Genomic DNA, 906,284 nt, shown 5'->3' on the forward strand with positions numbered 1-906,284 from the left:
GGCCGTATTCGGCCCGTAGCTGGCGCACGGTGTCGATGGTGTAGCTGGGGCCGGCGCGGTCCACTTCCATGCGGCTCACGCGGACCTTCGCGCCGCCGTCCGCCAGCGCGGCGGCGGCCAGTTCGGTCATGGCCAGGCGATCGGCGGCGGGCGTCACGTCGGCGCCTTTCTGCCAGGACTGGCCGGTGGGAATCCACACCAGTTCGTCCAGGTCCAGGTGCTCGGTGCACAGCCGTGCCAGCGCCAGGTGGCCGACATGGGGCGGATCGAAAGTGCCGCCGAGGATACCGAGGCGGTAGGGACGGGAGGGGTGCGGCGGTTCGCCCGCGTCGGCGGCGGGCTTGCGGTGTTGCGCAGGATTGGCCATAGGTCTGCCGTCAGGCCCAGTCGCGTGCCGGCAGGAAGTCGGTATACAGCGCCGCTTCGGGGCTGCCCGGTTCCGGTTGCCAGTCATAGCGCCAGGTCACCAGCGGCGGCATCGACATCAGGATGGATTCGGCGCGTCCGCCCGACTGCAGGCCAAACAGCGTGCCGCGGTCGAACACGAGGTTGAATTCGACGTAGCGCCCGCGCCGGTAGGCCTGGAAGTCGCGCTCGCGCTCGCCGTAGGGGGTGTCCTTGCGCGCCTGCAGGATCGGCAGGTAGGCGTCCAGGAAGGCATCGCCGACCGACTGCATCATCGCCAGGCTGCGCTCGAAGCCCAGCGCCGAGAAGTCGTCGAAGAAGATCCCTCCCACGCCGCGAGCCTCGTTGCGGTGGCGCAGGAAGAAATATTCGTCGCACCACCGCTTGAAGCGCGGGTACAGCTCGTCGCCGTAGGGCGCGAGCGCCTGCTTGCAGGTGCGGTGGAAATGGGTGCAGTCGTCGGCGTTGCCATAGTACGGCGTCAGGTCCATGCCGCCGCCGAACCACCATACCGGCTCGGCCCCGGGCTTGACCGCCAGGAAGCAGCGCACGTTCATATGGACCGTGGGCACGTACGGGTTGCGCGGATGGAACACCAGCGAGACGCCCATCGCCTCGAAGCTGCGCCCGGCCAGTTCCGGCCGGTTGGCGCTGGCCGAGGGTGGCAGGGTATCGCCGCTGACGTGCGAGAAGCCCACGCCGGCACGCTCCATCACCGTGCCGCCTTCCAGGATGCGGGTGCGGCCGCTGCCGCGCAGGCGTTCGGTGGGCGGTTTCTCCCAGGCGTCGGTCAGGAACGGCTGGCCGTCGATGGCGCCGATGGCATCGGTGATGCGGTCTTGCAGGCCGAGCAGATAGGCACGGACTGCCTGGGAATCGATCATGGTTGGCGAAGGCGGATAAAACCGGCGGATGGACCGGCTGGATGACACGCCGGCAGCCTGTTGGCTGCCGGGTGGGTCACAGCATTGTCACGATTGTACCGGCTGGGGCGGCCGGGCGGTCGCTTGCGTCCGAAGCCGTCCGGCGCGGCGACTCAGCCGGGCCGGGGGGCGGGATCAGCGCTTGATGGCGCGGTAGCCGATATCGGTCCGGTACTGCATGCCGTCGAACTGGATCTGCTCGACCGCGGCATAGGCGGCGCGCTGCGCCGCCTTGACCGTGTCGGCCAGCCCGACCACGCACAGTACGCGCCCGCCCGAGGTCAGCAGCGTGCCGTCCTTGAGCGTGGTGCCGGCGTGGAAGGTCACGCTGTCGTCGGTCTCGGCCGGGATGCCAGTGATGGCGTCGCCCTTTCGCGGCGCGTCGGGGTAGCCGTAAGCGGCCATCACCACGCCCAGGGCGGTGCGGCGGTCCCAGTCCAGTTCGACGGCGTCGAGCTTGCCGTTGACGGCGTGCTCCATCACGTCGACCAGGTCGGTCTTCAGGCGCGCCAGGATCGGCTGCGTCTCGGGGTCGCCCATGCGGCAGTTGAATTCCAGCGTCTTCAGGTTGCCGTCCTTGTCGATCATCAGGCCGGCGTACAGGAAGCCCGTGTACGGGATGCCGTCCTTTTCCATGCCGCGCACGGTCGGCAGGATAATCTCGCGCAGCGCACGCGCATGCAGAGCGGGCGTGACCACCGGCGCGGGCGAGTAGGCGCCCATGCCGCCGGTGTTAGGACCGGCGTCGGCGTCCAGCAGGCGCTTGTGGTCCTGGCTGGTGGCCAGTGCCAGCACGTTCTTGCCGTCGACCAGCACGATAAAGCTGGCTTCCTCGCCTTCGAGGAACTCCTCGATCACCACGCGCGCGCCGGCGTCGCCGAGTCTGTTGTCGGCCAGCATCATGTCGACCGCCTGATGCGCCTCGTCCAGCGTCATTGCCACCACCACGCCCTTGCCCGCGGCCAGGCCGTCGGCCTTGATCACGATCGGCGCGCCCTGCGCGTCGATATAGGTGTGCGCCTGGGTGGCGTCGGAGAAGGTCTGGTAAGCAGCGGTAGGGATGCCGTGGCGCTGCATGAACGCCTTGGCGAAGTCCTTGGACGATTCCAGCTGCGCGGCAGCCTGGGTCGGCCCGAAAATGCGCAGGCCCTTGGCGCGGAAGATATCGACGATGCCCGCCGCCAGCGGCGCCTCGGGGCCGACCACGGTGAAGGCCACGCCTTCGCGCTCGGCAAAGGCGGCGATGACCTCGGGATCGGTCAGCGGAACATTCTGCAGGCGCTTGTCGAGCGCGGTCCCGCCGTTGCCCGGCGCGACGTACACCACTTGCACCCTGGGGGACTGGGCCAATTTCCAGGCCAGCGCGTGTTCACGTCCACCCGAGCCGACAACCAATACTTTCATGATCCACTGCCAGAAAAGAAACGCATGCAAAAAGGCGGCAGCTTGGGTCTTTGGAGCCGGGCTGCCGCCGATGGGGGCTAGATATGACTTAGTCTTCGATCACCGCGTTGGTGAAGACTTCCTGCACGTCGTCCAGGTTTTCCAGGGCGTCGAGCAGCTTCTGCATCTTGGCCGCGTCGTCGCCGGTGAAGCTGATTTCGTTCTGCGGCTTCATCACCACGTCGACCACTTCCGCCTTGAAGCCGGCGGCTTCCAGCGCAGTCTTGACCGCGGAAAAATCGTTGGGCGGGCAGGTCACTTCGATCGAGTCGTCGTCGTTGGTGACGACGTCGTCGGCGCCGGCTTCCAGCGCCGCTTCCATCAGCTTGTCTTCCGGCGTGCCTGGCGCGAACAGGAACTGGCCGCAGTGCGTGAACATGAACGCCACCGAACCTTCGGTGCCCATGTTGCCGCCGTGCTTGGAGAAGGCATGGCGCACTTCGGCCACGGTGCGGGTGCGGTTGTCGGTCAGGCAGTCGACGATGATGGCCGCGCCGGCCAGGCCGTAGCCCTCGTAGCGGATCTCTTCGTAGTTCGCGCCTTCCAGGCCGCCCACGCCGCGCTGGATCGCGCGCTGGATGTTGTCCTTGGGCATGTTCGCGTCCATGGCCTTGTCGATCGACAGGCGCAGGCGCGGGTTGGAGTCGACATCGCCGCCGCCGAGCTTGGCGGCCACGGTGATTTCCTTGATCAGGCGGGTCCAGATCTTGCCGCGCTTGGCGTCAGCGGCAGCTTTCTTGTGTTTGATATTGGCCCATTTCGAGTGACCGGCCATGATTCTCTCCGAGACGGAAAACGCTGTTGTGCGGTGATGGAATGCGGGGTCGCCATGCGCGCCGCGGCTGGGCCGCAAGGCCTCGGGACGGCGCGCGCCAGGTGACGGATATGCCTGGCGGCTGGCTATAATCAGCCCAGGATTTTATCACGCGGGCCTGCCCGCGCCGCTGCCGTGGCGAGCCCCGCGGCATCTTGTTATCAGGAAGATCATGGCCGACCCCATCCTTATCGCCAAGAACGCCGAACTTGAACTGGTGCTGCTGCCGCAGATGGGCAACCGCCATGGGCTGATCACCGGCGCCACCGGCACCGGCAAGACCGTCACGCTGCAGACGCTGGCGCAGGGGTTCTCGCGCCTGGGGGTGCCAGTCTTCATGGCGGACGTCAAAGGTGACCTGACCGGCATTTCGCAGGCCGGTCAGCTCTCGGACAAGCTCAAGCAGCGCCTGGCCGACCTGAACCTGCCGGAGCCGGCGTGGGGCGCGTGCCCGACCACGCTGTGGGACGTGTTCGGCCAGAAGGGCCACCCGGTGCGCGCCACGGTCTCGCACATGGGGCCGCTGCTGCTGTCGCGCATGCTGGAGCTGAACGACACCCAGCAGGGCGTGCTCAACCTGGTGTTCCGCATCGCCGACGCCAACGGCCTGCTGCTGCTCGACGCCAAGGATCTGCGCGCAATGCTGCAGCACGTCGGTGACAACGCTTCGCAGTACACCACCGAGTACGGCAATATCTCGGCCGCTTCGATCGGCGCGATCCAGCGCGGGCTGATCGCGCTGGAGTCCCAGGGTGGCGATGTGTTCTTCGGCGAGCCGATGCTTAACCTCGAAGACTTTATCCAGACCGAGAAGGGCCAGGGCGTGGTCAATATCCTGGCTGCGGACAAGCTGATGAACTCGCCGCGGATGTATGCCACCTTCCTGCTGTGGATGCTGTCGGAACTGTTCGAGAAGCTGCCGGAGGCCGGGGACCTGGACAAGCCCAAGCTGGTGTTCTTCTTCGACGAGGCGCACCTGCTGTTCAACGACGCCCCCAAGGCACTGCTCGACAAGATCGAGCAGGTGGTGCGGCTGATCCGCTCCAAGGGCGTGGGCGTGTACTTCGTCACGCAGAACCCGATCGATATCCCGGACACCGTGCTGGGCCAACTCGGCAACCGCGTGCAGCACGCGCTGCGCGCGTTCACGCCGCGCGACCAGAAGGCGGTCAAGGTGGCGGCCACCACCATGCGTGCCAACCCGAAGCTGGACGTGGAGACCGCGATCGGCGAGCTGGGCGTGGGCGAGGCGCTGGTGTCGTTCCTGGATGCCAAGGGCACGCCTTGCGTGACCGAACGGGCGTGGGTACTGCCGCCGGGAAGCCGCATCGGCCCGGCGACGGACGAGGAACGCAAGCAGTTGATCGCCAACTCGCTGGTGGCGGGTACTTACGAAACGACCGTGGACCGCGAGTCGGCCTATGAAAAGCTGCGCGGCAGCGTGGCGACGGTCGGCAATGGCAACGGCGGCACCGCCAAGGCTCCGGCCGGAAAGCCAGCCGGACAGCCAGCCGGCGAACAGGACAGCGGCTGGCTCGGCACCGCCGGCGAGATCTTCGGCACGCTGACCAAGGGCACTGGCAAGACCGGTCGCGGCGATTCGATCCTGGAATCGATGGCCAAGTCGGCCGCGCGCACGGTGGGCTCGCAGGTGGGCCGCGAACTGATCCGTGGCGTGCTGGGCAGCCTGCTCGGCAAAAAGAAGTAAGCGTCGGAAATAAGCAGGGCGGGCCGCGGTTGCGGCTCGTTACGGTCAGCGGCGTTGCGCCGTCTGCTGTGCCTTCGCGGCTTCCGCATCCTCGCGCATCTTGCGCGCGAACATGCGCGCGAAAAACCAGCCCATGCCGATGATAAAGACGATCACGCCCAGGCTCATCAGGCCGGTGCTGGTGCTGAAGAGGATCTTGAAGGCTTCCATGCTTGGCTCCCTGTGGATTGGCGGTGCGCGCCGGCGGATTGCCGCCAGTGCCTGCCGCCAGTGTAGGGAGCCACGCGGCGCGGACTATTGAGGCCGGTCAAGCCCGCTCAGGTCCGCACCAGGCGTGACGGTCAGTTCTTGGTGCCGAACAGCCGGTCGCCCGCATCGCCCAGGCCCGGCACGATATACGCGTCGCCATCCAGGTGGCTGTCGAGCGAAGCCACGAACAGCTTCACGCCCGGATGCGCCTTCTGGAACACCTCCACGCCCTCGGGCGCCGCTACCAGCGCGACGAAGGTGATGGCCTCGTCCTTGACGCCGCGGCGCTTGAGCACCTCCACCGCGTGCACGGCGGAATAGCCGGTGGCCACCATCGGGTCGCACAGGATGAAGCTGCGATCTTCCAGGTCCGGCAGCCGCACCAGGTACTCGACCGGGCGATGCTGCTCGTCGCGGTAGACGCCGATATGGCCGATGCGCGCCGAAGGGATCAGTTCGACCAGGCCGTCGCTCATGCCGACGCCCGCGCGCAGCACCGGCACGATGGTCAGCTTCTTGCCGGCGATCACCGGCGCATCCAGCTCGACCAACGGCGTCTCGATGCGGCGCGTGGTCAGCGGCAGGTTGCGCGTGATCTCGTAGCCCATCAGCAGCGTGATCTCGCGCAGCAGCTCGCGGAAGGTGCGCGTGGAGGTCTCCTTGTCGCGCATATGCGAAAGCTTGTGCTGGATCAGCGGGTGGTCGAGGATAAACAGATTGGGAAAGCGCGGATCTTGTTTCATGGCTGGCGGGGAGGGCTCGGCGGAAGAGGGTGAAGCGGGCGGCCGGTCCGGTGGACCCGGCCGCCACGCCGTTGCAGCCGGATTGTAATGGAAGCGGGCCGCCCTGCCCGTGGCTTCGTTTCAAGACCCCGCCCAGGCCAGCGCCGTCGGCGGGCGCCCTCGACCGCCGGGACCGCCGACGGGCTCGACGCTACCTTGCCCTAATCCAGCGCGCGGTTCCTCGACTCGATATCCACCATGAAAATGGCGATCGCCGCCAGGGCAAGAAATGACGAAAGGAGCGCAAGGGCAAGTGTGAACTGGGTAGCCATGATCGGGGCAATGATCGAAGGTGCGAAGAGGCCACCGAAGCGCGCCATCGCACCCGCAGTGCCCATTCCGCTGGCCCGCAGATCCGTCGGATACACCTCAGGCGTAAAGGCGTAAAGTGCTCCCCACGTACCGAGGAGCGCAAAGCTCATCAGCAAGGTGGAGCCGACGACGAGCGCAGTGGACTGGCCCAGGCTATAGAGCATGCAACCTGCCGCGCTGAGAAGCAGGAAGCCGATCAGGGTCGGTTTCCGACCCCAACGCTCGACGCCGTGAGCGGCGAGCGCGAAGCCGGGAAGCTGCACGAGCGCGAGCAGGATCAGGAACACTTGACCACGCATGAAGCCAAAGCCCTGGCCAGCCAGCTTCACCGGGAGATAAACGAAGACGCCGTAGTAGGCGATCGAGATGAGCATCCAGGCGGCAAGCAGGCAGATGCTGCGGCGTCGGCATCCGGCCGCGAAGAGCGCAAAAACCGATTTGCGCTCCATCGGCTGCGGCTCCAGGGAGCCAATTTCCACGGAAACGCGATTGGCGGCGGCTACACGCTGAAGCACGGCGCGTGCCTCTGCTGAGCGTCCCGCTTTATTCAGATAGAGCGGAGACTCGGGAACAAAGAACCGGAAGATCACGCCGACCAGGGCGGGGATGCCAGTGACGAGGAAGATCAGCCGCCAGGCGTCATCGCCTTGCGAAACGGCAACCAGGGCAAGAACGGCGAGCAAGATCGTGCCGACGGCCCAGAATGACTCCAGCAGGACCAGCCAGCGACCGCGCCGGTCGGAGGGCAGGAACTCGGCCATCATGGTGTAGTCAACGGGCAAAGTGCCGCCGACGCCGATGCCGGTCAGGAAGCGCAGCAACAGAAGCCACTGGAAGTCCGGTGCGAAGGCGGACGCGACACCACAGATCGCGTCGATGACCACCGCCATCATGAGCACGGGTCGGCGGCCGATCCTGTCCGCAAGCCGACCGAACACGAAAGCGCCAATCAGCATGCCGACAAAGAACATCGTACCGGTCTGCAAAGCCGTCGGTACGGGGATGCCAAATGTCGCAGCAATGGACGGCGCGGTGAAGCCGATCGAGAGCACCTGCATCGCGTCAGCGAGCCAGACCAGGCCGAATATGACAAAGAGCCGATACTGGAATCGACCGACACCGGCCGCGCGGATGCCTTGCTCGATAGTGATGGTTTGAGACGTCCCTACCCTCGCGCTTGGCTGGGGGGGCGAGCTTATCGTTGCTTCTGGGATTGTCGTTGTTGCCATTGATGAGATTGATGACGACATTTTGTCTACCTGTCTTTATAGGCTGGTTCTTGAACTCGGAAGCACACGTTTATCGAAGCAGGGCCAGACTACGGTACTCACTAATGCGTGATGCCATCGCACCGAGTTGCAACGAAACGTGGTGGCTACTTCAATCTGGCGAGGCTGGACTAACCCGGTAGCAATCTCGCAACACCTTCTTGATTCTGATACGACATAGTCACTCCTTGTTGTCTACCCTTGGTTGGTCCAGGCCCGGCCCCCGGTTGGCACGGCGGTGGACTATGCAAGCCCCGGGCCAGCGCTTCCGGTGATGTAGAGGGCCAATCTTTTGGTTGTGTTGTCTCGTCTGCCGCTTGCGGCGCGCCGTCCTTGTGCGGGGAGGCACCGCTGCGTGCTCACGCCGCACTCATGTAGTGCGCACTACATGATCGTTCAGCGTAAGCTACATGAAACTGGCGGGCAAGGCCGAATTGCGATTTCCCTCCTCGGGGTTTTCCCGCGCGTGGCGCGCATGTCGCCGGCGTGGGGGCGCACGCCTCCCTGCCCGGTGGCGAAGCGCCTTGCCCGGCACGGCGTATGTGCGGTCAGCGTGGATGCGGAGGGCGTGGCGAGCCGGCCCCGCGGTTCTCAGTTGGTATTAATGGGCAGGCGTCGCGCGCAGGCGCGCGACGGTGTTCTCCAGGTCCTGCCAGGCGGGTTGGTCGGGGGCAAAGCGAGCGCGCAGGTACTGCGCCAGTTGCGCGATCTGCCGGTCGTCGAGCGTGTCGGCGTAGGCCGGCATCGCGCCCAGCTCACTGTTGGGCGGTGCCGGCATGCCTTGCAGCAGCACCTGGATGACGTTGTCGGGCAGCTTGCTGTGCAGGTTGGTGTTGAGTGCGAGCGATGGCTTGACGCCGAACTGCGCGATGCCCTGGTCTGACTGGTGGCAGACCGCGCACGCGCTCTGGTACAGGCGTTCGCCGGGACCGTTCAGGGTGAGCGCGGCCTGCGCGCTGCGCTGCTCGATTCGCGCTGCCTGCGCGGCCAGCACCGAAGGCGCTGGCGGCGGTGTGCCGAACGAGGCCACGTAGTGCGCGATTGCGCGCACGTCGGATTCTGGCAACTGCGCGAGTTCTTCCACCACCGGCGCCATTGGTCCAGCCGCGGCGCCATGATGCGGCGCATACCCGCCGCGCAGATACGTGAACAGTGCCGCTTCGGTCCACGGCACCGGTGCGTGCGAGAGCGAGGTCAGCGGCGCTGCTTCCCAGCCTTCGGCACTGCCGCCGGTCAGGTACTTGCGCCCGCCCTGTTCCGCGCCGAGCGCGTTGCGCGGCGAATGGCAGGCACTGCAGTGGCCCAGGCCTTCGGCGAGATACGCTCCGCGGTTCCATTGCGCAGAGCGCGAGGGGTCGGGCTTGAATGGTTCGTTGCGATGGAACAGCAGGTTCCAGCCCGCCAGCAGTGGCCGCATGTTGAACGGGAAAGCGAGCTGGGTTTGCGGGACCTCGGACTTCACCGGCTCGGCGGCCATCAGGTAGGCATACAGCGCCTGCATGTCGGCATCGCTGACCTTGGCGAATGCGGTGTAGGGGAAGGCCGGGTAGAGGCGCCGCCCGTCGCGGTGGATGCCTTCGCGCATAGCGCGCTCGAACGCCGCGAACGACCAGTTGCCGATGCCGGTCTGCACATCGGGCGTGATGTTGGTGCTGTACACCGTGCCGAACGGCGTTTCCAGCGGCAGGCCGCCGGCATTCTTCACGCCGCCGGGCGCCGTATGGCACACCGCGCAGTCGCCTGCTGCGGCCACCAGGCGGCCCCGCTCCAGCGTGGCTGCGGAGTAAAAACCGGGTTCGGGCGGTGCGACCGGCGCGATCGGCGCACGCCACGGAAATAGCGTCGCGCACAGGCCGGCTGCGGTGGCGGCAGCGGCTGCAAGCCAGCCGCGTTTCTTGCGCCGGCTGCCGCGCTTGTCTTCACTCTCGGCAAGTGCCAGGCGGATGCGTTCGGCGCTGAAAGGCGGTGCGCGCAGGCGCACGCCGGTGGCATCGAAGATGGCGTTGGCGACTGCCGCTGCGGCGGGCAGCGTATCGGCCGGCCCCGCGGCGAGCTTGTCGTACCCGGTGAGCGTGCCGGCCAGGCGCACTTCCGGCAGTGCGTTGCCGGCCATCGCAGGCAGCGTCTGGGTCGTGGGTGCAGCGGATGGCCAGGTGTCGAAGGCAGGCGTGGCGGCTGTCAGTTGCAGTGCGGTGTCGGCGACTGCCTGTTCAAGCGAGCGCGTGGCGGGTACGGCTTGCGTGGGCGCCAGCGATTCGCTGTCGCGGCCCACGGTCACGCGCGTGACTGCCAGGTCGCCGGTGGTGCCGTCGACTTCCACTTCCGCCACCCACGCCGACCAGCTCTGGCTGGCATCGTGGTCGACGGTATGCGCATAAGCGAAGCCGCGGCCGCGCCGCACGTTGCCGGCCGCTGCGGCGGCACGCGGCGCGGCCGGCGTCCAGCCCGCGCGCTCGCTTACCTGCCATACCAGGGCCACGCCGCGCGCGTCGTCGAGATGCGCGAGCCGCAGCGCGATCGGATCGCTGCCTGATGCGGCGGCGATTTCGTCGAGATGGGATTCGCGCGCAAAGACCTGCGCGCGGGCGGCGGCAAGCGGTGCGGCGTCGAACGCGGCGATGTCGCCGACCGTGCCGACATCGACATTGGGAATGCGGTAGGGCGGAATGCCGGCGTTGCTTGCGTGGGCCGTGTCGGTGCCGTCCGTCACTGGCGACGGCGTATGCGTCAGCCAAAGCGCCAGCGGCACCGACGGCGCGGCGGTGCCGGCGAGCGTGGAAGCGTAGGCATCGATCGCATAGCCGGCGCGTGCGGTGTCGACGCGCACGGCCAGTACTGCGTCGGATAAGCCGATGTCGTCGGCGCACAGCCGGCGCATCACCGGTTTGCCGGCGGCATGGGCAAGCAGTGCGGCGTCGGCAGCGGCGTGGTGCGCCAGCAGCGCCGGGTCGGCGCCATCGTCCGGCGCTTGCCAGCAGGCCAGCGCCACCTGCTGCGGCACGATCCCCAGCAGCGCGGCCAGTTCCTCGCGCAACGCGCCCGGGCGCGTTGCGGGCAGCCACACATACAGCATGCCATCGCGCCAGTCGGCGATGACGGTGCAGCGGGCCTGGGCACGGGTGCCGGCCAGCGGCCACTGGTAGTCCTGCGCATGGCGCGTCGCGGCGTTGGCCAGCACGTCGCCGGCGTCGCCGCGTTGCGTAATCGCGCGACGCGGGACGGGTGCGCCGTCAGCGCGCGGCGGTGCCGACCAGCGCGCCTGCAAGGCATGTGCGGCATTGGCCGCCAGCGCATCGGTCTCCGCGATAACGCCAGCAAACTGGTTGCGGAGCACCACGGCGCGCACGCCCGGCAAGGCCAGTGCCGCGTCGCGGTCAGCACTCAGCAGGCGCGGCGACAGCGGCTTGCCATCGAGCCAGCGCAGGCCGGGCGGCGTCAGCACATGGGCGACGAGGCAGATCGCGGCCGGCGGCGGCGCAAGGTCCGCCACAACGCTGGCAGGCCCGGCCTGCGGTACGAGTCTTTGCGTCACGATGCCGCTCCCTCGGCGGCCTGCCGCTGCAGCACCGCGGCGCGCTGTACTGCGCGCACGATTTCCACATGCGTGCCGCAACGACACAGGTTGAAGCGCAGTGCCTCGCGGATCTGCGCCTCGTCGGGATCGGGGTTCTGCGCGAGCAGCGCCTTCGCGGTCATGATCATGCCGTTCAGGCAGTAGCCGCATTGCGCGGCCTGCTCGTCGATAAAGGCCTGCTGGACCGGGTCGGGCTGTGTCGCCGTGCCCAGTCCTTCCAGCGTGGTGACGGCGTGGCCGACCACCGCCCTGACCGGCAGCACGCACGAGCGCGCGGCCATACCGTCCACCAGCACCGTGCAGGCGCCGCATTGCCCCAGGCCGCAGCCATACTTGGGGCCGTTGCAGGCCAGGTCGTTGCGCAGGATGTAGAGCAGCGGCGTGTCAGGCGCCACGCTCAGCGTGTGCTCGGCGTGGTTGACCTGCAGCGTCAGGGGGCGGGGCGCGTTCATCGTGGGCTGGGGGCGGTTTGCACATCACGCATCGCGGCGCCGCGCCCCTTCGTCGGCGAGGGGCTGCGGCGGCATATTGCCTGCCGGCATGCTGTGCCGGCAGGCCAGGGTCAGGCAGGCATCAGGCCGCCGCGGACAGCGGCGTGCGCCCGGCCGACACCAGCGGCACGTCGAACACATCGTAGCCGAAACACCAGTCTGGGTTCTCGTTGCTGCGCAGCCAGGTGTTGTTGTGCGAGACCAGCTGGACCTTGCCGGCGCGCTCGGCGCGGTTGGCTTCATACAGCGCGAAGGCGCTGGCATAGTCGTCCACGCCGGCCTCGGTGAAGCAGCGCGTCAGCATGGCCGCATCCTCGATCGCCATCGCGGCGCCCTGCGCCATGTGCGGCTTCATCGGATGGCAGGCGTCGCCCAGCAGCACCATGCGGCCGCGGCTCCACAGCGGCAGCGGGTCGCGCTCCAGCAGCGGCCACTTCGTCACTTCAACGGTGCCTTCGATCAGCGATTGCACGCCTTCGTGCCAGCCGTCGAACGCGGCGCGCATTTCCTCGATGCTGCTCGGCACCCAGCTCTTGCTCATGTCCCACTCGGGCTCCGGCACGCCGGTCACGTAGTAGATCTCATCCAGCTTGCTGGTGTCGAAGTAGACCATCATGTGGCGGTCGTCCGTCCACCACTTGGTGCAGCGCTCGTGCGTGAAGCCCTTGACGCGCGCGATGGGGAATACCGCACGGTGCGCCACGTAGCCGGTGTACTTGGGCGGCTCGGCGCCAAGCAGGGTTTCGCGGATGCGCGAGTTGACGCCGTCGGCGCCGATCACGATATCGGCTTCTTCCACCGTGCCGTCGGTGAAGCGCAGTTGCACCACGTCGCCCTGGTCGGTGACGCTTTCCAGCTTCATGTTGAAGAACAGCGTGCCGGGCGCCACGGCATCGGTCAGCAGCTTGTGGAAGTCACCGCGGTGCACGGTCAGGTAGCTGGCACCGTAATGTTGCAGCGCGTAGTCGCCCAGCGGGATCTGCGCGATCACCTCGCCGGTCAGCCCGTCGCGGCTGTACCAGTAGTCGGGGTGGCAGCCCATGGCGTTGAGCGCGTCCTCGATGCCGATGCGCCGCATGATCTTCATCACATTGGGGCCCACATGGATGCCAGCGCCCAGGCGCGAGAACGCCGGTGCCTGTTCATACAGCCTGACTTGGAAGCCGGCTCGCTGCAGCAGGGCGGCCGCGGCCGTCCCTCCGAGTCCGGCGCCGACAACTGCGATTCGCGGTTTGCCTTGCACGTTCTTTCTCCTGGGGCAATGACACATGGGTCGTTTGGGGGGGCGGGGCGGCCATGTGGCCGACCGTTGAAAACGAGTGTACACACTCAAAATATCAACGTAAAGGAAGAAAATATCGAACCTATGGAAAACCCTTATGTAAACATGATTGATCACGCACAACGCCATTTATCGGCGAATTTATGAGCAAAAACAGGGATTGGTTAATTAAGTATGCACTGAACGAGTGAATCGTGCCCCGCGCAGATTCTGTTTGCCTATATAAAGTGTGTACACTACAATCGATCGCAGCATGCAGGGGCCGGCAGGCCAGCGCAGGCGGGTAGACAGACAAACCAATGACGGAGTCGACAGTGCAGAAAGTTTTCCGAATCGGCCAGATCGTGCCGAGCTCCAACACCACGATGGAAACCGAGATCCCGGCGATGCTGGCCGCGCGCCAGTTGGTGCGCCCTGAACGCTTCACCTTCCATTCCAGCCGGATGCGGATGAAGAAGGTGGTCAAGGAGGAACTGGCGGCGATGGACGCCGAATCCGACCGCTGCGCGGTGGAGCTGAGCGACGCCCGCGTCGACGTGCTCGGCTACGCCTGCCTGGTGGCGATCATGGCGATGGGCCACGGCTACCACCGCGTGTCCGAGCAGCGCCTGCAGGCGCATACCGCCGAGAACGGCGGCGACGCGCCGGTGATCACCAGCGCCGGCGCGCTGGTGGATGCGCTCAAGGTGATGGGCGCCAAGCGCATCGCGGTGGTGGCGCCCTACATGAAGCCGCTGACCGAGCTGGTGGTCGACTACATCCGCAATGAAGGCTACGAGGTAGTGGACTACCGCGCGCTGGAGATCCCCGACAACCTCGACGTGGGCCGCCACGACCCGTCGCGGCTGCCGGACATCGTCGCGCAGATGAATACCGCCGACGCCGATGTCATCGTGCTGTCGGCCTGCGTGCAGATGCCGTCGCTGCCGGCGGTGGCCAAGGTTGAGGCGATGACTGGCAAGCCGGTGGTCACCGCCGCTATCGCCACGACTTACGCGCTACTCAAACGCCTCGGCCTGGAGCCGGTAGTGCCGGGCGCGGGCGCGCTGCTGTCGGGCGCTTACTGAAGGAGCCGGCCATGACGACCAGCACCTTCCTCTATGGCGCCAACGTCCACGCCAACGGCATCCGCCAGCACTACCTGCGGTACGGCGGGCAGGATGGCGCGCGCGCGCAGCGCGATGCCATCGTGATCGTGCCGGGCATCACCAGCCCGGCGGTGACGTGGGGCTTTGTCGGCGAGCAGTTCGGGCGGCAGTTCGATACCTATGTGCTCGACGTGCGCGGCCGCGGCCTGTCGCAGGCCGGGCCGGAGCTGGACTACAGCCTGGACGCGCAAGCTGCCGACGTGGTCGCCTTTGCCGAAGCTCTCGGGCTGCAGCGCTATGCCATCGTCGGCCATTCGATGGGCGCTCGCATCGGCATCCGCGCCGCGCGCGGCAAGCCCGCCGGGCTGACGCGGCTGGTGCTGGTCGATCCGCCGGTGTCGGGCCCGGGGCGCCGTCCGTATCCGTCACAACTGCCCTGGTACGTCGATTCGATCCGGCTGGCGCAGCAGGGCATCGACGTCCAAGGCATGCGCCGCTTCTGCCCGACCTGGACCGAAGCACAGCTGCGCCTGCGCGCGCAGTGGCTGCACACCTGCGACGAGCGCGCGATCCTGGCCAGCTTCAACGGCTTCCATGAGGACGATATCCACGCCGACCTGCCACACGTGTCGGTGCCGGCGCTGCTGATGACCGCCGGCCGCGGCGATGTGATCCGCGCGGAAGACGCGCAAGAAATGCGCACGCTGCTGCCCGCACTGCTGGTCGCGCATGTCGCCAATGCCGGCCACATGATCCCGTGGGACGACGAGGCCGGCTTTTACCGCGCGTTCGGCGACTTCCTCGGCGAGGCGCTGAACTGAACAAGGAGCGAACATGCCTGTAAGCGATTACGACCTGACCGCGGCGTGGAAGCAGGTGCTGACGCTGTCGAAGCTGCAAGCAGGGCAGACCGTCACCGTGCTGACCGGCGCCGCCACGCACCCGCAGACGCTGCGCACGGCGATGGTGGCGGCGGCATCGATGGGCGCCATCGTCAACCGGCTCGACCTGCCGCCGGTCAACGGCGAGAAGGCGCTCAGCCGCGACGCGCTGGCTTACCTCGGCACCACGCCACTGACCGGCAACCCGGCCGCCATCGCCGCGCTGAAGGCGAGCGACCTGGTGCTGGATCTGATGACGCTGCTGTTCTCGCCAGAGCAGCACGAGATCCTGTCGCAAGGGACCAAGATCCTGCTGGCGGTGGAGCCGCCCGAAGTGCTGGCGCGGCTGGTGCCGACCGAGGCCGACCGCACCCGCGTCAAGGCCGCCACCGCGCGGCTGGCGAAGGCGCGCGAGATGCATATCGTGTCCGACGCCGGCATGGACCTGCGCTGCCGCCTCGGCGAGTTCCCCGCGATCAGCGAGTACGGCTTTGTCGACGAGCCCGGCCGCTGGGACCACTGGCCGAGCGGCTTCGTGCTGACCTGGCCGGACGAGGGCGGCACCAACGGCACCATCGTGCTGGACCGCGGCGACATCCTGCTGCCGATGAAGTCCTACCTGCAGGCGCCGATCCGCATCACGGTCGAGGCGGGCTATGTGCGCCGCATCGAAGGCGGCGTGGATGCCGAGCTGCTGGCGGACTACATGGCCTCGTTCAACGACCCCGAAGCCTATGCGATGTCGCATATCGGCTGGGGGCTGCAGCCGCGCGCGAGCTGGTCGGCGCTGGCGATGTATGACCGCGAGGCCACCATCGGCATGGACGCGCGCGCCTACGAGGGCAACTTCCTGTGCTCGTTCGGCCCCAACAATGAAGCGGGCGGCAGCCGCACCACCGCCTGCCATATCGATATCCCGGTGCGCCACTGCACCGTCAGCCTCGACGGCGAGCCGGTGGTGGTGCGCGGCAAGGTGATGGACGGCCACCAAGCCCCCGCCGCCTCGCTCTACAAGGAAATGCGCCATGAATGACGCAGTGCAGACTTACCAGCGCCAGGGCTTTGGCGCGTCGATGGAGCTCCGGGCGCCGTACGGCCTCTTGATCATCGACTTCGTCAACGGCTTTGCCGATCCGGCGGTGTTCGGCGGCGGCAATATCCCCGAAGCGATCCGCAATACGCAGCCGCTGCTGCGCACGGCGCGCGAGCAGGGCTGGCCGGTGGCGCACAGCCGCATCGTGTTTGCCGACGACGACAGCGACCACAATATCTTCACGCTGAAGGTACCGGGCATGCTGACGCTGAAGGAGCACGGCCACAACAGCGCGATCGTGCCGGAGCTGGCACCCGCGCCGGGCGAACTGGTGGTGCGCAAGACGGTGCCGTCGGCGTTCTTCGGCACCTCGCTGGCGGCGTGGCTGACGCAGCGCGGCGTGCAGACCCTGCTGGTGGCGGGTTGCGTCACCAGCGGCTGCGTGCGCGCCAGCGTGGTGGATGCGATGTCGCTGGGCTTCCGCCCGCTGGTGGTGTCGGATTGTGTGGGCGACCGGGCGTTGGGCCCGCACGAGGCCAACCTGTTCGACATGGCGCAGAAGTACGCCACCGTGCTCACCCGCGACAACGCGCTGGCGCAGATCGCGGGCGCTGGCGCCCGGGCCGCCGCCTGAGGATGGAGATGCGGCCGGGCCCGGCTTCAGCCTGCCGCCGCCCGTTTGGCGCGAGCCGCCTTGCGCGGCGCCGCCGGCGGCGCCAGGCCTGTGTCAGGCACTGCACCGGGCGCGGTCACCGCGCGCAGCACCGTCTGCTGGATCACATCGCGCCAGTGCGCCAGCGCGGGCGGGCTCATCATGGGCTCGCCCAAAAAGGCGCTGAGCGTATGATGGTTGGAATTGTAGAAGTAGCCGAGCGAAGCGATCACCATATAGACGTCGCGCGCGCCCACGTCCGGCCGGAACAGCCCCGCGGCTTTGCCGCGCGTGAGGATGCCGTCGAGCACCGACAGCGCGTAGCTGGAGATCTCCCTGAGCCGCACGGACTTCTTCGCATGCTTGCCCTGGCTCATGTTCTCGCTGGACAGGATCGCGACGAATTCCGGGTGGTCGAGGTAGTACTGCCAGATGAAGTCGATCAGTTGCGACAGCGCGCGCACCGGGTCGGCGGCGTCGAGTTCGTGTTCAAGCTTCTGCTCGGCTTCGTTGAGCTGCAGGTAGATGGTCTCGAGCACTTCGACGAACAGCTTTTCCTTGCTGCCGAAGTAGTAGTAGATCATCCGGTCGTAGGTCTTGGCCAGCGACGAGATGCGTTCGATGCGGCCGCCGTCGTAGCCGCGTTGCGCGAAAACCTTGATCGCAGCCCTGAGGATGCGGTCGCGGCTGTCCTGCGCCTGCCTGGCCCGCGTGCCGGCTGCCGCCCGCTTTGTCGTAGCTTTGGTCGCGGTCGTGATCGTCATGGTGGATGGTTAAGCTGTGCCCCTGTTGGCTCGCAGTATAACGGCGCCCCCGGGCGAGGCCGCTGAAGGAGTCTGGAAAATAATGACGGCAACGAACCTGCAACCCTCGGCACACGCCGATCCCGCCACGCCGCGCGCGCTGCGGCTGGCGCTGCTGCAGGCCACTGGCGTGCTGCTGGTCACGCGCGCCCCACAGGCAGCAACGCGCCCCGCGCCCGGCCAGCCGGGCGCGGCCTCTGACTATGTGGCGGCGCTGCCGGATATCTTCATCGCCGTGCGCGACAGCGGCGAGGTGCTGGCCTTCAACGGCCACGTCGACCTGGGAACAGGCATCCGCACGGCGCTGGCGCAGATCGTGGCCGAGGAACTCGACGTGCGGATGGAGCGCGTGCACATGGTGCTCGGCCATACCGAAGCCACGCCCAACCAGGGCCCCACCATCGCCAGCGCCTCGATCCAGATCTCGGCCCTGCCGCTGCGCCGCGCAGCCGCGCAGGCGCGTGCGTGGCTGCAGGCGCGCGCGGCGCGGCAGCTCGGCGTTGACGCTGGAAAGTTGGAGGCGGAGGACGGCCTATTCCGGGTCTCGGGCACGCAGGCCAACATCGGCTACGGCGCGCTGGTTTCCGGCGAGCATGTGGAGTTGCCGCTGGCCGATGACGTGCCGACCAAGCCGGTAGAGGCCTACCGCATCGTCGGCCGCCCGGCGGGCCGCGTCGATATCCCCGACAAGGCGCGCGGCGTGCTGAGCTTCGTCCACGACGTGCGCGTGCCCGGCATGTTGCACGGCCGCGTGGTACGCCCACCGTACGCGGGACGCGACTGCGGCGAATTCATCGGCAACAGCTTGCTGGAAGTGGATCGCGCTTCCGTGCGCGATGTGCCGGGCCTGGTCGACGTGGTAGTGCAGGGCGACTTCGTCGGCGTGGTGGCCGAGCGCGAGGAGTACGCCGTGCAGGCCGCGCGCCGGCTGCGCGTGCGCTGGAGGCCGGTACCTCCGCTGCCGGCGCTCGACGACCCCGAGCCCGCCTTGCGCGCCAATCCGGCCACGCGGCGCGAGCTGCTGGCCGACGGCGAAATGCCGGCAACCGGCAAGGTATTGCAGCGCCAGTACGTCTGGCCCTTCCAGATGCACGGTTCGATCGGTCCTTCATGCGCGGTGGCCGACTGGCACGACGATGGCCTGACCGTCTGGTCCGGCACGCAGAATCCGCATGTGCTTCGCATCGACCTGGCAAAGCTGTGCGGGCTCGGCGAAGACCGCATCGAGATCGTGCGCATGGAAGCCGCCGGCTGCTACGGCCGCAACTGCGCCGACGATGTCTGCGCCGATGCCGCGCTGTTGTCGCGCGCGGTCGGGCGGCCGGTGCGCGTGCAGTTGTCGCGCGAACAGGAGCATCTGTGGGAGCCCAAGGGCGCGGCGCAGCTAATGGACGTCAGCGCGACGCTGGGGCAGGACGGTGCGCTGCTCGGCTACGACTTCACCAGCCGCTATCCGTCCAACGATGCGCCGACGCTGGCGCTGGTGCTGACCGGTGCCGTGCCCAATGCGCCGCGCATGCTGGAGATGGGAGATCGCACCGCCGTGCCGCCGTATGCGTATGCCGCGCGGCGCATCGGTTGCGATGACACGCCGGCGATCGTACGCGCATCGTGGCTGCGCGGCGTGTCGGCATTGCCGAACGTGTTTGCGCATGAGTGCGTGATCGATGAACTGGCTGCGGAGGCAGGTGATGATCCGGTGGATTTCAGGCTGCGCCACCTGCCAGATACGCGTGCGGCCGACCTGCTGCTTGCCACCGCCGATGCCGCGGGCTGGCAGCGCGGCGCGCAAGGCTCGCGCGGCATGCCGGGTGCCGATGGTTGCCTGCGCGGCCGCGGTGTGGCCTACGCCCGCTATATCCACAGCCGCTTCCCGGGCTTCGGCGCGGCGTGGGCGGCCTGGGTGGTCGACCTGGCGGTGGATGCCGCCACCGGCCGCATCACGATCGGGAAGGTCGTGGTGGGACAAGACACCGGCATGATGGTCAATCCCGACGGCGTGCGCCACCAGATCCACGGCAACGTGGTGCAGACACTGAGCCGCGTGCTGAAGGAGCAGGTGCGTTTCGACGCTGACGGCGTTGCCAGCCGTGAATGGGGCAGCTATCCGCTGCTGACCTTCCCGGAGATTCCGCCGATCGAGGTGGTGCTGATGCCGCGGCAGTCAGAGCCGCCGATGGGGGCAGGGGAGTCGGCATCGCTGCCGGGTGCGCCGGCGATCGCCAATGCCTTGTTCGATGCGATGGGAGTGCGGCTGCGCCGGCCGCCGTTCGTGCCGGAGACCGTCCTGGCCGCGCTGCAGGCGCGCTGAAGCTGCCTGCTTGTTGAAGGTGGCGCCCGCTCAGGCGCTGCCGTTGCCCTCGTCGATCTCGCTCATCTTCCGCAGCAGGTAAGTCACCGCCACACGCTCAGCCGGATTGAGACTGCCAAACGTCTGCTCCGAAATCTGCTTCGCAAACGGCACGGTCTCGTCGATCAAGGCCAGCCCCGCCGGCGTCACCGTCACCACCACCTTGCGCCGGTCATTGGGGTCGTGCGACACGGCAATCAGCTTGCGCGCCTTCAGCCGCTCGATGATGCCGCGCACCGTAGCCTGGTCGATCGCCGTAGCCCGCACCACCTCGTTCATCGAACACGGCTGCCGGTCCCTGACCGCGCACAGCACCACGAACTGCGCCGCAGTGAGCTGCGAGTCCGGGATGGTCTGCTGGAAGATCGCCACATGGCGCTGGTACGCGCGCCGCAACAGGTGGCCTACCTGCTCGGTGAAGTCGTAGTCGTTGGCGGTCTTGTCGGACGGGTTGGAGGACTGGGGCACGTCGATGGTGATGCGGTGGATGAGCGTGCCCCGAGTATACCGATCCGGGAGAATAGCGAGAGCACCAAACGGGCTTATTCGACCGTGATGCCCGCGGTCTTCGCGACCTTGCCGAAGCGCTCGTATTCCGACTGCGTCAGCGACTGCAATTCGGCCGCGCTGGAGCCCTTCGGATTGAAGCCCGCCTGCGCCAGCTTCTCGCGCACGTCGGGGCGCGCCAGGGCCTCGACGAAGGCGGCGTTGAGCGCCTGCACCACCGGCGCCGGCAGATTGGCCGGACCATAGACGCCGAACCACGGCTCGACCGCATAACCCTGCAGGCCCGCCTCGGCCAGCGTCGGCACGTCCGGCAGCGACGGCGCGCGTTGCCTGCCCGCCACCGCCAGCGCGCGCAGCTTGCCGGCCTGGATATGCGGCAGCGACGCCGGCAGGTTGTCGAACATCACCGTGATATGGCCGCCGAGCATGTCGTTAATGGCCGGGCTGCTGCCCTTGTACGGCGCGTGCGTCAGGCTGGTCTGCGTCATCTGCGCGAACATCGCGCCGGCCAGGTGCATCGAAGTGCCGGTGCCGGCGGTCGCATAGGTCAGGCCTGGATTGGCCTTGGCGTAGGCCACCAGCTCCTTCACGTTCTTCACCGGCAGCGAGGGGCTCACTTCCAGCACGATGGTCGAGGTGCCGAGCAGGCTGATCGCGGTGAAGTCCTTGCGCGGGTCGAAGGGCACCTGCTTGTAGATATGCGGATTCAGCGCATTGGTCGAGATCGCGCCGAAGCCGATGGTGTAGCCGTCCGGCGCGGCCTTGGCCACGGCGTCCATGCCGATATTGCCGCCGGCGCCGGGGCGGTTCTCGATCACCACCGGCTGGCCCAGCTTCTCGCCCACGCGCTGGCCGACGGTGCGTGCCACCAGGTCGGTGGTGCCGCCGGCGGCGTACGGGACGACAAAGCGGATCGGCTTGGAGGGGAAGGCGTCGCCGGGGGCAGCCGTGGCGTTGAAGCTGCCGGCAAGGACAACCGCGCCGACCATTGCGGCGAGCAGGAAGGGGCGGCGGCCGGGGCGTGCGGGACAGGTCGTCATGATGGCGGGGTCTCCTCAGGATATGTTGTTCTGGCGCCCGCCGTGACGCAGGCGTCGCGCGGCCATTGTATGGGATCGCAGCCATTGGCGGCTGCCCGGGAGCGTCCGGTCCGGGTGCCGATGCGGTTGCGCCTTTTCGAATACAATCGTCGGGTCGATTCGCGGGGCCGCCGTGGCGGTCCGCTTTCTCCGGCTTTCCCCGCTTTCCCGCGTATTCCCCGTGCCAGCCTCCCAGAAGCCCCTCGCCGCGCCAGCCGCGCTGCCGTCGCCGCAGCGCTCGGGGCTCGCCATCGCCGCCGTCGGCGCGGTGCTGTTCTCCGCCAAGGCCATCGTCGCCAAGCTGATGTACCGCTACGACGTCGATGCCGTCATGGTGATCACGCTGCGCATGCTGTTCGCGGTGCCGCTGTTCATGGCGATCGGCTGGTGGCAGTCGCGCCGGCTGCCGCCACTGTCGTGGGCCGACCGCGGCCGCGTGGTGTTCCTGGGCTTTATCGGCTACTACCTGTCGAGCTTCCTCGATTTCATCGGCCTGCAATACATCACCGCCGGGCTGGAGCGGCTGATCCTGTTCCTGACGCCGTCGTTCGTGCTGCTGACTACCGCGCTGCTGTTCCGCCGGCCGATCGGCAGGCGCCAGTGGGTCTCGCTGCTGCTGGCGTACGCGGGCATCGTGCTGGTGTTCGCGCATGACCTGGACGTCAGCGGCAGCCAGGTGTGGCTGGGCGGCGCGCTGGTACTGGCCAGTGCCATGACGTATGGTATCTACCTGATCCTGAGCGGCGAACTGGTGCGGCGCATCGGCTCGCTGCGGCTGGTGGCGTATGCGATGTGCGTGTCCACCGCCTGCTGCGTGATCCAGTACCTGGTGCTGGGGCGGCCGGTGGCGGAACTGGCGCAGCCCGCGCCGGTGATGTGGCTGTCACTCATCAATGCAGTGTTCTGCACCGTACTGCCGGTCTCGCTGACCATGGTGGCGGTGTCGCGCATCGGCGCGCCGCTGGCGTCGCAGGCCGGCATGATCGGCCCGGTGTCGACGCTGTTCCTCGGCTTCTGGCTGCTGGGCGAGCCGGTCAGCGGGGCGCAGTTGGCCGGCAGCGCGCTGGTGCTGGGCGGCATGTACCTGCTGTCGGCAAAGAAATCATGATGCGGGGCCGGCGCGGAGCCGGCCTGCCAACGACAACGAAACAAGGAGAAAGACATGGATCTGGGACTGCGCGGCAAGCATGCGCTGGTATGCGGCGCGAGCAAGGGCCTGGGCTTTGCCTGCGCCGATGCGCTGGCGGCTGAAGGCGTCGACGTGGTGATCGTGGCGCGCGGCGCCGAGGCGCTGGAGAAGGCCGCCGCCGGCCTGCGCGCGCGCCATGGCCGCCGCGTGATCGCGGTGGCGACCGACATCACCACGCCGGAAGGCCGCAAGGCCGCGCTCGATGCGGTGGCCAAGCTGGGCGACCTCGACATCCTGGTCAACAACGCCGGCGGCCCGCCGCCGGGCAACTTCCGCGACTGGAACCGCAACGACTGGCTGGCCGCGCTCGACGCCAACATGCTGACCCCGATCGAGCTGATCAAGGCCACCGTGGACGGCATGATCGCGCGCAAGTGGGGCCGCATCATCAATATCACCAGCGGCGCGGTCAAGGCGCCGATCGACGTGCTGGGCCTGTCCAACGGCGCGCGCTCGGGCCTGACCGGCTTTGTCGCGGGCGTCGCGCGCGAGGTGGCGCAGCATGGCGTGACCATCAACAACCTGCTGCCCGGCCCGTTCGAAACCGACCGCCTGCACAAGACCATGGAAGCCGGCGCCAAGAAGGCCGGCCTGACCGTGGATGAAGTGGCGCAGCGCCGCGCCGCGCAGAACCCGTCGCGCCGCTTCGGCGACCCGGCAGAGTTCGGTGCCACCTGCGCCTTCCTGTGCAGCCGCCACGCCGGCTACATCACCGGCCAGAACGTGCTGCTCGACGGCGGCGCCTACCCGGGCACCTTCTGACGCTACCGCATTCCGCAGTTCACCGACCCCGCAACAAGGAAACACTGATGACTCGCCCCCGCATCGCGCTGATCGCTCACGACCACAAGAAGGACGATATCGTCGCCTTCGCCACGCGCCACCGCGCGTTTCTCTCGCAGTGCGAGCTGCTGGCCACCGGGACCACCGGCGGGCGCCTGATCGACGAGGTCGGGCTGGAGGTGACGCGCATGTTGTCGGGGCCGTGGGGCGGCGACCTGCAGATCGGTGCGCAATTGGCTGAAGGCCTGGTGCGCGCCGTGGTGTTCCTGCGCGACCCGATGACGCCGCAGCCGCATGAACCCGATATCAATGCGCTGGTGCGCGCCTGCGACGTGCACAACGTGCCGTGCGCAACCAACGTGGCCACTGCCGAACTGCTGCTCGCGGGCCTGACCCGTGAGATGGCCGACGAAGCGAAGACAGCCTGATTTCGCCAGATCGATGCAACACCATAACGAGGAGCGACGCAGATGAGCAAAGCCATCCGGATCGAACAGACCGGCGGTCCCGAAGTGATGCAGTGGGTCGATGTCGAAGTGGGAGAGCCCGGCCCCGGCCAGGTGCGCGTGCGCCATGAGGCGGTGGGCCTGAACTACATCGACGTCTATTTCCGCACCGGGCTGTACAAGCAGCCGCTGCCGGCGGGGCTGGGAATGGAAGGCGCCGGCGTGGTCGAGGCGGTGGGCGATGGGGTCAAGCACCTGAGCGTCGGCGACCGCGTGGCCTATGCCGGCCGTCCCACCGGCGCGTATGCGCAGGTGCGCGTGATGCCGGCCGATATCGTGGTGCGGCTGTCCGACGCGATCCCGTTCGACACCGCCGCCGCAATGATGCTGCAGGGCCTGACCGCGCAGTACCTGATCCGCGACAGCTACAAGGTGCAGCCGGGCGATACGGTACTGCTGCACGCGGCCGCCGGCGGCGTCGGCCTGATCGCCAGCCAGTGGCTCAAGGCGCTGGGCGTGACGGTGATCGGCACCGTGGGCAGCGACGAAAAGGCGGAACTGGCGCGCGCCAACGGCTGCGCCCACACCATCGTCTATACGCGCGAATCGTTCGTCGACCGCGTCAAGGAGATCACCAACGGCAAGGGCGTGCCGGCGGTGTATGACTCGATCGGCAAGGACACCTTCCAGGGTTCGCTTGACTGCCTGGCGCCGCGCGGCACCATGGTCAGCTTCGGCAACGCCTCGGGCCCGGTGCCGCCGTTCGATCTCTCGGTGCTGGGCAACAAGGGTTCGCTGCGCCTGACGCGCCCCACGCTGATGACCTACGTGGTGCACCGCGAACTGCTGGAGCCGATGGTGGCCGACCTGTTCGATGCCGTGACCACCGGCAAGGTCAAGATCGACATCCGCCAGCGCTACGCGCTGTCCGAGGTGGCGCAGGCGCACCGCGACCTGGAGTCGCGCAAGACCACTGGCTCGACCATCCTGCTGCCCAACTGATCACCGGTCACGCAGGCATGCAAAAGCCCCGGGGTGCAGTTCGCAGCCCCGGGGCTTTTCTTTTGGTGCGACGCCGTCAGCGCGGCCGGACCGTGGTGGCGGCGGCGCGCGACTCCGCCTGGCGCAGAATATGCGGCGGCAGGCGCTTCAGGATCAGGTGTACCGCCAGCGGGATCAGCACCACGTCGTCAACGATGCCGAGCCCCGCAACCACGTCGGGAATGATGTCGATCGGCGAGATCGCATAGAACAGCAATCCGAGCGCGGCGGGCTTCAGCCATGCCGGCGCATCCGGGTGGCGCAGCGCGTACCAGAACAGGCGGCCGTCGCGACGAACCAGCGTCCACAGGGCCGAAAATCGCTTCAACATGAGAGGCCTCCTTCACATGGCGGCGCCTGACACTGGCGCATACGCAGATAGCTTGGGCCATTGTGGACGGCTTCAAGTTCCGGAGGTGCATGGAGATGCCTTGGGTGTTTCCAGGGCTGGCGGGTCCTCTCCCCCTGAGGGGAGAGGGAGAACACCTTGCTGAGGCTAGCTCGGGCTGCTTTGGTGCACCGGCAATCAGCCCGGGATCTTGCCTTCCACGCCCTCGACGTAGAACTTCACGCCATGCAGGAAGCCGTCGTCGGCAACCTGGTCCTTGGCCAGTTGCTCCTTGCCGGTGTTGTCCTTGATCGGACCCTTCCAGATCGGCGCGCTGCCATCGGCGATGCCCTTCTTGCGCTCCTCGACCAGCTTCTTGACGTCCTCAGGCACGATCGTGTTGAACGCCTTCAGGTCGATCATGCCTTCCTTCAGGCCCCACCAGGTGGTGCCATTCTTCCACTGCTTGTTCAGCACGTCTTCGACCACCTTGTTGTAGTAGACGCCCCACGAGATCACAGAGGCGGCCAGGTGGGCCTTCTCGCCGAACTTGGTCATGTCGCTGTCCCAGCCGAAGGCATACACGCCCTTCTCCTGCGCGGTCTGCACCACGGCGGCGGAGTCGGTGTTCTGCATCAGCATGTCCACGCCCTGGCCGATCAGCGTGGTAGCGGCTTCGCGCTCCTTGCCCGGATCGAACCACTTGTTGACCCACACCACCTTGACCGTGGCGTTGGGGTTGACGCTGCGCGCGCCCAGCGTGAACGAGTCGATATTGCGGATCACCTCGGGGATCGGCACCGAGGCCACCACGCCCATCTTGCCGGTCTTGCTCATCTTGCCGGCGACCACGCCCGCCAGGTACGCGCCTTCATAGGTGCGCACGTCGTACTGGGCCAGGTTCTCGGCGGTCTTGAAGCCCGTGGCGTGTTCGAACTTGACGTCCGGGAATTCCTTGGCGACCTTGAGCATCGACTCCATGTAGCCGAAGGTGGTGCCGAAGATCAGCTTGTTGCCCTGGCTGGCCAGGTCGCGGAACACGCGCTCGGCGTCGGCGGCGGATTCGGGCACGTTCTCGACGAAGGTGGTCTTGACCTTGTCGCCGAACTTAGCTTCCACGGCCTTGCGGCCATTGTCATGCGCAAAGGTCCAGCCGGCATCGCCCACCGGCCCGATGTACACGAAGGCGACCTTGAGCGGCTCGGCCTTCTGCTCGGCAGCGGGCGGGGAGGCCGGGCCTGCCGTCTCGGCAGGCTTGTCGGCCTCTTTCTTGCCGCAACCGGCCAGGGCCAGCAGTGCGGTGGCGGCCAGGGCCGCCAGGGTCTTCCTGCGCGTGACGATCATGATTTCTCCTTGTGATGAATTGTTGGTGCGGCTCAGGGATATTTCCGTCAGAAAAATCAGGCGTTGCCGGGGCGGAACGGCTTGCCCAGCGAGGCTGGCATGTTCAGCCGGATCCACGCCGGGTTGCGCGAGATCAGCGCCAGCACCACGATGGTGGCTGCGTACGGCAGCATCGACAGGAACTGCGACGGCACCGACACGCCGATCCCCTGCAGGTAGAACTGCAGGATGGTGACGCCGCCGAACAGCCACGCGCCCACCAGCACGCGGCCAGGGCGCCATGTGGCAAAGGTGGTCAGCGCCAGCGCGATCCAGCCGCGGCCGGCGACCAGGTTCTCGACCCACATCGGGGTATAGACCAGCGACAGGTAGGCGCCCGCCAGCCCGCAGCAGGCGCCGCCGAACAGCAGCGCGCCGAAGCGGATGGTGCGCACCGGATAGCCCAGCGCGTGCGCCGATTCCGGCGATTCACCGATCGCGCGCAGCGTCAGCCCCGCGCGCGTGCGGAACAGGAACCACATGATGGCAATGCACAGCAGCAGGCTGAAGTAGACCATCCAGTGGTGCTGGAAGAACGCCGGCCCGACGAAGGGCAGGTCGGCCAGTCCGGGCACGGCCTTGGCCTGTGCCGGCATGGCGTAGCCGACGAAGCGCTGGCCCATGAAGGCCGACAGCCCGGTACCGAAGATCGACAACGCCAGCCCGGTTGCGACCTGGTTGGTGGCCAGCACCAGCGCCAGCCACGAGAACAGCGTGGCCATCAGCATGCCGGCGAGCGCGCCGGCGGCAAAGCCGAGCATCGGCGACTGGGTCTGGTAGCCGACCATGAAGCCGGCCACCGCCGCGACCAGCATCATGCCTTCGGCGCCCAGGTTGAGCACGCCCGAGCGTTCGTTGACCAGCAGGCCAAGCGCGGCCAGCAGCAGCGGCGTACCCGCGTTGATGGCGGTGGCGATGAGGGGAGCGAGTTGTTCCATGTTCTTTGTATGCTCCGCTCAGGCGGCGGTGGCGCGCCAGCGCAGGCGGTTTTCGATCAGCGTGTCGCAGGCCAGCAGGAAGAACAGCAGCATGCCCTGGAACACCCAGCCAAGGGCCGACGGCAGGCCCAGGCGCGACTGCGCCATCTCGCCGCCGATATAGAACAGCGACATCATGATGCCGCCAAAGACGGTACCGACCGGATGCAGCCGGCCGATAAAGGCGACGATGATCGCGGTAAAGCCGTAGCCCGGCGAGATCGACGGCAGCAGCTGCCCGATCGGGCCGACCACTTCGAACGCGCCTGCCAGGCCCGCGGTCGCGCCCGAGATCAGCAGCGCGCTCCACAGCGCGCCGCGCGCCGAGAAGCCGGCGTAGCGCGCCGCCGCCGGCGCGGTGCCGCCGACCTGCAGCCGGTAGCCGGCAAAGCTGCGGAACACGAACACCGTCATCACCGCCACCAGCACCAGCATCACCACAAAGCCGGCGTGCAGGCGCGAGCCAGACATCAGGTTGGGCAGCAGGTACTCGGACGAGAACACCTTGGACTGCGGGAAGTTCATGCCGTTAGGATCCTTCAGCGGCCCGTTGACCACCCACAGCAGCAGCTGCTGCGCGATATAGGTCAGCATCAGCGAGACCAGGATCTCGTTGGCGTTGAACCTGTCTTTGAGTAGCGCGGTGATCGAGGCCCACAGCATGCCGCCGACGATGCCGGCGAGCGAGGCCAGCACCAGCACCACGGTGCCGTTGATGGTCTGGCCCGGCACATCGAAATACAACACCGTGGCGCCGGCAAAGATACCGCCGGCGATCAGTTGCCCGTCGGCGCCGATGTTCCACACATTGGCCCGGTAGCAGACCGACAGGCCGAGCGCGCACAGCACCAGCGGCACGGTCTTGAGCAGTACTTCACCGATGGCGCGCTTGTCGCGCAGCGGATCGGCCAGGAAGACCTTGAGCGCGGCCACAGGGTCCTTGCCGAGCACCAGGAACAGCAGCGCGCCGAACAAGAGCGTCAGCGCCAGCGCGATCACCGGCGACGCATAGGCCATGCCGCGCGACGGCAGGCCGCGCGGCGCCAGCGTAATGGGGGAGCGGGGCAGCAGGTGTCGCATCTCAGCCATGGCTTGCGACCTCCGCGCTCGTTTGCGCCTGGGCGGGTCCGCCATCCCACAGTCCGCTCATCCACAGGCCAACCTGTTCGCGCGTGGCGGTCTCGGTCGGCACCGACGGCGACAGCCGGCCCTTGGCGATCACGTGCAGCCGGTCGCAGATCGCGAACAGTTCGTCCAGTTCTTCCGACACCACCAGGATGGCGCAGCCGGTGGCCTTCAGCGCCAGGATCTCGTTGTGGATCTGCGCCGCGGCGCCCACGTCCACGCCCCAGGTCGGTTGCGCCACGATCAGTACCTTCGGGCCGCTCTCGATCTCGCGGCCGACGATGAATTTCTGCAGGTTGCCGCCAGAGAGGCTGCGTGCGAGCGCCTCGGGTCCGCTGGCCTTGACGCGGAAGCGGTTGATCACCGTCGCGGCGAGCCCGGTGGCGGCCTTCGGCGAGATCATGCCTTGCCGAACATAGGGGGGCGTCTGGTGCGACAGCAGGATATTGGTCGACAGGCTCATGCCCGGCACCGCGCCGCGGCCCAGGCGCTCTTCCGGCACGAAGGCCAGGCCGGCGCGGCGGCGCTGCCGTGCGTCGAGCCTGCCCACCGGCTTGCCGCCGAGTTGCACGGATACGTTGTCCGCGCGCGTGTCCTCGCCAGACAGCGCCGCCAGCAGTTCCTGTTGGCCGTTGCCGGACACACCGGCGATGCCGACGATCTCGCCCGCATGAACATCCAGCGAGATCCGGTTCAGCTCGGTCGCAAACGCATGCGTGCGCGGCAGCGACAGATCCTGCACGCTCAGCCGCACCGGGCCGCGCTCCGCGGCCACGCGCGCCTCGCGCGGGGGCTCGCCGCCGATCATCAGCCGCGACAGCGAAGCCGCGGTTTCCTGGCGCGGATCGCACACGCCGGTGACCTTGCCCATGCGCATCACGGTGGCGTGATGGCACAGCGCGCGGATCTCGTCGAGCTTGTGGCTGATGTAGAGGATGCTGGTGCCTTCGGCCGCGAGTTGGCGCAGTGTGACAAAGAGCGTTTCGACGGCCTGCGGCGTCAGCACTGACGTGGGCTCGTCCAGGATCAGCAGTTGCGGGTTGGCCAGCAGTGCGCGCACGATCTCCACGCGCTGGCGCTCGCCGACCGACAGCGTATGCACATGGCGGTTGGGTTCCAGCGGCAGGCCGTAGCGCTCGGCAGTTGCGCGGATACGCTCGGCCAGTTCCTTCATGCCGCCTTGTTGCCCGATGGGCAGGCCGAGCGCGATGTTCTCGGCCACCGTCAGCGTGTCGAACAGCGAGAAGTGCTGGAACACCATCGCGATGCCCAGGTTGCGCGCATCGTGCGGGCTGTTGATGCTGACCGGCTCCCCGTTGAAGTGCATTTCGCCGGCGTCGGGCCGGACTGCGCCGAAGATAATCTTCATCAGGGTGGATTTGCCGGCGCCGTTTTCACCCAGCACGGCGTGGATTTCACCGGGGGCGACGCTGAGGCTGACGTCGTCATTGGCGACGACGCCCGGGTAGCGCTTGCTGATATGGGCCAGCGCCAGCCTGGGAGGGAGTTGAGATGTCACTGAGGCGGCTCGGGTTGTTGTAGTGGCAGCAACGTGGGGAATGCGAACAAGGCGAGTCAGAAGCGCGGCAGTGCGTGGCGCAGCATCGCCGCGACGCATTGCAGCATTCATCATGAATTCGTGATGCCAGATATTGGTGGTGAATTATATAAGTGAGCGGGGTCCGGACGGGCCGAATGCGGTGACTTTCCATGCCCTGCAACGGTTGCAGACAGGTTGCAAGTCGCATGCCGGCCACAGCATGAAAAAAGCCGCCGCCCCCTTGCGGAGGCGGCGGCTTGCAGCCTGCTAGCCGCTACGGACGGCGTCAGGCCCCGGTCGCGGCCGGGATGGTGGCGAAGCGCCCGTCGCGGAAATCCGCCAGCGTCTGGTAGATCTGCTCCTGCGTGTTCATCACGAACGGGCCGTACTGCGCGATCGGCTCGTTCAGCGGCTTGCCGGCGATCAGCAGGAAGCGCGCGTCGGACTCGGCCCGGACGATGACGCCGTCGGCCACGCCGGCATTGTCCAGCACCCCCATGCGCTGGGCCTCGAGCACGGCGCGGTCGTCGCCGTCACCGATCGACACCTCGCCCCGGTACACATAGGCAAAGGCGTTGTGCCCGTCCGGCAGCGCCTGCGCGAAGGTCTGCCCGGCTGGCAGGTGGACGTCCAGGTAGACCGGTTCGGTCACAGGCCGCGTGATCGCGCCGGCCACGCCGTGCGTGGCGCCCGCCAGCACGCGCACTGTGCCGCCGTTGTCCAGTGCCACCGTGGGAATCTCTGCGGACGGCAGGTCGCGGTACCACGGCGCGGTCATCTTGTCCGCGGCCGGCAGGTTCAGCCACAGCTGGAAGCCTTCCATGCGGCCGTCTTCCTGCTCGGGCATTTCCGAGTGCACCACGCCTGAGCCCGCCACCATCCACTGCGCGCCGCCGTTTTGCAGAAGGCCCTCGTTGCCAGCGCTGTCGCGATGGCGCATGCGGCCGGCCAGCATATAGGTGATGGTCTCGAAGCCGCGGTGCGGGTGATCGGGGAAGCCGCCGATGTAGTCGTCCTTGCTGTCGGTGCCGAAGGCATCGAGCATCAGGAACGGGTCCAGCCGGCGTTGCAGGTTCTGCGTCAGCACGCGTGTCAGCTTGACGCCGGCGCCGTCCGAGGTGGCGATGCCCCGCACGACGCGGTCCACGGCGCGCGAGCGTTGCACGGTTTCCGCGGCGGTGGCGGGAGCGGTGGCAAGGGTGGTACGGGTGTCCATGTCTTTCTCCTGTGGGCGGGTTGCACCGGCCGGTTGCGCCGTGCTTCCCGTCGTTTCAGCTACCTCGTCAATTTAGTGGTTTGGCTGGGAAAGAGTAGAGGGTCGGCCGGGAACAGATTGTTCTATCCGTGTATCGATTTGCTCGGACTTGCCGGCCAAATTCAGAACGATCCCCGGCGCGCCGGAACGGGCGCCGGTGCGTGCTGGAGAGGGCGCGTAACGCCCCGAAGTTGACGCCAAATTGGCGCCAGAAAGCGGGAAGATGACAAGATCGATGAAGATCGCTATAATAGCGCTCTCTTTGTCATCCGTTGACGCAAGAAGCAAGGTAAGGGAAAACCCCGCCAGCCCTTGCCAGTCAACGGCCAATGGATTCGGCGGCGCGCCCAAAACCTTCAATACTTGCGCTGCCACTGGCCAACCGAGCCTTACGCCAATCGCTTACCGATTGCTTGCCGGTTGCGCCGCTTCAGGGACTGCCCGTGCCTGGCACCGGCATCCCGTCAATCGGGCTCTCCGTCACCGGCGGTGGAGCCCACAGACCGTCCGCCGGCAACCCTGCCGGTCATGGCGGCAATGCAATCTGAACTGGGCCGGTGGCGCCTCCATCTCCGCAACCACCAGCCCAAATTGTTTTCCGCTGTTCGGAAGTGGCGTCTCGCGCGCTTTTCTGACCCGGAAGAGGGGAGAGTATGTCAAAGCAATCGGCACGGGCTTTTGCCTGGGCAGGACTGACGCTTGCCGCACTGGCCGCATTGGTGGCGTGGATCGGCGTCGATGTGATCCGGCAGTATCAGGAGCGCCTGCTCTACGACGTGGCCGACCACCTCCGGCTGGTGGCGATGTCCATGGCGCTGGCGCTGGCCACCGGCATTCCTGCCGGAATCGCGCTGAGCCGGCCGTGCATGCGCCGCTGGGCCGACCGGCTGATGCAGATCTTCAACGTCGGCAATACCGTGCCGTCGCTGGCGGTGCTGGCACTGGCGCTGGCCGCGCTCGGCATCGGCGAGCGGCCTGCGATCCTGGCGCTGTGGCTGGCCTCGCTGCTGCCGATCGTGCGCAACACCTATGAAGGGCTGCGCACGGTTTCGCCCACACTGCTGGAAGCGGCGCGCGGCATCGGCATGACTCCGGTGCAGCGGTTGCTGCGCGTGGAACTGCCCAACGCGCTGCCGGTGATGCTGGCCGGCATCCGCATCAGCCTGGTCATCAACGTGGGCACGGTGCCGCTGTCGTTCCTGATCGGCGCCAACAGCCTGGGCGAACTGATCTTCCCGGGCATCTACCTGAACAACCAGTCGCTGCTGCTGCTGGGCGCGGCCGCCACGGCGCTGCTGGCGCTGGCCCTGGACGCGCTCTTCGCCGCCGCCGGGCAGATGTACCTGCGCCGCCGCGGGCTGGCGCGCTGATCCTGGGGCCGATATGAAAAACCACATGCAATTCATCCGCCGCCGTGCCCGGCGTATCGCCATGGTCGTGGCTGCCGTCACGGCTTTTGCCGCGGGCCTGGCGCTGGCCACTGCGCCTGACGCGCATGCCGAAGCCACGCCGATCCGCGTGGGCGGCAAGAACTTCACCGAGCAGCTGCTGCTGTCGTCGATGACGTCGAAGTACCTGCGCGCCAAGGGCTTCACCACCGAACTGACCGCCGGCCTGGGCAGCACGCTGATGCGCCAGGCCATGGAGAGCAACCAGCTCGACGTGGTCTGGGACTACACCGGCACCGCGCTGATCGTGTTCAACAAGGTCCAGGAAAAGCTGGGGGCCAAGGAAAGCTACGAACGCGTCAAGCAGATGGACGGCGCGCGCGGGCTGGTGTGGCTGGATGCTTCCAACATCAACAACACCTACGCACTGGCGATGCCGAAGGAACGCGCGGCGGCCAGCGGCGTGACCACGCTGTCGGCCTTTGCCGAGCAGATGCGCAAGGCCGGCCCCGACGCCAGCCATCCGTTCGCGGTCGACATGGAATTCGCCGCGCGCCCGGACGGGCTGGAGCCGCTCAAGGCGCTGTACAAGCTGCCGTTCTCGCGCCGCGACGTGATCCAGCTCGACCCGGGCCTGGTCTACACGGCGCTGAAGAACAACCAGGTGGAACTGGGCCTGGTCTATGCGACCGATGGCCGCGTCAAGGGCTTCGACCTGGTGCTGCTGGAAGACGACCTGCATTTCTTCCCGCCGTACAACGCCGTGCCGGTGGTGCGCAAGCCCGTGCTCGACAAGCATCCGGAACTGGCGGGTCTGCTCAATGCGCTGGCGGCCAAGCTCGACAACGAGAGCATGACCGACATGAACTACAAGGTTGACATCGGCCAACAGCCGGTGGACAAGGTCGCGGAGGACTTCCTGCGCCGCCACGGACTGATCTGAGGAGGGCGGCATGGACTTGATCTCGTACCTGCAACACAGCTGGCCCACGCTGCTGAAAATGACCGGCGAGCACCTGGCGCTGGTGGGCTCGGCAGTGGGGCTGGCGATCCTGATCGGGGTGCCGCTGGGCATCGTGATCACGCGCTTCCGCGCGCTCGCCACGCCGCTGCTGGCGCTGGCGACGATCGTGCTGACGCTGCCGTCGATCGCGCTGTTCGGGCTGATGATCCCGATCTTCGCGCGCTTCGGCCACGCGCTCGGCTACGTGCCCGCGGTGACGGCGGTGTTCCTGTACTCGCTGCTGCCGATCATGCGCAATACCTACACCGCCCTGGCCAATGTCGACCCCGGCATCCAGGAAGCGGGCCGCGGCATCGGCATGACCACCTGGCAGCGCATGCGGCTGGTGGACCTGCCGCTGGCGGTGCCGGTGATCCTCGGCGGCGTGCGTACCGCCGTGGTGATGAATATCGGGGTTGCCACCATTGCCGCCATCATCGGCGCGGGTGGCCTTGGGGTGCTGATCCTGCAGGCGATCAGCCAGAGCAACATGAGCAAGCTGGCCGTGGGCGCGGTCCTGGTCAGCCTGCTCGCCATCGTGGCGGACGCCTTCCTGCAGTGGTTGCAGCGGGCGCTGACGCCGAAGGGGATCCGTCTATGATCGAACTCGAACAACTCACCAAGTCCTTCCCGCAAAAGAACGGCACTGAAGTGCGCGCGGTGGATGCCGTGTCGCTGAAGGTGCCGAGCGGCGAGATTTGCGTCTTCCTGGGCCCGTCGGGCTGCGGCAAGACCACCACGCTGAAGATGATCAACCGGCTGATCGAGCCGACCTCGGGCACGGTGCGCATCGAGGGCGAGGACACGCGCGGCATCGACGGCGTGACCCTGCGCCGCAAGATCGGCTATGTGATCCAGCAGATTGGCCTGTTCCCCAACATGACCATCGAAGAGAACATCATGGTGGTGCCGCGCCTGCTCGGCTGGGACAAGAAGCAATGCCGCGAGCGCGCGCGCGAACTGATGGCGATGGTGCAGCTCGATCCCAACCTGATGCTCAGCCGCTATCCGCGCGAGCTGTCGGGCGGGCAGCAGCAGCGCATCGGCGTGATCCGCGCGCTGGCGGCCGATGCGCCGGTGCTGTTGATGGACGAGCCTTTCGGCGCGGTCGACCCGATCAACCGCGAGAGCATCCAGAACGAATTCCTGCAGATGCAGCGCCAGCTCGGCAAGACCGTGATCATGGTTTCGCACGATATCGACGAAGCCATCAAGCTGGCCGACAAGGTCGCGGTGTTCCGCCGCGGCAAGCTGGTGCAGTTCGACCACCCCGACGCGCTGCTGGCGCATCCGGCCGATGAGTTCGTGCAGGCCTTCGTCGGCCATGACAACACGCTCAAGCGCCTGCTGCTGGTGCGCGCCGGCGACGCCGCCACCATGCCGCCGAGCTGCCGCCCCGACATGCCGCTGGCCGAAGCGTTGGGTGTGATGGACGACGCCGACGTGCGCCACCTGCCGGTGGTGGACGACGCGCAGCGCGCGCTCGGCTACGTGACGCGCCGCGATGCGCGTTCGGGCAAGGGCCAGTGCAGCGAGGTGATGCGCCCGTTCGCCGTCACCGCGGCGTTCGACGAGCACCTGCGCATCGTGCTGTCGCGCATGTACCAGCACAACACCAGCTGGCTGCCGGTGATGGGCGCGGACGGCGACTACCTGGGCGAGGTCACGCAGGAATCGATCGCGGGCTACCTCAGCTCCGGCCGTTCGCGCGGGCAGGCCGCGATGATGCCTTCCGCCGCTGCGATGCCTTCCGCCGCTGCACCGGCACCGCTGCGCGCGGCCGCCTGAGGCCAGCGCAGGACAGCGCCGATCGCGCTATGCTTTACGCATGCTCCGCTACTGCCGCTCGCCGTTGTGCCTGGTCGTCGAAACCCGCTGGCTGATCCCGCGCGGGTTTGACGGCTTTACGCCCGGCCCGCTGATCCTGCTGCGCCCCGGCGCCAGCGAGGCGCTGATCGAGCATGAGAAGGTCCATGTGCGCCAGTTCTGGCGCAGCTGGGGGCTGATGGGCGTGTTCTACCTGGCCAGCCGGCGCTGGCGCCTGCGCTATGAAGTGGAAGCCTACCGCGAGCAACTGCGGCACAGCCCGCCGGGTTCGGCACATGGGCTGGCGCGCGTGCTGGCGTGTAAGTACCGGCTTAAGATTTCAGAGGCCGAGGCGTACCGCCTGCTGACGCAAGGGCTGTACGACGATCCCAAGTGAAAACGGCCCGCACCGGTTGACTGGTGCGGGCCGTTTGCTGTCTGGCGGAAGCGGTGAGATTCGAACTCACGGATGGGTCACCCCATCGGCAGTTTTCAAGACTGCTGCCTTAAACCACTCGGCCACGCTTCCGGAAAGTGCGGGCATTGTAGCGCGAAAGGGTGGCCCGTTTCGCGCATCGTTGCCTGCCGACCTGACGGTCAGGTCGCGCATTATACAAGGCCCGCGTGCAACGATGGTGGTCTTGCAGTGCGGCATCGATGCCTGCGTAAACTTCCTGCCACACTTGCGGCCGCGGATGTCGGCGTCCGTCTGACATGGCGGAACCTTCTCATGCCGGCATCGCTCATATTGGCGTGCCGGGTGCAGCGGCGTGTGCCGCATTCCCGGCTTTCGCCTGGCAACAGAGGAGAACTCAAAATGCGAATCCATAGCAAGAAATGGCTGATTGTTCCGGCCGCTACCGCCGTCGCGGTGCTGGCTGGTTGTGCTGCGCCGTATAGCGGCGGCTACAGCAACACCGGCTATAACGCGCCGCCTCCGGGCTACCAGACGCCCAACACCTCGCAGGCACCTGCCGGTGCGGTGTATTACGGCCGCGTGGAATCGATCGAGCCGATCACCAACACGCAGGGCAGCTCAGGCATTCTGGGCACGGTCATCGGCGGTGCCGCCGGCGGCCTGCTGGGCCATCAGGTCGGCGGCGGGCGTGGGCAGACTGCGGCTACCATCGGCGGTGCAGTGGTCGGCGCCGTGGCTGGCAACCAGATCGAGAAGCGCGCGGGCAGCAGTACGCAGACTGCGTATCGGGTGAATGTGCGGCTCGATGATGGTCGCGTGGCGACGGTGACGCAGTCGAACCTGGGTAATTTGCAGGTCGGCATGCGGGCGCGGGTGGCTAACGACATGGCGACGCCGTACTGACGTGTCGGTCTGACGTTTGCCAGAATCTAAAGGGCTGCGGGTGCGTGGCCCTTTTTTTGGCATGTGTCTGGTAGATGCTCGACGGCCCCCTTCAATCCTTCAAAAACATTTCCTGCAAGTCATTCAAAAACCGCCTTCCAAGCTCAGTCGGCCGGATGACAGTCAGATCCGCTTCCAACAACCCCTTCGTCTCCGCCTCAGCCAACTGCTTGCTGATCGTATGCAGCGGCAACCCGGTGTAGTCATGAAAGCTTGACGCAGGCACACCATCAGTCAGCCGCAGCGCATTGAGCATGAACTCAAACGGCAACTCATCCGCCCCGACATCCCGCGCTTCCTGCACGGCATTGCCAGCCAGCGCCTGCGCCATGTAGGTAGCCGGATGCTTGTGCCGCATCTGGCGCAACACACGATGCGGGAACGACAACTTGCCGTGCGCACCCGCGCCGATCCCTAAATAGTCGCCAAAGCGCCAGTAGTTAAGATTGTGGCGCGCCTCGCGATGCGCCCTGGCGTAGGCCGAAGTCTCGTAGTGCCGATAGCCAGCTTCCGCCGTGCGCGCCTCGATCAGGTCCTGCATCTCATACGCGCTGTCGTCATCCGGCAATGCAGGCGGAAACTTGGCGAACAGCGTGTTCGGCTCCAGCGTCAGGTGGTACAGCGACAGGTGCGTAGTGCCATACGAGAGAGCGGTCTCCAGATCCTGCCTGCATTCCTCCAGCGTCTGTCCCGGCAGCGCATACATCAAATCGAGGTTGATGTTGTCAAAGCTCGCCTGCGCGATCTCGATCGCCTTGCGCGCTTCCGCGCCGCCGTGGATGCGGCCGAGCGCCTGCAGGTGGCGGTCTTTGAAACTCTGGATCCCGATCGACAGCCGGTTGATGCCGCTGGCGCGATAGCTGGCGAATTTGTCGGCCTCGAAGGTGCCGGGGTTCGCCTCCATCGTGATCTCGGCATCGGCATCAAGCGGCAGCAGCGCGCGGATATCCGACAGCAACCGGTCCATGCCCGCGGCCGACAGCAAGCTGGGCGTGCCGCCGCCGATAAAGACCGTATGCACCGGCCGGCCCCACACCAGCGGTAGCGACTGCTCCAGGTCCGCGCGCAACGCGTCCAGGTAGATGTCCTCCGGGATCTCGTGGTTGTCGGCACCCGGCGCCGCATGCGAGTTGAAATCGCAATACGGGCACTTGCGCACGCACCACGGGATATGCACGTACAGCGACAGCGGCGGCGAGCCGGGCAGGCTGATCTGCCCGGGCTTGAGCCAGAGCTGCTTGCTGTCGACGGGCGTGGCGGAAGCGGTCGGCGCGCTGCCGGCCGGTATGATCGGGATCATTGGCCTGGGCTCTCCGCGGCCTCGGCCTGCAGCCGTGCAACCAGTGCGCGCAACGCCTGCGCACGGTGACTGACCGCGTTCTTCTCCTCGGGCGACAACTCGGCAGCAGTCTTGCCCGCGCCCGGCAGCAGGAAATGCGAGTCGTAGCCAAAGCCACCCGCGCCGCGCGGTGCGTCGACGACTTCGCCGTGCCAAAGGCCTTCGGCAATGACCGGGCACGGGTCTTCCGCGTGGCGCACGAATACCAGCACGCAGTAGTAGTATGCGTGGCGGTTCAGCTTGCCGGCGAGCTGCGACACCAGGTGCGCGTTGTTGGCCGCATCCGACTTGGCCTTGCCCGCCATCTGCGCGTAGCGCGCCGAATAGACGCCGGGCGCGCCGTCCAGCGCCTGCACGCAAATGCCGGAATCGTCCGCGAGTGCGGGCAGGCCGGCCAGGCGGCTGGCATGGCGCGCCTTGGCGAGTGCGTTCTCGACGAAGGTGGCAAAGGGTTCTTCGGCCTCGGGGATGCCCAGTTCGCCCTGGGGCACCACGTCAAAGCCGAGCGGCGCCAGCAGCGTGCCGAACTCGCGCAGCTTGCCGGGGTTGTTGGAGGCCAGTACCAGGCGTTGCATGTCGATCCTGCCTCAGGCCAGGCCGAGCGCTTCACGCTGGTGCTGCACCAGGCGCGCGATGCCGGCTTCGGCCAGGCGCGTCATCGCGTCCAGGTCGGCGCGGCTGAAGGGCGCACCCTCGGCGGTGCCCTGCACCTCGACAAAGCCGCCGCTGCCGGTCATGACCACGTTCATATCGGTATCGCAGCTGCTGTCCTCGGCATAGTCGAGGTCGAGCACCGGCACGCCGTCGACCATGCCGACGGAGACCGCGGCGACAAAGTCGCGGATCGGGCTGGCGGCGATCAGGCCATCGCGCAGCATGGCGGAAACCGCGTCATGCGCGGCGACAAAGGCGCCGGTGATGGCAGCGGTGCGGGTGCCGCCGTCGGCCTGCAGCACGTCGCAGTCCAGGTGCAGCGTGTATTCGCCCAGCGCCGCCAGGTCGAACACCGAGCGCATGGCGCGGCCGATCAGGCGCTGGATCTCCTGCGTGCGGCCGGTCTGCTTGCCGCGCGCGGCCTCGCGGTCCGAGCGGGTGTGCGTGGCGCGCGGCAGCATGCCGTATTCGGCCGTGACCCAGCCTTCGCCGCTGCCCTTCTTGTGCGGCGGCACCTTGGCCAGCACGCTGGCGGTGCACAGCACCTTGGTATCGCCAAAGGCACACAGGACGGAGCCTTCGGCGTGGCGGGTGTAGTGGCGGGTAAGGCTGATGGAACGCAGCGCATCGGCTGCGCGGCCGCTGGGTCGCATGAGATGGTTTGTCCGAATCGGGGAGAGACCGCGATTCTAACGCCGCCAGCCTTTGAGCGCTGCCTTGGTGCCCCTTTGGTGCTCCTTTGGGCCCGCGTACGGCGTCAGCGCATCAGGTTGCTGGTCTTGTCGATTGCGGCGCGGATCTCGGCGATCGAGCGCTCGATCTCCTCCTCGGACAGGAGGTCGCTGTCCGACCCGGTGCGCTCCAGGATCGACGTGGTGAAGGCATTCAGCGGCAGCGTGTCGGTCATCACCGCATCCTGCCCGGTGGTGGTGCTGTCCAGTTCCCACATCATGGCGATGCCGGTGGTGTTGTCGGCGCCTTCTCCGGCGTTCTGCAGCGCCTGCTCGATCAGCGCCGGCACTGCCTGCACCACGGACAGGCGCGAGAGCTTGTCCACCACCACCGGCTCTTCCAGGCTGCCCCACAGCCCGTCCGAGCAGAGCAGGGCCACGTCGCCCGGCTCCAGCCGCACCGGCCCGCCCAGGTCGATCAGCGGCAGGTTGGGCGAGCCCAGGCAGTTGTAGAGCTTGTTGCGCTCGGGGTGGTTGGCTACCTGCATCGGCAGCACGCGCTCCTGCTGCAGCAGGTTCTCGATCTTGGAGTGGTCGCGCGTGCGCGTCAGCAGCCGGCCTTTGCGCAGCAGGTAGTAGCGCGAGTCGCCCGCGTGCGCCCAGTGGATCTGGCCGTGCTGTACCAGGCAGCAGACCACGGTCGTGCGCGGCACGTCGGCCATGCGGTGGGCTTCCGCGTAGCGGTGGATTTCGCGGTGCGCCAGCATGATGGTGTCCTGCAGGAACTCCGCCGGGTTGCGCACGGTGGGGCGCGCCTGGGCCTGGAACTGGCGGGCCAGCGTCTGCAACGCCTGCTGCGCGGCGACCTCGCCATGGGCGTGGCCGCCCAGGCCGTCGGCCAGTACCATCAGCAGCGCATCGCGCGTGAAGCAGTAGCCCATGCGATCCTGGTTGATGCGGCGGCCGCCTTTCCTGCTTTCCTGGTAGACAGAGAATCGCATGTTGGCTCGGGAAATCTAATAAATTGGCCGCGCCGGGGGCGTGGCAGGTTGTGATTTATTCGACGCTTGCGCCGGGGGCGGGCTCGTCACGCCGGCGCAGCAGCGTCAGGAAGCGCGAGGTCGGGGCGGGGCGCTCGGCCGGCACCGGCGGCTGGGCCGCAGCCTGCTCGCCCAGCGCATTGGTCTGCTCGCGCAGCTCCTTCTGCAGCCGGAACACACTCTGCGGGCGTTCGGACGGGGTCAGGCGCAGGCACCATTCGACCAGGTCCACCAGGCCGTTGGTGTAGCTGCTGCGCAGCCGCAGCACTGCCTCGCCCATGCGGTCGTCCTTCTCGCGCTGGTTGGCTTCCTGCGGCGGCATGCCAGCCATGCAGGCGTAGAGTGTCGCGCCCAGGCTGTAGATGTCGGTCCAGGGGCCCAGCTCGGAATGCTTGCCGTACAGCTCCGGCGCGGCAAAGCCGGGGGTGTACATCGGCTGGAAGCGGGCCGCTTCCATGGTCAGGGTCTGCCGCGCGGCGCCGAAATCCAGCAGGATCGGGGATTCGTCCTCGCGCAGGTAGATGTTGCCGGGCTTGATGTCCAGGTGCAGCAGCTTGTGGATATGCACCTCGCGCAGGCCGCTCATCAGGTCGTGGAAGACCTTGCGCATGAAATGCTCGCGCAGCACCTTGGCGCGGCCCTGCTGCCGGGCCGCCAGCACGTGCTCCTGCAGCGTCTTGCCCAGCTCGTAGTTCATCACCATGTAGACCGTGGCGTTCTCGCGGAAGAAGTTCACCACGCGCACCACGCTGGGATGGGAGATGCGGGCCAGCGAGCGGCCCTCTTCGAAGAAGTACTTCAGGCCCAGCCGGAACGCCGCGGCGTTTTCCTCGGGCACCACGGGGATCAGTTCGCCCGGGTTGCGCCGCGCCAGCGACGACGGCAGGTATTCCTTGATGGCAACAGGTGCGCCGGTCTCGTCGGTGGCCAGGTAGACGAAACTGAACCCCCCGCTGGCCAACTTCTTTACAATACGATAGTTGGACAACAGCGTGCCGACGGGCAGCGGTGCACTCTTCGGTTGTGTCGTGCCCTTGGACTCTGTCATGGGAATAGGGACCTGAATTGCCTCCGGATTGTCCGGGCTAATCGGTCACTTGTAAAGAACACAAATACGGGCATTATTGCCCTCCTTTCAACGTTTTGAGTGCGCTCCCGGATCCGGTCGCGGGAGGCTCGAGGAGGGCGTCTGCGGGCCGCCAGCGCCCCGGGGCCGCCCCCATTCACGAGAATATCCAATGATCCACAGCATGACAGGCTATGGCCTGGCGACGCGCCAGGCGCCATTGACCAACGCGCAGGGCGACCCCAGCGGGCGCACGGCGTCAGTTTCGGTGGAATTCCGCACTGTCAATTCGCGTTTCCTCGACCTGTTGTTCCGGGCCCCGGAAGAGTGCCGCGCCTTCGAGCCGGCTCTGCGCGAAATGCTGATGGCCGAACTGTCGCGCGGCAAGCTGGAATGCCGCATCAACCTGCAGCGCACCGACGCCGGCGGCGCCACGCTGGCGCTCAACGACGGCCTGCTGGCGCAGATCCGCGCGCTGGAAACCACGGTGGCCGCCACCTTCGCCAGCGCCGGCACGCTGCGCATGGGCGAGATCCTGCGCTGGCCGGGCGTGCTGGTCGAGCCCGAGCTGTCGCAGGATTCGCTGCGCGAAGCCGTGCTGGGCGCCGCGCGCGAGGCGCTGGACCAACTGCTGGAAGCGCGCCGCCGCGAGGGCGACGCGCTCAAGGCCACGCTGATGGAGCGGGTCGACGCCATGCTGGCGATCGTCGAGCGCCTGACGCCGACCATCCCGCAACTGATCGCGCACCACCAGGAAAAGCTGACGGAGCGCCTGCAGGAAGCCTTCAACCTGGCCGCGCCCAACGGCATGCCGTCGATGAGCCGCGACGAGATCGCCGAGCGCATCCGCCAGGAAGCCACGGTCTACGGCATCCGCATCGATATCGCCGAAGAGCTGTCGCGGCTGCAGGCGCACCTGAACGAAACGCGCCACATCCTGAAGAAGGGCGGCCAGGTCGGCAAGCGCCTGGACTTCATGATGCAGGAGCTCAACCGCGAGGCCAACACGCTCGGCTCCAAGGCCGCGGCCAAGGAACTGGCCGATGCCTCGATGGAGCTCAAGCTGCTGATCGAGCAGATGCGCGAGCAGGTCCAGAACCTCGAATAAAGACTGTCACCAGAATCATCATGAGCCCAACGTCTAAAACTGCGCCTCACACTGCCATCGATACCGTCTACCCCGGCAACCTCTTCATGGTGGTGGCGCCGTCCGGAGCCGGCAAGTCGACGCTGGTCAACAAGCTGCTGGCGCAGGACCCGGCCATCCGCCTGTCGATCTCGCACACCACCCGCGCCCCGCGCCCTGGCGAGCAGGACGGGCGCGAGTACCACTTTGTCACCGTCGACGCCTTCCGCACCGCGCGCGACCGCGGCGAGTTCCTGGAGTGGGCCGAGGTCCACGGCAACTACTACGCGACCTCGCGCGTGTGGATCGAGCAACAGATGGCGCTGGGCAACGACGTGCTGCTGGAAATCGACTGGCAAGGTGCGCAGCAGGTGCACCAGCGTTTTTCCAACGCGGTCGAGATCTTTATCCTGCCGCCGTCGCTGACCGCGCTGGAAGAGCGCCTGAAGAAGCGCGGCCAGGACGAGCCCAACGTAATCGTGCGCCGGCTGCTGGCGGCGGGCAGCGAGATGTCGCACGCGTCGGAGTCGGACTACGTCATCATCAATGAAGTCTTCGACGATGCGCTGGAGGAGTTGCGCAACGTGGTCAGGGCCACCCGTCTGCGCTTTTCGTCGCAGAAGGCGCGGCACTCGGAGCTGTTTATCGAGCTCGGCATTCACTGAGCCGATGCATGCGCGCGGAGGCGCCGCCGGCGTTTTCCGCCGCGTGCTGTAAAATGGCAACCCAACACAAGGTTTTGTCCCAAGGTGGATTTGATATGGCGCGTATTACCGTCGAAGATTGTCTGAAACACATTCCGAACCGTTTCGAGCTCGCGCTGGCGGCCACGTATCGTGCGCGCCAGCTGGTGCAGGGCCACACGCCCAAGGTCGAAGCGAAGGACAAGCCGACCGTGGTGGCACTGCGCGAGATCGCGTCGGGCCAGGTCGGCATCGAGATGCTGAAAAAGGTCCCGACCTGATCGACCAGGCGGCCCATGGCTCATCCTCGCATCGTGCCAGCACGTATCCAGCCGGATTTCCCGGGCCGCCGCCATGCCTTCGCCCCATCCGCCCTCCAAGCCTCCCACCCAGCCGTCGCCGACAGCCGTGGTGCCTGCGCACCCGCGCGGGGAGGCGCATGGGGATGCGGTTCCGCCCACGGCGCGTAAGCGCACCATTCCGGGCCAGTCTTCCGTGAACGCGCGCACCGGCGCTCCCAATCTGCCCGATCCGCTCGGCGACGATGTCGTCGGCGAACGCGCCGTCGCGCTGGCGCCGGCCAAGGCCAGGGGCGCCGCCGTGCAGGACGAACTGGCCGCGGTGCAGCAGACGACGCAGCCGGCGGCGGACAGTCTGTTTATCGATGCAGTGCTGGCGCAGTCATACCGGCACTTCTTCGGCCCGACCTCGCAGCCGGCGGTACCGCCGCGCCAGCAGGTCATTTCCATCACCCGGCTGATGGAAAAGCTCGCGTACCTGAAGGCGCCCGACCTGGCGCGGGTGCGCGAAGCCTTCCAGTTTTCCGACGAGGCCCACCTCGGCCAGTACCGCCAGAGCGGCGAGCCCTACATCACCCATCCGGTGGCGGTGGCCGAGTTGTGCGCGGACTGGAAGCTGGACGTCCAGTCCATCATGGCGGCGCTGCTGCACGACGTGATGGAAGACCAGGGCATCACCAAGAGCGAGCTGGCCGAGAAATTCGGTCCCAAGGTCGCCGAACTGGTCGATGGCCTGACCAAGCTGGACAAGCTCGAATTCCAGAGCCGCGAGCAGGCGCAGGCGGAGAGCTTCCGCAAGATGCTGCTGGCGATGGCGCGCGACGTGCGCGTGATCCTGGTGAAACTGGCCGACCGTACGCACAACATGCGCACGCTCGACTTCGTGCCGCCGGAGAAGCGCCGCCGCATCGCGGTGGAGACCATGGAGATCTATGCGCCGATCGCGCATCGTCTCGGTCTGAACACGATCTACCGCGAACTGCAGGAACTGTCGTTCAAGGTCGGCTCGCCGTTCCGCTATGCCACGCTGGAAAAAGCCGTCAAGGCCGCACGCGGCAACCGGCGCGAGGTAGTCAGGCGCATCCTGGAGGCCGCGCAGAAGGCGCTGGCCGACGCCGGCATCGTGGCCGAACTGTCTGGCCGCGAGAAGACGCTCTACAGCATCTACCGCAAGATGCACGACAAGCAGCTGTCGTTCTCGCAGGTGCTCGACGTGTACGGTTTCCGCGTGGTGGTGGAAACGCAGATGCACTGCTACATGGCGATGGGCGCGCTGCACGGGCTGTACAAGCCCATGCCTGGCAAGTTCAAGGACTACATCGCCATCCCCAAGATCAACGGCTACCAGTCGCTGCACACCACGCTGGTGGGCCCGTTCGGCACGCCGGTGGAGTTCCAGATCCGCACGCGCGACATGCACCAGATCGCCGAGGCGGGGGTGGCCGCGCACTGGATGTACAAGCACCAGGCCGATCACGCCAACGATATCCAGCAGCAGGCGCACCAGTGGCTGCAGTCGCTGCTCGATATCCAGAGCCAGACCGGCGATTCGCAGGAGTTCCTGGAGCACGTCAAGATCGACCTGTTCCCGGACGCGGTCTACGTGTTCACGCCCAAGGGCCATATCCGCGCGCTGCCGCGCGGCGCCACCGCGCTGGACTTTGCCTACGCGGTGCACAGCGACCTGGGCAACCAGTGCGTCGCGGTCAAGATCAACAATGAGCTGCTGCCGCTGCGCACCGAGCTCAAGAGCGGCGATATCGTCGAGGTGGTGACGGCGCCGTACTCCAAGCCCAATCCGGCCTGGCTGTCGTTCGTGCGCACCGGCAAGGCGCGCGCGGCGATCCGCCACTACCTGAAGACCACCAAGCTCGACGAGGCCATCCAGCTCGGCGAGCGCCTGCTGGAACAGTCCGCGCGCTAGCTCGGCATCGAGCTGAAGGCCGTGCCGCAGTCGGTGTGGGACCGCATGATCCAGTGGACCGGCAACAAGCACCGCGAAGACATCTTCGCCGACCTAGCGCTGGGCCGACGCGTGCCTGCGGTGGTGGCCAAGCGCATGGAGATCCTGCTGCAGGAGCTGTCCGGCGACGTCGACAGCGCGCTGCTGGCGGCGGTGCAGACCTTTGCCGGCGAAGAAGCGCCGGCGGTGCCGATCACCGGCGACGAAGGCATGTCGATGATCTTCTCGGCGTGCTGTCGCCCGATCCCCGGCGACTCCATCGTTGGCTACCTGGGCAAGGGCGAAGGGCTGCAGATCCATGTGCAGGATTGCAGGATCGCCAAGCGCCTGCACAGCAAGGATCCTGAGCACTGGATCGACGTGATGTGGGCCAAGAAGACCACGCGCGCCTTCGATGTGTCGATCAAGGTGATGGTGCGCAACGTCAAGGGCATCGTCGCGCGCGTCGCGGCGGACCTGACCGCCGCCGACGCCAACGTCGCGCACGTGGCGATGGAGCAGCAGGACGGCAGCCACCAGGAAGCCACGTACATGCAGTTCCTCATTCAGGTGCAGAACCGCCTGCACCTTGCCAACGTGATGCGCGGGCTGCGCCGCAACCCCGACGTCATCCGCATCTTCCGCGACCGCAACGACGGCGGCTGAGCGCCGCCGCCGGCGGCGCGCGCTTACTCGGCGCCGCGCGGCGTCGGGTAGCGGACTTCCAGGATATCGATCTGCTCGACCCCGGCAGGCGTGCGCAACGCCACGGTGTCGCCTTCGCGCGCCTTGATCAGTGCCTTGGCGATCGGCGAGATCCAGCTTACGTGGTTGCTGTCCAGGTCGACTTCATCCATGCCGACAATGGTGATGGTGGTTTCTTCGCCGGCGCGATTGACATAGGTGACGGTGGCGCCGAAAAAGATCTGGTCGTTGTCGCCCTGCAGGGACGGGTCGACCACCTCGGCCTTGTCCAGTCGGCGCGTCAGGAAGCGGATGCGGCGGTCGATTTCGCGCAGACGCTTCTTGCCGTACAGGTAGTCGCCGTTCTCGGAGCGGTCGCCATTGGATGCCGCCCACGACACGATCTGCACCACATCGGGCCGGTCGACGTCGATCAGCTGCATCAATTCATTGCGCAGGCGGTTGTAGCCTCCGGCGGTGATGTAGTTCTTGGTGCCGGGAGGTAGCGGCGTTGCGCCTTCGGGGAGGTCGTCGTCCTCGTCGCCAGACGACTCTTTGACAAATGCCTTGTTCATGGTCCGGATCACTTCTTCGGGTACTCATTATAGAAAAACGCTGGCGGGAGGCCCACATCACAAAAAAATGAGAAAAAGTTGCGGAGGGGCTTCACAAAATCCAAAACTCAGATATAATCTCTTTTCTCGAGTGCGGCTGTAGCTCAGTTGGATAGAGTACTTGGCTACGAACCAAGGGGTCGTGGGTTCGAATCCTGCCAGCCGCGCCACCTATGTAGAAAGAAGAGGGCTTCCGGAAACGGAAGCCCTTTTTGTTTCTCCGCTCTCCGTTCGTCCTCCTCGTTTCCCCCCAGTTCCATTCCAGATCGCTCGCTGACAGCGCGATTGCTGCGTCATACCTTGCACACGCACGTGCAGCCTCCTAGGCTCGAAGCAGCACCACCATATCCGACCCTGGAGCAAATTGCATGGAACACGCAGACTGGCGCGTCGAGGAGTATCGCGGCATGGACGTCTATGTCCTGGTGTCGCCGCAAGGCGGGGGCAGTATCGGGCGATGGGGTTATGAAGTGCGGGTGTCGCAGGAGGGGGCAGACCCTGCCGATGCAGGCGATACCGAGCTGCTTGCCAGCGGTCCGCAACAGTTCGCCACGCGCCATGCGGCGGAAGTGGCGGCATTCGGTGCGGGCTATGCGCTGGTGGACCGCCTGCTCGGGCCACCGGTGTGATACCTGCGCGCGGCATGCAGGCCTTGTGGCGCACCTGGATGCGCCATTGCGATTGGCGCAACGGCTTATATCAAACCGTGATCCATCGTCATTGACCTGGATCATTTTTGATTGGGGCCGGCATTCCTACGCTGGAAGCGGACGGGCGAAGTCTCGCTCGCCATTGCAGCACAAGGAGTGCCTCCGCCATGCCGGAATATGAAGGCTACAAGATCGTCTATGAAGTGATTGCGCTGCCCAAGGGCAAGTGGGCCATCCTGGTCGAGATCATCCGTCGCACCGACGGCGAGATCCTCGCAGGACGCCACAATCCCTTTCCCAATCGTTCGTTCGACACCAAGCTCGAAGCGCTGGGCCAGGTCAACCGCTCTATGTCGAGACCGCGCTCATGGCGCATGAACTGGACGGCAAACTGAAGCGCATCGCATGAAGCGCGGCACGCGCAAACATGCAGGCACGAACGATTTCACGCGCAGGCAAAGATAATGCTTGCCATGCGCGTGTGAATCAGACATAATCTTTTTCTTCAGACGCGGGGTGGAGCAGTTGGCAGCTCGTCGGGCTCATAACCCGAAGGTCGCAGGTTCAAGTCCTGCCCCCGCAACCAACGCCTTTCGCGGCATTCGCCGCAATCCTTCAAGGCGTTGCCCTATAGGCCGTCCGGCCAGATTGACTCTCACAGCTTCGATGTAATACTGCGCGACGCGCAACCATTGGCGTCTATGCGCGCACCAGTTCCGCCGCGCGCGTGAACGTATCGCGCACCAGCGGCTGGTCTTCGCGGTCGGCGGCCTGCGCGCGTTCACGCAGCCGCGAGGCCAGCACGGTCAGCGTTCCCTGCGCCTGCGGACCGCCGGCGGCCTGGCATTTCGTTACCGCCTCGCGCATCACCGTATCGAGTTCGCCGCTGACATCGGCACCATCGAAGGCGCTCACCGAAAGGGCCGAAATACGTTCCAGGTAGAGATTGACCAACGCTTCGTCATGTAGCGGTTCGGACATGTCTTCTCCTTGTCGGGGACGGGAACAGCAAAACCATTGTAGTGGAGCCGCCGCCTGCAAAGGCAGGTGTCGCAGACACTCGGCCAGGTGCACGAAGCGGTCATCGGGCTGACCGGCGTCTATCGCAACCTGCTGCGGCGCTTGGCCGACGCGTGAGCGCCACCAGCGCCCGGCGCCGTGCTTCGGCGGGGCGCTGCAGCGATGCGGCAAAGCGTGGCGCGGCTAGTCGTCGCGCCGTCGTCGCATCTGCAACTGTTCGATGGGAGAGGGCTGGATGCGCCGCCGCGCCGGGCGCAGCGCGCGGTTCGGCCACAGCACGTAGTTGGTGTGCGGGTCCAGCGGCTTGCCGAAGTACGAGACCCAGACCTGTACGCCGTGCTCGGTTTCGGCAACGATGGCCGCGACGGCGCGCGCCGCGGCGGAAGGGGACTTGAGCAGTTCCGCCAGGGCTTCGACGCCCTGCACGACATGATGCTTCACCCCTGCAAACCATGCGTACTGACGCATGGCGGACAACAAACGCTTGGTCATGAACGCTACTCTGGTGGTGTGTGGAAATGCGAATGAGCGAGTAAGACTGGCGCTCGTCCGATTTGTTCACGGCATATTTGCGGTCACTAGTATGACTGCGGCGCTATGTCACCGGCATGTCGCGAGCGCGGCATGCATCACCTGGTGCGATTTCCGTGCCGCGTGCATCACGCGGCATGTGGCGGTAACGGTGCCAGCGCAGAGAGTACCATTGCCAGCCGGTCCAGTGCGGGGTCGATAGCGAGCAGATCGATCGCGCCGAAGCCCAGCAACAGGCCTGCGCAGGTGGCGGGCTGCTGTGCATAGAACGGGTCGAGCGTGGCGAGCTCCAGGTCAGCCAGCCGCGCCATCGACACCAGCGTTTCGGTCGCCACCGGCACGCGCAGCCGCGCCGCCAGGTGGAAGCCAGCGATCGCCGGCAGCGGCTCCAGCCACGGCGACAGGTCGCCATGCAGTCGCGCCAGCAAGCGCGCGCGCCGCTGGCGTGTGGCGCACATGCGAGCGCCGGATATGGCGCAGCAGGTGTCCCTCGGCCAGGAAGCGCGCCAGCGCCTGCTGGATCAGCGTCGGCGTGTACCAGTCCATCAGGTGCTTGACCTTGCGCGCCGCCGGCATCAACCACGGCGGTACCACCATGTAGCCGCCGCGCAGATTGGCCACCAGCGTTTTCGAGAAGGTGCCGAGGTAGACCACGCAGCCGTGCCGATCCAGCGTCTGCAGCGCGTCGAGCGCCTGCCCGCCGTAGCGGAATTCGCTGTCGTAGTCGTCTTCCAGGATCACCGCATGACAGCGCGCGGCCCAGTCCAGCAGCGCCTGCCGCCGCGCCAGGCTCATCGGCACGCCCAGCGGCGACTGGTGCGAGGGCGTGACGTAGACCAGCGTGGCGTCGTTCGGCAGCGCCGCCACCACCAGCCCTTCGCCGTCGACCGGCACCGGCACCACGCGTGCGCCCATTCCCTGGAACAGCGCACGCGCCATCGGATAACCCGGATCTTCGATCGCCACCACCGCGCCCGGTCCGAGCACCAGCCTGGCCATCAGGTCGATGCCCTGCTGCGAGCCACCGCTGACCAGGATATCGGTGGGTGCGCTCTGCACTCCGCGGGTGAAGGCGATATGGCGGGCGATGGCCTGCCGCAACGCCATCTCGCCGGCGGGATCGGCCGGGCCGGCCGGACGTTGCCGCTCGGCGGCCAGTGCCGCGCGTACGCAGCGCGACCACGCCTCGTGCGGAAAGCGCGCGGTATCGGACTGGCCGGGCTGGAAGGCATAGCGCGCCGCGCCCGCCGGGCCGAGAAAGGGCGTTTCCACCGCCATCCAGCGCTGCACCGCGGGCGGCAGCACCGGCGCCGCCGCCAAGAGCACGGGCGGCCGGGCCAGCCCTTCGGCCACATAGGTGCCGTCACCGACGCGGGCATGCAGCCAGCCTTCGGCGACCAGGCGCTCATAGGCGGTGGTCACGGTCTTGCGCGCCACGCCCAGTTGGGTGCAGAGCAGGCGCGTGGGCGGCATGCGCGCTCCGGCTTCCAGGCGACCGGCCTGGATCGCGTCGCGGATCTGGTGGACGATCTGCGCGGTCAGGTCGCTGGCCTGGTCCAGGGCGAGGTGCAGTTCCATGGCGGTCCGGGGCGGGGGAAATTGGTCTACCAAGTCTGCCGTAAATTGGCCGTGTACGGCGCCAATCTGGAGGCCTATCTTTCATTCCAACGGGCACCGGCAGAACGCGCCAGGTGCCTGCAAGGATCCAACCCTGACGAACTGGAGAACCACCATGGAAGAACGGATGAACTGGCAGGACGTGGCCCCGGACGCCTACAAGGCGATGATCGGACTGGAGGTCTACCTGGCGCGCTGCTCGCTGGAATCCAGCCTGAAGGAACTGGTGAAGATCCGCGCCTCGCAGATCAACGGCTGCGCCTTCTGCCTGGACATGCACGTGGCCGACGCCCGCAAGCATGGCGAAAGCGAGCGCCGCCTGAACCTGCTGCCCGCCTGGCGCGAGGTGAGCTGGTTCACCCCGCGCGAGCGCGCCGCGCTGGCCTGGACCGAGGCACTGACACTGCTGCCGCAAAGCCAGGCGCCGGACGCGGACTACAACGCGCTGCGCGAGCAGTTCTCGGAAAAGGAAATGGCCGACCTGACGCTGCTGATCTCGGCCATCAACGCCTGGAACCGCTTCGGCGTGGGCTTCCGCCGCCAGCCGCCGGCACTGTAAGCGTCCCGCCTCGCTCTCGCCGCGGCCTGTCGATTGACAAGCCGCGGCGCGCTGCATTAGCTTCGTTGCAGATGCTGCACAAAGGGCAACCGCGGCGGCGCCGGCAGGGGAGGCATTGTGGCGATACGGCAAGCGGAAGGGGCGCCCGCATCCACGGACAAGGTCGAGGCACGCTGTGAGCGTGGCAAGGCCCTGCGCCAGCAGGTGCCGCGTGGCGCGCATGACACCATCGGCAACGTCGACCGCGACCCCGTGGCGCTGCTGGAGACCAGCAGCGAAGGCCCGGGTGCCGCGGCTGGTGCCGCTGCGCTACGGCCGCATGATCGCCAGATCGAGCTGATGGACGCCGAGGTACGCGGCGCTGTGCGGCTGGGTGCTGGCGCGGGCGCACGCCAAGGCCAGTGGCCTCGGCGCCGAGATCAGCGGCTACCTGGGCCGCAGCGACCGCATGGCCGACGCGATGGTAGGCTATGCCAACGGCTATGCCGACCAGGTCGAGCGAGACTACGATTAATTCGTGGCCGCGTGCCGTTCGGGCCGCCTGGAGGCGCGCACCGATGCCGACATGGCTGCGGATTTCCGCGTGTAGTTTGGTAATTTTGCCTTGCCAGGAGTCTGCCCCATGACAGAAGACACCCTGCTGCAACTGATGGTGGAAGTAGAGAAGGAAGACCCGATCGACTACGCCGACCTGCCGTTCGACGACGGCGCGCTGCGCCGTCTGGCATGCCGGCTGATCGCCGAGCGCTCGGTCGAGATGGAAGCGTCCGGCCTGCCAACGGAGGCGCTGCTGGCCACGATGTGGGCCTCCACCGCCAAGCTGGTGCTGGAAAACCTGGTGCTCAATGCGCGCCTGCTGACGTTGCAGGGCCTGCCCGACGACGCGCAGGCGCTGATCGAGCGCATCGCCCGCCAGTCACGCGGCGAGTCCTGAACGCACCTGCTGGGCACCCGGCCGCGGCCGGGGCCATGTGCCGCATCCGGCTCAAGCTGCGGTGCGCCTGCCGTTTCGCTAAAATACCGGTTTTCACCCAGCCTGCCCGCAGCGCTTGTGTTGCGGCGGTGACGGTTGACCAGGAGGATTTCGGTGATCAAGTGGATAATCGTCGCGGGCTACCTCGGTGCCATCCTGTATGTGCACTTCCGCGGCAAGGTGCGCCTGCGCATCTGGCGCCAGCTGCTGGACCATTCGGCGCTGGTCGCGCCGATCAACTGCTTTATGTACGCGTTTTCGGGCGTGCCGCGCACCCCGTATATTCCGGTCGAAAAATTCCCCGACCTGGAAAAGCTGCGCGCCGCCTGGCCTGAAATCCGCGACGAAGGCCTGGCGCTGGCCGCGATGCGCAAGATCAAGGCCGCGGAAAAGAACGACGATGCCGGCTTCAATTCCTTCTTCAAGTACGGCTGGAAGCGCTTCTATCTGAAGTGGTACGAAGCCCAGCACCCGTCGGCCGAAGTGCTGTGCCCCAAGACGGTTGCGCTGCTGCGCGAACTGCCGACCGTGAAGGCCGCGATGTTCGCCGAGCTGCCGCCGGGCGGCAAGCTCAACCCGCACCGCGACCCGTTCGCCGGTTCGCTGCGCTACCACCTGGGCCTGGCCACGCCCAACGACGACCGTTGCTATATCGAGGTCGACGGCGAGCGCCACAGCTGGCGCGACGGCGAAGGCGTGGTGTTCGACGAAACCTACCTGCACTGGGCCGAGAACCGCAGCGACGCCAACCGGCTGATCCTGTTTTGCGATATCGAGCGTCCGATGCGCTATGGCTGGGCGACAAAGTTCAACCACTGGATGGGCCGCAAGGTCATGACCGCGGCCAGCTCGCCTAACGACGAGCATGACCAGACCGGCATGATCAACCGGCTGTTCCGCTTCGTCTGGCTGGGCGGGCAATACCGGCGGCGCTTCAAGGCCTGGAACCGCAAGGCCTACTACGTGGCCAAGTTCGGGCTGATCGTGGTGGGCGTGGCGTTGATCGTCTACCTGTAATACGCAAGAGAGCCGGCGCAAGGACTTATACCCTAAAGGTACATAGTTCGTTGGTGCCACTGCCAAGAACGTAGCAAAGGAAGGGTTCTGCGCCCTAAATGCCTGCGATGTATGTCTACATCGTAATGCACCGAAACTTCAGAGCGCCGGCGATAACGCCGGTGCTTTTTTATTGCCGCTTCGTATTCGCCCCGACCTGGTGATGTTTGCTCTGGGCATGTTACGTTTCGGGCAATGCCTCCCATTCCTCCCCCTCATCAAGGATAGGATGGGTATCACTTACCACAGCCAGCGGCTTGCCACGATGGGCCAGCGCAAATCGCGATATGGCGCCGGCTTGCCCTTCGGGCATAGCTTGGCAGTCCGGACCTAATGCCCCTACCCACACATAGCGCCCGGATTCAAGGCAGGCAAGGTAATAAGCCACACTCATGTTGTCCTCTCCTCCTTTCATTTTTGCTTCGCCTATGCAAGCACTTTTCGAATCGCTCGCGCGAACCCCACCTCAAACACTGTCCGGCCACGCGCGTTGACGATTTCACCGTGGCTGCCTTCGCGGAGGCCCTGGTTTTCGAGATAGTCGGCCGACACCGCATTCCGTAAGGCTTCGCGCTCAGACGGTGTGAGTTGCGCGGACGGGGCGAGCACCGTCACCGGCTGCGTTCCAGGCGCGGCCGCGATGGCTGCGCCCAGTGGACGCCGGTCCACAGTCACCTGAGTGTTGGCCTTCAGGACATTGAGTTGCGCCTTGAGTTTGTCACGCTCGGCGATGATGGCCTGCATGATGGAGCGAATGGCCGGGTCCTCAATGCGCATCAGGTACTCGTGGCTCGCTAGCGTCTTCGGCGGCTTGGGCGCAGGCGGCCCGGCGTAGGCCCCCCAGGCTTCGATGAGTGTTCGATAGTCAGCGGACTGGGCGTTGTAGAGCACGCGGCCCTTCATGATGCCTTCGGCTTCGGCCAGCCGACCAATGGCGGGCAGCGAGAAGTCGCGCGAGCCGGTCTCATGCTGCCGACGGCAAAGCTCTTGCATCTTTGCCAGGCCTGCGCGCCGGTTCGAGCGCCCGCCCTTGGCGAGCAGCGACTCCACGACCGCGTCGGGGTGGATGTCCGTTTTCCCGTTCATGCTTCATCTCCCGTGAGGGCCTGGTGCCCGGCGGGAAACGCCCGGATGCGATTCGTCCTGGGCAGCAGCGAGGCGAGGTCCATATCGAAATGCTGGCTGAGGCTCACGCCTGCATCCATGAGGCGAATCACTTGGCGCTGGCCGAGCGCGGGATTCGCCGGGTTCATCTGCTGCGCCAAGCTGCGCAGGAAGGCGTTGCCGGCGAGCAATTGCTCCTGTTCACTCAGCAGCATGAACACGGGCGGCAGGTCATCACGGTAGAGCACCGCGTCGAGCAACTGGCTGCGGCGGAACACCGCCTTGCCGGGTTCGAGGTCGGGGTAGACCTCGACGTTTTCGCACACCCCGGCGAGCTGGAGCAATTCCGACTCCGTTTCCTCGAAGCCGACATGCACGTCGCCCACCGTGCCGGCGGCCACCAATTGCGTGCCGTCGCCCTGCAGAGCTTCGAGTGCCGCCTTGCAGCGCTCGATGAGACGCCAGCAGGCCACGAGGTCTTCGGCGAGGTCGCTGAAGCGCTTCATGGCGCTCTCCCACACTCGCTCGGCCTGCCGGTAGGCGTCCAGGCAGGCAAACGGCTGGCAGGCGTCTTCCGCGTCGGCCTTCTGCTTCTTCAGCTCCTGAAGCTCGCTTTCCCGAGTGAGACAGGCGTTGCGCGCCTCGTCGAAGTGATACGCGAGCGTGTTGAAGTGGGCGGCCAGCGCCGGCAGGTGGTGCGGCTCGGTCACGAACCAGCGGCAGCGCACGCAGTTGCGACTGCCGCCCGGAACGGGCCCGTACTTCGGGGATGACTGTGAGCCAAGGTTCGGCCCACCGTTGTAGCAGCCGCCCACCGAGCCAATATCCTCGCCCTCGCTGGTGTTGCCCCCGACCAGACACAGTCCGTGGTGCATCGGCATCCAGCCCGCCGGGTTGCGCGCGGCCGGATGCTGCGGGATGGCGGCGGCGAGGCTGGGCACGCTGTTGGAGATGGCCTGCTGCAGGAGTTGGTCGTGCTCGGTATCGAGCAGGAAGTTCTGTATGCTGGCTTCCTTGTTCGCCTCCAGCCGCTCCGCCGCGCCGAGTAGCACGTCGCGGATGTGGGTGGCACCGGGCTTTGTGTAATAGAGAGTCATCAGCAGGCGGCTGTGGCCGACCAGCTTTTGCAGCACAGGGAATGGCACCTGGCCTTCGAGCGCCAGCGCAGTGACAAGGGAAACGCGCAGGCTGTGCAAGGGGAAGAGGGTTGTCGGATAGCCTGACCGCTCTTCGACCGGAGGCAAAAACCTAATTGGTGAGCCATTGCGATGGGTTTCACCTCGGTCGGCGAGTCGCTGTTCCAGTGCTCCCAGCAACGCGAACCAGCCACCATCCAGCCCTCCATCACGGATAGGCAGATGACGCTCGCCCTCGCTGGCCTCCGGCAAGCGGAAGAGGAAGCAGGTGTCGGGATAGCCCGCCAGTTGCACTTTACTCTTTGCCTTGAGGTGGCGGGCGTCCAGTTCCGTCCAGGCCGTGCGCCGCGCTACCGGGTGGTACTTCTCCTGCCAGTCGCGCAGCTTCTCCAGCCAGTAGATGACGTCCTGATGCACCGGTCCGCCGAAGGACCACGGCAGGACGTAGCCCTTCTCGGAACCGGACTTGGCGATGTCGGCGGTCTTGTTGGTGTTGACGTAGAGCACGACCGAGACGGCCTTGCCATCCGCGAGCGCGTCGCTGCGACGGAACACCCCCTGTTGCAGCGGCCGGCGTTCGCTGCCCTGCGCGAGCCGGCTCGAATTCAAAGTCCAGTTCCCCGCCACGTAGCGCCAGGTATCGGTCTCCCCCGAGTCGAGCATGCGCACCTGGAACGTGCGCAGCGGCAGGATGAGTTTCACGAGCAACGCCACCCAGCGGACCGGGCTCCACATCTCCAGCACCTGGCCACCACGATAGTTTCGGCTTACCTTGCGGACCCTCCACACGCAGTCCGGGTCGTTCCGGTCAATCCGGTCTTCGGTCACCTCGAACCAGTCGGGCGCAACGCGCCCGCCTTGACCGAGCGCGACCCCCAGCGCATCCTGCGCCCACTGCCAGTCGCGAAAGTGCGGCCCCGCCGCGAGCATCTGCCTCAGTTCGTTGATATAGCCATAGGGGAGCGGCGAGTGCACGCTCTCGTCGCGCTTGGGCAGACCGCTCTGGGACCTCCGAGGCACGGGGTTGTGGAAGGCCGGTGAGACCACCACTTGGCCGTCGTCGGCGGCTGTACTGAACTCGCGCCGCAGCACGAAGTCCAGGAAGGCGTGGACGGCGTTGTTGTATTCAACGCCGTGTTTGGAGTCAGGGCAGGCCGTCCGGTAGAAGTCGGGCGGGAGGGTGGTCCGCGCGAGGAATACCGCTGGGTCAAGAGGCAAGCCCTGTTGGATTAGATAGCGCTCAAGGAATGCTGTCAGAGCGTGCAGCCGCCCATGGATGTTTCGTGTTTCGCCCTTCAGCCACTCCACCGCCAGGGCGCGCCAGGCGGCGAGCTGCGGATAGTCGCGCTCGACCCAGCCGAGGGTCATGTCCGTCTCGCGCGGTACACCCTTATCCCTTCCGACGGGAGTGGCAGACGCCTCTGGCGCAGTCGTCGTCTTCTTTTTGGCCATGCGAGTTCCTCACTGGTTGAGTTCGATGTCGGGCAGCACCAGACTTGAAGCCGGTTGTGACCCTGCGTACTTGTCACGCAGCCGCTGCGCGGCTGCTTCGAGCTCAGCCACGGTCTCGCGGGTGTTCGCCTGTGTGTAGACCTCCTGGCTCTCGAGCGAGGCGTGATGCATGAAGCGGCGGATGAACGGCTTGCCCACGCCAGCGTTGCTAAGCCGCCGGCCGTAGGCGTGGCGGTGACCGTGCGGCGTCGTGCCCAGCGCCTTGCTCACCCTGAGCCCGATGCGCTCGCACGCGGCGGCGTGCGCCTTGTTGTACTGGGTGAGCGTGTACATGGCGCCGACGGGCTCGCGGTTCAGATTGATGAAGGCAAAGGGGTGGTCGCGCTCGACACGGGCGACCTGTTCGAGGTAGCGATGCCAGAGTTGCAGGAACCACTCGCCATACTCCGGCACGAACCAGTACGCCTGCTTGTAGAAGGCCGCATCGTGCGTGCCGCCCTTCCAGCCGGCGTGCCGGCGGTCCATCAGGTCGGTGCGGGGCACTAGGCCGAAGTGGTGGGCGAGGTATTCCGCTCGCTTGCCTTGACGTGGTCGTCCCCGCTCGTCGCGCCAATCGGCGGGTGCGGCACCGTGGCTCGGGTGGTGGATGAGGACCTGGGCCTGGCGCGGGTTGGCGGCGTCCGGGAACACGTCGGAGATGTAGAGGTGGAACGGCTCCGATTCGCGGAAGCCTGCGCCGTGCTGCAGCAGGGTGATGAGCATGCTGCGATAGTCGTAGCGCCCGGCCGCGCAAAATCCCTTGACCAGCAGTTCCTCGAAGCGCTCCTCCGGGAAGGCCGGCGGGTCGCTCCGTTCGACTTTGGGCAGGCGTCGACCTCGCACAAGGTACCCGGTCTCGGCGGGGGATGCGTTCTCCGCCCAGGTGTGCCCGAGGAAAGCCTGGCTGCGCCGGTACTGGTAGGCCACCTCGTCAGTCTGTCGGTCGAAGGCACCCCCGGCATAGCGGGGATTCACCTTGGCCGCCTCGGGTCGCATCTTGCCGAGCCAATCGAAGAAGTCGGAGAGGTGGGTGATGATGTGTGAGGCATCCTGCGGCGAGCGTGGCGGCCAGCACAAGCCGCTGGGGTCGAGCCTGGTCTCCCGGTCGAAGGTCCCGGTGTATAGCCGCTGGGCGAAGTTCTGGAACAGGCGGTAGGTGTCGCGCTCGGCCGGGTTCGTTTGCAGGTATTCGAGGAACATCCGCACCGAGCGATTCACCTTCGTCATCCACGTCAGGCTCCGGTCGTGGCTGCGATAGAGGCAGTAGTCGAGCAACGGCTCCAGCACGCCGGCTGGCGTCAGGAGAACGGGGAGCTCCATATAGACGCCGGTGGCGTCGGTGTAGACGCGGGCCTTGACGGTCACGAACATGGGACCTAAACACCCAGGCTGCGCAGCAGCGCAGTGGCGTCCTTGAAGTCGAGGTTGTGCAAATGCATGGCCAAATCGACCGCACCACCTCCGCCACGGCCGAGCCGGGTGTCGTAGAACTTGGGCCCTCGAACGAGCAGTTCGAAGTCGCGTCCATCTATGCTGACGTGGCAGCGCTGGGTATCGTGGGCACTGACCGGCTCGTAGGAGCTATCGGCTTTCATGTAGCACCCCAACTTCTCCAACACCCCAAGTGCATCCAGGGCCCGCCAGCGTTCCAGAGTCAAGTTATCCACAGCCCGACGCCTCATCCGTCCCTCCCCCGGACCCCACCGGCTACTCGGCTTTCAAAGAAAGCCGGCTACTCGAAACAATCAGTGCTGCGATGTACAACGCTCGTGCGTACTACATCGTATGGACACTTAGGGCATAGCTTCGCAAAACGGATGATAAAAAAACACCCCTCTTTCAGGGGTGTTGGGGGGGAGGAGCCACCTATCTAGCCCTAACTATGTATGAATAGCTGGGGGGAATAACTTGCGCCGGCTCTTTGCTTTGGGCGGTCCGCCGCCTCTCCTTCACCTCGACACGGAGATCGCGATGTGCGTTCGTACCGCACTGTGGGTGGCCGGCGCCATTTGCGCGACTGGCTGCGCCACCACGCCTGCAGAACGCCCGGCAGACACCGGCGCCGCCATCGGCATGGCGAACCCCGCCTCGGTCAATTGCACGCAACGCGGCGGCAAGCTGCAGATCGTGTCGACGCCCGGCGGCCAGACTGGCATCTGCACTTTTCCGTCCGGCAAGCAGTGCGAGGAGTGGGCGCTGATGCGCGGCGAATGCTCGCCGGGCTGAAACACGCCCGGCCAGTCCCTCAGTCGCGCTGCCGCTCGTTGCCCGGCGTCTCGTAGTAGGCGCGCTTGGCGTCGTACATGCGGCTGTCCGCCAGCTTGACGGCGTCGCTGAGGCGGTCGCCCTGCACGCAGGTGGCGTGGCCGATGGAGAAGCTCAGCCGCGCGCCCGGATAGAACTGGTTGTTCAGTTCCACCACCTTGTCGATCTGTTCGACCACGGTGGCGGCGCCGCGCTCGTCGCGCCCCGGCAGCAGGATCATGAACTCGTCACCACCGATGCGGGCCACGCAGGCCTGCTCGCCCACGGCCTTCTTCAGCACCTCACCGGTGCGGCGCAGCAGTCCGTCGCCGTCGGCGTGGCCGAACTGGTCGTTGACCACCTTCAGCCCGTTCAGGTCCACCGCCACCACGCTGACCGGCCAAGGGCCCTTGCGGCCCAGCCGTGCCAGTTCGTCTTCGTAGTAGGCGCGGTTGTAGAGCTTGGTCAGCACGTCGTGCTTGCCCAGGAACTCAACATAGGCCTCGGCCTTCTTGCGCGCGGTGATGTCGGTCAGCGACACCAGCACCTGGTCCCAGTCCGCTTCGCGCCCCGGAAACACCGACCATTGCATGAAGACATCCACCGCGCGGCCGTCCAGCGCGTAGTTGATGACCTCGCGCTGCTGCCACAGCTTTTCATGCCAGAGGTCGATCAGCTGCTCGGCAAAGTGGATGCGCATGTCGTCGCGGAACACGTCGCCCAGCCGCGACAGCAGGATCTGCTTCGATTCCGCGCCGAACATCAGCAGCGTCTGCTGGTTGACGTCGAGCACGCGGATCTCCTGCATGCAGCGCGAGACAAAATCCGGATGCACGTTGAGGAAGGTGCGGAAGTCGGTGATGCCGGCGGCGCGCACCTCATCCAGCAACATCTTGACCGCGCTGAAGTCCTCCACCCACAACGACACCGGTGAATGCTCGAACACTCCGAGCGCATATTGCTCGCTGTGGCGCAGTTCGCGCTCGGTGCGCACGCGCGCGGTGATGTCCTCGACCGACAGCAGCACGCGTTCCCAGGTGTCTTCATGGCCAGGCATCACCGTGGCCTCCAGCCGGATATCGAGCCGCTCGCCGTCGAGCGTGTAGTTGACGGTCTGGCTGGCAAAGCGCTTGCCGCCATCCCACAGCTGGCCGAGTTCTTCCACGTGCTGGTCGAACATGTCGTCGCGGAACACGGTGTCGAGGTTGGCCACCAGGTCGTCGAGATCGGCCGCGCGGAACAGGTCGAGCGTGCGCTGGTTGACGGCGATCACGCGGATCAGCGCAGAGCACCGCGCCACCTGCTGCGGGTCGGCGCGCAGCCACGCGCGCAGGTCGGTAACGCCTTCGCTGCGCAACCGCTCGAAGTGCCGGCGCACGGCGCTGAAGTCTTCCAGCCACAGCGATACCGGTGCGAGCTGGAACAGGGTCGGGTAGTCGTCTGGGTGATCGCCAAGGTTGCCGGTATTGCCGGCGGGCGACGCCGCGGATGCACTGCTCAAGGCCATTCTCCTTTTTATTTTTTCCCGTGCTGCGCGGCGGTCTTTGCCGATGCCCGGGAACCAGCCGGGCCACCCCTCCTGCGCAACAGCGCACTAGGATAGGCGAGCAAGGCGTAAAAAGGGAGTGATGTTGCAAATAGACGGCGCCGCTAGCCGGCCAGCCGCTGCACCACCGAGGCCAGCGTTCCCAGCGCGCGTTCGATCTGCGTCGAGCGTGGCGTGCCGCAGTTGATGCGCAGGCAGTGGTCGAAGCGTCCGGCATTGGAGAACATCACGCCCGGCATCACGCGGATGCCGGCCGCCAGGGCCTCGTCGAACACCGCTTCGGACGAGACCTGCGCGGGCATCTCCACCCACAGGTGCATGCCGCCGCGCGGCGCGCCCAGCCGCGTGCCGGCCGGAAAGCTCGCCGCCACCGCCTGCGCGAACCATTCGCGCTGCGCCTGCAGCCGCGTGCGCAGCCGGCGCAGGTGGCGGTCATGCGCGCCGGAGGCCAGGAAGTCCGCCGCCGCCATCTGCGACAGCATCTCGTTGGGCCGCGACAGCCCGAACTTCAGCATCTCCACGCGCGCCTGCCACTTGCCCGCGGCAATCCAGCCCAGCCGCATGCCCGGCGCCAGCACCTTGTGCAGCGAGGCGCAGTGGATCACGTTGCCGCTTTCGTCCCATGCCTTGGCCGCGGCCGGCGGGGTGTCGCCGTCGGCGGTGGCCGAGAAGCAGTCGTCCTCGATCAGCGCGATGCCGCGCGCCTCGCACCACTGCACCAGCCGCGCCTTGTTCGCATCCGGCATGATGCAGCCGAGCGGGTTCTGCAGGTTGGGCACCACCGCCACCGCACGGATGTTGTCGTAGTGCTGCGCGGCCAGCTCCAGCGCCTCGAGCGAGATGCCGGTCTGCGGGCTGCAAGGGATTTCCAGCGCGCGCATGCCCAGGCTTTCCAGGATCTGCAGCAGGCCGTAGTAGGTCGGGGACTCCACCGCGATTACGTCACCGGGACCGGCTACCGCGCGCAGCGCCAGGTTGAGCGCCTCGGTGCAGCCGTTTGTGATGACGATCTCTTCCGGCGCCAGCTGCACGCGCGAGCGCAGCGCCTGGCGCGCCAGCGCGGCGCGCAGCGGGTGGTAGCCGTCGGGCTCGACCGCTTCGCCGAACAGCATCGGATGGCGGCGCAGCGCACGGGCCGCGGCGCTGCGCAGCGCTTCGGTCGGATACAGCGACGGCGCGCAATAGGCGCCGCCGAGGTTGGTGTGCACATGCTGGTGCTGGCCGCGCGCCAGCAATCCGGAAATGCGCTGGTGGATGCCGACGTACTGCGCCGGATCGGGCAAGGCCGCCGCCGGCTCGGCCAGCGCCGCCAGCGGCGAACGCTGCGGCGCCGCGACGAAATAGCCCGAGCGCGGCCGCGCTTCCAGCAAGCCGTCGCTCTCAAGTTGCCGGCAGGCCTGCAGCGCGGTGGACAGGCTGACGCTATGCAGCGCCATCAGCGCGCGCACGGACGGCATGCGGTCGCCGGCGGTGAGCGTGCCGGATTCGATGGCGCGGCGATAGTGGCCGGCAACCTGGCGGTAGAGCGGGGCGGAATCCATGGCGGCATCGTGGCGTGGTTGGCCGCATCGGTACAGATACAGAAGCGGGGCGGCTGTATCGTAACAGGGCGGAATTCGCTTTGCTGTTCTGGTCCGTGCGGTTCCGGGGTGTGCCTGCCGCGGGCGGGTGCCGGTCGATAGGCTGGAGTCCTGTGCCTGTTACCGGAGTCACGTCATGCAAAGCGATCCTGAAGACACTTCCTCCGCATCACCCTCCGTGCGGCTCGCGGCCGGTCAGAGCCTGCGCATCCGCGTGGCGGCGGGCGCCGTGCTGCATGCCAGTGCGGGCGAACTGGAAATCGTCGGGCCGCCGCAATGGCTGGCCGATACCTGCCATATGCCGCGCCAGCGGCTGCGCGCCGGCGACACGCTGGTCGTGCCCGCACGCGGCTGGCTGGAGGTTGCGGCGCGGCGCCCGGGCGCGCTGGCGATCGCGCAACCGCCGGGTTTGCTGGCACTCGTGAAGGCCTTGCTCATGCGGCCTGCGCGCCCCGGCGGCTCGGTCCGCAAGCCTGCATCCCGCCGGATTGCCGACCTCGCGCCCGAAAAACTATAAAATTGCGCTCCGGCCGGCCTGGCACGTTTGTGTGCCCAACCCCCCGGCCGCAGTTCTCGGGTTCCCCATGCTACGTCTAAGTGAAGTCAAACTCCCGCTCGACCATACCGAAAGCGACCTGGACGCCGCCGTGCGCGCCAGCGCGGCGCAGATCGGCGTCAAGGGAGACGGCCTGATCGGCTATACCGTGTTCCGCCGTGCCCACGATGCGCGCAAGCGCTCGGATATCAAGCTGACCTACATCATCGATATCGAAGTCAGTGACGAAGCCGCGGCGATCAAGCGCATGGCCGGCAAGCCGAACTGGAGCGTGACGCCCGACATGGAGTACCACTTCGTCGCGCGCGCGCAGGCCAGCAGCTCGCATCCGCGCCCGGTGGTGATCGGCATGGGCCCGTGCGGCCTGCTGGCCGGCCTGATCCTGGCGCAGTCGGGCTTCCGCCCGATCATCCTGGAGCGCGGCAAGGAAGTGCGCGAGCGCACCAAGGACACCTTCGGCCTGTGGCGCAAGAGCGTGCTCAACCCGGAGTCGAACGTGCAGTTCGGCGAAGGCGGCGCGGGCACGTTCTCGGACGGCAAGCTGTACAGCCAGATCAAGGACCCCAGGCACTATGGCCGCAAGGTGCTGAACGAGTTTGTGCGTGCCGGCGCGCCGGAGGACATCCTGTACAAGGCGCGCCCGCACATCGGTACCTTCCGCCTGGTGAGCATGGTCGAGAAGATGCGCGCCGAAATCATCGAACTGGGCGGCGAGATCCGCTTCGAGACGCGCGTCGACGATTTCGAGATCGACGACGGCCAGGTACGCGGCCTGAAGCTGTCCAACGGCGAATACCTGGAAGCCGACCACGTCATCCTGGCGGTCGGCCACAGCGCGCGCGATACCTTCGAGATGCTGCACGAGCGCGGCGTGTTCATGGAGGCCAAGCCGTTCTCGCTGGGTTTCCGCATCGAGCATCCGCAGGGGCTGATCAACCGCAGCCGCTTCGGCAAGTTCGCCGGCAACAAGCTGCTGGGCGCGGCCGACTACAAGGTGGTGCATCACTGCAGCAACGGGCGTTCGGTCTACAGCTTCTGCATGTGTCCGGGCGGCACGGTGGTGGCGGCAGCATCCGAGCCGGGCCGCGTGGTCACCAACGGTATGAGCCAGTACAAGCGCGCCGAGCGCAATGCCAACGCGGGCATCGTGGTGGGCATCACGCCGGAGGACTATCCCGGCGGCCCGCTGGCTGGCATCGAGTTCCAGCGCAAGTGGGAAGAACGCGCGTTCGAACTGGGTGGCAGCAACTACTGCGCGCCTGGCCAACTGGTGGGCGATTTCATTGCCGGCCGGCCGTCGACCTCGCTGGGCTCGGTCGAGCCCTCGTACAAGCCTGGCGTGACGCCGACCGACCTGAGCACTTCGTTGCCGGATTACGTGATCGAAGCGATTCGCGAAGGCATTCCCGAGATCGACAAGAAGCTGCCCGGCTTTGCGCTGCACGATGCGGTGCTGACCGGCGTGGAGACGCGCACTTCGTCGCCGCTGCGCATCCGCCGCAACAACGACGACTACCAGAGCATCAATGTGAAGGGCCTGTACCCGGCGGGCGAAGGTGCGGGCTATGCCGGCGGCATCTACTCGGCCGCGATCGACGGCATCGAAGTGGCCGAGGCGGTGGCGCTGAGCCTCGTCGGCGGCAAGGCCGCCGCCTAAGCCTGCTGCAGGTACGCCGCGGCGCCCAGCGCCGCGGTGCGCCCGCTGGCGAAGCATGCCGTCAGCAGGTAGCCGCCGGTGGGCGCTTCCCAGTCGAGCATCTCGCCCGCGCAGAACACGCCGGGCATTGCGCGCAGCATCAGCCGTTCATCCATCGCTTCGAAACGCACGCCGCCGGCGCTGCTGATCACTTCATCGATTGGCCGCGCGCGCAGCAGCCGCAGCGGCAGCGCCTTGAGCGAGATGGCCAGCGTGCCGGGGTCGTACATCGCGTCCTTCAGCAGGCATTCGCGCAGCAGCGCTGCCTTCACGCCCGTGATACCGAGCCGGCTTTGCAGGTGGCTCGACAGCGAACGCGAGCCGCGTGGGTGGTTGGCCTCGGTGCTGACCTGTTCGGCGTTGTGCGAAGGCAGCAGGTCCAGGTGGATGACCACGTTGCCTTCGGCTTCGAGGCGGTCACGGATCGGTGCCGACAGCGCATAGACCAGGCTGCCTTCGATGCCGTTCGCGCTGATCACGAACTCGCCCTGCCGGTAGTGCGGATGGCCGTCGGGATCCGTGAGGGCGATGGCCACCGGCTTGACCGGCGTGCCCGCGAAGCGCGAGGCAAAGCCTTCGCTCCACGCCACATCGAAACCGCAGTTGGCCGGCCGCAATGGCGCAATCTCGACACCGCGCTCCGCCAGTCGCGGCACCCACGCGCCATCCGATCCCAGCCGCGCCCAGCTTGCGCCGCCCAGCGCCAGCACCACGGCGCGAGCCTGCACGGACACTTCGCCGTGCGGCGTAGCGAAGCGCAGGGTGTGCTGCGCGCCGTCCTCCCAACCCAGCCAGCGATGGCGCATATGGAACTGCACGCCGGATTCACGCAGCCGGTGCAGCCAGGCGCGCAGCATCGGCGCGGCCTTCATGTCGGTCGGGAAGACGCGGCCCGAACTGCCGACAAAGGTGTCGATGCCAAGCCCATGCACCCACTCGCGCAGGGCCTGCGGGCCGAAGCCCGCTAGCATCGGCGCGATCTGTGCCGCGCGGGTGCCATAGCGGCCCAGGAAGGCCGGCTCCGGCTCCGCATGCGTCAGGTTCATACCGCCCTTGCCGGCCATCAGGAACTTGCGCCCGACCGACGGCATCGCGTCATACAAGGCCACGCTGACACCCTGTGCCGCCAGCACTTCGGCGGCCATCAGCCCGGCCGGGCCGCCGCCGATGATGGCAACGTCGGTACTGGTGCTGTGCAGGGAAGGGTTGAGGGAAGAGGGCATGGGGAAGCTCAAGGGACGGCGAGGGTGTTTCCGCCGCGGATTATAGAGCCTGCGGCAGCGCTAGAATGACGGTTTCCCCGAGTATTGCCATCATGTCTTCCGCCGCCACCTCCGCAGACACCGTCATTGCCGCCACCCGCCACTGGCTGGAGCGCGCCGTGATCGGGCTCAATCTGTGCCCGTTCGCCAAAAGCGTGTATGTGAAGGAACAGGTCCGCTACGTGGTCAGCACGGCCACGGAAGCGCCGGATGTGATGGACGACCTGGAACGCGAACTGCGCCTGCTGGAGGCAGCCGACCCTGCGCAGATCGACACGACGCTGCTGATCCTGCCGGATGCGGTGGCGGACTTCCTCGACTTCAACGACCTGCTGTATTTCGCCGAGCGCCTGCTCGGCAGCCTCGGCCTGGAAGGCACGCTGCAGATCGCCAGCTTCCATCCGCACTACCAGTTCGCGGGCACCGAGCCGGACGATATCGAGAACTACACCAACCGCGCCCCGTATCCGATTCTGCACCTGCTGCGCGAAGACAGCATCGCGCGCGCGGTGGCGGCGTTCCCGGATGCGGCGGATATCTACGCGCGCAACCAGGCCACCATGCGCCGCCTCGGCCATGCCGGCTGGCAGCGCTGGATGGCGGGCGAGGACGAGCCGCGGAAAGGCTGATTACGCCGGTGTGGTGAAGAAGCGCTCGCGCATCTCCTCCAGCCCGAGTTGTTCCAGCACGTCCTCGAGCCGCTCGGCCGGGCGCCGGCGCGGCAGGTCCTTGTATTGCGCGATGATCAGCTCGTTCTTCATCGAGTGTTCCCAGCCCACCAGCTCGGTCACGCTGACCTGGTAGCCGTGCGCCTCGAGCTGCAGGCAGCGCAGCACGTTGGTCACCTGGCTGCCGAACTCGCGCGTATGCAGCGGATGGCGCCAGATCTCGGTCAGCGGGTTGCCGGCCAGCAGCTTGCCCTTGTGCTTGCGCAGCACGCTTGCGACTTCCGCCTGGCAGCACGGCACCAGCACGATATGCCGCGCCTGCTTGGCCAGCGCGAAGCGGATCGCGTCGTCGGTCGCGGTATTGCACGCGTGCAGCGCGGTAACCACGTCCACCTTCGGCGGCAGCTCCGGCGAGGTGATCGAATCCGCCACCGACAGGTTCAGGAACGACATCCCCGGAAAACCCAGCCGCGCGGCCAGCGCCTGCGAGGTCTTCACCAGCTCTTCGCGGGTCTCGATGCCGTAGATGTGGGAGTCGTCCTGCAGCGTCTTGAAAAACAGGTCATACAGGATAAAGCCGAGGTAGGACTTGCCGGCGCCATGGTCGGCCAGCGTGACGCGGCCGCGGTCCTGCTTGACCTCCTGCAGCAGCGGTTCGATGAACTGGAACAGGTGGTAGACCTGCTTGAGCTTGCGCCGGCTGTCCTGGTTCATCTTGCCGTCGCGCGTCAGGATATGGAGTTCCTTGAGCAGCTCGATGGACTGGCCGGGGCGGATTTCGTGGGTATTGGACATGGGGGACTGCACAGGCTGGCAGGGCGCGGCGCGCCCTGGAATGCCGACAGTTTACCCAAAAGTCCCGCCGGGCCCCGCCGGCGCAGGTGGCCCAGGTGGCGCAGGTGGCGCAGGTGGCGCAGACCCCACCTCGGCAGGGTATGTTGTGCGCTCAAGTTTGGCGACCCTTCTGCCGTTGGTCATAGATCGATAACAAGCGGAGCGCCGGCGCCATGGCCGGCCGTCCCGCAGTGCGGTACTGCCATGTGGAACAGCCCGTGGCGGGCTGCCTCTCCACAAGAACAGTCGGGGGACTCATGATTCACGAGTCAGGTTTGCGCCTGGAGCTCACGGAGCCAGGCGAGCAGGTGCATGCGCGCTACACGCCGGAGCCCGGCAGGTTACCGCCGGATCACGACAGCCTCAAGCAATGCCTGGCCAGCCTGGGCTGGGCCGGCGCGCGGCTGGAAGCGCGCGCGGTGGCGCAGTTCCTGGCGCAATGCCAGCGCGCCGAGCATGAGATCGACGCCACCATCGGCGCGCTGATCGACGGCGCTTTTGAACTCGATATCACCGGCGACGGCCTGGCCGTGCGGCTGACGCTGATGCCGCCCGAAGGCGGAAGGCCGGTCACCGCGGAGGACATCCGCCGTGCCGTGGCGGACCTTGGCGTGGTGGCGCCGATCCAGAGCCTTGCATTGGATGCCGCACTGGCCGAAGGCACCTGCGAGCTGCGCACCATCGCCGCCGGCGTGGCACCCCGCCAGGGCGAGCCGGCGCGCTTCGTCAACCTGCTTGAGCCGCGCAAGCCGGCGCAGGCCGACGACGAAGCCACCAAGGTCGACCTGCGCGACCTGGGCAACCTGCTGCTGCTCAGCCCCGGCACGCCGCTGATGCGCCGCATCCCGGCCGTGCCCGGCAACGACGGCGTGGACGTGTTCGGCAAGCCCATCGCGGCAGATCCTGTGGAGGATCCACCCTTCGCAGAAGGCCTCACCGGCGCGGCCGCCGATCCCGACGATGCCAACCTGCTGGTCGCGGTGATCGCAGGATCCCCTGTGGTCGGCGTCTATGGCATCTCGGTCAGCCCGGTGGTGCAGGTGGAGTCGGTCGACCTGCATTCCGGCAATGTCGCGTTCGACGGCACGCTGCGCGTGTCGGGCGATATCCGTACCGGCATGTCGGTAAGCGTGAGCGGCGACGTGGTGGTCGAAGGCACCATCGAGGCCGCCAACGTCGAGGCGGGCGGCAACGTCGTGGTCAAGGGCGGCATTATCGGCAAGGCCAAGTCCAGACACACCGAAGGCGGTATCAGCCGCGCCAGCGTGCGCTGCAAGGGCGCGGTGAAGGCGCGCTTTATCGAGAACGCCGTGGTCGAGGCCGGTACCGAGGTCACTGTCGACAGCGGCATCCGCCAGAGCGATGTTGCCGCGGGCGAGCGCATCGTGGTGGGCGGCCCCGGCGTGCAGGGCAGCATCAGCGGCGGCCGCAGCCGCGCCATGCTGGCCGTGCGCGCCGCGGTGCTGGGCGCCCCGGCCGGCACCGCCACCAGCGTGCAGGTCGGCCTGAACCCCTACGCCGACGCGCAGCGCGCCGCGCTGGAAGGCGATCGCCGCCGGCTGCTGGAAGAGCAGAACAAGGTCAGGCAACTGGTGGCGTTCTTCGCCCAGCACCCGGACAAAGCCGTCGGCGACCTGCGCGAGAAGGCGCGCGCGACGCTGTTCAAGCTCTCGCGCGACCTGTTCGAGCTGGAGGGGCGGCTGACCGAACTCGGCCAGCAGATGCAGCCCGCCGCCGACGCCGTGATCGACGCCGCGCACCGCATCCACGGCGGCGTTACGCTGCAGGTAGGCAGCCGTGTGCTCAAAGTGATGGAAGACAAGCCTGGCGGGCAGATCCGGCTCGTCGACGACCGCATCGCGGTGACCTGAGCCGGCGCCGCATAGCAAGCCTTCTGGACGCTTCCCTCCCCGGAGATTTGTACTATGCTGCAGTTATGTCCTGGGGTGCCGCAGGATGGGCGAGAAGAGCTAGCGTCGGGCAGTGAATGCAGAAGCGGAATCAGCAAACTGTGGAAGCGTTACACAGAACCGACACACGTGGCACTTGAATAACCGGAAGGCCAGCCAGCACGGCTGGCCTTCCTGCTTTCTGCGTCCCTGCAACCGCCTGCCAGCCGACCTACACTGAAGGTGCAACCACACTACCGACAGGAGGTTGCTATGGCTGCCACAATGATCACTGCGCTGGTGTTGATCGCCCTGGTTGCCTGTGCGGCGATCGTCATCTGGGTCCTGCGCGAAAAGAACCCGACGCTGCTGCAGCAACAAGAGCAGTCGGTGAAGACCTGGTTCGATCACATGATTCACCGGCATTAGAAAACGGCCTCGCGCGCGGGGCCACACGTTGTCAGCCCGCCTCGCCGGCGGGCTTTTCATTGGCGCAGGCCTCACGCCGCGAACACGCGCAACTCGTGCACGCCACTGCGCTCGCAACTTGTGCCAAGCGCGCGCCCTTCGTCCGCGAGCATCGCCAGCAGCCACGCGATATCCACTTCGCGCGCATATTGCAGCCGGAAATGGCTGCGGCGCAGCGGCACCAGCCGCAGGTCGGCGCGGCCGCCGCGATCGAAGCTGACGAAGGCCATCAGCGCCAGGTCGGGCCGGTACTCGTCGTAGCCGCCGATGCCTTCGTAGTCGTTGATGAAGTCGCCGCAGCCGTAGAGGATCGGCTTGCCCGCATGCAGCTCGATGCCGAGCGGATGGTGCGAGGAATGGCCGTGGACGATATCCGCGCCGGCGCGCCCCACCAGGCCGCGTGCGAAGGCGCGTTGCGCCGGGTCGATGCGGTAGCCCCAGTTCGGTCCCCAGTGGATTGAAATCACTACCACGTCGCCCGCCCGCCTGATGCCGCGCACTTGTGCCGCGATGCGTTCAAGCGAAGCATCGGACCAGTCATCGAGCAGGTTCACGCCCGAATGCCCGGCACTGGCGCGCCACGCCGCCGGCGTGCCGGCGTTCTCCATCGCAAAGCCAAGCACCACCACGCGGCCGCCGCCCGGCAGCGGCAACAGCGCGGCACGTGCGGCGGAGGCCTCGTCGGGGCCGGCGCCGGCATGCGCGATGTGCGCCCCGTCCAGTGCTGCCAGCGTATCGTCCAGCCCTGCGCGTCCCCAGTCGAGCACATGGTTGTTGGCCAGTACCGCGCAGTCGATGCCCGCCGCCTGCAGGCAAGCGATATTGCCCGGATGCATCCGGTAGTGCACCGACTTGCCCGGCCAGGCGTCGTCGCTGGTGGTGATGGCGGTTTCGAGATTGACGATGCGCGGCCGCGCCGCGCGGCTTTCTAGTTCCGCCAGCGCCACGCCCCACGGGTATTCCGGCGCGGCGAGGCGCGCGATCGGTCCGGCTTTGCGCTCGGCAAGGTGCACGTAGTCGAGCGCGGAATGCACATACGATTCGTGCAGCAGCGGCTGGCTGGGATGCGCGAGGATCTGGTCGATGCCGCGGCCGGTCATCACGTCGCCGCAAAGGAATAGGGGAGGTGAGGTCGAAGGGTTCATGGCGCTGTTCGTTAGGCGCTGCGATTGCGCGCCGTCGATTCATGATAGGCCGGCATGGCGGCATGATCGCCGTACCGCACTTGCCGCGCGCACTACCCAGTACACGTTTACATTCATCCGGTGCCCGCCTTAAATGGTGAAGTCATCGGTCCTCGTGGTCATCACTTCCCCATCCGCCGCGCGCCGTCCGATATTCGCAACCAGCATCGGGAGGCACATCATGGCCCAGCTATCCAGCGAACTTGTCGAGGGACTCAAGTCCCGCCTGAGGGGGCAGTTGCTGCAACCGGCCGACCCCGGCTACGACGAGGCCCGCAGCATCTGGAATGCGATGATCGACCGCCACCCGGCGCTGATCGTGCGAGCCGCCGGCACTGCCGACGTGATCGCCGCCGTCAATTTCGCGCGCGACAACGGCGTGCTGCTGGCGATACGCGGCGGCGGCCACAATATCGGCGGACTGGCGATCTGCGAAGCCGGCATGGTGCTCGACCTGTCGCAGATGAAGTCCGTGCGCGTCGATCCCAAGGCGCAGCGTGGCTACGTGGAGCCCGGCGCCACGCTGCGCGACTTCGACCATGAAGCGCAGGCCTTCGGCCTGGCCACGCCGCTGGGCATCAACTCCACCACGGGCGTCGCGGGGCTGACGCTGGGCGGCGGCTTCGGCTGGCTCAGCCGCAAGTTCGGCACCACGGTCGACAACCTGGTATCGGCGCAGGTGGTGACTGCCGACGGCAAGCTGCTGCGCGCCAGCGCCGACGAGAACGCCGACCTGTTCTGGGCGCTGCGCGGTGGCGGCGGCAACTTCGGCGTGGTGACCATGTTCGAGTTCCGCCTGCACCCGGTGGGGCCGGAAGTGTATGGCGGCCTGATCGTCTATCCGCTGGAGCAGGCGGCCGCCGTGATCCCCGCCTACCGCGAGCTGTACGAGTCGATGCCGGACGAGCTGACCGTATGGGTGGTGCTGCGCCAGGCGCCGCCGCTGCCGTTCCTGCCTCCCGAGGCGCACGGCAAGCCGATCGCGGCGCTGGCGATCTGCTATATCGGCCCGCCCGACAAGGGTCCCCAACTGGTCGAGCCGCTGCGCAAGCTTGGCACGCCCTACGGCGAGCACGTCGGCCCGATGCCATTCACCGCCTGGCAGCAGGCCTTCGATCCATTGCTGACGCCGGGCGCGCGCAACTACTGGAAGTCGCATAACTTTGCCGGCCTGGACGACGGCATGATCACGATGCTGATCGAGCAGATCGGCAAGCTGCCGTCCCCGCAGTGCGAGGTCTTTATCGGCGCGATGGGCGGCCAGACCAACCGCGTGGCCCCGGACGCGACCGCTTATGCCAGCCGCGACGCCAAGTTCATCATGAACCTGCACGGGCGCTGGGATTCGCCTGCCGACGACGACCGGTGCATCGCCTGGGCACGCGAAGTGTTCCGCGCGGCGACGCCCTATGCACTGGGCAGCGTCTACGTCAACTTTCTGACCCAGGAAGAGGTCGACCGCGTCGGCGCGGCGTACGGGCTCAACTATGACCGGCTGGTCGAGGTGAAGCGGCGCTACGACCCGGACAACCTGTTCCGTCATAACCACAACATCAACCCCTCGGCGTAGCTGGCGTAACCTGCATGCAGGGCGGGCCTGCCGGGGCAGGCCCGCCCGCCTTCACGCGGCTGCAACACTGGCATGCGAGCATTGCCGCGACCGCGTTGTATCCACAGGGAGAGCAGATGAGACCGGGAGAGGCAGATCTTGTGCGGCGTATCCACAATGAAGTCGCCGACTACTACGACGAAGAGATCGAACTGGAACTGGACGATCGCGAAGCCAGCGAGGCCTTCGGCGATCCGGTGCACCTGTCCGACGAGGCCGAGCAGGACAGCCGCCGGCGCTATTTCCGCGAGCTGTTCCGCCTGCAGGGCGAGCTGGTGCGGCTGCAGAGCTGGGTCGCCGCCACCGGGCACAAGATCGTGATCCTGTTCGAGGGGCGCGACGCCGCCGGCAAGGGCGGCGTGATCAAGCGCATCACGCAGCGGCTCAACCCGCGCGTATGCCGCGTGGCGGCACTGCCAGCGCCCAACGACCGCGAGCGCACGCAGTGGTATTTCCAGCGCTACGCCGCACACCTGCCGGCCGCCGGCGAAATCGTGCTGTTCGACCGCAGCTGGTACAACCGCGCCGGCGTCGAGCGCGTGATGGGCTTCTGCAACGACGACCAGTACGAAGAGTTCTTCCGCTCCGTGCCCGAGTTCGAGAAGATGCTGGTGCGCTCCGGCATCCAGGTGATCAAGTACTGGTTCTCGATCAGCCACGACGAACAGCGCCTGCGCTTTCTCAGCCGCATCCACGACCCGCTCAAGCAGTGGAAGCTCAGCCCGATGGACCTGGAGTCGCAGCGCCGCTGGGAGGACTACACCAAGGCCAAGGAAATCATGCTCGAGCGCACCCATATCGCCGAGGCGCCGTGGTGGGTGGTGCAGGCCGACGACAAGAAGCGCGCGCGGCTGAACTGCATCCAGCACCTGCTCAGCCAGGTGCCCTATGCGGAAGTGGAAGCGCCCACCGTGGTGTTGCCGGGGCGGGAGCGGCACGAGGACTATGTGCGGCAGCCGGTGCCGAAGGAGATGATCGTGCCGGAGGTGTATTAAGGGGGTAGGGTATGCACGGGGTGCGTCATCGGTCCCGTTGTTCGCCGGCTACCTATAATGAAAACGGCCACCTGGATAACAAGGGTGGCCGTGATCGTGGAACTGCTCGTATTCTGGGCGGCCATTCTTGCCGCCTACCTCCTGATGAAGCACGCCGGCTGCTTCAGCCAGCCTGTGCTCTATCCCGACCCCGAGCACCCGTTCCGGTACTGGTGGGCGCGGCGGGTGGGGCGCCCGCCGCCATCGCTGGCCGAGCCCAGGCAACAAGAAACCCGGAGAGCCTGACGCCGTCCGGGTTTGTGGATCGAGTCCTCAGCTCAACGCTTCATCAGTCGTCGCGGTGACGCGGCATCGCCAAATCCTGCCGTCGAGGTAACTGTGCGGTCACCGCAGCAAGCCGAAGTGGCATCAAGTCATCAATGCCGCAAACCCCCGCAGCAGGCGCTCGATGTCGTGCGCCTGGATATGTCCCATCGTGGAGATCCGGAATAGTTCGCTCGACAGCTGCCCCTGCCCTGCATAGATCACAAAGCCGCGCGCTTTCAAGCCGTCGTGCAACTGCGTGTACGACAAGCTTGCCGGCAAACGGTAGGCGCGCAGGACGACGGAGGACTGGTCCGCCGGCAACGCGCTTGCGATGCCACGCAACGCAAGTCCCGCGCGCACTTGCTCGGCCAGGGCCGCATAGTGCGCGTGCCTGGCGGGCTGGCCGCCGCTGTCGTGGAGCTCGCGCAGCGCTTCCACCAGGGCGTAGTAGGCGTGCACGGACGGGGTGAAAGGGGTGTTGCGCTGATCCTGCAGGCGTGCCAGCCGGCCAAGATCCAGGTAGTAGGTCCGGCTTGCGGCCTGGGCCAGCGCGTCACGCCGCGCGATCACGAAGGCGGCCCCCGGCACGCCGTGCAGGCACTTGTTGGCAGTGGCGGCCACGGCGGCAATGCTGCCGCCGAAGTCGATCGCCTCGGCGCCGAAGCTGCTGACGGCGTCGACCAGCAAGCGAACGCCTCGCTGGCGGCAAACGGCGTCGAGCGCGTGCAGATCGTTCAAGCGCCCGGTCGTCGTTTCATGGTGGATCACCGCCACATGGCCGATGGTCCGGTCCGCGTCGAGCATAGCGGCCAGCCGGTCGGGATCGGGCGCCTGCATCCAGTCATGCTTGAGCACCTCATGGTCGATGCGGTATTGACTCGCAATCTGCGTGATGCGCTCGCCGTACACGCCGTTCTCGACAATGAGCAGCTTGCCGCCCGCGGGCACCAGCGCGGCAATCATGCTTTCGACTGCTGCTGTGCCTGACCCAGTCATCAATATCGCAGCCCACTCGGCGGGGTCCAGCCGGTAGATGTCGAGCAGCCGCGCGCGCGCCTCGTCCTGCAAATCGAAGAATTCGCTTTCGCGATGACATAGGTCGGGCTGCAGCAGGCTGCGGCGGACGCGCTCAGACAAGGTAACCGGGCCGGGGTTGAGCAATAGCATCAGTTCTCTCCGTGATCAGCGCCGATGTGGCGCGCGAGGCGTGACTTCACTTCCGCGGGGGTGATGGTGGGCCGGGGCAGGCCATCCGGCGTGCCGGCGCGTATCATCAGCCGCACGAAACGCGAGCCGGGAGCGGGTGCACCCGGCTCGACAGGCACAGCCGCCGCAAGCCAATCGTCAAGCAGCTCGAGGCGGTCGCCTTCGACCGCCGAGGCATAGCCGCAAGCCGCCGCCACGCCGGCGAATGACACATTGGGCGACACCGTGGCCTGTGCGCCGGTCGAGTCGTGTGCGCCGTTGTCGAGCAGCACGTGCGTGAGGTTCGACGGGCCGTATGCACCCAGCGTGGCGAAGTTGCCCATGCGCATCAGGGCGGCGCCATCGCCGTCGATGGCGACCACATGCAGGTCCGGGCGCACCAGTGCGAGGCCGAGCGCAAACGGCGCCACGCAACCCATCGAGCCCACCATATAGAGCTGGTTTGGCCGGTCATCGAGCGCATACAGTTCGCGGCCGCAGAAACCGGTCGATGCCAGTACCACCGTCGAAGCGGCCGGCGTATGTGCAATCACGCGCTGCAAGGCATCGCGACGCGAAGGCAGCGCATCCGGCGCGCCCCCCCGCCATTGCGTGCGCACCGCGCATCGCGCACGCGGCGCGGGTCGATCCTGCGGCTTGAGCGCATAGGGCGCGACACTGCCCTTTTGCATGACCAGCGCGTAAGGGCGTCCGGTCGCGTCCATATGCGCCAGCGCGCGATCGAGCGCCGGGCCGATGGCGGCCGCGTCGGTCGGGAACAGCTCCCAGGGTATCTCCATGGTGTCGAGCATCGCAGGCGTGATCGGGCCCATCAGCGCGTGCTGCGGCTCGTCCGCGGTGCCCGGTTGCCCTCGCCAGGTCACGATCAGCAATTGCGGCAGGCGAAACGTCCAGGTCAGCGAAGTGAGCGGGCTCACCGCATTGCCAAGGCCGGAGTTCTGCATCATCGTGATGCCGCGCCGGCCCCCTCTGGCCCCGAGCGTCACGCCTGCGATCAGCGCTACCGCGTCGCCTTCGTTCGCCGACGAGACGTAGTGCAACGATGGATCCTGCAGCACGTAATTGATGAAGGGGGTGAGGTAGGAGCACGGCACCCCCGCATACCAAGAGAAGCCACGCGCCAGCGCCGCCTCGATAAACTGAGCCGCTTCGATCATCGGCGTTTCTCGCTGCCGGGTGCGCCCTCGGCGAACGGCATCCGGGCATGCGCGAATTCGCCCGCGCGCTGGTAGTCCTCCAGGTCGTTCACGCTGCGCCAGTGGCCGTGCACATACTTCACGTCGATCTCCTCGCCTGCATCGATCAAGGCGTTGAGCAGGTCAGGCATGTCCAGCGTGTCGAAATCCGCCCGCGCACGCAGGCCGGCAAGTGTCTGCTGCAAGGCCTCACGCCCGGCGCCGCGCACGCACAGCAGGCCGATCCAGCGCCCCTGCGGCGCCTGCCCGCCGGTGACGGCCACTTCCCGCGCCTTGTTCGACACATGCCGCAGCAGGACCTTCTGGCCGAACAGGGCGCGATCGTCAGGCGCGGAGCAGTAGGCGAAATCGCGTACGCTCTGATTCGCCGGTTGCGTCTGCGACGAGTCGACCACCACGCTGAAGCGGCAATCGCTCTCGAACAGGTCGCGCAGGAAGTAGCTGCGAAAGAGCAGGTCACCGTAGGCGATCACGGTATCTGTATGCAGGCCGTCGGCCGCGCACGCAAGCGACGCCAGTTCGCCGGTGCTTGCGTGGCGCTCGTTGCGCACCAGCTTGACACCCGTGCTCTGGATCGCATCGGCATGATAGCCACCGACCACGGTGATGTCGTGGATGCCCTGCATCTTGAAGGCGTCCACCAGCCAGCGCAGCAGCGGCTTGCCTGCGACCGGCAGCATGACCTTGGGCCGCTCGGCGGTCAGGGCGTCAAGCCCTTCACCCCGGCTCGCCGCCAGCACAACCGCCGCGCCGGGCGCCTCGGAGCCAGACAGGTACAGCCGTTCGGCGGCGGAATACTCGTCGGCATCCTGCAGGCGGAAGATCTCGCTCACCGGCGCGATACGGTCCTCGACATGAACCAGCGTCTGGGTGTCGTGGATCTCCTTGGCCACCGCCTGCATCGACGATGCCGCCGCACGGATCAGGTGGTTGGCCCAGATCACGACGCTGATGCCGGCCTGGCGGAACACCTCGGTGGGGGTGCTGTAGTACTTGGTCGGCACGATCACCAGCGGAGCGCGGCCGGCCCACTCGCGTGCGAACTCGAGGATCTCATCCGGCCGCGACAGCTTGCTGTGGATCAGGATCGCGTCGGCACCGGCCTGCCGATAGGCTTCGGCCCGGCGCAAGGCCTCGTCCATGCCCCAGCCCGCGATCAGTGCTTCCACGCGTGCGACGATCGAGAAATCGGCATCCGTCTGCGTATCCTTGCCGGCCTTGATCTTGCCGCAGAATTCGTCGATGGTGGCCAGCGGCTGGCGTTCGCCGTCGATAAAGCTGTTGGTCTTGGGGAACTGCTTGTCCTCGATGCACAAACCCACGATGCCGCGCTGTTCGAGCTTCCTCACCAGGCGCCGCACATTGTTGAAGTTGCCGTAGCCGGTATCGCCGTCGACCAGGATCGGCAAGCCGCTGGAATCGGCCATGAATTCGAGCATGTCGACCACTTGTGTCCAGCTTGCCTCGTTGTTGTCGCGCACGCCGAATTGCGCCGAGATCGCCAGGCCGGAGGCCCAGATGGCCTTGAAGCCCGCTTCGCGCACAATCCGGGCCGAGAGTCCGTTGTGGGCCTCCATCATGAATTCAAGTTCGCTGCCCACCAGCAACTGGCGCAGCGCGGCGCTGCGCGACGCCGTGGACCAAGCCGGATCGCGTGCGTTCATGGCGTGACTCCCGAGGAGACTCCAGACCGGCGCCGGAGTTCCGGCAACACTTCATCGCGCGCGCGCACGACGTCGCCCGGGAAGTCGATCTCGAGCCAGGGCGCACCGGTCACGTCCGCGATCTCGAATGCATGGCCGCCCTCCAGCAGCAGATCGCGCACGGCCTCCTCGTGCGGCATCTTCTCCTGGTTGCGCTCGACATACCCCGCGACGATCTGCGCCAGGCGGCGCGCGGTCTGCTCGCTAAAACGGAAGAAGCCGACCGACTCGCCGATCGTGTCATATTCCAGGCCCACCGCGACCTGCTTGCGCAGCTCGACTGGAAGGCCGTCCCGCAGGCAAAGCTTGACTGGCTCGTCGCCGGTTTCGAAGTCGCGGTCGATCAGCAGGCGGTTGACGCTTTCGCCGGCGACCAGCGCGGCGAGAATGCGCTCGTCGTAGAGCACGTCGGCGTCCATCAGCAGCACGTCGCCGCCGCGCGTGAGCGCGTCGGCAACGGTGTGCACGGTCAGGACGCTGCCGAGCTCGTAGCGCGGATTCAGAACGATTTCAGGATGGGGCGAACGTCCGAGCCGGTCGAGTTCGGCCTTGACCTGCTCAGGCTGGAAACCGAGCGCAAGCACGATCTCCGTGACGCCCGCCGCGTCCAGCATGCGTAGATGCCGTTCCAGCAGGGTGATGCCATCGAAGCGCAACAGGCATTTCGGGAATTGTTCTTCGGGCGGTTGCTGCAAACGCAGGCCAAGGCCCGCGGCAAGAATAATCGCTCGCATATTTTTCTCCGCTTCCATGCAAATCGCCATCAATCGGTAGCCGGCACACCCCCCATGCTTCGCCGCCGGTGGTTTCGTTCACTCCAGTACAAATACAGAAGCCCGGGCGCGCCAAGCGCGATTTCCCGGGCGCGCTTGATCAGCGACAGCGCCAGCGCCGCGTCGGCAGGCAGGCCCACCAATGGCGCGAGCAGCAGGTAGCCACCCTCCTGGGCGCCCAGCGAGCCGGGAATCGCAAACGCGGCGCCGCGGATCGCCTGCCCGGCGCTCTCCAGCAGCAAGGCGTCGAGCCAGCTGACGGGATGGCCGAGAAACCGCAGGGCCAGCCACACCTCCCCGGTGCCGACCAGCCAGCCCGCCAGGCTCAGCGCGAAGGTCGCGGCGACCTTGCCGGGCGCGCGATAGATCTGGCGCACGGCTGCGTCCACGGCATCGGCACGCGTCGTCAGCGCAGACCAATCGCGCTTTCCCGACAATTTCGACAGCAAGCGCAGCACGCGCCCAAAGAGGCCGCGCCGCTGCGCCACATAGAACCCGACCATGCACAGCGCCAGCAGCGCGGTGACGGCAATGGCCGGCAGGCGCAAATCCTCGCCCGCGCCGCGCGCCGTGGACGCGCCGAACAGCACGAGTCCGAGCACCGCGAACACCAACTGCGCGATCGCTTGCATCGTCGTGCTGACGGTGATGGCCGCGGCAGCGTCGCGCATGCGCGCACCGCGTTGCGCGAGATGGCGCACCATCACCACCGGTCCACCTAGCTGTCCGGCGGGCAGCAGGCTGTTCACGGACTCGCCCACCCAGCGCGCAAGCAGCGCGTCGCGCATGGTGCGATGCTCGGCGTGGCGATCGAACAGTACGAAGATGGCACCTGCATCCAGCGCCAGCGGCAGCAGGTGAAACGCCACCACCAGCAGGCTCAACCAGCCCGCGGACATCAGCGTCGACGCCACCGAGCCGAATCCGGTGAAGGCAATCAAGGCGACAAAGAGCGCCGCACCGACCGACAGCAAAATCATCGCCGCACGCGTCATGCCCGGGGCTGCTGGCCCTTGGCCAGCCGTTTGAATACTTGCCGGAAGCCGAAATAAGCGAGCGCGTCCTTCATATTGGAGACGAAACGCAGCCAGGGCCGCATGCCCGGGTCGGTGACGTATTCGAAGGTCAGCGACACCCGCATCTGGTTCGCCCCGAGTGGCGTGATGCGGTGGCGCAACTTGTCGCCATCGAAGAAAACGAGGCCACCGGGGGGAATCTGTACCGACCCCGCTTGCGTGGGCACATCGGGCTCGCGCGTGTGCAATTCGTAGTCGAGATGGCACGACGACTCGTCGATCACGCCGAACAGCAAGGTATAGCGCCGGCCGTTGTAGTAAGAGGTGTCGTAATGCCAGCCGATATGATCGCCCTCGCGCGTGTAGTAATAGAGCGCGTAGGCATGCGGATCCTCCTCGGGCGAAGGCAGCAGCTGCTCGCCGCAGATCTGTTCGAGCCAGCCGATCAGCGCCTTGGACCGATAGAGTTGCGCGATAAAAGGTGCGTGCTGGTCGATCGTATGGCGGCTGACGCTGCCGCCCTGCTTGTGGCCCGGGAGATAATTGCGATTGATCTGGTCTTGCAAGGCCCGGGCGCTGGCAACCAGCCCTTCCGTGACGTCGTCCGGCAGGAAGTCGCCCACATGCAAGAACGCACCCTGGCGCTCGAATTCCGCGCGCAGCACGCTGTGCCCGAGTGTGCCAACCCGTGCGGCCACCTCTGTATCGGGATCGGCACGCGCATCGGCAGGGTCGGCGAACGGCTGCTGCCGCTCGCCAGGCAGGGTGAGAAGACCCGGGTCCGCTTCGGCTTGTCCGCTCATCGGCGCCTCATGGTCTGGTAGCCGCTGTAACGGGGCGAGCGCGCCGCACGACGCGCCAGTAGTCGATGATCACCCATGCCGCGAACAAGGGCGCGCCGATCGACGCCGCCGTCAGGAACGGGGCGATGGCACTGCTCAGGGTCACAAGTGGCAGGAGGTAGAGCACATCCTCCGTCTCGAAGCCACCGACCGAGGCCTGTTTCGCGGCGGTCTTGCCAGCGAGCGCTTCGATGCGCATGCGCAAGAAGAAGATCAGCGCCACGGCCACGCCCGCCACGCTGCCGCGCACGACCCCTGACACCGCGGCGTCCGGAAACTGGCCCGAGACGCCGATCCCCATGCTGACGAAGAGCAGGATAGTGACCACTGCGTCGCTGAAAAGATCGTAGAAATGGCCTAACTTGCTGGATTTCCCGCTGATCCTCGCGAGTTCTCCGTCGGTGTGGTCAATAAAATTGGAAAGCACGACCAGCAGCGCACCGCCATTCGCCCAGGCGAAGCCGCCTTGCGTGAGGCACGCCACGCCGGCCATGCCGGTCAAAAGCCGGAGTGTGGTCAGATGATTGGGCGTAACCCAGGAATCCTTGAGCGGTTCGACAAGCCGTCGCGCCAGACGTGCGTCCCATGTGCGCGGAGCTGGCGGCGGCGCAGGCGGATCCATTGGATGGCTGCTCATCTTGCAAATACCCCGCGGCAGGAAATGCGACTTGGCCAGGACCGCAGGGCCAGTTCGCGTGCTTTGCTTGGCAGTGTTTCAATCTGCAGGACCAGGGTCGATCGCGCGCCGGATTCCGCGCTGCAGTCGCGTTCATGCAGTCGCGTCCAAACACTCAAGCCCCGCGCCAGGTGCCGTCCCTTGCGTGCACAAGTCAAGTGCACTCCGGCCTTCATTAGCGTCAATGATAGACGTGATTCCGACAAGCTGTCGAGGCAGCGACCATCTCAGCCTCGAACCCCTGATCACCCACCGCTACTAGCTGGACAAGATCGAGCCAGGCGTCGCTTGCGTGAGATGGTCGATTCATTGGCTCGGATGCGCCCTGATGAATTCCGCATCGGGATCGCATTCCAGTCCCTGCGGAATTGCCGCGGACAACCGGCTACATGGTGGCTACACGGCGCCCAGAAACAACAAAGCCCAACCGGATGGGCTGGGCTAAGTGCTTGATTTTATTGGTGCCGAAGAGAGGAATCGAACCCCCGACCTTCTCATTACGAATGAGCTGCTCTACCGACTGAGCTACTTCGGCAACATGTTCCATGTGAACTGGAACAGCCCGCAATAGTAGCAGCGTTTTATCGGCTTGGGAAGCCCCTGTGCCTCCCGGCCCTCATGCCAATAAAAACGGGGCGCCGGCCGGGCGCCCCGTTTGCTTGCCGGACGGCGAGGCTCAGGCCTTGCCTTCGGCCTCCTGGTGGTAGCGGGTGACGCGCTCCACCTCGTTCTTCGAGCCCAGGATCACTGACACTCGCTGGTGCAGTTTCTCGGGCATCACGTCCATGATGCGTTCGTGGCCATTGGTGGCGGCGCCGCCGGCCTGTTCGACCAGCATCGCCATCGGGTTGGCTTCGTACATCAGGCGCAGCTTGCCGGGCTTTCCCGGCTCGCGCTTGTCCCACGGGTACATGAAGATGCCGCCGCGGGTCAGGATGCGGTGCACGTCGGCGACCATCGAGGCGACCCAGCGCATGTTGAAGTTCTTCCCGCGCGCGCCTTCGTCGCCGGCCAGGCATTCGTCGATGTAGCGGCGCACGGGCGGAGCCCAATGGCGCATGTTCGACATGTTGATGGCGAATTCCTTGGTGTCTTCGGGGATCGTCACGTTGGACTGGGTCAGCACGAAGCTGCCGGCCTCGCGGTCCAGCGTGAACATGTGCACGCCGTTGCCGACAGTCAGCACCAGCGTGGTCTGCGGGCCGTAGACGGCGTAGCCGGCGGCGACCTGGTGGGTGCCGGGCTGCATGAAGTCGGCCTCGGTCACGGTCTGGCCGGGCTTGGGCATGTGCAGCACCGAGAAGATGGTGCCGATCGAGACGTTGACGTCGATATTGGACGAGCCGTCGAGCGGATCGAACAGCAGCAGGTATTCGCCCTTCGGGTAGCGGTTGGGAATCTCGTAGAACGATTCCATCTCTTCCGACGCCATCGCGGCGAGGTGGCCGCCCCATTCGTTGGCGTCGAGGAGCACTTCATTGGCGATCACGTCCAGCTTCTGCTGGGTTTCGCCCTGTACGTTGCCGGTGCCGGCCGAGCCCAGCACGCCGGCGAGCGCGCCCTTGCTGACGGCGTTGGAAATGGCCTTGCAGGCGCGCGCGACCACTTCGATCAGCAGCCGCAGTTCGGGCTGGATCGTGTTGTGCTTGCGCTGCTCCTCGACCAGGTAGCGCGTGAGGCTGATGCGAGTCATGGTTGGTTCTCCTTGGGTGGCCGCAATTCTACATGCCCGGCCCCGGCTGGCCGCGTTGGCGGCATTGCCGGGGGCTGGGCAAAGGGGGCGGTGCGGTGCCTCCTTGTTTGCTTTTTCCGCTCGGTTTCTCCCGTCAGGCGGCGAGCGCCTTGCCGACGATCTCGCGCACGTCGCGCGACAGCGTATTGCTGGCGGCCACGCGCTCCAGCTCGGCACGCATGCGGTCGCGCAGGTTCAGTTCGTACTTCTGCCAGCGGTCCATCACGCGCGCCAGGCGCGCGGCGACCTGCGGGTTGATGGCGTCGAGCGCCAGTACCTGGTCGGCCCAGAAGCGGTAGCCCGAGCCGTCTTCGGCGTGGAACTGCGCCGGGTTGCCGGAGCAGAAGCTGAAGATCAGCGCGCGCGCGCGGTTGGGGTTGCGCAGGTTGAAGGCGGGGTGCTCCATCAGCGCGCGCACGGTGTCGATGGTGCGCTTGCCGGCGTGCGGGCCGACTTCACCTCGCTGCATGCCCTGCAGCGAGAACCATTTGTCGATCACCAGCGCGTCGTCCTCGAAGCGCTCGTAGAAATCCGCCAGCGCATGCTCGCGGCCGGGCGCGAAGCTGTTGACCAGCGCGGACAGCGCGGCGAACCGGTCGGTCATGTTGTCGGCGGTCTGGTACTGCTGGTCGGCGAGGGCCTGCATGTCTGCATCGCGGCTGTCCGCGAGGTAGCCCAGCGCCAGGTTGCGCAGCGCGCGCTTGGCGGCCGAGGCCGCATCGGGCGAGTATGCGCCCGGGGTGGCATTGGCCTCGTAAGCGGCAAGCCAGTCGGCCCGCAGCGCGCGCGCCAGGCCTTCGCGCATGAACTGGCGGGCACGGTGGATGGCGGCGGGATCGGCCACGCCCATGCGCTCGGCCAGGTAGGCCTCGGCGGGCAGCACCAGTGCCTGCTCGTGGAAGGCGGGGTTGAGCGTGTCATCGGTCAGCACGGTGCGCATGGCCTGCACCAGCGCGGGATCGAGCTTGAGCTCGCGCCCGGCCTGCACGTCGGCCACCAGCTGCAGCAGCGCGCGGGTGGCCAGGCGCTGGCCGGCTTCCCAGCGGTTGAAGGCATCGCTGTCGTGCGACAGCAGGAAGGTGAGCTGCGCGTCGGTGTATTCGGCATCGACGATCACCGGCGCGGAGAAGTTGCGCAGCAGCGAGGGCAGCGGGGCGGCCTCGCCTTGTGGCAGGTTGATGAAGCGGAAGCTCTGCTCGGCCTGCGTGAGGTCGAGCACGCGCGTGGTGCCCGCGGGCGCGCTTTCGCCTTCGAGCTGCAGCGGCAGGTCCTGGCCCTCGGCGCCGAGCAGGCCCAGCGCGAACGGGATATGGAAGGGCTGCTTCTCGGGCGTGCCGGCGCGGGTCTCGATGCCGACCTTGGGGCAGCGCTGCGACAGCGTCAGCGTCAGGCTGCCGTCGTCGGCGTTCCACGCGGTGCGCGCGGTCACCACTGGCGTGCCGGCCTGGCTGTACCAGAGGCCGAACTGGGTCAGGTCGCGGCCGTTGGCGTCGGCCATCGCCGCGCGGAAATCGTCGCAGGTCACGGCCTGGCCGTCATGCCGCTCGAAGTAGAGGTCCATGCCCTTGCGAAAGCCCTCGCGGCCGAGCAGGGTCTGGTACATGCGCACGACCTCGGCGCCTTTCTCGTACACCGTGACGGTGTAGAAGTTATTGATCTCTTCGTAGCTGTCGGGACGCACCGGATGCGCCATCGGGCCGGCATCCTCGGGGAACTGCACCTGGCGCAGCACGCGCACGTCCTCGATGCGCTTGACCGCGCGACCGGACTCGGAGCCCATCATGTCGGCCGAGAACTCCTGGTCGCGGAACACCGTCAGGCCTTCCTTGAGTGAGAGCTGGAACCAGTCGCGGCAGGTCACGCGGTTGCCGGTCCAGTTGTGGAAGTACTCGTGGCCGACCACCGCTTCGATATTGGCGAAGTCAGTGTCGGTGGCGGTCTGCGCGTTGGCCAGCACATACTTGGTGTTGAAGATGTTCAGGCCCTTGTTCTCCATCGCGCCCATGTTGAAGTCGCCGACGGCGACGATCATGAAGCGGTCCAGGTCCAGCTCCAGCCCGAAGCGCTTTTCGTCCCAGCGGATCGAGTGGATCAGCGAATCCATGGCATGGCGGGTCTTCTCCATGTCGCGGGCCTCGACCCAGACCTGCAGCAGCTTGTCCTTGCCGGAGGCGGACTGGATGCGTTCCTCGATGCATTCGAGTTTGCCGGCGACCAGCGCGAACAGGTAGGAGGGCTTGCGGAACGGGTCTTCCCACACCGCTTCGTGGCGGCCATCGGGCAGGTCCTGTTTGCTGACGAGATTGCCGTTGGAGAGCAGCACAGGATAGGCGACGCGATCGGCGCGCAGCGTGACGCGGTAGGTCGCCATCACGTCCGGGCGGTCGAGGAAGTAGGTGATGCGGCGGAAGCCCTCGGCCTCGCACTGGGTGAAGAAGTTGCCGTTGGACACGTACAGGCCCGAGAGCGTGGTATTGGCCGCCGGCTCGCAGGCGGTGACGATCTCCAGCGTGCCCTGCGCCGGCAGGCCGGGGATGGTCAGCGTGCCAGCTTCCTGGGTCGCGTTGGCGACCGGCTTGCCGTCCAGGCTGACGCCGATCAGTTCGAGCTCCTCGCCGCACAGCACCAGCGGCGCATCGGGCGCGCCGGCCTGGCGCGCGAAGCGCAGCGTGCTGGTGACGACGGTGCGTTGCGGGTCGAGGTCCAGCACCAGGTCGGCGTGGTCGATGGCGAACGGGGGCGGGGTATAGTCCTTGCGATAGACGGTAACGGGCGTGTCGGTGCGCAGCATGGAGAGATCCTGTCTTCGGAAGACCGTTGGGAAGGGCGGGCCATGGCAGCCGGGGACAAAAGCATGGCGCCGAAGTCCTCATTGTAGCCAAGGGGTCGACGGGGCATGGTTGTCAGCCGCATCGCCGGCCACCGGGTTGCGTGGCGAGGGCCCGCCGGGAATTCCGGCGCCGCGGCGTGGTCTCAGAGACACGTGGGTTTCGAGTGGAAAGTGAGGTAGGACTATGGGGCAGCGCGCAGGCGGTGTCGGCAGTGGCAAGCAAAACGGAATGGGTCCAGGGCTGTACCGGCTCTGTGGGTCGATGGCATTGCTGGCGGCGCTGTTGCTGTCGGGCTGCGCCAGCACGGTGGTGACCGATGTCACGGCATTCCGCCAGGCCGGCTGGCAGAACGAGGCGCCGCGCACCTACAGCTTCGAGCACGCCCCGGGACAGGCGGCACAGCTGGACCGGCAGACTTACGAGGCCTGGCTGGCCACGGCACTGTCCGGCGTCGGCTTCGAGCAGGTGCCGGCGAATCAGGCGCGCTACCGTGTCAGCATGGACTATGACGCCGCGCCCGGCCTCGTGCGCGTGGCTGAGACCGTCTACCCGGATTACGGCCCATGGGGCCCGTACTGGGGTCCGTACGGTTACTACCGCCCCTGGGGCCCGTGGGGTCCGTACGGACCCTGGGGGCCGGGCTACTGGCCGCCGCAGACGGTGGTGCGGGACGTGCCGGTGACGTTCTCCAGCCTGCGTGTCTATTTCATCGAGGCTGCCACCGGCAAGCGGGTCTACCAGGTGACCGCGCAGAACCACGCCGAGAACGGCACCCTGCCGGCGGCCATGCCTTACCTGATCCGCAGCGCCTTTACCGACTTCCCGGCGGAAAGCGGCCGGCCGCGCCGCGTGACCCTTGAGGTCGAGAAGAACGCCAATTAGGGCAGCTTTTTCTGCCAACTTCAGTGTCACGAAGACAGTGCGTGCAAATGCGTGCAGGGGCATGCCCCTGCACGTTCATTGCATACCGATTGGTAAAAGCAGTTTAACTAGAACATTCCGCCCAAAAAACGGCTTCCAGACTGGCTCTGGTGGCACTTTGTGCTGATCCGTGGGCTAGAATAAGTGCTCGATTTTTCCGGCCTTGTTGCCGGAATCGTCAGTTTCGCTGCCAAGATGTTTTCTTCGCTGCCGGCCTTCGATCTGATCGCGGCTGATACGAACCATGGCGGGAGAGGGACGCTTCCGGTGCGGGGCCATTTTCCGGACGAGCCAATGAGCAGCAAGACCAGCGGTGATGCACCGCAACATGCCCCGAACAGTCCTGAAGCGCAATTGCGCCTCGCTGCGCTGGAATACCACCGCAGTCCCACCAAGGGAAAGATCCAGGTAACCGCGACCAAGGCGCTGTCCAACCAGCGCGACCTGTCGCTGGCCTACTCGCCGGGCGTGGCGTATGCCTGCGAGGAGATCGCCAAGGATCCCGCCACCGCCGCGGAGTACACCTCGCGCGCCAACCTGGTGGCGGTGGTGACCAACGGCACCGCCGTGCTGGGCCTGGGCGATATCGGTCCGCTGGCCGGCAAGCCGGTGATGGAGGGCAAGGGCTGCCTGTTCAAGAAGTTCGCCGGCATCGACGTGTTCGATATCGAGCTCGACGCGCGCGACCCGGACAAGATCGTCGAGATCGTGGCCGCGCTGGAGCCCACGCTGGGCGGCGTGAACCTGGAAGACATCAAGGCGCCGGAATGCTTCTACATCGAGCAGAAGCTGCGCGAGCGCATGAACATCCCCGTCTTCCACGATGACCAGCACGGCACCGCGATCATCTCGGCCGCGGCGCTGCTCAACGGCCTGAAGGTGGTCGGCAAGGATATCGCCAAGGTCAAGCTGGCGGTGTCGGGCGCCGGCGCCGCGGCCATCGCCTGCCTGGACACCATGGTGAGCCTCGGCGTGAAGCGCGAGAACGTCTCGGTGGTCGATTCCAAGGGCGTGATCTACGTTGGCCGCGACGCCAACATGGAAGCCAACAAGGCGCGCTACGCCCAGAACACCTCGGCCCGTACGCTGGCCGACATCGTCAAGGGCGCCGACGTCTTCCTGGGCTGCTCGACCGCCGGCGTGCTGACCGCCGAGATGGTCAAGACCATGGCCGACAAGCCCATCATCCTGGCACTGGCCAACCCCGAGCCGGAAATCCGCCCGGAAGTGGCCAAGGCCGCGCGTCCGGACTGCATCATCGCCACCGGCCGTTCGGACTACCCGAACCAGGTCAACAACGTGCTGTGCTTCCCGTACATCTTCCGCGGCGCGCTGGACTGCGGCGCGACCAAGATCACGGAAGCGATGAAGCTGGCCTGCGTCAAGGCGATCGCCGAGCTGGCCGAGGCCGAGCTGAACGACGCCGTCGCCGCCGCCTACGGTGGCCGTGAGCTGAAGTTCGGCCCGGACTACATCATCCCGACGCCGTTCGACCAGCGCCTGATCGAGAAGATCGCGCCGGCGGTGGCCAAGGCCGCGGAAGAGTCCGGCGTGGCCACGCGCCCGATCCAGGATCTCGAAGCGTATCGCCAGCAGCTCACCACCTATGTCTATCACACCGGCCTGATCATGAAGCCGGTGTTCTCCGCCGCCAAGGCCGCGCCCAAGCGCGTGGCCTACGCCGAGGGCGAGGAAGAACGCGTGCTGCGCGCGGTGCAGACCGTAGTGGACGAAGGGCTGGCCCGTCCGACCCTGATCGGTCGTCCGCACGTGATCCAGATGCGCATCGAGAAGGCCGGCCTGCGCCTCAAGGCCGGGGTGGACTTCGATCTGGTCAATCCGGAGGAAGACCCGCGCTACCGCGCTTACCACGAGGCCTACCACGCGCTGCGCGGTCGCGACGGCGTGACGCCGGACATGGCCAAGGTGGCGCTGCGCCGCTCCAACACGCTGATCGGCACGATGCTGATGCACATGGGCGATGCCGATGCGCTGCTATGCGGCACGGTCGGCCGCTTCGAGGCGCACCTCGAGCACGTGCGTGACGTGATCGGCCTGGCGCCGGGCGCCAAGGTCTTCGCCGCGATGAACGCGCTGATGCTGGAGAAGCACACGCTGTTTATCACTGACACCTTCGTCAATGACGATCCCTCCGCCGAGGAACTGGCCGCGATCGCGCAACTAGCCGCCGAGGAAATCGCGCGATTCGGCCTGGTTCCCAAGGCCGCGTTGATGTCGCATTCGATGTTCGGTTCCTCGACCCGTCCGTCGGCGCGCAAGATGCGCGAGGCTGCGGCGATCCTGGCCAAGGTGGCACCGCACCTGGAAGTGGAAGGCGAGATGCAGGGTGACGCCGCACTGGACGAAGACGTGCGCCGCCACTTCCTGCCGTCGACCAAGCTGGCCGGCAGCGCCAACCTGCTGGTGATGCCGACGCTGGACGCCGCCAATATCGCCTTCAACCTGCTCAAGATTACGGGCGGGCAGGGCGTGACCGTGGGTCCGATCCTGCTGGGCGCGGCCAAGCCGGTGCACATCCTGAACCCGCAGGCGACCACGCGCCGTATCGTCAACATGACGGCAGTGGCAGTGGCGGAGAGCGGCGCGGTGCGCTGATGCGCTGAAAGCGCGGCAAGCCAGATGCAAAAAGCCGGGTCGATGACCCGGCTTTTTGCTTGATGGTGCCCCGCCGCATTCGCACGGCGCGGGCGTGTGCCGCCGTTGCTATTGCAGCACGTTGTACTGCTCGCGCATTACTACGATGATCGACTTGGCCGCGGCAAGCTGCGGGCCAAGGTTATCGACGGCTTCCTGCGGGAAATCGACCTCGGCGCTCCAGTTGCATCCGGTATGGTCAGGCTGGTGCATTCGCACCGCGTGCAGCTCGCATTCGCCGCACTCGGGGTTGTTGTCGAGGCACTGGTTCAGGATGGCCATCAGTTCGGATCGGGTCTTTGCGTAGCGCCGCATGAGTCACCTCTCTCGCTGTAGTTTTGAGGGTCCGGATCACCAATCTAGGAAGCGTCCGGAGGCGCTTCCAATTGAATCCCCCTATGAATCTTCAGTTTTCGATCTGGTGTGCGCCGTAGCATGGGATGGCGCGGTGCAGCATCGAAGGGGCGATTTTCGACAAGAAGTGACGTGAGCGCGGCAATGAAAAAGCCCGCCGGAGAGGCGGGCCGAGTACTACCGGTGAGACGATTACGTCATCAGAACTTGTGGCGCACACCCACGCCGAAGGTGTCGCCGTGCTCGATGCCGGTGATCTTGTCGTAGTAGTAGGCGGCGTACACGTCGGTGCGCTTGGACAGGTTGTAATCGTAGGCGATGGCGAAGGTGTTGCGCTTGAAGTCGCCCAGCGAGTTGTCGGTCTTGTCGTAAGCGTACGATGCCAGCAGGCTGCCGGCGCCGATCGGCACCGACGCGCCGAACTGGCCGTTGATGTGCTTGATGTCGCCATCAACGGCCGTGGTGGCGCGCGTCTTGATGTACTGGCCCTGGGCGAACAGCTTGACCACGTTGAAGTCATACGACAGGCCGACCTGGGCGGCGTCCTGGCGCGAGAAGCCGAGGCTGGCCAGGTCGGTCGGCACCTCGCTGAAGCGGACCTGCTGGTAGGCAACGGTTGCCGCGAACGGCCCGTTGAAGTACATCAGGTTGCCGCCCCACTTGTTCTTGCCCGCAGCACCTGCCTGCTCGCCGAACGCGTAGATGAAGTTGGCGGTCAGGCCGCCGAAGTTCGGCGTGGAGTACAGCACCGAGTTGTTCCAGCCCGAATCGCCGATGATGCCCGGATCGGCCACGTTGCCGCTGACCGCGCCGAAGTAGGTGTGGAAGATCGCCGGCGAGAACACATAGGAGTCGATCAGCGGGTTGAACAGGATGGTCGACACGAAGTACGGCGTGGTGTTGCGGCCGAGCTTGATGGTGCCGGCCTTGTCGTTCTGCAGGCCGACAAAGGCATTGCGGCTGAACATCGAGTCGCCGTTGAAGCGGCCGCTGTTGCCGCTGTCGGTGCGGAAGAAGCCGTTCAGGTCGAAGATGGCCTTGGTGCCGCCGCCCAGGTCTTCGGCCCCCTTGATGCCCCAGTAAGACGTCTGCATCCCGCCAGAATTGGCGACCCATGCGCGCTCGCCCGAGCCCGGGCTCTTGACGCCGCCGATGAACATGTCGGCCTGGCCGTAGAGCGTGACGCTCGACTGGGCCATGGCCGCGCCGGAAAGAAGGGTAGCCGCTGCTGCCGCCAGCTTCAATGCCGGCTTGTACTGCTTCTGCATGTTAAGACCTCCGTGGTTTCGATCCTGCTTGGAACGTTGTGTACTGGGTCCCTGTCGGGTTCTTATCGTGTTGTTTTGCTTTTTTATTTGTGCCGCCTGGCTTGGGCTCGGTGTGGGATACCGGCGGCATCGGGGTACAGCGTTTTTGTTATGCAGGCGACGCTTTTTTCTCAGGCGGATACTAAGTCGTCAAGCCGAAACTGAGCAATGCGATGGATCTGGTTGATGCACGTTTGCAACTCGTCTTGCGGCGAGTTTTCGAGGCGGCGCGCGAACTCCGCGATGATCCCGTGACGGTCGTGGCCGCGCACGGCCAGGATGAACGGAAAGCCGAACTTCTGGTTGTAGGCGGCGTTAAGCGACTGCAGGCGGTCGAATTCCTCGGGCGTGCACAGGTTCAGGCCGGCGCCGCTCTGCTCGCGCGTGGACTCGGCGGTCAGCTCGCCGCGCACCGCGGCCTTGCCGGCCAGCTCGGGGTGGGCGCGCACCAGCTTGAGCTGCGCGGCTTCGCCGGCTTCATCGACGGCCTGGCGCAGCGCCTGCGCCAGCGCGGCAGCGTCGGCAAAGGGGCGCTGCGCGGCCGCGGCCTCGGCAAACCAGGGCGAATGTTCGTAAATGCCGCCCAGCACCTGCACGAATTCCGCGACCGGCATGAGGTTCAGTTGGGCGATGGTATGGGTCTGGCTCATGCTTGCTTCCGGGGAGTGTAGGGATGGGTTTCTGTCCAGTGGCGGGCGATATCGACACGGCGGCAGATCCACACCTTGTCGTGTCCCTGCACATAGTCGAGGAAGCGCTGCAGCGCGCGGAATCGGCCCGGGCGGCCGAGCAGGCGGCAGTGCATGCCGATCGACAGCATCTTCGGGCTGTCCAGCCCGTTGGGATCGCCTTCGTCGTACAGCACGTCGAACGCGTCCTTCAGGTACTGGAAGAACTGCTCGCCGGTGTTGAAGCCCTGCGGCGTGGCAAAGCGCATGTCGTTCGAGTCCAGCGTGTACGGCACCACCAGGTGCGGCTTCTTCTCGCCGCCGGTGACTTCCACCTCGGTCCAGAAGGGCAGGTCGTCGCCGTAGTAGTCGGAGTCGTACAGCAGGCCGCCATGCTCGACCACCAGGCGGCGCGTATTGGGGCTGTCGCGGCCGGTGTACCAGCCCAGCGGCATCTCGCCGGTCAGCTCCTTGATGATCTGCATGCCGATGCGCATATGCTCGCGCTCGGTGGCTTCGTCGATGCCTTGGTAGTGAATCCAGCGCCAGCCGTGGCAGGCGATCTCGTGGCCGAGTTCGACGAAGGCGCGCGTCAGCTCGGGATGGCGCTGCAGTGCCATCGACACCCCAAAGATCGTCAGCGGCAGGCAGCGCTTCTCGAACTCGCGCAGGATGCGCCAGACGCCCGCGCGCGAGCCGTATTCGTAGATGCCCTCCATGCTCATGTGGCGGTCGGGGTAGGCCGCGGCGCCTACGATCTCTGAGAGGAACTGTTCAGAGGCCGCGTCGCCGTGCAGCACGCAGTTCTCGCCGCCTTCTTCGTAGTTGAGCACGAACTGCAGCGCGACGCGCGCGCCGCCCGGCCAGCGGGCATGGGGCGGCTGCGCGCCGTAGCCGATGAGATCGCGTGGATAGTTCTCTTTTGTCATGTGTCGTTGCTTGCTTCAGGAGACCGGCCGGCACGCCGCGGCGCCCGCAAGTGCCGCAAAATACGCAATCAACGTGCCAGTCATGTCCGGGCGCGGCCGCGCCCGGCTACTTCAGTTACTCGGTGCCGTGCGAATTGGCGGCGGCGTTGCGCATTGCCTCTTCGCGCGACTGGATGCCGTTGTAGAACAGGTTCAGTGCCACGGCCACGATCGTGCCCAGCACGATGCCGCTGTGGGTGAACGGCCCCGTCCACTTTGGCAGGTACTGGAAGAACGTCGGTGCCAGCGTCGGGATCATGCCGGCGCCGATCGAGATCGCGACGATGAACAGGTTGTGGCGGTTGCGGTTGAAATCGCACGAACCCAGGATGCGGATGCCGGTGGCGGCCACCATGCCGAACATCACGATGCCGGCGCCGCCCAGCACGAACTGCGGCACCGAGGCCACCACGTGGGCCATCTTGGGAAACAGGCCGAAGGCGATCAGGATGATGCCGCCGGCAGCGGCCACGTAGCGCGAGCGCACGCCGGTCACGGTCACCAGGCCCACGTTCTGCGAGAACGAGGTGTAGGGGAAGGTGTTGAAGACACCGCCGATCACCGTGCCCAGGCCGTCGGCGCGCAGGCCGCGGGTCAGGTCTTCGTTGCTCAGCTTCTTGCCGGTGATGTCCGACAGCGCCAGGAACATGCCGGTCGATTCCACCAGCGTGATCAGCATGACGATGCACATCGACAGGATCGCGGTCAGCTCGAAGGTCGGCATGCCGAAGTGCAGCGGCGTGATGACGGCGACAAAGCTGGCTTCATCCAGGCCCTCGAACGAGACCTTGCCCAGCGCCATCGCCACCAGCGTGCCGGCGATGATGCCGAGCAGCACCGCGCAGTTGGCCACCAGGCCGCGGCCGTACTTGGTCAGCAGCAGGATGATCAGCAGCGTCAGCCCGGCGATGCCGAGGTTGGTCAGGTCCCCGTAGGCGAGGTTGGGCACTTCCTTGGCCACGCCGTCGATCACCGCGCGCGTGGTGGGCTGGCCGCCGGCCGCCCAGTTGATGCCCACGCGCATCAGCGACACGCCGATCAGCGTGATCACCGTGCCGGTCACCACCGGCGGGAACAGCCCGAGCATGCGTCCCATCATCGGCGCGATCAGGATGCCGAAGATCCCCGACGCGATCACGGCGCCGTAGATGCCGAGCAGGCCGACATTGGGATCGGTGCCGATGGCGATCATCGGTGCCACCGAGGCAAAGGTCACCCCCATCATTACGGGGAGGCGGATGCCGAATTTCCAGAAACCGAAGGCCTGGATCAACGTGGCGAGGCCGGCCGCGAACAGGTCGGCATTGATCAGGAACGCCAGCTGGTCCTTGGGCAGCTTGAGCGCGCCTCCCACGATCAGGGGCACGGCAACCGTGCCGGCGTACATCACCAGAACGTGCTGCAAACCGAGCGCGAGCAGGCGCCCTGAAGGCAAACGCTCGTTGGTGAGGTCCGTGGGGACCGTGGTGCTTGCTGAATTCATTGGTGCGTCTCCTCTCCTTTGGTTTGATGGGAACGCCACTGTCCTGGCCGTTGGTCCTGGGTGATCACCGGACGCATGTAGGCCTGTCGTCTCAGCACTCTGTGGTAGCCGGTGCTGTTTGCGGTCAGGCGTGGCCTTGCTTTTGGGAGCGGTGGCGGGAACACCGTGCTAGGTGGAGCGGCCTAGTACGCTGCGAAGATCGAAGCTGCCCGGCTCGTCTGGTTGCACGCGGTCCGCACAGGCGCCAAGGTGGTGCGCCATGCGCGACTGGGCCAGCGCGGCATCGCCCTGTTCCAGGGCGTCGAGGATTTCCTCGTGTTCGTCGAACGAGCAGGCGTTGTTGCCCGGGGCTTCCACGCTGGCGATCATCAGCGTGGTGCGCGATACCAGCCGGCGCATCATGTTGACCAGCAGGGCGTTGCCGGACAGTTCCGCCAGCGCCGTGTGGAACTCGGCGGACAGGCGGATCCATTTGGGGCGGTCATGCGTGAGAAAGGCCTGGCGCTCGCTGGCCACCATCTTGCGCAGCGGCGCGATCACGGTCTTGACGTCGGGCATGGCGGCGAGCTTGTCCAGCACCGCACGCTCCAGCATCTGGCGCAGCTCGAACATGTCGTGCGCCTCGTCGGTGGAGGGGCTGGCGATAAAGGCGCCGCGGTTGGGTTCGAGATCGACCATGCCATCGGCCGCGAGATGCGACAGCACCTTGCGCACGGTGTGCCGCGCGGTGGCATAGATTTCGCAAAGCGAATGCTCGGTGAGCTTGGTGCGCGGCGGCAGCCGGTGCTCCATGATCGCGTCGTAGATCTCGTGGTACATGCGCTCTTCGACCGAGCCTTTGCGGGCGGGCTTGCCCGGCTTGGCGGGGTTGATCTCGGTCGGCTCGGTAGCGGCAACATCGGCAACACCGGCAATCAGCTTCAGGCTCTTGGACATCGTGGCACCAGCAGTCAGTCAGGGCACCGTGAATCCCGGGTATCAGGGTACGGTGATCCAAAAATTGTTGACAATTATTTGGTTGGGGCCCCAGAATTGTCAACAAAACCGAGTCAGGTTTTCGACAACTCAGGGTAATCCCTGAATTGCCAACCGGGTGGGTGCAGGCGCATTGTCGCCACGCACCAACCCAGCGCCGGGATGCGTTACCAGACGTACCGAGCGGGCACCATTCCCACGAATGGTGCTAGTGAAGGCAGCGGCGCCCCTCACAACCCAATCGCAAAAGGATAAATACGATGGGACGCTTGACCACCCACGTTCTCGACACCGCTGCCGGGACGCCCGGACAAGGCATGTCGATTACTCTCCATAAAATTGTCGACAATCGCCGCGAAACCCTGAAGACCGTGGTCACCAACCACGATGGCCGCTGCGACCAGCCGTTGCTGGAAGGCGCCGACTTTGCCGTCGGCGTGTATGAGCTGGAATTCGCTGCCGGCGATTACTTCCGCGCGCAAGGCGTAAAGTTGCCCGAGCCCGCCTTCCTGGACGTGGTGCCCCTGCGCTTCGGCATTGCCGACGTCAACGCGCACTACCACGTGCCACTCCTGGTATCGCCCTGGTCGTATTCGACCTACCGCGGCAGCTGAAGCGGTGGCATAGGGAAACAGGAGACAAGACATGGAAGGCTATATCCTCGACTGGGCCAATATGCTGCTGCGGTGGGTGCACGTCATCACCGCCATCGCATGGATCGGCTCTTCGTTCTATTTCGTGTGGCTGGACAACAGCCTGACCAAGCCCACGGCGCCTGACCTGAAGGACAAGGGCGTCGACGGCGAACTGTGGGCCGTGCACGGCGGCGGCTTCTACAACCCGCAGAAGTACCTGACCGCACCCAAGGCGTTGCCGGAGAACCTGCACTGGTTCTACTGGGAGTCGTATTCGACCTGGATGAGCGGCTTCGCGCTGCTGGTGGTGCTGTACCTGTTCAACGCCAGCACGTACCTGATCGACAAGAACGTGTTCGACATGTCGCCCGGCGCGGCGGTCGGCTTTGCGGTGTCGTACCTGCTGATCGGCTGGATCGTCTATGACGGCATCTGCCGTCTGTTCGGCAAGAACGACCGCCTCGTCGGCATCCTGGTGGCGCTCTACATCGCTGCCGCTGCCTATGTGGCCTGTCATATCTTCTCGGGCCGCGCGGCGTTCCTGCTGACCGGCGCGATGGTCGCCACGATCATGAGCGCCAACGTGCTCGCGTGGATCATTCCGGGGCAGCGCAAGGTGGTGGCGGCACTGAAGGCCGGCCAGCCGGTGGACCCGATCCACGGCAAGCGCGGCAAGCAGCGCAGCGTGCACAACACCTACTTCACGCTGCCGGTGCTGTTCGCGATGCTGTCGAACCACTACAGCATGACCTACGCGCACAAGTACAACTGGGTGGTGCTGATCCTGATCATGCTGTCGGGCGTGCTGATCCGCCAGTTCTTCATCCTGAAGCACAAGGGCAAGATCAACGTCCTGTGGCCCGCCGCCGGCGTTGCCGCGCTGGCCGTGGTGGCGGTGATCATCGCGCCGCAGCCCCGCCCGACCGTGGCCAAGGGCGCAGGCGGCGAAGCTGCCGTGGCCGCCGTCAGCTTTGCCAAGGTGCAAGAAGTGATGAACGCCCGCTGCGTGCAGTGCCACGCCGAGCAGCCGAAGATGATGCCGACCGCGGCCAAGGGCATCAAGCTCGAAACTGCAGAGGACATCAAGACCCACGCGCAGCTGATCTACCAGCAGGCGGTGCAGCAGAAGGCGATGCCGCTGGGCAACGTGACGCAGATCACCGACGACGAGCGCGCGCTGCTGGGGCAGTGGTTCGAGGGCGGTGCCAAGACCACCAACTGAGTCTGATCTGAGCGTATTGGGGCCGGCTCGGCGAGCCGGCTCGCGAAATCCGAGCATCGGTGATCGACGGTCCGGAGGGCTGCGCAGTCGGCAGCCGTCAGTACCGGACCGGCGAGGGTTTGAACGGGGCCTTGTGCCCCGTTTTTTTGTTTGGTGTATCGGAGGCTGTCGCTGCGGGGCCGAAGTCAGGCCTGCGGCCAGCCTGTGCCGAGACTCACCCCCCGATATTCAGCAACGCCAACACCCCCAGCACCACAAAGATCGCCGCCGCAATCTTGTGCACCAGCCCGATTGGCATCTTGTTGGCAAACTTGTCGCCCAGCAGCACAGCCGGCGCATTGGCGATCATCATGCCGAGCGTCGTACCCGCCACCACCGGAACCACGGCGTCGCTGAAGCGCGCTGCCAGTGCCACGGTGGCGATCTGCGTCTTGTCGCCCATTTCGGCAAAGAAGAACGCGACGATGGTGGTGCCCAGGATGCCGATGGCGCCTTTCACCGGCTTCGCCTGCTCGGCATCATCCAGCTTGTCGGGAATCAGCATCCACGCGCCCATCGCGATAAAGCCCAGGCCGAGGATCCAGCGCAGCAGGCTTTCGCCGATCACATGCGTGATCCAGCCGCCGAGCGCACCGGCAAAGCCGTGGTTGACCAGCGTGGCGATCAGGATGCCGAGGATGATCGGGACGGGCTTGCGATAGCGCGCGGCCAGCACCAGCGACAGCAATTGCGTCTTGTCGCCCATTTCAGCAAGGGCGACGATGCCTGTGGAGACGAGGAAGGCTTCCATGTTGTTATGTGGGATAACCGGGCCGCAATGCATCGCGAGATGCCAATGACGCACACCTTTCCCGGCCCGGCCAGAAAGGTATGGTCATCGGTCTCGCCAGGCATGGACGCTGCCGGGCCAATCACAACAAGGCCGGCGGGTCCAGAGCTGCGCACGCCATAACCGCAAGCGGTCAAGTCTGTTGACGTACGCCCCTGTCCCCCGATGTCCGCATTGCGCGGCGCGGTGAGAGCAGGGCGGCTACTCCCCAATGGAAGCTGAGATTATAGCGGCGGCGGCGGCGATCGTCCACCGCCGACAGGGCAAAGGTGTGGCCGTTCAGGCCGGTACGGGCGCGTTTCCGCTGGTCTGGCGGCCGCGGAAATCGGTCCAGCACAGCGCCTTGAAGTCATACAGCTTGCAGCGGCGTGCGGTGTCGAAGTACCAGCGCCACGAGAAATTCTCGATGATGATGCGGCCCGGCAGCGCGTGTTCCAGCAGCGCCTGGGCGCGCTTGAGGCGGTACAGCGGCACGCTCATGTCGACGTGGTGGGCGGTGTGTTCCATGATGTGGTGCAACGCGGCGCCGATGCCGTGGCGGAAGCGCAGGTGCACGGTGGTCGAGACAAACGGCTGCGCCTTGGCCCACATCGCCTTGGTGTCGTACCACGCCACGCTGGTGTGGGTGTGGTGCACGTAGAGCACGAAGCCGACGGTGATGTTCCACACCAGGAACGGCAGCACGAAACCGGCGCCGACCAGCATCCACGCCGACTGGCTGGTGGCGAACGCCAGCCCGACCAGCGCGCCGATCCACGCCAGCCCGAAGGCCGCCACCAGCGCGCAGTCGCCCAGGAAGATCGGGCGGCGCGTGGCCATCTGGCGCTTGCTCGGGAAGAACAGCTTGCACCACCAGATCTCGACCAGGTAGTACAGGCCCGGGCCGAAGCCGGTGCGGTAGATGCGCTCCATCACGCGGCGCCAGCGCGGCAGCGCGTTGAATTCTTCCAGCGAGTAGGGCGCCCAGACGAAGTCGAAGCCTTTCAGGTTGGTGTAGCCGTGGTGCACCACGTTATGGCCGACTTCCCACAGGCTGTAGGGCGTCAGCGACGGCAGGAAGGTCAGCCGGCCCAGCCATTTGTTCAGGCCGCGGCGCGGCGTCAGGCTCTGGTGGCAGGCATCGTGGCCGATGATAAACAGGCGTGCGATCACCAGGCCCGCCAGCACGCCCAGCGCGAGCTTGGCGGCCCCGTGCTGGGCCAGCACCACGCCGGCCAGCACGGCGGCGAACAGCAGGTAGTCGAAGGCGAACAGCGCCAGCGCGCGCGGCGTGCTGCGCTGGCCGAGCGGAATCAGCCAGCCGCGGATGATCTTGCGCGAGGGCAGCGGTGCGTCCGGTGCGATCGGCTCCGGGAGGGGCGCGCCGTCGGGTGCGGCGCGTTTGGCATGGGCGGCATGGGGGGCATGCTCGGGATGCGCGGATTGGAATGCGGTCATGCGGAACCTTCTGGTTGCGGTCGGATTGGCGTCGGCGCGCAGCCGATGCGGATCGGGCGCGGCAGACCGCAAAGGTTAGAAGGCTTTGCCGGGAATGATCTTGACGGGCGTCAAGCCGGTGGGACGCAGGAAGCGGTAAACGCACGCCCGCCGCGTGGCGGCGGGCGCTTGCAGGCGAGATGTGACGGATCAGGCGGCCGGCACGTGGGCAGCTTCGCCCATCACATAGACGTTGTCGATCACGCGGTCATCGCCCAGCATCGCGAAGGCGAAAAGTTCTTCTTCCAGCGTTTCGGAGCGGTTGCTGCGGCGGGCGATCAGCGGCGTGGCCTTGGGGTCCAGCACGATGAAGTCGGCCTCGCAGCCTTCGCTGAAGCTGCCGACGCGGTCGGTCCAGCCCAGTGCCTCGGCGGCCGCGCGCGTGGCCAGGTAGAACATGCGCAGCGCGGTCAGGTAGTAGCCGCCCATGCGCGCCACCTTGTGCGCCGCGTTCATGGTGCGGAACATCGAGAATGAGGTGCCGCCGCCCACGTCGGTGGCCAGTGTCACGTTCAGGCGGTTGGCGTCGGACTGGTGGAAGTCGTAGAAGCCGCTGCCGAGGAACAGGTTCGAGGTGGGGCAGTGCGCCACCGCGGCGCCGCTGTCGGCCAGGCGGCGGCGGTCGTCCTGGTCCAGGTAGATGGCGTGACCGTACATCGCACCCGGGCGTAGCAGGCCGTAGTGGTCGTAGACGTCGAGGTAGCTGCGCGCATCCGGGAACAGCTCGGCGACCCATTTGACCTCGTCGCGGTTCTCGGCGACGTGGGTCTGGATAAAGGCGTCGGGGTAGGCGCGTGCCAGCTCGCCGCAGGCGGCGAGTTGCGCTTCGGTCGAGGTCGGCGCGAAGCGCGGCGTGATGGCGTAGCCGAGGCGCCCCTTGTTATGCCAGCGCGACATCAGGTCGGCGGAATCCTGCGCACCGCTCTCGGCGGTGTCGCGCAGGAACTCGGGGCAGTTGCGGTCCATCATCACCTTGCCAGTGACCATGCGCAGGTTGCGCGCCTCGCTCTCGGCAAACAGCGCCTCGGCCGAGGCCTTGTGCACCGTGCTCCAGACCACCGCGCTGGTGGTGCCGTTGCGCAGCAGTTCTTCGGTGAAGAAGCCGGCCACGCCGCGCGCGTAGTCGGGATCGGCAAAGCGGCGCTCTTCGGGGAAGGTGTAGGTCTCGAGCCAGTGCAGCAGGCCCGGCGATGGCGACGCGATCATGTCGGTCTGCGGGTAGTGCACGTGGGTATCGATAAAGCCGGGCACGATCAGCTTGCCGCGGTGGTCGACGATCTCGGCGTCGGCCGGGATGCGCGCGGCCAGCTCGGTGTAGTCGCCGGCGGCGGCGATGCGCCCGGCCGTGACGATCAGCACCCCGTCGTCCCAATACTGATACGCATCCTCATGGAACTGCGGGTCGCGCAGGAAATGCAGCACGCGGCCGCGGATGGCGCGGGTCAGGGAAGGGGTCTTGGGGGTGGTCGTCATGGTTTGTCTCTTCTGGCCGGCCTGCGCGCAATGCGCTGCAGGCCGGACTATTGGCATGCGCCGACGCTCAGGCCGCGGGGGCCGTGGCGGGCGGGGAGTTGGGCGGGCTCGACCAGAAATGGTCGACTTCCGCCAGGTACTCGGCCTTCTGCATGGCAGGCAGGAAGGCCGCTTCAAAGCTGTTGCGCGCGAGCTTGTGGGCATCGGCCGCGTCCAGCGGCAGCGCATCGAAGGTGGCTTCCCAGTTGGCGTTCATATAGCCGCCGAAATAAGCCGGGTCGTCCGAGTGCAGCGTGATCAACACGCCCGCATCGAGCATGCGCTTGAGCGGGTGGTCGCGCAGGTCTGGGTAGACCTTTAGCTTGACGTTCGACAGCGGGCACACAGTCAGCGCCACCCGCTCGCGCGCCAGGCGTTCGACCAGCGCCGGATCGTCGATGGCATGCACGCCGTGGTCGATGCGCTGTACCTTGAGGATATCGAGCGCGTCGGTGACATACTGCGCCGGGCCTTCCTCGCCCGCGTGGGCCACCAGGTTCAGGTCCAGCTCACGCGCTTTTGCGAACACGCGCGCGAATTTCTCGGGCGGGTTGCCCTGCTCTGACGAATCCAGGCCGACGCCGACGAAACGGTCGCGGTAGGGCAGCGCGGCGTCCAGCGTGGCAAAGGCGTCTTCCTCCGACAGATGGCGCAGGAAGCACAGGATCAGGCTGCTGGAGAAGTCATACTCAGTGCGCGCCTGCGCCAGGGCATCGGCGATGCCGTCGATCACCACGCCGATCGGCACGCCGCGCGCGGTATGGGTCTGCGGATCGAAGAAGATCTCGGCGTGACGGACGTTGTCGGCGACGGCGCGCTTGACGTAGTCCATGGTCATGTCGAAGAAATCTTCCTCGGTCAACAGCACGCTGGCGCCGGCGTAGTAGATATCCAGGAACGACTGCAGGTCGGTGAAGGCGTAGGCGGCGCGCAGTGCCTCGACGCTCGGGTAGGGCAGCGCGACCTGGTTGCGCTGGGCCAGCCGGAAGATCAGTTCCGGCTCGAGCGTGCCTTCGATATGCACATGCAGTTCGGCCTTGGGAGTGCGGCGGATCTTGTCCGCGAGCGCGGCATCGATGGTCATGGGGGCCTCGGTTCTGGGCTTTTCTGTACCTTCCGGCGGGCCGGCGGCACGGGTTCAGGGATGCACCGCCTCCGGGCGGCCGGCACGCAGCGCGGCGAGGCGCTGTTCGCGGACCTGGAGCAGCTGGGCGACGATGGCTACCGCAATCATAGCCGGAGCCTTGTCGATGATCCCGGGAACCCCCATGGGGCATGTCATTTCCGCAAACCGGGCCGGGTCGATGCCGTGCTCGGCCATGCGGTGTTCGAAGCGCGCGCGCTTGGTCTTGGAACCAATCAGCCCGAAGTAGGCGAAATCGGTGCGCTTCAGGATTTCTTCGCACAGGGTCTGGTCGAGCGCATGGCTGTGCGTCATGACCAGGAAATAGCTGCCCGCGGGTGCCTGCGCGACCACGGCCTCGGGCGTGTCGCTGGCCTCGGCCTCGACGTTGTCGGGCAGGCCGCCGGGGAACAGCGTGTCGCGCTCGTCGACCCAGTGCACGCGGCATGGCAGCGTGGCCAGCACCTTGACCAGCGCATGGCCGACATGGCCCGCGCCGAACAGCACCACGTGCATGGCGTCGGGCACCAGCGTGTCGATCCAGCTGCCGTCGGCGTGCAGCACGACGCCGGGGATGACGGCTTTGCTGTCCGCCTGCGCCACGGGCCCGCTGGCTGGCACGTGCCGCTGAAGCGACTTGCCAGCGGCGAAATTGCGCTCGATTGCGTCGAGCCAGCCCAGGTCGGCTTCGCCCAGCACCTCGAACGCCAGTTGCACCACGCCGCCGCAACATTGGCCGAGCGCCGGACCGAGGGGAATGCGCTCGATACGGCGCGCTTCACCGCGCACCAGCATCGCGCGCGCGATATCCATGCCGCGCCACTCCAGGTGGCCGCCGCCGATGGTGCCGACCAGGTCGTCGGCGCTGACCAGCATGCGGATGCCGGGCTCGCGCGGCGCGGAGCCCTTGACCTCGACGATGGTGACCATCGCTACCGGCACGCCGGTGCGCACCATGCGGGCGGCGTCGGCGAAGCGGAAGGGTTTGAGCGGTGCGTCCTGCATGTCGGGGGCCTTGTGGAGGTGCTTGGTATTGCTTGTGTCAGAGGTGGCGCGCGCCTGCTTCTTCCGCCGGCCCCTCGCCTGTCGACGCAGACGAGGGGGGAAAGTCCGGGGCGCCCGCAGGCGCGCGCTTCCTTGCCATCGATCAGGCCGTCGCTTCGGTTGCTGATTCGGCTGCTGATTCGGTTGCCTGTGCCGCGGCCTCGCGCACGGCTTCCACCGCGTCAAGGATCGCCTCGCTGGTGGCGGGTGCCTGCAGCGGCGGGTTGATGCGGTAGTCGCCCACCGCGGCAATCGCGTCGCGGATCGCGAAGAACACCGAGAACGGCAGCAGCAGCGGCGGCTCGCCCACCGCCTTGGAGCGGTGGATGCTGTCCTCGACGTTCTGGTTCTGGTACAGGCGCACGTTGAATTCCTCGGGGCAGTCGTTGACCGTGGGAATCTTGTACGTGGACGGTGCGTGCGTCATCAGCTTGCCGTCCTTGTTCCACCACAGTTCCTCGGTGGTCAGCCAGCCCATGCCCTGGATAAACGCGCCCTCCACCTGGCCGATGTCGATCGCCGGGTTCAGCGAGCGGCCGGCGTCGTGCAGCGCGTCGGCGCGCAGCAGCTTCCATTCGCCGGTCAGCGTATCCACCAGCACCTCGGAGCAGGCGGCGCCGTAGGCGTAGTAGTAGAACGGGCGGCCGTGCAGCTTGCTCTGGTCCCAGTGCAGCTTGGGCGTGGTGTAGAAGCCGTCGGACCACAGCTGCACGCGCGACACATAGGCCTCGCGCGCCAGGTCGCCGAACGACAGGCGCAGTTCGCCCGCGCAGACCAGGTCATCGTTGAAGCGCACTTCCGACGGTTCCACGCCGGCCTTGCGCGCCGCAAACGCCGCCAGGCGCTCGCGAATCTGGCGCGCGGCGTCCTGCGCGGCCTTGCCGTTCAGGTCCGCGCCGGTCGATGCGGCGGTGGCCGAGGTGTTGGCCACCTTGCTGGTATCGGTCGCGGTCACGCGCACGCGCTCCATGCGGATGCCGAGTTCGTGTGCCACCACCATCGCCACCTTGGTATTCAGGCCCTGGCCCATCTCGGTGCCGCCGTGGTTCACCAGCACCGAGCCGTCGTTGTAGACGTGTACCAGCGCGCCGGCCTGGTTGAAGTGCGCCACGTTGAACGAGATGCCGAACTTCACCGGGGTGATGGCGATGCCCTTCTTCAGGATCGGGCTCTGCGCGTTGAACGCGCGCGTGGCCTCGCGGCGGGCGCGGTATTCGCTGGTCGCCACCAGTTCGTCGATCAGTTCGTGGATGACGTTGTCTTCCACGGTCTGGCCATAAGGCGTGACGTTGTTCTCCGTCTTGCCGTAGAAGTTGGCGCGGCGCACGTCGAGCGAATCCTTGCCGACGTTGCGGGCCACGTTGTCCAGGATGTACTCGACCGCGAACGCGCCTTGCGGGCCGCCGAAGCCGCGGAAGGCGGTGTTGCTCTGCGTGTTGGTCTTGCCGCAGTAGCCGTCGATCTGCACGTTCGGCAGCCAGTAGGCGTTGTCGAAGTGGCAGATGGCGCGGGTCATCACCGGACCCGACAGGTCGGCGGAAAAACCGGCGCGCGACACCATCTCGACCTTGACGCCCTCGATGCGGCCTTCATCGTCGTGGCCGACTTCATAGTCGAACAAGAAGTCATGGCGCTTGCCGGTGATCATCATGTCGTCGTCGCGGTCCGGGCGCAGCTTGACCGGGCACATCAGCTTCCAGGCAGCCAGCGCGGCGCAGCAGGCGAACAGCGCCGACTGCGACTCCTTGCCGCCGAAGCCGCCGCCCATGCGGCGGCACTCGACCAGCACCTGGTGCGCATGCCAGCCCAGCATGTGCGAGACCGCGTGCTGCATTTCGGTCGGGTGCTGGGTCGAGCACCACACGTGCATGCCGTCGTTCTCGCGCGGCGCGGCGTAGGAGATCTGGCCTTCCAGGTAGAACTGTTCCTGGCCGCCCAGGCGGATCTTGCCGCTGTCCTGGTGGGCGGCGCTTGCGATATGCGCGGCGGCTTCGCCACGCTTCAGGTGCATCGGCGGCAGCACATAGCTGCCGGCCTGGTGCGCGGCCTCCGGCGACAGCACCGGCGGCAGGTCCTCATACTCGATCACGCCCAGTCGCGCCGCGCGGCGGGCCGCATCATGCGAGCTCGCCACCACGATAAAGACCGGCTGGCCGATAAACTGCACCACGCCGCGCGCCAGGATCGGATCATCGTGGATGATCGGGCCGCAGTCGTTGCTGCCGGGGATGTCGTCCACCGTCAGCACGGCGACCACGCCGGGCGCGGCGCGCACCTTGTCGAGGGAGATCGACTGGATGCGGGCGTGCGCGCGGGTGCTCATGCCGAGCGCGGCGTGCAGCGTGCCGGCCAGCTCGGGGATGTCATCCGTGTAGGTGGCGGTGCCGGCCACGTGCAGGTGGGCGGATTCATGCGGACGCGAGATGCCGACCTGCGGAACCGGTTCGGCGGCGACGCTGGCGTCGAGCAGGAAGGGTTCGGTTTGCTTGTTCATGCCGATGCTTTCCTTTTTCTCTGGCTCAGGCCGTGACGATGGCAATGGCGCCGGCGCCAGGAGCGCGGACGTTGACAGCTGCCGCAGGCAGCGCTTCATTGCTGGTTTCCAGCCAGAAGCGGTACAGCAGGTTGGCGGCGCCGCGGCTGCGGTACGACGCGGTCGCGCGCATGTCGGACAGCGGCGTGTAGTCCTGCGCCAGCGCGGCCATGCCGGCGCGGGCAGTGGCTTCGTTCCACGGCTGGCCGGTCAGGGCCGCTTCCGTGGCGGCGGCGCGCTTGGGCGTGGCGGCCATGCCGCCGAAGGCGATGCGCGCCTCGCTGACGATGCCGTCCTGCACGGTGATGCCGAATGCGGCGCACACGGCGGAAATATCCTCGTCAAAACGTTTGGACAGCTTGTAGGTGCGGAAGTGCTGCGGGCCCGCCACCGGCACGCGCAGCGCGGCGACGAATTCGCCCGGCTGCATCGCGGTCTTCTGGTAGGCCAGGTACAGGTCTTCGAGCGGCATTGTGCGGCGGGTTTCGCCGTGTTGCAGCACCACTTCCGTGCCCAGCGCGATCAGCGCCGGCATCGAGTCGCCGATGGGCGAACCGTTGGCGATATTGCCGCCCAGCGTGCCGGCATTGCGGATCGGCAGCGAGGCAAAGCGCTTCCACATTTCTTCCAGCTCGGGGTGGGAGGCGTTCAGCGCGGCATAGGCTTTCTCTAGCGTCACGGCGGCGCCGATCTCGATCATGCCGTCGCGTTCCCCGATCTGGTTAAGGTCTTCCACCTGGCCCACGTAGAGCAGGTTGCCCAGCTCGCGGAACTGCTTGGTCACCCACAGGCCGACGTCGGTGCTGCCGGCCAGGATGCGGATATCGGGCTGCGCCGCCTTGATCGTGCCGAACTCGGCCGCGGTGCGCGGAGCAAAGAACTCTTGCCCTTGCGCGCGGTAGCGGAAGGTCTCGCCGCGCTTCAGGTTGCGCAGCGTCTCGGCGATCTGCTTCGGGTCGAGCTTGTCGGCCGCTGGGGCGGGCAGGGCCATCATGCGCTCGCCGGCGTCGATGATCGGGCGATAGCCGGTGCAGCGGCACAGGTTGCCGGTCAGCGCGTCGCAGATGGTCTGGCGCGAAGGGGATTCGCCGCCGGGCGTGTGCTGCTGGTACAGCGCCCACAGCGACATCACGAAACCCGGGGTGCAGAATCCGCATTGCGATCCGTGGCATTCGACCATGGCTTCCTGCACCGGGTGCAGCGTGCCATCGGCCTGGCGCAGGTCTTCGACCGTGATCAGGGCCTTGCCGTCGAGCGTGGGCAGGAACTGGATGCAGGAGTTGACCGCCTTGAATTCGATGTCGCCGCCGTCCTGCAACTCGCCGATCACGACGGTGCAGGCGCCGCAGTCGCCTTCGGCGCAGCCTTCCTTGGTGCCGGTGCAGCGCGCGTCCTCACGCAGGTACTGCAGCACGGTGCGGGTAATGGGGGCGTCGGATACTTCCTTGACCTGGCCGCGATGGAAAAAGCGGATGGTTTGCGTCTCCATGGTCTTCTCTCTTTTGGTGATGGCGGAAACATAGCACCCCGGCCTTTCATGCAATATTCGGCCCAGGTGATATGCGCCATCAGCAGGCACGCCGGTCGGTGCCCCTCCGCACGGAGCCAGCGCTGCCAGCCGGGTGCAATTTGACCGATTGTGGGGTGCGTGTCATACACTATGCGCCGTTCCCATCCCCCACGCCACCCATCTGGCCCCCGCCGGAGGGCCGCCATCGCCATGCACGGACGCGACCATCTCGATACTTATTTGCTGCGGGTGCTGCACACCCTGCTGACCGAGCAGAGCGTCACCCGTACCGCCGTACGCCTGGGCCAGTCGCAGCCCGCCATCAGCAACACGCTGAAGCGGCTGCGCGAGATCACCGGCGACGCCATTTTGGTGCGGGGCAAAAACGGCATGGTGCCGACTGAGCGCGGCCGCGAACTGCTGGCGCTGGCCGAGCAGAGCCTGGCCGCGATGGACCGCATCGCCCGCCCGCCGCAGCAGTTCGACCCCGCCACCACCACGCGCACCTTCCACCTGGGCGCGCCGGACTACCTGGACGCCTTCTTCTTGCCCAATATCGTCGAGCGTGTGCGCCGGCTGGCGCCTGGGGCGAAGCTGTTCGTGCATCCGATGACCTCGTCGTCGGATTTCCTGGAGGACCTGGAGCAGGGGCAGTTGGATATCGTGGTCGGCAACTGGCTGTCGCCGCCCGAGCACCTGCATATCTCGCCGCTGTTCGACGACGAGGTGGTGTGCATGCTCGGCGCGCAGCACCCGCTGGCGCGCAAGGGGCTGACGCTCAAGCACTACCTGGAGATGCCGCACCTGGCGCCGGCGCCCTATGCATCGATGCAGCGCAGCATGATCGACCAGGCGCTGGCCGAGCAGGGCTACAAGCGCAATATCCAGGTGACGTTGCCGTATTTCGGGCTGGTGCCGTATGTGCTGATGAAGACCGATATGGTTTTCACCACCGGGCGCCAGTTTGCGGCGCACTATGCGCAATACCTGCCGATCCGGATGGTGCCATCGCCGGTGTCGTTCCCGCGCATGCGCTTTTACCAGCTCTGGCACGAGCGCTGCCATGCGGCGCCGGATGTGATGTGGATGCGGCGGATGATCGCGGAGGTGGCGACAGACCTGCCGCAGTTGCCGCGGCTGGAGACCGAGGCGGGCTGAGGCAGTGGAAGACGGAGCCACGGATCGACTAAGGCTCGCCTCGCCTGCTACTGCGCGGGAGGCCGCGGAGCGCATGTTCCGATCCCTGCGGCCCCGGCTTGCCGCGGTCCTGCCACCGGACGCCGCCATCGAGCACGTGGGCGCCACGGCGGTCAGCGGGTGCCTGACGAAAGGCGATCTCGACATATCTGTCCAGGTGGGCCCAGAGGCGTTCGCTGCCGCGGACCTGGCGCTGTCGGGGCTGTTCGAACGCAACACTGGCTCGGTGCGCACGGACAGCTTTTCCGCCTTCAAGTGCGATGAGGTACGGCCACCAGTCGGAATCCAGCTGGTGGTGCGCGGGGCGCCGCTGGATGTGTTCGTCCGGTTCCGGGACAGCCTGCTGGCCGACCCGGCACTAATCGAGCGATACAACGCGCTCAAGCGTTCCCAGGAAGGCGCGGAGATGCGCGCCTACCGGGCTGCAAAATCCGCGTTCATTGCCTCGGTACTGGGGCGATCAGCCGGAGGCTAGCCCCTTGCCCCTCACTTGGCCTTGTAGTCCGGGAAGAACAACTGCTCCCCCTCGACCTTGTAGCTGGCGATGGCCTCTTGCCCTTCCTTCGACGTCATCCACTCCACCAGCTTCATCGCGTCCGTGTAGTTGGTCCCCGGATGCTTGGCCGGGTTGACCGCGATGATCCCGTACGGATTGAACATCTTCGGATCGCCTTCCAACGCGATCGCCAGGCCGGTCTTGGCGCGATAGGCGCCATAGGTGGCCCGGTCTGACAGGGTATAGGCCGGCATCTGCGCCGCCATGGTGAGCACCTCGCCCATGCCCAGGCCGGCGCTGACGTACCAGGGCTGGCCCTTGGGCTCGATGCCCAGTTGCTTCCAGTACTCCTTCTCCATCACGTCGGTGCCGGAGTTGTCGCCGCGCGAGATGAACTTGCTGCCGCTGCCGGCCACCTTGCGCAGGCCCGCGAGCACGTCCTTGCCACCCTTGATCCCGGCCGGGTCATTGGCCGGGCCGACCACGATGAAGTCGTTGTACATGACGTCGCGCCGGTTCACGCCGTAGCCGGCGGTGACGAAGGCGTCTTCCATCTTGCGGGCATGGACCAGCAGCACGTCGACGTCGCCCATCTCGCCCATCTTCATGGCCTTGCCCGAGCCGACCGCGATCACCTTCACATTGACGCCGGACTTCTGCTCGAAGCGCGGCAGCAGGTACTTCAGCAGGCCGGAATTCTCGGTGCTGGTGGTGGTGGCCAGCTTCAGTTCGCCGGCATGGGCCGCGGACAGCAGCGCCAGGCAGGCGATGGCCGTGGCGCGGCGCAGGTGACGAGGCAGGCGTTGGGCGAGGCGTGGCGACATATTCTGGCTCCTTTGTATTATGTTTTTGCCGACATAATTGCTATTCTCTCCGAGGATCGTAGAGAATGAGACAAACTACATAACAGCCGGGATTTTCATTGTCATGCAGTCAAAATCGAAAAGTAAATATGTAAGGCAGAACATATGACGTTCCGCTTTGACCTGTTCCCCGTGATCGCGCCGGACGACAATCCGCGCGCCAACGGCAAGGTGTTCCAGCTCCTGAAGGCCGTGCGCGAAACCGGCTCGCTGCACCGCGCCGCGCGCGAGATCGGCCTGTCCTATCGGCACGCCTGGGGCGTGATGCGTACCTGGGAGGAAATGTTCGGGCGCAGCATGCTGGACATGGAGCGCGGACGCGGTGCCTCGCTGACGCGCTTTGGCGAGCGCCTGCTGCGCGCCGAGCTGCGCCTGCGCGAGTCGATCGAGCCGGCTGTGCAGAAGGCGATGGCGGAATTCATCGCCGAGCTGGATGACGCCCAGCAGCCGCAGACGTGCGTGCATTTCACCGGCAGCCATGACCCGGCGGTGGAGGTGCTGGCCGGCGCGCTTGGCCAGGCCGGCACGCCGCTGCAGCTCGATGCCGTGTTCTGCGGCAGCGTGGAGGGGCTGATCTGCCTGCAGGAGCGGCAGTCGGAGCTGGCCGGCTTCTACGTTTCGCCGGTGCAGACCGCGGGCTCGGTGGCGCACGTGACGCTGCGCAAGTGGCTGCGGCCGACCTCGGTGCGGCTGCTGCGGCTGGCGTGGCGCGAGCAGGGGCTGATCGTCGCCCCCGAGGTGGCGCGCGAGGTCCGCGACCTGCGCGACCTGGCGCGCACCCAGGCACGCTTCGTCAACCGCCAGCGCAGTTCGGGCACGCGCATGCTGTTCGACCAGTTGCTGGCCGCGCAGGGCCTGTACCCGGACCAGATCGCGGGTTATGAAGAGACCGAATTCAGCAACGAGAAGGTGGCCGAGGCGGTGCACAGCGGGCGCGCGCAGGTCGGCTTCGGGCTGCGCATGAATGCCGAGGCGCACGGGCTGGGCTTCGTGCCGCTGACGCGCGAGGCCTATTACCTGGCGCTGCGCAAGAACGACCAGACCGCCGGCTGGATGGCCCCGGTGCTGGGGCTGCTTGCCGATCCCGCCTTTGCCCGGCGCATCGAGGCGCTGCCGGGCTACACCATGGCCGAGCCGCTGGGCATCCTGACGCCGCAGGAGGCGTTGCCGTGGTTCGGGCCCGACGGCAAGGAAGAGGGCTGAAGGCGCGCCGCCGCGCCGTCTGCCCGGTCCGTATTACACTCCTTGCGAGGGCGCTCTACGTTTGCGCCCGCCCTTGCAAGGAACACCATGCTGGAAACCGCCGCGCTGGCCGCGGGCATGTCCTGGGCCAGCGGTTTTCGCCTCTACCTCGCCGTGTTCGCCGCCGGCGTGCTGGCGCGCCTGGGCTTGCTGGAGTTGCCGCCCGGGCTGCAGCCGCTGGAATCGTGGTGGGTCATCGGCGTGGCCGCGGTGCTGGCCTTGGCCGAATTCGTCGCCGACAAGGTGCCGGGTTTCGATTCGGTCTGGGACGGCATCCATACCTTCGTGCGCATTCCCGCCGGCGCCATCCTGGCGGCTGCGGCCTTCGGCCAGCTCGACCCGCAGTGGGTGGTCGCCGCGGGCCTGATCGGGGGCACGCTGGCCGGCACCGCGCATGCGGCCAAGGCCGGCACGCGCGCGCTGATCAACGTGTCGCCGGAACCGTTCTCCAATTGGGCGGCCTCATTCACTGAAGACCTGACCGCGACCGGCAGCCTGCTGCTGGCGTTCTTCCTGCCGGTGGTGTTCCTGGTCCTGTTGGTGGTGTTCCTGGTGGTCGCGATCTGGCTGATTCCCAAGCTGTGGCGCAGCGTGCGCCGGCTGCATGCGAGCCTGCGCGGCAGGACCGAACGACCCGATAGCTTGCCCGGCGGACGCTGAGTGCCGCCGGCTTTCCCTGACTGACCCGAGGCGAACCGCCGCCGGGATCCAAGAACCGAACAATCCGATGCCCTCCGAGTCCGCCATCGCCCCGACCACCCCCGCCAGTCCCGTTGCCGCCGGCGCGAGCACTGCACACGGCAGCCGTTTCTCCGCCTGGCGCCAGGCGCTGCGCATGGCGCGGCGCGACTGGCTGGCGGGGGAGCTTTACCTGCTGCTGTTCGCACTGGTGCTGGCGGTGGCGGCATTGACCAGCGTCGGCTTTATGGCCGATCGCATGCGCCTGGGGCTGGAGCGCGATGCGCGCCAGATGATCGCCTCCGACGTGCTGCTGGTGTCGGACCAGCCTTTCGATGCGGCCTTTGCGCAGCGGGCGCAAGCGGCAGGGCTGGCGGTGGCCCAGACCGTGACCTTCCCGAGCATGGCCACCGCCAACGGCAAGGCGCCGGCCGGCGGCGATGCGCCCAGCCAGCTTGCCGCGCTCAAGGCCGTGACCGACGGTTATCCGCTGCGCGGCAAGCTCAAGGTGGCCAGCGCACCGGGCGCGGCGGAGGGGCCGGCCGAGGGCATTCCGGCGCCCGGCACGGTGTGGGTCGACGAAGCGCTGCTGGGCGCGCTGGGCGTTGCCGTGGGCGATAAGCTGCAGCTCGGCAGCCGCACCTTCCGCATCGACCGCATCATCACGCAGGAACTGGATCGCGGCACCGGCTTCATGAACTTCGCGCCGCGAGTGCTGATGCCGTTGTCGGACCTGGAGGGCACCGGACTGATCGGCTGGGGCAGCCGCGTGACCTACCGCCTGCTGGTGGCCGGCCCCGACGCTGTGGGCGCCAGCTACCAGAAGTGGGCGCGGGGCGAGATCGAGCGCCGCAAGCTGCGCAACACGCGGATCGAGTCGCTGGAATCGGGCCAGCCGCAGATGCGCGCCACGCTGGACCGGGCCGAGCGTTTCCTGTCGCTGGTGGCGGTGCTGTCGTCGATGATCGCGGCGGTGGCGATCGCCATGTCGGCGCGCCGCTATATGCAGCGCCACACCGACGCCTGCGCGGTCTACAAGTGCCTGGGGCTGACGCGCGGACAGATCCTGCGCGCGTTCGGGCTGGAGTTCCTGCTGCTGGGCGCGGCCGGCGCGCTGGCCGGCGTGCTGATCGGCTATGTGGCGCATTACGGGCTGCTGCTGTCGCTGGGCGGCCTGCTCAAGGTGTCCTTGCCGCAGCCGTCGCTGCTGCCGGCGGTGGTGGGCGTGCTGGCGGGGCTGGTGCTGCTGACGGGCTTTGCGCTGCCGCCGCTGCTGGCGCTGACGCGCGTGCCGCCGCTGCGCGTGCTGCGGCGCGATATCGGGCTGCCGCCGGTGTCGGCATGGGTGGCCTATGCGCTGGGCCTGGGCGCCTTTGTTTCGCTGTTGCTGGTGGCCGCGCGCGACCTGCGGCTGGGACTGACCACGGCAGGCGGGTTTGTGGCCGCGGGAGTGGTGTTCGGGGTGCTGGCGCTGGCGTTGCTGACGCTGTTGTCGCGCCTGATGCGCGGGCGCCTGCGCGGCCGCGCGGCGATGGGCTGGCGCTTCGCGCTGGCCGTGCTGGAGCGCCGCCGCGGGGTGACGGTGCTGCAGACCGTGGCGCTGGCGGTGGGGCTGATGGCGCTGCTGCTGCTCGGCATGACCCGCAACGACCTGGTCGACTCGTGGCGCAGCGCCACGCCGGCCGATGCACCCAACCGCTTCATCATCAATATCCAGCCCGACCAGCGCGAACCGCTGCGCAAGCTGCTGGCGGGTGCGGGAATCAACGACCTGCTGTACCCGATGGTGCGCGGGCGCCTGACCCATATCGGCGAGCGCGCGATCCGTGGCGACAGCTTCGAGGACGGGCGCGCGCGCAACCTGGTGGAGCGCGAGTTCAACCTGTCCTATGCCGATGCGCTGCCCGAGGGTAACCGCGTGATTGCGGGGCGATGGTCCAACGGCGCGGATGGCGCGGAAGCGGGTGCGTCGGTGGAGGAGGGCATCGCCAAGACGCTGGGCATCCGGCTCGGCGACACGCTGCGCTTCGACGTCGCGGGCCAGGCCGTGCAGGCGCGCGTGACCTCGCTGCGCAAACTCGACTGGGGCTCGATGCGGGTCAACTTCTTCGTGATCCTGCCGCCGCAGGCGATGCAGGGGCTGCCCGAGACCTATATCACGTCGTTCCACCTGCCTGCGGCCAGTGCCGCGATGGGCAACCGGCTGATCGCGGCCTTCCCCAACATCACCGTGGTCAATACCGACATGATCCTGCGTCAGATCCAGGACATCCTGGACCAGGTGATCGCGGCGGTGGAGTTCCTGTTTATCTTCACGCTGGCCGCGGGCGTGACCGTGCTGTACGCGGCGCTGTCCGGCGCGCGCGACGAGCGCATGCGCGACGCCGGCCTGCTCAAGGCGCTGGGCGCATCGGCCGCACTGGTGCGGCAGACGCAGTACGCCGAGTTCCTGGTGGTGGGCGGGCTGGCCGGATTCCTGGCGAGCCTGGGCGCGATCGCGGTGGGCTGGGGGCTGTCGCAGTTCGTCTTTGACTTCCCGTACCGCTTTAATGCCTGGATTGTGCCGGTCGGCGTGGTTTCTGGCATGCTGTGCGCTTTTGCCGGCGGCTGGCTGGGCCTGCGCGAAGTGCTGCGCCAGCCCGCGCTGGCGACCTTGCGTGATGCCTGAAGCAACTTCACCGAGCAACTTCGGCCGCGCAGATCGAGTATGTGATGAGTACTGAATCCAACGACAAGCCCGATGTGACCGCCTTTGAACTGGTCGGCGGCGAAGCGCGCGTGCGCGAGCTGGTCGACCGCTTCTACGACCTGATGGACCTGGAGCCCGAGTTCGCCGGGCTGCGCGCGCTGCATCCGCCCTCGCTCGAGGGCTCGCGCGACAAGCTTTTCTGGTTCCTGTGCGGCTGGCTGGGCGGCCCCAACCATTTCATCGACCGCTTCGGCCATCCGCGCCTGCGCGCGCGCCATATGCCGTTCGAGATCGGCGTCAGCGAGCGCGACCAGTGGATGCGCTGCATGGCCCTGGCGATGCAGGACGTCGGCCTGCCCGAGGAACTGCAGCTGCGCCTGATGCAGGCGTTCTTCCAGACCGCCGACTGGATGCGCAACGTGGCGCGCTGAGGCGCCCGCCGTTCCATACCGAAAGGACTTCCCGCCCCATGACAGCCCCGTTGCCTGAGGCCGCCCGACGCGTGCTCGATTTCTGGTTCGATACGCCTGGTTCGGCCGGCTGGAACACCGCGCGCCGCCCTTGGTTCACCAAGTCGGACGAATACGATGCTGAGATCCGCCGTCAATTCCTCGCCGACTGGCAGGCCGCCCATGAGGGCGCCACGGACGACTGGTCGGTCACCCCCGAGGGCGCGTGCGCGCGCGTGGTGCTGCTCGACCAGTTCCCGCGCAACATGTTCCGCAACGACCCGCGCAGCTTTGCCACCGACGCGCAGGCGCTGGCGCTGGCCAAGCGCATCGTCGCCACCGGCAGGGACCGCGCGCTGCCGACCGACCACCACCGCATGTTCTGCTACATGCCGTTCGAGCATTCGGAAGCACTGGAAGACCAGGACGAGGCGGTCCGGCTGATGACGCAGCTGCGCGACGCCAGCGGCGGGAAGGTGGATGTGGTGGAGTGGGCCGAGAAGCACCGCGTGATCATCGCGCGCTATGGCCGCTTCCCGCACCGCAACGCGGTGCTGGGCAGGCAGAGTACGCCGCAGGAACTGGCGTTGCTGCGGCAGCCGGGCTCGTCGTTCTGAACGAAGCCCGGCGGCGGGGCGCGTTCAGGTCTTGTCGCGCGCCTGCTGCCACTTGTCCACGCGCACGCGCGGCGCGTCGGCCAGTTTCTGCAGCAGCGCAGCCGGCGTGTCAGCCACGTGCAGCAGATCGGCATGCACCTGCTTCATGAAACCTTCCTGCACGGCATGGGAGAGGAAGCCCAGCAAGCCGTCATAGAATCCGCCGACATTGAGCAGGCCCACCGGCTTGTCGTGGTAGCCCAGTTGCAGCCAGGTAAAGGTCTCAAACAGTTCCTCGAAGGTGCCCACGCCGCCCGGCATGGCGATAAAGGCGTCGGCTCGGTCGGCCATCATCTGCTTGCGCTCGTGCATATTGCGCACCACGTGCAGCTCGGTCAGGCCGCGGTGGCCGACTTCCTTCTGCATCAGCGCGTCGGGAATGATGCCGATGGCGTTGCCGCCGTGCTCGAGCACGGCATCGGCGACGATGCCCATCAGGCCCACCTTGCCGCCGCCATAGACCAGCGCCAGTCCGCTTGCGGCCAGCGTGCGGCCGAGCAGGCGCGCGCCCTCGGCGTATTCGGGGCGGTTGCCGGGGTTGGAGCCGCAATAGACGCAGACGGATTTCACTTCTTCTCCTTTGCCGCTTCGGCGGCTGTCTTGGCTGCCGCGTAGTCGCGCGCAAGCTGGTCGAAGGCTTCCCGGGGCCGGCCGCGCAGGTAGGGTGCAAGGATCGAGAAGATGTGATAGCTCGAGCCGTGCAGGTAACCGCGGATCTGCTCGGGATCGTTGTACTGGCGCGGATGCTGCACGAACTGGAACGACAGCCAGTAGGTGGCGATTACCACCATGTTGGTGCAGATGGCCTCGACCTGCTCGGGCGTGGCTTCCATCTCGCCGTCTTCGATGAACTGGCGGCAGATCTCGTGCGCGAACCGCTTCTTCTGCTCGACGATGCGCTTGAAGTTGGTCTCCAGCATCCGGTTGCGCGCCAGCAGGTCGTTGATGTCGCGATACAGGAAGCGGTAGTTCCACATGAACTCGGACATGTACTGCAGGTAGCCCCAGCTTTCGTCGAGGGTGGCCTTGCGGTCATCCGGCATCTTCAGGCGGCGCTCCATCTCCTGCTCGAAGCGCACGAAGATGGAGTTGATGATGTCGTCCTTGTTGCGGAAGTGGTAGTAGAGATTGCCGGGGCTGATCTCCATCGCTTCCGCGATCGTGGTGGTGGTGACGTTCGGTTCGCCGACTTCATTGAACAGGCGCAGCGAGACGTCGAGGATGCGGTCCCTGGTGCGGCGGGGGCCGGTTTGCGGTTTCGGTTCCATGGGCGTCCGGGCGATCGGTGAATCGTGGCAGGGTAGCGATTATAAGCAATCGGCCCCGGCCACTGCTCCAGGCACACCGGGCGAGCGACGGATCAGCCCGCCAGCGCCCGCACCCAGCGCACCACGTGCGGCCCGGCGATGGCCACCCAGGTGCCGCCGCACAGCACCAGCGCTAGCATCACCGCGGCGCTGCCGAAATCCTTGGCGCGCTTGGACAGGCTGTGCCGCTCCAGCGAAATGCGGTCGATCGCCGCCTCGACGCTGGAGTTGAGCAACTCCACGATCAGCACCACCAGCAGCGTGCCCAGCAGCAGGATGCGCTCGACCACGTCCACCGGCAGCAGGAAGGCCCACGGCGCCAGGATCACCACCAGTGTCAGCTCCTGGCGGAACGCGCTCTCCTCGAGCACCGCAAAGCGCAGCCCCGAAAGCGAATTGATGGCCGCATGCCAGGCGCGCGTCAGGCCGCGGTTGCCCTTATGGGGGTTCTGCTCGATCGAATAGTCAGCGCTCTGGACTGCCTGCGGCGGCCTCTGCAGAGGCGGGTCGGATGGCAGTTCCGGATGGGGTTTCGGCATGGGTGTGGGATGCGGGTTGGGGCGCCGCGCCGCCCGCCTTGCCAGCGGCGACCGGGCGCAGATGGGCCAGGAACTGCTCGGAGGCGGCGCGCCACGAGAACCGCTCGGCATGGGCTCGGGCCGTGGCGCGGTCGATGCGCAGCGCTTCCAGGCAGGCTTCGCGCAGGTCTTCGTGCATCACGCCCGCGGGGCTGTCGCCCAGCACATCGATCGGACCGGTGACCGGGTACGCCGCCACGGGCAGCCCGCTGGCCAGCGCTTCCAGCAGCACCAGCCCGAAGGTGTCGGTGCGGCTCGGGAACACGAACACGTCAGCCGAAGCATACACCCGGGCCAGTTCCGGTTGGCTCAACACGCCGAGGTAGTTGGCGCCCGGATAGCGCGCCCGCAGCGCCGCCAGCGCGGGGCCGTCGCCGACCACCCATTTCGAGCCGGGCAGGTCCAGGGACAGGAAGGCCTCGACGTTCTTCTCGACCGCCACCCGGCCCACGTACAGGAAGATCGGGTGGGCGGTGTTGAGCACGTTGGGGCGCTGCAGCGTGAACACGTCCAGGTCGACGCCGCGCGTCCACAGCACGCCGTGGGTGATGCCGTGGCTTTGCAGGTCGTCCAGCACCACCGGCGTGGGCGCCATCACGGCGCGCGCCGGGCCGTGGAACCAGCGCAGGAAGCGGTAGGTCCAGGTCAGCGGGATGCCGAAGCGGGCCTGCACGTATTCCGGAAAGCGCGTGTGGTAGGCCGTGGTGAACGGCAGCTTGCGGCGGATCGCATGGCGCCGCGCGGCCAGGCCGAGCGGGCCTTCAGTGGCGATGTGCAGGGCGTCGGGGCCGAAGGCTTCGATACGACGCTGCACGCGTGCCGACGGCAGCAGCGACAGGCGGATCTCGGGATACGTCGGGCACGGCACGGTGCGGAATTCCAGCGGCGTGATCATGTCGACCGTGTGGCCCATGGCCTCCAGTTCGCGGCGCGTGGACTTGAGCGTGCGCACTACGCCGTTGACCTGCGGTTCCCAGGCATCGGTGACGATCATTATCTTCATGCAGCCTCCTCGGGGGGCGGTGGAAGGGCAATGCGGATGGGCGTGGCCGGCGCGCAGCGCGCCGGCCGGGATCAGCTGGCCACGGCGGCGCGGCGACCGCGGCGCGTGGCGGGGGCGGGCGGGTCCAGCAGCGTGGTCCAGTAGACGATCTTCAGCTCGCCTTCCATGGTCTCGACCAGCGCCGACAGGCTTTCTACCCAGTCGCCGTCGTTGCAGTAGAGCTGGCCGTTGAGCTCGCGGATCTCGGCCTTGTGGATATGGCCGCAGACCACGCCGTCGCAGCCGCGCCGGCGCGCCTCGTCGACCATCGCGGTCTCGAACGCACTGATGTAGTTGACCGCGTTCTTGACCTGGTGCTTCAGGTACTGCGACAGCGACCAGTACGGAAAGCCAAGCCGCGCACGCAGGCGGTTGAAATGGCGGTTCATCGCCAGGATCATCGTGTACAGCGAATCGCCCAGGTAGGCCAGCCAGCGCGCGTGCTGGACCACGCCGTCGAACAGGTCGCCATGCACCACCCACAGCCGGCGGCCGGTGGCGGTGACGTGGATGGCTTCTTCGCGCACGGTGATGTCGCCGAAGGCCATGCCGTCGAACTGGCGCGCGCCCTCGTCATGGTTGCCGGGCACGTAGACCACCTCGGTGCCCTTGCGCGCCTTGCGCAGCAGCTTCTGCACCACGTCGTTGTGGCTCTGCGGCCAGTACCAGCCGCGGCGCAGCTGCCAGCCGTCGATGATGTCGCCGACCAGGTAGAGCTGCTCGGACTCGTTGTGCTTGAGGAAGTCCAGCAGGTAGTTGGCCTGGCAGCCGGGCGTGCCCAGGTGGATGTCGGACAGCCAGATGGCGCGGTAGCGGTGGATCGGGTGCGGCTCGGGCGGGTAGGCGTCCTGTTGCTCACGCGGCGGGGCCAGTGTTGCGCCATCCATGCCCGGCGGCATGAAGGCGGTCAGTGCGGCGACGCTGTTGGGATCACTCCCCCAGCCGCTTTCTGGGCTGCGGCCCAGCCGTTGCGTCAGTTGCACGGCCCTCGACAGATATCCGCGGGCAGATCGGATTGCTTGCACCATGGCAGTCCCGGTTGCGGCGATGGCTGCATTCAGCCAGCGTGCGATGACGGTGCCGTGACGGAAACATGACTGCCACATGAAGCGTGGCGGAAGTGGAACAGCTTGTGCCGGTGGCGGACCTCAGCGCCCGCGCGCGGAGAGTTCGGCCAGCGCGTCCAGCACCGCACGCACCGCGGCGGGATGGCGCAGCAGCGACACATGCCCGATCCCCGACAGCGGGATATGCCCGGCCCCGTCGAGCCAGCCGGTGCAGGGCGGCCCGGCGATCGAATCGTGCCAGCTGAAGACCGAGATCATGCGCGCGCGCAGGCGCGGGGTTTCCGTGGCGGCCAGCGCGCGCAGCCACGGGCTGCCGCAGCGCATCTGGCGCGCATTGTCACCACCGCCGAAGCGCGCGAGCGCGCTGCCGTGGTGAGGGCTGCCCAGCGTCACCACGCCGGCGCAGGCGTCTTCGTCGCCGGCCAGTTGCAGCGCGGCGCGCGCGGCCAGGCCGCCCATGCTGTGGCATACCAGCAGCGGGGCGCGGCCGGCCTCGGCGGCGAGGCGCCGGATGGCGGCCAGCAGCGCGTGCGCGTAGTCGTCGATATCGCCGAACACCGGTTCCAGGTCGATCGCTGCGCAGCGGTAGCCCGCGGCGGCCAGGCTCGGCTGCATGTCGAGCCAGATGGCGTGTCCGCAGGCATAGCCGTGCACCAGCAGCACCGGCGGCGCGTCGCGGCCGGGCAGGGCGTCGGCCGGCGCGGCAAAGGGCGCGTGCGCGCGGAACGGCTGCAGCCAGTCGAACATGCGCAGCACGGCCACGTACTCGTTCAGGTAGCAGCGCAGCGCGTCAGCGAGGCGCAATGGGCGGCGCGTGGCGGCAAGTTCGGCGGGCGGAGGGGGCGGGTGGTTGCCGCGCCCGACCCACAGGCCGCGGTCGGTCATGGCAAAGGCGAGTGCAATGCCGCTGGCAAGTCCGCCAAAGATGACGGCCACGCCGGCGATCACGGCGCCGGCCCATGGCCAGCCGCCCCATCGCACCAGTGCGGCGGCGATGCCCAGCGCCGCGGCCGTCTGCAAAGCCACCGCGATACGGCGGATGCCGGCCGCCGACAGGCTCATGGCTTTGGCGGCGGGCGCAGGTCAGTGAGCCGCGTGCGGGCCAGGCGGTCGTGCAGGAACTGGTGGCGCGGATCGAGCCAGGCCAGCAGGATCCAGATCAGCAGGCCGGCACACAGCACGCCGACGAACGGGCCTTTCACCAACCCCAGCAGGTGGCCGACCGCGGCCGACGGCGGGAGCCACAGCCACGCCAGCACATAGCGCAGCGCCGCCTGCGGCCAGCGCGGCGGCACGCCGGCGGCGTTCTCCACGCGCATGCGCCAGGTCTGCATCGCCAGGGTCTGGCCGGTGCGCTGCCAGAACCAGGTGAAATACAGTCCCATCACCAGGAAGCTCCACAACTGGATGGTCAACGGACCGTCCGCGCCGATGCGCTGCAACAGCGGACGCACCAGCAGGTAGGCCGCGGTGGACGCGCTCAGCACGCCGAACAGCAGCACGCCCTCGTACAGCATGCAGGCGAAGCGGCGGCGCAGGGGCGGCGCGGCAGGGGCTGCGGCGGGCTTGGGGTCGACGGGTTTGGGACGGAGAGTGGCGGCGGGCATGGAAGGCGACAGAAGCAGGGCGGGCGCGAGGCATGTCGCGCCCGGCAAGACGACCATTATGCCAAAGGGCTTGCCGCAAATGGCTTGCGGGTTACCCGGCGGGGACACCCGCCAGCTACTGGCGTGCGGTGTCTTCCGACGCGGCGGCGGCTTCCGGGGTGCCTTCGGCAGCGGTGGCGGCGGAAGCGGCGGGCGCTACCGGGACAGCGGGCGCCGCGGCCGATGCTGCCGCGACGGACGGGGCCGAAGCCGCCTGGGCTTCGCTGGCCGGCTTGCCCGCGGCATGGTTGCCCGCATGGGCGCCAGCGCTAGCCGATTTAGAGCCGTGGCGGATCTGCTTGCTGGTGTCGCTGGGCAGGCGCTTGCCGCTGGGCAACGCGCTGACAGCGCCAGGGCGGTGCGGCACGCGTTCGGCGGCGGCCAGCTTCTTTTTCTGCTCTTCGGGCAGCTGCTGGTACTTGTCCCAGGCTTCGGCCTTCTTCTCGGCCGGCAGCGAGCGGGTGATCTGGTAGTTCTCGCGCGCCAGGCGGCGCTGCTGCGGCGTCATCTTGACCCACTCGGCCATGCGCGCCTGCAGCCGGGCCTGTTCCGCTGGCGAGAACTTCGGGTAGCGTTCGGCGATGCGCAGCCACTTGTGCCGGTTCAGTTCCGGCAGCGTGTCCCACAGCGGCTGCAGCGGCGCCAGGATGCGCTGGTTCACCGGGCTCAGCTCGGTCCAGGCGGGGCGGGCGCTGGCGGCGGCCTGCGATGCCGGCGTGGCGCCGGAAGCGCCCTGGGCGTGCGCCGCGGGCGGGAGCAGTCCCCAGCAGGCGGCGGTAGTGGCCGCAGCCAGCAGCAGCGCTGCCAGCCGGCGGCGCGGGGCGTCGGAGCGGGACGTTGCGGGTGCCATGCTATTGCCCGCGCTTGAGGAAGACGTGGAAGCCCTCGTCGGCGTAGGCCGTGGGCGGCAGGTCGTCGAGCAGCATGGCGGCATCGACATCGGCCAGCTCTTCGATGCGCTTCTGCTCCTGCCAGTGGTAGATGCCCATCAGGCCGGCGGCCAGCGCCACCAGCGTCCAGATCAGGCCAAGGCGGCGCAGCCAGGCACCGGCACGGTGCAGCGGCGAGGCGTCGTCATCGTCGAACAGGGTGACCTGCGGTCCCGGCATGGCCAGTTGCGGTACCGGCACGGTGACCGCGGCCTTCTTGCGGGCGAGCGCCATCCGGCGCGCGGCGGCGAGCCGTTGAGTAATGTCGGCCGGCAGGTCGTCCGCGGCGGCGTCTAGTGCCGCCCGAACCTCATGGACAAACCGGCGTTCGCGGATTTCTCTCTCGTTTATGCTCATAGTCGGACCCCCCGTGCACGCAGGGCTTGCGCCAGCGTATGCGTGGCACGGGAACAGTGCGTCTTGACGCTGCCTTCGGAGCACCCCATTACGGCGGCGGTCTCGGCGACGTCCATATCTTCCCAGTAACGCATCAGGAACGCCTCGCGTTGACGCGTGGGCAGGCGCTGGATCTCCTGCTCGATGATGTGCATGACCTGCGCGCGCTCGACCTTGTCGGCGCTGCTTTCGGCCGATTCCGAGCCGGCCTGCGCCTCCAGCGTCTCCAGCAGGTCAGTGTCGTCGCCGCCGTCGCGGTCATCGCGCAGGCTGGAGAACAAGGACACCCAGGTGTTGCGCACCTTCTGGCGGCGGAACCAGTCGTGGATGGTGTTCTGCAGGATGCGCTGGAACAGCGGCGGCAGTTCGGCGGCACCCTTGTCGCCGTATTTCTCGGCCAGCTTGATCATGGCGTCCTGGACGATGTCCAGTGCCGCCTCGTCGTCGCGGACCGCGAACACGGCCTGCTTGAAGGCGCGCCGCTCGACGCTGGCAAGAAAATCGGACAGTTCCTGGTCGGTGGCCATTCAGGCGGAGTTGCGGCTTTGTTGCTGCGGGTCAATGGCCCGGTTTTGGTGAATGTGCTGCGTACGGCCCGTGGCACACGCAAGTGCTGCGATGCTAGCAAAAAAACGCCTTCATGTACCACTTTGTATTTCAGTAAAGACATTGAGGGGCGGGAAAAAAGCTGTCGCCTCGGGGAAATCCCTCACCAGCCGGGCCTGACAACCGTGAGCCATGGTGTAGACCGCGCTGGTGCATTGCAGTATCATCGTTGGTTCACACGACATCAGTGGTTGTCTCATCCGGCCGCTTATGAGGCGGTCTTTCATGCAGACGCGCACCGCTTGAACCCGAGCCACAAGCCCGGCAGAGAGCATCCAAACAATTTTTTGCCGAAAATTGCAAAGGACTGAAATGAACATGCCCAGCGCGGAATTCTCCCACGCAGACAGCAATTCATCTGCCGCACCCGAAATGATCGGGGCGGAAATTCTCGTTCATGCACTTGCCGAAGAAGGCGTCGAGTACGTCTGGGGTTATCCCGGCGGCGCAGTGCTGTACATCTACGACGAGCTCCACAAGCAAAAGAAGTTCGAGCACATCCTGGTGCGCCACGAGCAGGCCGCGGTCCATGCCGCAGACGGCTATGCGCGGGCAACCGGCAAGGTGGGCGTAGCGCTGGTGACCTCCGGTCCCGGCGTGACCAATGCCGTTACCGGCATTGCCACTGCGTACCTCGACTCGATCCCGATGGTGGTGATCACCGGCAACGTGCCGACCCACGCCATTGGCCAGGACGCCTTCCAGGAGTGCGACACGGTCGGCATCACCCGCCCGATCGTCAAGCACAACTTCCTGGTGAAGGACGTGCGCGATCTCGCCTCGACCATCAAGAAGGCGTTCTTCATTGCCTCGACCGGCCGTCCCGGCCCGGTGGTGGTGGACATCCCCAAGGATGTCTCGCGCAATGCCTGCAAGTACGAGTACCCCAAGTCGATCGACATGCGCTCGTACAACCCGGTGAACAAGGGGCACTCGGGCCAGATCCGCAAGGCCGTGGCGCTGCTGCAGGGTGCCGAGCGTCCGTATATCTATACCGGCGGCGGCGTGGTGCTGGCCAATGCCAGCGACGAACTGCGCCAGCTCGCGGCGATGACCGGCCACCCGGTGACCAACACGCTGATGGGCCTGGGCGCGTTCCCCGGCACCCATAAGCAGTTCCTCGGCATGCTCGGCATGCACGGGACGTATGAAGCCAACATGGCCATGCAGAACTGCGACGTGCTGATCGCCATCGGTGCCCGCTTCGACGACCGCGTGATCGGCAACCCGTCGCACTTCACCTCGCAGGCGCGCAAGATCATCCATATCGATATCGACCCGTCGTCGATCTCGAAGCGCGTCAAGGTCGACATCCCCATCGTCGGCAACGTCAAGGACGTGCTGCAGGAACTGATCGCCCAGCTCAAGGCCAGCGACATCAAGCCCAAGCGCGAGGCGCTCGCCAAATGGTGGGAGCAGATCGAGCAGTGGCGTTCGGTGGACTGCCTGAAGTACGACCGCACCTCCGAGATCATCAAGCCGCAGTACGTGGTGGAAAAGATCTGGGAACTGACCCACGGCGATGCGTTCATCTGCTCCGACGTTGGCCAGCACCAGATGTGGGCCGCGCAGTTCTACAAGTTCGACGAGCCGCGCCGCTGGATCAACTCCGGCGGCCTGGGCACGATGGGCGTGGGCCTGCCGTACGCGATGGGCATCAAGAAGGCGTTCCCGGAGAAGGAAGTCGTCACCATCACCGGTGAAGGCTCGATCCAGATGTGCATCCAGGAACTGTCGACCTGCCTCCAGTACGACACCCCGGTGAAGATCTGCTCGCTGAACAACGGCTACCTGGGCATGGTGCGCCAGTGGCAGGAGATCGAGTATGACAACCGCTACTCGCACTCCTACATGGACGCGCTGCCCGATTTCGTGAAGCTGGCCGAGGCCTACGGGCACGTCGGCATGCGCGTCGAGAAGACGGCCGACGTCGAGCCGGCGCTGCGCGAGGCGTTCCGCCTGAAGGACCGTACCGTGTTCCTGGACTTCCAGACCGATCCCACCGAAAACGTCTGGCCGATGGTCCAGGCGGGCAAGGGCATTTCTGAAATGCTGCTCGGCGCGGAGGACCTGTAATGCGACACATCATTTCGGTCCTGCTGGAAAACGAACCGGGGGCGCTGTCGCGCGTGGTGGGCCTGTTCTCGGCGCGCGGCTACAACATTGAGACGCTGACCGTGGCGCCGACCGAGGACTCCTCGCTGTCGCGCATGACCATCGTCACCACCGGCTCGGATGACGTGATCGAACAGATCACCAAGCACCTGAACCGCCTGGTGGAAGTGGTCAAGGTGGTCGACCTGACCGAAGGCGCGCACATCGAGCGCGAGCTGATGCTCGTCAAGGTGCGCGCGGTCGGCAAGGAGCGCGAGGAAATGAAGCGCACCGCCGACATCTTCCGCGGCCGCATCATCGATGTTACCGAGAAGACCTACACCATCGAGCTGACCGGCAACGGCGTCAAGCTCGATGCGTTCCTGGACGCGATCGACCGCACCGCCATCCTGGAGACCGTCCGTACCGGCGGCTCGGGCATCGGCCGCGGCGAGCGCATCCTGAAGGTCTGATCGCCAGCCGCCCGCACAGCCAGTCGCACAGGTTCAAGCAGTATCCCCGGGCGGCGCGATCCGGGCGCACACGATGCGCACGAGGATGCCGCCCACCTCATACAAAAGACAGAGATTGAAGGATTTATCATGAAAGTGTTTTACGACAAGGACGCCGACCTCTCCCTGATCAAGGGCAAGAACGTCACCATCATCGGCTATGGCTCGCAGGGCCATGCCCACGCGCTGAACCTGAAGGATTCGGGCGTCAACGTGACGGTCGGCCTGCGCAAGAGCGGCGCGTCGTGGAACAAGGCCGCCACCGCCGGCCTGCAGGTCAAGGAAGTGGCCGATGCCGTCAAGGGTGCCGACGTGGTCATGATCCTGCTGCCGGACGAGCAGATCGCCGACGTGTACAAGAACGAAGTGCACGACAACATCAAGGAAGGCGCCGCGCTGGCCTTCGCCCACGGCTTCAACGTGCACTACGGTGCCGTGATCCCGCGTGCCGACCTGGACGTGATCATGATCGCGCCGAAGGCCCCGGGCCACACCGTGCGCTCGACCTACTCGCAAGGCGGCGGCGTGCCGCACCTGATCGCCGTGCACCAGAACAAGTCCGGCGCCGCCCGTGACATCGCGCTGTCGTACGCCACCGCCAACGGCGGCGGCCGTGCCGGCATCATCGAGACCAACTTCCGCGAAGAAACCGAAACCGACCTGTTCGGCGAGCAGGCCGTGCTGTGCGGCGGTACCGTCGAGCTGATCAAGGCCGGCTTCGAGACGCTGGTGGAAGCCGGCTACGCGCCGGAAATGGCCTACTTCGAGTGCCTGCACGAACTGAAGCTAATCGTCGACCTGATCTACGAAGGCGGCATCGCCAACATGAACTACTCGATCTCCAACAACGCGGAATATGGTGAGTACGTCACCGGCCCGCGCGTGGTGACCGAAGAGACCAAGAAGGCGATGAAGCAGTGCCTGACCGACATCCAGACCGGCGAATATGCCAAGAGCTTCCTGCTGGAGAACAAGGCCGGCGCCCCGACCCTGATCTCGCGCCGTCGCCTGACCGCCGAGCACCAGATCGAAGAAGTGGGTGCCAAGCTGCGTGCGATGATGCCGTGGATTGCCAAGAACAAGCTGGTCGACCAGTCGAAGAACTAAGCTGACCTGACTGCCTGATGGTCCGCGCCGCACGGCGACGGGCCGAAGCCGTTCAGCGTTCCGTGCCATGCCCTTCTATCATCAGAAGGGGAGGGTGCGGGGCCTGGACGGCTTTTTGTTATGCTTGTCAGACTTCGGGCAAGGCGTGCATCATGCTGCTCCGCGACAATGGGGCACCGATCCGGCGGCCGCTATCGCCGCCGCCGCGCCGTCTTGCCATAGCTTTGTATCCACCGAAACTCGTACTGCATGAACTATCCTCATCCGCTGATCGCCCGTGAAGGCTGGCCGTTCCTGGCCGGCGCCTTTGTCATCTCGCTGCTGGTGCACGCCAGCGCGGGCTTCTGGTGGGCGCTGCCGCTGTGGATCATCACGGTGTTCGTGCTGCAATTTTTCCGCGATCCGCCGCGCCCGATCCCTTCGCAGCCCAACGCGGTGCTGGCCCCGGCCGACGGCCGCATCGTCGTGGTCGAAAAGGCGCAGGATCCTTACGGCGGCCGTGAGGCGCTGAAGATCAGCGTCTTCATGAACGTCTTCAACGTGCACTCGAACCGCGTGTCGGTCGACGGCGCGGTGGAGAAGGTCGAATATTTCCCGGGCAAGTTCGTCAACGCGGACCTGGACAAGGCCTCGACCGAGAACGAGCGCAATGCCGTGCTGATCCGGCGCGCGGCCGACGGCCAGCTGGTGACGCTGGTGCAGGTGGCCGGCCTGGTGGCGCGCCGTATCCTGTGCTACACCAAGGTCGGCGACAACCTGTCGCGCGGCCAGCGCTATGGCTTTATCCGTTTTGGTTCGCGTGTGGACGTCTACCTGCCGCTCGATGCGCGTCCGCGCGTGACCATCGGCGAAAAGGTGTCTGCCTCGTCGACCATCCTCGCCGAACTCGACGTCAAGTGAGCGACGGCCATACAGGAGGACTGTGATGGTTGCCTTCCATCGACGTAACAAGCGGGTCAACAATGGCAACGTGACGCATCTGCGGCCGTTCCGCCATAACCAGCTGCGCGGCGCCGAAGACTATGACGACGATGCCGATGCCGCCGATGACCACGACGACGTCGTCTACGAGCGCCAGCGTCCGCGCCGGCGCGGCATCTACCTGCTGCCCAACGCGTTCACCACCGCAGCGCTGTTCGCGGGGTTCTTTGCCATCGTGCAGGCGATGAACATGCGCTTCGACGTGGCGGCCATCGCCATCTTCGCGGCCATGGTGCTCGATGGCATGGACGGGCGCGTGGCGCGCATCACCAATACGCAGAGTGCGTTTGGCGAGCAGTATGACTCGCTGTCGGATATGACCTCGTTCGGCGTGGCGCCGGCGTTGGTGATGTATGAATGGATCCTGCATGATCTGGGCAAGTGGGGCTGGATAGCAGCCTTTGTCTACTGCACCTGCGCAGCGCTGCGACTGGCGCGCTTCAACGCCAATATTGGCGTTGTCGACAAACGTTTCTTCCAGGGGCTGCCGAGTCCTGCGGCTGCAGCGCTTGTCGCCGGCTTCGTCTGGCTGGTAATCGACAACAAGCTGCCGGTCAAGGAGCTGTGGATGCCGTGGGTGGCGTTCGGCATCACGCTGTACGCCGGGCTGTCGATGGTGTCCAACGCGCCGTTCTACAGTGGCAAGGCACTCGACGTACGCTACCGCGTGCCGTTCGGCATGATGGTGCTGGTCCTGGTGCTGTTCGTGGTGGTATCGACCGATCCGCCGGTCGCGTTGTTCGGACTCTTTGTGGCCTACGCGATCTCGGGCTACCTGCTGTGGGGCTGGCGTGCCCTGCACGGACAGCAGGGCGGCGTGAAGAAGATGCGCGACAACGGAAGCGATTCCTGATTGTTGCAGGCAGGGAAGGGCGCTACGGCGCCCTTCGTGCTTTCCGGGTCTTTGGGGGTTTTGGGGGATCACGGGGGATTCACAATTGTTTTCATGCCGCGGCCTGGACGGCGTGGCACTCTGCAGTGTTTTCCACTTACCGTCAGGAGGATGTCATGGGCATGTTCGACTTCATCAAGGAAGCAGGGGAAAAGCTGTTCGGCATCGGCGAGGCCAAGGCTGCGCAGGACGCCGCCAAGGCGGATGCGTCGGCCGAGAAGGTTGATGCCGCCAATCGTGCCGCGGGCGACGCGATCGAGGCGTACATCAAGAAGATGGGGCTCGATGCCACCGGGCTGATGGTGCAGGTCGACGGCTCGCAGGGGCTGGTCACCGTATTTGGCGTGGCGCCGGACCAGGCCACACGCGAGAAGATCATCCTGTGCGCGGGCAACGTCGAGGGCGTGGACAAGGTCGAGGACAAGATGTCGGTCAATGTCGAAGCGGCGGAGTCGCAGTGGCACACCGTGGTCAAGGGCGACACGCTGTGGGCGGTCGCGCAGGCGGCTTATGGCAACGGCGCCGACTACAACAAGATCTTCGAGGCCAACAAGCCGATGCTGAGCCACCCGGACAAGATCTACCCGGGCCAGAAGCTGCGCATCCCGCCCAAGGGCTAACCCCTGCAGACGCTGGCGGGGCGCGTGCGGCAAAACCCTGTGTTGCACGCGCTCGCCAAGTCAGCTATAGTCGCAACCATGATTTCGCGCCAAGTCCTAATCGCCCGCACCACCCTAGGTGGCCTACTAGGCCATCAGGTCGGGACGCGCGCACGCTAAGGACGGACTCACCCCTTAGCGCGAAATCCGCAAGGAATTTTCCAACGCCCCGGCCTGCTTCATGCACGCCGGGGCGTTTTGCATTCCACAGCCGTGGAGCGCGGAACAGGCGGTAAAGCTCCGGTGGCGGCATGCCGGGGACAGCACACTATAAGCAATCAGGAGCTCCACAAATGTCTGACAAACTCATCATTTTCGACACCACGTTGCGTGACGGCGAGCAGTCGCCGGGCGCCTCCATGACCCGCGAGGAAAAGATCCGCATCGCGCGCCAGCTGGAACGCCTGAAGGTCGATGTGATCGAGGCCGGTTTCGCGGCGAGCTCCAACGGCGACTTTGAAGCGATCCGCTCGATCGCCCAGGTCGTCAAGGACTCCACCATCTGCTCGCTGGCGCGCGCCAACGACAAGGACATCGCCCGCGCCGCCGAGGCGCTCAAGCCCGCCAATTCGTTCCGCATCCACACCTTCATCGCCACATCCGCGTTGCACATGGAGAAGAAGCTGCGCATGACGCCGGACCAGGTGTACGAGCAGGCCCGCCTGGCGGTGCGCTTTGCGCGCCAGTTCACCGATGACATCGAGTTCTCGCCGGAAGACGGCAGCCGCTCGGACATGGACTTCCTGTGCCGCGTGCTGGAAGGCGTGATCGCCGAAGGCGCGACCACGATCAACCTGCCGGATACCGTGGGCTATGCCGTGCCCGAGGGCTATGCGGACCTGATCCGCTCGGTGCGGGAGCGCATCCCCAACTCGGACAAGGCGATCTGGTCGGTGCACTGCCATAACGACCTGGGCATGGCCGTCGCCAACTCGCTGGCCGCCGTGAAGCTGGCCGGCGCGCGCCAGATCGAATGCACCATCAACGGCCTGGGCGAACGCGCCGGCAACACCAGCCTGGAAGAGGTGGTGATGGCGGTGAAGACGCGCCGCGACTATTTCGACCTGGACGTCGGCGTGGACACCACGCAGATCGTGCCGGCTTCGAAGCTGGTGTCGCAGATCACGGGTTTCGTGGTGCAGCCGAACAAGGCCGTGGTGGGCGCCAACGCGTTCGCGCATGCCTCGGGCATCCACCAGGATGGCGTGCTCAAGGCGCGCGATACCTACGAGATCATGCGTGCGGAGGATGTGGGCTGGAGCGCCAACAAGATCGTGCTGGGCAAGCTGTCGGGCCGCAACGCCTTCAAGCAGCGCCTGCAGGAACTGGGCGTCGAGCTCGAGAGCGAGAGCGAAGTCAACGCCGCATTCACCCGCTTCAAGGAACTGGCCGACCAGAAGGCCGAGATCTTCGACGAAGACATCATGGCCATTGTCTCGAACGAGGCCCAGCACGATGCCAACGAGCACTTCCGCTTCATCTCGCTGGCTCAGCACTCCGAGACCGGTGAGCGCCCGCATGCGCGCGTGGTGTTCAGCATGGACGGCCAGGAGCAGAGCGGCGAAGGCGAGGGCAATGGCCCGGTCGACGCTACGCTGCATGCGATCGAGTCGCGCGTGGCCAGCGGTGCCGAGATGGTGCTCTATTCGGTGAACGCCATCACCGGCGGCACCGAGGCACAGGGCGAAGTGACCGTGCGCCTGTCCAAGGCCGGCCGCATCGTCAATGGCGTGGGCACCGACCCGGATATCGTCGCCGCCTCGGCCAAGGCTTATCTGGCCGCGCTGAACAAGCTGCACGACAAGGCCGTGCAGAAGATCAACCCGCAGATCTGACCCGACACCTGCGTTAGACGGCGGAAGGCTGACCCGGCCTGAGCGTCCGGACCAAGCCCGTCATTTCCGATCCGGGGATGGCGGGCTTTTTCATGTGCGCCTACCAGCGGCGGAACCTTTCATCCGGTTCGTAGAGCGGGTCGGGCGTGATCTGCGTCCGGCGCAGCACGCCGGCATCGTCGAAATAGAAATGGAACAGCGACGGCCACACGTCTTCATGGCGGAAGCGGTAGGACCAGACCTCGTTGCGCATCCGCGGGTAGTAATCAATCGGCAGGCGCGTCATGCCGAAATGCTCGACCACGTCCCGCTTGGTCCAGGTGTTGACCTGCGCCTTGTATAGCTCGGGGGTCGACAGCATGTTGCGGAAGCTGGTCAGGTTGCCATTACGGTCGAAGTCGGCGCCGTAGGCCTGCTGGCCCATCGGCTGATGTGAATAAATCCAGCGCGACGTGCCGTCGCGCAGCGGGAATGCGTCGGTGGGAGGTCCGAACATCGCCTGGACCGCGGCCTGGGGTTGCCCGATCAGCTTCTGGCCTTCCTGCACCGGCATCAGGGTGGCGCAGGCGGACAGCAGCACGGCGCCCAGCCACAGCGCGAGCCGGCGCGCGCCGCCGGCGATATCAGAACTCATGGCAAACCTCGGTTGATGCAGGGTGTGATACCGGAAGTGTAGTGCCGGGCCCCGGCTTGTGTGCATGAAGCGCTGCTTTCTGGCAGTTCTTCGTGCAATGTCGCGGCTTCGTCGGGGAAATTGTGCCCGCCCGAACGTCCATGGGACATTTGCCTGGAGCATGGCTGCTGCCGTACCATCCAGCGCTTTCCGGGAGAGAACATGAAGGTTGCGGCGTGGTGGCGGGGATGGCTGGGCGGATTGTTGCTGGCGGCGGCGGCGGGCGCGTCGGCGCAGGAGCCGATCCGGCTGGGCATGATCGACGGGCTTTCCGGTCCGTTCGCCAACGCCGGCGAGGCGGTGGCGCGCAACCTGCGCCTGGCCATCGAGCGCATCAATGCGCGCGGCGGCGTCAAGACCGCCGAGGGCGCGCGGCAACTGGAACTCGTTACCTTCGACAGCAAGGGCAATGTGGACGAAAGCCTGATCCAGTTGCGAGCGCTCACTGACAAACGCGTTCCCTTCGTCTTGCAAGGCAACAGCTCGGCGGTGGCCGGCGCGCTCGTGTCGGCGATCAACCGCCACAACGCCCGCCAGCCTGATGCGCGCGTGCTGTTCCTGAACTACTCGGCGGTCGATCCCAGCCTGACCAACGAGAACTGCAGCTTCTGGCACTTCCGCTTCGACGCCAGCGCCGACATGCGCATGCAGGCCCTGACCGAGGTGATCCGGCAGGACCAGTCGGTGCGAAAGGTGTACCTGATCGCCCAGGACTACAGCTTCGGCCACCAGGTGTCGCGCTCGGCGCGCGAGATGCTGGCGGCACGCCGGCCGGATATCCAGGTAGTCGGCGACGAATTCCACCCGATCGGCAAGATCAAGGACTTTGCGCCCTATATCGCCAAGATCAAGGCGAGCGGGGCGGATGCGGTCATCACCGGCAACTGGGGCAATGACCTGACGCTGATGGTAAAAGCTGCGCGCGAGGGCGGGTTGCGGGCCAAGTTCTATACGTTCTATGGCAATGGCCTGGGCGCGCCGGCAGCGATGGGCGATGCCGGCGTCGGCCGCGTGCTGGCGGTGGCGGAGTGGCACCCGAACGTGGGCGGGGCGGCATCCGACGCCTTCTACCAGCAGTTCCGTGCGCGTTATCCGGAGCCCAAGGACGATTACGTCCACCTGCGCATGCAGATGATGGTGGAAATGCTGGCGCGCGCGATCGAGCAAGCCGGCTCCACCGACGCGGTCAAGGTGGCGCGCGCGCTCGAGAACATGCGCTTCGTCAACGACTTCCACGAGGCCACCGTGCGCGCCGACGACCACCAGGTGCTGCAACCGCTGTACGTCTCGGTGATGGAGCGGCAGGGTGGGACCGTGCGCTTCGACAACGAGGGCTCGGGCTACGGCTTCCGCACGGTGCGCAAGCTCAAGGCGGCGCAAACCACGCTGCCAACCACGTGCCGGATGGAGCGTCCCTGAGCGATGTATTTGGAAGGGCCGGCGGCAGGTTCTCCTGCCATGGCTTTTCCGTTATAATGCACGGCTGTCGTCGCCGGGCCATCGGCTGGTTGGCGGCAGAGAATCCAAAAGCAAGTGACACGACGCATGCGGCGCATCCCGCGCTGTAGCGTTCGCAAGTGAAAGGAAATCATTATGGCAGTCGCCGATATCAACAAGTCCGAAGTCATCAAGCAGTTCGCCCGTGGCGCCAACGACACTGGCAGCCCCGAAGTGCAAGTGGCCCTGCTGACCACCCGCATCAACGAACTGACCCCGCACTTCAAGGCCAACATGAAGGATCACCACAGCCGCCGCGGTCTGCTGCGCATGGTGAGCCGCCGCCGCCGTCTGCTGGACTACCTCAAGTCCAACGACGCCGACCGCTACCGTGCCCTGATCGAAAAGCTGGGCCTGCGCAAGTAAGGTTGCGCCAGAGGTTGCGTCCGATGGCAGCGCGATTCCTGGGTTTGCACGGTTTCGCGTGAGGCCTCGATGCCTGCTTCAGCATTGCTGGGGCAGGCATTTTGCATTTCTGGCCGGGCGCTTCTGCACCGGCCGGGCATGCGGCAAGTTGAGGAAGTGATTTTCGCTTCACGCTTCCCGGCGAGAATTCCGATTCCCCGGGGCCCCGTTGCAGCAAGCCGCGCAACGGAGTAAGTTGTTCTTTTTGTGTTTTTCGGTATCCCGGACCGGACAAGGAAACAGGGCTTTGTGTCATTCCAGCACGGCATCGGCAACAGTGCCGCGCTGGAATGGCATAGCACTTCCCTGAGACTGCGACCGGCAACCGGCAGTTTGCCTGCGGCTGGGAACGCAGGCGTCGCATGCCCAGCCCGGGTCTCATGTATGGACCCGCGCGGCGTGCACGCAAGTCAAGGAATGCAAATGTCCATGTTCAACAAGGTCGTCAAGGAATTCCAGTGGGGCCAGCACACGGTCCGCATGGAAACCGGCGAAATCGCCCGCCAGGCCGGCGGTGCCGTGCTGGTCAATGTGGAAGACACCGTGGTGCTGGCGACCGTGGTCGCCGCCAAGAACCCGAAGCCGGGCCAGGACTTCTTCCCGCTGACCGTCGACTACATCGAGAAGACCTACGCGGCCGGCAAGATCCCCGGCGGCTTTTTCAAGCGTGAAGGCCGTCCGTCGGAAAACGAGACGCTGACCTCGCGCCTGATCGACCGTCCGCTGCGCCCGCTGTTCCCGGAGGGCTTCTACAACGAAGTGCAGGTCGTGGTGCACGTGATCTCGCTGAACCCGGAAGTGCCCGCCGACATCCCCGCGCTGATCGGCGCGTCGGCCGCGCTGGCCGTGTCGGGCATCCCGTTCAGCGGCCCGGTGGGCGCCGCGCGCGTGGGCTACAAGGACGGCCAGTACCTGCTGAACCCGACCCGCTCGCAGATCGCTACCTCGGACCTGGACCTGGTGGTCGCCGGTACCGAGCGCGCCGTGCTGATGGTGGAATCGGAAGCCAACCAGCTGTCTGAAGACGTGATGCTGGGCGCCGTGGTCTATGGCCATGAGCAGATGCAGATCGCGATCAACGCGATCCATGAATTGGTGCGCGAAGGTGGCAAGCCCGAGTGGGACTGGACCCCGGCCGCCAAGAACGAGCCGCTGATCGCCAAGGTCACCGAAGTCGCGCTGCCGCTGCTGCAGGAAGCCTACCAGCTGCGCCAGAAGTCGGCCCGCAGCCAGAAGCTGAAGGAAGTGAACGCCAACGTGGCGGCCGCACTGGAAGCCGCCGGCGTGGAAGCCGACAAGGTGGAAGTCGGCAATGTCATGTTCGACCTGGAAGCCAAGATCGTGCGCGGCCAGATCCTGGGCGGCGAGCCGCGTATCGACGGCCGCGACACCCGCACCGTGCGCCCGATCGAGATCCGTTCGTCGGTGCTGCCGCGTGCGCACGGCTCGGCGCTGTTCACCCGCGGCGAGACGCAGGCGCTGGTGGTGGCGACGCTCGGCACCAAGAGCGACGAGCAGATCATCGACGCGCTCGCCGGCGAGTACCGCGACCGCTTCATGCTCCACTACAACATGCCCCCGTTCGCCACCGGTGAAACCGGCCGCGTGGGCAGCCCGAAGCGTCGTGAAATCGGCCACGGCCGCCTGGCCAAGCGCGCACTGATCCCGGTGCTGCCGAAGGACGACGAGTTCGCCTACACCATTCGCCTGGTTTCGGAAATCACCGAATCCAATGGTTCCTCGTCGATGGCTTCGGTCTGCGGCGGCTGCCTGGCACTGATGGACGCCGGCGTTCCGGTCAAGGCGCACGTGGCCGGCGTTGCCATGGGCCTGATCCTGGAAGGCAACAAGTTTGCCGTGCTGACCGACATCCTGGGTGATGAAGATCACCTGGGCGATATGGACTTCAAGGTTGCGGGTACCGACAACGGCATCACCGCGCTGCAGATGGACATCAAGGTCCAGGGCATCACCAAGGAGATCATGCAGGTTGCGCTGGCACAGGCCCGTGAAGGCCGCCTGCACATCCTGCACAAGATGCAGGAAGCGATGGGCCACGCCCGCACCGAGCTGTCGGCACACGCCCCGCGCATGATCACCATGAAGATCCATCCGGACAAGATCCGCGAAGTGATCGGCAAGGGTGGCTCGACCATCCAGGCGCTGACCAAGGAAACCGGCACCACCATCGACATCCAGGAAGACGGCACCATCACGATCGCCTCGACGTCGACCGAAGGCATGGCCGAAGCCAAGCGCCGCATCGAAGGCATCACCGCCGAAGCCGAAGTGGGCAAGATCTACGCCGGCACCGTGCTGAAGCTGCTGGATTTCGGTGCCATCGTCAACATCCTGCCGGGCAAGGATGGCCTGCTGCACATCTCGGAAATCGTCAACGAGCGTGTGAAGGACATCAAGGACTGGCTGAAGGAAGGCCAGCAGGTCCGCGTCAAGCTGATCCAGGCCGACGAGAAGGGCCGCTTGCGCCTGTCGCTGAAGGCCGCACTGGCAGAAGAGGGTGGCAGCATCAGCCCGATCAATGCCGGCGAAAGCGCCGCGCCGGCAGCACCGGCCGGTGGCTCGGAGCAGCAGCAGTAAGCGGGACGGATTGTCCCAATGGCGCCGCCGCAAGGCGGTGCCGCAGAAAAACGGCTGGGCGATGCCCAGCCGTTTTTTTGTTTACACTGCCGGCAACCCAAACGAGCAACGGCTCACACCGATCCTGGCGCGGTGAGCGTTCAGCCCGGCCCGCGCCAGGACAAAGACAAGGAGCAGAGAAGCATGCAAGCCATCGAGATCCGCGAATACGGCGCCCCGGAAGTCCTCCAGCTGACCGAGCGTCCTGACCCGGTGCCCGCCGCGGGCGAGATCCTGATCCGCGTGGCCGCCGCCGGCGTGAACCGTCCGGACGTATTCCAGCGCACCGGCAACTACCCGGTGCCGCCGGGCGCATCGGACCTGCCCGGCCTGGAAGTGGCGGGCGTGGTGGTGGGCGGCGACCTGTCGCATGCGGACAACCGCTTCGGCCTGAAGGTCGGCGACCGCGTCTGCGCGCTGGTGCAGGGTGGCGGCTACGCGCAGCTGTGCACCGCGCCGGTGGCGCAGTGCCTGCCGGTGCCGCAAGGCCTGAGCGATATCGAGGCGGCGGCGCTGCCCGAGACCTTCTTCACCGTGTGGAGCAATGTGTTCGATCGCGGCTACCTGGGGCAGGGCCCGCGCGGCAAAGGTGAGACGCTGCTGATCCAGGGCGGGTCGAGCGGCATCGGCACGACCGCGATCCAGATCGCCAAGGCGCTGGGCTTCAAGGTGTTCGTCACCGCCGGCACCGATGAAAAGTGCAAGGCGTGCGAGGACCTCGGCGCCGACCGCGCGATCAATTACAAGACCCAGGACTTCGTCGCCGAAGTGGCGGCGCTGACCGAAGGCAAGGGCGTCGACGTGATCCTCGACATGGTCGCCGGCCCCTACCTGGCACGCGAACTGAAGTGCATCGCCGACGATGGCCGCATCGTCATCATCGCGCTGCTGGGCGGTGCCAAGGCCGAGATCCCGCTGGGCGACATCCTGCGCCGGCGCATCACCGTGACCGGCTCGACGCTGCGCCCGCGCCCGGCCTCGTTCAAGGGCAAGATCGCCGCGGCGCTGCACGAGCAGGTGTGGCCGCTGCTGGCCGCCGGCAAGATCAAGCCGGTGATCCACGAGGTGTTCCCGGCAGCGCAGGCCGCTGACGCGCACCGGCTGATGGAGTCGAGCGAGCACATTGGCAAGATCGTGCTGAACTGGTGAGGCCCGGCCGGCTTCCGTTGTGATGTGACGAATGCCGCGGCCATCGGGCGGCGGTAGCGCCGCGCCCCTGCGACACGCTACAATACCGGGTTTGATTTCGGAGGGGCACAAGTGAGACAGAAGCTCGTCATCGGCAATTGGAAGATGCATGGCAGCCTGGCTGCGAACGCGGCGCTGCTGGAGGGAATCAAGGCTGGTGCCGGGCGTTCGACCGGCGCAAAGCTGGCGGTGTGCGCACCGTTCCCCTATCTTGCACAATGCCAGGCGCTGCTGAATGGCTCGCAAGTGGCTTGGGGTGCACAGGATGTATCGGCGGAGGCGCGTGGCGCCTTCACCGGCGAAGTGGCTGCGTCGATGATCGGCGAGTTCGGCTGCACTTACGTGCTGGCCGGCCACTCCGAGCGCCGCGCCTATCATGGCGAGACCGACCAGGTGGTGGCGGCCAAGGCGCTGCGCGCACTTGAGTTCGGCATCGTCCCGGTGATCTGCGTCGGTGAAACGCTGGCCGAGCGTGAAGCGGGCGAGACCGAGGCGGTGGTCGGACGCCAGCTGCAGGCGGTGCTGGAAGCGTTGTCGGTGGAGCAACTGAGCCGCGTGGTGCTGGCCTATGAGCCGGTCTGGGCGATCGGCACGGGCAAGACCGCGACCAGCGCGCAGGCGCAGGCGGTGCACGCCTTCCTGCGCGGCCGGGTGGCGGCGCGCGACGCCGGCGTGGCCGAACGCATGGCTATCTTGTATGGCGGCAGCGTCAAGCCGGACAATGCGGCCGAACTGTTTTCGATGGCCGACATCGACGGGGGCCTGATTGGTGGCGCCTCGCTGAAGTCGGAAGATTTTCTCGCGATCGGCAACGCCTGAATGCCGGCCGTACCGATCGTCCGATCAGGCAAGTAACGCTTATTTAAATCAAATGGCAATCTTCAAGACTTTGTTGGTGGTGTTGCAGGTGTTGTCTGCGCTGGGCGTGATTGGCCTGGTGCTGATCCAGCATGGCAAGGGCGCCGATGTCGGTGCGGCGTTCGGCTCGGGCGCCTCGGGCAGCCTATTCGGTGCCACCGGCTCGGCAAACTTCCTGTCGCGCACCACCGCCGTGCTGGCCACGCTGTTCTTCGTCTGCACGCTGGCACTGACGCTGCTGGGCAACTACAAGCCGGCCGCTTCGCTGGGCGTGATGGGCGCGGCGCCGGCTTCGGCGCCCGCCACGGCAGGCGCTTCGGCACCGGCCGCGGCCCCGGCTGCGGCAGCTGCCGCATCGGCGCCCGCAGCCCCCGCTGTACCGAAATAATCCGTTAGCCTTGCGGCGGATTCCTGAGTTTTTTTGCAGTTGTGCGTTGAACAAAGCAAGAAATTTGGGTTAGAATGCAAGGCTTGAAACGATTCCCCAGCGATGGGTCTTAAGCGAAGGCGAAAGCCTCTGCAAAAGGCCTGAAGGGCCTGAAAACCCGGCGCCAGGCAATATTGTTTCTCCCCCAGCCGACGTGGTGAAATTGGTAGACACGCTATCTTGAGGGGGTAGTGGCGAAAGCTGTGCGAGTTCGAGTCTCGCCGTCGGCACCAAACAACTTGATCGGAGTCCCTGGCCGGGCAATGCACCCGAGCGTGGGGCTCCGGCAGTCCGCAAGGCGGCGCGCCATGAGGCTCATGGCTTAGCGCCTGGGGTGGGCAACAGGACGCCGCTTCAGCTGGTGCTGTTGACAACATTCCAGATAAGGCTGGCCGTACCTTGAATCTCGAAGCCTACTTCCCCGTTCTCATCTTCATCATCTTCAGTGTCGTGCTCGGCGTGGCACTGATGTCGATCGGTCGGATCCTCGGTCCGAACAAGCCCGATCCCGCGAAGCTGTCGCCGTACGAGTGCGGCTTCGAAGCGTTCGAGGATGCGCGCATGAAGTTCGACGTGCGCTACTACCTCATCGCCATCCTGTTTATCCTGTTCGATCTCGAAACCGCCTTCCTGTTTCCGTGGGGTGTTGCCCTGAGGGATATCGGCTGGCCGGGATTCATCGCCATGGGCGTGTTTCTGCTGGAATTCATCGTGGGCTTCGTCTACATCTGGAAAAAGGGCGCGCTCGATTGGGAGTGATGTGAAATGGCAATCGAAGGCGTTCTCAACGAAGGCTTCGTCACGACTACCGCTGACAAGCTGATCAATTGGACCCGCACCGGGTCGCTGTGGCCGATGACCTTTGGCCTGGCCTGCTGTGCCGTGGAAATGATGCATGCCGGCGCCGCGCGCTATGACCTGGACCGCTTTGGCGTGGTGTTTCGCCCGTCGCCGCGCCAGTCGGACGTGATGATCGTGGCCGGCACGCTGTGCAACAAGATGGCCCCCGCGCTGCGCAAGGTCTACGACCAGATGGCCGAACCGCGCTGGGTGATCTCGATGGGCTCGTGCGCCAACGGCGGCGGCTACTACCACTATTCGTACTCGGTGGTGCGCGGCTGCGACCGGATCGTGCCGGTGGATATCTACGTGCCGGGCTGCCCGCCGACGGCCGAAGCGCTGATCTACGGCGTGATCCAGCTGCAGAACAAGATCAAGCGTACCAACACCATCGCGCGCAAGGGCTGAAATGGCGAAGCTCGACACCCTGAAGGCCGCGCTCGAGAAGGCTCTCGGCAAGCGCGTGCAGAATCTGATCGAGGCGACCGGCGAACTGACGCTGATCGTCAAGGCCGACGACTACCTGGAAGTCGCCCGCATCCTGCGCGACGATCCGTCGCTGCGTTTCGAGCAGCTGATCGACCTGTGCGGCGTGGACTATTCCGAATACGGCGACGGCGCCTGGGATGGCCAGCGCTTTGCCGCCGTCTCGCACCTGCTGTCGGTGACCCACAACTGGCGCCTGCGCGTGCGCGTGTTCGCCCCGGATGACGGTTTCCCGGTGCTGGCCAGCGTGATCGACGTGTGGAACTCGGCGAACTGGTTCGAGCGCGAAGCCTTCGATTTCTACGGCATCGTGTTTGACGGCCACCCGGACCTGCGCCGCATCCTGACCGACTACGGTTTCGTCGGCCATCCGTTCCGCAAGGATTTCCCGGTCTCCGGCTACGTCGAGATGCGCTACGACCCGGAGCAGAAGCGGGTTATCTACCAGCCGGTCACGATTGAGCCGCGCGAGATTACGCCACGCGTGATCCGCGAGGACAAGTACGGCGGTTTGGAGCACTGAGATCGCGCCATGGCAGACATCAAGAATTACACCCTGAACTTCGGCCCTCAGCACCCGGCCGCGCACGGCGTGCTGCGCCTGGTGCTGGAACTGGACGGCGAAGTCATCCAGCGCGCCGACCCGCATATCGGCCTGCTGCACCGTGCCACCGAAAAGCTGGCTGAGCAGAAGACCTGGATCCAGAGCGTGCCCTACATGGACCGCCTCGACTACGTGTCGATGATGGTCAACGAGCACGCCTACGTGATGGCGATCGAGCGCCTGCTGGACATCGAAGTGCCGATCCGCGCGCAGTACATCCGCGTGATGTTCGACGAGATCACCCGCCTGCTGAACCACCTGATGTGGATCGGCGCACACGCGCTGGACGTGGGCGCGATGGCGGTGTTCCTGTACGCCTTCCGCGAGCGTGAGGACATGTTCGACATGTACGAGGCGGTCTCGGGTGCGCGCATGCACGCGGCCTACTATCGTCCGGGCGGCGTCTACCGCGACCTGCCTGACACGATGCCGCAATATCGTGCCTCCAAAGTCCACAACGAGCGTGCCATCAAGGCCATGAACGAAGCGCGTTCGGGCTCGCTGCTGGACTTCATAGAGGACTTCACCAACCGGTTCCCGAAGCACGTCGACGAATACGAGACGCTGCTGACCGACAACCGGATCTGGAAGCAGCGCCTGGTGGACATCGGCGTGGTCAGTCCGGAACGTGCACTGCAGATGGGCTTTACCGGCCCGATGCTGCGCGGCTCGGGCATCGAGTGGGACCTGCGCAGGAAGCAACCGTACGAGGTGTACGACAAGCTGGACTTCGACATCCCGGTGGGCGTGGGTGGTGACTGCTACGCGCGCTACCTGGTGCGCGTGGAAGAGATGCGCCAGTCCAACCACATCATCAAGCAGTGCGTGGAATGGCTGCGCCGCAACCCGGGCCCGGTGATTACCGATAACCACAAGGTAGCACCGCCCTCGCGCGTGGACATGAAGTCCAACATGGAAGAGCTGATCCACCACTTCAAGCTGTTCACCGAAGGCCTCCACGTGCCCGAAGGCGAAGCGTACGCGGCGGTGGAGCACCCGAAGGGCGAGTTCGGCATCTACGCGATCTCGGATGGCGCGAACAAGCCGTACCGCCTGAAGATCCGTGCACCTGGCTTCCCCCACCTGGCCGCGCTGGACGAAATGGCCAAGGGACACATGATTGCTGACGCGGTAACGATCATCGGCACGCAAGACATCGTCTTCGGCGAGATCGACCGTTAATCACGGACCGCCGGCCCGGACGACGATCCGGGCGCTTTCCGCGGCGCTCCGCTGAGTGGAGCGGCCCGGAAGACCCGCGGCGGACCGGCAAGGCCTAAGGCCCGCCGGCGGAACGGCAGCGACGGCTGCAAACCTGCGGAAGGACGCCCAGTTGCGCTGCCTCCGCCGTTTTACTGCAATGACCATGCTATCAGCAGAAGCTCTCAAGGAAATCGATCGCGCGATCGCGAAGTATCCGGCCGACCAGAAGCAGTCGGCCGTGATGGCGGCGCTTGCCGTGGCGCAGGGCGAGGTGGGCTGGGTTTCCCCCGAAGTCATGCAGTTCGTCGCCAACTACCTCGAGATGCCACCCGTGTGGGTGGAAGAGGTGGCGACCTTCTACAACATGTATGACACCAGGCCGGTGGGCAAATTCAAGCTCGCCGTCTGCACCAACCTGCCGTGCGCCCTGTCGGGCGGCGAGCGGGCCGGCGAGTACCTGAAGCGCAAGCTCGGGATCGACTACAACGAGACCACCGCTGACGGCTGCTTCACCCTGAAAGAGGGCGAGTGCATGGGCGCTTGCGGCGACGCGCCGGTGATGATCGTCAACAACACCCGCATGTGCAGCTTCATGAGCGACGACAAGCTCGACGCGCTCGTGGACGAGCTCAAGGCCGAGGCTGCAGCCAAGGGGGGCAAGTAACATGACCAGTCTGCACGACCGCCATATCCAGCCGCTGATCCTGGCCGGCCTGGACGGCAAGAATTGGCACCTGGAAGACTACGTCAAGCGTGGCGGCTACCAGCAACTGAAGCGCATCCTGACCGAGAAGATCCCGCCGGAACAGGTGATCGCCGACGTCAAGGTCTCCGGCCTGCGCGGCCGTGGCGGTGCGGGCTTCCCGACCGGCCTGAAGTGGAGCTTCATGCCGCGCACGTTCCCGGGTCAGAAATACCTGGTCTGCAACACCGATGAAGGCGAGCCCGGCACATTCAAGGACCGCGACATCATCCGCTACAACCCGCACTCGCTGATCGAAGGCATGGCCATCGGCGCGTATGCGATGGGCATCACCGTGGGCTACAACTACATCCACGGCGAGATCTGGAACGAGTACAAGATCTTCGAGGAGGCCCTCGAAGAGGCGCGTGCTGCCGGCTTCCTGGGTGACAACATCCTGGGCTCGGGCTTTGATTTCCAGCTGCACGCCCACCACGGCTATGGCGCCTACATCTGCGGTGAGGAAACCGCGCTGCTCGAATCGCTGGAAGGCAAGAAAGGCCAGCCGCGCTTCAAGCCGCCGTTCCCGGCCAGCTTTGGCCTGTACGGCAAGCCGACCACCATCAACAACACCGAGACCTTCGCCGCGGTGCCGTTCCTGCTCGCCGTCGGCCCCGAGAACTACCTGAAGATGGGCAAGCCGAACAACGGCGGCACCAAGATCTTCTCGATCTCGGGTGACGTCGAGCGTCCCGGCAACTACGAGATCCCTCTGGGCACGCCGTTCGCCAAGCTGCTGGAACTCGCCGGCGGCATGCGCGGTGGCAAGCGCATCAAGGCGGTGATCCCGGGCGGTTCGTCGGCGCCGGTGGTGCCGGGCGACCTGATGATGGCGTCCGACATGGACTACGACTCGATCGCCAAGGCCGGCTCGATGCTGGGCTCGGGCGCGGTGATCGTGATGGACGAGACGCGCTGCATGGTCCGCTCGCTGCTGCGCCTGTCGTACTTCTATTTTGAGGAATCGTGCGGCCAGTGCACGCCGTGCCGCGAAGGCACCGGCTGGCTCTACCGCATGGTCAATCGCATTGAACACGGAGAGGGGCGCCAGGAAGACCTGGACCTGCTCAACAACGTCGCGGAAAACATCATGGGCCGCACCATCTGCGCGCTCGGCGATGCCGCGGCGATGCCGGTCCGCGGCATGCTCAAGCACTACTGGAAAGAGTTCGAGTATCACGTCGAACACAAGCAGTGCATGGTTCCGGCCTACATCTAAGCGTGGCAGAACATGGTTGAACTAGAGATCGACGGCAAGAAGGTTGAGGTTGCTGAAGGCAGCCTGGTGATGGAAGCCGCCCGCAAGCTGGGCACCTACATCCCGCACTTCTGCTACCACCGCAAACTGTCCATCGCGGCCAACTGCCGCATGTGCCTGGTCGAGGTCGAGAAGGCGCCCAAGGCGCTGCCCGCCTGCGCCACGCCGGTGACCCCTGGCATGAAGGTCTTCACCAATTCGGAGAAGGCAGTCAAGGCGCAGAAGTCCGTGATGGAATTCCTGCTGATCAACCACCCGCTCGACTGCCCGATCTGCGATCAGGGCGGCGAATGCCAGCTGCAGGATCTGGCCGTGGGCTACGGTGCCTCGGAGTCGCGCTACAAGGAAGAGAAGCGCGTGGTGTTCCACAAGAACGTGGGCCCGCTGATCTCCATGGAGGAGATGACGCGTTGCATCCACTGCACCCGCTGCGTGCGTTTCGGCCAGGAAGTGGCCGGCGTGATGGAGCTGGGCATGCTGGGCCGCGGCGAGCATTCGGAAATCACCACCTTCGTCGGCAAGACCGTCGATTCGGAACTGTCGGGCAACATGATCGACCTGTGCCCGGTCGGCGCGTTGACCAGCAAGCCGTTCCGCTACTCGGCCCGTACCTGGGAACTGGCACGCCGCAAGTCGGTGTCGCCGCACGATGGCTTGGGCGCGAACCTGGTGGTGCAGACCAAGAACCAGCGCGTGATGCGCGTGCTGCCGCTGGAAAACGAAGACATTAATGAGTGCTGGATCTCCGACAAGGACCGCTTCTCGTATGAAGGCCTGAACAGTGCCGACCGCCTGACCCGCCCGCTGCTGAAGCAGGGCGGCGAATGGATGGAAACCGACTGGCAGACCGCACTGGAATACGTCGCCAACGGGCTGGCCGGCATCAAGCGCGAGCATGGCGCCGACCAGATCGCCGCGCTGGCCAGCCCGCACAGCACGCTGGAAGAACTGTTCCTGCTGGGCAAGCTGGTGCGCGGCCTGGGCAGCGACAACGTCGACTTCCGCCTGCGCCAGTCCGACTTCTCGGCGGCGCTCAAGGGCGCGCCGTGGCTCGGCATGCCGGTAGCCGACGTGACCGCGCTGCAACGCGTGCTGGTGATTGGCTCGTCGCTGCGCAAGGATCATCCGCTGCTGGCCTCGCGCCTGCGCCAGGCCACCAAGAAGGGTGCCCGTGTCGCGGTGCTGGGCGCGGGTGGTGAAGACCTGCTGATGCCCGTGGCCGCCCGCATCGACGTGGCGCCGTCGGGCTGGACCGCGGCTCTCGCCGGCGTGGCCCGTGCCGTGGCTGCCGCCAAGGGCGTGGCCGCTCCGGCCGGTACCGAAGGTTTCGATGGCGGCGATGCCGCCGGCAAGACCGCAGAAGCCCTGCTGTCGGGCGAGCGCCGCGCCGTGTTCCTTGGCAATGAGGCCGTGCGCCATCCGCAGTTCTCTGCGCTGCACGCGCTGGCACAGTGGATCGCCACGGAAACGGGTGCAAAGCTGGGCTTCCTGACCGAGGCGGCGAACACCGTCGGCGGTTATGTCGCCGGCGCGCTGCCCAAGCAGGGCGGCGCCAATGCGCAGGCGATGCTGGACACGCCGCGCAAGGCCTACATCCTGCTGAACACCGAACCCGAGTTCGATACCGCCGACCCGCGCAAGGCACTGGCCGCGCTGGCCCAGGCCAACACGGTGGTGGTGCTGTCGCCGTTCCGTTCGGAAGCGGCCATGCAGTACGCCGACGTGATCCTGCCGGTGACGCCGTTCACGGAAACCGCCGGTACCTTCGTCAATTGCGAAGGCCTGCCGCAGAGCTTCAACGGCGTGGTCCGCGCACTGGGCGAGTCGCGTCCGGGCTGGAAGGTGCTGCGCGTGCTGGGCAACCTGCTCGACGTGGCCGGCTTCGACTACGACACCGCCGAAGCGGTCCGTGCCGAAGTACTGTCGGCCCCGGTTGCCGAGCAACTGGACAACGGCACCGATGCGGCGATCCGCGTCAGCGCCGCTGCCGCCAACGGCATCGAACGCATCGCCGACGTGCCCATCTACCACGCCGACCCGATCGTGCGCCGCGCCGATTCGCTGCAGCTGACCGCCGCCGCGCGCCGCGCCATGCAGATCGCGTTGCCGGCCGACCTGTTCAACCGCCTGGGCATCCAGTCGGGCGACCCGGTCCGCGTCACGCAAGGGCAGGGCAGCGTGGTGCTGCCGGCCGTGCTCGAAGCCACGCTGCCGGCCAACACCGTGCGCGTGCCGGCGGCAACGCCGGCGGCCATCGGGCTGGGCGGGATGTTCGGCACCGTGACGATCGAGAAGGCCGTCGAACTGCCGGTCGGCCAGCAGGCCGAAGTCACCGCCTAAGCGCAGAAGAATAGCGAGAACGCAACATGATCGACTGGATTACCTCGCAAGGCCACGCCATCTTCGGCGGCGCATGGACGCCGCTGTGGATCCTGATTCGCGCCGTGGTCATTGTGGTGCCGCTGCTGCTGTGCGTGGCTTACCTGATTCTGTGGGAGCGCAAGCTGATCGGCTGGATGCACGTCCGTCTCGGCCCGAACCGCGTGGGCCCGCTCGGCTTGCTGCAGCCGATTGCCGACGTGCTGAAGCTGCTGCTCAAGGAAGTCATGATGCCCACGCAGGTCAGCCGGGGCATGTACCTGATTGCCCCGCTGATGGTGCTGATGCCGGCCGTGGCGATCTGGGCCGTGATTCCGTTCCAGGCCGAAGTGGTGCTGGCCGATGTGAACGCCGGCCTGCTCTACGTGATGGCAATCAGCTCGGTGGGCGTGTACGGCGTGATCCTGGCCGGCTGGGCCTCGAACTCCAAGTACGCCTTCATCGGCGCCATGCGTGCCGCGGCCCAGATGGTGTCGTATGAAATCGCCATGGGCTTCGCGCTGGTGACGGTGCTGATGGTTGCCGGCAGCCTGAACCTGTCGGCGATCGTCAACGGCCAGAACACCGGCTACTTCGCCGACATGGGCATCAACATCCTGTCGTGGAACTGGCTGCCGCTGCTGCCGATGTTCGGCGTCTACTTCATCTCGGGCGTGGCCGAAACCAACCGCCACCCGTTCGACGTGGTGGAAGGCGAATCGGAAATCGTCGCCGGCCACATGATCGAATACTCGGGCATGGGCTTCGCGCTGTTCTTCCTGGCCGAGTACATCAACATGATCGTCATCTCGACGATGACCGCGCTGATGTTCCTGGGCGGCTGGGCGCCGCCGATCAGTAGCGTGCTGACCAACGCGATCCCGGGCTTCTTCTGGCTGGTGATCAAGGTATTCCTGCTGCTGTCCGTCTTCATCTGGATCCGCGCCTCGTTCCCGCGCTACCGCTACGACCAGATCATGCGCCTGGGCTGGAAGGTGTTCATCCCCCTGACGGTGGCGTGGCTGATCATCGTGGCGATCTGGATCAAGTCGCCCTGGAACATCTGGCCCTGAACGGCCAAACGGCGGTGCGCCTTCTGCAACACGGCAGGGCGCGCACCGTGTGGAAATACTAGGAAGCATCATGCTGCTCGCCATCAAGGACTTCTTCAACAGCCTGCTCCTGAAGGAACTCTTCAAGGGTATGGCGCTGACCGGCCGCTATCTCTTCGCGCGCAAGGTCACCGTCCAGTTTCCGGAAGAGAAGACGCCGATCTCGCCGCGTTTCCGCGGCCTGCACGCGCTGCGCCGCTACCCCAACGGGGAAGAGCGCTGCATCGCCTGCAAGCTGTGCGAGGCAGTGTGCCCGGCGCTGGCCATCACGATCGAGTCGGACGTGCGCAACGACGGCACCCGCCGCACGACCCGCTACGACATCGACCTGACCAAGTGCATCTTCTGCGGTTTCTGCGAGGAGGCCTGCCCGGTCGACGCCATCGTGGAAACGCAGATCCTGGAGTACCACGGCGAGAAGCGTGGCGACCTGTACTTCACCAAGGACATGCTGCTGGCAGTGGGCGACCGCTACGAGCCGCAGATCGCCGCGGCCAAGGCTGCCGACGCCAAGTACCGCTGACCGGTTTGCGGCTGCCGCCAGTAGCAGACCTGGCAGCCGCTGCCACCGAATTTGAATTCGGCCCCTTGAGTGTGAGGGGCCAAAGCAAGGATGCCGCAGGAGCGGGCCACCCGAAGGGGTGGCTTGTGCCGGACGGCCCTGAGAGGATCCGATAGGGACCATGGAACTCACGACCACCATCTTCTACGTTTTTGCGCTGGTGCTGGTGCTCTCCGCACTGAAAGTCATCACTGCGAAGAACCCGGTGCACTCCGCACTGTTCCTCGTGCTGTCGTTCTTCACGGCCGCCGCGATCTGGATGCTGCTCAAGGCGGAATTCCTCGCCATCCTGCTGGTGCTGGTCTATGTCGGCGCGGTGATGGTGCTGTTCCTGTTCGTGGTGATGATGATCGATATCGACATCGAGCACCTGCGCCGGGACTTCTGGACCTACGTGCCGATGGCATCGGTGGTCGGCGCGCTGATCATCGCCGAGATGGCGATCGTGCTGGTGCGCAACTTCATCGGCACCACCACGCCGGTGGTCGCCAACGGTTCGCAGGATCCGGGCTACTCCAACTCCGCCGCGCTGGGCAAGGTGATCTACACCGACTACATCTACGCCTTTGAAGTGGCCGGCATCATCCTGCTGGTGGCCATCATCGCCGCCGTCGCGCTGACCCTGCGCCGCCGCAAGGACGTCAAGGCCCAGGACGTGTCGGCGCAGCTGCGTACCCGCCGCGACGACCGCGTGCGCCTGGTGCCGATGCAGTCCGAAAGCCAGACCTCGCAGACGGAAGCCGCGGCTGCCGCCAATAAGAACTAAAGCCCGGAGAAACGCTGTGCTCTCTCTCGCTCACTACCTCGTCCTCGGTGCGATCCTGTTCGCGATCAGCATCGTCGGCATCTTCCTGAACCGCAAGAACGTGATCGTGCTGCTGATGGCGATCGAACTGATGCTGCTTGCGGTGAACATCAACTTCGTCGCCTTCTCGCATTACCTGGGCGACCTGGCTGGTCAGGTTTTCGTTTTCTTCATCCTCACGGTGGCCGCCGCCGAGTCGGCAATCGGTCTGGCAATCCTGGTGGTGCTGTTCCGCAACCTGGATACGATCAACGTGGACGACCTGGACACCCTCAAGGGCTGATCCGTGGCGCACTACGCAGATACCCAAGACTCACCGACCGCACACCACTAAGCGTCCTATGGCAACCACGCTCAACCCCAACCTGCTGCTTGCGATTGCGCTGGCGCCGCTAGTCGGCTCCGCGATCGCCGGCCTGTTCGGTACCAAGTTCTTCGACCTGTTTTCCTCGGAGTCGCGCGGCGGCCGGATCGTGGCGCATACCGCCACGATCCTGGGCGTTGCCATTTCCTTCGTGCTGTCGGTGATGGTGCTGATCGACGTGATGAACGGCGCCAGCTTCAACGCCACCGTGTACGAGTGGATGGCCATCGGCAGCCTGAAGATGGAAGTCGGCTTCCTGGTCGATTCGCTGACGGCAATGATGATGGTGGTCGTCACCTTCGTCTCGCTGATGGTGCATATCTACACCGTCGGCTACATGGAAGGCGATCCCGGCTACAACCGGTTCTTCGGCTACATCTCGCTCTTCACCTTCTCGATGCTGATGCTGGTGATGAGCAACAACTTCCTGCAGCTGTTCTTCGGCTGGGAAGCGGTGGGCCTGGTGTCGTACCTGCTGATCGGCTTCTGGTACACCCGCCCGACGGCGATCTTCGCCAACCTGAAGGCTTTCCTGGTCAACCGCGTCGGTGACTTCGGCTTCATCCTGGGCATTGGCCTGCTGCTGGCCTACAGCGGCAGCATGAACTACACCGAAGTGTTCGCCGCGCGCGACCAGCTGGCGACCGTGATCTTCCCGGGCACCGACTGGCTGATGATCACCGTGGCCTGCATCTGCCTGTTCATCGGCGCGATGGGCAAGTCGGCGCAGTTCCCGCTGCATGTCTGGCTGCCTGACTCGATGGAAGGCCCGACCCCGATCTCCGCACTAATCCACGCGGCCACCATGGTGACCGCCGGCATCTTCATGGTCGCGCGCATGTCGCCGCTGTTTGAACTGTCGGATACCGCGCTGTCGTTCGTGCTGGTGATCGGTGCCATCACGGCGCTGTTCATGGGCTTCCTGGGTATCATCCAGAACGACATCAAGCGCGTGGTGGCTTACTCGACCCTGTCGCAGCTCGGCTACATGACCGTGGCGCTGGGCGCCTCGGCTTACTCGGTGGCCGTGTTCCACCTGATGACGCACGCGTTCTTCAAGGCACTGCTGTTCCTGGGCGCCGGTTCGGTCATCATCGGCATGCACCACGACCAGGACATCCGCAACATGGGCGGCCTGCGCAAGTACATGCCGATCACCTGGATCACTTCGCTGGTGGGTTCGCTGGCGCTGATCGGCACGCCGTTCTTCGCGGGCTTCTACTCCAAGGATTCGATCATCGAGGCCGTCGCCGAATCGCATATCGCCGGTTCGAGCTTTGCCTATTACTCCGTACTGGCCGGCGTGTTCGTGACCGCGTTCTACTCGTTCCGCATGTACTTCCTGGTCTTCCACGGCAAGGAGCGCTGGGGACAGAACCATGTCCACCAGCACCATGAGGGCGACCACGAGGACGAAGAGGTTTCGCTCGACCACCACCATGGCCTGGCCGCCGGCGAGAAGCCGCACGAGTCGCCGTGGGTGGTGACGCTGCCGCTGGTGCTGCTGGCGATCCCGTCGGTGATCGTTGGCGCGATCGCGATCGACCCGATGCTGTTCGGCAACTTCTTCAAGAATGGCGTGGCCTTCAAGGACGTGATCTTCGTCGGCGAGAACCACCACGCCATGGCTGAGCTCAAGGAAGCGTTCCACGGCTGGGTGCCGATGGCGATTCACTCGCTGACCACCCCCGTGCTGTGGCTGGCCATCGCCGGTGTGGTGCTGTCGTGGTTCTTCTACATGAAGCGCCCGGACATCCCTGAAGCCATCGCGAACCGCTTTTCGGGTCTCTACAAGCTGCTCGACAACAAGTACTACATGGATGCCATCAACCAGGTGGTGTTCGCTCGTGGCGCACGCCTGCTCGGTACCGGCCTGTGGAAGGGCGGCGACCAGGGCCTGATCGACGGCCTGCTCGTCAACGGCTCGGCGCGGGTGGTGGCTTCGTTCGCCTCGGCCAGCCGTTACCTGCAGTCGGGCTATATCTACCACTACGCATTCGCGATGATCGTCGGCATGCTGGTGCTGCTGACGCTGACGGTCACGGGCGTGATCGGCACCAAGTGATAGGCACCAAGTAAGGAAAATATAGAAATGGTTCTGTCTTTCTCAATCTGGCTGCCTGTCTTTTTCGGCCTGCTGATCCTCGCCTTCGGCTCGGACCGAAGCCCGGGCTTCGTGCGGTGGATGTCGCTCTTCGGCTCGATCGCGAGCTTCGTCGTCACGCTGCCGCTGGTGTTCCACTTCGACCGCACCACCGCGTCGATGCAGTTCGTCGAGAAGGCGAACTGGATCGAGCGCTTCAATATCAACTACCTGCTGGGGGTTGACGGCATCTCGATGTGGTTCGTCGTGCTGACCGCCTTCATCACGGTGATCGTGGTGATCTCGGCCTGGGAAGTGATCACCGATCGTGTGGCCGAATACATGGCCTCGTTCCTGATCCTGTCGGGCCTGATGGTCGGCGTGTTCTGCACGCTGGACGGCATGCTGTTCTACGTGTTCTTCGAGGCCACGCTGATCCCGATGTACATCATCATCGGCGTGTGGGGCGGCCCGAACCGCGTCTATGCCGCGTTCAAGTTCTTCCTGTACACGCTGGCCGGCTCGCTGCTGACGCTGGTCGCGCTGCTGTACCTGTACAACAAGACCGGCACCTTCGACATCCTGCAATGGCACCAGGCCAAGCTGTCGATGAACGAGCAGATCGCACTGTTCATTGCCTTCTTCGTCGCCTTCGCGGTCAAGGTGCCGATGTGGCCGGTGCACACCTGGCTGCCGGACGCTCACGTGGAAGCGCCGACCGGCGGTTCGGTGGTGCTGGCCGCCATCATGCTGAAGCTGGGCGCCTACGGTTTCCTGCGGTTCTCGCTGCCGATCGCCCCTGACGCGAGCCACTACCTGGCCCCGTTCATCATCACGATCTCGCTGATCGCCGTGATCTACATCGGCCTGGTCGCGCTGGTGCAGGCGGACATGAAGAAGCTGGTGGCGTACTCGTCGATCGCCCACATGGGCTTCGTCACGCTGGGCTTCTTTATCTTCAGCGACATTGGCGTGGAAGGCGGCATCGTGCAGATGATCTCGCACGGCTTTATCTCCGGCGCGATGTTCCTTTGCATCGGCGTGCTGTACGACCGCGTCCACTCGCGCCAGATCGCCGACTACGGCGGCGTGGTCAACACCATGCCCAAGTTCGCCGCGCTGGCAGTGTTCTTCGCGATGGCCAACTGCGGCCTGCCGGCCACCTCGGGCTTTGTCGGCGAATTCATGGTGATCCTGGGCGCGGTCAAGTTCGACTTCTGGATCGGCCTGCTGGCCGCCACCGCCCTGATCTTCGGCGCTGCCTACTCGCTGTGGATGGTCAAGCGCGTGATCTTCGGCGACATCGTGCACCAGCACGTGCGCGAGCTGGCCGACCTGAACAAGCGTGAGTTCGTCATGCTCGGCCTGCTGGCCATCATGACGCTGTACATGGGCCTGCATCCGAAGCCCTTTACCGACGTGATGCACCCGTCCGTGGTGAACCTGCTGCAGCATGCTGCACAGTCCAAGCTGTAATCGGGGAGAGATATCAACATGCAACCGTCCTCGACACTCGGCCCCGTGGCGCCGATCATCTTCCTGGCGATCGCCATCGGCGCGGTCAACTGGATCGACCTTGCCCGCGGCAAGGGCAAGCAGAGCGTGGCCTATCCGCTGTCGCTGCTCACCACGCTGGTCCTGACCGTATGGTTCGGCCTGAACGCCGCCGCCGGCGAGACGCATTACGCGTTCTCCAACCTGGTGGTGATCGACCCGATGGCCAACGTGCTGTCCGCGTTCTGCTCGGCCGGCCTGTTCGTGACGCTGGTCTATACGCGCCGCTACCTGGCTGAGCGCGACATGTTCGCCGGCGAGTTCTACCAGCTCGCGCTGTTTACGCTCGGCGGCCAGATCGTGATGATCACCGGCAACAACTTCCTGACCCTGTACCTGGGCCTGGAACTGCTGTCGCTGTCGTCGTACGCGCTGGTGGCGCTGCGCCGCGATTCGCGCGTGACCTCTGAATCGGCGATGAAGTACTTCGTGCTGGGCGCGCTGGCTTCGGGCTTCCTGCTGTACGGCATCTCGATGATGTACGGCGCCACCGGTTCGCTGAACCTGGGCGAGGTGTTCCGCGTGGTCGAGTCGGGTCGCGTCAACACCACCATGCTGGCCTTCGGCGTGGTCTTTATCGTCGCCGGCCTGTCGTTCAAGCTGGGCGCCGCACCGTTCCACATGTGGATCCCGGACATCTACCAGGGCTCGCCGACCGCAGTGACGTTGCTTATCGCCGGCGGCCCGAAGGTTGCTGCGTTCGCGCTGTTTATCCGCGTGCTGGTGGAAGGCCTGCTGCCGCTGGCCAACGACTGGCAGATGATGCTGGTGGTGCTGTCGATCATCTCGCTGGCCATCGGCAACCTGACTGCCATCGTGCAGAGCAACCTGAAGCGGATGCTGGCGTACTCGACCATCTCGCACATGGGCTTCGTGCTGCTGGGCCTGCTGTCGGGCGTGGTGGCCAACAAGGCCGACGGCGCCGCGGATGCCTACAGCTCGGCGATGTTCTACTCGGTGACCTACCTGCTGACCACGCTGGGCACCTTCGGCATCATTCTGCTGCGCACGAACAAGGGTTTCGAGGCCGAGACGCTGGAAGACCTGAGGGGCATGTCGCGCCGCAACCCGTGGTTCGCGTTCCTGATGCTGGTGATGATGTTCTCGCTGGCCGGCATTCCGCCGACCGTGGGCTTCTATGCCAAGCTGGCCGTGCTGGATGCAGTGGTCAAGGCCGGCATGACCTGGCTGGCCGTGGTGGCCGTGCTGTTCTCGCTGATCGGCGCGTTCTACTACCTGCGTATCGTCAAGCTGATGTACTTCGATGCGCCCGCTGCTGAAGAAGAACTGGAAGCCACCTTTGGCCTGCGCTCGATGCTGAGCGTGAACGGCGCCGCGGTGATCCTGCTGGGCATTTTCCCGGCCGCGCTGATGAACCTGTGCTACCAGGCCATCCGCGCGACGCTGGGTTCCTGATCCGCCACACGCCATGAGCGCATCCGCAAGCGGCTGGTTTGTCATCCTGCTGGCACTGGTCAGTGCGAACCTGCCGTTTGTGAACCAGCGCCTGTTCGCGGTGATCCCGTTGCGGCAGGCGCGCAAGCCCCTGTGGCTGCGCCTGCTGGAACTGATCTTGTGGTACGCGGTGGCCGGCGCCGCCGGCTTTGCGGTGGAAGCCAGCCTCGGCAACGCCTTCCCGCAGGGCTGGCAGTTCTACGCCATCACCGCCTGCATGATGCTGGTGTTTGCCTTCCCGGGCTTCACCTGGCAATACCTCGTCAAACACCGCACGGCCTGAAGCCGGTCTTGTCGGCCCCGGGCCCTGCCTGATCCGGAGCGTCCATGACCGACAAGACTCAAGGCGGTACCTCGCTGCCCGCCGACCAGACTGAAAACGACGACGCACTGAAGGAAGTGTGCGTCGCCTCGGCCACGGTCCATCGCGGCAAGTTCCTCACCCTCAAGCAAGACATCGTCAGGCTGCCCGACGGCAAGCAGACCGGGCGGGAGTACATCGTCCACCCCGGCGCGGTGATGATGATCCCGCTGTTCGACGACGGCACCGTGCTGATGGAGCGCCAGTTCCGCTACCCGATCGGTGAAGTGATGCTGGAATTCCCGGCCGGCAAGCTCGATCCGCAAGAGGGCGCGCAGCGCTGCGGCGAGCGCGAGCTGCTGGAGGAGACCGGCTACAGCGCGGCGCGCTGGGACTACCTGACGCGCATCCATCCGGTGATCTCGTATTCGACCGAATTCATCGACATCTTCCTGGCGCGCGACCTGACGCACGGCGAGGCGCAACTCGACGACGGCGAGTTCATCGAGACCTTCATCACCCCGGTGGAGCAGGTGCTCGACTGGGTCCGCAGCGGGCGCATTACCGACGTGAAGACCATCATCGGCGCATTCTGGCTGGAAAAAGTGATCTCCGGTACGTGGCAGCCAGGCGAGCAGTCCCTGCCAGGCTGAGATACGCATTCGTCACGTCGGCGCGTTGGACTGGCCTGCGCTAAGCTGGTGACAGGGCACGGCGCGCGGCGTGAATTGTGCGGCAGGCAGCTGTTCCGAACGGTCGTTCGAAAAAATTTAGCACGACCGTTCACAAAATTTCGATTCACGGATAATATAGCTTTTGACGGGCTGGATAGATCATGAAGGTGCTCGACCTGCGCTGTGCGCAAGACCATCGTTTCGAGGGCTGGTTTGCCTCGGAGGAAGAAGCGCAGTCGCAAATCTCGCGTGACCTCGTCCAATGCCCGGTCTGTGGCGACCACGCCGTTACGCGGCTGCCCAGCGCGCCGCGCCTGAACCTGTCGGGCGCGACCGCGCCCAAGGGCGCCGCCAAACCGGCGCAGCAGGCGGCGCAGCAAGCCGCGCCACCGGCAACACTGCAAGCGCTCTATTTGAAGGCAGTGAAGCAGGTGCTGGCCCAGACCGAGGACGTTGGCGACCGCTTTGCCGAAGAGGCAAGGCGCATGCACTATGACGAAGCGCCGGAACGCGGCATCCGCGGTTCGGCCTCGCCGGAGGAAGTGCAGGCGCTGGCCGAGGAGGGCATCGAGACTTTTCCGCTCGTAGTGCCGGATGCGCTGAAGCAGACGGCTCACTGAATTGCGTCCTGTGCCCGTTGCTGTCGGCGCATGACGCGCAGGCAGAACAAACCGCCGGCAGCTTCAGAAAATGCCGGCACCACTGGAGACGGGCATGGATCTCAACTACTCGGCGTCCGACAACGCCTTCCGCGAGGAAGTGCGTAGCTGGCTCGAAGCCAACTTGCCGGCGGACATCCGCAGCAAGATTCTCAATCACCGCCGTCCGAACCGCGACGACCTGGTGCGCTGGCACAAGATCCTCGCCGGCAAGGGCTGGTCGGCGCCGCACTGGCCCGTACAGTACGGCGGCACCGGCTGGAACGCTACGCAACGCCATATCTGGGACGAGGAGAATGCCCGCGTCGGCGCGCCCGGCGTGCTGCCTTTCGGCGTGGCGATGGTTGCGCCAGTCATCATGAAGTACGGCAGCGAGGACCAGAAGTCCTACTACCTGCCGCGCATCCTGGACTGCACCGACTGGTGGTGCCAAGGCTATTCGGAGCCGGGCTCGGGTTCGGACCTGGCGTCGGTGAAGACCCGCGCCGAGCTGACCCCGGACGGCAAGCACTACATCGTCAACGGCCAGAAGACGTGGACCACGCTCGGCCAGCACGCCGACATGATCTTCTGCCTGGTGCGCACCGATCCCGAAGCCAAGAAGCAAGAGGGCATCTCGTTCCTGCTGATCGACATGAAGACGCCGGGCATCACCGTGCGCCCGATCATCATGCTCGACGAAGAGCACGAGGTGAACGAAGTCTTCTTCGACAACGTCAAGGTGCCGGTCGAGAACCGCGTCGGCGAAGAGAACCGCGGCTGGACCTACGCCAAGTACCTGCTCGGCCATGAGCGCACCGGCATCGCCCGCGTCGGCAATTCCAAGCGCGAGCTGGGCTTCCTCAAGCGCGTGGCGCGCCAGCAGCAGAAGAACGGCAAGCCGCTGCTGGAGGATCCGGTGTTCGGCGCCAAGGTCGCCGCTTTGGAGATCGAGCTGATGGCGCTGGAGATTACCGTGCTGCGCGTAGTGTCGAGCGAAGCCGCCGGCAAGGGCCCCGGCCCCGAGGCCTCTATGCTCAAGATCAAGGGCACCGAGATCCAGCAGCTGCTGACCGAGCTGATGGTCGAGGCCGTCGGCCCGTACGCCCAGCCGTTCGACACGGCCTACCTGGAGTGCGAGACCGAACACGCCGTCACCGGCTACGACGACGCGGCGCCGCTGGCCGCGTACTACTTCAACTATCGCAAGACCTCCATCTACGGCGGGTCCAACGAAATTCAGAAGAACATCATCAGCCAGATGATTCTGGGGCTGTGAGGAGACACGCATCATGAACTTCAATCTCAGCGACGAACAGAAGCAACTGGCTGACGCCGTCCGCCGTTTTATCGACAAGGACTACGGCTTCGAGTCCCGCAAGAAGAACTACGAAAGCGCCGCCGGCTACGGCGAGGCCGCTTGGGGCTCGCTGGTCGAGCTCGGCCTGACCGCGCTGCCGGTGCCGGAAGAGCAGGGCGGCTTCGCGGGCAAGGCCCTGGACATGATGGTGGTGCAGCAGGAGCTGGGCCGCGGACTGATCGTTGAACCGTACCTGGCCACGGTGGTGGGTGCCTATGCGCTCGGCCTGGCCGGGGGCCAGGACGCGCTGCTGGAGCAGGTCGCCGGCGGCGAACTGAAGCTGGCGGTGGCCTTCAACGAGCCGCAGGCGCGTTATGAGCTGAACAACGTGCGCGTGACCGCGCGCGACGGCAAGCTCAGCGGCCGCAAGGTCGTGGTGGTGCATGGCGGCCAGGCCGACAAGCTGGTCGTGTCGGCCCGCAGCAGCGGCGCCGATGCCGACCAGGACGGCATCTCGCTGTTCCTGGTCGATGCCAAGGGTGCCGGCGTCAGCATCAAGGACTACCGCACCATCGACAACCTGCGCGCGGCCGACATCACCTTCCAGGACGCGCCGGCGCAACTGCTGGGCGAGGCTGGCAAGGCTTTCCCGATCATCGAGCAGGTCGCCGACTACGCCGCCGTGCTGCTGTGCGCCGAGGCCGTGGGCGTGATGGATACGCTCAATGCCGCCACGCTGGATTATGCCAAGACGCGCCAGCAGTTCGGCCAGCCGATCGCGCGCTTCCAGGCGCTGCAGCACCGCATGGTCGAGATGTTTATCCATGCCGAGCAGTCTCGCTCGATCACGCTGCTGGCCGCGGCCCGCTTTGAGGAGGCGTCGCCGGAAGAGCGCCGCCGCTATGTCTCCGCCGCCAAGGCGCGTGTGGGGCAGGCAGCCCGCACGGTCGGCCAGGAAGCGGTGCAGATCCACGGCGGCATGGGCGTGACCAACGAACTGCCGGCCGCGCACATGTTCAAGCGGCTGACGCTGATCAACACCAGCTTCGGCGACGTGGATCACCACCTGGGCAGGTTTGCCGCCCAGCCGGGGTTCCAGGAAGCCGCCTGAGCCAAGCAGGGCCAGACAGAAACCGCGCCGTAGTCCAGGCGCGGTTTTTTTCTTTGCGCGCTGTTAGGGGCGGGTTCCGCAAATACGGACGCTCGCCTGCCCCTGTCATGCGATCATCGTGCAGACAAGTCAACAGCCAGACACCACGGAGAGACAACCGATGCTGTATTTCGAGGATTTTGCAGTCGGCAGCCGCCGCGAACTGGGCTCCTACCTCGTCACGGAGGAAGAGATCCTCAGCTTCGCGCGGCAGTACGATCCCCAGCCGTTCCATGTCGACAAGGAAGCCGCCGCCAAGAGCATCTACGGCGGTCTGATCTCGAGCGGCTGGATGACGTGCTCGATCATGATGCGCCTGCTGGTGCTGAGCACCACCGGCAAGTCGGCCAGCATGGGTTCGCCCGGTGTCGACGAGATCCGCTGGCTCAAGCCCGTCTACGCAGGCGACACGCTCACCGTCGTGCTGAACGTACTGGATACCCGGCCGTCGCAGTCCAAGCCGGACCGCGGCGTGGTCCACACCCAGTGGGAAGCCACCAACCAGCGCGGCGAGCTGGTCTGCACGGTCAAGGGCATGGGCATGTACGGACGTCGGCCGGCCTGAGCGCAAGAACACCAACCCACCCATCGAGGAGACAACCGCCATGCGTACCATCGCATCGTTGGAAGAGCTGGAAGGCCTGCAGGGCCAGGAAGTCGCGGTCAGCGACTGGATCGAGGTGACCCAGCAGCAGGTCAACCAGTTTGCCGAGGCCACCGGCGACCACCAGTGGATCCACGTCGACGTGGAGCGCGCAAAGAAGGAGTCGCCCTATGGTGGCCCGATCGCCCACGGCTTCCTGACGTTGTCGCTGCTGCCCAAGTTCATGCACAACGCACTGCATATGCCGTCCAAGATCGGCGTCAACTACGGCCTGAATCGCGTGCGCTTCACCGCACCCGTGCCGGTCGGCAGCAAGCTGCGGGCACGCATCAAGCTGCTCAAGGTCGAACGGCTCGACCCGCTGCCGAAGTCGCCCGAACTGGTGGGCGCGCAATCCACATGGGAAGTGACGATCGAACGCGAGGGCAGCGAGCGTCCCGTGTGCGTGGCAGAGTCGATCACACGCCGGTACGGTTGACCCTGCGAGGTCGGTTCTGACGCACTGCGACAATATGCCACACGGTGTTGTCGCACCCGGCAAAGCCGCGCAATGCGCGGCTTTCTGCATATTTACATACGGATTTTGTGACGTTGACGCCGATCAAGACTCGCGCTGCGGTCAGCGTTGTCGATTGTCCGTTCAGCCGAACAGTGTGTTCTGTGGCGTTGGGTTTACCCGTAATGTTGCGTTGCGGTACAGTCGCGCCCACGATGTTTTACGTGTTGCACTCCCCGGCCGAAAACCGCGCCTGCCATGAAGGCAGGTCCGTCGGGAAGTGCAAAAACCTCGTATTCCAACGCTACCCGGCCGCTGTACTGAGCCGGGACCGTTCGCGGTTTCGGCCACCAGGTGCCGCAGCGCCGGCAAGGTCCCACAGGGCCTGCAGCGCGCGCAGTCAGTTGTCCTTCCGTGTTCATGGCGTTGCAAGGCCGCATGGTCCTCCGGCGTTAGATCCGCCGCCCGACCGCAACGCCAGCTAAGGACACGTCCTTCCGGTTTTCCCATAGCCCCACGCCTCTTGCGCGAGCATCAGGCGGTTTAGCCACGCTTTTGCCCAAAGCGCGGTGTAACCAAACCAGTCGTGACATGAAGAAACCCATACTGCCGCGTTGGACGCGGTTCCTGCCCTGCCTCGGCCTGCTCCTGCTCGCTGGCTGCAACATGACGCTGCTCGACCCGAAGGGGCAGGTCGGCGTCGACATCAAAGGCATCATCCTGATCGCCACCTGGCTCATGCTGCTGGTGGTGGTCCCGGTGATCGTGCTGACGCTGTGGTTTGCGTGGAAGTACCGCGCCAGCAATACCTCGGCACGCTATGAACCCGACTGGTCGCACTCCACCGCGATCGAAGTGGTGGTATGGCTGATCCCCTGCCTGATCATCATTGCGCTGGGCATCATCACCTGGAAGTCCTCGCACGACCTGGACCCCTATAAGCCGCTCGAATCCAACAAGAAGCCGGTCACCATCGAGGTGGTGGCGCTGAACTGGAAGTGGCTGTTCATCTATCCGGAACTGAAGATCGCCACGGTCAACCAGATCGCCTTCCCGGTCGACACCCCGGTGAACTTCAAGATCACCTCGGATTCGATCATGAATTCGTTCTTCATCCCGCAACTGGGCAGCCAGGTGTACGCCATGGCAGGGATGCAGACCAAGCTGCACCTGATCGCCAACGAAGCCGGCTCGTATGACGGCGTTTCCGCCAACTACAGCGGCGGCGGCTTCTCGGGCATGAAGTTCAAGGCCCTCGCCATGTCGAACTACGAGTTCGACCAGTGGGTCGCCAAGGTTCGCGCCTCGTCCACCGAACTGGGCGTTGAAGGCTACCAGACGCTGGCACAACCCAGCGAGAAGGAGCCGGTCACGTACTACGGCAAGGTGGAAGACCAGCTCTTCCACAGCATCCTGCACAAGTACATGGGCCAAAGCGGCGCCGCGCTGGCCGCCGACGGGTTCAAGGGCGGCCCGATCTGCACGTCGCGCAACACCCTCGGTGAAAAGCAGCTGTCGATGACCACGCCGGTGAAGCCGACGCTGGGCGCGCAATCCTAGGAGCAATGATGTTTGGCAAGTTGAGTTTGTCGGCGATTCCGTTTCATGAGCCGATCATCATGGTCGTTCTGGCTGGCATCGCCCTGGGCGGTGCCGCGCTGCTAGGCGCGATCACCTATTTCAAGAAGTGGGGCTATCTCTGGAACGAGTGGTTCACCTCGGTCGACCACAAGAAGATCGGCGTGATGTACTGCCTGGTCGCCCTGGTCATGCTGCTGCGCGGCTTCGCCGACGCGGTCATGATGCGTACCCAGCTGGCGCTCGCCACGAATGGCGCGACCGGCGTTCTGCCGCCTGAGCACTACGACCAGATCTTCACCGCCCACGGCGTGATCATGATCTTCTTCGTGGCCATGCCGCTGATGACCGGCCTGATGAACCTGGTCGTGCCGCTGCAGATCGGCGCGCGCGACGTGGCCTTCCCGTTCCTGAACACGCTGAGCTTCTGGCTGTTCGTGTCGGGCGCCATGCTGGTCAATGTCTCGCTGGGCGTCGGTGAATTCGCCAAGACCGGCTGGCTGGCCTACCCGCCGCTGTCGGGCCTGGACTACAGCCCTGGGGTAGGGGTGGACTATTACCTCTGGAGCTTGCAGATCTCCGGCCTCGGCACGCTGCTGACCGGCGTGAACTTCCTGGTGACCATCATGCGCATGCGCGCGCCTGGCATGACGCTGATGCGCATGCCGGTGTTCACCTGGACCGCGCTGTGCACCAACGTGCTGATCGTGGCCGCCTTCCCGGTGCTGACCGTGACCCTGGCGCTGCTGGGCCTGGATCGCTACGCCGGTACGCACTTCTTCACGAACGACGGTGGCGGCAACGCCATGATGTACGTGAACCTGATCTGGATCTGGGGCCACCCCGAGGTGTACATCCTGATCCTGCCGGCGTTCGGTATCTTCTCTGAAGTCATCGCCACGTTCTCGGGCAAGAAGCTGTTCGGCTACAAGGGCATGGTGTACGCGACCGCCGCGATCATGGTGCTGTCGTTCATCGTGTGGCTACACCACTTCTTCACGATGGGCTCGGGCGCCAATGTCAACGCGTTCTTCGGCATCACGACCATGATCATCTCCATCCCGACCGGGGTGAAGATCTTCAACTGGCTGTTCACGATGTACCGCGGCCGGGTCCAGATGACCTCGCCGGTGCTGTGGACGCTGGGCTTCATGATCACCTTCGTGATCGGTGGCATGACCGGCGTGCTGATGGCCGTGCCGGCTGCCGACTTCGTGCTGCACAACAGCCTGTTCCTGATCGCCCACTTCCACAACGTGATCATCGGCGGCGTGCTGTTCGGCTACCTGGCCGGCATCACCTACTGGTGGCCGAAGGCGTTCGGCTTCACGCTGAACGAGCGCCTGGGCAAGTGCGCCTTCTGGTGCTGGCTGGTCGGTTTCTACTTCGCCTTCATGCCGCTGTACGTGCTGGGCCTGATGGGCATGACCCGCCGCCTGAACCATACCGACAACCCGGCCTGGACGCCGTGGCTGTACCTGGCCGTGGTCGGCGTGGTGTTCGTGGCACTGGGCATCTTCTTCCAGGTGCTGCAGATCGTCGTGTCGATCCGCGACCGCAAGAAGCTGGCCGACGTGACCGGCGACCCGTGGGGCGGCCGCACCCTGGAGTGGGCCACCTCGTCGCCGCCGCCGTTCTACAACTTCGCGCACACCCCGGTGGTGCGTGACCTGGACGCGTTCGCCGACATGAAGGCCCGTGGCGAGACGCTGCCGACCGAAGGCTACGAGAAGATCCACATGCCCAAGAACACGGGCGCGGGCTTCATCATCGGCGCCTTCAGCCTGGTGTTCGGCTTTGCCCTGACCTGGCATATCTGGTGGATGGCCATCGTTGGCCTGGTGGGCATGATCTGGGCGTTTATCCACCGCAGCAACGACGACCATATCGACTACTACGTGCCGGCCACCGAGGTCGAGCAGATCGAAACGCGCCAACTGCAGCGCATTGCTTCGCAGGCCTAAGAACCATGTCGACTCAAGTCCTAGACCGCATCCCCGCGCAGGCCGGCGCCTCGGCTCACGCCGACGCCCATGGCCATGACCATGCGCACCACGATACCAGTGCCAATACGGTGTATGGCTTCTGGATCTACCTGATGAGCGACTGCATCATCTTCGCCGGACTGTTCGCGGCCTTCGCCGTGCTGCGCGGCGAAGTGGCAGGCGGCCCGTCGGGCAAGGAGCTGTTCGAGCTCAACTACGTGCTGGTGGAGACCTTCATCCTGCTGTTCTCCTCGATCACGTACGGCATGGCGATGATCTCGCTGCAGAACCGCAGCCTGAGCCGCGTGCAGGTGTGGCTCGGCATCACGTTCCTGCTGGGCCTGGCCTTCATGGCGATGGAAATCAACGAGTTCCACCACCTGATCGCCGAAGGCGCCGGCCCGGGCCGCAGCGCGTTCCTGTCGTCGTTCTTCACGCTGGTCGGCACCCACGGCCTGCACGTCGCCAGCGGCATGCTGTGGATGATCGTGCTGATGTGGCAACTGGCCAGGAAGGGCATCACCCCAACGCTGGTCAAGCGCCTGACTTGCCTGTCGCTGTTCTGGCACTTCCTGGACGTGGTCTGGATCGGCGTCTTTACCGTGGTCTACCTGATGGGAGCAGTGTGATGGCACAACACAACGCACCGGCGGCGCATGGCGCCCACGACTCGCACGCGCATGCCTCGCATGACACCCATGCCAGCTTCAAGTCGTACGCGATCGGCTTTATCCTGGCCGTGATCCTGACCGTGATCCCGTTCAAGCTCGTGATGGACGGGACCATGGACAAGGGCACCATCCTCTGGATCATCCTGGGCATGGCCGCGGTCCAGATCCTGGTCCACCTGAAGTACTTCCTGCACCTGGACTCGTCGTCCGAGCAGCGCAGCAACGTGGTCGCGCTGCTGTTCACGGTGCTGGTGCTGGTGATCGTGCTGGCGGGTTCGCTGTGGATCATGCACAACCTGAATACCAACATGATGGTGATGTAAGGACTGAAGTCCTGGCATCGAGAAACGGGGCCCCGCGAGGGGCCCCGTTTTTTTGCTGCGTGGCTTCGCTACAGCCTTAGGGTTTGAACGTATCTACGGGTTTAAGTGTGCGCTTAATATCCGGGCGGGACGCGCACCCCCCGTATGGGTCCGCCCGGTTCTGGCGCACGCCTTCGTCGTGATCGCGCACGCGATGCACTGTGGGTGCACGCATTTGTGCCGGCGCACTGTCTCAGTGCGCACGTGCAATGCACGCCCATGGTGCGCGCAGGGGTCGCCGGCCTCGTCGCGCCACGCCGGCCGCCAGTATCCGGCCTCAAACCGCCAGGACTCCAATGGCACGCTAGTTGCAGAAGCATCACCCGGGGAGCGTAGTCCCTGACTAACACCATAAACGGGAGCTGCAAATGCAACGACGTGACATGCTGAAGCTGTCGGCCATCGCCGCCGCGGCAATGATCGGTATCAGCCCGCTGGCCATGGCGCAGTCCAAGGAACCGATCAAGGTCGGTATCCTGCACTCGCTGTCCGGCACGATGGCCATCTCGGAAACGTCGCTGAAAGACGTGGCCCTGATGACCATCGACGAGATCAACAAGAGCGGCGGCGTGCTCGGCCGCAAGCTCGAGCCGGTGGTGGTGGACCCGGCCTCCAACTGGCCGCTGTTCGCGGAGAAGGCGCGCCAGCTGGTCAGCAAGGACAAGGTTGCGGTGACCTTCGGCTGCTGGACCTCCGTGTCGCGCAAGTCGGTGCTCCCGGTCTATGAGGAACTGAACTCGCTGCTGTTCTACCCGGTGCAGTATGAAGGCGAGGAAATGTCCAAGAACGTCTTCTACACCGGCGCGGCGCCCAACCAGCAGGCGATCCCGGCGGTGGAATACCTGATGAGCAAGGAAGGTGGCGGCGCCAAGCGCTTCTACTTGCTGGGCACTGACTACGTCTACCCGCGCACCACCAACAAGATCCTGCGCGCCTTCCTGAAGAGCAAGGGCGTTGCCGACAAGGACATCGAAGAGGTCTACACGCCGTTTGGCCACAGCGACTACCAGACCATCGTCGCCAATATCAAGAAGTTCTCGCAGGGCGGCAAGACCGCGGTGATCTCGACCATCAACGGCGACTCCAACGTGCCGTTCTACAAGGAACTGGGCAACGCCGGCCTGAAGGCCAAGGACGTGCCGGTGGTGGCGTTCTCGGTGGGTGAGGAGGAACTGCGCGGCATCGACACCAAGCCGCTGGTTGGCCACCTGGCCGCGTGGAACTACTTCATGTCGGTCAAGAACCCCGAGAACGACGCCTTCCGCAAGCAGTGGGCGGCGTGGGTCAAGGCCAACAACCTGCCGGGCGGCGACAAGCGCGTGACCAACGACCCGATGGAAGCCACCTACGTGGGCATCAAGATGTGGGCGCAGGCCGTGAAGAAGGCCGGGTCCACCGACGCCGACAAGGTGCGTGCGGCGATGTACGGCCAGACCTTCAAGGCGCCGGACGGCTTCACGCTGACCATGGGCGAGAACCACCACCTGTACAAGCCAGTGATGATCGGCGAAGTGAAGGGCGATGGCCAGTTCTCGGTGGTGTGGAAGACGCCGAAGGCGGTGCGCGCGCAGCCGTGGAGCCCGTTTATCACGGGTAATGAAGGCAAGCCGGACAAGGTGATGTAAGCGGACGCAAGTCCGTCTCCCTGGCGATAGCTTCCTGCTCCCGCAAGGCGGGGGAGGGAAGCGCGTCGCCCCCTTCTCGCACACCAGAACAACAAGGCGCATAAGCGCCGCCACTCCGCCAGCCCTTATGCGCCAACACCTCCCGATAAACGCGATGCCGTGGCTGCGCGCCATGCTGGCAGCGCTGCTGCTGGCCGCGGCGCCGTGGGCCGCGGCGCTGACGCAGGCTGACCTGAAGCCGCTGGTCGAAGACGATTTCGACGCCAAGACCGCCGCGCTGACCGCGCTGGCGAAGGCACCGCCCGAGCAGGCCGGCCCGATCCTGAAAGCCTTGCAGGACGATGCGCTGCAATACGCACCATCGGTCGGCATGGTGCGGCAGGACGGCGACAAGACCGTCGATGCGATCACCGGCAAACCAGTCTCGGTGAAGACCGACGAACTGGAATCGCTGACCCTGAACAACAGCTTGCGTGCACTGGTCGACAGCGCCGCCAGCAGCCTGCTGCTGCAGTCGCCCGACATCGCGGTGCGCGCGCAGGCGGTCGCCACGCTGCGCGCCCAGCCGGAAAGCGCCTCGCGCCCCGCGGTCGAAGCCGCGCGCAAGAACGAGGCCGATGCCGGCCTGCGCGCCAGCCTCGACGTGATCTGGGCCAACCTGGTGCTGGCCGAGCCGGCCGATCCTGCTGCGCATGACGCGCGGCTCGAGGCGATCCGTATCCTCGGCAACGACAGCAATCCGCAGAGCCGCCAGAAGCTGGCGCCGCTGGTGGAGCGCGACAGCGCCGGCAACTACCGCGAGCCCGACGCCGACGTTCGCCTGGCCGCCCAGCAGGCGCTGGACACGCTGCGCAGCGACCAACGCCGCGCCGAGCTGATTGGCAACCTGTTCGCCGGGCTGAGCCTGGGCAGCGTGCTGCTGCTGGCTGCGCTCGGGCTGGCCATCACCTATGGCCTGATCGGCGTCATCAACATGGCGCACGGCGAGTTCCTGATGATCGGCGCCTATGCCACCTACGTGGTGCAGTCGCTGTTCCGTGCCTACGCTCCGGGTGCGTTCGACTGGTACCTGCCGGCGGCGCTGCCGGCGTCGTTCCTGGCGGCGGCGGTGGTGGGCTTCGTGCTCGAGCGGCTGGTGCTGCGCCACCTGTACGGCCGTCCGCTGGAAACGCTGCTGGCCACCTTCGGCGTGAGCCTGCTGCTGATGCAGGCGGTGCGCACGCTGTTCGGCGCGCAGAACGTCGAAGTGGCCAACCCGGCCTGGATGAGCGGCGGCGTCGAATGGATGCCTGGGCTGGTGATCCCGTACAACCGCATCGTCATCATCCTGTTTGCGCTGGCCGTGGTGGCGGTGGCGTGGGCGGTGCTGAACCGTACGCGGCTCGGGCTGTTCGTGCGCGCCACCACGCAGAACCGCACCATGGCTGCCTGCGTCGGCGTGCGTACGTGGAAGGTGGATAGCTATGCCTTTGCCTTCGGCGCCGGCATCGCCGGGCTGGGTGGCTGCGCGCTGTCGCAGATCGGCAATGTCGGTCCTGACCTAGGCCAGGCTTACATCATCGACTCGTTCATGGTGGTGGTGCTGGGCGGGGTGGGGCAACTGGCGGGGACCATCGTCGGCGCGTTCGGACTGGGCATCATCAACAAGTTCATCGAGCCGTTCTACGGCGCGGTGCTGGCCAAGATCCTTGTCCTGGTGCTGATCGTGCTCTTCATCCAGAAGCGGCCGCAGGGACTTTTCGCGCTCAAGGGGCGCAGCGCGGAGGCATGATGCAGCGATTCCAATCGAATTCTCCCGCCACGCCGTTCCGGCTGGCGGTGCCAGAGCGCCAGTCGCTATTCTCGCGGCGCGGCTGGATGATGCTGGTGGCGGTCACGGTGATCGTCGGCATCGGCGTGCCGGTATGCGCGCTGGTGCTGCCGGAGGGCCATCCGCTGCACCTGTCGGCGTATGCGCTGACGCTGGTCGGCAAGATCATGTGCTTTGCGCTGGCGGCGATCGCGCTGGACCTGGTGTGGGGCTACTGCGGCATCCTGAGCCTGGGCCACGGGCTGTTCTTCGCGCTCGGCGGCTATGCCATGGGCATGTACCTGATGCGTTCGATCGGGCGCGAGGGCGTGTACAAGAGCGACCTGCCGGACTTCATGGTGTTCCTCGACTGGAAGGAGTTGCCGTGGTTCTGGCATGGCACTGAGCATCTGGGCTTCGCGCTGTTGCTGGTGGTGCTGGTGCCGGGCGTGCTGGCGTGGCTGTTCGGCTTCTTTGCCTTCCGCTCGCGCATCAAGGGCGTGTACCTGTCGATCATCACGCAGGCAATGACGTATGCAGCGATGCTGCTGTTCTTCCGCAACGAGACCGGCTTTGGCGGCAACAACGGCTTTACCGACTTCAAACGCATCGCGGGCTTTGCCATCGCCGCGCCGCAAACGCGTACGGTGCTGTTCGTGCTGACCTTCCTGGCGCTGCTGGCCGGGTTTGTCGCCTGCCGCTATATCGTTACCTCGAAGCTCGGCCGCGTTGTCACCGCGGTGCGCGATGCCGAGATGCGCGTGATGTTCTCCGGCTACAATCCGCTCGGCTACAAGCTGTTCGTGTGGACCTTCTCCGCTGTGCTGTGCGGCATCGCAGGTGCGTTGTATGTGCCGCAGGTCGGCATCATCAACCCCGGCGAGATGTCGCCCGGCAACTCGATCGAAATGGCCGTCTGGGTAGCCGTGGGCGGGCGCGGCACGCTGATCGGGCCGGTGATCGGCGCCTTCCTGGTCAATGGCGCCAAGACCGTCTTCACGGCCCACTTTGCCGAGTACTGGCTGTTCCTGTTGGGCGCGATGTTCGTGCTGGTGACGCTGTACTTGCCCGACGGCGTGACCGGCTTGTGGAATCGCCTGCGCGAGCGACGCGCGGCTGCTGCGCCGCCTGCACCAGAACCTGTTTCCGCGCCTGCCGTGGCGGCCCGCACCGGAGGTGAAGCATGAACGCCGCACTCGAACATGGCCAGGCGGAAAGCGGCGACGCCACCGGCCTGGGCCGGATCGTCGAGCCCGGCACCATCGATGTGTCGCACGGCCCGATCCTGTACCTGGAAGACCTGACAGTCCAGTTCGACGGCTTCCGCGCGCTCAACAAGCTGACACTGTCGATCGACCACGGCGAACTGCGCTGCGTGATCGGCCCCAACGGCGCCGGCAAGACCACGATGATGGACGTCATCACCGGCAAGACCGGCCCGCGCAACGCCAATGTCAGCGGCCGCGTGTTCCTCGGCCAGACCATCGACCTGATGCGCATGACCGAGCCGCGCATTGCCCAGGTCGGCATCGGCCGCAAGTTCCAGAAGCCTACCGTGTTCGAGCAGCACGCGGTGTGGGAGAACCTGGAGCTGGCGATGAAGGCCGACAAGCGCTGGTGGTCTTCGCTGCGCGCGCGCCTGACGGGGGAGGGGCACCGCCGCATCGAGGAGACGCTGGCGCTGACCGGGCTGGAGGACGAGGCCTACCGGCCCGCCGGCCTGCTGTCGCACGGGCAGAAGCAGCGGCTGGAGATCGGCATGCTGCTGATGCAGCAGCCACAGCTGCTGTTGCTCGACGAGCCGGTGGCAGGCATGACCGATGAGGAAACGATGCAGCTCGCGGCGCTGCTCAACGGCCTGCGCGGCAGCTGCTCGATGATGGTGGTGGAGCACGACATGGAGTTCGTTGCCGCGCTGGCTGGCGATGCCGGCAAGGTCACGGTGCTGGCAGAGGGCAGCGTGCTGGCCGAAGGCACGCTCGACAGCGTCAAGCGCGACGATCGCGTGATCGAATCCTACCTGGGAAGATAAGCATGCTGCAGGTCAATGCACTGAACCAGTTCTATGGCGGCAGCCATATCCTGCGCAACGTCAGCTTCGACGTGCCCGCCGGCAAGCTGACCACGCTGCTGGGCCGCAACGGCGTGGGCAAGAGCACATTGCTCAAGTGCCTGATGGGCGTGGTGCCGACGCGCAGCGGCAGCATCCAGTGGGAGGGCAAGGCGCTGGAGAAGAAGCCGCCCTACGAGCGCGTCTCGGCCGGGCTGGCCTACGTGCCGCAGGGCCGAGAGATCTTCCCGCGCCTGACCGTGGAAGAAAACCTGCTGATCGGCGCTGCCAGCCGCGCGCGTCCGTCCGGCGTGCCGGACCGGATCTACCAGCTCTTTCCCGTACTGCGCACCATGCGCCTGCGCCGCGGCGGCGACCTGTCGGGCGGCCAGCAGCAGCAACTGGCGATCGGCCGCGCGCTGATGAGCGAGCCGGGTTTGCTGATCCTGGACGAGCCTACAGAAGGCATCCAGCCGTCCATCATCCAGGACATCGGCCGCGCGCTGCGGCTGCTGGTCGACGAGTTCGGCATGACGGTCCTGCTGGTCGAGCAGTACTACGAGTTCGCGCGCCATATCGCCGACCACTATGTGGTGATGAGCCGCGGCGAGGTGGTGGCGCGCGGCGCCGGCGCCAGCATGGAGCAGGACGGCGTGCGGGAGCTGATCGCCGTGTAAGGCGGGCACGGCGCAGCGCGGGGAATTGTCGGCTGCGCGCCGCTTCCGCCCAGGCGGGTGGCGCGCTATGATGCCTGCAACCCCCGCCATCGCGCGCGCTCCGCCGCCGGCTTTTCCTTGCCATGCGTCATCCCGATTTCCCTTCGTCCCTCGCCGTGCCCGCCGCATGGCAGGCAACGCTGCGGCTGCGCTTTGCGCAACGCGGCGAACGCACCGCGCTGATTGAGCGGCGCCACCAGGGGCCGCTGCTGGTGCAGAAGCCGCTGTATCCCGAGGGCGGGATCTGCCACGTCGTCATCCTGCACCCGCCGGCGGGCGTGGCGGGCGGGGACAGCCTGGAAATCGACGTGACGGTGGAGGCGGGCGCGCATGCTGTGCTGGCCACACCGGGTGCGACCAAGTGGTACAAGTCGCTCGGCCGCGAGGCGGCGCAGTATGTGCGCCTCACCGTCGGGCCGGGCGCGCGGCTGGACTGGCTGCCGCAGGAGAACATCGTCTTTGACGATGCCCGCGCGCGCATTTCGACGGTGCTCGAGGTGGCGCCCGGCGGCAGCGCGATCGGCTGGGATGCTGTGGTGCTGGGGCGGCAGGCGTCGGGCGAGCAGTGGGCTCGCGGCGCGCTGTGGCTGGATACCCGGATCGGCGCGGGCGAGCGTGCGCTGTGGATCGAACAATCGCATTTCGAGGCGGCCTCGCCGCTGCGTACAGGGGTGGCCGGGCTCGACGGCCTGAACGTGCTGGGCACGCTGTGGGCAGTGGGCAAGAGCGCCACGCAGGAGCTGGCTGAAATGCTTGCCGACCGACTGCCTTATACGCCGGAGCTGCGCGCCGGTGTGACCTGCCTCGCAGCCAACGGGCAATCGATGCTGCTGTTGCGCGTGCTCGGCCGGCAGATGGAAGCCGTGCGCCACGTCATGGTGGATAGCTGGCAGGCACTGCGCGAGCCGATTCACGGTGTGGTCGCGCGGCCGCTGCGCCTGTGGGCAACATAAGCGAAAACATCCGTAGAACAAGGAACACAAGATGGAACTGACGCCGCGAGAGAAAGACAAGCTGCTGATCTTCACCGCCGCGCTGCTGGCTGAACGGCGCAAGGCACGCGGACTCAAGCTGAACTACCCGGAGGCGGTGGCGCTGATCACCGCCGCCATCATGGAAGGCGCGCGCGACGGCCGCACCGTGGCCGAGCTGATGCACGAGGGCACCACGGTGCTGAGCCGCGACGACGTGATGGACGGCGTGGCCGAGATGATCCCCGAGATCCAGGTCGAAGCGACTTTCCCTGACGGCACCAAGCTGGTGACCGTGCACCATCCCATCGTCTGAGCGCCACGCGCCGACGCCCGATCCCGAACAACAAGATCAACCGAGAGCCGACATGAATCGTACCGCCTGCCTGCGCCTTGCCCTGGGCACTGCCCTGACCGTTGCCGCCAGCGCCGCGCTGGCGCATCCTGGCCATGATGCCGCCACTGTCGGCGCCAGCCTGTGGGCCGGCCTGGCGCATCCCTTCACCGGCGCCGACCACTTGCTGGCGATGGCGGCGGTGGGCGTGTGGAGCGCGCTGATCGCGCGCTCGGCATCCGACACGATGCGCCTGCCGCTGGCTTTCATCGCGCTGATGCTGGTAGGTGCTGCGCTGGGGCTGTCCGGGGTGGCGTTGCCGGCGGTCGAGCCGATGATCGCTGCCTCGTTGCTGGTGATCGGCCTGCTGGTGGCGCTGCGTGCCAAGCTGCCGGCGTGGGCTGGCACGCTGCTGGTCGGCGGTTTCGCCGTGTTTCATGGCTATGCGCACGGCGCCGAGCTGCCAGGCACCGCGGGCGCACTGCCGGCCGTGCTGGCTTATGTTGGCGGCTTCGCTGTGTCGACCATGGCGCTGCACCTGCTCGGTATCGGCGCCGGCACGCTGCTGCGCCGCCGCGCCGGCTGGCTGGCGCGCCTGGCGGGCGCCGGCGTGGCGCTGTACGGCGCCGGCCTGCTGGTTGCCTGAGGAGGACTGCCATGATCCCCGGTGAACTGATGCCCGCCGACGGCGAGATCGAACTCAACGCCGGCCGCGCCACGGTCAGCGTGACGGTGGCCAATACCGGCGACCGTCCGATCCAGGTCGGCTCGCACTTCCACTTCTACGAGACCAACATCGCGCTCGCGTTCGACCGCGAGGCCACCCGCGGCTTCCGGCTGAATATCGCGGCCGGCACTGCGGTGCGCTTCGAGCCCGGCCAGACCCGAACCGTCGAACTGGTGGCGCTGGATGGCGACCGCATCGTCTTCGGCTTCAACGGCAAGATCATGGGAGCGCTGTGATGGCAAAGATTTCCAGGCAGGCCTATGCCGAGATGTTCGGCCCGACCACCGGCGACCGCGTGCGGCTGGCCGACACCGGGCTCATCATCGAGGTCGAGAAGGACTTTACCATCTACGGCGAGGAAGTGAAGTTCGGCGGCGGGAAGGTGATCCGCGATGGCATGGGCCAGAGCCAGCGCATGGCGAAGGACTGCGTCGATACCGTCATCACCAATGCGCTGATCGTCGACCACTGGGGCATCGTCAAGGCGGATATCGGCCTGAAGGACGGGCGCATCGCGTCGATCGGCAAGGCCGGGAATCCCGATATCCAGCCGGGCGTGACCATCGTGGTCGGGCCGGGCACCGAGGTGATCGCGGGCGAGGGCATGATCGTCACCGCCGGCGGCATCGATAGCCATATCCACTTCATCTGCCCGCAGCAGATCGAAGAGGCACTGATGAGCGGCGTCACCACCATGATCGGCGGTGGCACCGGACCGGCCACCGGCACCTTCGCCACCACCGTGACGCCGGGGCCGTGGTATATGGAGCGCATGCTGCAGGCAGCCGACGCCTACCCGATGAATATCGGCCTGCTGGGCAAGGGCAATGCCAGCCAGCAGGCGCCGCTCCTGGAGCAGGTGGAAGCTGGCGCGATCGGCCTGAAGCTGCATGAGGACTGGGGCACCACGCCGGCGGCGATCGATACCTGCCTGTCGGTGGCGGACGCGACCGACACTCAGGTGGCGATCCACACCGACACGCTTAACGAGGCTGGCTTTGTCGAGGTGACCGTCGCGGCGTTCAAGGGCCGCACCATCCATACGTATCACACCGAAGGCGCCGGCGGCGGCCATGCGCCCGACATCATCAAGGTGTGTGGCGAGGCCAACGTGCTGCCGTCGTCGACCAACCCGACGCGCCCGTACACCGTCAATACGCTGGACGAGCATCTCGACATGCTGATGGTGTGCCATCACCTGGATCCGTCGATTGCCGAGGACATCGCCTTCGCCGAAAGCCGCATCCGCCGCGAGACCATCGCTGCCGAGGATATCCTGCACGACCTGGGCGCGTTCTCGATGATCTCCAGCGATTCGCAGGCGATGGGCCGCGTGGGCGAGGTCATCATCCGCACCTGGCAGACCGCGCACAAGATGGCGCTGCAGCGCGGCAAGCTGCCGGGCGATCCGCACGATGCGCGCGGCGGGCACGACAACTTCCGCGTCAAGCGCTACGTTGCCAAGTACACCATCAATCCGGCGCTGACCCATGGCATCGCCCATGAAGTGGGTTCGGTGGAAGTCGGCAAGTGGGCTGACCTGGTGCTGTGGCGCCCGGCGTTCTTCGGCGTCAAGCCGAGCCTGATCCTGAAGGGCGGCATGATCGCCGCGGCGGCGATGGGCGACCCCAATGCGTCGATCCCGACGCCCCAGCCGGTGCACTACCGCCCGATGTTCGCGACGGCCGGCGGGGCGCTGCACCGCTCGTCGCTGACCTTCGTGTCGCAGGCGGCACTGGCGGCCGGCATCGGCGAGCGCTACGGGTTGGCCAAAACACTGTCGGCGGTGCGCGGCACGCGCACGGTCAGCAAGCGCGACATGGTGCACAATGACTGGCAGCCGCACGTCACGGTCGACCCCGAGACCTACCAGGTGGTCGCCGACGGCCAGTTGCTGACGTGCGAGCCAGCCACCGAGCTGCCCATGGCGCAGCGCTATTTCCTGTTCTGAACCACCGGGGCGGAGCCCCGGATCCCGCATGCTGAAGATCGACAAACTCCTGAGCGCCCCGCACGGCATCGCGCCGGTGCTGGTGCGCCGTGCTACCAAGCTGGTGCTGCCTTTCTCCGAACGTAGCAAGAGTCGCCTGCGGGCGGTGCTCGACAATGGTGAGGAAGCCGCGTTGTTCCTGCCGCGCGGTACCGTGCTGCGGGGTGGCGACTTGCTGGTGGCGGAGAACGGCAGCTTTATTGAGGTGCAGGCCGCCGCTGAAACCGTGCTGGAAGTGCGCTCGGATGATCCGCACGCGCTGATGCGCGCGGCGTATCACCTTGGCAATCGGCACACGCCGGTGGAGATCGGGCGCGATTACCTGCGGCTGGAATACGACCAGGTGCTGGCCGACATGCTGAAGCGGCTGGGCGTGCGCGCCGAGCGTGCGGAGTTGCCATTCGAGCCGGAGGCTGGGGCCTATGGCGGCGGGCACAAGCATGGGCATGATGCGACGTTTGCCGAGGACTATGCGGCGGCGCAGGCGGTGTTTCAGGAGCATCATGGGCATGATCACAGCCATGCGCATGACCATGAGCACGGGCACTCGCATGCGCACTCTCACTCGCATGGGCACGGCCATAGCCATGACCATGCCCACGATCATGGCGATCCGCATCATGTCCATGATGACCACTGTGGTCACAAGCGCTGACCCGCGCTGTCTGCATTGAGTCGCCGTATCATGCCCGGCCTTTCCCAACTCATCTCCCTGCTCCACCTCGCATCCCCCGCGCTGCCCATCGGCGGCTTCAGCTATTCGCAAGGCCTGGAGGCCGCCATCGATTGCGGCAACGTGCATGACGCGCCGACCGCCGAACGCTGGATCCGCGACAACCTGTTGCACGTGCAGGCGCAATGCGAAGCGCCGCTGTGGCTGCTGCTGCATCGCCACTGGCTGTCCGGCGACGCCGCGCAAGTGAAGGCATGGAACGACTGGTTCCACGCCACGCGCGAGACCTCCGAACTGCGGCTGGAGACCGAGCAGATGGGCTGGTCGCTGGCAAAGCTGATTGCGCAGATGGAGTGGGGCACCCCGGCGCTGCGTGACGCGCTGGCGGCGCTGTCGCCGGTCTGCCTGCCGACGGCCTTCACCGCGGCATGCGTGGCGCTGCAGGTCGATGCGCGCGACGGGCTTGCCGCCTACTGCTTCAACTGGGCCGAGAACCAGGTAGCCGCCGCAATCAAGGCAGTGCCGCTAGGCCAGGTGGCCGGGCAACACATGCTGCGCCGCCTGCACGCAGCGGTGCTCGATACCGTAGAGGAAGCCGTGCGCCGCGCCGATTCCGCGCCGCCACAACTCTCTACTTTTTCACCGATGCTGGGCCTGCTTTCCGCACGCCACGAAACGCAGTACTCCCGGCTGTTCCGATCCTGAATCCACACTTCACCATGACCCAGGCCCGTACCAAGAAGAACCCTCCGCTGCGCGTCGGCGTCGGCGGCCCGGTCGGCTCCGGCAAGACCACGTTGCTCGAGATGCTGTGCAAGGCGATGCGCGACCGCTATGACCTGGTCGCCATCACCAACGACATCTACACCAAGGAAGACCAGCGCCTGCTGACGATCTCCGGCGCGCTGCCGGCCGAGCGCATCATGGGCGTGGAAACCGGCGGCTGCCCGCACACAGCGATCCGCGAGGACGCGTCGATCAACCTGGAAGCGGTCGACCGCATGCTGGCCAGGTTCCCGGACGCCGACGTGGTGTTCATCGAATCCGGCGGCGACAACCTGGCTGCAACCTTCAGCCCAGAACTTTCTGATTTGACGATCTACGTTATCGACGTCGCCGGCGGTGAGAAAATTCCGAGAAAGGGTGGGCCCGGCATCACCAAGTCCGACCTGCTGGTGATCAACAAGACGGACCTGGCGCCGTACGTGGGCGCCTCGCTGGAAGTAATGGAAAGCGATGCGCGCAAGATGCGCGGCGCCCGGCCGTTCGTGATGGGCAGCATCAAGTCCGGGCAGGGCCTGGACGAGGTCATCCGCTTTATCGAACGGCAGGGCATGCTGGGCGTCTAGCCCCCGGTGTCGTCGGCGGCGCCGGGCTTGGTGGCGTGCCTGACATAGCCCACGGGCGGGCGGAAGCTGCCCTTGCCAGCCAGCGCCCGCGCCACCGCCGCCGCCACGTTCAGCTCGGGCTCGCTCAGTTCGGCCATATGGCGCACGGTGGCCTCGATCGCTGCCTGCTGCCGGTTACCGAAAGGCATGCGCGGCTGTTCCACTTGCAACTGGCTGGCGTTGTGGCGGCTGAAGTCCAGCAGGCTGAAGTCCAGCATTTCGGATGGCGGCACGGCAAGGGTCTCGGCCAGTGTGCAGATATTGATCAGCGCCACATTGCGCTTGCCGCCTTCGATGCCGCTCAGGTACGAGCGCGCCAGACCGCTTTCGAGCGACAGGGTTTCCTGGGACCAGCCCCGCTGCTTGCGTAGCCAGGCAAGATGCAATCCGAATAGTCTGAGATGTCGAGAAGTCATGGGGTCGTGAAGAGTTCGGAGTGGTCTGAGGCTAAGGGTTTGACCCTGAGGCCACGACAACTTATTCTCCTCCTCACTATCGGTGCCTGATCCGCGGAATAAGGGATGCGCCAGCCAACTTGGCGCGGCACGATGGCATGATCCGGACGGCCTGCATGGCCGTGCCAAACGGGCCACTGCGCAATGCCGCACGCAACGCTGACAAGCGTGCGGCATGCGTCGACGGGATACTTGCGTCCTGTCGCCCTGCCAGGGGAATTGCCATGCAGATCTTCACGCTGTTCGAGGCGCGGATGCGCGCCCTCCATTCCGGCCGCCATACCCCGGCGGACCTCACTCTCGGATTCCAGTCGCGCGTGCTGACCGCCTCGGCTGGCCTCGGCGATACCTGCGACTACGTCTTCCTCTGCGCCGGCGAGACACAGGACGCCTTTGTGGCAGACCGCAATGAGTGGTGGGGCTGCCTGCGCGGCGGCCTGCGCATGTCGGCGCCCGGGCACGACTGCCTGCTGATGGGCGGCGGCGAACTGTTCGCGCCCGCGCGGGGCGTGCCGATGCAGGTGCGGGCGATGGTCGACACCATCTTTTGTGCGCGCAGTGCCGCGGCAGCAGGACAATGCGGCGTGCGCGGTGTCGCTGCCGGAGGGCGCGCGCCGCTGCGCGCTGGGCAGCATCGCCGCGGTCGGGACGGAAGAAGCCGGGGGCAGCCCCGGCCAAGGCACTGGCGGGGCGGGGTATGGCGTGCAGCCGGCGTTCATCCAGCTCGACCCGTCCGTGGAGGACTGGGCCCGGCGCCTGCAGGCGCGCGGCCTGCGCTGGGCGCTGTGCTATCGCGGCGCGATCGGCCTGCATTGGCATGAGGCCCATGCACATGCCGGGGTCGACGTGGCCTTCCTGCAGCCTGGCGCGATCTACGCGCCGGATCCGCACGAGTCATGCCGCCTGGACGTGCTGCTGCCGGGGACCGGACTGCTGTGCTGCTTCGGGCCCGGCGATGGCATCGCCGTGGGCGCAGGCGGAGGTGTGAGCGGAAGCGGGCGCGCCATCCGGCACGCGGACGGGCGTGCCGCCGCGTGCCATGCGCTGGTGGCGGCCTGAGCGCGGAGGCATGGCGCCCGGGCCAGACCCCGGCGGCTTCAGTGCCGCTTGTACTGCGTCGCGCCGAACAGGACCTCGCGCGCCTTGTCGTCCTGCAGCGCCTTGCGCGCGCTGGCCAGCACTTCCACGCCGCGCTTGACCGCGGGACGCTCGGCGATCTCGTTGAACCAGCGCTTCAGGTCGGGATAGTCGTCCAGCTCCACGCCCTGGTTCTGCCAGCTGCGCAACCACGGGAAGGTGGCGATGTCGGCGATGGTGTATTCGTCGCCGGCCAGGTACGCGTGCTTCGACAGCTGCGTGTCGATCACGCCGTACAGGCGCCTGGCTTCGTTGGTGTAGCGGTTGACCGCGTACTCGATCTTCTCGGGCGCGTAGATGCGGAAATGGTGCGTCTGGCCCAGCATCGGGCCGACGCCGCCCATCTGGAACATCAGCCACTGCAGCGCCTGGTACTTGCCGCGCACGTCCTCGGGCAGGAACTTGCCGGTCTTGCCGGCGAGGTAAAGCAGGATGGCGCCCGACTCGAACAGCGAGATCGGCTTGCCGTCCGGGCCGTCCGGATCCACGATCGCCGGGATCTTGTTGTTCGGGCTGATCTTCAGGAAGTCCTCGCCGAACTGGTCTCCGGCGCCGATGTTGATCGGATGGACCTTGTACTCCAGGCCGCATTCCTCCAGCATGATGTGGACTTTGTGGCCGTTGGGCGTTGCCCAGGTGTAGACGTCGATCATCGCAAAAGGTCTCCTGGCTGCGATCAAAGTGGCCACATCAACCACTGACGTGGCGAACCGGGCGATTTAAGCACAGAAGAAAAAAACGCGCAGACGGGCTGCGCGTTTTCCATGCTGCCGGCAGGGGCGGGGCCCCTCGGCATGGCCCGACGGTCAGAAACCGCGTGCCACCGGCATCTTGATGCTGTCCGGGTTCACGTTCATGTGCTTGGCCAGCTCCAGCTTGGCGATGGCGTTGCGGTGCACCTCGTCCGGGCCGTCGGCCAGGCGCAGCGTGCGCTGATGCGCCCACCAGTTGGCCAGCGGGAAGTCGCTGGACACGCCGGCCGCGCCGTGGACCTGGATGGCCCAGTCGATCACTTTCAGCGCGACGTTGGGGGCGATCACCTTGATCATGGCGATCTCGGCCTTGGCCACCTTGTTGCCCACGGTGTCCATCATGTATGCGGCCTTGAGCGTCAGCAGGCGCGCCATCTCGATCTCGCAGCGGGCTTCGGCGATGCGCTCTTGCGTCACACCCTGGCTCGAAACCGGCTTGCCGAAGGCCACGCGCGACAGTGCGCGCTTGCACAGCAGCTCCAGCGCGCGCTCGGCCACGCCGATGCTGCGCATGCAGTGGTGGATGCGGCCCGGGCCGAGGCGGCCCTGCGCGATCTCGAAGCCGCGGCCTTCGCCCAGCAGGATGTTCGAGACCGGCACGCGCACGTCCTTCAGCTCGATCTCCATGTGGCCGTGCGGCGCATCGTCGTAGCCGAATACCGGCAGGAAGCGCTTGATGGTGATGCCCGGGGTATCGGCCGGCACCACCACCATCGACTGCTGCTCATGGCGGCCGGCGTCGGGATTGGTCTTGCCCATCACGATGTAGACCTTGCAGCGCGGGTCGCCCGCGCCCGACGACCACCACTTGGTGCCGTTGATCACATAGTGGTCGCCATCGCGCTCGATGCGGCATTCGATATTGGTCGCGTCCGACGAGGCCACGGCGGGCTCGGTCATCAGGAAGGCCGAGCGGATCTCGCCGGCCAGCAGCGGCTCCAGCCACTTGTCCTTCAGTTCTTCGGACGCGTAGCGCTCCAGCGTTTCCATGTTGCCGGTGTCGGGCGCGGCGCAGTTGAACACCTCGGCCGACCAGGGCACCCGGCCCATGATCTCGCACAGCGTGGCGTATTCCAGGTTCGACAGGCCCTGCGGCGCACGCGGCGAGCGCGGCAGGAACAGGTTCCACAGCCCGGCTTCACGCGCCAGCGGCTTCAGTTCCTCGATCACCTTGGTCGGCACCCAGGCGTTGCCCGCGCGGCGGTTGGCGTCGATTTCCTCCGCGAAACGCTTTTCGTTCGGGTAGATGTGCTGGTCGAAGAAGGCCAGCAGCTTGGCCTGCATTTCCTTGACCTTCGGGCTGTATTCGAAATCCATGTGGTCTCCTCGCTACGGATCAGTGGACGCCAGGGTGGGCGGCGGCGCCGTATTGCCTCGGCATCAGTGCGGCATGGGCCGATGGAATGCACTCTATCTGAAAGTCGATAATTAGAAAAATGAATTTTCTGGATTTGCCAGTATCAATTCCCTGCATTCCATGACAGAATCCACGCATGCAGCTCTCCCGCATCGACCTCAATCTCTTCGTGGTGTTCGACGCCATCTACAGCGAAGGCAGCATCACCGCGGCCGCGCGCCAGCTCAACCTGACGCAGCCGGCGGTCAGCCATGCGCTGGGCCGGCTGCGCACGCTGTTCGACGACCCGCTGTTCGAGCGGCGCGGCCAGGGCATGGCGCCCACGCCGCTGGCGCGCTCGCTGGCGGCCGAGGTGCGCACCGCGCTGCAGTCGTTTGCGCGGACGCTGCAGGACACGCCGCACTTCGACCCCACCAATACCGTGCGGCGCTTCACCATCGGCATGCGGGACGCGCTGGAATCCACGCTGTTGCCGCCGCTTATGGCGCGCGTGACCGCGGTGGCGCCGCATGTGGAGATTGCCGCGATCCGTTTTGACCGGCGCGAGATGGAATCCGAGCTGCTGGCCGGCACCATTGATGCCGCCATCGACATCCTGCTGCCGGTGTCGCCCGCCATCCACCATGCGCCGTTCATGGACGACCCGATGGTGGTACTGGCGCGGCGCGACCATCCGCTGGTCAAGAAGGAGCTGACGCTCGAGCGCTACCTGGCGGCCGAGCATGTGCATGTGTCGTCGCGCCGCCGCGGCGCCGGGCTGGAAGATCAGGCGCTGCACCGCATGGGCCTGACACGGCGCGTGCGCCTGCGCTGCCAGCATTACGCCGCCGCCTGCCGGGTGGTCAGCTGCACCGACCTCCTGGCCACGCTGCCGCTGCGCTATGCGCGTATCGCCAACGAGCCTTATGCCAACCGGCTGCTCTCGCTGCCCTTCAAGGTGCCGACGCTCGAACTGCACCTGTACTGGCATGCGGGCGGCGAGAACGACGGCGCCAATCGCTGGCTGCGGGAGCAGCTGATGGCGGTGATGGCGTCACTCGGCGGCACGGCGGATGTGACGAGCGCTGCCTGAGCGCTCCAGCATACGCATGGAGCCGACGCCAGGCGCCGGATGCGGCGCTCCGGTGCGCCGCGCGCGGGTCACACGTAAGCAATTGTTCACAGGCTAGACCCTCGCGTTTGACGCCAATACCATCGACCGGTCTTTCTGCCCCCGGCGCCTCCGGCGCGAGCCTCGTTCCATCCGGCGCTTGCGCAGGTTGTCTTGCTGGCTGTCCGCCTCGGCGGATCCTCCGGGCAGTCTCCTTCCTCCGACTACCACGACGATTCAGACCGATGACCGGGACACGCTTGCTTGCTGATTGCCAAGAGACTCTGCCGCGACGCGCGCGGCGCACCACGCTCGCCCTGACCACCCTTTGCGCCGCTGCCGCGCTGGCGCTGTCCGCCTGTGGCGGCGGCGGTGGCGATGGCGGCGATGCCGGCACCTCGGCCGGCTCTCCGCAGGGCTCCACGCAGACAGCAGGGCAGGGCAGCACGCCGACGGGCGGCCAGACCGGTTCGACTTCCACGGCAGGCGCCTGCTATACCGTCAGCGGTGCCGCACCGGCGCCTGCCGCCGGCAGCGGCATCACGCTGCTGCCGGCACGCGGCAGTGCGGTCAGCAACTACCGCGTGCTGGAAGAGCCGCGCACCGCCGGCCTGTGCTACGCCAACTATCGCCGCGAGCAGGTAGGCCTGCCGCCGCTGGCCGCGCGCGATGGGCTCAACACGGTCGCGCAGAACCACACCGCCTACATGCTGGCCAACAACACGCTGACGCACGACGAAACCAGCGGCCGGCCGGGCTACACCGGCGCTACTCCGAACGCGCGCATCCAGGCCGCCTACCCGACCAACGCCACCGCCGAAGTCGTGGCGGGCGCCAACCGCTGGACCTCGGCGGCCAATGCGCAGCTGTCGATGTCGCCCAAGGACGCGCTGGTCTCCGACCTGGTCAATGCGCCGTTCCACCGCGCCGCGCTGCTGGGCAGCTACGGCTCGGCCGGCAGCGGCTTTGCCGAGAGCGTGGGCCCGAACGGCAGCGGCACCGCAGCCACCTACTACCAGACCATCGACCTTGCCGACGCCTCCAAGGGCGGCAGCGACAACCAGATGGTGGCCTACCCGTTCAACGGCCAGGCCGACGTGCCGGCCAGCTGGGTCAATACGGAAAGCCCCAACCCGGCGCCGGGCTACGAGGGCAAGACCGTGGGCTACCCGGTGTCGCTGCAGGCGATCAACACCTCGCTGCAGTTCGATGCCGACAACTTCACCATCACCGATGCGCAGGGCAGCAACGTCAACTGCGTCAAGGTCGACAGCCGTTCGTCGGGCTTGACCAGCGCCGCGCGCGGCCTGGCCATCTGCACGCCGGTGGCGCCGCTGGCCAGCCAGCAGCGCTATACCGTACACGTCACCGGCCGGCTGGGTTCGCAGCCGGTGGACCTGAGCTGGTCGTTCACCACGCGCTGATCTTCGCGCGCTGACCTTCACACGTCAGCCACCACGCACCGGCGCGCTCATTGCGGCGCGCGGTGCTGCAGTTCGATGCGCACCTGGCCCGGCGCCAGCGTGCGGTCGGCCTGCACGGCAAATGGCACTGGCGGGCGTTGTCCCGCCGGCAGCGACTGCCACAGCCGTTCTGCCCATTCCCTTATTTCCGTATTGTCCGGCTCGGCTGCCCACAGCGTGAGCGGGGTCAGTGTGTCCAGGCGCGCCGCCGTCGCGGCGGGGTCGTCCTGTGTCGACACGGTCATGGCAAGCGCAGCGGACGCGGCGGCCGCTGCGCGCTCGCGTGCGGCCGCCATCGGCGGTGCGGCCTTGCGGGCGAAATTGGCCTGCGGTGCGGCGGCCGGTGGTGGAGGCGGGGCCGGCGCTGCGGCAGCGGGTGCAGCAGGCGGTGCGGCTTCCGCCATGGCCGAGTAAGCGGGCGCTGGCGGCATGGGCAGGGCGGGCGGTGACGCCGTGATCGCCGGCGCGTGGGTAGAGAGGCCTTCGCTGGCTTGCGCCGCGGGCTCGCTGTCCCTGGCGGATTCGCGCGGTGCGCTGCGTTCGGCCGGCGCGCGGCTGCGCTTGTCTTCATTCGTGGCGGGACGCCGTTGCTCGCGCTGCGGGGGGGGGGCGGCTTGCACGGCTGGCGGTGCCGGGCTTGCCGGCGCCGCGGCTGCGGCTTCCGGTGCGGCTTCTGTTGCGGGCGCAGCCGCGATGTCGGCAGCGGGCGCTGGTGCTGGCGCGGATATCTCGCGCGTGGTCGCCGGCAGCAGCGCGCCATCGTCGATCTGCCTCAGCACGATGCTGGTCGTAAGCCCCGCCACCGCGGCGACGCTCGCGGCCAGTCCCAACGAACGCCACCACTGGCGTGCGCGCACGGCGTGCGAGGTGCGCGCCTGCTCGGCCTTCTGCGCGGCCGCGTTGGCCTGCGCTTGCGCAGCAAGCCAGTCGCGCGTGGCGGCGCTGACCGGTGCGCCGAGCACATCGGCTGCCGGCTGGCCCGCCGCAACGCGATCGAGCAATGCGTCGCGCCGTGCTGCCTGTGCCGCCTGCACGCGCGCGGCCTCCTGCAACACCGCCGCGGCAAGCGTTGGCGGTGCGGGGAAGGGCAACGGCGCCGCACTGGTCCGAAGCCGATCGGCTTCCTGCTGCGCTGTCCGCGCGGCAGCGCGCACGGCCGCTTCCAGCGCGTCCGATGGCGCGTAGGCCGGCAGGCGCTTCAGCAACGCCGAGAGCCGGTCCTCGCCATCGATAAATCGATCCACCGCGCTCACGACCGCGTCTCCTGCGATCCCGGCACGCTGCCGGCCAGCTCGCCGCGCAGGTGCGCGAACGCATAGCGGAGCCGGCTCTTCACCGTCTCGAATTTCTCGCCCAGCATCAGCGCGATATCCTCGACGCTCATATCGCTGAAGAAGCGCAGCACCACCACTTCGCGCTGCGCCACCGGCAAATGCAACAATGCGCGATGCACATGGTGCGCGTGCTGGCGCAGCTGCAGTTCGGCTTCGGGCGAGAGGTCGTCGGCGGGTATCTCCAACGGCTGCTCATCCTGCGACTCACGTTGGCGCGCATCGGCGCTGCGCACCTGGTCGAGCCATGTATTGCGCGCGATCTGAAACAGGAAGGTGCGGAACGCCGCAGTGGGCTGGTAGTCGCCGCAGCGGGTCATCAGCTTGACCCAGGTCTTCTGTGCGATGTCTTCCGCTTCGCCGCTATTGCCCTGGCACAGCCACGCCACATAGTTGTAGAGGCCGGCATTGTGGCGGCGGAACAGCTCGGTGACGGGCTGCTCGATGATGCCGCCGGCCACCAGCAGCATCAGGTCGTGGTCGGGCAGCGAGGCCAGCGCGTCGCCGGACGGGTGGCTTGCGGGAGAAGGGGGCTCGGGTGGGGGCTCGGGTGCCTGCATGCGCCGGAGTATAGGAGAGGCGGAGGCGGCGCGACAGGTCGTCGCCCCGCCTCCCGCTGCCTCGCGGGGCGATGTGGTGTCAGCGTGCCGCACGCTCGGGCGATCCTGCTCCGGTCGTGCCGACGGGAGCGGCCGTGGCCAGGCTCTGCGCCAGGTCCACGAGCTTGAGGAACTCGCCGCGGTAGCCGAAGCGGTCGGCGCCGCGCGCGCCCTGCGCCAGCGCGCGGGCATCGGCGTAGCCCCACGTACCGGTAAACTTGCCGCCGCGCAGCGCCTGGCCGAAACCGGCCACGGCCGCGGCGAAGCGGAAGTCGTCATCGCCTTGCGCCAGCGGCCGGATCGCCTGACGGGCGACGGTGACATCCATCAGCTGGCTGGTGCTGGCCGTGGGCAGCTTGTAGCGCAGCTTGACATGCGCCAGCTCGCCGTCGCGCCCGGGCGCCGGTGCGGGCTGCTGGTAGCGCAGCGGATCGACCAGCCCTGGCTGGCCCGCCAGCGTCAGCTCGTACAGCGCGGTCACGGTATGGCCCGCGCCGATGTCGCCGGCATCGACCTTGTCATTGTTGAAGTCTTCGCGCGCCAGCATGCGGTTCTCATAGCCGATCAGCCGGTACTCCTTCACCGTGGCCGGATTGAATTCCACCTGGATCTTCACGTCGCGCGCGATGGTGGCCAGCGTGGAGCTCATTTCGCTGACCAGCACCTTGTTGCCTTCCATCAGGTTGTCGATATACGAGTACGCGCCGTCGCCGGCATCGGCCAGCTGCTCCATCAGTTGCTCGTTGTAGTTGCCGGTGCCGAAGCCGAGCGTGGACAGCGATACGCCCGACTTGCGCTTCTCTTCGACCATGCTCTTCAGCTGCCTGAAGTCCGTCACGCCCACGTTGAAGTCGCCGTCGGTCGCCAGCAGCACGCGGTTGATGCCGCCGGCGATATAGCTTTGCTGCGCGGCCTGGTAGGCCAGCGCGATGCCGCTGGCGCCGGCGGTGCTGCCGCCTGCCACCAGTTGGTCGATGGCGGCGCCGATGGCGGCCTTGTCGCTGCCCGGCGTGGGTGGCAGCGCCACGCGCGTGCCACTGGCGTAGGTGACCAGCGTGATGCGGTCCTGCGGGCGCAGCTTGTTCACCAGCAGCTTGAGCGAGGACTTCAACAGCGGCAGCTTGTCGGGCGAATTCATCGAGCCGGACACGTCCACCAGGAACACCAGATTGGCGGCCGGCAGCGCGCCGCTGGCCATGTCCTTGCCCTTGATGCCGATGCGCAGCAGCACGTTGGCAGGATGCCACGGGGCGGGCGCCAGCGCGGTATGCACGGCGAATGGCCGCCCATCGGCCGGCTGCGCGTAGTCATAGGGGAAGTAGTTCAGCAATTCCTCAACGCGCACCGCGTCGGCGGGTGGCAGGCGCCCGGCATTGAGCAGGCGGCGCATATTGCTGTAGCTTCCGGTATCGACATCGATGCTGAAGGTGGACACCGGTGCCTGCGCCACCAGCTTGACGCCATTCTCGTCGATCGCGCCGTAGCGCTCGCGGTCTGCCGCCGGAGGCGGAGGCACGTAGTACGGCCGCGGCGCCATGGCGGCACGGGTGTGCATTTCGGCGGCCGGCGCGGCCTTGGCGGCGTTGGCCGACGGCACATAGGCCGGTGATGGTGGCGCAGGCACGGCCGGGGCGTGGGCCTCCGTCGGCGGGGCCGGCTGCGACACATCCTGGGAAACCGCCGGCGAACGGCCGCCGCAGGCCGACAGCGCCAGCGCCAGCGCGGCTGCGCAGATGGCGGTGGCGGCCCGGGAACGCCGGGCGCCGACGGTGGAAACGACCGGTGCGCGAAGTTGCATGTTGTTCTCCTTGGGGGCCGCGGCGGAACGCCGGCATGACGGCCTGTCGATGAAACGGGGCAGGCGGGCGTTCGGGGTTAGACGGCTGTTTTTTTTTCACCGGCACGAGGCTGTCGCGCCATGTGGCGGGATTCAGACTTTCCCCCGCCCCCCGGATGCGCCGATCGCCACTACAATCCCTTGATCCTTCCCCCGGAGATATCGCATGGCTCACCTTGACCCCTCTTCGACGGTCTGGCGCGGCGCGCTGGCCCTTGGCCTGACGGCGCTGCTCGGTGCTTGTGGTACGCAAGGCGGAGGGACGGCCGCACCGGCCGCGCCTGCCGCGCCGACCGCTGCCCCGGTAGCAACGACACCTCCGGCCGCCATGCCGCCGGCCCCGGAGGTCTCCTCCGGCTACCGCCCCGGCATGTCGACGGTCTACGCGCAGCGCCACATGGCCGCCGCCGCCAATCCGCTCGCGACCGAGGCGGGGCGCACCATCCTGCGCCAGGGCGGCTCGGCCATCGACGCCGCCATCGCCATGCAGGCCGTTCTGACGCTGGTCGAGCCGCAGGCCACTGGCATCGGCGGCGGCGCCTTCATCATGTACTGGGACGGCAAGCGTGTGCAGGCCATTGACGGCCGCGAGATGGCTCCGGCCGGCGCCACCGAAAACCTGTTCCTGCGCCCCGACGGCAAGCCGATGGAGTTCAGCGAGGCGCAGATCGGCGGCCGCTCGGTCGGCACGCCGGGCGTGATGCGCGCGCTGGAGATGGCACACCGCCAGCACGGCCGCCTGCCGTGGGCCAAATTGTTCGAGCCCGCCATCGCGCTGGCGGAGAAGGGCTTCCCGATCTCGGATCGGCTGTACACGCAGGTGGCCGCCGACAAGTTCCTGGCCAATTCGCCCGAGATGGCCACGTACTTCCTGGATGCGCAGGGCAAGCCCAAGCCGGCCGGAACGGTGCTGAAGAACCCCAGGCTCGCGCAGACGCTGCGCGATGTCGCCCGGCGCGGCGCCGGCGTGCTGTACAGCGGCCCGATCGCGCAGGACATCGTCGCCAAGGTGAACGGCAGCGCCAACGCCGGCTCGCTGTCGCTGGCGGACCTGCGCAACTACAAGGCCAAGGAGCGCGAGCCGGTCTGCACCGACTACAAGCGCTGGAAGATCTGCGGCATGCCGCCGCCGTCGTCAGGCGGCATCGCGATCGCGCAGATCCTGGGCACGCTGCAGGCGCTGGAGACCAAGAATCCCAAGTACGCGCTGGCTGCGCTCAAGCCCCAGGGCGTGAATACGCCCGCGGTGATGGAAGCCAACCCTGACGCCGTCCACGCGATCTCCGAAGCTGACCGCCTGGCCTATGCCGACCGCGGCCTGTACGTCGCCGATGCGGACTTCGTGCCGGTCAACGTGGCCGGCCTGGTCAACTCGTCTTACCTGGCCTCGCGCGCAGAGCTGATCGCCGACAAGAGCATGGGCAAGGCGCAGCCGGGCGTGCCGCCGGGCACTGCGGTGGCCTATGCACCCGACCGTTCGCCGCCGCGCATCTCCACCTCGCAGATCGTTGCCGTCGATGACCGCGGCGGGGCGATTTCAATGACCACCACGATCGAGTCGTACTTCGGTTCGCATCTGATGGTGCGCGGATTCATGCTGAACAACCAGTTGACCGACTTCTCCTTCGCGCCGAGCGAGAACGGCAAGCCGGTGGCCAACCGCGTGCAGCCGGGCAAGCGCCCGCGCTCGTCGATGGCGCCGACGCTGGTGTTCGACCGCCAGACGGGCCAGCTCGTCGCCACGGTCGGCTCGCCCGGTGGCTCGCAGATCATCGAGTACGTATCCAAGACGCTGGTCGGCATGCTCGACTGGAACATGGACGTGCAGGCGGCGATCGGCATGGGCAACTTCGGCAGCCGCAATGGCCCGACCGAGGTGGAGAAGGGGCTGGTATCGCCGGGCCTGGTGCAGGCGCTGCAGCAGCGCGGCCACCAGGTGGCGGAGATCGAGATGACGAGCGGCACGCAGGCGATCATGCGCAAGCAAGGGCCTGACGGGAAGGCGGTGTGGGCTGGTGGCGCGGATCCGCGGCGGGAGGGGGTGGCGCTGGGGGATTGAGCGCCGCACGTGGCTGATGAAATACGGGCGCCGATGGCGCCCGTATTACTTTGCTGCGTTACTTTGCTGCGGCAGTGGCCGTGTCAGCCCTTCGCCTTCTGCGCATACTCCCACCCCATCTCCGCCATCGGCCGCGCACGCTTGCCGGCATCCAGCGCCTGCGCCGACGATGCCGTGCCATCCACAACGCGCTTCATGATCCCCTGCAGGATGCCGGCGATGCGGAACATGCTGAAGGCGAGGTAGAAATTCCAGTCGCCGGTGATCGGGCGGCCGGTGCGCTGCTCGTACAGGCGGCGATAGGCAGCTTCATCGGGAATGCCCAGCGCGGTGAAATCCAGCCCCGCAATGCCGCGGAACTGCCCCGGGGCGATATGCCAGCTCATGCAGTGGTAGCTGAAGTCGGCCATCGGGTGGCCCAGCGTGGACAGTTCCCAGTCCAGCACGGCCAGCACGCGCGGCTCGGTGGGGTGGAACATCAGGTTGTCGAGCCGATAGTCACCGTGCACGATCGAGGTCAGGTCGGCGTCTTCCTGCGGGATATGCTGCGGCAGCCAGTCCATCAGCGCGTCCATGGCCGGGATCGATTCGGTCTCTGACAGCTTGTACTGCTTGGACCAGCGCTCGATCTGGCGCTGGAAGTAGTTGCCCGGCTTGCCGTAATCGCCCAGCCCGATGGCTTTGTAGTCGACCGTGTGCAGCGCAGCGATGACGCGATTCATCTCGTCGTAGATGGCGCCGCGCTCGGCGGGGCTCAGGTCCGGCAGCGACTGGTCCCACAGCACACGGCCGGCGACGAACTCCATGATGTAGAAGGCGCGGCCGATCACGGACTCGTCCTCGCACAGCGCATACATGCGGGCCACCGGCACGTCGCTGCCCGCGAGCGCGGCCATTACGCGGTACTCGCGCTCGATCGCGTGAGCCGACGGCAACAGCTTGCTCTTGGGGCCGGGCTTGGCGCGCATCACGTAGGTCTGGCCCGGCGTGATCAGCTTGAAGGTCGGGTTGGACTGGCCGCCCTTGAACTGCTCCACGGTCAGCGGACCGGCAAAGCCCTCCACGTGCTGGCGCATCCAGGCTTCCAGCGCGTCGGTGTCGAAGCGCTGCTGGTCCGCCACCGGGCGCGTGCCCTCGAAGTGCGATACGTTGCTCGTCATGCTGTCTCCGTTGGTTTTCTGTTCGGCATCGGTTGGAATTCGATCCATCTCGCGGCGCGCTCAGCCCTGCGGCTGGCGTCCGCGCAAATACTGGTGCAGCAGCACTTCCATGGTGGTGTGGCGCGTGCCGCTGTGAACGGGCGTGGGCGGCGAGTAGTTGGTCATGCGTACCACCCAGTCGAGCGGGTCGTCGCCCATGTCGAGCACGTTGATGCAGCCCGCGGTCTGCAGCAGCGAGCCGAAGAACACGCGTCGCCCGCAGGTGATCGCCTGCGACAGGATGGCGCGGTTGGTGCCGCCGTGCAGCACCATCAGCACGGTGTCCCAGTCGGGATCGGCGCGCAGGCGCTCCAGGGAGGGCAGTACGCGGTCGAGGAACTGGCCGATGGTCTCGCCGTTGAGGAAGCGCTTGTCTTCCGGGACTTCGCCCTCGAAGGCGCCGACAAAGGCGTCGCGCAGGTCCTGGTCGGCGATGGCGGACAGGTCGCCGCCGCGGATCTCCTGCAGCGCGGGCCAGACTTCCGGCACCACGTCGTCCATCCCGGGCAGTTCGGCCAGCACGCGCTCGGCCGTCTCGACGGTGCGCGGCAGGCCGCTGACGATGACGCGGTCGAAGCGGATCTGTTCGGCGGCAAAGGCGCGGCCGGCGGCGGTGGCCTGCACGCGGCCGGTCTCGTTGAGCGGCACCATCTCGGGCAGGGCGGGGCGCCCGGCCTCATCGAAGTAAGAGACGGCGCCATGCCGCATCAGGTAGATGCGGCGACGCGAGGGCGGCGGCAATTCCATGCGTTGTCTCCTTGCTTGGTAGCGGCATGCCCGTCTGTCGCGGGCTGGCCGTAATGATGATCGGCGGGGTGATCAGCCGGGGTGATCAGCCGGGGTGATCAGCGATACTGCGGCTTGCGCTTCTCCAGGAAGGCGCTGATACCTTCGCCGCCATCGGGGTGATGCAGCGCGGCCACGAAGCTGTCGCGCTCGGCTACCAGGTGTTCGGCCAGCGAGGCCGTGCCCGCATGGTTGATCAGGCCCTTGATGCGGCCCACCGCATGCGGCGATTGCTTCGCGATGCCCTGCGCCAGGCGCAATGCCTCGGCCAGCGCCTCGCCCGACGGCGTGACGCGATTGACCAGCCCGAACTGCGCCAGCCGCTCGGCGTTGACCGGCTTGCCTTCCATCATCAGTTCGCTTGCGAGCTGGCGCGGCAGTGCGCGCGCCAGCTCGTACGAGCCGCCGCCATCCGGCGTCAGCCCGACCGAGACGTAGGCCATCACGAACTTGGCGTCACTGGCCGCGACTACGAAATCGCACGCCAGCACTACCGAGAAGCCCGCGCCGGCGGCCGCGCCTTCCACTGCCGCGATGATCGGCTTGGGAAAGGCGTGCAGCGACTGGATCCAGCCGTTCAACACCTCGATGCTGGCGGCCTGCACCTCGGGCGGCTGGCTGCGGTTGCCCAGCAGCCGGTTCAGGTTGCCGCCTGCGCAGAACATGCCGTCGGCACCGGTGAAGATCACCGCGCGCACCGAGTCATCCGCGGCGGCCTGTTCCAGCGCCGCTTTCGATGCCGCATAGATGTCCGGGTGCAGCGCATTGCGTGCCTCGGGGTTCGAAATGGTCAGCACCAGCGTCGAATCGACGCGTTCAGATAGCAGCTGTGCGGGCATGGGGGCGGGTCTCGCTGATTGCGGTGCGGGGAGGGATTACTGCTCTTCGGCCAGCAGCGACAGGCCCAGGCCGGCACGGCGCCACAGCCACGGGCTCGGGCGGTAGCGCATGTCGCCGGTGAGCGCTTCCATATTGCGCAGCGTCTCCAGCACCAGCTGCGGGCCGACCGCGTCGCCCAGCGCCAGCGGGCCCTTCGGATAGCCCAGGCCCAGGTTGACGGCCAGGTCGATGTCGGCCGGCGTGGCGATGCGCTGCTGCGCGATATCGCTGGCGATATTGATGATGCAGCAGAGCACGCGCTGCGCGACAAAGCCGGCCGAGTCGCGGATCACCGTGACCGGCACGCCGTCGCTGGCGAACAGGCCGTGCGCGGTGTCACGCGCGGCGGCATTGGTGGCCGGCGTGGTCATCAGCGTGCGGCGCTTGGTGGCCTCGAACGGCAGCAGCGTGTCGATGGCGACGGTACGGGCCGGGTCCAGGCCCTGTTGCAGCGCGCTGGTGGTGGCGTCCAGGCCCAGCGGCGTGACGATGATCAGTGCGTCGGCCGAGGGCTTGTTGCCACCTTCCGGGGTCACGCCCAGCGCGCCCAGCAGCTTGGTCACCATGGCGTGGCCGCGCTCGCTGGCGTGGCTGACCCACACGCTCGACGGGCGCGCGCTCGGAACCACGGCGGCCGCAGGCACCTGCTTCTGGCCGTCGGCGTAGCGGTAGAAACCGGCGCCGGCCTTGCGGCCGACCAGTCCGCCGACCGAGCGGATCGCCGTGATCGGCGACGGGCGGTAGCGCGGCTCCTGGTAGAACTGGTTGTAGATCGATTCCATCACCGGGTGCGACACGTCCAGCCCGGTCAGGTCCATCAGCTCGAACGGGCCCATGCGGAAGCCGGCCTGCTCGCGCATGATGTTGTCGATGTCAACGAACTCGGCCACGCCTTCCTGCGCGGCCTTCAGGCCTTCGATGTTCATGCCGCGGCCGGCATGGTTGACGATAAAGCCCGGCATGTCCTTGCAGCGCACCGGGGTATGGCCCATGCGGCGCGACAGCGCCATCAGCGCATCGCCCACCGCGGGGTTGCCCGACAGGCCGTCGATGACCTCGACCACCTTCATCAGCGGCACCGGGTTGAAGAAGTGGTAGCCGGCGATGCGGCCCGGCTGCTTCGCGCCGACCGCGATCGCGGTGATCGAAAGGGAAGACGTGTTCGAGGCGATGATGGCGTCTTCGCGCAGCACGGCTTCGAGCCTGGCGATCAGGTCGCGCTTGACCTCAAGCTTCTCGACGATGGCTTCCAGCACCATGTCGCAGCCGGCCAGGTCTTCCAGCGCGCCGCAGGGCTTGACGCGGGCCAGCGTGGCCTCGGCGTCGGCGGTGCTGATCTTGCCCTTGTCGGCGAGCTTGGCCAGCGTATCCTGCAGGTACTGGCGCGCGGCGGCGACCGCCTGCGGGTTGGCGTCGTACAGGTTGACGGTGAGGCCTGCCTGCGCGGCAATCTGCGCGATGCCGCGGCCCATGGCGCCGGTGCCGACGATGCCCAGCGTGTCGATGGTGAAAGTGCTCATCGTTCGTCCCAAAAGTTGTGGTTAAATTAGCACGATCGTACGTTTTTTGCACCTTCCCGAACAGATGGGCAGGGCAGGCGGCGTGCGCTGATCGGCCAGGCCGGACACTGCAGGCCCCGGATGGTCCACAATCGCCCACACGCCTGCAGGATCTGCACTGCGGGCGACCATTCCAACAACGGAGAGAGACGACATGCTGAAGCTCTGCGGTTTTGCCGCCAGCAACTACTACAACAAAGTGAAGCTGGCGCTGCTGGAAAAGGAGGTGCCGTTCGAAGAGGTGTTGGCATGGCTCGGTGAAACCGACCCGGCCGCGTCGCCGGCGGGCAAGGTGCCCTACATCATCACCGAATCCGGCTCGCTGTGCGAGTCCGAAGTCATCGTCGAATACCTGGAAGCGGCTTATCCGCAGAAGCCGCTGCTGCCCCAGGATCCCCTGCAGGCCGGCAAGGTGCGCGAGATCGTCACCTTCATGGAGCTGTACCTGGAGCTGACCGCGCGCGAGCTGTACCCCGAGGCCTTCTTCGGCGGCAAGGTCAGCGACAACGTCAAGGAGCGCCAGCACAAGCTGCTGAACCGCTATATCCCCGCGTTCGCCAAGCTGGCGAAGTTCTCGCCCTATATCGCTGGCGACAGCTTCACGCTGGCCGACTGTGCCGCCGCGGTGCACCTGCCGCTGGTGTCGTCGTGCACCAAAATCATCTACGGCACCGACCTGCTGGCAGACCTGCCGGTCAAGGACTACCTGAAGACGCTGTCGCAGCGCGAGACGGTGCAGAAGGTCAATGCCGACCGAAAGGCCAATACCGAGCTGATGCTGAGCCGCAACAAGTAATACTCGGCTGCTTCAACGCAAAACGCCCGCGACTCGTCGCGGGCGTTTTGCGTTTGCCGGCCGATCCGCCAGCGCTTACAGCTTGCCCAGCCGCTCCAGCGCCAGCGCCAGCGTCTCTTCCTTCTTGGCAAAGCAGAAGCGCACCAAGCCCGATTCACGCGGCTGCGTGTAGAACGCCGATACCGGGATCGCGGCCACGCCGAGTTCGCGCGTCAGCCACATCGCAAAATCAGCCTCGCTCAGGTCGGAAATGGCCGAGTAATCGACGCACTGGAAGTAGGTACCGTCCGACGGCAGCAGCTTGAAGCGTGTATTGGCCAGCCCGGCGCGGAAGAAATCGCGCTTGGCCTGGTAGAACGCCGACAGCTGCAGGTAGGGCGCCGGGTCGGCCATATAGTCGGCCAGCCCGTACTGCACCGGCGTGTTGACGGTGAACACGTTGAACTGGTGGACCTTGCGGAATTCGGCCATCAGCGCCACCGGCGCGGCCACGTAGCCGACCTTCCAGCCGGTCACGTGGTAGGTCTTGCCGAAGCTGGAGATCACGAAGCTGCGCCGCGCCAGCTCGGGGTGGCGCGACACCGAGGCGTGCTCCTGGCCGTCGTAGACCATGTGCTCGTAGACCTCGTCCGACAGCAGCAGGATGTCGGTGCCGGCCAGGATCTGCGCCAGCTTGTCCATGTCGCCCGCCCGCCAGATCGTGCCGGTCGGGTTGTGCGGCGTGTTGATCAGGATCATGCGCGTGCGCGGCGTGATCGCGGCGGCCAGCTTGTCGAAGGGCACGCGAAACTCGGGCGCTTCCAGCGTGACCGGCACGGCGGTGGCGCCGGCCAGCTCGATCGCGGGCAGGTAGCTGTCGTAGCAGGGCTCGAGCACGATGACCTCGTCGCCCGGGTGCACGGCGCACAGGATGGTGGTCAGGATGCCCTGGGTGGCGCCGGCGGTGACTGTGATCTCCGTGTCCCAGCTGTACTGGTGGCCGTACAGGTTAGCGATCTTGGCGGCGATGGCCTGGCGCAGGCGCGGCACGCCTGCCATCGGCGGGTACTGGTTATGGCCGGCGCGCATGGCTGCAGTCACGGCGTCGACGATCTTCGGGTCGCAGTCGAAGTCCGGGAAGCCCTGGCCCAGGTTGACGGCGTTCTTCTCGGTAGCGAGCGCCGACATCACGGTAAAGATGGTGGTGCCGACGGCGGGCAGGCGCGACGGCGGCGGGGTCAGGGGAGCGAGCGTGGTGTCTGCGGACATGTTGCGAGCGTGTCGATGCGGTGAGATGGGGAGCGGCCTGCTGCGCGTTCCGGTCAGGCCCGCGCGAGGTGCGGCAATTCTAAAGCGGATCGGCCGCGCTGTCGGCGCCGGCCTGCGTGGCCAGCCACGCGCCGAAACCCGGCGGCGTCAGCACTTCCACACCGCTGGAGCGGCGCAGGCGGGTGCGCAGCTTCAGCACGGCCTTGTCCTTCGACACCAGGCACGCCGCGCCGGCAAAGTGGGCCAGCTCGACGAACTTCTGGTCGTCGGTGTCCTTGCAGCGCGGCAGCCGGATGGCGTCGAAGTCGGCCTGCGGCGGCGCGGCTTCCAGGCTGGCAAGGCGGTCGACCGTGGCCAGCGCGGCGTCGATATCGACGGCAAAGCGGGCAAATTGCGGATAGGCCAGCACCCGGCGCAGCTCTTCGCGGCAATCGGCACGGATCACCGGGGCGATGGTGCCGGCCTCCAGCGCCACGCGGATCGGCTCCACGTGCGGGTCGCGAAAGACCAGCAGGTCGACCCAGATATTGGAGTCGAGCACCACGCGGGGTGCCGCCGGGGGCGTGGATGTGACGCCGGCGATGCTGGCAGGGAGAGTAGTTCCGGTGGTGTCGAGGCGCATTCGCTACAATCTTGGCTTGTTTGTCCTTGGCTACTGCCGCGATTTTGCCATGCTCATCGTTTTGTCTCCCGCCAAGTCGCTTGACTACGAGACACCCCCTCGCATCAAGACCCATACGCTGCCGCGCTTTATCGACCGTTCCGCCACGCTGATCGAGCGCCTGCGCAAGCTGGCGCCGCAGGACGTCGGCGCGCTGATGGACATCTCCGACAAGCTCGCGGTGCTCAATGTGACCCGCTACGCCGACTGGTCGCCCGAGTTCACCGCGGCCAACAGCAAGCAGGCCGTGCTGGCCTTCAACGGCGACGTCTACGACGGCCTCGACGCGAAGACGTTGTCGGCCGACGACCTCGGCTTCGCGCAGAAGCACATCCGCATCCTGTCGGGCCTCTACGGCGTGCTGCGTCCGCTGGACTGGATGCAGCCGTACCGGCTGGAGATGGGCACGCGGCTCGACACGGCCGCCGGCAAGGACCTGTACGCGTACTGGGGCGACGAGGTCACGCAGATGATCAACGGCGACATGGCCGCGCTCAGGCAGGAAGGCGCGCCGGTGCTGGTCAACCTGGCCTCGGAAGAGTATTTCAAGGTGGTTCGGCCCAAGGTGCTGAACGCGCGCATCGTCACGCCCGTGTTCGAGGACTGGAAGGGCGGCCGCTACAAGATCATCTCGTTCCACGCCAAGCGCGCACGCGGCACCATGGCGCGCTACGCGGTCACGCATCGCATTACCGAGCCGGAAAAGCTCAAGCGCTTTGCCGAGGATGGCTACGCCTTCGACGCCGCGGCTTCCGACGCCGCCCGCTGGGTGTTCCGCCGCCGCCTGGAAGACTGAACCGACTGCCCGTACCCACTGCCACGAGACTGCCCGCCATGCCTTCCGCCCTGCATATCTCCTCGCATTTCGATTCCGGCGCCATCGAGGTCGAGGCGCTCGACCGTGCCGACGATATCCGCCTGCGCATCCGTGCCGATTCGCATGCCGACTTCCGCCAGTGGTTCCACTTCCGCCTGCAGGGCGCGGCGGGGCAGGCGTGCCGAATGCATTTCCTCAACGCCGGCGACTGCACCTATCCGGACGGCTGGCGTGACTACCGCGCGGTGGCCTCGTACGACCGCGCGCACTGGTTCCGCGTGCCCACGCGCTTCGACGGCCACGTGATGACGGTGGACTTTACGCCGGAACATGACAGCGTCTGGTTTGCGTATTTCGAGCCATACCCGGACGAGCGCCACCTGTCGCTGCTGGCCACCTGCCAGCGCTCGCCGCTGGCACGCCTGTCGCACCTGGGCAGCACCGTGGACGGGCGCGACATGACCCGTGTCACGCTGGGCCAGCCCGGCCCTGGCAAGAAGACCATCTGGATGATCGCGCGCCAGCACCCGGGCGAGAGCATGGCGGAGTGGTTCGTCGAAGGCGTGCTGCAGCGCCTGACCGGCACCGGGGTGTGGGCCGGCGACCCGGTCGCGCGCAAGCTGCTGGAGCGCGCCGTGTTCCATATCGTGCCGAACATGAACCCGGACGGCTCGGCGCGCGGCAACCTGCGCACCAACGCCGCCGGCGCCAACCTGAATCGCGAGTGGATGGCGCCCAGCCCCGATACCAGCCCCGAGGTCTATCACGTGCGCCGCGCCATCGAGGCCAGCGGCTGCGACATGTTCTTCGATATCCACGGCGACGAGGGGCTGCCGTACAACTTCGTCGCCGGCAGCGAGATGCTGCCCGGCTTCACCGAAGCGCGCCGGCGCGAGCAGCTGCGCTTTATCGGGGCCTTCAAGCGCGCCTCGCCGGATTTCCAGGACGTGCACGGCTATGCGGCCAGCAAGTACAACGCCGATGCGCTCAAGCTGGCGTCCAAGTACATCGGCCATACCTTCGGCTGCCTGGCGCTGACGCTGGAAATGCCGTTCAAGGACAACGCCGACCTGCCCGACCCCGAGGTCGGCTGGAACGGCGCGCGCAGCGCGCTGCTGGGCACGGCGATGCTGCAGGCGATCCTGGACTACCTCGGCTGACCCAACGCCAATGGCCCGCCGCAAGGGCGGGCCCGTCCGGCGTCCACGTGGACGCCGCGCTTATTTCCAGCTTATTGCTTCTTCTTGGTCTTGCTGCTCGTCTGGGCCGAGCCGGACGTCGACCTGGACGACGCGGACTTCGACGACTTCGATGCAGAAGCGCTCGACTTCGACGCCGAGCCCTTGCGGCTCTTGCTGGACGAGGTGCGGGTCACGGCCGGCGCGGCCGGCGGGCCCGAGGCCTCGGTGACAGTGGCGCCGCCGCTGTCCAGCAGTTCGTACGCCAGCATCATCCCATCGTCATAGCCGCAGCGCACCCGCACCGGCTGCCATTCGTTGTCGCCGCGGCGCTTGTGCGCGGTGGCGGCGAACGTGACTACCGAGCTGACCGGCACGGCCTGCTTGCCGGGCGAGAAGCGGCCGCTCCACGGTTCGGTGGTGGCCTGTCCGGCAGCGAGCGCGCCGGTGGGGATCTTCAGCGCGTCGTAGGTGGCCGAGCGCGGCACCACCCAGCTGGCGTGCGCGGCGCAGTCGGCCACGTCACTGGTGGCGTTCTCGGTCTTCATCAGCTGTTCGCGCATGCGCGCGCGGTACTCGGACAGGCTGACGCGGCCGCGGTCAGGCAGGGTGATGGTCTTGGTGGGCGGAGTGGTGGAGGCGGCAGGCGTGGCGGTGGTCGTGGCAGGTGCCGGCACGGTGGCCGGGGCGGCGGCCTCGTCGGCCGGCATGTTGGCGCAGCCTGCCAGCGCGATCGCACCGGCCACTGCGGCAGTCACCATGCGGAGCCCGCTGCCGAGCAGTTCGGAGATTCGTCGGATCACGGTGTTAGCGGTGTGTGCGTGCCAGCCCAGGGGGCTGGGATGCAGAATGGGTCGCAAAGGATTGCCATGATAGAGGAAACCTATCTGACAAAGTTCCTAAATCTTGTTACCCATTCTTCCAACCCATGATGTCGCGCAGGAAGTGACTTGCCTGCTAGCAGGAATCACCCTTGCCGCACAACTGCGGCGAACCCGCAGCCACCGTCGCTGTTGGCCGTGGACGACTGTCCCGGCCAACGGCGCGTTGCCGCTCACGCCACGCGCGAGGGCATCGAGCGCGTGAAGCGCAGCAGCTCGTCGAGCAGCGCGTTCAGGTTATGGCGCAGCTTGGCGAAGCCCGCGGTGTGGGTCAGCCCAACTTCGTCCATATACAGCTTGCGGTTGACCTCCAGCTGCAGGCTGTGGCGCCCGGCCTGCGGCTGGCCCACCACGCGCACGATCTCCACGCCCTTGTATGGGTGGTTGCGCCAGACGTCGTAGCCCATGTCCTTGAGCACGCCTTCGACGCGGTCGGTGAAGCGCTTGTCGCAGGTGGTGCCGTCGCGGTCGCCGACGACAAAGTCCGGATGCTCCAGCCCCGGGAACTCGGTCGCGTATTCGGCGGCGTGGCTCGGCATCGAATGGCAGTTGATGTGCCAGGCGGCGCCGTGGCCGGCGATGGCGCGGTCGGCCAGCTTCTGCAGTTGCGCGTAGTACGGCAGGTAGTAGCAGTTGATGCGCGCCTGCACCTCTTCCACGCTCAGCTTGCGGTCGTAGATCGGCTCGCCGGTATCGAGCACGCGCCAGACCAGGCCCTTGCCGAGCCGTGTCTTGGAGGTCTCCTGCTTTGCGCCGGGCCACGGCACCTCCAGCAGGGTCTCGTCGATCTCGTCCAGCGCGCGGTTGGCATCCAGGTAGCTGCGCGGGAAGCCCGCGCAGAGCAGCGGGATGCCGCGCGCGGGGGCGCCGGCGTAGAGCTCGTCGACAAAGGTATCCTCGGCCTGGCGCAAGAGCGGCAGCGGCAGGGCCGGGTCGGGGCGGAAGTCCGTCGGGTAGGTGGTCGCGCTGTGCGGCGAGTCCAGGAACAGCGCGGAGGGCTCGCCCTCCGGCTGGTACAGGAAGAACGGACTGTCCGCGGTCTTTCGTTCTGTTTCAGTCATGGCGGGGCAAAATCAGTCGAGGGAGATCTTGGCGGTGGCGGCAATGCGCTTGTTCTTGGCCACTTCGCTCCTGACCTGGGCGGCAAAGTGGGCAGGGGTGTCGCCAACCGGGGTGGCGCCGAGCTTCTCCAGCTTGGCCTTCACTTCCGGCATGGCCAGCACCTTGATTGCGGCGGCGTTGAGCTTGCCCTGGATATCGGCCGGCAGGTTGGCCGGCGCGATCAGGCCGAACCAGGCGGCGTCGTTGACTTCGCCCAGGCCCAGCTCGGCAAAGGTCGGCACGTTGGGCAGCGCGGGCACGCGCTTGGGCGCGGCTACGGCCAGTGCGCGCAGCTTGCCGCCTTCGATGAACGGCAGCGACGACGGCAGGTTGTCGAACAGCACCTGCACCTGGTTGGCCAGCGCGTCGTTCAGCGCCGGGCCCACGCCCTTGTACGGCACGTGCAGCAGTTCGGTCTTGCTGCTCATCTTGAACAGTTCCCCCATCATGTGCGAGACGCTGCCGTTGCCGGCCGAGCCATAGGCCAGCTTGTTCGGCTGCGACTGCGCCAGTGCGATGAAGGACTTCATGTCGGTGGCCTTGACCGCCGGGTTGATGCTCATCACGTTGGGCACCGAGGCCAGGTTGGTGATGGTGGTGAAGTCCTTGGTTGCATCGTAGGACAGGCGCGGGTAGACCGCAGGGTTGATACCGTGGGTCGAGGCGGTGGCGATGCCCAGCGTGTAGCCGTCCGGCGCGGCCTTGGACAGGAAGGTGGTGCCGATGCTGCCGCCGGCGCCGCCTCGGTTGTCGACCACCACGGGCTGGCCCAGCTGCTGGCCGAGCTTGTCGGCGACGATGCGCGCGACGATATCGGTCGTGCCGCCGGCCGGGAACGGCACTACCAGCGTGATCGGCTTGTTCGGGTAGCCGGACTGGGCGGCGGCGCTGAAGGAGATGCCGGCGGCGACAGCGGCCGAAGCGGCGGCCAGGACTCGGAGAAGATGGCGACGTTGCATGGAGGCTTTATGAGGAAGAGGGTGAAGGGCGGAAGGAGGAATGGCGGAACAAAGTGGTTTTCACGATTCTGCGCGTCCGGGCAAGCCCATCGCAAACGAAATAAAATCCCTAGCTCATTCCATCTGGTCGTGAAATAGAGGTGATTTATGCGACGCCTATGTCCGTCGCTGACCGAGTTGCAGGCCTTTGAAGCCGCCGCCCGCCACAACAGTTTTACCGTGGCCGCGCGCGAACTGCATGTCACGCAGGGCGCCGTGAGCAAGCAGGTGCGCAGCCTGGAGGCCTACCTGGGGGTGGAGCTGTTCGAGCGCGTGCGCCAGCGCCTGGTGCTGACCACCGCGGGGCAACGCTACCTCGAGCGCATCGGCCCCAGCCTGAACGAGCTGGAGGCGGCCACGGTCGAGCTGATGGCGAGCCAGGGCCGCGGCGGCGTGCTGCATATCGCCAGCATGCCGACGCTGGGCGCCAAGTGGCTGATCCCGCGCCTGCCGCAGTTCTTCGCACGCCATCCGGAAGTCACGCTGGAATTCGTCCCGCATGCGCAGGGCTACGATTTTTCCGAGCCCGACCTGGATGCGGCGATCCGTTTCGGCGACGGCGTCTGGCCGGGCAGCCTGGCCGACTACATGACCGGGCGCGAGGTGCTGCCGGTATGCCGCCCGGGCCTGCTGGCCGACCAGCCCGACGGCGTGGCGCCCACGCCGGCCGCGCTGCTGCGCTATCCGCTGCTGCACCACACCACCGTGCCCGAAGCCTGGCCCGACTGGTTCGCCACGCTGGGCGTGCCGACGCGCCAGGCCTGGAGCGGGGCGCGCTTCGACCAGTTCTCGCTGCTGACCCAGGCGGCGCTGTCGGGACTGGGCATTGCGCTGATCCCGCGCTGCCTGATCGAGGAAGAGTTGGCCACCGGCGCGCTGGTGGTGGCGCACCCGGCGCAGGTGCTGGCCAGGAAGGGCTACTACCTGTGCTATCCGGAGCAGAAGCAGCACCTGCCGGCGCTGCGCACGTTTCGCGAGTGGGTGATGGAGGGCGCCGACCTGGCCGGTGTGCGGCCGGTGTCCGCGCCGGACGCGGGGGGCATCGTCACCTGACGGTGCCCCCCGGAAGGAAGGAGGAAGAAAAGGGTGCTGCCGCTACTTCGACAGCACCTTCATCGCCTGCTCCAGCCCGGCCAGCGTGACCGGGAACATCCGGCCCTTCATCAGCTGGTTGATCACCGTGATCGACTGCCGGTATTGCCACAGCCCTTCCGGCTCGGGGTTGAGCCAGACGAAGTGCGGGAACTGCTCGGTCATGCGGTTCAGCCACACCGCGCCGGCTTCGGCGTTGTTGTACTCGACCGAGCCGCCCGGCTGCAGGATCTCGTACGGGCTCATGGTGGCGTCGCCGACGAAGATGATCTTGTAGTCGGGCGTGTACTTGTGCAGCAGGTCCCACGTGGCCAGCTTTTCGGCGTGGCGGCGGCGGTTGTTCTTCCACACGTAGTCGTACAGGCAGTTGTGGAAGTAGTAGTACTCCAGGTGCTTGAACTCGGTCTTGGTGGCCGAGAACAGTTCCTCCACGCGCTTGATGTGGTCGTCCATCGAGCCGCCCACGTCCATCAGCATCAGCACCTTGACCTTGTTGTGGCGCTCGGGCCGCAGCTTGATGTCGAGCAGGCCCGCGTTGGCCGCGGTGGAGTGGATGGTGTCGTCCAGGTCCAGTTCGGTATCGGCGCCTTCGCGCGCGAAGCGGCGCAGCCGGCGCAGCGCCACCTTGATGTTGCGCGTGCCCAGTTCGACCTGGTCGTCGTAGTCCTTGTAGGCGCGCGTCTCCCACACCTTGATCGCGGTGCGGTTGCCCTTGGAGGGACCGCCGATGCGGATGCCCTCGGGGTTGTAGCCGCCGTGGCCGAACGGCGAGGTGCCACCGGTGCCGATCCACTTGTTGCCGCCTTCGTGCTTTTCCTTCTGCTCTTCGAGCAGTTGCTTGAGGCGCTCCATCAGCTTGTCGAGCCCGCCCATGGCCTCGATCTTGGCCTTTTCCTCGGGCGACAGCTCGCGCTCCAGCGTCTTCTGCAGCCAGTCGAGCGGGATGTCGGACTTCCAGTCGACCAGGCTCTCCACGCCCTTGAAGTAGGCGGCGAAGGTCTGGTCGAACTTGTCGAAGTGCTTCTCGTCCTTGACCAGCGTCATGCGCGACAGGTAGTAGAACTCGTCGATCGACGGCGAGATGACCTGGGCCTTGAGCGCTTCCAGCATGGTCAGGTATTCCTTGACCGAGACCGGCAGCTTGGCGTGGCGCAGCGAGAAGAAGAAATCGATCAGCATGATGCCTCGCTATCGGGGGGGCTCGGCGCGCGGCCGCTCGAGCTGGAATTGCAGATGTTGACGCACCGTCGGCCATTCGCTGGCGATGATCGAAAACACCACGGTGTCGCGCAACGAGCCGTCCGGCATGCGCTGGTGGTTGCGCAGCACGCCGTCCTGCTTGGCGCCCAGGCGCGCGATCGCGGCGCGGCTCTGCTGGTTCATCCAGTGCGTGCGGAACTCCACGGCGATGCATTCGAGGTGGTCGAAGGCATGGCCCAGCAGCATCAGCTTGCATTCGGTGTTCAGCGGCGTGCGCTGGACGCGTCGTGCATACCAGGTCGAGCCGATCTCGACGCGGCGGTTGCCCGAGTCGATATTCATATAGGTGGTCATGCCCGCCAGCTCGCCCGCAGCGTCGCGCACCGCGAAGGGCAGCATCGAGCCTTGCTCCTGCAGGCCCAGGCGCCGCGCGATCTCGGCTTCCATGCGCTCGGGCGCGGGCACGCTGGTGTACCAGAGCTTCCACAGCTCGCCGTCGGCGCAGGCGGCGCGCAGGCCTTCGGCGTGATCGGGGCGCAGCGGCTCCAGCGTGGCGTGGCGGCCGACCAGCGCGACGGGTTTGGCGAACGCGGTCATGACGGGAGTCGCCTCAGCGGTTGGCGCGGTTCATGAACACCAGGCGCTCGAACAGGTGCACGTCCTGCTCGTTCTTCAGCAGCGCGCCATGCAGCGGCGGAATCGCGGCCTTCTTGTCCGGGCTCTTCAGCGCCTCGGGCGGGATGTCCTCGGCCATCAGCAGCTTGAGCCAGTCGATCAGCTCGGAGGTCGAGGGCTTCTTCTTCAGGCCCGGCAGGTTGCGCATCTCATAGAACGATTCCAGCGCGGCGGCGACCAGCTCGCGCTTGATGCCCGGGTAGTGGACGTCGACGATTTGCTGCATGGTGTCAGCGTCCGGGAACTTGATGTAGTGGAAGAAGCAGCGGCGCAGGAAGGCGTCGGGCAGTTCCTTCTCGTTGTTGGAGGTGATGATCACCAGCGGGCGGTGCTTTGCCTTGACCAGTTCGCGCGTCTCGTAGACGTAGAACTCCATGCGGTCGAGTTCGCGCAGCAGGTCGTTGGGGAATTCGATATCGGCCTTGTCGATCTCGTCGATCAGCAGCACGACCTGCTCGTCGGCCTCGAAGGCCTGCCACAGCACGCCCTTGATGATGTAGTTGCGGATGTCGTGGACGCGGTCGTCGCCCAGCTGCGAGTCGCGCAGGCGCGAGACAGCGTCGTACTCGTACAGGCCCTGCTGCGCCTTGGTGGTCGACTTGATATGCCATTGCAGCAGCGGCATGCCCAGCGCGGCGGCCACTTCCTCGGCCAGCATGGTCTTGCCGGTGCCGGGCTCGCCCTTGATCAGCAGCGGACGCTGCAGCGTGCGCGCGGCGTTGACGGCCAGCTTGAGGTCGTCGGTGGCGACATACTGGTCACTGCCCTCGAATTTGACCTGCTGGGCGGAGGGTGCTTGGGCGGAAGCGTTGGCGGAGTTTGACATGAGGCAACCTGAGGTGACGGCCGTGGATCGGCCGGGTTGGCGTGTGGCGCAGTCTCTTCGCGCTGTCACGCGCGCTTCATTATTGGAAATAGGGTCCGGAGCCGGGCGCCCGTGGCGGCGCTTCGGCAGCGGCTGCGAACGGTCGTGCGGATTCCCCGAATGGGCCAGTATAAAAGACCTTTGCGGTTCGTGTTGGCACGGTTGACGGGAGGGCCGCGTCCAGCCCCGGTCGCTGGACTGGCAGGTGCCGCCTGCTGTACAATGCGGCGGTTTGACGCGCCCCCACGTCCAGTTCTCCAGTATCCGGCAGTCCGCGTTCAGAAGTCCCAGCGGCCCTTCCGGGTCGCGGCGATTGCGAGAGGTGGTTCCAGAATGGTGTTCCACATCACGGCAAGCAACCGGATGCGACATGTCTGGCGGGTTGCACCTCGGCATTCCCACCGGCTGCCAGGCTTCCCGCAGAAGCATTCTGAAACCGTCTCCGCCCGGCAGGGCAGGTCACGCACGGTTTAACTTCCAATCCGCTAAGACAATGAAAAAGCTCCTCACGATGGTGGTGCTGGGCGCTGCTGCAACGGCAGCGCAGGCACAGGAAGTCAAGGGCAATGGAGACGCTGCCAAGGACAAGGTTGCAATGTGCATCGGATGCCACGGCATTCCGGGCTACCGTGCGTCGTTCCCGGAGATCTATGAAGTGCCGCTGCTGGGCGGCCAGAGCGCCAAGTACATTGAGAACGCGCTCAAGGCCTACCAGAAGGGCGAGCGCAAGCACCCGACCATGCGCAGCATCGCCGCTTCGCTGACCGAGCAGGACATCGCCAACGTAGCTGCCTACTATTCGCAGCAGAAGGCCGGCACGCAGAACAACTCCCTCAAGTAAGAGACCCCATGAAGACGCTCAAGACGCTTTCGTTCGCGCTCGGCGCACTCGTGCTGGGTGCTGCTGCCATGCCGGCTTCGGCCGCCGACCTTGCCAACGGCAAGGCGCTGGTAGAAAAGGGTGCCTGCGTGGCCTGCCACGGTGCTGGCATGAACAAGCCGATCTCGCCGGACTACCCGAAGCTCGCCGGCCAGCATGCCGATTACCTGTACCACGCGCTGCTGTCCTACCAGGTGTCGGGCAGCCCGCTGGTGGGCCGCTCCAACGCGATCATGGCCGGCCAGGTCAACGCCAACCCGGCCGTGACCGGCAAGGATGGCAAGCCGCGTCCGTTCACCCGCAAGGAACTGAAGGACATGGCCGCCTACATCGAGTCGCTGCCTGGCGACCTGGTGCTGAAGAAGTAAGCCGGTGCGCGGCCCTTGCCGCGCCGATGGCCAGGAAGCCGCTTCCCCGGAAGCGGCTTCTTCTTTTGGCGCGCCGAAGTGGCGGGCGCGGCGCTCCCTTCAGGCTTGCAGGCGCTGCGCCATGCCCGGCGACATCCATGGCCGGCCGTCGCCGGCGACCAGCGCATCGACGCCAGCCACCCCGGCCAGCAGCCGGCCCGCCGCAGCCTGGCCGGCCACCATCAGCGCGGCGCCCAGCCCGTTCACCGCCGCCGCCGTCGTCGCGACCAGCGTTACGCCGTGTGGCCCCGCCGAGGGCAGGCCGGTGGCGGGATCCAGCACATGGTGGTAGCGCCGGCCGCCGGCGATGAAGCAGCGCTCGTAGTCGCCGGATGACGCCACCACGGCGTCAGACACCTGCAGCACGCCCAGCAGCCGCGCCGGCGCCAGCGGGTCGCGCACGCCGACGCGCCAGTCGCGCCCTTGCAGCTGGCCGCTGGCCAGCACGTCGCCGCCGCCGTTGACCATTGCATGGCGCAGCCCGTGGCGCCGCAGGACCTGCATGCCCGCGTCAAGGATCGGCAGCTTGGCAATGCCGCCCAGGTCCAGGCGCATACCGGGGCGGGCCAGCATCGCCTCGCCGCGCCGGGCGTCGAGCATGACCTGCCGGTAGCCCACCAGCGGGCGTTCGCGCGCGAGCTCGGCGGCGTCGGGCACGCGGATGCCATCCTCGCCGAAGCGCCAGCCGGTGAAGGCACCGACCGTGATATCGAAGGCGCCGCCGCTACGCGCCGACACCGCGGCAGCGGCCTGCAGCACCGCCATCACTTCCGGCGCCACGCGCACCGGATGCCGGCCCGCCGCACGCTGCAGCGCGCTGACCTGGCTGTCGGGGCGGTAGCGGCTCATCAACTGCTCCAGCCGCGCCATCTCGCCGAAGGCCGCGGCGATGCCTGCCTGCACCGCGGTGTGGCTGGCGCCCTGCACGACGATGTCCACCCGCGTGCCCAGCAGGCGGCGCGACGCGCGCGTGACCGTGGGGTCGGCCAGCGCGGGTCGCACGAACATGCCGGTGGCGAGCAGCGGCACGCCGGCGGCGCCGCGGATCATGGCGCGGCGCGTGGTGTCGATGACAGCGGTGGAAGACAGTGTCTGCAGTAGGGTCTTGAAGCGCATGACGAGGTTCGCGGCGCTAGCCGCATCGGCCGGTGACGTTGCTGTGTCGCCATTCTCTGCGCAGCGCCCCCAAAAAACATGCATCAATAATGAATATTTAAGAGAACCCTGACGATCATCAACCTCGTTCGCGCCAACTGCTTCGAGTATCTGTAGCCGGCAGCACGAGGCCACAGGAAGACACACAACGAAGAAAGCCGGCGGAGCGGACTCCGCCCTTTGCAATGACGGTTCGAGGATCGAAGATGACCAGGCATTCCCAGGATCAACTGCCATACACCGATGCACCGGCCGCGCCGGGACGGCGGCGCTTTATCAATACTGCGGCGCTCGCCGGCCTTGCCGGCGTGGCAGCCTGCACCGACAAGGGCGGCGCGCCGGCCGCAGCCACCCCTGCAAGTGGCGCCGGTGCCCATGCCGCGCATGCCGGCACCTCCGTGCACCTGAAGCCGGGCGAGCTCGATACCTACTATGGCCTGTGGAGCGGCGGCCATGCCGGCGACGTGCGCGTGCTGGGATTGCCCTCCGGGCGCGAGCTGCACCGCATTCCATGCTTCGTGCCGGATGCGCTGACTGGATGGGGTATTACCAATGAATCCAAGCGCGTGATGGGCACGCGTCCCGACGGCAGCCTGCAATACACCGTCGGCGACACGCATCACGTGCATGCCTCGTACAAGGACGGCAACTACGACGGCCGCTATGCGTGGATCAACGACAAGATCAACGCGCGCCTGGCGCGCATCCGGCTCGACTACTTCATCTGCGACAAGATCACCGAGCTGCCCAATGTGCAGGGCTTCCACGGCATCTTCCCGGACAAGCGCGACCCCGTCGACGCGAAGATCAACTACACCACGCGCGTATTCTGCGGCGCCGAGTTTGGCGTGCCGCTGCCCAATACGCCGACCGAGGACGCCGGCAAGTACCGCTCGCTCTTCACCTGCGTCGACGCCGAATCGATGGCGGTGCGCTGGCAGGTGCTGATCGATGGCAACTGCGACCTGGTGGCGACCTCGTACGACGGCAAGCTGGCCGCCACCAACCAGTACAACGTGGAGATGGGCGCACGCTTCGAGGACATGATGTCGGCCGAGCGCGATGCCTGCCTGTTCTTCAACATCGCGCGCATCGAGGCGGCCATCAAGGAAGGCAAGTTCAAGACCATCGGTGCTTCGAAGGTGCCGGTGGTCGACGGCACGCATGCCGCCAACCAGGACCCGAAGACCGCGCTGACCGCCTATGTGTCGGTGCCCAAGAACCCGCACGGCGTCAATGCCAGCCCGGACCAGAAGTACTTCATCTGCGCGGGCAAGCTGTCGCCCACCGGCACGGTGATCGAGCTCGCCAGGGTGCTGGAATGGTTCGACGGCAAGCTGGCGAAGCTCGACGACGCCATCGTCGCCGAGGTCGAGCTGGGCCTGGGGCCGCTGCATACCGCGTTCGACGGCCGCGGCAATGCCTACACCACGCTGTTCCTGGACAGCCAGATCGTCAAGTGGAACATCGAAGCGGCGATCCGTTTCCACAAGGGCGACAAGAACGCGAAGTACGTGGTGGACCGGCTCGACGTGCAATACCAGCCCGGCCACCTCAATGCCTCGCAATCGGAGACGGTGGCCGCTGACGGCAAGTTCCTGGCGGTGGGCTGCAAGTTCTCCAAGGACCGCTTCCTGCCGGTGGGTCCGCTGCACGCGGAGAACGAGCAACTGATCGATATCTCCGGCGACAAGATGGTGCTGCTGGCGGACCACCCGGTGCACAGCGAACCGCATGACTTCGTCATCTTCCGCCGCGAGCTGCTGCGGCCCAGGCAGGTGTATGCACTGGACGATTTCCCGCTGGCGATCAAGGATGCGCAGCAATCCGGCGTGTTCCGCGACGGCAGGAAGGTGACGGTGAAGATCACCTCGCAGGCGCCGGTGTTCAGCCTGCGCGAGATCAAGCTGAAGAAGGGCGACGAGGTCACGCTGATCCTGACCAACCTGGACAAGATCGAGGACCTGACGCACGGTTTCGCCATCCCGAAGTACAACATCAATTTCATCGTCAATCCGCAGGAGACGGCGTCGGTGACCTTTGTCGCCGACAAGCCGGGCGTGTTTTGGTGCTATTGCACCCACTTCTGTCACGCGCTGCACCTGGAGATGCGCAGTCGCATGATCGTCGAGGCCTGAGCCGGCTTGCCCCGACCACTGCGCGCGCCGCCCTTCCCACACGGGAAGGGCGGCGCAACCCGCCTCGACAGCCTGCCATTTCCATGATTTACGCTATCCGCCAACTGTTCGCGGTCCTGCTGGCCGCATGCCTGCTAGGGGGGCTGTCCGCCACGACCGCGCACGCCGGCGCCTACGAGGCTGCGCTGCCGCCCGAGCTGGCCACGGCCGCAGACCTGTGCGCGCTGGTGTCGTGCGCCGAGGTGCTGCCCGGCGCCACCCGCTTCTCGCCGCGCAAGGGCCAGCCGCCTTATGTGGAGGGCTACGGCACCGGCGCCGACGGCAAGCCGGTGTTGCTCGGCTACGTGATGCTGTCCACCGATATCACCGATACGCCGGCGTATTCCGGCAAGCCGGTGGTGACGCTGATCGGCCTGGACACGCACGGCCGCTATGCCGGCGTGAAGGTGCTGAAGCATTCGGAGCCGATCCTGCTGCTGGGCATTCCGGAATCGGCCCTGCTGAATTTCAACCGGCAGTACGTGGGCAAGTCCGTCGCCGACAAGATCGAAGTGGGGCAGTCGCGCCCCGATGAAGGCGTGGTCGGGGTCGATGCCATTTCCGGCGCCACCGTGACCGTGATCGCGCAGAACCAGGTGCTGACCACGTCGGGTGCGGCAGTCGCGCGGCAGGTCGGCATCCTGGCGCCGACGCAGCGCGCGCCGGCAAGCTTTGCCCAAAGCGGCAAGCGCTACAGCTGGCAGCAACTGGCGGCGAGCGGCGCGGTGCAGCGGCTGCTGGTGCAGCCGGCGCAGGTTGGCCTGCAAGGTGCTGACGGGCCGTTTATCGAGCTGTGGTTCGGCGACCTCAACCATCCCGATATCGGGCGCAGCGTGCTGGGCGACGCCGGCTGGCAGGGGCTGCGGGCGCAGTTGCAGCCGGACGAGCACGCCATCTTCGTGATCCGCACCGCGGGCGCGGAATCGTTCAAGGGCTCGGGCTTCGTGCGCGGCGGCATCTATGACCGAGTGCAGGTGCGCCAGGGCGCGGACGCGTTCACCTTCCGCGACCTCGACTACCTGAACCTCTATGGCGTGGCAGCGGAGGGCGCGCCGACGCCTACCGAGTCGGCGATCTTCGTGATCCGCTCGCCGGGCTTTTCCGCGGCGTATCCGTGGAAGCTGTCGTTCCTCGGCAATCGCGTGGACCGCGCCACCGGCACGCGCAGCTTTGCCAGCTTCGACGCGCCATACTGGCTGCCCGAGACCATGCTGCAGGGTGGCCGGCCGCATATCGACGAGCCCGAGGCACCGTGGCGCAAGGTCTGGCGCAAGCAGGCGAGCGCCATCGCGCTGTTCGTGGCACTGCAGTGCGCCGTCACGCTGGTCTACGCGCTGCGCGACCGCCTGACGCGGCGCGCCACGCACAAGAACAAGTGGCCGGTGAATGCGTTCAAGTACACGGCCTGGGCGCTCAGCATCATGTTCGTCGGCTTTGGCGCGATGGCGCAGCCATCGGTCACGCAGGTGCTGACGTGGTTCCATGCGCTGCTGCTGCGCTGGGACTGGGCGCTGTTCCTGAGTGATCCCTTTATCTTCTGCTTCTGGATCTTCATTATCGTCACGGTGCTGCTGTTCGGGCGCGGGCTGTTCTGCGGCTGGCTGTGCCCGTTCGGCTCGCTGTCCGAGGCGATCTTCAAGCTGGGCCGCTTCCTCGGCCTCAAACGCTGGCAGCGGCAACTGCCGCGCCGGTGGCATGACCGGCTCAAGTGGGTCAAGTACGGCGTGTTCTTCGGGCTGCTGGCGGTGTCGGTGTTCTCGATGGGGCTGGCCGAAATGCTGGCGGAAGTCGAGCCGTTCAAGACCACGTTCCTGGTCGGTATCGGCAACCGGGCCTGGCCGTATGGGCTCTTCGCCTGCACGCTGCTGGGGCTGTCGCTGTTTATCGAACGGCCGTACTGCAAGTACCTGTGCCCGCTCGGCGCCGCGCTGGCGATGCCGAGCACGTTCCGCTGGTTCGGGCTGCGGCGCAAGGCGGATTGCAACCGCTGCAAGGCGTGCGCGGTGGGCTGTGGCTCCCATGCGATCGATGCCAACGGTCGTATCGACCAGCGCGAATGCCTGCATTGCCTGGACTGCATGGTGCTTTACACCGACACGCGCGGCTGCCCGCCGCTGGCGCGCGAGCGCAAGCGGCGCGAGCGCGACGGGCTGGCGCTGACGCCGGTGGGCCGCGACGGCTATTTCATTCCGGTGGTGCCAGTTTCGGTGCCGGGTGCGGCGCCGAAACTGGCGGGCCCGGATCCGCGCCTGCCGACCGATCCGGTGGCGCCGCCGTACGCAGCCAAGGCGGGCGCCGCGCGCTGGCTCAGCGCGCTGTGGGATCACCTCTGGCCGTGGAGCGGGCAGGGCTGGCGCTCGGCGCGCGCGCTGCAGGTGGCGGGGCTCGCGATTGCGCTGGCGGCCACCGTGGCCTGGGCGCTGGCCGCCACCGGGCAGCTGCGCGCCGGCGCCGTGATCGGCTGGTGGCTGGGCTGGAGCGTGTACGAGGTGCTGATCCGGCTGTCGGGACGACGCTATGTCAAGGACGGCCCGTGGTGGCGCGGCCGCTACCGGCGCGCCACCGTGATGGACATGCTGTGCTACGTCGGCTTCAAGAACCTGCTGGTGGGCGCCGTGTTGTTCCTGACGCTGAAGGGCATGGGGATGCTGTCCGCATGAAGCCGTTCCTTGCCCTGGCGATGGCGTGCGCGCTTGTCGCCGCACAGGCGCATGCCGCCACCTGGCGCGTGCGCCCGGGCGATCCCTTGCAGCCTGCGATCGAAGCGGCCCGTGCGGGCGACACCATCGACATCGAACGCGGCACCTACACCGGCAACTTTGTCGTCGGCAAGCCGCTGTTGCTGCGCGGCATCGGCCGGCCCACGCTCAGCGGCGCGCTGCGCGGCGACACGCTGCGCATCACCGCCTCCGACGTGGTGGTGGAAGGCCTGATCGTGCGCGATTCCGGCGACAGCCTGAAGGACCAGAACGCCGGTATCTACATCCAGCCCGGCGCGCACCGCGCCGTCGTGCGCCGCTGCGACCTGACCTACAACCTGTTCGGCCTGTGGATCGAAAAGGCCGACGACGTGCGCGTCGAAGCCAACACCATCACCGGCAAGCGCGACTACAACTCGGCGCAGCGCGGCAACGGCGTGCAGCTCTATAACACGCGCGGCGCGCGCATCCTCGACAACAACATCAGCTTCGTGCGCGATGCGCTCTATGTGGACGTATCGCACCAGGCGGTCTTCCGCGGCAACCGGCTGCACCACAGCCGCTACGGCACCCATTACATGAACTCGTACCACAACCTGTGGGAAGACAACGACAGCTACCGCAATCGCGGCGGGCTGGCGCTGATGGAAGTGCGCGACCAGGTCGTGCGCAACAACCGCACCTGGGGCAACGCCGACCACGGCATCATGCTGCGCACGCTGCAGGATTCGGTGATCGAGGGCAACGTGGTCGCGCACAATCAGCGCGGCTTCTTTATCTACGACGTCGAGTATGCGCAGCTGCGCGGCAACCTGGTGCTGGGCAACGCCATCGGCGTGCACCTGTCGGCGGGCTCGACCCGCAACGTGGTGCAGGGCAACGACTTCATCGGCAACCGCGAGCCGGTGCGCTATGTCGGCGCCCGCGACGAGCCCTGGGGCGGGCGCAATCCGTCCGAGCGCCTGCAGGGCAACTACTGGAGCAACTACCTGGGCTGGGATCGCGACGGCGACAGCGTGGGCGACGTCCCATACCAGGCCAACGACCTGGTCGACCGGCTCAGCTGGCGCTACCCGGGCGTGACGCTGCTGCTGGGCAGCCCCGCACTGCAGGCGCTGCGGCTGGCCGGGCGCCAGTTCCCGGTGATCCGGGTGCCGGGCGTGGTCGATGCCTATCCGCGGATGCGTCCGGCCCGCGCCAACTGGAGGAACTGGCATGAGCAGACCGACGCCGGCAACTGATCCGGCCATGGGCGTCATCGTGCTGTCTGGTGTCAGCAAGCACTTTGGCGCGCTGCGTGCCGTCGACGATGTCAGCCTGACCGTCGGGCAGGGCGAGCTACTCGGGCTGATCGGCCATAACGGCGCAGGCAAGAGCACGTTGTTCCGCATGATGCTGGGCCTGTTGCCGCCCACGCAAGGCACGCTGGTTGTCGCCGGTGCCGCCGTGGGCAGTCACGCCTTCCGGGCCGCGCGGCGCGGCATCGGCTACCTGCCCGAGCACCTGGTGCTGTACGACAACCTGAGCGGGCTGGAGACGCTGCGCTTCTTCGCGCGACTGAAAGGCGTGCCCGCCGATGCATGCGTGCCGATGCTGGCGCAGGTGGGCCTGTCCGGCGCCGCCGCGCGCCCGGTGCGCGAGTACTCGAAAGGCATGCGGCAACGGCTCGGGTTTGCGCAGGCGCTGCTGGGCGCGCCGCGCGTGCTGTTTCTCGACGAGCCGACCAACGGGCTGGACCCGGCCGCGATCCGCGACTTCTACGCCATGCTCAACGCGCTGCGCGAGACCGGGGTGACCATCGTCATCACGTCGCACATACTGGCCGAGCTGCAGCAGCGCATCGACCGCTTTGCCATCCTGTCCGCGGGCCGGCTGCAGGCCACCGGCAGCCTGGAGGCACTACGTGCCCGGGCCGGAATGCCGCTCACGCTGGCACTGCGGGTCGAGCCGGGCGCGCGCGACGAGGCGCTGCGCATGCTGGGCCCGCCGGCGCAGCACGCGCTGGAGATTGTTGAAGGCGCCACGCCCGGCGAGCTGACCGTGCGCTGCCCGGCCGCCGCCAAGATGCCGGTGCTGGCCGCGCTGCAGCCACTCGCAAGCCGGCTGCTGGACCTGCAGATCCGCGAGCCGTCGCTCGAAGACCTGTTCCTTGGCATGAGGGGATAAGCATGTGCGCGTGGATCGATGCAAGGCAGGTTGCCGCGCTCGCGGCCAAGGAATTCCGGGACCGGATGCGCAACCGCTGGGTGCTGGCCGTGGCCGCGGTCTTCACCGCGTTGTCGGTGGCGATCGGCTACTTCGGCGGCGCCGAGCAGGGCGTGCTAGGGCCGCGCTCGCTGGAGTTCGTCATCACCAGCCTGGCCAGCCTGGTGATCTACCTGGTGCCGATGATCGCGCTGCTGCTGGGCTTCGACGCCGTGGTGGGCGAGCGCGAGCGCGGCTCGCTGGACCTGCTGCTGTCCTTGCCGCTGACGCGCGGCGAGCTGCTGCTGGGCAAGTACCTGGGGCTGGCCGCCGCGCTGGTGCTGGCCACCGCCGGCGGCTTTGCGCTGATGGCGGTGCTGCTGGCGCGCCAGTTCGGCTGGCCGGGGCTGTACCACTACCTCGGCTTCGTCGCCAGCGCGGCGCTGCTCGGCCTCGCGTTCCTGAGTCTGGCGCTGTGGCTGTCGGTGTTGAGCCGCGATCGCGCGCAGGCGTCGGGGCTGGCCATCGGCCTGTGGTTCTTCTTCGTGCTGGTGTTCGACCTGTTGCTGCTCGGGGTGCTGGTTGCCGGCGGCGGCGAGGGCAACAGCGTCGCCGCCACCGACTGGATCGCCTGGCTGCTGTTGCTGAACCCGGCTGACCTGTTCCGTATCGTCAATGCCTTTTCATTGGACCAGTTGCGCAGCGCCGGCGGTGTTGCCAGCATCGTGCCGCCCGCGCTGGCCAGCCCCTGGCCGACCGGCGCGGCGCTGGTGGCGTGGATCGCCGTGCCGCTGGTTCTTGCTGCCAGGAGATTCCGCTGATGTGTTCCCCTTTGTCATTACGTCGCCGCAACCTGCTTCTGGCCATGGCCGGCAGCGCCGTCCTGGTCGCCGCCTGCGGTCGCAAGCCGGATGCCGCCGCGCAACCGGAAGAGCTCGAGTCCGCCACCGCCTGCGCGCTGGACGGCATGCTGCTGGCCGACTATCCCGGGCCGAAGGCGCAGGTCTTCTACCTGGGCGAGGCGCACCCGCACTGGTTCTGCGATACGGTGGAGATGTTCCACGCGCTGCTGCGGCCGGAGCGGATCAGGCCGGTGCGCGCGGCGTTCGTGCAGGACATGGCCCGCGCCGACTGGGAGCGTCCGCGCGGCCACTGGTTCGATGCCACCACCGGCCTCTATGTTGCCGGCAGCCGGCGCCATGGCTCGATGGGGCCGACGCTGGCCAGCTTCAGGGCCGAAAGCGATGCCGCCGCCTTTATTGCCCGCCATGGTGGGAAACTGCTGCGCTACGCCGAGGTCACGCCGGACCTGGCCGACCTCAGCGGCGGCGCCATGCATGACAGCCGGATGTAGCCGGCCGCCATGCGTGCGGGCATGAGCGCCCGCAGCTTCAGCATCAGTTGCCGCTGCCCGGCACCAGCCGGCGCTGGCGCACCGACTCGGCCAGGCCCTCGAGCACCTTGACCGAGTCGTCCCAGCCGATGCAGGCATCGGTCACGGACTGGCCGTAGGTCAGGTTCTCCACCGGCGTGCCCTGCACGTGGTCCTGTCGCCCCGCCACCAGGTGCGATTCGACCATCACGCCGATGATGCGCTCATCGCCGCCGGCGATCTGGCGGCCAATGTCTTCGCACACCGGGATCTGGTTCTCATGCTTCTTGCTGCTGTTGGCGTGCGAGGCATCGATCATCAGGCGCGAGGCCAGGCCGGCCTTGGCGATGGCGTCGCACGCTTCCTGCACGCTGGCGGCGTCGTAGTTGGGCGCCTTGCCGCCGCGCAGGATCACGTGGCAGTCCTCGTTGCCGGAGGTCGAAACGATCGCCGAGTGGCCGCCCTTGGTTACCGACAGGAAATGGTGCGGCTGCGAGGCGGCCTTGATTGCGTCCACTGCGATCTTGACGTTGCCGTCGGTGCCGTTCTTGAAGCCCACCGGGCACGACAGTCCCGATGCCAGCTCGCGGTGCACCTGCGACTCGGTGGTGCGCGCACCGATCGCGCCCCAGCTGACCAGGTCGGCGATGTATTGCGGGCTGATCATGTCCAGGTATTCGGTGCCGGTCGGCACGCCCATCTCACTGATGTTCAGCAGCAGCTCGCGCGCGGTGCGCAGGCCGTCGTTGATCTTGAAGCTGCCGTCCATGTGCGGGTCGTTGATCAGGCCCTTCCAGCCCACCGTGGTGCGCGGCTTCTCGAAGTACACGCGCATCACCACTTCCAGCTCGCCGGCGAAGCGCTCGCGCTGGTCCTTGAGCAGCTTGGCGTAATCCAGCGCGGCATGGGTATCGTGGATCGAGCAGGGGCCGATGATGACGATCAGCCGGTCATCCATGCCGTGCAGGATGCGGTGCATGGCCTGGCGCGCGCCGTAGATCACGTCCGAGGCCTTTTCGGAGCAGGCAAACTCGCGGATCAGGTGCGCGGGCGGCAGCAGTTCCTTGAGTTCGCGAATGCGCAGGTCGTCGGTGTTCTTCAGCATGATGGCTCCGGGATTTCTGTGAGGTCGTGGAGTGGGGAATCGGGTTCTTGGGGTACTTCGGCAAACAGGTATAAAAAAACCGCCAGGGTCGCTGGCGGTTTCTTTTGTATTCGGGGCGCTGCTTACAGCCGTCCCTCCCTATCCGCCAGCGGTGTGAGATCGCTAAAAAAGTAAAAGTAAAACTTAGCGGACATGGCGGAAAAAAACGTTGGCTTGGGTCAGGCTGGGTCGATTTGGTCGGTAGGCGCTGAATTTATGCTGCACTGCGTGGCAGAAAGGCAGGAAATTGCGCGCCGGTGGACGATTTTTCGCGGTGCGTCCGTTGCTTGTCGCACAGCGAAGCATCTTTATAGCGCCTTTTGAAAATGTTGGCAAGTGTCGGCGACGCCGCGTTCTTCCGCAACGGCCGTGGGCTGCGGCCATGGCGCGTCGCGCCAATGAAAAACGGGACCGTGTAGGTCCCGTTTTCCGTATCGCGCGGAGGCGTCAGGCGGTGCCACCCACCGTCATGTTCTCGATGCGCAGCGTCGGCTGGCCCACGCCCACCGGCACGCTCTGGCCTTCCTTGCCGCATACGCCGACGCCCGAATCCAGGCGCATGTCGTTGCCGATCATGGTGACGTCCTTCAGCGATTCCGGGCCGTTGCCGATCAGCGTCGCGCCCTTGACCGGGTAGCTGATCTTGCCGTCCTCGATCATGTACGCCTCGCTCGCCGAGAACACGAACTTGCCGTTGGTGATGTCGACCTGGCCGCCGCCGAAGTTGACCGCGTACAGGCCCTTCTTGACGCTAGCGATGATCTCCTGCGGATCCTTGTCGCCATTGAGCATATATGTGTTGGTCATGCGCGGCATCGGCAGCGCGGCATAGCTTTCGCGGCGTGCGTTGCCGGTGACCGGCATCTTCATCAGGCGCGCGTTGAGCGTGTCCTGGATATAGCCGCGCAGGATGCCGTCCTCGATCAGCGTGGTGCACTGGGTCGGGTTACCTTCATCGTCCAGGTTGAGCGAGCCGCGGCGGTTGGCCAGCGTGCCGTCGTCGACCACGGTCACGCCCCTGGCCGCGACGCGTTCGCCCATGCGGCCGGCAAAGGCCGACGAGCCCTTGCGGTTGAAGTCGCCTTCCAGGCCGTGGCCGACCGCTTCGTGCAGCAGCACGCCGGGCCAGCCCGGGCCGAGCACCACGGTCATGGCGCCGGCCGGGGCGGGGCGCGCATCCAGGTTGACCAGCGCCGACGACACCGCCTCGTTCACGTAGGTCTGCAGCAGGTCGTCGGTGAAGTAGCCGTAGGCATAACGGCCGCCGCCACCGGACGAGCCGATCTCGCGGCGCCCGCCCTGTTCGGCGATGACCGTGACCGAAACGCGCACCAGCGGGCGCACGTCGGCGGCGATCACGCCGTCGCTGCGCGCCACCAGCACCACGTCGTATTCGCCAGCGAGGCCCGCCATCACCTGCACCACGCGCGAGTCCTTGGCGCGTGCCATGCGCTCGATGCGTTCGAGCAGGGCCACCTTTTCGGCCGCGCTCATCGAATCGAGCGGGTCGTTGGGGGCGTACAGGTTGCGCCCGGCGTGCGTGGCCATCTCGCCAGCGACCTTGATGCGGCCGCTGCCGGCCCGGCCGATGGTGCGCGTGGCCGCTGCCGCCTGCGACAGCGCCGGCAGGCTGATGTCATCCGAGTAGGCGAAGGCAGTGCGGTCGCCCGAGATGGCGCGCACGCCCACGCCCTGGTCGATGCTGAAACTGCCCGACTTGACAATGCCTTCTTCCAGGCTCCAGGCCTCGTTGCGGGTGTACTGGAAGTACAGGTCGGCGTAGTCGACCTTGTGCGTGAAGATATCGGCCAGCACGCGCTGGAGCTTGGCTTCATCCAGGCCGTACGGCGCCAGCAGCAGTTGCTGCGCGGTGGCCAGGTTGCGGATTCCGAGATCGCCGGCGTTCATGAAATGTCCTTTCTAACTTTGGATCGTGCCGGCTTGCTCTCTGTCTTGCCGGCGCGGGAAAATCCGTGAGCGGGCGCCCGCAGGCCCCGCGATTGCGTACATGCTACAGCACCCTGTGTCGCAGCGCCGGCAGGTTCTGCCGGACCTCGTCCAGGCGTGCCGGGTCGATGACACCGCCGACCACGCCTTCGCCCTCGGGCAGCATGGCCAGCACTTCGCCCCAGGGATCGACCAGCATCGAATGACCCCAGGTGCGCCGCCCGTTCTCATGCTTGCCGCCCTGTGCGGCGGCCAGCACATAGCACTGGTTCTCGATGGCGCGGGCGCGCAGCAGGATTTCCCAGTGCGCCTGCCCGGTGGTGTAGGTGAAGGCGGCGGGCATCAGAATCACGCTGGTGCCTTCGCCTGCGGCCAGACCGCGGTACAGCTCCGGAAAGCGCAGGTCGTAGCACACTGACATCGCCACCCGGCCGCACGGCGCATCGAAGCTGACCGGCGTGCGGCCGGCCAGGATGGTGCGCGACTCGTCATAGTTCTCGGTGCCGCGGGTGAAGCCGAACAGGTGGATCTTGTCGTAGCGTGCCACGCGCTCGCCGCGCGGGTCGAAGGCGAGCGAGGTGTTGTAGACGCGCTCCGGGTCGTCGCACCACATCGGCAGCGTGCCGCCCACCAGCCAGATGCCGTGGCGGCGCGCCGCGTCGGCCAGGAACTGCTGCACCGGGCCGTCGCCGTCGTGCTCGCGCACGGCGATCTTGTCGGATTCGGACCGGCCCATCATGCAGAAGTACTCGGGCAGCAGCACCAGCTGCGCGCCGCTGGCGGCGGCCTCGGCGATCAGCGCGTCGGCGCGTGCGAGGTTGGCATCGAGCGAAGTGCCGGTGACGGTCTGGACCGCGGCAACGCGAAACGGGGCGGGGGCTGTCATGGGCGTTGGTTTCCTCTGTGGACGGCGAAAGGTTCACCGGTAAAGCAGGTTCACCAAGAAAATCAGCGCGGGAAGGCCGGATCCGCGCCGTTCTGGAAGGTCGTGCCTCGCGCCTTATTGTCCTCCACTTTGCCGATCTGCGGGTTGGCCCAGCTGCCGGTGATGCGGTAGTGCTGGGTGAACATCTTGGAGAATTCGTCGGCGAACAGCAACTGGGCGGCCAGCGTGCCGATGCCCAGCACCGGGTTGATAAACGCGGCGGCGACCGAGGTGGAGGTGGCGTTGATGCGCGGCACCACGTCCACGCGCAGGTCCTGCGTCTCGCGCAGCAGGTTGGCGGTGCCGGCCATGCTGGCGATGATCTGCGGGCTGCGGAGCTGGAATTCCTCGATCGTGCCGACGCCGTTCTCGATGGTGCCGGTGCCGGCAATGCGGTCGAACAGCAGTCCGCGCCCGGACAGGGTGCGGAAATCCAGCGTGGCAAAGCGCAGCAGCCCTTGCAGGCTGAGCACGCCCAGCAGCCGCGCCGCGCCCGGCTCGACGCTCAGGATCTGGCCGTTCTCCAGTTCCAGCGACAGCTTGCCGGACAGCGTCGGATAGTCGATCGACAGCGGCGAGCCGCGCCAGGCCACGCGCCCCTCCAGTTTGCCCTTGCCGTCCTGCAGCGTATGCGCCAGGCCCAGGCGGTCGAGCGTGGCGCCGGCGTCGCGGATATCGATGACAAACGACAGCAGCGTGCGGCGCTCGGCGTTGCCATCGGCGCGCAGGCGGCGCGGCACGCGCCAGCTGCCGCTGCCGGTGAGCGTGGCGCCGGGCTGGTCGATCTGCAGCTTGTCCAGCGTCCAGACCGGGTCGGCGCCGCTCATGCCGGTACGCGCCTTGACCTCGAGCTTGCCGAAGTCTTTCCCGCGCAGCATGAACTGGTCGGCCACCAGGTCGATCGCGGGCAGGTCGTCGATGCTGCTGGCGAGCGCGTCCACCACGTTGTGTTCGTCGCTGGCATCGGGCACGTTCAGGCGCGACAGGCGCAGCTGCAGCGAGCCGGACGCCGACGGCCCGGCCGGGCGCCACTGCACCGCGCCGGCGACCTGGCGCGAGTCGACCTTGGCGTTCCAGCCGTCGCCCTCGCGCGTCGCGTCCAGCGTCACATCATCCAGCGTGCGGCCCATGCCGTGCAGCGTGCGTGCGCGCAGCGCGATGCGGCCGGGCAGGAAGGGCGAGGGTGTCCCCGCGGCGTTGCCGTTGGCGGCGGTCGTGGCGAAGGCGGCGCGCCAGGCGTCGATATCGAGCTGCTCGAAGGTGGCGGCGGCACTGACGCCGGCTGCCGGCGGCGGCGCCGCCTGCTGCACGCCGATGCCGCCGGCGAGCACCTCGATGCCGTTGTTGCCGCTGTCGCCATTCTGGTCGCGGCGCAGCAGGTAGCGCGCGTTCAGCGCATTGCCGAGTTGCACCACCAGTTCGTCAGTGCCGGCGCGGCCCGCGCCGCTGGCCGGGCGCAGGTCCACCCGCAGCGGCAGGTCGGGCGCCGCGGCCTTGGCCAGCGGCGCGGGCAGGCTGATCGCCATGCCGTTGAGTTCGGAGCTGAGCTGCACCTGCAGCTGACGCTGCGGGGCAACGCCGACGGTGCCGATCACCACGCTGTAGCCCGTGCTGCCTTCGAGGCGCGCCGCCAGAGGCGCCAGCGCCGAGCCCGCGGCCGCCTCGCGCAGCCCGGCCGCCGAGGCGTTGCCGCTGGCGCTCACGCGCGTGGCGCCGTCGGGCTGGGTGCCTCCGCCCAGCCGCACCTCGCCGCCCAGGAAGCGCGCGCGCAGGTTTTCCAGCCCGAAGCCGTGCTCGTTGAACGTGATGGTGCCGCTGGCGTTGCCCAGCAGCGGCATCTGCGGGCTCAGCACGACATCGTTGCCCGGGAAGTGGAAGCGGCCCGCGACCTTGGCGGCGTTGGCGTGTTCCAGCGGCATGTCTAGCTTGAGCTTGAGTTCGCCGTTGCCATGCGCGCGCGCCGCATCGGCCACGCGCGCGGTCCATTCGCGCACCGGCGAGGTGGTGATATAGCGCAGGAAGCCCTGCACCGGACCGCTGGCGCCGCCGTCGATCACCAGCCGGCCATGCTCGCTGAGATCGTCGATGCGCCCGCTGACGTCCTGCAGCGTGACGCCGGGGATATCCTGCACCGCCGCTCGCTTCGCCAGGAAGGTCATGCCGCCGCGATCGAACACCACCTGTCCGGCGATATCGCTAAAGTCCGGCCACAGCGGCGCGCCGCCGGCGGCGCCGGTGGCGGTCTCGTGCGGGGCGATCTGGTAGCGCACGTGTTCGATCGGCACCTCGACGCGGAACTCGCCCGCCTTCTCGTGCGGAGCGTGGAACGGGAAGTGCGCCAGGTCGCCCTTGAGCACGAAGCGCACGTTGGCCGCCTCGCCGCCCGCCAGCGCGCCGGCTAGGTAGTGCCGGGTGCCGGCCGGGATCGACAGCGGCAGGTAGCGCGGCACGCGCGCCACCTGGGCCCGGGTCATTTCGCCGCTCAGGTCGGCGATGCCGGAGCCGTCGTCGCCGCCTTCGCGCCAGGTGCCGCGCACCGTGCCCGCCGCGTCGGCATTGGCAAAGCGGATGCCGTCCAGCGTCACCGCCAGCTTGCCGCCGGTATGGGTCCAGCGCACGTCGCCGCCGATCTGGTCGAAGGGCAGGCGCGGCTCTTCAAAGAGGCCGGGCAGCGTCAGCGCCGCGCCACTGCCTTCGAAACGGATACTGCCCTGCTGGTCGTCAAAGGCGAAGGTTCCGGACAGGTTCGAGAAGCCGGGCGTGCCCAGCCGCGGCCTGCCGTCGGCGCCCAGCGCCGGCGCCGCCGGCTGGCCGTTGAGCGAGACGTTGCGCAGCGTGCCCTGCAACTTGTAGTGCGCCTTGCCGTCGCGGCGATCCAGCATGCCGGTGCGCTCGCGGCTCCAGCTGACTTCGAGGTTGTCCAGGTGGCCGGCCGGCTGCAGCGCCCGCAGCCGGCGCAGCAGCGCCGTGTCCAGCGGCATCGAGGTGGCTAGCGCGCGCACTGTGTTCAGGTCCAGCGTGGGCGCCTTGAGCGAGAACTTGCGCAGGCTGCCGTCGTTGTTGCTGGCCCAGCCCAGGGTGACCTTGCGCATGCCTTCGCGCCAGGTGCTGTCGCCGGCAGCGGCCTGCCCGTCGCCCTCGGCCGGCTGCCATAGCAGCGTGTCGACGGTCAGCAGGTTACTGCCGTCTCGCTCGGTGCGGTGCAGCAGGAAGGCCTGCGCGTTGGCCAGCCGCAGCGGCGCGGTGGCGCCGGCCAGCTGCAGGTCGACGCCGCTGGCGCGCAGCCGGGTCTGGCTGCGCACGATGCGGCCCTCGCGGAATTCGATGCTGCCGTCGGTGCTGAAGGTGCCGCTGGCGACGCGCTCGAACATCGCCAGGTAGCGCTGCAGCACCGGCAGCTGCAGCTGGCCGAGGTCCCAGGTGGCCTGGCCGGTCCAGTAGCGCCAGTTGCCGGCGCTGTGCAGGTAGTCGTTGCGGAAGGTGGACTGCACCACCAGCGGGCGCGGGCCCAGCGCCGGAGAGCGCGCTTCCAGCGTCACCGCATGGCGCGCGCCAACGCGGCGGGCGTCGAGGCGGATCTCGCCCACGTCGAGCTGCGGCAGCTTTGCCTTTTCGTCGAGCCAGCGCAGCTTGCCGCCCGACAGCGAGACCCGGCCCTGCGACGTCAGCCAGCCCAGGAAGCGGTCGTCGTCCTGCTGGCCGCCGGTCGCGTCCACCAGCATGCCGCCGACCAGCAGCCGGCCTTCGGGCGTGCGGCGTACCAGCACGTCGGTGCCGGTGGCGCTGAGCGTGACGAACTGCAAGTTCATGCTGAACAGCGAGCGCCACGCCAGCTTGCCGTCGAGCGTGGCGGAGGCGAGCAGCACGCGGCGCTGGGCGTCCACGGCGCGCAAGTCCCCCGCGCGGAAGGCGGGATGCCAGCCGTCCCAGTAGGTATCGAGCGTGCCGATGCTGACCTGTGCCGACAGCGCCGCCGAGGCGCGCTCTTCCAGCCACTGGCGCGCGGTCGATGCCTGCGGCCACAGCACGAAGCGGACCAGCAGGCCCACCACCAGCGCCAGCACAGCCAGCACCAGCGCCAGGCGCACCAGCGCGCGGCCCAGCCCGCGCCAGCACGGATGGCGCACGGCGGCGGCCGTCGCGCGCAGGCCGGCCTGCACGCCCGCGCGGGCCAGTCCGCCGGCGCGCGCAAAGGCGGACGCCTTGCGCGGGGCGCCAGGGGCATCGATCTGAGGGGAAGCCGCAGGATGTGAGGAGGACGAGGCCAGCGTAGCGGCGGCCTCGTGCCCACCCGCGCCGCTATTGGGGGGAGAACCGTCAGCGGGTTGTGGGGCACGGCTGGACATGCGCAGATTATCCGACAATACTAGCCGCTCTCCAATCTGGTGCCCGGCCGGCTAAAACAAGAATGCGTAGGTCGCGCGGGCCAAGCCTGCGCACGTGGCGTGCAGCGTTCACTACGATGGCGCGCCTGATGCGCTTGCAGGATGACACCGGCGCTGGCCGCACCTTTTCTCGCATTTCAAATACTGGAATGACTGCCTCTGACCCGACGAGTTCCGCCGCCGGCGGCGCCACCGACCAACATGGCGCGCTCGCCACACCGGCACCTGCGGGGCAGGGCCCCGGCACCATGGCCACCGGCGCCTTTGCCACCACGGCGGCGCAGGGGCCCGAGCCAGCCGACGGCGGCGGCCAGGTCGGCGGCCACGCATTGTACTCGGCTGCGTATTCGCATTACGCGCGCCGCATCTTCCAGGCCCGCGCGGACCTGCCCGCCATCCTCGCCGATGCCGCCACGCGGCCGCTGACGCGCGCCTGGATGCAGGCGCGCCTGCAAGCGCTGCACGAGCCCTCGGCCGATGCCGAAGAGGCCGCCAAGCGGGCGCTGCGCCGCCTGCGCGCCGAGGTCATGTGCGTGGTGATCGAGCGCGATCTGCGCGGCCTGGCCACGCTGGGCGAAGTCACCGGCGCCATGACCGACCTGGCCGAGCTGGTGATCCAGCTTGGCCTGACGATGCTGGGCGACGACCTGGTCGCCACCTTCGGCCGCCCGGTCGGCGCCCACAGCGGCGAGGTGCAGGAACTGGTGGTGGTCGGCATGGGCAAGCTCGGCGGGCGCGAGCTGAACGTATCGTCCGATATCGACCTGATCTTCCTCTATGACGAGGACGGCGAGACCCAGGGCGGTTCGCGCAGCCTGTCCAACCACGAGTACTTCATCAGGCTGGGACGCCGGCTGATCAACCTGCTCGCCGACGTGACCGGCGACGGCTATGTGTTCCGCGTCGACATGCGCCTGCGCCCCAACGGTGACGCCGGCCCGCTGGCGTGCAGCCTGGGCATGCTGGAGGAATACCTGGTGGTGCAGGGCCGCGAGTGGGAACGCTATGCCTGGATCAAGGGCCGCGTAGTGTCGGCACTGGACACGCCGCACGCGCAGCGCACCGCCAGCCTGCTGGCGCGGCTGACCATGCCGTTCGTGTTTCGCCGCTACCTGGACTACGGCGTGATCGCGGCGATCCGCTCGCTGCACGCGCAGATCCGCAGCGAAGCCGCCAAGCGCAGCGGCGGGCTGGCCGGGCACGGCGTCAACCAGCGCTCGTTCAATATCAAGCTGGGCCGCGGAGGCATCCGCGAGATCGAGTTCATGGCGCAGGTGTTCCAGCTGATCCGCGGCGGCCAGGACCCAGCGCTGCGCGTGCGGCCGACGCTGGAAGTGCTCGCGGTCGCGGTCGAGCGCGGCCTGCTGCCCGCCGGCCAGGCCGAGCAGCTCGGCGATGCCTACCGCTTCCTGCGCCAGCTCGAACACCGGCTGCAGTACCGCGACGACGCCCAGACCCACCATCTGCCGACGTCGCCCGACGAGCAGCTGGCGGTGGCGCGGATGATGGGTTGCGCCGACTGGCAGGCACTGCTGGCGCGCCTGGCGGCGCTGCAGGAGCCGGTGGCGCAGCAGTTCGAGGCGACCTTCTCGGATCCCGATGCCGCCCCCTGCGAAGCGCTCTGGCCGGGCATCGTGTTCGACGATAACGCCGCACAAGCGCAGGACAATCCGGAACAGGAACAGGACGACGCAGCCTGCGACGATGTCGCGGCGCCCTGCAATCGCCTGCAGGTCGCCGGCTTCACCGACTGCACCGGACTGCTTGACCGCCTGCGCGCGATCGCGACGTCGCTGCGCTACCGCGCGCTGTCCGAGTCCAGCCGCGCGCGCTTCGACCAGCTGGTGAATCGCGCGCTCGACCTGGCCGCGCGCCAGGAAGACGCCGACAGCACCATCGCCCGCTTTATCGACTTCCTGGAAGCGATCAGCCGCCGCGCCTCGTACCTGTCCCTGCTGTCCGAGTACCCGCAGGCGATGGACCGCGTCGCGCAGACGCTGCATGCCTCGCGCTGGGCCGCGGCCTACCTGACGCGTCATCCGCAGCTGCTCGACGAGCTGCTCGACAGCGACGCGCTCGCCGGCCCGCCGGACTGGGCCGCGTTCCGCAAGCGGCTGCACGAACGGCTGCTCGCCGCCGAGGGCCAGGTCGAGCACCAGATGGATATCCTGCGGCGCGAGCATCATGCCGAGACCTTCCGCGTGCTGCTGCAGGACCTGCAGGGCATGCTGACGGTGGAGCAGGTGGCCGACCGCCTGTCCGACCTGGCCGACGCCATGCTCGAGGCCACGCTGGAGACGGTCTGGCGCCAGCTCGCCACGCGCCACCGCGACACGCCGCGCTTTGCGGTGATCGCCTACGGCCGGCTGGGTGGCAAGGAACTGGGCTACGCCTCGGACCTCGACATCATCTTCCTCTATGACGACGAGCACGAGCGCGCGCCCGATGTCTACGCCACCTACGCGCGCCGGCTGATCACCTGGCTGACCAGCCATACCGCGGCCGGCGCGCTGTTCGACGTCGACACGCGGCTGCGCCCCAACGGCGCCGCGGGCCTGCTGGTGACCAGCTTCGACGCCTTCCGCCGCTACCAGCTGCGCGAGGGCGACAACACCGCATGGGTGTGGGAGCACCAGGCGCTCACGCGCGCGCGCTACTGCGCCGGCGACGCCGTCATCGGCGACCGCTTCGAGGCGCTGCGCGGCGAGGTGCTGTGCCAGCAGCGCGACGCCGCCGCGCTGCGCAACGAGATCGTGCAGATGCGCCGCAAGGTGGCCGAGGGCCATCCCAACCCGACCGGCCTGTTCGACCTGAAGCACGACCGCGGCGGCATGGTCGATATCGAGTTCACGGTGCAGTACCTGGTGCTGCTGCACAGCCGCGCCCATCCGCAGCTGACCCGCAACGCCGGCAATATCGCGCTGCTGCGCGAGGCCGGCGAACTGGGGCTGATCGATGCCACGCTGGCGCTGGCGGTGGGCGATGCCTACCGGCTGTTCCGCGCGCGCCAGCACCAGTTGCGGCTCGACGGTCAGGCGCACGCGCGCGTGGCGCCGGCCTCGGTGGCGCCGCAGACCGCGCAGGTGCGCGCGCTGTGGCGGGCCGTGTTCGGTGAGGACTGAGAGCGCGGCAGGCCGGCCCGCGCCCGCGCCCGCCGGCGCATCGTGGCCGGGTTTGCTGGCCGCGATCGCGCTGGTGTGGGCGCTGTCGGCCTGGTTCACCTTCGTGCCGTGGTGGCATGCGCACGGTCTTTACCTGCGCGACGCGGTGCGGATGGAGGGCCAGTGGTGGCGGCTGGCGAGCGCCATGTGGGTGCACCTGGGCTGGCGCCATTGGCTGGCCGACGCGCTCGCGGCCACCGGCCTGCTGGCGCTCGCGGGTCGCGTCGCGCGGGCGCGCGCGATGCTGCTGGTGCTGATCGCCTGCGGCATCGCGGTGCAAGCCGTGCTGCTGCGCGTGCCGGCGATCGGCTGGTATGGCGGGCTGTCCGGTGCGCTGCACGGGCTGGCCGTGTGGGGCGCGCTGGCGCTGCTGCGCGCGCCGGGCTTCTCACGCGCGCTGGGCGTGCTGCTGTGCCTGGGCGTGCTGGTCAAGGTCTGGCTGGAACAGTCGTGGCTGGCGCCGGTGGTGTTCGAGCCGGCGCTGGGTTTCGGCGTGGTGCGCGCCGCGCATGCGGCGGGCGCCGTGGCCGGGTTGCTGTGCTGGGTGTTGCAGGAGTGGTGGCTGGCGCGGCGGCCGGCGGCAGGCGCGGGCGACGCCTGACCGGCAGCGCCCGCGCGCCACGCTTCAGAATTCAGGCACGCCGCCGCAGCGTAAAGGCCAGCAGGCCGGATAACGTCAGCAGCAACGCACCCCAGACCGGCATCGCGCCGCCGCCGCCGCCGGATGAGGGCGCCGGCGCCACTGCGGCGGCCGGTGCCGCCCCCGCCGCCACCAGGGCCCCGTCGGCATCGAGCAGCCCCGCGCCGCACACACCGGGGTTGGTGGTGCAGAAGGTGCCGGACGGGTGCGGCCGCGCCGAAGCTTTCAGCGCCGTGGTCACCTGCGCCGGGGTCAGCGCCCCGTTCACCGCAAACATCATCGCCACCACGCCCGACACCATCGGCGCCGCAAAGCTGGTGCCCTGCGACGACGACACCGTGTACGCGCCCAGCGAGGTCTGCCCGAGGTTGCTCAGCGTGCGGATCACCGACGGCGTCACCGTGCACTGCCCGTTCTGCACGCGCGAATTGCCGCAGCCGCCGCCGGGCGCACTGATGGCGACCTGCGCGCCGATGTTGGCATAGGTGGCGTTCTCGCCGTCGTTGGCATGCGCGGTAACGGCGATCACGCCGCTGCAATCGGCCGGCGCTTCCACCGCGCCGCGGTTGTTGCCCGCCGCGGCCACCACCACCACGCCGCGCGCGTTCAGGTCGTTGACGGCCTGCTGCTCGATGCTGCTGCAGGTGCCGCCACCCAGGCTGATATTGACCACGCGCGCGGGCGTCGGGTTGGCCGGCACGTCGGGCACCGGCAGGCCACCGGCCCAGCGTAAGGCGTCGACGGTATCGGACAGCAGCGCGCCGCAGCGCCCCGATACGCGCACCGGCAGAATGCGCGCATTCCAGTCGACGCCGGCGATGTCCTGGGCGTTGTTGGTGAGCGCCCCCAGCACGCCCGCCACGCGCGTGCCGTGCCAGCTGTTTGGCGTAGCCTCCTGTTCCGCCGTGGAGCTGCCGGGGCAGGTGAAGCCCACCGGCACGTTGTCGCCCGCATCGGTGGCGTCGCTGTCACGGCCGTTGTCGTCATTGGAGATGGTGGTGCTGCTGATGAAGTCATAGCCCGGCAGCAGCCGTCCCGCCAGGTCGGGGTGGGGCAGCACGCCGGTATCGACCACCGCGATCACCACGCCGCTGCTGCCGCGCGTGCGGTCCCAGGCGCGCGGCAGGTTGACGCCGCCGACCGCAGTGCCGGTGCCCATCAGATAGGGCTGGTTGACGCGGAACTCAGGGTCGTCGGGCAGGGTGTCGTGCAGCCGCAGCCAGCGGTCGGGCACGGCGTCGGCCACGCGTGGGTCCTGGCGCAGCCGCGCCGCGGCCGCTTCGGGGTCGGCGGCGAGTTCGGCCGGGACCTGCAGCAGCTGCAGGTTGCCGCCCATCGGGCGGCGCAGCGTGGCCGCGATGCCGGTGCGCTCGCGCAGTTGCTGCAGGTTGTCCTTGGGCTCGCCCGTCGCTGCCGAGGCCGGGTTCTTGCCGGCGGTGGCAGGGTCGGTGACGGAGGTGGAGCCATCGCGCCAGCGCACGATGATATGGCCGGTGTAGGCCTGGGCGCCCGGCGCGGCAAGCGCCCCGGTCGCCGGCACCGCGCCGCAAATCGCGGCTGCGGTGAGGAGGGTTACCCGCCAGCGGCGGGCCGGCGAGCATCGGCGGAAGACGGGCTGCGCGTTGGATTGCGGCATGTGTTCCTCCTGGGGCGCCGGCCGGCGGGGACGGTGCGGGGCATGCTATGTAGCGAATACGATCCTGGCCGATAGCGCAAGGGCTACCGAGGGCTTAGAACGCGTCTCTTCCGGACAGCGCCGGAGCGCCGTCAGCTTTGCGGCATGTCCCGGCTGGTGGGCATATTCCGGTTGGGCTTGATCAGGCGGTCGGGCTCGGCGGTGTCGATGCGCGGCGTGGCGCGCAGGGTGTCGACGGCCTGGTCGATGGTCGCCTCCGCCGACGGCGAGATTGCCGTCACCAGCCAGACACCGTCCGACATCGGGCGCTTGACCACGAAGCGGATCGGCCCCTTGATCTCGGCCAGCAGCTTGCCGGCATCTTCTGACAGATTCACCGCGGGCGGCTTGAAGCGGACCATGATGTCGCCGAGCGAGCGGTCGTCGCTGATGCTGCCCGGCGGCGGGGCGTAGGCCTTGGACTGGGCCTGGCAGCCGGACAGCGCCAGCAGTGCCGCCGAGGCGGCGGTGGCGATCGCCAGAACGGCGCGCAGGGATGCCCGGGGGCGATGCCGGAAGCCGGCTTGCGGCGCTTGGCGGGTCATGGTGAAGCTCCTGTCAGTATCGGGTGGGCGGCCGCCGCAGTGGGCGGCCATGGGCGGGCAGCGGGGAGATCAGCCTGCGGCGCGGCGGCCGCGCCGGCCTTCCTTGGCGCCCGCGCTGCGCGCCGACTGGCTGGCTGGTGCCTCGGCCATGCCTTGCGCAAGCATTTCCTCGGCATGCTGCAGCGTGGTCGCGGTGACGGTGGCGCCGCCCAGCATGCGGGCAGTCTCGACCACGCGGCCGGCGGGATCGAGCACGCGGATGCGCGAGCGTGTGACCGAGCCGTCGCCTGCCCCGGTGGTTTCCTTGCTGACCAGCAGGTGCGTGCCGGCCTGCGCGGCGACTTGGGGCAAGTGGGTCACACACAGCACCTGGCGCGCGCGGCCCAGCTCCTGCAGGCGCCGGCCGACCACCTCCGCGACCGCGCCGCCGATGCCGGTGTCGACCTCGTCGAAGATCAGCGTGGGCGTGGGCGAGGCTTCGCTGGTGATCACCGAGATCGCCAGGCTGATCCGCGCCAGTTCGCCGCCGGAAGCCACCCGGGCCAGCGGCCGCGCGCTGACGCCGGCATGGCCGGCAACCAGGAACTCGACCTGCTCGAGCCCGTAGCTCTGGCCTTCCTCGAGCGCGTTCAGCGCGGCCACAAAGCTGCCGCCGGCCATCGACAGTCCCTGCATGGCCTCGGTGACCGCGGCCGACAGCGCCTGCGCCGCCTGCCGGCGGGCGTGGCTCAGGTGTTGCGCCAAGGTCAGGTAGGCGGCCTTGGCCGCGGCCTCGCGCGCCATCACCTTGTTCAGGTCCTGGGCGGCCTGCAGGTCGTCGAGCTGCTGGCGGCGTGCGGTCAGTTCGTCGGGCAGTTGTTCCGGCGGCAGGCGGTACTTGCGCGCGGTGGCGTGCAAAGCCTGCATCCGCTCTTCCACCGCCTGCAGCCGCTCGGGGTCGAGTTCGAGCCGGTCGACATAGCGCGTCAGCGAGTGTGCGGCTTCCTCGGCCTGCATCTGGGCGGGTTCGAGCGCGGCCAGCACGTCGCGCAGCGCCGGGTCGAGATCGGCCAGCTGCTGCAGCCTGTGCACGATGGTGTTCAGCGCCGACAGCACCGAGCCGTCGGCCTCGGACAGCGCATCCAGCGCGGCGCGGCTGCCGTCGATCAGGCCGGCGGCGTGCGAGAGTCGGTTGTACTCGGACTGGATCTCTTCCCATTCGCCCGGCTGCGGGTTGAGCTTGTCCAGCTCGCCCACCTGCCATTCCAGCCGCTCGCGCTCGAGCTGCATCTCGCGCGACTGGTGCTCGACCGCCTCGCGCTGGCGCACGCAGGCACGCCACGCGCGCCAGGCCTCGGCCACGGCGCCGGCCTGCTGGGTCAGCCCGGCATGGGCGTCGAACAGCAGGCGCTGGGCGTCGGGGCGCAGCAGCAGCTGGTGCGCGTGCTGGCCGTGGATGTCGACCAGCTGATCGCCGACTTCGCGCAGCTGCGCCAGCGTGGCGGCGGCGCCATTGATAAAGGCTTTGCTGCGGCCGCCGGCATCGACGGTGCGGCGCAGCAGCACGCTATGCACGCCGTCTTCCGCGTCGCCGTTGAGTTCGCGCTCGGCCAGCCAGGCGTCCAGCGCCGGGTGGGTCGAGAAGGTGGCGCTGACGCTGGCGCGCGGGGCGCCTTCGCGCACCACGCCGGCATCGGCGCGCTCGCCCAGCACCAGGGCCAGGGCATCGATCAGGATGGACTTGCCGGCGCCGGTTTCGCCGGTGAAGACGGTGAAGCCGGACGTGAAATCCAGGTCGAGCGTGTCGACGATGACGAAATCGCGGATGGACAGGCTGCGCAGCATCGTGGCGTGAGGGGGTGTCGGTCCGGTGGGTCGGGCTCGGGCTGGGGGGCGGCTCAGAGGCGGTTGTCTTCGGACGGATACTCGTGCCAGTGCAGCTTCTTGCGCAGCGTGGCGTAGTAGTTGTAGCCGACCGGGTGCAGCAGGTTGATGTGCTTCTCCGAGCGCCGCACTACAATGCGGTCGCCCGGCAGCAGCGAGGTCAGCGACTGCATGTCGAAGTTGACGCTCGCGTCGCGCGCGCTGGCCACTTCGATGGTGACCTCGGCGTCGTGCGGCAGCACGATCGGGCGGTTCGAGAGCGCGTGCGGGGCGATCGGCACCAGCACCACGCCGGACAGCGTAGGATGCAGGATCGGGCCGCCGGCGGACAGCGCGTACGCGGTCGAGCCGGTGGCGGTCGACACGATCAGGCCGTCCGAGCGCTGGTTGTACATGAAAAAGCCGTCCACCGACACCGCCAGCTCGACCATGCCGGAGATGCCCGAGCGGTTCACCACCACATCGTTCAGCGCCAGCGCGGAAAAGATATCCATGTCGTCGCGCACCACGCGCGATTCCAGCAGCAGCCGGGTCTCGGCCTCGTAGCGGCCGTCGAGCATGTCGGGCAATACCGTATGCGCGTCTTCCAACGCGATATCGGTCATGAAGCCGAGCCGCCCGTGGTTGACGCCGATCAGCGGCACTTCGTGGCCGGCCAGCTGGCGCGCCAGGCCCAGCAGGGTGCCGTCGCCGCCCAGGACCACGGCGACATCGGCCTGTTCGGCGATCTCCTCGGCGGAGAGGGCCGGGTAGCCGGTCAGCCCGGTGGCCAGCGCGGTCTCGCGCTCGAACACCACATCCTGGCCGTTGCGCAGGATATAAGAGGCGATCTCCTCCAGCGGCCCTTCGATGCCGGCGGTGGAATACCGGCCCACCAGGGCGACGGTCTTGAACGGAGTGCGCAACGCGCTGTCTTTGGGGGGGGCGGACATGCCGGGATTAGACCATACCGCCGTAACCGTTGTCAGCATGCCGGGTGCGGAACCCGGCGCCGGGCGAGGCCGGGCGCCGGAAGGTCCAAAACTTGCGTAAAATCGGGACATCATGGATGAACGTTCCAAAACGCTGCTCAAGACCCTGATCGAGCGCTACATCGCGGAAGGTCAGCCGGTCGGTTCCCGCACCCTGTCCAAGTACTCGGGGCTGGACCTGTCGCCGGCGACGATCCGCAATGTGATGTCCGACCTGGAGGAGATGGGCTTTATCTCCAGCCCGCACACCTCGGCTGGCCGTATCCCGACGCCGCGCGGCTACCGGCTGTTCGTTGATTCCATGCTGACGGCCAAGCCGCTCGAGCGCAACGCCGACCTGGCCGAGCTGACCGGCCAGATCCAGGACCAGCTCGGCGGCCAGCAGCTGGGCCCGCAGCGGATGATCACCATGGCGGCGCGCACGCTGTCCAACCTGTCGCACTTTGCCGGCGTGGTGATGACGCCGCGGCGCGCGCAGGCGTTCCGGCAGATCGAATTCATGCGGCTGTCGGAAAAGCGCATCCTGCTGATCATCGTCAGCCCTGAAGGCGACGTCCAGAACCGCATCATCCAGACCGAACTGGCTTATACGCCGGCGCAACTGATCGAGGCGGCCAACTACTTCAACTCGCATTACGCCGGCATGAGCTTCGACTCGGTTCGCGACCACCTGCGCGTGGAACTGCGCGACCTGCGCCGCGACATGTCGCAGCTGATGCAGGCGGCGGTCGAGGCCGGCAGCACCGTCGAGGACGAGGAGGACGACCACGTCTATATCAGCGGCGAGCGCAAGCTGCTGGAAGTGGAAGACCTGGCCTCCAGCATGGACAAGCTGCGCCGGCTGTTCGACGTGTTCGAGCACAAGACCAGCCTGCTGCAGCTGCTGGACGTGTCCAGCCACGCCCAGGGCGTGCAGATCTTCATCGGCGGCGAGAGCCGGCTGGTGCCACTGGAAGACATGGCGGTCATCACCGCGCCGTACGAAGTCGACGGGCAGATCGTCGGCACGCTGGGCGTGATCGGCCCCACGCGCATGGCCTACGAGCGCGTGATCCCCATCGTCGACATCACCGCGCGGCTGCTGTCCAGCGCGCTGAGCCAGAACCAGTGACACGGCTGGCCGGTCTCAAAAGCTGCCCCATTCCTACCGAGCGCGGCAAATATTGCCGAAGCGTGTTGCGAGCGCTCGTTATCTGCGCTCGCCGCGCCAACCCGGAAGCGACATGACGTTTTCTCCCGAACCGGCCTACCAGCACGGCCAGGCGCCACGCACGGCGATCCTGCTGGTCAACCTGGGCACCCCCGACGCGCCCACGCCCAAGGCGGTGGGGCGCTACCTGAAGGAGTTCCTGTCCGACCCGCGCGTGGTGGAGATCCCGCGCGCGGCCTGGCTGCCGCTGCTGCACGGTGTGATCCTGCCGCTGCGTTCGCGCGCCTCGGCGCTCAAGTACGAATCGATCTGGCTGCGCGAGGCGCATATGACGGGCTCGCCGCTGCTGGTCTACAGCGAGCGGCAGGCGCATGCGCTGCAGCGGCTGCTGAACCAGAACGGCCATGAGGTGACGGTGGCCTGCGCGATGCGCTACGGCAACCCGTCGATCGCGTCGGTGCTGGAGGCGCTGCGCCGCCAGGGCTGCGAGCAGGTGCTGGTGCTGCCGATGTACCCGCAATACTCGGGCACCACCACGGCGACCGCGTTCGACGAGGTGTTCCGCGTGCTCGGCCAGTGGCGCAACCAGCCCGAGTTGCGGCTGGTCAAGCATTTCCATGACCACCCGGCCTATATTTCGGCACTGCACCAGCAGGTCGGCGCCTACTGGGCCCGGCACGGCATGCCGGACTTCGCCCACGGCGACAAGCTGATCCTGTCGTTCCACGGCGTGCCGCGGCGCACGCTGGAGCTGGGCGACCCGTACCACTGCGAGTGCCTGAAGACCGGCCGCTTGCTGGGCGAGGCGCTGGACCTGCAGCCGGGACAATACCAGGTGACGTTCCAGTCTCGTTTCGGTAAGGCGGAATGGCTGCAGCCGTACACGGCCCCGACGCTGGCCGAGCTGGGCAAGGTCGGCGCCGGCCGGGTCGACGTGTTCTGCCCCGGCTTCCCTGCCGATTGCATCGAGACGCTGGAAGAGATCGCCATGGAAGGGCAGACTGAATTCAAGGTCGCGGGCGGCAAGGACTTCCACTTCATCGCGTGCATGAATGATTCGGCACCGTGGGTGGCGGCGATGGCGGAGATCGCGCTGCAGCACCTGCAGGGCTGGCCACTGGCCACGCCGCACCCGCACGAACTGGAAGCGCGGCGCTCGCGCGCGCAGACCCGGGGAGCGGCGGCATGAATGTGGATTTTGAGGCAGATGCGCGCCAGCGCATCGACAAGTGGCTGTGGTGCGCGCGCTTTTTCAAGACGCGTTCGCTGGCGGCCGAAGCGGTGGAGCGTGGCAAGGTGACTGTCAACGGCCAGCCGTGCAAGAATTCGCGCGAGGTGAAGCCGGGCGACAAGGTCGTGCTGGAAGCGCACCAGCAGCGCTGGGAACTAGCGGTCAAGGGCATTGCCCCGGCGCGCGGCCCGGCGCCGGTGGCGCAGACACTGTACGAGGAAAGCACAGAGAGCCAGGCGCGCCGGCAGGCCGATGCCGAACGCCGGCGCCTGCAGCCGGAGCCGTCCGCGCAGATCCAGGGCCGTCCGACCAAGCGCGACCGCCGCCGCATCGACGACTTCAAGGGATGAAATGACAACGCGGCGGCACCGGCATAGCGCCGGTGCCGCCGCGCAGCGGAAGGGTGTCGGACAGGAGGCTGTTGGTCCCGGCCGACTATTCCTGCGTGACTTCCTGACTGACGATAGGAACGATGTAATGCTTGAACACCGCCTTGCCACTGCCATACTCCGTATCGCGCGGCGTGAACGCGCCGGAGAGGCAGATAAAGGTGGTCATGACCGCTAATGCGGCCACGAGGCACAGCGTCACCACAGGCAGCTTATGCATGGCCAAATTTTCCGAAGAGGCACAAATGTGAACCATCTCCTGGGCCCCCGACATTTTTGTCATTTTTCTTAATGAGAATCTTAGTGAGTGCGGTGCAGCAAAGCAATAAGGCGTCTATTGCACAGGCCAACGCTTTGTAACGGTGTGTTTCCGCGTCTCGCTGGCGCCACTCTTGAAAACCGGCGCCTTGCCACCAACTGCACGCAACACACGCCGATTTACCACCCGGGGCCGCGCCATCGGCCGGCCGCGACAATGTATTGATACGGATCGACATGGAAGACCAGAAGCAGACGCCATCCACCCAGACGCCTACGCCCGCGGGCGATGAGGCGGCCAGCGCCGCGACCGCAGGCCAGGAGACCGCCGCGCCGGAAACCGCTGCCGTGGAGGATGTGGCGGCCCAGCTGGCCGCCCTCGAAGCCAAGGCACGCGAGAACTATGACCTGTACATGCGCGCCGTTGCCGACGGCGAGAACATCCGCCGCCGCGGGCAGGAAGATATTTCCAAGGCGCACAAGTTCGCGATCGAGAACTTCGCCGACAACCTGCTGCCGGTGATGGACAGCCTGCAGGCCGCGCTGGCCGACGGCTCGGGCGATATCGCCAAGCTGCGCGAAGGGGTCGAGCTGACCGCGCGCCAACTGGCGGCGGCGTTCGAGCGCGGCAAGATCGTGGAACTGAACCCGGTGGGCGAGAAATTCGACCCGCACCGCCACCAGGCCATCTCGATGGTGCCGGCCGACCAGGAACCGAACACCGTGGTTGCCGTGCTGCAGCGCGGTTACACGATTGCCGACCGCGTGCTGCGGCCGGCGCTGGTGACGGTGGCGGCACCCAAGTAAGCCGGGCAGGGCGGCTGCGCGACTGCGCTGTGTGTCCTGACCCTGTACCCTGATGCAGCGCCCGGTGCCGACTGGCCCGGGCGTTTGTCTTTTCGGAGCCAACCGTGAGTATGGAACAGGAATCGTCCCAGGCCCCCCATCTCGACCACCGCGCCTTCGATGCCTTCGGCATGCGGCAGGTCGATGACAAGACCATCGACGCCGCCATTGCCGGCGCCGGCGATGCGCTGGTGTGCGTGTTCTTCTGGGGCGTGGACTGCTTCAACTGCGAGATGGCCAAGAAGGCCATGCTCGCCAATCCCGAGCCGATCCGAGCGCTCGAACTGCACTGGCTGCACGCCAATGTCTATACGTACCCGGAACTGGGCCGCCGCTTCGGGCTGCACGGGATCCCGGTCTTCATGTTCTTCCAGAATGGCAAAAAACTGGGCCGCGCCACCGGCTGGCACGGCCACGGCCAGTTTGCCGCCGCGGTCGGCAATGCGCGGCTGAAGGCGAGCGGCAAGCCGCTGGCGGGCTGAGTCGGGCTAGCGCCGTCAGCGTGACAGCGCGTAGCCGATGCGGAACTGCCAGGGCAGCTTGTGGTTGTAGTCGAGCAGGCTCTCCCCGTAGCCAACGAAGTAGCCCGCCACCAGGTACCCGGCGGTGCCGGGCAGCAGCCGCGCCATCGGGTAGCTGACCTGCGCGTCGACGCTGCCGTACCACTTGCGCGTGCCCTTGCGCAGGGTCGCCGAGAACTCCCACGAATCCGGCCGCCCGTAGGCGATGCCCAGGTCCATGTAGCCGCGGTAGTAGGCGATATCGGGGTTCTCCGACTTTTCCACGTAGGCGTAGACCTTGGGTGCGACGCGCCAGTGCCAGTCGTTCTGGTCGCCAAAGTAGAAGGTCGGCTTGACGAAGACCGTGTTGATGCTGCGCGATTCGTCGCCGTCGCGGCCGTTGGATTCATGCTCAAAGCCGGTGGCCAGCGACAGCCGGCTGATCACGCTGTTGCGCACGCCGGTATCGGACAGGTAATAGAACAGGCTGGGCTTGTAGTTGGTATCGCGGAACGGCTTGGACTTCTCGGACAGATCCCATATCGAGAACTGGGTGTAGCCCACGTAGAGGTTGTCGAACAGGCTTTTCGACGCGGGGTCCTCGCCTTCGAAGATGCGGTACTTGAAGCTGAGCTGGAACTTGGCGTTGGCGCCGCCATGCCCGCCGACCATCAAGTACATCGGATCGTGGAACGACAGGCGTGCGCTGTCGCGCAGGTCGGCCGGTGCGGGGGCGGCGGCGCTGGCGGTAGTGACCGGGGTCACCGGCACGGGCGCGGCATCGGTTGTATCGGCGGGCGGCGCCGGCGGCTTGGCGGCGACCGGCGGGGTTGCCGTGGTCGACTCGCCGGGCTGCGGCAGGCGGTTCAGCGTTACCGTTACGGGAGCGGCGTCGATGCCGGTTGCGTCCAGCCGCACCTGGCCGCGCAGGGCCGGCGGCAATGCCACCGTGTAGCGGATCGCTCGGTGCTCGCCGCGGCGCAGGTTGACCACGGCCGGGCCCGACACCTCGCGCCATAGCACCAGACGTACCGGCGCCTGCAGGTCGCCGGAAGCGGTCACCTCCAGCGTGTCGGGGATACGGTAGCGGCGCGTGGCGTCGTCGGCGCTGACCACCAGCGTCAGCGTCAGCGGCTTGTTACCGTCGATCACGCGCGGCGGTTGCAGCAGCGCCACGCCGGCGTGGCCGGCCAGCGGCCAGGCCAGCATCAGCGACAGGTAGATCGGGGCAAGGGCGCGGCCGGCGAGCGCCAGCCGGCGCCGGCGGGGAGGAGGGGCAATGCGGGACATGGCTTGCGGGCACCGCGCAACCATGTGACGGCAACGCGGCTAGGGAAAATACTGACCCGCAAAGCCTACCACGCACCCGTCCGAGGGTTGTGACGAAATGTACGCTGCACTTGGCGCGTACCTTAGCGGTTGGCGCGGCGCTTGATGCAGTCGACGTAGTGGTCGCCGTCGGGGGGCTGGCCGGTGCGCTGCGCCTGCCACAGCATTTCTCCGAGGCATTCCATCACCTGGTGCTGCGCTTCGTGCGGCGAGTCCAGGCGGCGCGCCAGCGTCTCGTAGGCCTGGCGGATGCCGCGCGGCTGGTCGACCGAGACCTGCTCGGAAATCGACAGGTGCATGGCCAGATGCAGGAAGGGATTGGCCTGGCCGTGCTCCGGGGTGTAGTCCTGCGCCAGCGCGCCTTCGGTGTCGCGCAGCAGGTCCTGGTACTCGGGATGCTCGCCGATCCAGTCGACGGCGATGGCTTCCAGCGGGGTCAGCACGCCGCCTGCAATCTGCTTCTGCCAGGCATCGCAGAAGAACCGGCGGACTTCTTCTCGTGAGGGATTGAACATGGTGGCGCCATTGTAAACGAGGGCTGCGGCCCTCGCTGGCGTGCCCCGCCGCGCCAAGTAGAATGCAGCATCGCCGACTCCCGCCCCCCCCCCGATGACCGCTTCCACCGCCGCCGACCACGCCCGCAACAAACTCGCTGGCGTGCTGCTGATCGCGTTGTCGGCCAGCGCCTTCGGGGCCATGGCGATCTTTGCGCGCTTTGCCTACGCGGCCGGCGCGGATGTCTACGGCCTGCTGTTCGTGCGCTTCGTGCTGGCGGCCGTGGCGCTGGCGTGGGTGATGCGCGCGCGCGGCATCGGCCTGCCGCCATGGCGCCGCGTGCTGGCGCTCGCGGCGATGGGCGGCATCGGCTATGTGGGGCAGTCGTTCTGCTTCTTCAGCGCGCTCAACCATGCACAGGCCAGCCTGGTGGCACTGCTGCTGTACCTGTATCCGCTGTTCGTGACGATCCTGGCGGCCATCTTCCTGAAGGAGCGGCTGACTACGGCGGCGGTGATCGCGCTGGTGCTGTGCTCGGTCGGTGCCGGCCTGACCGTGGGCGGCGGCGAGGGCTCGCCGCTGGGCATTGCACTGGGCCTGGCGGCGGCGGTGATTTATTCCGTCTACATCATCGTCGGCGCGCGCGTGACCGCCAGCGTCAACCCCATCGCCACCACCACGGTGATCTGCACCGCGGCCGGACTGGTTTACGGCGTGGTCGGCTTGCTGCGCCTGGGCGCGGGCGCGCCGCCGCAGTTCCCGGCCACCGCCGGCGGCTGGCTGGCGATGGTGGGCATCGCGCTGCTGTCGACGGTGTTGGCGATCCTGACCTTCTTTGCCGGCCTGCAGCGGCTGGGTGCGGCGCAGGCGTCGATGCTGTCGACGCTGGAACCGGTGGTGACCGTGCTGCTGGCCGCCGTGCTGCTGGGCGAGCATATCGGCCCGGCGCAGGCCGTCGGCGGCGGGCTGATCCTCGCCGGCGTGCTGTGGCTCACGCGCCGCGCGAATGCGCCCGTGCCAGCCCGGGCCAACGTGCAAGAGAATTGAACGGCTTGCTCAAAGGTGCTGTCGCGGCACGCTGACACCGTTCGGTACAATCGCGTCTTCTCACCAATCCTGACCAGGAAGGAGCACATGTCCCAGATCGACCAAGCCGCGCTGGCGCAGCTGTTTACCGAAGCCCGCACCCACAACGTGTGGCAGGACCGCCACGTGGACGATGCCGTGCTGCACCAGGTCTATGAAGCGATGAAGTTCGGCCCGACCGCCGCCAACAGCTGCCCGGTCCGCATCGTCTTCGTCAAGACCGCCGCCGAAAAGGCGCGCCTGGTCGAGTGCGTGTCGGCCGGCAATACCGAGAAGACCCGCTCGGCGCCGGTGACCGCGATCATTGCCTATGACACCGCGTTCCACGACCAGTTGCCCAAGCTGTTCCCGCACGCCGACGCCCGTTCCTGGTACGCCGGCAACGACGAGAAGATCGCCCGCGATGCACTGGTGAACAGCTCGCTGCAAGGCGGCTACTTCATCCTGGCGGCACGCGCGCTGGGCCTGGACTGCGGTCCGATGGGTGGTTTCGATGCCGACAAGGTCAACGCGGCGTTCTTCCCGGACGGCAAATGGAAGGTCAACTTCCTGTGCAACCTGGGCTACGGTGAAATCGACAAGCTGCATCCGCGCGGCCCGCGCCTGTCGTTCGACGAAGCCTGCCGCATCGTCTGACGCACGGCCAGCGTGAATAAGAAAAACCCGCCTCGGCGGGTTTTTCTTTTGCCGGCTCACACGCGCGGCGCCTCCGTTTTCTCACGGTACTCGCACAGCGGCTCGATCACGCAGTGCCAGCACTCCGGCCTGCGCGCCTTGCACACGTAGCGCCCATGCAGGATCAGCCAGTGGTGGGCATCGTGCAGGAATTCATGCGGCACGCACTTGAGCAGCTTCTGCTCGACCTCCTGCACGTTCTTGCCCGGCGCCAGCCCGGTGCGGTTCGAGACGCGGAAGATATGCGTGTCCACCGCGATGGTGGGCTCGCCGAACGCCGTGTTGAGCACCACGTTGGCGGTCTTGCGCCCCACGCCCGGCAACGCCTCCAGCGCTTCGCGGTCGGGCGGGACCTTGCCGCCGTGGCGCTCGACCAAGATGCGGCAGGTCTCGATCACGTGCTTGGCCTTGGTCTTGTACAGCCCGATGGTCTTGATGTATTCGCTCAGCCCGGCCTCGCCCAGGTCGAGCATCTGCTGCGGGGTATGAGCGACCGGGAACAGCCGGCGCGTGGCCTTGTTGACGCCGACGTCGGTGGCCTGGGCCGACAGCAGCACGGCGATCAGCAGCTCGAACGGCGAGCTGTATTCGAGTTCAGTGGTCGGGGCCGGATTGACCTCACGCAGCGTCTCGAAGATGGCACGGCACTTGGCGGCGTTCATTGTTTTTCTTCTGGAACTTTGTTGGCGTTCTTGTCTGTCGCAGGCGCGGTGAGGCCGGCACGCGCGCGGCGCGCTTCCGCTTCATCGATCTGAGCCTGCACCGCGGGCGAAACGTTCTCCGTATTGCGCGGTTGCACAGCCTGCTGCTTCTGCCGGGCGCGCTCGATCGCGGCCTGGATGATGGCGCGCTTGCGTTCCCGCGCGGCGCGCTCGGCTTCGCTTTCCGGCGTTTCCGCCTGCACCGCGGCGAGCTTGGCCGCGGCCTTGGCGGCCAGGCGCGCGTCGTTCTCTTCGCGCTCGCGCACCAGCCGCGCCTTGCGCGCGAGGTAGCGCGCGTGCGCGGCATCGGCCTGTTCCTGCGACCACGCGGCCCAGCCGGTGCGCTCGCCGGTGACCGGGAGCATGGCGATGCAGTCGACCGGGCAGGGGGCCACGCACAGGTCGCAGCCGGTGCACAGCTCCGGGATTACGGTATGCATCTGCTTGGCCGCGCCGGCGATGGCATCGACGGGGCAGGCCTGGATGCACAGCGTGCAGCCGATGCAGAGGCTCTCGTCGATGCACGCCACCGCGCGCGGCTGCTCGATGCCGCGCTCAGGATCGAGCGGCAGCGGTTCGACCTTCAGCACCGCGGCCAGGCGGCGCACCCCTTCCGCGCCGCCCGGCGGGCAGCGGTTGCAGGCGGCCTCGCCGCTGGCCATGGCCTCGGCGTAGGGGCGGCAGCCATTAAAGCCGCACTTGGTGCACTGGGTCTGCGGCAGCAGCGCCTCGATGCGGTCGGCAAGGGTCTGGGCGGCGGGATTCACGACAGCGGGCAGGAAATCAGGGGACAAAACCGGAAAAGGCACACGGTGGACAGGACATGACAGGACATTGGCGGGGCGCTGTGCGTGCTTGGCGACATAACGTCCGCATCATCGGGCGAACAATAGGGGCGGACAATATGCCGGCTGGCCGCTGCGGCCCCTGCAGGCTTCTCCGAGCCTTCGCGCCGCAAGGATTATCCCCGATTTCGCCGGCGGACAGAAACGGCGATGATGCGCGTCGCACAGCCGGATTGCCGCACTCCGGCCTGTGCCATAATCCGCGCAACAATCGACCAGCCACCCAATGTCAACAGAGACCAAGACCAAACGCGACCCGGAAGGGACGCGCCGACGCATCCTCGCTGCGGCCACCGAGGAATTCGCCAAGGGGGGCCTGGCCGGCGCCCGCGTCGACCAGATTGCCCGACGCGCGGAAACCAACGAGCGCATGCTGTATTACTACTACGGCAGCAAGGAAGGCCTGTTTCTCGCTGTACTTGAGAAGCAATACGCGGAATTCCGCGCCGCCGAAGAGCAACTCCACTTGGTCGACGAAGACCCCGTGGCGGGCGTGCGCACCCTGGCGCGCTTTGTCTGGGACTGGTACTACGAGCACCCCGAGTTCATCCGCCTGGTCAACAGCGAGAACCTGCACGAGGCCCGGCACCTGAAGAAGTCCGCACAGCTGCAGCAGCTGATCAACCCGGTGGTGGACGTGCTGGCCGATGTGATCCGGCGTGGGCAGCAGCAGGGCGTGTTCCGCGACAATATCGACGTGCCGCAGTTCTACCTGACGATCTCCGCGCTGGGCTACTACGTGCTGTCCAACCGCTACACCATCAGCGCCGTGATCGGCCGCGACGTGGCCTCGCAGCACGAGCATGAGCGCTTTGCCGAGCTGCACTCCGAAATGCTGCTCTGTTACCTGAAGCGGCACTGACCGCCCAAGAAGAAACGCCCGCGATTGCGGGCGTTTTCTTTTGTTACTTGGCTGCCGCAGTGGCAGCGGAAGCTGTGGCCGGGTGGTACTGGCGGATGAAATCGCGCAGCAGCGGGTAGATGTCGTCGCGCCAGCGTCGGCCCGAGAAGATCCCGTAGTGGCCGCAGCGTTCGGCGTTCAGGTGCTGCTTGCGCGCTTTCGGGATGCCGCTGCACAGGTCGTGCGCGGCCGCGGTCTGGCCGGCGCCGGAGATATCGTCCAGCTCGCCTTCGATGGTCAGCAGCGCGGTGCTCTTGATGTCCTGCGGACGCACCGGTTTGCCGTCGATGGCCCAGGTGCCGTTGGCCAGGCGAAATTCCTGGAACACTTCGCGGATGGTGTCGAGATAGTACTCGGCGGCCATGTCGAGCACGGCGTTGTACTCGTCGTAGAAGCGTACATGAGCCTCGGCGTCGTCGGCATCGCCTTCGACCAGGCTCAGGTAGTAGTCATAGTGTGAGGAGAGGTGCCGGTCCGGGTTCATCGCCACGAAACCGGCATGCTGCAAAAAGCCCGGGTAGACGCGGCGGCCGTGGCCGGGATAGTTGGCCGGCACGGTGTAGATGACGTTGTTCTCGAACCACTCGTAGGATTTGTTGATCGCCAGCGAGTTGACCGCGGTCGGGCTCTTCCGTGCGTCAATGGGGCCGCCCATCATCGTCATGGTGCGCGGCGTCTTCTCGCCGGCCGAGGCCATCAGCGAGATCGCGGCCAGCACCGGTACGGTCGGCTGGCACACCGAGATCACATGCAGGTTCTCGGCGCCGATATGGCGGATGAATTCCTGGATGTAGTAGATGTAGTCCGAAAGGTGGAACGCCCCCTGGTCGGCCGGCACCATGCGCGCGTCGATCCAGTCGGTGACGTAGACCTTGTGGTCCTGCAGCAGCGTGCGCACGGTGTCGCGCAGCAGCGTGGCGTGGTGCCCGGACAACGGCGCGGCCACCAGCACCACCGGCTCGTCCTTGAGCAGCTTGATGGTTTCCGGATCGTCGGCATAGCGCTTGAAGCGCAGCAGCTTGCAGAACGGTTTTTCCAGCACGGTCTGTTCGACGATGGGGATGTCGCGGCCGTTGGAGCGCACCGACTTGATGTCGAACGCCGGCTTTTCATATTCCTTGCCGAGCCGGTACAGCAGTTCGTAGCCGGCTGCCAGGCGGGGGGCGCCAGGAACCAGCGACATCGGGCTGAGGGGGTTGGTGAAGGTCTTGGCGGTCGCCTGGGCCCACGCGGTCAGCGGGTGCAGGATCGAGCGCTGGAACTCATGCAATTGATAGAGCATGCCGTTTCTGCCTGGTCTTACAACGAAATACGTACCACCAAGTACTAATGTACTGACAATACACCTTGGATCGTGGCGCTGATTATGCCCTTAATCGAACGGCCGTGCTAACGATCTTGCTGTGCAGCATATACCTTAAGGTACATCGATATCCGCAGAAAACAATACGACAAAGGCCTGATTTCTGGATGACACCGTCTTACAAAAAACGCAAACAAATGCAAAAAGCGGCCGAAGCCGCTTTTTTTGTGTTGCTTTGTGATCTTCTCGGCAGTCGCCCGCCGAAGGGTGACCTCGAAAATCATCCCTTTCCGACCGCAGAAATCATCCTTTTCTGACGGCCGGATTGCACATCGCCTTACATTACCGTTGCGATCGCATCGACCACTGCGTCGATATTGCGGCTGTTCAGCGCTGCCACGCAGATACGGCCGGTACCGACCGCGTAGATGCCGTGCTCGTTGCGCAGGCGGTCGACCTGGGGCGAGGTCAGGCCCGAGTACGAGAACATGCCGCGCTGCGCCTTGACGAAGGAGAAGTCGCCCGGCACGCCTTTGGCGGCCAGCTTGTCCACCAGTGCGTGGCGCATCAGCTTGATGCGGTCGCGCATCTCGGCCAGCTCTTCTTCCCACATGGCGCGCAGTTCCGGGCTGTTCAGCACGGTGGCGACCACGGTGCCGCCGTGCGTCGGCGGGTTGGAGTAGTTGGTGCGGATCACGCGCTTGACCTGCGACATCACGCGTTGCGCTTCTTCCTTGCCGGTGGTGACGATCGACAGCGCGCCCACGCGCTCGCCGTACAGCGAGAAGCTCTTGGAGAACGAGCTCGACACGAAGAAGGGCAGGCCGGAGTCGGCGAACAGGCGCACCGCGGCGCCGTCGGCGTCGATGCCGTCGGCAAAGCCCTGGTAGGCCATGTCCAGGAACGGGATCAGGTTGCGTTCCTTGACCAGCTCGACCACCTGCTTCCACTGCTCGGGCGACAGGTCGACACCGGTCGGGTTGTGGCAGCAGGCGTGCAGTACGACGATGGTGTTGGCCGGGTATGACTTCAGCGATTCCACCATGCCGGCGAAGTTCAGGCCGTGGCTGGGGGCGTCGTAGTAGGTGTAGTTGACCACCGGGAAGCCGGCGGCTTCGAACAGCGCGCGGTGGTTTTCCCAGCTCGGGTCGCTGATGGCGACCTTGGCGTCAGGGTAAAGGCGCTTCAGGAAGTCGGCGCCGATCTTCAGCGCGCCGGTGCCGCCGAGTGCCTGGGCCGTCACCACACGGCCTTCCGTGATCAGCGGCGATTCCTTGCCGAACAGCAGCGTCTGCACGGCCTGGTCATAGGCGGCGATGCCTTCGATCGGCAGATAGCCACGCGGCGTGGCGGTGGTCAGACGGGCCTTTTCTGCCTCCTGGACGGCGCGCAGCAGGGGGATTTTCCCTTCGTCGGTGAAGTACACGCCAACGCCCAGGTTGACCTTGGTCGGGCGGGTGTCGGCATTGAAGGCTTCGTTGAGGCCCAGGATCGGGTCGCGCGGGGCCATCTCGACGGCAGAAAACAAACTCATTTGGAATCTCGTGGTCGGCAATGAAAGAAAACGGGAAGGCGTAGAATGCTCCGGACTGCGCTGGGGGCTGGCAGGCCCCCGTTCTCTTCCGGCTTGAAGCGGGGGCTGACAACCCCAAGATTCTAGCGTATCCGCCCCGTATTCCTGAGGTATTTCCCTAATCTCGCCCGTAATTTCGCCCCCTATGTCGAACCTTGCAGAAGCCGCGCCGGCCCTGGACGAAGACAAATTCGTCACATTTCCCGGCTCCCCGTTCCAGCTCTACCAGCCGTTCCCGCCAGCCGGCGACCAGCCGGAGGCCATCCGGCAACTGGTGGAGGGGGTCGAGGACGGCCTGTCGTTCCAGACGCTGCTGGGCGTGACGGGGTCGGGCAAGACCTTCACCATGGCCAACGTGATGGCCCGCATGGGACGGCCGGCAATCGTGTTCGCGCCCAACAAGACGCTGGCCGCCCAGCTCTATTCCGAGTTCCGCGAGTTCTTCCCGCGTAACGCGGTCGAGTACTTCGTCAGCTATTACGACTATTACCAGCCTGAGGCCTACGTCCCGCAGCGCGACCTGTTTATCGAGAAGGACTCATCGATCAACGAGCATATCGAGCAGATGCGGCTGTCGGCGACCAAGAGCCTGCTGGAGCGCCGCGACACGATCATCGTGGCAACCGTCTCTGCGATCTATGGTATCGGCAACCCGACCGAATACCACCAGATGATTCTCACCTTGCGGGCCGGCGACAAGATCAGCCAGCGCGACGTGATCGCGCGCCTGATCGCGATGCAGTACACCCGCAACGAGACCGACTTCCAGCGCGGCACCTTCCGCGTGCGCGGCGACACCATCGATATCTTCCCGGCCGAACATGCGGAGATGGCGGTGCGGCTGGAGATGTTCGACGACGAGGTGGAGTCGCTGCACTTCTTCGATCCGCTCACGGGCCGCGTGCGCCAGAAGATCCCGCGCTTCACGGTCTACCCCTCGAGCCACTACGTGACGCCGCGCGAGACCGTGCTGCGCGCGATCGAGGCCATCAAGTCCGAACTGCGCGATCGGCTGGAGTTCTTCCACAAGGAAAACCGGCTGGTCGAGGCGCAGCGGCTGGAGCAGCGCACCCGCTTCGACCTGGAAATGCTGTCCGAGCTGGGCTTCTGCAAAGGCATCGAGAACTATTCGCGGCATCTGTCCGGCGCGCGCCCGGGTGAGCCGCCGCCGACGCTGGTCGACTACCTCCCGCCCGACGCCCTGATGTTCTTGGACGAGTCGCACGTGCTGATCGGCCAGCTCAACGGCATGTACAACGGCGACCGCGCGCGCAAGACCACGCTGGTGGAGTATGGCTTCCGGCTGCCGTCGGCGCTGGACAACCGGCCGCTGAAGTTCGACGAGTTCGAGCGCAAGATGCGCCAGGTGATGTTTGTCTCGGCCACGCCGGCGCAGTTCGAGCAGGAGCATGCGGGGCAGGTGGTGGAGCAGGTGGTGCGGCCGACCGGCCTGGTCGATCCCATCATCATGGTGCGGCCGGCCACCACGCAGGTGGATGACCTGCTGTCCGAGATCCATCTGCGCGTTGAAGCCGGCGAGCGCGTGCTGGTGACCACGCTGACCAAGCGCATGGCCGAGCAGCTCACGGAGTTCCTGTCCGAGAATGGCGTCAAGGTCCGCTATCTGCACTCGGACATCGATACCGTCGAACGCGTGGAGATCATCCGCGACCTGCGCCTGGGCGCCTTCGACGTGCTGGTGGGCATCAACCTGCTGCGCGAGGGTCTGGATATCCCCGAGGTGTCACTGGTGGCGATCCTGGACGCGGACAAGGAAGGCTTCCTGCGCGCCGAGCGCTCGCTGATCCAGACCATCGGCCGCGCAGCGCGCAACGTCAACGGCACCGCCATCCTGTACGCGGACCGCATGACCGACTCGATGAAGAAGGCCATCGGCGAGACCGAGCGCCGCCGCGCCAAGCAGATCGCCTTCAACGAGGCCAACGGCATCACCCCGCGCGGCGTGGTCAAGCGCATCAAGGACATCATCGACGGCGTCTACAACGTCAGCGACGCCAGGGCCGAGCTGCAGGCCGCGCAGGAGCAGGCGCGCTACGAGGACATGAGCGAGAAGCAGGTCTCCAAGGAGATCAAGCGGCTGGAAAAGCTCATGCTCGACCATGCCCGCAACCTGGAATTCGAGCAGGCCGCGCAGGTGCGCGACCAGCTGGCCAAGCTCAAGGCGCAGGTGTTCGGCGCCAGCGGCGACGGCGCGCTGCCGCCGGCCTGATGTGCGATGGCGGCCGGCCCGGCTCGCCTATAGTGAAATGCGTCACACCTGAACGGAGACGCGTCATGGTCAAGCTTGGACTGTGGGTACCGCTGGAAGCCAGGCCCGGCAAGGAGCAGGAAGTCGAGCAGTTCCTGCGCGACGCGGCGGCGCTGGTAGAGCAGGAGGCCGGCACCACGGCCTGGTTTGCGCTGCGCCTGGGCGCGTCGATGTTCGGCATCTTCGATGCCTTTGCCGACGAGTCCGCGCGCGAGGCGCACCTGGGCGGCAAGGTCGCGGCGGCGCTGATGGCGAGGGCGCCGGAGCTGTTCGTGGGCACTCCGCCGATCCAGAGGCTGGAGGTGCTGGCGGCCAAGCTGCCTTGATGCCCACGGACGAGGAGCTACGATGGAACGCCAGTTCGAATACGGCGGTTACGCGGTCGTGGTCTGCGCGGTGCCGAACGCCGCCGGCGGGTTTGCGGCCCAGCTGCGCATCGCCGACGCCTTCGGCGAGCAAGCCGGCCCCACCTACGAGGCGATCGCGGGCGATGCGCCCACGCCCGAAGCGGCCGTCGCCATGGCGGAAGCCGCCGCCATGCGGGCCATCGACGCGGGCGAGGTCAACTAGCCGCGCCAGCCCCGCGTCCCCATTTCCCGAGGAGAACACGATGCCCGACATCGGCGAATGGAAGAAAAAAGTCTATGAAACCCACGAGGTGCAGGTCCAGGTCAAGCCGCGCTCGCAGAGCGAATGGACCTACACCGTGCGCGTCTGCCGCCCGGGCACCAATATCCGTGCGGCCGGCACGCTGACCGAAAGCTCCCGCATCACCGATCACTACAAGTCGGCCGAGGCCGCGGAGATCGCCGGTTTTGCGCACGGCGATCGGCTGGCCAAGCAGCTGGCCTAGGCGCCTGCCACGCCGGCGGCCTGTGCTTCGGCGCCTGGCCTGACGGCGCTGCGCTCGAGTTCGTAGGCGATGGTGCGGATCACGCCACCGCCCGAGGACACTTCGCACAGCACGCGCGAGGAGCGCACGCGCAGGTTGAACGGCGGCGCGGTCACGATCACGCCGCTCGGCGGCCGGTCCCACAATCGGATCGCAGCACCGGACGTCTTGTCCGTATTGGGCATGAAGCCGCCCAGTGGCACCTGCTCGGTCAGCACCAGCGTGCGGTACTGGCCCAGCTTGGCCAGCACGCTGGCAATGCGGGCGTTGTCCAGGTGCTGCAGCACCATGCGCACGAACACCACGTCGCCGGGTGGCAGCGGGTCGCCGGCAATGTCGAGGCAGCGGAAGTCGACGTCCAGGCCGGCATGGCGCCTGCGATTGGCCGCGATTACGGCTTCCACCACGTCGCAGGCGATGTAGCGCCCGCAGGCGGCGCGCAGCTGGCTGCCAATATGGAAGTCGCCGCAGCCGAGGTCGACTACGTCCGGCGGGGCGCCCTGCGCGGCCAGCCACGCGGTGACGCTGGAGAGGTAGGCATTGGCGATCTCGGGCGAGTGCGTGCCGACGCCGCTGTAGTGCTCCCCATGACCCTTGGGCGCGCCCCAGGCCTGCGAAGCGTAGACATGCGAGAAGATTTCGCCGGGCGTCTTGCCCTGGTACAGGTCGGCGTCGCGGCGCAGTGCGCGGGCGTGGTACTGGTCGAGCAGCCAGCGGGGCACGAGCGGTTTCACCAGGAGCTTCAGGCGCTGCATCAGCCGCGGCTGCGACGACGGGGAAGGGGCGGGCACTATGTTCTCCTTGCAGGATGGCGGCGCTGGCGACCGGTTGCCGGCGGGCCGTCATGCCGGCCACCGGCGCTCAGTGACTGTAGGGGGGCGGCGTGCGGGCTGGCGGTGGGCTCGCGCACATAACCCGGCAGGAACATAGCTCGCGGTGGCGCGGGCTACAGTGGGTAGAATTACGCCTGCCCGCACGTCGCCGCAGCGCGCCGGAATCCCTCGCCATTCCTCCCCTCGAAGTCGTGATCCTATGAAGAAATACGCCATCCTGATGTGCTGCATGGGAAACATCTGTCGTTCCCCGACGGCGGAGGGCGTGCTGCGCGCCAAGCTGGCCGCAGCCGGGTTGGAGCCGATGGTCGAACTGGATTCGGCCGGCACGCACGAATACCACCTCGGCCGTGCGCCCGACCCGCGCACCCAGCGTCATGCGCTTACCCGCGGCTATGACCTGTCCGCGCTGCGCGCGCGCAAGGTGGGCCTGCCCGACTTCGACCGCTTCGACCTGATCCTGGCGATGGATCGCGAGAACCTGGCCGGCCTGACCCGGCTGCGCCCCGACGCCGCCGACAGGGTGCGCCTCCTGATGAGCTTCGCCACCCGCCACGATGCCGACGAAGTGCCGGATCCGTACTACGGCGAGGGTGACGGCTTCGAGCGCGTGCTCGACTACATCGAAGACGCCTGCGACGGCCTGGTCGAGGTGCTGCGCCAGCGCCTGCAAGACGACGCCGGCTGATCCCGGCGCGGTGAGCTTTGCGCTGGCGTTCAATATGGCACTGCGGTCACGCAACCTGCGCCGCGTGGATCGGGCCGAACTGAGCCGGGCCGTGCGGCGGCGCATCCTGAAACAGCCGTTGTCGCTGGTGATGCCGCCGCGCGTGGCCGACCCGCAACCGGCCGCGGGCGGCCGGGAGGCTTGATGCACTGCGGGAGGGGTAGTTGACTGAATTAGTCGGGTACCTTTATACTTGACGGAATCGATCAAGTATTAGCTTTACCCCAAAAGCGTTTTACCCCAAAAGCCCTGCACCATGAGACTGACCACCAAAGGCCGCTTCGCGGTCACCGCGATGATCGACCTGGCCATGCGCCAGGACCAGGGACCGGTCACGCTCGCCGGCATCAGCCAGCGGCAGAAGATCTCGTTGTCCTACCTGGAGCAGCTGTTTGGCAAGCTGCGCCGGCACGAGATCGTCGAAAGCGTGCGCGGCCCGGGCGGCGGCTACAGTCTCGCCCGCAAGGCCGAAGACGTCACGGTGGCGGACATCATCATCGCCGTGGACGAGCCCCTGGACGCCACCCAATGCGGTGGGAAGGGCAATTGTAACGGAGATGACGGCTCCGGGCGCTGCATGACCCATGAACTGTGGGCCACGCTGAACCAGAAGATGGTCGAGTACCTCGACTCCGTTTCCCTCAAGAACCTGGTGGACCAGCAGCGCGAGCGCCAGCCCGCGGTGCTGCACGACATGCGCGAGGAAGCCGCCGCACAGTCGGCTACGGCACGCGGCAAGGCCGACAAGCAGGAAAAGCCGGTCCGGGCCCGGGTGGTGAATTCAGTTTTCAGCCTGGCGCAGTCCTGAGCACTTACGCGGGCGCACGACAGGCAACGGTAGAAATCAGCGATCAGCGGTCCCTAAAAAGGCAGTCATAACGATGAGCACCCCACATTTCCCCATCTACATGGATTACTCGGCCACCACGCCGGTGGACCCGCGCGTGGCGGACAAGATGATTCCGTACCTGCGCGAGCAGTTCGGCAACCCCGCTTCGCGCAGCCACGCGTACGGCTGGGAAGCGGAGCGCGCGGTGGAAGAGGCGCGTGAGCAGGTGGCCGCACTGGTCGGCGCCGACCCGCGCGAGATCGTGTGGACATCGGGTGCGACCGAATCGAACAACCTGGCGATTAAGGGTGCCGCGAACTTCTATTCGGGCAAGGGCAAGCACCTCATCACCGTGAAGACCGAGCACAAGGCCGTGCTCGACACCACGCGCGAACTGGAGCGCCAGGGCTTCGAGGTGACCTACCTGGACGTGAAGGAAAACGGCCTGCTCGACATGGAAGTGTTCAAGCAGGCGCTGCGCCCGGACACGATCCTGGTGTCGGTGATGCTGGTCAATAACGAGATCGGCGTGATCCAGGACGTCGAGCAGATCGGCGAGATCTGCCGCGCGAAGGGCATTATCTTCCACTGCGACGCCGCGCAGGCGACCGGCAAGGTGGCGATCGACCTGAACAAGCTGAAGTGCGACCTGATGTCGTTCTCGGCCCACAAGACCTACGGCCCCAAGGGCGTCGGCGCGCTGTACGTGCGCCGCAAGCCGCGCGTGCGCATCGAGGCGCAGATGCACGGCGGCGGCCATGAGCGCGGTATGCGCTCGGGCACGCTGGCCACGCACCAGATCGTCGGCATGGGCGAAGCCTTCCGCATCGCCCGCGAAGAAATGGCAACGGAAAACGAGCGCATCCGCATGCTGCGCGACCGCCTGTGGAACGGCCTGTCGGACATGGAAGAGGTCTACCTGAACGGCGACCTGGAACATCGCGTGCCGCACAACCTGAACGTCAGCTTCAACTTCGTCGAAGGCGAGTCGCTGATCATGGCAATCAAGGACGTGGCGGTGTCGTCGGGCTCGGCCTGCACCTCGGCCTCGCTGGAGCCGTCCTACGTACTGCGCGCGCTGGGCCGCAACGACGAACTGGCGCACAGCTCGATCCGCTTCACGGTCGGCCGCTTCACCACCGAGCAGGAAATCGACTACACCATCCAGTTGCTCAAGTCGAAGATCGGCAAGCTGCGCGATCTGTCGCCGCTGTGGGAAATGTTCAAGGATGGTGTCGACCTGAATTCGATCCAGTGGGCTGCGCACTGACGCGCCCGCCGGAACAGCACAAATAACAGCAATACCCCCGCAAAAGATACGCAAGAGGTAAGCAAAATGTCATACAGCACAAAGGTTCTCGACCACTATGAAAACCCCCGCAACGTCGGTTCGTTCGACAAGAACGACGATGCGGTCGGCACCGGTATGGTTGGCGCACCGGCTTGCGGCGACGTGATGAAGCTGCAGATCAAGGTCAACGAGGCTGGCGTGATCGAAGACGCCAAGTTCAAGACCTACGGCTGCGGCTCGGCCATCGCTTCGTCCTCGCTCGTGACCGAGTGGGTCAAGGGCAAGACCGTGGACCAGGCGCTGGAGATCAAGAACACCCAGATCGCCGAAGAACTGGCGCTGCCGCCGGTGAAGATCCACTGCTCGATCCTGGCCGAAGACGCGATCAAGGCCGCTGTCGAGGACTACAAGAAGAAGCACGGCGAGGCCGAGCAGAAGGCTGCCTGATTCTGTCGAGCCGACGAAGGAAGACGCAACGATGATCACGATGACCGAGAAGGCGGCCAAGCATGTCGCCCGCTACCTGGAACGCCGCGGCAAGGGCGTGGGCCTGCGCCTGGGCGTGAAGACCACCGGCTGCTCGGGCCTCGCCTACAAGCTGGAATACGTGGACGACCTGCTGCCGGAAGACAAGGTGTTCGAGTCGCACGGCATCAAGGTCATCGTCGACGCCAAGAGCCTGCCGTATATCGACGGCACCGAACTCGACTATGCGCGCGAAGGGTTGAACGAAGGTTTCCGCTTCAACAACCCCAACGTCAAGGACGAGTGCGGCTGCGGCGAGTCCTTCACGGTCTGAGCCGCGTCAGCGTACGCAAGCCGCGGTGGAGCGCAGCATCGTCGGGTTCCGCCGGGACGAGGAAGGCCACTGGGTGGCGGAACTCGACTGCGGGCACGGCCAGCATGTGCGGCATGATCCGCCGTGGCAGTCGCGGCCATGGACTCAGAGCGAGCAGGGCCGCGCCGGCATGATCGGCAGGCGGGTGAACTGCCTGAAGTGCGACCGCAACGAGCCGCCAGCCGAGTGGGCAGGTAAGCCTGCTGAGCGGTAGCGGGGCGGCAAATGGACAAAGGGGCGGCGCGGCCGCTCCTTTTTCTTGGGGAAGCAGTTGAAAGACGATTTTTTTGCGCTGTTCGGCCTGCCCGCGCAGTACGGCGTCGACGAGGCCGCGCTGGATGCGGCGTACCGCACCGTGCAGTCGCAGGCGCATCCGGACCGCTTTGCCAGTGCGGGCGACGCCGAACGCCGTGTGGCCATGCAGTGGGCCGCGCATGCCAATGAAGCCTATCGTACGCTGCGCCAGCCGCTGCGGCGCGCGACCTACCTGCTGAAGCTGCGCGGCGTCGATGTGCAGGCCGAGAACAACACGGCCATGACGCCGGCCTTCCTGATGCAGCAGATGGAATGGCGCGAGGCGCTGCAGGAGGCGGTGGAAGCGCGTGACGTGGACCGGCTCGATGCGCTGCTGCGCAGCCTGCGCCAGGAAAAGCGCGAGCGCCACGCCGCGCTGGGTGCGCTGCTGGACGCCGGCGACAACGAGGCGGCCGGCGGCGCGGTACGGCAACTGATGTTCATCGAGAAGATCGAGCACGATACCAGCGAGGCCATCGACCGGCTGGAAGACTGACCGGCACGATTGCCGGGCCCGTGACACAATGGCGCCCGGCGCGAAATCCGCCCGCATGGCGGTTTCCCCTGCCGCACAAGACAGCGAAGAATTACCATGGCACTGCTCCAGATTTCCGAACCCGGCATGTCGCCGGCGCCCCACCAACGCCGCCTGGCGGTCGGCATCGACCTCGGCACCACCAACTCGCTGGTGGCCGCGGTACGCAGCAGCATCCCCGAAGTGCTGGGGGACGAGCGCGGCCGCGCGCTGCTGCCCTCGGTCGTGCGCTACCTGCCGGACCGCACCACGCATATCGGCTACCGGGCCCAGGATGAGGCGGTGCGCGACCCGAAGAACACCATCGTCTCGGTCAAGCGCTTCATGGGCCGCGGCCTGCGCGACATCGCCAATATCGAGCACAGCCCGTACGACTTCGTCGACGCGCCTGGCATGCTGCAGATCAAGACCGTGGCCGGCGTGAAGAGCCCGGTCGAGATCTCGGCCGAGATCCTCGCCACGCTGCGCCAGCGCGCCGAGGATTCGCTCGGCGACGACCTGGTCGGCGCGGTCATCACCGTGCCTGCGTACTTCGACGAGGCCCAGCGCCAGGCGACCAAGGACGCCGCGCGCCTGGCCGGCCTGGAAGTGCTGCGCCTGCTCAACGAGCCGACCGCGGCGGCCATCGCCTATGGGCTGGACAATGCATCGGAAGGCATTTACGCGGTCTACGACCTGGGTGGCGGCACCTTCGATATTTCCGTGCTGAAGCTCACCCGCGGCGTGTTCGAAGTGATGGCCACGGGCGGCGACTCGGCGCTCGGCGGCGACGATTTCGACCAGCGCGTGCTGTGCTGGATCGTCGAGCAGGCCGGCCTGCAGCCGCTGTCGGCGCAGGACATGCGCCTGCTGATGGTGCGCGCGCGCGCCGCCAAGGAAGCGCTGTCGGAAGCGGACAGTACCGTGATCGATGCCGTGCTGGATTCCGGCGAGATCGTCCACCTGACGCTGACCGACGAAACCTTTGAGCAGATCACTGCCCATCTGGTGCAGAAAACGCTGGCGCCGGTGCGCAAGGTGCTGCGCGACGCCGGTGTGAGCCCCGACGAGGTCAAGGGCGTGGTGCTGGTTGGCGGCGCCACGCGCATGCCGTCGATCCGCAAGGCCGTGGGCGACTACTTCGGTCAGACCCCGCTGACCAACCTCGATCCGGACCGCGTGGTGGCGCTGGGCGCCGCGATGCAGGCCAACCTGCTGGCCGGCAACCATGCCCCGGGCGAAGACTGGCTGCTGCTCGACGTGATCCCGCTGTCGCTGGGCGTGGAGACCATGGGCGGCCTGGTCGAGAAGATCATCCCGCGCAACAGCACCATCCCGGTGGCGCGCGCGCAGGAATTCACCACCTTCAAGGATGGCCAGACCGCGATGGCGATCCATGTGCTGCAGGGCGAGCGCGAGCTGGCCAGCGACTGCCGCTCGCTGGCGCGCTTCGAGCTGCGCGGCATCCCGCCGATGGTGGCGGGCGCGGCACGCATCCGCGTGACCTACCAGGTCGACGCCGACGGGCTGCTGTCGGTGACCGCGCGCGAAACCCATTCGGGCGTGGAAGCGTCGGTCACGGTCAAGCCGTCGTACGGCCTGGCCGACGACGATATCGCGCGCATGCTGCAGGAGAGCTTCCGCGAAGCCGAGCACGACATGAAGAGCCGCGCGCTGGCGGAAGAGCGCGTCGAAGCCGACCGCCTGGCCGAGGCCACGCTGCGCGCGCTGGAAACCGACGGCGACCTGTTGTCGGCGGACGAGCGCGCCGCGGTCGAGGCGCTGGTGGCTTCGGTGCGCGAGATTGCCACCGGCGAAGACCACCACGCCATCCACGCCGCGGTGGAGAAGCTGTCGCACGGCACCGACGAATTCGCCGCACGCCGTATGGACCGCTCGATCAAGAGCGCGCTGGCGGGGCGCAAGGTGCAGGAGCTGGGCTGATCACCACGCCTGCACCGCATTACAGATACCAGGACACGAGATGCCACAGATCATAGTTTTGCCACACGTCGAATACTGCCCGGACGGGACGGTGATCGAAGCCGAGCAGGGCGTCAGCGTCTGCGACGCGCTGCTTTCCCACGGCATCGCGATCGAGCATGCGTGCGAGAAATCGTGCGCCTGCACCACCTGCCACGTGATCGTGCGCGAGGGCTTCAACTCGCTCAACGAGGCCGAGGAGAAGGAAGAGGACCTGCTCGACAAGGCCTGGGGGCTGGAGCCGAATTCGCGGCTCTCGTGCCAGGCCATCGTCGATGAGGACGACCTGACCATCGAGATCCCGAAGTACACCATCAACCACGCCAAGGAAGGCCACTGAGCGGCCGGCACTGACCTCAGCGGAGAAGAACCTCATGAAGTGGACCGATACCTACGCCATCGCGGCAGCCCTGTACGACAAGTATCCTGACGTCGATCCGGTCGGCGTGCGCTTTACCGACCTGCGCCGCTGGGTGCTGGAGCTCGACGGCTTTGCCGACGTGCCGGAACGCTCGGGCGAGAAGATCCTGGAGGCCATCCAGCAGGCCTGGATCCAGGAAGCGGAATAACTTCGCAGTATCGGGAGGAAGCAGAAAGGCCGGCCAGATGCCGGCCTTTCTGCTTTGGTGTTTCGCAAGAGCCTGGTCAGCCCCGCACCAGCGCGCCGTTCTCCATGTGCACGCGCTCGCCTACCTGCACTGCAGGATCCTGCTCGTAGGTGAAGCTGCGTTGACTGCCATCGTCCATGCGCACGCGGACTTCGTAATGCGTGTCCTTGCTGACCGCCTTCTCGATCTGGTTGCCGGCCACGCCGCCGCCCACCGCACCGACCACGGTGCCGACGATGCGGCCGTTGCCCTTGCCGACCTGGTTGCCCAGCAGGCCGCCGACCACGGCACCGCCTAGCGCGCCCAGGCCGCTGGTGTTGGGCTTCTGGGTCTGGATCGGGGTCACGGCGACCACGCGGCCGGCGTAGGGACTGCCCTTGGCGGCCTGGCGCTCGGTGTCGGCGCGCTGGCTGGCGCGCGGCTCGCTCTCGCGCTGCGCGGCCTGGCTTGCCGGGGCGGTGCGTGGTGCGGCTTGCGACGAACGGACGGCGTCCGGATTGGCCGAGCGCGGCTGGCCGTCATCGTAGACCGGTGGGCGCGTGGTGCTGCCCGGCGGGGGCGCAGTCTCCGCGGTGACTGGCAGCGGGCCTTGCGGACCTTGTTGCGTTTGCAGGTCAGGGTTGGCCTTGCTGATCGGCAGCACGCCGGTTACGGCGGCAACGGCGGTCAGGCTGGCGATCACCACGGCCACGGCTGCCGCGCCGATCAGCGGATGCAGCCGGCGTTGCGGCGGCAGCGGGGCAGGGGTGTGGTCTTGCGAGGTGGCTTGGCTCTGCATTGTTGTGGCTCCGGTGCGGCGAAGGCCGCGATGGGATGGAACCAGTGTGGCCGAAGCGGGTGGCGTTTTCCGTTTGTTTTTGTAAATATATGTAGGCGGAAAAGGCCTTTTGTATCAATGGGTTGGGTGTTGCTCGCGCTGCCTGTTGGCGGGATGGCTGTAACAATCGGGGGCCGCGCGACGCGATCTGGATGACCGCTGTGTGCTCCCTCTCCCGCTTGCGGGAGAGGGAGCACACCATCAGTCTTCCCGGCGCAGGTGCGGGAACAGGATGACGTCGCGGATATTGGGGCTGTCCGTCAGCAGCATCACCAGGCGGTCGATGCCGATACCGCAGCCGCCCGTCGGGGGCATGCCGTACTCCAGCGCGCGGATGTAGTCGGCGTCGAAGTACATCGCCTCCTCGTCGCCGGCGTCCTTCTGCTCGACCTGCTTGCGGAAACGATCAGCCTGGTCCTCGGCATCGTTCAGCTCCGAGAAGCCGTTGGCGATCTCGCGGCCGGTGATGAACAGCTCGAAGCGCTCGGTAATGCCCGGCACCGTGTCCGAGGCGCGCGCCAGCGGCGAGACCTCGACCGGGTAGTCGACGATGAAAGTCGGCTCCCACAGCTGGCTTTCAGCGGTTTCCTCGAACAGCACCAGTTGCAGTGTGCCCAGGCCGGCGTTGAGGAACTGCGGCGCGTTGGTGTTGACGCCGAACTTCTTCAGCTCGGTGCGCAGGAATTCCGAATCGGCCAGCTGCGCGTCGGTGTACTGCGGCGCGAACTTCTGGATCGCCTGGCAGATGGTCAGGCGGTGGAACGGCTTCGACAGGTCCAGCTCGCGGTCCTGGTAGGTCAGCACGGCGCTGCCGCGCGCATCGATGGCGGCCTTGCGGATCAGGTCCTCGGTGAAGTCCATCAGCCAGCGGTAGTCCGTGTAGGCCGCGTAGAACTCCATCATGGTGAACTCGGGGTTGTGGCGCGGGCTCACCCCTTCGTTGCGGAAGTTGCGGTTGATCTCGAACACCCGCTCGAAGCCGCCCACGACCAGGCGCTTCAGGTACAGCTCAGGCGCGATGCGCAGGAACATCTGCATGTCCAGCGCATTGTGGTGCGTGATAAAGGGCTTGGCCGCGGCGCCGCCCGGGATCGGGTGCAGCATCGGCGTTTCCACTTCCATGAAGCCTGCATCGGCCATATGGCGGCGCAGCGACGAGATCGCGTTGGTGCGGGCGCGGAAGGTGTTGCGCGTTTCCGGCGACACGATCAGGTCGACATAGCGCTGGCGGTACTTCATTTCCTGGTCGGCCAGGCCGTGGAACTTGTCCGGCAGCGGGCGCAGCGACTTGGACAGCAGGCGCAGCTCGCGCACCTGCACCGACAGCTCGCCCTTGTTGGTGCGGAACAGCTCGCCGCGGGCGCTGATGATGTCGCCCAGGTCCCAGTGCTTGAACGCGGCGTAGACTTCTTCGCCGACCTTGTCGCGCGTGATGTAGAACTGGATCTGGCCGCTGCCGTCCTGCACGGTGGCGAAGCTGGCCTTGCCCATCACGCGCTTGAGCATCATGCGGCCGGCGATGGACACCTCGACGGGGCTGGCTTCGAGCGCGGCCTGGTCGGTTTCGCCGTACTGCGCGTGCAGCGTGGCGGCCTGGTGGGTCGGGCGGAAATCGTTGGGGAAGGCCACGCCTTGCTGGCGCAGCGCGGCCAGTTTCTCGCGCCGCTCCGCGATGATCTTGTTCTCGTCGACGGCGGGCGTTTCTGCGGCGGCGGGCTTGGCCTGGGCGCGGTTCGGTTCAGTCATGATGTCTGGTGGGATCGCGCGCGGCAGGCCGCGCGCGGATTCGTTATGGCTTCAGTAATTGCGGAGATCGTCCAGTTCGGTCGTACCGAAATCCGGACGATGCAGGTAGGCAACGATGCGGCCCGCGGTTTCCTCGGCGGAGGCCAGCTGCTGGTTCGCCTTCAGGTCGCGGAAGCGCTGCACCTGCGCGAAGTCGGCATTGCGGATCACGTCCTGCATGCCGGTGTCGATCACGCCCGGGGCCAGCGCCACCGCGCGCACCGTGCGCGGTGCTGCGGCCTGCGCGTATTCGGCGTTGACCGAGCGCATGAACATGTCGAGTCCCGCCTTGCTGGCGCAGTAGGCGCTCCAGCCCTCGACCGGGCGGCGCGCCGCGCCGGACGAGATCGCCAGCACCTTGCGCGGGCAGTCGAACTTTTCGGTGCGCTCCAGGAACGTCCCGGTCATCGTCATCGGCGCCGCCAGGTTGGTCAGCAGGTGTGGCACCAGCGTGCTTTCCTGCAGCCGCGAGACCGGGCCGATCGGCTCGACCACGCCCGCGTTCAGGATCAGCGTGGCGCTGGTCGGCGGCTGGTCGAGCGTGTCGAGCACGCTGGCCAGCCAGGTGGCGGCGGGGCCGGCCTGCGACAGGTCCTGCAGGTGCCACGCCACCGGCACGCCGCTCAGGGTGGCAATGCGCTCCAGCTCGTTGTTGCGGCTGCGCGCCACGCAGATCAGGCGGTTGCCCGGCACGAGCAGGGCATTGGTCAGTGCCGCGCCCAGCCCGCGCGAGGCGCCGGTGATGATGTACAGGTGATTGGCTTCGCTCATGGTGCCCCGGTCGGAAAGGCCGCCGTGCCGGTGTGGCGCGGGCGGCGGTACAGCGATGATCCAGCGATTGCGGTGATGTTGCTGTGCCGCCGCGGGCGCCACCGCCGCGCCGGAGGGCGCGGGGCGGGCGGCCCGGTTCGGCCTTACAGTCCCTGCTTGAGGCTGGCCTCGATGAACGGGTCCAGGTCGCCGTCCAGCACCTTTTGGGTGTTGGACATTTCCACGTTGGTGCGCAGGTCCTTGATGCGGCTCTGGTCCAGCACGTACGAGCGGATCTGGTGGCCCCAGCCCACGTCGGTCTTGCCGGCTTCGAGCTTGTCGGCCTCGGCCTGGCGCTTGCGCATCTCATGCTCGTACAGGCGCGACTTCAGCATCGACATGGCCTCGGCACGGTTGCGGTGCTGCGAGCGGTCGTTCTGGCACTGCACCACGATGCCGGTCGGGATGTGCGTGATCCGCACGGCCGAATCGGTCTTGTTGATGTGCTGGCCGCCGGCGCCCGAGGCGCGGTAGGTATCCACGCGCAGGTCGGCCGGGTTGACTTCCACTTCGAACGATTCGTCGACCTCGGGGTAGACGAACACCGACGAGAACGAGGTATGGCGCCCGCCCGACGAATCGAACGGCGACTTGCGCACCAGGCGGTGCACGCCCGTTTCCGTACGCAGGTAGCCGAAGGCATATTCGCCCTCGATCTTGATGGTCGCGCTCTTGATGCCGGCCACGTCGCCTTCGGACTCTTCCAGCACCTCGGCCTTGAAGCCCTTGCGCTCGCAGTACTTCAGGTACTGGCGCAGCAGCATCGAGGCCCAGTCGCACGCTTCGGTGCCGCCTGCGCCGGCCTGGATGTCGATAAAGGCGTTGGCCTGGTCCATCTCGCCCGAGAACATGCGGCGGAATTCCATGCCCGCGACGATCTCCTCGAAGCCCGTGACGTCGGCCTCGATCGCTTCGAGCGTGTCGTCGTCGCCTTCTTCCTTGGCGAGCTCGAACAGCTCCTCGGCGCCGCTAAGGTCGTCGGTGAGCTTGCCGAGGACGCTTACCACGCCCTCGAGTGCCTTCTTTTCCTTGCCGAGGTCCTGGGCCCGCTTGGGGTTGTTCCAGACGTCGGGGTCTTCCAGCAAGCCGTTGACTTCGTCCAGCCTTCCTACTTTGACATCGTAGTCAAAGATACCCCCGTAGATCTTCCGTCCGGGAACGGAGATCGGAGATGGCACCGGAGATGGCGTTGAGGCGTTCTGCTTCCATGATGTTCCTGCGCTTCGAAAACCTTGAATTATAGCGGATCAGGGCCCTGATCCGGGCGCGGATTCAGGGATTTGGGCCGGTTCGCGGGCCTTGGACGGCGAACGGAACGCGCCCGAAACGGTCTATCCGGCGGTGCCGGGCAGTGCACGCGGCGATAATACGCGTTAGCAAGCCGCCCCCGGCTAGACAACGAACAGGGACGAATGACGCAAACCAGACATGACATCGAGCCAGGCCGGCGCCGCGCGCTGGGCCTGCTGCTGGCCGCCGCGGCCATGGTCGCAGCGGGCTGCAGCACCTTGGACAGCGGCCCGGCGCCGGACGGTTTCTACCGCGTGGAGCGCGGCGACACGCTCTATTCGATCGCCCGCAAGCACCGCCGCAGCGTGCGCGACCTGACCCGCTGGAACCCCGACCTGGCGCGCCCCGAACAGATCGAGGTCGGCCAGCTGATCCGCGTGCGGCCGCCTGGCGCAAGCGCATCAGCGTCTAACGGCACCGGCCAGACCGTCACCGAGACCCCGCGCGTGGACAGCGGCTCGTCGAAGCCGCCCGCCAGCAGCATTCGCTTGCAATGGCCGGCCGACGGCCGCGTCACGGCCGGCTTCTCGCCTCCGGCCAGCAAGGGCCTGAGCATCGCCGTGCCCGCCAACGGCACGGTGCGTGCCGCTGCCGCCGGACGGGCCATCCATGTCGGCAACCTGCGCGGCTACGGCATGCTGGTGATCGTCAAGCACAACGACGACTGGCTGACCGTCTACGGCAACCTGGACCAGCCGCTGGTCAGCGAAGGCGCGCAGGTCTCCGCCGGCCAGGACGTAGGCCGCATGGGCGCGAGCCCGAGCGAGCTGCATTTCGAGGTGCGCGGCAACGGCAAGCCGGTCGATCCGGCCAACTACCTGCCGGCGCGGGGCTGAGCGCCCCCGGGGCAGGCTATTGCGCGTGCTCGATCACCAGTTGCACCCGCGTGACGCCGTTAAAGGTGTTGTTGTCGAGCCGGTAGGCCACCTGCGCACTGGCGCCGAGCGAGTCGGCGTGGTTGAACCAGATCGCGTCGAAGCGCTGGCTGCCGCGCCCGAGCTGCAGCTTCAGGTGCTTGCCCTTGAGCACGCTCTGGCGCAGCACGTCGAACTCGCCGCAGAAGGTCGGTGCCGGGAAGCCCTGGCCCCACACCTGCTGCTCCAGCAGCGTGACGAATTCCGGGCTGAAGCACTGGTCCTCGATATCGCCGTCGGTCTCTATCACGCGCGCGAGCTGGTCGTCGGTCAGCCATTCCTTGCCGATCGATTCGAACGCTTCCTGGAACTCGGCAAAGCGCTCGGCTCGCACGGTCAGGCCTGCCGCCATCGCGTGGCCGCCGAACTTGACCAGCATGCCGGGATGGCGCTTGGACACCAGGTCGAGGGCATCGCGCAGGTGGAAACCGGGGATCGAACGGCCTGAGCCCTTGATGGTGGCTTCGTCGCCCGGCGCGAAGGTGATGGTGGGGCGGTGGAACTTGTCCTTCAGCCGCGAAGCCACGATGCCGATCACGCCCTGGTGCCAGGTGTCGTTGAACACGCTGACGGTAAATCGCGCCGACGGGTCCGGGCCGGCCAGCGGCTGCTCCAGGATCTGCAGCGCCTCCTGCTGCATGCCGGCCTCGATATCGCGCCGCTCGCGGTTCATGCTGTCGAGCTCCTGGGCGATCTCCCAGGCGCGGTTGGCATCGTCGGTCAGCAGGCATTCGATGCCGAGCGACATGTCCGCCAGCCGCCCGGCCGCGTTCAGGCGCGGACCGAGTCCGAAGCCCAGGTCGAAGGTATTGGCGCGCGAGGCCTCGCGGCCCGCCGCGCGGAACAGCGCCGCCACGCCAGGCTGCATGCGCCCGGCGCGCATGCGACGCAGGCCCTGCGCGACCAGGATGCGGTTGTTGGTGTCGAGCTTGACCACGTCCGCCACGGTGCCCAGCGCCACCAGGTCCAGCAGCGTCTGCAGCGGCGGCTGGGTCGCCTGCGTGTAGACCCCGCGGTTGCGCAGCTCGGCGCGTAGCGCCAGCAGCACATAGAACATCACGCCCACGCCCGCCAGGTTCTTGCTGGGGAATTCGCAGCCGGGCTGGTTGGGGTTGACGATCACTGCGGCTTCCGGCAGCTCCGCGCCCGGCAAGTGGTGGTCGGTCACCACCACGTCGATGCCCAGCGCATTGGCCGCGGCCACGCCGTCGACGCTGGCGATGCCGTTATCCACCGTGACGATCACGTCCGGCTGCTGCTTCGCCGCCAGCGCCACGATTTCCGGCGTCAGGCCGTAGCCGTACTCGAAGCGGTTCGGCACGATGTACTCGACCCGCGCGCCCAGCATGCGCAGCCCGCGTACGCCCACCGCGCAGGCGGTGGCGCCGTCGCAGTCATAGTCGGCGACGATCAGCAGGCGCTTGCCGGCGGCGATGGCGTCGGCCAGGTAGGCGGCGGCGTGGCCGATGCCCTTCATCGCGGCAGGAGGCACCAGTTCAGGCAGATCGGTCGCCAGTTCGGCGGTGCGGGCCACGCCGCGCGCGGCCAGGATGCGGGCCAGCGTGGGATGCAGGCCGGCGGCGGCCAGCGAGCTGGCGTGTTCGGGGGAATATTGGCGGATGGCGATCCGGGTCATGGGCGGGGCAGGTGAGGTTTCGGGAGTCGGCCGGAGCGGGTCAGGCGGCGAAGGCGAGGTCGGACAGCAAGGCGCGCCAGTCGCCGCGCGAGCCCATGCCGCGCCAGAACTTGCGCAGGTCGGCGCGCCGCACGGTGAACTCGGCGAAGTGGTTCTCGCCGCCCAGCACCAGCGTCACCGAGCCGATCTGGCCGGCAGCGAGCGCGTCCAGCGCCGGGCCGAACCAGTCTGCGTCGAGCGCGTGCATGCGGTCCAGCCACAGACCCCAGTCTTCGAAGATATGCGCCTCGGTGGCGTGGTCGAGCATGGCCAGCACCGAGCCTTCCAGATCTGCCGCGCCGGCAAGGTCCGCCGGCACCGGCAGCACGCGGCTGCCGGCTGCCAGCGCCAGGCCGCCGAGGAAAGGATCGCCGCTGAGCACCGTGTCGGCCAGCCGTGGCACCGGCTGCAGCGTGCCGCCGCCATACAGCCAGACCGAGTTGACCGTCGGCTCGCCGGCGGCCTCGCGGGCCTGGTTGACCGGGTGGTCGTACCAGGTCATCTGGATTTCGTTCTGGATGCGGCGCCAGTCGCGAGCGCGCTCGCCGGCCTGCATCCAGATATCGATGTTGCGGCCGGCGGCGCGCAGTGGCGTGGTAGCCTCCAGCGGGCCGAACACCGCCTCGGGCAGGTACCAGCGCGACGGGCAGGGGGCTTCCAGCACGATGCCGGATTCCTGCAGCAGCCCGTCGATGGCGGCGTAAAGGGCGGCGGATTCCTCCGGGCGGATATTGAGCTGCGCCGGCGGCATCAGCACCAGATGGTCGCGCGCGGCGTGGATATGCACCGGCTGCAGACAGGCCCAGGCCTGGCCGTCCGCGGCTGCGGGGCCGGTCGCTCCGCTGTCGGCCAGTCGCATATAGGGCGCCAACGGCACCCGGCTGGTGTCCAGCCCCGCCTTGCCGGCCAGCCAGCGCTCTTGCGGCAGGCTGCGCAGGAAGGGGTCGTCGTGCCGCTCGCGCGGGCCGGGCTCGGCCCGGGTCAGCAACTTTCCGAGCGCGGGCAGCTCCAACTGCCGCAGCAGCGCGCCGGGTACGACATCGTCCCGGCCGTCGTCGCCGGCGCCTGGCGGGACGGAAAAGGGCACAATCAGGGTCAGGTGCGTCATCATGGTGGCGAGATTGTAAACTCCCGGCTGGCCCGCGCCACTCCCGCGAAACGCCGTTGCGTGACCGGGGCGACGCACGCCAGGGCGCGCAAGCGTGCCGCCAACGCCCCACCACCGGGCGCCGGCGATTTCCCGAAACAACAGGAATTCTCTTGAACTTTCCCTACGAATGGCAGATCGGCTGGCGATATACCCGCGCAAGCAAGCGCGCCAGCCGCAACACCTTCATTTCGTTCATCTCGATGATCTCGATGCTGGGGATCGCGCTCGGCGTGGCCGCGCTGATCGTGGTGCTGTCGGTGATGAACGGGTTCCAGAAGGAAGTGCGCGACCGCATGCTGTCGGTGCTGTCGCATATCGAAGTGATCGGCCCGTCGGCGCTGCCGGACTGGCAGCAGACCGCGGCCGAGGCGATGCAGAACAAGGAAGTGGTCGGTGCCGCGCCCTACGTGGCGGCACAGGCCATGCTGACTCGCGACGACGCCGTGCGCGGCGTGCTGCTGCGCGGCGTGGAGCCGTCGCAGGAGCCCAAGGTCTCGGACATCGGCAACCAGTTCAAGGCCGGCAGCATGAACGCGCTGGCGCCGGGCGAGTTCGGCATCGCGCTCGGCAATGAACTGGCCAACGCCATGGGCGTGCAGGTCGGCGACAAAGTCACGCTGGTGGCGCCACAGGGCACCATCACGCCGGCGGGCGTGCTGCCGCGGCTCAAGCAGTTCACCGTGACCGGCATTTTCTCGTCGGGCCACTTTGAGTTCGACAGCGCGCTGGCGCTGGTCAACATGCATGACGCCGAGACCCTGTTCCGCCTGAGTGGTCCCACCGGCGTGCGGCTGAAGCTGGATGACATGCAGCGCGCGCCGCAGGTCGCCCAGCAGCTCGCCGGCACGCTGTCGGGCGAGCTCTACCTGCGCGACTGGTCCAAGCAGAACCGCAACTGGTTCGCCGCGGTGCAGACCGAGAAGCGCATGATGTTCATCATCCTGACGCTGATCATCGCCGTGGCCGCGTTCAACCTGGTGTCGACGCTGGTGATGACCGTCACCGACAAGCAGGCCGATATCGCCATCCTGCGCACCATGGGCGCGCAGCCCCGCTCGATCATGAAGATCTTTATCGTGCAGGGCGTGGCCATCGGCTTTATCGGCACGGTGCTGGGCGTGGCCGGCGGCACGCTGATCGCCACCAATATCGACGTGATCGTGCCCTTTATCGAGCGCGTGCTGCAGGTCCAGTTCCTGCCGCGCGACATCTATTTCATCAGCGAATTGCCCTCGGATCCCCGCGTGAACGACATCGCCACCATCGGCATCATCTCCTTCGTGCTGGCCACGCTGGCCACGCTCTATCCCAGCTGGCGTGCTGCCCGCGTCAACCCGGCGGAGGCGCTGCGCTATGAGTGAGGCCGTGTTGCACGCAGATACCCCCACGCCAGCCACCGGGCAGCCGCGCACCGGCACGCCGGTGCTCGTGGCCGAAGGACTGACCAAGCGCTTCCGCCAGGGCGAACTCGACGTGGACGTGCTGCGCGGCGTGGACGTGCGCGTCGATGCGGGAGAGAAGGTCGCCATCGTGGGCGCGTCGGGCTCGGGCAAGAGCACGCTGTTGCATGTGCTGGGCGGGCTCGACAATCCCGACTCGGGCCGCGTCGCGCTGCTCGGCAAGCCCTTTACCGCGCTGCGCGAGCGCGAACGCAATGTGGTACGCAATCGCTCGCTGGGTTTCGTCTACCAGTTCCACCACCTGCTGCCGGAATTCACGGCGCTCGACAACGTGGCGATGCCGATGCGCATCCGCGGCCTGACCCAGCATGACGCGCGCGGCGTGGCGCAGGCGATGCTGGAGCGCGTGGGACTGGGCGGGCGCGCCAAGCACCGGCCCGGCGAGCTGTCAGGCGGTGAGCGCCAGCGCGTGGCCGTCGCCCGTGCGCTGGTGGGCCAGCCCGCCTGCGTGCTGGCCGACGAGCCCACCGGCAACCTCGACGACCACACTGCCGGCGGCGTCTATGACCTGATGCTGGAGCTGTCGCGCACGCTCGGCACCAGCTTTGTCATCGTCACCCACGACCTGGACCTGGCCGGACGCTGCGACCGCGTGCTGCGGCTGCGCGACGGCCACCTGCATCAGGAACGCTGAGCCGGCCCGCCCATGTGGATCGACACCCATTGCCACCTCGACGCCAGCGAGTTCGACGCCGACCGCCGCCAGGTGGCCGATGCGGCCGAAGCCGCCGGTGTGCGCGGCATCGTGGTGCCGGCGGTGGCGGTGTGGAATTTCGAGGCCGTGCGCGCGCTGTCGCGGCAGGATGCGCGCTGCGTCTATGCGCTCGGCATCCACCCGCTGTGCTCGCCCGGGGCGGGCCAGGCCGATGTGGACACGCTGCGGCGCGAAGTTGCGGCCAGCATGGGCGATCCGCGTTTTGTCGGCATCGGCGAGATCGGGCTCGATTTCTTCGTGGCCGGGCTCGATGCCGAACACCAGACCTGGCTCTATGCCGAGCAACTGAAGATCGCGCGCGAGTTCGACCTGCCGGTGCTGCTGCATGTGCGCAAGTCGCAGGACCAGGTCGGCGCGCAACTGCGCAAGCTGGGCGTCAAGCGCGGCATTGCGCATGCGTTCAACGGCAGCAACGAGCAGGCGCGGCGTTTTGTCGAGCAGGGGATGAAGCTGGGCTTTGGCGGCAACGTCACGTTCAGCCGCGCGCGGCAGATCCGCCGGCTGGCGGCGGAGTTGCCGCTGGAGGCGCTGGTGCTGGAAACCGATGCGCCCGACATTGCCCCGGCATGGCTGTCGGACGACCAGTTCGGCGAGCAGCACAAGTTCCGTAATACGCCGGCGGAGGTTGCGGGCGTGGCGCGCGTGATGGGCGAGCTGCGCGGCATCGATGCGCCCACGCTGGCGCAGGCGACATGGCGCAATGCCGTGGACGCGTTGCCGCGGCTGTCGGCGTTTGCCGAGAGCATGGCGCCGCGATTGGGCTGAAGCGCAGGGAGCCCATCGCAAGCCGGTGGTTTGCTCCCCTCTCCCGCCTGCGGGAGTAGGGCCGGGGGTGAGGGCAGGCGCTGGAAGTAAAGTGCCTCACCACATCCCGATCACTGGCATGCCATACAGATGCCAGTCACACATCTTCACTCCCTCCTGACAGCCTGACAACCATCCAGCCCCGCCGCGGCGGTACAACCCTCACTGTGCGAAACACACAGGAGCATGGTGGTGCGCAGATTCGTGCTGGCCTTCGTCGCAGGATGCTGGACACTGCAGCAGCAGGCAAGCTGCCGGCGCCGCATGCCTTGCGCGCGACCGCACTCGTGCTAGCACTGCTCGCTATCGGCATGATCATGCGTGGCTGGCGGCTGCATCCCGCACTTCGCAGCCTGGCGCTCGCCAGCCTGGCATTCGCCGCCGCGTTCAGTTGGACCGCCTGGCGCGCTGACCTGCGCATGCGCGACTGGCTGCCCGCGACGCTGGAATCGCGCGATCTCGACGTGCGCGGCGTGGTGTCTGGCCTGCCGGCGGGGACCGCTGCCGGGACCCGCTTTGCCTTCACCGTCGAGCATGCCGGAGCAAACGTGCAATTGCCCACCCGCCTGATCGTCAACTGGCGCGGCGCGCCGCCCGACCTGCGCCCGGGGCAACGCTTCACGCTGACCGTACGCCTGCGGCGTCCGCGCGGGCTCGCTAATCCCTTTGGCTTCGACTACGCCTACTGGCTGCTGGCGCTGGGCTATGGCGCCACCGGCTATGTGCGCCGCGCGCAAGGGCCGCCGCAGGATGCGACCGGCGAACGCCTCGCATGGCGCATCGAAGCCCAACGCGCCGCCATGCGCGACCACCTGCGCGCGGCACTGCCACCCGATGCCCGCTTCGGCGCCGTGCTAGTCGCGCTGGTGATCGGCGACCAGCGCGGCATCGAGGCCGACGACTGGCCGCTGTTCCGGCGCACGGGCATCAGCCACCTGGTCGCCATCTCGGGGCTGCATATCACCATGATTGCCGGCATGGTGGCGTCGGCGGCGGCGCTGTTGTGGCGGCACTCGTTCGGTCTCGGCCGCTGGCTGCGCCGGCCGTTGCCGCTGTGGCTGCCGGCCCGTCAGGCGGCGCTGGTGGCTGCGGTGGCCAGTGCGCTGACTTATGGGCTGCTGGCCGGCATGCAGATTCCGGCGCTGCGAACTGTGGCGATGCTGTGCGTGGCGGCGATTGCGGTCTGGGGCGCACGCGCGCCGCCGGCATCGGTGGTGCTGGCCTGGGCGGCGCTGGTGGCGTTGCTGCTGGATCCGTGGGCGGTGATGTCGCCGGGCTTCTGGCTGTCCTTTGGTGCGGTGGCGGTGATCTTCTTCGCCGCGCGGCCCGGGCGCGATGCCGTGCAGGATGGACGTTGGCAACGCTTGCGGGCGACGCTGGCCGCCGCGGCGCACACCCAATGGGCCGTGACCATCGGGCTGGTGCCGCTGACGCTGCTGCTGTTCCGGCAGGTGTCGGTGGTATCCCCGTTCGCCAATGCGGTGGCGATCCCGGTCGTGAGCCTGCTGGTGACGCCACTGTCCCTGCTGGCGGCGGCCTTGCCGCTGGCGCTTGCCGTGCCCGTGCTGGTGGTCGCGCACCAGGCAATGGTGTGGCTGGCTGCGGCGCTGGCGTGGCTGTCCGCCTTGCAGTGGGCGATGTGGGAGGCGGCCAGCGCCGGACCTGTGCTGCTGCTGGCGGCGATGGGCGTGGCACTGCTGGTTGCGCCGGCCGCGACGGCTCGGGTGCGCCTGCACGGCGGCCTGCTGATGTTGCCGATGGTGCTGGCACGCGGCCCGCCGGTGCCGCATGGCGAGTTTCGGGCGGTGGTGCTGGACGTGGGGCAGGGCACCGCCGTGCTGGTGCAGACGCGCTCGCATGCGCTGCTGTACGACGCCGGACCCGGCTATGCATCGGGATCGAGTGCCGGGGCGCAGGTGGTCGTGCCGCTGTTGCGCGGCGCGGGCATTGGGCGGCTCGATCACCTGATGGTCAGCCATGAGGATGCCGACCATGCTGGCGGTGTGGCGGACGTGTCCGCTGCGGTGGCGGTGGTCGCGCGCAGCACCGGGGCGCCGGCAGGGCACGCGCTGCTCGGGCCAGAGCGCGAGGACTGTGGGCCGTGTGCGGCAGGCCAGCAATGGGCGTGGGACGGCGTGCGCTTCGCGGTGCTGCATCCGCTTGCCGGGCATGCTCAGCGTGCCGTGGTCGCCAGCAATGCGCGCAGCTGTGTGCTGCGCGTGGACACGGCGCGGCACAGCCTGCTGCTGACCGGCGATATCGGACTGGCGGAAGAGCGCGCGTTGATCGAGCGCGAGCCTGGCGCCGCGTTGCGAGCCGACGTGCTGGTGGTAGCGCACCATGGCAGCGGCACGTCCTCCGGTGCGGCCTGGCTGGACGCGGTGCGACCGCACGCGGCGGTGTTCCAGCTCGGCTATGCCAACCGCTATCGCCACCCGCAGGCAGACGTGTGGGAGCGCTACGGCCGCGCCGGCATCCTGCGCTATCGCACCGACGAAACCGGGGCGGTGACCATGACGACGTCGCCGGCGGGCTATGTGCTGTCCATATTTCGGCAGGCTGAGCCACGCTACTGGCGGGCGCGGCCGCTGGCGCCGCGCTAGCCGGTCAGCCGGCCTTGCCGCGGCGCGTGCGGGTAGTGGGCTGCGCGGTATCGCGCTTGCGTGGTGGCGCTGCGGCAGCCGGATCTGCCGGGTCTTCCGTGGGCGCAGTCGCCGGCCTTGCGCGGCCTTTGGCGGGCGGTACCGCCCGTGCCGGCTCGGCGCCGGCGATGCGCCGTTCGCGCAGATGCGCCTTGGCGCGCTGCAGGCCGGCCGCGACCGTATCCGCGCGCTCCAGCGCCACGCCGGCGGCCAGCACGTCGCCCAGCACCAGGTGGCTGATGCGCGAGGTCATCGGCGTATAGACCTCGCTGTCTTCCTCGACGTCCGAGAACACGCACACGTCGGCCAGCCGCGCCAGCGGCGAGCCACTGTGGGTGATGGCCAGCACGCTGGCGCCGCTGCTGCGCGCCAGCGTGGCGGCGGTCAGCATGTCCCAGGTGCGGCCGCTGTTCGAGACCAGCACGGCCACGTCGCCAGGGCCGAGCAGCGCTGCCGACATGCTGAACACGTGCGGGTCGGAGTAGGCCACGGTCGGCATGCCCAGGCGGAAGAACTTGTGCTGGATATCCAGCGCGACGATGCCGGAGTTGCCGCAGCCATAGAACTCGATGCGGCGCGCGCTGGCCAGCAGTTGGATGCCATGTTCGATCTGGTCGGCCGACAGCGCATTGCGCACACTCATCAGCGTGGCGATGGTGCGGTCGAAGACTTTGCCGGCGATATCGGCAGGGCGGTCGTGCGCCTCCACGTCCTGGTGCACGAAGGGCGTGCCGCCGCCGACGTTTTGCGCAAACTGCAGCTTGAATTCGCGAAAGCCGTCATACCCCAGCGCCGCGCAGAAGCGCGCGATGGTCGGCTGCGACACGCCGGCGCGCTCGGCCAGCTCGGGCATCGACAGCCGGATCACGGCGGCGCCGTGCCTGGCGACGTAGTCCGCCAGGCGGCGTTCGGAAGGGCGGAGCGTGTCGTAGACGGCAAGGATTCGGTCGCGCATGGCGGCGGGGTGTTAGCAAGCGGGTAGGAGATATGTAGATATTCTACATGGATTGGCGCGAAATCTTGCCCGAAACCCGGCATGGTGCGCAGTCGGGGTTTGCCCGTATTCCGTGCATTCTCCGTGTGAAGATGTGCAATTGTGACGCATGACCCCGTCGACGGCACGCTCTCGATCGGTATAATGTAGAAATTCTACATACGCTGGCACAGCGCATGCTGCGCCGTCGCCAAGCCCACAAGGAACGTCTCCGCCATGCCCATCGCCGTCCATGCCGAGCTTCTGGCCGTCACCGAACAAATCGTCGAACGCAGCCGCGCCAGCCGCGCCGCCTACCTTGCCCGCTGCGAGCGCGCGCAGGCCGAGCTGGGTCCGCTGCGCGGCATGTCATGCGCTAACCTGGCCCATGGCTTTGCCGCGCTGCCGGCCAATGACAAGCTCAAGCTGCGCGTCGATCATGCGCCCAACCTGGGCATCGTCACCGCCTACAACGACATGCTGTCGGCGCACCAGCCCTACGAGCGCTATCCCGGCGTGATCCGCGAAGCGGCGCGCGCGGTCGGTGCGGTGGCGCAGGTGGCAGGCGGCGTGCCGGCGATGTGCGACGGCATCACGCAAGGCAATCCGGGCATGGAGCTGTCGCTGTTCTCGCGCGACGCGATCGCCATGGGCACCGCGGTCGCACTGTCGCACAACACCTTTGACGCGGCGCTGATGCTGGGCGTATGCGACAAGATCGTGCCGGGCCTGCTGATGGGCGCACTCCAGTTCGGCCACCTGCCGATGGTGTTCGTGCCGGCGGGGCCGATGGCCACCGGCCTGTCCAACAAGGAAAAGGCGCGCGTGCGCCAGCTCTATGCCACCGGCCAGGTGGGCCGCGACGCGCTGCTCGAGGCCGAATGCCAGGCCTACCACGGCGCCGGCACCTGCACCTTCTACGGCACCGCCAACAGCAACCAGTTCCTGATGGAAATCATGGGCCTGCACCTGCCGGGCGCGGCCTTCGTGCACCCGGACAGCGGCCTGCGCGACGCGCTGACGGCCGCCGCGGCGCAGCGGGCCATCGAACTGCGTGCGCGTGGCGACCAATACCTGCCGCTGGCGCGCATCGTCGACGAGCACGCGATCGCCAACGCGATGGTCGGCCTGCTGGCCACCGGCGGCTCCACCAACCACACCATCCACCTGGTGGCGATGGCGCGCGCGGCCGGGATCGTGATCGACTGGAACGACTTCGATCGCCTGTCGCGCATCACGCCGCTGCTGGCGCGCGTCTACCCGAACGGCTCGGCTGACGTGAACCACTTCCACGCCGCCGGCGGCGCCGGCCTGGTCATTCGCGAGCTGTTGCAGGCCGGGCTGCTGCACGAGGACGTGCAGACCGTGGCCGGCCCCGGCCTGGCGCGCTACACGCAGGAGCCGGTGATGACCGACGGCGTGCTGCGCTGGCGCGACGGCGCGGCGCAAACCGGCGACGAGCAGGTGGTGGCCAGCGCCGCGGCGCCGTTCTCGCCCGAGGGCGGGCTGCGGCTGATGCAGGGCAACCTGGGCCGCGGCGTGATCAAGGTGTCCGCGGTCGCGCCGGAGCACCGCGTGGTCGAGGCGCCGGTGCGGGTGTTCGATGCGCAGGAAGGGCTGCAGGCTGCCTTCGATGCCGGCGAGCTGACCGGCGACGTGGTCGCGGTGGTCCGCTTCCAGGGCCCCAACGCCAACGGCATGCCCGAGTTGCACCGGCTGACGCCCGTGCTGGGCGCGCTGCAGGACGCCGGCCACAAGGTGGCGCTGGTGACCGACGGCCGCATGTCCGGCGCGTCGGGCAAGGTGCCGGCGGTGATCCACGTCGGTCCGGAAGCGCTCGCCGGTGGTCCGCTGGCGCGCGTGCGCGACGGCGACCGCGTTCGCGTGGACGCCGTTGCCGGCACGCTGCAATGGCTGGGCGACGAGGCGGCGTTCGCGGCGCGGGAGCTGGCCGCGGCGCCGGCCGACGATTTTGCGCAGTTCAGCCTGGGGCGGGGCTTGTTCGGCCTGTTCCGGCGCCATGCCCGCATCGCGGAAGAGGGCGGCAGCGCACTCGACCTGTCCGAGGCGGATGCCGCCGCGGTTGCCAAAGCCGGCGCAAGCGGCAGCAAGCCTGCCGCCGCGGAGCAAACCGTCGCACAATAGCCAGGCCAGAGGCCGATTTTTCCCCCTGAAGTTTCCAGCGGGGCGGCAGCGCCCCCGGACGCCTTTGCGTCGCCGCAAGGACGTCAGGCTGGACAAGGACCGACAAGGATGGCCACACCATCCGATACCAAGACCGACGGAGCAGACATGATCTATATCCTGATGGGCGTTTCCGGCAGCGGCAAGACCACGGTCGGCCAGATGCTGGCGCAGCGCCTTGGCTGCGGCTTCCAAGACGCCGACGCGTTCCACAGTGAAGCCAACAAGGCCAAGATGCACGCAGGCATCCCGCTCACCGACGAGGACCGCTGGCCCTGGCTGGCGGCGATGCGTGCGGCCATCGACGCGGCTCGCGCCGAAGGCCGCACGCACGTGTTCACCTGCTCGGCGCTGCGCCAGGTGTACCGTGACCGGCTGACGCCGCCCGACGGCGGCGTGACCTTCGTCTTCATGAAGGGCGATGCGTCGCTGATCGGCCAGCGCCTGTCCGAGCGTACCGAGCACTTCTTTAACCCGGACCTGCTGCAGAGCCAGCTCGATACCCTCGAGGAACCGCGCGACGCGCTGGTGCTCGATATCCGCCAGTCCCCCGAGGCGCTGGTGGACACGATTCTGCAGGCCAACACAGCGCAGGGCGCCGGCGCGACGCGCTGAGCGCCGCACCGATCCTCCCGGGCTCCAAACGGCCGCCAGCCTCGCTGGCGGCCGTTTTTTACGTGCGCTGGCAGACATCTTGCTAGTTCACTTTCCGTGCCGGCCAGCGTCTGCCAGCTTGCGGCTTTCGCCGGCACAAGTATGCTGAAAGGGCCAGTGACTCGACAGCATCGCCGCGGCACCCCCGAACGGGCAGCGGCGGCGGGCTTGGGGCAGGACAGCCAGGGCAAAACCAGGGCGCCGGTAGCAGCGAGGAAGTGGCGGCACCGGAAGCCCGCGACATGGAGGAACGGCCATCATGGCGGGGCGGTATTTCGACGAGATGCTGGACTGGCGCACCGACGGGGCGCCCAAGGTCATCCAGGCAGGACAGGCATTGCCCGAAAGTGCGGTGCGTCAACACTACCGGCATTTCGCGGACTGGCTGGCGCGGCAGTCTGAAAGCACCATGGACAACAAGCGCGCAGAGGCGGACCTGATCTTCCGGCGCGTGGGGATTACCTTTGCCGTCTACGGCGACAAGGACGAAGCCAACAGCGGCACCGAGCGCACCATCCCGTTCGACGTGATCCCGCGCATCTTCCCGGCCAGCGAGTGGGCGCTGCTGGAAAAAGGCCTGCGCCAGCGCGTGGCGGCGCTGAACCGCTTTATCCACGACATCTACCACGGCCAGGACATCATCCGCGCCGGCGTGATCCCGCCCGACCAGATCTACAACAACGCCCAGTACCGGCCCGAGATGCTCGGCGTCGACGTGCCGCGCGACATCTACGCCCATGTGGCCGGCATCGACGTGGTGCGCGCCGGCGAGGGCGAGTTCTACGTGCTGGAAGACAACCTGCGCGTGCCTTCGGGCGTGTCGTACATGCTGGAAAACCGCAAGATGATGATGCGGTTGTTCCCGGACTTGTTCGCTCGCAACCGTGTGGCGCCGGTGGCGCACTACCCGGACCTGCTGCTCGACATGCTGCGTGGCGTCTCGCCGCAGGCCATCGCCGATCCCACCGTGGTGGTGCTGACCCCCGGCATGTACAACTCGGCCTACTTCGAGCATGCCTTCCTGGCACAGCAGATGGGGGTGGAGCTGGTGGAAGGCAGCGACCTCTTCGTCGAGGACGACCACCTGTTCATGCGCACCACGCAGGGCCCGCAGCGCATCGACGTGATCTACCGCCGCGTCGACGACGACTTCCTCGATCCGCTGGTGTTCCGGCCCGATTCCGCGCTGGGCGCGGCGGGGCTGCTGTCGGTCTACCGTGCCGGCAACGTGACCATCTGCAATGCGATCGGAACCGGCGTGGCCGACGACAAGTCGATCTATCCGTACGTGCCGGACATGATCCGCTTCTACCTGGGCGAGGAGGCCATCCTCAGCAACGTGCCGACCTATATGTGCCGGCGCCCGGACGACCTGCAGTACGTGCTGGACCACATGGACGAACTGGTGGTGAAGGAAACCCACGGTGCCGGCGGCTACGGCATGCTGGTGGGGCCGGCCGCCACGCGCGCGGAGATCGACGCTTTCCGCGAGGTGGTGAAGTCGCGGCCGGAGCAGTACATCGCGCAGCCGACGCTGGCGCTGTCGACCTGCCCGACCTATGTGGAGGCCGGCATCGCGCCGCGCCATATCGACCTGCGGCCGTTCGTGCTGTCGGGCAAGGAAGTGCGCATGGTGCCCGGCGGGCTGACCCGCGTGGCGCTGCGCGAAGGCTCGCTGGTGGTCAATTCCTCGCAAGGGGGCGGCACCAAGGATACCTGGGTGCTGGAACGATGACGACGACAACCAACCACGTGATGAACACTGCCGCCGCCATGCGAGGAGAGTCGATATGCTGAGCCGTACCGCCGACCACCTGTTCTGGATGGCCCGCTATACCGAGCGCGCGGAGAACACCGCCCGCATGCTCGACGTCAACTATCAGACCTCGCTGTTGCCGCAATCGGCCGAGGTGGCCGAGCAGGGCTGGTGGGCCATGCTCGATATCTCCGAGCTGACGCAAGCCTTCGACCACAAGTACGGGCTGCTGTCGCGCGACGACGTGATCGACTTCATGGTGCGCGACATGACCAACGCCTCGTCGATCATGAGTTGCCTGCGCGCGGCGCGCGAGAATGCGCGCGCGGTGCGCGGCTCGCTGACCACCGAGGTATGGGAGACGGTCAACACCACCTGGCTGGAGGTGCAGCGCATGATCGCAGACGGCGTGTTGAAGGAGGACCCGTCGGCGTTCTTCGAGTGGGTCAAGTTCCGCTCGCACCTGGCGCGCGGCGTGCAGTTCGGCACCATGCTCAAGGATGACGCCTTCCACTTCATGCGGCTGGGCACCTTCCTGGAGCGCGCCGACAACACCGCGCGGATCCTCGACGTCAAGTTCCAGGCCTCGGCCAGCGACGACAGCGACGTTCACCGCGACCCCAGCCGCGACCAGAACGACTTCTACCACTGGGCCGCGGTGCTGCGCTCGGTATCGGGCTTCGAGGTCTACCGCAAGGTCTATCGTGCGGTGATCACGCCGCAGCGCGTGGCCGAGCTGCTGATCCTGCGTCCGGACATGCCGCGCTCGCTAGTATCGAGCATGGACGAGGTGGTGGCGATCCTCGGCACGGTGCACAACCAGCAGTCGGCGGAAACCGAGCGCCAGGCTGGTAAACTCCACGCCGACCTGAAGTACGCGCGGATCGACGATATCTTTGCCGTCGGCCTGCATGCGTACCTGACCAGCTTCCTGGAGCGCATCGGCGATCTCGGCAATGGCATCAGCCGGGACTTCCTTGTGCCGCTGCAGGCGGCCTGACGTGGGCCTGCCGGCGGCGCCACCATGTGCTGCCGCCGCCGCGCCGCGCCCTGATACCGTGAAATACAAGATCCACCACCATACTGTCTACCGCTACGCCGAGCCGGTGCGCCGCAGCGTGCACGAGGTGCGGCTCGAGCCGCGCTCGGGCCCGCTGCAGACCGTGCACCGCTGGCAACTGGCCACGCCCGGCAACCCGTCGGCGGCACGCGACGGCTTCGGCAATATCGTGCACAACTTCACCGTCGCCGGGCCCACCAGCACCATCTCCATCGAGGCCAGCGGCGAGGTGGAAGTCCTGCCGCCGCATGGCGACCTCGACCGCGACGGCCATCACGCGTTCTACGATGTGCCGCCCCCCGGCGAGTCGCGGGTGTCGCCGCTGTACTTCCTCGGCAGCACGCCGCTGACCACGGCGCCACCGGAAATGCAGGCGTTCGCCGCGCCGTTCCTGACCGCCGGCCATGACATCCCGGCGCTGCTGGCGCTGGCCCAGGGCATTGCCGAGCGGGTGCGCTACAAGCCCAATACCACCGATGTCGGCACCTCGGCGGCCGAGGCCTTCAGCCTGGGCAGCGGCGTGTGCCAGGACCAGGCGCAGGTGATGGTGGCGGCGTGCCGGGCGCTGGGCATCCCGGCGCGCTATGTGAGCGGATACTTCTACGATCCGGCCGCCACCGAAATGGCGAGCCATGCCTGGGCGGATGTAAGCCTGGATGCCGAACGCGAACTGTGGTGCAGTATTGACGTCACGCACGGATGCGTGACCGATGAGCGCCATGTGCGCCTTGCGGTGGGGCGCGACTACCAGTCCGCCGCACCAGTCCGGGGCATTCTTGAGGGAGGCTCCGGCGAAACGCTGGAGGTAAATGTCAGTATCACGCCACTTCCGGCCGAGGACTGAGCGCAGTTGCGCCAATTAGGTGCTTGATTCCAGACAGGGCCCGATGCCGAGGCACCGGCGCTAGAATCCGGGGTAATGCAGCCCACCGGCCCCCGTCGAACCCTTCAGGGGCCGCCGTGAAGAACAACACAACAAGACCATGACGTATTGTGTAGCCATGCGGCTGGATGCCGGCCTGGTATTCCTGTCCGACTCCCGCACCAATGCCGGAGTAGACGCCATTTCGACGGCGCGCAAGATGACGGTGTTCGAGGAACCCGGCGACCGCGTGATGGTGCTGCTGACCGCCGGCAACCTGGCCATCAGCCAGTCGGTGCGCCAGATCCTGGCCGAGAACCATGACGAGAAGCGTTCGCTGTGGACCGCGCGCGACATGTTCGAGGCCGCCTCCATCGTCGGCGAGGCCGTGCGCCAGGTGCACAAGCGCGATGCGCACGCATTGCGCGACGCCGGCATCGAATTCAATGTCAGCCTGGTCTTCGGCGGCCAGATCCGCGGCGAGCGGGTGCGGCTGTTCAACATCTACGCGGCCGGCAACTTTGTCGAGGCCACGCCCGAGAACTGCTACTTCCAGATCGGCGAGGCCAAGTACGGCAAGCCCATCATCGACCGCGTGGTGCACCCGTCGCTGCCGCTGGGCGAGGCCGCCAAATGCGCGCTGATCTCGATGGACTCGACCCTCAAGTCCAATATCTCGGTCGGGCTGCCGCTGGACCTGCTGGTCTACGAAGCCGATTCGCTGCGCGTCACGCGCTTCGTCAACATCGACGAGCGCAACACCTACTTCCGCATGATCCGCGACACCTGGGGGCACCGCCTGCGCCAGGTCTTCGGCGAGATCCAGAACCCGGAATGGAATCCCACCGAGCCGGCGGAATTCCCACTGGCGCGCGCCGGCGAGCCGGACTGCTGGGGCCAGCCGGTACGCGCCAGGCGCAATCCTGCGCGCACCCAGGAATAGGCGGCGGAGCGGCGATGCGCGAGATCATCCATTTTTCCCATGCCAACGGCTTCCCGGTGACCACCTACCGCAAGCTGTTCGCGGAGCTGGAAGACGACTTCGAGTTCCGCGCGGTGGACCGCTATGGACACAAGCCCCAGTTCCCGGTCACGCGCGGCTGGCCGCACCTGGTGGAGGAGCTGCTGGGCGAGATCGACCGCCAGTACCATGAGCCGGTCTGGCTGGTGGGGCATTCGCTGGGCGGCTTCCTGTCGCTGATGGCGGCGCTGCGCCGCCCCGGGCAGGTGCGCGGCGTGGTGATGCTGGATTCGCCGATCATCGCCGGCTGGCGCGCTTCGTTGCTGAAGACCGCGCAATGGCTGGGCGTGGACGAGAAACCGGGTCCGGCCGCGGTGACCAGGAACCGCCGCACCCACTGGCCCGATGCCGAGGCGGTGTGGGAGCACTTCCGCTCCAAGCCGAACTTCGCGGTGTGGGACGAGGAAGTGCTGCGCGACTACGCCATCCACGGCACCGAGCCCACCGGCAAGGACAAGGAGCGCCGGTTGCGCTTCAATCGCGAAGTCGAGTACTGGATCTACCGCACGCTGCCCACCGGCCTGGGGCGCAAGGTGTCGCGCGGCGCGCCGGTGCCGGTGGGATTCGTCGCCGGCACGCGCTCGCGCGAAGTCCGCCAGGCCGGGTTGGGGGCTACCCGCAAGCTGGTGGGGCCGAACCTGCGCTTTATCGAGGGCGGCCACCTGTACCCGATGGAGCGGCCGCTGGAAACCGCGCAGCTGGTACAGGACCTGATCGGGGCGATGCGCCGCGACGGACGCTGCCCCCCCCAGGCGGCGCATGCGCCGCAGGACGGCTGAACCCCCGTTTGCGGCCGTTTGCAACCCCGCCGCAGCCCCGCTGAAGAGGGGCGATGTCACAATTTCCGGGTCGGCGGGGATCGGGCTCTCATGTATAATCCCGATTTCCCCGGCAAGCTCGGTTTATGACCAAATTCGTCTTCGTCACCGGTGGCGTCGTCTCTTCTCTCGGCAAGGGCATCGCTGCTGCCTCGCTCGCGGCCATTCTTGAGTCGCGCGGCCTCAAAGTCACCCTCCTCAAGCTAGATCCCTACATCAACGTCGATCCCGGCACGATGAGCCCCTTCCAGCATGGTGAGGTGTTTGTCACGGAAGACGGTGCGGAAACCGACCTGGATCTCGGCCACTACGAGCGTTTCGTCTCGGCCAAGATGCGCAAGTCGAACAACTTCACCACCGGCCAGATCTACGAATCGGTGATCCGCAAGGAGCGCCGCGGCGAATACCTGGGCAAGACCGTGCAGGTGATCCCGCATATCACCAACGAGATCCAGGCCTTCATCGAGAAGGGCGCGGCCGCGTCGCACGACGGCAAGGCCGACGTTGCGCTGGTGGAAATCGGCGGGACCGTGGGTGACATCGAGTCTCTGCCGTTCCTGGAAGCCGCGCGCCAGATGAGCCTGCGCATGGGCCGCAACCACTGCGCCTTCGTGCACCTGACGCTGGTGCCGTTCATCGCCAGCGCCGGCGAGCTGAAGACCAAGCCGACCCAGCACTCGGTGCAGAAGCTGCGTGAAATCGGCATCTCGCCGACCGCGCTGCTGTGCCGCGCCGACCGCCCGATCCCGGACGACGAGCGCGCCAAGATCTCGCTGTTCGCCAATATCCCGCAAGACGCCGTGATTTCGGTGTGGGACGCGGACAGCATCTACAAGATCCCGCAGATGCTCAACGAGCAGGGCCTGGACCGCCTGATCTGCGAGGAGCTGCGCCTGGATCCGAGGCCGGCCGACCTGTCGATGTGGCAGAAGCTGGTCAAAGCGCAGGAAAATCCCGAGCACGAAATCACCATCGGCATGGTCGGCAAGTACGTCGACCTGACCGAGTCGTACAAGTCGCTGATCGAGGCGCTGCGCCACGCCGGCATGCACACCGCCACGCGCGTCAACATCGAGTACATCGATTCCGAAGAGCTGGAATCGGGGCACCTCGAAGTGCTGGCCCCGCTGGACGCCATCCTGGTGCCGGGCGGCTTCGGCAAGCGCGGCACGGAAGGCAAGATCCGCGCGATCCAGTACGCCCGCGAGAACAAGATCCCGTACCTGGGCATCTGCCTGGGCATGCAGCTGGCTGTGATCGAGTTTGCCCGCCACCTGGCCGGCATGGGTGACGCCAACTCGACCGAGTTCAACCTCGAAACCGAGCACCCGGTGGTCGCGCTGATCACCGAGTGGGTGGACCGCGAAGGCAAGGTCGAGCAGCGCTCGGCCGATTCCGACCTGGGCGGCACCATGCGCCTGGGCGCCCAGCGCGTGCCGGTCAAAGAAGGCACCAAGGCCGGCACCATCTACGGCGCCGAGGTCAACGAACGCCACCGTCACCGCTACGAGGTCAACAACCACTACGTGCCGACGCTGGAAAAGGCCGGCATGGTGATCTCGGCCCGCACGCCGACCGAGAACCTGCCGGAAATGATGGAGCTGCCCGAGTCGATGCACCCCTGGTTCGTCGGCGTGCAGTTCCACCCGGAATTCACCTCGACCCCGCGCGATGGCCACCCGCTGTTCAAGGCCTACGTCGAAGCCGCGCTGGCCAGCCAGCAGCGCAAGGGCGCCTGAGGCCCGGCGGCAAGCAGGAGACTGTCATGAAACTCTGTGGATTCGAGGCCGGCCTCGACAAGCCGTTCTTCCTGATCGCCGGTCCGTGCGTGATCGAGTCCGAGCAGATGGCGCTGGATACGGCCGGCGAGCTCAAGGCCATCACCGCTGAACTGGGTATCCCGTTCATCTACAAGTCGTCGTTCGACAAGGCCAACCGTTCCTCGGGCAAGTCGTTTCGCGGCCTGGGCATGGAAAAGGGCCTGGAGATCCTGGCGACCGTCAAGCGCGAGATCGGCGTACCGGTGCTGACCGACATCCACGAGATCGACGAGATCAAGCCCGTCGCCGCCGTGGTGGACGTGCTGCAGACGCCGGCCTTCCTGTGCCGCCAGACTGATTTCATCCGTGCCTGCGCCCAGAGCGGCAAGCCGGTGAACATCAAGAAGGGCCAGTTCCTGGCGCCGCACGACATGAAGAACGTGATCGACAAGGCCCGCGATGCCGCGCGCGAAGCCGGCCTGCCCGATGACGTCTTCATGGCCTGCGAACGCGGTGTCTCGTTCGGCTACAACAACCTGGTGTCCGACATGCGCTCGCTGGCGATCATGCGCGAGACCGGTGCTCCGGTGGTGTTCGACGCCACCCACTCGGTGCAGCTGCCGGGCGGCCAGGGCACCAGTTCGGGCGGCCAGCGCGAGTTCGTGCCAGTGCTGTCGCGCGCCGCCGTCGCCACCGGCGTGGCGGGCCTCTTCATGGAAACGCACCCGGACCCGAGCAAGGCCATGTCCGATGGCCCCAACGCGGTGCCGCTGTCGCGCATGAAGGAACTGCTGGCCATGCTCAAGGACCTGGACACGCTGGTCAAGCGCGCCGGCTTCCTGGAAGACAATTTCGGCTGGCCGGCCTGCACCTGAGCAGGCCCGGTTTTGTCACCACCGCAATGCCGGTGGTGACAAACCATATCGAAAGACAATACAAAAAATCGGGAGATACTTCATGGCCGCGGGCTATATCATCGCCTACGTCGACGTGACCGACCCCCAGCAGTACGAGGAGTACAAGGTGCTCTCGAGCAAGGCCATGCAGATCCATGGCGCCGAGGTGCTGGTACGCGGCGGCAAGACCGAGCCGCTGGAGGGCGAGTGGGCGCCGACGCGCGTCGTGGTGCTGAAATTCCCCAGCTATGACGCCGCCAAGTCGTTCCATGACGGCGAAGCCTATCGCGCCGCCCGCAAGGCGCGCGAGCATGCGGCAAAGATGAACATGATCGTGGTGGAAGGCGCGGCCTGAGATCGGTTGAGGCCGGGCCGCAGGCATGGCATGCGCCTGCCACGCGGACAGGTTGAAGTAATCAGCAGCAGCAAGAATCAACAGTCAGAGAGGAATTCATGAGTGCAATCGTAGATATCATCGGTCGCGAGGTTCTCGACTCGCGCGGCAACCCCACCGTCGAATGCGACGTGCTGCTGGAATCCGGCGTGATGGGCCGTGCGGCCGTGCCGTCGGGCGCCTCCACCGGTTCGCGCGAAGCCATCGAACTGCGTGACGGCGACAAGAGCCGCTACCTGGGCAAGGGCGTGCTGAAGGCCGTCGAGCACATCAACACCGAAATCTCCGAAGCCATCATGGGCCTGGACGCCTCCGAGCAGGCCTTCCTGGACCGCACCCTGATCGACCTCGACGGCACCGAGAACAAGGGCCGCTTGGGCGCTAACGCCATGCTGGCCGTGTCGATGGCAGTGGCCAAGGCCGCCGCTGAAGAAGCCGGCCTGCCGCTGTACCGCTACTTCGGCGGCTCGGGCGCGATGCAGCTGCCGGTGCCGATGATGAACATCGTCAACGGTGGTGCACACGCCAACAACAGCCTGGATATCCAGGAATTCATGATCATGCCGGTGTCGCAGACCAGCTTCCGCGAAGCCCTGCGTTGCGGCGCCGAGATCTTCCACGCGCTGAAGAAGATCCTGGCCGACAAGGGCATGTCCACCGCGGTGGGCGACGAAGGCGGCTTCGCCCCGAACTTCTCGTCCAATGAAGAGTGCCTGAACACCGTGGTGCAGGCCATCGAGAAGGCCGGCTACCGCGCTGGTGAAGACGTGCTGCTGGCGCTGGACTGCGCCGCCAGCGAGTTCTACCACGAAGGCGAGGGCGTGTACCAGCTGGAGGGCGAAGGCCTGAAGCTGTCGTCGACGCAGTTCGCCGACTACCTGGCCAACCTGTGCGACAAGTTCCCGATCGTGTCGATCGAGGACGGCATGGCCGAAGGCGACTGGGACGGCTGGAAGACGCTGACCGAGAAGCTGGGCGAGCGCGTGCAGCTGGTGGGCGACGACCTGTTCGTTACCAACACCAAGATCCTGAAGGAAGGCATCGAGAAGGGCATCGGCAACTCGATCCTGATCAAGATCAACCAGATCGGCACGCTGACCGAAACGTTTGCCGCCATCGAGATGGCCAAGCGCGCCGGCTACACCGCCGTGATCTCGCATCGCTCGGGCGAAACCGAAGACAGCACCATTGCCGACATCGCCGTGGGCACCAACGCCGGCCAGATCAAGACCGGTTCGCTGTCGCGCTCGGACCGCATCGCCAAGTACAACCAGCTGCTGCGCATCGAGGAAGACCTGGGTGATATCGCCAGCTACCCGGGCAAGAGCGCGTTCTACAACCTGCGCTAAGGCCTGTGGTCGTCATTCCCGCCCGCGCGGGAATGACGTACTGGTTCGCAAAGGGCGGCGGTACGGATTGATCTCCGGCCGCCGTTTTTGTATCGAAATCTGCCTGGCAATTGCCTTCCGGCCTGAGTTCGCAGATCATTGTGCGGAATTTCTTGTCCGCAACCTTTCATGCGTCTGATCTCGCTGCTGTTGTTCGTGCTGCTGCTTGCGATCCAGTATCCGCTCTGGCTGGGCAAGGGTGGCTGGCTGCGTGTCTGGGACCTGAACCGGCAGCTGACCGAGCAGGGCACCCGCAACCAGACGCTCAAGCTGCGTAACGCCAAGCTGGAAGGGGAAGTCGCCGACCTGCAGGACGGCACCGGCGCCATCGAGGAACGGGCCCGCTATGAGCTGGGCATGGTGAAGGAAGGCGAGGTGTTCGTACAGTTCGTCGCGCCGGCACCCAAGGTCAGCGCCACGCCCCCGCTGCCGCCGCCGCCGAACTCCGCGGCCGGCATGGCGCGCCACTGAGCGGGCGCCTGAGAGCCCGCCGTCTTCACAAGCACACCCAGGCAGTGGCATTGCGCCCGCTGCCGTCACCACCAGTACGGATAGCCCCAGCCGCCCCAGTAGCCGGGCATGCCGACGCTGACGCCACCGCCCCAGCCACCCCATCCGCCGTAGAACAGGCTCCAGTTCGTGTTGGGGTACGCCGCGCGCGCATACGCCTCAGCCTGCTGTTGGCGCGCGATGGCGTCCGCCTGTTCGCGCAGCACTTCCTGGTTGAGCGTATCGAGTTTCTGCCGCTGTTCAGCCGTCAGCCGGGCGGGCGGAATGGTGTTGGGCGCGAGCCGCGCCGTCGGCGGCGAGCCGTTGGCGTCGCGTGGCAATTCCGCGCAGCCGCCGGCCAGCAGCATGGCGCCGGCCAGCGCCAGGGAGCAAGCGCCACGCAGCCTGCCGCGCGAGGCGGTCGCGGTGGTGGCGCCGGAATCCTGCAGGGGGTGGGAGGCACGGGCGGACATGGTGGTTCTCAGGCGCGCTAGGTACTGCAGCTAGGTACTGCAATCGTACAGCCGTTGGACCGGGCGGCGCAGTGGATGTTTCCGTTGCGCCGCCCCGCACCTTCCTGATGTTCCGCCGTCGTGCGCGCCCGCGCTCAGTGGTGCTGGTGCGCGCCGGCACCGGCGCCGGTGGCGATGTGGGTGGCCGAGAACAGCTGGGCGCAGTCGACCGGGTCGAACTCGTAGCGCTGGCCGCAGAAATCGCAATGGATCTCGACATTGCCGCGCTCGGCGATGATGCTGTCGATCTCGTCCTGGCCCAGCGACTGCAGCATGCCCGCCACCTTGGGGCGAGAGCACGAGCAGTGAAAATGCGGCGTCAGCGGCTCAAACACGCGCAGGCCGGCATCCTGCAGGTCTTCCCAGAACAGGCGGCGCAGCAGCGTGTCAGGGGTCTCGGCCAGCAGTTCGTCGGCCTTGAGCGTGGTGCCCAGTTGCACGGCGCGGTCCCAGGTGTCCAGGTCCTGCGCACGCGCGTGGCTGGCCAGCGGCGCGCCGGTTTCGCCGACTTCCGCGGTGCCACCGTAGGCAGGCAGCTTCTGCAACAGCATGCCGGCGGCGACGTGGTCGTCCGCGGCCAGCCACAGGCGCGTGTCGAGCTGCTCGGAGGCATGCATGTAGTGCTCCAGCACCGCGCTGATCGAGGCCAGCGGGCCGTGGGCGTCGGCCAGCGGCACGATGCCCTGGTACGGCTGCTGCCCCGGCAGCTTGTCCTTCGGGTCCAGCGTGATGGCGAAGCGGCCGTGGCCGTGGGCGTGGACCATGTCGGCCAGCGTGGCGTCGTCGGCAATCTCGGCACCTTCCGCCAGCTTGGCGGTGGCGCGCATCGACAGGTCGGACAGGCACTCCACCACCAGCATGCGCACCGGGCCGTCGCCGTGCAGCTGCATCACCAGCGCGCCGTTGAACTTCAGGTTGGCCGACAGCAGCGCGGCGGCGGCCATCATCTCGCCCAGCAGCCGGCGGACCGGGGCGGGGTAGGTGTGGCGGCCCAGCACTTCTTGCCAGGTGGCTTCCATGCGCACCAGCTCGCCGCGCACGGGGGCCGCGTCGAACAGGAACTTCTGCAGGGTGTCGGGGGTGGTGGTATCGGTCACAATGTCGGTCGATGCTTCGGTTAGTGCTGCCGCGGGGCGCTGGACTGGGTTCAGCCGATCCGCTTGAGCTGTTGCTTGTACAAGGCCTGACGCGTGGCGTAGGTCTCGGCGTTGCGGTACAGGTTGGCGACGTCTTCGTCGGTCAGCTGGCGCACCACCTTGGCCGGCGCGCCCAGGATCAGCGAGCGGTCCGGGAAGACCTTGCCCTCGGTGACCACGGCGCCGGCGCCGACCAGGCACTCCTTGCCGATCACGGCGCGGTTCAGCACCACGGCCTGGATGCCGATCAGCGAGCCTTCGCCGACGGTGCAGCCGTGCAGCATGGCCTGGTGGCCGATCGAGACCTTGTCGCCCAGGGTCAGCGGGCAGCCCGGATCGGTGTGTAGCACGGAGCCCTCCTGGATATTGGTGTCCTGGCCTACCACGATCGGTTCGTTGTCGCCGCGGATCACGACACCGGGCCAGGCGCTGGCGCGGGACTTGAGGGTCACGTTGCCGATGACGGTGGCTTCGGGGGCCACGTAGGCATCGCTGTCGATATTGGGCTTGACGTCGCCGAGTTGGTAAAGCGCCATGGGGTCTCCTGCACGAAAGGCTTTTGTTGAAATGGGGGTTGCCGCCGGACTTTAAAGGGTCGAGGCGGGCGCCGGGGGGCGCGGCAGTGGGCTCGATGCCTCGCGCGCGAGGCGCCACGGGACTGCGCGGCGACGGGTGCCGGCGAGGCCCTACAATGGCGGCAGTCCGGATTTTACGCCCATGCCAGAAAAAACACCCGCCGTCGCTTTGCCTGATCCATCACTTTCGCCACGCCGCCAGGCGCTGGCGGTGCTGTGCATGAAGGATGCGCGCGCCAAGGCCGCGGCGGCGCGGGCGCTGTATCGGCAGGCAATGGCGCTGCCAGATGAGGCGCTGCGCCCGGACGAGGCGATCGAGGCCGAAGACGCCGGCCGCATCCCGGGCCGTCCCGAGCGGCCGCCGTTGGTGGCGCCGCAGGGCGTCGAGCGGCGCCGCTCGCTCCATACCGCCGCCGGCCGCGCGGCGATGATCCACGCGCTGTGCCATATCGAATTCAACGCGATCAACCTGGCGCTCGACGCGGCATGGCGCTTTGCCGGCATGCCGTCCGCCTACTACCGCGACTGGTTGCGCGTGGCCGATGAAGAGGCGTACCACTTCACGCTGCTGGCCGACCACCTCGGCACGCTGGGCGCGGCCTATGGCGATTTCCCGGCGCACAACAGCCTGTGGGAGATGACCGACAAGACCGCGGGCGACGTGCTGGCGCGCATGGCGCTCGTGCCGCGCACTTTGGAAGCGCGCGGGCTCGATGCCTCGCCGCCGGTGCGCGCCAGGCTGGCGGGGGCGGGCGACCATGCCGCCGCGGCCATCATCGACATCATCCTGCGCGATGAGGTCGGGCACGTGGCGATCGGCAATCACTGGTATCGCTGGCTGTGCGCGCAGCGCGGGCTGGAGCCGGTCGGGACTTATGCAAAGCTGGCTGAGCAGTACCGTGCGCCGAAGCTGCGCGGGCCGTTCAATCTCGAAGCCCGCCGGGCGGCGGGCTTCGACGAGGCCGAGCTGGCGTGGCTGGAGGCGTCTGCCGGCTAAGCCGACTGCCGCCGCTGCTCGGCGCGCTCCTCTTCCAGCAGCCGCAACACCCGCCGCTGGATCTTGCCCGTCGTCGTCATCGGCAACTGGTCGATAAACTCGATCGCCTTCGGATATTCATACGGCGCGAGCTGCCCACGCACATGCGCCTGTAATTCCGCCACCAGCGCCGCATCGCCATCGAACGAGCGCGCCACCGCAGGCGTCAGCACCACGAAGGCCTTGACCACCGCGCCGCGCTCGGGATCGGGCGAGGGCACCACGGCGCAGTTGGATACCGCCGGATGCTTGAGCAGGCAGTTCTCGATCTCGCTCGGCCCGATGCGGTAGCCCGAGGACTTGAAGACATCGTCCGCACGCCCCTGGTACCAGAGATAGCCATCGGCATCGATGCGCGCCAGGTCGCCGGTGCGGCACCAGCGCAGGCCGTCGCGCTCGACGTACTTGGCTTCGGTCGCGGCCTCGTTCTTCCAGTAGCCGAGAAAGAACACCGGATCCGGATGCCCGGCGATATCGGTCGCGCACACCGCGACCTCGCCATCCTCGCCTGGCGGGCAGGGCCGGCCTTCGTCGTCGATCACCTGCACGCGGTGGCCGGGGTAGGGGCGTCCCATCGAGCCCGGCCGCGCCGGCCAGCCCAGCCGTTCATCGTCGTACTGCGCGGTGCAGTTGCCGACGATGTAGTTGATCTCGGTCTGGCCGAACATCTCGTTGACGATCACGCCCAGCGCGTCGCGGCACCAGCCGAACACGGTCTCGCCCACCGCCTCGCCGGCACTCATCAGCGCGCGCAGCTTGATCGCATAGCACTGCTGCGGCTCGGGGCAGGCCTTCATCATCTGCTTGAGCGCGGTCGGGAACAGGAAGGTGCTGGTGACGGCGTAGCGCTCCAGCAGCTCGAAGGCGCGCTCGGCGGAGAAGCGCCCCTGGTAGCCTACGATCGGCTTGCCGAAGTACAGCGCCGGCATCAATGCATCCCACAGGCCGCCGGTCCAGGCCCAGTCGGCGGGGCTCCAGAACACGTCGTTATCCTGCGGATACCAGTTCTGCGAGCAGACGAAGCCGGTCAGGTTGCCGATCAGCGCGCGGTGCGGGATCAGCGCGCCCTTGGGCGGGCCGGTGGTGCCGCTGGTGTAGATCAGCACCGCGGCCTCGTCGGCCTTGGTCTGCTCGGCGGTGAAGGTGGGCAGTTGCGCGGCCAGCAGCACGTCCCAGTCGTGGTCGCCGCGCCCGTGCGCGTCGCCTGCGGCGATCACGGCGGCCAGCGTCGGGCATTCCGGGCGCGCGGCCAGCACGTTGTCGATCGAGGTCTCGTCGGCGATGGCAACGTTGGCTTCGCTGTGCGCAATGCGGTAGGCCAGCGCCTCGGGCCCGAACAGCATCGACAGCGGCATCGCGATCGCACCGAGCTGGTAGATCGCCATATGCGCGATCACGGTCTCGATCCGCTGCGGCATCACGATCGCGACGCGGTCGCCGCGCGCCACGCCGAGCGCGCGCAGCGCCGCCGAGAGCCGGTTGGCCTCGGCCTGGATGTAGGCGAAGGTATGGGCATTGCGGCGGCCGTCCTCGTGCTCGGTGTAGACGGCGATGCGGTCCATGGTGGCCGGATCGCGCGCCCAGCGTCCGCAGCAGGCCTCGGCGATATTGAACTGCGGGGGGATTTCCCAGCGGAAGGATTCGTACAGGGCGCGGTAATCGTCGCGCCGGCTTGCCGGCAAGGCAGCTGCGGCCATCCAAGGTCTCCTGTAGGTCCGCCCGGCGCTATAATGCCCGCAAGCGAACGATCGTTCTATTTTGTTCGGGCTTCCCCTGCCACCCCCGCGGCGCCGCAGTCAGCGGCAGGAAGACCCCGACGCAAGGGTGGAGACAATGACAATCAAGGAAACCTCGCGGTCTGAATTTATCACGTTGCGCGGGCTGCGCTACCACGTGCGCCACTGGGGCACGCCGGGCGCGCGCAAGCTGTTCATGCTGCATGGCTGGATGGATGTGGCCGCGTCGTTCCAGTTCCTGGTCGACCACCTGCGTGGCGACTGGCACGTGATCGCGCCGGACTGGCGCGGGTTTGGCGAGACCGACTGGCCCACGCGCTATCCGGGCACGCAGTCGTACTGGTTTGCCGACTACATCGCCGACCTGGAGGCGCTGCTCGACCATTACCAGTCCGAAGGGCAAGTCGACCTGGTCGGCCACAGCATGGGCGCCAACGTGATCTGCCTGTACGCCGGCATCCGCCCCGAGCGCGTGCGCCGCGTGGTGGACCTGGAGGGCTTCGGCATGACGGCGACGCGGCCGCAGCACGCGCCCAGGCGCTATGCGCGCTGGCTCGACGAACTGCGCGCCGGTGCCGGACTGAAGACGTATGACAGCGTGGAGGGTGTCGCCGCACGCCTGCAGAAGACCAACCCGCGCCTGCCGGACGACCGCGCCGCCTTCCTCGCCGCGCACTGGTCGCGCCAGAACGCCGACGGCCGCTGGGAGATCCTGGGCGATCCCGCGCACAAGCTGGTCAACCCGATGCTGTACCGGGTCGACGAAGTGATGGCGATCTGGGAGCAGGTCAGCGCGCCGGTGCTGCACGTGGAAGCGCGCGACTCGGACACGCTACGCCATATCGCCCACAAGCAGACCATCGCCGAGTTCAAGGAGCGCTTCCGCGCCTTCCGCGATTTCCGTGAAGAGGTAGTCGACGATGCCGGCCACATGCTGCACCACGACCAGCCCGCCGCGGTGGCGGCGCTGGTCGAGTCGTTCTGCAGCTGACGCTCACGCGTGCGTGAGCTTTTCCTTCAGCGCGGCGTTGTTGCTGGTGTGCACGTGCACCAGTGCCTTTTCCGGGAAGGCATAGTGGTAGGCGCGGCGCAACGCCAGCGCGGCTTCATGGAAGCCTGACAGGATCAGCTTCTGCTTGTTGGTGTAGAAGGCGATATCGCCCGCGGCAAAGATGCCGCGGCGCGAGCTTTCGTAGGTGGTGGTGTCGACCAGGATGCGGCCAGCGCGCATGTCCATATCCCACTGCGCGATCGGGCCCGGTTCGGACACCAGGCCGTACAGCGCCACCAGTTCGTCGGCGGGCACGACCGTGCTGCCGTCGCGCGTGCGCACCTCGACTTCGGTGAGCGCGCCACCTTCCCCAGTGGTACGCAGCGCGCCCAGCATGCCGACCACGAAATCCATCTCGCCGGCCGCCACGGCCTCGCGCATCTCCGCGACGGTGCCATCGGCGGCGCGGAAGCCCTCGCGCCGGTGCAGCAGCGTTACGCGCGCGGCCACCTTGCGCAGCGCCAGCGCCCAGTCCAGCGCCGAGTCGCCGCCGCCGGCCACCACCACGCGCTTGCCGGCAAAGCGCGACACGTCGCGCACGGCGTAGTGCACGTGGCGGCCTTCCAGCGCCGGTGCTTCCGGCAGCGACACGCGCTGCGGCGCAAAGGCGCCGGCACCCGCGCAGATCAGCACCGCGGCGACATCGAAGCGCTTGCCGCCGTCGGTGGTCACCAGCAGGCGCTGGTGGGCGGGATGGCCACCCTGCGGCGGCTCTGCCGGGATTTCGGACAGGCTCTCGGCGCGCTGGCCGAAGTGCATCGGGAAGGCAAACGGCTCGCACTGTTCTAGCAACCGGTCCACCAGCTCTTGCGCCAGGCAGCCCGGCACGGCGGGGATATCGTAGATCGGCTTCTCGGGGTAGAGCTCGGTGCACTGGCCGCCGGCGCGGTCCAGTACATCGATCAGTTCACATTTGAGGCCGAGCACGCCGGCCTGGAACGCGGCGAACAGCCCGACCGGGCCGGCGCCCACGATCAGGACGTCGGTGGTGGTGACGGCGGGGGAGGTGTCGTTGGACATTGAGCATGGCGGGCACACCAGGCGCCCGAAGAAGACGGTGCAAAGCCCGACTATACCCCCCGCAAGGCCCGTTTCCGCCGACGCCAGCGTTGCCGGCAGGGCTTTGCCAGGGCACGCCGGCGTCACGCAAGCAGGGGCGACAAGAGTAGAATGGCGCCATGCAAAACGCCAATGCCCTCAACGCCGACCTGCACTGCCATTCCACCGTGTCCGACGGCACGCTGTCACCCCGCGCGGTGGCGCAACTCGCCCGCGATGCGGGGGTCGCGATGTGGGCGTTGACCGACCATGACGAGCTGGCCGGCCAGGCCGAGGCGCGCGCCGCGGCGGAAGAATTCGGCATGCGCTATGTCCCGGGCGTGGAGATCTCGGTGACCTGGGCGGGGCAGACCGTCCATATCGTCGGTCTGCAGATCGACCCGTTCTGCCCCGAACTGATCGACGGCCTGACCGACACCCGCTCCGGCCGCGCGCGCCGCGCCCGCGATATCGGCGATGCGCTGGCCAAGGTCGGCATCAGCGGCGCCTTCGAAGGCGCGCTCAAGTACGTGGGCAACCCGGACCTGATCTCGCGCACACACTTTGCGCGGTGGCTGGTCGACGAGGGCCGTTGCACCACCATCGGCGATGTCTTCAGCGAATACCTGTCCGAAGGCCGCCCGGGCTATGTCGGCCACCGCTGGGCCAGCCTGGCTGACGCGATCGGCTGGATCCGCGCCGCCGGCGGCATTGCCGTGATGGCGCACCCGGGCCGCTACAACTACACCGTCACCCAGCACGACGCGCTGTTCGACGAATTCACCGCACTGGGTGGCGGCGCGGTCGAGGTCGTGACCGGCAGCCATACGCCGGACCAGTACCGCCGTTATGCCGATGTGGCGCGCCATTACGGGCTGCTGGCCTCGCGCGGCTCGGACTTCCACGGCCCCGGCGAAGGGCGGGTGGAGCTGGGCGCGCTGCCGCCGCTGCCGCCGTCGGTCACGCCGGTCTGGCACGACTGGTAAGCGCACGCCCGGCATGAGCCTCCGTTTCGATCCCCCGATCCGTCAGCATCCGTTACCGACACCTGGTCCATGTCCCAGTACTTCGAGATCCATCCGCTCAACCCGCAGTCGCGCCTGATCAAGCAGGCCGCCCAGATCCTGCAGAAGGGCGGGCTGATCGCGCTGCCGACCGACTCCAGCTACGCGCTCGCCTGCCAGCTCGACGACAAGCACGCGGTCGAGCGCCTGCGCCGGCTGCGCGGCATCGACGACCGCCACCACCTGACGCTGATGTGCCGCGACCTGTCCGAACTCGGCAACTTCGCCCGCGTCGACAACCGGCAGTACCGCTGGATCAAGGGCGCCACCCCGGGCCCCTACGTGTTTATCCTGGAAGCGACCAAGGAAGTGCCGCGGCGGCTCTCGCACCCGGCGCGCAAGACCATCGGCGTGCGCGTGCCCGACCATGCGATCCCGCTGGCGCTGCTGGGCGAGACCGGCGAGCCGCTGATCTCGGCCACGCTGCAGATGCCGGGCGACGAGAAGCCGCTCAACGACCCGTCGGAAATCCGCGCCCGGCTGGAAAAGCAACTCGACCTGGTGGTGTGCGGCGGCCCGGCGCCGGCGCAGCCGACCACGGTGATCGACCTGACCGGCGGCGAGCCTGAACTGGTGCGCGCCGGCCGCGGCGACATGGAGCGATTCGGGCTCTGAGCGCTGCCACGGACGCCGCGACAGGTGCGTCGTCCTGCGCCTGGCAGCCTGCCGGGCCGTTACAATAGGGACCATGGATTCCTCCCTTATCCAGACCTTCGCGGTCTATGCCCTGCCGGTGCTGTTCGCCATCACGCTGCACGAGGCCTCGCACGGCTACGTGGCCAAGCTCTTTGGCGACAACACGGCCTACGCGCTCGGGCGCGTCAGCCTGAACCCCATCCGCCATATCGACCCGATCGGCACGGTCGCGGTGCCGTTGCTGCTCTACATCATGACCAGCGGCCAGTTCGTGTTCGGCTATGCCAAGCCGGTGCCGGTGGTGTTCGAGCGCCTGCGCAATCCGCGCTGGCACGGCATGTGGGTGGCACTGGCCGGGCCCGCCAGCAACGTGGTGCAAGCCTTCGTCTGGGTGCTGCTGGCGATCGGCCTGACCTGGGGTGGCGTGCGCGAACCGTTCTTCGGCGAGATGGCGCTGGCCGGCGTGCGCGTCAACCTGGTGGTGGCCGCCTTCAACCTGTTCCCGGTGCCGCCTTTGGACGGCGGCCGCGTGCTGACCGCGCTGCTGCCGCAGCGCATAGCCCGCGCGGTTTCCCGCATCGAGCCTTATGGCATCTTCGTGGTGCTGGCGCTGGTGGCGGCGGGCGTGATCACCACGATCTGGATGACGCCGGTGGTCAACGTGCTGATGTCGCTGATCGAGCTGATGCTGCGCCCGATCGTGATGCTGCTGCAGTGAGCGGAAGGGGTAATGGGAGGTGTAATGCCATGATGCCGCTGCAACCCGCATCGCATGCCGGACTTTCAGAACCATCTCGCTGGGTCACGCGCTGGGCCCACCTGCTGCGCCCGGGCGCACGCGTGCTCGACCTGGCCTGCGGCAGCGGCCGCCATGCCGCCTGGCTGGTCGCGCGTGGCCATGCGGTGCTGGCGGTCGACCGCGATGCCGACGCCATCGCCGGCCTGCCGGCGGGCGTCAGTGGCCGCGTGGCCGACCTGGAGCAGGGCGGCTGGCCGCTGGCAGGGGAGGCGCCGTTCGACGCCATCGTCGTCACCAACTATCTGCACCGGCCGCTGTGGCCGCACTTGGCCGCCGCGCTGGCGCCGGGCGGCGTGTGGCTGTACGAGACCTTTGCCGTGGGCAACGAAAGCGTCGGCAAGCCGTCGCGGCCGGATTTCCTGCTGCGACCGGGCGAATTGCTCGAGGTGGCGAATGCGCACGGCCTGCGCGTGATCGCCTATGAGGATGGCGTCATCGAAGTGCCGAAAACAGCCTTCGTGCAGCGGCTATGTGCGGTGCGCGCGGCGGATTCCGCCGACGATGCGGCTGCCCCTGCACGCTACCGCCTGGACCCGTGACCCTGGCCTCGGGCGGTCGGCGAGAATGCCGCTGCACACGTTGATACAGTTGGTAGCAACCCCTGTCCGGACAGCGGTCGAAGCGACCTGCGGTTCCGGTACAATCCCGTTATTCGCATCCCGAATCCCTAACCTTATGACACAGATTACCGGCAGCATTGTCGCCATTGTCACCCCGATGCATGAGGACGGCAGCCTGGACTTCCCGGCCCTGCGCGCACTGGTCGACTGGCACGTGGCCGAAGGCACCGACGGCATCGTGATCGTGGGCACCACTGGCGAGTCCCCGACGGTTACCGTCGAGGAGCACTGCGAACTGGTCCGCGTCGCCGTGGAACAGGCCGGCAAGCGCATCCCGATCATCGCAGGTACCGGCGGCAATTCCACCAAGGAAGCCATCGAGCTGACGGCTTTCGCCAAGAAGGTGGGCGCCGATGCGTCGCTGCAGGTCGTGCCATACTACAACAAGCCGACCCAGGAAGGCATGTACCGCCATTTCCGCACCATCGCGGAAGCGGTGGACCTGCCGGTGCTGCTGTACAACGTGCCGGGCCGCACGGTCGCGGACATGAGCAACGAGACCATCCTGCGCCTGGCGCAGGTGCCGGGCATCGTTGGCGTGAAGGAAGCCACGGGCAATATCGACCGCGCCGCGCAACTGATCAAGGACGCGCCGGAAGGCTTTGCCATCTACAGCGGCGACGACCCCACGGCCGTTGCGCTGATCCTGCTGGGCGGCCACGGTAATATCTCGGTCACCGCGAACGTGGCGCCGCGCAAGATGCACGAGATGTGCGTCGCGGCGCTCAAGGGCGATGTCGTCACCGCACGCCGCCTGCATATGGAACTGATCGGACTAAACAAGGCCATGTTCGTCGAAGCCAATCCGATCCCGGTCAAGTGGGCGCTGCAGCAGATGGGCAGGATGGAAGGCGGTATCCGCCTGCCGCTGACCCCGCTGTCCGAGGACAACCACGAAACCGTACGCAAGGCACTGGCCGCCGCCGGCCTGCTGGCCTGATTTTCCGCGGCGTCTTGCTGTCGCTCGCTCAACTAGGATTGCGTGTCAATGAAACTGAAGCTTAACCGCCGCGGCGCGACGCAAGTCCGCCGCGCCGCTCTGGTTGTGCCCGTGCTCGCCGCGGGCGTGATTACCGGCTGCAGCAGCATCAACGAGGCGATGCAGCCCGACAAGATCGACTACAAGTCGTCGGCCTCGAAGCGCACGCCTACGCTGGATATCCCGCCCGATCTGACCAAGCTGGAGGGCGATCGCCGCTATTCGGTGCCCGACCAGAACGGTACCTCGACGCTGTCGAACTACAGCCAGGCCACGAAGGTACGCGAGCAATCCCCGACCGAGAACGTGCTGCCCTCCGCGCAGGGCATCCGCATGGAGCGTGACGGCAACACGCGCTGGCTGGTGATCAGCAACGGCATGCGCGGCGACCAGCTGTGGCAGCAGCTGCGCGGCTTCTGGCAGGAAAGCGGTTTCCTGCTGGTGCAGGACTCGCCCGAGACCGGCATCATGGAAACCGACTGGGCCGAGAACCGCGCCAAGATCCCGCAGGACATCATCCGCAACACCATCGGCAAGGTGTTCGATGGCCTGTACTCGACCTCGGAGCGCGACAAGTTCCGCACCCGGGTCGAGCGCTCGCAGAACGGCACGCTGGAGGTCTTCATCAGCCACCGCGGTGCGCAGGAGCAACTGACCGGCATCGACAAGTCCAGCACCGTGTGGACCCCGCGTCCGGCCGATCCCGAGCTGGAAGCCGAATTCCTGTCGCGCCTGGCGCAGCGCCTGGGCGTGCAGAAGGAGCAGGCCGACCGCATGGCCAAGAACCCGGCTGCTGCCGGCAATGCCGCAGCTCCTGCTGCTACCGGTACCGCTGCTGCTGCCGCGGGCACCGCTGCCCCGGCAGAAGGCGCGGCGACGGGCAAGTCGTACCTGGCCCAGGTCAACGGCGCCCCGGCGCTGCAGATCCCCGAACCGTTCGACCGCGCCTGGCGCTCGGTCGGGCTGTCGCTGGATCGCGTCAACTTCACCGTTGAAGACCGCGACCGCGCCCAGGGGCTGTACTACGTGCGCTATGTCGACCCGCGCACCGTTGCCGACAGCCGCGGCTTCTTCTCCAAGCTGTTCACCAAGCCGGAAGATCCCAAGACCGCCAAGAAGTACCGCGTGTCGCTCAAGGGCACCGGCAGCGGTACCCTGGTGACGGTGCTCAACGACGCCGGCCAGCCCGAGAGCGGCGAAATCGGCAAGCGCATCCTGTCGCTGCTCGACGAGCAACTGCACTGAGCCGGCAGGTGACCGGCATATCAACCGGCCGGCGCGCGACGCGTCGGCAGGGCAGGCCAGGGCGGGCGCATTCATGATGCGCTTTGCCTTCCTTGGCAGCGGCAGCGAGGGCAACTCGCTGCTGATCGAATCCCGCGAAGACACCACCACCACCCGCGTACTGCTGGACTGCGGTTTCGGCATCCGCGAGACCGCCCGGCGCCTGGAGCGCCTGGGCGTCACGCCGGACCAGCTTGACGCGGTGCTGGTGACGCACGAGCACGGCGACCATGTCGGCTCGGCCTACGCATTCGCGGCCCGTCATCGCCTGACCGTCTACACCAGCCACGGCACCTGGCTGGCCACTTCGCATCTGCGCGGCGCCGACGTGGCCGACGTGCGGGTCTGCTGCGCCGACCATGCGTTCGGCATCGGCAGCCTGCAGGTGATGCCGTACACCGTGCCGCATGACGCGCGCGAGCCGCTGCAGTTCGTGCTGTCCGACGGACAGGCGCGGCTGGGCGTGCTGACCGATGCGGGGATGGAAACGCCCTACGTGACGGCGCGCCTGTCAGGCGTCGACGCCCTGGTGCTGGAATGCAACCATGACCGCGAGATGCTGCGCAATTCGGTTTATCCGGCTTCGCTGAAGCGGCGCATCGGCGGCGACTTCGGCCACCTGGCCAATGAAGTGGCGGCGAGCATCCTGGGGCAGGTGGCCCATGCAGGCCTGAACCGCGTGGTCGCGGCCCATCTGAGCAAGCAGAACAACACGCGCGAACTGGCCACCGGCGCGCTGGCGACTGCATTGGGTGCGCTGCCGGCTGATGTGCTGGTGGCGGATCAGGATGAGGGGCTGGGCTGGCAGGCGGTGCGTGCCTGACGCGGCGGGATGTACAAGCGGCGGCCGCAGTAGCGTGGCGGCGCGCCAAATAAAAAAACCGGCCCGAGGGCCGGTTTTTTTATCGGTGAGAAACCGATTACTGCTTGGCAGCCGGAGCCGAAGCGTCAGCGGCCGGAGCCGATGCGTCAGCAGCCGGAGCCGATGCGTCAGCAGCGGCAGCAGCCGGTGCAGCCGGAGCCGAAGCTTCAGCAGCCGGAGCGGCGGCAGCCGGAGCAGCCGTGTCAGCGGCCGGAGCAGCCGGTTCTTCCTTCTTGCCGCAGGCGGCGAGAGCAACAGCGGCCAGCAGCGATGCGATCAGGAGAGACTTCTTCATTGTTCGTCCTTTAACTTGTAATAACGGAAAACAGGCGATGAATAATTACCGGTAATTATCGCTCTTGAACTGCAAAATAGAGGCCCTCCCGGGTGCCGACATATGCAGTGGTCCACAGTACTAGCCAGCCGCCGATTATATCCGCGTTTTCCCGGCTTGTGTAGCGCAGAAATTTGCTGATTCGCATTGTTACGCATTATTACAGGCGCGGGCCCAATAGTAACCATCCTTCAAGCGCCCAGTGATGGAAAGTTTCCAGTAGGTCTGGCAAGTCCGCGCAGGCTGCAACATCTTCGCCACTAAGGTGGCGATAATCGGCCAATTTTTTCAGCCAGGGCATCAGTTCTGACGGGGGCTCGTAAGCTTCGCCATTCAGAAAGAAATTGGCCCGGTCGTAAAGTGCAATCGATGCCGGCGCAAGCACGACGCCGTGCTGGGCCGCCAGTTTCGCATAACGGCGCGGGGGAATGTCGGATATCTCGGCAAACTCGACGCCGGGCTTGGGCTCGGACAAGTGGCTGCCCAGAAATTCAGACACCATCTGGCTGTTCCATTGCAGCGCCTTCAGGCGTTCGGCGACGGCCTTGGCCATGCCCGCGGGCAATTGCGCGGGGCGTGCCGCGGCGCGTTCGCCGGGGTCGGCATAACGGCCGCCAAGGTCTTCGTTGTCCTCGACCGTTTCTGAGAGCCATGCGAGGAAATGCCCGGCCAGTTCGCGATACGCCGGGGCGCGGAAACCGATCGAGCAGGTCATGCATTCGCCCTCGGCAATGCCGTCGTGCGCGTATTGCGGCGGCAGGTACAGCATGTCGCCGGGCTCCAGCACCCATTCCTGTTCGGCGCTGAAGTCGGCAAGGATCTTCAGCGGCATGTCGGGCACCAGCTCCAGGCTGGTCTGCGACGAGATGCGCCAGCGTCGCCGGCCCGAGACTTGCAGCAGGAACACGTCGTAGGAATCGAAGTGCGGGCCTACGCCACCGCCGTCGGTGGCGTAGCTGATCATCAGGTCGTCCAGGCGCGCATCGGGCACGAAACGGAAGCGGCCCATCAGTTCCGCTGCAGCGGCATCGTGCAGGTTCACGCCCTGCACCAGCAAAGTCCACTGTCGGGTCTTGACGGCGGGCAGGTTTTCGCGCGCAAATGGACCATGTTCGAGCTTCCAGCGGTTGCGGAAGTGCGTCACCAGTCGCGATTCGACATCGTCGCGGTCGGCAAGGTCAAAAAGGGCATCGCGCGACACAGGCGGCACGATTTCAGGCACCGCCTGTCGAATGAGCAAAGGCTTTTGGTGCCAGACATCCCGCATGAATGCAGCAGGCGTCATGCCACCGAGCAGGCCGAGCGGAGTGTCTGGATCGACGGGGCCAGGGGGCAGGGCCTGCGCGTATAATGCGGAATCGTTCATGGAGTCAAGAATTGAAAATCGCTAAGAACACGGTAGTGTCCGTGATGTACAAGCTTTCGGACGCGCAGGGCAATCTGATCGAGGAGTCAGATGAAGCCATGGTCTATTTGCACGGCGGGTATGATGGCACGTTCCCCAAGATCGAGGAAGCGCTCGACGGCCATGACACAGGCTTCGAAACCCAGTTGCAGCTGGAGCCGGATGACGCGTTCGGCGACTACGATGCCGATCTGGTAAAGGTCGAGCCGCGCAACCGTTTCCCCGAGCCGCTGGAAGTCGGCATGCAGTTCGAAGGCATGCCGGAAGATGGCGACGAAGAAGATTCCGTCATCTACACCGTGACCGACGTGGCCGAAGACAAGGTGGTGCTGGACGGCAACCATCCGCTGGCTGGCATGTCGCTGCGCTTCTGGCTGAAGGTTGCCGAAGTGCGCGAAGCCACCGCCGAGGAAATCGAGCACGGCCACGCCCATGGCGCTTCCGGCGTCGAGGTGGTGGACGAGGACGAGGACGACGATACCCCGCGCACGCTGCATTGATTTTGCTCCCCAGGGCCCCATGAAAAAGCCGGCTTAGCGCCGGCTTTTTCATTTCCGTGGCGGCAGCGAACATGTTCAGTGAACGGCCGGCGCGTCCTTGAGCACCACCGAGAACGGCGACCCCGCGCCTGGCGTGATCACCAGCTCGACCCACTGCGACACCGTGTCGTTCGGCAGCGACACGCGCGTGAAGTTCTGCAGGGGTTTGCCGGCGGTATCGCGCAATGGCTTGTCGATGCCGAAGCCGTTCTCGCCGGCATGCACCAGCAGCACCTGGCCGCGGAAACGCGCGGCCAGCTCGCGCAGCTGGCGCTTGAACTCGAGATAGCCATCGCGCGTGCGGTGCCGCAGGAAGCCGTCCAGCAGCGACGGGCGGCCTTTCTTCTCCCAGCCGTTGGCAAAGTGCGGGTCACCGTGCGCGACCACCACGATGCCGTCCATGTCCCGCTGCCGCGCCACCGAGAACGCACGCGCCAGCCACTGCCGGTTGGCCTCGCGCCGGTCCTCGAACTCGCTGTTGCGCCCGCCCTCGTTGCGGTAGTGGTTGTTGTCGCCGGGCACGTTCAGGCCGACGATCAGGACCTCGCCCACGCTCAGGCGCATGTTCTCGCGAAAGCTGCGGAACAGCGCCTGGTCCGATTGCCTCAGCACGGCCCGCGGATGGCGGCCCAGCGTGGCGTCCTCGGGGAAGAACAATTCGCGCAGCCGGTTCAGCCGTTCGACCGCGTCAAAGCTGCCGTTGACCGGCAGCTTGCATTCGGCCCAGTCGGTCTCGCCGGGCACGTAGACCAGCGGCAGCGGCGACTGGTTCAGCAGCTGCTGGCGGCTGGTCAGCACCGCATCGCTGCACGATTCCGTATCGCCCTTGATGCCGCCAGCGTGGATCACCAGGTCGAGCTTGCGCTCGGCGAAATAGTCGAGCAGCGCCGCCGCATTGGCTTCGGCGGCAGGCCATTGCGGCAGGTCGGCGGTCAGCGCGATGCGCGTCACCCGCGGCTTGGGCGGTGCAGTCTTGCCACCGCGGCCGGCCGGCGCGGCCCACGCCGTGCCGGCCGCGCACAGCAGCGGCAGCAGCAGGGCAATCAGGGCCCGACGCGAGGCGTTCATGCCGTGTCGACCGCCTCGCCTGCGAGCGCCTTGAGCCGGTATAGCGCCTCCAGCGCGGCGCGCGGCGTCAGGCTGTCCGGGTCCAGGTCAGTCAGGGCATCGATGACGGCGGCCTGTTCGGGCGCAAGGCGTGCTGCAGGCGCCGCGGCCGCTGCGTATGCGTCCTCGTCCTCGTCGCTGTCCGGCATCGGCGGCGCGGCAAACAGGTCCAGTTGCGGCGTGGGCGTGGCATCGGCCGATTGCTGCTCCAGCCACGCCAGGTGCTTGCGCGCGGCGCGGATCACCGGCTGCGGCACGCCCGCCAGCTGCGCCACCTGCAGGCCGTAGCTCTGGCTGGCGGGGCCGTCCTGCACCGCGTGCAGGAACACGATGCCGTCGCCATGCTCGACCGCCGACAGGTGCACGTTGGCCGCCTGCGGGAATTCCTGCGGCAGTTGCGTCAGCTCGAAATAGTGCGTGGCGAACAGCGTATGGCTGCGGTTGTGCGACAGCAGGTGGCGCGCGATCGCCCACGCCAGCGCCAGCCCGTCGAAGGTGGAAGTACCGCGCCCGATCTCGTCCATCAGCACCAGCGACGCCGGCGTGGCATGGTGCAGGATGCCGGCGGCCTCGGTCATCTCCACCATGAAGGTGGAGCGCCCGCCCGCCAGGTCGTCGGCGGCGCCGATGCGGGTGAAGATGCGGTCAATCGGCCCGATCACCGCGCGCCGCGCCGGCACATAGGCGCCCACGCAGGCCAGCAGCACGATCAGCGCGGTCTGGCGCATGAAGGTCGATTTACCGCCCATGTTCGGGCCCGTGATCAGCAGCAGCTTGCGCGCTTCATTGAGCTGGCAGTCGTTGGCGATAAACGCCACCGATTCCGCTGCGAGCTGGCCTTCCACCACCGGGTGACGGCCCTGCACGATATCGATGACGTTCTCGGCCACGCGCTCCGGCGCGGACCAGTCCAGCGTCTGCGCGCGCTCGGCCAGCGCCGCCAGCACGTCCAGCCGCGCCAGTGCGCCCGCCACGCGCTGCAGCTCGCCGATATGCGGCAGCAGCGCCTGCAGCAGGCCGTCGTAGAGCTGCTTCTCGCGCGCCAGCGCGCGGTCCTGCGCCGACAGCGCCTTGTCCTCGAACGCCTTCAGCTCGGGCGTGATGTAGCGCTCGGCGTTCTTCAGCGTCTGGCGGCGGCGGTAATCGTCCGGCACCTTGTCGGCCTGGCCGTTGGTGACCTCGATATAGAAGCCGTGCACGCGGTTGAACTCGACGCGCAGGTTGGCGATGCCGGTGCGGGTGCGTTCGCGCGCTTCCAGGTCGATCAGGAACTGGCCGCAGTTCTCGGAAATGTCGCGCAGCTCGTCCAGGTCCTTGTCGTAGCCGCGCGCGATCACGCCGCCGTCGCGCACCACGGTGGCCGGCTCTTCGGCGACGGCGCGCACCAGCAGGTCCAGGCAGGCCTGCGGCACGGCCAGTTCGTCCAACGTCCGGGCCAGCAGGACGCTGTCGTCGCCGGCGCGGATGCAGGCCTGCACGTCAGGCAGCGCGCGCAGCGTATCGCGCAGCGAGGACAGGTCGCGCGGGCGCGCGCCCAGCAGCGCCAGCCGCGCGGTAATGCGCTCGACATCGGCCAGACGGCGCAGCGCCGCGCGCAGTGCATCGGTGCCCTGGTCGATCAGCTCGCCGATCGCTTGCTGGCGTGCCTGCGGTACCGCGGGGTCGCGCAGCGGGTGGTGCAGCCAGTGGCGCAGCGCGCGGCTGCCCATCGCCGTGCAGCAGGTGTCGAGCAGCGAGAACAGCGTCGGCGACTCGCCGCCGCGCAGCGTCTCGGTCAGCTCCAGGTTGCGGCGCGTGGCCGAGTCGATGCCGACGTACTCCGATTCGCGCTCGACTTTCACGCCCTGCACATGGCGCAGCGACTGGCCCTGCGTGGTGGCGGCGTAGTTCAGCAGCGCTCCGGCGGCACCCAGCGCCGCGCCCAAGCCGGCACAGCCGAACGGGTCCAGGCTGGCCACGCCCAGCTGCTCGCGCAGCCGCCGCGTGCCGGCATCCTGGTCAAAATGCCATTCGGGCAGGCGGGTACGCGCGCACGCCAGCGCGGGCAGCTCGATGCCATCGGCGTACAGCAGCTCGGCCGGGCGGATGCGCTCCAGCTCGCGGCCCAGCTGCGCCACCTCGCATTCCATCAGGCGCAGCTCGCCGCTGGCCAGGTTCAGCCATGCCAGCCCGGTCTTGCTGATCCCGCGGCGCGTGGTCTGCTGGTGCACGGCCATCAGGAAGGTATCGGCCTTGTCCGGCAGCAGCGCGGCATCGGTCAGCGTGCCCGGGGTGACGATCCGCACCACCTTGCGCTCCACCGGCCCCTTGCTGGTGGCCGGGTCGCCGATCTGCTCGCAGATCGCCACCGACTCGCCCAGCTTGACCAGGCGCGCCAGGTACTGGTCCGCCGAATGGAAGGGGATGCCCGCCATGCGGATCGGCACGCCGTTGGAGGCGCCGCGGGCGGTCAGCGTGATATCGAGCAGGCGGGCCGCCTTCTCCGCGTCGTCGTGGAAGAGCTCGTAGAAGTCACCCATGCGGTAGAACAGCAGGGTGTCGGGGTGGTCTGCCTTGATGCGAAGGTATTGCTGCATCATCGGCGTGTGACGGCTGGCGCCCGAATCTACCTGCGCCTGTACCTGTTCGGGGTCTGTTTTCTTCTGCAATCCCATTGCCATTTTGCTTGTCTGGCGGTGGGGCTGCGCTGTGCCGCCCACTCCGCACGGATCGCCACCCTGGCGCGGTCCGGATAGCGGCCGCGCGGGGCCCTTCAGGGCCTGCAGGGCGGTCGTCCGACGGCCTGGGGCCGTGCGCGAAGGGGGCGTTTTCGAGTATGGGCGATATGGTACAGCACGGGGCCCCGGCTGCCGCGCCAAATCGGGCGCGACGCCACGGTGTCTTTGGCGCCGGATATCCCGTCAGCAGTGCGCCATCAGCGGAACACCAGCACCGGCACGTCGCTATGGGTCAGCACCTTCTGCGTCTCGCTGCCCAGCAGCAGCCCGCTGATGCCCCGGCGGCCGTGCGAGGCCATGAAGATCACGTCGCAGTCCAGCTCGCGCGCGGCGTTGATGATGCCGCGGTACGGCGCCATGGCCGCCGACACGTGCCCGCTGCACGGCACGCCGGCCAGCGCCGCCGCGGCCTCGATCCTGGCGAGTTCCTGGCGCGCCTGCGCTTCCACGCGTTGCTGGAACACCTCGCGCTTCTCATGGCTGCTGTCGCTGGTCAGCGAGTAGGGGTACGTCTCCACGCACATATAGGGCGTGAGGCGCGCGGCGGCGGTGCGGGCAAACTGGATGGCGGCTGACACGGCCTTCTGCGAAAGCTCGGAACCATCGACGGGAAGCAGGATGTGCTTGAACATAGGGGCCTTTGAAGTAAGGGACGGAGAAATGGCGGGAATCCCGCAGGCGCCACCGCGGCATGGCGGCGGCGCCGGGTTCAGTTGGCCAGTGCGCGCCCGACGATCAGCGGATCGGGCTGGCCGATGGCGGTGGTATCGCGGTTGGCGTAGGGAAAGCGCGCCAGGATGTAGCGCAGCGCATTGAGCCGCGCGCGCTTCTTGCAGTCCGAGCGGATCACGGTCCACGGCGCATCGGCGGTATCGGTGTGGGCGAACATCGCCTCCTTGGCGCGGGTGTAGTCGTCCCACTTGTCCAGCGAGGCCACGTCGACCGGGCTCAGCTTCCATTGCTTGAGCGGATGGATCTCGCGCTCGCGGAAGCGCCGGCGCTGTTCCTTCTGGCTCACCGAGAACCAGAACTTGAACAGGTGGATGCCGCTGCGCACCAGGTGCCGCTCGAACTCGGGCGCCTGCTGCAGGAATTCCTGGTACTCCTGCTGCGAGCAGAAGCCCATCACGTGCTCGATCCCGGCACGGTTGTACCAGGACCGGTCGAACAGCACGATCTCGCCCGCGGCGGGCAGGTGCTGGACGTAGCGCTGGAAGTACCACTGGCCGCGTTCGGACTCGGTCGGCTTTTCCAGTGCGACCACGCGTGCTCCGCGCGGATTCATGTGTTCCATGAAGCGTTTGATGGTGCCGCCCTTGCCGGCGGCATCGCGGCCTTCGAAGACGATCACTACACGGTGGCCGGTTTCGCGCACCCACGCCTGGAACTTGAGCAACTCCACCTGCAGCCGGTACTTCTGCTTTTCGTAATTGCGCCGCGACATCAGGTTCTGGTACGGGTACGCGCCCTCGCGCCAGCCCGCGGAAAGTTCGTCGTCCGGATGGCGCTTGCGGCCGGCCTGCCAGGCCGCCGGGTCGCCTTCGAGGATCAGGCTGCGCAGCTGCGCGGCTTCATCTGGCGCGAGGCCGTCGAGCAGCGTGCGCATCGCGTCCAGCATGCCGGCGCCTTGCCCGGCGCGGCTGACGAGGATGTCCTGCATGCTGCTGGCCACCAGTTGCACGGCGGCGTCCACGGCGCTGCCGACTTCATTGCGTTCGGCGGAAAGCGCGGAGTTGGTCGGCAGCACGTCGCCTCTGGCGGCGGCACGGGCACGCGGCGGCGCTGCAGTGTGGGAGGGGGGCGGGGTGGTGTCCTGGTCCGTCATTGCCGTCCTCCCTCAGGCAGCGTTGCGCAGGATTTCGTAGAGCTGGTCCTTGATCTGCAGCTTTTCCTTCTTGAGCCGCTCGATCTCGAAGGTGGCGGCGGGCACGATGCCGGCCTCCATGTTGCGGATTTCCTGGTCCAGCGCATTGTGGCGGTGGAACAGGCGGGCGAAGTGGGCGTCCTGGGTCTTCAGGGCCGAGATCTGGTCGCGGTATTCGGGAAACATCCTGGCTCTCCTCTGCTGGCGCCGCACGCACAGTGCGTGGCGCATGGTTTCATTCTGGGGAGAGCAGGGCGGCGCGACCTTGACCAGGATCATGGCCGTCCGGGGTATGGGAAGAGTCTCTGGCGCGCTGGCGAGATGGGGCCACAGGCCCGTGCAGAAGGTAGAAAGCAAAACGCCCGCCGGAGTGCGGCGGGCGTTTGCGCGGCATGGCCGTCAGGCGGCCATATACCGGTATCAGGCGGCAGGCTTGGCGTTGTCGAGCGAGAACGGCGACAGCAGACGCACCATCTGGGCGAATGCCTTGGGGTTGCCGGCCAGCACTTCACCTTGTTCCATCTGGCGCGGCTCGCCGGCGTAGTTGCCGACCAGGCCGCCCGATTCGGTGATCAGCAGCATGCCGGCGGCCATGTCCCACGGCTTCAGGCCGCGCTCGAAGAAGCCGTCCAGGCGGCCGCAGGCCACGTAGGCCAGGTCCAGCGCGGCCGCGCCAGGGCGGCGCAGGCCGGCGCAGCTACGCGTCATCAGCGAGAAGATTTCCAGGTATTCCTCGACGCCTTCCAGGTCGCGGAAGGGGAAGCCCGTGCCGATCAGGCAGTCGGCCAGCTTGTCGCGGCGTGTAACGCGGATGCGGCGGTTGTTCAGGAAGGCGCCGGCACCCTTGGTGGCGGTGAACAGTTCGTCGCGGGTCGGGTCGTAGACCACCGCCTGCACCGGCGTGCCGCGGTGCAGCTGGGCGATCGAGACCGCGTACTGGGGGAAGCCGTGGATGAAGTTGGTGGTGCCGTCCAGCGGGTCGATGACCCAGGTGTACTCGTGCGCGACTTCGCCCTCGGCCCAGGACTGGCCGGACTCTTCCGCTAGAATGGCGTGTTCCGGGTAGGCGGTGCGGATGACCTCGATGATCGCGGCTTCGGCGGCGCGGTCCACCTCGGTAACGAAATCGTTGTGTTGCTTGCGCGAGACGCGCACCAGATCGACGTCGAGCGACGCGCGGTTGATGATGGAACCCGCCTTGCGGGCCGCCTTGATGGCGATATTAAGCATCGGATGCATGAATCTCTCCAGGCCGGCCACGATGAAGCGGCGGGGCGCCATGGCACCGCGCGCCCGCTCATGGGCAGCTGACAACACAACGGATTGTAGAAGAACGTCGGGCGTCGCTGGTCTGATATGTGCCGCGAAAGTCTCGCGAGCAAGCAAATACCTGGCGCCGCGCCAAAGAAGAACCCCGAATTGTATATGAACCCGGCCATCGATACGAGCCAGTCCCCATCCGCCGCGCAGCCAGACGCAGGCGGCGCCCGGCGCGATGCCTTCGGCCGCGTCCGCTTTGTGCTGGTCGAGACCAGCCACCCGGGCAATGTCGGCTCGGTGGCACGCGCGATCAAGACCATGGGCTTCGGCACCCTGGTGCTGGTTTCGCCGCGCGAGCCCGATGTGCTGCGCCATCCCGACGCCATTGCCATGGCCAGCGGCGCCGACGATGTGCTGGCGGGCGCCACCATCGTCGACCAGATCGATGCGGCGCTGGCCGGCGCGGCGCTGACCGTGGCCATGACCGCGCGCCAGCGCGAGTTCGGCCCGCCCCGGCTGCTGCCGCGCGCGGCGGCGGAACGCGCGTGCCAGACACTGGCCGGGAGCGGCGACATCGCCTTCGTATTCGGCAACGAGCGCTACGGCCTGCCCAACGAGGTGGTCGAACGCTGCATGGCCGTCACGCATATCCCGGCCAATCCGGCCTATACCTCGCTGAACCTGGCGCAGGCGGTGCAGCTGGTGGCCTACGAGTTGCGGCTGGCGCTGCTGGACGCGGCCAACGCGCCCGGCGCGCCGTCGGACGCGGGCGCCAATATCGGCTATGCTGGTGAGCCGGCCACGGCCGAACAGGTCGAGGCCATGTTCGGGCATCTGCAGTCGGGCCTAGAGGCGATCGGTTTTCTCGATCCGTCCAACCCGCGCAAGCTGATGACGCGGCTGCGCCGGCTGCTGGCCCGCAGCGGCCTGGAGCGCGAAGAAGTGAATATCCTGCGCGGCATCGCCAAGTACATGCTGCTGGCCGCGAAGGACAAGCCGGCCCCCGATGGGACGACTGACGGGGGCCAGTGACAGGAGCAAGGACAGGTGGCAGCAACCCGGAGCGATTCGATGCAGGACGATGCAGGCGCACGCGGCAAGCGCGTGTGCTGCCAGCCTGCGGCCGCGGGTTTGCGCATGCCCGGGCGATGTTGATCGCCGCATCGCTGCAATGTCCCTGACGGATCAGGGGCCAAAAGCTGGCGCCAAAAGCCGCGTCGGCAAATCACTTACACTCCCTGATCCCCTGATTCCGTCCTCACCGGCCACCGACCTCGCCGGCGACCCTGCCCCTGGCGCAAGCCTCGCGTGGCACGGCGCACGGCGCGGCAACACGACACGACCAAGATGTTCTCTCGCCTGAAGGAAGATATCGACACGATCATGCTGCGCGATCCCGCCGCGCGCAGCCGCCTGGAGGTGCTGACCTGCTACCCCGGCCTGCATGCCGTGGTGTTCCACCGCTTTGCGCACGCCTGCTGGAACGGGGGCTTTCACTGGCTGGGGCGATGGATTTCGCACTGGTCGCGCTTCCTGACCGGCATCGAGATCCATCCGGCGGTCCGGTTGGGGCGGCGCGTGTTTATCGACCACGGCATGGGCGTCGTGATCGGCGAAACCGCCGAGATCGGCGACGACTGCACCATCTACCAGGGCGTGACGCTGGGCGGGACCTCGTTGTACAAGGGCCAGAAGCGCCATCCGACGCTGGGCGCCAACGTGGTGGTGAGCGCGGGTGCCAAGGTGCTGGGTGGTTTCGTGGTGGGCGATGGCGCGCGTGTGGGTTCCAATGCGGTGGTGCTCAAACCGGTGCCGCCGGGAGCGACCGCGGTCGGCGTGCCGGCCCGCATCATCCTGCCCGATGCGCCGGCCGCGCAGCAGGGCGCCAAGCAGGAGTTCTCGGCCTACGGCATCACGCCCAATGCGGACGATCCGGTGTCGCTGGCGCTCAAGAGCCTGATCGACAATGCGGCGCGCCAGCATGAGCGTATCGAGGCCGTGCTGGCCGCGCTGGATCGGCTAGGTGAGCATCTGGAAAACACGCCCAACGACCGCTTCGATGCGAGCGAGCTGCGCAAGCTGATGAAGTGAGCGAAAGCGGATTGGAAAGAAAGCGGCCGGCAATGGCCGCTTTTTTTTGGAGCGGAGTTGCGTCAGTCCGTCTGCGGCAGCAGCCGAAAGCCGTCGCGGTCGAGCTCCAGCACCGCGGCGCGCGGATGGGCGCCATCCAGGTCCCAGTCGGTAAGGACCCAGCGCACGCCCGCGGCCTCTTCATGGCGTGCGGGCCGATGGGTGTGGCCATGTACCAGCAGCGACGCTCCCGCTGCCCCCAGCAGCTCCGCCGCGGCCGCAGGCGCCACATCGCCATAGACCACCGGCGCGGGTGCGCCCGCGTTTAGCTGCCTTGCACGGTTGCCTTCACTATCGGCGCGCAACTTGCGTGCGATCGACAAGCGCGCGCTCAGCGGCAGCGCCAGGAACACGCGCTGCACCCAGCCCTTGCGGGTCCAGCGGCGGAAACGGTTGTAGCGTTCGTCGTCGATGCACAGCATGTCGCCGTGGCTCAGCACGACACGCTCGCCGGCGCAGTGGATCACCGTGGGGTCGGGCAGCAGCGTCGCACCCGCGGCGGCGGCAAAGCGCTGGCCCAGCAGGAAGTCGCGGTTGCCGTGCATCAGGTACACGGCCACCCCGCGCGTGGCCAGCGAGCGCAGGGCGCCCGCCACGCGTTGCGCGAACGGCGAGTCGGTTTCCTCGTCGCCGATCCAGAATTCAAAGAAGTCGCCCAGGATGAAGAGAGCGCGCGCGCCGTGCGCGGCGCGTTCGAGCACGCGCTCGAAGGCCGCCAGCGTGCGTGGCATGCCCGGCGTGAGATGCAGGTCTGAAATGAACCACGCCGGCGCCTGTACCTCGAGGGGACCGGCCACCGGCGTGCGGGAGATTGCGGTCATGCGTGGTGTCGGTAGGAAAATGCCGGCACGCGGGCGCGCACGGAACCGCAATCGGCAGGCATAGGCTTATTCGACGACGACAGCCTTCTCGATCACCACGTCTTCCAGCGGCACATCCTGGTGGAAGCCCGAGGTGCCGGTACGCACGCCCTTGATCTGCTCGACCACTTCGGTGCCTTCGACGACCTTGCCGAACACGGCGTAGCCGAAGCCTTGCGGCGTGGGCGAGGTGAAGTTCAGGAAGTCGTTGTCGACCACGTTGATGAAGAACTGCGCGGTGGCCGAGTGCGGCGCGTTGGTGCGTGCCATTGCCACGGTGTAGCGGTCGTTCTTCAGGCCGTTGCCGGCTTCGTTCTCGATCGGGGCGTCGGTGCCCTTTTGCTTCATGCCGGGCTCGAAGCCGCCGCCCTGGATCATGAAGTTCTTGATCACGCGGTGGAAGATCGTGTTGTCATAGTGGCCCTTGCGGACGTACGACAGGAAGTTCTCGACCGATTTCGGTGCCTTCTCGGCGTCGAGTTCGATAGTGATGACACCCTGGTTGGTGTGGAGCTGTACCTTGGACATGGGTTTCCTCTGTTCGGTGTGTTATTTGACGACAGTGGCCGACTCGATCACGATCGGCGAGGCCGGCACATTGCGCATGGGACCGTAGGCCGTGGTCGGCACGCTCTTGATCTTGTCGATCGTGTCCATGCCTTCCACCACCTTGCCGAAGACTGCGTAGCCGTTGCCGTCCGGCTGCGGGTAGTCGAGATTCGGATTATCCACCACATTGACGAAGAACTGCGCGGTGGCCGAGTCGGGGTTGCTGGTACGTGCCATGGCCACCGTGCCGGCCTTGTTCTTCAGGCCGCCGCGCGCTTCCAGCGGGATCGGCGCGCGCGTGGGCTTTTCCTTCATGTCGCGGTCGAAGCCGCCGCCCTGCACCATGAAGCCGTTGATCACGCGGTGGAAGATGGTGCCGCTGTAGAAGCCGCTCTTCACATACTCGAGGAAGTTGGCAACCGTCTTCGGCGCCGCATCCGGGTACAGCTCAATCGTGAACTTGCCGGCGCTGGTGACGAACTGGACGCGCTCGGGGGCTTTCTGCTGTGCCATGGCGCTGAACGACGACAGGGCCAGTGCGGCTGCCGTCAGCGCGGCCAGGACGATGCGACGGGAACGGATCATAGGGAAACTCCGGTAAGTCTGGATACACACGGCCTGGACGCGCGGCGTCCGGGCCTTCGGGATGGGGGCGTCAGTTGACTGCCGGCGCGCTGGCCGGGGCCTGGCGGCCGGCAGGTGCCGGCTTGCGGCCGCCGGCGGGCGCTGCCGGCGTTGCCGGGCTTGCGGGCGCAGCGGTCTCGCGCAGTTGACGCAGGGCGGCGCTGGCGCGGGTATCACCCGGGTTGCGCCGCAGCGCCTCGGCGTAGCTCTGCTCGGCCAGGCGGAGGTAGACGTCGCCCAGGTTGGTATAGGCGATCGCAAAGGCGGGTTTGACCTCGGTGGCCAGCACCAGTTCGGCCTCGGCGCGCTTCAGGTCGCCACGCTTGGCATAGAGCAGCGCCAGGTTGTTGTGGGGCTCGGGCAGTTCGGGGAAGTCCTGCGCCATCTCGGCAAAGGCCTGGATCGCGGCATCCTCGCGGCCGGACTGCGCCAGTGCCCAGGCGCGCTGGAAGCGGGCCTGCGCGTTGCGCGGATTGGTCGCCAGTACCCGGTCGAAGCCCTTGATGGCTTCGTCATAGCGGCGCGCGTTGGCGGCCTGCTGGGCCTCGCTCATGCCCGGGTCGAGCGAGCGGATGCCGTCGACGGGGGAAGTGGGCGCAGGGATCGACAGCGGGCCGTGCTGCGCATGCGCAGGGCCGGCCAGCGCGGCGGCCAGGGCCAGCATGGCCAGCGCGGTGCGAGGGCCGTGTCTGCGTGCAGGGGCGCTGCAGGCAGCGGGGGGCGGGGAGGGCAGCAGCAGGCTCATTGAAGACGGGTCCGTTATACTCCGCGGCATTCTAGCAAAGCGGCAAGTCCGGCACGAAAGCAGCCCCGTGCGCGGTCCGACCTGCGGGCGGGCTGGCGCACGGACCAGCGACGCCGCGCGACCAACTGGCACACCGCCTTCCGGTAAGATATGGGGCGCGGCGGATTTGCGCCAGCGCCAGCCGACGCGGTCGCGGCTGGTGCCAGCGGCGCGCCCGTGGCGCGGGCGCGGACGGACCCGCGTTGCCTGCTGTGCGAACCCGGCAGTCTCCTCTCATCACTCACATCGTTTCATGCAGCTTCTGAACATCTACAACACGCTCGCCCGTGAGAAACAGCCATTCGTGCCGATCGAACCCGGCAAGGTCCGCATGTATGTGTGCGGCATGACGGTGTACGACTACTGTCACGTCGGCCACGCGCGCGTCATGGTGGTGTTCGACATGGTGCACCGCTGGCTGCGCGCCGCCGGCTACGACGTGACATATGTGCAGAACATCACCGACATCGACGACAAGATCATCCGCCGCGCCGTCGAGAATGGCGAGACCATCGGCCAGTTGACCACGCGCTTCATCCAGTACATGCACGAGGATGCCGCCGCGTTGGGCGTGATCCGTCCCGACCACGAGCCACGCGCCACGGACTTTGTGCCGCAGATGCTCGACATGATCGGCAAGCTGGAAGCGAAGGGCCTGGCCTACCAGGCCAGCGACGGCGACGTGAACTATTCGGTGCGCAAGTTTGACGGCTATGGCAAGCTCTCCGGCAAGTCGCTGGAAGACCTGCGCGCCGGCGAGCGCGTCAGCGCCAACGACGCCAAGCAGGACCCGCTGGACTTCGTGCTGTGGAAATCGGCCAAGGCCAGCGAGCCGCCCGAGAGCAAGTGGGAATCGAAGTGGGGCGCTGGCCGCCCCGGCTGGCACATTGAATGCTCCGCCATGAGTTGCGCGCTGCTGGGCGAGCACTTCGACATCCATGGCGGTGGGGCGGATCTGCAGTTCCCGCACCATGAAAACGAGATCGCACAGTCCGAAGGAGCCAGCGGCAAGCCCTTCGTCAACATGTGGATGCACAACGGGTTCGTGCGCATCAACGACGAGAAAATGTCCAAGTCGCTTGGCAATTTCTTCACGATCCGGGAAGTTTTGAAGTCGTACGACGCCGAGGTCGTACGCTTCTTTATCCTGCGCGCGCACTACCGCAGCCCGCTGAACTACAGCGACGCCCACCTGGACGACGCGCGCCACGCGCTCACGCGCCTGTACACCGCGCTCAAGGATAGCCAGCCCGGCGGCTGCGCGGTGGACTGGGAAGAGCCACACGCGAAGCGCTTTGCCGAGGCCATGGGCGACGACTTCAACACCCCGATCGCGATGGCGGTGCTGTTCGACCTGGCCAGCGAAATCAACCGCACCGGCTCGACCGCGGCCGCGCGCCAGCTCAAGGGCCTGGCCGGTACGCTGGGCCTGCTCGAGCGCGACCCGCACACCTTCCTGCAGGGCGGCAAGTCCGACGACGGCCCGTCGCCCGAACAGATCGAAACGCTGATCGCCGCGCGCAAGACCGCCAAGGTCCAGCGCGACTTCGCCGAAGCGGACCGCATCCGCGCCGAACTGCTGGCCGCGGGCATCGTGCTGGAAGACAAGCCGGGCGGTGCCACCGAGTGGAGGCGTGCTTGAAAGCTGCCGCGCGCAAGCCCGCCACCGCCACGCCGCCGGCCGCAACGGGCCGGGGGAAGGCGGCCGGTCCGCGCCCGGACAAGGCTGGCGCCAAGGAGGCGCCGCTGCCTGATGGCCAGGATACGGCCAAGCCGGCCAAGGTCTCGGCAAAATCCGCGCGCAATGCGAAGGCCGTGCTGCCCGAGGTGGACGCGGTGCCGCTGCCGGTCGAAACCGTCATCGATGCGGTGCGCCCCGCCTACTGGGACGAGGCCTGCGCCGACCTGATGAAGCGCGACCGCATCCTGCGCAAGATGATCCCGACCTACGGCCCGGCGCACCTGGTGTCGCGCGGCGATCCGTTCGTCACGCTGGCTCGCGCGGTGGTGGGCCAGCAAATTTCGGTCAAGGCGGCGCAGTCCGTTTGGGAGCGGCTGCATGCGCTCTGCCCCAAGCTGACCCCGGCACAGTTCCTGCGCGCCGGTCCCGAGAAGCTGGCTGGCTGTGGCCTGTCCAAGCGCAAGGGGGAATACCTGATCGACCTGGCCGACCACTTCAAGGCGGGCACGGTGCATGTCGACGAATGGGCGCAGATGGACGACGAAGCGGTGATCGCGGAGCTGACGCAGATCCGCGGCATCGGCCGCTGGACCGCCGAGATGTTCCTGATGTTCAACCTGATGCGGCCCAACGTGCTGCCGCTGGACGACATCGGCCTGATCAACGCGATCTCCGCCAACTATTTCAGCGGCGAACCCGTCACCCGCAGCGAGGCGCGCGAAGTCGCGGCCAACTGGGAGCCGTGGCGAACCGTGGCTACGTGGTATATGTGGCGCAGTCTCGACCCGCTACCAGTGACGTATTAGGCATTACGGCAAGAAAATTTAGGGGTAGGTGCAGTCCGGGCTATCTGGCAGGCGCTAAGATAGCGACCAAATTCCGGTAGAATGCGCCCCTTCACAGACAGGTACGTGTGATTTTATGAAAACCACCTTCCTGGATTTTGAGCAGCCCATTGCCGAACTCGAGGCAAAGATCGAAGAACTGCGCTTTGTGCAGGACGATTCGGCTGTTGATATTTCCGAAGAGATTTCGCGGCTGGCCGGCAAGAGCCAGCAGCTGACCAAAGATATCTACGCCAACCTGACCCCGTGGCAGGTTGCGCAAATCGCCCGCCACCCCCAGCGTCCCTACACGCTGGACTATGTGCGCGAGATCTTCACCGATTTCCACGAACTGCACGGCGACCGCACCTTTGCCGACGATCTGTCGATCATCGGCGGCCTGGCGCGTTTCAACGGCCAGTCGTGCATGGTGATCGGTCACCAGAAAGGCCGTGACACGAAAGAGCGCGCCCTGCGCAATTTCGGCATGCCCAAGCCCGAGGGCTACCGCAAGGCCAAGCGCCTGATGGAGCTGGCGGACAAGTTCGGCCTGCCGATCTTCACCTTCGTCGACACCCCGGGCGCATTCCCCGGCATCGACGCCGAAGAGCGCGGCCAGTCGGAAGCCATTGGCCACAACCTGTACGTGATGGCCGGCCTGAAGGTGCCCCTGATCGCCACCATCATCGGTGAAGGCGGTTCGGGCGGCGCGCTGGCGATTGCCGTGGGCGACGTGGTGCAGATGCTGCAGTTCGCCACCTATGCGGTGATCTCGCCCGAAGGCTGCGCCTCGATCCTGTGGAAGACCGCCGAGAAGGCCCCGGAAGCCGCCGAGGCGCTGGGCCTGACCGCGCACCGCCTGAAGGCGCTGGGCCTGATCGACAAGATCGTCAGCGAACCGCTGGGCGGCGCGCACCGCGACCACAAGGCCATGGCGGCGCTGCTCAAGCGCACGCTGGCCGAGTCGCTGCGCCAGTTCCAGGGCATGAGCGTGAAGGAGCTGCAGGCTCGCCGCTACGAACGCCTGCTCGCCTATGGCAAGTTCAAGGAAACCGGCGTCCAGGACTGACCCGTCCACCCCGCTGACCGACAAGGTCGCACAGGCCCTCCAGGCTGGTGCGGCCTTTGTTGTTTCTGGCGGCGGCGCGGCGGCGGGCGGGGGCGCGCTGACAATCGCGGTGGCGCTGTCGGGCGGGCGCGATTCGGTCGCGCTGCTGCATGCCGCCTGCGCGGCCGCGGCGGGCTGGGGCGCTGCCGCACGCGTGGTGGCGCTGCATGTCCATCACGGCCTGCAGGCTGCTGCCGATGACTGGGACCGCTTCTGCACCGCGCTGTGCGCGCAGTGGCAGGTCGGCTACTTTGTCCGGCGCGTGTTGGTGCAGCCGGAGGCGGGCGAGGGCGTGGAAGCGGCCGCGCGCCGCGCGCGCTATGCCGCGCTGGCGGCGATGTGTGCCGACAGCGGCGCGCGCCTGCTGCTGTTTGCCCATCACCAGGACGACCAGGTCGAGACCGTGCTGCTGCGGTTGTTCCGCGGCGCGGGTGTCGCGGGCATGGCGGGGATGCCGGCCATGCGGCCGCTCGACGAGCGGAGCGGCGTCATGCTGCTGCGCCCGTGGCTGGACGTGGCGCGCGACGAGATCGATGCCTATTGCGCGGCGAACGCGCTGCAATGGATCGAAGATCCGTCCAATACCGATGTCCGTTACGCGCGCAATGCCTTGCGCATGCACCTGCCCGCGCTGGTGTCGGCCTTTCCGGCGCTGCGCGCCAACGTGGTCCAGGCCGCGGCGCATTTCGCGCAGGCCAGCCAGCTGATCGACCACCTGGCGGGCACGGCGCTGTCGCAACTGGCCCGTCCGGGCCGCGATGCCGACACGCTCTCCGAACTCGACCTGAACGGGCTGCGCGCCCTGTCCGCAGCCCATGCCGATGCCGTGCTGCGCCTGTGGCTGCGCGACTTGGGCGTGCGCGCGCCGTCCACCACGCGCCTGGCGGCAATGCGGGAGCAACTGGTTATGCACGATGGTGGTGAGCCCGCGATTCCGCACGACGGCCTGGTGCTGCGCCGCTTCCGCGACCGGGTACTGGCCTGCACGCCGCCGCCCGCAGCGCCGCCCGCGCCCGTGGCACTGGACTGGCGCGGCGAAGGCCGCATCGTCGTGCCAGCGTGGCGGGGCGAACTGCGCTTTTTCCGTGATGACACCTTCGGCGTGCCCGAAGCCGTGCTGCGCCAGCCCTTGCGCCTGGTCGCCCGCGCTGGCGGCGAGCGCATCGTGCTGCACCCGGGCGGCCCCGCGCGCGCGCTCAAGCAGGCCTGCCAGGAGGCCGGCATCCCGGCCTGGCGCCGGGCCTGGCTGCCGCTGCTGTGGGCTGGTGACACGCTGGTGATGGCCGCGGGGCTCGGCATGCACCGGCGCTGGCCGGCCGAGCCCGCCGCCCCGCGCTGGCGCGTGGAATGGCAGCCGCTGCCGCCGGTCGGGCCCGCAACGCCCCGATAAGGCCGGCGAGCTGGCGCACGGGTCACATCCGATCGGCCCGGTGCCCCGCGCCGCCTTGCCTGAGACGGCATGTTCGTGTATTTTCAAGGGCTTTGCACAATCGCTGGCGTCGACAAGAAGATGGCTCTCATCGTTCACAAATACGGCGGCACTTCGATGGGTTCCACGGAACGCATCAAGAATGTCGCCAAGCGCGTGGCCAAATGGCACCGCGCCGGTCACCGCGTAGTCGTGGTGCCTTCGGCCATGTCGGGCGAGACCAATCGCCTGCTAGGACTCGCCAAGGAAATTTCGCCGCAGCCGAATCCGCGTGAATTGGACATGCTCGCCTCCACCGGCGAACAGGCCAGCGTGGCGCTGCTGGCGATCGCGCTGCACGGCGAGAACATCGACGCGGTCAGCTACACCGGCTGGCAAGTGCCGGTGAAGACCGATTCGTCGTACACCAAGGCCCGCATCGAATCGATCGACGACGAGCGCATCCTGGGCGACCTCGACGCCGGCCGCGTGGTCGTGATCACCGGCTTCCAGGGCATCGACGACGACGGCAACATCACCACGCTCGGCCGTGGCGGCTCGGACACCTCGGCCGTGGCCATCGCCGCTGCGATCGAAGCCGACGAGTGCCTGATCTACACCGACGTCGACGGCGTGTACACCACCGACCCGCGCGTGGTGGAAGACGCCCGCCGCCTGGACCAGATCACCTTCGAAGAAATGCTGGAAATGGCCAGCCTCGGCTCCAAGGTGCTGCAGATCCGCTCCGTGGAGTTCGCCGGCAAGTACCGCGTGAAGACCCGCGTGCTGTCGTCGCTGACCGACCCGCTTATGCCGCTCGAGCAGGAAATGCATTCGGGCACGCTGATTACTTTTGAGGAAGAGTCTGAAATGGAAGCAGCCGTCATCTCCGGCATCGCCTTTGCCCGTGACGAGGCGAAGATCACCGTTCTGGGCGTGCCGGACAAGCCGGGCATCGCCTACCAGATCCTGGGCCCGATCGCCGACGCCAACATCGACGTCGACATGATCATCCAGAACCAGTCCGTCGACGGCAAGACCGACTTCACCTTCACCGTGCCGCGCGCCGACTACCAGCGCGCGCTGGCGATCCTGAACGACGGCGTCAAGTCGCATATCGGCGCCGGCAGCGTCTCGGGCGACCCGAAGGTGTCCAAGGTGTCGGTGGTCGGCGTCGGCATGCGCTCGCACGTGGGCATCGCCAGCAAGATGTTCCGCACGCTGTCGGAAGAGGGCATCAATATCCAGATGATCTCGACCTCGGAAATCAAGATCTCGGTCCTGATCGACGAGAAGTACATGGAGCTGGCCGTGCGCGCCCTGCACAAGGCCTTCGAACTGGAACAGGCGTGATCCGTTCGTGAACACTTCTGGCGGCGCAGCAGATTTTGTGTTGTGTCATCGATTTTTCGTTGACCAACCCGCGCGGCGCCGCTAGAATACGCGCTTCGTTGTGTGGCTCCCTCACACAACGCAAGTTTGGGAGACGTGGCCGAGAGGTCGAAGGCACTCCCCTGCTAAGGGAGCATCTGGGCCAAAACCTGGATCGAGGGTTCGAATCCCTCCGTCTCCGCCAGCAATGGCGGCGAACCCCGGAAGATCGCGGTCTTCCGGGGTTTTGTTTTTTCTGGTTCCGGATTCCTGCCGTGCGACGCATGTGTCCCTTGCACATGCGACTGGAGCCGGCAGTGATTACGCGCGCCCGGTCGGGCACGGCGGGCAAGGCGTCACGCCGATATCCAGCTCACGCCTCCTCGGTGGCACGCACCACCATCAGCTTGCGATGAGCAAGCAGCAGCAGTGGGGTCGTAGCCATCGATAGCGCGACTACCACCGTGACGACGGATAGCTGCTCGGCATCAAGCAAGCGAGCAGCCTGTGCGGCCGCCATCACGACAAAGGCGAACTCCCCTCCCTGTGAAAGCAGAATCGCGAAGTATGCGCGCTGTTCTCGCGGCAGATTGATCCGGTTAGCCAGGAACCTCAGTGCCGCGAGCTTGCCTGCGACAAGCGCGAAAACCAGCACCGCAACCAGCAATGGCTTGTCCGCCACGACGCTAAAATCAATCGACATGCCGACTGCGATAAAAAACAGGCCGAGCAGAATGCCCTTGAAGGGGGCCATGTCAGATTCGATCTCGTGACGGAATTCGGACCCTGCCAAAAGCATCCCGGCCACGAACGCACCGAGTGACATCGACAGGTGGACCAGGTGCATGAGCAAGGCGATACCTATGACCCAGAGCAGCGCGAAAACGGTGAATATCTCGCGCGTCCCGCTCCGCTGAATGATGCGCAGCGCGTGTTTCAAAACAAAGCGCCCGCCGATCACAACGGCCGCGATCATGGCCAGCGCTTTCATCGCCATGATCCAGCCAGCCGGGGCGCTCGCTTCCGCTGGCATCGGGGCGAGCAGCGGCATCAGTGCAATCATCGGAATGGCGGCAATATCCTGAAACAGCAGGATGCCGAAACTGGCCTGGCCGACCGGCGTATCCATCAGGCGATTCTGTTCGAGGATCGCAATCACCATCGCGGTGGATGACAGCGAGAGCGCGAATCCGGCGGCAACGCCAACGCGCCATGGCGCGCCAAAGATCGTGAAAATGGCCGCCAGCAGCACCGCACATAGCGCTACCTGGATCCCGCCGTAGCCAAAAATGGAGCGGCGCATCGCCCACAGTTTCTCGATGTCCATTTCGATGCCGATGATAAACATCATCAGCACAATGCCCAGTTCGGACACGTCCAGGATCGAATCGACATCGGTGACCAGCCTCAGCCCCCACGGACCGATCACCACGCCAGCCAGCAGGTAGCCCAGGACGGAGCCGAAGCCAAGGCGTACCGACAGCGGCACCGCGATCATTGCCGCGGCGAGGAATACAACCGAGTCAATCAGCAGTTGCTCCATCATTCCCCTCCCGATTGCGGGGACGGGCTATGGATTCGTGTCAGTCAACCGTCCACCGTTGACAGTCAAGCACACCGCAGCGAATCTTGAAAGGAATTCCACCAGGCCGGAATCCGCAAGCGCCGACCTCGGTGCGTCGGATCCCGGGCCTCGCGCACCTCACATCCTTCCCTTCCAGGGCACCAGCCACTTCGCCATCTTGCGCATCAGCAGGTCGAACACGTAGGCGATCAGGCCGATCAGCACGATGCCCATGATCACCACGTCGGTACGCAGGAAGTTGGACGCATTGAGCACCATCTGGCCCAGACCGGCGGTAGCCGCCACCATTTCAGCGGCGACCAGGGTGGTCCAGCCGAAGCCGATGGCAATGCGCATCCCAGTAAGGATATCGGGCAGCGCGGCGGGTATCACCACATGGCGGACCACCTGCCATGGCGAGGCACCCATCGAGTAGGCCGCGTTGATCTGCTCGATGGTGACCGAGCGCACGCCCGCCTGGGCCGACATAGCCAGCGGCGCGAAGCAGGCCAGGAAAATCAGCAGCACCTTCGAGGTCTCATCGATGCCGAACCAGATCACGATCAGCGGCAGGTAAGCCAGCGGCGGCAGGGGACGGTAGAACTCGATCGGCGGGTCGAAGATGCCGCGCGCGATCCGCGATACGCCCATCATCACGCCGATCGGTACTGCCGTGACCACCGCCAGCCCGAACGCGCCGAACACGCGCAGCATGCTGGCCGTGAAGTGTTCGGTCAGCGGCTGGCCGCCTTGCAGGTTGCCCTGCCAGGCATCGATGAAGGCGGTGAGGATGGACTCCGGCGTAGGCAGGAACAGCGGCGGCAGCCAGCGCAGATGGCTGGCAATCCACCACAGCGCAAGCAGCAGGACCACGGTGACGGTGGAGATGCGCGAACTGGATCCCTCTCCGGGCAGGCGGTAGCCTGAGACGGTCTTCATGTGCTGGCCCGCGCCGGCTGCGGCAATGGCCGGGGCGCGTGGCGTGGGTTCGATGCGTTGGACGGAAGCGGGCATCTCGTGTTCCTCAGGCGGTGGCATGGATCAGATCGACGATCTCTTCGCGATAGCGGATGAATTCGGGGTCGGACTTGACCGCGCGCGCATCCCCGGACTCGATGTAGCGCCGCGCGAACGGCAGCTCATAGGTATGGGCGATGCGGCCGGGCGAGGGCGTCATCACAATCAGCCGCGTGCCCAGGAACAGCGCTTCTTCCACGCTGTGCGTGATAAAGAAGACGATCTTCTGTTCCTTGGCCCAGAGCTTCAGGATCAGCCCCTGGATCGATTCGCGCGTCAGCGCGTCGAGCGCGCCAAGCGGCTCGTCCATCAGCATCACCGCCGGATCGCTGGCGAGCGCGCGGGCAATCCCGACGCGCTGCTGCATGCCGCCTGAGAGCTGGTAGACCGGCTTGTCGGCTACCGCTTGCAGTCCGACCGCCGCCAGCTTCTCGTGCGCGACCCGTAGCCGCTCGGCACGCGCCACGCCGCGCAGGCGCAATCCCAGCGCAACGTTGTCCGCCACGCTGAGCCACGGCATCAGGGCATGCTTCTGGAACACCACGCCGCGTTCGGCACCGGGTCCGTGTACAGCCTTGCCGCACAGGCGGATTTCGCCTTCCGATGGTTCCATGAAGCCCGCGATGCACGACAGCAAGGTGGTCTTGCCGCAGCCGGAGGCACCCAGCGCGACGACGAAATCGCCGCGCTCCATGGTGAGGTTGACTTGTGACAGCGCCAGCGTCTTGGCGCCGCCTGCGGTGCCGTAGTTGACACTGAGATTGTCGATTTCGAGTTTGTACATGAGGGGCTTCCGCAACAGGACTTTCGGGGCTGCCGTGCCGGGATTGGCCTTGCGCACGGCAGCTATCTTCAGTGACACGGTCGCGGCGTCAGCGCAGCGCGCGCTTCGCCCATTCCGCGTTGACCCCCGGCCCATAGTCCGGCAGAACGGTCTGGATCGTGCCCTGCTCCTTGAGGAACTGCGCCGCGGACTGCAGCGCACGCGCCGCACCGCCGCCCAGCCAGCGTTCCGAGACCTGCTCCTGCAACGTGGGGAACGCGTACAACGCCATGCTCGCGGGCACCGACTCAGCCTTGGCGCCGGACATCTTGGCCACGGCCTTCACCATTGGCGAGTCGGCGGTCCAGGCAGCCTTGTTCTTGCGATAATTTTCGTCGGCGGCGGCGAGCACGCGCACCAGCTTGACCATGAACTCCGGGTTTTCACGCGCGAACTTCTTGTTGGCGATCATGCCGTCGAAGGTGGCCTTGCCGGTATCGGCGGCGATTTGCCCCGAGGTCGTCAGCACGGTGCCTGACTGCTTGAGCTTGGCCAGCACCGGGTCCCAGATAAAGGTGGCGTCGATGTCGCCGCGCTCCCATGCGGCCGCGACCTCGGGTGGGCGCATATTGACGATGCGTACGTCCTTCGGATTAATTTTGGCGCGTTCCAGTGCGACCAGCGTGTGGTAGTGCGTAGTCGACACGAACGGCACACCCACGCGCTTGCCCTTCAAGTCCGCCACGCTGGCGATCTTGCTGCCATTTCGCACGACCATCGCTTCTGCCGCGTTGATGTCGTCCAGGATCCAGAACAGTTCGACGTCCAGTCCTTGCGACAAGGCCGAAGCGATCGGCGAAGTGCCCGCCTCGCCAATGGCGATCTGGCCCGATGCCATGGCGCGGATCACATCGCCGCCGCCGCCGAACTGGCGGAATGAAACCGTGTAGCCGGTCTGCTTTTCCAGTTCCTTCATGTCCTGCGCGTAGCGCCAGGGCACCACCATGTCCTGGTAAGCAATCACTACATTCTTGCTTTGCGCGTGTGCGGCCGGCGCCAGCGCCGCTACCAGGGCGACATAGGTCGCGATTTGCTTGATCCACCGCATGGTTGTGCTCCTCGAGAGGGAAAAGGTGTTGGGTGTTCCGGCTTTATAGGTGAGGGCTGTCCCTGGCCAATAGGTCCAGTTGCCGGGATTCGCTGGGACCAGAAACCGCCGTGCGGGCGCGTACCGCGGTGCGCCGGGCGGAGCGGTGGCGTGCGGGGCCGTCAATCATGGAAATCCTGTAGCGGCCCGGATGGCGGGGGCTGTCCGACCGCGTGCGGGAAGGCAGGCATGGCTGCGGGTCGGCGCGAGCAGCAGGCCCCCCATCCGTGCATCCATTCAGGAAAACGACAAGAGCATTGCCAGCGCCCACTGGCTATAGTCTGCGGGGAGCGCAGGCACGCCATGCCACTTGATGAGCACAACGCATGACCCCATGCCTGCCTGCGATGAATGGCGAGCACTGACAAGGAGGAGACATGGATGTCGACCTGCAGCGGGCCATACTGAACAACATCCCGGACCAGGCCTGGCTGAAGGACGTCAGCTCGCGCTACATCCTCGTCAATGACGCCTTCATGGCCGCATGCGGGCGGAGCGAGGCCGAGATCCTTGGCCGCACGCCGGACCAGGTCTGGTCAGAGGACTGGGGGCAGGTGTACCTGCGCACCGACAAGGCCGTGGTGGCCAGCGGTATCCGCCGGCGCTACGAGGAAAGCCGCCATGCCAGGGACGGGAGTCTGCGCTGGTTCGATACGATCAAGATGCCGGTTCGCGGCCGGGATGGCGAGGTCGTCGGCACGGTGGGCATTTCGCGGGATATCACGGACCGGAAGCGCTCCGAGCAGGCGCTGCTTGCCGAAGTGGAGAAGGGCGAGCAAACCAGGCAGGAGCTACTGGCGTCGCGCGCGCAACTGCGCGAGCTCTCCGCCTACCTGCAGTCCGTGCGCGAGGCCGAGCGCACCCGCATTTCACGCGAACTGCACGATGAACTGGGCCAGTCGCTGACGGCGTTGCGCCTCGGGCTCAGTTACATCGAGGCGCAGCAAGGCCCCGATGCCGACGAAGCGTGCCGCAAGCATGTGCAGATGCTCAAGGAGATCGCGGATTCGACGGTGGATGCGGTGCAGCGCATCGCGGCGGACCTGCGGCCGCCGCTGCTGGATGAGCTGGGCCTGAACGCGGCGATCGAGTGGCTGGCCGAATCGCTCTCCGAGCGCGAGCGTGGCGGCATTACCTGCGAGCTGGCGCTGCAGCCCGTCGGCGAGATCAGCGCCGAGGTCAGCACCGCGGTGTTTCGCATTGCACAGGAAGCGCTGACCAATGCCTGCCGCCACGGCCGCGCGGATCGCGTGCTGGTTGAACTCAACGACACCGGCGGAGTCCTGCGGCTGGTGGTCTCCGACAACGGGCGCGGCATCGATGCGTCGAAGACCGGGCACCGGCGCAGCCTGGGCCTGGTGGGCATGCGCGAGCGCGCGCTGATGCTGGGCGGCAAGCTTGCGGTGACCAGCGAGAAGGGCGGGGGCACACGGGTCGAAGCGCAGATACCCAATACCGGCTGCTCCGGCAAGGGAGGCACCAGATGATCCGCATCACGCTTGCCGACGACCACACCATCATCCGCGATGGGCTGAAGAAGATCATTTCCACCGTGCAGGACATGCAGGTGGTCGGCGAGGCAGCCGACGGCCACGAGGTGCTGTCGCTGCTGCGCCTGGACGTGCCCGATGTGCTGTTGCTGGATATGTCGATGCCGGGAAGGAGCGGCATCCTGCTGATCCAGCAGATCCGGGCCAGCCATCCCGCGCTCCCCATCCTGGTCCTGAGCATGTACCGCGAGTCGCAGTATGCCGTCCAGGCCATCCGCGCGGGCGCGGCCGGCTACCTGACCAAGAATGTCGAGTCGGACCAACTGCTCGGCGCCATCCGCAAAGTGGCGCGAGGCGGCACCGTGGTCTCGCCCACGATCGCCGACCGCCTGGTCATGCAGGCCCGGCAGCCGGAGGCCGTGTTGCCGCATGCACGGCTGACGGCGCGCGAACTGCAGGTGTTCCAGATGCTGGCCGAGGGGCTGGGCATCAATGAGATTGCCGTGGCGCTGTCGCTCAGCGCGAAGACGGTGAGCACCCACAAGGCCAATATCCTGGGCAAGATGGATATCTCCTCGACAGCAGGGTTGGTGCATTACGCCATCCGTCACGGACTGCTCGCCGAAGCGGGTGACGCTGCCTAGTTTGTGCGGTGCGTCTAAGCGAATCCTTAGGTCCAATTCAGCCGATCCTGATGTAGCGCTGCCGCCCCGGCACCTACGCTTCAGATCACGAAGCCCCCGTTTCCGCCGCGCATGACCCCGCGGCAGGCCGCCCCCAAAGCCGCTTCATTTGGAGGGCGGCAGCGATACCGCATGGCTTCGTCCCGAAAAAAGAGACCTGAGGAGACAAGCCATGCAACTGGATCTGCTGATCCGGGACGCCTGCGTCCACGACGACGCACCCCTTACCGATATCGCCATCCGCGACGGCCGCATTGCCGCGATGGAACCCGGCATCGACGCGCCGGCGCATGCAGTGATCGAGGCCGGCGGGCGCGCGGCCATCCCGGGGCTGGTCGAGCCCCACCTCCACCTGGACAAGGCCCTGCTGCACCGCCGGCTGCCGGCGCGCTTCGGCACGCTGGACGAGGCCATCCGCGTCACCGGCATCCTGAAGAGCAAGCAGCAGCGCCAGGACGTGCTGGACCGCTCCCGGCAGGTGCTGGACATGGCGGTCAGGCACGGCACCGTGGCCATCCGCGCCCACCCCGATGTCGACCTGATCCAGGGGCTGATCGGGGTGGAGACGCTGCTGGAACTGAAGGCGGAGTACCAGGACCTGCTCGACCTGCAGATCGTGGCCTTCCCGCAAGAGGGCATCCTGAAGTCCCAGGGCACTCGCGAGCTGATGATGGAGGCCATGGACATGGGCGCCGACGTGGTGGGCGGCTGCCCGTACAACGAGCTGACCTGGGCCGACACTGTGCGGCATATCGACATGGTCTTCGAGCTGGCGCAACGGTATGACGCGCCGGTCGACATGCATGCCGACTTCGCCGACGACACCGGCGACCAGCGCTTTGCCGCGGTGTCGTACATCGCGCAGAAAACGATCGAGGCCGGCTACCAGGGACGCGTCTCGCTGGGCCATGTCACCAGCCTCGGCGCGCTCGACGCGGATCAGCTGCAGCCGCTGATCGGGCAGATACGCGAGGCCGGCATCAGCATCGTCACGCTGCCCGCCACCGATCTCTACCTGGGCGGGCGCAAGGACGTACAGAACCAGCGCCGCGGGCTCGCGCCGGTGAAGGCCCTGCACAGCGGCGGGGTCAACGTGGCGTATTCCTCGAACAACATCCGCAATGCGTTCACGCCGTTCGGCAAGGCAGACATGCTGCAGATCGGCAACATGCTCGCGCACGTGGCCCAGTTCGGCGTGCCGGAGCACCAGCTGGCGGTGCTCGACATGGGCACGCACAACGCGGCGCGCGCCATCGGGCTGCACGAGACCTACGGCCTGGCGGTCGGCCGGCAGGCTGACCTGGTGATCCTCGACACCTTCAAGGTGGCGGATGTGCTGATCGATATCCCCCCGCGCCTGTGGGTGGTGAAGCGCGGAAAGATCACCGTAGTCACCCAGCATCGCTGTGAAATCCACCGGCACGGGTGCTGCGCGCACTGACGCCACGCCAGTCCAACAAGGAGACGATCATGAGAAAGCTGCCTGCCGAAGTCGTGGCTTCACTGCTTGCCATCACCACGGTTCCCATTGCCGCGCACGCCTCGCACCTGCCGCCATGGGCCATTTTCATCAGTTGGGCCGCGACCTTTGCCATGGGCGGGCCGACGCCGGAGAACCTGAAGAAGATATGGCCGACCCTGCCGGTGGGCTCGCTGTTTGCCTTCGTGATCGTGCTCTGCTTCAGGCAGGCGGCCGAGCAGTTCTCGGGGCCCGCCCTCATCGTGGCGGAGATGGTGATCCTGTTCATGCTCAATGCCTCGATGATGTTCCTCGCGCGCGTGTTCGCCACGCTGCGCTTTATCCCCGGCATGTTCTTCGGCTTTGCCTCGTACTTCGCCACGCTGTTCGGTGGCTTTGGTCCCGTACCGGGCGATCCGGTCGTCGCGCTCGGTGCAGTCGTCGCCATGAACGCGCTGGGACCGGCATATGCGTGGATCAAGCAGCGCTATGCCGCCCCGGAAGGCGCTACCCGTCAGCCGTGGCATGTGGAAGAGCGAGGCCTGAGCTGACGTGTCCTGCCGGGGTTTCGCGCAAGCGGCGACACGGCCCCGGCACCACCATTGATTCGACATCACGGCAGCCGGCGCAGGGAGGCAATGCGCTGCCCGGCTGCTGCGTTTCCGGGGGAAGAGGGTATGGAATATCTGAGTGAAGTGGATCGCTGCAGTGCCGGCACATCGCGCCGGACATTCCTGGCCGGCTCTGCAGCGCTGGCGGGCAGCACGGTGTTGCCTGCCGTCGCACACGAGGCGCCGCCAGCCGGGCGCGCGGGCCTGGCACGTTCGTCCGCGGGCATGGTCACGAGCCCGCATGAACTCGCCAGCCAGGCGGGGCTGGAAGTGCTGAAGGCCGGGGGCAACGCCATCGAGGCAGCGATCGCCATCGGCGCGGTGCTGAGCGTGACGTATCCCCACTTTACCGGGCTGGGGGGCGATGCCTTCCTGGTGGTCAGCGATCGCGACGGCAGCGTGCGCACGTTTTCCGGCATCGGTCAGGCCGCGTCGCAGACCCCGGGCTATGCCGGCGCCATTCCGCTGCGGGGGCCCGGCGCGGCCCTCACTGCCGCGGCCACCGTTGCCATCTGGGACCGTGCCTTTGCCTTCAGCCGCAGTCACTGGGGCGGTGCCCAGCCCTGGTCCGGCTTGCTGGCGCGGGCAACGGAGTACGCCGCCAACGGGTTTCCCGTCACGCCTTCACAGTGCTTCTGGCAAGAGTTCCGCACGGCGGACCTGGCAGGCTGGAACGGCTTCGGCCGGGTCTTCATGCCGGACGGACGCATGCCGAAGCCCGGCGCAATGTTCCGGCAGCCCGAACTGGCCCGCACCCTGGACCGGGTCGCGACGCAGGGCGGGCGGGAGTTCTATGAGGGCGACGTGGCGGGGCGGCTCGCCGCCGGGTTGGCGAAGGCCGGCTCCCCGTTGCGCAGCGAAGACCTGGCGCGTTGCCAGGCGCGGGAAGAAGTGCCGCTGCGCGTCGCCTACCGCGGTGGCGAGTTGCTTGGCCTGCGTCCGCCCACGCAAGGCGTGACCACGCTGGAGATCATGGGGATCCTGGACCGTTTCGATCTGGCGGGCATCCCGGAAGGCAGCACGGACTACTATCACCTGCTGGTCGAGGCGGTCAAGCTGGCGTTCCTGGACCGGAACCGCTACGTCGCCGATCCCGATTTTGTCGACGTGCCGCTGGACCGCCTGCTGTCCAGGCAGCATCTCGATGCCCACGCGCGGCGTATCCGCATGGACCGGGCCATGCCGTGGCCGCATTTATTCAAGCCCGGCGACACGGTGTATATCGGTGCCGCCGACAAGGACGGCCGCTGCGTAAGCATGCTCCAGACCGTCTATTTCGACTGGGGGAGCGGCCTCGTCGTCGGCGACACCGGCGTGCTCTGGCACAACCGTGGCGCCTCGTTCAGCCTCGACCCCGCGAGCCCCAACGTGCTGCGGGGCGGCAAGCGGCCATTCCACACGCTCAATCCCGGGATCTACCTGAAGAACGGACGGCCCAGCCTGCTGTACGGCACGCAAGGTGCCGACGGCCAGCCGCAGACGCTGGCCGCGGTGCTCACCCGGATGATCGACTACGGCATGGATCCGCTGACGGCACTGGGCCGGCCGCGCTTCCTGCTGGGCAAGACCTTCTCGGACAGCCGCGACAGCCTGAAGCTGGAACAGGATGCCGGCGTGCCGGTGTTCAGCGAACTGGCATCGCGCGGACATCAGTTAAGTCCGATTCCTGCACAGAGCCAGCTTGCCGGCCACCCGGGCGCGATCCGGCTCGATCCGGACGGACAGCTCACCGGCGCGCACGACCCGCGCAGCGACGGGCGGGCGCTGGGACTGTAGGGCGTTGTCGTCCGCGCCTCGGAGGGCAAGCGCGATGGCTTCAGCGTGACACTCAGTCGATCAGCTTGCCCTCGGCATCGAAGAACGGATGTGCCGGCCCATGGTCTCCAATCGCGGCCGCATGTGTCACCAGTCCATGCTGCGGATGCCACCAGTGCAGCAGGTAGCCAGGCGGCTCCATGCGGAAACGCGACGGCGCTTGCGGATCGAGATCGAGTGCTACCTGATGCGCCGGCGCGGGCGCCGTCATGGCGATGGTGCCGCCGAAGCGCCGCGTGATATGCCGGTGCAGGTGCCCGCAGAGCACACGCTCAACCTGCGCATGCTGCCGCACCACAGCTTCGAGCGTCGCGGCGTTCTCCAGACCTTGCTCGTCCATATGCCCGATGCCCGTATAGAAGGGCGGATGGTGCAGCAGCAACAGCGTTGGCGTGGTCGGAGCCGCGGCGAGTGTCGCCTCCAGCCACGGCAGTGCCGCGGCATCGACGCGTCCGCCCGACCTGCCCGGTACCGTGCAATCGAAGCCCACGATGCGCAGCGGCCCTGCTTCGACCGCGTAGTGCACCGGTGCCTCGCCATCGCCATTAGCGAACAGGTAGTCATGGTCCGCAAAGACCGCGCGCAGCGCGTTGCGGCTGTCGTGGTTGCCGGGCAGCAGCCGGTAGGGCATCGGCAGCCGTTGCAGGATGCTGCGCAGGAAGCGGTATTCGGCTTCGGCGCCGAAGTCGACGAGGTCGCCCGTGATGACGACGAGGTCCGCGCATTGCGGCGCGGCCAGCAGCGTGTCGATCCAGCGGTGCAGCGCGCCAGCGGTATCGACCATGCGATACGACAGCTTGCCGGCGGCCTTGATGTGCAGGTCCGTGACGTGCGCGACGAGATAGGGCGTTGTCATGCTGCCTGGGCCTCCGCCAGCGTGATCATATGGGCGGTATCGATGCGCAGGCCGACGCGGTCGCCCGCGCGCCAGGCGTCGCGCCGGGTGGTATCGACGATCAGCGGCGCGCCGGCGCCAACGTCCACCAGCAGCCGCGTGCAGTTGCCGAGGAACAGCGCGGTCACGACCGCACCGAGCAGGTGCGCGTCATGCGCTTCCGCCAGTGCCACATCCTCTGGCCTGAACATCAGTTCGGCGCAGCCGCTGGCGGGAGCGGCGCCAGCACGCGGCAACGCGCCGCCGGGCAGGCGCCAGACGCCGGTCTCCGCCGTGGCGGGCAGGCGGTTCATCGTGCCGATGAAGTCCGCCACGAACGCGCTGCCCGGCGCCCGGTAGATCTCCTGCGGTGTGCCTGACTGCGCGATACGGCCCCGCTCCATGACGACGATACGGTCGCCGAGCGCCATGGCCTCGGCCTGATCGTGCGTCACGTAGACGGCCGTGATGCGCAGGCTGCGCAGCAGCTGGTTGATGTCGGCGCGCAGGGTGTCGCGCAGCTTGGCATCGAGCGCGGTCAGGGGCTCATCCAGCAGCAGCACGCGCGGCTGCACGGCGATGGCGCGGGCTAGCGCCACGCGCTGGCGCTGGCCGCCAGAGAGCTGGTCGACGCGGCGGTCGGCGAACGGCCCGAGATGCATCATGCCCAGCATGTCGTCGACGCGGCGCCGCCGTGTGGCGGCATCGACGCGGCGCACGCGCAGGCCGTAGCCGATGTTCTCGGCAACGGTCATGTTGGGAAACAGCGCGTAGTTCTGGAACACCATGCCGACGCCGCGTTCTTCGATCGGCAGCGCGGTCACGTTGAGGCCGCCGAACCAGACCTCGCCACCGGCGTCCGGCGACTCCAGTCCCGCGATGATGCGCAGCGTGGTGGTCTTGCCGCAGCCGGAGGGGCCGAGCAGCACCAGGGTATCGGCCGCGCCGATGTCGAGGTCCAGCGGCTGCAATGCCGGCGCGCCGTCGGCGAAGGTCTTGCCGCAGTGGCGCAGGCGGATGGTGGTGGCTTCATGCATGGCGGGTCTCGGTGGAGGTGGCGGCCCGAGCGGTCGGGGTGGGCGCGGCGACAGGCGCCGGCGTGTCGGTGCGGGCATGTCGGCGGGCGCGCGCGCCCATGGAGGTCAGCGCCTGCATCAGCACCAGCAGCGGAATGATCATGACGAAGAAGACGATGGTGTAGGCCGAGCCGATCTCCAGGCGCATCGACGCATAGCTGTCGGCCAGCCCGACCGGCAGCGTCTGCGTGGTCGGTGTGTGCAGCATCCAGGTCAGGTTGAACTCGCCGACCGACAGCGTGACCACCATCAGCGCACCGGCCAGGATGCCCTGGCGGCAGTTGGGCAGGATCACGGTGAAGAAGCGCTGCATGCGGCCGGCGCCGAGGCTCGAGGCGGCTTCCTCGAGTGTGCGGATATCGATGGCTGACAGGATCGCCAGCACGGCGCGCACCATGAAGGGCAGCGTGAACAGTACATGCCCGATCAGGATGAAGACCCAGCTCGTGCGCAGTGCCTGCCACTGGCCGTAGAGCAGGATCAGGCCGAGCGCGGTAGCCAGGCCGGGGATGGCCACGGGCAGCATCAGCAGTTCCTCGATCAGGCGCGTCACGCGGTTGCGGCGCAGCGCCATGTAGTAGGCGGCGGGCACGCCGAGCACCAGCGTGCAGGCGAGGCACGCCAGCGCGATGCCCAGCGAGAGGAAGATGGTGTTGCGGTACAGCGACCAGACTTCCTCGATCCAGCGCGTGGTCAGTCCGCTGGCAAGGCCGACGAAGATATTGTTGGTGAGGCCGGCGAGCACGGACAGCACGACCGGCACGATCATGAACAGGCAGACGGTCAGCGTGAGCGCGAGCTGCAGCCAGTAGCGAAAGCGAGGGCGAACGGGAAACATCGTCGGTCTCCTACGCGGTGGCGGCGACGGCATCGCCGGAGAACCAGCGTGCGACGGCCAGCAGCGCCCACGTCACTGCGCCCAGCAGGATCGAGAGCGCGGCGGCCATGCCGAAATTGGCGTAGTTGGTGAATTCGTTGTAGATCGTCAGCGGCAGCACATCAAGCTGCGTCGCCAGCGTGAAGGCGGTGCCGAAGGCGCCCATGCTGGACGCGAAGCAGATCGCGCCGCTGGACAGCAGCGCCGGCATCAGCGCGGGCAGCATCACGTCGCACACCACGCGCCATGGGCTCGCACCGAGCGAGCGGGCGGCTTCCTCGAGCGAGGCGTCGAGCTTCTCGACCGCGGCCATCACCGTCAGGATCACGCGCGGAATCGAGAAGTACAGGTAGCCCACGAAGAGGCCGGCCAGGCCATAGGCAAAAGTCCAGCGCTCGCCCGCGAGCCAGTCGCCGAGCATCGCCGACAGGCCGTTGCGGCCGCCGAGCATGATGACCATGAAGCCGATCACCACGCCCGGGAACGCGAGCGGGAACGTCAGCACCGCGACCAGCGCGAACTTGCCCGGCACGGCGTTGCGCTGCAGGAAGGTGCCGGCGATCCCGGCGATGACGAGCGTCGCCAGCGTGACGGCGCCGGACAGCAGCACCGTGACCGCCAGGCTGTGCAGGTAGCGCGGACTCGTCAGCACGGTCCAGTACACGCCGGCGCCCTGCGGGCCGTCGACGCTGACAGCGAGGAGTCGCGCCATCGGCAGGCAGAAGAACGTGAGGAAGACGACCAGCGCGGGCAGCGCGAAGCCGAACAGGAGAAGATTTCGCTTTGTCATGGCAGGGACCGTGCGGTGGCGTGCGTCCCCGCAGCGGCGGGGACGCAAGGGGACCGGCGGGCTGGGGCCGGCGGCGGCTTCAGCGGACTTCCTTCAGGTATTGCTCGCTGAAGGCCTTCTGCACCTCGGCCATGCGGGAGAAGTCGACGGGCTTTGCCCGCGCATACTCGGCAGCCGGCAGGAAGCGCGCCTGCACTTCCTTCGAGATGCCGGCGCTTCGTACGGGGCGCAGGTAGGCATTGGCCCACAGCGCCTGGCCTGCGTCGGACAGCACGAAGTCGAGCACCTTGCGGCCCTCGGCCTCGTGCGGCGCCTTGTTGACCAGGCTCATCACGTAGGGGACCACGACCGTGCCTTCCTTCGGGATCACGAACGCCACGTTGGCATGGTCCTTGTAGCGGGCGCGGTACGCGTTGAAGTCGTAGTCGAGCAGGATGGGGATTTCGCCGGACAGCACGCGCGCGTAGGCGGTCTGCTTCGGTACGATCGGCTGGTTCTTCTGCAGGTCCTTGAAGAACTTGAAGGCCGGGCCGAAGTTATCCAGCGAGCCGCCCAGCGCCTGGTTGATGGCGACGGCGCCGACATAGCCGACGAATGCGCTGGCGGGATCCAGGTAGCCGATCAGGCCCTTGTACTCAGGCTTCTGCAGGTCGGCCCAGGACTGCGGCACGGGCTTGCCGCGCAACGCGTCCACATTGACCATGAAGCCGAGCGTGCCGGAGTGGATCGCAAACCAGTTGCCCTGCGGATCCTTCAGGCCGTCCGGGATCTCGTTCCAGTGCGCCGGCTTGTACGGGGCGGTCACGCCGTCCTTCTTTGCCTGGATGCCGAAGGTCACGCCGTAGTAGACCACGTCCGCCACGGGGCTCGCTTTCTCCGCCACGAGTTGCGCGAGCGATTGGCCTGAGTTCTTGTTGTCCAGCGGCACGGTGACGCCGGTCTTGTCCTTGATGGCGCGGATCTGCGTGGCCCAGTCGGCCCACTCGGGCGGGCAGTTGTAGCAGATTGCGGTCTGCGCGAAGGCGCCGTGGCTGAACGCGGCTGCGGCAAGCATCAGGGTGAGCCGGCGCAGCGGACGGCGCCAGGACGAGAACGGTTGCATGAAAGGCTCCTTGGTGGCAACGGTCGGTGGAAAGATGTCAGGTCACGGTGAACGGAACGGCCGGCGGCGCGGCGATGCTTCCGCTCACGCGCAGTGCATGCGGCAGCAGGGTCACGCGCGCGGCGGCTGGCGCTTCGCCGGTTGGCGCATGCAGCCACGCCAGCAAGTGGGCGACGGCGCGCGCGCCGATGTCGGTATTGGGTTGCACCACGGTCGCCAGCGGGGGCTCCATCACGCTGCCGAGCGCGATCCCGTCGTAGCCGAGCACGGAGACATCGGCGGGCACGCGCAGACCCAGCCGCCGCAGATCCGAGATCGCGCCGATGGCCAGCAGGTCGTTGGTGCAGAAGAAGGCGGTGGGGGCATCGTCTTCGTCGATCAGCGCGCGGATCTGTGCAGCGTTGCTGGCGGTATGCGAGGGCAGGGACAGCACGGGCAACGGCGCCAAGCCGTGTGCACGCATCGCGTCCTGGTAGCCAGCATAGCGCTGGCGCGCGCGGTCCGAGGCAACGAACGCGCCGGACACCACGACGATGCGCCGGTGCCCGGCGGCGATCAGCGCCTCCACCCCGTTGCAGGCGCTGCCGCGGTTGTCCACGGAAACCGAATGCCTGCGGCTGCGCGGGCCCGCCTGGTTGTAGGCCAGCACGTAGGGCACGCCCTCGGCGTCGAGCTGGTCCAGCACCGCGCTGTGCGCGGCGTCCGCCACCGTCAGGACCATGCCGTCCACGCGATGGCGCAGCAGGTACTCGATCCGCTCGCGCTCTCGCATCGGGTCGTAGCCGCTGGTGACCAGCATCAGCGAGTAGCCCGCGGCCAGCGCGGCCTCCTCGATGCCACGCCAGCACTCGGCGAACACCGCGTTGTCCATCGTCGGCAGCATCACGCCGATCATCCGCGTCTGCTGGGCGCGCAGCTTGCTGCCGAGCAGGTTCGGGCGGAAGTCCAGCCTGCGCGCGGCGTCATGCACGCGCTGCGCGGTGCTGTCGCGCACCATGGCGGGATGGCTGAAGACGCGGGAGGCCGTCGCCAGCGAAACACGCGCGGCGTCCGCGACGTCTGCCAGCGTCGGACCGCTGCCGGATCTCGCCTTGCCATCGGGACTATGCCTCCCAGTCATTGCCGCTGCGCTCCACTGTGCCCGGTCAAGGCTGGCCAGAATGAAAACGTTTTCATTTCGGATGGAAAAAGGCGGGCGTCCAAAACATTCCACTGGTGCGCGGCGTCAGGCCGTCGCTTGGCTGAGAGGAATATCTGCGCCCTGTATCGCCGCGTATTGTTTCCGGGCGTGATGACAGGCGAATGACAGCGCCACCAGCGCTGTCACCGGTCAACGCCGGGCGGGCGAGTGCCGCCGATTGGGAAGGATGGAATGCGGGTATGACAGTGGGGCTGGCCTAGGGCCCGAACAGCACGGATGCTGCCGATGAAAAAGAAGAAGCCAAGGCAGTGCCTTGGCCTCGATGCTGCGCGATCATGCTTGATCGGCCTGGTATGCCATCAAGCGCCATCGGTAAACGTGTCACGCTTATCGATAGTCCTTGCGCCATCGGTAAAGGTGTCACGCTTATCGATCCTTGCGCCGTCGGAAAAGGCGTCACGCCTGTCCGAGATTCTGGCACCGTCCGTGTAGACATCGAACTTGCTTGTCTTTGCCCCATCACTGTATGGATCTGGCGTCCTCACCATGGCGCCATCTGTGTAAACGTCGCGTGGACCGGTAGTCCCAGCCCATGCCGCCCCGGCGCACAACGCGACCGTCGTCGCCCCCAGTACTAACAGTTTCTTGCTCATTTCCCACCTCCCTTCAGGTGGTAGTCGCCCCCGGCTGAAACAAAATTTGTCGTTCAAATATAGATCGGTGGAAACCCTCATCACTTCTGGCACATCGACAGTTTTGTCATGTGCGGCATCTGCATAATGACTTCGCGGAATATCGGTAGTACGAACGTCCGGCCTGACGAGTAGAAGCGTCGATACAAGGACAAGAGCCGGGTGAAGTGGCGGGACGTGTGTGGTATCGATTACCTGACACTGGACGCGAAAGCTTCCTCTTGCAACCGCTGGCCATCTCACTCGGCGCACGGCGCCGACCGCTTCGGGCTGGCGGTCGGGGAGCGGTCGGTGGTGTTCAAGGTATCGAGCGTGCTGATGGCGGTGGACGTTGGGTCGTCAGATCGAGGGCACGTGCAGTTGGCCATCGGGGCCTAGCACACGGCCGTCCGGCGTGGCGGGCAGATGGGTGACTTGCCACGCCAGAATTTGTTGCGGCGTCCGGTAGATTCCACCATGGATTGCGGACATTGCGGTGGTGTCGAGGGTGCGGCTGGGCAGGTCGCGGATGATCAGGGTGGTCATGGTGGTTCTCCAGGGGTTAGAGAGCGGGGGCGCTCGTACCGAGAATCCGCAACGATCGTGCCTGCCGGGCGCAGGCGCAGCATTCTGCATGGGGAGAAGGCTGGCGTGATGTCAGCGGCGCCGCGGACGGTATGAAGTGTTGGGCTGCGCCGTTCACCCGATCCATAAGGGATGGGGCCGGACCGACACCGGCGCCCGGCTTCGACCCATTCGCCGTTGGCGAAACCTGCTTTCGGAAAACCCGGTTTGCCTGGTCGCGCGATCGCTGGCATTGTTGGCAGCATGCCAGGCCCGTGATGCCTGGCCGCCACTAGCCTAGCCAAATCGGTTTCCGGAGACCAGCGACCATGCACGACAACCTGCCACAGCGCCTGCGCTCCCTTCTTTTCGTTCCCGCGGACAGCGACCGCAAGCTGGCGGCATCGCTGAAGTCGGGGGCGGACGGCCTGGTGTTCGACCTCGAGGACGCCGTGCCGGAGCATGGCAAGGAAGATGCGCGGCGCAAGCTGGTGTCGTTCCTGGAGCAGAACCGCGCGTCGATGGAGCCGGCCTTGCTGGTGCGCGTCAACGGGCTGGCGTCAGGCCATATCCTGCGCGACCTTGCCGCCGTGATCCCGCACCGGCCAAACGCGATCGTGCTGCCGAAGTGCCGGAGCGTCGACGATGTACACCGGCTCTGTGACTTCCTCGCAGCCTTTGAGTGCGCACTGTTGCCCGACAACTGGGAGGTCGCCATCATCGCCATGGCGACGGAATCGTCCGAAGGCGTCTTCGGCCTCTCGTCCTATCGCAATGCGCCGATGCGGCTGCGGGCGCTGATGTGGGGCGTGGACGATCTTGCCGCCGACCTGGGCGCTTTCTCGTCGCATATCGGCAAGGAACTCACCGCGCCATTCTCCGTGGCACGCACGATGTGCCTGATGGCGGCCGCCCAGGCCGGCATCGATGCCATCGACGCGGTCAGCACCAGCCTGACAGATCCCGCGCAGATCGGGCAGGAAGCCGCGCAGGCAAAGCGCGACGGCTTTACCGCAAAGGCCGCCGCCCATCCTTCACATATCGACGCCATCAATCAGGCCTTCATGCCGCAAGAGGAAGAGGTGCGCTGGGCCCGGCATGTCGTCGACGCCTTCTCCAGGGTCGGCGCCTCGGGCGTGGCAAGGCTCGGCAACGCCATGATCGACCGGCCCCATTTGCGCCTGGCACACCGGATCTTGTGCCACGTGGACGGGGAAGACTGATTCAGCGCTCGCGCGGGGCATGCGGACGCAGCTAAGACGTACGATGCGCCCCACGGTATTGCTGGGGCGTACACAGGGTTGCTGCCTTGAACTGCCGCGAGAACGCGCTGTGGTCCGCATAGCCGCATTCGGCGGCAATGTCGGTGATGCTGGCATCCGTCGTCTCCAGCAGGCGGCAGGCGCGGTCCAGCCGCATGCGCATCATGATCTGCTTCGGCGTCAGCCCGAACACCTCGCGGCAAAGCCGCTCCAGGGTATCCAGTGACAACTGTACTTCGCGGGCGATCTCGCTGATGCGCAGGTTCGGTTGCGCCGGCTCTTCCAGGCGCTTGAGGAACTGCAGCAGGCGCTTGTAGCTGGCGTGCTTCTCGTCCGGGCGGGGCAGGATGCGCGAGATGCCCAGCAGGCCGGCGATTTGGCCCTCCGCATCCCTGACCGGAAACTTCGAACTCAGGCACCATTGCCGGTGCCCATCGGCCGAGAAAAACAGGCGCAGCACATCGGTGATCGGCTCGCCGCTGCGGATGACGCTCAGGTCCTGCATCAGCGTGCTCGAACCAGTGACCTCGAACAGCTCGTCTGCCGTCTTGCCGATGACGTCTTCCTTGCTGACCAGGGCGCTGCGCTCGACCAGGGTGGCATTCACCATCAGGTAGCGCGCCTCCTTGTCCTTGACGTAGAAAAGGACGTTGGGAAGCCGGTCGAATACCTGCTCCATCAGCGCCAGATCCAGTACCAGGTCGATCCCGTGCAATAGGTTCTTGGTGTCGAGCATGATTGTCGTAGGGGGCGGCTGCGGCGTGGGTAGCGCGATGTTATCACGCGGTTTCCGCCATTCGTTACCCGCTCGGGCCAGCGGGCAGGGCGCGCGCCCGACCATTCCCGTTGTGCAGTAATCCGCTGCTTTAGGCAGGCCGCCATGCAAGACGCGCGGCGCCACGCACCACAAAATCCCGGGCAACGCATCCGGCGTCGCAGCGTGGCTGCAGCGCGAGATGTGCACGATTCCGATGCGCGGACGGCAACGCCCGCCGGCTCGGGCCTACTGGTTGAACGCGGAGAACCCCAACGTGAACGTCATCCCCTTTCAGAGCGAACCTTTCGATACTTACACCACCGAAGCATCACTCAATGCCATGCGCAGCGCGCTCGACAAGGTCCGTGCGCAAATCGGCAAGACCTACCCACTGATCATCGATGGTAAGAAGATCGAGACGGCGGCGAAGCTCACCTCGACCAATCCTTCGCGGCCCGGCGAAGTTGTCGGGCACACCAGCAAGGCGGGTGTCGACCATGCCGAGCAGGCGATCCAGGCTGCCTGGACTGCCTTCGAGGGGTGGAAGCGCTGGACCCAGGAAGACCGCTCGCGGCTGTGCCTGAAGGCCGCGCAGATCATGCGTGGGCGCAAACAAGAGCTGGAAGCGTGGCTGGTCCAGGAGATCGGCAAGAACTATGTCGAGGCCAGCGCCGAAGTTGCCGAGATGATCGATTTCACCGAGTACTATGCCCGGCAGGCCCTGCGTTTTGTCGACGGTGTGGGCCACCTCAACGCCTATTCCGGGGAAGAAAACAAGAGCTTCTACATCCCGCTGGGCGTCGGCGTCACCATCGCGCCGTGGAACTTCCCCATGGCGCTGATGACCGGGATGCTGATGGGCGCCATCGTGGTCGGTAATACCGTGGTCTGCAAGCCGGCCGAAGACACGATCGTGTCGCTGTCCAAGGTCTTCGAGATCTTCGAGGAAGCCGGCTTCCCGCCGGGCGTCATCAACTACCTGCCCGGCATCGGCAGCGAGATCGGCGCCTACCTGGTCGACCATCCCAAGACCCGCTTCATCAACTTCACCGGCAGCCTGAAGACCGGCATCGCGATCCACGAGTCGGCGGCCAGGCTGCGCGACGGGCAGACGTGGATCAAGCGCGTGTTCCTGGAACTCGGCGGCAAGGATGCCATCCTGGTGGACGAGACCGCGGACCTGGACGCGGCCGCCCTGGGCGTGATCCAGAGCGCGTTCGGCTACTCCGGCCAGAAGTGCTCGGCATGCTCGCGCCTGATCGTGGTCGATTCGGTTTACGACGCGCTGGTGGAGAAGGTCGTTGCCCGTGCCAAGGAGCTGCGTGTGGGCGCTGCCGACACCAACCCGGACCTGGGGCCGGTGTGCAATGCGGCACAAGCCGACAAGGTTGCCGAGTACATCGAGATCGGCAAGGGGGAAGGCAAGTTGCTGACCGGCGGCAAGCGGCTGGAGGGGGACGGTTACTTCTTCGCGCCGACGATCTTCGGCGATGTCGCGCAGGATGCCCGCATCTTCCAGGAGGAAGTCTTCGGGCCGTTCTTGGCGGTGACCCGCGTGGCGAACTTCGAAGAGGGCTTGAAGGCGGTCAATAACACCGTCTACGGCCTGACCGGCGCGCTCTATTCGCGCGACCGGAGCCGGATCGAACAGGCTCGCCGCGAATTCCATGTCGGGAACCTGTACTTCAACCGCAAGTGCACCGGCGCGCTGGCGGGTGTGCAGCCGTTCGGCGGCTTCAATCTGAGCGGTACGGACACGAAGACGGGCGGTCCTGACTACTTGCTGCAGTTTCTGCAGATGAAGGCGGTGGCAGAGCGGTTCTGATACCCCGCGACACGGCAGCGAAAGGTGCGTCCATGGGCGCACCTTTTTTGTTTGTGGCTGCAAGGATCGTCCGGGGTTCGCACCGATACCGCGCCATTCCCGCACAGTGGTTGTGCCGTGCGATCCATGATTGTGCGTATTAGGTGAATACCCCTAAGCGGAAACCCCTTGCCTATGCGGCTCTGCTGCAGATCGTTATGCAAAAAGCCGCAAATCTTGCTCTGCCTGGATGCAAGCGGCGGCGCGCGATAGCCAGCAGAATTTCGCTCAACCAAGGTCGTTGTCGAACTACGGCATTGGCACACCGGAACTGGCGATCTGCCGCGAAGCAGGCGCCTGGGCAGGATCCACGCAATGCGCACACCGTTGCCTGCGATCCGCAAGTGAGCGTACCAAGTGAGGGACGAGATGAGCAAGAAGCTGCTGTCGGTTAGCGTTTGCGCGGCCGGACTGATGTTGGGGGTGAGCCATTCGGCCTGGGCCGATTTGCTGATTGGTGTTGCCGGGCCGATGACTGGCCCGTATGCGTCGGGTGGGGAGCAGATGCGCACCGGCGCCGAGCAGGCAATTGCAGATATCAATGCCAGGGGGGGCGTGCTGGGACAGAAGCTGAAGCTGGTGGTTGGCGACGACGTTTGCGACCCGAAACAGGCGGTGTCCGTTGCCAACACGCTGGTCAACAAGGGCGTGGTGTTCGTGGACGGCCACTATTGTTCGAGCTCGACCATTCCCGCATCGGAGGTCTACCACGATGCCGGCATCCCCATGGCGACCATCTCGACCAGCCCGAAGGTCACCGAGCGCGGCCTGGCCAACATCGTGCGCGTGACCGGCCGGGATGACCAGCAGGGCAATGTTGCCGCGTCCTATCTCGCCAGGAATTTCAACGGCAGGAAGATCGCGGTGGTCGATGACAAGAGTGCCTATGGCAAGGGCCTGGCGGACGAGGTGGCGAAGTCCCTCGCCGACCAGAAGGCCAAGGTATCGCTGCGCGAGTCGATCACCGCAGGCGAGAAGGACTACAACGTGCTGGTGAGCAAGCTGAAGGCTGCCGGCATCGAAGTGCTGGCCTATGGTGGGTACTACACCGAACTTGGCCTGATCCTGCGCCAGGCGGCGCAAGCCGGACTCAAGCTCGCCGTCATGGGCGGCGACACGCTGACCAACACGGAACTGCTGTCTGCCGCGGGCCCCGCAGCGAACGGTGTGATGTTCACCTTCGGCCCGGATCCGCGCAAGAATGCCGAAGCCAAGGACGTGGTGGAGCGCTTCCGCAAGGCGAAGGTCGAGCCCGATGGCTACACGCTGTATTCGTACGCGACGATCCAGGTATTCGCGCAGGCGGCCGAGCGGGCACGCAGCGTGAAGCCAGAGGCCGTCCAGAAGGCGCTGCGCAACGGCACCTACTCGACGGTGGTCGGGCCCATCAGCTTCGACAGCAAGGGTGACCTCACCAGGCCCGGCTACGTGGTCTATCGTTGGAGCGGGAACCAATACGGCTACGCAAACTGACGCAGTGGTGGCAGTGCCTCGCACGGCGCGGCACTGCCACTGAGCATGGGTATTGCAGCGCGGTTGTGCGCTGCACGGGTTGCGATAGCGGTTGTTGGAGCCTTTCATGTATCTCGCATTACAGCAGTTCATCAATGGTGCGACCCTGGGTGCCGTCTATGGTCTCATCGCCATCGGCTATACCATGGTGTACGGCATCATCGGCATGATCAACTTTGCGCACGGCGAAGTGTTCATGATCAGCGCCTTCATCGCCATTTCAGGATTCACCCTGATGACTGCGCTTGGCGTGACTTCGGTACCGCTCACGCTGGTCGGGGTGCTGTTCCTTACCATCCTGTTCACGTCCGCCTATGGCTGGGCGGTAGAGCGGGTGGCGTACCGCCCGCTGCGTGGCGCATCGCGCCTCGCGCCGCTGATCTCGGCGATCGGCGTTTCGATCTTCCTGCAGAACTTCGTCCAGCTAAGCCAGGGCGCACGCGTCAAGGCGCTGGCGCCGGTGATTACCGGCGGCATCGAAGTGGCGGGCAACGGCGAATCCGCGGTCTACCTGTCCTACGTGCAGATCCTGATCGTGGCGACGACGTTCCTGCTGATGGGCGGTTTCACATGGCTGATCACGCGCACCGCCTTTGGCCGGCAACAGCGGGCCTGTGAGCAGGACCGGACCATGACCGGCTTCCTCGGCATCAACGTCGCCCGCACGATCTCGCTGACGTTCATGCTGGGCGCGGGGTTGGCGGCCATCTCAGGGACCATGGTGACGCTGTACTACGGCGTTGTCGATTTCAGCATTGGCTTCCTGGTCGGTGTGAAGGCGTTTACCGCGGCGGTCCTCGGTGGCATCGGATCGCTCCCGGGGGCAATGCTGGGCGGGCTCCTGATCGGCCTGATCGAGTCGTTCTGGGGCAGCTATTTTTCGGCGGAGTACAAGGACGTCGCCACCTTTGCCATCCTGATCCTGGTGCTGGTGGTGCGGCCTTGCGGACTGCTCGGCCGGCCGGAGGTGGAGAAAGTCTGATGAGCACACTTCATGTTTTCGGATTCCGCGGCGTGCGCGCGCGGCTGGGGGATGCGGTACGCGTGGCCCTGATCGGCATCGTGCTGGGTATCCCGCTGATCGGCATCACCACGGTGGACGCGGGTGGCAAGCTGCAACTCCAGACCCGCTGGGACGCGCTGGCCGTTGCCGTGGGTGTGGTGTTCGCCGCGCGCGTGCTGCAAATGCTGGTCATCGACCGCCTGCGCTTGCGCAAGGCCATGAAGACGCCTGCATTGCCGCGCCTTCGCGAACCACCGGCGTTCACCAGGGCGCTTGGCTGGATCTCGCTCGGGATCGCCGTGGCGTTGCCGATCGTCTTCTCGGGCAACCGGTATCTGGTCGACATTGCGACCACGGTACTGATCTATGTGATGCTGGGCTGGGGGCTCAATGTCGTGGTGGGCCTCGCCGGCCTGCTTGATCTTGGCTACGTGGCGTTCTACGCCATTGGCGCCTACAGCTATGCGCTGCTGTCGATCGGCTTCGGGCTCTCGTTCTGGGCGTGCCTGCCGCTGGCCGGCCTGTTCGCCGCGATCTTCGGGATCCTGCTGGGCTACCCCACGCTGCGGCTGCGCGGCGACTACCTGGCGATCGTGACGCTGGGCTTCGGCGAGATCATCCGGCTGGTGATGCTCAACTGGACCGATCTCACCGGCGGCCCCAACGGCATTTCTTCCATTCCGAGGCCGAGCTTCTTCGGCTTGCCGTTCAGCAGGTCGGCGGATACGCCGACCTTCTCCAGCGTGTTCGGCCTTGAGTATTCCAACGATCATCGTGTGATCTTCCTGTACTACCTGATCTTTGCGCTGGCCCTGCTGACCAACGTGCTGGTCCTTCGCCTGCGCCGTCTGCCGGTGGGCCGGGCCTGGGAGGCGATGCGGGAAGACGAAATTGCCTGCAAGGCGCTGGGCATCAACGTCACCAATGTCAAGCTGTCGGCGTTCGCGCTGGGCGCGATGCTGGGCGGGTTCGCCGGCGTCTTCTTCGCCGCGCGCCAGGGCTTCATTTCGCCGGAAAGCTTCACCTTCAGCGAAAGCGCAACCGTGCTCGCCATCGTCGTCCTGGGTGGCATGGGCAGCCAGCTGGGCGTTGTGCTGGCCGCGCTGGTTCTGGTGCTCCTGCCGGAGCTTGGTCGCGACTTTGCCGAATATCGGATGCTGTTGTTCGGGGCGGCCATGGTCCTGATCATGGTCTGGCGGCCCGGCGGCCTGATGTCCGTCAGGGAGCCGACGCTGACGCTCAAGCAATACCTGCGCAAGCGGGCACGCACGGACCGTGCCATTCCGGTAAGCGGTGCACCTGTCGTGGAGAACGGCCGATGAGAAGAACACTAGTCACTGTAGACGGACTGGAGATGCGCTTTGGTGGCATCAAGGCCATCGAAGGCTTGTCGCTGACGGTCGGGGAGGGCCAGATCACCTCGGTGATCGGCCCGAATGGCGCCGGCAAGACGACACTGTTCAATTGCCTGACCGGTTTCTACAAGCCCACTGCCGGCTCAATCCGGATGATGCATCCCCGGCACGGAGACCTGCACCTGGAATGCATGCCGAGCCACGACGTGACGCGCAAGGCGGGCGTGGTGCGCACTTTCCAGAACATCCGCCTGTTTCCGAAGATGACGGTGATGGAGAACCTGGTGGTGGCCCAGCACAACGCACTGCAGAAGGCGTCCCGCTTCAGCCTGGCGGGGCTGTTCAGGCTGCCGGGATACCGTCGCGCGCAGGAAGAAGCGATGGAGAAGGCCTACCGCAGCCTTCAGGCGCTGAAGCTGGAGGACTGCGCGGATACGGCCGCGGGCGGACTGCCCTATGGCCTGCAGCGCAAGGTGGAAATTGCGCGCGCCATGTGCGTGGACCCGGTGCTGCTTTGTCTCGATGAACCAGCGGCGGGCCTGAACCCGCGCGAGTCGGCGGAGCTCAATGCGCTGCTGACGCGCCTGGCGCGCGAGACTGGCCTGAGCATCCTGCTGATCGAGCACGATATGAGCGTGGTCATGAACGTGTCCGACCATATCCACGTGCTGTCCTTTGGCAAGAAGATTGCTGAAGGCTCGCCGGAGCAGGTTCAGAACGATCCCGATGTGGTGGCCGCGTATCTGGGTGAACCGGAAAGCGACGCGGAGATGCTGACCGAGACGGAGGCCGCGGCATGATTCTGCAGATTGAAGATGTACATGCCCACTACGGGCACGTCCACGCGCTGAGGGGCGTATCGCTCTCTGTCCGCGAGGGCGAGACGGTAACGCTGATCGGTGCCAACGGCGCGGGAAAATCCACGCTGATGACCAGTATCCTGGGCGCACCGCGGGTTTCCCGCGGCCGCATACTGTTCCAGGGCGCTTCGCTCCAGGGCCTCGGTGTGCATGAGATTTCCCGGCGCGGCATTGCGATCTCCCCGGAGGGGAGGCGCGTCTTCCCTCGCATGACCGTGACCGAGAACCTGCTGATGGGCGCGACGTTCGCCGATCCCGCGACTCGCGGTACCGATATGCAGCGCATGTTCGACATGTTCCCGATCCTGTCACAGCGCAGCCAGCAGCTCGCCGGTACCCTGTCGGGCGGCGAGCAACAGATGCTGGCGATCGCGCGCGCACTGATGAGCCATCCCCGGCTGCTGCTGATGGACGAGCCCTCACTGGGTCTTGCGCCGATCTATATCCGGAAGGTCTTCGAGATCATCGAGATGCTCAACCGGGACCATGGCATGACGATCCTGTTGGTCGAACAGAACGCCAACCAGGCACTGCGCGTGGCACACCGCGCCTATGTGCTTCAGCAGGGCAGCATCGTCATGAGCGGTACCGGGCGCGAACTGCTGCAGAGCCCGGAAGTCCGGGCGGCATACCTCGAAGGCGGAAAGTCCCACAACGATCCCGCTGTGGCGGCCGTTGCCTGATCCACCGATTCAACTCTCCTTTTTTCCACCATGAACCAGCGAACTGCCACGGTCGTCATCATCGGCGGCGCCATCATCGGAAGCTTTACCGCCTTCTTCCTGCGCAAGGAGGGCTTTGCGGGACCCATCAAGGTGATCGAGCGCGATCCCACTTATCAGTATTGTTCGACCGCACTGTCGGCTTCGTCCATCCGCACGCAGTTCGGTTGTCCCTTCAACATCGGCATGAGCCTCTTCGGCGCCGGCATGTTCCGCGACATCAGGCAGTGGTTTGGCGATGATGCGGACATTGGCTTCGACGAGCGCGGCTACCTGCTGCTCGGCACAAAGGAGGGCGCCGATGCCATGCAGGCGACGGCGCTATCGCAGATCGAAGCCGGCGCAACCATCGATATCATGACGCCCGCACAGGCAAAGGCTCGCTATCCGTGGCTCAATGTTGACGATATCGGCATCGCGACATATGGCGCCGCCAGCGAAGGTTGGTTCGATGCCTGGGCGCTGCTCCAGCTCGTGCGGCGCGAAGCAAAGAAGCTTGGCGTTGAGTATGTCACGGCGGAAGCCAACGGCATCGAATCGCGCAATGCCAGAGTCACAGGCGTCAGGCTTGCCGATGACAGTGTCATCCCTTGCGACTGGTGTGTGAATGCTGCCGGCCCTGCAGGCGGGAAAGTGGCGAGCTGGCTGGATATCGCCCTGCCGGTCGAGCCGCGCAAGCGTACCGTTTTCCATATCAAGGCACCGGTTCCAACCGAGGGGTTCCCCATGCTGTTCGACAACTCCGGCATATGGGTCCGTCCTGAGGGAGATGGTTTCATTGCCGGCATTGCTCCGGAAGCGCACAGGGATCCTCATGCTGAGGGCGACTTCGAACCGGATCACTACTTGTTCGAGGACATCGTGTGGCCGTACCTGGCGCACCGCGTCCCGGCGATGGAGAGCACGCGGTTACTGCGCGCCTGGGCAGGCCATTACGAGATGAATCTGCTGGACCACAATGGGGTGGTCGGCGCGCATGACGAGATCGGGAACTTCCTGCTGGCGACGGGCTTTTCCGGTCACGGGGTCATGCACGCGCCGGCCACGGGCCGGGCGGTGGCGGAGTGGATCGTCCACGGGCAGTATCGGACCATCGATGTGTCGCCGCTGGGATACCAACGCATTCGCAAGCAGGAGCCGCTGCTGGAGTCGGTGGTGTACTGAGTCGTGACTTGCTGAATCGGCCCTTGAGGTGGATGCCCTCAAGGGCCACTTTCTTTTGCGTCGTGGCTGGTGCGGTTTGCGATCGTGAAAACCATCGGGCCCGGCAACGCTGGAGCGTTTGCCGGGCCCGATGGAGCAGGTAAGGCTGGACGGCGCTAGGCCTTGCTTGCCCGGATCTCCAGCGTCACGCCGGCGCCTTTGTCCGCCGTGTCGAAGTAGGTGAAACCACTGCGGTTTGGCAAGCGCCCACGCAACATGATCGCCAGCCCCAGTGCGGTGGCCTCCGCTTCCGCCTGGTCGCAGTCCGGTACGGTGAAGCCGAGATGGAACACGCCTTCGCCACGCGTGTCCAGGAATTCCCGCTGTGGCGTACTTCCGGCCGGTGGCGCGCACAACTGAAGCTGGACGTTGCCGAGGTTCGCGTAGCGGTAGTGCAGCCTGACGAAGGCATCGGCATCGGGCACGTCGAGCTCGCCCCGGAATGCCTCGAGCGAGGGAAACGGGTGCCAGGGGCCCACGCCGATGGACTCGTAGCAGGCGACGGACTTCTCCATGTCGCGTACCACGACGCAGACATGATGCAGGGTCTGGAACAGATCGGTCTTCATCATGACGGTATTCAAGTCTCCGCTGGTCGTTCAGTTGCTCTCTTGCTGGGCGTACGCCTGCGCCGAGTCATCGAAGCTCTGGCCGGCGCGCGGATTCCATTGCACGCCGGAGCGCGCCACCACGCCGGGCTTCAGGCGCTGGGTTTCGTCGTAGTCGCTCCAGGGATGGAAGAACAGCGGCTCGGTGTCGTCGAGAGACTTCAGTCGGGCGGCGTAGGCTTCCAGGTAGGCGTCACGGTCTTCATCCGTGACCCGTGCCGGCATCCAGGCCGCGAAGGGCGGCAACACCGTGAATCCGGTGTAGCCGAGGATGCCGTTGTGGATGGGCCAAAGCACGTGATGCAGGTCGCCATCGATGCCATTCGGCTCGTACAGCGTCGAGGCCGTTCCCGTGGTGAGGCAGATCATGGCGCGTTTGCCCTTGAAGTGCCCTGACTCGTACTTGCGGCCGGTGGAATATGCGAAACCGCGGCTGAACACACGGTCGACCCAGCCCTTCAGCATGGCCGGCATCGAGAACCACCAGACCGGGAAATGAAACAGCACCAGTTCTGCCGCCTTGACCTTCTCCTGCTCGGCGTGCACGTCGGCGCTGTGGGTGCGGTGGGCATACGCATGTTCCTGCTCGCGCGACAGGTCCAGGTAGTCCGCGTCGGCGCGCGCTTGCGGGAAGTCCGCTTCGCCAAGCGTGGGCGACCAGCCCATCTGGTACAGGTCGCTGACGGTGACCTGGTGGCCCAGCTCCGTCAGCGTCTGCACGGCGGTGTTCTTCAGCGCGGCGCTGAACGAGTTCGGTTCGGGGTGTGCGAAAACAATCAGAACGTTCATATCGGTGTCGTCCAAGGAGTGCTCGATGCTGGCGGATTCTCCGCGCAAAGGCCATCCCTGTCTTGCACGCATCAGGGCCGGAACGTGCGGATTTTGGCATAGGCATCGAGGCCTGCATGGCGGCAGATAGATCAGATATCGGAATAGTTAATCATTCAATTAAATCACTTTCGCGACGTTCTTCCTTGTTCCATGATTCGCTCAGAGCGGCCGATGGCCGACGATGAACCTGGCGGCGCGAAGGCGCTGCCAACTGGAGCGAGAAGACGATGTCGGCAAACTGGCCACGCGAGATTTTCCAAGAGTTGAAGGCGGCGAACGTCCGCCAGGTCTGCTACGTCCCGGACGCCGGGCACAGCGAACTGATCCGGCTGTGCGAAGCCGATCCCGAGATCAGCACGGTGTCGCTGACCACGGAGGAAGAAGGCGTGGCCATGGTCGGCGGCGCCTGGCTGGGCGGCGAGCGCGCCGTGCTGCTGATGCAGTCCAGCGGCGTGGGCAACTGCATCAACATGCTGTCGCTGCAGCACGAATGCCGCATGCCGTTCTTCGCCATCGTGACGATGCGCGGCGAGTGGGGCGAGTTCAATCCCTGGCAGGTGGCGATGGGCAAGTCCACGCAGGAGGCCCTGGAGTCGGCCGGTACATACGTGTACCGCGCCGACGAAGCCGAGGAGGTGGCGAAGACGGTGGGCGCGACGGCCCGCTTTGCCTACCAGACCGGCCGGCTGGCGGCGGTGCTGATCGCCCAGCGTGTGATCGGTGCCAAGAACTTCAACAAGTGAGACTGAGATGAGTGAAGCGCAAAAGGCTGTTCTGAATCGCCGCACGACGATTGCCCGGATCTTGAAGCACCGGGGCGATGCCCTGGTGGTGACGAGCCTGGGCAATCCCACCTACGACGTGGCCTCGACCGGCGACTGCGCCGGCAACTTCTACCTGTGGGGCGCGATGGGTGGCTCGGTGATGGTGGGCCTGGGCATCGCGCGGGCGCAACCGAAGCGTCGCGTAGTGGTGGTTACCGGCGACGGCGAGATGATGATGGGGATCGGCTCGCTGGCCACGGCCGCGGTGGACAAGCCGCAGAACCTGGCGGTGATCGTGATCGACAACGAGCACTATGCGGAGACCGGGATGCAGCCGGCGCACGCCGGGCGCGGTGTCGACATCGCGGGTGTGGCCAGAGCGGTGGGCTTTGACAACGCGCGCACGGTGCGCACGGAGCAGGAACTGGCGGTGCTGGCCGAGGAACTGTTCAGCACCGAAGGCCTGCTGCTGGCCACGGTGAAGGTGACCACCGAGCCGGTGCCCACCGTGCTGCCCCCGCGCGACGGCCCGTTCCTGCGCAGCCGCTTCCGCGAAGCGCTGCTCGGCAGCGACGCCCACAAGTAAGCCCACTCGATCCCCCTTCCTGCAAGGGGAAAGCGACAGGACCGACATGAAAGCTTACAACCATTACATCGGTGGCGAGTGGGTGAAGCCCACTGGCAACGCCTACATCGACAGCAAGAACCCGTTCGACGGTCAGCCTTGGGTGCAGATCGCGCGGGGCACGGCGGAGGATGCGAACGCGGCCGTCGACGCCGCCCACGCTGCGTTCCGCAATCCCGCCTGGGCGGGCCTGACGCCGACGCAGCGAGGCAAGCTGCTGGCCCGGGTGGCCGACCTGATCGAGCGCGACGCGCAGCACCTGGCCGAACTCGAGACCCGCGACAACGGCAAGCTGTTCGCGGAGATGCACGCCCAGACCCGCTACATCCCGGAGTGGTTCCGCTACTTCGGCGGGCTCGCCGACAAGATCCAGGGCGCGGTGATCCCGCTGGACAAGAAGGGCTACTTCAACTTCACCCGGCGCGAGCCGCTGGGCGTCATTATCGCCATCACGCCGTGGAACTCGCCGCTGCTGTTGCTGACGTGGAAGCTCGCACCGCTGCTCGCCGCCGGCAATACGGTGGTGATCAAGCCTTCGGAGCACACCTCGGTGTCGACGCTGGAGTTGGCGAGGCTGTTCGACGAAGCGGGCTTTCCGCCGGGCGTGGTCAACGTGGTCACCGGCTTCGGGGCGGAAGTCGGCCAGCGCCTGGTGACCCATCCCAAGGTCAGCAAGATCGCGTTCACCGGTTCGGACGCGAACGGAAAGCTGATCTACCAGACCGCGGCGGCCAGCCTGAAGAAGGTATCGCTGGAACTTGGCGGCAAGAGCCCGAACATTGTGTTCGAGGACGCCGACTTCGACCAGGCCATCAACGGCGTGCTGTCCGGGATCTTCGCCGCCAGCGGACAGACCTGCATCGCCGGCTCGCGCCTGCTGGTGCAGCGCTCGATCTACAAGCGCTTCCTCGCGCGCCTGGTGGAGCGCGCGGCCACCGCCCGGCTCGGTAATCCGATGCAGCCGGATACCCAGGTCGGTCCGGTAACGACGGAAGTGCAACTGGCCAAAGTGCTTGACTACATCGAGATCGGCAAGGCCGAAGGCGCGGTGCCGCTGTGCGGCGGCAAGCGCGCAAGGGGCAGCGGCATCGACGACGGCTGGTTTGTCGAACCGACCATCTTTGCCGATGTCGACAACGGCATGCGGATCGCGCAGGAAGAGATCTTCGGCCCGGTACTGTCGGCGATTCCGTTCGACACGCAGGATGACGCCATCCGCATCGCGAACGACAGCATCTACGGCCTCGGTGCCGGCGTCTGGACCCAGAACATCCAGCGCGCGTTCGCGCTGTCGGAAGCGATCGAGTCCGGCATGGTCTGGGTCAATACCTATCGCGCGGTCAGCTTCATGTCGCCGTTCGGCGGCTACAAGCAGAGCGGTATCGGCCGGGAAAGCGGCATCGAGGCCATCGACGAATACCTGCAGACCAAGAGCGTATGGATAGCCGCCGGCGCGACGGTGGACAACCCGTTCATCATCCGCTGACGCAGGAAATGGCCGGGCGCGGTGCGTGGTGCTCCGCGTCCCGCTTCATCAGTAAGCTGCCGGGTCTTGCACAGAAAAAAATCCCTCGACACCGGTCGAGGGAACCCAAAGTCGCCAGGAGACAGCAGGCGAATGTCCTAGCTGGTAGCGTCCCGAAGGATCGCGCCGATGCGCGGCGCTGCTTCCAGTTGCCAAACTTCCCTGAAGAAGGCATGAATCTCTTCGACGCTGGCGGAGGCAGAGAAGTCGGCCAGGCGCGCGAACTTGTCCTGGATCTCCTCCCTCGACAACGTGTTGCCCGGATCGCCCTTGGGCTCGTCGACACGCCCGGAGAAAGACTTGCCGTCTTCCGTGGTCACGCTGACCTTGCCGATCCAGCGGCGGGGGTAGGCACTATCCACTTCCTCATCGAGTTGCATGGAGACCTTGTCGCGGAACGCGACCACCGCGGCGTCCTGGAAGTGCGACTCGAAGTCACGGACGCTGGCACTGCCGCGTTCGGCAACCAGCCCGAGTACCGTGCCCATCGAGAACTTCGCCTGATGCACGGTGACCGGGTTCACCACGGGTCCCAGCACATCGATCGCGCCCTGGTGGACGTGGGTCACCACCTCGCGGATATTGGCCGGCTGAATCCGGTTGTCTGCCAGCACCCGCGCCAGCGCATCCGCAGCGGGGTGCGTGTGACGGCACGAGGCATGGTATTTGAAGGACGTCTCGGCCACGGTCCAGCGTGAGCCGAGGCCGTCGACCAGCTTCGCGTCATCGGCATCGGTGGACATGCCGGCAGCCATGCCGCGCGGCCCTTCCAGGATACGCTTTGCGCCCTGGAAGCCGTTCTTGGCAAGGAAGGCGGACATCATGCCGTCGGCGGCTGCCTTGGCCGTATGAAGTTGCTTGGAATCGGCGGCGTCGGCGAGGAATTCCCACAGGCCCGCTGCCTGCGTACCGGCCGAGCCGAAGGCGTCCAGCATCTGCGCCGGCGTCAGTCCCAGCAGGCGCCCGGCCGCCGCGGCGGCTGCCAGTGTGCCGGCGGTGCCGGTGGTATGGAATACGCGATAGTGCGAGCGCCCGAGGAACTCGCCGACGCGGATCCCGACTTCGTAGCCCACGATGGCGGCCGTGATGAAGTCCTTGCCGCTGGCGCCCGCTTCCTGTGCGACCGCAAGCACCGCGGGAAAGACCACGGCCGCCGGATGGAAGACCGAGCCGTTGTGCACGTCATCCTGCTCGGCGTAGTGGGAGCTGGCGCCATTGATGAAGGCGGCAAAGTAGGGCGTGGTGCGCTCGCGCGAGATCAGGACCTCGCAGGGACCCGATGCCGGCGCCATCCGTCGCGCAAAGGCGGCCAGCGCTTCGACCGGCCTGCCGCCTTTGCCTGCCAGCGCGGAGCCGACCCAGTCGGCGTACAGGTTCTTGGCGCGCTCGACGACTTCAGCCGGGATGTCTTCATACCGCAGCGTTGCTGCAAAACGCGCCAGCACGGCGCTATGTGTTTCACTCATCTGTCTTCCTCTTCCTCTTGCTCGATGTGGGGCGGATATGCCACCGGCTTCAGACCAGCACCACCTCGCCGTGGACGGTCTCCGCCGCGGCCAGTCTGGTGCAGATCGCAATTGCCTCGGCCGCTTCGCCGACCTGCTCCAGGCTGGGCGACGATGGGGCAATGCGCAGCGTGCGGTCATCCGGGTCGATCCCGCCAGGAAAGGGCGCGCCGGCATCGGTAAGGATCACGCCGGCGTTGCGGCAAAGATCGACAACCCGGCGTGCGGTGCCGGGTACAACATCCAGCGTGATGAAGTAGCCGCCGGCGGGCTCGGTCCACGACACCTGAGCGAGCCCGCCCAGGTGCTGCCTGAAGGTCTCGATCACGCGCGCGAAGCGCGGCGCGAGGATCGCGCGATGCCGGCGCATCAAGGCCTTCAGCCCTGCCTCGTCCCGGAGAAAGCGCACATGGCGGAGCTGGTTGAGCTTGTCCGGCCCGACGCTGCGGAACGCGGCATGCTTGAGATACCACGCGAGGTTCTGGCTCGAGCTGCCCAGCAGGGCGAGGCCCGCGCCGGCAAAGGTGATCTTGGAGGTCGAGGCAAAGACCAGCGCACGGTTGGCATGGCCATGCGTCACGCAGAGTTCCGCGAGGTTGGCAATCTCCGTTTCGTGGTCGCCCAAGTGGTGCAGCGCGTAGGCGTTGTCCCAGAAGATTCGGAAATCCGGCGCGGCCGTCGGCATCGCAGCCAGCGCCCGGACCACCGCGTCGGCGTACACCGTGCCGGTCGGGTTGCTGTACTTCGGCACGCACCAGATGCCGCGGATCGACCGGTCCTGCGTCACCAGCGTACGCACGACTTCCATATCGGGGCCGTCGTCGCGCAGCGGCACCGGGATCATCCGGATGCCAAAGGCCTCGCACAGCTTGAAATGCCGGTCATAGCCCGGCACGGGGCACAGGAAGGCGATGCCTCCCGCCACGTTCTGCCACGGGCCGTCACCGTCGGGCACGCCATTGCGGCACGCATACGCCAGGCAGTCATGCATCAGCGCCAGGCTGGAGTTGCCTTCCACCACGGTGTTCTCCGGCGGCACGCCCAGTACGCCGGCGAACAGCCGGCGCGCTTCCGGGATGCCCTGCTGCCCCATGTAGTTGCGGCAATCCGTACCCTCCTCGGTGCGGAAGTCGCCGGGGCCGGGCAGTGCCAGCAGTGCTTCTGACAGCGCAAGCTGTTCGGCGGATGGCACGCCCCGTGCCAGGTTGAGCTTCAGCTGTCTGTCGCGCAGTGCGCGGTATTCAAGCAGGCAGGTTTCAAGGCCAGGCACGCTGTTCGCCGCCTTCAACTCTTCATCAATCTTGCGTGGCCAGTTCGCTGGCATCGTCTTCTCGCTCCGGGCGGCAGCGCTTTCCCGCGGCCAGGTTCATCCTCGGCCATCGGCCGCTCTGAACCCATCATGGGCGCTCGAATGGCTTCGCGAAAGCGATTTATTTGGATGGATTTACATTCCCATGTGAGATGGTTTTCGTGCGCAGGGAGGCCACCCGCCAAGGCAGGCGGCATGCGGCTTTCCGGGGCGCGGGAACTAGCCTAGCGATGCAGGCGCGCGCATCCGGGAGAAGTCGCAGCACTCGCGCGCCAGCTCCGCCACCGCGAGGCCAAGGGCGGCCTGTTCGGGATAGATGGCGCAATAGCGAACGGCAGGGGCGGGCGGGTCGGTCTCTACGATCTGCAGGCGGCCCTGCGCGACTTCGTTGGTGAAGAACTCGCGTGGCAGGCAACTGACGCCGATGCCGGCTTCGATCAGGCCGGCCAGCGTGATGATGCTGCGGCTGCCGCCGAGCCGGGTCGGCTCGACGCCAACCTGCTCGAACAGCCGCGCGCACAGCGCGGTGATGATCGAGGTCCGGTCCTGTTCGATGACCGGCAAGCTCGCGAGCTGCTGCAGCGGAATCACTTCTCCGCGATTGAACGTTCCGGGCGGGCTGAACCAGGCGAATTCGACCAGCTCAAGATTGACCCTGGCTGCCGAGCGCGTGACAAAGGCTTCGGGCAGGATGGCCACGTCGAGCTGCCCATCGATGATCTTGTCGCGCAGCACCGCGGAGTGGTCGATATGCGGTTGCAGGGTCAGTTGTGGATAGACTGCCCTGACCTTGCGCACCAGCGCAGGAAACCACGACATGGCGACCAGCTCCGTGACCCCGACGTGCACGACGCGCGGGATATTGCGTGTCGATGCCTGGATCTCCTCGAGGTGCGCAACGCTTTCCAGCAGGTCGGCGCAGAGCAGCATCATCTCGTGGCCCCTGGGAGTGAGCGTGGCCTTGCGCCCGGCCTGTTCGAACAACGGCGAGGCGGACAGCCGCTCCACCTCCTGCAAGCGCTTGGTGGCGGCGGACTGGGTCACGTGCAGCTTGTCGGCGGCGCGTTGCACCGTGCCGAGCCTTGCTACCCAGTAGAACGCCTCGATCTGCTTAATCGTCAGCATCGCGCAAGGCTCCGTGCATGGCGGCATCCATGCTTTGCTCGTAAGGCCGCTCGAAGTCACAGGTCTGTTGAGCCAGCGCGGCGATGGTGCGATGGAAGGGCGTGGCCGAGTCGGCGCGCAGTAACGCCACATAGCGGATGGGCGGCAGGCCGGGGGTGGCGTGGACTTCCCGAAGCAAGCCCTTGTTCACCAGCCCGCGCGACACGACCACCGGCAGGTAGACCACGCCGAGCCCGGACACCGCAATACCGCCCAGCGCGGCAATGCTGTTGCTCAGCAACGTGTTCCTCGGTGTCAGGCCGTTCCTGGCAAACCAGTTTCGCATCAGCACGCCGGCGCCGGATTGGGGCCCCTGCATCAGCAGCGGATACTTGCCGAGCTCTGCCACTTTCATGCGGGTATGGGGCAGGCCGAGGGTCGGGCTGCAGAACCAGGCGTTCCTGACTTCCGCCAGCCGGGTGCGTAACAGTCCGGTCAGGTCGAATGCGTTCGGCACGACGATCAGGTCAAGCTGGCCGGTACGCAGGTGGTCATGCAGCGGGACACTGTGCTCGACCTCCAGTTCGACCACGACCTGGGGGAACTGCGAGCGGATCGCATCCACGAACGAGGGCAGCCAGGTGAGTGCGGTCAGCTCGGTAACGCCGAGCCGCAACTTGCGTACCAGTGCATCCTTGCGCACGAACTGGTCGAGCAGGACGTTGCGTTTCTTCAGCACGTCACGCGCACGGGCAAGGACCTCGGCCCCCTCCAGCGTCAGCCTGGCCGTGCGACCCGAACGGTCGAACAGCGGGTAGCCGAAACTGGTCTCAAACTCCTTGATATGCCGGGACACCGCCGACTGGGCGATGTCCAGCTTCTCGGCGGCGGCGTCGAACGACCCCATCTCGCTAATGGCGACGAATGCCTCCAACTGCTTGAATGTGCTCACCTGCCGCTCCGCGTCATGCTGATCGTCTCATCAGTTTATGGAATGGGACCGGAGCTGATTCTATCTCAAATAGTCGGCGCTTCAGGGCGCAAGCTGGCGGATGAACAGTTCGGCCAACAGCCGCGCTGACGTGCCAAGCGGCATGGCGCGCAGCCGGATGATGCCGGCCTGCATGGGCGGCGGCAACGGAGACAAGGACGTGAATGCCTGCATGCCGGTGCCGTACATCGGATCCGCAAGCAGCCGCGTCGGACAGAAGCCGATCGCGTCCGTGCGTCGCATCAGCTCCGTCATCAGCGTTGGCGACGTGCATCGCGTGATGTGGCGTGGCACGGGCAGGGCGCTGGCGCGCAACCACTCGAGCAGGGTTTCGCTCTGGCTGCCGGGCGAGAGGTTGAGGGTCCAGGGTGCATCCTGCAGGTCGTGCCAGCGAGTCGCGCCGGCGAGCGGGTGACCGGCTCTTCCTGCGGGGACGGCACTGACCTCCAGCAGCGGCTCGAACATGAGCTCATGCGGCAGGTCAGCCGGATTGGCGATCGCGATCGCAAAGTCGAGGCGGCCTTCGGTCAGTCCGGGAATCAGCTCGGCAAGGAAGCCCTCGCTCAATGACAGGCGTGCGTCGGGCTGCCGGGCGTTGAAGGCCTGCCAGACGCGCGGCAGCACATCCATTGCCAGCAGCGGCGTGACGGCGGCTGCAACGAGCGCGCCGGCACCGCCCTGCAAGGTGCGTATCTCATCCCGGGCCTTCTCCAGCGAAGCCAGGGCAAGCCGCGCATTGGTCAGCAGCACCCGTCCGGCAGCGGTGAACTCGACGCCCTTGTAGCTCCGTACCAGCAGTTCAGTCCCGACATCTTCCTCGAGTTCGCGCAACGCCTTGGTCAGCGCACTCTGGCTGAGATGCAGCTGGCGTGCGGCGGCGCGGATCGTGCCGCTTTCGGCAACCTGGATAAAGGCTCTGAGTTGATGCTGGCGCATGGGGCGGGGTGTCGTTTGGTCAGGGTATCTGGTGAACACCAGAGGTGTTCACCTCGGAAAATATATCGCTAATTGGCTTTCAGCCTGGCGCCATATGATGGTTCGTATCCCGAACCGTGTGGAATCCCCGACGATGCAAGACACAGCCCGCAGCATTCCCGACCTTGAAGGCATGACGGCCTGGCGCCGTGGCTTCCATAGCCATCCGGAACTCGGTTTCGAGGAATTCCAGACCAGTGCCTTCGTCGCCGGCAAGCTCGCCGAGTGGGGCTATGACGTCACAACCGGCATTGCCGGCACCGGCCTGGTGGGACGTCTGCGCTTTGGCGCAGGCGGCAGGCAGCTGGGGTTGCGTGCGGAAATGGACGCGCTGCCGATCCAGGAGGCAACGGGGCTGCCCTGGGCCAGCCGGATCCCCGGCAAGATGCATGGCTGTGGCCACGACGGCCATACGGCCATGCTGCTGGGCGCGGCACAGGCATTGGCGGCCTTGCACCAGCGCGGGGTGGGCTGGGCGGGCACCCTGAACCTCATCTTCCAGCCGGCCGAGGAGCTGGGAGGTGCCGGCGGCGCCCGGCGCATGATGAATGAGCAGCTCTTCGAGCGCTTTCCTTGCGACGCTGTCTTTGCCATGCATAACTATCCGGGCCGTCCGGTCGGGCACTTCTACGTACGGGAAGGCGCGTTCATGGCCTCGTCCGACCGCGCCGTCATTACCTTCCACGGTGTCGGCGGCCATGGCGCGATGCCGCATCTTGCCGTCGATCCGACGGTCGCCGCGTCGGCCACGGTGATGGCGCTGCAGAGTATCGTGGCTCGCAATGTGGATCCGCAGGCTGCGGCGGTGATCACCGTCGGGCGCCTGCAGGCTGGCACGGCCTACAACATCATCCCGGAATCCGCCGAACTGGAGCTGAGTATCCGCACGCTCCTGCCAGAGGTGCGCGACCTGCTTGAGCAGCGCATCCGCGAGGTTGTTGAAGGCCAGGCCCGGAGCTTCGGCCTGAACCACTCGATTACCTATGAGCGCGGTTATCCGGTGCTGGTCAACGCCGCCGCAGAAACACAGCTCGCCGCGCGCGTGGCCCGCAAGCTTTACGGGGCGGACCGCGTCAACGACGACGCCACGCCGCTTTGCGCCAGCGAGGACTTTGCCTACATGCTGGCCGAGCGCCCCGGCTGCTACCTGATGATCGGCAATGGCGACAACGGGCATGCCGGAGGCGTACCGACCGGCCCGTGCAGCGTGCACAACCCCTCGTTCGATTTCAACGACCGCTGCCTGGATACGGGCGCGGCATTCTGGGTGGCGCTGGCCACCGAGTTCTTCAACCCCACTGCCTGACTGACATGAACCTGATCCGCAAGCTCCTGGCCAGTTGCACACTTGCCGCAGCCGCCATCGCGCCCGCGATGGCGGGCGCGGCCGACGCGTATCCAGCCAAGCCCGTCATCCTGATGGTCCCGTATCCTGCGGGTGGCCTTTCCGATTCGATTGCGCGCAGCCTGAACACCCGTTTGTCCAAGGCCCTGGGTCAGCCGGTCCTGGTGGATAATCTCGGCGGCGTCAGCGGTGCGATTGCGGCGCAGAAGGTGCTGAATGCCCCGGCAGACGGGTACATGATCTTTCTCGGCTCACCGAACGAGGTCATCCTGTCGCCGCTGTCCAATGCAGCGGTCAAGCTGCGCACCGAGGATTTCCAGCTACTCACGCCGGTCACAGTCAACCAGCTCGTAATGATTGCGCGGCCCGACCTGCCGGTGCGCACCGTTGACGAACTCATCGCCCTCGCCAGGGCCAACCCTGCAAAGCCCCTGACCTACGGCAGCGTTGGTCCGGGTTCCATGTATCACCTGGTCACCGAAGACATGGCGAAAAAGACGCGTATCGGCGTGAGCCATATTCCGTACAAGGGCATGGCACCCCTGATGCAGGATCTGGCCGGCAAGAATGTCGACTTCGCCATCCTGCCCTATGCCACGAGCTTTCGCGGCCTCGCGGATCAAGGCCGGCTGAAGCTCGTCGGCTGGGCCGGGAACCGTCGCAGCAAAGTGGATCCGGCCATTCCCGCATTTGGCGAAGGCACGCTGCTCAAGGATTTCGACCAGGCTACCTGGAGCGGCATCATGGTCCGGCAAGGCACGCCTGCAGCGGTGGTCGCCCGCTTGCACCAGGCACTGGTCGAAACCCTGCAGGATCCCCAGGTGGTCCGTGGCCTGGAAGCCACTGGCGCGGAGGTCGCCAGGGTGAGCTCGGTGGAGGAGGCGCAGCGCTTCCTGCAAGCCGAGACCACCAAGTTCCGCACGATGGCCAAGCGCATTGACCTTCAGCCTCGGTAGTCGAACCAGCCCTGCGCGGGCGGCTTGAGCGACGAGCACGGCCTGAAGTTCGGGACGGATCGGTGTGGCAGGCTTGGCATCGATCTATAGCATGATGTTGCGGGTGTCGCCTCCCGGAAATGGTGGAATCAAGGTTTACCTCTCCGAAAGCATTGTGTGTCGTCGTGAATATATGTCATGATCTTGACGTATATGGTGGCCGGGCTTAAGATGCATTGGCACTGGGCGGCATGGGCGATCACGAGTCCGGGAGATCCCCCGCGAGATTGACGGTTCCAGTGCCATGCAGCGAATCCGGATTCACGACACCTTGGCCGACCTCGGAAGACAGGAGCTCACCGTGCACTTCACCAACATCGATTTGACGCTCCTGGACGGAGTGGCCACGATCACGCTGAACCGGCCCGACAAGCTGAACAGCCTCAATGAAGAAATCATGGTGGAACTCAGCCGCGCACTGGCGGCTGTCGAGGGAAATGCCGAAGTTCGGGTCCTGGTCCTGACCGGAGCCGGGCGCGCCTTCTGCGCAGGCCAGGACCTGGCCGATCCGGCCATGCAGGTGGTCGATGGCAAGCTGCCTGACATCGGCGCACTGGTGGAGCGGCACTTCAAGCCGATGGTGATGCGCCTGCAGAATCTCCAGGTGCCGACCATTGCGGCGGTGAATGGCCTCGCGGCCGGCGGCGGCGCATCGCTGGCACTGGCATGCGACCTGGTCGTGGCGGCGAAATCGGCCTATTTCCTGCAGGCGTTTTCCCGGATCGGGCTGACGCCGGATACCGGCAGCACCTGGTTCTTGGTGCACAAGGTGGGGATGCAGCGGGCGCTCGGTCTCGCTTACCTGGCTGACAAGCTGCCCGCCGAAAAAGCAGCGGAGTGGGGTTTGATCTGGCAGGTGTTCGACGACGCGCAATTCGAGGCGGAGGCAGATCGCCTCGCAGCCCAGGTGGCCGCCATGCCGACCAAGGCCCTGGTGCGAACGCGCCAGCTGATGCACGCTGCCCGCGGCCATACCCTGGAGCAGCAGCTTTCGATGGAAGCCACCTTCATTCGGGAAATGGGCTGGAGTGAGGACTACCAGGAAGGCGTAAAGGCCTTTGCTGAGAAACGCCCCGCCAAATTCACGGGCTGCTAGGCTGACCCGCTTTCCACTTCCTTGTCAGGCCGTCGCGTTGCCTTGCCTGCCGTGCTCAGTCATGCGCAGGCGTGACCGCCTGCTCGAGATCGTCGCCCGAAGCCTCTTCGTCAAGGCTCACACTCGCCATCCCTGCATTGAGCTGGTTCAGGAAGTGAACGAGTGACACCTTGTCATCGAAGCGGAAGCTCGTGAGCGCCTGGCGATAGAACTCATAAATCTTCGGCTGAAGGCCGTTCCAGAATTCCCGCCCTTTCGGCGTCAGCACGACCTTCTTTGCGCGCCTGTCGACTGTGTCCGCAACGCGCAGGACGTGGTCGTCGCGCTCCAGCCGCTTCAGGACGCCGTCCAGGCTCTGCCGACTCACGACCAGGTACTCCGCAAGATCGGAGAACGACATGCCGTCCGCCACTTGCGAGCGCGACAGCGCGCCCAGGACGGACCACTGGACCGTGGTGATGCCGAGCGTCTTGATCGTCTGCCTGTCCAGCGTATTGCCCGCCTGGAACAAGCGAAAGAACAGCCGGTTGTGGACTGACGAGACGGACTGGTCGTACGAGGGATCGAAGTTTGTCATGGATTGGCTCGAGGCCGGCGCGGGGTCCTGCGCTGCGCCGTAACGCCGTCTATTTTAAGGCGCCGCGAGGCGCGCACCTATTTTGATGCCGGCCCGGCGGTCTCGCCGGGGCCGGGCCAGTGCGCTTTGGCCTCGGCGGGCAGTACGTCCGGGCGCCAGGCTGCCAGGTCAAGGCGGGTGGCAGCACCGCCTGTACGTGCTTGTTAGGCAACAATGGTTCGCAAAGTATGACATGTAAGTGATATGAAGTGCGTCGCGGCAGTGCCTTGTACCTCAATATAGATCAGGATTTTCCCCAGATCGATCTTAAAAATACATCAAGATCTTGACGTATATTCCGGGCGTGCCTAGTATGTGTTCAACCCTCTCAAAACACATAGAGACACCCCATGCAGACGCTCGACAAGATCCTTACCCCGCTGGCCGTCGGCTCGACTGTGCTGGCCAACCGCATGGTCATGGGGGCGATGCATACGCGGCTTGAGACGCTGGATCGCCCCCATGAACGACTTGCAGCGTTCTACGCGGCCAGGGCTGCGGGCGAAATCGGCCTGATCCTCAGCGGCGGCTTCTCCCCGAACCCGGAAGGCGTGATGGAAGAAGGCGGGCCCATGTTCAACAGCCCGGAGCAGCTCGATGAGCACCGGGCGGTGACGCAGGCAGTGCATCAGGCCGGCGGCAAGATCATCCTGCAGATCCTTCACGCCGGCCGCTATGCCAAGGTGCCGACTTGTGTTGCCCCGTCGCCGGGCAAGGCGCGGATCAACACCTATCCGCCCCACGCGCTGAGCACCGAAGAGGTGTGGCGCACCATCGCAGACTTCGTCAACACCGCGGCCCTTGCCGTCGAGGCGGGTTACGACGGGGTGGAGATCATGGGATCGGAGGGCTACCTGATCAATGAATTCACCGCGGCCCTGACCAACCAGCGCAGCGACGAATTCGGCGGCAGCTTCGAAGGGCGTATCCGCTTTCCGCTCGAGGTGGTGCGCGCCGTCCGCGAACGCCTCGGGCAGGCCCCGATGCTGATCTATCGCATCTCCTCGATTGACCTGGTCGAAGGCGGAATGACCGGCGCGGAGATTGCGTCGTTCGCCAGGCAAGTCGAAGCAGCGGGCGCCGACATGATCAATACCGGCGTCGGCTGGCACGAATCGGCCGTGCCGACGATCGGGGCCACCGTGCCGCGTGCGGCATGGCGCGAGGCCATCCGCAATGTCAAGCAATCGGTCGGTATTCCGGTGATGGCTTCCAACCGTATCAATACGCCGGAGGTTGCCGAGGAACTGATCGCTTCCGGGGTGGCGGACCTGGTCTCCATGGCGCGCCCGCTGCTGGCGGATCCGGACTTCGCCAAAAAGGCGCGCCTCGGCATCAGCGATGAGATCAACACCTGCATCGCCTGCAACCAGGCCTGCCTTGACCGCATCTTCACCGAGCGCACCGCAACCTGCCTGGTCAACCCGCGCGCCGGTCGCGAGATCGAGTTCCCGATCGGGCTGGCGTTGAAGCGCAAGCGGATCGCGGTGGTCGGCGGCGGTCCCGCCGGGATGGCCTTTGCGATCAACGCCACGGAGCGTGGGCATGACGTCACGCTGTTCGAAGCCGACAAGCAACTGGGTGGCCAGCTGAACCTGGCCAAGTCGGTGCCGGGCAAGGCGGAATTCCACGAAATGCTGCGGTACTTCCGGGTCCGGCTGGAAAAGCTGGGCGTCACGCTGCGCCTGGGCCAGCCGGCTACCGCGGACGAGCTGAGCGGGGGCGCATTCGACGAGATCGTGCTGGCGACCGGCGTGAGGCCGCGCGTACCGGACTTCGCTGGTGTCGACCATCCGAAAGCCGTGTCCTATATCGATGTCCTTTCCGGCAAGGTCGAGGTCGGCCAGCGGGTCGCGATCATCGGGGCGGGGGGCATCGGCTTCGATGTCGCCGAGTTCCTGCTGGGAGATGCCGAGGAGTCGCTCGATGCGCAAGCGTTCTTCCGCGCCTGGGGCGTGGACGCATCGAACGCGAACTCCGGCGGACTCGCGCCCGCGGCGGACCATCCCGCACCGCGGCGCAGCGTCCACATGTTCCAGCGCAAGGCGGAGCCGCTCGGCAAGCGCCTCGGCAAGTCGACGGGCTGGATTCTCAAGGCGAAGCTGCGCAAGGCCAATATCGCGATGACCGCCGGTGCCACGTACGACGCCATCAACGATGAAGGGTTGCACTACACGGTCGATGGCAGGGCGCATGTGCTGCCGGTGGACCACGTGGTGCTGTGCGCGGGCCAGAGCTCCAATCGCGATCTCTACGACCAGCTCATGGCCCGGGGCGCAGCGCCAAGGCTGATCGGTGGCGCCGATGTCGCCAGCGAGCTGGATGCCCTGCGGGCCATCGACCAGGCCACCCGACTTGCCGTCACAGTTTGAGTAAAAGCAGCAGCCGGAGACACTAATGCTGACGAAATACGATCAAGGCCTGCATAAACGCCAGGCGAACTTCGTACCCCTGACACCGCTGCATTTCCTGCGCCGCGCGGCGGATGTCTTCCCCGACCGGGATGCGGTCATTTACCAGGATCGGCGCTATACATGGCGCCAGTACGCGGACCGGTGCTACCAGCTGGCCCGGGCGCTGATCACGGCCGGCGTGGAGCGGGGCGATACGGTCTCCGTCATTGCCCCGAACGTTCCCGAGATGCTGGAGGCCCACTTTGGCGTGCCGCTTTCGGGCGCCGTGCTGAACAGCATCAATATCCGCCTTGACGCGCCCGCCATCGCGTTCATCCTGCAGCATTCGGAAACGCGCATCCTGCTGGCCGATACCCAGTTCGCCGCGACCGTGCGCGAGGCGGTGGCGCAGACCGGCATGCCGATCCAGGTGATCGACATCCGCGATCCGGCCTCCGGTGCGGAGGACACTGTCGGCGCCCTCGACTACGAGGCCTTCCTGGCATCGGCTGCTGACGTCGAGTTGCGCTACCCGGAAGACGAATGGGATGCCATCGCGCTGAACTACACCTCCGGCACTACCGGCAGCCCCAAGGGCGTGGTCTACCACCATCGCGGTGCCTACCTGAACGCCCTGGGTCAATCGATCAACGCGGGCCTCGCCGGCGCCGACCCGGTCTACCTGTGGACGCTGCCGCTGTTCCACTGCAACGGATGGTGCTTTGCCTGGGCCATGGCGGCCATGGGCGGCACCCACATCTGCCTGCGCAAGGTGGTGGCAAAGGATATCTACGACGCCATCGCCACGCATGGCGTGACGCATCTGTGCTGCGCGCCGACCGTGCTCGATTTCCTGATCGACGGCAAGCCTGAAGGCTGGTCGAAGCCGTCGCGGCCAATCCGGATCGTCTGTGCCGGGGCCTCGCCGCCGACGGCGGTGCTGCGCAGGATCTCGGCCCTCGGCTTTGCGCTGCTGCACGTGTACGGCATGACGGAAATGCACGGCGTCAACACCCTTTGCCAGCCGCAGCGGGAATGGGAAGGCGAAGGCGAGGACGGCTACTTTTCCCACCTGTCGCGCCAGGGCGTACGCAGCGTGGTGATGGAAGAGATGACGGTGGTCGATGCCGCCTTCAACCCGATCCCGCGCGACGGCAAGGCCATTGGCGAAGTGATGTTCCGCGGCAACCTGGCCATGAAGGGATACCTGAAGAATCCCGAGGCTACCGAGGATGCGTTCGCCGACGGCTGGTACCACACCGGTGACCTGGCCGTGGTCCACAGCGACGGCTATATCGAAATCAAGGATCGCGCCAAGGACATCATCATTTCTGGCGGCGAGAACATTTCCTCCCTTGAGGTCGAGGAGGTTCTCTATACCCATCCGGCAGTGCAGAACGCGGCGGTCGTGGCCGTGCCCGATGCGAAGTGGGGCGAGGTGCCGTGCGCGATGCTGGAACTCAAGCCCGAATACGCCGGCACGCTCAACGCGGAAGACGTCATCCAGTACTGCCGCCAGCGGCTGCCCGGATTCAAGACGCCCCGGCACGTTGTATTCGAGCCGTTGCCGCGTACGGCAACGGGCAAGCTCCAGAAGTTTGCGCTGCGCAAGATGGCCGCGGAAATCTTGTCGAATCGAATTCAGTAGGAATGGAAACAGGAGATAACAGTATGCGAGGTCTGAACGAAAAGCTCGTCGTGATCACCGGCGCTGCCGGTGGCATCGGCAAGGCATTGTGCAAGCGCTTCTGCGACGAAGGCGCGCATGTGGTCGCGGTGGATGTCAATGCGGGCGCGCTGGAAAATCTGAGCGCCGAACTGAAGGAACACAGCAGGCAGCTCACGCAGCTGCAGCTCGACATTACCGATCATGCGGCCGTGACCGCGGCGATCGGCAAGGTCGCTGAGAAACACGGCGGCATCGATGCGCTGGTCAACAACGCGGGCTGGGACGTCGCCATGCAGTTCCTGGAGACCACCCCGGAATTCTGGCAGAAGGTGATCGGCATCAACCTGCTGGGGCCGCTGAACCTGCACCACGCTGTGCTGCCGTGGATGGTCAAGCGCAAGCAGGGGAAGATCGTCAATATCTCGTCGGATGCGGGCCGGGTCGGCTCGTCGGGCGAGTCGGTGTATTCGGCGTGCAAGGGCGGCGTCATCGCTTTCAGCAAGACCATCGCCCGCGAATGCGCGCGCAACAACATCAACGTCAACGTGGTGTGCCCTGGCCCGACCGATACGGCGCTGCTGCAGTCCTTCCTCGGCGAGGGCGAGTTCGGCCAGAAGATCTATGAAGGGCTGAAGCGCGCGATCCCGCTCAAGCGCCTGGGCCAGCCCGAGGACATTCCCGGCATCGTGGCATTCCTCGCCAGTGACGACGCCAACTTCATTACCGGCCAGGTTATCAGCGTCTCTGGCGGCCTGACCATGCACGGTTGAGAACCATGAACGAATATACCGACATCCTCTATGAAGTGCGCGAAGGTGTGGCGCGCATCACCATCAACCGTCCGCAGAAGTACAACGCCTTCCGTGGCCGCACCTGTGACGAGCTGATTCACGCGCTGAATGCGGCCTCGTGGGACAAGTCGGTCGGCGTGGTCGTGCTGACCGGTACCGGCGAGAAGGCATTCTGCACTGGCGGCGACCAGTCCGCGCACGACGGTGGCTACGACGGCCGCGGCGTGATCGGCCTGCCGGTCGAGGAGCTGCAGGGCATCATCCGGGAATGTCCCAAGCCCGTGATCGCGCGCGTCAATGGCTATGCCATCGGCGGCGGCAATGTGCTGGTGACCTGCTGCGACCTGGCGATCGCTTCCGAAACCGCGCAGTTCGGCCAGGTCGGCCCCAAGGTTGGCTCGGTCGATCCCGGCTTCGGTACGGCCTTGCTGGCTCGCGTCGTCGGCGAGAAGCGTGCCCGCGAGATCTGGTTCCTGTGCCGGCGCTACACCGCCGCCGAGGCGCTGGCCATGGGTTTGATCAACGCCGTGGTACCCGCCGACCAGCTCGACGCCGAGGTGGACAAGTGGTGCCAGGAAATCCTCGCCATGAGCCCGACCGCCCTGGCGATCGCCAAGCGCTCCTTCAATGCCGATACGGACTCGATCCGCGGTATTGGCGGGCTGGGCATGCAGGCCCTGGCGCTTTACTACGGCACGGCTGAGTCGCAGGAGGGCGTCCATGCCTTCCTGGAGAAGCGCAAGCCGCGTTTCCGTGACGTCTACCAGGGGAAGGTTGCCGGCGACGGTGGGGAGAACAAGTCATGACGATCGGCCTGCACTATATCGACGACGTGGCGGTGCTGACACTCGACCGGCCGGCGGCGCTCAATGCGCTGAACTCCGGCATGATCCAGACACTGTCGAAGTGCATTGATGCCATCACCGATTCCGACGTCCGGGCGGTACTGGTGGTCGGCGGCGGCGACCGGGCATTCTGTGCCGGTGCCGACATCGGTGAGCTGTGCGGCAGGACGGCATCGCAACATGGTGACGGCGCTGCGCTGGGACAGGGCACGTTCTCCAGGCTGGCTGCCCTGCGGGTACCGACGGTTGCGGTGATCCGCGGCGCGGCGCTGGGCGGCGGCCTGGAGCTGGCCATGTCCTGCAGCCACCGGGTGGCAGTCGCCGGCGCCAGGCTGGGTTTGCCGGAGATCAAGCTCGGCCTGATCCCCGGCTATGGCGGGACCCAGCGCCTGCCGCGCCTGGTCGGAACCGACAAGGCGATGGAACTGATCCTCTCCGGTCGCCTTGTCTCTGCCGACGAGGCGCTGGAGATCGGCCTGGTCGACAAGCTGGTCGAGGATGGCGATGCCGTGAGCATTGGCCTGGCATTCCTCGCCTCGCTTGCGGAAGGGCGGCCCGCCGCGGTCCACCTCGCCCGCGAGGCGGTCCGGCGTGCGGCAACGCTGGACCTTGAGGCCGGCCTGCGGGCGGAAGCCGAACTCTTTGTCCTGGCCACACAGACAGGCGACGCCGGCGAAGGCATCAACGCCTTCCTGGAAAAGCGGGCCCCACGCTTCACCGGCCGCTGAAATGCAGTTGCCGGAGGGCGGCATCTACGCCCGCCCCCGGCGTCCCCCTGCGCATATCGGGTATTGCCCTGCCACAGGGCGCGAATCAGACGGCGCTCCTCAGCCGCACGCCTGATTCAGGGACACCCGAGCTCCTCCAATCCCGGACGCGTTTGCCCGACGAACTGAACCGGCCAGGCGTGTCCCCCCATACGCGAGACCCCAATGACATACGTAGCACCGCTCAAGGACCTCCTCTTCAACATCGAGCACCTGGCTGGCCTGGACGAACTCGCCCGGCTGGATGGCTTCGAGGACGCCGGCATCGAGACGGCAGCCGCCGTGCTGGAAGCGTGCGCCCGTTTCAACGAGGCGGTGATCGCGCCCCTCAACGCCAGCGGCGACCGCGAGCCTGCGACCCTGGTCGATGGGGGTGTGAAGACGAGCCCCGGCTTGCGGCAGGCCTTCCGCCAGTACGCGGAAGCCGGATGGCTGGGCGTCCAGCATCCTCCGCAATACGGCGGGCAAGGTTTGCCGAAGGTGATCGGGGCAGCGTGTTCGGAGATGGTGAACTCCGCCAACCTGAGCTTCGCGCTGTGCGCACTGCTCAGCGACGGCGCCATTGCCGCGCTGGCCGCAGCTGGCTCGGAGGCGATGCGCCAGACGTACCTGCACAAGCTGGTCTCGGGACAGTGGACGGGCACCATGAACCTGACCGAGCCGCAGGCGGGCAGTGACCTGTCGCTGGTGCGCACGCGCGCCGAGCGCCAGGAGAATGGGACCTACAAGCTGTTCGGCACCAAGATCTTCATCACCTACGGCGACCATGACCTGACCGAGAACATCGTGCACCTGATGCTTGCCCGGGTCGCAGGCGCGCCCGAGGGCATCAAGGGCATCAGCATGTTCATGGTGCCGAAGGTCCTGGTCCAGGCGGACGGGAGCCTGGGCGAACGCAATGACGTGCATGCCACCAGTCTCGAGCACAAGCTTGGCATCAAGGCGAGTCCGACGGCGGTGATGCAGTACGGGGACCATGGCGGCGCAACCGGCTACCTGATTGGCGAGGAGAACCGCGGCCTGGAGTACATGTTCCAGATGATGAACTCGGCACGCTTTGCCGTCGGCGTGCAGGGCGTCGCCATTGCCGAGCGCGCGTACCAGCAGGCCGTGGCGTATGCGAGCGAGCGCGTGCAGGGCCGTCCGGTGGATGGATCGGCCGCGGGCAGTGTCGCCATCATCCGGCACCCGGACGTCCGCCGGATGCTGATGGAAATGCGCGCCCGCATCGAGGGCTGCCGGGCGATGCTGCTGGTCGCGGCTGCCGCCGACGACCAGGCCTGCCGCCACCCTGACGCCGGGGTCAGGCAGGCCCAGCATGCGTTCTACGAGTTCCTGCTGCCGCTGATCAAGGGCTACTGCACGGAAATGGGCGTGCAGGTCACGTCGCTGAATATCCAGGTCCATGGTGGCATGGGCTTCATCGAGGAAACCGGCGCCGCGCAGTACTACCGCGACGCCCGCATCCTCCCGATCTATGAAGGCACCACCGCCATCCAGGCAAACGACCTGGTGGGTCGCAAGACGATCCGCGATGGCGGTGCGATGGCGCGGGCGATCGCCGCGCAGATCGAGCAGACCGAGGCGCAACTCGCGCAGCGGGATGGCGCGGCCGCGGCCTCGGTCAGGGCCGGCCTGGCACATGCGCGGGAGGCCTTCCTCGATGTCGTCGGGTATGTCGTGCGCGAGGGGGCACAAGCCCCCAATGCGGTCTATGCCGGAAGCGTTCCTTACCTGACCCTGGCGGGTGAACTGGTGGCTGGGTGGCTGTTGGCACGTGCGTTGCTTGTTGCCGACGAGTATGCGGCGCGTGGTGAAGCGAAGGCATTCATGGAGGCGAAGGTGGCCACCGCGCGTTTCTTCGCGGAGCACATCCTCGCGCAGGCCGGCGCACACCGCCATCGCATCCTGCATGGGGCCGACAGCGTGCTGGCTATCCCGCCGGAACTGTTCTGACAACCCACAGGCGAGGCGCTGCAATACAAGGAGTGGACGGTGGCAGGCGCAAGGCAATCGATACGGTCAACGCAGTCCGAGATGTGTATTGCAGAGATGCTCCACCACATCCGGGCCGCGGTGCGTGCCATCCAGTCGGAAGCCAGGCAGCAAAGGCCGGACGATGGCAACGCAGTGACGCGGCGGCTTAGCCGCCTGCTGGCGCTGGCTATCCAGCAGGAATCCCCACTCGATATCGCGGTGATCCTCGGCAGTGCCGCGGAGCTTCGGTATTTTCCGGATGACGTGGCGTTCGAGCGCTGCACGCGGACGGTCCAGTGCCTTGGAAGCAAGGCAATGCGCGCCGTGGTCTGGGCGGTACGCCATCGGTGTGCCCGCGCTGGCGGCGCCGAACACCGGCGCTTTGTCGTTGAGTCCTGAGCCGCTGTCGCGGCCTTCGAGAGCACCAGGACTGTAGTTTCCGAGGACATGTGCGTGGGCACGAATGTCCTCGTCAAGCCGGCGAAGACACAGAAATCCCCGATTTCTGCCGGTTTTCAGGGGTTCCAGGGCTGGCATCGTTGTTGCAGAGAAAGAAGAAGGCTGCCCTGTCCGCAGCGGCAGCCCACGACGATAACGTACGACTGGAGACATTCAATGAAGACTACGGTGCTGCGCACATGCGCGCTGGCTTGCCTGGCAACGCTCTGCCATCCGGCGCTGGCGGAGGAGCCCTTCCGGATCGGCGCCCTCGTAGATATGACGGGCGTGTACTCAGGTATTGGCGGGCCGGGCGGGGTCGCCGCGGTCAAGATGGCGGTCCAGGATTTCGGCGGCAAGGTTCTCGGCAGGCCCATCGAGGTCCTGAGCGCGGACTACCAGAACAAGGTCGATGTGTCCGCGACCCGGGCGCGGGAGTGGTATGACCGCAATAACGTCGAGATGATCATCGAGTCCACCGACTCGGCTTCGGCGCTGGCGCTGCAGAAGCTCGGCGCAAGCAAGAAGAAGATCACCATCTTCGCGGGTTCCGCCACGACCGAACTCACGGGCAAGCAGTGCTCGCCTTATGGTGTGCACTACGTCTACAACACCTATGCTTTGGCCAACGGCACGGCGCGGGCGATCGTCGAGGAAGGCAAGAAGGACTGGTTCTTCGTGACCGCTGACTATGCCTTCGGCCATTCGCTGGAAGCCAGTGCCGTCGCGGTGGTCGAGCAATCCGGCGGCAAGGTGAGCGGGAAGGTCCGACACCCGCTCTCGGCATCGGATTTTGCTTCGTTCCTGCTGCAGGCGCAGTCGTCCAAGGCGCAGGTCATCGCACTGGCCAATGCCGGGCGCGATACCCAGAACGCGGTGCGCCAGGCCGCGGAGTTCGGCCTGGGAACAGGAAAGCAGGTGGTTGCGCCCCTGCTGATTTTCGATAGCGACCTGAAGGGTATGGGCCTGAAGGCGTCGCAGGGCCTCCAGTTCACCACGGCCTTCTACTGGGACTACAACGACGAGACCCGGGCTTTCGGGAAGAAATTCTTTGCCCAGACCAAGTCGATGCCGACCATGGTCCAGGCCGGCATGTACTCCGCCGTTATCCACTACCTCAAGGCCGTGCAGACCGTCGGCAGCGCGGACCCCGACAAGGTCATGGCGAAGATGCGCGAGACGCCGGTCAACGACTTCTTTGCCAAGGGCGGCCGTATCCAGGCCAACGGGCAGATGGTCCACGACATGTACCTCGCCGAAGCCAAGGGACCGGCGGAGTCGAAGGGCGAGTGGGACCTGATGAAGATCCGCAAAGTGATTCCGAAGGACAAGGCGTTTGAACCGCTGGCACAGAGCGCCTGCCCGCTGAAGGGCTGACGCGCCGCGTCTGTCCCTGATCCCCGCTTGAAGGGAATCCCGGTGGCCAAGGCCACCGGAGGCCCTGTTTTGTCCTTCATCCGAGCGCTTCCACTTCCCATGTCAGATCTCATCCTGCAGACAACGCAACTGTCGAAGGCCTTCAGGGGCTTTACGGCGGTCAGCGATGTCAACCTGCAAGTACGCCGCGGGTCGATCCATGCATTGATCGGGCCCAACGGCGCGGGCAAGACCACTTGCTTCAACCTGCTCACCAAGTTCCTGGAGCCGACCACCGGCACCATCCTATTCAACGGCATCGACATCACCCGCGAGAAGCCCGCGCAGATCGCGCGCCGCGGCGTGATCCGTTCCTTCCAGATCTCGGCGGTGTTCCCGCACCTGACGGTGATGGAGAACGTGCGCATCGGCCTGCAGCGCCAGCTTGGCACCGCGTACCAGTTCTGGCGCAGCGAGCGCTCGCTGAACGTGCTCAACGACCGCGCCATGGAACTGCTCGAGCAGGTCGGGCTGACCGAGTTCGCGCAAACCGTCACGGTGAACCTGCCGTACGGCCGCAAGCGCGCGCTCGAGATCGCCACCACGCTGGCGATGGAGCCCGAGCTGATGCTGCTGGACGAACCCACGCAGGGCATGGGCCATGAGGACGTGGACCGCGTCACGCAGCTGATCAGGAAGGTCTCGGCGGGCCGCACCATCCTGATGGTGGAGCACAACATGAGCGTGGTGTCGTCGATCGCGGACAAGATCACGGTGCTGCAGCGCGGCGCGATCCTGGCCGAGGGCCCTTACGCTGAAGTGTCGAAGGACCCGCGCGTGATGGAGGCCTACATGGGCACCGTCGACGCGGAACTGCAAGGCGCGCACTGAGGGGCACGACATGACGACATCGAATACACCTGCCCTCGAAATCAAGGGCCTGGAGGCCTGGTACGGCGAATCGCACATCCTGCACGGCGTGGACCTGACGGTGAACCGCGGTGAAGTGGTCACGCTGCTGGGCCGCAACGGCGCCGGTCGCACCACCACGCTGCGCGCGATCATGGGCCTGACGGGTGCGCGCAAGGGCTCGATCAAGGTCAATGGCCATGAAACCATCAGCCTGCCCACGCACAAGATCGCGCACTACGGCATTGGCTATTGCCCCGAAGAGCGCGCCATCTTCTCCAGCCTCTCATGCGAAGAAAACCTGATGCTGCCGCCCGTGCTCAAGGGCGCGGACACCAGCAAGGGCATGAGCGAGGCGGATATCTACGAGATGTTCCCGAACCTGAAGGAGCGCCGCCAGAGCCAGGGCACGCGTCTTTCCGGCGGCGAGCAGCAGATGCTGGCGGTCGGGCGCATCCTGCGCACGGGTGCCAACCTGCTGCTGCTCGATGAAATCTCGGAAGGGTTGGCACCGGTGATCGTGCAGGCGCTCGCGCGCATGATCCTGATGCTCAAGCAGAAGGGGTACACGGTGGTGATGGTGGAGCAGAACTTCCGCTTCGCCGCGCCGCTGGCCGACCGCTTCTACGTGATGGAGCATGGCAGCATCGTCGAGCGCTTCGCGGCCAGTGAGCTGCAGGCCAAGATGCCGGTGCTGCACGAACTACTTGGAGTGTGAGGCTGACGATGCCCATTGAAATCTTCGGAATACCGCTGCCGGCATTGCTCTCGCAGGTCCTGCTCGGACTGGTCAACGGCGCGTTCTACGCCATGCTCAGTCTCGGCCTGGCCGTGATCTTCGGACTGCTGAACGTCATCAACTTCGCCCATGGCGCCTTGTTCATGCTGGGCGCGGTGCTGGCGTGGATGGGCACGACCTACCTGGGACTGTCCTACTGGGCGATGCTGGTGCTTGCCCCACTTGCCGTTGGCATCCTGGGCGTGGTGCTGGAGCGTCTGCTACTGCGGCGCATCTACAAGCTGGACCATATCTATGGCTTGCTACTGACGCTCGGTGTGACGCTGGTGGTGGAAGGTGTATTGCGCTCGGCCTACGGGGTCTCCGGCCTGCCGTACTCGACGCCGGAAGCGCTCTCCGGCGGGACAAACCTGGGCTTCATGATCCTGCCCAACTACCGCGCCTGGGTCGTCGGTGCATCGCTGTCGGTGTGCCTGGGTTCCTGGTTCCTGATCGAGAAGACCAGGCTCGGCTCCGTGCTCCGCGCGGGAACCGAGAACCCGAAGATCGTGGAGGCGTTCGGCGTCAATGTGCCGCTGCTGATTACGGCGATCTATGGCTTCGGGGTGGCGCTGGCCGGCCTCGCCGGTGTGCTCGCCGCGCCGGTCACGCAGGTTTCCCCGCTGATGGGGCAGAACCTGATCATCCTGGTGTTTGCCGTGGTGGTGATCGGCGGCATGGGTTCGATCCTTGGCGCGGTGCTGACCGGGCTCGGCCTGGGTGTCGTCGAGGGCCTGACCAGGGTGTTCTACCCGGAAGCCTCCTCGACCGTGGTGTTTCTCGTGATGGTCATCGTCTTGCTGTTTCGGCCTGCAGGACTGTTTGGTAAGGAAAAATGATGAGCGGATACTTCTCCACCTCCCGTCTTGCCATGCCGGCCGGATCCGCACCGGGCTCCGCCACGCGCGTGTCCAGATACCTTGGCATCCTGCTGCTGGCCATGCTGGTGCTGGCGCCCCAGGCGGGCGTCTACCCGGTGTTCGTGATGAAGATCCTTTGCTTCGCACTGTTCGCCGCGGCCTTCAACCTGCTGCTCGGCTTTACCGGCCTGTTGTCGTTCGGGCATGCCGCGTTCTTTGGCGGGGCTGGCTATGCAACCGGTTACGCGATGAAGACCTGGGGCGTTTCCGCGGAAGTCGGCCTGCTGGCGGGCGTCGCGACTGCCACGGTAGTTGGCTTGCTGATGGGCTCGCTCGCCATTCGCCGGCAAGGCATCTACTTCTCGATGATTACGCTCGCGCTGGCGCAGATGTTCTTCTTCGTGTGCCTGCAGACGCCGGCCACCGGCGGCGAGGACGGGATGCAGGGCATCCCGAGGGGCAGCCTCTTCGGCGTACTGCCGCTGTCCTCCGACATGACGTTCTACTACGTTGTCGTAGCGATCTTCGTGGCTGCCTTTGCGTTGATCGTGCGCGTCGTCCATTCGCCGTTCGGGCAACTGCTCAAGGCGATCAAGGAGAACGAGGCGCGTGCGGTGTCGTTGGGCTTTGACGCCAACCGTTTCAAGCTGCTGGCCTTTGTTCTGTCGGCGGCGCTGGCTGGCCTGGCGGGGTCGATAAAGGCGTTGGTGCTTGGCTTTGAGACGCTGACGGATGTCCACTGGACTATGTCGGGGACGGTGATCCTGATGACGCTGGTGGGGGGCATGGGTACGCTGACTGGGCCGGTGATTGGCGCGCTGGTCATTGTCGTGCTGGAGAACAAGCTCGGCGATATCGGCGTCGGGCTGGCAAGCCTGACGGGGGTGGAATGGTTCGCGACGCTGGGCGAGTCGGTGACGCTGGTGACCGGGGTGATCTTTATCCTGTGCGTGCTTGCGTTCCGCCGCGGGATCATGGGGGAAGTGCAGGCGTGGATGCGTCGTGCGCCAAGACAGGGCTAGGATTGCGCGATCGGCTGGTCGTTGCTCGACGGCTCGCGCGGCTGGTGACATGTCGTCGTTGTTTGAACCGCTTGGTTCCGCCCTCCTGGGCGGGTCACTTTTGTCCGAGCGACAAAAGTAACCAAAAGCGCGTCGCCTGCGGCTGGCCTTCATCAAGGGGGCGGCGTTGGTGGTTCGGGGCGGTGGTGATTTCCGTTTCTATGTGGTCAGCCGTTCGAGCCTGCTACGCCAGGTGAGTGAGTGACAGTGCCTTGCGAAGGCCCACTTTTGAACGATCCCCATGCAGGGCGTAGGCCGCCTGCTGACTGGGGCATCGCGTCAACGCCTACGGCTGCGCTGCGCGCGGCGCATCAGCTGGGGCGAGGCGGCGGCGCCGGGAAGTGCGTCGCTGCGCTCGCACAGCGCCGACGCACGGGCGCGTGCTCAAGAACAATCGCTGGAGTAATAGGCACAGGACCGATGCTGCCGACGCCAAGGCCATCTGGACCGCGGCGCAGCTGCCCGGCATGCCTGTCGTTGCCCCCAAGAACGAGTCGCAGCAGTGCGTGCTCAGCCTGCACGCACTGCGCCAGTTGCGCGTGAAGATGCGCACCATGCTGGTCAACCAGTTGCGGGGCACGCTGTTTGAATTCGGCGTCCACTTCCCGCGCGGACTGCGCACCGGCCTGCATGAAATCGTCGAGCACATGGCCGACATCGAGCAGAGCGTGCCGCCCATGCTGTTCGAGTTCGTGCACGAACAATTGCAAAGCATCGAACGGCTCGATCAGGAGATTGCCCGCCTCGACCAGCGTATCAACGCCTGGGGCCGGCAGAACCAGGCTTGCCAGACCATCCTCGCTATCCCGGGCATCGGCATGCACACCGCCACGGCCAATGTTGCCACCATTGGCGATGTCCACACCTTCAAGTCCGGCCGGCAACTGGCGGCCTATCTTGGCTTGGTGCCCAAACAAACCGGCACCGGCGGCAAGGTCTGGCTGGGCGCATGACCGGGCTTATGACCGCGACTACGTCTCGGTCAGGCCTGCCTGATGGCAGGCCGGGCTGCAGAGGAGGAAGGCAGGACCCGCCCGCAGGTTGCGACGGTGAGATGAGCATCATGGCAAGACAGGTCGGACCGCGAGAGCGTAAGCCCAACGAGTCACAGGTGCCTCAAAGCACGACCAAAAGATAGGGACGCTGCCGGCGGATATCCATGAAGGCCCGCAGGCTCGCCTGCACCGCAAGGCCGGATATAAGTCTGCAACCAGTCCTGCTCGAGCCAGAATGGTCGTCATACCTTGCAAACCGGGGCGCGTTCATATAAGTGACCCGCCCAGGAGGGCGGAACCAAGCGGTTCAAACAACGACAACATGTCACCAGCAGCGACAGTTGAAAGGCCCGCGGTACATGACGCCGCTTGAGATCAATCGATTGTGAGAACGTACTTGCCAGCGACCTGCCCCGATGCCAGTTTGGTCAGCGCTTCCCCAGCACGGCCCAGCGGCAGCACGCCGGCAATCGGCGGCCGGATAGCCCCTTGCTCATACAGGCTGAAGAGCTTTTCCTGCACCGCCTGGACCTTCCCGGGTTGCCGCTCCCGATAGTCGCTCCACTGCAGTCCGCCTACGCTGATGTTCTTGACCAGCAGGTAGTTGGCCTTGATCTCCGGGATGCGGCCGGCGGCAAAGCCGATGACCACCGCACGACCGCACCATGCCATCGCGCGCAAGGCCGCATCGAACACGTCGCCGCCAAGCGTGTCGAGCAGAACATCCGCACCGTGCCCGCCCGTTGCGGCGCGCACCTGGTCGCGCAGGGCATCCCGCAGGTTCGGCGCCGCCAGGTCGATGACAGCGTCCGCGCCCATCGCCATGACGGCCTTCGCATGTTCGGCGCCGCTGACGCCGGTGAGCGCGGTACCACCAAGTCCCTTCACGATCTGCAGCGCCGCAGAGCCGACGCCACCGGCAGCGCCGGTCACCAGTACCGTTTCACCTTCCTGGTATCCCCCTCGTTCGACAAGAGCGAAGTATGCAGTCTGGTAGACGAGCCCCATCGCCGCGGCATCTTCGAACGACATGCTGTCCGGGATCCGGAAACAAGCGTTCTCGCTGGCACTGACGAGTTCCGCGTACGCACCGTATTCGAGTTGCGCCACCACGCGATCGCCGGGACGCAGCTTCCTGACATCGCTGCCGACCGCGCGCACGACTCCTGCTGCATCCTTGCCCGGTGCAAAAGGGCGCTCGGGCAGTATCTGGTACTTGCCGCGCACCACCAGCAGGTCGGGATAGTTGACCGCGGCGGCGCGGACTTCAATCAGGACACCATCGGCAGGGAGCACCGGATCCGGCAACTCGCCAATGGACAGATGCTCGGGTTCATTGAACTCCTGGATAACGATAGCTTTCATATTTATGGTTCTAGAAGATGGTTGTCGGCGCCAAGGGCGGGCGAGGCCTGCTCGGGGCTAACGTTGCGGAACGCCGCGTCCAACGGAACGGGCAACGCGGACAATGTGGTGCCGGCTGCGGTCCTCACTGTCCGGTCAAACAGATGCCGTGCAGCGAAATGCGGGTCCGCCGCCGCCTCCTCCAGGCTGACCATGCGGCTGGTGCAAACGTCCTGTCCCGCGAAGCGGTCCATCCAGTAGTCAGCTGTATGCTTTGCCACGGCGGCGGCGACAGCCTCGGTCGCCTCTGCCGGCGCGAGCCGATCGAGTGCCGCGGCGTCCAGTCCGATCAGCGTGGTGAAGTTGCCCCAGAACTTTTCTTCGATCGGTGCCGCGGCGAGGAAAGCGCCATCGGCGGTCCGGTAGACCTGATACCGCGGCGAGCCCCCAGTCACAAGGTCCGAGGCGGGGCGGGGCCACTGGCCCCGGGCACCGGCGCCGAGTCCCCAGTACTGGAACGCAAACAGGTTGTCGGCCATGGCGATGTCCAGATGGATGCCTTTGCCGGTCTGCTCGCGTTGGCGCAGGGCCAGCAGGATATTGATCATGGCCGGATACGCGCCGCCGGCAATGTCGGCGATCAGCGCCGGCGGCAGCCCCGGCTTGCCGTCAGCGCCGGCGGTCAGCGACAGCATGCCGGCAGCGGCGACGTAATTCAGGTCATGCGCGGCCTCGTTCGCCCTCGGGCCGTGCTGGCCAAAGCCCGTGATCGAGCAGTACACCAGCCGCGGATTGATCTTCGCGACATCCGCATAGCCAAGCCCCAGCCGGTCCATCACACCGGGCCGAAACTGCTCAAGCAGCACGTCGGCTTCCTGGATCAGCGGCACAAGGCTGTCGATCGCAGCCGGCGATTTCAGATCGATGGCGACGGACTTCTTGCCGCGATTGAGGAGCACGAAGTTGGTACTGTCCGCGTCCGCCTTGGGCTCGTACGATCGCATTTCGTCGCCGCGGCCGGGTCGCTCGAACTTGATGACCTCGGCCCCGGCCTCGGCCAGCAGCAGGGAACACAGCGGCCCGGGCAGCAGGGTGCTGAAGTCCAGCACCTTCACCCCAGTCAATGGTTGGGTCATGGCGTCCCTGCCTTGGCGCGTTCGGCGGCTACGCGGGCCCGGCGAGCGGGTGCATAGGGTTCCTGGCCCAGCGCCTCGTAGAGCGCCTGGGTAACAGCGTAGTGCTGCGCCAGCCCGGTGCGCTCGAGCAGCGAGATCGGGCCTTCCGGATAGCCGAGGCCCAGGCACAGGGTCTTGTCCAGGTCCGCGGCGCTGGCCAGTTTTTCGTCCAGACGCCGCAGTGCCGCGTTGAAGTAGGGCCTGATCAGCCGGTCGACGATGCGGCCGGGAAAGTCATTGCAGACCGCCACCACCAGGCCACTGGCCTGGAATGCCGCCTTGGCAGCCTCGATCGCCGCTGGATCCGTGCCCGGTTGCCGCACCAGTTCAACCAGCGGGCTGGGATCGGCATTGCCCAGCCGGAAGCGGGCGAAGCCAACGACATTCGACCCTTCCAGGCCGCGGCTTTCGCCGGTGTGGAAACCCAGACACTCGGTATCGAGCTCAATGGCCACGAAGGTGCGGGCCTCATGGCCGGTACCGCAGGCATAGGCTGCGCCGGCGCTGGCGCCGAGGTAGACCAGGCCCTCGCCGTCCGCAGTGGATTGTTCCAGGAAGGCGTGCGGGGCAGGGAAGGAGCGGCTCTCGCCGGCTCGAACGATCTCGTATCGCATATCAGGCTCCGAACATCTTGGTATCGCCGTAGACGTGAAAACCTCTGCCGGTCTTCTTGCCAAGGCGGTTGGCGGCGATCATGCGCCGTACCAGCGGCGGGCAGGCGGCGCGCGGCTCATGGGTCAGGCCATGCATGGCCTCGCACAGCAGCTTCTGGGTATCCATGCCGACCAGGTCGAGCAACTCGAGCGGGCCCATCGGATAGCCGAGCGCGGTCTTGATCGCCAGGTCGATATCGGCGGGCTCGGCCACGCCTTGCTCAACCAGCCTGATGGCGTCGTTGTTGAACGGGATCAGGAAGTAGTTGAGGATGAAGCCCGGTGTGTCCTGCGTGGTCACAGGCTTCTGTCCCATGGCTTCGGCAAAGGTCCAGGCACGCCGGAAGGTTTCGTCGGATGTCGCCAGCCCCGGCGACATCTCGATCAGCTTCATCAGTTGCGCCGGCAGGCAGAAGTGCATGCCGACGAAGCGGTCCGGCCGGCCTGAGCCGCCGGCGATCTCGGTGATGGAGATCGTGGAGGTGTTCGACGCAAAGATGGTGCGCTCCGGGCAGACCTGGTCGAGCGCCTGGAACAACTGGTGCTTGACCGCGAGATCCTCGAACACGGCCTCGATGACGATGTCGCACGCCGCAAGGCTGGCCAGGTCGGTGGTGCCTTGCCACCGGTCCAGCGCGGCGGCGGCAGCGCCCGGCGGCAGCTTGCCGCGTTCCTCCGATTTCTTCAGGAATGCCTCGGTCTGGCCTCTGGCGCGGTCAAGCGCCTCTTGCCTGGCATCGAACACGATGGTCCGGAATCCGGCGCGGGCCGCCACGATGGCGATCCCGGCCCCCATGGTGCCGGCGCCGGCCACGCCGACGGTTTGGATAGTTGTCACCGTTGTCTCCTACTTCTTCAAGAAACTGCGTCCGATCAGCTGGCGGTGCACCTGGTTCGTGCCCTCCCAGATCTGCGTGATCTTGGCGTCGCGCATCAGCCGTTCGACGCGATAGTCGTTGCAGTAGCCGTAGCCACCCAGAAGCTGCACGGCATCCGTCGTGATCCGCATGGCGGCATCCGATGCGCGCTGCTTCAGCATCGAGGCCTCCACGCCGAAGTCTTTCTCGCCGGCGTCGACCATCTCGCCGACGCGCCATAGCCACGATTCGCACAGCGCCAGTTCCGAGGCGAGGTCGGCCAGCATGAACTGGATGCCCTGGAATTCCAGGATCCGCTTGCCCGATTGCCGGCGCTCGTTGATATACGCAACGGCATCCTCGAAGGCCGCGCGGGCGATGCCCAGCGCATGCGCAGCGACGCTGGGCCGCGAGCGGTTCAGCGAGCCGAACAGGATGCGCAGGCCATCCCCGGGATTGCCGATCAGGTTGGCGCGCGGCACGCGGCAGCCATCGAATGCCAGGCTGGCGGTGCTGGAGGCGCGTGTGCCCATCTTGTGCTCCGTGCCCAGCACGCGCAGCCCCTCGGTGCCTTTCTCCATGATCAGCACCGAAATGGCTGCCTTCGGATCGCTGATCTCCGACCACTTGCCGAACAGCAGGTACTGGTCGGCGACGTCGCCGTTGGTGATAAAGGTCTTGCCACCGTCGATGACGATGTCGTCGCCGTCAGGGGTAAAGCTGGTGCGCATGCCGGTCGCGTCGGAGCCGGCCGACGGCTCGGTGATCGCCAGTGAAGCGAGACCGCCCTCTGCAATCCGTGGCAGCAGACGGGCCTTCTGTTCCTCGCTGCCGTATTCGATCAGCGGCTTGATGGCATGGAAGTTTGTCGCCCAGACGATGCCGGTCGAGGCGCACGCTTTGGAGATCTCCCGCACGCAAGCGAGGTAGCAGAGATAGGAGAGTTGAGCGCCACCGTAGGCGTCGGGGATGAACATCGCGTTCAGCCCCAGCGCATTGATCGCCTGCACGTTCTCCCAAGGGAAGGCGCCAGTGCGGTCATACTCGGCCGCGCGCGGTGCGATCTGCGTTTCACAGAGATGCCTGACGCTGTCGAGGATCATCCGCTCTTCATCGGAGAGGGGCAGGCGGGCGTCCAGTCGTTCCAGAATGTTCATGCGTGCATCCTTGATCAAAGGGCCATGCCCTGGCCACCGTCGACATAGAGCGTCTCGCCGGTCAGGAAACGTCCGGGCAACTGGAACAGCATGGCGACAAGCCGGCCAATGTCGGCGGCTTGCCCCGGTCCGCCGGCCGGAATGCGTTTCTTCAGGAACGCTTGCAGCGCCTCCCCGTTCAGCTCCTCCCGGTTCAGGTCCGTCTCGATATACCCGGGCGCGATATTGAGGACGCGGATGCCGTTGCGGGCCCATTCCACGGCGAGGCAGCGCGAGATCGCACCCACGGCGGCCTTGGATGCGCAGTAGGCGGCGTTGCCCTTGACGCCCAGCTTGTCGTAGAACGATCCGATATTGACGATCAGCGACGAACCGCTCTCGCACAGGTAGGGGTAGGCGGCCTGGCTGGCGAGCAGCACCGAGGTGGCATTGGTCGTCATCACCCGCTCGAAGTCTGCAATCGGAAAGGTTGCGGACGCGCCTTGCAGATGGATGCCCGCGTTGTTGACCAGGCCCACCACCGGCTTGCCGAACATTGCCGGCACCGCGGCGAACGCAGCCTGGACCGAGTCCGGGTCAGTGATATCGCAGCGCCTGGCGCGCACCCTGCTTTGCGCTGCTTCGTCCAGCCCTTGCAGATCGGGAAGCTCGCCGGAGCGGGACAGGCATGCCACGTGCAAGCCGGCGCTGGCAAGCTCGATTGAGATGGATGCACCGATACCGCGGCTGCCGCCCGTCACGATGACCGTACCGTTGATCTCAGGCATCTTTGAACTCCGGCGTGCGTTTTTGGAGGAATGCGCGCATGCCTTCCGCCGCATCGGCGGTCTGGTAGGCAAGGGTGGACAGGTCGGCTTCGATGTCTAGGCCTTCGTCCAGCGTGGTTGCCATGCCGCGTGCGACGGCCTCGCGGGCAAACAGCGATGCGCACCGGCTGTAGCCGACGAAATCGGCCATGAAGGCTTTGCCGAGTTCCACCGGTTCGCCTTCCGGCACGACCCGGTTGACCAGGCCCCAACGCTCGGCCTCGATGGCATCCACCGTCCGACCCGACATCACCAGTTCGGTGGCGCGCGCCTCGCCCACCAGGCGCGGCAGCCGCTGGGTGCCGCCGTAGCCGGGAATCAGGCCAAGCTTGATCTCCGGCAGGCCCATGCGCGCCTTGACGGTGGCGATGCGGAAGGTACAGGCCATGGCCAGTTCGAGGCCGCCGCCGAAGGCGTAGCCGTGCAGCACCGCCACGGACGGGATCCGCAGCGCGGCCAGCTTGGCGAAGGTGCGCTGGCCCAGATGGGCGCCGAGCCGCTGCGCCATCAGGTCCCTGTCCATCAGCTCCTTGATGTCGGCGCCGGCACAGAAGGCCTTGGGGCCGGCGCCGGTGACGATCAGCGCGCGCGCATCGGATGCGGCCACCTGGTCAAGGGTGTATGACAGGGCCTCGATCATCGTGAACTGCAATGCGTTCAGTGCGTCGGGCCGGTTCAGGGTCAGGACCGCATACGGGCCGGAATACTTGATGTCAATTGCCATGTTTATGCTCCCGCGACGGCCCGTGCCCGATACCGGACCGCCGTCGGCTTCAGTTGTCCGCGCAGGGTCATCTCGACCAGTTCGCGTTTGAGAATCTTCCCGCTGGCAGTCAGCGGGAAGCTGTCGAGTCCGAGGAAGTACTCGGGCATGTCGTACTTGGACAAGCCGCAGCCCGCGAGGTGTTCCAGCATGTCGCTCGCCGGCAGCTCCTGCCCGGCGCGCACGATGACCGCCAGGCAGACCTTCTCGCCCAGTCGCTCGTCCTGCACCGGGTAGGCCGCGGCGCGTTCCACCTTGGGATGGCGCATGGCGAGTTCCTCGATCCGTGCCGGGTGGATGTTGTGTCCGCCCCGGATGATCAGGTCCTTCTTGCGCCCGACGATCACCACGCAGCCGTTCTCATCGACGATGCCGAGGTCCCCACTCATAAACCAGCCATGGATGTTGAACGAGGTCTCGGTAGCGACCTGGTTGCTGAAGTACCCGAGCATCAAAAGGCCGCCGCGCCCGCCGATCTCGCCGACTTCGCCGACTTCGGCTTCTTCGTCGATGTTGTCCTGCTTCCAGAGCTTCACCTCGTAGCCCCGGCACGCGCGACCGCAGGTGGACACGATGGTGTCCTGCGTGTCGGTCGGAACGGTGTAGTTGTGCGACCCGTTCTCGGTCATGCCATACACGTTCTGCGGCGTCACGCCCAGGCTGACGAACTTCTGCGCGACTTCGCGGGGAATGGCCGCACCGGCCATGTAGAAGGTGCGGACCTCGCCCAGCGACGTCATGTTGCGGTCGCGTAGCGCCTGCAGGATGTCCATCGCATGGGTGGGTACGCCCATCACGTAGGTCGCGCCCGTTTCAAGGATCCAGTCGAGCGCGTGCTTGCCGGCGCGCAGGTTGGTCATCACCATCTCCAGCCCGGCCACCAGCATCTGCTCCATGGCGACCGTCGCAATGTGGTGGCTCATGGGGCTGAGTGTCAGCAGCGTGGTATCGGCCGTGTGGCCCCAGTCTTCGACCAGCGCACGGCCATTCGCCAGCAGCGTGTTGTCGCTGTGCATGACGCCCTTGGGCAGGCCGGTTGTGCCCGATGTGAAGGCGAGATAGACGATCTTGTCCGGATTCAGGTCCGGGGTGGAAAGGGCAGAGGGGGGCTGCCTGTCCGGGAACGGCAGGGCGCCCTCCGGCAGTGCGGCATCGCCGGCAGCCGGATTGGGCAGCGCAAGCACGCAGGCCAGCGTCGGGATATCCGCCACCCTGGCGAAGATGGAGTTGCGATCGGCGTCGGCGCCATAGCCCGGCATCGCGAACAGCGCGCGGCACTGGATGCGGTTCAGCAGCGTGCAGATCTCGTCGACAGTGTAGTTCTGGTGCAGCGACGGGCAGCAGACGTAGCCATTGCGCGAGCACGCCAGGAAAATGATGGTCGCATGCACGACGTTGGGCAGCCAGATGCCGACGCGGTCGCCGGGCTTCAGGCCCTGGCGATGGAGCGCTTCGGCGACGCTGTCGACCCAGTCGACCACTTCCCGCCAGGTCAGCCTGACATCGGCATCGCGCAATGCGCAGGAGGTGGGACGCTCGCGCGCATGGCGCCGGGCCAGCGTGTACAGCGTCTCCTGCTGCCAGATGCCCGATAAATAGTAGTCCCTCGCATTCTGCGGGTTGTGAAGGGTCAGGATGTTCTGCATGATGGTCACCCGTACTTCAATGTCCGAACTTCGAGGGGTCGGGCTTGCGGCGCTCGGCGAAGGCGGCTGCCAGCTCGTCGTGCTCGTTCGATTCGAGGTAGCCGCGCAACAGCAGGTCGTGCGCCATCCGGGACAGGCCGCTCACGCCGCCGTGGCGCGCATTGAAGGCGCTCTTCAGCGAGGCCAGCGCAAACGCGCCGCGCTCGGCGACCTCCAGGGCATACTCCCGGGTCGCCGCGCGCAACTGGTCATCGGGGACGACACGGTTGATCAAGCCGATCTCGACCGCCTCCTGAGCGGTGATCTTCGGGTTGCGGTACCAGATGTCCTTGGCGCGCTTCTTTCCGACCAGGTCCTCCAGGTACCACGTGCCGTAGCCAGCGTCGAAGCTGCCGACCATCGGGCCCACCTGGCGGAAGATCGCGGACGCCTTCGCGATGGTCAGATCGCAGACGACCTGCAGCACATTGCCCCCGCCGACCGCAAAGCCATTGACCGACGCAATGACGGGCTTTTGCAATCGGTCGATGCTCTCGTACATCTCAAGCGTCGGCAGCACCCCGGCATAGAGCGTGGTGTCCTGCATGCCGTCCTTGCGGCCACCGGTGCAGAAGAACTTGTCGCCGGCACCGGTGATCACGATCACGCGCGTACGGGTTTCACGGCGGATCGCGTTGATGCAATCGCGAATCTCGTGGCACATGGTCTCCGTGAACATGTTGCCGTCATCCGGCCGGTTCAGCGTGATCGTGCCGATGGGGCCGTCTTCTTCGTAGAGGATTTCCGAGTAGCTCATTTTGTCTCCTGGTTAGACGATTTCTGAGTCGATGAGGCCTGCGATACACGTCGCGGACATGGCAAGACGTTCCGCGAGAATGCGTTCGGTGTCCTGCCCGAGGGCGGGGGGAGGGGTGCGGTAGACGGCGCTGGCGCCGTCGAAGCCGACGCCGAGGCCAACCTGCGGGACACGCCCCGCGGCACCCTGGCCGGCAAAGAACATGCCGGCGTCGCGCAACGGCGCGTCGTCGACCAGTTGGTCGATGCTGTTGATCGGGCCGGCCGGGATCCGGTGCCTGGCGAACAGCGCCAGCCAGTGTTCGCGCGGCTGGGTAGCCAGGAGCTCGGCAATGGCGGCGACGATCGTGTCTCGTGCCTGGCGACGCTTCGCATTGGTTTCAAAACCGGCCTGCTTGCCGTAGGCGGGGTGTTCAACCGCGTCCCAGAAGCGCTGCCAGATGGCGTCGTTGCCCAGGCCGAGCGTGATGGGGAAGTCGGCGGTCTCGAACACCTGGTAGATGGCAATGACCGAGTCGGTGCCGCCCGAGCGCATCGGCGGCTCACCGGACCCGAGGTACGGGACGATGCGCGGTGCCATGAAGCGCGTGGCGGTGGCAACCATCGATACATCGACCTGCTTGCCGGCACCGGTGCGTTGCCGCTCGAACAGTGCGGCGAGCGTGGCCATGGCAATATCCTGGCCCGCCAGCAGGTCGGCCGCGGGGGTGCCGACCTTCTGTGCGGGCCGGCCTGCCTCACCGGTCAGATGCATCACGCCGGAGTAGCCTTCGGCGATCAGGTCATAGCAGGGCAGGTCGGCACGCTCGCCCTGCAGGCCGAAGCCGGTCACGGACACATGGATCAGCGCCGGGTGAATCGCCTTGAGCGTGGCGTAGTCCAGCCCGAGCTTTTCCTGCACCCGCTGCGTCGTATTCAGGACGACGACATCGGCCTGGCGCACCAGTTGATGGGCGATGCCGCGACCCTCGGCCCGGGTCAGGTCGACCGTCATGCTCTGCTTGTTGCGGTTCATGCTCAGGAACCACAGCGACTCGCCATCCAGGAACGGCGGGCCCCAGCTGCGCGTATCGTCGCCGCCGGCGCGCTTTTCGATCTTGATGACTTCCGCGCCAAGATCGGCGAGCAGCAAGGTGCCATAGGGGCCAGCGACTGAGGTGGTGAAGTCCAGCACGCGTACGCCTTCGAGGCATCGCATTCCAGGACCCTGGGGCATCAGCGGGAGTGTATTCAGGGCGTCCATTTCGGGTCGGTTGAACAAGGTCGCACCGATAACCGCAAAGGGCGTGCCAGTGTTTTGGCATGCGCTTTGCAGTGATCCCTTGCGAGTTCCCGAGACCCAATTCCCGCTTGGCCTGGAAGCCGCCATGGGCCAGCATCGTTGCGGCAGACAGCCGTGGCAGGACTTAGAATTGGACTGTATTCGTGCTGTACTCGAGCGTAGTCGGAAAGGCACTTGTGTCGTCGGCGAAGACACTTGGCTTCCGGCAAGGCTCACCTTGTGGTGGAGACATGAAACGAGAATCGGAAGGCATCCTCGTCCTGGACAACGAGGGCAAGACGACATTTGCAAGCGGACTGGGCCGCGACACGCTGGTCTCCGGTTCGCTCAGCCGCATGTGGCAGAACCGTGCCCGCGTTCCCGTCAAGCGGCTTTCCGCCATGACGGAACTGGAACGCCCGCTGACGGTAGCGGCCATTCCTACGCGCGATGCCGTCTGCTTCCTGATCTTTGCCGTGCAGGAAGCCGACGAACTGACGGAATTCCTGGCCAGCGTGGATTCGGCCGAGGACATCCTCAGGCACTTTGTGACCGACCCCTACAAGGCCATGGTGGTGGTCGATACCGCGGGCAAGATCACCTACATGAGCCCCGTCCATGAGCGCTTCTTCCGGCTCAAGCATGGCGAGGCAATCGGCCGTCCGGTGACCGAGGTCATCGAGAACACCAAGCTCCAGGAGGTAGTGAAGACTGGCAAGGCGCAGGTCGCACAGCTGCAGGAGATGAATGGCGTCACGCGCGTCGTATCCCGCCTGCCGATCTTCGACAGCAACAAGCGGCTGGTGGCCGCCATCGGGCAGGTGATGTTCAAAGGGCCGGAGGCGATGCGGGAGCTGACCGGCGAGCTGGCGCGCGTCAAGCAGGAGCTGGACTTCTACAAGCGCGAGCTCTCAGGCATCCGCAATCGCAGTTACGGACTGGACCAGATTGTCGGCAGCAGCGATGCGGTACGCCGGCTCAAGGAGGACATCCTGCGGGTCGCGCCGCTCGACGTGCCGGTCCTGTTGGCCGGCGAGAGCGGCACGGGCAAGGAGATGGTCGCCCATGCCATCCATATGCTGAGCCCCCGCAGTGACAAACCGCTGATCCTCGTCAATGCGGCGGCGATGCCCCCGAATCTCGTGGAAAGCGAGTTGTTCGGCTATGAGCCCGGGGCGTTTACGGGGGCGGACCGGAAGGGGCGGAAGGGCAAGTTCGAGGCCGCAGATACCGGCACCATGTTTCTGGATGAAATCGGCGACATGCCGATCGACATGCAGGTGAAGCTGCTGCGCGTGCTGCAGGACGGGCAGTTCGAGCGCATCGGCGGCGAACGGGCCCGGCATTCCGATTTCCGGCTGATTTCAGCCAGCAATCGTGACTTCAAGTCCATGATCGCCAGCTCGACGTTCCGGCTGGACCTGTTCTACCGGATCAGTGCGGTCACCTTGCGCCTGCCCGCGCTGCGCGATCGCCTTGAGGACATCCCGGAACTTGCTGACACCTTCCTTGAGGCATTTGCGTCGCGCCACGGTGCCCCCAAGAAGGCCATTTCCGAGTCGGCCATCCGCTACCTGCAGTCTTGCGCCTGGCCGGGCAATATCCGGCAGTTGCAGCACGCGATCGAGCGTGCGGCGATCTTCTGCGATGGTCCTGCGTTGTCCATTGCCGACTTCGGCAGCCTCGAAGGTGCCGACCAGCCGCCGGGCAGGCGCCCGGCAGGCACCGAAAGCCTGGCCGGAAAGGGCAAGGCGGATATCCGCGAGGCCAAGGAACGGGTGGAGTGCGAGCTGATCCTCGAGGCCATGCGGCGCACGGGTGGCAACAAGAAGCGCGTGGCGGAAGAGCTCGGTATCTCCCGCTCTTATCTCTACAAGCGGTTGAGCATGATGGAGGAGGCTCGCGATGACGAGCCGGCCTCCCGCTGACAGTCCATCGCGCTATAGCATCGGAGACGTACGGTTCAGCACAGCCTTGAGGGCAAAGCTGGACCGTATGTGCTCGACGCCCTTGATGCGCGTCAGCGTCCGGGTCAGGAAGTTCTGATACGAGCCCATATCCGGTACCACCACGCGCAGGATGAAGTCCGCATCGCCGGTCATGGTGAAGCAGCTCATGACTTCCGGGGCGACAACAATTTCCTTCTCGAAGCGGGCGATCGCGGCCTCTGACTGGTTCTCCAGTGTGACGGATACGAACACATTGAGTTCCCCGATCAGCTTGCCTTCGTCCAGCCGCGCCACGTAGCCGCGGATATACCCCTGTTCCTCGAGCCTGTGGACGCGCTTGAGCGTAGGGGTCAGCGACAGCCCGATCCGTTCCGACAGTTCCCGCCAGCTCAGCCGCCCGTCGCGCGCCAGTTCCCGCAGGATCTGCAGGTCGGGTTTGTCGAGATTGTGGACATAGTTCATTTGCTCTGTGCGCTCATCTTGCGATAGTTCAAACGTACTACAAAACGACTCAAATGTAATTCACTTTGGTGCAGATCGCTCCGGGCCGAAACCTAAACTAACTCATCCATTTTCAAGATGAAATCCCCCCGGAGACACGCGTGGTTAATCAAGCGACGTTGCCCAGCGCATCGGGTTCGGCGGCAGCCGAGCAACGAACATTCCTGACCGGCATACAGGCACTTGTTCGCCTGCCGATGATACAGCGCGAGCTCGACCGTGCGCGCGGCCTCAGCACCGCCGGCCTGGTATCGGGCTACCGGGGGTCGCCGCTCGGCGCGTACGACCAGCAACTGTGGAAGGCATCGAAGCAACTCGCTGCCCATGATGTGGTGTTCCAGCCGGGCCTCAACGAAGACCTCGCCGCTACCGCCCTATGGGGTGCACAGATGCACCGCGCCTTCGGGGAAACGAAGGCCGACGGCGTCTTTGGCATCTGGTACGGGAAAGGCCCGGGCGTAGACCGCACGGGCGACGTCTTCCGCTGCGCCAACATGCTTGGCACGTCGAAACTGGGCGGCGTGCTCGCCGTTTCCGGCGACGACCACGCCGCGCAGTCGTCCACGTTTCCGCACCAGACCGACGGCATCTTTCATTCGGCATCGATTCCCGTGCTGCAGCCGGGCAATGTGCGCGAGGTCATCGAACTCGGCCTGGCCGGCATCGCGATGTCGCGCTTCTCCGGGCTATGGGTGTCGCTGAAGACGATCGCGGAGGTGGTTGAAACTGCTGCCACCGTCGACCTGGGTAGCTGGCCGGCCTTCGTCGAACCTGCCGACTTTGTCGCGCCCGCGCACGGACTTAACTGGGATCCGAGTGTGGCATGGCCGGGCCAGCGCGCGGAACTCGAGCGCCGCCTGATCGAAGAACGCCTTCCCGCCGCGCGCGCATGGGCACGGGCGAACCGGCTCGACCGGGTCGTGGTCGAGGCGCCCGCCAGGCGGCTTGGGATCATCACCGTCGGCAAGGCGCACCAGGACCTGATGCAGGCGTGCCGCGACCTTGGCCTGGCCGATGCCGACCTGCGCGCCATGGGTGTCTCCGTCTACAAGGTGGCGATGAGCTGGCCGCTGGAAACCGAGGGCGCGTGCGCGTTCGCGTCGGGGCATCGGGAAGTGCTCGTGGTGGAAGAGAAGCGCGCCAACGTCGAGGCCCAGCTCAAGCAGGCGCTGTTCCACCGGCCTGCATCGGAACGCCCCGTCGTCACCGGCAAGACCGACCAGGATGGCGCGGCGCTGCTGCCGGAAATTTCGGAGCTGAGTGCCCACCTGGTTGCCGGCGTACTGGTGCGCCGGGTGCTGGCCAACGGCATCGACGCACCCTGGATGCAGGATCGCCTTGCCGTCCTCGACGCCGCCGCGAAGAAGCCTTCCGCCGCCGTCATCCCCATCCGCCAGCCGTACTTCTGCTCGGGCTGCCCGCACAACACCTCGACGCGCACACCTGACGGCTCGATCAGCAGCGGCGGGATCGGCTGCCACGTGATGGCGATCTCCCAGCCGGAACTGAAGACCAGGGTGATGAGCCACATGGGTGGCGAGGGCGCGCAGTGGGTCGGCGCGGCTCCGTTCTCCCGGACGGCGCACGTGTTCCAGAACCTCGGCGACGGCACTTACCAGCACTCCGGCCTGCTTGCCATCCGTGCCGCCATCGCCGCGAAGACCAACATCACCTACAAGATCCTGTACAACGACGCGGTCGCGATGACCGGCGGGCAGCCGGCGGAGGGCGTGAACGATCCCGCCCGCATCACGCGGCAACTGCACGCGGAGGGCGTGGGACGGATTGCGCTGGTCACCGACGATCCCGCGCGCTGGCAGGGCAATAAGCCGCTGGCGCCAGGGGTGGAGGTCTTCCATCGCGACCAGCTCGATACGGTGCAGCGCCAGTTCAGGGAGATCGCCGGCGTCACGGCGATCGTCTATGAGCAGACCTGCGCGGCCGAGAAGCGGCGGCGCCGCAAGCGCAAGGAGATGCCGGATCCGGACCAGCGCCTGTTTATCAATCACCAGGTCTGCGAGGGTTGCGGCGATTGCTCGGTGCAGTCGAACTGCATCGCCATCGAGCCGCTCGAGACCGCGCTCGGGCGCAAGCGCACCATCAACCAGAGCGCCTGCAACAAGGACTTCTCCTGCGTCAAAGGCTTCTGCCCGAGCTTCGTCGAAGTGGAAGGTGTCGCGCTGCGCAAGCCGGACAAGCGACGGCTGGCCGCCATGGAGGCGGAGCTGGTTGCGCAACTCCCCGCACCGGCACTCCCCGCGCTGGACGAGCCGTTCAATATCTACATCACCGGCATCGGCGGCACCGGCGTCCTGACGATGGGCGCCTTGCTCGGTGCGGCGGCAAGCTGCGATGACCTGTCGGCTACGGTGCTCGACTTCACCGGCATGGCGCAGAAGAACGGTGCCGTTGTCAGCCAGGTGCGTATCGCCATGGCCGACTTCCAGATTCCGGCGTCGCGCATCGGCGAAGGGAAGGCCGACCTGTTGCTGGGCGCCGACCTGGTGGTGTCAGCGGCGGTCGACTCGCTGACCCGGCTGGCACCGGGCCGCACTGCCGCCGTCCTCAACCTTGCCGAAACGCCCACGCCGGATGTGATCCGCAACCGGGACGCCGCATTGCCGGTCAGGCTGATGCATGACCGGGTCCGCAGCCGGTGCCACGGCGCATCGTTCCATGCCATGGATGCAGGCGCGCTGGCGCAGCGCATCTTCGGCGATACGTTGCCGACGCATACCATGATGCTCGGTTATGCGTGGCAGCAGGGGCTGGTCCCGTTGAGCCGCGAAGCGATCGAGCAAGCAATCGAGCGCAATGGCGCGGCCGTCGAGATGAACAAGTCGGCGTTCAACTGGGGACGTATCGCCGTAGCCAGGCCAGAGGCACTGGATGCCATTGGGCAGCAGCCGCTTGCATCGAACCCGGAAGTGGACTCGCTGGACGCGCTGATCGATCTGCATCGACGCCAGCTCATCGCATACCAGGGCAACGACTATGCAAAGAAGTATCTCGACCTGATTGCCCTGGTGAGGGCTGCCGAGACCCAGGCGAAGCCCGGTAGCGAGGCATTCACGACGGCCGTGGCCCGCAGCGCCTACAAGCTGATGGCCTACAAGGACGAGTATGAGGTGGCCCGCCTGTACACCGCGCCGGCATTCCGGGAATCGTTGCAACACCAGTTCTCGCAGGCGGACAAGGTATCGATCTGGCTGGCACCGCCGCTTCTTTCCCGTACCGATCCGAAGACCGGCCGGCCGCAGAAGCGCAAGTTCGGGCCGTGGATCTTCCCTGTGCTCAAGGCGGTTTCCTGTCTTCGCGGGCTGCGGGGAACGCCGCTGGATGTCTTCGGCTACACCACCGAGCGACGCGCGGAGCGACGCCTCATCGCGGAATATTTCCACGATATCCGCAAGGTTTGCTCGCGCCTCACGCCCCAGAACCTCCATCAGGCGGTCGAGTTTGCGGCAATGCCGATAGAGATTCGCGGCTTCGGTCCGGTGAAGGCGCAGGCCATGGAGGCCCATGCCGCGCGGCGTCCCGCGGTGCTGGCGGGGCTGATGGACCGGCCCGGCAGTGAAAGTGGCAAGCAACAACTCAGCAGCGTCAACGCTGCATGACTCAGGCGGCCAAGGAAACAAGGAAAACCACGAAATGAAAAGCAACGACATCCAATTCTCGCGCCGGGCGCAGGCACTGACGAGTTCCGTCATCCGCGAAGTCCTGAAGCTGACGGAGAAGCCGGAAATCATCTCCTTCGCCGGTGGCCTGCCGTCCGCGCAGACCTTCCCTGTGGCGGCGCTCCGGGCCGCCTGCGAGCGCCTGTTTGCCGACGCTCCGGCAGCGGCGTTGCAGTATGCGCCGACCGAGGGGTTGCAGCCGCTGCGCCAGTGGGTGGCAGAGAAGCACGGCGTGGATGTTGCCAATGTGCTGATCACCACGGGCTCGCAGCAGGCATTAGACCTGCTGGCGAAGGTCTTCATCGACCCGGGCAGCAAGGTGCTGGTGGAAGCGCCGACCTACCTTGGCGCCTTGCAGGCGTTCTCGCTTTCCGAGCCGGCCTACACCGAGGTGCCGACCGACGACCAGGGCCTGCAGCCAGAGGCGCTGAGCGAAGCGCTCGTGGCCGGCGCTAGGTTCCTGTACACGATCCCGAACTTCCAGAATCCGACGGGGCGACGGCTGCCGCTCGAGCGCCGCAAGGAACTGGTGGCGCGAGCGCAGGAGTTCGGTGTCCTGCTGGTCGAGGACAACCCCTATGGCGAGTTGCGCTACAGCGGTTCGCCGCTGCCGTCGCTGCATTCGCTGAACCCGGAAGGCGTGATCTACATGGGGTCGTTCTCCAAGGTCCTGGCGCCGGGCCTGCGCCTGGGCTACATGCTGGCGCCGCCGGCGATCCACGCAAAGCTGGTGCAGGCAAAGCAGGCTTCCGACCTGCACACGCCCAGCTTCACGCAGCGCGTGGCCTATGAAGTCCTGAAGACCGGCATGCTCGACAGCCATATCGCCTCGGTCTGCGATCTCTATGGCAAACACTGCGCGGCTATGCTCGATGCGCTGTCGCGACACATGCCCGAGGGGGTGCGGTGGAGCCGGCCGGAAGGGGGGATGTTTATCTGGGTCGAATTGCCGGCGGCCATCGACACCATGGCCTTGCTTGAGGATGCGGTAGCCAGGAACGTGGCCTTCGTTCCTGGCGCGCCGTTCTATGCCATCACGCCGCGCAACAACACCCTGCGGCTCGCCTTCGTCACGGTACCGCCGCAGAAGATCGAGGAGGGCATCGCCAGGCTCGGCGAGCTGGTTGCGAGCCATCTCCGGGCGCTGCAGCCGGCCGACCCGGTCGCGGAAGTCCAGTGAGGAGAAGCCATGCGTAAAGGCTACTGGATCGCCTTGGTCGACGTCACCGATGTCGAGGGTTACAAGGGGTATATCGCGGCCAATAAGGCCGTGTTCGAGAAATTCGGCGGGCGCTTTATCATCCGCAACGGCGAGAAGGAAGTCGTGGAGGGATCGCTTCGTTCGCGCGTGGTGGTGATCGAGTTCAGGGACTACCAGACGGCCCTGACATGCTATCGGTCGCCCGAATATCGAGCAGCGATGGCGCTGCGCGAGCCTTATTCGCAAGGAGACATCGTCGTGATCGAAGGATATGAGGGGCTGCCCGCATGAGCAAGACAAAGGCAATCAGGATCCGCGAGACCGGCGGACCGGAGGTCATGGAGTGGGTAGACGTTGACCTTGGCGAGCCACGCGCAGGCGAGGTCCAGGTCAGGCATCACGCCGTGGGGGTCAACTTCATCGACGTGTATTTCCGTACGGGCTTGTATCCGATGCCACTTCCCGGCGGCATCGGCATGGAGGCGTCGGGCGTGGTCACTGCCGTCGGCGACGGCGTGACCAGCTTCCGGGTTGGCGATCGGGTGGCCTATGCGGGCAGCGTGCCGGGCTCGTACGCGCTGGAACGCGGGGTTCCGGAGGGCGAGCTGATCCATATCCCGGACGGCGTGGGCTTCGAAGAGGCTGCCGCGGTGACGCTGCAGGGCCTGACGACGCAATACCTGCTGCGCAGGGCATATCGCGTGAAGGCCGGCGACACGATCCTGATCCATGCCGCCGCGGGAGGGGTGGGTTTGCTGGCCTGCCAGTGGGCCAGGGCGCTGGGCGCGCGGGTCATCGGCACGGTCAGCACCGATGAGAAGGCGGAACTGGCCCGCGCAAATGGATGCGACTTTCCCATCGTCTATTCCCGCGAAGACTTCGCCAGCCGAGTGCGTGAGATCACCGGCGGGGAAGGGGTGCCGGTGGTCTATGACTCCATCGGCAAGGACACCTATGTCGGATCGCTCGACTGCCTGGCCCCGCTCGGCACGTTCGTCAGCTTCGGGAACTCGTCCGGGCCGTTGCCGCCGATTGAGGCATTCGAGTTCACCAAACGAGGTTCGCTCTTCTTCACGCGGCCGCAGTTGTTCCACTATGCGGCCCGCCGAACCGATCTCGACGAGATGGCCGACGACCTGTTCTCCATGATGCAAAGCGGAACGGTGAAGGCGAACATCGGCAATCGCTACGCACTCGACGATGCCGCACAGGCTCACATCGCCCTCGAGGGCAGGAAGACTACCGGATCCAGCGTATTGATTCCGTAGATACAAGCACCAACCAAACGAAAACAGCCAGGAGCAATAGATGCCCAAGGGATATTGGATCGGTCAGGTAGAGATTACCGACCCGGAGAAGTTCGCGGCGTATAGCGAAGCCAATCAGATCGCCTATCGGAAGTATGGGGGCCGGTATCTGATCAGGGGTGGCAATGCCGACGTGGTCGAAGGCAGTTTCCGGTCGCGCCTGGTGGTGATCGAGTTCGAGAACTATGAAACCGCGCTCGCCTGCTACCGGTCACCGGAGTATCAGATCGCAGCCAGCCTGCGCAAGGCCGGATCGACCGGGGATGTCGTGGTGGTCGAAGGCTACGCTGGCGTGCAACCCGAGGACGTGAGCCTGTAAGCGTGAACGGTGGCGCACCTTGCGATGCGCCACCATGCTCAGATCCGCGCGTCCGCGGCCGCCGGCGCCGGGATCGAACTGACCGCCGTATCGGCACGCTGCCCGGATGCAGACAACCGATGGTTGATGCAGGCCAGTGCCAGGGCGCCCACGATGCCCGCCGCACCGATCACCAGGAAGTTCTGTTCCAGCGGCAGCTTGAGCGAGACGATCAGCCCGATCAGCACCGGTGCCACGATGGCACCCAGGCGCCCGATACCCGAAGCCATGCCGACACCCGTGGAGCGGATCGACATGGGATAGAACTGTCCGCTGTAGGCATACGCCACGATCTGCGCGCCGGTGGTGCAAGCGCCGACAGCGCCGATAAGCAGGTAGAGCACGTCAGTCGAGGTCTTGAACGTCATCAGGTACAGGAAGAAGGCGCCAAGTGCGTACATGCTTACCAGCACCCACTTGATGTGGAAACGGTCGGCAAGCCAGCCGCCACCAATCGCACCGACCACTGCCCCCAGGTTCAGCGCAATGACAAAGCTCAGCGCGGAGCCAAGGCTGTACCCCGACATCGCCATCAGCTTGGTCAGCCACGTGCTGAGCGCGTAGACCATGAACAAGCCGGTAAAGAAGGCGATCCAGAACATGATCGTACTGACACCGCGGCCCTCCTGGAACAACCGCGCCACCGGTGCGCCGGCGGCGCGGTCCTGGCGCGGTACCTGGAAGGTGGCGCCAGAATCGAGCCTCAGTTGCGGATCGATGCGGCGCACGACTTCACGCAGGTCGCGCTCGTTCTGGCGCGACACCAGGAACGACAGCGACTCCGGCATCGTCTTCAGGATGAAGGGGATCAGGAGCACCGGCACACCCGCGGCAAAGAAGACGACCTGCCAGCCGAATCCGGCAATGAACTGCTTGCCGATCACGGCGGCCAGGATGCCGCCGATCGCATAGCCGGAGAACATCACGGTCGTCATGAAGCTGCGGATCCGGCGCGGCGAATACTCGGTCATCTGCGCAACGATGTTCGGCATGACGCCGCCGATCCCGAGGCCTGCGATAAAGCGCATCACGCTGAACGTGACCGGGTCGCTGGTGAGGCCCGCTGCCGCGGTGAACACGCTGAACAGGAACACGCACAGCGAAATGGTCCAGCGGCGTCCGATCTTGTCGGACAGGGCGCCCAGGAAGATGGCGCCGAACATCATGCCAAACAGCGCTGAACTTGCCATGAAGCCGGCCGTCGAGGCAGTGACGCCCATTTCCTTCATGATCGACGGCAGCGCGGCGCCCGCCACGGCAATGTCGTAGCCGTCAATGATGATCACCAGCAGGCACCAGGCCAGGACCCGCGCGTGGAATTTGTTGAAGCTGGCTTCGTCGGCCAGTTTATGTACATCTATGTGCTGCATATGGGTCTCCTCCATCAGTTACGCTCTCGGAATCGTTCGTGACTTCCCGGTGTGGCACCGTCCGGGCAACGACGCCCATGCCGATGGAGCGAAATATGGTGGATGGAGGGATATGCGTCAATATCATGATGCATAAATCTGGGCGTACTACGGGTAATTCCCGTGTTTGTGCTTTGTAGACAAAACAACTACATCAATATGACGATATGAGTGGGGCCTCTAAGGGCTGGTTCTGTGACGTTGCCGGCACTGTCAAGCAGGACACCCGGCGCCTTGCAGTCGAAGCAAAGCCCCTACAATTGGCCCCCGAGATCCCTATCGCCGCGATTCGTTGCCAGCCATCTCCCTTTCCCCGTTCGACAGCCTGCTCGGCGACATCGCCGACTGCCGCGCGTGCACCTTGCCACACGAGCCGCGCCCAGTCGTGCGCGCCGCTGTCGGCGCACGCCTGCTGATCGTTGGCCAGGCGCCCGGGCGGCGCGTACACGAAACGGGGATTCCATGGAACGACCCCTCCGGCGATCAATTGCGCACCTGGCTGCAACTGACGCCTGAGCAGTTCTACGACGACAGTCGGGTGGCGATCGTGCCGATGGGGTTCTGTTATCCGGGCAAGGGCAGCCACGGCGACCTGCCGCCGCGGCGCGAATGCGCGCCCCTGTGGCATGCGCGGCTGCTTGAATTCATGCCCGATATCCGCCTGACGCTGCTGATCGGTCGCCACGCCCAGGCGTACTACCTGAAAGGCAGGAGCAAGCCGACGCTCGCGGACACCGTTGCGGCATATGCCGACTATCTGCCGCAGTGGATGCCGCTGCCGCACCCGAGCCCGCGCAACCGCTTCTGGCTGCGCCAGAACCCATGGTTCGAAGCGGACGTGGTGCCGGTGCTGCGACAGCAGGTGGCGATGGCGCTGGCGGATTGACCCGGGCAGCGCCATCAGCATCCGGATCCGGATTGTTCAATCCACTAAACAGTAAATCGAGTCAACGTCGATTGTTGCCGGCCTGACCCGCTCCTACACTCGAATCCTCAACATTCCACACGAGGAGCACGAGATGAGCGCAGCGCACAGCTATGACGATCAAGGCGATGTCACCCACTACATTGGCGGACAACGAACCACGGGCGAAGCCACTCGCCGCCAGGAAGTCTTCAACCCGGCCACGGGCGTGGTAGCGCGCCATGTGGTCCTCGGCACCCGCGGTGATGTCGAGTCCGCCGTCGCCGCCGCGGCCAAGGCGTTCCCCGCCTGGGCGCAAACGCCGCCGATTCGTCGCGCACGGATCATGCAACGCTTCCTGCAACTGATGAATGCGCGCCGCGATGAACTGGCCGCGATCATTACGGCCGAGCACGGCAAGGTGTTCTCGGATGCGCAGGGTGAGGTGGCACGAGGCATCGACGTGATCGAGTTTGCCTGTGGCATCCCGCAGTTGCTGAAGGGCGATTACACGGACCAGGTCAGCACGGGCATCGATAACTGGACGCTGCGCCAGCCGCTGGGCGTGGCGATTGGCATTACGCCGTTCAATTTCCCCTGCATGGTGCCGTGCTGGATGTTCCCTGTCGCGATTGCCGCGGGCAACACCTTTGTGCTGAAGCCGAGCGAACGCGATCCGAGCGCAAGCCTGCTGATGGCCGAGCTGCTCGCTGAAGCCGGGCTGCCCGCCGGCGTCTTCAATGTCGTGCAAGGCGACAAGGACGTGGTCGAGGCACTGATCGATCATCCGGAGGTGAAGGCGGTCAGCTTTGTCGGCTCCACGCCGATTGCGCAATCGATCAGCGAGCGCGCCAGCCGTGCCGGCAAGCGGGTGCAGGCGCTCGGCGGCGCCAAGAACCACCTGGTGGTGATGCCTGATGCCGATATCGACAAGGCGGTGGATGCGCTGATCGGTGCCGCGTACGGCTCCGCGGGCGAGCGTTGCATGGCGGTGTCGGTCGCGGTGCTGGTGGGCGATACCGCCGAGCGGCTGATTCCCGTGCTGACGGAGCGTGCCCGCAACCTTAAGATCGGCAACGGCGTGCGCCCGGAGGTGGAGATGGGCCCCGTTGTCACCCGTGCGGCGCTGGAGCGTATCGAAGGCTATATCGGCCTCGGCGTGGAAGAGGGCGCTTCGCTGCTGCTGGACGGCCGTGGCTTGCGTGTCGACGGGCACGAGGCGGGCTTCTTCACCGGGGCAACACTGTTCGATCACGTCAAGCCGCATATGCGGATCTACCAGGAAGAGATCTTCGGTCCGGTGCTGGGTTGTGTCCGCGTCAAGGACTTTGCCGAAGCCGTGGCACTGATCAACGCGCACGAGTATGCCAACGGCGTGTCCTGCTACACCAGCGACGGCGGCATTGCCCGCGCCTTCTCGCGGCAGATCGAAGTCGGCATGGTCGGCATCAACGTGCCCATCCCCGTTCCCATGGCCTGGCATGGCTTCGGTGGCTGGAAGCGCAGCCTGTTCGGCGACATGCATGTCTACGGGGAAGAGGGCGTGCGCTTCTATACCCGCCAGAAGTCGGTCATGCAGCGCTGGCCGGACAGCATTGCCAAGGGCGCGGAGTTCGCGATGCCCACTGCCAATTAAGGGAGGCGATGCATCGCCAGCGGCATCACCGGCGGTGATGGATGGCATCACCAGATATCGTTGTACATGAGGTCTGGCGCGACATAACTTAGTGGGGACCCCCGCCCTCCGTGGGGGCAACCCCGGGGCACATGCGAACCCATGGCCCGCCACAAGACAGCACTCGACCGACATAGGCGAGGCGCATAAGGAGGAGACATGCCTGACACGATTGCTTATTCCAGCATTCGCACCCACGCAATCTTTGCAGAGCTGGTCACGCGCCGGAAGCGGCTGGTGGTCCTGCTATCGCTGCTGACCATCGTTCCCTACTACCTCTTCGTCATGGTTGCCGCCGTGCGCCCGGAGATGCTGGCCAGGCCGGTTTCCGCGCAGAGCAGCATCACCGTAGGCTGGCCAGTCGGCATCGCGATGATCGTCGGCGGCTGGCTCCTGACCGGCCTGTATGTGCGGCGCGCCAACGGTGAGTTCGATCGCCTCAACAAGCAACTGCTGGTGGAGACGACGAAATGAGGGCCAATGCGAAGTCAGCCGTGGCCGCCGCCACGTTGCCATGGGCGGCCGCTGCCGAGGCCGCGCCAGGCGCGCTGCAGGCCGTGCAGACGCAGCCGACCAACAGCGTTGCCATTGTGATGTTCCTGGTGTTCGTTGTCGCGACCCTGGGCATTACCTATTGGGCCGCGGAGAAAACCAGGTCCTTGAACGACTTCTACAACTGCGGCGGTGGCATTACGGGATTCCAGAATGGCCTTGCCCTGGCCGGCGACTATATGTCGGCGGCCGCGCTGCTCGGTGTCACGAGCACGATCTTTGCCAAAGGCTACGACGGCTTTATCTACTCGATCAGCTTCTTTATCGCGTGGCCGTTGCTGCTGTTCCTGTTCGCGGAGAAGATCCGCAATCTCGGCAAGGTGACCGTCGCCGATATTGCCTCCTATCGGCTGGACCAGGAGAAGATCCGGACCTTCATGTCCTTCGGCTCGCTGACCATCGTCTGTTTCTACCTGGTCGTGCAGATGGTCGGCGCCGGGCAGCTGATCCAGCTCCTGTTCGGTCTCGACTACAACTACGCCGTGATCGGCGTCGGGCTGCTGATGATGATCTATGTCACCTTCGGCGGCATGGTGGCGACCACGTGGGTGCAGATCATCAAGGCGGTGCTGCTGCTGGCGGGCGGCACCTTGCTCGCCATCCTGGCGCTCTGGAAGTTCAATTTTTCGTTCGAGTCATTGCTGGCCGAGGCCGTGGCGAGCCACAAGGATGGCGTGAAGATCCTTGCGCCGGGCACGCTGGTATCGGACCCGCTCTCCATGCTGTCGCTGTCGGTGGGCCTGGTGTTCGGTACGGCGGGGCTGCCCCATATCCTGATGCGGTTCTTTACGGTGCCGGATGCCCAGGAGGCGAGGAAGTCGGTGTTTGTCGCAACCGGTTTCATCGGGTTCTTCTACCTGGTGGTGGCGGTGCTTGGCCTTTCGGCAATCGTGATCGTCGGGCGGGATCCCGCGTTCTACGAAGGTGGAATCCTGGGAGGAAAGCTGATCGGCGGCAGCAACATGCCAGTCATGCACCTGGCCAAGGCGCTCGGTGGCGACCTGCTGCTGGGCTTCCTCTCGGCGGTAGCCTTCGCGACCATCCTCGCGGTGGTTGCCGGCCTCACGATGGCGGGCACGTCGGCGGTTTCGCACGACCTGTACGCCAAGGTGATCAAGAAGAACCGGGCCAGCCCGGCGGCCGAGATGCGTGTCTCGCGCGTGGCCTCGGTATCGATCGGCATGGTCGCGGTTGCCCTCGGCATCCTGTTCAAGGACCAGAACATCGCGTTCCTGGTGGCGTTGGCCTTCGGCGTCGCGGCATCGGTCAATTTCCCGATCCTGGTGCTGTCGATCTATTGGAAGGGCCTGACGACACGCGGCGCGCTGATGGGCGGCATCGCAGGACTGGTCTGCGCGGTCGGGCTCGTGGTGCTCTCCCCCGCGGTCTGGGTCAAGATCCTGGGCTTCCGGCACGCGGTCTTTCCGTACGACTATCCGGCGCTGGTTTCGATGAACGTGGCACTGCTGGTCACCTGGCTGGGATCGGTCACTGACCGCAGCGCGCGGGCAGAGTGGGAACGCAGCGCCTACGAAGACCAGTTTGTCCGCGCGCACACCGGCATTGGCGCGTCCGGTGCGGTGAGTCACTAATCGGGAGTAGGAAATGCAGATGAGGGATACCGGGCTGCGGTTCTCGCCCATCACGATCGTATTGCATTGGCTGATCGCGGCGACGGTGGCGGTCATGGTCTGGCTCGGCTTGTCGGCGGGCCAGTTGGAGGCCGGAGCCGGCAAGGCCGAGCTGATCCGGATGCACAGCACGCTGGGGACACTGCTGTTCGCGGTGGCCAGCTACCGCTTATGGGCGCGGCTCACTTCCTGGCATCCGCTTCCGGTCGGCTCGCCCAATCCCATCGAGGTGATGATCAGCCGGTCGGTTGCCGTGGCGCTCGCGCTCGCGCCGGTGCTGTTGCCGCTGGATGGCTGGCTGGCGATGTCGGCCGCTGGCGATGTGGTGCGGCTGCCAGGCGGGATTGCGCTACCCGCCCTGATGGCGCCGAATGCCGACGTTGAGTATGTGGCGAAGCTGCTCCACAAGATCGGAGCCTATGCGTTCCTGGCAGGGCTGGCGCTGCATATCTTCGGTGCCATGAAGAATCACTTCGTTCTCAGGAACGACACGCTGAAACGTATGCTTGGCAAGCAAGTGGAGCTCTGACGATGACGCATGACAATGTATCGGCCCGCGGCATGGGCCTAGCACACGCGCTGTGCGGTATCGAGTATCCGGTGTTCCAGGCCGGCATGGCGGGAATATCCGGGCCCGCGTTGGCCGCTGCCGTATCGAATGCTGGCGGACTGGGGCATCTGGGCGGGCTCCGCCTGCCGCCCTTGGCGCTACGCAAGTGGATCCGGGAGACCAGGGCGCTGACGGACAAGCCGTTTGGCGTGAATATCGTCCCGTCCTTTGGCGGCCCGGAGGTATTCGAGGCGCAGTTCCGCGTCATCCTTGAAGAAAAGCCGCGAGTCGTCTCGCTCTTCTATGGCGATTTCGCGGAGATGATTCCCCGCGCAAAAGCGGCCGGCATTACGGTGATCGTGCAGGTCGGCTCGGTGGCGCTCGCCAGGCAGGCAATCGCCTGGGGCGCGGACATCCTGGTGGCCCAGGGGGCGGAAGGCGGTGGGCATCTCAACCAGGGAACCATTGGCGTGTTGTCGTTGGTGCCCGCCTTTGTCGAGATCGCCGAGGGGCGCCCGGTACTGGCCGCGGGCGGGATTGTCAACCGTGCCGATGTCAGGGCCGTGCTGGAGGTGGGGGCTGCGGGCGTATGGGTCGGGACTGCCTTCGTCGCGGCGACGGAGTCGCTCGCCCATGACCTCTACAAGCAAAAGATCGTCGAGGCCACCATCGACGATACCGAGTATCGCACCGGCTATTCGTTCGGGTGGCCGTTCGGCACGCCGCACCGGGTGATTCCGAACCGGAAGAAATGGAACCCGGTCAAGTACGTCGGCGGCGGCGCCCGGGTGATCGACAAGCCAGAGATGGCGGAGAAGTTGTCGCTGTATGCAGGGCAGGGCGTCGGGAAGATCCACAGCGTCGTTCCGGCCCGGGAGCGTGTTGCGGAGCTGGTTGCGGGATTCTCTTCGTGGCAGGCCGGGGAAGCTGCAGGTACGCTTCAGGCATTGCCCGTGGCTGCCTGAGCTGGCGGCACGCTCAACGGCTGACCCTGGCGATCGTCAGGGTCAGCGGCAAGACTACCGCGGGCTAGCCGTCTGTTCATGCGCGACGCTCACAATGGCGCGCAGCGCCGACGTCTCGAAGCCGTCTTTGCAGCGAATAAATACCGTGGCGACGTTGGCGAACGCATCGGGCAGGCGGTGGCAAGCAATCAGGTCGCGCGATTCGTGACGCTCGACCACCGCCTTCGGCAGGATCGTGATGCCCATGCCCGCGGCGGTGCAGGACAAGATGCCGTCCAGCGTGCCAAGCTCAAGGATCTGTCCCGGAATCAATCCGGTCTGATAGAGCCATTGCTCCAGTGTGGAACGATAAAAGCAGCCGGAGCGAAACACGAGCACGGTCTGCTGCGTCATCGCCTTGGTGAGTTCGGCCAGGGTGCGGTACTTGTTGCTGCTGACCAGGACCAGCTCCTCGTTGAGGATGGCCACCTGATGCAGCGCGGGATTCTGATGGAATCCGCCGACAAAGGCGCCGTCCAGGCGATGCGTCTCTACCGCCTTGATCAGTTCCGCCGTGGTGCCTGTGGTCAGCGACAGTTGCACGCGAGGATATTTCTCGCGGTAGGTGGCCAGCACCCGCGGAAGGCGGACGGCGGCGGTGGTTTCCATCGAACCGAGCCGCAAGGTGCCGGTCGGTGTGGTGTCGTCAAGCAATGCGTTGCGGCTTTCCTCGGTCAGCTGGAGGATCCGCTGGGCATAGCCAAGAAAGGTCTGTCCTGCGGAAGTGAGGGTGATACCGCCCTTGTGCCGGATGAAGAGCGGCTGCTGCAGTTCGGTCTCCAGCTCCTTGACCCGCATGGTGATGTTCGACTGCACGCAGTGCACGACTTCAGCGGCCGCGGTAAAGCTGCCGTATTCCGCGGCGGCACAGAACATCTTCAGTTGGCGCAACTCCATGTTCTTAATCCTTTAATCAGTGTGATCCACACCGGAGATTCGGATGGTTGAAGCTGTAGCAGATGTCGTCGTCGATGCCCTCTTTGCGGGCGGCATCGGGATTCTCGGGGAGGAGGGGCATCGCAGCGGCATCTTCAAGCGGCGGGTCGAAGGCGATGTGCAGGTCTTTACAGAGGGCATCGCCGGTGACGAACAAGCCGATCGGCGCGTCCATGGCGGGCCGGAAAAAGCGGTGCATCATTTTGCGGCGGAGAACTATGCAAGCCTGGCTTCATACTTTCCGCAGATTGCCGATGCATTGGTGCCAGGAAGCCTGGGCGAGAATATTTCGACGTCCGGCCTTACCGAACGCAACGTCCATATCGGCGATATTTATCGGGTTGGCGGTGTGACGCTGCAAGTGTCGCAACCGCGCAGCCCTTGCTGGAAAATCAATCATCGCTTCTCGACCGAGGGCATATCGCTCGTGGTTGCCCGGGAACGTATTACCGGCTGGTATTACCGCGTGATCAAGGTGGGAACGATCCGGCCAGGCGATCGGTTGGAACTGGTCGGTAGAACATCGGAGCGGTTCTCCATCGACGAGTTCTGGAACGTGCAGTCGGCGCATTCGCCGCGGATCGAGGACATGCTGGATCTGGCTGCGGTCGGCGGGCTCGCGCACGACTGGAAGGTGCGGTTGACGGAGCGGGTGCGCTGGATTCGCGAGCGCCGCCAGGCACAGTAAGGCGCGAGAGGCTGGGGGACATGTCCCCCAGGCATCTGTTTTCACGTCAGGCCAGTTCTTTCCCCAGCGTCGCCATCCGCTCAAGCGCCTCCTTCATTTCCGCCTTGAGCTGCGCAACCAGCTCCCCGGCCGGAACTGAGCGGGCCAACAGCGCTGCCTGGCCCGCCCACTGCGCCGCGTATTCCACGCTGCCCTGGGCCTTGGCGGTGGCGTGAAGCGCCTTGCCTGCATCGTAGGCGATCGGATAGTCGGGGGCCGGAGGCGCGCCGGCGGCAACGCCGAGTTCCGTGAGCCGGTTCTTGAAGCCCCTGGCCGCGCGGCCAGAGACGGCGCGAGTGAGCGTGGTCGGGCGCGGGGTGGGTGCGGTCAGGGCCGCGCGATAGGCTGCGTCGGCGGAGGACTCGGGGCAGGCGACGAATGCCGTGCCAAGCTGCGCGGCGTCCGCACCGAGCGCCAGCACCGCGGCAATGCCGGCGCCGTCCATGATGCCGCCCGAGGCAATCACGGGAAGCTGCGTGTTTCGCACGAGGACGCGCACCAGTGCCAGCGTCCCGAGGCCCTCGTCATATCCGCTCGTGTCGAAGACGCCGCGGTGCCCGCCCGCTTCGATCCCCTGCGCGACGATGGCGTCGACGCCCGCGGCTTCGGCCTGGCGGGCCTCTTGCAGCGACGTGGCGCTGGCCAGCAGGACAATGCCGGCGGCGCGCAGCGCGTCGATCTTCTGCTGGGCGGGCAGGCCGAAGTGGAAACTCACCACCGCCGGCTTCTCTTCCAGCAGCATGCGGAACATCGCATCGTCGGCGACAAAGCTCTTGTAGATCTCCCGCAGGCTTGTGGGCGCGGTGCCGCCATGCTCGGCGAAGTGCGTGGCGAGGTAGTCCAGCCAGGCCTTCTCGCGCGCGATATCGGCCTTGGCCGGGGCATGGCAGAACAGGTTGACGTTGAACGGTTTGCCGGTCAGGGCGCGCGTCTCGCGAATCGCCTTGCGTGCGGTTTCCGCGTCCATCGCGCCCACGCCGAGCGAGCCCAGGCCGCCGGCCTCGGAGACGGCGGCCGCCATGGCCGGTGTGCTGACGCCGGCCATCGGCGCCTGGATGATGGGCGTGGAAATGCCGAGCAGCGAGAGCAGGCTGCGGGGCTTGTCGGAGGGCGTTGCGGTGTTCATGGCAGTGCTTCCTGTTTGAACGGTTTGAAGTACCAACGTTGTTCCTGAATCTGGCGGAAGGCGGCGATCACGCCACCTCAGAGCATCCGCGTTCCTGTACGCTGCATGGTCGGCCAGCTAGTCATGGCGCAACTCCCGCAGGAAGGCTTCATATGCTGACGTCGTGAAACCCGAGCGCCTGACCAGGAAGGTGTGGACTGGGCGCACCGGCACGGTCTGGAGTTCGGTCACATCCCGGTGCAGGGCCAGCAGCGAGCGCGGCAGGATCGCCACGGCCGATCCCGCCGACACGTAGGCCAGGATGGCGTGATAAGAGGGCATTTCCACGACGGAAAGCTGGCGGCGGATATCGTCGCCGGCTTGCTGCAGCCAGTCCTCGGCACATTGCCGGTAGGTGCAGCCGCGCGCGAAGGCCGCGAGAAACCGCAGGTTCACGTCTTGCGGCCGGCGCACCTTCGGGTGGCTGGCGGGCAGCACCAGGACCAGTTCCTCGGTCTGCAGGAAGATGCCGTGGAGTCCCTCGCCGAGTTCGGCGATATCGAGGTTGCGCGGCGCCGCCGAGCCTGGGTGGGCCACGACCGCGCAATCGAGCGCGTGGCTGAGCACGCCGTCGACCAGGGCCTGCGTCGTGCCCGTTGAAACTTTCAGTTCGACCTCCGGCCACGCCGCATGGAAACGCCCGAGCGGCTTTGGCAGCATCGTCGCCGCGGAGCTCTCCATCGACCCGACGCGCAGGACGCCGGTCGGTGCATTGGCGCGCATCGACTGGCGTGCCTCTTCCGCCAGGGCCAGCAGTTGCTCCGCATAGCCGAGCAGCCGGTGTCCCTCCGGCGTCAGGGTCATCTTCTTGCTGTCGCGTTCGAACAGGGTGACGCCAAGGCTCTCTTCGAGCTGCTTCACACGGGTCGTGACGTTCGACTGCACGCGTTCAAGCGCCCGGGCGGCCCGGGTAATGCTCTGTTCGCGTGCTACGGTCCGGAAGATCTCAAGTTCGGCTAGATCCACGCTAGGTACGACACTAAGTGTCGTTCTCGTTATGGGAATGATGTTAAGATAAGTATTATTTTTTGAGAACGAAAAGTCAAGGCTCCGCGGCGCCGCGCGCGGGAGCGCTGGCATCCGGCCGGCAGCGCCCCGCTAGGCGCTGACCGAAAAACCGTCCTTCATCGTCTGCTTCAGGTAGTCGACAAAACTGCGCACGGCCCGCGGCACAAACGGGCTGTAAGGCCGGATCGCAAAGATAAAATCGCCAAATGCGCCGGCGGCCCGCCATCCTGGCAAGACCCTGACCAGCTTGCCGCTCGCCAGGTCGGCCTGCGCAGTGAAGTCGGGGACCAGGGCGATGCCCAGGCCGTTCAGCGCGGCGTCCCGCAACGCCTCGCTGTTGTTCGCCGCGAAGCTGCCGTGAATGCCGACGCTCTGCCGGCTGGCGGCGCCACGGGTGGGCACGAAGCTCCAGCTCGGCTGCTCGCCGCGGCGGAAGTAGTGCAGGCAATTGTGCTCCGCCAGGTCGGCGGGTGACTGGGGATTGCCGGCCCTGCGCAGGTAGGCGCGCGACGCTACCAGCACGGCCTGCGTGCGGCACAGGGTCCAGGCAATATGCGTATCCGGCGCGGTCGAGGCGTGCCGCACGGCGAGGTCGAAGCCTTCCCGGGCCAGCGAAGCAAAACTGTCGGAGAGTTCGATCTCGATCCGCACCTGCGGGTGCGCATCGAGGAAGGCCGGCAGGCGCGGCACCAGCTGTTGCCGGCCCAGCGCCACCGGAGCCGTCACGCGCACCAGGCCGCGCGGGTGGCCGATGGCATCGGTCACATCGCTGAAGCCTTGCTCGATGGTTTCAAACGAGGCCCGCGTGGCGTCGACCAGCTTCTGGCCGGCCTCCGTCAGGTGCACGCTCCGGGTGGTGCGCTGCACCAGCGCAACGCCGGCGGCACGCTCGAGCTCCGAGATGCGCAGGCTCATGGCCCCTTTGCTGATGCCGAGCTGGACCGCGGCCGCGGTGAAACTGCCAGCCTCGCTCAGCTTGATCAGGCTGTGCAGCTGGGGCCAGAGGGTGTCGAGTTTTTCGTAGCGCATCGTTCATTGTTCAGTCGGGTGAACGATGGCGTCAAGCAGCACCGCTTAGTCTTGCGGGGCCTGTGCGTGGAACAGCCTGCAGCGCGTTCCACGCCAGGCTTGCTTACTGCCTTGCTACCGCCTCCGGCGGCGTCCCCCAGCCGCCACCAAGGCTGCGCACCAGCGACACGGTCGCGGCTGCCCGCAACCCGGCGACCTGGTTGGCCTCGCGTTGCGCCTGCAGCACCGTGCGGTCCGCGTCGATCACGGTCAGGTAGTCGACGGCACCTGCGTCATAGCGGCTGCGCGAGATGCGTTGCGCACGTTTCGCGCCGGCCAGTGCGCTGTCGAGCGCAGTGCCTTGCTGGCTCAGCCAGCGCACATCGGCCAGGCTGTCCTCGACCTCGCGGAAGGCCACCAGCACGCTCTGGCGGTAACGCGCGACGCTTTCCTCGTGCGCGGCGCGCGCGCCCGCCAGGTTGGCGCGGTTGCGGCCGCCGTCGAACAGGGTCTGGGCGATGGTGGAACCGACCAGCGGTCCGAGCAGCCAGGTGCGCGACGACCACTTGAACAGGTTCGAGAGATCCGCCGACTCGAAGCCGAACAGCCCGGTCAGCGTAATGCGCGGGAAGAACGCGGCCTTGGCCACGCCGATGGTGGCATTGGCCGCGGCCATCTGGCGCTCGGCCGCGGCGATGTCGGGACGGCGCTCGAGCAGTTCCGACGGCAGGCCCGCCGGAATCGCCACGGGCTCGGTATCGAGCGGGCGCGCGGCCAGCGCGAACTGCGCGGGGGCCACGCCCGTCAGCACGGCCAGCGCATGTTCCTGGTTGGCGCGGCGGCGCTCGATGCCGGCCAGGTCGGCGCGAGCGTTGCCGAGTTCGGCTTCAGCGCGGGCCGGGTCCAGGTCGGTGGTTTCGCCGGCGTCGTACCGCTTCTTCAGCAGCGACAGCGCATCCTCGCGCAGCCGGATGGTCGCCTTGAGCAGTTCGCGCTCGCTGTCGAGCGTGCGCAGCGCGAAGTACGCCTGCGCGGTGTCGGCCTGCAGCGCCAGCTGCACGGAGCGATACAGGTCCTCGGCAGCTTCGCCTTCGGCGCGTGCCGCGTTGACGCTGCTTGCCACGCGGCCGAACAGGTCAAGCTCATAGGCGGCAAATGCGCGCGCCTTGAGCACGGTCTGCGGGCGCACGGGCGTGCCATCGGGCAGGCCGCGCGATGCCGCCGACGGCTGCGAGCGCGTCGGATCGAGGCCAAGGCTCAGCTGCGGGTACAGGTCCGCTTCCGTCGCGCCGGTGAAGGCCCGCGCCTGCTTCAGCCGTGCCGCGGCGGCGGCCACGTCCTGGTTGTAGGTGCCGGCGGCTTCGATCAGGCGGTCAAGATCGGCTTCGCCGAAAGCCTTCCACCATTCCCCGCGCTGCTGGCCTTCGGCCGGCGTGGCGGTCTTCCATTGCGCGCCTTCCGCGGCGGCGGCCTCGGCTTCCTTGAACGCCGGGGCCGTGGCGGTCTCGGGCACCTTGTAGGTCGGGGCCAGCGAGCAGCCGGCCAGCACCAGTACGGCGGCCAGGGTTGCCAGCTTCGGCAGGTATTGCTTCATTACGTTGTCCATGTTGTCCACCCTTACTCCGCAGACGCCACGGCTTGCCCGGCCAACGCTTCCTGGACGCGCGCCTGGCGGCGCTGGCCGCGCGTGGCCAGCAGCCGCAGCGCCACGTAGAACACCGGTGTCAGGAACAGCCCGAAGAAGGTCACGCCGAGCATGCCGGCGAACACGGCCACGCCCATTGCATGGCGCATCTCGGAGCCGGCACCGCTCGAGACCACCAGCGGCACCACACCCATGATGAAGGCGAACGAGGTCATCAGGATCGGGCGCAGGCGCAGGCGGCTGGCTTCGATCGCGGCCTGCACGATGGTGCGGCCGTGTTGCTCCAGTTCACGGGCGAACTCGACGATCAGGATCGCGTTCTTTGCCGACAACCCGACCAGCACGATGAAACCGATCTGCGTGAAGATATTGTTGTCGCCACGCGTGAGCCACACCCCGCTAATGGCAGCCAGCAAGCTCATCGGCACGATCAGGATTACCGCCAGCGGCAGCGTCAGGCTCTCGTACTGCGCGGCGAGCACCAGGAACACCAGCAACACGCACAGCGGGAAGATCCACACGCCCGCGTTGCCAGCCAGGATGTCCTGGTAGGTCAGCTCGGTCCATTCGAAGCCGATGCCCTTGGGCAGCGTCTCGGCGGCGATCCGCTCGGCGGCCGCCTGCGCCTGGCCCGACGAAAAGCCGGGCGCCGGACCGCCGTTGATGTCGGCCGCGGTGAAGGCGTTGTAGCGGATCACGCTGTCCGGGCCAAAGCTCTGCTTCACCCTGACCAGCGATGACAGCGGCACCATGTCGCCATTCGCGCTGCGGGTCTTCAGCTGCAGGATGTCCTCGGCGTGCTGGCGGAACTGGGCGTCCGCCTGCACCCGTACCTGGTAGGTCCGGCCGAACTTGTTGAAGTCGTTGACATAGGCCGAGCCCAGGTAGGTCTGCAGCGTGTCGAACACATCGGTCACGGGCACGCCAAGCTGCTTGGCCTTGGTCCGGTCGAGCTGCACGTCGAGCTGCGGCACGTTGATCTGGTAGTTGCTGAAGACACCGGCCAGCTCGGGCGTGGCACGCGCCTTGGCCAGGTATGCCTTGGTCGCATCGAAGAGCGCGTCATAGCCGAGTGCGGCGCGATCCTCGATGATCATCTTGAAGCCGCCGATGGTACCGAGGCCCTGCACGGGCGGCGGAGGAAACACGCCGATATACGCATCCTGGATCGACGCAAACTGCTTGTTCAGGCTGGCCGCGATCGCCTTGCCGGACAGTTCCTTGCTCTTGCGCTCGTCGAACGGCTTGAGCGAGACGAACAGGATGCCCGCGTTCGGGCTGTTGGTGAAGCCGTTGATCGACAGGCCCGGGAAAGCCACCGCCGATTCCACGCCCGGATGCTTGAGTGCGGTCTCCGACATGCGGCGGATCACGTCCTCGGTGCGGTCCAGCGTGGCGCCATCCGGCAGCCTGGCAAAGCTGACCAGGTACTGCTTGTCCTGCGCCGGCACGAAGCCCTTGGGCACCAGCTGGAACACGCCCCAGGTCAGCGCCAGCATCACCGCGTAGACGCCGAACACCGAACCCTTGCGACGGATCACCCCCTTCACGCCGCGGCCATAGCTTTCGGCACTGCGGCCGAAGAAGTGGTTGAAGCGCTTGAAGAAGCCGCCAAACACACGGTCCATCCAGCGCGACAGCCAGTCCTTGGGCGCGTCGTGGCTGCGTAGCAGCAGTGCCGCCAGCGCCGGCGACAGCGTCAGCGAGTTGAACGCCGAGATAATGGTCGAGATCGAGATCGTCAGCGCGAACTGCTTGTAGAACTGGCCGGTCAGGCCGGTCATGAAGGCCAGCGGCACGAACACGGCGATCAGCGTCAGCGCGATGGCGATGATGGGGCCGCTGACCTCGCGCATGGCCTTGTAGGTGGCTTCCTTCGGTGTCAGCCCCTCCTCGATATTGCGCTCGACGTTCTCGACCACCACGATCGCGTCATCGACCACGATCCCGATCGCCAGCACCAGCCCGAACAGCGACAGCGCATTGATCGAGAAGCCGAACGCATGCATCAGGCCAAAGGTGCCGACGATCGACACCGGCACCGCTAGCAGCGGAATGATCGACGCGCGCCAGGTCTGCAGAAACAGGATCACCACCAGCACCACCAGCGCGATGGCCTCGAACAGCGTATGCACCACCGCATCGATGCTGTGCTGGACGAACTGGGTGGGGTCGTACGCGATGCGGTAGTCGAGGCCCTCCGGGAAGTTCTGCTTCAGCTCCTCCATCGTCTTGCGCACGTCCGCCGAGATCTGCAGCGCGTTCGAGCCCGGTGACTGGAAGATCGGCAGGCCCACCGCGGACTGGTTGTCGAGCAGGGAGCGCAGCGCGTACTCCGACGCACCGAGCTCGATGCGCGCGATGTCCTTGAGGTAGGTCACCGCACCGTCCGCCGAGGTCTTGACGATGATGTCGCCGAACTCCTCCACGGTCTGCAGGCGGCCCTGCGCGTTCACCGACAGCTGCAGGTCGGTGCCGGGCAGCGACGGCGATTGCCCGATCACCCCGGCCGCTACCTGCACGTTCTGCTCGCGGATGGCCTTGACCACGTCGGAAGCGGCCAGGTGCCGCTCGGCGAGCTTTTCCGGGTTCAGCCACACCCGCATCGAGTAGTCGCCGGAGCCGAACAGCTTGACCAGGCCCACGCCCTGGATCCGGGCCAGGCGGTCCTTGACGTTGATCACCGCGTAGTTGCGCAGGTACGTCATGTCGTAGCGGTCGTTGGGCGAGACCAGGTGGACGACCATGGTCAGGTCCGGGGAGCTCTTGACCGTGGTGATGCCCAGGCGGCGCACGTCTTCAGGCAGGCGCGGCTCGGCCTGCGCGACGCGGTTCTGCACCAGCTGCTGGGCCTTGTCCGGATCGGTGCCAAGCTTGAAGGTCACCGTCAGCGTCAGGTTGCCGTCGCTGTTGGCCTGCGAGGACATGTAGAGCATGTCCTCGACGCCGTTGATCTGCTCTTCCAGCGGCGTGGCGACGGTTTCGGCGATCACCTTGGGGTTGGCGCCGGGGAACTGCGCGCGCACCACCACCGAGGGCGGGACCACTTCCGGGTACTCCGAGATCGGCAATTTGAACACCGAGATGGCGCCGATCAGGAAGATCAGCACCGACAGCACGCCCGCGAAGATCGGGCGATCGATAAAGAATTTCGAGAGATTCATCTTGGCCTCGGCGGAAGCGGTGCCCCTGGCGGTCCGCCGGAGCGAACGCCATCTGCTGAATAGTGGGGAAGATTGTCTGGGGGGCTGGCTGGGCTCAGCTCACGCTGGGCTTGTCGGCTTGCGGTTGCGCAGCCTGCCTGCGATCCGGCGCAACGCCGCGCGGTTCCAGCTCGCGGCGATAAGCCATCGCCACGCTCTTCGGCACCACCGTATCGCCTGGTCTTACACGCTGCAGGCCATTGACGACGATGGTCTCGCCCGACGCCAGGCCCTTGCGGATCACGCGCAGGCCTTCATGCGTCGGCCCCAGCTCCACTTCGCGATACGCGAGCTTGTTGGCCTTGTCGGCGACCAGCACGAACTTCTTGCCCTGGTCGGTACCGATCGCGCGATCGTTGACCAGCACGGCCGGACGGGGCGCGCCGCCACCGAGCCTGACCTTGCCGTACAGGCCCGGCAACAGGCGGCCGTCTTCGTTGTCGAAGACCGCGCGCACGCGGATCGTGCCGCTGCGCGGATCGAGGCGGTTGTCCACCGACTGGATCTTGCCCTGGTGCGGATGGCCGTCCTCGTCGGCCAGGCCCAGGTACACCGGCAGCCCGTCCTTGCCGCCGGCGGCGCCCGGCGCGGTGTAGCGCAGGTAGCTCTGCTCGTCGACTTCGAAGGCCGCATACACCGGCGAGACCGACACCAACGTGGTCAGCGGCGGCGCCGCGGCGCCCGCGGCCACCAGGTTGCCCACGGTGATCTCCGCACGCGATACCTTGCCCGCGACCGGCGCCACGATACGGGTGTAGCCCAGGTTCAGCCGTGCAGCTTCCAGCGCCGCTTGCGCGCCGCGCACGTCGGCCGAAGTCTCGCTGGCGGCGTTGATGCGTTCGTCGAATTCACGGCGCGAGATCGCGTTGTCGTCGAGCAGGCGCTGCGCGCGCACCTTCTCGCTCTGGGCATGCGAGGCCCGTACCTGTGCCGCCGCAAGGGCGGCTTCCGCGCGCGCCACTTCCGCCGCATACGGCCGCGGGTCGATCGTGAACAGGGGATCGCCCTTCTTCACGATCGCGCCGTCGCGGAAATGCACCGCTTCGATCGTGCCAGAGACGCGCGGCCGGATTTCCACACGCTCGACGGCTTCGAGCCGGCCGGAGAATTCATCCCATTCGGTGATGGTCTGCCCGACCGCGGCTGCCACTTCCACGGCGGGGGCGGGCGGTGGCGTGCTGGCCTGGGCTTGCGCGCCCTGGCCGGGGCGCAGCAGCGAGGTGGCGACGCCCACGCCGGTAATTGCCACGATGGCAACGGCGATCAGCGCACGTCGAGGTTTGGGATTCATCCTGCTGTACTCCATGTTGCGTTTGGCTGCGTCGGCGAGCGGTCCGGGCATTGGCTGGGAAGGGGGAAGGGACCGGCGCTTTGTTTCTCGTGGTTACAGGATATACGTATGAAAATCATAGTGTCAAGGTAAGCTTTTGGAATGAACCTGCTAAAACACGGAAATTTAAGCGGTCAGATCCACTTTGAAGGCAATCGCCAGTGATTAGATTTTTGCTATGAATTTGATAGCGAATAGGCCGTACAAGGAGGAAATGGCGGCGAATCAGCCGCTTGCACGGCTTCAGAGGCAGGGAGCGGCACCCGCGAAGCGCGGCGCGCGCCGCACTTGTTCCCCCATGTATCAATTCATGTTCGCCTCGGCGGGTTTATCGGCCTGGCACCGCTTTCTATAGTTCGATCCACGGCACACGGCGGCACTGAGCGCCGCGAGCCAGTGAACCGAATCCCCGCAAACCGGAACATTGCGCCAACCAGGAGTCATCATGTCCGTCGAATCGAAACTGGCTGCACGTGGGCTGAAGCTGCCGCCGCCGCCGCAACCGCTGGGCAGCTATACGGCCGTCAGCCGTGCCGGCGACCTGTTGTTTATCTCGGGGCAGTTGCCGCTACAGGACGGCAAGGTGGTCTGGCGGGGGCAGGTCGGCAAGGACCTGACGGTCGAGCAGGGCAAGCAGGCGGCGCAGCTGGCGGCGCTCAACGTCCTGGCGCAGATCGATGCCCACCTGGGCGGGTTTGAGCGCCTCGACCACATCGTGCGGGTCGAGGGCCATATCAGCAGTGCGCCGGGCTCTTTCGACCAGCCCGCGGTGCTGGACGGGGCGTCGGACCTGTTTGCCGACGTGCTCGGCGACAAGGCCGGGCATGCGCGCGCCGCGTACGCGCCGGCGCAGCAGCCAGGCAATGCGGCGGTGATCCTGGTGGTGATCGCACAGGTCAGGGACTGAGCGCGGTCCTCCGGCCCATCAGCGGCACGCGCGCCTACTCGGCGAATTTCTCCACCAGGAAATCGACAAAGGCGCGCACGCGCCGCGAGACGTGGCGCGCGTGCGGATAGAGCAGGACAAAGGGCCGGGTATTGCCGCCGAACTGCTGCAGCACCTCCACCAGCGAGCCCTCGCGCAGGTCCTGTTCCACGACGAAGCGGTAGGTCTGGAACAGGCCGGCGCCGGCCCGTGCCAGTGTCGCGCCGCCGAGCGCGTCTTCCGACGTGGCATAGGAGCCGGTCGTCGCGATCTCGATTTCTTCGCCCTCCAGCCGGAAGGTCCACGGCAGCCGGCGGCCGCTGCTCGGGCGCTCGAACTGGATGCACTCGTGCGCATGCAGTGCTTCCAGCGTCTGCGGCGTGCCGTGCCGGCGCAGGTAGGCCGGCGTCGCCACCACCACCATCTCCGCGTCTTCCAGCTTGCGCGCAATCAGCGTCGAATCGTCCGGCGCGCGGCCGCGCACCGACAGGTCGTAGGTGTCATCGGCGAAGTCGACGTTGCGGTTGCTGATATGCACGTCGATCTCGACCTCGGGATAGCGCTCGCGGAACGCGGGCAGCACCGGCAGCACCCGGTAGTGCGCATAGGGCGTCGGCAGGCTGATGCGCAGGCGCCCGGCGGGCGTGGCGTGCTGGCCGCTGATCTGCCGTTCGGCGTCGACCAGCTGCGCCAGCGCGGTGCGGCTTTGCTCGTAATAGGACCTGCCTTCATCGGTCAGCCGGATCTGCCGCGTGGTGCGCACGAACAAGCGCACGCCCAGGCGTTCTTCCAGCCGCGAGACGCTGCGGCTGACGGCGGCCGGCGTCACGCCTGCCGCAACCGCTGCCGCCGTAAAACTGCTGAGTTCCGCCGCCAGGCAGAACAGTTCAATGCTGCCCAACTGCAGGTCGTCGAATTGGCGCTTCATGGTCTGTGACACCGTGTCATGACGGTTGCCGGCTGGCTGCGGTCCATCGCGGATGCACAAGGCCGGCACCTTGATTTGCTGACATTCTAGGACGTCTCTGCCTTTGCCGTGCGCGCCTGGCTTGCGCGCCATCGGCCGCCCGCTCGCGCCGAAGCTTGTTACACGGTGTATGGCCACATGTTCCACCCGCACGGTTTATCCGCGCCGGCCGGCCCCCTACATTGCTTCCAAGCGCTGCTTCGGCGCGAGAACCGATAGGCAACATGATCCAACTCATCAAACGTCTGCTCGTCAACGGCTTCGGCCAGGCGAGCGCTGCAAAGGAAATTGAAATGAAAGCGAAAGTCCTGGTGCTGTACTACTCGACGTACGGCCATACCGAACACCTTGCCAACGCCATCGGTGAGGGTGCCCGCAGTGCCGGCGCCGAAGTCAGCGTCAAGCGCGTCCCCGAACTGATGCCGCCGGAAGTCGCCCGCGACGCCGGCGCCAAGCTGGAGCAGGCCGCGCCGGTCGCGCGGCCGGAAGAACTGGCGGACTATGACGCCATCATCATCGGCACGCCGACGCGCTTCGGACGGGTATCGGCACAGGTGGCCAACTTCCTCGACCAGACCGGTGCGCTGTGGGCGGGCGGCAAGCTGGTCGGCAAGGTCGGCGGCGCCTTCGTCTCCACGGCGAGCCAGCACGGCGGCGCGGAAACGACGCTGTTTTCGATCCTGACCAGCCTGATGCACCACGGCATGATCACGGTGGGCCTGCCGTACTCGTTCAGCGGCCTGACGCGCATGGACGAGGTCACTGGTGGCGCGCCGTATGGCGCCACCACGCTGGCCGGTGCCGACGGTTCGCGGCAGCCGAGCGAGAACGAACTCGCCGGAGCGCGCTTCCAGGGCCGGCACATTGCCGAGATCGCCACCACGCTGCTGCGCGGGCGCAACCAGTAAGCGAATCCGGGAGCGGCCTGGCGCCGCTCCGTCATCGCAAACGGAGAACAAACCATGTCGGCATCCACGGCGCAGGAACCGGTTGGCAATGCGCACCAGCAGGTCCTGCAACAACTCCAGGTGTATCTCGATGCGATCTACGACGGCGACGCCGCCGCGCTCAGGTCCACCTTCCATCCGGATGCGCAACTGTTTGCCGAGGTCCGCGGCGAGATCGTGCACAAACCGGTGAACGCCTATCTGCAAGGCGTGGCGTCGCGCAGGAGCCCGGCTTCGCAGAACGAGCCCTACGGCATGTCGGTGCTCTCGGTCGAAGTGATCGGCAGGGTGGCGTCAGCCAAGGTGCGGGTGCGGGTGGGCGACTTCAACTACTACAACTTCCTGTCGCTGCTGAACACCGGCGGACAGTGGGTCATCGTCAACAAGCTCTATACGCACGTGGGGCATTGAGTGCCTCCCCGGCAGTCTCTCCCTGGCTACGTGCAATTGTCGCGATACACCTGCTGCAGTTGCTTGCGCGTCTTGTCGCGTTCGATCTTGGGAATGGTGCGGCCCTGCGCGTTCTGCGTGCCTGGGCCGGAATGGTACGAACGCCTTTTGGATGTGGCGTTGTACTGCTCCTTCAGTTCCTCGCACTTCACGCGTGCGGCCTCTTCGGGATCCTGGGTGACGGCCGCCGGGGCGCGATAGGGATTGGTCCCGCCCTGAACGGCATCCGATATGGCGCTCGCGGCACCCTCGGTCGATGCGCGCTGCGCCAGCGCAGCCGAGGTACAGCCCAGCACCAGCAGGCCGGTTGCCAGGCATCTCTTGGATATCGGCATCGTTCTCTCCCCGGGGACGGATAACGGGCGCGCCCACCCGACAACCATCATATGTGCCCATCACGGGATTGTCAGAAACTAATGGCTCCGCCTGTCGGCGCGCGAAGCCGGCGCAGGACGCATGGCACCATGAGGAAGGGTGTTGCAACGCAACATGGAAGGGCTTTACGGCGTGCTCGGCCCGGCGTCGCAAGCGCAAGCCGATTCATTTTTTCTTTATCCCGACGCATATTTATCGAAGCGCCACCTCCTATAGTCGATGCATAACCCCTTGCCCCGAAGGGCAGAACCCGAACCATGCAGCCCCAGAACCTGACCCCCGCCGCGCAGCGCGAAGTCAACAAGGCACCCGGATGGTTGCGCTGGCTCCCGGGACTGCTGGTGTTGAAGAACTATCAGCCGGCCTGGCTGCCGAAAGACCTCGCCGCCGGGCTGGTGCTCACGACCATGCTGGTGCCGGTCGGCATCGCCTACGCCGAAGCCTCCGGCGTGCCCGGTGTCTACGGGCTCTACGCCACCATGATCCCGCTGCTGGTGTATGCCATGCTTGGCCCGAGCCGGATCCTCGTGCTGGGCCCGGATTCGGCCCTGGCGGCGCCGATCCTGGCGGTGGTGTTGCAGGTCTCCGGTGGCGATCCGGGGCGCGCCATCATGGTGGCCAGCATGATGGCGATCGTGTCGGGCGTGGTCTGCATCGTGATGGGACTGATGCGCCTGGGCTTCATTACCGAACTGCTGTCCAAGCCGATCCGCTATGGCTATATGAACGGGATCGCGCTCACCGTGCTGGTCAGCCAGCTGCCGAAGCTGTTCGCCATCAAGCTGGAAGAAGGCGGTCCGCTGCGGGACATGCTCAACCTGGGCAGCGCGATCCTGGCCGGGCAAACCAACTGGTACAGCTTCGCGGTTGGCGCCGGCAGCCTGGTGCTGATCCTGTTCCTGAAGCGCTTCGAGCGCGTGCCCGGCATCCTGATTGCCGTGGTCCTGGCCACGCTGGCCGTCAGCCTGTTCAACCTGGACCAGGCCGGCGTGAAAGTGCTGGGCAAGACCCCGCAAGGCCTGCCGGGCTTTGTCGTGCCCTGGGTGAGCGGTGCGGACTTGGTGGCGATCCTGCTGGGCGGCATTGCCGTCGCGCTGATCTCGTTCGCGGATACCAGCGTGCTGTCGCGCACCTTTGCCGCCCGCACCAACACCCGCGTCGACCCGAACCAGGAAATGGTCGGCCTGGGCGCCGCCAACCTGGCCGCGGGATTCTTCCAGGGCTTTCCGATCAGCAGCAGCGCGTCCCGTACGCCGGTGGCCGAAGCCGCGGGCGCGAAGACCCAGCTCACCGGTGTCGTGGGCGCACTGGCCGTGGCGCTGCTGCTGATGTTCGCGCCCAACCTGCTGCAGTACCTGCCAAACAGCGCACTGGCCGCGGTGGTGATCGCGGCGGCCATAGGCCTGTTCGAGTTCGCGGACCTGAAGCGCATCTACCGCATCCAGCAGTGGGAGTTCTGGCTGTCGATGGTCTGCTTCGCCGCGGTCGCCGTGTTCGGGGCGATCCCGGGGATCATCCTGGCCGTGGTCCTTGCAGTGATCGAATTCCTGTGGGACGGCTGGCGGCCACACTATGCCGTGCTCGGCCGCGTCGAGGGCCTGCGGGGATACCACGACACCAAGCGCTACCCTGATGCCGAGCGCATCGACGGGCTGCTGCTGTTCCGCTGGGATGCGCCGCTGTTTTTCGCCAATGCCGAGCTGTTCCAGGAGCGCCTGATCGAAGCGATCGACGAATCGCCGACACCCGTGCGCAGGGTCGTGGTGGCAGCCGAGCCGGTGACCAGTGTCGACGTCACCTCGGCCGACATGCTGCGCGAACTGAGCCACACCCTGCGCGAGCGCGGCATCGCCCTGCATTTTGCCGAGATGAAGGACCCGGTGCGCGACAAGCTCAAGCGCTTCGAGCTGATGGAAGCGATTGGCGACAAGAACTTCCACCCCACGGTGGGCAGTGCGGTGGATGACTATCTCGGCGAACCAGCCTGAAGCCGCGCGGGGGCGCGGCCCAGGCTGGTTGCGCCGCGCGCCGGCTACTCCAGCCGGAACCCGGTCTGCTTGATGGCGAGCGCCCATCTCTTCTGCTCTGCCGCCATGAAGCTCGCAAACTGGTCCGGAGAGCTCTGGCCGGCCGGCTCATAGCCCTTGCTGAGCAGCTGCTGGCGCACGCCCGGCGCATTCAGGGCCTTGTCGATCTCCTTGCCCAGCAGCGCAACGATCTCCTTGGGCGTGCCGGCAGGCGCCACCAGGCCATACCATTCGCTGGCCTCGATGCCGGGGAAGCCGGCTTCCGCCATGGTCGGCACGTCGGGGAACAACGGCAGCCGCTGCTTGCTGGCCACGGCGATGCCCTTGAGCTGCCCGCCCTTGACGAACGGCATCACCGCCGGCACGCCATGGAACATCATCTGGATATGGCCGCCCACCATGTCGGTCAGCGCCTGCGGTCCGCCCTTGTACGGCGCGTGCACGATGTTGACATGGGCGGTTTCCTTGAACACCTCGCTGATCACGTTCTGCTGGGTGCCCGGGCCGACCGATGCATAGCTGAGCTTGCCGGGCTCCGCCTTGGCACGCGCCACCAGCTCCTTGACCGAGCCGCCCACGGACGGGTTGACCACCAGCATGTACGGCGAGCTTGCCATCAGTCCCAGCGGCGCGAAGTCCTTGCCCATGTCGAAGGGCAGGTTCTTGTGCAGGCTGGCATTGATCGCCATCGGCGCGCTGGCGACCAGCAGCGTGTAGCCATCCGGCGCCGCCTTGGCGCCCATGCCGGCGCCGATATTGCCGGTCGCCCCGGGCCGGTTGTCGACCACCACTTGCTGGCCGAGGCTGGCCGTCATCTTCTCGGCCACCGTGCGGGTGACCGCATCGACGCCGCCGCCCGCCGGCCAGGGCACGATGATGCGGATGGGCCGGTTGGGGTATCCGCCTTGTGCCAGCGCGCTGGTGGCGCAGGCAGCCAGTGCGATCGCGCCCAGGGTACGGCCAAAACGGTTCAGTACGGATTTCATCTCTTGTCTCCTCGCTGTCTTTGACGGGCCCCGGTGAAGGTGACGGGGCCTTCGTTGGTTCAGTCTCTGGTTTATGCCGCTTCAGTGGCTTTGATTTTTCCCGGCTGCGCGCCCCCTTGCTGCCATTGCCCCATCAGCCGCTCCCACCGCGTGCGCGTGGCCGCCAGGTTGCGCGCCTTGACATGGCCGTAGCCGCGGATCTCCTGCGGCAGTCGGGCAATCTCCAGCGCCAGGTCGAGGTTGTGCGCGGAAAGTGCCGGCAGCAAGGCTTCCACGCTGCGCCGGAATTCACCGATCAGGGCTCGCTCCTCCTTGCGCTCCAGGGTGTAGCCGAAAGGATCGAATGCCGTGCCGCGCAGGCCCTTGAGCCGGGCCAGTACGCCGAACGCGGTGCGCATCCACGGGCCATAGGTGCCCTTTACCGGTTCGCCGGCCTGGTTCTTCCTCGCAAACAGGGGAGGGGCCAGGTGGTGCACCAGCCGGACCTTGCCTTCGAACATCGATGCGATCTGCTGGCGGAATGCGGCGCCGGTATGCAGGCGAGCCACCTCATATTCGTCTTTATAGGCCATCAGCTTGAACAGCGAGCGGGCCACGGCTTCAGTCAGGCGGGTGCCGCCGATGACCGATTCCGCCGCCTTCACGCGGCCCACGAACGACTCGTATTGCGCCGCATAGGCCCGGTTCTGGTAGCCGGCCAGGAATTCGGCGTGCTTCTTCATGAGTTCCTCGACCGGCACCTTGCGCACGAACTGGATCACCTGCGAGCCGGCCGGCTGCGCGGGAATCTTCGACATATCGTGGGCGCACAGCCGGCCCCATTCGAAGGCCGCCTTGTTGCTGTCGACCTGCACGCCGTTGAGCTCGATGGCGCGCATCAGGGCCGCGTGCGACAGCGGTACCTTGCCTTTCTGCCACGCATAGCCGAGCAGCAGCAGGTTGGCGTAGATCGACTGGCCGAGCAGCTGCTTCGCCACCTCTTCGGCGTCGAAGCTGGCGAGCTGGCCCTTGCCGACGGACTGCACGATCCTGCCCACGGCCTCGCCGACCTGGGGATCCCAGTCCGGATTGCGGACAAAGGCGGCGGTCGGGGTGAGATGGCTGTTCAGCACCACATAGGTCCGCGCCGGCGACATCGCGGCCAGCGAGGTCTTGCTGGCCGCGACCACGGTATCGCAGGCGATCACCAGGTCGGCCATGGCCATGTCGACGCGGCTCGCGTGCAGGGCGTCCGGGCTGGCGGCGATCTGGATGTGGCTCCAGGTGGCGCCGCCCATCTGCGCCATGCCGGTCGCGTCCTGGGTGATCACGCCCTTGCCTTCGAGGTGGGCGGCCATGCCCAGCACGCCGCCGATGGTGACGATGCCGGTGCCGCCGATCCCCGCCACCACGATGCGCTGCGGCTTGCCGGCGTCCGGCAGCGTGGGCATCGGGATGACCGGAGGCGTGGCGCGGCCGCTCGCGGTGGTGGCGGGCTTCTTCAGTTGGCCGCCTTCGACCGTGACAAAGCTCGGGCAGAAGCCCTTGGTGCAGGAGAAGTCCTTGTTGCAGGTATCCTGGTTGACCTTGCGCTTGCGCCCGAAGTCGGTTTCCACCGGCTGCACGGCCAGGCAATTGCTTTGCACGGAGCAGTCGCCGCAGCCTTCGCACACCAGCTCGTTGATGACCACGCGCTTCGCCGGATCGACCATGGTGCCGCGCTTGCGCTCGCGGCGCTTCTTGGTGGCGCAGGCCTGGTCGTAGACGATCACGGTCACGCCGGGCACCTCGCGCAGCTCGCGCTGCACGGTATCGAGCTCATCGCGGTGGCGCACGGTGACGCCGGCGGCGAGGTTGTCGACACCCTTGTACTTGCCCGGCTCGTCCGTGACAACGACGATCTGCCGGGCGCCTTCGGCGGCCAGTTCGCGCGTCATCGCCGGTACGTCGAGCTGGCCGTCCACCGGCTGGCCGCCGGTCATGGCCACGGCGCTGTTGAACAGGATCTTGTAGGTCAGGTTCACGCCGGCATGGATCGACTGGCGCACCGCCAGCAGGCCGGAGTGGTTGTAGGTGCCGTCGCCCAGGTTGGCGAACATGTGAGTGCGCTTGCTGAACGGTGCCTGGCCCATCCAGTGCACGCCTTCGCCGCCCATCTGCGACCAGGAAGTGGTCGAGCGGTCCATCCACACCACCATGCCGTGGCAGCCGATGCCGGCCGTCGCGACCGAGCCTTCCGGCACGCGGGTGCTGGTGTTGTGCGGGCAGCCCGGGCAGAACCACGGCAGGCGGTCGGTGGCGCGCGCATCGCCCTGGCCGGTGGTGCGTTCCTTTGTTTCGATTTCCTGCAGGCGCAGGTCCATGCGCGCGGCCACGTCGGCCGGCACGCCCAGCGCCTTGAGCCGCTGCGCGATGGCCTTGGCCACCAGCGCCGGGGACAGGTCAGCCTTGGCGCGCAGCAGCCAGTCCTCGGCCGGCTTGCGGTGGCTCCATTCGCCGCCGGCGCCGTCGGTGTGGTGGAACTTGCCGAAGACGGCCGGGCGCGCAGCGGGCGGATAGTGGTACAGCTCGTCCTTGAGTTGCTGCTCGATCACGGGACGCTTCTCCTCGACCACCAGGATTTCACGCAGCCCACGCGCAAAGTCGCGCACGCTGTCAGGCTCCAGCGGCCATACCACGCTGACCTTGTGCAGCCGGATGCCGAGCGCGCGGCAGGTGGCGTCATCCAGCCCAAGGTCGAGCAGGGCCTGGCGCGTGTCGCTGTAGGCCTTGCCGCTGGCGATGATGCCGAGGCGGTCGCCGGATCCCTCGATCACGTTGCGGTTCAGGCGGTTGGCGCGCACATAGGCGAGCGCGGCCGGCCACTTGAACTCCATCATGCGCGCCTCGGCCGCGAGCGGATCGTCGGGCCAGCGGATATGCAGGCCGCCGTCGGGCAGGGCGAAGTCTTCCGGCAGCAGGATGCGCACGCGATCCGAGTCGGTGGTCACCGAGGCGCCCGATTCCACCACCTCCTGCACGGTCTTCATGCCGGCCCACAGCCCGCTGAAACGGCTCATGGCCAGGGCATGCACGCCCAGGTCGAGGATGTCCTGCACATTGGACGGAAAGAACACCGGCAGCCCGCACGCCATGAAGGTGTGGTCGCTCTGGTGGGCCAGCGTGCTGCTCTTGGAGACGTGGTCGTCGCCGGCGAGCGCGATCACGCCACCCAGCGGCGAGGTGCCGGCGAGGTTGGCATGCTTGAGCGCATCGCCGCTGCGGTCGACGCCGGGGCCCTTGCCATACCAGATGCCGAACACGCCGTCGTAGCGCTTGCTGGCGGCATCGAACTCCAGTTGCTGCGAGCCCCAGACCGCCGTGACGCCGAGTTCTTCGTTGACGCCGGGTTTGAAGACCACGTGGTTGTCGGCAAGATGCTTCTTTGCCTGCCACAACGCCTGGTCATAGGTGCCGAGGGGCGATCCGCGGTAGCCAGAAATAAAGGCGGCAGTGTTGTGGCCGGCCGCGGCGTCGCGCTTGCGCTGCAACAGCGGCAGGCGTACCAGCGCCTGCACGCCGCTCATGTAGGCACGGCCGGCATCCAGCGCGTACTTGTCGTCGATCGACACGGCTTGCATGGCCTGCCGGGCTGCGTCGGGGAGTATTGGAGCATTCATAAGGGCGGTTTCAGGCAAACAGGGTTGAGCGGGGGCTGCCGGCGTGCGTTGGCACCCGGATCTCTGGCAATACTGGTGACGGAAGCGGCGCTAGCCGGGGAGGGGGATGCCGAGGGTCCGGCCGAGCGTGCTCAGTTCCCGCACGACCGCGTCGGGCAGGACGATGCCTTGCTCGCGGCCTTCGCGTTCGAGCGCTTCGCCACGGTGTCCGGGCAGCCGGGCGTCGGCGCCGCCGGCGGCAAGATAATTGCCGGTCCACTGCGCCATGTAGTCGGCGAACAGGTCCTTGCCGGCAAAGGCGTCCGGCTTGACCACCCAGACAAAACCGCCCTGGCGGCCTACCGCGCCGGCGCCTGAGACGGTGTTGCGCGCGGGAGAAAGCGCGTCCGCGGTGGCGGCCATGGCGCCGGCCAGGCACTCCACCATCATGGCGATGCCGATGCCCTTGTGCCCGCCGGTGGGCAGCAGCGAGCCTTCCAGCGCGCGTTGCGCATCGGTGGTCGGGTGGCCGTCGGCGTCGAGCGCCCAGCCCGCGGGAATCGGCTTGCCTTCACGGGCGGCCAGCAGGATATGGCCGCGTGCGGCAACGCTGCAGGCCACATCGAAAACGATCGGCGCCGCGCCCGGCAACGGGCAGCCGAAGGCGATGGGGTTGTGCCCGATCGCGGCGCGGGCAAAGCCTTCCATGCCCAGCATGGGCGGCGTGCGCTGTCCGACCATGCAGAAGGCACCGGCCTCGGCAGCCAGCAGCGCCGGGATGCCCAGCGCGCCGAGATGGCCGCACGATTGCACGGCAACCAGCACGGACGCGCACGATTGCAGCGCCTCCAGCCCCAGTTGCACGGCGCGCGGGCCCGCGATCTGGCCCATGGCGCCGTCGGCGTCCAGCACGATCCCGCCCGGGAAGGCCTTGTGCGACATCTCGGGGCGCGGGTTGAAATCGCCCGCACGCAGGCGTTCGACGTAGGAGGGGACCCGCGTCAGGCCATGCGTCTTGTAGCCGCGCAGTTCGCTGCGCACCAGCGCGGCGGCGGCTTCCGTCGCGTGGTCGGGCGCCACGCCGCACGACTCGAAGACAGCGGCGGTCCAGCGCGCAAGGCTGTCGGTGTTCCAGCGGATACTCATGTGGACTTCTCCCGCACGATCATCAGGCGCTCCGCGAACGGGGCGGCATAGACCGACTGGTAGTAGAGCGGCTGGTCGCGCAGCGTGTAGCCACGCAACTCCATGATGAATGCCGGCGCCTCCGGGTCGAGCCCAAGTTCCTGCGCGGCCACGGCCGGGGCCGGGCCGAAGCGGATCCACTGGTCCACGCGCAGCGTCGGCAGCGACAGGCGCTGGCCGATCAGCTCGCGCAGGTTCTTCTCCAGGGCATCGCGGTCCAGCCCGCCGAGTTGCGCGAAATCTTCCTCGCGCAGCCAGAACTCGCTGTAGAGGTCGAAGTGGCCGCCGACGCTGATCACGCGCTCGATGCGCACGTAGCCGTCACCGGCGAGGAACTCCGACCACGGTCCCTTGCGCTTGATCCGCTTCACCGAGCGCGCGTGGACGTAGGACGGCAGTTCGTTGCCCTGTTCATCGCGGAAGCGCAGGTAACGGACATCCGCCGGCGCCACGCGCGTCCCGGAGACAAAGGTGCCCCGTCCCTGTTCGCGCGTGATCAGTCCAGAGTGCGTGAGCCGCGCCAATGCCTTCTGGATCGTGCCGACGCTGACCCCATGGAAGCTGGCGAGCTCGCCCTCGGAGGGCAGGCGATCGCCCTCGCGCAGTGCGCCGGATTCGATGGAGCGGATGATCGCGTCGGAGACGCTGCTAAGTTTGGTCATGGTTGTTCAGAGGCTCAGTGCGAATCGACTGACCGCGGTCTCCCGGATATCGAGCACCTCGCTGGTCAGCCGCGTGCCGGATGCGATGTCCATCGCATAGCCATACAGCTGCTCGCCGAGGTCGGCGATCTTGTCCCCGTTCTGCAGGACTCCGCTGACGTCGAAGTCAATGTTGTCGGCCATGGTGCGCAGGGTATTGACGTTGCCGCACACCTTGACGGTCGGTGCCACCATGCTGCCGATCGGATTGCCCACTCCCGTGCCGAAGAAGGTGAGCTGGCATCCGCCGGCAGCTAGCGCAGTCAGATTTTCCACTGCCGCGGCCGGCGCGTCCATGAAATGCAGCCCCTTCTTCTGCGGTGCCTCGCCATAGCGCAGCACGCCCACCAGCGGGCTGGTGCCGGCCTTGGCCATGGCACCCAGCGCCTTTTCCTCGACCGTGGTCAGGCCGCCGCGCTTGTTGTCCGGCGAAGGCTGGTCCTCGCGCATGTCGACACCGCGCGAGATCGCCAGGTTTTCCATGTTGCGCACCGCCGTGACAAAGGCCTCGCGCACCCGGCCATCGGCCGCGCGCTCGGCGAACAGGTGCTCGGCGCCGATGAACTCCGAGGTCTCGGAGATGATCACGGTGCCGCCCCCGGCGACCACCATGTCCGCCATGCGGCCGATCACCGGGTTGCAGCTCAGCCCGGAGGTGGTATCGGAACCGCCGCACTCGACGCCGATCACCAGCGACGACACCGGGCACGGCACGCGGCGCGCTTTCGACGCGGCCAGCGACAGCCGGGTGGCCTTGCGCGTACCTTCGGCAATGCACGCGACCGTGCCGTCGGGCTGCAGGTGCACGCATTCGACCGGCTTGCCGGTGGTGCGGATGCGGCGCGCGACCTCTTCCGTCGACGATTCTTCCAGGCCCACCAGCAGCACCGCGGCGATATTGGGATTGCGGCCCAGGCCCGCCAGCGACTCGAACGCGAAATCCAGGTCGGCGCCGAACTGTCCGCGCACGAACAGCGTCGTGACCGGGATGCAACCGCCCACGGTGCGGGCAATGGTGCGGGTGACCGGATTGCAGTTGTCCATCACGGACACCACCGCGACCCAGTTGCGCACGCCGACTGCGCCGTTCTCGCGCGGGTATCCGAGGAAGGTTGTTGTCATCTGCATTACCCCTTTTGCAGGTCGCCGCGGGCACGCGCCGACTCGATGTTGTGAACGTGCATGTGTTCGCCGGCGCGCACCGCGCGGCTGGCGCGGCCGATCACCTGGCCGTACTTCAGGATGGTTTCTCCCTCTACCGTGTCGGCGATGCAGATCTTGTGGCCGAACGGCACGTCTTGCAGCAGCACCAGCTTGCCTTGTCGCTCGCCTTCCAGCGCGCAGGCTTCGCCGGCCTGGCCGGCATCCAGCAGGGTGGCCACATTGTCGGCCGGGTTGAGTACGATGGCTCGGGGCATTGATCAACTCCTGTATAGGTGTTGAGATCAAATGTAGGGAGTCGACCGGCATGTAGTCAAGGTTAAATAGGTGGACTCAGCGAAAACCACTACTCCTACAGTAAAAGTCCTATATAGAAGTTTGTTGACTTCGGCCCAGCCGCTGTCTATTGTCATGACAACGGCGATGTTGTCAGCGCCGGAGCCATCGACGCAGTGAACCTAGGAGAGGGCGGACATGAACGTCATGTCACACAAGGAGAAGATCGCGAAGCTGCAGGCCCTGCGCGCACGGCTGGATCCGCTGCAGGATTTCGGCCTGTGGTTCTGGGCAGGCATGACTGCCGGCACCCATGCCGTCAATGCAGCACTGCACCAGGCGGGCATCACGCTGGACGACGACCGCTTTCCAACGCAGCCCGGCGTCTACCTGGTGCCGCAGCCCGATGGCAGTCTTAAGCCGGCGTTCCGGCCCCTGGGCGACGTACTGCATGTCGGCCGCCCCAAAGTGGAGGGGCCGGTGCCTGCCGATATCGCCGAGATGATGGAAGCGATGGAGCACATCGAGCACTATCGCGATCCTTGCCTGCGCGAGGGGCTGGCGCCCACCGCCGAGATTGCCGAGGGTTGTGACGCCGCGCTGCGCCGCTGCCTGGACTTGCTGGAAGCGCGCCTGGAGGGAGCCCGCCATGGACATTGAGCAGCACATGGCGATGGCGCGCAGCATCGAGGCATCGCTGCAGAAGTGCGCCAGCGCCGACTACGAGATGACCATCGAAGGCGCGATGCTGGCGGGCACGCACTGGCTGAATGCCTTGCTGCACAAGCTGGGCGCGACGCCGCCGCAGGCGGATGTGTTCCACACCTACCTGCTGACGGTCAATGAATTCCGGCGGCTGGCGGTGGCGGCGGAGAAGCCGCTGCATGCCCTGGCCGCCATCGAGGACACGCGGGCGCCGTTCGTACGCGGCAACTACCCAGGTGGCGAAGCTGCCGCCGAACGGGCGCTGGAGCTGTTGTCGCTGATCCGCGCGACGGCGCTGGGCGGCGCGTAGTACAGGTATTCGCAGCAGACACAGCAAGAGATACGTCGAGAGACAGGAAAAGGAGACAGCAGTGAAGGCAGTCCGTGTAGTGCCGGGCCCCGAGGGCGGCAAGGTCGAAGTGCAGGATATCCCCGTGCCGGTGGCGGCAGCGGGGCAGGTAATGGTGAGGGTGCGCGCTGCGGGCCTTAACCGTGGCGAGATCAACCAGGCGAGGGAGCTGCGCTCGGGCAACACGATCACGACCGGCGTCGAGTTTGCCGGCGAGATCGCGGAAGTCGGCGAAGGCGTCAGCGGCTGGCGCAAGGGCGACCGCGTGATGGGCCATGGCCGCGGCTGCCAGGCGGAGTATGTGGTGGCCGACCCGATGGCGCTGATCCCGGTGCCGGACGGCCTGTCGTGGATCGATGCCGCGGCGTTCCCCAACGTCTTTATCACCGCGCATGACGCACTGGTCACCAACGGCCGGCTGGTGGCGGGCGAGTCGGTGCTGGTCAACGGCGCCTCGGGCGGCGTGGCGATGGCGGCGATCCAGATCGCCTCGCTGATGGGCGCCCGGCCCGTGATCGCGTCATCGCGCTCGGCGGCCAAGCTGGACAAGATCAGCCAGTTTGGCGTGGATGTCGGCATCGACGCCTCGCAGGACGACCAGGTCGAAGCGGTCTTGCAGGCCACCGACAACAAGGGCGTCGACATCATCATCGATACCGTCGGCGGCCCGGTGTTCGAGGCCAATATGAAAAGCCTGGCGGTCAAGGGCCGCCTGGTGAACATCGCGCGGCTGGGCTCGGCGACCGCCCAGATCGACCTGACGCAGCTCTGGCTCAAACGCCTGCAGCTGATCGGCGTGACCTTCCGCACCCGCACGGAACAGGAGCGGCTGGAATGCATCCAGGCCTGCGCGCGCGACCTGCTGCCCTTTTTGCGCGCGGGCCGCGTGCGCCTGCCGATCGATCGGACCTTTGCCATGACGGACATCGACGCCGCGCATGCGTACATGAAGCAAGACCAGCACGTCGGCAAGATCGTGTTGCTGGTCGACTGATTACACAGAGAAGCGACAGACAAGAGGAGACATGATGACGATCCAGATCAAGCCGCTGACCGGCTCCGTGGCTGCAGCCGTGACCGGTGTCGACCTGAACCAGCCGCTCGACGACGCCAGCTTCGAGATCCTGCACCGGGCGTTCCTGGAGCATGGCGTGCTGGTGTTCCGCGGCCAGCATCTGCAGCCGGCCGCGCAGGTCGCGTTCGCCCGGCGCTGGGGCAAGCCGGTGCAGGGCAACCCCCTGCTCAAGGGCCTGACCGAGTTCCCGGAACTGGCCCAGGTCACCAAGATCCCGAAGGAGACCGCCTCGACCGAGGCCTGGCATTCCGACTCGATCTATACCGAGGTGCCGCCCAAGATCTCGATCCTGTCGGCGGTCACCATCCCCATCGGCGGCGACACCATGTGGTGCAGCCAGTACGTCTCGTACGACCGCCTGTCGCCGGCGATGCAGCGCATGATCGAAGGGCTGCGGGCCCGCTTCTCGGGCGCGCGGCTGGCCAGGATGACCGGTTCGGACAAGGTGCCGACCGCGGTGCACCCGATCGTGCGCACGCACCCGGAGACCGGGCGCAAGGCGCTCTATGTCGGCCACCCCGACACCGCGCAGTGCATCGAAGGCATGACCGAAGCGGAGAGCCGCCCGCTGCTCGACTTCCTGTATGAGCACTCGGTGACGCCGGACAACGTCTACCGGCATATGTGGCAGGAGGGCGATGTGGTGATGTGGGACAACCGCTGCACCATGCACTACGCCGTGCACGACTATGGCAATGCCGACCGCGTGCTGAACCGGGTCACGCTGGAAGGGGAAGTGCCCCGCTGAGCTGTACCGCCAAAACCGGCGCCGCGCCTTGCCCGTTGATCCGGCATGCGGCGCCCGGCACACAGGTTGCCCGTCCACCCCCGACGCACGGAATGCACGGGAACAAAGGAGATTGAAATGCTGATAGGGATCCCGACTGAGACGCGGGCGGGGGAGGCGCGCGTTGCCGCAACGCCGGAGACCGTGAAGAAATACGTGGCACAGGGCCACCAGGTCGTATTGCAGGCTGGCGCGGGCGTTCGTGCCAGCCAGACAGACAACGCCTATGAGGCCGCTGGCGCGCGCATCGGCACCGCTGCCGAGGCGCTGGGCGCGCAACTGGTGCTGAAGGTGCGCGCGCCGGACGAAGCCGAGCTGGCGCAGATGAAGCCGGGCGCCGTGCTGGTCGGCATGCTCAATCCCTTCGATGCCGAGAACAACGCGCGCATGTCCGCCGCGAACATCACCGCCTTTGCGCTGGAAGCCGCACCCCGCACCACGCGCGCGCAGAGCATGGACGTGCTGTCGTCGCAGGCCAACATTGCCGGCTACAAGGCCGTGCTGGTGGCCGCGCATCACTACCAGCGCTTCATGCCGATGCTGATGACCGCCGCGGGCACCGTCAAGGCGGCGCGCGTGCTGATCCTCGGCGCCGGCGTGGCTGGCCTGCAGGCCATCGCCACCGCCAAGCGGCTGGGCGCGGTCATCGAAGCCTCCGACGTGCGCCCCGCAGTCAAGGAACAGATCGAATCGCTCGGCGGCAAGTTCCTCGACGTCCCATTCCTCACCGACGAAGAGCGCGAGATCGCGCAGGGCGTGGGCGGCTATGCGCGCCCGATGCCGCCGGACTGGATGAAGCGCCAGGCCGAACTGGTGCACCAGCGCGCGATCCAGGCCGACATCGTCATCACCACCGCACTGATCCCCGGCCGCAAGGCGCCGGTGCTGCTGCAGGAAGCGACCGTGCAACAGATGAAGCCGGGTTCGGTGGTGGTCGACCTGGCCGCCGCGCAAGGCGGCAACTGCCCGCTGACGGTGGCCGACGAAGTGGTCGAACGCCACGGCGTCGTGCTGATCGGGCACACCAACCTGGCCAGCATGGTCGCGGCGGACGCCTCGGCGTTGTACGCGCGCAATGTGCTGGACTTCCTCAAGCTGCTGATCGACAAGGACAGCAAGCTTGTGATCAACACCGACGACGACATCGTCGCGGCCTGCCTGATGACGCGGCGCGAAGAACTGGCGTTGGCCAGCTGAACGGGCAATCAAGGAGATATCGATGGAAATGGTTAGCCACACGGTGATCAACCTGATCATCTTTGTACTGGCGATCTACGTGGGCTACCACGTGGTCTGGACGGTCACCCCCGCGCTGCACACGCCGTTGATGGCGGTGACCAATGCGATCTCGGCCATCATCATCGTCGGTGCCATGCTGGCCGCCGGCCTGACCGAGGGCTATGTTGGCCGCGCAATGGGCACGCTGGCGGTGGCGCTGGCGGCCGTGAATGTGTTCGGCGGCTTCCTGGTCACGCAGCGCATGCTGGAGATGTTCAGGAAGAAGGCACCCAAGGCGCAGGCTGAAGCCAAGGGGCAGCCCGGCGGAAAACTGGCGGAGGTAGCGCAATGAATGGCCTGTCGATGAATATGGTGACGCTGTCCTACCTGGGCGCGTCTGTGTGCTTTATCCAGGCCCTCAAGGGGCTTTCACACCCGACCACGGCGCGGCGCGGCAATACCTTCGGCATGGCCGGGATGCTGGTGGCGGCGCTCACCACGGTGGCGCTGATCTTCAAGCTCAAGAGCGAGTTGTTGTCCGGCGGGGCGGACCCGTCCGCGCCGGGCACCGGCGTGGCGCTGATCCTGGCGGCGCTGGTCGTGGGCGGCGGCATCGGCGCCTATGTGGCGAAGAAAGTGCAGATGACCAAGATGCCCGAACTGGTCGCGGCGATGCACTCGCTGATCGGCCTGGCCGCGGTGTTTATTTCGGTGGCGGCAGTGGCGGAGCCCGCTGCCTTCGGCATCACGGCTGCCGGATCGCACGACATTCCGCTGGGCAACCGCATCGAGCTCTTCATCGGCTGCTTTGTCGGTGCCATCACCTTCTCGGGTTCAGTGATCGCCTTCGGCAAGCTGGCAGGGCGCTACAAGTTCCGCCTGTTCCAGGGCGCACCGGTGGTGTTTGCGGGCCAGCACTGGCTGAACCTGCTGCTGGCGGTGGCGATGGTGGGCTTCGGCATCGCGTTCTTCCTGACGCAGGCATGGATGCCGTTCCTGATCATGCTGGCGCTCGCCTTCGTGCTGGGCGTGCTGATCATCATCCCGATCGGCGGCGCCGACATGCCGGTGGTGGTGTCGATGCTGAACTCGTACTCGGGCTGGGCGGCGGCGGGCATCGGCTTCTCGCTGAACAACCCGATGCTGATCATCGCGGGTTCGCTGGTGGGTTCCTCCGGTGCGATCCTGTCGTACATCATGTGCCGGGCGATGAACCGCTCGTTCTTCAACGTGATCCTGGGCGGCTTCGGCAGCGACGCCGCAGCCGCGAGCGGGCCGGCAGGGCAGGCCCAGCGCAACGTGAAATCGGGCTCGGCCGATGACGCCGCCTTCCTGATGGGCAATGCGGAGACGGTGATCATCGTGCCGGGCTACGGCCTGGCGGTCGCGCGCGCCCAACACGCGCTCAAGGAGCTGACCGAAGCGCTCACGGAAAAAGGCGTGATCGTGAAATACGCGATCCACCCGGTGGCGGGCCGCATGCCCGGCCATATGAACGTGCTGCTGGCCGAGGCCGAGGTGCCGTACGACCAGGTCTTCGAGATGGAAGACATCAACAGCGAGTTCGGCCAGGCCGACGTGGTGCTGGTGCTGGGCGCCAACGACGTGGTCAACCCGGCGGCCAAGAACGACCCCAAGTCGCCGATCGCCGGCATGCCGATCCTAGAGGCGTACAAGGCCAAGACCATCATCGTCAACAAGCGCTCCATGGCGGCCGGCTATGCCGGCCTGGACAACGAGCTGTTCTACATGGACAAGACCATGATGGTGTTCGGCGACGCCAAGAAGGTGGTCGAGGACATGCTTAAGGCCGCCTGAGCCCACTGCAGAGGAGACAAGCAATGAACCAGCAAGAACGCAACCTCGGCCTGTTTGCCGACCTGGAGGGCAAGGTGGCGCTGGTGACCGGCGCCTTTGGCGGCCTGGGCCTGCATTTTGCGCAGACGCTGGCGCGCGCCGGCTGCAAGGTGGCACTGGCGGGCCGGCGCGTGGCCGAAGGCGAGGCCGTGCTGGCGGACGTGCGCAGCCAGGGCGGGCAAGGCTGCGTCGTTGCGCTTGACGTGAGGGATCCGGCATCGGTCGGTGCGGCGTTCGAGGCGGCGCGCCAACAGCTCGGCCCGGTCCAGGTGGTCGTCAACAGCGCCGGCATCGCCACCACCGGGCCGGCCCTGGAGGTGGAGGAGGCTGCCTGGCAGGGCGTGATCGACACCAACCTGAACGGCGCCTGGCGCGTGGCGCAATGCGCGGCGCGGATGATGCGCGAAGCCGGCAGCGGCGGCAGCATCGTCAATATCGCGTCGATCCTCGGCCTGCGCGTGGCGCAGCAGGTCCCGGCCTACACCGCGGCGAAGGCGGGCCTGATCCACCTGACGCGCTCGCTGGCACTGGAATGGGCGCGCCACGGGATCCGCGTCAACGCGCTGGCGCCGGGCTATTTCGAGACCGACATCAACCGCAGCTTCTTCGACACCGACAGCGGCCGGGCCATGATCGGGCGCATTCCGCAGCGCCGGCTCGGCCAGCCCCGCCAGCTCGACGGCGCGCTGCTGCTGCTGGCCTCGGATGCTTCCGACTACATGACCGGTACGGTGCTGCCCGTGGACGGCGGCCACGCGGTCAGCTCGCTCTGAACCCACCCGCAATCGAGGAGAGCGATCCGATGCAACAAGCCCTTGCAGTCCCCGCCGCCACTGGCGGTTCGGGTTTCGACAGCGCCGCCCTGGCAGCGCTGCTGCACGCAGAAGGCCTGATCGACCGGCCTGAACTGACCCTGGAGCGCCTTGCCGGCGGCCAGTCCAATCCGACCTACCGGCTGGCCTGCGGCGCGCAGCAGTACGTGCTGCGCACCAAGCCGCCGGGGCAGTTGCTGTCGTCCGCCCATGCCATCGACCGCGAGTACCGCGTGATGCACGCGCTGCGCGACAGCGACGTGCCGGTGCCCCGGGTCTGCCTCTACAGCGAAGACACCTCGATCCTTGGCACACCCTTCTACCTGATGGCGTTCCTGCAGGGCCGCGTGATCTATGACCAGGCCCTGCCGGGCCAGTCCCCGCGACAGCGCGCCGCGATCTACCGCGAGATGAACCGCGTAATCGGCGCCTTGCACCGGGTGGACTACCGCGCCGCAGGCCTGGCGGACTATGGCAGGAGCGGCGGCTATGTGGCGCGCCAGGTCGCCCGCTGGGCCGGCCAGTGCCGCGACACCGGCATGGACGACAACAAGGCGCTGGCGGCGCTGGCAGAGTGGCTGCCGCAGCACGTCCCCGACGCGGAGCAGACCAGCGTGGTGCATGGCGACTACCGCATGGACAACCTCGTCTTCCATCCCACTGAGCCCCGCGTCATCGGCGTGCTCGACTGGGAGCTGTCCACGCTCGGCCACCCGCTCGCGGACCTGGCCTACCACTGCATGAGCTGGCATATTCCGGCCGACCTGTGGCGCGGCATCGGCGGGCTCGACCTGCAGGCGCTGGGCATCCCCGATGAGGCGACCTACCTGCGCTGGTACGGCGAGACCAATGGCACGCACGCGCTCGAACACTGGGACTTCTATCTCGCCTACAACTTTTTCCGGCTGGCGGCGATCATGCACGGCATCGGGCAGCGTGCCAGGAGCGGCAACGCCGCCGCGGCGGATGCCTTGGAGACCGGCAGGAAGGCGGTGCCGCTCGCCGAGCTGGGGTGGCAATTCGCCATGCGCTACCGCGCGGCAGGGCGCTAGCGTCGACGTACGGTCCGGTGCCGGCCGGATCGAAGCCTCCGCGGGTGACGGAATCTGCCCTGGGTTCCTTATCGGGAATCAAAGTTTGCCTTCCGATCCGGCCTAGCTTAAAGATAGGAAGGGGAGATGGCCCGCGGATTCATGGCGGCATCGGAACCGGTTACCCCACGCTGTCTGGCATCCCGAGCCTTCAGGAGACGTCAATGAGTGTGCTGATGCTAACGAATATCGACACGGCGACCACCGACGAGGAAATCCAGGAATTCATCGGTCGCTACGGCTTCCCGGCCTTCGATGAAATCGAACGCCTGCCGGGAGACGGCACCCGCCCGGCGGTGTCGCTGCATTTCAATGCGGTCGAGGATGCCGCGCTGCGGCTCCTGCAGCCGCGCATCAACCACCTGTTCTGGAAGCAGCGCAAGGTGGACGCGATGGTGCTGAACGAACGCTTCGAATAGACCGCGGCCGCGGCCGCGGCTGGCGGGCATGTGGGTCCGGTGCTGCCGCGCTTGCCCGATTCCGGGCAGGCAGTGCCGGAGGAGCCGAGATGAACAGGCGATACAGGGTCTTGCGGGCGCTTGCATGCCTTGCCGCATGCTTGGCCGGCGCCATGGCGGCAGGGCCGGCCGTTGCCTACTTCGACCACTACCTTGGCGGCACCATCGTCGGCACGCTCACGCCGGAGCAGGTCACTGCGTTGACCGACGTCTTTCGCAGGACGCTGGAGCAGGGCGCCGACGGGACCCGGGTGGCGTTCAGGCTGCCGCCTGACACGCGCGAGCGGCAGGTTGAAGGTTCCTTCACGCCATTGCATTCCCGGCACGACCGCGGCGACCGGTGCCGGCAACTGCGCAGTGAATTCCGTCGGGCCGGCGAAACCGAAGCCTGGACCGGGTGGTACTGCAAGGAGAAGAGCGGGGAATGGAAGTCGCGCAAGCTGCGGCTGTAGACGGGCACGAACCCTTCGGGCCGGGCGCTACGCAGGAACCGGCCAAGGCGATCTGGGATAAGCATCATCGTTTCAGACGCCGTAGGAGTCCCATCTCTTCCGGCAGCGAAGATATCAGGAAACGCAATGCCGCTGCCCGCGCCCCAGGCGCTCCAGCCCTTCGGTATCGACCAGCGTGACGTGCTTGCCGCGCACCGCGATCAGGCCCTCCTGCTGCAGCCGCGAGAAGGTGCGGCTGACGGTTTCCAGCGTCAGGCCGAGATAGCTGCCGATATCTTCCCGCGTCATGCGCAGATGGAAATCGCTGCCGGCCTGGCCGCGCGCGTTCAGGCGTGCCCGCACATCCAGCAGGAAGCTGGCGACGCGCTGTTCCGCGCCATGGCTGCCGAGCAGCATCAGCCGCGTCGATTCGCGCACGATCTCTGCGCTCAGCAGGCGGTGGATCTCCTGCTGCAACGACTGGACCTCGCGGCAGAGCGCTTCGAGCTGGCTGAAGGCGATATAGCCCGCCACGCAGTCTTCCAGCGCCGTCGCATCGCAGTGATGACTTTGCGTGCTGATCCCGCCCAGGCCGAGGATGTCGCCCTGGAGGAAATAGCCATTGACGTGCTCATGGCCGTCCGCATCGGAGACCACGGTCTTGACGGTGCCCGAGCGCAGCTTGTAGATGCTCTCGAAGCGGTCGCCGGCGCGGAACAGGGCCTCGCCTTTGCGGACCAGGCGCCAGCAAGTCATGACGGATTGAAGCGTGCCCAGGTCGACCTCGGCCGGGGCGTCCTGGCTCCATCGGCGCAGGGCTGCCGTTGTGGGCCAGCAGGCGCTTTCTGTTGCTGCCGCTATCGCACTGTCGCTGGCCGCGTGCGCGCCGTCCCATGTCATGTCGGCGTATGGTGCTTCAATACCTCGTCTGGACTGATGGGCGTCTAGCATTGCATACCCCCTGTGGGTCGGATGCCGCCTCGGCGCTATCCCATCCCGGGTGGATGGAAGGCCGTGTACGGGTTGCCTCACGGTACGTATTCAATACCTAAATGAGGACAAAGAACAGCGAGCGTGGCGGACATGGATATCCGAAGTCACTCAAGGCCCTGCTCGCCAGACCCCCCATCCGAGGGGGGGCGCTACCCCAGAGGGCCGTGGCCTGAGCCGCCGGGGCCGATACCCGTCAACCTTGCCCCGGATCAATTTCCTGCGGACGGACTCGCCTAGATTGAATGAGGCCAGCCGGTGCGGCTTCGTGCACAGCCAGGGCGCCGCGCCGGGCCGGGACGTCGTCCCGGGCCAGCTTTCCATTCCAGAGGAGCACAGCATGAAGAAAACAGCATTGATGGGCATGGCCATCCTGGGCCTGGCGCTGCAGACCGCGGTGGCACAACCCGAAACCACGGTCGACGTCCAGCGCTCGCAGGGCCAGGCGACGGCGACCGGCACCGCGACCGTAAAGGCCACTGTGGTCGCCATCGACCGTGGCACCCGGACCGTGACGCTGAAAACGACAAAGGGCAAAACCACCCAGCTGATTGTGGGGGAAGAGGCGCGCAATTTCGATCAGCTTGCCGTCGGCGACGTCGTGACCGCGCAGTATCGGGAGGCCGTCTCGCTCAGCCTGACCAAGGCGTCGGGGCCGCTCACGGCGACGGAGCGGGCCACGGAAGAACGCGCGGCGCCCGGTGCCAAGCCTGGCGGGGTGGTCGGCAGGGAGGTCACGGTGACGGCCGACGTGGTGGCGGTGAACGCTGCCAGCAAGACCGTGACGCTCAAGGGCCCGAAGGGCAACCAGATCGATCTGCTGGTAGAGGATCCCGGACAACTGAAGTCGGTGAAGAAGGGCGATCGGGTACAGGTGGTGTACACCGAGGCCATGGCGATTTCGGTGGAGCCTGCCAAGAAGAAGTGAATGCTGGCAGCCCGGGGGCTCACGCGCCCGGGATTGCCAGCCGGGGACCGCGGCTAGTATCGCTCTTCCACATACCGATATTGATAGTCCGGCTCCCGGTATCCGCCCGCCTTCTGCCTGGCCGGCAGCTTGACTGGCTTGCGCTCGATCTCCTTGTACGGGACCTGTGCCAGCAGGTGCGTGATGATGTTCAGGCGCGCCCGGCGCTTGTCATTGGAATTGGCCACATGCCACGGGGCATAGTCGGTATCGGAGGCGGCAAACATGGCGTCGCGCGCGCGTGAATAGTCGTACCAGCGGCTGTACGAGCGCAAGTCCATGTCGGTGAGCTTCCATACCTTGCGGCCGTCCTGGATGCGTCCCTGCAGGCGGCGGGTCTGCTCTTCCGGGCTGACCTCGAGCCAGTACTTGATCAGGATGATGCCGGAATGCACGATGGCGCGTTCGACCAGGGGCACGGCCCGGAGAAACTCCTCGGCCTGCGTTTCGGTACAGAATCCCATCACGCGCTCGACGCCGGCGCGGTTGTACCAGCTCCGGTCGAAGATGACGATCTCTCCCGCGGCGGGCAGGTGCGGCAGGTAGCGCTGCACGTACATCTGGCTCTTTTCGCGATCGGTCGGCGCGGGCAGGGCGACCACGCGGAAGACGCGCGGACTGACGCGCTCCGTGATGGCCTTGATGGTGCCGCCCTTGCCGGCACCGTCGCGGCCTTCAAACACCACGCAGACCTTGGTGCCGCTTGCCTGCACCCATTGCTGCAGCTTGACAAGCTCGACATGCAGCGGGAAGAGTTCCTTCTGGTACGCCTTCTCTGACATGCGCTCGCGCGGCTGCTGGTCCGGCTCTTCCTCGCGGCTGCCAGCCGCGCCCGGCTCGCGCGGCTCGGTGTCGGTCCGGTCCTTGTCCTGGCGCTTCCCTTTTCCCTTGGCCATGATGCTCCTCCACCGCCGTCCCGTTGCCGCGGGGTCCGGTCAGATTTCCAGCTTCGTGATCTTGGTGCCTTCCAGCGACAGGTTGGCCATCAAGCCGGCGTTGGTGACGACAAAGCCCACGATGGGCGCGCGTACGGTGTTGGTGTCCAGGTCGCCGCCCGCGCCGATCTTGGCCACGGCAATCGAACCGTCGACGCCGGCGGTCCAGCCCTTGCTGGCCTGGAATTTCTGCAGCGCGTCCGGCGTCATGAACATCAGGATCACAGCCTTGGACTGGGCCCCGGCCTGCAGGCCGAACGAAGCCGACGTCGTCCTGTAGTAGGCGACCGACTGGCCGCCGACACGCAGCGCGCCTTCGCCGTATTCGCCGCCGACGACAAAGCCGGCGGCCAGGATGCGCGGGAACACCAGGATGCCTTGCGCCTTCTGCGCCAGCTCGTTGGCGCCGCGCGCGGAGGAAAAGAGCCGGCTCATCGCACCATCGACACCGGCATCGATCTCGCGGCGCTTGGCGGCGGCATCGGTGCTGCTGCCTGTGCCGGTGGTGGTGCAGCCGGTAGCCAGGGCGGCAATCGACGCGGAGGAAATCAGGAGAAAGTCACGGCGCTTCATGGCAGCCTCGCAGGTTATTTGAGGATCAGGGGCGTACTGCAGGTGCCGCGGAGGAAAGCGCGCAGCCGATTATTCCTGTGCTGGCTTCTGGCATGGTCGACGTCCCGCTTTCAATGCCCCGCCATGCAGCATCCGCCGTTGTGCGCGCGCACGCGGGTCGCTTTTACGATAGAAACCATGCGGGGTTGAATCCTGACGCCGATCAATTTTTTTATCGAAATCGCCGCCGCCGTGCTTGCAAGGCATTGATTTGAAATCTGTTGTATTCCCGGGATTGTCGTACTACCTTCGTAGCGCGTATGGAGCAAAATCCGCTCCGGATATTGGCTGGCATGGCACGCAGCAGGAAGACATCCTCCCGCTTGACGCGCTGGCACAGCCCGCCGTGGATGGCGACGTCACCGGCTGCGAGGAGGGAACATGGCCTTTCTGGTCAGGCGGCTGCTTCAGTGCGGCTGGGCATGGCTGTTTGTCACGCTGATGGCGGGAGCGGGCGGTGCCGCGGCACAAGACGTACAGAATCCGCCACCCACCTTCAAGCCGGAGGAGCTCGAGGCGCTGGTCGCGCCGATCGCGCTTTATCCCGATTCCGTGCTGTCGCAGGTGCTGATGGCCTCCACCTATCCGCTGGAGATCGTGCACGCGGCGCGCTGGGTCAAGGCCAATCCCAAGGTCAAGGGCGACGCCGCGGTCAAGGCCGTGGCCGACCAGCCGTGGGATGTCAGCGTGAAGTCGCTGGTGGCCTTCCCGCAGGTGCTCGAACCGATGAATGACAAGCTCGACTGGACGCAGAAGCTCGGCGACGCCTTCCTGGCCCAGGAGAAGGATGTTCTGGCGGCGGTGCAGCGGCTGCGCAACAAGGCGCAGCAATCGGGCAACCTCAAGACCACCGAACAGCAGAACGTCATCGTCGAGCCCGCGACCAGTGCGGCGCCGGGCGTGCAGACCGTGGTGCGCATCGAGCCAGCCGATCCGCAGGTCATCTACGTGCCGGCCTACAACCCCACCGTGGTCTACGGTTCCTGGGGCTATCCGTCCTATCCGCCGTACTACTGGCCGCCGTATCCCGCCTACTATCCGGGCGCCGCGCTGGCCACGGGCTTTGCCTGGGGCGTCGGGCTGGCCGCCGCCGGGGCGATCTTCGGCAACTGCAACTGGGGTGGCGGCGACGTGAATATCAATGTCAACCGGGCCACCAATATCGACCGCAACTTTGACCGTACCAAGGTACAGTCCGGCGGGCGCTGGCAGCACGACTCCAGCCACCGGCAGGGCGTGGCCTACCGCGACAATGCCACCCGCGAGAAATTCTCCCGCGACGTGCCGGGCGCGGACCGGCGCAATGAGTTCCGGGGCCGCGAGGGTGGCGCCGGCGTGTCCGACCGCGCGGCGCGTGACCGGGCAGGCGGGCAGGACCGGCCGGGTGCCGGGGATCGGGCCGGAGACCGGGCGGGTGACCGGGCGGGTGACCGCGCCGGAGACCGGGCCGGTGATCGGGGCGGCGAACGGGGCGGGGTCTCTGACCGGGCCGGAGTCTCCGATCGAGGCGGCGTATCTGACCGGGCCGGCGTGTCGGATCGCGCAGGGGCTGCCGATCGGTCACGGGGCGGCGGCGAACGGGCCTCCACCGTAGCCGACCGCGGCGGCGGCGGACGGGACAACGCATTCCAGGGCGTGGGCGGCGGCGCGTCACAGCGCGACTTCGATCGCGGACGCTCCAGCATGCAGTCGGCCGGAGGCCGCGCAGGCGGCGGCTACAGCGGCGGCGGCGGTGGACGTGGCGGCGGCGGATTCAGCGGTGGCGGCGGTCGTGGCGGCGGCGGCGGCGGACGCGGTGGCAGGCGCTAGCGGACCAGGGAGCCTCGATCATGACGTCACCACTAAGCCTTGCCCGATACCTGCCTGGCCGCCTGGCCTGCGCGCTGGCGCTTGCGCTCGCGCTGACCGTTGCCGGCATGCACGCCGCGCACGCGCAGAAGCCCTTCAAAACCCCCGAGGCCGCCATGAACGCCTTTGGCGAGGCCGTCGCCACCAGCGACGACGATGCCATGAAGGTGCTGCTTGGCGCGAAGTTCCACGACCTGATCCCGCCAGTCGGCGCCGACATCCGGTACCGCTTTCTCGAGGCCTGGCGGATTTCGCATGCGGTCCAGCCAGAGGGCGACAGCCGCGCCCGCATCGCCGTAGGTAATGACGGCTGGACCCTGCCAGTCCCGCTGGTGAAGACAGCGAAGGGCTGGCAGTTCGATACGCGTGCCGGGGTCGACGAGATGCGCATACGCCGCATCGGCCGCAATGAACTCGCGGTGATCCAGACCATGCTCGCGGTCTACGACGCCCAGCGCGAATACGCCCGGACCGACCATGACGGCGACGGCTTGCTGGCCTACGCGGGCAAGCTTGCGAGTTCGCCGGGCAAGCAGGACGGGCTGTACTGGCCGACGTCGGACGGCGCACCGCACAGCCCGCTCGGGGCCGCCTTCCTGACGGCCGGCAAGCGCAATCCGGGGCAGGGCGGCTATTACGGCTATCACTACAAGCTGCTGACGGCCCAGGGCCCCAACGCACCCGGCGGCGCGTACAACTATGTCGTCAATGGCAAGCTGTTCGGCGGCTTTGCCGTGCTGGCCTGGCCGGTACGCTACGGCGACACCGGCGTGAAGAGCTTCATGGTCAGCCACGACGGCCAGGTCTATGAACGCGACCTGGGACCCGACAGCGCCGGCAAGGCCGCGGCGACCAAGACCTTCGATCCCGGGCCGGGCTGGACCAAGGTGACACCGTGACGCACGTGCTCCGGATCCTGGCGGGCGTTGCCATGCTCGGCGCGGTGCCGGTGCTGACGGCATGCTACCCCTACCCTTACTACCCGGCGGAAGTGGTCCCGACCACCTACCCGGGGCAGCAGCCCAGCCGCTACGACCGCGCCTTTGCCGCGGCTGCCGGCGCCATGCGCGACCAGGGCGTGTCGATCAGCACGGAGGATTCCTCGTCCGGCACGGTGGCCGGCACCCGCAACAACCGGATGGTGACGGCCAGCGTGCGCCGGCAGGCGGACGGCACGGTGCGGGTGCAGTTCGACGGCAGCGACCCGGCGGATCCCGGCCTGCTCGAGCGCATCTCGCGCAGCTACGACGCGCGCATGGGCCGCTGAGGCGCGTTGCTCGATCGCCAGGCGCGCCAGATCGGACGGGCATGACGCGCAAGAGGATGCCGGCCCTCGGCATCGTTCCAATGACGGAACGCTGAAGCGCAATTCCGCTGACTACAGCGCGCGACGCCCCACACCTATCATCGCTCCATGGATCAGTGCCATCCGTCTCCCGGCCGCATGGTGCGGCCGGGGTCCGGTCCGGCATTTACGGAGATCGACATGAAGCGCATCCTGGGTGTCTACAGCGCACCCCGTTCGCACTGGGTCGGAGACGGCTTTCCGGTGCGCTCGATGTTCTCGTACATGAGCCACGGCAAGCAGCTCAGCCCGTTCCTGCTGCTGGACTATGCCGGGCCGGCGGACTTTACGCCGACGCAGCGCCCGCGCGGCGTGGGGCAGCATCCGCACCGCGGCTTCGAGACCGTGACTATCGTCTACAAGGGCGAGGTCGCGCATCGCGATTCGACCGGGCAGGGCGGGGTGATCGGCCCCGGCGACGTGCAGTGGATGACGGCAGGTGCCGGCATCCTGCATGAGGAATTCCATTCGCCGGCCTTCACGCAAAGCGGCGGGGCGCTGGAGATGGTGCAGCTGTGGGTCAACCTGCCGGCCAGCGACAAGATGACCGCGCCGGGCTACCAGTCCATCCTGGACCGCGATATCCCGGCGGTGCCGTTGCCCGGCGATGCGGGTTCCGTGCGCGTGATTGCCGGCGAGTACGGTGGCAAGGCCGGGCCGGCGCGCACTTTTACGCCGATGCATGTGTGGGACATGCGGCTCAACCAGGGCGGCACCGCCGCGCTGCAATTGCCGCAGGGCTGGCATACCGCGCTGGTGGTGCTGCGCGGCAAGGTCACGGTCAATGCCGAGGCCACGGTGCGCGACGCGGAAATGGTGGTGCTGGACGGCGCCGGCGAAGATGTGAGTATCGAGGCCGGCGCCGATGCGGTGGTGTTGCTGCTGAGCGGCCAGCCGATCGACGAACCGGTCGTCGGTCATGGACCGTTCGTGATGAATACCGAGGCGGAGATTGCACAGGCCTTCGAGGACTTCAGCAGCGGGCGCTTTGGCAGCATGGCCAGGTAGTGCCTCCGCGGCTGGCAAGCCATCGGTGTTCTGAGTCACCAGGGCGCTCTCCTCTCCCGCCCGCGGGAGAGGGAGCAAACCGGCGGCAATCGGAGGTTCAGAAGATCTGCCGGATCCCCACGATCGCGCCCACCATGTTCTTCTGCCCGGCCATCGTCGGGTACCGGAAGGCAAAGGCGGTTGCCGCGCTGTCGAAGCTCAGGCCGCCGTTGTGGGCGTAACCCAGCGACAGGTACACGTCGGTGCGCTTGCTGAAGTTGTAGTCGGCAATAAAGCTGACCTGCTGCATATTCGCCGGATTGGTTTCCGGAGCGGTGGCAGTGGCGCGCGTGCCCTTGACGTCGGCGTAGTAGTAGGCGAGCGACAGGCCCAGCGCCGGCGTGGCCTGGTAGTTGACGCCGGCCCACCAGTAGTCGTCGCGCAGCAGGGTGTTGCCGTTGGCGAACTCGCCCTTGTTGTAGCGATAGCCGAGGGTGAACTTGAACGGGCCGGTGTTGTACAGGGCGGCAGCGCCGAGCTTGGTCATGGTGCCGGGCTGGCCGGTCACCGCCGCGGGACGCCACACGTCCGCACCGATCGACGCGCCGAAGCCGCTGCCGTTCAGGTACATCAGCGAGCCGCCATAGGCGATGTTGTCGCTGAAATGCCCCGGCACCTCGCCGGCGCCGCCGTTGGCCAGCAGCACGGCGGCGTTCTGCACGGCCACGCCGGCACCGAACGAGAAGTGGGCCACGGCCTGCAGCGGCCCGAACTGGCCGGTGTACTTGACCATGTTGTCTTCGCGGTAGTTCAGGCCCATCCACCAGATGCCCGGCTCATAGGTGGCGGCAAAGCGCATCGGGGCGAAGTTGGCCATGCCGTCGAAGAACGAGGTGTATTGCCTGCCGAAGGTCAGCTTGCCGATCCCCTTGTTCTGCAGGCCGACATAGGACTGGCGATTGAACAGCGGCGCGCTCATCAGGTTGCCGCTGTCCCACTGGAAGCCGCTTTCCAGCACGAACAGGGCCTGGTTGCCGGCGCCGAGGTCTTCCACGCCGCGCAGGCCCCAGCGCGATGCGGACAGGCCGCCTACCTGCGGCATGCCAAAGCGGCTGCCCCCCTGGGTTGGCGTCGTGGCCGATGCCGCTACCCGGTTGACGTATTCGATCGATCCGTCGATGACCCCGTACAGCGTCACACTGGATTGTGCATGGGCGGTGCCTGCCGCTGCCCCAAGCACGGCCAGGGTGATAAGCGATTTCTTCATGCTAAGTCGTCTCCTGTCTGTATTTATGAATTCGGCACGCGAAGGTGCCACCATCTGGGCGCCGCGCGTGGTGTGTGCGTGGCGGCCGTGGCTGAGTGCCGGCGGCATGCAGTGGCCGGCGGCCCCGGGTGCTGTGACCGGGTCGAATTCATTAGACCTGTGTGCGTGATATCGGGCCCCCTCCTAAAAGGAGTGGATTGGGGGATGGGTGTTGCAGCGACGCACAATTGATGGCAGGTGGTGACTACCTGTTGATTTGAATCAACAAAGGCGGCGCTGGTGTGTGGGGTTTTGGATGTTCTGCGGCTGCGGTTTGCGTCTGGTAGCTGCTCGACAGCCCTCGCCGCTGATGACATGTTGCAGCTGTTGAACCGCTTGGTTCCGCCCTCCTGGGCGGGTCACTTTTGTCCGAGCGACAAAACCAAAAGCGCGTCGCCTGGTACGGTTCACCCACATAGGTAACAGAACAGTTCAGGCACATAGGTAACAGTTTTCTACCCTGCAAGGGCGACTGCCAACGGGAGACGCCCATGCCCTGGAGTGAGCTCAAACCTATGGACCAACGCCTCCTATTCATTGCCGCGCACCTGCGCCGCACGGACAGTGTCAGCGCGCTGTGCGAACGCTACGGCATCAGCCGCAAGACCGGCTACAAGTGGATCGAGCGATACGCCAACGAAGGCATCGACGGGCTGGCCGAACACAGCCGGAGCCGTCATATGCAGCAGCGGATCGCCTATCCGATCCGCCAGGCGATCCTGGAACTGCGCGGGCGAGGTGGCATGGAGCTCGGGCCGAAGAAGATCCAGCAGCGCCTGGCAGAGCGGTTTGGCGAGGCAGAGGTGCCCTCGCGCACGACCATCTACAAGATCCTGAAGGCAGCGGGCAAGATCGATCCGCGGCGCAAGCGTCGGCGGGTGGCGCGGTATGGCACGCCGCTGCGCTCGGCGCGCGAGCCGAACGCGCTGTGGAGTGCGGACTTCAAGGGGCAGTTCCTGACCGCGGACCAGTGCTGGTGCTATCCGCTCACGATCATGGACCACGCCAGCCGTTATCTGCTGGGGTGCAAGGGCCTGGGTGGGCCGAAGCTCGGCGCCGACCAAGTCGGTGTTCGAGCGGCTGTTCCGCTGCTATGGGCTGCCGGACCGGCTGCGCACCGACAACGGCGTGCCGTTCGCGTCGACAGGCTGGGGGAGTCATATCAGCAGGGTGGAATCGCGACCGCGCCCCATGGAAACCAAAGCCGCCCCGCCGACCAGAAGCGCCCCCTTGATAGCCAGCCGCTCAGGCGACGCGCTTTTTGGTTACTTTGTCGCTCGGACAAAAGTGACCCGCCCAGGAGGGCGGAACCAAGCGGTTCAACAGCTGCAACATGTCACCAGCAGCGAGTGCCGTCGAGCAACTACCAGATACAAACCGCAGGCAAAAAGCGCGGGAGCCCTCACCTTCAGAGCCCCGGCGAGCGCTTCACCAGTGCCTACTGCACGTTACCAGCAACCGCAATCACCTGCCCGGTAATGTAGTTCGAATCCGGCGAGCAGAACAGATAAACACCGCCCGCAGCTTCTTCCGGCGTGCCCCCGCGGCCGAGCGGGTTACGCTGGGCATGCGACTTGACCATCTCCGGATTCAGCCCCACACGGATCTCGCGGCCTTCGATATTCACCGTAGCACCAGCCTTGGCATCGGCCGACGTCATGCGAGTGTGGATCAGCCCGAACGCCACCGCGTTCACATTGACGTTGAAACGACCCCACTCACGCGCCATCGCACGCGTCATGCCGATGACACCCGCCTTGGCCCCCGAGTAATTGATCTGCCCAGCATTGCCGTTCAGCCCCGAGGTCGACGAGATATTGACGATCTTGCGATACACCTCGCGGCCGGCTTCCTTGTCCGCCGCAGCCAGTGCCTTGATATGCGGGTAGGCGGCACGCAGGATGCGGAACGGCGCGGTCATGTGGCAGTCCAGGATTGCGTACCACTGCTCGTCGCTCATTTTCTGCACCACGTCGTCCCAGGTAAAGCCGGCGTTGTTGACGATGATGTCGATACCCTTGAACGTGTTCATCGCCGTGCCGATAAAGCGGTCGGCAAAGTCCGGCGCGGCCACGTTGCCGACGCAGGCCACGGCTTCCACGCCCATTGCCTTCAGCTCTTCCACGGTCTGCTGGGCGGGTTCGGCGTCCAGGTCATTGATGACCAGGCGTGCGCCTTCGCGCGCCAGGCGCATGGCGATCGCGTTGCCAATGCCGCGTCCCGAACCGGTGACCAGTGCCACCTTGCCGTCAAGTGCTCCCATGTCTTTACTCCTGAATGAGGTTGGGATTACAGGGCGACGACCGCGTCGCCCAGGATCTTGGTTTCGCCATACTGGTTGGCGGTCTGGATTTCCAGCTTGACGCACTTCTCGCCGTTGACTTCCAGCTTTTCGACGACGCGGCCGCTGCAGGTGATGCGATGGCCAAGGTGGGTGATGCCGACGAAGCGCACGCCGAACTGGCGCAGCTGGCGCTGGTCGACCCACTGCGTCAGCAGCCGGCCGAGATAGGCCATCGACAGCATGCCGTGCGCGAACACGTCGGGCATGCCGGCCTTGCGCGCATAGTCGGTGTCGATATGGATGGCGTTGTGATCGTTCGATGCACCGGCGAACAGCGCCAGCGTGGTGCGATTGATTGGTTCCAGCGCCAGCGGCGGCAGGGTGTCGCCGACCTTGACCTGGTCGAAGCTCAGTTTGCTCATGCGGATTCTCCGGTTCAGCCGTTGCGTTGGACCAGCACGCTGCGCAGGTCCGCCACGTGCTCGCCATCCTGGTTGGTCACGCGCGTTTCGCGCACCACGAACTCCAGCGCGCCGCCTTTCTTGTCGTAGATGTCGGCGATGGTGGTCTTGAAGTGCAGCGTGTCGCCGGCATAGGCCATGCGGTGGTAGGTGAAGGACTGCTCGCCGTGCAGGATGCGTTCCTGCCGGATGCCGAGTTCCTGGCGCCATGCGCTGGACGGTTGCGTCAGCTCCAGCGAGAAGAGGAAGGTCGGCGGCAGCGGCAGGCCGGGGTGGCCGGCGTCGTGCGCGGTGGCCTCGTCGATGTAGACCGGATCGGTCTGGCCGGTGGCCTTGGCGAAGAAGCGCAGCTGGCTGGCGGGTGCGGAGGTGCGGAAATCCGCGATCACCTTGCCGATATGTTTCTTGTCGATCATGAATGGACTCCTCTGATTGCGCGTGCTCAGGCGTGCTTCTGGTAAAGCGTGACGACGCAGGCGCCACCCAGGCCCAGGTTGTGCGTCAGCGCAAGCTTCGCGCCTTCTACCTGGCGCTTGTCGGCCTTGCCGCGCAGCTGCTGGACCATCTCGTAGCACTGCGCCAGGCCGGTCGCGCCCAGCGGGTGCCCCTTGGACAGCAGGCCGCCCGACGGGTTGACCACCCACTTGCCGCCATAGGTGTTGTCGCCGTCGTTGACCAGCTTCTCGGCGCCGCCTTCGGGGCACAGGCCCAGACCTTCGTAGGTCAGCAGCTCGTTCTGCGCGAAGCAGTCATGCAGCTCGAGCACGTCGATGTCCTGCGGGCCGATGCCAGCCTGCTCGTACACCTGCTGCGAGCCCTCGCGCGTCATGTCGAAGCCGACCACGCGGATCATGTCGCGGGCATCGTAGGTGGTGGGGCGGTCGGTGGTCAGTGACTGGCCGGCGATCAGCACGTCGGTCTTGAGGCCCTTCTTGCGGGCGAATTCCTCGGACACCACGATGGCGGCCGCGGCACCGCAGGTCGGCGGGCAGGCCATCAGGCGGGTCAGCACGCCTTCCCACAGCATCGGCGCCGCCAGCACATCCTCGGTGGTCATCACGTTGCGGAACACGGCCAGCGGATTGTTGGCGGCGTGGCGGCTGGCCTTGGCGCGGATCCTGGCGAAGGTCTCGAGTTTGGTGCCGTACTTGTCCATGTGGGCCTTGCCGGCGCCGGAGAACTGGCGGATGGCGTTGGGCAGGTCCTTGCGGTCGACCAGTTCGTCCACCAGGTTGATGGCGCGTTCCAGGGCCGGGGCGCGATCATCCCAGCGCGACTTCAGCGCGCCCGGCTGCATGAACTCGAAGCCGACGGCCAGCGCGCATTCGACGGCGCCGCTCTGCACCGCCTGGCGGGCCAGGAACAGCGCCGACGAGCCGGTCGCGCAGTTGTTGTTGACGTTGATGACCGGGATGCCGGTCATGCCGACCTGGTACAGCGCCTTCTGGCCGCAGGTTGAGTCGCCGTAGACGTAGCCGGCATAGGCCTGCTGCACGTCGTCGTAGCTGAGGCCGGCGTCTTCCAGCGCCTGGCGCACGGCGTTGGCGCCCATTACGTCATAGGTGTCGCTGGTACCCGGCTTCTTGAACGGGATCATGCCGGCACCGGCAACGAAAACCTTGCGAGTCATGTGAGTTCTCCTTTGAATCTGTGTGGGATGGGCGGCCGGGCCGCGCTTACAGCTTGCGCGAGATCAGGTCGCGCATGACCTCGCTGGTGCCGCCGTAGATGCGCGTGACGCGCGAATCGGCGAAGGCGCGGGCGACCGGGTACTCCAGCATGTAGCCGTAGCCGCCATGCAGCTGCACCATCTGGTCCAGTGCCTGGCCGAGCGCCTCGGTGGCATAGAGCTTGGCCACGGCAGCTTCTTCCAGCGTCAGGCGGCGGCGGATGTGCTCGCCCAGGTAGTGGTCGACCAGCAGGCGCACGGCGATGGCCTGTGCCTTGATGTCGGCCAGCTTGAACTTGGTGTTCTGGAAGTCCCAGACAGTCTGGTTGAACGCCTTGCGCTCCTTGACGTAGGCCAGCGTCTGCTCCAGGCAGACCTCCAGCTTGGCGGCGGCGCTGATGGCGATGGACAGGCGTTCCTGCGGCAGTTCGCCCATCAGGTAGGCAAAGCCCTTGCCTTCCTCGCCCAGGCGGTTGCTCACCGGCACGCGCACGTTGTCGAAGAACAGCTCGGCGGTGTCCTGCGCGTGCTGGCCGACCTTGTCCAGCTTGCGGCCGCGGCGGAAGCCTTCGCGCTCGGCTTCCACCACGATCAGGCTGACGCCGCGCGAGCCTGCGCTCGGGTCGGTCTTGCAGACCATGATGATCAGGTCGGCGTTCAGGCCATTGCTGATGAAGGTCTTGCTGCCGTTGATGACGTACTCGTCGCCCTCGCGCACGGCAGTGGTGCGGATCGCCTTGAGGTCGCTGCCGGTGCCGGGTTCGGTCATGCCGATGGCAAGGATGGCCTCGCCCGAGCAGACCTTGGGCAGCCAGCGCTGCTTCTGCTCTTCATTGCCCAGCCGGTTAAGGTACGGGGCGATGATGTCGGAGTGCACGCCAAAGCCCAGGCCGCTGACGCCGACGCGCGCCTGTTCTTCGTTGAAGATGGCCGAGTGGCCGAAATCGCCGCCGCCGCCGCCGTATTCGGTCGGCAGCGTCACGCAGAGGAGGCCCTCGCGGCCGGCCTTGAGCCAGGTCTCGCGGTCGACCTTGCCCGCCTTGTCCCACTCGGCCTGCTTCGGCAGGCATTCTTTCTCCAGGAAGCGGCGCACCGTGGTGCGGAACATCTCGTGATCGTCGCGGTAGATGGTACGGTTGATTTGCATGGAAAGCTCCGGGATAGATTTGATATGGGAGGCCGTGTTCAGGCAGCGCAGGCGATGTGCGGACCGGGTTCGGGCTGGAAAATCTCTTCGACGAGATGCGCCCGGCGCGCGCGCGTGGCGGCCTGGTTCACATAGCCCTTGTCGGCGATCTCGTTGGCGTCGATGGAAGGCGGCTCGGCCATCAGCAGCACGCGCCGGACATGCAGGCTGGCGCCGGCGTTGCCCTTGCCCCCGGCGGTCTGCAGCCGTGCGCGAATGGCACTGACCACCACCGGGTGACGAACCAGCGCTTCTGCGTCGAGCCCGGCCAGTTCCGGCGCGAGTGCGCGGCAGGCAGCCAGGTTGGGCCAGGCCAGCGCGGCCAGGTAGTCGTGGTCGTGGCCGCAGATCACGGCGTCGGTGATCAGCGACGCGCATTGCTCCACCAGGCCCAGGCGCACGGCGCCAACGCGCACCCAGGTGCCGTTGGTGAGCTTGAAGTCTTCCGCTACGCGGCCGGCAAACAGCAGTCCGCACGCGGGGTCGGCGGGATCGGCCAGGCGTACGGCGTCGCCGATGCAGAAGAATCCTTCCTCGTCAAACGCAGCAGCGGTCAGGTCCGGGCGCTTGATGTAGCCGCTGAACACGAACGGCCCGCGAATGCGGATTTCATAGCGGCCGTCGCCGCCGTCCAGCGGCACCAGCTTGACCTCGGCGCCCGGCATCGGCACGCCCACGTTGCCGGCTTCATCGGCGGGCCAGGTGCAGTACACGCCCATGCCGCTGGTCTCGGTGCTGGCCAGGCCGGAGCAGAACGCGATGCACTCGCCCACCGTGTCTTCGGCGGCGCGCTGGATACGATCCCATACGTCGCGCGGCAGGCTTGCGCCGCCATAGGAGAAATTGACCGTCTTGCCGAACAGGCCGCGGGCCAGTGCCGCGTCGCGCTCGGCTTCCGCGGCCAGCATGGCCCATGCCGAAGGCACGTTGGTGTAAATGGTCGGCGAGACTTCACGCAGGTTGCGCACCGTGCGCTCGATCTGTCCGGGCAGCGGCCGGCCGTCGTCGATATAGTGCGAGCTGCCCAATGCCACCGCTCGGCTGATGCTGAGCACGCCGCCCAGGCCGTGGTGCCACGGCAGCCAGCACAGGAAGGTCGGATTGCGGTCGATGAGGGCCTGGTAGATGTCGAAGAAGTACGTGGCGACCGCGGCGAGGTTGCTGAAGGACAGCGCTACGCCCTTGGGCACGCCCGTGGAGCCCGAGGTGAACAGCACGCGGCCGGTCTGTTCGGGTCGAATGGCGGCGTGCGCGGCTTGTACCGCGGCGCGGCGGGCGGGCGTCAGCTCAGTCGCCGCGAGCGCGCTCCAACCGATCTGGCCTGCGCGAGCGCCATTGACGGCAATGACCGGCACGCCAGCGGATTCGATGGTTGCAAGGGCGCGCTCGAACGGTGCCGCCGTCTGCACGAAGAGCGCTCCCGGCGGGACCAGTTCAACCACGCTCTTCAGGCGCTCGAAGTCGCGGCTGACCAGGGAGTAGGCAGGGGAAACCGGCGCAGTCGGAATGCCGACATATTCGGCGGCGAGCACGACCACGGCCTGCTCGATCGAGTTGCCGGACAGCAGCATCAGCGGGCGGGTCTGGTTCAGGCCCAATTCCAGCAGCGCAGCGCCGACGACCTGTACCTGCTGCCAGAGGCCGGCCCAGGTGACTGAGCGCCACTCGCCCTGCGCGTCGCGTTCGCAAAAGGCGGGAACGTTGCCACGGCGTTCTGCCCACATCGGCAGGAATTCCGCGAGACTTTTTTGCGCGAGCACGGAGGGTTGCCTGGCGTTGCGCATCAGCACCGTGCCGTCCGCGCGCCGTTCTACGACCGTGCCGCGCTCCGGAAATACGGTCGGGCGATAGGCTCGCGGCCGCTTGGCCGGTGCAGCCGATGTGTCAGCCGGGCTTTGCCTGGCCGTGGATGGGTTCATTGCGATGTCTCCTCAGTCCTGGGCACGTCGTGCGCGCCGCGCTCTGCTGACTGCACCGTCCGGCGTACCAGCAATGACGTACGCAGCGGTGCTTTGGTATGGCGCTAAGGTACTGGGGAGCGGGGGTGCGCGAACACCACCCATCTCAGGTGGCGTGGGCGGGGAAGCGCGAGGGGTTGGCTGGAAGGAGGGGGCGGGGAACGGGGGCGGCGGTCCGTGGCCCGCCGGCTGTGGGAATGCTCAGCGGCCTTCGCCGAGTTCCCGGTCACGCATGCGCGCGACGGCTTCGTCGCGGCTGGTGACGTCGAGCTTGCGGAAGATGTTGCGCAGGTGCCACTTCACCGTTTCCGGCGACAGGCCGAGCGTGCGTGCGATCTTCTTGTTGGGCAGGGCCTGGCCGAGCAGGCGGACCACATCGATCTCCCGGTCGCTGAGCTCTTCCAGTTCGCTGTCCGTGGTGCCGCGCATGTCGGCTGCACCGGCCGCGCTGGTTGCAACGGCAGGGGCGGCAGTCTGCAGGCGTTCAACATAGAAGGTCAGTACCGGATCGAGCGTTCCGGTGCTTGCCAGTGTGGCGATCAGGTCCAGCGCGTCCGGATACGCATCGACGATGCCGCGCAGCAGGCCGAGCCGGTGCCCGAGCCGCAGGGCGGCCAGCAGATGCGTGTTTGTCGCCTCCGGGTCGCCCTGGCGTGAAACGGCCACGGCCGCGAGGATGTGCAGCTGCGCTACCTGGCGCAGCCAGCTGCGCGCTTCGCAGTAGGCAATCAGCGGCCCGATGCGCTGCGAGGCGCCGTCCGGATCGTCATGGGCAAGGGTGACCAGGATGTGCGAGCGCTCCGCGGCAAGGTGGATCGCATCGAGCGAGCCCCGGGGCGCATCGCGGTGCCGGGCAGCAATTGCATCCAGCCGGGCGAGGACCGAAGCGGCGGATTCCATGTCGCCGCAATGCAGGTGCAGCCGGATCTGGTAGGCAAGGCTTTGCGCCAGCAGCCGGTCCAGCCGCAGGTGCGAGCCGTACTCCTCCAGCCGCTCCAGTTGTGCGAAGGCGTCCAGCCGGTGGCCGCTGAGCCAGTGCACGGCAGCCAGCACGGTGTGCACGCGCAGCACGGTGTCCGGGATCGAGACCCGCTCCAGCACGTCCACGCGATCCTCCAGCAGCCGGCGTGCGCCTTCGAGGTCGTTCTGTTCATACAGGACTTCGCCGAGCAGCGCCGCCGCGAAATACTCCGGCTCCGCCCGCGTTTCGCCGATCTGCTCGGTTTCGCGCAGGATATCGCGGGCAATGCGCTCGGCCTGGATGAGCTTGCCTTCCAGTGCAAAACTGAAGCCCACCATGCAACGGCCGTTGAGGCTGCCGCTCGGGGTGCCAAGCAGCGGCGCGCCTTCGAACAGCAGCGGCTGCGCCTCGGTCTGTACACGGCGGGCGCGGTCGTACTCGCCCAGGTGCATATACAGCCAGGAGAGCAGGTTGTTGCGCGAGCCGACAAAGAGCGATTCGGTGTTCTCCGGCATCTGCTCGAGCTGCGGCAGAAGGCGCTTTGCGCCCTCGGTGTCGTCGCGCAGCACCATCAGCGTGCATTGCAGCAGGCACAGCCGGTAGCGGGCGGACTCGTCGCCGGGCGGAATCTCGGCAGCCAGCCGTTTGGCGTTTTCCAGTGCGGCATCCAGGTCGCGTTCGTAGATCTGCATGCGCAGCGCCAGCAGCTGCAACTCGATGCGGCTCTGCACCTGCTCTGCGGGCAGCAGCCGGAGCAGCCCAAGGGCCTTGCGTACCTGGCCCCGGGCGAGCAGCGTGCCCGAGAAGCGCTCGACCAGATCGGCCGCCGTGCCGGTATCTCCGGCGAGTACCGCGTGCCGGACGGCCTCCTCCAGCATGCGATGGTCACGGAACCAGTGCCATGCCGCCTCGTGCACGGCCCGCTGCTGCGCCTCGCTGCGCGTGCGGAACCGCTCGGCCAGCGTTTCGCGCAGCAGCGGATGCAGGCGGTACCACGACTCCCGTTCCGGGCCATCGGCCGGGGCGATGAAGAGGTTCTCGCTTTCAAGCCGCGTGAGCAGCCCCATGACGTTGCTCTCGCTCTGCGCCGGTTCGCTCAGGGCCACGCACAGGGAGGCGCTGAAGCGTTCGCATGCCGCGGCACGCACCAGCAGTTCGGCTTCGTCCGGCGCCAGGCGGGACAGCACTTCGCGCTCGAAATACTCGGCGAATGCGCCAGCATTCTGCACATTGGCTCGCACGATGCCGCTGGCAAAGGAACTGCCGGTCGCGCTCTGCTTCTTGCGTCTCCAGTGGGTGGCGAACAGCTGCAGGCCGGCCACCCAGCCATCGGTGAGTTCGTGCAGCAGGCGCGCGTCGCGGGCGGAGATATCGCCCAGTTGCGCGTTCAGGAACTGCTGGGACTCGGCCAGCGTGAAGCGCAGGTCGCGCTGGTCCAGTTCGAGCAGCATGCCCTGGTCGCGCTGTCGGCCAAGCGAGAGCGGTACCGCACCCCGTGACACCAGCACCACGTGGAAATTGGCCGGGGCGTAGTCGATCAGCCACTGCAGCGTGTCGTAGATGCGGGGGTTGGTCAGGTGGTGCAGGTCATCGAGCGCCAGCACCAGTTCGCGCGGATAGGCGGCGATGCCACGAACCAGCGAAATGATGGTGCGCTCGACGCCTTCGTCATCGACGCCGCTGCCTGCCAGCAGCATGGCCTCGCGGGTCATGGCCGGGCTGACTTCCGACAGGCAGCCCAGCAGCCGGTCGAGCCAGCGCGACAGTTCGTTGTCGCCGGCCTCCGCGGTCAGCCAGGCCATGTCGAAGCCGAGCGCAAGCAGGTCCAGCCGCCAGGCCATCAGCGTTGCGGTCTTGCCGCAGCCGGCTGGCCCTTGCAGGACAAAGCAGCGCCGGCGGCGCGCCTCGGTCAGCTGCGCCAGCAGCCGCTCTCTTGCGACCACGCGTACCGCGCCGCGCGGCGGCCCCTGCCGGGCAGGCGCGGCCGGCGCCGTGCCGGCGCGGGCGGCCGTATCCGGATGGTCAGGCATCGGGCGGGAGCCGGAAGAAGACGGTATTTGCGGCATAGGAGGGTAACGCGCGCCAGGCTGGCTGGCGCTTTACTGAGGGGCGGAACGCATCTGTCGCGATTGTACTGGTATAGGACACAGGGGCGCTGCGTCGTACGAGGCACTCGCCGCCACGAGCCGCTTCGCGATGAATACCCCGGGGCGGGTGCGCGCCCACCCGTAACAGGGGGGAAGGCGGCAAATGGGGCAAACGTCTCGATGCTGTCGCTTATATTCGCCGTGCGTGCCGCCTGGCAGCACCCGCCTATGACGCGGGTGCCGTGACAAACGCTCCCGCCGGCGCCGCGGCCCGCGCGTCCCCTCACTACTAGCGCACTGCTGAACGCCGATGGAACGCCGTATCCCCCCTCTAGCAACCAGGCTCGTGCCACCGCGCACCGGCCCCAGGTCGGTCCCCCGCGAAGCACTGGTCCAACGCCTGCATCATGGCCGGCATGGCAAGCTGGTTCTGCTGACAGCCGCTGCCGGCTATGGCAAGACCACGGCGCTGGCGCAATGGCGCCAGCGGCTGGCAGCCGATGGCGCGCGCGTGGCGTGGCTCTCGCTTGGCCCGGACGATGACGTGCTGGAGGGATTTTGCGCGGCCTTGCTGGCATGCCTGCATCGCGCCGGCATTGTCCTGCGCCAGCCGGGACTCGCCCACCCTGACAGCGCCTGCGATACACCAGCGGTGGCAGCGGCCGTGATCAGTGCCCTGGCGGGCGTGCCGGGCGAGCTCTACCTGATGCTCGATGAATTCGACCATGTGCGTGAACCGGCCACCGTCGACTTCATGCAGGCGCTGCTTGCGGCCCGGCTGCCCGGCCTGCATGTCGTAGCGGCTTCCCGCCGCGAATGCAAGCTGGCGCTTGGCCGGCTGCGCGCCATGGGAGAGCTGGCCGAATTTTCCTGCACCGATCTCGCGTTCAGCCTGCCGGAGACGCGGGCTTTCCTGCGCCACCGGACTGAAGGACGGATTGCGCAAGGCGAGGGCAAGGGCCGGGCGGCCGACGCCGACCTGGCGGTCCGGCTGCACGATGCCACGGCTGGCTGGCCGACCGGCCTGGGGCTGGCGGCGGCCTTGCCAACGACCACGCCGGAGACGCCCGCCTCGGGAGCCGGATGGCCCGCCGCCTATTGCGCCGCGCTGCATGCCTACTGGAGCGAGGAGGTCACCGCCGGACTGCCGCCGGAACTGCTGACGTTCCTGCAACGGCTGTCAGTCCTGGATCGGTTCAACGCAGATCTTGCCGCCGCGGTGACCGGCAGCAACGACGCTGCCGGGCTGCTCGCCGACATTCGCGCCCGTGGGCTCTTTCTCCGGCGTGTCGCCACGCCGGGCACCGCGCCCGACGGCGTGCCCGATGACTGGTACCGGCTGCATCCGCTCTTTGCCGCACACCTGCGCCACCTGCTGGTGAGCGCAAACGGGGATTTCGAGGTCTTGCACTGGCGCGCCGCCGCTTGGCTGCGCGAGCAGAGCGGCCGCGACTACCTCTCCGATGCGATCGGGCATGCGCTGAAGAGCGGGGATTTCGAGGCAGTGCGCTCGCTGATGGAATCGCTGGCTTCCGATTTGCCGGGCATCAGCCAGCTGCGCAGCTTCATGCGCTGGGTCGATGCCATCGATGCAGACCGGCTCGCCATGCATCCGTCGCTGCTGGAGGCCGCGGCATGGAGTTGCACGGTCTCGGCCAGGCCGAAGAAGGCCGAGGACTGGATCCGGCGCTGGCAGAGCGCCAATGCCGACGTACAGGCGCAGGGCAGCGTTCCGGTCACCCTGATGCGCGCGATCATTGCGCTCCACGAGGACGACCCCGATCGGGCCATGGCGCTGCTGGCAACGCTGAGCGATGCGCCGCTGGGGCGCCCTGTGCTCGAAACGATTCGCTCCGGGCTGGCGTTGCGCTGCGGCACCATGCTCGGCGAACATCCGCGCGCGCTGCCACGCTATCGCGCGCTGGTGCCGACCGCGCGCCAGGGCAGCACCGAGTTCGAACTGATGGGCGCCGGCGCAGTCGCGATGGCCGCGTGGCTGGAGGGCGATGCACTGGAGGCGCTCCGCCTGGGCGCGGCGCCGCTTGCCGCTTCAGAGCAGCAGTTCGGCCGCTATGCAGTGGGTACCAGCCGTTGCGCCGTGCCCGTCGCCGCCGCCCTGTACGAGCTGGACCGGGCCGACGACGCGCGCGAGGTGCTCGCTGGCAGGCTCGACGCGCTGCGATTCTCCACCCCCGATGTGCTGATCGAGGCAGCGGTCTGCCACGCCCGCCTGCAGTGCCTGGCTGACGCTCCGCACGATGCGCTGGTCGGGCTGGTTGAAACGGAGGTGCTGTTCCACCGTCGTGGCCTGCCGCGCGGCGTGGCGCGCATGTTGGCCGAGCAACTCCGGCTGGCGCTGCTGGGCAAGGACCTGCGGCATGCCGAGCGCCTGCAACGCGCCCTTGACGAACTGGCCGCGCAGTATTCCGGCAACTCGCCACGCGACCAGCGTATTGCCGCCACGGCCGCCATGACGCGTGCCCGGCTGGCCCTGATACAGGCGGCGCCGGAACGCGCGCTGGCCGCGCTGGATGGCCTGCGTGCGTTGCCGGCGGCATCGGTGCGGGAAAGCCTGATGGTCACTGCGGATCTGCTGCAGGCGCATGCGCTGGATGACCTCGGCCGCACCAATGAAGCCACGACGTTCCTGACCTCGGCGGTGGCCGCCGGCCAGCGGCTGGGCCTGGTACGCACGCTTGCGGACGAAGGCGGGCGGGTGCAGGAACTGCTGGGCCGGCTGGCGCGCAGTACGAATGCGGACCCGTCCTGCTTTGCGCGGCCACGCAGCGGCAATGTCCCCGCGGCGGGGCGCGGGTCGCCGGCTCCGATGAGTCCGGCAAAGCCGCTGCCGCCGTCGGACACCGGCATGGGCAAGGCGCTGACCCGGCGCGAGCGGGAGATCCTCGCCTTGCTGGAGCAGTCGATGTCGAACAAGCACATCGCACTGGTGCTCAACCTGAGCGTGGATACCGTGAAATGGAATCTGCGCCAGATCTTCGGCAAGCTTGGCGTGTCGCGGCGCTATGAGGCCATCCTGGTCGCGCGCAGCGCCGCGCAGCGCATGGAAGTCGACACCGGCACCAGCTGACGGCGCGAGCCGTCCGCCGGCGCCGGTGCCCGCCATCATTCGGCGGTTGCGCCGCTGGCCTTGATCAGTCGGGCCATCACCGGCTCCGAGGTCTCGAAATCACGCTTGAATTCCACCCCGGTATTGCCAACCGGCTCCAGAGCCAGTGCCTCCATGCGCGCCTGCATGGCCGGCGACTGGATCGAGGCACGCGCTTCCGCTTCGATGCGGGAAAGGATCGCCGTGGGCGTTCCGGAACGCCCTACCAGGCCAACCCAGGCGGGCGGTCGCATTTCCTGTTCCTTCATGCCGGCTTCGGTCATGGTGGGCACATCGGGCAGCTCCTTGATGCGCTTTTCGCCCATCACCGCCAGCGCGCGCAGGCGGCCGCTCTTGATATGCGGCCCGAGCGTGGTGACTGAGCCGATCGCCCATGAAATGTTGCCGGCCAGCATGTCCTGCGCCATCGGCGCCTCGCCCTTGTAGGCAACGTGCACCATTTCCAGGCCCTTGGTCTGGTTCAGGTGCGCGCCGACCAGATGCGGAAAGCTGCCCACGCCGTAAGAGCCATAGCTGACCTTGCCCTTATTCCTGGCCGCCCATGCCATGAACTCCGATACGTTGCTGGCGGGCACTTCGCGGTTCACGGCGAGGACGATCTTGCCGACGCAGATCTCGGTGATGAACGCCATGTCGCGGCGCACGTTGTAGGGCACGCTGGCGTAAAGGTACGGCGTGTTGATGAGGGGCGACGAATGTGTCACCAGCAGCGTGTAGCCGTCAGCGGGAGCACGGGTGAGCGTCTGCACCGCAACCACGCCGGCGCCGCCGGGTTTGTTGTCGACGATGATGGGCTGGCCCAGGCGCTTGCCCATGTCTTCGGCCAGCGCGCGCGCAATGGTATCCGTAGCGCCGCCGGGCGGCCCGGGTACGACGAAGGTGATGGGGCGCGACGGATAGCTCTGTGCGCCAGCTACGGCGGCCCAGGCTAGCAGTGCCGTGGCAATCAGGGGCTTGCAACGCATTTCGTGTTTACCTCGCAGGTGTATGTCGTGAATCGAGAGCGTCGGATGGACATCTCATGACAAACCTTAGCGGAGGCGCTGCCCGCCGAAACCAGCCATATCGGATGGGCGGGATTCCCCTATCGGGGGCAACCCGATGGCCGCCTGCAATGCTGCTATGACGCCAGGCTCACAGGCTGCATCGGCGGCTCCGCCACCCGCTGCGTCGAGAATACGCCCATCGTCTGCAGGACCATCCGGGCGCCCACCATCAGGCGGCAGGTGCCGTTGGTGATGCGCTTGCCGTGCTTGACGAAGGTCACGTGGGCTTCAAGCCAGTCGCCAGGCTGCACGGCCGAGAGATAGTCCACGCTCAGGTGGGCCGTTCGCGGCACCAGTCCGGGCAGGTCGCGGCGCATGACAATGCCGTAGGCGCTGTCGGCCAGTGCGGCCAGGAAGCCGCCGTGCGCAATGTCCTGATTGTTGAGATGCTGGTCGGTCACGCGCACGGCGACGACCGGCAGGGTCTCGTGCACGTAGAAGGGGCCGCAGAGCTGTAGAAAGCCGCGGTCCCGGATGAGTGGCCGGTATCCCGGCGGCACCGGGGTCGAAGCGTCAGGCGGCAGGTCCGGCAGGCGTTCGCCGGCGCAGGTTGGCGTTGAATGCATGGCAGTGTAGAAAAAATGGCTCCGGCTCGGAGGCCGGAGCGAAGCAACTTGTCAGGGCAGCCCGACAAGGTGGAGACCTGGTTGCTGTCGCCGCCGCGCGCAGAACACGGGCCGGCGACGCGCAGCAGATACGGTGTGGGCCAGGCGGCGCGCGCGGGCCTCAGGCTTCCGGCCGGAAGCCGAGGCCAAGGGCTTGCAGCCGCGCCACATCGGCGTCGTCGAAGCCCCAGTCGCGCAGCGCCGCGGCGCCATGCTGGCCGCGTTGCGGCGCCGGGCGGACCACTTCGGATGGCGTGCCGAGGAAGCGCGGAGCAGGCCCCGGCTGGACCACGCCGGCCACCTCGATGAAGCTGCCGCGCGCGCGGTGTTGCGGATGATCGGGCGCTTCGCTGAAGCCGAGCACCGGCGCCACGCAGGCGTCGCTGCCTTCGAACACGGCACACCATTCGTCGCGGGTCCTGGTCAGGAAGACCTCATTGAAGTGCTGGCGCAGCACCGGCCAGCCGCTACGGTCGTATTGCTCCGGCAGCTCCTTGCCGGCAAGGCCGAGCTTGTCGAGCAGTTCGGCGTAGAAGCGGCCTTCGACCGGGCCGATCGACATGTACTTGCCGTCGCGGGTGCGGTAGTTGTCGTACCAGGGCGCGCCGCCATCAAGAATGTTGGCCTGGCGCTCCTCGCGCCAGTTGCCGGAGGCCAGCAGGCCCCAGATCACGGCGCCGAGCTGGGCGGCGCCTTCGATCATGGCCGCATCCACCACCTGGCCCTTGCCGCCGCGATGCACGTTCAGCAGCGCAGCAACCACGCCCAGCGCCAGCAGCATGCCGCCGCCGCCGTAGTCGCCCACCAGGTTCAGGGGCGGCACCGGCGCCTCGCCGGCGCGGCCGATGCCGGACAGCACCCCGGAGAGCGCGACATAGTTCAGGTCATGTCCGGCGCGGTCCGCGAGCGGGCCGGTCTGGCCCCAGCCGGTCATGCGGCCGTAAACCAGCCTCGGATTGCTCGCCAGCGCGACATCGGGGCCAAGGCCCAGGCGTTCCATGGTGCCGGGGCGGAAGCCTTCGATCACCACGTCCGCACGCGCCATCAGCTCCAGCGCCGCGCGCTGGCCGTCCGGGTCCTTCAGGTCCAGCGTCACCGAGCGCCGGCCGCGGCCGGTCACGTCGATGCGTTTTCCGGTGGCGGACTTCGGCCCGAGATCGGTCGGCGCCAGGGGGCGGTCGATACGCAGCACGTCGGCGCCCATGTCGGCCAGCAGCATGGCGCCGAAAGGACCGGGCCCGATCGCTTCGAACTCCACCACGCGGATTCCGCTTAGTACTCCCATTCGTTGACTCCTTCGCGTGGCGCGGTCGTCGGCCCGCGCCTTGTTGGTGTTGCGCGCGTTGTGCGCGTGGCCGCTCCCCGGGGGCAGTGCCCGCGCGGCAGAAAGCCGGTTTCGGCACACCAGCCTCGGAGCCAGGGTGCCGGCGGAAAGCGATGGGCGGCTCCCACCGAGTGCCGCTCATCCCTGGCTGCAAGTAGACCAAATTCCGGTCAAGCCGGAACCCACCCTTATCAGGTAGTCCGCGGGAAAGCCTGTCCAATGCGCAAACACGCACTCCTATAATCGGCTCACAGCGCCCGGCCCGACACAGGCCAGGCAATCAGCCAGCAAGCGCGCCCCGTTGCGCGCCAATTTGCCCGCCTGGCCCATCGCCAAAGCAGTTCGGAGTACGAAGTGAGCAATCTGCAGCGCGCGAGCGCATCGCCAACTCGAGGAAACCCGCCTGCTCGTCTGTTGCCGGTCCTGAGCGAGCTCCGGCAGGAGGTCCGTGCGCTGAGCCGCCGCGCCCATCGCATGGCGCTGGCGCATGCATCGGACAGCAACGAGGCCTACTACAGCCATCTTTCGCGGCTGTTCGAGCGCTGGATCGAAGACGGCGCCGCGCGTGTACAGGTCATCTGCTTTGCCTCGGCGGCCGAGTTCGGCCTGCCGTTGCACCGGCACGCGGAACGCTGTCGCGCATCAGCCATGTGCGATGGCTCCGATGCGGTGCGCGCGCTTTACTGGGCCGCATTGCATCGCACCCGCAGCCGTGTCGGATCGACGGCGCAGATGATGGATATGGATGCCACGGTTGCGGCCACGCAGGCGCAGCCCGACAGTGCAGGCGGGCTGCGCAAGCCTGGCAACGATCCCGCGGCAGCGCCGCAGCCGCTTTGCCGGCGCTGCGAACGCCTGTGCCTGGATGCGCGTTGCGCAAACGGCCATGGCTTGCTCCGCCCGCTGGGCGACATGCACTGGCGCAGCCTGGCCAGCGGCGTGCAGTGCCAGACGCGCGAGCACCAGTGCGAGACGTGCAAGACCCACTGGACCCAGCATCGCAGCGCCGCCGACCCCTTTACCGGCTGGACGATCAGCCGCCGCACCGCGGAGCGGAAGGCGCAGACGGAAGCGGGCGCGCTCCTGGCCTGACGGATTGCCCCCGGCATTGCCCGGCCGGCAAAGGCTGGCAAAGGCGGCACTGCTTGCGTCTTCCTCTCCGGTTACTGGCGGGTGTTCGCGATCGCCTTCGGCCGGATCGCGTCAGCCGTGCCCTGGATGAACGCCTTGATCTTCTCGACATCCTCCGCGCTCAGCTTGCCGGTGAAGTCCGGCATGCCGCGTGCCATCGCGGGGCCCTTGAAGACGAAGTTCTGCAGGTGCTCGCCTCATTCCAGCTTGACGTTGCATTCCTTCACAACCTGGGCCCACACCGGTGCGTCCCGCGACATCATCGCCGCCAGTTCATCCGGCTTGCTCCCCACCGGCAGCATGCCGATTTCGGCCAAGCGCCTGCCGACATCCGCCCCGCGGACCTGCGCCGCAATCACCTCCGACAGCCGCTGTACCACCGGAGCCGGCGTGGCGGCGGGTACGAACATCGCCATGAATCCGTTGGGCTCGAAGCCGGCATAGCCCAGCTCGCTCAGCGTCGGCAGTTGCGGCAGGGGCTTGAAACGCTTCGTGCCGGTGAGCGCCAGGAAGCGGATGCGCGGGCTGTTCAGCTGTGCATTGGCGGTGGACTGGTCGACAAAGGCCGTATCGATCTGGCCGGCGAGCAGGTCCGCGAACATCGGTGCGGCGCCTTTGTACGGAACGTGGATCAGGTCGATCCCCGCGCGCTTCTTGAGGAGTTCGGCATGCAAGTGCGCCGACGTACCGTTGCCGTAGGACCCGATCGTCAGCTTGCCGGGGCTTGCCTTGGCCAGCTTGACGAACTCGGCCACCGAGGTGGCGGGCACGCGGGAGGAAACCGCCAGCAGGTCCGAGCCGACCGCCAGCAGTGCCACCGGCGCGAAGTCCTTCCTGAAGTTGACCGGCATCGAGGGCATCAGCGCCGGCAGCTGGATCATCGACGTAAAGCCGAGATACAGCGTGTGGCCGTCACGGGGTGCCGCCAGCACCGATTGCGCGGCGATGATTCCCGATGCCCCTGGCTTGTTCTCCACCACGACCGGTTGCCCGAGCGGCTTGGCAATGCCCGCGGCGAGCGCGCGGGCGAGGAGGTCGGTGCCGCCGCCGGGCGGACCGGGCACGACGATGCGCAAGGGCTTGTCGGGAAAATCAGTCTTCGCCTGCGCGGCCGACGGTGCGGAGGCAAACAGCATGCTGCAGCCGGCAAGCGCCAGGCAGGCATGCTTCAGGCATGAGCGAGGGAAATTAAGCATGGAGGCCTCCTGATGCCGTTATGACTTGAGGTTGGGCAGCGGTGCACCTTGCAGTTCCTGCTCCTGCAACTCGCGCCAGGCAATCTTGCCGGTCGCCGAGCGCGGCAGGCGTTCAACGATCTCCACGATGCGCGGCGCCTTGTAGGTCGCCATGCTTGCCCGGCACCAGGCCAGGATGTCGTCCACCCCGACATCGCGCGCCTCAGGCCTCAGCACCACAACGGCCTTGACCGTTTCGCCCCGATGCGGATCGCGCGCCGCGATCACGCACGCCTCCAGGATGGCCGGATGGGTATGCAGCATGGCTTCCACCTCCGCCGGCCAGACCTTGTAGCCGGAGGCATTGACCATGCGCTTGAGACGGTCGCGCATCACGAAGTATCCGTCCGCGTCCACGCTGGCCAGGTCGCCGGTGCGGAAGAAGCGCTTGTCGTCGATGACGATAAAGCTCTCTTCGTTGGCTTCCGGCTTGTTCCAGTAGCCCATCATCACCTGCGCGCCGTGAACCACGATCTCGCCGACTTCGCCCGCCGGCACTTCGGCCAGCGTGACGGGATCGATGATGCGCGCGTCCACGCCGTAGGTGCGCACGCCGAGGTGTCCGGAGCGAGGCTGTTCCAGCGGATTGGCGATGATGAACGAGGCGGTTTCGGTCAGCCCGTAGCCTTCCACGAACTGGAGCCCGTAGCGCTCTTTCATCAGCCTGGTGGTGTTTTCAGGCACTGCGGCGCCACCGCCCACCACGCAGGCCAGGCTGCTCAGGTCGAACGACTCGATGCCGGGTTGGGCGAAGAACTCCACCAGCATCGGCGGCGGGGCGGCCCAGAACGTCACCCGGTGGCGCGCAATCAGCTCGGCCGCGGTGCGGCGGTCCCAGCGCGGCAGCAGCACGATGGTGCCGCCCATGTAGACCGGGCAGTTGATGCCGTTCTGCAGGCCGAGCAGGTGGAACATCGGTGCGACCGCAAGGAAGGTCGACTCGGCATGCGAGCGCCGCCATAGCTGCGAACCGGCAACGGAGGCCATCACCGTGCGATGGGTATGCATGCACGCCTTGGGCGCGCCGGTGGTGCCAGACGTGTAGGGCAGCATGCAAAGGTCATCCGGGCGGCTGCGGTGAAGCGCAGGCGTGAATGCCTGGGCCACCGCGTGCAGCCAGTGAACGGCCCCGGTGGGCAACGGTACATCGTCGGACCGCTTGAGCGCCCAGTCGGGGATCGCGAGGCCCTCGTCGTCGCCGGACAGCGCATCTCCATAGTGATGCACGATGATGTGCCGCAACGGTGTGGAACCGACCAGCGGTGCCAGCTGGCCCACCAGTTCACCGGCGGAAAACGCGGCGACGGCGCCGCTGTCGGTGACGATGTGGCGCAACTCGTCCTCGAGCAGCATGGCGTTGGCCGGCACCACCACCGCATCCGCACGCAGGATGGCAAAGTAGGCGGCAATGAACTGCGGGCTGTTCTGGCTGAACAGCACCACGCGGTCGCCGGGCTGCACGCCGCAAGCCTGCTGCAGGTAGCCCGCCAGGCGCTCCACCTCATCCAGTAGCGCTGCATAGGTGATGGCGTTGCCGTAAAACTGGATCGCGACCTTTTCCGGGAACCGGCGCGCAGAGATCTCCAGGTTCTCGAAAAGGGTCGTCTGTGGCACATGGAAGCGGGCCGGCACGGTGCCCAGCACGACGGTCTTGTCCACCGCCAGCGGGCCGGTGGGATAGGTGATGACGTTGCCGTCCTGAGAGGCGCGCGTTGTCATGATTGTTTCCTCCGATGCGATCATTGGCGTGCTACGACGCCGTCGAGCGTGAAGGTCGGCACCGGCGGCCCGCCGTCGGTGGGCGAAAATCTCACCTGGACCTTCTGGCCGATGCGCACGGTATCGAGGTCGCAATCGACGATATGGGTCATCATCGACACGCCCTCGTCGAGCTTCACATAGGCAATGCAGAACGGATTCGGGCCGGCGCGGCGCGTCACGCTGAACGAATAGATGGTGCCGCGCCCGCTGGCCTCTTTCCACGTGGTGTTGCCCATGCAGAACGGGCAGAGCACGCGCGGATACCAGTGAGGCTTGCCGCACGACTCGCAGACCTTCACCAGCAGACGGCCCTCGCGGGCGGCTTGCCAGAATGTGGCGTTGTCCGGCTGCTCGTCCGGGGCCTTGTACAAGGTGGGGATGTGAGGGGTCGTCATGTCATTGCTCCCGTTCCAGGATCAGGGTGGCACTGCCGTGGCGCGAGCCGAGATAGCCGCCGGTGCCTTGCGCAAGGGCGAGGTCGCAGTTCTTGACCTGTACGGCGGGATGCGCTTCGCCGCGCAACTGGCGTACCGCCTCGATGACCTTGGTGATGCCGCCGCGGTTGGCCGGATGGTTGTTGCACAGGCCGCCGCCATCGGTATTGAACGGCAGCTTGCCGACGCCGGAGATCAGGTTGCCGTCCGCCACGAATCTGCCGCCTTCGCCCTTTTTGCAGAAGCCGAGGTCTTCAAGCTGCATCAGCACGGTGATGGTGAAGCTGTCGTAGATCGAGGCGTACTTGACGTCGGCCGGCGTGACGCCGGCTTCGGCGAAGGCCGCCGCCCCGGAGAACCTTGCGCCCGACCACGTCAGGTCAACCTCGCCGCCGAGCTGGCCCTTGATGTACTCGCCGGCGCCGAGGATCTTCACCTTCGGGCGCCTGAGCGTAGCCGCGATCTCGGGGCGCGCGACGATCAGCGCGCCGCCGCCGTCCGAGACCACGCAGCAGTCGAGCTTGTGCAGGGGATCGGAGATCATCGGCGAGTCCAGCACGTCCTGCACCGTCACCACATCGCGCAGCATGGCATTCGGATTGTGCTGGGCATGATGCGAGGCGGCCACCTTGATCCACGCCAGCTGCTCGGCGGTGGTGCCGTACTCGTGCATATGGCGCATGGCCGCCATCGCGTACAGGTTGACGGTCACGGGACTGAAGGGGCTTTCGAACGGCGCGTCGGGCAGGTTGGCGCCCCAGTTGCGCGCCTGCGTGCCGCTGGAGCCTTCGGAGCGCGGACGGCCCGCCAGCGTGATCAGGGCGACATTGCACTTGCCGGCCGCAATGGCCTGCGCCGCGTGCGAGACGTGGACGAGGTAGGCGGAGCCGCCGGTATCGGTGGAGTCGACATGGCGCACCTTGAGGCCGAGATAGTCGACCATGTTGACCGCACCGAGCCCGGGCGCGTCGCCGGCGCAGAAATAGCCATCCACGTGGGCCAGCGTGAGGCCGGCGTCGTCGAGCGCGCCTTTGGCGCATTCGGCGTGCAGTTGCGCCACGGTCTTGTCCGGTGCCTTGCGGGTCGGGTGCTCGTAGGCGCCGACGATATAGGCCTTGCCATTGATACTCATGTTTTATTTCCCAGGTACATCAAATGGAGCCATGGATGACGTGCAGAAGGGGGCGGCCAGCATCTGGGTGAGGTCGACCACGCGCAGGCCGGCGAGTGCGCCGCCGGATGGAAGGGAAGACTGCATGCTTGACTCCATGGACGGCGGGCTCAGGCGCAAGCGCCCGCCATGAATGCGTGGATGCCCGGATACATCGCGGCGGCGGGCATGGCCTCGATCTGGTCGACAAAAGCCCCGGCGCCTCGCGATGCCGGCTCCCCCGACTGGTATGTGCGTACATAATAATGGGCTGTACGGGGGTGGGCACAAGCCGAATCTGTCGACCCACCCATACAGGGTGGGCAGGAATTCTCGCAAACCAACGCGGCTGCCGCAGTTGACATACCGTTTCCTGCTGTTCGCTATGTGCGGACATAAAACCCGACAGGGTGACCGTGGCGTTCCAGCTCAAGCGCAGCCGCGTGCAGATGTAAGGCGGCGCCGGCAGCGCTATCTGCCCGCTTTCTTCTCAGAGGCCCGGCGCGCCCATGCGGTCGCGTGGATCCGGGCCGGCGCCCTCGCCACCATGCGTCTGCGCCAGCAACGTGGCCAGTTCAGCCGCGGCGGGCTTCGGTGTCCAGGACTCGCGCGTGGCGCAGCAGACCGGCGTCGCCGGCAGCCGCAAGCCGTCCAGCTTGCGGAAGCGCTCGCGGAAATGAGGGGTGTCGGCAACGGTGCCATCCACCACGCCGACCGCGTCGGTGCTTTCCACGACCTTGCATGCCAGCGCGAAATTCTCGATCTTGTGGAACCAGCCAGCCTCGTCGACGCCGTAGGAGTCGGATAGCAGCGCGAGTGTCGAGCCTTGCCATATTTCCGACGGCAGGATGATCGGATAGCCTTGCAGCCGGGGTGCGGGCGCGCTGCCGGTCGTGAGTGCCGGATGGCCGATGCGCACGAACGCGCAGGGATGGATCGTCATGATGCGCTGGCACCGGAATTGCGCCTTGCCTTCGAACGCGCTCGCCAGGCCAACCGCGATATCCACGTCGCCATGCTCGAGCATGCGCAATCCCTGCTCGCTGGTGCCGCTGGTGACGTCGAGCCGGATCGACGGATGCTGGCTGAGCAGCGTGCCCAGCGGTTGCGCCAGCAGCCACTCGAGCCGTCCGGGGAACACGCCGACGCGCAGGATGCCGGCGTAGGGATCGGAAAGCCGCGACGGCCCCAGCAATTCGGCCGCATCGGTCAGCAGCCGCAGGGCCCGTTCGAGGAAGACGCGGCCCTCGTCGGTCGGGACCACACCGCGGGACGTGCGGTGGAAGATCGGGTAGCCGAGCTGGCGCTCGAGATCTGCAACGCTCTTGGTGACCGCTGATTGCGTCACGCCAACGGCTTCGGCCGCTTTCGAGAACGAGCCGAACCTGCCCACGGCAACCGCCTGCCTGAGTCGGGCATCCATTTCCGTTACCTGTGCGCGTTGGTCTGGCCAGCAGCGTAGAGAGGCGGTACCGGCGTGTCAAGGCGCACGCCGGCACCGCTGTGCCCCTTGACGCCGGGCCGTGGCCGGCGCTCAGTTCACCGCGCGCGACCTGCCTTGCCAGTGCGGTGCGCGCAAGTCGCGCTTGAGGATCTTGCCGGCGCCCGACAGCGGCAGCGCCTGCCGGAACTCGACCGTCTTCGGGCATTTGTACGCGGCAATATGAGGGCGGCAGTGCTCGCGGATCTCGTCCTCGCTGGCCTGCATGCCGGGCTTGAGCACCACCACGGCATGCACGGCCTCGCCCCATTTATCGTGCGGCACGCCGATCACCGCGCTCATGGCCACGGCAGGGTGGCGTCCGACCACGTTCTCCACTTCGGCCGAATAGACGTTCTCGCCGCCGCTGACGATCATGTCCTTGATCCGGTCGACGATGAAGATATAGCCCTGCTCGTTCATGTAGGCGCCGTCGCCGGTGTGGAGCCAGCCGTCCTGCAGGGTCCTGGCGGTGTCTTCGGGGCGGTTCCAGTAGCCCGGCGTGACGCCGGCGCTGCGCACCAGGATCTCGCCCACGGTGCCGCGCGGCACCTCGTTGCCGTCGGGGTCGACGATCTTCACCTCGATGCCGATCCCGGCGCAGCCGGCCGACAGGTGCAGCCCTTGCGCCCGTGCCGCCGCGCCGTGGTTCTTGGGCGGGTTGGTGGTGACGATCATCGATTCCGTCATGCCGTAGGAGTGGGCAAACTCCACGCCGGGCAGCTTTTCCATGGCCTGCTCGAGCACGGCCGCGCTGATCGCCGAGGCGCCGTAGCCCAGCCGCCGCACGCTGCCGAGGTCGCGCGCCGCGAACTCAGGGTGGCTGATCAGCATCTGGATCATGGTCGGCACCAGTGCCAGTTCGGTGATGCGCTCGCGCTCGATGGTCTCGAGCAGTTCGCGCGGCTCGAAGGCCGGCACGATCACGTGGACCTCGCCCGCGAGGAACTGGTTCAGCACGCGCGACATCGACGCGATATGGAAGAACGGGTTGATATGCAGGATCCGGCCGCCGCGCACCGGCGGGGTATCGGCCATGCGCTGCAGGCAGCCGCACCACAGCGTGCCGTGGGTCTGCATCACGCCCTTCGGGAAGCCAGTGGTGCCGCCGGTGTACATGATGATGGCAAGGTCGTCGCCACCGCGTTGCGCATCGGCGACTGGCGCGGATTCCGCGACCAGGCGCTCGAACGACAGCATGCCCGCGGGTGCCTCGCCGTCGCCAGCGTGGATCAGCACGGGCGCGCGTTTTGCCGCGGCGCGGATGCCTTCGGCCATCGGCAGGAACTGGTCGTCGACGACCAGGATGCCGGTGTCACAGTCATCCATCGAATAGACCACTTCCGGGACGCTCCAGCGCACATTGACCGGGTTGAGCACGCCGCCGCCCCACCACGCCGCCATCGCATATTCGAGGTAGCGGTCCGAGTTCAGTGCGAGGATGCCGACGCGGTCGCCCGGCTGCATGCCGAGTTGCTGCAGCGCGCCTGCCAGGCGCGCCACGCGGTCGCAGAACTCGCGGTAGGTGCGGTGCCGGCCGCGGAAGATGGTGACGACTTGGTCGGGCTGTTGCTGCAGGGAGCGGTGCAGGGCTCTGGTCAGGTACAACGTTGTCTCCGGTTCTTGTCGGTTGTGCAGGCAGGCGGATGGAGCGCCTGCCTGCAGGTATGGTCCCGCGTATTGCGTCTTTTGTATTCGGGAATGCCGAAGCCTGGGTTCGGCAGGGGCAGCACCGGTCAAGGGGCAGCGGTCCGGCACCGATGCTCGCACCTGCGCGGCCTGCCTGTCCAATTCAACTTTTTCCGTGTCATTCCTGGAATTCATGGCCGGTGACCGGTCCAGCCCCAATGCCTGCAGCGACCGCTACAATCCGCGATGGGACATTTCTGAACAAAAGGATCGATGCGCGTCGGTGACGCTGTACGGCCGCATCGACACCGATGTCGAGTACCAGAAGGGCCCGGGCGGCGCGGCCACGCAGCTGACCGACAACGCTTCGCGCTGGGGCCTGCGCGGCAGCGAAGACCTGGGCGGCGGCCTGCGCGCCGCGTTCGGGCTGGAGCAGGGCTTCTCCGTCGACAGCGGTGCGCCCACCAATCCGCAGTTCCGCAACGCCTTCGTCGGACTGGCCGGCGGCTTCGGCGCGATCGCGCTGGGGCGGCTGGACTCGGCCACGATCGTGGGTTCGCCGATCTATTCTCAGGTTACGCAGAACGTGGACTTCGTCATCCACGATGCCGGGGCGACCGCGATCGGCACCAAGGTGCTGAATTCGTGCAATCGGGTCTCGAACGCGGTCGGCTATACGACGCCGGAGTTCGGCGGCTTTTCGGCGCGGGCGCGCGTGAACCTCGCGGGGCCGGACCCGGCTACGCCCAACGTGAATTCACCGGTCAAGGCGGAAGACGATTTCCGCCGGTACGACGTCGGGCTGAACTACGCCGCGGGCAATTTCGCAGCGGGCCTGGGCTATTCGCGCGATGCCAAGACCGGCGGGCTGGTGGCCAACGACTTTCGCGACAAGGTGCAGGCAGCGGCCTCCTACAACTTCACCGTAGTCAATGTCTACGGCATCTACGGCCGCGACCGCTACGTCGCCACGGCTGCGAGCAGGACCGACGTGCCGTACTGGCTGGTCGGCTTCACCGTGCCGTACGGCCCGCACAGCCTGACCGTCAACTACATGGAACGCGCGGTGCAGCGCGACCCGCAGGGCCGGCTCAAGAAGGTGCAGGCCGGCTATGCCTACAGCCTGAGCAAGCGCACCATGCCCTACGTGTTCTTCGACCGCGAGGACCCGAACTCGAACAAGCCCGGTGACACCGTGACCACGGTCGGCATCGGCATCCAGCACAAGTTCTGATGATGGCGCTTCCCTATACGCTGACCGAACCGGCCGGCGCGGCGCCGGCGTATATCCGCGGCGAGCTGGCGCAGCAGCGATGAAGGCTGCGCTCAGACCACCTTGCCTGGGTTCATCAGCCCCAGCGGATCCAGCGCCCCCTTGATCGCGCGCATCATGCGCAGCTCGACCTCGCTCTTGTAGTGGCGGATCTCCTCGCGCTTGAGCTGGCCCAGGCCATGCTCGGCCGAGATCGAGCCGTTGTGCGAGCGCACGCTGTCGTGGACGATGCGGTTAACCTGCTCCTGGTTGGCCAGGAAGGCGTCATGGTCGACGCCTTCCGGCGGCGACACGTTGTAGTGCAGGTTGCCGTCGCCGAGATGGCCGAAGGTGACCATGCGCGCGCCGGGGAAGGCGTTCTGCAGCAGCGCGTCGGTGGTCTCGATAAAGTCCGCCACGCGCGACACCGGCACGGCGATATCGTGCTTGATGTTCTTGCCGTCTTCCACCTGCGCCAGCGGGATATGCTCGCGCAGGTTCCAGAAATCGCGCGACTGCTGCACGGATTCAGCGACCACGGCGTCGGCGACCACGCCGGCCTCGAAGGCGGCCGTCATCAGCGTCTCGAAGGTGCCGCGCGCGTGAGCTTCGCTTTCGCTGTCGGACAGCTCCAGCAGCACCAGCTGTGGGTGGATGTCGGCGAACGGGTAGCGCAGTTGCGGGAAGTGCCGCGTCACTAGCGTCATGCTGAGCGCCGACATCAGCTCGAAGCCGGTCAGCATCGCGCCCGCGTGCGACTGCGCGATCGCCAGCAGCGCCAGCGCGGCGCGCGGGCTCTGCACTGCGGCCAGCGCGGTGACCGAGGCGCGCGGCAGCGGGAACAGCTTCATCACCGCCGCGGTAATGATGCCCAGCGTGCCTTCAGCGCCGATGAATAGATCGCGCAGGTCGTAGCCGGTGTTGTCCTTGCGCAGCCCGCGCAGGCCGTGCCAGATCTCGCCCGACGGTGTCACCACTTCCAGCCCCAGGCACAGCTCGCGCGTATTGCCGTAACGCAGCACCGCCGTGCCGCCGGCGTTGGTCGACAGGTTGCCGCCGATGGTGCAGCTGCCTTCGGCCGCCAGGCTCAGCGGGAACAGCCGGCCATGCTCGCGCGCCACGTCCTGCAGGTGCTGCAGCACCACGCCGGCCTCGACGGTGATGGTGTTGTTGAGCGGGTCGACCTGGCGGATGCGGTTCAGCCGCTGCAGCGAGATCACCACCGACTCCTGCCCGGCCGCCGGTGTGGCACCGCCGCACAGGCCGGTATTGCCGCCTTGCGGCACCACCGCGATCTTGTGCGCATGGCAGGCATGGACGGCTTCCGCAACTTCCTCGGTGGTGCCGGGGCGCAGCACCGCCAGCGCCTCGCCGGTATAGCGCTTGCGCCAGTCGGTCAGGTACGGCGCCTTGTCGGCGGCGTCGGTCAGCACGTGCTGGGAACCCAGCGCGGCGCGGCACAGGGCGAGGAAGGAGTCTTGGGTCGCGGTCATGGCTTCGGGTTCGGGTATCAGGGCTTGCGCGCGGCGGCCTTGGTGGCCGCGCGGGCGCGGCGCTTGTACGGCCGCAGGTACAGGATGGTGCTGACGAAGAACACCAGCGTCAGCGCTACCTCCACCCATGCCAGCGTGGAGGAGGGCGCGCGGTCGCTGGTGGCGCGCACGATGCCTTCGGTGAAGAACAGCAGGATCAGCATCGACGACCACTGCATGGTGTAGCGGTTGCGCGAGAGCACGCCGCGCAGCGGCAGCAGCAGCGGCAGGAACTTGATGATCAGCCACGAGCCGCCGGGGCGCAGCGGCGCGAGGAACCATTCCCAGGCGATGCACAGCAGCATCAGCGCAATCAGGCTGCCCACGCTGAGACGGTACAGCCCGGGGCTGTGCAGGGCCTGGTCGCTGTCGGTGGCCGGGCTGTCGGTGGCCGCACTCATGCGCCGGCTCCGTCCAGGCGCAGCGCGACGCGCGCCAGGCGCCGGCCCATGGCGAGCGCCAGCGCCGATTCGTCTTCCGTCACCGGGCCGCGGTTGTCGGCATGGGCATGGTGGCTGGGGCCGTAGGGCGTGCCGCCCGAGGCGGTGGTCATCAGGCCCTTCTCGGAATAGGGCAGGCCCATGATCAGCATGCCGTGGTGCAGCAGCGGCAGCATCATCGACAGCAGCGTGGTCTCCTGGCCGCCGTGCAGGCTGCCGGTGGCCGTGAACACGCAGGCGGGCTTGCCCGTCAGCGCGCCCGATAGCCACTGCGCCACGGTGCCGTCGAGGAAGTACTTCATCGGCGCGGCCATGTTGCCAAAGCGGGTGGGGCTGCCCAGCGCCAGGCCGGCGCATTCCTCCAGGTCGCGCAGCTCGGCATAGGGGGGGCCGTCTGCCGGGATGTCGGGCGCGGTGGCCTCGCACACGGTGGAGACGGGCGGCACCGTGCGCAGCCGGGCCTGGGCGCCGGGGACGCTGTCGATGCCGGTGGCGATCAGTTCGGCAAGTTTGCGGGTGCTGCCGTGGCGGCTGTAGTACAGGACGAGGATGTCGGTCATGGAGCGGGATGGCCGGCGGTGGAGGCGTGGCGCCGGAAAGGCATCGGGATGGCGGTCGGATATGTGTCCGAGGTGCCGGAAACAATGCGCGTATTATAGATGCGCCCCCGCGTACGCTTGCCTGCCCGCCCGTCCAGCCGGGGTATATTCCCATTTGACCGATACATCTGACAAGGAGATTGCTGCCGCATGATTGGACCCCGCGTTGCCCGCCTGCGCAGGGAATGGAACCTGCAGAAGGTGCGCGCCCTGGCGCGCTATGCACTGCGCCGCGCCGGTGAAGACCGGCTGCCACAGGTGTCGGCGAGCCTGACGTTTACCACCGTGTTGGCCGTGGTGCCGGTGCTGACGGTGGCCTTTGCGCTGCTGGCCGCGTTCCCCGTTTTCCGCGATTTCCGCAACGCCATCGAGGCGTTCCTGTTCCAGAACCTGATCCCCGGCAACGTCAGCGAATCGATCCAGCGCTACATCGGCATGTTCGCCAAGAGCGCGCGCGGGCTGACCGCGATGGGCCTGGCCGGCCTGATGGTCACGTCGGTGCTGACCATGCTGACGGTGGAAGATGCGCTCAACGCGATCTGGCGTGTCAAGCAGCGCCGCCCGCTGGCGCAGCGGGTGCTGGTGTTCTGGGCGGTGCTGACCTTCGGACCGGTGCTGATCGGCGCGAGCCTGTCGATCAGCTCTTACCTGATCTCGATCTCGGCCGGCTATGTCGGCACCATGCCGCTCGGCGTCGGGCTGCTGGTCAGTGCTACGCCGGTGGTGCTGTCGGCGCTGGCCTTCGCCTTCCTGTACACGGCGGTGCCCAATGCCTACGTGGAGTGGCGCGACGCCATCGTGGCCGGCGTGGTGGCAGCGATCGCGTTCGAGTTCGCCAAGCGCGGCTTCGGCTACTTCATCACGCATATCCCGGCCTACACCGCGGTCTATGGCACCTTTGCGGCCCTGCCGATCTTCCTGCTGTGGATCTACCTGAGCTGGCTGGTGACGCTGCTGGGGGCCACCATCGCGGCCAACCTGCCGGTGATCCGGCAGGGCTACTGGCGGCGCCGCACCTTTGCCGGCAGCGAGTTCTTCGACGCGCTGGGCGTGCTGCTGCTGCTCTACCGCGCCCGCGACGAGGTGCCGCGCAGCATCGGCGAATTGGACCTGAGCCGCAAGCTGCGGGTCGAAGCCGACTACCTGGCGGGGCTGCTGGGCAAGCTCAAGGCCATGCACCTGGTCGGGCGGCTGCAGCAGGAGCGCGGGCAGGCCCACTGGGCACTGCTATGCGATCCCGCGCAGGTGACGCTGCGCATGCTGCACGACCGGCTGGTGATGAACCTGCCGCGGCTCCCGCGCACGGCGCTGGCGCAGCACCTGCGCGGGGCCGAGGGGCTCAAGTCGATCCTGGACAATCCGCAGCTCGACCAGTCGCTGGAGGCTGTGTTTGGCCAGCCACCGGCCGACGGGCCCGGGCGTGGAACGGAAGAGACCGGCGCCGCGCCGCAGCGGCGTACGCTGGAGGTGGTGCCGCCTGGGTGGCACGGGCAGGTCTGACGCCCGGCCGCCGGCGCGGCCCTTCAGAACGCGATCTTGCCGCGCCAGATATCGGCATACATCACCCAGTCGCCCATCAGGCTGTAGAGCGGATGGCGGAAGGTGGCCGGCCGGTTCTTCTCGAAGCCGAAGTGGCCGACCCAGGCAAAGGCGTAGCCCGCCACCGCCGCCCCCAGCAGCCACCAGGCATTGCCGGTGACCACCAGCGCCACCAGGCACAGCAGCGCCACCGTCGAGCCGACGAAATGCAGCCGCCGGCAGGTGCGGTTCTGGTGCTCGCCCAGGTAGTAGGGATAGAAGGCCGCGAAGTTCTCGAACTCGCGCGCGCGGGCGTGGGCCATGGCTGTCTCCGGCGGGTCTTGTTTTGTGCAGTGTAGACCTTCTGCCGGTGTGCGGGAGGATGGCTGCCGGCGGGGCCGGCCAGCCATCCGGGCTGCATCAGCCCGCGGCGACCACCTTGCGCGCGAAGGCCGCCAGCGCGTCCAGCACCTCGTCGGGCCGCTCGCCCATCATCGCGTGGCCGCACGGCACCGACACCAGGCCGGCCTTCGCCATCTTGCCAGCCAGCGCCTGCGCCGCCTTGGGCGAGGTCATCATGTCCTTGCTGCCGGTGATGAACAGCGCCGGGCAGGCCACCGCGGCCGCTGCCTCTTCGCCATGGGCGTAGGCATTACACGCCGAGAAATCGTTGTGGAACACATGCGCCTGCGGGTTGTTGCGCGCCACGCGCTCCATCAGCCGCTGGCTGCCGCCTTGCATCCACGCGCCCGGGCCGGGCGAGGAGGGCTTGTTGGCCAGGCTCGAATGCGACCAGGTGTTGACCATTGCAATGGCTTCGTCCTCGCGGTTGAGCGAGGCGTCGAGCAGTGCATCCGAAACCTTCATCGGGTAGGCGGTGGCCAGCAGGCCAATGCCGCGCACCGCCAGCGGATGGCGCGCCGCGCATTCCAGCGCGATCAGCGAGCCCATGCTGTGGCCGAACACGAAGGCCGGCGCCTTGACGCCGGCGGCGGCGACCAGCGCCATGACCCAGTCGGCCATGGCCTCGACCGTGGCCAGCGGCGCGCCCTTGCTGCGGTTATGCCCGGGCAGGTCCACCGCCAGCACCGAGAAGCCGTGGTTGGCGAACCAGCGCGTCTGCAGCGCCCACACGCTGTGGTCGTTCTGCGCGCCGTGCACGAACACGGCGCAGGGCAGGGCGGGATCGAACGGTTTGCCGCCGGTATAGGCGTAGGCCGGCTGGCCTGCAACGTTGAGTTCCATCAGGCTTGCCCCCCCTTGCCGCTCATTGCTTTCTCCGCCGCCTTCAGGCCGCGCTTGAGATCGTCGACCAGGTCGTCCGGGTCTTCCAGGCCGATCGACAGCCGGATCGTGCCCTCGGTGATGCCGGCGGACTGCAGTGCCGCCGCATCCATGCGGAAGTGCGTGGTCGAAGCCGGGTGGATCACCAGGGAGCGCGCGTCGCCCACGTTGGCCAGGTGCGAGAACAGCGACATGTTCTCGATAAAGCGCTGGCCGGCGACGCGGTTGCCCTTGAGGTTGAAGCTGAACACCGCGCCGCAGCCGCGCGGCAGCAGACGCTTGGCCAGTTCGTAGTCGGGGTGCGATTCCAGCTCGGGATAGGACACCGACTCCACCATCGGATGCGATGCCAGGAACTGCACCACCTTGCGGGTGTTGTCGACATGGCGGCTCATGCGCAGCGGCAGGGTCTCCACGCCCTGCAGCAGCTGCCACGCGGCCATCGGGTTCATGCAGGCGCCGAAGTCGCGCAGGCCCTCGCGGCGCGCGCGCAGCAGGAAGGGCGCCACCGTGCTTTCCTCGGTGAACACCATGTTGTGGAAGCCCTCATACGGCTCGGACAGCTCCGGAAAGCGGCCCGAGGCCTCGAAGTCGAAGGTGCCGCCTTCCACCAGCACGCCGCCGATGGTGGTGCCGTGGCCGCCCAGGAACTTGGTGGCCGAGTGGTAGAGCAGGCCCGCGCCGAGATCGAACGGGCGCAGCAGGTAGGGCGTGGTGAAGGTGGAATCGACCAGCAGCGGGATGCCGTTGTCCTGGCCGAGCTGCGCCAGCGTGGGGATATCCAGCACGTCCAGCCCCGGGTTGCCCAGCGTCTCGCCGAACAGCAGCCGGGTATTGGGGCGGATCGCGGCGCGCCAGGCGTCGATGTCGCGCGCCTTGACGAAGGTGGTCTCGATGCCGAAGCGGCGCAGCGTGTAGTGCAGCAGGTTGTGCGAGCCGCCGTACAGCGCCGACGACGCCACTACGTGCGAGCCGGCACCCATCAGCGTGGCCACCGCCAGGTGCAGCGCGGCCTGGCCGGAAGCGGTGGCGATCGCGCCGGCGCCGTTCTCCAGCGCGGCGATGCGCTCTTCGAGCACGGCCACGGTCGGGTTGGAGATGCGCGAGTAGACGTGGCCCGCGCGCTCCATATTGAACAGCGACGCCGCATGCTCGCTGTCGCGGAACACGAAGGAGGTGGTCAGGTGGATCGGGGTGGCGCGGGCCCCGGTGGCGGGGTCGGGCGCGGCGCCGGCGTGCAGGGCCAGCGTGTCGAATCGGGTTCCGGACATGATCGGTCGGCCTTGAGTTGTCTCCGGCCAGCATCGTAGCATCGTGCGCCCGCCCACGGTGGCGCGCCGCCCGCAAACCGGCCTCCTGCTTTACTTTGCCGGCTGGTTTGGGCTAGGATCGGCCAGACGGGGGACTCGCGGGCATCTCTGCCCGCACACCCATGGACAGATAACGAAGTGACCGGCATCGCCCCTCGTCGTCGGAGCGATGCCCTAAGCGAATAATTCAGTACCGGCAGCGGAGACCAACATGAAAGTCAGCGACATCCTCCAGATCAAGGGCAATACGCTCTTCACCGTGACGCCTGACACCTCCTTGCTGGTCGCCGTCCACACCATGGCCGAGCACGATATCGGCTCGCTGGTGGTGATGGAATATGGCGACCTGGTCGGCATGCTGACCTTCCGCGAGATCATCGAGACGCTGGCCAAGAACAATGGCAGCGTCGGCACCAGCAGCATCCGCAAGGTGATGGACGATGCGCCGGTGACCTGCACCATGGAGACGGACGTCAACGAGGTGCGCCGCATGATGCTGGCGCGTCACACCCGCTATATGCCGGTGCTCGACAACCGCACGCTGATGGGCGTGATCTCCTTTTACGACGTCGCCAAGGCCGTGGTCGAGGACCAGAGCTTCGAGAACAAGATGCTTAAGGCGTATATCCGCGACTGGCCGGAAGAGCGCGCCGAGTAATGCCACGGCGCCGTCCGGTGCGCCGGACGGTCCAGGCTGAAGCTTCCTTCGAAATTTCTTTCGACTGACGCCGCGCGGCCGCGCGGCGGTGGCATGATGGCGGCCGGACCCCGGCCCCGGCACACTGCCGGAATTTCCATTTCCGCCCCGGCCTCCGGACCGGACGGCCCCCATCCATGAGCCAACACAGCCAGTTCCGATTGCTCGGCGCGCGCCGCTTCGCCCCGTTCTTCTGGACCCAGTTCCTCGGGGCGATGAACGACAACGTCTTCAAGGTCGCCTTTACCTCGCTGGTGACCTACCACACGGCGCTGTTCGAGGGCGTGGACGCACGCAGCGCCGCGTTCCTGATCTCGGCCATCTTTATCGCGCCGTTCGTGCTGTTTTCCGCCACCAGCGGGCAGATCGCCGACAAGCTGGAAAAATCGCGCCTGATCCGGCTGGTCAAGTCGCTGGAAATCGCCATCATGGTGCTGGGCCTGGCCGGCTTTGCCTGGCACAGCGCGCCGCTGCTGTATGCGGGCACCTTCCTGATGGGGCTGCATTCCACGCTGTTCGGGCCGGTCAAGTTCGCCTACCTGCCGCAGCACCTGGACGAGCGCGAACTGGTCGGCGGCAACGGGCTGGTGGAGATGGGCACCTTTGTCGCGATCCTGCTGGGCACGCTGGTTGGCGGCGAGCTGGCCGGGCTGCAGCAGGGCGGCGCGATCGTGGGGCCGATGTACGTCGGCGCGGTATGCGTGGCGATCGCGGTGGCGGGGCGGGCGGTGTCGGGCCGGATCCCGGTCTCGCCGGCGCCGCAACCCGACCTGCGCATCAACTGGAACCCGTTCTCGGAGACCTGGCGCAACCTGATGCTGGCGCGCGGCAACCGCACCGTGTTCCTGAGCCTGCTGGGCATCTCGTGGCTGTGGTTCCTCGGCGCCACCTTCCTGACCTCGTTCTTCAGCTACGCCAAGGATGTGCTGGGCGGCGACCAGAACGTGGTGACGCTGCTGCTGGCGGTGTTCTCGCTGGGCATCGGCACCGGCTCGCTGCTGTGCGAGCGGCTGTCGGGGCGCCATGTCGAGGTCGGGCTGGTGCCGTTCGGCTCGATCGGCATGACGGTGTTCGCGGTGGACCTGTACTTTGCCAGCCAGGGGCAGGCGCCCGCCGCGCTCAGCGGCATCGGCGGCTTCCTGGCCGAGCCGAGCCACTGGCGCGTGCTGGCCGACCTGTTCCTGCTGGCCATGTTCGGCGGCTTCTACAGCGTGCCGCTGTATGCGCTGATCCAGAGTCGCAGCGCGCCCACGCACCGCGCGCGCATCATCGCGGCCAACAATATCCTGAACAGCTTCTTCATGATCGCGGCGTCGCTGCTGGGCGTGGCGATGGCGCTGGCCGGCTACAGCATTCCGCACCTGTTCCTGGTGGTGGGGCTGCTCAATGCGGTGGTGGCGGTCTATATCTACTCGCTGGTGCCGGAGTTCCTGCTGCGCTTTATCGCCTGGATCCTGGTCCATACCGTCTATCGCCTGCGCCGCATCAATGCCGAACGGATCCCCGCGGACGGGCCGGCCGTGCTGGTCTGCAACCATGTCAGCTTTGCCGACGCGGTGGTGCTGATGGCGTGCAGCCCACGGCCGGTGCGCTTCGTGATGGATTACCGCATTTTCAAGGTGCCTTTGCTGTCGTGGTTCTTCCGGCAGGCCAAGGCGATCCCGATCGCGCCCGCGCATGAAGACCCGGAGATGCTCAAGCGCGCCTATGACAGCGTGGCCGAAGCGCTGCAGGACGGCGACCTGGTCTGCATCTTCCCGGAAGGGAAGATCACCGCCACCGGCGAGATCAACCCGTTCAAGCAAGGCGTGCAGCAGATCATCCGTCGCACCCCGGTGCCGGTGGTGCCGATGGCGCTGCGCGGGCTCTGGGGCAGCTACTTCTCGCGCAAGGGCGCGCCGGCGATGTCGCGGCCGTTCCGGCGCGGCATCCTGAACCGGCTGGAGCTGGTGGTGGGCGAGCCGGTGTCGCCGGAGGCGGCCACGCCCGAAGGGCTGCAGCAGATGGTGCAGACGCTGCGCGGCGAATGGCGCTAGTTGATGGAATGCGGAATCTGAGCCCTCGATGATCACCCTCTATACCTTTGGCCCCGCCTTCGGGCTGCCCGACGCCAGCCCCTTCGTCACCAAGGCCGAGATGCTGCTCAAGCTCGCCGGCCTGCCGTACCAGGCCCGACGCGGCAGCCTGCGCCACGCGCCCAAGGGCAAGCTGCCCTATCTGGACGACATGGGCCGGATCGTGGCGGATTCCACGCTGATCCGCTGGCATATCGAGAAGACCTACCACATCGACTTCGATGCCGGCCTGAGCCCGGCCGAGCGCGGCATCGCCTGGGCCGCCGAGAAATTGATGGAAGACCACCTGTACTGGGCGGTGGCGCGCGTGCGCTGGCTCGACCAGCACAATTTCGACAAGGGCCCGGCGCTGTTCTTCCGCAGCGTGCCGGCGCCGGTGCGCGGGCTGGCCGAGCGGCTGGTGCGCTACAAGGTGCGTAAGACGCTGTGGGGGCAGGGCCTGGGCCGGCACAGCGAGGAAGAACTGGTCGCGCTGGCCAGCAAGGGCGTGACCTCAATCGCCGACATCCTGGGCGACAAGCGCTACCTGATGGGCGACAAGCCGTGCGGGGCAGACGCCACGCTGTTCGCCTTCGCCGCCAGCCTGCTGTGCCCCGTATTCGACACCCCGATCCGCACCGCGGCCGAGGGGCATGCCAACCTGGTGGCCTATATGGACCGGATGCGGGCGGAGTTCTACCCCGACTTCGCGCCGGAAACCGCGGCGGCCTGAGCCCGCCGGGCCGCCCGAGGGTGGGCATTGGCCTTACAATGGAGGCCGTCCCCAATTCCTGTGCGGTTTCCATCATGTCCGGCAACACCCTTGGCCTGCTCTTCACTGTCACCACCTTCGGCGAATCGCATGGGCCCGCCATCGGCGCGGTGGTGGACGGCTGCCCACCGGGCATGGCGCTGACCGAGGCCGATATCCAGGGCGACCTGGACCGCCGCAAGCCCGGCACCTCGCGCCATGTCACGCAACGCCAGGAAGCCGACCAGGTCGAGATTCTGTCGGGCGTGTTCGAGGGCAAGACCACCGGCACCCCGATCTGCCTGCTGATCCGCAATACCGACCAGCGCAGCAAGGACTACGGCAATATCGTCGAGACCTTCCGCCCGGGCCACGCCGACTACACCTACTGGCAGAAGTACGGCATCCGCGACCACCGCGGCGGTGGCCGTTCGTCGGCGCGCCTGACCGCGCCGGTGGTGGCCGCGGCGGCGGTGGCCAAGAAGTGGCTGCGCGAAAAATACGGCACCGAGATCCGGGGCTACATGTCGCAGCTCGGCGAGATCGCGGTACCGTTCAAGGACTGGTCGCACGTGCCGGAGAACCCGTTCTTCGCGCCCAACGCTGACATCATCCCCGAGCTGGAAACCTATATGGACGCGCTGCGCCGCGACGGCGATTCGGTCGGTGCGCGCATCGAGGTGGTGGCCAGCAATGTGCCGGTCGGCCTGGGCGAGCCGCTGTTCGACAGGCTCGACGCCGACATCGCGCACGCGATGATGGGCATCAACGCGGTCAAGGGCGTGGAGATCGGCGCCGGCTTCGACAGCGTGGCCCAGCGCGGCAGCGTGCATGGCGACGAGCTGACCGCGGACGGTTTCCGCACCAACAATTCCGGCGGCGTGCTGGGGGGCATCTCGACTGGCCAGGACGTCACCGTGTCGCTGGCGATCAAGCCGACTTCCTCGATCCGCACCCCGCGCGAGTCGATCGACAAGGCCGGCAATGCCGCCACGGTCGAGACCTTCGGCCGCCACGATCCCTGCGTGGGCATCCGCGCCACGCCGATCGCCGAGGCCATGCTGGCGCTGGTGCTGATGGACCACGCGCTGCGCCACCGCGCCCAGTGCGGCGACGTAAAGGTCGATACGCCGCAGATTCCGGCGCAGGCCGGTCAGTCGCGCTGACTTGACGGCGCCATCCGCGGGCGGCGGCGCCTCCGGCGCCGGCCGCCCTGACTACGCCCGCTTCGGGCTCTTCTACCTTGGCTACTACGGCTACGTCGGCGTTATCTCGCCGTACGTGAGCCTGTATTTCGCCGGACGCGGCTTCGATCCGGTGCAGATCGGCGTGCTGATGGCGAGCTTCCAGGTCAGCCGCATCGTCGGGCCCTACCTGTGGGGCTGGCTGTCCGACGTGATGCACACGCGCGTGCGCATCCTGCGCGTCAGCGCGTTCACCTCATTGCTGGCCTTCCTGATGCTGCCCGGCGTCGGCAGCTACGGCGGCATGATGGCGATGATGCTGACGCTGAGCCTGCTGACCAGCGCGATGTCGCCGCTGGGCGATGCGCTGACCATTTCCACGCTGCGCCGCTACGGCGCCTTCGACCACAGCTACGGCCGCATCCGCATGTTCGGCTCGGCCGGCTTTATCGGTGCGGTGCTGGCGGGCGGGGCGCTGTTCGAAGCGGTGGGAATGCGCGCCTTCCCGTGGGTGGCAAGCGCCTTGCTGGCGATCCTGGCCGGCGTGGTGCTGACCATGCGCGATGCCACGGACGATGGGCCGCGCGTACCGGCGCCGCCCGCGTTGCCGCTGCTGCGCCGTCCCGACGTGGCGTGGTTCCTGGCGTCAGCCTTCCTGATGATGTTCGCGCACGCCGCGCTCTACGTGTTTTACTCGCTGTGGCTGGAGAAGCTCGGCTACAGCAAGTTCGCCATCGGCGTGATGTGGACCATCGGCGTGGTCGCCGAGATCGTGTTCTTCTACTACCAGGGCCTGCTGTTCGCGCGCTATGCGCTGCGCACCATCCTGGCGGGTACCTTCGTGCTGGCGGCGCTGCGTTTCGGGCTGACCGGCTACTTTGCGCAGTTCGCGTGGCTGATGGCGCTGGTGCAGGTGCTGCACGCCGCCACTTTCGCCGCGCACCACAGCGCCAGCCTGAAGCGGCTGCAGGCGTGGTTTTCCGGGCCGTTGCAGGGGCGCGGCCAGGCGCTGTACACGGGCATTTCCTACGGCGTCGGCGGCACGCTGGGCGGGCTGGCGATGGGCTGGACCTGGAACGCGCTGGCGCCGGAGCATACCTTCGGCCTTGCCGCTATCGCCGCGGCAGCCGGCGCGTTCTGCGCCGCGATGAGCTTTCGCGGCGAAGTCATAGGCACCGGCGCGGTTCAGGGCAGCGCCGCGCAGACCCGCTCGGCGATCGCCAGCGATGAGGTCAGCCCCGGCGACTCGATGCCGAACAGGTGAACCAGCCCCCGCACGCCATGCACCGCCGGGCCATCGATACGGAAGTCCGCCGCCACTTCATGCGGGCCGCTGATCTTGGGGCGGATCCCGGCGTAGCCCGGCTGCAGCGCGCCATCGGCCAGCCCCGGCCAGTAGCGGCGTACCTCGTCATAGAATCCATCCGCATCGGCCGGGTCCACGCTGTATTCGATCTCGTTGATCCAGCGCACGTTGGGGCCGAAGCGCGCCTGGCCGCCCATGTCGAGCGTCAGGTGCACGCCCAGCCCGGCCGCCTCGGGCACCGGGTAGATCAGCCGTGAGAAGGGCGCGCGGCCAGCCAGCGTGAAATAGCAGCCCTTGGCGTAGTACTGCGGCGGGATGTGCGCCTCCGGCATGCCGTGGAGGCGGCGCGCAAGTTCCGGCGCGGTCAGGCCGGCCGAGTTCACCACGGTCTGCGCCAGCAGCGTGGTGGCGCTGCCATCCTCGCTGCCGACCTCCAGTCGGATGCCTTCCGGCGTCACCGCACCGCCCAGCACTGGTGACTGCACCGCCAGCATCGCGCCGGCGTTCTCGGCATCGCCCAGCAGTGCGGTCATCAGGCCATGGCTGTCGATGATGCCGGTCGACGGCGACAGCAGCGCGGCGTGGCATTGCAGTTGCGGCTCCAGCGCCTGCGCTTCGGCCTGGCTGAGCAGGCGCAGGTCATCGACGCCATTGGCCGCAGCCTTGGCACGGATGCCTTCCAGCGTGGCGACCTGCGCTTCGCTGGTGGCGACGATCAGCTTGCCACAGCGCTGGTGCGCGACATGGTGCGTGGCGCAGTAGTCATACAGCATGGCCTTGCCGCGCACGCACAGCTGCGCCTTCAGCGAGCCCGCGGGGTAGTAGATGCCCGCGTGGATCACTTCGCTGTTGCGCGCGCTGGTGATGGTGCCGAAGGCGTTCTCGGCCTCCAGGATGATCACTTCGCGGCCCTGCAACGCGAGCGCGCGCGCCACCGCCAGTCCCACCACGCCGGCGCCGATGACGACGCAATCCACCTTTTCCATGCTCGTTCCTTTGAGTGTTGCTGTGTTCGGGGTTCAGCCCGGCAGGCCCAGGCGGGCGGCCGCGGCGGACAGGTGCTGTTGCGCGGCCTCGCGCGCCGCTGCCGCGTTGCCGGCGGCAATCGCTTCGGCCAGCGCGGCATGTTCGCTGTCGGCGGCGCGCGGGGCGCCGGTGCTGGCAACCAGTCGCGCGGTGTTTTCCCACGCGCGCTGGCGCGCGGCCAGCATCTGCTGGCTGACGAAATCGGTCAGGCCGGTGAAGCAGGGGTTGTGCGCGGCCTCGGCGACCGCATGGTGGAAGGCCATGTCGGCCGCGGCGGCGCTGGCCATGTCGCCCTGGCCGTCGGCCTGCGCCCGCATCGCCGCCAGCGCGGTGCGGATGGCATCGACATCGGCCTCGGTGCGCCGCTGCGCCGCCATTTCGGCACAGGCGGTTTCCACCACACGGCGCAGTTCGAACAGCTGCGCCAACGTCGGGCCGCCATCCGGTGCGCTGGCCACGCGCCAGGCCTGGCCGCCCGGCGTCTCGGACACATAGGCGCCCGAGCCCTTGCGCGTCACCAGCACGCCGTCGGCCTTCAACTGCGCGATGGCCTCGCGCACGATCGGCCGGCTGACGCCGAAGGTGTCGGCCAGCCTGGCTTCGGCAGGCAGGCGCGCGCCGGCGACATGACGGCCGGCGAGGATGTCGTCGTGCAGGGACTGGGCGATGCGGCTGGCCAGCGAGGCCGGGCGGGGCAGGTTTGTCATGGGGGTAATGTGTCAGGCTGTCAGACAGCTTTGTGCGATTCTGGTCCCGAACTTGCCGGACGTCAAGCCTCGCGTAAGGAGCGAATGCTACACATACGGTTCTCCACCATCGGTAAGCGCTTAATTTCCACGCGACCGCGCCGATAGTGACCGAATACAGGTGGCGGATACTGCCCGGCAGCTCCGCCGTGGGTTTGCCATTGCCACGGGGATGACCCACCGGGCCCCTCTGCAAACAGCCATGATCCAGCTCACTCCCAACGATCTTCCTGTCGGACACCCGCTGCCCTGGTCGCTGCTCGACGGCGACGGCAACCTGGTGCTCGGCAGCGGCAGCGTCATTCCCGACGCGCGCGACCTGGCGCTGGTGTTCCGGCACGGCGTGGTCTGCCGCGAGGACGACGGCGACGGCTCCGACGACTCCCTGCGTCCCACGACCGGGCCGCTCGGCCTGCAGGTCGGCACGCTGCTGCATATCAAGCATGAAGGCGAGACCGCGCGCGCGGCGGCCAGCCGCCTGATCGGCTTTATCGACCAAGGGCTGTTCGTGACCTGGCCCCAGCTCGGCGGCCGCGACCTGCCGCTGCAGGCGGGCGACAACGTGCTGCTGCGCGGCTTCTCCGGGCAGGCCATCCACAGCTTCACCTCGACCATTACAGCGGTCTGCCGCAGCCCGTTCCGCTACCTGGTGCTGTCGGCGCCGGCGCGGCAGCATGCGACGCCGGTGCGCAAGGCCGCACGCGTGCCCACACGCCTGGCGGCCTACCTGACCGAGCCGGAGGACGAGGACGCTGTCGAGTCGGGCACGGCGCGGCTGGCGCTGCTGTCCGACCTCAGCACCGGCGGCGCGCTGGTGCATACCACCGCGCCGTCGCCCGCGCCGGGCAGCCGCGTGCGGCTGCGCTTCCAGATGCGGACCGCGTCATTCGACAGCGAAGTGACCGTCGATGGCTGGGTGCGCGTGGCGCCGGAGGGGCCCGGCGAAGACGCCGATTTCCCGGCCTTTGGCGTAGCCTTCGACGTGCTCGCCGAACGCGAGATGACACTGCTGCAGTGCTATATCTACGAGCAGTTGCTGTCGAACACGCGCATGCCTTTGTAGCCGCGTCCCTGTAGCGGGCGTTTGGAGGAATTCCGCTAATGTTTTGATTGTCTTCACGCGGTGCGCCGTCTTTACTGCTTTCAACAAAAAAAGACCCACCACCGAGGAGACAAGATGAAGCACAGCGGACACCGCGGCCCCGGCCACGCGTGCGGGCGCAGCACGCCCGCGGCACGCAAGGAGAAGGCCGGCACGATCGCAGGGACCATGGCGGCGCTGGCTGCCGCGGCTGCGATGACCTGGTCGGCCCCGGCCACGGCCGAGAGCGCGGATTACGCCAGGACACGCTACCCGATCGTGCTGGTCCACGGCCTCACCGGCGCGGCCAAGATGGCCGGCGTGCTCGACTACTGGTACGGCATCCCTGAAGTACTGCGCGCCCACGGCGCACGCGTCTATGTGGCGACCGTACCGTCTTTCAACAGCGACGAAGAGCGCGCACTGGCGCTGCAGGCCTATGTGCGCGCGGTCAAGCTGGAGACCGGCGCCGACAAGGTCAACCTGATCGGCCACAGCCAGGGCGGCCCGACGTCGCGCACGCTGGCAGCGATGTCGCCGCAGGATATCGCTTCGGTGACCACCATCGGCAGCCCCCACCGGGGCAGCGAAGTCGCCGATACCGTGCTGGACCTGATCAGCGGTGTCAACAGCATCCCGATCGCGGGGCCGGTGCTGGTAGGCCTTATCCAGGGGGTGTTCGATGCGGTCGGCTGGTTCAACGGCATCAGCAACGGGCAGGCGCTGGACCAGAATGCGCTGGCTTCGCTGACGATCCTGACCACGAAAGGTGCAGCCGAGCAGAATGCGCGCCTGGATGCCACGCTGGTGCCGGGCACGAAGTCGGCACTCGGGCCGGACTGCAACACGTCCGGCGCTGTGTCCGAACAGCGGCAGGCGCGCGATGCCGCGGGCAACCTTGTTACCCATACACAGGCTGCATATTCGTGGACGGGGCAGGGCGGTCCGTTCAGCCTGCTGCGCTCCAACCTGCTGGATCCGACCACGGTGATGATGTCGACGCTGGCGGGGATCATGGATCTGAAGGGCGCCGGCCCCAATGACGGGCTGGTCTCGGTCTGCAGCAGCAAGTGGGGCCGGGTGCTGGCCACCGGCTATTACTGGAACCACCTCGACGAGGTGAACCAGATGGCCGGCCTGTACCAGGACGTCGACCCGCGCACGGTGATCCTCAGCCACGCCAACCGGCTGCGCAATGACCAGCTCTGAACGCGCGCCGTGGCTCTGGCTGGCGTTGCTGCCGGCGGGCGTCGCGGCGGCTGCGGTGCACTGGATGACGATGCCGTCCGGTCCGGTTGCCGTGCCACGGCGCACGGCAACCGTCGCTACTGCCAATCCGTCGGAAACGTCAGCTGACAGCGGGTCCGGGGGCGGTGTCTCTGCCTTGCCATCGCTGGCCGGCGTTGATGTGCCCGCCGGACCCGAAATCGATGCACGCGGCAATCTGCGGTTGACGCGTGCATTGCGCACGTACTTCGACTACTTCCTCAGCGCCCTCCATGATGCCGGCGGTGCCGGGGCGCTCGACCAACTGGTGTACGACGATATCCGCCGCCGGGTGCCGCAGCCGGCAGCGGGGCAGGCGTTGCAGCTCTGGCAGCGCTATGTGGCCTATCTTGCCGAGATACAACCACAGGCGGCGAACAAGCCGCTGGCGGATGCAGGCGAGGGCACGCTGAATGCCACGCAGGTCGGGCAACTGCGGGCGCTGCAGGCCATGCGCACCGCGGCACGGCAGCGGCTGCTGCCAGAGGTGGCGACGATCTGGTTTGGCGACGAGCAGGCCTACGACGAGGCCATGCTGGCAAGCTTGGAAATCTCGGCGCAGCCGGGGCTCGACGAGGCGGAGCGGCAACGGCGCCTGGCTGCGCTCGACGCTGCGCTGCCCGAACCGTTGCGCGCGACGCGCGAAGCCAGTGCCCGCCCGCAGGGGATCAGCGACATCATCGCCGGCATGCAGGCAGCGGGCCGGAGCGCGCAGGATATTGGCGCGGCCCTGGCGCAGGTCTACGGGCCGGAAGTTGCGCAGCGCTACCAGCAGCAGGCACAGGCCGAGCAGGCGTGGCAACAACGCTACGATGACTACGCGGCTCGCCGCGCGCAGATCGAATCGTTTCCGGGTTTGTCGGAGCAGGATCGCCGGCAGCAGCTGGAAGCGTTGCGGCGCCAGGCCTTCAGCAATCCCAGCGAGGCACTGCAGGCGGAGGTGATCGACAAGGCGATGGCCGCGCGCAGGCAAACGCGGTAACGACGCGCGATCCCCAAAAAAAAGGCACCGGAAACCCGGTGCCGTTCCACGCGGCTATCGCTGGCGCGCCGCGCTTACATCCCCACGTAGTTCGGCCCGCCACCACCTTCCGGCGTCACCCACACGATATTCTGCGTCGGATCCTTGATATCGCAGGTCTTGCAGTGCACGCAGTTCTGCGCATTGATCTGCAGCCGTTCCTTGCCCGAGGTTTCGTCCTGCACGAACTCATACACACCTGCCGGGCAGTAGCGCGACTCGGGGCCGGCGTACTTGTCCCAGTTGATGTTCACCGGCACGCTGGCGTCCTTCAGCGTCAGGTGGGCAGGCTGGTTTTCCTCGTGGTTGGTGTTGCTGATAAACACCGAGCTCAGGCGATCGAAGGTCAGCTTGCCGTCCGGCTTGGGGTAGGCGATCTTCTCGCACTCGGCTGCCGGCTTCAGGTAGACATGGTCCGGCTTCACGCGGTGGATGGTCCACGGCGGGTTGCGGATGCCGAGCTTCGGCAGCAGCCATTGCTCGATACCGGTCATCAGCGTGGCGGTGGTGCGGCCTTTCTTGAACCACTGCTTGAAGTTCTTGGCCTGCAGCAGTTCCTTGTGCAGCCAGCTCTGCTCGAACGCGGCCGGGTAGGCGGTCAGCTCGTCGTGCTGGCGGCCGCCCTGCAGTGCGTCATAGGCGGCCTCGGCGGCCAGCATGCCGGTCTTGATCGCGGCGTGGCTGCCCTTGATGCGCGAGGCGTTCAGGTAGCCGGCGTCGCAGCCGACCAGGGCACCGCCCGGGAACACGGTCTTGGGCAGCGACAGCAGGCCGCCGGCGGTGATCGCACGGGCGCCGTAGCTCAGGCGCTTGCCGCCTTCGAAGTACTGGCGGATTTCCGGATGCGTCTTGAAGCGCTGGAATTCCTCGAACGGCGACAGCCACGGGTTGGTGTAGTCCAGGCCGACCACAAAGCCGACCGCGACCTTGTTGTCTTCCATGTGGTACAGGAACGAGCCGCCGTAGGTGGCGGGGTCGAGCGGCCAGCCGGCGGTGTGCACCACCAGGCCGGGCTTGTGCTTGGCGGGATCGATTTCCCACAGTTCCTTCAGGCCGATGCCGTAGCTCTGCGGATCCTTGCCGGCGTCGAGCTTGAATTTCTCGATCAGCTGCTTGCCCAGGTGGCCGCGCGCGCCTTCGGCGAAGATCGTGTACTTGGCATGCAGCTCCATGCCGAGCTGGAAGTTCTCGGTGGGCTCGCCTTCCTTGTTGATGCCCATGTTGCCGGTGGCCACGCCCTTGACCGAACCGTCTTCGTTGAAGAGCACCTCGGCGGCCGGGAAGCCCGGGAAGATCTCCACGCCCAGCGCCTCGGCCTGCTGACCCAGCCAGCGCACGAAGTTGGACAGGCTGATGATGTAGTTGCCTTCGTTGTGGAAGCACTCCGGCAGCAGCGCCGGCGGCGTGCCCTTGGAACCGGTCTCGTTCAGGAACAGGAACTTGTCTTCGGTCACGGCCTGGTTCAGCGGTGCGCCCAGTTCCTTCCAGTTCGGGATCAGTTCGTTGAGGGCGCGCGGATCCATGATGGCGCCCGACAGGATGTGGGCGCCGGGCTCGGAGCCCTTTTCCAGCACGCACACGTTGACGTCGGCGCCTTTCTCCTGCGCGAGTTGCTTCAGGCGGATGGCCGTGGCCAGGCCGGCGGGGCCGCCGCCGACGATGACCACGTCGTATTCCATGGCTTCACGCGGTCCGAACTGCTCCAGGAGCTGTTGCTGATCCATTGTCTCTAACCCTCTATTTCTTCGCAGCTTGCTTGCAATTGTGGGAAATGCGGTGATCGTTCTGCACAGAACTCGTGCCGGCCGGCGCAGACTGCGCGGGGAGGGGGAGTTGGCAGCGTTTTGATGCCCGAAGGCGCCGGATTCGCTGGTTTTCCCTCTTTCCCTTTGCTGGCCAAGTTCTTAGAATCTCCGGCATTGTCCGGGACTCGCCACCCACAGGCAAGGATTTTTTTGGAACGGTCGTTCTTTTTTTTGGTATGCTGCCTTCTGCCCCTGGTTAGGCTGGAGGGGCTCCCGCACAAGAGGTCACTATGGGTTTGTCGATCAATCTGGAAGGCAAGGTAGCGCTGGTCACCGGCGCCTCGAGCGGGCTCGGCTCGCGTTTTGCCACCGTGCTGGCCGCCGCGGGCGCCAAGGTGGTGCTGGCGTCGCGCCGCACCGAGCGGCTCAAGGAACTGCGCGCGGCCATCGAGGCCGAGGGCGGCAGCGCCCACGTGGTACGCCTGGACGTCACCGACCCGGACAGCATCCGCGCCGCTGTTGCGCATGCGGAAACAGAAGCGGGCTCCATCGATATCCTGGTCAACAATTCGGGCGTGTCGACCACGCAGAAGCTGACCGACGTCACCGCCGACGACTTCGATTTCGTCTTCGATACCAATACCCGCGGCGCCTTCTTCGTCGCCCAGGAAGTGGCCAAGCGCATGATCGCGCGCGCCAAGGGCGCCGAGAAGAACGGCAGCCCGCTGCCGCAGGCGCGCATCGTCAATGTCGCGTCGGTGGCGGGGCTGAAGGTGCTTTCGCAGATCGGCGTGTATTGCATGAGCAAGGCGGCCGTGGTGCACATGACCAAGGCCATGGCGCTGGAATGGGCGCGCCATGGCATCAATACCAACGCGATCTGCCCGGGTTATATCGATACCGAGATCAACCACCACCACTGGGACTCGGACGCCGGACAGAAGCTGATCCAGATGCTGCCGCGCAAGCGGCTGGGCCGCCCGGAGGACCTGGACGGCCTGTTGCTGCTGCTGGCGTCCGACCAGTCGCAGTTCATCAACGGCGCCGTCATCACCGCCGACGACGGCATGGTCTGACGGCCTGACGGGCGTAATGCCTGTTGACGGGGCGTCACCACCCTCCTGCACCCTGGCTGCGCGCCACAAGCGCGCGGGGGTGCCCGGCTGCTTGCCCAGGGCATATCCGGTCCCCTTGGGCGTTCCTCGCCGTGCGGCCGCATCGTCGCCAACCAGCGTCACCGCTCAGAAAATTCGTGTGCGTAGCACGCCAGTCTTGGCATAATCCGCCATGTCTGCAGATTAAGTCTTTACATACAAGCAAAAAAACGCCGCAGCGGCCGCCAGGCCCGAGCGGCCCGGACCGGAGGCCGGGGAGATGGAGCAACAAGACGAGGCACGGCGCAACGCCGTGCCGCAACACGTCGTCGATTCCGCGGTGGTCCCGCAGGCTGTCGACGAAGCGCAGGATGCTGAATTCCGGGTTTCGCCCCACATCGAGGACTGGATTGGCGTGATCGTGATGGTGCTGCTGGTCGGCATCACCTTCGCCAACGTGGTGGTCCGCTATTTCACCGACGAGTCGTTTGCCTGGACCGAGGAGTTCTCGGTCTTCCTGATGATCGTGCTGGCCCTCGTTGCCGGCAGCGCCGCGGTCGCGCGCGACCGCAATATCCGCATCGAATTCTTCTTTGAGCGCGGCAGCGCGGCCCGGCAACGCCGTATGGCGATCCTGTCGGCGCTGGGCGTGGCCGTGATGTTTATCGCGCTGGCGGTGCTGGGTGCGCGCATCACCTGGGATGAATATACCTTCGGCGAAACTTCACCCGGCATCGGCGTGCCCAGCTGGTGGTATTCGATCTGGCTGCCGGTGCTGTCTGCCGGCATCGCGCTGCGCGCGCTGGGGCTGGTGGTGCGTAACGTGCGCGCGCTCAAGGCACTGCATGAAGGCAAGGCCACCACCATGGGGAAGGCGCAATGACGTTGGTCGCCATCACCCTGTTCGTGGTCTTTATCGGCCTGATGCTGCTGGGCGTGCCCATCGGCGTTTCACTGGGCCTGGGCGGCCTGGTCGCGATCGGCCTGTCCAATCTCGATACCCAGATGTTCGGCCTGCTGGCCGTGCCGCAGAATTTTTATGCGGGCCTGGCCAAGTACCCGCTGCTGGCGATCCCGATGTTCGTGCTGGTCGGGTCGATCTTCGACCGCTCCGGCGTGGCGCAGCGGCTGGTGACCTTTGCCATCGCCGTAGTCGGGCGCGGCCCGGGCATGCTGCCGCTGGTGGCGATCCTGGTGGCGATGTTCCTCGGCGGCATCTCCGGCTCCGGCCCGGCCAACGCGGCCGCGGTGGGCGGCGTGATGATCGCGGCGATGTCGCGCGCCGGTTATCCGGGCTCGTACAGCGCAGCGGTGGTTGGCGCAGCGGCTGCGACCGACATCCTGATCCCGCCGTCGGTGGCCCTCATCATCTACAGCGTGCTGGTGCCCGGTGCATCGGTGCCGGCCTTGTTCGCCGCGGGCATGATCCCCGGCATCCTGGCCGGCGTGGCGCTGATTGTTCCGGCCGTGTGGCTGGCGCGCAAGCACAAGATGGGCGCGATCGAGGCGGCGCTGCCGCGCCCGCCGTTCTGGAAGAGCCTGCGCGAGGCCGCGTGGGGGCTGGTGGCGCCGTTCCTGATTCTGGGCGGCATGCGCGCCGGCTGGTTCACTCCGACCGAAGCCGCCGTGGTGGCGGTGGTCTACGGCCTGTTCGTCGGCATGGTGGTGTACCGAAGCATCGGCATGCGCGACCTGTTCACCATCTTCCAGGAGGCGGCCGAGACCTCGGCGGTGATCCTGCTGGTGGTGGCGCTGGCCGGCATCTTTGCCTATGCACTGTCGACGCTGGGCGTGATCGACCCGCTGGCGCACGCCATCGCCAATTCCGGGCTGGGCGAGTACGGCGTGCTGGCGCTGATCGTGCTGCTGTTGATGACGGTCGGCATGTTCCTGGACGGCATCTCGATCTTCCTGATTTTCGTGCCGCTGCTGCTGCCCATTGTCAATGCCTTCCACTGGAACCCGGTATGGTTCGGCGTGGTGCTGACGCTGAAGGTGGCGCTGGGCCAGTTCACGCCGCCGCTGGCCGTGAACCTGATGGTGTCGTGCCGGATTGCCCGCGTGCGCATGGAAGAGACCGTGCCGTGGGTAATCTGGATGCTGCTGGCGATGTTTGTCGCCATGCTGATGGTGCTGGCCTATCCGCCTCTGGCAACCTGGCTGCCGGAATACCTCGGCTATTGATGTACCGCATTCACCAACAAGAATTGACGATTCCCGAGAGGAGATGAAATGAAACGTCGTGCCCTGATGCTCGCAACGGTCGCCGCCATTGCCGCTTCCGCCTTCGCCCCCGCCGGCGCGATGGCCCAGACCTACAAGTCCGAGTACAAGATGTCGCTGGTGCTCGGCCCGGCCTTCCCGTGGGGCAAGGGCGGCGAGATCTGGGCCGACCTGGTGAAACAGCGCACCAATGGCCGCATCAATATCAAGCTGTACCCGGGCACCTCGCTGGTGGCCGGCGACCAGACCCGCGAATTCTCGGCGATCCGCCAGGGCGTGATCGACATGGCCATCGGCTCGACCATCAACTGGTCGCCGCAGGTCCGCGAACTGAACCTGTTCTCGCTGCCGTTCCTGATGCCCGACTACAAGGCGCTGGACGCGCTGACGCAGGGCGAAGTCGGCAAGTCGATCTTCGCCACGCTGGAGAAGGCCGGCGTGGTGCCGCTGGCCTGGGGCGAGAACGGCTTCCGCGAAGTGTCGAACTCCAAGCGCGAGGTCCGCAAGCCGGAAGACCTCAAGGGCCTGAAGTTGCGCGTGGTGGGCTCGCCGCTGTATATCGAGACCTTCAACGCGCTGGGCGCCAATCCGACCCAGATGAGCTGGGCCGACGCGCAGCCGGCGATGGCCTCGGGCGCGGTGGACGGCCAGGAGAATCCACAGTCGGTGTTCGCCGCCGCCAAGCTGTACACCGTTGGCCAGAAGTTCGTCACGACCTGGGGCTACGTGGCTGACCCGCTGATCTTCGTGGTCAACAAGCAGATCTGGGAGAGCTGGACCCCGGCCGACCGCGAGATCGTCAAGCAGGCCGCCATCGATGCCGGCAAGCAGGAAATCGCGCTGGCCCGCAAGGGCCTGGCCGAGACAGGCGCGCCGGCATGGAAGGACATGGAGGCGCACGGCGTCAAGGTCACACACCTGACGCCGGCCGAGCACGACGCTTTCCGCAAGGCGACCGCGAAGGTCTACGACAAGTGGAAAAAGCAGATTGGCACCGAACTGGTGACCAAGGCTGAAGGCGCGATCGCCAAGCGCTGAGCCAAGGCGTAACGGAGCTGGCCTGCCGGCATCGGCCGGCCAGTCCGCACGGAGGCTGTGAATGAAACACGTCTACACGGTTGTGATGCCCATCCGCTGGGGCGACATGGATGCCATGGGCCATGTCAACAACACCGTCTATTTCCAGTACCTGGAGCAGGCGCGCATCGAGTGGTTTGCAACGCTCGGTCGTGGCGGAAAGGATCCGCAGGGGCAGGGCCCGGTCATCATCAATGCCCACATGACGTTCCTGCGCCAGCTGCGGTATCCGGGCGATATCGAGTGCCGTGTCTATGCCGGGCAGCTCGGTCGCACCAGCTTCGAGACTCGCATGGAGATCCGTCGCACCGACCTGCCAGACGTGATCTGGGCCGAGGGCGGCGCCAAGGTGGTGTGGTGTGATTACGCGCTGGAGAAGTCGGTGCCGGTGCCGCCGGAGATTCGCGAGATCATCGAGGGCTGACGCCCGCAGAGGGGTTCAGTGATGGACCAGCCGCTGCACCAGGTCGACCGACGTACTCGCCCCATACTTCTTCATCAACCGCGCCCGGTAGATATCCACCGTGCGCGGGCTGATCGCCAGCAGCTTGCCGATCTGCTTGCTGGTCTTCCCCTCCACCAGCTGCGCCGCGATCTCGCGTTCGCGCGCGGTCAGCTCGGCCGTGACCTGGCGCTTCTGCGACAGATCCTCGAAGGTCCAGATCCCCGCGCCCAGCGGTTGCGCACGATCCAGCGCGCGGCCGGTGACGTGGCACCAGAACAGCTCGCCGCCGGCGCGCTTCATGATGCGCTCGTCCGAGTACATGCCGCGCTTGTTCATGATCGGCACGATACGCGCGCCGGTGCGTTCGAATTCGTCGGCGGTGGGGTAGAGCACCTGGAACGACTGGCCCAGTAGCGCCTCGCGCGTGGTGCCGAAGATGCGGCAGACCTCCTCGTTGCAGTCTTCAATCACGCGCTCGCGTGACAGCACCAGGCCCACGGGGGCGAGCTGGAAGGCGGTCTGGTAGTCGATAGCGGGCATCTGCTTATGTATTTTTACGTAATGGCGTAGCCGGCGGCGCTTGCGTATGCTGTCGGTCGGACGACAGTCAGCGCCCGCCGCCGATTGTACCGTTACAATTTCCCTGCGTCGCCCGCCGCACACCCTGCGGCAGGAGGAACGACAGCGGATCCCCGAGGAACTACCGAGGAAGGAGCGAACATGAACAAGGTCTACGCCAGCGCCGCAGAAGCGCTTGCAGGCGTCGTCCGCGACGGCCAGACAATCGCCGTTGGCGGTTTCGGCCTGTGCGGCATCCCCGAGGCGCTGATTGCCGCGCTGCGCGACAGCGGCGTCAAGCAACTCACCTGCATCTCCAACAACGCCGGCGTCGACGGCTTCGGCCTTGGCCAGTTGCTGGCCACACGGCAGATCAAGAAGATGATCTCGTCCTACGTGGGCGAGAACAAGGAGTTCGAGCGCCAGTACCTGGCGGGCGAACTCGAGCTCGAATTCACCCCGCAGGGCACGCTGGCCGAGAAGCTGCGCGCCGGCGGCTCGGGCATTCCGGCCTTTTTCACCAAGACCGGTGTCGGCACCATCGTCGCCGAAGGCAAGGAAATCCGCGAATTCGATGGCGAGAAGTACGTGATGGAGCGTTCGCTGACGGCTGACGTGTCGCTGGTCAAGGCATACAAGGCCGACAAGGCCGGCAACCTGGTGTTCCGCCGCACCGCGCGCAACTTCAACCCGATGTGCGCCATGGCGGGCAAGGTCACCATCGCCGAGGTCGAGCATATCGTCGAGACCGGTGAGCTGGACCCGGACGAGATCCACCTGGCCGGCATCTTCGTGAAGCGCCTGGTGCTGAACACCAATCCCGAGAAACGCATCGAGCAGCGCACCGTGCGCGCGGCCAGCTAAGGAGACGCATCATGGCATGGACACGTGACGAAATGGCCGCGCGCGCCGCGACCGAACTGCAGGACGGTTTCTACGTCAACCTGGGCATTGGCCTGCCGACGCTGGTGGCCAACTGGGTGCCGCAAGGCATGGAAGTGTGGCTGCAGTCGGAAAATGGCCTGCTGGGCATCGGCCCGTTCCCGACCGAGGAAGAAGTCGACGCCGACATGATCAATGCCGGCAAGCAGACCGTGACGACGCTGCCGGGCTCGTCGATCTTCTCGTCGGCGGACTCCTTCGCGATGATTCGCGGCGGCCACATCGACCTGGCCATCCTGGGTGCGATGCAGGTCAGCGAGAAGGGCGACCTGGCCAACTGGATGATCCCGGGCAAGATGGTCAAGGGCATGGGCGGCGCGATGGACCTGGTGGCCGGCGTCGGCCGCGTGGTGGTGCTCATGGAGCACACCGCCAAGAAGAAGGACGGCACCGAGGACATCAAGATCCTGAAGCAGTGCAACCTGCCGCTGACCGGCGTGGGCGTGGTCAACCGCATCATCACCGACCTGGGTGTGATCGATGTCACCGACGAAGGCCTGAAGCTGGTGGAAACCGCCCCGGGCGTCAGCCGGGAGGAAATCCAGGCCAAGACGGGCGCGCCGCTACTCTGAGCGGCGACCGACTGTAGCTTGACCAGACCCCTGTGGCGCGATGCGTCGCAGGGGTTTTTTCTTTGGGGGTCGGATCTCGGCACCTGCCCGCCCGGACTATGCCGGACGGGTGGGGATGCTAGCTCTTCCGGCGAATACCCGGGCGCCGCCGCGCGCCCTATGCTGGCCGCTTTCCGGCAGGGCACTGCCCGGCCATGGATAAATCCTCACGGAAGGTGCGCGATGCCGGCTTCCCCGAACCGATCCCTGCCACTGGTGTACGCCTGCTCCGGCTGCTCCAGCGTGGCGCAACTGGCCAATGCCTGCGCGGTGCGGCTCGACCGCAGCGGGCGTGCGGAAATGTCTTGCATCAGCGGCGTGGGCGGCGGCGTGCCTGCGCTGACGCGCGTGGCGCAATCCGGCCGGCCGATCCTGGCGCTGGACGGCTGTCCGCTGGCGTGCGTACAGGCCTGCCTGGCGGGCGTGGGCGTGGCGCCGGACCAGCACCTGGTGCTGAACCGGCTGGGCGCGGTCAAGCGCCAGCACGGCGAATGCACCGAGGGCGAAACCGAGGCGGTGTGGCGGGAGGTGGAAGCGGCGCTGGCGAGCCTTGCCAGCGCGCATTGATGACCGGATGCACCGACGGCGCATCCGGCAAGGCAATCCGTCAGGCCGCCGGCTTGTTGTAGCTGGCAAACACCGAGGCCGCGCCGTCGGCCTTGACCAGCAGCACGTCGAACGGGTCCTTGCGCGGGCCCTGTTCCATGCCCGGCGAGCCGACCGGCATGCCCGGCACCGCCAGCCCGACCGCCTTGGGTTTGGCCGCAAGCAGCTTGCGGATATCCGCCGCCGGCACGTGTCCCTCGATCGCGTAGCCGCCGATATACCCGGTATGGCACGAGCCAAAACGCTCCGGCATGCCGAAGCGCTTGCGGTAGACGCCGGTATCCTCGACGTCATGCACGGTCACGGTGAAGCCATTGGCGCGCAGGTGCTTGACCCAGTCTTCGCAGCAGCCGCACAGCGGGCTCTTGTAGACGTCGATGGCCAGAGGCTTTGCCTGGGCGAATGCATCGGCCACAGGCCCCAGCACGCCCACAGCGAGCGTGCCGAGCGCCAGCGCACCGAGGGTGCCGAGGAAGCGTCGTCGTTGCATCCGCCGCTCCTTACTGCGCCACCCAGCCGCCGTCCATGTTCCAGATCGCACCGCGCACCTGGCGCGCCGCTTCGGACGACAGGAACACCGCCAGCGCGCCCAGTTCGTCGGGCGTGACAAACTGGCCCGAAGGCTGCTTCTCCAGCACCAGCTCGCGCTTGGCCTGCTCCACCGGGATGCCTTCCTTCTGCGCACGCGCTTCCACCTGCTTCTGCACCAGCGGGGTCAGCACCCAGCCCGGGCAGATCGCGTTGGCGGTCACGCCGGTCTGCGCGGTTTCCAGCGCGGTGACCTTGGTAAACCCGACGATGCCGTGCTTGGCCGCCACGTAGGCCGACTTGTTCGCCGAGGCCACCAGCCCGTGCGTGGAAGCGACGTTGATGATGCGGCCCCAGTTCTTCTGCTTCATGCCGGGCAGCACCAGGCGGGTGGTGTGGAAGGCCGAGGTCAGGTTGATGGCGATGATCGCGTCCCAGCGCTCGGGCGGGAAGTCCTCGATGCTGGCCACATGCTGGATGCCGGCGTTATTGACCAGGATGTCGGCGCCGCCGAAGTCGGACTCGGCGTAGCGCATCATGTCCTCGATCTCGGCCGCCTTGCTCATGTCCGCGGCGTGGTAGCCGACCCGGATGCCCTGGCCGGCCTGCGCGATCTCGTTCTTTGCGGCGTCCGCGTCACCAAAGCCGTTGACGATGATGTTGGCGCCCTGAGCCGCCAGCGCCTTCGCGATGCCGAGCCCGATGCCGCTGGTCGAACCAGTCACCAGTGCGGTCTTGCCGTTGAGCATGTAAGCCTCCGTCGAGAGAGAATGGGATGCCACGGTAGGGATGCCACAGTGAGGGCGGACCGCGCCGTGGCGGTGCGCGGCAGCGTGTGCGGTGGTGCAGACACTGTGCTGTGGCATTGTACCCGCTGCGGCGTACAATCCAGCTTTGCTCAACCTCCGGCGGCGCCGCTTTTTTTGCGGCCAGCGGTCGGGTTCGTCAGGGAGTCCAGATGTCTGCCAGTCCGCGCCTCGGTTTTGTCCAGTGCATCAGCCCGGCGGGCCTGCACCGCATGGCCTACCACGAGTGGGGCGACCCCGCCAACCCGCGCGTGCTGATGTGCGTACACGGGCTGACGCGCACCGGCCGCGACTTCGATACCGTCGCCAGCGCGCTGTGCGGCGACTACCGCGTGGTCTGCCCCGATGTGGCGGGCCGCGGGCGCTCGGAATGGCTGGCCAATCCCAACAGCTACGTGGTGCCACAGTACGTGTCCGACATGGTCACGCTGATTGCGCGGCTCAACGTGGAGCAGGTGGACTGGTTCGGCACCTCGATGGGCGGCCTGATCGGCATGGGGCTGGCCGGGCTGCCGAAGTCGCCGGTGCGCAAGCTGCTGCTCAACGACGTGGGCCCGAAGCTGGCGCCCTCGGCGGTGGAGCGGATCGGCGCCTACCTGGGCCTGCCGGTGCGCTTCAAGACCTTCGAGGAAGGGCTGGCGTACCTGCAGACCATCAGCGCCTCATTCGGCCGCCACACGCCCGATCAATGGCGCGAGCTGAACGCCGCCATCCTGAAGCCGGTGCAGGGTACTGAAGGCCTGGAATGGGGCTTGCATTACGATCCGCAGCTTGCCACGCCGTTCCGCCAGTCCACGCCGGAGCTTATTGCCCTGGGTGAAACTGCACTGTGGCGCAGCTTCGAGGCCATCGAAGGGCCGGTGCTGGTGGTGCGCGGCGCGCAGTCCGACCTGCTGCTGCGGGAGACCGTGGCCGAGATGGTGGCGCGCGGCAAGCATGTGAGTTCGGTGGAAGTGCCCGACGTGGGCCACGCCCCGACCTTTGTCGATCCGGCGCAGATTGCCATCGCCCGCCAGTTTTTTGTCGGGGGCGCGTGAGCGTATCGCGCAGCGGACCTGTTTTTTTTATCCCTCAACGCATTGTCGTGCATTGTCATGAGTAACCAAGAACTGAAGCGCGCCCACGTGGGCAAGCGATTGTCCGAATACGCGGTCTATAACGGCGTGGTCTACCTGGCCGGGCAGGTGCCCGAGGTCGATCCCAAGGCCGATATCCGCGGCCAGACGCGCGAGGTGCTCGGCCATATCGACCGCCTGCTGGCCGAGGCCGGCAGCGACAAGACCCGCATCCTGTCGTGCCAGATCTTCCTCACCAACGTCGACCTGATCGGCGAGATGAACGAGGTCTGGGACGCCTGGGTCCCGCAAGGCAACACGCCCCCGCGCGCCACGGTGGAAGCCCGCCTGGCCAATCCCGACTACCTGATCGAAGTGGTGGTGACCGCTGCGCTCAACTGATGCAGGCGTAGTGACATGGTGACGTCCACCGACCTGACCGCGCGGGTCGCGGGCATCCCGGATGCCGAGCTGGTCGAACGCGCGCTGGCTTATGTGCGTGAGCATGGCGCTGAGGTTGCGCTGCCCACCGGCGAGACCGTGCTGTCGCATGCGCAGGGCATGCTGCGCATCCTCGATGGCCTGCGCGTCGACGATGCCGCACGCGCCGCCGCCTGCCTGTTCGCGCTGGTGGCCTTCGTGCCCGACACCGAGGCCGATCTCGCGCCGCGCTTCGGCGATGAGGTTGCGCGGCTGGTTAATGGCGTGCGCCAGCTGCTGCGCATCGGCGCCATTGCCGGCAGCAGCCGCGCGGATGCCGAGCCGGCCACGCCGTCCAAGAACGAGGTGCAGGCACGCCACGAGCAAGTCGAGGCGCTGCGCAAGATGCTGCTGGCGTTCGCGCAGGACATCCGCGTGGTGCTGGTGCGCCTGGCTTCGCGGCTGCAGACGCTGCGCTGGCTCGCCGAGACCAAGCAGGCGCCGCAGCCGGGCGTGGCGCGCGAGACGCTCGACATCTACGCGCCGCTGGCCAACCGCCTCGGTATCTGGCAGATGAAGTGGGAGCTGGAGGACCTGGCGTTCCGCTTCGAGCAGCCCGATACCTACAAGCGCATCGCGAAGCTGCTGGACGAGAAGCGTATCGAGCGCGAGGGCTATATCGCCAGCGCCATCGCGCGGCTGCAGTCCGAGCTCGCCACCGCCGGCATCCGGGCCGAGGTGAGCGGGCGGCCCAAGCATATCTACAGCATCTGGAAGAAGATGCGCGGCAAGGAGCTGGATTTTGCCGACCTGTACGATGTGCGCGCCTTCCGCGTGATCGTCGACGATATCAAGGACTGCTACACGGTGCTGGGTATCGTCCACCATATCTGGCAGCCGATCCCGCGCGAGTTCGACGACTACATCTCGCGGCCTAAGGCCAACGGCTACAAGTCGCTGCACACGGTGGTGATCGGCGACGACGGCCGCGCCTTCGAGGTGCAGATCCGCACGCAGGAGATGCACCACTTTGCCGAATACGGCGTGGCGGCGCACTGGCGCTACAAGGAGGCGGGCAGCCGCGGCTATGCCGGACAGTTCTCCGCCAGCGAGCGCTATGACGAGAAGATCGCCTGGCTGCGCCAGCTGCTGGCCTGGAAGGACGACGCCGACCACAGCGTGGCGCACGACGAGTGGGAGCAGATCAAGCACGCCGCGATCGACGATCACATCTACGTGCTGACGCCGCAGGCGCGCGTGGTGGCGCTGCCGCAGGGCGCGACGCCGCTGGACTTTGCCTACTACCTGCACAGCGACCTGGGCCACCGTTGCCGTGGCGCGCGCGTGGACGGCACCATGGTGCCGCTGAACACGACGCTGAAGAACGGTCAGACCGTGGAGATCATCGCGGTCAAGCAAGGCGGGCCGTCGCGCGACTGGCTCAATGCCGAGCTCGGCTACCTGGCCAGCAGTCGCGCGCGTGCCAAGGTGCGGGCGTGGTTCAACGCGCTCGATTCGCAGGAGACCATCGCGCAGGGCCGCGCGCTGATCGACAAGACGCTGCAGCGCGAAGGCAAGACCGCGGTCAAGCTGGAAGACCTGGCGACGCGGCTGGGCTTCAAGACGCCGGACGATCTGTTCGCGGCGGTGGCCAAGGACGAGTTCAGCCTGCGCCACGTCGAGCACGCGCTGCGCCACCCGGAAGGGGAAGTGCAGGCGCCGCTGAGCGAGGAAGACGCGGTCACCAAGAAGAGCCGCGCGACCAGCGTGGCGCGCGGCGCCAAGAGCGGCGTGCTGGTGGTGGGCGTGGATTCGCTGATGACGCAGATGTCGCGCTGCTGCAAGCCGGCGCCGCCGGACGATATTGTGGGCTTTGTCACGCGCGGGCGCGGCGTGTCGATCCATCGGCGCAACTGCCATACCTTCCAGCAACTGTCGGCGCGTGCGCCGGAGCGGGTGATCCAGACCGAGTGGGGCAAGAAGAGCCACGCGGCGGTGTATCCGGTCGATATCCAGGTCGAGGCGATCGACCGGCAGGGGCTGCTGCGCGATATCTCGGAAGTGCTGTCGCGCGAGAAGATCAACGTCACCGGCGTGAAGACGCTCTCCAGCAAGGGCGTGGCGCGCATGCAGTTCACCGCCGAAGTGTCCGAGGCTACGCAACTGCAGCGCGCGCTGCAGTTGATCGAGGACGTGCAGGGGGTGTTGCAGGCGAAAAGAAAGTGATGCTATACTTGCGGCTTCGCTAGGCTCGTAGCTCAGCTGGTTAGAGCACCACCTTGACATGGTGGGGGTCGTTGGTTCGAGTCCAATCGAGCCTACCAACGAATTGCAGTAAAGCAGTAAGAAAAGAAGTGCGGCAAGTCCGATTCAACCCCATACGGAACGGAAGGGCATCATGGTTATGACACCGCGAACTACTACCGCTGGCAAGCGACAGTAGTCGAGGTGCGCCTTCGGCCCGGTTGGATCGGGTTTGACAAAGAGAAACGCGGCCTTGGCCGCGTTTTTTTTCGTCTGTCGCCTGCCAGCTCCCTGATAAGCTGCCGGCTTTCGCGTCAAGCGAGGCAAGGCCGCAAAGAACAATCGCCGGATCGTGCGCAAACAGATAAGCACGCGGGCCGGTGCCACAAGATGCAGTTTGATCCGCTCGGGCGAAGCGCAAGTCGCCGCCGGCGGAATCCTGGAGAGTCGAAATGATCGCAATCACGCTGCCGGATGGGTCCCGCCGCGAGTTTCCCGGCCCGGTGACGGTTGCCGAAGTGGCGCAGAGCATCGGCTCCGGCCTGGCCAAGGCCGCGCTGGCTGGCAAGGTGGATGGCACGCTGGTCGACGCGAGCTACCAGATCGACCGCGACGTTGAGCTGGCCATCGTCACGGACAAGGACGCCGACGGCGTCGATGTGATCCGCCACTCCACGGCGCACTTGCTGGCCTACGCCGTCAAGGAGCTGTATCCCGAAGCTCAGGTGACGATCGGGCCGGTGATCGAAAACGGCTTCTACTACGACTTCGCCTACAAGCGTCCCTTCACGCCCGAAGACCTGGCCGCCATCGAAAAGAAGATGACGGAGCTCGCCCGCAAGGACGAGAAGGTCGTGCGCGAAGTGTGGAACCGCGACGAAGCCGTGGCGCTGTTCGAGTCGATGGGCGAGAAGTACAAGGCCGAGATCATCGCCTCGATCCCGGCTGACCAGGAAATCGGCCTGTACCGCGAAGGCAATTTCGTCGACCTGTGCCGCGGTCCGCACGTGCCGTCCACGGGCAAGCTGAAGGTCTTCAAGCTGATGAAGGTGGCCGGCGCCTACTGGCGCGGCGACTCCAACAACGAGATGCTCCAGCGCATCTACGGCACGGCCTGGGCCAGGAAGGAAGACCAGGAAGCCTACCTGCACATGCTGGAAGAGGCCGAGAAGCGCGACCACCGCAAGCTGGGCAAGTCGCTCGACCTGTTCCACCTGCAGGAAGAGGCGCCCGGCATGGTGTTTTGGCACCCGAAGGGTTGGCAGGTGTGGCAGGCTGTCGAGCAGTACATGCGCGTCCGCCTGGGCGACGCCGGCTACCAGGAGGTGCGCACGCCGCAGGTGATGGACCGTTCGCTCTGGGAAAAGTCCGGCCACTGGCAGAACTACAAAGAGAACATGTTCGTCACGGAGTCGGAGAAGCACGACTACGCGATCAAGCCGATGAATTGTCCGGGCCACGTGCAGATTTTCAACCACGGCCTGCGTTCGTACCGCGACCTGCCGCTGCGCCTGGCCGAGTTCGGCGCCTGCCATCGCAACGAGCCCTCGGGCGCGCTGCACGGCCTGATGCGCGTGCGCGGCTTTGTGCAGGACGATGCGCATATCTTCTGCACGGAAGAGCAGATCGTGGCCGAGGCCAAGGCCTTCAACGAACTGGCGTTCGGAGTCTACGACGACTTCGGCTTCAAGGACGTGGCGGTCAAGCTGTCGCTGCGCCCCGCGCAGCGTGCCGGCTCGGACGAGGTCTGGGATCACGCCGAAGAGGGCCTGCGCCTGGCGTTGCGCGCCTGCGGCGTGGACTGGGAAGAGCTGCCGGGCGAGGGTGCTTTCTACGGCCCCAAGGTCGAGTACCACATCAAGGACGCGATCGGCCGCTCGTGGCAGTGCGGCACGCTGCAGCTTGACCTGGTGCTGCCTGAACGCCTTGGTGCCGAATACGTCTCTGAGGACAATTCGCGCAAGCGCCCGGTGATGCTGCATCGCGCGATTCTGGGTTCGTTCGAGCGCTTCCTGGGCATCCTGCTGGAAAACCATGCCGGTGCGCTGCCGGCGTGGCTTGCCCCGGAACAGGTTGTGGTCATGAATATCGCGGATTCGCAGGCGGAATATGCTGAAAACGTCGTGCAATCGCTGCAAAAACAAGGGTTTAGGGCCAAGGCGGATTTGCGTAACGAGAAAATTACGTATAAAATCCGCGAGCATTCGCTTCAGAAGGTTCCCTACCTGCTAGTGGTGGGCGACAAGGAGCGGGATGCCAGTCAAGTGGCCGTGCGTGCCCGTGGCAACGTGGATCTGGGTGTGATGCCCGTCTCCGCGTTTGTTGAGCGTCTGCAACACGACGTCGCCAGCAAAGCCTGATGGGTGGTGAGCACGGCTTGTTTTTTTGTCTTCTTGAGGTAACGCAACATCGCTACGGACAAAGGTCATCGCATCAACCGGGAAATCAGCGCGCCTGAGCTGCGCCTGGTAGGGGTTGATAACGAGCAGCTCGGCATCGTCAAGTTCATGGACGCGCTTCGGCTGGCTGAGGATAAGGACTTGGACCTGGTGGAGATCGCGCCGAACGCGGTTCCTCCCGTCGCCCGGATCATGGATTACGGGAAGTTCAAGTACGAGGAAGCCAAGCGTGCCCACGAGGCCAAGCTGAAGCAGAAAATCATCCAGGTCAAGGAAGTCAAGTTCCGCCCCGGTACGGATGATGGCGACTACAACGTCAAGCTGCGCAACCTGAAGCGCTTCCTGGAAGACGGCGACAAGACCAAGATCACGCTGCGGTTCCGTGGTCGCGAGATGGCGCACCAGGAAATCGGCGCACGCATGCTCGAACGCCTGAAGGCGGACCTGGAAGAAATCGGACAGGTCGAGCAGATGCCGAAGATGGAAGGGCGCCAGATGGTGATGGTGCTCGCCCCCAAGAAGAAGAAGTAATTCCTGCGCGATGCAGCGGCCGGGATGCCAGGCATCCCGGCGTTGCTTCGTGCGGAAGTGGCGCGCGGCCTGCAAGGGTCGTCGTGCAACAACAAGTGGATGCGGGTCTTGCAAGCGTCGGCGTGAGCCGTCCACCTGCATGCATGTCATATGAGCTGGAGTTTTTCATGCCGAAGATGAAGACGAAGAAAAGCGCCTCCAAGCGCTTTACTGCCCGTCCGAACGGTTCGTTCAAGCGTGGCCAGGCCTTCAAGCGTCACATCCTGACCAAGAAGACCACCAAGAACAAGCGTCAACTGCGCGGTACTCAGGACGTCCATGAGACGAACCTGAAGTCGGTGCGCGCGATGATGCCTTACGCATAACCCCTGACGATAACGAAAGGAGAATTACATGCCTCGAGTAAAGCGTGGGGTCACTGCACGGGCCCGTCACAAGAAAGTCATCGACGCTGCCAAGGGTTACCGCGGCCGTCGCAATAATGTCTACCGCATCGCCAAGCAGGCGGTCATGCGTGCTGGCCAGTACGCGTACCGCGATCGCCGCAACAAGAAGCGCGTGTTCCGCGCTCTGTGGATTGCGCGTATCAATGCCGCGACGCGTGAGCATGGCATGACCTACAGCGTGTTCATGAACGGTCTGAAGAAGGCCTCGATTGAACTGGACCGCAAGGTGCTGTCGGACATGGCTATTCACGACAAGCCTGCCTTTGCCGCCATCGTCAACCAGGTGAAAGCCACCGTTGCCTGATGCCGGCTGCGGTAGCGCGTAAGCGCTGCCGGGCAAGCACCGACCGCAAGGTCGACCGCCGACCGCAAGGTCTGCTGAAACGGGGCTCCTCACCGAGCCCCGTTTTTATTTGCGGTTCCGGATACCGTTTTGCGCCAGGCGTCGAGACGGCATCCGAAAACGCATACCGCACGTAGTGCCAACCCACGTCGGGCCGGCCATTGTCTTTTGTCATTGGTCCGACCGACGCCAGAACACGCCACGACCGCCGCCATGTCTCAGGATCTGGATCAAATTGTCGCCGACGCCCAGGCCGCCTTCGCTGCTGCCAACGACAACGCCACGCTGGAAAACGAAAAGGCCCGCTTCCTGGGCAAGACCGGCGCGCTGACCGAGCTGCTCAAGGGCCTCGGCAAGCTCGACCCGGAAACCCGCAAGACGGAAGGCGCACGAATCAACCAGGTCAAGCAGCAGGTGGAAGCCGCGCTGCAGGCGCGCCGCCAGGCGCTGGCCGACGCGCTGATGAATGCGCGCCTGGCTGCCGAGGCCATCGACGTCACGCTGCCGGGCCGCGCGGCCAGCCGTGGCAGCCTGCATCCGGTGATGCGCACCTGGGAGCGCGTGGAGCAGATCTTCGGCTCGATCGGCTTCGATGTGGCCGACGGCCCCGAGATTGAAACCGACTGGATGAACTTCACCGCGCTGAACAACCCGGACAACCACCCGGCGCGTTCGATGCAGGACACCTTCTATATCGACGGCCGCGACAGCGAGGACAAGTTGCTGCTGCTGCGTACGCACACCAGCCCGATGCAGGTGCGCTACGCCAAGATGCACGTCGAAAAGTACGCCGGCAAGCCGATGCCGCCGATCAAGGTGATCTGCCCGGGCCGTACCTATCGCGTCGACAGCGACGCCACCCACTCGCCGATGTTCAACCAGGTCGAAGGCCTGTGGATCGGTGAAGACATCAGCTTTGCCGACCTGAAGGGCGTGTACGCCGACTTCCTGCGCAAGTTCTTCGAGCGCGACGATATCCAGGTGCGCTTCCGACCGTCGTACTTCCCGTTCACCGAGCCGTCGGCGGAGATCGACATGGCCTTCGAGGATGGGAAAAATGCGGGGAAATGGCTGGAGATTTCCGGTTCGGGCCAGGTGCATCCGAATGTGCTGCGCAACATGGGCCTCGATCCCGAGCGCTATATCGGTTTCGCGTTCGGCTCCGGCCTGGAGCGCCTGACCATGCTGCGCTATGGCATCAACGACCTGCGCCTGTTCTTCGAGGGCGACGTGCGCTTCCTGCGCCAGTTCGCCTGACGCGCCGCCGCCGTCCCCTCGTCAACGACTACACAGAATACTTACCGGATCAGAAGCGCCATGCAATTCTCGGAATCCTGGCTTCGCACCTTCGCCAACCCTGAAAAGATCTCCACCGACGCGCTGTCGCACACGCTGACCATGGCCGGCCTGGAAGTGGAAGAGGTGGGCTCGGTCGCGCCGCCGTTCGACAAAGTGGTGGTCGCGCGCGTGCTGTCGACCGAGCGCCATCCCAACGCCGACCGCCTCAATGTGTGCCAGGTCGATGCCGGCAGCGGCGAGACCCTGCAGATCGTCTGCGGCGCGCCCAACGTCAAGCCGGGCATCCTGGTGCCGTGCGCACTGGTGGGCGCGGTGCTGCCCCCGTCCGAGGACGGGGGCCAGCCGTTCGAGATCAAGGTCGGCAAGCTGCGCGGCGTGGACAGCTACGGCATGCTGTGCTCGGCACGCGAACTGAAGCTGTCGGAAGAACACGGCGGCCTGTTGGTGCTGCCGGAGGACGCGCCGGTCGGCCAGAACATCCGCGAATACCTCGACCTGGATGATCAGGTCTTTGTCATCAAGCTGACGCCGAACAAGGCCGACTGCCTGTCGATCCACGGCGTGGCGCGCGAAGTGTCGGCACTGACCGGCGCCGCGCTGAAACTGCCTGAAATGAAGCCGGTGGCGGTGACGATCCAAGACAAGCTGCCGGTCAAGGTGTCGGCGCCTGACCTGTGCGGCCGCTTCTCGGGCCGCGTGATCCGCGGCGTGAACGCGCGCGCCGCCACGCCGGCATGGATGGTGCAGCGGCTGGAGCGCTCGGGCCAGCGCAGCATCTCGGCGCTGGTGGACATCTCCAACTACGTGATGCTGGAGCTGGGCCGTCCGTCTCACGTGTTCGACCTGCACAAGATCCACGGCGGCCTGGACGTGCGCTGGGGCCGCAAGGGCGAGCAGATCAAGCTGCTCAACGGCAACACCATCGAGGTCGACGAGCAGGTCGGCGTGATTGCAGATGACAAGGAGATCGAGAGCCTGGCCGGCATCATGGGCGGCGACAGCACCGCCGTGACGCTGGACACCACCGACATCTACCTCGAGGCTGCATTCTGGTGGCCGTCGGCGATCCAGGGCCGCGCGCGCCGCTACAACTTCTCGACCGATGCCGCGCACCGCTTCGAGCGCGGCGTGGACTATGCCACCACGGTCGAGCATATCGAACGCATCACCGCGCTGATCCTCGAGATCTGCGGCGGCCAGGCCGGCCCGGTGGACGATCACGTGGTCAACCTGCCGGTGCGCAAGCCGGTAAGCCTGCGCGTCGCGCGCGCCGAGCGCGTGCTCGGCATCGAGCTGTCGCCGGCTGCCATCGCCGATGTGTTCCAGCGCCTGCAGCTGCCGTTCACGCGGTCGCAGGGCGCCGAGGGCGAGGTGTTCGAGGTCACGCCGCCGAGCTACCGCTTCGACATCGAGATCGAGGAAGACCTGATCGAGGAGGTCGCGCGCATCTATGGCTTCGAGCGTATTCCGGCGCGTCCGCCGGTGGCCGAGAGCGAGATGCGCCCGACCAACGAGGCCCGCTGCTCCACCCACGTGGTGCGCCACGCCGTGGCCGCGCGCGACTACCAGGAAGTCATCAACTTCGCCTTCGTCGAAGAGAAGTGGGAGCGCGACTTCGCCGCCAACGACAACCCGATCCGTCTGCTCAATCCTATCGCCAGCCAGCTGGCCGTGATGCGTTCGACGCTGATCGGCGGCCTGGTCGACAAGGTGCGTTACAACCTGAACCGCAAGGCCGCGCGCGTGCGCCTGTTCGAGGTGGGCCGCGTGTTCCATCGTGACCAGGAGGTGAAGGACGGTGGCCTGACGGTTGCCGGCTACCACCAGCCGATGATGGCCGCCGGCATCGCCTATGGCCCGGCGTTCGAGGAGCAATGGGGCATCCCCACGCGCAACGTCGATTTCTTCGACGTAAAGGGCGATGTCGAGGCGCTGTTCCATCCGCGCGTGCCGCGCTTCGAGCCGGTGTCGCACCCCGCGCTGCACCCGGGCCGCGCCGCGCGCGTGCTGCTCGACGGCAAACCGGTTGGCATGGTTGGCGAGCTGCATCCGCGCTGGCTGCAGGAGTACGAGCTGGCGCACGCGCCGGTGCTGTTCGAGCTGCAGCTCGACGCGCTGCGCGAAGCCGGCCTGCCGGTGTACACCGAAATCTCCAAGTTCCCGGCCGCGGTGCGCGACCTGGCCGTGGTGGTGAAGCAATCGGTACGTGTGCAGGACATGCTCGACACCATGCGCGCAGCACTGGAAAAGCAGGGCTACGGCCGCTACTGCCAGGGCCTCGTGCTGTTCGACGAGTTCCGTCCCAAGGGCGCTTCCACCGCCATCGGCGCGGACGAGAAAAGCCTTGCGTTCCGGGTGACCTTGCAAGATACTGGGTCGACCCTCCAGGACGAAACTGTCGACAGCGCAGTGCGCTGCATGGTCGACGCGCTGGCCGAGGCCTTCCAGGCCCGGCTGCGCGGCTGAACCGACAGCCACACGATAAACAGGGCGCCCGGGCCAGCCCCGGGCGGATCGCCAGACAGACACTTGAGCGATCGACATGAATGATCGAGACGCGAATTCCATGACCGCTGCAGCACTGGGTGAGATGAGCGACCGGCAGGCTTCCTCCCTTGACGACGCGACGCCGGACAACCGCGCGACCGAGGTTCCCACGCTGACCAAGGCCGAGCTCGCCGAGATGCTGTTCGACCAGGTCGGTCTGAACAAGCGCGAATCGAAGGACATGGTCGAAGCCTTCTTCGACGTCATCCGTGAAGCGCTGGAGCAGGGCGACAGCGTCAAGCTGTCCGGCTTCGGCAACTTCCAGCTGCGCGACAAGCCGCAGCGGCCCGGCCGCAACCCCAAGACCGGCGAAGTCATCCCCATCACCGCGCGCCGCGTGGTGACCTTCCACGCCAGCCAGAAGCTCAAGGGCCTGGTGGAAGAGCGCGCGGGCATCGCAGGCTGACCCGTCACCCAAACGGCGGATTGCTTCCACAGGCTGGCATCGGTATTCTTCTGGGCGCGCAGCTCCTGCGCGCCAACCTCATGGCCGGCATGGCCTGACGCTCGTCTACACACTTCATGTCGGACAAATCCAGCGAACGCATCGCGTTGCCGCCGATCCCGGCCAAGCGCTACTTCACTATCGGTGAGGTGAGCGAGCTTTGCGCCGTCAAGCCGCACGTGCTGCGCTATTGGGAGCAGGAGTTCACGCAGCTCAAGCCCGTCAAGCGCCGCGGCAACCGCCGCTACTATCAGCACCATGAAGTTCTGCTGATCCGCCGCATCCGCGAATTGCTGTATGAGCAGGGCTTCACCATCAACGGTGCGCGCAACCGGCTCGACGAAGGGCGCCATCACAGCGCCACTGCGGTAGTGCCGGAAGCAACGGAAGGCAGCGAAGAAAGCGCGGCGGCCCTGTCGGTCGACATCGCCGGTCTGCGCAATGAACTGGTCGAAGTGCAGCACCTGCTCGCGCAACTGCGCGAGATTGCGAAGCACGGATAATTTGACGTCAGGTGCTAGTCATACGGGAAATGCTTCTGATATAATCTTTTTCTTTCGGGGCGTAGCGCAGCCTGGTAGCGTACCTGCATGGGGTGCAGGTGGTCGGAGGTTCAAATCCTCTCGCCCCGACCAGTATTGACAAGGCCTAGCGAGTTTTACTCGCTAGGCCTTTTGTCTATTTTGGGCGCAAGTGTCTGACTTGACCGCTTCATGGCGACAGGTTTGACGTGCTCAACCTCTCGCGCCTTGGTGCAGTGCGCAGTGATTTCGGCGGTCGTGTGACCCGCCGATGCCTGGGCCGCCGCAGCACCTTCCTGCCGCCCCTTATCCGTCAGCACGTTCGCCCGCAGGTCCTGCAACTCCGACGTCATCTCAATCAGCATCCGCACGCCCGAATCATTCACCGCCTTGGCCGGATGATTGGCGTTCTGCACCGATAGCAGCGCCCGATACTTCTTGCTCGCGTTCGGCTTAGCATTCGAAATGCTTGTTCAAGAAGCGCGCGATATCCTTGGGTCCGACAGACGAGCCACTGGTCATCGACCAGAATGCAGATCTGCTGGCCGGTCGGGGCACATCGTGGATAGCCGCGTTCGAGCGTGACCTGGCACAGGACCTATTCGGCTTTCCGTTGGCGTATTAGCTCCCGGATCGGCGCACACCACGGCGCGGCCGAAGAGCATGGGGTGTTCTTTGGTCATGCTACGATCCAGAGACATTGGAAGAGGAGGCTGCCATGGAAGATGAGCTTTTTGCGACGGACACCCATGTGGCCCGGATAGCCGTGATGGAAACCGCTTCTGGACTGTTCAGAGGCTATGTGTATATCCGCCGGCTGGAAGAAGATCCCGATGCAGAAGTCCCACACCAAACCGTGGAGGATTTCCCAACGAGGGAGGAGGCGAAGGAGGCTGCGACATACCTGGCCACCAGGACGCTGAGAGAACTCGAGTTCTAAGTGGCCCCTCGGGAGTGGTATCAACGCGGGTCGCGTCGGTCATTACCTATACTTTCACAACGGTAAAAGCTGCGTTCGGAGCACCCGCACCGATGGCCTACCTGACCGGGAGATCGACATGGCAAGCTTAAGACTCTTCGTGCGCTCACTGGCGTTGTTGCCCCTGTTGGGGGTGGTTAGCTGCATCTCGGTCAACCGCACCGTCACCGAGCCGCCCGCGCCAAGCGGTCGTACGGTCGTGGTGCCGCCAGGTTCTACCGTGACATGCACGCCTGGTCCGTGCCAGGAGCGTTGACATCCTCTCCTCCCTAAAGTCCCTAAAGGGAGGAGATTCCCTCTGCAGGCGATCGATGTCCCGATCGGGCAAGGATATTTAGCGCAGCGTTCACATCGCGATCATGTACAGCACCGCATCGACTGCATACCCACTGCCTTATTCCAAGGTCTGCGATACCTTTCGGCCTCTCCGGCGGCATCGTGTCACACGAAGAGCAGACCTGGGTGGTGAAACGTTCGTCGACTTCCTCGTACCACGCGCCATGCGCAATCGCCTTGTACGCGAGCATTGTGCGGAAGGACGACCAGCCTGCATCGAGGACGGACTTCGCCATGCTGGTTCTGGCGAGGCTGGCGGCATTCACATTACCCACCGCGATGTAGTCGAAGTCCCGCACGATGCGATGCGAGAGCTTGTGCAGGAAGTCACGCCGCGCGTTGGTGATGCGCGCGTGGACGTTGGTGGCCTGTCGTTTCTTGCGCGCACGCTGCGCTTTGGCAAGGGCTTGCTCAAGTTGGCCAAGGTGGCGCGGATTCCCGATCTTCTCGCCGGTGGAGAGTGTGGCAAGGTCCTTCAAGCCCAGATCGATGCCGACGCCGCGTTCCGGGCAGCGGGCCTGAGTGTCGGCAACTTCAATCACGATGTTCAGGAACCAATTGCCCCGGGCGTCGCGCGAGAAATTCGTGCCGTCCTTGATCTTGCCCTCGGGAAGGGGCCTCGAGTTGAACACGCGAAATGTGCTGCCGGCAAAGCGGAATGCGTCGCCCGAGCGCTTGAGATCCCGGCCCTTGAGCGGCACCCAGCCGAGGGATCTGCGGCCGCGATAGCGCAAATAGGGCCGGCGATGCTGGCTACGCGACTTGGCGTACTGCTCGCAAACCGCATTGACGGTACCCGAATGGATGCCGAGTTCCTTGCTGCTGCCGGTCGTCAGCACGTTCAGATCGAAACCCGTAGGCCATTTTTTGCCCCATTTGAGCGCGTGCTTCTGCGTATCATTGCAGAAGTTCCAGACGTAGTTCACTACGCGGCTCTGCTGATTGAGCAGGCCGTTCAGCGACTTCACCCGGTAGCGATAGACGAGAAGCATGCCGGCCATTCTAACTTGGGAATGCCGCCTGTCGGCGGCGCTCCTTTCACTCCCCGCCCTGAAAGGCCCTGGAGGCCCTGAAGGGCGGGGTTTCTCGGAGCAAGTCTGATGAAGTGATAGCCATTGGGCGCGTTGAATCCTGAGAAGACGGCAACGAGGTGCCTGCAGTCGCCGGCGCTGGCCCGAAATACATACTCGACCGTCTGGCCGTTGCTGGTGAAAACGCTCGCGGTGGCTTTGCGCGTGTCGGTTGCCGCAGCATTCGGAACGTTCATGAAGGGCCGTGCGTCGATGTCCGATGACTGGTGCATGGAGAATGGCCGGTAAGCAAAGCTGTCGAGTCTCTCCGCGCCACGGCGCGCCCACCTTGATGTCAGTCAATGCTGCAGTTTTGAGAGATTTCAGCCATGCGGCGACCTGTCGTTGCCGGTACAGTCCTCCGGTTCGGTCATCGTTGGAACTGGTTTTACATGCGAAACAAGCGATTAGCCTTATGCGTGTGCGTGGTCTTGCTGGTTTTTCTGCAGGCAGCCCGGGCGGCGCCGGGCGGCACTGACGAAGTTCTTGAATCCCGTCCTTACACCATGCGCGCGGCGCTGTTCAGCGCGCTGACCGCGCACCGCGACTTTGTGATGCTCGGTGACAGCATCACGGCGTCCGGCGAGTGGTCAGAGTTGCTGCCCGATGCAAGCATCGCCAATCGCGGCATAAGCGGAGACACGACGCTGGGCATGCTGGCGCGACTGGCGCCGGTCCTGTCGATGCGGCCTGCGGCGGTGTTTGTCATGGCAGGCATCAACGACCTGCGGCGCCGCCGGCGCAGCGTCGATGAGACCCTCGACACGTATCGATCCGTTATCGAAGCCATCTTGCGAGGCGGCTCCCGTGTGGTCGTGCAGTCGACGCTTCTTGTGAGGCTGCATGGGCGGGAAGACCTGAATGATTCGGTGGGGCGTCTGAATACCAAGTTGCGGGACTACTGCGGCAGCCAGGATGGGTGCGAGTTTGTCGACCTGAACCCAGCGTTGTCGCCTTGCGGCCGGCTCGCGTCCGCCTATACCGGTGACGGCGTTCACCTTAACGGCGCAGGCTACCTGCGCTGGTCTGCCGAGATCCGGGCGTTAGTCGGGCGCATCGCAGATTCGCAGTCCGCTTCGCCAATGCATTGAGGGGTGCCTCTTAGATGCCGCGCCGTTGCACCTATAGTTAGTGCTGCAGCAACCGTGACGCCACGACGGGACAAATGATGCGTCTCCTTTGTGGCAGATGCATCCAGTCTCCGCGCTGTGCCGCGCGACCGGTATCGGGCGCCGTCCGACAGGGATGTGTTGCCTGGTCGACAGCGCCTAGGGAGCCTGCTCGGGCTCCGCGCGGTAGGCCGACCAGAAATAGTGCGTGTACCTGCCGTGGCGTGCCCGTTTCTTTTCGATAAATAGCCGCACGGTGCCGGCATGGCCGGCATCGACCAGCACCTCGCGATGGCTGGGGCCGTCGCGCGTGGCGGAGCCGAGCGTGCGCAGCGCGGCGGCAATGTAGTGGCCCTCGATACGCGCGAGGATGCCGTTGGCGCCGGCCACCGGATAGCTGTCCGGCGCGTCCGGTGGCGCATGGCAGCGGGCTGCGAGCTTGCTGTTGCCCATGGCTCAGCTCCGGCCCGGGCTGACGCTGAGGCCTTCCCGCGTCAGGTCGACGTAAGGCAGGTGGCCGTAGGCGCGCAGGCGGCGGATGTCTTCACGTGCGGAAGCGGGGATGCCGGGGCGGCAGCCTAGGGCGCGGGTACTGATGTGGAAGGTGCCGCAGCTCGGGCAGGTGTAGCGGTAGCCGCGCGGCGCGGCGCGCAGGCGCTCGGCGGCGGCGCCGCAGACAGGGCAGTTGGCGGGTTCGGGTGACATGGGGCGCACAGGTCAGATACTGTATGGATATACAGTATAGCGCTGCTGCGCGAACTGTCGTCAGAAAAGGATACCCGGGTTCTTCGATCTTGGCGCGTGGCGGCTTGACGTAGACTGGCGCCGCAGTACTCACCGGGCCGCCCGCACCCCGCCACGGCGGGCTGCTTTTTTTGTCAGGACCGCTGGCGCGCAAGCCGGCGCAGCAACGCGTCGTGGCCGCTGGCGAGGCCGGCAAGCGTGTCGCAGCTGGCCAGCTCGAATTCGCTGAACTGGAACGCGGGCGCAACGGTGCAGCCGACCAGTGCAAAGTCGGCGCCATCGCCCGGGTCCACGCGCTCCGCCGCAAACCAGTGGCCCGCCGGCACCATCGCCTGGAAAGCCGCGCCGGCATGCCGCAACGGATCGCCCAGACGGTGCGTGACGATGCCGCCGGCCGCGATCACGTGCAAGTCAACCGGCGAGCCCGCGTGAAAGTGCCAAAGCTCATCGGAATAGATGCGATGCCAGGCGGAATAGTCGCTGCCGCACAGCATGTAGTAGATCGCGGTGGAGGCCTCGCGGGTGCGCCCGTCTTCGTCGACGAGGCGCTGCTGGCTGCGATAGGTTTCGCGGTAGTAGCCGCCTTCAGGGTGCGGCTTCAGGTCGAGCGAGCGGATCAGTTGCGTGGCCGCGGGACTGGGATCTGACATGTCGGCATGGTGGTGGCGCATCTTCGATGCGGGGCCCATAGCTTAAAGCAGGGCAAAGCGTGCCTGGCCCGGGCCGACCAGCGCCGGGCGGCTGACCGGGTAGCGATGGCGCGTGCCGTGCGCGTCGAAGGACAGGAAGTCGGGCGTCCAGCGCAGCGCCTGCAGCTGCTGTGGCGCGATGCCGTGGACGATGATGGCGCCAGCGTCCACGCGGACGCCGTCGCAGGGCAGGCGTACGGATTCGGCGTCGTCGCCAAAGTAATAGGCCTCGAGCAGGATGGAATCGGACGGGTACAAGGGCATGGGGAGGCGTCATTCCGATACTGTATGAATGTACAGTATAGTCGTCGCCTGCGGTTCGGTCATCCCCACGATTCTCAATTTCGCGCGCGTCCCACCTGCCTGCGGGGGCGACGCGGCAAGCGGTGTGGGCCTGTCTTGGTATAACCTGAAATCGATGCCGGGCCGACACCCTTGTCGTGCCAGCAGGACCGGCAGTGTCGCTACGGGAGATGCCATGGCGGAGTGCGGAAGCAGGGCTTGCTGGTTTGGGCTCGGTATTGTGCTGGGTGCGGCGGTGGGCGGTGCCTGCGCGATGCTCGTGCGCACGGCCGTGGCGCAGGCGCGGATGCAGCCGGATGCACCGGTGGTGCCGTCCGATCCCACCGCGGATCGTGCGTTGACCGATGCCGCGACCGACGTGGTCGAGTATCGCGGCTTCGTGGTCCACGTGTTTTGCCACGCGCTGGGGCCGGAGCGTTTCAAGGCCGTATGCGATATCTGGGAGGCTGGCGCCGTGGTGCTGGAGGGCGGCGGGCCGCCGGCCACGCACGCGACGCCTGACAAGGCGCGCGCAGCCGCTATCGAGTGGGCCCGGCAATGGGTGCAACGCAATGGCTAGCGAGCCGCCGCCCGCGGCGACCATCGCCCTGACAGGAGCTGCCGATGCACGCCTGTGACCTGTGTCACCAGCTGGTGGGCGAACCCTCGAGCGTGCCGCCGCACGAGAACCTGGCGGCGTCGGGCATCGCGGCCAGGAGCAACCGCTGCAAGGTCGACAGTCGCTGGCGCTGCACCGGCTGTGGCGCATGGATGTACCAGAGCACGGCGCTGGGCGAGCCGCCAAATGTGTGGCGCATGGGGACGCGCCCGGACGACTGGCCTGATAATCGCGGCTGAGTTGGCGTGGCCGCCCCCGCAAATCGGCGGACGGCCACGCCCGGATCGCGCCCCGGCTCAGCCGCTCGGGCGCTTGTTAAAAGGAGAATTCATGTTTGTTTGTGGGAACCAGGCTTGCGGCGCACGCTGGGAGCCGGATGAAGTGCAGATCCGCAATGAAGGGCAGGGCCCGGTATTCCGCTGCCCGCAATGCGGAGCACGCAACCACGTCGAGGCGCGCACGGCGCGCGACGGCCGCACGGTCTACCGCCAGGTGTCCGCAAAGCCGGCGCCGCGCTAGCCTCGACCGGCGGCTAACCGTGCCACCCCACGCCTGTGGGGTCAAATTCACACGTTAGCCGCCTTAAGCTCGCTCAGGCGGGACCGTTAAACACAAAATGGACTTTGCCGACCTTCCCCAAGAATCCGCTTCCAATGCTGAACGCATGGGCTGGGCGAACGCTTCGCCGGAAGTGATCGCCAAGGTGTTGAATTCGGCGTTGGCAGCGCAGGACCTTTCCGGGTTTGCCGCGCTGCTGTCGGATATCGCGCGCGACCGCGGGCTCAAGGGCCAGCGCGCCGCGCACCAGTCGATCTACGACATGCCGTACGCCAGCCTGCTGCCCCGGCAGAAGCACCTGCTGTCCGATGCCTTCGACCTGCTGATCCTGCTCGGGCTGGAGCTGCGTCCGCGCCCTGCCGATGAAGATATCGACGCCGACGCGGACAGCGATACGGACACCTATTCGGACACCGACGCGGACACAGACGCGGGCGATTAGCCCCGCGCCTGGGTGCGCCGCCGCGCTAGGCGCGTTCCAGCATGCCGATCTCGCGCACCGCGACCGACAGCATCGACAACCCCGCTGCCCCCGAGGCGCGCTGGTCGGCCAGCATGCGCGTGAAGCGTTCGAGCGCGCCGTGGCGGCTGGCCCGCCACGCGTCGATCATCGCTTCGGGCGTGTCCAGCGCGCCCGCCTGCGACAGCACGCTGCTCGTCAACGCGCGCTTGAGCCGGCCCAGGTCTTCCAGCGTGGTGGTGCGCGCGAGCAGGTCCCAGTGCGTGTCCGAGGGCAGCGCCAGTGCGCGCTCGCGCAGCCAGCTGAAGCTCAGGTGGCTGTCCAGCGCGAAATAGACACCCGCCACCAGGTCGAGGCTGCGATCGCACGCGGCCGCCACTTCCGCGATATCGAGCGCCGCGGCGGAAGTCTCGCTGCCGGCCACGCGCATCGCCAGCGCCTCGCCGACCCCGACATCGATAAATGCCTTGGCGCGCTCAGCCAGCGCCGCCGCATCCGCGGGGGGCAGCAGCCGCTGCAGCTGTGGCACCAGCCACTGCGCGGCCTGGGCAAAGCGCGCCAGGTCCTCGCCGGCCTTGCCGCCCGCACGCAGATAACGGATGAACCACAGGCAGGCACGCTCGAGCAGCAACGCCACGGCGTTGAACATGCGCGCCTGCTCGGCATCGGGCACGCGGTTGTCGAGCGCGTCGATCTCCTGCCACAGCGCGGTCAGGTTGAACACATCGCGCGCGATCAGGCAGGCGCGCACGATATCGGCGGGGCGCGCATCGGTTTCTTCCATGATCCGATGCACAAAGGTGGCGCCGATGCGGTTGACCAGCAGATTGGTCAGGTGCGTGGCCAGGATCTCGCGCCGCAGCGGATGGCGCTGCATCGCATCGCTGTAGCGCTGGCGCAGCGGCACCGGGAAGTAGTCGGCCAGCAGGCCGGCGACCAGCGTGTCTTCTGGCACGTCGGACGCCAGCAGTTCGTCGTACAGCCACATCTTGCTGTAGGCGAGCAGCACCGCGCGCTCGGGCGAGGTCAGCCCTTCGCCGGCCAGCTTGCGCTCGGCGATCTCTTCATCCGAGGGCAGGAACTCCAGCGCGCGGTTCAGCCGCCCGGCGCGCTCCAGCCAGCGCACCAGGCGCGCCTCGCCGTCGAGCAGCGGGACGGTGCTGCGCCCCGCGACCGACAGCGCTTGGGTCTGGTAGTAGTTGTCCTGCAGCACCAGCAGGCCGACTTCATCGGTCATCTCGGCCAGCAGCTTGTTGCGCTGCTTCTCGGTCATCTCTCCGTCCGCGACCACCAGCCCGAGCAGGATCTTGATATTGACTTCGTGATCGGAGCAGTCCACGCCGGCCGAGTTGTCGATCGCATCCGTATTGATGCGCCCGCCCTTGCGCGCGTACTCGATGCGGCCCAGCTGCGTGAAGCCCAGGTTGCCGCCTTCGCCGACCACCTTGCAGCGCAGCTCGCTGCCGTTCACGCGCACCGCGTCGTTGGTGCGGTCGCCGGCCTGCAGGTGTGTTTCCTGGCTGGACTTGACGTAGGTGCCGATGCCGCCGTTGTAGAGCAGGTCTACCGGCGCCATCAGGATGGCGTGGATCAGCTCGGCCGGCGACAGCGCGCTGGCCGTGACGCCGAGCACCGCCTGCACCTGCGGCGACAGCGGGATGGTCTTGGCGGTGCGCGGATAGACGCCGCCACCGGCGGAGATCAGCGTGGTGTCGTAGTCGGCCCAGCTGGAGCGTGGCAGGCTGAACAACCGCGTGCGTTCCTGCAGGGTCTTGGCCGTGTCCGGGTCGGGATCGAGGAAGATATGCCGGTGGTCGAAGGCGGCCACCAGCCGGATATGCGGCGACAGCAGCATGCCGTTGCCGAACACGTCGCCCGACATGTCGCCGACGCCGGCCACGGTGAAGTCGGTGGTCTGGATATCGACGCCCATCTCGCGGAAATGCCGCTTGACCGATTCCCACGCGCCGCGCGCGGTGATCCCCATCTTCTTGTGGTCATAGCCGACCGAGCCGCCGGAGGCGAAGGCATCGCTCAGCCAGAAGCCGTACTCGGCCGAGATCGCGTTGGCAAAGTCCGAGAATGTCGCCGTGCCCTTGTCTGCGGCCACCACCAGGTAAGGGTCGTTGTCGTCGTGGCGCACTATTTCGGGTGGCGGCACCACTTGTCCGCCGACCAGGTTGTCGGTCAGGTCCAGCAGCCCGCGCAGGAAGGTCTGGTAGCAGGCGATGCCTTCCTGCAGGAAGGCGTCGCGCTCCGTGGGCGGTGGCGGGCGCTTGACCACGAAACCGCCCTTGGAGCCGACCGGCACGATCACGGTGTTCTTGACCATCTGCGCCTTCATCAGCCCCAGCACTTCGGTGCGGAAGTCCTCGCGCCGGTCCGACCAGCGCAGCCCGCCGCGCGCCACGCGCCCGCCGCGCAGGTGCACGCCCTCCACGCGCGGCGAATAGACCCAGATCTCGAACATCGGCCGCGGCTCCGGCAGGCCGGGGACCAGCGCCGGGTTGAACTTGAACGACACGTACGGGCGCGGCTGGCCTTCCTCACTCCGGTGGAAATAGTTGGTGCGCACGGTGGCGTTGATCACGCCCAGGAAGAGCCGCAGGATGCGGTCTTCGTCGAGGTTGGGCACCTTGTCGAGCGCGGCTTCGATATCGGCCAGAAGCTTGTCGCAGCGCGCCTGGCGGGCAGGGTCGACGGCTACCTGGCTGAAGGTGTCGAAGCGCGCGACGAACAGCCCCACCAGCATCCCGGCAAGCGACGCGTTGCAGGTCAGCGCGCGCTCGATATAGGCGTCGCTGAAGGTCGAGCCTACCTGCCGCAGGTAGCGCGCATAGGCACGCAGGATGGTGACATCGCGCGCGGCCAGCTCGGCGCGCAGCACCAGCCGGTTGAGGTCGTCGTTCTCGATCTCGCCATGCCAGGCGCGGGCAAAGGCGTCCTCGAACAGCGCCTTGATGCGTGCAATGTCGAAGTCCGCTTCGCTGCCGCCGTCGGCGATCTCCAGCCCGAAGTCGTGCACCCACACCGGCATGCCGCTGTCGGGCTCGATCAGGTACGGGCGCTCTTCATCGACGCGCACGCCCAGGTGCTCGAGCATGGGCAGGCTCAGCGACAGCGCGATCGGCTCGCCCGCGCGGTAGACCTTGAAACGGAAGGCGCCCGGCGCGGCCTCGATCGGCCGGTACAGGTTCATCGCCATGCCCCTGCCGGCACCATTCGCCTGCAGCGCGTGCTCCATCAGTTCGATATCGCGCACCGCGGTGCGCGCCGGGTAGTCCTCGCGGTAGCCGGCCGGGAACGAACCGCCATAGCGTCGCAGCAGCCGGTTGCCTTGCTCTTCGCCGTAGCTTTCGTGCAGGGCCTCGGCCAGGTCGTCCTGCCAGCGGCGGCTGGCGTGGACGATGCGCTCTTCCAGTTCGCCTGTATCGACATGCGGCATGGTGCCGGGCTCGCCGCGCACGGTCAGCTGGATGCGCGCCAGCGGCGACTCCGACAGCAGCGGCTGGAATTCGCAGCTGGAGCCGTGGAAGGCCGCGGTCAGCAGCTTCTGGATCTTCTGGCGCAGATCGGTGTTGTACTTGTCGCGCGGCACGAACACCAGGCACGAGACAAAGCGGTCGAAGCGGTCGCGCCGCACGAACAGCCGTGTGCGCTGGTGTTCCTGCAGCCGCAGGATGCCGATGGTGATGTCGAACAGCTCGTCCTCGGTAGCCTGGAACAGCTCGTCGCGCGGGTATTGCTCGAGGATGGTCACCAGCGACTTGTACAGGTGCCCCTTGGCCAGGAAACCGGCGCGGGCCAGGATGTTGGCGCACTTGCGCCGCACCAGCGGGATCTCCGCGATGGGCGCCGTGTAGGCGGTCGAGGTGTACAGGCCGACGTAGCGCCGCTCGCCAAAGAGCTGGCCCTGCGGATCCAGCAGCTTGACGCCGACATAGTCCAGATAGCCGGGCCGGTGCACCGTGGCGCGCGAATTGGCCTTGGTCACGAAGATCGGCGACGCGCCTTCGATGATGATGGTGGCCGCCGCGGGCAACGGCGTCAGGTCGTCGGCATCGGGTTCGCGCAGGCTCTCGCGCAGGATGCCCGCGCCGGAGCCGGGTACGCCGCGCAGGAAATAGCGCCCGTCCTGCGACACCAGCTGGTAGTCGCGCTGGCCGAGGAAGGTGAAATGGTCGTCCATCATCCAGTCGAGGAAGGCGCGCGCTTCGGCGTTTTCCGGCGAGGCCGCGCCTGGCGTCTGGGCCAGGGCGCTGATGGTGGCCTGGGTGATGTCGCACATCTTGGGCCAGTCTTCCACTGCGGCGCGCACGTCGCCCAGCACCTGGGCGATGCCGCTGCGCAAAGCCTCCAGCCGCGCTGCCTCGCCGCTGCGGTCGATCTCGAAGTGGATAAAGGACTCCAGGCGCGAGTTGTCGCCGGCCTCGCCGGCGCCGCCCGGGGCGATGCGCTCGATGCCGCCGCGCGCATCGCGCCAGACCCGGAACACCGGATGGATCGCCGAATGCAGCGCCAGGCCCTGGCGGTTGATCTCCATCGTCACCGAATCGACCAGGAACGGCATATCGTCGTTGACGATCTCGACCACGGTGTGGTCGGAGTGCCAGCCGTGCTCTTCCAGGTTCGGGTTGTAGACGCGGATGCGGGCAGCGCTGCCGGGAACGAATTTCTGCGCGGTCTGCCAGTGCGCCATCACGGCGCCGTAGAGGTCGTCGACTTCGCGTCGGAGCAGGTCCTCGGCGTCAGTCTGGTCGTAGTAGTGCCGCAGGAAAGGCTCGACCACGGCGAATGTCGCCGCCGGCAGCCGTTCGCTGGCGAAGTTGGCCAGTTCGTCCAGCAGGTGCGCGACTTTGTCTTCGTTCTCCTGCGGCATGATCTCTCCTCGCGGTGTCGATGGGCGACGCCGGGCCGCAGTCCTGTCCGGGGGCGGTCACGGCATGTGCCGGGGCATGCTCATACTTTAGGAAAAAACGGGGCACCCGGCGCGACAAAGTAAGCGAGGGGCGTGGAGGTGGAAGAATCGACGGGAGGGAGGGGAGCCGGTCCCGGCGCAGCCTGGCGGGACCTGCTTGCCGAACGCGTCAGGGCGCTCGCATGAAAGCTATCGCGTCAGAACCGCGCGCGGGCAAGGGTAGGCGTCGAGGCGGGGCGATGCGCGACCGGCGGCAGGCCGGTGCAGGTGACCGCCGGCGCTGCGGCAGGCTTTTCCTGGCGGGCGGCTTCAGTACCCACGCGGATCTGGCGCGTAGTGTGGTCGCTCAGCGTGATCTTCATCCGTTCGAGCAAACTGCCCAGCGCCACGCGCTCTTGCGAACTGAATGGCGCCACCGACACGCTATGCAGCGCGCTCAGGGCCTGCCCGGTGCGCTCCAGCCGGCTCGCCGCGGCGTCGGCAACACGCGGGTGCGGGGCATCGCCATACTCGATCCAGCCGTCGCGCTCCAGGTCTCGCAGCATCAGCTCGGATTGCGCGACATCGATGCGCATCGCGCCCGGCAAGGGGGATCCGCGCACGAAGGCGCCTTGCCGGATGGCTCGCAACAACAGCCATTTGGCGTAATTCAGGCCAGAGGCGGAGAGGGTCTGTTCTAACGCTTCCTGCCAGGCGGTCACGGCATCGACCAGGGCGAGGACAACCGGCTCGTTGGGTTCGAGTGGTCTTGGCTGCATGAATGGCGTCTCCTGTTGTCGTTTGCCGCCACTGCGATGCTCTGGGCCGGAGCATGGCCGGCCCGGGCGGCACGGACGCCGCTGCCTCTTCGGCGGGCGCGGTCGACCGATGGCCAAGACACTATCAGAATCCATTGCAATGTTTGTGACAATTCCAGATTTCCCACGATCGCACAGGGGCATAGTGATGCAAAAGCCGCATGGCCAGGTTTTGTGAGCTATGAAAATAGCGACTGCCGTTCATGACTTTAAATCACAACCGGAATGGAAGCGGCTGGATACACTGCCTTCCGGAGACCCCCGCCAACAAGCCATCAGGCAATCGGGGCGCGCGGCACGGGCAAGGGCCCGCGCCGTCAGACCGGAGATAATGATGTACAAGGAACGCATTCGCCTGGCCAGGCTGCATGACAAAGTAGTCTCGGCCGACGAAGCCGCCGCGCTGATCCGCGACGGCATGACGGTAGGCATGAGCGGATTCACCCGCGCGGGCGACTGCAAGGAAGTTCCGTTCGCGCTGGCGCGGCGTGCGGCAACCGAGCCGCTGCGCATCACCCTGATGACCGGCGCCTCGCTGGGCAACGACATCGACCGGGTACTGGCCGAGGCGGACGTGATCGCGCGCCGCCTGCCGTTCCAGTCCGACGCCACGCTGCGCCGCAAGATCAACGCCGGCGAAGTGATGTTCATCGACCAGCATCTGTCCGAGACCGTGGAGCAGCTGCGCTCGGGCCAGATCGCGCCGGTGGACGTGGCGGTGGTGGAAGCCGTGGCGATCACCGAGCAGGGCGGCATCATCCCCAGCACTTCGGTGGGCAATTCGGCCAGTTTCGCCATGCTGGCGCGCAAGGTGATCGTCGAGATCAACCTGAACATGCCGCTGGAGCTGGAAGGCCTGCACGATATCTACTTCCCGGTGCAGCGCCCGTATCGCCAGCCAATTCCGCTGATCGCTCCCGAGCAGCGCATTGGCCTGCCGTATATCCCCATCGATCCGGAGCGGATCGTGGCCATCGTCATCACCGCCAAGGACGACAGCCCGTCCAACGCGCTGCCGCCGGATGCCGACACGCGCAGCATCGCCGGACACCTCAACGACTTCCTGTTGCACGAGGTCCGCGCCGGCAAGCTGTCGCCGGCGCTGCAGCCGTTGCAGGCGGGCATCGGCACCATTGCCAATGCGGTGCTGCATGGCCTGGTGGACTCACCGTTCCGTGACCTGAAGATGTATTCCGAGGTGCTGCAGGACAGTACCATCGAGCTGCTCGATGCGGGGCGGCTGTCGTTTGCCTCGGCGTCTTCGGTGACGCTGACGCGCGGGGTTTACCGGCGCTTCCTGGACAACCTCGACCGCTACCGCTCGCGTCTGTTGCTGCGCCCGCAGGAGATCAGCAACCATCCGGAGATCCTGCGCCGGCTGGGGCTCATCACCATCAACACGGCGCTGGAGTGCGATATCTATGGCAACGTCAACTCCACGCACGTGGGCGGCACGCACATGATGAACGGCATCGGCGGCTCCGGCGACTTTGCGCGCAATGCGCACCTGTCGGTGTTCGTGACCAAGTCGGTGGCCAAGGGCGGCGATGTCTCCAGCATCGTACCGATGGTGGCGCACGTGGACCACACCGAGCACGACGTCGACATCATCGTCACCGAGCACGGCCTGGCCGACCTGCGCGGCCTGGCACCGCGCGAGCGCGCGCTTACGATCATTGCCAATTGCGCCGACCCGCAATACCGCGAACTGCTGGGCGATTACTTCCGGCGCGCCAGCGCGCAAGGCGGGCAGACGCCGCACCTGCTGGAAGAGGCGCTGTCCTGGCACGTCGGCTTCCGCGATCGCGGCAGCATGCAGCCGGTGCAGGCGCTGGCTGCCTGAAGACGGCCCCGCCAGAATGCAAAACAGCCCGCCGAAGCGGGCTGCTTTACGTTGGTGCCGCCGCGCGGGCGGCGCGCCGGGTTACTGCGCCTTGCCAGCATTGCTGGCGGGAGCCTTGGCGCCGTCGGTGTACGGGTCCGGCTTGCCGGCCTTGGCACCGTCGGTGTACGTATCGAACTTGCCGGCCTTGGCGCCGTCCGTGTTCGGATCGAATTTCTTGCCCGAGCTGGTCAGGTCCGACTTGGTCGACTGCTTGGCACCGTCGGTATACGGGTCGAACTTGCCGGACTTGGCCGCGCCCTGGTTCGGGCCGGCCTTCTTGGTGTGGCTGCCACTGTGGATATCGCCGCCTTCCGTGTAGTTCTTTTGCGCATATACCTGGGTCGCGCCAAGCGCGGCCAGTGCAGCAACGATCAGGGTCGGAACAGTCTTCTTCAGCATGTTTTTCCTCGCGATTGACGGTCGCACAGCGCCTGCGCGAAACCGGAGTTGGGGCGGAGCGATTGCCGGAATGGACCCGGCGCAGTGGCGGAGCACCCGGCTAATGTACCGAGTAGGCGCTTGTCCGCAAAGTGAAAGTTTCTTCTAAGTGTATTGAAGACCATCGGCGGGGGCAGTGTACTGCGCGCGGTCAAGTCCTTACCGATTCCGCGCAAAACACTCCGCAGCAGTGCTTGCCTCGTCATGTGCGCAGGCAGACGACAAAAAAACCGGCTGCCGATGGCAGCCGGTTTGTGACCCCTCTCAGGACAGCTTTGCAGCCGGCTTATTCCAGCGTGATGTTCTGGTCGTGCGCGATTTTCTTGCGCAGGTCCAGTTCACGCTTGATCTGCGCGGCATACTGCGCCGAGGTATTGCCGTCGGCATAGGCGCCGCTGTCAGCCAGCCGGCGCTTGGTGTTCGGGTCCTGCAGGGCCTTGACCGCGGCGTCGTGCACGCGCGTGACGATCGCCGCCGGCGTGCCGGCCGGTGCCACAAGGCCGTACCAGGCCATGTTGTTCATGTCCTTCATGCCCGCTTCGGCGAAGGTCGGCACGTCAGGCAGGCCCTCGACCCGCTTGGGCGCCGCCACCGCCAGCGCGCGCAGCTTGCCGGCCTGAATATGCGGCATCGACGAGGGCAGGTTGTCGAACTGCGCGTTGACCTGGCCGGCCAGCGTGTCATTCAGCGCCGGGCCCGATCCGCGGTACGGGATATGGACCATGTCGGTCTTGGTGATGTCCTTGAACAGCTCGCCGTCCAGGTGCGAGATGCTGCCCTTGCCAGCCGACGCGTAGCTGTACTTGCCGGGGTTGGACTTGAGCAGCGCGACGAATTCCTTCAGGGTCTTGGCCGGCACCTTCGGGTTGACCGTCAGCACGTTGGGCACGTTGACCAGATTGGTGATCGGCGCGAAATCCTTTAGCGGGTCGTACGGGTTTTTCGGGTTGGTGGCGGGGTTGGTCGCCATCGTGCTGACCGTGGCGATGCCCAGCGTGTAGCCGTCCGGTGCCGACTTGGCCAGCGCGTCGGCGCCGATCGCGCCGCCGCCGCCGCCGCGGTTCTCCACCACGACGGGTTGGCCCAGTTCGCGGCCCAGTGCTTCGGAGACTGCGCGCGCGACGATATCGGTGGTGCCGCCGGCTGCGAACGGAACGATCAGGCGGATCGGCTTGTTGGGGTAGGACTGTGCTTGGGCAAGGCCGGCGTGCGCCAGGCCAAGGGCGGCGAGGCAGGCGGCGGCGCCTGCGTGAATGACTGCTTTCAAGGAATGCCTCCGTTCTTCTTTCACTGATTGCTTGCCAGGCGGGCTGCAGGCGTTTTGTCGGGCGATGTTTGCAAGCGTCCCGCACCGTCAGGCGTTCCCACGCTGGCATGACCGGGCCGTGCCGGGGTGCGGCGGTGGCCTGCGCCTTGTGATAGTTCCGCGATGCGGAACTATGTTCCACATTGGGCGCGGTAGCGATTCAACCGGGAAAGCGCGTGTAATGGAATTGGTGAGAACCCGCGTATCAAGAAAATGGCGGGCGTGCCGTCAGAGCGGGCAGCAGGTGGGGCGGTAATGACGGTAAAAAAAGCCGGAAGCAAGCTTCCGGCTTTCTATGAATTCGCTGGTGGGGCGTGAGTGACTCGAACACTCGACCTACGGATTAAGAGTCCGCTGCTCTACCAACTGAGCTAACGCCCCAACGAAGAAAAAGATTGTAGCAAGGTACCGCATAAGACGCAATAGCCCGGCGAGATTTTTTGCGGGCCGATTTATGCGAGCCGGTTTTGCGGACCGCTACAATGCGCACGCCGTCATCTGCGCTGCCCGCGGTGCCGTCCGATCCACCAGTCTGCCCAGCCATGCACGCCAGAGTCCTGCGTTATCTCGACGAGGTCGTCCGCCGCGGTTCGATCCGCAAGGCGGCCGAGCACCTGCACGTGGCGCCGACTGCGGTCAACCGGCAGATCCTCGACCTGGAGGCCGAACTGGGCGCGCCGCTGTTCGAGCGCATCAACAAGCGGCTGCGGCTGACGCCGCTGGGCGAGATGGTGCTGGCTCACGTGCGCCAGACGCTGCGCGAGCACGACGCGCTGCGCGAGCGCATCGAGGACTTCAAGGGCGCGCGCCGCGGCGACGTAACCGTGGCCGTGACGGCAGGCCTGGCGGGCTCGCTGATGCCGTCGCTGGTGCACGACTTCCGCCAGCGCTATCCGGGCATCGTTGTGCGCGTCAACGACCTGCCGGTGGCAGCCATCGTCGCCGCGGTGGAGCAGGGTGGCGCCGACCTGGGCCTGGGTTACGACCTGCCCGAGCTGCCGGCCTTCCGGGCGCTGGCCACCAGCGACTGGCAGATCGGCGCGGTGGTGCCGCCGGGCCATGCACTGGCCGCGCAGCCGTCGGCGCTGCTGAGCGAATGCGTGGGTTACCCGCTGATCCTGCCGGCGCCGTCGCTGTCGATCCGCGCGATCCTGGACGATGCCTTTACCCGCAATGCAATCGAGGTGTCGCCGGTGGCCGAGTCCACCTCGACCGTGCTGATCCGGCAACTGGTAATGCTCGGCACCGGCATCGCGCTGCTGAACCCGCTCGACGTGATGGAGGAGCGCGCACGCCAGGCGCTGGTGTACGTGCCGCTGCGCGACCGCCACCTGCAGGGCCAGACGCTGACGCTGGTGGCGCGCGCCAGGGGTTCGCTCAGCGCGGCGGCGCAACTGATGGCGGAGCGTATCGGCGAGGCGCTGGCGGCGCTGTTCGCGCAGGCGCGATAGCAGCCGGTACCAGGCAGTGCTGTCCACTTTTTGTGGACAGCATGGTCGGAATTCTGCGCTTAGGGGTTGGCATGGCCGCACCGTAGACTGGCGGCCATCCCCTCCACCCGAACGCAGAAGGAATCCCGCCATGACCCTGATTGCCCTGAGCGCCGACGTGCTGGTCACGATGGACGCGCAGCGCCGCGAGATCCGCGATGGCGCGCTGGTCGCAGAAGGCCCGGCCGTGCAATGGGTCGGCCCGACCTCGGAGTTGCCGCCGCAGTACCGCCGCATGGCCGACGAAGGCAGCGCGCAGGTGCTCGACATGCGCGGCCGCGTGGTCACGCCGGGCCTGGTCAACACGCATCACCACATGTACCAGAGCCTGACGCGCGCGGTGCCCGCGGCGCAGGATGCCGAGCTGTTCTCGTGGCTGACCAATCTGTACATGCTGTGGTCGCACCTGACGCCGGAGATGATCGCGGTGTCGACCAGAACCGCGATGGCCGAGCTGATGCTGTCGGGCTGCACCACCACCAGCGATCACCTTTACCTCTATCCCAACGGTGCGCGCCTGGACGACTCGATCGCCGCCGCGCAGGAGATGGGCATGCGCTTCCACGCCGCACGCGGCTCGATGAGCGTGGGCCGCAGCAAGGGCGGCCTGCCGCCCGACGCGGTGGTGGAGGAGGAGGCCGCCATCCTGCGCGACAGCCAGCGGCTGGTGGAGCAGTACCACGACAGCGCCCGCCACGCGATGCTGCGCATCGTGCTGGCGCCGTGCTCGCCATTCTCGGTCTCGCGCGACCTGATGCGCGAGTCGGCCAGTATGGCGCGGCACTATGGTGTGTCGCTGCACACCCACCTGGCCGAGAACGACAACGACATCGCCTACTCGCGCGAGAAGTTCGGCGTGACGCCGGCACAGTATGCCGAGGACCTTGGCTGGGTCGGCCACGACGTGTGGCATGCGCACTGCGTCAAGCTGGACGAGGCAGGCATCGCATTGTTCGCCCGCACCGGCACGGGCGTGGCGCATTGCCCGTGCTCGAACATGCGGCTTGCGTCCGGCATTGCCCCGGTGCGCGCGATGCGCGACGCGGGCGTGCCGGTCGGGCTGGGCGTCGATGGCAGTGCGTCGAACGACGGCGCGCATATGCTGGGCGAGTCGCGCCAGGCGCTGCTGCTGCAGCGGGTCGGCTACGGCCCGGCGGCAATGAGCGCGCGGGAGGCGCTGGAAATCGCCACGCTGGGCGGTGCACGCGTGCTCAACCGCGACGATATCGGCGCGCTGGCGCCGGGCATGTCGGCGGACTTCGTTGCCTTCGATATGTCCGCGGTCGGGTTTGCCGGCGGCGGCCACGATCCGGTGGCGGCGCTGGTCTTCTGCACGCCGGCCAATGTCGCGGCCAGCGTGATCAACGGGCGTGAAGTAGTGCGCGACGGCGCGCTGCTGACGGCCGATCTGCCGAACGTGCTGCTGCGTCATCGCGCGCTGGCGCGCACGTTGTTCGAGCGCGCCAGCATCGACGCCTGATTGCAGGTGTGGCGGCGCCGGCATGCCCGCCGCCGCTAGCCGATGCGTGCGGCAAGCGCATGACAGCTGCGGTGAAAAATCGCAAATAAGAAAAGAAAAAGCAAAAGGCCGGAAGCATCGCTGCTTCCGGCCTTTCTGTATTCGCTGGTGGGGCGTGAGTGACTCGAACACTCGACCTACGGATTAAGAGTCCGCTGCTCTACCAACTGAGCTAACGCCCCAACGAAGAACGAGATTGTATCAGGATTTTTGGCGCTGTCAAATGTTTGGTGCGAGTCTCTGCAGAACATGCCAACTGCCGCGGAAGCGGCATCGTCACGTGCATGGAACCGAACGCCAGCGCCAAAGGTCTTCGGTTTGAGCGCATTCGCACAAGGTGTACCGGTACGATATCGCCAGAGCCATGTTAGGATTCTTCTCCACTTGCATATGGAGGGCTGCACCGATGGAAATCAAATTCCAAGAGCAAGAGCGCTACGACATCAACAATGAAGGCTTGCTCTTTCAGGCGATCGTCAATGGCGAGAAGGTGACTTGCGTGGTGACACGTGAAGCACTGTGGGAAGGCTTCAGCGCTGATCAGGTGCTGTCGCTGGAAGAGGCATTCCGTGCCGGCCGCGAAACCATCGAACGCGCCGCCGTGGTGCTGATCGAGCAGGGCGCGCCCCAGCCAATCGTCGTCAAGCGCGCCCACGTGGCGCCGATCTGATGAGGATGGATGCCCCGGCCAGCCGTTGGCATGCCGTGGGCGCCCATCCGCTGTCAGCTTCGTTGCCAAGTTCCCCAGCGTAGGGCCGTTCGGTCTTGCGTGCCCCAGCCGGCAGCGCCGGCGCAGGCAATCCCCAGCTTCCCCTTCAATCTTTTTTAAGTCTTTTTTTCAGATCTTTCAGCCACTGCTGGCTGGTCGCTGGCGCGTGCGTGCTGCACTAGCGCGCTGGCGCGCCAGTGCCTGGCGTCACGGGTCCGGCTTGCGCGGCACGGGTGCCGGCGCCAGGCCGTGATGCGCACTCCTCGAAGATCCTGGCGTGGCATTGCGCACAGATTTCCGGCGACAGCTTACCGATGATCGTGTGCAGCGCCTGCCGCTTGGTCGGGAAAATATGGTCGGGCCCGAGCTTGTCGCTGAAGCCGGTCTGCTCCCACGTCTGCAGCACCTGGGTGCGCGGCCGGTGGAAGTACAGGTCGCCGCCCAGCGCGCGCCGCTCGGCCAGTTCGCTCTCCCACATCTCGGCGCCGGCCAGGTCGATGAAATTCATGCTCTTGGTCATCGCCAGCAGGTGGGTTTGGCCGGCGTTGACGGTGCGCAGCCAGTGCAGGCGATCGGTCACGTATTGCACGGCGCCGAAATAAATCGCGCCTTCCATGCGCAGCAGCTTCAGTTGCGGGCATTCAGGCTGCGGGCGGCGCAGTTCGTCCAGCGGCGTGAAGCGCCGGTCCGGATCGTCGGCATCGGGCACCAGGCTGCGCACCGCCGGCCGCGAGGTGCGGTACAGGTAGGCCACCAGCGACAGCACGGTGCCGAGCAGCACCGCCATTTCCAGCCGGATCACCAGTGTGGCGGCGAAGGTGCCGATGGCGATCGCGAACTCGGTGCGGCTCAGCGTGAAGATGCGGCGCAGGCGCGCGATATCGAGCAGGCCCCAAGCCACCAGAAGCAGCATCGCCCCGATCGCGGCCATCGGGATCTGCGCCAGCAGCGGGGCGCTGATCGCTACCAGCGCCACCAGCCACAGCGCCGAGAACACGCTTGCCAGCGGCGTGCGCGCACCGGCCTCGAAGTTCGGTACCGAACGGTTGAGCGAGCCGCACGAGATATAGCCGGAGAAAAAGCCGCCGGCGATATTCGACAGCCCCTGGCCGATGAACTCGCGGTTGGCGTCGATATGCTGGCCAGAGCGCAGCGCCACCGCCTTGGCGATCGAGATCGACTGGCCCAGCGCGACGATGGTCAGCGCCGAGGCGATGCCCAGCAGGTCGGGCAACTTGCGCCAGTCCACGTCAGGTACGTTGAAGTGCGGCAGCGCCGACGGGATCGGCCCGATGACGTTGACGTGCTGGCCGCCCGCGCCGGCCTGGTTCAGCAGCAGCGCCACGCCGTAGCCGGCCAGCAGTCCCAGCAGCATGAACGGCAGCTTGCGCCACAGCCGCTTGCATAGCAGCGTGACGACCAGTGTCACGGCACCCACGGTGACCGCGGCCCAGTTGATCGTATCGACGTTCTCGAACAGGTGGCGCACCACCCCGAACGCGCTGGTGCCGGTCGGTACCTCCAGCCCGAACAGGTCCTTCAGCGCATATAAGCCGATCAGCGTCGCGGCGCCGCAGGTGAAGCCGAGCAGCACCGAGGGCGAGATAAAGTTGGCCAGCGAGCCGAGCCGCAGCGTGCCCACTGCGAGCTGCATCACGCCCACCACCACGGTGACCGCCAGCGCCAGCCCGATATAGGCCGGACTGCCGGCAAACGCCAGCGGGCCCAGCATCGCGAACAGCGCCAGCGAATTGGCATTGGTCGGCCCCGACATCACGTGCCAGCTCGAGCCGAACAGCGCCGCCACGATGCACGGCACCACCGCGCTGTAGATACCGTACTGCGGCGGCAGGCCGGCCAGCGTGGCAAAGGCCACGCCCTGCGGCAGCACCAGCACGGCGCCGAGCAGGCCGGCGACCAGGTCGGCGCGCAGCGTGGTCGGGTCGACGCGCCGGCTCCACGGGAACAGGCGGGTCAGGATGGCTCCGGGATGGGACGCAGGCATGGGGCGCAATGGAAAGAGCTCAGCGCCGCCCGTCGCCGGGCGGCGCCGTGGCGGCGTTCAGCCGCAGTGCAGCGTCGCGACCACCGGCGTGTGGTCCGAGGGCTGTTCCCAGGTGCGCGGCACGCGGTCGATCACGCACGCCGCGCATTGCTCGGTCAGCGCCGGCGACAGCAGGATATGGTCGATGCGCAGCCCGGCATTGCGCCGGAACGCGAGCATGCGGTAATCCCACCACGAGAAGGTCTTCTCGGGCTGCTCGAACTTGCGGAAGGCATCGGCCAGGCCCAGTTCCACCAGCGCGGCAAAGGCGGCACGCTCCGGCGGCGAGACCAGGTTCTGGCCTTCCCACTTCGCCGGGTCGTGCACGTCGCGGTCTTCGGGCGCGATATTGAAGTCGCCCAGCAGCGCTAGGCGCGGATAGCGCGCCATCTCCTCGCGCAGCCACGCGGTCATTGCCTCCAGCCATTTCAGCTTGTAGACGAACTTCTCCGACTCGGGCGACTGCCCGTTCGGGAAGTACGCGCAGACCAGGCGCAGGTCACCATAGGTGGCGGCGATCACGCGCTGCTGCGCATCCTCGAAGCCTGGGATGTTACGCACCACGTCGACCGGGCCGGGCATGCTGGCGTCGCGGGCGAGGATGGCCACGCCGTTATACGTCTTCTGTCCGGTGTAGATGCTGTGGAAGCCCGCGTTCTCCAGTTCGGCCAGCGGGTACTTGTCGTCCGGCAGCTTCAGTTCCTGCAGGCACAGCGCGTCGATCGGCGCGCCGGCCTGGTCCTGCTCGGCCAGCCATTGCAGCACCTGCGGCAGGCGCACCTTGAGCGAGTTGACGTTCCAGCTGGCGATGCGCAGCGGTCCGCTGGTTGGCAGTCCCACCGAACTCATGCCGTCATCCCGCCGTGGCGCAGCAGCGCGTCGATCTGCGGCGCGCGGCCGCGGAAGGCGACGAAGGACTCCATCGCCGGGCGGCTGCCGCCCACCGACAGGATCTCGCGCTGGTAGCGCGCGCCGGTCTCGCTGTCGAGCACGCTGCCCGACAGTTGCGCCGCCTCTTCGAAAGCTGCGTAGACGTCAGCGGACAGCACCTCGGCCCACTTGTAGCTGTAGTAGCCCGCCGCGTAGCCGCCGGCGAAAATATGGCTGAAGGTGTTCGGCCAGCGCGACAGCGGATGCTGCGGCACCACGTGCACGCGGTCATTGATCTGGCGCGACAGCTCCAGCACCGAGGCCTCGCCGGCCGGGTCGAAGTCCGTATGCAGGTGCATGTCGAACGACGAGAACACGATCTGGCGCAGGGTCATCATGCCGTTCTGGAAGTTCTTGGCGGCCAGCATGCGGTCGAACAGCGCGCGCGGCAGCGGCTCGCCGGTATCGACCTGCTGCGTCATGCCGGTCAGCACTTCATACTCCCAGCAGAAGTTCTCCATGAACTGCGACGGCAGCTCCACCGCATCCCATTCCACGCCGTTGATGCCCGACACGCCGAGCTCGCCCACCTGCGTCAGCATGTGGTGCAGGCCGTGGCCGAACTCATGGAACAGCGTGATGACTTCGTCGTGCGTGAATAGCGCCGGCTTGTTGCCGACCGGCGCGGAGAAGTTGCAGGTCAGGTAGGCCACCGGCGTCTGCACGGCGCCGTGCTCCATCACCTTGCGGCCGCGCGCATCGTCCATCCAGGCGCCGCCGCGCTTGCCTTCGCGCGCGTACAGGTCGATATAGAACTGGGCCAGCAGCGTGCCGTCCGGCGTGCTCACGCGGAAGAAGCGCACGTCCTTGTGCCAGGTCTGCGCCTGCTCGGGCTCGATGCGCACCGAGAACAGCTTCTGCACCACGCCGAACAGGCCTTCCAGCACCTTGGGTTCCGGGAAGTACTGCTTGACCTCGTGCTCGGAGAACGCATAGCGCTGCTGGCGCAGCTTTTCCGAGGCATAGGCCACGTCCCACGGCGCGAGATCGGCCAGGCCCAGCTCGGCAGCGGCGAAGGCCTTGAGTTCGGCCCAGTCCTTCTCGGCATAGGGGCGCGCCTTGACCGCGAGTTCGTCGAGGAACTTCAGCACCTCGGCGGGCGACTCGGCCATCTTCGGCACCAGCGAGACTTCGCCGTAGCACTGGTAGCCCAGCATCTGCGCTTCTTCACGGCGCAGCGCGAGCTGGTCGCGCATATTGGCGGTGTTGTCCCAGTCGGCCTGGCCTTGGCCGTACTGCGGGGCGACCTCCGAGCCGCGCGTGACGTTGGCCTCGTACAGGGTCTGGCGCAGCGCGCGGTCATCCGCGTACTGCAGCACCGGGAAGTAGGACGGGAAGTGCAGCGTGAACTTCCAGCCGGCCTTGCCTTCCTTTTCAGCGGCGAGGAGGGCGGCTTCCTTGGCGTCGTCGGGCAGGCCGGCCAGGCGGGCCTCGTCCTCGACGTAGAGCGCGTAGGTGTTGGTGGCGTCCAGCACATGGTCGGAAAAGGCCTTGGACAGCTGCGCCTGCTGTTCCTGGATCTCGGCAAAGCGTGGCTTCTGGTCCTCGGGCAACTCGGCACCGCCCAGGCGGAAACCGCGCAGCTCGTTCTCGATCAACTGGTGGCGCGCAGCGCTCATGCCGGCGAACTCGGGGCTGGCTGCCAGCGCCTTGTACTTGTCGTACAGCGCCAGGCTCTGGCCCAGCGAGGACCAGAACTCGGTCATGCGCGGCAGGTTGTCGGCGTGCGCCTTGCGCAGCTCGGGCGTATCGGCCACGGCGCTCAGGTGGCTGACCACGCCCCAGGCGCGGCCCAGCGGCTCGGTGGCAGCTTCCAGCGCCTGCACGGCATTGGCCCAGTCGGCGGGCGTGGCGGGATCCTCGGCGCGGGCGACGGCCTGCTGCGCGCGCTCGAGCAGCACGTCCAGCGCCGGGCTGATGTGCTCGGGCCGGATTTCGGCAAAGCGGGGCAGGTCGGAAAAGTCCAGCAGCGGGTTCTGAGCCTGATTGGCGTTGGCAGCTTGGTCCATGGCGTGTTCTCGGTTGGGCTGGCCTCGATGGGGCACTGCTTCAGAGGCAATGCCCTGCAGGTGGGGCCGGGGCGCCGGCTTTTCCAGCGCCCCGTGTGTCCCGGTGTGACGTATCGTACTGTACGCCGAACGCGCGCAGGCTTCAGCCCGCGGCGCGCTCCGCGGCTTCCAGCGTGTTGACCAGCAGCATGGTGATGGTCATCGGGCCGACGCCGCCCGGCACCGGCGTGATGTAGCCGGCTACCTCGCGCACGCCGGCAAAGTCGACATCGCCGCACAGCTTGCCGTTGTCGTCGCGGTTCATGCCCACGTCGATCACTACCGCGCCGGGCTTGACCATGTCGGCGGTGATCAGGTTGCGCCGGCCAACCGCTGCGACCACCACGTCGGCTTCACGGGTGTGGGCGCCGATATCGCGCGTCTTGCTGTTGCAGATGGTCACGGTGGCGCCGGCCTGCAGCAGCAGCATCGCCATCGGCTTGCCGACGATGTTCGAGGCACCGACTACCACGGCGCGGGCACCGCGCAGCGGGAACTGGATCGACTCCAGCATCTTCATGCAGCCGTAGGGCGTGCACGGGCGGAACAGCGGCGCGCCGGTCATCAGCGCGCCGGCGTTGGCGACGTGGAAGCCGTCGACGTCCTTTTCCGGGGCGATCGCTTCCAGCACCTTGTGGCTGTCAATGTGCTTGGGCAGCGGCAGCTGCACCAGGATGCCGTGGATATTCGGATCGTTGTTGAGCGCGTCGATGCGGGCCAGCAATTCCGCCTCGGAGAGGTCAGCGGGGTAGCGGTCGAGCGAGGAGTGGAAGCCATTGTCCTGGCAGGCCTTGACCTTGTTGCGCACGTAGACCTGGCTGGCCGAGTCTTCGCCGACCAGGATCACGGCCAGGCCGGGGCGGTGACCGCGTTCGGTCAGGCTGGCGGCGCGCCGGGCGGCTTCGGAGCGGATTTGTTTGGCAAGGGCGTTGCCGTCGATCAATTGGGCAGACATGGAGGAATGGCGGGTTTGTGGCCGGAGGTGGAGCTGCCGCCGCTGGGGGCGGGCAAGGCTAAAGGCGAATTATAAAGGGTGCGTAGGGGCTGCCGCACGGAGCTTGACCGGATACAGGGGTTGCGTGGGGCGGGGCTGGTAGCATCGGCCGCATGCACACCGCGCTCCCGTCCCTGCTGTCCGATCCCTTGCTGGTGTTCCTGTCCCTGGCCGGGCTGCTGTGGGCGCTGACGCGCCGGCCCTGGCAGCTGCTGCGGCGCCATGCGCTGCAGAACGCCTGGCTGGGCGCGATGCTGCTGGTCGCGCTGCTGTGGACGGTGCGCGCCACGTTGGTGGGCGGGCTGGTGATCCAGTTGCTCGGCGCCACGCTGATGGTGACGTTGTTCGGGCTGCCGCTGGCGTTGCTGTCGCTGTTCGTGGTGGATGTGGTGTCGCTGTTCGGGCTGGAGTACCTGGCGGGCCACGGCTGGGCCCAGTTCGACTGGGCCTCGCTGTGGGTGAGGTACGTCTGGCTGGCGCTGCTGCCGGCGCTGATCTCGGCCGCGCTGCAGGCCCTGATACGGCGCCTGCTGCCCCGGCATCCCTTTGTCTTTATCCTGGGGCACGGCTATTTCACCGCTGGGCTGGCCGCGCTCGGCGCCAGTGCGGCGCAGGCGGCATGGCGCCACCTGATGGCGCCGGGGCTGCCCTTCACCGTGGCCGACACGCTGGCCGCCGCGGTGATCCTGGCCTTCGGCGAGGCCTTCCTGACCGGCATGCTGGTGGCGATCTTTGTGGTCTACCGGCCACAATGGGTTGTCACGTTCCGGGATGAGGAATACCTAAGGCGCTGATGGCGGGAGAAGTCGTTGCGCCGGGCGGCGTGGGGAGGGCAACCGGTGCGGCCGCGGGCCGCGCCGGGAAGTGACGAGCATGGCGCCGGCGGGCTGCCAGGCGCCAGCCGGCTTCAGCTGTTGCGCGACAGCGCCAGGCGCAGCAGGTCGGCGACCGTGTTGACGTTGAGCTTTTCCATGATGTTGGCGCGGTGCGCCTCAACCGTCTTGATGGAAATGCCCAGGTCGTCGGCGATCTGCTTGTTCAGGCGGCCGGCGACGATGCGCTCCAGCACCTGCTGCTCGCGCGTGGTCAGCTTGCCCAGCAGGTCCTTGGCGGCGCGTTGCTCGCGCGCGGCGGAGTGGTCGGTGCGGGCCTTCTGCAGCATGCGCTCGACCAGCGCGCGCAGCTCCGACTCGTCGAACGGCTTTTCGATAAAGTCGATCGCGCCGCGCTTCATCGTCGACACCGCCATTGGCACGTCGCCGTGGCCGGTGATAAAGACGATGGGGATGTCGATCTGCTCGGCCAGCATGCGTTCCTGCAACTCGGGGCCGCTCATGCCGGGCATGCGCACGTCGAGGATCAGGCACGACACCTGGCTGGCGTCGTAGGCGGCGAGGAACTGCTCGGCGCTGGTGAAGCTGCGCACCTGGTAGCCATTGCCCTCCAGCAGCCAGGTCAGCGAGTCGCGCATGGCTTCATCGTCGTCGACGATGAACACGGTCTCGCCGCGGTGGGGCGTGGGGTTTGGCGTTGCGGTCATGTAGTCTCCTCGGGACAACAATTCATTGCTGCGAAGTGTAACCGGCCATGGCCCTCTGTGGCGAGACAGGCCCCCCACGGACGTGGGGGGATGGCGTGGCCGGCGTGCTCCGGATTCTGGGGGGCAGGGACTTGCGGGGCGGGGGCGCTTGCTTCTGTCAGTGCTCGGCCATCACCGGCTGCAGCGGCAGCATGATCTTAAATGTACAGCCGATGCCGTCGATATTGTTCTCCACCCACAGGCGGCCCTGGTGCGACTCGATGATCGAGCGGCAGATGTTCAGCCCCATGCCCATGCCGTCGGACTTGGTGCTGAAGAAGGGTTCGAACAGCCGTTCCTTGGTGGCCTCGTCCACGCCCGGGCCCTGGTCGATCACGTCGATATGGACGTTGTCGCCGATCTCGCCCGGCTCCATCCGCGCGTGCAGGCGCACCACGCCGCCGGCACGCAGCGCCGGCAGGCCCGACATGGCTTCCACCGCGTTCTTGAGCAGGTTCACCAGCACCTGCTCGATCAGCACCGGATCCACATAGACCGTCATCGGCGGCGGCGGCAGGCGGGTGAGGATGGTGACGCGGCGGCGCGTGGCCTCCAGGTCGGCCAGGCCCACGGCGTCGGCGACGATGTCGTGCAGCGAGGCCTCGCGCCGCTGTGGCTGGCTGCGCTTCACGAAGCCGCGGATGCGGCTGATGATGGTGCCGGCGCGCACCGCCTGCGCCGACGTCTTCTCCAGCACTGGGATCAGGTCTTCCGGCGTGCTGCGGCCCGAATGAAGCCGCGCCACTGCCCCCATGCAGTAGTTGTTGATCGCCGCCAGCGGCTGGTTCAGTTCGTGCGCCAGCGACGACGCCATCTCGCCCATGGTGGTCAGGCGGCTGGTGAACTGCAGGCGCTCTTCATGCTGGCGCGCCATTTCCTCGGCGGCCTTGCGCACCGTGATGTCGGTGGCGATCTGCATCTGCGCCAGGTGGCCGTCGACCCACTGGATATAGCGGCGGCGCACTTCGAACCACTTCTGCATGTCGGGCACGAACACTTCGCGCGCGTCCGATGCGTACGGCATCAGCTCGGATGCGGGCAGGCCGGCGTAGGCGTCGACATAGTCGGTGTTGTCGCTCGAGACCTGGTCCTTGTCGAGCTCGTCGCCGGCCAGCTTGACGTGGCCCTCGGCCTCCCAGCCGAACAGCTGCCGGTAGTAGCGGTTGGCAAACAGCAGCTCGGCCTTGTCGGTGGCCAGCACGGAGACGGCTGCGTCCAGGCTCTCCAGCACCGTGGTGAAGCGGTCGTGCGCCGCGGCCAGTTCCTCGCGTGCGCGCTTGGGCTCGGTGATGTCCGTCATCGAGCTCATCCAGCCGGTATGGCGGCCGCGGCTGTCCACCAGCGGCGACACGTACATGCGCGCATAGAAGCTGCTGCCGTCGCGGCGCATCGCGCGCATCTCGTAGCCGCCCGCGGGCGACTTGCCCTGCAGCGTCAGGTCGATCTGCTTCTGCATCTCCTGCTGGTCGTTGGGCGGCCAGTAGGGGAAGGGCGGCAGGCGCCCGACCAGGTCGTTCTCCTGCCAGCCGGTCATGCGGCAGAAGGCCGGGTTGACGTAGGTGATGCGGCCGTTCAGGTCGAGCGCGCGCAGGCCGATCAGCATCGAGTTTTCCATCGCGCGCCGGAACGAGGTCTCGGCCAGCAGCGCGCGCTGCGCTTCGGAGCGCCGGCTGGTGTGGCGCCACATGCTCCACAGGCTCCACAGCAGGAAGCAGGACAGGCCCACCACCAGCCACAGCAGCATGTTGTTGGGCAGGTTGGACGGCGGCGGGTAGGCGTCGGCGCGCAGCGACAGCGAGTGGCCCGGCGGGTCGAGCAGAACCTCATACGACAGCGCGTTGCCCGGCACCGGCCGCAGCGAGGTGCTGGCGCGGGTCTGGTTGTTCTTGTCGATCAGCGAGAAGCGGTAGCGCTCGGTCAGCTCCGGCGGCAGCAGGTGCGTCAGGATGCCGTTGATCGAGTAGAGCGCGCCGAGCGTGCCGAGGAACTCGTTGTCGCGCACGATTGGCACTTGTACCAGCATGAAGCTGTCGCCGCGGTCGTTGACCAGCGGGCGCGAGTAGACCACGCGCTGGGTTTCGCGGGCGGCGTCGAAGGTGTCGAGCACTTCCGGCTCGAGCGGTTGGTCCTGGTTCTCGCGCAGGCGCACGGCAAACTCGGACGTCGACGGCAGCGACCAGCGGCCGCGCTTGGTGGCGTCGAGCCAGTTGATAAAGACGATCTCGGGGTTCTCGCGCAGGATTTCCTGCGCGGCGGTGCGGTACGCGCCTTGCTCGAGCTGGGCGGCGGCAATGTCGCGCGCCAGCGAGGCGAGCTGGTCCTGGTTGCTCAACAGGGACAGGCGCACGCGCTGCTGCGCCCAGGCGGCGTCGCGGTAGAGCGCGTCGCGCTGCTGCTGGCGCTCGGTCTCGTGCAGCGACCACAGGATCACGCCCATCGCCACCGTGAACAACACGATCGCGACCAGCGGGATAAACATAAACCAGCTGGTAGCCACCAGGTTGCGCCAGCGCAGCCACCACAGCCCGCGCGGGGCGGCGACCGGCGCGCCGTCCTCGGGTCCCAGTGCCTCGATCGGACCTAGCCCGGCCGCCGGGGGAGGGGCGTGTCCGGCATCGCCACCGGCCGCCTTGGCTGAGCCCGACGCATCGGGGGATAGCATGGCTGCACGCAGGCGGGAAAGAAGGCGGTCGAGAAACGAGGCGAAAAACGGCATGGGAGGGATTGACGGCTGACCGACCAGTGTACCGAGATTATTGCGGTGCGTCGCTTGGGGAAAGCGCCAATGCACCCCAGGTTTTGCCTGCCGGCGCCAGCCGCCTTGCGGCACGGGAATACCCCATCAGAAGGTGATTGTTGCTGCGCTGCCGCATAATTTCACATTATAAAAAACGATATCGCAATTTGAAAATTTCACTTGTGTTGCACTTTGGGCTTCCATAGAATCGGTTCGACCCAAGAATGCGGGCGGTAGTCATGCGCCTGCCGCGCGGAGGATCCGGAACAGGTTCCCCGGCGGCGGCTCCGATGCAGGGCGCAGCAGCGCCGGATCCGCAAGAGTTAGAGTCACACCGTAGACCGTGCCCGAGGCCAAAAGCGCGGGCGCGGAAGCACGAATTCAACGAATTCACCCAGGAGACAGTCATGTCCGCCGTACCAGAGCAGATTCTCGGCGCGTCCAGCGCCAACGACGCCGATCCCCAGGAAACGCATGAATGGCTTGACGCCCTGCAGGGCGTCCTCGCCGCTGAAGGCCCCGCGCGCGCCGCGTTCCTGATCGACAAGCAGATCGAATACGCACGCGTGAACGGCGTCACCCAGCCGTTCCACGCCGAGACGCAGTACATCAACACGATCCCGGTCGACCAGCAGGCCCGCATCCCCGGCGACCAGGACGTCGAGCACCGCATCCGCTCGTACACCCGCTGGAACGCGATGGCGATGGTGCTGCGCGCCAACAAGCACACCAACGTCGGCGGCCACATCTCCTCGTTCGCTTCGGCCGCGACGCTGTATGACGTCGGCTACAACCATTTCTGGCGCGCGCCGTCCGAACAGAGCGGTGGCGACCTGGTCTTCGTGCAGGGCCACTCGGCTCCGGGCGTGTACTCGCGCGCCTTCCTGCTGGGCCGCCTGACCCAGGACCAGCTCGACAACTTCCGCCAGGAAGTCGACGGCAAGGGCATCTCGTCCTACCCGCACCCGTGGCTGATGCCGGACTTCTGGCAGTTCCCGACCGTGTCGATGGGCCTGGGCCCGATCATGGCCATCTACCAGGCCCGCTTCATGAAGTACCTGGACAGCCGCGGCCTGGCCAAGGCCGGCGACCGCAAGGTCTGGGCCTTCCTGGGCGACGGCGAGACCGACGAGCCGGAATCGCTGGGTGCGATCGGTATGGCCGGCCGCGAGAAACTGGACAACCTGGTCTTCGTCATCAACTGCAACCTGCAGCGCCTGGACGGCCCGGTGCGCGGCAACGGCAAGATCATCCAGGAACTGGAATCCGAGTTCCGCGGTGCCGGCTGGAACGTGATCAAGGTGGTCTGGGGCAGCAAGTGGGATTCGCTGCTGGCGCGCGACACCAAGGGCCTGCTGATGAAGCGCATGATGGAATGCGTGGACGGCGAATACCAGACGATGAAGGCCAAGGACGGCGCCTACGTCCGCGAGCATTTCTTCAACACGCCTGAACTGAAGGCGATGGTGGCCGACTGGTCCGACGACGACATCTGGCGCCTGAACCGCGGCGGCCACGATCCGCACAAGATCTATGCCGCCTACAAGGCCGCCAGCGAGCACAAGGGCCAGCCCACGCTGATCCTGGCCAAGACCATCAAGGGCTATGGCATGGGCGACGCCGGCCAGGCCATGAACGTGGCCCACCAGCAGAAGAAGATGCCGGTGGACGCGATCCGCAAGTTCCGCGACCAGTTCAATCTCCCCGTTGCCGACGACCAGCTGGAAGAGGTGCCGTACATCACCTTCCCGGAAGGTTCGAAGGAACTGGAATACATGCGCCAGGCGCGCCAGAACCTGGGCGGCTACCTGCCGGCCCGCCGCCAGAAGGCCGAAGCCCTGCCGATCCCGCAGCTGTCCGCGTTCGAGGCGCTGCTGAAGGCCACCGGCGAAGGCCGCGAAGTGTCCACCACCATGGCCTTCGTCCGTATCCTGAACACGCTGCTGAAAGACAAGCAGATCGGCAAGCACGTGGTGCCCATCGTGCCGGACGAGTCGCGCACCTTCGGCATGGAAGGCCTGTTCCGCCAGGTCGGCATCTGGAACCAGGAAGGCCAGAAGTACGTACCGGAAGACCATGACCAGCTGATGTTCTACAAGGAATCGCAGACTGGCCAGGTGCTGCAGGAAGGCATCAACGAAGCCGGCGCCATGTGCGACTGGATCGCCGCCGCCACGTCGTACTCGACGCACGGCGTGCAGATGATCCCGTTCTACATCTACTACTCGATGTTCGGCATCCAGCGTATCGGCGACCTGTGCTGGGCCGCTGCCGACATGCGTTCGCGCGGCTTCCTGCTGGGCGGCACCGCCGGCCGCACCACGCTGAACGGCGAAGGCCTGCAGCACGAAGACGGCCACTCGCACGTGTTCCACGCCGCGATCCCGAACTGCATCTCGTACGACCCGACCTTCCAGTACGAGCTGGCGGTGGTCATGCAGGACGGCCTGCGCCGCATGTACGCCGAACAGGAAGACATCTACTACTACCTGACGGTGATGAACGAGAACTACGAGCATCCGGAAATGCCGGCTGGCGTAGAGCAGGACATCGTCAAGGGCATGTACCAGTTCCGCAAGGGCGTCGAGAACAGCAACGCGCCGCGCGTGCAGCTGCTGGGCTCGGGCACGATCTTCCGCGAGGTGATCGCCGCCGCCGAACTGCTGAAGAAGGACTGGGGCGTCGAGTCCGACCTGTGGGGCTGCCCGAGCTTCACCGAGCTGGCCCGCGAAGGCCAGGCCACCGAGCGCTACAACCTGCTGCACCCGACCGAGACCCCGCGCGAGTCGTTCGTCGCGCAGAAGCTGAAGTCGGCCCGCGGTCCGGTGATTGCCTCGACCGACTACGTGCGCGCCTTCGCCGAACAGATCCGACCGTTCGTGCCGCGCCGCTACGTGGTGCTGGGCACCGACGGCTTCGGCCGCTCGGACACCCGCGAGAAGCTGCGCCACTTCTTTGAAGTGGATCGTCACTGGGTCACGCTGGCCGCGCTCAAGGCGCTGGCCGACGAGGGCGCGATCGGCCGCGACAAGGTGGCCGAGGCCATCAAGAAGTACAACCTCGACCCGAGCAAGCCTAACCCGATGTCGGTCTGATCCGGCAGCCTGCACCAACCCCCCCGCAGTACGGCGACGCCGTGCCGCGGGCGCCCCGGCCCAGTGCCGGACGGCGCCTTGCGGCACGGCGGCGTGACAGAAGCGGGCGGCGAGGGTAATCTCGCCGCTTGCGGACGTCGCGCGTGCCGGCCTGCCCAGGAGACACTGAATGAGTCAAGCGATTGAAATCAAGGTGCCGGATATCGGCGACTATGACGCCGTTCCCGTCATTGAAGTGCATGTGAAGCCCGGCGACAGCATCGACGCGGAAGACGCGCTGGTGACGCTGGAGTCGGACAAGGCCACCATGGACGTGCCCTCGCCGCAGGCTGGCGTGGTCCAGGACGTCCGCATCAAGGTGGGCGACAACGTATCCGAAGGCTCGGTGCTGGTGATGCTGCAGCCGGCCGGGCAGGCCGCGGCGGCTCCCGCTCCGGCCCCGGCCGCCGCAGCGCCGGCTCCGGCGCCTGCCGCCGCAGCCCCCGCGCCGGCTCCCGCTGCTGCCGCTCCGGCCGCGGCGCCCGCTGGCGGTGGCGGCACCATCGAAGTGAAGGTGCCCGATATCGGCGACTACGACGCCGTGCCGGTCATCGAAGTCCACGTCAAGCCGGGCGACACCATCAGCGCAGAAGACGCGGTGGTCACGCTGGAATCCGACAAGGCCACCATGGACGTGCCCTCGCCGCAGGGCGGCGTGGTCAAGGAAGTCAAGGTCAAGGTCGGCGACAACGTTTCCGAAGGCACGCTGCTGCTGATCCTGGAAGGCGCCGCCGCGGCTGGCGCTCCGGCTGCGGCCGCCGCCGCACCCGCCCCTGCGGCCGCCAGCGCGCCCGCACCGGCTCCGGCTGCTGCAGCTGCCCCGGCGCCCGCCGCAGCCCCGGTTGCCGCGCCGGCACAGGCTGGCGTCACCGGCAAGGCCGCACACGCCAGCCCCTCGGTGCGCAAGTTCGCGCGCGAACTGGGCGTCGACGTGTCGCGCGTGCCGGGCACCGGCCCCAAGGGCCGCATCACCCAGGAAGACGTGCAGCAGTACGTCAAGGGCGTGATGTCCGGCCAGGCGGCCGCGCCGGCCCAGGCTGCCGCGGCTGGCGGCGGTGGTGGCGAGCTTGGCCTGCTGCCGTGGCCGAAGGTCGACTTCACCCGTTTCGGCGAAGTGGAAAGCAAGGCCCTGTCGCGCATCAAGAAGATCTCGGGTGCCAACCTGCACCGCAACTGGGTCATGATCCCGCACGTCACCAACCATGACGAAGCGGACATCACCGACCTGGAAGCCTTCCGCGTCCAGCTGAACAAGGAAAACGAGAAGGCCGGCATCAAGGTGACGATGCTCGCGTTCATGATCAAGGCAACGGTTGCGGCGCTGAAGAAGTTCCCGAACTTCAATGCCTCGCTGGACGGCGACAACCTGGTGCTGAAGAAGTACTTCAACATCGGCTTCGCCGCCGACACCCCGAACGGCCTGGTCGTGCCGGTGATCAAGGACGCCGACAAGAAGGGCGTGTTCGAGATCAGCCAGGAAATGGGCGAGCTGGCCAAGCTGGCGCGCGACGGCAAGCTCAAGCCCGACCAGATGCAGGGCGGCTGCTTCTCGATCTCGTCGCTGGGCGGCATTGGCGGCACGTATTTCACGCCGATCATCAATGCGCCGGAAGTGGCGATCATGGGCGTGTGCAAGTCGTTCCAGAAACCCGTGTGGGACGGCAAGCAGTTCACGCCGCGCCTGACGCTGCCGCTGTCGCTGTCGTGGGACCACCGCGTCATCGACGGGGCCGAAGCGGCGCGCTTCAACACGTACTTCGCGCAACTGCTGGCGGACTTCCGCCGTATCCTGCTCTAAGGCGGCTGCTTAAAAATGATTCTGGCGTCGTTGCGCGGCCTTGCCGTACCAGTTGTACTGTCTGCGGCCGCGCGCCTAGCCAGAACCGCTTCGCTTCATTTTGAAGCAGCTGCAACGCACACCGGCTTTGCCGGTGCGCGAAAAGGCCGGCGCCTGCGTTGAATCATAGGAGCGAGCCATGACTACCTGTGTTGTCGTAAGGAAGGGCGCCGAGGTGGCGATCGCGGCGGACGCGCTGGTCACCTTCGGCGATACGCGCCTGTCACGCGCCTACGAGCGCAACCAGAAGGTATTCCCGGTGGGCGACGGCTTTATCGCGCTGGCCGGGACCACCGCGCACTTTCCGGTCATGCGCACGCTGCTGGCGGGCCTGGGCGAGGAGTGCCGGCTGGGCTCGCGCGACGACGTGTTCCGCACCTTCCTGAAGGTGCACGACAAGCTGAAGTCTGATTACTTCGTCAACACCAAGGAAGACGATGACGATCCCTACGAGTCGTCGCAGATCGTCTGCCTGATCGCCAATCCGGCCGGCATCTTCGGCGTTTACTCGTACCGCGAGGTGTTTTCGTTCGACCGCTTCTGGGGCATCGGCTCGGGCCGCAACTACGCGCTCGGCGCGATGCATGCGGTGTATGACCGGTCGGACCTGGATGCGGGCGAGATCGCGCGCATCGGTGTCGATGCGGGCGTGGAGTTCGACAAGAGTTCGGCCGGGCCGATCGAGGTTCATACCGTGCGGCTGCACGAGGGCGGCACCGCGGCAGTAGCAGCCGAGGATGCGGCAGAGACGGCGCCGGAAGACGAGGCGGTGGCAGGCCACGCGGCAGAAGACAACCCGGCAACCAACAACGACGGCGCGCCCTGAAGCCAGATGGCGGGCGCGCATTGAGGAGCAAAGCATGAGTGTGATCGAAGTCAAGGTGCCGGATATCGGCGATTTCGACGCGGTGGAAGTGATCGAGGTACTGGTCAAGGCCGGCGATATGGTCGAGATGGAACAGTCCCTGATCGTGCTGGAGTCCGACAAGGCGAGCATGGACGTGCCGTCGTCGGCCACCGGCAAGGTGGTGGAGGTCAAGGTCAAGGTGGGCGACAAGGTCGGCCAGGGCGCGGTGATCTGCACCGTCGAAGCCCAGCAGGCCGCCGCCGCTCCTGCGCCCGCGCAAGCGCCGGCCCCGGCGCAGGCCCCCGCGCCGGCTGCGGCCGCGCCGGCTCCGGCACCCGCGGCAGCCAGCCACAGCGGCGGCGCCGACATCCAGTGCGAGATGCTGGTGCTGGGCGCCGGTCCCGGCGGCTACTCGGCCGCCTTCCGCGCCGCCGACCTGGGCATGAATACCGTCCTGGTGGAGCGCTACAGCACGCTCGGCGGTGTCTGCCTGAACGTCGGCTGCATCCCGTCCAAGGCACTGCTGCACAACGCCGCGGTGATCGACGAAGCCAAGGCGCTGGCCGCCCACGGCATCCTGTTCGGCGAAGCCAAGATCGACCTGGACGGCCTGCGCCACTACAAGAACCAGGTGGTCGGCAAGCTGACCGGTGGTTTGGCCGGCATGGCCAAGGCACGCAAGGTGCAGGTGGTGCGCGGCATCGGCAACTTCCTCGACCCGCATCACCTCGAGGTCGAGCTGACCGAGGGCGAGGGCAAGCGGGCCACTGGCAAGAAGACCGTGATCCGTTTCGAGAAGGCCATCATCGCCGCCGGCAGCCAGGCGGTGAAGCTGCCCTTTATCCCGGAAGACCCGCGCATCGTCGACTCGACCGGCGCGCTGGAACTGCCCGAGGTTCCCAACAAGATGCTGGTCATCGGCGGCGGCATTATCGGCCTGGAAATGGCCACGGTGTACAGCACGCTCGGTGCGGAAATCGATGTCGTGGAAATGCTCGATGGCCTGATGACCGGCGCCGACCGCGACCTGGTCAAGGTCTGGGAAAAGAAGAACAAGGACCGCTTCGGCAAGGTCATGTTGAAGACCAAGACGGTCGGCGTGGAAGCGAAGCCGGACGGCATCTACGTCAGGTTTGAAGGCGAGCAGGCCCCGGCTGAGCCGCTGCGCTACGACCTGGTGCTGGTGTCGGTGGGTCGCGCGCCCAATGGCAAGCGCATCAGCGCCGAGAAGGCCGGCGTGGCCGTGACCGACCGCGGCTTCATCAACGTCGACAAGCAGATGCGCACCAACGTGCCGCATATCTTCGCGATCGGCGATATCGTCGGCCAGCCGATGCTGGCGCACAAGGCGGTGCATGAAGCCCACGTTGCCGCCGAGGTGGCACATGGCGAGAAGGCCTACTTCGATGCCAAGCAGATCCCGTCGGTGGCCTTCACCGATCCGGAAGTGGCCTGGGCCGGCCTGACCGAGGACGAGTGCAAGGCGCAGGGCATCAAGTACAGCAAGAGCGTGTTCCCCTGGGCCGCTTCGGGCCGCGCCATCGCCAACGGTCGGGACGAAGGCTTTACCAAGCTGATCTTCGACGAGGAAACCCATCGCGTGATCGGCGGCGGTATTGTCGGCATGCATGCGGGCGACCTGATCAGCGAAGTCTGCCTGGCGGTTGAGATGGGCGCGGATGCGGTGGATATTGGCAAGACCATCCATCCGCACCCGACGCTGGGCGAGTCGATTGGCATGGCGGCTGAGATTTACGAAGGTACGTGTACTGACGTGCCGCCGCCGCGGAAGCGTTGAGGTTCGGAATGGCAGCAGGAAGCCCACCTTGATGGTGGGTTTCTTTTTGCCTGATTATGCAATTAACCGCCAGCACGTTGCGCCGACCACGAATGCCGAATGGCTGGCAGGGCGAGGCGGTTCAGTATGGTTTTCGGGCCGCACCCAGGATTCGCTTGGATCCAAGCTGTGCGGGGACGCGGCAGAAGGGCGGTTCAAACAACGACAACATGTCACCAGCAGCGAGAGCCATCGAGCATCGACCGCATGCATGCCGCAGGCCAAATGCACATCCCCCAGACCAGATCCCAAAAAAAACCCGACCTAAAGAGGTCGGGCTTAACGATACCTTTGGACAAGGAGACCGCGGTACCGAGGAGACATCGGCAGAAAAGGCAGCGCCGGTTCACTCGGTCGGGACACTACCTCATCGTTGGCAAAACACACCGGCATTCTTGACCGCAATCCGATGCGCTTTGCCAACGGACCGGCCGGAGCCGGTCCATCTTCAACCCGTGCAGCTATCAGGCAGCAGTGGTCTTCTTCACCGGAGCCGTGGCCGTGCGGGCCGTGGCGCTGGCTTGCTGGGCAGCCTTCGTGGCAGCCGAAGCAGCAGCCTGGAAGTTGGTTTCAGCGATTTCGACCGCTTGCTTGGTCGCCTTCTGCACCGATTCGTAGGCGTTGTTGGCGGCGGAGATCGCCGACTTCACGATGGCCACGGTCGATTCCGAACCGGCCGGGGCGTTCTTGGCGAAGTTTTCGACCAGAGCCTGGACGTTCTTCGAGCCTTCGGCCAGTTGGGCCTCGGCCACCTTGGCGAATTCGCTCTGGGTTTCCGAAGCGATTTCGTACAGGTGACGGGTGTAGGCCAGCGTCTTTTCGGCGACCGGCTGCACGGCTGCGGCCTGGATGGCCAGCAGTTCTTGTGCGTCCTTGGCCGACAGGGCCTTCTTGGCGTTGTCGACGTTCTCAGCGAACGAGGTCTTGACGACCTGCAGGTTCAGCTCGACGAGCTTTTCGACGCCTTCGAACGCCTTGGTCGTCAGGCCGAACAGCGTTTCGAGGTTAGCCTTTTGCGCTGCCGCGACTTGTTCCGGGGTAAGGATCATTGCTGGTCTCCAGTGGTGAACTTCAAGGTCAAGCAAAATTAAGCTGCCTAGATGTCAGGGCCGTGACGGTGTTGTTTCCCGCGTCGGCCAGCCCAGGCGTGTGGGTGGGTCAGGACGCATCCGAAAACTTTGGTGCGCCGCAACAATTGCCATTCTAGGGATACCGTTTTTAATGTCAAGTGAATTTGGTGCATTGCACAATAAAGTTCTGCTTAAATGCCCGTCGGTGTGACGCCGGCGCCATCAGAGGTGCCTCCCGGCGAGGGTGCGGCCGGGGTGCTACCATCGCGGCTTGCCTTCGCCCGCACGGCCGGCCGCCGCCGCGATACCGAGAAGACGTGAACAGAACCGCCCAGGCCACACCCATGCTTGCCTTCTACGCCGACCACTTTGTGCTGCCATTGCCACCCGGGCACCGCTTCCCCATGCGCAAGTACAGCATGCTACGCGACATGGTGTCGGCCCAGGTGCCCGGATTGCGCCTGGCGGAGGCGCCGCGCGCAGGCGATGACGCCCTGCTGCTGGCACATACGCCAGAGTATGTGCAGGCGGCTTCGGCAGGCACGCTCGACGCGGCGCGCCAGCGCGAGATCGGCTTTCCGTGGTCCGAGGCGATGGTGGAGCGCTCGCGGCGTTCCGCAGGCGCCACCATCGCGGCCTGCCGGGCAGCACTGCGCGAAGGCATCGCGGTGAACCTGGCAGGCGGCACCCACCACGCCTATGCCGACAAGGGCGGCGGCTTCTGCGTGTTCAACGACGCCGCCATCGCCGCGCGCGTACTGCAGCGCGATGGCGACTCGCGCCGCGTGGCGGTGGTCGACCTGGACGTGCACCAGGGCAACGGCACCGCGTCGATCCTGCAAGGCGATCCGTCGGTATTCACGCTGTCGCTGCACGGCGAGAAGAACTACCCGTTCCGCAAGGAGGCCAGCGACCTGGACGTCGGCCTGCCGGACGGTTGCGACGACGACACCTACGCGCAAGCGCTGCAGGCAGCGCTCGACACGCTGTTCAGCCGTTTCGATCCCGACCTGTTGATCTACCTGGCCGGCGCCGACCCGCATGAAGGCGATCGCCTCGGACGGCTCAAGCTGACCATGGCCGGCCTGGCACAGCGCGATCGCCTGGTGTTCGATGCTGCCTTCGCGCGCCGGCTGCCGGTCGCGGTGGCGATGGCGGGTGGCTACGGCAACCAGATCGAGGACACCGTCGCCGTGCACGCGCAGACCGTGCGTCTGGCCGCGCAGTATCACGCCCGCCACGCCCAAACGCAGCTGGCGGTGGCGTCATGAGCGGCGTGGCGGAGCAAGGACGTAAGGCGTCGGCAGGCCCCCGCGCCACGCTGTGGCTGGCGGCGATGCCGTGGCTGTTCGTGCTGATCTGGGGCACCGGCTTTATCGTCGCCAAGTACGGCATGCCCTATGCCGAGCCGATGACTTTCCTGTTCCTGCGCTTTGCCGGCGTGCTGGTGCTGATGGTGCCGTTCGTGCTGCTGGCACGCGTGCCGCTGCCGCAGTTGCAGAATCCGCCAGCGGCGGCATCGGCAACCCCGGCGCGGCGGACTGACTGGCGCATGGTCGGCCATATCGGCGTGGCCGGCCTGCTGCTCCAGGCGGGCTACCTGGGCGGCGTTTGGGCGGCCATCAAGCTCGGCATGTCGGCCGGGGTGTCGGCGCTGCTGGTCGGCATGCAGCCGATCCTGACCGCCCTGATCGCTAGGCGCATGGGCGAACGCATCGGCGCGCGCCAGTGGCTGGGCCTGCTGCTGGGAATTGCCGGCGTGGCGCTGGTGGTGGCCAACAAGCTCGGTACCAGCGGGCTGACGCCGGCGAGCCTGGCGCTGGCGGGCGGCGCCCTGCTCAGCATCACCGTGGGCACCGTCTACCAGAAGCATTTCTGCCCGGTGTTCGACCTGCGCATGGGCTCGGTGATCCAGTTCGCCGCAGCCGCGCTGGCGTGCCTGCCGTTCATGTTCCTGTTCGAGACCCGCGAGGTTCAGTGGACTGCCGCCATGTTCGGCGCACTGGCCTGGTCGGTGGTGGCGCTGTCGATCGGCGCGATCTCGCTGCTGTTCCTGCTGATCCGGCAGGGCGCGGCCACCAAGGTGTCGAGCCTGATGTACCTGACGCCGCCCACCACCGCGGTGATGGCCTGGCTGCTGTTCGGCGAGCGCTTCCCGCCGCTGGCCGCTGCCGGCATGGTGCTGGCGGCGCTTGGCGTCGCGCTGGTCATCCGCCGCTAGCCTCCGCGCGTTCGTGTCGCGTATGCGGCCGTTTCAGCGCTGTCCTTCCGAGCTTTCCGATCCGTCCTGTTCCGTTCACGTCCCATGAAACCGCAAGCCGAGTCGCGCAGTGCCTATCCGTACTTCCAGCCGATCACGACGCGTTGGATGGATAACGATGTCTATGGCCACGTTAACAACGTTGTCTACTACAGTTACTTTGACACCGTGGTGAATTCCTACCTGATCCGGCAGGGCGTGCTCGACATCGAAGCGGGCAGCACCATCGGGCTGGTGATCGAGACGCAGTGCAACTACTTCTCGTCGCTCAGCTTCCCGGAGACCGTGGTAGCGGGCCTGCGCGTGGCCAGGCTGGGTACGTCCAGCGTGCGCTATGAGGTAGGCCTCTTCAGCGGCGACAACGAGCTTGCCGCCGCGCAAGGGCATTTCATCCACGTCTATGTCGATCGCGCCACGCGCCGCCCGGTACCGCTGCCGGCGCCGCTGCGCGAGGCGCTGCTGCCGCTGGCGGTGGCCGGCGCACAGCGGTGACGGGGCAACAGGAGACGAACAAGATGTCCCTCGAGAGGCAATTCGGTTCGCAGGATGCCGTGGACTGCGTGGATCGCGCGATCCTCACGCGGCGTTCGGTGCGGGCCTTTCTCGATACGCCCGTGCCGCGCGAGACCGTGGAAGAAATCCTGGTCGTGGCCAGCCGTGCGCCGTCGGGCACCAACACGCAGCCGTGGCGCGTCTACGTGCTGTCGGGCGAGGCCAAGGTCAAGCTGTGCGCCGACGTGCTGGCTGCCTATGAGGACCCCGAGCGCGACAGCAAGTACATGCAGGAGTATCCGTACTACCCGCGCGAGTGGGCCGATCCCTACCTGGCGCGGCGGCGCAAGGTGGGCTGGGACCTGTATGGCCTGCTGGAGATCAGCCGCGAGGACAAGGTGCGCATGCACGAGCAGCACGCGCGCAACTTCCGTTTTTTCGATGCGCCGGTGGGGATGATCTTCACCATCGACCGCATCATGGAGCAGGGCAGCTGGCTGGACTACGGCATGTTCCTGCAAAGCATCATGGTCGCCGCCAGGGCGCGCGGGCTCGATACCTGCCCGCAGGCGGCGTTTACGCAGTTCCACAAGATCATTGCCAGCCACTTGCGACTGCCACCGGAAGAGATGGTGGTATGCGGCATGTCGCTGGGTTTTGCGGATCCGGAAGCGCTCGAGAACCGGCTGACCACTGATCGCGAGCCGGTCAGCGGATTTGCGCGTTTCCTCTCATAGTGAGCTTTGTATCAATGTGTAACGATTGGTGCCGATATACCAGATGAGGTCCCCGTATCGGCAGGGTCGTTGCCTTGGGGAGTGGCAGGTGATTTGAGGTGAGCCCTAAGACAGTTCGTTTTCAAACACGGGTGGACGTGATGAGACGTCAACTTTTTCCACATCGTGGAAATGTTTGCAAATCGAACTTTAAGGAGCGACTGTAAGTCTTTAATCTTGCTAACAATTTCTTTATTTCCTACACTAGCGCCATTCTTATGCGCTGAACGAATCATGTTCCGGTCTGATTCCATTTTTTCCAGATTCTTCGGCTCCACGCCCTTGTCCGCCGTCGCCGCCGCGGTCCTGGTGTCGGTGTCGATGGTCGCGGCGCCCGTGGCCGAAGCGGCCACCAAGTCCGCAAGCACCCAAAAAACGTCTAAAAAGCAGGCTAAATCGGCTAACGTCGAGAAAAAGAGCGCTTCAAAGACTGTCTCGGCAAAGTCTCGCAGCACCAAGGTAGCCAAGCGTGACGCCAGCTCCTCGCGCAAGGTCATCGTGCTGAAGAACGGCAAGCGCCAGGTAGTGGCCTCGCATCGCGCGGCGCCAGTGCGTGCCGCCTTTACGCCGCCCGCCAAGCCCTCGCTGGGCGAAGCCATGGGCCTGCGCGATACCGCCGACGCGCTAGCGCTGCGTTCCAGCGTGGCGCTGGTGATGGACCAGGGCTCCAACGAGGTGCTGTTCCAGAAGAACGCCAGCGCGGTGCTGCCGATCGCCTCGATCACCAAGCTGATGACGGCGCTGGTGGTCATGGACGCGCGTCTGCCAATGGACGAGATGCTGACCATCACCGAGGAAGACCGCGACAACGAGAAGCACAGCAGCTCGCGCCTGCGCTTCGGCACGCAGCTCACGCGCCAGGAACTGCTGCTGCTGGCGCTGATGTCGTCCGAGAACCGCGCCGCGTCGGCGCTGGGTCGCCACTATCCGGGCGGCCTGCCTGCGTTCGTGCAGGCGATGAACCGCAAGGCGCGCGAGCTGGGCATGAACGACAGCCACTTTGTCGATTCCAGCGGGCTGTCGAGCAGCAACGTGTCGAGCGCGATGGACCTGGTGCGCATGGTCAACGCCGCCTACCGCAACCCGACCATCCGCGAGTTCTCGACCCAGACCGAGCATGAAGTCAACGTGCTGGGCCGCACCCAGCACTACGTCAGCACCAACCGCCTGGTGCGCGGCGGCAACTGGGAGATCGGCCTCCAGAAGACCGGCTTTATCTCCGAGGCCGGCCAGTGCCTGGTGATGCAGGCCAAGGTCCAGGGTCGCAACGTGGTGATGGTGTTCCTGGATTCGGCTGGCAAGCTGTCGCGTTTTGCCGATGCCAACCGCGTCAAGGACTGGCTGGAACACTCGCCGTCGCAGTCGTCCCCGCAGCCGCATGGCTTCCCGTCGTCGCCCAACCTGACGCAGGGGCCGCACGGCGCGCATGCGATCCTGGCCTCGCAGCAAGCGCGCGGCATCTGATTCGGATCGCCTGACCGGAAAAAAAACGCGCTGTCCTGCGGCGCGTTTTTCTTTTTGCGATCCCGCTCTGTCAGAGCAGCTTGCCGGGATTCATAATCCCGGCCGGATCGAACACGGCCTTGATCTCGCGCATCAGCCGCAGCTCCAGCGGATCCTTGACCGCGAGGAAGGCGTGGCGCTTGAGCTGGCCGATGCCGTGCTCGGCGCTGATGCTGCCGCCATAACGCATCACTTCGTCCAGCACCGCGTCGGTCACCGCATCGCCTTGCGTGGCCGCCCAGTCCTTCGGCGCACCGGCCGGGCGCGACAGGTTGTAGTGCAGGTTGCCGTCGCCGAAGTGCCCGAAGATAAACGGCCGGATGGCCGGATCGAGCGCGCGCAGCCGGGCATCCATCGAGGTCATGAACGCCGGGATCTGCTCGATCGGCAGCGACACGTCGTGTTTCAGGTGCGGGCCGTCGGCGCGCTGCGCTTCGGAAATCTCCTCGCGCAGTTTCCACAGCGCCTGCAGTTGCGCCAGCGAGGCGGACACCGCGGCATCGAGGCATAGCTCGCGTTCCAGCGCTGCGCCGATCACGCGCTCGAGCAGTGCGTTGAGCGCGTCTGCATCCGTGGTATCGGCCAGTTCCACCAGCACGTAGGCGGGGTAGCGTTGCGCGAACGGTTCCTGCACGCCTTCCGCGTGCGTGAGCACCAGGTCCAGGCAATCGCCGGTAAAGAACTCGAACGCCTGCAGGCGCGCGCCGCATTGCTCGAACAGCAGTTCATAGAGTTCCAGCGACTGCGCCGGCGAGGCCACCGCCGCCAGCACTACGCTGCGCGTATCGGTGCGCGGGAACAGCCGCAGCGCGGCCGCGGTGATCACGCCCAGCGTGCCTTCCGAACCGATCAGCAACTGCTTCAGGTCGTAGCCGGTATTGTCCTTGCGCAGCGTGCGCAGGCCGTGGAAGACCTCGCCGTTGGGCAGCACCGCTTCCACGCCGAGCACCAGCTCGCGCGCCATGCCGTAGCGCACCACGTTCACGCCGCCGGCATTGGTCGCGAGGTTGCCGCCGATCTGGCAGGAGTCTTCGGCCGCCAGCGACAGGGGCAGCAGGCGGTTGGTGTCTTCCGCGGCGCGACGCAGGTTGCCGAGGATGCAGCCGGCTTCTGCCACCATGGTGTTGGCGATGGTGTCGAGCGAGCGCACCGCGTTCATGCGGTCCAGGCTCAGCACCACGTTCTGCGCCTGGGCATCGGGCGTGGCGCCGCCGCACAGGCCCGTGTTGCCGCCGCGCGGTACCACGGGCACCACCGCCTGCTGGCACAGCGCGAGGGCGCGCGACACCTCGTCCACCGTGCGCGGCCGTACCACGGCCTGGGCCTGGCCGCGGTAGATGCCGCGCCAGTCCGACAGCCACGGAGCGATGTCGTCGGGGTTGCTCAGGACGGTGTCGGCGCCGAGGGCCTCGGTGAGGCGTTGCGCGAATTGGCTGGTTTGCATGATGGCGGTGTCGTCTTAAGAGAGAGAAGGGCGGGCGGGATCCGTTGCTGCGGATGCGCCCGGCGCATCGGCGGCGCGCGGGCGCAATGTCAGTCCCAGCCGGCGTGCGGCGCATTGCAGGTGCGTGACCGCGGCCGCGCGCGCCGCCGTGGCATCGCCGCGCCGGATCGCGTCGACGATGGCTTCATGCTCGGCATGCACGTTTTCGGCCAGTCCGGCCTGGCGCAGCGTATTGGCACGCGCGGTCGCGACGGCCTGGTGCAGCTGCAGGTTCAGGTACTGCAGCAGCTGGCGGTAGTACGGGTTGTGCGTGGCGGCGGCAATGCCGATATGGAAGGCCGCGTCGATATCGGCGGCGGGCTGTGGGTCATAGAGATGGGCACGCAGGCGCTGCAGCAGCGCACTCAGCGTGTCCACGTCCTCCTCGGTGCGGCGCACCGCGGCCAGTGCGGCGGCGGCGCCTTCCAGGTCGATCCGCAGGTCATACAGATCGGCCAGCTCGGCGGCATCGATATCCGGCTCGCGCGGCAACTGGAAGCCCGCCGCGCCGGTGCGCGAGCGCACCGTGCAACCGACGCCCTGGCGCGTTTCCACAAAGCCCTGCGAGCGCAGGTGTTCGGTGACTTCGCGGATCACTGCGGCGCTGACGCCATACTGCTCAGCGAGCTGGCGGCCGGTAGGCAAGCGGGTGCCGACCGGGTAGGCGCCGCTCTCGATGTCGGCGCGAAGCTGGCGGGTGACCTGTTCTGTAAGGGTGACGGCACGGGTACGCATGGGTTTCGATTATAAGGTTTGCTGGTTATCTGAAAACTCAGGGTAAACCAGTGTTTGATTCGTGACGCGGCCACCAAAGCAAAACGCGCGGACTGCCGTGGCCGGCCGCCCGCGCGTCGTTCCCGCTTGCCGTGCTCAGGCCGCAGCTTCGGACACGTAGCCCATGCCGCGCGAGATCTGCAGCGCGGTGTCCTTCAGGTTCTGCAGCCAGCTGTCCTGCAGCCGGTCGGCCGGCGCCGACAGCGACAGCCCCGCCACCAGCCGGCGCGAATCGTCATAGATGCCGGCGGCGATGCAGCGCACGCCCAGTTCCAGCTCTTCGTTGTCGCGCGCGTAGCCGTTGGCGCGGACCCAGTTCAGCTCGCGCTCCAGCTTGGTCAGGTCGGTGATCGAGGTGCGGGTGTGGCCGGCCAGCCCGGTGCGGGTGGCGTAGTTGCGCACGCGCGCACTCTCGTCGGCCGCCAGGAACAGCTTGCCCACCGAAGTCAGGTGCAGCGGGGCGCGGCCGCCGATGGCGCGCACCACCTGCATGCCCGAGCGCTCGCTGTAGGCGCGCTCGATATAGACGATCTCGTCGCCCTGGCGCACCGACAGGTTGACGGTCTGGCCGGTGACGCGGTGCAGCGCGCGCATCGGCGCCAGCGCCGCGTCACGCACGGACAGGCGTGCCTTGACCAGGTTGCCTAGTTCCAGCAGGCGCATGCCAAGCCGGTAGCTGCCCGGATCGGAACGGTCCACGAAACGGCAGGCCACCATGTCGTTCAGGATGCGGTGGGCGGTGGAAGGATGCAGCCCCGTGGCCAGCGAAAGCTCCTTCAGGCTGACGGGATCGGCGTGCTGCGCGAGGGCGTCCAGCAGGGTCATCATGCGCTCGATGACCTGGATGGACGTCTTGCCGGGTGACTTGTCTGCGTCGGACATAGGTGAAAATGGGAGAAATGTTGCGATGCGGCAATCTTAAGCGTCTGCCTGATTCTATCTCGCATCGTGAAAATTTCAATAGGTGAAATGACATTACGGTAAGAAACGCGCCAGGATGTCGCCCGACAAAGTGCTGTGCATTGCACCGGATTCATGGCATTGCTGAACCGTTTGTGCGCCACGCGCGGCGCCAAGCGCGCATAATTGCAGGGTTTCGGGGTCTGGAGAAGCAAACAATGCGAGTCGGTCTGTTCGCCACCTGCCTGGTGGACCTGATGCGTCCGGAAATCGGCTTTTCGGTGCTCAAGCTGCTGGAAGCCGCCGGCTATGAGGTCATGGTGCCCGAGGCGCAGACCTGCTGCGGCCAGCCGGCCTACAACTCGGGCGAGCGCCGCGTGTCGCGCGACCTGGCGGAGAAATTCCTGCGCGAGTTCGAGATGTTCGACTACATCGTGGTGCCGTCCGGCAGCTGCGGCGGCATGATCCGCCACCAGTACGGCGACCTGCTGCGCAACGATCCGGAGCTGAACGGCCGCTACGAGCGGCTGCGCGAGCGCGTGTTCGAACTGACCGAATTCCTGGTCACCGTGGCGAAGATCGACGTACTGCCGTCCTCATTCGCCGGCCACATCACCTACCACGACTCCTGCTCCGGCCTGCGCGAGCTCGGCGTCAAGCAGCAGCCGCGTGAACTGCTGGCGCGCCTGCCCGGCGTGCAGCTCACCGAGATGAAGGACTGCGAGGCCTGCTGCGGTTTCGGCGGCACCTTCTCGGTCAAGTACGGCGATATCTCGACGGCGATCGTCGACGAGAAGTGCGCCAATATCAAGGCCAGCGGCGCCGAAGCCGTAGTGCTGGGCGACCTGGGCTGCATGCTCAATATCGAAGGCCGGCTGCGCCGCACCGGCGACAGCCGCACGCGCGTGCTGCATATCGCCCAGGTCCTGGCGGGTGATGCCTGACAATCAGCCTGAAATCCGGAAGACGCCACGATGCAAGTCCACAGCATGGAATTCAAGGCACGCGCCGGCCAGAAGCTGGCTGACCAGCGCCTGCAGCAGAACCTGAAGAAACTCTCGACCAAGTTCGTCACCGCGCGCGCCGATGCGATCCGCGATATCGACTTCGATGCCACGCGCGAGGCGCTGAAGGAACGGCGCAACCGTGCGCTGGAAAACCTCGACGTCTGGCTGGCCACCTTCGAAGAGAACGCGCGCAAGCGCGGTGCCACGGTGCTGTTCGCCGAAACCACCGCGGACGCCGCGCGCCTGGTCGCCGAGATTGCGCAGAAGCACGGCGTGAAGAAGGTCATCAAGAGCAAGTCGATGGTGACCGAGGAGATGCGCCTGAACCAGGTGCTCGGCGAGATGGGCGTGCAGAGTATCGAGACCGATCTCGGCGAGTACATCCTGCAGATCAACGACTCGGAACCGCCGTCGCACATCATTGCGCCGGTGGTGCACAAGGACAAGGACGAGATCGCCGACCTGTTCGCCAGGGTCCACCACAAGCCGCGCCTGACCGAGATCCCGGATTTGACGCGCGAGGCGCGCGAAGTGCTGCGCCCCGAGTTCCTGAGCGCCGACATGGGCGTCACCGGCGGCAACTTCATCATCGCCGAGACCGGCTCGGTGGCGGTCGTCACCAACGAGGGCAACGAGGGCATGTGCACGGTGATGCCGCGAGTGCACGTGGCCGTGACCGGGATCGAGAAGGTGTTGCCCACGCTGGAAGACCTGGCCACGGTGATGCGGCTGCTGCCGCGCTCGGCTACCGGCCAGGCAATCTCCAACTACTTCTCGCTGCTGACCGGCCCGCGCGCCGAAGGCGAGCGCGACGGCCCGGAGCATATGTACTTCGTGCTGGTCGATGGCGGCCGCACCGGGCTGATCGGCGGCGACTTCCAGGAGATGCTGCGTTGCATCCGCTGCGGCGCGTGCATGAACCACTGCCCGGTCTACCAGAAGATCGGTGGCCATGCTTATGGCTGGGTTTATCCGGGCCCGATGGGCAGCGTGCTGACACCGAGCTACGTGGGTCTTGCCAATGCCGTGGACCTGCCTCAGGCGGCCACGTTGTGCGGCGAGTGCAATCGCGTGTGTCCTGCTTCGATCCCGCTGTCCGACCTGCTGCGCAAGCTGCGCGAGAAGCAGATGGAGCGAGGGCTGCGCCCGTGGCAGGAGCGGTTCGCGCTGCAGGCCTGGGGCTACGTGGCCAGGCGCCCGGAGCTGTATGCCTTTGCGACCCGCATCGGCGCCTGGCTGCTGGGCCGCATGGGCGGCCGCAACAAGCTGATCGCCAGCCTGCCGATGGCCGGCAAGGGCTGGACCGCAACCCGCGACATGCCGGCCCCGTCAGGCCGCACGTTCCGCGAACTCTACAAGGAAAGGAGGGCGCGTTCATGAGCGCAGCCAATCAGGAAGCACTGGTGCGCATGCGTGCCGCACTGGACCAGCACCTGGGCGGATCGATGCCCGCGAGCGATCTGGTACGCGCATGGCGCGAAGCCGGCACCGGTCTGTCGCTGCCGCCGGTCTACGGGCAGGCGATGGAAGAATTGCTGCGGCGCCTGGAGATGTCCGCCGTGTTTGCGCAGGACAGCTGTTCGTTCTCGAGCTCGGCGGTGACGGACCAGCTGTCGCGCTGGCTGGACAAGGCGGCGACCGTCTGAGGCCTTCAGCGCTGCACCCCTAGCGCTTCATCATCCCCGTCAACGTATCCACGAATTCCAGCGACAGCCGCGACAGCGGTTCCGTCTGCACATGGAAAATCTGCACCGAGGCATTGACCTTGGTGCGCACCGGCACCGCCACGATATTGGGCCAGTCCCCGCCGAACACCGTCATGGCATCGACCAGTGCGATGCCTGCGCCGGCCTGCGCGAGCGCGCGCGCCACGTGGGCCTGTTCCACCTGCACCCGCATATCGGGCTGGTCGCCCTCGTTGCCGAACATCTCGTGCACCAGCAAGCCAAACGGTACGTCCTGTCCGTAGCCGATCAGGTCCTCCCCGATCAGGTCGGCCGGTCGAACCCACTTGCGCGCGGCCAGGGGATGCCCCACCGGCACCAGCGCCACGATCTCGTTTTTCACCAGCAGGCGCGCCTCGAGGTTGGGGTGCACCAGCGGCATGTTCGACACCGCCAGGTCCACCTGCCCCGATAGCAGCGCGCGCAGCATATTGCCCGGAATCTGGGTACGCACCACCACGCGCACCGCCGGGTGCGCGGCGCGGAAGCTGGCAATGGCGCGCGGCAGCACGGTCTGGCCGAGGTTGGGGCTGCACGTGATGCGCAGGCTGCCGGTGCGGTTGGCCGCAAGGTCCTCGGCAATCTCGTTGACGCGCTCGATCCCTTCGTACACCGCATTGACTTCGCCCAGCAGGCGCCGCGCTTCCGGCGTGGGGTAGAGCCTTCCCTTGGTGCGCCGGAACAGTTCGAGGCCGAGGCGTTGCTCGGTGTGCGACATCAGCCGGCTGATGGCCGGTTGTGACACGTAGAGCAGCTTGGACGCACCGCTGATCGAGCCGGTCAGCATCACCGCGCGGAACACCTCGATCTGGCGCAGGTTCATTTTCATGGGATTAACCTGATGTTAAGGCTGGCGGACATATAAGCATATGACAGTCAATGGCGCCATACCTACACTGGACTCCATCGACACACGCTCTGTGGCCTGGACAGGCACCGCACCATGGTGGACCACACCGGCTGCGTGAGGCACCGGAAAGGGGGGGCGTGGCCGCGATGCGGTGCACTACGCACCCGCGGCGTGCAGGCATTCTTATCTGGAAGACAGGAGACCGTATGAGCGACATCCATCTCACCTATATCAACGGAAAGGACATCGCACGGCTGGAAATGACCGACGCCGAAATCCTGGACGCGGTCGAGCAGGCACTGGTGGCGCAGGGCAACGGCCAGACCGTGATCGAGCCGCGCGTGCACCTGATTCCCGATCCCGCCTTCAACGGCCACTTCAACGTGCTGCGCGGCTACGTGGCGCCGCTGGGGCTGGCCGGGGTGAAGATCGTCGGCGACTTCGTCGACAACTACAAGCTCGGACTGCCGTCGGAGATGGCCATGCTCAACCTGTTCGATCCGCGCACCGGGATTCCGGTGGCGATGGTCGACGCTACCTTCATCACCGATGCCCGCACCGGCGCACTCACCGCGCTCGGTGCCAAGCACCTGGCGCGCCGCAACAGCAAGGTGCTGGGCCATATCGGCGCACGCGGCACCTCTTACTGGAACGTGCGCCTGCTCGACAGCCTGTTCGACTTCGACGAGATCCGCGTGCACTCGCGCCGCCCGGAAAGCCGCAATGCCTTCGCCGCGCGGCTGGAGCGTGATCTCGGCAAGAAGATCGTCATCACCGAAGACTGGGAATCGTGCGTGCGCGGCGCCGACATCGTGGTCGAAGCCTCGCGCCTCGAACGCCCGACGCCGATGCTCAAGACCGAATGGATCAAGCCGGGCGCCTTCGTCGTGCCTTACGGCACCATGAGCGCGGTCGAGCTGTCGCTGACCGACATCATGACGAAGATGGTGGTCGACGACTGGGGCCAGTGCAAGGGCGGCATGTTCGGCTCGCTGCGGGCGCATGTGGAAGCTGGCAAGCTGTCGGAACAGACGCTCTATGCCGAGCTGGGCGAAATCGCCGCCGGCCGCAAGCCGGGCCGCCAGAGCGACGACGAGACCAACCTGTTCTGGCACCGCGGCCTGTCGCTGAGCGATATCGCGCTGGGCCACGCCATCCTGAAGAAGGCCGAGCAGCGCGGGCTGGGCCAGAAGCTGGTCTACGCATGATTGCCAGCGCACGCATGTACGCGGTCGCCGCGCCGGTGGGGCATGCATGGCGTGCGCTGCTGGCGCACGTGGCCGACCGTGCCGGCGTGGCACTGCCATATGTCGAGCATGCGGCGCCGGCGCTGGTCAGCGCGCTGTGGGCGCGGCCGGACTGCGGCTGCGTGTTCATGTGCGGCTATCCGTATGCCAGCGCCCCGGTGGCCCCGCAGTTGCTGGCCGCGCCGGTGCCGGCGCTGGCGCGCTACGGCGGGCGCCCGGTCTATTTCACGGAGTTCATCGTGCGCGCGGATGCGCCGGTGCAGACGCTGGCGCAGACCTTCGGCGGGCGGCTGGCATGCATGCTGCCTGAGTCCAACTCGGGGCACAACGCACCACGGCACCACCTGATGCAGCTGGCGCCGGCGGGCACGCGTGCGCTGTACCGGCCTGCCGCCGAACCCACGCCGACGCCGCGCGAGGTCATCGATGCCGTCATCGCCGGGCACGCCGAGGTGGGCGTCGTCGACAGCTACGTGCTGGACCTGCTGCGCCGCTTTGAACCCGCGCTCGCGGCGCAGCTGAAAACGCTGGACGTGACACCGGCCGCACCGATCCCGCCGATGGTGGCGTCTGCGCAGGTTGATCCGCACGAATGCGCGCGCGTGCGTGCCGCGCTGCTCACGCTGCATGAAGGCGCAGCGGGTACCGCGCTGCTGGCCATGCTGGGGCTGGCGCACTTTGCCGCGGTGCAGCCCGCCGACTATGCCGGACTGCCCGCGCTGGCGCGCGAAGCGGACCAGGCCGGCTTTGCATTGACCGACCCCGGCGCCGGCAGCCGGGGCGCTGTATAACCCAGCACGCCGGACCGCACACGGCCATGCACGACAACAAGACTGCCGGCGCGGTGGGGGAGTCAAGCCTGATCACTGCCAAATGGGGGAAACCGTCATGAAACCCGCTGTGAACGCTATTGTGAAACCTGTCAGCCGGCGCCTTGCCGCGCGTTGCCTGCTCGCCTGCGTGGCGGCCTGCGCGCCCTGGTTCGCCGCCGCCGCTCATGCCCAGCCGCAGGCGTATCCCGCCAAGCCGGTGCGCATCGTAGTGCCGTTCGCCGCCGGCGGCCCGGCCGACGTGCTCGCCCGCGCGGTCGGCGAAGGCATTGCCAAAGCCACCGGCCAGAGCGTGCTGGTCGACAACAAGGCCGGCGCAGCAGGCACCATCGGCGTCGACATGGTGGCCAAGGCCGTGCCCGACGGCTATACGCTCGCCCTGGTGCCGGTGGGCAATATCGCTGTGAACCCCACGCTGATGCCGAACCTGCCGTACAAGCCGGCCGACCTGGCTCCGGTCTCGATGCTGGCCACCGCCGAGAACGTGCTGGTGGTCAACGCGGCCACGCCGGCGAAAACGCTGGCGGACCTGCTCAAGCTCGCGGGGCAGAAGCCGGGCGAACTGAGCTTCGCCTCGCCCGGCGCCGGCAGCCAGGCGCACCTGGCCGGCGAGCTGCTGCAGCTCGATGCCCACGTCAAGCTGAACCACGTGCCTTACAAGGGCGTCAGCCCGGCCATGACCGATGTGGTTGGCGGCCAGGTGACGATGATGTTCGCCCAACTCTCGGCGGCGCTACCCTATATCAAGTCCGGCAAACTGCGCGCGTTGGGCGTGGCCAGCGCCAGGCGTTCGGCGGTGCTGCCCGATGTGCCGACCATCGCCGAGCAGGGCTTTCCAAAGTTCGAGGCAGTGTCGTGGTACGCGCTGATGGCGCCGGCCGGTACGCCCGCGGAGATCGTGCGCAAGCTCAGCCAGCACGTCGACACGGTGCTGGCCGATGCCATGCTCAAGGAAAAGCTGGCCGCGCTGGGCATGGAGGCGGCGGGTGGCACGCCGCAGCAGCTTGCCACCACCATCCAGAAGGAAAGCACGCGCTGGGCCGGTGTGATCCGGCAGCGGCATCTCACTATCGACTGAGCGTCGCACCGGCGTAAAAAAGGGGAGCCGCATGGCTCCCCTTCGTCATTGCCCGCTACAGGTCTTCAACCCAGCAGCAACGCATCATCATCCAACTGCTCATGCCGCGTCTGCTCAAACATCTTCAGCAGATCCGGCACATCCAGCCCCTTGCGCTTCTCGCCCGACACGTCCAGCACCACCTGGCCCTGGTGCAGCATGACCGTGCGCTGGCCGTAGTCCAGCGCCTGGCGCATGCTGTGCGTCACCATCATCGTGGTCAGCTTGCTTTCCTCGACGATGCGCGCGGTCAGTTCCAGCACAAAGGCAGCAGTCTTCGGGTCCAGCGCGGCGGTGTGCTCGTCCAGCAGCAGGATGCGCGACGGCTGCAGCGACGCCATCAGCAGGCTGACCGCCTGGCGCTGGCCGCCCGACAGCAGGCCGATGCGGTCCGTCAGCCGGTTTTCCAACCCCAGGTTCAGCAGCCGCAGCTTCTCGCGGAACAGCTCGCGCGAGCCGCGGTTGAGCGCCGCGCGGAAGCCGCGCCGGGTGCCGCGCGCCATTGCCAGCGCCATGTTTTCCTCGATGGTCAGCGCCTCGCAGGTGCCGGCCATCGGGTCCTGGAACACGCGCGCCACCAGGTGGGCGCGGTCCCATGCCGGCTGACGGGTGACGTCGGTGTCATCGATGGTGATGCGGCCCGAGTCGACCATCTGGTCGCCGCTGATCGCATTCAGGAAGGTGGACTTGCCGGCGCCGTTGGAGCCGATCACGGCCACGAACTGGCCGCTGGGGATCTCCAGGCTGAGGCCGCGCAGCGCGCGGGTCTCGATCGGGGTGCCCGGGTTGAAGGTGAGCTTCAGGTCTTGTGCGCGCAGCATCTCAGGCACCTCCGTTCTTGCGGGCGAACAGCTTCTTGCGCGTGGCCGGCAGCACCAGCGCGATCGTCACCAGCGCGGCGGTGACCAGGTTCAGGTCCTGCGCCTTCAGGCCGATGAAGTCGCTGTTCAGCGCCAGCGCGATAAAGAAGCGGTAAAGGATGGCGCCCAGCACCACGGCCAGGGTGGTCCAGATCAGGCGGCGCGCCGGCAGCACGGTTTCGCCGATGATCACCGCGGCCAGGCCAATCACGATGGTGCCGATGCCCATCGAGATGTCCGACCCGCCCTGGGTCTGCGCGAACAGCGCGCCGGCCAGTGCCACCAGCGCGTTGGACAGTGCCATGCCGGCCAGCGTGGCGCGACCGGTGGGGATGCCTTGAGCGCGGGCCATGCGCGGGTTGGCGCCGGTGGCGCGCATCGCCAGGCCGAGCTGCGAGCTGAAGAACCAGTCCAGGCCGAGCTTGGCGATCACCACCACCACGAACAGCACCAGCGGGCGCAGCACGTAGTCAGGCAGCCATTCCGGCTGCAGGATGGTGAACATAGTCGGCTCGGTGATCAGCGGCACGTTGGGGCGGCCCATGATGCGCAGGTTGACCGAGTACAGCGCGATCATCATCAGGATACTGGCGAGCAGGTCCATGATCTTGAGGCGCACGTTGAGCCAGCCGGTAATGAAGCCGGCCAGTGCGCCCGCGGCGATCGCCACCGCGGTGGCGACGAACGGGTCCTGGCCCGCGGCGATCAGCGTCGCGGCCACGGCGCCGCCCAGCGGGAAGCTGCCATCAACGGTCAGGTCGGGGAAGTTGAGGATGCGGAAGGAAATCAGCACCCCGAGCGCCACCAGGCTGAAGATCAGGCCGATCTCTAGGGCGCCCAGAAGGGAAAAGAGGGACATGGGGGGAATCCTGTTGCAGGGTCCGGCGGCTGCCTTGGCGCCGGCTTGGGGGCGGGTGGGCCGGCTGGCCCGTGTGGGGCCGCGGGCTGCCTCGCCCTGTTCTGTCCCGCCGGCCCGGATAGGCCCGGCGGGGCACCCTCCGTCTTGCGACGGCCGGGGTGGCAGTGCTTACTTGATGACGGTCTTGGCTTCCTTGATCAGCTCCGGCGACAGCGTCGCGCCTTGCTTGGCGGCGGCGCCGGTGTTGACGAACAGCTCCAGGTTGTCGCTGGTCTGCGAGGCGATCGCGCCCGGCTTCTCGCCCTTCAGGATGCGCACCACGATCTTGCCGGTCTGGTGGCCCAGGTCGCCGTAGTTCACGCCCAGCGCGGCCACGGCGCCACGCTTGACGCTGTCGGTGTCAGCCGCCACCAGCGGGATCTTCGATTCGTTGGCAACCTTGACCAGGGCCTCATACGCCGACACCACGTTGTTGTCGGTGTTGGTGTAGATCACGTCGACCTTGCCGATCAGGCTCTTGGCGGCCGGGCCGATGTCCACGGTACGCGGTGCGGCGGCTTCCTTCAGGGTCAGGCCTTCCTTGGCCAGCAGTTCCTTCAGTTCCTTGACCACCACCACCGAGTTGGCCTCGCCCGGGTTGTAGACCATGCCGACGTTCTTGGCCTTGGGCACCACGCGCTTGATCAGGGCGACTTGCTTGTCCAAGGGCAGCTTGTCCGACACGCCGGTCACATTGGTGCCCGACGCCGACCAGCTCTTGACCAGTTGCGCGGCGACCGGATCGGTCACGCCCGAGTACACCACTGGCACGCTCTTGGTGGCGGCGACCACGGCCTGGGCCGATGGGGTGGCGATGGCAACGATCGCGTTCGGGTTGTCACCGACGAACTTGCGGGCAATCTGCGCGGCGGTGCCGGTGTTGCCCTGGGCGCTCTGGTATTCCCACTTCAGGCTCTTGTCGGCGTCATAGCCGGCGGCCTTCAGTTCGGCGCGCACGCCGTCGCGGATCGCGTCCAGCGCGGGGTGGTCAACGATCGACAGTACCTTGACGGTCTGGGCTTGCACGGCGCCGCCGTATAGCAGAGCCAGTGCCACGGCGCCGCCCAGGATCGACTTGGTTGCTGCGAGACCCTTGATGGACTTCATTATCTGTTCTCCCCCGAAAGCTCGGTTCTGGAATGGATGCGGCCGCGGATGGTTCGGTCCGCCGTCCTGGCGCGCCCGCGCGCGGGCGGACGGTGCCGGTCCGGGCGTGCGCAGCGGCTTCCTGCGACTGGAGGGAGCGTGCGCGGGCGCGTCGGATGCGACAGCGATAAGCCTGCGAGGATACCACTTCTCGCGCACGAAATGCGTAGTCATCGTGCCGAAGTGGGGCATCCGATGCTGCCAGACGCCCGCTATCGGCCATCCAGGCGCATATTATTGCGCGGGATTCGTGATTTGCTTGTGGATTACCCCGATTGCGGCGACGACATCTTCATGCAATTGCGCGTCCCGGGCGTCGAGGTTTTCCTGGAGCTGGGCCAGGGTGGTGGCGCCGATGATGGTGCTGGCGGCGAACCAGCGCGAGTAGCACCAGGCCAGCGCCAGCGTGGCGGGGGACAGGCCGGCACTTTTTGCCAGCTCGACATAGCGGGCCGAGGCGGCCATGGTCTCCTGGCGCATGTAGCGCGGGCTCCAGTCCGCCCCGAAGCGCGACAGGCGGCCCTTGGCTTCGGCATTGAAGACCGGGCTGCCCCCATCGCCCGACAGGTATTTGCCGGTGAGCTGCCCGAACGCCAGCGGACTGTACGCCAGCAGGCTGACGTCGGTGCGGAAGCAGGCCTCGTCCAGGCCCTGTTCGAAGCTGCGGTTGACCAGGTTGTACGGGTTCTGGACGGTGGCGATGCGCGGCAGGCCATGCTGCTCGGCCAGGCGCACGAACTCGGCCACGCCCCAGGGCGTCTCGTTCGAGACGCCGACATAGCGGATCTTGCCGGCGCGCACCAGCTCGCCCATCACTTCGAGCTGCGCCTGGATTGAGGTGCACTCGCGCTCCTTCTGCGGATCGAAGCTGAGCTGCCCGAAGATTGGTGCATTCCGCGCCGGCCAGTGAATCTGGTACAGGTCGATGTAGTCGGTCTGCAGCCGGCGCAGCGATTCGTCCACCGCGGCGCGGATGCCGGCCGGGGTCAGGTCATCGCCGTTGCGGATCCACGGCATGCGGCCCGGGCCGGCCACCTTGGTCGCCAGCACCACGCGGTCGCGCGGCTGGCGCTTGAGCCAGGTGCCGACGATGCGCTCGGTCTGGCCGTAGGTCTCGGCGCGCGGCCTGACCGGGTACATCTCGGCGGTGTCGATAAAGTTGACGCCGCGCGAGAAGGCGTAGTCGAGCTGGCTGTGGCCGTCGGCTTCGGTGTTCTGCTCGCCGAAGGTCATGGTGCCCAGGCAGATGCGCGAAACCTGCAGGTCGCTGCGGCCGAGGCGGATGGTTTCCATGGCGTTTCCTGTGAAGGGGGGGCGATATGGGAAAGGCTCAGCCGCGCAGCGCCGCGGCGCATTCGCGCACCAGCGCCGGGCCGCGGTAGATCAGGCCGCTGTAGACCTGCACGAGCTTCGCGCCTGCATCGATCTTGGCGCGCGCATCGGCGCCGCTGAAGATGCCGCCCACGCCGACGATCGGCACCGCATCGCCGACCACGGCGTGCAAGGCGCGCACCACGCGCGTGGACGCCTCGAACACCGGGCGCCCAGACAGGCCGCCGGCTTCCTCGGCATGCGGCAGGCCCTTGACCGCCTCGCGCGAAATGGTGGTGTTGGTGGCGATCACGCCGTCGATCTTGTGGCGCACCAGCGCGTCGCCGATATTGCCAACCTGGTCGGCATCGAGATCCGGCGCGATCTTCAGCGCCAGCGGCACGTAGCGCTTGTGCTGGTCGGCCAGGCGCTGCTGCGCGTCCTTCAGCGTCGACAGCAGGCTGTCCAGCTCGCTGGCGCCCTGCAGTTGGCGCAGGTTCTTGGTATTGGGCGACGAGATATTGACCGTGACGTAGCTGGCGTGCGGGTAGACGCGCTCCAGGCAGTACAGGTAGTCGTCGTTGGCACGCTCGATCGGCGTATCGGCGTTCTTGCCGATATTCAGGCCCAGCACGCCGCCCTCGGCCTTCCAGCGCGAGGCCTTCACGTTGGCGACAAAGGCATCGACGCCGCTGTTGTTGAAGCCCATGCGGTTGATCAGCGCATCCGCCTGTGGCAGGCGGAACATGCGCGGGCGCGGGTTGCCCGGCTGCGCGCGCGGCGTGACCGTGCCCACCTCGATAAAGCCGAAGCCGAAGGCAGCCAGCCCGTCGATATAGGCGCCGTCCTTGTCCAGCCCCGCGGCCAGCCCGACCGGGTTGGGGAAGCGCACCCCCATCACCGTGCGCGGGTCGTCGGCAATCTTGTTGCCGATGCAGCCGGCCAGGCCCATGCGGTGGGCGCGAACCAGGTTGTTCAGCGTGAAATGGTGGGCGTCCTCGGCATCCATCGAGAACAGGGCGGGGCGAAACAGGGGGTAGAGCGCGTTGAGCACGTGGGGAGGCGGCCGGCGGGGCGGCGCAGAAGTCGATACCAGGCCCGCATTGTAGCGGCTGGGCCGCTTGCCCGGACGGCCAGGCCTGCTGGTCCCGCTTGCTGGTCCCGTTATTCCTGCGTAGCCGGCGGCACCGGGTTGGCGACGTCTTCGAACGCCTGCCAGAGGTTGCCGGTCAGCACCTGCAGCGGGTGGAAGCGCGCCTTGTACGCCATCTTGCGGCTGTCGGCGATCCAGTAGCCCAGGTAAAGGTGCGGCAGGCCCAGTTCGCGCGTCTGGCGGATCTGCCACAGGATGTTGTAGGTGCCGTAGCTGGCGTTGCGCTCGAGCGGGTCATAGAAGGTGTAGACCGACGACAGCCCGTCGTCGAGTACGTCGATCATGCTGACCATGCGCAGGCGGCCGGCCTCGGGCGATCCCGGCGGCTCGCGGAACTCGACCAAGCGCGAGTTGACGCGGCTTTGCAGCAGGAACTGCTCGTACTGGTCGCGGCTGTCCTGGTCCATGCCGCCGCCGGCGTGGCGCATCGACTGGTACAGCAGATACAGCGAATAGTGCTCTTCGACGTAGGTCAGCGGCGCCACTAGCGCCTGCAGGTGCTCATGCCGGCGCCAAGCGCGGCGCTGGGAGCGGTCAGGCGTGAACTGGTCCACCACCACGCGGCAGGGCGTGCAGGCATGGCAGTCATCGCAATAGGGGCGGTAGGTAAAGATGCCGCTGCGCCGGAAGCCCGCGCGCACCAGGCGCGAATAAACGTCGGCGTTGATCAGGTGCGCCGGCGTGGCGACCTGCGAGCGTGCCATGCGGCCTTCGAGATAGCTGCAAGCGTAGGGCGCCGTGGCGTAGAACTGCAGCGCGGAGAGCGGTAGTTCCTTCAGCTTGCTCATGACTCAGGGGGCTCCGGGCGGGGACGGGGCGTTTGGACAGGCCAGCCGATGGTGGTGTCCGGTACCAGGGCTCAGCTGGCCGGCGCGGCTGGCGTCCCGGCCCAGCGCTCCAGCACCGATTTGTCAAACCGCCACGGGTTGATCGCCGGCTGCGCCGTCACCGCCCGCACATGTGCCACGAACTCGGCGCGGGGGATCGGGCGCGCACCCAGCGAGGCCAGGTGATCGGTTTCCTGCTGGCAGTCTATCATCGCCACGCCGTGGTTGCCGAGGAACGCGCACAGCGCCGCCAGCGCGATTTTGGAGGCGTCGGTGCGGTGCGCAAACATGGATTCGCCGAAGAACATCCGCCCCAGCGCCACGCCATACAGGCCACCTACACGTTCGCCGCGGTACCAGCTCTCGACCGCGTGCGCCATGCCGTTGCGGTGCAGCGTGCCGTACGCCGCCACGATCTCGTCGGTAATCCAGGTGCCGTCCTGGCCGTCGCGCGGCGTGGTGGCGCAGGCGCGCATCACCGCCAGGAAGTCGTCGTCGACGCGGATTTCCCAGTCTGGGTCGCGCAGCACGCGCCGCAGCGTCTTGCGCAGCGTGGCCGAGACGCGCAGCGCCGGCGGCGCCAGCACCATGCGCGGGTCGGTACTCCACCACAGTACCGGCTGGCCGCTCGAATACCAGGGGAAGATGCCCTGGCGGTACGCCAGCAGCAGCCGCTGGGGCGACAGGTCGCGGCTCGCCGCCAGCAGGCCGGGGGCTTCGGAATCCGGTCCGAGCGCACGCTCCACCGGCGGAAAAGGGTCTTGCGGGTCCAGCCAGGCGATCATGCGGGCCGTGCCGATGGAGGGCGAGGGTGGGCGATGGAGGGCTTTCCGGCCCGCCGCTCAGGGCGTGACCGTGGCCCGGCTGGTCAGCGGGCGCATGGGCTTGTCGATATCCAGGCTGTGCAGCCGGAAGCTGCCGTCCCGCAGCCGGCCGGCGGCGCGGTCGGCGAAGAAGCAGCGCAGGGTGTGGATCACGGTGGGAAAGGCCAGTTCATCCCACGGCACATCGGCCTCTTCCACCAGCTTGACCTCCAGGCTTTCCTCGCCCGGGGCGATATCCAGGTCGTCCAGCGTAGCCAGGTAGAAAAGATGCACCTGGTGCACGTGCGGCACGTTCAGGATGGAGAACAGTTCTCCTACCTGCACGCGCGCACCGGCTTCTTCCAGTGTCTCGCGCGAGGCAGCCTGCGCGGTGGTCTCGCCGATCTCCATGAAGCCCGCGGGCAGGGTCCAGAAGCCGTAGCGCGGCTCGATCGCGCGTTTGCACAGCAGGACCTTGTCTTCCCACACCGGAATCGTGCCGACAACGTTGCGGGGATTGACGTAGTGGATGGTGCCGCAGTTGTCGCAAACGCTGCGCGGGCGGTTGTCGCCGTCAGGTACGCGCAACACGACCGCATGACCACAGTTCGAGCAGAATTTCATGAGGGGCGTCCGGGAGGAATGGCGAAAGTGTATCACCCTCGAAGAGGGGGTCGGGGCTGTCGCGGGGACAAGCGTCGCGGCATTGGTGGGGGCCCGCACGAGCCGGTCGGCGACAGGTGCGATGCAGCGGAAACGAAGTGCTGCGCAGTACTGAGAGCCAAAACAAAAAAACCCGCCATTGGCGGGTTTGTCTGTATGACGGATCGGATGCGTTTGCAGTCATCAACCGCATCATCATGCGGTTGGTTGCGGGGGCAGGATTTGAACCTGCGACCTTCGGGTTATGAGCCCGACGAGCTGCCAGACTGCTCCACCCCGCGTCCGTCGAAGAAAAGATTATATGGCATCCGGTTGCGCATTGCAACACCTGTTTAAAAGTACCTTGAAGTGGTGCGCACTTCCGCCTGCCATAACGGTTAGATCGCCGGCAAGGGGCCGAGGTTCAGCCATTGTTGGCGCTTTCGCTTGTGCGCTGCCACAGCGTCGACTCGAACTCGAAGCTTTCGCGCTGCTGGAGGTCGTCGCGCTGCCAGATCACCCGGTCGCGGCGCACCGTCAGCATCCACGTGGTGGTGGCCAGCGGGGCCGGGTGGGAGAAGGCGCGCGGCGTCAGCACCGCGCCGCAGGGGCCATGCTGCGGGTCGCGCACGGAGGTGTAGCGGATCATGCCAAGGCCGGCCTCGCGCACGACGCGGCCGAAGAGCTGGCAGGGTTCGTGGTTGTCCGGATCGGCCCAGGCGTCGCGGTCGCGATCGAAGGGCGGCGCGTCCAGTGCCACGCCATCGGTATTGACGCGGACTTCAAACAGCGTCTGCGCACGGGCGTCGATGCCCGGCAGCGCGGGGCTGTCGTTGAGGAAGCGCCAGCGCCAGTAGCCAAGCTCGGCGCAGGCGGTGCGGATCTCGTTGGCGCCATAGAACACGCCCGGGTCCTGGCCGGCACGAAAGCGCGAGCCCCAGGGCGAGGGTGGATAGCGGAACGGGGTAAACAGAAGGTAGTGCAGGTGGCGGGCTTCGATCGGCACGGCCGGCTTGCCGGCATCGAGCACGGCTTCCAGCACAGCCTGTTCTTCGAGGCTGTCGACCAGCGGCATGGTGGAGACAACGTGCTGGGCTTCCACCGCCCGCCACAGCGTGAGCGCGAACTGCCTGCGCTCAGATGCGACCGCGGGTGGCGTCCAGGTAGTGAACGACACGGACCAGACCTTCCGTCGTACGGATCATTTCAAGGGGCTTGCCGCCCAGCGCCAGGTTTTCATGGGTCAGCCATAGCCGGGCCTGGTCGCCGTGGCCGAGGATCGCGTCCAGCGAGCGGAACAGGCGCACGAACAGCACGCCGAATTCCCATTCCTTGCGGTGGGCATCGAGCACATAACCGCCCGATGCCATGCGCGAGACCGAGGCCGTGCTGATGCCCAGCACGCTCGCCACCACGGCCTGGCTGATGCCGAGGAAGCTGGCGGCGCGCATTACCGCCTTGGTCAGCGTGGTGCCGGGGTCGGGGCCGCCGGCGGGATCGGTTTCCGGAATCCGCCTGGATTGCATCGCCTTTGCTCCTGTTTCTTGAGAAATATTATAGGCCATGCATTTCAGAAGGGAAGCGTTTGCTGAAAAAATCAGCAAAATGTGGGGTAGGCGCTAGTACGTCTCGATGTGCAACCGGCCTTCGGCCTTCATCGCGGTTTCCAGCCCCGTCCAGCTGAGACCGGCGCTGGCGCAAACCGTTTCAAATGCCGCCAGCACGCCTTCCTCCATCCCCTTCAGGCCGCAGATATAGACGTGGCCGTTGGGATCGGCGAGCAGTGTGGCCACGCTGCCGGCGGCTTCGCGGATTGCGTCCTGCACATAGCGGCGCGGCGTGACAGGGTCGCGCGAGAAGGCAAAGTGGATGTCGAGGAAATCCTTCGGCAGCTTCAGCAGCGGACCGAAGTAGGGCAGTTCGTTGGCGTTGCGCGCGCCGAAGAACAGCATCCGCCGCCCGCCGAAGTGCGCCATGTTGCGGCGCATGCGCTCGGTCATGGCGCGCATCGGCGCCGAGCCCGTGCCGGTGCAGATCATCATCACGCTGGCCTCGGCGTGGTTGGGCATCAGGAAGGTGGTGCCGAACGGGCCGACTACCTGCACCGTATCGCCCTTGGCCAGTTCGCACAGGTAGTTGGAGGCGACGCCCTGCACGGGGTTGCCGTCGTGGTCCTGGTCGACGCGTTTCACGGTCAGTGCGAGGTTGTTGTAGCCCGGCCGCTCGCCGTCACGCGGGCTCGCGACCGAGTACAGGCGGATGTAGTGCGGCTTGCCCGATGCGTCCGTGCCCGGCGGCACGATGCCGATGGACTGGCCTTCCAGGATCGGGAAGAAGTGTGTGCCGAAGTCCAGCACGATATGGTGCACGTCGCTGGACGCGTCCTCCGCCGTCAGTCGGTAATTGCCGGCCACGGTCGCCGTGACCGGCGCGCGTACGCCATGCAGGTTGACGTAGGGATGGGCGGCTGACCAGGGCGCGCGTGGCGAGGTATGGCTGCTGGTTTCCACGGACTGGATTGTGGCGTCCGTAGTGATGCCCGTACCGGTGGCCGTCGCGGCATCTGCCGTTGCCTTGGTTGCGTCACCCAGGTCCGGCAACGGCACCTCCGCCGGCAGTTCGTCCCACCGCAGTTGCGCCTCGATCGAATAGGCCTCGCCGCGCAGCATGGTGCGCCAGTTGTCGATGGCGCCGGTCGGGCAGGGCGACAGGCACGCATTGCAGCCGTTACACACATCCGCCTTGACCACGTAGTTGCGATCGTCGTGGGTGATCGCGTCGATCGGACAGGTGTCCTCGCAGGTATTGCAGCGGATGCAGATTTCCGGGTCGATCAGGTGCTGCTTGATGATGTCGGGGGCGCCCATGGCGTGTCTCCGGTGTCTCCTTCTTGTTCTTGGGCTCAGTTGAAACGCACGTATTCGAAATCCATCGGCTGGCGGTTGATGCCCACCGCCGGTGGCGCGATCCAGTTGGCGTACTTGCCGGGCTCGACCACGCGGCCCATCAGGCTGGCGACGAAGGCGCGATCCTCGCCGGTGGCGAGCCACTTGCGCTCGTTGGCGTTCCATTCGGCTTCGGAAATCAGTTCGCCCTCGGGCGAGACGTGCACATTGGCCAGCGTGCCGATCTTGCGGTTGAAGGCCTTGTGCGGCACGGTCAGGCGGAACGCGACGCCCGCTTTCTCGATCACCTTGTTCCAGCGCGCCACGCCGCCCATGCTGTCCTTGATGTAGTCGTCGCGCAGCACTTCGTTGAGCGCGTTGAGCATCGGCACCTCGCGTTCGCCAAGGCGGCCGTCGCGCACTTCCAGCACGCGGTAGACATCGCTCTTGAGCACGTGGTCGTCGGCGCGCTTGCCCTCCTCGAAGCGGCCCTTCAGGCCGGCGCTGTAAAAGGTGGCCGCGTTGGACGACTGGTCCGCGCCGAACAGGTCGATGGTCACGCTGTAGTGGAAATTCAGGTAGCGCTGGATGGTCTCCAGGTCGATCACGCCGGCGGCGCGCACCTGGGCCGGATCCTCGATGCCGCGCTCACGCATCACCTCGCAGGTGCGCTGGATCACGCGCGAGACGCCCGATTCACCGACGAACATATGGTGCGCTTCCTCGGTAAGCATGAAGCGCGTAGTGCGCGCCAGCGGATCGAAGCCGGACTCGGCGAGCGCGCAGAGCTGGAACTTGCCGTCGCGGTCGGTGAAGTAGGTGAACATGAAGAACGACAGCCAGTCCGGCGTCCGTTCGTTGAAGGCGCCGAGGATGCGCGGGTTGTCCTGGTCGCCCGAGCGGCGGTCCAGCAGCGCCTCGGCTTCCTCGCGCCCGTCGCGGCCGAAGTAGCGGTGCAGCAGGTACACCATCGCCCACAGGTGGCGGCCTTCTTCCACGTTGACCTGGAACAGGTTGCGCAGGTCGTACAGGCTGGGTGCGGTCAGGCCGAGGTGGCGCTGCTGCTCGACCGATGCGGGCTCGGTGTCGCCCTGCGTGACGATGATGCGGCGCAGGTTGGCGCGGTGCTCGCCCGGCACGTCCTGCCAGGCGGCTTCGCCCTTGTGCTCGCCGAAATGGATCTTGCGCTCCGGGTCGGCCGGCTGCAGGAAGATGCCCCAGCGGTAGTCCGGCATCTTGACGTGGTCGAAATGCGCCCAGCCCGATGGATCGACCGACACCGCCGTGCGCAGGTACACGTCAAAGTTGTGCGAGCCTTCCGGCCCCATGTCGCGCCACCAGTCGAGGAAGGCCGGCTGCCAGTGCTCCAGGGCACGCTGCAGCGCGCGGTCGTCCGACAGGTTGACGTTGTTGGGGATCTTCTGGCTGTAGTCGATGCTCACGGGGTGTCTCCTTTGTGATCTGGCGTGGGCGCGTGTCTAGACGCGGTCCCAGTCGAAGCGCGCCTTGTTGCCGGTGCCGAAGACCTTCAGCGCACCGTTCTCGCCGACGGCGTTGGGGCGCTGGAAGATCCAGTTCTGCCACGCGGTCAGGCGTCCGAAGATGCGCGTTTCCATGGTTTCCGCGCCGCCGAAGCGCAGGTTGGCTTCCAGCCCGGTCAGCGCATCCGGCGACAGGCTGGCGCGTTCTTCCAGGGCGATGCGGATCTCGTCTTCCCAGTCGATATCGTCCGGCGCGGCGGTGATCAGCCCGAGCGAGTCGGCGCTGAGGGCGTCGAGCGGCGCGCCGATGTGGTCACGCACCGCTGAGAGCGCCGCTTCATCGCCATAGAAGCGCGCCGATAGCCGGGTTTGGCCGTTTGGCATCGGATAGCAGCCGAAGTTGACTGGCGACACGAAGATGCGCGGCGCGTCGTCGGGCGCGTCGGGCAAGTGCAGCATGTAGCTGCGGTCGGCCGCCAGCGCCAGTTCCAGCAGCGTGCCGGCAAAGCAGGAATCCTGCTCGATCAGTGCGATCAGGCTGCGCGACGACACATCGAGCCGCGCCAGCGTGCGGCGCAGCATGCCGATGGTCTCGCGCACGAACCAGTGGCCGGCGTGCGCTTCCAGCAGCGCATCGGCGGCCAGCACCTGCGCCGGGTCGCCGTCGGTCTTGAGCACCCAGATGCCGATGTCGAGGTGGTTGGTGCGCAGCGTCAGGATGGCGTCGTCGAGCTCGCGCGCCATCTTCAGCGGCCACCATTGCGCACCGCCCGCGACCACGCCGGCGAGGTCGGCGGGCTGGTGCTTGTCTGGGCCGAACACGGTAATCGTGGCCTTGCGCGCGGCGGGGTCGACATGCACGCGCACGGTCTCGTAGCGGAAGCCGTCCGGCTCGATGGTGCGCGATAGCGGCGTCAGCGTGATGCCGTGGTGGCCCTGGGGCCGATCGCTGGTGGCGGCCAGCGCTGCGGCGCGCTCGGCGATGTACTCGGTAAAGCGCGCCGGCTTGACCACTTCGTCGACCAGCTTCCAGTCCTTGGCGCGCTGGCCGCGCACGCCTTCGGTGGTGGTGCAGAAGATATCGGCATGGTCGCGCCGGACATGGCGCTTGTCGGTCACGCGGGTCAGGCCGCCGGTGCCGGGCAGCACGCCCAGCAGCGGCACTTCGGGCAGGCTCACCGCGGAGGAGCGGTCGTCTACCAACACGATCTCGTCGCACGCCAGCGCCAGCTCGTAGCCGCCGCCGGCGGTGGTGCCGTTGCAGGCCGCGATGAATTTCAGGCCGGAGTGCTGGCTGGCATCCTCGATCGCGTTGCGCGTTTCATTGGTGAACTTGCAGAAGTTGACCTTCCACGCGTGCGAGGACTGGCCCAGCATGAAGATATTGGCGCCCGAGCAGAAGATGCGTTCGCGTGCGCTGGTCAGCACCACGGTGCGCACTTCGGGATGCTCGAAGCGGATGCGCTGCAGCGCATCGTGCAATTCGATGTCGACGCCAAGGTCGTAGGAATTGAGCTTCAGCGAGTAGCCGGGGCGCAGTCCGCCTTCCTCATCGACATCCATCGCCAGCGTGGCGACCGGGCCGTCGAAGCTCAGTTTCCAATGGTGATATTGATCGGGATGGCGCTCGAATGTGACAGGCGCGGTTGCTTCTGCCTGAGCGTCAGGCTGCAGTGGGGCGGTTGCCGGCGCGGACATGGCTGTCTCCTTGATGCACTATAGTGCCTTGCGGCTTTTGATGAAATATAGTGCAGCGAGACGCCCTGCGCAATGCCTTTGTCGGCGTTGCGCAGGTCCGTAGTGCGGAGGAAGGGGCTCAGGCGCCCGCGGCCTGCAGTTGTGTGCGCAGCTGTTGCAGCGAGGTGGCGGCGTCCTGGCCGCTGGTGTCGATCGAGATATCGGCGCGGGCATAGAGCGGCGTGCGCGCCTGCAGGATGCGGCGCAGGTCGTTCATCGCCTCACGGTTGCCTTCCATCGGCCGCATATCGCCCTGGGCGACCACGCGCGCCATATGCTCTTCCGGGGAGGTTCGTACCCAAATGGTGTAGCACTGCGCCAGCAGCACGTTGAAGGTGGCCGGTTCAGAAACCAGGCTGCCGGGGGTGGCCAGCACCATGCGGTCGTGCTCGCGCAGCACCTGTTCCAGCGCGCGCATCTCGTAGCGGCGATAGGCGGCCTGGCCGTACAGCGAGTGGATCTCGGACAGGCTTGCGCCGGCTTCCCGCTCGATCACGGTATTGAGTTCGACGAAAGGCACATCCTTGGCCGCCGCGAGTGCTCGGCCCAGCGTCGACTTGCCGGCGCCGCGCAGCCCGATCAGCGCGATGCGGCGGTGGCGCGCGTCGCCGGATTCTTCCGGTGCCAGCGCGTGGCGGCAGGCTTCGCGCACGCGGGCGAGGTCGCCCGCCGGCAACTGCGCCAGCCACTGCACCATCTGCGCGTACTCGGTGGCCTGCTGGCCGTTCAGTCCGTCCACTTCCGCCAGCACTACCGGCAGCGGCACGTCCAGTGCGCGCGCCACTTGCCGCAGCAGCAACACCGAGGCATTGCCGGTGCCGGTCTCCAGGTTGGCCAGGTAGCGCTCGGAAACGCCCGCACCGCGCGCCAGGTCCTTGCGCGACATGCCGCGCGAGGCACGCAGCGAGCGGATGCGCTCGCCCAGCAGCGTCAAGTAGGGGTCGCGCTCGCCGTTGGCGGCCGGGGCGGACGTGTCCCGGGCGGGGCGGGTGTCGGCTTCGGCTTCGGTCTGGGGCAGCGGGTCGGGGTCGCGGCGCATGGTGGCAGTGTCGGGTTGGCCGGCCACCATGTGGGTGGTCGGCAAAAAGCAAGGGCGCATTATACGAGCAGGCCGGGCGCTCCAAGTGGCGGGTCAGGCGGTCGCTTCCCATCAGGCCTGTCCTATAGTGCATCCCCTCGCTTGCATAATAGTTGATATGAAATAAAATGCATCGACAACCGGTGCCGGCACGCAGATGGCGGACACCGTAAGAACAGCGACTGCCCAGACGCCGCCGCAGCCGACCGGCCCGCGGCGCGCGACACCGAGGAGTGGAGACATGACGCCCCCCAATACTGCCGCCGGCGTGCCGGCGGCCGCATCGCCCGTGCCGTTGACTGTTCCACCTGTTTCTGGCGCCATCACGGCGCTGCCGCCGCGCTACAACGCCGCCGAAGACCTGCTGTCTCGCAATCTCCAGGCGGGGCGGGGAGGCAAGACCGCCTATATCGACGACACCACTTCGCTCACCTACGCAGAACTCGATGCCCGCGCCCGCCGCTTTGCCGGCGCGCTGCGCGACGCGGGTTTCCGCCAGGAGGAGCGGCTGCTGCTGTGCGCGCTCGATACCGTTGATTTCCCCACCGTGTTCCTCGGCTGCCTGCTGGCCGGCGTGGTGCCGGTGGCGGTCAATACGTTGCTGACCGCGGACGATTACGCCTACATGCTTGGCCACAGCGGCGCGCGCGCGGTCGTGGTGTCGGAACCGCTGCTGCCGGTGATGAAGGCCGCGATCGACAAGAGCGGCCTCTCGCCGATGGTGATCCAGGCCGCGCCGCATGGCGAATCGCCGCCATCGTGCAGCATCGGCGCGATGCTGGCACGCACGCGCTCGCCCGCGCAGGCGGTAGGCACCGGCCCCGACGACATGGCGTTCTGGCTCTATTCGTCCGGCTCCACCGGCAGACCGAAGGGCACCGTGCATACCCACGGCAACCTGTTCCATACCGCCGACCTGTACGCGCGCCAGGTGCTCGGCATCCGCGAGGACGACGTGGTGTTCTCGGCCGCCAAGCTGTTCTTTGCCTACGGCCTGGGCAATGCGCTGACCTTCCCGATGTCGGTCGGCGCCACCACCGTGCTGATGGCCGAGCGGCCCACCCCGCCGGCTGTGTTCAGGCGGTTGCGCGAACAGCGGCCCACGGTTTTCTGCGGCGTGCCGACGCTGTTCGCCGGCATGCTGGCCGCACCCGACCTGCCGCCGCGCACGGATGTGGCGCTGCGCGTCTGCACCTCCGCCGGCGAGGCGCTGCCGCGCGATATCGGCGAACGCTTCCTGTCACATTTCGGCTGCGACATCCTGGACGGCATCGGCTCGACCGAGATGCTGCATATCTTCCTGTCGAACCGGCCCGGCGAGGTGCGCTACGGCACCACCGGCAAGCCGGTGCCGGGCTATGAACTGAAGCTACTGGACGAGCATGGCGAACCGTGCGCGCCAGGCGAGATCGGCGACCTCTATATCAAGGGCCCAAGTGCGGCGCTGATGTACTGGTGCAACCGCGACAAGACCCGCGACACCTTTGTCGGCGAATGGACCCGCAGCGGCGACAAGTACCTGCGCGATGCCGATGGCTTCTACACCTACGCCGGCCGCAGCGACGACATGCTCAAGGTCGGCGGCATCTACGTATCGCCATTCGAGGTCGAGGCCGCATTGGCCCAGCATCCGGCCGTGCTCGAGGCGGCGGTGATTGGCGTCACCGATGCCGACCAGCTGGTCAAGCCCAAGGCCTTCGTGGTGCTGCGCCCCGGCCAGCAATGGCACGACGGCATGGCGGCCGAGCTGCAGGCCTTTATCAAGTCGCGCCTGGCGCCGTACAAGTACCCGCGCCAGATCGAATGCGTGCCCGAGCTGCCCAAGACCGCGACCGGCAAGATCCAGCGCTTCCGGCTGCGCCAGCGTGAAGACGCCGCGCGGCAGACCCTGCAGTGACCGCCTCCTGAACCGATGCAACAGAATAAAGTGCCCCCGCAAAGCAGTCTGGTGGAAATCCCTTTTGACAACCGCCGTATCCGGATCGAATACCAGTGGCTGCGGCCCGAGCGCACGGAGCGCCCGCTGGTGGTGTTCCTGCATGAGGGACTCGGGTCGGTCAGCATGTGGCGCGATTTCCCGCGCGATTTCTGCGAGACCGGGGACTACCGCGGCCTGGTGTTCTCACGCTACGGTTACGGCCGTTCCACGCCGCGCCCGCACGACGAGAAGTGGCGCACCGATTTCATGCACCGGCAGGCGCGTGAGGCGTTGCCCGCGCTGTTCGATGTGCTCGACATCGGCCCCGGCCGTACCCATGGCATGCCCTGGCTGCTGGGCCACAGCGACGGCGGGTCGATCGCACTGATCTACGCCTCCAGCTTCCCGCAGGCGGTCGACGGCATCACCGTGCTGGCGCCGCATATCGTGGTGGAAGACCTGTCCGTGCGCAGCATCGCGGCAACGCGCCAGACCTACCTGGAAACCGACCTGCGCCAGCGGCTGGCGCGCCATCACGACGATGTGGAATCCGCCTTCTGGGGCTGGAACGATATCTGGCTCGACCCCGACTTCCGCCGCTGGGACCTGCGCCCGCTGCTGTCCGGTTTGCAGTGCCCGGTGCTGGCCGCGCAGGGCGAAGACGACGAGTACGGCACCATGGAACAAATCGAGGGTATCCATCGATATGCCCCACAAACCACGTTGCTTAAACTCGCGCGATGCGGGCATTCGCCACATCGCGACCAGCCTGGACCGTTGACGCAGGCCGCGGTTCGGCATATAAACGCATATACTTCATACTTAAAATAATTGGGCTTCCCGCCCGTTGCGCAGGGTCCCCGGCTTGCATGGCACCGACGTGCATGCGCCGGCGCGGGTCACGGCAAGGGCAGGGGGACCGGCAACGGTCCAGCGAGCCGCCGGCTTGACCACCAGGAGACATCATGCGTCGCTTCACCTCGCGCAGGCTCGCGCCTGCCTGCCTTGCCGTCGCCACCGTGTTTGCCATGGCTGCCGCGCAAGCGCAGACCGCACCAGCTGCACCAGCCGCGCCCGGCGGCAAGATCAAGGTCGGCTTCATGCTGCCGTACACCGGCACCTACGCTGCGCTCGGCACGGCCATCGAGAACGGCTTCCGCATGTACGTGACGCAGCAGGGCGGCAAGCTCGGCGGGCGCGACGTCGAGTACTTCAAGGTCGACGATGAATCCGACCCCGCCAAGGCCCCGGAAAACGCTACCAAGCTGGTCAAGCGCGACCAGGTCGACGTAGTGGTTGGCACGGTCCACTCGGGCGTGCAGATGGGCATCGTCAAGGTGGCCAAGGAAAACAACACGCTGCTGATCATCCCCAATGCCGGCGTGGATGAAGCCACCGGTCCGCTGTGCGGCCCGAACATCTTCCGCACCTCGTTCTCCAACTGGCAGCCGGGCTATGCGATGGGCCAGGTGCTGGGCGAGCGGGGCCTGAAGAAGGTGGTCACGCTGACCTGGAAATACGCTGCCGGCGAGCAGTCGGTGAAGGGCTTCAAGGAAGCTTTCGAGGCCAAGGGCGGCAAGGTGGTGAAGGAACTGAGCCTGCCGTTCCCCAACGTCGAGTTCCAGGCGCTGATTACCGAGGTGGCGTCGCTCAAGCCCGATGCCGTGTTCGTGTTCTTTGCTGGCGGCGGTGCGGTCAAGTTCGTCAAGGACTGGGCCGCGGCCGGGCTCAAGGACAAGATCCCGCTGTATGGCTCGGGCTTCCTCACCGATGGCACGCTGGAAGCGCAGGGCACCGCCGCGCAGGGGCTGGAAACCACGCTGCATTATGCCGACGGCCTGACCAACCCGCGCGACAAGAACTTCCGCCTGGACTACGCCAAGGCCTACAAGCTGCAGCCCGACGTGTACGCGGTGCAGGGCTATGACGCGGCGCAGCTGCTGGCCGCCGGTGCCACTGCGGTCAAGGGCGACATGACGCGCAAGGCGGACCTGTACAAGGCCATGGGCGCCGCTAGGATCGACAGCCCGCGGGGCGCCTTTACGCTGTCCAAGGCGCATAACCCGGTGCAGGATTTTTACCTGCGCAAGGTGGACGGGCGTGAGAACAAGATGAGCTCGGTGGCGGTGAAGGCGCTGGCTGATCCGGCGCGTGGGTGCAGGTTGTAAGCTGTGGGCGCCTCCGATGCCGCTGGTTTTCTCCCCTCTCCCGCTTGCGAGAGGGGCAGGGAGAGAGGCAGGCGTGTCAAAGGCTGAGGTCGGTGGGTTGGTTAACACCGTTGGCTTCGCTTGAAGTGGTTCCTTGCCAGCCCACCCCTCTCCCCAACCCTCTCCCCCTGAAGGGAGAGGGAGAATACCTTGCTTAGGCTAGCCCGGGCGGCTTGGGCGCACCCAAAACCGTTGGCATCTCTGTAACCCGCTGGACCATCCCGCATGGACATCGTCTCCTTCCTAATCCAATGCCTGAACAGCGTCCAGTACGGCTTGCTGCTGTTCTTGGTCGCCAGCGGCCTGACGCTGATCTTCGGCATCATGGGCGTGATCAACCTCGCGCACGGCAGCTTCTACATGCTGGGCGCCTACCTGGCCTTCACGCTCGCCGGGCTGACCGGCAACCTGTTTATCGCCATCCCGCTCGGCATCGTGCTGGCGGTGGCCTTCGGCTACGTGCTGGAATGGGCCTTCTTCAGCTACCTGTATGAGCGCGACCACCTGCAGCAGGTGCTGATGACCTATGGCCTGATCCTGGTCTTCGAGGAGCTGCGCAGCATCCTGGTCGGCGACGATGTGCACGGCGTGCAGGTACCGGCGCTGCTCGACGGCGCGCTGCCGATCGGCAACGACATGACCTACCCGGTGTACCGGCTCTTTATCTCCGCCGTGTGCCTGCTGGTAGCCGGGGCGATGTACTACGTGATCCGCCGCACGCGGCTGGGCATGATGATCCGCGCCGGTGCCACCAACCGCGAGATGGTGCAGTCGCTGGGGATCAACATCACGGTGCTGTACCGCTTCGTGTTCGCGCTGGGCGTGGCGCTGGCGGTGCTGGCGGGCATGATTGCGGCGCCGGTGTCGTCGGTCTATCCGGGCATGGGCTCGCAGGTGCTGATCGTGTGCTTTGTGGTGGTGGTGATCGGCGGCATCGGCTCGGTCAAGGGTGCGCTGGTGGCGTCGCTGCTGCTGGGTTTTGTCGATACCTTCGGCAAGGTGTTCTGGCAGGAGGCGGCCGGCGTGCTGATCTACCTGCTGATGGCGGTGATCCTGCTGTGGAAGCCGCAGGGGCTGTTCAAGGCAGGATGATATGAATCCGACGACATTGCCGGCGCGCCGGCCCAAACAGCGTGCCACGCTCGCCACCGCGCTTGGCTGGCTGGCAGCCTTCGCCGTGCTCGCGGTGATGCCGCTGCTGCTCACTGCGGACAGCCACAAGTTCTATATCGAGCTGCTCAGCAAGGTGATGATCATGGCGATCTTCGCGCTGTCGCTGCAGTTGCTGATCGGCTATACCGGGCTGGTCAGCCTGGGGCATGCGGCGTACTTCGCCATGGCCGCCTACGCCACCGCGATGCTGGCGCCGGAGTCCGGCCCCGGCAACGGCTGGGTGCTGCTGGCCGGCGCGCTGGCGGCATCGGCCGCGCTGGCGCTGGTGGTGGGCGCGCTGGTGCTGCGCACGCGCGGCGTGTATTTCATCATGGTGACGCTGGCCTTCGCGCAGATGGTGTACTTCGTCTTCCATGACACCAAGGTCGCCGGCGGCAGCGACGGCACCTATATCTACTTCCGGCCGGAATTCCCGGTGCCGGGCGAGCGACTGCTGACTGTCAACGATCCCACCCATTTCTACTGGCTGGTGTGGCTGGGGCTGCTGGCGACGGTGGCGGTGCTGGCGCTGGTGCTGCGCTCGCGCTTCGGGCACGCGCTGGTCGGCATCCGCCACAACGAACAGCGCATGCGCGCCGCCGGCTATGCCACCTACCGCTACCAGCTCGGCGCCTTTGTCGCGGGCGGGCTGCTGGCCGGGCTGGCGGGCTACCTGTATGCGATCCAGTTCGGCTTCGTCAATCCGGAGATCGCGTCGTGGCACCAGTCCGGCAACGCCATGCTGATGGTGATCCTGGGCGGCGTGGGCAGCCTGGCCGGGGCGGTGCTGGGGGCCTTCTCGTTCGTACTGTTGGCCGAGTGGTTCAGCACGCTGACCAAGCACTGGCAGCTGCTGATGGGCGGCTTCATCATCGTCGCGGTGGCGCTGCTGCCGCGCGGGCTGGTCAGCCTGCCGTCGGTGCTGCGCCACGGCCGCCGCGGGCGGCGCAATGGCGATCAAGGGACCGAGGCCGACGAGGCGCCAGGCAAGGGCGGTGCCGACGGCCATCCCCGCAGCAACACGGAGGCCGCATGACCACGCCGGGCATCCCGATCCTGCAGGCGCAGCAGTTGACGCGGCGCTTCGGCGGCCTGACCGCCGTGGCGAACGTCGACCTGTCGCTGGCGCTGCACGAAATCCACGCCGTGATCGGCACCAACGGCGCGGGCAAGTCCACGCTGATCAACATGCTGTCGGGCGAGCTGCCGCCGTCGTCCGGCCGCCTGCACCTGAAGGGCGAGGACGTGACCGGATGGTCGCAGCCGCGGCTGGCGCGGCATGGGGTGGGGCGCAGCTACCAGCGCAACAATATCTTCCTGCCGCTGACCGTGCGCGAGAACTGCCGGCTGGCAGCGCAGTCGCGCGCGCAGCGCGCCTGGCGGCTGTGGGAAAGGGCGCAGGGCTGCCGCACCAGCGCCGCGCTGGCCGACGAGGCCATGGAGCGCGCCGGCCTGGCGCCGCTGGCGGACCGCATCGCCAGCGACCTGGCGCACGGCCAGAAGCGCCAGCTGGAAGTGGCGATGTGCCTGGCCACGCAGCCGGTCGCGCTGCTGCTCGACGAGCCGCTGGCCGGCATGGGCGCCGAAGAGTCGGCGCGGATGCTGGCGCTGCTGCGCGGGCTGCGCGAGGGACATGCCATCCTGCTGGTCGAACACGATATGGACGCGGTGTTCTCGGTCGCCGACCGCATCACCGTGATGGTCAACGGCGCGGTGATCGCCACCGGCAGCCCGGAGGCGATCCGGGCCAACCGCGAAGTCCAGCTTGCCTACCTGGGTGAAGAAGACGAGGCCGCCGCATGAGTACGTCAACCAGTACGCCGATGATCGAAGCCACCGGCATCCACGCCTGGTATGGCTCCAGCCATGTGCTGCGCGGCATCGACTTCACCGTCGGCGTGGGCGAGACGGTGGGGCTGCTGGGCCGCAACGGCATGGGCAAGAGCACGCTGTTGCGCACGCTGCTGGGCCACGTGCGCCAGCGCCAGGGCCGGATTGCCGTGGCCGGCCGCGACGTCTCGCGCGCACAGCCGTACGAGGTGGCGCGCCTGGGCGTGGCCTATGTGCCGGAAGGCCGCGGCATCTTCCCCAGCCTGTCGGTGCGTGAAAACCTGCTGATGGCGGCGCGCAAGGGCAGCAACGGCCGCAACGACTGGGACGAGGCGCGCGTGCTCGACCTGTTCCCGCGCCTGAAGGAGCGGCTGACCCATGGCGGCCAGCAGCTCTCGGGTGGCGAGCAGCAGATGCTCTCCATCGGGCGCGCGCTGATGACCAACCCTGATTGCCTGGTGCTGGACGAAGCCACCGAAGGGCTGGCCCCACGCATCGTGCGCGAGATCTGGGAAGTCATCGCCACTGTGCGCGGCACCGGCATCGCCACGGTGGTGGTCGACCGCAACTTCCGCTCGGTGCTGGCGCACGCCGACCGCGCGGTGGTGCTGGAGAAGGGCCGCGTGGTGCTGGCCGGCCCGGCGGCGGATCTTGCCGGCAAGCCCGAGGCGCTGGATCGATATCTGGGCGTCTGAGCGAAAAATGCCTGATGAGGCGCTTTTGTTGCCGTGCCGCAACGCCACTTGCGGGCGCAAGAACACGCAGTTTTGCGCTGCCAGGGCTTGACCATCCGCCGCTTCCCTCCCATCCTTGCGGAGTCACGAACGCGGCATCCCATTCTTCCGCAGTGGTCGATAGCGGGCAGTTCCTCTAGAATTGCGCCCGATTGTGCGATGCAATAGAACCGCCAAAGAGAACCGGAAAACGGACGCGGCGGCCCGCTCCTGGCCCCAAACTGCACGCGACGGGGCCACGGGCCGCGCCAGAGCCAACAAACTGCCGGCGAGCCGGTCGAGCAGACCCAACTTCATGACCCAAGCCACCACCACCAGCCATTATTTCGTCGAAAGTCCGAGTACACGCGCCCTGGTGCTCGGCGCGGTCGGTGTCGTCTTCGGCGACATCGGCACCAGTCCCCTGTACGCGCTCAAGGAATGCTTCAGCAAGGAACACGGCATAGCGTTCAGCCCCGACGCCGTGCTGGGCGTCATCTCGATGCTGTTCTGGGCCATGATCATCGTGGTCTCGATCAAGTACGTGGTGTTCGTGATGCGGGCCGACAACGACGGCGAAGGCGGCGTGCTGGCGCTGATGGCGCTGGTGTTGCGCACCGTTGCGCCACGCTCGGGCAAGGCCAAGGTGCTGATGATGCTGGGCATCTTCGGTGCCTGCATGTTCTATGGCGATGCCGTGATCACGCCGGCGATCTCGGTATTGTCGGCGGTGGAGGGGCTGGAGATCGCCGCGCCGCAGCTTTCGCAATTCGTGATACCGATCACGCTGGTGATCCTGGCCGCGCTGTTCCTGATCCAGCGCCACGGCACCGCTGCGATGGGCAAGCTGTTCGGGCCGATCATGACGGCGTGGTTCCTGGCACTGGGGGCGCTGGGTATCTACAACCTGGTTCAGGCGCCCGAGATCCTGAAGGCAGTCAACCCTTACTACGGCATCAACTTCCTGGTTGAGCATGCACTGCAGGCCTTTATCGTGCTGGGCTCGGTGTTCCTGGTGCTGACCGGGGCCGAGGCGCTGTACGTCGACATGGGCCATTTCGGCGCGCGTCCGATCCGCATCGGCTGGTTCGTGCTGGTGATGCCGTGCCTGATGCTGAACTACTTCGGCCAGGGTGCGATGCTGATGAACAACCCCGCCGGCGCCGAGAACCCGTTCTTCATGATGGTGCCCGAGCTGCTGCAGCTGCCGATGGTGCTGCTGGCCACCTGCGCCACCGTGATCGCCTCGCAGGCGGTGATCTCGGGCGCGTTCTCGTTGACCAGCCAGGCGATCCAACTCGGCTTCGTGCCGCGCATGCGCGTGCGCTATACCTCGGCCGCCGAGATCGGCCAGATCTACCTCCCGGTGGTCAACTGGCTGCTGCTGGTGCTGGTGATCGGCGTGGTGATCTCGTTCAAGAAGTCGGAGAACCTGGCCGCGGCCTACGGCATCGCCGTCACCACCACCATGGTCATCACCACCATCCTGGCGGCGGTGTGCATGCGCAATGTGTGGAAGTGGAACCCGGCGCTGGTGGCGGTACTCGGCACCGCTTTCATCCTGGTGGACCTGGCGTTCTTCGCGGCCAACCTGCTCAAGATCGCCGAAGGCGGTTGGTTCCCGCTGCTGCTGGGCACGGCCGCGTTCTTCATGCTGATGACCTGGTATAGCGGTCGCAAGCTGCTGCGCGCGCGCAGCCTGGAAGACGGCATCCCGCTGGAGCCCTTTATCGCCGGGCTGCTGGCGCATCCGCCGCACCGGGTCGAGGGCACCGCGGTGTTCCTGACCGGCAATACCGATTCCGTGCCGGTGTCGCTGCTGCACAACCTGAAGCACAACCGCGTGCTGCACGAGCGCGTGGTGTTCCTGAACTTCATCACGCGCGACGTGCCATACGTGGACGATGACCATCGCCTGAGCTGCAAGGATCTGGGTGGCGGCGTCTATATCCTGAAATCGGATTACGGCTTCAAGGAAACACCGGACGTGCAGAAGGTGCTGGACCTGTCCGACCGCAAGCTCAACATGCACTTCGAGCTGATGGAAACGTCGTTCTTTATCGCGCGCGAATCGGTGATTCCGTCCAAGCTGCCGGGCATGCCGATGTGGCGCGAGAGCCTGTTCGCCTGGATGCATCAGAATGGCGCCAAGCCTTCGGATTTCTTCCAGATCCCGGCCAACCGGGTGGTGGAACTGGGCACCAAGGTCGAGATCTGAGCGCGCGGGCCGGGCGCCCGCAGCCATCGACACAGACCCCCGGGTGTATGCCGCCAGGTGACCCCGGGGGTTTTTCTTTGCGCCTCGCTCCTGCGTTTATGCTGCCATGGCAGGCGAGGGTTGGCCGCCGGCCGGCATCGCGTACATCAGCGGCGCCATCGCCGCCTGGATCCGCGCCATCTGCGTCTCGGTGACCATGTCGGTGAGCAGCTTGCCGAAGCGCGGCTCGAGCGCGCCGGTGACGATATAGGTCCAGCGGTACGCCTTCAGCACCGTCTCGGCGATCTGCGCGGCATGCTCGTGGCGGCCAGCCACCTGCACGAAGTAGGCCGCATCGGCGCTGGCCTGCGCCTGCACGATCTCGTCCATGCCGGTGACCAGCGCGATCATGTCGTCGATCGCGGCATCGCGCTCGGCGGCGTCAATGCGCGCGTCCTCGCGCAGCCATTCCAGCTCGTCCATGATGGCGTGCTGCGATTCCTCGCGCCAGTGGTACAGGAACACGTCCTTGTACAGCTCGGACAGTCCGGGCGCCGTGCCGATGCTGGCGCGGTAGTGCGCCTGCGAGAACAGCTCGAGCTGGCAGGTCATCGCCAGCACGGCCCAGTTGCGCTTGCTGAGCACGAAGGCCGCGACCTCGTTGGGGACGGCGCCGAACTGGTAGCCGGCGGGCATGTCGGCGGCCGCCAGTTGCTCGATGCGGCGGAACAGTTCCTGGTGCTTGAGCTCGTCGTCGGTGAAACGCACCAGCGCCTCCAGCGCGGTCTGGTCGCCGAACCAGTGGTCGCGGCTTAGTTCCAGCACCTTGGCGCTGACGAAGCGCTCCACCAGCCCGAACATATTGGCGTAGGTGCGGCCCTGCACCTGGCTCAGGAAGCGCTGCTCGTCGGCAGTCAGGAAGGGCAGCTCGTCGACCAGCGACAGGCCGTCGGGCAGGAACTTCTGGGTGAGGTTGAAGGTGCGGCCCCGGATCACGTCGCGGTCGATATCCCAGCGGATGCGGCGGGACGCGGCGATGCAGCGCGCATAGCGTTGCGTGTCGATGTGGAAGGTGGCGATGGCTTGGGTGACAGTTTGGGCAGCGGCTTGCATGGAGACTCCTGTGCGGTGTTGTCCGTCCATCGGGAGACGGTGCGCCAATCTTTGCGCTGCGCCCGCGCCCGCGCATGAGGCCAGTGTCCCGGAACGGCCGCTGCGGCACGCTGCAGCCGCATGCACGCCGGGACAGCGGTCCCGGGCGCCACGGTGCGGGGCCTGCCAGACTGTCGCAACGGCACCGGGCCGGCCCGCGGCGCGCGTGGCAGCGCTTTCCGGCCCGCGCGGCCGGCGCCCGGTGCGGGCTTTCCTGAGCCGCCACACCACACCGCGCATGCCATGCGCCACCCGCGCGCCTGGCATCGGGGCGCTTGTCCCGGGAAGTTGCCCACCCCGCGGGCCGACCCGGGACACCGGCCTCATGCGCGCATGCCGTCCCGCGCCAGACAATGCAACCCTCACCTCGTCATTGACCGCCTTCGCGGTCCCTTCCAGAAGGAGCCCGTGCCATGCGCCCGTTGCAGCAGTGGTCTCGCCAGTCCAGCCGGTATGCCGACGATGGCCGTCGCATGCTGCCGCTGCGACGCGCGCTGCCACGGTGGTTGCGATGGGTGCTGCGTCACCGCATGGCACGCTCCGGCGCGGCGATGCTGCTGCCAGCGCTCCTGCTGCTCTACGTCTTCTGTCATTCACATGCGAACTGGGAATCGTGCCTCGCCTCACTGCGTGAGCTGAATCACGATCACGGCGCGCCGGCGCGCGAGCTGGGACGCGCGTTGTCGCTGGCGCGCTCCCTGCGCGGACGCCAGGTGCCGGATGCGGCTGCCTGGCACGCCGCGGTGCGGCTGGCCGCCGACGAAGTGTCGGCGTGCCTGGCAGCACTCCGGCGCAGTCCGGCGCGGCTGCTGCCGTCGCTGGCACCGCTGTTCGCGATGCTCGGATGGCTGCACTGACGCAGGGCGCTCCTTTCCCCGCATCCGCACCCAGCTGATCCAGGAGTCCGGCGCGACGCCGCTGCCACGATGGGATGGCAGCCGGCCCGCGCCAGGCAACGGCTTGCACGGCAGAGGCGATCCCGTGCGGCCTGTGCCGTTCCGTAGCTGATCGCCTGCACGAGGAGTGCCGTCGCGGCAACGCCGCCGACACCCCTGTTGGAGATAGCAATGCATAAGAATTTTGCCAAGACCCTGCTTGCCGCTGCCGCACTCGCCGCCGGGCTCAACCAGACCGCCCACGCCGGTGCCTATGCTGATGCACTGATCGTTGGCGCGCCGGGACACAACGGCCAGCGCGACGCCTTTACCGATGGCGCGCGCAGTCCGGCCACCGAGGCCACCATGCTGCCCGTGGTCGCGCGTCAGGGCATGTCCGTGTGCGCGGTCCGTGGCTTTGATCCGTACCGGGACGGCATGCGCAAGCCTGATCCTTACACCGATGGCGCCCGCATGGGCCAGTTCGACCCGTTTACGGAGGGGACCCGCATCAACTCGCGCGATGGCTTCACCGACGGCGCGCGCAGCGATGCGCGCGACAGCGGGGAATGCCTGTCCTGAGCCGGGCATGGCAACGGGGCGGTTTGTCCGGGCCGTTTCGTTGTCCAGGCGCCGGGGAATGTGCGCCATGACTCGCGCATGCCCCGATATGACGCAACCCTGCCATAAGGCAACCCGCCCGGCGCGATGCCGGGCGAGCGCCAATCTGCAACGGCACTGTTGCACCGCAAATCCTTTGCTAAGCTAGGGAAGTCACGCGGCGCGCCTGCGCAGGCAGGCCGTCCCAGCACCGCGCGACCCGACATGCCGATGTTCAAGCAGCAAATCCGCCTGTGCACCAGCCGGGATGGCGTTCGCATTGCTTATGCCATCACGGGCGGTGGCGCGCCGCTGGTCAAGGCGGCCAACTGGATGAGCCACCTCGAGTTCGATGTGGGCAGCCCGGTGTGGAGCCATATGATCACGGCGCTGTCGGCCACGCATATGCTGATCCGCTATGACGAACGCGGCTGCGGGCTGTCCGACCGGGACATCGAGGACCTCTCCTTCGACGCCTGGCTGCGCGACCTGGAAACCATCGTCGACGCCACCGGGGTCGAGCATTTCCCGCTGCTGGGTATCTCGCAGGGCGCATCGCTCGCGGTGGCCTATGCGGTCGCGCATCCGGAGCGCGTCAGCCACCTGGTGCTGCACGGCGGCTATGCGCGCGGGCGACTCAAGCGCGACAACCTCAGCCCGAGCCTGCGCGAGGAGGCCGAGCTGATGAACAAGCTCGCGGAACTCGGCTGGGGCCAGGAGAACCCCGCCTTCCGCCAGTTCTTCACCACGCAGTTCATCCCCGGGGGCACCGCCGAGCAGCATGCGTGGTTCAACGAGCTGGAACGGGTTTCGACTTCGCCGCTGAATGCCTCGCGCTTTATGCGCGTGTTCAACGAGATCGACGTGGTGGCACTGTTGCCGAAGGTGTCGTGCCCGACGCTGGTGCTGCACGCGGTGCACGACGCGCGCGTGCCCTTCGACGAAGGGCGCCTGATCGCCAGCGAAATCCCCGGTGCGCGCTTCGTGCCGCTGGAAAGCGGCAACCACCTGCTGCTCGAAACCGAGCCCGCGTGGCGCCGCTGGCTGGACGAGGTGCGCGCCTTCCTGCCGGCCACGGAGCCGGTGCGCGATCCCGCCTTCACCGCGCTGACGCGGCGCGAGCGCGATATCGTCGAACTGATCGCACAGGGCCGCGACAACGCCCAGATCGCCGCCCATCTCGATCTGTGCGAGAAGACCGTGCGCAACCACATCACCAGCATCTTCGCCAAGCTGGAAGTGGAGAACCGTTCCCAGGCCATCGTGCTGGCGCGCAAGGCCGGTTTCGACCGCGCCGGCGCGTGAGTTCCGGGCTGGTCGCCGTGACGCGGTCGCCGCCTTCGTGCGGCTAGCCCTGGTTCACCAGCGTACGGGCATCGGTCACGTGCCCGCGATACGCCTCGAAAATGCGGCGCAGCGCTGCTTCCATGCTGATCTCTGGCTTCCAGCCCAGTTCCTCGATGGTGTTGTCGATCTGCGGCACGCGGTGCTGCACGTCCTGGTAGCCCTTGCCGTAGAAGTCGCCCGACGAGGTCTCGACGATCCGCGTTCTGCGCGCTTCGTCCGCATATTCCGGATAGTCCGCCGCCATCTTCAGCATCATCTCGGCCAACTCGCGCACCGAGTGGATATTGCCCGGATTGCCGATGTTGTAGATCTTGCCGGTGGCCACGCCGTTGGGGTTCTCGATGATGCGCATCAGCGCGCTGATGCCGTCCGCGATATCGGCGAAGGCCCGCTGCTGCGCGCCGCCGTCGACCAGCTTGATCGGCTCGCCGCGCACGATATGGCCGAGGAACTGCGTCACCACGCGCGACGAGCCTTCCTTCGATTCGAAGATCGAATCCAGCCCCGCACCGACCCAGTTGAACGGGCGGAACAGCGTGTAGTTCAGGCCTTGCTCCATGCCGTAGGCGTGGATCACGCGGTCCATCAGCTGCTTGGAGCAGGCGTAGATCCAGCGCGGCTTGTTGATCGGGCCGTAGACCAGCGGCGAGGCCTCGGGATCGAACTCGTCGTCGCTGCACATGCCGTAGACCTCGGAGGTCGACGGGAACACCAGGTGCTTGCCGTACTTCACGGCGGCGCGCACGATCGGCAGGTTGGCCTCGAAGTCCAGTTCGAACACGCGCAGCGGCTCGCGCACGTAGGTGGCGGGCGTGGCGATGGCCACCAGCGGCAGCACCACGTCGCACTTGCGGATGTTGTACTCGATCCACTCCTTGTTGATGGTGATGTCACCCTCGAAGAAGTGCATGCGCGGGTGCTCGACGAGGTCGCCCAGACGGTCCGCCGACATGTCCATGCCGTAGACCTCCCACGACGTGGTTTCCAGGATGCGGCGCGTCAGGTGGTGGCCGATAAAGCCGTTGACGCCGAGGATCAGTACTTTCTTGCGTTGCATTGCGTTTGACGATGGCATGGGAAAACAGAATGCGCCGGCGCGGCTAGCGCGCGTCGGCGATCGGGAAGTTGGCGACCGCTACGCGGCGCCAGTCGCGCGCGACCACGTGCATCGGCACGCGCGCGCTCAGTTCAGCAAAGGTCTGCGGCGACAGCAGCGCGATGGCGCGCGGGCCGTGCTGCCAGGCATCGACGAAGGCATCGACGGTTGGCAGCCATTTCTGCGGTTCCTGCTCGGTGCCGAACGACAGTTCGTCTGCCTGCGCGACCATGGTAAGCGGATGGTGCAGGTAGAACGGCAGCGTATGGTCCAGCATGCCGACGCCATAGAGCGGCATGCCGGGGCGCAGCACGCGCTCGATCGGCGCCACCATGTCGATGCCTGACGCCGAGCGCCCGATGGTTTCGTGGCCGAGCAGGGCGATGGAGAAGGCCAGCAGCATGCCCAGTGCATACGCCGTGATACTGGCCATGCGCCCGCGCCGCCGCAGCAGCCACAGACCCGCCGCGGCGCTGGCCAGTACCAGCGCGAACGCCAGCGCGGCCCATACGGCATAGGCGCGGTAGAGCGCATTGGGCGTGTTGTTGGAATCGAGCGTGGCCACGTAGGGGCTCGCCAGTAGTCCGATCGCGCCCACGACCAGCATCGCGCGCAATTGGAGGATCCAGGCACGCTCGCCAGTACGCGCCAGCGCCACGCCCGCCAGGATTCCCAGCGCCGGGAACATCGGCAGGATATAGCCTGGCAGCTTCGACCCCGACAGGCTGAAGAACACGAAGATCGACACCGCCCACAGCGCCGCCATCAGTGCCGGCTGGAACGGCCGCGCGCCGCCTGCGCCAGCGGTACCGGCACGCTGCCGGACCGCGCGTACCATGCCTGGCAGCAGCCCAAGCCACGGCAGAAAGCCGCCCAGCACCAGCGGCACGAAGTACCACAGCGCCCCCTTGCGGGCATGCACGGTCGAGGTATAGCGTTGCCAGTGCTCGTGGATAAAGAAAAAGCGCAGGAATTCCGGGTTGTGCCGTGCCACCAGCCAGTACCATGGCACCGCCACCAGCAGCATCAGCGCGATGCCGGCCGGCGCATGCAGGCGCCGCCACAGCGCCAGGTCGCGCGTCACGCAGGTGTACACCACCAGCACCAGGCCGGGCAGCACCAGGCCCACCAGCCCCTTGGTCAGCAAGGCCAGGCCCATCGCCGCCCAGCACGCCAGCATCCAGTTGCGGCGCGTGGCCGGCGTTGCTGAGGGATGCTGGGCCAGCAGCATGCTCGCCAGCACGCAGGCCATGATGCCGGACAGCGTCATGTCCAGCGTATTGAAGTGCGCGGCGGCGTTCCACATCGGCGCACTGGCCAGCACCAGTCCCGTCAGTAGCCCGGCGCGCGCGCCGAACCAGCGTGCCGCGGCCAGCATCGACGCGCCCAGCCCGGTGATGCCGGCCAGCGCCACGCACAGCCGCGCCTGCCACTCGCCGATGCCGAACAGCGAGTAGGAGATTGCCGTCACCCACATGTGCAAGGGTGGCTTCTCGAAGTACTTCAGGCCGTTATAGCGGATGGTGACCCAGTCGCCGGTGCTCAGCATCTCGCGGGCGATTTCGGCGTAGCGGCCCTCGTCGGGACCGAGCAGGTGGCGCACGCCCAGCGTGCCGAACCAGGCCAGCGCGAACACCAGCACGACCAGCGCTATCGCCAGCGTGGGGACGCCCGCCACCCGGGTGGCGGGCCATGGCAGGGCCGGCGGGGCGGTGACAAGCGCGGGCTCGGCGGCGAGGCGATCGGAACGATGTAGCGGAACGGCGTGGGCCGGAGGCGGGTGTGACGGCAAGGGCGGGTGCTGGCTAGGGTATCGGGCCAGGCGTCGGCGTCCGGCGGGAGGGCTTCGGCGTGACGCTGTCCACGCCGCAGGCATGCGCGGCGTTGAACAGGGCAAGTGCCTGGCAGTGCGAGCCAGAGAATAGGCCGCTAACCTTAATGGCACATTAAGCCGGGCCGCGCACAATGGTGGCGCGATACGTGGCTCGCACCACGCAGTGCGCGATCGCGTGACCGGCACGTAACACCGTTCCCACCGGCAATCACCCGAAAAAATGAGAATTCTTATCGTTGAAGACGACCCCATGCTGGGCGACGGGCTGCGGCGCGGCCTGCAGCTGCTGGACTATGCGGTCGACTGGTTTGCCACCGGCACCGAAGCCGACCACGCGCTCGACGTCGTCCACTACGACGCCGTGGTGCTGGACCTCGGGCTGCCCGGCGAGGACGGCATGGCGCTGCTGGCACGCTGGCGCGCGCGTGGCTGCCGCATACCTGTGATCGTGCTGACCGCGCGCGACGCTATTGAAAGCCGCGTCGGCGGGCTCGACGCCGGCGCCGACGATTACCTGGTCAAGCCGATCGCGCTCGATGAACTGGCCGCGCGCCTGCGCGCCGTGACCCGGCGCGCAGCGGGGTTGTCGTCGCCAGTGTGGAAGCACGGCGCACTGGAATTCCATCCCGCCGCGCGCCAGGCGTACTGGCGGGGCCAGCCGGTGGAACTGACCAGCCGCGAAGCCATCCTGCTCGAACTGCTGCTGGCGCACCCGAACCGGCTGCTGACGCGCGACATCCTGCGCGACAAGCTCTATGACTGGCAGGGCGGCGTGGAAAGCAATGCGTTGGAAGTCCATATCCACCACCTGCGCCGCAAGATCCACCCCAAGATCGTGCGCACCTTCCGCGGCGCCGGCTACACGCTGGGTGCGGCGGAGGATTGCGTATGACGCTGCAGCGCCGCCTGATCCTTGCGGTCCTGATCGCGGCGCCGGTGGTGTGGCTGCTGACCATCGGCATGACCTATGTGCGCGCCCGGCACGAGATCAACGAGCTCTATGACACCGACATGGTGCGCATGGCGCTGCAGATGCATTCGGTGGTGCCGCTGGTCGATGTCGCCGCCGCGCCGTCGCGCACCAGGCTGCCCCAACTGGTGGAGGGTGACCAGGGCGATGCCGGCCTGGGCGATCTCGCCATCGCCGCCTGGCTGCCGGACGGCAAGCCGCTGCATATCGATCCCGAGGGCGACCTGCTGCCGCGCGCCCCGGGCGTGAAGGGCTTCACCGATATCACCATCAACAAGGAACCGTGGCGGCTGTACTACCTCGCCGACCCCGATACCGGCTGGCGCGTCTGCGTCGGCCAGCAGCTCGGAGAGCGCAATGAGCTGATCCTGTCCTATATCGCCGCGCAGGTGCTGCCGTGGGCCGCCGGCCTGCCGGTGCTGATCGGGCTGCTGATCTGGTTCATGCGGCGCGCATTGGCGCCGGTGCGGGCGCTGTCGGCGGATATCGAAGGCCGCACGCCTGAGGACCGCCGGCCGCTCAGCCTGGAGGCCGTGCCCGGCGAACTGGTGCCGCTGGTCCATGCGACCAACCGGCTGCTGGCGCGCGTGTCCGACTCGATCGAACACGAACGGCGCCTGACCGCCGACGCGGCCCATGAGATGCGCACGCCGCTGGCCGCGCTCAAGGCGCAATGGGAGATCGCCGAGCGTTCGCCCGACGAGACCGAGCGCGCCCAGGCACGCGCCAACGTGGCCGCAGGCATCGACCGTATCGGGCGGCTGGTGTCGCAGTTGCTGACGTTGAGCCGGCTGGAAGATGCTTCCGGCCTGCCGTCGCGCCAGCCGGTGAACTGGGTGCCGGTCGCGCAGCAGGCGCTGTCCGACTGCCTCGGGCTGGCCCGGCAGAAGCAGGTCGACGTGGAACTGGAATGGCCCGGCGCGGGACGGGCGCCATTGCCAATCGCGGGCGATGCCAACTTGCTGTCGCTGATGCTGCGCAACCTGCTCGACAACGCCATCCGCTACAGTCCGTCAGACGCGCTGGTGACGATCGATTTCCAGCCGGATGGCATCACCGTGCGCGACCAGGGGCCGGGCGTGGCGCCGGATCTGCTGGCCCGGCTGGGCGACCGCTTCTTCCGCGGCGGCAACGGGCAGCGCGAGCACGGGCACGGGCTTGGCATTTCCATCGCGCAGCGCGTGGCGCGGTTGCATGGGCTCGAGATCGCGTTTGCGAACCGCTCCGATGGGGCGGGCAAGGGCCTGGCAGTGCGGATTGTGCGCAGCGCCTGAAGCCAAAAACGCCCCGCACGGCTTCCCGTGCGAGGCGTCCTGCCATGCTCTCGCGGTTCAGCGCTTGAGCTTGGCAAAGGCCGCGGCCATCGCGCCCGCCGGCTCCTGCTCGCGGCGGCCGCCGTTGGAGCCCTTGCCGCCATTGCGCTGGCCACCACGATCGCCACGGTCGCCGCCGGCGCGTGCCGGGGTCTGGCCCGGCTCGTCGTCCAGCCGCATCGACAGGCCGATGCGGTTGCGCTTGACGTCGACCTCCATCACCTTGACCTTGACGATCTGGCCGGCCTTGACCACCTCGTGCGCATCCTTGACGAACTTGTTCGACAGCGCCGAGATATGGACCAGCCCGTCCTGGTGCACGCCGATATCGACAAACGCGCCAAAGGCCGCCACGTTGGTGACCACGCCTTCCAGCACCATGCCGGGCTGCAAGTCCTTCACGTCTTCCACGCCTTCCTGGAAGGTCGCGGTCTTGAACTCGGGACGCGGGTCGCGGCCGGGCTTTTCCAGTTCGGACAGGATGTCGCGCACGGTCGGCAGGCCGAACGATTCGTCGGTGAACTTTTCCGGCGGCAGGCCGCGCAGCGCGTCGCGGTTGCCCATCACGTCGCGCAGGCCCTTCTTGATGTGCTCCAGGATGCGCTGCACCACCGGATAGGCTTCCGGGTGCACCGACGAGCGATCCAGCGGGTTATCGCCGTCGTTGATGCGCAGGAAGCCGGCGGCCTGCTCGAACGTCTTGTCGCCCAGGCGCGGCACCTTCTTCAGCGCAACGCGGTTGGGGAAGGCGCCGTTGGCATCGCGGAACTCGACGATATTGCGCGCCAGCACCGTGTTCAGGCCCGACACGCGCGCCAGCAGCGGTGCGGAGGCGGTATTGACGTCGACGCCCACCGCGTTCACGCAGTCCTCGACCACGGCGTCGAGCGCGCGCGCCAGCTCGCGCTGGTTGACGTCATGCTGGTACTGGCCCACGCCGATCGACTTGGGATCGATCTTGACCAGCTCGGCCAGTGGGTCCTGCAGGCGGCGCGCGATCGACACGGCGCCGCGCAGCGACACGTCCAGGTCCGGGAATTCCTTGGCGGCCAGCTCCGAGGCGGAGTAGACCGAGGCGCCGGCCTCGCTGACCACGATCTTGGTCAGCTTGAGCTCGGGCATCTGCTTCATCAGGTCCTGTACCAGCTTGTCGGTCTCGCGGCTGGCGGTGCCGTTGCCGATCGACACCAGCGCCACGTTGTGCTGCTTCGCGAGGCGCGCCAGCGTGGCGAGCGAGCCGTTCCAGTCACGGCGCGGCTCGTGCGGGTAGATGGTGGCGGTGTCCAGCAGCTTGCCGGTGCTGTCGACCACGGCGATCTTGCAGCCGGTGCGGATGCCGGGGTCGACGCCCATCACCGACTTGGGACCGGCCGGCGCGGCCAGCAGCAGTTCATGCAGGTTGCGGCCGAACACCTTGATGGCTTCGCCTTCGGCGGTTTCGCGCAGCTGGGTCAGCAGTTCGGTTTCCAGGTGCGGCTGCACCTTGACGCGCCAGCACCAGCGGCATACGTCGCCCAGCCACTTGTCGGCCGGGCGGCCCAGGTTCTGGATGCCGACGTGGCGCGCGATCATGCCTTCGCACGGGTGCGGAACCATCGCGTCCTGTTCTTCGCCCAGCCCCAGCTTGACCATCAGCACGCCCGCATTGCGGCCGCGGAACAGCGCCAGCGCGCGGTGCGAGGGTACGGTGCGGATGGTTTCGCTGTAGGCGTAGTAGTCGCGGAACTTCTCTTCCTCGGCGGTTTCCTTGCCTTCCATCACGGTTGACGCGACCACGCCGTTGGTCCACAGGTGTTCGCGCAGCTTGCCGAGCAGTTCGGCGGTCTCGCCGAACTGTTCCGACAGGATGTCGCGCGCGCCGTCCAGCGCGGCCTTCACGTCGGGCACGCCGCCGTCGGCGGTCGGGTTGCCGTTGACGTACTTGGCGGCTTCGGTCTGCGGGTCCAGCGTGGGATCGGCCAGCAGGGTCTGCGCCAGCGGCTCCAGCCCGCATTCGCGCGCGATCTGGGCGCGCGTGCGGCGCTTGGGCTTGTAGGGCAGGTAGAGGTCTTCCAGCGTCTGCTTGGTTTCAGCGGCCTCGATGGCGGCCTGCAGTTCTGGCGTGAGCTTGCCTTGCTCCTGGATCGACGCCAGGATGGCCGCGCGGCGGTCTTCCATGTCGCGCAGGTAGAGCAGGCGCTCTTCCAGGTTGCGCAACTGCGTGTCATCCAGGTTGCCGGTCACTTCCTTGCGGTAGCGGGCGATGAAGGGGACGGTGGCACCTTCGTCGAGCAGCGCCACGGCGGCCGCGACCTGGCGGGGCTGGACGGACAGCTCGGCCGCGATGAGCGACACAATCTTTTGCGAGACGGATGCGGGCAGGTTGGACATCGGGAACGCGGCGGGAAACGCAGTCAGTCGAAAGCGGGGCATTTTGCCACAAGCGCGCGGCGGCTCATCACGCGGGTGCAGCATGCAGGTGCGGCGGGCGGGTGCGGCGGGCGGCGCCGCGCGCACGTCCGATCCGCGCCGGGGGGCGCGCGGTGCGGCCGGCGCTATGCCCCGCAGGGGCCCCGCGCAGTGCCCCGAGGTGGCCGCGGAGGCAGGCCGGCACGCGGCCCGGATGCTAGAATCCCGTCATGATCGTCAAGCCCCGTCCGGCCGCCGCCAAGGCCACATCGCCGGCCGCCTCCGAGGCGGCCATCCTGGCCATGCCCACGCTCGCCAACGTGCCCCGAACCTTCCCGTCCCATGCCCGCATCGCCTTGCCAGCGCTGGTCGTGGCCGCCTGCGCCGCGCTGATGCCGGTGCGCGAGGTGCTCGCGCAGGCGCCGGCCCCGGCCGCCGCGCCGGTGGCTGGCGCCGGCGCCACCCGCGACTTCGCCGCCGAACGCAAGGCCATCGGCGATTCGCGTGCCTGGACCAACTATCGCTTTGCCGCCGCCGAGCACGAGTGCTACGGCAAGTTCTTCGTCAACCGCTGCATCGACCAGGCCAAGGAAATCCAGCGTGGGGAGCTGCAGGTGCTGCGCACGCGCGAGCTGGAAGTCGGCGAGGCCGAGCGCGCCCACCGTGCCGCCGAGCGCGACCGCGAACAGGCGCTGCGCCGTGCCGAGTTCGAGGCCAGCCAGCCGAAGCGCGCCGCCAGCGAGCAGTCCAGCCGCGAAGCCTTCGAAAAGAAGCAGCAGGAGCAGCAGCTGCGCGATGCGCAACGCCAGGGCGAAGCGCCGCAGCGTGCCGCCAACGCGCAGGCATATCAGCAGAAGCAGTCTGACGCCCGCATGAAAGAGGCGCAGCAGAAGGGCGCTGCGCAGGCCCAGCAGCGCCAGGAGAACGTGAAGGCGTACGAGGCCAAGCAGCGCGACCTGGAACAGCGCCAGAAGGAGCTGGAAGAGCGTCGCGCCAAGGCGAAGGAGCAGCAGAACCCGGCGTCGGCACCGCGCCCGTTCGGCTTCTGAGGCGGCGGTACGTGACTGCGCACCGGAGGCGCATATGGACAGCAACCTGAACACCCTCGAACGGCGCATCATGGAGTTGCAGATCGAGCATCGCGACCTGGACTTCCTGATCGACCGGCTGGCCAGCGACGCAGTCCATGACGAACTGCAGCTACGCCGGCTGAAGAAGCGCCGGCTCAAGCTGAAGGACGCCATCACGCTGCTGCAGCTGCAGCTCGAACCCGACGTGCCGGCCTGAGCGCAGCCGCGCTCGCCGCACCGATCGCCGCCGGCCTTGTCCGGCGGCCTACATAATTCCCCCCCAAGCCTTGTCCGACCTTCCCGATTCCCCTGAGCTGTCCGATGCCGTCGAAGTGACCGACGCCGAGGCGCCCGCACACGCCGCGCCCGCCGACGCCACCGCCAGCCGCGGCGCCGAACTGGGCACCATCTTTGCCGATACCGGCACGCTGGCGCAGGCCATCCCTGGCTACCGCCCGCGCGCCGCGCAGCACAAGATGGCCGAGGCCGTCGCCGGCGCGATCGCAGAGAGCGACACCGTGATCGTCGAGGCCGGTACCGGCACCGGCAAGACCTACGCCTACCTGGTGCCGGCAATGCTGTGGGGCGGCAAGGTGATCCTCTCCACCGGCACCAAAAACCTGCAGGACCAGCTGTTCCTGCGCGACATCCCCACGGTGCGCCATGCGCTGAACGTACCGGTGTCGGTGGCGCTGCTCAAGGGCCGCGCCAACTACGTCTGCCACTACCACCTGGAACGAGCACAGGCCAACGGGCGCCTGGCGTCGCGCCAGGATGCGGCGTGGCTGCGGGATATCGGCCGCTTCGTCAAGGAAACCTCGACCGGCGACAAGGCCGAGCTGGTGTCCGTGCCGGAGAACGCGCCGGTCTGGCAGATGGTAACGTCCACGCGCGACAACTGCCTGGGCTCGGAGTGCCCGTTCTACAAAGACTGCTTCGTGATGCGCGCGCGCAAGGAAGCGCAGCAGGCCGACGTGGTGGTGGTCAACCACCACCTGTTCTTTGCCGACGTGGTGCTGCGCGATACCGGCATGGCGGAGCTGCTGCCGGCGGCCAACACCGTGATCTTCGACGAAGCCCACCAGCTGCCCGAGACCGCGACGCTGTTCTTCGGCGAGACGCTGTCGACCAGCCAGCTGCTCGAGCTTGCGCGCGATACCGTGGCCGAGGGCCTGTCGCATGCGCGCGATGCGGTGGACTGGGTGCAGCTTGGCGCGCCGCTGGAACGCGCCGCGCGCGACCTGCGCCTCGCCTTCACCAAGGACAACGCGCGCCTGGCGCTCGGCCAGATCGAGGCCGACCGCCGCATCGCCGAGCCCTTCAACGAAACGCTGGATGCGCTGGACGAGGCACTGTCAGACTTCGTCGAGATGCTGGAAAGCCAGGCCGAGCGCGCCGAGTCGCTGCAGCAATGCCACCGCCGTGCGCTGGAACTGGCCAACAAGCTGGCTGCGTGGCGCAGCGAAGCCGCGGCCGCCCCGGCGCCGCAAGCGGCCGAGGGAGAGGGAGAGGCCGCGGCAGTCCCTGCGGTCCCTGCCGGCCCCGAGACGGTGCGCTGGGTCGAGGTGTTCTCGCATACCGTGCAGCTGCACCGCACGCCGCTTTCGATCGCGCCGATCTTCACGCGCCAGCGCGACGGCCAGCCGCGCGCGTGGGTCTTTACCTCGGCCACGCTGTCGGTGAAGGGCAATTTCACCCACTACGCCGCGCAGCTGGGGCTCGACAAGGACCGCTCGCTGACGCTGCCCAGCCCCTTCGACTATGCGAAACAAGGCCTGCTGTACGTGCCGCGCGACATGCCGGCGCCGCAATCGCCGCAGTTCACCGATGCGGTGGTGCAGGCCGCGCTGCCGCTGATCGAGGCTGCCGGCGGGCGCACCTTCCTGCTGTGCACCACGCTGCGCGCGGTGCAGCGCGCCTCGGACCTGCTCTACGACGCCTTTGCCGAGCGCGGCCTGAACCTGCCGCTGCTGGTGCAGGGCCAGGCCAGCCGCACCGAACTACTGGATCGCTTCCGCGAGCTGGGCAATGCGGTGCTGGTCGGCAGCCAGAGCTTCTGGGAGGGCGTGGACGTGCGCGGCGAGGCGCTGTCGCTGGTGATCATCGACAAGCTGCCATTCGCGCCGCCTGACGACCCGGTGCTGGCCGCGCGCATGGAAGTGCTGCAGAAGAAGGGCCTGAGCCCGTTCGCCGTGCACCAGCTGCCGCATGCGGTGATCACGCTCAAGCAGGGGGCGGGGCGGCTGATCCGCTCGGAGTCGGACCGCGGCGTGCTGGCGATCTTCGATACGCGGCTGGTGGAAAAGCCCTATGGCCGCCAGATCTGGCAGAGCCTGCCGCCGTTCACACGCACGCGCGAAGCGGCGACGGTGGTGCGTTTCCTGGAGTCGTTGCGCGGGGCGGAGACAGCCCGGGCTGGTGCCGAGACTGAAACCGGCGGCGAGGACGCGCCAGAGGAATGACGGCTTTGGTGCCCTGAGGGCGAGGCACAAACAAAAACGGGACGGTCTTGCGACACGTCCCGTTTTTTCATGGCCGCTGGCCGGCAAGCCTCAGAAGACTTCCCACCAGGACTTGTCCTTGCGGCGCTCGCCGTACTTGATGAAGTCGCTGTTGGGGAAATTGTGCTCCATCACGCGGGCGGTATCGTCGCGCAGGTCTTTCATGCCCATCGCGTCATACGAGCGGATCATGATGTACAGCGCTTCTTCGTTGGCCGGTGCGCCGTCGTATTCCTTGAGCGACTGCTGGGCGCGGTTGACCGCAGCAAGGTAGGCACCGCGCTTGTAATAGTACCGCGCGGCATGGACCTCGTGCTGGGCCAGCGAGTTGACGATGTACTGCATGCGCAGCGCGGCGTCGGGCGTGTACTTGCTGTCCGGATACTTTGTGACCAGCGTGTTGAACGCGTCGTAGGCGGCACGCGCGGCCTTGGGGTCGCGCTCGCTCAGGTCCTGGCCGGAGAAGCGGCCCAGCCAGCCCAGGTTGTCGTTGAAGTTGATCAGGCCCTTCAGGTAGTAGGCGTAATCGATATTGGGGTGGTTCGGGTGCAGCTGGATAAAGCGGTCGATGGCTGCCAGCGCGGCCGCGGTCTCGCCGTCCTTGTAGTTGGCGTAGGCGGTATCGATCTGTGCCTGCTGCGCGTAGCGGCCGAACGGATAGCGGCCCTCGAGCTTTTCATACAGCTTGACGGCGCGCGTGTAGTCGCCGCCATCCAGTGCGTCCTTGGCTTCCGAATATAATTTGTTGGCCGACCAGCCGGCGGTTTCGTCGGGCTGGTCCGCTAGCAGGCCGCATGCTGACAGCATGACGCAGCCGCCTGCGAGCAGAACCGCTCCAATTGTCGTGCGCCAGCGCGCGCGTTTCATGCTCTGCAATTGCATGGGCAATCGTATCCCGGATGAAGAAAAATAGCGTCAAGCATTATAGCCCAAGCCCCCAGCCCCAAGCCGACCCGGCAGATGGCGTGGGAGGACTCCCCCCGGAAAGGGTGCGCGCAGCCGCGTCCCTGGCCGATCCCGAGGAATTCGAAGACCTCGCCGAAGGCGCGCCGGCGAGTGCCGCGCCTGGCGCCGAAGCGGGCGTGACCCTGTCGCTGGAGGTGGACAGTGCCGCGCATGGCGAGCGGCTCGATAAATTGCTGGCGCGTCACTTTAGCGAGTTTTCGCGCAGCCGCCTGCAGCAGTGGATCGAAAGCGGCGCCGTGCGCGTCGATGGCCAGGTGCGCCGGCCGCGCGATGCGGTGCAGATGGGCAACCGCATCGAGGTGCAGCCGCAGGCCGCGCCGGAATCGTCGGCCTTTGCGCCCGAAGACGTGCCGCTGGACGTGGTCTATGAAGACGACACGCTGCTGGTGATCAACAAGCCTGCCGGGCTGGTGGTGCATCCCGCCGCCGGCAACTGGAGCGGCACCGTGCTCAACGGGCTGCTGCACCGCGACCCCGCCGCCACGGCGCTGCCGCGCGCGGGCATCGTGCACCGGCTCGACAAGGAGACCTCCGGCCTGATGGTGGTGGCGCGCTCGCTGACAGCGCAGACCGATCTTGTGCGCCAGCTGCAGGCGCGCACGGTCAAGCGCACGTATATCGCGCTGGTGTGGGGCCGCACCTATGACGAAGGCACCATCGACGCGCCCATCGGCCGCGACCCCCGCGAGCGCACGCGCATGGCGATCGTGCATACCGCCAGCGGCAAGCCCTCGCGCACGCATTTCCGCACGCTGGCCACGGTGCCGCTCGGGCGCGGCTTCGTGTCGATGGTGATGTGCAAGCTCGAGACCGGGCGCACGCACCAGATCCGCGTGCACTTCGAATCGATCGGCCATCCGCTGGTGGGCGACCCGGTCTACTTCCGCGCCACGCAGCGCGGCCAGCGCCCGGCGATCCGCGTGCCGTTGCCGGTGCCATATGAGCGCCAGGCGCTGCATGCGTGCAAGCTCGGGCTGGTGCATCCGGCCACCGGCCGGCACATGTCGTGGACGGCGCAGCCGCCCGACGACCTGCAGGCGCTGATCGACGCGTTGGACTTTGAAAGCGCGCAGGCGGAGGATGAGGACGAAGCCTGGGACGAGGTCTGGGAAGGCGGCGAAGCCCACTGGGAATACGCTGGCGAGGATGACGACAGTGACGACGAAGACGATGAGCGCGCCTGAGCCCGCATGGCTGGTCCCTGACTGGCCCGCGCCGGCGCGCGTGCGCGCGGTGTCGACCACGCGCCAGGGCGGCGTCAGCAAGCGGCCGTACGGCCTTGCCGGCGGTGCTCCGGGCGGCCTTAACCTCGGCACCCATGTCGGCGACGATCCGGCCGACGTGGCCCGCAATCGCGAACGGCTGGCCGCGCTACTGCCGTCGATGCCCCGATGGCTCGAACAGGTCCATGGCTGCGCGGTGGCGACGGTCGACCATGTGGTGGCACCCGGCGATCCCGTGCCGAAGGCCGACGCGAGCCTGGCGGTGGCGCCAGGCCACGTCTGCGCCGTGATGACGGCGGACTGCCTGCCCGTGCTCCTGTGCGATGCGCAGGGGACCGTGGTGGGTGCCGCGCACGCGGGCTGGCGCGGCCTGTGCAACGGCGTGATCGAGGCCACGCTGGCGCGGATGCAGGCCACCGCAGGAGGCGGTGATATGCGCTGGCTGGCCTGGCTCGGGCCAGCTATCGGCCCGGATGCCTTCGAGGTCGGGGCTGAAGTGCGCGATGCCTTCCTCGCGCAGGCGCGCCCCGATGAACAGGCCGCAGTGGCGGCTGCTTTCCGCGCCGGAGCGCCCGGCAAATACCTGGCCGACATCTACGCGCTCGCACGCACGCGGCTGGCGCGTGCCGGCTGCGCCGAGGTCTACGGCGGCGACGCATGCACCGTGGCCGATGCGGAACGCTTCTACTCCTACCGCCGCGACGGCGTGACTGGCCGCATGGCGAGCCTGGTCTGGCTCGCGGACTGATCCGGGTCCTTTTTTAGTCGTCCTTGCCCTTGGCCGCGCCGTCCGCTTGTGCCGGCGTGGCATCGCTGGCCTCGGTCGCTGCAACTGCTGCGGCCTGCGCGCGCTCGGCCGCGGCCTTGCGCCGCCGCCGGCCCGGCGTGCCCATGATGTAGAGCACCAGCGCCACCGGCGCCATGCCATACATCAGGAAGGTGGCAATTCCCGCCACCACGTTGTGCTCGGTGATCGCCATCATCAGCGCCACATAGAGCCAGCCAATGGCCACGATGTACATCAGAATTTCATCCTTCTCGCTTATGCTCGACGGCCCTGGCAGATGCGCGCGCGGCATACCGTCCGGTAGGTCGGCGAGCGCATTCGGCGCGGGACGGATTCCCGCATTGACATTGCGTACGTTGCAAGGCAACAATGGCTTCAAATGTTTCGGAATCGCTGATGATTCCCAGGTTTTTGCCGGCAAGCATACCGCATGGTGCTCCCAGCCAGAGCGCCCGCGGCAGTCGGCAAAAAGGGAGCCGCTATCGGGATGGGCGGAAAGCGCGACCGCATTTGATGTCATTGTGTGCGGCGGGCGTCTTCCGCAGGTTCCAGGGCCGATGTGCCGGCAACCCGCCCCATTCGGGGGAGGGCGAAGCCGGGTCCATCCGGATAGCATCACCCTATGCAATAGTGCCGGCCAGGGCAATGCCCGGAGCCGGTTCATACAGTGACGGCAGAGAGACAATTACATCATGGCAACCGGCAAAGGTGCGGCAGCTTCCACTCAGGAAGGCAAGTCCCAACCGTTCAAGTTCACGCCGGGGCCATTCGATCCAGCCACATGGCTGGAATGGTCCCGCCAGTGGCAGGGTACTGAAGGCAACGGCTACGCGGCCGCTCCGGGCATTCCTGGCCTGGACGCGCTGGCGGGCGTCAAGATCGAGCCAGCGCAGCTGGCCGATATCCAGAAGCGCTACATGAAGGACTTTTCGGTCCTGTGGCAGGCCATGGCCGAGGGCAAGCCCGAAGCCGCCGGACCGCTGCATGACCGGCGCTTTGCCGGCGACGCGTGGCGCAACAACATGCCGTACCGCTTCGCCGCCGCGTTCTACCTGCTCAACGCGCGTGCCATGACCGAACTGGCCGACGCCGTCGAGGCCGACGCCAAGACCAGCCAGCGCATCCGCTTCGCGATCTCGCAGTGGGTCGATGCGATGTCGCCGGCGAACTTCCTGGTCACCAATCCCGAGGCGCAGCGCTTGCTGATCGAATCCGGCGGCGAATCGCTGCGCGCCGGCGTGCGCAACATGCTGGAAGACCTGACGCGCGGCAAGATCTCGCAGACCGACGAGACCGCGTTCGAGGTCGGCCGCAATGTCGCGGTGACCGAAGGCGCGGTGGTCTACGAGAACGAGTACTTCCAGCTGCTGCAGTACAAGCCGCTGACCGACAAGGTCCATGCGCGCCCGCTGCTGCTGGTTCCGCCGTGCATCAACAAGTACTACATCCTCGACCTGCAGCCGGAAAGCTCGCTGGTGCGGCATGCGGTGGAGCAGGGGCATACGGTGTTCCTGGTGTCGTGGCGCAACCCCGATGCCAGCATGGCCGGGACTACCTGGGACGACTACATCGAGCACGCCGCCATCCGCGCCATTGAAGTCGCTCAGGACATCAGCGGCCAGGACAAGATCAATGTGCTCGGCTTCTGCGTGGGCGGCACCATCATCTCCACCGCGCTGGCGGTGATGGCCGCGCGCGGCCAGAAGCCCGCGGCCAGCCTGACGCTGCTGACCACGCTGCTGGACTTTGCCGATACTGGCATCCTCGACGTCTTTGTCGACGAGGCCCACGTGCAGCTGCGCGAAGCCACGATCGGCGGCGGCGCCGGTGGGCCGTGCTCGCTGCTGCGCGGCATCGAGCTGGCCAACACGTTCTCGTTCCTGCGCCCCAACGACCTAGTGTGGAACTACGTGGTCGACAACTACCTGAAGGGCAACACGCCGGTGCCGTTCGACCTGTTGTTCTGGAACGGCGACGCCACCAACCTGCCGGGGCCGTGGTACTGCTGGTACCTGCGCCATACCTACCTGCAGAACGAGCTCAAGGTGCCGGGCAAGCTGACGGTGTCCGACACACCGGTGGACCTCGCCAGCATCGACGTGCCGACCTATATCTACGGTTCGCGCGAGGACCATATCGTGCCGTGGACCGCCGCCTATGCCTCGACCGCGCTGCTGAAGAACAAGCTGCGCTTCGTGCTGGGTGCGTCCGGGCATATCGCCGGCGTGATCAACCCGCCGGTCAAGAACAAGCGCAGCCACTGGACCAACGATGCGTTGCCGGAGTCGCCGCAGCAATGGCTGGCCGGCGCCACCGAGCACCACGGCAGCTGGTGGCCGGACTGGACCGCATGGCTTGCAGGCCAGGCCGGCGCCAAGCGCGCGGCGCCCGCCGAGTATGGCAATGCGCGCCATCCCGCTATCGAACCCGCGCCTGGGCGTTACGTCAAAGCCAAGGCATGATGCTTGCGTGATCGCCGGCGTGCGCCCTGGCGTCGCCGGCAAGACCGCAGGTTCCCCCATTTTCCTTCGAGAGGACTAGACATGACCGACGTTGTCATCGTTTCCGCGGCTCGCACCGCAGTAGGCAAATTTGGCGGCTCGCTGGCCAAGATCCCGGCGCCCGAGCTGGGTGCCATCGCCATCAAGGCCGCGCTGGAGCGCGCCGGCATCAAGCCCGACCAGGTCAGTGAAGTCATCATGGGTCAGGTGCTGACCGCCGGCTCGGGCCAGAACCCCGCGCGCCAGGCCTCGATCAAGGCCGGCCTGCCGGCGATGGTGCCGGCCATGACCATCAACAAGGTGTGCGGCTCGGGCCTGAAGGCCGTGATGCTGGCCGCCAACGCCATCATGTCCGGCGAGGCCGAGATCGTGGTGGCCGGTGGCCAGGAGAACATGAGCGCCGCGCCGCACGTGCTGCCGGGCTCGCGCGACGGCTTCCGCATGGGCGACACCAAGCTGGTCGACACCATGATCGTCGACGGCCTGTGGGACGTGTACAACCAGTACCACATGGGCATCACCGCCGAGAACGTGGCCAAGGAATACGGCATCACGCGCGAGGCGCAGGATGAATTTGCGGTCGGCTCGCAGAACAAGGCCGAAGCCGCGCAGAAGGCCGGCAAGTTCGACGAAGAGATCGTCCCGGTGCTGATCCCGCAGCGCAAGGGCGACCCGGTGGCCTTCAAGACCGACGAGTTCGTGCGCCAGGGCGCCACGCTGGACAGCATGTCCGGCCTCAGGCCCGCCTTTGACAAGGCTGGCTCCGTGACTGCCGCCAACGCCTCGGGCCTGAACGACGGCGCCGCCGCGGTGGTGGTGATGTCGGCCGCCAAGGCCAAGGAACTGGGCCTGACGCCGCTGGCCACGATCAAGAGCTACGCCAACGCCGGTGTCGATCCCAAGGTGATGGGCATGGGCCCGGTGCCGGCCTCCAAGCGCGCCCTGTCGCGCGCCGGCTGGACCCCGCAGGACCTGGACCTGATGGAAATCAACGAGGCCTTCGCCGCGCAGGCGCTGGCAGTGCACCAGCAGATGGGCTGGGATACCTCCAAGGTCAACGTGAACGGCGGCGCCATTGCCATCGGCCACCCGATCGGCGCGTCGGGCTGCCGTATCCTGGTGACGCTGCTGCACGAGATGAAGCGTCGTGACGCGAAGAAGGGCCTGGCCTCGCTGTGCATCGGCGGCGGCATGGGCGTGGCGCTGGCAGTCGAGCGCAACTAAGGAAGGGGTTTTCCGGGGCCGCGCGCGGTTGGCGCGGACCCGTTGACGATAACGAAGAGCCAATCAAGGAGTGGACATGACTCAGCGCATTGCGTATGTGACCGGCGGCATGGGCGGTATCGGAACCGCCATCTGCCAGCGGCTTGCCAAGGATGGCTTTCGTGTGGTGGCCGGCTGCGGCCCCAATTCGCCGCGCCGTGAAAGGTGGCTCGAGCAGCAGAAGGCGCTCGGCTTCGACTTTGTTGCCTCGGAAGGCAACGTGGCTGACTGGGACTCGACCAAGACGGCATTCGACAAGGTCAAGGCCGAGGTCGGCGAGGTCGACGTACTGATCAACAATGCCGGCATCACCCGCGACGTGGTGTTCCGCAAGATGACCCGCGCCGACTGGGATGCGGTGATCGACACCAACCTGACCTCGCTGTTCAACGTCACCAAGCAGGTGATCGACGGCATGGCGGACCGCGGCTGGGGCCGTATCGTCAACATCTCGTCGGTGAACGGGCAGAAGGGCCAGTTCGGCCAGACCAACTACTCCACCGCCAAGGCCGGCCTGCACGGCTTCACCATGGCGCTGGCGCAGGAAGTGGCGACCAAGGGTGTGACCGTGAACACGGTGTCGCCCGGCTATATCGCCACCGACATGGTCAAGGCGATCCGCCAGGACGTGCTCGACAAGATCGTCGGGACGATCCCGGTCAAGCGCCTGGGCGAGCCGGAAGAGATCGCTTCGATCTGCGCCTGGCTGTCGTCGGACGAATCCGGTTTCTCGACCGGCGCCGACTTCTCGCTCAACGGCGGCCTGCACATGGGCTGACCTGCCGGCGAGTCCGGCAGCCCGCGCCGGCGCCCGCGTTTTTGCGGTGCAGCCAGCGCGGCGCACAAGGCGGCGGACGCTTTATTTCGCCGCCTGTTTCGCGGGCCGCCACGGCCCGCGAATCGTTTCCGCGAGGGCGGTTTTCGACCGTTCTTGCGCGGATTCACCGGGTTTTCCTTAACCCTGTCCGCTTTTCTTAGTGCTTTGTTGGGCATAGAATCAGGGCAGCGGCGTAGCCAGCACCATAGTCGTGCAGCGCAGCCCTCGCGGGGGCGAGGTTTTGAGCCGCAACGCGCAGCCATGCGCGAAAGGCCACAAAAAGTCCGCAAAAAGGCCGGCACGACAATAAGCAGATGGCGCAGGCGGTACCGATTTGCGCACTGCACCCCATGCGGTGCAGCAGCGCGCAAACAGACGACACAAGGACAGAGCACCGATGGCCACGACCAAAAAAGGCGCAGAGCGACTGATCAAGAAGTATCCCAACCGCAGGCTCTACGATACCCAGACCAGCACCTACATCACCCTGGCCGACGTCAAGCAGCTGGTCATGGATTCCGAGGAGTTCAAGGTCGTCGACGCCAAGTCTGGGGATGAACTGACCCGCAGCATATTGCTGCAGATCATCCTGGAAGAAGAGACCGGCGGCGTGCCGATGTTCTCCAGCGCCATGCTGTCGCAGATCATCCGCTTCTACGGTCATGCCATGCAGGGCATGATGGGCACCTACCTGGAAAAGAATATCCAGGCCTTCATCGACATCCAGAACAAGCTGGCCGAGAACTCCAAGGGCCTGTATTCCGGCGAAGCCTTCAGCCCCGACATGTGGTCGCAGTTCATGAACATGCAGGGCCCGATGATGCAGGGCATGATGAGCAACTACATCGAGCAGAGCAAGAACCTGTTCGTGCAGATGCAGGAGCAGATGCAGAGCCAGGCCAAGAATATGTTCGGGACCTTCCCGTTCAACCAGCCGGACAAGAAGTAAGAGTTGTTAGTGGCGGGCCGGCCGGTCCGCCGGTTCCGCTGCGTGCTTCGCTGTACTTCCCGGTACGACCAGCGGCGCAACGCCCAAAGCAGGTAAAATGCTGCCCTCCTGAACTGGCGGCTCATCTAGCGGACTCGCCTGCAAAGCGCGAATCCCGATGCCCTCCAGAATCCACCGTCACTTCCCGTTGCCCGCCCGCGAAGCCGGCGCACGCTGCCTGGCGCAGTCCTGAATATGAGCCGGCTGTTCCTCGCCCCGATGGAGGGGCTTGCCGACTATGTCCTGCGCGACGTACTGACCGACACCGGCAGATACGACGGATGCGTGTCCGAATTCGTCCGCGTGACAGGCTCGCTACTTCCCGCGCGCGTCTACGAGCGGGATACCCCTGAGATCCTGGACGGCGGCTATACCCGCAGCGGTACGCCGATGGTGATCCAGCTGCTGGGCAGCGATCCGGAATGGCTGGCGCGCAATGCGGCCTATGCCGCGACCCTGTCGCCGCATGGGATCGACCTGAACTTCGGCTGTCCCGCAAAAGTCGTCAACCGTCACGGCGGCGGCGCCATGCTGCTGGCGAACCCTGAACTGCTGAACCAGATCGTTGCGTCCGTGCGCGCGGCGGTGCCGGCGCACATCGCCGTGACGGCAAAAATGCGGCTGGGGGTCTCGGATACGTCGCTGGCGCTCGACTGTGCCACCGCGCTGGCGGAAGGCGGCGCGGCCTCTCTCGTGGTGCATGCCCGGACGCGCGATCATGGCTACCGGCCGCCGGCCCACTGGGAGTGGATCGCGCGCATTGCGACTGCCGTGGACGTGCCGGTCATTGCCAATGGCGAAGTCTGGACCGTCGCCGACTGGGAGCGCTGCCGGGACGTCAGCGGCTGTGCCGACGTGATGATCGGGCGAGGCGCCGTGTCCGATCCCTTCCTGGCGCTGCGGATCCGCGGACTGATGGACAGCACGCCGTCCGCGGAGGAATGGCCGCTCGTGCTGCGCCAGATCACTGCCTACCTGAAGAAGCTCCATGCCCGTATCGCCTCTTGCCACGAGCACGGGCGCGTCAAATTGTGGCTCAGCTATCTCAAACGCACATGGCCGCAGGCCGCCGAGCTACATGCCGCGATCCGGCGCATGCATGACTCCCTCGAGATCCAGGGTGTGCTGGAAAGCCTGCCAGGGGCCGCTTCCGCGCGGGAATGATGCGGCGTTGCCGCCTTCTGCTTCCCCATGTGTGGAGTCAGGCGCCGAGAAATCATGGCGAACGGTTAAAATGTTTGATTGGCTTAAATCCTGGCGGCCATGTCCCGCCCGCTTGCCCCACATTCGGATTGCACTGTGAAAAACCCTTCAGAATCAACGACCCAGAAAGACCATAGTCCGCGTGTGGGATTCGTTTCGCTTGGCTGCCCCAAGGCCCTGGTCGACTCCGAGCAGATCATCACCCAGCTGCGCGCCGAGGGCTACGCCATCAGCGGCACCTATGACGGCGCCGACCTTGTCGTGGTCAACACCTGCGGCTTTATCGACGAGGCCGTGCAGGAGAGCCTGGATGCCATCGGCGAGGCACTGACCGAGAACGGCAAGGTCATCGTGACCGGCTGCCTGGGGGCCAAGAAGGATGCCGCGGGTCACGACATCGTGTCTTCGGTGCACCCGAAGGTGCTGGCCGTGACCGGCCCGCACGCGCTGGGCGAGGTAATGCAGGCGGTGCACACGCACCTGCCCAAGCCGCACGACCCGTTTACCGACCTGGTCCCCGCGGCCGGCATCAAGCTCACGCCCAAGCACTACGCCTACCTGAAGATCTCCGAGGGCTGCAACCACCGCTGCTCGTTCTGCATCATCCCGTCGATGCGCGGCGACCTGGTGTCGCGCCCGGTGGCGGAGGTCATGCTTGAGGCCGAGAACCTGTTCAAGGCCGGCGTCAAGGAACTGCTGGTGATCTCGCAGGACACCAGCGCCTACGGCGTAGACGTGAAGTACCGCACCGGCTTCTGGAACGGCCGCCCGCTCAAGACCCGCATGACTGAACTGGTGGCAGCTTTGGGCGAACTGGCGGCGCAGTACGGCGCCTGGGTGCGGCTGCACTATGTGTACCCGTACCCGCACGTCGACGAGATCATCCCGCTGATGTCGCAGGGCCACGTGCTGCCGTACCTGGATGTGCCGCTGCAGCATGCGCATCCGGACGTGCTCAAGCGCATGAAGCGCCCGGCCAATGCCGAGAAGACCATGGACCGCATCCGCGCCTGGCGCGAGATCTGCCCGGAGCTGACTATCCGCAGTACCTTTATCGCAGGCTTTCCCGGCGAGACCGAGGCCGAGTTCCAGACGCTGCTCGACTTTATCGCCGAGGCCGAGCTGGATCGCGTCGGCTGCTTTGCCTACTCTCCGGTTGAGGGCGCCACGGCCAACGACCTGCCGGGCGCGCTGCCCGACGAGGTGCGTGAGGAACGTCGTGCGCGCTTCATGGAAGTGGCCGAGGAAGTGTCGGCACGCCGCCTGCAGCGCAAGGTCGGCCAGACCCTGCGCGTGCTGGTGGACGAGCTCAACCAGGATGGCGGCATCGGCCGCTCCTCCGCCGATGCACCCGAGATCGACGGCCTGGTCTATATCGCGCCGCCGGAACGCACCTCGCAGCGCTATCGCGCCGGCGAATTCGTCGACGTGAAGATCACCGGTGCCGACGGGCACGACCTGTGGGGCGAAGTCTGAACCGAGCAGTCGAATAGGTAAAAGTACGGTCGTTCGATTCCTCCGGCGTCCCGCTATACTGTGCGGTGCAACATAACCCCCCCTGGAGACAAGTCATGACGCGTGAAGTCGTAGTGGTGAGCGGTGTTCGTACCGCGATCGGGACCTTTGGCGGCGGCCTGAAGGACGTGGCGCCGTCCGAACTGGGCGCGCTGGTGGTGCGCGAGGCGCTGGCCCGCGCCCAGGTGTCGGGCGACGACGTCGGCCATGTGGTGTTCGGCAACGTGATCCAGACCGAACCCCGCGACATGTACCTGGGCCGCGTCGCGGCCGTCAACGGCGGCGTGTCGACCAACGCACCCGCCCTGACCGTCAACCGCCTGTGCGGCTCGGGCCTGCAGGCCATCATCAGTGCCGCGCAGACCATCCTGCTGGGCGATACCGACGTGGCCATCGGCGGCGGTGCCGAGAGCATGAGCCGCGCGCCGTACCTGGCGCCGGCGGCCCGCTGGGGCGCCCGCATGGGCGATGCCGGCCTGGTCGACATGATGCTGGGCGCGCTGCACGATCCTTTCCACCGCATCCACATGGGCGTGACCGCCGAGAACGTCGCCAAGGAATACGACATCTCGCGCGCGCAGCAGGACGAGGCCGCGCTGGAGTCGCACCGCCGCGCCTCGGCCGCGATCAAGGCCGGCTATTTCAAGGACCAGATCGTCCCGGTGGTGACCAAGGGCCGCAAGGGCGATGTCACCTTCGACACTGACGAGCACGTGCGCCATGACGCCACCATGGACGACATGACCAAGCTGCGTCCGGTCTTCGTCAAGGAGAACGGCACGGTTACGGCCGGCAATGCCTCGGGCCTGAACGACGCCGCCGCCGCGGTGGTGATGATGGAGCGCGCCGAAGCCGAGCGCCGCGGCCTGAAGCCGCTGGCGCGCCTGGTGTCGTACGGCCATGCCGGCGTCGACCCCAAGACCATGGGCATCGGCCCGGTGCCGGCGACCAAGATCGCGCTGGAGCGTGCCGGCCTGCAGGTGTCGGACCTGGACGTGATCGAAGCCAATGAGGCCTTTGCCGCGCAGGCCTGCGCGGTGACCAAGGCGCTCGGCCTGGATCCGGCCAAGGTCAACCCGAACGGCTCGGGCATCTCGCTGGGCCACCCGATCGGCGCCACCGGTGCGCTGATTACGGTGAAGGCGCTGCACGAGCTGCAACGCGTGCAGGGCCGCTACGCGCTGGTGACGATGTGCATCGGCGGCGGGCAGGGCATTGCCGCCATCTTCGAACGGATCTGAGGTACGCCTTGCGCCTGGCTTTGCTGACAAAGACCATTCCGGCCCTGGCTGCCGTGTTCGCCCTGGCGGGTGCGGCGCAGGCGGCGCCTGACACCGAGTTGTCGACCGGTCCTGTGGGAACGGCGTCAGGCGGCGGGGAAGGCCTGGGCATCAACCAGGCCATCCGCGATGGCGAAGCCCGGCGCGGCGCTTCATTGTCCACCGGGGCGCCCAAACCGTTGGCGCCCCGTTCGGAATATTCATCGTTGCCGGTCTACGTTGGCAAGGTCGGCGACCAGCCGGTGCGGCTGCGCCTGGGCCCCAAGCCCGACGAGCGTGACAGCGTGCGCGGCGAATACACCGGCCGCGGCGCAGGTGTCCGGCTGCTGGCCGGCGAGTGGGAAAACGGTGCCTTCCTGATGGAAGAATCCGACGACGGCAAGCGCGTGTCGGGCAACTGGGAGGGCAATATCGACGCCAGCGGCGCCGTGCGCGGCACCTGGACCGACGCCTTTAACCCGGCCATCGTGCTGCCGTTCTTTATCCGGCCGCTGGGCGTGCTGGTGATTCCCCCGTTCGACATGACGCCCAACAGCGGCGTCACCTACGCGCCGCCGCCGCCGAAGTCCTCGATTTCCGGTTGGTAACCCTGCTTGCGGTGCGGGTCGCCACGATTGCCGGTGGCGCGGCCGGCATTTGCTGGTAAGCTCGAAGGCTCATCCCGTCTCATTGCTGACCGGCCCGCGCGAAGCCCTGGCGGTATTGCGCCGTCCGGACGGCACCAGCAAGGAATCCGCCGTGTCCGATTCGCCATCCGACAAGCCCGCGTCCCGCCCCCATTACCTGCAGACCGTCGCAGTCCAGCCCGAGCTGGAGATCGCGCCCGGCTTTGCCTCATTTTCTCCCGCCACGCACCGCGGCTCGACCGTAGTGTTCCGCAACCTGGCTGAACTGCGCGCGCAGGGCGATGGCGCCACCACGTACTGGCGCTACGGCCTGCACGCTACCCCGACCAGCGAGGCGCTGTGCCAACACCTGGCGCTGATCGAAGGCGCGCGCCACACGCTGCTGCAGCCGTCCGGGCTGGCGGCGATCTCGCTGGTGTACTTCGCGCTGCTCAAGAGCGGCGACGACGTGCTGGTGCCGCACAACGTCTATGGCCCGAATCGGGACCACGGCGAATGGCTGGCGCGCGACTTCGGCATAAGCGTGCGCTACTACGACCCGATGGACGGCGCCGGCTTCGCCGCGTTGATCCGCCCCAACACGCGCCTGATCTGGCTGGAGTCGCCGGGTTCGGTGACGATGGAAGTGCCCGATATCGTTGCCATGGTGGCCGCGGCCAAGGCGCGCGGCGTGCTGACCGCGATCGACAATACCTGGTCGGGCGGCGTCTATTTCCGTCCGTTCGACAAGGGCATCGATATCTCGGTGCAGGCGCTGACCAAATACCAGTCCGGCGGCAGCGACGTGCTGATGGGCTCGGTGCTGACGCGCGACGATGCACTGCACGACCGCCTCAGGCGCACCCGCATGCTGATGGGGTGGGGCGTGTCCGCCGACGACTGCCACCTGGTGCTGCGCGGGCTGCCGAGCATGCCGGTGCGTCTCGCCGCCCATGACCGCGCCGCGCGCGAGGTGGCCGAGTGGCTGTGCCAGCGGCCGGAGGTGGCGCGCGTGCTGCATCCCGCGCTGCCAGACTGCCCCGGGCATGCCAACTGGCGGCGCGATTTCACGGGCGCGAGCGGGCTGTTCGCGATCATCCTGCGCGCGCGCTACTCGCGCAAGCAGGTGGATGCCTTTGTCGAGGCGCTGCAGCTGTTCGCGATCGGCTGGTCCTGGGGCGGCGCCCACAGCCTGGCGGTGCCGTACCACGTGCCGACCATGCGCCCGGCGGGCACGTGGCCACCGGCCGGCTGGCAGGACACCGGCGAACTGGTGCGGCTTTATATCGGCCTGGAAGACACGCGCGACCTGATCGCCGACCTGCGCCAGGCGATGGAGACGCAGCTTGCCAGCTAGGTCGGTTGCCGCAGCGCCAGGTTGAGCTGGTCGACCACTTCGGCCCAGTCGGCGTCGTCGAGCAGCTCGTCGCTCAGGAGCGCGGACTGCGCGGGCGTCCAGAAGGGCGCTTCGGCCAGCTCGACATCATCGGGCAGCGGCGCGTGCGTGCCGATAAAGCTGCGGATGCTGGCCTCATCGGACGGCAGGCCGAGTTGGGCGAATAGTTCGGAAAACTGGTGGAAGGTCGATTCCATGGCAGTCGGGCTCTCTGTGGTGGGGCTCAGGTAGTGTAGGGCAGCGACCGGCTTGCCGCCGACCCAAAGACAAAACGGACGCCGCGGCGTCCGTTTTGCATTGCGGTGCTGGTGCGGCTCAGGGCGTGTCAGCCCTCGGCATCGCCTTGGCGGCGGCCTGGGTGGCCCGGGTGGCCTGTGCCGCGCGCGGCAGCGCCCATACCGACTCCGCGGGGCCGCTGCGCGCCCGGCGTTGCGTGGCACGCGCCAGCGCGACATAGCCCACCGCCAGCGCGATCGCGCCGATGTCGAAGCCGGCGATGATCCAGTGCCCGCTCAGGATCGCGTGCAGCAGGTGGTCGCCGGTCAGGATCGCATTCGACAGCGGCACGGTCAGTGAGGCCAGCGCGGCCACGCAAAGCAGTTCGACCGCGGCGCGCACCGGCGGGCGCAGCAGCGCCCACGCACAGGCAAGGGCGAACACCGTGAAGTACGTGTAGCTGACCGCGCGCCCGGGCCACAGCAGCGCCGCCGGGAAGCACAGCGCCACGCCGATGCAGCAGCCGATGCAGACGCCCACCGTGGCCTGCGCCAGCAGGCGGTGCACGCGCGGCTGCTCGGCCTGGCGCAGCCTGCGGCGGGACTCGATCCACAACAGGTTGCCCGAATAGAACAGGAAGGCGCCCGCCAGCCCGGCCAGCAGGTAGACCAGGCGCACCGGCAGTTCGCCGAAGGTGCCGAAATGCAGTGCATAGAGTGCGCTGTGCAGCCCGTGGTTGCCGTCGCGTGCGCCCGCGGTCTGGTTGGCTGTCAGCTGGCCGGCGTTGGGCTCGCCGCTGGCGGCATGGATGCCGACCGAGCCCAGATTGCCCAGCGCCTGCGTGCTGGTGCCGCGCACTTCGACCACGGCGTTGGCGTCGCCGTAGCGCTGGAAACGGAACGACTCGGGGGTGAAGCGCTCGCCGCCGTGCTCGCGGGCGATCTTTACCAGCGCCTCGGTCGGCATAGTCGGCACTGCGCGGCCGGCCGCCGTGACTTCCGGCACCGCGGTGGTGTTGCGCGGCACCACCTCGAACAGGCGGCCGTCGAAGGTCAGCGTGTTGAACACCATCATCAGCACCAGCGACAGGCAGAACAGCGCGCCGGTGATGGCAAAGATGAGGTGAAAGGGCAGGCTGAACAAGCCCAGCACATTGTGCGTGTCCATCCAGAAGCGCTTCAGGTTGCGTCCCGGGCGCACCGCGAACAGGTCCTTCTTCAGGCGCGGCAGGTGCAGCAGCACGCCCGATACCAGCGCCAGTCCGTACAGCACCGAGATCGCGCCCATGAAGTAGATGCCGCCCACCGGGATGCCGAGCGAGTAGTGCAGGCTGTTCAGGAAGGCCGACAGCTCGCCGATCACCTGGTCACGCGAGGTATCGCGCTGCATCGCGGCGTCGCCGGCCAGGCGCGCGTCGGTGGTCATCTGCCACTCGCCGGCCTTGTCCTGCCAGTAGGCCGAGATATTGGGCTCGCCCTCGGACGGCATGATCACGTAGGCGCTGGCGGCGGCCTCCGGATGGATCGTCACCAGCTTTTGCATAACGCGGTCGACCGCGGCCGGCTCGGCCTTGGCCTCGACCGGCACATTGCCCTTGAGCCGCGACGGCGACTGCCACACGTGCAGTTCGTGGTGGAAGACGGTGACAGCGCCGGCAAAGAAGGCGATAAACAGGGCCCAGCCGGCCATCAGGCCGACCCAGGTATGGAGTGTCTGGTACAGGCGCAGGGTTGCGGTTTTCATGACGGCGATCTCAGGTGGTGGGCAGGCCCTGCATGGCCTTCAGCGCCGCCGGTGCCATGCCGGCCAGCCGCAGCGCCCACAGCGTGCCGAAGCAGAGCAGGTTGGCGCCGCCCAGCCACAGCCATGCGGAGGCGCTGGAGCGGAACAGCAGGCTGCAGCTGATGATGGCGACCCACACCGGCAGGCAGGCCGCCACGGCAGCCACCAAGCCGGTTTCCCAGCCTCCCGGCAGCCACAGGATTGCAAGCGTGCACAGCGCCACCGCCAGCGGCAGCCCCAGCAGCGTGCCGGCCAGCCATTTGGTGCCGATTGTGGTCGGGACCGCGCTCATGCCCGTTGCCTCCGCGCCGCCTGGCGCCTGCGGTCGACATAGATGCCGACGAATGGCCATGCCGACAGGGCGCACGGCACTGTCGCCAGCGTGGCGGCAATGGCGACGGCCCAGCTGTCAGTGGTGCTCCACAGCCAGGTGCTCAGGATCACCAGCAGCAGGCCGAGCCAGCCCAATACGCGCGGCTGAGCGACCGCGCCGGTCGGCAGCAGGACCTGGTTGGGCGAGGCCAGGTACAGGCACGCCGCCGCTGCCAGCCCGAGGAGGGCGGCCAGAACTTGCATGGGGAAATGTCAGCGAATCAAAACATTAATGATAATGATTCGCATTTTGGCGCGCAAGCGGATTGTGGCGGGGCCTGGCGGAAACAGGGGTATTCGTCACATCGGGAGGGCAGCCGAGGTTGCGAATGGCTGACCGTGCCGCTTGCGCTCGGCGGCGTGGCGGCTCGCCCCGCGGGGCGAACCTTGCCCGATGGATCAGTGCGGGAACAGCGCCAGCAGGCCGTCCAGTCCAACGTGGTTGAAGGCGACGCTGGCCTGCGCGCGCACCACCGGCTTGGCACGGAAGGCCACCGACAGCCCGGCCACCGCCATCATCTTCAGGTCGTTGGAGCCGTCGCCCATGACGATGGCCTGGTCCGGCGTGGCGCCGATCTGCGCGCAGACTTCCTGCACGGTGCGGGCCTTGACGTCGGCATTGACGATCTCGCCGACCACGTTGCCGGTCAGCTTGCCGTCGACGATTTCCAGCGTATTGGCGCGGGTGAAGTCCAGCTTCAGCCGCGCCTTGAGCTGCTCGGTGAAATGCACGAAGCCGCCGGACACCAGCAGCGTGCGCAGGCCCAGCGCCTGCACGGTCTGCAGCATGCGCTCGGCGCCCGGGGACAGGCGCAGGCGTTCTTCATAAACGCGGTCCAGCACGCTGGCGTCCAGGCCCTTGAGCAGCGCCACGCGGCGGCGCAGGCTTTCGTTGAAGTCGGTGATCTCGCCGCGCATGGCGGCTTCGGTGATGGCCGAGACCTCGGCCTTGAGCCCGCAGAAGTCGGCGATCTCGTCGATGCACTCGATCGTGATCAGCGTCGAGTCCATGTCCATCGCCACCAGGCGGAAGTCCGACAGGCGGCGCCCGGCCGGCACCACTGCCCAGTCGATCGCGCGCGGGCCGCAGAAGTCATCCAGCGCATCGCGCAGCGCCGGCGTCAGCGGCGCGCAGTCCTCGGCGGCAGCCACGGTGTCGCTGCGCGGCACCAGTTCGGAGGCGCGGGCCAGCGTGCGGACGGTGTCGAGGTCGGCGGCGGAAAGCGGGGCGGTGCTCTGGAGGATCAGGGGCATGACAGAAGAGGATCGGGCGCTCGCCGCATGGCGGCGTGGCGGCAACGCGGGGCTGCAAGCGGAAAAATCGCTATTGTAGCCCCGCCGGCCCGCACCGGGCGAACCGCTCAGCGCTGCGCCATCACCATATAGTCCACTGTCAGGCTGGACAGCGCGCGCACGCCGTTGATCAGCGCCGGCTCGTCCACATAGAACTCGGGCGAGTGGTTGGACGGCGCCTTGTTCACATCCTGCCCCTTGGGCGTCACGCCGAGGTTGAAGAACAGCCCCGGCACCTTCTCCTGGTAGAACGAGAAGTCCTCGGAGGCGGTGGCCTTGGGTGTGATCATCCAGTTGCCGTCGCCGGCAACGCGCATCAGCGTTGGCGCCATCTTGTCGGTCAGCGCAGGCTGGTTGATGGTCGCGTTGTACAGCTCGACCACGCGGAAGTTGGCCTCGGCGCCGGCGCTGCTGGCAATGGCCTCGGTGGTGCGCTTCATGCGGGCATGGATGTCCTTCTTCATGCCTTCGTCATAGGTGCGCACCGTGCCCATCATCTCGACCTTTTCCGGCACGATGTTCATGCGGTTGCCGCCGTGGATGGTGCCCACGGTGATCACCGAAGGCTCCAGCATGGCGTTGACCTGCCGGCTCTGGATGGTCTGCAGGCCCATCACGATCTGCGACGCGACCACGATCGGGTCGATCCCGCCCCACGGCCGCGCGCCGTGCGTCTGGCGGCCCTTGACGTCGATCCAGAACTGGTCCGCCGCGGCCATCGAGGCGCCGCTGCGCCAGCCCAACTTGCCGGATTCGATGCCGCTGGTGACGTGCAGCCCGAAGATGGCGTCGACCTTCGGGTTGTCCAGCACGCCCTCGGACACCATCTGCTTGGCGCCCCACGTGTTGGAGCCGTTGGGCTCGAAGTCCGCCGGGCTTTCCTCGGCGGGCTGGAAGATGAATTTCACCGTGCCCGGCAACTGGTCCCTCATGCCGGCCAGCACTTCTGCGGTCGCCATCAGGATTGCCACGTGCGTGTCATGGCCGCAGGCGTGCATCACGTCCACTTCCTTGCCCAGGTACTGGCCCTTGGCCTTGGACGCGAACGGTACGTCCACGCGTTCCTTGACCGGCAGCGCATCCATGTCGGCGCGCAGCGCCACCACCGGGCCCGGCTTGCCGCCCTTGAGCACGCCCACCACGCCGGTCTTGGCCACGCCCGTCTTCACTTCCATGCCGAGCTTGCGCAGGTGGTCGGCCACGAGCTTCGCGGTGCGGGTCTCGTAGTTGCCCAGTTCCGGGTGCTGGTGGATATCGCGGCGCCAGGCGATCAGCTGGGCTTCGACGGCTTTGGCGCGGGATTCGATCTGGGCGTGCAGGGTTTCGGCGCCGGCGGGCGTGGCTTGCGCCTGGGCCTGCGCGGTGTTGCAGAGCAGGCCGGTGGCGAGGGCCAGGCCAGCGAGGGCAAAGCGGGCGGTGGAACGGGATGCGGTGTGACGGACAGCCATGCAGGATCTCCTTCGTTGTTGTTGGTTTGATGCTGGCAGTGCAACGGCACGCCAGACTGCAGCGTGCCGGCAAAAGCTGTCGGTTTTTCCCCTCGCCCGCGGGAGAGGGGCGCAAGGCGGGGTCGATGAAGTCAGTCAGTCACGCGCAGGCTGTCGACCACCTTGTGCAGGAAGGCCTCGCACGCGGCCAGCTGGTCGAGCGCGACGAACTCGTCAGGCTTGTGCGCCTGCTGGATATCGCCGGGGCCGCACACCACGGCCGGAATGCCGGCGCGCTGGAACAGCCCGGCTTCGGTGCCGTAGGCCACCTTGTTGGTGTCACGGTCCGCAGTCAGCGCCCGCACCAGTTGCGTGATCGCTGCCTGCTCGGCCACGTCCAGCGACGGCGCGGCGGCGATCTTGCTCAGCGTCAGGTCGGCATCGGCATGCTCGGCCCGCATTTTCGGCAGCAGCACGTCATTGGCATACGCATGGACGCGCGCGTAGATCGCTTCCGGATCTACCCCAGGCAGGTTGCGGAACTCGAACACGAACTCGCACAGCGCCGGGATGGTGTTCAGCGCGATGCCGCCCTGGATGGTGCCGGTCTGCGCGGTGGTATAGGGCACGTCGAAGGCCTGGTCGTACGGACCGTTGGCCTTGAATTCATCCGCGATATCACGGATGAAGCAGATCAGGCGCGCGGCATATTCGATCGCATTGACGCCACGCGGCGTCAGCGACGAGTGCGCGGCCTGGCCCTTGACGCAGCAGCGATAGGCGTTGATGCCTTTGTGCGCGACGATCACGCGCATGCTGGTCGGTTCTCCGACGATGCAGCCACCGGGCGTCACGCCGCGGTTGCGCAGCTCGGCCAGCAAATAGGGCGCGCCCATGCACCCGATCTCTTCGTCGAAGGAAAGCGCGTAGTGCACCGGCTCGCGCAGCTTCGCGTCGAGGATGGCGGGCAGCAGCGACAGGCTGGTACCGATAAAACCTTTCATGTCGCAGGTGCCGCGGCCATACAGCTTGCCGTCGCGGATCACCGCCTTGAACGGGTCGGTGGTCCAGTCCTGCCCGTCCACCGGCACCACGTCGGTGTGGCCGGACAGCACGATGCCACCGTTGGTAGCGCCGTTGGCCGCAGGCACGGTGACGAACAGGTTGGCCTTGTCCTGCTGCGGGTTGTAGCTCAGATGTGGCTTCAGCCCCTTTGCCAGGAAATGATCGCGCACCGACTCGATCAGCCCCAGGTTGGAATGCCGGCTGGTGGTGTCGTACGCGACCAGCCGCTGGGTCCATTCGAGCGCGCTGCCGCGCTTGGCTTCGGAGGCGGTCTGGCGGGCGGGGGCGGCTTGAGCGTGCATGGGGGCGCTATCACTAACCTGTTAAGGATTTGATGCTACACCCGGGCGCTCGCAGAGTCCATGCGCCCGCCGCCATCCTTACGCGAGTTGCCGCAACGTATGCTTGATCGTCTGCGCGCGCACCGCCACGTCCGGCATCTTGGCCTCGATGCGCAGCTTGTCCTGCCCCGCCAGCTTGATATGGCGGTTCTTCTGCACCAGGTCGATGATGCGCATCGCATCCACCGGCGGATTCGGCACGAACTGCACGCTGATGGTGGCCTCGCCCGCATCGATCTTGCGCACGCCCAGCGGCGCGGCGGCGATGCGCAAGCGGTGCGTTTCCACCAGCGCCTGCGCCTGTGCCGGCAGGCGGCCGAAGCGGTCGATCAGCTCTTCCTGGATATCGTCCACGCGCTCGGCGGTCTCGCAATTGGCCAGCCGCTTGTACAGCGACAGCCGCTCGTGCACGTCGGCGCAGTAGTCGTTGGGCAGCAGCGCCGGCGTGCCGAGGTTGATCTCGGTGGTGGCGGCCAGCGGCGCCATCAGGTCGGGCTCCTTGCCAGCCTTCAGCGCCTTGACCGCGGCGTTGAGCATGTCGGTGTAGAGCTGGAAGCCGATCTCGTGGATCTCGCCGGACTGCTTGTCGCCCAGCACTTCGCCGGCGCCACGGATCTCCAGGTCATGCATGGCCAGGTAGAAGCCGGAGCCCAGTTCTTCCATCTGCTGGATCGCTTCCAGCCGGCGCTGCGCCTGCTTGGTCAGGCCATCGACGTCATGCACCAGCAGGTAGGCATAGGCCTGGTGGTGCGAGCGCCCGACCCGCCCGCGCAGCTGGTGCAGCTGCGCCAGACCGAACTTGTCGGAGCGGTGGATCAGGATGGTGTTGGCGGTCGGCACGTCGATGCCGGTCTCGATGATGGTGGTGCACAGCAGGATGTTGTCGCGGCGCGAGACGAAGTCGCGCATCACGCGCTCCAGCTCGCGCTCGTGCATCTGGCCGTGCGCGACGGCAATGCGCGCCTCGGGCACCAGCTCGGTCAGCTTGGCGCGCTTGTTCTCGATGGTCTCGACCTCGTTGTGCAGGAAGTAGACCTGGCCACCGCGCTTGAGCTCGCGCAGGATGGCCTCGCGGATCACGCCGTCTTCCTCGCGCCGCACGAAGGTCTTGATCGCGAGCCGCTTCTGCGGCGCGGTCGCGATCACCGAGAAATCGCGCAGGCCTTCCAGCGCCATGCCCAGCGTGCGCGGGATCGGCGTGGCGGTCAGCGTCAGCACGTCGACCTCGGCGCGCAGCGACTTGAGCGCTTCCTTCTGGCGCACGCCGAAGCGATGTTCTTCGTCGATGATGACCAGCCCCAGGCGCTGGAACTTGACCTGGTCGGACAATATCTTGTGAGTGCCGATGACGATGTCGACGGTGCCTTCGTTGATCTGCTTGATGGCCGCGTCGATTTCCTTCTTGGTCTTGAAGCGCGACAGCTCGACGATGCGCACCGGCCATTCGGCAAAGCGGTCCGACAGCGTCTGGAAATGCTGCTCGGCCAGCAGCGTGGTCGGCGCCAGCATCGCCACCTGCTTGCCGCCGAGCACCGCGACAAAGGCGGCGCGCAGCGCCACCTCGGTCTTGCCGAAGCCGACGTCGCCGCACACCAGCCGGTCCATCGGCTTGCCCGAGGTCATGTCGGCGATCACCGCGGCGATCGCGGCGGCCTGGTCGGGCGTTTCCTCGAAGCCGAAGCTCTCGGCAAAGGTCTCATAGTCCTTGGGCGAGAGCGGGAAGGCAAAGCCCTCGCGCAAGGCGCGGCGCGCGTACAGGTTCAGCAGCTCGGCCGCCGTGTCACGGATCTGCTGCGCGGCCTTGCGCTTGGCCTTGTCCCACTGGCCCGAGCCCAGGTGGTGCAGCGGCGCGGTATCCGGATCGGCGCCGGAATAGCGCGAGATCACGTGCAGTTGATGCACCGGCACGTACAGCTTGCTGCCCTTGTCGTAATCCAGGTGCAGGAATTCTTCGTCGCCCTGGCCCATGTCCAGCGTGACCAGGCCCTGATAGCGGCCGATGCCGTGCTCGCTGTGCACCACCGGATCGCCTATCTTCAGCTCGGCCAGGTCGCGCACCATCGAGTCGACGGCGGTAGCTTGTTCCTGCTTGCGGCGACCGGCGCGGCGCGCGGTGCCGGCGTACAGCTCGGCCTCGGTGACAAATGCGAGTTGCGCTTGCGGCAGCGCGAAGCCGCTTTGCAGCGGCGCCACCGCAATCGAGAAATGCGCTTCGCCTGCGAGGAACGCGGCAAAGTCGTCCACCGGCTGCGGGCGCAGGCCGCTTTCGGCAAAGAGTTGTAGCAGGGTTTCGCGCCGGCCGGCGGAATCCGCGCACATCAGCACGCGCGTCTGCTTGTCGAGCAGCAGGGCTTCGAGGTTGACCAGCGGGTCGTCGGCGCGCCGGTTGACCGAGACATCGGGCAGCAGGGCGGAGAAGACCGGCTGGTCCGCCGAGGGCTCTGGCTGCAGCACCAGCCGCGCCATCGGCTTGGCGGCGACGAAGAACTGCTCCTCGGACAGGAACAGGTCCGCCGGCGGCAGCAGCGGGCGCTCGCGGTCGTGCCGCATGAAGTTGTAGCGCTGCGTGGTGTCGGCCCAGAAGCGGCGGACGGCTTCATCGACATTGCCGGCAAAGGCCAGTTGCGTGTCGGCGGGCAGGTAGTCGAATACCGTCGCGCTGTGCTCGAAGAACAGCGGCAGGTAGTACTCGATGCCGGCCGACGGGACGCCGTTGCCGATGTCCTTGTAGATCGTCGACTTGGTCGGGTCGCCCTCGAACACCTCGCGCCAGCGGCCGCGGAAGGCGGTGCGCGCGGCTTCGTCGAGCGGGAACTCGCGGCCCGGCAGCAGGCGCACTTCCTTGACCGGGTAGAGGCTGCGCTGCGTGTCGGGATCGAAGGCGCGGATGGTCTCGACCTCGTCGCCGAACAGGTCGATCCGGTACGGCAGCGCCGAGCCCATCGGGTACAGGTCGATCAGGCCGCCGCGCACGCTGTATTCGCCGGGACGCATCACCGCGCTGACGTGCTCGTAGCCGGCCAGCGTGAACTGGGCCTTGAGCGCCGCTTCGTCCAGCCGCTCGCCCTGCTTGAAGAAGAAGGTGTAGGCCGCCAGGAACGCGGGCGGGGCGAGCCGGTACAGCGCGGTGGTGGCCGGCACCAGCATCACGTCGCATTGCCCGGTCTGGATGTCGTGCAGCGTGGCCAGGCGCTCGGACACCAGGTCCTGGTGCGGCGAGAAGCTGTCGTACGGCAGGGTTTCCCAGTCGGGTAGCAGGCGCACGCGCAGTTCCGGCGCAAACCAGGGGATTTCCTCGGCCAGGCGCTGGGCGTCGACGGCGTGGGAGCACACCACCGCCAGCATTGGCACGCGCTCGCGGTGCTGCCGCGCGTAGGCGGCCAGCGCCAGTGCATCGGCCGAGCCGCGCAGGCCGGCGACGCTGTGGCGCAGGCCTGGCTTGACCAGCGGCAGGTTGACGAAGGGTAGGGTGGGCGTGGCGTCAGGCATGTCGGCAGCGTGCGTTCAAAACGACGACACCCCGCCGGCATTGCGGGCGGGGGTCGTGACAGGGTACGGCAAGGGTACAGCAGGCGCGGGGGCGCCACCCGTTGCACCTGCCGCGCAAGCTGGCGCGGCATGGCGACGGGCAAGGGCCGTATTATAGAATGCGCACCGGTTGCCCCGCTGGCCGCATTGGCCAGCAGGCGCCCGCGCCTCTTTCACTCCATGCCGATGCCGTGTCCGCTCGCCGCTTTGCCCTGATTCCCTGTGCCGGTACCGGCAGCCGCGCCGGCGGCGCCGTCCCCAAGCAATACCAGACCGTGGCCGGCCGGCCGATGATCTGGTACGCCCTGGCGGCATTCTCGGCGTGCGACGCCATCAGTGCCACCGCGCTGGTGCTGGCGCCCGACGACATGCCGCTGGAATCGCGCTTCGGTGCTGCCGTCTTTGCCGGGCTGCGCTTCGATACCGCCTTTGTCGGTGGTGATACGCGCCATGCCTCGGTGCTGGCGGGCCTGCATCACCTGGCCCAGCTCGGCGCGACCGACTCCGACTGGGTGCTGGTACACGACGCGGCGCGCCCGGGCCTGACCCCGGCGATGATCCACGCGCTGGTGCGCGCGGTGGAAAGCGACGGCGACGACGACCCGGATGCGGCCATCGGCGGCATCCTGGCGGTGCCGGTGCCCGATACGCTGAAACGCGCGCAGGGCGACGCCCGCATCGGCTCCACCGTGTCGCGTGAAGGGCTGTGGCAGGCGCAGACTCCGCAGATGTTCCGCCTGGGCGTGCTGCGCCAGGCGCTGCAGGACGCGCTGGCGGCCGGTGCGGTGGTGACCGACGAAGCCAGCGCGATCGAGCGCCTGGGGCTGCATCCGCGGCTGGTCAACGGCTCGCTGCGCAATTTCAAGGTGACTTACCCGGAGGACTTCGCACTGGCCGAAGTGCTGCTGGGCGATGATGGCAAGGGCGCCGCGCCCTTGCCGCATACAATGCGTAAGGGAGCGTAATCGCATGATGCCTTTCGATATCCGGGTGGGACAGGGTTATGACGTCCACGCGCTGGTGCCCGGCCGCAAGCTGATCCTCGGCGGCGTGGAAATCCCGCACGACCGCGGCCTGCTGGGCCATTCCGATGCCGATGCACTGCTGCACGCGGTCACCGACGCGCTCTTCGGCGCGGCCGCGCTGGGCGATATCGGCCGCCATTTTCCCGACACCGACGCGCAGTTCGCCGGTGCCGACAGCCGCGTGTTGCTGCGCGAGGCGGCGCGCCGCGTGCGCGCGGCGGGCTATGAAATCGGCAACGTGGATGCCACCGTGATCGCACAGGCGCCCAAGCTGGCGCCGCATATCGGCGCGATGGTGGCCAACCTGGCTGAAGACCTCGGTCTGGCGCCGGGGCGCTGCAACGTCAAGGCCAAGACCAACGAGAAGCTTGGCTTCGAAGGGCGCCAGGAAGGCATCGTGGCGCAGGCCGCGGTGCTGGTCTGGCGCGCTTCCGTGACCGGGGTGCAGGACTGAACTGCAGCTACGGACGCCCTGCGTCTGGCGCCGGGGCGTCTTCCGGCGTGATGGCGTAGGTGTAGTCGATCAGGCGCGCCATGGCGCCGGTGCGCGCGCCGGCCTCGGTGCGCTTGGTGAACCCCATCTGCTGGCACAGCCGGTTGGCCGAGGCCATTTCCGGCATGGTGCGCACCAGCAGCGTGGGCGAGCCGATATCGCGCGCGCGCTGAATGCAGATCTGCATCAGCGTGCGCCCCAGCCCCATGCCGCGCGCCTGCGGGCTGACCGACAGCAGCCGCGCTTCCGGCTGGGTCAGCGTGATGGTGCTGCCGTCCAGCGCCGGCAGCGTGGCGCCCGGGTGGCAGAACAGCACCGCGCCCATGATGCCGTGCTCGGTCTCGGCCACCCACCATTCCATGTCCGGGTTGCTGGTCGCCAGCACCGCCTGCATGCCACGCTGGAACGAGGCGCGGCAGTCTTCCATGATGTCCAGCTCATACTGCCCATAGGCTTGCTGCGTGACTGCGGCGATATCGCCCCAGTCGTGCACCGCCGCCAGGCGGTAATGGAAGCGGGGAGAAGTCGGTGAAGGCAAGGTCATGGCAGGTGTGCAGTGCGTGTCCTGCCTTGGATTGTAGGCCGATCGCCGCGCAAGTGCAGCGCTGGCGCCGCCACGGTTGCGGGATGGGAACAGCCGGCAATTCCCACTGGGAAGCTGCCGGCTGCTGTGCTACGGGGCCGCGCAAGAGTATCGCAACGGCCCCGGGAAGGCGCGGGGGCGCTCTATAGACGGCTTACTGGGCTGCGATCACGTTGGCAGCCGCCACGATCACCGCGGCGATGCGGCCGACGTCGCGCAGCTGCTGCGCGGACATGCCTTGTTCGTTCTTCAGCAGCTGGTAGTGCGATTTCACGCAGAAATGGCACTTGCCCACGATCGACGCGGCCAGCGCGTACATCTCGAACCGGCGCTTGTCCACGCCGCCATGCGTGGCATATGCGTTCATGCGCAGGCCGGCGGGCTGGGTGGCCAGGTCCGGATCGTCGGCCATTTCGACGTACGGGTACCAGGTGTTGTTCATGCCCATCAGCGCGGCCGCGGTCAGCGCACCGTTGGTTTCCTCGGGCGAGAGCACGCCGGCATTGCGGATGGCATCCACCAGCACCTTGCTCTGCGCCGCGAATGCCGCCGCCAGCGCCACGCCCACCGCATCGTTGCCTTCCAGCGAAGAGCGCGCGATGGTGCCGTCCACGTTCAGGCGGATGTCCTTGGCGTAATCGGGGATACAATTCTTAATCGTGCTGAGGAATTCCATTTATTTCTCCTATCGATCGGGGCTCAAAAAACCCGCGCAAGCGGGTTTTGGAGCGGAGGGCAGGGCCCTCCGCGGATCGCCACGGCGTCTGGCGACGGACAGCAGATTACAGCGTGGCGCCACCAACGGCACGGTTGCACGGGCACAGCTCGTCCGTTTGCAGGCCGTCCAGGATACGCAGGACTTCATCCGGGTTGCGGCCGACGTTCAGGTTGTTCACCGAAACGTGCTGGATCACGTTGTCCGGGTCGACGACGAAGGTCGCGCGCAGGGCAACGCCGGCAGCGTGGTCACGCACGCCCAGCTGGTCGATCAGCGAACCGGTCACGTCGGCGAATTGCCACTGGTTCAGCTTGTTCAGGTCCTTGTGTTCGCGGCGCCATGCCAGCTTGACGAATTCGTTGTCGGTCGAGCCACCCAGCACGATCGCGTCACGGTCGGCGAAGTCGCCGTTCAGCTTGGCGAAGGCAACGATTTCGGTCGGGCAGACGAAGGTGAAGTCCTTCGGGTAGAAGTAGATGATCTTCCACTTGCCTTCGAACGACTTTTCGGTGATGTCTTCGAAAGCCGACTGGCCGTTCTCTTCGTGATTGTTGAAACCCGGCTTGACGCCGACGACGTGGAAGGCTTCGAGCTTGTCACCAACGGTCTTCATAGACTTCTCCTGATACGGTTGCGATGAGAGCGGTGCTGCGGTAGTGCCGGCGTGGGCACCGGCACTACATTTGCTGCAGTGCACCGCGACAAAACGTGATTATGCGTCATCATCCGGCACCGGGCTAATTGATATTCTCAAACAGCCCGATAGGCAAAGCATGTGACGCATAGAGCGAAGCCCGGCATGAGCAGCCGCGCGGCATCGGACGACTGGCGTCCGTGCGGAAGGGCAAGTATGCCATGTGCGATGGGCCCGCAAATGGCAACTTGGTGACGATTGCCGAGACTTCAACCCGACGCATTCACGCCGATGCTGGCAATGCGCCGCCGTATCCACCGCGGCGGCGCCGCAGGTCAGGCGCGCCGGAAGCAGGCGCTGACCACCAGGCCTGTCGCCGGCGCGGGCCGGTTGGCCAGCACCAGCCGCCCGCCGTTGCGCTGCATGATGCGGTTGACGATGGACATGCCCAGCCCCGCGCCCTTGGCCTCGCTGCGCGAACTGTCGAGGCGATAGAACGGCCGCGTCAGCAGCGACAGCTGGCCGTCGGGCACGCCATTGCCTTGGTCGGCCACGGTCAGCACGGCTTCCTTGTCGTCGACGCGGGTGGAGATCTCGACCACGGCCATGCCGCTTTGCTCGTCCTTGGCGTAGCGGCGCGCGTTCTCGACCAGGTTGTCGAGGATGCGCTGCACCTCCATGCGGTTTGCCACGGCCATTACCGGCTCGTTGGCGCGCACGTGCACGCGCACGTCGTCGTGCGCGGCATAGACGCCGACGGCATCGTGCACCAGCGCCGACAGGTCGACCGGCTCGACGGTTTCCAGCGGCGGCCGCGCGTAGTTGAGGAACTGGCCGATGATCGCGTCCATCTGCTCGATGTCGGCAATCATGGCGTCGCGCGTGGGGGTGTCCATCGGCGACATCTCGGTTTCCAGGCGCAGGCGCGTCAGCGGCGTGCGCAGGTCGTGCGAGATGCCGGCCAGCATCACCACGCGGTCGTCGTCGAGCTGGCGCAGGTCGCGCACCATCTGGTTGAAGCTGTGGTTGGCGAGCGCCACTTCGCTGGCGCCGCGCTCGGGCAGCGGCGGCGGGTCGCCACCGGCGCCGATGGCGCGCGCGGCGTTGGCCAGGCGCTTGAGCGGGTAGTTGACGCGCGCGGTGATAAAGGCCGCACCGATGATCGACAGCAGCAGCGCGGCAATACTCCACCACAGCCACTGGATGCCGGGCACGCGCTCGAAGCGCTCGGGGCTGATCGCCACCCAGTAGTCGTCGCCCTCGATCTCGAAGCTGACCCACACGCCGGGGATGTCGTTGACGGTGGTGGCGAGCACGGTGTCCTCGCCCAGCCGGCTGCGGATCTCCTGCTGTACCAGCGTGGTCAGGAAGGGGTTGGCGGTGGGCGCGGCGAAGTCGTCGTCCTTCTCGCGCGGATAGACCTTGATGCCTTCGTTCTGCACCAGGTCGAGCAGCAGGAAGCGGCGCCGCGCGGGGTCGGAATAGAGCAGGGCGGCCCGCGTCAGCTTGACCACGCTGACCACCTGCATGGCGATCTGCTGCGCGCGCGGGGCGCGTTCGAACAGCCGGTAGCTCTGGAACCAGATGCCCAGTGAAATCGCCAGCAACAGGGCGATAAGCATGAAGGTTCGCCAGAACAGCGAACCAAAGAACCGCGTTGCGGTTCTACCGATAACGGTCGCCACGATAGGAACAGCGGCCGTAATCGGTTATTTCACGCCATCGGGGATGAAGACGTAGCCAAGGCCCCAGACCGTCTGGATAAAACGCGGGTTGCTCGGGTCCGGCTCGATCAGCTTGCGCAGGCGCGAGATCTGCACGTCCAGGCTGCGGTCGAACACTTCATATTCACGGCCGCGCGCCATTTCCATCAGCTTTTCGCGCGACAGCGGCTGGCGCGGATGGCGGGCGAACACCTTGAGCACCGAGAATTCGCCCGTGGTCAGCGTGATTTCCTCGTCGTTCTTGGTCAGCGTGCGCGTGGCCAGGTTCAGCACGAAGTCGCCGAAGGCGAAGGTCTCAGGCGTTTCCGACGGGGCGCCGGGCACTTCGGCCGGGCCCTTGCGGCGCAGTACGGCGTGGATGCGCGCAATCAGCTCGCGCGGGTTGAAGGGCTTGGGCAGGTAGTCGTCGGCGCCCATCTCCAGGCCGACGATACGGTCCACGTCCTCGCCCTTGGCGGTGAGCATGATGATCGGGGTCTGGTCATTGGCCCCGCGCAGCCGGCGGCAGATCGACAGGCCGTCTTCGCCCGGCATCATCAGGTCCAGCACCAGCAGGTCGAAACGCTCGCGCAGCCAGAGCTTGTTCATCGCGGTGGCGTTTTCCGCCACCAGCACGGTAAAACCCTGTTCGCCCAGATAGCGGCGCAGCAAATCGCGCAGACGCGGGTCATCGTCGACGACAAGAATCTTGTGGCTGGTATTTTCCATGGCGGTATCTTAGCGACTATCGCTTTCGCTCAAAATGGCTTAACAAAACGTTACATACTTTACCCCGCAGTATGCCAGTGTGCATCAATCGTGCGATTACACTGCGCAATCCGTCTTTTTGCGCACCATGCGCGCTGGATTTCCGCGCATTTGCACCGCATGATCCACTGCAATGACAAGGCTGCCACGCCTGCGCTGGCGCGATGCTTGCAGAGGGTCTAGCGCCAGACGGGTAAGGATCGGGGTATTGAATCCCCGGCTTCAGGCAGTCCATGACGACTGCGTTTCCCGAAGCCAAGACCGCCATTATCGATGAAAGTGAACCGAACCCGGCACGGGCATCCGCAGCATGGTATCGCCGGCGCATGCCTTGCGCTGGCGGCGGCCGCGCTGGCGCTCGTGGCCGCAGGGGCGGTGCATGCCCAATCGGCCGGCATGGCCAACCTCCTCAAGCGCCATCCCTCGGCCCAGGCCAGCGACCCCGGCAACAACCACCGCGAAGCGCGGGCCCGCGCCGAGCGCCATCGCGCCGAGCAGCGCGAGGCCGAGCGCCGCCGGGAAGAACGAGGCGGCTCGCGGCTGTCGCCGGACGAACGCCGCAAGCTGCGCAAGAACCTCTACGACTTCGGGCGCGACATCTACCAGGGCGGCTGAGCGCCGCCCGGGCTTTCAGCCGCGCGGCTGGAAGTGCCGCAGGAAATCGACGAACACCTCCGCCGCCAGTTGCGCATCCTCGGCCGTGATCGTCTCCAGCGGATTGTGGCTGATGCCGCCGTTGCCGCAGCGCACGAACAGCATGGCGATGTCCGTGATGCGCTGCATCATCATCGCGTCATGGCCCGCGCCGGAGGGCAGCTCGAAGGCCTGCAGCCCGCGCTTTTTTAGCACGGCGCCGAACTGGTCCATCAGCCAGCGCGCGCACGGGGCGTTGTTGACCGGCGGCACGCGTTCCACCTGCGCGGTCAGGCCGCGCCGCTGCGCGATCTGGTTGATGCCGGCCACGATATCGGCAATCGCTGCTTCGCGGATGCCGTCCTCGCCCGCGCGGATATCCATCGAGAAGGTGCAGGCCGCCGGGATCACGTTGCTTGAGCCGTCGGGCACCTGGAGCTGGCCGACCGTGCCCACCAGCGTGGGGGCCGCCGAGCAGCGCTGTTCGACCAGCAGGATCATTTCCGCCGCGCCCGCGGCAGCATCCTTGCGCATGCCCATCGGCGTGGTGCCGGCATGGCTGGCCAGTCCTTCCACCTTGACCTGGAAGCGGCTGCTGCCGGCGATCTGCGTGACCACGCCCAGCGGCAGGCCGTGGTGCAGCAGCACCGGGCCTTGTTCGATATGCACTTCCACAAAACCCAGCAGCGTGGCGGGATCGACCGCCGCCGCACGCAGGGCCGCCAGATCGCCCGCGCCGGGCAGCCCGGACGCTGCCAGCGCCTCGCGCAGCGTGATGCCCTCCGCGTCCTGGCGCTCCAGCAGCGCCGGATCGAAGCGGCCCGCCAGCACGCTGCTGGCGAGGAAGCTGGTCTTGAAGCGCAGCCCTTCCTCCTCGGCGAAGCCAACCACCTCGAAGTGGTAGGGCAGGCGGATGCCGGCTTGATTGAGCGCGCCGACCACCGCGACCGGCAGCAAAATGCCCAGGCGCCCGTCATAGCGCCCGCCATTGCGCACGGTATCGAAATGCGAGCCGGTCATCAGCACGCGTGCGTCCTGCACAGCCGGGTCAGCGGCATAGCGGCCGATCACGTTGCCGGTGGCGTCGATGCGCACCTGCATGCCGGCCGCTTCCATCCACTGTGCCAGCCGGGACTGCGCGGCACGGTGGGCCGGGGTCAGGTAGGCGCAGGTCAGGCCGCCTTCCATGTCGGAGAAGCGGGCGAGCTGGTCGGCACGGTCGAGGATGGACTGGCCGAGGGAAGCAGGGGGCTGGGTCATGGCGGTACGGCTTGGGACGGCCGGTTGAATCGGTTGAATCGGGAAGAGGGAACAACGGAGGCGCCAGCGCCCCCTGTCGCCCCCGGGGGCAGCCGCGTCAGCTGTTGCGGATCCACGTCTTCCACGCGATCCATAACTTGCGCATCGGCGTCAGCGCGATGCGCTGGTTCAGCACCTGGAACTGGCTGGCCTCGAGTTCGTCGAGCAGCGCGTGGTAGATCGCGCCCATCAGCAGGCCGGCGCGCTGGGCGCGGCGATCCTGCTTCGGCAGCAGCGCCAGGGCCTCGCGGTACAGCGCGCGGGCGCGGCCGGCGTGGTATTGCATCAGCGCGACGAAGCGCTCGGAATGCTGGCCCTTGAGGATATCGGAGGCCGGCACCTGGAACTGCTGCAGCGTATTGACCGGCAGGTAGATACGGCCGCGGCGGGCGTCTTCGCCCACGTCGCGCAGGATATTGACCAGTTGCAGCGACTGCCCGAGCTTCTCGGCAAAGACCAGCGTCTTCGGGTCGGTATAGCCGAATAGCCTCGCGCTGAGCGTGCCGACCACGCCAGCCACGCAATGGCAGTAGCGGTTCAGGCCGGCCTCGTCCAGGTAGCGGGTCTGGGTCAGGTCCATTTCCATGCCGTCCAGCACCTCGGACATCTCGGCATGGGGCAGGCCGGCACTGTGCACGTGCGGTTGCAGCGCCTTGGTCGCCGGGTGGGTGGGCTCGCCCTCGAACAGGCGGCGCACCTCGCCGCGCCACCAGTCCAGCTGCTGGTGGGCCAGGCCCGGGTCGTGGCTGTCGTCGACCACGTCATCGACCTCGCGGCACCAGGCGTACAGCGCGGTGATGGCGCGGCGGCGTTCGGCCGGCAGGAACAGGAAGCTGTAATAGAAACTCGAGCCGCTCTGGGCGACTTTCTCTTGGCAATACTGATCGGGCGTCACGCCGTTCTCGGTCTGAAGATATGGGGGGATGTTGGCAAAAGCGGGGCGCGCCAACGGCGCGCCGGATTGTAGCATCGCGGCATTTAACCACAGCTCGTCGGCCCCCAACGGCACCTGAAGCTTCATTCCAGCCATTTCGTCGCCTGCCGTTTGACGCACCCCTGCCGTCATCGCTATATTACTGACCGGCCAGTTATTTATTGTCCGCGCCGGCCCCCGCGGCCCTCCAGACTTCCTGGCATGTCCCGGCGCACGGATTCGTTGATACTGGGCTGTATTGTCTCGCCAGCTGTTCCATCCGACTTGTTGCTTACCGATGCCAGTGCTTTGCCAAGTGCCGGAAGTTGCGGCCGCAGATACTCCTGCCGTTCCAAGAACCCTGAGCCGGGCCGGCCGGCTGCTTGCCCTGCTTGCGGCCGCATCCGCGCTGGCGCTGGCCGGCTGCGGCAAGAAGACCGAGCCCGCGCCGGAAGTCCGCCCGGTGCGCCTGATGCAGCTCAGCCAGCACGGCGGCAAGACCGCCTTCGAGTTCTCCGGCGACGTGCGCCCGCGCGTGGAGTCCCGGCTGGGCTTCCGCGTCGGCGGCAAGATCGCGGCGCGGCTGGTCGACGTGGGTGCGACGGTGCGCAAGGGACAGCCGCTGGCGCGCCTGGACCCGACCGACCTGTCGCTGGCCGAGGCCGGTTCGCGCGCCCAGTATGAAGCGGCCCGGACCGACCGCGACCTGGCCGCCGCCGACCTGAAGCGCTACAACGACCTGTTCGCCAAGGGCTTTATCAGCGCCGCCGAGCAGCACCGGCGCAAAGCGACCTATGAGGCCACCGAGTCGCGCCTGCGGCAGGCCGAAGCCGGCCTGCGCAGCCAGTCCAACCAGACCGCCTATGCGGTGCTCCATGCCGACGCGGATGGCGTGGTCACGGCGATCGATGCCGAGGTCGGCCAGGTGGTCACCCCCGGCCAGCCGGTAGTGCGCGTGGCGCAGACCGCGGAGAAGGAAGTTGCCATCGGCCTGCCCGAAGACCAGGTCGACCAGCTGCGCGGCATCACCGACGTGACCATCCATACCTGGGCCGAGCCGCAGCGCACGCTGCCGGGCCGCGTGCGCGAGATCGCTGCCGCCGCGGACCCCGTTACCCGCACTTACGCCACCCGCGTGACCATTCCCAACCCGCCCGCCGACCTGAAGCTCGGCATGACGGCGGTGGTGACCTTCGTGCGCAATGGGGCCACCCCGGCCATCCGCGTGCCGCTGACCGCGCTGCTGCAGGAGCAGGGCCGCAACCAGGTGTGGGTCTTTGACGCCGCCGCCGGCACGGTCAAACCGGTGCCGGTGACGTTGGGCGAGGCCATCGGCAACGAGGTCGAGGTGCGCCAGGGGCTGGCACCCGGCCAGACCATCGTCACGGCCGGGGTCCACCTGCTGCGCCCGGGCCAGAAGGTGCGGCCGCTGCAGACCGTGACGCCGGCGTCCGCGCCCGCATCCGCGCTGGCCGCCAACCCGACGCAGGGTTGAGGCCGCATGGATCATTCGCGCTTCAATTTGTCGCGCTGGGCGCTCGAGCACCAGCCGCTGACCCGTTACCTGCTGGTGGTGCTGCTGCTTGGCGGCTTGCTGGCGTTCTTCCAGCTCGGGCAGGACGAGGACCCGCCCTTTACCTTCCGCGTGATGGTGGTGCAGGCCTTCTGGCCCGGCGCCACCGCCGAGCAGATCGCCGTCCAGGTCACCGACAAGATCGAGCGCCAACTGCAGGAAGTGCCCTACGCGGACAAGATCCGCAGCTTCTCCAAGCCGGGCGAGACCACCGTGATCTTCCAGCTCAAGGACACCTCGCCGGCCAAGGAGACCGCGCAGGTCTGGTACACCGTGCGCAAGAAGATCGGCGATATCCAGCAGACGCTGCCCGCCGGCGTGCGCGGGCCGTTCTTCAATGACGAGTTCGGCGATGTGTACGGCACCATCTACGCGCTCTCGGCCGACGGCTTCAACTACAAGGAACTGCGCGAGTACGCCGACCTGGTGCGCCAGGAACTGCTGCGCGTGCCGGCGGTGGCCAAGGTATCGCTGATCGGCCTGCAGGACGAGAAGGTCTATATCGAGTTCAACCAGGCGCGCTTCGCCCAGCTCGGGCTCGATATCAACGCCATCGCCGAGCAGATCTCGCAGCAGAACAACCTGACCGGCAGCGGCGTGCTGGTCACGCCGACCGACAACCTGCAGGTGCGCGTGTCCGGCCAGTTCGCCAGCGTGCAGGACCTGGAGAACCTGGTGCTGCGCGGGCCCAACGGCATCGCCAATATCCGCCTGGGCGACATCGCGCACGTCTACCGCGGCTATGTCGATCCAACCCAGACGCGCATGCGCTTCAACGGCAAGGACGTGATCGGGCTGGGCATCTCGATGCAGAAGGGCGGCGACATCATCCAGCTCGGCAAGGACCTGCGCGCCGCCTTCGACCGGATGCGCGGCCAGCTGCCGGTGGGCATCGAGATGGGCCAGGTGCAGGACCAGCCGGAAGCCGTCAAACGTTCGGTGGGCGAGTTCGTGCACGTGCTGATCGAGGCGGTGGTGATCGTGCTGGCGGTCAGCTTCGTCTCGCTGGGCCTGCACACCAAACCGCTGCGGCTGGACGTGCGCCCTGGCCTGGTGGTGGCGCTGACCATCCCGCTGGTGCTGGCGGTGACCTTCCTGTTCATGAATATCTTCGGCATCGGGCTGCACAAGATATCGCTCGGGGCGCTGATCGTGGCGCTGGGGCTGCTGGTGGACGACGCCATCATCGCAGTCGAAATGATGGTGCGCAAGCTTGAAGAGGGCTTCTCCAAGATGGAGGCGGCAACCTTCGCCTACACCTCGACCGCGATGCCGATGCTGACCGGCACGCTGATCACCGCGGCCGGCTTCCTGCCGGTAGGGCTGGCGCGCTCGACCGTGGGCGAGTACACCTTCGCGATCTTTGCCGTGACCGCGCTGGCGCTGGTGCTGTCGTGGCTGGCGGCGGTGTATTTCACGCCTTACCTCGGCTACCTGCTGCTCAAGACCCGCGCCCCGGGCGCGGGCGAGCACCATGAGGTCTTCGACACGCCGTTCTACGCGCGCTTCCGCCGGCTGGTGGACTGGTGCGTAACGTGGCGCAAGCTGGTGATCGCGATCACGCTGGTGGCCTTCGCGCTAGGCATCTATGCCTTCAAGTTCGTCGAGAAGCAGTTCTTCCCGGATTCCAGCCGGCCCGAGCTGATGGTGGAGATGTGGATGCCCGAAGGCACCAGCTTCGCCCAGATGGAGGCCGAGGCCAAGCGCTTCGAGCAGCTGATGCGCAAGGATCGCGAGGTCGAGAGCCTGACCACCTTCGTCGGCACCGGCGCGCCGCGCTTCTACCTGCCGCTGGACCAGATCTTCCCGCAGAGCAACGTGGCGCAGGTGATCGTGATGCCGGTCAGCACCGAGGTGCGCGACGCCTTGCGCCGCCGCATCATCACGCTGTTCGACACCGAATTCCCGTACCTGCGCGGCCGCGTCAAGCTGCTGCCCAACGGGCCGCCGGTGGCCTATCCGGTGCAGTTCCGCGTGATCGGGCCGGAGGCCGCCGCGGTGCGCCAGCTGGCCGACCAGGTCAAGGCGGTGATGCGCGCCAATCCCAATACCGTCGGCGTCAACGACAACTGGAACGAGAACGTCAAGATGCTGCGCCTGGAGATCGACCAGGACAAGGCGCGCGCGCTCGGCGTCACCACCAACGCGATCGCGCGCGTCACGCAGACCGTGCTGACCGGCGTGCCGGTGGGCCAGTACCGCGACGGCGACAAGCTGATCGACATCATGATGCGCACCCCGCGCAACGAGCGCGACGCGATCTCGGACCTGAACAATATGCTGGTGCCGACCAATAACGGCCGCATGGTGCCGCTGACACAGGTCGCGCGCGTGGCGCTGCGCTCCGAGCCCGGCGTGGTCTGGCGCGAGAACCGCGACTTCGGCGTCACCGTGCAGACGGACGTGGTCGACGGCATCCAGGGTCCGACCGTGACCGCGCAGATCAACCCGCAGCTCGACAAGCTGCGCGCCCAGCTGCCGGCCGGCTACCGCATCACCGTGGCCGGTGCGGAAGAAGAAAGCGGCAAGGCGGGCGCGTCGATCGCGGTGCAGCTGCCGCTATGCATCTTCATTATCTTCACGCTGCTGATGCTGCAGCTGCACAGCTTCTCGCGCGCGACCATGGTGTTCCTGACCGGCCCGCTGGGGCTGATCGGCGCCGCCGCCACGCTGTTGCTGCTGCGCGCGCCGATGGGGTTTGTGGCGCAGCTGGGCATCACCGCGCTGCTGGGCATGATCATCCGCAACTCGGTGATCCTGGTCGACCAGATCGAGCAGGACATCAGCGCCGGCGTGCCGCCGTGGACCGCCATCGTGGAGGCTGCGGTGCGCCGCTTTCGCCCGATCATCCTGACCGCCGCCGCGGCGGTGCTGGCGATGATCCCGCTGTCGCGCTCGCTGTTCTGGGGGCCGATGGCGGTGGCAATCATGGGCGGGCTGATCATTGCCACCGTGCTGACGCTGCTGTTCCTGCCGGCGCTGTATGCGGCGTGGTTCCGGGTGAAGCGGCCGGAAGGCGGTGTATCGGCGCTGGCCGGCTAGATCTCAGTCCGTGCAACGGCGGCCGGAGAACGTCGCAGTGAAGGCCGCGGCCGCCTGCGACGCCTCCCGCATCAGCCCGGCCACGATCTGAGCGGCCGGCGCGATCGCGTCGCAGAAGCCGCCGGCCGGGCCCAGCGAGACGATGCCGGCGTCGACCTCGCCGTCGGCATAGACGCGCTGCCGCGTGCGCGACGACAGGATCAGGTCGCCAAATTCCGCATGGCTGCGCGCGCCGGCGGCTTCCAGGCGCTGCACTTCGCGCGCCGTGTCGTTGGCCAGCACGCGCCAGGTGTCGCCCAGCGTGCCGAGGATGGCGGTGGAGCAGTGCTGGTCGGATTCGACGATGCGCTGCTTCAGCGCCGCATGCGCGCGGATCTCGGCGGCAACCATGAAGCGGCTGCCCATCACCACGCCATCGGCGCCCATCGCCAGCGCGGCCGCGATCTGGCGGCCGTTGCCGATGCCGCCGCCCAGCAGCAGCGGCACGCGCAGCTTTGCCAGCGCAAAGGCGCCGTTGACAAAGGTCGGCAGCTGGTTGGCGCCCGGATGCCCGCCTTCCTCCATGCCGACCAGCGTGACCGCGTCCACGCCAAGCCGTTCGGCGCTCAGCGCATGCCGCACGCTCGGACACTTGTGGATCACGATGCCGCCGCGCTGGTGGATCGGCTCGACCAGCCCTTCCGGCGAGCCCCCCGCGGTCTCGAAGCAGCGCACGCCTTCGTCCAGCGCCACGTCGATCCACGCTTGCACATTGCGGTTGTGCTCCGGCCGGCGCGCCAGCGTGAGGTTGACGCCGAACGGTTTCCCGCCGGTCAGGTCGCGGCAGCGGCGCAGGTCATCGCGCAGCGCGCCCGGCGATTCGAACGAGCGCGCCGTGATAAAGCCCATCGCGCCGGCGTTGACCATGGCCGCGACGATGCGCGACTCGCCCAGGTGGTGCATGCCGCCCAGCAGGATCGGGTGGCGGATCGACAGCAGCTCGGTGATGCGGGTACGGAAAGCGGCTTGCATGCGGGTTGCCTTCAGCCCTTGAACACCGGCGGCCGCCTGGCGACGAAGGCATCCACCGCCTCGCGGTGGTCCGCGGTCTGGTGCGACAGCACCTGCAACGCGGCCGACAGCTCCAGCAAGGTGTCGAGCCGGCTGTGCATGCCTTCGCGCATCAGCCGCTTGGCCATGCGTACGGCGTGGGGTGGATTGGCGGCGATGGCATCGGCCAGGCCGCGCGCCGTGGCCAGCAGTTCGGCGGCCGGTACCACGCGCGAGACCAGGTTCCATTCCAGCGCCTGGCGCGCGTCGATGGCCTGGCCGGTAAAGGTCAGCTCGGCCGCGCGGGACAGGCCGATGACCCGCGGCAGCAGCCACGCGCCGCCGTCGCCGGGGATGATGCCGAGCTTGACAAAGCTCTCGGCGAACTTTGCTTGCTCGGAGGCGATGCGGATATCGCACATGCAGGCCAGGTCCAGGCCGGCGCCGATGGCCGGGCCGTTGACGGCGGCGATGACCGGCACTTCCAGGTTGAACAGCGCCAGCGGCAGCCGCTGGATGCCGCGCCGGTAGTCCTGGCGGATCTCGGTGCCCGGCACTTCGCCGCTGGCGTGCCGGGCCATGCCGGCCACATTGCCGCCGGAGCAGAAGGCGGTGCCGGCGCCGGTCAGGATCACGGCGCGCACGCTCGCATCGCCGTCGATGCGGTCGATCGCCGCGACGAATTCTTCGACGGCGGTGTTGCCGGTCAGCGGATTGCGCCGCTCCGGGTCGTTCATGGTCAGCGTGACGACGTGGCCGTCCTGCTCGTAGTTGAGGAAGGTGCTCATGATGGGTTCCAGGCGTTGGGTGGCGTGAGGGTGTCAGGCGCAGAGCGTCTCGCGCACGAAGTCGGTGACGGTGCTCCCTGGCTGTGCCAGCAGCGACTGGCCAAGGATCCGGTTCCAGTACGCCTCTGAGCCGTCCGCCATGCGCCATTCATGCAGGCGCCGGGTATAGAGCTGCAGGTCATATTCCTCGGTCACGCCGATGGCGCCGTGCAGCGCATGCGCGGTGGCGGCCACCAGCGGCACCGCCATGCTGGTGCGGGCCTTGGCGATGGCCGCCGGCATGCGGGCGGGGAGGGTGCGGTCGCCGGCGAAGGCCAATTCCGCCGCGATGCCCGCCGCCGCCACGTGCTGCGCCATCACGCTGAGCTGGTGCTGCACCGCCTGGAACTTGCCGATCGACTTGCCGAACTGGGCGCGGTCGTTGCAGTACTGCAGCGTCATGTCGAATACGCGCCCCATCGCGCCGGCGATGGCGGCCGCGTGGATGGCGGCGCTGAAGTCGCGCACGCGCTCGCCGTGGTCGCCCACCGGGCCGGGCAGGTCCTGCGCGGCCCAGCTCAGCGTGGCAACCAGGCTGCCGCGCACGCCGGTCGGCTGGCGTCGTGCCAGCCTGGCGTCGAGCAACAGCATGCCGCCCTCCACATTGGCCAGCACCCAGTCCGCCAGCGAGCCGAAGGGCAGCAGCGGCGCGGTGATGGTGCCGTCGGTGCCGCGCACGCACTGGCCGGCCAGCGTGATCATGCCGGCTGGCGATTGCGTGCCCGTGGGCGCCAGCAGCGCCCGTGCGGCGATGGTCTGCGCCGCCGGTACCGGCAGCGCATGCCGGCCGAAGGCCGTGAAGATGGGGCCGATGGCCGGCAGCGACAGGCCCGCGCCGCCCGCGGATTCCGGTGCCATCAGCTCCAGGAAGCCGGCGTCGGCCAGCGCCGGCCACAGCGTGCCGGGTGCCGCGCCGCCTTCGATGGTGCGCAGCGTGGCCGGCGTGGCGTGGTCGCGCAGGATGTCTTCGATTGCTTCGGTGAACATGATGTCCCTCTCACAGATTGGGTTCGGTCAGCGCAGGCCCAGACCGCGCGCGATCATGCCGCGCAAGACCTCGCGCGTGCCGCCGCGCAGCGAGAACGTGGGCGAGATCTGGCTCAGGAAAGCCACCGTGCGGTACAGCTCGGGATCCGGCGCCGTGCCGGGATCGGCGCTGATCACGGCTTCCAGCAGGGCAGGGATCGACTGCTCGAATTCCGTGCCCAGGTCCTTGACCAGTGCCGCTTCCACCACCGGGCTTTCTCCCTGTACCAGCCGCGCGGTTACCGCCAGCGACAGGCTGCGCAGCGCGGCCAGTTGCGCGACGAAGCTGCCCAGCAGCGCGGTATCAGTGTGGCCAGGCTGGCCGGCGCGCAGCGCCTGCACCCAGCGGTCCACCAGCACGATGCTGGAATAGAGCCGCTCCGGGCCGCTGCGCTCGAAGGCGAGTTCGGCGGTGACCTGCTCCCAGCCGCTGCCTTCCGCGCCGATCAACGCACCGTCCGGCAGGAAGACCTCGTCGAAGGTGACTTCCGAGAAATGCGCGTCGCCGGTCAGGTCCACGATCGGCCGCACCGTGACGCCGGGCGCGGACAGGTCGATGATGAACTGCGACAGTCCCTTCTGCCGCTCTTCCGGCACCCCGGAGGAGCGCACCAGCGCGATCATGTAGTGGCAGTGATGCGCGTTGGTGGTCCAGATCTTGCGCCCGCTCAGGCGCCAGCCGTCTTCGCAGCGCGTGGCGCGGGTGCGCACGCTGGCCAGGTCCGAGCCCGAATTGGGTTCGCTCATGCCGATGCAGAAGAAGGCGCTGCCGCTGCAGATGCGCGGCAGGTAGAAGTCCTTCTGCGCCGGCGTGCCGTACTTCAGGATCAGCGGGCCGCTCTGGCGGTCGGCAACCCAGTGCGCCGCCACCGGTGCGCCGGCGGCCAGCAGTTCTTCCACCAGCACGAAGCGGTGCCAGGCATCCATGCCGGCGCCGCCGTAGCCGGCCGGCAGCGTCACGCCGACCCAGCCGCGTTCGGCCAGCCGCCGGCTGAATGCCGCATCGAAGCCCAGCCAGGAACGCGCGCGGATATCGGCCGTCGCGGCGGGCAGGTTCTCGTCCAGAAAGCGCTTCACGTCAGCGCGAAAGGCTTCCGCGGCCGGCGGCAGCGCGGTCAGCCGGAAGGCGTCCAGCAGGTTGCTCACTTCTTGCTCCTTGTCGGCGGCAGGCAGGGGCGCATGCGCCGCGATTGGGTCCCTTCGGTGCGCGGTATCGGCCGCGCGCTCACTGCTGCTTCCAGTAGCGGTCGCGCAGCGACTGCTTGTAAAGCTTGCCGGTCGGCAGGCGCGGCATGGTGTCGATGAAGTCGATCGAGCGCGGCACCATGTAGCGGGCCACCTTGCCGCGCAGGTATTCGAGCAGGGTCTCGGCCAGTTCGGCGCAAGGCGCGATGCCGGCGGCCGGCTCGACAATCGCCTTGACCTCTTCACCCATCTCCGCATTGGGCACGCCGATCACCGCGGCGTCGCCGACGCTGGGGTGCACGACCAGCGCGTCCTCGATCGCCTGCGGGTAGATGTTGACCCCGCCGGAGATGATCATGAAGGCCTTGCGGTCCGTGAGGTACAGGTAGCCGTCTTCATCCAGCCGGCCGATATCGCCCACGGACGTCCAGGTTGGGTGGCGCGGGTGCTGGGCGGCGCGGGTCTTGTCCGCGTCCTTGTGGTAATGGAAGGGCAGCACCTCGCGCTCGAAGTACACCAGGCCGCTCTCGCCGCAGGGCAGCTCGTTGCCGTCGTCGTCGCAGATATGCAGCACGCCCACCAGCGCCTTGCCGACCGAACCCGGGTGCGCCAGCCATTCCTCGGTGTTGAGCGTGGCCACGCCGTTGCCTTCGGTGGCGGCGTAGTACTCGTGCACGATCGGCCCCCACCAGTCGATCATCTGCCGCTTGATGTCCTGCGGGCAGGGCGCGGCGGCGTGGATCGCCACGCGGTGGCTGGACAGGTCGAAGGCGGCGCGCTGCGCCGGCTCCAGCTTGAGCATGCGGATGAACATGGTCGGAACCCACTGGCTGTGGGTGACGCGGTAGCGTTCGATCAGGCGCAGCGCCTCGACCGGATCGAACTTCTCCATGAAGACCACCGTGCCGCCGCCGAACTGGGTCTCCAGCCCGTAGCCGAGCGGTGCGGTGTGGTACAGCGGCGCTGGCGACAGGTAGATGGTGTCGGCATCGAAACCATAGCGGACGAACTGCGCCCGGCGCGGCGAACCCGAGCCTTCGGTCACATAGCCCTGCGGCTGTGCGCGCACGATGCCCTTGGGCCGGCCGGTGGTGCCGGAGCTGTAGATCATGGTCGCGCCCATCCATTCCTCGGCCAGGCGCTCGGCCGGGTGCGCGGCGATGGCCTGCTCGTAGCTGTCCCAGCCGGGAATGGTGCCGTCCAGCATCAGCCGGCGGCGGCAGGTCGGCATCAGGTCCGTCAGCTGGGCAGCCAGCTCGCGCATCGCGTATGAGGTCACCACCACCTGCGCCTCGCTGTCCTCGATCAGGTAGGCGGCCTCGGGCGCGGTCAGGAAGCGGTTGACGGGCGTGATCAGCAGCCCGGAACGCAACGCAGCCCAGCACAGCTCGAAGCAGCGCATATTGTTCTCGAGCACCATCGCGATATGGTCGCCGCGGCGCAGGCCGAGCGCGTAAAGGTGCTGGGCAAAGCGGTTCGAGCGCTGGTCCAGCTCGCGGTAGCTCAGGGTCTCGCCAGTGGTGCCGTTGATGGCGGCGGGCTTGTCGGGGGTCAGGGCGGCATGGTCGCCCAGGTACTTGGGGGTCGGGTTCATGGCTCGGCTCGGTAGGTGCGGTCTCAGGCGGACGGGATTTCGCCCGAGGTGTCGGCGTTGGCCGCCGCCTGCCGGACCAGCGCCGGGATATGCCGGCCCAGCTCGGCGGCGTCCCAGCGTCCGGACTGCTCGATGCGCGGGCCGGCATGCCAGCCTTCGGCGACCGTGATGCGGCCGCCGCGCACGCCGAACACGCGCCCGGTCACCTCGCCGGATTCGACGCTGCCCAGCCACGCCACCAGCGGCGCCACGTTGCCGGCATCGAGCGGATCGAAGCCGGGCGCGGCACCGGCGCTGAACTCGGTGCGGCGCGTGGCGAAGATGTCCTCGGTCAGCCGGCTCATGGCGGTCGGGTAGATCGCGTTGACGGTGACGCCGTAACGGTCCAGTTCGCGCGCGGCGATCACCGACATCGCGGCGATGCCGGCCTTGGCCGCGCCGTAGTTGGACTGGCCGGGGTTGCAGTACAGGCCCGACGACGAACTGGTGTTGATCAGGCGCGCGGCGCGCTGGCGCCCGGCCTTGGATTCCTCGCGCCAGTAGGCGGCCGCGTGCCGCGACGGCGCGAAGGTGCCGCGCATGTGCACGCGGATGACGGCGTCCCAGTCTTCCTCGGTCATGTTGACCAGCGTGCGGTCGCGCAGGATGCCGGCATTGTTGACCAGCACGTCGAGGCCGCCGAAGGTATCGATGGCGGCGCGGATCATGCGCCCGGCGCCGGCCCAGTCGGCCACGTCGTCAAAGTTGGCGATGGCCTCGCCGCCGGCAGCGCGGATCTCGGCGACCACTTCCTGGGCCGGGCCGCTGGCGGCACCGCCGCCGTCGCCGCGCCCGCCCAGGTCGTTGACCACTACCTTGGCGCCCTGGCGGGCGAATTCCAGCGCGTACTCGCGCCCGATGCCGCGGCCGGCGCCGGTGATGAGGACGACGCGGTCCTTGCAAAGCTGTGACATGGTGAATCCTGTTCGGTTGGTAGTGCAGGGCAGCGCGGCGCTCAGCGCGTGCTGACGTCGTAGGTCTTGACCAGCTCGCCGTAGCGCACCCGTTCCGAGGCGATCATCGCGCTCATGCGCTTGCCCGGCTCGGCCAGCACTTCGGCATAGCCCGCGCGCGCGGCGAAACTGCGGAATTCCTGCGTGCGGAGCGCCTTCAGCAGCGCCGCCTCGAGCTTCTGCGCGACCGGCTCGGGCGTCTTGCTGCTGACACCGAACCCGATCCAGACCGACAGCTCGTAGTTAGGCACACCGCTCTCGTGCAGCGTCGGCACGTCGGGCAGGTCGGGGTGGCGCGTCCTGGTGGTCACGGCCAGCGGGCGCAGCTTGCCGGCGCGCAGCAGCGGCAGCGCGCCGCCGACGTCCAGCAAGGCCACGTCGAGCGCACCGCCCATCACGTCGGTCTGCACCTGCGCGGCGCCCTTGTACGGGATATGGTTCAGGTCGATGCCGGCCATCTGCTGCAGCTGCAGCGCGCCCAGGCGGTAGTGGTAGCTGTAGTTGGCGATGCTGAGCGCGTGAGGCTTCTTGCGCGCGGCGCTGACCACATCGGCAAAGCTCTTGTAGGGCGATTGGCTGCCGGTCACCAGCACGGCCGAGGCGCGGATCGCTGAGGCCAGCGGGCGGATCTCGCGCGGATCGTAGGGCAGCTTGTCATTGACCAGCGGGTTGATGACCATCGCGCTGGGCGAGATCATCAGGATGCTGTAGCCGTCGGCGGGCGCGTTGAGCAGGCTCTGCACGGCGATCACGGTGTCGCCGCCGGGACGGTTCTCGACCACGGCAGGCTGGCCCAGGTCCTTGCCGACCAGCTCGGCGACGACGCGGGTCACGGTGTCCGAGCCGCTGCCCTGCGTCAGCGGGACAATGAAGCGCAGCGGGCGCGAAGGGAAATTGTCGGCGGCGCCCACCGGCAGCGCCGGCAGCAGCAGCGAGCACGCCAGGCCGAGGCCCAGCACGCGGGAAAGGATGGAACGTTTCATAGCTGTCTCCTTGCGGGGCGCTGCCGCGTGCCGGGGTGCACGCGGCGTGCCTCGTCGTTTTTTTCTGGTCAGTTCTTGCCGTACAGCGTCACCACGCAGGCGCCGCCCAGGCCGAGGTTGTGCTGCAGGGCCAGCTTCACGTCCGGCACCTGGCGCTGCTCGGCGGTGCCGCGCAGCTGATGGGTGAGCTCGTAGCACTGCGCCAGTCCGGTAGCGCCCAGCGGATGGCCCTTGGAGAGCAGGCCGCCCGACGGGTTGACCACTACCTTGCCACCGTAGGTGTTGTCGCCGTCCCTCACGAACTTCTCGGCGCCGCCTTCGGGGCAGAAGCCGAGGGCCTCGTAGGAGATCACTTCGTTGTGGGCGAAGCAGTCGTGCAGTTCGCACACGTCGATATCCTCGGGGCCGATGCCGGCCTGCTCGTAGACCTTGTTGGCGGCGGCGCGCGTCATGTGCGTGCCGACATAGTTCAGCATCGAGGGCGGGTCGAACGAGGCGGGCGGATCGGTGGTGAGCGCCTGCGCCACGATCTGCACGTCGGTGCGCAGCCCGTGCTTGCTGGCGAAGCGCTCGGACACCAGGATCGCCGCGGCACCGCCGCAGGTCGGCGGGCAGGCCATCAGGCGCGTCATCACGCCCGGCAGCAGCTCGACGTCGTTCATTACGTCTTCGGTGCTGACGACCTTGCGGAACAGCGCCAGCGGGTTGTTGGCGGCGTGGCGGCTGGCCTTGGCGCGCACCGCGGCAAAGGTCTCCATGCTGGTGCCGTAGCGCTGCATGTGCTCGCGGCCGGCGCCGCCGAAGGTGCGCAGCGCCTGCGGCAGGTGTGCCATGTCGGCGGTCAGGCCGTGCATGATCGGTTGGAAGCGGGCGCGCGTGACGGGACGGTCATCCCAGTGCGACTTCAGCGCGCCGGCCTGCATCTGCTCGAAGCCCAGCGCCAGCACGCAGTCGGCATCGCCGCACTCGATCGCCTTGCGCGCCAGGTAGAGCGCGGTCGAGCCGGTCGAGCAGTTGTTGTTGACGTTGATGATGGGGATGCCGGTCATGCCGACTTCATACAGCGCGGTCTGCCCGCAGGTCGAATCGCCGTAGACGTAGCCGGCAAACGCCTGCTGCACGTGCTCGTAACCGATGCCGGCGTCGGCCAGCGCGCGGCGTGTGGCTTCGGCGCCCATTTCGGTGTAGCTCAGGCTCGCGCCGGGCTTGGCGAAAGGGATCATGCCGACGCCGGCAACCAGGACTTTCTCGCTCATGATGGTTCCTGAAGGAGGGGTAAGGAGGGTGGGTTCAGAGCTTGCGCGCGATCAGGTCGCGCAGCACTTCGCTGGTGCCGCCGAAGATGCGGGTCACGCGCATGTCGACAAAGGCGCGCGCGATCGGGTATTCGAGCATGTAGCCGTAGCCGCCGTGCAGCTGCACCATGTCGTCGATGCACTTCCACATGGTCTCAGTGGCGAACAGCTTGGCGATGGCAGCCTCCTGCAACGACAGCTTGCAGGTCATGTGCTTGCCGATGTAGTAGTCGACCATGGTGCGCACCGCCACCGCCTGCGCCTTGACGTCGGCCAGCTTGAACTTGGTGTTCTGGAAGTCCCACACGGTCTGGTTGAAGGCGCGGCGGTCCTTCACGTACTGCAGCGTCAGCTCGAGCTGGCGCTCCAGCTTGGCGGCGCAGTAGACGGCGATGATCAGGCGCTCCTGCGGCAGTTCTTCCATCAGATGGATGAAGCCGCCGTTCTCGTTGCCGATCAGGTTGCCGACCGGCACGCGCACGTTGTCGAAGAAGAGCTCGGCGGTATCGGCGGCGTGCTGGCCCACTTTCTCCAGCTTGCGTCCGCGGCGGAAGCCCGCGCGGTCGGCTTCCACCATGATCAGGCTCACGCCCTTGGCGCCCGCGGACGGATCGGTCTTGCAGACCACCACGACCATGTCGGCATTCAGGCCGTTGGAGATAAAGGTCTTGCTGCCGTTGATGACGAATTCGTCGCCGTCGCGCACGGCGGTGGTACGGATCGACTTCAGGTCGGAGCCGCTGCCGGGCTCGGTCATGGCGATGGCCAGGATCTTCTCGCCACGGCAGATCTCGGGCAGCCACTTGCGCTTCTGTTCCTCGGTGCCCAGGCGCACGATGTAGGGCGCGGTGATATCCGAGTGCACCGAGAAGCTCGGCCCGGAAATGCCGGAGCGGTGGTATTCCTCGGCCAGCACGGCGGAGTGGCCGAAATCGCCGCCTCCGCCGCCGTACTCCTCCGGCACGGTGACGCACAGCAGACCCTCGCGGCCGGCCTTGCGCCAGGTCTCGCGGTCGACCACGCCGGCCTGGTCCCAGGCCGCCTGGCGCGGCAGGCATTCACGCTCGAAGAAGCGGCGCGCCGTTTCCCTGAACATCTCGTGGTCTTCGCGGTAGACGGTGCGAATGATTTCCATCGATGGCTCCCGAATTGACTGGTGGACGGCAGCGGTGTCGCTGCCTCGATGGAACCAGTTTGGCGCGGGGCGCGCGGGAAGTCCCTACACCGGTGGTGTAGGGTGGGCAGTCATGGCGCGGGCGCGGGCTGGCGCGTTGCCCCGGCATCGCGCAGCCGGGCAACCGCTTCGTCCCGGCCGGCGACTTCGAGCTTGGCGTAGACGTTGCGCAGGTGCCACTTCACCGTGTCGAGCGACACATTGAGAATACGCGCGATCTTCTTGTTGGGCATGGCCTGGGCGAGCAGCCCCAGCACCTCCTGCTCGCGCTCGCTGAGGCTGGCGAGGCGGGCCGCTACTTCTGGCTGGGCCTCGGCGATAACGCGTGCGGCCGGCCCGGCGGCGTCGACCAGCCGCTGCGCGTAGAACGCCAGCACCGGGTCGAGGGTGTCGTCGCCGGCAAGTGCGGCCAGCATCGCCGGCACCTGGGGCGAGGCGTCGAGCAGGCTGCGTACCAGGCCGTGGCGGTGGCCGATGCGCAGCGCGTCGACCAGTTGGCGGCGGGCCGCGGCGGCGTCGCGGCGGCCGTGGTGCGCGAGCGCCATCAGCACGCGCACGCTGGCCACGCGCGACCAGCGCCCGCCGGCCTCGGACAGCGCCGCCAGCGGTTCCAGCCGCGACAGCGCCCCGTCGAAGTCGTTGTGGTGCAGGCACATGCCGATGCGTGCCAGGTCGGCGTGGACGCGCACTTCCCAGGCGGTGCTGCGCACCGCGCCGGCATGCCGGGCGGCCAGCGCTTCGAGCCGCAGCAGGGCGCCGTCGGCCCCATCGATATTGCCGTCTTCCAGCAGGCGGCGCGAGCGCTGGTACAGCGCGGCTGCGACCAGCCGGTCAGCACGGCGGCGCTGTCCGCAGCGCTCCAGACAATCCAGCAGGGCCAGCGCGCCGGCGCGGTCGCCCGCGAGCCAGCGGCTGCCGGACAGTGCCAGCAGCGCCCGCAGCACGGTGTCGGGGATGGAGATGCGCCCCAGCACGTCCATGCGCGCCTCCAGCAGGCTGGCCGCGGTGCCGACATCGTCAAGCTCATACAGGGTCTCGCCGAGCAACGCCGCCGCCATGCAGGCGACGCCGGCATACGCGGGTCCGCGCTGGTCGGCCTCGGTCAGCACTTCCTGAAACACGCGCTCGGCCACCAGCACCTTGCCTTCGACGGCGTGGGTCATGCCGCCCATGCAACGCCCGAGCAGCGTGCCGCGCGGGGCGCCGTCGCAGGGGGCGCCGTCTTCGATCACGCGCCGGGCCAGCTCGTATTCGCCGCGGAAGATGTGCATCCACGACAGGATGTTGCCGCGCCCGGTCAGGGTAAAGTCGTCGGCGCCGGCGGGTATGCGCTGCAGTTCGGGCAGCAGCATGGCCACGCCGTCGGAATCGTCGCGCTGCAGAGCGATGCTGCCGCGCAGCAGCGCCATGGCGTAGCGCTCGCGCGGACCCAGGCGCTCGGGCTGGGCCTGCATCCGCTGCAGGCTGTCATGCATGCCGTCGACGTCGCCCGCGTACATCTGCAGGTGGGCCTGCACCAGGAGCAGGCCGAAGCGGGCCCGAACCTGCTCGGCGGGAAGTTGCCGCATCAGCGCCGCAAGCTGGCTCAGTTCGCCGCGCGCCAGCAGGCTGTGCGCGCAGCCGTGCACCAGTTCCGCGGCCGCGTTGGCGTCACCTGCGAGCACGGCGTGCCGCACGGCTTCGTCGATATCGCCATGTGCACGGAACCACTGCCAGGCCGCCGCATGTATTGTCGCCAGTTCATCGTGCGGCAGCTTGTCCAGGCGGCCGAGCAGCACTTCGCGCAGCAGCGGGTGAAGCCGGTACCAGGTTTCGCCGTGGCGGGCATTGCCGACCTGCGCGATAAAGAGGTCATCGCTCGCCAGGTGCGTCAGCCGGGCGTTGATCTCCGCGGCCGCGTCGGGCCGGCCCAGCAGCGTCGCGCACAGCGCGCCACAGAAGCGGTGGCAGACCGCCATGCGGGTCAGCAGGTGCAGGTCGCCCACGTCCAGCCGAACCAGCACTTCGCGCTCGAAGTAGTGCGCAAAGGCCTGCGCGTCGCGCACCTCGACCGGGCGGTAGGCGCCGCCGCGCTTGCCCTTCAGGTCGATGGCAAAGAGCTGCAGCCCCGCAGCCCAGCCGTCGGTCAGTTCATGCAGGCGGCCGGCGTCATGCGCCTCGATGCGGCCAAGCTGGTCCTGCAGGAAGCGCGCCGACTCCTGCGCCGAGAAACGCAGGTCGGCCAGCCCGAAAGTGGACAGCAGCCCTTGCGAGCGCAGCCGCGCCAGCGACAGCGGCGGCGCGGTGCGCGATGCCAGCACCACATGGAGCTGCGGCGGCGCATAGTCGATCAGCCAGCGCAGCGCCAGCAGCGCGCCGGGATCGTCCAGGTGGTGGACGTCGTCCAGCATCAGCACCAATTCGCGCTTACGGGCGGCAATGGCGCGTACCAGTGTGATTACCCAGTGCTCCGCCGCGGACTGGTTGCCATCGCGCCCCATCAGCAGCCAGGCATCGCGCACGATGGCCGCATCCACGGTCGCGAGGCTGGCCACCAGTCCGTTGAAGAACGCTGCCAGGTTGTTGTCCTCCGCCTCCAGCGACAGCCATGCCACGTCGAAATCGAGCTTCAGCAATGCCTGCCGCCACGCCACCAGCGTGCTTGTCTTGGCGCAGCCGGCGGGACCCTGGATCACCACGCAGCGCTGGCGGCGCGCTTCGGTCAGGCGCGCCAGCAGCGCCTCGCGCGGCATCAGCGGGCGGGCGCCGCGCGGTGGCACGAGCCGGGTCGGGGCGACGGTAGAAACGACGCTGTCGGAATGGGCGGGAGGTGCGGGGGATGTCGCTGCGGGGCGCGCTCCGGCGTGGGGCATGCTGGGTTCCTCAGGGGCAGCCGGCGCGGCGGGGCCGCGCCGATGCGTTGAGGGCATTGTAGGAGCGCCGCACGGGCTGGCGGCACGGGCCAGCGGCGGCCCCCCTGACGCGGGTGGGCCTGGCTCAGCGGCTTATCCGCCGCTGCGAGACGTCAGCGTCACGCGAGCGCGAATTCGATATCCTGCGCGCCTTCCCACAGCACCTTCGTTCCCAGCGCCCGCAGGTTTTCCTTGCCCTCGACCACGGTCAGGAAATGGTTGCCGGCCAGTTGTCCCATCTTGCTGGCAAAGCAGCAGCTGCCGTAGGCCAGGATGATCTCGGTCTCGCTGTAGCCGCCCGGGTAGAACAAGATGTCGCCGACGGACGGATGGCTGGTGTGGTTCTCGAAATCCACGCCGAGCCGGAACTCACCCAACGGGATCCAGCAGGCTTCTCCGCTCCAGCGCACGTGGATCAGCTTTTCGCGGTAGGGCAGGAGTTTGAGGAAGGCTTCGACGGTCTTTGGGGCGTCGGGGTTGGTCTCGGCGACAAAGTTGTAGCCGCCAGCGGTGATGCCGATGCGGGCCATATTCCGTCCTTGTTTGACTCACGCCTGTTTCGCCATGATAGCCTCGGCCAGCGCGACCAGGCTGCGGTCGCTGCCGGCGGGCCCGAGTAGCGAGATGCCGAGCGGGGCGCCGTCGCGGCCCGCCAGCGGCAGGCTCAGTTGCGGGAAGCCGGTCAGCGGCGTCAGGCACAGCGTGTGGGCGGCGAGGTTGCGGTAGGTCTCCAGCGACTCGATCGGCTCGGCGCGCAGCGGGGCGATATCAGGCATGGTCGGCAGCACCAGCACGCCGTCCTGGCCCAGCAGCCGGCCCAGGTACGCAGTGAAGTCGCGGCGCACGGCGCTGGCTTCTTCCAGTTGCGTGCGCGTGACGGCCTTGGAGAAGGCGAAGCGCGCCGCGACGTCGGCGCCAAGCTCCAGTCCATATTGCTCGATCAGTGCGCCGTCGCTCTGCCACGCCTCCCATCCCTGCACGTAGCGGAATGCCCACCACAGTTCGGACAGCGGCCGGTCGGCTGCCGTCACCGGCGACGCCTTGCCGAGCGCGGCCTCGATCCTTGCGATGGCCGGCTCCAGCGCCTCGCGCGCCTCGGGCGTCGGCTGGGTGAAGAGGTCGGTCGCAATCAGCAAGCGCGGCGTGGTTGGCAGCGGTGCCGGGTCGGCGCCGAACATCACGTTGGCCACGCGCGCGAAGGTGCCGATGTCGCCCGCGAAGAAGCCGCAGGTATCCAGGCTTTCGGACAGCGGCAGGCAGCGCTCCAGCGAAATGCGCCCGTGCGTGGGCCGGATGCCGAACAGGCCGCAGTGGCTGGCCGGTGCGCGCACCGAGCCGCCGGTGTCGGAGCCTAGCGCAAAGTCGCACAGCCCGTTGGACACGGCCGCGGCCGAGCCCGACGACGAGCCGCCGGTGATGCGATCCGGCGCCGCGCCGTTGACCGGGCGGCCGTAGTGGGCGTTCTGGCCGTTCATCGAGAAGGCCAGCTCGTCGGTGTGGGTCTTGCCGACGAAGGCGGCGCCGGCGTCCAGCAGCCGCCGCACGGCCGGCGCCGTGGTGGTCTTGATGCCTGAGCGCGCCAGCACGTGCGGGTTGCCGCCGCCGGTCGGGTAACCGGCCACGTCGAACAGGTCCTTGACGGCGAAGGTCAGGCCCTGCAACGGGCCGCTGGCGGCGTGCGGGACGGCGGCGCCGGGGTAGGGCATGAAGGCGCGGGCGGGATGGGTGGCAAGCGTCATGGATGAATCCTGGAAACGTTGGTGTTCAGCAGGCTTATGCCGCCGTGGCGACCGCCGGCTCAGTGGCCAGCACGCAGCTCACGCGATGGCCGTAGCCGACTATGACCGGTTGCGGCACCTCGGCCAGGCATGCCGGCCGCGCATGCGCGCAGCGCGGCGCGAAGGTGCAGCCGGGCGGCAGCGAGGCAAGGTCGGGCGGGGCGCCGCCGATGGTCTGCAACCGCTGGCCGCGCTCCATGCCATGCTGGCGGCTTTGCAGCAGCGCGATGGTGTACGGGTGGCGTGCCTCGCGCATGATGGAGCGGATCGGACCTTCCTCGACGATGCGCCCGCCGTACATCACGGCGACACGGTCGGCGATCTCCACCGCGGCGCCGATATCGTGGGTGACGAAGACGATGGACAGGCCCAGCTCGCGCTGCAGTTCGCGCAGGAGGATCAGCACCTGGATCTGCACGGTGGCGTCGAGCGCGGTGGTGGGCTCGTCGGCCAGCAGGATCTTGGGGCGCGCCGACAGCGCCAGCGCGATCATCGCGCGCTGGCGCATGCCGCCCGACATCTCGTGCGGATAGGTGGCCAGGCGCCGTTCCGGGCTGGGGATGCGCACGGACTCGAGCGCCTTCAGTGCGCGCTCGCGCGCCTCGGCGGCTGAGACCTTGTCGTGGGTGCGGATGCACTCGACGATCTGCTGGCCGACGGTGTAGACGGGGTCCAGCGCCAGCAGCGGCTCCTGGAACACCATCGCCATGGTGCCTCCGCGCAGGCGCGACAGCGCGTGCTTGTCCAGCGACGTGACGTCGGCGCCGTCGACACGGACCTGGCCTTCCACGCGCGTGCGGCGCGGCGGGTGCAGGCGCATCAGCGCGCGCAGCGTGACGCTCTTGCCCGAGCCGGATTCGCCGATCAGGGCCACCGCCTCGCCGGCGCCGACGTCGAGCGAGACGCCGTTGACGGCACGGATGGTCTTGCCGCCGCCGGAGAAGGTGACGCGCAGGTCGCGGACCGAGATCATCGGCGCGCCTGGCGGGTTGTTTTGCGGGGTTGCGGACATGAGGGCTCCTCAGGGCGCGGTGGCCAGCAGGCAGGACACCGTATGTCCGGCGACCACGTCGGTCAGCTGCGGCTCGCGCCGCGCGCAGACGTCCTGCGCCATGGCGCAGCGCGGGTGGAAGCTGCAGCCGGACGGCGGGTTGATCGGGTTGGGCGGGTCGCCCGCCAGCGGCGCCACCTCGGTGCGGCGATCCGGGTCCATCGACGGCATGGAAGCCAGCAACGCGCGCGTGTACGGATGCGCCGGGCGGCGGTAGATGGTCTCGGTATCGCCGATCTCCACCACCTTGCCCAGGTACATCACCATCACCCGGTCGCACAGGTAGCGGATCACATTGAGGTCGTGGCTGATAAAGACATAGGTCAGGTCGAACTCCGCCTTCAGGTCGAGCAGCAGGTTCAGCACCTGCGCTTCCACCGACTTGTCGAGCGCCGACACCGCCTCATCCAGGATCACCAGCCGCGGGCGCAGCGCCAGCGCGCGGGCGATATTGACGCGCTGGCGCTGCCCGCCCGACAGCTCGTGCGGATAGCGCCCGGCAAAGCGCGCCGGCTCCAGCCCGACGCGCTGCAGCAGGTAGCGCGCGCGCTCGGTGGCCTCGCGCGCCGGCACGCCATGCACGCGCGGGGTGAAGGCAATCGATTCCTCGATGGTCAGGCGCGGGTTCAGCGACGAATAGCTGTCCTGGAACACCATCTGCACCTGGCTGCGGAACTGCTTCAGCGGCAACTGCGCCGAGCCCACGCCCTGCGCGTCGAAGATCAGTTCGCCGCTGTCCTGCCCGGTGAGCTGCATCAGCAAGCGCGCGGTGGTGGACTTGCCGCAGCCGGACTCGCCGACTACGCCAAGGGTCTCGCCCTTGAGCACGTCGAAGCTGACGCCGTCGACGGCGCGTACCGACGCGGCGCGCTTGCGCAGCCCCGGCACGCCGGACTTGATCGGGAAGTGCTTGACCAGCTGGTGGGCGATCACCAGTGGCTGGGCCGGGCCGCCGACGTCGCGGCCGGCCGGGGGAGGAGGGGCCTGCATCAGTGCTGGCATGGTTCAGTCCTTGATTTCCATGGCCGAGCGGATGCCGTCGGCCAGCAGGTTGAACGAGACCGAGGTCAGGAAGATCATTGCGCCGGGCAGGGCGGCGACCCAGGGCTGGGTGTAGATCGCCGTGCGCAGCGTATTGAGCATCAGGCCCCACTCCGGCTCGGGCGGCTTGACGCCGAGGCCGAGGAAGGACAGGCCCGAGGCCAGGATCATCGACACCGAGATCAGGCTGGTGGCGTAGACAAAGATCGGCCCGAGCACGTTGTTGAGCACATGCGCGCGCACGATGGTCAGCGACGAGGCGCCCGAGGCGCGCGCGGCATCGACGAACTCGCGGTTGCGCACCTGGGTTGTGACGCTTTCGGCCACGCGCACGATCTGCGGGATAAAGACGATGGTCAGCGACAGCAGCGCGTTGCCCACGCCGGCGCCCAGCGTGCCCGACAGCGCGATCGCCAGCAGCACCGACGGGAACGCGTACAGGATGTCGGTGAGCCGCATGATCACGGTATTGGTCCAGCCGCCGGCATAGCCGGCAACGATGCCCAGCGCGCTGCCGATGACAATGGCCAGCAGCACCGGCGTAATGCCCATGAACAGCGACAGGCGCGCGCCCAGCATCAGCCGCGACAGCATGTCGCGCCCCAGCTCGTCGGTGCCCAGCGGAAAGTGCTCGGTGCCGATCGGCTTCAGTCGCTTGAGGATGGACGAGGCATAGGGGTCGGCCGGTATCAGCACCGGCGCGAACAGCGCCATCAGCACCAGCGCCAGGAGCACCAGCGCGGCCAGCATGGCGAGCTTGTTGCGCAGCAGGCGCCGGCCCACCGTGGCCCAGTAACCGGGCGAGCGCTGCACCGCGGCCGCGGCGGTCGAGTTGTCGAGCGTCATTTCCATGGCGGGTCCTTTGCGCTAGCTGCGCTGGATACGCGGGTCGAACAGCGTCTGGAGCGCGTCGACCAGCAGGTTGAGCAGCACGAAGAACACCGCCAGCACGAGGATGGTGCCCTGCAGCAGCGGGAAATCGCGCTGGAAGATGGCGGCGTTGAGCAGGAAGCCGGTGCCGGGCCAGGAGAACACGGTCTCGATCAGGATCGAGCCGCCCAGCAGGTAGCCGAGTTGCAGGCCCATCACCGACAGCGCGGTCGGCGCCACGTTCTTCACCACGTGGCGGAATACGGCCAGATCAGACAGGCCGCGCGCACGCAGGCCGACGATGAACTCGTTGGCGAGGATTTCCGCCACCAGCGCACGCACCGTGCGCGCGACGATGCCCATCGGGATCACCGACATGGTCACCGCCGGCAGCAGCATGTACTGCATATGCTCCCAGTCCCACGCCCAGTCGCCCGAGCCGCCCGGACCGGCGCCGGTCGCCGGCAGCCAGCCCAGCAACACCGAGAACGCGATCACCAGCACCATGCCGAGCCAGTAGTGCGGGATGCTGACGCCCAGCACCGACAGCAGCGACGCGGTGCGGTCGGCCACCGAATCGCGCAGGTAGCCGGCGACAAAGCCGAACAGGCAGCCGAAGCTGAAGCCGATCAGCGTGGCGACGGTCGCGAGCCGCAGCGAATTGACCACGGCGGCGCCAACCTCTGTCATGACCGGCCGGCTGGTGGCGATGGAAGTGCCCAGGTCTCCCTGCAGCGCACGGCTGAGCCAGTGTACGAATTGCTCAAGGAAGGGCTTGTCGAAGCCGTAGAGCGCGGAGAGCTGGCGGCGCAGTTCTTCCGAGGCATCGGGCGGCAGCACCGACACCAGCGGATCGCCCGGCGCGATATGGACCAGCGAGAAGCACAGCAGCGCCACCCCGAGCAGGATCGGGAGGGCATACAGGATGCGGCGGAACAGGTATTGCATGGGAGAGTCCGGCAAGTTGAGGCGTGCGCGCGCAACGCGCGGTCACGCCGGATCAGACATGGCGGGATTGCCGGGCCGCGCGGCGGCACAGGGCAGCCGCGCGGCGTCCGGGGAAATTGCGCGCTCAGTCCATCGACATCGTCGCGATATCGATAAACCAGCTTTGCGGCTGCACCACGCCCTTGACCTTCTTCGAGATCGCGCGCGGGCCGACGTCATGCGCGATCAGCACGAACGGCGACTCCTCAACGATGCGGGCATGCAGCCTGGCCAGCGCCGCGTCGCGCGATTTCTCGTCAAAGGACGTGCGCGCGTTCTCGATCAGCTTGTCGAACTCGGCATTGCCGAAATAGCCCCAGTTGTTGGAGACCGGCGGCTGCGTCTTGGTGCTGACGAAGCGCACCATGGCAAAGAACGGATCCATCGCCGCGAAGCTGACGTTGATGGCATTGGCGCCGTGCGCGCTGGCGTCCTTGGCGCCGACGCGCCAGTTGGTGAAGAGCGTGTTCCACTCGACCACGTCGAAGTCGACGTCGATAAAGCACTCCTTCAGGTTCTGCTGCACGTACTCGTTCATCGGCAGCGGCTGCATCTGGCCGGAGCCCGACGCCGACACCTGTACCTTGACCTTGACCGGCTTGCCGGCTGAGTAGCCCGCCTCCTGCATCAGCTTGCGCGCGGCGGCCGGGTCGTACTTGATGTCGAACTTGGGATTGCCCCACCACGGGTTGCCGGACTCGACGATGCCCTTGGCCTCGGCCATGTAGCCGCCCAGCAGCGTCTTCAGCCCGCTGCGGTTGACGCAGAGGTTGGCGGCCTGGCGCACGCGCTTGTCCAGCCACGGCGAGCCGGGCGTGAACGACAGCTGCCACGGCCACATATGCGGCTGCGCATTGGCGTAGACCTGGAAGCCGCGGCTCTTGATCTGGGCGATCGCATCAGGCGCCGGTGCCTCGATCCAGTCGACCTGGCCCGACAGCAGCGCGGCGGTGCGGGCGTTGGCCTCGGGCATCGGCACCATCACGACCTTGTCGATCTTCGGCACGCGCTTCGCGTCCCAGTATTGCGCATTGCGCACCACTTCCAGGCGCTCGCGCGGCACGAATCGGCTCATCCTGAACGGACCCGTGCCGGCGGCGTCGGCGGCAAAGGCCACCCACGCCTGCTTGGAGCGCTCGACCGGATCGGTGACCGAGGCCGGCACCGCGGCGAATTTCTTCTCCCACTGCGTGGGCGAAGCCATGAACAGGTTGGTCAGGTTGTAGGGCAGGAAGGAATCCGGCTCGGAGGTGACCAGCTCGACCGTGAGGTCGTCGATCTTCTTCGCGGTGCGCAGCGTCGGCATGCGCGAGGCGGTCACGCCGACCTGGCTGGGATCGAACTGTCTGGCGCTCTTGTCCAGCACCTTGCCGACGTTCCACACCACGGCATCGGCGTTGAACGGCGTGCCGTCGTGGAACTTGACGCCGGGGCGCAGCTTGAACACCCACTTGGTCTTGTCGGCGGCGTCGACCTTCCACTCGGTGGCCAGCCCGGGGATCAGCAGGCTGGGCCCATTGCCCCTGGACAGGTCCCACTGCGTGAGGCCGTCGTACATCGGGATGCCGGAGAAGCGGTTGCCCTCGAAGCCCTGGTCAGGCTGGCCGAGCGTGCGCGGGATGTCGGCCGCGGTCATGCCGATGCGCAGCACCTTGTCGGCGTGCGCGGCGCCGGGCAGCGCCAGCAGAGACAGCGCAGCGGCACTCATGACGGCGGCGGACTTGAGGCCGGACTTGTGACCGGACTTGAGGCCATTCGCGAGAGGGGACTGATCGTGGTGCACAGGCTTGCTCCTGGGTTGGCTTGAAGGGACGGATGTCTGCAAAGCAAGTCATGTGCCACTGCGATGACATCGGACGTGTGGATCGAAGCGGGAACCGGTGGTCTGCTTCTTGCTGAACGAGGTCCCATCTCCAACCGAGCAACCGACCCAACCGAGCCGACATGGACCTGCTACACCTTCCCCGCATCAATGGCGCCCGCCTGTGGCAATCGCTGATGGATCTCGCCGCCATCGGCGCCACGCCCAAGGGCGGCGTGTGCCGCATCGCGCTGACCGACGCCGACCGCAAGGGGCGCGACCTGGTCGTGCAGTGGTGCCGCGAGGCGGGGCTCGAGGTCCGCGTCGACGAGATTGGCAATGTGTTCGCGCGCCGCGCCGGCACCGACCCGCACGGGCGCGCGGTCGCCACCGGCAGCCATATCGACACGCAGCCCTCGGGCGGCAAGTTCGACGGCAACTTCGGCGTGCTCGCAGGCCTGGAGGTCATGCGCACGCTCAACGACCTGGGCATCGCCACGCGCGCGCCGCTGGAGGTTGCGTTCTGGACCAACGAGGAGGGCACGCGCTTCACGCCGGTGATGATGGGTTCGGGCGTGTTTGCGGGCGAGTTCGATGCAGAGTTCGCGCGTGCGCAGACTGATCTCGATGGCGTGAGCGTGGGCAGCGCGCTGGAAGCGATCGGCTATCGCGGCGCGCAGCCGGCGGGCGAGGTGCCGGGCGGCATGTTCGCGGCCTACTTCGAGGCCCATATCGAGCAGGGGCCGGTGCTGGAAGCCGCCGGCCTGCCGATCGGCGTGGTCTCAGGCGCGCTGGGGCAGCAATGGTACGACGTGATTGTGACTGGCATGGACGCGCACGCTGGCCCGACGCCGCTGGCGCTGCGCCACGACGCGATGCTGGCCGCGGCGCGCATGGTCGACGCCGTAAATCGGATCGCGCACGACGAGGCGCCGCACGGGCGCGGCACCGTGGGCTACCTGCAGGTCGCGCCAAACTCGCGCAACGTGATTCCGGGTCGGGTCGAGTTCTCGGTCGATTTCCGCAACCTGTTGCAGGCAGGACTGGATCGCATGCACGTGGCCATGCATGCCGCGTTCGAAGGCATCGCCGCGGCCGGCGGCGTGGAGGTCGGGATCCGCCAGGTGGTCAAGTTCGAGCCGTGTGCATTCGCGCCGGAATGCGTGGACAGCGTGCGGCGGGCGGCGGCGGCGCTCGGCCTGCCGCATATGGAAGTGGTCAGTGGCGCCGGGCACGACGCGGTCTACGTCGCCCGGCGCGCGCCGACCGGCATGATCTTCGTGCCATGCACGGACGGCATCAGCCACAACGAGCTGGAGGACGCGCTGCCCGAGCATATCGAGGCCGGCGCCAACGTGCTGCTGCAGGCGATGCTCGCGCACGCGCGCTAGCACGCCGGCCGCACGCGGCGGCGGCCGGCGTGGCCAGCCCACTGCGCCTAGTTGCAGATCGTGCCTGGCACCGGCTTGCCTGAATTCGTCATGCCCTGGCAGTTGTCGCCGATCACCAGGCTGGTGTCCGAAGCCGCGGCCGGCGAGAGCTTCAGCTTTCCTGCCACGGTGCAGCATCCGCGCGGCGGCGGAGGCGCCGGCGTTCGCTTGGTCGTCGGCAACGGGGATGGCCCGCCGGCTTCCGCTGTCTCTTCGGCGTCGGGAAAAACGCACTGCCCTTGCTGGCAGATCCGCTCCCCTTTGCACTGCATGTCGTACTGGCACCCGGCAGCTTGTGCGAACGACGACCAGCCAGCGGTCATCGTGGCTGCCAACAGCAAAGCAGGAAATTTCATATGCCCTCCGATCGGGGCTGAGGTCAGGACTGGCGCAGCATGCGCAAGCTCGCAGTGCCGCCCCATCTTCAGAATAGATCGCAGGAGCGGTCCGCGAAAGCCGCTGACACTAGGGTGTTCTACCACTCCTCCCGGCGCAGGCTGCCGGCGCGTCGGCTTGTCTCAGTGGGCAATGGAACGCGAGATCGCCCACGCGCATTCGACCACCAGCGGCGCCAGCTTTTTCTGTGCCTCGGCCATGGTCCAGCGGCTCGCCGGCGGCGACACGTGCACCGCGCCGACGGCCACGCCCTGGCTGTTGACGATGGGCGCGGCCAGACCCATGTCGCCGATAAAAAGTTCCTCCTCGTTGCAGGCATAGCCCAGCTGGCGGCAGGCCGCGACCCGCTCGAAAATCGCGTCTACGTCGGTCAACGTCGCGGGGGTGCGCGCCACGCGCGCCGACTGTTCCAGCATCGCCATGACCTGGCCGTCCGGCAGCGTACTCAGCCAGGCCCGGCCCGAGCTGGTGCAATACATCGGGATGCGCATGCCCACCGGCGTCAGCACCGGCATGTGCTTGGCGGTCATCAGCTGCGCCACGTAGACCATGTCCAGCCCTACCGGCTCGGTCAGGTTGGCGGTTTCGCCGCTGGCCGCGGCGAGCTGGGAGAGGTAGGGACTCGCCACCGGGATCAGCGCGTCGGCCGCCAGGTAGTTGTAGCCGATCTCCATCACCCGAGGCGTCAGCCGGAAGCGGCGCGTCTGCGGATGCTTGTCGACATAGCCCAGCGCCTCCAGCGTATGGACCGTGCGCTGCGCCGAACTCTTGTTCATGCCGGTAAGCGCGGCCAGTTCCGCCAGCGTCAGCGTGCGATGGACGCCGTTGAAGGCGCGCAGGACTTCGAGGCCTTTTTCCAGCGACTGGTTGAACAACGGGTTGTCGCGGTCGGGGGCGGGCGAGGGCAGTTGGCCAGGCTTGGATGGCATGGTTCGGCGGGAAACCGACCGCAGTCGGGGGTGAGGTCATGGCCAGGTGTGGCACCAACGCCGGGACGGCTGCACCACGATGGCTGGATATTGCACCAATATACGAACGTATCGAATATCGATATGTGCGACTGAATGATAGCGCGGGCGAAAACGGCGAGAAAGGATTGGGATGCTTCGGCTGGGATGGCCGGCATCTGCGCCCCGTGAGGCAGAGGTCGATGGCGATACGGGATGTGGTCAGTCCGCCACAGAAAGGGCGGGTGGTGCGAGGGAGGGGACTCGAACCCCTACACCATTGCTGGCGTCAGGACCTAAACCTGGTGCGTCTACCAATTTCGCCACCCTCGCGGTCCTTGCGGCGCAGCCCGGGCGGGCGGCCGCGATGCTCGTTGGCGCGCGCCGGACAGGAAAGCAAAAAAGGCGGCTGGAACTGCCCGCCTTTCATCTGTCCGCCGCTGCCGGCGCCCGGTGTCGAGTCGACCCATGCCTGCAGCGCAACGAGGCTGCGGATTGTAGCGCAAGGCGCCCCGGGAATCCAGCCCTGCCGGGAAGGCACGCGGGCGATATATATTGATGGGTCACCAATGGCGGCGCCGCGCCCACCCCATGCCCATGCCTTCGCTCCTTGTCCCGAACCTGACGGCTTTCCGCTGGCGCCTGCTCTTCTGGGCGTGCGCGGCGGCCGTGCTGGTGCTCTCGCTGATGCCGCCAACGCAGCCCCTGCCGACCACGGGCTGGGACAAGACCAACCATATGCTGGCGTTCGTGGTGCTGGCGGTGTTGGGACGGCGCGCCTATGCCGGCCATGGCCTGGCTGTGCTGCTGGCACTGGTGGCGTACGGCGGGTTGATCGAGGTGCTGCAGGGGCTGACCGCCTACCGCGAGGCGGACTGGCTGGACCTGCTGGCCGACAGTGTCGGCGCGGCTGCCGGGTGCGCGCTCGACTGGCTGGCGCGCAGCCGGGCGCGGCGCGGCCCCCTGGCGCGGTAGGCAAGGATCGCCTCAGCTCTCCTCGGCTTCCAGCGTGAACTTCGCGCCGCCGTCCTGGCCGAGCAGATCGACCAGCACCGGCATGGCCTGCTGCAGCGATTCCTTCAGGTGCCACGGCGGGTTGACGATAAACATGCCGCTGCCGTGCAGGCCGAGGCCGCCCTCGACCGGATGCCTGACGGTCAGCGCTACATGCAGCCAGCTCTTGAGCGGCAGGCTCTTCAGCTGCACCGGCAGCTGCAGCGATTCGCGCCGCTGCACCTGCGGGTACCAGACCGCGTAGACGCCGGTGGCAAAGCGCTCCAGCCCGTCGCGCACGGTCTGGACCGTGCGGGCGTAGTCCTGCTTGTCTTCGTAGGAAGGATCGACCAGCACCAGCGCGCGCCGCGGCGGCGGCGGCAGGATTGCCTTGATGCCGCCGAAGCCGTCGCCGTCATACAGCATCACGCGGCGGCCGGCACCGCGGAAGTTGTCGCGCAGCACCTGGATTTCGGTGCTGTGCAGCTCGAACAGCCGCAGGCGGTCCTGCTCGCGCAGCATCTGCCAGGCCAGCCAGGGCGAGCCGGGGTAGTGGCGCAGGTTGCCGTCCTGGTTCAGCGCGCGGACTTGCGCGAGGTATTCCTCCAGCATCGGCGGCAGCACGGTGCCGCTGGCCTCGGCCTGCCACAGGCGTGAGATGCCGGTTTCGAACTCGGCCTTCTTCTGCGCATAGGCATGGTCCAGCGCGTAGAGTCCGGCGCCGGCGTGCGTGTCGATGTACCAGAACGCCTTGTCCTTCTGCGTCAGGTGCTCCAGCAGCTGCACCACGACGGCGTGTTTGAGGACATCGGCATGGTTGCCGGCATGGAAGGCGTGACGGTAGCTGAGCATGGTGGAGCGGGGGCGCCATTACAGCGCAAAATCAGGGCGCAGGGCGGTGAGGTCTGCGGGAAGGCCGCTATGCTACCATCCGCCGCCAGGTAGTTGTCCGGCCCCTCCCACGCCCTGGCGAATCCGCTCGGGCATCTTGCTTCCGTATCCCATGCCGCGCGCACTCGAGCCCGCCGAGCCCATCCTGTCTGCCGAAGGCACCCCGTATTCCCCCCGCTACGACGACGTCTACCACAGTACCGAAGGCGGGCTGGCGCAGGCCGCCCATGTCTTCCTCGGCGGCAATGCGCTGCCGCAGGGGTGGGCAGGCAAGCACCAGTTCGTCATCGTCGAGACCGGCTTCGGCCAGGGGCTGAATTTCCTGGCGACCTGGCAGGCCTGGCGCGACGATGCGCAGCGCTGCGGCACGCTGCATTTCATCTCGATCGAAAAACACCCCTTTACCCGCGAGGGGCTGGCGCAGCTGCACGCCGGTCTCGACGGGCTGCAGCCGCTGGCGCAGGCGCTGCAGGCGCAATGGCCGTTGGCGCTGCCGGGGCTGCACCGGCTGGCCTTCGACGGCGGGCGGGTGGTGCTGACGCTGGCGCTGGGCGACGTGGAGCAGATGCTGCCGCGGCTGGTGGCAGGAGCCGATGCCTTCTACCTGGACGGCTTCTCGCCCGCGCGCAATGCCGACATGTGGTCGCCGGCAGTGTTTCGCGGCCTGGCACGGCTGGCGCGGCCCGGCGCATCGCTGGCCACGTACACGGCGGCCGGCTTCGTGCGGCGCGGGCTCAGGGAAGTGGGTTTCGAGGTCAGCAAGGCACCGGGCTTCGGCGGCAAGCGCGACATGACGGTGGCGCGGTTCCGTCCGCAATGGAAAGCGCGCCGCCACGCGCCGCCGCTGGCGGGCCAATGGCCGCAGCGGCATGCCATCGTGATCGGTGCGGGGCTTGCCGGCTGTGGCGTGACCGAGCGGCTGGCCGCACGCGGCTGGCACGTGACCTTGTTCGATGCCCACGGCGGGCCGGCGCGCCTGACCTCGGCGCATCGCGCCGCGGCCATGCATGCGCACCTGTCCGCGGACGACACCCTGCTGTCGCGGCTCTCCCGCGCCGGCAACCAATACGCGCTGCGCGCCTGGGCGGCGCTGGCCGAGGCCGGGCACCCGGTCGGCTGGCATGGCTGCGGCGTGCTGCAGATTGGCGAGGATGAAGCCGCCAGCGAGGCGCAGCGCGCCGCGCTGGCGGCGATGGGCCTGCCGGAGTCGTTCGTGCGCTGGATGGGAGCCGAAGAGGCCGCCGCGTCGCACCGGGCGGGCGTGCCGCGCGGTGGGTTGTGGTTCCCGGACGGCGGTTGGGTGGCGCCGCCCGACATCTGCGCCGCGCAGCTGGCACGCGCGGGCAATGCGGTAACAGCGCGCTTCGGCTGCCGCGTCGCCGCGATCGCGCGGGACGGCGAGCAGTGGCAGGCGAGGGCGGAAGACGGCAGCGTGCTGGCGTCGGCACCCGTGCTCGTGCTGGCCAGTGCGCACGAGGCGCAGCAACTGCTGCCCCGGCAGCACTGGACCATTCGCCGCGTGCGCGGCCAGTTGACCACGCTAGCGCCGGCACAGGTCGATGCGATCGGCGGCTGGCCGGACTGCGTGGTGACCGGAGCCGGCTACCTGCTGCCGCGTGCCGCCGACGGCACCGGCCGCGTCGGCTCCAGCTACGATGCCGACGAAGGCCCGCTGGTGGAGCGCCCGGAAGTCCACGCCGCCAACCTGGCGCGCCTGGCCGGGCTGCTGCCGCGGCAGGCGGACGCGGTGGCCGGCATCGATCCCGCAACGCTTGCCGGCTACGTGGGCGTGCGTACGGTATCGCACAACCGGCTGCCGCTGATCGGCCAGGTGCCCGACGAGGCAGCCGCGGTTGCACACGCCGCGTCGCTGCGCGGCGCGCACCTGCGCGACCTGCCGCGCATGCCGGGACTGTACGCGGCCCTTGCCTATGCGTCGCGCGGCCTCACCTGGTCCGCGCTGGGCGGCGAACTGCTGGCCAGCCAGATCGAGGGCGAGCCGCTGCCGCTGGAGTCCGACCTGGCCGATGCCGTGGATCCGGCACGCCTGCTGCTGCGTGCGCTGCGGCACGGGCAGGCGGGATAGTGGCAAGCCCTCCGGCAGTGCGGTTCCATGCCCGTTCCGGGTAAAAACTGCCGGAAGCGAATGAAAACCGTGCGATAATCCCCGTTTTCCGTTTGCGCGGAGCTTTCCGTGCGCCGGTGCCATGGCCTGGCCGAATCGCCAGTGCCGCAACACAGGCCGGTACGCGCGCAAGCAGTAGCACCTACGAACACAACTACATTTCTGGATTGGATCTACGACCATGTCGAACGTGATTGAGAACCTCGGCAAGCTGGACCGCAAGGTGACCCTGGCCATCCCCAAGGCCGAAGTGGAAAAGGAAAAGCAGGAGCGCCTGGTTCGCCTGTCGAAGACCGTGAAGATGTCGGGCTTCCGTCCGGGCAAGGTGCCGATGAAGATGGTCGAGAAGCAGTACGGCCAGCAGGTCGAATTCGAAGTGCGCTTCGACAAGGCCGCGCGCAAGTTCTTCGACCTCACCAAGGAGCAGGACGTCAAGGTTGCCGGCCAGCCCAAGTTCGAGGTCAAGACCGAAGGCGTGGGCGAGGACGAAGTCGCATTCGACGCCATGTTCGAGGTGTACCCGGAAGTGACCATCGGCGACCTGGCGGCTGCCGAGGTGACCCGCACCACCACTGAAATCACCGATGCCGAAGTCGACAAGACCATCGACATCCTGCGCAAGCAGCGCGTGCACTACCACACCCGCGGTGAAGCCGGCGAGCATGGCGACGGCGGTGCCGACGTCGCCGCCCAGAACGGCGACCGCGTTACGCTGGACTTCGTCGGCAAGATCGAAGGTGAAGAGTTCGCCGGCGGCAAGGCCGAAGACTTCCCGTTCGTGCTGGGTGAAGGCCGCATGCTGCCCGAGTTCGAGCAGGCCGCGCTGGGCCTGAAGGTCGGCGAAAGCAAGACCTTCCCGCTGGCCTTCCCGGAGGACTACCACGGCAAGGAAGTGGCCGGCAAGACCGCCGAGTTCACGGTGACCCTGAAGAAGATCGAGTGGGCCCACCTGCCGGAAGTCAACGAAGCCTTCGCCAAGTCGCTGGGCATCGCCGACGGCAGCGTCGAGAAGATGCGCGCCGACATCCGCGAAAACCTCGAGCGCGAAGTGAAGCGCCGCACGCATTCCATGCTGAAGGACCAGGTCATGGAAGCGCTGCTGAAGGCCAGCGAGCTGGACGTGCCCAAGGCCCTGATCGAGCAGGACCAGGAGCGCCTGGTCGAGATGGCCCGCCGCGACCTGGAACAGCGTGGCATGCCCAACGCCAAGGACATGCCGATCCCCGCTGAAATGTTCGCGCAGCAGGCCGAGCGCCGGGTCAAGCTGGGCCTGATCCTGGCCGAGATCGTCAAGGCCAACGGCCTGGAAGCCAAGGCTGACCAGATCAAGGCTGAGATCGAGGACTTCGCCAAGAGCTACGAAGACCCGAAGGAAGTCATGCGCTGGTACTACGGCGACCAGCAGCGTCTGGCCGAAATGGAAGCCTACGTGCTCGAAAACAACGTGGTAAATTTCGTGTGCGACAAGGCGAAGGTCACCGACAAGAAGGTGTCCTTCGAGGAACTCACCGCCGACGGCAACCAGCAACAAGCCTGAGGCCGGGGATGACCCGCCGTCCCGCGCTGCGGCGCGGGGGCGGGCCGGTTCCACCGAGTTTTACAATCGGGCCTGTCATTCGACGAATCCATGGAGAACCTGCATGACCCGCAATGATTTGCTTGACCGTCTCGCCACCACGCAGGCTTCGGCACTGGATACCCAGGGTCTCGGGCTGGTGCCGATGGTCGTCGAGCAGTCCGGCCGGGGCGAGCGCGCCTATGACATCTATTCGCGCCTGCTGAAGGAGCGCGTGGTGTTCATGGTGGGCGAGGTCAACGACCAGACCGCCAACCTGGTGGTGGCCCAGCTGCTGTTCCTCGAGAGCGAGAACCCCGACAAGGACGTGTCGCTTTACATCAACTCGCCGGGCGGTTCCGTATCGGCGGGGCTGGCGATCTACGACACCATGCAGTTCATCAAGCCCGACGTGTCCACGCTGTGCATGGGCATGGCGGCGAGCATGGGCGCCTTCCTGCTGGCGGCCGGTGCCAAGGGCAAGCGTTTCGCGCTGCCCAACTCGCGCATCATGATCCACCAGCCGCTGGGCGGCGCGCGCGGCCAGGCCTCGGATATCGAGATCCAGGCGCGCGAGATCCTGTACCTGCGCGAGCGGCTCAACACCATCCTGTCGGAAGTGACGGGCCAGCCGGTCGAGAAGATTGCCCGCGACACTGATCGCGACAACTTCATGAGCGGCGACCAGGCGGTGGACTACGGCCTGGTGGACAAGGTCATCGCCCGCCGCGGCTGATGCCGATGGCCGCCGGGACGCAAGCCGCGGCGGTCGCCACGGTATACCGGGCCAGCCGTTTCAAGCGGCCGGCCGGGCGCCGCAGCATTGCCCAAAATGGCGAAGGCTACACCGGAACGAGGCCTCGTGCCTCGTTTTTTGCTTTTGCCCCACAGCCGGGGGGAACCGCCGGTGGTGCCAATTGTTTTGGCGTATGATCCGTTTGAAGCGTATCGCCGAGGAGCCTGTCGCCCCGCGGTGTGCGCACTGCAAAAGTGACTGATTCCTATGGCGGACAAAAAAGGTTCATCCAGCGAAAAGCTTCTCTACTGCTCCTTCTGCGGCAAGAGCCAGCATGAGGTGAAGAAGCTGATCGCAGGCCCGTCGGTGTTCATATGCGACGAATGCATCGACCTGTGCAATGAGATCATTCGCGACGAGGCCACTGCATCCGAGAAAGACGGCGCCGCGGCCGCGCGCTCCGACCTCCCCACGCCCCATGAGATCCGGGAAAGCCTGGACCAGTATGTGATTGGCCAGGAACAGGCCAAGAAGATCCTGGCCGTCGCGGTCTACAACCACTACAAGCGCCTCAAGCACCTCGGCAAGAAGGACGATGTCGAGCTATCCAAGAGCAACATCCTGCTGATCGGGCCGACCGGCTCGGGCAAGACGCTGCTCGCGCAGACGCTGGCGCGCCTGCTCAACGTGCCGTTCGTGATCGCCGACGCGACCACGCTGACCGAAGCCGGCTACGTGGGCGAGGACGTCGAGAACATCATCCAGAAGCTGCTTCAGAACTGCAACTATGAGGTTGAGAAGGCGCAGCGCGGCATCGTGTACATCGATGAGATCGACAAGATCTCGCGCAAGTCCGACAACCCGTCGATCACCCGTGACGTGTCGGGCGAGGGCGTGCAGCAGGCGCTGCTCAAGCTGATCGAAGGCACGATGGCGTCGGTCCCGCCGCAAGGTGGCCGCAAGCACCCGAACCAGGACTTCCTGCAGGTCGACACGACCAACATCCTGTTTATCTGCGGCGGCGCGTTCGATGGCCTGGAAAAGGTCATCATGCAGCGTTCGGACAAGACCGGCATCGGCTTTGCCGCGCAGGTCAAGAGCAAGGAAGAGCGCGACGCCAGCGAAGTGCTGCCGCAGACCGAACCGGAAGACCTGATCAAGTTCGGCCTGATTCCCGAGCTGATCGGCCGCCTGCCGGTGGTCGCCACGCTCGCCAAGCTGGACGAGACCGCGCTGATGCAGATCCTGGTCGAGCCCAAGAATGCGCTGGTCAAGCAGTACCAGAAGCTGCTGGCGATGGAAGGGGTCGAGCTGGAAATCCGTCCCGGCGCGCTGTCGGCCATCGCCCGCAAGGCGATCCGCCGCAAGACCGGCGCCCGCGGCCTGCGTTCGATTCTCGAACAGTCGCTGATGGACGTCATGTACGACCTGCCTAATTACAAGGGCGTGCAGAAGGTGGTGATCGATGAAAATACGATCAACGGGGATGCACCACCGCTGCTGATGTACGAGGAGCAGCAGCCCAAAGTGGCAGGGTCCAACTGACGCGAGGCTGCCAGCGTGGTGAAGTGGTCAGGACCACACCGGCAGCAAGGCGGAAAGGCCGTTCGCGTAGAAGCGAGCGGCTTTTTTTTCTTTATTCGGCCGACGAGAAGGAGGAAACGCGGGTATGCTGTTTCAGAGGGGCCTGCAAGTGCAGGGAGCGGCATCTGCCTGCCTTGGCGAATCGATTGGCACGTATCTTGTAATCGATTCGGGCGGCCCAATTTACGCCTTAATAGACTGACTTGGGGAAAATGATGTCCGGAACACAACTCCTCCCGGCCGAGCCGATTCGCCTGCCACTGTTGCCGCTGCGCGACGTGGTGGTGTTTCCGCACATGGTGATCCCGCTGTTCGTGGGACGCCCGAAGTCCATCAAGGCGCTTGAGACTGCGATGGAGGCGGGCAAGAGCATCATGCTCGTGGCCCAGAAGACGGCGGCCAAAGATGAGCCGACCGCCGACGACCTGTATGAGGTCGGCTGCATCGCCAATATCCTGCAAATGCTGAAGCTGCCCGACGGTACCGTGAAGGTGCTGGTCGAGGGTACGCAGCGCGCGAACATCCGCGAGGTGAGCGAGGACGATTCGCACTTCATGTGCGAAGCCGTGCCCGTGCCGCCCGCACCTGGCGAAAGCGCCGAGACCGAGGCCCTGCGCCGCGCGATCGTGTCGCAGTTCGACCAGTACGTGAAGCTCAACAAGAAGATCCCGCCGGAGATCCTGACCTCGCTGTCGGGCATCGACGAGGCAGGCCGCCTGGCGGATACCATCGCCGCACACCTGCCGATCAAGCTCGAGCAGAAGCAGAAGATCCTGGAGATGGTCAATGTGACCGAACGCCTGGAAAGCCTGCTGTCGCAGCTCGAGGGCGAGATCGACATCCTTCAGGTCGAAAAGCGCATCCGTGGCCGCGTCAAGCGCCAGATGGAGAAGAGCCAGCGCGAGTACTACCTGAACGAGCAGGTCAAGGCCATCCAGAAGGAACTGGGCGAGGGCGAAGAAGGCGCCGACCTGGAAGAACTCGACAAGCGCATCAAGGCTGCGCGCATGCCGAAGGAAGCCAAGAAGAAGGCCGACGCCGAATTCAAGAAGCTCAAGCTGATGTCGCCGATGTCGGCCGAAGCCACCGTCGTGCGCAACTACATCGACACGCTGGTGAACTTGCCGTGGCGCAAGAAGAGCAAGGTCAACAACGACCTCGCCAACGCCGAGCGCGTGCTGGATGAAGACCACTACGGCCTGGAGAAGGTCAAGGAACGCATTCTCGAGTACCTCGCGGTGCAACAGCGCGTGGACAAGGTGAAGGCGCCGATCCTGTGCCTGGTCGGGCCTCCCGGCGTGGGCAAGACCTCGCTCGGCCAGTCGGTGGCACGCGCGACGAACCGCAAGTTCGTGCGCATGGCACTGGGTGGCGTGCGTGACGAGGCCGAGATCCGCGGCCACCGCCGTACCTATATCGGTTCGATGCCGGGCAAGATCCTGCAGAGCCTGTCCAAGGTCGGCGTGCGCAATCCGCTCTTCCTGCTCGACGAGATCGACAAGATGGGCATGGATTTCCGCGGCGATCCGTCGTCGGCGCTGCTCGAGGTGCTGGACCCGGAACAGAACCACACGTTCCAGGACCACTACATCGAAGTGGACTTCGACCTGTCCGACGTGATGTTCGTGGCGACGTCGAACTCGCTCAACATCCCGCCGCCGCTGCTCGACCGTATGGAAGTGATCCGCCTGTCGGGTTACACCGAGGACGAGAAGGTCAATATCGCACAGCGCTACCTGCTGCCCAAGCAGATCAAGAACAACGGTCTGAAGGCAGGCGAGATCGAGGTTGCCGAAAGTGCGATCCGCGACATCATCCGCTACTACACGCGTGAAGCGGGGGTGCGTTCGCTGGAACGCGAGGTGTCCAAGATCGCGCGCAAGGTGGTCAAGCTGCTGCTGCTGAAGAAGGAGTCGGGCACGATCAAGGTCGATTCCGAGAACCTGGACAAATTCCTGGGCGTGCGCAAGTACGACTTCGGCCTGGCCGGCAAGGAAAACCAGGTGGGCCAGGTGACCGGGCTGGCGTGGACCGAGGTGGGCGGCGACCTGCTGACCATCGAAGCCGCGATCATGCCGGGCAAGGGCAACATCACGCGCACCGGTTCGCTGGGCGATGTGATGAAGGAGTCGGTCGAGGCCGCACGTTCGGTGGTGCGTTCGCGGGCACGTCGCCTGGGTATCACGGATGAGATGTTCGAGAAGCGCGACATCCACATCCACGTGCCCGAAGGCGCTACGCCCAAGGACGGGCCGTCGGCTGGCGGTGCCATGACCACGGCGCTGGTGTCGGTGCTGACCGGTATCCCGGTGCGTGCGGATGTCGCCATGACCGGCGAGATCACGCTGCGCGGCGAGGTGCTGCCGATCGGCGGGCTGAAGGAGAAGCTGCTGGCAGCCCACCGGGGCGGCATCAAGCTGGTGCTGATCCCGGAGGAAAACGTCAAGGATCTGGCCGAGATCCCCGACAACGTGAAGAACGCCATCGAGATCGTGCCGGTCCGCTGGATCGACAAGGTGCTGGAACTGGCGCTCGAGCGCAAGCCCGAGCCGTTGTCGGAAGAGGATGCCAAGCCCGCCGAAGTGGCGGACAAGGCCGCGGCCAAGGTCGAGCGACTGCATCATTGACGTAGTTCGCGGGTTTAGCCGCGTGAAATGAACGCCGCAGGGCAGCAATGCCCGGCGGCGTTTTTTTATGCGCACGGCCTTGGCAAACTGAAATCTCTTGTATTACACTTGCGCCCTCGCAACGCAAACCACGGCATCTGCCGCGAGGTGCGGAGCGACAAGCAACCTGCAGGCAGCCAGCCTGCGATGGTCGAGCGGGTGCTTAGCTCAGTTGGTAGAGCGGCGCCCTTACAAGGCGTAGGTCGGGGGTTCGAGCCCCTCAGCACCCACCACCGCTCCCCATCGCAAGCGCGGTACCACGCTGGCAGGAAGCACCGACAAAGGAGTGGTAGTTCAGTCGGTTAGAATACCGGCCTGTCACGCCGGGGGTCGCGGGTTCGAGTCCCGTCCACTCCGCCAAGTTTTTCGAAGCGCCCGCGTCAGCGGGCGTTTTCCATTGCACGCCATGTTTCCCGCCCTGCACAAAGGGCGCGCGCCCACCGGCTCCTGCTAGAATCGCGGAGTTTGTCCTTCGTGCCAATCCACTACCCGAATCCGCATGCTTGATTTCGTACGCAACAACCGGCGCCTGATGCTCTTGCTGCTGCTGGTGCTTGTTTTCCCGTCGTTCGTGTTCTTCGGCGTGGAGAGCTACTCGCGCTTCATGGACAGCTCGCACGACGCCGCCAAGGTCGATGGCCGCGCCATCAGCGTGCAGGAAATCGACAACGTGGTACGCGACCAGAGCGAGCGCGCGCGCCAGATCCTGGGTGCCAGCTATGACCCGCGCCAGTTCGAAGGCCCGGAGGCGCGCAAGGCGGTGCTGGAGCAGTTGATCCTGCAGCGCGTGATGGCCAGTGCAGTGGCGCGCGAGCACCTGACCGTGTCCGACGCCAAGCTGCTCGAAGAGATCAACAGCCTGCCGGCGATCGCGCAGCTGCCGCGCAAGGCGGATGGCAAGGTCGACGACAAGGCTTACCTGCAGCTGCTGCAGTCGCAAGGCATGTCGCCCGAGCAGTTCGATGCCCGCATGCGCTTCGAACTGGCCACGCAGCAACTGGGCGCGTCGATCGCCGCCACTGCCTTCGTGCCCAAGTCGCTGCTTGACCGCCTGATCGCTGTGCGCGACCAGCAGCGCGACGTGCAGATGCTGCTGTTCAAGCCGGCCAGCTACACCGCCAAGGTGCAGCCCGACGCGGCCGCGCTGAAAGCCTACTACGACAGCCACAAGGCGGAGTTCTCGGTGCCGGAGCAGGCCAAGGTGGAATACCTGGTGCTGTCGGGCGAGGCGCTGGCCGCAGCGCAGACGGTCACGCCGGAAGAGCTCAAGTCGTACTACGAAAGCAATATCGCGCGCTTCCGCACCGATGAGCAGCGCCGCGCCAGCCATATCCTGATCGTCGCGCCCAAGGATGCGCCTGCCGCCGAGCGCCAGGCTGCCAAGGACAAGGCAACCAAGCTGCTGGAAGAGTTGCGCAAGCATCCCGAGACCTTTGCCGACGTGGCCAGGAAGCAGTCGCAGGATCCGGGCTCGGCCGAGAAGGGCGGCGACCTGGGCTTCATGGGACACGGCGCGCTGGTCAAGCCGTTCGAGGACGCCATGTACGCGCTCAAGGACGGCCAGATCAGCGACGTCGTGGAAACCGACTACGGCTTCCACATCATCAAGCTGACCGGCATCAAGCCGTCGGAAACCAAGCCGCTGGATGCGGTGCGCCCGGAACTTGAAGCGGAGCTGCGCAAGCAGTTCGCCGACAAGAAGTTCGCCGAGCAGGCCGACGCCTTCGGCAACACCGTCTACGAACAGGCCGACAGCCTGAAGGCGGCCGCCGACAAGTTCAAGCTGTCCATCCAGACCGCCGACAACGTGACGCGCCAGCCCAACCCGGCACTGGGCGCGCAGAATCCGCTCAACAACGAGAAGGTGCTCAAGGCGCTGTTCGGCGACGACGCCATCAAGAACAAGCGCAACACCGAGGCCATCCAGGTCGCGCCCAATACGCTGGTGGCCGCGCGCATCGTCGAATACCGTCCGGCGACCGTGCGCAAATTCGAGGAAGTCGAAGCCAAGGTGCGTGAGGGCTATATCGCCCAGCAGGCTGCCGAGGCGGCACGCAAGGAAGGCGAAGCGCGGCTCGAGGCGCTGAAGAAGGCCGACAACGCCACCGGCTTCGGCGCGGTGCAGACCGTGGCGCGCGCCAAGGCCGAAGGCGTCCCGCCCAAGGCCGTGGAAGCGGTGATGCGTGCCGATGTGACCAAGCTGCCGGCGGTGGTGGGGGTCGACCTGGGTGCCGAGGGCTATGCGATCTACCGCATCACCAAGGTCAACCAGCCGGCGCAGGCCAACCCGGGGCAACGTCAGGCCGAAGCGCAGCAGCTGTCGCAGCTCGCCGGCCAGACCGACCTGCAGGCGTTCTATGAAAGCCTGAAGGCGCGCTCGAAGGTGGAGCTGCTGACGCCGGCTGGTAGTTCGCAGGCGCAGGGCGGCGAGTAAGCGCCGGCGCAACGCTGCAAGTAAAAACCCCTGCCGAAGCGGCAGGGGTTTTTACTTTTACAGGCACCGTCAGGGCCCCTTATTTCGTGCCGCTGCGCTTGAGCATCGGCTTGAGCTGCGGCCACACCGTCTCAAGCAGCGCCGGCTGCGCCGCGGCGGTCGGGTGGATGCGGTCGGGCTGGAACCAGTCCTGCCGGGTGATGACCTTGTCGAGGAAGAAAGGCACCAGCCGCACCTTGTATTCGCTGGCCAGCTTCGGGTACAGCGAGACGAACTTCTCCGTGTAATCCTGGCCATAGTTGGGCGGGATACGCATGCCAATCAGCAGCACGCCGGCGCCGGCCTTCTGCGCGGTGGTAACGATATTGCGCAGATTGGCTTCGGTGGTTTGCAGCGGCAGCCCGCGCAATGCGTCGTTGGCGCCGAGCTCTACCACCACGATCGCCGGGCGATGCCGCGACAGCAGCTCCGGCAGCCGCGTCTTGCCGCCGATGGTGGTCTCGCCGCTGATGCTGGCATTGACGACGTTATAATCGAAGCGCTCCTGCCGCAGCCGGTCCTGCAGGAGCGTGACCCAGCCCGTGCCGCGCGTGATGCCGTATTCGGCGGACAGGCTGTCGCCCAGCACCAGCAGCGCCGGTGCAGCGGCCTGGGCCGCCCCCGACATCGTCAGTGCCATGCAGCCTGCCAGCAGCAGCCTGCGCCATTTGCCTCGGATCCTTATATCCATGTCCTCTTCCATTCTCGCCGTCGAGTCTCTCGGAAAGACCGTTGCCGACACGACAGGTTCGCTGACGATTTTGCACGACGTGTCCTTTTCCGTCACGCCGGGCGAAACGCTCGCCATCGTGGGGGCATCCGGATCGGGCAAGTCGACGCTGCTCGGGCTGCTCGCGGGGCTGGACCTGCCCAGCGCCGGCACCGTGCACCTGCAGGGCCAGGACCTGTATGCGCTCGACGAGGACCAACGCGCGGCGCTGCGCGGCCGCCATGTCGGCTTCGTGTTCCAGTCGTTCCAGCTGGTCGCTCACCTGACCGCGCTGGAAAACGTAATGCTGCCGCTGGAGCTGCGCGGCGAAACCTCGCAGGTGCGCGAACGCGCGGTGGACATGCTGCAGCGCGTGGGCCTGGGCGCGCGGCTCGGGCACTACCCGCGCACGCTGTCGGGCGGCGAGCAGCAGCGCGTGGCGCTGGCGCGCGCGTTCGTGGCGCGCCCGGATATCCTGTTTGCCGACGAGCCGACCGGCAGCCTCGATACCGCCACCGGCGAAGCGGTGATCGCGCTGATGTTCGAGCTCAACCGCGATGCCGGCTCTACGCTGGTGCTGGTCACGCACGACCGCTCGGTGGCGGCGCGCTGCGCCCGTATCCTGACCATCGACGCGGGCCGCGTGGCCAGCGACGAATGGATGGGCGCGGAAGTCTAGCGGCCTGGCAGCGGTCTAGCTCGCCGCGCCGGCCTTCAGCACCGCGCGGGCGCGGTCGATCAGCGCCGAGGTCGATGCATCGTGCTGGCCCGTGCTGTCGCCGGTCAGCTCGGCCTCGATCGGGCGCGCCAGGATCTTGCCCAGCTCCACGCCCCACTGGTCGAACGAATTGATGTTCCAGACTACGCCCTGCACGAAGGTGCGGTGCTCGTACAGCGCAATCAGCGCGCCCAGCACATGCGGCGTCAGGTCTTCCATCAGCAGCATATTGCTGGGCCGGTTGCCGTCGAACACCATATGCGCGATGCGCACCTCATCGGTCAGGCCGGCGGCGCGCAACTCATCGGCGCTGCGCCCGCGCATCAGCGCCTCTGCCTGCGCGAAGCAGTTGGCCAGCAGCTTGGCATGATGGCCCGGCAGCCGGCGCGGCGGTACCAGCGGCGCGACGAAGTCCACCGGCACCACCTGCGAGCCCTGGTGGATCTGCTGGAAGTAGGCATGCTGGCCGTTGGTGCCGGCCGTGCCCCACACCACTGGCGAGGTATGGGTGCGCACGCGCTGCCCGTCGAGCTGCACCGATTTGCCGTTGCTCTCCATCTCCAGCTGCTGCAGGAACGCGGGAAACAGTTCCAGCGAGGTGGAGTAGGGCGCCATGCAACTGGTCGGCAGGTGCCAGAAATTGCGGTACCAGATGCCCAGCATGCCGAGGATCACCGGCATGTTGCGCTCCAGCGGCGCGGTGCGGAAGTGCTCGTCCATCGCGCGCCCGCCTGCCAGCAGGTCGGCAAAGGCATTGAAGCCCACCGCCAGCGTGATCGACAGGCCGACCGACGACCACAGCGAGAAGCGCCCGCCGATCCAGTCCCAGAACTCGAACATATTGGCCGGGTCGATGCCGAACTCGCGCACCGCGTCGGTATTGGTCGAGACCGCGACGAAGTGCTTCGCCAGATCGCCCTCGGCCACGCCGTTGGCAACGAACCAGGCGCGCGCGCTGCGCGCATTGGCCATGGTTTCCAGCGTAGTAAAGGTCTTGGAGCAGACGATCACCAGGGTGTGTTGCGCATCGAGCCGCACCAGCGTCTCGGCCAGGTCGGTGCCGTCCACATTGGAGACGAAGTGCATGCGCGGGCCGGCCTGGCCGTCGGCGTCGGACAGGTGGGACAGCGCGCGGCACACCATGCGCGGCCCCAGGTCGGAGCCGCCGATGCCGACATTGATGACGTCGGTGATGCGCTCGCCGGTGGCGCCTTTCCAGGCGCCGCTGCGCACGCGCTCGGAAAAGTCGCGCATGCGCACCAGCACCTTCTGGATCGCCGGCATGACCTGCTCGCCGTCGACCTTGTAGCCGGCGCCGGCGGTGGCGCGCAGTGCGACGTGCAGCGCTGCGCGATCCTCGGTGGTGTTGATGTGTTCGCCGGCGAACATCGCGTCACGACGCTTTGGCACGCCGGCTTCGGCGGCGAGCTGCACCAGCAGCCGCATGGTCTCAGGCGTGATGCGGTTCTTCGAGTAGTCGAGATAGAGCCCGGCGGCTTCCATCGAGAATTGCGCGACGCGTTGCGCGCCTTCTCCGTCGAACCAGTCGCGCATCTGTGCGTCGCGAAGGGTGTCGTGGTGCCGCAGCAGGGCATTCCAGGCGTGAAGGTCAGTGGGCATGCAGGGCGAGGAAGTTGCAGGAGCGCGAGTGCGCCCGGCGGCGCACCATTGAAAGTATATCGCTTACGCCGGCGCACTTTGGCTGACGGCGCACGCAAGTCGTTACCACATGCAACATAGCAGGCGGCATGCCAGCTAAGTATCGGACATTGTCTGACGGCGTGCGGCCCCGAGGCGACTGGCCACCGCACGCAGCACCGGCTCGCCGCCCGCGACGCACAGGCCACCCACGCAGATGATGGCGATACCGCCCGCGGTGGTCCAGTCTGGCAGTTGGCCGAAGGCCAGGTAGCCGATCACCGTGGCCGACACGATCTGCAGGTACAGGAAGGGGCTGAGGAACGACGCATCGGCGTACTGGAAGGCGCGGATGACGAAGTAGTGGCCCAGGGACCCGGTAATCCCCGCGGATAGCAGCAGCGCACATTGCAGCGGCGTGGGCCAGGCGCTGAACCAGAAGAACGGCACGATCAGCGTGGTCAGGCAGGCGCCGGTTACGCCGCTCTGGATCAGCGTGGTTATCGGCGCATCGTGCGCGGCGATGCGACGCGTCAGCATCTGCATTAGCGCGAACACCAGCGCCGATACCAGGCCCAGGCCCACGCCGAGCGGACTCAACTGGCCGCCCGGGCGCACGACCACCAGCATGCCGGCAAAGCCGACCACCACGCCGGTCCAGCGCATCCAGCGCGCATGGCGTCCGGGGCGTTCGCCCAGCAGCCACGGGGACAGCGCCACCACAAACAGCGGCGCGCAGAAGTTCAGCGCCGTGGCCTGCGCCAGCGGCATCAGCATCAGCACGCTGAAGAACACCAGCGTCGACACCAGCATCAGCCCGCCGCGCAGCCATTGCAGCCCGGGCTTCGCGGGGCGCCATTGGCGGCGCCAGCCGGCCGGGCCGAGCAGCAGGAAGATCGCGACCACATGGCCGACATAGCGCACCCATGCCACCGCCACCAGCGGCAGTCCTTGCTGTGTCAGGGTCTTGCTGGTGGCGTCGAGCAGGCTCAGGATCCATTGCCCGACCACCAGCAGCGCGATGCCGGTGAGCAGGTGACGCCGGTCGGCCGGATCGCGCAGCAGTGCCGCGCGCGCCGTCATGCGCCGGCTCCGGACAGCAACTGGTTGAATACGGATCGCGCCGGCATATACAGTTCGCTCGCGGTGACGCCGGCGGGGCCCGTGCCTTGCGCGACGAGCACATCGGCGGCGCGGCCGTGGATCCACACCGCCGCCTGCGCCGCGGCGAGCGGCGGCATGCCTTGTGCCAGCAGTGCGCCCAGCATGCCGGCCAGCACATCGCCGGTGCCGGCGCTGGCGAGCGCCGCGTTGCCGGTCGGGTTCAGCGTGCAAGGGCTGCCGTCAGGCGCGGCGATCACGGTGCCCGATCCTTTCAGCACCACCACGGCTTGCCACTGCGTCGCCAGCGCCGCGGCAGCAGCGGGCCGGTCGCGCTGTATCTCGGCAACGGGGGCGCCCATCAGTCGCGCGGCCTCCAGCGGGTGCGGCGTCATCACGCACGGTGCGCCGCCGGCGGCGAGCGCGCCCGCCAGCGCCGGATCGGCGGCCAGCAGGTTCAGCGCATCGGCATCGAGCACCAGCGGCACCGGAGCGCCTTGCAGCAGGCGCGCGAACTGCCGGTGCGCGTTGGCGTCCGTGCCCATGCCCGGGCCGATCACCAGCGCTGATATCGAGGACAGTGGCAATCCGTCCAGCGGATGCAGCATCAGCTCGGGATGCTGCGGATCGACCAGCGGCGCCGACTGCGCCAGAAAGCCGATATGCACCTTGCCCGCACCCAGGTACTGCGCCGCGCGCGCGCCCAGCAGCGGCGCCCCGGTCATGCCGAGATTGCCCCCAACGATCGCCAGCGAGCCATGTGTGCCTTTGTTGCTGGCATGGTGGCGCCGCGGCAGCGCGGCATCAAACAGGGCGGGGCCGTTGACCATGGCATCGGGCGCCTCGGCCAGCGGGGCGTTGTGCCCAATCCCGAGCCCGATCGGTGCGATATCCACCGCGCCCGCGCAGTCGCGCCCGTCCAGTGTCAGCAGGCCCGGCTTGGCGGCGATAAAGGTCAGCGTGCGCTGCGCGCGGATGGCGGGCGCACCGGCGCCGGTGTCGGCGAACAGCCCGCTGGGGATATCGAGCGCGAATACCGGCAAGGCACTGCGGTTGACCTGTTCGATCCACCACGCCATGGCGCCGCCAGCCGGCCGGTTCAGGCCGATGCCGAGCAGGCCGTCGACGAGTGCGGCGGTGTCCGCGGGCCAGTCAATGTCATGCGAGGTGTCCATGGTCGCCACCACGCGCACCGGCACGCCTGCTGCGCGCGCCTGCTGCCAGGCGATGGCGGCATCGGCCGGCAGGCGGTCGGGGTCGGCGGCCAGCCACAGCTGCACCGCGCGGCCGTCGCCGTGCAGCTGTGTGGCGGCCACCAGCGCATCGCCGCCGTTGTTGCCGGGGCCGGCCAGGAACAGCAGCGGTCCTGCCGGTGCGTGTTGCGCCAGCCATTGCGCCGCGGCAGTGCCGGCGCGGGACATCAGCGTGAAGGCGGGCAACTGCCCCAGCGCGGCGCTCTCGATGCGGCGGATGGCGGCCACATCGTAGAGGGCAATGGGGGAGGGTGAGGCCGCGTCAAGCGCGAACCAGCCGTCGCCATTGTCTTGCGGCGAGGCGGTGGAGGAGTCAGAGAGGCTCATGTTGGCTATCTGGCCGGCCCGAGCCCGTAGCGGTCCGGCAGCAGGCCTTCCATGTCGATGTCGGGGCCGCCGGAGGCAGCGGCACTGGCGGCGATCTGGTCAGCCACAATCTTGCCCGATCCGCAGCTCATCGCCCAGCCCGTCGAGCCATGGCCCAGGTTGAGGAACAGGCCGGGCACCGAGGTGGGCCCGATCAGCGGCGGCCCGTCCGGCAGCATCGGCCGCGCGCCGGCCCATTGGGTGGCTTCCTGGTAGTTGCCGGCCACCGGGAACCAGTCGCGCGCGACCTTGATCAGCGTGCGCAGCGCCGCGGGCCGCAGGTCCAGCCTGCGCGAACCCAGTTCCGCCGTGCCCGCCACGCGCAGCCGGTTGCCCATGCGCGTGATCGCGATCTTGTACGACTCGTCCATCAGCGCGCCCAGCGGCGCCTGCAGCTCGTCGCGGACCATCACCGTCACCGAATAGCCCTTGACCGGATATAGCGGCACGCGCAGGCCCAGCGGATGCAGCAGCGCGGTGCTGTCGGCGCCGGCGGCGACCAGTATGCGGTCGCCGCTCAGCACGGGGGCGGCGCCATTCTTGCCGTCTGGCGACAGCTCGACCTGCAGCTTGCCGGCCTTGTCGGGCCGGATGCGCATCACCTGCGTGTCAAAACGGAAGGACACCCCCGCCGCCTCGGCATGCCGGTGCAGCGCGCGCACGAACATCGGGCAATTGCCCGACTCGTCTTCGGGCAGGTGCAGGCCGCCGGCCAGCGGCGTGTCGGCGGCGAGGCCCGGCTCGATGCGGCGGCATTCCTGCGCGCTCACCAGCCGGTGTGGGACGTTGTTCTCGCGCAGCAGCGCCACGGCGGGCGCGGCCAGGTCCAGGTCGCGCGCGCTGCGGAACAGTTGCAGGTAGCCCTGCGACTGCTCGTAGTCGATCTCCAGCTCGGTGCGCAGCCGGTGCAGGCAATCGCGGCTGTAGAAGGCCAGGCGCTGCATGCGCAGCTTGTTGGCGCGGTAGCGTTCCAGCTTGCATTCGCCCAGCCAGCGCGCGATCCAGCGCCACATGGCGGGATCCGCGGAAGGGCGGAACACCACCGGCGCCTCGCGGGCAAAGAGCGTGCGCAGGACCTTGCCGGGCATGCCCGGGGCGGCCCACGGCGTGACATAACCGGGCGCAATGACGCCGGCATTGCCAAAGCTGGTCTCCTGCGCAGGCGCGCCGCGGCGCTCCAGCACGGTCACGTCGAAACCGGCCTGCCGCAGGTACCAGGCGGAACAGACGCCGATCGCGCCGGCGCCGATGACGATCACATGCATCTGGCGGGTTGCCTCCACGTTGCCGCCGCGCCGGCAGTCGGTCGGACAGCGGTCCGGGCGGCCCGGCCTATGCTATTTGACTTCCTTCTGCATGACAATGTCCGGCAGCCAGGTGACCACGTTGGGCCAGATCGTGATGATGGCGATGGCCACCACCATCATCATGAAGAAGGGCAGCGATACCCGGGCGATGTAGTTGCTGTCCTTGCCCGTCATGCTCTGCAATACGAACAGGTTGAAGCCCACTGGCGGCGTCACCTCCGCGATCTCCACCAGCAGCACGATAAAGATGCCGAACCAGACGAGGTCAAAGCCGGCCGCCTGCACCATCGGCAGCACCGTCGCCGTGGTCAGCGCGATCATCGAGATGCCGTCCAGCGCGGTGCCCAGCACGATGTAGATCACCGTCAGCACCGCGATCAGTGCCCACGGCGACAGGTGCAGCGCCGCCACCCACTCGGCCAGCGCGCGCGGGATGCCGGTAAAGCTCATGGTCACCGACAGGAACGAGGTTGCGCCCAGCACGAACATGATCATCGCCGTCAGCCGCGTGGCCGACATCAGGCTGTCCCAGAACGCCGCGCGTGTCAGCGAGCCGCCCGCCCAGGCCAGCGCCAGCGACGCCACCACGCCGTAGGCGGCGGCCTCGGTGGCGGTGGAGTAGCCGCTGATCATGATCCAGGCGATAAAGGCGATCAGCACGATGCACGGCAGCAGCTGCCGGATCGACGCCAGCCGCGTGCGCCAGCCGAAGTGCTCCGAAGCCGGGGTCTTGTCCGGGTTGGCCAGCGCCCAGACCACGATATAGCCCGAGAACAGCACCATCAGCAGCAGACCCGGCAAGAAGCCGGCCAGGAACACGCGGATGATCGACACGTCCGCCGAGACCGCGTACACCACCATCGTGATGGACGGCGGGATCAGGATGCCCAGTGTGCCCGCGCAGGACAGCGAACCGAGCGTGATGCGCTCGTCGTAGCCGCGCCGCGTCAGTTCCGGCAGCGCCGACTTGGCAATCGTCGCGCAGGTGGCTGCCGACGACCCCGACACCGAGCCGAAGATGCCGCAGCCCAGGATGTTGACGTGCATCAGCCGCCCGGGCAGCCAGTTCAGCCACGGCGAGAGGCCGCTGAACATCTGCTCGCTCAGCTTGGTGCGGAACAGGATCTCGCCCATCCAGACAAAGAGCGGCAGCGAGGCCAGCGTGTAGGACGCGCTCGACGACCACCACGCATTGGCCAGGCTCACCAGCGCCTCGCGGTCGGAAAACACCACCAGGCCGACCCAGGAGGTGACCGCGATGGCCACCGGGATCCATGTGCCGATCGCGAGGAAGACGATCAGCACCACCAGCAGGACCAGCGCAACCAATACCGTGCTCATCAGACTGTCTCCCCGAAATCGCCGGCGGCGAGCTTGGCTTCCTGCGCCAGCTGGTAGCGCGGCTTGTGCCGGCGCACCACGCGCAGCCATTCATCGGCAACCGCCAGCAGGAAGCCGATGCAGCCCAGCACCGCGAAACTCTGCGGAATCCACAGCGGGATCACGATCTGGCCTTGCGAGACGTCTCCGATCTCCCAGCTCTGCCAGGCGAAGGTGCCCAGCGCCCAGGCCGCGTAGGCGGCGAACGCCACGCAGATGGAGAGCGACAGCACCTCCAGCGCCCAGCGCCGGCGCGGGCCGACCGCCTCCAGCAGCATCTCCACGCGCACGATGCCGCCGTGCTGGAAGGTCTGTCCGAGAATCAGGAAGGCCGAGGCGGCGCACAACCAGGCCACGAAATCGTCGCCGCCCTTGAACGTCACCGCGGTTTCGCGCGAGAGCGACATCAGCACCATGATCACGCAGACCGTGAGGATGCACAGCGCGGCGAGCGTGGCGAAGAGGTCGAGCAGGCGGTCAAGCCAGCGCTTGGGAAGAGGGGGAGTTGGCATGATGGGCAGCGGTTGGGAAAACAACAACGCGCAACGGCATCGGCCCCGCGCATAGGGCATGTGAGCGGGATCCCGGCGGCGCTTACAGACGCCGGGATCCCCCCTGCGCGGGCATGACGAGCCGCGGCGGCTTTACTTGCGATACGCGTCGAGAATGGCCTTGCCATCCTCGCCCGCACCCTTGGCCCAGTCATCCACCATGACCTTGCCCACCTTCTGCATGTCGGCCTTGAGCTGCGGCGAAGGCGGCTGCACCGTCATGCCGTTGCGCGACAGCGTCGCCAGGTATTCCTTGGTCTTCTGCTCCGAGACCTGCCAGCCGCGCTTCTCGGCATCGGCCACGGCCTTGAGCAGCGCGTCCTGGCTCGGCTTGTCCAGCGCGGCAAAGGCCTTCTTGCTGACCACCAGCATGTTCTTGGGCAGCCAGGCGTCAACGGTGTAGAAGTACTTCACGCTTTCCCAGACCTTGGTGTCGACCCCCGTCGCGCCCGACGACATGAAGGAGTTGACCGTGCCCGTGGCCAGCGCCTGCGCCAGGTCGGCGGCCTGGATGGTCACCGGCTGCGCGCTCACCAGCTCGGCGATGCGCGAGGTGGCAGGGTTGTACGCGCGCCACTTCAGGCCCTTCATGTCCGCGGCTGAATTGATCGGCTTGCTGGCATAGATGCCCTGCGGCGGCCAAGCCACCGCGTACAGCAGCTTCAGGCCCTGCTTGTCGAGCACCTTCTCGGTGACCGGGCGCGACGCCTGCCACAGCTTGTAGGCATCGGTGTAGCTTGTGGCGAGGAACGGCACCGCATCGACGCCGAACACCGGGTTCTCGTTGGCCAGCAGGGACATCAGGATCTCGCCCATCTGGACCTGGCCGGTCTGCACGCCGCGCTTGATCTCATTGGCCTTGAGCAGCGACCCGTTGGGATGCAGCACGATCTTGAGCTTGCCGCCGGTGGCCTTGTCCACGTCGCTGGCCATCTGCTGCAGGTTCTCGGTGTGCAGGTTGCTGACCGGGTAACCGGTCGGCAGGTCCCACTTGGTATCCGCCTGTACCGTCATGGCGGCCAGCGCCAGGCCGGCCGCAACGATTGCCTTGACTCGCATCTCGATCTCTCCTGGTGTGCGCGCGGGGGCGCGGTTGTACAGCTTGTTGCGTACTACCTGGTGCCGCCTGCATGTCGGACTGCAGGCAGCGCAAGATCAACGGCGCGGATTCCTGAGCGACAGGCTCGGCTCAGTCGTCGCGCTGTGACGGTTGCACGATGCGTTCCAACGCAAGGGCCGTGCCCAGCACGTCGGCATCGCGCATCGGGCCGTGCGACAGCATCAGTCCCACCGGCAGCTCGTCCGGCGCGTGGCAGGGCAGCGAGATCGAGCAGCCGTCGAAGAAATTGAATGCCGAGGTGTTGCGCAACAGCAGGGCATTGACGCGGAAGAACTGCGCATCATCGGTGCGCAGCGGGGCGATCTCGGGCGCCACCATCGGCACGGTCGGGCAGGCCACGGCGTCGAAGCGGGCCAGGCGCGCCTCCATGCGGGCGATCCAGTCGAGGCGGGCACGGCCCAGGTCGATATAGTCGGCGGCGCTGATATTGGCGCCGCGGTCGATGCGCGAGGCTACGCGTGGGTCGTACAGCTCGCGGCGGGTGGCCAGCACATGGCGGTGGATGGCGTAGGCCTCGGCTGAGCTGAAGCCGCCTTGCGCGTTCAGGCCGGCCAGTTCGCCGAGTTCCGGCAGGTCGATGTGCTCCAGTTGCACGCCGGCTGCCGACAGGCGGCCCAGCGCGCGGTCGAAGGCGCGTGCGACCACCGGGTCGAGGTCGTCCAGCAGGTACTGGCGCGGGATCGCCAGCCGCATGGCGGTGGGGCTGGTGACGCGCGGGATCACGGCGCTGTCGGCGATCACGCTGTCGACGGCGACGCAGTCGCCGACCGTGCGCGCCATCGCGCAGGCGGTGTCGAGCGTGTACGACAGCGGAAACGCGCCGGTCAGCGGCACGCGCCGCGCGGTGGGCTTGAACCCGGTGATGCCGCACAGCGCCGCCGGGATGCGGATCGAGCCGCCGGTGTCGCTGCCGAGCGCGGCGACGGCCAGTCCCAGCGCCACCGATACCGCGGCACCGGACGACGAGCCCCCGGGAATGCGCGCCACCCCGTCAGTGCCGGCCGGGTTGACCGGCGTGCCGTAATGGGGGTTGATGCCTACGCCCGAGAACGCGAACTCCGTCATATTGGTGCGCCCGACGATGGCCGCCCCCGCCTGGCGCAGCCGCGCGACCACGGTGGCGTCGGCCGCGGCGGGCTGGGCATCCTGGCGCACCACCGATGCCGCGCGCGTGACCTCGCCGGCGATGTCGTACAAATCCTTCACCGAGACCGGCAGGCCCGCCAGCGCGTGCAGCGGCTTGCCGGCGCGGCTGGCGGCATCGGCGGCGCGCGCGACCTGCGCCGCGGCCTCGAAGGTGCTGTGCAGGAACACGGCTTCCGCGGCCGGGCCCACCGCCGCCGCGGCCGCCTGCTCGATGATCTGCGCACGGCTGGTGGCGCCCTCGCGCAGGCGGGTGTTCAGGGTGTCGAGGTCAGGCAGCATCGATGGCATGGGCGCAAGAACTGGTGAGAGGGCGGGGCGGCGGCTGCGTCGTTGCCGACGGTGCCTGCCGGCACGGGGGGCACGGGGAGGGCGGGGATGCGCATGCGCCGGGCGGGCCGTGCCCGACGTTCCTCCTCATGCTTTACCTGTATTTATTAGGTGTTCATGCTCATAATTCGCCAATAAACTGTCAAGCTAAAATTGCCGGGGCGCGCTCGGGGCTTATACCTAGCATCCGCTAGGGCCCGCGCCATCCCATCGAAAGGAGTCTTCCGCATGGCACGCAAGCCAGTCGAGACCGGCCACGCCGCCGCCGTGGCGGATCCTGTGGCCGATTCAGTGCCCGACCAGCCGGCGGCAAGGCCGGCGCCCGCGCTGTCGCGCGCGGCCGGCACCAATATCGTGTCGTCGTCCCACCTGGTATCGGTGCGCAGCCCCGAGTTGTCCGAGTTCGAGTTCGGGCTGAATACCGCCTACAACGCCTACAGCCGCTGGGTGGTGCGCTGCATGGGCGCCGCCGGGGTGCGCGACCTGACCTTCCTGGACGTGCTGGTGCTGCACCACGTCAACCACCGCGGCCGGCCCAAGCGGCTGGCCGATATCTGTTTCGTGCTGAACGTGGAGGACACCCACCTGGTGACCTATGCGCTCAAGAAGCTGCAGGGGCTGGGGCTGGTGGCCGGGGAGCGGGTTGGCAAGGAAGCGACTTACTCGACCACGCCGGCCGGCGCCGAGGCGTGCTCGCGCTACCGCGAGATCCGCGAGCAATGCCTGACCAGCAATTTCTCCGAGGGCAGCGACGAGAACGCCGAGATCGGCGAACTGGCCCGCCTGCTGCGGGTGCTGACCGGGCTGTACGAGCAGGCCGCACGCTCGGCCACGTCACTCTGAGCCATAAATGGCCGTATGTGACGCATAGGCGTTATCACGAATTGCCGTAACACGGCGCTGCGTTGTTGTCGCAGTGCAAAATCCGGGGCCCGGCAAGGTACAATAGCGGTTTCCCGCCAGCCGGCACCCCATGCAGCGGTGCCGGCCAAGCTGCAGCCCCTACCTCTTCGCCTCCCGACCGCTACGATCATGGCGCATTTCTCGTGCTTCCCCGGCGCTTTGGCGCTTTCCGCCTTCCGTCAGCAACGCCTGCTCACCGCTCTCCGGCAAATCGACGCCGATATCGAGTCGGTGCACGGCCAGTTCCTGCATTTTGTTGACGCGCAGACGCCGCTGTCGGCCGACGACCAGTCGCGCGTGGCGGCGCTGCTGACCTACGGCGCACCGTTCGCCGAGCAGCCCGAGGGCGATCGTTTTGTCGTGATTCCGCGCTTCGGCACGATCTCGCCGTGGGCCAGCAAGGCCACCGACATCGCCCATAACTGCGGCCTCACGCATATCCACCGCATCGAGCGCGGCATCGAGATCACGGTCATCTGCAAGAAGGGCCTGCTGCGCGGCCGCAAGACGCTGGACGCGGACACCCGCGCTGCCGTCGCCGCGCACCTGTTCGACCGCATGACCGAGACCGTGGTCGCCTCGCGCGAGGACGCCGCCGGCCTGTTCCAGGAACTGCCGGCCAAGCCGCTGCGCTTTATCGACATCTCGGCCGGGCGCAGCGCGCTGGCCGCGGCCAACGTCGAGATGGGCCTGGCGCTGTCCGAGGACGAGATCGACTACCTAGTCGACGCCTACGCCAAGCTGGAGCGCAACCCGACCGACGTCGAGCTGATGATGTTCGCGCAGGCCAACAGCGAGCACTGCCGCCACAAGATCTTCAACGCCACCTGGACCATCGACGGCGTGCAGCAGGACAAGTCGCTGTTCGCGATGATCCGCAATACGCACCAGCTCAATCCGCAGGGTTCGATCGTTGCCTATTCGGACAACTCGGCGGTGATGGAAGGCGACGTGGCCGAGCGCTGGTTCCCGCGCGGCGACGACCACAAGTACGGCCGCCACGAGGCGCTGACCCACACGCTGATGAAGGTGGAAACGCACAACCACCCGACCGCGATCTCGCCGTTCCCGGGCGCCTCCACCGGCGCCGGCGGTGAAATCCGCGACGAAGGCGCGACCGGCCGCGGTGCCAAGCCCAAGGCCGGCCTGACCGGCTTTACGGTGTCCAACCTGATGCTGCCCGAGGCCGTCGAGTCCTGGGAAAACGACCGCGACGCCGCCCAGCCGGTGGCGCACCGCAACCCCGACCACAAGCCCGGCGTGACCGGCAAGCCGGACCGCATTGCCTCGCCGCTGCAGATCATGATCGACGGCCCGCTCGGCGGCGCCGCCTTCAACAATGAATTCGGCCGCGCCAACCTGGGTGGCTACTTCCGCGTCTACGAGCAGAACGTCGGCGGCACCGTGCGCGGCTACCACAAGCCGATCATGATCGCGGGCGGCATCGGCAATATCGACGCCTCGCACACGCACAAGAACCCGCTGCCGGCCGGCACGCTGCTGATCCAGCTCGGCGGCCCGGGCATGCGCATCGGCATGGGCGGCGGCGCCGCCAGCTCGATGGCGACCGGCACCAACACCGCCGACCTGGACTTCGATTCGGTCCAGCGTGGCAACCCCGAGATGGAGCGCCGCGCGCAGGAAGTGATCAACGCCTGCTGGCAGCTCGGCGACGCCAACCCGATCCTGTCGATCCACGACGTCGGCGCCGGCGGCATCTCCAATGCCTTCCCGGAACTGGTGGACGGCGCCGACCGCGGCGCGCGCTTCGACCTGCGCCAGGTGCACCTGGAAGAGTCCGGCCTGTCGCCGGCTGAGATCTGGTGCAACGAGTCGCAGGAGCGCTACGTCCTGGCGATCGCGCCGGACAGCTTCCCGCAGTTCCAGGCCATGTGCCAGCGCGAGCGCTCGCCGTTCGCCGTGGTCGGCATCGCCACGGAAGAAAAGCAGCTGCAACTGGTCGACGCCAGTGTCGACGCCGCGCTCAAGGAGCACTACGCCGTCAACATGCCGATGGACGTGCTGCTGGGCAAGCCGCCGCGCATGCACCGCGACGTCAAGCGCGTGGAACAGGCGCTGCCGGCCGTGGATGTGACCGGCATCAGCCTGGAGCAGGCCGTGCGCGACGTGCTGCGTCACCCGACCGTGGCCAACAAGTCGTTCCTGATCAGCATCGGCGATCGCACCGTGGGCGGCATGAACGCGCGCGACCAGATGGTCGGCCCATGGCAGGTGCCTGTGGCCGACGTGTCGGTGACCACGCTCGATTACAAGGGCAACGCCGGCGAAGCCATGACCATGGGCGAGCGCACCCCGCTGGCCGTGATCGACGCCCCGGCCTCCGGCCGCATGGCGATCGGCGAAGCGCTGACCAACCTGGCGGCTGCACCGGTCAAGGACCTGGGCAAGGTCAAGCTGTCGGCCAACTGGATGGCAGCCTGTGGCGTGGAGGGTGAAGACGCCAAGCTGTATGACACCGTGCACGCCGTAGGCATGGAGCTGTGCCCGGCGCTGGGCATCAGCATCCCTGTCGGCAAGGATTCGCTGTCGATGCGCACCAAGTGGCAGGACGACGGCGTCAACAAGGAAGTGGTGGCGCCGGTGTCGCTGATCATCTCGGCCTTCGCCGCGGTGGACGATGTAAACCGCACACTGACGCCGCAACTGCGTACCGATGCGGGCGACACCGTGCTGATCGCTGTCGACCTTGGCCGCGGCAAGAACCGCATGGCCGGCAGCATCCTGGCGCAGGTCATGCAGCAGGTCGGCGACAGCGCCCCCGACGTCGACAATGCCGAGGACCTGAAGAACTTCTTCAACGTGATCCAGCGCCTGAACCGCGAAGGCAAGGTGCTGGCCTACCACGACCGTTCCGACGGCGGCTTCCTGGCCACGCTGGCCGAGATGGCCTTTGCCGGCCACTGCGGCGTTTCGCTCAATGTCGACATGCTGGCACTGGATCCGCAGCAGGAGCAGGACTTCGGCGACGCCAAGAACTGGGCACAGCAGATCGCCGAGCGCCGCAACGACCAGACCCTGCGCGCGCTGTTCTCGGAAGAGCTGGGCGCGGTGGTGCAGGTGCGCATGCAGGACCGCGACGCGGTCTTCGCGGTGCTGCGCGAGGCCGGCCTGTCGGCGTGCAGCCACGTGGTCGGCAAGCCCAATGCGACCGATCAGGTCGAGATCTATCGCGACGCCAAGAAGGTGTTCGGCGCCTCGCGCACCGACCTGCAGCGCAACTGGAGCGAGGTCAGCTGGCGCATCGCACGCCTGCGCGACAACCCGGCCTGCGCCGACAGCGAATACGACCGCCTGCTCGACGCCGCCGACCCCGGCATCAGCCCGGTGCTGACGTTCGATCCGGCCGAGGATATCGCCGCGCCGTTCATCGCCACCGGCGCCCGTCCGCGCGTGGCGATCCTGCGCGAGCAGGGCGTCAACTCGCAGATCGAGATGGCGTACAGCATGGATCGTGCGGGCTTCGATACGCACGACGTGCATATGAGCGACCTGATCGCCGGCCGTGCCAACCTGGCCGACTTCAGCGGCTTTGTTGCCTGCGGCGGCTTCAGTTACGGCGATGTGCTGGGTGCGGGCGAGGGCTGGGCCAAGACCATTCTGTTCAACGCGCAGATGGCCGAGCAGTTCGCGGCGTTCTTCAACCGCCAGGACACCTTTGCGCTGGGCGTTTGCAACGGCTGCCAGATGATGAGTAACCTTGCCCCGATCATCCCGGGCGCGGGTGCGTGGCCGAAGTTCACCCGGAACCAGTCGGAGCAATACGAAGCGCGCTACGTCACGGTGGAAGTGCAGTCGTCGCCGTCGATCTTCTTTGCCGGCATGGAAGGCAGCCGTATTCCGATCGTGGTTGCGCACGGCGAAGGGTTTGCGGACTTCTCGCAGCAGGGCAATATCGGCGAGGCCAACGTTGCGCTGCGCTTTGTCGACAACTACGGCGCGGTCACGCAGGCCTATCCGCTCAACCCGAACGGTTCGCCGGAGGGGATCACCTCGGTGACGACCTTCGACGGGCGCTTCACTGTGCTGATGCCGCACCCGGAGCGCGTGTTCCGTGCCGCGACCATGAGCTGGGCGCCGGATGCGTGGAAGCAGGTTGCCGATGGCGGCAGCCCGTGGATGCGGATGTTCCGGAATGCGCGGAAGTGGGTGGGGTAAGGGCGCCCCGGGCGGTTGGACGGGATGAGCTGAAGGCCTGTCCCACGCTTAGCGCAGCTTAGTCAGGAGGCCACCGGCAGTGCTGGTGGCTTTCTGTTTGTCGTGGATGCGGGGTGTCTGCGGTTTGCCCCTGGTATCTGCTCGACGGCGCGCGCGGCTGGTTACAGCAGCGACCCGCTGTGGAACCATCTACCCGCTCCAAGCCGCAGCAGGGGCGCCACCCATTCATCCCAAAATCGGCGCCATCAACCTCGAACTCCACGACGCATACGCATAAGTCAGCATCCGCCCCGCATCAAAACCGGGAGACGGCCTGATCTCGCCGCGAACCTCCTTGTACGCCACGACGGCGTGCAGGATCTTCTCGGGAGCGTAGCGGTCACGCAGCGGGAGGTGGGGATGGAGCCGGCGCCAGCCAGGGGCGGCGCCGTCCAGGGACGCCCAGGCCAGTGCGCAATAGCACATGCCCCGGGACGAGAGATGCCACAGTTGCCAGTATCCGGCGGTCGTCTCCACGCGCTGCATCCTTCAACAGTGCAGACCGGCGGGGGGGCCGACCGGTCCGTGCTTACTGAATCTTGGCCTTGTCCTTCAGCGACTTCATCATGGCCTGGAACTGCTCACGCTGCCAGTTCTGGTCGCCCATCAGCATCTGGGTCAGTTGCGGCTTGACCTCTTCGAACGACGGGATCTTGGCTTCGCGCACGTCCACCAGCTCGATGATGTGCCAGCCGAACTGGGTCTTGACCGGGGTCTCGGTCATCTGGCCCTTCTTCAGGCCGGTCATGGCCGCCGAGAACTCCGGCACGTAGCTGCTGCTGTTGGCCCAGTCCAGGTCGCCGCCGTTGGCCGCCGAGCCCGGGTCCTTGGAAGCGGCCTTGGCCTGGTCCTCGAACTTTGCGCCGCCCTTGATCTTGGCGATGATGGCCTTGGCGTCGGCTTCCTTCTCCACCAGGATATGGCGGGCGTGGTATTCCTTGCCGTTGCCGAACTGCGACTTGATCTTTTCGTACTGCTTGCGCAGCTCGGCGTCGCTGGCGCCGTGGGTCTTCACGTAGTCTTCGAACACCGCGCCGGCCAGCACGTTCAGGCGGGCCTGTTCCAGTTGTTCCTGCACATCGTCGCGCTGGGTCAGGCCGCGCTTGTTGGCTTCCTGCACAAGCAGTTCGCGGTCGATCAGCATGTTGCGGGCCCGCGAGCGCAGCTCCGCATTGTCGGGCTGGCCGGTGCCGGCGATCAACTTGTCCAGCTTAGCCGACGGAATGGCTTTGCCATTCACGACGGCGGCATTCTGGGCGATGGCCGGCAGGCTGCCGGCAGCAAGCACAGCCGCCAGGCTGAACGAGAGGACGGTGGTCTTCATGGAATCAGGTCTGAGAGTTGCTGGAAGATGCGCGTGATTGAGCGCGCGTTTGGTACTCTTGGTCGGTGAACGCAGTCACGGCCAGTGCGTGGATCTGCGCGGGGAACAGACCGCGCAGCGCATCATACACCATGCGGTGTCGCGCAACCCGGTTGTGACCTGCAAAGCGCTCGCTGACGATTGTCACGTCGTAGTGTCCGCCGCCAGAGGCGGCGCCGGCGTGTCCGGCGTGCAAGGCGCTGTCATCGCGCACGGCCAGGTGGCTGGGGGCGAGCGCATCGCGCAGCATCGCCTCGATAGTGGCGGGATCGGCTGCCATCAATGGATTCCTTCTGATTCTGGGGTGGACAGGGACGTCAGTCCTTGCTGTTCTCGGGCATATGGCGCGACAGCCAGACGCTTTGCGCGACGATAAACACCAGCATCAGCCCCATGCTGCCGAACAGCTTGAAATTGACCCAGACGTCAGTCGAGAACTGGTACGCCACGTACAGGTTGAGCACGCCCATGGCGGCGAAGAAGCCCGCCCAGGCGGCATTCAGCCGCGCCCACACCGAATCGGGCAGGCTCACCTGCTTTTCCATCATGGCGCGGATCAGGTTCTTGCGCCAGCCGATCACCGAGCCCATCAGCGCCGCGGCGAACATCCAGTACAGCACGGTCGGCTTCCACTTGATAAAGGTCTCGTTGTGCAGCACCAGCGTGGCGCCGCCGAAGACCGCGATGATCAGCAGGCTGACCCACTGCATCGGCTCCACCTTGCGGTGGCGGAACCAGACCCAGCCGATCTGCACCACCGTCGCGGCGATGGCCACGGCGGTGGCGGTGTAGATGTCTGCCAGCTTGAAGGCAACAAAAAACAGGATGACCGGGAACAGGTCGAACAGGAATTTCATGCGGTACCAGGTTATTCAGCGCTGCGGATCGCGCTGGGGATCGTTACCGCTGCCGGCCCCGTGGGCATCATCCGCCTCACGTTGCGCCGGGTCGCGATCGTCGAATTTTAGCGCAGCCGAGTTGATGCAATAGCGCAGGCCGGTCGGCGCCGGGCCATCTTCGAACACGTGGCCCAGGTGGCTGCCGCATTCCTTGCACCTTACCTCGATCCGGACCATGCCGTGGGTGTGGTCGGTATGTTCGGCAATGACCTCGCCGTTGATCGGCCGAAAATAGCTGGGCCAGCCGCAGCCGGCATCGAACTTGGTGGCGGACTCGAACAGCGGCGTGCCGCAGCCGACGCACTTGTAGATGCCGCGGTCCCAATGGTCCCAGTAGCGGCCGGTGAAGGGGCGCTCGGTGGCCGCCTCGCGCGTGACGCGGTACTCGATGTCGGAGAGTTGTTCACGCCACTCGGCGTCGGTCTTGGTGGTGGTCATGGTCGGGTCTTCCTCGGTTTTTACGTGCTTTGCGCGAACCTTACACCGGCTGGCGCCAAAGTGCAGGCGCGGGGCTCACGACGAGCAGCTGACTTCCAGCCCCGACGCCCAGTCCGGCGGCAGCGCCGCGTAGTGTTCCGCTTCCGGCTGTTCGTCGAACGGGCGCGACAGTACGGCCAGCAGGCGGTCCACTTCACTGAAGTCCTTCTCGCGTGCGTGCCGGATCGCGGTTTCGGCCAGGTGGTTGCGCAGCACGTATTTGGGGTTGACTGCCAGCATTTCCAGTTCGCGCGCGGCATCGTGCGACTGGTCGGCGCGCAGGCGCACGCGGTAGTCGGCCACCCAGGTGTCAAAGGCGGCGCGATCCAGGAACAGGTCGCGCACCGGCGCGTCGCGCGAGGCATCGGTCGACGAGATACCGCACAGCTTGCGCCAGAACAGCGTGTAGTCCACGCGCTGGCCGTGCAGCAGCTGGAACAGGCTGGTCAGCAGCGGCTCGTCGGTTTTGTCATCGCCGCCGGCGGGCGGGCGCAGGCCCAGCTTGGCGCGGTAGTGGCGGAAGAAGGCGGCGGCGTAGCGGTCGCGGAACGGGTCAAGCGCGGCGCGCGCGGCTTCCACGGCGGCGTCGCGCGCGCTTTCCTTGTCGGACTCTTCCTGCGAGAGCCACAGCGGCATCAGCGCCTGCGCCAGGCAATGCAGGTTCCAGAACGCAATCTGTGGCTGCTGGCTGTAGGCGTAGCGGCCCTGCGTGTCGGAGTGGTTGCAGATATGGTTGGCGTCGAACGCGTCGAGGAAGCCGAACGGGCCGTAGTCGATGGTCAGGCCCAGTATCGACATGTTGTCGGTGTTCATTACGCCGTGGCAGAAGCCCACTGCCTGCCAGTGCGCGATCAGGTCGGCGGTGCGCAGAGACACCTCGCGCAGCAGTGCCTGGTAGGGCTGGGCATCGTCGCGGCAGGCCGGCATGAAGTTGTCGATGACAAAGTCCGCGAGCTGGCGCAGCGCAGCTACGTCGCCGTGCGCGGCGAAATGCTCGAAGTGCCCGAAGCGGATAAAGGTCGGCGACAGCCGCGTCACCACCGCGGAGGTTTCGATGGTTTCACGGCGCACCGGCGCGTCCGAGCCGACGATGGAGAGCGCGCGCGTGGTCGGCACGCCGAGCGCGGCCATGGCCTCCGAGCACAGGTACTCACGGATCGAAGAGCGCAGCACCGCGCGGCCGTCGGCCATGCGCGAATAGGGCGTCAGCCCGGCGCCCTTGACCTGGATCTCCCAGGGGCCGGTATCGGTCTCGGCCTGCGCCAGCCGGATCGCGCGGCCATCGCCGAGCTGGCCGGCCCAAACGCCGAACTGGTGGCCGGAATAGACCGTGGCGATGGGGTCGGCCCACTCCGGCAGCTGGTTGCCGACAAAGGTCTCGATAAAGGCCTGCTCAATGCCGATGTCGGCATCCCAGCCCAGCAACGCGGCCGCGGCCGGCGCCACGCTCACCAGGTAAGGCGAGGGCAGCGGCGAGGGAGGCAGGCGCGTGAAGAACTTTTCGCCAAGTGCAGCAAAGCCAGGCGAGGTGCGGAAGGGAACGGACAGCGGAACGGACGCCGTGGCGCGCGAGGGTTGTGGAGCGAAGGACTGGGGCGTGTCTGGCATCGCGTAGTGGCGCGGGGGCGCTAGGGGCGGTGTGCATCGCGTGGCCCGGAAGCGGTGCTGCAGGCCGCTTGCAGGGCAGTGCAGCGCCGCATGCCGAGGTCACGGAAATGCGATTGTGGCTAGGGAAAACGACATGTTGAGGTGCAACATGCCACGCAGTATTGTACGTCCTCAATGGTTCTCGACTGACGAGACCGCCACGCACCGCACGGTTATTCCCCCTCCTTTAGTGCGCACATAAGTCCGGTGCATGGACATTCGCAGAATTGCGGCCCCGATGACCACGACAGTACGGCAGTGCACAACAGAATCACGTTGACGCTGATTCGATGCACGGGAACAATCGCCAAAAAATAGTACGGTTGTTCGTTTTCAGGCGAAAACCAGACTTTCAGGAGACAGGTACATGGCATTGATGGGTCAAATGATGAGCGCTCCGCTGCTCATTTCCTCCATGATCAAGCACGCCGCCCGTTACTACGGGAGCACCGAGATCGTTTCGCGGCGCACGGAGGGCGACCTACATCGCTACACGTACCGTGACTGCGAACTGCGCGCGCGCAAGCTGGCGCAGGCGCTCGGCGCACTGGGCGTGAAGCAGGGCGAGCGGGTCGGCACGATGGCCTGGAACGGCTATCGCCACCTCGAGATCTACTATGGCGTGTCCGGCATGGGCGCCGTCTGCCATACCGTCAACCCGCGCCTGTTCCCCGAGCAGATCGCCTATATCGTCAACCACGCGGAAGACAGCTACATCTTCTTCGACCTGACCTTCCTGCCGCTGGTGGAAGGCGTGGCGCCGCATTGCCCCAACGTCAAGGGCTGGGTGGCGATGACCGACCGCGCGCATATGCCGGCGGAATCGAAGGTGCCGCTGCTGTGCTATGAGGAGTTGATCGACGCCCAGGACGGCAACTACGAATGGCCACAGTTCGACGAGAACATGGCGTCGAGCCTGTGCTACACCTCCGGTACCACTGGCAACCCCAAGGGCGCGCTGTACTCGCACCGCTCGACGGTACTGCACTCCTATGCGTCGGCCATGCCCGACGCGCTGGGCTGCTCCGCCAGCGACGTGATCCTGCCCGTGGTGCCGATGTTCCACGTCAATGCCTGGGGCCTGCCGTACTCGGTGCCGCTGGTCGGCGCCAAGCTGGTGCTGCCGGGTGCCAAGCTGGATGGCGCTTCACTCTATGAACTGTTCGAGCAGGAGAAGGTGACCTTCTCCGCCGGCGTGCCGACCGTCTGGCTCGGCCTGCTGCAATACGTGCAGTCGAACAAGCTGAAGTTCTCCACCTTCCGCCGCACCGTAATCGGCGGCTCGGCCGCGCCGCCGGCGATGATCCGCGCGCTCGAGGCGCTGGACGTCGAGGTGATCCACGCCTGGGGCATGACCGAGATGTCGCCGCTGGGCACGTCGTGCAAGCTGCTGGCCAAACATGCGGAGCTGTCCGACGCCGACCGCCACAAGATCCAGGAGAAGCAGGGCCGCGTGATCTTCGGCGTCGACATGAAGATCGTCGACGGAGAGGGCAAGGAACTGCCGTGGGACGGCAAGGCCTTCGGCGACCTGATGGTGCGCGGGCCCTGGATCATCGAGCGCTACTTCCGCAACGACGCCAACCCGCTGGTCGACGGCTGGTTCCCGACCGGCGACGTCGCCACCATCGACCCCGATGGCTTCATGCAGATCACCGACCGCAGCAAGGACGTGATCAAGTCCGGCGGCGAGTGGATTTCGTCGATCGATATCGAGAACGTCGCCGCCGCGCACCCCGCGGTGCATATGGCGGCGTGCATCTCGGCCTACCACCCCAAGTGGGACGAGCGTCCGCTGCTGGTGGTGGTGAAGAAGCCCGGCGCCGAGGTCAGCCGCGAGGAACTGCTGCAGTTCTTCGAAGGCAAGGTCGCCAAGTGGTGGATCCCGGACGACGTGGCCTTTGTCACCGAGATCCCGCTGACCGCCACCGGCAAGATGCAGAAGCTCAAGCTGCGCGAACAGTTCAAGGACTACAAGCTGCCGTCCGCCTGAGGCCGGCACGCCAGGCCAACCGGTGCGCCGTGCCAGCTTGCGGCACGGCGTGTTCGGGGCGGACCGGGCGCGCGACGGGAGGAGTGCGCCCGGCCTGCCGCAATCAACGACAAGCCAACGACAAGAGTGAAGGAGACAGGTATGACCAAGATGCGTCCGCTGGTGGCTGGTGTGGCCGTGTTCGCCGCAATGGGTTCTGCGCTGGTTTCGGGGTCTGCACTCGCGGATACGGTGAAGATCGCCTTCATCGATCCGCTTTCGGGGCTGATGGCCCCCGTTGGCCAGAACCAGCTCAAGAGCTGGCAGTACGTGGCCGACGTAGCCAACCAGAAGGGTTGGGCCGGCACGCACAAGTTCGAGGTGGTGGGCTTCGACAACAAGCTGTCGCCGCAGGAAAGCCTGACCATCCTGAAGCAGGCGGTCGACCAGGGCATCCGCTATGTCGTGCAGGGCAACGGCTCGTCGGTCGGGCTGGCGCTGCAGGATGCGGTGGCCAAGCACAACGAGCGCAACCCGGGCAAGGAAATCGTCTACCTGAACTACGCCGCAGTGGACCCGGACATGACCAATGCCAAGTGCAACTACTGGCATTTCCGGCTCGACGCCAACTCCGACATGAAGATGGAGGCGCTGACCACCTTCCTGGCCAAGGATCCCAACGTCAAGAAGGTCTACCTGATCAACCAGAACTACTCGTTCGGGCACCAGGTGGCCAAGGCCGCCAAGGACTACCTGAAGCGCAAGCGCCCGGATATCCAGATCGTGGGTGAAGACCTGCACCCGCTGGCACAGGTGAAGGACTTTGCGCCGTACGCGGCCAAGATCAAGGCCTCGGGCGCCGATACCGTGATCACCGGCAACTGGGGCAGCGACCTGGCGCTGCTGATCAAGGCGGGCAAGGACGCCGGCCTGACCACCAACTATTACACGTACTACGCCGGCACCACCGGCGTGCCCACGGCGATGGGCGCGGCCGGCGCCGAGCACGTCAAGTACGTTGGCTACTTCAACGCCAACAACAAGGGCTTCAAGGGCTCGGACGTCATCGAAGGCTTCAAGAAGAAGTACAACGATGACTTTTACGTGGTCGCTTCCTATACCGGCATCGCCATGCTGTCCAAAGCGATCAAGGACAGCGGCTCGACCGATCCGGTCAAGGTCGCCAAGGCGCTGGAAGGCATCAAGGTCGACAGCATGAATGGCACGGTCGAGATGCGCAACACCGACCACCAGGCCCAGCAGCCGCTGGTGGTTGCCACCTGGTCCAAGGTCGATGGCAAGGAAGTCAAGTACGACCAGGAGAACACCGGCTACGGCTGGAAGACCAACGCGCTGATGGACCAGTACGTGTCCGCCCAGCCCACGTCCTGCCAGATGAAGCGGCCGGGCTGATCCTGTCCCGTGGCGGGCCGGCCACGCTGACAAAGTGGCCGCCCGATCCAGCATACTTTCGGTCTGAAATCGGGGAGCGTCCGGGGCGTCATGCGCCCCCGGAGGGGGACGCTTACCCTTAATCCAACCGGACGGATGCCGGCGCGCCCCCACGCACGCCGGCGCCAGCTTGAAGGACACGCTGTGGAATTCTTCGTCATCTCACTGCTGAACGGCATCAGCTACGGGCTGCTGCTGTTCATGCTGTCGTCGGGCCTCACCCTGATCTTCAGCATGATGGGCGTGCTCAATTTCGCCCACGCCAGCTTCTACATGCTGGGCGCCTACTTTGCCTACACCATCGCCAGCAAGATCGGCTTCTGGCCGGCGCTGATCTTCGCGCCGCTGCTGGTCGCCGGCGCGGGCGCGCTGGTGGAGCGCTTCGGCCTGCGCACGGTGCACAAGTACGGTCACGTGGCCGAGTTGCTGTTCACCTTCGGCCTGGCCTACTTGATCGAGGAGGGCGTCAAGCTGGTGTGGGGCCTGGCCGCGGTGCCGTACCGCATCCCGGCGGAGCTGGACGGGCCGCTGTTCACGGTGTTCACCTCGTCCTTCCCCAAGTACCGCGCCTTCATGATGCTGGTATCGCTGAGCATGCTGGTGGCGATTTACCTGGTGCTGACGCGCACCCGCATCGGGCTGGTGATCCAGGCCGCGCTGACGCACCCGGAAATGGTCGAGGCGCTCGGCCACAACGTGCCGCGCGTCTTCATGATGGTGTTCGGCGGTGGCGCCGCGCTGGCCGGGCTGGCGGGGGTGATCGGCGGCAATGCCTTCGTCACCGAGCCGTCGATGGCCGCGGCGGTGGGCTCGATCGTGTTCGTGGTGGCGGTGGTGGGCGGCATGGGCTCACTGGTGGGGGCGTTCATCGCATCGATCCTGATCGGTGTGCTGCAGACCTTTGCCGTCACCATCGACGCGTCGCTCGCGGGGCTGCTGACCAGTCTGGGGCTGGCGGTCAGCGACGCCACGCCGTTCTATTCCTTGTGGAAGCTCACGGTGGCCCAGGTGGCGCCGGTGCTGCCGTACCTGCTGCTGGTGGTGATGCTGATCTTCCGCCCGCGTGGACTGATGGGAACCCGGGAGAGCTGACACCATGGAGCAAGCGATGCAACAACGCCGCGAGCCGGTGGTCACCGGCCGCACCATGCGCTACCGCCCGCTGAACCTGGCGCGCTGGATGATCTGGAGCCTGACCGTGCTGGTCATGCTGGTGCTGCCGCTGGTCTTTACCGGGGGCTTCGCCATCACGCTGATGTCGCAGATGGGCATCATGATCATTTTCGCGCTGTCGTACAACATGCTGCTCGGGCAGACCGGCATGCTGTCGTTCGGCCATGCGGTGTATTCCGGCCTGGGTGCCTTTATCGCCGTGCACGTGCTGAACATGGTCGGCGCCGGCAAGGTATGGCTGCCGGTGTCGATGCTGCCGCTGGTCGGGGGGCTGGCCGGCGCGTTCTTCGGCGTGATCTTTGGCTATGTCACCACCAAGAAGGCCGGCACCACCTTCGCCATGATCACCATGGGCATCGGCGAGATGGTGTTCGCGAGCTCGCTGATGTTCCCCGAGTTCTTCGGCGGCGAGGGCGGCATCTCCACCAACCGGGTGGTCGGCGACCCCTTCCTGGGCCTCACCTTCGGGCCGGGCCGCCAGGTCTACTACCTGATCGCGGTGTGGTGCGTGGCATCGATGGTGGCGATGTACGCGTGGACGCAGACGCCGCTGGGCCGCATCGCCAACGCCGTGCGCGACAACCCCGAGCGGGTCGAGTTCATCGGCTACAACACCCAGCGCGTGCGCTACCTGGTGCTGATCCTGTCGGCATTCTTCGCCGGCATCTCCGGCGCGCTGGCGGCGATCAACTTCGAGATCGTCTCGGCCGAGAACGTCAGCGCGGTGCGTTCCGGCGGCGTGCTGCTGGCGGTGTTTATCGGCGGCGCGGGCGTGTTCTTCGGGCCCATCATCGGCGCGGTGGTGTTCGTGCTGTTCGCGGTGGCGCTGTCGGACCTGACCAAGGCCTGGCTGCTCTACCTGGGGCTGTTCTTTGTGCTGATGGTGATGTTCGTGCCGGGCGGGCTGGCCAGCCTGCTGTTGATGCAGCTGCCGCTGCTGGGCAAGGGCAAGCTCAAGCGCATGCTGCCGTCGTACGCCCGTGCCGGCGCCGCCGGTGTGGTGCTGCTGCTGGCCATGATTCTCACGGTCGAGCTGGTCTACAAGGTTCAGGTCGACAGCGCCAATGGCACCGCCATGAAGCTGTTCGGCATCGGTTTCGATGCCGCGATGTGGATGCCATGGGCGGTGGCGGCGGTGCTGTGGGCCGCCGGGCTGGCCGCATGGCGGCTGGCGGTGCGCGGCGCGCGGGCTGAGTGGGACAAGGTGCAGGCAGAAATCGCGGGAGGCAGGGCATGACGGCGGCGCTGGAACTGACCGATGTACGCAAGAAGTTCGGCCAGACGGAGATCATCCGCGGCGTGAACCTGAACATTGCCAAGGGCGAGCGCCACGCGCTGATCGGGCCGAACGGGGCGGGCAAGTCCACCACCTTCAACCTGATCTCCGGCCGCTTTGCGCCGACCAGCGGCACGGTGCGGCTGAACGGCGAGGAGATCGGCGGGCTGCAGCCCTTCGTGATCAACCGCATGGGGCTGTCGCGCAGCTTCCAGATCACCAATATCTTCCACCGGCTGTCGGTGTTCGAGAACCTGCGCTGCGCGGTGCTGTGGTCGCTCGGCTACAAGTACTCGTTCTGGCACAGGCTGACGGGCCTGCGCGATGCGCGCGAGCGCGCCGAGGAAGTGCTGGAGCTGATCGGCATGCAGCACCGCCGCGATTCGCAGGCCGGCTTGCTGACCTACGCCGAGCAGCGCGCGCTGGAGATCGGCATCACCATCGCCGGCGGCGCCGAGGTGATCCTGCTGGACGAGCCCACCGCGGGCATGAGCCGCTCCGAGTCCGACCATGCGGTCGAGCTGATCCGCAAGGTCACCGTGGGCAAGACGCTGGTGATGGTGGAGCACGACATGAGCGTGGTGTTCGGCCTGGCCGACCGGATCTCGGTGCTGGTCTACGGCGAGGTGATCGCCACCGACACGCCGCAGGCGATCCGTAACAACCGCAAGGTCAAGGAAGCCTACCTGGGCACCACGCTGGACGAAGACACCACCGAAGGAGCGCACTGATGGGCAAGCGCATGCTGGACGTCACGGGCCTGCACGCCTACTACGGCAAGAGCCATATCCTGCACGGGGTGGATGCCCATATCGACGAAGGCGAGATCGTCGCGCTGCTGGGCCGCAACGGGGTGGGGCGCTCGACCATGGCCAAGGCCATCCTGGGGATGGTCAAGGCCGAGGGCTCGGTGAAGTTTCGCGACGAGGAGATCCTGGGGCGGCGCACCTTCGAGATCGCGCACCTGGGGATCGGCTATGTGCCGGAGAACCGGGATATCTTCCCGACGCTGACGGTGCGGCAGAACCTGTTGCTGGGCGAGAAGCGCAACCCGCGGCAGGCCAAGCCGCGCTGGTCGGTGGAGGACATGTTCAATATGTTCCCGCGGTTGAAAGAGCGGGAAAACACCTCGGCCGGCGTGCTGTCAGGCGGCGAGCAGCAGATGCTGACGCTGTGCCGCACGCTGATGGGCGACCCCGACCTGATCCTGATCGACGAGCCGACCGAAGGGCTCGCGCCGATGATCGTGACGCTGGTGGGCGATTACCTGAAGACGCTGAAGGAGCGTGGGGTGTCGGTGTTGCTGATCGAGCAGAAGCTGGCGATTGCGCTGGATATCTCGCAGCGGGTCTATGTGATGGGACACGGGCATATCGTGTTCGAGGGGACGCCCGCGGAGTTGAAGGCGAATTCGCAGGTGCGGAAGGAGTGGCTGGAGGTTTGAGCCGACCAGACCCAATGCAAACGGCCCGCGCATTTGCGCGGGCCGTTTGGCTTAAGGCGGGAAACGGCTCAGGCCGCCAGCTTTTCCCGGGCCTCGACCTGAGGCTTCGGCAACTCGAACGGCATATCCTCGTAATCGATCATCCGAGTCTTCTTCACGACCCGATATCCCCACCACAGCGCCAGGAACGCCGGCACGCCGATATAGGTCGCAACGATCTCCGGCCAGCGGTTCGGGATATCCGCGAACGCCTGGTAGTTCTGCCCGGCCACGATCACCACGCACAGCACCCCGGCAAAGATCGGCCCGAACGGATACAGCGGCGACCGGTACGCCAGCATGCTGACGTCATACCCCTGATGCACCAGCCCGCGGCGGAAGCGGTAGTGGCTGACGGCAATTCCGAGCCACGCAAAGAAGCCCGTCATGGCCGAGGTATTGAGCAGCCACAGGTACACCGCCTTGTCCCCGAACAGCGAACTGAAGAAACACAGCGCGCCCACGCCAGTGGTGAGCAGCAGCGCATTGAACGGCACGCCATTCACCGTCAGCTTGCCAAAGGCCCGCGGCGCGCGGCCGCTGACCGCCAGGCCATAGAGGATCCGGGTGGACACATACATGCTCGAGGTACCGGCCGACAGCAGCGCGGTCAGCACCACGGCATTCATCAGGCCCGCCGCAAAGGCCAGCCCGGCGTGGCGGAACACTAGCGCGAACGGGCTCACGCCGACGTCGGTGACGTCATTGCGCAGCAGGCTGGGATCGGTATAGGGAATCAGCACCCCGATGATCAGGATGGCAATCACATAGAACAGCAGGATGCGCCAGAAGGTCTGCCGGATCGCGCGCGGGATGGTCTTGGCCGGGTTTTCCGCCTCCCCGGCGGCCACGCCAACGGTTTCCGTGCCCTGGAACGAGAACCCCGCAATCATCGCCACCCCGAACATGGCCGGGATGCCGCCGACAAAGGGCGCGTCGCCGAGCGTGAAGTTGTGCCAGCCCGATTGCGGCCCGCCCTTCATGATGCCGAAGATCATCAGCAGGCCCACGCCCAGGAACACCACCACGGTTACCACCTTGATCAGCGCGAACCAGTACTCGGCCTCGCCGAAGCCGCGCACCGAGAAGGCATTGAGCACGAACATCAGCAGCAGGAAGGCCGCGCTCCAGACCACCCCTGGCACATGAGGGAACCAGTACTGCATCACCAGTTGCGCCGCGGTCAGCTCCACGGCGATGGTCACCGCCAGGCTGAACCAGTAGTTCCAGCCCAGCGCGAAGCCGAAGCCCTCATCGACATAGAGCGCGCTGTAGGTGACGAAGGAGCCAGCCACCGGCATATGGACGGCGAGCTCGCCCAGGCTGGTCATCAGGCAGTAAACCATCAGGCCGAGCAGCACATACATCAGCAGCGCGCCGCCGGGCCCGGCCTGTGCGATCGAGGCGCCCGAGGCGACGAACAGCCCCGTGCCCACGGCGCCGCCGATGGCGATCATGGTCAGGTGGCGGGCCTTGAGCTTGCGCTTGAGGTCGTCATGCTCTACCACCGGGTGCTGGTGCTGGTGCTGGTGCTCGTGCGGGTGTGAATGTGAATGGGAAGACATCAGGGTCGCTGGAACTTCCGCCGGCCCGGCGTCTTGTGGAGGCCTGGGCGGCAAAAAACGAAAAGCCGCGAGTCTACCGCGTCTTTTTCAGCGAGTCGTCCGACCGGGCCAAATAAAAGTCCGATACTGAGTTTAGAACCGGCCCTCGGTTGGTCTCGCATGTGCTGTAATCGGCATTCATTCGGACGCGGCAGCGCGAATTTTCCGGCTAATGGGGCGCCCGTCATGCATCCCGGTAAGGGCCACAATTCACGCCGTTCATGCAATAGGAAAACCGCCAAAATTAAAATTGAACGACCGTGCTATTTTGTGTATGCTTGTTTCGCCCAACAGCCTGAAGGCGTTGATGGGCGCGGGAATGCGGCAAGTCGGGCGGAGGGTTTACCCTCCCGCGGTGCCAGCCACCCGGGCAGCAAACGGCCATTACAGGCCGTGCAGGAGCGGTAAAAAATGAATTCGAGAATTCGAATCCCGAGACAACTTCTGAACAAAGGAACCAGCATGACAGCGCAGTATCAGGTTCAGGACGGCGTAGCCGTCATCACGCTCGACAATCCCCCTGTCAACGGCCTGGGTCACAGCACCCGGCTTGGCATCGTCGAAGGCATGACCCGCGCGCTGGACGATGCCGCCGTCAAGGCGATCGTCATCACCGGCGCTGGCAAGGCATTCTCGGGCGGCGCCGACATCCGTGAATTCAATACGCCCAAGGCCATGCAGGAGCCGACGCTGCACTCGGTGATCCGCGTGCTGGAAGCATCGTCCAAGCCGGTGGTGGCTGCGGTGCACTCGGTCGCCATGGGTGGCGGCCTGGAGCTGGCGCTGGGCTGTAACTACCGCGTGGCGTCCAAGGGCGCGCAGATCGCGCTGCCGGAAGTGAAGCTGGGCCTGCTGCCCGGCGCCGGCGGCACGCAGCGCCTGCCGCGCGTGATCGGCCTGGAGGCCGCGGCCAACATGATCGTGTCGGGCACCCCGGTGCTGTCCGAGAAGTTCGCCGGCACCAAGCTGTTCGACGAGATCGTCGACGGTGATGTGCTGCCAGCAGCGGTCAAGTTTGCGCAGAACGTTGGCGCCGCCACCGGCCCGCACCCGAAGGTGCGCGACCTGAAGGTGCGCCACGAGAACCCCGAAGGCTACCTGGGCTTTGCCCGCAACACCGTTGCCGCGATGGCCAAGAACTTCCCGGCGCCGCTGAAGTGCCTGGAAGCGGTGGCCGGCTCGCTCAAGCCGTTCGAGCAAGGCCTGAAGGAAGAGCGCGAGGGCTTCCTGTTCCTGGTCACCACGCCGGAATCGCGCGCGCTGCGCCACGCCTTCTTCGGCGAGCGTGCCGCCAGCAAGATCCCCGACGTGCCTGAAGGCACCGCGACCCGCAAGATCGAGAAGATCGCCGTGATCGGCGCCGGCACCATGGGTGGCGGCATCAGCATGAACTTCCTGAACGCCGGCATCCCGGTCACCATGCTGGAAACCAAGCAGGAAGCGCTGGACCGCGGCGTGGCCACGATCCGCAAGAACTACGAGAACAGCGCCAAGAAGGGCAAGCTCACGCAAGAGAAGGTCGAGCAGCGCATGGGCCTGCTGAGCACCACGCTGTCCTATGACGACCTCAAGGACGCCGACCTCATCATCGAGGCCGTGTTCGAGGAAATGGGCGTCAAGGAGACCGTGTTCAAGAAGCTGGATGAAGTCGCCAAGCAAGGCGCGATCCTGGCCTCGAATACCTCCACGCTCGACGTCAACAAGATCGCTTCGTTTACCAAGCGTCCGCAGGACGTGGTCGGCATGCACTTCTTCAGCCCGGCCAACGTGATGAAGCTGCTGGAAGTGGTGCGCGGCGAGAAGACCGGCAAGGATGTGCTGGCCACGGTCATGCAGATCGGCAAGAAGATCAAGAAGACCGCGGTGGTGTCGGGCGTGTGCGACGGCTTTATCGGCAACCGCATGATCGAGCAGTACAGCCGCCAGGCCGGCTACCTGCTGGACGAAGGCGCGCTGCCCGAGCAGGTCGACAAGGCCATCGAGAAGTTCGGCTTTGCCATGGGCCCGTTCCGCATGGGCGACCTGGCTGGCAACGACATCGGCTGGGCCATCCGCAAGCGCCGCGCGGTGGACAAGCCGGACATCCAGTATTCCAAGACCGCCGACCTGCTGTGCGAAATGGGCCGCTTCGGCCAGAAGACCGGCGCGGGCTGGTACGACTACAAGGCGGGCGACCGCAAGCCGTACCCGAACCAGCAGGTCAACGACATGATCGTGCAGCACTCGAAGGACCTGGGTATCACGCGCCGCAAGATCTCTGACGAAGAGATCGTCGAGCGCCTGGTGTTCGCACTGGTCAACGAAGGCGCCAAGATCCTGGAGGAAGGCATTGCTTCCAAGGCTTCGGATATCGACATGGTGTACCTGACCGGCTACGGCTTCCCGCTGTTCCGCGGCGGCCCGATGCTGTACGCGGACCAGGTCGGCCTGTACAACGTGGCGCTGGCAATGAAGCGCTACGCCAAGGGCTACCACGGTGAAGCCTGGCAGGTCGCGCCGCTGCTGCAGAAGCTGGCGGACGAAGGCAAGGGTTTCAACGGCTAATACGGCCACGAGGGTTCAGCCAGGAGCGGCCATGAACACGACCATCGGACCGGACGATTGCCTGCTGGTGATCGACGTGCAGAACGACTTCATGCCGGGCGGCGCGCTTGCCGTGCTCAATGGCGATGAGGTGGTGCCCGTCATCAACCGGCTGGCGCGCGCGTTCGGGCACGTGGTGCTGACGCAGGACTGGCATCCGGCCGCGCACGTCTCGTTCGCGGCCAATCATGCCGGCACGCAGCCGTTCCAGTCGCTCACGCTGCCGTACGGGCCGCAGGTGCTGTGGCCGGTGCATTGCGTGCAGGACACGCCGGGCGCCGCGCTGCATGCGGGCCTTCACGTGCCGCACGCGCGGTTGCTGATCCGCAAGGGCCACCATGCCGACGTGGACAGCTACTCCGCCTTCCTGGAGGCGGACCGCACCACGCGCACCGGGCTGGCCGGCTACCTGCGCGAGCATGGCGTCAGGCGCGTGTTCTGCGCCGGGCTGGCGACGGACTACTGCGTGGCATGGAGCGCGCTCGATGCGCGCGCCGCGGGCTTCGAGGCCGCGGTGATCGAGGATGCCTGCCGCGCCATCGACCTGGAAGGGTCGCTGGCGCAGGCGTGGCAGGACCTCGGCGCCGCCGGCGTCGCCCGTGTCATGTCCGCGGATGTGCTCAAGGGCCAGGGCTGAACCGAACCACCGAACTGAAAGACACAAGAGATTCCGAGGAGCAAGACATGAACGAAGCAGTCATCGTATCCACCGCACGGACCGCACTGGCCAAGAGCTGGAAGGGTGCCTTCAACATGACCCACGGCGCCACGCTGGGTGGTCACGCCGTTCAGCACGCCATCGCCCGCGCCAAAATCGACGCCGCCGAAGTGGAAGACGTGCTGATGGGCTGTGCCAACCCGGAAGGCGCCACCGGCGCCAATATCGCGCGCCAGATCGCACTGCGCGCCGGCTGCCCGGTCACCGTGCCTGGCGCCACCGTCAACCGCTTCTGCTCGTCCGGCCTGCAGACCATCGCCATGGCCGCGCAGCGCGTGATCGCCGATGAGGGCGATATCTTCGTCGCCGGCGGCGTGGAGAGCATCTCCTGCGTGCAGCAGGAGATGAACCGCCACATGATCCAGGAAAGCTGGCTGGTCAAGAACAAGCCGGAAATCTACTGGAACATGCTCCAGACCGCCGAGACCGTGGCCAAGCGCTACAACATCGCGAAGGAGCGCCAGGACGAATACGGCGTGCGCAGCCAGCAACGCGCCGCCGCCGCCCAGGAAGCCGGCAAGTTCAAGGACGAGATCGTGCCGATGACGGTGCTCGCCGGTGTGGCCGACAAGTCCACCGGCCAGCTGGTGACGAAGGAAGTCACCATCTCCGCCGACGAAGGCATCCGCGCCGACACCACGCTGGAAGGCGTGGCCAAGATCCGCAGCGCGGTGCCGGGTGGCGTGATCACCGCCGGCAATGCCTCGCAGTTCTCCGACGGCGCTTCGGCAGCCGTGGTGATGAACGCGCGCGTGGCCGAGGCCAGGGGCCTGCAGCCGCTGGGTGTGTTCCGCGGCTTTGCCGTGGCGGGCTGCGAGCCGGATGAGATGGGCATCGGTCCCGTCTTCGCGGTGCCAAAGCTGCTGAAGAAGGCCGGCCTGAAGGTCGAGGACATCGGCCTGTGGGAGCTGAACGAAGCCTTCGCCGTGCAGGTGCTGTACTGCGCCGACAAGCTGGGCATCCCGATGGATCGCCTCAACGTCAACGGCGGCGCCATCGCAGTGGGCCACCCGTACGGCGTGTCGGGTGCTCGCCTGGTCGGCCATGCGCTGATCGAAGGCAAGCGCCGCGGCGTCAAGTATGTGGTCGTGACCATGTGCATCGGCGGCGGCCAGGGCGCGGCTGGATTGTTCGAAGTCCTGTAACTGCCGACAAAGCCGGCACGCTGCCGGTTTGCTCCCCCGCCCGCTTGCGGGAGAGGGGCAGGGGGTGAGGGCAGGCGGTGGCATACCGCCGGCCTGTACTTCGTAGTACCGTCCGGCCCTCACCCCAACCCTCTCCCGCATGCGGGAGAGGGAGCACCCATGCGGTGCGATTCAAAGCCCTGGCGGTTCGCACAAGAAGGCAACAAGAATTCACGGCGCACCACGCAGTGCGCCGCATGGAGACACCATGTCGATGATCCTTTCCCGCCGCGACCTGAACTTCGTGCTGTACGAATGGCTCAAGGTCGACGAGCTGACCCGCATCCCGCGCTATGCCGACCACTCGCGCGAGACCTTCGATGCAGCGCTGGACACCTGCGAGAAGATCGCCACCGACCTGTTCGCGCCGCACAACAAGAAGAACGACCAGCAAGAACCGCATTTCGACGGCGAGACCGTCAGCATCATCCCCGAAGTCAGCACCGCACTGAAGGCCTTCTGCGATGCCGGGCTGATGGCCGCGGGCCAGGACTATGAGCTGGGCGGCATGCAGCTGCCGGTGGTGGTGGAGAAGGCCGGCTTCGCTTATTTCAAGGGCGCCAACGTCGGCACCAGTTCCTACCCCTTCCTGACCATCGGCAACGCCAACCTGTTGCTGACGCACGGCACGCCGGCGCAGGTCGAGACCTTCGTCAAGCCGGAGATGGAAGGGCGCTTCTTCGGCACCATGTGCCTGTCGGAGCCGCAGGCCGGGTCGTCGCTGTCCGACATCACCACGCGCGCCGAGTACGAGGGCGATTCGCCGCTGGGCCAGCAATATCGCCTGCGCGGCAACAAGATGTGGATTTCCGCCGGCGAGCACGAGCTGTCGGACAACATCGTCCACCTGGTGCTGGCCAAGATCCCCGGCCCGGACGGCAAGCTGATCCCGGGCGTGAAGGGTATCTCGCTGTTCATCGTGCCCAAGTACCTGGTCAACGAGGACGGCTCGCTCGGCGAGCACAACGACGTGGTGCTGGCCGGCCTCAACCACAAGATGGGCTACCGCGGCACCACCAACTGCCTGCTCAACTTCGGCGAAGGCATGAAGTACAAGCCGGGCGGCAAGGCCGGCGCGATCGGCTACCTGGTGGGCGAGCCGCACAAGGGCCTGGCCTGCATGTTCCACATGATGAACGAGGCGCGCATCGGCGTCGGCCTGGGCGCGGTGATGCTGGGCTATACCGGCTACCTGCATGCGCTCGACTACGCGCGCAACCGCCCGCAGGGCCGCCCGGTCGGCCCCGGCGGCAAGGACGCGGCCAGCCCGCAGGTCAGGCTGGTCGAGCACGCCGATATCCGGCGCATGCTGCTGGCGCAGAAGAGCTACGTCGAAGGCGGCCTGGCGCTGAACCTGTACTGCGCGCAGCTGGTCGACGAGGAAGAAGCGGCCGCCGCCGCCGGTGACGAGACCACGCACGCGCGCCTCGCGCTGCTGCTCGACATCCTGACGCCGATCGCCAAGAGCTGGCCGTCGCAATGGTGCCTGGAGGCCAACAACCTGGCGATCCAGGTGCACGGCGGCTATGGCTATACGCGCGAGTACAACGTCGAGCAGTTCTACCGCGACAACCGCCTGAACCCGATCCACGAAGGCACCCACGGCATCCAGGGCCTGGACCTGCTGGGCCGCAAGGTGGTGATGAAGGATGGCGCGGCGTTCAAGCTGCTGGGCGACCGTGTGCAGGACACGATCAAGCGAGCGCTGTCCGCCGACGATGCCGAACTGGCGCAGCAGGCGCGCGCGCTCGGCGCCGCCACCACGCGCCTGGCCGAGGTCACGCAGACGCTGTGGAGCGCGGGTGACCCGAACGTGACGCTGGCCAATGCATCCATCTACCTGGAGGCCTTCGGGCACGTGGTGGTGGCGTGGATCTGGCTGGAGCAGGCGCTGGTGGCACAGGCCGGGCTGAAGCAGGCGGGCGGCAAGGAAGACGAGGATTTCTATCGCGGCAAGCTGGCCGCCGCGGCCTACTTCTTCCGCTGGGAACTGCCCAAGGTCGGACCGCAGCTGGACCTGCTCGAAACGCTCGACCGTACCACGCTGGATATGCAGGACGCGTGGTTTTGAACGGCCCTCGCCCCATCCCCAAAGACAAGAGAACGAAGGAAGACAACATGCGCACCATCCAGCAACTGTTTGACCTGAAGGGCAAGACCGCACTGATCACCGGCGGTTCGCGCGGGCTCGGCCTGCAGATCGCCGAGGCACTGGGGGAGCAGGGCGCCCGCGTGGTGCTGTCGGCGCGCAAGGCCGACGAACTGCAGGCGGCCCAGGCGCACCTGAAGTCGCTCGGCATCGAGGCCGACTGGATCGCCGCCGACGGCTCGCAGGAGTCGGAGATTGCGCGGCTGGCTGACGAAGCTATCGCCAAGCTGGGCCACGTCGACATCCTGGTCAACAACGCCGGCGCCACCTGGGGCGCCCCCGCCGAAGACCATCCGGTCGAGGCCTGGGACAAGGTGATGAACCTGAACATCCGCGGCCTGTTCCTGCTGAGCCAGCGCATCGGCAAGCTGTCGATGATCCCGCGCCGCTACGGCCGCATCATCAACGTGGCGTCGATCGCCGGGCTGGCCGGCAACCCGCCGGGCACGATGGAAACCATCGCCTACAACACCTCCAAGGGCGCGGTGGTCAACTTCACGCGCACGCTGGCGGCCGAGTGGGGCGAGCACAACATCACCGTCAACGCGCTGGCGCCGGGCTTCTTTCCGTCCAAGATGACCAAGGGCTCGCTCGAGCGCCTGGGCGTCGAGGCCATGTGCGCCGGCGTGCCGCTGCATCGCCTGGGTGACGATGAAGACCTGAAGGGCGCCGCGCTGCTGTTCGCCAGCGATGCCGGCAAGCACATTACCGGGCAGATCCTGGCGGTCGACGGCGGCGTCAGCGCGGTCTGAGCGGGGCAATCCGGCGCCGCGGCTTGGCGGAACGCCGGATTGCGCTCAAACTTGGGGCCGGCGCGAGGCGGCTGCCTCGCAGGTACTCATTTTCCGGACTTGCATTAGCCATGAACCAGTTCAAAGGGCCCCTGACCCATATCCCCTTCCTCGCCGACCTCGGCGTGACCTGCAGCCTGGCTGAAGGCGGGCGCAGCGAGATCGCGCTGCCGATCCTCAAGCGTCACGAGAACAGCTGGGACATGGCGCACGGCGGCGTGATCATGACGCTGCTCGACGTGGCCATGGCCGTGGCCGGCCGCAGTGCCGACGCGGACGGGCGCGGCGTGGTCACCATCGAGATGAAGACCAGCTTTATGGCGCCCGGGCGCGGCACGCTGACCGCGCGCGGCACCACCGTGCATCGCACCACCACCATGGTGTTCTGCGAAGGCGAGATCGTCGACGCCGACGGCAAGACCGTGGCGCGCGCGTCGGGCACCTTCAAGTACATCCGGCGCATGCCGCCGCAGCGTCCGGGCGAGACCGATACCGGCGCCGACGGCTGAGCGCCGGCAAGACGAAAGTACGCGGGGCGGCGCTGCCGCACCCCGCCTTGCAGTATCCAGGCAGTTTCCATGCTGTTTCCACATTCCTAATGGAAGGAACCGATCATGTCCAATACGTTCAAGCGCATCGTCCTGGCCTCGCGTCCCGAGGGCGCGGTAACGCCGGCCAATTTCCGGCTGGAAGAAGTGCCCGTGCCGCAGATCGCCGACGGCCAGGTGCTGGTGCGCAACCACTACCTGTCGCTGGATCCGTATATGCGCGGCCGCATGAACGACAGCAAGTCCTACGCCGCGCCGCAGCCGCTCAATGAAGTGATGATCGGCGGCACCGTGGGCGAGGTGGTGGAAAGCAAGAACAGCAAGTTCAAGCCGGGCGACAAGGTGGTCGGCATGTTCGGCTGGCAGGAAATGGGCGTCAGCGACGGCACCGGCCTGCAGCAGGTCGATACCACGCATATCCCGCTGTCGGCCTACCTGGGTTCGGTCGGCATGCCGGGTGTGACCGCCTGGTACGGGCTGAACAAGATCATCATGCCCAAGCCGGGCAAGACCATCGCCGTGAGCGCCGCATCGGGCGCGGTTGGCAGCGTGGTCGGGCAGCTCGCCAAGCTGGCCGGCTGCCGCGCGGTCGGTTTTGCAGGCGGCAAGGACAAATGCGATTACGTAGTCAACGAGCTGGGCTTCGATGCCTGCATCGACTACAAGGCGGCGAAGGATCCCAAGGAGCTCTACACGATGCTCAAGGAGGCCACGCCCGACGGCATTGACGGCTATTTCGAGAACGTCGGCGGCGATATCCTGGATGCCGTGTTGATGCGCATGAACGCCTTCGGCCGCATCGCCATGTGCGGCATGATCGCGGGCTATGACGGCCAGCCGGTGCCGCTGAAGAACCCGCAGTTGATCCTGGTGTCGCGCCTGACCATCGAGGGCTTTATCGTGTCGGAGCACATGGAGGTCTGGCCGCAGGCGCTGAAGGAACTGGGCACCGCCGTCGCGCAGGGCAAGCTCAAGTTCCGCGAGAGCATTGCCGAAGGGCTGGCCAGCGCGCCGGAGGCCTTTATCGGCTTGCTCAAGGGCAAGAACTTCGGCAAGCAACTGGTCAAGCTGGCCTGAGCGGTTTGAGTGAAGGGCCGGCGGCGCGCCTGCGGGCGTGCTGCCGGCCACGCAGTTCATGACAACGCAGGCAGAACAAGAGGAGACACCCATGAACGCCCCGCAAGTCACTGAGCGCGCCGACGAGATCGGCGCCGGCCTGTCCGAAGAGGTCAAGGCCCGCTACCGCAACCTGCCGCGCCCGCCGCAATTCGCCACCGCCGCCGAGGAGCGCCTGCACCGCAAGCAGCGCCTGGCCGCGGCCTTCCGCTTGTTCTCGAAGTTCGGTTTCGACGAGGGCGTTGCCGGCCATATCACCGCGCGCGACCCGGAATTCACCGACACCTTCTGGGTCAATCCCTTCGGCGTGCATTTCAGCCAGGTCAAGGTGTCGAACCTGATCCGCTGCGATCACCACGGCGACGTGGTGGAGGGCGATTACCCGGTCAACGCCGCGGCCTTCGCCATTCATTCGCGCGTGCACCAGACCCGCCCCGACGCGGTGGCTGCGGCGCACTCGCACAGCACCTATGGCCGCGCCTGGTCCACGCTGGGCCGCCCGCTCGATCCGCTGACGCAGGACGTGTGCGCGTTCTACAACGACCATGCGCTCTATGACGACTTCGGCGGCGTGGTGGTGGAGCTGGACGAAGGCCAGCGCATCGCCAACGCGCTTGGCCAGAACAAGGCCGCGATCCTGCAGAACCACGGCCTGCTGACGGTCGGCAAGACCGTGGACGAGGCGGCGTGGTGGTTTATCACGATGGAGCGTTCGTGCCAGGTGCAGCTGCTGGCCGAAGCCGCCGCCGCGCCTACGCAGGCACCGCTGAAGATGATCTCCGACGCGGCCGCGCGCCAGTCTTATTCGATCGTCGGCACGGCGCAGGCGGGCTGGTTCCAGTTCCAGCCGCTGTACGCCCGCATCGTCAAGGAACAGCCCGACCTGCTGGACTGAGCTGACATCGCCCGGGCCAGAAGGAGTTGCCGCAACACGGCCGCCGACGCGCGGCCCTCCACGCAATCGTTCCACACACAGGGAGCTGGATCGCATGGCCGACATCATTCTTCACCAGTACGCGACCTCGCCGTTCTCGGAAAAAATCCGCCTGCTGCTGGGCGCCAAGGCGCTGGCGTGGCAGGCCGTGGAAATCCCCGCCATCCTGCCCAAACCCGACCTGTTGGCGCTGACCGGCGGCTACCGCCGCACGCCGGTGATGCAGATTGGCGCTGACATCTATTGCGACACCGCGCTGATCTGCGAGGTGCTGGACGCGCTGGCGCCCACGCCGGCGCTGTTTCCGCCGGAACAGGCCGCCGCGGCGCGGCTGGCGGCCGCGTGGTTCGATACCGCGTTGTTCACCGCGTCGGTGACCTATGTGTTCCAGCCGGCCGGCGTCGCCAGCATGCTGGGGCACCTGTCACCGGCACAGATCCAGGCTTTCACCGCCGACCGCAAGGCCATGCGCGGCGATACCAATGCGCTGCGCATGCCGCTGGCCGAGGCGAGCGCGCTGCTGCACGAGACCTTCAGCCTCCTGGAAACGCAGTTCGCGGCCGGCATCGCGCATGTGGCCGGGCCGGCGCTGTCGGTGGCGGACTTCTCGCTGTACCACAACCTCTGGTTTATCCGCCGCGCGGGCGCGCTGGCGCAGTTGCTCGAGGCGTATCCGCGGCTGCAGGCCTGGTATGCGCGCATGAACACCTTCGGCCACGGCCGCCCGCACGTGATCGACAGCGAGGACGCCATTGCCGCGGCCCGCAGCGCCGACCCGGTGGCGCTGGAGCAAGGCGTGGTTGCCGATGGCGGGCTGGAGGCGGGCGACCCCGTCACTGTCACGCCCACCGACTACGCGCGCGACCCGGTAGCCGGCGTGCTGCTGTCCCTGACGGCGATCCGCGTCACGCTGCGCCGCCAGGACACGCGCGCGGGCGCGCTCAACGTGCATTTCCCGCGGCAGGGCTACCAGGTGCGGCGTGCCGCCTGAGCGCGCGCCGCGCACCGCCCGCCGTTCCCACCACGATTCACGCGACAGGAAAGACGACATGAAGGATTTCTCCAACAAGGTGGCCGTGATCACCGGCGGCGCCTCGGGCTTTGGCAAGGAGTTCGCACGCATCGGCGCCGACCTCGGCATGAAGCTGGTGCTGGCCGACGTACAGGAAGACGCGCTGGACACCACCGTGGCCGAGTTCAAGGCGCGCAACGTGCCGGTGATCGGCCTGCGCACCGACGTGTCCCGCGCCGACCAGGTGCAGGCGCTGGCCGATGCCGCGATCGAGGCCTTCGGCGAGGTCAACCTGCTGTTCAACAACGCCGGCGTGGGTGCGGGCGGCTTGATCTGGGAGAACTCCGAGAAGGACTGGGAGTGGGTGATGGGCGTCAACCTCTACGGCGTGGTGCACGGCGTGCGCATCTTCACGCCGCTGATGCTGGCCGCCGCGGATAAAGATCCGTCGTATCAGGGCCATATCGTCAACACGGCATCCATGGCGGGCTTGCTCAATCCGCCGGCGATGGGCGTGTACAACGTGTCCAAGCACGCGGTGGTGTCGCTGTCGGAAACGCTGTACCAGGACCTCGGGCTGGTCACGGAGCAGGTGCGCTGCTCGGTGCTGTGCCCGTACTTCGTGCCCACCGGCATCAACCAGTCGCAACGCAACCGGCCCGCCGACCTGGCCAACCAGGCGCCGCCGACGCGCTCGCAGCTGGTGTCGCAGGCGCTGTCGGACAAGGCCGTCGGCTCCGGCAAGGTCACCGCGGCCGAGGTCGCGCAGAAGACCTTCGATGCCATCCGCGAAGAAAGCTTCTATATTTATTCCCACCCCCAGGCGCTGGCACCCGTGCGCCAGCGCTTCGAGGACATCGTCGGGCAGCGCAATCCCGGCGATCCGTTTGCCGACAAGCCCGAGGTCCGCGCGGGCCTGGTGGCCGCGTTGCGCGGCTGAATGCAACGCGACCAACGAGGAGGACCGCATATGGAGAACGCCATGGCCGCACCCGCCGCCGTGATCCGCCACCTGCAATACGCCAGCCTGCCCAACGGCAGCCGACTGCACTATGCCAGCGCGGGCGAGCGGGGCAAGCCATTGATGCTGTTCGTGCATGGCTTCCCTGAGTTCTGGTTTGAATGGGAAGCGCAGCTGGCCGAATTCGGGCGCACGCATTTTGCCGTGGCACCCGACCTGCGCGGCTATAACCTGTCGAGCAAGCCTGCCGCGGTCGAGGCCTACAAGCCGCGCCATATCGTCGAAGACCTGGTGCAGTTCGTCAGTGCCCTGGGCTATGACCAGGCCGTGGTGGTGGCGCATGACTGGGGCGGCGCGATCTGCTGGAACCTGGCGATCCAGTTCCCGCAACTGGTGCGGCAGCTTGTCATCGTCAATTCGCCGCATCCCTACCTGTTCGCCAAGGCGCTGGCCACGGATCCGGAGCAGCAGGCCGCTTCCGCCTACATGAACTGGCTGCGCAAGCCGGGCGCGGAAAAGGCACTGGCGGCCAACGACTTCGCGCTGCTGGACCGGATGCTGGCCGATGCCGACGGCAAACCTGCCGCATGGTTCACCGACGAGACGCGGGCGAGGTACCACGCCGCCTGGTCCCAGCCCGGTGAGGACGGCGTCCATCCGCTTGCCGGCGGCGTCAATTTCTACCGCGCCTCGCCGATGCATCCGCCAGGCGAGGGCGAGCCGCCGCCCGACATTTCGCGCCTGGACCCGGCCGCCTTCGTCATCAAGGTGCCCACGCTGGTGATCTGGGGCGAGCGCGACCGCGCGCTGCCCAAGTCGCTGCTGGACGGGCTGGGCGAGTTTGTGCACGACTTGCGCGTGGAACGCATTCCAGAGGGCAGCCATTGGGTGATCCACGAACAGCCGGAGCGGGTCAACCTGTTAATCCGGAGCGCGCTGCCGGCTACGTAAGACGTCCGCCAACCGCTACAGCCCCGCCTTGATGGCAGGGCTTTTTGTTGCCTACCGCAGGGCGGACAGGTGCGATTTGCGTCCCATGCATACCCATACGCACGCGATGCGCAGGTGGCGTAACGTCAACCCAAGGGCGCGCACATCTGCCCAAAGACGTCTGAAGCATTTACTGAATAATCAGTACGAGACCGGTTCTTTATTAAGGGCTGGCTTCCGTCTAAGCATCCGGTAGATGCCGACGCGGTTGCCGTAGTCGCGCAGCGTGAAATGGCGCAGGTCCGGATACGGCATGGTCATGTTGCCCGGCGCCACCACCGGCCTGCCCGTCGGGTTCAGCGGGAAGAACTGCAGGCTCACGTTCACCCACAGCGCCAGCTTCCTGCCGCCCGGCCATCGGACCGGCGCGCGGCTTGCCAGCATCGGCTGCGTGCCTTCGACCGCTATGGCGTGCGCCCGACCTTTGCCGTCAATACGCGGCTGGCGCAGCGGTATCCAACCCCGGCGACATGGATAACCTGAACAACTCCAACCGCGTCAACAACGCGATCAAGTACCGCAGCCAGAACTACGGTGGCTTCAGCTTTGGCGGGGTCTACAGTCTGGGCGGCGTGGCCGGGTAGCCGGCGCGTAACCAGATATGGTCACTGGGTGCCGGCTACGGCAGTGGCCCGCTGCAGCTTGGCATCGGTTACCTGAACGTAAAGAACCCCAACACGTCGTTCTACGGCACCGGCGTCACCGCCAATACCACCGGCTCGGCACCGCTGAACACGCTGACCAATATCGGCTCGCCGGTGCTGTCGGGCTATGCGTCGGCGCGGTCGGAGGAAGTGTTTGCCGCGGGCGCGGCCTACAGCTTCGGCGCTGCCACGGTGGGCACCACATACTCGAACACATGCTTCAAGGATGTGGGCGATTTGTCGTCCGGCCCGAATCCCTTTGGCAACCGCGGCACCGCCACCTTCAACAACGTGGAGCTGAGCTTCAAGTACCAGCGGACGCCGGCCCTGCTGACGGGCGTGGCGGCCGATTACGCGAAGGGCAGCGGCATCCATGACGCGAGCTACCGTCAGTTCGTGTTGGGTGCGGACTACAACCTGTCAAAGCGCACCGACGCCTACCTGATGGCGATCTACCAGAAGGCATCGGGGACCGATTCCACCGGCCGCAGCGCGGTGGCCGCGATCAACGGCGTGCGCGCGTCGGCCGGTGACAGCCAGACGGTGTTCCGGGTGGGCCTGCGCCACAAGTTCTGACGCAGCAGGGAGTGGCCGCGGGGCAGACCCCGCGGACCGCTTCAGGTCAGACGCTCGCGGTATAGCCGGTAGTTCTCGTCGTCGAAGCAGACGAAGGTCACCTGCTCGATCTCGGGCGTCACGGCCAGCGCCTCGCGTACGGCCGCGATGGCGACATCCGCCGCGCGCTCGCGCGGGAAGCCATAGATGCCGGTGCTGATATTGGGGAAGGCCAGCCTGCGCAGGTGATGCTGCGCCGCCAGCCGGATGCTGTTGCGGTAGGCGTTAGCGAGCTGTTCGTCCTCGCCCTGGCCACCGCCGTGCCAGACCGGCCCGACCGCGTGGATCACGTACGGTGCGGGCAGGCGCCCGCCGGTGGTGATCACCGCCTCGCCGGTGGGGCAGCCGCCTTGCGCGTCGCGGATCGCGCGGCAGGCCTCCATGATGGCGGGGCCGCCGGCCCCGTGGATGGCGCCGTCGACCCCGCCGCCGCCCAGCAGCCCGCTGTTGGCCGCGTTGACGATGGCATCGACTTCCATCCGGGTGATGTCGCCATGGACTACCTGCAAGTGCTCGCCGGTCATGTTGTCTCCTGCTCAGTGGAGGGAGGGCCGCCGGCCGGTCCGGCTCAATTGACCGGCCGGCGGGTATGCGCTGCGTAGGGCACTACATGGATTGCTCAAGCATACGCCGATAATCCTCGGCGCTGGCCTCTTTCGGATTGGTCTTGTGGCAGTGGTCGACCAGCGCGCCCGCAATCACCTTGTCGAACATGTCTTCGGTGACGCCCATCTGGCGCAGCCCGGTCGGCAGACCCAGGCGCGCGGTCATGTCGTGCACGGCCTGCGCGAGATCGGCATCCTCGGCCAGGTGCATGGCGCGGCGCAGGCGCGCATAGCGGTGGTCGCGCACCACAGTGAGCGCGTCGGCGTTGAAGCGCAGCACCGCGGGCATCACCACCGCATTGAGCGTGCCGTGATGCAGGCCGGTGCGGCCGTCGATCTTCAGCCCACCGAGCGGGTGCGACAGCGAATGCACGCAGCCCAGCCCCTTCTGGAACGCCATCGCGCCCTGCATCGACGCGCTCATCATGTTCAGCCGCGCCTCGCGGTCCTGGCCGTCGCGGGTGGCGCGCTCGATATGGGCCCAGGCGCGCTCCAGGCCATCCAGCGCGATACCGTCGGCGGGCGGGTTGAAGGCGGGCGCGAGGAAGGTCTCGACGCAATGCGCGATCGCGTCCATGCCGGTGGCGGCGGTCAGGCCCGCGGGCAGCCCCAGCGTCAGTTCGGGGTCGCAGACGGCGGACTTGGGCAGCAGGTGCCAGGAATGGAAGCCCAGCTTGCGGCCGTCGTCGAGGATGATGATGGCGCCGCGCGCCACTTCGCTGCCGGTGCCGGAGGTGGTGGGCACGGCGATCAGTGGCGCGGCCTGGTCGGTGATCTTGGCGCTGCCGCCTTCGATGGTGGCGTAGGTGGTCAGCTCGCCCGGATGCGTGGCCAGGATGGCGATGCCCTTGGCCAGGTCGATCGACGATCCGCCGCCCACAGCCACCAGCCCGTCGCAGCCGGATTCCCGATACTGCGCCGCGGCCTTGCGCACCATGGCCTCGGTCGGGTTCGACGGGGTTTCGTCGAACACAGCGACGTCAAGGCCCTGCATCGCATCGATGGCGCGCTGGGCCACGCCGGCGGCGACCACGCCCTTGTCGGTCACCAGCAGCGGGCGGCGGATGCCGATGCGCTCGCATTCGGACTTGAGCAGGTTTACCGCGCCGAAATCCAGGTGGATGTGGGTCAGATAGTAGATAAACGCCATGTCTGCTTGTCTCCTGTTGTTATCTGTCGCGAATCTGCCAGCAAAGCTGCCCGGATGGGAAGCTGGCCAGGCGCGCTGCCTTGCGTTTCAATGGAGTTTCGAGTGAGTTTCAGTAGCCCTCCGGCGCGCATCAGCCGATCATCGCGCAAAAACTCGCCGCGTGGCAGACTGGCTCGGGGTTTTCGGGGTTATCTCGTACTGCCGGGACCCTGGAACATCTGGCATCATACTAAAATCGAACGACCGTTCACAATTCGAACTTCTCCCGATGCGGGCGGCGCGCAACGCACCTTTTAAGCACCTTTGCCCGCCGCCGGTCCCGGGTCTCGAAACCACTGATCTTCATGTCCGCCGTCCCGTCCTCCGTCCCTGCCACGCCCGGCATGCCATCCAGCCCGCTCGACCCGCAGATCGCGGCGCTGCTGGAGCTGATCGCGCGCGCCAGGCGGCCGCCGATCCATGCGATGGACCCGGAAGACGCCAAGATCGCTTACGAGAAGAGCGCGCCGATCCTCGACATCAACCCGCCGGCGGTGCACGCGGTGGAAGACCTGCACGTGTGCGCGCGCGACGGCCATGGCATCCCGGTACGGCTGTACGCGCCGCGCGAGGCGAGCTGGGCCGAGCCGCTGCCGCTGCTCGTGTATTTCCACGGCGGCGGCTTCACGGTGGGCAGCGTCAATTCGCACGATGCGCTGTGCCGGCTGCTGTGCGGCCAGGCCGATTGCATGGTGCTGTCGGTGGACTACCGGCTCGGGCCGCAATGGCGCTTCCCGACCGCGGCCAACGATGCCTTCGACGTGCTGCACTGGGTCTTCGAGGAAGCCGCACGGCTGGGCGCCGACCCGGCACGCATCGCGCTTGGCGGCGACAGCGCCGGCGGCACGCTGGCCGCGGCCTGCGCGGTCGAGGCACGCAATACCGGCCTGGCGCCGGTGCTGCAGCTGTTGATCTATCCCGGTACCTGCGCGCGCCAGGACACGCCGTCACACCGCGCACTGGCCGAGGGCTACCTGCTGACGGCGGAGATGATCCGCTGGTTCTTTGCCCAATACCTGGACCAGGACGCCAGCCGCGACGACTGGCGCTTCGCGCCGCTGGACGGCGGTGGCAGCGGCGCGGACGTGGGCGGCGTGTGCCCGGCCTGGATCGCCGTGGCCGGCTACGACCCGCTGCATGACGAGGGCGTCGCCTACGCCGACAAGCTGCTCGGAGCGGGCGTGGCCGCCACGCTGGCGGATTACCCCGGCATGATCCACGATTTCTTCAAGCTGGGCCGGTTCGTGCCGGCGGTGGCGCAGGCGCATGCCGACGCCGTCGCCGCGCTGCGCGCCGCGTTCGGCCACCCTTAAAACCAATAAATTTTCAGCAGTAACTCGCAGCACAAGGAGACATAGTCAAATGCAACGCCGCCACTTCCTCGCCCGCGCGGGCCTCGTCGCCGCTACCGCGGCCATGGGCCTTGCCGCCATGCCTGCCCAAGCCCAGGCCGACAAGTTCCCGCAGCGCCCGATCCGCCTCCTGATCGGCTACACCGCCGGCGGCTCCACCGATATCCCGTTCCGCGTGCTGGCCGACAACGCCTCCAAGATCCTCGGCCAGCCGGTGATCGTCGAGAACAAGCCGGGCGCGGGCGGCGTGCTGCCCGCGCAGATGATGCAGTCGACCGCACCGGACGGCTACACGCTGGCGCAGGTCGCGATGCCGGTCTACCGCCTGCCGTACACCACCAAGATCAACTGGGACCCGGTCAAGGACCTGAGCTACATCATCAACCTGGCCGGCTACTCGTTCGGCCTGGTGGTGCCGGCCGATTCGCCGATCAAGACCATGCAGGAGTACATCGCCTACGCCAAGGCCAACCCGGGCAAGCTCACCTACGGCTCGCCGGGCTCGATGACGACGCTGCACCTGACCATGGAAGAGCTGGCGCTGAAGCAGGGCGTGCAGTTCTCGCACATCCCCTACAAGGGCAACGCGGAGTCGATGCAGGCGTTGCTGGGCGGCCACGTGATGTCGGTGGCCGACACACCGGCATGGGCGCCGTACGTGGAGCAGGGCAAGCTGCGCCTGCTGTCGACCTGGGGCGAGAAGCGCTCGGCGCGCTTCCCCAACGTGCCGACGCTGAAGGAGCTGGGCATCGGCATCGTGCAGACCTCGCCGTTCGGCCTGGTGGCGCCCAAGGGCACCGATCCCAAGATCGTGCAGAAGCTGCATGACGCCTTCAAGAAGGCGATGGAAATGCCCAACTACCGCGAATCGCTGGCCAAGTTCGACATGGAGCCGTACTACATGAACAGCCAGCAGTATGCGCAGTTCGCTGCCGAGACCGTCAAGAAGGAAAAGGCGATCATCGAGAAGCTGGGGCTGGCCAAGCCACAGTAAGCCTGACGCCGTTTCCGTTCACCCAGGCCGCTGCGCCTGCCGGCCCCGCCGGCGGGCCGGCGGCCTGATTGCTTTGCCAAGCCAGGAACAACAAACAAGGAGACCACGCCAATGGCCAAAGAGGAATTCCGCCACAGCATGCCGCTGCGCGTGCGCTGGGCCGAAGTCGATCCGCAGTCGATCGTCTTCAACGCGCACTACCTGACCTATTGCGATATCTGCGTGACCGAGTACTGGCGCGCGCTGGGGATCCGCTATCCCGAAGACGTGCTGCACGCACATGGCGTGGATATCTTCGTGGTCAAGTCCACGCTGGAATACCACGCTTCGGCGCGCTTTGACGATGTGCTGGATATCCGCGGGCGCATGGCTCGGCTGGGGCGGTCCAGCATGTTGTTCCGGGTGGAGATGTATCGCGGTAACGAGCACCTGATTACCGGGGAGATCGTCTATGTGTGTGCGGATCCGGCTACACAGAAGTCGGCCGCGATCCCGGGGCAGGTAAGGGAGATTATTGAAGGGTATGAGGTGGTGAGGCCGGCGGTGTGACGCGACCTGTGACACAAAGATGTTGGTAAGTACTGAGCGCTTGCCTAGAATCGGTGTGAGCCAGTGCTCACAGAGGATCTTCGCTGCCGAAGCATTCTTTGCAAGAAGGCAATGTCGAATCACAAATCATGAGGAGACGGCAATGACCGTGCGTAAGCTGCATGCAGTCGGCTTGACAGTGATGATGGCGCTCGCTTTTACAGGGGCGAGCGCCCAGCAGAAACCGGAATCAACAGCCCAACCCGGCGCAGAATCCACCCAGATTCCGCCAGCGCCATCGACTACCGCCGAAGTCAAGGCCAGAATCGCCGAGCGTTTCAAGACTGCCGATACCAACCACGACGGGAAGCTAAGCCGCGAAGAAGCCCAGGCAGGCGCGCCGGTAGTTTACAAGCACTTTGACAAGATCGATGTCAAGAAGTCGGGTTACGTCACCGAACGTCAAGTCGGTGCGTACTGGACATCGAAGTCCAAGGCACAGCAACAGAAAGAGGATCCCATCTGGAACTGACGTCTGCTCCTCTGCTTGGTCCGATCCCCTTTCCCGCGCGCGGAAAAGGGGGCCGGCCTGCGGGAGATGCCGGCGTGTCGCAATAAGGACGCCGGCCTGGCTTACTTGCTCAGCCCGGCATCCTCCATATAGGCCCGAATCACCTCATCGAAGCTCGCATCGCTCTGGAACCCCAGCGACTGCGCACGCTCCGCATTCCACGCCGCCGGCCACGTGCCGACGATCTTCTCGACACGTTCCTCACGCTCCCACGTGACGCGATCCGCCACCGCATCGCCTGCCACGCGGCGCAGCGCATCGACCATGCCAGCCGCCGTGACCGACAACCCCGGCAGGTTGACCACGCGGCGATTACCCAGCCGCTCGCCAGCCAGCTCGATGCCATTGACCAGCGCCGCCACTGCCGCACGCGGCGACAGCAGCCACAGCGGCGTTTCCGGTGCCACCGGGCAGTTGGCAGCGACGCCTGACAGCGGCTCACGGATGATGCCGCTGGCGAACGACGAGGCTGCCGCATTGGGCTTACCCGGACGCACGCTGATGGTCGGCAGGCGCAGCACGCGCCCGTCGACAAAGCCGCGGCGGCTGTAGTCCGACAGCAGCAACTCGCCGATGGCCTTCTGCACGCCGTACGACGATTGCGGGTTCAGCGCGGTGTCGTCCTGCACCACCGGCGGCAATTCGCCGCCGTAAACCGCGACCGAGCTGGTGAACAGCACGCGTGGCTGGTGGCCCAGTTCGCGGCAGGTTTCGAGCAGCGCGCGCGAGGCGTCCAGGTTGACGCGCATGCCCAGGTCGAAGTCGGCCTCGGCCTGGCCGCTGACCACGGCCGCCAGGTGAAACACGGCGCCGGTGTCCTTGTCGATGGCCTGGCGCAGCACGGCCGGGTCGGACAGGTCGCCCGTCACCACGCGCACGCGCGCATCGTCCAGACCTTGCGGCGCCACCACGTCGAGCAGCGTCAGTTGGTCGATGGCGACGGGCTGGCCGTCCAGGTTCAGGGTGCCGCGTTGCAGCAGCAGCCGGGCGAGTTGCAGGCCGAGGAAGCCGGCGCCGCCGGTAATCAGTACGTTCATGGCAGGAGAGATTCGTTCTTTGGGTTTGCGCGAAGGATCAGCGGCCGAGGTAAGGCTTGAGCCAGCCCAGGCCCTCGGAAGTGCCGGCGCGGGGGCGATATTCGCAGCCGATCCAGCCGTCATAGCCGAGCCCGTCGATGACCTCGAACAGGTAGGGGTAGTTCAGCTCGCCCAGGTCCGGTTCATGGCGGTCGGGCACGCCGGCGATCTGGATATGGCCGATGCCGGGCATGTCGCGCTTCAGTTTCATCGCGATATCGCCCTCGACGATCTGGCAGTGGTAGCAGTCGAACTGCACCTTCAGGTTGGCCGCGCCGATCTCCTTGCAGATCGCCTGCGCGTCGTCCTGGCGGTTCAGGAAGTAGCCCGGCATGTCGCGCGTGTTGATCGGTTCGAGCACGATGGTGACGCCCTGCGCCGCGGCGGCCTTGGCGGCAAAGGCGACGTTCTCGAGGTAGGCGGCGCGGTGGCGGGCGCGGTCGGCAGCGGCCGGCACCAGTCCCGCCATCACATGCACGCGGTCATTGCCGATCACGCCGGCGTATTCCAGCGCGCGGCCGACGGCGTCGCGGAACTCCGCCTCGCGACCCGGCAGCGCGGCCAGGCCGCGCTCACCGGCTGCCCAGTCGCCCGGCGGGGCGTTGAACAGCGCCTGCGTGAGACCGTTCGCGTCCAGGCGCGCGCGCAGCTCGGTGGCGGCGTGCTCGTACGGGAACAGGTACTCCACCGCCCGGAAGCCGTCCGCCGCGGCTGCGGCGAAGCGGTCCAGGAAAGCGTGCTCGTTGTACATCATCGAGAGGTTTGCGGCGAAGCGCGGCATGGGAACTCCAAAGCGGTAGTACGGAACCGGCCCGATCGAGGCCAGGTCGAAAGCGGGCCGGCCAGGATCAACGGTTGACCAGTTTAGCGGGCGTCAGCCACACCAGCACGGCGCCGACGACCAGGATCGCGGACAGCACGTACATGGGCAGCTGCGTACTGTGTGTCATGTCCTTCAGCGCGCCGACCATGTACGGCGACACGAAACCGGCCAGGTTGCCGACCGAATTCACCACGGCAATACCAGAAGCGGCGGCAATGCCCGACAGGAACGAGGTCGGCAGCGACCAAAACAGAGGCGCGCAGGTCAGCACTCCGGCAGCGGCCAGCGACAGTGCGGCGATGGCCACCGTTGTATTGTTGGTGAACGAGGCAGCAATGGCAAAGCCCAAGGCACCCATCAGCGCCGGCACGATCAGGTGCCAGCGGCGCTCGCGGCGTGCGTCGGCGCTGTGGCCCAGGATGTTCATCACGACCACGGCGCAGATAAACGGGATCGCCGACAGCAGGCCGATGTTCAGGTTTCCGGTCACGCCGCTGGCCTTCACCAGCGTCGGCATCCAGAAGGTCAGCGCGTACTGGCCGGTGACGAAGCAGAAGTAGATCAGGCACATCCACCACACGCGGCGGTCGGAGAACACCGCGCCCAGCGAGTGGCCATGGGCCTTGCCGGCGGCGGTGGCGGCGTTATGGGCGTTGCGCTGGTCTTCCTCGATATTGCGCTTGAGCACGCGCTTTTCATCGGCGTCGAGCCACGGCGCCTTGTCGATGCCGTCGCGCAGCACGAAGATCGTCACCACGCCGATCACAAACGCGGGCAGCGCCTCGATCAGGAACATCCATTGCCAGCCGCGCATATCGTGCACGCCGTTGAAGGCATCCATGATCCAGCCCGACAGCGGGTTGCCGAACATGCCCGCGATGGGGATGCCCGACATGAACAGCGCGATCATCTTGCCGCGGCGGTTGGCCGGGAACCAGTAGGTCAGGTACAGGATCACGCCAGGGTAGAAGCCCGCTTCGGCCAGGCCGAGCAGGAAGCGCATCACGTAGAACTGGGTCGGCGTCTTCACGAACAGGAACAGCGCCGAGATGATGCCCCACGTAATCATGATGCGCGCGATCCAGATGCGCGCGCCGATGCGGTGCATCAGCAGATTGCTGGGCACCTCGAACAGGAAGTAGCCGATAAAGAACAGGCCGGCGCCGAGGCCGAACACGGTTTCGGAGAAGGCCAGGTCCTGCCCCATCTGCAGCTTGGCGAAGCCGACGTTGACGCGGTCGAGGTAGGCGACCACGTAGCACAGCATCAGGAACGGCATGACGCGCCAGAACACCTTGCTGTAGGCGCGCTTTTCGATCTGGGCTTCGGTGTCCAGCCGGGCGTTGCCGCCCAGGCTGTCATAGGCAGGCACGCTGGCCGCCGGTTGGTTTGGATTCACGGTGGTCTCCGGGTATGTGGTGGGTCTGGTCTAGTAATGCGGCGGCGCGCGGAATGCAGGCATGCGCGTCCCCCGCGCGGTGGCCGCAAGGCAACCGCGCCGGGTGAAGCCGTCGTTTATCGGGGAAAAGCGGTTGTTACCAGCGCGCCTGGAAGGCGTCGCGCAACTCAGCCAGTGCGCCGTCGGGCAGCGCCGCGCGGGCGGCGAAGCCCGGCGCGTCTTTCATCATCATCCATAGCTTGGCGGTCTCCTCCAGTTCTTCCAGCGCGAACGCGGCGCGCGAGACGCTGGACTCCCACACCACCGGGCCGAGCCGCTCCAGCAGCACGCCGCGCACCTGCGCGGCCAGCGTGGCCACGCGCGCGGCCACCGCCGGGTCGCCGGGTCGATGGTAGGGAATCAGCGGGATATGGCCGACCTTCATCACGTAGTACGGCGTGAGCGGCGGCAGTACGTCGTCCGGTTGCCAGACACCGGCCAGCGTCAGGGCCACGAGGTGCGTCGAGTGCGTATGCACCACGGCGTGCGCCCCGGGGTTGTTGTCATAGATCGCGCGATGCAGCGTGAGCGTCTTGGAGGGCTTGTCGCCCGACACCCAGCTGCCGTCGGTGGCCACCTTGGCGACCGCGGCCGGGTCCAGCATGCCCAGGCACGCGTCGGTGGGCGTGATCAGCCAGCCGTCATCGAGCCGTGCGCTGATATTGCCGGCCGAGCCGACGGTATAGCCGCGCTGGTAGAGGCTGGCGCCGATGCGGCAGATCTCTTCGCGCAGCTTGCTTTCCGTGCTCACTACTGTGTTCATTGAGCGCCTCCGAGCTGACGCAGCGCTTCGTCAAAGAAGTCCGGGCCGCCGAAGTTGCCCGACTTGAGCGCCAGCGCCAGCGGCGTCGCGCCCAGCGTGACCGTGGCCGGCACGCCCGGCGCGATCTGCGCGCCGATGCGCAGCGCGCGCACGCCCAGCGCCTGCACCACCGCGCCCGAGGTCTCGCCACCGGCGACGACGAAGCGGCGCGTGCCACGTGCCAGCAGCCCGGCGGCAACCGTGGCCAGGCACTGCTCGACCAGGTGGCCGGCGCGCTCGACGCCCAGCTCGGCCTGCACGGCCTTGACCTCATCAGGGCTGGAGGTCGCGTAGACCAGCACAGGTTCGTCATGACTTTCGGCAAAGTCCAGCGCCACGTCGGCAACGGCCTCGCCGCGCGCCAGCGCGAGCGGGTCGATGCGCAGCGCGGGGCGGCCTTGCTCCAGCCAGCGAGCTACCTGCCCGTTGGTCGCGCGCGAGGCGCTACCGGCTAGCACCACGCCCGGGCCGTCGATGGCCGGGACTGCGTCGGCGTCGCCGCGCTGCGGCAGCAGGCCGGCGCGGCGGAAGTTCTCGGGCAGGCCCAGCGCGATGCCGGAGCCGCCGGTAATCAGCGGCAGGTTGGCGCAGGCCTCGCCCAGCGTGAACAGGTCCGCGTCGGACACCGCATCGGCAATCGCCATGCGCACGCCGTCTGCGCGCAGCGCGGCGATGCGCTCTGCGCTCGCCTGCGCGCCACGCGCCACGGCGTCGTAGCGCAGCAGGCCGACCTTGTTCTTGCTCTGGCGCTGCAGCACGCGCACCAGGTTGGCGTCGGTCATCGGCGTCAGCGGATGGTGCTCCATGCCCGATTCATTCAGCAGCACATCGCCCACGAACAGGTGACCACGGAAGATGGTGCGGCCGTTCTCGGGAAAGGCTGGGCAGGCGATCGTGAAATCGCTGTCCAGCGCGGCCAGCAGCGCGTCGGTCACCGGGCCGATATTGCCGGCGTCGGTCGAATCGAAGGTCGAGCAGTACTTGAACACGAACTGGCGGCAGCCCTGCGCGCGCAGCCACTGCAGCGCGGCCAGCGACTGCGCCACGGCCTCCACGGCGGGGATGGTGCGGGATTTGAGCGCCACCACCAGCGCATCGGCTTCGCCGATATCCTGCACCGCGCCCACGTCGGGCAGGCCGATGGTCTGCACGGTGCGCATGCCGTTGCGCACCAGCGTGTTGGCGAGGTCGGTGGCGCCGGTGAAATCGTCGGCGATGCAGCCCAGCAGGGGGCGATGGGCGAGGGTGCCTGCGGTCATCTTCGTTTCCCCTCTTACCCGGCCTTGCCCGGCAGTTCGATGCCCGGGAAGATCTTGATCACGGCCGAATCGTCCTCGCCGCCGTGGCCGGCGGTGGAAGCCATCATGAACATCTGGTGCGCGGCCGCCGACAGCGGCAGCGGGAATTTGCTGTTGCGCGCGGTGTCGAGCACCATGCCCAGGTCCTTGACGAAGATGTCGACCGCGGACAGCGGCGTGTAGTCGCCCTTCAGGATATGGGGCACGCGGTTCTCGAACATCCACGAGTTGCCTGCGCTGTGCGTGATCACGTCATAGAGCGCATCCGGGTCCACGCCTTCGCGCAGGCCCAGCGCCATGGCCTCGGCGGCCGCGGCGATATGCACGCCGGCCAGCAGCTGGTTGATGATCTTGACCTTGGAGCCCGCGCCATGCGCGGCGCCCAGGCGGTACACCTTGCCGGCGATGGCGGCCAGCACGTCCTCGGCCAGCGAGTAGGCCTCGGCCGGGCCGGAGGTCATCATGGTCATTTCGCCGCTGGCGGCGCGGGCGGCGCCGCCGGAGACCGGCGCGTCCAGCATCAGCAGGCCTTGTTCGGCGAGGCGGCGGCCCAGCGTCTCGGCAAAGCCCGGCGGCACCGTGGCGCTGGCGATCACCAACGTGCCAGGCTTCATCGCGGCGGCGGCACCGTTGGCGCCGAACAGCACGGCCTCGGTCTGCTGCGCGTTGACCACCAGCGTCAGCACCACCTCGCAGCGGCTGCCCAGTTCGGCGGGCGAGGCGCACGGCACGCCGCCCGCATCGGCGAAGCGCTGCAGCACTTCGGGCCGCAGGTCGCAGGCATGCACGTTAAAGCCGGCACGCAGCAACGACTGCGCGACACCGTAGCCCATGGCACCAAGGCCGATGACGCCGATATTCCTGGACATAGGGGGACTCCTGAATCAGATACGGGAAATGCGTTGGATGGTGTTGGCCGCGTCAGTTGGACGCGCCGCGGGCGCCGGCTTCATCGCCGGCCTCGCCGTTTTCATCGGCGCCCAGCTGGGCCAGCCGGCGCGCGGCGTTGAACATATGGTTCTGCGCGGCATTGCGCGCGGCCAGCGGATCGCCGGCGCGGATCGCCGCGACGATGGCCTGGTGTTCTTCGCGCACCTGGCGCGAGAAGTCGGCGCGGCGCGCCTCGTTGGTGCGGGTCACGCGCGTGGCGGCTTCCAGGTACTGGCTGAGGAATTCCAGCGTTTTCAGGAAGTAGGGGTTGCCGGTGGCCCCCGCGATGGCGCGGTGGAAGGCCACGTCAGCGGCCACGCCGTCGCCGCCTTGCTCGACTTCCTCGTCGAGGCGCGCCAGCGCGGCGTCGATGGCCGCCATCGACGCATCGGTGCGGCGCATGGCGGCCTGCGCGGCCACCTCGGCCTCGATCGCGCGGCGCAGCTCGACGATCTGCAGCACCGATTCCAGCGTGCCGGTATCGGTATAGTCGATGCGCAGCGGCCGGATGCCGGCCTGCAGCGTGACGAATACGCCGCTGCCCTGGCGCGACTCGACCACGCCTTCATACTTGAGCCGGGAGATCGCCTCGCGCACCACGGTGCGGCTGACCCCGAATTCCTCCGACAGCACCGCCTCGGTCGGCAGCTTGTCGCCGCGGGCAAAGGCGCCGCCCTGGATCTTGTCCAGCAATTGTTCGGCGACGTTGTCGGTCAGGGCGCGGGCAGGGACTTTCTGGAACACGGAAGTCTCCGGGTCATTGGGTAATAAGGTCATCATACAAATTTGCTAAGAGGATGCCTCCCCGGGCAAACCCTAGTCTGGTGCGCGAAATGCCGTCTTTGATCCACTTTGGTGCGATATGCGCGACCCGCAGCACTGGCGTATCATTGGCGCCCGCCCGGATTCGGGCGCTGCCATTCAACCAGCCTGATTGCACCGCCATGCCAGTCACCGTCCTGATCTGCCCCTGGTCCGAAGCCCGCGAACGCGCGCGCGCCATCCGCTACACCGTTTTCGTCGAGGAGCAGGGCGTGCCGGTGGAGCTGGAATGGGATGAATGGGACGAGCCGAGCTGGCATGCGCTGGCGCTGGCCGAGGACGGCACGCCGGTCGCCACCGGGCGGCTGCTGCCCGACGGCCATATCGGCCGCATGGCCGTGCTGGCAAGCGCGCGCGGCACCGGCGTCGGTGCGCTGGTCTTGAAAGCGCTGATGGAGCAGGCGGAGCAGCTCGGCTATCCGGAACTGGTGCTCAACGCCCAGACCCACGCCGCGCCGTTCTATGCGCGCGTGGGCTTTGCGCAGGTCGGGGAGGAATTCGAAGAGGCCGGCATCCCGCATATCGAGATGCGCAAGCGGCTGGCGGACTGAGGTCCGCCCAGGCAATCAGCGCGGCGCCTGCACGATGCCGGTGTCGCGCGACAGGTTCAGCGTGCCGTGGTAAGTGACGTCGCCCGCGCGCCCGCCGGCGTCGAAGCTGCGCTCGCTCAGGTCGAAGCGGCCGTCGTGGCGCACGCGCAGCACCGTGCTGGCACGCGTGCCATACATCGGCGAGCGGATAAACGCGGACGACAGCAGCTTTTCCCATTCCGGCGCAACGCCCGTCGACGGCAGCTCGAAATCCGCCGCCTGCCGTTCGTCGGCCAGCATCTTCAGATAAGGCTCGGCGCTGGCATTGGCCTGGCCGCTGTCGGCCGCCAGTACCTCGGCCAGCGCGCCCACGCGGCTGCGCACCTTGGGCCAGGGCGTGTCGAGCAAGGCATTGGACAGGCCGTACAGGCCCGGGCGCAGCCGTTGCGGTTGGCGCGAGGCCGAGCGATTGCTGTACCACCAGAGTTCGCGCAGGTCGCTGGCCAGCAGGTTGAAGCCGTTATAGCAGCCGTCTTCGCCGGCCAGCCCGTCGAGGTAGTCGAACGGGGCCTCATGGCCGCGCAGGAAGCCGGCCACCAGCTCGCCGCGCGAACGGGCATCGGTGCGTTTCTCGGACGGGGCGCGGTAGTTGGTCAGCGCGGCAAAGCGGCCGTCGGCATTGACGCCCATCCAGGTGCCGGGCTCGCCGATGACTTCCGCCAGGTCGCGCCCGGCCAGCACGTGCGGCGCTTCCTGCCACCAGTGCGCGGCCGCCGCGGGGCGGGCATAGAATTCATCGCGGTTGCCGGCGACGACCAGGGCATAGTCCGGGTGGGATTGCCAGGCAACCAGGATCAGACACATCGCTTTGCTTCCTTTACCGCCGGGGCGCTGCTGCGCAATATCCCGGCGTACTTCGCATCATCGGCAGCCCGGACGCCTACAGCACGTCCAGGTCGATAAAGTGTTCGGCCCGCCGCTCGCCGTCCACCCACTGGTCCAGCCCGCTCTGGCGCCACAGGCCTTCCAGCGTGGCATCGAAGGCGGGCGGCACGTCGGCGTAGCACTCCATCCAGGTCTGCACGCCGGCGCGGGTTTCGGGCCTGCGCATCAGCGTACCACCAATTCCGGTAGCCTCGGCAACCGTCTCCATCCAGCGGTGCCAGTGCGGCAACGCCTCGGTGGCGACGGCCTCGGGCACGTGAAAATAGACGTACAGATGGTCACTCATGGCAGGTCCTGTCGGTTCAGCCGGCGGCCTGGGCGGCTTCGCCGAGCGGTACTTCGTAAGGCAAGACGGCGGTCGCCAGCGCGGCGCCTTCGGCACTGCCCAGGCGCAGCGCCGACGTTGCGGCACCGACGGCCGCGTCGATCTTCAGCTCGGCCAGTCCGGCCCAGCCGCCTTGCGGCGCGGGCGCGGCGTTGACGATCATGCCGCACGGCTGGCCCGGGTCTTCCGGCCTGAAAATCTCGGCCGCGGGTGCCGGCACCTCGCCTTCGCCCTGCACCAGCCACATGCGGCGCTTGAGCGTGCCGCGGTACTGGCTGCGTGCCACCACCTCCTGGCCGGGATAGCAGCCCTTGCGGAAATTGACGCCGCCCACCAGCTCGTAGTTGATCATTTGCGGCACGAACTGCTCCTGCGTGGCCGCGACGATGCGGGGCAGGCCGGACTGCACTTCGAGCCAGTCCCAGAACGACGACGGGGCGCTTTGCAGCGTGGCCGTCAGCGCGGCGCGCACGGCCTCGGCCTTGTCGGCCGGCAGCACGATTTGCCAGCGCGGCTGGCCGGCGGCATCGGGCAGGCGGATCACGGACGTACCGTCGGCGCTAACTGCAGAGAAGGCCGCATCCGGCACAGGCAGGCCAGCGGCTTCCAGCGCCTTGGCGGCGCCGGTCCCGGCAACCCCGAGGATCGCGCTGGCCGGGGTGATATCGCTAAGCTTGGCCTTGGAGCGCAGCACGAACATCGACAGGCGCTTCTGCACCGCCGGCTGGATATCGGCCGACAGCTGCAGCACGATGCCTTCGGCATCACGCCACATCAGGAATGTGGCGAGCAGGCGACCCTTGGGCGAGCAGTAGCCGGCCAGGCGTGCGGCGCCCGGCTTCAGGTCTTCGACCGCATTGGTCAGCTGGGTATGCAGGAAGCTGGCGGCATCGTCGCCGGCTACGCGGATCAACCCGAGCCCGGCGGGGGCGCAGACGATTCCGCCTGCCTGCAGGGCATCATGGCTGGCGGCGAGTTCCGGGGCTTGGGCATTCATCACTGGCATTGCGTGGCAATCGTCGAGGCAAAACGGGAGAGGGAAGGCACCGGTCGTGCAGGCTTCACGGCGTATTCGGCGCGGCGCCGGAGCCGCTGCACAGGGTCGGTGCGAGGCTGCCGGTTATTATATGGGGCTATGAGATTTTCGGCCGGCGCCAGCAGTACGTGACGTTAAGCGGCGGTGCGCAAGCCCACCGATGCCCGGTCAGCCGCCCCCAACTCCTGATACATGAAACGTTTCTTCCTTCGCCTGGGATTTGCCGTGCTGGTGTTTGCGCTGGCAGCCGTCGGCGCGTTCGCGTGGTGGGCCAATCAGCCGCTAACCCTTAAAAACTCGCCGGTGGAAGTGGTGATCAAGCCCAATTCCAGTGTCGCCAGCGTCGGCCGGCAGATCCAGCGCGGCGGCGTCGGCATGGACCCGCGGCTGTTCATGCTGCTGGTGCGCCTGACCGGGCACGGCCCGGACCTGAAGGCCGGCGGCTATGAATTCGAGACCGGCGCCACGCCGCTGTCGATCATCGGCAAGCTGGCGCGCGGCGAGGTCACGCACTATGTGGTCACCGTGATCGAGGGGTGGGAATTCCGCAAGATGCGGGCTGCCGTTGACGCCAACCCGGCACTGCGGCACGACACCCAGGGCATGTCCGAGGCGGAGCTGATGAAGGCGATCGGTGCGGCCGAGGCCTCGCCCGAGGGACTGTTCTTCCCAGACACCTACCTGTTCGCGCGCGGCAGCAGCGATATCGAACTGTACAAGCACGCCTACCGCGCCATGCAGCGCCGCCTGAACGAAGCCTGGAACGCGCGCGCGCCCGACCTGCCCTACAAGACCCCGTATGAGGCGCTGGTGATGGCATCGATCGTCGAGAAGGAAACCGGCCAGGCCGCCGAGCGCCCGATGATCGCCGCCGTATTTCTCAACCGGCTGCGCAAGAACATGATGCTGCAGACCGACCCGACCGTGATCTACGGCCTGGGCGAGCGCTTCGACGGCGACCTGCGCAAGCGCGACCTGCAGACCGACACCCCGTACAATACATACACCCGCACCGGCCTGCCGCCCACGCCGATCGCACTGCCGGGGCTGGCCTCGCTGGCGGCGGCCACCGCGCCGGCGCCGTCCGACGCGCTGTACTTCGTCGCCCGCGGCGACGGCAGCAGCCATTTCTCCAACTCGCTTCCCGAACACAACCGCGCGGTCGACAAGTACCAGCGCGGCAAATAGGCATTCCATGCGCGGAAAATTCATCACTTTCGAAGGCATCGACGGCGCCGGCAAGAGCACCCATATCGACTGGGTCGCCGGCCGCCTGCGCGCGCGCAGCGGCGTCCCCGGCGTGGTCACCACCCGCGAGCCGGGCGGCACGCCGCTGGGCGAGGACCTGCGCCAGATCCTGCTGCACCGCAAGATGCACCTGGAAACCGAGGCGCTGCTGATGTTCGCCGCCCGGCGCGAGCACATCGCCGAGGTCATCGCGCCCGCGCTGGAGCGGGGCGACTGGGTGATCTCCGACCGCTTCACCGACGCCACCTTCGCGTACCAGGGCGGGGGCAGGGGCTTGTCGACGCAGCGGCTCGAAGTGCTGGAGGACTGGGTGCAGGACGGCCTGCAGCCGGACCTGACGCTGCTGTTCGACGTGCCGCTGGAAACCGCCAGCGAACGGCTTGCCGGTGCGCGCTCGCCGGACAAGTTCGAGGCCGAATCCCGCGCTTTCTTCCAGCGCACCCGCGACGAGTACCTGCGCCGGGCCGCGCAGTCGCCGCAGCGCTTCCGCGTGATAGACGCCACCCGCAGCATTGAAGAGATTCGCGAAGAACTCGAAGCTATCATTGCAACGCTTTGATTTTGTGCCGATATACGTGGGCCGTGATATCTCCGCGATCCGCACTGATGCGAAATCCGCAACACGGCTCGTATCTCAGGTAAAGCCTTAAATTTTGCTTCTAACCCACTGATTCGCATGCTCTATCCCTGGCAGAAGGAAGACTGGCAACGGCTCGGCGCGCTGCGCGAACGGTTGCCGCATGCCTTGCTGATCCATGGCCAGCAAGGCATCGGCAAGCGCGACCTGGCGCTGCATTTCGCGCAGGGTCTGCTGTGCGAGGCGCCGCTGCCCGATGGCCAGCCCTGCGCCCAGTGCGCCGCCTGCCACTGGTTCAGCCAGGGCAACCACCCGGATTTCACCGTGGTGCGGCCCGAGGCGCTGGACGCGTCGGCCGAGCCCGAGACCGACGAGGGCGGCAAGAAGAAGGCGCCCAGCAAGATCATCCGCATGGAGCAGGTGCGCGCGCTGATCGAGGCCGTGGGCGTGGGCACGCACCGCGCCGGGCTGCGCGTGGTGGTGGTGTACCCGCTCGATGCGCTGCAGGCCGAGGGCGCCAACGCGCTGCTCAAGACGCTGGAAGAGCCGCCGTCGTCTACTGTGTTCCTGCTGGTGACCGACCGGCTCGACCGCATCCTGCCGACCATCCTGTCGCGCTGCCGCCAGTTCTCGGCCCAGCGCCCGACGCCGGAGGCCGCGCTGGCCTGGCTGCGCGGGCAGGGCGTGGCGGATGCCGAAGCCCAACTGGCCCAGGCCGGCGGCTCGCCGCTGACCGCGCTGCACGCGGCCGAGGCCGAGGAGCAGCCGCTGCAGCGCTGGCTGGTCGGCCAGCTGGGCGCGGGCGCGGCCTTTGACGCCTCCGCTGCGGCCGAGCAACTGCAGAAGCTGCCGGTGCCCGCCGTGCTTGGCATCCTGCAGCGCTGGACGTACGATCTGCTGAAGCTGCGCCTGGATGGCGGCGAGGGCACCGCGCCGCCGTCTTTGCCACATTCCTTGCCGCGTTATTTCCCCAAGGAGCGTGCCGCGCTGGCGCGCTGCGCCGGGGCCACCGACGCGCACCGACTTCAGGCCTATGCGACGCGGCTGACCGCGCATCGACGCAGCGAAAACCATCCGCTGGCGGCACGCCTGGTGATGGAGGCGGTATTCCTGGAGTACCGCCAGCTGTTCCGGTAGCGCAGCAAGGTTTCAGAACAAAGCCATAACAATAAGCAGCACCGATAGTCATTCAGGGGGTCAACCATGAACACAGCAGTTGCCGGCGCATCGCCGGAAGCGCCTACCGGCAGCGGGGCGGCCTCGCGCCCCAATGTCCTGTCCCTATCGATCAAGGACCAGGCCGGGCTGTATGCGGCCTACATGCCGTTCCTGGCGCGCGGCGGCATCTTCGTCCCGTCAAACCGGCCGTTCCGGCTGGGCGAGCAGGTGTTCCTGGTACTGTCGCTGCTGGACCGGCCGCAGAAATACCAGATCGCGGGCCATGTGGCCTGGATCACCCCGGCGGGCACGCCGATGAAGACCCCCGGCGTCGGCGTGCATTTCCCCGACGACGACAACGGGCGCAACCTGCGCCGCGCGGTGGAGGAGATTCTGGGCAAGACGCTGGAGTCCGGGCGCCCCACGCAAACCTTATGAACGTTGCGAAGTTGTTGTCGCAACCTATTGATTTTCAATGAATTCATCGGAATTTTCCCTGCGTATTGCCGAGCCCCGCGACCTGCCGGGCATCGTCGCCATCTATAACAGCACCGTGCCGTCGCGCATGGTCACCGCCGATACCGAGCCGGTCACCGTGGCCTCGCGCCAGGCCTGGTTCGACGCGCACCAGCCCGGGCGCCGGCCGCTATGGGTTTGCGAGGACGCCGACGGCCAGATGGCCGGCTGGATGAGCTTCTCTGACTTCTACGGCCGCCCGGCCTATGGCGGCACCGCCGAGGTGTCGATCTACCTGGACACGCAGCGCCGCGGGCAGGGGCTGGGCCGCTACCTGCTGCAGCAGGCCATCGACCATGCGCCCCAGGTCGGCGTGAACACGCTGCTCGGCTTTATCTTCGGCCACAATGCGCCCAGCCTCGGGCTGTTTGAGGCGATGGGCTTCACGCGCTGGGGCGACCTGCCGCGCGTGGCCGTGCTCGACGGCGTCGAGCGCGACCTGATCATCCTCGGTCGTCGCGTGGCCGGCGCCCGGCAGGCCTGAACCGGGCCTGCGCGCCCCCGCATAAGAGATTTCCCATGTTTGTTGATTCCCACTGCCATATCGATTTCCCCGAGCTGGCTGCGCGGCTGCCGGAGCTGCTGGAGAACATGCGCGCCAACCAGGTCACGCATGCGCTGTGCATTTCCGTCACGCTGGAAGACTTCCCGCGCGTGCTGGCGCTGGCCGAGCAGCATCCCAACCTGTACGCGTCGGTCGGTGTCCACCCGGACTACGAGGAAGGCGAGGACCCGACGCTCGAGCGCCTGGTAGAACTGTCCGCCCACCCGCGCGTGGTCGGCACCGGCGAAACCGGGCTGGACTACTACCGCCTGAACGGGCGCAGCATCGCCGAAATGGAATGGCAGCGAGAGCGCTTCCGCACCCATATCCGCGCGGCGAAGCAGACCGGCAAGCCGCTGATCATCCATACCCGCTCATCGGCCGACGACACGCTGCGCCTGATGCGCGAAGAGAACGCGCGCGAAGCCGGTGGCGTGATGCACTGCTTTACCGAGACCTGGGACGTCGCCCGCCAGGCGCTGGACGAGGGCTTTCATATCTCGTTCTCCGGCATCGTCACCTTCAAGAGCGCGGCCGACCTGCAGGAAACCGCGCGCAAGGTGCCGCTGGAGCGCATGCTGATCGAGACCGATTCGCCCTACCTGGCGCCGGTGCCGTACCGCGGCAAGACCAACGAACCGGCCTGGGTGCGCCATGTGGGCGAGTTTATCGCTCAGCTGCGCGGGGTGCCGGTGGAGCAGGTAGCCGAGCAGACTACCGAAAACTTTTTCAATCTATTCAGGCATATCGACAGGAATTCTCATGTTTGACATGAAGTTTGTCCGCCGTGCCGCCGGCGCCGTGGTGCTGGCCGCGGCCACGCTGGCGCAGGCCGCGCCCGCCGACGACATGCGCAAGGCCGTCGAGTTCGACGACGCCAACACCGTAAAGAAGCTGCTCGCCAAAGGCGTCGATCCCAACCTGGTGGACAGCCGCGGCAACCCGGCGCTGGTGCTGGCGCTGCGCGAGAAATCGCTGAAGGTGGCCACGGTGCTGATCCGCGCCAAGGACATCGACTTCGACAAGGCCAACCCGGCCGGCGAGACGCCGCTGATGATGGCGGCGATGCAGGGCCAGCTTGACATGGTCAAGCTGATGGTCGACGAGATGGAGGCCGAGATCAACAAGACCGGCTGGACGCCACTGCACTACGCGGCCACCAACGGCCACAACAACGTGGTCAAGTACCTGGTCGAACATGCCGCCTATATCGATGCCGAAAGCCCCAACGGCACCACGCCGCTGATGATGGCTGCGCGCGCCGGCCATATCGAGACCGTCAAGCTGCTGCTGGACGAGGGCGCCGACATGCGCCTGAAGAACCAGCAGGGCATGACCGTGATCGACTTTGCCGAGCGCTACAACCAGGCGGAGATCGCCAAGGGTCTGAAGGACCGCTGGCAGAAGCTGTATCCGCAGACGCCGATCGTGGCGGCGCCGCCGCTGAAGGCGCCCACCGGCGAGCCGGGTGGGCAGCGGCCCGCGGCCCAGCAACCCGCGGCGCAGCAGCCCAAGACCAAGGGCTGGTAAGCGCGGAGCGCGGCGATGGCCGTCGGCGCACGCCTGCGCCAGTGGGCGCGCCGGCTCAAGGCGAACCTGCTGACGCTGTGGTTCTGCAGCCGCCACCCCGGCACGCCGTGGGGCGCGCGACTGCTGGCCGCGCTGGTTGCGGCCTATGCCTTCAGCCCGATCGACCTGATCCCGGACTTCATCCCGGTGCTGGGCTATATCGATGACGTGCTGCTGGTGCCGCTGGGCATCTGGCTGACGCTGCGGATGATTCCGCCTGCGGTGAAGGATGAATGCCGTGGCCGGGCCGAGGCGTGGCAGGCCACGCAGGCAAAACGGCCGCGCAATCGCGCGGCCGCCGTGCTCATCGTGCTGGTGTGGGTAGTGCTGGCGTGGCTGGCGTGGCGCTGGCTGGCGCGGGCCTAGACATCGTCCGCCAGCCGCACCCCGGTGAACTGCCAGCGCTGGTGCGGATAGAAGAAGTTGCGGTACGTCGCCCGGATATGCGATTCCGGCGTGACGCACGACCCGCCTCGCAGCACCATCTGGCCGCTCATGAACTTGCCGTTGTACTCGCCCACCGCGCCGGCCCTCGGGCGGAAGCCCGGATATGGCAGGAACGCGCTGCCGGTCCATTCCCACACATCGCCGAACATCTGGCGCAGCACGCCCGAGGTGTTCTGCCGGTCCGGCAGCGGCCGCAGCGCGCGCCCCTCGACGAAATTCCCCGTCGCCGGCAGGCTGCGCGCCGCGTGCTCCCATTCCGCCTCGGTCGGCAGCCGGCGTTCGGCCCAGCGCGCAAAAGCCTCTGCCTCGTAGAAGCTGACATGCGTCACCGGGCTGTCCGGGTCGACCGGATGCATGCCGCGCAGCGTCATCTGCCACCACGTGCCCTCGCGCGCCTCCCAGTAGAGCGGGGCCTGAATGCCTTGCTCGCATACCCAGCGCCAGCCGTCCGACAGCCACAGGCCCGCGGTCTGGTAGCCGCCGTCCTCGATAAACTCGAACCATTGCCGGTTGCTGACCGGATGCGAACACAGCAGGAACGGCTGCAGGTAGACCTTGTGGCGCGGCCCTTCGCAGTCAAAGGCAAAGTCCTCGCCGCCATGGCCGATCTCGACCACGCCGCCGTCAAAGCCGATCCAGTCGGGCGCGGGCCGCGGGTCGGCGATCACCGGCGCGGTCAGCTCCGGCGCGAGGGCGGGGCGCAGCGGATTCTGCGCGAACAGGTGCAGGATGTCGGTCAGCAGCAGCTCCTGGTGCTGCTGTTCGTGCTGGAGGCCGAGCGTGATCAGCGCGGCTTCGTCGTCGGTCTGGGCCTTGCCCAGCAGCGACATCATCGATTCGTCCACACCCTCGCGGTAGGCCAGCACCTCGTCCAGCGAGGGGCGGCTGAGCAGCCCGCGCTGCGGGCGCGGGTGGCGCTGGCCGACGGCCTCGTAGTAGGAGTTGAACAGGTAGCGGTAGTCCGGGTCCACCGGCTCGTAATCGGGGATGCGCGCGGCCAGCACGAATTCCTCGAAGAACCAGGTGGTGTGCGCGAGATGCCATTTTGCCGGGCTGGCGTCGTCCATCGACTGCACGGTGGCATCGGCATCGGACAGGTCGGCCACCATGGCTTCGGTGGCGGCGCGTACATGGCGATACTGCGAAAGCAGGGCGGGTTCGTGCGGGGGATGGACGGCGGCGGCGGGCAACAGGGCTGAAGTCATGCGGGCTCCCGGAGATGGATCGGTCGATGACTGCAGGCGGCCTGCCAGCCCGGGCTTGCGCCCTGCGCCAGCGCGCCGCCCATGGCACGCGGGGCGCCGTAGCGCCCCGATCCATCATAGACCTGATCTGTCCCCGGGGCGAGCCGGCGCCGTCCTACAGCGCCTGGCTCCCACCGTCGGCGCCTCAGGCAGCCAGGCGGCTGGCGTCGTTCAGCGCCGCGATCTCGGTGCGGGCGCTGGCCAGGCCGGCTTCGCGGAACTGCGGACCCATGGCCAGGCCGTGGGCGCGCACGTAGGTGATGTCGGTGATGCCGAGGAAGCGGAACACCACGTCGACGGTCTTCTCGTGCAGGTCCAGTTCATTGGCATCCTGGCGCACGCCGCCACGCGACGACACCACGATCACGCGCTTGCCGCCGGCCAGGCCCACCGGGCCGTTCTCGGTGTACGTGAAGGTGCGGCCGGCCTGCGCAATGCGGTCGATCCAGGCCTTGAGCTGGCTCGGGATGCTGAAGTTGTACTGCGGCACGCCCACCACCAGCACGTCGGCGGCCAGGAACTCGGCCAGCCATTGCTCGGTGCGCTGCAGCTCGGCTTCCTGCACGGCGTTCAGGCCGTCCTTGGGGCCGCCCAGCACGGGCAGCAGGTTGCCCGACAGGTGGGCCGGCGCGTCCGTGTCCAGGTCGCGCACGGTCACGGTGGCGCCCGGGTTGGCGGCGACCAGGTCGGCCACCACGCTGGCGGTCAGGGTGCGCGAAACGGAGTTGTCGCCGAGGACGCTGGAATCGATCTGCAGGATGTTCATGTCTTTCTCCACAAGGTGCGGTTGCGATGGAAGAAAGATACTGGCTGCCCATTGGTATCGGTAGTGAGGCAAAATGCAAAGGATTGTTCTACCGATGCAACGCCAATCTGGCGGCTATTCCGGCCATTCTCCTGCCAGATAAGCCCTGCGCGGTGATCCTGGAGCCTTTCCATGCAAGACCTCAACGACCTGTCCCTGTTCGCCCAGGTGGTCGAACACGGCAGCTTTTCCGCCGCCAGCCGCGCCACCGGCGTGCCCAAGTCGCGGCTGAGCCGGCGCATTGCCCAGCTCGAGCGCGACCTGGGTGTGCAGTTGTTGCGCCGGACCACACGCCAGGTGCGCGTAACGCCGCTCGGCGAGTCCTTCTACGAACGCTGCCGCGCCATGCTCAAGGAGGCCGAGGCCGCCCGCGAAGTCATCGAGCAGGCGCGCGAGCAGCCCGGCGGCGACCTGCGGGTGAGCTGCCCGGTTGGCGTCGCCCAGAACCTGCTGGCGCCGGCCATCGGCCTGTTCATGCGCGCCAACCCGGCGGTGCGGATCGAACTGGAAGCCACCAACCGGCGCGTGGACGTGATCGGCGAGGGCTTCGACCTGGCGCTGCGTGTGCGCGACGTGATGGAAGACTCCAGCCTGGTGGTGCGCACCTTCGGCGAAAGCCAGGTGATGCTGGTGGCGAGCCCCGCGCTGCTCGACAGCATCGGCCGGCCGCGCACCGCCCAGGCGCTGGATGGCATGCCGGGCGTGGGTCAGAAGCCGCACGACGGCAAGCATGTCTGGACGCTGCGCAGCAAGACCGGCGAATCGGTCCAGATCGCCTACGACCCGCGCCTGATTACCGATGAATTTGCGCTGCTGCGCGAGGCGGCCATCGCCGGCGTCGGCGTCGCGATGCTGCCGCGCATGTATTGCCGCGAGGCGCTGGAGAACGGCGAGCTGGAGCTGGTGCTGCCGCAGTACGAGATGCCGGTCGGCACGCTGCACGCGGTGTTCCCGTCGCGCAAGGGCGTGACGCCGGCCACCCGGCGCTTCCTCGATTTTCTCGGCGAGGTCCTGCCCGAGTGTGTGCAAAAGGTCGGCATGCATGAGCCACGGCAGCCGGCGATGCACCGGGTGGTGTAGCGCGGCGCACAGCGTGGCTGGCAACGTTGAGGCTGGCAAGTGGTGGGTCCGCCGCATCCTGGTGAAGCCATCGTTCATCCTTGCGGCTTTACCTTCACGCCGGCTCGCACTAAGGTACATGGGGCGGACCCTGCGCGTGAGGGTAAAGGCGCATGGCTGTGGCCGGCACCGGCCCGGCTTGTCCGCCCTGGATTTCGGCATTTAACTCGGCAAGGAGAATGGCATGGGTGGCTCTCAGGGTTCCCAGGACTTGGGCAAGGCGCTGCTGCGCATCGTGCTTGGCGTGCTGATCCTGTTGCACGGGATCGCCAAGCTGACTGGCGCCTCCGGCATCGGCTTCGTGGCGAAGGTGGTCGCGAACGCCGGGCTGCCGGAGTGGGTCGCCTATGGTGTCTATATTGGGGAAGTGGTGGCGCCGATCCTGCTGATCATCGGGTTGTGGAGCCGGCTGGCGGCGGTGATCGTCGCCCTCAACATGCTGTTCGCGCTGGGGCTGGTGCACAGCAAGCAGTTCGGCATGCTGTCCGATACCGGCGGCTGGGCGCTGGAACTGCAGGGCATGTACCTGGGCGCGGCGCTGGCGGTGGCCCTGCTGGGTGCCGGCCGCCTCAGCGTGGGTGGTCTCAACGGCAAGCTGAACTAGTCCGGCGGCTTGCCGGAGTCCACGGTGCCGCGGCGCGTCCCGGCGCCGCTGGCGATGGCGGACTGAAGAAGACGGACTGCAAGGGCTGCGCCCACGCGCGGGTGCGGCCTCACGGAGGTGTATCGTGAAATCCTTCCGGCTGTTGTGCCCTGCGGTGGCCGTGGCGGCACTGACCCTGGCAGGCTGTGCCAGCGTGCCCGACATCAAGACCGACTACAGCCGCACCACCAACTTCAGCGCGTACCGCAGCTTCGGCTTTGTCGACAATCCCGGCACCGACCGGCAGGGCTACGAAAGCCTGACCACCCAGTACCTGAAGTCCGCCGTGCGTCGTGAGATGGACGCGCGCGGCTACCGCTACGCACCGCAGTCGCCCGACCTGCTGGTCAACTTCAACACGCAACTGCAGGAGAAGGTGCAGGTCAGCCCGTCACCGGCGCCGATGATGGGGTACTACGGCTACCGCGGCGGTCTGTACGCGCCCTGGCCGGGCTACGGCTTCTACAACGACGTCTACACCTACACCGAAGGCACGCTCAATATCGACCTGGTCGACCGCAGGGAAAAGAAGCTGGTGTGGGAAGGCGTGGCAGTGGGCAGCGTCGATGCGCGCGACCAGGCCAACGCGCAGCAGCGTATCGACAAGGTGGTGGCGCAGATCTTCGCCAAGTACCCGTTCCGCGCCGGGCAGTAGCGACGGGCTTGCTACCGGCTAGGCCGGCGGCACCGCGCGGTCGATGGCATCGGCGACGAAGGCATCCACCGGCTTGGGCGCCGACCACAGGTAGCCCTGGCCAAGGGCGCAGCGCAGCGCCACCAGCGCGCTGCGCTGCGCGTCGGTCTCGACGCCTTCGGCCACGCATTCGAGCCCCAGGTCCAGGGCCATGCCGATCATGCTGCGGCAGATGGCGGCGCGCGGCCCGGGGCGGTCGATTTCGGCGGCGAAGGAGCGGTCCAGTTTCAGTTGTGTGAAGGGCAGGTCCGCCAGCAGCTTGAGCGTCGGGATGCGGGATTTGCCGCATGGTAGCGCCGCACGGCGGAGAGAACCATCAACTGGCGCAGAGTTTGCCATGCTGCCCCGTGGAAAACGCGCAGCAGATGCACGGCGTTACGAATATTTGCGCTTTCCGACCCAATGGCGCCCTGCCATAACCGCTACAATCGCTGCCCGTAGTTTTGAACATGGCATGTCGATAATGGGTTTTGGCTGGTTCGGATTCTCGACCTTCTGGGTAGTGCCGCTGATCTGGCGGCTGGTCTCGCGTTGGCTTGCCGGCGAGCGCCGGCTCGCGGGGCCGGGCTCGCTGCGCGTGTGGCTTGGCACGCTGGCGGTGCTGTGCGCCAGCGCCAGCCTGGAAGCGCTCACCGGCGGCGCCGATCCGGAATCGAGCGCCGGGGGCTCGGCCGGCCGCGCGCTGGCCGGCCTGATGGGCAACCTGTTCGGCTGGACCGGTGCGCTGCTGCTGATGCTGGGCGTGCTGGCGCTGGCCGCGCCGATGGTGTTCGGCGAGACCTGGCGCAATCTGTTCTCGCGCAAGCCGCGCCGCGCGCCGGCTGCCGATGCCGCGCCGGACGAAGCGCCGGCCGTGTTCGCCGCCACGCAACCGCTGCGCGAGACCGAGCGCCGGGATGCCACCGTAGTCGGCAATGCCGGCTGGGCTGCTCCGACCCCGCGCCACCGCAGCTTCGAAGCCGTGTCCGCACGCCGCCAGCCTGCCTGGCAGCCGCCGCGCCGCACGCGCGAATCCCCGCCGCAGCCGGGCGAGATCTGGCTGCACCATGCCGATTCTCCCGGGGCGGTGAAGCCGGCGCGCGCGTCGTCGCCGGTGCCGCCTGTGCAGCCCGCGCCGGCACCGGCACCGCGCCCCGCGCCGCCGGCGGCGCGCAAGCCTGTCAATACCGCCACGCCGGCACCCGCGGCGGCGTCGCGGCCGGCGCAAGCGCTGCGCGCGACTGTCGTCAGCAGCCCGTTCCGCCAGCCGCGGCCGCTGGATCGTGCGGCGATCACGACGCTGCCGGAGGCTGCCGGCAAGACGGCTACGGCGACCGTTGCAGCGGCTGCCGTAGCGGCACCGGCTGCGGGGGCATCCGCCGCGCCTGCGCCGGTTGCGGCCACCGTGGCTGCGACCGAGCCGGTGGCCGCCCCGGCACCGTCTGTTGCTATTAATGAAGCCGAGGCGCCGATGGCGGCCGAGGCGAGTGCCATCGCAGCGCCGGCCCAGCCCGGTTCCGCAGTGGGCGCGGTGGACGCTGCGGCTGAAGCGGACGATGCGCCGGACGCCATCGCCGACGAGGCCGATGAAGTCACGCTGGCCGCCATCCGCCAGGAAGCGCTGGACCTGCTGGCCGAACTGCAGGCCTTGTCGCGCAAGTCGGCAGTGCTCCAGCCTGTTCCGATGCCGGAAGCTGCGATCGAGCCGGAGACAATCGCCGCCACCACGGAGACGGCTGCCGATATTCCCGCCGATCCGGAACTTGCCGCGCCCGACAGCATCGCTCCGCAAGCGCAAGCGCAAGCGCAAGCGCAAGCGCAAGCGCAAGCGCAAGCGCAAGCGGAAGCGGAAGCGGAAGCGGAAGCCGAAGCCGAAGCCGAAGCCGAAGCCGAAGCCGAAGCCGAAGCCGAAGCCGAAGCCGAAGCCGAAGCGGAAGCCGAAGCCGACGCGGAAGCCGAAGCCGAAGCGGAAGCTGACGTCCAGCTGGAGGCGGTCCAGGCCGACTCAGCCACCATTGCGGACGACCTCGCCGAAGCCCTCGAGGCCGAGCTTGAAATCACCGGTGCCGAGGCCGTTGCGCAAGCGGTGGCCACCACGGCGATGGCGGAGGAGGGGAGTGCGCCGGAGCCCTTCGAGGAGCCGGCAGCGTCCGACAGCGACACCGAAGCGCTGATGGATGCCAACGGACTGGTCGAAGAGGACGCCGATATCGTCGCGGAAACCACGGCGCCTGTCGAAGCTGCTGAATCCGTCGAAGCCGTCGAAACAGTGGAAGCTGCCGAAGTAACCTCGGAAGCCGTGGAAGCCGTGGAAGCCGTGGAAGCCGTGGAAGCCGTCGAAACGGTCGAAACGGTCGAAACGGTCGAAACGGTCGAAGACACCGAACCCCCGGCCAACCTCCCGCCGCCGGTTCCGGCAGCCAAGCCCCGTATCGTGCTGCCCGCCGTGGTCGGCCGCACCGTGCCGCTGGCCACCGCCCAGCCCACCGCAGTTCCCGCGTCGGCCCCGGTTCCACCGGTACCGCCAGCACCGCGCCCGGTCGTCGACTACCGCCTACCGCCCTTCGACCTGCTCGAAAGCGAGGTCGACAGCGCCGAGCAGGTCTCGGAAGAACGCCTGCGCGAAACCGGCGAACTGATCGCCCAGCGGCTGGCCGAGTTCAAGGTGCCCGTCGCCGTGGTCGGCGCCGGCGCCGGCCCGGTCATCACGCGCTTCGAGGTCGAACCCGCCATGGGCGTGCGCGGCGCGCAGGTGGTCGGGCTGATGAAGGACCTGGCACGCGCGCTGGGCGTGACCTCGATCCGCGTGGTCGAGACCATTCCCGGCAAGACCTGCATGGGGTTGGAGCTGCCTAATGCGCGCCGGCAGATGATCCGCCTGTCCGAGATCGTCAACGCCGCCTCGTTCCAGGCGCACCATTCGCGGCTGGTGCTGGCGATGGGCAAGGACATCACTGGCAACCCGGTCGTCACTGACCTGGCGCGCGCACCGCACCTGCTGGTTGCCGGCACCACCGGTTCGGGCAAGTCGGTGGCGGTCAATGCCATGATCCTGTCGATGCTGTACAAGGCCACGCCGGAAGACGTGCGCATGATCATGATCGACCCCAAGATGCTCGAGCTGTCGGTCTACGAAGGCATTCCCCACCTGCTGGCGCCGGTGGTCACCGACATGAAGCAGGCCGCGCACGCGCTCAACTGGTGCGTCGGCGAGATGGAGAAGCGCTACAAGCTGATGTCCGCGCTGGGCGTGCGCAACCTCGCCGGCTACAACCAGAAGATCCGCGCCGCCGAGTCCGCGGAGCAGAAGGTGCCCAACCCGTTCTCGCTGACCCCGGACGCACCCGAGCCGCTGTCGCGTCTGCCGATGATCGTGGTGGTGATCGACGAGCTGGCCGACCTGATGATGGTCGCCGGCAAGAAAATCGAAGAACTGATCGCGCGCCTGGCACAGAAGGCGCGCGCCGCCGGCATCCACCTGATCCTGGCCACGCAGCGCCCGTCGGTGGACGTGATCACCGGCCTGATCAAGGCCAATATCCCGACGCGGGTGGCGTTCCAGGTTTCGTCCAAGATCGATTCGCGCACCATCCTCGACCAGATGGGCGCGGAGAGTTTGCTCGGCCAGGGCGACATGCTGTTCCTGCCGCCGGGCACCGGCTACCCGCAGCGCGTGCATGGCGCCTTTGTCGCCGACGACGAAGTGCACCGCGTGGTCGAGCACTGGAAGCAGTTCGGCGAGCCGGATTACGATGAAGCCATCCTCGCCGGCGACCCGGCCGAGGCCAGCGGCGCCGACCTGTTCGGCGACGGCGGCGGCGATGGCGAGGCCGACCCGCTCTACGACGAGGCCGCCAGCTTTGTGCTGACCAGCCGCCGCGCCTCGATCTCGGCGGTGCAGCGCCAGCTGCGCATCGGCTACAACCGTGCGGCGCGGCTGATCGAACAGATGGAAGTCGCGGGGCTGGTGTCGCCGATGGGCCGCAACGGCGCGCGCGATGTGCTGGCGCCGGGGCCGGGCGACTGAGGTCCCCGCGCCACGACCTTCGGGAGGCACGGATGAAGCCTGAGCATGGAAACCTGCTGGCAGATGTGCCGGCGAATGCGGCAGAGGAGATTTTCCAGCCGCTGCTGGCGCGCCCCGGCCTGAAGATCGAGCGCATCGTCTCCAACGGCCAGAGCAGCCCTGAGGGGTTTTGGTACGACAGTGCGGACGATGAGTGGGTGCTGCTGGTCAGCGGCAGCGCCGCGCTGGAACTGGAAGGCCAGCCAGGGCTGCATATGATGCAGCCTGGCGACTGGCTGCACTTGCCCGCGCATTGCCGGCATCGCGTGGCGTGGACCGATGCGACGGGGCCGACGGTTTGGCTGGCGGTGCATCACGGGGGCGTCGACAGCTAGCCATGCTGTGCGTCAATGCGCTGATCCGGCATGTCCGAGAACGCGCATCGCGTCGTCCAATTCCAGCCGGACCATGGCGCCCGCACGCATGGCTTCATCGAGACGGGCAATCACCACCGGCCCGGCCGTCGACCTGACCGTGGCCAAGTGCACGTCTTCACCGCACTGCGCGCCGACGCGATGGCGCACAACCGTTGTTTCCTCGATCGTGCCCCCTTCCGCGACCTGCTCTTCCCAGTCCGACGCGCCGCAGTGCGGGCAGAAATAGCGCGCGGGAAATAGCACCGCGTCGCATTGCCGGCAATGAAAAACGATAAGGTTCATCTTGCTTCCACCCGCTCGAGTACCACAGCGTTCGCGCACATGCCGTAGCGATATTCGACCATGCCATAGCCGCTCACGGCGGCAAGGCGCGCGCCAGCCACCTGCCGTGCGCCGGCTTGCGCGCGCAACTGGGTAAGCGCTTCGACCAATCCATGCATGCCCCCGGCGGCGCCCGCCTGGCCGGCGGACAACTGGCCACCAGACGTATTCACCGGCAAATCATGCGAGGCGATGCGTGCAATCAGGCCACGCAGATCCCCGTCTGGCGCAAAGCCGAGATCGGCCAATTGCACCAGCGCCATGACCGGGTAATCGTCATACACCGACACCAGATCCATGTCCTGCGGACCGGCGCCGGCCTGCCGCCACAGATCGTCCGCCAGCGCGACCAGCCCGGTCTGTAGCCCGTCACCGGTCTGATGATCGAGGTTATAGCGGCATTGCAGCGCCCGCACGCGTACGGCAATGCCCGCGCGGCGCGCCAGATCGGCTCGGGCCACGACCACCGCATTCGCGCCGCAGACCACGGGCACGCAATCGAAACGGCCCAGCGGATCCGCAATCATGGGTGCGGAAAGGTATTCGTCGAGCGTCAGCGGCGTGCGATATACCGCGCCTGGATTTCGCGCCGCCCAGGCGCGCTGCGCCACGCACAAGGTGCCGTAGTCGTGCCTCGTCAGTCCGTGACGACGCGCATGCCGTTGGGTCAGCATGGCGAACACGCTATTCGGCCCCCCGTGTTCGAGAGGCCTCAGATACGTCCTGGTCGTCAGGTTGTAGTGCTCGATCAGTTGCTTGAAGCGGGCCGGCGTAAAGCGATCGCCGCTCAGCAGTACGATCACCGATGCGTCGCCGCACTGTATCGCTCGCACGGCGTGCTGCAACAGATTGATGGCGCTGGCGCCACCATGGCAGTCGTCCATGGACCAGCGGGGACTGAGGCCAAGCCGCCAGGCCATATCGATCGCATGATCGGGAGCCAGTGTGAATGAGGCCACGCCGAGCCCGTCAACCTCGCTCGAGGTGAATCCTGACTGGACGAGCGCGGCACTGAACGCCTGCGCCAGCAGGTCTGCGGTGCTCTCCTCCGCTGCCTGGCGGCGGTATGGCACCTCCACGCCGGCGGCCAGCACCACGTTGTCATAATCGCTAATCGTCATTCGATGAGTTTGTTGCGTCGCTGACTGGTCCGGGCGTCCATAGCGCTCATAAGATTCGAGCGCACACCACCCACTGAATTCATGAGCGCTTGAGCCGGTATCCTGAAGCATCCAGGTCCCAGGTCTGTTCGGTTACGCCGCGCTCACGCAATTTGTACTTCTGAATCTTGCCGTTTTCGGTTTTTGGCAGGTCAGGCGTGAATTCCAGATACCTCGGCACCGCAAAATAGGGTAACCGCGGTTCACAGAACTGGATCAACGCCATCGGATCGAGCTGCGCATCACGGCGCAGTACGACCATCGCCATCACCTCATCTTCCGCCAGCGCGGAGCGCACCGCGAATACCGCGGCAGTCTCGACCGCGGGATGGCTGAGAATGACCTGCTCCACCTCGTACGACGAAATGTTCTCGCCGCGGCGACGAATGGCGTCTTTTTGCCGGTCCACGAATCGGAAGTAGCCATCCGCTTCGCGCACCACGCGGTCGCCCGTGTGAAACCAAAGGTTGCGCCACGCGTCTACCGTCTTTTCCGGCATGCCGAAATATCCGGTGGCGAACGCGAACGGTTGCTCGGCGCGCAGAATCAGTTCGCCCGGCTCGCCGTGCGGTACCTGCTGGTCATTGTCGTTCACCACGCGCGCCTCGAACCCGGCGACCACCTGGCCCATATAGCCCGGGCGTTGCTGCTGAATGCCGCCGCCAATCGCGAAATTGGTTTCGGTAGATCCATAGCCATCCAGTAGACGAATGCCGGAGCGTGCCGTGAAGTCTTCCTGAAATTTCCCTGGCACGCCGGGCGCCAGCGCAATGCGTACGGTATGGGCGCGCTCGGCCGCCGCAATCGGGCGCCCCAGCAGAATCGGAACCATGGCGCCGAGCACGAAAGTCACCGTTGCCCGCGTTTCTACCAGGCTATCGAAGAAACGGCTGGCGGAAAACCGACGGTCCGCCACCAGCGTGGCGTCATGGATCAATGCCTGATAGAAGCTGTTCAGCGCATTGGTATGGAACAGCGGCAGGCAGGTGTAAAGGACATCCCCTGCCGTCACACCGAGATGATGCCCCGTATAGTGGGCCCACCAATAGAACTGGGCGTGCGGGCAAATCACGCCCTTCGACAGCCCGGAAGTGCCCGAGGTGTACAGGATGGCCAGTGGGTCGCCATCCGTCAACGCAGCAGGAGGGACCGCGGTGCCGAGCGGCGGCATTGGTATGGGTTCCCACTGCGACGGCAGCGGAGCATCGGCCGACACCTCGCCAATCAACCAGATCCGTTCGAGCGCGAGACCAGGGGCGTCCAGCGCCGTGACTGCGCCGACCAGATGGGATTCCGCTACCAGCAGGCGCGCACCGGAATTCCGCAGAATGTGTTCGAGTTGCAGACCCCGTGAGGCGGTGTTGACAGGCACCACGACCGCGCCCAGCCAGGCACAGCCGAGCACGACCTCCATGAATTCGACGCGGTTGGAACATAACAAAGCCACGCGGTCGCCGCGCGTGATCCCCTGGTCGGCAAGACTGCCCGCCCGCCGCGCTGCAATCGTACAGGCGTCGTTGCCCGTCCACTGCGTCGTGCGATCCGAGAAGAGGGGCGCGTCGCCGTTACGCGCCGCCCGTGCGGCCAGCAGGGCAGGCAACGTGTACCCGGTCGCACCATCAGGTATGGAATCGAGTGAAACATCTGTAGATTGAATCTGCATTCTCATCTGCGCGAACTCTATCGATTTTTGATAACTTTGATTGGAAACCTGGCGCAGCATCAGAAGCGCATGCGGATACCCGTGGCAACGATGCTGACATCATCGCCGGGCTGACTCAAGGCAACCCCGGCGAGCGAGCCGATTGCGTTCTTCTGGTTCAGCACATAGCCAAGGCGGGCATACAAGGCCGTGGTCTTCGACATGTTGTAGTCGTAGCCCAGCCCAATCGCGAGCGAGTCGCCACTGGCCTTGCCTGCCACGTTGCGATAGACCGCGGAGAACTTGATGACACCGGGCCCCGTTGGAACGCTGAGACCGACCATATGACTGGTCGCAATGAAGTATCCGGCGCGGTCAGGGTTCGTCATGTTGAACTCGTAAGTGGCGTTGGTACCGCCAGGGAAGGAATACATCCCGCCGGCACCCAACCACCTGTTCCTCACCGAGGACACGGTCGCGGTGGGATCCGTATTGATGATGTTATAAAACACCCCGAGGTAGAGCGGGCCACTTGCGTACTCAAGTTGAGCCCCGTGGAAGCTGGATTCGGGATAGCCTGGCGTGGTGACGCCGCGCGGCGCATGCAGATATTCGAACTGGAAGCCGCCGAGGATCGGGGTGGTGTAGGAAATGGCGTCGCTGATGCGGGAATCGCCGATGGTGGCACCCCTTCCCAGATCGGAACTCAAGCTGACCAGCGATGCAAGGGGGGAGAAGGCTCCCACGCCCAGGAACGGATCAATCGCGATCGACAGCTGGGTTGGATACTGGCGTCCCAGCTTGATTCTTCCCCACTGCCTGGAAATCAGTGAAATGTTGGCTTCGCGATTGAAAAGACTGGATTCACCCTCTGCGGTGGTAGCGCCTGCGCTCCCATTTTTCAACTTGAGCCCGCTCTCCAGGTTGAAAGCCACGGACAGTCCGTTACCCAGATGTTCAACACCAAGCAGCCCGAAGCGCGAGGTCGCGCCTGCGCCGCTCTCTGACTGCAGCAGGCGATTGCTCCCCGCACGCGAATACTGGATGCCGGCATCGGCGACACCATAGAGGCTGAGTCCGCCTGATCCCGGCATCGGATCGGGTTTCAGGATTTGGAAAGATTCTGCCGCGGATACGGCAGTTGCTAAGCAAACTGGAAATGCAGCCAGATATCTGGGTATCTGCTTGATCAAAGACACGTCTTCCTCCGGTTTTTATTATCTGAATCTTGAGCAGGCCGCGACCACATCGCGCCCGGCGTGCAGCTGTTAATCTACGAATGCCTGAGTTAGAAGTCCCACGCGGCCGGTGGCGGTGGAATGCCTCGGAGAGTCGGGAATTTGTGAAGGTGCGAGTTCGCTTCGACGACTGTCCGCAGCAATGCATTGCTGCGGATCACAGCCGGCAACAGAGTCGCATTCGTCCCGGAAACCCGGGAGCGAATGAATCTTGGCCCGCAACTGCGGAATAGGGCCTCGCTTCCGCTATTCGGGTAACCTGGATCGCATCAATATTCGAGACAGCTGATCGGTGGCCTCAGTTGCTGACAATAGACTTGTACCGCTGCGTCTCCATCTTGATCAGCTCGAGGGCGTCTTCGTCGTCACGCGCAGGAACGCCGATCGCATCGTCAAGGTGTCGACGGAACTGCGGGCTGTGTAGCGCGCTTTGCAGCGTCGACTTCAGCTTCCCGACCACGGGAGCGGGGAGGTTCTTCGGGCCGGCGAGAACAAACCAGCCCGTCACATCGTAGCCCTTCAGCAAGGGGTGCTCGGCTACCGTAGGAACGTTCGGGAATTTGGCGGACCTCTCCTTTGTGGTCACTGCGATGGGTACGACCTTACCCGCATCAATCAGAGCCTTCGCCGATGCGATTCCCATCACGCCAACCTCGAGGTTGTTTCCCGCGAGATCAGTACCCAACGGCGCGACGCCACGATATGGAACGTGGGTCATACGGGTATTGGTTCTTTGCATCAGGGACTCCATCGCATAGTGCAGCATCGAGCCGATCCCCGACGTGCCATAACTCAGCGCGCCAGGCGCGCTCCTCATGCGCTTGATGAGGTCGTCGGTCGTCCGGATACCACTTTTCGGGGAGGCCAGGATCATCGCACCCTGATGCTCCACTACGCCGATATAGGTGAAGTCCTTTGACCCGTCATACGCCTGCTGCGGATTGAACAACCTGGTCGCGACCAGCTCGTTGGTGGAACCAAGCAGCAGCGTGTAGCCGTCCGGCGCGGCGCGTGCCACCTTTTGCGCGGCAATCGCTCCGGTGGCGCCACCGATATTCTCGACAACAACAGTTGCCCCAAGCGAGGTGGAAAGGGCTTGCGCCAGCGCTCTGGCGGCAACATCGGAAGAGCCACCCGGGGGATACCCCACGACGAGCGAGATGGGCTTGGCCGGATATGCACTTTGTGCTTGCGCAATGCCACAAAATGAACAAATTCCCAGCATTGCGATGGTGTTAAGAATCGTCTTGAGCTTCATCGGCTTCTCGTGAAATGATCAGAAAGTCTCGGCTTGCGTTCACTGGCTGGACTAGCCGCGTGCGGGGGGAGGCATGACCTCGGGCGGGATCGGGCACTCATAGGGACGCTGGCCTCTCTTGCGTTCTAGTTCCTGCCTGGCTTCGCGCAAGGTGTCAGGCGTTCCGGCAAGATCGATGGCCGTTGCGGCCAACGTTTTCGCTGCCAGCAGCATCCCCTTGTGAGCAAGGGATAGCTTGCCCTGGGCCACCATTTGCCATGAATGAAAGCCGGTTCCCCACGCATAGCAGGCGGTCAGGCATTGTGTTGTCGGAACGACCCAGCTGACATCGCCGACATCCGTCGACCCGGTGACGGGGCGTTTGATGTCGGGGTGATAGGGAAGGACTTCGGTAATGATGGGTCTGGGATCGCGCAAGGCAGCGGCAAAATGACGCGAGCTGTTGGCCAGGTCATCCGCATTCACCGTGTTCTGTATTTTGGCTGCAAAGTCGGTTTCGCTTGCATTGACTTCCAGTCCGCCAAGCGCCCGCATGTTGCGATCCAGGATCGCATCGAACGTGTCATTGTGGAGGATGTTCGAGCAGGCCTTATCGAAGATGATTTCCAGGCGCGTGCCCGTCATCAATGCGGCACCTGCGGCAATATCCTTGACGCGTTTGAAGAGATCGATCGCTTCTTCGCTGCGCGGGGCACGGATCGTGTAAAGAACCTCGGCAAGGACTGGGATGACATTAGTGGATACTCCCCCCGAGTTGATGTAGGCAAAATGCACGCGCGCCTCGTCAGGCATGTGCTCGCGGAGATAGTTGACTCCGATGTTCATCAGTTCCGCCGCGTCAAGCGCGCTTCGCCCCAGGTGCGGAGCCAATGCCGCATGTGACGACTTTCCGTGGAAACGGAAATAGGCCTGCACATTGGCGAGGGTGGCATTCATGAACACGGAGTTGGCGACGGACGGGTGCCAGCTCAGGGCCACGTCCAGGTCATCGAACAGGCCGTCGCGGGCCATGAAGGTCTTGCCCGCGGCTGCCTCCTCGGCCGGGCACCCGTAGAAGCGGACCGTGGCGTCGATGTTGTTTGCTGCAAAGTAGTCCCTCGCGACCACCGCAGCCAGGTGGGCCGCAGACCCAAGGAGATGGTGACCGCAGCCATGACCGTTACTCGTGGCCGCGCCCGCGGCGGGCATGCAGGTGAGCGCGCCGCTTTCCTGACTCAGCCCGGCAAGTGCATCGTACTCCCCGAGAAAGCCGATCACGGGCCCTCCCGAGCCGGCTTCGGCGACGAAGGCCGTTGGCATGTGTGCCACGCCTCGATTGACCTTGAAGCCCGCCTCCTCGATCAGCGAGGCGTGCAACTCGGCTGAGCGAAACTCCGCATAGCGCATTTCGGCCAGCGACCATATTTCGTTGGCCAGGGAGATGTATCGGTCCTGCTTCGCTTCGACGAGGTCCACGACACTTGCTATATGCTTCATATACGTTCCAGGTGATCTACGCGGCGCGTGCCACGGCTCGAAGGGGATGCATCCTTGGGCGATGCAATATCACCGGGCAAAGCATATTTGGTCGGGCGGGGGTTCGGTAGGCAGCTATTTGTGTCGCCGTTCACCATTGGTTGCCCTGGCTCTCAACCCAATTTTTTGCTCGAAATGAAGCTTCATCAACTCCGCGCACTTGTGGCGATCGCCGACAGCGGAAGCATCCGGAATGCGGCCAGGGCCACCTCCCACTCACCGGCCGCCATCACCAAAGCGGTCCGTGAACTGGAAGACGAAGTCGGGGTGACCTTGATCATTCGCGAGACGACGGGCATCACCTTGACCCAGGCCGGGCACGTCCTGCTGGAACATGCGCGTCTCACTGTGGGTGTGCTGGCGCGCGCCCGGCAGGAAATGGACGTCTTTGCCGGAAAGCGGAAAGGGACCCTGGCGGTTGGTATCCCGGCCTGGCTGGGCATGACCTTGCTTGGCGAAATCGCCGGCCGCTTCCAGCTGCAGATGCCGGACACCCGGCTCGAGTTCTTCGAGAGCCTGCTTACGGTAACGGTGCCAAAGCTTCGCGATGGCACGCTTGACCTCTCGATAGGGCGAATGTACTTGTCCCAGTCGGAGGAGTTCGCCCAACTGCCGCTCTTCTCGACCGGATACGCCGTGGTGGCGCGAGCTGGCCATCCACTGGCCGAGTGCCGGACGCTACAGGACCTTAAAGGAGCCACCTGGATTCTGAATCGTGATTTCGCGGGGGAATCCGATGGCGTGGTCGAGAGCGCATTCAGCGACTATTGCGCCCGTTACTCTCCCCGCATCCATATCTCGCACTCAAGCGTGATAGCCACGAACCTGATCGCCAGCACGGACTTTCTCAGCCTCATGCCCTGGCCATTGGCGGAATTATTGTTGGCAAAAGACGGGCTTTGCGTGTTGCCGATCAGGGATGCGCTGCCAGATGCCAGGATCAGCATCACGCATCGGCGTGCAGTGCCATTGGGCGCGGCGGCCAAGTGTTTTATCGACGCAACCATGGCTGTGATACGGGAGTCAGCCAACTCGACAGATCCCGCCAAACGACGCTTCTTTCGCGCGATTGAGTGTCTGCTCGATGATGGCAAGTCGAAATGACATGAAGGGCCACGCACGGAGCAGGCAGTCGCCCGGGCGGACAGGCGGCTTGCTTAAGGGTTCGCTTCGCCTTTGGCCCGTTGCTCAGTAAATGTTCTCCACGCGGTCTTGTTGCCCGCGGATTTCCTCGGGACTGAGCACGATATAGCCCAGGGATTTCAGCAGCTGCACGGCCTCCAGTTCCGCATCCAGGTACACCGGCCGCTCGGGGCGGCGCGCGCTCGGCGCGGTCGGCGGCAAGGCGGTGCGGGCGTGTGGAGCGGGTGCTGCCTTGCCATCCGGCCACCTGGCAGTCAGGATGCGGCAATGCTCCAGGTTGGGCTTCCAGGATACGTCGACGGCGGCATTGAACCTCGCGGTGCAAAGCCGCAGCCGCTTCAGCGCCTTCAGCCAGTTGACGAAGGTGTCGCGCTGTGAGGACTGGTAACCCTTCAGGAGGGTATTGAGATGGTCCTGCGCAGTGCCCCCGTCGGTGGCGTGATCCTCTTCGAGTAACGAAATCTCAAGCGCCACGCGCTGGCGTCCGTCCTGATCGTAGATCGCACATTCGCCGTCGAGCACGCCTTCGTGCAGCAATTCGCACAGCAGTGCCCAGGTTCTTGGATTCTTGTCGAGCCGGCCTTCGAGGGTTGGGTCCAGCTGGCCGAGAATGTCAGGAATGGGGCGATTCTTGTCCGACTGGACGGCCAATGCGAAAGCCAGCGCGTTGTCCGATGGCCGCTCGCCGCGTGCCAGCATCTGCAGGGACGCTTCCGTAAGTTCGCGGATTTCCGCGGCGGTATCCACCGCATGCATCCATGCATAGTCATCCAGACTTGCGCACAACTTGCGCGCGGGCCGGGCCAGCTGGCCAGCCAGCCTCTGGACAAAACTTGTGCAGACAGCGCAGCGACATTCCAGGCGGCCAGCATGCAGGAACCCGGCGTACAAGCGCTCCTGATGCCCGCAGTGCGCGCATTCGACTGAAAAACCGCCTTGCCGCGCCGGCCGCTGCGTCGCGAGCAGCCCATCGACCTGGAAGTGCGCCGGTCCGTCGCAGCATGGACAGATCCATTGCAGCTTGTGCGCGCCGTCGCGAGGTGCCACCGTCCGGTCAAACTGGCGCTCGATGGCGCTGCTCGGAATGCCCTGCGACCGCCCTAGTACATCTGCCGAGTAGCGCCAATAGCAATAGGAGTGGGCGGCCGCGGCCGCCTCCGGGGCCAGGCGCTGCAACGCTGGCAGAAGTTGGGTATTGCGCCGGATCTCGTTCTGCATCGAATCGACCAGCGCCACGCCGCCGGGCATCGCTGCCTCGAGTGCGGCGCGGCTCTGTTCGACGAAATCCGGCACATGGGCCTGGCGGATGAAGTCCTCGTTCTCCAGCCAGAACAAATGCCCGGGGAGCGCTTCCAGTGACTCGATGCCATCCCGGACTTCCGACATGCCCGGGCAGGCGAGAAACGTGAAGGGTCTGCTAAACAGGAAAGCATTTGTCATGTTTTGTCAGCGGGGTATCCCCGCCCACGAGCCTGCAAACGCCCCGCGTGCGATAGTCTCACCCCGTGACTGTGGCAAAGCCGATCGCGCGGAGCGCGCATGCCTGATGGCGCGGTCCGCTTTTGGGGACTTCCCCCTTCTTTTTTTGAAGCTGGCAGATTTGTACCTGCCGCATGGGACAGCATAGGCGACACTGCCGCTTCCTGACAAAGGAATCGAGAACCACTCTCACAATGAGAAATCTCCCCCGATGCCTGCAAACTTCGCGCCGGAAGGGAAATCCTCATGGACGCAACAGCACAGCAGGCAGGCAGCCTTGATGGGCTGCCTGCTCCCGCTGTAGCCGTGTCACATGCTTATGCGCCTGTCTCCTGCGGAAACACCGGCTCCCCCAGATTCAGCATCAACCGGTTCGCCCACGCAAAAATGGCAACCGAGTGGATCAGATCCAGGATCTCCCCATCCGTCACGCCTGCCTCGCGCAGCGGCTTGAGCTGTTCGGCAGTGACCTCGGCCGGCCGCTCCGTCAGTTCGATCGAGAACCGGGCGATCGCCTGCTCGCGTGCCGTGGTGCCGGCGGTGCGCGGGTTTTCGAACACCTCCCGGATTACGTCATTGCGCTTGGCCAGCTGCTCGAAGCGCTGCGCATGGACCGACGCGCAATACACGCAGCCGTTGATGCGCGACACCACCGTGGTCGCCAGCTCGCGCTCGGCGCGTGGCATGCCGCCGGGGGCATACATGATGGCGTTGAAAGCGGTGGAGCGCTGGCGCAGGATCTCGGGCTGGTGGACCAGGAAGCGGTAGTAGTCCTGGACCTTGGCCTTGGGGTGGCTTTCTTCGAGCACGGCGATCTGCTCGGGCGTGGCCTGGTCGAGTTCGACCACGTCGAGCCAGGCTTTCCAGTCCAGCACTTCGTTGGTGAAACCGTGGGATTTGATGATCTCGCTCATGCCTGGGCTCCGGCGGCGGTGTCGTTCAGGGATTTCAGCGCATCCAGGCCGGCCACCAGCCGGACCTGGTACGACAGGAAGGCGATCAGCTGCGCCAGCGTGACCACGGCCGGCGTACTCAGGCCTGCGGCGGGCAGCGCCTGCAGCGCGGCCTGGTCGCCTTCGACGGGCTTTTCGATCAGCGTGCGGGTGAAGGCCAGCATGGCGCGCAGGCGCGCATCGGCGATATCTTCGGCCTGGCCTTCGGCTGCGATGCGGATGTGGCCGGCATCGGCTGCGCTCTGTTCGAGCCGCGCGCGGTAGTGCGCCGCCAGCGCCGGCGAAGGCGTCAGGCGCGCCGCATACAGCGCGACCAGCAGGCGCTCGGCCAGCGACAGGCCGGGCAGGGCAGGGTCGAACAGCGCGTCATAGCTGCCTTGCGTGGCGGCCACGACCTTGTCGCGCTGGTGGCGCAGCGCGTGCGTGGCGCCGCCCGGCGCAAGGCCGGTGAGCTGGTCGATCAGGTCGACCGCGGAGGCGGGGGGCTGGGTCATCGGAATCTCTTCGTTCAGGTCGGGTGTCAGGTTCAAACCTTGGCGGCGGTGCGCTGCGCCGGCGGCCGGGCCGGCGTCCATTCGTCGCCAAAGACTTCGGGCTCGGCAAAGTCCTGCAGCGCGGTGTAGTGCAGTTCGACGTCTTCCTGGTACAGCAGCGCGGCAATGCCCTGGCCGAGCCGGCGCGCGCCGTCGCTGATGGCGGGGATGTCGCCCGACACGGTGCCGTGCGACAGCGCTGCCGGATAGCAGAAGCAGTGGATGCGCGTGAGGCCCGGGCAGGCGCCTGGGGTCTTCTCCCGGAATTCAAAGGCTTCGCCGAGGTCGGGCGAGTCGGACAGCTCGCGGTCCTCCTGTCCATGCGGCGGCGTGTAGCGGTCGCGCCAGTAGCGGATATGCGGGGCGAAGGCAGCAAACTCCGCCCGCGTTTCCAGCGCGATGCGGAAGCCCGTCGAGAAGATCAGGAAATCGAGTTCGAAGGTGCCCTGCGGCGTCTGTACATACAGCACGTCGCCTTGCGCGTCGATCGATTCCAGCCCGGCACCGAAGTTGAAGTACGCATTGGCATGGCGCGACACGCGCAGCGTGCTGCCGCGTGGCGGCGGCACCTGCTGCGTGTTGATGTAATTGCGCAGCCGCCATTTCCATGCGTCGGGCAGCCCGGAATGGCCGTGCGTCAGGCCCGGGTTGCCGGCGCCCTTGCTCTTGTTGACGCGCGGGATGTCCTGGCGACGCACCAGCATTTCGACGCTGGCGGCACCGGCTTCCAGCGCAGTCGCGGCGCTGTCCATGGCCGAGGCACCGGCACCCACCACGCCCACGCGCTTGCCGCGCAGCGTGGCGTAATCCATCTCGTCGGACGAGTGCGCCCACAGGTGGCGCGGCAGCTGGTCGGCCACCGGCGGCACGTAGGCGCCGCCCAGGCCGTCGCGGCCGGTGGCCAGCACCACGCGGCGCGCCAGCACGGTCTGCGGGCCGTCCGGGGTCTGCATCGACAGCGCCACCAGCCCGTCGGCGCGCGGCACGATCTGCTCGACTTGGTGGTCGTTGCGGATATCCAGCGCTAGGACCTGCCGGTACCAGCGCAGGTAGTCCATCCACTGCAGCCGCGGGATCTTGTCCAGCGCCTGCCACGCGGCCTCGCCGAAATGCGCTTCGAACCAGGCGCGGAAGGTCAGCGCCGGCAGCCCCAGCGCGGGGCCGGTGAGCTGCTTGGGCGAGCGCAGCGTCTCCATGCGCGCGGTGGTGGCCCACGGGCCTTCGAAGCCTTGCGGGGCACGGTCGAAGGCGCGCACGCGGATGCCCAGCTGCGTCAGCGTGGCGCAGGCCGCGAGCCCCGCCATGCCGCCGCCGATGATGGCGACGTCGAGCACGTCGTGTCCGTCGTGGGTGCGCGGCATGGTCCAGGCCTTGGCCGGCAGTTCCAGCCAGGACAGGTCCTGGCGCAGGCGCGCTTCGAGCGCGGCCAGGCCAGCAAGGGTGGGAGCGGGTTGGTCAGTCATGGCTTGAGGGTCCGGCATCTTGTGAGAGCGTTTCGGCGTCGGCGCTGGCGTCGCCATAGAGCGATTGCAGCAGCGCACCGTGTTCGGCTGGCGCGCGCCGCACCAGGTCGGGCAGCAGTGCGGCAGCGGCGTCGGCCACCGCCTGCACCAGTCCCAGCACCGCGGTGCTGGCGGGGCGCGCCTGCGGCGTGATCACGCCGAAGTAAAAGGGAATATCGGCATCGATCGGCCGCACGGCGATATCGGCCAGCGGCAGGCCGCGCGCGGTCACCGGCTCCAGCACCGCGATGCCTAGCCCGGCGCGCACCAGCGTCAGCGCGCTGATCGAGGTGTTGGTGTCGATCACGCCAGCTGCTGGCACGCCTGCGCCGGCCAGCGCGCGGTCCACGCGCCGGCGCAGGCGGTAAGGGTTCTGCATGGTGACGATGCGGCGCGCGCCGCAGTCGTGCAGGGCGATGGACACCTGCGCGGCGAGGGGATCGTCGGCGCGGACAGCTGCCACGCAGGCGGACTGGCCGATCCAGTGCACGATCACGCCGCGGTGCTCCAGCGGCAGGCTGTTCAGGCCGATCTCGGCGGCGCCGGTCAGCACCGCGTGCACCACCTGTTCCGGCGACACGCTCTGCACCTCGACGCGTTCGGGCGTGCACAGCCCGCGTTCGAAGGCGAGCGCCAGCGCGGGCGGCAACAGCCCGGCGGCAAGCGCCGGCGTGGCGGCTATCCGCAAAGGGCGGCCTTCACCGCGCGCCAGTGCCGCGGCCCGCATGCGGATCTGCTGCATGCCGGTCAGCGTCTGCTCGACCTCGTCATAGAGCAGGAAGCCCTGTTCGGTCGGGCTTACGCGGGGGCCGCTGCGAGTGAACAGCGCAAAGCCCAGCTCGGCCTCCAGCTCCTGGATCAACCGCGTGATCGCCGGTTGCGAACGGCCGAGCAGCCGCCCGGCGGCGGTGACGCTGCCGGTGGTCACGACTGCGGCGAAGGCTTCCAGTTGCCGGATTTCCATGGCGGAGGTTGATGTATGCGTAATTCGGATTCTGATGCCTTAATCATGCAGTTGGCAAATACTATTTAGGGATAAGACCATGCGGCAGCTATGATGTAGCGATGCCGGGCGCACACCGGTTCACCATCGGGACAGACGATTTGGCTTGGATCCGTGGCAGTCGGCGTATCGGAAAGGCAGGGCGAACGCTGTGGCAGCTTGGGGCGTGGGTGCTGGCTGGAGCACTCGCAGCCGCCACGCCTGCGCAGGCGGCGGATGCTTTGCGCGTCGGCTCCAAGCGCTTTACCGAGTCCTACATCCTTGGCGAACTGCTGACGCAGGCGGCAGGCCCGCCCGGCATCGCCCAGCACCTGCCGGGCCTGGGCAACACCGCGATCGTGTTCGAAGCGCTGAAGGCCGGCAGCATCGACCTGTATCCCGACTACACCGGCACGCTCGCCGCGGAAATCCTGAAGCTGCCGCACGGCGCCGGGCTCGACGCCATCCAGAAGGCACTGGCGCCAATGGGATTGGGCGCGGCGATCCGGCTAGGCTTCGAGAACACCTACGCGCTTGCCGTCTCCGACAGCCGCGCGCCCGGCAGCCTGCACCGGCTCAGCGACCTGGCCGCGCAGCCGCAGCTCAGGCTCGGCCTGTCGCACGAGTTCCTCGGCCGCGCCGACGGCTGGCCGGGGCTGGCCAGCCGCTACGGCCTGCCGCAGCGCCCGGTCGGGCTGGACCACGGCGTCGCCTATGAAGCGCTGGCAGCGGGGCAGGTCGATGCGATCGACATCTATTCCACCGACGCCAAGATCCGCAAGTACCAGCTGCGCGTGCTGGAGGACGACCGGCACTACTTCCCGCGCTATGACGCCGTGGTGGTGTACCGGCTGGACGTGCCACAGCGCTTCCCGCAGGCGTGGCAGGCGCTGCAGCGGCTGGCTGGCCGCGTCGGCGCCGACGACATGATCGCCATGAATGCGGCTGCCGAGATCGACGCCCAGCCGTTCGATGCGATTGCGCGCGCGTTTCTCGCCGGCACACAAGCGCAGCAAGCAGGGCATGGCAATGACGCGCCGCGCAGCCGGCTGTGGTCGGCGCTGTTCGGCCCGGACACCACGCGCCTCGCCCGGCGCCATGTCGGCCTGGTGGCGGGCGCGGTCGGTGCGGCGACGCTGGTCGGCGTGCCGCTGGGCATCGTTGCGGCGAGACGGCGCCGCACCGGGCAAGTGGTGCTGGGCGCGGTCAGCGTGCTGCAGACCGTGCCGTCGCTGGCGCTGCTGGCCATGCTGATCCCGCTGCTGGGCCGCATCGGCGTGTGGCCGGCCATGGTCGCGCTGTTCCTCTATGCCTTGCTGCCGATCGTGCGCAATACCAGCACCGGGCTGGAACAGGTACCGCAGGGCATGCGCGATGCGGCGCGCGCGCTAGGCCTGCGCGGCGGCCAGGTGCTGCGCTACGTGGAACTGCCGCTGGCGCTGCCGGTGCTGCTGGCCGGCGTCAAGACCGCGGCCATCATCAGCGTGGGCACGGCGACGATCGCGGCCTTTGTCGGCGCGGGCGGCTTTGGCGAGCGCATCGCCACCGGCCTGGCGCTCAACGACGCCACGCTGCTGCTGGCCGGCGCGATCCCGGCCGCGGTGCTGGCGCTGGTGGTGCAGGCAGGATTCGAGACGCTCGAATGGGCGCTGCGCCGCCGGCGCGACGCGCGCTAGCCTTGCCCTTGCTGCGCGATCAGCCGCCCGAGCGTGGCGACGGCGGCCTCCGCCTCCTCGTCCCACAAGTGCCCATAGTTGAGCCGGGTGCAGTTGCGATACCCCTGCCGCGCCGAGAAGATCGGCCCCGGCGCAATGCCGATGCCGGCCTCCAGCGCGGCATGGTGCAATGCCAGCGCATCGAATCCCGCCGCGAACTCGACCCACAGGAAGTAGCCGCCCTCCGGCCGCGACACGCGCACGTCTTCCGGGAAATGCTGGCCGATGGCATCGATCATGCGCCCCTGCTGCATCTCCAGCACGTGGCGCAGCTTGCGCAGGTGCTTGTCGTAGCCGCCATGCTGCAGGTACTCGGCCAGTGCCACCTGCGTGGGCACGCCGGCCGACAGCGTGGTCATCAGCTTGAGCCGCTGGATCGCCTCGCCGAAGCGGCCCGGCGCCACCCAGCCGATGCGGAAGCCCGGCGCCAGCGTCTTCGAGAACGAGCTGCAATGCATCACCAGCCCCTGGGTATCGAAGGCCTTGGCCGGCAACGGACAGCGGTTGCCAAAGTAGAGCTCGCCATAGACATCGTCTTCGATCAGCGGTACCTGGTGCCGCGCCAGCAGCGCCACCAGCGCCTTCTTCTTGTCTTCCGACATGCTGGCGCCCAGCGGATTCTGGAACTGCGTCATAAACCAGCACGCCTTGACCGGATGCCGCGCCAGCGCCGCGTCCAGCGCGCCCAGGTCGATGCCCTCGGCCGGGTCGACCGGGATCTCCACGGCCTTGAGGCGCAGCCGCTCCAGCGCCTGCAGCGAGGCATAGAAGCCGGGCGATTCGATCGCGACCACGTCACCTGGCTGGGTCACGGCCATCAGGCACAGGTTCAGCGCCTCGAGCGCGCCGTTGGTGACGACCAGGTCCTCGGCCGGCTGCGGTGCGCCCGCGCCGAGGTAGCGCAGCGCAATCTGCCGGCGCAGCGCGGTATTGCCCGGCGGCAGGTCGTTGACCGAATGCCACGGGTCGAGCGCGCGGCCCGCACGCGCCAGCGACTTGCCCAGCCGCTCCCACGGAAACAGCTCGGGCGAGGGGAAGGCCGAGCCGAACTGCACCAGCTTGCGGTCGCGCGCGGCTTCCAGCACCGAGAACACCAGCTTGGAGATATCCACCTGCGTCGATACCTGGCGCGAGGGCCGTACCTGCGGCTGCGGCAGCTCGCGCCGTGCCGGCCCCGCCACGTAGTAGCCGGAGCGTTCGCGCGCCCGCACCAGCCCGCGTTCTTCCAGCCGGTAGTAGGCCTGGAACGCGGTGGAGGGGCTGACGCCGTACTGCGCCACGGTCTTGCGGATCGACGGCAGGCGCGTGCCCGGCGGCAGGCTGCCGTTGCGGATATCGGCGGCCAGGGTTTCGGCGAGGGCTTCGTACCGTTTCATCGGGGGCGGGCAGGGGAGCAGGGTGGTGTCATTATCGCCGGCTCCCGGCAAACTGATATGTAAATTTTTCAGGTATCTGATGCTGTTATGGCTGACGCAGGCGGCTCATAATCCGCTCTTGTATCCACAGGCTTTATCCAGGAGATGCCATGAGTCAGTTAAGGCTGTTGCGAACCGTGCTGTGGGGTTTTTTCGGCCTGCGCAAGGGGCAGGAGCACCAGCGCGACCTGGAGAACCTGCGCCCGGTGCCGCTGATCCTGACCGGCGCAGCCGTGGCCGCCGTGCTGGTGGCATGCCTGGTGCTGCTGGCCAACTGGGCCGTGTCCAGCGCAACAGCGCAGGTGTCTGCCCATACTTTCGCCATTACACCCGCGATTGCACTGGCCTGATTGGCCGGGTTTGTGCCAGCATGGATAAACAACCCACCCGATAATAAGCTGACCGTCCCCATGTTTCGCCCCACCGGGCGGCATCGCGCCGCCGCATCGTTGCCGGCGCGCCTGCTGCCCTGGCTGTGGCTGGCGCTGGCTATGCTGGTGCCGCTGCTGTCCGCGCCGCGCCTGGCGCTGGCCGCCACCGGCGCCGACGCGCAGCAGATCGAGCGCGGCCGCTACCTGGCCCGCATCGCCAACTGTGCCGCCTGCCATACGCGCGAAGGCGGCAAGCCGTTCGCCGGCGGGCTGCCGATCCGCACCGCGGTCGGCACCATCCACTCGACCAACATCACGCCGGATGCGGCCAGCGGCATCGGCGCCTACACGCTGCCCGAATTCGACCGTGCGCTGCGCAAGGGCGTGGCGCGGGACGGCAAGCGGCTGTACCCGGCCATGCCGTACCCGTCGTATGCACGCATGCGCGCCGAAGACGTGGCGGCGCTCTACGCCTACCTGCGCGCCGAGGTGGCGCCGGTCGCGCAGCGCAACCCGGCGCCTGAAATGCGCTGGCCGTTCGGCGTGCGCGGGCTGCTGTCCGTGTGGAACGTGCTGTTCCTCGACGACGACCCGGTCCGCACCGACCCGGCACGCGGCGAGGCCTGGAACCGCGGCGCCTACCTGGTGCAGGCGGTGGCCCACTGCGGCGCCTGCCACACGCCGCGCGGCCCGCTCTTTGCCGAGAAGGGCCTGGACGAGCGCAGCCGCCACTTCCTGGCCGGTGCCAGTGTGGAAGGCTGGTCCGCCACCAACCTGACCGGCGACCAGCTCACCGGCCTGGGCGCATGGTCGCGCGCCGATATCGCCGAGTTCCTGCGCACCGGGCGCAATGGGCACGCGACCTCGTTCGGGCCGATGTCGACGGTGATCTCCACCGCCACGCAGTACATGAGCCCGGCCGACCTCGAAGCCGTGGCCGCCTACCTCAAGTCGATCCCCGGCGCACGCGGCGAGGACAAGCCGTTCCGGCCCGATCCCGCCACCGCGCAGCAGCTGCACCAGGGCCGCTTCGACCAGCTCGGCGCGCGCCAGTATGCGGTGTTCTGCATGCCGTGCCACGGCGCCGACGGCAAGGGCTTTGCGCGCGTGTTCCCGCCGCTGGCCGGCAACCCGACCGTGGCCGATCCGGACCCCGCCTCGCTGGTGAACCTGCTGCTCGACGGCGCCGTGACTGCACGCGTGGGCACCGCACCGGCGGACTACCACATGCCCGGCTACGGCTGGACCCTGGACGACCAGGAGCTGGCCAACGTGCTGACCTTTATCCGCGCCGGCTGGGGCAACCGCGCCGCGCCGGTGCGGGAAGCCGAGGTGGCGGCGCGGCGCAAGGCGCTCGCCGGGCACCGCTGAGCCGAAGCCTTTCGATGAGCACCCGATGACGATCACGCGCAGAGACTTCCTCAACGGCACCGCCCTGACCATCGCCGCGGGGCTCGCCCCCGTGCAACTGCTGCACGCGCAGCAGGCCGGGGGCGGGGCGGTGTATCCGCCGGCGCTGACCGGGCTGCGCGGCAACCACGCGGGCACCTTTACGCTGGCCCACAGCCTGGCGCGCGAAGGCGCGAAATATCCCGTGGTACTGGCGCGCGAAGCCTACGACCTGGTAGTGGTCGGCGGCGGCCTCAGCGGGCTGGCCGCGGCGTGGTTCTACCGGCGCCGCTTCGGCGCCAACCGCCGCATCCTGATCCTGGACAACCACGACGACTTCGGTGGCCATGCCAAGCGCAATGAGTTCACGGTGCGCGGCAAGCGGCTGGTGACCTATGGCGGCAGCGCGGAGATGCCGCCCAGTGCCGCCACCGACGCCGCGGTGCGCGAACTGCTGGCGGGGGTGGGGCTCGACGCCGCGCGCCTGCCCGGCCCACCGCCCGCGGACCCGTATGCCGCGCTCGGCATGGGCCGCGCCGTGTTCTTCGATGCCGAGCATTTTGGCCGCGACCAGTGGGTGCCGGGCGATCCCTTCGGCGAGCTGATCGATACGCGCAGCGGACAACGGCCGGGCAGTCCCGAGGCCGCGGCGCTGATGCGCTTTCTCGACAACACGCCGCTCCCCGCCGCGGACCGTGCCGCGCTGGCGCGGCTGGCAGCCGGCACCACCGACTACCTGCCGGGCGTTTCCGCGACCGAGCGCGCCACCGCACTGCGCACGCTGCGCTACAGCGCCTTCCTGCGCGACAAGGCCGGCATCGGCCTGGCCGGCCAGCGCTTCCTGCGCAGCCGCAGCAACGATGCCTATGCGCTCGATGCCGATGGCATTTCCGTCACCGATGCGATCGCAATCGGGCTGCCGGCCGGCGCCAACATGCCCGCGCCGGCGGGCAATGCGCGGCTCGGCAAGTCGCCGGCATCGCGCCTGTGGTTCCCGGACGGCAACGCTTCGCTGGCGCGGCTGCTGGTGCAGAAACTGATCCCGGGCGTGGCGTCGCTCGCCAGGCCGGCCGATGTGGCCACGGCCGCGTTCGACTACAGCCGGCTGGACCGCGACGGCGCGCCGGTGCGCCTGCGCCTGAACAGCACCGCGATCGCGGTCGAGCCCGACGGCAATATCACGCGGGTGACCTACGGCTTCAGCGGCAACCTGCATCGCGTCGAGGCGCGCCATGTGGTGCTGGCCGGCTACAACATGATGATCCCGTACCTGCTGCCGTCGCTGCCGGCGGCGCAGAAGGCCGTGCTGCACGACGAAGCCAAGGCGCCGCTGGTCTACACCAAGGTGGCGCTGGACCACTGGCAGTCCTTCGCCACGCTGCGCACGCGCCGCATCCACGCACCGGCCATGGCCTATACCGACCTGTGGCTGGAACCGCCGGCGGGCGACCAGCCCTCCGACCCGGCGGTGCTGCACATGCTCTACGTGCCTACCGTACCCGACAGCGGCATGCGCGCGCGCGACCGCTTCCGCGCCGGCCGCGCCTTCCTGCTCGGCACGCCGTTCGACGCGCTCGAGCGCGAGATCCGCGCGCAGCTCGACCGCATGCTCGGGCATGCCGGCTTTGCGTCGAAGGACGTGATCCGCGGCATCACCGTCAACCGCTGGGCGCACGGCTACAGCTACATGCCGGACAGCCTGGCGGGCGAGAACGTCGCGCCCGATGCGGTGTGGCCCGGCCTGGCCGGCGTGGGCAATATCAGCATCGCCAACAGCGACAATGCCGGCAGCCCGTCGGTGACGGCAGCGGTCGCGCAGGGGAAACGGGCAGTGGCCCGGTTGCCCGGGTAGGCAACGGCTGCCGGCGCAGGGCGTTCGCGCTGCGCCGGCGGGAGCGGTCAGTCAGCGCGCGGGGCGACCAGCGCCTCGATCTCGGCGTCCTTGGCGTCCCACTGCTGTGCCAGCCAGTGATGGAATTCGGTCCGGAAGGCCTTGTCGCTGCCGTAATCGGCTTCGCAGAATGACGGCGGCACTGGCAATTGCCGCATGCGCACCAGCACCGGGCCGGCGCGCCCGCAGGCGAGGTCCCAGAAGCTCGGCGCGCCTTCCGGGTAGGCGATGGTGACGTCGATCATCGAGCGGAACCTGTTCCCCATCGCATTCAGCGCCACCGCCAGCCCGCCGGCCTTGGGCTTGAGCAGGTGGCGATACGGCGACGCCTGCGCCTCGCGCTTGGCCTCGGTAAAGCGGGTCCCTTCGGCAAACACCATCACGCTGGTCGGCACCAATGAAAACTTCGCGCACGCGCGCCGCGCGGTTTCCTGGTCCTGCCGCCGCAGCGCCGGATTGCGCCGCAGCTGCGCCTTGCCATGGCGCTTCATGAACGGGAAATCCAGCGCCCACCACGCCAGGCCGATCACCGGCACATAGATCAGCTGGTGCTTCAGGAAAAACTTCAGCAGCGGAATGCGCCGGTTCAGCGACCGCTGCAGCACGAAGATATCGGCCCATGACTGGTGGTTGCAGTTCACCAGGTACCAGTCGGCATAGCGCAGTCCGTCATTGCCCTGAACATCCCAGGGCTCGCGCTGGATCCACGCAAACCAGCCGGCATTGCAGGAAATCCATGCGGTGGCGATCCCGTTCAGCAGCGGATCGATGCGGCGCCGGACCGCCGCGAACGGCAGCGCCAGCTTCAGCAACGCCAGAGCGAACAGCAGCAGGCACCAGAACAAGGTGCTGGCGATCAGCAGCGTCCAGCTCACGACGCCGGTGATCCAGGCCAGGCGGCCGTGCGGCATGAAGGCCCGGCGGCGCCGGCGCAAGGCCACCGTCGGTTCGTCGATCTTCGGTTCAGGGGTACCGGGGGCGCGGGAGGGCGAGGAAGGAATGGTGGTCATGGGTGCCAGTTTGCGGGCCGCGATTGGATCAGGGCTTGCGCATGGTCAAGGCGGGCGGTGTTGGGTGGGGTCTGTGGAAACCCCGACTCCCTTCAGCAGCCCGATCGTCATCAGAAGGAATCTCGCAAGAAAATCGGTCAACAGGCGGACTCGCGTGGGTAACCGGTCCCGGCTGGGGAAAACAGCCGGGAGCGGGGGCGCAATGCACTGTCCACTATGGCAACGATTGTACGAGATCGCAGCGCCAACAATCATCGGGCACATCCTGGCCGGCCAGAGACCGACGCCGGCGCCGCAACGGATGCCTTCGTGCGCGGCATTCCGGCAATTACATCATGCCGTGACATAACGAAGCCACGCAGTGAAACGAAGTGTGCCGTAAATGCCTGTCCATTACAAAAACGTAATGAGGGAATCCGCTTTCCCTCATTGCAAAAATGTAATGAATGGGCCGTCTGCCCTCATTACGAAAATGTAATGAGGGAACCCGCACGCTGAGGGCTTGTTTCTATTTATTAACATTGAAAACTCGCCTATAACATGCAGTACATGTTGCGGCCGATGTCCCGCATCATGACTCAGCCCGTGGAGCGACTCCGCGGGCTTTTTTTTGGCCGCAATAATGATGCGATACCCATGTGAGCGCATATTTGCTTCGCTCATGAATCGAGTCGGGGAAAACCCTGCGATTCAGCTCCAGTTGAAGCCACCGCCTTTTCCCGTCGATTCAGCAGGAATGCTCATCTATTAACGGTATATATGCGGGAAGCGGGGGAAAGCCTGGGATTTCCGCCCGCCAACCCATGCTGGTGGCGGATTTAGCGTGGGGAATGATACGCAGCCAATGTGAATCTCCGGTTCCCATCTGGCGCGGTAATAAATCTGGTGAAAACCCTGCCATTCCTTTCGCTTGAACTTACTTGATATATCACATACTGTGTATCCCATCGCCACTCTTGATTTTTAGAGGCAGGTGAGGGCGGAGACGCCAGTCCGGCGTCGCATTAAAAGGCAACAAATGCCAATGACCAGGAGACATAAAATGCCAGCAGCCATATCCAAGCTGGGGCGCAGCGCGTCCGCATACCCGTCCGCACTCTCGGATCAGCCAAATCAGACGATTCAAGGAGCGCGCCATGAGTAATCCGTCGGCAGCATTTCGCCCCAATCCCCAGGTCCCCGAAGCCGCCCGGTGGACCCAGCTGCTCGTTGGCGTCGTTTGCATGATCGCCACCGCCAATATCCAGTACGCCTGGACCTTATTCGTCCCGGAAATCCAGGATACCTATGGCTGGTCGCGCGCAAGCATCCAGATCGCCTTCACGGTGTTCGTGCTGGTCCAGACCTGGCTCGCGCCGATCGAGGGCTACTTCATCGACAAGTTCGGCCCGCGGCTGATGGTCGCCTTCGGTGCGCTGTTCATTGGCGCAGCGTGGTGCATCAATTCGCAGGCCACCACCCTGATGGGCTTCTATGTCGGCGCGGCAGTCGGCGGTCTCGGCGTGGGCTCGATTTATGCGACCTGCATCAACAACGCGCTCAAGTGGTTCCCGGACCGGCGCGGCCTCGCGGTTGGCCTGACCGCCGGCGGTTACGGCGCGGGCTCCGCGGCGACGATCCTGCCCATCGCGGCCATGATCGAGTCGCAGGGCTTCCAGCACACCTTCCTGTTCTTCGGGCTGCTGCAAGGCTCCCTCGCGTTTATCGCCGCGTGGTTCCTGCGCTCGCCCAAGGCGCATGAGGTGAAGGCGTCGCAGAAGCTGGTCCAGGCCACGCGTGACTACACGCTCAAGGAAGCGATGTGCACCAAGCTGTTCTGGCTGATGCTGGTGATGTTCATCCTGGTGGTCACCGGCGGCATGATGGCCGTTGCCCAGCTCGGTGTCATCGCCAAGGACCTCGGCGTCAAGGAATTCAAGGTCGACCTGCACTTCTTCGTGATGGCCGCCTTGCCGCTGGCGCTGATGCTCGACCGCATCATGAACGGCATCTCGCGTCCGCTGTTCGGCTGGATCTCGGACAATATCGGGCGCGAGAAGACCATGGTCATCGCCTTTACGCTGGAAGGGATCGGCATCATTGCGCTCGGCTACTTTGGCAGCAACCCGTATGCGTTCCTGATCCTGTCAGGGGTGGTGTTCCTGGCCTGGGGCGAAGTCTACTCGCTGTTCTCGGCCCTGGCCGGCGACGCCTTCGGTACCAAGCACATCGGCAAGATCTACGGCGTGCTCTACACCGCCAAGGGTATCGGCGCACTGTTCGTTCCGATCGGCAACCTGATGATGGAGGCGACCGGTACCTGGTCGACGGTCCTCTACACGGTGGCGTGCATGGACCTGACCGCAGCCTTCCTGGCGATCATGGTGCTGCGGCCAGTGCTGGCGAATCACGTCGCAACGTCCAGGAGCCTCTTCTCGAAGGAAAAGGCGGCGGCTAGCACGCAGGTACCTGCCTGACGCGCTTTACGCAAGCCTTCGGAAACAAGCCGGGCGGGCTCCTTCGGGAGCCCTTTTTTGCGTGCGTGCGGGAGTAGTATCGGGACGTACGGCGTACAGTCTGACCGGTTGACGACGTGCGCCGGATTCGAGGAATCCAGGTTCTCCGAAACGACTGTCAGGAGCAGGCTATGGACGACGACCTCAATGCGATGAGCCGGGATCAGCTCGCCGAGGAAGTGCGCAAACTGCGCGCCGGCATACGCCGGCACCGGGATGCTTCCGGCCATGATTTGTGCTGGCATCACCCCGATCTGTGGGCGTTGCTGCCGGACACGAGCAGCCAGGTTCCGGTCGTTCCCGACTGGCCGCAGTTCATGCGCGGCTGCGTGAAGTATCGGGAGTCGCTGGACGCGCAATGCCCGCAGGCACCGCGCAGTCGGCGGGAGTTTGGGGAAGGCTAGCGATGCCGCATCGGCGCGGGGCAAGCCGGCAGAAGCGGCGGGACGTTGAGACGCATGCTCTACATGAGCCTCCGGCACCGCGCCCCTTGAACCTGCCTCGGCCATCGACGGCCTGGCCGGCGGGGAGTGGGGCTTCAGCGGACGCCGAACGGCTCGTCTGGAAACATGGATTTGTGCCAGACTTCGGGACACAATTCCGGCATGAGAGCAGCTCTGCATCCAGCCCGCGCCGTCGCCATGGGGTTCCTGCTGGCCATCGTGGCGGGCAGTGCACTGCTGATGTTGCCATGGGCCCGGATCGGCGATGGGAGCGTGCCGTGGCTGACCGCCTTCTTCACCTCGGTCTCGGCGGTCTGCGTGACCGGCCTGGTAGTCGTGGATACCGGAACGTACTGGTCCGGCTTCGGCCAGGTAGTCATCATGGTGCTGTTCCAGCTTGGCGGCTTTGGCATGATGACCGCGTCCACGCTGCTTGGCCTGATGGTCAATCGTTCGCTGCGATTGCGGACCAAGCTGCTCACCCAGGTCGAGACCCACGCGATCGGTCTGGGCGATGTGGTCGGCGTAGCCAAGCTGGTACTGGTGGTGACGTTCGCTGTCGAACTGGCCCTCACGGCATGGCTGACGTCGAGGCTGCATTTCACCTATGGCATTCCGTGGCGCGAGGCCGCATGGGACGGCGTGTTTCACGCGATCTCCGCCTACAACAATGCCGGCTTCTCGACGCACCCGGACAACCTCATGCGTTATGCGGCCGACCAGTGGATCCTGGCGCCGGTGATGGTGGCGGCCGTCGTCGGTGGCATCGGATTTCCCGTGCTGCACGACTTGCGCAACAAGACCTTTAGTCCACGCCGATGGTCCCTGCATAGCAAGCTCACCCTGGCGACCACGGCGGTGCTGTTCGTGGTGGGCTTTATTGGCCTGCTATTGTTCGAATGGAGCAATGCACTCACCATCGGCGCGATGCCGTCGGGCCAGAAGCTCTGGTCCGCGGCGTTTGCCTCGGTCTCGGCCCGCACCGTCGGCTTCAACTCGTTCGACATCAGCGCACTGACCCATGAAAGCATGGCGCTGCATTACTTCCTGATGTTCGTCGGCGGCGGCAGTGCGAGTACCGCTGGCGGCGTCAAAGTCGGCACGATCGCCATCCTGGCATTGCTGGTGATTGCCGAGATCCGCGGGCGCGGCGACAGCGAGGCGTTCGGGCGGCGGGTCAGCAGTTCGGCGCAGCGACAGGCGATCACGGTATTGGTGCTGGGAAGCGCTTTGACTACGCTAGGGACATTGGCCATCCTGTTCGTCACCGAGTTCCCGACCGATCAAGTCATCTTCGAGGTCATTGCGGCCTTCGGCTCGGCTGGCTTGTCGACCGGCATCACGGCGGACCTGCCGGCTTCCGGCCAGCTTATTCTGGCCGGGCTCATGTATGCCGGCCGGGTCGGCACCATCACGCTCGCGGTTTCCCTGGCAATGGGCGAACATCGCACGCCATACCGCTATCCCGAGGAGCACCCAATTGTTGGCTAGATTATTTACCGAACAGTTCGCCTTCTCCGCAGGCGACAGCATCGTCGTGATCGGGCTTGGGCGTTTTGGCAGTTCCGTGGCGCAATCGCTCATGCGCCTGGGACACGATGTCATGGGCATCGACAGGGATGCCGAACTGGTGCAGCGCTGGTCGAATGTATTGACCTGCGCGGTTCAGGCCGACTCGACCGATGTGAACGTGATGCGCCAGCTCGGCGTGGCCGATTTCTCTCACGCCATTGTCGGCATTGGCACGGATATGTCGTCCAGCCTGATGACCTTGATGACGCTGACCGAACTCGAGATCAAGGATATCTGGGTCAAGGCCTTTACCGCCGAGCATGGGCAGATCGCGCAACGCATCGGTGCGCACCACGTCGTCTTCCCGGAAGCAGACATGGGAGCGCGGGTTGCACACCTGATTACAGGCAAGATGATCGATTTCATCGAATTCGAAGATGGCTTTGCCATCGCCAGGATCCATGCGCCGGCATCCACCCACAACAAGACGCTGTTGGAGTCCAGGGTACGTGAGCATTTCGGCGTCACGGTGGTTGGCATCAAGCGTGCCAACGAAGAATTCGAGCACGCGACAGCCACCACCATGGTCCAGCCGAAAGACCTGTTGGTCGTCTCCGGGCCGACCCGCAAGATCGAGCGCTTCGCGGGCAGTTCAGATAAGGGGTAGCTGCGCTACGGTCTTTCAGCGTGCATGGGGGCGACAAAAGCTCTGGGTGGACAGTGCGATCAGCCAAACTTGTCGAGCAAACTGTACCAGGCGACCCCGGCGGCGATATAGAAGCGCTGCAGGCCATGCAGCGGAATCGGCGCCAGCGGCGAAACCGGGTAGGGGAATGGCGCGCCATTCGCCGTCAGCCTGGCCGCCAGATGCTTGCCGAAGCTCGTGCACAGCGCGATGCCCCGTCCGTTGCACCCCACCGCCATCGTCACGCCGGGGGCCGGTTCGTGGATATGCGGCATGAAGTCGCGGGTGACGGCGATGCGGCCTGCCCAGCGGTACTCATATTCCAGTGGCCCCAACTGCGGGAACAGCAGCGCCAGAGAACGCTCCAGATGCGCAAAATCCTGCGGCTGGCGTGGATCGGCAAAGAAGCCGCGCCCCCCCATCAGCAGCCGCCCGGCGCGGTCCTTGCGGAAGTAAAGCAGCAGGCGTTGCGAGGTCGACGCCGTCTCGCCGCGCGCAAGGATGGCCCGGGCATTCTCGCCTTCGAGCGGGCGCGTGGCCACGATAAAGCTGTTGGCGCTGAGCAGCGTCTGCTGCAGGCCGGGCCAGAGCGGACCGGTATAGCCGTTGGTGGCAATCACCACGCGGTCGGCAGTGACGGTCGCGCCCGTCGCAATGTTCGCCACCCACTTCGCACCTTGCCGCACCAGCGCCGTGACGCCGCTGCCACCATGGATGGCGGCTCCCGCGTGCTGTGCCGCCCGGACCAGTCCGCGCACGTAGGTCAGCGGCTGGATGGCACCTGCGCGGCCATCGAGCCAACCGCCTGCGAACGCCTGCGTCCCGACGCGCCGCGCCACTTCCGCCTGGTCGAGCATTTCGACAGGCGCGCCACGACGTTGCCACTGACGCGCTCGTGCGTGCATGGCCGGCACGGCCTTGGGCGAATAGGAGAGCTGCAGCCAGCCGCTGCGCACCGGCTGGCAGTCAATGCCGTGGCGGGCGATCAGGTCGAAGACCAGGTCGGCGGAGCGCGAAACGGCGTCGATCAGGGGTTCGGCGCGCGCGCCGCCAAGCATCCGGACCAGCTCGTCCGGATCGTGCTTCAGCGTGGGATTGACTTGCCCGCCGTTGCGCCCCGATGCACCCCAGCCAGGCTCATTGGCTTCGACCACGCACACCTGGGCCCCGGCCTCGGCGAGGTGCAACGCCGTCGACAGGCCGGTGTAGCCGCCGCCGATCACAAGCACATCGACCGTCCTCGAATCCCGCAACGGGGGTGTGGCGGGGGCTGGTGGGGCGGTGGCGGCCCACAGCGACGGCGGCAGCGGGGCGGCGCAGCCTGGCTGCTCCGGCGCGAACTGAGTGAGGGTCATAACGCGAGGTCTCCCGTTGCCTCGGCCGGCTTGTGCAGCACGCGGCGCAGAAAGTCCTGGGTGCGCGGCTGGCGGGGCGCGCCCAGTACCTGCGCGGAGGGGCCTTCTTCGACGATGGTGCCGCTGTGCAGGAAGCAGACGCGGTCGGCCACCTCCCGCGCAAAGCCCATTTCATGCGTGACCACGATCATGGTCATGCCTTCGCGCGCGAGGTCGCGCATGACCTCGAGTACGTCGCCGACCAGTTCAGGGTCGAGGGCCGAGGTCGGCTCATCGAACAACATGGCCTCGGGCTTCATTGCCAGCGCGCGGGCGATCGCCACGCGCTGCTGCTGGCCGCCGGAGAGTTGTGCCGGGTGCGCCTGTGCCTTTGCCGCCAGCCCGACCTTGTCGAGCAGGCTCATCGCATCGGCGCGGGCTTTGTCGCGGCTCTCGCCTCTCACGTAGACCGGGCCTTCCATCACGTTTTCAAGCACAGTGCGATGCGGGAACAGGTTGAAGCGCTGGAACACCATGCCCATGCGGCTGCGCAGCCGATGGATGTCCTTGCTGTCCCGGTCCACGCGCTCCCCGAACGCGCGGATCTCGCCGCCGTCATAGGATTCCAGCCCGTTGATGCAGCGCAGGACGGTGGATTTGCCGGAGCCGGACGGGCCGATCAGGCAGACCACCTCGCCTTTGCTGACATGCAGGCTGACGCCGCGCAGCACGTGGTGATTGCCGAAGTGCTTCTGCAGGTTCTGGATGTCGATCATGCCTTCTTCCTCCCGGCACCGAAGCGCTGCTCCAGGCGGCGCAGGCCATAGACCAGCGGCAGGCTCATCAGCAGGTAGAGCAGGGCCACCAGCGTGTAGACCGTCATGTTCTGGAACGTCGACGACGCGATCAGCTGGCCCGCGCGCGTCATCTCCGCCACGGTGATGGTGGAAACGAGCGACGAGTCCTTGAGCATCATCACCAGCGTATTGCCATAGGGCGGCAGCGCGATGCGGAAGGCCTGCGGCAGGATCACGCGGCGCATGATGAGCGGTCCGCGCATGCCCATCGCCTGGGCCGCCTCGCGTTGGCCGGGATCGACGGCCTCGATGCCCGCGCGGAAGTTCTCGGCCTGGTAGGCGGAGTAGGCAATGCCAAGCCCGATCACACCCGCCTGGAAGGCGGTGAGTTGGATACCCGCCTCCGGCAGCACGAAGTAGATATAGAAAAGCTGGACGATGATCGGCAGGCCGCGGATCACATTGATCGCCGCCGCCGCCCCGTTGGAGAGCACGCTGACGGGAGACAGCTTCATCAGCGCCAGCCCCAGCCCGATGACACTGCTGAGCAGGAACGACAGCACGGTCACCTGTACCGTGACCACCGCGCCCTGAAGCAGGATCGGCAGGAACTCGCGCGCGTGGTTGAGGAACGTTGCGCCGTCCATGGCTGTTACAGCCCCCATTTCTGGACGATCTTCGCCAGCGTGCCGTCGGCCTTGATCTGCGCGATGGCCTTGTTGACCTTTGCCAGCGTTTCGGCGTCACCCTTGCGAACCACCAGGCAGACGTCGCCCACATTCACCGGCTTGTAGCTCGTGACGAGCTTGACGCCCGGAAACGCGTGCTGGCGCAACTGGTAGGCGATCAGCGGCTGGTCGCCCAGGCCTGCCTTGATGCGGCCAAGCGACAGGTCGCGCGTCATGTCCGCGATCGAGTCGTAGCTGCGCACTTCCTTGAAGATGCCCTTCTTGTTGAGCATGTCGAGGAACACCGTGCCGACCTGCGCGCCGACGGTCTCGCCCTTGAGCTCATCCAGCGTGGTGTAGGCCTTGTTGTCCTCGCTCTTGACGATCAGCCCCTCGCCGTAGGAGTAGACCGGCTCGCTGAAATCCACCACTTGCTGCCGCGCGGGCGTCTTGAGCATCGCCGCCGAGATGATGTCGATCTTGCTGGAGGTCAGCGAAGGAATCAGTGCCGCGAACGCGGTTTGCTGCACATTGACGTTGAAGCCGCCAGCCTTGCCCACGGCGGTTACCGTGTCGACCATCATGCCCTGGATGCTGTTGGTCTTCACATCGAGGAATGTAAACGGCACGCCTGTGGCCGTCGCGCCCACGTTGTAGGTTGGTGCACCTCCCTGGGCCCAGGCGAACGAAGCGGTCGAAAGGGTGCCGGCCACGCACAGAACCAGTGCGGCGCGGCGGGAAATGGTGGCGATAGACATGGGAACACTCCTAGCTTGGGGGTCAGGGGGCGCGCCAAGGTGCGCGTTTCGCGGTTTACGCAACCTGCATGCCAATATTCGATCTGCATCGATCAATAAGTAATAGATAAAAACCACTAGTTGCTTCATATGAATCGATATGCGATTCTTATGACGCCAACCCTGAGGTCTACAGTGATGCCAGACTCACATCCCCCGGTCGAAGAAGCGGCCAGCCTGCTGTTCAACCAGTCGCTGGAAAAAGGGCTGGCCGTGCTGGCCGCCTTCAGCGCCGTGCGGCGCACCATGACCATCGGCGAGGTTGCCGAGGCGGCTGGCATCAACAAGAGTTCCGCACAGCGCATGGTTTTCACGCTGGAGCACCTGGGCTACCTGCGCAAACATCCCAAGACACGGCGCTACCAGTTGACGCCGCGGGTGATGAGGATCGGATTCAATTACCTGGCCGCCGATCCGCTGATCGACGTGGCCAATCCATTCCTGTCGGAACTGACCAAGCTGACGACGGAAACCACCTGCCTGACGGAGCCAGACCAGGCGGACATGGTGTACGTCGCACGCTTTGTCAGCGCCCAGTTCGTGCCGGTGCACATGCCGATTGGCAGCCGCATCCCCATGTATTGCACCGGCTCCGGCCGCGCCTACCTGAGCGCTTTGCCGGAAGGCGAGGCGCTGACGCTGATCGAGCGCTCGGAACGCGTCGCGCACACGCCGTATACACGCACGGATATCGCGGAAATCGTGGCGACGCTGCGTGAAGCGCGCCAGCGGGGCTATGCGGTAAATAGCGAGGAACTGTTTCTCGGAGACATGACGATTGCCGCGCCGGTGATCGGCGGCAACGGACGGCCGGTGGGTGCCATCCATGTGGTGGCGCCCACCGGCCGCTGGTCGTTGGAAGAGGCGCAGGCCAGGCTGGCGCCGCCGTTGCTGCAATGTGCGCGTGCCATCAGCAGTTCCGTGCGTGCGCTGGGCTGAGCCTGGTGCGGGTGGGTGCAGGGGGTGGTGCTGTCAGCGTCTCGATGAGGAAGGGATTGAGCGGGGATAGTCCGTATAGCCGCGCGTGTCGCCGCCATGGAAGGTCCGGCAGCGAACTCCTCGTGGACGGAGGTATGTGCTCCGTGTGAGTTTCGAAGATATCCCGGGCGACAGGACGGGGGCGTCTTGTCGCCACCGGGGATAACCCCCGGCACCTGCTGCGGGACCAATTGAAACACCCATCATGCGACAACTGGCAGCGCATGCTGCGTGGCCGTCTACCTGGCCGCGAGCTCGGCAAGGCGTCGCGCAGTCTCTTCTGAGCGCAGGGAGGCTTCATAGGCCGACCTGCCGATGGTTTCGTTCCATTCACCGCCGGCAATCGCATCGATGTGCCGCTTCATGGAACGAACAGCGGCCGGGTCGCAACGCCCAATGCATTCGGCATACATGTCGATGGCAGCGGCGAGGTCCTCGCGGCGGACAAGGTCAGTGAGAAAGCCGACCCGGAGCAATTCCTCGCTTTCGAGCGTCATGGAAGTCAGGAAGATCTTCTTGGCTGCCGGAGAGCCCAGGCGCGAGACGAAGCGCCGCAGACCCCCTGGGTAGTAGTGCAGCCCAAACTTCGCGGCGGGCATGAACAGCTTGCAACCGTGGACGCCGATCCGGAAATCGCAGGCCAACGCGAGGTCGGTGCCACCACCGTAGACGCTGCCGTTCATCGCGCATAAAGTCGGGAGCTCGAGGGTTTCCAGGGCGTCGATCATGTCTTCGAGCGAGCGGTCCAGGCGGGTGCCGATCTGGCTCAGGGTATAGCCCGAACAGAAGGTCTTCTCGCCTTCGCCCGTCAGCACGAGCAGCCGCAAGGTCGGGTCGCGCCTCACTTGTTCCACGAGCCGCAGCAGGACCCCGATATCGTCGGGGTCAAGCCGATTGTGCTCGGAGGGGCGCCGAAGTGTGATCGTCGCCGTCCCGCCGGCGATTTCAAGGGTAGGGTTTGCGGATTTCATGGCTTGGGGTCGTGGCCGTGTTGCAGGATGATGCCTTCGCGCGCCAGTGCTTCCAGGTCGGACGTGGGGAATCCATGTTCCCGAAGGACGTCAAACGTGTGCTCGCCGAGCATGGGCGGCGCGCGGCGAATGGATTTCCCATGGCGGCCGTCGAAGGCGATCGGGCTGCCGACTTGCCGGATGCAACCCAGCTCTGCGTGCTGGACTTGCTCCACAAGCCGGGAGTGAATGACCTGCTCGTCAGCAAAGACGTCCGCGACGTTGTAGATCGGGCCAGCTGGAATATCTGCCGCCAGCAGCCGTTGCGTCCACTCCTTGCGGCTGTGCGCCTTCAGCCTGGCCTCGATCACCTCCTTGAGCTCGGCGCGCCGCTCGATCCGCGCTGCATTCGTCGCGTAGCGCGGATCATCGATCAGCTCTTGCAATCCAAGCACCTCGCAGAGGCGCTTCCACATCTCGGCTGTCGCCGGTGCGATGTTCAATGGCCCATCCGCGGTCTGGAATACCCCATACGGCGCAATCACAGGGTGCGTATTCCCGGCAAGACCGGGAATCTCCCCCAGGCTCAGGTAACGCTGGGCCTGTACGCTCATGAGTCCGACGAGTCCCGCCAACAGTGAGGTTTCCACCCGCCGACCGCGCCCGGTTGCATGGCGCTGCGCTACGGCAGCCAGGATGCCGATGGCACACCACATCCCGGCAGTCTGGTCGCCGATCGCCACACCCACCCTGACCGGTCCCGATTCCGGCATGCCCGTCACGCTCATGAGTCCGGAGTACCCCTGGGCAATCTGGTCGAACCCGGGACGTTGACTCGCTGGTCCCGTACGGCCGAAACCGGTGACGCTCGCATAGATGAGCCGAGGGTTCGCTTCGGCAAGCGCCTCGTACCCAAGACCCATGGATTCCATGGCGCCGGCGCGAAAGTTCTCCACGATCACGTCGTACTGGCCGGCGAGATCGCGCAGCAGGTCAAGCGCGCGAGGATCGCGGAAGTTGACGGCGATCCCGCGCTTGTTGCGGTTGCCGCTCAGGTAGTAAGCGCTGGTGCCGCGGTCGAAAGGCCCCCAGTGGCGGATCATGTCCCCGCCCGCGGGCTCGACCTTGATCACGTCGGCGCCCAGGTCGCCCAGGACCATCGTGCAGAAGGGGCCCGCAAGCGCCCTGGTGAGGTCCAGGACACGTATCCCCGAAAGTGGCAAGGATGTTGGGTCGGTCACGCGTTCTCCTCTTGTCAGATCGTATTTCCTACTCTATGTTGTATACAACGGAAATGCAACCGTTGTGCAAAAAAGGAGACTCATGCGCAAGCCCAACATTCTTTTCATCATGGCCGACCAACTCTCGGCACCGGTTTTGCCCTTCCACGGCAACACCGTCGTGAAGGCGCCTCACCTCCAGGCGCTCGCCGAACGGTCCGCAGTCTTTGACAACGCCTACTGCAACTTTCCCTTGTGCGCACCTGCCAGGTCCTCGCTGCTTGCAGGCCAGTTCGCCACGCGCATCGGCGCGTTCGACAACGCGTGCGAGTTCCAGGCTGCCACGCCCACGCTGCCTTATTACCTTGCGCAGCAGGGCTACAAGACCATCCTCGGCGGGAAGATGCACTTCGTCGGCCCTGACCAGAAGCACGGCTTCGAGGAGCGCCTTACCACCGACATCTACCCGGCGGACTTCGGCTGGGCAGCGGACTGGGCGGAGGGCGAGTTCAGCTTCTACTCACCTGGGCACAACCTGAGTACTGTGGATGAAAGCGGCTCTTGCTTCCGCAGCCTGCAACTCGATTACGACGAGGAGGTCGAGGCGAAGGCGATCCAGCGTCTGTACGACCTCGCGAGGGAAGACGAGCAGCCGTTCTTCATGTGCGTTTCCTATACGCACCCCCATCCGCCGTATCACATCCTGCCCGAGTACCTGGATCGTTACTCGCCTGAGGAGATCAACCTGCCTGTCGTCGGCGACATGCCGATGCAGGAGCGCGACAAGCTCAGCCAGTGGGTGCAGTATTCCCACGGGCTGGACAAGCAAGGGGCGACCGACGAACAGGTGCGGCGTGCGCGCCACGCCTACTATGCGATGGTGAGCTACGTCGACGACAAAGTGGGCCGTCTTCTGGAGACGCTCAAGCGCGCGGGCTTCGCGGACAACACCATCGTCGTGTTCACTTCCGATCATGGCGACATGCTGGGCGAGCGCGGCATGTGGTTCAAGCGGGTGTTCTTCGACTGGTCGGCCAAGGTTCCGCTGCTCGTCTACGACCCGCGCAAGCGCGAACCCCGGCGAATCGCGGAGCCGGTTTCCCACGTGGACCTGCTCCCCACATTGCTGGATCTTGCGATGGATGGCCAAACGCCGGCCTGGGTCGAGCCGATCGACGGACGCAGCCTCGTGCCGCTGGTCGCAACGGGCGATGACGACGGCGAGGCGGAAGCGTTCGTCGAGTACACCGCCGAGGGCGTCACGGGTCCATGCTGCATGCTGCGCCGTGGCCGATACAAGTACGTGTACACCCATGGCCATCCAGACCTGCTTTTCGACATGGAGGCCGACCCGAACGAGCTGGTGAACATCGCGCAAGAGCAGCCGCAGGTGCTTGCCGAGTTCAAGGCACGCGTGCTCTCCCGATGGGATCCCGCTGCAATCACGCAGCAGGTGCTTGCCAGCCAGGCACGCCGCAAATTTATCAACTCGCTGCCCGAGGGCATTCAGCCCGCCTGGGACTACCAGGCGGCCACGGACGACACACGCCGGTTTGTGCGCCGGGGCAGCGCTCGCGTGATTAAGGTAAAGAAGCGCTGGCCGGCAGTGGCGCCCGTCGCCAAGTGAAAGGAGGCCGATAATGACGCAGAACAAGCTCACGGCGGACATCGATCCGCACCGTCTGGCTCGCGCGATAAGCGGCTACAACCTGATCGGCGGCGGCCTGGTGGGGGCGCGCTCGGGAAACACTTTCCCGGTAGCCAACCCTGCAACCGGACGCGAGATCGGGCACGCGGCTGAAAGCGACGCAAGCGACGTCGACCGCGCAGTGCGTGCGGCGGCCCAGGCGCAGCCCGCGTGGGCCGCGATGCCGGCTCGCAAGCGTGGCGCGCTGCTGGCCGACTGCGCGCGCCTGATTGGCGAGCACGTGGAGGAACTGGGCCGGCTGGTGGCGCTCGAAACCGGCAAGGCCCTGCGCACCGAGAGCCGGGTCGAAGCCTCCGTCGTTGCCGACGCTTTGCAGTTCTACGGCGGCCTGGCTTCGGAACTCAAGGGCGAAACCGTGCCGTTCAGCCCGGACATGCTGACACTCACGCAGCGCGAACCGATCGGGGTGGTGGGCGTCATCATTCCCTGGAATGCCCCCATGATGCTGATGGCGCTGAAGATCGCCCCGGCGCTGGTGGCCGGCAACACGGTCGTCGTGAAATCGGCCGAAGAGGCGCCGCTGGCGGTCCTGAGGCTCTGCCAGATCATGAACCAGGCGCTGCCCGCCGGGGTGCTGAACATCGTCTCGGGCTTCGGCCCCGAATGCGGGGCGCCCCTGGTCGCGCACCCCGCGGTCGGCAAGGTGACGTTCACCGGCTCCGTCGAAACCGGAAGAATCGTGGCGCGCACGGCCGGAGAGAAGCTCATCCCCGTCACGCTGGAACTCGGCGGCAAGAGCCCGATGATCGTCATGGACGACGCCGACATCGCGAAGGCCGTCGCCGGCGCGGTGAGCGGCATGCGCTTCACCCGCCAGGGACAGAGCTGCACGGCCGCCAGCCGCATTTTCGTGCACGAGAAGGTGCACGAAGAATTCGTCGCCTTGCTCAAGGAGCGAGTTGACGCGCTGAAGATGGGTGACCCGCTGGATGAAGCGACGGACATCGGCACGGTCATCTCGCGCACCCAGCTCGACAAGATTCTCGGCTACATCGAAAGCGGTCGGGCCGAGCCTCATTCCCGGGCGCTCGAATGCTCCCAGTTGCCTGCGGATGAGTCGCTTCGGGAAGGCCTGTTCGTCAGGCCGGTCATCTTTACCGGCCTGGACAACACATCCCGGCTGGCGCGCGAAGAAATCTTCGGACCCGTGACGTGCGTGATCCGCTTCTCAAGTTACGAAGAAGCCGTGGCACAGGCCAACGACAGCGACTACGGACTGGCTGCAACCATCTGGACGCAGAACCTGAAGACCGCGCTGGATGCCACCCGACGCCTGCAGGCAGGCTTCGTGCAGGTGAACCAGAACATCGTGGTCCAGCCTGGATTGTCCTACGGGGGCGTGAAGCAATCCGGCCTTGGCCGCGAGGCGTCGTTGGAGGCAATGCTGGACCACTTCACGCACAAGAAGACCGTGATCTTCAACATGAACTAAGACGCTCGTTACGAGGAGACAAGAATGGCTGCGATCGGTTTCATCGGGTTGGGCAATATGGGATTTCCTATGGCGTGCCGACTGAAGGAGGCAGGGCATGAGGTTCGCTGCTTCGATCTCAACGCGAGCTCGATGGAGCGCGCATTGCATGCGGGCCTCGGGCCGCGGGCTTCGGTCGAGGAAACGGTATCCGGGGCGGAGGTTGTCATCACCATGCTGCCCAGCGGTCGGCATGTGCTGGACGTGCTCACGGCAGACACGCTGCCGCTCGCGCCTGGAGCGCTTGTGATCGATTGCTCGACGATCGATGTCGCGTCCTGCGCTGTCTTCCACGAAACGCTGCGCAAGAAGGGGCTGGTCACGCTTGACGCTCCCGTTTCCGGCGGCGTAAGCGGCGCGGCGGCGGGGTCGCTCACGTTCATGGTCGGAGGCACTGAATCAGCCTTCGCGCGTGCCCTCGAACTGCTGCGCGCGATGGGCAAGAACATCTTCCATGCAGGCGCGGCGGGCGCCGGCCAGGCGGCAAAGATCTGCAACAACATGCTGGCAGGCATTTCCATGGTGGCCGTCTCCGAGGCCCTGCATCTGGCCAAGCGACTGGGGCTGGATCCACGGAGGTTCTACGAGATTGCGTCGACGTCTTCCGGCCAATGCTGGGCGCTCACGAGCTATGCGCCTGAGCCCGGCCTGGTGGCGTCCGCGCCGGCCAATCGTGGGTACGAAGGCGGCTTCGCTTCCGAGCTGATGTTGAAGGACTTGCGGCTGGCGGAGCAGGCTGCGGTTGCGAGCCAGTCGCCGGCCTTGCTGGGCGCGGCGGCCGCCTCCGTCTACGCGATGCATTGCGCCGCCGGGCGTGGCCGGCTCGACTTTTCCTCCATCATCAAGATGCTCGGCGCATAAGCTGCCCGCAGCAAAATCAAGCAGCAAGGAGACCAACCATGGCAATCGTCCGACGCGTATTCCAGGTGGCTGTTGTCGCTGTTCTGTTCGTCAGCGGCGCAGCCTTCGCGCAGAAGGAAACGGGTAAATTGATTGTGGGTTACCCCTCGGGCCAGTCTGTCGACGTGGTCGCCCGGATCCTGGCCAACCGCCTCGGTCCGGCGATCGGGCGGTTGCTGATCGTGGAGAACATGCCGGGGCAGTCCGGCAGCCTGGCGCTGGCAGCGGTTGCGCGCATGCCCGCTGACGGCAGCGTGATGACGCTGTCGGCTTCGGCGGCCCTGGCTGGCAATCCTTCCCTGTATCGGAACCTGCGTTACGACACGGCTCGAGATTTCGAGCCGATCGGCCTGGTCTACGATGCGCCGCTCCTGCTGATGGTTAATAGCGCGCTTCCCATTCACTCGCTGAAGGAGCTGATTGCCTACGCGAAGGCGAACGCGGGAAAGGTCAACTATTCGTCCCCCGGCAACGGTTCGGTGTCCCATCTTGCGATGTCGGAGCTCCTGCGGCGAACCGGCATGGAAATGACGCATGTCCCCTATGCCGGTTCCGCCAAGTCGCTGACCGACCTTGCGGCAGGTGAGGTGCAGGTAGCCTTCGATGCCTTTGCGGGCGCGCAGCCCTACCTCGCCAGCGGCAAGGTGCGTGCCATTGCGGTGAGTTCCCGGGAGCGCCTGACCGCACTGCCGTCCGTACCGACAGTCGCCGAGAGCGGCCTGGGCATGGAAGACTTCGACGTGGTCCCGTGGGTGGGTCTGCTCGCGCCCGCCGGCACCCCGAAACCTGTCGTGGACAGGGTGAGCGCCGAGCTCGCCAGGATCGTCCAGTCTCCCGAACTGTCCCAACGGATCGCCGCCTTGGGCGGCCGCCCGCGCAGCAGCACTGCGGCGGAATTCAGGACCTTCCTGCGCGGCGAAATGGGACGGTGGGCGGACGTCGTCAAGGCGTCCGGCGCTCGCCTGGAGTGATGGCCGTTCACCTCCTCGTGCTGCGGGTCCCGGTCATGGCTGGCCGGTACCTGCCTGTCCGTTGAAGCGCGTCACATCTTCTGTATACTGTCTGAATGAGCACAGCAAAATCGAGCGCATTGCGAAAACGGGATCCACAGCCGCTGTCCGTGGAGCAGGTCAGCGAGCGGATTCGCTCCGCCATCCTGCGCGGAGACTTGCGGCCAGGCGCAAAACTGACAGAGCAGGATCTTGCGGCGGAATTCGAAGTGAGCCGCACGCCCATCCGGGAGGCTATCCGCCAACTCGAGACCGAGCGGCTCGTCACCCGGACGCCGTTCGTCGGTGTCACGGTGAGGCAGCTGACGCCAGAAGATGTGCTTGAGCTGCTGGACATCCGCGAGGTGCTCGAGGGTCTGGTGGCACGTCTGGCGACGCGGCATATGGATGCCGCGCACCTGCAGAAGCTGAATAAGTTGTTCCAGCAACTGACTGCCTGCGCAAAGAAGGGGGATGTCCCCGGCTATCTTGACCACGCGCTGGCGTTTCGCCGTGTGCTCGTCGAATGCTGCCGCAGCGACACGCTGGCTGAGTACGTCCTCGACATCGAGAACCAGTTGCGCCTGATGGGCAATCGAACCGCCATGCTGCCGGGCCGCATGGAAGCCGCGATCGAGGAACACGAGAAGTTGCTGGATGCCATCGCTCGCGGCGATGGCGCTGCGGCGGAGCAGTTGAACCGGGAGCGCATCCAGCATATCCGCGACGCGGTTGCGAAGTCGATTACCTTCTCGATCTTCTAGGCCGCAGCTGCAGCCGCCAAGGCAGACTCTCAAGTGCGGTACGAGGTACCGCGCTCCCGCTCGAGCTTGCGCAAGAGGCCAGGCCATTCGACCTTGCCAACCTCCAGGAAGCCGCCAGGACCGAGCATCTTGCGCCCCTGAGCGCGGGTATGCTGGATGGTGGCCTCGGACAATGCCTGAAGGGGCACGCCAGCGGCCTGGCCATCAATCTGGTACTGACATGCCGTCTCCAGGCGCAGCATCCAGCAGAACGCCTCACCCACACTGCGGCCAACCGTGAGCGCACCGTGGTTGCGCAGGATCAGAACGCGGCCTTCCGGGCCGAGGTCGCGCACCAGTCGCTGCCGTTCGTCCTCATCGAGCGCCGCGCCCTCGTAGTCGTGGTAGCCGAGAAAGTCCAGCATGACGCAGGCCTTCTGGCTGAGAGGTCGCAGCCCCATGGCCTGCATCGCGACAGCGTTGTTGGCGCGCGTGTGGCTGTGCATGACGCATAGCAGATCAGACTGCGACATGTGAATGGCGCTGTGGATGATGAAGCCGGCGGGGTTGAGCAGCGACGGATCGCCCTCCACGACGCGGCCGGCCAGGTCCACCTTGAGCAGGGCCGAAGCCGTCATCTCGTCGAAAAGCGTGCCCAGCGGGTTGACCAGGAAATGGTGTTCGGGCCCGGGCAGCAGGACCGAGATGTGCGTCGACGCGAGGTCGGACATTCCATAGAGGTCGGTGAGCTGATAGCACGCTGCGAGGTCGCAGCGCAGCCGCCACTCGGCCGGATCCATGCCGTCGGGCATCGCGGGGAAAGCTAGCTGGGCGGTATCGCTTCTCATGTCTTTGTCTCCTTACTATGGCTTTGGTGGTCTGCGTGAGCCTGCTCAGTCCTCGTTGCGGAATCCCGATGCCTGGACGAGCGGACGCCAGAACTCGCGCTCGGCGTGCAGCGTGCGGGTCACGGTCGCGCCAGGCAGACCCGTTGCTTCCAGACCGACACGCGACAACAAGACTTTCATCTGCGGTTTGTGCATGGCGGCGACGAACGTCCGCTCCAACCGTTGCACTACATCCGGGGGCGTTCCCGCAGGCACAAAGGCGCTGTACGACGCATTCGCGTGATCGAATGCGCCGATGCCAGCCTCGCGCACGGTCGGCACATCGGGAAGGGCCGCGTTTCGATGGGTGCCAGAGACGGCCAGGATGCGAATCTTTCCTGCGCGATAAAGCTCCAGCTGGCTGGCCAGGGCGTCTGTGGCTAGCGGAACGTGCCCGCCCACGAGGTCCGTCACAAGCGGCGCGCCTCCTTTGTAGGCCACCGGCCTGAGAGGGACGCCTACCGTTTGCCCCATGCCGAGGATGGCGAAATGCAGTGTCCCGCCCAGCGAGGTGAGGCCGATATTGCCCTGCGCAGGGTTCGCACGGACCCAGCTCACGTACTCCTGCAGCGTCTTGTAGGGGCGATCCGCGCCCGCCGATATCACCGTGGGGACTTCTGCAAGCTGAGCCACGGCAATGAAGTCGCGATCGACGTCATAATCAAGCCGTCGGTAGGTCATCGGGAAGATGACCAGCGGCGCATTCGATGAAAGCAGCACAGTCCGGCCGTCCGGCTGCGACCGTTTCACGGCGTCGATGGAGATGCGTGTCGATGCGCCCGGCCTGTTTTCCACGATCACCGTGCCCATGCCTGCCAAGCGCAGCTGGTCTGCCAGCGCGCGCGCGAGGGTGTCCAGCGCCCCCCCGGGCGGGAAGCCGACAACAAGCCGCAAGGGCGTTGCGTTCGTCGCAGAGGCTTGCGCGCAGGCCGGGTTCGCTGCCAGGGCGGCCAGGGCGGCCACCGAGCCAACCGCAAGCAAACGGCGTATCGATTTCATCTTGCCACCTCCACATCTGGCCAGCGGGACAAGAGATCCTGGGAAGCCTCGAACAGCGCAGCCGCGCCGAGAAGGTCGGACTCCCCGCGCAGACGACCCACCAACTGCAACCCGATGGGCAGTCCGTCACGGCCAAAGCCGCAAGGCAGGGTGATGGCGGGGTGGCCGGTCAGGTTGAACGGCATGGTCCAGGGGAACCAGTTGGATCGCACCTCGTCGTACAGCCGGCCATCGATCTCTATCTGCCCGAACAGATCCTGATCAATCGGCAGCGCAGTGCGCGCAATGGTGGGAACGGCGATGAAGTCGTGGTCACGCAGCAGCGCCTGCACGTGCCGGAACAGCCGGGTGCGTTCGAAGTTGGCCCGTTGGTAGTCGACCGCACTGTAGTCATTGGCAAGGGCCAGCTGCTGCAACAGCGAAGGGCTGAGCCGGTCAGGCTGCTCCCGGGCCATCTGACCGAAGCGCGCTCGCCATACGGTGTGGTTGATGGTTCGCCAGAGCGGCTCGATGTTGAAGCCCGAGCCAGGCATTTCTGCGAGCTCCGCACCCAGGTCCTGCAACCGCTCCAGGGCAGAGGCGAAACACGCGGCCACATCTGCCGCGAGCGGTCGGCCTGGCGGCGCGCTTGCGAACAGGATCCGCTTATGCCGCAGGTCAGTGACAGACCGCATTTCACCGAGGTAATCGGTGGCCTGTACGCCGGCAGACCACGGGTCCGACGCGTCTTCGCCGGCCATTGCCTGGAGCATCAAGGCAGTGTCGGCCACCGTGCGCGAGATAGGGGTGACGTAGGTGAGGTTGCCGAAGGCATCCTCCACTTGAGAATGCGGCACCAACCCGATGCTTTGCTTCAGGCCAACGACACCATTGCAGGCCGCCGGAATGCGGGTGGAACCGCCCCCGTCTGTGGCGATGCCTATCGGGGCGAGGCCGGTCGCTACTGCCACCGCCGCGCCGCCGCTGGAGCCACCGCTGGTGCGGTCAGGGTGCCAGGCATTGCCAGTGCGTCCAAACAGAGGGGCATCGGTCAGGCACTTCGCGCCGAATTCCGATGTGGTCGTTTTCCCGATGAGGATGGCTCCCTGGCGGCGTAGCCGGGCGGTGGCTACCGCGTCCTCGGTCGGAACGTTGTCCGCGAACAGCAGCGAGCCGAAGGTCGTACGCACTCCCTGCGTGTTCACCAGGTCCTTGCATGCGTAAGGAATGCCATGCAGCAATCCTGCAGGCTCCCCGCGCATGAGCGCTTGCTCTGCGGCCCGTGCCTCGCGCATGGCCTCGTCCGGGCACAGCGTGATGAAGCAGTTGAGGTTCGATTGAAGCCGGGTGGCACGGTCCAGCACGGCACGCGTCACTTCGACCGGGGAAATCTCGCGGGCGGTTATCGCTTCGCGAAGCCGCACCGCAGGCAAAAAGCAAAGTTCCTCATTCATCCGAAACACCCTGGGAGATTCCGGCTCAAGTGACCGGCGACGAATCAAAGTTGACACGCACCTCCCCACCCGGTCCAATACTCGTTCACAATCAGGCCATATGGGAATCGTATGACTTATGGACCTTAAGAGCCTGCGTTATTTCGTTGCCGTAGCCGAGGCCCGCAGCGTGGGCAAGGCCGCCGAGCGCCTGCATATGGCGCAACCGCCGCTGTCCGTCCAGATTCGCAACCTCGAGGCACAACTCGGCACGGCGCTCTTTGTGCGCGAATCCACCGGAATGCGACTGACAGACGCGGGAAGCGCGCTCTTCGCCCGCGCGCGCGAAGCGCTGGCGTTGGCTCACGAGGGGTTCGAGGCTGCACGCGCCGTAGGGTCGGGGCGGCGCGGGCGGCTGTCTGTCGGCTACATGTTTTCGCTCGGCTACGCTGTACTGCCGAAGCTCGTGCCGCAGTTGCGCCGCACACTCCCGGACGTCGAACTGCAGTTCGTCGAGATGAGCACCGCGACGTATGAAGCGCAAATCGTTGACCACAAGGTAACACTTGGTTTGTGCATGCCACCGATTCAGCGGCCGGACCTGTCCACGACGATCGTGGGCATGCAACCGCTACGGCTGGCCTTGCCTGCACGTGCGCAGCTCGCACGGCTTTCGTCGGTACCGGTGGCACGGCTGCAGGGGCAGAGGCTGATTGCGCTGCCCACACTGAAAGAGGGCGCAGACACTTCGATGGTTGCGGCTTTGCTGCGGCGCCACCAGGTCACCATGCAAATCGTCGAACGGGTGGAAACGGTTCACGCAGCACTGGCTCTGGTGCTTGCAGGCGAGGGGTATGCGATCGTGCCCGCGTGCGCGGAAATCGGCCGGCCTCCGGGTGTAGTGTTCCGAAAGCTCAGGGAGGTCACAGAGGGGTTCGAGGTGGCCGTCTGCCGGCGCCGCGATCTGGAAAGCCCTTTCATCGAGCCGTTCATCGCGGCGGCGCGGCACGCGCTTCGATGACCGCTATGCATCGGCGGATCAATTCAGGCTGGTTATGTAGTTGGCGAGATTCCTGATATCGTCATCACTCAGGTTGCGCGACACGCTCGTCATATTCCCCGCGTCATTCGTACGCCGGCTGGCCCGGAAATCCTCCAGCTGCTTGACGATATACGCGTACTGCTGCCCGGCTACCCGCGGTATTTCGTTCTGCCCGGCGAATCCGCCCAGGTGGCACATCGTGCAAAGCACTTCCTCCGATTTGCTGCGTCCGGCCGCGACACGCGCTGCATCGACCTTGTAGGTCGAAGCCATCGGCTTCTGCGCGGCAAAGTAATCGGACAGGTCCAGCATGTCTTCTTTTGACAACGGCGTGGCCATGGGCGACATGGCAGGGTCGTTGCGCCGTCCTTCCTTGAAGTCACGTAACTGCAGGTAGAGGTAGCGCGCAGTCTGTCCCGCCAGTTGCGGATAGGCAGGATCGGTGGAATTGCCCTGCGGGCCGTGGCAGGCAACGCATACCTGTGCCTTGGCCTGCCCGGCGGCCGCATCGGCGCGGGCATTGCCGCTTGCGGCCGACAGTGCCAGCAGGGCACACACAACGGCGAGCACCGTGGCGGGCACCACGGCGCGCCGCGCCGCGGAATGGCGGCGCGGACGGATCGGGGTGTCCGGCATGCTCGGCTCCCTTGCCACGAGCCTATGGCAACGCAAAGACAAAGATGCTGTTGCCGCGCTTGAAGTCCAGCTGGGTGTTGCCGCCGGCCGCGACGGCAATGTACTGCTTGCCGCCGACGGTATAGGACACTGGCGGTGAATTGACGCCGGCTCCGCACTGGAACTGCCACAGCATCTTGCCGTTGGCCGCATCAAACGCCTTGAACAGGCCGTTGCCTTCGCCAGTGAAGACCAGCCCGCCGGCCGTAGCCAGCACGCCGCCGATCAGCGGCTGCTCGGTCTTGTAGTCCCATGCCACCTTGCCGCTATCGATATTGACCGCCGAGAGCTTGCCCCACTGCTGCTCGCCCGGGATGACTTTGAAGGCGCCGCCCAGCCAAAGCTTGCCGCCCGGGTAGGGCACGTCTTCCACCTGGTAGGTCATCGGCTGATGCAGGTTGGCGGCATAGGCAAGCCGCATCCTGGGGTTGAACGCCATCGGCGACCATTCCACGCCGCCGTTTGCGCCCGGCAGCATGCGCGCGCCTTGTGGGGTGGGCAGGGCCCACATGTTCTCCTGCGGGATCATCGCCTGCGAATAGCGGATCAGGCGGCCGTCGCGGCGGTCGTGCACATAGACGTGCCCGGTCTTGCCGCCGTGGATGACGCCCGGGATCATCTGGCCTTTTTCATCGCGCACGTCGACCAGGATCGCCGGGCTGGCTGCATCCAGGTCCCACACGTCATGGGCGATATATTGCGAGTGCCACTTGTAGGCGCCGGTGTTCAGGTCGACCGCGACCAGCGAATCGGTGTACAGGTTGTCTCCGGGACGGATCGCGCCGTACAGGTCCGGGGACGGATTACCCACCAGGAAGATCGCCAGCTTGTTGGCACGGTCGACGGCCGGGGCCATCCACACACCGCCACCAAGTGTCTTGTAGAAGTCGCCGCCCTTGTCGGCCAGCATCTTCTTCTCTGCGGCGATGTCGCGCTTCATGTCGCGCCCGGTGGCGTCCTTGGTGGCCCATACGCCTTCATGGCCCTTCTCGGGGATGGTGTGGAAGGTCCACAGCAGCTTGCCGTCGGTGGCGCTGTACGCCTTGACGAAGCCGCGGATGCCGTACTCGCCGCCATTGGTGCCGATCAGGATCTTGTCGTCGACGACCACCGGCGCCATGGTCTCGGAGTAGCCGAGTTCGGGGTCCGCGATCTGCGTTTCCCACAGCAACTTGCCGGTCCTGGCGTCAAGCGCGACCAGCTTGGCGTCGAGCGTGCCCATGTAGAGACGATCGCCACTGATTGCGACGCCACGGTTGTTGGGCCCACAGCAGAACGTGGTGACCGGTCCCATCTTGTGCTTGTAGTGCCAGAACTCCTTGCCCGTCACTGCGTCGATGGCATAGATGTGGTTGTAGGAAGTCGTCAGGAACATGACCCCGTTGACGACGATCGGCGCGGTCTCCATGGACTCCATCACTGCCGTCTGGAAGACGAAGGCGGGCCGCAGCCTGGCGACGTTCTTTGTGTTGATCTGCGCCGCCGGGTAGAAGCGCGTCTGCACGTACGACCCGTTGGAGTGCAGCCAGTCGTTGCCATTGGTGCCCGCGGCATCGAGCTGCGCCTGCGTGACCGGCCGCAGTGCACTGGACATCGGCGCACCGGGCGTAGTCGCACCGCCCTGGATTTCCTCGGCGCCGAGCGCGGCGGAAGCAGTGAAGGCAAGGACCAGCAGGGGGAGGGCGTGCCTGGAGAGGCGAGGGACTGAGAGCATGGGGCGCTCCTTATTCGAGTCTTGTCGACCTGGCCGCTTGGGTGAGCGAAACGCACAAGTCGATGCGCATCGTTGCGACGCAAAGCAGGTCCTGCCGCGCGTCGAAGTGGCCCGAGGTGAAGTGCAGTATAGGCAAGAACCCAAGCAAAACAACCAGCACACCAGGCGCGGTTTGCAGGCTGCGGGGGCACCGTTGAAGCGGTGCGTTGCAGCATGAAAAGGCGGCTTGAATTTGTGCTTCGCGCGCACCAAACTTAGCGGGCGGGCCAGCAGAGGCGGCCGGGAACGGCCTTGCAGTGCGGTACCCGTCTTGCGCAACGCGACGCGCCGGTTGTCATCGGAGGGGCCGAAATGAATCGTCATCTGCGGAGGATTTCAGTAGCGTGCCTGTGCGCGCTCGGCCTGCTCGCAGGCAAGGCAGCTGCAGAAGGCGACATCAGCGTGAACGCGCGGCTGCTTGCTTCGGCGCGCGCCGGGGATGAGGCCGGCGTGCGCAGTGCGCTGGCACAGGGCGCTGCGGTGGACTCGCGCAACCGTATCGGCGACACGCCGTTGCTGACTGCCTCCAAGCGCGGCCTGAGCGGCATGGCGCGCGCGCTGGTCGAACACGGCGCCAATGTCAGCCAGCCGAACCTGCAAGGCGTGACGCCGCTGATGGCGGCTGCTTTTGGTGGCTACCAGGAGATCACCGCGATGCTGCTGGCGCGTCATGCCGAGCTGAACGCCACCGACCGCGTCAGCAAGACCGCCATGATCTACGCAGCGGGAGAGGGTCGCACGGTGGTGGTGAAGCAGTTGCTCGATGCCGGCATCGATATCAACGCGCGCTATGCACATGGCCTGACGGCGCTGATGTGGGCGGCCGGCTACGACAAGAATGATGTCGTGCAACTGCTGCTCGCGCGTGGCGCCGATGCCTCGCTGCGGGATGATCGCGGGCTGACTGCGCGCGAGATTGCCGAGCAGGCAGGCGCGAAGAACGTGATAGCTACCCTGGCGCGCAGCCAGACCGCGGCGGCGCCGGTGAAGTAGCGCCGCTCCGCTCACGGCGAATCGATCGAACCCACGCTCTTCGGATAGGTCACGATGCCCCAGCTTAGCGGCAGTCCGTCGAATTGCCGCACCGGCTGGTAGGTGCTTGCGTCGAAGACAAACACCGCATTGGAGCGCCCGCACGCCACCAGCAGCCGCGCATCGTCCGGCGTGAAGCTGAAATGCCAGCAGCGCTTGCCTACCGCGATGTCGGCCAACGACGCGAAGGTCTGCGCATCGAACACCTGCAGGGTATCGGCGCGCGCTGCGGCGACGAACAGCCGCGCGCCGGCGCGATCGAACGCCACCCCGTAGGGACCGGTGCGCGTCGGCACGGTGCGCTGCACGCGGAAGTCCGTGGCGTCGAGCACGACGAAGGCATTGGCCAGTTCCAGCGTCACCACGTAGCGCTTGCCGTCCGGGCTCGCTTTTATCCCGCGCGGGCGCGAGCCAGCCGGCATCGGCAGCAGCTTCACTTGCCTGCCGCTGGCCTTCTCATAGACCGTGACGGTGTCGTCGCCTTCGTTGGTGACCAGCATCAGCTTGCCATCGCGCGAGAACTCGATGCCTTCGGTTTCCAGGCCGCTGCGGATCGTCCGGCTCACGCGCCAGTCCTTTAGGTCGATCACGGCGATCTCCGCCGGCAGGGGCTTGTCGTCATTGCCTTTGGTCTTTGCGGATGGTGGCGGCGCGGCTCCGGGCGGGCCGGAGCGCTCGCCCGGTTCGTAAGTGACGAAGGCCTGGTTGCCGGCCACGCGCACGAACTCCGGGTTCTGTCCGATCGGCACGCGTCGAAGCACCTGGCCCGTGGCAATGTCGATCACCGACAGGTCGCCCGTGTCCTTGTTGGCCGCCAGCAGGTATTTGCCATCGGCGGTCACGCCCAGTCCGCGCGGCCCCTTGCCCCCGACCGGGAGGGTGGCCACGGCTTCGAGCCGGTCCAGGTCGATGACGGTAATGCCACCGCCTTCGGTCGATACGTAGGCCTGCGCTGCGTTGGCTGCAGCGGGACACGCCAGCGCCAGTAAGGCAGCGGCCAGCCGGTGCCGCGTACGGCAGGGAAGTTGCGAAGGCATGGCGTCTCCTCGTTGCTTGGATGGTTGGCGGCCCGCTCAGCGTCCGTCCCATTCATAGCGCACGCCGACCAGGAACAGCCGGGGCGCGCCGGGTGCGACAAAGCGCTCGATGGGTACGGCCGCGCCCGGTTGCAGCAGCGTGCCGCCCGGGAACAGGTTGTAGCCCACCTGTCCGTAGGTCTCGTAGCGGCGGTCGAACAGGTTGTCGATGCGCCCATAGAGCTGCCAGCGCGGTGAGAACTGCCAGCTGGCGCGCAGGTTCAGCAGCAGGTAGCCAGCGGTGCGGGCGAGACCGGGGTCCTGCGCGCTGAGCGCGCCATCCTCGTTGCCCGCGACCGGACGCGAGGACGACACGATCACGTCGCCTCCCACGTTGACGCTGGCGGTCGCGCGCCAGTCGGCCCCGAGCTTGAAGCTGTGCAGCGGAATGCCTGCCATGCGCGTGCCCGGATGCACCGCCACCGGTGCGGCGAACGGTGTTTGCAGCTGGCCGTCCGCCTGGTAGGTTGCCTGCGTGTAGCTGTAACCCGCGCGCAGCGTCAACCGGTTCAGCCGCTGGCGCAAGCCGAACTCCAGGCCCTGGTTGCGCGTCTTCGGAAAGTTCGAGAAATACCCCAGCGGACTGAACGGCGAGCGCTGGAAGATGATGTCGTCGGTGTTGTCGCTGCGGTACAGCGCCAGGGTCAGCTCCGCGGCATCGGTCGGCTGCCAGCGTCCGCCCAGCTCCACGGTGCGCGTGACCACCTGGCGCAGGAACGGATCGGCCTGCAGGCCGGTCGGCAGCTGGCAGGCATTGGCCGGGTCCGCGCAACCCAGCTCGATCGCCGTGGGCATGCGCGTGCCTTGCGAGGCGGAGCCGAAGATCGTCAGGCTGTCGAACAGCAGGTGCGATGCCCCCACCGACGGGTTGAGCCGCGAGAACGTGAAGCGTTCGTCCGATTGCGTGGGCGCGCCCAGCACAGTATGCCGGCGGCCGTCGTTCCAGCGGGCGGCCAGCGTCAGGAAGGTGTGGGGAAGCAGGCGGATGGTGTCAGTGGCGTACAGCCCTACGGTGCTGTCGTGGCCGTCCAGCGCGGCGTTGGTGACCACCGGCGCGCCGGGATCGCCCAGCGCAGTGCGCGCAGCATCGAAGCTGGCCAGCTGCGTAGTCTGCGTGTAGCGCGACTGGTTCAGGTCCAGCGCGGCACCCAGTGCGAAGCGGTGCGTCTCGCCATCGTGCGACCACTGCGCCGACACGCCATAGGTGGTCTCGCGCACGGTGGAAGCATTGAGTACGGCATTGGCGGGCGCGTCATCCCGCTCGCAGTCATCAGTGCCGGCGGCACCCTGGCAATCAAGCAGGGTGTCGAGGTAATCATCGTGGATATCGCCGCCGTTGGCACGCGAGCGGGTGTGCCGCACATAAGCGGTCAGCTGCAGCTGGTCTTGCGCATTGAACTGGTGTGCGCCATTGAGCGTCAGCTGCAGCGACTTGACGCGCGTGACGTCCGGTGCGGTGTAGATAGCGCGCCGGTCGGGGCCGTAGATGCTGTCCGGCGTCAGGCCGTTGCCCGACAGCCGGCTGTTGCTGCCGAGCAGGCTGAGGCTCCATTGCGTGGCGCTGGTCGAGCGGCCCAGCTTGAAGAAGAGGTTGCCGAGATCGCTGTCGGAGCGGTCGCGCCAGCCGTCCTCGCGCCAGCCGGTGCCGGCAAAGTAAGCGTGCCAGCCGTCGCCCAGCGAGTTGCCCGCGCTGGCATCGAGCCGCGCGCGGCCGTAGCTGCCGATGCTGAGGTCGGCCTCCACGCCCTGGTGCGTTTCGCCGGACTTGGTGACCAGCGCGAGCGCGCCGCCCAGCGTGTTGAGCCCGTAGAGCGGGTTGCTGCCGGGCACCAGCGTCACCGTGCTGATGGCGGCTTCCGGAATGCCGGCCCAGTTGATGACATCGCCCAGTGCCGCGTTCTGGCGCACGCCGTCGAGGTACAGCGACAGCCCTTGTGCGGAACCCAGCGTGGGCGAGAGCCGGTAGCCGCGATAGAGGATGTCCTGCGCGAACGGATTGCCCTGCGCGTCATTGACCACGATCCCGTTCATGTTCTCCGCCAGGAAGGACGAGAGATTGGCGGATTTTGCACGTTCCAGGTCGCCATCGGTGGCAGTCTGGACGTTGGCGGGAAAAGCCTGTCGCTCGATGGTGAAGCCGGGCAACGGCGTCGGGGCCACGACGGTGACCTCTTGCAGGTTGTGGACCTGGTCCGCCTGGCCGCCCGCGTCAGTCTGGCTGGCTTGCTGCGCTGCGACAGGCGTAGCCGCCGCCAGCGCAATGACGACCATGCCCGGCGCATGCCGGGACGGGCGGGTGCGGCGTCGGGCGTGGGCCATGGGGTTCCCCTCTCGCGCCGCATCGCGCGGGCGGCTGTGATGGAGATTTCTTGGCGTGGCGCAAATGCTACCTAATCTAGTCCAGCGTGCAGGCGGTGCCAAGGGCGATTGCCCGGTTCGCCATTTTTTCGCCTAGAGTTTCTTGGGCGGCCACTGTGCAGCAGGAGATCTTGCGTACCGGCCGCAGGGCCAGGCAGTCATCCCAGGAGCGCGCGATGCAAGAGCCGGTAGTTGTCATCGATCCCGAACGCCGCAGGATGCTGCGGGCGGGGGCACTGGCCATCCTGACGCTGAGCCTTCCGCCGTTGACCGGCTGCGCTCAGCGAACCGCCGCTGCCGGGAACGCGGGGCCGGCGCGCATCGGCGTGATCGGCTCCGGGCGCATCGGCGGGACCGTCGGCGGGCTCTGGGTCAAGGCGGGGCACCCGGTCCTGTTCTCGTCGCGGCATCCTGAATCGCTCAAGCCGCTGGTCGACGGCCTTGGCCCGCTGGCGCGGGCGGGCACGGTCGCTGAGGCAATCGCCTTTGCCGATGTGCTGTTCCTCGCCACCCCTTATGGCGCTTTGCCGCAACTCAGCCAGGAGAATGCCGGGGCGTGGTCAGGCAAGATCGTGCTGGATGCCACCAATGCCATTGCCCAGCGCGACGGCGCCATTGCCGATGAAGCCCAGCGCAACGGCATTGGCATCACCACGGCAAAATACCTGCGCGGCGCGCGCGTGGTGCGGGCATTCAATTTCATGGGGGCGACCAACTTCGCCAATGAACATCACCGGCCCGGCGGCCTGATTGCCGTGCCGATCGCCGGCGACGACCAGACGGCGCTGCAGGTGGCGGCGCAACTGGTGCGCGACGCGGGGTTTGAACCGGTGGTGGTGGGCCCGCTCGCCAGCGCAGACAAATTCGCGCCGGGCGGGCCCTTGTTCCGTCAGATTGGCACTGCCGAAGAATTTCGCAGGAAGATGAGCGGGCAATAGCCGCCGGGAGGGTTGCTTGCCGGGTCAGGGCCGGCGGTGGCCTGCGGACTCAGTCTTCCGCTACGAAGCCTGTCGCCTCGACGATCGGCTTCCACGCGGCCCGCTCTACCTGGATGCGTCGCCGTGCATCCTGGCCGGATCGTGCCACTACCTCGAGGCCGAGGGCTTCCAGCTTTGCCGCAGTTGCGGCGTTGCCGGAGGCGGCGATGAACATCTTCTCGACCTTGGCCAGCACGTCGGGCTGGGTGCCCGCGGGTACAAACACACCGTACCAGCTGGTGGCATAGTCATACTGGTTGAACCCCTGTTCCTTCATGGTCGGCACGTCCGGCAGAGCCTTGGCGCGCCGCGTGCCGCTCACGCCGAGAAACTGCAGCTTGCCGCCCTTGTAGAGCGGCATCATGCTGGCGACCGCGTCCCAGCCGATCGACACGTTGCCGCTGATCACATCCACCAGCATCGGCGCCGCACCACGGTAAGCAGCCGGCGTGATCGAAATGCCTGCGGACTTGCCCAGCGCCACCGTGCCAAGGTGGCCCGCACTGCCAATCGTCGCCAGGCCCAGGCTGGCTCCACCGGGGTTGCGCTTCGCCCAGTCGACGTACTCCTTCATGTTGCGGTAGGGCTGCTGCGGGCCTGCTGCGACGGCGGTTGGAACGTCAGTCAGCACCGCGGCAGGTATCAGATCCTTGTCGGCATCGTAGCCCAGCTTCTTGTAGGTCAGCGGGAAGATCGTGAACAGTGGCGACGGGCCGATGAATACCGTCCTGCCGTCCGGCTTTGCCCGCTTCACATAGTCAAGCGCCAGCCGCGCCGACGCGCCAGGCCGGTTTTCTACGACCACGGTGCCGTGGCCATCCTGGCGCAGTTGCTCGGCGTATAGCCGGGCCAGGCTGTCGGCAGCGCCGCCTGGCGCGTAGCCGACGATGATGTGCATCGGCTCGGCATCGGCTGCCCGGGCAGGGGTGGACATGGCGACGGCGGCTGCGGCAATCGTGGTCACGGCAAGCAGGCCTCGCGCAAGGCGGAGAGTGGGGATCATGTCAGCGAAAGCAGGAATGAGAGGAGAAAAAAAGCGCGTACTCAGGGCAAGGCTGGCCATTGCGCGCGGAAATCATGCACGGACTCGAATAGCGCCGCTGCGCGCAGCAATGCCGCGTCCTGGCGGAACTGTCCTACCAGTTGCAGGCCGATGGGCAGGCCGTCCTGGCCAAAACCGCACGGCAGGCTGATGGCCGGGTGTCCGGTCATGTTGAATGGCATGGTCCATGGAAACCAATGGGCCCGCACATCTTCATAGGACTGTCCGTCGATCTCGATCCGGCCGAACAGGTCCTGGTCCAGCGGCAGTGCTGTGCGCGTCAGCGTCGGCATGGCGAGCAGGTCGGCACGCGCCAACAGCGCCTGCACCCGCAGGAATAGCTGTGAGCGCTCGAACATGGCCTGCTGGTACTCCACGCCGCTAATATGGGCGGCGGATTCCACCTGTCTCACGAAGGTGGGGCTCAGCAGATCGGCATGCTTCTCGACGATGGGTGCGAAGCGGGTGCGCCAGACCGTATGGTTGATGGCGCGCCAGATCGGCTCCACGTCGAAACCCTCGCCGGAGAATGGCTCCAGCTGCGCCCCCAAGGCGCGCAAGCGTTCCAGGCTGGCCTCGAATGCCGTCGCCACATCCGCCGATACCGGCCGCCCTGGTGGTGCCAGGCAATACAGAACGCGCCGCCCGCGCAAATCGCCCTGCGGCTGCGCAGCGGCGATGTAGTCCGGCACTGGCACGCCGATCGACCACGGATCGCAAGCATGCTCGCCTGCCATTGCCTGCATCATCAAGCCGGTATCGGCCACTGTCCGCGTGGTCGGCGTGACATAGGTCTGGTTGCCGAAGAGATCTTGCGCCTGGCTATGCGGGATCACGCCCTGGCTTTGCTTGATGCCCACCACCCCGTTGCACGCGGCCGGTATGCGAGTCGAGCCGCCGCCGTCCGTCGCCACGGCTAGCGGCGCGATGCCGCTGGCCACCGCCACCGCCGCGCCCCCACTCGACCCGCCACTGGTTCGGTCCGGATGCCATGCATTGCGAGTGCGGCCGAATAGCGGAGAATCCGTCAGGCATTTCGACCCGAACTCCGGCGTGGTGGTCTTGCCGATCAGGATTGCGCCCTGGGCTAACAGGCGCGCGACCGACACGGCATCTTCTGCCGGCACGTTCTCGCGCATAGGCTGTGCGCCGAAGCTTGTCCGTATGCCGCGTGTATTGACGATGTCCTTGACGGTGAATGGGATACCGTGCAGCAGGCCCAATGATCGTCCCGCCATGACATCCTGCTCAGCCGTGCGAGCTGCCGCCATGGCCTCGTCGGTGCACAGCGTGATAAAGCAGTTCAATGTCGGCTGCAAGCGTTCTGCGCGAGCCAGCACCGCTTCAGTCAGCGCCACCGGCGAGACTTCCTTGCGGCGGATGCGAAGCTGCAATTCTGCAGCGGAAAGAAAACAAAGCGCTTCGCTCATGAGGCGCGTCTCCTTGCGCGCGGTCCGGTACATGGCCGGCCATTGTGAGGTAATTTCAGATATTAACGCGGCGGGCGAAGGGGCGGGGAGAATTAGCCGCACGGCCTTCGCCGGGGCGCATACGGGGGGCGCTGCCGGACGACAGCAGGGGAGTCCCACTAGAGGGTTGTCCTCCCCATGGCACATAATGTGCATACCATGCGGCCAAAAGACAAACGAGCGGAACACCCGCCGCCACAAGGGGAGACAATGAGCAGTACAACCGACAAGTTCTCGGCCACCATGCGCGATGGCCTGGCCGATCTCGCCCGCCGCCTGCGCTTTGCAATGGAGGAAGGCGCGATCTGGCTGGACGAGCAGCGCATGATCCTGATCCACACCGCCACCCTCGGCGCGCTGCGCAAGGAGCTGGTGGACACCATGGGCATGGAGCGTGCTCGCGGCCTGTTCATGCGCATGGGCTTCCATTCCGGCATGCGCGATGCCGAGATCGCCAGGAAGCTGCGCGGCGGCCACAGCGATTTCGGCCAGTTGGAGATCGGGCCTTGCCTGCACACCATCGAAGGGGTGGTACGGGTCACGCCGGTCAAGGTCGACATCGATATCGCCCGCGGCATCTACGATGGCGAATTCCTGTGGGAAGACTCGTTCGAGGGCGACGTCCACCGCCAGCTGTTCGGCATCGTCGACGAACCGGCCTGCTGGATGCAGATCGGCTATGCCACCGGCTATACCTCGGCGCTGATGGGCCGCACCATCCTCTATCGCGAGGTCGAGTGCATTGCCTGCGGGCACGCCCACTGCCGCATCGTCGGCAAGCCGGTGGAGGCGTGGGAAGACGGCCAGCAGGTCCTGGCGCAATACCAGCCCGATCCGGTGATCGAGACCATCCTGGCATTGCAGAGCGAAGTCGAGCACCTGCGCGCACTGCAGGGCAGCCCCGCCACGCCGGCCGACCTGGTCGGCAACTCGCCCGGCTTCCGCGCCGCGTGGGGGCTGCTGCAACGCGCCGCGGCCAGCAACGTGACCGTGCTGCTGCTGGGCGAGACCGGCGTGGGCAAGGAGCGCTTCGCGCAGGCGCTGCACAGCGTCAGCGGGCGCGCCGACAAGCCCTTTGTCGCGGTCAACTGTGCCGCGATCCCGGACGAGCTGATCGAGTCCGAACTGTTCGGCGTGGAGAAGGGCGCCTTCACCGGCGCGAACCAGTCGCGCCCCGGCCGCTTCGAGCGCGCCCACGGCGGCACCCTGTTCCTGGACGAACTGGGCGAGCTCTCGGCCTCGGCGCAGTCCAAGCTGCTGCGCGTGCTGCAGGAAGGCGAGGTCGAGCGCGTGGGCGGCACCGGCTCGCGCAAGGTCGATGTGCGGCTGGTGGCTGCCACCAACGTCGACTTGGCCGAAGCCGTCAAGGCCGGCACCTTCCGCAAGGACCTTTACTACCGGCTCAACGTCTACCCCGTCACCATCCCGCCGCTGCGCGAGCGGCTCGACGATATCCGCGCGCTGGCCGAGCGCTTCGTGGCCCGCTACAGCGCGCGCCACGGCAAGCGCATCGTCGGCATCACCGACCGCGCGCTGGCCGAGCTGCGCCACTATGACTGGCCCGGCAACGTGCGCGAACTGGAGAACGTGATCGAGCGCGGCGTGATCCTGGCCAGCCAGGGCGGGCAGATTTGCGCCGAGCACCTGTTCCTGCCCGGCACCGCGACACCGCCGGTGGACACCGCGCCGCGGCTCGGCGCCGGCGGCACGCTGCCTGAGCTGCGCGAGGCGGCGGTGCATGCCTTGCTCGACCAGATGTCCGAGCAGCAGCTGGCCCTGGGCGATGTGGAGACCGTGCTGATGGAGGCGGCGATGCAGCGTGCCAACGGGAACATGAGCCAGGCGGCGCGGCTGCTGGGGATCACGCGGCCGCAGCTGGCGTACCGGTGGAAGATGCGCGGTACGCGGGGCGGAAACGGCCACGGCAACTGAGGCCGCTGAGCAGCGTCGCTCATAGTTGGTTTGCGCCCTCTCACCGCTTGCGGGAGAGGGCGCTTGCATCTGACTGTTCGCGTTCCGTCGCGCTTCCCGGCCGCCATGATGGCCTGTTCCCCTGGCTTCACCATTTGATGCACTGCTAATCACCCAGGCATCCACGCGCCGCAGCGCAATGCTGCAACGCGCCAGCCAGTTTCCCTTGCCAGATCAAGCCCCTGCATCCTCGCCGGCACGCCTTGCTGTTGCGTCGCGGGACACTCGCGCAGCGCCGCCCCGGCTACCCGCAAACGCCCGCCCGGCGCGGCTTTTGATCATTTGATCAAGCCCCGCGCGCAGCTTCATCAAATCATCGACGCCGCCGGCCCGCCGCCTTCCGGGTTAACGCCGACACCGAGCCCCGCCGCTTCCCCGCAACCCTTGTCCCATCGCGCTTTGCGCCCGCTGGCACGCTCTTCGCAATAAGGGCTGCAACCAGCCAGGCAAAGGAGCGCGCCATGAACACCCCGTCGTCGGTACCCCTGTTCGAAGCCACGCCCCGCTACGTGCGGGTGGAGGGCCGCACGCCCGAGGGGTTCGTGCAGTTCGCCTTCAGCGTGGCCGACCCCGAGCTCAACGTCGAACTGATCATGCCCCAGCCGATGTTTGAAGCCTTCTGCTGCGTCAACCGCGTGCGCTTCCTGCCGCCGCTGGCAGACGCGTCCCAGGAATCCGGGGACTGAGCCCGCCCAACGCAAGCCGCCGCATCAAAAGCCACCGCATCACAAGAGAAGGACACAGGAGACCAAGCGATGCAAGTCGATATCAAGACCCAGCAGATCCAGCCGCTGCGCCAGACCTACGGCCACGTTGCGCGCCGTTTCGGCGACAAGCCGGCGTCGCGCTACCAGGAGGCGACCTATGACGTGCAGTCGGAGGTGAATTTCCACTACCGCCCGACCTGGGACCCCGGCTTCGAGCTGTACGACAAGCGCCGCACCGCGGTCGTCATGCAGGATTGGTACGCGCTGAAGGACCCGCGCCAGTACTACTACGGCGCTTACGTGACCACGCGCGGGCGCCAGCAGGATGCCGCCGAGAAGAACTTTGCCTTTGTCGAGAAGCGCGGCCTGCTGCAGGCGCTGCCGGCTGAATGGCAGGAGCGCCTGGCCGCGGGGCTGCTGCCGCTGCGCCATGTGGAGTGGGGCGCCAACATGAACAATTTTTACTGCGCCGACTACGGCTGGGGCACGGCGATCACGCAGGCCTGTACCTACTGCGCGATGGACCGCCTTGGCATTGCACAGTACCTGTCGCGCATCGGCATGCTGCTTGACGGCAATACCGGCGTGGCGCTGGAGCGCGCCAAGGTGGCGTGGCTGGAGGGCGCTGCCTGGCAGCCGCTGCGCCGCTTTGTCGAGCACAGCTTCGTGATCGATGACTGGTTCGAGACCTTCGTCGCCCAGAACCTGGTGCTCGACGGGCTGCTCTACCCGCTCATCTACCAGCACGCCGATGCGGCGATCGTGCGCGCCTGTGGCACCGGCCTGGCCGTGCTGACCGAGTTCATGAACGACTGGCGCGACGAGCACGCGCGCTGGGTCGATGCGGTGATCCAGGCGGCCGCCGCCGAGTCCGAGGCTAACCGCGTGCTGCTGTCCGGCTGGGCGCGTGCCGCCACGGCGGAAGTGGCCGAGGCGCTGGTGCCCGTTGCCAGCGTGCTGACCAGCGAAGACGGCGCGCAGATGGTCGCGCTGTGCCGCGAACAGTTTGAAGTCCGGCTGCGCAAGCTCGGCCTTGCCGCCTGACCAGCCCGCCATCCGGAGACACGCCATGCAAGCCAACGTCTACATCGCCCTGCAGAACAACGACGACACCCGCCCGATCATCGACGCCATCACTGAAGCCAACCCGCACGCGGTGGTCTCGCAGTTCCCGGCCATGGTCAAGATCGACGCCCCCGGCCACCTGACCATCGTGCGCGAGCGCGTCGCCGACAAGCTCGGCCGCGACTGGGACCTGCAAGAGATCCACCTGAACCTGATCTCGCTGTGCGGGAACATCGACGAGGACGAAGACGCCTTCACCCTGCGCTGGAACGCCTGATCCGGCGGCGCCACAGAACACTACGGAGACATCATGGACGCACGCAAGAAGCTCAACCTGCGCGAGAAGTACGCCTCGATGACGCGGGACCTGTCCTGGGAAACCACCTATGAGCCGATGGACAAGGTCTTTCCCTTCGACAAGTACGAAGGCATCCGCATCCACGACTGGGACAAATGGGAAGACCCGTTCCGCATGACCATGGATGCGTACTGGAAATACCAGTCGGAGAAGGAGCGCAAGCTGTACGCGATCATCGACTCGTTCGTGCAGAACAACGGCCACCTGAACGTGTCCGACCCGCGCTACCTGAACGCGCTGCGGCTGTTCCTGACCGGCGTGACGCCGCTGGAATATGCCGCGCACCGCGGCTACGCGCACCTGGGCCGGCACTTCCGCGGCGTCGGCGCGCGCGTGGCGGCGCAGATGCAGTCGATCGACGAGCTGCGCCACGCCCAGACCCAGCTGCATACGCTGTCGGTCTATAACAAGTATTTCCACGGCTTTGGCGAATGGCGCCATATGCATGACCGGGTCTGGTACCTGTCCGTGCCCAAGTCGTACTTCGAAGACGCAATGAGCGCCGGGCCGTTCGAGTTCATCACGGCGATCTCGTTCTCGTTCGAATACGTGCTGACCAACCTGCTGTTCATGCCGTTCATGTCCGGTGCGGCCTACAACGGCGACATGGCGACCGTGACTTTCGGCTTCTCCGCGCAATCGGATGAGTCGCGCCACATGACGCTCGGGCTGGAAGTGGTCAAGTTCCTGTGCGAGCAGGACCCCGGCAATATCCCCATCCTGCAGAAGTGGCTGGACAAGTGGTTCTGGCGCGGCTTCCGCCTGCTGACGCTGGTCGGGATGATGATGGACTACATGCTGCCCAAGCGCGTGATGTCGTGGGGCGAGGCGTGGGAGATGTATTTTGAGCAGGCCGGCGGTGCGCTGTTCAAGGACCTGGAGCGTTACGGCCTGCGCATGCCCAAGTACCACGACGTGGCCACCAAGACCAAGGACCGCATTACGCACGAAGCCTGGGGCACCTTCTACAACTACGCCGCCGCGGCCGGCTTCCATACCTGGGTGCCGAAGGAAGACGAGATGGCGTGGCTGGCCGAGAAGTACCCGCAGACCTTCGATCGCTACTACAAGCCGCGGCTGGACCACTGGCAGGAGCGCCAGCAGGCCGGCGAGCGCTTCTACAACGCCACGCTGCCGATGCTGTGCCAGACCTGCCAGATCCCGATGGTGTTCTCCGAGCCGGACGACCCCACCCAGACCTGCTATCGCGAAAGCAGCTACCACGGCATGAAGTTCCATTTCTGCTCGGACGGCTGCAAGGACATCTTCGACGTCGAGCCCGCCAAGTACGCGCAGGCGTGGCTGCCGGTGCACCAGATCTACCAGGGCAACTGCGGCGGCGCCTCGCTGGACGACGTGCTCAAGTGGTACCGCCTGAATCCCGGCGCGGACAACCTCGACTTCGAGGGTTCGCAGGACCAGCGCAACTGGAACGCCTGGAAGGGCATCACCCCTGCCGCCTGACGCGCAGGCCATCAGAGAGACAAGGAGACAACCATGCCAGTCGTATCCATCGGCGACTATGCATTCGAGGCGGCCGACCGCGAATCCGTGTTCCACGGCAACCGCCTGCTCTACATCGGCTGGGACGGCCACCTGCTGTTCTGCGCGCCGCACTGCTTCCCGTTCCCGCCGTCGATGCCGCTGCGCGCGGTGGTGGAGGACGTGCTCCCCGGCGTCTACGGCTATCACCCGGACTTTGCCCGCATCGACTGGCAAAAGGTGGAGTGGCTGCGCGGCGGCCAGCCCTGGCAGCCCGACCTGGACCGCTCGCTGGAAGAGAACGGCCTGGGCCACAAGACCGTGATCCGCTTCCGCACGCCGGGCCTTGACGGCATCGGCGGAAGCCGCAGCTGAGCGCAGCGCAGCGCGCAACACCGGAAGGAGACCGAGATGTATTCGCTGACGATTGAACCGATCGGCCAGACCATCCCCATCGCGCCGGGGCAGACCGTGCTGGACGCCTGCCTGCGCAACGGCGTGTGGCTGCCGCACGCCTGCTGCCACGGCCTGTGCGCTACCTGCAAGGTGCAGGTGGTGGACGGCGAGGTCGACCAGGGCGAGGCCTCCAGCTTCGCGCTGATGGACTTCGAGCGCGACAACGGCCAGTGCCTGGCCTGCTGCGCCACCGCGCAGTCAGACCTGGTGATCGAAGCCGATATCGAGGAAGACGCCGACGCCGAGGGCCTGCCGCTGGACGACTATTGCGCGGAGGTGGTGGAGACGCGTGCGCTCACGCCGACCATCCTCGGCATCTGGCTCAAGCCCAGGGACGGCAAGCGCGCCGCGTTCCAGGCCGGGCAGTACCTGAACCTGATGGTGCCCGGCTGCGACCAGCCGCGCGCGTTCTCGCTGGCCAACCGGCCGGGCGAAGAGCTGGTGGAACTGCACGTGCGTCGCGTGGAAGGCGGCCCAGCCACCGCCTGGCTGCACGAACAGCTGGCGGTGGGCAACAAGCTGCGCTTCTCCGCCCCGTACGGGCGCTTCTTCGTGCGCAAGTCGGCGCAGGTGCCGATGCTGTTCCTGGCGGGCGGCTCGGGCCTGTCCAGCCCGCGCGCGATGATCCTGGACCTGCTGGCCGCCGGTGAAACGCTGCCGATCACGCTGGTCCAGGGCGCGCGCAACCGCGGCGAGCTGTATTACGACGACGAGTTCCACGCGCTGGCGCAGGCCCATCCCAACTTCCGCTACGTGCCGGCGCTGTCGGACGAACCCGCCGACAGCGGCTGGAACGGCGCGCGCGGCTACGTGCACGACGTGCTGCACCAGCTCTACGCGCAGGACGGCAGCGCCGACTTCCGCGGCCACAAGGCCTACCTGTGCGGCCCGCCGCCGATGATCGAGGCCTGCATCCGCACGCTGATGCAGGGGCGCCTGTTCGAGGCGGACATCCATACCGAGAAGTTCCTGTCGGCCGGTGACGCGCAGAACAGTGCGCGCAGTCCGCTGTTCAAGATCTGAGCAAGGAGGCCATGCATGCATACCGTCGAGATCGCCGGCAGCGGGCAGCGCTACGCCTGCGCGCCGGAGCAGAACCTGTTGCGGGCCATGGAAGTGCTGGGCCAGCGTGGCATTCCCGCCGGCTGCCGCGGTGGCGGCTGCGGCGTGTGCAAGGTACGCATTGAGGCCGGGCACTACCACGTGGGGAAGATGAGCCGGGCCTGCCTGTCCGAAGCGGAACAGCGCGACGGGCTGGTGCTGGCGTGCAAGACCTATCCCGACAGCGATATCCGGCTGCGCCCGGTGGCGCTGCTGCAGCGCTGCCTGGAGCGGTACGCGGCCAGGCGCGCGCAAGCATGAACCCGCATGACCACGCAGTAAAGACACACACAAGGAGCCAGACATGGCATTGACAGGCGTATTGCGCCCGGGGCACGTGGCCCTGCGCGTGCTGGAGCTGGAGCCGGCGGTGAAGCACTACACCGAGGTACTCGGCCTGATCGAGACCGCCCGCGACGAACAGGGCCGGGTGTTCCTGAAGGCGTGGGACGAGCACGACCACCACAGCGTGGTGCTGCGCGAGGCCGACAGCCCGGGCATGGACTACATGGGCTTCCGCGTCGACAGCGGCCGCACGCTGGAGCGTCTGGCGCAGGAGGTCGAGCAATCCGGGCTGGCAACGGCCTACCAGTGGATCGCCGCGGGCGAGCATCCGCACACCGGCGTGCGTTTCCGCTTCACCATCCCCACCGGCCACGCCATCGAGCTGTTCGCCGAGAAGGACAAGCCCGGCTGCAAGACCGGCGACCTGAACCCGGACCCCTGGCCGGACGACCTGCGCGGCATGGCACCCAGCCGCTTTGACCACTGCCTGCTGTATGGCGACGATGTCGACGGCACGGTCAAGCTGTTCCGCGAGGTGCTGGGCTTCTCGATGGCCGAGCAGGTGGTGGCTGGCCCGGATGGCGAGATGCTGATCGGCGCCTTCCTGACGTGCTCGAACAAGGCGCACGACATCGCCTTTATCCGCCATCCGGAGAAGAACCGCTTCCACCATGCGTCGTTCCTGCTCGACAACTGGAGCGAGGTGCTGAAGGCGGCTGACATCATCTCCAAGAAGGATGTGTCGCTCGATATCGGGCCGACCCGTCACGGCATTACGCGCGGGGCGACGATTTATTTCTTCGATCCTTCAGGGAACCGCAACGAGGTGTTCTCCGGTGGCTATATCCACTATCCGGACAAGCCGACGATAACGTGGACGGACAACGAGTTGGGCAGGGCGATCTTCTATCACGACCGCAAGCTGAACGAGGCGTTCCTGAATGTGCTGACCTGAACGGAGCCCTTGGTTTGCTCCCCTCTCCCCGCAAGCGGGAGAGGGGACACTTCCACACAAGAGAACCAACATGAAAGACTTCAAGAACTTCATCAATGGCGAGTGGGTCGGCACCGCACGCACCTTCGAGAACCGCAACCCCGCCGACAACACCCTGATCGGCCACGTGCACGAAGCCGGCCAGGCCGAAGTCGATGCCGCCGTGCAGGCCGCGCGCAACGCCTTGCATGGCCCGTGGGGCCGCATGACGGTGGCGCAGCGCGTGGAGCTGCTGCACGCCGTCGCCGACGGCATCAACCGCCGCTTCGACGAGTTCGTGCAGGCCGAGATCGCCGACACCGGCAAGCCCTACGTCCTCGCCAGCCATATCGACATCCCGCGCGGCGCGGCCAATTTCAAGGTCTTTGCCGACCTGATCCGGAACGTGCCGACCGAGAGCTTCGCCATGGACACGCCGGACGGCGGCAAGGCCATCAACTACGCGGTGCGCAGCCCGCGCGGCGTGATCGGCGTGGTGTGCCCGTGGAACCTGCCGCTGCTGCTGATGACATGGAAGGTCGGGCCGGCGCTGGCATGCGGCAATACCGTGGTAGTCAAGCCGTCAGAGGAAACGCCCGCCACCGCCACGCTGCTGGGCGAGGTGATGAACGAGGCCGGCGTGCCGCCGGGCGTCTACAACGTCGTACACGGCTTCGGGCCGGACTCTGCCGGCGCCTTCCTGACCGGCCACCCGCAAGTCAACGGCATCACCTTCACGGGCGAGACCCGCACCGGCGAGGCCATCATGAAGGCAGCCGCCAATGGCGTGCGGCCGGTGTCGTTCGAACTGGGCGGCAAGAACGCCGGCATCGTGTTTGCCGATGCGGATTTCGACAAGGCCGTGGCCGGCATCACGCGCTCGGCATTCGAGAACAGCGGACAGGTCTGCCTTGGGACGGAGCGTGTCTACGTGCAGCGCCCGATCTTCGAGCGCTTTGTCGCCGCGCTGAAGGCGAAGGCCGAAGGCCTGAAGCTCGGGCGGCCGACCGACGATGGCGTCAACATGGGCCCGCTGGTCTCGCACGAGCATCGCGACAAGGTGCTGTCCTACTATCGCAAGGCCGCCGAAGCCGGCGCCACGGTCGTGACCGGCGGCGGCGTGCCGCAGATGCCGGGCGTGCTCGCCGAAGGCGCCTGGGTGCAGCCGACCATCTGGACCGGCCTGCCGGAGAGCGCGGCAGTGATCCGCGAAGAAATCTTCGGGCCGTGCTGCCATATCGCCCCGTTCGACACTGAAGAAGAAGTCATTGAACTGGCCAACGATACCCCATACGGCCTGGCGGCCACCGTCTGGACCAGCGACCTTGGCACCGCGCACCGCATGGGCAGCGCGCTGGAGGTCGGCATCTGCTGGATCAATGCCTGGTTCCTGCGCGACCTGCGCACGGCCTTCGGCGGCGCCAGGCAGTCCGGCATCGGCCGCGAAGGCGGCGTCCATTCGCTGGAGTTCTACACCGAACTGCGCAACGTCTGCGTCAAACTGTGAGTCCCATCATGCATAGCGAACTGATCCGCGAAATCGGCGCCAGCCTGCACCAGGCGCTTGCCACCCGGCACCCGCTGGCGCCGCTGACCGACTCCTGGCCCGACCTGACCATCGACGACGCCTACCGTATCCAGCTGGCCATGGTGCAGCACCGGCTCGACGCCGGCGAGCGCGTGGTCGGCAAGAAGATCGGCGTCACCAGCCGGGTGGTGATGGACATGCTCAACGTGCGCCAGCCTGACTTTGGCCACCTGCTGTCCGGCATGGTCTACCCGGACGGTGCCGCCATCGCCGCCGACACGCTGATCGCACCCAAGGCCGAGGGCGAGATCGCCTTCGTGCTGAAGGACGACCTCGAAGGCCCGGGGGTGACCAATGCCGACGTGCTGCGCGCGACCGCCTATGTGCTGCCGTGCTTCGAGATCGTCGACTCGCGCATCCGCGACTGGAAGATCCGCATCCAGGACACGGTGGCTGACAACGCGTCCTCCGGCGTCTTCGTGCTGGGCGACGCCGCGGTCGATGCGCGCAGCGTGGACCTGGGGACCGTCGGCATGACGCTGGAGAAAAACGGCGAGATCGTCGCCACCGGTGCCGGCGCCGCCGCACTGGGGCATCCCGTCAACGCGGTCGCATGGCTGGCCAACACGCTGGGAAGGCTGGGCATCGGCCTGAAGCGCGGCGAAGTGATCCTGTCCGGCTCGCTGGCCGCGATGGTGCCGGTGGCCGCCGGCGACCAGCTGCGCATCAGCCTGGGCGACATCGGCTCGGCCGGCGTGCGCTTCGTCTGATCACCTTTTATCGATTATCCGTGCAGGACAAGCCATGAACCTGACCCAAGAGACCATCGCCAGCCTTGCCGAGTTGCTGGAGAACGCCGAGCTGCAGCGCGAGGCGGTACCCAAGATCACCGATGACCACCCCGACATGGACTGGGACGACGCCTATGCGATCCAGGACGCCATCCGCGCGCGCAAGGAAGGACGCGGCACCCGCATCGCCGGCCTCAAGATGGGCCTGACCTCGTTCGCCAAGATGCGCCAGATGGGCGTGAGCGAACCGGTGTACGGCTTCCTGACCGACTACGGCGCGTGCATGGATGGCGCCGCCATCGATACCGGCACGCTGATCCATCCCAAGATCGAGGCCGAGATCGCCTTTGTGCTGAAGGCGCCGCTGAAGGGGCCGGGCTGCCATATCGGCGATGTGCTGGCCGCGACCGACTTCGTCGTGCCGGCGGTAGAGGTGATCGACTCGCGCTACGAGAACTTCCGCTTCGACCTGAAGAGCGTGATTGCCGACAACACCTCGTCGGCCCGCTTTGTCGTCGGCGGCAGCCATCGCAGCGCGCAAGGACTCGACCTGAAGAACCTCGGCGTGGTGCTGGAGAAGAACGGCGAGGTGGTTGCCACCGCCGCGGGCGCGGCAGTGCTGGGCCATCCGGCCAACAGCGTTGCGATGCTGGCCAACATGCTTGGCGCACGCGGGCGCGAGCTGCCGGCCGGCACTTTCATCATGACCGGCGGCGTGACCGAGGCGATTGCGGTAGCGGCCGGCGACAACATCACCGTCAGGTACCAGCACCTCGGCACCGTGTCGATGCGCTTCCTCTGAGCGGACCCGGGAGACACACCATGCCAATCATGCAGGTTTTCCTGATCGAAGGCCGTACCGAAGAACAGAAGGCGCGCCTGATCCGCGCGCTGACCGATGCCGCGGTGGAAGCGGTCGGCGCGCCGGTGGAAACCGTGCGCGTGCTGATCACCGAAGTGCCGAAGACGCAGTTCGGCATCGGCGGCAAGACGGCCAGGGAACTGGGCCGCTGACGCGGCAAGACAACCACGACAAGGACAGCGACATGGACATGAAAGCAAGCGCCCGGCACAAGGTGGCCATCATCGGCTCCGGCAATATCGGCACCGACCTGATGATCAAGGTGATGCGGCACGGACGGAACCTGGAGATGGGGGCCATGGTCGGCATTGATCCGGCTTCAGACGGTCTGGCCCGCGCGGCGCGCCTGGGGGTGCCGACCACGGCAGGGGGCATTGAAGGGCTGGCCGGCATGCCGGGCTTTGGCGACATCCGCATCGCCTTCGACGCCACCTCCGCCGGCGCCCACGCGCACCACAACCGCGTGCTGCAGCAGCATGGGGTGCGGGTGATCGATCTCACGCCGGCCTCGATCGGTCCGCATGTGGTGCCGGTGGTCAACCTCGACCAGCACCTGGCTGCGCCCAATATCAACATGGTGACGTGCGGCGGCCAGGCCACCATCCCGATGGTGGCGGCGGTGTCGCGCGTGGCGAAGGTGCACTACGCCGAGATCGTGGCATCGATTTCCAGCAAGTCGGCGGGGCCGGGGACGCGCGCCAATATCGACGAGTTCACCGAGACCACCAGCCAGGCGCTGTGCTCGGTGGGCGGCGCCGCGCGCGGCAAGGCCATCATCGTGCTCAACCCGGCCGAGCCGCCGCTGATGATGCGCGATACCGTCTTCACGCTGTCCGAGGATGCCGATCCCGCCGGGATCGAAGCCAGCGTCGAAGCGATGGCGCAGGCCGTACAGGCCTATGTGCCCGGCTACCGGCTCAAGCAGCGCGTGCAGTTCGAGCGCATCGACCCGTCCGCGCCGCTGAACATCCCCGGCCTGGGGCCGATGAGCGGTCTCAAGACCTCGATCTTCCTCGAGGTGGAGGGCGCCGCCCACTACCTGCCGGCCTATGCCGGTAACCTCGACATCATGACCAGCGCGGCGCTGGCCTGTGCCGAGCGCCTCGCCGAAACCCGGCTGGCCGCATGAAGACCGCACCACGCACCGAACGCAGGGAGCCTGATATGACCGCAAACTCCGCAAAGAAGCTCTATATCTCCGATGTGACGCTGCGCGACGGCAGCCACGCCATCCGCCACCAGTACAGCCTGGACCAGGTACGCCGCATCGCCGCGGCGCTCGATGCCGCCCGCGTGGATTCCATTGAAGTGGCGCATGGCGACGGCTTGTCCGGCTCCAGCTTCAACTATGGCTTTGGCGCCCACACCGACCTGGAATGGATCGCCGCCGTCGCCGAGACCGTGCGCCATGCGCGCGTCGCCACGCTGCTCCTGCCTGGCGTCGGCACCGTGCACGACCTGCGGGCCGCCTACGATGCGGGCGCTCGCGTGGTGCGCGTGGCCACCCACTGCACCGAGGCCGACGTTTCGCGCCAGCATATCGAATACGCGCGCGAGCTGGGCATGGATACCGTCGGCTTCCTGATGATGAGCCACATGACCCCGCCCGCGGCGCTGGCGCAGCAGGCCAAGCTGATGGAGAGCTACGGCGCGCAGTGCGTGTATGTGGTCGACTCGGGCGGCGCGCTCAGCATGCAGGACGTGCGCGACCGCTTCCGCGCGTTCAAGGACGTGCTCAGGCCCGAGACGGCCACCGGCATGCACGCCCACCACAACCTCAGCCTGGGCGTGGCCAATTCCATCGTCGCGGTGGAGGAGGGCTGCGATCGCGTGGACGCCAGCCTTGCCGGGATGGGCGCCGGTGCCGGCAACGCGCCGCTGGAAGTGTTCATCGCTGCGGCCGAGCGGCTTGGCTGGAACCATGCCTGCGATCTCTATACGCTGATGGATGCGGCGGACGATATCGTCCGTCCGCTGCAGGACCGCCCGGTACGCGTGGATCGCGAAACGCTGGCGCTGGGCTACGCCGGGGTGTATTCCAGCTTCCTGCGGCATGCGGAGACCGCTGCGGCGCGGTATGGGCTGGGGACGGTCGATATCCTGGTCGAATTGGGCAAGCGCAGGATGGTGGGAGGGCAGGAGGACATGATCGTGGATGTGGCGCTGGATTTGCTGGCGCGGCGGGCGCAACCGGCAGGCTCGACTGCCGTGGCGTAGAAGCGATTCCTGGATCAGGCGAGGGGTCCGGGTTTCGCTTCTTGCGCTGCGCACAGCGCCGGTGCGGGATTTGCAGGACCGCACCGGCCAGTTCAACACGGCCGGTAGCGATCTTCGCCGAGCCGGGAACGGGCGCGACAGGGACTCACCATTGAAAGCTATCTTGTGCCGCCACCATGGTCGGTGATAAATGAAGCGTTTTCGAGCGTCTTCGCGTACTCGATAAAGAAGTCCAGGCTGCGCGGATTTCGCATGGTGTCCGGGTTGGCGACCTTGCCTAGCTCGGCGCCCAGCAGCATGAACTGCCGTAGGAAGTGAAACGTATCCAATCGCCTTGACGCCACACACCTGGGTACATGTCGAAGTAACTAGCGCGGTAACGGCTTCCGTCCGGGTCGTTCCAGAAATAAAGAACAATGTCACGCCACTTGAGGCGATGGAGTATTTTATTCGGGGCAAGGAACAGTTGGTGACATGGCTGCCCGAACATCGGCGCTGCACGCTGTGCCTGATGCAATCGGCCAGGCGTTGCACAGTGCGCGCATACCTCGACCGGGGCGTTCGACCGCACATCAATTTGTATGGCGTGCGCTACACAAGCAGCGTCCTCGCCTGCAGCACGGATCTGATCGGCAAGAGCCTGCCTATCTATCTGAATGCCGATGATCTTCGCTGTGTCCGTGCGTTTCAACCTGACGGCGTTGAGTTGGGGCTCTTGGAGGCGCAAGGGGGCTGGGGCGTGATACGGCACAACCTGAAACTACGCCAGCAAATCAATCAGGAGAAGGAAGACAAGAAGCGGTCGCGTGGGCGAGTCGAGGCGGATCCCATCGCAGACTACGTCGACGGAAAGCTGGCGCAGGCAAAGAAGACACGGAAGGCTGCATCCGATTTGGCGGAGGCAAAGCGGATCTTGTCGTCCGCGCCGACGGCGCGAACTCGTAGAACGAACTTTCCTTTGTTCTACGACTGGTGAACGAGGCGCATTACATAGCAATGTCCATGCGGTGCTCGCGTGGCGCGAATTCAGGCGGCCGTGGGAAGGGTTTCGGCGTCTCGCGCCGGGTAGATGCCCGCAGGCAGTGCCTTACACTGTGGCGATGACCAGACCCGCTGACACCTCTGCCATGCTGAGCCAGGACGACTTCCTTTACGTGATACACGCCGCGCCGCTGGTGGCCATCGACCTGGTGGTCTCCGAACCGGGCGGGCGCATCCTGTTGGGCCGGCGCAAGAACCGGCCGGCACAGGGCACGTGGTTCGTGCCGGGAGGCCGTATCCGCAAGGACGAGCCTCTGGACGACGCCTTCCAGCGCATCGCGGCCGACGAGCTGGGTCTCGACCTGCGGCGGCGAGCGGCGCGTATGCTGGGCGCCTTCGAGCATTTTTATCCGGACAACTTTGCCGGCGCGCCGGGCATCGGCACGCACTATGTGGTGCTGGCGTATGAGGTGCAGGTGCCCAGCATGGCGCTCGCCGCGCCGCAGGAGCAGCACAACGCGTACCGCTGGATGACGCCTGTCGAGATCCTCCGCAACGACGACCTGCACGAGAACACGCGGGCCTACTTCCGCTAACCAAGAAAAAGCCCGCGCAAAAGGCGCGGGCCAAATGCCTTGCACGCCGCGGCAGCCGGCGGGGGCCCGGCTGCCAGGCACACTAGGCATCCGCGGCAGCCAGCGCATCATTGGCCATCGACGCTTTGGCGCGCGCTGATTCGGGCTCAGGTTGCGCAGCGGCGGCGCCGTCAGACGCCGGCAGCGTGGCCAGGAGTGCCGGCAGCGCCAGCGCGTGCTCGGTGCGCAGATATTGCTGGAAGGGCTCGCCCACCTCGGAGTGGCGAAGCGCGAACTCCACCGTCGCCATCAGGTAGCCCAGCTTGCTCCCGCAGTCGAAGCGGCGGCCGTGATAGCGGTAGGCCAGCACCTGTTCCTCGGCAAGCAGCACCTGGATCGCATCGGTCAGCTGCAGTTCGCCGCCGGCGCCAGGGGTGAGGGTCTGCAGGTAGTCGAGGATGCGCGGTGTGAACACATAGCGGCCGACCACGCCGAGCCGCGAGGGTGCGTTCTCCGGCGCCGGCTTCTCGACGATGCCGGACATCTTCATCAGGCGCTCGTCCCAAGGCTTGCCGGCGACCACGCCATAGGCGCGCGAGTCTTCCGGCGCGATCTCTTCCACGCCCACCACCGAGCTGTGGTAGTGGTCGAACACGCGGATCATCTGGCTCAGCACCGGCGTGGGTGCATCGAGCAGGTCGTCGGCCAGGATCACCGCGAACGGTTCGCCGCCGACCAGCTTGCTGGCGCAGCGCACGGCATGGCCCAGCCCCAGCGGCTCGGCCTGGCGCACGTAGAAGCAGTCGACATGCGACGGCTTGATGTTGCGCACCACGTCGAGCAGTTGCTGCTTGCCGCGCGCCATCAGTTCGGCCTCGATCTCGCACGATTTGTCGAAATGATCTTCGATGGCGCGCTTGCTGCGCCCGGTGACAAAGATCAGCTCGGTGATGCCGGCCGCGACTGCTTCTTCCACGGCGTACTGGATCAGCGGCTTGTCCACCACCGTCAGCATCTCTTTCGGGCTGGCCTTGGTGGCCGGTAGGAATCGCGTGCCGAGACCGGCCACCGGGAACACGGCTTTCTTGACCTTGAGCATGACGTTGTCCTGTCTTTGGTTGGAACGCTGGGGTCCGGCGGTGCCGCTATGGGGCGTGCAGCGCAACCGGTACTTGCAGCGTATGGCGCGCGGCGGGTGGCGTTTTGCCAACAGTTCGCCAATTTCGGCCACCGCCGCCATTGGCGCCGCGGCGCTTTGCGGTCCGGGCCGCATTGGTGGGCGCGCTGCGCTCATCGGCTTCGGCGCGTTAGTCGCACTCGTCGGCTGGAGGTAGGGTTTTGGCCGATTGATCCGGCAGGCCCTGCCTAAGCTTCCGAAACCGGCCGGACAGTGCCGGAGCGGCGGTCGTGCACGCCGCCGACCCGCGCCCGCGCCACCACTCCCTGTCCGGTGGACCCCGGCACACCTCGCCGGTGCCAAGGCGGCATCCCGGACCATGCCGGCATCCATCGCCGCCAGCCCGCGGCGGTGCTGCTGCCGCACGCACCCGCCACGCACCGACTCAGGGACCAACCTCAGGGACCAACCTCAGGGACCAACGATGGAGAAGCCATGACGATCTGTTCCAGCCCCAAGGCAAGCGCGGCGGCCGTACCGTGCCTGCGCACCGTTTTCGCCAGCCTGTGCCTGTGGTGTTCCCTGCTGTTTGCGCTGTCCGGCTGCGGCAGCGGCGGTGGCGACGGGGGCGGCGGCGCGCGCCTGGCCGTCGAGGCCTCGGACGCCTGGACCCTGTGCGCGACCGAGAACAAGACCTGCGTATTCAGCGGCACCCACCAGGTCAAGTACGGCACCGAGACCCAGTATGTGATCAAGTCCTTTACCGGCGGCACGCCCTGTGACAACGGCGTCTTCGGCGACCCTGCGCCGGGCGCGGCCAAGAGTTGCTGGTACGACGCCGGCGCGACGTCTGCGGCGGACAACAGCTGGGTCGCGTGCGGCAACGAGAACAGCTTCTGCAGCTTTAACGGCACGCGCGTGGTCAAGTACGGCACCACGACCCAGTACGTTACTAAGACCTTCTCCGACGGCGTGGGCTGCAACAACGGCGTGTTCGGCGATCCTGCCCCCGGCGCCGCCAAGGGCTGCTGGTATGCAAACACCGCCGCCGAGCCGGCAGCGCCCACGCCCAGTGCCGGCAGTCCCACGCGCGCGGTGCTCAGCTGCAACAAGCCTGGCACCAGCGTGGCAGCCGGCGGTGCGGGCGATGCCATCGAGGCCGACTTTGCTGGCGGCGACGGTACCCGCATGGCGGCGGCGGGCGCGGCCTTCCAGCTTCGCATCACCACCCGCACTGGTGCCGACGTCGTCGTGAACTGGCAGATCGCGGACACCTGGGGCACGGTGCGCGCGCAGGGCAGCTTCCCGGCCGCGGCCGGGGCGCGTACCACCACGCTGGACTGCATGTCGGCGCTGGCCGGCTATTTCGCCATCTCGGCCAGCCTGGGCTCGGCGCCGTCAGGGCTGCGCGCGCGTGGCACGCGCCCGGACGGCATCGCGACCTTTGGCGTACTGCCTGACATGTCACCGGTACTGCCGGCGGCCACCTTTGCACGCCAGGACCTGCGCCGTTTCGGCGGGCAGGGCGCGGCCTACCTGCTGCCGGGCCAGGCCTGCTGCACCGGCGACGGCTACCGACCGCTCTACACCACGCTGGGGCTGAGCTGGGTCAATGACAACCGCAACTGGTACAAGATGGAGCCGAACGGCCCGAATACCTTCTCGGCGGAGGCGGACCAGCTCGCGCCGTTCTTCAAGCCCGGCGACCTGATGCGCCTGATCCAGCTCGACGGCATCCCGGCGTGGGCCAGCCCCACCGGTGCCGCCACCCACAGCTATGCGCCCAAGTCGCTGGCCGACTACCAGAACTACATGGGGCGCGTCGGCCAGGAGTCGGACCGGATCCGCAAGCAGTACTTCCCGGCGCAGGCGGCCAACTATTACCAGGTGACCTGGGAGCCCGACTATGCCGGCGGCCTGCCCTGGCTGGATACGGATGCCAACCTGGTGGCGATGTACCGGGCGACGTGGCAGGGCATCCACGGCACCGATCCGTCAGCGGTGGTAATGGGCATCACCAATGCGATGGTGCGCGAGAACAGCAAATGGCTGAACCGGCTGGTACCGCAGGGACTGGCGCCTTACCTGGACGGCGTCAGCGTGCATGGCTACTATGACATCGGCACCTCGCCGTCGCATCCGCCGGAACGGCTGGTGGGCGACAGCGACGCCGCGGCGGCCGCCAACGCGCTGCCGGCCTCGATGCGTGAGCTGCGCCACGCGGTCGCCAGCCAGCTCAAGCGCGGTGCCCGGTTGTTTGTCACCGAGACCGGCATCAGCTACGACATCGGCACCAGCTATGGTCTGGCCTATCCCACGCCCAACGTGCTGTACGGGCATGGCGCGGTGGTGGCGCGCACGCACCTGATCCTGCTGGGTGAGGGCGCCGACGTGACCTTTGTGTTCTATGCCAGCGACACGCCCGAGGCCGGGGGCCAGGCCGGCTACGGCCTGTTCTTCGACCTGGAGAACGCGCATGGCGGCTACGGGCCGGCGCAGATCAGCCCCAAGCCGGCGGCCATGGCGGTGGCGGCGATGACGCGCCTGATCGATGGCACCAATACCCTGGGGCCCCTGACGGACCTGCCCGCCGGCGCCTATGGCTATGCGTTCCAACGGCTGGGCGGCGGCAAGGTCGTGACCGCACTGTGGGCGCACAGCAATGCGAGCTGGAACGCGGCGGCGGGCTTCAGCACCACCTTCGGCATTCCGTACAGCCTGCAGGTCGATGCGCCGGGCACCAGCGGCCAGGTCTCTGTGCTCGACATGATGGGCAACCCCATCTCGGTGCCTTACACCAACGGCGCGGTCAACCTGCAACTGACCGGAACGCCGATCTACGTGGTGTCCGTCAATGCGGCCGTGATCCAGTCGCGCACGACCGCTCCTGAAGGCTACGTACCGCAGTAGCCGACCCCAGCGCCGGCCGGCACGCAACGATGTCGGGCCCGGCGCCATCTCTGCCCCAGTCGATACCGTCATGCGCTCAGGCAGCCGGCCGCTTGCCAGGCAGCGCTGCAGCGCCTTCCACCGCGCCGGCATCGGCATCCGTCACGCGGCGCTGCCGCGACGGGAACAGCGCGTCGCGCAGCCGCAGGCAGGGAAACTCGATCGCGCGCGTGGTCAGGAAGCCGATCCCGGCCGCCAGCCCGAACTGCAGCACCAGCGCCGCGACCCACACCAGCGGCACCGGCACGCCAAAGGCCAGGGCCTTGCGGATAAAGAAGTCACCCGGCGCCAGCGCCAGCGAGTGCCACAGGTAGATGCCGTACGAGTAGACGCCGGTCCATGCCACCGCACGATAAAGGCGCGCATTGCTCAGTGCGGCGGAGTACTCCAGCACCAGCACGATCAGCGCGACAAAGCCGATGGCCTGGACCGTGTAGCCCACGCTTTCCTCGGCGCCCAGCGCCTTCTGCAACCAGCCCAGCCACGCCACCAGGCCCAATACCAGCGCCAGCAGCAGCGGCATGTTGCGCGCCAGGCGCCGGTACACATCGGGCAGCATCCAGTAGACCGTGGCCAGCATCACGCCGATCAGCAGGCTGTCGATGCGGTACTGGGTGTAGAACGCGGCCGCGTGCAGGTCGCCCGCCGCCACCACCGCGCAGCGTGCCGCCAGCACCGCGGCGCATAGCGCGCCCAGCGTCCACAGGATGGCGCGCGCCCTGGCGCGCCAGCGGCCCAGGAACAGCAGCAGCGCGGGCAGCAGCAGGTAGAAGTGTTCTTCCACCGCCAGGCTCCAGGTCTGCGCGATCGACGAGCCCAGGTAGTTCTGCAGGTGCGTCAGGTTCTGGTACAGGAAGGTGCCGGGCGGGTGGCGGCCCACCAGCACGTGGAACAGGATCAGCGCGTAGTACGCCGGCCAGATCTTGAAGATGCGCCGGATGATGAAGCGGCCCGCATCGACCTGCCCGCCCTGCGCGTACTGCCGCAGCAGCAGGCCGCCGACGAGGAAGCCGCTGAGCGTGAAGAACAGGTTCACGCCTTCGCGGCCGTATTGCTTGAACGGGTATTCGATCACGGCCAGCAGCGGGTAGCCAGTGGTGACGGTGTGGAAATGCATCCCCATCACCATGATGATCGCCACGCCGCGCACGAAGTCGAGTTCGATCGAACGGCCGCGTTCGGCGCTGATCGTCTGTGCCAGATCGCGCATGACAGTCTCCTCAGGGCGCGTTGCCTGCGTTGGGTGCGTTGTGTCCGGGGCTGGTGCCGTCGAACCGGTTGCGGATAAAGCGGCAAGGATTGCCACCGTAGATGCCTCCGGGTGCGAGCGAGCGGTGCACCACCGACATCGGCGTGACCACCGCGGAGCGCCCGATGGTGACGCCCTTCTGCACGATGCAGCGCGAGGTGACCCACGCGCCGTCTTCGATCACGATCGGCGCGACCTGCAGGTCCATGTTGCTGTCGACCGCGTGCGACCCGGTGGTGAGGAAGCTGCCCTGCGAGATGCAGACGTGCGAGCCGATACGGATGCGGTCCTGGTTGTACAGCCAGACATCGACGCCGAACCAGCAGGCATCGCCGACTTCCAGGTTCCAGGGGTATTTGACGCGGATCGGATGCATCAGCCGGCAGCCGCGGCCGATGTGCGCGCCGAACATCCGCAGCAGCCCTACACGCAGTGCGGAAAACGGCACCAGCTTGTTGTTGATGAGCGCGGCCTCTAGCACGAACCACAGCGCTTCGACCAGCCGGCCGCGCCGGCGCGCGTAATTGCCCTTGCCGGCCTGGTCCAGCGCGATCACGCGGCCGTCGTCGCCTGGGCGCCTCAGGCCAGCGCCTTCCGGCCGGTGCGCCAATGCATCGCCTTCCATGTTCGACCTCCCGTTCGTGTGCCGCCGGATCGAGTTGTCCGGCGTGCGGCTGTCTCGCTGCCTGATCTTGTGTTCCCGTTAGGAAAATTATTGATCGTCAATCGGCGCGCAACGCGCCTTGCGGCGCGTTTGGCAAGCACGGCGTAGCTTTTGGCGGACGCGTACTAGTGCACTGCGCGCGAGCCTTGCACCGACCGCTATGGCAGCGGGTGTTGCATGCCGCGCGCCGGTGTTGCCGCGACGCTGGCGCGGTGGTCCGGGAAGACCGCGTCGCGCAGCCGCAGGAACGGGAATTCCACCGCGCGCGTGGTCAGGTAGCCGGCGCAGATGGCAATGGCGAACTGGAGCACCACTGCCATTGCCCAGGTCGTCACCGGCGGCACGCCGTATGCGAGCGCGGTGTTGATGAAGATCTTGCCGGGCTCGCGCGCGATGGTATGCCACAGGTAGATGCCATAGGAGTACAGGCCCACCCACGCCACCCAGCGGTACGGGAGCGTATCGCGCAGCCGGCCCGAGTGCTCCAGCACCAGCACGATCAGCGCGCTGAAGCCGATCGACTGGATGGTGAAACCGATGCTTTCCTCGACCATGATCTCGTCCTGCAGGAATACCAGCCATACTAGCAGCGCGGCCACGGCCAGCATCAGCCAGGCCCGCCGCGTCGCCAGCTTGCGGTAGTGGCCGGGCAGCAGCCAGTACAGGATCGCCAGCATCACGCCGAACAGCAGGCTGTCGACGCGGTAGTGCGTGTAGACGTAGGCCGCCTGGATCTCGCCGGCGCTCACCGCCGCGCTGCGCGCGGCCAGCACCAGCAGGCAGGCGGCGCAGAGCAGGCACAGCAGCGTGCGCGGCCCCAGGCGCAAGCGCGCGGCCAGCAGCAGCGCCGGTGGCAGCAGCAGGTAGAAGTGCTCTTCCACCGCCAGGCTCCACGTCTGCGCGATGCTCGAACCCAGGTAGTTCTGCAGGTGCACCACGTTCTGCAGCAGGAAGCTGTCGCGCGGATGCCGGCCGACGATGGCATGGAACAGGATCAGCGCGTAATAGGCGGGCCAGATCTTGAACATGCGGCGGATGATGAAGCGACGCGCGTCGATGGTGCCGCGCTCGGCCAGCTCGCGCATCAGCACCCCGCCGACCAGGAAGCCGCTCAGCGTGAAGAACAGGGTCACGCCTTCGCGACCGAAGGTCTTCAGCGGGTATTCCAGCAACCAGACCAGGGTGCTGCCGGTATTGACGGTATGGAAGTGGATCCCCATCACGGCAATGATGGCCATGCCGCGAATGAAGTCAAGTTCGCGCAGGCGCGCAGACGCGGGCGCTCCCGCCGCGTGTGGAAGTGGCATCGTCAGCTCCTCGGATCAGGGCGGCCCGCGCGGGGGCGCCGCGGCTATGCCGCCGCACGGCGCAGCGTCAGTTTGAATTCGGCGACGGTGTGGCGCGCCAGCAGGTGCGCATGCGAGCCGGTGCCCCCGGCGCGGGGCAAGGGCGGCTGCACGAGCTGGTCCAGTGCGCCGTGGATGGCCCCGACCGACAGGTCGTCCATGACCGGGCCCAGGTCGCGGCCGCAGCAGAACCAGCCGATCAGGCCGTCGGCCGTGGCCAGCACCGGCTTGCCGAAGCGGTAGGCCTGCACCAGCACCCCGCTCATGCCGTAGTGGCCCTGGTAGCCGAGCCACACCGCGTCGCAGGCGGAGAACAGGTCGGCTTCCTGCGCCTCGGGGATAAAGCGGTCCAGCACCAGCGGCGGCGGCGACAGGCTGGCGGTCGCTGCCGGCAACCACGCGCGGACTTCCTCGTCCTGTACGCCGGCCACCACCAGCCGCGGCGCGCCGGTACGCGTGGCGAGGGCGTAGACCAGTTCGCGGATGCCCTTGCGCGCGGTGATGGCGCCGTAGACCAGCAGCACCGGGCCGCTATCCGGCCCCAGCCCCAGGCGCGCGCGCGCCGCCGACTGCGTGGCCGGCGTCATGTCGGGGCCGGGATCGGCAAGATACGCCAGTGCCGCGCCGCTGCGGTTGCCATGCCATGCGGGCAGGGTGGGGTCGATCGAGAGCAGCGTCTTCAGCCCCGGCGTGCGCAGTGCGCGGCGGAACAGCAGCGTCTTGAGCGCATTGACCAGTGGCTGGCGCGGCGCGCGCACGCCCACGCGATGGTGGTGGAAGCCGGCGCGCATGGTGATGCCGAGCCACGGCGTGGCGCCAAACGGCGAGCGCAGCAGCGGCAGCGCCCACAGGAAGTAGTCCGCGTAGGGCACTAGCACCAGCCCGGCACGGTGCGCGGCGCAGGCCTGCCGGTACAGGTGCCGGAAGATACGCCAGTAGCGCACGTAGGCGACGCGCCCCGCGCCCCTTCCCGCATCGGCCGGCAGCGGCAGCGCCATCACCGCGCAGCCGGGATGGCGGCCGGCCTGCAGCGCGTGTGCCAGCGGATGGCCGAGGTTGGCTTCGTCGGTCACCACCACGCAATGACGCCCGGCTTCGGCAAAGGCCTGCAGCGCCCATTCCACGTAGCGCCAGCGGTGGCCGGAGAAGTCGGGTTCGATGATGAAGAGGCTGGCGTCGGGCATTCTCATTCCCTGGTTGACGGCTGCGGGCGGCTGCGTTTGCCGTGTGCCGGTGTGCGCGTGTCGACGACGATATGGCAACACTAGCAGCGCGCTGCCGTCGGCAACCGCCATTCTGCAGAGCGCCCGCTGGCGGAAGAAGGCGTTCGGCGCGCGCCTGTCCGATAGGCGCTAGACGATGGCGGAACGCCGCGGCGGCGCCGGGTTCTAGTGGAGTCCGGTGCATGCCGTTGCCGCCCGCGCGATCGGCTCGGCACAAGGACGAGGCTCCATGATCAAGACCCTGAAATTCGTGGCGGCGCTGCCCCGCCGGCGGCCCGCCGCCAGTTCTGCCGTGTGGGTGCTGGCCCAGCAGGCGCTGGTGCGCGGCATGGTCGCGGTCAAGTTCCTGGTGGTGGGGCGCCTGCTGGGTCCTGAGGCGCTCGGGGTCGTCGGCGTGGCGCTGCTGGCGGTGGCAATCGCCGAGGCGCTCAGCGACACCGGCCTGCCGCAGGCGGTGATCCAGGGCCAGCGCGCGCCGGCGCCCGCCGAACTGGGCGCGGTGTGGTCGGCGCTGGCCTGCCGCGGTGCGCTGGTTGCCTTGCTGCTGCTGGGACTGGCGCCGCTGCTCGAAGCGCAGTTCCACCTGGCCGGCGCGCTGCCGCTGTTGCAGCTCGCGGCCGCGTTGCCGTTGCTGCGCGGGGTGGCCTCGCCCGCCTACTATGTGGTCACGCGCGAGCGCGACTTCCGGCGGGTGGCCGTATTGGAGAGCGTCGTTGCCGTGGCCGACTGTGCCATCAGCGTCGGGTGCGCACTGGGCGGCGCCGGCGCCTACAGCGTAGTGATCGGCCTGCTTGCCGCCGAGACGCTGAAAAGCGCGCTGACCTGGGCCACCATGCGCCCGCGCCCGCCGCTGCAGCTGCGCTGGACCGGCATCGGCCATTTCCTCGGCTTCAGCCGCTGGATCTGGGCCGCCAGCGTGGTCAACCTGCTGCTCAACCAGTTCGACAAGGTGATGGTCGGCAAGCTGCTGGGACCGGCGCAGCTGGGTGCCTACCAGATGTCGTCCAAGCTGGCGCAGATGCTGCTGGCCGACGCCGGCATCGCCATGTCGCAATACCTGTTCCCCACCTTCGCCGCGCACCACCGGCAACAGGACGGCGCCGCCGCGCGCCTGCTGCGCCGGCTGCTGGGGCTGGGCGCGGCGGCGCTGGTGCTGGCGGTGGCCGCGCTGAACCTGGCGGCGGCGCCGCTGTTCCTGCTGCTGCTCGGCCCCGGCTGGCTGGAGGCGGTGCCGCTGTTTCGGGTGTTCACGCTGAACATGGCCATCGGCGCGCTGATCGCGCTGCTGGTGGCCTACCTGCGTGCCATCGGCAAACCGCGCGTAGCCACGCATGCCTCGGTGGTGCAGGTGGGCGTGCTGCTGGTTTGCGTGCCGCCGGCCACGCACTGGTGGGGCGCCACCGGCATTGCCTGGTCCATGACCGTGGGACTGGCCAGCGCCATGGCATGGATGCTGACCAAAGCTTTGAGGAGCAAGTGATGCGCATTCTTCATCTGGTGCTGTCGCCGCGCATGTCGGGCGCGGAGATCCTGGTGCGTGACCTCGCGCTGTACCAGCAGCACGGCGGCGAGGCCGTGGCGGTGGCGGCGCTGATGCCCGCCCACGATGACTTCGCGCCGCTGCGGGCGCAACTGGCCGCGGCGGGGGTGGCCTGCAGCTTTCCGAAGCGCGCGCTGCGCCCGTTGGCGCGGCTGTGGTATCTGCACGGCGTGATGCGCCGCTGGCGGCCAGACATCGTCTTCGCGCACGCCACCATCCCGGCCTTCTATGCGCGCGCGCTGCCAACGCGCGTGCCGGTGGTGTACGTGATGCACTCCGCGGTCAACGACTTCCAGCGCGACCTGTTCCGCTGGACCGAACGCCTGCTGTCGCGGCGCGCCCGTGCGGTGGTGGGCGTGGCGCAAAGCAACGTGCGCGACTACCTTGCCGAGGTCGGCACGCATCCGCGCCTGACGGTGATCCCCAATGGTGTTGATACCAGCCGCTTCGGGCTGCCGGCCACCGCGCCGTCGGGCGCCGCACCCTTGCTGCTGCAGATCGGTCGCTACGACGCGGTCAAGAACCAGCTCCGCACCGTGCGCGCGTTCCAGGCCACGCTGCAGCAGGTGCCGCAGGCCCGGCTGGCGTTGTACGGCGTGATCGAGGACGCGGTGTACTACTGCAAGGTGCGCGCCCTCGTTGCAGAGCTGGGGCTGACCGACAAGGTCAGCATCAACGGCCCGTGCGACGATGTGCCCGCGCTGCTGGCGCAGGCCTCGGTGTTCGCGATGCCCTCCGCGTCGGAGGCGCACAGCATCGCTTTCCTGGAAGCCCTGGCCAGCGGCATCCCGGTGGTGGCGAGCGCGATCCCGGCGTTTGCATTCGCCGAAGGGCACGATGCGGTTCAACTGGTCGACTGCGCGGATTCCGCGGCCTATGCGCAGGCGCTGGTCCGTGCCCTGGCGCAGCCACGGGCGCGGCGGCCGCTGGAGGGGCTGACGCTGCACGACACGGCGCGGCGCTACCAGGCGATTGCGCACGAAGTGCTGGGCGTGGCGTGAAGGGAATACAAGTGACCCGGCCGGCACGGATGCACCAGATTCTCAAAGCGTTTCGTTGATTTGGGGCACAGCCGGGCAAGCGTTGCTTTTGTGCAAAACACATGCGCGTTTGCCCTCACTTGGCGAATTAAGAATGCACCAGATCACGTCTTAGTGTTATTTATATCACGTTCGAATTGGTGCGTTTATGTTGCGATGCAACGTAACGACTATATTGGTTTTGAAGGCGCGGCAACGCGGATTATGCGAACCAGGGAGTCGCGTGTTGCATAAATAAAAACCGTTATACAACAGTGGCTTGCAGCAGGTAAGCGAAGGCGCTCAATACCCTTCCGCCAAGACATCGCAAGAATCGGACAGGCTGGAAATAACCGAAATTGTTATGTCTATGGTGCGATGCAATGCAAACGGTTTCGCGCCAGAAGAAAACCAACGAGGTATTGGGGGAATCATGCCGTACGCCCACATCGAGCCACCCGCATCCAGTGTTTATTCCACGACACTCACCACCGACCCATCACGCGCCAGCGCGCGTCGCATTGGCATCCTGCTTTATGAGGGATTTTCCTTATTCGGGGCCGGCCTGGTTGCCGAGCTGTTTCAGACCGCCAACGAGATCGCCGCACCCGCTGGCGGCAGCCGCCGCATTACCTATGACGTGCGCTTCCTGTCGGTCGAAGGCGGCAGCGTGACCTGCTCGGCGGCGGTGCGGGTCTGGACCGACAGCCTCGAGCCGCGCCGACCTGCCGGACTCGACATGCTCTTCATTGCCGGCGGCGAAGGCGCCCGTGCCGCGGCCAGCGACACGCGCCTGCTGTGCTGGCTGCGCGCCGCCTGCTCCACCACCGACAGCGTGCGCCCGATCGCCGAAGGCCGCGCCGTGCTGGCGGCCGCCGGCGTGATCCAGCCCTCCGAACCGCCGCGCCGCTCGCACCTGCCGCTGATGGCATCGAACGACGACACCGAACTGCGCCTGGAATCGATGAAAGGCGCGCTGGCAGTGATCCGGCGCGACCTGGGCGTGGACGTGGCACGCGCGGTAGTCGAACGCGTGCTGCCGGCCTGGACCGACCAGCTGCTGCCGCGCCTGGCCGATGCCGGCCTGACCAGTGCAGCCGACAAGATCCGCGCGGCCGCGCGCTGGCTGCAGCAGAACTGCGAACACGACGTCTCGATTGCCGACGCCGCCGAGGTGGCGACTATGAGCGAGCGCAACTTCCTGCGCCGCTTCAAGCTGGAGATGGGCGCCACCCCTTCCGACTTTCTGCTGCAGGCGCGGCTTGAGACTGCCTGCGGCCTGCTGGCCGAGACCGAGTTGCCGGTCGACAAGGTGGCGCGCCGCTCCGGCATGGGCAACGGCGATCGCCTGGCCAAGATCTTCCGCAAGCGGCTGTCGCTGTCACCGACCGAATTCCGCCAGCGTCACAAGGCATACAAGGCCGCCACCGACAGCTGAGGCCGCGCGCCGCCACGGAGCACCACGTAACCCGATTGCAGTGAAACGTTCCGCGAGGCATCGCGGCGGGCGCAGCTCGCCCGCGCCAGGCCGCGCGCCAGGTTGTCGAGATTGGAGGGCTTGACCATGTTGAAGACGACGCAGGTGGAGACGGGCACGGTGGCGGCCGCGCAGGCCGGCGGCCAGGAAGAGAATGACGGCACCCGTCCGCGGCCGCAGCGGCTGCGGCTGGCGCCGGTGGTGCTGGCCGGCGGCGCCGGCACGCGCCTGTGGCCGCTGTCGCGCGAGCACTATCCCAAGCAGCTGATCGATCTGGTCGGCACCGACTCGCTGCTGCAGGCGACATTGCGCCGCCTGTCCGGCTTCAACGCCCAGCGCGAGGTGGTGCCCGAAGCCATCATCACCTGCGGCGAGGAACACCGCTTCAGCACTGCCGAGCAACTGGCCAAGGCCGGTGTCGAGGCGCGCCTGGTGGTCGAGCCCGCGCGGCGCAATACCGCGCCCGCGCTGACCGTGGCCGCATGGCTGGCGCAGGGCAAGGGAGAAGACGTAATCCTGGTGGTGATGCCGGCCGACCACGCAATCCTGGACGGCGCCGCTTTCCATCACGCGATCGCGCTTGCGGCGGAGCACGCCGAGCGCGGCGCGATAGTAACCCTGGGCGTGCCGCCGACCCGGCCCGAGACCGGCTACGGCTACATCCGGCTGGGCGAGGCGCTGGGCGATGGCGCCCACGGTATCGCGCGCTTTGTCGAGAAGCCGGCGCTGGAACTGGCGGCGCAGTATGTGCAGAGCGGCCAGTACTGGTGGAACAGCGGCATCTTCGTGGTCCGCGCCACGGTCTGGCTGCAGGCGCTGCAGGCGCTGCAGCCTGCGATCTACGAGGCCTGCATGGCCGCCGTGATCGGCGGCAAGCTGCAGCCGCCTTACTTCCGCCCGGACGGCAAGTCGTTCCTGCAGTGCCCCTCGGATTCGATCGACTACGCGGTGATGGAGCGCCTCGACCAGCCTGACGCGCCCTGTCACGGGGTAGTGGTGCCGCTGACCGCCGGCTGGTCGGACCTGGGTTCGTGGGAGGCGGTATGGGATGCCACCGAGAAAGACGTCGACGGCAACGCGGCCCGCGGGCGCGTGATGTTTGAAGGCGCCAGCGCCAGCTATGCCTACTCTGACGGGCGCCTGGTGGCCTGCGTTGGCACCAGCAACATTGTCGTGGTCGAGACCGCCGACGCGGTGCTGGTGGCCGAGCGCTCGCACGTGCAGGACGTCAAGAGCCTGGTCGAGCGGATCAAGGCGCAACGCGCGCCGGAGGCAGAGGACCACCGCAAGGTGCGCCGCCCGTGGGGCTTTTATGACTCGATCGACCACGGCGAGCGCTTCCAGGTCAAGCGCATCGTGGTGGCGCCCGGCGCGCGGCTATCGCTGCAGCTTCACCACCACCGCGCCGAGCACTGGGTCGTGGTCAGCGGCACCGCGCGCGTCACGCGCGGCGACGAGAGCTTCCTGCTGGCCGAGAACCAGTCCGCCTATATCCCGCTGGGTGTGGCGCACCGGCTGGAGAACCCCGGCAAGCTGCCGCTGGAAATCATCGAGATCCAGTCCGGCGGCTACCTGGGCGAAGACGACATCGTGCGCATGGACGACAACTACGGGCGCTGCGGATAGGCGCAGAAACGCGGCGGCGGCCAGAAAGGAGCGGGCACGCCGCGCAGTGGGCAGGTTTGGGCAGACGGGGCAGGAGGACGGGAAATGGTCAAGCTTGAAGGATTGCTGGCGCGCATGCTTGATGTGGCGCTGGTGCTGGCCGGTGCGCTGCTGGCGGCACAGTTTCGCTTTGACGCGATCGGGCAGGGCGCCCTGTTCGAGCTTTTCATCGCCCTATCGGCGGCGTCCACGCTGGCGCTGTTCCCGGCCTTCGGCATCTATGAGTCATGGCGCGGGCGCTCCAAGCTGGGGCTGGCCGGGCAGGTGGCGCTTGCCTGGCTGCTGGTTCAGCTCTTTGGCGTGATGGTGATGTTCTCAGTGCACCGGCTCGACCTGGTGTCGCGGCTGTGGTTTGCCTACTGGACCGCCAGTACCGGCGCGCTGATGATCGTGTCGCGGTTGCTCGCCCATATGGTGCTGGGCCATATGCGCAGCGCCGGCATGAACCTGCACCAGGTGGCGGTGGTCGGCAGCGGCGCGCATTGCAATGCTGTGATCCGGCGCGTGGCCGCGTCGCCGGCCTCGGGCTTCCGCGTGGCGGCGGCGTTCAACGTGATGCCGGGTGCCGGCGGCTTGAATGCGCGCGTGCCGATCTTTGAGGACCGCGCGGCCTTTGCCCACTACGTGCGCACGCAGAAGATCCATGAGCTGTGGCTGGCGCTGCCGCTGTCGCAGGAACGCGAGATCCTGGAGTTCGTCGCGGCCTTCCGTGATGAGCTGATCAATATCCGCTTCGTGCCGGACCTGCGCACGGTGGCGCTGTTCGATGGCGGGATGATCGACCTGATCGGCATGCATGCGATCAACCTGGCAGCGTCGCCGCTGTCGCCCACCGCGCTGGCGCAGAAGGAGATCTTCGACCGGTTCTTCGCCGCGGCGGCGCTGCTCGGGCTGGCACCGCTGCTGGCGGCGATCGCGATCGCGGTCAAGCTGTCGTCGCGCGGACCGGTCCTGTTCACGCAGTTGCGCAAGGGCGCGGACGGGCGCGTATTCCGCATCTACAAGTTCCGCTCGATGCGCGTGCACACCGAGCACGCCGGGAAACTGACGCAGGTCACGCGCGGCGATCCGCGCGTCACCCGCGTCGGCGCCTTCCTGCGCCGCACCAGCCTGGACGAGCTGCCGCAGTTCTTCAACGTGCTGCGCGGCGACATGTCTGTCGTCGGCCCGCGCCCGCACGCACTGGAGCACGACGACCACTACGGCAAGCTGGTATTCGGCTATATCCAGCGCTACCGCATCAAGCCCGGCATTACCGGCTGGGCGCAGGTGAACGGCTACCGCGGCGAGACCGATCGCATCGAGAAGATGGAGGGCCGCATCGCCTACGACCTGTACTACCTCGTCAACTGGTCCTTCTGGCTGGACATGCGGATCATCGCGGCCACTGTCTTCAAGGGCCTGTTCCACAGCAACGCGTATTGAACCGAGGGCATTCGCCAGCGCCGCGCGCGGGCGGAAAGGGATGCGTGACACCATGCCAAACCTGCTAGAGACCCAGTATGTCGAGGCGCCGGCGGCGCCCGAGCTGCGGCTGTCCGACTACTTGGTCACGGTGCTGGAGAACTGGCGCATGATCGGCGCGATCACGCTGCTGGCGCTGGCCGGCGGTTCGATCTACGCGATGATCGCCAAGCCGGTGTATCGCGCCGACGCGCTGATCCAGGTGGAAGACAGCAAGGGCGACGCCAACGCTAACAACCAGAACTCGCTGCAGTCGCTGTCGTCGATCTTCGATTCCAAGTCTTCCACGGCCGCCGAGATCGAGCTGATCCGCTCGCGCCTGGTGGTGGAAGACGCGGTGCGCACGCTGCACCTGGATATCGGGGCGCGACCGCGCTACCTGCCCGTGATCGGCGGCTGGCTGGCAGGCCGTTACACCGGCAAGACCCCCGCGCCGCCGCGCTTCGGGCTGCCGCAGTACGCGTGGGGCGGCGAGTCGATCAAGATGTCGCTGTTCGAAACCCCGGCCAAGTACTACAAGAAGCCGTTCGTGCTGACCGTCGAGGACGAGCGCACCTACAGCCTGCGCGATCCCGATGGCGCGCTCGTGCTCAACGGCCGCGTCGGCGAAGAGACCGGCGGGGCCAGCACGCTGGGCCCGGTACGCGTGCGCATCGACCACCTGGTCGGGCGGCCGGACACGCAGTTCGAGCTGACGCGCGCGTCCACCCTGGCTACGGTGGAGTCGGTGCAGCGCGCGCTGGCGGTGGGCGAGACCACGCTGCAGTCTGGCATCATCCGCGCCAGCCTGGAAGGCCCCGACAGCAAGCTGACCGCCGAGATCGTCAACACCGTCGCGCGCCAGTTCGTGCAGCAGGACATCGGGCGGCGTTCGGCCGAGGCCGAGCACACGCTGGCTTTCCTTGAGCAGCAGCTGCCGGTGCTGCGCAAGGAACTGGACCAGGCCGAGGAGCGCTACAACTCGTTCCGCAACAAGCTGGGCACCGTCAACCTGGGCGAGGAAAGCCGCCTGCTGCTGCAGCAGATCGTCGACAACAAGAACCGGCTGCTGACCATGGAGGCGCAGCTTGCCGAATACAACACGCGCTACACGGAGAACAATCCGGCGGTGGTGTCGCTCAAGGCGCAGATCGCCACGCTGACCGCGCAGCAGAACGCCCTGCGGCGCAGCGTCTCGCTGCTGCCCGATACCGAGCAGACCGCGCTGCGGCTGATGCGCGACGTGCGCGTCGATACCGAGCTCTACACCAGCCTGCTCAACAACGCGCAGCAGCTGCGCGTGGTCAAGGCGGGCCAGGTCGGCAGCGTGCGCGTGGTCGACTTTGCCGCGCCCGCCGACGAGCCGGTGCGCCCGCAGCGGGCCATGCTGGTGTTGATCAGCGCGGGGCTGGGGATGCTCGCGGCGATCTTGCTGGCGCTGCTGAAGAAGGCGCTGTACGGCGGCATGGAGCACCCCGAGGACATCGAGCGCCTGACCGGCGTGCCGGTGTGCGCGGTGGTGCCGCGCAGCCGCATGCAACTGCGCCTGCAGCGCGAGTTGAGCCACGGCCGCGTCGGCCGCGGCCCTCGCCTGCTGGCGGCGCGCGCGCCGGACGACGTCGCTGTGGAGGGCGTGCGCGGCCTGCGCACCACGCTGCAGTACGCGCTGCGCGACGCCAGCAACAACGTGGTGATGCTGACCGGTTCGCGCCAGGACGCGGGCAAGTCCTTCCTGTCGGTCAACCTGGCCGCGCTGGTGGCGGCGGGGCAGCGGCGCGTGCTGATGATCGACGCCGACATGCGCCGCGGCGCGGTCCATGCGCACTTCGGCCTGCGCCACCAGCCCGGCCTGGCCGATGCGCTGATGGGCGAGAATTTCGATGCCGTGGTGACGCGCGACGTGCTGCCGGGGCTAGACGTGATGCCACGCGGCACGGTGCCGCCGGACCCGGCCGAGCTGCTGATGAGCGAGCGCTTCCGCATGTTGCTCGACCATTTTTCGCACCGCTACGACATGGTGATCATCGACACCCCGCCGGTGCTCGAGGTCACCGACGCCACGCTGCTGGGACGCTACGCCGGCATCACGCTGCTGGTGGTGCGCCACGGCCGCCACCCCCCCGGCGAGATCGGCGAGACCGTGCGGCGGCTCGCCAGCGGCGGCGTGGCGCTGCGCGGCGTGCTGCTGACCGATGTGCCCAAGCCGCCGCTGCGGCTGGGCACCGGCTACTCCGGCTACTACACCAGCGTCGAGGGCATCAAATGAGACGGCGACCGCCGCCGCGCATAGCGCCCATCAGGCATCAGGCATCAGTCATAAAAGGCAATCCACCACGGCAGGGAGAACGGGAATGAAACGCAAGGTCGCACTGATCACTGGCATCACCGGGCAGGATGGCTCCTACCTGGCTGAATCGCTGCTTGACAAGGGGTACGAGGTGCACGGCATCAAGCGCCGCACGTCGCTGTTCAACACGGACCGCATCGACCACCTCTACCGCGAGCGGCATGAGCAGGACCTGCGCTTCTTCCTGCACTACGGCGATCTCACCGACGCCACCAGCGTGCTGCGTGTGATCCAGCGCGTGGAGCCGGACGAGATCTACAACCTGGCCGCGCAGAGCCACGTGGCGGTGTCGTTCGAAGAGCCGGAGTACACCGCCAACGCCGACGGCCTGGGCGCGCTGCGCATCCTGGAGGCGATCCGCATCCTCGGCATGGAACGCAAGACGCGCTTCTACCAGGCTTCTACCTCCGAGCTGTACGGGCTGGTGCAGGAGGTGCCGCAGAAAGAGACCACGCCGTTCTACCCGCGCAGCCCGTACGCGGTGGCCAAGCTCTACGCCTACTGGATCACCGTCAACTACCGCGAGGCCTACGGCATCTACGCCTGCAACGGCATCCTCTTCAACCATGAATCGCCGGTGCGCGGCGAGACCTTCGTCACGCGCAAGATCACCCGCGCCATCGCCCGCATCGCGGTCGGGCTGCAGGACGAGCTTTACCTGGGCAACCTGTCGTCGCTGCGCGACTGGGGCCACGCGCGCGATTACGTGGAGATGCAGTGGCTGATGCTGCAGCAGGAGCAGCCCGAGGACTTCGTCATTGCCACCGGCGAGCAGTACAGCGTGCGCGAGTTCGTGCAGTACGCCGCCGCCGAGCTGGGCGTGACCATCCGCTTCGAGGGCGAGGGCGTCGACGAGGTCGGCATTGTCGAACGGGTGCATGGCAAGGAAACCAGGCTGACGCCGGGCAAGGTGATCGTGCGCGTCGATCCGACGTATTTCCGCCCGACGGAAGTCGAGACGCTGCTGGGCGATCCCACCCGCGCGCGCGAAAGGCTGGGCTGGAAGCCGACCACGCCGTTCTCGTCGCTGGTCAAGGAGATGGTGCGCGCCGACTTCCAGATCGCGCGGCGCGACGCGCTGGTCACGCTGGCTGGCTTCAAGACGCTGGAACACCACGAGTGAAGGAGCGGCGCTCACCATGGACAAGCAGACAAGGATTTACGTCGCGGGCCATCGCGGCATGGTGGGTTCGGCACTGGTGCGCCAGCTGCGCGCGGCGGGCTACGAGCGCCTGCTGACGCCGGCGCGCGACCAGCTGGACCTGACCGACCAGGCCGCGGTGCGCCGCTTCTTCGCGCGGCAGCAGGTGGACGTGGTGCTGCTGGCGGCGGCGCGCGTGGGTGGCATCGTCGCCAACGCGATGCGCCCGGCTTCCTTCCTCTACGAGAACCTGGCGATCGAGACCAACGTGATCCAGGCCGCGTTCGAGGGCGGCGTGCAGCGGCTGGTGTTCTTCGGCTCGTCCTGCATCTATCCGCGCGACTGCGCCCAGCCGATCCGCGAGGACTACCTGCTGGGCGGGCCGCTGGAGCCGACCAACGAGGCCTACGCCATCGCCAAGATTGCTGGGATGAAGCTGTGCGAGGCCTGCAACCGGCAATACGGCACGCGCTACCTGTCGGTGATGCCGACCAACCTGTACGGGCCCAACGACAACTACGACCTGACCAGCAGCCACGTGCTGCCGGCGCTGATCCGCAAGGCGCATACCGCCGTCAGCGAGCGCGCCGGCACGATGACGGTGTGGGGCACCGGCACGCCGCGGCGCGAATTCCTGCACGTCGACGACCTGGCCGCGGCCACGCTGTTCCTGCTGCAACAGGACGTGGATGGCGGCGTGTTCAACGTCGGCACCGGCACGGACATCCCGATCGGCGAGCTGGCCGCCATGGTGTGCCGCGTCGCGGGATTTGACGGCGAACTGGTGTTCGACACCAGCAAGCCCGACGGCACGCCGCGCAAGCTGCTCGACGTATCGCGGCTGGTCGGCATGGGCTGGCAGGCGTCGATCGGGCTGGAAGCGGGCCTGGCGCGTACCTGGCACGAGTTCGCGGCGGCACAGCAGGCAAGCGCGATGGCGTGACCGGCGCGATCAGGCAACAGGGAACAGGCAACAGGGAACAGGCAACCGGCAACAGAAAAAAGGCAAGACACAACAGGCAGTACGAAACCAGGGGGTAGTCGTCATGTCAGGCTCAGTCACCATCTTCCACAACGTCGTCTGGTCGCGCCACAAGGGCCAGGTCTTCTCGGCGCTGCACCAGCTGCACGGGCAGGGGCCGATCCGCTATACCGTCGTGCAGATCGCCGAGACCGAGCACATGCGGCTCGGGTTTTCCGAGGTCGACTACAGCGCGCACCAATACCCGATGCGCCAGCTCTTCAAGGGCTGCTACGAGGACGTGCCGCGCTGGAAGATGACGTTGCGGCTGGTGGGCGAGGTGCTGCGCTCGGACAGCCGGGTGGTGGTGCTGCCGGGCTACCACCTGCCGGAATTCTGGGCGATGCTGTTCGCCTGCATCGTCACCGGCAAGCGGCGCGCGGTGTTCTGCGATTCCACTGGCCGCGACCGCCCGCGGCGCTTGCTGACCTCGCTGCCCAAGCGGCTGTTCTTCGCGCTGTGCCAGGGCTACTTCGGCTTTGGTGAGCGCAGCCGCGAATACCTGGAGTCGCTCGGCGCGCGGCGCGAGCGCATCTTCATCCCCTGCCAGGCGGCAGCGCTGCCGGCCGGCTACACGCCCGAGCAGGCGCTGGCACGGCGGATGCTGGCGCGTGCGCCGAAGGCGACTACGCCAGACGCCCCGGCGCCAGAGCCGCAGACGCCGGTGTTCCTCTATGTGGGGCGGCTGTCGGAAGGGAAGGGGCTGGACACCCTGCTCGAAGCCTTTGCCGGCCTGCTGCCGGCCATGCCGGCCGCCACGCTGCGGCTGGCGGGCAGCGGCCCGATGGCCGAGCGCCTGCCCGAGCGCATCGACGCGCTCGGGCTCGACGGCGCCGTGATGCTGCTGGGCAGCGTCAACGGCGCGGCGCTCGAGGCCGAATACGACCGTGCCACCTGCCTGGTGCTGCCGAGCTACAGCGAGCCCTGGGGCCTGGTGGTCAACGAAGCGCTGGCGCACGGCTGCCCGGCGGTGGTCAGCGATAACTGCGGCTGCGTGCCGGAGCTGGTGCGCGAGGGCGAGACCGGCCTGGCGGTGCCGGCGCGTGACGCGGCAGCGCTGCAGGCCGCGCTGGGCAAGGCCGTGCACCTGTTCGCCGATACCCGCGCCACCGCGCAGCGCTGCATCGACCTGATCGGCCGCTTCGATCCCGCGGCGGCCGCCACCCATATCGACCGCGGCTGCGCCAGCCTGCTGCGCGGCAAGGCGCGTACCGCGCCGCATCCCGTCGCCGAAGCCGAAGTCCACCGGAGCAGTCGATGAAAATCCTTATCTGCGGGCAGAACTACGCGCCCGAACTGACCGGCACCGGCAAGTACACCGCCGAGATGGCCGAGGCCCTGGCTGCCGCCGGGCACGAGGTACGGGTGGTGTGCGGCCCCCCGTACTACCCGGCGTGGCGGGTGGAGGACGGCTACTCGGCCTGGCGCTACCGCCGCGAGCAGCGCGCCGGCGTACGCGTGCAGCGCGTGCCGCTGTGGGTGCCGCGGCGCCCGGGCGGGCTCAATCGCCTGCTGCACCTGGGCAGTTTTGCGCTGGCGGCGCTGCCCGCGCTGCTGGGGCAGTGCTGGTGGCGACCGGACGTGGTGATGGTGATCGCGCCGGGGCTGATGAGCGCGCCCGGTGGCTGGCTGCTGGCGCGGCTGACCGGCGCGGCAGCCTGGCTGCACCTGCAGGACTACGAGGTCGATGCCGCCTTCGAACTCGGCCTGCTGCGCGGCGCCCGCGCGCGCCGTGCGGCGCTGGGGGTGGAGCGCGCGCTGCTGCGCAGCTTCGATGTGGTCTCGACCATCTCCGAGAAGATGACGCAGGCCGCCGTGCGCAAGGGCGTGGCGCCGGCGCGCGTGGTGCTGCTACCGAACTGGGTCGATGCCGACGCGATCCACCCGCTCGACCGGCCCAGCGCGTATCGCGAAGCGCTCGGCATCGCGCCGCACCAGAAGGTGGTGCTGTACGCCGGCAACATGGGTGCCAAGCAAGGCCTGGACGTGTTGATGTGCGCGGCGGCGGCGCTGGCCGGCCAGCCCGACATCGTGTTCGTGTTCTGCGGCAATGGCCCGGCCCGCGCCGAGCTGGAGCTGCACTGCGCCGGCCTGGAAAACTGCCGCTTCCTGCCGCTGCAGCCGACCGAACGCCTCAATGAACTGCTGAACCTGGCGGACATCCACGTGCTGCCGCAGCGCGGCGGTGCCGCCGACCTGGTGATGCCGTCCAAGCTGACCGGCATGCTGGCCAGCGGGCGCGCCATCGTGGCCATGGCCGAGGGCGGGACCGAGCTGTTCGCCGCGCTCGGCGGCCGCGGCCTGGCCGTGCCGCCGGAGGACGCCGAGGCGCTGGCGCACGCCATCCGCCGGCTCGCGGGCGATGCCGCGCAACGCGCCGAACTCGGCGCCGCCGCGCGCGCTTACGCAGTCAGCACGCTGGCCGCGCCGGTGGTGCTGGGGCGGCTCGAAGCGCGGCTGCGCGCGCTTGTCGCAGGCGGAACGGCTGCCGAGGCGGAACCCGTGCCCCGCGCCGAACTGCCGCCCGCCGCGCTGCGGGCCGAGGAGGCGGAGTAAGCCATGGCCAAGTCCAAGTCCAAGTCCAAGCTACGCCCGCGCGCCGAACGCCGCCGCCACCGCTGTCCGGGGGGATGCGAGCCCTATAAGCCATGGCCCCGCTGCCTGCGCCGTGCGCCGGCCGGTTGCCTGTTTTCCACCGGAGGAGAGCACTCATGCCAGCCATCGAGCCGGCCGCGCCGCGTGCGCCCCGCCTGACGCCGGCCGCCGGACGCGCCCCGCGCGCCGTGCCGGCCGGCACGGCGCACGGCGGCAACCTGCCGGCGCTGACCAGCATCCGCTTCCTGGCCGCGCTGACGGTGGTGCTGTGCCACTTCAGCCAGATCGGGCTGCTGGCGGTGCCGGCGTGGTTCGTCGCCGCGGCCGACGGCGGGCGCCCGGCGGTGTCGCTGTTCTTTGTGCTGTCGGGCTTTGTGCTCGCCTACAACTATCGCGACAAGCTTGGCGGCAACGGCGTGCGCGCCTTCTATGCGGCCCGCGTCGCGCGCATCTGGCCGGTGCTGCTGCTGTCGCTGCTGCCGGCGCTGGCGGTGACGGCATGGCTGCTGCACGCAGGCGATGCCACGCTGCTGCGCGAGTGGTACGGGCTGGCGCGGCCGGACCTGCCGATGCTGGCGGCAAGCCTGCTGTGCCAGGTGCTGGCGCTGACCGCGTGGCTGCCGTTCGCCGGGCTGAACCAGCCCTGGAACGGGCCGGCGTGGAGCATCTCCTGCGAGGCCTTCTTCTATGCCTTGTTCCCGGCGCTGCTGGCCTGGGCCGCCGCGCGCGGGAGCCTGGCGCTGCTGCGCTGGTGCGCGCTGCTGTGGCTGCTGCAGGGCGCATGGATCGCGCTGGTCGATGCCGCCACGCCGCCGTCGCGCTCGGGTTTCCTGATCGCGCAGTTCCCGCTGACGCACCTGTTCGAGTTCGTGCTGGGCGTGTGCGCGGCGCAATGGCATGCGCGCATGCCGCTCGCCGCCGCCGCGCGCCACCGCTTTGGCATCGTGCTGACGGGTGTCTCAGTGGCGATTCTCGCCGCGCTGGCGTTCTCGTCGCCGGGGCGCTGGCCGGCCTTCTATCTGCAGGCGCCGGCGTTCGGCGCGCTGATCCTCGGGCTTGCGCTGCTGCAGCGGCCCGTGCTCGGCCTGCTGCACCGGCGCTGGCTGGTGGTGCTAGGCGAGGCCAGCTTCTCGCTGTACCTGCTGCATGTGCCGCTGGGCCGCCTGGCGTGGCTGGCCGGCTGGCCGCGCGCGTACGGGTGGCTGGCGCTGGCTGCCGCGGTGGCGCTGAGCGTGCTGGTCTTCCGCGCTTATGAAGATCCGATGCGCAGCTGGCTGCGGCGGCGCCTGGCACCGGCCGTGCCGGCGCCGGCGGGCGCGGCGCTGCCGGCCAGCGCGGTACGGGGCTAGGAGGCGACCATGCGCAACCGCTTCACCACCATCTGGATCTGGCTGGCGCTGTGCCCGCTGGCGGTCGATTTCAAGAGCGTCGACGAGAACGGCAGCCGCATCACGCAGATCCTGCTGACGCTGCCGGCCATCGCCGCCACCGTCGTGCTGGCCATGATCGCGCCGCGCTTTGCCGGCGGCAGCCAGCTGCGCACGGCGATCACCATCGCGCTGATGCTGACGGTGCCCGGCAGCCTGGTGCCGCAGCTGCTGCAGGGCAATGACTTCGGCAATTACCTGCGCGTGCTGCTGCCGTTCATGCTGACGCTGTTCGGCTTCCTGGCTGCCTGCCGCCCATGGCAGCAGGACCGGCTCGTGCAGATCGAAAAAGCCATGTTCACCGGCATGGTGATTTCGCTGCTGTTCAGCTTTGCCTACGGTATGGCCATCGGCGGCGGGCTGGAGACGGTGCGCTTCCGCATTGTCTCGGTGGTGTTCCTGGCGCTGCAGGGGCTGCTGCTGCACGAGTTCGTGATCGCGCGGCGCTTTTCGAAGCTGACCGTGCTGCTGTTCCTGCTGTCGGTGGCGATCGAGCTGCTGAGCGTGACGCGCAGCCTGCTGGTCGGCACCGCCATGCTGTTCTGCCTGGCGACGTGGCTGGGCGCGCCGTCGCTGCGCCAGCTGCTCAAGTCGGTGGCGCGCGCGCTGGTGATTACGGTGGCGCTGATCGGCGGCACCGTGGTGATCGGCTCGGCGCTGTTCCCCAGCGTGGCCGCGCACTGGGAGCAACGCATCTCGGCCGCCAAGGCAACGGCATCGGGCATCGATCCCACCACCGCGACGCGGCTGGCGGAAATCAAGGACCAGCTCGACCAGGTCACCGCCAGCACGGTCTCGTTGCTGCTGGGCAAGGGCTTCGGCCACAACTACCGCTACTCGCCCGACTACCTTACGGCGCTGTCGGGACAGATGAGCGAGAAGGAGTTCTACGCCATCAACGAATGGGCCGCGGGCCACAACTTCTGGGTCTACCAGCTCTTTGCCGGCGGGCTGATGTTCGGCCTGGCGCTGCCGTTCGCGGTGTTGTTCGCGCTGTGGCGCGGCGCATTGATCTACCGGCGCTGGCGCCGCGATGCGCCGGCCGCGCCTTACCTGCCGGTGCTGGGGCGCGCGCTGATGGTGCTGGCGGCGCTGCCGGCCACGTCGATCGGCGGCAACCCGCTGGGCCCGCGCTATGCCGGGCTGCTGTACGGCGTGGCGCTGGGGCTGCTGGTGGGTTCGTGCATGCGCCTGCAGCGCCTGACGATCCGCCGGGTGTTGCCGGCTGCTACGCGTCCGCCGGTCACTCGGCCGGGCGCACCGCAGCCGCCACGGCTGCCGGTCTTGTCTCCTGCCCGCGCGTCCGCCCCGGCGGCGCCGCGGCTCACCCTGCAAGGATCCCGCGCATGAAGATCCTGCAACTGCTGCCATCGCTCGATCCCCGCCAGGGCGGGCCCGCCGAGTGCGTGCGCCAGAGCGCCGTCGCGCTGGCCGCGCAGGGCCATCGGGTCGAGGTGCTGACGCTCGATGCACCCGATGCGCCGTGGCTGCGCGACGCCGGCCTGCCGGTGCATGCGCTCGGGCCCGCGCGCGGCGGCTACCGCTACTGCCCGGCGCTGCTGCCGTGGCTGCGCGAACACGCGCAGGGCTTTGACGCGGTCATCGTCAACGGGCTGTGGCAGCACCACGGTTTTGCTGCCTGGCAGGCGCTGCGCGACAGCGGCGTGCCGTATTTCGTGTTCCCGCACGGCATGCTCGACCCGTGGTTCCGTCGCGCTTACCCGCTCAAGCACCTGAAGAAGTGGCTGTACTGGCCCTGGGCGGAATACCGCGTGCTGCGCGACGCGCGCGCGGTGCTGTTCACCGCGGAAGAAGAACGCCGGCGCGCACGCGAATCCTTCTGGCTGTATCGCGCCAACGAACGCGTGGTCAGCTTCGGCACCAGCGCGCCGCCGCCGGCGCATGCGGCCGACGGCGGCAGCCTGGCCGAGCGCTTCCTGGCCGCCCATCCCGCGCTCCGCGGCAAGCGCCTGGTGCTGTTCCTCGGTCGCATCCACCCGAAAAAAGGCTGCGACCTGCTGATCGAGGCCTTCGCGCGGGAAGCCGCGCAGGTGCCCGCCGCGCACCTCGTGATCGCCGGGCCTGACAGCGCCGGCTGGGGCAGCGCGCTGCGCGAACTGGCCGCCGCGCGCGGAATCGCGGACCGCATCAGCTGGCCCGGCATGTTGCGCGACGAGATGAAGTGGGGCGCGTTCCGCGCCAGCGAAGTGTTCGCGCTGTCGTCGCACCAGGAAAACTTTGGCATCGCTGTCGCCGAGGCGCTGGGCTGCGGGCTGCCGGGCCTGCTGTCGACGGAGGTGAACATCTGGCGCGAAGTGGTGCAGGGCGGCGCGGGCATGGGCGCGGCGGACACCGTCGACGGCACGGCCGGGATGCTGCGCGGCTGGTTCGCGCTGACGCCGGCCGAGCGTGCGCGTATGCGCGCGCGTGCGCAGGCGGTATTTGCGCGGCACTTCACCGTGGAAGCGATGGCGGCGGATCTGCTGCGCGTGGTGCAGGAGGGCGCCGCGCACGCGGCAGGCGCCCAGGGCAGCGGCATGCCGCGTCCGGCCGGACTGGCGACAAGCCTGCTGGCGCAAGGGGTCGAAGAAAAACGGTAAGGGGGCTGGCGCAGGAACCTGATGGACTGGACGGGGGCTCGCGCACGCCCGCTTTTGGGGGTGCAGGACGGCAAGGGCAAATGGGGAGCGACGCTATGTTTGTCGATGCAAGGCAAGTCGAACAAAACACGACAATACGCACCACGGTGTGCATCGTGGGCGCGGGGGTGGCGGGCATCACGCTGGCGCTGCAGATGCAGCGCATGGGCATCGATGCCTGCGTGCTGGAAAGCGGCGGCTACAAGCCGGACGAAGACACGCGGGACCTGTACCGGGGCGAAAACGCAGGGCTGCCCTATACCTTCGCCGACGGCTGCCGCAGCCGCTACCTGGGCGGCAGCAGCAACTGCTGGGGCGGCTGGTGCCGGCCGCTGGACCCCTGGGACCTGGAGCGCCGCGACTGGGTGCCGCACAGCGGCTGGCCGTTCGGGCTGGACGAGCTCAGGCCTTACTACGCGCGCACCCATGAGCTGCTGCGGCTGGGGCCGGACAACTTCGAGCCGGCGTGGTGGGAGCAGGCCATCGGCCGCGCCGACGTGAAGCGCCTGCCGCTCAGTGGCCACAGCATCCGCGACACCATCTCGCAATTCAGCCCGCCGGCTCGCTTCGGCAAGCTGTACCGCGAGATGCTTGCCGCCGCCTCGCGGGTCAAGGTGTTCCTCTACGCCAACGTGACCGCCATCGAGACCGATGCCGGCGCCGGCGCGGTCACTCACTTGTCGGTGGCGACGCTCAGCGGCAAGCGCTTCCGCGTGGTGGCGCAGCGCTTCGTGCTGGCCGCCGGCGGCATCGAGAACGCACGGCTGATGCTGGCCTCGAACCGCACCAGCCAGGCGGGGCTGGGCAATGCCCACGACCTGGTCGGGCGCTACTTCATGGACCATCCGCGGCTGATTTCGGGTTGGGTGCATTTCAGCAAGGCGTGGTCGCGCAACAAGCTCTACGACATCAAGTACCACTACCAGAACCCCGCGGTCAGCGCGCATGGCACGCGCATCTCTTCGCAGTTCGCGCTGCGCCCGGAAGTGCTGGCGCGCGAGCGGCTGCTCAATGCGCGGGTCTGGTTCTTCTCGATGTTCTACGGCGAGGGCAGCGCCGGCGCCGAGGCGCTGATCCGCGCCAAGCAGGCGATGCTGCGCAAGGACCAGCCGGGCTACCGGCTCGGCCGCGACCTGCTGACCATGGCCACGCACCCGGTCGATACCGTCGGCTTCGGCCTGACGCGGCTGCTGCAGCCGCGCGCGCTGATCGCGGGCGTGCGCATGCAGGCTATCGTCGAGGCCGCGCCCGATCCCGACAGCCGCGTGACACTGTCGGCGCAGCGCGACCGGCTCGGCATGCCGCGCGTGCGCGTCGACTGGCGGGTCGGCAGCCTGGTGCAGCGCACGTTCGACCGCACCTTTGCGCTGCTGGCTGAAGAACTGGAGCGCACCGGCGTGGCCCGCGTCACGCTCGACCCGCCCACCGAAGGGCAGCCGTGGCCGACTTCGCTGGAAGGGACCTGGCACCACATGGGCACCACGCGCATGCATGACTCGCCCAGGCAGGGCGTGGTCGACCGCAACTGCCGCGTGCACGGCATCGGCAACCTGTATGTGGCCGGCAGCTCGGTGTTCCCGACCGTGGGCGCCAACTTTCCGACCATCACCATTGCCGCGCTGGCGCTGCGGCTGAGCGAGCACCTGGCGCGCACGCTGGACGACACCGCGCGCGCGGCCGGCGTGGCGCCGGCAGCGAACGCGCAGGCGCACGCCGAAGCGCAGGCGGTGGCGGCGCCGGATGCATTCGAAGGAGAACCCTCATGAGCTATCGGATCGTGATCGCAGGCTTGCTCGCGGGCGCGCTGTCGGCGTGCTCGTGGGCGCCGGGTCCGGCGCTGGACGGTAGCCGGCTGGACGACAACCTGCGGGCCAAGACCGGCACGCAGACTTACCCGGTGCGGCTCGTCACCGCCGAGGTGATCCGCGCCCAGATCGATGCCGTGCTGGCATCGAACAGCCAGGTATCGCCGGCGCGCGGCGCGGACCTGCGCACCAGCATCGAACGCTACGAGTACCTGGTGGGCCCGCAGGACGTGCTGGGCGTGACGGTGCTGTTCAATCCGCAGCTCAGTTCGACCGCGCCGGCCGCGCCCGCCGCCGCCCAGATGCTGCCGACCGAGGCGGCGCAGCCGCAGGTGCCGCTGGACCAGAACGGTTTTCGCGTCTCGCGCAACGGTGAGCTGTACTATCCGCCGGTGGGCGTGCTCAAGGTCGGCGGGCGCAGCATCGAGGACGTGCGCAGGATGATCTCGCGCGGGCTGGAGCGCGACCTGCGCGATCCCCGCGTGGACGTGCGCGTGATCGCCTACCGGCACGGGCGCGTCGACGTGACCGGGATGGTGCGCAACCCCGGCTCGATCCCGGTCACAGATGTGCCGCTGACCATGATCAACGCGGTCGCGCGCACCGGCGGCACCATGCCCGAGGCCGATGTGCAGAAGGTGCGGCTGACACGCGGCAACGATGTCTATGAACTGGACCTCGAAGCCCTGATCGACCGCCGCAACGGCTACAGCGACTTCCTGCTGCAGGCGGGCGACATCGTCAACGTGCCCGACCGGCTCGGCAGCCGCATCTTCATCCTGGGCGAAGTGGTCAAGCCAACCTCGCTGCTGATGAACCGCGGCCGCCTGACGCTGGCCGATGCGCTGGCCGGCGTCAATAGCATCGACGTGCGCTATGCCGACCCGCGCCAGGTCTTCATCATCCGCGGCATGCGCGACAGCCCGACCACGCCTGAGGTGTTCCGCCTCGACATGAGCCAGGTCGATGCGCTGCTGCTGTCGACGCAGTTCCGGCTCGAGCCGCTCGACGTGGTCTATGTCGGCACCTCGGATGCGGTGCGCTTCAACCGCGTGCTGGAGCAGATCACGCCGACCATCCAGACGCTGTTCTTCACCAAGGAGCTGTCGCGCTGACTGACTGGCAGGACCGGAACAACAAAACCGCGGGCGCGCGCAGGAAGCATGCAGAACGCGCGCAGCGCCGCGGATCGAGGAAATCATCGTCGCAGCAGAACGGGGAGCCGACATGGAGAGCCAATTTTCGCGGCCGGAGTTCAACTACGTGCTGGCCGCGCTGTTGCAGGAAGACTGCTATCCGCTGGCGCAGCAGCTTGAGCTGGTCAGGCTGCGCGCCGGCCAGATGCTGAGCGAAATGGGCCAGCGCATCCACCACGTGCATTTCCCGACGACGGCGGTGGTGTCGATGCTGGCCGTGTCCGAGTCCGGCGCGGCCATCGAGGTGGCGGTGGCGGGCAAGGAGGGGCTGATCGGCATGCCGGTCCTGACCGGCGGCGATTCCATGCCTTATCGGGTGGAAGTGCGTTGCACCGGGCTGGCCTACCGCATCCCGGCCACGGCGATGCGCGATGCGTTCATGCAATCCGCCGCGATACGCAGTGCCAGCCTGCTTTATGTTCAGGCGCTGCTGACGCAGGTGGCGCAGGTCGCGGTCTGCAACCGGCATCACTCGCTGCACGATCAGGTGTGCCGCTGGCTGCTGCTGACGCTGGAGCGCATGCATTCGCGCGAGTTGCTGATCACGCAGCAAGGCATCGCCGACCGGCTTGGCGTGCGGCGCGAGGGCGTGGCCGCGGCCATCGGCCGCATGCAGGACCTCGGGCTGCTCCTGACCAGCCGCGGCCGCATCGCGTTGCTCGACCGTCCCAGGCTGGAAGCGATGGGCTGCGAATGCTACCGCGTGATCAAGCGCGAATACGCCCGCTTGCTGCCGCCCCCGGCTGGGCATGCCGCTGCCTTCGCGGCAGCGGCCGGTCCGCGGCCATGCCATGCCGATCACGGCGTCCCGCTGAGGAGTTGCGTATGAACGCCCATGTCCATGACGCGCACGCCGGCATGCCGTCAACACGCGGCCAGGCGCCGCTGCGCGAGCATGCCGGCTGGATCGCGCTTGCCACGGTGGCGGCCGCGCTGGCCGGTGCGCTCTACGCGTGGTCGCTGCCGCCGCGCTACCAGGCCGACGTGCTGATCGGCGCGCCACGCGGCGAGCCGATGCCGTGGCAGGCACAGCGGCCGGGCGGGCCGGGCGGGCAGAATGCAACGGTGCTCGATACCGGCGTGCTTGCCAGCCGGACGGTGCTGGCGCCGGTAGTGCATGAGCACGGGCTCGATCTCGAAGCGGCGCCGCGGCATGTGCCGCTGCTCGCCACGCTGTGGTCTTGGCTCGTGCAGCCAGGCGGCGACGGGCTGCTGCCGGCGCCGCTGCCGATATTGGCGGCATACGGCTGGGGCGGCGAGCGCGTGGCCGTCGACACGCTGGCGGTGCCCCAGGCGCTGGTCGACCACCCGCTGCGCCTGGTGGCGCTGGGCGGCCAGCGTTTCCGGCTGGAGACGCCCGGCGGGCAAGCGCTGCTGGAGGGCGAGGCGGGTACGCCGGCGCACGGCCGCGAGGTCTCGCTGCGGCTGTCCGCGCTGGTGGCGCGCCCCGGCACTCAGTTCACGCTGGTGCGGCGCGACAGCGCCGCGGCGGTGGCTGCGCTCGCCGGTGCCCTGCGCATCGAGCCGGCGCGCCCGGCCACGTGGCAGCCCGGCGAACCATTCGGCGACGCGATCCGCATCGGCTGGCGCGACACCGATCCGCAACGCGCCAGTGCCGTGGTCAACGCAATCGCCGCTTCGTACGCCCACACGCTGGCGCAGCAACGCCAGGAGCAGGCCGGGCGCACGCTTGACTTCATCACTGGCGAGCTGCCGCGCGTGCGGGCCGAGCTGGAGCTGGCCGAAAGCGCGCTGGCCCGCCACCGTGCGCGCGCGGGCTCATTGCTGCCCAGCCAGGATGCGCAGTCCTACCTGCACGGCAGCATCGAATACCAGCGGCAGATCTCTTCACTGCGGCTCGACCGCGCGCGGCTGTTGCGGCACTACACGCCGGAGAACCAAGAGGTGCGCGCGATCGACGACCAGATCGAGCAGCTGCGCAACGACCGCCGCAGCCTCGACGGCCGGCTGCAGGGGCTGTCCGAGGCCGAGCGCGACCAGGTCTCGCTGACGCGCGACGTCAAGGTGGCCGAAGACGCCTACATGTCGCTGCGCAGCCAGGCGCAGCGGCTGGCGCTGGCGCGCGCCGACGCCGGCGGCGAGGCACTGCTGCTCGACGCGGCCACGCCGTCGGTGGTCCCCGCGGGGCCGCCGCGCGCGCTGCTTACCGCGGCGGCGGGCGCGGCGGGACTGCTGCTGGCACTCGCCGGGGCCATGCTGCGGGAGCGCCGCGCCGCGCAACTGGCCTCGGCCGGCACCGTCGAAGCCGGGCTGGCGCTGCCGGTGATCTGCGAGGTGATGTTCAGTAGCGAGCAGCGCCAGCTCGGGCAGCGCGCGCGCGCGCCGGGCAGCACGGTGGAGCTGGCTGCCGGCGAGGGCGCGGTCGTGGCGAGGGTGCAGGGCGGTATCAGTGACGCCGGCTGCGCCGGCCATGACCAGTACCTGCTGGCCCGCCAGCATCCGGACGCGCTGGCGGTGGAAGGGCTGCGCATACTGCGCGCCGCCTTGCAGCTCGGCCTGGCGCCGCGCGGCCGGCGCATTGTCGCGCTGACCAGTGCCCGCGCGGGCGAGGGCAAGACCTTTACCGCGGCTAACCTGGCGGTAGTGGCCGCCGATGCCGGCCTGCGCGTGCTGCTGGTCGACGCCGACCTGCGGCGCGGCGCGCTGGTCGGCCACTTCGGCATCGACGGCGGCCCCGGCCTTGCCGATGTGCTGGCCGGCAACGTGAGCCTGCGCGATGCAGCGCGGCGCACCGCGGTGTCCGACCTGTGGCTGTTGGGCGCCGGCACGCTGCCCTCCAACCCCTCCGAGCTGCTCAGCCAGCCGCGCCTGCGCGAGATGCTGGCCGAGGCCGAGTCGCGCTTCGACCTGGTGCTGGTCGACACGCCCCCGGTGCTGGCCGTGGCTGACGCCATGCTGGTCTGCCACCTGGCCGGCGCGACGCTGCTGCTGATGCGCGCGCTGGAAACGCCGCAGGCACTGGCGGCGCAGGCGCTGAGCCAGCTCGGGCGTGGCGGGGCGGTGGTGGTCGGCGGCGTCATCAACGGCGTGTCGCCGCGCCATGACAAGGCGCGACTGGCCGATACGCGCGCGCTGCTGCGCGGCAGCGCCGGCCGCCCGCATGTGCCGGCGCTGCCTGTCTGGCAGAACAGCGGTCGCGTCGTGGAGTTGGAGGGAAAGCGTCGATGAGACATCGCCTGGCGTGGTGCGCCACTGGCTTGCTGGTGCTGGTGCTGCTAGTCGGCACGCAAATCCCCGGACGCATGCGAGACCTGCTCGAGCGCGGCCTGCACGCGCCGTTTCCGCTGTCGTCGCTGGCGCATTTCCTGCTGTTTATCGGCATGGCTTGGCTGTTGGCCTCGCGACCGATCGCCTGGCCGGTGCGGCATAGCGGCGCCGCGCTGCTTTGCCTGGCGCTGCTGACCGAGGGGCTGCAGGTCTTTGCCGTCAACCGCCATCCGCGCTGGCTCGATGTCGGCATCGACATGGCGGGCTTCCTGGTTGGCTCGCTGATCGTGGTGTGGATGGGGGGGCGGCGTGTGTTGCCTTCCGGCGCCGGCTCGGAGCCCGCGGGCTGAAGCGGTGTGTGCCGCGCACGTCGGATGCAATGGCTCCGCCACTTTGTCAGAGTGGTCGGCGTACGTTCCGAATCAGGGGGTTTCCTTGATGGAGGCGCTCCAGCCGATTCGATGCCGATCCTGCGTGGCCTCGTGCCGGGCATCCTCTTCGCTGTGCAGGTAGGCACTGGTGGTAGCAATCGAGGCATGCCCAAAGTTGTCCCGCACAAAACGCAGGTCGACCTGCTGGTCGGTCATGTGTGAGCCGGCGGTGTGGCGCAGCCAGTGGGCCGAGGCGCTGGCCAGCACTGCGGCCTGACCCTCCCACTCGGACCCGCGCGCCCGCAGGCGCCTGGCCGCCATGCCGAATACTTCCCTCAAAATCAGGTGCAGCGCCCCGCGCGACAGGGGCTTGTCGCGCCCCGTCTCACGGCCGATGATGGGTAGCACCAGGGGGCGCGTCTCCCCAGGCTGCGGGGTAGGCGCCAGGCCGTGGGCGCGGCGGTAGCGCGCCAGTTCGGCGATCAGCTCGTCGGAGGCCGGCACCAGCCGACTCTTGTTGCCCTTGCCGGTGACCTCCATCCACCAGCGCTCCACACCCGAGCCGTCGCGCCGACAGAAGAACGCCCCCATGGGGGTGCCCGTCACCTCGGCGGCCCGCAGCCCGCCCAGGTAGAGCACCGTCAGCACCCAGCGGCAGCGCGCGGCATGCAGACGCTCGCGCTCGGTGTCCACCCGCATCGCCTCGACGGTTTCCTTGACGGTCGCCCACAGCTCGTGACTCAGGTAGCGCGTGATCCGTGGCCGGCTGGGGGCGCGTCGGCGCCGGGCCAGCGCGAGCGTTGCCGGCCAGGTAGCCGGCTTCGGTCAGCCAGGCGAAGAGCGCGTTCAGGATCACCATCGCGTGGCGCACGCTGGCGGGCGACAGCGGCCCCGCAAACGGGCGCCAGTCGTAGAACAAAGCCATTCTGTCACTCCGGAATCTGGCTGGAACCCGCGTCGTATATAGAAGTCCAGCCGGTGAGTGGGACGTTAAAAACCTTGGGGTTCGAAGGGCAGGGCACCTAGGATTCCGGCAAATCGCGTCCGCCGGAGACCCAAAATGAAAATCACCATCCGCGCTGAGGTCACCACGGATTATGGCGAAATCGCCACATTTGAGGTCTGCAAGATTGACCGCCCTTATCGCGAACTTGAACCGGCGAAAGTCGGCCTGTCGCTGGCTGAAGGGAAAGACGTACTGCACGAGCTGCAGAAGATAATGGTGGCAATGCAGGCTGAAGAAGTCTGCATGCTGCGACGATTTTGCACTCGCTGTCACAGTTTCCTCGACCTCAAAGATCGACGGATTCGCAAGGTAGACACAGTTTTTGGTACCGTGCCGTTTCGCAGTGCTCGGATTATTTGCTGTCCGTGCGGAACACCCCTCCCATTGGAGTTCCCGTATAGCCCAATGACGGAGTACGTCCCGGAGCGGGCGACCAGTGAGTTGCTCGCGCTTGAAGCCAAGCTGTCGGCCCAGATGCCTTATCGGCAGGTCGAAACGGAAAAAGCTGCTCGACGTGTGTTGATTTCACGCATCGACAAACTTCGCTGGTGCTTCTGGCATGCCCAGCTTGAGAAGGCCAAAAATCGGATGCAGGGCATCCTGACGATCTGTCGGGTGATCGTGCCTGAAACGCCTGGCGTTGCCGACAGCCTCGCGCAGCTGGACTACCGGGCCCGAGAGCTTGTTGCATATGTCGATGCGAATGGCGGGGCGACGATCAATTACGGAGCACGACATCGTCAAGACAAGCCCATCTCAACTGCGCGGGCCGAATCTGCGGTCAATCAGGTGCTGAACAAACGCATGTGCAAGCGTCAACAAATGCGCTGGTCGCCGAACGGTGTCCATTTGCTTGCCCAGGTCCGTTGTGCCGTGATCAACGGTGACCTCGTCGAGAGACTCGCTAGGTATGAGCCACCAACAGAACCGAGGTCAAGGGAAGTCGTTGAGTTCTTGGAGCAACTCGGGCTCTCGCAGTTTAAACCCCAAGGTTTTTAACGCTCCCGCCGAAAGCCGACTAGGGCACTGAGAAGGCTTTGCCTAGGGCGGACCGGTGGACGGTGTTCCGGGGGGGCTTCGAAATTTTCGTTACCGGCATGTCTGCGAAGTCACGTGGCTAGGCAATTTCGCAGGCGGTGTCTGCGGAATGTGGTCGACGGACCAAGAGGCGCCGCGCCGGAACCTCCTCGAAAGATCAGTGATCGTCGCTTGAGCAAGGCTTGCCCATGCCGTGCGGTTCTGGCCTGCCTTGCTCAAACTCGACAATGCGGCGACCGATTTCCCTGTCGTGGCAGTCATCAGCGCGTCCGGTGGCTTCCAGCGGGGCGACGATGTCGCCGTGGATGCTGCCATAGCCGGCACTGCCCGGAATAGCGCGAACGAGATCTGCGTTGAATCACGGTTCTTCCTTCTTCGGGGGGGCCCAACCGATTCGATGCCGCTCCTGCGTGGCTTCATGGCGGGCATCCTCTTCGCTATGCAGGTAGCCGCTAGTCGTTGACAGCGAGCTATGCCCGAAGTTGTCGCGCACAAAGCGCAGGTCGACCTGCCGATCCGTCATGTGGGAGCCAGCGGTGTGGCGCAGCCAGTGCGCCGAGGCGCTGGCCAGCACCGCTGGCCTGACCCTCCCACTTGGACGCGCGCGCGCAGGCGCGCCGCGGCCATGTCAAATACCTCCTTCAGCACCAGAGCAGCGCCCCGGGTGACAGGGCCTGATCGCGACCCGGCTCACGGCCGATCACCGGCAGCACCAGCGGGCGCGTTTCCTCAGACTGCGGGCTAGGCGGCAGTCCGGGGGCGCGGTAGCGCACCAGTAATAGACCTGACCGAGTGTGGTCTTCAGCTCGGCGCAATGACCATCGTGCAGGCGACGGTGTACGCCGCATGCCTTGCATGCTCTCTGCGACGGGCAAGAGCGATCGAGTTGCTCGACAATAAATTCCCCCGGGATGCAATTGATCAGTGACTTTACTTCGGCCAAGGACAATCCGACGTCCCCGAGGCGTGACTTCCGGCGAGGCGGTGAAACCGCATTACCTTGATCCGCTTGACCGCGATTCCTTCGCCGTCGTCGAACTCGAGAACGATCGTGTCTCGCAGGGCGGCTCCCCGTCTCATTGTTGCGAAGACGATACACCACGGCAGGACCCTTTTTGGTCAGGCAACTGACCTGCTCGACGCTCTGGTGCCTTGGCGTGACCGGCAATGTCTGTGCGGTAGCGCACATAGACGGCTCACGTTGGACCCTGTCGCAGCCAAATATGGTCGGAAGTGGTATCTGCAGGTCCTCCTGCAAGGCAGCAGCCAACGCGTGAGGGGGCCGAGAGCAGTTCTGGCGCGGGGCGATGCCTTGGCGACGGGAACCACGACAACCCCGCTCAAACTCATGTGGTGCAGCGCCTACGGTCCAGGTGGAAGATATGCCCAACAACCCCCACGCTCTTGATACCAACCCCGATCCGACGCAGCCGCGCTCCCGCGCTCATGCGCCCGGGCCCGGTGATTGCCTGCCGTTACGCATCGACGGCGCCCGCTCCTCGTCCCCGGGCGCGGGAAAATTGCGCCGCCAAAGGCAACGCGGTCAGGCACCGCTTAAGGCGATGCTCATGGTCGCCATCCTGATGGCGACACCAGTTCTGATGTGGCGCTTACTGCAGGCGCAAGTGGTAGATCCACTGGCGGGGCTGAAGTCGCTCAAGACCGCTGTGGTTCCCGGTCCGCCTGCCGAAGTTCTCGATCAGTTCGTCAAGGACAAGGCGGCCGCCATCCAGCTCGGCAAGGCGCTGTTCTGGGACATGAAAGTGGGCAGCGACAACAAGACCGCCTGCGCAAGTTGCCACTTCCATGCCGGTGTCGACAACCGCATCACGAACCAGCTCTCTCCAGGCCTGCTGGGCGGCGATAAGACCTTCCAGCTGGGCCGGCCTAACTACACCCTGAAGCCGGAAGACTTTGCGTTCACCAAGCACGTGGACGTGAACCAGGCGCAGCCGCAACTCTCGAACGTCAATGAGGTTTCTGGCTCGCAGGGGGTATTCACCCGCAACTTCGTTGAATTCGGCACGGGCAAGACAGGCGATGTCTGCGCCACGGTTTCCGACGACATCTTCCACGGCGGTACAGGCTTCAACATCAACGGCGTCAACACGCGGCAAGTGACCGGACGCAATACGCCGTCCGTGATCAATGCGGTATTCAATTTCCGCAACTTCTGGGATGGGCGCGCCAACAACATGTACAACGGCGGCGATCCGTTTGGCATGAGGAATCCCAATGCCCTTGTGTGGAAGCACGAGGGTGGCGTGCTCAGGCAAATCCAGGTGGCCATTCCAGGCGCCTCCCTGGCGTCGCAGAGTGACGGGCCGCCCCTGAGCGCGGTCGAGATGAGTTGCGCGGGCCGGTCATTCATGAAGCTCGGCAAGAAGCTGCTTGGCCAGCGGCCGTTGGCCGGCCAGACCATCGCTGCGGACGACAGCGTACTTGGCCCCTTGGAGTTACTGCGCAACAACGATCAGCTACCGACTTACTCTGAGCTGGTCAAGAAGGCATTCCGCCCCGAGTATTGGAACTCACCGACACTGATGCGCATGTCGGCTGCGGATGAGGCGAAAACCGGCTCGATGGATTTGCTGCCCGCCCGCCCGTTCAAGCGCAGCAACGAGAAGTTCGAGGTAAGCCAGATGGAGGCCAACTTCGCGCTCTTCTTCGGCCTCGCGGTTCAGCTTTACGAGTCTACCTTGATTGCCAACGATACGCCGGTCGACCGTTACCTCGACGGCCAGACCGGAGCCTTGAATGAGCAGCAGTTACGCGGCGCCAGGATCTTCACCGGGGCCGGGCGTTGCAGCCGCTGTCACTCGGGTGCTGAACTCACTGCCGCCTCATTCTCCAGCGTGACCGCGCAGCGGCTCAGGCGGATGCCAATGGGAGATGGGCTGGAAGCTGTTTATGACAACGGCTTCTACAACATCGGCGTGCAACCGACCGCAGAGGATCTCGGCGTCGGCGGCATCGATCCGTTCGGCAATCCGTTCTCCGAAACGCGGATGGCGCAGCAGGGCAAGACCCAGTTGCTGGGCAACGGCTTCGATACCACCAAGGAGACGGCAGTCGGCGAGACCCAGCGTGTGGCGGTTGACGGTGCCTTCAAGACACCAAGTCTGCGCAATCTGGAGTTTACCGGCCCGTATTTCCATAACGGCGGAAAATCTACCCTGATGCAGGTGGTGGACTTCTATAACCGTGGCGGGGATTTTGCGGACGTCAACAGGGCGAATCTGGATCGGGGCATTGCGCCGCTCGGCCTGACGGAGTCGGACAAGCAAGACCTGGTGGCTTTCATGCTTGCCCTGAGTGATGACCGCGTGCGCTATCGCAAAGCGCCGTTCGATCACCCCTCGCTCTGCTTCCCCCAGGGGCATAAGGTCAGCTCTTCCGGAGCCTTGCTGCAGGACGGAAGCACCGGGAACGGCGTGGACAACACGGAATGCATTAGCGCGGTGGGAGCGGGGGGCGCGAGCACCGGCCTTAAGCCGTTCCTCAACCTCGATCCGTTCCAGCGTTAGTGGATGAGTCAGCGGCGATTCGCGCAGCGCGGGTCCCGCTGACTCCTTACTGCCCTGGTGCGGTGGCCAACTGGTTGGTCTCGGCCGCCATGATGAAGTCGTTCTCGTTCAGAGCCTTGATCGTCTTGATTTGTCAGGAAATCGTGGCCCGCGCCAACCAAAACTAATATGGGAGTGGCCAAAAGCAGGGGGAAAATCCGTCAGGAAAGGAGTCATTGTCTTGAGACTACCGGAGATCCCCCATGCACATCTCGATCAAATCATGCATTGAAGGGGAGGGGTGTACAATCTCGTCGATGTCGAGGGCCTGCATAAGCAGTATGGCGACAACGAAGTCCTGAAGGGCATCGACTTGCAGATCGGCCGGCGTGAGGTCGTCTGCATCATCGGCCGCAGCGGCTCCGGCAAGAGCACGCTGCTGCGCTGCCTGAACGGGCTCGAGGCTTTCCAGCAAGGCAAGCTGTCGATCGACGGCCAGGTGCTGCGTCACGGCGACGCGAAGGCGATGCGCGATCTGCGACAAAGCGTCGGCATGATTTTCCAGAATTTCAACCTGTTCCCACACCTGACCGCAGGCCAGAACGTGATGCTCGCGCCCACGCTGTTCAAGGACGTGCCGAAGGTGGATGCGCGCCGGCGCGCGCAGGCACTGCTGCAGCGCGTCGGCCTCGGTGCGAAGTTCGACAGCTACCCCGACCAGCTCAGTGGCGGACAGCAGCAGCGCGTGGCGATCGCCCGCGCGCTGGCGATGGACCCGGCCGTGCTGCTCTGCGACGAAGTCACTTCCGCGCTGGACCCGGAGCTGGTGGGAGAGGTGCTGAGTGTGGTCGAGTCTATCGCCGCCGAAGGCATGACGCTGATCATGGTCACGCACGAGATGAACTTTGCGCGCAAGGTCAGCGACCGCATCGTCTTCATGCACCAGGGCAAGGTGCACGAGACCGGCACCCCTGGTCAGGTGTTCGGCGACCCACGGACGCCAGAACTGCGGCAGTTCCTGTCGGCCATGCACGGCTGATTCGCGGCGCAGCTGCCGGAACTGCTAAACACCGGTGTGATCGAAGGCTTTCGTCGTCGAAGTCGAGGCCCGCCGTCTCCGGAGCGCTACGATGAACCAGGTGGCGATCGCCGCGTCGGGCCCCTCGCGGCCCGGACGCACAGCGTGCGTGGGCGACTGGAATGGCTGGCGACGCGAGGCGGTTCAGGCGACGACGGCTTCCCGGCTGCCGATCAAGCTGCGCAACCGCAGCTCCTCCGGCGTAAACTCCGGGCCGCGTATTGCCCCGAATGCCTGAGCGGCTGCCAGCGCCCGGGTCGGCGCGTCGTTCAGGCGGTCTGGGCCTTGCAAGCGGAACGAGACCGGCGACAGGGGGCCGAACAACAGCGCGCGTTCGAGCTCGGACCAGCGCGCCAGATCGGGCTCCACGCCGATCTGGCGCGCCAGCGAAACCGCAAGATCATGTAGCACTGGCTGCTGCCCGCGCTGCCGCATCGCCCGGGACGCTGCCAGCCCCTGCGCCATCTGGGTCGGCGACGGCATGGGTGTCAGGCCGGCCAGCGTGTAGGCAATCCAACGGGCCTGCAGTTCGAGCACCGGCAGATAGGGGCCGACCAGGTTGTAGAGGCCGACGAAGGCCAGTCCCCGGAGGTCCGGATGAAAGGTATGGGCGTGCAAGTCTAGCCCCCTGCCGTCGTAGTTCAGCGTCCGTGCAATGTCTGGCGCCAGCCACGGCACCGACAGTCCATAGCCGGTCCCGAAGAGAATCGCATCGGGCGTCGCGACAGTGCCGTCGGTAAAGCGCACGGTGCCTCCTTCGATGCGGTCGATCCAGGGGCGCACGGTAACCCGGCCTTCGGCCACAGCCGGCAGGAAACCCTGTGACTGGGAGATGCCCGCCGCGAATACATTGGCATCGGGCACCGGCGCCCCAAACTGGTCGGGCGCGCCGCCGGCCCGAAGCGCGGCCGCCTTCAGACCCTCCGCTAGCGCCTCGGCCGGAAGCACCTCGCCTGCCAGCGCTGCAGCGCGGTGGAACAGCACATGTTCGGCCGGCACGCCTGCAATCAGCTTAGGGACAATATAACGCTGGCGGCGGTAGGCTGCTGTGACGTTTGCTCCGCCAAAAGCGAGATCAGAGGCGATTTCCAGGGCGCTGATCGAACAGCCGGCCACCAGCACAGAACGGCCTCGGTAAGGCTCAGCACCCTTGTAACGCGCGGTATGTGCGATGCCGAGCGCGCCGGTAAAGTTCGCCATGCTAGGAATGTCAGGCAGAAGCGGCACGGCTTGCGCGCCCGTGGCCACGATCACTTGGCTGAAGCTCTCTTCGTGCATTCTGCCCGCACTGCGCGAACGTAGCCGCCAGCAGCTGCCCTCCGCGGCCTCGAGGTGCTCGACACGCGTGCCGAAGCGGATGCAGCGCAGTAAATCGAAGCGGGCTGCATAGCGCTCCAGGTAGGCAAGCATCTGGTCCTGGCGCGGATACGTCGCGACATCTTCGCCATGCTCCAGGTCGGAGAAGGCCGACATGACTCGGCTGGTGTTTGTGCGCATCCCGGGCCAGGTCGCGCTGGCCGCGCTGCACGAGTTCCATTGACCGCCGAGCCGGTCGCCGGCCTCGAGCAGGATCGGCTCGAAGCCGTGCTGCAGCAGCCAGCGAGCCGAGACCAAGCCGCCCGGGCCGGCGCCGATGATGGCAACCTGCCTGCCTTTCGGATGTTGCATGGTGGGACTATCCTTTTGTGGATGGTCCCAACGTTATAATCTGCCACACAAAATAGCGTCGCTAAAAGGTTGCTAAGTGGCTGGCCGTACTTCCTAAGTTGTTCCTAACCGTTTACGAAGCGAAGACAATCCGGGCCAATATGCGGCTATCAGACGAGATCCTGGACTTTATCGCGAGCCCTGTGATGATCATCGTCGGCACGCGAGACCAGGCCAACCGGCCCTCGATCGCTCGCGCGGTCGGTGCTCGCGCCATCAACGAGGAAATCGTCGAGGTCATCGTGTCCGCCTGGCAATGGCCGGAAGCGATGGACAACGTAGCCGCCAACGGGCAGGCCGCCGTCACCTTTGCGCGCCCCGCGGACTATGTCTCCTATCAATTGAAAGGCTCCGCCCAACTCCGCGCAGTCGATTCCTCAGACCTGGAGCTTTCCCGGCGCTACCGGGCCGACATCTATGCTTTGTTCGGCGGCCTCGGACTGCGGCCCGAACTGGTCTCACCGTGGCTCGCGGATCGGGAGCTGACGGTCGCACGGCTGCACGTGCGAGAGGCCTACATCCAGACCCCCGGGCCAAAGGCAGGCACCGCTGCGGGCTCGCCCACCGAAAGGGGTGCGCGATGATGCTACTGCGCGACCTCGACGACTGCTTCGAAGGCGTGATCCCCTCGATCATCGCCACAACTGCGGCCGACGGCACGCCCAATATCTCCTACCTGTCGCATGTGGTGATGGTGGACGACGCGCATATCGCCATCTCCAACCAGTTCTTCGCCAAGACCGCCGCCAATATCCGCGCCAATCCGCATGCCTCCCTGCTGCTGGTCAGCGCCCGCCACGGCGGTCAGTACAAGCTGGATATCACCTGGGTTTCATCCCGCGACGAAGGGCCGCTGTTCAAGCGCGTGGCAGACCAATTGCGGGCCAGCAGCGCCCAAGTCGGCATGGCTGGCATCATGCGCCTCAAGGCCATCGACGTGTTCCGCGTCGATGGCATCGAACCTGTGGTTTCCCCCGCGGGGACGGATCATGCAGGCGACGCATCGCCGGCGCCCGATCTTGCCGTCCTCGGCCAGGTAATGAAAACCATCAGCGCACAAAGCGATACGGAAGCCGTAATGGGTGCAGTGCTCGATGGCTGCGCACAATTGGGATTCCCGCATGCCATCGTGCTGCAGAGCGACCCTATCCGACGCCTGCTTACCACCGTGGTCAGCCGCGGCTACGGTCGCTCCGGCGCCGGTTCCGAAGTGGCATTCGACGAGGGACTAATTGGCATCGCCGCCGTCACCCGGCGCCCGGTGAAAGTCAATGACCTGAGCCGGATTCGGCGGCTGGGCGACGCGATCGAAGCCACCAGCCCCGCCGACGAAAACCGCACCCGCATCATCGTGCTGCCCAGCCTGCCCGACGCCATGAGTCAGATGGCCGTCCCCATGCTGGCCCAAGACACGTTGCGCGGCGTGTTGTTTGTGGAAAGCCCGGAGCGGATCGCCTTTCGCACGGCACATGAAACGACACTTGAAATGATCGCCAGCCAGTGCGCACTGGCTCTGGCGCTCTGCGAAGCGCTGGTCCCGGACGCCCGCCCGTCAGCGCTCCGGATGGTGCCCGGACAGCCAGGTGATCGCGTCATCCACGTGACGCACCACCCTGTTGACGATAGTGTCTTCATCGACAACGCCTACGTCATCAAAGGCGTCGCGGGACGCCTGCTGGCCTATATGCTGGGCGTCTACATCAACGAAGGCCGGAACGCCTTCAGCAACCGCGAGATCCGACTGGCGGAGGCGCTGCGGCTACCAGAGATCAAGGACAACCTCGAAACGCGGATGCTGCTGCTTCGGCGGCGGTTGGGGGAGAAGAATCTTCCCGTGCAGTTAATTCATGCGGGGCGGGGGCAGGTCCGGTTGGTTGTGGATGGGGTGCCAGTGCTTATGAGGGCTGGGTGAGTGGCGAAAGACTGATACGGTTCTTGCACCGTCCATGAAATAGACCCGATGCGAGTTTTCGGCTGCATCGGGCAAGAAGGCCGGCGAGGACCAGCTCGCCGGGTGGTAGTCAAAAAATGTAATTGATGCCGACATTGAATGCTGAATTGCCGGCGCCTGGGTTGCCGACATCGTTCGCATTCCACACGCGGTAGAAGCCGCTGGTAGCCGTATTCCCGATGCACATATCCGATGGTAGCCTGCTGGATATCGTTGTTAGCTGCCGTACGATCGTTCTTGTGGATGTACGACAGGATCACGCGTCCTGCCCCGACCGGTGCCATTTCGCCGACCAACACATCTTCCGATTTGTAGTTGGGTGTACCGGGCACGATAGCGCCGCGGTTGATGATGTAGTTGACGTAGCTGGTCGCCATCCCGAAGTTGTACTTGGCGCCGATGAAATACTCCCGGGCATTCTTCCCGGGCCGTACGCATCCTTGGCATCGGCGTAGGCAACCCGCCCCATGAAATCGCCCCCGGTGTATCCCAGAGAAGCGCCGATCTGGAGGAGTCGCGTGGCGCTGTGATCAGCACAGGCGTAACGCCCGGATGCTTGTGTGTGATGCAAAACCGGGTTTGACGGCGGAGGCCGGCGAAGTTGTCACCTGAGAAGTGCATTCCCGCTGGTGCCGTGGCCCTGAAATAGATCGTTGCGCCCTTCGCCGGGCCTGCTGCCTATACCCTGAGCTTAGGGGCATCGACCAGGATCAGCTGGGCTTCAACGAATTTTGGAGGCTTTGATCGTGTTCTTGCCGCACGACTGGCTTGCAGATGCTGCGCCCGTTTCGCATCGGCCCGGGCGCGGTTGTTACCGCGACCGGACAGCGCCGGAGGCAGGCGCAGGCGCTCCGGCGGCATGGGCAGCGGGGCGACGGGGGCGGGAGCAGGCGGTTGAGTGGGATGCGGGTCCGCTATTTTAACGTTGAGGGGCAGACCTGGGACAGGTAGGGGGAGAGGCCGGCGTGGTTGCAACGCGCGGTCAATGCCGGGCAGAATGTGGAGTTTTTTCCGGGTCGAAAGGCCGGCGTAGCGCGACGCATATTGCTGCCGGAAACGATTTCTGTGGCAGCTCTGGTGGCCTTATTCTTTACTGTTCATTGATAATGAAAAGCCAGAGCGCGGTGCCATCGCTGATGGGCGCGGTCTGGCGTGACTTTGGGTGGAGAGCTGGCCATGGCGTTGCTGCTGCTATTCGCACTGTTCACCAAGCATCTCGTGTGCGACTTCCTGTGGCAGCCGAGCTGGATGCTGGCCGGCAAGGGCGACTTCCGGAGCCCAGGTGGCTATGCCCACGCGGGGCTACATGGCCTGTGTACCGCTGTGCTGCTCGGCGGCTTCGGTGTGGCCCATTGGCTCTGGCTGGGGATCTTCGACGCCGTCGTCCACTACATGGTTGACCGCTGGAAGGTGCGCCTTGGCCGACGCGCCAAATTGACGCCGAACTTGCCGCAGTTCTGGTGGGCATTTGGCGTGGACCAGTACGCGCATGTGCTGACCTACCTCGCCGTGGTCTGGCTCGCTGGGAGGCTGAGCTGATTCGTCGGCTTCCTGTCCGCCGGTAGCTGCATGAGGGTGGCGACGTACGTGTCAGCCGCTGCCCAGCCGCGGCCAAGGGTTAGAGGTAAGCGGCAGTCGGGAAGGGATGTTGGCGTTGACTGCAGAATGATTGGGCGTGCAAGGACCTACCGTGTGCGTACCAATTTCTGCGAAGCAGCCGAGGTACGGTGACCGTCAAGGACGGCCTTGGGTGGCAGTCAGCGCGCGCGGTGACTCACCGTGTTGATCGATCCAGTAAGAAGAATGCCTTCGAGACGCTGTCGTGCTCGCTGTTTGGCACCAGTGAGGCTTCTCGAAACTGGGCGGCACCATGATGGGGTGGGGGCAGTTGGGCGGCTACGATTCGAAGCTAACCCTGAGAGGAAGCCGCCGTGGCCATCACGCAGAGCGACGGTCAATCGCGCAGGCTCAGATTGAACCGGAAGTACCAGCGCACCGCGCTGCTTATGACCGCGGCGGGAAAGCGATGGCCGTGATAAAGCGAGCTTGTCTTCTTCAGAGCTCCATCCTACGCGACCGAGCCGGCCACCTGACACTGCCGTCGGACATTGACCGCCGCAGCCGTCCTATGTCGCCAGCTCCCTGATCCTCTCGACGACCTCCGGATTGGCAAGCGTGGACACGTCGCCAGGCTCCTGCTGGTTGGAGATCGCCGCCAGCACGCGGCGCATGATCTTGCCCGAGCGTGTCTTGGGCATGTCGGGAACAATCACGACCCGATGCGGACGCGCAATCGCGCCGATCTGGGATACCACCGAGGCCGAGATCTTGTTCGCGATCTTCGCGGATGGCGACAGTCCCGGCTTGAGCGACACATAGAGATCAGGCACCTTGCCCTTGACCTCGTCGGCCACCGGCACCACCGCCGCCTCGGCAACCTCGGGGACCAGCAGTGCGGCCGATTCGATCTCCTTGGTGCCGAGGCGATGGCCGGAAACGTTGATCACGTCATCGATGCGGCCAAGGATGCGAAAGTAGCCGTCCGCCGCCAGCATTGCGCCATCGCCCGCCATATACGGCCAGTCGCGCCAGTCCTTGCTGTCGGGATTCTTGCAATAGCGCGCATAGTACTGGCGCACGTAGCGGTCCGGATCCTTCCAGACGGTCTGGAATATGCCCGGCCAGGGATTGCGGATGCAGATATTGCCCGCCTTGCCCGAGCCGGCCGGGACCTCCTTGCCTTCCTCGTCAAAGATCACCGGATGAATGCCCGGGATCCCCGGACCCGTGCTGCCGGGCTTCATCGGGTGGATGCCCGGCAGCGTGCTGCAGAGGAAGCCGCCATTCTCGGTTTGCCACCAGGTGTCCACGATGACCGCCTCGCCCTTGCCGACTTCACGGTGGTACCACTTCCAGACTTCGGGCTCGATCGGCTCGCCCACCGTGGTCATGTGCTTGAAATGGTAGTTGTACTTCGCCGGCTCGTCGGGCCCGTTGCGCCGCAGCGCGCGGATGGCGGTGGGCGAGGTGTGGAAGATATTGACGCCAAGGCTTTCCGCAATACGCCAGGGCCGGCCGGCGTCGGGCCAGGCCGGCACGCCCTCGTAGACGACAGACGAGGCGGCGAGCGCGAGCGGGCCATAGACGATGTAGGAATGCCCGGTGATCCAGCCAATATCGGCCATGCACCAGTAGACGTCCTCGGGGTGGATATCCTGGATGTACTTCGAGGTCCACGCCACGTAGGACAGATAGCCGCCGGTGGAATGCTGGCAGCCCTTGGGCCGGCCTGTGGTGCCGCTCGTGTACATCAGGAACAGCGGTGCCTCCGCCGGCATCGGCTCGGGCTCGACACGCCTGCCGCGGAACCCGGCGAGCACGTCATTGAGAATGACATCGCGGCCCTTCACCAGTATGGCAGCACTGGAATACTTGCCCGGGTAGCGCTGCCAGATCAGGACCTTCTCGACCTGCTGACCGGCGCTGGCGGCCTCTGCCACGGCGATGTCGGCCTTTTCCTTGTGATCGAGCAATTCACCGCCGCGGTGATAGGCGTCCATGGTGATCAGCAGCCGGCTCTCGGAGTCCGCGATGCGCTCGGCGCAGGCCTTGCCGCTGAAGCCGCTGAATACCTGTGAATGAATCACGCCGATGCGCGCGCATGCGAGCATGGTGATGGGCAGTTCGGCCACCATGGGCATATGCAGCGTGACGCGGTCGCCGGCCTTCAGGCCGCAGAACTCGCGCAGCAGGGCGGCCAGTTCATTGACGCGAACAAAGAGCTCCTGGTAGGTGAGGTGATGCACCGCCTCATGCTCCGGCTCGGGCACGAAATGAATCGCGGTCTTGTTCCTGTATGCAGCGAGGTGGCGATCCACGCAGTTGTGGCAGGCGTTGAGCCTGCCGCCGACGAACCAGCGCCAGAAAGGCGGGTCGCTAGTATCCACGGTCGTTTCCCAGTATTTGTACCAATCCAGCAGGTCTGCGAATTCCTTGAAGCACTCGGGGAAACGATCCAGGGAGAAGCGTTCGAAAATGCGCGGGTCGGTCAGATTGGCCTGCGCAATAAACTGGCCGGCCGGCGGGACATAGTTCTCCTCGGGCCAATGAACCGCGATTTCGGCCTCGGACACATCGGCCGATTCCTGCTGTGCAGCGTGGCGTGGCGATTTGCCTTCAGACATGACGATTCCCCTTCACTTTCCCTAGCATCCATCCAGGTAGTGTCGGTACCACTATCCTGCGATAGCTGCCTAAAACGACGAGTCCATATTAAGTCCGGGCACGGGGAGTTGCCAGGAAATCGGCCTGCCGCTGCCCGCGGAGCCCAGAGCTTGCCTGCCGGCCGCCATGCGCTAGATTCCTAGTAGGGGCACTGGAGAATGAGTAATGGCCAACGAACTTCTTGTGGAACGCGTGGACGTGTGGGCGGCAACCATACCGGACCGGCCCGGCGGCCTCGCGGAGGTACTGGAGACCTTGCGCGATGCCGGCGCGGACCTGCAATTCGCGATTGCGCGCCGCACGCCGGAGGACCCGGGCAAGGGTATCGTGTTCGTGACACCGCTGCAAAATGACAGGGAAATCCGTGCAGCTGCCCAGGTCGGCTTCAATGTCACGCACAGCCTGCATTCGGTGCGTATCATGGGCGGGGACCGGCCCGGAATGGCGGCGGAGCTGACCCGCAAGCTTGCGGAAGGCGGAATCAACCTGCGCGGATTCTCTGCCTCCGTCATCGGGGTACAGTTTGTCGCGTACGTGTCGGTGGACTCGCTCGACGATGCGAACAAGGCAATGGCGATCCTAGGCAAGGGCTGAAGCTTGTCGCGGGGCGAAACACAGGCGATCACAAGCCATCACAAGGAGAGTGACATGCAGGTCAGCGGTGAGCGCGCGCTGCGCCTAGTCGAGCGTGCGGCAGCGCCTGGATAGCGACGACAGGTCGAAAATGTAGTACTTGAGAATCCACGAAGGCACAATCAGCAGCGGTTCGCGCCACCCTGCCGGGGTCTGGGGGCATACTGGATCGGTCCTCCCCTGCGACGAAATTGGCGCCGCCCGTCCTGGCCGCAGCGTGCAGTGCTTCGGGATTTCGACCCATTGCCGGGCAGCAAAATTGACGATGGCCTCATGAAGGACCCACCAGAAGTTGCTTGGCGACAGTGACACTATATCGTTCTGGCACGAGGCCACCGCGGGCCTGCCCAGTGTCTCGCCGCATCTAGATCCGGCGCCGCTGTCGCCATCCAGAGATAGTTGAAAACTGCACTACCTTCAATAGACCATTCCGCAGCGGCGCATTCATCACTCAAGTTGCAATGGTTTCTATTGACAGGGAGGTCCGGCAATGAACACTCGACGAACATTCCTGAAAGGCGTATCGGGGGTTGTGGTGGCCGCAGTGGCTAGCATCGGCACCCCGACGCAGGCGCAAGCCGGGAAGCTGGATGAGAACGACCCGCAAGCGTTTTCGCTTGGATATAAGCACGACACTACCACCAAGGTCGACAAAGCCAAGTTTCCAAAACACGAGGCAAGCCAGAAGTGCAGCAACTGCCAATTGTTTCAAGGAAAAGCCAGCGACGCGTGGGGACCATGCCCCATCTTCGGCGGCAAGCAGGTTGCGGCAAATGGTTGGTGCAACTCTTATGTGAAAAAGGCCTGAGAAATCTACGATGCGTGACCTTCAGGCCCGCGCCCGAGCGCGGGCTGTGGTGCGTGAGCCCATGCTTCTCCACCAGGGACTGCGCAAGCTTGCGGCGGCAGCGGTGGGCAAGGCCCGCCGCTTCGCCGTCCGCGCGGGAAGCGGTCTGATTGCGTCGACGGGAGCAACCTGGGTCGTCGCGCTGATCCGCCTAGCCCCAGAACTGCCGCACAGGCGCGGCATCTCTGCTCTTGAGCAATGCGACGGGCCGCATACAGTGCGATCTGACATGGCTGGCCTGCAGGAGGATAGCCCCTCGACTTCGCGACCATCATGATGCATCTGGACACCAAGCCGTAGGGCCCATCACCCGTTGGAGTTGGCTGCCCTTGGTGCATGGGTACAAGGCGACCCTGATTGCGCTCTTGGCTATCTGCCCGGCAGACCCAATCTTGGCGCCATCTGCAAGACGGCGGCAGGCCGAGGCATGAGAGGTGGTCCGCCTAAAGCCAAGGAGATGCCCGACATGCTGCAAACGAGGGCGAACCCGGACGGTGCAACCCGACAGAGACCACGGCGGGGATACCGGTAGAGGTGAGCGTTGCGCCGGTCATTCCGTTCGTCAAGGAGCCGGATCTGGAGCGGCTACTGGCGGCCGCCCGCGAAGCCGGCGCTTCTACGCGAACTACATCGGTCTGCGATTGCCCTGGGAAGTGCGCACGCTGTTTGAAGAATGGCTGCGGGCCCATTTCCCGGATCGGGCCGAGCGCGTGATGAACCGTGTACGCGAGATGCGCGGCGGCAAGGACTACGATGCCAGCTTCGCGACGCGCATGCGGGGTACAGGGGTCTGGGCGGACCTGATGCGCCAGCGCTTCTACAAGGCTGCCGACCGGCTCGGCTTTCGCTACAACCGGTTTGAACTGGATACTTCCCGATTCCGGGCGCCGCCGAGAGGGCCGCGGTCCACGGACGATACACAAGGCTCCTTGTTCTGAACAGGCGCCGCTGTCAACTGGTCGCCGATCATCCTGCTTGCCAGATCCAGTGCGGCTTTCGCGTTCGCAGGGGGAAGTCCCGACGACAGCGCCAGCCTGACTGCAATGGCCGCCAGGCGTCCTTCTTCATAGGTAGGCATGCCGATCTGTGCTCCTTCGCGTCGCCGGGGTCATGGCCTGGCCGCGCACGCGGCCGCCGCGGGTCGGGCGACCCTCTCACAGTATGAGCGATTTCCGCGCAGGCAGAGCCACTGATTGCAGCAGCCTTGTGTAAGCGCAAGTGCCATGGGGATAAGAATTTCCAGAGACGGTCGGCGTCTCGTCGGGACGGGCGCCGCAAAGAAATCGACGAAGGCGCGGGTCTTTGCCTGTACCAAGGTGAGCGAATCACTTCGCCATTGTCCGCGCGGAGGGTCGCAGTGGCCGCTTGGCAACCGGCCGTGGCGGCCACCAGCAGCCTGTTCGAGACGATGCAGCAAGTAGCGAAGCCAAGCCATCGAGGTCGGAGAAAACAATCTGAATATCGTGGCCACCGCAGCATCGAACACGGCGCAGCAAGCGACCGCGCAGGCCGCACGCAACCACCAAGCGATAGCGCGCACGTCAGCGGCGATGTCGTCTTGGCGATTGCTGATCGCGTCGGGCTTGTGACCGATTATGTGACGCCTTCGCAATTGACGTGAGGCTTTCCCACCTATACTCCATTAGGTGACGGGTATTTTGTACCCATCGATGATGCCTTCGCTCGGCCAGGGCGCGCCTTGTGCTCCCACTTGCAGACGCAGGGCTGCAACCAAGCAAGGAGGGCAATATGTTCAAGCATCTTCTGCTGGCGGTCGATGGCTCTTCATTGGCCGAAGCGGCCTTCCACAACGCGCTCGTATTGGCGCGCGAAATGAACGCCCGTGCCACGGCGGTGCGAGTCTGCCCGAATTTCCACGTGCTGACCTATCAGGCGGAAATGCTGACCGACACCCGCGAGGAGTACATCAAGGCGGCGTCGGAGGAGGCGACGCGATACCTGCATGGCATTGCACAGGAGGCTGGCGCGGCCGGTGTACCTTGTGAAACGAGCTATGTGGTCAATGACCACCCCTACGAGGCCATCATAAAAACGGCCGAGGACAGAGGCTGCGACCTGATCGTGATGGCCTCGCATGGACGGCGCGGTGTACAAGGCTTGCTGCTCGGCAGCGAGACGTTGAAGGTGCTGACCCATAGCAAGATCCCCGTGCTGGTCTACCGCTAAAGCGATGGCATCGAGACACGTTCGCCGTTCCCTGCAAGAGGACGGCTGCTCGCTGAGCATCCATCCAATGGATGGTGTGCCACGGCTGGGTGACGAGCCGATACGGAGAGCGGCCTCTTGCACCGAACGAGTAGGGCTAGGAGAAACGACGATGGAACTGCTCGTGGAACAAGTTGAAGTCTGGGTGGCGAGCATCCCGGACAAGCCGGGCGGCCTGGCCGCGATCTTGACGACCCTGCGCGATGTGGGGGCCGACCTGCAATTCATCATTGCACGGCGCAGTCCAGACAGGCCTGGCGAAGGCGTCGTGTTTGTCACACCGCTGCAGGGGGATCGGGAAATGGTGGCGGCGGCCGTGGCAGGATTCGATATCGCGCAGAAGCAGCACTGTGTTCGCATCCTGGGCAGCAATCGGCCGGGGCTTGCCGTTGCAATGACCGAGGACCTAGCCGAAGCGGGGATCAACCTCCGTGGCTTTTCAGCGGCGGTGATCGGTACGCAATTTGTCGCGTACGTGGCCGTTGACTCGCAGGCAGAGGCGGACCGGGCAGCGGACGTCCTCAAAGCCGTTGTTTGAAGGAGCGCGTTCACACATGATGCGCTCGCGATAGATATCGAAAGGCGTCGCGTGCCCGGTTTGCTCGACGTGCACAACGCCTCGGATTCGATTGGCGAATGCACCCGCGCGATAGACCATACTCTCGCCCGATCTCATCCAGCGCCTAATTGGTCTGGAGCCCGAGGCCCAGATACCACCGGCATTGCCGGCCGCCAGCATTGGCTCTGCTGCGCAAGGCGGGCGGCCTTACGATAGCGCATCGCCTGCGCCCCGTTGTTGCCTACCGCCTGTGGCCTCTTACCTCAGTCAGACCAGCACGTGACGTGTCTCTAGAAAGAAGCGCTGAATCTCTTGTTCAATGTCCGGATCGATCATTTTGTCCGGCCGGTTTCCGTTCGGGCAGGCAAGCCTTGGGGTCGTTCCAAACAAGCGACAAATCAACGGGCGCTCCGAATACACGCTGCATCCCTTGGTATCAAGATGAGGGCAACTTAGGTTTGCCAGCGCAGTTTCGTGCTCGGCATCGCTCTTGACCGGAAGCCTCGACATTTCCTCCGTTGAGGTTGTCACAGGACCACAACAGTCATGACATCCGGGGGTGCACGCGAATGTGGGAATTCGTGAGCGAAGAAATCTGATCTTTTGACAATTCATTGGTGTAGAAATCAGACAGTCGGTCAGGAGCGAGCCGAGGTCGCGAAAGGTTGCGCGCTACGAGTTCAACTACCGTTCCCCCGGTGATAGTCCGAGGAATTCCGACGCCTCTTGCATGGCGCTCTCGGCCAGTTCACGGGCTTCCTTGCCTCCGCCGGGCGTCACCAGGCCGACCAGTGCTGCGTACAGCAAGTGGATCAGGTCCACGGCACGGTGATACTGTTCGTCACTCATGTTTTTCTCTCTACGAAGCCATCGAGCCGAGCCGTCATCTCAGGTTTGCGCAACTTTCGCAATGCCTGGGATTCCAGCTGGCGGATGCGCTCGCGCGTCAGGCCGAACTGCGCGCCAATTTCATCCAGCGTGTAGTCGGTCTGCAGCCCTACGCCAAAGCGCATGCGCAAGATCTTCGCCTCGCGCGGGGTCAGCCTTGCCAGGGCGGCTTCCATTTCCTGCTGGAGTGCCACTTGGGCCGCCGCGTCGACTGGGGATATCGCGCCCTCGTCAGCCAAGGTATCCCCCAGTAGGGCATCCCCGCTTTCCCCCAATGGGGTCTCCAGCGAGATCGGCTGCTTGACGACATTCAGGATGGATTTGATCTGTTTCTCGCTCATCGCCAAACGCGCAGCCAACATCGACGGCGTTGGCATGGCGCCGGTGTCCCTGAAAATCTCGCGTGAATGGCGATTGATCTTGCCAATGGCCTCCACAAGATGCATCGGTATACGAATGGAGGGCGCCTTGTCGGCGATGGCACGTATGACCGCCTGCCGAACCCACCAGGTGGCGTAGGTTGAGAACTTGTAGCCGCGCCGGTAATCGAATTTGTCTACGGCGCGCATGAGTCCAATATTTCCCTCTTGGATGAGATCCGGCAACGGCAAGCCCCGATTCTGGTATTTCTTGGCGATGGAGACCACCAGTCGGAGGTTGGCCCCGATCATCTCGGACCGGGCTTGCAGGGCTTTCGTCTTCGCCTTCGCGACTCGTTTGGCGGTTTCCCGCAGATCTCCCAACGGCATCGCGGCGCGGGCCTCCAGGGCACGCAACTGTTGCTGAAGCGCTCGCACTTCAGGCGTCCATCTGATCAGGTGAGCGCGGATGGCGGGGTGCTCGGCCGCGAGCGCTTTCATCCAGTCTAGATTTGCGGCCTGATCTCTGAATCCTTCTAGAAACACTTCGCGCGTGATGCCACATTGGTCGATCAGGATCTCGGCGACGTGGTGCTCCGTTTGACGAACCTCCCCGATCAACGCTTCAAGGATCTGCGTGAGCTCCGCAATGGCGGGCGGGCTAAAGCGGAATGCCGCAAGCTCAGATTGGAGGGTGGCCAGCCCCCTGACATATTGGATGGGGTCGAGTTTTGGGCAGCGAGCGACACTGGCAAACGCATCGGCCTGGCGCCGGATCGCTGCAAACCTTTCAAAGGCAATGCCCCGCCAGCGCAGTGATTCACTTTCAGAAGACGTCGTCGGCACCGGATCGCCATCGTCGAGCCCTGCGTCGTCATTCTCCAGCTCCGCATCGGTCTGCACCTGCGCTTCTGGTAGCAGGCTACCGCCTGCCTCGGCTTGCGGCTCCACAATGTGGTCGACCAGATCATCAAATGCCATCTCATTGCAGGCGACCCGGTCGGCCATCGCCAGGAGTTCGGAAACCACGACTGGGCAAGCCACCATCGCCGCCATCATTTCCGCCAATGCGTCTTTGATCCGCCGGGCGATGGCCACCTCCTCCTCGCGCGTCAGAAGAGGGATCGCACCGATCTCGCGCAGGTACATCTGCGTGGGATCCGTCGTGCGAGTCAAGCGACCGTCGCTCTGCGTGATGGCCGCGGCGGCTTCCTCTGCGACATCCTCTTCATTTGCGGATGGTGCGGCATCCTGGGTCAGCCATGCTGGAGCTTCCGCTGGCGCTCGGTCGACGACCTCGATGCCGAGATCGGCCAGCATCGCCAGCGTCCGGTCGATGGCACCTGATGTTTCGTCGCAATCGGGTAGCTGATCGCTCAGCTCACCACGCGTCAGAAAACCGCGTTCTTTGCCAAGGGCGATTAGCGCAAGCAGGTTCGTACGTAGGTTCTCGCTCATTTCATGCGCGCTCACGCGCGATCCAGTGCCTCGCTCCCGCCTGAGGCGTTCGCAACGCGCATCATTTCTGCTCCCGGCGTCAGCCAGCCCGCGACTCGCTGTGGAACTGGCCGATGGCTGTGCCTGATCGGGCCGTCCTATCATTTGCCTCCCCGCCCGGGCAGATGTTGCACGAGCCAGATCAATGCCGACACCGCGGCAATGGCCCAGAGCGTCACGATCACCAGCGCCGCGACGTGGCTGACGGGGCGGCTGGCGGATGCCGCGGCCGCAGCCGCAGCGCGATGTTCGCGCATCACCTCAACCGGAATCCATCGTATTGCTAGCAACAAGCCGAGAGGCACCACCACCACGTCATCCAGATAGCCGAGCACTGGAATGAAATCCGGAATCAGGTCAATGGGCGACAAGGCATAGGCGGCGACCAGCAAGGCTAGCGCTTTCGCATACCATGGCGTGCGGGGATCTTGCGCGGCTAGCCACACCGCGTGCGCATCTTCTTTGACTGCGCGAGCCCAACGCCGGGAGCGTGCGGCCAAATGAGGCAGAAGGTCCCATCGCCACAAGTGCAGACGCACATCGTCGAGCACAGGGACTGCCGCGAGGGCGAGCAGCAGGGTTGCCAGCACAAGCGTGGCGCTGAACCCGACGTGCTTGAACCCCAAGGCGCCAATGACGCCGCCGACGAAGAACAATGCGACGAGCGTGATGAGTACCCGCAGTTTGTGCCGATTGGCGAGCACAGGTGGCTTGCTCGAGTCGGCTCTGGACAAGTTCCAATAAAACAGCTTGCCCAGTTCTATGCCGATGTCCGTGACCATGCCGGTCACGTGCGTGGTGCGGATCTCGGCGTTCGACAGCTTGGTGACCATGGCATTTTGTAAGCCCATGATGAAACAGAGCACCATGACCGTTGCCGGCACGAACAGCCATTCATGGTGCTCGAGATTGCTTCCAAGCAGGCCAAAACACACCAACAGCGCGGCTTCCAGCATGAGCGGCAATGCGTATTCGCTATGCAGGTGCTCGCGCCGACCCCAGTTAATCAGCACCGCTGAGCACGCGGCGCCCGCCAGAAATGACAGCAGCGCCCCCAGCCCGTCCAGCATCAGCCAGAAACTGCCAAGCGCCAGGTTGTCAGCCATGGCGGACACGATCCCCGACATGTGCGAGGTGTACTGCTGCACGGCGAGGAAGCCGCCTGCGTTGGTCGCTCCGGCAACAAAGGCCAGGTAGCAGGCCAGTTGCCGATTGCTGTCGGGACTGCGCTCCTTCCCGGTCAGCTTACGCAAGTACAGGATTGGCATGGTTGCGTTGGTCAGGAGACTTGCGCGGAAGGGGGCTTGTCAATACCGGACCTGCTGCCTTGCCAGCTTGGGCCAGGCGGCACGATCCGATGCAAGACGCTCGCCGCGTTTCAGACGGTGAGCGGCTGCAGTCAGGTTCAGCGAATGCGCCGTTTCCAGGATGCGCGCCCGCGCCATCAGTGCTTCCAGAGCGGGCAGCTTGTGTGCCCCTTTCCAGGCGAACAGTGTGTAGTTAGCACTGTCTTCGGAAAGAGAAATCGACATTGATTTGCCGAACACGGCGCTGACTTCCTCCAGATAGAACGGGATATCGGGATCGCTTTCGAGAAAATTCGCGACCAGCACGCCGGTATCGGCCAGGCGTGCATGACAGGCGGCATAAAAGTCCGCGGTGCCTAGCTGTACCGGCATCCCGTCGGCCAGGAAGCCGTCCACCAGGATGACGTCTGGACGCGCATTCTGTGTCGCGACATATTCGGCGCCATCCGCGCAAACCACCTCGAGTCGTTCGTCGTCCGGCGGGATCTGGAACTGCTCGCGCAAGGCGATGACCGCCGGATTGATTTCAATTGCCACAACCTTGGTGTTGGGTAGATGCCGGTAGCAGTATTTGGCAAGTGAACCGCCACCCAAGCCGATCATCGAGATTCTGGTTGGAGTCGGGTGCAACAGCAGGAAGCCCATCATCGTTCTGGTGTAACCCAGCACGAGCTTGTCGGGATCCTTGCGAGACATGAAGCTTTGGGTGGCCAGTGCGTCGAAATGCAGCGACAGCGCGTGCTGGGTTTCCAACACCTGGGGCGTACCGTCGCTGCTCGCCTCGGCCAGGAATTTCAGATAGGCCTCGAACGAGGAGCGGTCCGCGTGCATCTGTTCGTTTCCATTAGAGAGACTTGGGGAGCGCATCCCCCCTCAACAAGGCCGCGATGGTAACGACAGCGGCGGCCTCGTCCACGCCGTCCGCCTGGATGCGTATATGCGTCCCCGCCGGAGCGGACAGCCGCATGACCTCCATCACGTTCTTGGCGTTTGCGACCCAGGGGCCGCTGGTGAGCAGGATCTCGCACTCAAACTGATTGGCCGTGAACGCCAGTCGCGCGGAATTCCGTGCCTGAAGCCCATCCTTTGCGGCCACCTCTATGGTCACTTCTACCACTGTGCCCTCAACGAAAAAAGTGAACCAAAAGGCTCATCCATATTTGGTGCCGCGTGTGCGTGCTTGGCATGCAGTTTTGCTTACGCTCCGGCATCACGACAGTTCATGTCGGCGGGATACGTGGTAAGCCTTGCAATTGTATATAATGATAATGTTATTATCATACCATGACACTCGAGAACGCATGGAATCCAAGACCGCTCGCCTGACCGTATTGATCGACCCGGAGAAGAAGAAGGCGTTTGAGGCGCTCTGTGCCGCCCAGGACCAGACGCCATCTCAGATTGTTCGCCAGATGATCCGCGACTATCTGCAGCAGTACGAGGTGGACTACGCCACCAAACCGAAGATCGGCGCGCCTGGTTTGGCGGCGAAGGAACGTGGGTGATACGTAGTAGGAAAGGGCTAGTTGCCCTGGCGTTCGCACGCGGTCCGCTTCACATGGCGCGACGCGCGTTAGGCAGTCGTGCTATTAGATGGCCCCAGTTCTCAAGGACATAGTCGAGGTGCCGCTGTGGCAGTGCAGGCGATGCTTTGCGGCGGGGCATTCTGCTCAGGTTGCCAAGCGGTGTCGACGATTGTGGGCTGGGTCAAACTTGGCGAATTGCAGGGCATCGCTTACAAGGCTCCCTGGCGAGCAACATCCCTAGCGCCGTGCAGGATTGGTCTGCCGCTGCCGCTGCCGCACGGCGCTCAGAATCCCGCGGATGATCTCTAATGGCGGCGGTGGACAGCCTGGCACGGTTACGTCCACCGGGATCACGTTGGCGACACGACCGCAGCTTGCATAGCTCTCCCCAAAGATACCGCCGGTGCAGCCACAGTCGCCTACCGCCACCACCAGTTTCGGCTCCGGGGTTGCCGCATAGGTACGCCGCAGGGCCTCTTCCATATGACGCGAGACGGGTCCGGTCACCAGCAGCATGTCGGCATGGCGCGGGCTGGCGACGAACTTGATGCCCAGGCCTTCGATGTTGTAGTAAGGATTGCCGAGTGCGTGGATCTCCAACTCGCAGCCATTGCACGAGCCTGCGTCGACCTGCCGGATCGTCAGCGCCTGGCCGAGAATGTCGAGCAGTTCCCGGTGAATGCGCTGGGTGGCCGCCTCGTCCGCTGCGCTGGGCGGAGCAGGCTCAGTCACGATGCCGGTACGGGCGATCTGCCTGAGGATTTGCCACATCAGAGGTCGTGCCCCGAATAGCTGAGGTTGAAGGATTTGTTGATCAGCGGGAAGTCCGGCACGATGTTGCCGATGATGGCGTGTTCGAGCACCGGCCAGTTCTGCCACGACGGGTCGTGGCAGTGGCAGCGGAGGATGCTGCCGTCATCGGCAAGTTCGAGCGCGACGAGGACTTCGCCACGCCAGCCCTCCACCCATCCTGCCCCGATGGCGGCACCGCTGGGCGCTTGCGGCACGATTCGCGCGGCGCCGTCAGGCAGGCCTGCACAGATGGCACGGATCAGTCGCAGCGACTCCAACACCTCATCGAATCGCACCGCCACGCGGGCGGCGACATCGCCGCCGCGGTGCGTGGCCATTTTCACGGCGAGGCAATCGTAGGGCAGCCAGGCATGGTCGCAGCGCAGGTCCGCCGCGTGACCGCTGGCACGTCCGGCCAGTCCGGTAAGCCCAAGCTGTGCGGCAAGCCGTGGCGTGACGCGGCCCGCCCCAAGAAAGCGGTCCTGCAGGCCCGCATGCTCGTCGTACACCGCACGCAGCACGCGTACTTCCCGCTCGATGTGGTCGCACTGCTGACGCAGGCGCTCAAGCATGGCTGGCGTCAGGTCGCGCGCAACGCCGCCCGGCACCACGGCGTCCATCATCAGCCGGTGACCGAAAGCCTCTCCGGACAGCCGCTGCCAGTCTTCGCGCAAGCGCGAGAATTGCGCCAGGCCGAAGGCCAGTCCGGCGTCATTGCCCAGCGCCCCTAAGTCACCCAGATGATTGGCTACGCGCTCGCGCTCGAGCATCAGGGCGCGAAGCCAGTTTGCCCGGGGCGGAGGCGCGCAGCCCCAGGCTGACTCCAGGGCCATGCAATAGGCCCAGGCAAAAGCCACGGTGGAATCGCCCGAGACCCGGCCGGCCAGCCGGTAGCCCTCGAGCGGCGGCAGTTCGGTGAAACGCCGCTCGATGCCCTTGTGCGTGTAGCCCAGGTGTTCTTCCAGCCGCAGCACCTTCTCGCCGACCACGGAAAAGCGGAAGTGGCCGGGTTCGATGATGCCGGCATGCACCGGGCCGACGGCGATCTCGTGCACCCCGTCGCCCTCCACACGCACGAAAGGATAGTCGGCAGGTAGTTTGCCGGCCGTGGCCGCACCCGCCTGCGCGCCGCTTTGCAGCGGCCGCGCCCCTGGCGGCCAGCGGCCGTGGTCCAGCCAGGGCCGGGCATCGCGGTTGCCCTGCACGGCGATACCCACCAGGTCGGTCATGGCACGCTGCATCCGGCCCGCGCATGGGAATATGCCGGCCAGATCCGGCACCGCGGGTGCGATACCATCAAGCCGCAGTTCGAGCCATATCAGTCCCCGCGGCGTGGCGTACGTCACGCATGCCGTCAACGTACCGCCGACGGCACCCCGGTCGATGCCCCACAGCGCAACGAGGCGCCCGCCCGCGTCCGCCACCGCACGGGCCGTGGCGGACCAGCCGTCTGGCCCAACCTGGCCGTGCCAGACTGGCAGCGGCGCGGACAGCCGCTCCAGGTCGAGGCCGGGATCGGACAGTGTCATCGGTTCAGCTCCCCAGCATTGCGGCTGCCTGCCGGTACCAAGTGTCGAGATACGGCGGAATATAGAGGCCCAGCATCAGCCCCAACGCGAGGTGCGTGAACACCGGGACCAGCGCTGGCGGATGCGCTAGGGGCTTGAGCGTGGTGTCGCCGAAGACCATCGGTTGCACCCGGCTGAACACCGCGGCGAACGCCAACCCGAGTGCGAGCAGCAGGAAGGGCGTGGCCCACGGCTGCTCGCGCATGGCGGTCGTGACGATCAGGAACTCGCTGGCAAAGACCCCGAACGGCGGCATGCCCAGGATGGCGAGCGCCCCCAACATCAGACCCCAGCCGACCGTGGGACTGACACGGATCAGCCCGCGGATGTCGTCCATGACTTGCGTGCCCGCCTTCTGCGCGGCGTGGCCGACGGCGAAGAAGATTGCCGACTTGACCAGCGAATGCACCGTCATGTGCAGCAGGCCGGCATAGCTGGCGATCGGCCCGCCCATGCCGAAGGCGAAGGTCATCATGCCCATGTGCTCGATCGACGAATACGCGAACATGCGCTTGATGTCGCGCTGCCGGATCAGGAAGAAGACAGCCGCGACCACCGATAGCAGGCCGAACCCCATCATCAGGCGGCCGGTGAGCTGATTGCCCAGCGCCGCATCGGTCAGCACCTTGCAGCGCAGCACGGCATATAGCGCCACGTTGAGCAGCAGGCCGGAGAGCACGGCGGACACCGGGGTCGGCCCCTCGGCGTGGGCATCGGGCAGCCAGTTATGCAGCGGGACCAGGCCGACCTTAGTGCCATAGCCGATAAACAGGAAGGCGAACGCCAGCGTGATGATGTTGGGATCGAGCTGGCGCTTGACCGCGTCCAGGTTGGTCCACAGCAGCGCGCCACCCTCCGGGCCGATGACCTGTTCGGCGGCCATGTACAGCAGCACCGTGCCGAACAGCGCCTGGGCAATCCCCACCCCGCACAGGATGAAGTACTTCCATGCCGCTTCGAGGCTAGCGGCGGTGCGGTAGACGCTGACCAGCAGCACCGTGGTCAGCGTGGCGGCCTCCATCGCAACCCACACGATACCCATATTGTTGGTCGTCAGCGCCAGCAGCATGGTGAAGGTGAAGAGCTGGTACATGCTGTGGTACAGGCGCAGCCGCGGCGGCGTCATCTTGCCATGATCGTGCTCCACCTGCATGTACGGCCGCGAGAAAATCGAGGTGGTCAGGCCCACGAACGCGGTCAGCGCAACCAGAAAGACGTTCAGGGCATCGATGTAGAACTCCCGGTCCCACGCCAGCATCGGACCATCGGCGACGATTTGCGCCGTCAGCACGCAGGCCGCGAGGAATGTGCCCAGGCTGAAGGCGACGTTGATGTCGCGTGCGCGCTCGCGATGTCCCGTCAGCGCCAGCACCAGCCCACCGGCGAGCGGAAATCCGAGCAGAAAGGCCAGCGCGGTCAACTCAATCCTCCTTCAGCTTCTCAAGGTGACGGATGTCCAGGCTGTCGAACTGCTCGCGGATCTGGAACATAAACACACCCAGGATCAGCACGCCGATCAGCACATCCAGCGCTATGCCTAACTCGACCACCATCGGCATGCCATAGGTCGCTGCGGTGGCGGCGAAGAAGAGGCCATTCTCCATCGCCAGGAAGCCGATGACCTGTGGCACCGCCTTGGAGCGCGTGATCATCATCAGGAAGGACAACAGCACGCAGGCCAGCGCGATGCCCAGCGTGCCGCTGGCGAGCTTCAGCGACAGCCGCGAGATCGGCATGGTGAGGTTGAACGCGAAGATCACCACCAGGATGCCGATCAGCATGGTGGTGGGGATGTTGATCAGCGTCTCAACGTCCCAGCGAATCTGGAGACGATCGATAACGCGGTGCAGCAGATAGGGGATGAGCAACACCTTGAGTATCAGGGTCAGGCCGGCCGACAGGTAAAGGTGCGGCTGGCCCGTCACGTAGCCGACGACGGCGGTGGCCAACGCCAGGGTCGCCCCCTGCAGCGTGAACAGGTGGATCAGCGACAGGATTCGTCGCTGCGAGATCATGGCGAAGGCGAGGATCAGTAGCACCGCGCCAAGTAGGTTGACAAACTGGGTCAGGAGCGCAGTCATTGCCGTGTTCTCAGTGAGCCAGCAGCAAGTGGACCAGCATCCCGATCACAGCCAGCAGAAAGGCGGTGGCCAGGAACTCCGGCACACGGAAGATGCGCATCTTGGCGCTTGCCGTCTCCAGCGCCGCCAGCAGGACCCCACCCACGATGAGCTTGAGCAGCAGCGCGGGCAGCGCCAGCAGCATGGCCAGGGGAGCGTGCGCTTCGGCAACGCCCCAGGGAAAGAACAGCGCCAGGCCGATGCAGGAATAGGCGAACAGCTTGAGGCTCGCCGCCCATTCAAGGAGTGCCAGATGCCGGCCCGAGTATTCGAGAATCAGCGCCTCGTGGATCATCGTCAGCTCGAGGTGAGTGGCGGGATTGTCGACCGGTATTCGGGCATTCTCGGCCAGAGATACCATGGTGAACGCAACGCCGGCAAACGCCAGGCCCGGGTAGATGGCCAGGTCCCGGTGGGCGATCGTCTCGACAATGGTGGTGAGCGAGGTCGACTTGGAGATCAGCGAGGCGGAGAACAGCACCATCAGCAGCGCTGGTTCCGCCAGGAAGCCGATCAGCATCTCGCGCCGCGCGCCCAGCGTTCCAAAGGCGGTGCCAACGTCCATCGCTGCCAGCGAGATGAAGACCCGCGCCAGCGCGAACAGGCCGACCAGGGCGATCGCGTCGGCGGCCGGTGCCAGTGGCAGGTCCGTGGAAACGGTAGGGATGATAGAGCAAGCGAGCGCCATGCAGCCGAACACCACATAGGGCGTGGCGCGGAACAGCGGCGACGCATTATCTGCGACCACCGATTCCTTGTTGAATAGTTTGTGCAGCATTCGATACGGTTGCCAGAGGCTGGGCGCCGACTTGTTCTGCAGCCAGGCCCGCCACTGGTTGACCCAGCCGATCAGTAGTGGCGCCAACGCGATCGAGATCACAATCTCGAGTAGCTGTGACAGGATTCCGGTCAGGTTCATGCAACCCTCATCGCATCACGGCCAGTAGCGTGGCGGCCAGGGTCACGAAGCTGTACAGCAGGTATGCCGAGATGCGTCCCTGTTGCATCAGGCCGATCAGCCGGGCCAGATACGACGCCAGATCGATCACGGGGACATACATCCAGCGCCAGAAATGATCCGCCACTGTGACCTGGTAGTGCGGCTGCTCATCGAATGGCGATGGCAGGTCGCGGCGCATCAGGAAAAACGGTTCAAAGATCTGGCGGATCGGCTGACCGAAACCCTCGGCGGTGTCCTGCATGCGCGCGGTGCCCCATGGGAAGCCGCAAGCCCAGGGCGGGCTGCGGCGAAGCCGACCGTGGTAGAAGCGGCGCACCAGCAGGTAGGCGAGGGCAACGCTGGCCAGAATGCCGAGCAGGAAAATGACCGGCCCATAGCTGGCCTGGGCCAGGCCATTGGGCGCCAGCAGCCAGCCGCTGGCGGCGGTCCGGGCGCCGAGTCCGCTTGCCACCAGTTGCTGCGTCACCGGATCGATCAACTGCACGAATTGGGTCGGCAGCAAGCCAAGCGCGATACAGCCCAGCGCGAGCCACAGCATGCCCGCGCGCTCCCAGCGGCCGGCGTCGTGCGCGTCGGCCAGCTTGAGCTCACGGGGCTGGCCGAGGAAGATCACACCGAAGAACTTGACCATGGTGTAGCCGGCCAGTGCCGCCACCAGCGCGATCAGCGCGGCGACCACCGGGATCAGCATGGTCAGTATCGGCTCCGGAAGACCCGGCGTGAACAGGAAGCTTTGCAGCAGTAGCCACTCCGAGACGAAACCGCCGAGCGGCGGCAGCCCCGCGCTGGCCAGTACGCCCAGTAGCGTAAGCCAGCCCACCCATGGCATATAACGAATCAATCCGCCCAGCTTGCCCAGGCTTCTCTGCTCGGTGGCATGCAACACGCTTCCGGTCCCCAGAAAGAGCAGACTTTTGAAGAACGCATGGCTGGCGACATGGTAGAGCGCAGCCGTCAGGGCCAGGGCGGCCATTGGCTTCATGCCGTAGGCCGAAAACAGCAAGGTCAGGCCCATGGCAACGAAGAGCAGGCCCATGTTCTCGATCGACGAATAAGCCAGAAGCCGCTTCATGTCGGTTTGTACCGCGGCAAAGACCACGCCGAACAGCGCCGTGGCCAATCCAATGGCCAGCAGCAATCCGCCCCACCACCACAGACGCACCTGCAGCAGGTCGAAGGACACGCGCAGCAGGCCGTAGATGGCAGTGTTGAGCATGACGCCGCTCATCATTGCCGATACCGGTGACGGCGCTGCCGGATGCGCCTCCGGCAGCCAGACGTGCAGAGGCAGGACGCCGGCCTTGGCGCCAAATCCGAACAGGGCGAGCAGGAAACCGACGGAGGCCCAGAACGGCGTCAGCGCCTGGGCTCGCATGTTGGCAAACGTATAGTCGCCGGTGTTGGCCTGCAGCACGCCAAAACACAGCAGGATGGCGATCGCCCCGATGCGCGCCATCGTGATGTAGAGATAGCCGGCGGCGCGCACTTCGGCGATGCGGTGGTTGGCGGTCACCAAGAAGAACGATGACAGCGCCATGGTTTCCCACATCACCATAAAAGAGTATGCGTCGTCAGCCAGGATCACCCCCGCCATGCTGGCAAGGAACAAGTGGTATTCAAGACAAAGCAGGCCCGGCGGCGTGCCTTCCCCCTTGCGGAAGTAGCCAGCCGCAAACGTCGAGATGCCGGCCGCTGCTCCCCCCATTGCCATCAGGAAGTAGGCTGACAGGCTGTCGAGCCGGACGTGGAACGGCAGCGCGGGCAGGCCAACGGGCAGCACGGCAGCCTCGGGCGTGCCGAAGACGGCGTGGAGCGCCAGACCGAAAAGCGCCAGCCCTAGCAGTCCCCCGATGGGGAATAGCACTTGGGATACCAAAGCAAGCCGATGCAGCGCCAGGACCCCAGTCACGCCGACAAGCAGCCAGGCCCCAACCACAATCAGCATCCAGTCGAGATGAAGCCATTGCGTGAGAGGGGGCACGCTGCTCATGGGTCAGGCTCCGCGACGGGTTGCACGGCGCTTGGCGGGAGGTGCCGCGCCGCGCCGCGACGGCGCGCCCACCGGTGACCTCTCATTGCCGATGGCTTCCGCTTTGTCCGTGTCCACGCCGCTGGGGGCATACTGGACGCCATGTTGGGCCAGGTAGTCGCGGATAAGACGCCGTATCACCTGCGATGCGGTCAGATCCTGCTGTGCACAAAGGCGCTCGAAGGCAGCCTTTTTGTTGGGATCGATGAGCAGCGTAAGCCGAGCGGTCTTTTGCTCCATGGGAGCCTCAAGATGGCAATACGATGATTACATGAATCACATCATAGATGATGGCCATGCGAATCCAAAGGGCTAGACGCTACCATTCCTTGACCACCGCTTGACGGCGGATCCGACCGATGCTGGCGGCAACTACCGTATTGCCACGCCTGCAATCGAAACCTTCTATGAATTTGTTGCTCGATGTCTACGCTACCGGGTCATGGGAGCATTGATCTATGGTCCTTCCCGCATCGGCAAGACCAGGGCCATCGAATACGTGCGGTTGCTGCTGGCGCGCGGTCACCCGAAGATGACGAGCTACCGCGCGCAATGTGAACACAAGCCGCGGCATGCCGAAGGCCCGTTCTTTGCGAATCTGCTTGAGGCTGTTGGCGACCCGGATCCGAACGCAGGTTCCAATCCGCCCAAGCGTATGCGGCTGGCCCTGCGGATTCGTGAGGCCGCGGCCCGGGCGGGAAGCGGCACTGTGCTGCTCTTCTGCGACGAGGCAGCGCTACAACGATAATGAGTACGAGTGGCTGCGTGATGTCCACGACTGTCTCGATCGGCAGCAGATCTCACGATCGGAAAGAGGCTGGGAGAAAAGGCCACGAAGGTGATCTACAAAACCGATGTCGCTTGCGCGACAATGAACATACCGACAACAACGGCGGAGCGCGCCGCCGGACTGTTTGACGAACAGAGCGATGCAGTCAGATAGATGATCTGGAGCGCCATTGCAATAGCACATGAGGCCAGCGCCCACGTGGGCTTGTGCGGAAAAGCACCGAGCGACCGTATTGGTTTCGCCGGATTCCTGGGCGAATGCGGGATCGATTCCATTTCAGTGACCCCGGACAGCTTCATAGCGGTCAAGCACACAGTTGCCGCCGCCGAAGCCGCCATGGCGATGGCGCGTTGAACAACAACCCTTCAGCATACGGCGGGGCCATGCCAACCCTGATGGATGATGACAGACATTTTGACCATTACCCCGAATCCCGCCGTGGATGTGGCAACCTCGATCGACCGAGTGGCAGATACGCGCAAGCTAAGATGCGGCGAGGCGAGGCGGGATCCGGGAGGCGGCGGGATCAATGTGGCACGCGTTATACAGCGCCTTGGCGGTGATTGCCTCGCCATCTATCTCGCTGGAGGTGCGACGGGGATGCTATTGCAACATCTGCTCGATGCAGAGCGAGTGCCAGGCGTGTGCCTTGCGATTGCCGGGGAGACGCGAGAGAATTTTTCCGTGACTGAATCCTCCACCGGACGCCAATTCCGCTTCGTTCTGCCAGGGCCAAACGTAGCACAGGACGAATGGGAGCGTTGCATCATTCATCTTGAGACGCTCGCCAAGCCGCCGCGATATCTGGTGATGAGCGGCAGTCTGCCACCCGGTGTTCCTGTAGATTTCTATGCAAGACTTGCACGCCTGGCACGCGCGCGCGGCACGCAGATTGTCGTGGACACTTCGGGTCCCGCGCTCGTTTCCGCATTGAACGAGGGAGTCAGTCTGGTCAAACCGAGCCTGGCCGAACTACGTGAGTTGACTGGCTTGCCATTGCACGGTGAAGAAGAGTGGCGCAATGCCGCGTTGGAAGTTGTCCGAGACGGGCGCGCGCAGATGGTGGCACTTACGCTCGGCGAGCAGGGCGCATTGCTGGTGACCGCGGATCAGACCTTTCGAGCGCCAGCCTTGCCTACGCCAGTGTCCAGTTCTATCGGGGCGGGCGACAGCTTCCTTGCTGCAATGGTCTGGGCGCTGAAGCGTCACGCAAGCAAGAAGGAGGCATTCCACTATGGGCTGGCGGCCGCTTCTGCGACGTTGCTGAGTGCGGGAACAGGGCTTTGTCAGCGCGCAGACGTCGACCGGAAGTACCGGGAAATCTCTGGGGGATGAAACCTGGGACAGGACAAGCGTTGGAGCATCGCAGCAAACGGTGATGCCTGCACCGCTCACTTCGCGCCCGTCGCTTCAGAGACTGTTTCGCACGAATCAGTCTCGATCAGTTCGCCGCGAACGGCTACGTCCGCGGAGTTGCTGTCTGGCTACATGGCGCAGACCCGGGCTCCCGCAGTTGCGGCTCGTGAACAGGAGTTCTTTTCGCTTTCCCGGCTCGACTCTCGGCCGCCTTGTCGAACGTGTGGTACGCGGAGACACTGTCGTCCAGTTGCGCTGCCCGCGGCTTGCGGAGGGAGCATGGGAGGAACCCCATTCAGGGCAGATCGTGATCAACGCCGCGCGTCGGCAGCGGGGAGCGCGGATCCTTGATCCATGGCAAATAGCCTAGGTGGTTCGGGTCTTATATTGGATTTGCAGCAGGACGTAAAAGTCCCCAATGAGTTCGATGCCGGCGGGTACTGGGTGCAGCTGGTTTCACATTTAAAACCGGAATTGCGACAGGGTGGTTTCTTCTCGCGAGATCCGATCGTCAAGTTATCTAATTGCTTGGGGGAAACTATGTCAATCCATAATATTTGCGTCGCACCAGCTCATCTTGGTTGGACCATCCGTGCTGAAGATAACGCAGCTGTGGGCAAGTCCTTTGGCTCGCTTAATGAAGCCATAGAAGCAGCTACAGATATCGCAAAGCTAGAGAGGGCCGAACTCGTCGTCTATGGGCTTGACGGCAGGCTCCGGCTGCGACGTTCCTTCAGTGAACGAACGTCGGAAGCCACTTCGTTCTCGCGTTGAACGGAGGAGAGTGTCGAGGTAGCCGTTGGAGCCGCACTTAGCGGGCATGTCTGCGCCAGGCCTTGCAGAGTTTGCCGCGAGGGACCGGTCAGACAGACTGACGCCGGGGCCATCAGGCTTGTCCGGCTCTGCGCAAATTCTTGCTAACGTGATCACAAAGCGAGGCGATGCAAACGTTCAAATATCGGCCGCCAATCGAGACGTTATCAAACGATTTTATTCAGCCCACACATGGAAGATGATCGCACGCGAACAACTTCGCTTCGTTCTACGGCAAGGCAAGGCTGCAATCTCTTTGGCTGCATTGCAGACTTTCGCTGCATTGGCGTCATTGACCGCTTCCGGCCCCTTATCTGACGATCGTTCGAATTGTTCGAATTGAGCCGACAGTCCGGATTGTCCAAAAAGACAGTCCCTCGCCCTGGGCTGCTTAGCGATGCACAAAGTACGTGACGGCAACCGCCGTGCTCGGCGTGGCCGTGCTTGCTAGGTGCGGTCGTCCTTTTGGGCGCCGATAGTCGTGTCGCCATCAGATCCACGGCTTCCCCGTCCAAGACGTGGTACGTTGTGCGAGAAGCATTGCCGATAATGCGCCAGGTTCCGAGCCGATGCCATAGCGCTGCTGCATTCGCCTTCGGCCCCGCGTTCGTGAGCGGATCCGCGGGGGCTCAGGGAAGAATAGTCAGGACGGCGGCGCCAGCCAGTCGGCCCTCGCGCATGTCGGCCAGTGCAACATTGGCCTGTTCGAGCGGGTAGGCTGTGGTATGGATCTTCAGCGGCGTGCGGGCTGCGATCTCCATCAGCGCGTCGCCGTCGGCACGCGTCAGGTTGGCCACGGAGCACAGGCGCCGCTCTTCCCACAGAAGCGAATAGGGCATGGCGGGGATGTCGCTCATATGGATACCGCCACAGACTACGATGCCCCCCTTTTCTACCGCGCGTAGCGCACGCGGCACCAGCTCCCCCAGCGGGGCGAAGATCAGCCCCGCATCCAGCGGCACCGGTGCGTCGAGATCGCTGGCACCGGCCCAGCATGCACCTGTGCGGCGAGCCAGCTGCTGTGCAGCGTTGTCTCCCGCGCGAGTGAAGGCATAGACCTCCCGGCCCTGCGACACGGCAATCTGCGTCACCAGGTGGGCCGCCGCGCCGAATCCGTAAATGCCGATGCGGCGCGCGTCGCCCGCCATATGTAGAGTGCGATAGCCGATCAGGCCGGCACAGAGCAGTGGTGCGGCGTGCTCGTTGTCATAGCTGGCGGGAATGCCGAAGCAGTAGCGGCTGTCGGCTACAACGTACTCCGCGTAGCCGCCGTCGCGCGTATAGCCGGTGAATTGCGGCGCGTCGCAGAGATTTTCACGCTGCCGATGGCAGAATCTGCACTGGCCGCAGGTATGGCCCAGCCACGGCACGCCGACACGGTCGCCTTGCCTGAGTGCGGTGACACCGCTTCCGCACGTTTCGACCGTACCGACGACTTCGTGCCCCGGAATGAGCGCAGGCTTGGGGTGGCGTAGGTCGCCGTCGACAATATGGAGGTCGGTGCGGCATACGCCACAAGCTGCAACCGCTATGCGTACCTCACCCGGTCCCGGCTCGGGGACCGGCACACGCCCCAAGCGCAGGGGCAGCCCCGCACCTTCGAACTGCATCGCTCGCATGATCTCCTGCATGGCACGGTCCTTGTTGGTGCTCGGGTCGGGGTCAGCCTTCGATCTCGCTACGGACCAGCAGCACCGGCCTGATGGTCTGCGCGAGGACGCCTTCTGACACGCTGCCCATCAGCACGCGCCTGACGCCGCGCCGGCCATGGGTCCAGAAAGCGATCATGTCAGCATTCCGGGTGTTGGCTTCGTTGACGATGGTCGACGAGATCCGGCCTGGGGCCACCGGCTTCTCGTCCAACTGCGCATTGCACCGGATACCGGCTTCGCTAAGGTGGGCTGTGGTCGCATCCAATGCCTTGCGGCCATGAGAGACCAGCTTGTTGACCAGTTCGTGCGGGTCGAAATAGCCGGCCTCGAAGTAGATGTCGCTGTCGTCCACCACGTACAGCACCTTGACTTCCGCGTTGGTGGCCCGGCCGATGGCGATGGCCTGGCTGAGCGCCAGGTCGGAGGACCGGCTGCCGTCCACGGCAAGCAGGATGCGCTTATACATGAGATGTCTTCCTGAGGGGGATTGACCCAAGTCCCTTATTAGGATTCTATGTAATCAGCGTAGATGGCGACGGTGGATTCGGGTTGACATGGCTCAACGCCGGCCGCGGGGCGATGGAATCCTGAGTAGGCGAGCACCGGTCTCTGCGCTACACGTTGCACCGCCGGCTCCACCATTTGTCCAGCTCCACCGCAATCGTCAATGTCAGCGCGAGCGACAACAGCCCGGCCCACGTCGTAGCCGACACAGGTGTGAGGCTAAGCGTGTCACTTAGCCCGGGTATGTACATGGCAGCGATATGGAATGACTGGGCGGCCAGTACGCTGGCCACCAGCATCGGATTGGCGAAGACCCCCTGTCGGAATACGGAGTGGCGCTCCGAACGGCTACTAAACGTCTGCAAGTTCTCAAACAGCACAAACAGCAGCAGCAATTGGTTGCGTGCCTCGTCTATGTGATAGCCGCGGTCGAGCAGCCAGTAGAAAGTTGCGAATCCCCCTACGCCCATGACAAGAGTCGAATAGCAGATGCGGCGGATCATTACGCGGTCAAAGATCGGTTCCCGGGGCTTGCGCGCCGGATACGACAGTTCATCGCCTTCCGCGTGCTCGGTAGCCAGAGCCACATCCTGGATGCCATTGGTCACGAGGTTGAGCCACAGCAGCTGCACCGGCAGCAATGGCATTGGCAGACCCAGGGGAATCGCCAGCAGAAACAGAACCACTTCGGCCGCGCCGGTGGAAACCACCATGAAGATGACTTTGCGAATGTTCGCGTACGCCACCCTGCCTTCATGGATGCCGTTGACGATGGACGCAAAGTTGTCATCGGTGAGGACAATGTCTGCGCTTTCCTTCGCCACTTCAGTTCCCTTTCGGCCCATGGCCACACCGACGTGTGCGTGCTTGAGCGCAGGAGCGTCGTTGACGCCGTCGCCAGTGACTGCCACGAAATGGCCGGTTCTTGCCAGCGACAGGACAATGGACAGCTTTTGGTCCGGACTGACGCGGGCGTAGATGCGCGCACGGTGGGTCAGTTGGTCGAGTCCGTGCGGCCCCTCGCTCTCGGCCTGGCGCACCTGCTCGCCCGTCACGACCTGGTCCGCGGTAAAGCGTAGCCCCGCCTGCGCTCCAATTGCGCTGGCCGTCAACGGATCGTCGCCAGTCACCATCGCCACGTCGATGCCGGCGCTGTAGCAGCGTCGGATAGCCTCGGGGACCTCTGGACGAACCGGATCCTTCATGCCTGCCATTCCCAGAAAGGTCAGGTTGACCAGGTGCCCGTGTCCGTAGGACCCGTCCGGCTCTGCATCAATCGTGCCTTCAGCGAACGCCAGCACGCGTAGTCCTTGGGCGGCCAGCGCTGCTTTTCCCCGAAGCAGTGCCTCGCGCCGGATCGGCACGGCATGGCCGCGAGCAGCCGCCTGGTCGCACATGGCGATCAGCGTCTCGGGCGCTCCCTTGACGAACACGCGGATCGTCTCTTCGTGCCGGTGGAACGAGGCCGCGTACCGCAGGTCTGGCTCATACGGGATACGGCCCACCAAGGGGTACCGCTGTCGGATCTCATTGGCTACGGTGCCTCCCTTGTGCGCTGCGGCCAGCAGCGCCACGTCCACGCTGTCCCCGGTGCCAGTCCAGCCGTCGCGCTCCCTGGATAGTTGGGCCTCGTTTGGCAGCGCCGCGGCCCTTAGCAGGGCCGCTACCCGCGTTCTCGCGTCCTGGTCGGTGGTGCCGGCCGCGTGGATCGTGCAGTTGTCCAGGTCGTGCCCGACGTCGCAGGAAAACGCCGTGCCGTCGGGAAGCCGGATATCGGTGACGACAAGCTCGTTCATGGTCAGGGTGCCGGTCTTGTCGGTGGCGATCATGGTGCAGGAGCCAAGCGACTCCACGGCGGGCATTTTGCGCACGATCACGTGGGCCTTTGCCATCCGCCGCATGCTGATCGCCAGCGCCACCGAAATGGCGACGGGCAGTCCTTCGGGGATCGCGCTCACCGCCAGTCCGACCGACATCATGAACAGTTCGCGCAATGCCATGCCGCGCAGCATACCCACCAACACTAGCAACGAGACAGCCACGCCTACCGCCACCGCGATCAGTCGGGAAAAACGCTGGAGCCTGAGAATCAAAGGTGGCTGCGAGATGGATTCGCGGCCCAGTTCCCGCGCAATCCGGCCAATTTGCGTGGCAGCGCCAGTTGCCACCACGATGCCGTGGCCCCTGCCGCGGAGCACCACCGTGCCGGCGAAGGTCAGGCACTGGCGGGCGCTCGCTGTGGCGTTGCTGGGATCACATGCGGAGAGCTTGCGCACCGGTAGCGATTCGCCGGTCAGCAGGGATTCATCGCACTGCAGGTCAATGGTGTAGGTCAGTTTCAGGTCGGCCGGCACTCGGCTGCCGGCTTCCAGCACCACCAGGTCACCCGGTACCAGGGTACTTGCGTCGATCTCCTGCTGCACGCCGTCCCGGATCACCGGGGCACGGGGCTGCTCCATCTTGCGCAGCGCCACGGTCGCCTTGTCCGCCGTATGCTCCTGTGCGGTGCCGATGACTCCGTTAAGCAGCAGTACTGCCCCAATGAACAGTGCGTCCTTCAGGTCACCCAATGCGAGCGACACCGCTGCCGCGGCCAGGAGGATGTAAATAAGCGGACTGAGGAACTGGCGCAGAAACAGCGCGACAACCGACCTCGGGGCCGCCTGAGGCAGCACATTGCGGCCCACCTCGGCCAGCCGCGCACGAGCCTGCGCGGTGGTCAGGCCGGGTGGGACGTGCCCCGGATCTCTGCCATCCCGAGTACCGTAATGTTCTTCGTCAGATCGGGGGCGATCCGTTTGCAACGCGCTGGAGCGATTTTGCATGAGGTTTCCCAAGGTATGCTCGGCGCGGGACCACGCGTGCGGACTTCTGTCGGCCCTGCGCGTACGACACGTGCGGCGAGGGCCGGACACTGTTCAAGCGTAGGTACTCGCGTGTCCGCATGATTGATCCGTATCAACCACCACTCGGTTCCCCCTCCTAGACTGGCTGTATCGGCCAGCGGCACCCGTGGCGGGACCAACGGCTTCGCGCAAGCGTCAAAGGACACCAGCATGCAACTGCAATTCCTCGGCGCGACCGATACGGTCACCGGCTCCAAGTACCTGCTCGATACCGGTAGTCACCAGGTCATGGTCGACTGCGGCCTGTTCCAGGGATACAAGACCTTGCGACTTCGCAACTGGGACCCACTGCCGCTCGATCCGGCCAAGCTCGACGCCGTGGTGCTGACCCATGCCCACATCGACCACAGCGGGTATTTGCCCCTGCTGGTGCGGAACGGCTTCCGCGGCAGCGTGTACTGCACCATGGGCACCGCGCAGCTGTGCGGCATCCTATTGCCAGACAGCGCCCACCTGGCGGAAGAAGACGCCGCTTACGCGAACCGCAAGGGTTTTTCGCGTCACCGGCCCGCATTGCCTCTTTACACTGCCGCCGACGCTGCACGAGCAATGCGGCGGCTCCAGCCGATGCAGTTCGGCAAGCGCTTCCAGGTAGTGCCCGGCGTAGAGGCGGAGTTTGCCCGGGCCGGACATATCATCGGGGCAGCTATCGTCACGTTGTTCGTCGACGGCAAGCGTATCGTCTTCTCAGGCGACCTCGGGCGGCAGCAAGACATTGTCATGCGCGCGCCGGAAATGGTGCGTCTGGCGGATTACCTGCTGGTGGAGTCCACCTATGGCGACCGGCGGCATCCGGACGACGACCCGCTCGATGTGCTCGGCGAGATAGTCAGCCGGACAATTGGCCGCGGCGGCAGCTTGATCATCCCCGCTTTCGCGGTGGGGCGCACGCAGAGCCTGTTGTACTGCCTGCACCGCCTGCGCGAGCTCAAGCGAATCCCCGACGTGCCGGTGTACCTCAACAGCCCGATGGCCATCGACGCGACCATGATTTTCTCGCTGCATCCGGAAGAGCTGCGCATCAGCCGCGAAGAGTGCGCCGCAGCCTGCAATCTCGCCACCCCGGTGCAGAGCATGGAGCAGTCGATCTGGTTGAACCACGACCGAAGTCCCAAGATCATCCTGGCTGGCAGCGGCATGGCTACCGGTGGTCGTGTGGTCCACCATCTTGCCGCCTACGGTCCGAACCCTCGCAACACCATCCTGCTTTCCGGCTTCCAGGCGGCGGGTACGCGCGGCGCAGCGCTGGCCGCAGGCCGGCGCGACATCCGCGTCCATGGCAAGGACATCGCCGTGCATGCGTCGGTGGAGCAGGTGGAGAACCTGTCCGCACATGCCGATGCCGCGGAACTTATGACCTGGCTTGGCGGCTTTCACCAGGCGCCGCGGCGTACGTTTGTTGTCCACGGCGAGCCACAGGCAAGCGACGCGCTGCGCCAGCTTATTGAGCGCGACCTGCGCTGGGCGGTCACCATGCCGGAGTATCGGCGGTCCTACCCGCTCGATTGATCCAGCCCGGCGCCTGCCCTATGCATTTTTCGTCACGTCGGCCAAACCACGGAATCACGTCATGGACTTTAGAAGCATCCTCGTCGACCTCAGCGCAGATGCTGCCCGGTCGGCACGCATTGAAACAGCGGCACGGGCTGCCGCGAAATTTGGCGGCAGCGTGGTCGGACTGACTGCAACTGGAACAAACCTGGAGCCGTTTCGTGGGGCGGGCGAAGAAGCCGGGCAATACGCGGCGCTTGCCGCCAGCCAGCTGCACAAACTGGTTGCCGGTCACAAGGAAGCCCTCGACACGCTGACCGAGCAAGTTTCGCCGGACATTCCTACCCGGCATATCGTTATCGACGCCGAGTCCGGCTGGGCGCTTGCCGACGAGGGCCGTTTCGCCGATCTCATCCTTCCCGCACCGCCGTCGGCGGATGCCGATGTGCCGGCGCTGCTGGCCGGGGTTGCGGAGTATGCGATGCTCAATGCCGGCCGGCCCATCTTGCTGGTGCCGGGCGCGGCCGGCCCGCGATTTGGTGGCCATGTGGCCATCGCATGGAACGGCGGCCGAGAGGCCGCGCGGGCGGTAGCGGACGCATTGCCGTGGCTCGAGCATGCCAGTGCTGTTTCCGTCCTGGTGGTCAGCGCAGGCAAGTATGGTGCTGCCATTGAGAAAGAGGCCTACCGTGACAGCGGGAACCGGCTGACAGCGTGGCTGGCCAGCCATGACATCAATGCCAATCTCCTTGTCGGGGAGGGCGACCCCGACCACGTTCTGCTGCAACTTGCTTGCAAGGTACAGGCCGACCTGCTGGTCGCCGGCGGCTATGGCCGTTCCCGGCTGAAGGAGCTTGTGCTGGGTGGCACCACCCGCGCCCTGCTGCGCCAGTCATCTTTGCCAGTCTTCATGTCGCACTGAGGGGTGACCGCTGCCAGTGGGGCAGCGCACGGCCTGGCCGCAGGCGCTTCGTTCGGCCGGCATATTGCGTGCCGGCCGAACGTTGGTTTGCCGACATACCCGAGCCGTTTCCTGATCTAGTGTCTAACATGCGTGACTCAGCCGGTGTCGGCACACGGGTTGTGGCTCCGACGTTGCCTGCAACTGCGAGATTCCGGTTTTGAGCCGCATCGAGCACAACTCGCTTCTCGTGCAGTTGCCTTTCCGCGCACAAACTCTATAGTCCATTGGCAAGGTAACAGAGACGAGAGCATGCCCCTGAAGGCGTCTTCACTTGATCCGCAGGCGAGCAGGCAAGCCAGTCCGTCTCCTGCATGGAGGCCTGCGGACATCGCCCTCGGACTGAGCGTCGTGCTGGCTTGCGTTGGGCTGGCGTACTTGTTGCAAGCTGCCGTGGAGCGCTACCGCGCTCTGGTGCTGGCGCCAATGGTGCCTGTCCTGGGCGCAGGCAGCGGTCTGCTGCTGGGGCTTTATCTGATCCGGATACGCAAGCTCAGGCAGACCACCGCAGACAACCTCCGGCGGGTGGCCGAAAGCGAGGCACGGCTGGCCGGCATTATCCGGTCCTCGATGGAGGCAATCATCACAGTGGACAGCGAACAGCGCGTCCTGTTGTTCAATCCCATGGCGGAGACGCTGTTCGGCTGGACGGCAGCTGACGCGATCGGGCGCAAACTCAGCAACTTCATCCCGCAGCGCTTCCGCGCTGTCCATGAAGAGCACGTGCGCCGCTTTGGCGTTACCGGGGTATCGGAGCGCCAGATGGGCAGACAGCGCACGCTTCATGCGCTGCGCCGCGACGGCAGCGAGTTCCCGATTGAAGCGTCGATCTCGCAGACCTCGGACCGCGGCGGCAAGCTTTATACCGTGATGCTGCGCGATACCACCGAGCGGGTACGGGCGGAGGAGGCGCTACACCGCTCCCGCGAAGAGCTGGAACAGCTCTCCGATGGCATCCTCACCGCGCGGGAAGAGGAGAAACGCCGCATCGCCCGTGAACTGCACGATGACCTTGGTCAGCGCCTCAGTGCCCTGAAGATGGATCTCGCCATGCTGGAGGCCGACGTACTGGAAGGCCGGGATGCCGCCAGCCTGTCGGCGGAGATAGCAACCATGCATACCGTGATTGACGAGACGGTGGCGTCGGTCCGGCGCATTGCCACGGATCTGCGCCCGGCGCTGCTGGACGAATTGGGCATGGTGCCTGCAATCGAATGGCTGGCCAACGACTTCTCGACCCGATATGGGTTAGCCGTATCGGTGGTCGCCGCGGACGACGAGGTGCCGGAAAAGATCGCCGTCGCCGCATTCCGCATCGTTCAGGAGGCGCTAAGCAACGTGGTTCGGCACGCCAACGCCAGCAGGGCAACGGTTTCCATTGGCAGGGACGGGCCGAACCTGCGGCTCGAAATACATGACGACGGCTCTGGGTGGAAGGAGCGTCCAGCGGACAACGGTCAGCGCAAGTCGCTGGGGCTGCTGGGGATTCGCGAGCGCGCCCGGTTGCTGGGCGGCGACGTCCTTGTCCAGAGTTCGCCCGACGATGGCTTTCGCCTGGTCGTGCGAATTCCGCGGGAGCAGGGGGAACGGGCATGACAAGGGTGATGATTGCGGATGACCATACTGTGGTACGGGATGGCCTGCGGCATATCCTGGAACGGGCCGGTGTGTTCGAGGTCGTCGGCGAGGCGGCCGATGGTACGCAAGTGCCCAGGATGGTACGGGAATGCAACCCGCAGGTGCTCTTGCTTGACCTTTCCATGCCTGGCAGGAGCGGGCTGGAATTGATCCGCTTGCTGCGCGGCGAGCACCCGGCCTTGCGTATCCTGGTCCTGACCATGCATGCGGAGGAGCAATACATCGTCCGCGCGTTCCAGGCCGGCGCAGCAGGCTATCTGACCAAGGAAAGCGCGGCCACGGAACTGGTGTCCGCCATCGGGCAGGTAGCCCGGGGCGGCACCTATGTGAGCCAGTCGATTGCCACAAAGCTGGCAAGCGGGCTGAAGGACCAGACCGACGACCTGCCGCACCTGAGGCTGTCGGACCGCGAGCTGGAAGTGTACCGGCGGCTAGTGCTCGGGGAGCCCATCACGGCGATCGCCACGGCACTGTGCGTCAGTGCCAAGACCGTGAGCACCTACAAGATGCGGCTGATGGAAAAAATGCAGATGCCCAATGAGGCCATGCTGTTGCGCTATGCCATGCGCAATCATCTGTTCGACGACGACACTGACCTGTAACGCCACATGGCCGCGCTGGCCTCCGCCGGCTTCATACTATGGCCGCGAGGTCGCCGCCAGCCCGGCCATGACCAGGCGCAGTGCATCGAGTTCCAGCGTCTTGTCGAAGCAGTAGCTCCCGCCTGCCTTCAGGCAAGCGCGGCGCAGCGGCGGGCCGAGGTTATCGGCCAGCACGATCACGATCGTATGCGGCAGCATCGACCTCAGTGTCCTGACCTCCTGGAGCGCATGAGCATAGCCGGTGCCCAGGCTGATCAGGACGACGTCCGGGCGATGACGCATCAGCCCGGCAATTTCCGTGGCAGCGCTGGCGCCCGAACCCGCGACACGGATGCCAGCCATTCGACCGAGCAAGCCGAGCTGCCTGGTTCGGATCGCATTGACATGCTCGAGCAGGTACACGGTGAGGAGATTGGCTTGATTGCGGTCTGGCATGGCCAACAGTATCGCCCCCGCTCTAGCGGGCGGCAAATAAAGGACGGCTGAGAGTGGCGTCAGCGCGCCGGAAGGCGCTGTCAGTGATCTCTGACATGCACGTCCACGTCTTGTCGGCTTGGCCGCGCAGTACGTCAGCTCCGGCAAGCAAGCCAGCGGCGTGGCATCGGGTCGTCGGTGACGGATGTGGCCGTGCCTTGATGTAGCCCAAGATCGCGACCGCGTGCACACCTACTCTGGAGGGCATCACCGGCGCAGCCGACGTTTATCGGCTACCGACTTGTCTCAGGAGATTCCCATGCGCGCGATTGCGCTTACCGCCTGCCTGCTCTGCCTGGGCCTGTTCGTTGCCATCCCCGCGGGCGCTGCTTCGCCGGAGTCGTCCGCGGTTCCGGCGGCGCCGGCGGTTCAGTACATGAACGGCATCGACTACGTTTCCGGCGGGATCGGGGTGGAGCAGGTGGCGGTCATGCGCAGCATTGCCGGGCGCTTCAACGTCCATATGCACTTTGTGAACGAAGCCGACGGTAGCAGCTTGTCTGACGTCACCGTGACACTGTTCGACGCTCGGCGCGAGATTGTGCTGCTGGTGCTGAGCGAAGGGCCGCTGCTGTACCTGCGGCTGCCGCCAGGCGACTATCGCGCGCTGGTCCGCTCCGCAGGCGCGATCGAATGCCGAACCGTGCGCGTGCGCCCGGATGGCACCGGACCGTCGCTTCTGCTGCGCCTTCCAGGGGATTCCCTCGTCGCGCCGGCGCGGACAGGGAACCCGCGCCAGGCGATGCGGCGCGCGCAGGGCGGTGGCACCGATGGCTGCTACCGCGGCGGGGCCTAAGACATGGGCCTCGTGCGCGCGGCACCGTCGGGGAAACGCTGAGGCCGTTGCCGCCACCGGGATGAAGGGGAGCCTGCGATGCCTTGGAGTGCTGACCGATATCCCGCTTCAATGAAGCGGCTACCGCCGGCAATGCGCCTGAAGGCGATCGAAATTGCCAACGCCTTGCTCGCCAGCGGCCATGACGAAGACATGGCAATTTGCGTTGCCATTGCCTGCGCGCGGCGGTGGGCTCGCAGGCATCCGGATCAACTGGCGGGTACGCCGCCAACCGGCACCGACTGGGACCAATGGCTATGATGCAGGCGTCCAGCGCATCGTGCTGGACACGCCGCCCTTGGCCGGCACCACCAGCGTCTGCTCGCGCTCCTTGCCATCCGCGCTGGCGACGACGCGATAGCGGCCTGGCGGCAGCTGGACGAACAGGAACGGACCATCGGACACGGCAGCGAAGCGCTGTTTGCCGCGGCTGTCATAGATATGCGTGTCGACACCAGCAAGGTATTGACCGCCGCTTCCGGTGAAAGTGAGCCGCAGGCTGTAGTCGCCGCTGGCCTTGCGCAGGTAAGCCGCCTCGTCCTGGCCGACGCCGCCGGTCAGGTAGCGAACGCCATCGGCGTCCCTGGGCGCCGGCATGCCATCCGCCGCGGTTGCTCCCGCCGCGCGCGGACTGCAGTCCATGCCGTAGCGGCTGCCAAAGCGGTCGTTCATCCCCATACGCCGGTTGTCAGACCCGCCGTGGCGCAGCGTGACGCCGCGCTCGCTGGCGCGCGTCGCGATCAGGTCGTGAGTGCGCTGCATGATCGCCTGGCGCTCCTGCGCGGACGTGGCGCTGCGCAGTCTTGCGCAAATGTCGGCATGCTCCGCCTCGGTGAGCAGGTCTGCGCCGCGGACTGCCTCGCGGGGCCGCGGCGCGGCAGGCGACGGATCGGGCTGGGCCAGCGCCGGCGCGGTGCCGGCGCAGAGCAGGGCCGCCAGCAGCAGGGTCCGGCAGCCAAAGACACGTTGAAGGTTCATGGTGGGACAGTTCCGCAACGGGTTTATGAATGCGAGCCAGCCTGCCGCCGTCTGCCCCAGGGGACGCTTGCAGGCAACGAGCAGCCTGCTCGCCTGCTACCAGCGTAGGCCGCCCGCCGCGCGCGCCAATTGCATGTCTCAACCCTGCGTGTGAACGCCGGCATTCTCCTCGTGCAGCGCAAGGTGCAGACTGACATCGTCGGCGCCGGCCGCGATGCTCGTCCTGAAGCCGCAGGCGCGCGCCAGCGTCAGCATGGCCCGGTT

General features: G+C 66.5%; 819 protein-coding genes, 14 tRNA genes, 16 pseudogenes and 1 riboswitch (2 of these 850 cut by a window edge). Of the genes and pseudogenes, 461 read left to right on the forward strand and 388 right to left on the reverse strand.

The annotated features are described in order from the left end of the window. The 4 genes from ABNX08_RS04285 to ABNX08_RS04300 all read right to left on the reverse strand — a co-directional run. Window positions 1-367, reverse strand: partial view of a nicotinate-nucleotide adenylyltransferase gene (locus ABNX08_RS04285; RefSeq protein ID WP_022533934.1) — the 5' portion only. 365 nt of this gene lie to the left of the window's left edge; only the first 367 of its 732 coding nucleotides appear in the window; the start codon lies at window positions 365-367; its stop codon lies off the left edge, out of view. Between the two features lie 10 nt (window positions 368-377). After that, on the reverse strand, window positions 378-1,289 hold the full coding sequence (hemF, locus tag ABNX08_RS04290; protein ID WP_349609578.1) for an oxygen-dependent coproporphyrinogen oxidase: 912 nt from the start codon (window positions 1,287-1,289) through the stop codon (window positions 378-380). A 174-nt stretch (window positions 1,290-1,463) separates the two neighbouring features. Then, the gene (gene purD, locus ABNX08_RS04295; RefSeq protein ID WP_349609576.1) at window positions 1,464-2,732 is read right to left on the reverse strand and encodes a phosphoribosylamine--glycine ligase; all 1,269 of its coding nucleotides are present in this window, start codon (window positions 2,730-2,732) and stop codon (window positions 1,464-1,466) included. Window positions 2,733-2,820: 88 nt separating this feature from the next. Beyond that, complete coding sequence (locus ABNX08_RS04300) at window positions 2,821-3,546, reverse strand: YebC/PmpR family DNA-binding transcriptional regulator (RefSeq protein WP_349609574.1); 726 nt, start codon at window positions 3,544-3,546, stop codon at window positions 2,821-2,823. A 211-nt stretch (window positions 3,547-3,757) separates the two neighbouring features. On the opposite strand from ABNX08_RS04300, the gene ABNX08_RS04305 reads away from it, so the two are divergent. Beyond that, entirely contained in the window at window positions 3,758-5,293 is a 1,536-nt protein-coding gene (locus ABNX08_RS04305) for a helicase HerA-like C-terminal domain-containing protein (RefSeq protein ID WP_349609572.1), read from the forward strand. 45 nt (window positions 5,294-5,338) lie between these two features. Here the strand turns inward: ABNX08_RS04305 and ABNX08_RS04310 are convergent, their stop codons facing one another. The 6 genes from ABNX08_RS04310 to ABNX08_RS04335 all read right to left on the reverse strand — a co-directional run bounded on the left by ABNX08_RS04310 (window position 5,339) and on the right by ABNX08_RS04335 (window position 13,212). Next, window positions 5,339-5,503 carry a DUF3149 domain-containing protein gene (locus tag ABNX08_RS04310; RefSeq protein WP_022533939.1) on the reverse strand — a complete coding sequence of 55 codons (165 nt, stop codon included), beginning with the start codon at window positions 5,501-5,503 and terminating at the stop codon, window positions 5,339-5,341. A 131-nt stretch (window positions 5,504-5,634) separates the two neighbouring features. Further along, complete coding sequence (gene upp, locus ABNX08_RS04315; protein ID WP_022533940.1) at window positions 5,635-6,285, reverse strand: uracil phosphoribosyltransferase; 651 nt, start codon at window positions 6,283-6,285, stop codon at window positions 5,635-5,637. Between the two features lie 200 nt (window positions 6,286-6,485). Next, window positions 6,486-7,886 carry an MFS transporter gene (locus tag ABNX08_RS04320; protein WP_349609569.1) on the reverse strand — a complete coding sequence of 467 codons (1,401 nt, stop codon included), beginning with the start codon at window positions 7,884-7,886 and terminating at the stop codon, window positions 6,486-6,488. Between the two features lie 619 nt (window positions 7,887-8,505). Next, window positions 8,506-11,436 (reverse strand): c-type cytochrome, encoded by a 2,931-nt coding sequence (locus ABNX08_RS04325; protein ID WP_349609567.1) that lies wholly within the window; start codon window positions 11,434-11,436, stop codon window positions 8,506-8,508. After that, window positions 11,433-11,930 (reverse strand): (2Fe-2S)-binding protein, encoded by a 498-nt coding sequence (locus tag ABNX08_RS04330; protein WP_022533943.1) that lies wholly within the window; start codon window positions 11,928-11,930, stop codon window positions 11,433-11,435. The genes ABNX08_RS04325 and ABNX08_RS04330 overlap by 4 nt, the downstream gene beginning before the upstream one ends. Window positions 11,931-12,051: 121 nt before the next feature. After that, window positions 12,052-13,212: an FAD-dependent monooxygenase gene (locus ABNX08_RS04335; protein WP_349609565.1), complete on the reverse strand. Its 1,161-nt coding sequence runs from the start codon at window positions 13,210-13,212 to the stop codon at window positions 12,052-12,054. 353 nt (window positions 13,213-13,565) lie between these two features. Here ABNX08_RS04335 and ABNX08_RS04340 point away from each other — a divergent pair, with 353 nt between their 5' ends. The 4 genes from ABNX08_RS04340 to ABNX08_RS04355 are packed head-to-tail and all read left to right on the forward strand — an operon-like array spanning window position 13,566 to window position 16,887. After that, the gene (locus ABNX08_RS04340) at window positions 13,566-14,318 is read left to right on the forward strand and encodes an Asp/Glu racemase (RefSeq protein WP_022533945.1); all 753 of its coding nucleotides are present in this window, start codon (window positions 13,566-13,568) and stop codon (window positions 14,316-14,318) included. 11 nt (window positions 14,319-14,329) lie between these two features. Beyond that, entirely contained in the window at window positions 14,330-15,160 is an 831-nt protein-coding gene (locus ABNX08_RS04345) for an alpha/beta fold hydrolase (protein WP_022533946.1), read from the forward strand. A gap of 13 nt (window positions 15,161-15,173) precedes the next feature. Then, on the forward strand, window positions 15,174-16,253 hold the full coding sequence (locus ABNX08_RS04350; protein ID WP_022533947.1) for a peptidase M29: 1,080 nt from the start codon (window positions 15,174-15,176) through the stop codon (window positions 16,251-16,253). After that, window positions 16,246-16,887, forward strand: a complete 642-nt coding sequence (locus tag ABNX08_RS04355; RefSeq protein WP_022533948.1) for an N-carbamoylsarcosine amidohydrolase — start codon at window positions 16,246-16,248, stop codon at window positions 16,885-16,887. Before ABNX08_RS04350 ends, ABNX08_RS04355 begins: the two co-directional genes overlap by 8 nt. 26 nt (window positions 16,888-16,913) lie before the next feature. On the opposite strand, the gene ABNX08_RS04360 is transcribed toward ABNX08_RS04355, so the two are convergent. Continuing rightward, a complete protein-coding gene (locus tag ABNX08_RS04360; protein WP_022533949.1) occupies window positions 16,914-17,669 on the reverse strand; it encodes a TetR/AcrR family transcriptional regulator in 756 nt (251 codons plus the stop codon). An 82-nt stretch (window positions 17,670-17,751) separates the two neighbouring features. Here ABNX08_RS04360 and ABNX08_RS04365 point away from each other — a divergent pair, with 82 nt between their 5' ends. After that, the gene (locus ABNX08_RS04365) at window positions 17,752-20,019 is read left to right on the forward strand and encodes a molybdopterin cofactor-binding domain-containing protein (RefSeq protein ID WP_349609561.1); all 2,268 of its coding nucleotides are present in this window, start codon (window positions 17,752-17,754) and stop codon (window positions 20,017-20,019) included. Window positions 20,020-20,049: 30 nt separating this feature from the next. Here ABNX08_RS04365 and ABNX08_RS04370 read toward each other — a convergent pair whose 3' ends face one another. Together ABNX08_RS04370 and ABNX08_RS04375 are read right to left on the reverse strand one after the other, a co-directional pair. Beyond that, window positions 20,050-20,526, reverse strand: a complete 477-nt coding sequence (locus ABNX08_RS04370) for a MarR family winged helix-turn-helix transcriptional regulator (protein ID WP_022533951.1) — start codon at window positions 20,524-20,526, stop codon at window positions 20,050-20,052. A gap of 74 nt (window positions 20,527-20,600) precedes the next feature. Then, entirely contained in the window at window positions 20,601-21,554 is a 954-nt protein-coding gene (locus ABNX08_RS04375) for a tripartite tricarboxylate transporter substrate binding protein (RefSeq protein ID WP_051369870.1), read from the reverse strand. Window positions 21,555-21,864: 310 nt separating this feature from the next. Between ABNX08_RS04375 and ABNX08_RS04380 the strand changes: the two genes are divergently transcribed. Genes ABNX08_RS04380 through ABNX08_RS04395 form a run of 4 tightly spaced genes read left to right on the forward strand, consistent with a single transcriptional unit; the run spans window position 21,865 to window position 25,064 of the window. Next, window positions 21,865-22,752, forward strand: a complete 888-nt coding sequence (locus ABNX08_RS04380; RefSeq protein ID WP_041681271.1) for a DMT family transporter — start codon at window positions 21,865-21,867, stop codon at window positions 22,750-22,752. A 54-nt stretch (window positions 22,753-22,806) separates the two neighbouring features. Then, a complete protein-coding gene (locus ABNX08_RS04385) occupies window positions 22,807-23,595 on the forward strand; it encodes an SDR family oxidoreductase (RefSeq protein WP_022533954.1) in 789 nt (262 codons plus the stop codon). Between the two features lie 47 nt (window positions 23,596-23,642). Further along, window positions 23,643-24,044, forward strand: a complete 402-nt coding sequence (locus ABNX08_RS04390; RefSeq protein ID WP_022533955.1) for a methylglyoxal synthase — start codon at window positions 23,643-23,645, stop codon at window positions 24,042-24,044. A 42-nt stretch (window positions 24,045-24,086) separates the two neighbouring features. Beyond that, complete coding sequence (locus ABNX08_RS04395; protein ID WP_349609558.1) at window positions 24,087-25,064, forward strand: quinone oxidoreductase; 978 nt, start codon at window positions 24,087-24,089, stop codon at window positions 25,062-25,064. Window positions 25,065-25,140: 76 nt separating this feature from the next. Here ABNX08_RS04395 and ABNX08_RS04400 read toward each other — a convergent pair whose 3' ends face one another. The 7 genes from ABNX08_RS04400 to ABNX08_RS04430 all read right to left on the reverse strand — a co-directional run bounded on the left by ABNX08_RS04400 (window position 25,141) and on the right by ABNX08_RS04430 (window position 32,086). Beyond that, complete coding sequence (locus tag ABNX08_RS04400) at window positions 25,141-25,434, reverse strand: YkvA family protein (protein ID WP_022533957.1); 294 nt, start codon at window positions 25,432-25,434, stop codon at window positions 25,141-25,143. Window positions 25,435-25,629: 195 nt separating this feature from the next. Next, window positions 25,630-26,775, reverse strand: a complete 1,146-nt coding sequence (locus ABNX08_RS04405; RefSeq protein ID WP_022533958.1) for a BMP family ABC transporter substrate-binding protein — start codon at window positions 26,773-26,775, stop codon at window positions 25,630-25,632. A 56-nt stretch (window positions 26,776-26,831) separates the two neighbouring features. Further along, a complete protein-coding gene (locus ABNX08_RS04410; RefSeq protein WP_349609557.1) occupies window positions 26,832-27,752 on the reverse strand; it encodes an ABC transporter permease in 921 nt (306 codons plus the stop codon). 18 nt (window positions 27,753-27,770) lie between these two features. Beyond that, window positions 27,771-28,880: an ABC transporter permease gene (locus tag ABNX08_RS04415; protein ID WP_349609555.1), complete on the reverse strand. Its 1,110-nt coding sequence runs from the start codon at window positions 28,878-28,880 to the stop codon at window positions 27,771-27,773. After that, window positions 28,873-30,435: an ABC transporter ATP-binding protein gene (locus tag ABNX08_RS04420; RefSeq protein WP_349609553.1), complete on the reverse strand. Its 1,563-nt coding sequence runs from the start codon at window positions 30,433-30,435 to the stop codon at window positions 28,873-28,875. Before ABNX08_RS04420 ends, ABNX08_RS04415 begins: the two co-directional genes overlap by 8 nt. Window positions 30,436-30,742: 307 nt before the next feature. Next, window positions 30,743-31,672 carry a pirin family protein gene (locus ABNX08_RS04425; RefSeq protein WP_349609551.1) on the reverse strand — a complete coding sequence of 310 codons (930 nt, stop codon included), beginning with the start codon at window positions 31,670-31,672 and terminating at the stop codon, window positions 30,743-30,745. 72 nt (window positions 31,673-31,744) lie between these two features. After that, a complete protein-coding gene (locus tag ABNX08_RS04430) occupies window positions 31,745-32,086 on the reverse strand; it encodes a hypothetical protein (RefSeq protein ID WP_349609549.1) in 342 nt (113 codons plus the stop codon). Between the two features lie 278 nt (window positions 32,087-32,364). On the opposite strand from ABNX08_RS04430, the gene ABNX08_RS04435 reads away from it, so the two are divergent. The 5 genes from ABNX08_RS04435 to ABNX08_RS04455 are packed head-to-tail and all read left to right on the forward strand — an operon-like array spanning window position 32,365 to window position 36,305. Beyond that, on the forward strand, window positions 32,365-33,081 hold the full coding sequence (locus tag ABNX08_RS04435; protein ID WP_349609547.1) for an ABC transporter permease: 717 nt from the start codon (window positions 32,365-32,367) through the stop codon (window positions 33,079-33,081). A gap of 25 nt (window positions 33,082-33,106) precedes the next feature. Further along, window positions 33,107-34,042, forward strand: coding sequence for a glycine betaine ABC transporter substrate-binding protein (locus tag ABNX08_RS04440; protein WP_051369682.1), 936 nt, complete (start codon window positions 33,107-33,109; stop codon window positions 34,040-34,042). Window positions 34,043-34,052: 10 nt separating this feature from the next. Beyond that, window positions 34,053-34,703 carry an ABC transporter permease gene (locus ABNX08_RS04445; protein ID WP_022533965.1) on the forward strand — a complete coding sequence of 217 codons (651 nt, stop codon included), beginning with the start codon at window positions 34,053-34,055 and terminating at the stop codon, window positions 34,701-34,703. Next, window positions 34,700-35,890, forward strand: coding sequence for a betaine/proline/choline family ABC transporter ATP-binding protein (locus ABNX08_RS04450; RefSeq protein WP_022533966.1), 1,191 nt, complete (start codon window positions 34,700-34,702; stop codon window positions 35,888-35,890). Before ABNX08_RS04445 ends, ABNX08_RS04450 begins: the two co-directional genes overlap by 4 nt. A 40-nt stretch (window positions 35,891-35,930) precedes the next feature. Then, complete coding sequence (locus tag ABNX08_RS04455; RefSeq protein WP_022533967.1) at window positions 35,931-36,305, forward strand: hypothetical protein; 375 nt, start codon at window positions 35,931-35,933, stop codon at window positions 36,303-36,305. Between the two features lie 42 nt (window positions 36,306-36,347). On the opposite strand, the gene ABNX08_RS04460 is transcribed toward ABNX08_RS04455, so the two are convergent. Further along, window positions 36,348-36,437 (reverse strand) — tRNA-Ser (locus tag ABNX08_RS04460). A 288-nt stretch (window positions 36,438-36,725) separates the two neighbouring features. On the opposite strand from ABNX08_RS04460, the gene ABNX08_RS04465 reads away from it, so the two are divergent. Continuing rightward, window positions 36,726-37,229 carry a glycine zipper 2TM domain-containing protein gene (locus tag ABNX08_RS04465; RefSeq protein WP_022533968.1) on the forward strand — a complete coding sequence of 168 codons (504 nt, stop codon included), beginning with the start codon at window positions 36,726-36,728 and terminating at the stop codon, window positions 37,227-37,229. 91 nt (window positions 37,230-37,320) lie between these two features. Here the strand turns inward: ABNX08_RS04465 and hemW are convergent, their stop codons facing one another. From hemW to ABNX08_RS04490, 5 genes are all read right to left on the reverse strand, one after another. Next, window positions 37,321-38,568 carry a radical SAM family heme chaperone HemW gene (gene hemW, locus ABNX08_RS04470; protein WP_022533969.1) on the reverse strand — a complete coding sequence of 416 codons (1,248 nt, stop codon included), beginning with the start codon at window positions 38,566-38,568 and terminating at the stop codon, window positions 37,321-37,323. Then, the gene (rdgB, locus tag ABNX08_RS04475; RefSeq protein ID WP_022533970.1) at window positions 38,565-39,182 is read right to left on the reverse strand and encodes an RdgB/HAM1 family non-canonical purine NTP pyrophosphatase; all 618 of its coding nucleotides are present in this window, start codon (window positions 39,180-39,182) and stop codon (window positions 38,565-38,567) included. The genes hemW and rdgB overlap by 4 nt, the downstream gene beginning before the upstream one ends. 12 nt (window positions 39,183-39,194) lie before the next feature. After that, the gene (gene rph / locus ABNX08_RS04480; RefSeq protein WP_022533971.1) at window positions 39,195-39,914 is read right to left on the reverse strand and encodes a ribonuclease PH; all 720 of its coding nucleotides are present in this window, start codon (window positions 39,912-39,914) and stop codon (window positions 39,195-39,197) included. 104 nt (window positions 39,915-40,018) lie between these two features. Continuing rightward, a complete protein-coding gene (locus tag ABNX08_RS04485) occupies window positions 40,019-40,933 on the reverse strand; it encodes a PP2C family serine/threonine-protein phosphatase (RefSeq protein ID WP_022533972.1) in 915 nt (304 codons plus the stop codon). Window positions 40,934-40,988: 55 nt separating this feature from the next. Further along, entirely contained in the window at window positions 40,989-42,020 is a 1,032-nt protein-coding gene (locus ABNX08_RS04490; RefSeq protein ID WP_022533973.1) for a serine/threonine-protein kinase, read from the reverse strand. A gap of 190 nt (window positions 42,021-42,210) precedes the next feature. Here ABNX08_RS04490 and ABNX08_RS04495 point away from each other — a divergent pair, with 190 nt between their 5' ends. The 4 genes and pseudogenes from ABNX08_RS04495 to ABNX08_RS04510 all read left to right on the forward strand — a co-directional run bounded on the left by ABNX08_RS04495 (window position 42,211) and on the right by ABNX08_RS04510 (window position 46,754). Then, window positions 42,211-43,146, forward strand: coding sequence for a YicC/YloC family endoribonuclease (locus ABNX08_RS04495; RefSeq protein WP_349609541.1), 936 nt, complete (start codon window positions 42,211-42,213; stop codon window positions 43,144-43,146). Between the two features lie 20 nt (window positions 43,147-43,166). Further along, on the forward strand, window positions 43,167-43,829 hold the full coding sequence (gene gmk, locus ABNX08_RS04500; RefSeq protein ID WP_022533975.1) for a guanylate kinase: 663 nt from the start codon (window positions 43,167-43,169) through the stop codon (window positions 43,827-43,829). A 95-nt stretch (window positions 43,830-43,924) separates the two neighbouring features. After that, window positions 43,925-44,128, forward strand: coding sequence for a DNA-directed RNA polymerase subunit omega (gene rpoZ, locus ABNX08_RS04505; RefSeq protein WP_006578656.1), 204 nt, complete (start codon window positions 43,925-43,927; stop codon window positions 44,126-44,128). Between the two features lie 214 nt (window positions 44,129-44,342). Further along, window positions 44,343-46,754 (forward strand): annotated as a pseudogene (locus tag ABNX08_RS04510) (bifunctional (p)ppGpp synthetase/guanosine-3',5'-bis(diphosphate) 3'-pyrophosphohydrolase). A 23-nt stretch (window positions 46,755-46,777) separates the two neighbouring features. On the opposite strand, the gene greB reads toward ABNX08_RS04510, so the two are convergent. Next, window positions 46,778-47,347 (reverse strand): transcription elongation factor GreB, encoded by a 570-nt coding sequence (gene greB / locus ABNX08_RS04515; RefSeq protein WP_022533977.1) that lies wholly within the window; start codon window positions 47,345-47,347, stop codon window positions 46,778-46,780. Window positions 47,348-47,479: 132 nt separating this feature from the next. Here greB and ABNX08_RS04520 point away from each other — a divergent pair. The 4 genes from ABNX08_RS04520 (at window position 47,480) to ABNX08_RS04535 (ending at window position 48,622) form a co-directional block, all read left to right on the forward strand. Then, window positions 47,480-47,556, forward strand: a tRNA-Arg gene (locus ABNX08_RS04520). A 198-nt stretch (window positions 47,557-47,754) separates the two neighbouring features. After that, window positions 47,755-48,015, forward strand: coding sequence for a hypothetical protein (locus tag ABNX08_RS04525; protein WP_022533978.1), 261 nt, complete (start codon window positions 47,755-47,757; stop codon window positions 48,013-48,015). Window positions 48,016-48,203: 188 nt separating this feature from the next. Further along, on the forward strand, window positions 48,204-48,431 hold the full coding sequence (locus ABNX08_RS04530; protein ID WP_022533979.1) for a hypothetical protein: 228 nt from the start codon (window positions 48,204-48,206) through the stop codon (window positions 48,429-48,431). Between the two features lie 115 nt (window positions 48,432-48,546). Next, a tRNA-Met gene (locus tag ABNX08_RS04535) sits at window positions 48,547-48,622 on the forward strand. Between the two features lie 113 nt (window positions 48,623-48,735). Here ABNX08_RS04535 and ABNX08_RS04540 read toward each other — a convergent pair. Then, window positions 48,736-49,017 (reverse strand): hypothetical protein, encoded by a 282-nt coding sequence (locus ABNX08_RS04540; protein ID WP_022533980.1) that lies wholly within the window; start codon window positions 49,015-49,017, stop codon window positions 48,736-48,738. Between the two features lie 66 nt (window positions 49,018-49,083). On the opposite strand from ABNX08_RS04540, the gene ABNX08_RS04545 reads away from it, so the two are divergent. Next, complete coding sequence (locus ABNX08_RS04545) at window positions 49,084-49,173, forward strand: hypothetical protein (RefSeq protein WP_022533981.1); 90 nt, start codon at window positions 49,084-49,086, stop codon at window positions 49,171-49,173. Between the two features lie 66 nt (window positions 49,174-49,239). On the opposite strand, the gene ABNX08_RS04550 is transcribed toward ABNX08_RS04545, so the two are convergent. Both ABNX08_RS04550 and ABNX08_RS04555 read right to left on the reverse strand, forming a co-directional pair. Next, complete coding sequence (locus ABNX08_RS04550; protein WP_022533982.1) at window positions 49,240-49,548, reverse strand: hypothetical protein; 309 nt, start codon at window positions 49,546-49,548, stop codon at window positions 49,240-49,242. 167 nt (window positions 49,549-49,715) lie between these two features. Next, window positions 49,716-51,165 (reverse strand): annotated as a pseudogene (locus tag ABNX08_RS04555) (PLP-dependent aminotransferase family protein). Between the two features lie 154 nt (window positions 51,166-51,319). Between ABNX08_RS04555 and ABNX08_RS04560 the strand changes: the two are divergent. From ABNX08_RS04560 to lpxO, 4 genes and pseudogenes are all read left to right on the forward strand, one after another. Next, window positions 51,320-51,763: a carboxymuconolactone decarboxylase family protein gene (locus ABNX08_RS04560; RefSeq protein ID WP_022533984.1), complete on the forward strand. Its 444-nt coding sequence runs from the start codon at window positions 51,320-51,322 to the stop codon at window positions 51,761-51,763. Between the two features lie 352 nt (window positions 51,764-52,115). Further along, a pseudogene (locus ABNX08_RS04565) lies at window positions 52,116-52,352 on the forward strand (DUF2252 family protein); the annotation flags it as partial. A 33-nt stretch (window positions 52,353-52,385) separates the two neighbouring features. Beyond that, entirely contained in the window at window positions 52,386-52,697 is a 312-nt protein-coding gene (locus ABNX08_RS04570) for a hypothetical protein (RefSeq protein WP_022533986.1), read from the forward strand. A gap of 153 nt (window positions 52,698-52,850) precedes the next feature. Beyond that, a complete protein-coding gene (gene lpxO / locus ABNX08_RS04575; protein ID WP_022533987.1) occupies window positions 52,851-53,753 on the forward strand; it encodes a lipid A hydroxylase LpxO in 903 nt (300 codons plus the stop codon). Between the two features lie 220 nt (window positions 53,754-53,973). Here lpxO and ABNX08_RS04580 read toward each other — a convergent pair whose 3' ends face one another. Genes ABNX08_RS04580 through ABNX08_RS04600 form a run of 5 tightly spaced genes read right to left on the reverse strand, consistent with a single transcriptional unit; the run spans window position 53,974 to window position 59,118 of the window. Further along, window positions 53,974-54,186: a hypothetical protein gene (locus tag ABNX08_RS04580; RefSeq protein WP_349609536.1), complete on the reverse strand. Its 213-nt coding sequence runs from the start codon at window positions 54,184-54,186 to the stop codon at window positions 53,974-53,976. A 32-nt stretch (window positions 54,187-54,218) separates the two neighbouring features. Beyond that, window positions 54,219-54,878 (reverse strand): gamma-mobile-trio protein GmtX, encoded by a 660-nt coding sequence (gmtX, locus tag ABNX08_RS04585; RefSeq protein ID WP_349609534.1) that lies wholly within the window; start codon window positions 54,876-54,878, stop codon window positions 54,219-54,221. Then, window positions 54,875-57,484 (reverse strand): VPA1269 family protein, encoded by a 2,610-nt coding sequence (locus ABNX08_RS04590; RefSeq protein WP_349609532.1) that lies wholly within the window; start codon window positions 57,482-57,484, stop codon window positions 54,875-54,877. The genes gmtX and ABNX08_RS04590 overlap by 4 nt, the downstream gene beginning before the upstream one ends. Before the next feature lie 9 nt (window positions 57,485-57,493). Beyond that, entirely contained in the window at window positions 57,494-58,894 is a 1,401-nt protein-coding gene (gene gmtY, locus ABNX08_RS04595) for a gamma-mobile-trio recombinase GmtY (RefSeq protein WP_349609530.1), read from the reverse strand. A 5-nt stretch (window positions 58,895-58,899) separates the two neighbouring features. Next, the gene (locus ABNX08_RS04600; RefSeq protein WP_349609528.1) at window positions 58,900-59,118 is read right to left on the reverse strand and encodes a hypothetical protein; all 219 of its coding nucleotides are present in this window, start codon (window positions 59,116-59,118) and stop codon (window positions 58,900-58,902) included. Between the two features lie 376 nt (window positions 59,119-59,494). Here ABNX08_RS04600 and ABNX08_RS04605 point away from each other — a divergent pair, with 376 nt between their 5' ends. Further along, window positions 59,495-59,749, forward strand: a complete 255-nt coding sequence (locus ABNX08_RS04605; RefSeq protein ID WP_022533988.1) for a DUF333 domain-containing protein — start codon at window positions 59,495-59,497, stop codon at window positions 59,747-59,749. A gap of 19 nt (window positions 59,750-59,768) precedes the next feature. Here the strand turns inward: ABNX08_RS04605 and ABNX08_RS04610 are convergent, their stop codons facing one another. Both ABNX08_RS04610 and ABNX08_RS04615 read right to left on the reverse strand, forming a co-directional pair. Beyond that, window positions 59,769-61,274 carry a diguanylate cyclase domain-containing protein gene (locus tag ABNX08_RS04610; RefSeq protein WP_349609526.1) on the reverse strand — a complete coding sequence of 502 codons (1,506 nt, stop codon included), beginning with the start codon at window positions 61,272-61,274 and terminating at the stop codon, window positions 59,769-59,771. 143 nt (window positions 61,275-61,417) lie between these two features. Next, the gene (locus tag ABNX08_RS04615; RefSeq protein ID WP_022533990.1) at window positions 61,418-62,854 is read right to left on the reverse strand and encodes a PLP-dependent aminotransferase family protein; all 1,437 of its coding nucleotides are present in this window, start codon (window positions 62,852-62,854) and stop codon (window positions 61,418-61,420) included. A 175-nt stretch (window positions 62,855-63,029) separates the two neighbouring features. Here ABNX08_RS04615 and ABNX08_RS04620 point away from each other — a divergent pair, with 175 nt between their 5' ends. After that, window positions 63,030-63,410 (forward strand): hypothetical protein, encoded by a 381-nt coding sequence (locus tag ABNX08_RS04620; RefSeq protein ID WP_022533991.1) that lies wholly within the window; start codon window positions 63,030-63,032, stop codon window positions 63,408-63,410. A gap of 67 nt (window positions 63,411-63,477) precedes the next feature. Beyond that, on the forward strand, window positions 63,478-65,106 hold the full coding sequence (locus ABNX08_RS04625; RefSeq protein ID WP_022533992.1) for an NAD(P)/FAD-dependent oxidoreductase: 1,629 nt from the start codon (window positions 63,478-63,480) through the stop codon (window positions 65,104-65,106). On the opposite strand, the gene ABNX08_RS04630 is transcribed toward ABNX08_RS04625, so the two are convergent. Then, window positions 65,103-66,368 (reverse strand): TIGR03862 family flavoprotein, encoded by a 1,266-nt coding sequence (locus ABNX08_RS04630; RefSeq protein ID WP_022533993.1) that lies wholly within the window; start codon window positions 66,366-66,368, stop codon window positions 65,103-65,105. The two genes, ABNX08_RS04625 and ABNX08_RS04630, sit on opposite strands and share 4 nt — an antisense overlap. A gap of 92 nt (window positions 66,369-66,460) precedes the next feature. Between ABNX08_RS04630 and ABNX08_RS04635 the strand changes: the two genes are divergently transcribed. Further along, on the forward strand, window positions 66,461-67,036 hold the full coding sequence (locus tag ABNX08_RS04635; protein WP_349609522.1) for a DUF1415 domain-containing protein: 576 nt from the start codon (window positions 66,461-66,463) through the stop codon (window positions 67,034-67,036). On the opposite strand, the gene ABNX08_RS04640 is transcribed toward ABNX08_RS04635, so the two are convergent. Further along, window positions 67,037-67,870, reverse strand: coding sequence for an SAM-dependent methyltransferase (locus tag ABNX08_RS04640; protein ID WP_022533995.1), 834 nt, complete (start codon window positions 67,868-67,870; stop codon window positions 67,037-67,039). It lies immediately after the preceding gene. Window positions 67,871-68,166: 296 nt separating this feature from the next. Between ABNX08_RS04640 and ABNX08_RS04645 the strand changes: the two genes are divergently transcribed. Then, a complete protein-coding gene (locus ABNX08_RS04645; RefSeq protein ID WP_022533996.1) occupies window positions 68,167-69,780 on the forward strand; it encodes a DUF342 domain-containing protein in 1,614 nt (537 codons plus the stop codon). Window positions 69,781-70,071: 291 nt separating this feature from the next. After that, window positions 70,072-70,227: a hypothetical protein gene (locus tag ABNX08_RS04650; RefSeq protein ID WP_022533997.1), complete on the forward strand. Its 156-nt coding sequence runs from the start codon at window positions 70,072-70,074 to the stop codon at window positions 70,225-70,227. A 71-nt stretch (window positions 70,228-70,298) separates the two neighbouring features. Here ABNX08_RS04650 and ABNX08_RS04655 read toward each other — a convergent pair whose 3' ends face one another. Continuing rightward, window positions 70,299-71,411, reverse strand: coding sequence for a CapA family protein (locus ABNX08_RS04655; RefSeq protein WP_349609519.1), 1,113 nt, complete (start codon window positions 71,409-71,411; stop codon window positions 70,299-70,301). 220 nt (window positions 71,412-71,631) lie between these two features. Between ABNX08_RS04655 and ABNX08_RS04660 the strand changes: the two genes are divergently transcribed. The 3 genes from ABNX08_RS04660 (at window position 71,632) to ABNX08_RS04670 (ending at window position 74,339) form a co-directional block, all read left to right on the forward strand. Further along, complete coding sequence (locus tag ABNX08_RS04660) at window positions 71,632-73,020, forward strand: FAD-binding oxidoreductase (protein ID WP_022534000.1); 1,389 nt, start codon at window positions 71,632-71,634, stop codon at window positions 73,018-73,020. 116 nt (window positions 73,021-73,136) lie between these two features. After that, window positions 73,137-74,054 carry a polyphosphate kinase 2 gene (gene ppk2 / locus ABNX08_RS04665; RefSeq protein WP_041681273.1) on the forward strand — a complete coding sequence of 306 codons (918 nt, stop codon included), beginning with the start codon at window positions 73,137-73,139 and terminating at the stop codon, window positions 74,052-74,054. 57 nt (window positions 74,055-74,111) lie between these two features. Continuing rightward, window positions 74,112-74,339: a hypothetical protein gene (locus tag ABNX08_RS04670; protein ID WP_041680963.1), complete on the forward strand. Its 228-nt coding sequence runs from the start codon at window positions 74,112-74,114 to the stop codon at window positions 74,337-74,339. A 123-nt stretch (window positions 74,340-74,462) separates the two neighbouring features. On the opposite strand, the gene ABNX08_RS04675 is transcribed toward ABNX08_RS04670, so the two are convergent. The 10 genes from ABNX08_RS04675 to pepN all read right to left on the reverse strand — a co-directional run bounded on the left by ABNX08_RS04675 (window position 74,463) and on the right by pepN (window position 86,295). After that, on the reverse strand, window positions 74,463-75,527 hold the full coding sequence (locus tag ABNX08_RS04675; RefSeq protein WP_022534003.1) for a 2-aminoethylphosphonate aminotransferase: 1,065 nt from the start codon (window positions 75,525-75,527) through the stop codon (window positions 74,463-74,465). Beyond that, entirely contained in the window at window positions 75,527-76,723 is a 1,197-nt protein-coding gene (gene aepY, locus ABNX08_RS04680; RefSeq protein WP_022534004.1) for a phosphonopyruvate decarboxylase, read from the reverse strand. The genes ABNX08_RS04675 and aepY overlap by 1 nt, the downstream gene beginning before the upstream one ends. Continuing rightward, window positions 76,720-78,426, reverse strand: coding sequence for a phosphoenolpyruvate mutase (gene aepX / locus ABNX08_RS04685; RefSeq protein ID WP_349609516.1), 1,707 nt, complete (start codon window positions 78,424-78,426; stop codon window positions 76,720-76,722). Before aepX ends, aepY begins: the two co-directional genes overlap by 4 nt. Further along, window positions 78,423-79,199: a phosphocholine cytidylyltransferase family protein gene (locus ABNX08_RS04690; protein WP_041681274.1), complete on the reverse strand. Its 777-nt coding sequence runs from the start codon at window positions 79,197-79,199 to the stop codon at window positions 78,423-78,425. Before ABNX08_RS04690 ends, aepX begins: the two co-directional genes overlap by 4 nt. A 29-nt stretch (window positions 79,200-79,228) precedes the next feature. Further along, the gene (locus ABNX08_RS04695; protein WP_022534007.1) at window positions 79,229-80,233 is read right to left on the reverse strand and encodes a flippase-like domain-containing protein; all 1,005 of its coding nucleotides are present in this window, start codon (window positions 80,231-80,233) and stop codon (window positions 79,229-79,231) included. Further along, complete coding sequence (locus ABNX08_RS04700) at window positions 80,230-81,057, reverse strand: hypothetical protein (RefSeq protein ID WP_022534008.1); 828 nt, start codon at window positions 81,055-81,057, stop codon at window positions 80,230-80,232. The genes ABNX08_RS04695 and ABNX08_RS04700 overlap by 4 nt, the downstream gene beginning before the upstream one ends. Window positions 81,058-81,064: 7 nt before the next feature. Then, complete coding sequence (locus tag ABNX08_RS04705) at window positions 81,065-81,733, reverse strand: CDP-alcohol phosphatidyltransferase family protein (protein WP_041680964.1); 669 nt, start codon at window positions 81,731-81,733, stop codon at window positions 81,065-81,067. 498 nt (window positions 81,734-82,231) lie between these two features. After that, a tRNA-Thr gene (locus tag ABNX08_RS04710) sits at window positions 82,232-82,307 on the reverse strand. A gap of 141 nt (window positions 82,308-82,448) precedes the next feature. Further along, on the reverse strand, window positions 82,449-83,465 hold the full coding sequence (locus tag ABNX08_RS04715; protein ID WP_022534010.1) for a class 1 fructose-bisphosphatase: 1,017 nt from the start codon (window positions 83,463-83,465) through the stop codon (window positions 82,449-82,451). 133 nt (window positions 83,466-83,598) lie between these two features. Continuing rightward, complete coding sequence (gene pepN / locus ABNX08_RS04720) at window positions 83,599-86,295, reverse strand: aminopeptidase N (protein ID WP_349609512.1); 2,697 nt, start codon at window positions 86,293-86,295, stop codon at window positions 83,599-83,601. Between the two features lie 301 nt (window positions 86,296-86,596). Between pepN and ABNX08_RS04725 the strand changes: the two genes are divergently transcribed. Both ABNX08_RS04725 and ABNX08_RS04730 read left to right on the forward strand, forming a co-directional pair. Beyond that, window positions 86,597-87,217 carry a DUF4136 domain-containing protein gene (locus ABNX08_RS04725; RefSeq protein ID WP_041680965.1) on the forward strand — a complete coding sequence of 207 codons (621 nt, stop codon included), beginning with the start codon at window positions 86,597-86,599 and terminating at the stop codon, window positions 87,215-87,217. 333 nt (window positions 87,218-87,550) lie between these two features. Next, window positions 87,551-89,872, forward strand: coding sequence for an NADP-dependent malic enzyme (locus ABNX08_RS04730; protein ID WP_022534013.1), 2,322 nt, complete (start codon window positions 87,551-87,553; stop codon window positions 89,870-89,872). Between the two features lie 108 nt (window positions 89,873-89,980). Here ABNX08_RS04730 and ABNX08_RS04735 read toward each other — a convergent pair whose 3' ends face one another. The 6 genes from ABNX08_RS04735 to ABNX08_RS04760 all read right to left on the reverse strand — a co-directional run bounded on the left by ABNX08_RS04735 (window position 89,981) and on the right by ABNX08_RS04760 (window position 95,627). Further along, window positions 89,981-90,226 (reverse strand): hypothetical protein, encoded by a 246-nt coding sequence (locus ABNX08_RS04735; RefSeq protein ID WP_022534014.1) that lies wholly within the window; start codon window positions 90,224-90,226, stop codon window positions 89,981-89,983. A 239-nt stretch (window positions 90,227-90,465) separates the two neighbouring features. Then, complete coding sequence (locus ABNX08_RS04740) at window positions 90,466-91,533, reverse strand: porin (protein WP_022534015.1); 1,068 nt, start codon at window positions 91,531-91,533, stop codon at window positions 90,466-90,468. A gap of 170 nt (window positions 91,534-91,703) precedes the next feature. Continuing rightward, on the reverse strand, window positions 91,704-92,222 hold the full coding sequence (gene uraD / locus ABNX08_RS04745) for a 2-oxo-4-hydroxy-4-carboxy-5-ureidoimidazoline decarboxylase (RefSeq protein ID WP_022534016.1): 519 nt from the start codon (window positions 92,220-92,222) through the stop codon (window positions 91,704-91,706). After that, window positions 92,219-93,169 carry an allantoinase PuuE gene (gene puuE / locus ABNX08_RS04750; RefSeq protein WP_349609509.1) on the reverse strand — a complete coding sequence of 317 codons (951 nt, stop codon included), beginning with the start codon at window positions 93,167-93,169 and terminating at the stop codon, window positions 92,219-92,221. Before puuE ends, uraD begins: the two co-directional genes overlap by 4 nt. Before the next feature lie 115 nt (window positions 93,170-93,284). After that, the gene (locus ABNX08_RS04755) at window positions 93,285-94,691 is read right to left on the reverse strand and encodes a nucleobase:cation symporter-2 family protein (RefSeq protein WP_022534018.1); all 1,407 of its coding nucleotides are present in this window, start codon (window positions 94,689-94,691) and stop codon (window positions 93,285-93,287) included. Window positions 94,692-94,859: 168 nt separating this feature from the next. Beyond that, window positions 94,860-95,627 (reverse strand): GntR family transcriptional regulator, encoded by a 768-nt coding sequence (locus ABNX08_RS04760; RefSeq protein ID WP_022534019.1) that lies wholly within the window; start codon window positions 95,625-95,627, stop codon window positions 94,860-94,862. A 299-nt stretch (window positions 95,628-95,926) separates the two neighbouring features. Between ABNX08_RS04760 and uraH the strand changes: the two genes are divergently transcribed. Both uraH and ABNX08_RS04770 read left to right on the forward strand, forming a co-directional pair. Beyond that, a complete protein-coding gene (gene uraH / locus ABNX08_RS04765) occupies window positions 95,927-96,280 on the forward strand; it encodes a hydroxyisourate hydrolase (RefSeq protein ID WP_022534020.1) in 354 nt (117 codons plus the stop codon). A gap of 31 nt (window positions 96,281-96,311) precedes the next feature. Beyond that, on the forward strand, window positions 96,312-97,523 hold the full coding sequence (locus ABNX08_RS04770) for a urate hydroxylase PuuD (protein ID WP_349609506.1): 1,212 nt from the start codon (window positions 96,312-96,314) through the stop codon (window positions 97,521-97,523). A 214-nt stretch (window positions 97,524-97,737) separates the two neighbouring features. Here the strand turns inward: ABNX08_RS04770 and ABNX08_RS04775 are convergent, their stop codons facing one another. From ABNX08_RS04775 to xdhA, 7 genes are all read right to left on the reverse strand, one after another. Then, window positions 97,738-98,313: a TMEM165/GDT1 family protein gene (locus ABNX08_RS04775; protein ID WP_349609504.1), complete on the reverse strand. Its 576-nt coding sequence runs from the start codon at window positions 98,311-98,313 to the stop codon at window positions 97,738-97,740. A 105-nt stretch (window positions 98,314-98,418) separates the two neighbouring features. After that, window positions 98,419-98,574: riboswitch (yybP-ykoY riboswitch) on the reverse strand. A 57-nt stretch (window positions 98,575-98,631) separates the two neighbouring features. Continuing rightward, window positions 98,632-99,789: a fatty acid desaturase gene (locus ABNX08_RS04780; protein ID WP_349609502.1), complete on the reverse strand. Its 1,158-nt coding sequence runs from the start codon at window positions 99,787-99,789 to the stop codon at window positions 98,632-98,634. Window positions 99,790-99,978: 189 nt separating this feature from the next. After that, window positions 99,979-101,301: a guanine deaminase gene (gene guaD, locus ABNX08_RS04785; protein ID WP_022534024.1), complete on the reverse strand. Its 1,323-nt coding sequence runs from the start codon at window positions 101,299-101,301 to the stop codon at window positions 99,979-99,981. Between the two features lie 67 nt (window positions 101,302-101,368). Beyond that, the gene (locus tag ABNX08_RS04790) at window positions 101,369-102,424 is read right to left on the reverse strand and encodes an adenosine deaminase (protein ID WP_349609500.1); all 1,056 of its coding nucleotides are present in this window, start codon (window positions 102,422-102,424) and stop codon (window positions 101,369-101,371) included. Window positions 102,425-102,478: 54 nt separating this feature from the next. After that, window positions 102,479-103,468 (reverse strand): xanthine dehydrogenase accessory protein XdhC, encoded by a 990-nt coding sequence (gene xdhC, locus ABNX08_RS04795; RefSeq protein ID WP_022534026.1) that lies wholly within the window; start codon window positions 103,466-103,468, stop codon window positions 102,479-102,481. Window positions 103,469-103,610: 142 nt separating this feature from the next. Next, complete coding sequence (gene xdhB, locus ABNX08_RS04800) at window positions 103,611-106,001, reverse strand: xanthine dehydrogenase molybdopterin binding subunit (RefSeq protein WP_349609498.1); 2,391 nt, start codon at window positions 105,999-106,001, stop codon at window positions 103,611-103,613. A 25-nt stretch (window positions 106,002-106,026) separates the two neighbouring features. Next, window positions 106,027-107,529 (reverse strand): xanthine dehydrogenase small subunit, encoded by a 1,503-nt coding sequence (gene xdhA / locus ABNX08_RS04805; RefSeq protein ID WP_022534028.1) that lies wholly within the window; start codon window positions 107,527-107,529, stop codon window positions 106,027-106,029. Window positions 107,530-107,760: 231 nt separating this feature from the next. On the opposite strand from xdhA, the gene ABNX08_RS04810 reads away from it, so the two are divergent. After that, window positions 107,761-108,708 (forward strand): LysR substrate-binding domain-containing protein, encoded by a 948-nt coding sequence (locus ABNX08_RS04810; RefSeq protein ID WP_022534029.1) that lies wholly within the window; start codon window positions 107,761-107,763, stop codon window positions 108,706-108,708. A gap of 73 nt (window positions 108,709-108,781) precedes the next feature. Next, window positions 108,782-109,222 carry a GrpB family protein gene (locus ABNX08_RS04815; protein ID WP_349609496.1) on the forward strand — a complete coding sequence of 147 codons (441 nt, stop codon included), beginning with the start codon at window positions 108,782-108,784 and terminating at the stop codon, window positions 109,220-109,222. An 11-nt stretch (window positions 109,223-109,233) separates the two neighbouring features. On the opposite strand, the gene ABNX08_RS04820 is transcribed toward ABNX08_RS04815, so the two are convergent. Continuing rightward, window positions 109,234-110,067 carry an extracellular solute-binding protein gene (locus tag ABNX08_RS04820; protein ID WP_022534031.1) on the reverse strand — a complete coding sequence of 278 codons (834 nt, stop codon included), beginning with the start codon at window positions 110,065-110,067 and terminating at the stop codon, window positions 109,234-109,236. Window positions 110,068-110,211: 144 nt separating this feature from the next. On the opposite strand from ABNX08_RS04820, the gene ABNX08_RS04825 reads away from it, so the two are divergent. The 5 genes from ABNX08_RS04825 (at window position 110,212) to ABNX08_RS04845 (ending at window position 115,781) form a co-directional block, all read left to right on the forward strand. Next, entirely contained in the window at window positions 110,212-111,309 is a 1,098-nt protein-coding gene (locus ABNX08_RS04825; protein ID WP_022534032.1) for a substrate-binding domain-containing protein, read from the forward strand. An 87-nt stretch (window positions 111,310-111,396) separates the two neighbouring features. After that, on the forward strand, window positions 111,397-112,008 hold the full coding sequence (locus ABNX08_RS04830; protein ID WP_022534033.1) for a DUF4126 domain-containing protein: 612 nt from the start codon (window positions 111,397-111,399) through the stop codon (window positions 112,006-112,008). A gap of 67 nt (window positions 112,009-112,075) precedes the next feature. Next, window positions 112,076-114,694, forward strand: a complete 2,619-nt coding sequence (locus ABNX08_RS04835) for an ABC transporter permease (RefSeq protein ID WP_022534034.1) — start codon at window positions 112,076-112,078, stop codon at window positions 114,692-114,694. Between the two features lie 44 nt (window positions 114,695-114,738). Beyond that, window positions 114,739-115,146, forward strand: a complete 408-nt coding sequence (locus tag ABNX08_RS04840) for a group II truncated hemoglobin (RefSeq protein ID WP_022534035.1) — start codon at window positions 114,739-114,741, stop codon at window positions 115,144-115,146. Between the two features lie 38 nt (window positions 115,147-115,184). Then, window positions 115,185-115,781, forward strand: a complete 597-nt coding sequence (locus tag ABNX08_RS04845) for a DUF924 family protein (protein WP_022534036.1) — start codon at window positions 115,185-115,187, stop codon at window positions 115,779-115,781. Between the two features lie 24 nt (window positions 115,782-115,805). Here the strand turns inward: ABNX08_RS04845 and ABNX08_RS04850 are convergent, their stop codons facing one another. From ABNX08_RS04850 to ABNX08_RS04895, 10 genes are all read right to left on the reverse strand, one after another. Next, entirely contained in the window at window positions 115,806-116,390 is a 585-nt protein-coding gene (locus ABNX08_RS04850) for a TIGR00730 family Rossman fold protein (protein WP_349609492.1), read from the reverse strand. Beyond that, window positions 116,387-117,088, reverse strand: coding sequence for a TetR/AcrR family transcriptional regulator (locus tag ABNX08_RS04855; protein WP_022534038.1), 702 nt, complete (start codon window positions 117,086-117,088; stop codon window positions 116,387-116,389). The genes ABNX08_RS04850 and ABNX08_RS04855 overlap by 4 nt, the downstream gene beginning before the upstream one ends. A gap of 92 nt (window positions 117,089-117,180) precedes the next feature. Continuing rightward, window positions 117,181-117,666, reverse strand: coding sequence for a diacylglycerol kinase (locus tag ABNX08_RS04860; protein WP_022534039.1), 486 nt, complete (start codon window positions 117,664-117,666; stop codon window positions 117,181-117,183). Beyond that, window positions 117,593-118,708 (reverse strand): glycosyltransferase family 1 protein, encoded by a 1,116-nt coding sequence (locus ABNX08_RS04865; protein ID WP_022534040.1) that lies wholly within the window; start codon window positions 118,706-118,708, stop codon window positions 117,593-117,595. The genes ABNX08_RS04860 and ABNX08_RS04865 overlap by 74 nt, the downstream gene beginning before the upstream one ends. A 71-nt stretch (window positions 118,709-118,779) precedes the next feature. After that, window positions 118,780-119,775, reverse strand: a complete 996-nt coding sequence (locus tag ABNX08_RS04870; RefSeq protein WP_022534041.1) for a UDP-2,3-diacylglucosamine diphosphatase — start codon at window positions 119,773-119,775, stop codon at window positions 118,780-118,782. 120 nt (window positions 119,776-119,895) lie between these two features. Continuing rightward, window positions 119,896-120,876 (reverse strand): triacylglycerol lipase, encoded by a 981-nt coding sequence (locus ABNX08_RS04875; protein WP_022534042.1) that lies wholly within the window; start codon window positions 120,874-120,876, stop codon window positions 119,896-119,898. After that, window positions 120,873-121,421 (reverse strand): RDD family protein, encoded by a 549-nt coding sequence (locus ABNX08_RS04880; protein WP_349609489.1) that lies wholly within the window; start codon window positions 121,419-121,421, stop codon window positions 120,873-120,875. The genes ABNX08_RS04875 and ABNX08_RS04880 overlap by 4 nt, the downstream gene beginning before the upstream one ends. A 115-nt stretch (window positions 121,422-121,536) precedes the next feature. Beyond that, on the reverse strand, window positions 121,537-122,310 hold the full coding sequence (locus tag ABNX08_RS04885; protein ID WP_022534044.1) for a DUF3106 domain-containing protein: 774 nt from the start codon (window positions 122,308-122,310) through the stop codon (window positions 121,537-121,539). 1 nt (window position 122,311) lies between these two features. Continuing rightward, on the reverse strand, window positions 122,312-122,746 hold the full coding sequence (locus tag ABNX08_RS04890; protein WP_022534045.1) for a DUF3619 family protein: 435 nt from the start codon (window positions 122,744-122,746) through the stop codon (window positions 122,312-122,314). After that, a complete protein-coding gene (locus ABNX08_RS04895; RefSeq protein ID WP_022534046.1) occupies window positions 122,743-123,312 on the reverse strand; it encodes an RNA polymerase sigma factor in 570 nt (189 codons plus the stop codon). Before ABNX08_RS04895 ends, ABNX08_RS04890 begins: the two co-directional genes overlap by 4 nt. Window positions 123,313-123,703: 391 nt before the next feature. On the opposite strand from ABNX08_RS04895, the gene ABNX08_RS04900 reads away from it, so the two are divergent. From ABNX08_RS04900 to ABNX08_RS04930, 7 genes are all read left to right on the forward strand, one after another. After that, on the forward strand, window positions 123,704-125,467 hold the full coding sequence (locus tag ABNX08_RS04900; RefSeq protein WP_022534047.1) for an acetolactate synthase 3 catalytic subunit: 1,764 nt from the start codon (window positions 123,704-123,706) through the stop codon (window positions 125,465-125,467). Then, on the forward strand, window positions 125,467-125,958 hold the full coding sequence (ilvN, locus tag ABNX08_RS04905) for an acetolactate synthase small subunit (protein ID WP_022534048.1): 492 nt from the start codon (window positions 125,467-125,469) through the stop codon (window positions 125,956-125,958). The genes ABNX08_RS04900 and ilvN overlap by 1 nt, the downstream gene beginning before the upstream one ends. Window positions 125,959-126,087: 129 nt before the next feature. Further along, a complete protein-coding gene (gene ilvC / locus ABNX08_RS04910) occupies window positions 126,088-127,104 on the forward strand; it encodes a ketol-acid reductoisomerase (RefSeq protein WP_022534049.1) in 1,017 nt (338 codons plus the stop codon). A gap of 249 nt (window positions 127,105-127,353) precedes the next feature. After that, window positions 127,354-128,004 (forward strand): phosphatidylserine decarboxylase, encoded by a 651-nt coding sequence (locus ABNX08_RS04915; protein WP_022534050.1) that lies wholly within the window; start codon window positions 127,354-127,356, stop codon window positions 128,002-128,004. A 25-nt stretch (window positions 128,005-128,029) separates the two neighbouring features. Further along, window positions 128,030-128,938 carry a CDP-diacylglycerol--serine O-phosphatidyltransferase gene (pssA, locus tag ABNX08_RS04920; protein WP_022534051.1) on the forward strand — a complete coding sequence of 303 codons (909 nt, stop codon included), beginning with the start codon at window positions 128,030-128,032 and terminating at the stop codon, window positions 128,936-128,938. A gap of 155 nt (window positions 128,939-129,093) precedes the next feature. Continuing rightward, a complete protein-coding gene (gene lysM / locus ABNX08_RS04925) occupies window positions 129,094-129,597 on the forward strand; it encodes a peptidoglycan-binding protein LysM (RefSeq protein WP_022534052.1) in 504 nt (167 codons plus the stop codon). 332 nt (window positions 129,598-129,929) lie between these two features. Continuing rightward, window positions 129,930-131,471: a 2-isopropylmalate synthase gene (locus ABNX08_RS04930; RefSeq protein ID WP_022534053.1), complete on the forward strand. Its 1,542-nt coding sequence runs from the start codon at window positions 129,930-129,932 to the stop codon at window positions 131,469-131,471. A gap of 100 nt (window positions 131,472-131,571) precedes the next feature. Here the strand turns inward: ABNX08_RS04930 and ABNX08_RS04935 are convergent, their stop codons facing one another. Further along, window positions 131,572-132,105: a membrane protein gene (locus tag ABNX08_RS04935; RefSeq protein ID WP_022534054.1), complete on the reverse strand. Its 534-nt coding sequence runs from the start codon at window positions 132,103-132,105 to the stop codon at window positions 131,572-131,574. Window positions 132,106-132,306: 201 nt separating this feature from the next. Between ABNX08_RS04935 and ABNX08_RS04940 the strand changes: the two genes are divergently transcribed. From ABNX08_RS04940 to ureG, 45 genes are all read left to right on the forward strand, one after another. Next, entirely contained in the window at window positions 132,307-133,563 is a 1,257-nt protein-coding gene (locus ABNX08_RS04940; RefSeq protein ID WP_022534055.1) for a branched-chain amino acid ABC transporter substrate-binding protein, read from the forward strand. 174 nt (window positions 133,564-133,737) lie between these two features. Continuing rightward, a complete protein-coding gene (gene rpsO, locus ABNX08_RS04945; protein WP_010809136.1) occupies window positions 133,738-134,007 on the forward strand; it encodes a 30S ribosomal protein S15 in 270 nt (89 codons plus the stop codon). Window positions 134,008-134,469: 462 nt separating this feature from the next. After that, window positions 134,470-136,644 (forward strand): polyribonucleotide nucleotidyltransferase, encoded by a 2,175-nt coding sequence (pnp, locus tag ABNX08_RS04950; protein ID WP_022534056.1) that lies wholly within the window; start codon window positions 134,470-134,472, stop codon window positions 136,642-136,644. Window positions 136,645-136,827: 183 nt separating this feature from the next. Continuing rightward, complete coding sequence (locus ABNX08_RS04955; protein ID WP_022534057.1) at window positions 136,828-137,832, forward strand: NAD(P)H-quinone oxidoreductase; 1,005 nt, start codon at window positions 136,828-136,830, stop codon at window positions 137,830-137,832. A gap of 144 nt (window positions 137,833-137,976) precedes the next feature. Further along, the gene (tpiA, locus tag ABNX08_RS04960; protein WP_051369873.1) at window positions 137,977-138,690 is read left to right on the forward strand and encodes a triose-phosphate isomerase; all 714 of its coding nucleotides are present in this window, start codon (window positions 137,977-137,979) and stop codon (window positions 138,688-138,690) included. A gap of 52 nt (window positions 138,691-138,742) precedes the next feature. After that, window positions 138,743-139,117 carry a preprotein translocase subunit SecG gene (secG, locus tag ABNX08_RS04965; protein ID WP_022534059.1) on the forward strand — a complete coding sequence of 125 codons (375 nt, stop codon included), beginning with the start codon at window positions 138,743-138,745 and terminating at the stop codon, window positions 139,115-139,117. 187 nt (window positions 139,118-139,304) lie between these two features. Further along, window positions 139,305-139,389 (forward strand) — tRNA-Leu (locus tag ABNX08_RS04970). 166 nt (window positions 139,390-139,555) lie between these two features. Further along, window positions 139,556-139,915, forward strand: coding sequence for an NADH-quinone oxidoreductase subunit A (locus ABNX08_RS04975; protein ID WP_022534060.1), 360 nt, complete (start codon window positions 139,556-139,558; stop codon window positions 139,913-139,915). A gap of 6 nt (window positions 139,916-139,921) precedes the next feature. Next, complete coding sequence (locus ABNX08_RS04980) at window positions 139,922-140,404, forward strand: NADH-quinone oxidoreductase subunit B family protein (RefSeq protein WP_011297145.1); 483 nt, start codon at window positions 139,922-139,924, stop codon at window positions 140,402-140,404. A gap of 1 nt (window position 140,405) precedes the next feature. Next, entirely contained in the window at window positions 140,406-141,005 is a 600-nt protein-coding gene (locus tag ABNX08_RS04985; protein WP_022534061.1) for an NADH-quinone oxidoreductase subunit C, read from the forward strand. A gap of 9 nt (window positions 141,006-141,014) precedes the next feature. Further along, a complete protein-coding gene (locus ABNX08_RS04990) occupies window positions 141,015-142,268 on the forward strand; it encodes an NADH-quinone oxidoreductase subunit D (RefSeq protein WP_022534062.1) in 1,254 nt (417 codons plus the stop codon). 184 nt (window positions 142,269-142,452) lie between these two features. Beyond that, window positions 142,453-142,953: an NADH-quinone oxidoreductase subunit NuoE gene (gene nuoE, locus ABNX08_RS04995; protein WP_041681277.1), complete on the forward strand. Its 501-nt coding sequence runs from the start codon at window positions 142,453-142,455 to the stop codon at window positions 142,951-142,953. Window position 142,954: 1 nt separating this feature from the next. Then, window positions 142,955-144,250 (forward strand): NADH-quinone oxidoreductase subunit NuoF, encoded by a 1,296-nt coding sequence (nuoF, locus tag ABNX08_RS05000; RefSeq protein ID WP_022534064.1) that lies wholly within the window; start codon window positions 142,955-142,957, stop codon window positions 144,248-144,250. A 12-nt stretch (window positions 144,251-144,262) separates the two neighbouring features. Then, entirely contained in the window at window positions 144,263-146,629 is a 2,367-nt protein-coding gene (nuoG, locus tag ABNX08_RS05005; protein ID WP_022534065.1) for an NADH-quinone oxidoreductase subunit NuoG, read from the forward strand. Between the two features lie 26 nt (window positions 146,630-146,655). Beyond that, window positions 146,656-147,720, forward strand: coding sequence for an NADH-quinone oxidoreductase subunit NuoH (gene nuoH / locus ABNX08_RS05010; RefSeq protein ID WP_022534066.1), 1,065 nt, complete (start codon window positions 146,656-146,658; stop codon window positions 147,718-147,720). 70 nt (window positions 147,721-147,790) lie between these two features. Then, window positions 147,791-148,282 (forward strand): NADH-quinone oxidoreductase subunit NuoI, encoded by a 492-nt coding sequence (nuoI, locus tag ABNX08_RS05015; RefSeq protein ID WP_022534067.1) that lies wholly within the window; start codon window positions 147,791-147,793, stop codon window positions 148,280-148,282. Window positions 148,283-148,442: 160 nt separating this feature from the next. Next, on the forward strand, window positions 148,443-149,087 hold the full coding sequence (locus tag ABNX08_RS05020; RefSeq protein ID WP_022534068.1) for an NADH-quinone oxidoreductase subunit J: 645 nt from the start codon (window positions 148,443-148,445) through the stop codon (window positions 149,085-149,087). A 16-nt stretch (window positions 149,088-149,103) separates the two neighbouring features. Beyond that, the gene (gene nuoK / locus ABNX08_RS05025; protein ID WP_022534069.1) at window positions 149,104-149,409 is read left to right on the forward strand and encodes an NADH-quinone oxidoreductase subunit NuoK; all 306 of its coding nucleotides are present in this window, start codon (window positions 149,104-149,106) and stop codon (window positions 149,407-149,409) included. 58 nt (window positions 149,410-149,467) lie between these two features. Then, complete coding sequence (gene nuoL, locus ABNX08_RS05030; RefSeq protein ID WP_022534070.1) at window positions 149,468-151,555, forward strand: NADH-quinone oxidoreductase subunit L; 2,088 nt, start codon at window positions 149,468-149,470, stop codon at window positions 151,553-151,555. Between the two features lie 27 nt (window positions 151,556-151,582). Next, window positions 151,583-153,049, forward strand: coding sequence for an NADH-quinone oxidoreductase subunit M (locus tag ABNX08_RS05035; protein WP_022534071.1), 1,467 nt, complete (start codon window positions 151,583-151,585; stop codon window positions 153,047-153,049). A gap of 18 nt (window positions 153,050-153,067) precedes the next feature. Then, a complete protein-coding gene (gene nuoN, locus ABNX08_RS05040) occupies window positions 153,068-154,543 on the forward strand; it encodes an NADH-quinone oxidoreductase subunit NuoN (RefSeq protein ID WP_022534072.1) in 1,476 nt (491 codons plus the stop codon). 13 nt (window positions 154,544-154,556) lie between these two features. Continuing rightward, the gene (locus ABNX08_RS05045) at window positions 154,557-154,865 is read left to right on the forward strand and encodes a DUF2818 family protein (RefSeq protein WP_022534073.1); all 309 of its coding nucleotides are present in this window, start codon (window positions 154,557-154,559) and stop codon (window positions 154,863-154,865) included. Window positions 154,866-154,909: 44 nt separating this feature from the next. Next, window positions 154,910-155,536 carry an NUDIX domain-containing protein gene (locus ABNX08_RS05050; protein ID WP_022534074.1) on the forward strand — a complete coding sequence of 209 codons (627 nt, stop codon included), beginning with the start codon at window positions 154,910-154,912 and terminating at the stop codon, window positions 155,534-155,536. 182 nt (window positions 155,537-155,718) lie between these two features. After that, the gene (locus tag ABNX08_RS05055) at window positions 155,719-156,177 is read left to right on the forward strand and encodes a DUF1178 family protein (protein ID WP_022534075.1); all 459 of its coding nucleotides are present in this window, start codon (window positions 155,719-155,721) and stop codon (window positions 156,175-156,177) included. 94 nt (window positions 156,178-156,271) lie between these two features. After that, window positions 156,272-157,474, forward strand: coding sequence for an acyl-CoA dehydrogenase family protein (locus tag ABNX08_RS05060; protein WP_349609474.1), 1,203 nt, complete (start codon window positions 156,272-156,274; stop codon window positions 157,472-157,474). A 13-nt stretch (window positions 157,475-157,487) separates the two neighbouring features. Then, window positions 157,488-158,606: an acyl-CoA dehydrogenase family protein gene (locus tag ABNX08_RS05065; RefSeq protein ID WP_022534077.1), complete on the forward strand. Its 1,119-nt coding sequence runs from the start codon at window positions 157,488-157,490 to the stop codon at window positions 158,604-158,606. Window positions 158,607-158,766: 160 nt separating this feature from the next. Beyond that, a complete protein-coding gene (locus ABNX08_RS05070; RefSeq protein ID WP_022534078.1) occupies window positions 158,767-159,210 on the forward strand; it encodes a MaoC family dehydratase in 444 nt (147 codons plus the stop codon). A 40-nt stretch (window positions 159,211-159,250) separates the two neighbouring features. After that, the gene (locus ABNX08_RS05075) at window positions 159,251-159,727 is read left to right on the forward strand and encodes a MaoC family dehydratase (RefSeq protein WP_022534079.1); all 477 of its coding nucleotides are present in this window, start codon (window positions 159,251-159,253) and stop codon (window positions 159,725-159,727) included. A 609-nt stretch (window positions 159,728-160,336) separates the two neighbouring features. Further along, window positions 160,337-161,305: a ubiquinol oxidase subunit II gene (gene cyoA / locus ABNX08_RS05080; RefSeq protein ID WP_022534080.1), complete on the forward strand. Its 969-nt coding sequence runs from the start codon at window positions 160,337-160,339 to the stop codon at window positions 161,303-161,305. Between the two features lie 8 nt (window positions 161,306-161,313). After that, window positions 161,314-163,287, forward strand: a complete 1,974-nt coding sequence (gene cyoB / locus ABNX08_RS05085; RefSeq protein WP_041681278.1) for a cytochrome o ubiquinol oxidase subunit I — start codon at window positions 161,314-161,316, stop codon at window positions 163,285-163,287. Between the two features lie 5 nt (window positions 163,288-163,292). Beyond that, window positions 163,293-163,937, forward strand: a complete 645-nt coding sequence (cyoC, locus tag ABNX08_RS05090; RefSeq protein ID WP_022534082.1) for a cytochrome o ubiquinol oxidase subunit III — start codon at window positions 163,293-163,295, stop codon at window positions 163,935-163,937. Continuing rightward, window positions 163,937-164,302 carry a cytochrome o ubiquinol oxidase subunit IV gene (gene cyoD, locus ABNX08_RS05095; RefSeq protein WP_349609471.1) on the forward strand — a complete coding sequence of 122 codons (366 nt, stop codon included), beginning with the start codon at window positions 163,937-163,939 and terminating at the stop codon, window positions 164,300-164,302. Before cyoC ends, cyoD begins: the two co-directional genes overlap by 1 nt. A 407-nt stretch (window positions 164,303-164,709) precedes the next feature. Then, the gene (urtA, locus tag ABNX08_RS05100; RefSeq protein ID WP_022534084.1) at window positions 164,710-165,966 is read left to right on the forward strand and encodes an urea ABC transporter substrate-binding protein; all 1,257 of its coding nucleotides are present in this window, start codon (window positions 164,710-164,712) and stop codon (window positions 165,964-165,966) included. A gap of 127 nt (window positions 165,967-166,093) precedes the next feature. Beyond that, window positions 166,094-167,737: an urea ABC transporter permease subunit UrtB gene (gene urtB, locus ABNX08_RS05105; RefSeq protein WP_022534085.1), complete on the forward strand. Its 1,644-nt coding sequence runs from the start codon at window positions 166,094-166,096 to the stop codon at window positions 167,735-167,737. Beyond that, window positions 167,737-168,942, forward strand: a complete 1,206-nt coding sequence (gene urtC, locus ABNX08_RS05110; protein WP_022534086.1) for an urea ABC transporter permease subunit UrtC — start codon at window positions 167,737-167,739, stop codon at window positions 168,940-168,942. The genes urtB and urtC overlap by 1 nt, the downstream gene beginning before the upstream one ends. Further along, window positions 168,939-169,787: an urea ABC transporter ATP-binding protein UrtD gene (gene urtD / locus ABNX08_RS05115; protein WP_022534087.1), complete on the forward strand. Its 849-nt coding sequence runs from the start codon at window positions 168,939-168,941 to the stop codon at window positions 169,785-169,787. Before urtC ends, urtD begins: the two co-directional genes overlap by 4 nt. Before the next feature lie 2 nt (window positions 169,788-169,789). Further along, on the forward strand, window positions 169,790-170,482 hold the full coding sequence (gene urtE, locus ABNX08_RS05120) for an urea ABC transporter ATP-binding subunit UrtE (RefSeq protein ID WP_022534088.1): 693 nt from the start codon (window positions 169,790-169,792) through the stop codon (window positions 170,480-170,482). A 122-nt stretch (window positions 170,483-170,604) separates the two neighbouring features. Further along, window positions 170,605-171,474 (forward strand): urease accessory protein UreD, encoded by an 870-nt coding sequence (locus ABNX08_RS05125; RefSeq protein WP_022534089.1) that lies wholly within the window; start codon window positions 170,605-170,607, stop codon window positions 171,472-171,474. Window positions 171,475-171,505: 31 nt separating this feature from the next. After that, window positions 171,506-171,808 carry an urease subunit gamma gene (locus tag ABNX08_RS05130; protein WP_022534090.1) on the forward strand — a complete coding sequence of 101 codons (303 nt, stop codon included), beginning with the start codon at window positions 171,506-171,508 and terminating at the stop codon, window positions 171,806-171,808. A 52-nt stretch (window positions 171,809-171,860) separates the two neighbouring features. Continuing rightward, on the forward strand, window positions 171,861-172,472 hold the full coding sequence (locus ABNX08_RS05135; protein WP_349609466.1) for a HupE/UreJ family protein: 612 nt from the start codon (window positions 171,861-171,863) through the stop codon (window positions 172,470-172,472). Between the two features lie 11 nt (window positions 172,473-172,483). After that, window positions 172,484-172,789, forward strand: coding sequence for an urease subunit beta (locus ABNX08_RS05140; protein ID WP_022534092.1), 306 nt, complete (start codon window positions 172,484-172,486; stop codon window positions 172,787-172,789). Then, window positions 172,786-174,504 carry an urease subunit alpha gene (gene ureC / locus ABNX08_RS05145; protein ID WP_349609464.1) on the forward strand — a complete coding sequence of 573 codons (1,719 nt, stop codon included), beginning with the start codon at window positions 172,786-172,788 and terminating at the stop codon, window positions 174,502-174,504. Before ABNX08_RS05140 ends, ureC begins: the two co-directional genes overlap by 4 nt. Before the next feature lie 28 nt (window positions 174,505-174,532). After that, complete coding sequence (ureE, locus tag ABNX08_RS05150) at window positions 174,533-175,198, forward strand: urease accessory protein UreE (RefSeq protein WP_022534094.1); 666 nt, start codon at window positions 174,533-174,535, stop codon at window positions 175,196-175,198. A 30-nt stretch (window positions 175,199-175,228) separates the two neighbouring features. Further along, on the forward strand, window positions 175,229-175,921 hold the full coding sequence (locus ABNX08_RS05155) for an urease accessory protein UreF (protein WP_022534095.1): 693 nt from the start codon (window positions 175,229-175,231) through the stop codon (window positions 175,919-175,921). A 14-nt stretch (window positions 175,922-175,935) separates the two neighbouring features. Then, entirely contained in the window at window positions 175,936-176,565 is a 630-nt protein-coding gene (ureG, locus tag ABNX08_RS05160) for an urease accessory protein UreG (RefSeq protein ID WP_022534096.1), read from the forward strand. Here ureG and ABNX08_RS05165 read toward each other — a convergent pair. Then, the gene (locus ABNX08_RS05165) at window positions 176,562-177,020 is read right to left on the reverse strand and encodes a helix-turn-helix domain-containing protein (protein WP_022534097.1); all 459 of its coding nucleotides are present in this window, start codon (window positions 177,018-177,020) and stop codon (window positions 176,562-176,564) included. The two genes, ureG and ABNX08_RS05165, sit on opposite strands and share 4 nt — an antisense overlap. 588 nt (window positions 177,021-177,608) lie before the next feature. Here ABNX08_RS05165 and ABNX08_RS05170 point away from each other — a divergent pair. Beyond that, window positions 177,609-178,118 carry a hypothetical protein gene (locus ABNX08_RS05170; protein WP_022534098.1) on the forward strand — a complete coding sequence of 170 codons (510 nt, stop codon included), beginning with the start codon at window positions 177,609-177,611 and terminating at the stop codon, window positions 178,116-178,118. Window positions 178,119-178,156: 38 nt separating this feature from the next. On the opposite strand, the gene ABNX08_RS05175 is transcribed toward ABNX08_RS05170, so the two are convergent. Next, entirely contained in the window at window positions 178,157-178,849 is a 693-nt protein-coding gene (locus ABNX08_RS05175; protein ID WP_022534099.1) for a glutathione binding-like protein, read from the reverse strand. Window positions 178,850-179,002: 153 nt separating this feature from the next. Further along, window positions 179,003-180,265 (reverse strand): acyl-CoA dehydrogenase family protein, encoded by a 1,263-nt coding sequence (locus tag ABNX08_RS05180; protein WP_022534100.1) that lies wholly within the window; start codon window positions 180,263-180,265, stop codon window positions 179,003-179,005. A gap of 176 nt (window positions 180,266-180,441) precedes the next feature. On the opposite strand from ABNX08_RS05180, the gene ABNX08_RS05185 reads away from it, so the two are divergent. After that, a complete protein-coding gene (locus ABNX08_RS05185; RefSeq protein ID WP_022534101.1) occupies window positions 180,442-181,377 on the forward strand; it encodes a LysR family transcriptional regulator in 936 nt (311 codons plus the stop codon). Between the two features lie 263 nt (window positions 181,378-181,640). Beyond that, complete coding sequence (locus ABNX08_RS05190; protein ID WP_022534102.1) at window positions 181,641-182,819, forward strand: CAP domain-containing protein; 1,179 nt, start codon at window positions 181,641-181,643, stop codon at window positions 182,817-182,819. A 47-nt stretch (window positions 182,820-182,866) separates the two neighbouring features. On the opposite strand, the gene ABNX08_RS05195 is transcribed toward ABNX08_RS05190, so the two are convergent. The 3 genes from ABNX08_RS05195 to ABNX08_RS05205 all read right to left on the reverse strand — a co-directional run bounded on the left by ABNX08_RS05195 (window position 182,867) and on the right by ABNX08_RS05205 (window position 186,586). Further along, window positions 182,867-184,111, reverse strand: coding sequence for a hypothetical protein (locus ABNX08_RS05195; RefSeq protein ID WP_022534103.1), 1,245 nt, complete (start codon window positions 184,109-184,111; stop codon window positions 182,867-182,869). Continuing rightward, entirely contained in the window at window positions 184,108-184,749 is a 642-nt protein-coding gene (locus ABNX08_RS05200) for a sigma-70 family RNA polymerase sigma factor (protein WP_041680968.1), read from the reverse strand. The genes ABNX08_RS05195 and ABNX08_RS05200 overlap by 4 nt, the downstream gene beginning before the upstream one ends. A 79-nt stretch (window positions 184,750-184,828) precedes the next feature. Beyond that, window positions 184,829-186,586, reverse strand: a complete 1,758-nt coding sequence (locus ABNX08_RS05205) for a VWA domain-containing protein (RefSeq protein ID WP_022534105.1) — start codon at window positions 186,584-186,586, stop codon at window positions 184,829-184,831. Between the two features lie 205 nt (window positions 186,587-186,791). Between ABNX08_RS05205 and ggt the strand changes: the two genes are divergently transcribed. Then, window positions 186,792-188,684 carry a gamma-glutamyltransferase gene (gene ggt, locus ABNX08_RS05210; protein ID WP_349609458.1) on the forward strand — a complete coding sequence of 631 codons (1,893 nt, stop codon included), beginning with the start codon at window positions 186,792-186,794 and terminating at the stop codon, window positions 188,682-188,684. Between the two features lie 83 nt (window positions 188,685-188,767). On the opposite strand, the gene ABNX08_RS05215 is transcribed toward ggt, so the two are convergent. The 4 genes from ABNX08_RS05215 to ABNX08_RS05230 all read right to left on the reverse strand — a co-directional run bounded on the left by ABNX08_RS05215 (window position 188,768) and on the right by ABNX08_RS05230 (window position 193,068). Next, entirely contained in the window at window positions 188,768-189,844 is a 1,077-nt protein-coding gene (locus ABNX08_RS05215; RefSeq protein ID WP_022534107.1) for a phosphotransferase, read from the reverse strand. Between the two features lie 60 nt (window positions 189,845-189,904). After that, window positions 189,905-190,630, reverse strand: coding sequence for a histidine phosphatase family protein (locus ABNX08_RS05220; RefSeq protein WP_022534108.1), 726 nt, complete (start codon window positions 190,628-190,630; stop codon window positions 189,905-189,907). A 98-nt stretch (window positions 190,631-190,728) separates the two neighbouring features. Further along, the gene (locus ABNX08_RS05225; RefSeq protein ID WP_022534109.1) at window positions 190,729-191,508 is read right to left on the reverse strand and encodes an oxepin-CoA hydrolase, alternative type; all 780 of its coding nucleotides are present in this window, start codon (window positions 191,506-191,508) and stop codon (window positions 190,729-190,731) included. 36 nt (window positions 191,509-191,544) lie between these two features. Next, complete coding sequence (locus ABNX08_RS05230; RefSeq protein WP_022534110.1) at window positions 191,545-193,068, reverse strand: 3-hydroxyacyl-CoA dehydrogenase; 1,524 nt, start codon at window positions 193,066-193,068, stop codon at window positions 191,545-191,547. Between the two features lie 193 nt (window positions 193,069-193,261). Between ABNX08_RS05230 and ABNX08_RS05235 the strand changes: the two genes are divergently transcribed. Then, entirely contained in the window at window positions 193,262-193,903 is a 642-nt protein-coding gene (locus tag ABNX08_RS05235) for a glutathione S-transferase (protein ID WP_022534111.1), read from the forward strand. A 75-nt stretch (window positions 193,904-193,978) separates the two neighbouring features. Here the strand turns inward: ABNX08_RS05235 and ABNX08_RS05240 are convergent, their stop codons facing one another. Together ABNX08_RS05240 and ABNX08_RS05245 are read right to left on the reverse strand one after the other, a co-directional pair. Next, window positions 193,979-195,151 carry a pyridoxal phosphate-dependent aminotransferase gene (locus tag ABNX08_RS05240; protein WP_022534112.1) on the reverse strand — a complete coding sequence of 391 codons (1,173 nt, stop codon included), beginning with the start codon at window positions 195,149-195,151 and terminating at the stop codon, window positions 193,979-193,981. A 79-nt stretch (window positions 195,152-195,230) separates the two neighbouring features. Beyond that, window positions 195,231-195,773 carry a putative toxin-antitoxin system toxin component, PIN family gene (locus ABNX08_RS05245; RefSeq protein ID WP_022534113.1) on the reverse strand — a complete coding sequence of 181 codons (543 nt, stop codon included), beginning with the start codon at window positions 195,771-195,773 and terminating at the stop codon, window positions 195,231-195,233. A gap of 49 nt (window positions 195,774-195,822) precedes the next feature. Here ABNX08_RS05245 and yaaA point away from each other — a divergent pair, with 49 nt between their 5' ends. Together yaaA and ABNX08_RS05255 are read left to right on the forward strand one after the other, a co-directional pair. After that, window positions 195,823-196,608 (forward strand): peroxide stress protein YaaA, encoded by a 786-nt coding sequence (yaaA, locus tag ABNX08_RS05250; protein ID WP_349609454.1) that lies wholly within the window; start codon window positions 195,823-195,825, stop codon window positions 196,606-196,608. A gap of 38 nt (window positions 196,609-196,646) precedes the next feature. Continuing rightward, window positions 196,647-197,789 carry a M14-type cytosolic carboxypeptidase gene (locus ABNX08_RS05255; RefSeq protein WP_022534115.1) on the forward strand — a complete coding sequence of 381 codons (1,143 nt, stop codon included), beginning with the start codon at window positions 196,647-196,649 and terminating at the stop codon, window positions 197,787-197,789. Window positions 197,790-197,860: 71 nt separating this feature from the next. Here ABNX08_RS05255 and ABNX08_RS05260 read toward each other — a convergent pair whose 3' ends face one another. The 3 genes from ABNX08_RS05260 to ABNX08_RS05270 all read right to left on the reverse strand — a co-directional run bounded on the left by ABNX08_RS05260 (window position 197,861) and on the right by ABNX08_RS05270 (window position 200,748). Next, window positions 197,861-198,610, reverse strand: coding sequence for a BspC domain-containing protein (locus ABNX08_RS05260; protein ID WP_374063647.1), 750 nt, complete (start codon window positions 198,608-198,610; stop codon window positions 197,861-197,863). A 251-nt stretch (window positions 198,611-198,861) separates the two neighbouring features. Beyond that, complete coding sequence (locus ABNX08_RS05265; RefSeq protein ID WP_022534117.1) at window positions 198,862-199,749, reverse strand: N-formylglutamate amidohydrolase; 888 nt, start codon at window positions 199,747-199,749, stop codon at window positions 198,862-198,864. Window positions 199,750-199,761: 12 nt separating this feature from the next. Further along, window positions 199,762-200,748: a tripartite tricarboxylate transporter substrate binding protein gene (locus ABNX08_RS05270; RefSeq protein WP_022534118.1), complete on the reverse strand. Its 987-nt coding sequence runs from the start codon at window positions 200,746-200,748 to the stop codon at window positions 199,762-199,764. 147 nt (window positions 200,749-200,895) lie between these two features. On the opposite strand from ABNX08_RS05270, the gene ABNX08_RS05275 reads away from it, so the two are divergent. Further along, the gene (locus tag ABNX08_RS05275) at window positions 200,896-201,840 is read left to right on the forward strand and encodes a LysR substrate-binding domain-containing protein (RefSeq protein ID WP_022534119.1); all 945 of its coding nucleotides are present in this window, start codon (window positions 200,896-200,898) and stop codon (window positions 201,838-201,840) included. A 42-nt stretch (window positions 201,841-201,882) separates the two neighbouring features. Here ABNX08_RS05275 and ABNX08_RS05280 read toward each other — a convergent pair whose 3' ends face one another. The 3 genes from ABNX08_RS05280 to ABNX08_RS05290 are packed head-to-tail and all read right to left on the reverse strand — an operon-like array spanning window position 201,883 to window position 204,580. Continuing rightward, complete coding sequence (locus ABNX08_RS05280) at window positions 201,883-203,058, reverse strand: VWA domain-containing protein (RefSeq protein WP_022534120.1); 1,176 nt, start codon at window positions 203,056-203,058, stop codon at window positions 201,883-201,885. A 9-nt stretch (window positions 203,059-203,067) separates the two neighbouring features. Further along, a complete protein-coding gene (locus tag ABNX08_RS05285; protein WP_022534121.1) occupies window positions 203,068-203,676 on the reverse strand; it encodes a GNAT family N-acetyltransferase in 609 nt (202 codons plus the stop codon). Between the two features lie 13 nt (window positions 203,677-203,689). After that, window positions 203,690-204,580 carry a MoxR family ATPase gene (locus ABNX08_RS05290; protein ID WP_022534122.1) on the reverse strand — a complete coding sequence of 297 codons (891 nt, stop codon included), beginning with the start codon at window positions 204,578-204,580 and terminating at the stop codon, window positions 203,690-203,692. Between the two features lie 532 nt (window positions 204,581-205,112). Between ABNX08_RS05290 and ABNX08_RS05295 the strand changes: the two genes are divergently transcribed. Beyond that, window positions 205,113-205,460, forward strand: coding sequence for a cytochrome c (locus ABNX08_RS05295; RefSeq protein WP_022534123.1), 348 nt, complete (start codon window positions 205,113-205,115; stop codon window positions 205,458-205,460). An 8-nt stretch (window positions 205,461-205,468) separates the two neighbouring features. Continuing rightward, window positions 205,469-205,867, forward strand: coding sequence for a c-type cytochrome (locus ABNX08_RS05300; protein ID WP_022534124.1), 399 nt, complete (start codon window positions 205,469-205,471; stop codon window positions 205,865-205,867). A 99-nt stretch (window positions 205,868-205,966) separates the two neighbouring features. Here the strand turns inward: ABNX08_RS05300 and ABNX08_RS05305 are convergent, their stop codons facing one another. Continuing rightward, window positions 205,967-206,956 (reverse strand): FAD:protein FMN transferase, encoded by a 990-nt coding sequence (locus ABNX08_RS05305; RefSeq protein WP_041681281.1) that lies wholly within the window; start codon window positions 206,954-206,956, stop codon window positions 205,967-205,969. Window positions 206,957-207,267: 311 nt separating this feature from the next. Here ABNX08_RS05305 and nosZ point away from each other — a divergent pair, with 311 nt between their 5' ends. From nosZ to ABNX08_RS05335, 6 genes are all read left to right on the forward strand, one after another. After that, complete coding sequence (gene nosZ, locus ABNX08_RS05310) at window positions 207,268-209,199, forward strand: TAT-dependent nitrous-oxide reductase (protein WP_022534126.1); 1,932 nt, start codon at window positions 207,268-207,270, stop codon at window positions 209,197-209,199. 83 nt (window positions 209,200-209,282) lie between these two features. Next, complete coding sequence (locus ABNX08_RS05315; protein ID WP_349609449.1) at window positions 209,283-211,898, forward strand: 4Fe-4S binding protein; 2,616 nt, start codon at window positions 209,283-209,285, stop codon at window positions 211,896-211,898. Next, entirely contained in the window at window positions 211,895-213,178 is a 1,284-nt protein-coding gene (locus ABNX08_RS05320) for a nitrous oxide reductase family maturation protein NosD (protein ID WP_349609447.1), read from the forward strand. Before ABNX08_RS05315 ends, ABNX08_RS05320 begins: the two co-directional genes overlap by 4 nt. Continuing rightward, entirely contained in the window at window positions 213,153-214,103 is a 951-nt protein-coding gene (locus ABNX08_RS05325; protein WP_041680970.1) for an ABC transporter ATP-binding protein, read from the forward strand. Before ABNX08_RS05320 ends, ABNX08_RS05325 begins: the two co-directional genes overlap by 26 nt. A 2-nt stretch (window positions 214,104-214,105) precedes the next feature. Further along, window positions 214,106-214,942, forward strand: coding sequence for an ABC transporter permease subunit (locus ABNX08_RS05330; RefSeq protein WP_349609445.1), 837 nt, complete (start codon window positions 214,106-214,108; stop codon window positions 214,940-214,942). Continuing rightward, on the forward strand, window positions 214,942-215,475 hold the full coding sequence (locus ABNX08_RS05335; RefSeq protein ID WP_022534131.1) for a nitrous oxide reductase accessory protein NosL: 534 nt from the start codon (window positions 214,942-214,944) through the stop codon (window positions 215,473-215,475). Before ABNX08_RS05330 ends, ABNX08_RS05335 begins: the two co-directional genes overlap by 1 nt. A 43-nt stretch (window positions 215,476-215,518) precedes the next feature. On the opposite strand, the gene aroG is transcribed toward ABNX08_RS05335, so the two are convergent. From aroG to ABNX08_RS05355, 4 genes are all read right to left on the reverse strand, one after another. Beyond that, the gene (aroG, locus tag ABNX08_RS05340) at window positions 215,519-216,598 is read right to left on the reverse strand and encodes a 3-deoxy-7-phosphoheptulonate synthase AroG (protein WP_022534132.1); all 1,080 of its coding nucleotides are present in this window, start codon (window positions 216,596-216,598) and stop codon (window positions 215,519-215,521) included. Window positions 216,599-217,084: 486 nt separating this feature from the next. After that, window positions 217,085-218,545, reverse strand: a complete 1,461-nt coding sequence (tldD, locus tag ABNX08_RS05345) for a metalloprotease TldD (RefSeq protein WP_022534133.1) — start codon at window positions 218,543-218,545, stop codon at window positions 217,085-217,087. 103 nt (window positions 218,546-218,648) lie between these two features. Next, window positions 218,649-219,470 (reverse strand): carbon-nitrogen hydrolase family protein, encoded by an 822-nt coding sequence (locus tag ABNX08_RS05350; protein WP_022534134.1) that lies wholly within the window; start codon window positions 219,468-219,470, stop codon window positions 218,649-218,651. A gap of 62 nt (window positions 219,471-219,532) precedes the next feature. Continuing rightward, window positions 219,533-223,855: a YhdP family protein gene (locus ABNX08_RS05355; protein ID WP_349609442.1), complete on the reverse strand. Its 4,323-nt coding sequence runs from the start codon at window positions 223,853-223,855 to the stop codon at window positions 219,533-219,535. Window positions 223,856-224,043: 188 nt separating this feature from the next. Here ABNX08_RS05355 and glnE point away from each other — a divergent pair, with 188 nt between their 5' ends. Both glnE and rrtA read left to right on the forward strand, forming a co-directional pair. Then, window positions 224,044-227,016 carry a bifunctional [glutamate--ammonia ligase]-adenylyl-L-tyrosine phosphorylase/[glutamate--ammonia-ligase] adenylyltransferase gene (glnE, locus tag ABNX08_RS05360; RefSeq protein ID WP_349609440.1) on the forward strand — a complete coding sequence of 991 codons (2,973 nt, stop codon included), beginning with the start codon at window positions 224,044-224,046 and terminating at the stop codon, window positions 227,014-227,016. Beyond that, window positions 227,006-227,656, forward strand: coding sequence for a rhombosortase (gene rrtA / locus ABNX08_RS05365; RefSeq protein WP_041680971.1), 651 nt, complete (start codon window positions 227,006-227,008; stop codon window positions 227,654-227,656). Before glnE ends, rrtA begins: the two co-directional genes overlap by 11 nt. A 31-nt stretch (window positions 227,657-227,687) precedes the next feature. Here rrtA and mprA read toward each other — a convergent pair whose 3' ends face one another. The 4 genes from mprA to ABNX08_RS05385 form a co-directional block, all read right to left on the reverse strand. Beyond that, window positions 227,688-229,331: an MprA protease, GlyGly-CTERM protein-sorting domain-containing form gene (gene mprA, locus ABNX08_RS05370; protein ID WP_022534138.1), complete on the reverse strand. Its 1,644-nt coding sequence runs from the start codon at window positions 229,329-229,331 to the stop codon at window positions 227,688-227,690. 131 nt (window positions 229,332-229,462) lie between these two features. Then, complete coding sequence (locus tag ABNX08_RS05375) at window positions 229,463-229,915, reverse strand: hypothetical protein (protein ID WP_349609437.1); 453 nt, start codon at window positions 229,913-229,915, stop codon at window positions 229,463-229,465. Between the two features lie 69 nt (window positions 229,916-229,984). After that, a complete protein-coding gene (gene recN / locus ABNX08_RS05380) occupies window positions 229,985-231,739 on the reverse strand; it encodes a DNA repair protein RecN (protein ID WP_022534140.1) in 1,755 nt (584 codons plus the stop codon). A gap of 53 nt (window positions 231,740-231,792) precedes the next feature. Next, complete coding sequence (locus ABNX08_RS05385; RefSeq protein ID WP_349609435.1) at window positions 231,793-232,710, reverse strand: NAD kinase; 918 nt, start codon at window positions 232,708-232,710, stop codon at window positions 231,793-231,795. A 112-nt stretch (window positions 232,711-232,822) separates the two neighbouring features. On the opposite strand from ABNX08_RS05385, the gene hrcA reads away from it, so the two are divergent. The 3 genes from hrcA (at window position 232,823) to ABNX08_RS05400 (ending at window position 235,480) form a co-directional block, all read left to right on the forward strand. After that, a complete protein-coding gene (gene hrcA, locus ABNX08_RS05390) occupies window positions 232,823-233,860 on the forward strand; it encodes a heat-inducible transcriptional repressor HrcA (protein ID WP_022534142.1) in 1,038 nt (345 codons plus the stop codon). A 112-nt stretch (window positions 233,861-233,972) separates the two neighbouring features. Continuing rightward, entirely contained in the window at window positions 233,973-235,088 is a 1,116-nt protein-coding gene (gene hemH / locus ABNX08_RS05395) for a ferrochelatase (protein WP_022534143.1), read from the forward strand. Continuing rightward, entirely contained in the window at window positions 235,085-235,480 is a 396-nt protein-coding gene (locus ABNX08_RS05400) for an RNA-binding S4 domain-containing protein (RefSeq protein ID WP_022534144.1), read from the forward strand. The genes hemH and ABNX08_RS05400 overlap by 4 nt, the downstream gene beginning before the upstream one ends. An 85-nt stretch (window positions 235,481-235,565) precedes the next feature. Here the strand turns inward: ABNX08_RS05400 and ABNX08_RS05405 are convergent, their stop codons facing one another. Further along, window positions 235,566-235,739 carry a hypothetical protein gene (locus ABNX08_RS05405; protein ID WP_022534145.1) on the reverse strand — a complete coding sequence of 58 codons (174 nt, stop codon included), beginning with the start codon at window positions 235,737-235,739 and terminating at the stop codon, window positions 235,566-235,568. Between the two features lie 275 nt (window positions 235,740-236,014). Between ABNX08_RS05405 and grpE the strand changes: the two genes are divergently transcribed. Both grpE and ABNX08_RS05415 read left to right on the forward strand, forming a co-directional pair. Further along, window positions 236,015-236,584 (forward strand): nucleotide exchange factor GrpE, encoded by a 570-nt coding sequence (grpE, locus tag ABNX08_RS05410; protein ID WP_022534146.1) that lies wholly within the window; start codon window positions 236,015-236,017, stop codon window positions 236,582-236,584. A gap of 110 nt (window positions 236,585-236,694) precedes the next feature. Beyond that, entirely contained in the window at window positions 236,695-237,105 is a 411-nt protein-coding gene (locus tag ABNX08_RS05415) for a thioredoxin family protein (RefSeq protein ID WP_022534147.1), read from the forward strand. A gap of 15 nt (window positions 237,106-237,120) precedes the next feature. On the opposite strand, the gene ABNX08_RS05420 is transcribed toward ABNX08_RS05415, so the two are convergent. Together ABNX08_RS05420 and ABNX08_RS05425 are read right to left on the reverse strand one after the other, a co-directional pair. Next, window positions 237,121-238,413, reverse strand: a complete 1,293-nt coding sequence (locus tag ABNX08_RS05420) for a phospholipase A (RefSeq protein ID WP_022534148.1) — start codon at window positions 238,411-238,413, stop codon at window positions 237,121-237,123. A gap of 122 nt (window positions 238,414-238,535) precedes the next feature. Beyond that, the gene (locus ABNX08_RS05425) at window positions 238,536-238,967 is read right to left on the reverse strand and encodes a DUF1841 family protein (protein WP_041680973.1); all 432 of its coding nucleotides are present in this window, start codon (window positions 238,965-238,967) and stop codon (window positions 238,536-238,538) included. 94 nt (window positions 238,968-239,061) lie between these two features. Between ABNX08_RS05425 and ABNX08_RS05430 the strand changes: the two genes are divergently transcribed. Together ABNX08_RS05430 and ABNX08_RS05435 are read left to right on the forward strand one after the other, a co-directional pair. Next, window positions 239,062-239,994 (forward strand): DMT family transporter, encoded by a 933-nt coding sequence (locus ABNX08_RS05430; RefSeq protein WP_349609431.1) that lies wholly within the window; start codon window positions 239,062-239,064, stop codon window positions 239,992-239,994. Between the two features lie 87 nt (window positions 239,995-240,081). After that, window positions 240,082-240,669 (forward strand): malonic semialdehyde reductase, encoded by a 588-nt coding sequence (locus ABNX08_RS05435; RefSeq protein ID WP_022534151.1) that lies wholly within the window; start codon window positions 240,082-240,084, stop codon window positions 240,667-240,669. Between the two features lie 56 nt (window positions 240,670-240,725). Here ABNX08_RS05435 and nth read toward each other — a convergent pair whose 3' ends face one another. Beyond that, window positions 240,726-241,370: an endonuclease III gene (nth, locus tag ABNX08_RS05440; protein WP_022534152.1), complete on the reverse strand. Its 645-nt coding sequence runs from the start codon at window positions 241,368-241,370 to the stop codon at window positions 240,726-240,728. After that, window positions 241,367-242,176, reverse strand: a complete 810-nt coding sequence (gene rsxB, locus ABNX08_RS05445; RefSeq protein ID WP_022534153.1) for an electron transport complex subunit RsxB — start codon at window positions 242,174-242,176, stop codon at window positions 241,367-241,369. The genes nth and rsxB overlap by 4 nt, the downstream gene beginning before the upstream one ends. 304 nt (window positions 242,177-242,480) lie before the next feature. On the opposite strand from rsxB, the gene ABNX08_RS05450 reads away from it, so the two are divergent. Then, window positions 242,481-243,116, forward strand: a complete 636-nt coding sequence (locus ABNX08_RS05450; protein ID WP_022534154.1) for a TetR family transcriptional regulator — start codon at window positions 242,481-242,483, stop codon at window positions 243,114-243,116. 43 nt (window positions 243,117-243,159) lie between these two features. Here ABNX08_RS05450 and ABNX08_RS05455 read toward each other — a convergent pair whose 3' ends face one another. Further along, a complete protein-coding gene (locus ABNX08_RS05455; RefSeq protein ID WP_022534155.1) occupies window positions 243,160-244,437 on the reverse strand; it encodes a polyhydroxyalkanoate depolymerase in 1,278 nt (425 codons plus the stop codon). A gap of 188 nt (window positions 244,438-244,625) precedes the next feature. Here ABNX08_RS05455 and ABNX08_RS05460 point away from each other — a divergent pair, with 188 nt between their 5' ends. Then, a complete protein-coding gene (locus ABNX08_RS05460) occupies window positions 244,626-244,775 on the forward strand; it encodes a hypothetical protein (protein ID WP_349609428.1) in 150 nt (49 codons plus the stop codon). A 20-nt stretch (window positions 244,776-244,795) separates the two neighbouring features. Here ABNX08_RS05460 and ABNX08_RS05465 read toward each other — a convergent pair whose 3' ends face one another. Beyond that, the gene (locus tag ABNX08_RS05465; protein ID WP_022534156.1) at window positions 244,796-245,992 is read right to left on the reverse strand and encodes an amino acid aminotransferase; all 1,197 of its coding nucleotides are present in this window, start codon (window positions 245,990-245,992) and stop codon (window positions 244,796-244,798) included. Window positions 245,993-246,176: 184 nt separating this feature from the next. Between ABNX08_RS05465 and uvrB the strand changes: the two genes are divergently transcribed. The 4 genes from uvrB (at window position 246,177) to ABNX08_RS05485 (ending at window position 249,153) form a co-directional block, all read left to right on the forward strand. Continuing rightward, window positions 246,177-248,261 carry an excinuclease ABC subunit UvrB gene (gene uvrB / locus ABNX08_RS05470; RefSeq protein ID WP_022534157.1) on the forward strand — a complete coding sequence of 695 codons (2,085 nt, stop codon included), beginning with the start codon at window positions 246,177-246,179 and terminating at the stop codon, window positions 248,259-248,261. A 65-nt stretch (window positions 248,262-248,326) separates the two neighbouring features. Continuing rightward, a complete protein-coding gene (locus tag ABNX08_RS05475) occupies window positions 248,327-248,626 on the forward strand; it encodes a putative quinol monooxygenase (RefSeq protein ID WP_022534158.1) in 300 nt (99 codons plus the stop codon). Window positions 248,627-248,648: 22 nt separating this feature from the next. Beyond that, a complete protein-coding gene (locus ABNX08_RS05480) occupies window positions 248,649-248,870 on the forward strand; it encodes a hypothetical protein (protein ID WP_022534159.1) in 222 nt (73 codons plus the stop codon). Between the two features lie 40 nt (window positions 248,871-248,910). Next, the gene (locus ABNX08_RS05485; RefSeq protein WP_022534160.1) at window positions 248,911-249,153 is read left to right on the forward strand and encodes a hypothetical protein; all 243 of its coding nucleotides are present in this window, start codon (window positions 248,911-248,913) and stop codon (window positions 249,151-249,153) included. Here ABNX08_RS05485 and ABNX08_RS05490 read toward each other — a convergent pair. Continuing rightward, window positions 249,150-249,983, reverse strand: coding sequence for a class I SAM-dependent methyltransferase (locus tag ABNX08_RS05490; RefSeq protein ID WP_349609424.1), 834 nt, complete (start codon window positions 249,981-249,983; stop codon window positions 249,150-249,152). The two genes, ABNX08_RS05485 and ABNX08_RS05490, sit on opposite strands and share 4 nt — an antisense overlap. Before the next feature lie 241 nt (window positions 249,984-250,224). Between ABNX08_RS05490 and ABNX08_RS05495 the strand changes: the two genes are divergently transcribed. The 11 genes and pseudogenes from ABNX08_RS05495 to iscX all read left to right on the forward strand — a co-directional run bounded on the left by ABNX08_RS05495 (window position 250,225) and on the right by iscX (window position 257,070). Beyond that, window positions 250,225-250,713, forward strand: coding sequence for a low molecular weight protein-tyrosine-phosphatase (locus tag ABNX08_RS05495; RefSeq protein WP_022534162.1), 489 nt, complete (start codon window positions 250,225-250,227; stop codon window positions 250,711-250,713). A gap of 7 nt (window positions 250,714-250,720) precedes the next feature. Further along, window positions 250,721-250,897: pseudogene (locus tag ABNX08_RS05500) on the forward strand (hypothetical protein); the annotation flags it as partial. 111 nt (window positions 250,898-251,008) lie between these two features. Beyond that, window positions 251,009-251,560: a Fe-S cluster assembly transcriptional regulator IscR gene (iscR, locus tag ABNX08_RS05505; protein ID WP_022534164.1), complete on the forward strand. Its 552-nt coding sequence runs from the start codon at window positions 251,009-251,011 to the stop codon at window positions 251,558-251,560. A gap of 67 nt (window positions 251,561-251,627) precedes the next feature. After that, window positions 251,628-252,851, forward strand: a complete 1,224-nt coding sequence (locus tag ABNX08_RS05510; RefSeq protein WP_349609640.1) for an IscS subfamily cysteine desulfurase — start codon at window positions 251,628-251,630, stop codon at window positions 252,849-252,851. A 66-nt stretch (window positions 252,852-252,917) separates the two neighbouring features. After that, on the forward strand, window positions 252,918-253,319 hold the full coding sequence (gene iscU / locus ABNX08_RS05515; RefSeq protein WP_022534166.1) for a Fe-S cluster assembly scaffold IscU: 402 nt from the start codon (window positions 252,918-252,920) through the stop codon (window positions 253,317-253,319). Between the two features lie 31 nt (window positions 253,320-253,350). After that, window positions 253,351-253,671, forward strand: coding sequence for an iron-sulfur cluster assembly protein IscA (gene iscA, locus ABNX08_RS05520; RefSeq protein ID WP_022534167.1), 321 nt, complete (start codon window positions 253,351-253,353; stop codon window positions 253,669-253,671). A gap of 25 nt (window positions 253,672-253,696) precedes the next feature. Continuing rightward, window positions 253,697-253,924, forward strand: coding sequence for a DUF3565 domain-containing protein (locus ABNX08_RS05525; RefSeq protein ID WP_022534168.1), 228 nt, complete (start codon window positions 253,697-253,699; stop codon window positions 253,922-253,924). A 57-nt stretch (window positions 253,925-253,981) separates the two neighbouring features. After that, the gene (gene hscB / locus ABNX08_RS05530; protein WP_022534169.1) at window positions 253,982-254,500 is read left to right on the forward strand and encodes a Fe-S protein assembly co-chaperone HscB; all 519 of its coding nucleotides are present in this window, start codon (window positions 253,982-253,984) and stop codon (window positions 254,498-254,500) included. Between the two features lie 96 nt (window positions 254,501-254,596). Next, on the forward strand, window positions 254,597-256,462 hold the full coding sequence (gene hscA / locus ABNX08_RS05535; RefSeq protein ID WP_022534170.1) for a Fe-S protein assembly chaperone HscA: 1,866 nt from the start codon (window positions 254,597-254,599) through the stop codon (window positions 256,460-256,462). Window positions 256,463-256,502: 40 nt separating this feature from the next. Beyond that, window positions 256,503-256,841, forward strand: a complete 339-nt coding sequence (gene fdx, locus ABNX08_RS05540) for an ISC system 2Fe-2S type ferredoxin (RefSeq protein WP_022534171.1) — start codon at window positions 256,503-256,505, stop codon at window positions 256,839-256,841. Between the two features lie 34 nt (window positions 256,842-256,875). Beyond that, on the forward strand, window positions 256,876-257,070 hold the full coding sequence (iscX, locus tag ABNX08_RS05545) for a Fe-S cluster assembly protein IscX (protein WP_022534172.1): 195 nt from the start codon (window positions 256,876-256,878) through the stop codon (window positions 257,068-257,070). A 76-nt stretch (window positions 257,071-257,146) separates the two neighbouring features. Here the strand turns inward: iscX and ABNX08_RS05550 are convergent, their stop codons facing one another. The 4 genes from ABNX08_RS05550 to prfB form a co-directional block, all read right to left on the reverse strand. Next, complete coding sequence (locus ABNX08_RS05550) at window positions 257,147-257,887, reverse strand: glycine zipper 2TM domain-containing protein (RefSeq protein WP_022534173.1); 741 nt, start codon at window positions 257,885-257,887, stop codon at window positions 257,147-257,149. A 240-nt stretch (window positions 257,888-258,127) separates the two neighbouring features. Beyond that, window positions 258,128-259,672: a lysine--tRNA ligase gene (gene lysS / locus ABNX08_RS05555; RefSeq protein WP_022534174.1), complete on the reverse strand. Its 1,545-nt coding sequence runs from the start codon at window positions 259,670-259,672 to the stop codon at window positions 258,128-258,130. 51 nt (window positions 259,673-259,723) lie between these two features. Further along, window positions 259,724-260,482, reverse strand: coding sequence for an SDR family oxidoreductase (locus tag ABNX08_RS05560; RefSeq protein WP_022534175.1), 759 nt, complete (start codon window positions 260,480-260,482; stop codon window positions 259,724-259,726). 143 nt (window positions 260,483-260,625) lie between these two features. Beyond that, a protein-coding gene (prfB, locus tag ABNX08_RS05565; RefSeq protein WP_349609420.1) for a peptide chain release factor 2 occupies window positions 260,626-261,730 on the reverse strand; the annotation gives its coding sequence in 2 pieces (ribosomal slippage) (window positions 260,626-261,648 and window positions 261,650-261,730; 1,104 coding nt in all). A 203-nt stretch (window positions 261,731-261,933) separates the two neighbouring features. Here prfB and ABNX08_RS05570 point away from each other — a divergent pair. Continuing rightward, window positions 261,934-262,647 (forward strand): peptidoglycan DD-metalloendopeptidase family protein, encoded by a 714-nt coding sequence (locus ABNX08_RS05570; RefSeq protein ID WP_022534177.1) that lies wholly within the window; start codon window positions 261,934-261,936, stop codon window positions 262,645-262,647. A gap of 16 nt (window positions 262,648-262,663) precedes the next feature. Here ABNX08_RS05570 and recJ read toward each other — a convergent pair whose 3' ends face one another. After that, window positions 262,664-264,361 carry a single-stranded-DNA-specific exonuclease RecJ gene (recJ, locus tag ABNX08_RS05575; protein ID WP_349609418.1) on the reverse strand — a complete coding sequence of 566 codons (1,698 nt, stop codon included), beginning with the start codon at window positions 264,359-264,361 and terminating at the stop codon, window positions 262,664-262,666. Window positions 264,362-264,401: 40 nt separating this feature from the next. Beyond that, window positions 264,402-265,511: a hypothetical protein gene (locus ABNX08_RS05580; protein ID WP_022534179.1), complete on the reverse strand. Its 1,110-nt coding sequence runs from the start codon at window positions 265,509-265,511 to the stop codon at window positions 264,402-264,404. A 149-nt stretch (window positions 265,512-265,660) separates the two neighbouring features. On the opposite strand from ABNX08_RS05580, the gene ABNX08_RS05585 reads away from it, so the two are divergent. The 4 genes from ABNX08_RS05585 to ABNX08_RS05600 all read left to right on the forward strand — a co-directional run bounded on the left by ABNX08_RS05585 (window position 265,661) and on the right by ABNX08_RS05600 (window position 271,132). Next, window positions 265,661-266,911: a lipoprotein-releasing ABC transporter permease subunit gene (locus tag ABNX08_RS05585; RefSeq protein WP_022534180.1), complete on the forward strand. Its 1,251-nt coding sequence runs from the start codon at window positions 265,661-265,663 to the stop codon at window positions 266,909-266,911. Beyond that, a complete protein-coding gene (gene lolD, locus ABNX08_RS05590) occupies window positions 266,904-267,644 on the forward strand; it encodes a lipoprotein-releasing ABC transporter ATP-binding protein LolD (RefSeq protein ID WP_022534181.1) in 741 nt (246 codons plus the stop codon). The genes ABNX08_RS05585 and lolD overlap by 8 nt, the downstream gene beginning before the upstream one ends. A gap of 12 nt (window positions 267,645-267,656) precedes the next feature. Next, complete coding sequence (locus ABNX08_RS05595; RefSeq protein ID WP_022534182.1) at window positions 267,657-268,490, forward strand: TatD family hydrolase; 834 nt, start codon at window positions 267,657-267,659, stop codon at window positions 268,488-268,490. A 263-nt stretch (window positions 268,491-268,753) separates the two neighbouring features. Further along, complete coding sequence (locus ABNX08_RS05600; RefSeq protein ID WP_349609415.1) at window positions 268,754-271,132, forward strand: DNA internalization-related competence protein ComEC/Rec2; 2,379 nt, start codon at window positions 268,754-268,756, stop codon at window positions 271,130-271,132. Window positions 271,133-271,136: 4 nt separating this feature from the next. Here ABNX08_RS05600 and ABNX08_RS05605 read toward each other — a convergent pair whose 3' ends face one another. After that, window positions 271,137-272,126, reverse strand: a complete 990-nt coding sequence (locus ABNX08_RS05605) for a MurR/RpiR family transcriptional regulator (protein ID WP_022534184.1) — start codon at window positions 272,124-272,126, stop codon at window positions 271,137-271,139. A 255-nt stretch (window positions 272,127-272,381) separates the two neighbouring features. On the opposite strand from ABNX08_RS05605, the gene edd reads away from it, so the two are divergent. The 12 genes from edd (at window position 272,382) to ftsB (ending at window position 285,408) form a co-directional block, all read left to right on the forward strand. Continuing rightward, window positions 272,382-274,289, forward strand: coding sequence for a phosphogluconate dehydratase (gene edd, locus ABNX08_RS05610; RefSeq protein ID WP_022534185.1), 1,908 nt, complete (start codon window positions 272,382-272,384; stop codon window positions 274,287-274,289). Window positions 274,290-274,436: 147 nt separating this feature from the next. Beyond that, the gene (locus tag ABNX08_RS05615) at window positions 274,437-274,943 is read left to right on the forward strand and encodes a gluconokinase (RefSeq protein WP_041680974.1); all 507 of its coding nucleotides are present in this window, start codon (window positions 274,437-274,439) and stop codon (window positions 274,941-274,943) included. A gap of 298 nt (window positions 274,944-275,241) precedes the next feature. After that, a complete protein-coding gene (locus tag ABNX08_RS05620; RefSeq protein WP_022534187.1) occupies window positions 275,242-276,717 on the forward strand; it encodes a circularly permuted type 2 ATP-grasp protein in 1,476 nt (491 codons plus the stop codon). Between the two features lie 55 nt (window positions 276,718-276,772). Beyond that, entirely contained in the window at window positions 276,773-277,738 is a 966-nt protein-coding gene (locus ABNX08_RS05625; RefSeq protein WP_022534188.1) for an alpha-E domain-containing protein, read from the forward strand. A 58-nt stretch (window positions 277,739-277,796) separates the two neighbouring features. Continuing rightward, window positions 277,797-278,642, forward strand: coding sequence for a transglutaminase family protein (locus ABNX08_RS05630; protein ID WP_041681290.1), 846 nt, complete (start codon window positions 277,797-277,799; stop codon window positions 278,640-278,642). A gap of 139 nt (window positions 278,643-278,781) precedes the next feature. Next, window positions 278,782-279,603 (forward strand): proteasome-type protease, encoded by an 822-nt coding sequence (locus ABNX08_RS05635; protein ID WP_022534190.1) that lies wholly within the window; start codon window positions 278,782-278,784, stop codon window positions 279,601-279,603. A 14-nt stretch (window positions 279,604-279,617) separates the two neighbouring features. Continuing rightward, window positions 279,618-280,460 (forward strand): alpha/beta fold hydrolase, encoded by an 843-nt coding sequence (locus ABNX08_RS05640; RefSeq protein WP_022534191.1) that lies wholly within the window; start codon window positions 279,618-279,620, stop codon window positions 280,458-280,460. Between the two features lie 125 nt (window positions 280,461-280,585). Next, the gene (locus ABNX08_RS05645) at window positions 280,586-282,238 is read left to right on the forward strand and encodes a CTP synthase (RefSeq protein ID WP_349609411.1); all 1,653 of its coding nucleotides are present in this window, start codon (window positions 280,586-280,588) and stop codon (window positions 282,236-282,238) included. A 26-nt stretch (window positions 282,239-282,264) separates the two neighbouring features. Continuing rightward, a complete protein-coding gene (gene kdsA, locus ABNX08_RS05650) occupies window positions 282,265-283,134 on the forward strand; it encodes a 3-deoxy-8-phosphooctulonate synthase (RefSeq protein WP_022534193.1) in 870 nt (289 codons plus the stop codon). An 82-nt stretch (window positions 283,135-283,216) separates the two neighbouring features. Then, window positions 283,217-283,510 carry a DUF1330 domain-containing protein gene (locus ABNX08_RS05655; RefSeq protein WP_349609409.1) on the forward strand — a complete coding sequence of 98 codons (294 nt, stop codon included), beginning with the start codon at window positions 283,217-283,219 and terminating at the stop codon, window positions 283,508-283,510. A gap of 98 nt (window positions 283,511-283,608) precedes the next feature. Beyond that, on the forward strand, window positions 283,609-284,898 hold the full coding sequence (eno, locus tag ABNX08_RS05660; protein ID WP_022534195.1) for a phosphopyruvate hydratase: 1,290 nt from the start codon (window positions 283,609-283,611) through the stop codon (window positions 284,896-284,898). Between the two features lie 168 nt (window positions 284,899-285,066). Then, on the forward strand, window positions 285,067-285,408 hold the full coding sequence (ftsB, locus tag ABNX08_RS05665; protein WP_022534196.1) for a cell division protein FtsB: 342 nt from the start codon (window positions 285,067-285,069) through the stop codon (window positions 285,406-285,408). A 65-nt stretch (window positions 285,409-285,473) separates the two neighbouring features. Here ftsB and ABNX08_RS05670 read toward each other — a convergent pair whose 3' ends face one another. From ABNX08_RS05670 to ABNX08_RS05680, 3 genes are all read right to left on the reverse strand, one after another. Continuing rightward, window positions 285,474-285,899 (reverse strand): hypothetical protein, encoded by a 426-nt coding sequence (locus tag ABNX08_RS05670; RefSeq protein WP_022534197.1) that lies wholly within the window; start codon window positions 285,897-285,899, stop codon window positions 285,474-285,476. A 134-nt stretch (window positions 285,900-286,033) separates the two neighbouring features. Beyond that, window positions 286,034-287,035, reverse strand: a complete 1,002-nt coding sequence (locus tag ABNX08_RS05675) for an Hsp33 family molecular chaperone HslO (RefSeq protein WP_022534198.1) — start codon at window positions 287,033-287,035, stop codon at window positions 286,034-286,036. A gap of 50 nt (window positions 287,036-287,085) precedes the next feature. Beyond that, on the reverse strand, window positions 287,086-287,610 hold the full coding sequence (locus tag ABNX08_RS05680; RefSeq protein ID WP_022534199.1) for a gamma carbonic anhydrase family protein: 525 nt from the start codon (window positions 287,608-287,610) through the stop codon (window positions 287,086-287,088). A gap of 181 nt (window positions 287,611-287,791) precedes the next feature. Between ABNX08_RS05680 and ABNX08_RS05685 the strand changes: the two genes are divergently transcribed. Further along, window positions 287,792-288,646 (forward strand): ferritin-like domain-containing protein, encoded by an 855-nt coding sequence (locus ABNX08_RS05685; RefSeq protein ID WP_041680975.1) that lies wholly within the window; start codon window positions 287,792-287,794, stop codon window positions 288,644-288,646. On the opposite strand, the gene ABNX08_RS05690 is transcribed toward ABNX08_RS05685, so the two are convergent. Next, window positions 288,643-290,382 carry an acyl-CoA synthetase gene (locus ABNX08_RS05690; RefSeq protein ID WP_022534201.1) on the reverse strand — a complete coding sequence of 580 codons (1,740 nt, stop codon included), beginning with the start codon at window positions 290,380-290,382 and terminating at the stop codon, window positions 288,643-288,645. The genes ABNX08_RS05685 and ABNX08_RS05690 overlap by 4 nt on opposite strands. 136 nt (window positions 290,383-290,518) lie before the next feature. Here ABNX08_RS05690 and ABNX08_RS05695 point away from each other — a divergent pair, with 136 nt between their 5' ends. After that, a complete protein-coding gene (locus ABNX08_RS05695; protein ID WP_022534202.1) occupies window positions 290,519-291,412 on the forward strand; it encodes an alpha/beta fold hydrolase in 894 nt (297 codons plus the stop codon). Window positions 291,413-291,415: 3 nt separating this feature from the next. On the opposite strand, the gene ABNX08_RS05700 is transcribed toward ABNX08_RS05695, so the two are convergent. Further along, entirely contained in the window at window positions 291,416-292,492 is a 1,077-nt protein-coding gene (locus ABNX08_RS05700) for an NAD(P)/FAD-dependent oxidoreductase (RefSeq protein ID WP_022534203.1), read from the reverse strand. A 158-nt stretch (window positions 292,493-292,650) separates the two neighbouring features. On the opposite strand from ABNX08_RS05700, the gene ABNX08_RS05705 reads away from it, so the two are divergent. The 7 genes from ABNX08_RS05705 (at window position 292,651) to ABNX08_RS05735 (ending at window position 298,715) form a co-directional block, all read left to right on the forward strand. Beyond that, entirely contained in the window at window positions 292,651-293,496 is an 846-nt protein-coding gene (locus ABNX08_RS05705) for a 3',5'-nucleoside bisphosphate phosphatase (protein ID WP_022534204.1), read from the forward strand. A gap of 69 nt (window positions 293,497-293,565) precedes the next feature. Beyond that, the gene (locus ABNX08_RS05710) at window positions 293,566-294,189 is read left to right on the forward strand and encodes an L-threonylcarbamoyladenylate synthase (protein ID WP_022534205.1); all 624 of its coding nucleotides are present in this window, start codon (window positions 293,566-293,568) and stop codon (window positions 294,187-294,189) included. 73 nt (window positions 294,190-294,262) lie between these two features. After that, a complete protein-coding gene (locus ABNX08_RS05715; RefSeq protein WP_022534206.1) occupies window positions 294,263-294,928 on the forward strand; it encodes a site-2 protease family protein in 666 nt (221 codons plus the stop codon). 29 nt (window positions 294,929-294,957) lie between these two features. Further along, window positions 294,958-295,548 (forward strand): bifunctional 2-polyprenyl-6-hydroxyphenol methylase/3-demethylubiquinol 3-O-methyltransferase UbiG, encoded by a 591-nt coding sequence (locus ABNX08_RS05720; RefSeq protein ID WP_022534207.1) that lies wholly within the window; start codon window positions 294,958-294,960, stop codon window positions 295,546-295,548. Window positions 295,549-295,684: 136 nt separating this feature from the next. Continuing rightward, window positions 295,685-296,569 carry a 4-hydroxy-tetrahydrodipicolinate synthase gene (gene dapA, locus ABNX08_RS05725; RefSeq protein WP_022534208.1) on the forward strand — a complete coding sequence of 295 codons (885 nt, stop codon included), beginning with the start codon at window positions 295,685-295,687 and terminating at the stop codon, window positions 296,567-296,569. A gap of 48 nt (window positions 296,570-296,617) precedes the next feature. Continuing rightward, entirely contained in the window at window positions 296,618-297,853 is a 1,236-nt protein-coding gene (bamC, locus tag ABNX08_RS05730; RefSeq protein ID WP_022534209.1) for an outer membrane protein assembly factor BamC, read from the forward strand. 73 nt (window positions 297,854-297,926) lie between these two features. Beyond that, a complete protein-coding gene (locus tag ABNX08_RS05735) occupies window positions 297,927-298,715 on the forward strand; it encodes an MBL fold metallo-hydrolase (RefSeq protein WP_022534210.1) in 789 nt (262 codons plus the stop codon). Window positions 298,716-298,812: 97 nt separating this feature from the next. On the opposite strand, the gene ABNX08_RS05740 is transcribed toward ABNX08_RS05735, so the two are convergent. Together ABNX08_RS05740 and ABNX08_RS05745 are read right to left on the reverse strand one after the other, a co-directional pair. Then, window positions 298,813-299,049: a hypothetical protein gene (locus ABNX08_RS05740; RefSeq protein WP_022534211.1), complete on the reverse strand. Its 237-nt coding sequence runs from the start codon at window positions 299,047-299,049 to the stop codon at window positions 298,813-298,815. A gap of 199 nt (window positions 299,050-299,248) precedes the next feature. After that, window positions 299,249-300,454 carry a cupin domain-containing protein gene (locus ABNX08_RS05745; RefSeq protein WP_022534212.1) on the reverse strand — a complete coding sequence of 402 codons (1,206 nt, stop codon included), beginning with the start codon at window positions 300,452-300,454 and terminating at the stop codon, window positions 299,249-299,251. An 11-nt stretch (window positions 300,455-300,465) separates the two neighbouring features. Between ABNX08_RS05745 and ABNX08_RS05750 the strand changes: the two genes are divergently transcribed. Further along, the gene (locus ABNX08_RS05750; protein ID WP_022534213.1) at window positions 300,466-300,993 is read left to right on the forward strand and encodes a peptidylprolyl isomerase; all 528 of its coding nucleotides are present in this window, start codon (window positions 300,466-300,468) and stop codon (window positions 300,991-300,993) included. 75 nt (window positions 300,994-301,068) lie between these two features. Here ABNX08_RS05750 and ABNX08_RS05755 read toward each other — a convergent pair whose 3' ends face one another. The 6 genes from ABNX08_RS05755 to ABNX08_RS05780 all read right to left on the reverse strand — a co-directional run bounded on the left by ABNX08_RS05755 (window position 301,069) and on the right by ABNX08_RS05780 (window position 307,959). Continuing rightward, on the reverse strand, window positions 301,069-302,100 hold the full coding sequence (locus ABNX08_RS05755) for a hypothetical protein (RefSeq protein ID WP_349609402.1): 1,032 nt from the start codon (window positions 302,098-302,100) through the stop codon (window positions 301,069-301,071). Beyond that, window positions 302,097-304,793, reverse strand: a complete 2,697-nt coding sequence (gene mutS, locus ABNX08_RS05760; RefSeq protein ID WP_349609400.1) for a DNA mismatch repair protein MutS — start codon at window positions 304,791-304,793, stop codon at window positions 302,097-302,099. Before mutS ends, ABNX08_RS05755 begins: the two co-directional genes overlap by 4 nt. Window positions 304,794-305,053: 260 nt before the next feature. Continuing rightward, the gene (locus ABNX08_RS05765; RefSeq protein ID WP_022534216.1) at window positions 305,054-305,488 is read right to left on the reverse strand and encodes a universal stress protein; all 435 of its coding nucleotides are present in this window, start codon (window positions 305,486-305,488) and stop codon (window positions 305,054-305,056) included. A gap of 77 nt (window positions 305,489-305,565) precedes the next feature. Continuing rightward, the gene (gene ppk2 / locus ABNX08_RS05770; RefSeq protein ID WP_022534217.1) at window positions 305,566-306,681 is read right to left on the reverse strand and encodes a polyphosphate kinase 2; all 1,116 of its coding nucleotides are present in this window, start codon (window positions 306,679-306,681) and stop codon (window positions 305,566-305,568) included. Window positions 306,682-306,693: 12 nt separating this feature from the next. After that, entirely contained in the window at window positions 306,694-306,906 is a 213-nt protein-coding gene (locus ABNX08_RS05775; RefSeq protein WP_022534218.1) for a YdcH family protein, read from the reverse strand. 234 nt (window positions 306,907-307,140) lie between these two features. Next, window positions 307,141-307,959, reverse strand: coding sequence for an inositol monophosphatase family protein (locus tag ABNX08_RS05780; protein WP_022534219.1), 819 nt, complete (start codon window positions 307,957-307,959; stop codon window positions 307,141-307,143). Window positions 307,960-308,076: 117 nt separating this feature from the next. Here ABNX08_RS05780 and ABNX08_RS05785 point away from each other — a divergent pair, with 117 nt between their 5' ends. Further along, the gene (locus tag ABNX08_RS05785) at window positions 308,077-309,012 is read left to right on the forward strand and encodes an RNA methyltransferase (protein ID WP_022534220.1); all 936 of its coding nucleotides are present in this window, start codon (window positions 308,077-308,079) and stop codon (window positions 309,010-309,012) included. A 315-nt stretch (window positions 309,013-309,327) separates the two neighbouring features. Beyond that, a complete protein-coding gene (cysE, locus tag ABNX08_RS05790; protein ID WP_022534221.1) occupies window positions 309,328-310,071 on the forward strand; it encodes a serine O-acetyltransferase in 744 nt (247 codons plus the stop codon). 62 nt (window positions 310,072-310,133) lie between these two features. Here cysE and ABNX08_RS05795 read toward each other — a convergent pair whose 3' ends face one another. The 4 genes from ABNX08_RS05795 to ABNX08_RS05810 form a co-directional block, all read right to left on the reverse strand. After that, window positions 310,134-310,931: a UDP-2,3-diacylglucosamine diphosphatase gene (locus ABNX08_RS05795; RefSeq protein WP_041680977.1), complete on the reverse strand. Its 798-nt coding sequence runs from the start codon at window positions 310,929-310,931 to the stop codon at window positions 310,134-310,136. A 66-nt stretch (window positions 310,932-310,997) separates the two neighbouring features. Then, complete coding sequence (locus ABNX08_RS05800; protein WP_022534223.1) at window positions 310,998-311,498, reverse strand: peptidylprolyl isomerase; 501 nt, start codon at window positions 311,496-311,498, stop codon at window positions 310,998-311,000. A gap of 21 nt (window positions 311,499-311,519) precedes the next feature. Beyond that, entirely contained in the window at window positions 311,520-312,104 is a 585-nt protein-coding gene (locus ABNX08_RS05805; protein ID WP_022534224.1) for a peptidylprolyl isomerase, read from the reverse strand. A 70-nt stretch (window positions 312,105-312,174) separates the two neighbouring features. After that, window positions 312,175-312,888, reverse strand: coding sequence for a tetratricopeptide repeat protein (locus tag ABNX08_RS05810; RefSeq protein WP_022534225.1), 714 nt, complete (start codon window positions 312,886-312,888; stop codon window positions 312,175-312,177). A gap of 292 nt (window positions 312,889-313,180) precedes the next feature. On the opposite strand from ABNX08_RS05810, the gene cysS reads away from it, so the two are divergent. From cysS to ABNX08_RS05840, 6 genes are all read left to right on the forward strand, one after another. Further along, a complete protein-coding gene (cysS, locus tag ABNX08_RS05815) occupies window positions 313,181-314,569 on the forward strand; it encodes a cysteine--tRNA ligase (protein WP_022534226.1) in 1,389 nt (462 codons plus the stop codon). Next, window positions 314,566-315,414: a DNA-3-methyladenine glycosylase gene (locus ABNX08_RS05820; protein WP_041680978.1), complete on the forward strand. Its 849-nt coding sequence runs from the start codon at window positions 314,566-314,568 to the stop codon at window positions 315,412-315,414. Before cysS ends, ABNX08_RS05820 begins: the two co-directional genes overlap by 4 nt. Before the next feature lie 115 nt (window positions 315,415-315,529). Further along, window positions 315,530-316,501 carry an acetyl-CoA carboxylase carboxyltransferase subunit alpha gene (locus ABNX08_RS05825; protein ID WP_022534228.1) on the forward strand — a complete coding sequence of 324 codons (972 nt, stop codon included), beginning with the start codon at window positions 315,530-315,532 and terminating at the stop codon, window positions 316,499-316,501. Then, a complete protein-coding gene (tilS, locus tag ABNX08_RS05830; protein ID WP_022534229.1) occupies window positions 316,467-317,930 on the forward strand; it encodes a tRNA lysidine(34) synthetase TilS in 1,464 nt (487 codons plus the stop codon). The genes ABNX08_RS05825 and tilS overlap by 35 nt, the downstream gene beginning before the upstream one ends. A 120-nt stretch (window positions 317,931-318,050) precedes the next feature. Next, entirely contained in the window at window positions 318,051-319,301 is a 1,251-nt protein-coding gene (locus ABNX08_RS05835; RefSeq protein WP_041681294.1) for an aspartate kinase, read from the forward strand. Between the two features lie 129 nt (window positions 319,302-319,430). Next, window positions 319,431-319,524, forward strand: a tRNA-Ser gene (locus ABNX08_RS05840). A gap of 168 nt (window positions 319,525-319,692) precedes the next feature. Here the strand turns inward: ABNX08_RS05840 and ABNX08_RS05845 are convergent. The 4 genes from ABNX08_RS05845 to tauA form a co-directional block, all read right to left on the reverse strand. Beyond that, entirely contained in the window at window positions 319,693-320,862 is a 1,170-nt protein-coding gene (locus ABNX08_RS05845; protein ID WP_041681295.1) for a monovalent cation:proton antiporter-2 (CPA2) family protein, read from the reverse strand. Window positions 320,863-321,021: 159 nt separating this feature from the next. After that, on the reverse strand, window positions 321,022-321,897 hold the full coding sequence (locus tag ABNX08_RS05850) for an ABC transporter permease subunit (protein WP_041680980.1): 876 nt from the start codon (window positions 321,895-321,897) through the stop codon (window positions 321,022-321,024). Between the two features lie 10 nt (window positions 321,898-321,907). Then, complete coding sequence (locus ABNX08_RS05855; protein ID WP_022534233.1) at window positions 321,908-322,684, reverse strand: taurine ABC transporter ATP-binding protein; 777 nt, start codon at window positions 322,682-322,684, stop codon at window positions 321,908-321,910. Between the two features lie 88 nt (window positions 322,685-322,772). Further along, entirely contained in the window at window positions 322,773-323,771 is a 999-nt protein-coding gene (tauA, locus tag ABNX08_RS05860; protein WP_022534234.1) for a taurine ABC transporter substrate-binding protein, read from the reverse strand. A 416-nt stretch (window positions 323,772-324,187) separates the two neighbouring features. Here tauA and ABNX08_RS05865 point away from each other — a divergent pair, with 416 nt between their 5' ends. From ABNX08_RS05865 to ABNX08_RS05885, 5 genes are all read left to right on the forward strand, one after another. After that, entirely contained in the window at window positions 324,188-325,297 is a 1,110-nt protein-coding gene (locus tag ABNX08_RS05865; RefSeq protein ID WP_022534235.1) for a PAS domain-containing sensor histidine kinase, read from the forward strand. Beyond that, window positions 325,294-325,944 carry a response regulator transcription factor gene (locus ABNX08_RS05870; RefSeq protein ID WP_022534236.1) on the forward strand — a complete coding sequence of 217 codons (651 nt, stop codon included), beginning with the start codon at window positions 325,294-325,296 and terminating at the stop codon, window positions 325,942-325,944. Before ABNX08_RS05865 ends, ABNX08_RS05870 begins: the two co-directional genes overlap by 4 nt. Before the next feature lie 211 nt (window positions 325,945-326,155). Further along, window positions 326,156-327,424: an amidohydrolase family protein gene (locus tag ABNX08_RS05875; RefSeq protein WP_349609392.1), complete on the forward strand. Its 1,269-nt coding sequence runs from the start codon at window positions 326,156-326,158 to the stop codon at window positions 327,422-327,424. Window positions 327,425-327,453: 29 nt separating this feature from the next. Continuing rightward, window positions 327,454-327,993: a DUF1097 domain-containing protein gene (locus tag ABNX08_RS05880; RefSeq protein ID WP_022534238.1), complete on the forward strand. Its 540-nt coding sequence runs from the start codon at window positions 327,454-327,456 to the stop codon at window positions 327,991-327,993. A gap of 126 nt (window positions 327,994-328,119) precedes the next feature. Next, window positions 328,120-329,829: a gamma-glutamyltransferase family protein gene (locus tag ABNX08_RS05885; RefSeq protein ID WP_349609390.1), complete on the forward strand. Its 1,710-nt coding sequence runs from the start codon at window positions 328,120-328,122 to the stop codon at window positions 329,827-329,829. A gap of 52 nt (window positions 329,830-329,881) precedes the next feature. Here ABNX08_RS05885 and ABNX08_RS05890 read toward each other — a convergent pair whose 3' ends face one another. From ABNX08_RS05890 to ABNX08_RS05925, 8 genes are all read right to left on the reverse strand, one after another. Further along, the gene (locus tag ABNX08_RS05890; protein WP_022534240.1) at window positions 329,882-330,724 is read right to left on the reverse strand and encodes a phosphodiesterase; all 843 of its coding nucleotides are present in this window, start codon (window positions 330,722-330,724) and stop codon (window positions 329,882-329,884) included. After that, window positions 330,721-331,779, reverse strand: coding sequence for an ABC transporter ATP-binding protein (locus tag ABNX08_RS05895; RefSeq protein WP_022534241.1), 1,059 nt, complete (start codon window positions 331,777-331,779; stop codon window positions 330,721-330,723). The genes ABNX08_RS05890 and ABNX08_RS05895 overlap by 4 nt, the downstream gene beginning before the upstream one ends. Further along, complete coding sequence (locus ABNX08_RS05900) at window positions 331,772-332,656, reverse strand: ABC transporter permease (protein ID WP_022534242.1); 885 nt, start codon at window positions 332,654-332,656, stop codon at window positions 331,772-331,774. The genes ABNX08_RS05895 and ABNX08_RS05900 overlap by 8 nt, the downstream gene beginning before the upstream one ends. Window positions 332,657-332,666: 10 nt before the next feature. Next, on the reverse strand, window positions 332,667-333,485 hold the full coding sequence (locus ABNX08_RS05905; RefSeq protein ID WP_022534243.1) for an ABC transporter permease: 819 nt from the start codon (window positions 333,483-333,485) through the stop codon (window positions 332,667-332,669). Window positions 333,486-333,564: 79 nt separating this feature from the next. Next, window positions 333,565-334,587 carry an ABC transporter substrate-binding protein gene (locus ABNX08_RS05910; protein ID WP_349609386.1) on the reverse strand — a complete coding sequence of 341 codons (1,023 nt, stop codon included), beginning with the start codon at window positions 334,585-334,587 and terminating at the stop codon, window positions 333,565-333,567. Window positions 334,588-334,624: 37 nt separating this feature from the next. Beyond that, window positions 334,625-335,707, reverse strand: coding sequence for a LacI family DNA-binding transcriptional regulator (locus tag ABNX08_RS05915; protein WP_022534245.1), 1,083 nt, complete (start codon window positions 335,705-335,707; stop codon window positions 334,625-334,627). A 380-nt stretch (window positions 335,708-336,087) separates the two neighbouring features. After that, the gene (locus ABNX08_RS05920; protein WP_022534246.1) at window positions 336,088-336,381 is read right to left on the reverse strand and encodes a hypothetical protein; all 294 of its coding nucleotides are present in this window, start codon (window positions 336,379-336,381) and stop codon (window positions 336,088-336,090) included. A gap of 378 nt (window positions 336,382-336,759) precedes the next feature. Continuing rightward, window positions 336,760-336,945: a hypothetical protein gene (locus tag ABNX08_RS05925; RefSeq protein ID WP_022534247.1), complete on the reverse strand. Its 186-nt coding sequence runs from the start codon at window positions 336,943-336,945 to the stop codon at window positions 336,760-336,762. A 347-nt stretch (window positions 336,946-337,292) separates the two neighbouring features. Between ABNX08_RS05925 and ABNX08_RS05930 the strand changes: the two genes are divergently transcribed. Continuing rightward, window positions 337,293-338,186, forward strand: coding sequence for a CoA ester lyase (locus ABNX08_RS05930; protein ID WP_022534248.1), 894 nt, complete (start codon window positions 337,293-337,295; stop codon window positions 338,184-338,186). A 31-nt stretch (window positions 338,187-338,217) separates the two neighbouring features. On the opposite strand, the gene ABNX08_RS05935 is transcribed toward ABNX08_RS05930, so the two are convergent. Continuing rightward, window positions 338,218-339,189 (reverse strand): helix-turn-helix domain-containing protein, encoded by a 972-nt coding sequence (locus ABNX08_RS05935; protein WP_349609383.1) that lies wholly within the window; start codon window positions 339,187-339,189, stop codon window positions 338,218-338,220. Between the two features lie 67 nt (window positions 339,190-339,256). Here ABNX08_RS05935 and pruA point away from each other — a divergent pair, with 67 nt between their 5' ends. The 7 genes from pruA (at window position 339,257) to ABNX08_RS05970 (ending at window position 347,462) form a co-directional block, all read left to right on the forward strand. After that, window positions 339,257-340,807 carry an L-glutamate gamma-semialdehyde dehydrogenase gene (gene pruA, locus ABNX08_RS05940; RefSeq protein WP_041681299.1) on the forward strand — a complete coding sequence of 517 codons (1,551 nt, stop codon included), beginning with the start codon at window positions 339,257-339,259 and terminating at the stop codon, window positions 340,805-340,807. Between the two features lie 408 nt (window positions 340,808-341,215). Further along, the gene (locus tag ABNX08_RS05945; RefSeq protein WP_022534251.1) at window positions 341,216-342,319 is read left to right on the forward strand and encodes a branched-chain amino acid ABC transporter substrate-binding protein; all 1,104 of its coding nucleotides are present in this window, start codon (window positions 341,216-341,218) and stop codon (window positions 342,317-342,319) included. Between the two features lie 106 nt (window positions 342,320-342,425). Beyond that, complete coding sequence (locus ABNX08_RS05950) at window positions 342,426-343,340, forward strand: branched-chain amino acid ABC transporter permease (RefSeq protein ID WP_041680982.1); 915 nt, start codon at window positions 342,426-342,428, stop codon at window positions 343,338-343,340. Then, window positions 343,340-344,683 carry a high-affinity branched-chain amino acid ABC transporter permease LivM gene (livM, locus tag ABNX08_RS05955; protein ID WP_349609380.1) on the forward strand — a complete coding sequence of 448 codons (1,344 nt, stop codon included), beginning with the start codon at window positions 343,340-343,342 and terminating at the stop codon, window positions 344,681-344,683. The genes ABNX08_RS05950 and livM overlap by 1 nt, the downstream gene beginning before the upstream one ends. Beyond that, window positions 344,680-345,516, forward strand: coding sequence for an ABC transporter ATP-binding protein (locus tag ABNX08_RS05960; protein ID WP_022534254.1), 837 nt, complete (start codon window positions 344,680-344,682; stop codon window positions 345,514-345,516). Before livM ends, ABNX08_RS05960 begins: the two co-directional genes overlap by 4 nt. Then, window positions 345,516-346,259 carry an ABC transporter ATP-binding protein gene (locus ABNX08_RS05965; protein WP_349609637.1) on the forward strand — a complete coding sequence of 248 codons (744 nt, stop codon included), beginning with the start codon at window positions 345,516-345,518 and terminating at the stop codon, window positions 346,257-346,259. The genes ABNX08_RS05960 and ABNX08_RS05965 overlap by 1 nt, the downstream gene beginning before the upstream one ends. 30 nt (window positions 346,260-346,289) lie before the next feature. Further along, complete coding sequence (locus tag ABNX08_RS05970; protein WP_349609378.1) at window positions 346,290-347,462, forward strand: FAD-binding oxidoreductase; 1,173 nt, start codon at window positions 346,290-346,292, stop codon at window positions 347,460-347,462. Between the two features lie 155 nt (window positions 347,463-347,617). On the opposite strand, the gene ABNX08_RS05975 is transcribed toward ABNX08_RS05970, so the two are convergent. Both ABNX08_RS05975 and ABNX08_RS05980 read right to left on the reverse strand, forming a co-directional pair. Then, a complete protein-coding gene (locus tag ABNX08_RS05975; protein ID WP_041680983.1) occupies window positions 347,618-348,073 on the reverse strand; it encodes a VOC family protein in 456 nt (151 codons plus the stop codon). Window positions 348,074-348,100: 27 nt separating this feature from the next. Beyond that, window positions 348,101-348,898 (reverse strand): NAD(P)H-dependent oxidoreductase, encoded by a 798-nt coding sequence (locus ABNX08_RS05980; protein WP_349609376.1) that lies wholly within the window; start codon window positions 348,896-348,898, stop codon window positions 348,101-348,103. A gap of 269 nt (window positions 348,899-349,167) precedes the next feature. On the opposite strand from ABNX08_RS05980, the gene ABNX08_RS05985 reads away from it, so the two are divergent. From ABNX08_RS05985 to ABNX08_RS05995, 3 genes are read left to right on the forward strand one after another with little or no spacing between them, the layout of a single operon-like run. After that, window positions 349,168-349,683, forward strand: a complete 516-nt coding sequence (locus tag ABNX08_RS05985) for a thiamine pyrophosphate-binding protein (protein WP_022534259.1) — start codon at window positions 349,168-349,170, stop codon at window positions 349,681-349,683. A gap of 7 nt (window positions 349,684-349,690) precedes the next feature. Then, a complete protein-coding gene (locus tag ABNX08_RS05990; RefSeq protein WP_022534260.1) occupies window positions 349,691-350,290 on the forward strand; it encodes a thiamine pyrophosphate-dependent enzyme in 600 nt (199 codons plus the stop codon). 46 nt (window positions 350,291-350,336) lie between these two features. Then, window positions 350,337-351,815, forward strand: a complete 1,479-nt coding sequence (locus ABNX08_RS05995) for an aldehyde dehydrogenase (RefSeq protein ID WP_022534261.1) — start codon at window positions 350,337-350,339, stop codon at window positions 351,813-351,815. A 137-nt stretch (window positions 351,816-351,952) separates the two neighbouring features. Here the strand turns inward: ABNX08_RS05995 and ABNX08_RS06000 are convergent, their stop codons facing one another. From ABNX08_RS06000 to ABNX08_RS06020, 5 genes are all read right to left on the reverse strand, one after another. Next, window positions 351,953-353,320, reverse strand: a complete 1,368-nt coding sequence (locus ABNX08_RS06000) for an MmgE/PrpD family protein (protein WP_022534262.1) — start codon at window positions 353,318-353,320, stop codon at window positions 351,953-351,955. A 49-nt stretch (window positions 353,321-353,369) separates the two neighbouring features. Further along, entirely contained in the window at window positions 353,370-354,629 is a 1,260-nt protein-coding gene (locus tag ABNX08_RS06005) for an aminotransferase class I/II-fold pyridoxal phosphate-dependent enzyme (protein WP_349609373.1), read from the reverse strand. A gap of 258 nt (window positions 354,630-354,887) precedes the next feature. Next, window positions 354,888-355,793 (reverse strand): LysR family transcriptional regulator, encoded by a 906-nt coding sequence (locus tag ABNX08_RS06010; protein ID WP_022534264.1) that lies wholly within the window; start codon window positions 355,791-355,793, stop codon window positions 354,888-354,890. Next, complete coding sequence (locus tag ABNX08_RS06015; RefSeq protein WP_022534265.1) at window positions 355,780-356,724, reverse strand: LysR family transcriptional regulator; 945 nt, start codon at window positions 356,722-356,724, stop codon at window positions 355,780-355,782. Before ABNX08_RS06015 ends, ABNX08_RS06010 begins: the two co-directional genes overlap by 14 nt. Window positions 356,725-356,805: 81 nt before the next feature. After that, entirely contained in the window at window positions 356,806-357,699 is an 894-nt protein-coding gene (locus tag ABNX08_RS06020; RefSeq protein WP_349609370.1) for a LysR substrate-binding domain-containing protein, read from the reverse strand. Between the two features lie 133 nt (window positions 357,700-357,832). Here ABNX08_RS06020 and ABNX08_RS06025 point away from each other — a divergent pair, with 133 nt between their 5' ends. From ABNX08_RS06025 to ABNX08_RS06035, 3 genes are all read left to right on the forward strand, one after another. Further along, entirely contained in the window at window positions 357,833-359,044 is a 1,212-nt protein-coding gene (locus ABNX08_RS06025) for a M20 aminoacylase family protein (protein WP_022534267.1), read from the forward strand. A 5-nt stretch (window positions 359,045-359,049) separates the two neighbouring features. After that, complete coding sequence (locus ABNX08_RS06030) at window positions 359,050-360,039, forward strand: tripartite tricarboxylate transporter substrate binding protein (RefSeq protein WP_022534268.1); 990 nt, start codon at window positions 359,050-359,052, stop codon at window positions 360,037-360,039. A gap of 340 nt (window positions 360,040-360,379) precedes the next feature. Further along, window positions 360,380-361,174 carry an enoyl-CoA hydratase-related protein gene (locus ABNX08_RS06035; protein WP_041680984.1) on the forward strand — a complete coding sequence of 265 codons (795 nt, stop codon included), beginning with the start codon at window positions 360,380-360,382 and terminating at the stop codon, window positions 361,172-361,174. Between the two features lie 55 nt (window positions 361,175-361,229). Here ABNX08_RS06035 and ABNX08_RS06040 read toward each other — a convergent pair whose 3' ends face one another. Then, complete coding sequence (locus ABNX08_RS06040; protein ID WP_022534270.1) at window positions 361,230-361,751, reverse strand: MarR family winged helix-turn-helix transcriptional regulator; 522 nt, start codon at window positions 361,749-361,751, stop codon at window positions 361,230-361,232. A 389-nt stretch (window positions 361,752-362,140) separates the two neighbouring features. Here ABNX08_RS06040 and ABNX08_RS06045 point away from each other — a divergent pair, with 389 nt between their 5' ends. The 13 genes and pseudogenes from ABNX08_RS06045 to ABNX08_RS06105 form a co-directional block, all read left to right on the forward strand. Further along, entirely contained in the window at window positions 362,141-364,162 is a 2,022-nt protein-coding gene (locus ABNX08_RS06045) for an FAD-dependent oxidoreductase (RefSeq protein ID WP_022534271.1), read from the forward strand. A 25-nt stretch (window positions 364,163-364,187) separates the two neighbouring features. Next, window positions 364,188-365,831, forward strand: coding sequence for an AMP-binding protein (locus ABNX08_RS06050; protein WP_349609366.1), 1,644 nt, complete (start codon window positions 364,188-364,190; stop codon window positions 365,829-365,831). A gap of 23 nt (window positions 365,832-365,854) precedes the next feature. Then, entirely contained in the window at window positions 365,855-366,622 is a 768-nt protein-coding gene (locus tag ABNX08_RS06055) for a glucose 1-dehydrogenase (protein ID WP_041680985.1), read from the forward strand. A gap of 5 nt (window positions 366,623-366,627) precedes the next feature. Beyond that, window positions 366,628-367,449: a 2-ketocyclohexanecarboxyl-CoA hydrolase gene (badI, locus tag ABNX08_RS06060; RefSeq protein WP_022534274.1), complete on the forward strand. Its 822-nt coding sequence runs from the start codon at window positions 366,628-366,630 to the stop codon at window positions 367,447-367,449. Next, window positions 367,446-368,216 carry an enoyl-CoA hydratase/isomerase family protein gene (locus ABNX08_RS06065; RefSeq protein ID WP_022534275.1) on the forward strand — a complete coding sequence of 257 codons (771 nt, stop codon included), beginning with the start codon at window positions 367,446-367,448 and terminating at the stop codon, window positions 368,214-368,216. The genes badI and ABNX08_RS06065 overlap by 4 nt, the downstream gene beginning before the upstream one ends. Window positions 368,217-368,420: 204 nt before the next feature. Then, entirely contained in the window at window positions 368,421-370,211 is a 1,791-nt protein-coding gene (locus tag ABNX08_RS06070; protein ID WP_349609362.1) for an acyl-CoA dehydrogenase, read from the forward strand. Window positions 370,212-370,292: 81 nt separating this feature from the next. Further along, a complete protein-coding gene (locus ABNX08_RS06075) occupies window positions 370,293-370,631 on the forward strand; it encodes a hypothetical protein (protein ID WP_051369689.1) in 339 nt (112 codons plus the stop codon). Between the two features lie 216 nt (window positions 370,632-370,847). Next, on the forward strand, window positions 370,848-372,047 hold the full coding sequence (locus ABNX08_RS06080; protein WP_022534278.1) for an ABC transporter substrate-binding protein: 1,200 nt from the start codon (window positions 370,848-370,850) through the stop codon (window positions 372,045-372,047). Window positions 372,048-372,146: 99 nt separating this feature from the next. Further along, window positions 372,147-372,917 carry an ABC transporter ATP-binding protein gene (locus tag ABNX08_RS06085; protein ID WP_349609356.1) on the forward strand — a complete coding sequence of 257 codons (771 nt, stop codon included), beginning with the start codon at window positions 372,147-372,149 and terminating at the stop codon, window positions 372,915-372,917. A gap of 10 nt (window positions 372,918-372,927) precedes the next feature. Next, the gene (locus ABNX08_RS06090; RefSeq protein WP_022534280.1) at window positions 372,928-373,653 is read left to right on the forward strand and encodes an ABC transporter ATP-binding protein; all 726 of its coding nucleotides are present in this window, start codon (window positions 372,928-372,930) and stop codon (window positions 373,651-373,653) included. Window positions 373,654-373,667: 14 nt separating this feature from the next. After that, window positions 373,668-374,552, forward strand: a complete 885-nt coding sequence (locus ABNX08_RS06095) for a branched-chain amino acid ABC transporter permease (RefSeq protein ID WP_041681304.1) — start codon at window positions 373,668-373,670, stop codon at window positions 374,550-374,552. A gap of 32 nt (window positions 374,553-374,584) precedes the next feature. Beyond that, on the forward strand, window positions 374,585-375,595 hold the full coding sequence (locus tag ABNX08_RS06100) for a branched-chain amino acid ABC transporter permease (protein ID WP_349609635.1): 1,011 nt from the start codon (window positions 374,585-374,587) through the stop codon (window positions 375,593-375,595). A 449-nt stretch (window positions 375,596-376,044) separates the two neighbouring features. Continuing rightward, window positions 376,045-376,581, forward strand: a pseudogene (locus ABNX08_RS06105) (IS110 family transposase); the annotation flags it as partial. A 423-nt stretch (window positions 376,582-377,004) separates the two neighbouring features. On the opposite strand, the gene ABNX08_RS06110 reads toward ABNX08_RS06105, so the two are convergent. From ABNX08_RS06110 to ABNX08_RS06155, 10 genes are read right to left on the reverse strand one after another with little or no spacing between them, the layout of a single operon-like run. Further along, a complete protein-coding gene (locus ABNX08_RS06110) occupies window positions 377,005-377,994 on the reverse strand; it encodes an NADPH:quinone oxidoreductase family protein (RefSeq protein WP_022534284.1) in 990 nt (329 codons plus the stop codon). A gap of 2 nt (window positions 377,995-377,996) precedes the next feature. After that, window positions 377,997-379,109, reverse strand: coding sequence for a CaiB/BaiF CoA-transferase family protein (locus ABNX08_RS06115; RefSeq protein ID WP_022534285.1), 1,113 nt, complete (start codon window positions 379,107-379,109; stop codon window positions 377,997-377,999). Further along, window positions 379,106-379,762, reverse strand: a complete 657-nt coding sequence (locus ABNX08_RS06120) for a 3-hydroxyacyl-CoA dehydrogenase family protein (protein ID WP_022534286.1) — start codon at window positions 379,760-379,762, stop codon at window positions 379,106-379,108. The genes ABNX08_RS06115 and ABNX08_RS06120 overlap by 4 nt, the downstream gene beginning before the upstream one ends. Window position 379,763: 1 nt before the next feature. Beyond that, a complete protein-coding gene (locus tag ABNX08_RS06125) occupies window positions 379,764-380,639 on the reverse strand; it encodes a 3-hydroxyacyl-CoA dehydrogenase family protein (protein ID WP_022534287.1) in 876 nt (291 codons plus the stop codon). A 9-nt stretch (window positions 380,640-380,648) separates the two neighbouring features. Next, a complete protein-coding gene (locus ABNX08_RS06130) occupies window positions 380,649-381,815 on the reverse strand; it encodes an acyl-CoA dehydrogenase family protein (protein ID WP_022534288.1) in 1,167 nt (388 codons plus the stop codon). A 14-nt stretch (window positions 381,816-381,829) separates the two neighbouring features. Beyond that, the gene (locus ABNX08_RS06135) at window positions 381,830-382,582 is read right to left on the reverse strand and encodes an SDR family NAD(P)-dependent oxidoreductase (RefSeq protein ID WP_022534289.1); all 753 of its coding nucleotides are present in this window, start codon (window positions 382,580-382,582) and stop codon (window positions 381,830-381,832) included. Beyond that, window positions 382,575-383,345, reverse strand: a complete 771-nt coding sequence (locus ABNX08_RS06140) for an enoyl-CoA hydratase/isomerase family protein (RefSeq protein ID WP_022534290.1) — start codon at window positions 383,343-383,345, stop codon at window positions 382,575-382,577. Before ABNX08_RS06140 ends, ABNX08_RS06135 begins: the two co-directional genes overlap by 8 nt. A gap of 2 nt (window positions 383,346-383,347) precedes the next feature. Next, window positions 383,348-385,030: an AMP-binding protein gene (locus tag ABNX08_RS06145; protein ID WP_041681306.1), complete on the reverse strand. Its 1,683-nt coding sequence runs from the start codon at window positions 385,028-385,030 to the stop codon at window positions 383,348-383,350. 16 nt (window positions 385,031-385,046) lie between these two features. Next, complete coding sequence (locus ABNX08_RS06150) at window positions 385,047-385,826, reverse strand: enoyl-CoA hydratase-related protein (protein WP_022534292.1); 780 nt, start codon at window positions 385,824-385,826, stop codon at window positions 385,047-385,049. A 12-nt stretch (window positions 385,827-385,838) separates the two neighbouring features. Continuing rightward, window positions 385,839-387,023, reverse strand: a complete 1,185-nt coding sequence (locus ABNX08_RS06155; protein ID WP_349609349.1) for a CoA transferase — start codon at window positions 387,021-387,023, stop codon at window positions 385,839-385,841. A gap of 314 nt (window positions 387,024-387,337) precedes the next feature. On the opposite strand from ABNX08_RS06155, the gene ABNX08_RS06160 reads away from it, so the two are divergent. Continuing rightward, window positions 387,338-389,014: a sigma-54-dependent Fis family transcriptional regulator gene (locus ABNX08_RS06160; RefSeq protein WP_022534294.1), complete on the forward strand. Its 1,677-nt coding sequence runs from the start codon at window positions 387,338-387,340 to the stop codon at window positions 389,012-389,014. Window positions 389,015-389,026: 12 nt separating this feature from the next. Here the strand turns inward: ABNX08_RS06160 and ABNX08_RS06165 are convergent, their stop codons facing one another. After that, window positions 389,027-389,497, reverse strand: coding sequence for an Lrp/AsnC family transcriptional regulator (locus tag ABNX08_RS06165; RefSeq protein ID WP_022534295.1), 471 nt, complete (start codon window positions 389,495-389,497; stop codon window positions 389,027-389,029). A 140-nt stretch (window positions 389,498-389,637) separates the two neighbouring features. On the opposite strand from ABNX08_RS06165, the gene ABNX08_RS06170 reads away from it, so the two are divergent. Genes ABNX08_RS06170 through ABNX08_RS06190 form a run of 5 tightly spaced genes read left to right on the forward strand, consistent with a single transcriptional unit; the run spans window position 389,638 to window position 396,040 of the window. After that, window positions 389,638-393,153, forward strand: a complete 3,516-nt coding sequence (locus ABNX08_RS06170; protein ID WP_349609346.1) for an indolepyruvate ferredoxin oxidoreductase family protein — start codon at window positions 389,638-389,640, stop codon at window positions 393,151-393,153. A 34-nt stretch (window positions 393,154-393,187) separates the two neighbouring features. Next, entirely contained in the window at window positions 393,188-394,393 is a 1,206-nt protein-coding gene (locus tag ABNX08_RS06175) for a PLP-dependent aminotransferase family protein (protein ID WP_022534297.1), read from the forward strand. Window positions 394,394-394,402: 9 nt separating this feature from the next. Further along, window positions 394,403-394,705, forward strand: coding sequence for a DUF1330 domain-containing protein (locus tag ABNX08_RS06180; RefSeq protein WP_022534298.1), 303 nt, complete (start codon window positions 394,403-394,405; stop codon window positions 394,703-394,705). After that, on the forward strand, window positions 394,702-395,682 hold the full coding sequence (locus ABNX08_RS06185) for a quinone oxidoreductase (protein ID WP_022534299.1): 981 nt from the start codon (window positions 394,702-394,704) through the stop codon (window positions 395,680-395,682). Before ABNX08_RS06180 ends, ABNX08_RS06185 begins: the two co-directional genes overlap by 4 nt. Window positions 395,683-395,722: 40 nt before the next feature. After that, complete coding sequence (locus ABNX08_RS06190; RefSeq protein ID WP_022534300.1) at window positions 395,723-396,040, forward strand: DUF1330 domain-containing protein; 318 nt, start codon at window positions 395,723-395,725, stop codon at window positions 396,038-396,040. 38 nt (window positions 396,041-396,078) lie between these two features. On the opposite strand, the gene ABNX08_RS06195 is transcribed toward ABNX08_RS06190, so the two are convergent. Then, window positions 396,079-397,449 (reverse strand): MFS transporter, encoded by a 1,371-nt coding sequence (locus ABNX08_RS06195; RefSeq protein ID WP_041680987.1) that lies wholly within the window; start codon window positions 397,447-397,449, stop codon window positions 396,079-396,081. Between the two features lie 331 nt (window positions 397,450-397,780). Between ABNX08_RS06195 and ABNX08_RS06200 the strand changes: the two genes are divergently transcribed. From ABNX08_RS06200 to ABNX08_RS06225, 6 genes are all read left to right on the forward strand, one after another. After that, entirely contained in the window at window positions 397,781-398,374 is a 594-nt protein-coding gene (locus tag ABNX08_RS06200) for a uracil-DNA glycosylase family protein (protein ID WP_022534302.1), read from the forward strand. A gap of 133 nt (window positions 398,375-398,507) precedes the next feature. Then, window positions 398,508-400,028: a CoA-acylating methylmalonate-semialdehyde dehydrogenase gene (locus ABNX08_RS06205; RefSeq protein WP_022534303.1), complete on the forward strand. Its 1,521-nt coding sequence runs from the start codon at window positions 398,508-398,510 to the stop codon at window positions 400,026-400,028. Between the two features lie 198 nt (window positions 400,029-400,226). After that, the gene (locus ABNX08_RS06210; protein WP_022534304.1) at window positions 400,227-400,541 is read left to right on the forward strand and encodes a DUF485 domain-containing protein; all 315 of its coding nucleotides are present in this window, start codon (window positions 400,227-400,229) and stop codon (window positions 400,539-400,541) included. Next, window positions 400,538-402,211: a cation/acetate symporter ActP gene (gene actP / locus ABNX08_RS06215; protein WP_022534305.1), complete on the forward strand. Its 1,674-nt coding sequence runs from the start codon at window positions 400,538-400,540 to the stop codon at window positions 402,209-402,211. The genes ABNX08_RS06210 and actP overlap by 4 nt, the downstream gene beginning before the upstream one ends. Before the next feature lie 61 nt (window positions 402,212-402,272). Then, a complete protein-coding gene (locus ABNX08_RS06220) occupies window positions 402,273-402,779 on the forward strand; it encodes a cytochrome b (protein ID WP_374063649.1) in 507 nt (168 codons plus the stop codon). 2 nt (window positions 402,780-402,781) lie between these two features. Continuing rightward, on the forward strand, window positions 402,782-403,765 hold the full coding sequence (locus tag ABNX08_RS06225) for a nitronate monooxygenase family protein (RefSeq protein ID WP_022534307.1): 984 nt from the start codon (window positions 402,782-402,784) through the stop codon (window positions 403,763-403,765). Between the two features lie 54 nt (window positions 403,766-403,819). Here ABNX08_RS06225 and ABNX08_RS06230 read toward each other — a convergent pair whose 3' ends face one another. After that, window positions 403,820-404,701, reverse strand: a complete 882-nt coding sequence (locus tag ABNX08_RS06230; RefSeq protein WP_022534308.1) for a LysR family transcriptional regulator — start codon at window positions 404,699-404,701, stop codon at window positions 403,820-403,822. A 43-nt stretch (window positions 404,702-404,744) separates the two neighbouring features. Between ABNX08_RS06230 and ABNX08_RS06235 the strand changes: the two genes are divergently transcribed. Next, a complete protein-coding gene (locus ABNX08_RS06235; RefSeq protein WP_022534309.1) occupies window positions 404,745-405,428 on the forward strand; it encodes an MOSC domain-containing protein in 684 nt (227 codons plus the stop codon). 46 nt (window positions 405,429-405,474) lie between these two features. Here the strand turns inward: ABNX08_RS06235 and ABNX08_RS06240 are convergent, their stop codons facing one another. From ABNX08_RS06240 to ABNX08_RS06265, 6 genes are all read right to left on the reverse strand, one after another. Then, complete coding sequence (locus tag ABNX08_RS06240) at window positions 405,475-406,593, reverse strand: nitronate monooxygenase family protein (protein WP_022534310.1); 1,119 nt, start codon at window positions 406,591-406,593, stop codon at window positions 405,475-405,477. A gap of 117 nt (window positions 406,594-406,710) precedes the next feature. After that, window positions 406,711-407,598, reverse strand: coding sequence for a LysR substrate-binding domain-containing protein (locus tag ABNX08_RS06245; protein WP_022534311.1), 888 nt, complete (start codon window positions 407,596-407,598; stop codon window positions 406,711-406,713). 132 nt (window positions 407,599-407,730) lie between these two features. Beyond that, the gene (locus tag ABNX08_RS06250; RefSeq protein WP_349609336.1) at window positions 407,731-408,669 is read right to left on the reverse strand and encodes a LysR family transcriptional regulator; all 939 of its coding nucleotides are present in this window, start codon (window positions 408,667-408,669) and stop codon (window positions 407,731-407,733) included. A 103-nt stretch (window positions 408,670-408,772) separates the two neighbouring features. Next, a complete protein-coding gene (locus tag ABNX08_RS06255) occupies window positions 408,773-410,242 on the reverse strand; it encodes an efflux transporter outer membrane subunit (protein WP_349609333.1) in 1,470 nt (489 codons plus the stop codon). Window positions 410,243-410,265: 23 nt separating this feature from the next. Next, window positions 410,266-413,457 carry an efflux RND transporter permease subunit gene (locus tag ABNX08_RS06260; RefSeq protein WP_022534314.1) on the reverse strand — a complete coding sequence of 1,064 codons (3,192 nt, stop codon included), beginning with the start codon at window positions 413,455-413,457 and terminating at the stop codon, window positions 410,266-410,268. Between the two features lie 94 nt (window positions 413,458-413,551). Then, entirely contained in the window at window positions 413,552-414,787 is a 1,236-nt protein-coding gene (locus tag ABNX08_RS06265; RefSeq protein WP_022534315.1) for an efflux RND transporter periplasmic adaptor subunit, read from the reverse strand. A gap of 484 nt (window positions 414,788-415,271) precedes the next feature. Between ABNX08_RS06265 and ABNX08_RS06270 the strand changes: the two genes are divergently transcribed. Then, window positions 415,272-415,733, forward strand: coding sequence for a RidA family protein (locus ABNX08_RS06270; RefSeq protein WP_022534316.1), 462 nt, complete (start codon window positions 415,272-415,274; stop codon window positions 415,731-415,733). Window positions 415,734-415,767: 34 nt separating this feature from the next. Here ABNX08_RS06270 and ABNX08_RS06275 read toward each other — a convergent pair whose 3' ends face one another. Beyond that, a complete protein-coding gene (locus ABNX08_RS06275; protein WP_041681310.1) occupies window positions 415,768-416,679 on the reverse strand; it encodes a LysR family transcriptional regulator in 912 nt (303 codons plus the stop codon). Window positions 416,680-417,011: 332 nt separating this feature from the next. Between ABNX08_RS06275 and wrbA (ABNX08_RS06280) the strand changes: the two genes are divergently transcribed. Together wrbA (ABNX08_RS06280) and ABNX08_RS06285 are read left to right on the forward strand one after the other, a co-directional pair. Further along, a complete protein-coding gene (wrbA, locus tag ABNX08_RS06280) occupies window positions 417,012-417,626 on the forward strand; it encodes an NAD(P)H:quinone oxidoreductase (protein ID WP_022534318.1) in 615 nt (204 codons plus the stop codon). 54 nt (window positions 417,627-417,680) lie between these two features. After that, window positions 417,681-418,076: a nuclear transport factor 2 family protein gene (locus ABNX08_RS06285; protein WP_022534319.1), complete on the forward strand. Its 396-nt coding sequence runs from the start codon at window positions 417,681-417,683 to the stop codon at window positions 418,074-418,076. Window positions 418,077-418,102: 26 nt separating this feature from the next. On the opposite strand, the gene ABNX08_RS06290 is transcribed toward ABNX08_RS06285, so the two are convergent. Continuing rightward, window positions 418,103-418,450 carry a hypothetical protein gene (locus ABNX08_RS06290; protein ID WP_022534320.1) on the reverse strand — a complete coding sequence of 116 codons (348 nt, stop codon included), beginning with the start codon at window positions 418,448-418,450 and terminating at the stop codon, window positions 418,103-418,105. A gap of 297 nt (window positions 418,451-418,747) precedes the next feature. On the opposite strand from ABNX08_RS06290, the gene ABNX08_RS06295 reads away from it, so the two are divergent. After that, on the forward strand, window positions 418,748-420,478 hold the full coding sequence (locus ABNX08_RS06295) for a SulP family inorganic anion transporter (RefSeq protein ID WP_022534321.1): 1,731 nt from the start codon (window positions 418,748-418,750) through the stop codon (window positions 420,476-420,478). A 44-nt stretch (window positions 420,479-420,522) separates the two neighbouring features. Here the strand turns inward: ABNX08_RS06295 and ABNX08_RS06300 are convergent, their stop codons facing one another. The 6 genes from ABNX08_RS06300 to ABNX08_RS06325 form a co-directional block, all read right to left on the reverse strand. Beyond that, a complete protein-coding gene (locus ABNX08_RS06300) occupies window positions 420,523-421,503 on the reverse strand; it encodes a tripartite tricarboxylate transporter substrate binding protein (RefSeq protein WP_022534322.1) in 981 nt (326 codons plus the stop codon). 71 nt (window positions 421,504-421,574) lie between these two features. Continuing rightward, complete coding sequence (locus ABNX08_RS06305; protein WP_022534323.1) at window positions 421,575-425,141, reverse strand: indolepyruvate ferredoxin oxidoreductase family protein; 3,567 nt, start codon at window positions 425,139-425,141, stop codon at window positions 421,575-421,577. A 90-nt stretch (window positions 425,142-425,231) separates the two neighbouring features. Next, window positions 425,232-426,266, reverse strand: coding sequence for an Ldh family oxidoreductase (locus ABNX08_RS06310; protein ID WP_022534324.1), 1,035 nt, complete (start codon window positions 426,264-426,266; stop codon window positions 425,232-425,234). After that, window positions 426,263-426,967 (reverse strand): GntR family transcriptional regulator, encoded by a 705-nt coding sequence (locus ABNX08_RS06315; RefSeq protein WP_022534325.1) that lies wholly within the window; start codon window positions 426,965-426,967, stop codon window positions 426,263-426,265. The genes ABNX08_RS06310 and ABNX08_RS06315 overlap by 4 nt, the downstream gene beginning before the upstream one ends. A gap of 6 nt (window positions 426,968-426,973) precedes the next feature. Next, window positions 426,974-428,128, reverse strand: coding sequence for a UxaA family hydrolase (locus ABNX08_RS06320; protein WP_349609326.1), 1,155 nt, complete (start codon window positions 428,126-428,128; stop codon window positions 426,974-426,976). Between the two features lie 5 nt (window positions 428,129-428,133). Further along, entirely contained in the window at window positions 428,134-428,424 is a 291-nt protein-coding gene (locus tag ABNX08_RS06325) for a UxaA family hydrolase (RefSeq protein ID WP_022534327.1), read from the reverse strand. Between the two features lie 217 nt (window positions 428,425-428,641). On the opposite strand from ABNX08_RS06325, the gene ABNX08_RS06330 reads away from it, so the two are divergent. The 11 genes from ABNX08_RS06330 (at window position 428,642) to ABNX08_RS06380 (ending at window position 437,247) form a co-directional block, all read left to right on the forward strand. Further along, window positions 428,642-429,103, forward strand: coding sequence for a hypothetical protein (locus ABNX08_RS06330; protein ID WP_022534328.1), 462 nt, complete (start codon window positions 428,642-428,644; stop codon window positions 429,101-429,103). Then, window positions 429,093-429,458, forward strand: coding sequence for a hypothetical protein (locus ABNX08_RS06335; RefSeq protein ID WP_349609324.1), 366 nt, complete (start codon window positions 429,093-429,095; stop codon window positions 429,456-429,458). The genes ABNX08_RS06330 and ABNX08_RS06335 overlap by 11 nt, the downstream gene beginning before the upstream one ends. Window positions 429,459-429,519: 61 nt before the next feature. After that, complete coding sequence (locus ABNX08_RS06340; RefSeq protein ID WP_349609322.1) at window positions 429,520-430,491, forward strand: zinc-binding dehydrogenase; 972 nt, start codon at window positions 429,520-429,522, stop codon at window positions 430,489-430,491. Window positions 430,492-430,525: 34 nt separating this feature from the next. Beyond that, window positions 430,526-431,320 carry a TauD/TfdA family dioxygenase gene (locus ABNX08_RS06345; RefSeq protein ID WP_041681312.1) on the forward strand — a complete coding sequence of 265 codons (795 nt, stop codon included), beginning with the start codon at window positions 430,526-430,528 and terminating at the stop codon, window positions 431,318-431,320. Window positions 431,321-431,437: 117 nt separating this feature from the next. Further along, window positions 431,438-432,556: a Re/Si-specific NAD(P)(+) transhydrogenase subunit alpha gene (locus ABNX08_RS06350; RefSeq protein ID WP_349609320.1), complete on the forward strand. Its 1,119-nt coding sequence runs from the start codon at window positions 431,438-431,440 to the stop codon at window positions 432,554-432,556. 22 nt (window positions 432,557-432,578) lie between these two features. Next, a complete protein-coding gene (locus tag ABNX08_RS06355) occupies window positions 432,579-432,929 on the forward strand; it encodes an NAD(P) transhydrogenase subunit alpha (RefSeq protein ID WP_022534333.1) in 351 nt (116 codons plus the stop codon). Further along, entirely contained in the window at window positions 432,926-434,395 is a 1,470-nt protein-coding gene (locus tag ABNX08_RS06360) for an NAD(P)(+) transhydrogenase (Re/Si-specific) subunit beta (RefSeq protein WP_349609318.1), read from the forward strand. Before ABNX08_RS06355 ends, ABNX08_RS06360 begins: the two co-directional genes overlap by 4 nt. A gap of 23 nt (window positions 434,396-434,418) precedes the next feature. Continuing rightward, the gene (locus tag ABNX08_RS06365) at window positions 434,419-435,207 is read left to right on the forward strand and encodes an SDR family NAD(P)-dependent oxidoreductase (RefSeq protein WP_022534335.1); all 789 of its coding nucleotides are present in this window, start codon (window positions 434,419-434,421) and stop codon (window positions 435,205-435,207) included. 29 nt (window positions 435,208-435,236) lie between these two features. Beyond that, entirely contained in the window at window positions 435,237-436,298 is a 1,062-nt protein-coding gene (locus ABNX08_RS06370) for a phosphotransferase family protein (protein ID WP_349609316.1), read from the forward strand. 203 nt (window positions 436,299-436,501) lie between these two features. Continuing rightward, entirely contained in the window at window positions 436,502-436,756 is a 255-nt protein-coding gene (locus tag ABNX08_RS06375) for a hypothetical protein (protein ID WP_022534337.1), read from the forward strand. A 152-nt stretch (window positions 436,757-436,908) separates the two neighbouring features. Then, on the forward strand, window positions 436,909-437,247 hold the full coding sequence (locus tag ABNX08_RS06380) for a hypothetical protein (protein WP_349609314.1): 339 nt from the start codon (window positions 436,909-436,911) through the stop codon (window positions 437,245-437,247). Window positions 437,248-437,361: 114 nt separating this feature from the next. Here the strand turns inward: ABNX08_RS06380 and ABNX08_RS06385 are convergent, their stop codons facing one another. Further along, window positions 437,362-438,126: a helix-turn-helix domain-containing protein gene (locus tag ABNX08_RS06385; protein WP_374063650.1), complete on the reverse strand. Its 765-nt coding sequence runs from the start codon at window positions 438,124-438,126 to the stop codon at window positions 437,362-437,364. A gap of 430 nt (window positions 438,127-438,556) precedes the next feature. On the opposite strand from ABNX08_RS06385, the gene ABNX08_RS06390 reads away from it, so the two are divergent. Next, entirely contained in the window at window positions 438,557-439,144 is a 588-nt protein-coding gene (locus tag ABNX08_RS06390; RefSeq protein WP_022534340.1) for a hypothetical protein, read from the forward strand. Between the two features lie 53 nt (window positions 439,145-439,197). Here ABNX08_RS06390 and ppk2 (ABNX08_RS06395) read toward each other — a convergent pair whose 3' ends face one another. Both ppk2 (ABNX08_RS06395) and ABNX08_RS06400 read right to left on the reverse strand, forming a co-directional pair. Beyond that, the gene (ppk2, locus tag ABNX08_RS06395) at window positions 439,198-440,079 is read right to left on the reverse strand and encodes a polyphosphate kinase 2 (RefSeq protein ID WP_022534341.1); all 882 of its coding nucleotides are present in this window, start codon (window positions 440,077-440,079) and stop codon (window positions 439,198-439,200) included. 39 nt (window positions 440,080-440,118) lie between these two features. Beyond that, window positions 440,119-440,691: a YSC84-related protein gene (locus tag ABNX08_RS06400; RefSeq protein ID WP_022534342.1), complete on the reverse strand. Its 573-nt coding sequence runs from the start codon at window positions 440,689-440,691 to the stop codon at window positions 440,119-440,121. Between the two features lie 420 nt (window positions 440,692-441,111). On the opposite strand from ABNX08_RS06400, the gene ABNX08_RS06405 reads away from it, so the two are divergent. The 4 genes from ABNX08_RS06405 (at window position 441,112) to ABNX08_RS06420 (ending at window position 444,931) form a co-directional block, all read left to right on the forward strand. Then, complete coding sequence (locus ABNX08_RS06405; protein ID WP_022534343.1) at window positions 441,112-442,539, forward strand: DUF3300 domain-containing protein; 1,428 nt, start codon at window positions 441,112-441,114, stop codon at window positions 442,537-442,539. A gap of 20 nt (window positions 442,540-442,559) precedes the next feature. After that, a complete protein-coding gene (locus ABNX08_RS06410) occupies window positions 442,560-443,477 on the forward strand; it encodes a DUF2950 domain-containing protein (protein WP_022534344.1) in 918 nt (305 codons plus the stop codon). Between the two features lie 32 nt (window positions 443,478-443,509). Further along, window positions 443,510-443,845, forward strand: coding sequence for a hypothetical protein (locus ABNX08_RS06415; protein WP_374063669.1), 336 nt, complete (start codon window positions 443,510-443,512; stop codon window positions 443,843-443,845). 219 nt (window positions 443,846-444,064) lie between these two features. Continuing rightward, window positions 444,065-444,931: a pirin family protein gene (locus ABNX08_RS06420; protein WP_022534346.1), complete on the forward strand. Its 867-nt coding sequence runs from the start codon at window positions 444,065-444,067 to the stop codon at window positions 444,929-444,931. A gap of 97 nt (window positions 444,932-445,028) precedes the next feature. Here ABNX08_RS06420 and ABNX08_RS06425 read toward each other — a convergent pair whose 3' ends face one another. Continuing rightward, the gene (locus ABNX08_RS06425; protein WP_022534347.1) at window positions 445,029-446,177 is read right to left on the reverse strand and encodes a porin; all 1,149 of its coding nucleotides are present in this window, start codon (window positions 446,175-446,177) and stop codon (window positions 445,029-445,031) included. Window positions 446,178-446,731: 554 nt separating this feature from the next. Between ABNX08_RS06425 and ABNX08_RS06430 the strand changes: the two genes are divergently transcribed. Next, window positions 446,732-447,700 carry a helix-turn-helix domain-containing protein gene (locus ABNX08_RS06430; RefSeq protein WP_349609310.1) on the forward strand — a complete coding sequence of 323 codons (969 nt, stop codon included), beginning with the start codon at window positions 446,732-446,734 and terminating at the stop codon, window positions 447,698-447,700. Here the strand turns inward: ABNX08_RS06430 and ABNX08_RS06435 are convergent. The 7 genes from ABNX08_RS06435 to ABNX08_RS06465 form a co-directional block, all read right to left on the reverse strand. Next, window positions 447,655-448,479 carry an SDR family NAD(P)-dependent oxidoreductase gene (locus ABNX08_RS06435; RefSeq protein WP_022534349.1) on the reverse strand — a complete coding sequence of 275 codons (825 nt, stop codon included), beginning with the start codon at window positions 448,477-448,479 and terminating at the stop codon, window positions 447,655-447,657. The genes ABNX08_RS06430 and ABNX08_RS06435 overlap by 46 nt on opposite strands. Window positions 448,480-448,505: 26 nt before the next feature. After that, window positions 448,506-448,922, reverse strand: coding sequence for a MaoC family dehydratase (locus ABNX08_RS06440; protein WP_022534350.1), 417 nt, complete (start codon window positions 448,920-448,922; stop codon window positions 448,506-448,508). A gap of 14 nt (window positions 448,923-448,936) precedes the next feature. After that, window positions 448,937-449,377, reverse strand: a complete 441-nt coding sequence (locus ABNX08_RS06445) for a MaoC family dehydratase N-terminal domain-containing protein (protein ID WP_022534351.1) — start codon at window positions 449,375-449,377, stop codon at window positions 448,937-448,939. 26 nt (window positions 449,378-449,403) lie between these two features. After that, window positions 449,404-450,591 carry a lipid-transfer protein gene (locus tag ABNX08_RS06450; RefSeq protein ID WP_022534352.1) on the reverse strand — a complete coding sequence of 396 codons (1,188 nt, stop codon included), beginning with the start codon at window positions 450,589-450,591 and terminating at the stop codon, window positions 449,404-449,406. A 46-nt stretch (window positions 450,592-450,637) separates the two neighbouring features. Then, the gene (locus tag ABNX08_RS06455) at window positions 450,638-451,777 is read right to left on the reverse strand and encodes an acyl-CoA dehydrogenase family protein (RefSeq protein ID WP_022534353.1); all 1,140 of its coding nucleotides are present in this window, start codon (window positions 451,775-451,777) and stop codon (window positions 450,638-450,640) included. A gap of 38 nt (window positions 451,778-451,815) precedes the next feature. Then, entirely contained in the window at window positions 451,816-453,735 is a 1,920-nt protein-coding gene (locus ABNX08_RS06460) for a feruloyl-CoA synthase (RefSeq protein ID WP_022534354.1), read from the reverse strand. A gap of 240 nt (window positions 453,736-453,975) precedes the next feature. Continuing rightward, complete coding sequence (locus ABNX08_RS06465) at window positions 453,976-456,765, reverse strand: LuxR C-terminal-related transcriptional regulator (protein WP_349609306.1); 2,790 nt, start codon at window positions 456,763-456,765, stop codon at window positions 453,976-453,978. 403 nt (window positions 456,766-457,168) lie between these two features. Here ABNX08_RS06465 and ABNX08_RS06470 point away from each other — a divergent pair, with 403 nt between their 5' ends. Beyond that, window positions 457,169-459,910, forward strand: coding sequence for a LuxR C-terminal-related transcriptional regulator (locus ABNX08_RS06470; RefSeq protein ID WP_349609304.1), 2,742 nt, complete (start codon window positions 457,169-457,171; stop codon window positions 459,908-459,910). 35 nt (window positions 459,911-459,945) lie between these two features. Here the strand turns inward: ABNX08_RS06470 and ABNX08_RS06475 are convergent, their stop codons facing one another. The 3 genes from ABNX08_RS06475 to ABNX08_RS06485 form a co-directional block, all read right to left on the reverse strand. Then, window positions 459,946-460,914 carry a tripartite tricarboxylate transporter substrate binding protein gene (locus tag ABNX08_RS06475; RefSeq protein ID WP_022534357.1) on the reverse strand — a complete coding sequence of 323 codons (969 nt, stop codon included), beginning with the start codon at window positions 460,912-460,914 and terminating at the stop codon, window positions 459,946-459,948. A gap of 155 nt (window positions 460,915-461,069) precedes the next feature. Then, window positions 461,070-461,561: a PaaI family thioesterase gene (locus ABNX08_RS06480; RefSeq protein ID WP_022534358.1), complete on the reverse strand. Its 492-nt coding sequence runs from the start codon at window positions 461,559-461,561 to the stop codon at window positions 461,070-461,072. 160 nt (window positions 461,562-461,721) lie between these two features. Then, window positions 461,722-462,885 carry a CaiB/BaiF CoA-transferase family protein gene (locus tag ABNX08_RS06485; protein WP_022534359.1) on the reverse strand — a complete coding sequence of 388 codons (1,164 nt, stop codon included), beginning with the start codon at window positions 462,883-462,885 and terminating at the stop codon, window positions 461,722-461,724. Window positions 462,886-463,278: 393 nt separating this feature from the next. On the opposite strand from ABNX08_RS06485, the gene ABNX08_RS06490 reads away from it, so the two are divergent. Beyond that, window positions 463,279-464,016: a hypothetical protein gene (locus tag ABNX08_RS06490; RefSeq protein WP_051369694.1), complete on the forward strand. Its 738-nt coding sequence runs from the start codon at window positions 463,279-463,281 to the stop codon at window positions 464,014-464,016. A 71-nt stretch (window positions 464,017-464,087) separates the two neighbouring features. On the opposite strand, the pseudogene ABNX08_RS06495 reads toward ABNX08_RS06490, so the two are convergent. The 8 genes and pseudogenes from ABNX08_RS06495 to ABNX08_RS06530 form a co-directional block, all read right to left on the reverse strand. Beyond that, window positions 464,088-464,249 (reverse strand): annotated as a pseudogene (locus ABNX08_RS06495) (cytochrome c); the annotation flags it as partial. Between the two features lie 3 nt (window positions 464,250-464,252). Continuing rightward, complete coding sequence (locus ABNX08_RS06500; protein ID WP_022534362.1) at window positions 464,253-465,251, reverse strand: tripartite tricarboxylate transporter substrate binding protein; 999 nt, start codon at window positions 465,249-465,251, stop codon at window positions 464,253-464,255. An 18-nt stretch (window positions 465,252-465,269) separates the two neighbouring features. Continuing rightward, window positions 465,270-467,009: a long-chain fatty acid--CoA ligase gene (locus ABNX08_RS06505; RefSeq protein ID WP_022534363.1), complete on the reverse strand. Its 1,740-nt coding sequence runs from the start codon at window positions 467,007-467,009 to the stop codon at window positions 465,270-465,272. Window positions 467,010-467,029: 20 nt separating this feature from the next. Continuing rightward, window positions 467,030-467,446, reverse strand: coding sequence for a Zn-ribbon domain-containing OB-fold protein (locus ABNX08_RS06510; protein ID WP_022534364.1), 417 nt, complete (start codon window positions 467,444-467,446; stop codon window positions 467,030-467,032). A 1-nt stretch (window position 467,447) separates the two neighbouring features. Continuing rightward, on the reverse strand, window positions 467,448-468,617 hold the full coding sequence (locus ABNX08_RS06515; RefSeq protein ID WP_022534365.1) for a thiolase domain-containing protein: 1,170 nt from the start codon (window positions 468,615-468,617) through the stop codon (window positions 467,448-467,450). Between the two features lie 3 nt (window positions 468,618-468,620). Beyond that, window positions 468,621-468,743: a hypothetical protein gene (locus ABNX08_RS06520; protein ID WP_349609300.1), complete on the reverse strand. Its 123-nt coding sequence runs from the start codon at window positions 468,741-468,743 to the stop codon at window positions 468,621-468,623. 382 nt (window positions 468,744-469,125) lie between these two features. After that, a complete protein-coding gene (locus ABNX08_RS06525) occupies window positions 469,126-470,058 on the reverse strand; it encodes a LysR family transcriptional regulator (RefSeq protein ID WP_022534367.1) in 933 nt (310 codons plus the stop codon). 111 nt (window positions 470,059-470,169) lie between these two features. Further along, the gene (locus tag ABNX08_RS06530; protein ID WP_349609298.1) at window positions 470,170-471,723 is read right to left on the reverse strand and encodes a long-chain fatty acid--CoA ligase; all 1,554 of its coding nucleotides are present in this window, start codon (window positions 471,721-471,723) and stop codon (window positions 470,170-470,172) included. Between the two features lie 304 nt (window positions 471,724-472,027). Between ABNX08_RS06530 and ABNX08_RS06535 the strand changes: the two genes are divergently transcribed. After that, entirely contained in the window at window positions 472,028-472,978 is a 951-nt protein-coding gene (locus tag ABNX08_RS06535) for a porin (protein ID WP_022534369.1), read from the forward strand. Window positions 472,979-473,070: 92 nt separating this feature from the next. Here the strand turns inward: ABNX08_RS06535 and ABNX08_RS06540 are convergent, their stop codons facing one another. From ABNX08_RS06540 to wrbA (ABNX08_RS06550), 3 genes are read right to left on the reverse strand one after another with little or no spacing between them, the layout of a single operon-like run. Beyond that, window positions 473,071-474,489, reverse strand: coding sequence for an FAD-binding oxidoreductase (locus tag ABNX08_RS06540; RefSeq protein WP_022534370.1), 1,419 nt, complete (start codon window positions 474,487-474,489; stop codon window positions 473,071-473,073). A gap of 17 nt (window positions 474,490-474,506) precedes the next feature. Beyond that, window positions 474,507-474,929, reverse strand: coding sequence for a DUF2069 domain-containing protein (locus ABNX08_RS06545; protein WP_022534371.1), 423 nt, complete (start codon window positions 474,927-474,929; stop codon window positions 474,507-474,509). After that, window positions 474,926-475,528 (reverse strand): NAD(P)H:quinone oxidoreductase, encoded by a 603-nt coding sequence (gene wrbA / locus ABNX08_RS06550; protein WP_022534372.1) that lies wholly within the window; start codon window positions 475,526-475,528, stop codon window positions 474,926-474,928. Before wrbA (ABNX08_RS06550) ends, ABNX08_RS06545 begins: the two co-directional genes overlap by 4 nt. 189 nt (window positions 475,529-475,717) lie before the next feature. On the opposite strand from wrbA (ABNX08_RS06550), the gene ABNX08_RS06555 reads away from it, so the two are divergent. Continuing rightward, window positions 475,718-477,067, forward strand: coding sequence for a YihY family inner membrane protein (locus ABNX08_RS06555; RefSeq protein ID WP_022534373.1), 1,350 nt, complete (start codon window positions 475,718-475,720; stop codon window positions 477,065-477,067). Window positions 477,068-477,090: 23 nt separating this feature from the next. Here the strand turns inward: ABNX08_RS06555 and ABNX08_RS06560 are convergent, their stop codons facing one another. The 3 genes from ABNX08_RS06560 to ABNX08_RS06570 form a co-directional block, all read right to left on the reverse strand. After that, window positions 477,091-477,408 (reverse strand): Mpo1-like protein, encoded by a 318-nt coding sequence (locus ABNX08_RS06560; RefSeq protein ID WP_022534374.1) that lies wholly within the window; start codon window positions 477,406-477,408, stop codon window positions 477,091-477,093. Between the two features lie 97 nt (window positions 477,409-477,505). Beyond that, window positions 477,506-478,330 carry an alpha/beta fold hydrolase gene (locus tag ABNX08_RS06565; protein ID WP_022534375.1) on the reverse strand — a complete coding sequence of 275 codons (825 nt, stop codon included), beginning with the start codon at window positions 478,328-478,330 and terminating at the stop codon, window positions 477,506-477,508. Next, window positions 478,330-479,640, reverse strand: a complete 1,311-nt coding sequence (locus ABNX08_RS06570) for an O-acetylhomoserine aminocarboxypropyltransferase (RefSeq protein WP_349609293.1) — start codon at window positions 479,638-479,640, stop codon at window positions 478,330-478,332. Before ABNX08_RS06570 ends, ABNX08_RS06565 begins: the two co-directional genes overlap by 1 nt. A 250-nt stretch (window positions 479,641-479,890) precedes the next feature. Between ABNX08_RS06570 and ABNX08_RS06575 the strand changes: the two genes are divergently transcribed. The 5 genes from ABNX08_RS06575 to ABNX08_RS06595 all read left to right on the forward strand — a co-directional run bounded on the left by ABNX08_RS06575 (window position 479,891) and on the right by ABNX08_RS06595 (window position 485,629). Further along, window positions 479,891-480,337: a CBS domain-containing protein gene (locus ABNX08_RS06575; protein WP_022534377.1), complete on the forward strand. Its 447-nt coding sequence runs from the start codon at window positions 479,891-479,893 to the stop codon at window positions 480,335-480,337. Between the two features lie 176 nt (window positions 480,338-480,513). Then, on the forward strand, window positions 480,514-482,412 hold the full coding sequence (locus ABNX08_RS06580; protein ID WP_022534378.1) for an MFS transporter: 1,899 nt from the start codon (window positions 480,514-480,516) through the stop codon (window positions 482,410-482,412). Window positions 482,413-482,440: 28 nt separating this feature from the next. Next, the gene (locus ABNX08_RS06585) at window positions 482,441-483,163 is read left to right on the forward strand and encodes a glutathione S-transferase C-terminal domain-containing protein (RefSeq protein ID WP_022534379.1); all 723 of its coding nucleotides are present in this window, start codon (window positions 482,441-482,443) and stop codon (window positions 483,161-483,163) included. 74 nt (window positions 483,164-483,237) lie between these two features. Then, window positions 483,238-484,347: a chorismate synthase gene (gene aroC, locus ABNX08_RS06590; protein ID WP_022534380.1), complete on the forward strand. Its 1,110-nt coding sequence runs from the start codon at window positions 483,238-483,240 to the stop codon at window positions 484,345-484,347. 1 nt (window position 484,348) lies between these two features. Beyond that, complete coding sequence (locus ABNX08_RS06595) at window positions 484,349-485,629, forward strand: MFS transporter (protein WP_349609290.1); 1,281 nt, start codon at window positions 484,349-484,351, stop codon at window positions 485,627-485,629. Here ABNX08_RS06595 and ABNX08_RS06600 read toward each other — a convergent pair. Both ABNX08_RS06600 and ABNX08_RS06605 read right to left on the reverse strand, forming a co-directional pair. Beyond that, entirely contained in the window at window positions 485,551-486,657 is a 1,107-nt protein-coding gene (locus tag ABNX08_RS06600) for an NAD(P)/FAD-dependent oxidoreductase (RefSeq protein ID WP_349609288.1), read from the reverse strand. The genes ABNX08_RS06595 and ABNX08_RS06600 overlap by 79 nt on opposite strands. 33 nt (window positions 486,658-486,690) lie before the next feature. After that, window positions 486,691-487,404 carry a FadR/GntR family transcriptional regulator gene (locus ABNX08_RS06605; RefSeq protein WP_022534383.1) on the reverse strand — a complete coding sequence of 238 codons (714 nt, stop codon included), beginning with the start codon at window positions 487,402-487,404 and terminating at the stop codon, window positions 486,691-486,693. A 241-nt stretch (window positions 487,405-487,645) separates the two neighbouring features. Between ABNX08_RS06605 and ABNX08_RS06610 the strand changes: the two genes are divergently transcribed. The 3 genes from ABNX08_RS06610 to ABNX08_RS06620 all read left to right on the forward strand — a co-directional run bounded on the left by ABNX08_RS06610 (window position 487,646) and on the right by ABNX08_RS06620 (window position 490,772). After that, complete coding sequence (locus tag ABNX08_RS06610; RefSeq protein ID WP_022534384.1) at window positions 487,646-488,506, forward strand: flagellar brake protein; 861 nt, start codon at window positions 487,646-487,648, stop codon at window positions 488,504-488,506. A gap of 114 nt (window positions 488,507-488,620) precedes the next feature. Then, complete coding sequence (locus ABNX08_RS06615) at window positions 488,621-489,733, forward strand: triacylglycerol lipase (RefSeq protein WP_022534385.1); 1,113 nt, start codon at window positions 488,621-488,623, stop codon at window positions 489,731-489,733. Window positions 489,734-489,803: 70 nt separating this feature from the next. After that, on the forward strand, window positions 489,804-490,772 hold the full coding sequence (locus ABNX08_RS06620; protein ID WP_374063670.1) for a lipase secretion chaperone: 969 nt from the start codon (window positions 489,804-489,806) through the stop codon (window positions 490,770-490,772). 74 nt (window positions 490,773-490,846) lie between these two features. Here ABNX08_RS06620 and ABNX08_RS06625 read toward each other — a convergent pair whose 3' ends face one another. Next, on the reverse strand, window positions 490,847-492,535 hold the full coding sequence (locus ABNX08_RS06625) for an electron transfer flavoprotein-ubiquinone oxidoreductase (RefSeq protein WP_022534387.1): 1,689 nt from the start codon (window positions 492,533-492,535) through the stop codon (window positions 490,847-490,849). Window positions 492,536-492,846: 311 nt separating this feature from the next. Here ABNX08_RS06625 and ABNX08_RS06630 point away from each other — a divergent pair, with 311 nt between their 5' ends. The 5 genes from ABNX08_RS06630 (at window position 492,847) to ABNX08_RS06650 (ending at window position 497,374) form a co-directional block, all read left to right on the forward strand. Further along, a complete protein-coding gene (locus tag ABNX08_RS06630) occupies window positions 492,847-493,632 on the forward strand; it encodes an SDR family oxidoreductase (RefSeq protein ID WP_022534388.1) in 786 nt (261 codons plus the stop codon). A gap of 298 nt (window positions 493,633-493,930) precedes the next feature. Continuing rightward, window positions 493,931-494,533, forward strand: coding sequence for a TRAP transporter small permease (locus tag ABNX08_RS06635; RefSeq protein ID WP_022534389.1), 603 nt, complete (start codon window positions 493,931-493,933; stop codon window positions 494,531-494,533). Next, window positions 494,530-495,834 carry a TRAP transporter large permease gene (locus tag ABNX08_RS06640; RefSeq protein ID WP_022534390.1) on the forward strand — a complete coding sequence of 435 codons (1,305 nt, stop codon included), beginning with the start codon at window positions 494,530-494,532 and terminating at the stop codon, window positions 495,832-495,834. Before ABNX08_RS06635 ends, ABNX08_RS06640 begins: the two co-directional genes overlap by 4 nt. A gap of 48 nt (window positions 495,835-495,882) precedes the next feature. After that, window positions 495,883-496,911 (forward strand): DctP family TRAP transporter solute-binding subunit, encoded by a 1,029-nt coding sequence (locus ABNX08_RS06645; RefSeq protein ID WP_349609282.1) that lies wholly within the window; start codon window positions 495,883-495,885, stop codon window positions 496,909-496,911. A gap of 61 nt (window positions 496,912-496,972) precedes the next feature. Next, a complete protein-coding gene (locus ABNX08_RS06650) occupies window positions 496,973-497,374 on the forward strand; it encodes a thioesterase family protein (RefSeq protein WP_022534392.1) in 402 nt (133 codons plus the stop codon). Between the two features lie 15 nt (window positions 497,375-497,389). Here ABNX08_RS06650 and ABNX08_RS06655 read toward each other — a convergent pair whose 3' ends face one another. Then, window positions 497,390-497,935, reverse strand: coding sequence for a PAS and helix-turn-helix domain-containing protein (locus ABNX08_RS06655; RefSeq protein ID WP_022534393.1), 546 nt, complete (start codon window positions 497,933-497,935; stop codon window positions 497,390-497,392). A 180-nt stretch (window positions 497,936-498,115) separates the two neighbouring features. Here ABNX08_RS06655 and ABNX08_RS06660 point away from each other — a divergent pair, with 180 nt between their 5' ends. From ABNX08_RS06660 to ABNX08_RS06670, 3 genes are all read left to right on the forward strand, one after another. Continuing rightward, window positions 498,116-498,817 carry a CoA transferase subunit A gene (locus ABNX08_RS06660; protein ID WP_022534394.1) on the forward strand — a complete coding sequence of 234 codons (702 nt, stop codon included), beginning with the start codon at window positions 498,116-498,118 and terminating at the stop codon, window positions 498,815-498,817. A gap of 11 nt (window positions 498,818-498,828) precedes the next feature. After that, a complete protein-coding gene (locus ABNX08_RS06665; RefSeq protein WP_022534395.1) occupies window positions 498,829-499,467 on the forward strand; it encodes a CoA transferase subunit B in 639 nt (212 codons plus the stop codon). Window positions 499,468-499,689: 222 nt separating this feature from the next. Beyond that, window positions 499,690-500,073: a putative zinc-binding protein gene (locus tag ABNX08_RS06670; RefSeq protein WP_041680990.1), complete on the forward strand. Its 384-nt coding sequence runs from the start codon at window positions 499,690-499,692 to the stop codon at window positions 500,071-500,073. A gap of 40 nt (window positions 500,074-500,113) precedes the next feature. Here the strand turns inward: ABNX08_RS06670 and ABNX08_RS06675 are convergent, their stop codons facing one another. After that, window positions 500,114-500,602 carry a DUF411 domain-containing protein gene (locus ABNX08_RS06675; protein WP_022534397.1) on the reverse strand — a complete coding sequence of 163 codons (489 nt, stop codon included), beginning with the start codon at window positions 500,600-500,602 and terminating at the stop codon, window positions 500,114-500,116. A gap of 10 nt (window positions 500,603-500,612) precedes the next feature. Next, a complete protein-coding gene (locus tag ABNX08_RS06680) occupies window positions 500,613-501,389 on the reverse strand; it encodes a 3-hydroxybutyrate dehydrogenase (protein ID WP_022534398.1) in 777 nt (258 codons plus the stop codon). A gap of 209 nt (window positions 501,390-501,598) precedes the next feature. Here ABNX08_RS06680 and ABNX08_RS06685 point away from each other — a divergent pair, with 209 nt between their 5' ends. The 13 genes from ABNX08_RS06685 to ABNX08_RS06745 all read left to right on the forward strand — a co-directional run bounded on the left by ABNX08_RS06685 (window position 501,599) and on the right by ABNX08_RS06745 (window position 513,810). After that, window positions 501,599-502,483 carry an alpha/beta fold hydrolase gene (locus ABNX08_RS06685; protein WP_022534399.1) on the forward strand — a complete coding sequence of 295 codons (885 nt, stop codon included), beginning with the start codon at window positions 501,599-501,601 and terminating at the stop codon, window positions 502,481-502,483. A 57-nt stretch (window positions 502,484-502,540) separates the two neighbouring features. Continuing rightward, window positions 502,541-502,903, forward strand: a complete 363-nt coding sequence (locus ABNX08_RS06690) for a RidA family protein (RefSeq protein ID WP_022534400.1) — start codon at window positions 502,541-502,543, stop codon at window positions 502,901-502,903. A gap of 15 nt (window positions 502,904-502,918) precedes the next feature. Continuing rightward, a complete protein-coding gene (locus ABNX08_RS06695) occupies window positions 502,919-505,147 on the forward strand; it encodes a bifunctional (p)ppGpp synthetase/guanosine-3',5'-bis(diphosphate) 3'-pyrophosphohydrolase (protein ID WP_022534401.1) in 2,229 nt (742 codons plus the stop codon). A gap of 21 nt (window positions 505,148-505,168) precedes the next feature. Next, a tRNA-Val gene (locus tag ABNX08_RS06700) sits at window positions 505,169-505,245 on the forward strand. Between the two features lie 372 nt (window positions 505,246-505,617). Then, on the forward strand, window positions 505,618-507,525 hold the full coding sequence (gene thrS, locus ABNX08_RS06705; RefSeq protein WP_022534402.1) for a threonine--tRNA ligase: 1,908 nt from the start codon (window positions 505,618-505,620) through the stop codon (window positions 507,523-507,525). A 48-nt stretch (window positions 507,526-507,573) separates the two neighbouring features. Beyond that, window positions 507,574-508,095, forward strand: coding sequence for a translation initiation factor IF-3 (infC, locus tag ABNX08_RS06710; protein ID WP_078195944.1), 522 nt, complete (start codon window positions 507,574-507,576; stop codon window positions 508,093-508,095). A 167-nt stretch (window positions 508,096-508,262) separates the two neighbouring features. Then, the gene (rpmI, locus tag ABNX08_RS06715; RefSeq protein ID WP_006575466.1) at window positions 508,263-508,460 is read left to right on the forward strand and encodes a 50S ribosomal protein L35; all 198 of its coding nucleotides are present in this window, start codon (window positions 508,263-508,265) and stop codon (window positions 508,458-508,460) included. Between the two features lie 28 nt (window positions 508,461-508,488). Next, entirely contained in the window at window positions 508,489-508,845 is a 357-nt protein-coding gene (rplT, locus tag ABNX08_RS06720; RefSeq protein ID WP_008650487.1) for a 50S ribosomal protein L20, read from the forward strand. Between the two features lie 252 nt (window positions 508,846-509,097). Next, a complete protein-coding gene (pheS, locus tag ABNX08_RS06725) occupies window positions 509,098-510,141 on the forward strand; it encodes a phenylalanine--tRNA ligase subunit alpha (RefSeq protein ID WP_022534403.1) in 1,044 nt (347 codons plus the stop codon). 60 nt (window positions 510,142-510,201) lie between these two features. Then, window positions 510,202-512,649, forward strand: coding sequence for a phenylalanine--tRNA ligase subunit beta (gene pheT, locus ABNX08_RS06730; protein ID WP_022534404.1), 2,448 nt, complete (start codon window positions 510,202-510,204; stop codon window positions 512,647-512,649). A gap of 76 nt (window positions 512,650-512,725) precedes the next feature. Then, window positions 512,726-513,136, forward strand: a complete 411-nt coding sequence (locus ABNX08_RS06735) for an integration host factor subunit alpha (RefSeq protein ID WP_022534405.1) — start codon at window positions 512,726-512,728, stop codon at window positions 513,134-513,136. 116 nt (window positions 513,137-513,252) lie between these two features. After that, window positions 513,253-513,678, forward strand: coding sequence for a MerR family transcriptional regulator (locus ABNX08_RS06740; protein WP_022534406.1), 426 nt, complete (start codon window positions 513,253-513,255; stop codon window positions 513,676-513,678). A 55-nt stretch (window positions 513,679-513,733) separates the two neighbouring features. Beyond that, window positions 513,734-513,810, forward strand: a tRNA-Pro gene (locus ABNX08_RS06745). Between the two features lie 23 nt (window positions 513,811-513,833). Here the strand turns inward: ABNX08_RS06745 and ABNX08_RS06750 are convergent. Further along, window positions 513,834-514,112: a hypothetical protein gene (locus tag ABNX08_RS06750; RefSeq protein WP_022534413.1), complete on the reverse strand. Its 279-nt coding sequence runs from the start codon at window positions 514,110-514,112 to the stop codon at window positions 513,834-513,836. A gap of 302 nt (window positions 514,113-514,414) precedes the next feature. Here ABNX08_RS06750 and ABNX08_RS06755 point away from each other — a divergent pair, with 302 nt between their 5' ends. After that, the gene (locus ABNX08_RS06755) at window positions 514,415-514,636 is read left to right on the forward strand and encodes a hypothetical protein (protein WP_022534415.1); all 222 of its coding nucleotides are present in this window, start codon (window positions 514,415-514,417) and stop codon (window positions 514,634-514,636) included. A 317-nt stretch (window positions 514,637-514,953) separates the two neighbouring features. Here ABNX08_RS06755 and ABNX08_RS06760 read toward each other — a convergent pair whose 3' ends face one another. Continuing rightward, window positions 514,954-516,003: an RNA-guided endonuclease TnpB family protein gene (locus ABNX08_RS06760; RefSeq protein ID WP_041681325.1), complete on the reverse strand. Its 1,050-nt coding sequence runs from the start codon at window positions 516,001-516,003 to the stop codon at window positions 514,954-514,956. A gap of 470 nt (window positions 516,004-516,473) precedes the next feature. Between ABNX08_RS06760 and ABNX08_RS06765 the strand changes: the two genes are divergently transcribed. Then, window positions 516,474-517,172 (forward strand): GDSL-type esterase/lipase family protein, encoded by a 699-nt coding sequence (locus ABNX08_RS06765; RefSeq protein ID WP_349604708.1) that lies wholly within the window; start codon window positions 516,474-516,476, stop codon window positions 517,170-517,172. A gap of 177 nt (window positions 517,173-517,349) precedes the next feature. On the opposite strand, the gene ABNX08_RS06770 is transcribed toward ABNX08_RS06765, so the two are convergent. The 4 genes from ABNX08_RS06770 to ABNX08_RS06785 form a co-directional block, all read right to left on the reverse strand. Beyond that, a complete protein-coding gene (locus ABNX08_RS06770; protein ID WP_022534418.1) occupies window positions 517,350-517,643 on the reverse strand; it encodes a hypothetical protein in 294 nt (97 codons plus the stop codon). Between the two features lie 3 nt (window positions 517,644-517,646). Beyond that, window positions 517,647-517,895: a hypothetical protein gene (locus ABNX08_RS06775; RefSeq protein ID WP_349604706.1), complete on the reverse strand. Its 249-nt coding sequence runs from the start codon at window positions 517,893-517,895 to the stop codon at window positions 517,647-517,649. A 173-nt stretch (window positions 517,896-518,068) separates the two neighbouring features. Then, window positions 518,069-518,584, reverse strand: a complete 516-nt coding sequence (locus tag ABNX08_RS06780) for a cupin domain-containing protein (RefSeq protein WP_041681327.1) — start codon at window positions 518,582-518,584, stop codon at window positions 518,069-518,071. A gap of 42 nt (window positions 518,585-518,626) precedes the next feature. Beyond that, window positions 518,627-518,887 (reverse strand): hypothetical protein, encoded by a 261-nt coding sequence (locus tag ABNX08_RS06785; protein ID WP_022534421.1) that lies wholly within the window; start codon window positions 518,885-518,887, stop codon window positions 518,627-518,629. Between the two features lie 214 nt (window positions 518,888-519,101). On the opposite strand from ABNX08_RS06785, the gene ABNX08_RS06790 reads away from it, so the two are divergent. From ABNX08_RS06790 to ABNX08_RS06805, 4 genes are all read left to right on the forward strand, one after another. After that, window positions 519,102-519,485 (forward strand): hypothetical protein, encoded by a 384-nt coding sequence (locus tag ABNX08_RS06790; RefSeq protein ID WP_041680993.1) that lies wholly within the window; start codon window positions 519,102-519,104, stop codon window positions 519,483-519,485. Window positions 519,486-519,529: 44 nt separating this feature from the next. Continuing rightward, window positions 519,530-519,763, forward strand: coding sequence for a hypothetical protein (locus ABNX08_RS06795; protein WP_022534423.1), 234 nt, complete (start codon window positions 519,530-519,532; stop codon window positions 519,761-519,763). A 91-nt stretch (window positions 519,764-519,854) separates the two neighbouring features. Beyond that, window positions 519,855-520,043, forward strand: coding sequence for a hypothetical protein (locus tag ABNX08_RS06800; protein WP_022534424.1), 189 nt, complete (start codon window positions 519,855-519,857; stop codon window positions 520,041-520,043). A gap of 97 nt (window positions 520,044-520,140) precedes the next feature. Continuing rightward, complete coding sequence (locus ABNX08_RS06805; RefSeq protein WP_022534425.1) at window positions 520,141-520,524, forward strand: hypothetical protein; 384 nt, start codon at window positions 520,141-520,143, stop codon at window positions 520,522-520,524. A gap of 25 nt (window positions 520,525-520,549) precedes the next feature. Here ABNX08_RS06805 and ABNX08_RS06810 read toward each other — a convergent pair whose 3' ends face one another. Both ABNX08_RS06810 and ABNX08_RS06815 read right to left on the reverse strand, forming a co-directional pair. Beyond that, window positions 520,550-525,421 carry an NAD-glutamate dehydrogenase gene (locus tag ABNX08_RS06810; protein WP_022534426.1) on the reverse strand — a complete coding sequence of 1,624 codons (4,872 nt, stop codon included), beginning with the start codon at window positions 525,419-525,421 and terminating at the stop codon, window positions 520,550-520,552. Between the two features lie 236 nt (window positions 525,422-525,657). Further along, window positions 525,658-526,218 (reverse strand): hypothetical protein, encoded by a 561-nt coding sequence (locus tag ABNX08_RS06815; protein WP_022534427.1) that lies wholly within the window; start codon window positions 526,216-526,218, stop codon window positions 525,658-525,660. A 373-nt stretch (window positions 526,219-526,591) separates the two neighbouring features. On the opposite strand from ABNX08_RS06815, the gene ABNX08_RS06820 reads away from it, so the two are divergent. Next, complete coding sequence (locus tag ABNX08_RS06820) at window positions 526,592-528,100, forward strand: acetyl-CoA hydrolase/transferase family protein (RefSeq protein ID WP_349604704.1); 1,509 nt, start codon at window positions 526,592-526,594, stop codon at window positions 528,098-528,100. Window positions 528,101-528,181: 81 nt separating this feature from the next. On the opposite strand, the gene ABNX08_RS06825 is transcribed toward ABNX08_RS06820, so the two are convergent. From ABNX08_RS06825 to ABNX08_RS06835, 3 genes are all read right to left on the reverse strand, one after another. Further along, on the reverse strand, window positions 528,182-528,541 hold the full coding sequence (locus ABNX08_RS06825; RefSeq protein ID WP_022534429.1) for a hypothetical protein: 360 nt from the start codon (window positions 528,539-528,541) through the stop codon (window positions 528,182-528,184). Between the two features lie 325 nt (window positions 528,542-528,866). Continuing rightward, entirely contained in the window at window positions 528,867-529,847 is a 981-nt protein-coding gene (locus tag ABNX08_RS06830) for a tripartite tricarboxylate transporter substrate binding protein BugE (protein ID WP_041680994.1), read from the reverse strand. A 344-nt stretch (window positions 529,848-530,191) separates the two neighbouring features. Next, a tRNA-Lys gene (locus tag ABNX08_RS06835) sits at window positions 530,192-530,267 on the reverse strand. A 161-nt stretch (window positions 530,268-530,428) separates the two neighbouring features. Between ABNX08_RS06835 and ABNX08_RS06840 the strand changes: the two genes are divergently transcribed. Both ABNX08_RS06840 and ABNX08_RS06845 read left to right on the forward strand, forming a co-directional pair. Then, on the forward strand, window positions 530,429-531,337 hold the full coding sequence (locus tag ABNX08_RS06840) for a LysR family transcriptional regulator (RefSeq protein WP_022534431.1): 909 nt from the start codon (window positions 530,429-530,431) through the stop codon (window positions 531,335-531,337). 130 nt (window positions 531,338-531,467) lie between these two features. After that, window positions 531,468-532,856 carry an 8-oxoguanine deaminase gene (locus tag ABNX08_RS06845; protein ID WP_349604701.1) on the forward strand — a complete coding sequence of 463 codons (1,389 nt, stop codon included), beginning with the start codon at window positions 531,468-531,470 and terminating at the stop codon, window positions 532,854-532,856. Window positions 532,857-533,001: 145 nt separating this feature from the next. Here the strand turns inward: ABNX08_RS06845 and ABNX08_RS06850 are convergent. Continuing rightward, a tRNA-Lys gene (locus tag ABNX08_RS06850) sits at window positions 533,002-533,077 on the reverse strand. A 224-nt stretch (window positions 533,078-533,301) separates the two neighbouring features. Between ABNX08_RS06850 and ABNX08_RS06855 the strand changes: the two genes are divergently transcribed. After that, the gene (locus tag ABNX08_RS06855; protein WP_022534433.1) at window positions 533,302-533,565 is read left to right on the forward strand and encodes a DUF1488 domain-containing protein; all 264 of its coding nucleotides are present in this window, start codon (window positions 533,302-533,304) and stop codon (window positions 533,563-533,565) included. A gap of 217 nt (window positions 533,566-533,782) precedes the next feature. Here the strand turns inward: ABNX08_RS06855 and ABNX08_RS06860 are convergent, their stop codons facing one another. From ABNX08_RS06860 to folD, 4 genes are all read right to left on the reverse strand, one after another. Then, window positions 533,783-535,609 carry a SulP family inorganic anion transporter gene (locus ABNX08_RS06860; RefSeq protein WP_022534434.1) on the reverse strand — a complete coding sequence of 609 codons (1,827 nt, stop codon included), beginning with the start codon at window positions 535,607-535,609 and terminating at the stop codon, window positions 533,783-533,785. A gap of 57 nt (window positions 535,610-535,666) precedes the next feature. Next, the gene (gene xth, locus ABNX08_RS06865) at window positions 535,667-536,497 is read right to left on the reverse strand and encodes an exodeoxyribonuclease III (protein WP_022534435.1); all 831 of its coding nucleotides are present in this window, start codon (window positions 536,495-536,497) and stop codon (window positions 535,667-535,669) included. After that, window positions 536,494-538,587 (reverse strand): M3 family metallopeptidase, encoded by a 2,094-nt coding sequence (locus ABNX08_RS06870; RefSeq protein ID WP_022534436.1) that lies wholly within the window; start codon window positions 538,585-538,587, stop codon window positions 536,494-536,496. Before ABNX08_RS06870 ends, xth begins: the two co-directional genes overlap by 4 nt. Before the next feature lie 142 nt (window positions 538,588-538,729). Further along, window positions 538,730-539,581 carry a bifunctional methylenetetrahydrofolate dehydrogenase/methenyltetrahydrofolate cyclohydrolase FolD gene (gene folD / locus ABNX08_RS06875; protein WP_349604700.1) on the reverse strand — a complete coding sequence of 284 codons (852 nt, stop codon included), beginning with the start codon at window positions 539,579-539,581 and terminating at the stop codon, window positions 538,730-538,732. A gap of 152 nt (window positions 539,582-539,733) precedes the next feature. Between folD and ABNX08_RS06880 the strand changes: the two genes are divergently transcribed. After that, on the forward strand, window positions 539,734-540,414 hold the full coding sequence (locus tag ABNX08_RS06880) for a hypothetical protein (RefSeq protein ID WP_349604698.1): 681 nt from the start codon (window positions 539,734-539,736) through the stop codon (window positions 540,412-540,414). Between the two features lie 113 nt (window positions 540,415-540,527). On the opposite strand, the gene ABNX08_RS06885 is transcribed toward ABNX08_RS06880, so the two are convergent. Together ABNX08_RS06885 and ABNX08_RS06890 are read right to left on the reverse strand one after the other, a co-directional pair. Next, entirely contained in the window at window positions 540,528-541,160 is a 633-nt protein-coding gene (locus ABNX08_RS06885) for a response regulator transcription factor (RefSeq protein WP_022534439.1), read from the reverse strand. 157 nt (window positions 541,161-541,317) lie between these two features. Then, window positions 541,318-543,861, reverse strand: a complete 2,544-nt coding sequence (locus ABNX08_RS06890; RefSeq protein WP_374063651.1) for a PAS domain S-box protein — start codon at window positions 543,859-543,861, stop codon at window positions 541,318-541,320. 482 nt (window positions 543,862-544,343) lie between these two features. Between ABNX08_RS06890 and aceE the strand changes: the two genes are divergently transcribed. From aceE to lpdA, 4 genes are all read left to right on the forward strand, one after another. Continuing rightward, window positions 544,344-547,031 (forward strand): pyruvate dehydrogenase (acetyl-transferring), homodimeric type, encoded by a 2,688-nt coding sequence (gene aceE / locus ABNX08_RS06895; RefSeq protein ID WP_022534441.1) that lies wholly within the window; start codon window positions 544,344-544,346, stop codon window positions 547,029-547,031. 169 nt (window positions 547,032-547,200) lie between these two features. After that, entirely contained in the window at window positions 547,201-548,868 is a 1,668-nt protein-coding gene (gene aceF / locus ABNX08_RS06900) for a dihydrolipoyllysine-residue acetyltransferase (RefSeq protein ID WP_349604694.1), read from the forward strand. A 178-nt stretch (window positions 548,869-549,046) separates the two neighbouring features. Further along, complete coding sequence (locus ABNX08_RS06905) at window positions 549,047-549,733, forward strand: MFS transporter (protein WP_349604692.1); 687 nt, start codon at window positions 549,047-549,049, stop codon at window positions 549,731-549,733. Window positions 549,734-549,767: 34 nt separating this feature from the next. Next, window positions 549,768-551,552 (forward strand): dihydrolipoyl dehydrogenase, encoded by a 1,785-nt coding sequence (gene lpdA, locus ABNX08_RS06910; RefSeq protein ID WP_349604690.1) that lies wholly within the window; start codon window positions 549,768-549,770, stop codon window positions 551,550-551,552. A 503-nt stretch (window positions 551,553-552,055) separates the two neighbouring features. Here lpdA and phaP1 read toward each other — a convergent pair. Beyond that, the gene (phaP1, locus tag ABNX08_RS06915) at window positions 552,056-552,640 is read right to left on the reverse strand and encodes a TIGR01841 family phasin PhaP1 (RefSeq protein ID WP_022534445.1); all 585 of its coding nucleotides are present in this window, start codon (window positions 552,638-552,640) and stop codon (window positions 552,056-552,058) included. 365 nt (window positions 552,641-553,005) lie between these two features. Here phaP1 and ABNX08_RS06920 point away from each other — a divergent pair, with 365 nt between their 5' ends. The 5 genes from ABNX08_RS06920 to pbpG all read left to right on the forward strand — a co-directional run bounded on the left by ABNX08_RS06920 (window position 553,006) and on the right by pbpG (window position 557,653). After that, complete coding sequence (locus ABNX08_RS06920) at window positions 553,006-553,932, forward strand: histone deacetylase (RefSeq protein ID WP_041680996.1); 927 nt, start codon at window positions 553,006-553,008, stop codon at window positions 553,930-553,932. Beyond that, complete coding sequence (locus ABNX08_RS06925; RefSeq protein WP_022534449.1) at window positions 553,929-554,882, forward strand: DMT family transporter; 954 nt, start codon at window positions 553,929-553,931, stop codon at window positions 554,880-554,882. The genes ABNX08_RS06920 and ABNX08_RS06925 overlap by 4 nt, the downstream gene beginning before the upstream one ends. An 84-nt stretch (window positions 554,883-554,966) precedes the next feature. Then, window positions 554,967-555,413 (forward strand): thioesterase family protein, encoded by a 447-nt coding sequence (locus tag ABNX08_RS06930; RefSeq protein ID WP_022534450.1) that lies wholly within the window; start codon window positions 554,967-554,969, stop codon window positions 555,411-555,413. A gap of 23 nt (window positions 555,414-555,436) precedes the next feature. Next, a complete protein-coding gene (locus tag ABNX08_RS06935) occupies window positions 555,437-556,150 on the forward strand; it encodes a nitroreductase (protein ID WP_349604688.1) in 714 nt (237 codons plus the stop codon). A 273-nt stretch (window positions 556,151-556,423) separates the two neighbouring features. Beyond that, complete coding sequence (gene pbpG, locus ABNX08_RS06940) at window positions 556,424-557,653, forward strand: D-alanyl-D-alanine endopeptidase (RefSeq protein ID WP_022534452.1); 1,230 nt, start codon at window positions 556,424-556,426, stop codon at window positions 557,651-557,653. A gap of 70 nt (window positions 557,654-557,723) precedes the next feature. On the opposite strand, the gene ABNX08_RS06945 is transcribed toward pbpG, so the two are convergent. From ABNX08_RS06945 to ABNX08_RS06955, 3 genes are all read right to left on the reverse strand, one after another. Next, window positions 557,724-559,136: an FAD-binding oxidoreductase gene (locus ABNX08_RS06945; RefSeq protein ID WP_349604685.1), complete on the reverse strand. Its 1,413-nt coding sequence runs from the start codon at window positions 559,134-559,136 to the stop codon at window positions 557,724-557,726. A 15-nt stretch (window positions 559,137-559,151) separates the two neighbouring features. Then, the gene (locus ABNX08_RS06950) at window positions 559,152-559,910 is read right to left on the reverse strand and encodes a FadR/GntR family transcriptional regulator (RefSeq protein ID WP_022534454.1); all 759 of its coding nucleotides are present in this window, start codon (window positions 559,908-559,910) and stop codon (window positions 559,152-559,154) included. 135 nt (window positions 559,911-560,045) lie between these two features. Further along, window positions 560,046-560,831: an IclR family transcriptional regulator gene (locus ABNX08_RS06955; protein WP_022534455.1), complete on the reverse strand. Its 786-nt coding sequence runs from the start codon at window positions 560,829-560,831 to the stop codon at window positions 560,046-560,048. 236 nt (window positions 560,832-561,067) lie between these two features. On the opposite strand from ABNX08_RS06955, the gene ABNX08_RS06960 reads away from it, so the two are divergent. The 3 genes from ABNX08_RS06960 to ABNX08_RS06970 are packed head-to-tail and all read left to right on the forward strand — an operon-like array spanning window position 561,068 to window position 563,502. Further along, the gene (locus ABNX08_RS06960) at window positions 561,068-561,793 is read left to right on the forward strand and encodes a (Fe-S)-binding protein (protein ID WP_022534456.1); all 726 of its coding nucleotides are present in this window, start codon (window positions 561,068-561,070) and stop codon (window positions 561,791-561,793) included. A 30-nt stretch (window positions 561,794-561,823) separates the two neighbouring features. After that, complete coding sequence (locus tag ABNX08_RS06965) at window positions 561,824-563,236, forward strand: LutB/LldF family L-lactate oxidation iron-sulfur protein (protein WP_022534457.1); 1,413 nt, start codon at window positions 561,824-561,826, stop codon at window positions 563,234-563,236. Then, window positions 563,233-563,502 carry a hypothetical protein gene (locus ABNX08_RS06970; RefSeq protein WP_349604682.1) on the forward strand — a complete coding sequence of 90 codons (270 nt, stop codon included), beginning with the start codon at window positions 563,233-563,235 and terminating at the stop codon, window positions 563,500-563,502. The genes ABNX08_RS06965 and ABNX08_RS06970 overlap by 4 nt, the downstream gene beginning before the upstream one ends. A gap of 19 nt (window positions 563,503-563,521) precedes the next feature. Here ABNX08_RS06970 and ABNX08_RS06975 read toward each other — a convergent pair whose 3' ends face one another. Beyond that, window positions 563,522-564,409 carry a LysR substrate-binding domain-containing protein gene (locus ABNX08_RS06975; protein WP_022534459.1) on the reverse strand — a complete coding sequence of 296 codons (888 nt, stop codon included), beginning with the start codon at window positions 564,407-564,409 and terminating at the stop codon, window positions 563,522-563,524. A 227-nt stretch (window positions 564,410-564,636) separates the two neighbouring features. Here ABNX08_RS06975 and ABNX08_RS06980 point away from each other — a divergent pair, with 227 nt between their 5' ends. The 3 genes from ABNX08_RS06980 (at window position 564,637) to ABNX08_RS06990 (ending at window position 567,585) form a co-directional block, all read left to right on the forward strand. Beyond that, complete coding sequence (locus ABNX08_RS06980; RefSeq protein ID WP_022534460.1) at window positions 564,637-565,638, forward strand: ornithine cyclodeaminase family protein; 1,002 nt, start codon at window positions 564,637-564,639, stop codon at window positions 565,636-565,638. Beyond that, a complete protein-coding gene (locus ABNX08_RS06985; RefSeq protein WP_349604679.1) occupies window positions 565,635-566,468 on the forward strand; it encodes a PhnD/SsuA/transferrin family substrate-binding protein in 834 nt (277 codons plus the stop codon). Before ABNX08_RS06980 ends, ABNX08_RS06985 begins: the two co-directional genes overlap by 4 nt. A 97-nt stretch (window positions 566,469-566,565) precedes the next feature. Next, a complete protein-coding gene (locus ABNX08_RS06990) occupies window positions 566,566-567,585 on the forward strand; it encodes a tripartite tricarboxylate transporter substrate binding protein (protein WP_349604677.1) in 1,020 nt (339 codons plus the stop codon). Between the two features lie 65 nt (window positions 567,586-567,650). Here ABNX08_RS06990 and ABNX08_RS06995 read toward each other — a convergent pair whose 3' ends face one another. The 15 genes from ABNX08_RS06995 to ABNX08_RS07065 all read right to left on the reverse strand — a co-directional run bounded on the left by ABNX08_RS06995 (window position 567,651) and on the right by ABNX08_RS07065 (window position 582,406). Further along, entirely contained in the window at window positions 567,651-568,445 is a 795-nt protein-coding gene (locus ABNX08_RS06995; protein ID WP_022534463.1) for an ABC transporter ATP-binding protein, read from the reverse strand. Window position 568,446: 1 nt separating this feature from the next. Beyond that, window positions 568,447-569,343 (reverse strand): ABC transporter permease, encoded by an 897-nt coding sequence (locus ABNX08_RS07000; RefSeq protein WP_349604675.1) that lies wholly within the window; start codon window positions 569,341-569,343, stop codon window positions 568,447-568,449. Between the two features lie 168 nt (window positions 569,344-569,511). Continuing rightward, complete coding sequence (locus ABNX08_RS07005) at window positions 569,512-570,489, reverse strand: ABC transporter substrate-binding protein (RefSeq protein WP_022534465.1); 978 nt, start codon at window positions 570,487-570,489, stop codon at window positions 569,512-569,514. Between the two features lie 273 nt (window positions 570,490-570,762). After that, window positions 570,763-571,821: an aldo/keto reductase gene (locus tag ABNX08_RS07010; protein WP_022534466.1), complete on the reverse strand. Its 1,059-nt coding sequence runs from the start codon at window positions 571,819-571,821 to the stop codon at window positions 570,763-570,765. A gap of 37 nt (window positions 571,822-571,858) precedes the next feature. Continuing rightward, complete coding sequence (locus ABNX08_RS07015) at window positions 571,859-572,893, reverse strand: quinone-dependent dihydroorotate dehydrogenase (protein WP_349604673.1); 1,035 nt, start codon at window positions 572,891-572,893, stop codon at window positions 571,859-571,861. A gap of 110 nt (window positions 572,894-573,003) precedes the next feature. Next, window positions 573,004-573,780 carry an arginyltransferase gene (locus ABNX08_RS07020; protein WP_022534468.1) on the reverse strand — a complete coding sequence of 259 codons (777 nt, stop codon included), beginning with the start codon at window positions 573,778-573,780 and terminating at the stop codon, window positions 573,004-573,006. Between the two features lie 71 nt (window positions 573,781-573,851). Further along, entirely contained in the window at window positions 573,852-574,604 is a 753-nt protein-coding gene (aat, locus tag ABNX08_RS07025; RefSeq protein ID WP_022534469.1) for a leucyl/phenylalanyl-tRNA--protein transferase, read from the reverse strand. Window positions 574,605-574,661: 57 nt separating this feature from the next. Next, entirely contained in the window at window positions 574,662-575,246 is a 585-nt protein-coding gene (locus tag ABNX08_RS07030; RefSeq protein ID WP_022534470.1) for an NUDIX hydrolase, read from the reverse strand. Window positions 575,247-575,489: 243 nt separating this feature from the next. Continuing rightward, window positions 575,490-575,566 (reverse strand) — tRNA-Met (locus tag ABNX08_RS07035). A gap of 122 nt (window positions 575,567-575,688) precedes the next feature. After that, a complete protein-coding gene (locus ABNX08_RS07040; RefSeq protein ID WP_022534472.1) occupies window positions 575,689-576,441 on the reverse strand; it encodes an RES family NAD+ phosphorylase in 753 nt (250 codons plus the stop codon). Then, window positions 576,401-576,790: an MbcA/ParS/Xre antitoxin family protein gene (locus ABNX08_RS07045; protein WP_022534473.1), complete on the reverse strand. Its 390-nt coding sequence runs from the start codon at window positions 576,788-576,790 to the stop codon at window positions 576,401-576,403. The genes ABNX08_RS07040 and ABNX08_RS07045 overlap by 41 nt, the downstream gene beginning before the upstream one ends. A gap of 93 nt (window positions 576,791-576,883) precedes the next feature. Further along, window positions 576,884-578,131: a benzoyl-CoA 2,3-epoxidase subunit BoxA gene (boxA, locus tag ABNX08_RS07050; protein ID WP_022534474.1), complete on the reverse strand. Its 1,248-nt coding sequence runs from the start codon at window positions 578,129-578,131 to the stop codon at window positions 576,884-576,886. A 35-nt stretch (window positions 578,132-578,166) separates the two neighbouring features. Further along, window positions 578,167-579,591: a benzoyl-CoA 2,3-epoxidase subunit BoxB gene (boxB, locus tag ABNX08_RS07055; RefSeq protein WP_022534475.1), complete on the reverse strand. Its 1,425-nt coding sequence runs from the start codon at window positions 579,589-579,591 to the stop codon at window positions 578,167-578,169. A 36-nt stretch (window positions 579,592-579,627) separates the two neighbouring features. After that, window positions 579,628-581,328 (reverse strand): 2,3-epoxybenzoyl-CoA dihydrolase, encoded by a 1,701-nt coding sequence (gene boxC, locus ABNX08_RS07060; RefSeq protein WP_022534476.1) that lies wholly within the window; start codon window positions 581,326-581,328, stop codon window positions 579,628-579,630. Window positions 581,329-581,446: 118 nt separating this feature from the next. Continuing rightward, window positions 581,447-582,406, reverse strand: a complete 960-nt coding sequence (locus ABNX08_RS07065; protein ID WP_349604725.1) for a helix-turn-helix transcriptional regulator — start codon at window positions 582,404-582,406, stop codon at window positions 581,447-581,449. Between the two features lie 280 nt (window positions 582,407-582,686). Between ABNX08_RS07065 and ABNX08_RS07070 the strand changes: the two genes are divergently transcribed. The 8 genes from ABNX08_RS07070 (at window position 582,687) to ABNX08_RS07105 (ending at window position 592,483) form a co-directional block, all read left to right on the forward strand. Next, a complete protein-coding gene (locus ABNX08_RS07070; protein ID WP_022534478.1) occupies window positions 582,687-584,342 on the forward strand; it encodes a benzoate-CoA ligase family protein in 1,656 nt (551 codons plus the stop codon). A gap of 15 nt (window positions 584,343-584,357) precedes the next feature. Next, on the forward strand, window positions 584,358-585,194 hold the full coding sequence (locus tag ABNX08_RS07075) for an alpha/beta hydrolase (protein WP_349604669.1): 837 nt from the start codon (window positions 584,358-584,360) through the stop codon (window positions 585,192-585,194). 134 nt (window positions 585,195-585,328) lie between these two features. Then, window positions 585,329-586,531 (forward strand): ABC transporter substrate-binding protein, encoded by a 1,203-nt coding sequence (locus tag ABNX08_RS07080; RefSeq protein ID WP_022534480.1) that lies wholly within the window; start codon window positions 585,329-585,331, stop codon window positions 586,529-586,531. Window positions 586,532-586,795: 264 nt separating this feature from the next. After that, window positions 586,796-587,662 carry a branched-chain amino acid ABC transporter permease gene (locus ABNX08_RS07085; RefSeq protein WP_022534481.1) on the forward strand — a complete coding sequence of 289 codons (867 nt, stop codon included), beginning with the start codon at window positions 586,796-586,798 and terminating at the stop codon, window positions 587,660-587,662. A 1-nt stretch (window position 587,663) separates the two neighbouring features. Beyond that, the gene (locus tag ABNX08_RS07090; protein ID WP_022534482.1) at window positions 587,664-588,758 is read left to right on the forward strand and encodes a branched-chain amino acid ABC transporter permease; all 1,095 of its coding nucleotides are present in this window, start codon (window positions 587,664-587,666) and stop codon (window positions 588,756-588,758) included. Beyond that, on the forward strand, window positions 588,755-589,525 hold the full coding sequence (locus ABNX08_RS07095; RefSeq protein ID WP_349604666.1) for an ABC transporter ATP-binding protein: 771 nt from the start codon (window positions 588,755-588,757) through the stop codon (window positions 589,523-589,525). The genes ABNX08_RS07090 and ABNX08_RS07095 overlap by 4 nt, the downstream gene beginning before the upstream one ends. Next, complete coding sequence (locus ABNX08_RS07100; RefSeq protein ID WP_022534484.1) at window positions 589,522-590,247, forward strand: ABC transporter ATP-binding protein; 726 nt, start codon at window positions 589,522-589,524, stop codon at window positions 590,245-590,247. The genes ABNX08_RS07095 and ABNX08_RS07100 overlap by 4 nt, the downstream gene beginning before the upstream one ends. Before the next feature lie 334 nt (window positions 590,248-590,581). Further along, window positions 590,582-592,483, forward strand: coding sequence for a potassium transporter Kup (locus ABNX08_RS07105; RefSeq protein WP_022534485.1), 1,902 nt, complete (start codon window positions 590,582-590,584; stop codon window positions 592,481-592,483). A 96-nt stretch (window positions 592,484-592,579) separates the two neighbouring features. Here the strand turns inward: ABNX08_RS07105 and ABNX08_RS07110 are convergent, their stop codons facing one another. Then, on the reverse strand, window positions 592,580-593,575 hold the full coding sequence (locus tag ABNX08_RS07110) for a hypothetical protein (protein ID WP_022534486.1): 996 nt from the start codon (window positions 593,573-593,575) through the stop codon (window positions 592,580-592,582). A gap of 452 nt (window positions 593,576-594,027) precedes the next feature. On the opposite strand from ABNX08_RS07110, the gene ABNX08_RS07115 reads away from it, so the two are divergent. From ABNX08_RS07115 to ABNX08_RS07125, 3 genes are all read left to right on the forward strand, one after another. Then, window positions 594,028-594,471 carry a hypothetical protein gene (locus tag ABNX08_RS07115; RefSeq protein ID WP_022534487.1) on the forward strand — a complete coding sequence of 148 codons (444 nt, stop codon included), beginning with the start codon at window positions 594,028-594,030 and terminating at the stop codon, window positions 594,469-594,471. A 210-nt stretch (window positions 594,472-594,681) separates the two neighbouring features. Further along, window positions 594,682-595,071, forward strand: a complete 390-nt coding sequence (locus tag ABNX08_RS07120; RefSeq protein WP_022534488.1) for a hypothetical protein — start codon at window positions 594,682-594,684, stop codon at window positions 595,069-595,071. A 243-nt stretch (window positions 595,072-595,314) separates the two neighbouring features. After that, the gene (locus ABNX08_RS07125) at window positions 595,315-596,394 is read left to right on the forward strand and encodes an alpha/beta fold hydrolase (protein ID WP_041680999.1); all 1,080 of its coding nucleotides are present in this window, start codon (window positions 595,315-595,317) and stop codon (window positions 596,392-596,394) included. A gap of 43 nt (window positions 596,395-596,437) precedes the next feature. Here the strand turns inward: ABNX08_RS07125 and ABNX08_RS07130 are convergent, their stop codons facing one another. Next, window positions 596,438-597,493 carry a bifunctional UDP-4-keto-pentose/UDP-xylose synthase gene (locus tag ABNX08_RS07130; protein ID WP_051369706.1) on the reverse strand — a complete coding sequence of 352 codons (1,056 nt, stop codon included), beginning with the start codon at window positions 597,491-597,493 and terminating at the stop codon, window positions 596,438-596,440. A 43-nt stretch (window positions 597,494-597,536) separates the two neighbouring features. Then, a complete protein-coding gene (locus ABNX08_RS07135) occupies window positions 597,537-599,324 on the reverse strand; it encodes a glycosyltransferase family 39 protein (RefSeq protein WP_022534491.1) in 1,788 nt (595 codons plus the stop codon). Between the two features lie 262 nt (window positions 599,325-599,586). Between ABNX08_RS07135 and ABNX08_RS07140 the strand changes: the two genes are divergently transcribed. Together ABNX08_RS07140 and ABNX08_RS07145 are read left to right on the forward strand one after the other, a co-directional pair. Then, window positions 599,587-600,258, forward strand: coding sequence for a response regulator (locus ABNX08_RS07140; RefSeq protein WP_022534492.1), 672 nt, complete (start codon window positions 599,587-599,589; stop codon window positions 600,256-600,258). After that, a complete protein-coding gene (locus ABNX08_RS07145; RefSeq protein ID WP_349604664.1) occupies window positions 600,255-601,610 on the forward strand; it encodes an ATP-binding protein in 1,356 nt (451 codons plus the stop codon). The genes ABNX08_RS07140 and ABNX08_RS07145 overlap by 4 nt, the downstream gene beginning before the upstream one ends. A 57-nt stretch (window positions 601,611-601,667) precedes the next feature. On the opposite strand, the gene ABNX08_RS07150 is transcribed toward ABNX08_RS07145, so the two are convergent. Further along, the gene (locus ABNX08_RS07150; RefSeq protein WP_349604722.1) at window positions 601,668-604,019 is read right to left on the reverse strand and encodes a Tex family protein; all 2,352 of its coding nucleotides are present in this window, start codon (window positions 604,017-604,019) and stop codon (window positions 601,668-601,670) included. A 248-nt stretch (window positions 604,020-604,267) separates the two neighbouring features. Between ABNX08_RS07150 and ABNX08_RS07155 the strand changes: the two genes are divergently transcribed. The 3 genes from ABNX08_RS07155 to ABNX08_RS07165 all read left to right on the forward strand — a co-directional run bounded on the left by ABNX08_RS07155 (window position 604,268) and on the right by ABNX08_RS07165 (window position 607,569). Then, complete coding sequence (locus ABNX08_RS07155; protein ID WP_022534495.1) at window positions 604,268-605,086, forward strand: hypothetical protein; 819 nt, start codon at window positions 604,268-604,270, stop codon at window positions 605,084-605,086. A 34-nt stretch (window positions 605,087-605,120) separates the two neighbouring features. After that, window positions 605,121-605,324, forward strand: coding sequence for a DUF465 domain-containing protein (locus ABNX08_RS07160; protein WP_013956445.1), 204 nt, complete (start codon window positions 605,121-605,123; stop codon window positions 605,322-605,324). A gap of 70 nt (window positions 605,325-605,394) precedes the next feature. Further along, window positions 605,395-607,569, forward strand: coding sequence for an ATP-dependent DNA helicase (locus ABNX08_RS07165; RefSeq protein ID WP_349604663.1), 2,175 nt, complete (start codon window positions 605,395-605,397; stop codon window positions 607,567-607,569). A gap of 90 nt (window positions 607,570-607,659) precedes the next feature. On the opposite strand, the gene ABNX08_RS07170 is transcribed toward ABNX08_RS07165, so the two are convergent. Then, window positions 607,660-608,490 (reverse strand): outer membrane protein assembly factor BamD, encoded by an 831-nt coding sequence (locus ABNX08_RS07170; protein ID WP_349604662.1) that lies wholly within the window; start codon window positions 608,488-608,490, stop codon window positions 607,660-607,662. A gap of 17 nt (window positions 608,491-608,507) precedes the next feature. Between ABNX08_RS07170 and ABNX08_RS07175 the strand changes: the two genes are divergently transcribed. Both ABNX08_RS07175 and pgeF read left to right on the forward strand, forming a co-directional pair. After that, window positions 608,508-609,758 carry an RluA family pseudouridine synthase gene (locus tag ABNX08_RS07175; protein ID WP_022534498.1) on the forward strand — a complete coding sequence of 417 codons (1,251 nt, stop codon included), beginning with the start codon at window positions 608,508-608,510 and terminating at the stop codon, window positions 609,756-609,758. Beyond that, complete coding sequence (gene pgeF, locus ABNX08_RS07180; RefSeq protein WP_022534499.1) at window positions 609,745-610,545, forward strand: peptidoglycan editing factor PgeF; 801 nt, start codon at window positions 609,745-609,747, stop codon at window positions 610,543-610,545. The genes ABNX08_RS07175 and pgeF overlap by 14 nt, the downstream gene beginning before the upstream one ends. A 13-nt stretch (window positions 610,546-610,558) precedes the next feature. Here the strand turns inward: pgeF and ABNX08_RS07185 are convergent, their stop codons facing one another. Then, on the reverse strand, window positions 610,559-610,819 hold the full coding sequence (locus ABNX08_RS07185; protein WP_022534500.1) for a hypothetical protein: 261 nt from the start codon (window positions 610,817-610,819) through the stop codon (window positions 610,559-610,561). A 457-nt stretch (window positions 610,820-611,276) separates the two neighbouring features. Between ABNX08_RS07185 and phaC the strand changes: the two genes are divergently transcribed. From phaC to ABNX08_RS07230, 9 genes are all read left to right on the forward strand, one after another. Further along, a complete protein-coding gene (gene phaC, locus ABNX08_RS07190) occupies window positions 611,277-613,046 on the forward strand; it encodes a class I poly(R)-hydroxyalkanoic acid synthase (protein WP_022534501.1) in 1,770 nt (589 codons plus the stop codon). Between the two features lie 81 nt (window positions 613,047-613,127). Next, complete coding sequence (locus tag ABNX08_RS07195) at window positions 613,128-614,309, forward strand: acetyl-CoA C-acetyltransferase (protein WP_022534502.1); 1,182 nt, start codon at window positions 613,128-613,130, stop codon at window positions 614,307-614,309. Between the two features lie 76 nt (window positions 614,310-614,385). Continuing rightward, window positions 614,386-615,126: a 3-ketoacyl-ACP reductase gene (locus tag ABNX08_RS07200; RefSeq protein WP_013956453.1), complete on the forward strand. Its 741-nt coding sequence runs from the start codon at window positions 614,386-614,388 to the stop codon at window positions 615,124-615,126. Window positions 615,127-615,562: 436 nt separating this feature from the next. Continuing rightward, window positions 615,563-616,114: a polyhydroxyalkanoate synthesis repressor PhaR gene (gene phaR, locus ABNX08_RS07205; protein ID WP_022534503.1), complete on the forward strand. Its 552-nt coding sequence runs from the start codon at window positions 615,563-615,565 to the stop codon at window positions 616,112-616,114. A gap of 234 nt (window positions 616,115-616,348) precedes the next feature. Continuing rightward, window positions 616,349-617,317 carry a tRNA-dihydrouridine synthase gene (locus ABNX08_RS07210; protein ID WP_022534504.1) on the forward strand — a complete coding sequence of 323 codons (969 nt, stop codon included), beginning with the start codon at window positions 616,349-616,351 and terminating at the stop codon, window positions 617,315-617,317. A 135-nt stretch (window positions 617,318-617,452) separates the two neighbouring features. Then, window positions 617,453-618,832, forward strand: a complete 1,380-nt coding sequence (gene rimO / locus ABNX08_RS07215) for a 30S ribosomal protein S12 methylthiotransferase RimO (RefSeq protein WP_022534505.1) — start codon at window positions 617,453-617,455, stop codon at window positions 618,830-618,832. Window positions 618,833-618,927: 95 nt separating this feature from the next. Next, window positions 618,928-620,112, forward strand: coding sequence for a beta-ketothiolase BktB (gene bktB, locus ABNX08_RS07220; protein ID WP_022534506.1), 1,185 nt, complete (start codon window positions 618,928-618,930; stop codon window positions 620,110-620,112). An 8-nt stretch (window positions 620,113-620,120) separates the two neighbouring features. Further along, window positions 620,121-620,738, forward strand: a complete 618-nt coding sequence (locus tag ABNX08_RS07225) for a hypothetical protein (protein WP_022534507.1) — start codon at window positions 620,121-620,123, stop codon at window positions 620,736-620,738. A gap of 151 nt (window positions 620,739-620,889) precedes the next feature. Next, on the forward strand, window positions 620,890-622,113 hold the full coding sequence (locus tag ABNX08_RS07230) for a cystathionine beta-lyase (protein ID WP_041681334.1): 1,224 nt from the start codon (window positions 620,890-620,892) through the stop codon (window positions 622,111-622,113). Here the strand turns inward: ABNX08_RS07230 and ABNX08_RS07235 are convergent. The 8 genes from ABNX08_RS07235 to mfd form a co-directional block, all read right to left on the reverse strand. Beyond that, window positions 622,110-622,349: a DUF2789 domain-containing protein gene (locus tag ABNX08_RS07235; RefSeq protein ID WP_022534509.1), complete on the reverse strand. Its 240-nt coding sequence runs from the start codon at window positions 622,347-622,349 to the stop codon at window positions 622,110-622,112. The two genes, ABNX08_RS07230 and ABNX08_RS07235, sit on opposite strands and share 4 nt — an antisense overlap. 118 nt (window positions 622,350-622,467) lie before the next feature. Then, the gene (locus tag ABNX08_RS07240; protein WP_022534510.1) at window positions 622,468-624,111 is read right to left on the reverse strand and encodes a PepSY domain-containing protein; all 1,644 of its coding nucleotides are present in this window, start codon (window positions 624,109-624,111) and stop codon (window positions 622,468-622,470) included. 10 nt (window positions 624,112-624,121) lie between these two features. Continuing rightward, window positions 624,122-624,442 carry a hypothetical protein gene (locus ABNX08_RS07245; protein ID WP_022534511.1) on the reverse strand — a complete coding sequence of 107 codons (321 nt, stop codon included), beginning with the start codon at window positions 624,440-624,442 and terminating at the stop codon, window positions 624,122-624,124. Beyond that, on the reverse strand, window positions 624,439-624,726 hold the full coding sequence (locus ABNX08_RS07250) for a hypothetical protein (protein WP_022534512.1): 288 nt from the start codon (window positions 624,724-624,726) through the stop codon (window positions 624,439-624,441). The genes ABNX08_RS07245 and ABNX08_RS07250 overlap by 4 nt, the downstream gene beginning before the upstream one ends. Before the next feature lie 195 nt (window positions 624,727-624,921). Continuing rightward, entirely contained in the window at window positions 624,922-625,776 is an 855-nt protein-coding gene (serB, locus tag ABNX08_RS07255) for a phosphoserine phosphatase SerB (RefSeq protein WP_022534513.1), read from the reverse strand. Between the two features lie 107 nt (window positions 625,777-625,883). Beyond that, window positions 625,884-627,263: an amidohydrolase gene (locus tag ABNX08_RS07260; RefSeq protein ID WP_022534514.1), complete on the reverse strand. Its 1,380-nt coding sequence runs from the start codon at window positions 627,261-627,263 to the stop codon at window positions 625,884-625,886. A 131-nt stretch (window positions 627,264-627,394) separates the two neighbouring features. Continuing rightward, window positions 627,395-628,609, reverse strand: coding sequence for an acetylornithine deacetylase (argE, locus tag ABNX08_RS07265; RefSeq protein WP_022534515.1), 1,215 nt, complete (start codon window positions 628,607-628,609; stop codon window positions 627,395-627,397). Between the two features lie 78 nt (window positions 628,610-628,687). Beyond that, window positions 628,688-632,137, reverse strand: coding sequence for a transcription-repair coupling factor (gene mfd / locus ABNX08_RS07270; protein ID WP_022534516.1), 3,450 nt, complete (start codon window positions 632,135-632,137; stop codon window positions 628,688-628,690). A gap of 158 nt (window positions 632,138-632,295) precedes the next feature. On the opposite strand from mfd, the gene ispD reads away from it, so the two are divergent. Together ispD and ispF are read left to right on the forward strand one after the other, a co-directional pair. Continuing rightward, window positions 632,296-633,141: a 2-C-methyl-D-erythritol 4-phosphate cytidylyltransferase gene (gene ispD, locus ABNX08_RS07275; RefSeq protein ID WP_022534517.1), complete on the forward strand. Its 846-nt coding sequence runs from the start codon at window positions 632,296-632,298 to the stop codon at window positions 633,139-633,141. A gap of 4 nt (window positions 633,142-633,145) precedes the next feature. Beyond that, window positions 633,146-633,655 carry a 2-C-methyl-D-erythritol 2,4-cyclodiphosphate synthase gene (ispF, locus tag ABNX08_RS07280; protein WP_022534518.1) on the forward strand — a complete coding sequence of 170 codons (510 nt, stop codon included), beginning with the start codon at window positions 633,146-633,148 and terminating at the stop codon, window positions 633,653-633,655. Window positions 633,656-633,662: 7 nt separating this feature from the next. On the opposite strand, the gene ABNX08_RS07285 is transcribed toward ispF, so the two are convergent. From ABNX08_RS07285 to ompR, 5 genes are all read right to left on the reverse strand, one after another. Beyond that, complete coding sequence (locus ABNX08_RS07285) at window positions 633,663-634,238, reverse strand: GNAT family N-acetyltransferase (protein ID WP_022534519.1); 576 nt, start codon at window positions 634,236-634,238, stop codon at window positions 633,663-633,665. Between the two features lie 193 nt (window positions 634,239-634,431). Next, window positions 634,432-634,953, reverse strand: a complete 522-nt coding sequence (locus ABNX08_RS07290; RefSeq protein WP_022534520.1) for a carboxymuconolactone decarboxylase family protein — start codon at window positions 634,951-634,953, stop codon at window positions 634,432-634,434. A gap of 106 nt (window positions 634,954-635,059) precedes the next feature. After that, complete coding sequence (locus ABNX08_RS07295; protein ID WP_022534521.1) at window positions 635,060-635,608, reverse strand: peroxiredoxin; 549 nt, start codon at window positions 635,606-635,608, stop codon at window positions 635,060-635,062. A 356-nt stretch (window positions 635,609-635,964) separates the two neighbouring features. Beyond that, window positions 635,965-637,314 carry an ATP-binding protein gene (locus ABNX08_RS07300; RefSeq protein ID WP_022534522.1) on the reverse strand — a complete coding sequence of 450 codons (1,350 nt, stop codon included), beginning with the start codon at window positions 637,312-637,314 and terminating at the stop codon, window positions 635,965-635,967. Between the two features lie 24 nt (window positions 637,315-637,338). Beyond that, window positions 637,339-638,061 carry a two-component system response regulator OmpR gene (gene ompR / locus ABNX08_RS07305; protein ID WP_010810107.1) on the reverse strand — a complete coding sequence of 241 codons (723 nt, stop codon included), beginning with the start codon at window positions 638,059-638,061 and terminating at the stop codon, window positions 637,339-637,341. 312 nt (window positions 638,062-638,373) lie between these two features. Here ompR and ABNX08_RS07310 point away from each other — a divergent pair, with 312 nt between their 5' ends. Continuing rightward, on the forward strand, window positions 638,374-638,715 hold the full coding sequence (locus tag ABNX08_RS07310) for a hypothetical protein (RefSeq protein ID WP_022534523.1): 342 nt from the start codon (window positions 638,374-638,376) through the stop codon (window positions 638,713-638,715). 15 nt (window positions 638,716-638,730) lie between these two features. On the opposite strand, the gene ABNX08_RS07315 is transcribed toward ABNX08_RS07310, so the two are convergent. Continuing rightward, entirely contained in the window at window positions 638,731-639,993 is a 1,263-nt protein-coding gene (locus ABNX08_RS07315; RefSeq protein ID WP_022534524.1) for a Zn-dependent hydrolase, read from the reverse strand. Window positions 639,994-640,090: 97 nt separating this feature from the next. Continuing rightward, entirely contained in the window at window positions 640,091-640,927 is an 837-nt protein-coding gene (gene hpnD, locus ABNX08_RS07320) for a presqualene diphosphate synthase HpnD (RefSeq protein WP_041681336.1), read from the reverse strand. 316 nt (window positions 640,928-641,243) lie between these two features. On the opposite strand from hpnD, the gene ABNX08_RS07325 reads away from it, so the two are divergent. Together ABNX08_RS07325 and ABNX08_RS07330 are read left to right on the forward strand one after the other, a co-directional pair. After that, entirely contained in the window at window positions 641,244-642,440 is a 1,197-nt protein-coding gene (locus ABNX08_RS07325; RefSeq protein ID WP_022534526.1) for an efflux RND transporter periplasmic adaptor subunit, read from the forward strand. Between the two features lie 6 nt (window positions 642,441-642,446). Continuing rightward, a complete protein-coding gene (locus ABNX08_RS07330; RefSeq protein ID WP_349604646.1) occupies window positions 642,447-645,560 on the forward strand; it encodes an efflux RND transporter permease subunit in 3,114 nt (1,037 codons plus the stop codon). Window positions 645,561-645,563: 3 nt separating this feature from the next. Here ABNX08_RS07330 and ABNX08_RS07335 read toward each other — a convergent pair whose 3' ends face one another. The 17 genes from ABNX08_RS07335 to ABNX08_RS07415 all read right to left on the reverse strand — a co-directional run bounded on the left by ABNX08_RS07335 (window position 645,564) and on the right by ABNX08_RS07415 (window position 665,991). Then, entirely contained in the window at window positions 645,564-646,571 is a 1,008-nt protein-coding gene (locus ABNX08_RS07335) for a nitronate monooxygenase family protein (protein WP_022534528.1), read from the reverse strand. Window positions 646,572-646,582: 11 nt separating this feature from the next. Then, window positions 646,583-647,377, reverse strand: a complete 795-nt coding sequence (locus tag ABNX08_RS07340; protein ID WP_022534529.1) for a crotonase/enoyl-CoA hydratase family protein — start codon at window positions 647,375-647,377, stop codon at window positions 646,583-646,585. A 33-nt stretch (window positions 647,378-647,410) separates the two neighbouring features. Beyond that, window positions 647,411-648,403: an acyl-CoA dehydrogenase family protein gene (locus ABNX08_RS07345; RefSeq protein WP_022534530.1), complete on the reverse strand. Its 993-nt coding sequence runs from the start codon at window positions 648,401-648,403 to the stop codon at window positions 647,411-647,413. A gap of 27 nt (window positions 648,404-648,430) precedes the next feature. Continuing rightward, complete coding sequence (locus ABNX08_RS07350) at window positions 648,431-649,588, reverse strand: acyl-CoA dehydrogenase family protein (protein WP_349604641.1); 1,158 nt, start codon at window positions 649,586-649,588, stop codon at window positions 648,431-648,433. A gap of 79 nt (window positions 649,589-649,667) precedes the next feature. Continuing rightward, entirely contained in the window at window positions 649,668-651,221 is a 1,554-nt protein-coding gene (locus ABNX08_RS07355) for an acyl-CoA synthetase (protein WP_349604638.1), read from the reverse strand. 23 nt (window positions 651,222-651,244) lie between these two features. Then, entirely contained in the window at window positions 651,245-652,174 is a 930-nt protein-coding gene (locus tag ABNX08_RS07360; RefSeq protein WP_349604635.1) for an SDR family oxidoreductase, read from the reverse strand. Window positions 652,175-652,215: 41 nt separating this feature from the next. After that, window positions 652,216-653,196: a tripartite tricarboxylate transporter substrate binding protein gene (locus ABNX08_RS07365; protein WP_022534534.1), complete on the reverse strand. Its 981-nt coding sequence runs from the start codon at window positions 653,194-653,196 to the stop codon at window positions 652,216-652,218. A gap of 68 nt (window positions 653,197-653,264) precedes the next feature. Continuing rightward, the gene (locus ABNX08_RS07370; protein ID WP_022534535.1) at window positions 653,265-654,452 is read right to left on the reverse strand and encodes a lipid-transfer protein; all 1,188 of its coding nucleotides are present in this window, start codon (window positions 654,450-654,452) and stop codon (window positions 653,265-653,267) included. Between the two features lie 34 nt (window positions 654,453-654,486). Then, window positions 654,487-655,626 (reverse strand): acyl-CoA dehydrogenase family protein, encoded by a 1,140-nt coding sequence (locus ABNX08_RS07375; RefSeq protein ID WP_022534536.1) that lies wholly within the window; start codon window positions 655,624-655,626, stop codon window positions 654,487-654,489. Between the two features lie 110 nt (window positions 655,627-655,736). Beyond that, complete coding sequence (locus ABNX08_RS07380) at window positions 655,737-658,517, reverse strand: LuxR C-terminal-related transcriptional regulator (protein WP_374063652.1); 2,781 nt, start codon at window positions 658,515-658,517, stop codon at window positions 655,737-655,739. A 158-nt stretch (window positions 658,518-658,675) separates the two neighbouring features. Further along, the gene (locus tag ABNX08_RS07385) at window positions 658,676-659,086 is read right to left on the reverse strand and encodes a DUF3830 family protein (protein WP_349604631.1); all 411 of its coding nucleotides are present in this window, start codon (window positions 659,084-659,086) and stop codon (window positions 658,676-658,678) included. 18 nt (window positions 659,087-659,104) lie between these two features. Next, a complete protein-coding gene (locus ABNX08_RS07390) occupies window positions 659,105-660,295 on the reverse strand; it encodes an amidase (protein ID WP_022534539.1) in 1,191 nt (396 codons plus the stop codon). 34 nt (window positions 660,296-660,329) lie between these two features. Next, window positions 660,330-661,346 carry an ABC transporter ATP-binding protein gene (locus ABNX08_RS07395; RefSeq protein WP_349604629.1) on the reverse strand — a complete coding sequence of 339 codons (1,017 nt, stop codon included), beginning with the start codon at window positions 661,344-661,346 and terminating at the stop codon, window positions 660,330-660,332. Window positions 661,347-661,355: 9 nt separating this feature from the next. Then, complete coding sequence (locus tag ABNX08_RS07400) at window positions 661,356-662,387, reverse strand: ABC transporter ATP-binding protein (protein WP_349604627.1); 1,032 nt, start codon at window positions 662,385-662,387, stop codon at window positions 661,356-661,358. A gap of 3 nt (window positions 662,388-662,390) precedes the next feature. Continuing rightward, window positions 662,391-663,278 (reverse strand): ABC transporter permease, encoded by an 888-nt coding sequence (locus tag ABNX08_RS07405; RefSeq protein WP_349604625.1) that lies wholly within the window; start codon window positions 663,276-663,278, stop codon window positions 662,391-662,393. A 15-nt stretch (window positions 663,279-663,293) separates the two neighbouring features. Continuing rightward, complete coding sequence (locus tag ABNX08_RS07410) at window positions 663,294-664,244, reverse strand: ABC transporter permease (protein WP_022534543.1); 951 nt, start codon at window positions 664,242-664,244, stop codon at window positions 663,294-663,296. 124 nt (window positions 664,245-664,368) lie between these two features. After that, complete coding sequence (locus tag ABNX08_RS07415) at window positions 664,369-665,991, reverse strand: ABC transporter substrate-binding protein (RefSeq protein WP_349604719.1); 1,623 nt, start codon at window positions 665,989-665,991, stop codon at window positions 664,369-664,371. 236 nt (window positions 665,992-666,227) lie between these two features. Here ABNX08_RS07415 and ABNX08_RS07420 point away from each other — a divergent pair, with 236 nt between their 5' ends. After that, window positions 666,228-667,475, forward strand: coding sequence for a Zn-dependent hydrolase (locus tag ABNX08_RS07420; RefSeq protein WP_349604623.1), 1,248 nt, complete (start codon window positions 666,228-666,230; stop codon window positions 667,473-667,475). Window positions 667,476-667,522: 47 nt separating this feature from the next. Here the strand turns inward: ABNX08_RS07420 and ABNX08_RS07425 are convergent, their stop codons facing one another. From ABNX08_RS07425 to ABNX08_RS07435, 3 genes are all read right to left on the reverse strand, one after another. Next, entirely contained in the window at window positions 667,523-667,870 is a 348-nt protein-coding gene (locus ABNX08_RS07425; RefSeq protein WP_022534546.1) for a hypothetical protein, read from the reverse strand. A 162-nt stretch (window positions 667,871-668,032) separates the two neighbouring features. Further along, window positions 668,033-668,839, reverse strand: coding sequence for an IclR family transcriptional regulator (locus tag ABNX08_RS07430; RefSeq protein WP_349604621.1), 807 nt, complete (start codon window positions 668,837-668,839; stop codon window positions 668,033-668,035). A 264-nt stretch (window positions 668,840-669,103) separates the two neighbouring features. After that, window positions 669,104-669,190 (reverse strand) — tRNA-Leu (locus ABNX08_RS07435). A gap of 264 nt (window positions 669,191-669,454) precedes the next feature. Here ABNX08_RS07435 and ABNX08_RS07440 point away from each other — a divergent pair. After that, window positions 669,455-669,832: a VanZ family protein gene (locus ABNX08_RS07440; RefSeq protein ID WP_041681339.1), complete on the forward strand. Its 378-nt coding sequence runs from the start codon at window positions 669,455-669,457 to the stop codon at window positions 669,830-669,832. Window positions 669,833-669,844: 12 nt separating this feature from the next. Here ABNX08_RS07440 and ABNX08_RS07445 read toward each other — a convergent pair whose 3' ends face one another. Further along, window positions 669,845-670,702, reverse strand: a complete 858-nt coding sequence (locus tag ABNX08_RS07445) for a 23S rRNA (adenine(2030)-N(6))-methyltransferase RlmJ (protein WP_022534549.1) — start codon at window positions 670,700-670,702, stop codon at window positions 669,845-669,847. A 151-nt stretch (window positions 670,703-670,853) separates the two neighbouring features. Between ABNX08_RS07445 and mnmC the strand changes: the two genes are divergently transcribed. From mnmC to ABNX08_RS07485, 8 genes are all read left to right on the forward strand, one after another. After that, window positions 670,854-672,827, forward strand: a complete 1,974-nt coding sequence (mnmC, locus tag ABNX08_RS07450; RefSeq protein ID WP_349604618.1) for a bifunctional tRNA (5-methylaminomethyl-2-thiouridine)(34)-methyltransferase MnmD/FAD-dependent 5-carboxymethylaminomethyl-2-thiouridine(34) oxidoreductase MnmC — start codon at window positions 670,854-670,856, stop codon at window positions 672,825-672,827. A 220-nt stretch (window positions 672,828-673,047) separates the two neighbouring features. Continuing rightward, window positions 673,048-674,403, forward strand: a complete 1,356-nt coding sequence (tig, locus tag ABNX08_RS07455; RefSeq protein ID WP_022534551.1) for a trigger factor — start codon at window positions 673,048-673,050, stop codon at window positions 674,401-674,403. A 103-nt stretch (window positions 674,404-674,506) separates the two neighbouring features. After that, window positions 674,507-675,157: an ATP-dependent Clp endopeptidase proteolytic subunit ClpP gene (clpP, locus tag ABNX08_RS07460; protein ID WP_022534552.1), complete on the forward strand. Its 651-nt coding sequence runs from the start codon at window positions 674,507-674,509 to the stop codon at window positions 675,155-675,157. 267 nt (window positions 675,158-675,424) lie between these two features. Next, window positions 675,425-676,702 (forward strand): ATP-dependent Clp protease ATP-binding subunit ClpX, encoded by a 1,278-nt coding sequence (clpX, locus tag ABNX08_RS07465; RefSeq protein ID WP_022534553.1) that lies wholly within the window; start codon window positions 675,425-675,427, stop codon window positions 676,700-676,702. A gap of 254 nt (window positions 676,703-676,956) precedes the next feature. Next, window positions 676,957-679,368, forward strand: a complete 2,412-nt coding sequence (gene lon, locus ABNX08_RS07470) for an endopeptidase La (RefSeq protein ID WP_022534555.1) — start codon at window positions 676,957-676,959, stop codon at window positions 679,366-679,368. Window positions 679,369-679,564: 196 nt separating this feature from the next. After that, window positions 679,565-679,640: transfer RNA gene (locus tag ABNX08_RS07475), tRNA-Val, on the forward strand. Between the two features lie 50 nt (window positions 679,641-679,690). Further along, window positions 679,691-679,767, forward strand: a tRNA-Asp gene (locus ABNX08_RS07480). A 139-nt stretch (window positions 679,768-679,906) separates the two neighbouring features. Further along, the gene (locus tag ABNX08_RS07485) at window positions 679,907-681,841 is read left to right on the forward strand and encodes a SurA N-terminal domain-containing protein (protein ID WP_349604614.1); all 1,935 of its coding nucleotides are present in this window, start codon (window positions 679,907-679,909) and stop codon (window positions 681,839-681,841) included. A 79-nt stretch (window positions 681,842-681,920) separates the two neighbouring features. On the opposite strand, the gene ABNX08_RS07490 is transcribed toward ABNX08_RS07485, so the two are convergent. Then, entirely contained in the window at window positions 681,921-682,571 is a 651-nt protein-coding gene (locus ABNX08_RS07490) for an arylesterase (protein ID WP_022534557.1), read from the reverse strand. Between ABNX08_RS07490 and ABNX08_RS07495 the strand changes: the two genes are divergently transcribed. Beyond that, complete coding sequence (locus tag ABNX08_RS07495; protein WP_022534558.1) at window positions 682,570-683,268, forward strand: ABC transporter ATP-binding protein; 699 nt, start codon at window positions 682,570-682,572, stop codon at window positions 683,266-683,268. The two genes, ABNX08_RS07490 and ABNX08_RS07495, sit on opposite strands and share 2 nt — an antisense overlap. A 15-nt stretch (window positions 683,269-683,283) precedes the next feature. Here the strand turns inward: ABNX08_RS07495 and pgi are convergent, their stop codons facing one another. The 8 genes from pgi to ABNX08_RS07535 all read right to left on the reverse strand — a co-directional run bounded on the left by pgi (window position 683,284) and on the right by ABNX08_RS07535 (window position 693,457). Continuing rightward, the gene (gene pgi, locus ABNX08_RS07500; RefSeq protein WP_022534559.1) at window positions 683,284-684,927 is read right to left on the reverse strand and encodes a glucose-6-phosphate isomerase; all 1,644 of its coding nucleotides are present in this window, start codon (window positions 684,925-684,927) and stop codon (window positions 683,284-683,286) included. Window positions 684,928-685,062: 135 nt separating this feature from the next. After that, complete coding sequence (locus ABNX08_RS07505) at window positions 685,063-686,028, reverse strand: DMT family transporter (RefSeq protein WP_022534560.1); 966 nt, start codon at window positions 686,026-686,028, stop codon at window positions 685,063-685,065. After that, window positions 686,025-687,626 (reverse strand): bifunctional ADP-dependent NAD(P)H-hydrate dehydratase/NAD(P)H-hydrate epimerase, encoded by a 1,602-nt coding sequence (locus ABNX08_RS07510; protein WP_022534561.1) that lies wholly within the window; start codon window positions 687,624-687,626, stop codon window positions 686,025-686,027. Before ABNX08_RS07510 ends, ABNX08_RS07505 begins: the two co-directional genes overlap by 4 nt. Before the next feature lie 5 nt (window positions 687,627-687,631). After that, window positions 687,632-688,930, reverse strand: coding sequence for a D-amino acid dehydrogenase (locus ABNX08_RS07515; RefSeq protein WP_022534562.1), 1,299 nt, complete (start codon window positions 688,928-688,930; stop codon window positions 687,632-687,634). Window positions 688,931-689,002: 72 nt separating this feature from the next. Next, window positions 689,003-690,313: a TRAP transporter large permease gene (locus tag ABNX08_RS07520; RefSeq protein ID WP_022534563.1), complete on the reverse strand. Its 1,311-nt coding sequence runs from the start codon at window positions 690,311-690,313 to the stop codon at window positions 689,003-689,005. Next, entirely contained in the window at window positions 690,313-690,864 is a 552-nt protein-coding gene (locus ABNX08_RS07525; protein ID WP_022534564.1) for a TRAP transporter small permease subunit, read from the reverse strand. The genes ABNX08_RS07520 and ABNX08_RS07525 overlap by 1 nt, the downstream gene beginning before the upstream one ends. Window positions 690,865-690,996: 132 nt before the next feature. After that, entirely contained in the window at window positions 690,997-691,962 is a 966-nt protein-coding gene (locus tag ABNX08_RS07530; protein ID WP_022534565.1) for a TRAP transporter substrate-binding protein, read from the reverse strand. 130 nt (window positions 691,963-692,092) lie between these two features. After that, window positions 692,093-693,457, reverse strand: a complete 1,365-nt coding sequence (locus ABNX08_RS07535; RefSeq protein ID WP_041681002.1) for an amidase — start codon at window positions 693,455-693,457, stop codon at window positions 692,093-692,095. Window positions 693,458-693,724: 267 nt separating this feature from the next. Between ABNX08_RS07535 and ABNX08_RS07540 the strand changes: the two genes are divergently transcribed. Both ABNX08_RS07540 and purL read left to right on the forward strand, forming a co-directional pair. Then, window positions 693,725-694,339: a winged helix DNA-binding protein gene (locus ABNX08_RS07540; protein WP_022534567.1), complete on the forward strand. Its 615-nt coding sequence runs from the start codon at window positions 693,725-693,727 to the stop codon at window positions 694,337-694,339. Window positions 694,340-694,528: 189 nt separating this feature from the next. Next, window positions 694,529-698,575: a phosphoribosylformylglycinamidine synthase gene (gene purL / locus ABNX08_RS07545; RefSeq protein ID WP_022534568.1), complete on the forward strand. Its 4,047-nt coding sequence runs from the start codon at window positions 694,529-694,531 to the stop codon at window positions 698,573-698,575. A gap of 225 nt (window positions 698,576-698,800) precedes the next feature. Here purL and ABNX08_RS07550 read toward each other — a convergent pair whose 3' ends face one another. The 6 genes from ABNX08_RS07550 to ABNX08_RS07575 all read right to left on the reverse strand — a co-directional run bounded on the left by ABNX08_RS07550 (window position 698,801) and on the right by ABNX08_RS07575 (window position 702,961). Further along, on the reverse strand, window positions 698,801-699,100 hold the full coding sequence (locus tag ABNX08_RS07550) for a hypothetical protein (RefSeq protein WP_041681003.1): 300 nt from the start codon (window positions 699,098-699,100) through the stop codon (window positions 698,801-698,803). A 43-nt stretch (window positions 699,101-699,143) separates the two neighbouring features. After that, on the reverse strand, window positions 699,144-699,938 hold the full coding sequence (locus ABNX08_RS07555; RefSeq protein WP_022534570.1) for a peptidylprolyl isomerase: 795 nt from the start codon (window positions 699,936-699,938) through the stop codon (window positions 699,144-699,146). 4 nt (window positions 699,939-699,942) lie between these two features. Continuing rightward, window positions 699,943-700,257 carry a BolA family transcriptional regulator gene (locus tag ABNX08_RS07560; protein WP_022534571.1) on the reverse strand — a complete coding sequence of 105 codons (315 nt, stop codon included), beginning with the start codon at window positions 700,255-700,257 and terminating at the stop codon, window positions 699,943-699,945. Window positions 700,258-700,294: 37 nt separating this feature from the next. Then, a complete protein-coding gene (locus tag ABNX08_RS07565; protein WP_022534572.1) occupies window positions 700,295-700,834 on the reverse strand; it encodes a septation protein A in 540 nt (179 codons plus the stop codon). A 15-nt stretch (window positions 700,835-700,849) separates the two neighbouring features. Further along, complete coding sequence (gene msrB, locus ABNX08_RS07570; RefSeq protein ID WP_022534573.1) at window positions 700,850-701,314, reverse strand: peptide-methionine (R)-S-oxide reductase MsrB; 465 nt, start codon at window positions 701,312-701,314, stop codon at window positions 700,850-700,852. A 75-nt stretch (window positions 701,315-701,389) separates the two neighbouring features. Then, window positions 701,390-702,961 carry a YdiU family protein gene (locus tag ABNX08_RS07575; RefSeq protein ID WP_022534574.1) on the reverse strand — a complete coding sequence of 524 codons (1,572 nt, stop codon included), beginning with the start codon at window positions 702,959-702,961 and terminating at the stop codon, window positions 701,390-701,392. Window positions 702,962-703,367: 406 nt separating this feature from the next. On the opposite strand from ABNX08_RS07575, the gene ABNX08_RS07580 reads away from it, so the two are divergent. From ABNX08_RS07580 to ABNX08_RS07605, 6 genes are all read left to right on the forward strand, one after another. Continuing rightward, the gene (locus ABNX08_RS07580; RefSeq protein WP_022534575.1) at window positions 703,368-704,993 is read left to right on the forward strand and encodes a 3-(methylthio)propionyl-CoA ligase; all 1,626 of its coding nucleotides are present in this window, start codon (window positions 703,368-703,370) and stop codon (window positions 704,991-704,993) included. Between the two features lie 141 nt (window positions 704,994-705,134). Then, window positions 705,135-706,385, forward strand: coding sequence for a branched-chain amino acid ABC transporter substrate-binding protein (locus tag ABNX08_RS07585; RefSeq protein ID WP_022534576.1), 1,251 nt, complete (start codon window positions 705,135-705,137; stop codon window positions 706,383-706,385). Window positions 706,386-706,568: 183 nt separating this feature from the next. After that, the gene (locus tag ABNX08_RS07590) at window positions 706,569-707,516 is read left to right on the forward strand and encodes a branched-chain amino acid ABC transporter permease (protein WP_041681004.1); all 948 of its coding nucleotides are present in this window, start codon (window positions 706,569-706,571) and stop codon (window positions 707,514-707,516) included. Window positions 707,517-707,520: 4 nt separating this feature from the next. Further along, window positions 707,521-708,834 carry a branched-chain amino acid ABC transporter permease gene (locus tag ABNX08_RS07595; RefSeq protein WP_022534578.1) on the forward strand — a complete coding sequence of 438 codons (1,314 nt, stop codon included), beginning with the start codon at window positions 707,521-707,523 and terminating at the stop codon, window positions 708,832-708,834. Continuing rightward, a complete protein-coding gene (locus ABNX08_RS07600; protein ID WP_022534579.1) occupies window positions 708,831-709,604 on the forward strand; it encodes an ABC transporter ATP-binding protein in 774 nt (257 codons plus the stop codon). Before ABNX08_RS07595 ends, ABNX08_RS07600 begins: the two co-directional genes overlap by 4 nt. Next, window positions 709,604-710,317: an ABC transporter ATP-binding protein gene (locus tag ABNX08_RS07605; RefSeq protein ID WP_349604602.1), complete on the forward strand. Its 714-nt coding sequence runs from the start codon at window positions 709,604-709,606 to the stop codon at window positions 710,315-710,317. Before ABNX08_RS07600 ends, ABNX08_RS07605 begins: the two co-directional genes overlap by 1 nt. 68 nt (window positions 710,318-710,385) lie before the next feature. On the opposite strand, the gene ABNX08_RS07610 is transcribed toward ABNX08_RS07605, so the two are convergent. Then, window positions 710,386-711,813, reverse strand: coding sequence for an amino acid permease (locus ABNX08_RS07610; RefSeq protein WP_374063671.1), 1,428 nt, complete (start codon window positions 711,811-711,813; stop codon window positions 710,386-710,388). A 609-nt stretch (window positions 711,814-712,422) separates the two neighbouring features. Between ABNX08_RS07610 and ABNX08_RS07615 the strand changes: the two genes are divergently transcribed. From ABNX08_RS07615 to ABNX08_RS07665, 11 genes are all read left to right on the forward strand, one after another. Next, window positions 712,423-714,504 carry a 3-hydroxyacyl-CoA dehydrogenase NAD-binding domain-containing protein gene (locus ABNX08_RS07615; RefSeq protein ID WP_022534582.1) on the forward strand — a complete coding sequence of 694 codons (2,082 nt, stop codon included), beginning with the start codon at window positions 712,423-712,425 and terminating at the stop codon, window positions 714,502-714,504. Between the two features lie 31 nt (window positions 714,505-714,535). Beyond that, a complete protein-coding gene (gene pncA / locus ABNX08_RS07620) occupies window positions 714,536-715,180 on the forward strand; it encodes a bifunctional nicotinamidase/pyrazinamidase (protein ID WP_349604600.1) in 645 nt (214 codons plus the stop codon). Between the two features lie 47 nt (window positions 715,181-715,227). Next, window positions 715,228-716,406, forward strand: coding sequence for an acetyl-CoA C-acyltransferase (locus tag ABNX08_RS07625; protein WP_022534584.1), 1,179 nt, complete (start codon window positions 715,228-715,230; stop codon window positions 716,404-716,406). A gap of 247 nt (window positions 716,407-716,653) precedes the next feature. Beyond that, entirely contained in the window at window positions 716,654-718,516 is a 1,863-nt protein-coding gene (locus ABNX08_RS07630; RefSeq protein ID WP_349604598.1) for an acyl-CoA dehydrogenase, read from the forward strand. Window positions 718,517-718,563: 47 nt separating this feature from the next. Beyond that, window positions 718,564-719,346, forward strand: a complete 783-nt coding sequence (locus ABNX08_RS07635) for an SDR family oxidoreductase (protein ID WP_022534586.1) — start codon at window positions 718,564-718,566, stop codon at window positions 719,344-719,346. A gap of 110 nt (window positions 719,347-719,456) precedes the next feature. Next, a complete protein-coding gene (locus tag ABNX08_RS07640; protein WP_349604595.1) occupies window positions 719,457-719,894 on the forward strand; it encodes a PaaI family thioesterase in 438 nt (145 codons plus the stop codon). A 105-nt stretch (window positions 719,895-719,999) separates the two neighbouring features. Beyond that, window positions 720,000-721,010 carry an NADP-dependent oxidoreductase gene (locus ABNX08_RS07645; protein WP_022534588.1) on the forward strand — a complete coding sequence of 337 codons (1,011 nt, stop codon included), beginning with the start codon at window positions 720,000-720,002 and terminating at the stop codon, window positions 721,008-721,010. Between the two features lie 91 nt (window positions 721,011-721,101). Beyond that, complete coding sequence (locus tag ABNX08_RS07650; RefSeq protein WP_349604592.1) at window positions 721,102-721,944, forward strand: class II aldolase/adducin family protein; 843 nt, start codon at window positions 721,102-721,104, stop codon at window positions 721,942-721,944. A gap of 94 nt (window positions 721,945-722,038) precedes the next feature. Beyond that, window positions 722,039-722,974: a glutathione S-transferase family protein gene (locus tag ABNX08_RS07655; protein WP_022534590.1), complete on the forward strand. Its 936-nt coding sequence runs from the start codon at window positions 722,039-722,041 to the stop codon at window positions 722,972-722,974. A 58-nt stretch (window positions 722,975-723,032) separates the two neighbouring features. Continuing rightward, window positions 723,033-723,935 (forward strand): SDR family oxidoreductase, encoded by a 903-nt coding sequence (locus tag ABNX08_RS07660; RefSeq protein ID WP_022534591.1) that lies wholly within the window; start codon window positions 723,033-723,035, stop codon window positions 723,933-723,935. A gap of 30 nt (window positions 723,936-723,965) precedes the next feature. Beyond that, window positions 723,966-724,907 carry an alpha/beta fold hydrolase gene (locus ABNX08_RS07665; RefSeq protein ID WP_022534592.1) on the forward strand — a complete coding sequence of 314 codons (942 nt, stop codon included), beginning with the start codon at window positions 723,966-723,968 and terminating at the stop codon, window positions 724,905-724,907. A 180-nt stretch (window positions 724,908-725,087) separates the two neighbouring features. On the opposite strand, the gene ABNX08_RS07670 is transcribed toward ABNX08_RS07665, so the two are convergent. Beyond that, window positions 725,088-725,330 (reverse strand): hypothetical protein, encoded by a 243-nt coding sequence (locus ABNX08_RS07670; protein WP_349604588.1) that lies wholly within the window; start codon window positions 725,328-725,330, stop codon window positions 725,088-725,090. Between the two features lie 59 nt (window positions 725,331-725,389). On the opposite strand from ABNX08_RS07670, the pseudogene ABNX08_RS07675 reads away from it, so the two are divergent. Next, window positions 725,390-726,166 (forward strand): annotated as a pseudogene (locus ABNX08_RS07675) (porin); the annotation flags it as partial. Between the two features lie 41 nt (window positions 726,167-726,207). On the opposite strand, the gene ABNX08_RS07680 reads toward ABNX08_RS07675, so the two are convergent. Both ABNX08_RS07680 and ABNX08_RS07685 read right to left on the reverse strand, forming a co-directional pair. Further along, window positions 726,208-726,729 carry an O-acetyl-ADP-ribose deacetylase gene (locus ABNX08_RS07680; RefSeq protein ID WP_022534597.1) on the reverse strand — a complete coding sequence of 174 codons (522 nt, stop codon included), beginning with the start codon at window positions 726,727-726,729 and terminating at the stop codon, window positions 726,208-726,210. An 82-nt stretch (window positions 726,730-726,811) separates the two neighbouring features. Beyond that, entirely contained in the window at window positions 726,812-727,960 is a 1,149-nt protein-coding gene (locus ABNX08_RS07685) for an iron-containing alcohol dehydrogenase (RefSeq protein ID WP_022534598.1), read from the reverse strand. A 344-nt stretch (window positions 727,961-728,304) separates the two neighbouring features. On the opposite strand from ABNX08_RS07685, the gene ABNX08_RS07690 reads away from it, so the two are divergent. From ABNX08_RS07690 to ABNX08_RS07705, 4 genes are all read left to right on the forward strand, one after another. Next, the gene (locus ABNX08_RS07690) at window positions 728,305-729,312 is read left to right on the forward strand and encodes an alpha/beta hydrolase (protein WP_022534600.1); all 1,008 of its coding nucleotides are present in this window, start codon (window positions 728,305-728,307) and stop codon (window positions 729,310-729,312) included. 49 nt (window positions 729,313-729,361) lie between these two features. After that, complete coding sequence (locus ABNX08_RS07695; protein ID WP_022534601.1) at window positions 729,362-730,345, forward strand: tripartite tricarboxylate transporter substrate binding protein; 984 nt, start codon at window positions 729,362-729,364, stop codon at window positions 730,343-730,345. Between the two features lie 111 nt (window positions 730,346-730,456). Further along, the gene (locus ABNX08_RS07700) at window positions 730,457-730,894 is read left to right on the forward strand and encodes a YbgC/FadM family acyl-CoA thioesterase (protein ID WP_022534602.1); all 438 of its coding nucleotides are present in this window, start codon (window positions 730,457-730,459) and stop codon (window positions 730,892-730,894) included. Window positions 730,895-731,036: 142 nt separating this feature from the next. Then, window positions 731,037-731,405: a calcium-binding protein gene (locus tag ABNX08_RS07705; protein ID WP_041681007.1), complete on the forward strand. Its 369-nt coding sequence runs from the start codon at window positions 731,037-731,039 to the stop codon at window positions 731,403-731,405. A 101-nt stretch (window positions 731,406-731,506) separates the two neighbouring features. On the opposite strand, the gene denD is transcribed toward ABNX08_RS07705, so the two are convergent. From denD to ABNX08_RS07740, 7 genes are all read right to left on the reverse strand, one after another. After that, on the reverse strand, window positions 731,507-732,481 hold the full coding sequence (denD, locus tag ABNX08_RS07710; protein ID WP_022534604.1) for a D-erythronate dehydrogenase: 975 nt from the start codon (window positions 732,479-732,481) through the stop codon (window positions 731,507-731,509). A gap of 37 nt (window positions 732,482-732,518) precedes the next feature. Continuing rightward, window positions 732,519-733,301, reverse strand: coding sequence for a 2-oxo-tetronate isomerase (otnI, locus tag ABNX08_RS07715; RefSeq protein WP_022534605.1), 783 nt, complete (start codon window positions 733,299-733,301; stop codon window positions 732,519-732,521). A 67-nt stretch (window positions 733,302-733,368) separates the two neighbouring features. Next, on the reverse strand, window positions 733,369-734,742 hold the full coding sequence (locus ABNX08_RS07720) for an MFS transporter (protein ID WP_022534606.1): 1,374 nt from the start codon (window positions 734,740-734,742) through the stop codon (window positions 733,369-733,371). Between the two features lie 136 nt (window positions 734,743-734,878). After that, on the reverse strand, window positions 734,879-735,532 hold the full coding sequence (locus ABNX08_RS07725; RefSeq protein ID WP_349604717.1) for an aldolase: 654 nt from the start codon (window positions 735,530-735,532) through the stop codon (window positions 734,879-734,881). An 8-nt stretch (window positions 735,533-735,540) separates the two neighbouring features. After that, the gene (gene otnK / locus ABNX08_RS07730) at window positions 735,541-736,842 is read right to left on the reverse strand and encodes a 3-oxo-tetronate kinase (RefSeq protein WP_022534608.1); all 1,302 of its coding nucleotides are present in this window, start codon (window positions 736,840-736,842) and stop codon (window positions 735,541-735,543) included. A 14-nt stretch (window positions 736,843-736,856) separates the two neighbouring features. Continuing rightward, window positions 736,857-737,750 carry an L-threonate dehydrogenase gene (gene ltnD, locus ABNX08_RS07735; protein WP_349604583.1) on the reverse strand — a complete coding sequence of 298 codons (894 nt, stop codon included), beginning with the start codon at window positions 737,748-737,750 and terminating at the stop codon, window positions 736,857-736,859. A gap of 52 nt (window positions 737,751-737,802) precedes the next feature. Then, on the reverse strand, window positions 737,803-738,555 hold the full coding sequence (locus tag ABNX08_RS07740) for a FadR/GntR family transcriptional regulator (RefSeq protein WP_041681008.1): 753 nt from the start codon (window positions 738,553-738,555) through the stop codon (window positions 737,803-737,805). Between the two features lie 200 nt (window positions 738,556-738,755). On the opposite strand from ABNX08_RS07740, the gene ABNX08_RS07745 reads away from it, so the two are divergent. Then, window positions 738,756-739,184, forward strand: coding sequence for a GNAT family N-acetyltransferase (locus ABNX08_RS07745; RefSeq protein WP_022534611.1), 429 nt, complete (start codon window positions 738,756-738,758; stop codon window positions 739,182-739,184). 15 nt (window positions 739,185-739,199) lie between these two features. On the opposite strand, the gene ABNX08_RS07750 is transcribed toward ABNX08_RS07745, so the two are convergent. The 3 genes from ABNX08_RS07750 to ABNX08_RS07760 all read right to left on the reverse strand — a co-directional run bounded on the left by ABNX08_RS07750 (window position 739,200) and on the right by ABNX08_RS07760 (window position 741,439). Then, a complete protein-coding gene (locus ABNX08_RS07750; protein WP_349604580.1) occupies window positions 739,200-740,027 on the reverse strand; it encodes an NRDE family protein in 828 nt (275 codons plus the stop codon). 76 nt (window positions 740,028-740,103) lie between these two features. Further along, window positions 740,104-740,394: a DUF4936 family protein gene (locus ABNX08_RS07755; protein WP_022534613.1), complete on the reverse strand. Its 291-nt coding sequence runs from the start codon at window positions 740,392-740,394 to the stop codon at window positions 740,104-740,106. 16 nt (window positions 740,395-740,410) lie between these two features. Then, window positions 740,411-741,439, reverse strand: coding sequence for a folate-binding protein YgfZ (locus ABNX08_RS07760; RefSeq protein ID WP_022534614.1), 1,029 nt, complete (start codon window positions 741,437-741,439; stop codon window positions 740,411-740,413). 222 nt (window positions 741,440-741,661) lie between these two features. Between ABNX08_RS07760 and mltG the strand changes: the two genes are divergently transcribed. The 8 genes from mltG to ABNX08_RS07800 all read left to right on the forward strand — a co-directional run bounded on the left by mltG (window position 741,662) and on the right by ABNX08_RS07800 (window position 747,447). After that, window positions 741,662-742,657: an endolytic transglycosylase MltG gene (gene mltG, locus ABNX08_RS07765; RefSeq protein WP_022534615.1), complete on the forward strand. Its 996-nt coding sequence runs from the start codon at window positions 741,662-741,664 to the stop codon at window positions 742,655-742,657. A gap of 7 nt (window positions 742,658-742,664) precedes the next feature. Further along, window positions 742,665-743,276 (forward strand): dTMP kinase, encoded by a 612-nt coding sequence (tmk, locus tag ABNX08_RS07770; protein ID WP_022534616.1) that lies wholly within the window; start codon window positions 742,665-742,667, stop codon window positions 743,274-743,276. Window positions 743,277-743,393: 117 nt separating this feature from the next. Then, complete coding sequence (locus ABNX08_RS07775; protein WP_022534617.1) at window positions 743,394-744,431, forward strand: DNA polymerase III subunit delta'; 1,038 nt, start codon at window positions 743,394-743,396, stop codon at window positions 744,429-744,431. 66 nt (window positions 744,432-744,497) lie between these two features. Next, complete coding sequence (locus ABNX08_RS07780; protein WP_022534618.1) at window positions 744,498-744,890, forward strand: PilZ domain-containing protein; 393 nt, start codon at window positions 744,498-744,500, stop codon at window positions 744,888-744,890. 37 nt (window positions 744,891-744,927) lie between these two features. After that, entirely contained in the window at window positions 744,928-745,452 is a 525-nt protein-coding gene (locus tag ABNX08_RS07785; protein WP_022534619.1) for a GNAT family N-acetyltransferase, read from the forward strand. A gap of 35 nt (window positions 745,453-745,487) precedes the next feature. Continuing rightward, window positions 745,488-746,282, forward strand: coding sequence for a TatD family hydrolase (locus tag ABNX08_RS07790; RefSeq protein ID WP_022534620.1), 795 nt, complete (start codon window positions 745,488-745,490; stop codon window positions 746,280-746,282). Continuing rightward, a complete protein-coding gene (locus tag ABNX08_RS07795) occupies window positions 746,275-747,042 on the forward strand; it encodes an ankyrin repeat domain-containing protein (protein WP_374063653.1) in 768 nt (255 codons plus the stop codon). Before ABNX08_RS07790 ends, ABNX08_RS07795 begins: the two co-directional genes overlap by 8 nt. 15 nt (window positions 747,043-747,057) lie before the next feature. Further along, window positions 747,058-747,447, forward strand: a complete 390-nt coding sequence (locus ABNX08_RS07800) for a YkvA family protein (RefSeq protein WP_349604573.1) — start codon at window positions 747,058-747,060, stop codon at window positions 747,445-747,447. Here the strand turns inward: ABNX08_RS07800 and egtB are convergent. Both egtB and ABNX08_RS07810 read right to left on the reverse strand, forming a co-directional pair. Further along, a complete protein-coding gene (gene egtB, locus ABNX08_RS07805) occupies window positions 747,444-748,733 on the reverse strand; it encodes an ergothioneine biosynthesis protein EgtB (protein WP_022534623.1) in 1,290 nt (429 codons plus the stop codon). The genes ABNX08_RS07800 and egtB overlap by 4 nt on opposite strands. A 184-nt stretch (window positions 748,734-748,917) precedes the next feature. Continuing rightward, window positions 748,918-749,538 (reverse strand): FMN-dependent NADH-azoreductase, encoded by a 621-nt coding sequence (locus ABNX08_RS07810; protein WP_022534624.1) that lies wholly within the window; start codon window positions 749,536-749,538, stop codon window positions 748,918-748,920. A gap of 171 nt (window positions 749,539-749,709) precedes the next feature. Between ABNX08_RS07810 and ABNX08_RS07815 the strand changes: the two genes are divergently transcribed. From ABNX08_RS07815 to ABNX08_RS07825, 3 genes are all read left to right on the forward strand, one after another. Beyond that, window positions 749,710-750,657 (forward strand): LysR family transcriptional regulator, encoded by a 948-nt coding sequence (locus ABNX08_RS07815; protein WP_022534625.1) that lies wholly within the window; start codon window positions 749,710-749,712, stop codon window positions 750,655-750,657. Window positions 750,658-750,880: 223 nt separating this feature from the next. After that, window positions 750,881-751,300 carry a DoxX family protein gene (locus ABNX08_RS07820; RefSeq protein ID WP_022534626.1) on the forward strand — a complete coding sequence of 140 codons (420 nt, stop codon included), beginning with the start codon at window positions 750,881-750,883 and terminating at the stop codon, window positions 751,298-751,300. Window positions 751,301-751,424: 124 nt separating this feature from the next. Then, window positions 751,425-751,994, forward strand: a complete 570-nt coding sequence (locus ABNX08_RS07825; RefSeq protein WP_022534627.1) for a DUF4136 domain-containing protein — start codon at window positions 751,425-751,427, stop codon at window positions 751,992-751,994. Between the two features lie 18 nt (window positions 751,995-752,012). Here the strand turns inward: ABNX08_RS07825 and ABNX08_RS07830 are convergent. After that, a pseudogene (locus tag ABNX08_RS07830) lies at window positions 752,013-752,306 on the reverse strand (EAL domain-containing protein); the annotation flags it as partial. A 190-nt stretch (window positions 752,307-752,496) separates the two neighbouring features. On the opposite strand from ABNX08_RS07830, the gene ABNX08_RS07835 reads away from it, so the two are divergent. Both ABNX08_RS07835 and ABNX08_RS07840 read left to right on the forward strand, forming a co-directional pair. Further along, on the forward strand, window positions 752,497-756,039 hold the full coding sequence (locus ABNX08_RS07835) for a DNA translocase FtsK 4TM domain-containing protein (RefSeq protein WP_349604714.1): 3,543 nt from the start codon (window positions 752,497-752,499) through the stop codon (window positions 756,037-756,039). 32 nt (window positions 756,040-756,071) lie between these two features. Continuing rightward, entirely contained in the window at window positions 756,072-756,413 is a 342-nt protein-coding gene (locus tag ABNX08_RS07840; RefSeq protein WP_022534630.1) for a cupin domain-containing protein, read from the forward strand. Between the two features lie 12 nt (window positions 756,414-756,425). On the opposite strand, the gene ABNX08_RS07845 is transcribed toward ABNX08_RS07840, so the two are convergent. The 6 genes from ABNX08_RS07845 to ABNX08_RS07870 all read right to left on the reverse strand — a co-directional run bounded on the left by ABNX08_RS07845 (window position 756,426) and on the right by ABNX08_RS07870 (window position 763,550). Then, a complete protein-coding gene (locus ABNX08_RS07845; RefSeq protein ID WP_022534631.1) occupies window positions 756,426-756,737 on the reverse strand; it encodes a Zn-ribbon domain-containing OB-fold protein in 312 nt (103 codons plus the stop codon). After that, window positions 756,734-757,897: a thiolase family protein gene (locus tag ABNX08_RS07850; protein WP_349604712.1), complete on the reverse strand. Its 1,164-nt coding sequence runs from the start codon at window positions 757,895-757,897 to the stop codon at window positions 756,734-756,736. Before ABNX08_RS07850 ends, ABNX08_RS07845 begins: the two co-directional genes overlap by 4 nt. A 79-nt stretch (window positions 757,898-757,976) precedes the next feature. After that, window positions 757,977-759,599 (reverse strand): ATP-dependent acyl-CoA ligase, encoded by a 1,623-nt coding sequence (locus tag ABNX08_RS07855; protein ID WP_349604711.1) that lies wholly within the window; start codon window positions 759,597-759,599, stop codon window positions 757,977-757,979. Between the two features lie 59 nt (window positions 759,600-759,658). Continuing rightward, window positions 759,659-760,777, reverse strand: coding sequence for a porin (locus tag ABNX08_RS07860; protein ID WP_051369710.1), 1,119 nt, complete (start codon window positions 760,775-760,777; stop codon window positions 759,659-759,661). A 337-nt stretch (window positions 760,778-761,114) separates the two neighbouring features. Further along, window positions 761,115-762,074 (reverse strand): tripartite tricarboxylate transporter substrate binding protein, encoded by a 960-nt coding sequence (locus ABNX08_RS07865; protein ID WP_349604566.1) that lies wholly within the window; start codon window positions 762,072-762,074, stop codon window positions 761,115-761,117. Between the two features lie 51 nt (window positions 762,075-762,125). After that, a complete protein-coding gene (locus tag ABNX08_RS07870; protein ID WP_022534636.1) occupies window positions 762,126-763,550 on the reverse strand; it encodes an amidohydrolase in 1,425 nt (474 codons plus the stop codon). A 120-nt stretch (window positions 763,551-763,670) separates the two neighbouring features. On the opposite strand from ABNX08_RS07870, the gene ABNX08_RS07875 reads away from it, so the two are divergent. Next, complete coding sequence (locus ABNX08_RS07875) at window positions 763,671-764,693, forward strand: LysR family transcriptional regulator (protein WP_349604563.1); 1,023 nt, start codon at window positions 763,671-763,673, stop codon at window positions 764,691-764,693. Between the two features lie 84 nt (window positions 764,694-764,777). On the opposite strand, the gene ABNX08_RS07880 is transcribed toward ABNX08_RS07875, so the two are convergent. From ABNX08_RS07880 to ABNX08_RS07900, 5 genes are all read right to left on the reverse strand, one after another. After that, complete coding sequence (locus ABNX08_RS07880) at window positions 764,778-766,172, reverse strand: hypothetical protein (RefSeq protein WP_022534638.1); 1,395 nt, start codon at window positions 766,170-766,172, stop codon at window positions 764,778-764,780. A 356-nt stretch (window positions 766,173-766,528) separates the two neighbouring features. After that, on the reverse strand, window positions 766,529-767,125 hold the full coding sequence (locus ABNX08_RS07885) for a peroxidase-related enzyme (RefSeq protein WP_022534639.1): 597 nt from the start codon (window positions 767,123-767,125) through the stop codon (window positions 766,529-766,531). Then, a complete protein-coding gene (locus ABNX08_RS07890) occupies window positions 767,122-767,658 on the reverse strand; it encodes a CMD domain protein (protein ID WP_041681348.1) in 537 nt (178 codons plus the stop codon). The genes ABNX08_RS07885 and ABNX08_RS07890 overlap by 4 nt, the downstream gene beginning before the upstream one ends. A 32-nt stretch (window positions 767,659-767,690) precedes the next feature. After that, window positions 767,691-769,160, reverse strand: coding sequence for an FAD-dependent oxidoreductase (locus ABNX08_RS07895; protein WP_022534641.1), 1,470 nt, complete (start codon window positions 769,158-769,160; stop codon window positions 767,691-767,693). Continuing rightward, the gene (locus ABNX08_RS07900; RefSeq protein WP_022534642.1) at window positions 769,153-770,163 is read right to left on the reverse strand and encodes a LysR family transcriptional regulator; all 1,011 of its coding nucleotides are present in this window, start codon (window positions 770,161-770,163) and stop codon (window positions 769,153-769,155) included. Before ABNX08_RS07900 ends, ABNX08_RS07895 begins: the two co-directional genes overlap by 8 nt. A 209-nt stretch (window positions 770,164-770,372) precedes the next feature. Between ABNX08_RS07900 and ABNX08_RS07905 the strand changes: the two genes are divergently transcribed. After that, a complete protein-coding gene (locus ABNX08_RS07905) occupies window positions 770,373-771,857 on the forward strand; it encodes a glycine betaine ABC transporter substrate-binding protein (RefSeq protein WP_041681009.1) in 1,485 nt (494 codons plus the stop codon). Here the strand turns inward: ABNX08_RS07905 and ABNX08_RS07910 are convergent. Continuing rightward, window positions 771,854-773,272, reverse strand: a complete 1,419-nt coding sequence (locus tag ABNX08_RS07910) for a PLP-dependent aminotransferase family protein (RefSeq protein WP_349604558.1) — start codon at window positions 773,270-773,272, stop codon at window positions 771,854-771,856. The two genes, ABNX08_RS07905 and ABNX08_RS07910, sit on opposite strands and share 4 nt — an antisense overlap. A 149-nt stretch (window positions 773,273-773,421) precedes the next feature. Between ABNX08_RS07910 and ABNX08_RS07915 the strand changes: the two genes are divergently transcribed. The 3 genes from ABNX08_RS07915 to ABNX08_RS07925 all read left to right on the forward strand — a co-directional run bounded on the left by ABNX08_RS07915 (window position 773,422) and on the right by ABNX08_RS07925 (window position 776,923). Next, window positions 773,422-773,661: a DUF2970 domain-containing protein gene (locus tag ABNX08_RS07915; protein WP_022534645.1), complete on the forward strand. Its 240-nt coding sequence runs from the start codon at window positions 773,422-773,424 to the stop codon at window positions 773,659-773,661. A gap of 141 nt (window positions 773,662-773,802) precedes the next feature. Continuing rightward, window positions 773,803-775,053, forward strand: a complete 1,251-nt coding sequence (locus ABNX08_RS07920; protein WP_349604710.1) for a cytochrome c — start codon at window positions 773,803-773,805, stop codon at window positions 775,051-775,053. A 25-nt stretch (window positions 775,054-775,078) separates the two neighbouring features. Further along, complete coding sequence (locus tag ABNX08_RS07925; RefSeq protein WP_022534647.1) at window positions 775,079-776,923, forward strand: FAD/NAD(P)-binding protein; 1,845 nt, start codon at window positions 775,079-775,081, stop codon at window positions 776,921-776,923. A gap of 47 nt (window positions 776,924-776,970) precedes the next feature. On the opposite strand, the gene ABNX08_RS07930 is transcribed toward ABNX08_RS07925, so the two are convergent. Continuing rightward, window positions 776,971-777,873: an acyltransferase gene (locus ABNX08_RS07930; protein WP_041681351.1), complete on the reverse strand. Its 903-nt coding sequence runs from the start codon at window positions 777,871-777,873 to the stop codon at window positions 776,971-776,973. A gap of 1,235 nt (window positions 777,874-779,108) precedes the next feature. On the opposite strand from ABNX08_RS07930, the gene oxlT reads away from it, so the two are divergent. From oxlT to ABNX08_RS07950, 4 genes are all read left to right on the forward strand, one after another. Next, complete coding sequence (oxlT, locus tag ABNX08_RS07935; protein ID WP_022534650.1) at window positions 779,109-780,428, forward strand: oxalate/formate MFS antiporter; 1,320 nt, start codon at window positions 779,109-779,111, stop codon at window positions 780,426-780,428. Between the two features lie 170 nt (window positions 780,429-780,598). Further along, window positions 780,599-780,871 (forward strand): hypothetical protein, encoded by a 273-nt coding sequence (locus tag ABNX08_RS07940; protein ID WP_022534651.1) that lies wholly within the window; start codon window positions 780,599-780,601, stop codon window positions 780,869-780,871. Between the two features lie 201 nt (window positions 780,872-781,072). Continuing rightward, window positions 781,073-782,401 (forward strand): potassium transporter TrkG, encoded by a 1,329-nt coding sequence (locus ABNX08_RS07945; RefSeq protein ID WP_041681010.1) that lies wholly within the window; start codon window positions 781,073-781,075, stop codon window positions 782,399-782,401. Next, a complete protein-coding gene (locus ABNX08_RS07950; protein WP_022534653.1) occupies window positions 782,391-783,089 on the forward strand; it encodes a TrkA family potassium uptake protein in 699 nt (232 codons plus the stop codon). The genes ABNX08_RS07945 and ABNX08_RS07950 overlap by 11 nt, the downstream gene beginning before the upstream one ends. Window positions 783,090-783,148: 59 nt before the next feature. Here the strand turns inward: ABNX08_RS07950 and ABNX08_RS07955 are convergent, their stop codons facing one another. From ABNX08_RS07955 to ABNX08_RS07970, 4 genes are read right to left on the reverse strand one after another with little or no spacing between them, the layout of a single operon-like run. After that, the gene (locus ABNX08_RS07955; protein ID WP_022534654.1) at window positions 783,149-784,462 is read right to left on the reverse strand and encodes an FAD-binding oxidoreductase; all 1,314 of its coding nucleotides are present in this window, start codon (window positions 784,460-784,462) and stop codon (window positions 783,149-783,151) included. Beyond that, the gene (locus tag ABNX08_RS07960) at window positions 784,459-785,217 is read right to left on the reverse strand and encodes an amino acid ABC transporter ATP-binding protein (protein ID WP_022534655.1); all 759 of its coding nucleotides are present in this window, start codon (window positions 785,215-785,217) and stop codon (window positions 784,459-784,461) included. Before ABNX08_RS07960 ends, ABNX08_RS07955 begins: the two co-directional genes overlap by 4 nt. Continuing rightward, a complete protein-coding gene (locus ABNX08_RS07965; RefSeq protein ID WP_022534656.1) occupies window positions 785,214-785,885 on the reverse strand; it encodes an amino acid ABC transporter permease in 672 nt (223 codons plus the stop codon). The genes ABNX08_RS07960 and ABNX08_RS07965 overlap by 4 nt, the downstream gene beginning before the upstream one ends. A 5-nt stretch (window positions 785,886-785,890) precedes the next feature. Beyond that, window positions 785,891-786,664, reverse strand: coding sequence for an ABC transporter substrate-binding protein (locus tag ABNX08_RS07970; protein WP_349604553.1), 774 nt, complete (start codon window positions 786,662-786,664; stop codon window positions 785,891-785,893). A 177-nt stretch (window positions 786,665-786,841) separates the two neighbouring features. Between ABNX08_RS07970 and ABNX08_RS07975 the strand changes: the two genes are divergently transcribed. Then, window positions 786,842-787,642, forward strand: a complete 801-nt coding sequence (locus ABNX08_RS07975; protein WP_374063654.1) for an IclR family transcriptional regulator — start codon at window positions 786,842-786,844, stop codon at window positions 787,640-787,642. A 278-nt stretch (window positions 787,643-787,920) separates the two neighbouring features. On the opposite strand, the gene ABNX08_RS07980 is transcribed toward ABNX08_RS07975, so the two are convergent. Further along, window positions 787,921-788,652 (reverse strand): enoyl-CoA hydratase/isomerase family protein, encoded by a 732-nt coding sequence (locus ABNX08_RS07980; RefSeq protein WP_022534660.1) that lies wholly within the window; start codon window positions 788,650-788,652, stop codon window positions 787,921-787,923. Further along, the gene (locus tag ABNX08_RS07985) at window positions 788,649-789,872 is read right to left on the reverse strand and encodes a CaiB/BaiF CoA-transferase family protein (RefSeq protein WP_022534661.1); all 1,224 of its coding nucleotides are present in this window, start codon (window positions 789,870-789,872) and stop codon (window positions 788,649-788,651) included. Before ABNX08_RS07985 ends, ABNX08_RS07980 begins: the two co-directional genes overlap by 4 nt. A gap of 82 nt (window positions 789,873-789,954) precedes the next feature. Between ABNX08_RS07985 and betC the strand changes: the two genes are divergently transcribed. The 5 genes from betC (at window position 789,955) to ABNX08_RS08010 (ending at window position 795,683) form a co-directional block, all read left to right on the forward strand. Next, the gene (gene betC / locus ABNX08_RS07990; protein ID WP_022534662.1) at window positions 789,955-791,478 is read left to right on the forward strand and encodes a choline-sulfatase; all 1,524 of its coding nucleotides are present in this window, start codon (window positions 789,955-789,957) and stop codon (window positions 791,476-791,478) included. 13 nt (window positions 791,479-791,491) lie between these two features. Then, window positions 791,492-792,991 carry an aldehyde dehydrogenase family protein gene (locus tag ABNX08_RS07995; protein WP_022534663.1) on the forward strand — a complete coding sequence of 500 codons (1,500 nt, stop codon included), beginning with the start codon at window positions 791,492-791,494 and terminating at the stop codon, window positions 792,989-792,991. Between the two features lie 24 nt (window positions 792,992-793,015). Further along, entirely contained in the window at window positions 793,016-793,891 is an 876-nt protein-coding gene (mmsB, locus tag ABNX08_RS08000; protein WP_022534664.1) for a 3-hydroxyisobutyrate dehydrogenase, read from the forward strand. Window positions 793,892-793,929: 38 nt separating this feature from the next. Next, window positions 793,930-794,901: a tripartite tricarboxylate transporter substrate binding protein gene (locus tag ABNX08_RS08005; RefSeq protein WP_022534665.1), complete on the forward strand. Its 972-nt coding sequence runs from the start codon at window positions 793,930-793,932 to the stop codon at window positions 794,899-794,901. Between the two features lie 95 nt (window positions 794,902-794,996). Beyond that, window positions 794,997-795,683, forward strand: a complete 687-nt coding sequence (locus ABNX08_RS08010) for a GntR family transcriptional regulator (protein ID WP_022534666.1) — start codon at window positions 794,997-794,999, stop codon at window positions 795,681-795,683. A gap of 29 nt (window positions 795,684-795,712) precedes the next feature. Here ABNX08_RS08010 and ABNX08_RS08015 read toward each other — a convergent pair whose 3' ends face one another. Genes ABNX08_RS08015 through ABNX08_RS08025 form a run of 3 tightly spaced genes read right to left on the reverse strand, consistent with a single transcriptional unit; the run spans window position 795,713 to window position 798,981 of the window. After that, complete coding sequence (locus ABNX08_RS08015; RefSeq protein WP_022534667.1) at window positions 795,713-796,510, reverse strand: class II aldolase/adducin family protein; 798 nt, start codon at window positions 796,508-796,510, stop codon at window positions 795,713-795,715. Window positions 796,511-796,555: 45 nt separating this feature from the next. Further along, on the reverse strand, window positions 796,556-797,548 hold the full coding sequence (locus ABNX08_RS08020) for a tripartite tricarboxylate transporter substrate-binding protein (RefSeq protein ID WP_022534668.1): 993 nt from the start codon (window positions 797,546-797,548) through the stop codon (window positions 796,556-796,558). Continuing rightward, the gene (locus ABNX08_RS08025) at window positions 797,545-798,981 is read right to left on the reverse strand and encodes an amidase (RefSeq protein WP_022534669.1); all 1,437 of its coding nucleotides are present in this window, start codon (window positions 798,979-798,981) and stop codon (window positions 797,545-797,547) included. The genes ABNX08_RS08020 and ABNX08_RS08025 overlap by 4 nt, the downstream gene beginning before the upstream one ends. Window positions 798,982-799,099: 118 nt before the next feature. On the opposite strand from ABNX08_RS08025, the gene ABNX08_RS08030 reads away from it, so the two are divergent. Next, complete coding sequence (locus ABNX08_RS08030; RefSeq protein ID WP_022534670.1) at window positions 799,100-799,981, forward strand: LysR family transcriptional regulator; 882 nt, start codon at window positions 799,100-799,102, stop codon at window positions 799,979-799,981. A gap of 18 nt (window positions 799,982-799,999) precedes the next feature. On the opposite strand, the gene ABNX08_RS08035 is transcribed toward ABNX08_RS08030, so the two are convergent. Together ABNX08_RS08035 and ABNX08_RS08040 are read right to left on the reverse strand one after the other, a co-directional pair. Then, window positions 800,000-800,638, reverse strand: a complete 639-nt coding sequence (locus ABNX08_RS08035; protein ID WP_022534671.1) for a cytochrome c — start codon at window positions 800,636-800,638, stop codon at window positions 800,000-800,002. Between the two features lie 22 nt (window positions 800,639-800,660). Next, a complete protein-coding gene (locus ABNX08_RS08040; RefSeq protein WP_022534672.1) occupies window positions 800,661-802,391 on the reverse strand; it encodes a PQQ-binding-like beta-propeller repeat protein in 1,731 nt (576 codons plus the stop codon). 351 nt (window positions 802,392-802,742) lie between these two features. Between ABNX08_RS08040 and ABNX08_RS08045 the strand changes: the two genes are divergently transcribed. Next, on the forward strand, window positions 802,743-803,423 hold the full coding sequence (locus ABNX08_RS08045; protein WP_022534674.1) for an ankyrin repeat domain-containing protein: 681 nt from the start codon (window positions 802,743-802,745) through the stop codon (window positions 803,421-803,423). A gap of 11 nt (window positions 803,424-803,434) precedes the next feature. Here ABNX08_RS08045 and ABNX08_RS08050 read toward each other — a convergent pair whose 3' ends face one another. Both ABNX08_RS08050 and ABNX08_RS08055 read right to left on the reverse strand, forming a co-directional pair. Then, window positions 803,435-804,499, reverse strand: a complete 1,065-nt coding sequence (locus ABNX08_RS08050) for a beta-propeller fold lactonase family protein (RefSeq protein WP_022534675.1) — start codon at window positions 804,497-804,499, stop codon at window positions 803,435-803,437. A 36-nt stretch (window positions 804,500-804,535) separates the two neighbouring features. Next, window positions 804,536-806,857: a TonB-dependent receptor gene (locus tag ABNX08_RS08055; protein WP_022534676.1), complete on the reverse strand. Its 2,322-nt coding sequence runs from the start codon at window positions 806,855-806,857 to the stop codon at window positions 804,536-804,538. A 215-nt stretch (window positions 806,858-807,072) separates the two neighbouring features. Here ABNX08_RS08055 and ABNX08_RS08060 point away from each other — a divergent pair, with 215 nt between their 5' ends. Continuing rightward, entirely contained in the window at window positions 807,073-807,834 is a 762-nt protein-coding gene (locus ABNX08_RS08060; RefSeq protein WP_022534677.1) for an NADPH-dependent F420 reductase, read from the forward strand. Window positions 807,835-807,883: 49 nt separating this feature from the next. Here the strand turns inward: ABNX08_RS08060 and ABNX08_RS08065 are convergent, their stop codons facing one another. Together ABNX08_RS08065 and ABNX08_RS08070 are read right to left on the reverse strand one after the other, a co-directional pair. Beyond that, window positions 807,884-808,837 carry a tripartite tricarboxylate transporter substrate-binding protein gene (locus tag ABNX08_RS08065; protein WP_041681014.1) on the reverse strand — a complete coding sequence of 318 codons (954 nt, stop codon included), beginning with the start codon at window positions 808,835-808,837 and terminating at the stop codon, window positions 807,884-807,886. 80 nt (window positions 808,838-808,917) lie between these two features. Beyond that, entirely contained in the window at window positions 808,918-810,345 is a 1,428-nt protein-coding gene (locus ABNX08_RS08070; RefSeq protein ID WP_022534679.1) for an amidase, read from the reverse strand. Window positions 810,346-810,594: 249 nt separating this feature from the next. Between ABNX08_RS08070 and poxR the strand changes: the two genes are divergently transcribed. From poxR to dmpG, 15 genes are all read left to right on the forward strand, one after another. Continuing rightward, window positions 810,595-812,316: a phenol degradation transcriptional regulator PoxR gene (gene poxR, locus ABNX08_RS08075; protein WP_022534680.1), complete on the forward strand. Its 1,722-nt coding sequence runs from the start codon at window positions 810,595-810,597 to the stop codon at window positions 812,314-812,316. A gap of 500 nt (window positions 812,317-812,816) precedes the next feature. Beyond that, window positions 812,817-813,041 (forward strand): phenol hydroxylase subunit, encoded by a 225-nt coding sequence (locus tag ABNX08_RS08080; protein WP_022534681.1) that lies wholly within the window; start codon window positions 812,817-812,819, stop codon window positions 813,039-813,041. Between the two features lie 69 nt (window positions 813,042-813,110). Continuing rightward, window positions 813,111-814,106 carry an aromatic/alkene monooxygenase hydroxylase subunit beta gene (locus ABNX08_RS08085; protein ID WP_022534682.1) on the forward strand — a complete coding sequence of 332 codons (996 nt, stop codon included), beginning with the start codon at window positions 813,111-813,113 and terminating at the stop codon, window positions 814,104-814,106. Window positions 814,107-814,131: 25 nt separating this feature from the next. Beyond that, window positions 814,132-814,404 (forward strand): MmoB/DmpM family protein, encoded by a 273-nt coding sequence (locus ABNX08_RS08090; protein WP_022534683.1) that lies wholly within the window; start codon window positions 814,132-814,134, stop codon window positions 814,402-814,404. Window positions 814,405-814,437: 33 nt separating this feature from the next. Next, window positions 814,438-815,949, forward strand: a complete 1,512-nt coding sequence (locus ABNX08_RS08095) for an aromatic/alkene/methane monooxygenase hydroxylase/oxygenase subunit alpha (RefSeq protein WP_022534684.1) — start codon at window positions 814,438-814,440, stop codon at window positions 815,947-815,949. A gap of 33 nt (window positions 815,950-815,982) precedes the next feature. Next, window positions 815,983-816,342, forward strand: a complete 360-nt coding sequence (locus ABNX08_RS08100) for a phenol hydroxylase subunit P4 (RefSeq protein WP_022534685.1) — start codon at window positions 815,983-815,985, stop codon at window positions 816,340-816,342. 36 nt (window positions 816,343-816,378) lie between these two features. Then, window positions 816,379-817,446, forward strand: a complete 1,068-nt coding sequence (locus ABNX08_RS08105; RefSeq protein ID WP_022534686.1) for an NADH:ubiquinone reductase (Na(+)-transporting) subunit F — start codon at window positions 816,379-816,381, stop codon at window positions 817,444-817,446. Window positions 817,447-817,461: 15 nt separating this feature from the next. Further along, the gene (locus ABNX08_RS08110) at window positions 817,462-817,785 is read left to right on the forward strand and encodes a 2Fe-2S iron-sulfur cluster binding domain-containing protein (RefSeq protein WP_022534687.1); all 324 of its coding nucleotides are present in this window, start codon (window positions 817,462-817,464) and stop codon (window positions 817,783-817,785) included. A gap of 43 nt (window positions 817,786-817,828) precedes the next feature. Beyond that, a complete protein-coding gene (locus ABNX08_RS08115; protein WP_022534688.1) occupies window positions 817,829-818,764 on the forward strand; it encodes a catechol 2,3-dioxygenase in 936 nt (311 codons plus the stop codon). A gap of 70 nt (window positions 818,765-818,834) precedes the next feature. Continuing rightward, window positions 818,835-820,289 carry a 2-hydroxymuconic semialdehyde dehydrogenase gene (locus ABNX08_RS08120; RefSeq protein ID WP_022534689.1) on the forward strand — a complete coding sequence of 485 codons (1,455 nt, stop codon included), beginning with the start codon at window positions 818,835-818,837 and terminating at the stop codon, window positions 820,287-820,289. 8 nt (window positions 820,290-820,297) lie between these two features. Beyond that, window positions 820,298-821,080: a 2-oxopent-4-enoate hydratase gene (dmpE, locus tag ABNX08_RS08125; protein WP_041681356.1), complete on the forward strand. Its 783-nt coding sequence runs from the start codon at window positions 820,298-820,300 to the stop codon at window positions 821,078-821,080. A 34-nt stretch (window positions 821,081-821,114) separates the two neighbouring features. Further along, the gene (dmpH, locus tag ABNX08_RS08130) at window positions 821,115-821,903 is read left to right on the forward strand and encodes a 2-oxo-3-hexenedioate decarboxylase (protein ID WP_349604535.1); all 789 of its coding nucleotides are present in this window, start codon (window positions 821,115-821,117) and stop codon (window positions 821,901-821,903) included. A 20-nt stretch (window positions 821,904-821,923) separates the two neighbouring features. Next, window positions 821,924-822,115, forward strand: a complete 192-nt coding sequence (locus ABNX08_RS08135; protein WP_022534692.1) for a 2-hydroxymuconate tautomerase — start codon at window positions 821,924-821,926, stop codon at window positions 822,113-822,115. A 32-nt stretch (window positions 822,116-822,147) separates the two neighbouring features. Further along, window positions 822,148-823,092, forward strand: coding sequence for an acetaldehyde dehydrogenase (acetylating) (locus ABNX08_RS08140; protein ID WP_022534693.1), 945 nt, complete (start codon window positions 822,148-822,150; stop codon window positions 823,090-823,092). A gap of 35 nt (window positions 823,093-823,127) precedes the next feature. Next, window positions 823,128-824,180: a 4-hydroxy-2-oxovalerate aldolase gene (gene dmpG, locus ABNX08_RS08145; protein WP_022534694.1), complete on the forward strand. Its 1,053-nt coding sequence runs from the start codon at window positions 823,128-823,130 to the stop codon at window positions 824,178-824,180. Window positions 824,181-824,338: 158 nt separating this feature from the next. Here dmpG and ABNX08_RS08150 read toward each other — a convergent pair whose 3' ends face one another. Beyond that, window positions 824,339-824,509 carry a hypothetical protein gene (locus ABNX08_RS08150; protein WP_349604729.1) on the reverse strand — a complete coding sequence of 57 codons (171 nt, stop codon included), beginning with the start codon at window positions 824,507-824,509 and terminating at the stop codon, window positions 824,339-824,341. A gap of 83 nt (window positions 824,510-824,592) precedes the next feature. On the opposite strand from ABNX08_RS08150, the pseudogene ABNX08_RS08155 reads away from it, so the two are divergent. Both ABNX08_RS08155 and ABNX08_RS08160 read left to right on the forward strand, forming a co-directional pair. After that, a pseudogene (locus ABNX08_RS08155) lies at window positions 824,593-825,120 on the forward strand (integrase); the annotation flags it as partial. A gap of 187 nt (window positions 825,121-825,307) precedes the next feature. After that, a complete protein-coding gene (locus ABNX08_RS08160; RefSeq protein ID WP_022534697.1) occupies window positions 825,308-825,757 on the forward strand; it encodes a GDP-mannose mannosyl hydrolase in 450 nt (149 codons plus the stop codon). An 82-nt stretch (window positions 825,758-825,839) separates the two neighbouring features. On the opposite strand, the gene galU is transcribed toward ABNX08_RS08160, so the two are convergent. After that, the gene (galU, locus tag ABNX08_RS08165) at window positions 825,840-826,835 is read right to left on the reverse strand and encodes a UTP--glucose-1-phosphate uridylyltransferase GalU (RefSeq protein WP_022534698.1); all 996 of its coding nucleotides are present in this window, start codon (window positions 826,833-826,835) and stop codon (window positions 825,840-825,842) included. A 513-nt stretch (window positions 826,836-827,348) separates the two neighbouring features. On the opposite strand from galU, the gene ABNX08_RS08170 reads away from it, so the two are divergent. Beyond that, window positions 827,349-829,763: a hypothetical protein gene (locus ABNX08_RS08170; protein ID WP_022534699.1), complete on the forward strand. Its 2,415-nt coding sequence runs from the start codon at window positions 827,349-827,351 to the stop codon at window positions 829,761-829,763. 76 nt (window positions 829,764-829,839) lie between these two features. On the opposite strand, the gene ABNX08_RS08175 is transcribed toward ABNX08_RS08170, so the two are convergent. The 4 genes from ABNX08_RS08175 to ABNX08_RS08190 all read right to left on the reverse strand — a co-directional run bounded on the left by ABNX08_RS08175 (window position 829,840) and on the right by ABNX08_RS08190 (window position 834,245). Beyond that, window positions 829,840-831,012, reverse strand: a complete 1,173-nt coding sequence (locus ABNX08_RS08175) for an acyltransferase (protein WP_022534700.1) — start codon at window positions 831,010-831,012, stop codon at window positions 829,840-829,842. A 10-nt stretch (window positions 831,013-831,022) separates the two neighbouring features. Beyond that, entirely contained in the window at window positions 831,023-831,676 is a 654-nt protein-coding gene (locus ABNX08_RS08180; RefSeq protein ID WP_022534701.1) for a putative colanic acid biosynthesis acetyltransferase, read from the reverse strand. A 197-nt stretch (window positions 831,677-831,873) separates the two neighbouring features. Next, window positions 831,874-833,022 carry an acyltransferase gene (locus ABNX08_RS08185; protein ID WP_022534702.1) on the reverse strand — a complete coding sequence of 383 codons (1,149 nt, stop codon included), beginning with the start codon at window positions 833,020-833,022 and terminating at the stop codon, window positions 831,874-831,876. Window positions 833,023-833,066: 44 nt separating this feature from the next. Continuing rightward, window positions 833,067-834,245: a hypothetical protein gene (locus ABNX08_RS08190; protein WP_022534703.1), complete on the reverse strand. Its 1,179-nt coding sequence runs from the start codon at window positions 834,243-834,245 to the stop codon at window positions 833,067-833,069. A gap of 268 nt (window positions 834,246-834,513) precedes the next feature. Between ABNX08_RS08190 and ABNX08_RS08195 the strand changes: the two genes are divergently transcribed. The 18 genes from ABNX08_RS08195 to ABNX08_RS08280 all read left to right on the forward strand — a co-directional run bounded on the left by ABNX08_RS08195 (window position 834,514) and on the right by ABNX08_RS08280 (window position 859,177). Beyond that, window positions 834,514-835,764: an oligosaccharide flippase family protein gene (locus tag ABNX08_RS08195; RefSeq protein WP_022534704.1), complete on the forward strand. Its 1,251-nt coding sequence runs from the start codon at window positions 834,514-834,516 to the stop codon at window positions 835,762-835,764. Further along, window positions 835,764-836,825: a glycosyltransferase family 4 protein gene (locus ABNX08_RS08200; RefSeq protein WP_022534705.1), complete on the forward strand. Its 1,062-nt coding sequence runs from the start codon at window positions 835,764-835,766 to the stop codon at window positions 836,823-836,825. Before ABNX08_RS08195 ends, ABNX08_RS08200 begins: the two co-directional genes overlap by 1 nt. Before the next feature lie 451 nt (window positions 836,826-837,276). After that, on the forward strand, window positions 837,277-838,281 hold the full coding sequence (locus tag ABNX08_RS08205; RefSeq protein ID WP_022534706.1) for a GlxA family transcriptional regulator: 1,005 nt from the start codon (window positions 837,277-837,279) through the stop codon (window positions 838,279-838,281). 126 nt (window positions 838,282-838,407) lie between these two features. Beyond that, window positions 838,408-839,946, forward strand: coding sequence for a mannose-1-phosphate guanylyltransferase/mannose-6-phosphate isomerase (locus ABNX08_RS08210; RefSeq protein WP_022534707.1), 1,539 nt, complete (start codon window positions 838,408-838,410; stop codon window positions 839,944-839,946). An 84-nt stretch (window positions 839,947-840,030) separates the two neighbouring features. After that, window positions 840,031-841,410, forward strand: a complete 1,380-nt coding sequence (locus ABNX08_RS08215) for an undecaprenyl-phosphate glucose phosphotransferase (RefSeq protein ID WP_022534708.1) — start codon at window positions 840,031-840,033, stop codon at window positions 841,408-841,410. A gap of 52 nt (window positions 841,411-841,462) precedes the next feature. Next, on the forward strand, window positions 841,463-843,694 hold the full coding sequence (locus tag ABNX08_RS08220) for a polysaccharide biosynthesis tyrosine autokinase (RefSeq protein ID WP_041681359.1): 2,232 nt from the start codon (window positions 841,463-841,465) through the stop codon (window positions 843,692-843,694). Window positions 843,695-843,779: 85 nt separating this feature from the next. Next, window positions 843,780-844,898, forward strand: coding sequence for a GDP-mannose 4,6-dehydratase (gmd, locus tag ABNX08_RS08225; RefSeq protein WP_022534710.1), 1,119 nt, complete (start codon window positions 843,780-843,782; stop codon window positions 844,896-844,898). A gap of 16 nt (window positions 844,899-844,914) precedes the next feature. Beyond that, window positions 844,915-845,859: a GDP-L-fucose synthase gene (locus ABNX08_RS08230; protein WP_022534711.1), complete on the forward strand. Its 945-nt coding sequence runs from the start codon at window positions 844,915-844,917 to the stop codon at window positions 845,857-845,859. Between the two features lie 103 nt (window positions 845,860-845,962). After that, window positions 845,963-847,198 (forward strand): glycosyltransferase, encoded by a 1,236-nt coding sequence (locus ABNX08_RS08235; RefSeq protein ID WP_022534712.1) that lies wholly within the window; start codon window positions 845,963-845,965, stop codon window positions 847,196-847,198. Beyond that, a complete protein-coding gene (locus ABNX08_RS08240) occupies window positions 847,195-848,493 on the forward strand; it encodes a glycosyltransferase WbuB (RefSeq protein WP_022534713.1) in 1,299 nt (432 codons plus the stop codon). The genes ABNX08_RS08235 and ABNX08_RS08240 overlap by 4 nt, the downstream gene beginning before the upstream one ends. A 155-nt stretch (window positions 848,494-848,648) precedes the next feature. Beyond that, window positions 848,649-849,881 (forward strand): acyltransferase, encoded by a 1,233-nt coding sequence (locus tag ABNX08_RS08245; protein WP_022534714.1) that lies wholly within the window; start codon window positions 848,649-848,651, stop codon window positions 849,879-849,881. Between the two features lie 9 nt (window positions 849,882-849,890). Then, window positions 849,891-851,309, forward strand: coding sequence for a hypothetical protein (locus ABNX08_RS08250; protein WP_022534715.1), 1,419 nt, complete (start codon window positions 849,891-849,893; stop codon window positions 851,307-851,309). After that, window positions 851,306-852,559 carry a glycosyltransferase gene (locus tag ABNX08_RS08255; RefSeq protein WP_022534716.1) on the forward strand — a complete coding sequence of 418 codons (1,254 nt, stop codon included), beginning with the start codon at window positions 851,306-851,308 and terminating at the stop codon, window positions 852,557-852,559. Before ABNX08_RS08250 ends, ABNX08_RS08255 begins: the two co-directional genes overlap by 4 nt. A 95-nt stretch (window positions 852,560-852,654) precedes the next feature. Next, entirely contained in the window at window positions 852,655-854,364 is a 1,710-nt protein-coding gene (locus ABNX08_RS08260) for a GMC family oxidoreductase (RefSeq protein WP_349604527.1), read from the forward strand. Beyond that, window positions 854,361-855,518 (forward strand): polysaccharide biosynthesis/export family protein, encoded by a 1,158-nt coding sequence (locus tag ABNX08_RS08265; RefSeq protein ID WP_022534718.1) that lies wholly within the window; start codon window positions 854,361-854,363, stop codon window positions 855,516-855,518. The genes ABNX08_RS08260 and ABNX08_RS08265 overlap by 4 nt, the downstream gene beginning before the upstream one ends. A gap of 112 nt (window positions 855,519-855,630) precedes the next feature. After that, window positions 855,631-856,428: a Crp/Fnr family transcriptional regulator gene (locus tag ABNX08_RS08270; RefSeq protein WP_022534719.1), complete on the forward strand. Its 798-nt coding sequence runs from the start codon at window positions 855,631-855,633 to the stop codon at window positions 856,426-856,428. Beyond that, window positions 856,425-858,788 (forward strand): polysaccharide biosynthesis tyrosine autokinase, encoded by a 2,364-nt coding sequence (locus tag ABNX08_RS08275; RefSeq protein WP_022534720.1) that lies wholly within the window; start codon window positions 856,425-856,427, stop codon window positions 858,786-858,788. The genes ABNX08_RS08270 and ABNX08_RS08275 overlap by 4 nt, the downstream gene beginning before the upstream one ends. Next, complete coding sequence (locus ABNX08_RS08280; RefSeq protein WP_022534721.1) at window positions 858,785-859,177, forward strand: hypothetical protein; 393 nt, start codon at window positions 858,785-858,787, stop codon at window positions 859,175-859,177. Before ABNX08_RS08275 ends, ABNX08_RS08280 begins: the two co-directional genes overlap by 4 nt. Before the next feature lie 72 nt (window positions 859,178-859,249). Here ABNX08_RS08280 and ABNX08_RS08285 read toward each other — a convergent pair. Beyond that, window positions 859,250-860,108 (reverse strand): annotated as a pseudogene (locus ABNX08_RS08285) (tyrosine-type recombinase/integrase); the annotation flags it as partial. A gap of 150 nt (window positions 860,109-860,258) precedes the next feature. On the opposite strand from ABNX08_RS08285, the pseudogene ABNX08_RS08290 reads away from it, so the two are divergent. Beyond that, window positions 860,259-861,210: pseudogene (locus ABNX08_RS08290) on the forward strand (ISKra4 family transposase); the annotation flags it as partial. A 390-nt stretch (window positions 861,211-861,600) separates the two neighbouring features. Here ABNX08_RS08290 and ABNX08_RS08295 read toward each other — a convergent pair. Together ABNX08_RS08295 and ABNX08_RS08300 are read right to left on the reverse strand one after the other, a co-directional pair. Continuing rightward, window positions 861,601-862,018, reverse strand: a pseudogene (locus tag ABNX08_RS08295) (tyrosine-type recombinase/integrase); the annotation flags it as partial. Next, a pseudogene (locus ABNX08_RS08300) lies at window positions 862,018-862,304 on the reverse strand (ISKra4 family transposase); the annotation flags it as partial. The pseudogenes ABNX08_RS08295 and ABNX08_RS08300, both read right to left, overlap by 1 nt. Window positions 862,305-862,810: 506 nt before the next feature. On the opposite strand from ABNX08_RS08300, the gene ABNX08_RS08305 reads away from it, so the two are divergent. Both ABNX08_RS08305 and ABNX08_RS08310 read left to right on the forward strand, forming a co-directional pair. Further along, window positions 862,811-864,769 carry a cytochrome-c peroxidase gene (locus tag ABNX08_RS08305; RefSeq protein ID WP_022534724.1) on the forward strand — a complete coding sequence of 653 codons (1,959 nt, stop codon included), beginning with the start codon at window positions 862,811-862,813 and terminating at the stop codon, window positions 864,767-864,769. A 280-nt stretch (window positions 864,770-865,049) separates the two neighbouring features. Next, the gene (locus tag ABNX08_RS08310) at window positions 865,050-865,787 is read left to right on the forward strand and encodes an amino acid ABC transporter ATP-binding protein (protein WP_022534726.1); all 738 of its coding nucleotides are present in this window, start codon (window positions 865,050-865,052) and stop codon (window positions 865,785-865,787) included. Window positions 865,788-865,970: 183 nt separating this feature from the next. Here ABNX08_RS08310 and ABNX08_RS08315 read toward each other — a convergent pair whose 3' ends face one another. Further along, window positions 865,971-867,494, reverse strand: a complete 1,524-nt coding sequence (locus tag ABNX08_RS08315) for an NAD(P)/FAD-dependent oxidoreductase (RefSeq protein WP_022534727.1) — start codon at window positions 867,492-867,494, stop codon at window positions 865,971-865,973. Window positions 867,495-867,679: 185 nt separating this feature from the next. Between ABNX08_RS08315 and ABNX08_RS08320 the strand changes: the two genes are divergently transcribed. From ABNX08_RS08320 to ABNX08_RS08330, 3 genes are all read left to right on the forward strand, one after another. Further along, the gene (locus ABNX08_RS08320) at window positions 867,680-868,117 is read left to right on the forward strand and encodes a hypothetical protein (protein WP_349605087.1); all 438 of its coding nucleotides are present in this window, start codon (window positions 867,680-867,682) and stop codon (window positions 868,115-868,117) included. Next, window positions 868,114-869,445: a GAF domain-containing protein gene (locus tag ABNX08_RS08325; protein WP_022534729.1), complete on the forward strand. Its 1,332-nt coding sequence runs from the start codon at window positions 868,114-868,116 to the stop codon at window positions 869,443-869,445. Before ABNX08_RS08320 ends, ABNX08_RS08325 begins: the two co-directional genes overlap by 4 nt. 1,215 nt (window positions 869,446-870,660) lie before the next feature. Beyond that, on the forward strand, window positions 870,661-871,023 hold the full coding sequence (locus ABNX08_RS08330) for a DUF3307 domain-containing protein (RefSeq protein WP_022534732.1): 363 nt from the start codon (window positions 870,661-870,663) through the stop codon (window positions 871,021-871,023). Window positions 871,024-871,441: 418 nt separating this feature from the next. Here the strand turns inward: ABNX08_RS08330 and ABNX08_RS08335 are convergent. Beyond that, window positions 871,442-871,543 (reverse strand): annotated as a pseudogene (locus tag ABNX08_RS08335) (IS6 family transposase); the annotation flags it as partial. A 67-nt stretch (window positions 871,544-871,610) separates the two neighbouring features. Continuing rightward, complete coding sequence (gene acs, locus ABNX08_RS08340; protein WP_022534733.1) at window positions 871,611-873,668, reverse strand: acetate--CoA ligase; 2,058 nt, start codon at window positions 873,666-873,668, stop codon at window positions 871,611-871,613. Between the two features lie 205 nt (window positions 873,669-873,873). Between acs and ABNX08_RS08345 the strand changes: the two genes are divergently transcribed. Then, window positions 873,874-874,302: an ACT domain-containing protein gene (locus ABNX08_RS08345; protein WP_022534734.1), complete on the forward strand. Its 429-nt coding sequence runs from the start codon at window positions 873,874-873,876 to the stop codon at window positions 874,300-874,302. A gap of 84 nt (window positions 874,303-874,386) precedes the next feature. On the opposite strand, the gene ABNX08_RS08350 is transcribed toward ABNX08_RS08345, so the two are convergent. Continuing rightward, the gene (locus ABNX08_RS08350) at window positions 874,387-874,677 is read right to left on the reverse strand and encodes a hypothetical protein (RefSeq protein ID WP_374063655.1); all 291 of its coding nucleotides are present in this window, start codon (window positions 874,675-874,677) and stop codon (window positions 874,387-874,389) included. A gap of 154 nt (window positions 874,678-874,831) precedes the next feature. On the opposite strand from ABNX08_RS08350, the gene ABNX08_RS08355 reads away from it, so the two are divergent. The 5 genes and pseudogenes from ABNX08_RS08355 (at window position 874,832) to ABNX08_RS08375 (ending at window position 877,952) form a co-directional block, all read left to right on the forward strand. Then, window positions 874,832-875,149, forward strand: coding sequence for a high-potential iron-sulfur protein (locus tag ABNX08_RS08355; RefSeq protein ID WP_022534735.1), 318 nt, complete (start codon window positions 874,832-874,834; stop codon window positions 875,147-875,149). A gap of 543 nt (window positions 875,150-875,692) precedes the next feature. After that, window positions 875,693-876,126 (forward strand): annotated as a pseudogene (locus ABNX08_RS08360) (radical SAM protein); the annotation flags it as partial. Window positions 876,127-876,566: 440 nt separating this feature from the next. After that, the gene (locus ABNX08_RS08365; RefSeq protein WP_349605084.1) at window positions 876,567-876,809 is read left to right on the forward strand and encodes a hypothetical protein; all 243 of its coding nucleotides are present in this window, start codon (window positions 876,567-876,569) and stop codon (window positions 876,807-876,809) included. 128 nt (window positions 876,810-876,937) lie between these two features. Continuing rightward, window positions 876,938-877,375: a universal stress protein gene (locus ABNX08_RS08370; RefSeq protein ID WP_022534737.1), complete on the forward strand. Its 438-nt coding sequence runs from the start codon at window positions 876,938-876,940 to the stop codon at window positions 877,373-877,375. A 151-nt stretch (window positions 877,376-877,526) separates the two neighbouring features. After that, the gene (locus ABNX08_RS08375) at window positions 877,527-877,952 is read left to right on the forward strand and encodes an ACT domain-containing protein (protein WP_022534738.1); all 426 of its coding nucleotides are present in this window, start codon (window positions 877,527-877,529) and stop codon (window positions 877,950-877,952) included. Window positions 877,953-878,240: 288 nt separating this feature from the next. On the opposite strand, the gene ABNX08_RS08380 is transcribed toward ABNX08_RS08375, so the two are convergent. The 6 genes from ABNX08_RS08380 to ABNX08_RS08405 form a co-directional block, all read right to left on the reverse strand. Beyond that, window positions 878,241-878,588, reverse strand: coding sequence for a YkgJ family cysteine cluster protein (locus tag ABNX08_RS08380; protein WP_349605083.1), 348 nt, complete (start codon window positions 878,586-878,588; stop codon window positions 878,241-878,243). 69 nt (window positions 878,589-878,657) lie between these two features. Further along, complete coding sequence (locus tag ABNX08_RS08385; protein ID WP_022534739.1) at window positions 878,658-878,822, reverse strand: hypothetical protein; 165 nt, start codon at window positions 878,820-878,822, stop codon at window positions 878,658-878,660. Next, on the reverse strand, window positions 878,819-880,693 hold the full coding sequence (gene rpoD, locus ABNX08_RS08390) for an RNA polymerase sigma factor RpoD (protein WP_349605082.1): 1,875 nt from the start codon (window positions 880,691-880,693) through the stop codon (window positions 878,819-878,821). The genes ABNX08_RS08385 and rpoD overlap by 4 nt, the downstream gene beginning before the upstream one ends. A gap of 125 nt (window positions 880,694-880,818) precedes the next feature. After that, window positions 880,819-881,985, reverse strand: a complete 1,167-nt coding sequence (locus tag ABNX08_RS08395) for a DUF1275 domain-containing transporter (protein WP_022534741.1) — start codon at window positions 881,983-881,985, stop codon at window positions 880,819-880,821. Window positions 881,986-882,024: 39 nt separating this feature from the next. Next, complete coding sequence (locus ABNX08_RS08400) at window positions 882,025-882,855, reverse strand: fused MFS/spermidine synthase (RefSeq protein ID WP_022534742.1); 831 nt, start codon at window positions 882,853-882,855, stop codon at window positions 882,025-882,027. A 13-nt stretch (window positions 882,856-882,868) separates the two neighbouring features. Beyond that, window positions 882,869-883,141 carry an HPr family phosphocarrier protein gene (locus tag ABNX08_RS08405; RefSeq protein WP_022534743.1) on the reverse strand — a complete coding sequence of 91 codons (273 nt, stop codon included), beginning with the start codon at window positions 883,139-883,141 and terminating at the stop codon, window positions 882,869-882,871. A gap of 184 nt (window positions 883,142-883,325) precedes the next feature. Here ABNX08_RS08405 and ABNX08_RS08410 point away from each other — a divergent pair, with 184 nt between their 5' ends. Continuing rightward, window positions 883,326-883,529: a ribbon-helix-helix protein, CopG family gene (locus ABNX08_RS08410; protein WP_013959508.1), complete on the forward strand. Its 204-nt coding sequence runs from the start codon at window positions 883,326-883,328 to the stop codon at window positions 883,527-883,529. Between the two features lie 258 nt (window positions 883,530-883,787). Here the strand turns inward: ABNX08_RS08410 and ABNX08_RS08415 are convergent, their stop codons facing one another. Genes ABNX08_RS08415 through ABNX08_RS08445 form a run of 7 tightly spaced genes read right to left on the reverse strand, consistent with a single transcriptional unit; the run spans window position 883,788 to window position 891,260 of the window. Then, a complete protein-coding gene (locus tag ABNX08_RS08415) occupies window positions 883,788-884,321 on the reverse strand; it encodes an NADH-quinone oxidoreductase subunit B family protein (protein WP_022534745.1) in 534 nt (177 codons plus the stop codon). Beyond that, window positions 884,321-885,871: an NADH-quinone oxidoreductase subunit C gene (locus ABNX08_RS08420; RefSeq protein WP_022534746.1), complete on the reverse strand. Its 1,551-nt coding sequence runs from the start codon at window positions 885,869-885,871 to the stop codon at window positions 884,321-884,323. Before ABNX08_RS08420 ends, ABNX08_RS08415 begins: the two co-directional genes overlap by 1 nt. A gap of 4 nt (window positions 885,872-885,875) precedes the next feature. Next, complete coding sequence (locus ABNX08_RS08425) at window positions 885,876-887,330, reverse strand: hydrogenase 4 subunit F (RefSeq protein WP_022534747.1); 1,455 nt, start codon at window positions 887,328-887,330, stop codon at window positions 885,876-885,878. Window position 887,331: 1 nt separating this feature from the next. Next, window positions 887,332-887,991 carry a formate hydrogenlyase gene (locus ABNX08_RS08430; protein WP_022534748.1) on the reverse strand — a complete coding sequence of 220 codons (660 nt, stop codon included), beginning with the start codon at window positions 887,989-887,991 and terminating at the stop codon, window positions 887,332-887,334. 10 nt (window positions 887,992-888,001) lie between these two features. Then, window positions 888,002-888,949 (reverse strand): respiratory chain complex I subunit 1 family protein, encoded by a 948-nt coding sequence (locus tag ABNX08_RS08435; protein ID WP_022534749.1) that lies wholly within the window; start codon window positions 888,947-888,949, stop codon window positions 888,002-888,004. A 7-nt stretch (window positions 888,950-888,956) separates the two neighbouring features. Then, window positions 888,957-890,981, reverse strand: a complete 2,025-nt coding sequence (gene hyfB / locus ABNX08_RS08440) for a hydrogenase 4 subunit B (RefSeq protein WP_022534750.1) — start codon at window positions 890,979-890,981, stop codon at window positions 888,957-888,959. A 3-nt stretch (window positions 890,982-890,984) separates the two neighbouring features. Beyond that, entirely contained in the window at window positions 890,985-891,260 is a 276-nt protein-coding gene (locus ABNX08_RS08445; protein WP_022534751.1) for a ribbon-helix-helix protein, CopG family, read from the reverse strand. Between the two features lie 202 nt (window positions 891,261-891,462). On the opposite strand from ABNX08_RS08445, the pseudogene ABNX08_RS08450 reads away from it, so the two are divergent. The 4 genes and pseudogenes from ABNX08_RS08450 to ABNX08_RS08465 all read left to right on the forward strand — a co-directional run. After that, window positions 891,463-891,820 (forward strand): annotated as a pseudogene (locus ABNX08_RS08450) (AAA family ATPase); the annotation flags it as partial. A 143-nt stretch (window positions 891,821-891,963) separates the two neighbouring features. Further along, entirely contained in the window at window positions 891,964-892,164 is a 201-nt protein-coding gene (locus ABNX08_RS08455; RefSeq protein WP_022534753.1) for a putative PEP-binding protein, read from the forward strand. A gap of 48 nt (window positions 892,165-892,212) precedes the next feature. Further along, window positions 892,213-893,145: a 1-phosphofructokinase family hexose kinase gene (locus ABNX08_RS08460; RefSeq protein WP_041681363.1), complete on the forward strand. Its 933-nt coding sequence runs from the start codon at window positions 892,213-892,215 to the stop codon at window positions 893,143-893,145. 375 nt (window positions 893,146-893,520) lie between these two features. Then, complete coding sequence (locus ABNX08_RS08465) at window positions 893,521-893,940, forward strand: DUF2188 domain-containing protein (protein ID WP_349605077.1); 420 nt, start codon at window positions 893,521-893,523, stop codon at window positions 893,938-893,940. Window positions 893,941-894,608: 668 nt separating this feature from the next. Here ABNX08_RS08465 and ABNX08_RS08470 read toward each other — a convergent pair. The 3 genes from ABNX08_RS08470 to ABNX08_RS08480 all read right to left on the reverse strand — a co-directional run bounded on the left by ABNX08_RS08470 (window position 894,609) and on the right by ABNX08_RS08480 (window position 898,960). Beyond that, complete coding sequence (locus tag ABNX08_RS08470) at window positions 894,609-895,610, reverse strand: zinc-dependent alcohol dehydrogenase family protein (RefSeq protein WP_022534755.1); 1,002 nt, start codon at window positions 895,608-895,610, stop codon at window positions 894,609-894,611. A 31-nt stretch (window positions 895,611-895,641) separates the two neighbouring features. Continuing rightward, window positions 895,642-896,097: a universal stress protein gene (locus ABNX08_RS08475; protein WP_022534756.1), complete on the reverse strand. Its 456-nt coding sequence runs from the start codon at window positions 896,095-896,097 to the stop codon at window positions 895,642-895,644. Between the two features lie 148 nt (window positions 896,098-896,245). After that, a complete protein-coding gene (locus ABNX08_RS08480) occupies window positions 896,246-898,960 on the reverse strand; it encodes an HAD-IC family P-type ATPase (RefSeq protein ID WP_349605075.1) in 2,715 nt (904 codons plus the stop codon). A 231-nt stretch (window positions 898,961-899,191) separates the two neighbouring features. Between ABNX08_RS08480 and ABNX08_RS08485 the strand changes: the two genes are divergently transcribed. From ABNX08_RS08485 to ABNX08_RS08500, 4 genes are all read left to right on the forward strand, one after another. Next, window positions 899,192-900,550: an MBL fold metallo-hydrolase RNA specificity domain-containing protein gene (locus tag ABNX08_RS08485; RefSeq protein ID WP_022534758.1), complete on the forward strand. Its 1,359-nt coding sequence runs from the start codon at window positions 899,192-899,194 to the stop codon at window positions 900,548-900,550. A 61-nt stretch (window positions 900,551-900,611) separates the two neighbouring features. Continuing rightward, entirely contained in the window at window positions 900,612-901,454 is an 843-nt protein-coding gene (locus ABNX08_RS08490) for a universal stress protein (RefSeq protein WP_022534759.1), read from the forward strand. Between the two features lie 291 nt (window positions 901,455-901,745). Further along, window positions 901,746-903,089 carry a PAS domain S-box protein gene (locus ABNX08_RS08495; protein WP_022534760.1) on the forward strand — a complete coding sequence of 448 codons (1,344 nt, stop codon included), beginning with the start codon at window positions 901,746-901,748 and terminating at the stop codon, window positions 903,087-903,089. After that, on the forward strand, window positions 903,086-903,733 hold the full coding sequence (locus ABNX08_RS08500) for a response regulator transcription factor (protein WP_022534761.1): 648 nt from the start codon (window positions 903,086-903,088) through the stop codon (window positions 903,731-903,733). Before ABNX08_RS08495 ends, ABNX08_RS08500 begins: the two co-directional genes overlap by 4 nt. Window positions 903,734-903,769: 36 nt before the next feature. On the opposite strand, the gene ABNX08_RS08505 is transcribed toward ABNX08_RS08500, so the two are convergent. Then, complete coding sequence (locus ABNX08_RS08505) at window positions 903,770-904,168, reverse strand: response regulator transcription factor (protein WP_022534762.1); 399 nt, start codon at window positions 904,166-904,168, stop codon at window positions 903,770-903,772. A gap of 298 nt (window positions 904,169-904,466) precedes the next feature. Between ABNX08_RS08505 and ABNX08_RS08510 the strand changes: the two genes are divergently transcribed. Both ABNX08_RS08510 and ABNX08_RS08515 read left to right on the forward strand, forming a co-directional pair. Continuing rightward, window positions 904,467-905,003, forward strand: a complete 537-nt coding sequence (locus ABNX08_RS08510; RefSeq protein WP_022534763.1) for a hypothetical protein — start codon at window positions 904,467-904,469, stop codon at window positions 905,001-905,003. 132 nt (window positions 905,004-905,135) lie between these two features. Beyond that, window positions 905,136-905,303 carry a hypothetical protein gene (locus tag ABNX08_RS08515; RefSeq protein WP_349605072.1) on the forward strand — a complete coding sequence of 56 codons (168 nt, stop codon included), beginning with the start codon at window positions 905,136-905,138 and terminating at the stop codon, window positions 905,301-905,303. Here ABNX08_RS08515 and ABNX08_RS08520 read toward each other — a convergent pair. Continuing rightward, window positions 905,298-906,020: a carboxypeptidase-like regulatory domain-containing protein gene (locus tag ABNX08_RS08520; RefSeq protein ID WP_022534765.1), complete on the reverse strand. Its 723-nt coding sequence runs from the start codon at window positions 906,018-906,020 to the stop codon at window positions 905,298-905,300. The two genes, ABNX08_RS08515 and ABNX08_RS08520, sit on opposite strands and share 6 nt — an antisense overlap. Before the next feature lie 138 nt (window positions 906,021-906,158). Then, on the reverse strand, window positions 906,159-906,284 hold the 3' portion of the coding sequence (locus ABNX08_RS08525) for a bifunctional acetate--CoA ligase family protein/GNAT family N-acetyltransferase (protein ID WP_022534766.1). 2,577 nt of this gene lie beyond the right edge of the window; only the last 126 of its 2,703 coding nucleotides appear in the window; the start codon falls outside the window, past its right edge; it ends in the stop codon at window positions 906,159-906,161.

It is taken from the genome of Cupriavidus sp. DF5525, from assembly GCF_040149425.2.
In the GTDB taxonomy this organism is placed as follows: domain Bacteria; phylum Pseudomonadota; class Gammaproteobacteria; order Burkholderiales; family Burkholderiaceae; genus Cupriavidus; species Cupriavidus pickettii_A.

Bases quoted from the DNA above. Each gene is read 5' to 3' on its own strand.
- hemF (WP_349609578.1), bottom strand. From the start codon at position 1,289: ATGATCGATTCCCAGGCAGTCCGTGCCTATCTGCTCGGCCTGCAAGAC.
- purD (WP_349609576.1), bottom strand. From the start codon at position 2,732: ATGAAAGTATTGGTTGTCGGCTCGGGTGGACGTGAACACGCGCTGGCC.
- ABNX08_RS04300 (WP_349609574.1), bottom strand. From the start codon at position 3,546: ATGGCCGGTCACTCGAAATGGGCCAATATCAAACACAAGAAAGCTGCC.
- ABNX08_RS04305 (WP_349609572.1), top strand. From the start codon at position 3,758: ATGGCCGACCCCATCCTTATCGCCAAGAACGCCGAACTTGAACTGGTG.
- ABNX08_RS04310 (WP_022533939.1), bottom strand. From the start codon at position 5,503: ATGGAAGCCTTCAAGATCCTCTTCAGCACCAGCACCGGCCTGATGAGC.
- upp (WP_022533940.1), bottom strand. From the start codon at position 6,285: ATGAAACAAGATCCGCGCTTTCCCAATCTGTTTATCCTCGACCACCCG.
- ABNX08_RS04320 (WP_349609569.1), bottom strand. From the start codon at position 7,886: ATGTCGTCATCAATCTCATCAATGGCAACAACGACAATCCCAGAAGCA.
- ABNX08_RS04330 (WP_022533943.1), bottom strand. From the start codon at position 11,930: ATGAACGCGCCCCGCCCCCTGACGCTGCAGGTCAACCACGCCGAGCAC.
- ABNX08_RS04345 (WP_022533946.1), top strand. From the start codon at position 14,330: ATGACGACCAGCACCTTCCTCTATGGCGCCAACGTCCACGCCAACGGC.
- ABNX08_RS04350 (WP_022533947.1), top strand. From the start codon at position 15,174: ATGCCTGTAAGCGATTACGACCTGACCGCGGCGTGGAAGCAGGTGCTG.
- ABNX08_RS04355 (WP_022533948.1), top strand. From the start codon at position 16,246: ATGAATGACGCAGTGCAGACTTACCAGCGCCAGGGCTTTGGCGCGTCG.
- ABNX08_RS04360 (WP_022533949.1), bottom strand. From the start codon at position 17,669: ATGACGATCACGACCGCGACCAAAGCTACGACAAAGCGGGCGGCAGCC.
- ABNX08_RS04365 (WP_349609561.1), top strand. From the start codon at position 17,752: ATGACGGCAACGAACCTGCAACCCTCGGCACACGCCGATCCCGCCACG.
- ABNX08_RS04375 (WP_051369870.1), bottom strand. From the start codon at position 21,554: ATGGTCGGCGCGGTTGTCCTTGCCGGCAGCTTCAACGCCACGGCTGCC.
- ABNX08_RS04385 (WP_022533954.1), top strand. From the start codon at position 22,807: ATGGATCTGGGACTGCGCGGCAAGCATGCGCTGGTATGCGGCGCGAGC.
- ABNX08_RS04390 (WP_022533955.1), top strand. From the start codon at position 23,643: ATGACTCGCCCCCGCATCGCGCTGATCGCTCACGACCACAAGAAGGAC.
- ABNX08_RS04395 (WP_349609558.1), top strand. From the start codon at position 24,087: ATGAGCAAAGCCATCCGGATCGAACAGACCGGCGGTCCCGAAGTGATG.
- ABNX08_RS04400 (WP_022533957.1), bottom strand. From the start codon at position 25,434: ATGTTGAAGCGATTTTCGGCCCTGTGGACGCTGGTTCGTCGCGACGGC.
- ABNX08_RS04405 (WP_022533958.1), bottom strand. From the start codon at position 26,775: ATGATCGTCACGCGCAGGAAGACCCTGGCGGCCCTGGCCGCCACCGCA.
- ABNX08_RS04410 (WP_349609557.1), bottom strand. From the start codon at position 27,752: ATGGAACAACTCGCTCCCCTCATCGCCACCGCCATCAACGCGGGTACG.
- ABNX08_RS04415 (WP_349609555.1), bottom strand. From the start codon at position 28,880: ATGGCTGAGATGCGACACCTGCTGCCCCGCTCCCCCATTACGCTGGCG.
- ABNX08_RS04425 (WP_349609551.1), bottom strand. From the start codon at position 31,672: ATGGACACCCGTACCACCCTTGCCACCGCTCCCGCCACCGCCGCGGAA.
- ABNX08_RS04435 (WP_349609547.1), top strand. From the start codon at position 32,365: ATGTCAAAGCAATCGGCACGGGCTTTTGCCTGGGCAGGACTGACGCTT.
- ABNX08_RS04440 (WP_051369682.1), top strand. From the start codon at position 33,107: ATGCAATTCATCCGCCGCCGTGCCCGGCGTATCGCCATGGTCGTGGCT.
- ABNX08_RS04445 (WP_022533965.1), top strand. From the start codon at position 34,053: ATGGACTTGATCTCGTACCTGCAACACAGCTGGCCCACGCTGCTGAAA.
- ABNX08_RS04450 (WP_022533966.1), top strand. From the start codon at position 34,700: ATGATCGAACTCGAACAACTCACCAAGTCCTTCCCGCAAAAGAACGGC.
- ABNX08_RS04455 (WP_022533967.1), top strand. From the start codon at position 35,931: ATGCTCCGCTACTGCCGCTCGCCGTTGTGCCTGGTCGTCGAAACCCGC.
- ABNX08_RS04465 (WP_022533968.1), top strand. From the start codon at position 36,726: ATGCGAATCCATAGCAAGAAATGGCTGATTGTTCCGGCCGCTACCGCC.
- hemW (WP_022533969.1), bottom strand. From the start codon at position 38,568: ATGATCCCGATCATACCGGCCGGCAGCGCGCCGACCGCTTCCGCCACG.
- rdgB (WP_022533970.1), bottom strand. From the start codon at position 39,182: ATGCAACGCCTGGTACTGGCCTCCAACAACCCCGGCAAGCTGCGCGAG.
- rph (WP_022533971.1), bottom strand. From the start codon at position 39,914: ATGCGACCCAGCGGCCGCGCAGCCGATGCGCTGCGTTCCATCAGCCTT.
- ABNX08_RS04485 (WP_022533972.1), bottom strand. From the start codon at position 40,933: ATGCGATTCTCTGTCTACCAGGAAAGCAGGAAAGGCGGCCGCCGCATC.
- ABNX08_RS04490 (WP_022533973.1), bottom strand. From the start codon at position 42,020: ATGACAGAGTCCAAGGGCACGACACAACCGAAGAGTGCACCGCTGCCC.
- ABNX08_RS04495 (WP_349609541.1), top strand. From the start codon at position 42,211: ATGATCCACAGCATGACAGGCTATGGCCTGGCGACGCGCCAGGCGCCA.
- gmk (WP_022533975.1), top strand. From the start codon at position 43,167: ATGAGCCCAACGTCTAAAACTGCGCCTCACACTGCCATCGATACCGTC.
- rpoZ (WP_006578656.1), top strand. From the start codon at position 43,925: ATGGCGCGTATTACCGTCGAAGATTGTCTGAAACACATTCCGAACCGT.
- greB (WP_022533977.1), bottom strand. From the start codon at position 47,347: ATGAACAAGGCATTTGTCAAAGAGTCGTCTGGCGACGAGGACGACGAC.
- ABNX08_RS04525 (WP_022533978.1), top strand. From the start codon at position 47,755: ATGGAACACGCAGACTGGCGCGTCGAGGAGTATCGCGGCATGGACGTC.
- ABNX08_RS04530 (WP_022533979.1), top strand. From the start codon at position 48,204: ATGCCGGAATATGAAGGCTACAAGATCGTCTATGAAGTGATTGCGCTG.
- ABNX08_RS04540 (WP_022533980.1), bottom strand. From the start codon at position 49,017: ATGTCCGAACCGCTACATGACGAAGCGTTGGTCAATCTCTACCTGGAA.
- ABNX08_RS04550 (WP_022533982.1), bottom strand. From the start codon at position 49,548: ATGACCAAGCGTTTGTTGTCCGCCATGCGTCAGTACGCATGGTTTGCA.
- ABNX08_RS04560 (WP_022533984.1), top strand. From the start codon at position 51,320: ATGGAAGAACGGATGAACTGGCAGGACGTGGCCCCGGACGCCTACAAG.
- ABNX08_RS04570 (WP_022533986.1), top strand. From the start codon at position 52,386: ATGACAGAAGACACCCTGCTGCAACTGATGGTGGAAGTAGAGAAGGAA.
- ABNX08_RS04580 (WP_349609536.1), bottom strand. From the start codon at position 54,186: ATGAGTGTGGCTTATTACCTTGCCTGCCTTGAATCCGGGCGCTATGTG.
- gmtX (WP_349609534.1), bottom strand. From the start codon at position 54,878: ATGAACGGGAAAACGGACATCCACCCCGACGCGGTCGTGGAGTCGCTG.
- ABNX08_RS04590 (WP_349609532.1), bottom strand. From the start codon at position 57,484: ATGGCCAAAAAGAAGACGACGACTGCGCCAGAGGCGTCTGCCACTCCC.
- gmtY (WP_349609530.1), bottom strand. From the start codon at position 58,894: ATGTTCGTGACCGTCAAGGCCCGCGTCTACACCGACGCCACCGGCGTC.
- ABNX08_RS04600 (WP_349609528.1), bottom strand. From the start codon at position 59,118: ATGAAAGCCGATAGCTCCTACGAGCCGGTCAGTGCCCACGATACCCAG.
- ABNX08_RS04605 (WP_022533988.1), top strand. From the start codon at position 59,495: ATGTGCGTTCGTACCGCACTGTGGGTGGCCGGCGCCATTTGCGCGACT.
- ABNX08_RS04610 (WP_349609526.1), bottom strand. From the start codon at position 61,274: ATGGCCTTGAGCAGTGCATCCGCGGCGTCGCCCGCCGGCAATACCGGC.
- ABNX08_RS04615 (WP_022533990.1), bottom strand. From the start codon at position 62,854: ATGGATTCCGCCCCGCTCTACCGCCAGGTTGCCGGCCACTATCGCCGC.
- ABNX08_RS04620 (WP_022533991.1), top strand. From the start codon at position 63,030: ATGCAAAGCGATCCTGAAGACACTTCCTCCGCATCACCCTCCGTGCGG.
- ABNX08_RS04625 (WP_022533992.1), top strand. From the start codon at position 63,478: ATGCTACGTCTAAGTGAAGTCAAACTCCCGCTCGACCATACCGAAAGC.
- ABNX08_RS04630 (WP_022533993.1), bottom strand. From the start codon at position 66,368: ATGCCCTCTTCCCTCAACCCTTCCCTGCACAGCACCAGTACCGACGTT.
- ABNX08_RS04635 (WP_349609522.1), top strand. From the start codon at position 66,461: ATGTCTTCCGCCGCCACCTCCGCAGACACCGTCATTGCCGCCACCCGC.
- ABNX08_RS04640 (WP_022533995.1), bottom strand. From the start codon at position 67,870: ATGTCCAATACCCACGAAATCCGCCCCGGCCAGTCCATCGAGCTGCTC.
- ABNX08_RS04645 (WP_022533996.1), top strand. From the start codon at position 68,167: ATGATTCACGAGTCAGGTTTGCGCCTGGAGCTCACGGAGCCAGGCGAG.
- ABNX08_RS04650 (WP_022533997.1), top strand. From the start codon at position 70,072: ATGGCTGCCACAATGATCACTGCGCTGGTGTTGATCGCCCTGGTTGCC.
- ABNX08_RS04655 (WP_349609519.1), bottom strand. From the start codon at position 71,411: ATGAACCCTTCGACCTCACCTCCCCTATTCCTTTGCGGCGACGTGATG.
- ABNX08_RS04660 (WP_022534000.1), top strand. From the start codon at position 71,632: ATGGCCCAGCTATCCAGCGAACTTGTCGAGGGACTCAAGTCCCGCCTG.
- ppk2 (WP_041681273.1), top strand. From the start codon at position 73,137: ATGAGACCGGGAGAGGCAGATCTTGTGCGGCGTATCCACAATGAAGTC.
- ABNX08_RS04670 (WP_041680963.1), top strand. From the start codon at position 74,112: ATGAAAACGGCCACCTGGATAACAAGGGTGGCCGTGATCGTGGAACTG.
- ABNX08_RS04675 (WP_022534003.1), bottom strand. From the start codon at position 75,527: ATGCTATTGCTCAACCCCGGCCCGGTTACCTTGTCTGAGCGCGTCCGC.
- aepY (WP_022534004.1), bottom strand. From the start codon at position 76,723: ATGATCGAAGCGGCTCAGTTTATCGAGGCGGCGCTGGCGCGTGGCTTC.
- aepX (WP_349609516.1), bottom strand. From the start codon at position 78,426: ATGAACGCACGCGATCCGGCTTGGTCCACGGCGTCGCGCAGCGCCGCG.
- ABNX08_RS04690 (WP_041681274.1), bottom strand. From the start codon at position 79,199: ATGCGAGCGATTATTCTTGCCGCGGGCCTTGGCCTGCGTTTGCAGCAA.
- ABNX08_RS04695 (WP_022534007.1), bottom strand. From the start codon at position 80,233: ATGACGCGTGCGGCGATGATTTTGCTGTCGGTCGGTGCGGCGCTCTTT.
- ABNX08_RS04700 (WP_022534008.1), bottom strand. From the start codon at position 81,057: ATGAGCGGACAAGCCGAAGCGGACCCGGGTCTTCTCACCCTGCCTGGC.
- ABNX08_RS04705 (WP_041680964.1), bottom strand. From the start codon at position 81,733: ATGAGCAGCCATCCAATGGATCCGCCTGCGCCGCCGCCAGCTCCGCGC.
- ABNX08_RS04715 (WP_022534010.1), bottom strand. From the start codon at position 83,465: ATGACTCGCATCAGCCTCACGCGCTACCTGGTCGAGGAGCAGCGCAAG.
- pepN (WP_349609512.1), bottom strand. From the start codon at position 86,295: ATGCTGCGCACCGACACGCCCGTTACCGTCTATCGCAAGGACTATACC.
- ABNX08_RS04725 (WP_041680965.1), top strand. From the start codon at position 86,597: ATGGCATTGCTGGCGGCGCTGTTGCTGTCGGGCTGCGCCAGCACGGTG.
- ABNX08_RS04730 (WP_022534013.1), top strand. From the start codon at position 87,551: ATGAGCAGCAAGACCAGCGGTGATGCACCGCAACATGCCCCGAACAGT.
- ABNX08_RS04735 (WP_022534014.1), bottom strand. From the start codon at position 90,226: ATGCGGCGCTACGCAAAGACCCGATCCGAACTGATGGCCATCCTGAAC.
- ABNX08_RS04740 (WP_022534015.1), bottom strand. From the start codon at position 91,533: ATGCAGAAGCAGTACAAGCCGGCATTGAAGCTGGCGGCAGCAGCGGCT.
- uraD (WP_022534016.1), bottom strand. From the start codon at position 92,222: ATGAGCCAGACCCATACCATCGCCCAACTGAACCTCATGCCGGTCGCG.
- puuE (WP_349609509.1), bottom strand. From the start codon at position 93,169: ATGACAAAAGAGAACTATCCACGCGATCTCATCGGCTACGGCGCGCAG.
- ABNX08_RS04755 (WP_022534018.1), bottom strand. From the start codon at position 94,691: ATGAATTCAGCAAGCACCACGGTCCCCACGGACCTCACCAACGAGCGT.
- ABNX08_RS04760 (WP_022534019.1), bottom strand. From the start codon at position 95,627: ATGTCCAAGAGCCTGAAGCTGATTGCCGGTGTTGCCGATGTTGCCGCT.
- uraH (WP_022534020.1), top strand. From the start codon at position 95,927: ATGGGACGCTTGACCACCCACGTTCTCGACACCGCTGCCGGGACGCCC.
- ABNX08_RS04770 (WP_349609506.1), top strand. From the start codon at position 96,312: ATGGAAGGCTATATCCTCGACTGGGCCAATATGCTGCTGCGGTGGGTG.
- ABNX08_RS04775 (WP_349609504.1), bottom strand. From the start codon at position 98,313: ATGGAAGCCTTCCTCGTCTCCACAGGCATCGTCGCCCTTGCTGAAATG.
- ABNX08_RS04780 (WP_349609502.1), bottom strand. From the start codon at position 99,789: ATGACCGCATTCCAATCCGCGCATCCCGAGCATGCCCCCCATGCCGCC.
- guaD (WP_022534024.1), bottom strand. From the start codon at position 101,301: ATGACGACCACCCCCAAGACCCCTTCCCTGACCCGCGCCATCCGCGGC.
- ABNX08_RS04790 (WP_349609500.1), bottom strand. From the start codon at position 102,424: ATGACCATCGATGCCGCGCTCGCGGACAAGATCCGCCGCACTCCCAAG.
- xdhC (WP_022534026.1), bottom strand. From the start codon at position 103,468: ATGCAGGACGCACCGCTCAAACCCTTCCGCTTCGCCGACGCCGCCCGC.
- xdhB (WP_349609498.1), bottom strand. From the start codon at position 106,001: ATGAACAAGCAAACCGAACCCTTCCTGCTCGACGCCAGCGTCGCCGCC.
- xdhA (WP_022534028.1), bottom strand. From the start codon at position 107,529: ATGGAGACGCAAACCATCCGCTTTTTCCATCGCGGCCAGGTCAAGGAA.
- ABNX08_RS04810 (WP_022534029.1), top strand. From the start codon at position 107,761: ATGCACGGACGCGACCATCTCGATACTTATTTGCTGCGGGTGCTGCAC.
- ABNX08_RS04815 (WP_349609496.1), top strand. From the start codon at position 108,782: ATGTTCCGATCCCTGCGGCCCCGGCTTGCCGCGGTCCTGCCACCGGAC.
- ABNX08_RS04820 (WP_022534031.1), bottom strand. From the start codon at position 110,067: ATGTCGCCACGCCTCGCCCAACGCCTGCCTCGTCACCTGCGCCGCGCC.
- ABNX08_RS04825 (WP_022534032.1), top strand. From the start codon at position 110,212: ATGACGTTCCGCTTTGACCTGTTCCCCGTGATCGCGCCGGACGACAAT.
- ABNX08_RS04830 (WP_022534033.1), top strand. From the start codon at position 111,397: ATGCTGGAAACCGCCGCGCTGGCCGCGGGCATGTCCTGGGCCAGCGGT.
- ABNX08_RS04835 (WP_022534034.1), top strand. From the start codon at position 112,076: ATGCCCTCCGAGTCCGCCATCGCCCCGACCACCCCCGCCAGTCCCGTT.
- ABNX08_RS04840 (WP_022534035.1), top strand. From the start codon at position 114,739: ATGAGTACTGAATCCAACGACAAGCCCGATGTGACCGCCTTTGAACTG.
- ABNX08_RS04845 (WP_022534036.1), top strand. From the start codon at position 115,185: ATGACAGCCCCGTTGCCTGAGGCCGCCCGACGCGTGCTCGATTTCTGG.
- ABNX08_RS04855 (WP_022534038.1), bottom strand. From the start codon at position 117,088: ATGGAACCGAAACCGCAAACCGGCCCCCGCCGCACCAGGGACCGCATC.
- ABNX08_RS04860 (WP_022534039.1), bottom strand. From the start codon at position 117,666: ATGCCGAAACCCCATCCGGAACTGCCATCCGACCCGCCTCTGCAGAGG.
- ABNX08_RS04865 (WP_022534040.1), bottom strand. From the start codon at position 118,708: ATGAAGATAATGATCGTCACCGATGCCTGGGAACCGCAGGTCAACGGC.
- ABNX08_RS04870 (WP_022534041.1), bottom strand. From the start codon at position 119,775: ATGGTGCAAGCAATCCGATCTGCCCGCGGATATCTGTCGAGGGCCGTG.
- ABNX08_RS04875 (WP_022534042.1), bottom strand. From the start codon at position 120,876: ATGAGCCTGTCGGCGGCCGGCATCCGCCGTATCGCGGTGGCTTTGCAG.
- ABNX08_RS04880 (WP_349609489.1), bottom strand. From the start codon at position 121,421: ATGCCCGCCGCCACTCTCCGTCCCAAACCCGTCGACCCCAAGCCCGCC.
- ABNX08_RS04885 (WP_022534044.1), bottom strand. From the start codon at position 122,310: ATGGCACCCGCAACGTCCCGCTCCGACGCCCCGCGCCGCCGGCTGGCA.
- ABNX08_RS04890 (WP_022534045.1), bottom strand. From the start codon at position 122,746: ATGAGCATAAACGAGAGAGAAATCCGCGAACGCCGGTTTGTCCATGAG.
- ABNX08_RS04895 (WP_022534046.1), bottom strand. From the start codon at position 123,312: ATGGCCACCGACCAGGAACTGTCCGATTTTCTTGCCAGCGTCGAGCGG.
- ABNX08_RS04900 (WP_022534047.1), top strand. From the start codon at position 123,704: ATGAACATGCCCAGCGCGGAATTCTCCCACGCAGACAGCAATTCATCT.
- ilvN (WP_022534048.1), top strand. From the start codon at position 125,467: ATGCGACACATCATTTCGGTCCTGCTGGAAAACGAACCGGGGGCGCTG.
- ilvC (WP_022534049.1), top strand. From the start codon at position 126,088: ATGAAAGTGTTTTACGACAAGGACGCCGACCTCTCCCTGATCAAGGGC.
- ABNX08_RS04915 (WP_022534050.1), top strand. From the start codon at position 127,354: ATGAACTATCCTCATCCGCTGATCGCCCGTGAAGGCTGGCCGTTCCTG.
- pssA (WP_022534051.1), top strand. From the start codon at position 128,030: ATGGTTGCCTTCCATCGACGTAACAAGCGGGTCAACAATGGCAACGTG.
- lysM (WP_022534052.1), top strand. From the start codon at position 129,094: ATGGGCATGTTCGACTTCATCAAGGAAGCAGGGGAAAAGCTGTTCGGC.
- ABNX08_RS04930 (WP_022534053.1), top strand. From the start codon at position 129,930: ATGTCTGACAAACTCATCATTTTCGACACCACGTTGCGTGACGGCGAG.
- ABNX08_RS04935 (WP_022534054.1), bottom strand. From the start codon at position 132,105: ATGAGTTCTGATATCGCCGGCGGCGCGCGCCGGCTCGCGCTGTGGCTG.
- ABNX08_RS04940 (WP_022534055.1), top strand. From the start codon at position 132,307: ATGAAGGTTGCGGCGTGGTGGCGGGGATGGCTGGGCGGATTGTTGCTG.
- rpsO (WP_010809136.1), top strand. From the start codon at position 133,738: ATGGCAGTCGCCGATATCAACAAGTCCGAAGTCATCAAGCAGTTCGCC.
- pnp (WP_022534056.1), top strand. From the start codon at position 134,470: ATGTCCATGTTCAACAAGGTCGTCAAGGAATTCCAGTGGGGCCAGCAC.
- ABNX08_RS04955 (WP_022534057.1), top strand. From the start codon at position 136,828: ATGCAAGCCATCGAGATCCGCGAATACGGCGCCCCGGAAGTCCTCCAG.
- tpiA (WP_051369873.1), top strand. From the start codon at position 137,977: ATGCATGGCAGCCTGGCTGCGAACGCGGCGCTGCTGGAGGGAATCAAG.
- secG (WP_022534059.1), top strand. From the start codon at position 138,743: ATGGCAATCTTCAAGACTTTGTTGGTGGTGTTGCAGGTGTTGTCTGCG.
- ABNX08_RS04980 (WP_011297145.1), top strand. From the start codon at position 139,922: ATGGCAATCGAAGGCGTTCTCAACGAAGGCTTCGTCACGACTACCGCT.
- ABNX08_RS04985 (WP_022534061.1), top strand. From the start codon at position 140,406: ATGGCGAAGCTCGACACCCTGAAGGCCGCGCTCGAGAAGGCTCTCGGC.
- ABNX08_RS04990 (WP_022534062.1), top strand. From the start codon at position 141,015: ATGGCAGACATCAAGAATTACACCCTGAACTTCGGCCCTCAGCACCCG.
- nuoE (WP_041681277.1), top strand. From the start codon at position 142,453: ATGCTATCAGCAGAAGCTCTCAAGGAAATCGATCGCGCGATCGCGAAG.
- nuoF (WP_022534064.1), top strand. From the start codon at position 142,955: ATGACCAGTCTGCACGACCGCCATATCCAGCCGCTGATCCTGGCCGGC.
- nuoG (WP_022534065.1), top strand. From the start codon at position 144,263: ATGGTTGAACTAGAGATCGACGGCAAGAAGGTTGAGGTTGCTGAAGGC.
- nuoH (WP_022534066.1), top strand. From the start codon at position 146,656: ATGATCGACTGGATTACCTCGCAAGGCCACGCCATCTTCGGCGGCGCA.
- nuoI (WP_022534067.1), top strand. From the start codon at position 147,791: ATGCTGCTCGCCATCAAGGACTTCTTCAACAGCCTGCTCCTGAAGGAA.
- ABNX08_RS05020 (WP_022534068.1), top strand. From the start codon at position 148,443: ATGGAACTCACGACCACCATCTTCTACGTTTTTGCGCTGGTGCTGGTG.
- nuoL (WP_022534070.1), top strand. From the start codon at position 149,468: ATGGCAACCACGCTCAACCCCAACCTGCTGCTTGCGATTGCGCTGGCG.
- ABNX08_RS05035 (WP_022534071.1), top strand. From the start codon at position 151,583: ATGGTTCTGTCTTTCTCAATCTGGCTGCCTGTCTTTTTCGGCCTGCTG.
- nuoN (WP_022534072.1), top strand. From the start codon at position 153,068: ATGCAACCGTCCTCGACACTCGGCCCCGTGGCGCCGATCATCTTCCTG.
- ABNX08_RS05045 (WP_022534073.1), top strand. From the start codon at position 154,557: ATGAGCGCATCCGCAAGCGGCTGGTTTGTCATCCTGCTGGCACTGGTC.
- ABNX08_RS05050 (WP_022534074.1), top strand. From the start codon at position 154,910: ATGACCGACAAGACTCAAGGCGGTACCTCGCTGCCCGCCGACCAGACT.
- ABNX08_RS05055 (WP_022534075.1), top strand. From the start codon at position 155,719: ATGAAGGTGCTCGACCTGCGCTGTGCGCAAGACCATCGTTTCGAGGGC.
- ABNX08_RS05060 (WP_349609474.1), top strand. From the start codon at position 156,272: ATGGATCTCAACTACTCGGCGTCCGACAACGCCTTCCGCGAGGAAGTG.
- ABNX08_RS05065 (WP_022534077.1), top strand. From the start codon at position 157,488: ATGAACTTCAATCTCAGCGACGAACAGAAGCAACTGGCTGACGCCGTC.
- ABNX08_RS05070 (WP_022534078.1), top strand. From the start codon at position 158,767: ATGCTGTATTTCGAGGATTTTGCAGTCGGCAGCCGCCGCGAACTGGGC.
- ABNX08_RS05075 (WP_022534079.1), top strand. From the start codon at position 159,251: ATGCGTACCATCGCATCGTTGGAAGAGCTGGAAGGCCTGCAGGGCCAG.
- cyoA (WP_022534080.1), top strand. From the start codon at position 160,337: ATGAAGAAACCCATACTGCCGCGTTGGACGCGGTTCCTGCCCTGCCTC.
- cyoB (WP_041681278.1), top strand. From the start codon at position 161,314: ATGTTTGGCAAGTTGAGTTTGTCGGCGATTCCGTTTCATGAGCCGATC.
- cyoC (WP_022534082.1), top strand. From the start codon at position 163,293: ATGTCGACTCAAGTCCTAGACCGCATCCCCGCGCAGGCCGGCGCCTCG.
- cyoD (WP_349609471.1), top strand. From the start codon at position 163,937: ATGGCACAACACAACGCACCGGCGGCGCATGGCGCCCACGACTCGCAC.
- urtA (WP_022534084.1), top strand. From the start codon at position 164,710: ATGCAACGACGTGACATGCTGAAGCTGTCGGCCATCGCCGCCGCGGCA.
- urtB (WP_022534085.1), top strand. From the start codon at position 166,094: ATGCGCCAACACCTCCCGATAAACGCGATGCCGTGGCTGCGCGCCATG.
- urtC (WP_022534086.1), top strand. From the start codon at position 167,737: ATGCAGCGATTCCAATCGAATTCTCCCGCCACGCCGTTCCGGCTGGCG.
- urtD (WP_022534087.1), top strand. From the start codon at position 168,939: ATGAACGCCGCACTCGAACATGGCCAGGCGGAAAGCGGCGACGCCACC.
- urtE (WP_022534088.1), top strand. From the start codon at position 169,790: ATGCTGCAGGTCAATGCACTGAACCAGTTCTATGGCGGCAGCCATATC.
- ABNX08_RS05125 (WP_022534089.1), top strand. From the start codon at position 170,605: ATGCGTCATCCCGATTTCCCTTCGTCCCTCGCCGTGCCCGCCGCATGG.
- ABNX08_RS05130 (WP_022534090.1), top strand. From the start codon at position 171,506: ATGGAACTGACGCCGCGAGAGAAAGACAAGCTGCTGATCTTCACCGCC.
- ABNX08_RS05135 (WP_349609466.1), top strand. From the start codon at position 171,861: ATGAATCGTACCGCCTGCCTGCGCCTTGCCCTGGGCACTGCCCTGACC.
- ABNX08_RS05140 (WP_022534092.1), top strand. From the start codon at position 172,484: ATGATCCCCGGTGAACTGATGCCCGCCGACGGCGAGATCGAACTCAAC.
- ureE (WP_022534094.1), top strand. From the start codon at position 174,533: ATGCTGAAGATCGACAAACTCCTGAGCGCCCCGCACGGCATCGCGCCG.
- ABNX08_RS05155 (WP_022534095.1), top strand. From the start codon at position 175,229: ATGCCCGGCCTTTCCCAACTCATCTCCCTGCTCCACCTCGCATCCCCC.
- ureG (WP_022534096.1), top strand. From the start codon at position 175,936: ATGACCCAGGCCCGTACCAAGAAGAACCCTCCGCTGCGCGTCGGCGTC.
- ABNX08_RS05165 (WP_022534097.1), bottom strand. From the start codon at position 177,020: ATGACTTCTCGACATCTCAGACTATTCGGATTGCATCTTGCCTGGCTA.
- ABNX08_RS05175 (WP_022534099.1), bottom strand. From the start codon at position 178,849: ATGATCGACGTCTACACCTGGGCAACGCCCAACGGCCACAAAGTCCAC.
- ABNX08_RS05180 (WP_022534100.1), bottom strand. From the start codon at position 180,265: ATGGATTTCGAATACAGCCCGAAGGTCAAGGAAATGCAGGCCAAGCTG.
- ABNX08_RS05185 (WP_022534101.1), top strand. From the start codon at position 180,442: ATGCAGCTCTCCCGCATCGACCTCAATCTCTTCGTGGTGTTCGACGCC.
- ABNX08_RS05190 (WP_022534102.1), top strand. From the start codon at position 181,641: ATGACCGGGACACGCTTGCTTGCTGATTGCCAAGAGACTCTGCCGCGA.
- ABNX08_RS05200 (WP_041680968.1), bottom strand. From the start codon at position 184,749: ATGCAGGCACCCGAGCCCCCACCCGAGCCCCCTTCTCCCGCAAGCCAC.
- ABNX08_RS05205 (WP_022534105.1), bottom strand. From the start codon at position 186,586: ATGCAACTTCGCGCACCGGTCGTTTCCACCGTCGGCGCCCGGCGTTCC.
- ggt (WP_349609458.1), top strand. From the start codon at position 186,792: ATGGCTCACCTTGACCCCTCTTCGACGGTCTGGCGCGGCGCGCTGGCC.
- ABNX08_RS05215 (WP_022534107.1), bottom strand. From the start codon at position 189,844: ATGACGAGCAACGTATCGCACTTCGAGGGCACGCGCCCGGTGGCGGAC.
- ABNX08_RS05220 (WP_022534108.1), bottom strand. From the start codon at position 190,630: ATGGAATTGCCGCCGCCCTCGCGTCGCCGCATCTACCTGATGCGGCAT.
- ABNX08_RS05225 (WP_022534109.1), bottom strand. From the start codon at position 191,508: ATGCCCGCACAGCTGCTATCTGAACGCGTCGATTCGACGCTGGTGCTG.
- ABNX08_RS05230 (WP_022534110.1), bottom strand. From the start codon at position 193,068: ATGAGCACTTTCACCATCGACACGCTGGGCATCGTCGGCACCGGCGCC.
- ABNX08_RS05235 (WP_022534111.1), top strand. From the start codon at position 193,262: ATGCTGAAGCTCTGCGGTTTTGCCGCCAGCAACTACTACAACAAAGTG.
- ABNX08_RS05240 (WP_022534112.1), bottom strand. From the start codon at position 195,151: ATGTCCGCAGACACCACGCTCGCTCCCCTGACCCCGCCGCCGTCGCGC.
- ABNX08_RS05245 (WP_022534113.1), bottom strand. From the start codon at position 195,773: ATGCGCCTCGACACCACCGGAACTACTCTCCCTGCCAGCATCGCCGGC.
- yaaA (WP_349609454.1), top strand. From the start codon at position 195,823: ATGCTCATCGTTTTGTCTCCCGCCAAGTCGCTTGACTACGAGACACCC.
- ABNX08_RS05255 (WP_022534115.1), top strand. From the start codon at position 196,647: ATGCCTTCCGCCCTGCATATCTCCTCGCATTTCGATTCCGGCGCCATC.
- ABNX08_RS05265 (WP_022534117.1), bottom strand. From the start codon at position 199,749: ATGACTGAAACAGAACGAAAGACCGCGGACAGTCCGTTCTTCCTGTAC.
- ABNX08_RS05270 (WP_022534118.1), bottom strand. From the start codon at position 200,748: ATGCAACGTCGCCATCTTCTCCGAGTCCTGGCCGCCGCTTCGGCCGCT.
- ABNX08_RS05275 (WP_022534119.1), top strand. From the start codon at position 200,896: ATGCGACGCCTATGTCCGTCGCTGACCGAGTTGCAGGCCTTTGAAGCC.
- ABNX08_RS05280 (WP_022534120.1), bottom strand. From the start codon at position 203,058: ATGCTGATCGATTTCTTCTTCTCGCTGCGCCACGCCAAGCTGCCGGTC.
- ABNX08_RS05285 (WP_022534121.1), bottom strand. From the start codon at position 203,676: ATGACCGCGTTCGCCAAACCCGTCGCGCTGGTCGGCCGCCACGCCACG.
- ABNX08_RS05290 (WP_022534122.1), bottom strand. From the start codon at position 204,580: ATGTCAAACTCCGCCAACGCTTCCGCCCAAGCACCCTCCGCCCAGCAG.
- ABNX08_RS05295 (WP_022534123.1), top strand. From the start codon at position 205,113: ATGAAAAAGCTCCTCACGATGGTGGTGCTGGGCGCTGCTGCAACGGCA.
- ABNX08_RS05300 (WP_022534124.1), top strand. From the start codon at position 205,469: ATGAAGACGCTCAAGACGCTTTCGTTCGCGCTCGGCGCACTCGTGCTG.
- ABNX08_RS05305 (WP_041681281.1), bottom strand. From the start codon at position 206,956: ATGATCCGCGGCGCCGCCGGCGTGCCGCTGCTCGCCACCGGCATGTTC.
- nosZ (WP_022534126.1), top strand. From the start codon at position 207,268: ATGACCAGGCATTCCCAGGATCAACTGCCATACACCGATGCACCGGCC.
- ABNX08_RS05315 (WP_349609449.1), top strand. From the start codon at position 209,283: ATGATTTACGCTATCCGCCAACTGTTCGCGGTCCTGCTGGCCGCATGC.
- ABNX08_RS05320 (WP_349609447.1), top strand. From the start codon at position 211,895: ATGAAGCCGTTCCTTGCCCTGGCGATGGCGTGCGCGCTTGTCGCCGCA.
- ABNX08_RS05325 (WP_041680970.1), top strand. From the start codon at position 213,153: ATGAGCAGACCGACGCCGGCAACTGATCCGGCCATGGGCGTCATCGTG.
- ABNX08_RS05330 (WP_349609445.1), top strand. From the start codon at position 214,106: ATGTGCGCGTGGATCGATGCAAGGCAGGTTGCCGCGCTCGCGGCCAAG.
- ABNX08_RS05335 (WP_022534131.1), top strand. From the start codon at position 214,942: ATGTGTTCCCCTTTGTCATTACGTCGCCGCAACCTGCTTCTGGCCATG.
- aroG (WP_022534132.1), bottom strand. From the start codon at position 216,598: ATGCTGAAGAACACCGACGACCTGCGCATTCGCGAACTCAAGGAACTG.
- tldD (WP_022534133.1), bottom strand. From the start codon at position 218,545: ATGAACGCCGGCGATCTCGGAATCCGCAACCTGGCCACCGCGCAGCAA.
- ABNX08_RS05350 (WP_022534134.1), bottom strand. From the start codon at position 219,470: ATGACAGCCCCCGCCCCGTTTCGCGTTGCCGCGGTCCAGACCGTCACC.
- ABNX08_RS05355 (WP_349609442.1), bottom strand. From the start codon at position 223,855: ATGTCCAGCCGTGCCCCACAACCCGCTGACGGTTCTCCCCCCAATAGC.
- glnE (WP_349609440.1), top strand. From the start codon at position 224,044: ATGACTGCCTCTGACCCGACGAGTTCCGCCGCCGGCGGCGCCACCGAC.
- mprA (WP_022534138.1), bottom strand. From the start codon at position 229,331: ATGCCGCAATCCAACGCGCAGCCCGTCTTCCGCCGATGCTCGCCGGCC.
- ABNX08_RS05375 (WP_349609437.1), bottom strand. From the start codon at position 229,915: ATGACCCGCCAAGCGCCGCAAGCCGGCTTCCGGCATCGCCCCCGGGCA.
- recN (WP_022534140.1), bottom strand. From the start codon at position 231,739: ATGCTGCGCAGCCTGTCCATCCGCGATTTCGTCATCGTCGACACGCTC.
- ABNX08_RS05385 (WP_349609435.1), bottom strand. From the start codon at position 232,710: ATGTCCGCCCCCCCCAAAGACAGCGCGTTGCGCACTCCGTTCAAGACC.
- hrcA (WP_022534142.1), top strand. From the start codon at position 232,823: ATGGATGAACGTTCCAAAACGCTGCTCAAGACCCTGATCGAGCGCTAC.
- hemH (WP_022534143.1), top strand. From the start codon at position 233,973: ATGACGTTTTCTCCCGAACCGGCCTACCAGCACGGCCAGGCGCCACGC.
- ABNX08_RS05400 (WP_022534144.1), top strand. From the start codon at position 235,085: ATGAATGTGGATTTTGAGGCAGATGCGCGCCAGCGCATCGACAAGTGG.
- ABNX08_RS05405 (WP_022534145.1), bottom strand. From the start codon at position 235,739: ATGCATAAGCTGCCTGTGGTGACGCTGTGCCTCGTGGCCGCATTAGCG.
- grpE (WP_022534146.1), top strand. From the start codon at position 236,015: ATGGAAGACCAGAAGCAGACGCCATCCACCCAGACGCCTACGCCCGCG.
- ABNX08_RS05415 (WP_022534147.1), top strand. From the start codon at position 236,695: ATGGAACAGGAATCGTCCCAGGCCCCCCATCTCGACCACCGCGCCTTC.
- ABNX08_RS05420 (WP_022534148.1), bottom strand. From the start codon at position 238,413: ATGTCCCGCATTGCCCCTCCTCCCCGCCGGCGCCGGCTGGCGCTCGCC.
- ABNX08_RS05425 (WP_041680973.1), bottom strand. From the start codon at position 238,967: ATGTTCAATCCCTCACGAGAAGAAGTCCGCCGGTTCTTCTGCGATGCC.
- ABNX08_RS05430 (WP_349609431.1), top strand. From the start codon at position 239,062: ATGACCGCTTCCACCGCCGCCGACCACGCCCGCAACAAACTCGCTGGC.
- ABNX08_RS05435 (WP_022534151.1), top strand. From the start codon at position 240,082: ATGTCCCAGATCGACCAAGCCGCGCTGGCGCAGCTGTTTACCGAAGCC.
- nth (WP_022534152.1), bottom strand. From the start codon at position 241,370: ATGAACGCCGCCAAGTGCCGTGCCATCTTCGAGACGCTGCGTGAGGTC.
- ABNX08_RS05450 (WP_022534154.1), top strand. From the start codon at position 242,481: ATGTCAACAGAGACCAAGACCAAACGCGACCCGGAAGGGACGCGCCGA.
- ABNX08_RS05455 (WP_022534155.1), bottom strand. From the start codon at position 244,437: ATGCTCTATCAATTGCATGAGTTCCAGCGCTCGATCCTGCACCCGCTG.
- ABNX08_RS05460 (WP_349609428.1), top strand. From the start codon at position 244,626: ATGACACCGTCTTACAAAAAACGCAAACAAATGCAAAAAGCGGCCGAA.
- ABNX08_RS05465 (WP_022534156.1), bottom strand. From the start codon at position 245,992: ATGAGTTTGTTTTCTGCCGTCGAGATGGCCCCGCGCGACCCGATCCTG.
- uvrB (WP_022534157.1), top strand. From the start codon at position 246,177: ATGTCGAACCTTGCAGAAGCCGCGCCGGCCCTGGACGAAGACAAATTC.
- ABNX08_RS05475 (WP_022534158.1), top strand. From the start codon at position 248,327: ATGGTCAAGCTTGGACTGTGGGTACCGCTGGAAGCCAGGCCCGGCAAG.
- ABNX08_RS05480 (WP_022534159.1), top strand. From the start codon at position 248,649: ATGGAACGCCAGTTCGAATACGGCGGTTACGCGGTCGTGGTCTGCGCG.
- ABNX08_RS05485 (WP_022534160.1), top strand. From the start codon at position 248,911: ATGCCCGACATCGGCGAATGGAAGAAAAAAGTCTATGAAACCCACGAG.
- ABNX08_RS05495 (WP_022534162.1), top strand. From the start codon at position 250,225: ATGAAGAAATACGCCATCCTGATGTGCTGCATGGGAAACATCTGTCGT.
- iscR (WP_022534164.1), top strand. From the start codon at position 251,009: ATGAGACTGACCACCAAAGGCCGCTTCGCGGTCACCGCGATGATCGAC.
- iscU (WP_022534166.1), top strand. From the start codon at position 252,918: ATGTCATACAGCACAAAGGTTCTCGACCACTATGAAAACCCCCGCAAC.
- iscA (WP_022534167.1), top strand. From the start codon at position 253,351: ATGATCACGATGACCGAGAAGGCGGCCAAGCATGTCGCCCGCTACCTG.
- hscA (WP_022534170.1), top strand. From the start codon at position 254,597: ATGGCACTGCTCCAGATTTCCGAACCCGGCATGTCGCCGGCGCCCCAC.
- fdx (WP_022534171.1), top strand. From the start codon at position 256,503: ATGCCACAGATCATAGTTTTGCCACACGTCGAATACTGCCCGGACGGG.
- iscX (WP_022534172.1), top strand. From the start codon at position 256,876: ATGAAGTGGACCGATACCTACGCCATCGCGGCAGCCCTGTACGACAAG.
- ABNX08_RS05550 (WP_022534173.1), bottom strand. From the start codon at position 257,887: ATGCAGAGCCAAGCCACCTCGCAAGACCACACCCCTGCCCCGCTGCCG.
- lysS (WP_022534174.1), bottom strand. From the start codon at position 259,672: ATGACTGAACCGAACCGCGCCCAGGCCAAGCCCGCCGCCGCAGAAACG.
- ABNX08_RS05560 (WP_022534175.1), bottom strand. From the start codon at position 260,482: ATGAGCGAAGCCAATCACCTGTACATCATCACCGGCGCCTCGCGCGGG.
- ABNX08_RS05570 (WP_022534177.1), top strand. From the start codon at position 261,934: ATGACGCAAACCAGACATGACATCGAGCCAGGCCGGCGCCGCGCGCTG.
- recJ (WP_349609418.1), bottom strand. From the start codon at position 264,361: ATGACCCGGATCGCCATCCGCCAATATTCCCCCGAACACGCCAGCTCG.
- ABNX08_RS05580 (WP_022534179.1), bottom strand. From the start codon at position 265,511: ATGATGACGCACCTGACCCTGATTGTGCCCTTTTCCGTCCCGCCAGGC.
- lolD (WP_022534181.1), top strand. From the start codon at position 266,904: ATGAGTGAGGCCGTGTTGCACGCAGATACCCCCACGCCAGCCACCGGG.
- ABNX08_RS05595 (WP_022534182.1), top strand. From the start codon at position 267,657: ATGTGGATCGACACCCATTGCCACCTCGACGCCAGCGAGTTCGACGCC.
- ABNX08_RS05600 (WP_349609415.1), top strand. From the start codon at position 268,754: ATGCTGGACACTGCAGCAGCAGGCAAGCTGCCGGCGCCGCATGCCTTG.
- ABNX08_RS05605 (WP_022534184.1), bottom strand. From the start codon at position 272,126: ATGCGCGACCGAATCCTTGCCGTCTACGACACGCTCCGCCCTTCCGAA.
- edd (WP_022534185.1), top strand. From the start codon at position 272,382: ATGCCCATCGCCGTCCATGCCGAGCTTCTGGCCGTCACCGAACAAATC.
- ABNX08_RS05615 (WP_041680974.1), top strand. From the start codon at position 274,437: ATGATCTATATCCTGATGGGCGTTTCCGGCAGCGGCAAGACCACGGTC.
- ABNX08_RS05620 (WP_022534187.1), top strand. From the start codon at position 275,242: ATGGCGGGGCGGTATTTCGACGAGATGCTGGACTGGCGCACCGACGGG.
- ABNX08_RS05625 (WP_022534188.1), top strand. From the start codon at position 276,773: ATGCTGAGCCGTACCGCCGACCACCTGTTCTGGATGGCCCGCTATACC.
- ABNX08_RS05635 (WP_022534190.1), top strand. From the start codon at position 278,782: ATGACGTATTGTGTAGCCATGCGGCTGGATGCCGGCCTGGTATTCCTG.
- ABNX08_RS05640 (WP_022534191.1), top strand. From the start codon at position 279,618: ATGCGCGAGATCATCCATTTTTCCCATGCCAACGGCTTCCCGGTGACC.
- ABNX08_RS05645 (WP_349609411.1), top strand. From the start codon at position 280,586: ATGACCAAATTCGTCTTCGTCACCGGTGGCGTCGTCTCTTCTCTCGGC.
- kdsA (WP_022534193.1), top strand. From the start codon at position 282,265: ATGAAACTCTGTGGATTCGAGGCCGGCCTCGACAAGCCGTTCTTCCTG.
- ABNX08_RS05655 (WP_349609409.1), top strand. From the start codon at position 283,217: ATGGCCGCGGGCTATATCATCGCCTACGTCGACGTGACCGACCCCCAG.
- eno (WP_022534195.1), top strand. From the start codon at position 283,609: ATGAGTGCAATCGTAGATATCATCGGTCGCGAGGTTCTCGACTCGCGC.
- ftsB (WP_022534196.1), top strand. From the start codon at position 285,067: ATGCGTCTGATCTCGCTGCTGTTGTTCGTGCTGCTGCTTGCGATCCAG.
- ABNX08_RS05670 (WP_022534197.1), bottom strand. From the start codon at position 285,899: ATGTCCGCCCGTGCCTCCCACCCCCTGCAGGATTCCGGCGCCACCACC.
- ABNX08_RS05680 (WP_022534199.1), bottom strand. From the start codon at position 287,610: ATGGCGCTTTACCAACTCGGCGACGTCAAGCCCAATATCGACAGCGAT.
- ABNX08_RS05685 (WP_041680975.1), top strand. From the start codon at position 287,792: ATGCCAGAAAAAACACCCGCCGTCGCTTTGCCTGATCCATCACTTTCG.
- ABNX08_RS05690 (WP_022534201.1), bottom strand. From the start codon at position 290,382: ATGGCCGCAGCTGCCTTGCCGGCAAGCCGGCGCGACGATTACCGCGCC.
- ABNX08_RS05695 (WP_022534202.1), top strand. From the start codon at position 290,519: ATGACAATCAAGGAAACCTCGCGGTCTGAATTTATCACGTTGCGCGGG.
- ABNX08_RS05700 (WP_022534203.1), bottom strand. From the start codon at position 292,492: ATGTCCAACGACACCTCCCCCGCCGTCACCACCACCGACGTCCTGATC.
- ABNX08_RS05705 (WP_022534204.1), top strand. From the start codon at position 292,651: ATGCAAAACGCCAATGCCCTCAACGCCGACCTGCACTGCCATTCCACC.
- ABNX08_RS05710 (WP_022534205.1), top strand. From the start codon at position 293,566: ATGTCCCAGTACTTCGAGATCCATCCGCTCAACCCGCAGTCGCGCCTG.
- ABNX08_RS05715 (WP_022534206.1), top strand. From the start codon at position 294,263: ATGGATTCCTCCCTTATCCAGACCTTCGCGGTCTATGCCCTGCCGGTG.
- ABNX08_RS05720 (WP_022534207.1), top strand. From the start codon at position 294,958: ATGATGCCGCTGCAACCCGCATCGCATGCCGGACTTTCAGAACCATCT.
- dapA (WP_022534208.1), top strand. From the start codon at position 295,685: ATGACACAGATTACCGGCAGCATTGTCGCCATTGTCACCCCGATGCAT.
- bamC (WP_022534209.1), top strand. From the start codon at position 296,618: ATGAAACTGAAGCTTAACCGCCGCGGCGCGACGCAAGTCCGCCGCGCC.
- ABNX08_RS05735 (WP_022534210.1), top strand. From the start codon at position 297,927: ATGATGCGCTTTGCCTTCCTTGGCAGCGGCAGCGAGGGCAACTCGCTG.
- ABNX08_RS05740 (WP_022534211.1), bottom strand. From the start codon at position 299,049: ATGAAGAAGTCTCTCCTGATCGCATCGCTGCTGGCCGCTGTTGCTCTC.
- ABNX08_RS05745 (WP_022534212.1), bottom strand. From the start codon at position 300,454: ATGAACGATTCCGCATTATACGCGCAGGCCCTGCCCCCTGGCCCCGTC.
- ABNX08_RS05755 (WP_349609402.1), bottom strand. From the start codon at position 302,100: ATGAACGCCTCGCGTCGGGCCCTGATTGCCCTGCTGCTGCCGCTGCTG.
- mutS (WP_349609400.1), bottom strand. From the start codon at position 304,793: ATGGGATTGCAGAAGAAAACAGACCCCGAACAGGTACAGGCGCAGGTA.
- ABNX08_RS05765 (WP_022534216.1), bottom strand. From the start codon at position 305,488: ATGTTCAAGCACATCCTGCTTCCCGTCGATGGTTCCGAGCTTTCGCAG.
- ppk2 (WP_022534217.1), bottom strand. From the start codon at position 306,681: ATGACGGACCAGGACACCACCCCGCCCCCCTCCCACACTGCAGCGCCG.
- ABNX08_RS05775 (WP_022534218.1), bottom strand. From the start codon at position 306,906: ATGTTTCCCGAATACCGCGACCAGATCTCGGCCCTGAAGACCCAGGAC.
- ABNX08_RS05780 (WP_022534219.1), bottom strand. From the start codon at position 307,959: ATGCATCCGATGCTTAATATCGCCATCAAGGCGGCCCGCAAGGCGGGT.
- ABNX08_RS05785 (WP_022534220.1), top strand. From the start codon at position 308,077: ATGTGCCGCGAAAGTCTCGCGAGCAAGCAAATACCTGGCGCCGCGCCA.
- cysE (WP_022534221.1), top strand. From the start codon at position 309,328: ATGTTCTCTCGCCTGAAGGAAGATATCGACACGATCATGCTGCGCGAT.
- ABNX08_RS05795 (WP_041680977.1), bottom strand. From the start codon at position 310,931: ATGACCGCAATCTCCCGCACGCCGGTGGCCGGTCCCCTCGAGGTACAG.
- ABNX08_RS05800 (WP_022534223.1), bottom strand. From the start codon at position 311,498: ATGTCCAAGGTACAGCTCCACACCAACCAGGGTGTCATCACTATCGAA.
- ABNX08_RS05805 (WP_022534224.1), bottom strand. From the start codon at position 312,104: ATGATCCGTTCCCGTCGCATCGTCCTGGCCGCGCTGACGGCAGCCGCA.
- ABNX08_RS05810 (WP_022534225.1), bottom strand. From the start codon at position 312,888: ATGAGCCTGCTGCTGCCCTCCCCGCCCCCCGCTGCCTGCAGCGCCCCT.
- cysS (WP_022534226.1), top strand. From the start codon at position 313,181: ATGCAGCTTCTGAACATCTACAACACGCTCGCCCGTGAGAAACAGCCA.
- ABNX08_RS05825 (WP_022534228.1), top strand. From the start codon at position 315,530: ATGAAAACCACCTTCCTGGATTTTGAGCAGCCCATTGCCGAACTCGAG.
- tilS (WP_022534229.1), top strand. From the start codon at position 316,467: ATGGCAAGTTCAAGGAAACCGGCGTCCAGGACTGACCCGTCCACCCCG.
- ABNX08_RS05835 (WP_041681294.1), top strand. From the start codon at position 318,051: ATGGCTCTCATCGTTCACAAATACGGCGGCACTTCGATGGGTTCCACG.
- ABNX08_RS05845 (WP_041681295.1), bottom strand. From the start codon at position 320,862: ATGGAGCAACTGCTGATTGACTCGGTTGTATTCCTCGCCGCGGCAATG.
- ABNX08_RS05850 (WP_041680980.1), bottom strand. From the start codon at position 321,897: ATGCCCGCTTCCGTCCAACGCATCGAACCCACGCCACGCGCCCCGGCC.
- ABNX08_RS05855 (WP_022534233.1), bottom strand. From the start codon at position 322,684: ATGTACAAACTCGAAATCGACAATCTCAGTGTCAACTACGGCACCGCA.
- tauA (WP_022534234.1), bottom strand. From the start codon at position 323,771: ATGCGGTGGATCAAGCAAATCGCGACCTATGTCGCCCTGGTAGCGGCG.
- ABNX08_RS05865 (WP_022534235.1), top strand. From the start codon at position 324,188: ATGGATGTCGACCTGCAGCGGGCCATACTGAACAACATCCCGGACCAG.
- ABNX08_RS05870 (WP_022534236.1), top strand. From the start codon at position 325,294: ATGATCCGCATCACGCTTGCCGACGACCACACCATCATCCGCGATGGG.
- ABNX08_RS05875 (WP_349609392.1), top strand. From the start codon at position 326,156: ATGCAACTGGATCTGCTGATCCGGGACGCCTGCGTCCACGACGACGCA.
- ABNX08_RS05880 (WP_022534238.1), top strand. From the start codon at position 327,454: ATGAGAAAGCTGCCTGCCGAAGTCGTGGCTTCACTGCTTGCCATCACC.
- ABNX08_RS05885 (WP_349609390.1), top strand. From the start codon at position 328,120: ATGGAATATCTGAGTGAAGTGGATCGCTGCAGTGCCGGCACATCGCGC.
- ABNX08_RS05890 (WP_022534240.1), bottom strand. From the start codon at position 330,724: ATGACAACGCCCTATCTCGTCGCGCACGTCACGGACCTGCACATCAAG.
- ABNX08_RS05895 (WP_022534241.1), bottom strand. From the start codon at position 331,779: ATGCATGAAGCCACCACCATCCGCCTGCGCCACTGCGGCAAGACCTTC.
- ABNX08_RS05900 (WP_022534242.1), bottom strand. From the start codon at position 332,656: ATGTTTCCCGTTCGCCCTCGCTTTCGCTACTGGCTGCAGCTCGCGCTC.
- ABNX08_RS05905 (WP_022534243.1), bottom strand. From the start codon at position 333,485: ATGACAAAGCGAAATCTTCTCCTGTTCGGCTTCGCGCTGCCCGCGCTG.
- ABNX08_RS05910 (WP_349609386.1), bottom strand. From the start codon at position 334,587: ATGCAACCGTTCTCGTCCTGGCGCCGTCCGCTGCGCCGGCTCACCCTG.
- ABNX08_RS05915 (WP_022534245.1), bottom strand. From the start codon at position 335,707: ATGACTGGGAGGCATAGTCCCGATGGCAAGGCGAGATCCGGCAGCGGT.
- ABNX08_RS05920 (WP_022534246.1), bottom strand. From the start codon at position 336,381: ATGAGCAAGAAACTGTTAGTACTGGGGGCGACGACGGTCGCGTTGTGC.
- ABNX08_RS05925 (WP_022534247.1), bottom strand. From the start codon at position 336,945: ATGACCACCCTGATCATCCGCGACCTGCCCAGCCGCACCCTCGACACC.
- ABNX08_RS05930 (WP_022534248.1), top strand. From the start codon at position 337,293: ATGCACGACAACCTGCCACAGCGCCTGCGCTCCCTTCTTTTCGTTCCC.
- ABNX08_RS05945 (WP_022534251.1), top strand. From the start codon at position 341,216: ATGAGCAAGAAGCTGCTGTCGGTTAGCGTTTGCGCGGCCGGACTGATG.
- ABNX08_RS05950 (WP_041680982.1), top strand. From the start codon at position 342,426: ATGTATCTCGCATTACAGCAGTTCATCAATGGTGCGACCCTGGGTGCC.
- livM (WP_349609380.1), top strand. From the start codon at position 343,340: ATGAGCACACTTCATGTTTTCGGATTCCGCGGCGTGCGCGCGCGGCTG.
- ABNX08_RS05960 (WP_022534254.1), top strand. From the start codon at position 344,680: ATGAGAAGAACACTAGTCACTGTAGACGGACTGGAGATGCGCTTTGGT.
- ABNX08_RS05970 (WP_349609378.1), top strand. From the start codon at position 346,290: ATGAACCAGCGAACTGCCACGGTCGTCATCATCGGCGGCGCCATCATC.
- ABNX08_RS05975 (WP_041680983.1), bottom strand. From the start codon at position 348,073: ATGATGAAGACCGATCTGTTCCAGACCCTGCATCATGTCTGCGTCGTG.
- ABNX08_RS05980 (WP_349609376.1), bottom strand. From the start codon at position 348,898: ATGAACGTTCTGATTGTTTTCGCACACCCCGAACCGAACTCGTTCAGC.
- ABNX08_RS05985 (WP_022534259.1), top strand. From the start codon at position 349,168: ATGTCGGCAAACTGGCCACGCGAGATTTTCCAAGAGTTGAAGGCGGCG.
- ABNX08_RS05990 (WP_022534260.1), top strand. From the start codon at position 349,691: ATGAGTGAAGCGCAAAAGGCTGTTCTGAATCGCCGCACGACGATTGCC.
- ABNX08_RS05995 (WP_022534261.1), top strand. From the start codon at position 350,337: ATGAAAGCTTACAACCATTACATCGGTGGCGAGTGGGTGAAGCCCACT.
- ABNX08_RS06000 (WP_022534262.1), bottom strand. From the start codon at position 353,320: ATGAGTGAAACACATAGCGCCGTGCTGGCGCGTTTTGCAGCAACGCTG.
- ABNX08_RS06010 (WP_022534264.1), bottom strand. From the start codon at position 355,793: ATGCTGACGATTAAGCAGATCGAGGCGTTCTACTGGGTAGCAAGGCTC.
- ABNX08_RS06020 (WP_349609370.1), bottom strand. From the start codon at position 357,699: ATGCGCCAGCATCAACTCAGAGCCTTTATCCAGGTTGCCGAAAGCGGC.
- ABNX08_RS06025 (WP_022534267.1), top strand. From the start codon at position 357,833: ATGCAAGACACAGCCCGCAGCATTCCCGACCTTGAAGGCATGACGGCC.
- ABNX08_RS06030 (WP_022534268.1), top strand. From the start codon at position 359,050: ATGAACCTGATCCGCAAGCTCCTGGCCAGTTGCACACTTGCCGCAGCC.
- ABNX08_RS06040 (WP_022534270.1), bottom strand. From the start codon at position 361,751: ATGACAAACTTCGATCCCTCGTACGACCAGTCCGTCTCGTCAGTCCAC.
- ABNX08_RS06045 (WP_022534271.1), top strand. From the start codon at position 362,141: ATGCAGACGCTCGACAAGATCCTTACCCCGCTGGCCGTCGGCTCGACT.
- ABNX08_RS06050 (WP_349609366.1), top strand. From the start codon at position 364,188: ATGCTGACGAAATACGATCAAGGCCTGCATAAACGCCAGGCGAACTTC.
- ABNX08_RS06055 (WP_041680985.1), top strand. From the start codon at position 365,855: ATGCGAGGTCTGAACGAAAAGCTCGTCGTGATCACCGGCGCTGCCGGT.
- badI (WP_022534274.1), top strand. From the start codon at position 366,628: ATGAACGAATATACCGACATCCTCTATGAAGTGCGCGAAGGTGTGGCG.
- ABNX08_RS06065 (WP_022534275.1), top strand. From the start codon at position 367,446: ATGACGATCGGCCTGCACTATATCGACGACGTGGCGGTGCTGACACTC.
- ABNX08_RS06070 (WP_349609362.1), top strand. From the start codon at position 368,421: ATGACATACGTAGCACCGCTCAAGGACCTCCTCTTCAACATCGAGCAC.
- ABNX08_RS06075 (WP_051369689.1), top strand. From the start codon at position 370,293: ATGTGTATTGCAGAGATGCTCCACCACATCCGGGCCGCGGTGCGTGCC.
- ABNX08_RS06080 (WP_022534278.1), top strand. From the start codon at position 370,848: ATGAAGACTACGGTGCTGCGCACATGCGCGCTGGCTTGCCTGGCAACG.
- ABNX08_RS06085 (WP_349609356.1), top strand. From the start codon at position 372,147: ATGTCAGATCTCATCCTGCAGACAACGCAACTGTCGAAGGCCTTCAGG.
- ABNX08_RS06090 (WP_022534280.1), top strand. From the start codon at position 372,928: ATGACGACATCGAATACACCTGCCCTCGAAATCAAGGGCCTGGAGGCC.
- ABNX08_RS06100 (WP_349609635.1), top strand. From the start codon at position 374,585: ATGCCGGCCGGATCCGCACCGGGCTCCGCCACGCGCGTGTCCAGATAC.
- ABNX08_RS06110 (WP_022534284.1), bottom strand. From the start codon at position 377,994: ATGAAAGCTATCGTTATCCAGGAGTTCAATGAACCCGAGCATCTGTCC.
- ABNX08_RS06115 (WP_022534285.1), bottom strand. From the start codon at position 379,109: ATGACCCAACCATTGACTGGGGTGAAGGTGCTGGACTTCAGCACCCTG.
- ABNX08_RS06120 (WP_022534286.1), bottom strand. From the start codon at position 379,762: ATGCGATACGAGATCGTTCGAGCCGGCGAGAGCCGCTCCTTCCCTGCC.
- ABNX08_RS06130 (WP_022534288.1), bottom strand. From the start codon at position 381,815: ATGAACATTCTGGAACGACTGGACGCCCGCCTGCCCCTCTCCGATGAA.
- ABNX08_RS06135 (WP_022534289.1), bottom strand. From the start codon at position 382,582: ATGCCTGAGATCAACGGTACGGTCATCGTGACGGGCGGCAGCCGCGGT.
- ABNX08_RS06140 (WP_022534290.1), bottom strand. From the start codon at position 383,345: ATGGCAATTGACATCAAGTATTCCGGCCCGTATGCGGTCCTGACCCTG.
- ABNX08_RS06145 (WP_041681306.1), bottom strand. From the start codon at position 385,030: ATGCAGAACATCCTGACCCTTCACAACCCGCAGAATGCGAGGGACTAC.
- ABNX08_RS06150 (WP_022534292.1), bottom strand. From the start codon at position 385,826: ATGAGCTACTCGGAAATCCTCTACGAAGAAGACGGCCCCATCGGCACG.
- ABNX08_RS06155 (WP_349609349.1), bottom strand. From the start codon at position 387,023: ATGCGATGCCTCGAAGGCGTACGCGTGCTGGACTTCACCACCTCAGTC.
- ABNX08_RS06160 (WP_022534294.1), top strand. From the start codon at position 387,338: ATGAAACGAGAATCGGAAGGCATCCTCGTCCTGGACAACGAGGGCAAG.
- ABNX08_RS06165 (WP_022534295.1), bottom strand. From the start codon at position 389,497: ATGAACTATGTCCACAATCTCGACAAACCCGACCTGCAGATCCTGCGG.
- ABNX08_RS06175 (WP_022534297.1), top strand. From the start codon at position 393,188: ATGAAAAGCAACGACATCCAATTCTCGCGCCGGGCGCAGGCACTGACG.
- ABNX08_RS06180 (WP_022534298.1), top strand. From the start codon at position 394,403: ATGCGTAAAGGCTACTGGATCGCCTTGGTCGACGTCACCGATGTCGAG.
- ABNX08_RS06185 (WP_022534299.1), top strand. From the start codon at position 394,702: ATGAGCAAGACAAAGGCAATCAGGATCCGCGAGACCGGCGGACCGGAG.
- ABNX08_RS06190 (WP_022534300.1), top strand. From the start codon at position 395,723: ATGCCCAAGGGATATTGGATCGGTCAGGTAGAGATTACCGACCCGGAG.
- ABNX08_RS06195 (WP_041680987.1), bottom strand. From the start codon at position 397,449: ATGCAGCACATAGATGTACATAAACTGGCCGACGAAGCCAGCTTCAAC.
- ABNX08_RS06205 (WP_022534303.1), top strand. From the start codon at position 398,508: ATGAGCGCAGCGCACAGCTATGACGATCAAGGCGATGTCACCCACTAC.
- ABNX08_RS06210 (WP_022534304.1), top strand. From the start codon at position 400,227: ATGCCTGACACGATTGCTTATTCCAGCATTCGCACCCACGCAATCTTT.
- actP (WP_022534305.1), top strand. From the start codon at position 400,538: ATGAGGGCCAATGCGAAGTCAGCCGTGGCCGCCGCCACGTTGCCATGG.
- ABNX08_RS06225 (WP_022534307.1), top strand. From the start codon at position 402,782: ATGACGCATGACAATGTATCGGCCCGCGGCATGGGCCTAGCACACGCG.
- ABNX08_RS06230 (WP_022534308.1), bottom strand. From the start codon at position 404,701: ATGGAGTTGCGCCAACTGAAGATGTTCTGTGCCGCCGCGGAATACGGC.
- ABNX08_RS06235 (WP_022534309.1), top strand. From the start codon at position 404,745: ATGGTTGAAGCTGTAGCAGATGTCGTCGTCGATGCCCTCTTTGCGGGC.
- ABNX08_RS06240 (WP_022534310.1), bottom strand. From the start codon at position 406,593: ATGAACACCGCAACGCCCTCCGACAAGCCCCGCAGCCTGCTCTCGCTG.
- ABNX08_RS06250 (WP_349609336.1), bottom strand. From the start codon at position 408,669: ATGCGCTACGAAAAACTCGACACCCTCTGGCCCCAGCTGCACAGCCTG.
- ABNX08_RS06255 (WP_349609333.1), bottom strand. From the start codon at position 410,242: ATGAAGCAATACCTGCCGAAGCTGGCAACCCTGGCCGCCGTACTGGTG.
- ABNX08_RS06260 (WP_022534314.1), bottom strand. From the start codon at position 413,457: ATGAATCTCTCGAAATTCTTTATCGATCGCCCGATCTTCGCGGGCGTG.
- ABNX08_RS06265 (WP_022534315.1), bottom strand. From the start codon at position 414,787: ATGAATCCCAAACCTCGACGTGCGCTGATCGCCGTTGCCATCGTGGCA.
- ABNX08_RS06270 (WP_022534316.1), top strand. From the start codon at position 415,272: ATGTCCGTCGAATCGAAACTGGCTGCACGTGGGCTGAAGCTGCCGCCG.
- ABNX08_RS06275 (WP_041681310.1), bottom strand. From the start codon at position 416,679: ATGAAGCGCCAATTCGACGACCTGCAGTTGGGCAGCATTGAACTGTTC.
- wrbA (WP_022534318.1), top strand. From the start codon at position 417,012: ATGAAAGCGAAAGTCCTGGTGCTGTACTACTCGACGTACGGCCATACC.
- ABNX08_RS06285 (WP_022534319.1), top strand. From the start codon at position 417,681: ATGTCGGCATCCACGGCGCAGGAACCGGTTGGCAATGCGCACCAGCAG.
- ABNX08_RS06290 (WP_022534320.1), bottom strand. From the start codon at position 418,450: ATGCCGATATCCAAGAGATGCCTGGCAACCGGCCTGCTGGTGCTGGGC.
- ABNX08_RS06295 (WP_022534321.1), top strand. From the start codon at position 418,748: ATGCAGCCCCAGAACCTGACCCCCGCCGCGCAGCGCGAAGTCAACAAG.
- ABNX08_RS06300 (WP_022534322.1), bottom strand. From the start codon at position 421,503: ATGAAATCCGTACTGAACCGTTTTGGCCGTACCCTGGGCGCGATCGCA.
- ABNX08_RS06305 (WP_022534323.1), bottom strand. From the start codon at position 425,141: ATGAATGCTCCAATACTCCCCGACGCAGCCCGGCAGGCCATGCAAGCC.
- ABNX08_RS06310 (WP_022534324.1), bottom strand. From the start codon at position 426,266: ATGAGTATCCGCTGGAACACCGACAGCCTTGCGCGCTGGACCGCCGCT.
- ABNX08_RS06315 (WP_022534325.1), bottom strand. From the start codon at position 426,967: ATGACCAAACTTAGCAGCGTCTCCGACGCGATCATCCGCTCCATCGAA.
- ABNX08_RS06320 (WP_349609326.1), bottom strand. From the start codon at position 428,128: ATGACAACAACCTTCCTCGGATACCCGCGCGAGAACGGCGCAGTCGGC.
- ABNX08_RS06325 (WP_022534327.1), bottom strand. From the start codon at position 428,424: ATGCCCCGAGCCATCGTACTCAACCCGGCCGACAATGTGGCCACCCTG.
- ABNX08_RS06330 (WP_022534328.1), top strand. From the start codon at position 428,642: ATGAACGTCATGTCACACAAGGAGAAGATCGCGAAGCTGCAGGCCCTG.
- ABNX08_RS06335 (WP_349609324.1), top strand. From the start codon at position 429,093: ATGGACATTGAGCAGCACATGGCGATGGCGCGCAGCATCGAGGCATCG.
- ABNX08_RS06345 (WP_041681312.1), top strand. From the start codon at position 430,526: ATGACGATCCAGATCAAGCCGCTGACCGGCTCCGTGGCTGCAGCCGTG.
- ABNX08_RS06350 (WP_349609320.1), top strand. From the start codon at position 431,438: ATGCTGATAGGGATCCCGACTGAGACGCGGGCGGGGGAGGCGCGCGTT.
- ABNX08_RS06355 (WP_022534333.1), top strand. From the start codon at position 432,579: ATGGAAATGGTTAGCCACACGGTGATCAACCTGATCATCTTTGTACTG.
- ABNX08_RS06360 (WP_349609318.1), top strand. From the start codon at position 432,926: ATGAATGGCCTGTCGATGAATATGGTGACGCTGTCCTACCTGGGCGCG.
- ABNX08_RS06365 (WP_022534335.1), top strand. From the start codon at position 434,419: ATGAACCAGCAAGAACGCAACCTCGGCCTGTTTGCCGACCTGGAGGGC.
- ABNX08_RS06370 (WP_349609316.1), top strand. From the start codon at position 435,237: ATGCAACAAGCCCTTGCAGTCCCCGCCGCCACTGGCGGTTCGGGTTTC.
- ABNX08_RS06375 (WP_022534337.1), top strand. From the start codon at position 436,502: ATGAGTGTGCTGATGCTAACGAATATCGACACGGCGACCACCGACGAG.
- ABNX08_RS06380 (WP_349609314.1), top strand. From the start codon at position 436,909: ATGGCGGCAGGGCCGGCCGTTGCCTACTTCGACCACTACCTTGGCGGC.
- ABNX08_RS06385 (WP_374063650.1), bottom strand. From the start codon at position 438,126: ATGACATGGGACGGCGCGCACGCGGCCAGCGACAGTGCGATAGCGGCA.
- ABNX08_RS06390 (WP_022534340.1), top strand. From the start codon at position 438,557: ATGAAGAAAACAGCATTGATGGGCATGGCCATCCTGGGCCTGGCGCTG.
- ppk2 (WP_022534341.1), bottom strand. From the start codon at position 440,079: ATGGCCAAGGGAAAAGGGAAGCGCCAGGACAAGGACCGGACCGACACC.
- ABNX08_RS06400 (WP_022534342.1), bottom strand. From the start codon at position 440,691: ATGAAGCGCCGTGACTTTCTCCTGATTTCCTCCGCGTCGATTGCCGCC.
- ABNX08_RS06405 (WP_022534343.1), top strand. From the start codon at position 441,112: ATGGCCTTTCTGGTCAGGCGGCTGCTTCAGTGCGGCTGGGCATGGCTG.
- ABNX08_RS06410 (WP_022534344.1), top strand. From the start codon at position 442,560: ATGACGTCACCACTAAGCCTTGCCCGATACCTGCCTGGCCGCCTGGCC.
- ABNX08_RS06415 (WP_374063669.1), top strand. From the start codon at position 443,510: ATGCTCGGCGCGGTGCCGGTGCTGACGGCATGCTACCCCTACCCTTAC.
- ABNX08_RS06420 (WP_022534346.1), top strand. From the start codon at position 444,065: ATGAAGCGCATCCTGGGTGTCTACAGCGCACCCCGTTCGCACTGGGTC.
- ABNX08_RS06425 (WP_022534347.1), bottom strand. From the start codon at position 446,177: ATGAAGAAATCGCTTATCACCCTGGCCGTGCTTGGGGCAGCGGCAGGC.
- ABNX08_RS06430 (WP_349609310.1), top strand. From the start codon at position 446,732: ATGGACCAACGCCTCCTATTCATTGCCGCGCACCTGCGCCGCACGGAC.
- ABNX08_RS06435 (WP_022534349.1), bottom strand. From the start codon at position 448,479: ATGGGAGCACTTGACGGCAAGGTGGCACTGGTCACCGGTTCGGGACGC.
- ABNX08_RS06440 (WP_022534350.1), bottom strand. From the start codon at position 448,922: ATGAGCAAACTGAGCTTCGACCAGGTCAAGGTCGGCGACACCCTGCCG.
- ABNX08_RS06445 (WP_022534351.1), bottom strand. From the start codon at position 449,377: ATGATCGACAAGAAACATATCGGCAAGGTGATCGCGGATTTCCGCACC.
- ABNX08_RS06450 (WP_022534352.1), bottom strand. From the start codon at position 450,591: ATGACTCGCAAGGTTTTCGTTGCCGGTGCCGGCATGATCCCGTTCAAG.
- ABNX08_RS06455 (WP_022534353.1), bottom strand. From the start codon at position 451,777: ATGCAAATCAACCGTACCATCTACCGCGACGATCACGAGATGTTCCGC.
- ABNX08_RS06460 (WP_022534354.1), bottom strand. From the start codon at position 453,735: ATGAACCCATCCACGGCCAGGCAAAGCCCGGCTGACACATCGGCTGCA.
- ABNX08_RS06465 (WP_349609306.1), bottom strand. From the start codon at position 456,765: ATGCCTGACCATCCGGATACGGCCGCCCGCGCCGGCACGGCGCCGGCC.
- ABNX08_RS06475 (WP_022534357.1), bottom strand. From the start codon at position 460,914: ATGCGTTGCAAGCCCCTGATTGCCACGGCACTGCTAGCCTGGGCCGCC.
- ABNX08_RS06480 (WP_022534358.1), bottom strand. From the start codon at position 461,561: ATGCATTCAACGCCAACCTGCGCCGGCGAACGCCTGCCGGACCTGCCG.
- ABNX08_RS06485 (WP_022534359.1), bottom strand. From the start codon at position 462,885: ATGGGAGTACTAAGCGGAATCCGCGTGGTGGAGTTCGAAGCGATCGGG.
- ABNX08_RS06500 (WP_022534362.1), bottom strand. From the start codon at position 465,251: ATGCTTAATTTCCCTCGCTCATGCCTGAAGCATGCCTGCCTGGCGCTT.
- ABNX08_RS06505 (WP_022534363.1), bottom strand. From the start codon at position 467,009: ATGACAACGCGCGCCTCTCAGGACGGCAACGTCATCACCTATCCCACC.
- ABNX08_RS06510 (WP_022534364.1), bottom strand. From the start codon at position 467,446: ATGACGACCCCTCACATCCCCACCTTGTACAAGGCCCCGGACGAGCAG.
- ABNX08_RS06515 (WP_022534365.1), bottom strand. From the start codon at position 468,617: ATGAGTATCAATGGCAAGGCCTATATCGTCGGCGCCTACGAGCACCCG.
- ABNX08_RS06520 (WP_349609300.1), bottom strand. From the start codon at position 468,743: ATGCAGTCTTCCCTTCCATCCGGCGGCGCACTCGCCGGCCTGCGCGTG.
- ABNX08_RS06525 (WP_022534367.1), bottom strand. From the start codon at position 470,058: ATGGATGCCCGACTCAGGCAGGCGGTTGCCGTGGGCAGGTTCGGCTCG.
- ABNX08_RS06540 (WP_022534370.1), bottom strand. From the start codon at position 474,489: ATGACCGCGACCCAAGACTCCTTCCTCGCCCTGTGCCGCGCCGCGCTG.
- ABNX08_RS06545 (WP_022534371.1), bottom strand. From the start codon at position 474,929: ATGAGTGCGGCCACCGACAGCCCGGCCACCGACAGCGACCAGGCCCTG.
- wrbA (WP_022534372.1), bottom strand. From the start codon at position 475,528: ATGACCGACATCCTCGTCCTGTACTACAGCCGCCACGGCAGCACCCGC.
- ABNX08_RS06555 (WP_022534373.1), top strand. From the start codon at position 475,718: ATGATTGGACCCCGCGTTGCCCGCCTGCGCAGGGAATGGAACCTGCAG.
- ABNX08_RS06560 (WP_022534374.1), bottom strand. From the start codon at position 477,408: ATGGCCCACGCCCGCGCGCGCGAGTTCGAGAACTTCGCGGCCTTCTAT.
- ABNX08_RS06565 (WP_022534375.1), bottom strand. From the start codon at position 478,330: ATGGAACTCAACGTTGCAGGCCAGCCGGCCTACGCCTATACCGGCGGC.
- ABNX08_RS06570 (WP_349609293.1), bottom strand. From the start codon at position 479,640: ATGTCCGGAACCCGATTCGACACGCTGGCCCTGCACGCCGGCGCCGCG.
- ABNX08_RS06575 (WP_022534377.1), top strand. From the start codon at position 479,891: ATGAAAGTCAGCGACATCCTCCAGATCAAGGGCAATACGCTCTTCACC.
- ABNX08_RS06580 (WP_022534378.1), top strand. From the start codon at position 480,514: ATGAGCCAACACAGCCAGTTCCGATTGCTCGGCGCGCGCCGCTTCGCC.
- ABNX08_RS06585 (WP_022534379.1), top strand. From the start codon at position 482,441: ATGATCACCCTCTATACCTTTGGCCCCGCCTTCGGGCTGCCCGACGCC.
- aroC (WP_022534380.1), top strand. From the start codon at position 483,238: ATGTCCGGCAACACCCTTGGCCTGCTCTTCACTGTCACCACCTTCGGC.
- ABNX08_RS06600 (WP_349609288.1), bottom strand. From the start codon at position 486,657: ATGGAAAAGGTGGATTGCGTCGTCATCGGCGCCGGCGTGGTGGGACTG.
- ABNX08_RS06605 (WP_022534383.1), bottom strand. From the start codon at position 487,404: ATGACAAACCTGCCCCGCCCGGCCTCGCTGGCCAGCCGCATCGCCCAG.
- ABNX08_RS06610 (WP_022534384.1), top strand. From the start codon at position 487,646: ATGATCCAGCTCACTCCCAACGATCTTCCTGTCGGACACCCGCTGCCC.
- ABNX08_RS06615 (WP_022534385.1), top strand. From the start codon at position 488,621: ATGAAGCACAGCGGACACCGCGGCCCCGGCCACGCGTGCGGGCGCAGC.
- ABNX08_RS06620 (WP_374063670.1), top strand. From the start codon at position 489,804: ATGCCGTCCGGTCCGGTTGCCGTGCCACGGCGCACGGCAACCGTCGCT.
- ABNX08_RS06625 (WP_022534387.1), bottom strand. From the start codon at position 492,535: ATGGATCAGCAACAGCTCCTGGAGCAGTTCGGACCGCGTGAAGCCATG.
- ABNX08_RS06630 (WP_022534388.1), top strand. From the start codon at position 492,847: ATGGGTTTGTCGATCAATCTGGAAGGCAAGGTAGCGCTGGTCACCGGC.
- ABNX08_RS06635 (WP_022534389.1), top strand. From the start codon at position 493,931: ATGGAGCAACAAGACGAGGCACGGCGCAACGCCGTGCCGCAACACGTC.
- ABNX08_RS06640 (WP_022534390.1), top strand. From the start codon at position 494,530: ATGACGTTGGTCGCCATCACCCTGTTCGTGGTCTTTATCGGCCTGATG.
- ABNX08_RS06645 (WP_349609282.1), top strand. From the start codon at position 495,883: ATGAAACGTCGTGCCCTGATGCTCGCAACGGTCGCCGCCATTGCCGCT.
- ABNX08_RS06650 (WP_022534392.1), top strand. From the start codon at position 496,973: ATGAAACACGTCTACACGGTTGTGATGCCCATCCGCTGGGGCGACATG.
- ABNX08_RS06655 (WP_022534393.1), bottom strand. From the start codon at position 497,935: ATGCCCGCTATCGACTACCAGACCGCCTTCCAGCTCGCCCCCGTGGGC.
- ABNX08_RS06660 (WP_022534394.1), top strand. From the start codon at position 498,116: ATGAACAAGGTCTACGCCAGCGCCGCAGAAGCGCTTGCAGGCGTCGTC.
- ABNX08_RS06665 (WP_022534395.1), top strand. From the start codon at position 498,829: ATGGCATGGACACGTGACGAAATGGCCGCGCGCGCCGCGACCGAACTG.
- ABNX08_RS06670 (WP_041680990.1), top strand. From the start codon at position 499,690: ATGCCGGCTTCCCCGAACCGATCCCTGCCACTGGTGTACGCCTGCTCC.
- ABNX08_RS06675 (WP_022534397.1), bottom strand. From the start codon at position 500,602: ATGCAACGACGACGCTTCCTCGGCACCCTCGGTGCGCTGGCGCTCGGC.
- ABNX08_RS06680 (WP_022534398.1), bottom strand. From the start codon at position 501,389: ATGCTCAACGGCAAGACCGCACTGGTGACTGGTTCGACCAGCGGCATC.
- ABNX08_RS06685 (WP_022534399.1), top strand. From the start codon at position 501,599: ATGTCTGCCAGTCCGCGCCTCGGTTTTGTCCAGTGCATCAGCCCGGCG.
- ABNX08_RS06690 (WP_022534400.1), top strand. From the start codon at position 502,541: ATGAGTAACCAAGAACTGAAGCGCGCCCACGTGGGCAAGCGATTGTCC.
- ABNX08_RS06695 (WP_022534401.1), top strand. From the start codon at position 502,919: ATGGTGACGTCCACCGACCTGACCGCGCGGGTCGCGGGCATCCCGGAT.
- thrS (WP_022534402.1), top strand. From the start codon at position 505,618: ATGATCGCAATCACGCTGCCGGATGGGTCCCGCCGCGAGTTTCCCGGC.
- rpmI (WP_006575466.1), top strand. From the start codon at position 508,263: ATGCCGAAGATGAAGACGAAGAAAAGCGCCTCCAAGCGCTTTACTGCC.
- rplT (WP_008650487.1), top strand. From the start codon at position 508,489: ATGCCTCGAGTAAAGCGTGGGGTCACTGCACGGGCCCGTCACAAGAAA.
- pheS (WP_022534403.1), top strand. From the start codon at position 509,098: ATGTCTCAGGATCTGGATCAAATTGTCGCCGACGCCCAGGCCGCCTTC.
- pheT (WP_022534404.1), top strand. From the start codon at position 510,202: ATGCAATTCTCGGAATCCTGGCTTCGCACCTTCGCCAACCCTGAAAAG.
- ABNX08_RS06735 (WP_022534405.1), top strand. From the start codon at position 512,726: ATGAATGATCGAGACGCGAATTCCATGACCGCTGCAGCACTGGGTGAG.
- ABNX08_RS06740 (WP_022534406.1), top strand. From the start codon at position 513,253: ATGTCGGACAAATCCAGCGAACGCATCGCGTTGCCGCCGATCCCGGCC.
- ABNX08_RS06755 (WP_022534415.1), top strand. From the start codon at position 514,415: ATGGAAGATGAGCTTTTTGCGACGGACACCCATGTGGCCCGGATAGCC.
- ABNX08_RS06760 (WP_041681325.1), bottom strand. From the start codon at position 516,003: ATGCTTCTCGTCTATCGCTACCGGGTGAAGTCGCTGAACGGCCTGCTC.
- ABNX08_RS06765 (WP_349604708.1), top strand. From the start codon at position 516,474: ATGCGAAACAAGCGATTAGCCTTATGCGTGTGCGTGGTCTTGCTGGTT.
- ABNX08_RS06770 (WP_022534418.1), bottom strand. From the start codon at position 517,643: ATGGGCAACAGCAAGCTCGCAGCCCGCTGCCATGCGCCACCGGACGCG.
- ABNX08_RS06775 (WP_349604706.1), bottom strand. From the start codon at position 517,895: ATGTCACCCGAACCCGCCAACTGCCCTGTCTGCGGCGCCGCCGCCGAG.
- ABNX08_RS06780 (WP_041681327.1), bottom strand. From the start codon at position 518,584: ATGTCAGATCCCAGTCCCGCGGCCACGCAACTGATCCGCTCGCTCGAC.
- ABNX08_RS06785 (WP_022534421.1), bottom strand. From the start codon at position 518,887: ATGCCCTTGTACCCGTCCGATTCCATCCTGCTCGAGGCCTATTACTTT.
- ABNX08_RS06790 (WP_041680993.1), top strand. From the start codon at position 519,102: ATGGCGGAGTGCGGAAGCAGGGCTTGCTGGTTTGGGCTCGGTATTGTG.
- ABNX08_RS06795 (WP_022534423.1), top strand. From the start codon at position 519,530: ATGCACGCCTGTGACCTGTGTCACCAGCTGGTGGGCGAACCCTCGAGC.
- ABNX08_RS06800 (WP_022534424.1), top strand. From the start codon at position 519,855: ATGTTTGTTTGTGGGAACCAGGCTTGCGGCGCACGCTGGGAGCCGGAT.
- ABNX08_RS06805 (WP_022534425.1), top strand. From the start codon at position 520,141: ATGGACTTTGCCGACCTTCCCCAAGAATCCGCTTCCAATGCTGAACGC.
- ABNX08_RS06810 (WP_022534426.1), bottom strand. From the start codon at position 525,421: ATGCCGCAGGAGAACGAAGACAAAGTCGCGCACCTGCTGGACGAACTG.
- ABNX08_RS06815 (WP_022534427.1), bottom strand. From the start codon at position 526,218: ATGCAGCCAAGACCACTCGAACCCAACGAGCCGGTTGTCCTCGCCCTG.
- ABNX08_RS06820 (WP_349604704.1), top strand. From the start codon at position 526,592: ATGTACAAGGAACGCATTCGCCTGGCCAGGCTGCATGACAAAGTAGTC.
- ABNX08_RS06825 (WP_022534429.1), bottom strand. From the start codon at position 528,541: ATGCTGAAGAAGACTGTTCCGACCCTGATCGTTGCTGCACTGGCCGCG.
- ABNX08_RS06840 (WP_022534431.1), top strand. From the start codon at position 530,429: ATGCACGCCAGAGTCCTGCGTTATCTCGACGAGGTCGTCCGCCGCGGT.
- ABNX08_RS06845 (WP_349604701.1), top strand. From the start codon at position 531,468: ATGACCCTGATTGCCCTGAGCGCCGACGTGCTGGTCACGATGGACGCG.
- ABNX08_RS06855 (WP_022534433.1), top strand. From the start codon at position 533,302: ATGGAAATCAAATTCCAAGAGCAAGAGCGCTACGACATCAACAATGAA.
- ABNX08_RS06860 (WP_022534434.1), bottom strand. From the start codon at position 535,609: ATGCCTGCGTCCCATCCCGGAGCCATCCTGACCCGCCTGTTCCCGTGG.
- xth (WP_022534435.1), bottom strand. From the start codon at position 536,497: ATGAGTTCGGTGGGACTGCCAACCAGCGGACCGCTGCGCATCGCCAGC.
- ABNX08_RS06870 (WP_022534436.1), bottom strand. From the start codon at position 538,587: ATGGACCAAGCTGCCAACGCCAATCAGGCTCAGAACCCGCTGCTGGAC.
- folD (WP_349604700.1), bottom strand. From the start codon at position 539,581: ATGTCTGCCCAATTGATCGACGGCAACGCCCTTGCCAAACAAATCCGC.
- ABNX08_RS06880 (WP_349604698.1), top strand. From the start codon at position 539,734: ATGCACACCGCGCTCCCGTCCCTGCTGTCCGATCCCTTGCTGGTGTTC.
- ABNX08_RS06885 (WP_022534439.1), bottom strand. From the start codon at position 541,160: ATGACCGCAACGCCAAACCCCACGCCCCACCGCGGCGAGACCGTGTTC.
- ABNX08_RS06890 (WP_374063651.1), bottom strand. From the start codon at position 543,861: ATGCTATCCCCCGATGCGTCGGGCTCAGCCAAGGCGGCCGGTGGCGAT.
- aceE (WP_022534441.1), top strand. From the start codon at position 544,344: ATGTCCGCCGTACCAGAGCAGATTCTCGGCGCGTCCAGCGCCAACGAC.
- aceF (WP_349604694.1), top strand. From the start codon at position 547,201: ATGAGTCAAGCGATTGAAATCAAGGTGCCGGATATCGGCGACTATGAC.
- ABNX08_RS06905 (WP_349604692.1), top strand. From the start codon at position 549,047: ATGACTACCTGTGTTGTCGTAAGGAAGGGCGCCGAGGTGGCGATCGCG.
- lpdA (WP_349604690.1), top strand. From the start codon at position 549,768: ATGAGTGTGATCGAAGTCAAGGTGCCGGATATCGGCGATTTCGACGCG.
- phaP1 (WP_022534445.1), bottom strand. From the start codon at position 552,640: ATGATCCTTACCCCGGAACAAGTCGCGGCAGCGCAAAAGGCTAACCTC.
- ABNX08_RS06920 (WP_041680996.1), top strand. From the start codon at position 553,006: ATGCTTGCCTTCTACGCCGACCACTTTGTGCTGCCATTGCCACCCGGG.
- ABNX08_RS06925 (WP_022534449.1), top strand. From the start codon at position 553,929: ATGAGCGGCGTGGCGGAGCAAGGACGTAAGGCGTCGGCAGGCCCCCGC.
- ABNX08_RS06930 (WP_022534450.1), top strand. From the start codon at position 554,967: ATGAAACCGCAAGCCGAGTCGCGCAGTGCCTATCCGTACTTCCAGCCG.
- ABNX08_RS06935 (WP_349604688.1), top strand. From the start codon at position 555,437: ATGTCCCTCGAGAGGCAATTCGGTTCGCAGGATGCCGTGGACTGCGTG.
- pbpG (WP_022534452.1), top strand. From the start codon at position 556,424: ATGTTCCGGTCTGATTCCATTTTTTCCAGATTCTTCGGCTCCACGCCC.
- ABNX08_RS06945 (WP_349604685.1), bottom strand. From the start codon at position 559,136: ATGCAAACCAGCCAATTCGCGCAACGCCTCACCGAGGCCCTCGGCGCC.
- ABNX08_RS06950 (WP_022534454.1), bottom strand. From the start codon at position 559,910: ATGCGTACCCGTGCCGTCACCCTTACAGAACAGGTCACCCGCCAGCTT.
- ABNX08_RS06955 (WP_022534455.1), bottom strand. From the start codon at position 560,831: ATGTCCGACGCAGACAAGTCACCCGGCAAGACGTCCATCCAGGTCATC.
- ABNX08_RS06960 (WP_022534456.1), top strand. From the start codon at position 561,068: ATGCGAGTCGGTCTGTTCGCCACCTGCCTGGTGGACCTGATGCGTCCG.
- ABNX08_RS06965 (WP_022534457.1), top strand. From the start codon at position 561,824: ATGCAAGTCCACAGCATGGAATTCAAGGCACGCGCCGGCCAGAAGCTG.
- ABNX08_RS06970 (WP_349604682.1), top strand. From the start codon at position 563,233: ATGAGCGCAGCCAATCAGGAAGCACTGGTGCGCATGCGTGCCGCACTG.
- ABNX08_RS06975 (WP_022534459.1), bottom strand. From the start codon at position 564,409: ATGAAAATGAACCTGCGCCAGATCGAGGTGTTCCGCGCGGTGATGCTG.
- ABNX08_RS06980 (WP_022534460.1), top strand. From the start codon at position 564,637: ATGAGCGACATCCATCTCACCTATATCAACGGAAAGGACATCGCACGG.
- ABNX08_RS06985 (WP_349604679.1), top strand. From the start codon at position 565,635: ATGATTGCCAGCGCACGCATGTACGCGGTCGCCGCGCCGGTGGGGCAT.
- ABNX08_RS06990 (WP_349604677.1), top strand. From the start codon at position 566,566: ATGAAACCCGCTGTGAACGCTATTGTGAAACCTGTCAGCCGGCGCCTT.
- ABNX08_RS06995 (WP_022534463.1), bottom strand. From the start codon at position 568,445: ATGCTGCGCGCACAAGACCTGAAGCTCACCTTCAACCCGGGCACCCCG.
- ABNX08_RS07000 (WP_349604675.1), bottom strand. From the start codon at position 569,343: ATGTCCCTCTTTTCCCTTCTGGGCGCCCTAGAGATCGGCCTGATCTTC.
- ABNX08_RS07005 (WP_022534465.1), bottom strand. From the start codon at position 570,489: ATGAAGTCCATCAAGGGTCTCGCAGCAACCAAGTCGATCCTGGGCGGC.
- ABNX08_RS07010 (WP_022534466.1), bottom strand. From the start codon at position 571,821: ATGGAAACCATCCGCCTCGGCCGCAGCGACCTGCAGGTTTCGCGCATC.
- ABNX08_RS07020 (WP_022534468.1), bottom strand. From the start codon at position 573,780: ATGAGCAAGCTGAAGGAACTACCGCTCTCCGCGCTGCAGTTCTACGCC.
- aat (WP_022534469.1), bottom strand. From the start codon at position 574,604: ATGATCGCCTGGCTGGACCCGCAAGACCCTTTTCCGCCGGTGGAGCGT.
- ABNX08_RS07030 (WP_022534470.1), bottom strand. From the start codon at position 575,246: ATGAAATTCTGCTCGAACTGTGGTCATGCGGTCGTGTTGCGCGTACCT.
- ABNX08_RS07045 (WP_022534473.1), bottom strand. From the start codon at position 576,790: ATGCAATCCAGGCGGATTCCGGAAACCGATCCCGCCGGCGGCCCCGAC.
- boxA (WP_022534474.1), bottom strand. From the start codon at position 578,131: ATGGGCGCCCCCGACATCATCAAGCAGCACCTGATCGACCCGGAAATC.
- boxC (WP_022534476.1), bottom strand. From the start codon at position 581,328: ATGTCCGCGCCGGCAACCGCCCCACTGCAGCCTGACGCTCAGGCAGAA.
- ABNX08_RS07065 (WP_349604725.1), bottom strand. From the start codon at position 582,406: ATGCGCCGCGACCCCGACCCGCTGCCCCAGACCGAAGCCGAAGCCGAC.
- ABNX08_RS07070 (WP_022534478.1), top strand. From the start codon at position 582,687: ATGACGCCCCCCAATACTGCCGCCGGCGTGCCGGCGGCCGCATCGCCC.
- ABNX08_RS07075 (WP_349604669.1), top strand. From the start codon at position 584,358: ATGCAACAGAATAAAGTGCCCCCGCAAAGCAGTCTGGTGGAAATCCCT.
- ABNX08_RS07080 (WP_022534480.1), top strand. From the start codon at position 585,329: ATGCGTCGCTTCACCTCGCGCAGGCTCGCGCCTGCCTGCCTTGCCGTC.
- ABNX08_RS07085 (WP_022534481.1), top strand. From the start codon at position 586,796: ATGGACATCGTCTCCTTCCTAATCCAATGCCTGAACAGCGTCCAGTAC.
- ABNX08_RS07090 (WP_022534482.1), top strand. From the start codon at position 587,664: ATGAATCCGACGACATTGCCGGCGCGCCGGCCCAAACAGCGTGCCACG.
- ABNX08_RS07095 (WP_349604666.1), top strand. From the start codon at position 588,755: ATGACCACGCCGGGCATCCCGATCCTGCAGGCGCAGCAGTTGACGCGG.
- ABNX08_RS07100 (WP_022534484.1), top strand. From the start codon at position 589,522: ATGAGTACGTCAACCAGTACGCCGATGATCGAAGCCACCGGCATCCAC.
- ABNX08_RS07105 (WP_022534485.1), top strand. From the start codon at position 590,582: ATGACCCAAGCCACCACCACCAGCCATTATTTCGTCGAAAGTCCGAGT.
- ABNX08_RS07110 (WP_022534486.1), bottom strand. From the start codon at position 593,575: ATGCAAGCCGCTGCCCAAACTGTCACCCAAGCCATCGCCACCTTCCAC.
- ABNX08_RS07115 (WP_022534487.1), top strand. From the start codon at position 594,028: ATGCGCCCGTTGCAGCAGTGGTCTCGCCAGTCCAGCCGGTATGCCGAC.
- ABNX08_RS07120 (WP_022534488.1), top strand. From the start codon at position 594,682: ATGCATAAGAATTTTGCCAAGACCCTGCTTGCCGCTGCCGCACTCGCC.
- ABNX08_RS07125 (WP_041680999.1), top strand. From the start codon at position 595,315: ATGCCGATGTTCAAGCAGCAAATCCGCCTGTGCACCAGCCGGGATGGC.
- ABNX08_RS07130 (WP_051369706.1), bottom strand. From the start codon at position 597,493: ATGCAACGCAAGAAAGTACTGATCCTCGGCGTCAACGGCTTTATCGGC.
- ABNX08_RS07140 (WP_022534492.1), top strand. From the start codon at position 599,587: ATGAGAATTCTTATCGTTGAAGACGACCCCATGCTGGGCGACGGGCTG.
- ABNX08_RS07145 (WP_349604664.1), top strand. From the start codon at position 600,255: ATGACGCTGCAGCGCCGCCTGATCCTTGCGGTCCTGATCGCGGCGCCG.
- ABNX08_RS07150 (WP_349604722.1), bottom strand. From the start codon at position 604,019: ATGTCCAACCTGCCCGCATCCGTCTCGCAAAAGATTGTGTCGCTCATC.
- ABNX08_RS07155 (WP_022534495.1), top strand. From the start codon at position 604,268: ATGATCGTCAAGCCCCGTCCGGCCGCCGCCAAGGCCACATCGCCGGCC.
- ABNX08_RS07160 (WP_013956445.1), top strand. From the start codon at position 605,121: ATGGACAGCAACCTGAACACCCTCGAACGGCGCATCATGGAGTTGCAG.
- ABNX08_RS07170 (WP_349604662.1), bottom strand. From the start codon at position 608,490: ATGCAATTGCAGAGCATGAAACGCGCGCGCTGGCGCACGACAATTGGA.
- ABNX08_RS07175 (WP_022534498.1), top strand. From the start codon at position 608,508: ATGAAGAAAAATAGCGTCAAGCATTATAGCCCAAGCCCCCAGCCCCAA.
- pgeF (WP_022534499.1), top strand. From the start codon at position 609,745: ATGAGCGCGCCTGAGCCCGCATGGCTGGTCCCTGACTGGCCCGCGCCG.
- ABNX08_RS07185 (WP_022534500.1), bottom strand. From the start codon at position 610,819: ATGTACATCGTGGCCATTGGCTGGCTCTATGTGGCGCTGATGATGGCG.
- phaC (WP_022534501.1), top strand. From the start codon at position 611,277: ATGGCAACCGGCAAAGGTGCGGCAGCTTCCACTCAGGAAGGCAAGTCC.
- ABNX08_RS07195 (WP_022534502.1), top strand. From the start codon at position 613,128: ATGACCGACGTTGTCATCGTTTCCGCGGCTCGCACCGCAGTAGGCAAA.
- ABNX08_RS07200 (WP_013956453.1), top strand. From the start codon at position 614,386: ATGACTCAGCGCATTGCGTATGTGACCGGCGGCATGGGCGGTATCGGA.
- phaR (WP_022534503.1), top strand. From the start codon at position 615,563: ATGGCCACGACCAAAAAAGGCGCAGAGCGACTGATCAAGAAGTATCCC.
- ABNX08_RS07210 (WP_022534504.1), top strand. From the start codon at position 616,349: ATGAGCCGGCTGTTCCTCGCCCCGATGGAGGGGCTTGCCGACTATGTC.
- bktB (WP_022534506.1), top strand. From the start codon at position 618,928: ATGACGCGTGAAGTCGTAGTGGTGAGCGGTGTTCGTACCGCGATCGGG.
- ABNX08_RS07235 (WP_022534509.1), bottom strand. From the start codon at position 622,349: ATGGAATCGACCTTCCACCAGTTTTCCGAACTATTCGCCCAACTCGGC.
- ABNX08_RS07240 (WP_022534510.1), bottom strand. From the start codon at position 624,111: ATGAAAACCGCAACCCTGCGCCTGTACCAGACACTCCATACCTGGGTC.
- ABNX08_RS07245 (WP_022534511.1), bottom strand. From the start codon at position 624,442: ATGAGCGCGGTCCCGACCACAATCGGCACCAAATGGCTGGCCGGCACG.
- ABNX08_RS07250 (WP_022534512.1), bottom strand. From the start codon at position 624,726: ATGCAAGTTCTGGCCGCCCTCCTCGGGCTGGCAGCGGCGGCGTGCCTG.
- serB (WP_022534513.1), bottom strand. From the start codon at position 625,776: ATGCCCCTGATCCTCCAGAGCACCGCCCCGCTTTCCGCCGCCGACCTC.
- ABNX08_RS07260 (WP_022534514.1), bottom strand. From the start codon at position 627,263: ATGGCTGTCCGTCACACCGCATCCCGTTCCACCGCCCGCTTTGCCCTC.
- argE (WP_022534515.1), bottom strand. From the start codon at position 628,609: ATGCACGCTCAAGCCGCCCCCGCCCGCCAGACCGCCTCCGAAGCCAAG.
- mfd (WP_022534516.1), bottom strand. From the start codon at position 632,137: ATGCCTGACGCCACGCCCACCCTACCCTTCGTCAACCTGCCGCTGGTC.
- ispD (WP_022534517.1), top strand. From the start codon at position 632,296: ATGCGCACCGGTTGCCCCGCTGGCCGCATTGGCCAGCAGGCGCCCGCG.
- ispF (WP_022534518.1), top strand. From the start codon at position 633,146: ATGATGCCTTTCGATATCCGGGTGGGACAGGGTTATGACGTCCACGCG.
- ABNX08_RS07285 (WP_022534519.1), bottom strand. From the start codon at position 634,238: ATGACCTTGCCTTCACCGACTTCTCCCCGCTTCCATTACCGCCTGGCG.
- ABNX08_RS07290 (WP_022534520.1), bottom strand. From the start codon at position 634,953: ATGGAATTCCTCAGCACGATTAAGAATTGTATCCCCGATTACGCCAAG.
- ABNX08_RS07295 (WP_022534521.1), bottom strand. From the start codon at position 635,608: ATGAAGACCGTTGGTGACAAGCTCGAAGCCTTCCACGTCGTCGGCGTC.
- ompR (WP_010810107.1), bottom strand. From the start codon at position 638,061: ATGGAAAATACCAGCCACAAGATTCTTGTCGTCGACGATGACCCGCGT.
- ABNX08_RS07310 (WP_022534523.1), top strand. From the start codon at position 638,374: ATGAAAGTGAACCGAACCCGGCACGGGCATCCGCAGCATGGTATCGCC.
- ABNX08_RS07315 (WP_022534524.1), bottom strand. From the start codon at position 639,993: ATGACCCAGCCCCCTGCTTCCCTCGGCCAGTCCATCCTCGACCGTGCC.
- ABNX08_RS07325 (WP_022534526.1), top strand. From the start codon at position 641,244: ATGCCAGTGCTTTGCCAAGTGCCGGAAGTTGCGGCCGCAGATACTCCT.
- ABNX08_RS07330 (WP_349604646.1), top strand. From the start codon at position 642,447: ATGGATCATTCGCGCTTCAATTTGTCGCGCTGGGCGCTCGAGCACCAG.
- ABNX08_RS07335 (WP_022534528.1), bottom strand. From the start codon at position 646,571: ATGCAAGCCGCTTTCCGTACCCGCATCACCGAGCTGCTGTCGATCCGC.
- ABNX08_RS07340 (WP_022534529.1), bottom strand. From the start codon at position 647,377: ATGAGCACCTTCCTCAACTACGAGCAGGACGGCCACGTCGTCACGCTG.
- ABNX08_RS07345 (WP_022534530.1), bottom strand. From the start codon at position 648,403: ATGTTCACCGAAGCAATCGAAGACATCCTGCGCGACCACGCCACGCCG.
- ABNX08_RS07355 (WP_349604638.1), bottom strand. From the start codon at position 651,221: ATGAACCCGACCCCCAAGTACCTGGGCGACCATGCCGCCCTGACCCCC.
- ABNX08_RS07360 (WP_349604635.1), bottom strand. From the start codon at position 652,174: ATGTCACAGCTTTGCAAGGACCGCGTCGTCCTCATCACCGGCGCCGGC.
- ABNX08_RS07365 (WP_022534534.1), bottom strand. From the start codon at position 653,196: ATGAAACGTTCCATCCTTTCCCGCGTGCTGGGCCTCGGCCTGGCGTGC.
- ABNX08_RS07370 (WP_022534535.1), bottom strand. From the start codon at position 654,452: ATGAGCGAGAAAGTCCTGGTTGCCGGCGTCGGCATGATCCCTTTCGCC.
- ABNX08_RS07375 (WP_022534536.1), bottom strand. From the start codon at position 655,626: ATGGAAATCATTCGCACCGTCTACCGCGAAGACCACGAGATGTTCAGG.
- ABNX08_RS07380 (WP_374063652.1), bottom strand. From the start codon at position 658,517: ATGCCCCACGCCGGAGCGCGCCCCGCAGCGACATCCCCCGCACCTCCC.
- ABNX08_RS07385 (WP_349604631.1), bottom strand. From the start codon at position 659,086: ATGGCCCGCATCGGCATCACCGCTGGCGGCTACAACTTTGTCGCCGAG.
- ABNX08_RS07390 (WP_022534539.1), bottom strand. From the start codon at position 660,295: ATGACGCTTGCCACCCATCCCGCCCGCGCCTTCATGCCCTACCCCGGC.
- ABNX08_RS07395 (WP_349604629.1), bottom strand. From the start codon at position 661,346: ATGTCCGCAACCCCGCAAAACAACCCGCCAGGCGCGCCGATGATCTCG.
- ABNX08_RS07400 (WP_349604627.1), bottom strand. From the start codon at position 662,387: ATGCCAGCACTGATGCAGGCCCCTCCTCCCCCGGCCGGCCGCGACGTC.
- ABNX08_RS07405 (WP_349604625.1), bottom strand. From the start codon at position 663,278: ATGGAAATGACGCTCGACAACTCGACCGCCGCGGCCGCGGTGCAGCGC.
- ABNX08_RS07410 (WP_022534543.1), bottom strand. From the start codon at position 664,244: ATGCAATACCTGTTCCGCCGCATCCTGTATGCCCTCCCGATCCTGCTC.
- ABNX08_RS07415 (WP_349604719.1), bottom strand. From the start codon at position 665,991: ATGAGTGCCGCTGCGCTGTCTCTGCTGGCGCTGCCCGGCGCCGCGCAC.
- ABNX08_RS07420 (WP_349604623.1), top strand. From the start codon at position 666,228: ATGGACCTGCTACACCTTCCCCGCATCAATGGCGCCCGCCTGTGGCAA.
- ABNX08_RS07425 (WP_022534546.1), bottom strand. From the start codon at position 667,870: ATGAAATTTCCTGCTTTGCTGTTGGCAGCCACGATGACCGCTGGCTGG.
- ABNX08_RS07430 (WP_349604621.1), bottom strand. From the start codon at position 668,839: ATGCCATCCAAGCCTGGCCAACTGCCCTCGCCCGCCCCCGACCGCGAC.
- ABNX08_RS07440 (WP_041681339.1), top strand. From the start codon at position 669,455: ATGCCTTCGCTCCTTGTCCCGAACCTGACGGCTTTCCGCTGGCGCCTG.
- ABNX08_RS07445 (WP_022534549.1), bottom strand. From the start codon at position 670,702: ATGCTCAGCTACCGTCACGCCTTCCATGCCGGCAACCATGCCGATGTC.
- mnmC (WP_349604618.1), top strand. From the start codon at position 670,854: ATGCCGCGCGCACTCGAGCCCGCCGAGCCCATCCTGTCTGCCGAAGGC.
- tig (WP_022534551.1), top strand. From the start codon at position 673,048: ATGTCGAACGTGATTGAGAACCTCGGCAAGCTGGACCGCAAGGTGACC.
- clpP (WP_022534552.1), top strand. From the start codon at position 674,507: ATGACCCGCAATGATTTGCTTGACCGTCTCGCCACCACGCAGGCTTCG.
- clpX (WP_022534553.1), top strand. From the start codon at position 675,425: ATGGCGGACAAAAAAGGTTCATCCAGCGAAAAGCTTCTCTACTGCTCC.
- lon (WP_022534555.1), top strand. From the start codon at position 676,957: ATGTCCGGAACACAACTCCTCCCGGCCGAGCCGATTCGCCTGCCACTG.
- ABNX08_RS07485 (WP_349604614.1), top strand. From the start codon at position 679,907: ATGCTTGATTTCGTACGCAACAACCGGCGCCTGATGCTCTTGCTGCTG.
- ABNX08_RS07495 (WP_022534558.1), top strand. From the start codon at position 682,570: ATGTCCTCTTCCATTCTCGCCGTCGAGTCTCTCGGAAAGACCGTTGCC.
- ABNX08_RS07490 (WP_022534557.1), bottom strand. From the start codon at position 682,571: ATGGATATAAGGATCCGAGGCAAATGGCGCAGGCTGCTGCTGGCAGGC.
- pgi (WP_022534559.1), bottom strand. From the start codon at position 684,927: ATGCCCACTGACCTTCACGCCTGGAATGCCCTGCTGCGGCACCACGAC.
- ABNX08_RS07505 (WP_022534560.1), bottom strand. From the start codon at position 686,028: ATGACGGCGCGCGCGGCACTGCTGCGCGATCCGGCCGACCGGCGTCAC.
- ABNX08_RS07510 (WP_022534561.1), bottom strand. From the start codon at position 687,626: ATGAGCCTCTCTGACTCCTCCACCGCCTCGCCGCAAGACAATGGCGAC.
- ABNX08_RS07515 (WP_022534562.1), bottom strand. From the start codon at position 688,930: ATGCATGTGATCGTCATCGGCGCCGGCGCGATCGGCGTCTGTTCCGCC.
- ABNX08_RS07520 (WP_022534563.1), bottom strand. From the start codon at position 690,313: ATGAGCACGGTATTGGTTGCGCTGGTCCTGCTGGTGGTGCTGATCGTC.
- ABNX08_RS07525 (WP_022534564.1), bottom strand. From the start codon at position 690,864: ATGCCAACTCCCCCTCTTCCCAAGCGCTGGCTTGACCGCCTGCTCGAC.
- ABNX08_RS07530 (WP_022534565.1), bottom strand. From the start codon at position 691,962: ATGCGAGTCAAGGCAATCGTTGCGGCCGGCCTGGCGCTGGCCGCCATG.
- ABNX08_RS07535 (WP_041681002.1), bottom strand. From the start codon at position 693,457: ATGCCATCGATGCTGCCTGACCTCGACACCCTGAACACCCGCCTGCGC.
- ABNX08_RS07540 (WP_022534567.1), top strand. From the start codon at position 693,725: ATGGCACGCAAGCCAGTCGAGACCGGCCACGCCGCCGCCGTGGCGGAT.
- purL (WP_022534568.1), top strand. From the start codon at position 694,529: ATGGCGCATTTCTCGTGCTTCCCCGGCGCTTTGGCGCTTTCCGCCTTC.
- ABNX08_RS07550 (WP_041681003.1), bottom strand. From the start codon at position 699,100: ATGCAGCGCGTGGAGACGACCGCCGGATACTGGCAACTGTGGCATCTC.
- ABNX08_RS07555 (WP_022534570.1), bottom strand. From the start codon at position 699,938: ATGAAGACCACCGTCCTCTCGTTCAGCCTGGCGGCTGTGCTTGCTGCC.
- ABNX08_RS07560 (WP_022534571.1), bottom strand. From the start codon at position 700,257: ATGGCAGCCGATCCCGCCACTATCGAGGCGATGCTGCGCGATGCGCTC.
- ABNX08_RS07565 (WP_022534572.1), bottom strand. From the start codon at position 700,834: ATGAAATTCCTGTTCGACCTGTTCCCGGTCATCCTGTTTTTTGTTGCC.
- msrB (WP_022534573.1), bottom strand. From the start codon at position 701,314: ATGACCACCACCAAGACCGACGCCGAGTGGCGTGAACAACTCTCCGAC.
- ABNX08_RS07575 (WP_022534574.1), bottom strand. From the start codon at position 702,961: ATGCCAGACACGCCCCAGTCCTTCGCTCCACAACCCTCGCGCGCCACG.
- ABNX08_RS07580 (WP_022534575.1), top strand. From the start codon at position 703,368: ATGGCATTGATGGGTCAAATGATGAGCGCTCCGCTGCTCATTTCCTCC.
- ABNX08_RS07585 (WP_022534576.1), top strand. From the start codon at position 705,135: ATGACCAAGATGCGTCCGCTGGTGGCTGGTGTGGCCGTGTTCGCCGCA.
- ABNX08_RS07595 (WP_022534578.1), top strand. From the start codon at position 707,521: ATGGAGCAAGCGATGCAACAACGCCGCGAGCCGGTGGTCACCGGCCGC.
- ABNX08_RS07600 (WP_022534579.1), top strand. From the start codon at position 708,831: ATGACGGCGGCGCTGGAACTGACCGATGTACGCAAGAAGTTCGGCCAG.
- ABNX08_RS07605 (WP_349604602.1), top strand. From the start codon at position 709,604: ATGGGCAAGCGCATGCTGGACGTCACGGGCCTGCACGCCTACTACGGC.
- ABNX08_RS07610 (WP_374063671.1), bottom strand. From the start codon at position 711,813: ATGATCGCCATCGGCGGCGCCGTGGGCACGGGGCTGTTCGTCGCCTCG.
- ABNX08_RS07615 (WP_022534582.1), top strand. From the start codon at position 712,423: ATGACAGCGCAGTATCAGGTTCAGGACGGCGTAGCCGTCATCACGCTC.
- pncA (WP_349604600.1), top strand. From the start codon at position 714,536: ATGAACACGACCATCGGACCGGACGATTGCCTGCTGGTGATCGACGTG.
- ABNX08_RS07625 (WP_022534584.1), top strand. From the start codon at position 715,228: ATGAACGAAGCAGTCATCGTATCCACCGCACGGACCGCACTGGCCAAG.
- ABNX08_RS07630 (WP_349604598.1), top strand. From the start codon at position 716,654: ATGTCGATGATCCTTTCCCGCCGCGACCTGAACTTCGTGCTGTACGAA.
- ABNX08_RS07635 (WP_022534586.1), top strand. From the start codon at position 718,564: ATGCGCACCATCCAGCAACTGTTTGACCTGAAGGGCAAGACCGCACTG.
- ABNX08_RS07640 (WP_349604595.1), top strand. From the start codon at position 719,457: ATGAACCAGTTCAAAGGGCCCCTGACCCATATCCCCTTCCTCGCCGAC.
- ABNX08_RS07645 (WP_022534588.1), top strand. From the start codon at position 720,000: ATGTCCAATACGTTCAAGCGCATCGTCCTGGCCTCGCGTCCCGAGGGC.
- ABNX08_RS07650 (WP_349604592.1), top strand. From the start codon at position 721,102: ATGAACGCCCCGCAAGTCACTGAGCGCGCCGACGAGATCGGCGCCGGC.
- ABNX08_RS07655 (WP_022534590.1), top strand. From the start codon at position 722,039: ATGGCCGACATCATTCTTCACCAGTACGCGACCTCGCCGTTCTCGGAA.
- ABNX08_RS07660 (WP_022534591.1), top strand. From the start codon at position 723,033: ATGAAGGATTTCTCCAACAAGGTGGCCGTGATCACCGGCGGCGCCTCG.
- ABNX08_RS07665 (WP_022534592.1), top strand. From the start codon at position 723,966: ATGGAGAACGCCATGGCCGCACCCGCCGCCGTGATCCGCCACCTGCAA.
- ABNX08_RS07670 (WP_349604588.1), bottom strand. From the start codon at position 725,330: ATGCTGGCAAGCCGCGCGCCGGTCCGATGGCCGGGCGGCAGGAAGCTG.
- ABNX08_RS07680 (WP_022534597.1), bottom strand. From the start codon at position 726,729: ATGACCGGCGAGCACTTGCAGGTAGTCCATGGCGACATCACCCGGATG.
- ABNX08_RS07685 (WP_022534598.1), bottom strand. From the start codon at position 727,960: ATGGCGTTTATCTACTATCTGACCCACATCCACCTGGATTTCGGCGCG.
- ABNX08_RS07690 (WP_022534600.1), top strand. From the start codon at position 728,305: ATGTCCGCCGTCCCGTCCTCCGTCCCTGCCACGCCCGGCATGCCATCC.
- ABNX08_RS07695 (WP_022534601.1), top strand. From the start codon at position 729,362: ATGCAACGCCGCCACTTCCTCGCCCGCGCGGGCCTCGTCGCCGCTACC.
- ABNX08_RS07700 (WP_022534602.1), top strand. From the start codon at position 730,457: ATGGCCAAAGAGGAATTCCGCCACAGCATGCCGCTGCGCGTGCGCTGG.
- ABNX08_RS07705 (WP_041681007.1), top strand. From the start codon at position 731,037: ATGACCGTGCGTAAGCTGCATGCAGTCGGCTTGACAGTGATGATGGCG.
- denD (WP_022534604.1), bottom strand. From the start codon at position 732,481: ATGAACGTACTGATTACCGGCGGCGCCGGCTTCCTCGGCCTGCAACTC.
- otnI (WP_022534605.1), bottom strand. From the start codon at position 733,301: ATGCCGCGCTTCGCCGCAAACCTCTCGATGATGTACAACGAGCACGCT.
- otnK (WP_022534608.1), bottom strand. From the start codon at position 736,842: ATGACCGCAGGCACCCTCGCCCATCGCCCCCTGCTGGGCTGCATCGCC.
- ltnD (WP_349604583.1), bottom strand. From the start codon at position 737,750: ATGTCCAGGAATATCGGCGTCATCGGCCTTGGTGCCATGGGCTACGGT.
- ABNX08_RS07745 (WP_022534611.1), top strand. From the start codon at position 738,756: ATGCCAGTCACCGTCCTGATCTGCCCCTGGTCCGAAGCCCGCGAACGC.
- ABNX08_RS07750 (WP_349604580.1), bottom strand. From the start codon at position 740,027: ATGTGTCTGATCCTGGTTGCCTGGCAATCCCACCCGGACTATGCCCTG.
- ABNX08_RS07755 (WP_022534613.1), bottom strand. From the start codon at position 740,394: ATGAGTGACCATCTGTACGTCTATTTTCACGTGCCCGAGGCCGTCGCC.
- ABNX08_RS07760 (WP_022534614.1), bottom strand. From the start codon at position 741,439: ATGCCAGTGATGAATGCCCAAGCCCCGGAACTCGCCGCCAGCCATGAT.
- mltG (WP_022534615.1), top strand. From the start codon at position 741,662: ATGAAACGTTTCTTCCTTCGCCTGGGATTTGCCGTGCTGGTGTTTGCG.
- tmk (WP_022534616.1), top strand. From the start codon at position 742,665: ATGCGCGGAAAATTCATCACTTTCGAAGGCATCGACGGCGCCGGCAAG.
- ABNX08_RS07775 (WP_022534617.1), top strand. From the start codon at position 743,394: ATGCTCTATCCCTGGCAGAAGGAAGACTGGCAACGGCTCGGCGCGCTG.
- ABNX08_RS07780 (WP_022534618.1), top strand. From the start codon at position 744,498: ATGAACACAGCAGTTGCCGGCGCATCGCCGGAAGCGCCTACCGGCAGC.
- ABNX08_RS07785 (WP_022534619.1), top strand. From the start codon at position 744,928: ATGAATTCATCGGAATTTTCCCTGCGTATTGCCGAGCCCCGCGACCTG.
- ABNX08_RS07790 (WP_022534620.1), top strand. From the start codon at position 745,488: ATGTTTGTTGATTCCCACTGCCATATCGATTTCCCCGAGCTGGCTGCG.
- ABNX08_RS07795 (WP_374063653.1), top strand. From the start codon at position 746,275: ATGTTTGACATGAAGTTTGTCCGCCGTGCCGCCGGCGCCGTGGTGCTG.
- ABNX08_RS07800 (WP_349604573.1), top strand. From the start codon at position 747,058: ATGGCCGTCGGCGCACGCCTGCGCCAGTGGGCGCGCCGGCTCAAGGCG.
- egtB (WP_022534623.1), bottom strand. From the start codon at position 748,733: ATGACTTCAGCCCTGTTGCCCGCCGCCGCCGTCCATCCCCCGCACGAA.
- ABNX08_RS07810 (WP_022534624.1), bottom strand. From the start codon at position 749,538: ATGAACATCCTGCAGATCGATTCCAGCGTCCTCGGCGACAACTCCGTT.
- ABNX08_RS07815 (WP_022534625.1), top strand. From the start codon at position 749,710: ATGCAAGACCTCAACGACCTGTCCCTGTTCGCCCAGGTGGTCGAACAC.
- ABNX08_RS07820 (WP_022534626.1), top strand. From the start codon at position 750,881: ATGGGTGGCTCTCAGGGTTCCCAGGACTTGGGCAAGGCGCTGCTGCGC.
- ABNX08_RS07835 (WP_349604714.1), top strand. From the start codon at position 752,497: ATGGGTTTTGGCTGGTTCGGATTCTCGACCTTCTGGGTAGTGCCGCTG.
- ABNX08_RS07840 (WP_022534630.1), top strand. From the start codon at position 756,072: ATGAAGCCTGAGCATGGAAACCTGCTGGCAGATGTGCCGGCGAATGCG.
- ABNX08_RS07845 (WP_022534631.1), bottom strand. From the start codon at position 756,737: ATGAACCTTATCGTTTTTCATTGCCGGCAATGCGACGCGGTGCTATTT.
- ABNX08_RS07850 (WP_349604712.1), bottom strand. From the start codon at position 757,897: ATGACGATTAGCGATTATGACAACGTGGTGCTGGCCGCCGGCGTGGAG.
- ABNX08_RS07855 (WP_349604711.1), bottom strand. From the start codon at position 759,599: ATGCAGATTCAATCTACAGATGTTTCACTCGATTCCATACCTGATGGT.
- ABNX08_RS07865 (WP_349604566.1), bottom strand. From the start codon at position 762,074: ATGAAGCTCAAGACGATTCTTAACACCATCGCAATGCTGGGAATTTGT.
- ABNX08_RS07870 (WP_022534636.1), bottom strand. From the start codon at position 763,550: ATGAAGCATATAGCAAGTGTCGTGGACCTCGTCGAAGCGAAGCAGGAC.
- ABNX08_RS07880 (WP_022534638.1), bottom strand. From the start codon at position 766,172: ATGACAAATGCTTTCCTGTTTAGCAGACCCTTCACGTTTCTCGCCTGC.
- ABNX08_RS07885 (WP_022534639.1), bottom strand. From the start codon at position 767,125: ATGAGCGAGATCATCAAATCCCACGGTTTCACCAACGAAGTGCTGGAC.
- ABNX08_RS07890 (WP_041681348.1), bottom strand. From the start codon at position 767,658: ATGACCCAGCCCCCCGCCTCCGCGGTCGACCTGATCGACCAGCTCACC.
- ABNX08_RS07895 (WP_022534641.1), bottom strand. From the start codon at position 769,160: ATGACTGACCAACCCGCTCCCACCCTTGCTGGCCTGGCCGCGCTCGAA.
- ABNX08_RS07900 (WP_022534642.1), bottom strand. From the start codon at position 770,163: ATGGAAATCCGGCAACTGGAAGCCTTCGCCGCAGTCGTGACCACCGGC.
- ABNX08_RS07910 (WP_349604558.1), bottom strand. From the start codon at position 773,272: ATGAAACGGTACGAAGCCCTCGCCGAAACCCTGGCCGCCGATATCCGC.
- ABNX08_RS07915 (WP_022534645.1), top strand. From the start codon at position 773,422: ATGAGTCAGTTAAGGCTGTTGCGAACCGTGCTGTGGGGTTTTTTCGGC.
- ABNX08_RS07920 (WP_349604710.1), top strand. From the start codon at position 773,803: ATGCTGGTGCCGCTGCTGTCCGCGCCGCGCCTGGCGCTGGCCGCCACC.
- ABNX08_RS07925 (WP_022534647.1), top strand. From the start codon at position 775,079: ATGACGATCACGCGCAGAGACTTCCTCAACGGCACCGCCCTGACCATC.
- ABNX08_RS07930 (WP_041681351.1), bottom strand. From the start codon at position 777,873: ATGCCGCACGGCCGCCTGGCCTGGATCACCGGCGTCGTGAGCTGGACG.
- oxlT (WP_022534650.1), top strand. From the start codon at position 779,109: ATGAGTAATCCGTCGGCAGCATTTCGCCCCAATCCCCAGGTCCCCGAA.
- ABNX08_RS07940 (WP_022534651.1), top strand. From the start codon at position 780,599: ATGGACGACGACCTCAATGCGATGAGCCGGGATCAGCTCGCCGAGGAA.
- ABNX08_RS07945 (WP_041681010.1), top strand. From the start codon at position 781,073: ATGAGAGCAGCTCTGCATCCAGCCCGCGCCGTCGCCATGGGGTTCCTG.
- ABNX08_RS07955 (WP_022534654.1), bottom strand. From the start codon at position 784,462: ATGACCCTCACTCAGTTCGCGCCGGAGCAGCCAGGCTGCGCCGCCCCG.
- ABNX08_RS07960 (WP_022534655.1), bottom strand. From the start codon at position 785,217: ATGATCGACATCCAGAACCTGCAGAAGCACTTCGGCAATCACCACGTG.
- ABNX08_RS07965 (WP_022534656.1), bottom strand. From the start codon at position 785,885: ATGGACGGCGCAACGTTCCTCAACCACGCGCGCGAGTTCCTGCCGATC.
- ABNX08_RS07970 (WP_349604553.1), bottom strand. From the start codon at position 786,664: ATGTCTATCGCCACCATTTCCCGCCGCGCCGCACTGGTTCTGTGCGTG.
- ABNX08_RS07975 (WP_374063654.1), top strand. From the start codon at position 786,842: ATGCCAGACTCACATCCCCCGGTCGAAGAAGCGGCCAGCCTGCTGTTC.
- ABNX08_RS07980 (WP_022534660.1), bottom strand. From the start codon at position 788,652: ATGAAATCCGCAAACCCTACCCTTGAAATCGCCGGCGGGACGGCGACG.
- betC (WP_022534662.1), top strand. From the start codon at position 789,955: ATGCGCAAGCCCAACATTCTTTTCATCATGGCCGACCAACTCTCGGCA.
- ABNX08_RS07995 (WP_022534663.1), top strand. From the start codon at position 791,492: ATGACGCAGAACAAGCTCACGGCGGACATCGATCCGCACCGTCTGGCT.
- mmsB (WP_022534664.1), top strand. From the start codon at position 793,016: ATGGCTGCGATCGGTTTCATCGGGTTGGGCAATATGGGATTTCCTATG.
- ABNX08_RS08005 (WP_022534665.1), top strand. From the start codon at position 793,930: ATGGCAATCGTCCGACGCGTATTCCAGGTGGCTGTTGTCGCTGTTCTG.
- ABNX08_RS08010 (WP_022534666.1), top strand. From the start codon at position 794,997: ATGAGCACAGCAAAATCGAGCGCATTGCGAAAACGGGATCCACAGCCG.
- ABNX08_RS08015 (WP_022534667.1), bottom strand. From the start codon at position 796,510: ATGAGAAGCGATACCGCCCAGCTAGCTTTCCCCGCGATGCCCGACGGC.
- ABNX08_RS08020 (WP_022534668.1), bottom strand. From the start codon at position 797,548: ATGAAATCGATACGCCGTTTGCTTGCGGTTGGCTCGGTGGCCGCCCTG.
- ABNX08_RS08025 (WP_022534669.1), bottom strand. From the start codon at position 798,981: ATGAATGAGGAACTTTGCTTTTTGCCTGCGGTGCGGCTTCGCGAAGCG.
- ABNX08_RS08030 (WP_022534670.1), top strand. From the start codon at position 799,100: ATGGACCTTAAGAGCCTGCGTTATTTCGTTGCCGTAGCCGAGGCCCGC.
- ABNX08_RS08035 (WP_022534671.1), bottom strand. From the start codon at position 800,638: ATGCCGGACACCCCGATCCGTCCGCGCCGCCATTCCGCGGCGCGGCGC.
- ABNX08_RS08040 (WP_022534672.1), bottom strand. From the start codon at position 802,391: ATGCTCTCAGTCCCTCGCCTCTCCAGGCACGCCCTCCCCCTGCTGGTC.
- ABNX08_RS08045 (WP_022534674.1), top strand. From the start codon at position 802,743: ATGAATCGTCATCTGCGGAGGATTTCAGTAGCGTGCCTGTGCGCGCTC.
- ABNX08_RS08050 (WP_022534675.1), bottom strand. From the start codon at position 804,499: ATGCCTTCGCAACTTCCCTGCCGTACGCGGCACCGGCTGGCCGCTGCC.
- ABNX08_RS08055 (WP_022534676.1), bottom strand. From the start codon at position 806,857: ATGGCCCACGCCCGACGCCGCACCCGCCCGTCCCGGCATGCGCCGGGC.
- ABNX08_RS08060 (WP_022534677.1), top strand. From the start codon at position 807,073: ATGCAAGAGCCGGTAGTTGTCATCGATCCCGAACGCCGCAGGATGCTG.
- ABNX08_RS08070 (WP_022534679.1), bottom strand. From the start codon at position 810,345: ATGAGCGAAGCGCTTTGTTTTCTTTCCGCTGCAGAATTGCAGCTTCGC.
- poxR (WP_022534680.1), top strand. From the start codon at position 810,595: ATGAGCAGTACAACCGACAAGTTCTCGGCCACCATGCGCGATGGCCTG.
- ABNX08_RS08080 (WP_022534681.1), top strand. From the start codon at position 812,817: ATGAACACCCCGTCGTCGGTACCCCTGTTCGAAGCCACGCCCCGCTAC.
- ABNX08_RS08085 (WP_022534682.1), top strand. From the start codon at position 813,111: ATGCAAGTCGATATCAAGACCCAGCAGATCCAGCCGCTGCGCCAGACC.
- ABNX08_RS08090 (WP_022534683.1), top strand. From the start codon at position 814,132: ATGCAAGCCAACGTCTACATCGCCCTGCAGAACAACGACGACACCCGC.
- ABNX08_RS08095 (WP_022534684.1), top strand. From the start codon at position 814,438: ATGGACGCACGCAAGAAGCTCAACCTGCGCGAGAAGTACGCCTCGATG.
- ABNX08_RS08100 (WP_022534685.1), top strand. From the start codon at position 815,983: ATGCCAGTCGTATCCATCGGCGACTATGCATTCGAGGCGGCCGACCGC.
- ABNX08_RS08105 (WP_022534686.1), top strand. From the start codon at position 816,379: ATGTATTCGCTGACGATTGAACCGATCGGCCAGACCATCCCCATCGCG.
- ABNX08_RS08110 (WP_022534687.1), top strand. From the start codon at position 817,462: ATGCATACCGTCGAGATCGCCGGCAGCGGGCAGCGCTACGCCTGCGCG.
- ABNX08_RS08115 (WP_022534688.1), top strand. From the start codon at position 817,829: ATGGCATTGACAGGCGTATTGCGCCCGGGGCACGTGGCCCTGCGCGTG.
- ABNX08_RS08120 (WP_022534689.1), top strand. From the start codon at position 818,835: ATGAAAGACTTCAAGAACTTCATCAATGGCGAGTGGGTCGGCACCGCA.
- dmpE (WP_041681356.1), top strand. From the start codon at position 820,298: ATGCATAGCGAACTGATCCGCGAAATCGGCGCCAGCCTGCACCAGGCG.
- dmpH (WP_349604535.1), top strand. From the start codon at position 821,115: ATGAACCTGACCCAAGAGACCATCGCCAGCCTTGCCGAGTTGCTGGAG.
- ABNX08_RS08135 (WP_022534692.1), top strand. From the start codon at position 821,924: ATGCCAATCATGCAGGTTTTCCTGATCGAAGGCCGTACCGAAGAACAG.
- ABNX08_RS08140 (WP_022534693.1), top strand. From the start codon at position 822,148: ATGGACATGAAAGCAAGCGCCCGGCACAAGGTGGCCATCATCGGCTCC.
- dmpG (WP_022534694.1), top strand. From the start codon at position 823,128: ATGACCGCAAACTCCGCAAAGAAGCTCTATATCTCCGATGTGACGCTG.
- ABNX08_RS08160 (WP_022534697.1), top strand. From the start codon at position 825,308: ATGCTGAGCCAGGACGACTTCCTTTACGTGATACACGCCGCGCCGCTG.
- galU (WP_022534698.1), bottom strand. From the start codon at position 826,835: ATGCTCAAGGTCAAGAAAGCCGTGTTCCCGGTGGCCGGTCTCGGCACG.
- ABNX08_RS08170 (WP_022534699.1), top strand. From the start codon at position 827,349: ATGACGATCTGTTCCAGCCCCAAGGCAAGCGCGGCGGCCGTACCGTGC.
- ABNX08_RS08175 (WP_022534700.1), bottom strand. From the start codon at position 831,012: ATGCGCGATCTGGCACAGACGATCAGCGCCGAACGCGGCCGTTCGATC.
- ABNX08_RS08180 (WP_022534701.1), bottom strand. From the start codon at position 831,676: ATGGAAGGCGATGCATTGGCGCACCGGCCGGAAGGCGCTGGCCTGAGG.
- ABNX08_RS08185 (WP_022534702.1), bottom strand. From the start codon at position 833,022: ATGCCACTTCCACACGCGGCGGGAGCGCCCGCGTCTGCGCGCCTGCGC.
- ABNX08_RS08190 (WP_022534703.1), bottom strand. From the start codon at position 834,245: ATGCCCGACGCCAGCCTCTTCATCATCGAACCCGACTTCTCCGGCCAC.
- ABNX08_RS08195 (WP_022534704.1), top strand. From the start codon at position 834,514: ATGATCAAGACCCTGAAATTCGTGGCGGCGCTGCCCCGCCGGCGGCCC.
- ABNX08_RS08200 (WP_022534705.1), top strand. From the start codon at position 835,764: ATGCGCATTCTTCATCTGGTGCTGTCGCCGCGCATGTCGGGCGCGGAG.
- ABNX08_RS08205 (WP_022534706.1), top strand. From the start codon at position 837,277: ATGCCGTACGCCCACATCGAGCCACCCGCATCCAGTGTTTATTCCACG.
- ABNX08_RS08210 (WP_022534707.1), top strand. From the start codon at position 838,408: ATGTTGAAGACGACGCAGGTGGAGACGGGCACGGTGGCGGCCGCGCAG.
- ABNX08_RS08215 (WP_022534708.1), top strand. From the start codon at position 840,031: ATGGTCAAGCTTGAAGGATTGCTGGCGCGCATGCTTGATGTGGCGCTG.
- ABNX08_RS08220 (WP_041681359.1), top strand. From the start codon at position 841,463: ATGCCAAACCTGCTAGAGACCCAGTATGTCGAGGCGCCGGCGGCGCCC.
- gmd (WP_022534710.1), top strand. From the start codon at position 843,780: ATGAAACGCAAGGTCGCACTGATCACTGGCATCACCGGGCAGGATGGC.
- ABNX08_RS08230 (WP_022534711.1), top strand. From the start codon at position 844,915: ATGGACAAGCAGACAAGGATTTACGTCGCGGGCCATCGCGGCATGGTG.
- ABNX08_RS08235 (WP_022534712.1), top strand. From the start codon at position 845,963: ATGTCAGGCTCAGTCACCATCTTCCACAACGTCGTCTGGTCGCGCCAC.
- ABNX08_RS08240 (WP_022534713.1), top strand. From the start codon at position 847,195: ATGAAAATCCTTATCTGCGGGCAGAACTACGCGCCCGAACTGACCGGC.
- ABNX08_RS08245 (WP_022534714.1), top strand. From the start codon at position 848,649: ATGCCAGCCATCGAGCCGGCCGCGCCGCGTGCGCCCCGCCTGACGCCG.
- ABNX08_RS08250 (WP_022534715.1), top strand. From the start codon at position 849,891: ATGCGCAACCGCTTCACCACCATCTGGATCTGGCTGGCGCTGTGCCCG.
- ABNX08_RS08255 (WP_022534716.1), top strand. From the start codon at position 851,306: ATGAAGATCCTGCAACTGCTGCCATCGCTCGATCCCCGCCAGGGCGGG.
- ABNX08_RS08260 (WP_349604527.1), top strand. From the start codon at position 852,655: ATGTTTGTCGATGCAAGGCAAGTCGAACAAAACACGACAATACGCACC.
- ABNX08_RS08265 (WP_022534718.1), top strand. From the start codon at position 854,361: ATGAGCTATCGGATCGTGATCGCAGGCTTGCTCGCGGGCGCGCTGTCG.
- ABNX08_RS08270 (WP_022534719.1), top strand. From the start codon at position 855,631: ATGGAGAGCCAATTTTCGCGGCCGGAGTTCAACTACGTGCTGGCCGCG.
- ABNX08_RS08275 (WP_022534720.1), top strand. From the start codon at position 856,425: ATGAACGCCCATGTCCATGACGCGCACGCCGGCATGCCGTCAACACGC.
- ABNX08_RS08280 (WP_022534721.1), top strand. From the start codon at position 858,785: ATGAGACATCGCCTGGCGTGGTGCGCCACTGGCTTGCTGGTGCTGGTG.
- ABNX08_RS08305 (WP_022534724.1), top strand. From the start codon at position 862,811: ATGGTCGCCATCCTGATGGCGACACCAGTTCTGATGTGGCGCTTACTG.
- ABNX08_RS08315 (WP_022534727.1), bottom strand. From the start codon at position 867,494: ATGCAACATCCGAAAGGCAGGCAGGTTGCCATCATCGGCGCCGGCCCG.
- ABNX08_RS08320 (WP_349605087.1), top strand. From the start codon at position 867,680: ATGATCATCGTCGGCACGCGAGACCAGGCCAACCGGCCCTCGATCGCT.
- ABNX08_RS08325 (WP_022534729.1), top strand. From the start codon at position 868,114: ATGATGCTACTGCGCGACCTCGACGACTGCTTCGAAGGCGTGATCCCC.
- ABNX08_RS08330 (WP_022534732.1), top strand. From the start codon at position 870,661: ATGGCGTTGCTGCTGCTATTCGCACTGTTCACCAAGCATCTCGTGTGC.
- acs (WP_022534733.1), bottom strand. From the start codon at position 873,668: ATGTCTGAAGGCAAATCGCCACGCCACGCTGCACAGCAGGAATCGGCC.
- ABNX08_RS08345 (WP_022534734.1), top strand. From the start codon at position 873,874: ATGGCCAACGAACTTCTTGTGGAACGCGTGGACGTGTGGGCGGCAACC.
- ABNX08_RS08355 (WP_022534735.1), top strand. From the start codon at position 874,832: ATGAACACTCGACGAACATTCCTGAAAGGCGTATCGGGGGTTGTGGTG.
- ABNX08_RS08370 (WP_022534737.1), top strand. From the start codon at position 876,938: ATGTTCAAGCATCTTCTGCTGGCGGTCGATGGCTCTTCATTGGCCGAA.
- ABNX08_RS08375 (WP_022534738.1), top strand. From the start codon at position 877,527: ATGGAACTGCTCGTGGAACAAGTTGAAGTCTGGGTGGCGAGCATCCCG.
- ABNX08_RS08380 (WP_349605083.1), bottom strand. From the start codon at position 878,588: ATGAATTGTCAAAAGATCAGATTTCTTCGCTCACGAATTCCCACATTC.
- ABNX08_RS08385 (WP_022534739.1), bottom strand. From the start codon at position 878,822: ATGAGTGACGAACAGTATCACCGTGCCGTGGACCTGATCCACTTGCTG.
- ABNX08_RS08395 (WP_022534741.1), bottom strand. From the start codon at position 881,985: ATGCCAATCCTGTACTTGCGTAAGCTGACCGGGAAGGAGCGCAGTCCC.
- ABNX08_RS08400 (WP_022534742.1), bottom strand. From the start codon at position 882,855: ATGCACGCGGACCGCTCCTCGTTCGAGGCCTATCTGAAATTCCTGGCC.
- ABNX08_RS08410 (WP_013959508.1), top strand. From the start codon at position 883,326: ATGGAATCCAAGACCGCTCGCCTGACCGTATTGATCGACCCGGAGAAG.
- ABNX08_RS08415 (WP_022534745.1), bottom strand. From the start codon at position 884,321: ATGTGGCAAATCCTCAGGCAGATCGCCCGTACCGGCATCGTGACTGAG.
- ABNX08_RS08420 (WP_022534746.1), bottom strand. From the start codon at position 885,871: ATGACACTGTCCGATCCCGGCCTCGACCTGGAGCGGCTGTCCGCGCCG.
- ABNX08_RS08430 (WP_022534748.1), bottom strand. From the start codon at position 887,991: ATGACTGCGCTCCTGACCCAGTTTGTCAACCTACTTGGCGCGGTGCTA.
- ABNX08_RS08435 (WP_022534749.1), bottom strand. From the start codon at position 888,949: ATGAACCTGACCGGAATCCTGTCACAGCTACTCGAGATTGTGATCTCG.
- hyfB (WP_022534750.1), bottom strand. From the start codon at position 890,981: ATGAGCAGCGTGCCCCCTCTCACGCAATGGCTTCATCTCGACTGGATG.
- ABNX08_RS08445 (WP_022534751.1), bottom strand. From the start codon at position 891,260: ATGGAGCAAAAGACCGCTCGGCTTACGCTGCTCATCGATCCCAACAAA.
- ABNX08_RS08455 (WP_022534753.1), top strand. From the start codon at position 891,964: ATGATCTGGAGCGCCATTGCAATAGCACATGAGGCCAGCGCCCACGTG.
- ABNX08_RS08460 (WP_041681363.1), top strand. From the start codon at position 892,213: ATGACAGACATTTTGACCATTACCCCGAATCCCGCCGTGGATGTGGCA.
- ABNX08_RS08465 (WP_349605077.1), top strand. From the start codon at position 893,521: ATGGCAAATAGCCTAGGTGGTTCGGGTCTTATATTGGATTTGCAGCAG.
- ABNX08_RS08470 (WP_022534755.1), bottom strand. From the start codon at position 895,610: ATGCAGGAGATCATGCGAGCGATGCAGTTCGAAGGTGCGGGGCTGCCC.
- ABNX08_RS08475 (WP_022534756.1), bottom strand. From the start codon at position 896,097: ATGTATAAGCGCATCCTGCTTGCCGTGGACGGCAGCCGGTCCTCCGAC.
- ABNX08_RS08480 (WP_349605075.1), bottom strand. From the start codon at position 898,960: ATGCAAAATCGCTCCAGCGCGTTGCAAACGGATCGCCCCCGATCTGAC.
- ABNX08_RS08485 (WP_022534758.1), top strand. From the start codon at position 899,192: ATGCAACTGCAATTCCTCGGCGCGACCGATACGGTCACCGGCTCCAAG.
- ABNX08_RS08490 (WP_022534759.1), top strand. From the start codon at position 900,612: ATGGACTTTAGAAGCATCCTCGTCGACCTCAGCGCAGATGCTGCCCGG.
- ABNX08_RS08495 (WP_022534760.1), top strand. From the start codon at position 901,746: ATGCCCCTGAAGGCGTCTTCACTTGATCCGCAGGCGAGCAGGCAAGCC.
- ABNX08_RS08500 (WP_022534761.1), top strand. From the start codon at position 903,086: ATGACAAGGGTGATGATTGCGGATGACCATACTGTGGTACGGGATGGC.
- ABNX08_RS08505 (WP_022534762.1), bottom strand. From the start codon at position 904,168: ATGCCAGACCGCAATCAAGCCAATCTCCTCACCGTGTACCTGCTCGAG.
- ABNX08_RS08510 (WP_022534763.1), top strand. From the start codon at position 904,467: ATGCGCGCGATTGCGCTTACCGCCTGCCTGCTCTGCCTGGGCCTGTTC.
- ABNX08_RS08515 (WP_349605072.1), top strand. From the start codon at position 905,136: ATGCGCCTGAAGGCGATCGAAATTGCCAACGCCTTGCTCGCCAGCGGC.
- ABNX08_RS08520 (WP_022534765.1), bottom strand. From the start codon at position 906,020: ATGAACCTTCAACGTGTCTTTGGCTGCCGGACCCTGCTGCTGGCGGCC.